Origin of the sequence: Streptomyces sp. NBC_01485, from assembly GCF_036227125.1 — a bacterium.
Taxonomy (GTDB): Bacteria; Actinomycetota; Actinomycetes; order Streptomycetales; family Streptomycetaceae; genus Streptomyces.
Map to the genome: position 1 here is coordinate 4,852,320 of NZ_CP109435.1, position 922,746 is coordinate 5,775,065.

Below are 922,746 nucleotides of genomic sequence, written 5' to 3' on the forward strand. Positions count from 1 at the left end.
GCGTACGCCGGCTCCTCGGCATCTCTTCGACCACGCGCGCGTGGGCCTGTTCACAGGGCTCCACGCGCGCGTGCTCGTTTTCGCGGCCCCTATGCGGCTCGTTTCGCGCCCGGCTCAGTCCGCGAACGCTCCGCACACCGCGTCGTACTCCTGTGTCCACCACACGGCGAGGGCCGAGGCGGCCGGGAACTGGGAGTCCGCGCGGGTGTCGCCGCGCTCGTAGTGCCAGCGCAGCATCCAGAAGTCGTTGAGGCGCTCCCACCACACGCGGTGCACGGCCGCCGCGAGTTCGGAGGGCGTGGCCCGGGCCGCGCGCCGGTACGCGCGTGCGTACGCCCTCGCCTTCGGCAGGTCGAGGGCGCCGTCGGGCCGTACGAAGAAGATCGCGGCCGCGCGGACGGCCTCCTCCGCGCGGGGCTGCACGCCGAGCCGGTCCCAGTCGACGATGGCGGCGGGGGCGTCCCCGCGGTAGAGCAGGTTGAAGGGGTGGAAGTCGCCGTGCACCCAGCCGACCGGGCCGCCATGCGGGGGACGCCGGTCCGCGTGCCGTTCCAGCAGCGTGCGCCGCTCCAGGAGGCGGTGGCGGGCGAGGTCGTCGAAGGAGTCGGCGGGCCGGTGACGGCGCACGCGCGCGAGGAGGTCGTCGATGAGCGCGAAGGTGTCGGCGGGGTCGGGGCTCGGGGCGGTGTGCTCGACGTGAGCGGTGCGCTCGGACGGGGTGGTGCGCTCCGGTTCGTGCGCCGGGGGTGCGGGCTGTTCGCGCCCTGGGACCGAGTGCTTCGCCCTCGTCGGCGGCGGGTGCTCGCCGGGGGCTCGCATCACGTGTTCCAGGCTCGCGTGTACGACCCCCAGCAGCGCTCCCAGACGTCCGCACAGGCCGGGGGTGAGCTGCGCGCCGTGGCGGTGGCGGCCGTCGATCCACGGGTGGAGGGCGTAGGCGTGGCCGCCGACGACGGCGACCGTTCGTCCGTCGTGGCCGGGGAGCGGGGGCGCGACCGGGACGCCCAGGTCGGCGAGGCGTTCGGTGGCCCGGTGCTGGCGGGCGATGGAGGCGGGGTCGGCGGTGTCCGGGTCGAAGTGGTGCTTGAGGAAGTAGCGGCCTCGGGTGGTGCGCAGCCGGTAACCGCGGTTCAGCAGCCCCTCGTCGACCGGTTCGCAGGCGAGCGCTGTGCCGGCGGAGTAGCGGCGGAGCAGAGCGCCCAAAGGGGGCGCGTGGGGCACGGAGGGTGGTACACAGGAGCGCGGCACGCGCCCGATGCTAGGGCACGATTCTGGGCTGTGAGCTGGGCGTTGTCACAGAAAGTCACCAAAGGTCAACAGTTGTCACAGGTGGTCGCTTCAGGTCGCCCCGCAGGTGGGTACGGTCGCTGAGCCGTCCCTCGGGTACGCCCGCGACCGGCGGCACTCGCAACCGAAAACTCTTCCCGTGGCCTGGGTGGCCGGGATAACGTGCCGTTGCTCCGGCCTCCTGCAAGGCTGTGACCAGGCTCTCTTCCGACTTTGCCGATTTACTTGGAAATCCAAGCAAAAACGCAGGTCAGGAGGGGTTTCACAGAAATGTGGAGCACTGGGTAACGTGATGACTGCAGGGCGCTCGCCGGGGCACCTGTCACACCTGTTCCGACCGAGTGGCACCCACCCCGTGCACGAGTGTCGGCGCAGGTGGGCCGTACTGGTCACCCGGCAACCCCGGGGGCCGGACCGACGGAGGAGCAACACGTGACCGTGGAGAGCACTGCCGCGCACAAGCCGCGACGCAGCGCCGGAGGCAAGGCCGGCGCCACCGGCACCGAGCGCACCACCCGCACCACCGCGAGGAAGAGTGCCGAGCCCGAGCTCGTGCAGCTGCTGACGCCGGAGGGCAAGCGGGTCAAGAACAGCAGGAACGCGGAGTACGCCAAGTACGCCGCCGACGTCACCCCCGAAGAGCTCCGCGGCCTCTACCGCGACATGGTGCTCACCCGCCGCTTCGACGCCGAGGCCACCGCCCTGCAACGGCAGGGCGAGCTGGGCCTGTGGGCCTCGCTGCTCGGCCAGGAGGCCGCCCAGATCGGCTCCGGCCGGGCCCTGCGCGACGACGACTACGTCTTCCCGACCTACCGCGAGCACGGCGTCGCCTGGTGCCGCGGGGTCGACCCGGCCAACCTGCTCGGCATGTTCCGGGGTGTGAACAACGGCGGCTGGGACCCCAACAGCAACAACTTCCACCTCTACACGATCGTCATCGGCTCCCAGACGCTGCACGCGACGGGCTACGCGATGGGCGTGGCCAAGGACGGCGCGGACAGCGCGGTGATCGCCTACTTCGGCGACGGCGCCAGCAGCCAGGGCGACGTGGCCGAGTCCTTCACCTTCTCCGCGGTCTACAACGCGCCGGTCGTGTTCTTCTGCCAGAACAACCAGTGGGCGATCTCCGAGCCCACCGAGAAGCAGACCCGGGTGCCGCTCTACCAGCGCGCGCAGGGCTACGGCTTCCCCGGCGTCCGCGTCGACGGCAACGACGTCCTGGCCTGCCTCGCGGTCACCAAGTGGGCGCTGGAGCGGGCCCGCAACGGCGAGGGCCCCACCCTCGTCGAGGCGTACACGTACCGCATGGGCGCCCACACCACCTCCGACGACCCGACGAAGTACCGGGCCGACGAGGAGCGTGAGGCGTGGGAGGCGAAGGACCCGATCCTGCGCCTTCGCCGCCACCTGGAGGCCTCAAACCACACGGACGAGGGATTCTTCGCGGAACTCGAGGCGGAGAGCGAGGCGTTGGGCAGGCGAGTGCGCGAAGCGGTCCGCGCCATGCCGGACCCGGACCACTTCGCCATCTTCGAGAACGTGTACGCGGACGGGCATGCGCTCGTCGACGAGGAGCGGGCCCAGTTCGCCGCCTACCAGGCGTCGTTCGTGGACGAAGACGGGGGTAAGTGAGATGGCCGAGACCGCGACAACCAAGAACCTGGCCCTGGCCAAGGCGATCAACGAATCGCTGCGCCGCGCCCTGGACGCGGACCCCAAGGTCCTGATCATGGGCGAGGACGTCGGCAAGCTCGGCGGCGTCTTCCGGGTGACGGACGGCCTGCAGAAGGACTTCGGCGAGAGCCGTGTCATCGACACCCCGCTCGCCGAGTCCGGCATCGTCGGCACCGCGATCGGGCTGGCCCTGCGCGGCTACCGCCCGGTGGTGGAGATCCAGTTCGACGGCTTCGTCTTCCCGGCCTACGACCAGATCGTCACGCAGCTCGCGAAGATGCACGCGCGCTCGCTCGGCAAGGTCAAGCTCCCGGTCGTCGTACGCATCCCGTACGGCGGCGGCATCGGCGCGGTCGAGCACCACTCGGAGTCGCCGGAAGCGCTCTTCGCGCACGTGTCGGGCCTGAAGATCGTCTCTCCGTCGAACCCGTCCGACGCGTACTGGATGATGCAGCAGGCCATCCAGAGCGACGACCCGGTGATCTTCTTCGAGCCGAAGCGGCGCTACTGGGACAAGGGCGAGGTCAACACCGAGGCGATCCCCGGCCCCCTGCACAAGGCCAAGGTCGTCCGAGAGGGTACCGACCTGACCCTCGTCGCCTACGGCCCGATGGTGAAGCTCTGCCAGGAGGTCGCCGCCGCGGCCGCCGAGGAGGGCAGGAACCTGGAGGTCCTGGACCTGCGTTCGGTGTCCCCGCTGGACTTCGACTCGATCCAGGCGTCGGTGGAGAAGACCCGCCGCCTGGTCGTCGTCCACGAGGCGCCGGTGTTCTTCGGCTCGGGCGCGGAGATCGCCGCCCGGATCACCGAGCGCTGCTTCTACCACCTGGAGGCGCCCGTCCTGCGGGTCGGCGGCTATCACGCGCCGTACCCGCCGGCGCGCCTGGAGGAGGAGTACCTGCCTGGCCTGGACCGGGTGCTCGACGCCGTCGACCGTGCCCTGGCGTACTGAGGAGAGGGTCGTGACGACGATGACGGAAGCGTCCGTACGCGAGTTCAAGATGCCCGACGTGGGCGAGGGGCTCACCGAGGCCGAGATCCTCAAGTGGTACGTCCAGCCCGGTGACACGGTGACGGACGGCCAGGTGGTGTGCGAGGTCGAGACGGCCAAGGCCGCCGTCGAACTGCCCATCCCCTACGACGGGGTGGTCCGCGCGCTGCACTTCCCCGAGGGCACCACGGTCGACGTGGGCATGTCGATCATCGCGGTCGACGTGGCGGGCGGCGCGGGCGGGCAGGGCGGCGACGCCCCGGTCGCCGAGGTGCCGGCGCAGGCTCCCGCGGCTCCCGCGCAGGTGCCGGCCGCCCCGGAGAAGAAGGCCGAGGCCGTGAAGCCGGAGGCGGCGAAGGCCCAGGCTGCGAAGTCGGTGGGGGCGGGCCGTCAGCCGGTCCTCGTCGGGTACGGCGTGGCCGCGTCCTCCACCAAACGCCGGCCGCGCAAGGGCCCGGAGATCACGGTCCCGCAGGTCCCGGACACCATCCGGACCGAGCTGAACGGCCACGGGGCCGCGCCCGCCGTGAAGGACCGCCCACTGGCCAAGCCGCCGGTGCGCAAGCTGGCCAAGGACCTGGGCGTCGACCTCGCCACGGTGGTCCCGTCCGGCCCGGACGGCGTCATCACCCGCGAGGACGTCCACGCGGCGGTGACCCCGGCGGCTCCCGCGGCCCCGGTGACGCAGGCTCCGGTCACGGCCGCGCCCGCCCCCGCGCCCATGGCCGTACCGTCGTACGACTCGGTCCGGGAGACCCGGGTGCCGGTCAAGGGGGTGCGTAAGGCGACGGCGGCGGCGATGGTCGGCTCGGCGTTCACCGCGCCGCATGTCACGGAGTTCGTGACGTTCGACGTGACGCGCACGCTGAAGCTCGTCGAGGAGCTCAGGCAGGACAAGGACATGCAGGGCCTGCGGGTCAACCCGCTGCTCCTCATCGCCAAGGCACTGCTGGTCGCGATCAAGCGCAACCCGGAGATCAACGCGTCCTGGGACGAGGCGGCGCAGGAGATCGTGGTCAAGCACTACGTCAACCTGGGCATCGCGGCCGCGACCCCCAGGGGTCTCCTGGTCCCGAACATCAAGGACGCGCACGCCAAGACGCTGCCGCAGTTGGCGCAGTCGCTGGGCGAGCTGGTCTCGACGGCGCGGGACGGCAAGACCTCCCCGGCCGCCATGCAGGGCGGCACGGTGACCATCACCAACGTCGGCGTCTTCGGCGTCGACACCGGCACCCCGATCCTGAACCCCGGCGAGTCCGCGATCCTCGCGGTCGGCGCGATCAGGCTCCAGCCGTGGGTCCACAAGGGCAAGGTGAAGCCCCGTCAGGTGACGACTCTGGCGCTGAGCTTCGACCACCGGCTGGTGGACGGGGAGCTGGGCTCGAAGGTGCTGGCGGATGTGGCGGCGATCCTGGAACAGCCGAAGAAGCTGATCACCTGGGGTTAGCGGGGAAGGGGCCGCACCCCCGCGCGGGAAGCGCGGCCCCCTTCCGAACCGGCAACTGGCCACCGGTGACTGGCAAGCGGCGGGAGGGACCTCAGCCGACGTGGCAGGTTCCGCCCCTGCGCCCTCCGGATGTGCAGTCCGGCGCTCTGGCTACTGAGCTACACGTCGATGCGACGAGACGGTAGCCGTCGAACGAGCGTCCGGACAACCGTGTTTCGGCCGCCTTGGTACGTACGTCAGGTGTCCCTGCGTACGTCACGTGCCTCAACTACGTCACGTGCCCCTACGCCGGTACGTGCACCGTCTCCACTCGGCTCGCCACCAGCCGCTCGCGTTCGCGTCGGGCGGCTCGCTTGCGCAGGCGCAGGATCTGGCTGACTCCGAGGGCCTGGAGGACGAAGACGCAGGAGAAGGCGATCGTGTAGTCGTCGCCGGTGGCGTCGAGCAGGACGCCGACCGCGAAGAGCGTCGTCATGGACGCCACGAAACCACCCATGTTGGTGATTCCGGAGGCCGTGCCCTGACGCTCGGGCGGGTTGGCCGGGCGGGCGAAGTCGAAGCCGAGCATGGAGGCGGGGCCGCACGCGCCGAGCACCGCGCAGAGCGTCACGAGCAGCCACATCGGCGCCCGCTCGCCCGGGTAGGCCAGCGTCGTCGCCCACATCAGGGCCGTCGCGCCCACCGTGCCGAGGGCCAGCGGCAGCCGTGCCCCGTGGTGGCGGGCGACGATCTGGCCGTAGACCAGGCCCACGACCATGTTGGACAGCACCACCAAGGTGAGAAGTTCGCCGGCCGTCGCCCGCGACAGGCCCTGTGCCTGCACCAGGAACGGCAGGCCCCACAGGAGCAGGAACACCATCGCCGGGAACTGGGTGGTGAAGTGCACCCACAGGCCCAGCCGGGTCCCCGGCTCACGCCAGGACGCGGCGATCTGACGGCGGACGTATGCCGCGCCCTGGTGCGGGAACGGCGCGGGCTCGTGACCCTCGGGGTGGTCCTTCAGGAAGAGGAGTACGAGGACCAGGACCACCGCTCCGGCCACCGCGCTGCCCGCGAAGGCGGCCGTCCAGCCGATGCTGTGCAGCAGCCGGGCCAGGAGGAGCGTTGAGATCAGGTTGCCCGCCATGCCGGCCAGGCCCGCCATCTGGGCGACCATCGGCCCGCGGCGCGCCGGGAACCACTTCGTCCCCAGCCGCAGCACGCTGATGAACGTCATCGCGTCCCCGCAGCCGAGCAGCGCGCGGGAGGCGAGGGCGGTGCCGTAGGACGGGGAGAAGGCGAAGCCGAGCTGGCCGGCCGTGAACAGCACGACGCCGATGGTCAGCACCTTCTTGGTGCCGAGCCGGTCGACCAGCAGGCCCACGGGTATCTGCATGCCCGCGTAGACCAGGAGCTGGAGGATCGAGAAGGTGGACAGGGCCGAGGCGTTGACCTGGAAGCGGTCGGCGGCGTCGAGGCCGGCCACTCCCAGCGACGTACGGAAGATGACCGCGACGAAGTAGACCGAGACGCCGATGCTCCAGACGGCCATCGCGCGCCGTCCGCCCGGCGGATCACCCGGAAGGGTGGAGTTCACGCGGCGTGCGCCGGCGCTCATCGGACCTCACCGCGCGCCAGGTGTGAGAACCAGCCGACGTGCCGGTGCACGATCTCGACGGCCGCCTCCGCATCGCCGGAGCGCAGCGCCTGGAGGATCTCCTCGTGCTCGGTGAGCGTCTTGGCGATCCGGTCGGGGTGGGAGTGCATGATGGCGACGCCCATCCGCAACTGCCGGTCTCGGAGCTGGTCGTACAGCCGCGACAGGATCGCGTTTCCGCCGCTGCGGACGATCTCCGCGTGGAAGCAGCGGTCCGTCACCGCGGCCGCCGCCAGGTCGCCCGCCGCGGCCTGCTCCTTCTGCTTCGCGAGCAGCTCCTCCAGGCGCGCGATGAGCCCGGCCGGCGCGGGGACGGCCTTGCGCGCCGCGTGCTCCTCGACCAGCAGGCGCGTCTCCACGACGTCCGCGATCTCCTGCGCGGAGACCGGCAGGACCATGGCGCCCTTCTTCGGGTAGAGCTTGATCAGCCCCTCCACCTCCAGGCGCAGGAGCGCTTCCCGTACCGGTGTGCGCGAGACCCCCACGGCCTCGGCGAGTTCACCCTCGGTGAGGAGGGTGCCGCCCTCGTAGCGGCGGTCCAGGACGCCCTGTTTGACGTGGGCGTACACGCGGTCGGCGGCGGGCGGCTGCTTGACGGGAGCGGGGGTGGGGGTGGTGGTGGGCCCGGAGGTGGGAGTGGGGGCGGTAACGGGGGCGGGCGGGGCGGACGATGGCATGTCCACAGGATAGATACAACACGTACGCATCGGGGGATCGGTCCACATTGCGGGACCGGCGGCGGTGTTGCCGGGGACCCGTGAAGGTGTCGCGCGGGGCCGGTGACAGGGGCAGATGCCCGCGGCAGGTAAGAGCATCCCCAAGTAATCGGAAATTCTGTCCAGCAAGCGCACAACTTTCTGTGCTACTTACGTGTCACACACGTGCGGCCCCTTTTTTCTTTCCCCCCTCCAACTTGGCCGCATCGCAGGGGCATTCGACGTAATCGGGGTATTTCAGTTGATAACCGCCACCAAGGGCATTCGAGTCCGCAGGGCCGCAGCCGTTGCCGTCACCGTCGGCGCCGTGCTCGCGACCGGAGCCCTCACCGCGGCACCCGCACAAGCCGTCACGACGCCCACGATCGCCGCCAAGACCGGCTACGTGATGAACAACGCGAACGGCGCCACCCTGTACAACAAGGGCATGGACACCCAGCTGTCCACCGGCTCCACCACGAAGATCATGACGGCCAACGTGGTGCTGTCGCAGGCCAACCTCAACCTCGACGCCAAGGTCGTCATCCAGAAGGCGTACAGCGACTACATCGTCAAGAACACCGCGTCGTCCGCCCGGCTGATCGTCGGCGACAAGGTCACCGTTCGTCAGCTGCTCTACGGGTTGATGCTGCCGTCCGGCTGTGACGCCGCGTTCGCCCTGGCCGACAAGTTCGGCACGGGCACGACGCAGGCCGCGCGCGTGAAGAACTTCATCGCCAAGATGAACGCCAAGGCCAAGACGCTCGGCATGACGAAGACGAAGTTCGACTCGTTCGACGGCATCGGCAACGGCGCGAACTACTCGACGGCCAAGGACCTGACGAAGCTCGCCAGCAACTCGCTGAAGAACGCCAACTTCCGCGTGATCGTCAAGACCAAGTCGTACACCGCCAAGACCGTCACCAAGACCGGCTCCACCCGCACCATGGGTGCCTGGACCAACACCAACACGCTGCTGAGCAGCTACAGCGGCGCCATCGGCGTGAAGACGGGCTCCGGCCCCGAGGCGAAGTACTGCCTCGTCTTCGCCGCCACCCGGGGCACCAAGACCGTCGTGGGCACGGTGCTGGCTTCCACCAGCGTCACGGTCCGCGCCGCCGACGCGACGAAGCTGCTGAACTACGGCTTCGCCAAGCTCGGCTGACGTTCGAAGCCCGGCTGACGTTCGCGCGTCAGTCAGTCAGCCAGCAGGCAGTCAGTCCCTGAGGAACGGGCCCGTCGTGATCCATACGACGGGCCCGTTCCTACTTGGTGACCGCGAAGTTCCGCAGGATCGCCGCCGTCAGCTCCGGTTCGCCCTCCGCCTTCACCCGGTCCGCGACCGCCTCCGCCGTCACCCGGCCGCAGGCCAGCCGGACGTACGTCTCCCAGTCGAGGGTGAACGCGGCGGCGGGGCCGAGCGCGGGGGCCGTCTCCAGGGTGCCGCGGCCCGCCATGTCGACGCGGATCGTGCGCAGGAACTCGATCGGGCCGTGCACGTCGAAGACGACCGCCGAACTGCGCGGCGCGTCGGCCTTCTCCGCGACGACCGCAGGGAGCTCGGCGAGCAGCTCGTCACGGGCGATGTGCGCGCCGGGGGAGTCGAGGTTGCCGGGGCGGCCGAGCGCGGCGCGCAGATCCTGCTCGTGCACCCACACGTTGAACGCGTGGGTGCGCATGGACTCCTCGAGCGTGACCGTGGTGCTGAGCGCACCGCGCACCATCGTGGTGGGCTGCCGCGACTCGTTGCGCAGTTGGCGGTTGCGGCGGATGACCGTGTACTCCAGCTCGGACGTCATCTCCGGCGACGTGTGGTGACGGCGGACGTCGACCTGCATCTCCATGTAGCGCTGGAGGTCGTTGGTGACGTGGAACAGGTCGCGCGGGAGGGAGTGGATGGGCCGCGGGTCGCCGTACATCTCGCAGTCCAGCCCGATGACGTGCGACACGACGTCGCGCACCGACCAGCCCGGGCAGGGGGTCCTGCGGTTCCAGTCCGCCTCGACCAGTGGCTGCACCAGCTCGGATATCGCTTCGATGGAGTGGGTCCAGGCGTCGGCGTAGGGCTGGAGGGTGGGATGCAGACTCACGGAAACGGGACCCCTCGGCGGTCGGTACTTCGGGTGGGCTGTGGCGGCGTTGCCAGCGGGAGGTGGCTGCTGTCGGCGGGTGTCTTGGAACTCCCCCAGTTCTCGGCTGCGCTCGAGGCTGGGGGGAACCCCAAGCTACGCTGCTGTGAGGCACCCCGGCAGTGCTTTCGTGTGACGATCGTAGGCCTGTGTGGACGACTCGAATGCCAGGACGGTGGTAGTGTGCGCGCCTCTCTGATCCAGATCGCCGTAGAAGAGAGCGAATCGGTCGAATCGCGGCGGGTGCGGGTCGCCGCGCTGGTACGGGAACAGGCCGGTGCCGCCGACCTGGTGGTGCTGCCGGAGCTGTGGACGACCGGGGCGTTCTCCTACGAGCAGTTCGGCAGCGAGGCCGAGCCCCTGGAGGGGCCGACGTACGAGGCGATGGCCAAGGCCGCGAGCGACGCGGGCGTGTGGCTGCACGCGGGCTCGATCCCCGAACAGGCTCCGTCCGACAGCGGCTCCGCCGCAGGTCAAGGCCCTCTCTACAACACGTCTCTCGTCTTCTCCCCCTCCGGTGAGCTGGTCGCCTCCTACCGCAAGATCCACCGCTTCGGCTTCGACAAGGGCGAGGCCGTGCTGATGAGCGCGGGCCAGGACCTGGTGACGGCCCGTCTCCCCGAGACGACCGTCGGCTTCGCCACCTGCTACGACCTCCGTTTTCCCGAACTGTTCCGCGGTCTCGTCGACGCCGGCGCCGAGACCTTCGTCATCCCTGCGGGCTGGCCGGAGCGCCGCCGGGCGCACTGGACGCTGCTGGCTCAGGCGCGGGCGGTCGAGAACCAGGCGTTCGTGCTCGCATGTGGAACGGCCGGGACACACGCCGGAGTTCCGCAGGCGGGTCACTCGGTCGTGGTCGATCCGTGGGGCGAGGTGCTGGCGGAGGCGGGGTCGGGCGAGGAGATCCTGACGGTCGAGTTCGACCCGTCCCGCGTCGCCACGACCCGGGAGCAGTTCCCGGCCCTGAAGGACCGAGTGCTGGGCCTGCACCCGCCGCTCCGCTAAGCGCTCCGTTGGAAGAGCGGTGATGAATCTGCGGGCCGGTGGGGGCTGGTCGCGCAGTTCCCCGCGCCCCTTCCGGGGCGCGGTTGCGCACCCGACTTCACCAGGTCCGCTTAGCCGCTCGGCCGGCCGCTCAGCCGGCCGCTCCGCCCGCCGATCCCCAGCCGATCCGCGTCGGACCTCCTCAGCCCCGCTCGGCCCCTCTCCTTCCTCCGCCCTCCTCAGTCGTCCTCCCGCTCCTTGTCGGCAAGGTGGATCACGCAGACAGCGACCGCGATCAGCAGCGCCGGGTCGGCGTCCTCGCGGACGACGTCGACGCCGTAGGTCTCCCGTACGTGCAGCCAGCGCCGGGAGACGACGGCCAGGAGTTCGCCGTCGTACTCGACCGCGAACTCCCGGTCGAGGATCTTGCCGCTGACGTCGAGTTCGGTGCGGCCGTCCGCCAGGGCCACCCGGTAGTGGTTGCGCAGCAGGGAGAGCCGTTTGCGGCGGATCGTCGCGAGCGGCTCACCGGACCGTTCGATCACCATCGTGTCCCGCAGGGCGAACATCTTCTGGCGGATGTCGATCAGGACCCGCCCCTGGGTGTCCTTCAGCTCGAACGTGTCCCGCAGCCGCATCGCCTTGCCGTCGACGAGGTACACCTTGGTGCCCCGGTCGTCCTCGATCCAATAGTCGTCACCGAGGCCGAGGAGCCGGTCGCGCACGAGGAATCTCATGCCGTTACCGCTTCCCCGGCGGCCGGTCCGCGACGCCGCCGCTAGGCCGACAGACTGAGCTTCACTGCCGTGAGCAGGGCGGTGAGGGCGATGTGGGTGGGCGCGAGGATCGTGGCCGGGGTGTCGCTTTCGCGGAGGTGGAGAGTGGTGGAGGTGGCGGCTATCTCCAGGCAGTTGGTGTCGCTGCCGCCGCCGGAGAACGACGACTTCTGCCAGTGGAGGGCTTCAGGCACTGGGGTTCCCTCGTGCGAAGGAGTCAGACGCGGGTACGTTCCGCACTGCCGTGAGTAGGGCGGTGAGGGCGATGTGGGTGGGCGACAGGACCGTGGCCGGTGTGTCGCTCTCGCGGAGGTGGAGGGTGGTGGGGGCGGCGGCTATCTCCAGGCAGTCGTTGTCGGAGTCGCCCGCGGAGAACGACGACTTCTGCCAGCGGAGGTTTTGAGGCACCGGGGGCCTTTCACAGTTCTTGGGCGATACGGCGGATGAGGTCGAGGGAAGCGTCCTGTGGGAGCGCGGCGTTGTCAACGCGTTCGAGTTTGGTTCGGTACCGGTGCAGTTGAGCAGGCGCGTCGATGAACTCGGCACCGTGCGGCGTATCGATCTGCACAGTGTCCAACTGGGGTACGACTCCGCCGACGTACTGCACGGCGAGGCCTGCACCCGCGAAGCCTTCGGCTGCGAAGGGGATGACGCGAAGAGTGAGGGACTCCCTCTCGGATGCGTGCAGCAGGTGCTCGAGTTGAGCACGGGCTACCTTGGAGCCGCCGACGCGCATGCGTAGCGCGGCCTCGTGGATGATCACGTCGTACGGCGTTCCGGAACCGAGTATCTGCTGGCGCCGCATCCGGAACTCGACGCGAGCCTCTCGGACGTCTTCCGGAGACCCTGGCTCCACGAACGCCAAGGCCGCGCGTACGTGTTCTTCGGTCTGGAGGACCCCCGGAATGTGCACGACCTGAAATGTGCGGACGTACGACGCGCGGCGCTCCAACTCGGCGAGGTCGAGCGCCTTGGTCGGCAGAATACTTCGGTACGCCTCCCACCAGCCCTTTTCCCGCTCGTTGGCCATGCAGCCCAGTGCGTCGACGAGCCGGGGATCGTCACAGGCGTAGTGCTCGGCGAGCCTGCGCAGCCGCTCCTCGCTGACGCCGTGCTTCCCCGACTCGATGTTGCTGATCTGGGCCTGGCTCGTGCCCAGCCAGGCGGCGACGTCACGGGACACCAGGCCCGCCGCCTCGCGCAGCCTGCGCAACTCCGCACCGAGGCGCACCTGACGTGCAGTGGGGTTGACCCTCGGCGGCATGACGTCTCCTCAATTCCGTGGACCCGGTTGCGGCGTCGCAAATATACCGAGTACCTTCGTGCCGTACTCACGGAGGGTGCCCAATCGGTCACCCATCCGCAACTCCCGCACGCCCACCGTCCGTTGGAAGTGCCACCCCGGCCGTATCCCCGGGGCGCCGGACAGCAACGCGCGGCCACCCCTCACGCCACCACCGGAGCCGATGCCCCATGCCCTCGTACACCCTCGTCTGCCCACCCCTCGACACCTCCCCTCACATCGCCCGCGACTTCGTCGCCACCGTGCTGCGCGCACTGGAGCTGGACGGCACCCTCGTCGACGACGCGATCTTCTGCACCTCCGAACTCGTCACCAACGCCTGCACGCATGCCAAAGGTGACGGCACCGTGCTGTGGCTGGCGGTGGAGGAGGGGCGGCTGCGGGTGGTGGTGTACGACGGGGACGAGAACCCGCCGGTGATAAGGGAACTGACGGCTGAGACGTGGGAGCGAGGCGGCGGCCGGGGCCTGTACCTGGTGGACGCCGTCACCGAGGGAAGCTGGGGGCACGCCCCGGACATCCCGTACGGCGGGCAGCCGCACCCGGAGGGCAAGGCGGTGTGGTTCGACCTGCCCGTACGGCGAACGGCTGCGCCATGACCGGCGTACGGCAGACCCCGAACCGGCTGCAGCAACTGGAGACCGCGGCCGTGATCCTGTGCCTCGCCCGGCCGATGGTGGACGACGACGCGGGTCTGACGGCGGACGAACTCCGCTGGATCGCCGGCCGCCTGGTCGAGTCGCTCACAGACGTCCTCGGCATCGCCGCCGGTCGGTGCGAGGGAGACCGGCGCGACGCCTGCTCGGCAAGTGCCGGGTCGTGAGCCCCGGCGAAGCCGACCTGCCCCGGCCGGTCAAGGTGGCCGACGGGCCCCGAACGGGAGCCGATGCTGTCGGCGAATCCACAAGGGTCCAGTTCCGCGAATGTGACACTTGAGGGGGGAAGTGTCACATTCGCGGCGACAGCATCCCTGCTCCCGGCACGGACTCACCACCGTCCGGATCCCCAGACGGAACGCGCCAACAGCATCCGGGAGCATCGGGGAGCATTCGGGGGCATCTGGCGACATGACTGTCGGTGGCGGGTGGCACCCTGGGGATCATGAGCGACTCCTCTCCCCGCCGTGTCCGTGTCCGCGCCCCCGAGCTGATCGGCAAGGGTGGCTGGCTGAACACGGGTGGGCAGCAGTACACCCTCGCCGACCTGCGAGGACGTGTCGTCGTCCTGGATTTTTGGACGTTCTGCTGCATCAACTGTCTGCATGTTCTCGACGAGTTGCGGGAGCTGGAGGAGAAGCACCGGGACACGGTCGTCGTCATCGGGGTGCACTCGCCGAAGTTCGTGCACGAGGCCGAGCACCAGGCGGTCGTGGACGCCGTGGAGCGGTACGGGGTGGAGCATCCGGTGCTGGACGATCCCGAGCTCGGCACCTGGAAGCAGTACGCGGTGCGGGCGTGGCCGACGCTCGTCGTGATCGACCCGGAGGGGTACGTCGTCGCGCAGCATGCCGGTGAGGGGCATGCGCACGCCATTGAGCGGCTCGTGACGGAGCTGGAGGCCGAGCACGCCGCGAAGGGCACCCTGCGGCGCGGCGACGGGCCGTACGTGGTGCCGGAGCCCGAGCCGACCGCCCTGCGCTTCCCGGGCAAGGCCCTCGTCCTGCCCGGCGGGAACTTCCTGGTCAGCGACACCACCCGGCATCAGCTGGTGGAGCTGGCGGGGGACGGGGAGACCGTCGTACGGCGGATCGGGTCCGGTGTGCGAGGGTTCGCCGACGGCAGGGCGGAAGCGGCCTCCTTCAACGAGCCTCAGGGGCTCGCGCTGCTCGACGACTCCGCCGTGGTCGTCGCCGACACCGTCAACCACGCGCTGCGCCGCCTCGACCTCGGCACCGGGGACGTGACGACGCTCGCCGGCACCGGGAAGCAGTCGTGGCAGGGGTCGCCCGCCTCCGGGCCCGCCCGCGAGATCGACCTCTCCTCGCCCTGGGACGTGGCGCTCTTCGGCGGCCGGGTGTGGATCGCCATGGCCGGTGTCCATCAACTGTGGGCGTACGACCCGGTCGAGGGCACCGTGGGTGTCGCGGCCGGGACGACCAACGAGGGGCTCGTCGACGGGCCGGGCGCCGAGGCCTGGTTCGCCCAGCCGTCGGGGCTCGCGGCCACGCCCGACGGGGAGCGGCTCTGGCTCGCCGACTCCGAGACGTCCGCGCTGCGCTGGGTCGACCGGGAAGGGGCCGTCCACACCGCCGTCGGCACCGGTCTGTTCGACTTCGGGCACCGGGACGGCGCGGCCGGTCAGGCCCTGCTCCAGCATCCGCTGGGTGTCACGGTCCTGCCGGACGGCTCGGTCGCCGTCAGCGACACCTACAACCACGCCCTGCGCCGCTACGACCCCCGGACGGACGAAGTCACCACCCTGGCGACGGACTTGAGGGAGCCCAGCGACGCCGTTCTCGTCGGCGAGGACATCGTGGTCGTCGAGTCGGCCCGGCACCGGCTGACCCGGTTGCGGCTGCCGGAGGAGGCGGTCCGCGTGGCGGCCGTAGCCCACCGCACGCAGCGCGCCGCCACCGAAGTCGCGCCGGGGACGCTGCGGTTGGACGTGATCTTCCAGGCGCCGGCCGGTCAGAAGCTGGACACCCGGTACGGTCCGTCGACCCGGCTGCTGGTCTCCGCCACCCCGGCCGGACTGCTCCTCGAGGGCGAGGGCGCGGGCACCGACCTCTTCCGCACGCTGGAGCTCGATCCGGCGGTCACGGAGGGCGTTCTGCACGTCTCCGCCATGGCCGCCTCCTGTGACGACGCCCCGGACATCGAGTACCCCGCCTGCCACGTCCACCAGCAGGACTGGGGCGTTCCGGTCCGCCTCACCGAGGGCGGGGCGGACCGGCTGCCATTGGTCCTGGCGGGGATGGATCCCCAGTAACGCCAGTGGTCCCAGTGGTCCCAGTGGTCCCAGTGGCCCAAGGAACCTCAGTCCTCACTGTATTCACACAGGGTCCGCCGGGGGGTCAGGCGCCGTATCCGTCGCTGTAGCCGTCCCCGCGCCGGTGGTGCCGTTCCTCCTCGATGACGGTCGTCGAGGCCGGCGGTACGAGCACGCGCCGGCGCCGGGCGATGCTGCTGAACGTCGTCACGCCGATCAGCCCGACGATCATGAGGATCACGCCGACCAGGTCGAGGTTGACTCCTTGCATGTCCCAGTCGGTCGCGAACGTGAGGATGGCTCCCACGGCGATGAGGATGATGCATCCGCCCAGACCCATGGCGTCGCCTCCTGTCCCGGTGTACCGGCCGATCCGGTCACCACCGAACCCGGGTACCCGGGACCCGGGGAGTCAACTCCCATGCGCCGCCGGTTGGTTCGCCGGCTCCCGTGCGGCGTGGTCCGCCGGACGGGGCCCTACCCCTCCAGGAACGCCACCAGCGCGTTGGCCAGCAGATACGGGTCGGCGTCGCCGCACAGTTCCCGCGCGCTGTGCATCGACAGGATGGCCACGCCGATGTCGACCGTGCGGATGCCGTGCCGGGCCGCGGTGATCGGGCCGATGGTCGTGCCGCACGGCATGGAGTTGTTGGAGACGAAGGTCTGGAAGGGGACGTCCGCCTTCTCGCAGGCGGCGGCGAAGAGCGCCTGGCCCGTACCGTCCGTGGCATAGCGGTTGTTGACGTTGACCTTGAGGATCGGCCCGCCGTTGACCCGTGGGTGGTGCGTCGGGTCGTGCCGCTCAGCGTAGTTGGGGTGGACGGCGTGCCCGGTGTCGGAGGACAGACAGACGGTGCCCGCGAAGGCTCTCGCCCGGTCCTCGTACGAGCCTGCGCGCGCGAACACCGAGCGCTCCAGCACGCTGCCCAGCAGCGGTCCGTCCGCGCCGGTGTCCGACTGCGAGCCGTTCTCCTCGTGGTCGAAGGCGGCCAGGACCGGGATGTACGGCAGGCCCTCGCCGCCGGTCGCCACGGCCGCCAGCGCCGCCGTACCGGCGTGCACGGACAGCAGGTTGTCCATCCGCGGGCCGGCCACCAGCTCCTGGTCACGGCCCAGGTAGGCGGGCGGCTCGACGGAGTGCACCATCAGGTCCCAGCCGGTGACCTGGCCCGCGGACAGCCCGGACTCCTCCTCAAGGAAGGCGATGAGGTCGCCGTCGCGCAGGTCGCTGCCCAGGCCCCAGATGGGCTGGAGGTGGCGCTGCTTGTCGAGCTTGAGGCCGTCGGTGTTGACCGACCGGTCGAGGTGGATGGCGAGTTGGGGGACGCGCAGCAGCGGGCGGCCGATGTCGACCAGGCGCGTCGAACCGTCCCGCAGCGTCAGCCGGCCCGCCAGGCCCAGGTCGCGGTCGAGCCAGGAGTTGAGCAGCGGACCGCCGTAGATCTCCACGGCCACCTGGCGCCAGCCGTGCCCGCCGGTGTCGGGCCGCGGCTTGACGCGCAGGTTCGGGGAGTCGGTGTGCGCGCCGACGATCCGGAACGGCGTGTGCGGCGCGGCGCCCTCGGGGACGTACCAGGCCACGATCGCGCCCCCGCGCAACACGTACTTGCCGCCGCTCGTCCCGTCCCAGGCGTCCGTCTCCGAGACCTGCCGGAAACCGGCCTTCTCCAGCCGCTCCGCCGCGTTCGCCACGGCGTGGTACGGCGACGGGCTCGCCGTAAGGAACGTCAGGAGGTCGTCGGTGTGGCCGCGGTCGAAGCGGGAGGGTTCGCTCATGGGGTTCACCTTAACGACGTACGAGGGCCCGCTCCCGGCGATGGGAGAGGGCCCTCGTGAGGACAGTGTGCAGTGCCGCGCTGGAGTGCTCCGGGGTTGTCGGGAGTGCTCCGCTGTTGTCCGGATGAATCCTAGAACGCGGCCTCGTCCAGCTCCATCAGGTCCAGCTCGACGCCTGCGGCGATCTTGCGGGCCAGGGTGACGCCCGGCAGTACGTTCGCCGCGAAGAACTTCGCCGCCGCGATCTTGCCGGTGTAGAACGCCACGTCCTTGGCGGACACCGCCTTGGTGGACGCCGACTCCAGCTTCTCGGCGGCGATCGCGGCGCCCTTGAGGAGCAGGTGGCCGACGATCACGTCACCGGAGGCGAGCAGCAGGCGGGTGGTGTTGAGGCCCACCTTGTAGATGTTCTTGACGTCCTGCTCGGTGGCCGCGAGGTCGGTCAGCATCAGGCCGACGATGGCCTCCAGCTCGACGGCGGCCTTGGCCAGGTGCTCGCGGGCGCCCGCCAGCTCCTCGCCGCCCGTGCCCAGTTCGAGGAACTTCTTGATGTCCTCGGCAAGGGAGTTCAGCGCCGCGCCCTGGTTGCGGACGATCTTCCGGAAGAAGAAGTCCTGGCCCTGGATCGCGGTCGTGCCCTCGTACAGGGTGTCGATCTTGGCGTCGCGGATGTACTGCTCGATCGGGTACTCCTGCAGGAAGCCGGAGCCGCCGAAGGTCTGCAGCGACTGGGCGAGCTGCTCGTAGCCCTTCTCGGAGCCGTAGCCCTTGACGATCGGCAGGAGCAGGTCGTTGAGCGCGTGCTCGGTCTTCGCGTCCTCGCCGGCCGCTTCCTTGACCGCGATGGCGTCCTGGACGGAGGCCGTGTGGAGGACGAGGGCGCGCATGCCCTCGGCGTACGCCTTCTGCGTGATCAGCGAGCGGCGGACGTCCGGGTGGTGCGTGATGGTGACCTTGGGCGCGGCCTTGTCGCCGAACTCCGCGAGGTCGGAGCCCTGGACGCGCTCCTTGGCGTACTCCAGCGCGTTCAGGTAGCCGGTGGAGAGCGTGGAGATCGCCTTCGTGCCGACCATCATGCGGGCGAACTCGATGATGCGGAACATCTGGCGGATGCCGTCGTGCTTGTCGCCGATCAGCCAGCCCTTGGCGGGGTGCCGGTCGCCGAACGTCATCTCGCAGGTGTTGGACGCCTTCAGGCCCATCTTGTGCTCGACGTTCGTGGCGTAGGCGCCGTTGCGCTCGCCCAGCTCGCCGGTCTCGACGTCGAAGAGGAACTTCGGGACGAGGAAGAGGGACAGGCCCTTGGTGCCGGGACCGGCGCCCTCGGGACGGGCCAGCACGTAGTGGAGGATGTTCTCCGACATGTCGTGCTCACCGGACGTGATGAAGCGCTTGACGCCCTCGATGTGCCAGGAGCCGTCCTCCTGCTGGACCGCCTTGGTGCGGCCGGCGCCCACGTCGGAACCCGCGTCGGGCTCGGTGAGGACCATCGTGGAGCCCCACTGGCGGTCTACGGCGAGCTGCGCCATCTTCTTCTGGACGTCGTTGCCCTCGTCGAAGAGGATGCCGGCGAAGGCCGGGCCCGAGGAGTACATCCACACGGCCGGGTTCGCGCCGAGGACCAGCTCCGCGTACGCCCAGATCAGCGACGGCGGGGCGGTGGTGCCGCCGATCTCCTCGGGCAGGCCGAGCCGCCAGTACTCGGAGTCCATGAAGGCCTGGTAGCTCTTCTTGAAGGAGGCGGGGACCGGCGCGGTGTTGGTCTCCGGGTCGAAGACCGGCGGGTTGCGGTCGGCGTCCGCGAAGGACTCCGCCAGCTCGTTCTCCGAGAGGCGGGTCAGCTCCTCGAGGATGCTCTTCGCGGTCTCGGTGTCCATCTCCTCGAACGGGCCGGTGCCGTACAGCTTGTCGCGCCCGAGCACCTCGAAGAGGTTGAACTCGATGTCGCGGAGATTCGACTTGTAGTGCCCCATGGCGACGGCTCCGTAGAGAAGAGAGAAGACAGATCGGCGAGGGACTTGGATCCTCGCGCTGGTTCACGTACCAACAAGCAGCAAGTGCTCACGATGATGCTACCCGTCGGTAATAAGTCGCAACCCCACCCGGCCAAGTGTGAGAAGGGTCTACTTGACGGGGTTGGGGGCGTGGTCGGGGACGACTGGATGAATTGCCCGGCCCTTCTCCTTCAGGCGGGTCTCGGTACGCTTGCGCCCATGTACGGATACGGCCAGCCCATGGACGGCGGTGCTGCGCAGCAGCAGTACGCCCCGCCGCAGCAGCAGATGCCCGGCGGCCACGGCGGGTACGGCCAGCAGCCGCCGCTCTATCCGGAGCCGTCGCCGCCCTCCCTCGCGGACGCGGTGCGGGCCTTCACCACCGGGCAGCTCGCCGCCGAGGACTTCCAGCAGGTCTTCGCGACCTCCAAGGTCTACTGCCCGCGCGGCGACAACCCCGGTTTTCTCGCTCTGCACAACACCCAGCAGCCGGTGATCCCGATGTTCACCTCGCTCAAGGAGCTGCGCCGGTACGCGGGCAAGGAGTCCAAGTACTTCGTGATCACCGGTGCCGAGGTGATCGACCTGCTGCCGACCGGCTACGGCTTCGTCCTTGACATGGAGGGTGAGCACCGGATGGTGTTCGACGCGAAGGCTGTCGAGCAGATGGTCGACTTCGCGATGCGGCGGATGTACGGCTGAGCGCCTGCTGAGCGCCTGTTGATCGGGGCGGTGCGGCCCGGAGGGAATGTCCTCCGGGCTTTCGTCGTTTTGGGTAGCAGGAAGTTCAATGCTCAACTAAAATGGAACGCACGTCGCCCAAGGAGGTACGGACATGCCCGCAGTGACCGTCGAGAACCCGCTGACCCTGCCGCGCGTCGCCGCGCAGGCGGACGCGGTGGCACGTCCCGTGCTCGCCGTCACGACCGCGCCCAGCGGTTTCGAGGGTGAGGGCTTCCCGGTGCGCCGTGCGTTCGCCGGGATCGACTACCGTCACCTCGACCCGTTCATCATGATGGACCAGATGGGCGAGGTGGACTACGCGCCGGGCGAGCCGAAGGGCACGCCCTGGCATCCGCACCGCGGCTTCGAGACCGTCACCTACATCATCGACGGCATCTTCGACCACCAGGACAGCCAGGGCGGCGGCGGCACCATCACCAACGGCGACACCCAGTGGATGACGGCCGGCTCGGGCCTCCTCCACATCGAGGCGCCGCCGGAGTCGCTGGTCATGTCCGGCGGTCTCTTCCACGGCCTCCAGCTGTGGGTGAACCTGCCGGCCAGGGACAAGATGATGACGCCGCGGTACCAGGACATCCGCGGCGGGCACGTGCAGCTCCTGACGACGCCGGACGGCGGTGCACTCCTTCGGGTGATCGCCGGCGAGCTGGACGGTCACGCGGGTCCCGGTATCACCCACACCCCGATCACGATGATCCACGCGACGCTCGCACCGGGCGCGGAGATCACCCTGCCGTGGCGTGAGGACTTCAACGGGCTGGCGTACGTGCTGGCGGGCAAGGGTGCGGTGGGCGCGGAGCGCCGTCCGATCCACCTCGGCCAGACGGCGGTCTTCGGCGCGGGATCCTCGCTGACGGTCCGCGCGGACGAGAAGCAGGACTCCCACACGCCGGACCTGGAGGTCGTCCTGCTGGGCGGGCAGCCGATCCGTGAGCCGATGGCCCACTACGGCCCGTTCGTCATGAACACCAAGGACGAGCTCCAGCAGGCGTTCGAGGACTTCCAGAAGGGGCGCCTGGGCACGATTCCGGCGGTGCACGGGATGACGGAGGAGGGCATCTGACCCTCCGGCCCGACGGGAGCCGGTACGGTGTGACAAGGCCCGAAGCCGCAACTTTGATTTGCGACTTCGGGCCTGCCTCATGTCACTGCGCTACGGCAGTACCACTGCACTACGGCAGTACGTAGACCGGCGCCCCGTCCGGAGTGCACCCGGTCTGGCGCACGCACCCCCGCTTGAGCAGCATCCGCAGGCAGTCGTGGACACGGTCGTGGGACAGTCCCGTACGCGTGGCGATCTCCTCCACCCGATAACGGGCCTCACCGTGCGCCAGGGCCGGGGCGAGGAGGGTGGCTACGGCGTGCACGTCCTCGGTGACGACGAGGTTCTTCGCCTTCCAGGTCGCGAGGATTTCCTGAGGCGTCGGCCTTGTGTCGGAGACGGGCCGGGAGCGGTCACCCGGGCTTCTCAGTGCTTCGGCGATGTCCCGCAGCGCGTCGGCCATCAGGTTCTGGCTGTGGGTGAGCTGCCGCAGCAGATCGGTGCGTTCCTCCTGGAACGCCAGCAGCATCTCGTCCGCCCTGATGTTCCGCTCCTCGAGCCGCACGATGGCGTCGGCGACCTGGTCGGGCATGAGGTACGCGGTGCCGCCGGTGGGGGCGGGTTGTACGGGGGCCGGTTCCAGGGAGTAGGAACCGTCGCGCTGGATGGTGGCGATGACTTCGGAGACCCAGGTTTTGAAGGGCTGTGATTCCGGCTTGGTACAGGCGTTGACCAAAAGGATCAAGCCCTGAAGGTTGACGAGGTTCATGTCTCGTCGCCACTCTCGACCTGCGGGAATGCTGAGAGTGTGCCTCTGGAGCACACTCTCGACGCTGTCGAAGTTGGCTGCGTCGGCAATGTTGCGCAGAGTGGAACCGACGTGTGCGTAGCCCAGGTTCCTGCACACGTCGACCGCCGGGAACCAGTGCGTCCCGTCCGGCATGGTGAGCCTCCGTACCCGTGCGCCGGTCGCGGCGTACACGAAGTCACTGATCTCGATCGCGTCCTGCTGTGCCGCCGACTGATCCGGCGGCTGTGTGTTGTTCTGCTCGTACATCGAGCATCACCTCCGGCTCCGAAGCTAGGCATATGCCGACGCAACGTATGTCCGTAGCAAGGATGTTCATCCTTTTTGGGGACAGACGTATCGATTTCTGTGGTCGCGTGACGGAGCGTCACCCGGGTGGACCGTCCGCGCAGGACAGCCACCCCGCCCCGTGGTCCGCTGGATGCGTGCACCTGCTCCCCCTCCCCGTGCGTCGGTTCGCCGCCTGGTGCGTTGTCGTGCTGCTTGTCTGCGGGGTCGGGTATGTGGGGATCCGGCTCTGTTCCGAGTTGCGGACGGCTGTCACGCCCGTGTTGCTCGCGTTGCTCGGGACCGCGTTGCTCGGGCCCTTGCATCGGCGGCTCGTCAAGGCGGGGGTGCCTCGGGCGGTGGCGGCCGGGCTCACCTGTGTCGCCGTTGTCTGTGTGGTGGGCGGGGCCGTCTATATCGTCGTCGCCGCGTTGATCGACACCGGGGATCAGATCGTCGCCTCGCTCAAGGACGCGGGGCAGGATCTTTCCGGGCACTTCGGGGCCGCCGGGACCTCGCTCGACGACCTTGCCTCCAATGCCAAGGAGCTGCTGACCAAGTTCGGGGGGACGGCGGCCTCCAATGTGATCAGCGGGGTGAGCGTCGTCGGCGAGGGCATCGCCATGGCCGTGCTCGCGCTGTTTCTTGTCTTCTTCTTTCTCCGGGACTCGGATCGGGCGGTCGGTGCGCTGCGTTCCGTCGCTCCGGGCGGGAGCGCCGACACCCTGGAGGCCATGGCCCGGCGGGCCTTTCGGGCTGTCGAGGGGTTCATGCGCGGGACCACCTTCATCGCCTTCATCGACGCCGTGTGCATCACCGTCGGACTGCTCGTCCTCCGTGTGCCCGGTGCTGTCGGGCTCGGCGCGCTCGTCTTCGTCGGCGCCTACATCCCCTATCTCGGGGCCTTCGTCTCGGGGGCCGTCGCCGTGCTGGTCGCTCTCGCCGAGCGCGGGGTCGTCATCGGGCTGTGGGTGCTCGGGGTCGTGCTCGCCGTGCAGGTGCTGGAGGGGCATGTGCTGCAGCCGGTGATCCAGAGCCGGACCGTGCAGATGCATCCGGCGGTGGTGATGGTCGCCATCACCGCCGGGGCGTCGGTGGCCGGCGTGCTGGGCATGCTGCTCGCCGTGCCGGTCACGGCCGCCGCCTTCGGGGTGGCGTACGAGCTGCGGGAGCGTTACGCCCCGCCGTCCGGTCTCCCGGGATCCCCCGAGCCGCCGGGATCGTAGAGCTCGCCGGGTTCGTGAGGCTCCTCTCGCTCACCGGGCTCCTCTCGCTCACCGGGCTCCTCTCGCTTACTGGGCTCCGGGCTCGTAGAGCTCGAACCAGATGCTCTTGCCCTCGCCCCGAGGTGCCACCCCCCAGGTGCCCGCGAGCAGTTCGATGAGGACCAGGCCGCGGCCGGAGGAGGCGAGTTCGCCGGGGCGGCGTTTGTGGGGGAGGTCGTCGCTGGTGTCGGTGACCTCGATGCGGATCCGGCGCTCGCCCGGCGCGCCGGTGACCTCGGCGACGAGCAGCGCGTCGGCGTCGGTGTGGACGAGGACGTTGGTCAGGGCCTCGGAGACGAGCAGGACCGCCGAGTCGACCTGGTCCGCGCAGGTCCAGTCGTGCAGCAGCTCGCGCAGTTCCTGCCGGGCCACGGCGATCCGCTCGGGCTCGGCCTGCGCGACCGTCAGCATCGAGCGGCGCACGGGCTGCCGGAGGGGGACGGCCCTGCCCGCGGCGCCCGCAGCCCCCGGATCACAGCCGCCCTCGCCCTGGCGGCACAGGAGCAGGACGGCTATGTCGTCCTCGCGGCGGTCCGACAAGGGACCCGTGGTGTGGTGGGAGGAGGGGCCGTGCACCGCCTGGACCAGGGCGTCGGCCAGCTCCTCCAGGTCACCCTCGTGCGCCTCCAGGATCTTGCGGACGCGCCGCCAGCCGGTGTCGAGGTCGTGGCCGCCGGTCTCCAGCAGGCCGTCGGTGCACAGCAGCAGCGCCTCGCCGGGCTCCAGGGCGAGCCGGGTGGTGGGGTAGTCGGCGTCCGGGTCGATGCCGAGCGGGAGTCCGCCGGCCGTGGCGCGGACCAGGACCGTGCCGTCGGCCATCCGGATCGCCGGGTCCAGATGGCCGGCCCGCGCCGCCTCCAGGACCCCGGTCACCGGGTCGACCTCGATGTACAGGCAGGTCGCGAAGCGAAGGTCGGGGTCCTCGCCGTCGGCGGCGTGGTTGATGCCGTGGAAGAAGCCGGAGGCGCGGGAGAGGACGGCGTCGGGGCGGTGACCCTCGGCGGCGTACGCCCTCAGCGCGATGCGCAGTTGCCCCATGAGGCCCGCGGCGCGGACGTCGTGGCCCTGGACGTCCCCTATGACCAGCGCGAACCTCCCGCTGGGCAGCGGGATCATGTCGTACCAGTCGCCGCCGACCTGGAGGCCGCCGCCGGTCGGTATGTAGCGGGCGGCGAGAGTCATGCCGGGTATCTCGGGGCCGAGCGTCGGGAGCATGGAGCGTTGCAAACCGTCGGTCAGCTCGCGCTGGGTCTCCGCCGCGCCCGCGCGGGTCAGGGCCTGGGCGAGCATCCTCGCGACCGTCGTCAGCACGGACCGCTCGTCCGGGGTGAACGCGACCGGGTACGCGAAGCCGGCCATCCAGGCGCCCATCGTGCGGCCGGCCACCGTCAGCGGCAGGAACGCCCATGACTGGCGGCCGAAGTGGGAGGCGAGCGGCCAGGTGAGCGGGTAGCGCTCCTTGTACTTCTCGGGGGAGGACAGATAGACGGCCCGGCCGCTGCGTACGACTTCGGCGGCCGGATAGTCCGTATGGATGGACATCTGCGCGAAGGGGCCCTCGGCGCCTGGCTCCTGCCCGTGGTGGCCGATGATCGTCAGCCGGTCGCCCATGACGCCGAAGACGGCCAGTCCGTCCGGTGAGAAGCCCGGCATCGACAGGCCCGCCGCGACCCGCAGCACCTCCTCCGTGGACCGCGCCTCCGCCAGCGCCCGGCCCGCGTCCAGCAGGAACGCCTCCCGTGAGCGCCGCCAGTCGCCGGTGACGGCGGTCCGGCCGGCGGGGGTGCCCGGCGCCGGTTCGGTGACCTCCTGGAGGGTGCCGATCAGCTCGTACGCCTTCTTCACCTGGTCGAACGACGGCTTGGAGCGGCTGCGGACGACGCGGACGACCCGCCCCCGGTCGTCCATGATCCGGATGCGCACCTCGGCGAGGGTGCCCTCGGCGACGGCGAGCTGGATCACTCCGGTGATCTCGTTCCAGTCGACGGGGTGGAGGCGGGCGCGGGTCTGGGCCTCCGTGAGGACCGTCTCCTCCCGGGGCAGCCCGAGCAGCCGGGCGGCCTCGGCGTCGACCGTGACCAGCCCGGTGGCGGTGTCCCAGTGCCATAGGCCGGTCGCGAGGGAGACGAGAACCTCCCCCACGGCGGGCAGCGGCTCGCCAGTGCGCATTGCCCCACTTTAAGAAGAAGCAATCGAGAAGTGCCACCGATCGCCGGACCTGTGCCGGACCTGTATTGCGGGGAGGTGATCAGTGACTGCCCGGTACGCTGGGGGTTGTTTCACGTGAAACATGGCCTGTTTCACGTGAAACGTGCCCCCCGATCCGCGAAGACTGGATGAACGACGATGCATCGGTACAGGTCCCACACCTGCGGCGAGCTCCGCGCCTCTGACGTCGGCACCGACGTCCGGCTGAGCGGCTGGCTGCACAATCGGCGCGACCTGGGCGGCATCCTCTTCATCGATCTGCGCGACCACTACGGCATCACGCAGCTCGTCGCCCGTCCGGGCACGCCCGCGTACGAGGCTCTCGACAAGGTGACCAAGGAGTCGACGGTCCGTGTCGACGGCCAGGTCGTCTCGCGTGGCGCGGACAACGTCAACGCGGACCTGCCGACCGGTGAGATCGAGGTCGAGGTCGGTGAGGTCGAGCTGCTGGGCGCCGCTGCTCCGCTGCCGTTCACGATCAACACCGAGGACGGGGTCAACGAGGAGCGGCGTCTCGAGTACCGCTTCCTGGACCTGCGCCGCGAGCGCATGCACCGCAACATCATGCTGCGCACGTCGGTCATCTCGGCGATGCGGCACAAGATGACGGCGCTGGGCTTCAACGAGATGGCGACGCCGATCCTGTCCGCGACCTCCCCCGAGGGCGCCCGTGACTTCGTCGTCCCGTCCCGGCTGCACGCGGGCCGGTTCTACGCGCTGCCGCAGGCTCCGCAGCAGTTCAAGCAGTTGCTGATGATCTCGGGCTTCGACCGCTACTTCCAGATCGCCCCCTGTTTCCGTGACGAGGACGCGCGAGCGGACCGTTCGCCGGGCGAGTTCTACCAGCTCGACGTCGAGATGAGCTTCGTCGAGCAGGAGGACGTATTCCAGCCGATCGAGAAGCTCATGACGGAGCTGTTCGAGGAGTTCGGCGGCGGGCGGCACGTCACCTCGCCGTTCCCGCGGATCCCGTTCCGCGAGTCGATGCTGAAGTACGGCTCCGACAAGCCGGACCTGCGGGCCCAGCTCGAGCTCGTCGACATCACCGACATTTTCGAGGGCTCGGAGTTCAAGGCGTTCGCGGGCAAGCACGTGCGCGCGCTGGCCGTGCCGGACGTCTCATCGCAGCCCCGGAAGTTCTTCGACCAGCTCGGTGACTTCGCGGTCTCGCAGGGTGCGAAGGGTCTGGCCTGGGTGCGCGTGGCCGAGGACGGCTCGCTGTCCGGCCCGATCGCGAAGTTCCTGACCGAGGAGAACGTCGCCGAGCTGACCAAGCGGCTGTCGCTGGCCGGCGGTCACGCCGTGTTCTTCGGCGCGGGCGAGTTCGACGAGGTCTCGAAGATCATGGGCGCGGTGCGCGTCGAGGCCGCCAAGCGCGCCGGGCACTTCGAGGAGGGCGTCTTCCGCTTCTGCTGGATCGTCGACTTCCCGATGTACGAGAAGGACGAGGAGACCGGCAAGATCGACTTCTCGCACAACCCGTTCTCCATGCCGCAGGGCGGTCTGGAGGCCCTGGAGACGCAGGACCCGCTGGACATTCTGGGCTGGCAGTACGACATCGTCTGCAACGGCGTCGAGCTGTCGTCCGGCGCGATCCGGAACCACGAGCCGGAGATCATGCTCAAGGCGTTCGAGATCGCGGGCTACGACCGGGAGACGGTCGAGGAGAAGTTCGCCGGCATGCTGCGCGCGTTCCGCCTCGGCGCTCCGCCGCACGGTGGCATCGCGCCGGGCGTCGACCGCATCGTCATGCTGCTGGCCGACGAGCCGAACATCCGAGAGACCATCGCCTTCCCGCTCAACGGCAACGCCCAGGACCTGATGATGGGCGCGCCGACGGAGCTGGAGGAGGCCCGGCTGAGGGAACTGCACCTCTCGGTGCGCAAGCCGCAGCCGAAGTAAGGCCAAGCCGTAGCCGTAGCCGTAGCCGTAGCCGTAGCCGTAGCCGTAGCCGTAGCTGTAGACGTAGCGGCAGCCGGAGTAAGGCAAGCCTTTCAAAGTGGCCTTTCGTAGAGGGACCTGAAGTCGACGTCGATTTCAGGTCCCTTTCGCATGCCCGTGGAAAAGATCGCTGTTTTCTCAGCTCACTGACAGCCTTCCTATCTAACTTCCGGCGGCATGACAGAGAATCAACAGTCCCAGGAATCCCACGTCACCCAGGAATCGGGGGAGTTGACGCGCCGCAAGATCGTGGTCGTCGGTGCGGGCGCGCTCGCGGTGGCCGGTCTCGGCGGCACGGCGTTCGCGGCGAGCGCCGCCACGGAGGACGGCAGAGCGACGCGGTCGGCGACCTCGGCGCAGGACGATGCCGAGGTCTGCTACCGGCTGACCTCGGAGACGGTCGAGGGCCCCTACTACATCGACGCCGACAAGATCCGCCAGGACATCACGGAGGACCGGGAGGGCATCCCGCTCCTCCTCGACCTGAAGGTGATCGACTCGGAGACCTGCAAGCCGATCCGGAACGCTGCCGTGGACATCTGGCACTGCGACGCGGTGGGCGTGTACTCGGGCTACGAGGACATGGGCAACGGCGGTGGCGGCGGCGGTCCCGCGCCCACCGGCGCGCCCCCGACCGACACGCCCACGGACGCACCCACCGGCCCGCCCCCGGGAGGCGGCCACCAGGAGCCCACGGACGACACTCGCTACCTGCGCGGCACCTGGCGGACGGACCGGAACGGCCATGTCGCCTTCCGGACCGTCTTCCCGGGCTGGTACCGGGGCCGTTGCGTCCACATCCACGTCAAGGTGCATGTGGACGGCGAGTGGACCGACGCCGGTTACGAGGGCGGGCACGCCTGCCACACCGGCCAGTTCTTCTTCGACGAGGAGTCCGTCCTGGCCTCGGCGGTGGTGGAGCCGTACGCGAGCAACGCCGCCGAGCGCACGACGCTCACCGAGGACACGATCTACGACCAGAGCGGCACCCAGGGCGGCCTGCTGAAACTCCGTTACGGCAAGCGGCACATCGGCAAGGGCGTGCGCGGGTCCCTCACGGTCGGCGTCGACCCGGAGGCGACGGAGGACGGCCAGGGCGCACCGCCCCAGCCCACCACGTCCGCGTCCCCTTCGGCGTCGTGACGTCGGTGACGGCGTGACGTCCGTGACGGCGGCGGCGACCCAGGAGTAACTCGGAGTCATCGGAGTAAGCAGCTCATCCGGGGTTCTCCCCCGCCGCCCCCCGCCCCCGCCCCCGCCACCCGCTCCGGCGCGTACACCGCACGCGTCCGCGCGCTGTGGCGGCGGGCGGCGAGCAGGGCGTCGCGGGCGGGGATCACCCGGGTGCCGGCCCCTCTTGGGAACCTCACCGGAGGTGCACAGGAATCTTGGGGGGCGTCCACAGCGGTCTCGCGTCTCATGAGGGAGGAGAGCAGACAAAGGCCGCCAAGAGAGGAAACCAGCGGTGGGCGCGGTGGATGCGGTGGGTGTGGTGGGGTCCATGGGATCGACGGGGGGCGTGATCGCGCTGGCTGCGCTGCTGGTCGTCGGCGCTGTGGCGGGGGTGGTGGTCCAGCGGCGGGCGCGGCGGGGGCGGCACCCCGCCGGGTTGTCCGGCCTGGACGCGGAGGTGGAGGCGAACCACTGGCTCGTGCGGCTGGGCGGCGGTCTCGTCCCGCCGGACGTGCGGGTGTGGGCGGGGGCGGAGGAGGCGGCGGGGCGGGCGTTGACCAGTGCGGCGGAGTGTCATCGGGCAGCGCGGGTTCAGTTGGCCGCGGCACGTACGGCGGCGGAGTACGGGGAGGTGGCGCGGGTGGCGAAGGAGGGGCTGGAGCATCTGCGCGTGGCGCGCACGGCACTGGGCCTGGACTCACCCCCGGCGGCGCCTGTCCCTGGGCCGGCGGGGGTGTTCGCGGTCACGTCTCGCTAAGTGCCAAGTGCCAAGCGCTCGAGGCGCCCCAAGTAAGGCAAGCCTCAGGATCTCCTTTACCGTAAGTAGGCCGGAAATAGACCCTCGTTCTTGTGTCTTTTTGCCTGGCCTTGGAATTCCACAGGTTGTTCCCACCTCTCTGACAGGGCGGCCTCCTAACTTCGCCGCCATGACGGGAAACATCGAGAACAACGAGCACAACGAGAACAACCAGAACCTCGGCGCGAACGAGCAGCACGGGCCCAAGCACAAGCGGGATCTGACGCGCCGGAAGGTCGTCGTCGCCGGTGCGGGGGCGGCCGTTGCCGTGGGGGCGGGTGGGGCGCTTGCCGCCGGTGCCTTCGCCGGGGACAAGAAGCCGGGCAAGGGCACCAAGCCCAGCACGTCGGCCAGTTCCTCCGAGGTCTGTTACAAGCTCACCTCCGAGACCACCGAAGGCCCGTACTACATCGACGCGGACAAGCTCCGCCAGGACATCACCGAGGACAAGGAGGGCATCCCCTTCACCCTCGCCCTCAAGGTGATCGACTCCGAGACCTGCAAGCCCATCGCGAACGCCGCCGTCGACGTCTGGCACTGCGACGCCCTCGGCCTCTACTCCGGGTACGAGAGCAGCTCCACGGGAGGTGGCGGCGCTCCGACCGACGCGCCCTCCGGTACCCCGACCGGGACTCCGACCGGTGAGCCGCCGGCCGGTGGCGGCGGTGGCGGTGGTGGGCACGAGGAGCCCACCGACGACAAGCGTTACCTGCGCGGCACCTGGAAGACCGACAAGCAGGGGCGCGTCACCTTCAAGACGATCTTCCCGGGCTGGTACCGGGGCCGCTGCGTCCACATCCACACCAAGGTGCACGTCAACGGCGAGTGGACCGACGCCGGTTACGAGGGCGGCAACACCTGCCACACCGGCCAGTTCTTCTTCGACGAGGAGTCCGTGCTCGCCTCGGCCGCGGTGGCGCCGTACTCCACCAGTACCACCGAGCGCACCACGCTCACCGAGGACACGATCTACGACCAGAGCGGCGTCCAGGGCGGTCTGCTCCAGTTGAAGTACAACAAGAAGAGCATCGCCAAGGGGGTCGTGGGCTCCATCACCATGGGGGTAGAGCCGGACGCGACGCACGAAGGCACCGACGACGCCGTCCAGCCGGGCGCGTCCGCGTCCGCCTCGGCGAGCTGAATCCCGGTGGGGGTGTTCCGCTCGGACGTCTACTCGTCCGGTGACGCCCCCTCCTCCAGCAGTCGCTCGGCGATGTCCGTCGACCAGGACTGGGCCCACGTCCGCAAGTCGGCGATGTCGGGTTCGGTCAGGCCGTACTCCGTGAACGCCGTGTCCGGGTAGTGGTCGGTACCCGTCAGACGGGTCTGGAGGGTGGGCAGGTCGAAGTCGTCGCGGGCGTGGCGGCGGGCCAGTTCCTCCAGGTCGGGGTGGGTGAAGCGGGCGGACGCCGCCCTCGCGTCGATCAGGTCGACGGCCAGCCCGCGGTCGTACAGCGCGCGGATCCTCGTACCCACCGCGTCCGGGAGGCAGAGCGCCGGCCCGTACGACGTCGGGACGGGCGGGCTCCAGAAGGTTTCCTTGTGCAGGGCCAGATGGAGGGCCGTGCCCGTGGCGCGCTCCAGCACGGACAGGTGCGCCGACAGCGGGTCCGCGTCCCGCAGCGCCGCCTCGAAACGGCCCCGTGAGGTGAGCGTCGCGCTCAGCGTCTCGGCGAGCCAGGGCATCGGCTCCGCGCTCTCGGTCGCCAAGTCCACGTTGCCGTGCGGGCGTTGGAGCAGTCCGTGCGCCTGGAGGGCGTAGCCGCCGGCCAGCGCCCACGGGGCTGTGGGCGGGGCCGTGCCGAAGACCTCGGCGAGCAGCCGGAGGTGGGGTTGGAGAAGGTCCACGACGTAGTCGTAGCAGCCCCCGGCGGCGTTACGGCACTTCGCCCGGCCGCGTCAGCTCGCTACGGACGAGCCTGAGGGGGCCGGAGAAAAAATCGTGACGGGCGGCAACTCTTTTCACGGCGGCGACCACTGACAGGGCGTAAGCCTGCTCCTCCCCGTAAGGATCTCCCGTGGTTGCTCCCTCCCACCGCCGGTCCCTCCGCTCGCGCCGCGTCCTCGTCGTCTCCGCAGCCGTCGTGGCCGCGGGCGTCGGCGCCGGGGTCGTCGTGATGAACGCGAACGCCGGAACCGTCGATCTTTACCATCAGACGCTCGCCGCCAAGGACGGCTGGGCCTCCTCCGGCGCGGGTACGACCGGTGGCAGCAAGGCCGACGCCGCGCACACCTTCACGGTCTCCACCCGCGCCCAACTGGTGAAGGCGCTGGGCTCGGCGTCCGACAAGGCCCCCCGGATCATCAGGGTCAAGGGCACGATCGACGCCAACACGAACGACGCCGGCAAGAAGCTGACCTGCGCCGACTACGCGGCGGGCACCGGCTACTCGCTGGCGTCGTACCTCAAGGCGTACGACCCCGCCACCTACGGCAGGTCGAAGCTCCCCTCCGGCAGCCAGGAGAAGGCCCGCGACGCGGCGCAGGACAAGCAGGCGAAGAACATCGTCTTCAAGGTGCCGGCCAACACGTCCGTCGTGGGCGTGCCGGGCACGGGCGCCGGGATCTCCGGCGGCATGCTCCGGATCCAGGGCGTGGACAACGTCATCGTCCGCAACCTGGACTTCTCGGCCACCGAGGACTGCTTCCCGCAGTGGGACCCGACCGACGGCGACGACGGCAACTGGAACTCGAACTACGACTCCGTCACCCTGCGCGGCGCGACCCACGTCTGGGCCGACCACAACACGTTCACCGACGCCGCCCACTTCGACACGGCCAACCCGAAGTACTACGGCCGCGAGTACCAGATCCACGACGGCGCCCTCGACATCACCAAGAGCTCGGACCTGGTGACGGTCTCGCGCAACCAGTTCACCAACCACGACAAGACGATGCTCATCGGCGGCAGCGACAGCGAGCCCGCCGGCAAGCTGCGCGTGTCCATCCACCACAACATCTGGAAGGGCATCGTCCAGCGCGCCCCGCTGGCCCGCGTCGGCCAGGTGCACATCTACAACAACTACTACGACGTCACGACCGTGAACGGCTACGTGACGCAGTACAGCATCAACGCCCGCGCCAAGGCCCAGGTCATCGCGGAGGACAACTACTGGAAGGTCCCGGTGGGCGGCAAGGTCGCCAAGCTGATCAGCAGCGACGGCACCGGCTCGGTCAGGAGCAGCGGCAACCTCGTCAACGGCAAGGCCACCGACGTCGTCGCCGCGTACAACGCCGCCTCGTCGAAGGACCTGAGGACGACCGTCAACTGGACGCCGACCCTGACGGCGGGCCTGGAGCCGTCCGCGAAGAACCTGCCCGCGTCGCTGGCCACGACGACGGGTGCCGGGGTGCTGTCGTAGCGGCGGGCGGTGGGTGACGGGCCCGGGGGGCGTGCGCTTCCGCTTCCCGGGCCGCAGTCCCTCACCCGGGTCAGGGCAGAACGGCTCCCGTCCACGCCGCCGCGCTCCGGTCGACGCCTTCGAGCCGCGCGTCGGTGAGAACGGCGTCGGTGAAGTTCGCGTCCTTGACGATCGCCGCGGGGTGGGTGTCGTCCTTCCCGAGGTCGGCGCCCCGGAGGGACGCGCCCGTCAGATCAACCCGCGTCAGGTTCGCGCCGGTCAAGGCGGCCCCGTCGAGGTCGGTGCCGTCTCCGTTCTCCGTGGGCATCGCGTACGCGCCGGTGAGGTCGGCGCCGGTCAGTGTCGCGCCGGTGAGCTGCGCGCCGTCCAGCCAGGCGCCGGTGAGGTCGGCATCGGTGAACCGGGCGTTATAGAAAACGCCGGAGCTCAACATGGCCCCCTCCATACGGGCCTTGTCGAACCAGACGACTTGGAAGGTGCCGTTGCGCAGGTCGGCCCGGCTCAGGTCGGCGTCCCGCATGTCCGCGTCGGAGAGGTCCAGACCGGAGAGGTCGGCGCCCACCAGGAACGTTTCACGCAGATTGATGTACGGATCCCCGTCCACCGTCTGCGTACGCGACCCCAGCACCTCGAGGGCGGCCGCCACGTCCTCGGCGGGGCGCGTCTTCTGGTTCTTGCGCAGACGGTCGGCGGTCTTCTTCGCGGGCATTTTCGCGCGTTCGCGGACGTAGGAGCTCAGTATCTTGACGATCCTGGGCTGTTCGCTCGGTGAGTCCCGCATGATGCGCTGGAGGGCGTAGATGCTGCTGACCCGGACGTTGATCGAGTCGTCCCCCAGGCGGTCGACGGTGTCGCCGTAGGTGGTGGCCACCTGCTCGCGCTTGGTGAGACCGAGCGTCTCGTTGGCCTGCGAGATCGTCACGTAGGTGAAGGAGAGCGCCAGCAGGGCCGGAATCGTCGGCATCGCCGTGGCGACCCACATGTAGCGCTGCCAGCGGCTCGCGTCGCCGACGGAGGCGGGGGCGGGGGCGGGGGCGGCCACCGGTGCGGGTGCCGGGCCTGGCGCGGGTACGGGGGCGAGCTGGGCGGGGTCCAGCAGGACGAACCACCGGGAGGCGTGCAGCCGGTCCTGGACGGTGGCCAGCAGAGCCGTGAGGGCGGACAGGGCCGCGGTCGTCCCGTCGCGCAGGACCTGCCCCGCCGCCTCCGCCAGGGTCTCGGTCACGCGCGCGGTGTGCGCCTGCGCTTCGGCTTGCCGGTCCGTGTCGACGGGTAGGCCGTCCCGGGCGAAGTCCCGGAGTGCGGCGCACAGTTCGGCCATGCGCAGGTCGAGGACGGTCGCTTCCGGGGGCACCGCGCGCAACGCGTCGCGGCAGGCGGTCAGCGCGCCCAGGCAGGCGAGCAGAGGCGGCTCCTGCCGTGCCCAGAGGCCGAAACTCCGCAGCGCCGCCCGCCGGATGCGCCACGCCGCCACGGGCAGCGCCAGCGCCAACCCGAAGAACGGACCCGACTCGGCGCCGCTCCACCAGGGCCCGGGCTCTTCCTCGCACCCGGTCAGCAGGGACCAGGAGGCGCAGTAGTCGCTGTCGGGGATGTACCACCCGTCCTCGCCCAGAAGCCATTCCAAGTAGTAGTACAGGGACGGCAGTTGCTCGAACGGACCGTCGTAGAAGTAGTCGCCGACGATCAGCCAGGTCCCGAGCAGGAGGCCGCACAGCAGCAGGCTGAGCGGCACCGCCACGCTCCACACCCGGCGGCCGGCCACCAGCACGCGGGCCGAGCGGTCCGCCTCCACCAGGCGGCGCAGGAGCTGGTCGAACGGTGTCGCGGCGGCCACTCCCAGATACTGGCGCAGCGCCAGCGCGGAGCTCAGGCGGCGGCGTAGGGCCTCCGTGTGCGGCCGGACGGCGCGGCGGGGCACGAGGGCCACCCGGCGTCCCGTGTGCCGGTGCGGATCGCGGAAGGCGGCCGCCCTTGCGACCAGCCGCCACACCGCCATCGTCAGGGCGTACGCGACCGCCCCGCCCAGGAAGGCGCGTATCCAGTCGGCCCAGGATGTGAAGTCCACCGCGTTCCCCCGCCCCCACACGACCCATTGCCGTTGAAACGGCGCTCGTGGAGTATGCCCAGGGTGTGGGCCGCCAGACCCTCAGGCCCTCAGCCCAGGCCAGAGCATGTGCGGCAGGGAAGTCACAAGAGACGCACAAGTTCTGCACAAGGGGTGGGTTACGGTCCTCTCGACTTGACCGGACCATGCCAGAGCATCGTCTCGCTTCGGTGATCGGCGTTCACGAGCCGAACGCGTCATCCGTCCCTCACTCGTCCCCGCCACGAAGGGCCCTTCCACACCCATGCCCAGACCACTGTCCCCAGTCGTCTCGCTCGCGGCGACGGTCACCGTGGCCGCCGCCTCGCTGGTCGCCGTCGCACCCGCACCGGCGTCGGCCGCGCTGCCCGGCGACTTCGCCACCGTCATGAACGCCGCCAGCGGCCGCTGTCTCGACGCCCGCGAGGCCTCCACGGCGAACGGCACCGCCGTGCAGCAGTACTCCTGCAACAACACCACCGCCCAGCAGTGGGGTTTCACCGGCACCGGCGACGGCTACGTCCGGATCAACAACCGCAACAACACCAACCAGGTCGTGGACGTCACCGACGTGTCCACGGCCGACAGCGCGCCCATGCAGCTGTGGGAGTACGGCGGCGGTCCCAACCAGCAGTGGCTGCCGGTCCACGAGGGCGGCGGCGCCTACCACTTCGTCAACCGCAACAGCGGCAAGTGCCTGGACGACCCGGCGGCCTCGACCGCCGACAGCGTGCAGTTCGCGCAGTACACCTGCAACGGGACGGCGGCCCAGCGGTTCCAGGTGACGCCCGTGGCCCAGTCGACGGTCAACCCCGACCTCGGCCCGAACGTGGTGATATTCGACCCGTCGATGGCGTCCTCGACGATCCAGAACCGGCTCGACGGCATCTTCTCGCAGCAGGAGACGAACCAGTTCGGCTCCGAGCGCTACGCCGTGCTGTTCAAGCCGGGCGCCTACAGCGCGGACGTCAACGTCGGCTTCTACACGCAGGTCGCGGGGCTCGGTCTGTCGCCGGACGCGGTGACGGTCAACGGGGCGGTGCACGCGGAGGCCGACTGGTTCCAGGGCAACGCGACGCAGAACTTCTGGCGCGGCGCCGAGAACCTCTCGGTCAACCCGGTCAACGGCAACGACCGTTGGGCGGTCTCGCAGGCGGCGCCGTACCGGCGTATGCACCTGCGCGGCAACCTCGCCCTGGACGACAACGGCTGGTCGAGCGGCGGTCTGCTCGCCGACAGCAAGATCGACGGTCAGGTCGACTCCGGCAGCCAGCAGCAGTGGCTGACCCGCAACTCCCAGCTCGGCAGCTGGACCGGTAAGAACTGGAACCAGGTCTTCGTCGGCAGCCAGGGCGTGCCGGGCAACAGCTTCCCCAACCCGCCGTACACGACGGTCGCGCAGAGCCCGGTCGGCCGGGAGAAGCCGTTCCTCTACATCGACGAGAACGGCGCCTACCAGGTGTTCGTGCCGTCCGTGCGCACCAACTCCACGGCGACCAGTTGGGCGGACGGCACTCCCGCCGGCAGCTCGCTGTCCCTGAACAGCTTCTACGTGGTGAAGCCGGGCGCGACCGCCTCGGCCGTCAACGCGGCGCTGGCGGCGGGCAAGAACCTCCTGGTCACCCCGGGCGTGTACCACCTGAACCAGACGCTCCAGGTGAACCGCGCCGACACGGTCGTCCTGGGTCTCGGCCTGGCCACGTTCATCCCGGACAACGGCATCACCGCGATGAAGGTGGCCGACGTCGACGGCGTGAAGATCGCGGGTGTCCTCTTCGACGCCGGCACCACCAACTCGCCCTCCCTGCTGGAGGTCGGCGCGGCCGGCTCCTCCGCCTCCCACGCGGCCGACCCGAGTTCCCTGCACGACGTGTACTTCCGCGTCGGCGGCGCCGGCGTCGGCAAGGCGACCACGAGCCTCGTCGTCAACAGCGACAACGTCATCGGCGACCACACCTGGATCTGGCGCGCCGACCACGGCGACGGCGTCGGCTGGGACAGGAACACCGCGGACACCGGCCTGATCGTCAACGGTGACGACGTGACGATGTACGGCCTGTTCGTCGAGCACTTCCAGAAGTACCAGACCATCTGGAACGGCAACGGCGGCAAGACGTTCTTCTACCAGAACGAGATGCCGTACGACCCGCCGAACCAGGATGCCTGGATGAACGGCTCCACGCTGGGCTACGCCGCCTACAAGGTCGCCGACTCGGTCACCAGCCACCAGGCCTACGGCCTGGGCAGCTACTGCTTCTTCCAGGACAACCCGAGCGTGGCCGCCGAGCACGCCATCGAGTCGCCGAACCGCCCGGGCGTGCGCTTCCAGAACATGGTGACGGTCTCCCTCGGCGGCGTCGGCAGCATCTGGCACGTCGCCAACCGCACGGGCGATTCGGCCGCCTCGTTCAACAACGTGGCCACTCTGACCAACTACCCGTAAGCCACCGCCTCTTGGCCGCCCCTTGCCCGAGGGGCGGCCTCCGCACCCCCACTCTAAGGAGCGCGCACGACCATGTCCGCAACCCTCATGTCCTTGCCGCGCCGCACGGGCCGCACAGGCCGCAGAGGCGGCTTCACGGTCTTCGCCGTCGTCGCCGCCGTGCTCACCGCGCTGTCCACGGCGACACCCGCGCACGCCGCCTCCGGGTCGATCACCGGCCTCGCCGGAAAGTGCGTCGACGTGGCGGGCGCCGGCAGCGCCAACGGCACGGCCGTACAGCTCTACGACTGCAACGGCTCGAACGCCCAGATCTGGTCCAACTCCGGTGACGGCACCCTGCGCGCCCTCGGCAAGTGTCTCGACATCGCCGACCGCGGCACCGCCGACGGCGCGGCGGTCCAGCTGTGGGACTGCTCCGGCGGCTCCAACCAGCAGTGGGTCGTCTCCCCGGCGCACGACATCGTCAACCCGGCCGCCGACAAGTGCCTGGACGTCCGCGACAACACCAGCGCCAACGGCGCCCGGCTCCAGATCTGGTCCTGCTCCGGTGGCGCGAACCAGAAGTGGAACGCGCCCGCGGGCGGCGGAGGCGGCGGGGGCGGCGGCGGTACCACCCCGTCCGGGTTCGTGGTCACCGAGGCGCAGTTCAACGACATGTTCCCGAACCGGAACCCGTTCTACACGTACAGCGGTCTGATCGCCGCGCTGAACGCCTACCCGGGCTTCACCAACACCGGCAGCGACACGGTACGCAAGCAGGAGGCCGCCGCCTTCCTCGCCAACGTCAACCACGAGACGGGCGCGTTGGTGTACGTCGTGGAGCAGAACACCGCCAACTACCCCAACTACTGCGACTTCAGCCAGCCGTACGGCTGCCCGGCCGGCCAGTCGTCGTACTACGGCCGCGGTCCGATCCAGCTGTCGTGGAACTTCAACTACAAGGCGGTGGGCGACCAGTTGGGGGTCGACCTGCTCAACAACCCCTGGCTGCTGGAGACCGATGCGGCCATCGCCTGGCAGACCGGCCTCTGGTACTGGAACACGCAGAACGGCCCCGGCACGATGACGCCGCACGAGGCCATGGTCAACAGCGCCGGTTTCGGCGAGACGATCCGCTCCATCAACGGGGCCCTTGAGTGCGACGGCAGGGCCCCGGACGGGGTGCAGAGCCGGGTCGACGCCTACAACCGGTTCACCTCGATCCTCGGGGTGCCGACGGGCGGCAACCTGTACTGCTGAGGCGGGCACGGGCGTACGCGGCCGGCTTTCGTCCGAGGGTGACCATGTCCTGATCACCCTCGGACCGTCAGGTGTCGTACGCGCCGTCCCACGGTGCGAAGAAGGCGAGGCGGTCCGGGTAGAGCTCGGCCCAGTCCTCGCCTTCGGCGTCGTCCTTTCTGATCACCAGGCCGAACTGGACGTTCTCGTAGGTGAGTTGGAAGGGGCGGATCGCTATGTCCGTGTAGGCGCGGCGGGGCAGGCTGCGCAGCAGGGTCGCCAGGCGGACGCGGGCGCGGGTGAGGACCGAGTGCTCGCTGTGCGGGTCGCGTTGCTGCTCGGCCCAGGTGCCGGCGCACCAGATGTCCGAGTCGCGGTAGTGGCCCTCGGCGTCGAAGGTGTGCAGCACGGTGTAGAGGCGTTTGTGCTCTTCCCAGCCGTCGTCGAGGCGGAAACCCCGGGGGAAGGCGTAGGTGACCGACGCGAGGAACTGGCCGTCCGCGTACCGTCCGATGGACTCGGTGCGGTGCTTCGGCTGGTAGGCGATCGGGATGACCTCGGGGACCTCCATGGCGGAAACCATACGGCTTGGCAAGAACATGCCGAAGCCGAGGTAATCCCTACGCCTTTTCCTCTACATCTTCTCCTTCCACTTCTCCTTCTACCTCTGATCTTGCGCAGTGCTCCGTCCTTTAGGGCGGAGGTGAGGCGCATCCTTGGTACGGAGGCGCGGAGCGCCGGAGTTCTCTGCGTCTGCGTGGTGAGGGTCAGGTGGGTCGCTGCTGGTTCTCGATGTACTGGCGGACGACGGTGAGCGGTGCGCCGCCGCATGATCCGGCGAAGTAGGAGCCGGACCAGAAGTGTCCGCCCCACAGGTACCGGCGGACATGCGCGTCGTACTCCTGGCGGAGTCGGCGCGAGCTGACGCCCTTGAGGGAGTTGACCAGCTTGGAGAGCTGGACTTTGGGCGGGTAGTGCACGAGCAGGTGGATGTGGTCCTGTTCGCCGTTGAACTGTTTCAGCTCGGCCTCGAAGTCGTCGCAGACCTCCCGCATGATCTCTTCGGTGCGGGTAAGCATGGCGTCGGTGAACGCCTTCCGCCGGTACTTCGTGACAAAAACCAAGTGAACGTGCAGGTTGTAGACAACATGGCGACCGGTTCTGACATCGGGATTAGGGTTCCAGCGCGGTGACATAAACCAATGCTAAACTCCCGGCTGTGAATCACGACACCCTGGTCAAGCGGCAGTTCGGGCACCGTGCCCGGCTTGCGCTGTCGCCTGCCGAGGTGCTGAAGACGGACGACCAGGCGCACGCCGCCCGCACGATGTGGAACTGTCTGCACGCGTGGTGGCAGATGATGCCGAAGGAGAAGCGGACGCTCGGACACGCGGACGCCGCGATCCGGCAAGCCCGTCAGGACATCGACTTCCTGGCAGTCCTCCCCGCCCAGGCCGCGCAAGCGGTCCTCAAGACGTACTTCCAGGCGTGGAAGAACTGCTGGGAAGGGCGGGCGGACGCACCGAACTTCAAGGGCCGGTTCCGGTCGGTGATGTCGGTGGACATCCCGCAGGGCCGTGACCTCAACATCGTCCGCGTGCACCGACGCTGGGGCATGGCCAACATTCCCAAGGTGGGCCGGGTCCGCTTCCGCTGGACCAAAGACCTGCCGGTGGGCAAGCACGCAGGCGCACAGAACCGGATCACCGGGGCCCGGCTGGTCAAGGACGCGCTCGGATGGCACATCGCCTTCCGCGTCCAGACCCTTGAGATCAAGCCCGAACCCCACACCGGCCCCGAAGTCGGCATCGACGTCGGGATCAACGTGCCCATCGCCCTCTCCGACGGCGAAACCCACGGGCACGGCGAGTGGCTGACCGCCAAGGAGAAGGCCAGGCTTTCGCACCTGGAGCAGCGCGCCTCGCGGCGTAAGCAGCACCGCAAGCCCGGCGAGCGCACCAGCCACCGACTGCATCGCACCTATGACCAGATCGCAGGACTCCGCGCGAAAGCCAAGCGCCGGGCCCTGGACTGGCAGCACCGTACGACCACCGTCATCGCCAAGCAGTACGGCACTGTCGTGGTCGAAGCACTCACCATCACGAACATGGTCAAGTCGGCCAGGGGCACCGTCGAGGAGCCGGGCAACAACGTTGCCCAGAAGTCCGGGCTGAACCGCTCCATCAGCGGCGAAGCGTGGGGCCGTACGGTCACGATGCTGACCTACAAGACCGCCCAGCATGGCGGCACCCTCCACCAGGTCCCGGCCCCCAACACGTCCCGGCGATGCTCCGCATGCGGTTTCATCACGCCCGGGAGCCGGGAGAGCCAGGCCGTGTTCGTATGCAAGAACCCGGACTGCGGCTGGTCGGGCAACGCCGACCACAACGCAGCCCGCAACGTCTTGCACCTGTACCGGATGGGCCACGCGCTCATCCCGGCTGCCGGGAGGGCAGTCGTCAGGCGCGCGAAGCACGTCAAACCCGCTGCCGCAAGGTAAGCAGGAATCTCCCGGCTTCAGCCGGGAGAGCACTTCAATGCTTCTACGCAGCCGAAGGAGAGCCGTCAGGCCTCGGTGCCGCCGAAGCGCTCCTTGTAGTTCTCCAGGTCCTCGTCCGTGAGCTTGGCGAAGAGGACCGGGGGGACGGTGAAGGGGGTGCCGGCGGGGACGGAGGCGAGGGCCTTCGCCTCGTCCACGGTGACCCAGGTCGCCGTGTCGCCCGTGAGGGCGAACGCCTCGCGCATGGTCTTCGCCGTCGTCGGGATGAAGGGTTCCGAGACCACCGCGTAGAGGTGGATCAGGTTCATCGCCGTGCGCAGGGTGAGGGCCGCGCCCTCCTGGTCCGTCTTGATCTCCAGCCAGGGGGCCTTCTCCTCCAGGTAGGAGTTGCCCGCGGACCACAGGGCGCGGAGCGCCGCGGCGGCCTTGCGGAACTGGAGGGACTCCATCTGCTGCTCGTACTCGCCGAGCAGGCCGGCGATCTGCCCGCCGAGCTTCGCCTCCGCCTCGCCGGGCGCGCTGCCCGCCGGGACCTCGTCGCCGAAGCGCTTCCTGGAGAAGGACAGGACGCGGTTGACGAAGTTGCCGAGGGTGTCGGCGAGGTCCTTGTTGACCGTCGCCGTGAAGTGCTCCCAGGTGAAGGACGAGTCGTCCGACTCGGGGGCGTTGGCGATGAGGAAGTAGCGCCAGTAGTCGGCCGGGAGGACGCTGAGGGCCTGGTCGGTGAAGACGCCGCGCTTCTGGGACGTGGAGAACTTACCGCCGTAGTACGTCAGCCAGTTGAAGGCCTTGACGTAGTCGACCTTCTTCCACGGCTCGCGGACGCCGAGCTCCGTGGCCGGGAACATCACCGTGTGGAACGGGACGTTGTCCTTCGCCATGAACTCCGTGTAGCGGACGTCGGTGTCGACGTCGTACCACCACGACTTCCAGTCACGGGTGGCCGGGTCGAGGTCCGACCACTCCTTCGTCGCGCCGATGTACTCGATCGGGGCGTCGAACCAGACGTAGAAGACCTTGCCGTCCGCCGCCAGCTCCGGCCACGTGTCCGACGGGACCGGGACGCCCCAGTCCAGGTCGCGGGTGATCGCGCGGTCGTGCAGGCCCTCCGTCAGCCACTTGCGGGCGATGGAGGACGCGAGCTGCGGCCAGTCCGCCTCGTGGCGGGAGACCCACTCCTCGACCTCGTGCTGGAGCTTCGACTGGAGGAGGAAGAGGTGCTTGGTCTCCCGGACCTCCAGCTCCGTGGAGCCGCTGATCGCCGAGCGCGGGTCGATCAGGTCCGTCGGGTCCAGGACGCGGGTGCAGTTCTCGCACTGGTCGCCGCGGGCCTTGTCGTAGCCGCAGTGGGGGCAGGTGCCCTCGACGTAGCGGTCCGGGAGGAAGCGGCCGTCGGCGGGGCTGTACACCTGGCGGATCGCGCGCTCTTCGATGAAGCCGTTCTCGTCGAGACGGCGGGCGAAGTGCTGGGTGATCTCGACGTTCTGGGGACTCGAACTCCGGCCGAAGTAGTCGAAGGCGAGCGCGAAGCCGTCGTAGACCGCCTTCTGCGCGTCGTGCGCCTGCGCGCAGAACTCGGCTACGGGGATGCCCTGCGCCTTCGCCGCCAGTTCGGCCGGGGTGCCGTGCTCGTCCGTCGCGCAGATGTAGAGGACGTCGTGGCCGCGCTGGCGGAGATAGCGGGAGTACACGTCCGCCGGGAGCATGGACCCCACCATGTTGCCCAGGTGCTTGATCCCGTTGATGTAGGGAAGGGCGCTGGTGATGAGGTGTCGAGCCATTGCGGGCTGCTCCCGGGTTGGTTTCCTGCTGCTTCGCGAACCTTGGAATCGTAGCCGCGAGTGGACAGCAGGCGCGCCCGTATATACTTGAGGTGCGCTTATATATGTGGGGAGGTCTGGCATGTCGAAGCTGCTCATCGAGGTCGACGACGAGGCTCTGGCGGAGGCCCAGGTCCTGCTGGGCACGAAGACCAAGAAGGACACCGTCAACACCGCGCTGCTGGAAGTCGCCAAGCGGCGCAGCCGGGCCATAGCGCTGGCCAAGCTCCGCGAGAGGGGGGCGCGCGGTGACTTCGACATCCTTCTCGACAAGAGGAACTACCGCCGGTGAGTGACCTCTCGTATCTGATCGACACCTCGGCCGCCGTGCGTCTGCTCAGCAGCGATGCGTACGACGAGCGATGGGGGCAGGTGCTCGACAACGGGCTGGTCGCACTGTGCGATCTGACCGAGCTGGAGATCCTCTTCTCCGCGCGCGGGCGAGCGGACCGTGAAGGTATTCAGGAGGAGCTGCGCCAACTGTTCAGCTGGACCCTGATGCCCGACGGCATCTATCAGCGCGCCCGCGAGGTTCAGCAGCTTCTCACCGGCAACGGTGAGCACCGCTCGGCCGGGCCGGTCGACCTGCTCGTCGCCGCCACGGCCGAGTTGGCGGGCCTGACCCTGCTCCACCACGACCGGGACTTCGAGACCGTGGCCGGCCGTACGGGCCAGCCGACGGTCTGGCTGGCCGAGCCCGAGCCCGAGCCCGAGCCCGAGTCCTGAGAACAGCGAGTGGGTATGACCGGGCCCCGGTCATACCCACTCACGTCCACGCTCACGTTCGTTCGTGACTACGCGCTCGGCTTCTCCTCCAGGCGCGGGAAGAGCACCGCGCCCTTGGTGATCGTCGCGCCCGCCGGGAGCCGGCCCCAGGAGGCGGCGTCGGCGACCTTCTGGTCGGGGAGCGCGCCGAGAACGGCGTCCGCGCCGAGGGAGTCCCAGAGCTTCTGCGAGGTGTCCGGCATGACCGGGTTGAGCAGCACGGCCACCGCGCGGAGCGCCTCCGCGGCCGTGTAGAGGATCGTCGCCAGGCGGGCCCTGCCCTCCGGCGAATCGTCCTTCGCGACCTTCCAGGGCTCCTGCTCCGTGATGTAGCCGTTGACCTGCTTCACGAAGTCGAAGATCGCCAGGATGCCGCCCTGGAAGTCCACGTCGTCGCCGATCCGCCGGTCGGCCTCCGCGACGGCCTTCGCCAGCCCGTCCTGGATCGCCTTCTCCGCATCGCCCGCGGCCGTCGCCTCCGGCAGGGTGCCGCCGAAGTACTTGCCGACCATCGCGGCCACGCGCGACGCGAGGTTGCCGTAGTCGTTCGCCAGCTCGCTCGTGTAGCGGGCGGAGAAGTCCTCCCAGGAGAACGAGCCGTCCTGGCCGAACGCGATGGCGCGCAGGAAGTACCAGCGGTACGCGTCCACACCGAAGTGGGATGTCAGGTCCTGCGGTTTGATGCCCGTCAGGTTCGACTTCGACATCTTCTCGCCGCCGACCATCAGCCAGCCGTTGGCCGCGATCTTGCCCGGCAGCGGGAGGTCCTGCGCCATCAGCATCGCGGGCCAGATGATCGCGTGGAAGCGGAGGATGTCCTTGCCGACCAGATGCACGTCGGCGGGGAAGGTGTTCCCGAACTTCTCCGGGTTCTCGTTGTAGCCGACCGCCGTCGCGTAGTTCAGCAGCGCGTCGATCCACACGTAGATCACGTGCTTGTCGTCCCACGGGACCGGGACGCCCCAGTCGAAGGTGGAACGGGAGATGGAGAGGTCCTGGAGGCCCTGGCGGACGAAGTTCACGACCTCGTTGCGCGCGGACTCGGGCTGGATGAAGTCCGGGTTCGCCTCGTAGTGGGCGAGCAGCTTCTCGCCGTACTCGCTGAGCTTGAAGAAGTAGTTCTCCTCCTTGAGGATCTCCACCGGCTTCTTGTGGATGGCACACAGCTTCGTGCCGTCCTCGGCCTCGATGAGGTCGCCGGGGAGTTTGTACTCCTCACAGCCCACGCAGTACGGGCCCTCGTAGCCGCCCTTGTAGATCTCGCCCTTGGCGTGGAGATCCTGGACGAACTCCTGGACACGGTCCGTGTGACGCCTCTCCGTCGTGCGGATGAAGTCGTCGTTCGCGATCTCCAGGTGTTCCCAGAGGGGCTTCCAGGCCTCGTCGACGAGCTTGTCCGCCCACTCCTGCGGGCTGACGCCGTTCGCCTCCGCGGTGCGCATGATCTTCTGACCGTGCTCGTCCGTGCCGGTGAGGTACCACACCCTCTCGCCGCGCTGACGGTGCCAGCGCGTGAGTACGTCGCCTGCGACGGTCGTATAGGCGTGGCCCAGGTGAGGAGCGTCGTTGACGTAATAAATCGGGGTGGAGACGTAGTACGCCTTCCCGCCCTGCTTCTCGGATCCAGTGGCCGCCATGGCCGAAATCCTACTGGCCCGGGGAAGACCGACTCACGCCGATCACGGGCGGGGTACGGGCGGGGTACGGGCGGGGTACGGGCGGGAGGATTACGGGGACAGGGCCCGGGGTACAGCCGGGCCCTGTCGGGCGTTGTTACGGGCGCCAGTCGATCAGGAGGCCGTCGTAGAGTTCCGCGTCCGTGAGTTCGAGGGGAGTCGGGCCCGCGTGGAAGAAGGCCGTGTTGTCGGTCTTCAGTTTGCGGAGGTAGTCGAAGGCCTTGTTGTCGTGGTCGCCGAACGCGACGAACGAGAAGAACACCGAGGTGTGGGACTTCGCGGCGTCCGTGAGGGACTGGGTGGCCGGGGTCTTCGCGTCCGGGGCGCCGTCCGTCTGGAAGACGACGAGGGCGGGGGTGCCGGGGGTGGCGTTCTCGTCGTAGTGCGCGAGTACGGCTTCCACGGCCGCGTGGTAGCTCGTACGGCCCATGCGGCCGAGGCCGGCGTGGAGGTCGTCGATCTTGTTCTCGTGCTCGGGGAGGGTCAGCTCGCCGGTGCCGTCCAGCTCGGTGGAGAAGAAGACGACGTGGACGGTCGTCTCGTCCGGGGTGAGATGGGCGGCGAGGGCGAGGGTCTGCTCGGCGAGGGACTGGGCGGAGCCGTCCTTGTAGTACGGCCGCATGGACGCGGAGCGGTCGAGTACGAGGTAGACGTTGGCACGGGTGCCGGTGAGGCGGGTGTTCTCCAGGACGGTCGCGGCTGCCTGGTAGGCGGTCGCGAGGCCGGCGGGCAGTGGGGGTTGGCTGGGCAGGTCGGTCGCCTCGGCTTCGCCCTCGGCCGCCGTGTCCCCACCCGCACCACCCGTGCTGCTTTCGTCGTCGGCCGCGGGTGGCCCCTGCGGGGCGTCCTCGCCGTCGGCGGCTGCGGGCTCGGTCGCCTCGGCTGCGGGGGTGGGGGTGGGTTCTGCTGCGGGGGTGGCGACAGGGGCGGGAGCGTCGTCCTCGGTCGGCTCCGCCGCGGTCACGGGGGTGGGCTCGCTTTGTTCCGCCGCGGTCACGGGGGTGGCCGTGGGGTCCGACTCGGTGGCCGGGGCGGGAACGAGGGCGAGGGCCGGCTCCGGTTCGGTGGCCGGGGCGTGAGTGGGCTCCGTTTCGGTGGCCGATGCGGGAGCGGGCTCCGGTTCGGCGGCCGGCTCCTCGGCGACCGCGACCGGCTCGGGCTCGGCTTCGGGCTCGGGGGTGGTGTCAGCCTGCTCCACGGTGCCCGTCGGCTCCGAACCGGCTTCGACCTGCGGCTCTTCCTCGGCAGCGGGCTCGGCCTCCGCTTCCGCGACCGGCTCTGCTGCGGCTGCGGCTGCGGCTGCGGCTGCGTCCGGCTCGGGCGCGGTGTCCGGCTCGGGCTCAGCGACCGGTTCGGGCGCGGATGCCTCCGCCTCGGGCTCGGCGTCGGGGACGGCGGACTCGGTGACTACTTCCGGCTCGGGCTCCTCAGCCGTCGCCTCGGCCTTCGGCTCAACCGCTTCTGCGGCTGCCTCGGGCTCGGGCTGGGCCTCGGGGACGACGGGCTCGGCGGCGGCATCCGGTGCGGGCTCCTCGGTCACGGGCTCGGCCTCCGGCTCGGAACCGGCGTCGGCGGCGACCGTCTCGGCCACGGTTTCCGGCGCGGACTCCGCCGCCGCGGGCTCGGCTTCCGGCTCCGCCTTGGCGTCCGCCGTCGGTTCGGCGACTGCTGCCTCCGCTGCCGCCGTCGGCTCCTCCGCCACTGCGGCTGCGTCCGGCTCGGACACGGCGTCGGAGGCGACGGTCTCGGTCACCGTTTCCGGCGCGGGCTCCGCCTCGGCGGCCACCCTGGGCTCCTCGGCCTCCGGCTCCGCCTCGGCTTCCACCGCGGGCTTGGCCTCGGCCTCGGCCTCCGGCTCCGCCTTGGCGTCCGTCGTCGGTTCGGCGACTGCTGCCTCCGCTGCCGCCGTCGGCTCCTCCGCCACCGCCGCTGGCACCGGCTCGGCCACCTCGGCCTCAGCTTCCGGCTTCGCCTCAGCTTCCGGCTTCGCCTCGGCTGCCGCTGTCGTCGGCTCCGCCTCCTCCGCCGCAGGCGTCGTCTCCGTGTCCTCCGTTGACTTTGTCGGCTTGGGGACCGTTACGTTGTCGAAGGCTGCTGCGACCAGGTCGTGTTCGTCCTCGGTTGCCGGGCGGGGTTCCGGGACCTGGGCCGAGGGGGTGGGCTTCGGGGTGGGTTCGGGGGACGGGGACGGGACCGTCGGTTCCGGCTTTGGTGCCGGGGCGGTCACTGTCTGTGCCCGTTCCCGTTCCTCGGGAGCGGTTTGTTCCTGCGAAGGAACCTGTTCCGCACCCTCTGCCTCGGCGGTACGCCCCTTGCGGGACCGCCCGAACGCGTTCCGCAGGAGAGTGAGAATGCCCATGTGCGCAACCCTTCGCGTGAGTTGAAGCCCGTCAATCCCTGGCCAGGACGGACACGTAAGGTTAGCGGCCCTGGGCGGTGATCTTGGGCAGGGGTGAGTGTGGGGAAGCAGGGTGTGTCAACACCGCCTCTCGGCCACATCGATCACCTGATCGACTCGCCGATCGGCCTGCCGTCGGCTTCTGGCCGGCTTTCCCGTCAACTTCCTGCAAGATGCCGGGGATTCGCCCTCCGTTCATCTGAACGAAGCTCTTCCGCACGCGCGTGCCCCTAACGTCACGTTCATACCAAGGGCACGCAAGGGGAGAGTAAAGGTGCGCAAGCTACTGCCGATCATCGGGACTCCGTCCGGCTCGCATCCCGGCGGGCGATCCGCCATGACCTGCCGTTTCCGGTGTGGTGACGCCTGCTTCCACGAGGTGCCCAACACCAGTGACAACGCCTACGTGGGTGACGTCATCGTCGGGGCGCTCGGACGGCGGGCGATGATGCGCGCCGCCGCCGTCGTCACCGTCGCGGCCACCGCCGGAGTCGCAGGGGTGGGGTCGGCTGCCGCCGGCCCGGCCGCGCAGGCGGCGACGGCCGGGAAACCCTCGGGGAAACCGGTTGGGAAACCGTCCGGCAAGAGCGCCCGTGGGCTTCGGTTCGCCGCTGTCGCGCCGAACACCGCCGACGCGGTCACCGTTGCGGAGGGGTACCGGCAGAACGTCGTCATCCGCTGGGGCGAGCCCATTCTGCGCGGGGCGCCCGTGTTCGACCCGGAGAAGCAGACCGCTGCCGCCCAGGCCGGACAGTTCGGGTACAACAACGACTTCCTGGCGTTGCTGCCGCTCCCCGGTGAGTGCGACCGGCAACTGCTGGTCGCCAACCACGAGTACACCAACGAGATTCTGATGTTCCGCGGCTACGACCCCGCGAACCCCACCCGGCAGCAGGTCGAGGTCGCCTGGGCGGCGCACGGGCTGACCGCCGTCGTGGTCGAGGAGGACCGCAGGACGGGGAAGCTGACGCCCGTCCCCCGGCACCACCTCAACCGGCGGGTCACCGCCACCACCGAGTTCCGGCTCACCGGCCCCGCCGCCGGGTCGGACCTGCTGAAGACGTCCGTCGACCCGACCGGCACCAAGGTCCTCGGCACGCTCAACAACTGCTCCGGCGGCACCACCCCCTGGGGCACGACGCTGCACGGCGAGGAGAACTTCAACCAGTACTTCGCAGGCGGCAGCCGCGCGACCGACAAGCGGTACGGCATCGGGACCACCGCCACCGAGCGCAAGTGGGAGCGGTTCGACAAGCGGTTCGACGTCGCGCGGGAGCCGAACGAGGTGCACCGCTTCGGGTACGTCGTCGAGTTCGACCCGTACGACCCGACGTCCACGCCCCGCAAGCACACAGCCCTCGGCCGCTTCAAGCACGAGGCGGCGACCGTGCGGCTCACGGACGACGGGCGGCCCGTCGTCTACACCGGGGACGACGAGCGGTTCGACTACTTCTACAAGTTCGTCGGCAGCAAGCGCATGAAGAAGGGGTCGAGCCGGGCCGTCCGCGAGCACAACCTCTCCCTTCTCGACGAGGGCACCCTCTACGTCGCCCGGCTCACCGGCGACTCCCCCGCCCTAGAGATCGACGGCACCGGCAAGCTGCCCGCCGACGGTGAGTTCGACGGCGCCGGCGAGTGGATCCCGCTCGCCACCGCGACCGCCGAGGGCGCCGTCTCGCACGTCGAGGGGATGAGCGCCGACGAGGTCTTCGTCTTCACGCGCCTCGCCGGTGACAAGGTCGGCGCGACCAAGATGGACCGGCCCGAGGACATCCAGCCGTCCCCCGTCACCGGCAGGGTGTACGTCGCCCTCACCAACAACACCAACCGCGGTGTCGGCGCCAACGCCAAGGCCGACGAGGCCAACCCGCGCAACGCGAACAAGCACGGGCACATCCTCGAGCTCACGGAACGTTACAACCGGCCGGAAAGTGTCACTTTCGCGTGGTCGCTGTTCCTCGTCGCGGGCGACCCCGACGACCCGGCGACGTACTTCGCGGGCTTCCCCAAGGATGACGTCAGCCCGATCTCCTGCCCGGACAACGTGGCCTTCGACCCGCACGGCAACCTGTGGATCTCCACCGACGGCAGCCAACTCGGCTCGCACGACGGACTGTTCGGCGTCGCCACGCGCGGCACGCGGCGCGGTGAGCTGAAGCAGTTCCTGACCGTGCCGAACGGCGCCGAGACCTGCGGCCCCGTCATCCAGGACCGGCGGGTGCTGGTCGCCGTGCAGCACCCGGGCGAGGCCGACGGCGCCTCGGTGGAGAAGCCGGCGAGCACCTGGCCGGACGGCGCGGGGAAGATCGTCCGCCCGTCGGTGGTCGCCGTGTGGCGCGCGGACGGCGACGACATCGGCGTGTAGTCCCGTAACCCCGTAACCCCGTAACCCCGTAGTCCCTTACCCGTGACGCTGGTGGAGGGTGAGGTTCACCAGCAGGGCGCGGTGGTCGGTGCCGTCGAGGTGGAGGAAGCGGGCGTCGCTCGCCGCGAACTCCGCCGAGACGAGCACATGGTCGATCTGCGCGCCGAAGACGGGCGCGGTGCGGCTCGGCCAACTGGGCTCGCGGCCCGCCCCGGCGAGGCGGGCCGCGTCGCGCAGCCCGGTGTCCAGGACGCGGCGGAAGACGGCGTGGTCCTGGGAGGCGTTGAAGTCCCCGGCGAGGATGAGCGGACCGGTGCCCCGGTACCGGTCCGCGAAGTTGCGCAACCGCCCCAACTCTCTTTGCCACAGGTCCACTTGGCCGGGAAGCGGGGGCTTGGGGTGGGCGAGCTGGAGTCGTACGGCGTGCCCGTCGACGTCGGCCACCGCCCCCGGCATGCCCATGCTGCCGGGCACGGTGGCCGTGGGCCGCAACGGAAACCGGCTGAGGACGACCGACCCGACGGAGGAGTCCCCCGCGACGGCCTGCCGATACGGGTACGCACCCCCGAGTTCGCGCCGCACGGCCGCCTGGCAGGTGTACTCGCACTCCTCCACGAACACGATGTCCGGCCGTTCGCGCCGGATCACCGGGATCAGGGCGCCGGTCGCCCACCCGAACTCGACGTTCGACGTCAGCACCCGCAGCTCGGCGACCACCGCCCCACCCGGCTCCCCGCCCGCCGTCGCCGCCTCGTACGGCCCGACGAACCACGCGAGCAGCCCGGCCAGGACGACTCCCCACAGCAGCCCGCTCCACCACCGGGCGAGCACCGAGAGGACGATGCCGACCCCGGCGGGCACGATCAGCCACGGCAGAAAGGCCAGCAACTGCGGTACGGGCGTGACACCGTCGGCATCGGCCGCCCGGCACCCGACGACCACACTCACCCCGGCCAGCGCCATCCCCGCCCCCCAGACACCGAGAACCCGCCCCCGCCACCTGGCCACGCTCATCCGACCCCCGTAGTGGATGTACTGGACGTACTTGGCGTCCACCCGGGCCAGGAAGGCCCCCACTGCCTCATTGAACTCCGTCGGCCGTCCGCCGTCGGCCGTTCCAGGTCCGGCACGTGGGCCACGTCGTCGGCTCGCGCCGAGCGTCGGGTGCCGGGTGTGGTCAGGCCTCGACTCGGGTCGGCTCCGGGGGCGGGGCCGGGGTGGTGGGGGGTCGGTGGCGGCGTAGGAGGCGGGTCGGCGGGGAGTGGGGGTGGGTCAGCCAGGTCGCCGCTGCCACGGTCAGGCCCAGGGCGAGGAGGAGCCAGGAGGCTGTGCGGAGGGTGGTGGTGAGGGCGTCGTAGACCGCTGCGGCGGCCGGGCGGTGGGTCGCGTCGGGGAGGTCGGTGAGGGTGAGGTGGCGGCCGATCGCGACGGCCACGCCCAGGAACGCGCCGCCCAGGGCCGTGCCGAGGGCCGTCGCCGTGATCGCCCGGCGGCGGACGGCCGCCACGGCGATACCGGCCACCGCGAACACGACGGCCGCCAGCGGCAGCCAGAAACCTGCCACGTCGAGCACGTGGTAGCCCTTCCGGAGTGCGGTCAGTTCACCGGCCGACGCCAGCGCCACCCGGGTGTGCTCCACCGGGACGCGTTCGGCGAACGGGACGTGGTCGGCGGTGAGTCGACGTTTGAGGGGGGTCGTGACGGCCGCGAGGTCGAGCGTCACCCGGCCGGTGCTGTCGTCGTTCAGCGCTCGCATCACGGCCGTGTGCGCGGCCTCGTTGCCCGCGTCCCACGCGGTGCGGTAGGCACGGGTCGCGGTGAAGGAGCGGACGGCGTCGCGGATGAACAGCCGGTTCGCGCCGTCCTCGACGCCCGCCTCGCGGGCCACGCCGTCGCCCACCGTGTCCGCGACCGCGTCGCGCACGGCCGGGTCGGCGGCCAGCGGCGCCATCGTAGTGACGTACCGGCCGGTGTCCGTCAGGTCGTACGCCGCCCACGCCGCCAGCGTGCCGAACGGCACGAGGAGGCAGGACAGGGCGATCAGGACGGCCGAGACGGCGGTCCGCAGGCTGCTTCGGGACACGGTTCCAGGCAACGGGGTGGGGGCCGGGGGCGCGAGTGGGGCGGGGCCACATGAGTGGCCCGTGGCCGGCCGGTGAGCCGCCTGCGGACCTCCTCCGGTGGAGGGTTCACCCGAACGGGTGTTTCCTGGTTGTGGGGAGAAGGAACGTCAGGACGTCAGGACTTCAGGATCCTCGTCGGGTGGCTGGGAGTGTGGGCTCCGGTCAGCCGGTGAGTGGAGGGATGAGGGAACGCGAGGGCCCCGGCGTCACCACGCCGGGGCCCTCGTGTGAGCGTCAGCGGACGCGGTGTCCCTCCGCGTCCTCGTGCGTGTAGTAGCTGTAGAACAGGGCCGCGAAGACGAACGCCGAGACCGTCAGGGCCATGCCCGTCGAGCGCAGGACGCTCGCGCCGGTCTCGCTGTAGAGGAAGCCGAAGGCGCAGCCGGCGAACGCCGTCCACACCAGGGCGTGCAGTTCACGCCGCATGAGCGGGGCCAGGGCGTGGACGCCCATCCACAGCGCCGCGAACACGAACGCGCTCACGAAGCCGAGCAGGAGGTTCCAGCCGGTGATCGGGCCGCCCGAGCGGTTGTTGGCCGCGACCCAGTAGCCGTAGACGAGTCCGAGCGTGACGGGTACCGCCCACCGCGCGATCCGGTGGGTCCGTTCGCTGAAGACGTCGGGTGTACGGGACCGTGCGGACGGGGTCCGCCAGGCCGACGCCGGTGCCGCAAGAGTCATGAGAGGGCTCCTCTCTCCTCGCCCCCGTCCCGCCTTCCAGACCACACCTGGAAGGGGGCCGTGGCAAGTCGGATGCGATGGGTTGTGCGTGGGTTCCCGGATGCGGGGCGGTTCGGCGCGTGTTTCGCTGGGGCCATGGAGTCCGGCGTAGGGGGTACGGGCGCTGCCGTACGGGGACGGGGTGCCGCTCGGGATCGGCGAGCTCCTCGGGCGGGACGGGCCGCCGCCGGTGCTGCGGGCGGCCGTCGATCCCGGTGAGACGTTGCTGCTGGTCACCGACGGGGTGACCGAGGCGCGGGACGGCGCCGGGGAGTTCTATCCGCTGGCCGAGGACGTCGCGGCGGCGCTGGCCCGCGATCCGCGCACGGCCGAGCCCGCCCGTCTGGTGGCCTTCGTCCGGGACGGCACGCTGCGGCACTGCCGGGGACGGCTCGCCGACGACACGACGGTCTTCGCGGTGCGGAGAGTCCCGGGAAGCGCCTCCTGAGGTCTGCTGAGGTCTCCTGACGCCCCCGTTCGCAGCGGCAGCGGTTACGGTGCTGACGTAGCCATGTACCTACGTACCGACGTATCGACGTACGTGATCGAGAGGGGAGGGGACCATGCAGGAGGGGACCGTGCCCGGGACCGTGTTGCTGCTCGCGGCCTCACCCGTGGGCAAGGGGTGTCTGGTGGACGCGGCCTCCGTGCTCCCCGTGCTGGCGGCCGTGCCGCCTTCCGTGCTGGCCGGCACCGACACCGCGAACGTCGTCGAGCTCGCCGATCCGCTGGAGCCGCAGGCCGTGCTGACCCGGCTGCGGGCCGCCGCGGCTGCGCCGGGGCCGCTGACGATCTTCGTCGCCGGGCAGTTGCAGCTCGACCGGCGGCAGCGGCTGCCGCATCTGGCGCTGGCTCGTACGACGGCGTCGACCGTGCGGTATACGGCGTTGCCGTGGCACTGGTTGCGGGAGGAGCTGCGGTTGCGGGCGGGCGGGGCGACGACGACCGTGGTGCTCGATCTGCGGGCGGACGCGGAGACGTGGGAGTGGTTGCGGGGGGATGGGGCTGGGGTTGCGGTTGGGGCTGAAGCTGAAGCTGCGGCTGGGGAGGGGCTGGGGTGTGGGGTCGGGGTTGCCATGTACGGGCGGGTCGCGGCGGCGGCGTCGTCGCGGGGGCGGAGGGGGGTTGCGTCGCCCTCGTACATGAAGGCGGTCGCGACGATATTGCGTAGTGGGGGGCGGCCGGGGATGGAGCAGTTGCATCAGATGGCGTTGGCTCGGATCGGGGGTGAGGGGGAGGTGGGGGGCCTGGTTTTCTCCGCCCCCGCCGCCCCTGCCCTCCCCCACTCTCGGCTTCGCTCGAGCGGGGGGACCCCCATCCATCCCCTGGGGGCTGCCGCCCCCAGACCCCCGCTGTCGGCCCTGAACGGGCCTCGTCCTCAATCTCCCCCAGAGGGGGGACCCCCAGACGGGCTGGAAGATGCGGACCGGCGTGAGGAAGGCGCCCAGCGGGTGGGCGGGGGTTCGGGATGGCAGCCGCCTCGGCCTCACGCACCGGACGGGCTGGATGATGCGGACCGGCGTGAGGGTTCGGGATGGCAGCCGCCGCCTCGTCCTCAAGGGTCCCCGGCCGGGCCGGCTGGCGGCAGCGACCCCCACTCCGCCATCTCCGTCGCCGTTCAAGCCGGGCGGCATGACGAGGCCGACGGGATTGCGGCGTGGTGGGAGGAGGCTGCTGCCGTCGCGCACGGGCGTGGGTCCGAGGAGGCGTTGCACTGGGCCGAGGTGCGGGCGGATCTGGCGATGTTCGCGGGGGACGCGGCGCGCAGTTGCCGTACGTGGATGGAGGTCGCCGTCGCTCGGCTGGCGGCCGGGCAGCCGGTCGACGCGCCTGCCGTGGAGGCGGCGGTGGACCGGGCGCATCACCAGTGGGGGCGGATCGGCAGCGCGGACCGTGCCCGTGAGCTGGGGCCCGCGCTCGCGGAGCTGCGGGGCCGGGTGCCCGGCCGGCGGGTGGGCGCGCTCGACCATGTCCGGCAGCAGCTACGGCAGTTGGAGCAGTTGCAGACCCTGAGATGACGGGTGAGCGACGGGAAACGGGACGGCCGCCGACGCGTGTGGGGGAACGCGTCGGCGGCCGGGTTTCGGGGCCCGAGGCCAGGCCAGATCCTGTCCCGTCAGATGCGGTCAGATCCGGTCAGCTCAGAGTGACAGGTTCGGGTTGAAGGACGGGATCTGGCTCGGCTTCGCCTTGTTCAGACCGTTCTTGAAGTGGTCCCCGAAGTCCTGGAGCGGGAAGTTGGCGCCGGTGGCGCCCTGGCCCGCGTCGCGGCCCGACCAGTCGAAGTTCCACAGCTTGTTGAAGGCCGTGGAGAAGTTGGACCTCATCCGGTCCATGGAGACCAGGGTCGGCTCGTCCCACCTGCCGCTGCCCCAGGCCTCCGGCGCCTCGCCGGTCTTGGCGAAACGGAAGCCGTGGGTGGCCGCGCCGTCCAGGTGGTAGACGACGTGGACGCGGTTGCCGGAGCGCTCGACCGAGTTGAACGCTCTCGTGTCGTAGCCGCCGTGGGCCGAGACGGACACGTACGACGGGGTCTCCGCGCCGCGCTTCTGCCAGACGACGGCGTTCTCCCAGTCGTGGCGGTGGCCGGTGAGGCCGGCCGTGCCCTGGTCCTTCTCGAAGTAGAGGGCGTACATGTACGCGCACCAGTTGGCGTCGCACGCGGTCCGCACGTAGGTGTTGGCGCTGCCGAGGTGGTTGCTCTTGCAGCCGCCGCCGGTCGAGCCGGTGGTGTCGAGGCCGCCGTTGGTCTTTCCGCTCGCGTCGACGGCGGTCGCCGGGTAGCAGCCGTCCGCGTCGTAGTCGAAGTACGGCATGTACTTGGTCTGGAAGGCGGAGGCCTGCCAGGGCAGCGCGGTCAGGATTCCGGCGGACGCGCTGCCCGTCATGCCGACAGCCAGTGCTGCGGCGCTGACGGCCACGAGGGCGGCCTTGCGGATCTTCCTCAGGGACATGTGGGGTCTCTCCCGATGCTTGTTCAGTTGGTCTTTCTGCTGATCGTTCTGCTGATCGTTCTGCTGATCGTTCTGCGGCTCGATCTGTTGATCGTTCTGCTGATCGTTCTACGCGTGGGGCATGGCCGACCACTCAGAAGATTTCCAACGGGCGAGTTGATTTGCACCTTGTCCCGTCGGTCGAATCAATTCCGCGACGGGCCCCTGACCGCCCGATCAACTACCCGGACGTCATGTACCTCACATCATGGGTTGGTTTACGTCGGATCGGGACGAAACGTAGGTTGAGGGTCCCTGCACATCGTTGAATATCGTTTTCATCTGTGGTTCGAACGTGAAGGTGACCCGTGGGACGTCCCGAACGACCGTTGGACCCCGGTGCCGGCCCGGTGCAGCGCCTCGCGAACGAGCTGCGCGAGCTGCGCAAGGCCGCCGGATCCCCCTCGTACCGCACGATGGCGATCGAGGCCGGTTTCTCCGCGACGACGCTGTCGCTGGCGGCGGCCGGGGAGCGGCTGCCGTCGCTCGCCGTGGTCCAGGGGTACGCGCGGGCCTGCGGGGGCGACCCCGGGGAGTGGGACGCGCGGTGGAAGGCGGCGGAGGCCGAGGCCGCCGGGCTGCCGGCCGACGACGCGGAGGACGAGACGCCGCCGTACCGGGGGCTGGCCCGCTTCGAGCCGGACGACCGTGACCTGTTCTTCGGCCGGGACCGGCTGCTCGACGAGGTGCAGGAGCTGGTGTGCGGCGAGCACCGGTTCGCGGTGCTCTTCGGTGCGTCCGGCAGCGGCAAGTCCTCGCTGCTGCGGGCCGGACTGATACCCCGGCTGCGGGAGAAGATCGCCGAGCGCGGGACTCCGGCGGTGCTGCGGGTGTTCACCCCGGGGCCGCAGCCGGCCGTCACCTACGGGGAGTTGCTGGACCCGGCGGACGACGAGCCGGAGAGCTGGGTGGTCGTCGACCAGTTCGAGGAGGTCTTCACGCTCTGCCGGGACCCGGCCGAGCGGGCCCGGTTCCTGAACCTGCTGCTGGCCGCCCGCGCCCCGGGCTCGCGGCTGAAGGTGCTGATCGCCGTCCGCGCCGACTTCTACGCCCGGTGCGCCGAACACCGTGAGCTGGCGGACGCGCTGCGCTCCTCCGCGCTGCTGGTCGGCCCGATGACCGCCGACGAACTGCGCGAGACCGTCATACGGCCCGCGCAGGCGGCCGGGCTGCTGGTGGAGCGGGAGCTGACCGCGCGCATCATCGAGGAGGTCCTCGAACAGCCCGGCGGGCTGCCGATGCTGTCGCACGCCCTGCTGGAGACCTGGCGGCGGCGCAAGGGGCGGATGCTGACCCTGGCCGCCTACGAGGCGGTCGGCGGGGTCAGCGGCGCGATCGCGGCGAGCGCCGAGGACGTCTACGGGCGGCTCTCCCCCGACCAGGAGCACTCCGCGCGCCGGCTGCTGCTGCGGATGGTCGAGCCGGGGCAGGGCACCCCCGACACCCGGCGCCCGCTGACCCGCGCCGAGCTGGCGGAGTACGCCGACCCCGAGGCGCCGGTCGTGCTGGAGCTGCTGGCCGGCGCCCGGCTGCTGACCGCCGACGAGGACGCCGTCCACCTCGCCCACGAGGCCCTGATCAACTGCTGGCCCCGGCTGCACGGCTGGATCGAGGAGGACCGCGAACGGCTCCGACACCACCGCCGGCTGACCGAGGCGGCCTGCTCCTGGCTGGAGCACGACCGCGACCCCGGCGCGCTGTACCGGGGCGGCCGGCTCGTCCGGGCCGAGGAGATCTTCCCCGACCACGCGAACGACCCCGCCCTGACCGACGCCGAGCGGGCCTTCCTCGTCGCCGCGTTCGACGTCCGGCAGGCGGAGCGGCTGGCCGCGGCGCGCTCCCGCAGCCGGGGCCGGCTGCTGGTGGGCGCGCTGTCGGCGGTCCTCGCGGTGTGCCTGGTGGTGGTGCTGGCCGCCTACGAGCAGCACGTGGACAGCACCCGGCAGCAGACGCAGAACACCGCCCGCCGGATCGCCGCCGTCGCCGACGGGCTGCGCACCACCGACCCGCGCGCCGCGCTGCTGCTGGGCGCCGCGTCCTGGCGGATCGCCGAGCTGCCGGAGACCCGGCGCGCCCTGCTCGGCTCGCTCGCCCAGCCGGAACCGGACGCCTTCACCGACCCGTCCTCGGGCTACGCCGAGCGGCGCTTCCTCGTCGACTCCGGCCGCACCCTGCTCGGCGTCGGGGACCGCGTCTGGCAGACCTGGGACGTGGCCACGCACCGCCGTACCGGCCGGGGCACGCTTCCCGTGGGCGACGCGCTCGCGGCGGGACCCGACGGCCGGATCCTCGCCCTGTCCGTCGGCGACGGCGAACGCCTGTGGGACACCGCCACCGGCCGCTGGGCGGCGGCCCGGCCGGCGGCCGGCGGCTACGACCTCGCCCTCGCCCCGAGCGGCCGCAGCTACCTGCTCGGCAACACCTACGAGGACGGCGTGCAGCTCCGGTCCGTCACGGACGGCCGGCTGCTGTTCGAGACCCGGGACGCCGACCGGGCGAACGTGATGCCGAGCGCCGACGACCGCAGGGTGGTCGTCTGCCCCACCGGCCACGCCCCCCAGGTGTGGGACACGGCCACCCACCGCGCGCTGCCCGGCGCCTGGCAGAAGGCCGGCGCCCTCTGCGACGACGACACGTCGATGGTGGCGTACGGCTACGCCACGGCCGACCGGTTCGCCGTCGTCACCGGCGCCGGCGTCCGCGTCTGGGACATCCCCTCGGGGCGGCAGGTCGCCCAGATCGCCGACGCGGGCGTGGAGTACGCCTCCCTCAGCAAGGACGGGGCGTTCCTCGCGACCGCCGGCACCGACGAGGTCCGCATCTGGCGCCTCTCCGTTCCCGGCACGCCCGTCTTCCGCCACCCCCTCAACAACCAGCACCTCTACGACGGCCTTGCCTGGGACCCCGGCCGGCCCGTGCTGCGCTACCTGGAGGGCGGCACCGTCCACACCCTCGACCTCACGACGGCCCTCACGTCGGCGTGGCGCGACCGTCCGCTGGACGGCGTCCTGCTCAGCCCCGACGGCCGCACCCTCGCCACCGCAGTGCGCACGGGCGCCCGCTACCGCTTCGAACTCCACGCCGCGGCCGACGGCCGGCTGCTGCACACGCTCCCCGCCCCGCCGATGCCCGTCTCCCGGGACGCCGCCCTGCCGGTCGTCCCGCAGAACACGGCGTCCCTGATGGCGTTCAGCCCCGACGGCGGTTCCTTCGCGTACGGCATCTCGGTCGCCGGCCGGCAGGCGGACCCGCAGAAGTTCACCGTCTGGGACGTCCGCCGGGGACGGGCCCAGACCTCCCTGGACCTGTCGGCGTCCGCGTCCGGCACCGCCGTCATCGCCCTCGCCCTGTCACCCGGCGGCCGCACCCTCTACACCACCCGCACCCCGGAGGTCGGCGCGCTCAGCAACGAGACGTGGGACACCGCGAGCCACCGCCGTGAGCGCAGCGTCGACGACACCGCCCTCGCCAGCTACCACCTCGCCGTCCGCCCCGACGGCCGTCTGCTGGTCGGCGACAACCGCTCCTCCCTGCTGCCCCGGGGGGCGATCCTCGCGAAGGACCTCGTCCAGGGGGAGGAGATCAACGCCCTCGCCTTCAGCCCCGACGGACACGGTCTCGCGGCGGGCGACATGACCGGCCGGGTCGCCCTGTGGGACGGCGACCTGAGCCACCGGGCGGGCATCCTGCGCAACGTCTTCCCGGCGCCCCTCAGCGGCAACGCGCCCGAAGCGGTCAGTGCCCTCGCCCTGTCACCCGACGGCCACACCCTCGCCGTCGGCGGCGACGCGGGCACGCTCCAGCTCTGGGACACGACGTCCCAGCAGCCCCTCGGCGGCCCGCTCCCCACCCCCGGCGAGGCCATCGAGACCCTCACCTTCACCGCGGACAGCACCACGCTGTACGCTGGCGGCACCCACGTCTCCCTCCAGCGCTACGCCGTGGACACGGAGCACGCGGTGACCGGCGTCTGCGCCCGGGCCTCCGGCACCGACCTGACCAAGGCGGAGTGGCGGACGTACGTACCGGACGCGCCGTACCGGCGGGTGTGCGGCTGAGCCGGGCGGTCACTTCACGGCGTACGCTGCGCGATCTCGTGCTGGGTGGCCGGAGCCACCGGAGTCGTGTCCGGCTTCGTATCCGTGTTCGTGGTACCGGCAGGGCCCGTGTTCGCCGCGGTGATCAGGGCCGCGACGGTCAGGAGGGCCGCGGCGACGGCCCTGGCGTAGGGCACGGAAGGCCGTGCGGCAGGGCGTGCGGATGGGCTTACGGGCACGGCGACCTCGCAACGTCGGCGACTGCGAAACTCACGTCAGCCAGCTACCAGAAATCAAGAGCTGTCAGAGCCATCAAGAGCTGTCAAGAACGGTTAAGCGTGCTTAACTCACCGTTTAACCTAGGGCTGCGAGAGTCCAACGGCAAGAGGTGCAAGGGGAGTTGGGGGCCGGGGCGTGGGAGAGCGGGACGAGCCGGCGGTCGTGGGGCGCCGAGTGCAGCGGCTCCGCATCGAACGGGGCCTGACGCAAAGGCAGTTGGCCGAGCCGACCTACACCCCTGCCTACGTCTCCACCCTGGAGGCCGGCCGGGTGCGCCCCTCCGACGAGGCGCTCAAGCACATCGCCGGCCGGCTCGGCGTCGACTTCGAGGAACTGGCGACCGGCCGCCCCGCCCGCCTGGTCACCGACCTGCGGCTCCGTCTCACCGAGGCCCAGCGCGCGCTGGCCACCGGGGCGGCCGAGGACGCGGCACGCCAGTACACCGGGCTCCTCGCGGAGGCGGAGGAACACGGCCTGGCCGAGGAACAGGCCACCGCGCTGCTGGGGCTCGGCGAGTGCGGGATCGACACGGGCGACCTGGACGCCGCCCGCCGCTGCTTCGAGCGGGCCGAGGCCCGTCTCGCCGACGCCCCGCTCCCGGCCCGCGTCCCGGCCCTGCGCGGACGCGCCGTGACCCACTACCTGGCCGGTGAACTCCGTTACGCCGTCTACCTGTTGGAGTCCACCCTCGACGAGCTCAACCGGGGCGGACTGCCCGACCCGGACGCGCTGCTGCTGCTCTACGCCTCCGTCATCGGCCCGTACATGGACATGGGCGCCCAGGCCCGCGCCGCGCAGGCCGCCGAGTTCGCCCTCGCCCTCGCGCCGCGGGTCGGCGACCCCGCCCTCGTGGCCCGCATGCACCGTTCCGTCGCCCGCACCCTCCTCGCCGAGGGCCGCCTCGCGGAGGCCGACGCCTCACTGGCCAAGGCCGCCGAGCTCTACCGTCAGCTCCACCTGCGCACCGAACTCGCCGACTGCCACTGGACGCGCGGCTACGTCCACGCCCAGAACGGCGAACTGGGCCTCGCCGAGGAAGAATTGAGGACGGCCCAGACCATGCTGTCGGCCCGGCGCGCCGCCCTCCACAGCAGTCAGGTCGCCGTCGAACTGGCCGACGTACTGCACCGCGGGGGCAGGTCGACGGAGGCGGCGGCGCTGCTGCACGGCGTCCTCGGCGACCTGTCCTCCGAGCGCGGCGCCGTGCACGCGGCGGGCGCGCACCGGCTGCTCGGCGTCATCGCCGAGGACGCCCGGGACACGGAGGCGGCCGAGGAGCACTACGTCCGCGCCCTGAGCCTGCTGGAACGCGCGGGCGCGGCCGGCGACCTGGCCGACCTGTGCCGCCTGCTGGGCGACCTGCTGCGCCGCACGGGGCGGGTGGACGCGGCCCTGGACGCCTACCGCACCGGCCTCGCCCACCGGACGACCCCGGGCACGACGACCCTGGGCCCCGCCCCGGCCCAGCCGCCGCTGTAGTTCCTCGCCCCGGGGTACTGATCGGTGCCGGTACTGCCGATGACTCAGGGATCTCCCCCGCACCCTTGAGAGGGGTGCGGGGAAGGATCGGAGATCATCCTCGCCGCTCAGATGATGCGGTAGGGTCCCCAGCTCGTGCCGGCCTGGTAGCGGGTGCCGAGGGTGTCCATGCCGGGCTTTCCGGTGCCGGGGTAGACCCACAACGTGCCGTCGGACGCCTGACGGGAGAGCACATCGGTGCGCCCGTCACCGTTGAAGTCCCCGGTGCGGATGACGTCCTGGCTCTGCCAGCTCCTGCCGACCTGGTAGCGGGTGGCGAAGGCTTCCATGCCGGGCTTTCCGGTGCCGGGGTAGACCCACAACGTGCCGTTGGACGCCTGACGGGAGAGCACATCGGTGCGCCCGTCGTTGTTGAGGTCGCCGGTGGTGACGACGTCCTGGCTCTTCCAACTGGTGCCGGTCTGGTAGCGGGTGCCGAGGGTGTCCATGCCGGGCTTTCCGGTGCCGGGGTAGACCCACAACGTGCCGTCGGATGCCTGACGGGTCAGTACATCAGTGAGCCCGTCACTGTTGAAGTCCCCGGTGCGGATGACGTCCTGGCTCTGCCAGCTCCTGCCGGCCTGGTAGCGGGTGGCGAAGGCTTCCATGCCGGGCTTTCCGGTGCCGGGGTAGACCCACAACGTGCCGTCGGACGCCTGACGGGACAGGAGGTCACCGATGCCGTCGTTGTTGAGGTCCCCGATGGTGACGGCGTCCTGGCTCTGCCAGCTCCTGCCGGCCTGGTAGCGGGTGCCGAGGGTGTCCATGCCGGGCTTTCCGGTGCCGGGGTAGACCCACAGAATGCCGTCGTCCTTGACGGCCGCGATGTCGGCCTTGCCGTCACCGGTGACGTCGTCCGGGTTGCGGGAGGTGGCGTGCTCGACCCACTCGCCGATGTCGTCGACACGGGTGTCGACGGCGCCGGTACGAGTCTCGGCGGGATCCATTCCGAGACATCCGCCCTGCCAGGAGCGGGAGTTGACGGCGACGAGTTCCGTGGCGCCGTTGACGGTGCGCAGGGCGGGACCGCCGGCGTCGCCCTTGCAGACGGTCGCGGTGTCGGAGCCGTTGAGGTCCACTGTCGTGTCCGTGGTGGAGGCGACGGTGAACGTGCCGGTGTGGAGCTTGTCGGGCACCCATTCGGTCTTGGTGCGTCCGAATCCGGCGCTCACCAGCTCCTCACCCGCGGCGGCGGGCGTGGTCGCCAGCCGGACGGGCGTGATGCTCGGATCGGTGATCCTGGCGGCGAGTTTGACGAGCACCAGATCCCGGTCGGCATGCGGGACGAGCCGGACGGCCGACAGGACGCTGCCGCTGGTCTGGGTCAGGTCGGTGCGGCCGATGGTCACGGTGGTGGTGATGGCGGGTTTGCCTGCGGGGGGTTTGCCGTCCGCAGCGAAGCAGGTGGCCGCGGTCAGGACCCACTGCGGGTCGATGAGGGTGCCGGTGCAGGCACTCTGTTCACCGACGTTGATTTTCGCCACGTAGTTCAGCCGTGCCGGGGCGTCGGCTCCGGCAAGCGCGGTGGCGGGGGTGGAGTTCAGCACGAAAGGGGCCGCGATCAGGGCAGCGGCCAGCACGGAGAGACGGGGGCGTCTGGAGAGGTACATGAACGTGGATTCCTAGTCACGAGGGCCGCGCGTCCTGTGGGCACCGGACCCGCGGGGCGGTGAGCATGTCGGTTTTGACCTGCGGTTATTTGGAGGACCTGATCTCGACGAGCATGTGCTCGCGGCCCTCCGGGTCCGCGGTCTCACCCACCGCCGTCCAGGTGTTCTTGGTGATGTCGAACGACTTCTCCTCGGTACCCACGGTCATATCGACCGCGGTCGTGTAGTCGTTGCCCCTGATCCCGTAGACCGCGGGGATCTCCAAGGTCAGCCAGCCGGAGTCGCCTACCACCTTGAAGCAGATCCGGTCAGCCTTGTTGCGGACCGTGATCTCCAGGAAACCGGTCCCACCCGCACAGTCGGCCAGGGTGATGTGCCCGTCACCACGTTTGAGGACGATCTTCTTCTCGGCCAGGATCTTGTCCGCCTGCGGGTAGTTGAAGTCCTCCACCGCGTAACCGGGGGCGCCGTCCACGACCAGTTCGGTGGGGCTCGTCTGCTGCGACGCCCCGCCGGGTATGCCCGCGGTCACCGTGATCCATGCCAGGGCGCCGACCGCGGCCGCGCCCAGTGCGCGCCGCACGTGCTGCGGCTTCACGGACTTTCTGCTGTATTTCCTCATCGCATCCCCAAGTTCGTCGCTGACGGCCGGATGTTCATCACCGGGCTCGAATTCGGGTGCGCAGGAATGCGATATCGACATCACTCCGCCGGGTATGCCCCAACTCCCGTGTAAAGCGGTCCCCTTACCTCTCGAAGCGAGAGGCCCCCCGTCTCGGTAATCGTCATCCGCTTCGCCATACCAACATGAAGCGCCTCCAAGGTCGAGTGAATAAAACCATGCATCCCGAGACATTCCGCATGAGTCATTCATGACCTCCGTCACACCCCGCAAGGGTTGCATGGCAGATTGTGGGGGACATGTAAATAGTCCCTGATGTGCAGTCAGGGATGGTTGTCCTCAGAGCAGTTGAGGGATCGACTTCTATAATTGGCTTCTTCTGTCCGGTCGGTTGATATGGTCTGGCACTACAATTAGCGCCGCATGCACGCCACTTCGCACCCCATGGCATTCCATTGCACTCCATCCCACGGGTACGTCGGAAAATCTCCTCGCCAATGAGGTCCGGCATGCCCTGTCGACAGTCCACGAGGACGACTCTCTTATGCAGACAGTTTTCTGGAGCCGGCGCCGCGTGCTCGGTGCGCTCGCCGCCACCGCCGTAGCGTCCACGCCTTTGCTGCTCGTCGCCCCGGCCGCCGCCGCGGCGGAGGGCACGGCACCCGAACCAATCCCGCTGCCGGACACCGAGCGGGCGAAAGTGGTCAAATCCTGGATATCGGGTGGAAAAGGTGTCAAGGCCGCAGCCGCCGAGGCCCTGTCCGGCACTGACAGCGAGATTCAGACCTTCCTGACCGAAACGTTGCCGATCCAGACCGTGCAGGACAACCGCGTCGCCATCGTCAGCAGCCTGGACCGCGCGGGCAAGGGCCTGCGCCGTGCGGCGGTCGCCGCCCTCGACAACGGTGACGCCGCCATCGCCGACTTCTTGAAGGACGGCTTCAAACCCGCCGTCCTCGAGGACCTCCAGGTGGCCACCATCACCGTGTCGGGCACCGGCGACAAGGCGGTCCAGCGGGACGCCACCGCCGCCCTGAACGCCGGCACCCAGTCGACCCTGATCGCGTTCCTCACCGACGCCCAGTACGACGCACGCCTGGAGGACGCCCGGGTCCAGGTCACCGCCATGCTGACGAAGGCCGGCCCGGAGGTGCAGAAGTACGCCGACCGTGCCCTCAGCGGCACCGCGTCCGACGTGGAGTGGTTCATCGAGACCGGGCAGCACATCGCCCGGGCCCGGGACCAGGAGTCGGCCACGATCGAGGAGCTCGTCGCCGTAGTCGTACGGGAGGGCAAGCGCGCCGAGCGCCAGACGAACCTGGCCGTCGAGGCCTCCGCACGCGCCCAGACCGCCGCGGGGAAGGCGAAGGAGGCGGCGGAGAAGGCTGCCGCCGAGGCTTCCGCCGCCAAGGAGGACGTGCAGAAGTCCGGGGCGGCGGCCCGAAAGGCGGCGTCCGCCGCGAAGGGCGCGGCGGACGCCGCCCGTAACGCCATCAACGCCTCGAACGCCGCTGTGTCGGCGTCCCGCCGTGCCTCCTGGGCCGCCACCGGCGCCGCCCAGGCCGCCGCGAACGCCGGCAGCGCCGCGGCCCGCGCGTACAATGCCGCGATCGGTGCCTCCAAGGACGCCGGCAAGGCCGAGGCCGCCAAGAACGCGGCGGTCGCCGCCCGCAACGCCGCGGCCAAGGCGCGCACCGCCGCAAAGGCGGCCGATCAGGCGGCCGTCGCCGGAACCAAGGCCGCCGCCGCCGGTTCCGCCGCAGCCGGCGCCGCACGCAACGCGGCCGCCGCCGCGAACGCCGCCGCCCAGGCCGGCGCCGCTGCCGGCGCCGCACAGTCGGAGGCCGCGGAGGCCAAGCGCCAGGCCGCGATCGCGTCCAGCGCCGCCAACAGGGCCACCAATGCCGCCTCCACCGCCCAGGCCCTCGCCACCACCGCGGCCGCGGCTGCCCGCACTGCCCGGGACGCCGCCAACTCCGCGGCGGACCACGCCGACAAGGCGGCGGCCGCCGCCGAGGAGGCCGTGAAGTACGCCGGCAAGGCCGTCGACTACGCCAACAGGTCCACCGCCCACGCGGCGGCGGCCGTGCTGGCCGCCAACACGGCCACCAAGGCCGTCTCCGACGCCCTCGTGGTGGAGCAGAACGCGCGGAACGCCGAGGCGGAAACCCTCGAGCAGGACAAACTGCAGGCCATCGAAGAGGTCAGGCTGCTCGCCGAGATCGAGACGAAGGAGCTGACCGCCTATCAGAACAAGGTTGCCCAGGCCCAGCAGACCGATCAGGCGACCAAGGATCTGATCGCCAAGGCCGAGCAGGCGCTGGCGGCCGACGACATGACGGCCGCGGCGGTCCTGGGGCGCAAGGCGGCCATCGCCCTGCTCAACTCCAGGGGCGCCTGGACCCGGCAGGCGGCCCAGTTCGCCCTCTCCGGCACGGACGACGACGTGTACGCCTGGATCGACCTCGACCGGGTCCTGGCCCAGGGACAGGACGACCGGGAGACCACGCTCCACGTGGCCACGATCGCCGGCCCCAAGATCGCTGAAGCAGCCCTGGGCGCTCTGGAGAGCCCCTCGTCCAAGGCGGTCGGTGACTTCCTCACCAGCGGCATGAAGAAGGCCTCCGACGAGGACAACCGGGTGGCGATCATCCGTATCCTGGGCTCGAAGCCTGGTAAGGCCGTCACCGCCGCGGCGAACAAGGCGCTCGACCTCAACACCACCGAAGCGCTGCAGAACTTCTTCGACCACGACTACCCCGAGGCGATACGGGAGGACGACGCCGTCCTCACCCTCACGCTGATGAACACCGGGGGCGCCTTCACCAAGGCGTACGCCGAGGTGGTCATGGAGGGGCCCACCTGGATGCGCCGCAACTTCGTCTCCCTGGTGCAGTTCCGGACAGCCCAGCTCGACCACGACACCGCTACCCATGTCGCCGCGATCCGCGGCTCCATCGCGGCCGCGGCGAAGATCGCCGAGAAGGCGCAGGAGAACGCCGCCCTCGCATCGAAGGCCGGTGCCGACGCCCGGAACGCCGCCGCCGAGGCCAAGCAGTGGGCGGCCAAGGCGCTCGACTCCGCGGCCAAGGCCGACGACTACGCCGACGAGGCCAGGCGGAATGCGGACGCTGCCGACAAGTCCGCGGCCGACGCCAAGGCGTCCGCGAACAGGGCGAGCACGGCGGCGTCGACCGCCCGCGGCGCCGCCCGCTCCGCGAACTACTCGGCGAACAAGGCGATGGACTCCGCCCGCGCCGCCCTCAGGTCGTCGTACAGCGCCCAGGTTTCGGCCGCCGACGCCCGCGCTTCCTCGATCGCGGCGGGCAAGGACGCGGCGACGGCGGCCGCCGCGGCCACCCAGGCCCGGCAGATCGCCGCGGCCAAGCGTGAGGCCGAGGTCAAGGCGGCTGCCGAGGCAGCCGCCGAGAAGGCCCGCCGTGAGCGGGGGGCCAGGATCGACCCGGCCGACAAGGACACCAACGACCAGATCAACCCCAACGGCACCGGCGGGGACGCCGACGAGTGGTGGAATGATGCCGGCTTCTACGCCGACGCGTTCAACGCGATCAGCGTCGGCGCCGGGTTCCTTGCCGCAGGCTGCGCCCTCGCCGCCTTCGTGTTCCCCCCGGCCGCCGCGGCAGCCGGCTTCTTCTCCGTGGCCTCGATGGGTGCCGGTGCCCTCGGCACCCTCTTCACCGGCATCGAACACGGCTTCTCCAGTGGCGAGTTCATCGAATCCGCCTTCGGCACCGGCCTGAGCCTGGTCACCTTCGGCCAGTCCAAGTGGATCGGCGCCGCGGACAAGGCGCTCGGCGGCAAGCTCATCAAGCCCGTCGTCGGCAAGATCGCCGACGTCGGCGAGGACGTCGTCTCGGGGGCCACCAAGGTCCTGTCGTCCATCTTCTGACCAGCGTCGCAGCGCTCGGTGGCCCGGCCGGCCCGAGCCCGGACGATCCCGGCGCCGGCGCACCTGTCGGCCCGGCCGGTCTTCACCGCAAGAAAGAGCCTGACACGCAGGCGAACCGCTGACGTGCCGGTCCAGATCCCCTGGATGTCCGGCAGTCGTCCGCTGTCCGGGGCACCGCTGTGCCGGTCCCCCCCATCACCCCTTACCCGAAGCCAACGGGGCACCACGCCAAGAGAAGAGGTAGGACGAGCATGCATGCGATACGACCTGGCCGGCCCGTACGAAGACGGGCCCGGTCGACCGTACTGACCCTGCTGACCGTGGTGACGCTGGGCCTCACCACGACCGGTATGAGCCCAGCGCCGCAGGGAACCGCAGAAATGCCGCAGCGGGTGGGCGTACCCGCCTCGGCGGACGTGCCGGCCACCGCGCCCCTCACCGAGACCGCCGCGTTCCGGGTGGACGCCCGGGAGCGCTGCGAGCCCACGCAGACAGGCTCGAAGGAACGCCGGGCAGGCGCCGCGAAGGCGTGTGTGAGCACGAGCCCTGCCGTCGCGACACCACAGCGGAGCCGGGCCGCGCTCGCGGCGGCCGACACCTGCGACATCACCAACCCCGGGTCCTACACCTACAACCGCTTCGGGTACTGCGTGACGGGGGTGAACGTCCTCTACATCCTGCGCGACAGCAAAGGCAAGGAGATCGGACGCGGCACCCTGCAGGTCTCGGCCGGCGCGACCCTTCCCGCGAAGGGCACAGCCTGGCAGGAGCAGATCACTGCGAAGATGACGAGTGCGAGTGGCGATGTCACCGCCCTGAACGCCAAGTTCCGCGCCGCCTGCACGACCGGCTGCACGACGACGAAGACCGCGCCCTGGTACGGCGGTGATCTGACCCTGGGCCAGTCCGTCAGCGGCTCCGTCGCCTACTCCTCGGCCCCCGCCGCCAACGCCACCGTGGAGTTCACCACCTCGTACAAGATGTACGTGACCTCCCCGGGTGCCACGGCCGTCGATCCGAACGCCTCGTGGGACAACCCCCGCAAGATCCGCTGCGACGACGCCGTCGGGGGCACCTCGGCGGCGGGCTGTGCCGTCCCCTCGGTCATGCCCGTCGTGCCGATGAGCGCGCAGGGTTCAGAACCGGGTGGTGCGGTGGCCGCCTATGAGTGGGCCCAGCAGCGCTTCAACGACGGTTGGGGACAGAACAAGCTGCTGACCAGGCAGAAGAGTGGCATCGCCGACCGTACGGGTCGCATGTGCGGAAGCTTCGATCCCAATACGGACCTCGTCGAGACCGACACCTGTGGCGAATTCCCCTTCGCGGAGGCCAAGGAGGGAGGTATCGACGGCGCCCGGTGCGTTGAGGTGATTCCCAATGCCAGCAGTGGAGGCTGGGACACCTACGTCCTCGGCGACAGCCGGGACCTGGACCCGGCCACGCCTTGCGTGCGTGCCCATGTCCCGGCCGCCGACAAGCAGTTCGCCGACGCGAAGCTCTCCGAGGGCTTCGCGAACCAGCGCGTCATCGACGCCGAGCAGTTCAAGGTGGAGTTCACGACGCCGGCCGCCGTCCCACAGGCCGCCTGCCTGGCGAACCCGCCGTCCTCCGGTGTGGTGCTTCCCTCCGGCGCCGGCTGGATCAGGAACACCACTGAACCAGTCGCCCACGTCAACAAGACCATCACCCCGATCGGCCCGGCCGGTACCCGGCCGGCGACGGCGCAGGCCTGCCTGGGGCAGGAGCTCGGCGACGGCAAAAGAGCCAAGGGAGACATCACCGGCTGGCAGGATGCACAGAAGTTCGAGGGCAACGTTCCCGTGACCGAGCAGGCCCGGTGTCACCTGATCGCGAACATCCTCGGCGGACCGGGCCAGATCAAGGATGGTGGGCAGAACAACCTCGTCCCCTGCTGGCAGGCGGGGATGAACACCGGTACGCCCAGCATGCGGACCTACGAGGCCATAGCTCAGAAGAAGGTGAAGGAGCCGAGCTTCGGGCCGAACGACGCGATCACCTACCAGGTGACGCCTGTCTTCCGGGATGCCACCAGCACGATTCCGGTGGGAGTCACGATGACCGCTAACATCGAACGGGCGAACGGGACGACCGAGGAGCTGTTCCCCAACGTCTTCGTCCCCAACACCAAGGCGGACACCGGGCTGCTCAACCTCGGAAACTGATCACATCCAGTGAGTGCCTACGGGAGCCGGAATGAGTTTCACCACCCCGCCGCGGCCGTTCGACGTCACCGCGCGCTTCCCTCAACTGGCCCCGCTGGCACGCACGGCGACCCGGCTGCATCCCCGCCCAGGGTCGCCCACGTCGTACGACAGCTCCGTCGGCGGGCCGCTGCTCTGGCCCGCCGACGAGCCGTGGCCGCACTGTGAGGGACCGCACGAGTGGGACAGGGTGACCCCGCCCCTGTCGCCGGAGGACGAGCGGCAGTTGCGTCGCAACCATGCGGCAGTGGAGAGCCGGCGGCACCGCGATCCACAGGGGCCCTGGGCCACGCCCGAGGAACTGGCGGCCGAGAAGCGGCTCACGGCCGCCCGCCCGTGGCCTGAGGGCCCGATCGCCATGCTGCCGGTTGCCCAGCTGTACGTACGCGACGTTCCTTTGCTGAGCCCGCCCGGGGCGTCCGAGGCCGATCTGCTCCAGGTCCTCTGGTGCCCCTTCGACCACCCGGTGGCCCCCACCACCGCACTGTTCTGGCGGACCGCCGCGACCGTGACCGATGTGCTCGACGCACCGCCCGAGCCGCCCGCGATGCAGTTCACCACCTACCTGCCGGAGCCGTGTCTGCTCTCGCCGGAGCAGGTCACCGAGTACCCCAACCCCATGGAGCTGAGCGAGGAGCTGCAGGAGCAACTGGGCGACTGGAGCAGGTGGCAGGCGGCCGGAGCAGCGCTGGACAGCTCCTACGAGGTCGCCCCGGACGAGCTCTACCTGGACCAGTTCTCCGTGTCTCCCGGCTGGAAGGTCGGTGGCTGGACCAGCTGGGGTCTCACCGACCCCGTGCCTCGGATCTGCTCCGAGTGCGGCACCGAAGCGGTCCCGCTGCTGACGATCGCCAGCACCGAATGGGACGGTGGCACCAAAAGCTGGGTCCCCGAAGAGGAGCAGGCGAACCCCACACCGACGCTCCCCGGCCAACCTCCGGCCAACCTCACCATGATCGTGGTCGCAAGCGGCTACGACCTGCAGCTCCACGTCTGCCCGGAATCCCCGGACCATCCGCACATCGAACTGATCCAGTGAGAGTGCGCCATCCTGAAAGTCGCTGGTCAGCGTCTCATTCGTGAGGTTCGGTCGGGGTGCTCTCGCAGACGCCCGAACCGGCCGGCGCGACGCTCGACGTCTGCGGGCGTGAACGACGCCTGGCTGCCCGGCCCCGGGAACGCTACAGCGCCGTGCGGCAGCTCCTGGACGACGGCAGCACGCTGGAGGAGATCTGCCGGACACTGCGGCTGGACCGGTCCGCCGTGCGTCGCTTCGCCCGCGCCACCAGCACCGACGAGCTCCTGTTCAAGGTGACGAACCGGTCCACCATCCTGGACGAGTACACGCCTACCTGAACCAGCGGTGGAACGAGGGATGCCGCAGCAGTGCCCAACTGCACGAGGAGGCGGTTGTGGGTGCCGAATCTGCGGGTGGCGGCGGCCTCGAGGTGACCTCGGACACGGTAAGGAAATGGCGCTCACGGTTCGCTGCCCGGCGGGCCTGGCGGATATGCCGCCGCCGGGCCGGCGCAAGGCGGACCTGGTACTCAGTGAGGACGAGCAGGCCCAGTCGACGCGCTGGGCGAGGTGGGCGAAGACCGCGCAGTTCCTGGCTTTGCGGGCGGGGATCGTGCTGCGGTGCGCGGAGGGCGGGACGAACAAGCGGGTTGCCGCCGAACTCGGCGTGGTCGAGCGGTCGGTGAACCGCTGGCGGGCCCGTTTCGTCGCCCACCGGCTGGACGGGCTGACCGACGAGTGTCTGTCACTGTCGCGACACCTGAACAACGGTTCTGCAGAACGGCACGGTGTGTGTTCTGGCCTCGTCGCGATGGAGCCTGCGGCGGGCCGCGCTGAGGCGAGGACGCCCGCGTATGTGACGGATTCGTACGAGGGTGCTAATAGGGTAATGTGACGGCCCATGATAAGCCCCAACAACCTCACTGCCGCTTCTCAGCACCGAGCAGGCGATGTGGGGTCCTCCGGAACCCGCCGGAGAAAGGGCATACGTTGGTCGCGCCGGTGGATGCTCCCCGCGCTGATCGCCGTCGCGTACATAGTTCTCCAGATCGTCGGCAGGCCCACCCTGGCGCCGGCCAATGACGCCTACCGTTACAACAAGGCCGCGCTGCAGCTCCTCGGTGACTCTCCGGAGCAGGCGCACCGGACCGCGTTGAAGGCGTACTGCCACGACAAGGTGCGATGGGAGACCCGTTACCACGGGCTGAGGCCGGAGAACCTGCGCGATGACGCTGCTTCGTACCCCTCGCCGGCGAAGCGTTTTTCCGCCTGCATGGCGGCGTCGGCTGACGGGCTGAAACCGACCAGCCCTCGCTATGCGCGCATATTCGATGTCCGGCCGGGGGTCCCGGTGATGGCCGCGCCGTTTATCGCCGTGTTCGGCGCGGGTTCGGGACTGCTCGTCACCTCGGTCCTGTTCACCGTTGCCGGCGGCCTTTTCGCCTACCTGCTGCTGCGCGCCGTGGGGGTGCCTGCAAGAGTCGCCCTGCTCGGACAGGCCTTCTTCTACGCCTGTCCGATCGGCTGGTGGGGTGGATACCCCCTCACCGAGGGCCCTGTCCTCGCTCTCACCATGAGTGCCTTGCTGGGTGCGTGGTGGCTGTTCAATCGTCGCCTCACCGCAGGGACGATCCTGCTCGCCGGGTCCATGGTGGTGGGCACAGCCGTCAAGTACTCGACCTTCCTGCTCGTCGCCGGGGCATTGGCAGCCGCTGCGGCGCTGTGCCTGGCACTGGTGGCCGGCACCAGGCATCGGGGCACGTATCTCATGGCTGCCCTGAACGCGGCCGTGGTTCTCGGCATCGGTGCGCTGAGCGTCCACTACAACCTGCCGGGCAGTACCGAGACGTTGCAGGACACCTTCACTGATCACTTCGCCCAGTCCGATGTCGCCGCCCCCTGGCCCATGCTGGGCGAGCTGAACGGCAACTACTGGACCAGTTGGATTCAGGAGGAGGTCCGCAGCCCCTGGCTCATCGCTGCTGTCGGCCTCGGCACATGGGGCCTGTTCCGGCACAGCCGCGCGCTCGGCTGGATCGTTCTGGCCGTCGGACTGACCGGAATCGCGGCCGAGATCGCGCACCCCGTCGACAGCCAGGCCGACCGGCTCATGCTCAACGTGTGGGTCATCGCCGTCCTCGGCCTGCCGCTCCTGCTGCACCAGCTCATCCAGGGGCGTGCGGACGGTGAGGTGGTTCCGCAGCCTCCTGTTGACGGCACCGCGTCCGACAGCCGGCCCGTGGCCCAGAGCGCTCGCTGAATCGAGGTCCGTCCTGCGGGCCCCGCAGGACGGACCTCGATTCAGCCGCGTCGCAGGAGGGCCTTGGCCCTGTGCCCAAGGCCCCAGGCAGTCACCCGCCACAGCGCCTCCGCCACGATCGCGCGGCTCATCTTGCTGTCGCCCCGCTCCCGCTCGACGAAGGTGATCGGCACCTCGACGACATGGAAACCGGACTTCACGGTCCGCCAGGCCAGATCAACCTGGAAGCAGTACCCCTGGGAAGCGACCTCGGCGATACCCAGTCCTTCCAGCGTCTCTTTGCGGAACGCCCGGAAGCCGCCGGTCACATCGCGGATGGGTACTCCCAGCATCAGACGGGAGTAGAGGCTGCCGCCTCGCGACAGGAACTCCCGGGACTTGGGCCAATTCACTACGCTCCCGCCGGGTACCCAACGGGACCCGAGCACCAGATCCGCACCGGGCAGCGCCGTGAGCAGGCGGGGCAGTTCCTCGGGGCGGTGAGAGCCATCGGCGTCCATCTCGACCAGGACGCCGTAATCGTTCTCGATACCCCAGCCGAACCCTGCCAGATACGCCGCGCCGAGGCCTTCTTTGCCCTTGCGGTGCAGAACGTGAATATGGTTGTCGCCGACGGCGAGCTCGTCCGCGATCTTGCCGGTGCCGTCCGGACTGTTGTCGTCGACGACAAGAACGTGCGCATTGGGTACGGAACTGCGGACCCGAGAGGTAATCGATGCGATGTTCTCGGCCTCGTTGTAGGTCGGAATGATCACCAACACCGTGCCGAGCGGGCCTGTGGTCCGCTGACCGCCTTCACTCACTGCTGTATCCACCTCGTGTGCTTGCCGGCGCGGTGCAGAGGCCCGGCTTGTCCCCGTGAGCATACGGGCCGGAACGCGAACGGCAGTGCGAGGGGTGATAAGAGCGCCCGCATGGGAAATGGGTCTGTCGGCCCCGAGGCGGGCACTCGACTGGTAGATCGCTCGGCTGAGGCCCCGCCCCGGCGCACCCGCCGCTCTGAGTCCGTCCGGACCTGTCCGGGTTATTGACGTGCCAGCGACACGGTGGCTTGATGAACGATACGCGTATGTGGGAGCGCTCCCACATCCATGCACCGCACCGCACTCCCACTCCCGCCCCGCTTCGGGAAGGACACCCGTGCGCAGCAGACACCACCCTCTCCTCGCCACTCTCCTGGCCGCCCTGCTCGTCTTCGCCGCCGGTTCAGGCCTGGCCGCCACCCCGTCCGTCGCCACCCCGTCCGCCGTGGCCCCGCCCGCCGCCGCCGCGACCCCGGTACGGATCATGCCGCTCGGCGACTCCATCACCGGCTCCCCGGGCTGCTGGCGCTCCCTCCTCTGGAACCAGTTGGAGAACGCCGGTTACACCGACATCGACTTCGTCGGCACCCTGAACGCCCAGGCCTGCGCCCTCACGCACGACGCCGACAACGAAGGCCACGGCGGCTTCCAGGCCACCGCCACCGCCGACCAGAACCTGCTGCCCGGATGGCTGGCGGCGACCCTGCCGGACATCGTTGTCATGCACTTCGGCACCAACGACGTCTGGAGCAGCATCGCGCCGGACACCATCCTGGCCGCGTACACCAAGCTGGTCGGCCAGATGCGGGCCGGCAACCCGGCGATGAAGGTGCTGGTCGCCCAGCTCATCCCGATCAATCCGAGCAGCTGCGCCGAGTGCGCCGCTCGTACGGTGGCCTTCAACCAGCGCATTCCGGCCTGGGCCCAGGGCATCACCACCGCGCAGTCGCCGGTGACCGTCGTCGACCAGTGGACGGGCTTCGACACGGCCACCGACACCAACGACGGCGTCCACCCCAACGCCTCCGGCGACGCCAAGATGGCGGCCCGCTGGTACCCGGCCCTGTCCGCCCTGCTCACCCCGGGTGACCCCGGTGACCCCGGTGACCCCGGTGACCCGGGGAACGGCGGCTGCTCGGCGGCCTTCCGGGCGGTGTCGGTGTGGCAGGGCGGCTACCAGGGTGAGGTGACGGTCACCAACACCTCGTCCACCGCGCCGATCTCCTCCTGGGCGGTGACCCTCGCACTCCCGACGGGCAGCCAGCTCACCCAGGTCTGGAACGGCGCACTGACCGGGACGACGGTGCGCAACGCCGGGTGGAACGGCACGGTGACGGCGGGGGCGAGCACCACCTTCGGCTTCATCGCGAGTACGCCGACCGGGGCGGGCACGCCTTCGGCGACGGCCACGTGCTCGGCGTCTTAGAGATTCGGCATCTTAGACAGACGCCGGAGTGACCAGCCGCGCACGTTCGTAGAGTTCCCGTGCCGCCGGGTTGCCCAGGTGCGGACGGATCAGCCTGAACATGTTCCGCACCCGCTGATCCGCCCGCCCGGACTGGACGAACGGGTAGTCGTCCAACGCGAGATTCCACGTGACGCAGGCGGCTTCCAGGTGGCCGACGGACAGTTGGCGCTCGGCGAGAAGCCCCCGGCGGTGGACGCGCGTACGCCGGTAAACATCGTGCCGCAATCTGTCGGCCTGCTGCAGTGCATCGACGGCGCCCACCCTGTCGCCCAATTCGTACCGCACCTGACTCGTGTGGTAATTTAGGGCGGCGGGGTCGTATGCGCCGAAGATCTTCGCTCTGGATTCCGCCTTGTCCATAGCGACTTCGGCCTCCCGGAGGTACGTGAGAGCCTTGCTGCGTTCGCCGGTCTGGGCGGCGGCGTGCGCCTGCTGACCGACCAGGAAGGCCCGCATTCGCGGACCGGCGTTCGGAGAGGCGGCGGCAGCGGCGTCGGCCAGGCGCATCGCTTCCTCCCCGTGCCCCAGGTCCACGGCCTGGACGCTCATCCCCCGTAGCGTGGTGCAGTACGTCAGGTGATCCTCCGACGCTCCGGCAAGCTCCAACGCCTTGAGGTAGTACTGCTGGGCCAGGCCGTGAACACCTTCGTCGACGGCCATGTAACCGGTGAGATAGCAGAGGTCGGAAGCCGCCGCCATCATCGCCTTGCGCACGCGGTCGGGAGCATCAGCCCGAAGGTAGGGGGCCACCGTGTTCACGAGAAACGCGGCGGCCATGGGGCGGGCATGGCGTCCACCGAACCGATCGTCAAGGTCGGAGACCCGCTCGGTCATGGCGACGACCATGTCCACCTCAGGCATTCCCACCCGGTGCGTCCGGCCCTTCTGAACGGCCTCCATCCGGCCGACGACGTCCGGCCAGTTGGGCACGGTGAGGGCGACGGAGAACAGTCCTGCTCCTATCACGCTGCGCCGGGAGGGGTCCATGTCGTCGCTACCGAGATCGACGAGCCCTTCCGCCGTACCCGGATGGGCGTTTGGCTGATCCTGGGGTGTGGGAAATCCGGCCTGGGCGTGGGTGACAGGGCGATGCAGTCGTCGCGACAGGGCTTCCAGGATCAACGGCCGCACAGCCTCTTTCGGCATGTGCCCCTTGAGCCACTGGTGAGCGGACGGTTCCCGGTAGTTGAGGGGGGTTCCCCGTTCCGTCCCCACGCGGTTCACGTCCTGGGCGAACCGGCGCAGGGTCCAGCCGGTCTCGCGGTACAGCCGCTCCAGATCGGTGTTCGGTTCCGGTGTGCTCACTGGCCCCTCAACTCCTCGTGCTGGCGTGGCACTTAAAGCTCTTAAATCCTGCTGGCGCTCCAACGGTACCGCTGTGTGTAACCGTGCTGTTGCCTAGAGCAGCGAAGACCCCCGCGACCGCGCGACCGGCCCGGGGGCATGGCCAACGCTGAAAGAGGAGCGCCGACATGCCACAACTACCACACGCCCTCGAACGGATCAGAGCCGCTTTCCGGCGACGCATCCCCGGCGGACCCGGCGAACCTGCTACGCCCCAGGTAGCGCCCCCGGCGCGCCCCGAGCGCCTCACCCCGGACGTCTGGGACGCGAGGCTGGTCGTCGTCCGCAGGCGACGCCGAGAGCGGCACGCGCCGCCCGCGCAGGTCCCGCAACCGCCCGCCGCGTGGGAGCGCACGGAGGTTCTCGTGCGGCTGCCGTACGCGGCAGCACTGGGCGGGGCACCCGGGAACGACCGTGCAGCCGCCCACGCGGACCCCTGGGGGGCTACCTCATGAACGCCCAGGAGCTGAACGCCCAGGAGCGGGCCGGACGCGTCGCCCGTATCGGCAAGCGGCACCGTGACCCGGACGGCAGGGTCGGCATTCTCTCTGACGTTCTGCGCGGCACCGCCTACCTGCGCCCCGAGTGCGGCGGACGGGAATGGACCGTGCCCGTCGAGAACGTCGAGCCGGTCGCCGACAACGCCCAGGATGCCGAAAGGCTGCGCGTCAAGGTGGCCGAAGCGAACCGGCGCAGCAGGGGAGAACGGTGACCCGCTCGACTGTCAGGGCTGACGCCGACCCGACGGACATGTCTGCGGAATGCGCGCTCGCGCAGCGTCCGGAATACAACAGCCTTCACCATGACTGCCGCCGGACCGAGGACATTCCGCTGCCCGGCGCTACGGGCATCGTGCTGGTGCCCCGCTGCTCATGCCGCTGCCACCCCTTCAACAAGGCGAGCAACAAGGGGCAAGGGCAACACCGATGCCCCCGCTCCGGCACATGAGCCGTCGCGCCTGGACGTGGCGCTGGAAATGTGACACTTCGGCGTAGAAGTGTCACATTTCTGCGGGGAAGCCCCTGGAGGGGGCGCCGCTCAGCTTCGAAGACCCGCTGCGGTCGGGGCCGGCGGACCCGCCTCGACGACGACCCGATCGTCTGAGCGACCCGATCGTCTGAGCGACTCGACCGTCTGAGCGACTCGGTCGTCTGAGCTGCGGGTGTCAGACCGTTAGACCTGCACCCTCCCCTGCTTCCGTACGTCCGCCAGCCGTCGTACGCCGAGCTGTACGGCCGCCTGGGTCGCCGCGTTCGGGGCGTCGTCGAGGCCGCCGTTGGTGAGGGCGAAGGCGTCCTCGCCGGTGCGGACGGCGGCCACGTCCAGGGTGAGGACGGTCGGGTCGCCGCCGGCGTTCTCCCCGGTCGGCGCCCAGATCGTCAGGGTCACGCGCAGGCCCTGGCGGACGTCGCCCACCTCCGGCAGCGGCAGCTCGGACACCTGCACGTCCAGCACGGCGTCGCCGGTCGCCTTGGCGGTGAACCGGGCGCACGTCTGCGGCATCGTCTTCAGCCAGGCCAGCGTGCGGTCCACGGCCGCCCGGGGGCTGCCGGTGAGCTGGTAGCGGAGCTGGGCGCCGGTGTCGGGGTCGTCGAGTGCGACGACCGCGCGGGCGGGACCGCCGAGCAACTCGTCGGCGTAGAGGGCGTCGAGGAGTCTCTGGCAGTCGGGGGCGGCGGTGGTCGCCTTGAGCATGCCGTCCCGCCAGGTGGCGGCGCCCCGGGTCGGGGTCCAGGGCGCGCCGAGGTCGCTGTCGGTGATGAGAGCGGCGTGCGCCTGCGCGTCGGTGAGGACGGAGGTCCGGCCTCCGGTCGCCGGCGCGGTGGGCGCGGCCGACGACCGTACGACGGTGGGTGTGGCCGGGGCGGCGGTCGGCGGGTGCTCCAGACCGAGGGTGGCGCACCCGGTGGTGACGGTGGTGAGCAGGAGAAGGGCGGAGGTGGAGGCCAGGCGGGTGCGGCGGGTGCGGCGGGTCATCGGGGGTGCCTCCAGGAGTACGCGCGCGGGGGTGCCTCCCCTCACGGCACCATCGCCGCCCCGCCGCGACCAGCGCGGCGGTCCGTACGGGTTACCGGCGTTGCTGCGGGTGGGTGGGCGAAGGGGGTGCGGGCGCGGCCGCATAGGGTCGGGAACGACCGTGGTGTGCGAGCGATACGTGGCGTGCGTGAGGAGTCCTGAGGTGAGCGAGCGGCATCAGCAGCCCGTCCCCGTGATCATCGACTGCGACACGGGTGTCGACGACGCCCTCGCCCTGCTGTTCGCCGTCCGTCACCCGGGGCTGGACGTGCGCGCGGTGACCTGCGTGGCCGGGAACACGGACGTGGACGGCGTCGTCCGCAACACGTTGACCGTGCTGGAGCACGCGGGCGCCGGGGACGTCCCCGTAGCCCGGGGCGCGGAACGCCCGCTGATCGAACCGGTCCGCACCGCGCGGCACGTCCACGGCCAGGACGGCATGGGCGACCTGGGCCTGCCCGCGCCGACCCGCCGCCCGGTCGACGTGGACGCCGTGACGCTGCTGCGCCGCGAGATCCTCGCCTCCCCGCGCCCGGTCACCCTCATCCCCACCGCGCCCCTGACCAACATCGCCCTGCTCCTGCGCACCCACCCGGAGGTGGTCGGCAACATCGAGCGGATCGTGTTCATGGGCGGCGCGGTGGCGACCGGGAACGCCACGCCGGTGGCCGAGTTCAACGTGTGGCACGACCCGGAGGCGGCGGCGGTGCTGCTCACCGCCGGGGTGCCGATCACGATGTACGGCCTGGACGTCTTCCAGCGGGTCCTGGTCCCGGCGGCGGACGTCGCACGGCTGCGGGCGAGCGCCGAGCCCCGCCTCCGCCTGGCCGGCGACCTGCTCGCCCACCGCGACCCGGCCACCTCCGGCGACCCCACCCCCACCGGCGGCCTCGGCGACGCGGGCGCGGTCTGCGCGGTGGCCGACCCGGCCGGCCTGACCACCGCGCTCCTCCCGGTCGAGGTCTCCCTCGCCCCCGGCCCGACCCGCGGCCAGACGGTCGTCGACCGCCGCCCGCGCCCCGGCGAGGCCGAGATCCACGGAGCCGTACGCGAACAGGCCCTCGTGGACGTCGCGTTGGACGTCGACGTGGACCGCTACGTGAAGCTGTGGCTCACCGTGCTGGAGGGCGAGTAGTCACCCGTACGAACGCCTGCCGTCCAGCGCGTGTCCGCCGTTGACGCACGTCCGCCCCGGCACCGTGAGCGGGCCGGGGCGGAACGTACCGGAGAAGCTGGAAGCGGGACCAGACCTACGCGCGCGTCGCCTTACGGCGGCGCGTCCCGGCGACGATCGCCAGGCCGCCCGCGAGCAGCGCGGCGGCGCCGCCGACGAGCACGGGCGTGTTGCTGCTCGCGCCGGTCTCGGCGAGGTCGCCGCCGCCCTTCGGCGTGAGCGGCGGGGCGGTCGACTCGGAGGCGGACGCGGACGGCGTCGGCGTGCCCGACTCGGCCGGCGTGGAGGAGGACGGCGACGGAGACGTGCTGTCGTTCGACGGCTCCGTGGGCTTCGACGGCGTGGACGGCGTGGACGGCGTGGACGGCGTCGAGGAGGCGGGGGTCGACGGCGACGGCGGCGTGTTGGCGTCGGCCGGCGGGGACGCCGGCGGCTGCTCGGTGACCGTGCAGTCCTTCGTGCCGCCGTTCCAGGCCGCGATCAGCTTGTCCTTGATGACCGGACGGTCCGGCCCCTTGGGCACGTCACCGTGGACGAACCCGTCCTTCGCGTCGAGCTTGCCGTCGAACTTGACCGCGCCCCGGTAGAGGTCGATCTGCGCGTAGCAGCCCGCGTCGGGCACGGCGATGTCGAGGGTGTCGGTCTTGCCGGGCTTGACCGTCACGCTGTCGAAGTCGACGAAGACCTGTACGCCGGAGGTGCGGAAGTCGGCGCCGTGGGCGAGGTAGGAGGCGAGCGAGGCGGTGCAGGTGGAGGCGTCACCGGCGGCACGGACCGTGACGTGGATCTTGCCGTCCTTGCCGGGCTTGAGATTCTGGTCGTCGACGCGGACGGAGTCGAAGAACGTCGTGCCGTCGAGCGAGAACTGGCAGCGGTCGGTCCCCGTCTCGGTGCCCGCGCCCGTCCCCGGCTGGTAGTGGCCGCCGGACTTCCAGCCGTCGCCACCGGGCGTCCCGGTCCCGGCGAAGGCCCCGGAGGCGGCGGCGACGGAGGCGGCGCACAGGGTGAGCGAAGCGGCGCCCGTCCCCAGCAGGCGGCGCACGGTGACACGTCTCGCTATGGACATGCGTTTCCCATCTTGGCGAGTGCCAGGGCTGATTGATGCGGAGCTAATTTGATGCAGAGGCTGATTGGTCAGATCAGAAGAAACATCAGGCCCATCGGTCACAGGGGCCGCAGTGTGGCCCCATCGTCGTGTGGACGCCAGATCGCTGTCAACCTGCGCTAAACCCAGGGGAGTTCAAGATTCCGCCACACCTTCGACACGTCCGGAATGACCTGCTCCGAACAGCTCACACGTTCACTTTCCCGGCAAGCTGGACAGAATTCCGCTCATGACCGATTTCGTGAATGACGTCGTGACCGATGCCGTGACCGATTCCGTGGCCGACTTCTCTTCCCACAATCCCGACTGGTGGCGCCAGGCCGTCGTCTACCAGGTCTATCCGCGCAGCTTCGCCGACGCCGACGGCGACGGTCTCGGGGACCTGCGCGGCGTCACCGACCGGCTCCCCCACCTGGCCGCCCTCGGCGTGGACGCCCTCTGGCTCTCCCCCTTCTACCCGTCCGAGCTGGCCGACGGCGGCTACGACATCGCCGACCACCGGGACGTCGACCCGCGCCTGGGCACCCTGGCCGACTTCGACGTCCTCGCCGCCGAGGCCCACCGCCTCGGCCTGAAGGTGATCGTCGACCTCGTCCCGAACCACACCTCCCACCGGCACCCCTGGTTCGAGGAGGCGCTCGCCGCCGGCCCCGGCGACCCGGCCCGCGACCGCTACGTCTTCCGCGACGGACGCGGCCCGAGCGGTGAACTCCCGCCCACCGACTGGCAGTCGGTCTTCGGCGGCAGCGCCTGGCAGCGCGTCCCCGACTGCCAGTGGTACCTGCACCTCTTCGCCCGCGAGCAGCCCGACCTGAACTGGGGCCACGAGGAGGTCCGCGAGGACTTCCGCACGACGCTGCGCTTCTGGTCCGACCGGGGCGTCGACGGCTTCCGCGTCGACGTCGCGCACGCCCTCACCAAGGACCTCGCCGAGCCGTTGCGTGATCTCGGGGAACTGGCCGAGGACGGCGAGCGGGCCCTCGCCGTCCTCCCGCCCGGCACCCACCCCTTCTACGACCGCGACGACGTCCACGAGATCTACCGCGACTGGCGCCGCGTCCTCGACGCCTACACCCCGCCCCGCACCGCCGTCGCCGAGGCCTGGGTCCCGGGCGCCCGCCGCGCGCTGTACGCCCGCCCGGACGAACTGAACCAGGCCTTCAACTTCGAGTATCTCCAAGCGGGTTGGGCGGCGGAGGAGATCCGTGCGGTCATCACCGACTCGCTCGCCACCGCCCGGGTCGTCGGCGCCTCCGCCACCTGGGTCCTGTCCAACCACGACGTCGTCCGCCACGCCTCCCGCCTCATGCTCCCGCCGGGCGCCGACGACAACGCCTGGCTCCTCTCGGACGGCCGCACCCCGCACGTCGACGAGCCGGCCGGCCTGCGCCGGGCCCGCGCCGCGACGCTGCTGATGCTGGCGCTGCCGGGATCGTCCTACGTCTACCAGGGCGAGGAGCTCGGTCTGCCCGAGGTCGCCGACCTGCCCGTGGAGGTCCTCCAGGACCCGCTGTGGGAGCAGACGGGCCGCGTCAGCAAGGGCCGCGACGGGTGCCGGGTGCCGCTGCCGTGGACGACGACCGGGCCGTCGTACGGCTTCGGCGCGGTCGGCGCGTGGCTGCCGCAGCCGCCGTACTTCGCGCCGTACGCCGTCCAGGCGCAGGACGGTGTCGAGGGCTCGACCCTGGAGCTCTACCGCACGGCCCTGCGGCTGCGCCGCAAGCTGGCGGAGGGCGAGGAGCTCACCTGGCAGCCGGACACCCCGCCCGGCGTGCTGTCCTTCGCCCGCTCCGACGGCTGGCGCTGCGTCACCAACCTGTCGGACGCGCCGGTGCCGCTGCCACCGGGGGAGGTACTGCTGAGCAGCGTGCCCTTGGACGGCGACGGCGACGGCAGCGGTACCGGCGACAGGCGGCTGGGGCCGGATACGACGGTCTGGCTGGCGTAGCTCTCCGTCCCCGGGCCGAACTGGAAGTGAAACATTCCGGTCCGGTCACCGCGTCGGTCCTCAGTGGAGGCACATGGTTCCTCGTGTGCCCGAATGCCTCTCTGGGGAGGACAGTTGCGCAAGAGACACAACGGACCGGGCAGGGTCGTCGCGGCAGCGGTGCTGGCGCTGGCCGCGGGAGTGGTCACCGCTCTGCCCGCCACCGCCGTCCCGTGGTCGGCCTTACCGTCCGCCGCCGCGTCACCGACGGGCACAGGGACGTCCGTCGCCCCCGTGACCCACTGGATCACCTTGATCACGGGCGACCGGGTGGGCGTGAGCGCGGAGGGCGAGCCCGTCCGGATCGTGCCCGGCGAGGGGCGCGAGAAGATACCCGTCAGGGTCGAGCGGACCAAGGACCACACCCTCGTCCTCCCGCTCGACGCCCGGCCGCTCATCGACAAGGGCCAGGTCGACGAGCGCCTCTTCGACCTCAAGGAACTCTTCGACCTCAACGAACTCGACGCCGCCCCGTACCGCAAGCGGCAGCCGTCGGGCACCGGGCTCATCGTCAGCTACCAGGGCGCGGCGGCGAGCGGCGCCGCCCTGAAAGCGGCCCGGAGTCTGCGGTCCGAGCTGCGTTCGGACGCCGGCGTCAAGCTCCGCCACGCCCTCCCCGCGATCGGCGCCGAGGCCGTCACCGAGGCCGTCACCGTGTCCGACGCCGCCGCGAAGGACGTCTGGAAGACCCTGACCCGGCCGTCCGGCCCGCCCCTCGCCGGACAGCGGGCCGCCGACCCCGGGCTGCGCCGGATCTCCCTCGACGACATGCGCGGGTCGAGCCTCGACGCGAGCACGGCGGGAGCGGGAGCGGGAGCGGGTGCGGGAACGGGTGCGGGTGCGGGTGAGAGCGTCCGGACGTCGGCGGCCGTCGAGGGCGAGGTCGACACGTACGAGGTGACGGTGCGGCACATCGGCGCCGACGGCGAGCCGGCCACGACCTACTCCCCGACCCTCTACGCGCTCTCCGGTTCCGGCGTCCCGGGCGAGAACTACGCGAAGTTCAGCCCGACCGGCGTCTACACGGCACGTCTGCCGAAGGGCGTCTACTACCTCGACGCGCTGTTCACCGGCTCGGACGGGGCCCAGAGTCAGATCACGGCACCGCACTTCGAGGTCACGAAGAACACGACGGTCACGGTGGACGCGCGCACCGCGAAGCCGATCGGGATCACCGGTCCGGACCCGGCAGCGCACCGCGTGTTCGCCGAGATGTTCACCGAGCTGAACACCCCCGAGCTCAGGATTTCGTCCGGCATCACGGGCACCTCTTTCGCGAACCTCCGCAGCGCCCAGCTCGGCCCGGACTTCGCGGCCGAGGGCACCCTGTACCAGGGCTTCAACGCGCTCGACATCAACGGTACGAAGGAGTACCGCTTCGCCTACGGCGGCAACGTGACCCGGCTGGCCACGGGCTTCGAACGGCAGGCGAAACTCCGGGACATGGCGAAGATCGGCGCCCGGCTGGGGACCACGGTCGCCGGAAAGCAGGGAATGCTCATCGCTCGACCGATCGTCCCGGACATCTTCGGCTCCATCTTCATGCCGGGCGTGATCCGACCGCTGCCCGTGGCGACCACGACGTACGTGACGACGGCGGCCGACACCGACTGGGTCTTCGGGCTGGACCAGTACGACGACACGGGGACCTACCCCGAGCTGACGCACGGCACCGGGATACAGCACTACGAGGCGGGCCGGTCCTACCGTCGCGACCTGGGTGTGGGGGTCTTCGGCCCCGCGTTGGTGAAGGGCGAGGGCGTCTCGCGCGACGGTGACGAGATCACGGGATGCGTCGACCTCCTCAGGGACGGCACGGGCAACACGGGCTACGGGAACGACGACACCGTCAAGGCCACGCTGTACCGGGACGGGGTCGAGGTCGCTTCCTCGCCGTACCTCCTGAGCTGCTGGAACGGTGTCACCGTCCCGGCGGCGTCCGGCGACTTCCGGCTCACGGCGACGGCCTCCCGTCCCGCTCCCTCCGCCGCGCCCACCGAGGTCACGGCGACCTGGACCTTCACCTCCGGCCACACCACCGCCGAGGAGGCGCTGCCCGTCTCGGTGGTCCGTCTCGCACCGCGCCTCGACGCCGACTCGACGGCCAGGGCGGGGGCGGTCACCCGGATACCGGTGCGGGTCGTGGGCGCGGCGGCGGGCGCGAACCTCAAGTCGCTGACGATCGAGGTCAGTTACGACGGTACGACCTGGAAGAAGGCGAAGGTGGTCAGGAACGGGTTCCTCGTCCGCAACCCCGCGACAGGCAAGGGCATCTCACTGCGCGCCACCGTGGCCGACCGCCAGGGCAACACACTGACCCAGACGATCAGCAACGCGTACCGGGGCAGGTAAGGCAAAGGAGCGGGCCGGCCGACGGAAGTCGACCGGCCCGCTCCACTGCGGCCTTACGTTCGGCTCACCGACTACTGGGAGTTGGCGCCTGCCCCTGCGCCTGCCGCGCCTGCCCCTGCCACGGCTCCGCTGATGTCCACGGGGGTGGAGGTGGCGTTCGGCGGCGGGGTGAGGACGATCAGCGGCTGCCCGGCGGGCGGGACCGGCGGCGTCATGTCCGACTTGGGCATCTTCGGCGGGGTCGTCTGGTTGAACAGCGTGGTGTCGAAGTCGACCAGACCGGTCTGCTCCATCACCGTGATGTGGTCCAGAACGGTGTCGTTGGCCTGGTCGGCCAGGGCGCGCACCAGCGTGTTCTTCGTCGTCGAGCGGATCTTCGCCACGGTGTTGAAGATCGAACCGTGCGTCTGGCGCAGGATGTTGGCGAAGTCCACGTCGAACTGCTTGCCGCTGTCCGCCTTCAGGGTGTTGACGAACCCCTCCTGCTGCGGACTCGCGATGTTGGGCAGGGTGACGTTCAGCATCGGCGCGATCTTGCGGCAGGTGATGTCCAGCGCCGCGTGACCGTCGATCAGGTGCTGGCTGGCAGTGAGGACGCCCTTGCTCTGCCCCTTCTGCAGCCCGATCTGCCCCACCGGGTACTCCCAGAGCCCGGCCGCCCGCACCGCCACCACGAACGCCCGGTCGCCTTCCGTCAACGGCCCCCACTGGGTGTTGGCGATGATCCGGTCGGTGGACGTCGACACCGTGTCGAGCCCGAGCATCGATGGGTACGCGAGAGCGCCGAGCGTCAGGGACAACGCGCCGCCCACGAAGAGAGTCCCCATCGCGTTCCGGGAAAGTTGCACCGTTCCTCCTGCCAGGTCGGAAAACCGCCGATTCGCCGTCACTGTGTCGTCACCCGGCGGGGTCGGACAGAGAGAAATACGAACGCGGACCGCTTCGGACTCACCGGGAAGAGTAAAAAGTTCACTGACGACGGACCGAACGGACCGAACGGACCGAACGGACTGAGACGAACCGCCGAGGAGCCAAGGGCGACGACAGCGAGGCTGGTCGGCATCACGTACTACCCGCTGAAGGCCTGCGCGGGAACGCCCCTGACGGACCCGAAGCCGACCCGCACCGGCCTGGCACACGACCGCACATGGTCGTGGACGGCGGGAAAACCCCCACACACGGAGGACACCGCAACGTGCCTCGCCATGGCCGACACGGAACCGACCCCACCGAGCCGACGATCCGCTGCGCGATCACGATGACCGCCCAGACCACCGCCCACCGCGCACCCCCAGACCCCCCTACACACCCTCGCCACCTACCGCCGCACCCCCACCGGCGGAGCCGGCTTCGGCGCGTACTTCGAGGTACGACGGGAGGGAAGGGCGTCGGTCGGGGACGAGGTACTCCTACGGGAGGCCCGGTCTGCAACGCCATAAAGCCATCGACGTCCTTCGCGGTCCAGAGGCGACTACAGCGCCGCTTCCGACGCGAACGTGGAGCTGCGCCGGCATCACGCCGAGGCGCACTGAGCGTGTGGTGCTCGCGCAGATCGCGGACGGGTCTGGGCGTTGGGCGACAGCAAGCGGCCGGACCTGGAGCCGCTGCGGTTCACCACGGCGGGACTATCGGCGGTCGGCACCAACCCGGTCTTCGAAGTTGAGCGGTGCGGCCCTTCGACATGCCGCGGAGACCCGGGGCTTCCCCGTGGGAATGTGACACTTTCGCTCGGGGTGTCACATTCGCGCGCCACGTCCCCCTGCTCGGACGCTCGCGCGCACCGCTCTACTTCGCGGACCCGTCAACCGCCGCGGTTCGGGCTGGGGCCGGCCGGCTTCCGGTCTCCGATTCGCCCTCGAACGGGAACGACACGTGCACCACCACGGCCATCTGTGGACCGACGGCAGACGGCGCTGATCAACTCCGTTGCGGAGCATCTCTGTTCAGGCGCGGACGTGTCGCTCGGCTTCTACGTCGCGCGTCCCTCGTATCTGTCACTGGCTTTGGTGTACTGCTCGCCGAATGGTTCGGTGCCCGGGCTGGTCTGTCCTGCCGGGTAGGCCGTCTCCCGTAAGCCCTCGGCGTCCTTGAGCAGGCGGCGGGCCCGCAGTGCGCGGTTCAGGGTGTGTACGCGGATCGCGGTGAACAGGACGACGGCGGCACCGATGGCGGCCATCTTCCACTCGTCGTCCCGGACGGCCGCGTAGAAGAGGAAGCCGCTGAAGACGACGCCGAAGACGACGAGCAGAGGCTCGCGCACCCAGAAGGGGAGGACGCGGAGCACGAGACCGATCATGCGGTCACTTCAGCAGGTGCGGCCCGTGTGCGCTGTGGTGGAGGCCACAATTCCGGGAGTTCCTGTGTGTATGGAGTGGAGAAGGTGTGTGAGGGGGGTCGGGCTGGTGGTGAGGGCGGTGGTGGGGGCGTCCGATTCGCGGAGGTGGAGGGCGGTGGGGGTGGCGCAGGCGAGTTCAACGCAGTCGTTGCCGTCGCCGCCGCCCGAGAAGGAGGACTTCTGCCAGTTGTCGGGGGTGCGCATCACAGTTCCTTGGCCAGCCTGTGGATGAAGTCACGCGAGCGGTCGAGGTCGAGTGACGCGGACTCCAGTTTGTGGAAGATCGTTCGGGAGGCGCTGAGTTGAGCCTCGGAGTCGATGAAGACGGTGCCAAGGGGTGTGTCGCGGATTACGGTGTCCAGTTTGGACACGGCACCGCCCACGTACGTCATGGTGCTCCCTGCCCGGGTGAAGCCGTCCAGGTCGAAGGGGATGACTCGTACATTCACGTGGTCGGCCTCGGAGAGTTCCAGGATCCGGGTGAGTTGAGCATGTGAGGCCATGCGATCACCGACCCTGATGCGCAGGGCTGCCTCGTGGATCACCACGTTGTACGGGATGGCTGCGGAGCCGTCGATGATCACCCGGCGCGCGCTGCGGTGCTGGACGCGCAACTCGAGTTCGTCCTGTGTGAGTTCGGGAACCCTTGATGAGAACACGGCACGGGAGTAATCCTCCGTCTGGAGGAGACCCGGCACGTACAGAACGGCCACGTCGCGCCGGAACCTCGTGTGATGGTCCAGCTCCGACAGGTCCAGGAACGACGTGGGCAGCGATCCCCGGTACTCCTCCCACCAGCCGCGTGTCCGGTCGGTGGCCATGGCGACCAGCGCGTCGACGAACTCGCCGTCAGTGCAGGCGTAGTGGGATGCCATGCGGCGCAACCGCTCCTCGCTCACCCCTGCGAGTGCGGACTCGATGTGGCTGATCTGGACGGGGCTCACTCCGAGCAGCGCTGCCGCCTCGCGCGCGGTGAGACCTGCCGCTTCGCGCAGTCTGCGCAACTCGCCGGCCAGGCGTTGCTGACGTGCGGTGGGTTTGCGCCTCAGCGCCATTGACTGCTCCTCGTGCCAACGCGCCGGTGGACGCGACTCGTTCGAGGGGCAGATTACGCGATCGGCTTGCTGAACATGAAGCTTTAGACCTACCGTCGGTGACGCGACGTTCACGCTGCGGAAGCGCACCACTCCGTCCTGCCATGACGGCTGAGGCATGCCACCGCCCAACCCGTCAACCACTTGGAGCTGCCCCATGCCCGAAACCGACCCCGCCCCCGACTCCTGGGAGTACTCCCTCTATATCCCCTCCGACCTCCGCGCCGTCACCGTCTGCCGTCGCACCCTCCGGCTGATCCTCACCTTGCACGGCCTGATCCGGCTCGCCGACACCGCCGAACTCCTCGCCTCGGAGTTGATGGCCAACGCCGTGCTCCACACCCGAGGTCCCGCCTGTCTGCGTCTTCGGTTCCGGGACGGTGTTCTGCAGATCGGTGCCTGGGACGCCGACCCCGAACCCCCCGAGCCGCCGCGGCGGTTGGAGGAGTTCGGGGACGACGAGAGCGGGCGGGGGATGGCTCTCGTGCGGGCGTGCTCCGATCTCTGGCATTGGCAGCCGTTGTCGCGGATGGGGCATCGGGGCAAGTTGGTGTGGTGCGAGCTCAAGGCGGCGTAGGGCGCTGCTCGTCCGAACGGATGACTGGTCCGAACGGATGACGGAGAAACCTTCCCGCTTCTGGTCCGCGCATACGCGCTGCCGCCGGTGGCAAAGGTGCAGGCGGAACTGCCTCTCCTCATGAATCGAGAAACTTCGTGCGTCTCCGGCACTCCGTCGCCGCCGCCTGCGGTGCCCTCGCCCTCACGGCCGCCCTCGCCACCCCCGCCCACGCCGCGACCGGTGATTTCGGGTACAAGGTCGTCGGACTGGACGGGCAGCCGATCTCGGTGACTCTCCACGACCCGGCCAGTGGTGAGTGCGTCACGCTCGCCGAAGTCGCCGACCCGGACGCCTCCGAGCCCGCCTTCGCCCCGCACAACGACACCGACGAAACCGCGATCGTGTTCACCGAGACCGACTGCTCGGGCGATTCATGGACGCTGCGCCCGCACGGCCGTCCGGCCACGGACCGCCTCAAACTGCGCTCGGTCGTCTTCCTCCGCTGACGACGCGCCATGGGCGTGAAGGGCCCGTCCGGTTGAGGTGCTGTCGGCCAGGAATGTGACACTTCCTACCTGGAGTGTCACCTTTCTGGAACTGGTACCCGGTCGCCGGCGGGTCCTTTGTGCGTCTGTGGCGTGATCGCGGCCCGGCCCATGCCTTGCGCAGCCGGTCACGGCCGGTGTCTGACCGGGCTTTGCCGAGGTTGACGCAGTTTTGACTGCTTCGCGGGGTATTCCAGACGCGTTCGCGGGCGAGTCCTGGTGAACCTCCGACCTAGATTCGCCGCATGTCCATGCCACAGCGGCCCCACCAGCCCGTAAGGGCTGCCGCCACGCTGCCCGTCCTGCCCTACCGCAAGCCCACCAAGGGCCGCGACTACTGGGTCATCGACGACGTCTTCCCCGAGGCCGACATCGCGGCGGTCCGCGAGCGCTGTCTCGCCAAGGACGACTGGGTCAGGGGATACCCGTACACCTCGGAGAGCTGGCCCGGACTGCGCACCATGCCGGGGCTGGAACCGGGCGAACTCGGGCGCGTGGAGCGGCTGGTGAGGAAGTCGACGGGGGCGCAGAAGCTGTGGGTGCAGCAGGCGCCCGGCGGCGGCACCCTCAACCACAACTGCATCCAGGTCGTGGGAGAAGGGGAGAGCACGCCCCGGCCGCACTCCGACTCGCGGGCGCTGTGCCGGTACGCCGCCGTGCTGTACCTCAACCCGTCCGTGCCCAAGGACTGCGGGACCAGCTTCTACCGGCAGTCCCTGCCCGGCGGGCGGCTCGGCGGCAACGTCGTCCAGGCCCCGCACAACAACCTCGTCGACGCGCTCGGCACACGGTTCGTCGCGCCGGACGCCTTCGAGGAGGACGTACGGGTACCCCACAAGTACAACCGGCTGCTCCTCTACAACGCCAACCTCATCCACAGCGCGACCGGATACTCCGGTACGACGCTGGAGGAGAAGCGGATGACGGCCGTCTTCTTCTGGATGGCCTGAACTCCCGCCCGGTCCGCGTCAGTTGTCAGTACCGCAGCGCCCGGGCCACCTTCGCCGTCACCTTGCCGGAGAGCGTGTGGGTGCTGCGGGCGGTGGCCTTGCCGGTCTTGCCGGCCGAGACGTTGGTGATGGTGACGACGGTCGTGTCGACCCGCTTGCCCGCGGAGTCCGTGAAGTCGACCTGGACGCCGAAGGACTTCTTCGAGTCGGCGGTGTTGGAGACGGTCACCGGGACCGCGCTGTTGCCGTTCGAGTCGTTGCCCACGGCGCCCAGCTTCACGTCGCCCTTGACGTCCACACCGCCCTTGATGTCGTCCAGCTTGCCGCCCACGTCCGCCGTCGCCGACGCGATCGCCGACGACGCCTGAGAGGCGAGCGAGGACGCCGCTGCGGTGGCCTCCTTGCCCAGCGACTCCGCGGCCGAGGCGGCCTTGCTGGCCGCCGACGACACGGACGAGGGGGTGTTGTCGTCGTCCGAGCAGCCGGTGAGTGCGGCGGCGCAGCAGATCGCCGCCGCCGTCAGCAGCAGCACGCTCTTGGTGCGCGGCATCTTGTCTCCTCGTGATGGTTCCCGTGGTTCCCGCGAGCCTTCCTCCGCCGACCCGTGGGCTTCCTCCAGTGAAGGGGCGGTCGTCACCGTCCGCATGTCGGCTCACCCGTACGGCGCACCCCCGTGGTGACGGCCCTCACCCGGACGGATGGTCGAAGCACGGTCGAAGCACGGCACCTACAGAAACGGGGCAGCGCCATGAGCGATCAGTCGCACTCCCAGTCGTCGCAGGGGCCGCCTCTGACCTGGGACCCGTCCCACCAGGGCACCGGCACGCCCGGCCGGACCACGCCCCCGTCGGCGGGCGGCGGTGGCGGCGGCGGGGGCGGCGGTCTGGCCGCCGGGGGCGTCCTCTTCGCGGGCGTGCTCATGTTCGTCAGCGGGGTCCTCGCCGTCTTCCAGGGCATCGCCGCGATCGCCCAGGACGACGTCTACGCCCGGGTCGGCGACTACGTCTACGAGCTGAACCTCACCGGCTGGGGCTGGGTCCTGCTGATCGTGGGCGCCGTGGCGGCGGTGACCGGCTGGAGGCTGCTCAAAGGCCCTGAGGGGGCACAGGGGGCACAGGGGGCAGTGGGGGCCGAGGGCGCCGAGAAGTTCGAGTGGGCTCGGGTCGGTGGCATCGTGCTGGCCTCCCTCAGCCTGATCCTCCAGTTCCTGTTCCTGCCCTACGCGCCGGTCTGGGCGGTCGTCCAGATCGCCATCGACGTCTTCGTCATCTGGGCGCTGGCCACCTACCGTCCGGCTCGCCCGCCCCGTACACCCCCTCCGCCCGTCACCCCTCGCGCAGGCGTGTGAATCCCGTCTTCGCGGGCTCCTTCGACCTGTCGGCGGCCGAACTGGTCTGTGGAGCAGGGGAGTTGCCCGCGAGTGAGGCCGTGGAGGCGTTGATCGGGCTGGTGGACAAGTCCGTTGTGCAGCGGATCGGTGAGGACGGCTGCCGTTACCGCCTGCTGGACACCATCCGCGAGTACGGCGCCGGGCGCCCGGCCCTGGAGTACGGGTGCGCGGCCGAGGGGCGGGCGGTGGACGCGCTGTGGCTCGCGACCTCGCGCAGGTCGAGCCGGCCCGGCTGCGCATCATCGCGTCGGGGGACGGGCTCGGCATCGGCGTCGTGCACTACGAAGCGGCGCTGCTGCGGGCCGCGTTCGGGGACACCGACGGCGCGTACGTGTACGGATCTTCCCGGCATCGGCGTGCGCCGTCGCCGCGGGCACGGCAGCCTGGAGGTGCCGCCCGGGGGACGGACGTGCCGGGGTCGACAGGCCGGTCCCCTACGGCCGTCATGGCAGGACGTCCGGTACCGAGCCTCCCCCCGGCGGCACTCGGGGCTGCCCCAGGTCGGCGGGGCAGCCCCGATGCACAGCCCCGATGCACAGCCCCGATGCGCAGCCGTGCGACCGGTTCAGGGGGCGGTGGCGGTGGCGTCCACGGCCTTGCGGCGCAGCCAGGGCAGGGGCGGGACCGCGGATCCGAGGTAGGGGGTGATCCGTACCTCGAAGTGCAGGTGCGGGCCGGTGACGTTGCCGGACGCGCCGGACAGGCCGATGCGTTGGCCGGCCGTCACTCGGGTGCCCTTGCGTACGTCGATGCGGGACAGGTGGGCGTACTGCGTGAAGTAGCCGTCGCCGTGCCGGATCAGGACCTGGTTGCCGAAGCCGTCGCCGCAGGTCGTCGCGCGGACGGTGCCCGAGCCGACGGCGTACACGGGGGTACCGGAGTCCACGGCGAAGTCCTGGCCGGTGTGGCGGTGGGCCCAGCGGGAGCCCTTGTCCGCGTAGCCGGCGGTGAGGCGGTAGTTGCGGGTCGGGGTCGTCCAGGGCCGGGTGCGCTGCTCGTCGCCGGACGCGGGCGGGCGGCTGCGGTCCCCGAACGGGCAGTGGCCGTCCCGCCCGGACGGATCGACGGCGACCGGGTCGCCGGAGGCCCTCTCCGCCGCCCACAGCCGGTCCCACAGGTCGGTGCGGAGGGTCTTGCGACGGCGTTCGGCGTCCTTGATCCGGGTGGGGCGGGCGTCGGCCTCCCGGAGCCGGTCGACCTGCGCGCGCGCCTGCTCGTGCGCGCGCACGGCCCGCGCGGCGGCCGTACGCCACCCGTCGCTCCCGTTGTTCCCGTCACTCCTGTCGCCGCCGGCTCCGGCGGGCACGGTCGCGAGCAGGAGCAGGGCGAGGGCGAGGAAGGCGGTCGCCCCGGTCGCGGCACGGAGGCGCGCGTGGTGTTCTCGTCCCATCGTGTGATCATCGGACCCGATGGGGCGGCCGGGGCGGGTACGCGCCCGGAGCGGCGTCAGGGTTCACCCGTACGGCGGCGGCCCCGCGAGCTGGTTGCGGTAGACGGCGGACGACCGGGGGTTGTCGGGGCATCGCCACACGCCGTGCGGGCAGTAGTCGCTGATGGTCTGGTACAGCGGCCGGTGCTCGGCGAACCAGGTGAGCATCCCGCGCATGTACTCCGGGTTGTCGCCGTTGCGGTACAGCCCCCACTCCGGGTACGCGACCGGCTTGCCGTGCGCCCGCGCGAACCGCACGTGCGCGGCGAGGCCGTACGGCTCGGCGACCTGCTCCGCGAAGGACATGCCGTGCGGCTGGTCGTAGGCGTCCATGCCGACGACGTCGACGTACCGGTCGCCGGGATAGCACGCGGTCCACGGGACGGCGTCCCGCCCCCGACTGGGCGTGAACTCGAACCGGAACCGCTGCCGCCCGCTGTCCACTGATCGTCCCCCGTTCACGGACCGCATGACGTCGACGATCCTGGCCCAGTACCGCTTCCACGCCCCCGGGTCTGGCCCGCAGCGGTGGGTGTACGTGATCCCGTTCATCTCCCACCCCACCACCAGCACGGCATCGGGCACCCCGAGCGCGACGAGCCGCCGGGCCAGCGCCCGGAAGTGGTCGTCGTAGTCGCCGCGCGCCCCCTTGCGCAGCTCCTCCCGCACGACCGCGTCGGACACGTGCTCCTCGGTCCGCTCCAGCATCGGCACGTTGAGCACGAACATCCGGTCGGCGCGCTGCTTCCGCCACCGCGCCCAGTGCTCCAGATATCCGGGCGCCCCCTCGATGTTGCTCCACCGGTCCCCCGGCAGATACGCGTGCCCGACCCGAGGAGTCGCCGTCCCCAGCCACCCGTCCAGCCCCGCGATCCGCCGCACACCGGCACCGTCGTACCCCACATACGCCCCGAACGCCCCGGGCGGCCCCCCGACCCCGCGCCCGACGGGAACACAGGCGGGCCCGACGAGAAGAACAAGGGCGGCGAGGGCGGCGAGCAGCGGACTCAGCAGAACCCGAAGGGCACGAAGGGAGCGAAGGGGACGAATGAAGTGAAGGGAGCGAAGGGAGTGAAACACCGGCTCATGATGACGCCCTCACCCCCTCCCCACCCCGAACTCGCCGCCGAACCACCCGGACCGGCGACGGGGAGGGACCGCCGGGCACGCGGCCGGAAGGCGGCAACCTTTGGCGGGGGTGCGGCGACGTACTGGTGAACGAACGAGAATGCACGTGAATCCCGTTCCCCACACGAGGAGTTCACCTTGCGCAGACATCCTTTACGGCACCCCGCCCCACACTCCGCACGGCACATCGCACGGCCTCTCGCGCGACTGCTCACCGTTCTCGCGGCGCTCACCGCGCTCCTCTTCCACGCGACCGGTGTCGCGGCCCCGCGTGCCGCCGCCGCCAATGAGTGGAATCCGCCCTCCAACCTCGTGCAGCCGGTGAACGAGGTCTGGAATCACGTCTCGACGACCTACCCCGACCTCTACGGCTTCCGTAACTACGGCTGGGACCAGGTCATGGCCAACAAGGGGAGCATCAACTACTGCGTCCGCTGGGAGTCCGACGCGCCCGTCAGCACCACCCTGCGCGACCAGGTCCACGCGGCGCTGAAGAAGCAGTTCGCCAAGTGGATGGCCGCGCAGGTGGAGAACGGCCGGGGCTACAACAACTGGCCGTACGTCACCGTCCCGGTCAACATCGTCGGCTGGGCGGTGAAGAACCGCTCCACCCTCCAGTGGAGCGACAACTCCGTCGACATCTACTCCGGCGTCCTCGACGAGGACGGCGCCCCGCAGTGCGCCCCCGACTGCGGCCGCTTCTTCCACCAGGACGGCAACTACTCGAAGTGCCCCGGCGGCACCGCCCGCCACTACGACCAGTCCCTCTGGCTCACCAAGGGCTTCGGGGGCGGCGCCGGCGGCGACTGGGGCCAGCGGGTCGGACAGGAGTACTTCACGTCCGTCCTGAACCAGGAGAACATCCATATCTACCTGCATGAAGTCGGCCATACCTTCGGCCTCGACGACTTCTACGACTGGACCCCGACCGGCCAGTGCTGCTTCCTGATGAAGGCGGGCAGCGCCGCCCAGATCACCGAGTTCGACAAGTGGATGCTGCGCGACTTCTGGCGGCATCTGAAGGGACGGTACGGGCTCTGACGGAGCCTCGGAGTTTTGGGGACAGCTCTCATCGCGTCGTTACCGGTGCCGGTGCCGGTGCCGGTGCCGGTGCCGGTGCCTTCAGCCGTACCGGCGCGATGAGCGCACCCCGTTCCGGACCGGAGCCGACGACGGAGAAGCAGGCCTGCTCGCCGGGGGCGATGGCGTCCGCGGCGAGGTCGGCGTGGAGCAGGGCGACGGTGGAGGCGGCCGCGGTGTTGCCGACGGTCCGCACGTGCGAGGGGGCCAACTCGGCGGTGAGGCCCATCTGTTCCCGGAAGGCGTCCACGAGCCGGGGGCTGGCCTGGTGGGTGTGGAGCCGGACCGTACGCCCTCGGCGGCGGCTGCGAACTCGCCCTCGCCGCCGACGTACGCGTGTGCACGCCCACCGCCCGCTTCGGCCTCCCGGAGATCCCCCTCGGCCTGATCCCCGGCGCCGGCGGCACCCAGCGACTGCCCCGCCTGGTCGGTCTCTCCCGGGCCAAGGACATTCTCTTCTCCGGCCGCCAGGTCGACGCGGCCGAGGCCGAACGCATCGGTCTGGTCGACGAGTTGGTCCCCGAAGGCACCCTCCTCGACGCGGCCCGAGCCCGTGCCCGCCGCTGCACCGCCGGCCCCCGCGAAGCCCTGACCGCCGTCAAGCACGCCCTGAACGCCACCCACGAGTCCCCCCTCGACGAGGGCCTCGACCTCGAACTCGCCCTCTTCACCCCTCTGCTCGGCGCCCCGCACCGCCCACCCCACTTCGAACGCTTCGCCCGCACGACGACACCGGCGGTACGGGCGGTACGGGCGCTGCGGGGGTAGCCGCAAGGGGTTTCCGGCGGATCGCCCCGAGATCCACCCTCCTGGTATTAGAGTCACACTGCGCTTCACATGTGTCGCGCGTCACGTCGGTGGGGGCCTGGGCCGGGGAGGCCCTGAGGGGGGCTTGTGCACGAGATGGTGAAGGGCGCCAACGTGGGGTTGGCGGCGCTGAGTGAGAACACGGACGCGGTGGTCGTGAGCCTGGGGTGGGCCAGCCCGACCGGGGAGGGCGACGCGGACGTCTCCGTCCTGCTGCTGGACGCCAAGGGCAAGGTGCGCAGCGACGCCGACTTCTACTTCTACAACCACCCGGTCGCCCCGGACGGCAGCGTGCAGCTCCTGGGCAAGGTGCCCGCGGGCGAGGGCAGCGAGGACCGGATCGGGTTCGACCTGACGGCGATCCCGGCCGACGTGGACCGGATCGTCGTCGCCGCCAGCCGGCACGAGGGCGCCCGCTTCGGCGAACTGGACGATCTCCGGGTCACGTTGGCCGACGGGACCGGCGAGGACCTGCTGCGGTTCGCGATCGACGACGCCGGATCGGTGAGCGCGTTCATCTTCGGCGAGCTGTACCGGCGCGGGGAGGAGTGGAAGTTCCGGGCGATCGGGCAGGGCTACGACACCGGCCTGGCCGGCCTCGCGACGGACTTCGGCGTCGACATCGACGACGACGCCGATGACGTTGCCGACGACGCCGCGGATGACGTTGTCGGCGCGGCTGATGACGTCGCCGACGGGGAGGGCGACCGGGCCGGGGGTGACGTGTCCGCGGCGGCAGTGCCCGCAGCGCCGACAGTGCACGCCTCGCCGCCCGCACCCGCGGTCGAGCAGGCCCCCCACACCACCGCACCCCACACCACCGCACCCCACACCACCGCACCCCACACCACCGCACCCCACACCACCGCACCCCACACCACCGCACCCCACACCACCGACCCCCTTCCCGCCGTACCCGCCCCCCGCCCCGCCGCCGACGACCCCGGTCAGCCGGGTCAGTCGGGTCAGCCGGGGCAGTCGGGCAGGGGCGCCGTCGCTGTCGCCGCCGCCCGCCCCCGTACCGCCAAGAAGAAAGTCACCCTGCCGAAGTCCGTGAAGAAGTCGCTCGCGGAGAACGAGTCGTGGCGGGACGCCCGGCTCTTCCCGGTCTCCGCGCTCAAGAGCGACCGGGACCGCGAGACGCGGGCGACCTCGGTACTGCTGTCGGTGATGGCGCAGGTACCCGAGTTCGGGCGGCGGCTCACGGCCGCCTTCGGCGCGCCGGCGGGCCGGATGGAGACGTTCACCGAGGTGTCCCTCCCGCACGGCGACGGCCCGCGCCGCCCGGACGGCGTCATCCGCGTCGAACGCGCCGGCAAACTGTGGACCGCGCTGGTCGAGACGAAGACCAACGGCAACGCGCTGCGCCCCGAGCAGGTGCAGGCCTATATGGACATCGCCACCCGGCGGGGCTACGAGGCCGTCATCACGCTCTCCAACGACGTCGCGCTCGAGGGCAGTCCCCTCGTCGACGTCAAGGTCGACGGCCGGCGCAAGCACAAGGTGGCCCTGCGGCACCTGTCCTGGGCCGAGGTGACCCACCAGGCCCAACTGCTCATCCGGCACGAGGGCGTAGGCAACAGCGCGCACGCCTGGCTGCTCCAGGAGCTCCTGCACTATCTCCGGCACGACAACTCCGGCTGCCACGGCTTCCAGAACATGGGCGCGTCCTGGGTTCCCGTGCGCAACGGCATCGACGACGAGACGCTGTGCCAGGGCGACGCGCGGGCGCTGGAGGTCGTGGAGAGCTGGGAGCGGCTGATCCGTCAGGTCTCCCTGCGTCTCGGCGGCGAGCTCGGGCAGAAGGTGCTGCCCGTCCAGCGCGCCCGGCGCGGCACGGATCCCGGCGACCGCCGGGCCCGGATGGCCGACGAGCTGTGCGCGGACGGACGGCTGGGGGCGGAGTTGCGGATCGAGGGGACGCCGGGGGTCCTCGCGGTCGGCGCCGACCTGCGCACCGGCCGGCTGCGGACGTCCGTCGAGATTCCCGCCCCCGACCAGGGATACCCGCTGACCTGGGCGAAACGGCTGGTGCGGCGTCTGGCGGAGGCACCGGCGGACCTGCACGTGGAGACCCTGGTCGAGGACGGGGCGGGCCCCGGTCCGCGCGGCACGCTGGAGCGGCTGCGCCCGGAACCGGCCGACCTGCTGCCGAAGAACGGGGCGAGGATCACCGGTTTCCGGCTCACCCTCGTCAAGGGCATGGGCGGCGGTCGCGGCAACGCCGAGTCCGGTTTCATCCGCAGCGTCGACGACGCCGTACAGCGCTTCCACTCCACCGTCGTCGTCCACCTGGAACAGCAGGCGCTGCCGCGTCGGGCCGAGGAGAGTCTGGCGGGGTCTCACTCGGGCGGATGAACTTCGCGGGCCGGCACTCGCCTTGACCTGCGGTTCCTTGCAATTCCATACGGTTCTTTTGGCGGTTCCTTTACAACAGGCAACCCTGGGCGGGTGTTTGGGCATCTCACAGGGTGCCCACAGTTGGGGCCGGGCGCGTGGGGTGCGTCGGTAGTACTGCTGCGACATCGCAGCGCCGCGGTACTACGGCCGACTCGTGGGTTGTCCAGTCCGATGCCTCTGACCAGGCACTCGCAGACGAGGAACCGATGACCAGACAGCACCACCGCAAGGGCCTTCAGCGTGCGGCGTTCGCCGCGGGGGCCGCGCTCACCGTCGTCGCCGTCGCCGGGGCCGCTCCCGGCGCCGGCGCCGCGCCCGCCAGCCCGGCCGGAACGCCGAAGCTCAAGCTCGTCGCCGCGTCGAAGGCCGTCACCGCCGACCGGTACACGGGGGACCCGGACAACCCGGACAACCCGGGGGACTCCGGGGTCTACCTCGACCTCGGTACGTACCTCACCGTCGACAACGCTCCGCTGGAGCTCAAGGTGACCCGCAAGTCGTACAAGGACCCGATCGTCGCCCAGCAGATCCTGCGCAACGGGTCGAAGGTGACGACGAAGGCGCTGCCGGCCGGCCTCGTGAAGGACTTCGGCAGCCTCCCGGACTTCCTGGAGGTCTCCATCAAGAACGCGGCCGGGGTGGAGGTGAAGAAGAGCAAGGGCAACTTCTGCCCCAACAACGCCTCCGGCCGACTGCGTCCGGACGCCCCGGCCACCTCGCGCTACCCGGAGAGCTGCTCCACCAACCCCTTCACGCTCGGCTCGGTCTGGGGCGTCGAGAAGGGCTGGGCGGCCAACACCTCCGCCTTCGACTACGACAAGCCGGTCGACCTGGCCGCCGGTGAGTACACCGTCAAGGTGTCGGTCGCGAAGAAGTACCGCGACCTGTTCGGCATGGCCAACGACCAGCCGACCATCAAACTGACCGTCCGTGAGGTCAGCGGCGAGGGCGGCGAAGAGGGCGGCGAAGGCGGAACCGGCGGCGGAGTCGGCCTCACCGCCCGCTCCGCGCACGGCGCGAGCAGCGGCCACGGCGCGTCACACGACATGGCGGGCATGGCCGGTATGGATGGCATGGATGGCATGGGAGGTGGGCATCACTACGGGCCCCGTGGCGCCGACGCCCCCACCCCCTCCGCGCTCTCCCACGCCCTGGAGGACCGCGGTCTCGCCCACCACCTGGGCGACGGCGCCGGTCACACCGACGGCTCCCGGATCGCGCCCGCGCTGAAGGCCGCCACCAAGCGGCCCACCGGACGGGCCGGCGTCCCGGCCAACGTGCCCAAGCCGGACCTGCGTTCGCTGCCCGCCTGGGACATCGCGGTCACCGACGGCGAGGACGGCGACGTCCCCGGCAAGGACTACCTCGCCTTCAGCGCCAACGTCTGGAACGCCGGCCCCGCCCCCCTCGTCGTGGACGGCTTCCGCAAGCCCGGCGCCGAACTCATGGACTCCTACCAGTACTTCTACGACGCCAAGGGCAAGCAGGTCGGCTACGCCCCCGCCGGCACCATGGAGTGGGACCCGCGCGTCGGCCACGAGCACTGGCACTTCACGGACTTCGCCAGCTACCGGCTGCTCGCCGCCGACCAGCACCAGATCGTGAAGAGCGGCAAGGAGGCGTTCTGCCTCGCCAACACGGACGCGATCGACTACACCGTGAAGAACGCCAACTGGCACCCGAACAACACCGACCTGGCCACCGCCTGCGGCCAGCAGAACTCCATCTCCGTACGCGAGGTCCTCGACGTCGGCTCCGGTGACACCTACACCCAGTACCGTCCCGGCCAGTCCTTCGACATCACCGGCCTGCCGAACGGCACCTACTACATCCAGGTCGTCGCCAACCCGGCGAACCGTCTGCAGGAGACCAACACCAAGAACAACGTCTCCCTCCGCAAGGTCGTCCTGGGCGGCACCGAGGGCGCCCGCACGGTGTCGGTCCCGCCGGTCGACCTGATCAACGCGCCGTAACCCACCCTGACCGACGCTCACGACCGGCCGCGTCCCCACCGCCCCGGCCCGCCAGTGCGGGCCGGGGCGGTGGCGTGATCCGGCGGGGCGTTCCAGAGGTGGGGCGGGACGAAGTCGTACCCGGCCATGTGGTGCACGGCGCCCGCCGGGCAGACGCCGTCGGTGGGGCAGCCGTAGGAGAACACGGCGTGGCCGGCGCGGCGAACGACCCGGCCGCCGTCGCGGCACCGGCCGCGCCCGGTCTCCGCCGGGGCGGTCAAGGGTGGGGAAATGTGACAGATCGCCTGTCACCTGTCACCTGTCACCTTTCGCCGGCGAGGGTGGCCCCCTCAGCCCGCGTTCTTCGCCAGCAGGTTCACGTACGCGTCGATGAAGTGGTCGCGGATGCCGTCCGAGGCGGGGGCGAAGGGGTCGGCGGTCGCGCCCTTCACCTTGTCGGCGAGCAGGCCCAGCGCGGGCATGCGGTCGTGGAGCTTGCCGGTGGCGCCGCCGGGCCGGGTACGGGGGGCGTGTCGGCGTCGCTGAGCCAGTCGCGCAGGTTAGTCGGCTCCGTGCCGCGGAACGCCACCACGATCATGCGGTCGCTCGCGGCGACGTACGCCTGGGTGTCGTCGATCGGGAACGGCATGGTGTGTGGGGAGGAGAAGTGGCGGAAGCGGCCGAAGCCCCAGTCGCGGGCCAGGCCTTCGGCCTCCGCCGGAGACTTGTAGGCGGCGCGGGAGGCCTCGGCGAGCCAGTAGGCGTGGGTGTGGGAGTAGTCGGAGGCCGAGTGGTCGAGGGGGGCAGCCATGGGTACGGGAACCTTTCGACGAACGAGACGAACGAGACGAACGAGACGAACGGGTGGAACTTGTGGGGGTGGGTTTGTTTGTTCGTCGTCGATCCTTGCTGTTGCGGGGGGCGTGACCCGCGTTTCGGCGTGGGGTGAACGGTGGGCGTGCGAGAGCGGTTCAGGGGCGCGTGGGGGCAACCTTTTGTGCGCCGCGGTACGTCTCCTGAGTCGCCCGTGCTTTTCGGACGTATTCCTACTCGCATGTAGGGTTCCGACGTTCGGCGGTGACCGACGCCGACGATCCGAGCACGGTGTACGGGGTGACAACGGCCGAGGCGGAGGCGAGAGCGCCGGTGAGCGGAAACGGAACGAGAAGGCGTGGGCGTGCTCCGGAGGAGGCGTTCGGCCGGGGGAGCGGCCCTGTGGGCAGGGGCAGGTCCGGCGGCGGTGGTACGCGGCTGACCCGGCGTGGGCGGATCGTCGCGTGGGGGGCCGGTGTGACGGCCGTCGTCGTCCTCGGGACCGGCGGGGTCGGAGCCTGGATCTACAACGACCTCAACAACAACATCAACTCCGCTGACGTGGACGACAAGTTGGGCGGGGATCGCCCCGTCAACCTCAGTCCCGGCTCGAAGAACATCATGATCGTCGGGTCCGACAGCCGCGACGGCGCGAACGCCAAGTACGGCAAGGACCTGACCACCATGCAGTCGGACACGCTGATGGTGCTGCACATACCGGCCGACCGTAAGTGGGCCTCGGTCGTGTCCTTCCCGCGTGACTCGTGGGTGGAGATACCCAGTTGTGAGAAGGGGGACGGCAAGTCGTCCGCCCCGCACCACTTCAAGATCAACGAGGCGTTCGCGATCGGCGGCAGCAACGGCAAGGTCGGCGAGGCCGCCGCGTGCAGCATCAGGACCGTCGAGGCCAACACCGGTCTGCGCATCGACCACTTCATGTCGGTCGACTTCTCCGGCTTCAAGGGCATGGTCGACGCGCTGGAGGGGATCGAGGTCTGCCCCGAGCAGGCCATCCACGACGAGAAGGCCCACCTCGACCTGCCGGCCGGGTGTCAGACCGTCAAGGGCGAGAAGGCGCTCGGCTACGTCCGCGCCCGCTACGGCGTCGGCGACGGCTCCGACATCGGACGCATCGGACGCCAGCAGGAGTTCATGGACGCCCTGGCGAAGAAGGCCAAGGCCAAGCTGACCAGCCCGGACGCGATGTACGGCTTCCTGCAGTCGATCACCAAGTCGCTGACGACCGACCCCGACATGGCGGGCATCCAGCCGCTGTACGGACTCGCCGACCAGCTCAAGGGCATCCCGAGCGACCGTCTCAGCTTCCTCACCGTGCCCAACTACGGGCGGGTGGCCGACCAGCCCACCGACAAGGCCAACGTCGTCTGGCAGTACCCGCAGGCCGCCGACCTGTTCACCTCCCTGGCCAAGGACGAGGAGGTCACCAAACCGCAGTTGGCGGAGGCGAAGAAGAACGTGGTGTACGCGTCGAGTGTGCGGGTCCAGGTGCTCAACGGCACGGGGGTCCCGGGCCGCGCCGCCGCCGTCGCGGAGAAGCTGAAGGACGCCGGGTACACCGTCACCGGCACGGGCAACGCGCCCGCCACGGTGGCCAAGTCGACCGTCACCTACCCGGCGGGTCTCGACACCCGGGCCGCCGTCCTCGCCTCCCGGCTGCCCAACCTGCGTGCTACGGCGGACAGTTCGGCCGCCGCGGGGGTCATCACCCTTGTCGTCGGCACGGACTTGAAGGTCGAGGACGTCGCCTGAGGGTGGGCAGGGGCGTGAGCATGAGCATGGTCAATGTCGGCCCTGGTGTGGGGTAGGCTTGATTTTGAGCCGGTCACCGGGAAAGAAAAACGGTGAACGACCTCTGCGTTGGTGGTCCAAGGAAAGACGCCCCGCTTCCTGCGGGGAAATGCAGGTGCAAGGCCTGCCCGGCGCTCCATCGAGAACGAGTCCCATCCCGTGTCAGACGGGGTGGGACTCGTTCGTTTGCGCGTCCGCGTCCGTTTCTGTGTTCGTGTCCGCGTGGCGGACGGGAAGGGCCGCGGGTGTCAGCCGCGGCCCCCTTGGGCGGGTGTCAGGACGAGTTTGCGGTTGACGGGCCGAAGAACTCGATCTCGGCTATCGCCACCTGCTTGTCCGCGGAGGCCGCGTACGACGACTCGATCGTGAAGCGGACCTTGGTGACCTCGCCGACGCGGAAGGCGCGCTGTTGGCTGCCCGCGCTCTGGTCCAGGGTGATCTGGCGGGTCGTGGTCTTGCCGTCCTTCAAGGTGATCGTCGCCTTGATGCGGTGCGGGAGGGCCGATTTGGTGAGCTGGTTGGCGTTGGGCGACGTGCCCGACGTGATGAGCAGCTCCAGCAGACGGGTCGGCTGCTCGAAGCTGGCCTCGATCCACTGGCCCTCGCCCGACTGCGCGACGCCGGGACCCCACCAGGTGTTGCTGAACTTGTCGAAGACCAGCTCGGGCTTGTGTCCCGGGTAGGAGCGCGACGCCGCGAACGAGTCCGGGCTGACCGGGGCACGCTTGGCGAAGTGGTCGCGGGTGGCCTGGATCGCGGCCGGTGTGTTCACCCCGGCGATGATCAGAAGGGTGAGGACGACCGCGGCCACCAGCCAGCTCACGATGCGGTCGAACGTACGGCGCAGGCGCGGGCGGTCGCCGGCCCAGGGGGTCGCGCCGTTGCGGTTGAACAGGCGACGCCACCAGGGGAGGCGGATCGAGGAGCGGTCCTCGAGGGTCATCGGCATCGCGCAGCGGACGCAGAAGTGCCGGTCGGGGTTGTTGGGGGTCGCGCACCAGGGGCACGCGACGCCGTACTGCTCGCCCTGGACCGGGCCGGGCGCGCGGACCTGCGGCCGGTCCGCGACCGGCCTGCCCGGCAGGACCGGGGCGACGGACGGGGGCGCGGCGGGACGGGGTTCCGCGTCGGCGACGGGGACGAGGAGGGAGCGGGCCCGGTCGGCCATCGTGTCGCCCATGGCGGGAGCGGCGGGAGCGGCGGGAGCGGCGGGAGGGGGAGCAGTGACGGGTGTGGTGGGCGCGGTTACGTCCGGGGCCGGGGGCTGTGCGGTGGCTGTCGGGGCGGCGGTGCCGTCCTCCGGCGGGATGACCGGGAGGGGAGTTTCCGTGGTGTCCTCGTCGTCCGAGTTGTCGTCGTCGTCCGCCGGTGTGTTCACCCCGGCGGTGGATGTGGCGGGTGTGGTGGTGGGGGTGGCGGTAGCGGTACCGGTGCCTGCGGTGGCCGCCGGGACCGCAGCGGCCGACGGCTCCCGTGTGGCTTCCGGAGAGCCGCCCGATCCCGATGCCGATGCCGATGCCGATGCCGATCCCGATGGCGATCCGGAGGCGTACGTGGACCCCGACCCCGACCCGGGATCAGCCGCCGGCCCCGAAGCCGAAGCCGAAGTCGAAGCCGAGCCCGAACCCGTCGCGGCCCCCGCGTCAGCCGTGCCGCCCGCCCTCGCCCCCGCCGGGGATCGGTCCGTCCAGCTCAGTACGGCGCCGCAGGCGTCGCAGAACGACTGGCCGGGCTCGGCCCGCGTGCCGCAGTCGGCGCAGTTCTGGGTGGTCATCTCTCCGGGGTCCTTTCAGCGGCGGTCACCTTGACCGTGTACGGCATGTGGGCGGGGCGGGCGGCGGCCACGAGGGTGTCGAGGCGGTGCTCGTCGGCCGGGCCCGGGTCGGGCAGGCGGAGCGTGACGTGCAGGTGGGGGCGTTGGTCGCCGGGGAACGGGCCGAGCGGGCGGGCGCTCCACGCGGAGCCGCCGCTCTCGGAGATCTCCGGTTCCACGCCGAACGCCAGGCGGATGGTCTCCGACAGGCCCCGGCGCGTGCCGCGCACCCGGTGCAGGTACGCCGCCGCCGCGACCGCGGCCCGCAGTCTCGGCTCCGGTTCCGTGCCGTCGGTCTCCGCGCCGACCCAGCCGGCCAGCCAGCGGGTGAAGTCGACCGGGGCGAGGGCCGGGTCGAAGTAGGCGGGCAGGCAGTCGAGGACGTTGAGGATGGGCGCCAACACCTCGTCCAGCCCGGCGACGAAGCGTTGCGCCAGGTCGTCGTCCGCGAAGACGGCCGGCAGCATCGCGCCGATCGGGACGGACGAGCCCAGCCCGTCCACCGAACCCCTCAACGCCCCGTCCCCTTACCGGAGTTACCCGAGTTGCCTGAGTTGTCCGAGTTGGAGGCCTTCACGAGCCGTCTCCGATCACGCGCACCCGGTGGTCGTAGGAGAAGACCAGGGCCGGGGCGGCCAGGTCGATGCGGTCGGTCGCCTCGCCGCGTTTGCCCGTCAGGGGGTCGGCGGGGTGGAGCATGACCTGGTCGACGAGCTCCACTCCCGGGACGCGCTGGAGGACCGCGAAGACCTCGCCGGACTGCACCGGGCGGCCGAACGGCCAGCCCTTGCCGTCCGCGCCGCCGATCAGCGGGTCGAGGTGGCGGTAGAGGGCGTCGTGGGCCTGGCGGCGGACGCGGTCGGTGTCGACGCCGCGGAAGGCGTGGACCGTCGCGACGACCGTCACGCCCTGGTAGTACGGCGGGCCGACCGCCAACCGGGTGCCGATCAGGCGGCGTTCGTCGAGGTGGCGGGTGATGCGGGCCAACAGGGAGTCGCCGGGCACGAGTTGCTCGAAGCGGAGTCGGCCGCCGGGGTCGGGGACGGCCTGCGGGACCACCAACACCCGTACGGCGTAGGAGCCGTGGTCGTCCGGTTCGCCCTCCAGGCAGGTGATGCGGGCGGTCTCCGGGGCGGCGCGGCGGGCCAGTTCCTCGTAGTCGCGCAGGGTCACCGCACGCTCCTGGGCGCGCAGGGTGATCGGGGCGCGGAGTTTCGCCTCCTGGACGGTCTCGCCGTCGACCCCGCCGCGCGCGGCCTCGCGGTTGACGACCTCCGAGACGTACGGGACGGAGGTGCGCAGTACCTGTACGGAGCCGCGGGCCACGTTTCCGGACCGCCCGCCGCCCGTGCGGTAGCGGCGGGCGCGGATGACCGAGCCCTTGGGGGCGACCGCGCCGTACTGGCGGAGTGTGCCGTCGGGCTGGCGGACGGACGGGCCGAAGGCGATCTCGCCGGTGGCCGCGTCGAGGGTGACATGGCGGTCGTGCGGGCCGGACGCGGCGAAGTGCGGGACCACCTGCCAGTCGGTCCAGCCCTCGTGCTCGGCGGTCTGGAGCAGCAGCGGCGGGTCGTCGCCCACCACCGGGGCGTGGACGAGGGACAGGTGCTGGCCCGGCAGGCCCGTGGACTCGCCGAGGGCCTCGTCGTGGACGGTCTCCGCGTGGACGGCGGGGGTGGTGCCGCCGACCGTGAACACCTCGGCGGAGCGGACGGTCGGGGAGGTGGTGTAGAAGGGCTGGCCGGGGAGGGGGTCGGTGACGCGGCAGCGCAGCCAGCCGGCCTCCTGGCCGCCGGAGCGGGACAGGACGTGGCCGCCGGGGATGTGCAGGACGACCTCGCCGGGGCGGTTGAGGCCGCCGGTGCCGTCGCGGTCGACCTCGCACTCCTGCCAGCCGTCCTCCGTCCAGGCCTCCCAGACGAGCGGCGGCTGACGGGGGTCGACGCCGACGCCGTCCACGCGGCTGTCCAGTTCCAGGACGACCGCGCAGTGCGGGACGGCGGCGCTGAGGCCGAACAGCATGCAGTCGCCGGGCTGCGGGGCCTCGGCGAAGCAGAGCAGGTCCTTGCCCTCGGTGAGGTCGGTGGTCCTGTCCGTGACCGGCTCGCCCCGGTGCTGCACGACGAGGTGGCTCAACTGGCAGGGCACTACGGTGAGTTCGCGTTCCGTCGCGAAGACGACCGCGTCCTCGTTCTCGGTGCGGACCGTCGCGACCTCGGTGCCCACGGGGAGGTGGATCGGCTCCTCCTGGGGCGCCGACAGCCAGAACGTCACCTCGGTGCGGGCGGCGGACGGCGGGAAGAGGCGGATGCCGGCCAGGTCGAGGAAGGCGAGGTGGTTCTTCTCGGGGACGCGGTTGAGGCGGTAGACGATCTGGTCGGCCATGTGGGCGACCGTCTCGACGAGGGTCACGCCCGGGTCGGAGACGTTGTGGTCGGTCCACTCCGGCGCACGCTGCTGGATGTAGCGCTTGGCGTCGTCGACGAACTGCTGGAAGCGGCGGTCGTCCAGGTTGGGAGAGGGCAGGGCCATCAGCGTTCGCTTTCGGGAGCCGGGCCGGACCCGGGGCCGGAGCCAGGGCCGGGGGAGCCGGAAGCGTCCGGCTCGTCGTGGGACGGAATGACGTAGAAGGGGAAGACGAGGCTGCGCGGGTTGTTGGTGCCGCGGATCGCGTAGCGGACGTCGATGAAGAGGACGCCCTGTTCGGCGCCCGCGGTGACCTCGACGTCGGTGACCTCGATGCGCGGCTCCCAGCGGTCCAGGCTGGCGTACACCTCGTGCTGGATACGGCCGGCCGTCGCCTCGTTGACCGGGGCGAAGACCAGGTCGTGGATGGCGCAGCCGTACTCCGGGCGCATCGGGCGCTCGCCCGGCGCGGTCGCGAGGATCAGCCGGATCGCCTCCTCGATCTCGCGTTCGCCGCTGACCAGGGCGATGCCCCCGGTGGGGCCGATGCGGAGCGGGAACGCCCAGCCCGAACCGACGAATTGCTCGGCCATCAGTCGGCCACCTGCCTTCTCCTTCTCCTGCTCCAGCTTCCGGATCGCACGGCGGGCCCGCGCTCTCGGTGCCTCACGGCAGCGGGTACGGCTTGGAGTTGACCATGACCACGCCCTGGAGCAGGAGGGTCGCGGCCCGGATGCCCACGTTGGCGGTGGAGTTGACCTGGATGGTGGCGCCCGCGCTCATCGTGGCGGCGCCGCCCGCCTTGAGGTTGAGCAGGCCCGCCGCGTCCACCGACACCACACCCGTCAGCGACCTGATGTTGACCAGGCTGCCCCGGATGGTGAGCGAACCGCCGCTCCTGATCGAGAGGTTGCGGCGGGCGGAGAGGGAGAGGTCGGTGCCGGCCTCGACGGACACCGCCCGGCTGCCCTTGATGCTGACCGCGCCCTTGCTGTCGACGGTGATCTCGGTCTTCGTCCGGTCCAGGTTGATGACGAGTTTGTCGTCGCCGGACGTCACCCGCACCCCCTGCTTCCGTCCGCCGGTCTTCTGGCTGAGCAGGTCGACGCGGTTGCCGTCCCGGTCGGAGAGGGTGTGCCGGGCCGCGCGGCGGCGGGCGCCGTCGTGCAGCGGCACGTCCTTGACGGGCGTCGGCTTGTCCTTGCCGTTGTAGAGGCCGCCGATGACGTACGGGTGGTCGAGGGCGCCCCGGTCGAAGGCGACCAGCACCTCGTCGCCGACGTCGAGCGGGAAGATCGACCCGCCGGCCTTGCCGCCCCACTGCACGACCCGCGTCCAGTCGCTGATGTAGGTGTCGTCGAGCCAGGGGAACTGGAGCTTCACCCTGCCCTGCTTGAGGGGATCCTGGATGTCGGTGACGAGGGCGTTGGTGGTGCCGGGCAGGTGCAGCCCGTTCGTCGTGCCGCCGCCCCCGCCCGAGGCCAGCCCGTACAGCGACCGCCACTGCCGTCCGCTGACGGTGACCCAGGCCTCGTAGTGCTTGCCGTCGCCGAAGACGTGCCGTACGGACGTGGCGGTGTACTTGCCCTCGAAGGGGGCGCCGACGTCGGCGAGCGTGACGGGCAGGCCGGGGCGGAGCTTCGGGGTGCCGCGCGCGATGACCTCCAGCTCGGCGAAGGAACCGGTGACGTCGTCGGCGAGGGCCTCAGCGGCGAACTTCACCTCCGTCTGCCGGTCGTACGGCGTCTGCGCGTCGACCAGTTTGGCCGGCTTGAACTTGGCGGCGGCCTCGCCGGGCGTCGTCCCGATGCTGATGCCCGGGTTGGTCTTCGCGGGCGCGGTGGCGGTCAGCTTCTTCTTCGTCGTCACGTCCCAGCCGCGCGCCTCGACGGTCCCGACCTGCTCGGCGGCGGTGACGGCGGCCCGCAGCCGCAGGATGTCGGTGCCGGCTTCGAGGACGAACGGGCTCTTGTCACCCGGGGTGGAGGTGGCCGGCGCGCCGGACGCCGGGTCGGGCTTGAGGAACTGGAACTTCCCCTTCGCGTCGACCGACATGACCATCTCGTTCTCGTCGGCGAGCCGGGCGAGGAAGTCCCAGTCGGTGACGTTGGCCTGGCTGATGAACTCGTAGACCGTCTTGGTGGACTGGATCTTCCCGACCGGGACGCCGTCCTGCGCCGCCAGTTTGCGGGCGATGTCGGAGGCGCTCTGGTTGCGGTACGCGGCGACGCGGCGCTGGCGCATCAGGCGGTGGCCGAAGTCGTAGCCGCGGATCACGGTGAAGGTGCCGGTGCCGTCGTAGTCGGCCTCCAGACCGCACACCTCGCCGGTGAGGAGCGGGTCGGCGGCGCCCTTGCCGTCGGCGATCGGGGTGAGGACGACGGGGGTGCCGAACTTGACGCCCAGCTTGCCGAGGACCTGACGGTAGGGGTCGCGGAAGGTCAGCCGGAAGGCGGCGGGGACGCCGAGCCCCTGGTCCACCCAGCCCTCGACGAGCAGCGGCGCGAAGTCGACGGGCAGGGGACGGCCGCCCAGGGTGACCTGGATGACGCTGGAGAACGCGGACTGGACCACTAGTAGCGCACCTCCTCGACGGCGGGCAGCACGAGTTCGATGCCGTTCGGCAGGCGGGAGGGGTCGTCGATGCCGTTGACCTCGGCGATGGACCGCCAGGCGGCGGCGTCGCCGTACTCGCGCCAGGCGAGCGACTGGAGGGAGTCGCCGGCGACGACGCGGTGCACGCGCTGCGCGGTGAGCGCGCCGGACGTCGGGTTCTGGCCCTTCGTCTTGCTCGGGATCTCGTGCAGGCGCACCTGGCAGGTGGCGCGGATGGGGACGCCGGTCGTGCCGAAGAGCGAGTACGTGACGTCGATGCTGCTCACGTAGGCGGTGAAGCGGGCCGTGGAGAACGAGCCCCACTGGAACACCACCCACGGCGGGGAAGGCTGCTTGGCGGCGATGCTCTTGGTGGTGACCTCGCAGCACTCGAGCAGTGACTCGACCTTCTTCAGGACGGTGTTGCTGCCGGGCTGGTCGGAGGAGTCGAGGAAGATCTCGACGGTCATCTCGCGCGGCTCGGGGCCCATGAACTCCGGTACGGAGCCGTCGCGGACGGCCGCGGTCGGGGTGACCTTCCACTGGGCGCGGCGGCCGAGCTGCAACTGCGACGGGTTGAAGTCGAACCCGAAGGACTTGATCAGTCCGCCGGGGGTGGTGCTGGTGCCGACCGGCGGTTCGTGGATCGCGAGGGTGGCACGGACCAGGCTCTTGCCGGCGCCGCCTTTGCTTCCCTTGGCCATGACGTCCTCGTCTTGTCTGTCTTCTGCTGGTCGGTGGTGGGCCGGCTGCTGGCCGGTCGGTGCTGGTCGGTCGGTTGTCAGTCGGTCGGTTGTCGGTCGGTCGTCAGTCGGTGAAGCCGTGGTGGGTGATCTCCAGGACCTCCGTGGCCACGCCCGGGCTGTCGGGGCTGAGTGACGGCCCCTGCCAGCTCACCGGCAGTACGTCGATGAGGCCCCACCGGGCGACCTCCGAGCCGTCCGCGCGCAGCGCCGCGATCTGGGCGGTCGGGCGGGTCACCCCGGTGGTGACCGACGAGATCCACTTCGCGACCTTCGTCGTGTCCGGGGTGAGGGGCCGGGTCAGCCGGATCGTGGAGAACGTGACCCGGGACGGCAACTGCCACACGAACCCGTTGTTCCCGCCCTCCTGGCGGTGCTCGATCTCCACCTGGGACGAGAGTCCCTCACACCCGTTGAAGTAACCGAGGCTCTCGCCGTCGATGGTCAGGGTGAAGAAGATGGTGGATCCCGGGTCGAGATCGGAGGGCATCGGGTGCCTTGCCTTTTCTGGGAGGGGAGGGGAGGGGCAGGAAGGGGCGGGGGAAGGCAGTCGGGGCGGGCGTTGTGGGGAGGGGCGCGGGTTAGCGGCGGGGGTCGCGGAGTCGGCCTATTCGTTCGCGGTCCAGGCGGAGTTCGGTGCGCAGGAGGCGGGTGATGCGGCCGGTCAGGCGGTGCGTCAGCTCGTCGAGCTGGAAGTCCGTGAGGGAGCGGGGGTCGAAGCCGGGGGGTGCCTCGGTGGGGGTGGTGGTCTTGGGTGCGGGTTTGGGGGTGGGTGCGGGTGCCGGGGTGGGGGCCGGGGCTGTCTTGGGTGCGCTGCGGGGTGCGGGTGGCGCGGGTGGTGTGGGGAGGCGCTGGATCGTGGGGGCGGGGATGGGGGTGAGGGCGGCGGGCTGGGCTGACGGTGCCGGTGGGGTGGCGGGGCGTACCGGGGTGGGCAGCGGGCTGTGCTGGATGGTGGGGGGTGTGGGGGCGTTCGGGTTCGCGTGGGGGGCGTGCGAGGGCGTGGGGTACGGGCGGGCTATGGGCTGGCCTGTGGCTGCGCCGGGTGCGGTGCGGCGCAGGGGTACGGGGGCTGTGACCGGGCGGCGCTGTACGGGCGGCGGCGGGGACAGCGGGGGTACGGGGTGTACGGGGTGTGCGGCGTGCACGGGCGTCGTCTTGGGGGGCTTGGGGTGCAGCGGGTGGGCGACGGGGGCGGTCGTCGCGGCGGTTCGGGGGTGCGTCTGGGTGCCGGTGGACGCGGGGGTGGGCAGCGGGAGTTGGGCGGCGACGGGTGGCGGTGGTGGTGTGGTGGTGCGTTGTGCGACGGGGTGTGTGGCTGCGGGGCCGGTTGTCGTACGGGGGGTGGCGTCGGCGGGGAGGGGGGCGCCCAGTAGGGGGCGTGCGGGGGGTGCGGGCGGCGTGGGGGGTGCCGGTGTGGTGGCGCGCTGGATGGGGGCGCCGAGGGGGGAGGGCGGAGTCACTGAGGGGGTGACGGGGGTTGCCGTCGGGCGGGGGCGGTTCGAGGGGAGGCTCGTGGGGGCGCCGAGGCCTGTCCGACGTGCGGGCGCGGGGGCGGGTATGGGGGAGGCGGCCCGTTGAACGCTCGTCGAGGACGCGGAACTGATGTTGGGAGAAGGGGAGTTGACGGACGGGCGCGCGGGACCGGTCGGGGCCGGGGCGGGAGCGGCGGGGCGCGTCGGTGTGGTGGCCGCCACGGGGGGCGTCGCAGTGCGTTGCACGTCGAGGGATGGCGTACGAGCGCCGTCGGTCGGGCCCGAGCCGGTGCGTGGAGCAGGGGCGGGGGCAGGGGCAGAAGCGGAGCCGGAAGTGCGGGCGGCCGACGACCCGGTGCGGGTGTCGGCGCTGGGGGCGGGGCGTCCGCTCACGGGGTGAGGCGTGCTCGCGGCGGGTGGGCTGTGGGTGGGTGTCGGGCCAGGGGCCTTGCTTCCGGGCCGAGGTGCGGTGGAGGTGCTGCTCGGCGTGGACGGTGTCGTGCGTCCCGCTACGGCACGCTGCACGTTGCGATCACCGGCACTGCTCGCCGTCGCGGCGGGTGGCACGGTCGCAGCCCTCGACGCGGTAGGCGACGGCGTTGCACTGGAGGTCGCCGGGAGCGGCTGGACGGAACCGGTCCGCACGGTGGGCGGGACGCCGTCCACCGCCGACGGACCGGAGGCCGTGCGCGGTCCATCTGCGTGCGGTACCGCTCGCTGCGCGGCGACCGGGTTCCCACTGGGCGTTACCGGGGAAAGGGGTGCCGTATTGCTCTCCACTGCACGGGAGTTGCTGGGCGCGGTGGCGTCCCCGTCGCCATGACGGGGGGCTGCCCGCTGGATCTCGACCGGTTGCTGGGACGGCGTACCGGCCGCCTTTGGCGTCGGGGTGTTGGTGCCGGCCGGGGTGGCGTCCTCGTGGCGGGGTAGCGCGCGCTGGATGCCGGGCGGCTGGGGGGAGGGCGTACTGGCCTGTGCAGTGGGGGAGTTGAGCGGCGCGGCGCGTTCGTTTCGGGGTGCCGCCGGGGTGTTGGCCGGGGCAGCGCCTTCGTTACCGGGTACCGCCCGCTGGAGCCCGACAGGCCGGGGAGACGGCGTCCCGCCCGTTGCCGCCGGGGCGTCGGTCGAGGTGTCGCCCTCGTGCCGGGGCACCACACGCTGGATCCCCACCGGCTGTCCACCGGACGTCGCGGCAGGAGTCGGCGTACCTCCCGTGCTAGCCGCCGCCGTCGGCCCCGCCGTCGCGGGAGCCGCAGCGGCGTTCGGGCCCTGTCGCGGGCCGGGAGCAGGTTCCTTGCCGCTCGCCGTGCCTCCGCCGTCGGTGTCCGTACCCGTACCCGTACCCCGGCTGGAGGCCTGACCTGATCCACCGCCCCCAGACGGCGTCGCGGGCGCGGACGTCGACGCGGATGCCGCCCGGGCAGGCAGCGTACGCCGCTGAACCGGTGCGGACACCGACCTCGTCAGCGGGGCCGAACTCGTCGCCGGTGCCGGACTCGCCGGGGAGACACGGATGCCCCGCGTCGGGAAGACGGCAACGGGAACGCTCCGCTCTGCCGGCCGCGCCGTCACCACAGGCACCGCCGGGGCAACCGGAGCCCCCGGAACGGGGGAAGCCGCCGGATACGTGGGCGCGGCGGCACGCTCGGACGATCGCGGCACCGAACCCGAAACAGAAGCTGGAGCCGAACCCGCAGCCCGGCGCTGAGCCCAGGCTTGCCCCGAAGCCGAAGCCGAAGCCGAAGCCGAAGCCGAAGCCGGAGCCGCGCCCGAACCCGGACCCGGACCCGAGCCCGCAGCCCGGCCCTGACCCGGAGCTGAGCCCGTCGTCGCAGCCGAACCCCGAGCCGGCGCTGATCCCCGAGCTCTAGCCGAACTCCGAGCCGATGCTGAACCCGTAGCCGTAGCCGACCCCCGAGCCGGCGCTGAACCCGTAGCCGTAGCCGACCCCCGAGCCGGCGCTGAACCCGTAGCCGTAGCCGACCCCCGAGCCGGCGCTGAACCCGTAGCCGTAGCCGACCCCCGACCCGGCGCTGAACCCGTAGCCGTAGCCGACCCCCGAGCCGATGCTGCACCTGGAGCCGCAGCCGAACCCGAACCCGCAGCCGAACCCCGAGTCTGAGCCGACCCCGGAACCACAGGCGAAGCCGCAGCCCAAACCGGAGTTGAACCCGCACCCGCACCCGCACCCGCACCCGGCGCCCAAGCCGAAGCAGGACCGCCGCTCGAAGCCGTACCCCCCGCCGCCGTAGCCGGGCCCCCGCCCGGAGTCGAGGGCACCGTCCGCTGCAACTGGGTCGGTCGAGGCGGCGCAGCCACCCGCTCGGGTTCCGCGACCGGCGGGTTCGTCGCCCGCAGGCTGCTCATCAGGCCGCCCGGGCCCGAGTCCAGCACCGCGTGGGAGCGGGTGCCGATGAAGGAGGGGTTCTGCCAGGTGGCCAGCCGGCCGCCGAACCCGGAGTCGGCGACGCCCGCCGCCCCTCCGAGGGTCGCCCGCTGGATGGGAGGCAGCGCCGTCCAGGCGGCCGGCACGACACGCGGCGCCGAACCGACACCACCCGCCGAACCGCCGTCGCCCGTCGAACCCGAAGCACCGCCGCCCGCCGCCGACGTACCGGCGTCGCCGCCCGCCGACGTACCGGCGACGCCCGACGACGTACCCGCGTCACCGCCGGAGGCACCCCGGCCGCCCCGCAGACGTTCCAGGAACCCCATGCCTCAGCCCTCCGCCCGGCCCCTGGTCACCAGGGTCGCGATCTGGTCGGCGTAACGGCGCCGGTCGTGGTGTTCCAGGTCGAGGATGTCGTCCTGGCTCCAGTGGAAGTGGTAGGCGACGTACGCGATCTCCTCGTGCATCCGGTCGGTCGCGTACGTCACGATTCCCCCAGGCGGCTCCCGCCGAGTTCCACCTCGAAGGGCTCCGAGCAGTGGGGGCACTGCACCGAGGCGCGGGTGTGGCCCTCGGCGTTGACCTGGCGGTAGAAGTCCTGAAGGAACGCAAGGTCGGAGGCGAACATGTTCTCCACCACCCCGTCGTGGACGAGCGGGAGGGCGCCCAGGCGGGTGATGACCCGGCCGAGCAGGACCACCGACAGGTACGCGGGGTTCTCCTGGACGCGGATGTCCCGGAGCGGGACCAGTTCGTCCCGCGCCGTCGCGAGGCGCATCACGCCGTCGCGGTGGACCGTGCCCGCCTCGTCCACGTAGCCGCGCGGCAGCTCGAAGGGGAACTCCGTCTGCAGCCGGTACGCCGCCGGGGCCGGGGCCGGGGCGGCCGTCGCGGGCGCCGCCCCCAGGAACGGGGCCGCCTCCTGAGGCTGCTCCGCCCCGGCCGCAGCGCCCGTCACCGGTCCCGTCACCGACCCCCGCACAGCCGACGAACGCCGCATTACTCGATGACCAGTTCTTCGAACGTGATCGTCACGGTCTCGGTCAGCGCGGAGGCCTCGCCGGCCTTCACCGAGCTGGTGTCGATCTTGCTGCACCAGGCGTTGCGCATGTTGTACCGCTTGACCGGGTTGTTCTGGTAGTCCATCACCATGATCGTGGCGTTCTTGCGGGCGGTGCCCATCACGCCGTTGATCGACTCGGTGATCCACTGGTTGAACGCCGCCGACTGGGTCATGCCGCGCACGACCGTGCAGGTGCCCGCCTTCTTCACGCCCGGCAGCTTCTTCGTGACGGGCTTGCCCTGCGCGGAGACCTGCTGGTACTCGATGACGTCCTGTTCGAGGCTGAGGCCGCTGACCTCGGCGAGGTACTCGACCATCACGCCGTCGATCTGGAGGCCGAAATTGTGTGAAGTGAGGGCGTCACCCGGCTGGAGACTCATCTGGCTGTCCTTCTAGGGGAGTTGACTGCGGTCCGCGCAAGCGGAGGAGAGCGGAGGGGAGGGGGAGGAAAGGGGGACCGGGGTGCCCCGGTACCCGAAGTCCCCGGAGTGCCCGAAGTACCCGGAGTGCCCCGGTACCCGAAGTACCCGGAGTGCCTACTCCTCCAACTCCCCGCTCCCGCTCTGGAACTGGGCCAGCCGGAAGATCACGAACTCGGCCGGCTTGACCGGCGCGATGCCGATCTCGCAGATCACCCGGCCGAGGTCGACGGACTCCGGCGGGTTGGACTCCTCGTCACACTTGACGTAGTACGCCTCCTCGGGGCGGGCCCCGAACAGGGCGCCGTTGCGCCACTCGTTGACGAGGAACGCGGAGACGTTGCGCCGGATCCGGGCCCACAGGGCGTGGTCGTTCGGCTCGAACACCACCCACTGGGTGCCGATCAGGATCGACTCCTCCAGGTAGTTGAAGTACCGGCGGACGTTCAGGTAGCGCCACGCCGGGTCGGAGGAGAGGGTGCGGGCGCCCCAGATGCGGATGCCGCGGCCCGGGAACGCCCGGATGCAGTTCACGCCGATCGGGTTCAGCAGGTCCTGCTCGCCGCGCGTGATCTGGATCTCCAGGTCCACCGCGCCGCGCACGACCTCGTTCGCGGGGGCCTTGTGGACGCCGCGCTCGGAGTCGTTGCGGGCCCACACGCCGGCCACGTGACCGCTCGGCGGGATCAGCCGCGCCTGGCCGGACGCCGGGTCGAAGGCCTTGATCCACGGGTAGTACAGGGCCGCGTACTTGGAGTCGTAGCCGGCCGTCTCCTGGCGCCAGACGCGGATCTGACGGGCGTTCAGGCTCGGCGGCGGGTCGATGATCGCGACGCGGTCGCCCATCAGCTCGCAGTGCGCGATCAGGCCGAGCTGGACGGCCTTGACGGCCTCCAGGTCGATCGCGCCGCGCTGGTAGGCGGCCATCAGGTCGGGCACCGCGACCATGGACACCTCGTCGACGGCCTCCAGGCCGCCGAAGCCGGTGCGGTCGGAGCTGTCGCCCAGGTACTGGGCCGGTCCGACCGTAGCCACCTGGTCCGCCGGGACGGCGGGGGCGCCGGCCGCCGGGGCGGACGCGGACGGCAGCGCGACCGTCTGGTTCTCCGGGCGGGCGAGCTGCGCCGCGGGCGCGGCCTCGGCCACGGTGATGAGCCTGGAGCGCTCCTTGACCTGCGTGACGACGTAGGAGCGGTTGCCCTTCTTCGCCGACACGTCGAACGTCTCGACGGCCTTGTCGCCGTCCTTGACGATCAGCTTGAAGCGTTCGGCGGGGCCCTCGCCCTCGGCGTCCGCGACCTCGACGCTCAGCGGGCCGCCGCTCTCGCCGGCCGCCACGGCCGTCACCGTGAAGGTGCCGAGCTGCCTGGGCTCACCGGCGGTCAGCGCGGCCGGAGCGGAGGAACCCCCCACGGCTGCCGGGGACTTGACGTCACCGGAGGCGCCCGCGGACGTACCGCCGACGCGGACGACGTAGGCGGCCGAACCGCCGTTGTTGAAGAACCCGTAGACGGAGTGCGCCAGGTAGTAGCCGTCGGTGAAGTCACCGAAGGCCGCCACGTACTGGGTCCAGTTGGTCACCAGCGTCGGCTCGTTGAGCGGGCCGGTCGGGGCGAGCCCGACGAAGGCCGCCACCGAGGTGCCCACCCCTTCGATCGGGCGGGAGCCGCTGGCCACCTCCTCGACGTATACGCCGGGCGACAGGTAGGACGGCATGCTGTGCTCTCCTCGGGGTACGCGTCAGGACGTCTTTCACCGTCACGCGCGAAGCGCGTCCGTCGAAACGGCCCCCGGTGCACAGGTCGGGGCACGTCTGTTGCCCTCCGGGGCAGCGGAGGGCGGCGGAGGACGGATGACGACGGCGAGGGGTGCGCGCGGCCCGCCCGCGCCGTCCCTTTCCTGCGGGTCTGTCGGCACCCCGGCCCGGCGCCGCCCGCCGCCGCGCCCGCTCGAAGGCCTCCTGCCGCGTCCCGACGGGCAGGTCGGGTGCGTCCGGGCGGGCACGCACCCCTGCCCCCTGGCCTCTGACTTCGCGCGCCGCCTTCCCCGTAACGTCGGCCCGTGAGCCTGTGGACTTCCCTCGAACCCTCCTCCGTCACCGTCGACCCCGGCAGCCGGGCGACCGTACGGCTGCGCGTGCGCAACACCGGCGACGTGGTGGACGAGTACCGCTTCGAGCCCGTGGGCCCGGTCGCCCCGTGGACGACGGTGGAGCCGCAGACGCTGCGTCTCTTCCCGGGGACGACGGGCACGGTGGAGCTGACCTTCGCCCCGCCCCGTACCCCCGACGCGACGGCCGGCCCCAACCCGTACGCCGTACGTATTACGCCGACCGAGCACCCGGAGGCCGTCACCGTCCCCGAGGGGAACCTGACGGTCACCGCGTTCACGGAGGTGCGGGCGGAGCTGGTGCCCCCGACCGTCAAGGGACGGTTCCGGGGACGTCCGCGTCTCGCCATCGACAACGTCGGCAACACCCGCGTCACCGCCTCGCTGAACGGCAGTGACAACGGGGACCGGCTGGCCTACGAGATCCAGCCGGCCAACGTGCAGATCGAGCCGGGCCGGGCGGCGTTCGTCAACGCGACGCTGCGTCCCCGCCAGATCATCTGGTTCGGGGCGAAGGAAGAGCAGCCGTACGCGCTGAACGTGCTGCGGTCGGGGGCCGTGCCGCTGGCGGTGGACGGGACGTTCGTGCAGCGCGGGTTCCTGCCGCGCTGGCTGGCGACCGTCTTCAGCCTCAGCCTGGCCCTCGGGATCGCGTTCGTGATGATCTGGCTGGCGTACAAGCCGCCGGTCGCCTCCAGCGCCAAGGAGCTCGTGGAGGCGGGTGCCAGCACCCTGGCGCCCAGCCCCTCGGCGACGCCCAGCGCCCCGGTCCTGGCGCCGCCCCCGTCGGCCCCCGCCGTGGTCGAGGCCCCGGTCAGCGCCCCGGCCGCCGGCGGCGCGGGCGACAGCGCCGGCGCCGGCGGTGGTGGGGGCGGTGGCGGTGGTGGCGGTGGTGGCGGCGAGTCGAAGAAGCCCGCGAAGCCGAAGAAGCAGACCGCCGCCGACGCCGTGCAGGCGCTGGCCGCGCGCAGCGACGGACGGCACATCTGCTACCGCGCCTATGTCGCCGACCGGGGCTGGCAGGACCCGGTGTGCGACGGCGCCATCGCCGGCACGACCGGCAAGAGCCTGCCGATCAAGAAGCTGAACATCGCCACGGTGGGCACCCGGGGCGTCAGCGGCAACGGCGCCCATGTGACCGAGGGCTGGCTGACCGGTCCCAAGTGGTCGCATGCGGCCGACGGGATCGACATGTACATCGGCAGCGAAAAGGAGGCGGTCTCGCCGCTTCAGGGCTTCACCATCGGGCTGGGGGACGGCAGTTCCGTCTGCCAGAACGCGCACATCAAGGACAAGGGCTGGCGGGGTCTGGGCTGTTCGAGCCCGACCGCCAAGGACAAGTGGATCTACGGCGGCAGCCCCATGGACTGGAAGCTCCAGTTGGAAGCGGTCCGCTTCACCGTCTGACGCGAACTCTCCGTCCGACGCCGTCGCACCGGCTGAAACCGGGCGCAGGGGCACGACCCGCCGTCCCTTTCGGGCAGCGGTCGTGCCCGACGGCCTCCTGACGGGACCCGGTCAGGCGTCGTAGCGTCGCCAGGTGACTCTGTGGACCTCTCTGGAACCGGCCGCCGCGACCGTGGATCCCGGCGACACCACGACCGTGCGGCTGCGTGTCCGCAACACCGGTGACGTCGTCGACGAGTACCGCTTCGAGCCGGTCGGGAACGTGGCTCCCTGGACGAGGGTGGAGCCGCAGACGCTGCGTCTCTTCCCGGGGACGACGGGGACGGTGGAGCTGACGTTCGCCCCGCCCCGTACCCCGGACGCGGCCGCGGGTCCCAACCCGTACGCCGTACGTATTACGCCGACCGAGCATCCGGAGGCCGTGACCGTCCCGGAGGGAAATCTGACGGTCACTCCGTTCACGGAGGTGCGGGCGGAGTTGGTGCCGCCGACCGTGAAGGGACGGTTCCGGGGGCGTCCGCGTCTCGCGATCGACAACATCGGCAACACACGGGTGACGGCGTCCGTCGCGGGCACCGACATGGGCGACCACCTCGGGTACGAGTTCCGTCCGGGCAGTGTGCAGATCGAGCCGGGGCGGGCGGCGTTCGTCGACGCGACGCTGCGCCCGCGCCAGGTCATCTGGTTCGGGGCGAAGGAGCAGCGGCCGTACGCGCTGAGTGTGCAGCGGTCGGGGGCCGTGCCGTTGTCGGTGGACGGGACGTTCGTGCAGCGCGGGTTCCTGCCGCGCTGGCTGGCGACGGCGCTCAGTCTGACGGTGGCGCTGGGGATCGCGTTCGTGATGATCTGGCTGGCGTACAAGCCGCCGGTCACCAGCAGCGCCAAGGAGCAGCCGCTCGCGGCGGGCGCCACCGCGCTGCCCGGCCCGTCCGTCTCGGCGCCGTCCGCGCCGAAGGTGGACGCCTCCGCCGACCCGCTGCCCGAGCAGCAGACGCCGTCCGCCCCGCCGAAGCAGGACGACAACAGCGGTGCCGGGTCCGGGAGTTCCGCCGACACCTCGGCTTCGGGCGGCGGCGGCACGACGGACAGCGGCGGCTCCGGCGCGTCGGGCGGGGCGAAGGTGACGACCCCGGTACCCGGCGCGCTCATCATCGGGCAGGCCTCGAACCGGTGTATCGACGTCACTGACGCGCAGACGGGCAAGGGCAAGGACGGCACCCCGCTCCAACTGTGGGACTGCGCCGGGTCGGCCAACCAGAAGTGGGTCTTCGGCAAGGACGGCACCGTGCGCTCGCTCGGCCTGTGCATGGACGTCGCCTGGGGCTCGCGGGACGACGGCGCGGTCATCCAGCTCGCCAAGTGCAGCGGCAACCCCGCCCAGCAGTTCGTGCTGAGCAAGGCCGGTGACCTGGTCAACCCGCAGGCCGACAAGTGCGTGGACGCCAAGAACAACGGCACCGGCAACGGCACGAAGCTCCAGTTGTGGACCTGCTCGGGGACACCGAACCAGAAGTGGCGCACGCAGTGACGCGGTAGCGGGAAAGCGCGGGCGCGGGTGCGGGCGCAGGTGCCGCTCCGGGTCGGAGTCCGTCGGTCAGGCGGCCGGCTTCAGGTCCGCGCGCAGGTGGCTGACGGTGACGAAGTGGTAGCCCTGCTCCTTGAGGCTGGTCAGGATACGGGGCACGGCGTCGACGGAGGTGGGGTGGATGTCGTGCAGGAGCACGATGTCGCCCGGCTTGGCGTTGTTCAGCACGGAGTCGGCGACCTTGGTGCTGTCCCGGTACTTCCAGTCCTCGGTGTCGTAGTTCCACAGGGCGATCGGCAGGCCCGCGGCCGCCTTGACCGCCGGGTTGACGGCGCCGTAGGGCGGGCGCAGCAGGGTGGGATTCTTGCCGGTGGCCGCCTTGACCGCGTCGTTGGTGCGTGAGATCTGCTCGCGCAGTTCGGTGGGCCCGAGCCGGGTGAGGTCGGCGTGGCTCCAGGAGTGGTTGCCTATCTCGTGCCCGGCCTTGGCCATGGCGCGGAGCAGGTCGGGGTGGGCGGCGGCGTTCTGGCCGACGACGAAGAAGGTGGCGTGGGCGTCGTTGGCGGCGAGTATGTCGAGCAGGCGGGCGGTGTCCGCGCCGGGCCCGTCGTCGAAGGTGAGGGCGAGGCACTTGGCCTGGGAGCAGTCGACGTCCGAGTCGGCCGGGAGCGCCCCGGTGGGAGGGGTCAGCGGCTTCGCGCTCACACCCAGGTCGAGGGAGTCGGACGGGTCGGTGGCCTGCTTCTGGGCGCGGCGGCCGAAGTCGGAGAGCAGGGGGGTGGCTTCCTCGGCGGGGATGACGGCCTGGTAGCGGCCGCCGGTCGGGACGGCGACGGTGCCGCGGTCGAACTCCGCGATGAGGTCGCCGTCGGTGGTGAAGGAGAGGTCGTCGAGCGTGGAGTCGCGGTACTCCGCGAGGCTGTTGAGCCGGTCGGCGATGATGCCTTTCTGGTCCTTCAGCCGGTCCTTGACGGCGTCGGTGAAGTCGTCGAAGGAGTCGTCGCTGATGAGGGTGGCCGCTTTCCGGGCTTTGCCGGCCTTGCCGTCGTACCAGTAGGTGCGGGTGTCGGTGCCGTCGCCGGCCGCCTGGTAGTCGAGGGTGGTCAGCCGTACGCCGAGCACGTCACCGGAGGCCACCAGCAGGTCGTGGCTGATGTTGATCGCCTTGCACCCGGCGTCTTCGGCGAGCGGGTCGCCGAGACGGGACTCGCTGTCGGCCTTCATGGCGGCGGTGAGGGGGTCCGCGCCGGGGACGGCGGGGTAGCTGACGGCCCAGGGACAGTCGGGGTCCTCGCTGCCGTCCCGGAAGATCCGCAGGCCGGTGACGGCGGCCGGGTCGGCGCTGCCGGCCTTGGCGGCAGCGGGTTTCGCGTCGCCGCCCGCGGCAGGGCTGTTCGTGTCACTCCCGGAAGAGGATGAGCAGGCTGTGGTGGTGGCGAGGGCTGTGGCCGCCAGCACGGCGATTCCGAGAGAACGTCTTTTCATGCGCCGGACGCTAGTTGAGGGTTAAACATGAAGCGCGGCAGTTTCCTAAGTCTTTGCATGGACGCGTCACGGCGGTGTGACAGGCAGGGCTCGCGTGACCTCCACCCCGCCCGACTGAAGCAACTCGCCTACGGCGGCTACCAGTTGGCCTCGCCGGGTACCAGGCGGCCCGCCTTGCGGTACTCGCGGCGGGCGCCCTCCAGCAGGTCGCCGTCGCCGACCGGCTCGTCGCGGCCGGCGGCGAGGTAGGCGGCGGTGACGACCGCGCTGCGGATGGAGCCGCCGGCCAGCTCGAAGTCCCGGGCCAGGGGCGCCGGATCGATCCCCTCGGCGCACGGCACGTGGACCAGCCCGTGCCGCCAGAGCGCGAGGCGCTGACCGGCGTCCGGGAACGGGAAGTCGACCACCAGGTCGAGCCGCCGGGTGAACGCCTCGTCGATGTTGGCGCGCAGGTTGGTGGTGAGCAGCGCGATGCCGTCGAAGGACTCCAGCCGCTGGAGCAGGTAGGCGCTCTCCATGTTGGCGTACTTGTCGTGCGCGTCCTTCACCTCCGACCGCTTCCCGAACACGGCGTCGGCCTCGTCGAAGAGGAGTACGGCGTCGGTGCGGTCGGCCTCGCTGAAGATGCGCTCCAGGTTCTTCTCGGTCTCGCCGACGTACTTGTCGACGACGGAGGAGAGCTGGACGACGTAGAGGTCGAGGCCGAGTTCGGCGGCGACGACCTCGGCGGAGAGCGTCTTCCCGGTGCCGGACTCGCCCGCGAACAGCCCGAGCACCCCGCGCCCGCGCCCGCCGCCCGCGCTGAGCCGCCAGTCGCCGAGGACCCGGTCGCGGTGCCGGGCCCGCAGGGCGAGTTCGTGCAGTTGCGTCAACGGCCGCTCGGGCAGCACCAGATCGTCCCAGCCGACGTCCGGCCGGATCCGCCGCGCATGCCGCTCCAGCCCCGACGCGGACTGCTGCCGCGCCGCCAGCCGCACATGCTCGGCGGTGACCGGCCCGCCCTCGAAGCCGGCCAGCGCGGCGGCGGCCAGTGCGGCCCGCGCGACCCGCTCGCCCCCGAGCCGGTAGGGCGCGACGGTGGCGGCCAGGTCGAAGCCCAGGGGGGCGGGAGTGGCGCTGGGGGTGGTGGTCGCCGAGGCCAGGGCTGTCGCCCAGGTGGCGGTTCCGCCTGCCCGGCGGCGCGGTGCGTCCAGGACGAGGGGGTCGTGGGTGGACCAGTGCGGGTCGTAGGGGCGGGGGTCGGTGAGGAGGACGGTGACGTCGTCTGAGGCGTCGGCCAACATGCCGACCAGCGCGGCCGGTTGGTCCGCCAGCCCCGACAGGACGACCGCCCGGCCCCCGAGGCGCGCCTCGCGCAGCAGGTCGGGTACGCGGTCGTCGGGCCCGGTGAAGCGGAGGGCGTCGACGCCTGCCGCGTGCAGGGCCGAGGCGATCGCGGCGAGGCCGTCGCCCTCGCGGTGTTCGCGCAGGTAGACGGTGAGCGGGCCGCCCTCCCGCAGCCGGTGCGCCAGCAGGCGGACGAGGCTCTCGTCGCCGTCGGCGGGCAGCGGCGGGGGGAGCGGATGCAGGTGTCCGTGCAGGGCGGCGTCCGGGGTGTCGTCGCCGAGGAGGTGGGCGAGCAGCCGGTCCGGGACGCGCAACGAGCGGGACAGGAAAGGCCGTTCGGGTTCCTCGACGTCCAGCAGTCCGTACGCGCGCAGGGGTGCCGAGGAGTGGAAACGGGCCCGGGCCGTGGCCTGGTGCGCGGGCGCCCCGCACAGTTCGAGGGCGAGCCCGACCGTGGCCCGCCGCCTGCTGACGTCGTCGTTCAGGTAGCCGTAGAGCGGCTCGAAGGAACGGTCGAGGTCGGGCGCGAGCGCGACGAGGAGGATCGCGGCGTCGAGGTCGGTGAGACGGAGCCGGGCGGCGAGGCCGGTGAGGGCGGTGGGGGCGGTTTGGTCGTTGCCAGGCGCTGGCGCTGGCGCTGGCGCTGGCGCCGGGGTCGGGGTCGGGCCCGGGGCGGGGGCGGGGGCGGCCGTCCCGGCGCTGGTGAGCAGGTGGTGACGTACCGCGTCCTCGGAGAGGTACAGCCCGCGGAGCGGATCGCCGGCGGTGGGGTCTCCGGCGGAACGCCGGTCGACCAGCTCGGCCACCCGGTCGCGCAGCTCGGCGAGACGGGTGAGCAGCTCGACGGCGGCCTCGCCCCCCGGGCAGCCGATCACGGGCTGCCGCTCCCTGACGGTCGCCCCGTTCACCGTTGTTCCGGCCGGCGGGCCGTGGCCTCTCGGGCGGCTTCTCCGGCTGCCTCTTTGGCGGCGCGGGCCGCGGCCACCTGGTGAGGGCGGTGGGCGCGCTCGCCGGACTCCGGCGGGTCGCCGTCCATGCCGCGCAGGCGGACCGCCGCGCCCTCCGTGACCGGCGGCCCGGCGTCGTACTCCGGGTACGCCGGGAAGGGCGCCGTCACCACCAGGTCCAGGGACGGCTTGAGTTCACCGCCCAGGGCGGACCAGATCTCGGCGAGGGAACGCGACTCGGTCTGGATGCCGGCCACCGTCAACGGCATCGCCAGCCCCAACGCGCCCAGGGCACCGGGGAGTTCGTCGGCCGTGAGCATCTCGCGCGGCAGCAGCGTCGCCAACACGGCCGACAGCAGCCGGTGTTCGTCCTGCGGCGTCCGCGTCCAGGCGGTCACGAGGTACGACAGGCGGAACCAGCGCGGCGGTTGACGGCGCTTCACGACGACGTCGCGTTCGTCGCGCACCGCCATCTGGCCGCGCTGCCGCCGGGTCACGTCCTCGCGGATGTCGTACAGGTAGGTGTTGATCACCGGGGCGTTGCGCCGGGCGGCCCAGTCGCGGGTCGGGGCCTCGAAGGAGACCTCGATGCCGGAGCCGGCGAGCGTGCCGCCCTCGAGCAGGCTTTTGAGGACTTCGTCCACCTCGTGGATCAACGTCGTGCTCCTCAACTGCCTTGCCGATCGCCCCGTCAACTGACGTAGAGCATCCACCGTGCCCCGGGCGGCCCCGGTTCCGCAGGCGCGGCGGGGTCGACGGGCGGGCACGGCACACTGCCCGCGTGGCCGCCTTCGATTGCCCGTTCGGTCAGATGTAGCCTTCCCTGAGGGCATATGCCACAGCGTGCGCCCGGTTGCGCAGATGCAACCGCGTTGTGAGTCCGTGCATGACGTTCTTGACGGTTCGTTCGGAGTAGGACAGCTTGCTGGCGATCTCTCCGGTGTCCAGCCCCTCGGCGACCAGCCGCAGGACGTCCACCTCCCGAGGCGCGAGCCCCAGGGAGGGGGCGCCGGGCCGGCCCGCCGCACCGCGGTGCATGGTGCCGACCTGGCTGATGAGCCTGCCGAGCAGGTCGGCGGGCAGGTCGCCGTCGCCCCGGTGGGCGGCCACCACCGCCTGCACCAGCCGGTGCGCGGTGGCCTCGCGGCGCCAGACGATCGCCCCGACCCCGCACTCGATGACGTCCAGCAGCTCGGTCTCGCGGATCGTGCCCACGACGAGCACCGCCCGCGCCCCCTCGCTGCGCACGATCCGCCGCAGCCGGGCCAGCGCCGCCTCGTCGAGGGTGTCCTCGATCAGCAGCGCCACCCCGCCGCCGACGGCCGGGAGTTCCTCGCGGACCTCGACCTCCGGACGCCCGCGCAACTGGCTGACCGCGCCCTCGCGGGAGATCGGATCCGGTGCCTCGACGGTCACGGGAATCCGCCGCCGGGTACCGACGGCGGCACCGGTGTCTGGTGTCCGAGGTGAGCTGAGCAACCGTGGCCCCCATGTGGTGACGGATGGGTCAGGTCCAGACTTCTGCGCTCCGTGTGGTGCGCGCAATCGTGGAGCACCACGAGACAGACCACGAGACCAAGCCGCCGGCGACCACGGTTTGCCTACATCATCGCAGGTCAGGGCCGATATCGTCGCCGTTGTTCGACCCGTCGTGAGCCTCGCCACAACGGCCACGCGAACCCGTATCCGTCCACACGACCTCTACATGTACGCGCCCGACATACCCGGCGATGTCCCCGACGACGTACCCGACAGCAGCAGGAGGCAGCGATGACCGGACCCTTGCGGGAACGCGACGACGCGCACGCACTGCTCACGGCGGAGGCGGAGCACGCCCGCGCCGGCGGCGGCCGTCTCGTCCTGCTGCGCGGCGCGACCGGCACCGGCCGGTCCGCCGTCCTGGAGGCCGCCGCCGCGCACGCGACCCGCCTCGGCCTGCGCGTCCTGCGCGCCCGCTGCTCCCCCGAGGACACCGCGCTGCCGTTCTCCTCCGTCCTCCATCTCCTGGGCCCCGTACCGGAGTTCGCGGACGTCGCACCGGGCGTCGACGACCGCGACAGCGCGGCCCGGCTGTGGCGGGTGCTGCGTTCGTACGCGGACGAGGCGCCGATCATGGTCGCCGTGGACGACGTCCACCTCGCCGACGAGGCCTCGCGCCGCTGGTTCGTGGAGGCGGCCCGCCGGATCGACCGCCTGCCGGTCCTGCTGGTGGCCACCGAGCGCAGCCAGTACGACATCGACTTACGGCCCGCCGGTCTCACCCACGCCCTCTCCCCGTCCGCCGTCCGCACCCACACCCTCGCCCCCCTCACCGACCACGCCTCGGCCGACCTGGTCCGCGCCGCCTTCCCGACGGCCTCCGACCGGTGGACGGCGGACTGCGTGCGCGCCGGCGCGGGCAACCCGCTGCTCCTGCACGCCCTCCTCGACGACCTCGTCGGCGTCCCGCCCCCGACGGCGGTCCCGCGCACGTGCGCCGCGCTGTACCCGGGCGCCTACCCGGCGGCCGTCTCCTGGTGGCTGGACAGCGCGGGCCCGACGACGGCGGAGGTGGCCCGCACGCTCGCAGCACTGGAACAGGCGGAACAGGCGGAACAGGCTGAACGGGCTGAACAGGCTGAACGGGCTGAACGGGCTGAACGGGCTGAACAGGCGGGACAGTCGCAGGACGAAGGTGCCGGCGCTACGGGAACCACCCCCACCTCCCTCAACGCCACCTCCCTCGCCCCCACCTCCCTCAACGCCACCTCCCTCGCCGCCACCCTCGCCGACGCCTCCGGCGCCGACCACGCCCGCGTCTCCGGCTGGCTGACGGCGATGACGCGGCTCGGCGTGCTGCGCCCGGACCCGTCCGGCGGCCGACCCCGCTACGCCCATCCCCTCCTCCGGGACGCCGTACTCGCCGGCTGGTCCACCGCGCGCCGTCAGGACGCGCACCGGGCGGCGGCCCACGCGATGCTGCGCCGGGGCGACCATGTCGACGCCGTGGCACGGCAGTTGCTGGCCAGCGCGCCGGCCGGACCGTCCTGGGCGCTGTGCGCACTGCGCGAGGCCGCGACCGTCGCCGTGCGCGAGAACCGCCCCGGCGACGCCGTCCGCTACCTGGGCCGAGCCCTCCGGGAACCCCTCCCCGACGACCTCCGCCAACGCCTGCTCACCGAACTCGGCTCGCTGGAGTACGCCTCCGCCGACGCCCCCGGCGGCATCCCCCGCCTCACCGAGGCACTGGACCTGCCCGCCGACCCCCACGACCAGGTCCGTACGGCGATCGCCCTGGGCACCGCCCTCGCGGGCCGCGGGGAGGTCCGTACGGCCGTGGAGGCGCTGCGCCGCCTGGAGTCGCGGCTGCCGGCCGGCCACGCCGACCTGGCCCGCACCCTCCAGACGGCGTCCGCGCTCCTCTCCGACCAGGACCAGACGGTCCGCGGCGAGGCCTACCGCTGGCTCACCGACACCGCCGAACGTTCCCCGGAGCTGGTCGGCGCCTCCGGTCAGGCCCTCCTCGTGCGGTACGCGGCGACGGCCGGGGAGATACCGGCGCGGGAGGCGATGCGCAGGCTGCGCACCCTCCTGACGGAGCCCGCCGACCCCCTCGCCGAGCCGTTCCTGCTGGGCACGGCCGCGGCGGTGGCGCAGTGGGCCGACGAACTCGACGAGGCGGAACGCCTGGTGGAACGCGGTCTGGCCGGCCAGCACCCGTCTCTCCTGCACCCGATGGAACAGGCCCTGCTGGACACCCGATGGGACATAGCGGCGGCGCGCGGCACGTACGCCGCCCTGCTCGCCGAGCACCCCGGGGCCCCGGCCCGCCGTCACACCGGCGGCGGCCCCGCGAACGCCGACGCGCACGCCGTGCTGGCCCTGGTGGAGACGGGCCGTACGCAGGAGGCCCGCCGCCTGGCGGACACCTTCGACCTGCGCGCCACCTCCGACTCCTGGGAACTGAACCGGTTCCTCTACGCGCGGGGTGTGCTGCGGTTCACCGAGGGGGACGTCGCGGGCGCCCTGCACGACTTCCTGGAGTGCGGGCGCCGTCAGTCGGCCCGCGCGGTCCTCAGCCCGGTCGTCACCCCGTGGCGGACGGCGGTCGCGGAATGCCGGCTGGCCCTGGGCAGCCCCCAGGAGGCGCTGGCCCTGGCGGCGGAGGAACTCCGGCTGGCCCGCGTCTGGGACACCCCGCGCACGCTGGGCCGGGCGCTGCGCGTCCTGGGCCGCGCGACCCGTGGACGCCGGGGCCTGCAACTGGGCGAGGAGGCGGTGGCGGTCCTGCGGAACTCACCGGCCGAGGCGGAACTCGTCGCCTCCCTCCTGGCCCAGGGCGGCCAGCTCATCTCCGCCGGCGAACGCATCCGTGGCCGCGACTACCTCCGCGAGGCCGCCGAACGAGCCGAACGCCTGGGCAGCGCAAGGCTGTTGCGGTACGCCGACCAGGCCCTCCGCACGGCCGGCGCCCGCCGCACCACCCTCACCCACACCGGCGCGGCCTCTCTCACCGGCAGCGAACGCCGCATCGCGGAACTCGCGGCGGAGGGCCGCACGAACACCCAGATAGCGGACCTCCTCCACGTGGCCCGCCGCACAGTCGAAACCCACCTGACGAACACGTACAAGAAGCTGGGCATCCGGAAGCGGGGCGAACTCCGAGAGGCCCTGGATGACTGAGCGTGGACTGACCGATCAGCCCCTGACGGCACCGGCTATGAACGCGGCGAGCCCCCCGGCCGAGAACTCCAGGATGGGCCCGCCCGGATCCTTGCTGTCACGTATCGCACGGGTGCCACCAGGCAGAACGGCGACTTCCACGCAGTTGCCGTTGTTTCCGGAGTACGAGGACTTCACCCACTCCAGTGGGGCCGAAGCGGGTCGGGTGTTTGGCTTCATGGGCCCTTTTCCATTTCGTGAAGGGCGTTCTGGATGAGCGCCCGGGACTTGCTGACGTTCGCTGCGGCCATGTTCAGACGACGGAACAGCGTCGTGTACGTCTCGACGTCGGCTGCTTCCTCGTAATAGAGGGTGCTGGTGGGCGACTCGGTATAGGCGACGTCGGTCTCTGCCGAGGTGGGGAAGCTCATGATCACGAACGGCCCGAACAGGCAGGCGTTCATGGGGTCTTCGCGCGGCAGGACCTGAAGCTCGATGTGCTGCTTCTTGCTGTCGGCGATCAGGGACTCGAGCTGTGCCCTCATCACGTCGCGCTTGCCGACCTGGTGGTACAGGACGTTCTCGGCGATGATCACCCACAGTTGCAGCGGGTTGTTCCTGGTCAGGATGCTTTTCCGCTCCCGACGCACGTTGATCTGAGCTTCCACATGGTCCGGCGTGGCATCCGGCACCTGCAACTGGATCAGGGCTCCGGTGTACTCGGGAGTTTGCAGAAGCCCCGGCACCAGGTTGGTCTGGACGTTGTAGAGCTCAGAGGAGTCCCACTCGACAGCGGCGTATGCCGCGTACGCCGGATCGACCACGTTGACGTACCGACTCCACCAACCCTTTTGCCTGGACTCGCGCGACAACTTCTCGATCGCGGTCCGCTCGGTCGGGTCGGTGACGTTGTACGCGTCCATCAGGGCGCGAAGGTCGGGCAGGCGGATACCGGACTGGGCGTTCTCGATCCGGCCGACCTTCGATTCCGCCGAGCCGAGCACCTTGGCGGTGTCGGCGTGCGTCAGCCCGGCCGCGGTCCGAAGCTCGCGCAGCGTCCGCGCCAACTGCCGCTGACGGAACGTCGATTGTTGTTGATGGGCACCGGTCGGCCGCCTCTCCTACTGCTTCTTGCAGGTCAAGTGTGCCGCTCACGTCCTGGTGAGGGCAACAGGCATTCGTGGTCACTCGAAGTGGGTACTTGACACTCCGGCGCACCCCTGGACACGACCCGGGCCCATCGGGAGCCCGTACCGCTCGTCCTGCCGCCGGGCGTCCGGCCACCGCGAGGTCCGGTCGACGACCAGGCACGTTCGGCACTGCTGGACCAGCTCTGGGAGACGACGCTCACGGCGATGGCGGCGGCGCGAGCGAATTAGCCCCGTCCTCCCCGCCCCGGGGTACCAGTTCCAAAAAACTGTGACACTCCCGGTAGGAAGTGTCACAGTTTTTGAACTGGTACCCGGTACCCGGGGGCCTACTTGGTGGTGCGGTAGGCGCGGTGGATGGTCTGGGTCAGGGTGTTGCCGTCGGCGTCGGTGAGGGTGACGCGGAGGGAGACCGGGCCGGGTTTGGCGGGGCTGCGCAGCTTGAGCAGCTTGCCGTTCACGGCGGTGGTCTTCTTCCACGTCTTGCCGTCGTCGTAGGACACGGCGAAGGCCAGCTTGCGCAGCGTGCCGACCTTGGTGGCCGCGCCCTGGAGGGCGAAGGGCACGCTGAGGGTCGTACCGGCCTTGGCGGTGGAGGCCGTCGACAGCGCCGGCGTGTAGCGGACGACCGTCAGCGGGAGCCGCTCGGGGGAGTTGCCGGGGACGTGCGCCGAGGTGAAGGTCCAGGTGGCGGCGACCCGGGTGCTGACCGCGGTCTGTGACGGGGCGCGGGAGACGTCCACGTCGAGCTTGTAGGTGTGCTTGCCGGCCGGGAGGGTGTGCTCGTCGCCGTTCAGCTGGTCGTCGACGGCGAAGATCTTCTGGCCGTCGGCGTGAAGCGAACTGCTGGCCCTGGTGTAGTCGGAGCTGCCCTGGTTGCCGACGCCGTCGGAGAACAGCGGCAGGGACGCCGCGAAGGTGTCGCCGACGCGGACCGCTCCGGTCCGGTCGATGCGGGCGGGGGAGGCCGAGGTGAGGGACGGGCCGAAGACGCCGATGTTGAAGCGCTGGGTGTACTCCTTGCCCGCCGCGTACGCCCTGGGGGGGCTGGCCTGGGTGTTCTCCCAGGTCGGGTCGCCCTCGGCGTCGAGCGGGCCGTACTGGCTGGTCTGGTAGAACCACTTGAGGCCGTTGGGGAAGACGTAGTCGGTGCCGGTCAGCGGCAGCCGGGCCGGCGTCTCGAAGGTGTTGTAGTAGCCGCCGGGCATCAGCGGCGCGGCCCAGACGGTCGCGGTCTTGCCCTTGGCCGGCGCCCCGACGACGAGCTTGACCTTGGTGAGTTGCGAGCGCTTCACGTTCTGTGTGAAGCCGGACAGGTCACCCGTACGGTTCCAGGCCAGCCGGTAGCTGCCCGCCTTGTTCGTCCAGATGCCGTGGTAGACCGCGGACGCCTCGGCGGCCGGCACCGGGGCGCCGAGCTGTCCGACGCGCACGCTGCCGAAGGAGGGCGCGCTGTAAAGGGTGGTGTACGGCTTGTCGTTGACGTCGACGTGCAAGAAGAACATCGCGCCCGCCGGCTTGGCCGCGCCGTCCGGCACGGTGATCTTGACGGGTTTCGTCTTCCGGGCGTCCATGACCAGGGTCGCGTCCTTGGTCAGCGCGAACTTCGGCTGCACCAGCACGGACCATCCGGTGCTGCCGGTGGGGATCCTGCCTTCCAGGGCGTAACGCCCCTTCGGCAGACGGATGGTGACCTCGCCGTCCCGCTCGTCGGCGACGTCCGTCCAGATGTCGTTGTCCAGGCCGTAGATCCCCGTCGAACCGTCGCGGGCGGCCTTGCCCTTGAGGTCGACGTGCTTGATGGTCAGGTCGTACGACTCGACCTCGCGGACGACGCCGAGCGAGGTGCGCGCGCTGGTGGCGCCGTCGGCGGTGGTGGCGGTCACCGAGCCGCCGAAGCTGCCCTCGGCCGTGCCCACCCGGGTGTCGGCGGTCACGGTGGCGGTCGCCGTACCGCCCGCCGGGACGGTGAGCCGCCGCGGCGAGACGGTGAACAGGCCCTCCGCGGCGGGCTTTCCGTCATTGCCGTAGGCCTCGGTCGCCAGGTCGAGGGTGAGCGGCTCGCTGCCCGCGTTGCGGTACGTGACATCCTTGGTGACCGGCTGGTCGTCGGTGTGGGGGTACTGCTGTGTCCCGAAGCCCAGCCCGGTCGGGCTGCTGGTGAGCCGCTGGCCGATCGCCCGGGCGACGTCCACCCGGCCGGTGCCCTGCGTGTACGCAGAGGTGGCGGCGGTCGGCTTCGCGGAGGCGGTGAGGGCGGCCTTGATCTGCGCGCCGGTCCAGTCCGGGTGCTCCTGCGCCAGGATCGCCGCGGCGCCCGCCACATGCGGGGTCGCCATCGACGTACCGCTCATGGAGACGTAGCCGTCGGCGGCGGGGTCGCCCATGAAGCCCTCGGCGGCCTTGGCGGCGACGATGTCCACGCCCGGCGCGGTGACGTCGGGCTTGAGGGAGCCGTCGGCCGTGGGGCCGCGGCTGGAGAAGTCGGCGATGGCGTCCTGGCGGTCGACCGCGCCGACGGTGAGCGCGGCGGCGGCGCTGCCGGGGGTGCCGACGGTGCCTTCGTCCGGGCCCTCGTTGCCGGCGGCTATCACGAACAGCGCGCCGGAACTGGCCGACAGGTCGTTGACGGCCTGCTCGACGGGATCGATGCCGGGGGTGTCGGTGCCGCCCAGGCTCATGTTGACGACCTTGGCGCCCTGCGCGACGGCCCACTGCATACCGGCGATGACACCGGAGTCCTCGCCCGAGCCTTCGTCGTCGAGCACCTTGCCGACCAGGAGCCGGGCGCCGGGCGCGACCCCCGCGTACTTGGTGCCCGCGGGAGACGCGGCCCCGGAGCCCGCGATCGTCGAGGCCACGTGTGTGCCGTGCCCCGCCCGGTCGACGGTGTCCGCGGCGGCGGAGAAGTTCTTCGCCGCGTCGATACGGTCCTTCAGGTCCGGGTGCGTGGCGTCGATGCCGGTGTCGAGGACGGCGATCTTGACGCCCTTGCCGTCGTAGCCCGCCGCGTGCGCCGCGGGCGCGCCGATCTGCGGCACGCTCCGGTCCAGGGTCGCCTTCACCTTGCCGTCCAGCCAGATCTTCCTGACCTTCGCGGAGCCGGCGCCGCTGGTGAGGGTCTCCCACAGGGCGGAGCCCTCGGACTTACGGGCGCGTACGGCGTCGCCGTTGATGCTCGGCAGGTCCCGCCGGACGGTCGCGCCCGAGCCGCGGAACGTACTCGCCGGCACGGACGTGCCCTTGTCGTAGGTGACGATCAGCGGCAGGTCGGAGCGGCGGGCGTCGTCGTAGCGCGAACTCACCAGTCGCGTCACGTCGAACAGCCGCCGGTCGGCGGTCCCGTTCGCGATCAGCGGTTCGGCGTCGCGCGGCAGGACGTACGCGTGGCCCGCGGCCTGCTGCACGCGGAAGGCCATCCCCTCGCGGCCCTTGGCGGCCGTCACACCGGTGACCTTGCCCGCGGCGTCGAGGGTCACCCGGTCGCCGGTGACGAGGGTGACGGTCCTCGCGGGGGCGCCGGCGCCGGTGGGGGGATCGGCCTGGGCGGCGGTCTCGGCGGCGGTCTCGGCGCCGGCGGGCGTGCTCGCCAGCAGCCCGGCGCCGAGCGCCGCGACCAGGACGGCCGCCAACGGGGTGATGAGCTTGTGCGACGTCAACTCAAGCCTTTCATAAGGGTTCTGAGGCAGCATCAGGGCACGGCTGAGCGACGTGTGGCCGCTCGGCCGCGCCCTGGTGCGAAGAGGGAGAGAAGAGAGATGAAGAGAGAGAAGTAGAGAGAAGAGAGAGAAGTAGAGAGAAGAGAGAGAAGTAGAGAGAAGAGAGAGAAGTAGAGAGAAGTAGAGAGAAGAGAGAGAAGGGGCGGCGGCTCAGACGAGGCGCTTACGGCCCCAGAGAATGACGAACGCCGAGATGGCCGCGGTCAGGGCCAGCAGGATCGAGGCGCCGAACCACTGCATGGCGGACATCTGGGAGATCGGGAGGTAGTCGACGGACCAGCCCACGACGTGTGCCTTGTCCAGGCAGGCGGCGGCGGCCTTCTCCGTCGCCTCGTTGCAACTGCCATAGCCGATGAGGTCGCCGGACGCGGTGAGGTACGACTGGTCCAGGTTGACGGCGCTGTCGGGGAGGGCCGGGAAGGTGCCGTCCCCCACCCCGTTGTGACTGGTCTTCACGAGGACGTCCCCGAGGGACAGCCGGAAGTGCGACCAGACCACCTGCACGACGACGGCGAAGCCGAGGGTGACGACCATCGCCATCAGGGTGCGGCGCACGAGCATGCCGATCGCCACACCGCCGACGACGGTGAGCAGGGTGAGCGCCGTGGGCACGGGCCCGGTGCCGTCGAAGACGGAGGCGTCGGTCCAGAACGAGATGTAGGACGACGACTTGATCGGCGACCACCACCAGGTGAACGCGGCGGAGAGCGCCGCGGTGCACACGGTGACCACGAGCACGGTCACCCCGAGCTTGGTGGCCAGCCAGCGGACGCGGCTGGTGGACTGCGCGTTGACCAGCTTGGCGGTGCCGCTCTCCAGATCACCGGCGAGCAGGGGCGCGCCCAGGAAGACGCCGATCAGGATGGGTACGACCCCGAGTACCTGGGAGACGACGTCGAACATCCGCCGGTCGAACTTGTCCTCCCAGCCGTCCTTCAGGTGGGGGTATCCGTACCCCTCGAGGTACGTCATCATCTGCTGGCGCTCGTAGACGATCACCGCGAGGGTGATGGCGGCGGCGGCCAGGATGGTCCAGTAGGCGGCGCGGTGCTGACGCCAGACGAGCCAGTTCACGCCGCTGAGCCGCAGGCCACGACCTCGGCCGGCGCCGGTGCGGGCGGAGTCGGGAGCGGAGCCGGAGGAGGCGCTGCCGGTGTTTCCGGTGCTGCCTGTGTTGGTCATCGTGCTCATGCCGCCACCGCCTGCGGGTCGACGTAGGAACTGGGACCGATCAGCGGCGGCGCTTCGGGCGAGCGCAGATAGGAGAGGAGGAGTTCCTCCAGGTTCGGGGTGCTCGCCTGCCAGGGGCCGACGGCCGGCCCGTCGGGGCGGACCAGCGAGGTGAACTGCCGTCCGCTGACGCGGGTTTCGACCACGGTGTGGTACGCCAGCTCCGGCGGCGTCTGCCCGTCGGTGTGGACCCCGGTCAACACGGCGTGGGCGGTGCGGAGTTCGTCGACCTCACCGGCCAGCCGCAGCCCGCCGCCCGAGATGACCAGCAGGTAGTCGCAGGTGTTCTCCAGCTCGGCGAGCATGTGGGTGGACATCAGCACGGTGGTGCCGCGTTCGGCGGCCTCGGCCAGCAGGGTGCCCATCAACTCGTGGCGCACCAGCGGGTCGAGATCCGACATGGGCTCGTCGAGGAGCAGCAGGTCGGGACGCTTGCCGAAGGAGACGGCGAAGGCCACCCGGGTGCGCTGGCCGCCGGAGAGGGTGCCGATCTTCGCGTCGAAGGGCACATTGCCCGCGCGGACGATGTTCTCGGCGGCCCGCTGGTCCCAGCCGGGGTTCAGTTCGCGGCCCATGCGCAGGGTCTCGGCGACGGTGAAGCGCCGGAACAGGGGCTTCTCCTGGGCGAGGAACGCGGTACGCCGCGTGGCCTCCGCGGACTCCGGGGCCGCGCCGAACACGCGCAGGGTGCCGGTGGTCGGCTCCAGCAGGTTGGCGGCGATGGCCATCAGCGTGGTCTTGCCGGCCCCGTTGGGGCCCACCAGCCCGCAGATCCGCCCGGCCGGCAGCCGGAAGGAGCAGTCCCGCAGCGCCCAGCCCCGGCGATACTTCCGGCCGAGCCCGCGGGCTTCTATGGCGGACGTGTCCGCCGACCCCCCGTGCCCCGTCTCGTAGCTATTCATGCGCGTCCCCTAGTTCCCGTTGGTCCCTGTTATTGCTGCTGTTGCGGTTGTTGCAGGTGTCGCTGCTGTTCACGTGTGCTCGGCGGCAGGCCTGGTCCCGGCGTACCGCTCCTCCATCACCGACGTGACCAGAGCGGTCACGTCGTCCTGCTCGAGACCTGCCTCGCGGGCCCGGTCCATCCAGGCCTCCAGCTCGCCGCGCAGCGGCGAATCCGCCCCCGCCTGCGGACGGGCCAGCGACTGGCGCACGAAGGTCCCCAGCCCCGGCCGCGCTTCGACCAGGCCCTCCCGTTCCAGTTCGCGGTACGCCTTGAGCGTGGTGTTCGGGTTGACCGAGGAGCTCTGGGCAACCGCCTTGGCCGTGGGCAACTGATCCCCGGGCACGAGTACGCCGAGCCGCAGCGCCTGCTTGGTCTGCTGAACGATCTGCTGATAGGCGGCGACCCCACTCCGCCTGTCGATGCGGAACTCCAACCCCTTCACCGTCATTTCACTAGTCGACTAGTGGATTGATGATGGAGCACACTTCGCGAACATGTCAAAGCCCGCAGGCCAGGGATGCTGCTGCCAGGAGGGGGGAGGGGGCGAGGGGGCTGTCAGGCCAAGGAGGATCAGGAGAGATGCCGAATCACGCGGCCGGTACCCACGGTTCACAGTTCACGCCGGGAGTGACTAAACAACCGCGAACGCTCCCAACCGCCAGGGCAGAGCCCCGGAGTTGTGATCCCTTCCGACCGGCGTGATCCTGACGGTATCCGGCCGGCTGGCGACGGCGACCGTGCCGACCTGCACAGGCAGTTCATCCACGAGTCCCCGCACATGTGCCCGCTAGGACACACCTGGCAGCCCACGGGCCGGCGGACGACTGAACCGACGACCGAGCGAACCGACCGGGTGAACCGATAAGCAAACCGATGAGCGAACCGGCGAACGGACGACCCCGATGACTCTCCTCCCTTCGGGCATGGTCATGGACGATTCATCCGTGGGCGTCTTCTTCAACTGCTCCGACCAGCAACCGGTCCCCGCGCGCTACCAGTTCAGGAGTTTCGACGCCGGAGGAGTCCTGACCTCCGAACAACTCCAGCTCCTGACCGTGAACACGACCCGGAACGCCCCGGCTTCGCGGGACGACATAGCGGACCGAGTCTCGGACGCCGTCCTCGAAACACACTCCGGGGCCCCGGTGACCTGGGCCCTGGCCGACCAGAACATCAGACTCCGGCTCGGCGGCTTCATCGTGGGCGACTGGGACGTGACATTCGCCGCCCCGGTCGAACCGTTCCGCCTCGACGGCACGTGGACCCGGAAGGTGTAGCCGACTGCGGCCGCCGGCGAAGAGTCGTGACGGCGCCCGGCCCGCCTCCGCTTCCCCCGACTCCCCCGATCTCCCCGACGAGGCGCTGTGACAGGCCTGTGACCGGAGGAGTGGCTTCCGTCACGGCCGGGGGATCATCGTCCTGGTGGGGTGATCGAATGCGCCCCGCCCTCGCCGTCCTCTCCGCTCTGCGGAGCTACCTGCCGCCGTTTCTGGCGCACCTGCTGATCGGTATCCCGACGGCCGTCGTCGTGGCCTGCGCGCGGTGGTACATCGCCTACGGGCACTGCGGCGACGACGACCTCGACCGCCGTGACCTGGACAACTGCACGTACGACCAGATCGAGAGCAGTGTGTTCGTGCTGATCATCCTCGTCGTCTTCGCCGTGCTCGTCGCGCTGATGCTCGTCCTCTACGACTGGTTCCGCCCCGTGAAGGCGGGCCGCTCGCTCAGGCCACGGCTGCTGACCCTCCCCGCGATCCTGCTGCCGTACGCCATGTTCGCCGTGTACGCGCCGAACGGTGGGTGACGGGAGCAGACAGCGAACCCACCGAATCCCCCGAACCGTCCCGCCCGCCGTCCCAGAACAGGAGCCCCGCCCCATGCCCCACACCGCCACCGGCACCCCCGCCGGCCCCGGCACCGGCCCCGGCGAACGGCTGCGTGAGCGGATCGCCGGATATGAGCGCCGCTTCCGCACCCTCTTCGAGGAGTACTTCGACGCCCTGGCCGCCGGCGCCCTCGACGCGCCGTCGTTCAGCCGCTTCACCCCGGAGTGCCTCGCCCTGCTGCGCGATCTGTCCCTGCGAGGCGGCAAGCGGATGCGCGTCGTGCTCCTGAACGAGGCCGCCCGCCTGGTGACGGACGAACCGGTCGAGGGGCTGGACTCCGCCGCGCTCAGCATCGAACTGCTCCAGACCCACGGCCTGGTCCACGACGACCTCATCGACGACAGCGCCACCCGCCGGGGCGGCCCGTCCACGTACTACGCCTACCGGGAGAAGTTCCCGCACGACCGCCAGGCGGCGATCGGCCTCACCGTCCTCGCGGGCGACCTCGCGCTGGCCCTGTCCCTGCGGGCCCTCCTCGACGCCCCGCTGCCGCCCGCGATGCGGCAGGCCATGGTCGAGGTGCAGACGCGGGCGGCGACGGACACGTTCGTCGGCCAGATCGTCGACCTGGAACGCGACTTCACCCCCACCGTCCCGGACGAGGACGTCCTGCACGGCGTCGCCGACTACAAGTCCGCCCGCTACTCACTGCTCGCGCCCCTGCGCCTGGGCCTCCTGGCCGCAGGCGGTCAACCGGACCGGTACGACGACGAGTTGAGCCGCTACGCCCAACTCGTAGGCATCTGCGGCCAGATGCGCGACGACTACCTGGACCTGTTCGGGGACGCGGCCACCATGGGCAAGCCGACCGGCACCGATCTCCGTGACGGGAAGCGCAGTTACACCGTCGTCGCGCTGCTGTCGGCCGTAGCCGACAGCGGCACAGGCGGAGGCAGCGACCGGGTGGTCGTGGAGTCCGCGCTCGGCGACGCCTCCTGTACGCCGGAGACGGTCGCCGCCGTCCGGGAGATCGCCGAACGCCGAGGCGTGCCCGACCGGATGCGGGCGGACATGCGCCGCCACGCGGAACAGGCGTCCCTCGTGGCCGCCGCCTGGCGCCCCCGATGGCGAGACGAGGCGGTCACCTTCTTCGAGCAGCTACCGGTGTGGAGCGTCGAACGAACCCGGTGAAGAGGAGGGGGAGGGGGGACGTAGCGCGAGAACTGTGACACTCCGAGTGGAAAGTGTCACAGTTCCACGGCGAAGCCCCCCTGGGTCCCCGCGCCGCGTCAGTGGACGAACCCGCTGAACTCAGCGGCCGTTCCCGCTGCCGCCGTTGCCGCCCCCGCCCCCGTTGCCCTTCGCGGGGGCGCGGCGACGGCCCTGGGAGGCGGGTCGGCCGCCCCCGGCCGCGGCGGGACGACCGCCCTGGCCTCCGGCCGGACGGCCGCGTCGGGCGCGCGGGGCGGAACCCGAGCGCTCGGGCCGCTTCTCCGAGGCGGGCGGCGGGGTGAGCACGACGGGCACGCCCGACGGCGCCTGCGCACCGGTGATACGGCTCAGCTCGGCCTCTCCCGAGCGGACCCGGGTGGTCTGCGGGGTGATGCCGGCGTCGGCCATCAGCCGCGTCATCTCCCGCCGCTGGTGGGGCAGGACCAGCGTGACGACCGTGCCGGACTCGCCGGCGCGTGCCGTACGGCCGCCCCGGTGCAGGTAGTCCTTGTGGTCGCCGGGCGGGTCGACGTTGACGACGAGGTCGAGGTTGTCGACGTGGATGCCACGGGCCGCGACGTTGGTCGCCACCAGCACCGTCACATGGCCGTCCTTGAACTGGGCCAGCGTGCGCGTGCGCTGGTTCTGCGACTTGCCGCCGTGCAGCGACGCCGCGCGCACCCCGACCGCCAGCAGCTTCTTGGCCAGCCGGTCCGCCGCGTGCTTGGTGTCGAGGAACATGATCACTCGTCCGTCGCGGGCGGCGATCTCCGTCGTCGTGGCGTGCTTGTCCTCGTCCTCGACGTGCAGCACGTGGTGCTCCATCGTCGTCACCGCGCCCGCGGACGGGTCGACGGAGTGGACGACCGGGTCGTGCAGGTAGTTGCGCACCAGCCGGTCGACGTTACGGTCCAGGGTCGCCGAGAACAGCATGCGCTGGCCGTCCGGACGCACCTGGTCGAGGAGCTGCGTCACCTGCGGCATGAAGCCCATGTCGGCCATCTGGTCGGCCTCGTCGAGGACGGTGATGGCGACCCGGTCGAGACGGCAGTCGTCCCGGTCGATGAGGTCCTTGAGCCGGCCGGGCGTGGCCACGACCACCTCGGCGCCGCCGCGCAGCGCGCTCGCCTGCCGGCCGATCGACAGACCGCCGACCACCGTGGCGATCCGCAGCCGCAGCGCACGGGCGTAGGGGGTGAGGGCGTCGTTGACCTGCTGGGCGAGTTCCCGGGTGGGGACGAGGACCAGGGCCAGCGGCTGACGGGGCTCGGCGCGCTGCCCGTCCATACGGGCCAGCATCGCGAGGCCGAAGGCGAGGGTCTTGCCGGAGCCGGTGCGGCCACGGCCCAGGACGTCCCGGCCGGCCAGCGAGTTCGGCAGCGTCGCGGCCTGGATCGGGAACGGGGTGGTGACGCCTTCGGCGCCGAGGGCGGTCAACAGCCGCTCGGGCATGTCGAGTTCGGCGAACGCCTCGACCGGCGGCAACCCCGGGGTGAGGGTGACGGGCAGGGCGAACTCACCGCCGGACGCGGCGGGACGACTCCCGCGCCCACTCCGCCCGGCCTTGGCCGAACCGGCCGAACCGGCCGAACGGGAGGGGGCGGTACCGCCGCCACCACGGCGGGAGCGGACGGAGCTGTTGCGGTTCATTCGGAACCTTCCTCGATGCGGCACGTATCGAGGAATTCCTCCCGATTTGAGGATTCACAAGAATGAGCCGAAGAAAATACATCAAATACAACGACGTGAGCCGGGGCCCGCACTACGAGAGTGCGAGCCCCGGCCACGTGGTACGCGTAGGTCGCGTCAGCGTCAGGCGGGAACGATGTTCTCGGCCTGCGGGCCCTTCTGGCCCTGCGTGACGTCGAAGGTAACCTTCTGGCCTTCCTGAAGCTCGCGGAAGCCCTGGGTGGCGATGTTCGAGTAGTGGGCGAAAACGTCGGGGCCGCCACCCTCCTGCTCGATGAAGCCGAAGCCCTTTTCCGCGTTGAACCACTTCACGGTGCCAGATGCCATATTGATCTCCCTTGGGGCAGTGCCCGGTGTCCGCACCTTGCGGAACCGGCGTCGCAGGATCAGAAAGCCCCGGAAACAAAAAGAGTGCCCGTCGACGGAAGGTCGAAGAGCACTCACAAGCCTCTGGTAACCGAAACTGCCACTTTTATCACGGTAGCACAGGTCGGAGCGAAGGGCCCACGATGCCCCCACGGAGTGTCTGAAAAGTGTCCTAGGAGCGCTCCAGGCCGTGGGACGGCACACCTGAGTTGTATAACCTGATCATGATTTATCACGTCGTACCGCTCGACGAGTGGAGCGCCGCCCCCGACCGGCCCTACGCGCCCGCCTCCCTCGCCGAGGACGGATTCGTGCACTGCTCGCCCGACGAGGAGACCACCCTCACCGTCGTCAACGCCTTCTACCGCGACGCTCCCCGCCCCCTGCTGGCCCTGGTCCTCGACGAGAATCGCCTCACCGCGAGATGCGAGTGGGAGGCAGCCGCCCCTGCCCCACCCCCCGGCACCGCCGAGACCACCCTGTTCCCCCACGTATTCGGCCCCCTCGACCGCAACGCCGTCACCCGAGTCCTCGAGGTCCGCTGGGACGAGGAGGGCCGGGCGACGGGCCTGGAGGACCGCGACGGACACTGATTAAGGTGCCGCCGCAGCTCATCCGGGCTCTCCCAGCCGCTCCGTCTCCGTCCTCCTCGCCCTCCGCGTCCGCACGAAGTGGACGATCGCCAGGACGAGGGTGAGCAGCACGACGTCCTCGATCAGGTCCTCCACGGCCCTCGCCGTCCTCGCGGCGGAGTGCCCGAAGGTGGCGCCAGGTCGAGGGAGAAGCACGCCTCGCGGACGACGGCCTGCTCCGTCTTGTCGAAGTCGCCGTCGGCGCCGCCGATGACGATGCCGATCTGGATGACCGCCCGTGCCTCGGCCGGCTTCTTCTTCGCCTTGGCGATCTCCTGCAACACGCTGACCTTGCCGAAGTCGAAGTCGGCGGTCAGCTTGTCGATGTTGGCGTCGAAACGCCGCTGAAGATCGGCGTTGGGGACCAGCGGTACAGCCGTTGGCGCTAAGGATTTGATCTTCGTCGTCTAGCACAGGTGATCGGTCTGCTGCGGAGGTTCGGAGGAAGATCCCCGACCCCCGGCCGGGGCTGATTACCGTCCGTCGCATGCCGGTGGAATTTCTGACTGATGAGCAGGCCGAGGCGTACGGGAAGTTCGCCGAGGAGCCGACGAGGCCCGAGCTGGAGCGGTTCTTCTTCCTCGACGACGAGGACAGGAAGCTGATCGCGAAGCGGCGTGGTGACCACAACCGGCTCGGTTTCGCCCTCCAGATGTGCACGGTCCGCTACATCGGGCTGTTCCTGGAGGACCCCCTGGCGGTGCCGTGGCCGGTGGTGAAGCACCTGGCCGTGCAGTTGGAGATCGAGGACGTCTCCTGCGTCAAGGAGTACACCGAGCGGTTGAAGACGGCGTACGAGCACGCGTGGGAGATCCGCGATGCGTACGACTACCACCCATTCGAGGACCACACCCAGGGCCGGAGGTTCCGGGCGTTCCTGCACGGCCGGGCGTGGACGGCGCACGCCGAGGGACCGAAGGCGCTGTTCGATCACTCGGTGGGCTGGCTGCGCCGGCACCGGGTGCTGCTGCCGGGGGTGAGCGTGCTGGCCCGCCAGGTCTCCGAGGTCCGCGCCATCGCGGAGAAGCGGCTGCACACCACGGTCGCGAAGGCCGCCCGCAGGGCGGACCCCGCGCTGCCCGGTGATCTGGTGGCCACGCTGAAGACTCCGGAGGGCAGGCGGTACTCGGAGCTTGAGCGGATGCGCCAGCCTCCGACGCGGACCACGGGTACCGCGATGAAGGGCGCCTTGCAGCGGGTCGAGGACATCGCCGCCTTCCAGCTGGGCCGTTTGAAGCTGGAGCAGATCCCGCCGAACCGGCTGTCCGCGCTGGCCCGGTACGGGCTGGGCACCAAGGCGCCGAAGCTGGAGCGGACCCCGGAGCCCAAGCGCACGGCGATGCTCACCGCGGTGGTGCGCCACCTGGAGGCCAAGGCAATCGACGACGCCCTGGACCTGTTCGAGATTCTGATGGCCACCAGGCTGATCAGCACCGCGAAGCGGTCCACCGACAAGCAGCGCCTCTCCACGCTGCCGCAGTTGGAGAAGGCATCGCGGCTCGTGGCCAAGGCCGCGACGGTGTTCATCGAGGAGCTGGAACTCATCGAGCAGAGCGGCTGCGCTGTGGACGTGACCGCACTGTGGGCGGCGCTGGAGGAGGTCGCGCCCCGGGCGGCACTGTCCAGCGCGGCCACGGTGGTGGTGAGCCTGGTCCCGGAGGACGACGGGACGGCGGAGTCCGCGCTGCGTGGGGCGCTGGCGCTGCGCTACAACACGGTCAAGCCGTTCCTGTCGCTGCTGGGCGAGACCTCGGCGCTGGGGGCTGCGACTGGCGGGGCCCGCGTCCTGGCCGGGGTGAAGAGGCTGCCGGCGCTGTCGCGGCGGAAGGTGGGCGAGAAGCCGCTGCTGCCGCGGGAGGTCGACGACAAGCTGGTGCCGGCGCACTGGCGCAAGGCGGTGTACGCGAACACCGAGCTCCCGCAAGGGGCGGTGGACCGCGACGCGTACGTGGTGTGCGTGCTGGAGCAGTTGTTCCGCGCGCTCAAGCGCCGCGACATCTTCGCCTCTCCCTCGCACCGCTGGTCCGACCCGCGCGCCCGCCTGCTGGACGGCAAGAGCTGGGAGGCGGTGCGCGAGGACGTCCTGGCGGGGCTGAGTCTGGAGGAGGACGCCGAGGAGCACCTGCGGGAGCTGACGGCGGTCCTGGACGCGACGTGGAAGCAGATGGCCGAGCGCCTGGAGGAGGCTGGCACCGGCGCGAAGATCAGCATCGAGGTCCAGCCGAACGGTAGGGCGAAGCTGAACGTGGAGAAGCTCCACGCGCTCGGAGAGCCGAAGTCCCTGGCCTGGCTGCGCGGCCGGGTCGAGAAGATGCTCCCGAAGATCGACCTGCCGGACCTGCTGTTTGAGGTGCAAGCCTGGACCGGATTCCTGGACGCCTTCGTGCACCTGGGCGACGGCAAGACCCGCATGAAGGACCTGACCACCTCAGTCGTCGCGCTCCTCGTGAGCGAGGCGTGCAATATCGGCATGACCCCGGTCATCAACCCGAACCACGAGGCGCTCACCCGGGCCCGGCTCGTCCACGTCGACCAGTACTACCTGCGCGCGGAGACCATCGCCGCGGCGAACGCCGCGCTGATTGAGGCCCAGGCCCGGGTGGCGATCGTTCAGCACTGGGGCAAGGGACTGCTCGCCTCCGTCGACGGCCTGCGCTTCGTTGTCCCCGTCCGCACCATCAACGCCGCCCCCAGCCCCAAGTACTTCGCGAAGAAGAAGGGCATCACCTGGCTGAACGCCATCAACGACCAGGTCATCGGCATCGGGCAGATGGTCGTGCCCGGCACCCCACGCGACTCCCTGTTCATCCTGGACGCCCTACTGAACCTGGACGGCGGAGTGAAGCCGGAGATGGTCGCCACCGACAACGCCTCCTACTCCGACATGGTCTTCGGCATCTTCAAGATGCTCGGCTACCGCTTCTCCCCGCGCTTCAAGGACCTCGAAGACCAGCGGTTCTGGAAGGCGGCGATGCCCGGCGCCGAGACGGCGGGCGGGTACGGGCCGCTGGAGGCGCTGGCCCGCAACAAGGTCAACGTGAAGAAGGTCCTGACCGCCTGGCCGGACATGCTGCGGGTGGCCGGCTCCCTGGTCACCAACCAGGTGAGGGCCTACGACCTGCTGCGGATGTTCGGCCGCGAGGGCCACCCCACCCCGCTGGGGCAGGCGTTCGCCGAGTATGGGCGGATCGCCAAGACCCTGCACCTACTCGCCGTCGTCGACCCGGTCGACGACACCTACCGGCGTCAGATGCACAAGCAGCTCACCGTCCAGGAGTCCCGCCACAAACTCGCCCGTGACATCTGCCACGGCAAGAAGGGCACCATCCACCAGGCGTACCGGGACGGGATGGAAGATCAGTTGGGGTCGCTGGGTCTCGTCTTGAATGCGGTGGTGCTCTGGACGACCCGGTACATCGACGCTGCCGTCGCCCAGCTCCGCGCCGAGGGGCACGAGATCCGCGACGCGGACGTGGCCCGTCTCTCCCCGCTCAAGCACAAGAACCTCAACGTCCTGGGTCGCTACAGCTTCACCGCTACCCAGCCGGCGAGCGGCACCCTGCGCCCGCTGCGCGACCCGGACGCGGCCGGACTCGATGACGACGAGGACGGCGCGGAGGACTGACGGCGTCAGGTACCGACCGCGGCGTCGATCAGCTTGTGGGCCGCCGCCTCCGGCAGCCGCTTCGACTCCGTGGCGGTCTGCTCTCTGGGGGCATGCCGACGCTACGGGCAGCCGCTGGCACTGAGCGCCACCTGGCCCGCTTGGACAAAATATGCCGTTCACCGCATGGACCGCCGGAGCACGGGCGGGATCGGAGTCGAGGTCTTGTGCCCTCAGCCCAAGCTGCCGGCGGTACGGCCAAGTACGGTGCGGAACCGTTCCCGCCCCGCCCCGATGCTCGCCTCCCACAGTCCTGCGGCGTCACCGGACACCGAGAGGGCCTGGAGCCCGTGCTCCTGTGCAAGGAACCCGGCGCCGAACACATTCTGGTCGAGCATCCCCATCGCAGTGAGCGCCGCATGGCCACAGGACACCGCGTCATCAACGCTCCCGGAGCCGTTGGCCAGTAGGGCATATCGCAGGACCAGGGCGGCGAAGAAGGTGTTGATGCCGACGACGTCGGTGACCACTTCGTCATCCGTCGGCTGCAGCTCGGGGAACCGCTCCAACACACGTACGCGCTCCGCGCCGTCGGAGAGCGGGCGGTCGGCATGCCAGAGGTCGCGTACGGACTCCGCGTAGAAATCCACGTCGTCTTCCCGGCCCGGTGCGCCCACCCGCAGCCCCACAAACAGTGGCGCCATGCGTTCGGTACAGGCGGCTACGTACAGACGGACCATCTCTGCGTCCCCGCCGCGAAGGGTCTCCGTGACGGCCTCTTCCACCAGCTTCTTCACGTCCTCACCTTTCCTGTAAGCCGTCCGTATGGCCGTCATGCTCGCAGGAGGCTGGCGCGTTCCAGTGCCTGGGGCACCAGTACCGCAACAGGGTCAACGCTCCGCAGATGTGACTGAGCGCTGAAAGCTTGGGCTGCAGGAGTCAGTGGCCGCTGAGGCCCCATACGTCGAGTCCGCCGTAGATATGGGCCTCCAGGCAGTGGGCCGCGGCGAAGCCGACGGCTCCGCCGCGGTAGATGGCGATGAGCGAGTCCTTGCCCCGCCACCAGGTGTCAGCGAGTCCCTGGACTTCGGGCACTGGCTCGAATCCGTCGAGGTCCACCTGTTCGACGGCGTCGCCCTTGATCTTCGTGACGGTCTTGGCCCAGCAGCCCGCGTGGTGGGCCAGTGCCAGGGCTTCCACCCATCCCTCCGTGCTGGCGTGCAGAGGTGTCCAGTGGTCGGCGTCGATCCCGAACTCGCCTCCGGGCCCGATCATGAATCCGTGGGCCATGGACACCCGGCAGTCGCCGGCCGGGAAGCGCCACCCGTTCGCGGCCGAGCCCTCGGGAACGTCGGCTTCGAGAACGCGCGGGCCGCCCTCGTACGCGGGAGCCGGGGGCAGGGCGATGCCGCCCCAGAGCTCCTGGAAGGCCACGGCTCGGTCGATCTCCGCACCGGGTATCCCGTGCTTGAGCCATACGTCCCGATGCCTCCGGATGTCCCGGCGGGGAACACGGAGCCCGTGCGCTTCGACGAAGTACCGGGCCCGGCGGCTCAGGCCTTCTGGCGCCCGAGGGGTCCGCGGCACTCGCGCGTCGGCCCTCACGACTGGTTCCTGTCGCGGGAGGGGTGAAGCACCGCCGCGGCAATCTCCCTTACGCGGTCCCGGGTGATTCCCGTGCGCTGTTCGACGGCGAGGGGGTGGTCGGTGGGTTCGAGTTCGACGAGAGGGCGCTCGCCGACCGGGCGGGTGTGGACGTGAGTCTTTAGGTTGAGAGTCGTGGGCGAGTAGGCCGAGAGGTCAGTAGTGAGCCAGCCGAAGTAGGGCGCCTCCGCTTCTCGGCCGGTGGTGTCCCACAAGTCCGCCGCGCGGGAGAAGTTCTCGCGGCTGAGCGAGACCCAGACAGCCCAGGAAAACACCTCGTCGCTGCCGATGACTGGTATCTCGATCAGACCCTTGACGAAGTAGTGCTGTGCCCGGATCACGCACTGGTCCGACGAGAGCAGGCAGTCGTCCGCGTCAGCGAAGGCCGGATCCCACACGGCCGGGGCCTCGGCCGTGTAGTTCATGGGCAGCTCAGGGTGGTGCGCCCCACAGCACGAGCAGAGGAATCCGAGATCACTGGTCATGACGTGGAGCCTAGTGACCGCCTTCGCCACCCTCGATCGGCACCCACTGGCACCACCAACGAGCATGCGGGCCGCGCGTAGCGCTCAGGCGGGCCAACTGCGTCCGGTCACAGCAGCCTGGCGACCTCCGGCCACGGGCATCACACACAGTCATTCTCATAAATGAACATCTGTGAGAGTTCTGCGAGAGCGCCGGAAGTGATCACTTTTCCGCAGGTCAACGCTCGCAAAAGTCCTCTCGAAACCCGCACGTTGTGCGACGGGGTTCTGAGAGACTCCCAGCATGGATCTCACGCCCGATTGTCAGGTTCCGTAGTCGTCTGCACTGATGTCCGAAGTCCTCTGCACGCGCGTCGGCTGAGGTCGGCGACGGTCGCGCTCGTCCGAACTTCCCGTGCACTCGACTACGAACGCGCTGGTCACCTGTGCAGGCGACTTCGGACATTGACACTTCGGAGTCGCGGGAGCCGTGTTGCCGAACCGGCTTTCCAGGCGCCCGTATCCCCTGCTGATCTCCTCCCGGCTGACGAATGCGCGGTCGAGAATCGCCTCGTGGGCCTTGCCGTACTGGATCACGGCGTTCTGGCTCACCGGGGCTGGGGGGCGGCGACTTCACCGGTTCCCCCGAGTCGCAGGCACCGGTGAGCGCCACAGCGGCGACGAGGCACAGCACCCCTGTGCCTCGTCGCACCGCTGCTCAGGTCACGAGTTCTGGCGGCCGATCGACATGTCACCCTTGCGCGGGGCCTTCACGATGATGGTCTTCGTCTTCTTGACGCACGGCGGCGCGTACCAGGTCTTCACCGAGGTCAGCTTCCAGCCCACCTGCCCGAGAACGGCACGGTACGCCTTGCTGGTGCTGTTCTTGTCGGTGACCGTCTGAGACCCGGTCCACGTCCACGAGTTGCCGATCTTGACGTCGACCTTCACCTTGGCCTTCGCCACGATGATCTTGGCCTCTGCCTCGTACCCACCGCTGACGTCGAACGTGAAGGTGTGGGAGCCCGACACTTCCCACTTCACCGACTGCCGGGGCAGGAGCCACGTCGACTGCGGCTCGTCCTTGTCGGCCAGGAAGTACGGCTTCCCCTTCACGGTGTACGTGGCCGGCTGGTTCACCTCGGGGCAGACGGAACCGAACGCAGACTTCGACGGCCTCTCCTCCGGCTCGTCCCCGTCGAACGCGAAGTCGGTCTCGTCGTCGACACCGACGACCGTCCCGTCGTTCATGACGATGTTCGTACCGCCGGCCGGTACGGGCTCGTCGTCCTGCGCCGCCGCGCCGGCGCCGGACGCCGTCAACAGCACGGTCGCTGCGGTCACGAGCGGAAGGGCGGTGCGTGTCAACACGTATCTCATGGGTCCCCGTTTCGATGAAGCCGATCACTTGCTCACGGACAGAAGGACAAGCGCACACCACCGCAGCGCCTTGACGACACCTCCCCGGCTGGCATGCACACGCCGTTTCCGCCTGCCTGTGATTATTGGGCACGCCAGAGCGGGAAAACCTCAGAGGGACCTCAGACTTTGGCTGGAAAGGCTCGGAGGACGGCGGGGCATCAACCGCCGTACGGGAGCCAAGACCTGAACCACCCTCACTACGCGATCGCCGCTCTCCCCAGCTCCTCCCGGCTGACCAAACCGACGGACGCGACACTCCATGCGATCCGCGACGGCTACGCCACCGACTGCCCCGGCAACCCCCTCTAAGCGTGGGTGCAGGACGGCGTCCTCGACACCGGGGAAGGCGTGACGATCGTCCTGGCCGTCCTCGCCGCGTGGGGCATCACCTGGGCCGTTCCCAACCCGCCCACGCAGGAGGGCAGATGGTGGCGGACACCTCGACCGGTAAACCGACCGTGGACGCTACGGTCGCCTGGTCCGTGGCCGTCGGCGCCCTCGCCGGGTTCTGCACCCTGGTCTGGCAGGTCCTCCGGGCCGTCTGTCAGGTTCCGTAGTCGTCTGCACTGATGTCCGAAGTCCTCTGCACGCGCGTCGGCTGAGGTCGGCGACGGTCGCGCTCGTCCGAACTTCCCGTGCACTCGACTACGAACGCGCTGGTCACCTGTGCAGGCGACTTCGGACATTGACACCGATCAGGCAGCGCTTGCGGTAGAGCGGCACGACTGCCCGAACTGTGACGCGCCCGCCGGCAGCGCCTGCCGCACCCGAGGCGGGAAGACCGCCGCGAAGTACCACACCCCCCGTTTTGTCCTGGTCCCTGCACTTCGCGAGGAACTGGAGATTCCTGTCCCCGCGGACCGCCACCCGGGCCGCGCGTGGAAGCAGGGCCCGGCGCTCGCCGTCGTGCCCGCCCCGCGCACCGAGCGGCCGGTGCGGATCGGGTACGCCAGATAGCCGGGCATGAGACGTGTCCGCGAGAGAGTGTCCCGCTCTTGATCGGATCACTCGTCTGGTGATGTCGGTCCTCCGGTCAGGGGCCGTGTCTCATTCGCCTTTGGGCGCGTTTGGTCCTTTCTCATCCTCCTTTTGAACAGGAGAGAGAGCATCAGCACCCCGCGCGACGATCGTCTCGTCGAACTCTTCCTGGCGTGCTGCGGCGGTCTGTTGGTCGATCGCGGTGCGCACGTCCTCGCCTGGACGACGGGTCGGCGCATCCAGCCGAAGTTCCGGCGGGAACGGTGGAAGTCCGGCCAGCAGTGTTGCCAGGCCGGGATCCTCCACGGTGACCAGCGGCTCCAACTCACTCGCCCGAGCCAGAATCCGTCGTAGCTCGATCTGAATGACCTTCAGGTCGAGTTTCTCTCCGGCGACCTCGACGACCCACGATTCCTGATCAACTTGTCGCATCGGCACCGAGGGGAAGGCCGGCAGGTCGCCTGTCTCCATTTGGTCGGCACTGGGACGAGGCTGATGGGCCACCCACTCGTCCAGGCGCTCGTCGAAATGCTCGCTGGCGTCTCGAACCTTCCGGTCCAGGACGGGTGATGTGTCATCGATGTCGAGCAGGTCACGCAAGTAGCTGCCCCGTTTTTGGCGCCACTCCCAGCCTTCTTGAGTCTGCCCTTTGTTCGTCCTCGGTTTGTCGGTCACGAGGGGCAATAGCATCTTGGAGACCTTGGCGGTGAACATGAGGAAGGTCTCCAGCGAGATCCAGGTCCCCGGAGGCGGTGGTGTCAGGCTCGCCTGCGCGTATACCTCGGTCAGTGCCACCTGCGCGTATCGGATTTCTTTCGCGAGCCAGGTCAGATAGACCCGATGCGCCCACTCGTCCCAGATCGGCTCGCCGCTCACAGTCCACCATCCTTCACCGGCCCCGGACTCTGTGCCACGGTCAGAGAACCACAGCCACCGGGATAGATCCCCACAGTTCAGCCACTGCGTCCAAGCCGCCTTCGTTCAGGCGGGCCGAGCGTCCGTGGCGGATCGGGGCGACGGTCGAGCGTTGTGACCAGGTGCTCCGTCCATATGTGCCCCCCTTCGCGCGCCGAGCACTTCAGCTCCAGCTCGACCCGTAGGGGTGTGACGTGCCGGTACTCCAAGTCGATGTAGAACTTGGCGTCCGCGCCGTCCGACATACTGCCGAGATCGAGGCTCTGCACCCGGGCGTACCCCTCGTCGCACTCGCCATGGGTGCGCTCACCTCGCAGCCCGAGAACGTAGCTGCCGGACGGGGTGACCACGACGCTGCTCAGCGCGACACCATCGTCCTGTTTGATGACCAGCTCGCCCCGAGGGAAGTTCACGTCCTCCCAGCTCACGTGCCCCAGCTCGACCTTGAAGTGCGGACGGCGTGCCTCGACGCGATCGGCTTCCTCTCCGGCCAGCTGCCTCCGCATGATCTCCACCTGTTCCTCGGCCGCAGTTGCCTGGCGCTGCGCCGAGGCAGCGGAATCCTCGGCGAGCTGCGCTTGCCGCTTCGCGATCCGGGTCTGCCATACCGCGATCCCAGCCGCTCCCGCGCTGATGACGGCACCGGCAACTGCGGTTGCGACTCCTGCGTCCACGCTCTCTCCTCGCCCATGTGATACCGGGTGTCACCGTAGCGGCGGTCAGCCGGCGGCGGGGCGGCTGTCACGCAACACGTTCATCCCGCTGCCCACGGGTTATCGGGTCGGGAACACCCGGACCTCGGCCTGCGGGGTGGACTCCAAATCCATCCGCAGTCTGATGATCTCGTTGTGCTGGGCTGCGAGGCGGGACAAGGCCGTGACCTGGAACTCTTTCAAGGCGTCGAGCTCCGTGTTCTTCCTGCTGAGACGTTCGCGCAGCGTCGCGACTTCGGCCTTGAGCCGTTCGATCTGTGCCAGTCGTGGGTCGGGGTGCTGTCCGGCTTCCTGGGCGGCGGTCCGCTGACGGTCGAACTCGGCTTTCAGGTGCGGGTAGGTGCGGTAGAGCGTCGCCCGCGGCACTCCCGCGAGGGTGCAAAGGCTCTTGACGTCACACTTCAGGCCATCGGGGACGGAGCCGGCGAGGAGTTGTTGCATCGCGCTCCGGATCCTGGTCTCGGCCTCCGCTTGGTGGTCATGCGTCATGAACGGGTTCCTCGTCAGCATGTTCGGCGGTGTCAATCTCGGCGACGATGCGGGCGGCGCGGTCGAACGCCGCTTGGGCTCGGGCCCGTTCGGGCTTGGAGAGTCTGGGGTTGCCCAGGAAGACGGACTGGGTGTTCTCCACGTGGTCGGCCCAGATCTGCCGGTGCTGGGGGTGGTGGGTGGCCTGCGGGCAGCGGGCCGAGTCGCACAACCCCATCAGGGGCTCGGCGGCGTTCGGGGTGCCGGCGAGTTTCAGGCACAACGCCTTGCCCGGGTCGGAGAACCAGCAGTAGTTACCGACGCCGACATGCAGGGTTTTCGCCTTCACTTTCAAGACACGCTCGACGCGCCGGTCGTCGATCACGGTGACCGGACCGGCGTCGTGCCGCTCCAGGGCCTGGTCGACGGCCTTGAAGGCGGCGATGAGGTCGCGGGCGCCTTGGCCGCTGGGCAGTATGCCGCGCTGGTAGTCCTCGTAGGCGGCGACGGTCAGCCGCAGGTGTTCGGCTTCTTCCTCGGCGGCGACTTCGGCTGCGAAGGCGGCCTGGTGTCCGCCGGGGCGGGCGGCATAGCCCTCGGCTGTGGCGACGCTGACATGCTTGAGGTGCAGTTTCACGGCCATCAGACCGTGAGGGCGCTGTGCGATGGTCATCGCGAGCGTGCGCCGCAGGGCTCTGGGATTGACCGGGCCGTCGGGGATGGGATCCAGGCCGAGCCGCAGTCCATATTCGCCGTTCACCCAGGAACGCAGGGCCGTGTAGCGGCTGTTGCTGTTGTTGGACGCCTTGGCGAACAGCCGCTCACCCGGGGCGGCACCGGTGAGGGCTTCGGCGGTGGCGATGGCCCGGTGCACGTCCTCGGTGATCACCCAAGCGTCCTCGGTCCCGCCGAACGCCTCGCTCTTGATGCGGCGGGAAACCAGGCGGTAGCGGGCGGCGCCTCCGGGCCGCTTTTCCTGTTGGCGGCAGCCGCTCGTCAGTTCCACCAGCTCCGAGGCACGCATCCCGGAAAGCGCGGAGGTGAGGAAGTAGGCCGCTGAGGTGACGGCATGAACCGTGGCGTCCAGTTGGTGCCGGGCCATCGGCAGAGTCCAGGGCACTGGTGTGCCGTCATCGTGCCGGGGCACCTGTGCCGCATTGCGGCACCAGGGCTGCTCAAGGCCGCACTCACTCACCCACTGTTCCAGTTCGGGGCGGAGGGTCTCCAGGTCTCTGCGGTGCCCCATGGCCCCTGCGGCCTCGACTACGAGGGGGTGCCACGACATGTGCAGAAGCGGGTCGCTGGGGGACCATCCATTCTTCAGGCGCTGGGTGACCGTCGACTTCGTGGCCCGTGGTGCGGACGTTCTGGTTTTTCGCCGTCGCTCGATCGCCTCACGCAGACCGTCGATCTCCCTGATCAGCAGGCCCCGCCGCGAGGCGATCTCATGTTCGTCGGCGGCGCGGGCCTCGGCCGCCTCGGCCGCCAACAGCGGGCCGATCGTCTCCAGCAAGTACAGACAGTTCGCCAGCAGTGGCCGCAGCAGGGTGTCCGGGACCGGCAGCACCCGGTTCTCGTCACTACGTACGTATCCGGTGACCTCGTCCGCGCTGCGGCCCGGCCACGGGCTGAAACCGGTCTGGTAGCAGTCGCTGAGGATCTCCGCGTAGAGGCTGAGGAACTGTGGAATACGAATCCTGGCGACCGTGGTCGCGGGCGACAGCAGCCGGTCAGGGTTGGTGGCACTGCGCGAGGCAGCCGCGAGATAGACGTCGCAGTGGCGCTGACAGACCTGCGACAGAGTTGTGATGCCGACCGAGGTGAGGTGGTTGAACCACAGGGCCAGGTGCCTGAGCTCGGACCAGAGCGAGTTCGGGTTCAGCGGGAACCGGAACGCCTGCGGCAGGATGGCCACGTCCGGATGGAGCGGGGCCATCCGCGCCATCAGGTATTCGCGGGCGACCTGCCGCCAGCGGGGGTTGGTGATGGCGGTGAAGTCCAGGATCTTGCGGTGTGCGGTCATCACCACCGGGGCGTCGGCGAGGCCGGTCAGGTCCCAGACGTCCTGGTCGAATACGGGCCGGGGGCTGCCGGGCTCGCGTCGCAGGCCGGCGGTCTCGACGACCGGCAGACCATGGAAGGGGCGCAGCCCGGCCAGGGCCGGGGAAGCGGCATGGGCGGTGGTCACTGGGGCTGTTCCTCCAGGTGCAGCGGCAAGAAGGCGGCAGTCTCGGCGCTTTGCCGGGTGGCGGCCTCGATGGCGGCCGGGCCGAACCGGGGCAGGATGTCCTCGTCCAGGCGGGCCGTGTACGGACCGAAGATCCGCAGGAACTGCGCGGTGGTCATCTGCTGGGCCTGCCGGGAGAAGTACTCCTTGAGCCTGAGCAGGTTGGGCAGGTGACGGGGCGCGAACGCGGCGAGCGGACACAGCAGACACACCCAGGGCCGGGCCGGACACAAGGTTCCCGCCGGGGCGTGCGGGCCGTTGAGCGGGCTGGCGCACGCGGCGACGAACATGTCCTGCTCACCGGAGAGCAGGGCCTTAATGGCCGCCGCGTCCAGACCGGCGTCCTCGACCAGGCGCGGGAAGTCCGCGACGAACGCGGCAGCGTCCTCACCATTGATCACGACCGGCGGGGCGGCCTTGCGGCGCACATCGCCCTGGGCCTGCTCGATGACGCCCTCCAGAGCGTCCAGCTGGGCCGGGGTGTGAGAGCTGAGGTAGTGATCTCCCTCGACGCGGGCGCTGTGGTTGGGGTCGATCGTCGTGCGGCCGGTCCAGGTCGTGCGGTCGCGCCGGTGGTGGTAGGTGGCCCTGACCCGGCCGCCGTGCACCGAAAGGAGCTGCCCGTCGTCGCCGAGCACGCCCGAGGACTCCATCCAGGCCCGGCGCTGGCGCTGGCCGCGGGGGCGGTCGAAGATCCTGCCCTGCCCTCTTCCGAGTCCGTCATGGCCCACATAGATCCATAGACGACCAGCCAAATCCCCGGCGTGCTCACGTAGTTGGGCCGAGTGCTCCAGCCAGCGGTCCAGCAGCCGCACGGCATCACGGGGCAGGTTGAGCGCCTCGTCCCCGGTGCGGCCCTTGCGGTAGGAGAGCAGGACCGTGTTCGCCGAAGTCCGGGTGATGTTGTCGAGTCTCAGGGCGTCGATGCCGTCAGGGACGATGCCCGTGCGCATCGCGAACAGCGTGAGGTAGGCGAACGCCGTCTCCGAGGCCGGGAACAGCGCGGCTTCGACCGTCGCGCACTGGGCCCGGTCAACACCGGCGCCTCTGCTGAACCGCTCGACGGCCTTTCTCGCCTCCGCGGGGCCCGCGTGGAGCCAGAGCCAGGCGAGGTTGTCGAAGGTGACGCCGTGGACGGACGGATCGGCGCCCCGGCCGGCTGCCTCCAGCGCCTGACGGTGTGTGCGGCGGGCCGCCGCGATCTGATTGGTGCGGGAGGCTTCCAGCTGCCGCCATTCACCGTCGCTGTAGGGCCGGTTGGGTCGGCTTTTCTCCACCTTGTTGATCCGCCGCCCGACCAGGTGACGGCAGATGCCCGGGTCCAGTCCTCCGGCGGTCTCTTGGAAGGCGTTCAGCACCACGCGGATGCGTCGTTCGCGGTGGTAGTCGCAGGTCAGCCAGTATTGGACCAGCGTGGCCGGGGTCAGATCGGCAAGACCGCCCGTGACCCCCAAGGCATCGAAGTCGCGCGCCATCCGGCGCATCGTCGTCATGTACTGCCTGGCCACCGAGCGAGTGCGGACCGGCCCGTGCGGATGCGTGGCTGCCACCAGCCCCACGGCCAGGTCCGCGGCCAGCTGCTGGTTCGGCAGATCGTGCAGGACGCCGTGGTGGATGACGCCGTCCGGCAGCGTGAACAGCACCGCCAGGGGCTGCTGGATCTCGGCCGGCATCAGACCTCGCCCTCGAACTCGGCGACCGCGTCGGTATCCACGGCCAAGGCTCCGCCGGCGGTCGCGTAGGCGTCCCGGTAGATCCGCTGGGTGTCGAGCAGATGCAGATACGCCTGAGTGGTGGCGGCACTGGTATGCCCCAACAAATCACGCAGCACCAGCAGCGGATCGGCCTTGGTCAGATAGAGCGCCAAGGCGTCGTCGCCGCCCGTGTCCACGACGAGCTGGGCGGCCTGCTGGTAGTAGCCGCGTACCAGCCGCTCCAAGGTGGCCATCGCGAAGGTGTGCCTGGTGACATGGGGATGGACATGCGGGAAGGACGGCTCAAAGCGGTCCCGGATCCGCTGCGCGGTCCGGCGCAGAACGGTCGCCCAGTCGACGAATGGCCTCCCGCCGGACTGCACCGCCAGCAGCGCGCTGCCCCCGCCGGGCGCCACCAGCCGCAGCCGCTCGGCCGGGGTGAGGCTGTGCCAGCGCCGTCGCATTCCGTTGATCAGCGCGCCGTCGTGAGTCGGGGCGTCGACAAATAGCGGGTCACGGGGCCGCCAGCGCGAGCCCTCCGCCGCCGCGGCCCGCTCCCAGCCGATGTAGTCGTGGACCCGGGCCAGGTCCTCGTAACCGATCCACGTCGACCGGCCCTTTCTGCCCTTCGCCGTCGGCGGAGCCAGCACCAGCGGCACCGGCACCGCCGTGCGGCGGCGCGGCAGCGGCGGCACCTCGTAGACCGTCAGATGTGTGAACTCCTGTGACCGCAGCCCAGTGGACAGCGCCAGGCCGATCACGGCCGCGTTGCGGCCCGTCTCCCGCCCCCGGAACGAGACGTCCCTCTCGCCCGCCGGGTCGTTGCCCGCCAGGGCGTGCATCAGCAAGTCCGCGTACGGCTTCTCCAGGTACTTCCGCGTCGCGTGCGCGTTGCCCGTACGCACCGTCGCCAGATTCCTGGCCACCTCCACGCGTGCACCGTCCGGGCGGGTCATCGACTGCCGCACGTAGGAGAACGGGACCGTCGGCGCATGCCCCTCGGCCGCCGCCCACTGGTAGAAGGACGAGAGGGTCTTGACCGCCAGATTCCAGCTTGCCGGGCTCAGCCTCGCCTCCAGCGGCCCGGCCAGCCGGTACTCGGCGTACATCGACAGCCCGTCCCGAAGCCGCTGCCGTTCGGCGAAGACGGAGATTCGGCGGGTGGCGAGGAACTCCGCCCAGCCCTTGAGAGCCTGGGCGTACGTACGCCACGACCTCGGCGACGGCGCCCCGCTGACCGGTAACTCCCGGAGCCACAGGTTCATCACCACCGTCGACCGAAGCCCCGCGGCGTCCTCGAAGCAGAGGTCCTCATCGATGAGGACGGGCATGGCCTCCCGGATGACGGGCCGCCCGTACAGGCCCCACTCTTCCCACCCGGCAGAACTGAAGTAGTGCAGGATCACATGACGAACCTGGAGTGAGACACGAGACAGAGCAAGAGCTATCACTCGTACGTGGGAAGGAACTTCACCCCCACGAGACACACTGAAACTGCAGAGCTAACGCCAGGACGTCGACCGCGCGGCAGGAGCTGGCGAGCCAGCTCGAAGCCCTTCACCGTGCCGAGTGCCACAAGGTCTTCAAGGAGCAGATCAGCACCCGGGTGAAGGTGCGGCCCGAACTGGAGAAGGCGCTCGCGCTGGCCCACCAGTTCAAGGAGGCCGCCCCCGAGACGCCCGTCATCCTCACGGTGCACGAGCTCAAGCGCCTGGCCAGGAACGCCGCCGAGCTGATGACGCTGTCCGCCGACCTCCAGGCCGGCGGCATCCAGCTCGAACTTCTCACCGGACCGCTCACCGGGATCTACGACCCCAACGGCATGGGCGCCATGTTCTTCGCCGTGCTCGCCGTCGCCGGACAGATCGAGCGCAACTACATCCGGGAGAAAACCCTAGAAGGCCAGGTCACCGCGGCAGCCAAGGGCAACCATGGTGGACGCCCGAAGGTCATCGACGACGACATGCTCACCTTTGCCGTCGCCCTCAAGAACAAAGGTGTCCCCGTCCCCGAGATCGCGAAGAAGCTGACCATCAAGACCGGGAAGAACGCGGGCAAGCACCCCTCGGTCGCCTCGCTCTACCGGGCACTCGCCGAAGCCGAGGAAGCCGCGACGGACGACCACCTGCCGCTGCGACCCAGGCCCGTTCGCATCCGCCGGCCCGAGGACCCGCTCACCGCCGAGGAGATCGACCTCCGCGAACGGCTTCAGTCCCAGCCTCATCCGAACGCCGAGAGCCGCAGCTGAGAGCCGCAATCAAGGCTTAGCGCCAACGGCTGTACCGCTGGTCCCCATGGCCGAAGATCCGTGGCGTCGAAGTTCTGCAGCACCTCGTTGCCGGCGATCAACTGCGCCACGCGACGCCGCTCGGCGGGGTCGATGGTGCCGTCCGCCGCCGCGACCAGGGCGCACATCGCCATGCTCGCATCGCGGAAGGCACCGCTCTTGAGGTCGTTCTTCTTCGCCTCGAGCTGGGTCTGCATCGTCGACGCGGACTCCTTGATGCGGTCCCACAGGGCCATGAGAACTCCAGAAGGTCGGTTCGGGTCATCTACAGCAACGTAGAAACTAACAGTCGCCTCGATAAGTTCCGCTGAACAACTGAACAACTGAACAAGGGAAGGAAGCCATGCCCGACGCGGAGATCCGGTACGGACGCCGCCGCCCCGGACACCTGGGGTGTCCGGGGCAGCGGCGGAGGCGAGCGAGGTATCCCGGGTCAGCTGATGCAGAGCAGGCCCAGCACGCAGAGTCCTGACGGCGAGGTCGCCTCCTCGGACGGGGGGCTCGTCGGGGACGTCGACGACGGCGTCCCTGACTCCGACCCCGAGTTCGACCCCGACCCGGACGCCGTGCCGTCGCTCGCGGTGGGGTCCGGGGCGGGTGACTGCTGCTCGGTCGTGCCGGTGGTGCCCGTCGTACCGGTCGTGCCCGTCGGGTCCGTGGGAGTGGTCACCGTCCCGGCGTAGGGCGAGGTGTCGGCTCGCTGGCCGGGGGTCGATGGCGCCGTCGACGGGGACGTGGGCGGCGTCGGGGAAGAGGCCACGGTGTCCGGGTGGGTGTTCGCCGGTGACTGCGACGGGGTGGTGTGGCCCGGCGCGGACCGGTGCGTGCCGGACCCGGTCACCGTCGGGCGGATGTACTCCGACGCCGGTTCCTCGCCGCCCGGCGTGGTCGGCAGCTCGGGCGCGGTGGCCGCCTGCGTCCGGTCGCCGCCCTGGCCGTGCAGCACGGAGACGGTCAGCCCGCCTCCGACGAGTGCGACGGCCGTCGCGACCACGGCTCGGCGCTGGTTCTTCTTCCACCGGGCCAACTGCCGCCGCCGCGCCGCCCGCCCTTCCGGCATCGGAAGCGGCACGGGCGCCACGTCCTCGACCGGAGCGACGTCCGAAGTGGTGGACGGAGCAATGCCCGGAGCGCTGCCCAAAGCGATCGCCGTGAACGGGGCGACGACCGGGGCGGGCTCGGCCTCGTAGCGGGTGGTGGTGATCAGCGGGATGACCGGAGCGATGTCAGGCGCGTAGGCGCCGCATCCAGGGCACACCAGGGCGCCGTTGAGATGCCGGCGACACGTGGAGCAGTAGTCCATCTGCGGTCTTCCTACGCGAGGGGCTGATGGCGGGCAACGCTAACGACTCGTTCGAAAGCTTGTGTGAAGTCTGTGTGGTGCTCCTGCACGAATCCCTTGAGGGGATGGAGCGCATGCGACGTCCGCCCAAGGCTTCGTCCATCTACATGAACAGAAATCAAGTACGCGTCTATTGACGTGCTCCGGGCGACGCCCCTAGCTTCCGGGGGAAAGCGCTTTCCGCACCTCTGGCAGACGTCCCGCACCGTCCTGGAGATGGAGAGATCACGATGCGTCATCTGAGACACGCCATGGCATGCACCGGCCTACTGGCAGGCACCCTCGTCACTCTGTCCGCCACCGCCCCGGCACAGGCCGCCCCCACGCCCGCACAGGCCATCACGCCCCCGGCACAGGCCGCCGCCGCCACGATCACCCGCTACGAGGCCGAGACCGCCCCGGCCGTCTGCACCGGCACCCTCGACTCCGACTGGACCGGCTACTCCGGCACCGGATTCTGCAACGGCGCCAACGCGACCAGCGGCTCCGTCCAGTTCACCGTGAACGCGGCCACCGCCGGCGCGGCGACGCTGAACGTCCGCTTCGCCAACGGCGCCACCGCCGCGCGCCCCGCCTCGCTCGTCGTCAACGGTACGACGGTGCAGACGCCGTCCTTCGAGGCCACGGGCGCCTGGTCGACCTGGGCCACCAAGACGCTCACCGTGACGTTGAACGCCGGCAGCAACACCGTCCGCCTCAACCCCACCACCGCGGCCGGCCTGCCCAACGTCGACCACATCGAGGCCACCACCACCGACAGCACCACACCCCCCGCCACCGGCGCGATCTACGTCTCGCCGAGCGGCACGGACGGCGCGGCCGGCACCCAGTCCGCGCCGACCACCCTCACCTCGGCGATCAGCCGGGTCACCGCGGGCGGCACGATCTACCTGCGCGGCGGGACGTACGCGTACGCCTCGACGGTCACGATTCCGCAGACCAGCAACGGGACTTCGGCCGCCCGGACCACCCTGTCCGCCTATCCCGGCGAGACCCCCGTCCTCAACTTCTCGGCGCAGAGCGAGAGTTCGTCGAACCGGGGGCTCCAGCTCTTCGGTTCGTACTGGCATGTCTACGGCCTCGTCGTCGAACGCGCCGGTGACAACGGGATCTACGTCGGCGGCAGCGACAACGTCATCGAGCGCACGATCACCCGCTACAACCGCGACACCGGGCTCCAGCTCGGCCGGATCGCCTCCAGCACCCCCGCCGCCCAGTGGCCGTCCGACAACCTCGTCCTCTCCGCCGAGTCGCACGACAACGCCGACTCCGACGGCGAGGACGCCGACGGTTTCGCCGCGAAACTCACCACCGGCACCGGGAACGTCTTCCGCTACGCCGTCTCCCACAACAACATCGACGACGGCTGGGACCTCTACACCAAGACCGACACGGGCGCGATCGGCCCGGTCACCATCGAGGACTCGCTCTCCTACACCAACGGCACCCTCTCCGACGGCACCGTGAACTCCAACGGCGACCGCAACGGCTACAAGCTCGGCGGCGACGACATCGCCGTCAACCACGTCGTGCGGCGCAGCATCGCCTTCCACAACGGCAAGCACGGGTTCACGTACAACAGCAACCCGGGCTCCATGGCCGTCTCGAACAACCTGAGCATCGACAACGCCACCCGCAACTACTCGTGGGACGCGGGGACTTCGGTCTTCCGCAGCAACACCTCGTGCCGGTTCGGCGTGAGCGGCTCCAACGACAAGACCATCGGCGACGCCGACACCACCAACCAGTTCTGGACCGGTGCCAACGCCTCCCGCTGCGCGTCGTACTCGGGCGCGCTGGGCTGGTCCTTCGCCTCGGACGGCCGTCTCGTCGTGACGTTGGGGGGCAAGCAGGTCACGCTGTGAGCGGCCTCAGGAACCGGATGGCCTCAGGGACCGGACGGCGTTGTCGATCTCCAGGTCGATCAGTCGCCGCGCGTTGATCGTGTGGTTGTCGAACGCGCCGGTGAGTTCGAGGCTCACGATCCCGTGGACCCGCGTCCAGATCAGGATGGCGGCGTGGGCCACGCCCGGTGCGACGTCCGGCCGCTCCTGCGAGCGGGCCCGCAGCCGCAGCAGTTGCCCGTCCAGTGTGCGGTCGCCGCTGGTGCTGTCGGCCGACGCGGTGCCCTGGACGGCCACCAGCAGGTCCATGAGCAGTGCCATCGCCTGATCGAGCGGAGTCTGCGCGGCTTGCGCGGTCTGCCCGCTCTGCCCCGCCTGCCCGGTGACCTCGCCGGGCAGGCCGCCGTCGGATGGACCGCCGCCGGATGGGCCGCCGTCGGATGGACCGCCGGGCAGGTCGCCGGCCCGTTCGCCGAACAGCATGCCGTAGCGCCGCCGGTACCGCAGCGCCCAGTCGCGGTACGCGGTGACCACCAGCCGTACCCGCGTGCGCGGCGCCCTCCTGCCGCCCTCCACGGCCTGGCTCATCGCCGCCGCGAGCTGCTGGTAGGACAGGGTCGCCAGGTGCGCCACCAGCGCGTCCCGCGACGGGAAGTAGCGGTAGACCGCCGGCGCGGACATCGCCATGCTCCGGGCCAGCGCCGCGACCGACAACGCCTGCACGCCGTCCGCGTCGATGATCGCGAACGACGTGTCCTCGATCTCCTGAAGCGTCTGGGCCCGTAGCCGCTCACGCCTGCTCACCGTCCGCGTTTCGTTGGTCACCGTCACATCGTAACGGACCATGCGGATGCTGACGGTCTGAACATCGTGTTACGAAGATTAACGCATCACCGTTATGACTTGACGCATCATGACGGACAGGTTCATAGTTACGACCACTAACAGAGCGACGGGAAGTTGCGAACGTCGCGGAAGTCGCAGAATCCTGAAGGGGTCCGACCATGACCGAGACGAACGCCACCGACGAGGCCACCGTGACCGTTACCGAGGTGGTGCTGCCGGGCAAGGTCGCGCCGTCCGGCCTGCGGCTCGTCCAGCGCGCCCTGCCGACTCCCGCCGCCGGCCAGGCCCTGGTGCGCGTCGAGTCGACCGCCGTGTCCTTCGCCGAGGGTGCGATGCGCCGGGGCCGCTACCACGGCCAGCCCGCGTTCCCGTTCGTGCCGGGCTACGACCTCGTCGGCGTCGTCGAGGCCGTCGGCCCCGGCGTGGACCGTGCGCTCGTCGGCCGACGGGTGGCCTCGCTGACCAAGACCGGCGGCTGGGCCACCGCCGTCCTGCTGACCGCCGCCGACCTGGTGGAGGTGCCCGACGGGATCGCCGCCGACGACGCGGAGACGCTGATCGTCAACGGGCTGACCGCGTACCAGATGCTCCACCGCAGCGCGAAGGTACGGGCGGGGCAGACCATCCTCGTCACGGGAGTCAGCGGCGGCGTGGGCACCGTCCTGGCGCAGCTCGCCCGGCACGTGGGCGCCCGCGTGATCGGCACCGCCCACCCGCGCCACCACGAAGCGCTGCGCACCCTGGGCGTGGAGCCGATCGACTACCGGGACCCCGACCTGACCGCCCGCGTCCGCGCACTCGCCCCCGACGGCGTGGACGCCGTGTTCGACCACCTCGGCGGCGCCAGCGTCACCCTGTCCTACCGCCTGCTCAACCGCACCGGCACGCTGGTCTCGTACAGCATCGCGGCAGCGCTCGACGACACCAGGCCCGTGCTGCTCGACTTCCTGCCGTTGCTCGCCAAGCTGGCGTTCTGGAACTACCTGCCCACCCGCAGGCACGCGAGCTTCTACGATGTCTGGGCGGGCGCCGGCAAGCCGGACTCGGCCAAGCGCGAGGCGTTCCGGGCCCGGATGCGCACCGACCTCGCCCAGGTCTTCGACCTGCTGCGCGACGGCCGGCTCACTGCGATGATCGCCGCCCGTTTCCCGCTGGCCGAGGTCGCCGAGGCCATGGAGTTGGCGGAGTCCTCCGGCCGCACCGCCGTCGGCAAGATCATCCTCGTTCCCTGACCGGCCGGACCAGCGCCATCATCAGTCGGGGCGTCGTCGACGGCAGCGGGCAGACGCCGTCGCGGGCCGGCTGAGCCGTCGGACGTAAGGTGAGGGCATGGGTGCGGAGGTGGGTGAGGCGTCTCTCGTGGACCGGGTGCGGAATGCCGACGCCGGTGACGGGATGTGTCCCCATCGACTGGTGATGGAGCATGTCACCAGCCGTTGGGGCACCCTGGTCCTGATCGCGCTGCGGGACCGTTCGTACCGGTTCGGCGAGCTGCGCCGGAAGATCGGCAAGGTCAGCGAGAAGATGCTGACGCAGACCTTGCAGACCCTGGAGCGCGACGGCCTCGTCCACCGCGACGCCAAGCCCGTGATTCCGCCCCGCGTCGACTACTCCCTCACGGACCTGGGCCGCGAGGCGGCCGACCAGGTCCGGAGTGTCGCGCAGTGGGTGGAGCGGCGGATGACGGCGATCCAGCAGGCCCGCGAGGAGTACGACTCCGCGAAGTCGTGATTGTGTCGAGCGTTGCCGGGTGTTGTCGGGAGCGGTCGGGCGCGGTCGAGCGTCGTTACGGGCTTTGTGCGCCGCTCCGCGCCCGTCCGCGTCCTGGGGGCCGGGAAATGTGACAGGTGGAGATGGAAGTGTCACATTTCCGTGGGCTTATGCGTCCTGGGAGCCGGGGCTTCCGAGCAGTTCCGACGCGGTCTGGAGCGGGGTGAGGACGTACTGGGGCGCCGCTTCGGGGTGGTCGTGGCAGGTGAAGCCGAGGCGGGTCATGGCCCGGACGACCTCGCCGCTGGTGAAGTCGCGGCGGTCCTGCCGGGTGAGGATCTCGCCGACCTGCTTCACGGGGTAGCGGCGGCGGCCGATGGTCACGGATTCGCCGGTGACGAGTTCGGGCGTGATGCCCTTCATCGAGTCCAGCACCCCGTTCCTGGTCAAGTCGAACGGGTAACGGGCGATGACACAGCGCATGATGCCTCCCAGGGAGGAGAGGGTAACGGGGGACTGGGGTGGGGAGAGAGCGAGTCGGGTCAGTGAGCTGGGTGGAGAAGGGGGAGGACGTCTCGGAGGCGGGCTCGGTCCGTGTATGCGGAGCTGTCCCGGAAGGCGGTGAGCCGGGTCCGGGTGACTGCGCCCGTGGTCTGGTCGTCGCCGTCGCACAGGAGCAGGTACTCGACTCGGGCGCCGTCCATGAGAGAGAGCGCCACCTCGATGGTCATGTCGTCGAGGACCCGCGGTTGCAGCATCCGAACCGGTGTCAAGAAATAGCTCCTGCCGAGAGGTGAGAGGGGGGAGTTGGCGCGCCTTTGCCTGTCAGCAGGGGCTCGGGCCGTCGGCCTTGGGCCTCAGGCCGCCGGGTCCACCGCCGGGCGCTGCCGCGACGTTGTCCGTCGCCAGCCCGCCTCCGCCGAGGACCGGCCGCCCTGTCCGCCACGGCCGCGGCCGCCTCGGGACGCGGACGGACTTCCCGCGCGCCGCGGACGCTTCTCGGCGGCCGGTGCGGTGATGACGACCGGGACGCCGGACGGGGCCTGGGCGCCGGTGATGCGGCTCAGTTCCGCCTCGCCCGAACGGACCGGGGTGACCTGCGGGGAGATGCCGGCGGTGGCCATCAGGCGGCTCATGCCGCGTCGTTGGGCGGGGGTCACCAGGGTGACCACGCTGCCGGACTCGCCGGCGCGGGCGGTACGGCCGCCGCGGTGCAGGTAGTCCTTGTGGTCGCTGGGCGGGTCGACGTTGACGACGAGGTCGAGGTTGTCGACGTGGATGCCGCGCGCGGCGACGTTGGTCGCCACCAGCACCGTCACATGGCCGCTCTTGAACTGGGCGAGGGTGCGGGTGCGTTGCGGCTGGGACTTGCCGCCGTGCAGGGCCGCCGCGCGGACACCGCTGCTGAGCAGGTGCTCGGTCAGCCGGTCCACCGCGTGCTTGGTGTCGAGGAACATGAGCACCCGGCCGTCGCGCGCCGCGATCTCGGTGGTCGTGCGGTGCTTGTCGGCGTCGTGCACGTGGAGCACGTGGTGCTCCATCGTGGTGACCGCGCCCGCGGACGGGTCGACGGAGTGCACCACCGGGTCGCTGAGGTAGCGGCGGACGAGCAGGTCGACGTTGCGGTCGAGGGTGGCGGAGAACAGCATCCGCTGGCCGTCGGGGCGTACCTGGTCGAGGAGTTCGGTGACCTGGGGCATGAAACCCATGTCGGCCATCTGGTCGGCCTCGTCGAGGACCGTGATGGCGACGTCGCCCAGGCGGCAGTCGCCGCGGTCGATGAGGTCCTTCAGCCGGCCCGGTGTCGCGACGACGACCTCGGCCCCGGCGCGCAGCGCACCGGCCTGCCGGCCGAGCGACATACCGCCGACGACGGTCGCGAGGCGCAGCCGCAGCGAGCGGGCGTACGGGGTGAGCGCGTCGGTGACCTGCTGGGCGAGCTCGCGGGTCGGGACGAGGATGAGGGCGAGCGGCTGGCGGGGTTCGGCACGCCGGCCTTCCAGCCGGGCCAGCACGGCGAGGCCGAAGGCGAGGGTCTTGCCCGAGCCGGTGCGGCCGCGGCCGAGTACGTCACGGCCGGCCAGGGAGTTCGGCAGGGTCGCCGCCTGGATGGGGAACGGGACGGTCACGCCCTCGTGGCCGAGCGCGGCCAGCAGCGGGGCGGGCAGGGCGAGTTCGGCGAACGCCTCGACGGCGGGCAGTGCGGGGGTGATGGTCTTCGGCGGCGCGAATTCACCCTGGAGTGCGGCGGGCCGGCGTCCGTGACCTGCGGAGCGGCGCTGAGAGCCGAAACGGCTGCTGCCGCTCGATCCTGACGATCCTGCGAAGCGGTCGTATGTGCGGGTTTTTCGTGCATGATTCATGCAGAACCTTCCTTGTTGCGGGCGCGTGACAAGGAATTCCGCAGCTGGAAGAACGGCGCAGAGAATCGCGAGAACGAGCCGGAAACGGGGTGAAAACCGGTGTGCGGGCCGAGGTGAAGGCCGGGGTCGAGACGGGCGTGAAATCGCCTGAAAACGAAGCGAGCCGGGGCCCGCACCCCAAGGTGCGGGCCCCAGCTGCGAAAGTATGCGTCAGCGCCGGTGATCAGGCGGGGACGATGTTCTCGGCCGTCGGGCCCTTCTGGCCCTGCGCGATGTCGAACGACACCTTCTGGCCTTCCTGGAGCTCGCGGAAGCCCTGGGCGGCGATGTTCGAGTAGTGGGCGAAGACGTCGGGGCCGCCGCCGTCCTGCTCGATGAAGCCGAAGCCCTTTTCCGCGTTGAACCACTTCACGGTACCGGTGGCCATGATGTATCTCCTTCGGGATGGTGATCAACCCGTCGGAAAACCTCTAGGCAACCACAACTGCAACTGAGGTCGACAGTAGCATGCCGTGATCGGGCGGGCGGGAAAAATAATTCTGCGTGACTTCCCGTTCCGGGAATATTCATCGCGCGGAGAGAAGAAAATCTCAGCGTGTTACGTCGAAGGCGGCGGCGCGGGGCACGAACTTCGTGTCGCCGTCCTTGGCCGTCGCCAGCACCGAGACGTGCCAGGTGCCCGGGGCCAGTTCGGCGGCCTCCTCCTTCGTGACGTTCAGGGTGTAGGTGCAGCGGGACGTCGTCGCGGTGGACGAGGCGGCCGAGGTCGCCGAGGCCGCCGAGGTGCTGCGGCACTGCGCGTCGTCCACGTCCCGGAGCTCCGCCTCGGTCGGGTCCAGCTTCGAACTCGCGGGCCAGGCAAGGACCTTGAGGCCACGGACACCGGAGTCGTCACTCACGTCGGCGGTGAAGGTGATCGAGCCGGCGGCGGTGCCGGACGGGGCGACGTAGCGGGCGGAACTGTTCGCCACGGTCACCTTCGTGGCGGCCGGGGACGAGGTCGATGTCGAGGACGAAGCCGAGGCCACGGCGATGCCGCCGGCGGCCACCGCGCCGACGACGGCGACACCGATGAGCGAGGACACGAGAGCGCGCTTGGACATGGGCATGGACATGGGAGATCCCCCTGGACGAGTTCGGTGAGTGTGACGAGTGCGAGATGAGTGCGATGAGCTGGACGCTTTGAACACGTTGAACGCTAGGGGCGAGGGACCTGCGCCGTCCTCGCGCTGCGGGACGATTGCCGGGTCTAACCGCAGGTGGAGCGTCTGCAACCCAGGTAAGAGACCCGAATCCGCCTTCAGCCGGAGTCGGGCCGCTCACCTGCGGTCATAGCCTGGATCCGCCATGAACCGAACCGATGACGACCGGCTGCTCCCGGTCCTGCTGCTCTGCGCCCAGGCCCTGCTGTGGCCCGGCGCGGAACTGGTGCGCGGTGCCGTCCCGCCCGCGTCCGCGCTGCTCGTGGCGGCCCTGGTCGCCGGGCCGGTGACGGCCGCGCTCGTGCTGCGCCGGACCCGTCCGGTGGCCGCCCTCGTCGTGGTCGTCGCCGCCTGCGCGCTGGGGGCGGGGCCGCTGCCCGCCGGGGCGGTGGCGGTGCTCGGGACCGCGGGGGTCGCGCTGGCCCTGTTCACCGTGGCGACCGAACGCGACACCTTCACGGCCGTGCTGTGCGTGACGGCGCTGGCCGCCTGGCAGTCCCTCCAGGGCATCGGCCTGCACGGGCTGGGCGACCGCGACGGCCTCGACCTCGTCCTGACGGCCCTGTTGTACGTCGCCGCGTCCGGCGCGGGCATCCGGGTACGGCGCGCCCGTCGTGCGCGCCGGGCCTCCGAACGGCTGCTGAACCGGGCCGAGACCGAACGCCATCGGCTCCCGGCAGCCGAACGGCGGCGTATGGAACGGGAGTTGCACGACGTCAGCGCCCATCATCTGACGGCCGTGGTGGTCACGGCGGGGGCGGCGCTCGGACTGCGCGACCGTCGTCCCGAACTCGCCGCCGAGGCGCTGGAGTTCGCGGTCGATACCGGCCGCGAGGTCACCCGGGCGCTCGGCGCGGTACGGGCACCGGCGCCCTCGCGCGAGCAACTGCCGTCGCCGGACGACCGGTTGAGGGGCCTGATCGCGGGCTTCCGCCGACTGAACCAGCAGGTGGACGACGAGATCGAGGGCGAGGTCGAGATCGAGGTCGAGGGCAGCCCGCTGTCGGACGGGGCCGTCGCGGACGCGGTGTACGGCATCGTCCGCGAGGCGCTGACCAACGTGGCCCGGCACGCGCCCGGCGCGCAGACGAGGGTGGAGTGCCGGTACGGCGACGCCCGTACGGAGGTCGTCGTCACCAGCGCGGCACCCCCGGCCGGTGCGGCGGCGCACGGCGCGGGCCTCGGCGGAGGGCGCGGCCAGGGCTTCCTGCGGTCCCGGGCGCGGGAGGCGGGCGGCACGCTGACCAGCGGTCCGACGGCGGACGGCGGCTGGGAGGTACGGGCCGTCCTGCCCGGCCGGAGCGCCACCCCGGCGGAGCGCTCCGTCCCGCGCGGCTACCGCCTCGCGCAGGTGACGGCCGCCGTCGGTCTCGTCCTGCAACCCCTGCTCCCGGCGCTCGTCATCCGCCCGGAGATCCAGCAGAGCGGCGCCGCGCAGGTCTCCGCCGGCGTACTTTTCGCCCTCCTGGCGGCGGCCCAGGCGGTCGCCCTGCTCTGGCTGCGCCGAGCGCCCAGCACCGCCCAGTTCGCCCTGCTCGCCCTGGCCCTGCTCTGGCCCCCGGCGATGACCACGGCCGACTACACCGGCCCGGTCCTCCTGCCGCCGGCCCTGAGCATCCTCGCCACGTGCGTGGCCTTGGTGACGGTGACGTCCCGCGCGACGGCCGATGCGCCCCGCAACGCTGCCCGCAGCCGTCCGCTTGCCGGGAAGCCGTTGCGCCTGCCCCTGCCGACCCGCCCGGGTGCCGCCCTCGCGGGCGCCGCCGTGGTCGTGCACGCGGGGGCCGTGAGTGCTGCCGTTCTGGGGCGGGGAACGGGGGTTCCCGGGTGGGGAGTCGGGGTGGGTTCGATGGTCGGGGCGGGGCTTGTGGCCGGGGTGGCCTGGTGGGGTGGGGGCAGGTGGGGGCGGCGCGTGCTGGCGGTTCGGGGGGCGCGGGACGAACGTCTCGTCGCCTGGACCGAGGAGGCCGTTCGGGAGGCGTGGGCCGAGCGTCGGCGTATCGCCGCCGGGCTGGAGAGCACCGTGCTGGCGCGTACCGGCGACATGGTCGAGGAGGCGGAGGCGGGGCGGCTCGACGCGGTCGCCGAACGCGCCCGTGAGGCCCTGGCCGCGATGCGCGCGCTGCTCGACACCGTCAGGGAGGGGGAGTCGGGGCCGCCCGAACTGCGGCCGCAGCCCACCGTCCAGGCCCTCGACCTGCTGGCCCAGCAGTGCCGGGCCACCGGCCGCGACGTGGAGATACGGCTCACCGACCGCGTCCCCGACCGACTGCCCACCGCCGTGGACCTGGCCGCCTACCACGCCGCCGAGACGGTGCTCGCGGCCGGCGGCGACGAGCCCGCACTGCTCGAACTCGACGCGCACGACGGTACGTTGACGCTCACGGCGACCGGCGTGCCGCGCGCCGACGAACCGGCCGTACGGGAGCGGCTGGCGGCGCGGGCCGCGACGCTCGGCGGCACCCTGACCACGGGCCGGCCGGGCACGGTCCACCTACGGCTGCCCCTCGCGGGCGAGGAGAGGGAGCGATGAGCGTCAGCGTGCTGGTCGTCGACGACCAGGGGATCGTCCGGGCGGGGTTCGCCGCCGTGATCGACGCCGAGGAGGACATGACGGTCGTCGGCGAGGCCGCCGACGGCGCCGCCGCGGTGCGTCTCGCCGCGGAACTGGCCCCCGACGTCGTCCTCATGGACGTACGGATGCCCGAACTGGACGGCATCGCCGCCACCCGCATCATCACCGGCCGCCCGGACGCGCCCCGGGTGCTCGTCCTGACCACCTTCGACCTCGACGCGTACGTCTTCGACGCGCTGCGGGCCGGCGCGTCCGGGTTCCTGCTCAAGGACGTCCGGCCCGCCGAACTGCTGGACGGCATCCGGGTGGTGGCCGCCGGCGAGAGCGTCCTCGCGCCGTCCGCGACCCGTCGGCTGATCGGCCGGTACGCGTCCGGGCCGGGGCCCGCGACCTCGTCCGTGGGCGGTCCGCGCGAGCTGGACGGTCTCACCGGCAGCCAGCGCAACGTCCTCGCCCTGCTCGCGTCCGGACTCAACAACGCGGAGATCGCCCAGCACCTCGGTATCACCGTCGGCACCGTGAAGTCCCACGTCAACGCCCTGCTGCGGAAGCTCGGGCTGCGCGACCGGGTCCAGGCGACGATCCTCGCCTACGACCTCGGCCTCACCCGCCCGAACCCGCCCGGCACCCACCTCTGACCACCGCGACTCCGACCACCCGCGACACCGACCACCCGCGACTCTCACCACAGCGACTCTGACCACAGCGACTCTCACCACCGCGACCGAGGAGCCCACCCCCGTGACCCGTCCGCTGACCCGGCTGCGCCATGCCCTCACCGATGTCGTCGCCCTCGTCTACCTCGCGCTCTGCACCGCCCTGCTCGGGTGGTCGATCGTCGTGAGCGTCGTCGACGACTCGGGCGAGTCCATGGCGGGCGTCATCCCGCTGCTCGCCACTCTCCCGGCCAGTTTCGTCGTCGGCGTACTGCCGGACAGTCCCGCGATGTTCGTCGTCGGCGTCGTGGTCGGGGCGCTGGTCAACGCCGCCGTCATCGGCTGGTGCGCCCGAGCCCTGCGACGGAATAATGTTCAAAACGGGTAGATGGGTATATCAGGTGTATATCGGCACGTTCGATGCGGTGGAGAGCTCTACGAGAGCGAGATGAGCGGTCATGGAGGAGACGGGTTCCGTCCGGGACGTCGTCGACGAGGCGCTCACCGCGCGCGTCACCGTCGACGAGCACGGCACCGTGACCGGGTGGAACGCCGGTGCGGAAGCGCTGCTGGGGCATGCGGCGGCGCAGATCCTGGGCCGGCCGGCCGCCGCTCTGCTCGCCGAGGAGCCCACGGCGGCGGAGGTCCCGCCGTTCGCCGGGCTGCCGAGGTGGCACGGGGAACTCGCCCTCCGGCACCGGGACGGTCACCGCGTCGAGGCGCGTGTGCTGGCCCACCACCACGCGGCACCGGAGTCCGGCGGGCCGGGCGGGCCCGGCGGGTCGGGTGAGCCCGGCGGGGAGTGGCTGGTGCTCTCCGCCCTGACCGGGCGGGAACCCGTGCCCGCCGACGACGGCCTGGTCGGCTGGAGCTTCACCCAGTCCCCGTTCAGCGCGATGGCCCTGTACGACACCGGGCTGCGGCTGCGGCGGGCCAACGCCGGCATGGAACACTCCATGGCGCTCACCGAGCGTGACATGCGCGGGCTGCGCGTGCCCGAGATCGTGGACGACGAGGCGGGCGAGGTCGCCGAGCAGGACATGCTCCAGGTGCTGGCGAGCGGCCGGACGCACTACCGCGAGAACTATCTGCGCACCGCCGGTGACACCCGCGAGCACGCCTGGTCGGTCGTCCTGTCGCCGCTGCGGGACTCCGCCGGCGGGACCCGCGGTGTCTGTCTGTCCGCGCAGGACATCACCGAGCAGTTCTGGGCCCGCAAGCGCCTCCAGTTGATCGCCGAGGCCGGCCGGCGCATCGGCAGAACCCTCGACGTGACCCGGACGGCACAGGAACTGGCGGACGTGTCGGTCCCCGACCTCGCCGACTTCGTCAGCGTCGACCTGCTGGCCTCCCTCGACGCCGGAGACGGCGGAGACGGTGCACACAGCGGAGACGGCGGAGACGAGGCGTACCCGGACACCGGGGCGGGCGGCGGCTCCCTCGTGCTGCGCCGCATCGCCCATCAGTCCGTACTCCCCGGGATCCCCGAGGCGGCCGTCGTCCCGGGCGGGACGGAGGAGTATCCGGCGGGCGCGCCGCCGGCCGAGAGTGTGCGGTCGGGGCGGTCCCTGCTGCACCGGACGACCGATCCCGCGATCGTCGACTGGGCCGCCCGGCACCCGCTGCGGGCCGACCGGATCCGCGAGTTCGGCATCCACTCGGTGATGACCGTGCCCCTGACCGCGCGCGGGAGCGTCCTGGGCGTCGCCGTCTTCGTCCGGCACCGGCACCCCGAGCCGTTCCAGCAGGACGATCTCGTCCTGGCCGAGGAACTGACCGCCAGGGCGGCCGTCTGCATCGACAACGCCCGGCGCTACACCCGCGAGCGTGGCACGGCGGTCGCCCTGCAGCGCAGTCTGCTGCCGCAGGGGCTGCCGGAGCAGGACGCGGTGGAGGTCGCGTCCCGCTACCTCCCGGCCGGCGCCCGGGCCGGGGTGGGCGGGGACTGGTTCGACGTGATCCCGCTGTCCGGCGCGCGGGTGGCGCTGGTCGTGGGGGACGTCGTGGGCCACGGCATCCACGCCTCCGCGACCATGGGGCGGCTGCGGACCGCCGTCCGCACCCTCGCCGACATCGATCTGCCGCCCGACGAGCTGCTCACCCACCTCGACGACCTGGTCGTCCGGCTGGCCGGCGAGGACGTCGGAGCGACCTGTCTGTACGCCGTGTACGACCCCGTCTCGCGCCGCTGCACCCTCGCCCGGGCCGGTCACCCGCTCCCCGTAGTGGTGAGCCCCGACGGCGACACCGGCGCGGACGGCACCGTAGAGCTGCTCGATCTGCCGACCGGGCCGCCGCTCGGGCTCGGCGGGCTGCCCTTCGAGTCGGCCGAGATCGAACTGCCGGAGGGCAGTCTGCTCGTCCTGTACACCGACGGCCTGATCGCGTCCACATCCGGTGATCGTGACGCCGACGACGGTCTGTCCCTGCTGTGCCGGGCGCTCACCCGCCCCGCGGCCTCCCTGGACACGGTGTGCGACACGGTCCTCGGCGCCGTGCTCCCGCACCGGCCCATCGACGACGTCGCCCTGCTCGTCGCCCGCACCCGGGCGCTGGACTCCGCCCGGGTCGCCGTCTGGGACGTCGCGCCCGATCCCGCCGCCGTCGCCGAGGTCCGCAAGAACGCCGTCGGGCAACTGGACCTCTGGGGTCTGACCGACGCGGCCTTCGTCACCGAGCTGGTCGTCAGCGAGCTGGTCACCAACGCCATCCGGTACGCCGAGGCGCCCATCCAGCTCCGTCTCATCCACGACAGAAGCCTCATCTGCGAGGTCTCGGACGCCAGCAGCACCGCGCCGCACATGCGCCGCGCCCGCACCTACGACGAGGGCGGCCGAGGCCTGCTCCTGGTCGCTCAGCTCACCCAGCGCTGGGGCACCCGCCCGACCGCCACCGGCAAGACGATCTGGGCGGAACAGGACGTCGACCCCTCCGGCACACCGTGAGACCCAGGGGCTCCCCCGTGGAAAGGTGACACTTCCCCACCGGAGTGTCACCTTTCTGCGGCACGTCCCCCGGCCCCGGACGGCTCGAGTCCGCCCTCCCCGGTCACGAGGAGTGGCCGGGGAGGGCGGGGGAGTACGGTGAGGGCGCGGGGATCCTTCGTACACCGGCGTCCTGACCGGTCTCGTCCTCGCTCCGTGCGACTGGAAAACTGCCCGCCCAGGCCTGCGACTTGCTCACTTCCGTCTCCCCTACGGCCCGCTCACGGCCCCTTACGGAGCAGACATGACCACCGCACTCCAGCCCGCGCCGCCGCCCTCCCTCCCGCTCCTGCGCCTGACCCTGGCTCCCCACCGCTCGATGCCCCGCCCCATCGACGGCGCGTGGTGGCCCCGCTCCTACGATCTGCTCGCCGAACTCCCCGGCCTGCTGGGCGGGTTGCCGCCCGCCTGGGGTCACATCACCAGAGTCACCGTCAACGGGTCGAAGTGGTCCGCCGCGCCCGGCCGGATCCTCGTCTGCAACCAGGTCGTACGGCTGTCCCGGACCGTGACGGCGACCGCCCCGGACACCGTCGTCCTGCTCGCGCCCGGCCGGGGCCGCTGGGACCTGCTGGTCGTCCCGCCCGACACCGCCGAACAGGCCGCGAAACCCCTGATGGCAGCCGCGGCCGACGGCCACGCCTGACAGCCGTTCCCGGGCGGGCTGTCCGCCGGCGGGCGAGTTCCGTCGGCTGCCGGCCGACCGGGGCCTCGCACCGCCCGAACTCCCGCTCACCGTCAGCCCGTTGCCCGCCGCCGCGACCGTCCTGGATCCGTACCCGGTCCGGGGTGGCGGTCATCGCCGCCGCGACCGTCCGCCCGCCCGCCGGCATGATCCACGCACAGTGAGACAACACCCGTCCGGCGACGGTCAGTTCGATCGGCGCAGGCCGGCGACGAGGAGTTCGACCAGGCGGCGCGCGTCGTAGCGGGGGTCGCTCTCCGCGCCGATGCAGAGGTTTCCGACGCCGCGCATGAGCTGGTAGGCCTCGACGTCGGGGCGGATCTCGCCGGCGGCGGCCGCGGCGTCGAGGAGCCGGGTGCACACGGGCAGCAGGCGGTCGAGGAAGTAGGCGTGCAGGGTCTCGAAGCCGGCGTGGTCGGACTGGAGCACGGCGGCGAGGCCGTGCTTGGTGACCAGGGAACCCCCACGGGCGACCGTGGGAATCCCCCGCGCTGTCGCCCGGCACGCGTCCGACCTGACCGAGCACAACGTCCACGACATCGCCTGAGGCCCGCCGGGGAGCCGTCACCCTCAGTCCAGGACACCCACCCCCCGGCACACCCTCACTCCCGTCCCCGCGCCTCCGCCGCCCGCCGGGCCAGGGAGTCGAAGACCACCGCCGTGTACAGCACGCCGCCGGTGATCATGATCTGGACCGGGGGGTCGACTCCGAGCAGGGCCATGCCCGAGGCGATCGACTGGATGATGAGCACTCCCAGCAGCGCGGACCAGGTCGAGCCGTGGCCGCCGAAGAGGCTGGTGCCGCCGATGACGGCGGCGGCGATGGCGTTGATCAGCAGCATTCCGGAGCCGGGGACCTGGCTCGCCGAGGTGAGCCGCGACGCGACGAACAGGCCGCCGACCGCCGCCAGCGTCCCCGACACCATGAACACGGAGATCCGTACGCGCGTCACGTCGACGCCCGCCCGCCGGGCCGCCTCCTCCCCGCCGCCCAGGGCGAGGACCTGCCGGCCGTAGGGCGTGCGGCGCAGCAGGAGGTCCGAGACGACGATGACGCCCAGGAACAGCAGCAGCGCCAGCGGCAGGCCCTCGAACCGGCCCAGCACGTAGACGGTGGCGAACGCCGCCACCGCCAGCAGGGCCGTCCGCGCCCAGATCTCGCCCACCGGCCGCTGCGGCATCCCGGCGGCGCCGCGGCGCCCGCGGTTGCGGTACGAGACGGCGAGGTAGGCGGCCGTGGCGAGCGCCGCCAGCCCGTAGGTGACGACGGGCGCGCCGAAGTAGCGGCTGGTCAGCATGGCGACCAGGCCGTCCTCGCTGAGGTTGATGGAGGTCTCCGTCCCCAGCAGGACGAGCATCAGCCCGTTCCAGGCCAGCAGCCCCGCGAGGGTGACGACGAACGCGGGCACGCCGATCCTGGCGAAGGAGAACCCGTGGACGGCCCCGGCGGCCGCGCCGCAGAGCACCGCGATGATCACGGCGAGCCATTCCGGCATCCCGAGGTTCACGTTCAGCGCCGCGAACACGGCGCCCGCCAGGCCCGCGAGCGAGCCCACCGACAGGTCGATCTCGCCGATCAGCAGGACGAAGACGATGCCGACGGCGATCATGCCCGTCCCGACGATGTCCACGCTGAGGACGGACAGGTTGCGCGGCGAGAGGAACTTGTCGTCGAGGCCCTGGAAGACGATCCAGATCACGGCGAGCGTGAGCAGCGCCGGGACCGGGCCGAGCGCCCCTTCGGGCAGCCTGCGGCGGACCACCCCGGCATACGCCCCGAGACGCCCGCCGTACCCCCTCATGGCCATGCTTCCTCCGGGCGGGTCGGGCGGTGGGAGGCGGCGTTGTCGGCCGCTCCGGTGATGGAGGCGATGATCTGTTCCTGGGAGGTCGTGTTCACGTCGAACAGACCGTTGTTACGGCCGAGGCGCAGGACGGCGACCCGGTCGGCGACGGCCTTGATGTCACCCATGTTGTGGCTGATGAGCAGCACCCCGAGACCCTGGTCGCGCAGTTCCTCGATGAGGTCGAGGAGCTGACCGGTCTGCTCGACGCCCAGCGAGGCGGTGGGCTCGTCGAGCAGGAGCAGCCGGGGCCCGCCGAGGAACAGCCGGGTGATCGCGACGACCTGCCGCTGGCCGCCGGACAGCGTGGCGAGCGGCACCCGCACGTCCGGTATGCGCACGGACAGGGTGTGCAGCAGCTCGCGGGTGCGGCGCTCCATCTCCACCTCGTCGAGGATGCCGAGCCGGTGGATCTCCCGGCCGAGGAAGAGATTGCCGACGACGTCGAGGTTCCCGCACATCGCGAGGTCCTGGTAGACGGTCGCGATGCCCAGGAGCTGGGCGTCCTGGGGCCGCTTGATCTGCACGGCGCCGCCCTGCCACTCGATGACGCCCTTGTCGGCGGGACCGACCCCCGAGATCACCTTGACCAGCGTGGACTTGCCGGCGGCGTTGTCGCCCACCAGCGCGACCACCTCCCCCTCCCCGATCTCCAGCTCGACGTCCACCAGCGCCTGGACGGCGGCGAACCGCTTGGACACACCGCGCAACGCCAGCAGCGGCTGAACCGGCACGGGCCCACCTCCTCATCGAGCGACTGTCATGGGGCAGGTCTCATCGGGTGAGTCCGGCCTTGGCACAGGCGGACCGGAGCTGCGGGGGGCAAATCTGCTCGATGGTGTACAGACCGTCCTTCACCAGAGTGTCCTTGATGGTGCCGACGGTCACCGGGACCGACGGGAGCAGGACGGCCGGAATCTTCTTGGTGGTGGCGTTGTCGACGGTGCCGGTGGCGATGGAGTCGACCGACTTGCCGCGCCCCAGGGCGACGGCCATCTCGACGGCGGCGTCGGCGGCGGGCTTGAACGGCTTGTAGACGGTCATGTACTGGTCGCCCCGGACGATCCGCCGTACGGCCGCGAGGTCGGCGTCCTGCCCGGTGATCGGGGGCAGCGGCCTGACCTCGGTGGCGTTGAGGGCGGAGACGACGGCGCCGGCGAGGCTGTCGTTGGCGGCCAGGACGCCGTCGATGTTGCCCGCGCCCAGGGCGGCGATGGCGCTCCGCATGTCGACGAACGCGTTCTCCGGCCGCCAGCCGACGGTGTCGTACGACTTGCCGATCTTCACCTTGCCCTTGAGGACGGAGAGCGCCCCCTGCTTGAACCAGTCGGCGTTGGGGTCGGTCGTGGCGCCGTTCATCATGACGATCTGGCCGCCGTTCGCCTTCGGACCCATGGCCTTCAGCAGCGCCTCCCCCTGGAGCTTGCCGACCTTCGCGCCGTCGAAGGTGACGTACCCGGAGATCGGACCCTGCGCGAGCCGGTCGTAGGCGACCACCGGAATGCCGGCCCGGTGCGCGGCCTGGACCGACGGGCGCAGCAGCTGGGGGTCGACGGCGGCGATGATCAGGACGTCCACGCCCCTGGTGATCATGGATTCGAGCTGCTGCCGCTGGACCGCCGGGTCGGGCGTGGCGGCGAAGGTCACCGCAGGACAGTGCGGGCACACCTGCTTCAGATGCTTCTCGATGAGGGGCCGGTCGAACTGGCCGAACCGGGAGACCCCGCCGCCGGGGAGCAGCAGCCCGACGGTGAGACTGTCGCCGTCATTGCCGCCGTTGCCGTTGCCGCCGCCTGCCCCGCCTCCGCCGCAGGCGCCGGTCAGTGCCAGGCCGGCGGCGGCCGAGAGCGCCACAGCGGCACGGCCGAGGGACCTGCCCATGAGACCCATGTTTCGGTTCCTTAGAAATTGTGCCCGACTTTATCCCGTAATGAGCACCTACCGCCAAGCGTAACCAAGCCCCCGGTGTCATCCGGCACGGAACCTCGGACATACGTTCGCCATCAAGCAAGGCGTACGGACCGAGACGTACGGACGAACGCGGTGAACATGGGGTGGGGCGCGGTGGACAGGCGGATCAAGAGGGCGGCGTTGGCCTGTCTCCTTCTCACGGCATGTTTCGCGACGGCCTGCACGGCCGAACGCCCCAAGGGCTCCCCGGACTCGTCCGGCTCCGCCGCCGCCTCCGCATCGTCCACCGACGCTCCCCCTGCCAAGGCGGGCGCACGGGCGGGTGCGCAGGCGGCTGCCGAGGCGGCGGCCTACCGCAAGTGGGACATCAAGCCGCTGGCGGCACCGCCCGCCCCGCCGAAGACCAAGCCCGTGGAGCAGGCGGCGGCCGGCGGCGGCGGGGTTCCGGTGATCAGCGACATACCCACCGATCAGAAGATCGTCTTCCTCACGTTCGACGACGGGGCCGAGAAGGACCCGAAGTTCGTGACGATGATGCGGGAGCTGAAGATCCCCTTCACGATGTTCCTGACGGACTCCGCCATCCGTGCCGACTACGACTACTTCAAGCCGCTCCAGGGCCTCGGCGACAGCATCCAGAACCACACGCTGACCCACCCGAACCTGCGCACCCTGAGCGCGTCCGCCCAGAAGCAGGAGATCTGCGGCCAGCAGCAGAAGCTGAAGGACCGCTACGGCACCACGCCCCGCCTGTTCCGTCCGCCCTACGGCAACTGGAACGAGGACACCCGGGCCGCCGCCGCGTCCTGCGGCATCGAGAAGATCGTCCTCTGGCGCGAGTCCATGCAGATCAAGAACATGCAGTACCAGCGCGGCGACAGGAAACTCCACCCGGGCGACATCATCCTGGCCCACTTCCGCGGCCCGTCCGAGCTCAAGGGCACGACGATGACCGAGATGACGGCGAACATGCTCCGACACATACAGGAACAGGGCTTCACGGTCGCCCGCCTGGAGGACTACCTCTAGAGACGCTCTGGGGGCTCAGGGCTCAGGGCTCAGGGCTCAGGCCTCAGGCCTCAGGGCTCAGGCCTCAGGCCTCAGGGCTCAGGGCTCAGGGCTCGATCGCGAGAGCGGTGCGCGGGCACGCCGGGTCCCCGGTAGGTGAGCTGCGGAAAGGTGACACTCGCGCACCGAAGTGTCACCTTTCTGTGCGGACCACCCCCCGGGCAGGCACCGGGCAGGTGCCGGGGGCGCCTCTTCCATCGCCGCCCGCCCGAAAATCAGTGGAGCCGCGCTCCCGCGTGCCGTTAGCGTCCTCCCGCCCGCAGTCGCCCTGTCAAGGACGTGCCGTTGTACACCAAGTGAGACCCCCCGAGCGCTGATCCGTCGCGCGTCGCACCTGTGCGCCGTGCTCCTTTTCGCTGCGGTCCTCTCACTGGAACCGGTGTATTTCTGTGTCCGAAAGCTGGGTGGTCGTGCCCACCTGCCTGCCGATAGTTCTCCGCCGTTGCCACAGGTGCGCCTCCGGGCGCTTCCGGGCGAACGGCAAGTTCCGCGTCAACGCGAACCACAAGCTCCTCGACGCCTGGCTCCTCGCCCTGTGCACCGAGTGCGGGGACACCACCAAGCTCACCGTCCTGGAACGGATGAACGTGCGTTCCGTACCACCCGAACTCCTGAACCTGCTGCACGACAACGACCCCGGCCTGGCAGCCGAACTGCTCCAGGACCCGGTCGTACAGCGCCGCAATCGCATCGCCCTCGACTGGGACAACGCCTGGCGACTCGACAGCGGCGCGCCGTACCAGTCGCATCGCCCGCATCGGCCGGAGGGTGAGGCGATCGAGGTCTCGGTCCGCTTCGCGGCGCGGATACCTGTGCGGCCGGTGCGACTGATCGCCGAAGGTCTCGGCTTTTCGCGAGCGGAGGTCGAGAGGCTGCTCGCCGAGGGGAACCTCGTGTCGGCAGTCCGCCTGAGCGGCAAGCTCTCGGGCGACTTCACCTTCACGCTCAAGCGCTGAGTCCGTCAGGCCCTACGGCTCGATGACGAGGCGTTCGATCAGGTCGCCGTGCAGAGTGAACCGGTAGCGCAGGTCGACGGCGCCGCCGGGGAAGTCGCCTTCGAGGTGGTGTACGGCGTCGTAGTGGGTGGCGTCGGTCCGCTCGGCGGCGGTGAGTTCGACGGTGTACGTGAACTCGGTCGCGACCCGGCTCAGCCACCCCTCGATCGCCGCGACGCCCTCGTACGTGGTGCCGTCGTCGACCACCGTGGCGTCACCGGCGAACGAGGCGACCGCGGCGGCGGTGTCGTGGGCGCGGTGCGCCGACAGGTAGCGGGTGATCACGTCGGGCAGCTCGTTCGGCGCGATGCTCCGGGCTTGGGGCTGGGTCTGGGGCTGGTGCATGACGGTCCCTTCCGTTGCCGGGTTACTGCTAAAATGGAAGCAACTGGCTTCGACTTTAGCAGTAACTGAAGGGTCCAGGTGGGGTCCGGGCGGAGTGGGGAGATGGTCGCGGTGGCGAGTCGCATCAGGCTGGAGGACCGGGAGTGCCCGCTGTCCACCACCGTGCAGCACGTCGGTGAGTGGTGGACGCTGCTGATCCTCCACGACGCCTTCGACGGCTACACCCGCTTCGACCAGTTCCAGGAGAGCCTGGGCATCTCCTCCAGCATGCTCACCACCCGCCTCAAGTCCCTTGTGGCGGACGGCCTGTTGGAGCGCCGGCCGTACCAGGCGAACCCCGTCCGCCACGAGTACGTACTGACCGGCCTGGGCCGCTCGCTGCGCCCGGTCGTCGTGACCCTCGCCGCCTGGGGCAACTCCCGCCTCGCGCCGGAGGAGCGCAGCATGATCCTCGTCGACGCGCACAGCGGCGAAGAGGTCGAGCCCGCGGTCGTCGACGCGAGGACCGGCCACCGCCTCGACGACAGCGACGCGTACGTCTTCACGGCGGGCCCGGCCGCAAGCCCGGCCATGCGCGACCGCTATGCGACCCGCCCGCCCGGCAATTAGCCGTGTGCGGCAGTAATTTGATCGTGACTTGTCCCTCGACCGTAGGGTAATGTTCAAGCAAAGAGGAGTTCGCGGTCGTCAAGTTCACCGTGAACGCGCTGACGCGGTTGCAGGCTTGTGGCCTGGCCGAAGGTAAACCTGGCCGTCCGTTTCTTTCGCATGCGCGACCTCGCGGCAGACCCCGAAGAAGATCTAAGGAGGCGACGATGTTCGATCTCAGGACAGAGGCAGAGATGAGGCTGCATTCGGAAAGGACGGCGAGGGAACTCGCGCTGAAAAAGCAGCGTGAAGACGCCGTCGAGAACGAGAACGCGAACGAGGGTCAGAACGGCCACGTCGCCGTGACGGCGGAAACCGCGGCCACGACCGACGTGTGACCGGCGTGTGACCGGCCCGCGTCAGTGGGTCGGCGCGCCGGTGAGGACTTCCACCCGGCCGGTGTCGAGCGAGTAGTAGGCGCTGACGACGGCCAACTCGCCCTTCTCCACGAGCGGGGCGAGGTCCCGGTTGGTCCGCAGGTCGGCCGAGGTCTGCTTGACGTGGATGCGGGTCATGACGTCGACCGGGTCCTTTGCCTTCTGCTTGACCGTCTCCTCGTACGCCGGCCGCAGGGCGTCGGAGATCGCCTGCAGATTGCCGGGCAGCGTCTTGCCGTCCTTCATCGCCTTGTACGCGGCCTTGACGGCGCCGCAGCGCTGATGCCCGAGCACGACGATCAGCGGGGTCCCCGACGTCAGGGGCCCGTACTCGACGGAACCGATGACCACCGGCCCCACCACCCCGCCACCGGTGCGCATGACGAACAGGTCGCCGAGCCCGGTGTCGAAGAGGAGCTCGGGCGGTACCCGGGAGTCGATGCAGGACAGGATCACGCCGTAGGGGTCCTGCTCCTGGGCGACGAGGTCGCGTCGGCGGGGGTCCCGGTCGGGGTGCTGGAGGGTGCCGTCCACCCACCGCTTGTTGCCGTCCATCAGCCGCGCGAACGCCGACCAGGGCGACTCCGGTCGGGCGTTCGCGTTCGGGTTCGTGGTGGCGTGTGCCGCCGCCCCTGCCCCCGCCGCCCCCACAGCCGACGTCTGCTCCGCCCTGCTACCGCCCGACGTGCCGTCCGACTTCGACGCGCAGCCGGTGATCAGGGCTGCCGTGGTCAGCAGGCCCCCGGTGAGTACGGCTCTCCGCTGCGGTTGTCCAGCGCTGCTCATGGTTCTTTTTCGCCCTTTCCCGGAGTCCGCGTTCGGCGTCGCGCCAGAACACTTGAAAGTTTGAGCAAGCGCAGTGTTGCAGATGCGTGTGGGGCTCCTGTGAGGCATGTGAGGGCATGTGGAGGCGGGTCTTCACGTCCCGTACAACAAACAACCCCCAGGCCGATGACCTGGGGGTTTGTCGCAGAGAGGGGGTGTCGGCTCAGCCGAAGTACGCCGTCTCGTTCACGTTGAACATGTAGTCGCGCCAGTGCGCCCTGATGTACGTGAACCGTGTCGGGTCGTAGCTCCACTGCGCGTCCAGCGAGGCGCCGATGACGTCCTGGTTCGCGCGGATGTAGTCCAGGACCGCCTCCGAGACCGGCGCGTACGACCAGTGCCAGCGCTCCTGGCTGATCGCGGGCGTGCCCGTGGCCGACTCCGCCGTGTACGTCTGGAGGAAGCCGTAACCGGCCGCGTTCGCGCGCAGCCACGCGTAGTTGGCGGCCTCGGGGCCGCCGTCCGCCCAGTCCTGGGGCGTCGTGTCGAAGAAGTCCGCGTCGGAGCCCAGGTGGTGGCGCGAGACGCCGGGCGCCGTCGACGTGCGGAGTATCTCGATCTGGCGTTCGTCGGAGGTCAGGGACTCCCACACCGTGCGGTGGGCGTCCTTGTCCGGGTCCCACTGCGGGTCCGTGCCCAGTTGGGCGGAGTACTTGGCGCGCACCTCGTCGACGATGATGCCGAAGGTGCCCGCGCCGCCCGAACCGGTGCGCAGGAACTCGTACTTGCGGTCCCAGATCGTGCGCTGCGTCGCCGCGGTGCGCACCCAGGAGACGAGGACCGTGTCACGGGCGGTGCCCAGACCGGCCGCGGCCGCGTCGGCCAGGCCGTTGACCTGGGTGTCCATCTCCGTCTTGAGGTCACCGGGGGCGGACCCCGTGCCGGTGATCCAGGCGGCGACGGCCGTCGGGTCGGCGGCCGTAAGGATCTTCGCGACGGCCCGCTTACGGCGGTCGATCTCCCGCTGCGAGCGGAACGTCCGCGGCGGGACGGGGTCCGCGGCAAGGGCCGCCCGGCCGACCGCCGCCCCGCCGACGGCGGCCGCTCCGGCCGCGACGAGCCCGATGAAGCGACGCCGCGTGGGCGCCGTACGGCGGTGGGAGGGGACTGATTTGCTCTGCTTGCCGTGCATGGTTTCCCGTTCTCGGTACCGGCTGCGGACACCGGATCGGTACACCGGTGGGCGGAAGAGAATCGCACACGTGCGCTCCGCGCCGACAGAGTCAAACGTCATCGAACGCCGCCCGGAATGGAGCACGTTCGGCAAACAATAGGTGAACACCGGCTCCGTTCCGGACGGCGGGGGACGGCGGGGGACGGCGGGGGACGTCGGGGGCGGACTAGCGTCCTGAGCCGGCGGTGCCCGCCTTGCCCGCCTTGCTCGCCTCCGCCTCCGCCTCCTTTTCCGTCTCTGTCTCCGTCTCCGCCACGGGCGTCGGCGTGCGGGACTCTCCCGCTCCCGCGGTGGCCAGTTGCCAGATCTGCGCGGCGGTGTCCTCCGCGGACTCGGTCGGCGCCGGGTTGTTGGGCAGTTGGGCGGGCACGGTCGTGTTCTTCTTCGCGCCGGGCCGGTCGGCGAAGAGGACGACCGTCAGGGCGAGCCGGGAGTCCAGGCTGGTGGACCACACGGTGCGACGGGTGATGCCGCCGCCCGCCCCGGCGGTGAAGAGGGTCTGCGGAGTGTCCTGAACAGCGGTGAATCCAGGGGCCGTTGGGGTCACGCGGGCATCGCCGGTCTCGCGGGCCAGGGGCCCCTTGTTCATCTGCGCGTCCACGACATATGCGTCCATATCGTTCAGCGCGCGCTGTGTGTCGGGGTGCGCGGTGTGGACCGTACTCCCGCCCCGGGTGATCTTCGCGACCGTGTACGGGGCCGCGTACACACCGTGCGCCGCGACGGTCGCGTACGCCGAGGCCAGTTTCAGCGGGGTGGGCGCCGCCGACTTCCGCAGCGCGGCCAGCGGGGCGCCGAGCCGGACCTCGGCGAAGGGATCCCACGCCGTCCCCGCCTCGACGGCGCCGTCCACCGCGTCGTTGAACGGCTGCCGCGCGTAGTCCGCCCCGCCGTACAGCAGCCGCACCGCCCCGTCGCCGGGCTCGATCGCCACGACGGCGGTGTGCAGCGTGGTGCCCTTGCGGCCCTTGAGGTCCTTCACCTTCCCGGTGGTGGCGTCCTGGAGCGCCAGGTCGAAGGTGGTGTGCACGGTGTAGCCGCCGCGCGCCAACTGGTCCTCGGTGATGCCGAGCCGGTCCGCGGCCTCCTTCGCTGCCACGTCGATCATGTACTGCCGCTGCCCCTCGGTCGTGCCCGGCGGATAGAAACGGAACGCCGGAAACGCGGCCTCGGCGCGCTGCTTCGCCGTGATGCCGCCGCTCGCCGCCATCGCGTCGAGCACCCACTCCCAGCGCTCCTTGAGCGTCGCGGTCACCTTCGGGTCGGAGCCCGCCTTCTCGTAGTACGAGGGGATGTTGACGATCGAGGCCAGCGCGGCGCCCTGCGAGACGGTCAGGTTCCGGGTGTCCACGCCGAAGTAGTTGCGCGAGGCCGCCTGGATACCGGCCGAACCCCGGCCGAAGTACACCGTGTTGAGATACCCCGCCAGGATCTCGTCCTTGGAACGGGTGCGGTCGAGTTTGATCGCGATGAGCGCCTCGCGCGCCTTGCGCGACAGCGACTGCTCGGGGCTCAGCAGCGCGTTCTTCACGTACTGCTGCGTGATGGTGGAGCCGCCCTGCCGCTCACCGCCGGTCATCGAGGCCAGCACCGCGCGGGCGACGGCGCGCGGCGAGACCCCGTTGTCCGTGCGGAAGGAACGGTTCTCGGCCGCGATCACCGCGTCCTGGACATACCGCGGGACCTGCGACAGCGGCACCTCCTGACGGTCGACGGGACCGCGTCTGCCCAGGTAGGAGCCCTTGGCGTCGATGAAGACGGTGCTCTGTGTGACGGTCTCCGGGTGCGGGTCGGGGATGACCGTCAGCCGGTACGCGACGACCGCCGCCGTGCACAGCGCCGCGACCAGCACCAGGAACGCGATGATCAGCCTGCGCAACAGGCGGCCTCTGGTACGGCGGAGGCGCAGCCGGAGCGGTACGCGGAGGCGGAGCCGGTGCGAGCCGGCGGCCAGGCGCCTCGTACGCCGAGCCCGGCCGCCCGGACCTGGACCCGGACTCGGATCCGGACCCGGGTCCGGACTGGGATCCGGACCCGGGTTCGAGTCCGAGTCGGAGTCCGAGTCCGGCTCCGAAGTCGTATGCGGCCGGTTCGTGTGGGGCCGCTCTTCGTTGGCGGCGGTGGCGGGTGATTCGGGCACGGGAGGCCTTTCAGGAGGGGCGGGCGGGTGCCACGAGCGGGGGCGATTCCTGGGCATCGGGCGCTTCACGGGCGCTTCACCCGCCGACGTCGACGCCGACGTCGGTGCCGGAGACGTCGCCGGACCGCGCGACGACCTTCCCGGCCGCGTCGCGCACCGTGACCGTCGGAACGTCTTCGGCGAGGCTCGCCTTCAACTCCTCCACCGGCAGCGGCGCGGGCGCGTACCAGACGCCCCAGCCGGGGCCGCCCGCCAGCGTGAGGACCGTGCCGGTGACCTTGCTGTCGCCGACGGCGATCTCGACCCGAGCCGGGTCGCCGGCCAGGCCGTGGTAGAGGCCCGACAGGAAGAACGCGCTCCTGGTCACGGGCTCCATCTGCACCGAGACGCCCGGCTTACCGCTCCCGGCGGAGCCCTTGCGGGCCTCCTCGGCACCGTCCTCGGCGCCGTCCTCGTCCCGGCCGCGGAACTGGTTGGGCCGTTGCGGCGTCGACCAGTGTTTGCCGTCGGCGGTCAGCCAGACCTGCACCCCCGGCACGGCCTCCACCCGCTCGCCGGGCGCGACGATCCGCACCGGGCTCGACGGCGCCCCGCCGGCCGTCCCCGCATCCGAGCCGTCCGCGCTGCCGCCGCCCCCGAACCGTCCGACGGCGAACACGGCCGACGGCACGAGCAGCAGCGCACAGCCGGCCACGACCGCACCGATCCGCCGTCGGCGCAGGGCCCGCCCCCGCCGCTCGATGACACCGAGCGGCGCGGCGGGCGGCACGGTGAGCGGCGTGGCGGGCGGGACGACGACGCCGTAGGCACCGTGTGAGCCCTCAACACCCTCGGCACGCTCGGCGCTCTCCGCCGCTTCCGCGAACAGCACGCGCAGCCGCTCGGCGTCGCCGCCGCAGACCGCGAGTCCCCGCTGGGCATGGCTCCTGACCGCACCGGCCGAGCAGCCGAGCACCTGGGCGATCTCCCGTTCGCCCAGGCCCTCCCAGTGCAGCATCACGAGCACCGCCCGCTGCCGCGCGGACAGGGCGCCCAACGCCCCGTGGGGCAGAGCCCGTTGGCGGCGCGCGCGGCGAAGATGGTCCTTGACCAGGGACCGCCGTACATAGAAGTCCACGTCGTCGCGTGGTATTCGCCGCCATCGCGCGTACACCCCCACCAGCGTGTCGCGCACCAGCTCCGTCGCCTCGCGCGGGTCGCCGGAGAGCAGGTGCGCGGTGGTGACCAGCCGGGGCCAGCCCGCCTGCGCGTATGCGGCGAAGTCGGTGCGAGGGCGCGGGCGGTGGATCCTGAGGCTCGTGTTCATCGTCTTTCCCGTGGGTTGTGTTTCGATGAGCGCGACGTGCGCGACCTACGGGACCTGTACGCACGGCGGGGGCGGCCAGGTTGCACGGGAATTCCGAGACTCCGGTGGGGGCATGACCGAGGACGAGTTCGACGCTTTCTACACGGCCGCGTTTCCCCGTCTGACCGGCCAGCTCTCCGCGTTCACCGGGGATCACGGCGAGGCGCAGGACGTCGTCCAGGAGGCGTTCGTAAGGGCCTGGGACCGCCGTAGGAACTTCCTCGCGGACGAGGCGCCCGAGGCGTGGATCCGCACGGTGGCCATGCGACTGGCGGTCAGCCGCTGGCGTCGGGCCAGGCGCTGGCTGGAACTGGTGCGCCGTACTCCGCCGCCCGAGTTCACGCCGGGACCCGGCCCCGAGCGCACGGCACTCGTCGCCGCGCTGCGCCAACTGCCCAAGGCCCAGCGGATGGCGATCGTCCTGCACCACCTGTGTGACCTGAGTGTCGAGCAGGTAGCCTCCGAGACGGGCGCGCCTGTGGGGACGGTCAAGGCCAGGCTGTCCCGGGGGCGGGCGGCGCTGGCGAAGCAGTTGGCCGTGGACGGCGTGGACGCCGGCGACGCCGTGGGCGCCGGGAAAGCCGTGGATACGGCGGGCGGGGCGGTTCGGGAGGAGGACGGCCGTGTCGGATGAACGGGCCGGCGAACGGGCCGATGGGCGCGCTGTCGGGCGGGTTGACGAACTGTCGGCCGAACTCTCCACCGCACTCGACGAGTTCGCCGCGGCGCACGAGACTCCGCCGCTTCTCACCGGCGCCGAGGTCCGCGGACGTGCCGTGCGCCGGGCGCGCCGCCGCCTGGTCGGCAGGCTGGCCGTGGGGACGGCGGCCCTCGCCCTGGCGGCCTTCACACTGACCCTGGGCTCCCCGAACTCCCCGAACTCCCCTCATTCGCCTGACTCCCCGAACTCCCCGGCGGACGGGAACCAGCGTCAGGTTCCGGCAGCCACGCCCCCCGCTGTCTCGTCACCCCCTTCCGCCACGCCCGCCACGCCCGCGACGCCCGCCACGCCCAGTGGGGCGCCGTCCTACGGCACGGCCGAGCCCGCGCCCCTCACGGGCACGGTCGACCTCCAACGGCGCACCCTGACCGTCGGGGACCGGGTCATGCCGATGGCCTCGGACTTCGCCGACAGCCCCACGATCGTGGGCCCGATGACGGTGTACAAGAAGTACGACGTCAAGACGCTGACCGTCACCGACCCGACCGACGGCGCCCGCTACGACGCGGAGGTCTCGTTCGCGGTCGAACTGCGCGACGCGAGGAACGCGCCGGTCTACGTCGGTGTGATCCGCTCCGACAACGTGAAGGACATCGGCAGGTACGACGTCGGCAGCGCCTGGATCGGCCTGGACCTGGACAACGCCGGCTGGTTCTACAAGGTTGTGCCGACCGGCAGCGTCCTCTCGGTCGGGTGCGGCGACCGGGGCGCCATGGTGGCGACACCGGCGGTGTCACCCGACCCGGCAGAGTCCCTGGCCGCGCGGTGCGCGTCCTGATCCCGGGAACGATCGACCAGGTCGCCGACCACCTCGTCGGCACGGCCGAGGCGGGCGCCGACGAGGTGCTGGTCGACCTCCAGCAGACGACGACCACCACCGACGAACTCCTCACCGGGGCCGAGAGGTTGATCAAGCGAATGCGTGGGGCGTAACCCGCTCGGGCGAGCCGCGGCGCGGGCCGACTGGTGGGCCTCGTGCGCGGCGACGCCGGGCCTGCCGGGCCTTCGGGGAGGCCCGGCAGGCGGCCGTTCAGCCGCTTCCCGCCTCCTCGTCCGTGGCGTGCGGCGCGTCCGTCGCGGGTACCGCGGCGATGCGGGGCGCGGGTCCGGCGTCGCCCAGCGCGCACAGCATCGTACGGATCTCGTCGGCCGCCGTCGGGTCGGTCCGGGCGAAGAGCGCCACCGCCCGCTCCCAGACCGTGCGGGCCGCCCCGGTGTCGCCGGTCGAGAGGTAGGTGTCGCCGAGGTGGCGCAGCGTCCCGGCCTCGTTGAAGGTGTCGCCGACCTCGCGGTAGAGGCCCAGCGCGCACTGGAGGGCGGCCACGGCCCGCTCGTGCTCGCCCAGATGGTGGCGGGCCACGCCGAGACTGTCCCAGGCGCCCGCCTCGGCGTAGCGGTGGTCGCCGTGTCCGGCGAGTTCGGCGAGGGCCGCCTCGAACAGGACGGCGGCCCGGTGGTGGTCGCCGAGCAGGACATGGGTCCAGCCCAGGGCGTGCAGGGCGCTCGTCTCGGGGATGCGCTCACCGAGGTCCCGGTACAGGCGCAGGGCCCGCCCGGCCGCCTCGAGTGCCTCGTCGTGGCGGCCCAGCCGGTCGAGCAGCCAGCCGTGGCTGCGGTGGGCGTGCGCGAGGCCGAGCCGGTCGCCGAGGTCGGCGAACAGGTCGAGGGAGAGCCGGATGTGGGCCTGGGCGTCGTCGTACCGTTCGAGCCGCGCGCCGGCGCGGGCGAGCCCGCGGTGCAGATGCGCCTGCGCGGTGCGGTGGCCTTCGCGGACGGCGGCGTCGAGCCCCGCGCGCTGCGTGGCGGCCGATTCGTGCCAGTGGCCCTGCCGGTCGAAGAAGCGCTCCAACGTCCAGGCGAACCGCCAGACATGGCCGTCGAAGCCGAGCCGGCCGGCCAGCGCGACGACCTCGCCCAGCACCCGCCGCTCGGTCGTGTACCAGCCGAGGGCCGCCCCGTCGTCGGCGAAGTCCACGGCGCCCGCGCCGGGCCGGGCCTCGTCCAGCGGACTCGTGGTCCACGAGGGGGAGAAGCGCCGGCCGGCGGCGTGCGCGGTGTGCAGGTAGTGGTCGAGGAGACGGTGGACGGCCGCGTCCCGGTCGGCGGCGCCGTCCTCGGCCTCCGAGCGTTCCATGGCGTACGTACGCAGCAGGTCGTGGCAGGTGTAGCGGCCGGGTGCCTGTTCGGTGAGCAGGTGGGCCCGGGTGAGCTCGGTCAGCAGCGGGCGGACCTGCGCCGGAGTGGCCCCGGCGGTCGCCGCCGCGCCCGGCAGCGCGACGTCCGGGCCCGGGTGCAGGGACAGCAGCCGCAGCAGGCGGGCCGCGCCGGGACTCAGGGCACGGTACGACCACGAGAACACCGCCCGTACGTCGCTGGTCGGGTCCGGGTCGGTGAAGGCGTCGAGGCTTCCGTGGGCCTCGCGCAGTTCGGCCGCGATCGAGGTGAGCGGGAAGCCGGGGTGGGCGGCGGCCCGGGTGGCCACGACGGCGAGGGCCAGCGGAAGCCCGGCACAGCGGGCGATGATCTCGTCGACGGCGCACGGTTCGGCCGACACCCGGTCGGCGCCGAGCCGGCGGGCGAGCGACTCCCGGGCCTCGGGCGGCTGGAGCTGGGCCAGCGCCAGGGGCCGCGCGGCCTCGACGGTGACCAGGCCGAACAGCCGGTCCCGGCTGGTGACGACGACCAGGCAGCCGGCGCTGCCCGGCAGCAGCGGACGGACCTGGTCGGCGTCCCGCGCGTTGTCCAGCAGGATCAGCACGCGGCGCCCCGCCAGCAGGCTCCGGTAGAGGCCGGCCTGGGCGACGGTGCCGGCCGGCATCCGCTGCGGCGGCACGCCGAGGGCCTCCAGGAAGCCGCGCACCGCCTCACCCGGGTCCTTCGTGGTGCCGCCCGGGTCGAAGCCGCGCAGGTTCACGTACAACTGCCCGTCCGGGAAGCGGTGGGCGATCCGGTGCGCCCAGCGCACGGCCAGCGTGGTCTTGCCGATGCCGCCCATGCCGCTGATCACGGCGATGCGGGTGGCGGGCGCCGAGTCCGCCGACAGGTCGACCACCTGCGCGAGTTCGGCCCGCCGACCAGCGAACGTGCAGAGATCCGCGGGCAGTTGGGCCGGTCGCACGAAGGGACCGGCGTCCTTGGACCCCGGCTGCCGGTCACGGGCGGGAGCGGGAGCGGGGGCGGGGGCGGGAACAGCAACGGGAAGGGGAGCGGGCACGAGGGACAGGCCGGTGGGCGTGGCGGGAGCGGTGGGAGTCGTGGGAGTGGTGAGCGCGGTGGGGGACTGGGGCACGGGGAGGCCGGGGGCGGCGATGCGCAACGTCCGGACGTCCGCGCCGGGGCGCCGCCCCTCGCGGTCCGCGCGGTCCTCGCGGTCCATGGACCCCGGGCGCACCGCGGCGGGACCGCCTCTGGCCGGGCCCGCGCCGCGTGTCCGGTCGCGTGCCTCGTACGCGCCGGCCCGGCAGCCGTGCGCGGCCGGTGAGGTCGGCCCCGACCTGCCCGACGGCCCGTCGGACGCGCTCCGTTGCCCGGGTATCTGCCCGGGCAGCTGTGCCGGTGCCCGCGCCGGTGTCCGCCCGGCCGGGCCCCCGGGAGAAGCGGGCCCGGCGGCCGGACGCCCTGGCGGGGACCACGAGGAAGCCCCTCCGCTACGGGAAGGTGGCGCGGCGTCGAGCGGCGCGCCGGTCCCGGAGGTGCGGGCGCGGGACGACGAGGTCGGCGTGGGGGTCGGCGACGAGGCCGGCGTGGACGTGTCGTCGCGGAGCGCCTCCGCCTGCGCGGCCCGCAGTTCGGCACCGGGTGTGATGCCGAGCTCGGTGTCGAGGCGGGCCCGCACCCGCTGCCAGGCGTCCAGCGCCTCCGCCCGTTGCCCGGTGGCCGCCAGCGCGCGCACCAGCCGGGCCTGGAGCTGTTCGTCGAGGGGGTGGTCGCACGCGGTGCGGTGCAGCACGGTGAGCAGGTGCCCCGCCGCGCCGCCCGCCAGCGCCGCGTCGGCCGCTTCCTTGACGGCCGTCAGGTATTCGCGCTCCAGCGCGGTGAACACCGGATGGAACCGCGCCTCCAGCGGGACGCCCGTGGCCACCGGCCCCGTGCGCAGCGCCAGCGCCTCCAGGAACAGGGGCAGGGCGACCTCCCGAACGGCCGCGCCCTGACCGGCAGTCCCCTGACCGGCCGTACCCTGACCGGCCGTACCCCGGCCGGCCGTCCCCACCGCGTCGCGGACCGCCGCCCGGGCCCGCCGCAGCAGGCCGCGGAAGCGCGCCAGGTCGACGGCGTCGGGTTCCGCGTCCAGCCGGTAGCCGCCCGCGTCACGGATCAGCAGGCTGCCCGGGGCCCGGACCGCGAGCCCCGGCTCCAGCAGCCGGCGCAGCACGCCGATGTGCCGGTACACCGCGTTGGCCGGCGAGACCGGCGGCGACTCGCCCCAGAGCGTGTCGACCAGCTCGTCCATCGTCACCGGGCGCCCGGCGTGCGCCACCAGCAGCGCCAGCAGCAGCCGTTGCTGGGCCGGCCCCAGTCCGATCTCCTCGCCGTCCCGCCAGGCCCGTACCGGCCCCAGCACAGCGAACCGCACCGACGCCCCCGCGCCCGTCTCTGTCCCCATCCCCATTCCTGTCCCCGTCCCCCGAAACCGAGCCACCACGGCCCCTTCCTCCTCGCTCACTCTGTCCCCCTGCCCGCCCCGTGCCCCGTCGTGCCCCGTGCCGCGCCGTACGTCAGGCCGTGAGCCCGCCGATCCAGCCGAGCACCAGCGCGTTGAACTCCTCGGGACGCTCCTGGAAGAACCAGTGGCCGACTTCTTCGAGCACCAGGGACGCGCTGTACGGGTGCGGGCTCACGGACGTGTCCCAGTGGCCGTCGATGCCCTTGATCTTCAGGGAGTTCGCGGCCGAGAGGGTCAGCACCGGGCAGGCGCGCCGGACGAGGTACTTCTCGACCTGCGGGCGTACCACGAGGTCGGTGGCGGCCTCGTTCAGGCCGAGGAAGATCTCGCGGACGGTCTCGGGGTCCATGCCGAGTATCCGCCGCCGGTGCCAGACGGGCAGCGCGGCCGTCCCGGGCGTCGTCCGGGGTCCCTCGATCCCGCCGAGGAGCGTCGTGGCGACCCCGATCGGGTCGGCGGTGTGGAAGGCGGCGGCGGTCTGCGCGATGGGCTCCGCCTCGAAGCCGTACGGGGGGTCGACGGCGACGACGGCCCGTACCAGCGAGGGGAACTCGACCGCGAGGACCGAGGCGGCGATGGCGCCCAGGGAGTGGCCCACCACGACGACCGGTCCGGCGTCGACGGCGGCGATCAGCTCCACGAGGTCCGCCGCGAAGTCGCGCGGGTGAAGCCCGCTCACCGACCCGGACCTCGACCCCGAGCCGGACCCCGATCCCGGTTTCGGCGTCGCGGAGCGGCCGTGGCCGCGCAGGTCCGGTGCGATCACCCGGTGGTGGGCGGCGAACGCGGCGATCTGCGCGGACCAGTCGTGCGAGTCGCAGGTGCCGCCGTGCACGAACAGGACCGTCTCACCGGGCGTGTCCCCGCCGGGCCCCTCGTCCGTGTGGAACAGCCGGTTGCCGTTGATGGTCGTGTAGGTCACGCATGCGCTCCTCGAAAGTAGGTGCGGGGAGCGTAGGCAGGGGGGAATGGACGAAGTGTGCCTTGGTTGTGACTGCCGCCGGTGACGACCACGGGACGTGGCTCACGAGGCGAGTTTCCCGATCTTGGCGCGGATCTCGGCCGCCTGCACGGGGTCGAGGCCGGCGAGCACGCGCAGGGCGGTCCGCCAACTGGCGAGGGCGTCCTGCCGGTCGTCGGCCGCGTGCTGGGCGTCGCCGAGCCGGTTCAGCACGAAGGCCTCCTCGTACGGGTTGCCGGTCTCCCGGAACAGGACGAGGGCGCGCTCGAAGCAGAGCACGGCCCGTCGGTGTTCGCCGAGCCGGCGGTGGACATGGCCGAGGGTGTCCCAGGTGTGGCCCTCGGCCATCCGGACACCGAGATCCTGGAACAGGGCGAGCGCCTGGTGCGCGTGCGTGAGCGCGCTCCGGCAGTCGTCGAGGTTCGCCTCGCCCCAGGCCATCGAGATGAGCGCGTAGGCCTGCCCTTTGCGATGACCCGACGCCCGGAACAGTTCGAGGGCGGGGCCGGCCTCGTCCAGGGCCTCCTTCAGCCTGCCCTGACGCGTCAGCGCGTTCCAGAGGCCCAGGAGTGTCGTCGCCTGGCCGTTGGCGTCCCCGCACTCCTCGAACAGCCCGTACGACGCGCGGAGTTGGGCGTTCGACTCGTCGAACTGGTGCAGCAGGAGACAGGCCCGGCCGAGCCCGTGGCGGGCCTGCGCGAGGGCGTGGGCGTCCCCGAGCCGCTGGGCGGCGGCCAGCGCCGTGCGTTGCAGGGCCAGGTAGTCCTGTAGGTGGCCGAACCGTTCGTGGAAGCGTTCCAGGGTCCAGACGAGCTGCCAGACATGGGCGTCGTGGCCGCCGTCGACGGCCTGCTGGATCACGCCGAGCAGGACCGCGCGCTCGGTCGTGAGCCAGTCCAGGGCCGCCGCCTCGTCGGCCAGCGGCTGCGGCCGGGCGGACGCTTCGGCCGGCGCGACGGGGGTGACGAGGGAGGGCGGCGGCTCGGAGAGCAGCACGGCGGTGTGGGCGGTGTGCAGGTAGTGGTCGAGCACGCGCCGGACGCCCGCCGCGCGCTCGTCGTCGCTCTCGTCCGCGACGACGAGTTCGGTGGCGTACGCGCGCAGCAGGTCGTGGCAGGTGTGGCGGCCCGGGGCGTGCTCCGTGAGGAGGTGGGCGCCGGTGAGTTCGGCGAGCAGGGCCCGGGTCCGGGCGACGGGCAGGCCCGCGAGGGCCGCCGCGGCGTGGACGGTGACGTCGGGCCCGGGGTGCAGCGCCAGCAGCCGGAAGAGCCGGGCCGCTTCGGGGCCGAGGGTGTCGTACGACCAGGAGAACACCGCCTGCACGTCGATGGCGGCCTCCGGGTCGCGGAACGCGTCGAGACCGCCGTGCGCCTCCCGCAGTTGCGCGGCCAGCGCCGCCAGGCGGAACCCGGGGTGCGAGGCGGCGCGGGCGGCGACGACGGCCAGGGCCAGCGGCAGCCGCGCGGTCAGTGCGACGATCTCGTCGACCGCCTCGGGCTCGGCCGCCACCCGTGCGCCGCCGAGCCGCAGCACCAGCGACGCGCGGGCCTCCGCCGGGGTCAGGACGTCGAGGGTGAGCGGTCGGGCGCCGTCCGAGGTGGTCAGGGCGGTGAGGCGGCTGCGGCTGGTGACGACGACCAGGCAGCCGGGGGAGGCGGGCAGCAGCGGCCGGACCTGTGCGGAGTCGCGGGCGTTGTCGAGGAGCACCAGCACGCGCCGGTCCGCGAGCAGGCTGCGGTACAGGGCGGCCTGGGCGTCGAGGCCGGCGGGGATGCGCTGCGGCGGTACGCCGAGGGCGTCCAGGAATCCCCGGAGGGCCTCCTGCGGCGGCACGGGCGGTGCGGCCGGGTCGAAGCCGCGCAGGTTCACGTACAACTGCCCGTCCGGGAACCGGTCGGCCACCTGATGGGCCAGGTGCACGGCCAGCGTGCTCTTGCCGACCCCGGCCGTCCCGGCGATGACGCCGATGGCGACGGTTTGTGGTGGACGGCTGCCACGGTCGCCGGGGTCGCCGGGGTGGTCGTCGTGGGCGTCGTGACGGTCATGGTCGCCGTGGGCGTCGTGGTCGTCGCCGTCGATCAGGGCGCGCAGCCGCTCGAGTTCGGGCTGCCGGCCCGCGAAGACGGGGAGCGCGGCGGGGAGTTGGGCGGGTCGGACGAGTTCGGCGGTGGTCTCATCGGCTTCCGACGCGCTCTCCGCCCCGGTGCCGCCGTCCGTCCCCGTGTCCTCCGCCCCCGTTGCCGTGTCCGTCCCCGCGTCCGCCCTCGTTGCCGTGTCCGTCGCCGTGGCCACGCGTCGGTGTGCGGCGCTCAGTTCGGGTCCGGGGTCGACGCCGAGTTCGTCGGCCAGCCGGGCGGCCGTCGAGCGGTACACGTCGAGGGCCTCGGCCCGGCGGCCGGTCGAGGCGAGGGCCAGGACCAGGCGGGCCTGAAGTCCCTCGTCGAGGGGATGCCGGGACGCGCTGTCCGCCAGGGCGGGCAGTATCCGGTCCGCCGTACCGCAGTCGAGCGCGGTGTCGGCCGCTTCCCGTACGGCGGCGGCGTGCTCCAGGTCGAGCCCGCTGAACACCGGATGCGCGGGCGCCCCGGCGGGGCAGCCGGCGGCCGGGCCCTGCCACAGGGCGAGCGCCTCGGCGAACGCCGCGACGGCCCGCACGGGCTGCTCCGCGCGGCGCGCGTCCCGCGCCCTCGCGGCCAGTTCGCGAAACCGCAGCAGATCCACCGAGCCGGCGGGCACCGCGAGCCGGTAGCCGCCCGCGCCGCGTATCAGCAGACCGCCCTCCGCGCGTGCGGGCAGCCCGGGCTCCAACAGCCTGCGCAGCTCACCTATATGACGGTGAATCATGTTCACGGCGCGGGCCGGGGGCTGATCCGCCCACAGGCCCTCGACGAGGTCCGACACCGCGACCGGGGCACCGCCTCGCGCCAGCAGCAGCGCCAGCAGCGTACGGCGCAGCGGCGGCCCCGGATCCACCTCGGTCCCGTCCCGCCAGACCCGTACCGCCCCGAGAACCACGAACCGTAGCTCCACCGGCTCCATCGCACCCGCCTCGCATCCGCCCGCGTCCGTCCCGGGGCCGGAGCTGATGCTAGGTGCTCTTCGCCAACTGCCGTTCAGCGCAGGACATTTCAGGCGTGGCGTGGCGTGGCGTGGCATGCGGTTCTTTCCGGCGACGGCTGGGCCGGACCGGCGTCCTACTCCGCGGCGGCGACCACCTCGGCCACGGTGCCCAGCGCGTCGTAGCGGTCGAACTGGGCCCGCAGACCGGCCGCGTGCTCGCGGTGTCCGGGTTCCGCCAGCACGGTGCGCACGGCGGTGAGGATCTCCTCGGGCGACGGCGTCCCGGTGCGCAGGTCGACGCCGGCACCGCTCCACTCGACCCGGGTCGCGACCTCCGGCTTGTCCTCTCCGGCGCCGCCCACGACGAGCGGCACCCCGTGCCGCAGGGCCGTGTGCACACCGCCGTAGCCGCCGTTGGTGACCAGCACGGACGCGTACGGCAGGAGCGCGTCGAAGGGGACGTAGCCGCCGACGCGCACGTTCGCCGGTACGGCCCCGAGCTGGGCGGGGCCGTCCGCGCGCCCGGTCACCGCCACGACCAGGACGTCCTCGTCGGCCAGCGCGTCGACGGCGGGCCGCACGAGCTGGGTGAGGTCGTCGTTGGCGAACGAGCCCTGGGTGACCACGACGACCGGCCGGGTCTCGCGCGCCGGCTCCGACCACCAGTCCGGCAGCGGATGCGGCTTCGGCGGCGCGGCGGGCAGCGGGCCGGCGAACCGGAAGGAGGCCGGCAGGTCGTCGCGCGGGTACTCGAAGCCGGGGACGGTGAGCTGGAGGTAGTGGTCCGGCACGGTGACCATGCAGTCGAGGAAGAAGTCGGGAAGCTCGGTGCCGCACTCCCCGAAGATGTCCTCCAGATGCCGCTGGGTGTCCGCGAAAAGCTGCCTGACCTGCATGTTCATCGACCGGTGCTGGACCTTGGCGTACTCCCCGGTCACCGGCGGCATCGCCAGGCCGAGCGGCGGGGCGTCGTCGCTGAGCAGGGTCGGCAGGGTGATCCCCAGGCCGATCGTGACCGGACGGTGCCCGGGGGCGGCGGACAGGGTGAGGGCGGTCGCCCCGAAGAACAGCGGATCGCTGATGACCACGGACGCGGGAAAATGGGCCAGCAGTTCGCGCAGCGCGCGGTGCTGGGCGGCGGTCGGGTCGCCGAAGACGTACTTCATGTCGTACTCGAGCTGCGCCGGCCCCGCCGGTATCGCGGCGCGCTCGGGAAAGTAGACGTCCAGCTTCCGGTCGTCGAAGTCCGCGGCCGGCGGCAGCGACACATGACGGGCGCCCGCGGCCCGTACGTCGTCGGCGAACCGGCCCCCGGTCAGCACGGTGACCTCGTGCCCGCGCCGCACCAGATCGGCGGCGACGGTGAGGACGGGCTGCACATGGCCGTGGAACGGCGTTGCGGCGGCGATGACTTGGGCCACGACGGACTCCCTGCGATCGGAACGGTGGTCGGAACGGTGGTCGGAACGGGGGGTGGTGCCACGGATCGTAGGAACCCGGTGTTCGGAAGAAGTGCGGCCCGCGCGCGGCGTGTGCGGGGCGCCGGGTCACGGTGCGCACACATCGACCACAAATTTTCATGCCCCTGCTGCGCAAGCCGCATGGTCAACCGTGTCGTGGGACCCCCTGGCCGGGGCCGGTCCCGGGGCCGGTCCCGGGGCCGGCGCGGTTGCGATGGTCGTTCCGGGGCTCAAGCATGGGCTCAGTGGAGCGGCGACAGGGCCGGTCTGCGGGGCGCGCCCAGGAAGGCAGGAGAGCCATGACGCTTCTCACGGCCGGTTCCGCGGGCCGTCGCCGGACAAGGCGCACCCGACCGGCCTGCACTCGACCGGCCTGCACTCGACCGGCCTGCACCCGACCGGCCTGCACCCGACCGGCCGGCACTCGGCAGGCATGTGCCCCACCGGCCTGCACCCGACCTGCCTGCGTGCGGTCGTCATGACCGGCGACGACCGGCCGCTGCGCTGCCTGGTCACCGGGGCCACCGGTTACCTGGGCGGCAGGCTGGTGCCGGAGTTGCTGGCCGCCGGGCATTCCGTGCGCTGCCTGGCCCGCTCGCCCGGCAAGCTGCGGGACCATCCGTGGGCCGGGCGGGCGGAGGTCGTGCGCGGAGACGTGACGGACGAGGCGTCCGTGCGCGCGGCCATGGAGGGCATGGACGTCGCGTACTACCTGGTGCACGCGCTGGGCACCGGCCGGGGTTTCGAGGACACCGACCGGCGCGCGGCCGGGATCTTCGGTGAGCGGGCGCGCGCCGCCGGTGTCCGGCGGATCGTCTACCTCGGCGGACTGACCCCCGCCGGAGTGCCCGAGCACGCGCTCTCACCCCATCTGCGGTCCCGCGCCGAGGTGGGCCGCATTCTCCTGGCCTCGGGCGTGCCGACCGCCGTACTGCGGGCGGCCGTGATCATCGGGTCGGGTTCGGCCTCGTTCGAGATGCTGCGCCATCTGACCGAGCGGCTCCCCGTGATGGTGACCCCGAGCTGGGTGCGCACCCGCTGCCAGCCGATCGCCGTCCGCGACGTGCTCCGCCTCCTCGTGGGGTGCGCGAGGCTGCCCTACGACGTGAACCGGACCTTCGACATCGGCGGACCGGACATCGTCACGTACGAGGACATGATGCGGCGGTACGCCGACATCGCCGGCCTGCCGAAACGCGTCATCGTCTCCGTTCCGCTGCTCACGCCCCGGTTGTCCAGCCTCTGGGTCGGTCTGGTCACCCCCGTGCCGGGCGCTCTCGCGCGACCGCTGGTCGAGTCGCTGAAGCACGAGGTGGTCTGCGCCGAGCGGGACATCGTCCGGCACGTGCCGGACCCGCCCGAGGGACCGGTCACCCTCGACCGGGCGATCCGGCTGGCCCTGCGGCGGGTGCGGGACACGGACGTGGCCACCAGATGGTCGTCGGCCTCGACGCCCCACGCCCCCAGCGATCCGCTGCCGACCGACCCCGACTGGGCGGGCGGGAGCCTCTACACGGATCACCGCGAGCGAGCGGTCGCGGCGTCGCCGCAGGCGCTGTGGCGGGTGGTGGAGTCGATCGGCGGCGAGAACGGCTGGTACTCCTCGCCGCTCGCCTGGTCCCTGCGGGGATGGCTGGACACCCTGGTGGGCGGTGTGGGCCTGCGCAGGGGCCGCCGGGACGCGAACCGGCTGCGGGTCGGCGACAGCCTGGACTTCTGGCGGGTGGAGGAGATCGAGCCGGGCCGGCTGCTGCGGCTGCGCGCGGAGATGCGGCTGCCTGGCCTGGCCTGGCTGGAGATGACCGTCGGCCAGGACCCCCAGGGACATACGGTGTACCGGCAGCGGGCCCTGTTCCACCCCCACGGCCTCGCCGGACACGCCTACTGGCGGATCGTGGCCCCCTTCCACGCCGCGGTGTTCGGCGGCATGGCCCGCAACATCGCCGCAGCGGCCGAATCGGCGACCCCGGAACCGGCCGACCCGGCCGACCCGGCTGAACCGGCCGCCCGCGGCCACTGAGAGGGATCACGAAACCGTGCGCGTCTCCGTCGCCCTGTTCACCGCGGACCTGCGGGTGCACGACAACCCGGTCCTCCAGGCCGCGCTGCGGGACGCGGAACGCGTGGTCCCGCTCTTCGTCGTCGACACCGGCATCCGCCGCACCGGCTTCGCCGTGCCCAACCGCGCGGCGTTCCTCGCCGACAGCCTGGCCGACCTGGACGGCGCCCTGCGGGCTCGGGGCGGCCGACTGGTGGTGCGCGTCGGCGACGTCGTCGAGGAGACCTGCCGGGTCGCGGCGGAGACCGGGGCCGATACGGTGCACATCGCGGGCGGGGTGAGCCGCTACGCGACACGGCGCGAGGACCGGCTGCGCGCCGCCCTCTCGGGCGACCGGCGCGAACTGCGCGTCCACGACGCCTCGTTGACGGCCGTGCCGCCGGGAGCGCTGACCCCCGCGGGCAAGGACAAGGACCACTTCGCGGTCTTCACCCCGTACTTCCGCCGCTGGGAGAGCTTCGCCGTACGCGACGTCCTGCCGGCCCCCGACGCCGTACGGGTACCGGACGTGCACTCGGCCGACCTCCCCCGCACAGCCTCCCTGACGTCGGCCTCCACCTCGGTGGGCTCCACGTCGTCGGGTTCTACGTCACCGGGCCTGCCCGCCGGCGGCGAATCCGAGGCCCGCCGCAGGCTGCGCTCCTGGCTCTCCGGCCCGCTGTCGGCGTACGACGGCCGGCACGACGACCTGGCCGCCGACGAGACCTCCCGGCTCTCCCCCTACCTGCACTTCGGCTGCCTCTCACCCACCGAACTGCTGCATCACGCCCGCGCACAGGACAACCCCGGGGCGCATGCCTTCGTCCGCCAACTCGCCTGGCGGGACTTCCACCACCAGGTCCTGGCGGCGCGCCCCGACGCGGCCGACCACGACTACCGCCCCCGCCACGACCGCTGGCGCCGCGCCCCGAAGGAGACCGAAGCCTGGCGGGACGGCCGCACGGGCTACCCCGTCGTCGACGCGGGCCTGCGGCAGCTCCGCCACGAGGGCTGGATGCCGGGCCGGGCCCGCCTGCTCGCGGCGAGCTTTCTCACCAAGACGCTGTACGTGGACTGGCGGGTGGGAGCCCGCCACTTCCTGGACCTCCTGGTCGACGGCGACATCGCGAACAACCAGCTCAACTGGCAGTGGGCCGCCGGGACCGGCACGGACACCCGCCCGAACCGCGTCCTCAACCCCCTCGTCCAGGCCCGCCGGTTCGACCCCCACGGCGCGTACGTACGCCGCTGGCTCCCCGAACTCCGCCACCTCGACGCCACAACGCTCCACCGCGTCCCCCACCTCGACGAAGCCGCCCGCGCGGGCCTGGACTACCCCGCCCCGATCGTGAACCTGGCCGAGGCCGCCGACCGGTTCAGGAGAGGACGCGAGGCCGACTGAGGACAGGACAACCGAACCCGTACGCGGGCAGAGCAACAGGCGCACACGTGGCGTCCGTTGCGCCGCTGCCGCCGCCGACGGCACCACGCCCCCGGTGAAGGCGGGGCGCCCGGTGCGGCCGTACGGCGGCTGTGTCGTGCTGTCGTGCGGAGGACGCCGGGGCGGCTACCAGACGAGCGCGTCCGCCGCGTTGTCCTGCCAGTAGGTGACGGCGGCGGAGCTGTTGAAGAAGGTGCCGCCGTTCGGCAGCTTCAGGGCCTTCTCGGCCCCGGTCCCGCCGCCGTTCCTGTCGGCGAAGAACACGCCCAGGGTCTTCGTGCTGCTGCCGCCCTCACCGTCGGGGGCGTACGTCAGGATGCCCGCGTACGCGGACTGGCCGGGCTCGAGCGTCACCACGGCCTGCGGCGTGCTCTCCTCGACCCACGTCAGCGGGGCCTGGGCGTCGGCGCCGGCCCTCAGGTAGGGGGCGTCGTAGGCGTAGCACGGCTTGGTGCCGGTGTTGGTGGCCTTGAGCAGCAGGTGGTTGATCGGGCGGGACGCCTTGGTGACGGTCAGGGTGGTGTTCCCCGTGGTGCAGGTGACGATCGAGGCCGCCTTGCCGGTGGCGGCGGTGGCGGTGGCGGTCTGCGCGGTGGCCTGGAAGCCGACGAACGCGACGGCGGCGGCGACGACCATGGAGGCGGCTGCTGCGCGGGAGCGGAGAGGAGTGGCGATACGCATGAACGGACTGCTTTCTCTGAACATCCGGAAGATGATCTTCTGATCATGGGCTGTGTGGGTCAGGCGCGCTGCAAGTGCGGTCCGCGAAAGTGGAGTTGAGCGGGCCCGAGCACCGTGTGCGGCGAGGCGCCGTGCTTGGATGACCCAAGCCTGTGCCATGCGGAGTCCGATCCGCCATTCCATCGGGAATTTTGGGACGCTGGGATGATCGAACCGGCTCTGACCTGGAGAAACATGACCTTCCTGGGACGTCGAACGGAATGGGGGACCGGTGGGTACCGCTGAGGAGATCGCTGAATTCGCGGCGCTGCTGCGCGAGTTGAAGCAGCGATCCGGGCTGAGTTACGAGGCTCTGGCGAAGCGGGCGCACATGAGCACCTCGACGCTGCACCGGTACTGCAAGGGGGAAGGCGTGCCGGCGGACAACGCGGCCGTCGCCCGCTTCGCCCGGGTGTGCAGGGCGACTCCCGAGGAACTGGTCGAGTTGCACCGGAGCTGGTCCCTGGCGGACGCGGCACGCGAACGTGCCCGGCGCGCCGCGGCGGATGCGGAACCGGAACCGGACTCCGCGGACCGGGCCGGAGCGTCCTCGTCGGGCGCGGGGCCGGAGCCACGCTCCGCGCAGCCACACACCGGCGGCCCCCGGCCGGACGCGACGTCGGACACCCCGCCCGCAACCGCGCCGCCGACCCCGCCGGTAACCGCGCCGCCGACCGCGTCCGCACCCACGCCGCCTTCCGCGTCCGCGTCCGTGTCCGCGTCCGCACCCACGCCGCCTTCCGCGTCCGCGTCCGTGTCCGCGTCCGCACCCACGCCGCCGTCCGCGTCCGTGTCCGCGTCCGCACCCACGCCGCCGTCCGCGTCCGTGTCCGCGACCGCACCCACGCCGCCGACCGCGTCCGTGTCCGCGACCGCGCCTACATCCATGAGCGAGCCCGGCGACCCTCCCGGCTCCGTCGCCGAACCGTCGCCGCGGCCTGCCGCCCTCGCCCGCCGCCCGCCGACACTCGTCCGCACCGCCCGCAGGCGGTGGTTCCTCATCGCGGCGGGCACCGCCGTCGTCGTAGCCCTGTCCACCGCGATCACGGTCAACCTGCGGGGCCCGGGGACGGGCCTGGCGGCGGACGGCCGGCCGGCCGGGACAGTGACCTCCGCCGGAGCGGACCCCTCCGCCTCCGCCACGACCCACCCGTCGGCGTCCGTGTCCCCCTCCGCGCATCCGAGCCGCTCCCCGGCCTCGGCCTCGCCCTCGGCCTCGGCCTCGAAGACACCCGACGCCGAGCCGGCGGCAGGCGGCACCGACGCGGGCCGCGCCCAGGACGGCGACGAGGTCCTCCCGCTGACGGTGACCACCCGCACCTACGCCTGGGACGACCCGCAGTGCGAGGGGAAGTACCTGGTCAACCGGCCTCCCGGCGAGGTCTCGCCGCCGGTGATGGGGCAGGACGTGCCGGGCTGGGTGAAGGCGCACGGCGCCGTCGCCGCCGACGGGCAGCGGGTGGCGCTGACCGTTCAGGGCGCCGGGGACGAGACCGCCGTCATCGAGTCCCTGCACGTCCGCGTGGTCGACTCGAGCACGCCCCCGGCCTGGAACGCGTACTTGGGGTCGTCGGGCTGCGGCGGAGGCGCGCAGACGAGGTCGTTCGACACGGACCTCGACTCCGGTCACCCCGCCATCGTGCCGAAGGCCGGCCAGCGCGGTGTCCCCTACAAGGTCAGCCAGTCCGATCCCGAGGTGCTGTACATCACCGCCCACGCCAGCGTCCACGACGTGAGCTGGTACGTGGAACTGCAGTGGTCCAGCGGCGGCCGGCAGGGAACCATACGGATCGACGACCACGGAAAACCGTTCCGCACCAGCGGCAGCCGGGGCCGTCCCGTCTACGAGTACCTGGTCGGCGGCACCGACTGGTACAGGGTGACGCAGAACTGATCACCGGGATCACCGGGATCACCGGGATCACCGGGATCACCGGGGCCACCGGGATCACCGGGGCCACCGGGTCCCTATGACCCGGGCAGTGCCTGTTCCGTCCAGATGGTCTTGCCGGTGGGGGTCTGGCGGGTGCCCCAGCGTTCGGCGATCTGGGCGACGAGCATCAGCCCGCGCCCGCCCTCGTCGAAGACGCGGGCGCGGCGCAGATGCGGCGCGGTGCCGCTGCCGTCGGAGACCTCGCAGATGAGCGTCGCGTCGCGGATGAGCCGCAGCACGATGGGGTCGGCGCCGTACCGGATGGCGTTGGTGACCAGCTCGCTGACGATCAGTTCGGTGGCGAACGCCGCCTCCGCCAGCCCCCAGGCGGTCACCTGCCCGACCGCCGCCTTGCGGGCCCCGGCCACCGCCGACGGGTCCCGCGGCAGCCGCCAGGTGCGCACCTTGTCGGCGTCGAGCGCGGCCGTACGAGCCAGCATCAGCACGATGTCGTCGCCGGGCCGGTCGCTCAGCACCGTGCGGAGCACCTGGTCGCAGGTCTCCTCCAGCGCCGCGGCCGGGCTGCTGCTCAACGCCTCGCGCAGCAGGCTGAGTCCGACGTCGATGTCGCGGGAGGCCGCCTGGACCAGGCCGTCGGTGTAGAGGGCGAGCAGGCTGCCCTCCGTTAGCTCCACCTCGACGGATTCGAACGGCAGGCCGCCGACACCGAGCGGCGGCCCGGCCGGCAGATCGAGGAACCGCACGTCGCCGTCGGGGGTCACCAGGGCGGGCGGCGGATGACCGGCGCGGGCCATGGTGCAGCGCCGGGACACGGGGTCGTACACGGCGTACACGCAGGTCGCCCCGACCTCCCCCGACGCGTCCTGCGCCTGCCCGCGCGCCTCGGGGCCCTCCTCCCGGTCGAGCCGGATGACGAGATCGTCCAACTGGGTGAGCAGCTCGTCGGGGGCGAGATCGACGTCCGCGAGCGTGCGTACGGCGGTCCGCAGCCGGCCCATCGTGGCGGAGGCGTGGATGCCGTGGCCCACGACGTCGCCCACGACCAGGGCGACCCGGGCGCCGGACAGCGGGATGACGTCGAACCAGTCCCCGCCCACGTCCGCGCCGGAACCGGCCGGCAGGTAGCGGTAGGCCACCTCCATCGCGGCCATGTCCCGGGGCCGGTCGGGCAGGAGGCTGCGCTGGAGGGTCAGCGCGGTGCGGCGTTCACGGGTGTAGCGGCGGGCGTTGTCCACGCTCACCGCCGCCCTGGCGACGATCTCCTCCGCGAGCAGCAGATCGTCCTCGTTGAAGGACTCCGACGTCCGGTGCCGCAGGAAGTGCACCAGGCCCAGGGTCACCCCCCGGGCGCGCAGCGGCACCAGCATCGTCGAGTGGATCATGTGCCTGGTCACGGACTCGGCGCGGGCCTGGGAGGACTTGATCCACTTCTGTATCCCCGGCTCGCCCGTCGTGTGCCGGGTGCCCCGGCCGGCGGTCAGTGTCCGCATCGGCGGGGTCCCCACCGGGTAGCGGAGCACACCGCCCGTGGCGACCACCGACTCCGGACAGCCCTCCAGCACCGACCGCTGCGCCGTACGGCGTACGGTGACGGGCTCGTCCTCCCGCACCGGTTCGGGCTCGTCGCCCAGCGCGACGGACTCCAGCAGGTCCACGGTGACGAAGTCGGCGAACCCGCTCACGGCCACGTCGGCCAGTTCCTCGGCGGTCCGGGTCACGTCCAGGGCGCTGCCGATGCGCAGGCCGGCGTCGTTGAGGACCACCAGGCGCCGGCGGGCCCAGTACTGCTCCGTGGTGTCGAAGACGGCCGCCGACACCCCCTGGACGGTGCCGGCCTCGTCCTTCAGCGGGGACATGAACATCGACCAGGCGTGGTTCCGGGTCTCACCGGGAGCCTTGCCGTGGTTCTCGTGGAACATCGCCTCCCCGGTGCGCAGGACCTGCCACTGGAGGCGCTCGTACTCGTCGAACGGCGGACTGGGCGCGATCTCCCAGACGGTCCGGCCGCGCATCTCCGCCACGGTCATGCCCATCACCCGGGACATGGCGGCGTTGGCGGCCACCAGCCGGTTCTCGAGGTCGTAGACCGCCACCGGCACGGGGAGCTGCGCGAGCGTGAGGTCCCACAGGGCCTGGGTCGCCGGCTCGTGACGGGAGCCGTTCCGCCGCCCGCCGCTCGCCGGGGCGGCTCCGGTCACGAGCCAGAGCCGGCCGGGGCCCGCGTCCGCCAACGGCGTTCCCTGCAACCGCACCACGATCCGGTCCCCGCCCCGGTGCCGGAGCGCCACCTCGCTGGCCACCTGTCGGCCGACGGCCACATGCCGCCGCGCGGACTCGGGCAGGCGCGCGGCGAGCAGGTCACCGGCCGGCCGGCCCACGACCTCGGCGGGCTCGTACCCGAGCAGCCGCTCAGCCCCGGCGCTCCACATCACGACCGTCCCACCGGCGTCGACGACGACCGCGAAGTCCTCCGGCACGGGCCCTGCCCCCGTGCCTCCGGATGTGACGCCCCTACCGTTCATGGGCCTCTTTCCCTCGCTCTCACCCGACCGGAGCGGACGCGGTGACCGCACCCGACCAGGGCTCCGGCGCCGCCACCGCCCACGCCGAGCACCTGACGCACCCGTTTCCTCCCGACCAGTCTCGCAGCGGGCCGACGACTCCGCGGGCCGACGACTCCGAGGCCCACCCGGCCCTACGAACCCTGCGGGGGAGGGGGTAGTCCGCGCAGAAAGGTGACACTTCGGTGCGCGAGTGTCACCTTTCTGCACCTCACCTACCGGGGACCCGGCGTGCCCGCGGACCCCGCTGGGGCGGGAACCGCGTCCGCGTCCGTGTCCGGCTCCGTGTCCGCGGCCTGGCTGGTGCAGCAGCCGTCGCCGGCGTCGTTCGGGTCGGCGCTCTTGCCGAGGGTGTCGGCGTCGGCCTTGACGACGTAGACCTCCCAGGGCTCTTTGCCGGGGCCGTGCACCCACACCTTGTCCTGGAGGGCGTAGCAGCACGAGGTGTCGTTCTCGGCGAAGGTGGCCAGCCCGGCGTCCTTCAGCCGGCGGGTGGCGGCACCGACCTGCTCGCTGGTCTCGACTTCCACGCCCAGGTGATCCAGGCGGGTCTCCTCGCCGGGCGCGCCCTCGATCAGAACGAGCTTCAGCGGGGGCTCGGCGATGGCGAAGTTGGCGTAGCCCGCACGCCGCTTGGCCGGTTCGGCGCCGAAGAGCTTCGAGTAGAAGGCGATCGACGCTTCCAGGTCACTGACGCGCAGGGCGAGCTGTGCACGGGACATGATGCGACTCCCATCTGCTTGCATTGATGACTGTCGATGCAAAGCTTGCGCCTTGGATCGAAAAACGTCAACATAGAAGAATGTCGAAGCAAGAGCTTGTGATCCTCGGTCAGGACGCGACGGACGATGCCTGCTGCCCGGGAACGCTGGCCGCCCCGCTGGGCGAGGAGCAGGCGGCCGGACTGGCGAAGACCTTCAAGGCGCTCGGCGACCCGGTCCGGCTGCGCCTGCTGTCCATGATCGCTTCGCGTGCGGGCGGCGAGGTGTGCGTGTGCGACCTGACCCCGGCCTTCGATCTGTCCCAGCCGACGATCTCGCACCACCTCAAACTGCTCCGGCAGGCGGGCCTGATCGACTGCGAGCGCCGTGGCACCTGGGTCTACTACCGGGCCCTCCCCGAAACCCTCGACCACCTGGCCACCTTCCTCCAGACCTCACAGACCTCACAGACCTCGCAGATCGCGCAGACCTCGCAGGCCTCCCGGACCCCGCATGCCTCGCAGACTTCGCATACGGCCGAGGCGACCGCGTGACCCCCACGCTGGGCCGACGGGTCCTCGCAGAAGCCGTCGGCTCGGCGGCCCTGGTCGCGGTGGTGGTCGGTTCCGGCATCCAGGCCACCGAGCTGACCGACGACGTCGGCGTGCGGTTGCTGGCCAACTCGCTGGCCACCGTGTTCGGCCTGGGCGTCCTGATCACGCTGTTCGGCCCGGTCTCCGGTGCGCACTTCAACCCCGTCGTCACGCTCGCGGCCTGGTTCACCGGCCGCCGCACCCCCGACGGCCTGCCCCTCCGGGACGTGGCCGCGTACCTCCCCGCCCAGACCGCCGGAGCGATCGGCGGAGCCGTCCTGGCCGACGCCATGTTCGCCAAGCCCCTGGTGGAGTGGTCCACCCACGACCGCTCCGCCGGTCACCTGTGGCTCGGCGAACTGGTCGCGACGGCAGGACTCGTCCTGCTGGTCTTCGGGCTCGGACGCACGGGCCGCGCCCACCTCGCGCCGGCCGCTGTGGCGTCCTACATCGGTGCGGCGTACTGGTTCACGTCGTCCACGTCCTTCGCCAACCCGGCCGTCACCATCGGCCGCGCCTTCACCGACACCTTCGCCGGCATCGCGCCCGCCTCGGTCGGGCCGTTCATCGCGGCCCAGACGGCCGGTGCCGCACTCGGCCTGACGCTGATGACCGCCGTGTTCCCCACCCACCCCGAACCGACCCCGCCCGAACCGGCCCCGCCCACCCCGGTCCCGGCCCCGCCCACCCCGGTCCCGGCCCCGCCCACCCCGGTCCCGGTCCCGGTCCAAGGCGAGCCCGAACTCACAGCGCGCCCCAACTCCCGACCCGCCACCCCCTGACCACCCTCGCCCTGGCTCCAGCCCTCGCCTCGCCTCGCCCTCGCCCGGAAAGACACCCGCCATGACCACCCCCGCCGAGCGCCCGTCCGTCCTGTTCGTCTGCGTCCACAACGCCGGACGCTCGCAGATGGCCGCCGCCTTCCTCACCCACCTGGCAGGCGACCGCGTCCAGGTGCGCTCCGCCGGTTCCGCCCCCGCCGACACCGTGAACCCCGCCGTCGTCGAAGCCATGACCGAGGCCGGCATCGACATCTCCGCCGAGATCCCCAAGGTGCTCACCGTGGAGGCGGTACAGGCGTCCGACGTCGTGATCACGATGGGCTGCGGCGACACCTGCCCGGTCTTCCCCGGCAAGCGCTACCTCGACTGGAAGCTCCCCGACCCCGCCGGCCAGGGAGTGGAAGCCGTCCGCCCGATCCGCGACGAGATCGAGCAGCGCATTCGCACCCTGGCCGACGAGATCGCCCCGCAGAGCTGACCGTGCGTACGGCGGCGGCTCAGTGGTCGTCGGTGATGGTGGTCGCGATGCCGTTGCTGATGACGACCTGGGCGGAGAAGCCCTTCTTGGCGGCCTTCTCCAGTTGGGCCTCGGTGCACTCGACGCCGCCCTCGCCGCCCGGCCCGGTGTTCACGGCATCGCAGATGTCGTCGTAGCCCATGATCTTGGTGTCATCGGCGACGAGGAACTGCTGCTCGGTGCCCTTCATGTCGGAGACGGTGTACTTGCCCGGCGCCAGGTAGGAGACGTTGCCGAACCAGGTTCCGTTGACGCCCTTGCCCTTGTTGACGCCCTCGACGACGGTCTCGCGGGAGTCGGAACCACCGCCGGAACCACCGCTGGAGCTGGAGCCGGAGCCCGAGCCCGAGCCGGAACCACTGCCGGAGTCGGACGCGGAGTCCTGCTGCGCGGCACGTCGCTCGGTCACCAGGGTCGCGACGCCGTTCTTCATCTCCACGTCGGCGTTCACGGCACCCTTCTTGACGGCCGACTCCAACTGGTCCAGCGTGCACGGCGCGTCCACCTTGGACCCCGCCACGCCGCATATCGTGCCGACGCCGTAGACCTCGGTGTCGTCGGCGACCGAGAACTGCTGGTCCTCCTTGCCCGGTACGGACACGATGTACTTGCCCGGGGCGAGATAGGTGACCTTGCCGTTCTTGAACGAACCGCTGACGCCCTTGGAATCCTTGGCGCCCGACGCCTTGTCCGCGGCCGCCACCGGGCTCGCCGTGCCCGCCGGGCTCTTGCCGGACGAGCTGTCGTCGCTGCCGTTCTGGCACGCCGTCATCAGCAGTCCGGCGGTGAGCGCGGCGGCGGCGACGATGGCCTGGCGCAGGTGGCGGTTCATCACGAGGGTTTCCTTCCGGGGGCGGGGCAGCAGGGTGCCGACGGCGTTTCCACCGTTTCCCGCTCTGTGATCACTATGAGGGTTCCCAGCCCCCAAAGGTCACACCTGTCCTCGCTTCAGCACAGCGCGATCACACAGCCGTGACACATCAACACATCGGCTGCGCACAGCGGTTCGTCGACGCGCCGCCTTGCGTCACGCGGACGCGTGCACGTCTTCACGCGGCTGGTCGGCCCATGTCCGGATCACCGATCACGCCCGCCGCCCGATCCGTACCGCTCGGACTCCCGCCGCACGCGCGGACCTGGACCACCTCCGCCTGCGCGCCCGCTTTCGCCGGCCAACCGCGGGGCATCGGGGGCCGGTTCCGGCCTGCGGTCACCGAGGCAGTGTGCGGTGGCGTCCACGGTGACCGTGACGGAGGTGAGGTGGTGCACGCTGACGTCGCGCAGTTCACGGGCGAGGCAGCCGCAGGGGCAGGACCGCATGCCCCGTACGGGCGGTAGGCGGGAAGATTCCGAGGGGAGGCGAACATGGATTCAGTGCCGGAGGCGAACGTCGCTTCAGTGCCGGAGGCGAACATCGACACGGCACGCGGCACGACGGTCCCACCGCTGCCCGCCACCGCGAACTCGCCTCGCTCACCCCGCGCGAACGCGAAGTCCTGGGCCTGGTGGCCCGAGGACTGAGCAACGTCGAAGTCGCCGACCGCCTGCACCTGGCAGAGACGACCGTCAAAACCCACGTCTCCCGCGTCCGCGCCAAGCTCCGACTGCGCGACCGCGTCCAGGCCGTCATCGCCGCCTACGAGACCGGACTGGTCAGCGTGGGCAGACAGGAGCACGCGGCTCCGCCCGCCGAGCACCCGTGACCCACAGCGCCGCCCCCGCAGTCCCGCTTGTCCGCGACATGGCTAGGCTTGGCCGAATTCGGGGTCGGGGTTGAGGGGGAACTGATGATGGTGCGACGGAGATCGCTCGCTTTCGTCGGCGTGGCCGCGCTGGTACCGCTGGTGGTTTCCGCCGCTTCCGCGCAGGCGGCGTCGGCCTCACTGGCCGTCACCACGCTGGGGCGGCACGGCGGCAAGGTCTCGACGACGGTCACCGTCGTCGCCGTGCCGTCCGGTCAGACGTACACCGTCAAGTCCGGCAAGCGGATCAGTCTGCCGTCGGGGCGCTACATCGCGATGACCGACATCTACGAGACGGCCACGAACGGTCTGGGCACCGACACGCTCGGCGCGCAGGTCGTCCAGGTGTCGGGCAGCACGTCGGTGACGCTCGACGCGCGCAAGGGCAAGGCCGTCAAGGTGTCGCTCGACACACCCGCCGACGTGACCGGCCCGCCGCGGATCAGCGCGCAGGTGTGCGCCGCCGTCAGCAACATGCCCTCCGCCTTCAGCGTGGCCGGCTGGAACGACGAGGGAGCCCTCTACGCCATCCCGAACTCCTCCAAGCTGCTGCAGTTCGGGTACATGGCGCAGTGGTCGGGCAACGACACCTACGTCGCCGCGAAGAACACCACGGGCATCCCGGCCGCGCCCGGTGGGTCGTTCAAGCGGTCGAACCTGGCGACGATGCGCTTCTCGGTGAGCAGCGGTACACAGATGGCCTCTCAGAACGCCACCGCGCTCCAGGCGATGCCGAAGGTCGACGACTGCACGACCGACCTGATGGCCGTGGCCCACGACGACAGCGCACCGTACAGCGCCACCGTCCATGTGACTCCCGGGACCTGGCAGCCGCGCGACGACGTCTTCGCGAGCAACGGCGACCACATCGGCGGCGGTTTCCCGACGGTCAGGACGCTGAAGGCGGGGCAGAGTCTCACCCAGTACTTCGGCCGGGCCGCGTGGAGCCCGATGCACCACCTGCCGACGGTCGAGCGAAAGTCCGTCACCTTCGTTCCGGACGCCCTGATCGGCGACCCCGACGTCGGCACCACCGGGGCCGACCCGACGAAGGAGACGGTGGTCCTGTCCAAGGGAAGCACCGCCGTCAAGAAGCAGACCCTGACCAACTGGGGCTCCGACGACGCCGCGTTCTCCGCCGGCATCCGCTCGGCCGGCTGGTACCGCCTGACCGTCGACGCGCATCGCTACCGTCCGGGCATCACCTTCCCCGCCGGCATGCTGTCGTCGCGCATCACCCTCGACTGGTACTTCAAGGCCGACCCGGCCAAGCCGATGGTCGCGCCCGTCTTCCTGACCCGCTTCCTGCCCGCCGGACTGAACACCCGCAACCAGGCCGCACCCGACAGCACCACGACGGTCGGCGTGAGTGCCGCGCGCGGCGCCCAGAACCCCGACGTGAAGCTCACCAAGGTGACCGTCAAGTCCGTCCGCGTCTGGTCGTCCGCCGACAGCGGCAAGACCTGGAAGGCGGCGCCCGTAAAACTCTCCGGCTCGGCCTGGAAGGCGTCCGTCCACAACCCGGCCTCCGGCGCCATCGCCCTGCGCTCCGAGGTGACCGACACCGCCGGGAACCGCTCGGTACAAACGGTGTACCGGGCCTACGCCATCGGCTGAGCCCATCACCGCCCCCACAGAGAAAGCACGACGACACACCGACATGGCCGTACGCCATGGCCGGCACCCCATCAGCACTCGGACACGTGACCACGTCCGGCCGGCCACACTCCCAACGCTCGACGCTGCGACACTTCGGCGGTCAGGCGTCCAGGAAGGCCTGATCCACCAGCACTCCGACGACGACCGACAGCAGCAAGTCGCAGCCGACCTCGACGCGACCGTCCGCAAGGCCCGCGAGGAAGCACGGGAAGCTGCGGCCGTACCAGAACAGCCCACCGCTTCCCCGCCGATCAACGTTCGTGCACGAATCCGGCACGCGGCGAGTGATCGCAGAGCACAGCAGAAAGGCCCGGGTCTGTGACCTGGGCCTTAACCATGGAGCGGGTGACGAGAACCGAACTCGCAGTATGGGAGGCTGCGATCATTGAGGGCCGGCTCGGGCGCCGACCTGGGCGAACGGCTGGTCCGTGGTCCCGTCGAACTCGGCTGCTTTCACCGTGATTCCCCGCTGTTCCCCGCTCGATCTGCTGCGCTTGTGGTGTGCCCTCGACGCCTCGCGTTATCGGCAGGCCTGGAGATCCACACGTTTCTCGTTGTCGCCTCGCCGGAGAAGGACGTGCGCCGGCCGGGACGGCAGACTGCGCAGAGTCGCTCCAGGATCTTGAAAAGAACATAGGCATCGGTCCGTGGGCTTATACGACGGAATTCGCCGGGATGCTCCAGCTGAACGCGCGTTGGAGGCTGTGCCTTAAACAGATCCGGCCCGACCCTTTTAAAGGATGGGCGGGCCGGGATCCGTCGCGGCGTGCTTTACAGGAAGTACATCAGCTCGATCCGCCCGTTCGGGCTGAAGGAGAAACAGACCTCTCCCGCTTGCTGCGGGGGGTCGAGGTTGATGAAGTTCACGGCTTCGTCCATGGTCGAGAAGGAGAGGGTGTGCCAGGTCTTTACACCGGACCTGAGCGCGTTCTTGAGCGTCTGGGCATCAGAAGTGGTGACGGTCATGGGATTCCTTTCGAGGCAGGATCTGACGACTTTTGTTGTGGGCTCCCCGGAGCGAGGAACCCGGTGGACGGACATAACGTATGGTCGACGGATAACAGGAGGAGGGAGGCGCGCACGCATGTACGCCTTTTGGGCGCTTGTTCCCTCCCTCTCGGGGAGATCCGTGGCCAATTCCCCGCTGTCCCCGTGAGCCCCCGCAGGATCTGGCACGCGAATGGCGCGACTCGCTCTCTCTTCGCCCCGAAGCGCCCCTGGGCGGAGGCTGAACCCGGATGTCCGAGGCTCAGCCGACGAACGTCAGCCATGACGGCGGGTGCTCGACCGATCAGGCGCGCCTGTGCCAGGGCCACCCATCACCGGGCCTCAGCCACGCTGGTGCGGATGTGGTGCGCCCCCCGCCCACCGGTCTGGACAACAAACAACCCCCGGGTCGATGACCTGGGGGTTCGTGTTGGAGCGGGTGACGAGAATCGAACTCGCACTCTCAGCTTGGGAAGCGACGACGCTTGGATGGCGGCACAGCTTCTGACCTGTGGGTACGCCGCCTGGGGGTGCAGTTTGAAGGGCTGGTTTCGCGCCGCTGTCTACCGTGGTTGTCCGGTCCTGCGGGCACGCTTTGGGCACGCACCCACATGGGGGCGCTGCGCGGGGGCCGGACGGCTCCGCTGCGGTGGGACTCACCTGCGGGTGCGGGATGCCCCCGACGCGTCGGCTTGCGGATGCACACTCCTATGGCGGCGTAGGCGGTCTGAGGGATGATCCGCACGGTGCGCGGTGATTGCCTCGGCCGGTCAGGTGGGCCCGTCAGGGCTCCGGGAGAAGGCCGTGTCGCCGGCCATCGCCACGATCGCGTCCTTGACGAGCAGTACTCGCGGCGGGTAGCTCTGCACTTTGTCCCCGGGGTCGTCCAGTGCGGAGGTGCGCCAAACCTCCGCTCCGGTGAGGCTGTCCAGTGCCAGCAGACGGCCGAAGCGGTTGGAGAAATAGACCCGCTTGTACGTCGCCGACACCGCGGGCGCGGACAGACTCTCCATGTCCGTCGTCTTCTGCCAGAGTTGTTTGCCGCTGTCCGCCGACACCGCGGTGACCGACCCGTCGGACCGGACGAAGTAGACGACGCCGTCCACAAGGGTGGCGGTGCCGGTCAGCGGATGTGCCAGCGGTATCCGTCTGACCTGACCGGTTTCCGAGGCCACCCGCAGCAGCGCGTTGTACGGCCGTTCGTACCCGGCTTCGTACACGTCCTTCGCGGTCTGGGGGGCGAGGAACAGGGGTTGCCCGCCGACAGCGCCGAGCGCTTCCGCCTTCCTGGGCAGGGTGGCCGTTTCGGTCAGGCTGCCGGGTCCGACCTTCATCAGCTCGACCGGGGCCTGGCCGGGCTCGTTGCCCTCCGAGCACAGGGCGTAGGGGACGCCTCCCAGTGCCGTCGGAGTGCAGTACTCGTCCAGCGAGGGCGCCCGCCACAGTTTTTTGCCGGAAGGCCCGTACGCCACGAACGTCGAGTAGTCGGGAGACAGGGTCAGCAGTCCGCCGTCGTACAGGACCGCCTCCTCGGACGGGTTGATGTCGCGTTGCCACCGCCGGTGCCCGGTACCGGCGTCGAGGGCCACCACGCGCCTGGTCCTGTCGTCCGGTTCCTCGTACATGTAGACCAGCCCGTCGCGCACGCCGATCGGTTGCGCCCCCTGAGGGCGGGTGCCGGTCCGCCACAGGGTGCGGCCGGAGGCCGCGTCGATCCTGGCGGCCGTGAAACCCGTACCGCCACAGAACATGGCGCTTCCCTCCACCACGCATCCAGGGCTGTCGTAGTCGAGAGGGACACCCTTCACGTCGTACCGCAGCTCCGTCCGCCACGGCCGCCAGCCGTCGGGCAGTGACGCGGCACGGGCGGTGGCCCTGGCGGTGGCGGTGGCGGGCTCCGGATCGGACACGAAGACACCCACGCCGGTATACAGCCCCGTGACGGCCAGCACCGCGCCGAGGCCGGTGAGCAGCATCCGGGCTCGGCGTCGTCGCCTGCCGGTACCGATGGCGGTCGCGGCGCCCGCGGAGGCGTTGGCCGTGCTCCGAGACGTGGTGCGGCGCCGGGGGTTCGCGGGCTGCCCGGTCTTCGGGGATCCGGTGACGTCGGATTCCGGCAGCGCCTTGAGCATGCGGTGTATGTCCGTCAGTTCCGGCCGTGCGGCCGGGTCCTTGTCCAGGCAGCGCTCGACCACGCCCAGGAGCGCCTCGGGCACGCCGTCGAGGTCCGGGGTCCCGAACACCACCTGATAGCCGGTTATGTACGGGCTCTTGGCGTCGAACGGTCCCGTGCCGACGGCCGCGAACACCAGCAGCGACCCCAGCGAGAACACGTCCGAGGCCGGGGTGACGTCCCGGGGAGAGGCCAGTTGTTCCGGTGACATGAAGGGCGGAGTGCCGATCATCCGCCCGGTCGTGGTGAGGCTCTGGTGGTCAGAAGCCCGCGATATGCCGAAGTCGATGACGCGCGGCCCGTCCTCGGTCATCAGGACGTTGCCCGGTTTGAGATCCCGGTGCACCAGGCCCGCCCGCTGGATGTCGCGCAGCGCCTCGGTGAGCCCCAGCCCCAGCGCGCGCAGTTCCCGCAGGCTCAGCGGGCCGTCCTTCTTCACGACCTCGGAAAGGTTGAGCCCCGGCACGTAGAGCGTCGCCATCCACGGCTGGCCGGCGTCCGGGTCGGCGTCCACGACGGGCGCGGTGAAGGCGCCGCTCACTCTGCGCGCTGCCTCGATCTCCTGCCGGAAGCGCGTCCGGAACTCCTCCTCCTGAGCGTACGGCCCGCGCACGAGTTTGACCGCGACCTGCCGTCCCGAGGCGGAGACTCCCAGATAGACGACTCCCATGCCGCCCTCCCCGAGTCGACCGAGAAGGGTGTACCCGCCTATGCACTCCGGGTCCCCGGTGCTCAGGGGCGTCATCGCCGATCGTCCTTCCCAACGCCTGCCTGCCTCACGGGGATCAGAGTAGGGCCTGCCGCCCCGGAAACGGAGCCGCGCCCATCACACACCGGTGTCCCTGTGCCCCTGAGCCGTGCGATGGGTCATCCGTCCAGATGAGGGCTCAACTCCTGGCCGTCCAAGCCGATGTCGTTCCAGCATCCCGAAACTACGCGGCGCCTCGCCGGACACGGTGATCGGACCCGTTCAACTCCGCTTGCATGGCCCGCACTTCAGGCGTGCGCCCACCCGCACCCACGCAGCACGCCCAAGACGAAGACCGACCGGCCGACCGACCAACCGGCCGACGCAGTTCACAACTGGAAGATCATCTTCCATATGTTCAGAGAAAGTAGTCCCTTCATGCGTAGCACCACTCGTTTCGTCTCCCGCACGGCCGCCTCCTCCATGGTCGTCGCCGTCGCACTCGCGCTCGTCGGGATCCAGGCCGCCGGGCAGACCGCCTCCGCCGCCACCAAGAACGCCCCCTCTCCTGGTAGCAGCCCTGGCGCCCGCCGCCGGTCCACCTCGCCGGCGACGGCGATGGCACAGCGGGCGACCCCAACTTGGACTAGACAACAAACAAACCCCAGGCCGCTGGCCTGGGGTTTCTCTCTGGAGCGGGTGACGAGAATCGAACTCGCACTCTCAGCTTGGGAAGCTCAGGTTCTTTGGAGCTGGTCGTACCTTTGGCCTGCGTGGGGAGCACGTTGGCGCCGGGCTCGCAGCTGCCGGGGTGTCTGGTGTTCCCCGCGGCTCCCCGCAACATCTGGCATGCGTCTGGCACGGGCCGGATGTGCTCTGACGAGATCGACTGGACCGAGCACGGTATCCACGCTGCATAGGCCCGCAAGGGGAAGCCCCAGTCGGCGTCTATGCGGCTGGGGCTTCGCGCCTGCGTGACAGCGACTCAGCTCAAGACGAGTCCGGGGTGTGGCGCCACAGCTCAGGGCGCGTTCAGCCCGAAGGCCTGATGGCTGTTGTTGCTCGCACCAGGGCTGTCGATGTTGCTGTTCGTGGTGATGTTGTTGAACATCGGGATGACGCCATTGAGGTTGATCGGCAGGATCGAGCCCCCGCCCCCGCCGCCACCGCCCCCGCCGTCGCAGTCGCCGCCGGTGATCGTCGTCGGGTCGCTGGCCGAGTGGGTGAAAGTTTCTCCGCCTTGCTCCTCGGTCTCGGTCTCGATGACCGTGACGGTGTTGCTGACAGAGCACGGTGCGTCGGCGGCGATGTTGACGGTGACGTTGAGTGGGGCACTGAGAGCGCCGGTGAAGTTAAGGCCGCTCCCGCAGTGGACGGTCGTACCGCCGTTAGTGATGTCACAAAAGGGCCCGAGAAGGCCTCCGAGGGCCGTGGCCCTGACACCCGTGGGAAGATTGTCCGTGACGTCCAGAAGGCCGGTCGCACCTGTGGCGGTCAGCGTGATGGTGTAGGCGCCTTGCCCTCCCCGTGCGAAGTTCCCTTCGTGGCTCTTGGTGACGCTCAAATTCGATTGAGCGTGGGCGGGTGCGGCTAGGGCAAACGGCAACGCGACGCCCAGCCCCACCACCGTGCCGAGGGCAGACATCCGCCGCCTCAACCCGTGTCTTTTCATCGACGGTTTCTCCAGTCCGTGAGGGTCCGTTGCGGTCAGGCTCCGGAAGCGAGTGGAGGAGCCGACGAGGGGAACGTACTGACTGGCAACGACCCGTTGGCCAGCAAGCGACCTGAGAAACGCCCATTTCACTCGATTGCCCCGTTTAAGCCTCCTGGACCGCCGAACAACCTACGGAGCGGCTTTGGTCGGTGTCCTACCCGGTTCGGGGTCGTGCGTGATCAAGGGGCGGTACGCTTGTCGGCTGTTCGCGCAGGCTTGACTATCACCTGAACCCACCACCCTCCCCAGCTCCCATCCCGTCTGCCGTCGACCCGCACATCGTGGAGCGGGCGTGGTTCATGGCGTCCAGGTGGAGCGCGCCACTGTACGAACGACCTGGACGCCATGGGCCGCGTCTGCTCGGCTCTGCCTGGGTCGACGGCAGACGGGATGGGAGCCCCCAGCGCACGCCACGATGGGCCGGCACTCGCGTACGGCGCCCCCTCCATCCCAGAGTCTGAGCGCCCCCGCCGGAGGCACGGTTCTGGCCCGGGCCGTTTCGCGTGGTGATCGCCGATTGGCCTTCGGCCCTATCCATAGTGGGCGCGCGTCGGCGCAGCCGGGGGCGGAGCGGGCCGAAGGCAGGAGCGGCGCCCCAGAGCGGAGCCGGTAAGCGCGCCCGGCGGAGCGGAGCGCAGCCGGGTGCCTTGAACCCGTGAAGAAGGTTGTAACTCAGGCTGCTGGTGGGCCTGACGAGTCCTCGGTGGCTTGAGCTTCCTTGTTCCCCTTCAGAAGGCTTCGGGATTCCGCGGCTGCTCGCTGGAGGGCTTCGGCCACCTGGTCGGCGTCGTCGGCGGAGAGCTGGATGTCTTGAGTCCAGAAGATCGACAACCTGGTGTTGCCGGTCGCCAAATTCAGGGCCACATCGGCCTCAGCTCCGGTGCCCGTAGCATCCCGTGCGTCCAAGTCGAGATCGCTTCTGAAGACGCTCATGGTGCCTGAGTCTCATCCTCGACGGCTGCCAGTTCCCAGAGGGGCGCTGCGTATCGCTCCGGTCGGCTACGGATGAGCAGCGTGCGGAGGTCTTCGCGCTGGCTGCCGGGCATGCCCAAAGCCTCGGTGAGCCGGCGGAACGTCGTGTGGGTGACTCCGCGGCTTCGAGCCTCGTTCTCGAACTCGTCGAGCTGCGGCAGCACGGTCTCAGGATCAAGCTTCACCGCTGGCTGGTTGTTGAGCCATGCGGCCTTGTTGCGCTCATAGTCGATTTCTGAGTAGCCGCAGACCTCGCGGCTGAGTGCCTCGGCCTCGTCCAGGGTGACGGTCGAAAGGATGGCGCGGGCCAACTCGTTGCGGTTCAGGGCGTCGTCCAGGTCGACTTCGTGGATCGTCGGGCCGTAGCCCGTCAGGGGGATGGGTAGGCCTGCGTCCCGTATTTCGCAGATGCCTCGTACCCCTCGCGCTGTTGCAGCGAGCATCCCGGTTGCTTCAGAGGGGTGCCATTCCAGGACCGAGCTGACCGGTTCCGTGTCCTTCGCGGTGAAGATGTGGACGAGGGGGCCGAGGAGACCACGTATCTCGTCGAGTGGAAGTTCGCCGTCCAGGCCGGGGCCGGCGACCAGTAGCCGGACGGGCGCGTTCACCTGGCAGCACGCGGCCAGTGTCAACGCATCGGCAAGCGGGCTCTTGAGCGTCGGTTCGTCGCCTCGCGCGAGGATGTCACCGCCCACGTCCAGGAGGTCGATTGAGGTCGGCTCCAAGTGGTCCACCAGCTCTTCGAGTTGGCGCGTGACGCCCTCGACGCCGTGATGCGGGTCGATCAGTGCGAAGGTGTGCGGGAGCTCTGCTGCAAGCCGTGGGAGGGTGGACCCTGCTGGAGCGATCGGGCGGGCGTTGGCCGGCACTGACCAGACGGACGGGGTGAGCGGTTTGAGTCCCGTGAAGTCGGAGGGGCCTCTGGGGCCTGGGACTGGGTCGACCAGCAGGCGATCCCACGCGTAGGTGAGGATCACCGCCTGGTCGTCGTCGCCGTACAAGGCGGCGTCAAGCATCGCGGCGGCGACTGCGTCGCCCCCTCCTCCTGCTGCGACGATCAACCTCGTCATGGGCCCAAGATTACGGGTTCGGCCTCTGGCCACTCACCCTATAGTGGCTAGAGGTCATAGCCACTTGGATGAGGAGGGGACATGCCTCAGATCGAAGAGGCGCAGCCGAAGTATCTCCAGATCGCTCACTACATCCGCGATCAGATCCTTCGGGGCGACCTGAGGCCGGGGGACGAGGTCCCCTCGGAGCGGCAGTTGGCGGCGAACTGGAAGGTGTCCAGGCCGACGGCCGCACGGTCGCTGGAGGCACTGAGCCACCAGGGGCTCGTCGAGAAGCGGCAAGGTTCGGGCACATACGTGCGGAGCCTTGAAGTGAACCGTCGGGCACGGGAGCTGTACGGGCGGGCGCGGCAGACCGGGAAGATCTACACCCCTGGTGAGTACGCGGTGATCACCTCGGCCGGGTGGCTGGATGCTCCTGATCACGTTGCTGAGGCGCTGGGCCTGGTGAAGGATCGTCGGGCGGTGCACCGCCGGCGCGTGACCAACAACCAGGACGGGCCCATCACGCTGTCCACTTCGTGGTTCGGCCCTGACGTTGGGCGGCGGGCGCCCAAGCTCCTGGAGCCGGATCGGATCCAAGAGGGCACCCTGATGTACGTCGAGAACATGACGGGACGGCAGGGGAGTTACGCCGAGGACCGAATGTGTGCTCGGCAGGCGACCGACGAGGAGGCAGCAGACCTCCAACTCGGCTCCGGATCTGCGGTCTTGATCGTGCACCACGTCGTCTTCGACCTCCAGGACCGGCCGTTGGAGTTCGCCGAAGCCACCTACCCGCCGCACCGCTGGGCGTTCGAGCAGGGCTACCCGCTCACCTGATAGTTCGTCATTTCGGCGAACCGCTTGCACAGCGTGAGTGGCTAATGCCACTATCCATTAAGTGGCTAAGGCCACTCAGGAGAAGGGGGCACGGTGTGACGGGGCAGCGGCCGGAACGAGGCAGGCACTTGGCTTGTCGAGGATGCCGTGGGCGCGGCTGGAAACGCGTCAGCTCGCGCACGGGCCTGGCGCTCTCCACCGTCAACGACCGTGCCCGTGCCGCATCGAAACGGCGCTGCCTCGACTGCGACGGCAGCGGCAAGGAGTGAGCAGGGATGGCCTACACGATCGACCGCTATCCCTCTGAGGACTCACCGCGACTCGGGGCGATGACCTTGTACCCCGTCGCGGAATCTGTGCCTCGGTCCCGGCGTTGGTTCCGGAAGTTCATCGCCCCGTACAACCCGGCCTGCTCGGTCGATGACTGTGTGCTGATGATCTCGGAGCTGGTGACCAACGCCATCGTCTACGGCCGGTCCGACGAGGTATGGGCCGTCCGGGTGGAGTGGTTCCGGGAGGCGACCTCGCTCAAGGTCGAGGTCCACAACCCTGGCTTTCCGGCGAGGGTGAAGCTGTGCCGGCCCGACGTCGTCGACGCGCACGGGCGCGGACTGCTCCTCGTCGACTCCATCGCCGAGTCCTGGCACTCCGGGCCCAGTCGCTTCGGCGGGACGGTCGTCTCCTTCGTGATGGCCGAGGCCTGGCCGACCTGAAGGTGCACCCGGGTCCTCTTCTCTACGCACTGTCGCAAGTCCAAGTACCTGCGGAACCTGATCTCTCGTTTCGCCTGGCAGCCCGTCGCCCTGGCAGGCAGGCGTCGACTGTCCGTCCGCCTCCCGGGTACCGGAACTGGCGACCGGCCTCGACAAGGCGCCGAGCTGCTGCCGGCCCAGGTCCAGGAAACGGAAGGCAGAGGGCCGATACGGCCTGGTCCGCGCAGGCAGTCCGTAGAGAAAGCCGCGCTGATCCCGATCACCGTTCTGGCACGGATCTGGCACGCGGCGAGTGATCGCAGAGCACAGCAAAAAGGCCCGGGTCGATGACCTGGGCCTTTGTCATGGAGCGGGTGACGAGAATCGAACTCGCACTCTCAGCTTGGGAAGCTGATGTTCTACCACTAAACTACACCCGCGTAAGACGCCGGTGGGTAACCGGTGTCGGAACGCTCTGTCACTCTACCTCATGCCGGACCCCAGGCGCTGAAGCCCAGCGGAAGCCCTGGGGTCTGAGTGCGTTTCAGGGGAGGGATCCGGCTGCGTGGGGCGGGAGTTGGGGCGTACGGTGGAGGGGTGGAACAGGGGTCGGGCGGGGTCGGAGTGCCGCCTGGAGAGTCGTCCCGTTCGTCCCGTAATGTGGCTTTCGTTGTCCGGCGGACAGTAGCCGGACGGGGCTCTTGGGGAAGGGACTCTAGGACTTGATGGAGCGCACCGTCGTCCGTTGTGCCGATGGGCACGTGTTCAGTACCGCTTCGTTCCCGATGCAGCAGGCCGAGCGGCTCGGTCCCGGGCGGCTCGTCCGGTGCCCTCGGTGTACCCGGTTGCGAAGTGTCGTGCCGGTGACTCTCGAGAAGCGGTAGCCGGAAGCGGCAGCCGTAGCCGTAGCCGTAAGAAAAGGAGACAGCGGAGCTTGCGGTACGGCGCGTGGAGTTGCCCGATTGTGGTGGCTCCGCGCGCCTTGCGTATCCTCGGGACGTGCTTCTCTCAGACAAGGACATCCGGGCCGAGATCGACGCCGGGCGGGTCCGGATCGATCCCTACGACGAATCCATGGTGCAGCCGTCGAGTGTCGACGTGCGGCTCGACCGCTACTTCCGGGTGTTCGAGAACCACCGGTACCCGCACATCGATCCGTCCGTCGAGCAGGCCGACCTGACCCGGCTCGTGGAGCCCGAGGGCGACGAGCCGTTCATCCTCCACCCCGGGGAGTTCGTGCTCGCCTCGACCTACGAGGTCATCTCCCTGCCCGACGATCTTGCCTCGCGGCTCGAGGGGAAGAGCTCTCTCGGGCGGCTCGGGCTCGTCACGCACTCCACCGCCGGGTTCATCGACCCCGGTTTCTCCGGGCACGTGACCCTGGAGCTCTCCAACCTCGCGACCCTCCCCATCAAGCTCTGGCCGGGCATGAAGATCGGGCAGCTGTGCCTGTTCCGGCTCAGCTCGCCGGCCGAGTTCCCGTACGGCAGCGACCGGTACGGGTCCCGGTACCAGGGCCAGCGCGGGCCGACGGCCTCCCGGTCCTTCCTCAACTTCCACCGGACCCAGGTGTGAGCAGCCCGGACCGCCCGGACGTGGCGCGGGAGAACCTGAGCTACGAGCGGTTCGGGACCGCCGTCCGCGAGCTCGCGCAGACCATCGCGGACGACGGGTACGTCCCCGACATCGTCCTCAGCATCGCCCGCGGCGGTGTCTTCGTCGCCGGTGGGCTCGCCTACGCCCTCGACTGCAAGAACCTCCACCTGGTGAACGTCGAGTTCTACACCGGGGTGGGGACGACGCTCGAGATGCCCGTCATGCTCGCACCCGTCCCGAACGTCATCGACTTCTCGGACAAGAAGGTCCTCATCACCGACGACGTCGCCGACACGGGCAAGACGCTCAAGCTCGTCCGCGACTTCTGCCTGGACACCGTCGCCGAGGTGCGCAGCGCCGTCATCTACGAGAAGTCGCACTCGCTCGTGAAGTGCGAGTACGTGTGGAAGCGGACCGACGACTGGATCAACTTCCCGTGGAGCGTCCTGCCTGTAGTACGTAAGTCGGGGGAGTCGGTCACTCCGTCGAAGGAAGCGCTCTGAACTGCGGCGTTTCGTTGGGAGGGTTGTACAGGCAGGGCAGAGGCCTCTGTAAGCCGAGGCCTGTCGTGTACGTCGGCGCAAGCCTGTGACCTTCTGATCCGAAGCTCTGGAGAGATCGCTCATTGGCGGTCGTACGGGCTGCGGGGCAGATCGTGAGGGCCGGTGTTGGGCGGTGGCGGTTGCTGGGGTTGCTGTACTTCGTTGCTGTACAGCAGGATCCCGACCGGGGGTGAGGTCATGGAGCGGGAACAGCTCGAACGGCTGCTGGGTGGTGGCGACGACACGTCGTCGGCCGCACACGTCGACGCCATACCGCCCAGCGCTGACCCGGACGTCTTGGCTGAGCGGACACCGGTGAAACAAGTGCCTTGTATGCGCTGACCACATGACGAGCGACCGGGACGGCCGCCACGCAGACCGTCCCGGCGCGATGATCCGGGCGATGGGGGAGAGGCCTCGCACTCAAGGCATCTGCGGGTTCGTGGCCGCACGCCTGTGACACGGCGCCTGAGGCGGCGAAGGGCCAGCCTGGGAAGGAAACCGTCCCACTGGAGCACCAGTCCAGCACGAGCGGCATCCCCTCGCCCATACCGGCTGGGACGGGACTGGCTGGCCTTCCTGGAAACGATTGAGCTGGTCGATCGCTGCAAGGTCCTCGACTTCAGCCCGACGTCTGGTCCGGCTTCCTCTCCGGTGCCGAGGACGGCGCCCTCGGGTGGTAGGTCGCCAGGTGATCCTGGAGTCGGGCATGGCGGAACTGGTACACGGCCCCCACCCGGCGTAGTACATCGCGTTTGCAGGCGTCCTCCAGGAACGCGACCAGTCGCCACGGCAGGCGGCCCGTCAAGGGGAGCCAGACGCGGGCCAGGGCCACCCACTGGCCGTACGCCGTCAGACAGAGGCAGTAGCCGAAGCCGCCGCTGAACGCGCCCTCGATACCGAAGACGAGCCCGAGTTGGAGGCTCCGGAGGGGGGTCTCGGTGAAGGTGGCCCCCAGCCCCGCGATGAGTCCGGGCACGAGTGCCCAGACGAGGAGATGGGAGGTCACGTTCTCGCGGTTCTGCTTCAACAGGTCGACGCAGCTGACGGATTTCTTCACGTCGATGGGGGTTTCCAGCCAGGTCATGAGGCCAAGCGCGGTCCCGGCCGAGAGCGCGATGGTGAGCGGGAACTGGGCCGCTGCCGCGAGCCCGCCCCCGAGCCCGTCGTCGAGTGCGAGCAGCGGTAGGAGAAGCCGGTCGACGAGCACGATGACGAGCGCGACCCCGAATCCGATCCGGGCTGCCAGCTGGACCTTGCGGAAGAACCTGTGGAAGAACTCTCTGTCCAGTTCCCTGTCACCGCCGGACAGGCGGACCTGTACGGGACGCGGCGTCAACCGCTCCGTGCCGTCGGCGCGCCGGTAGATGTAGCCGAATGCCAGCCCGGACACGAGTCCGTGCAGCAGCCCCACGACCAGGCCGCGCAGGATCGCGAACCCGAGTCCGTGTGACGTGGCGATCAGGTCCACGGGAATGTTCCCGATCCCGGTCGCCAACGCGAAGGGCAGCCCCGCCAGGAACGAGATCACGGCGGTACGCGCACGCAGGCTCCTCTCCGTGCCGAGCCGCCACCACTCCAGGTCCGGTCCACCGCTGCGGTTCAGGTGGTCGGCGAGGTACCCGAGCCAGTGTTGGGCCCGCTGCGGGCTCCAGTTCCGGCGAGGCGGGTCCGGGTCGCCGGGGCGTCGGCGGTAGACCGACGGGATGAAGCTGCTCAGGAGGTGTTCCTCGATGCTTTTCTGGGATCTGAACCGGAGCAGATCCTTGGGGCTGCGCCTCGGGCCGTCGTGTCGGTTGCTGGCTCCCGTGCTCGCCCTCTCGCCGTAGACGTCACGGGCGAGGGAGACCATCAGGGGCGTGGCCAGTACCTTGCACAGGCTCTCGCTGGCCCGGGTGTCGGGACGGTCATGCAGCTCGGCCAGCACGTGATTCCATTCGGACTTGGCCACCGGGGCGCTGCCGAGTATCAGAAAGCTCTTCGAGTCGTCCGGGGTGAGAGCGGTCAGTTCGATCGCGGCGGCGCGCTCCAGGCATCTGGTTCCGACTGTCGCATCGGCGTACGGCTTGGTACGGCTGGTCAGGACCAACGGCTTGTCGAATGCGTTGAGTTGCTCCAGCGCGTCGCACCGGAGCTCTTCGGCGATCTCGTCGAATCCGTCCAGGACGGGCAGAATCAGCCCCTTCTCGACCAGCGCGGTGGCGACCGGCTTCCCGTCGGCGATGTCTGTGTCCATACCGGACGTGTCACGGTTCAGCCGACTGCTCAGCCACGCCTCCAGCGTCTCGGCCCCGGGGTTCCACGATCCCAGGCTGAAGATCTCCGGAACGGGCTCACCGGGCAGCTGGCTCTCCAACAGATCCAGTACGAGTCGCAGGCCCAGGACGGTCTTCCCCGAGCCGACTTCGCCCAGCACCACCAGACGGCCGGAGGGCACCTTCCTGTAGGTCTTGGCGATGTCTCCCGCGTCGTCGTCCAGGACCAGAGGCTCGGCCGTCTCGTACGGGGCGCCGCAGATGTGCTCCCAGTGGTCCATCAGGGCCTCGCCCGCCGTTGTCCAGCGCACGGGCAGCAGCTCCGTGTCCGGATCCCCGACCTTCCGTTGCCTGGTCTCGTTTCGCCAGCGTTCCTTGACCGCTTTGGCGAGCTTGCCGGCGGCCTCGGCGAGTTCGTCCTGGGGCGCCGGCTCGTTTCGCGGCGCCGACTCGCTCGCCGGTGTCTGCTCCTGCCCGGGTGCCGGGGCTGCCGGGATGTGGATGTGCAGCTCGCCAATATTTCTGGCCAGGACCGCCGGCCCGTGAATGGTGCTGCCTTCGCTCACCGTGTTCACATGAGACCCGGAAGACTCGCCGCCCTTGTTCTCGGGCTCAGGAGCCCCGCCATCAGCATGGGCCACGTCACTCATCCCGGCCCTCTGCACGGCGACGACGCCAGCCCCACCAGCCGATCCCGGCCGAGGCCGCACTCACAGCCAGGAACGCCGCGACCGCGCGCAGCGGCGCCGACAAGTGCGTGCCGCCGGTCGCGGCGGTGTCGGGGGAGGCGGTGTCGGGGACACCGGTGTCGGGAACACCAGTTTCGGGGGAGGCGGTGTCGGAGGAGGCGGTGTCGGGGACACCGGAGCGCGAGGCCGACGCCGTACCGCTGGGTGAGCCTGAGGGGCCCCGGACCTTGGCTGATGCGGAAGTTGATGCCGATGCCGAACCCGACTCGCTGGGGTCGGCCGCTCCCGGTCCCTCCGACGTCCCTGGCGCACCCGGTGGTCTCGATCTCCCGGGCTCGCCTGGTGCGCTCGGTGTCCCCGAGGCGGTCGGGCCCGGCGAGGCAGGTACGACCTCGAAGGTCGCCAGAACCCCGTCCTGCCCGTTGTTCAGGTCGCACGATGTGTCGACCTTGCCCGCCAACGTCTCGTCGCCGTTCCCGTCCCGTGGGGTCAGATGCAGGTCGATCGCGCCGACGACGATCTTCGCCGGGCCCGGTCGGTGGAAAACGAGCGAAGGTATGGTCCCGCTCGCCGGGACGGTCAGCGGACCGGACTCTGGGACGGCTGTCTTGGCCACCCTGAGCGTCATGGTGACGGGGATGTCGCCTTCCGGCGCAGCCACGACGGCGTGCACGTCCGCCGTGCCCTCGACGGTGGTCGCGCCGACGAACCGGAGCGACCTGGTGACGTCAGCGCCGACCGTCGCCTTGGTGTTGATCGGCAGCCCTGGGGTGGCCCGGCCGACCACGTGGGTGTCCGAGGCGTTCCACACGACCGACGCCGTCATCGGCTGGTCGCCGATCAGCGGGAAGGGGCATGTGTAGTGCAGAGAACGCGGAGCCGGGTCCGCCACCGCGAACCCGGCTCCGAACACAGTGACAAGACCGACGAGCGCTGCGGTCCAGCCGCGTAACGCGGCCCTGGGCAGGATCTTCATGCGACGTCTCCCGTGAAAGCGCTCACCGGCATGGTGCGCTGGGAAGCGCCAGCGGTGTGGTGCGGTGCGGTGCGGTACTGCGGAGACTGGCCGGACGTGGGCCTTAAATGGTGAGGCGATCTGATTGGCGCAGTCAACAACCTTATGTGGCAGGGAAGTTGAGGTCTTGTGAGGTTGTGGTGTACTCGCGTGCCGATGCTGTCGGGAACTGGGGACGGGTAGACATCGTCATGGGTTGTCACGGTCAATGGGAGAGTTGCGGCGCTTGAGTCCGGAGGATTTCTGTGGAACCGGTTGCAGTCGATCTGCTCATGGCCTTTGCGGGGGGCACGGCGAGCGCGGCGGGACAACAGGCGTGGCAGTCGCTGCGTGCGCTGGTGCTGCGTCGCCCCGAGGGGGAGAGGGACGGACAGCATGAGTTGACGGCGCTGGCCGAGGATCCCGGCAGTGCCGAACGCGCCCGGGAGCTGGCGGCGGCGCTGGCCGCCCGGGCCGAGGAGGATCCCGGGTTCGCACAGCGACTGGAGGCGTGGCGGCAGGAAGCCAAGGCGGTGTGGACCGGCGCGGGCGATGTGAGCAACGAACTCTCCGGCACCGCGCACGGACCTGTCATCATGGGGCGGGACTTCAACGGACCGGTCAACCTCGGGTGAGGGCTCGCGGAGCCCCCACCCGAGCAGGGCCTCCAACTCCCCAAGGGAGAAGCGGACAACCCTCATAGGGTGAACAAAGCCTGGAGCGTCCTGCCCGTCGTGCGCAAGGCGGGGGGACGCCGTCACGCCCTCCAGGGAAGCCCTCTGGAGGAGCCCTCCAGGGCTTGCCTGAAGGGCTTCTCTGTTCCCCGGTCTCCCCGCTGCTTCGCGCGCTTACCTCGTTCGCAGTTGCTTGACGCCGTCCGGCTCGAAGTCGTAGACGTAGTTGTTGAGTCGGAGGCCGTCGACCGCGCCGATCCACATGGAGTCGGGGCCCTTGGCCACGGCGACCGTGTAGACGGTCGGCTTGGCGTTGAGCAGGGTGAACGAGGCCTTCAACTGGGCGAAGCTGCATTGCGCGGCCTGGGTGCAGCTCGTCTCGTTGCCCGTGAGGTACCAGTACCCGGTCGTCGTGGCGTCGATGAACGGGCTCCAGCCGTTCGGGACCGGGGACGCGGCCGGTACCCACACCAGCGTGGAGTAGGTGTCGGCGGGCAGCGTCGGGACGTTCGGGTCGATCTCGATCCTGATGTTCGGCATGTTCGTCGCGCCGCCGTAGCCGATGTTCTCGCCCGTCTGGAAGACGTGGAAACCGACCCGGCGCAAGGCCAGCAGTGACTTCCCGAAGAAGTCCACCTCGTTGCCGAAGTCCACCTTCTCGACCACCGGCGGGGCCGGCAGCGTCGGTGTGGCGCCCACCACCTCGATGCCCAGGCTGCCCCGTCCGTACGGCGGCCTCGCGGCGGTGCCCGTCACGCCGAAGGGGCCGTAGGGGCCGTTGCGGAGGTCGGCGACGGGGGAGCCGATCGTGTTGCGGGCGATCACGCCCCAGTGGTCCGAGCGGGCTCGGTTGTCGTTCGTGTCGGCGGTTGCCGATCCCGGAAGGATCGCGGCGATGACGGCGACCAGCAGGGCGGCCACAAGCACCGTTCCCCGCCTCACGCCAAAGCGAGCTTTCACGCGCACTCCTTGTTGGAGGGTGTAGGGAGCGGCCAGCTTATATTACACTCTGTAGTTGTCATGGTGCGACATGCGGTTGGTTGGGTGGTTTTGTCGCCCTCGGGTTCGCGCTTGTTTCGCACTCTCGGTGACCGCATGCCGAAGGCCCCCGACCACCCGTCGAGGGCCCTCGCTTCGTGCGTCTGCCAGGTACTGGAAGTGCCGGAACGTGCTAGAAGGTCCCCAGCTTCACGATCGACAGCAGTGCGATCAGCTGGATCGACGACGCGCCCAGTGCCTTCGGCCAGGGCAGGTCGTGGGAGCGGGCGACCATCAGCGTCAGGAGGGCGCCGGCCGCCACCCAGGTGGCCCAGCCCAGGAGTTGGACGAACGACGCGTCGCCGCCGAAGAACATCGCGACGACCAGGCGCGGGGCGTCCGTGAGGGACATGATCAGCATGGAGAGGCCGACCGTCGGCTGCCACGCGCCGTCGCCGCCGAGCTGGCGGGCCAGGGTGTGGGTGACCACGCCCAGCACGAAGGAGCTCAGCACCATCGCTACGGACGTCGTCAGGACGATCGGGATGGCGTTGGAGAGCGTCGCGTTGATCGCGTCCGTGCGGGCGCCGTCGAAGCCGAAGACCGCGAGCAGGCCGTAGAGGAACGTGACGACGAGGGCGGGGCCCCACATCGTGTAGTCCCGCATCTGGAGGAAGGTCTGCTGGGGGGCGAGGACGATGCCCTTCAGCAGCTCCTTCCAGTGCAGGCGCGGGCCGACCGGGCCGGCCGGGGCCGCGCCTGCGGGGTGCGTACCCCCCTGGTCGTACGGGTCGTACTGGTTGTGCCGGTTCTGGTCGTCGATCGAGAAGGCCTGGGTGTGACCCGGGTTGTTCGCGGCGTACGGGTCGTACGGGGCACCGCCGCCAGGAGCAGCACCGGCAGGACCGCCCGGACCGCCGTACGGGGCGGCGTCGCCGCCGAAGTACTCCGGCTCGTCGCCGCCCTGGCCGCCGTAGCCGCCGCCGTTCGCCTGCGGCCACTGGCCGCCGCCCGCGCCCGTGCCGCCGTACTGCGGCCGCTGCTGCGGCGGGTACGGCTGCTGGGCCGACGGGTAGCCGTACGACGGCCCCGAGGGTCCCGAGGGCGTCGACGGTCCTGAAGACCGCGACGGTCCTTGGGGCGCCTGCTGCCCGTACGGAGGTTGTTGCGGTCGCGCTTGCGGGGCGCGGTCGTTGCGACCGCCGCGTCCGATCCTGAATCCAGCCACGCCTTCGAACGTACCTGGTCCCGCACAGTGAAGTACCGGGGCCGCCGTTCGCGTACGGCTTTGCTGCCGAGCTGTGACATCCCCTAAGGGGAGTAACGGGGTTGGCATCAGGGGTTCCGTCAGGGGCTGGTGAGGGGTTTGTGAGGGGAACGGCGACGCCCCCGCGTCCGGGTGGGACACGGGGGCGTCGATACAGCCGTTCGGACTACCTCGGCCGGGAGGCTGCTCACTTCACCGGCTGCTTCAACGGCTACTTCACCTGCTGCGGCTCCGGCTCGCTCTCCGCGTCCGTCTCGCCCGCCGGGGGCTCGTCGTCGACCGGGGTCTTGACCGACTGCAGGAGGAGCTGGGAGACGTCCACGACCTGGATCGACTCCTTGGCCTTGCCCTCGTTCTTCTTGCCGTTGACCGAGTCGGTCAGCATGACGAGGCAGAACGGGCAGGCCGTCGAGACGATGTCCGGGTTGAGGGAGAGGGCCTCGTCGACGCGCTCGTTGTTGATGCGCTTGCCGATCCGCTCCTCCATCCACATCCGCGCGCCGCCGGCGCCGCAGCAGAAGCCGCGCTCCTTGTGGCGGTGCATCTCCTCGTTCCGCAGGCCCGGGACGCTGGCGATGATCTCGCGCGGGGGCGTGTAGATCTTGTTGTGGCGGCCCAGGTAGCACGGGTCGTGGTACGTGATGATGCCCTCGACCGGGGTCACCGGGATCAGCTTGCCGTCGTCCACCAGACGCTGGAGGAGCTGGGTGTGGTGGATGACCTCGTAGTCGCCGCCGAGCTGCGGGTACTCGTTGCCGATCGTGTTCAGGCAGTGCGGGCAGGTCGCGACGATCTTCTTCGCCGACCTGGGTTTCGCCGACTCGGCGACGACCTTGCCGTCGTCGTCCAGCTCCTCGCCGAACGCCGTGTTCAGCGCCATGACGTTCTCCATGCCGAGCTCCTGGAACAGGGGCTCGTTGCCGAGGCGGCGGGCGGAGTCACCGGTGCACTTCTCGTCGCCGCCCATGATCGCGAACTTCACGCCCGCGATGTGCAGCAGCTCGGCGAACGCCTTCGTCGTCTTCTTCGCGCGGTCTTCCAGCGCGCCCGCGCAGCCGACCCAGTACAGGTACTCGACCTCGGTCAGGTCCTCGATGTCCCTGCCGACGACCGGGACCTCGAACTCGACTTCCTTGAGCCACTCCAGGCGCTGCTTCTTCGCCAGGCCCCAGGGGTTGCCCTTCTTCTCCAGGTTCTTGAGCATCGTGCCCGCCTCGGACGGGAACGCGGACTCGATCATCACCTGGTAGCGGCGCATGTCGACGATGTGGTCGACGTGCTCGATGTCCACAGGGCACTGCTCGACGCAGGCGCCGCAGGTGGTGCAGGACCACAGGACGTCCGGGTCGATGACGCCGTTCTCCTCGGCGGTGCCGATCAGCGGGCGCTCGGCCTCGGCCAGCGCGGCGGCCGGGACGTCCTTCAGGGCCTCCGCCGACGCCTTCTCGTCGCCCTCCGCCGTCTTGCCGCCGCCGGCCAGCAGGTAGGGGGCCTTGGCGTGGGCGTGGTCCCGCAGGGACATGATCAGGAGCTTGGGGGAGAGGGGCTTGCCGGTGTTCCAGGCCGGGCACTGCGACTGGCAGCGGCCGCACTCGGTGCAGGTGGAGAAGTCCAGCAGGCCCTTCCAGGAGAACTGCTCGACCTGGGAGACGCCGAAGACGTCGTCGTCGCCGGGGTCGGTGAAGTCGATCGGCTTGCCGCCGGACGTCATCGGCAGGAGGCCGCCGAGGGCCGTCCCGCCGGTGGCGTCGCGCTTGAACCAGATGTTCGGGAACGCCAGGAAGCGGTGCCAGGCCACACCCATGTTGGTGTTGAGCGAGACGACGATCATCCAGACGAACGACGTGCCGATCTTGATCATCGCGACCAGGTAGACCAGGTTCTGCAGCGCGCCGACGCTGAGGCCCTTGAAGGCCAGGACCAGCGGATACGAGGCGAAGTAGCCGGCCTCGTAGTGCTCCACGTGGTGCAGCGCGCCCTCCAGGCCCCGCAGCACGTAGATGGCGAGGCCGATGGTGAGGATGACGTACTCGACGAAGTAGGCCTGGCCGGCCTTCGAGCCGGTGAAGCGGGACTTGCGGCCGGCGCGCGAGGGCAGGCTCAGCAGGCGGATCACGATGAGGACGGCGATGCCGAGGATCGTCATCACGCCGATGAACTCGATGTAGAGCTCGAACGGCAGGAACTCGCCGATGACCGGCAGCACCCAGTCGGCCCTGAAGAGCTGGCCGAAGGCCTGGGCGAGGGTCGGCGGCAGCGTCAGGAAGCCGACGGCCACGAACCAGTGGGCGAAGCCCACGATGCCCCAGCGGTTCATCCGCGTGTGGCCGAGGAACTCCCGTACCAGCGTCACACTGCGCGCGTAGGGATTGTCTGTCCGGGCTCCGGCCGGGACCGGCTGGCCCAGTTTGAAGTACCGGACGAACTGACCGATGGCGCGTGCGAGGAGCGCGACGCCGACCACGGTCAGGACCAGCGACACGATGATCGCGGCGAGTTGCATTTCGGGGCTCCTCGGGCCTGCGAGGGGGACTTCGGTGGAGATTACTAAGCGGTAACTTATGCAGTCCGTCTGAGAGTACCCCGTATCCTCCGTCGCACTGTAGCGGGGTGCGGAGTGATCTCAGTCGCTGAGGGTTGCCTCAGAAACCGGTCGGGATCTGGCGGGAGATCGGTCGGGGATCGGTCAGGGATCGGTCGGGGGATCGGTCGGGATCCGATCGGAATCTGGTCGTAAACCCGGCCGTGTTATTCGTACCAAATTGGTACATTTATGACTAATTTATATCCGTGCTCTACGGGATCGCCGCCGCCGCCATCGCCCTGCTCCTCTCCGCCGTCCTCGCCGCGCTGCTGCGCGTGCCCGCCCTGCGCCTCGGGCTGCTCGACCGGCGGCAGCAGCGGCAGCGGCGGGTGCCGCTGTTCGGGGGCGTCGCCGTCGTGCTCGCCACCTGTCTCGTCGCGGTCGCCGGGGACCGGACCGGCATCGCCCCGCTCGGGGACGGCATCGAGGTGCTGCTCGTCGCCGGGGGCGCCGTCGCCGCGCTCGGGCTGGTCGCGGACGTGTGGCGGCTCAAGGTGCGCTTCCTCGTCCTCGGTACGGCGGTCGCGGCGGCCTTCGTGGTGCCGTACGGCGACACCGGGGTGGTCTCCGGGGCGGTGGGCGTCGGCTGGATCACCTTCGTCGCCCTCGCCTTCCGGGCGCTCGACCACGCCGACGGGGTGGCCGGGACCGTCGGGGTCGTCACCGCCTTCGGGGTGGCCGCGTGTGTCGCCGTGGAGGTGATGGACGGGCTGGTGGTGCTGCTGAGCGTGCTCGCCGCCGCGCTGACCGGGTTCCTCATGCACAACTGGCCTCCCGCGCGCGTGGCGCTCGGGGCGTGCGGTTCGCTCTTCGCGGGCTTCCTGCTCGCCGCGGCTGCCGTGATCGCCCGCGCGGGGCACGATCCGGCCGTCGGCGCGGGCGTGCTGTTCGCGCTCACCGCGGTCGCCGGGGCCGACGCCGTCCTGGTCGTCGCGTCGCGGCGGCTGGCCGGACGGCCCCTGCTGCGCGGCGCACCCGACCATCTCGCCCACCGGCTGCGGCGGCTCGGGCTCACCCCCCAGGGGGTGACCGTGCTGCTGGGCCTCGCGGCCTTCTCGGCGGTGCTCGTCGGGGTGCTGGTGCACGCGGGGTGGGCGGACGCGCAGGCCGTGTGGTGGGTGGCGGGCGTGGCCGCCGTGGTCGTGCTCGGGCTGCTGCGGGTCTCGGTGTACGGGCCGCCACGCGCGCGTGGCGGTCGCCGGGGTCGCCGGCCGGGTGGACGGCTCGGCGCCCGATCCGATCGTCCCGAGCTCCGCCCCGACGCCCGCCCCGGTGCTCGTCCCGACCCTCGTCGGGCGCCCGTGTACGGGCCTCGGCGTCAACCCGAGTCCGATGTCCGTCCCCCTCGGGGCGAGGTTCGGCGGGCTGGGGGATCCGTGTCTTCGCAGGTCAACGCGGGATTGCGTGTAAGGAACGGATAAGAGTTGAGTGGGTAGGACTCAGGTCTGTTGACCGGGTGGCGAGGCTCGTGCACACTTGAGTCCGTTCCACTCAAGTCAGCTGGAGGAAGATCACCATGGCACGTGCGGTCGGCATCGACCTGGGCACAACCAACTCCGTCGTCAGCGTTCTGGAGGGCGGCGAGCCCACCGTCATCACCAACGCCGAGGGTGCCAGGACCACGCCGTCCGTCGTCGCCTTCGCGAAGAACGGTGAAGTCCTGGTCGGCGAGGTCGCCAAGCGCCAGGCGGTCACGAACGTGGACCGGACCATCCGCTCGGTGAAGCGTCACATGGGCACCGACTGGAAGATCGAGCTCGACGGGAAGCACTTCAACCCGCAGCAGATGAGCGCCTTCATCCTGCAGAAGCTGAAGCGCGACGCCGAGGCGTACCTGGGCGAGAAGGTGGCCGACGCGGTCATCACCGTCCCGGCGTACTTCAACGACTCCGAGCGTCAGGCGACGAAGGAAGCCGGTGAGATCGCCGGTCTCAACGTCCTTCGCATCGTCAACGAGCCCACCGCGGCCGCGCTCGCGTACGGCCTCGACAAGGACGACCAGACGATCCTCGTCTTCGACCTCGGCGGCGGCACGTTCGACGTGTCCCTCCTGGAGATCGGTGACGGCGTCGTCGAGGTGAAGGCCACCAACGGCGACAACCACCTCGGCGGTGACGACTGGGACCAGCGTGTCGTCGACTACCTGGTGCAGCAGTTCAAGGCCGGCCACGGTGTGGACCTCGCCAAGGACAAGATGGCGCTCCAGCGTCTGCGCGAGGCCGCCGAGAAGGCGAAGATCGAGCTGTCCTCGTCCACCGAGACCTCGATCAACCTGCCCTACATCACGGCGTCCGCCGAGGGCCCGCTGCACCTGGACGAGAAGCTCACCCGCGCCCAGTTCCAGCAGCTGACGGCCGACCTGCTGGAGCGCTGCAAGACGCCGTTCCACAACGTCATCAAGGACGCCGGCATCAACCTCTCCGAGATCGACCACGTCGTTCTCGTCGGCGGTTCGACCCGGATGCCCGCCGTCGCCGAGCTCGTCAAGGAGCTGACCGGCGGTCAGGACGCCAACAAGGGCGTCAACCCGGACGAGGTCGTCGCCATCGGCGCCGCGCTCCAGGCCGGTGTCCTCAAGGGTGAGGTCAAGGACGTCCTGCTCCTCGACGTGACCCCGCTGTCCCTCGGCATCGAGACCAAGGGAGGGATCATGACGAAGCTCATCGAGCGCAACACCACGATCCCGACCAAGCGGTCCGAGATCTTCACGACGGCCGAGGACAACCAGCCGTCGGTGCAGATCCAGGTCTACCAGGGCGAGCGCGAGATCGCGGCCTACAACAAGAAGCTCGGGATGTTCGAGCTGACCGGTCTGCCGCCGGCCCCGCGTGGCGTGCCGCAGATCGAGGTCGCCTTCGACATCGACGCCAACGGCATCATGCACGTGACCGCGAAGGACCTGGGCACGGGCAAGGAGCAGAAGATGACCGTCACCGGCGGCTCCTCGCTGCCGAAGGACGAAGTCGACCGCATGCGCCAGGAGGCCGAGCAGTACGCGGACGAGGACCACCGCCGCCGCGAGGCCGCCGAGGCCCGCAACCAGGGCGAGCAGCTCGTCTACCAGACGGAGAAGTTCCTCAAGGACAACGAGGACAAGGTCCCCGGTGAGGTCAAGACCGAGGTCGAGGCCGCCATCGAGGAGCTGAAGGCCGCGCTCAAGGGCGAGGACACCGCCGAGATCCGCACGGCCACCGAGAAGGTCGCCGCGGTCTCCCAGAAGGTCGGCCAGGCCATGTACGCCGACGCCCAGGCCGGACCGGGCGCCGACGCGCCCCACGCCGACGCCCCGAAGGGCGACGACGACGTCGTGGACGCCGAGATCGTGGACGACGAGCGCAAGGACGGTGCCGCGTGACGGAGGAGACCCCGGGCTTCGAGGAGAAGCCCGACGTCCCCTCCGGCGCCACCCCTGAAGACGCCGAGCCGAAGCCCGCCCCTCCCTCCGCTGCGGCGGAGGGGGCGGCGGCCCCGGCCGGGGACACGAACCAGACAGCCGGCCTGGTGGCCCAGTTGGACCAGGTGCGCACCGCGCTCGGCGAGCGCACCGCGGACCTCCAGCGCCTCCAGGCCGAGTACCAGAACTACCGCCGTCGGGTCGAGCGCGACCGGATCGCGGTCAAGGAGATCGCCATCGCGAACCTCCTGACCGAGCTCCTGCCCGTGCTCGACGACATCGGCCGCGCGCGTGATCACGATGAACTCGTGGGCGGCTTCAAGTCGGTGGCGGAGTCGCTGGAGACCGTGGCCGCCAAGATGGGCCTGCAGCAGTTCGGCAAGGAGGGCGAGCCCTTCGACCCGACGATCCACGAGGCCCTCATGCACTCGTACGCGCCCGACGTCACCGAGACGACGTGCGTGGCGATTCTGCAGCCCGGGTATCGATTCGGTGAGCGCACCATCCGCCCCGCGCGGGTGGCCGTGGCCGAGCCGCAGCCCGGCGCGCAGCCCGCGAAGGGCGACGAGGCCGAGACGGCGGCGGCAGCGGACGACAAGGAGAGCGGTGGCCCGGACGAGGGCTGAGCTTGAACCGGCCAAGGGTTCGGCGCGGAAGGAGGGACGTCGAGGATGAGCACCAAGGACTTCATCGAGAAGGACTTCTACAAGGTCCTCGGCGTCCCCAAGGACGCCACCGAGGCGGAGATCAAGAAGGCGTACCGGAAACTCGCCCGCGAGTACCACCCGGACGCCAACAAGGGCAACGCCAAGGCGGAGGACCGCTTCAAGGAGATCTCCGAGGCGAACGACGTCCTCGGTGACCCCAAGAAGCGCAAGGAGTACGACGAGGCACGCGCCCTCTTCGGCAACGGCGGCTACCGTCCGGGGCCCGGCGCGGGCGGCGGCAACTTCAACTTCGACCTGGGCGACCTCTTCGGCGGCGGCCCCCAGGGCGGCGGCGGGGCGCCCGGCGGCTTCGGCGGCGGCATCGGGGACGTCTTCGGCGGCCTGTTCAACCGCGGGGGCCCGGGCACGACCCGTACCCAGCCCCGGCGCGGCCAGGACATCGACACCGAGGTCACCCTGACCTTCACGGAGGCCATCGAGGGCGCGACGGTCCCGCTGCGCATGTCCTCGCAGGCCCCCTGCAAGGCGTGTTCGGGAACCGGCGACAAGAACGGCACGCCCAGGGTGTGCCCGACGTGCGTCGGCACCGGCCAGGTCGCGCGGGGCTCGGGCGGCGGCTTCTCGCTGACCGACCCCTGCCCGGACTGCAAGGGCCGCGGCCTGATCGCCGAGCACCCCTGCCCGGACTGCAAGGGCAGCGGGCGCGCGAAGTCGTCCCGCACCATGCAGGTCCGCATCCCCGCGGGGGTGACGGACAGCCAGCGCATCCGGCTGCGGGGCAAGGGCGCGCCGGGCGAGCGGGGCGGCCCGTCGGGCGACCTCTACGTCGTCGTACACGTCGATCCGCACCCGGTGTTCGGCCGTAAGGACGACAACCTGACGGTGACCGTGCCGGTGACGTTCACGGAGGCGGCCCTCGGCGGCGAGGTCAGGGTGCCGACGCTCGGTGGACCGTCCCTGACCCTGAAACTGCCGCCCGGCACCCCCAACGGCCGCACCATGCGGGCGCGGGGCAAGGGCGCGGTCCGTAAGGACGGCACCCGCGGCGACCTGTTGGTCACCGTCGAGGTGAGTGTGCCGAAGGATCTGTCGGGGGAGGCTCGTGACGCACTGGAGGCGTATCGCGAGGCGACCGCGGGTGAGGACCCGCGGGCGGAGCTGTTCGAGGCCGCGAAGGGAGCTTGAGCGTGATGGACGGCCGTCGGCGTAACCCGTACGAACTGACCGAGGAGACCCCGGTCTACGTCATCTCGGTGGCGGCCCAGCTCTCCGGCCTGCACCCGCAGACGCTGCGCCAGTACGACCGCCTTGGCCTCGTCTCCCCCGACCGCACCGCCGGCCGGGGGCGCCGCTACTCGGCCCGCGACATCGAACTGCTCCGCACGGTGCAGAACCTGTCCCAGGACGAGGGCATCAACCTGGCCGGCATCAAGCGGATCATCGAACTCGAGAACCAGGTGGCCGCTCTGCAGTCCCGGGTGGCCGAGATGGAGGCCGCGCTGGACGGCGCGGCCTCGGCGATGCAGCAGCGGGAAGCGGCGGTGCACGCGTCGTACCGGCGGGATCTGGTGCCGTACCAGGAGGTGCAGCAGACCAGCGCGTTGGTGGTCTGGCGGCCCAAGCGGCAGCAGTCGTCCGACTGAGCTGGGTGGGTGGGTGGTTAGGCGGTGGGTGGTGGGCGGTAGGCCGTCAGTCGCCCATGGCGACGCCCGGTTCGGGCCGCTCGTGGCCCGGCGGTTGTTGCTGCGGCTGCTGGACGGGGGCAGGTGGGCGGTTGGCACCGCCCTGGGGCATGCCCATCTGCCACAGGTGTGAACCGGCGATACCCGGGGTGGATGTTTCCTGGGGCGGGGTGGGGGTTTCGGGGCGCCCGGGGTTCTCGGGGCGCTGAGGGCGCTCGGGGCCTGTGGACGGTGGGTTCGCCGCCTGGCTCGGGTCCCTCAGGTCTTTCAGGTCCGTCAGGTCTTTGAGGTCCCCCAGGTCTTTGAGGTCCGGGCGTTGCCAGCGTTCCGGGATGGTCGACGTGCGTCGTACGGCTTCGGTTTCGCCGGCCGCTGCCGCCGCGACGGCGCGTGCGCGCAGGGCGCTCTGGCGGGCGATCGGGGAGAAGCCGGGGGCCGCGTTGCCGGTCTCGGACGGCAGACCGCGCAGGCCCATCTGGTTCAGGTCGGCCTGGATCCCCGTCTCCGGGGCGAAGATCTCGCGCGGTAGCTGCCAGGAGGCGGCGCCGTCCACGTCGACGCGGTGTTCCCTGCCGTCCACGGCGAAGGTGAGGCCGTAGCCGATGTACTGGTCGTCCTTGTCGAAGAGCAGGTCCCCGGAGATCTCGCCGCCGCGGTCGCGCACCTCGTTCGCGAGGTCCTGGAGGGCGGGCGGGAGGGGGTTGGTGCGGCCGAGGCTGGTGACGTAGCCGCCGGCTCTGGCCGTTTTCCGTTCCCCGGTGTTCGCGTCCACGTAGTCCGCATGGAACCAGGTCTCTCCGCTCTCGTGCCGGTAGGTCTCGATCGCCCCCACCTGCTCCTTGCCGATCGTCAGACGCGGATCGTCGCCCCCGGCGTACTCGGCGAGCATCTCCGGGTACTGGACCTGGTGCTGGAGCGCGGCCGGCGGGCTCGAGCCGATGATCGTGACGTGGGCGTCGAGATTCGTCCGCAGGATGATCTCGGCGTTGGCGACCCCGGTGCCGCCGGACCCGGCGATGATCCAGTGCCGGGCGGCGTGCGGGTCGAAACGGCTCTCGGCGACCTCGTCGCCCAGCAGCGCCCGCCCCGGCGCGGCCTCACGCGCCGCCTCCCACTTCCGCGTCGAGTCGAGGGCGGTGAAGCAGTTGCCCATGCGGGCGGCGGCCTCGGTGTTCAGGCCGACCGTCAGGGCGTCCTTCAGCGGTGACGACTCCAGCGCGCCGAGCACGGTCCGGGTGTCCGCGCCGGCCCGCTCGGCCTGGGTCAGCCAGGCGTGCAGCTCGCCCGCCCCGGGGACGTTGCTCCCCTCCAGTTCCCGCAGCCGGTCACCGATCAGCCGCACGGCCTCGCTGCGGCTCTCCACCCCGGTCCGGCCGCGCGGCGTTCCCGGCACCACGTCCGGCGTGAGGCCGGTCGCGACGCTCGGCGTCCCGTCGCACGCCACCCACAGCGGGGTCCCGCTCTCCTTGCCGTCCTGATCGAACTTCCGTACCTCGGTGAGGAGTTCACCGTCGTTGCCCAGACGCAGACGGGCCCGGCCGTTCACCACGTCGCCCTGGGTGGCGAGTTGGTCCTCCCAGATCCGTACCGCGTGGATGGACACCCGTTGCCGGGGGTCTTCGACCGCCGCGTACGGATCGACGCCCATCCATTGCGCGAGGTCGCGGTCCTGGTCCGCCGACTGCACGATCCCGTTCCCGGGGTCCAGATGCCACCGGCCCGCCCCGTCCACCAGCAGCGCCTCCGGATCGCGCCCGGTGAGGCTCGCGCCGCCGCCGATCACGACTTTGCGCCGCGGGAGTTGCCCGCCGGCGAGCTGCCCCTCCAGCGCCTGCACGGTGCGCTCGCTGACCTGCGCGCGGTACTCCGCCCATCGCTCGGCGGCGGGTTTCAACTGGTCGCGGGGAAGCGGCAGCCCGTTCTGGTCGTAGCCGGGGAGGGGCATGGTGACGTCACGCCGCCCGATGAACGCTTCGACCTGGCGCTCTGCGCGGAGGGCGGCGTCGCGGGATGCCTGGAGGGCGGTGGCGTCGGGTGGGGGGAGGTGTTCTAGGGGGTGGGCGAGGGTATCGAGCAGGCGTCGGGAGCCGGCGGAGAGGAAATCGGCCGACACCCGGTATCGCACGCGTGCAGCCCTCTCCTGGGGCCGGAACGCATCCTCGTCCGTCATGGCGACGGTCGGTCGTATGCCGTACGGATCAAGCAGCGCGGAGAACTCCGCACGCGCCTCCATCTGCTGCTCAGGGGAAAGATCGGGGGCTGCGCTACGCCCGGCGAGCCAGTTGAGCTCACCTATGCGTCCTCTGTCCGATGTGGACAGCTCCTGGTGCGCCGGGAGCTCGGCTCCTTCGCGTAGAAGGTCTTCCCGCACGGGGGCCAAACCTTCGGCGGCGCGTTCGCGCACGGCGACGAGCTCACCGAGTTCGTGTGCGAGCACCCGACCCAACATCTCGGCCGGAAGACGGTCGGAGACGCGGATGACGTAGTTCTGCGACGTTGTGTTCGTCGCCGTGTCGGCGATCGTCCCTGTCTCCAGCGGAACGGCGTCCACCCAGACCGTCGCGGACTTCCCCTGGCTGTCCCGCAGTACGAAATACTGACGCCCGTCGTTGGTCCGATCCGCGTCGAGGGAGTCCAGCCCGTCCCCGAGGACAGCGGCGGCCACCGAGCCCATGTCGCGTCCCGCGGCCGACACGAGTTCTTCCTGGTGCGCGTGTGGGTACTGCGGCAGTGTGCCTACCACCATCCGGGGATTGGCCGAACTGTCCATGTGATGCCCCTCCCCAGGCCCGGTACATGGTCAAATCGCACAACAGACTTAGGATCATGTCATGTTGAGAGCCCGATCCTCGTTGGAAGCGCACCTGTACATGGACTTGCACCCGTGCGAGTGCGGGAGTCCCGACTTCGATCGTCGGCATCGTCTGGAGCAGCACGGTGACGACATCGTCGCCGTCTACGAGGGCACCTGCCGGGACTGCGGCCGCAACCGGATCTTCACCTTCTTGATGGCGGACGAAATCCCACCGCCGCCGCCCGCCTTCGGCGGCCCTGAGCCGTCCGAGATCATCGATCCCGGTGAGTTCGCGGAAGTCGCACACCGCGTCTCTCGTCGCACCGGGCTCGACATGCTCAACTCGCCTGAATCCGAGCACCATAAGTACCGGGGCGCGATGGCATACGCGCTGGCTGCCTTCGAGGAGCTTCCGAAGTTCATTCCTCAGGGGCAGGACGCCATTCCGGCATCCGCCTTCACCTCCGAGGTGGGCAAGGCTCGCTATGACAGGGAGCCGGCAAAGTTCGATCGCGACATTCTCGAGATGGACATCGACCTCACCCGTAAGGTCCTCGCCGACATCGACGCGGTCAGCAGCCAGCCCGGCGGGGCCGCTCCCAAGGCGTGAGCGGGTACGGAGCGCATCCTCGACGGCTTCGGGTATCGGCACTGCCTGAGGACGTGGTGAAAAGCTGCTCAGTGAGGTAAGGCTTCGTCTCGCGATTCCCGAGCGCAGGAATGATGTCCGTCATGTTCTGCGCCATGTCTTGCCCCGGGTGGAGGGCCGCTCGTGTTGGCCGGCCACTGCTGGTTGACCTGGTCGTCGTAGTCGACGGTGTCGAGACGGACCACTCGCTGGAGCCAGCCGACGTCTTTCTGGTGCAGGACCAGGAATGGAGGGTGGACCGGTCGAGAACTCGATTCCCCGTCCGGGAACTGGACGGTTGCGCTTGCCCGGGTCGGATGACTGGCGACGCGTCCAAGAGCGACGCCGGGTCTTCGAAGTTGAGCGGTGCACCCTTCGGCGCGCTGTGGAGAGCCGGGGGGCTTCCCTGTGGAAATGTGACACTTCTGTGCTGGAGTGTCACATTTCCGCGTCGTGTCCACCCGTCCCCAGCTCGCGCGCACCGCTCAACTTCGTAGACCCGATTACGACTCCTGGGCCGAATTGAGAGCACCCTGAAATCCGCCCGTAGGCGTGGGGGAGCTGACGCGTCCGGAGGGAGTTTCGGGCGCGTCTACGTCCATGTCTGCTGCGCCTTGGCGTGCCGCAGGAGGGCGGTCAGGGCCTCCTGAGTGGTGGCCAGGATGATGTCCGGGGTGTCGCTTTCGCGGAGGCGGATCGTTCCGTGGGGGGTGGGGGCGAGGTAGAGGCAGTTGCCTTCCGGGCCGCCGCTGTACGACGACTTCTGCCACTTCAGTTCGGGCATTCCGTGCCTCCTCAGAGGGTGTAGAGCAGGTGCTGGATCAAGGCCAACGAGTCCTTCACCGAGTGAGTCTCGGGGGCCAACGATACGTCGATGGGGGCGAGGGCGTACTTCGCGATGCGGGCGAACAGGGCGTCGTACTCCGAGAGTTGGCACGGCTGCACCAAGTAGTGGGCGCCCAGCAGTTGTTCGACCACCACCGTGCCCAACTTCGGTTCGGCGGGGACGATGTGTGCGAAGTTGCCGGTGAGTGCGGCCTGTGCCTGAGCGCTGAACGGGTAGATCTGGATCGTCACGTTGGGCAGGCGTGCCAGCTCGATCAGCCGCAGCAACTGCTCCCGTACGACATCGTCACCGCCGAACCGCATGTGCAGCGCCGACTCGTGGATGACGGCATGGACGGTCGGCGGTTCGTCGCGCGTCAGGATGTGCTGCCGTTCCATGCGAAACCGCAGTCCCTCCTCGATGTTCGCGAAGCCCAGGTCCGGGCTGGTGAAGATGGCGCGCGTGTAGGCGGGGGTCTGGAAGAGGCCCGGGATGAACAGCGGCTCGTGCGTCCTGATGGCCACGGCCTCTGATTCGAGTTCGGCCAGATTGAGGGCGTTGGGCCCCATGTGCTTGCGGTACGCCCGCCACCAGCCTCTGCCGGTCGACTCGGACAGGGCGACCAGGGATTCAATGTACGCCTTATCTGTACAACCGTAGAGGTCGCAGAGCTCGCGCAGTCGCGGGGTCAGGATGCTCGTCTTGGCGGTCTCGATCTGACTCAGTTGGACCCGGCCCATGCTGATCCGCCCGGCCGCCTCACCAGCCGTCAAACCCGCCTGTTCGCGCAGGTGTTTGAGTTCGAAGCCGAGTCGCCGCTGACGCTCGCTGATGGTCGTGCGCAGTCCCACGTGTCTCTCCTTGTCGGCGTGCCCAAAGTCTGCCCCGGCTGGAGCGGTTGGTCCACCGGTGAGGGTGATTGGGTTGTTAATGAAAGCCTTTCTGGCCTACCTTGGGTGAGGAATCGGTCACGCACCGAAACCGTCCAACTTCCCCTGCCCGTAAGCCGACAGAGCACCCGCACCCCGTGGGCGACGCCATCGCCGGGCACACAAAGGAGCCGCCCCCATGAACCCAGCTCGCCGTGCCGCCCACCGGACAGCTCAACTCGCCTGGGAATACAGCCTGTTCGCCCCGGCCGACGTCACCTCGCCGCGCGTGTGCCGGGACTTCGTGCGCGCCGTTCTCTTCACCCACGACAAGGAGTCCCTGGTCATGCCGGCGGCCCTGTGTACCTCGGAGCTCGTCACGAACGTGCACCTGCACACCAAGGGCACCGCCATGCTCCGTATCCGGCTGACGCCGACCGGTCTGCGGGTCAGCGTCTTCGACGAGAGTCCTGACCCGCCTGTCGTGGCGTACCCCGTCGGCGGGGCGGTGGCCTGTTGGGGGAGGGGGCTCGCGCTCGTCGAGGAGATGGCGGATGTGTGGGGGGTCGCGGAGGAGAGGGCGGGGCGGTATGCGAAGGGGGTGTGGTTCGAGTTGGGCGGGGACGGTAGATCGTTTCTTCGTCGCTCGAACGGGTGAGCCGGGTTTATTTTCCCTGGTCAGCCCTATTGCCGTACCTACCGTGATCGCGTCGCTTGTGCCCCAAGGGACGCCAAGCCCACACTTGAGGAGGTGATGCCGCCATGACCGCTCTTGCGCACGAGAGGCCCGAGACGATGCCTGAGACCAAGACCGCGCCTCAGGACCTGCCCGACAACGGGCCCGGCCTCGACGAGGTCGTGTGGCAGGCATGGAAGGCCATGGAACTCCCCGAGGGCTACCGCGCTGAGATCATCGAGGGAGCCATCGAGGTGTCGCCCACCGGCCGCTATTCGCACAGCCAGATCATCTTCCTGCTGAAGGAGGCGCTGGGAGACTTCCTCAGGAGCGGGGACTTCGCCGCCCTGCACGACACCAACATCATCCACGAGGGCTCGGCGTGGATTCCCGACCTGTTCGTCGTCGCCAGGGACCCCGAGCGCTACGTGACCGATGACGGCCTCGGCCTCACCGCTGCCGCGGTTCGGGTGATCTTCGAAGTCGTTTCCCCCGGCAAGCGCAACCAGGACCGCGACCACGTCCGTAAGCGTCGCGAATACGCCCGCGCCGGTATCCCCGTCTACGTCCTCATCGACGACTACGACGACCAGGGTGCCGTCACCCTCTTCACCGGGCCTCAGGCTGACAAGGCCGACTGGGAGGACGTCCACCGCGTCCCCTACGGCACCGACGTGATCGTCCCCAAAGGCCCCGCCAAGGGGTTCGTCGTCGGTGAGGCGATCACCGGGCCCAAGCGGGGCTGAGTCGGCGGCGGATGCTCAGCTCAGCTGTTCCGTCGTCCCGTCCGGGTGGATCAGGAGGCGGATCGCGCCGCCGTAGCGGTTGTCGGTGATCGTGGCCGGGGTGGGGGCGCCCAGTTGTTGGGCGCGTTGTTGGAGGATCGACAGGACCACGTCCTGGATGTCGCCGTAGGGCGGGGCGGTGACCGGGACGCCGTCGATCAGGCCGGCGTTGGGGGAGAAGACGTGCACCTGGGCGTCCGCCGTGGTGGGGGACGGGGCCGGGTACGGGGGTGGCGGCGTCGGTTCGGTCATCGGGGATCAGGGTCCTTCCGGCTCGGTTCCGGGGCAGTTCCGGGTCAGGCGCTCTTCGCCTCGTCCTGTTCGGGGACGTCCACGGCGACGTTCACCGTGCGAGCGTACGTGCCTCGGGCGAGGCGTTGCAGGCGGCCCGACTTGACCAGGGCGGACAGGACGTTGCTGATCGTCTTCGAGGGGTCGCCGTAGACGCCGGGCGGGAGTGCGCGCAGGACGTCGCGGGCGGAGAAGGGGCCCGGGAACGTCGCCGCGACCGTTTCCACGGCGGCTCGGATGCTGGGGGTGGCGGGGGGTGTGGGTGTGGAGGGGGTGCCTGTCCTCATACCCGTCCCCGTCCTCGTTCCCGGCCCTGCTGTTGTGTTGGGGGTGGTCGGGTGTGGGAGGCGGGCGCGGATGCCCTGTAGCGCGGTGCGGATCGGCTCCAGGTGGACCTCGTCGGCGTCCGAGGTCGCGGCCAGCATGGTCGTCACCTTCTCGATGTTGGCGAGGGAGGAGGCGAGTTCGCGCAGCAGGGGTTCCAGGAAGTCGCGGCGCAGGGCCGCCACCGGGTCGGTGGTGGCGAGTTCGACGGAGACCGAGCCGGTCAGGGCGCGCAGGGGGTTGCCGGTGTCCGTGGCGGGCAGGGCGGGCACAGCGGGATCGCGGGTGCCCTGGCTGCGCTCCGGGGCCGGTGTCGTCAGTGTCTCCAGTGCCTCCACTGCCTTCCGTACCGCGCGGAGGTTCTCCGGCAGTTCCGGTGCGATGCCGCCGCCGGGCACGCTCGCCAGCATCGTGACCAACTGCTCCAGGCTGTCCAGCGTGGGCAGGGCCGAGCGGATCAGGGGGGCCAGCAGAGCCTGTCGTACGGCCTGGGCGGGATCGTCGTACGAGAAGGCGATCCGCTGCCCGGACTCGGCCGCTGCCATGTCCTCGTTCCTGCTTTCCGGGTGTGCGTGCGGGTGGGGGAGGGGGTGTCTGTGGGTGCCCTGTGTGGTGGTGTGCTCGTGCAACTGCCTCGGGATTGCGGGCAACTCGCGTCGTAGCGTGGCCAGTTGCTCCTGGCGGGCGTCGAACGCGTCGAGTATCCGCTCCAGTTCGGGCAGGCCGCGCTCGGCGGCGTGGCGGGCAGCCGCGTCGGTCGTACGGGAGCGCAGGCGGAGCAGACGGCGGGATGTGTCGCCGGTGCCGGAGCCCGAGCCGGTTGCGGAGCCGGCGGCGTCCGTCGTGTGGGTGGGCAGGTTGCCGTTCGGGTCGCCGACGGCGAGGGCGCGGCGGATCCAGCGGCGGTCTTCCAGGGTGGTCGCGGCCGCGTAGCCGTAGGGCTCGGCGTGGGCGATGGCGTCCTGGAGGCATTCCGCCCACAGCGGGCAGGAAGCGCACAGGTCACGGGCGGTGCGGAGCAGGACCAGGTGCTGGTGGCGCTGTTCGGGCGGGGTGTCCGGGATGTCCGTCGACGCCTCGAGGAGCGGGTGCTGGAAGACGTCCGGTCGGCGCTGGCAGGGCAGGGCGGCGTCCGGTATGTGGGCTCCCGGCCCCCGTACCGGTCCGCGCGTCGGCCGCGCGTGCAGCACCGTATGGCTGGCCATACGCATGTGTGTAGTCCCCCGTGCTGAAGCCTGATCGGAGGGGACTTTAGAACGACAGGTCAACCCCGTGCAACGCATCTGCAAAGCATGTACCGATCCGGCACAGTGACGAGACGAAACGTTCACATGGGCCTCAACTGTCCGACGGGTCAGTGGCTTTGCGCGGCCGTCGGTGGTCAAGTGCCAGGCGGAGACGGGCTGTCACGCGGGTCACCATGGCTTTCGCGCGGTCTCCGCGCAGCGCCAGGACGCCGATCACGCCGAGGAATCCGACCGGTACGCCCGCTTCTGGCAGGAACATCCCGACGACGGACGCGATGACGAGGATCACATCCGCGAGGACGACGGTGACGCCGCGGCGGCCCGGGTGGTTCTTCACCATCCAGGCGCCGAGGAGGGCCATTCCGGCGAGGGCCCAGTAGCCGAACACCGCCTGTCCGCTGACGGCCGCGCCCGTGTTCCAGCGTGCCGCGTCGCCCGCGGCCGAGAGGTAGCCGGTGAGTGCGGCGGCGATGGTCGTCGAGGCCAGGGCCAGCAGCAACTGGACGCGGCGGCGGAGCAGCCAGACGACGACGCCGAGGACGATCAGTGTGCCGACCGTGACGAAGGACGAGCCGCTCTGGGAGGCCAGGGTGAACAAGGTGTAGGCGGCCGCGATGCCGAAGACGATGCGGGGGAGGAGCTTGACCGCCCAGGGGTCGTTCCTGTCCTGGTGGAGGAGGCGGCGGAGGCGGGGCGGTGTTGCGGCGGGCGTCTGTGTCTGCTTGCCGGGGCGGGGCTGTGGGGTGCCGGGGCCGGTGCGGGTGCGCGGGGTGCGGCTCATGGGCGGGGTCACACTCCCATTCCCGTGTCGCGGGACTGCTCGGGGGCGGGAGGGGCCTGGGTGGGAGTCGCGGGAGTGGCGGGCTTGTCCGGGGCGGTGAGCTGCTTGGTCTGTGGGGTGACGCCGGGCAGGAAGGCGTGGGCGCCGGCCAGGGACTTCGTCGTCGCGGTGGGGAGAGGCTGGGGGACCACGGGTCCCACCTTCGCGTTCACCGTGACGCCGGGCAGGTACTGGCCGTGGGTGCTGATGGCGGGGGCCGGCGGGGGCTTCGGCGTCGCCGAGGACTCCTGCGCCGGCTCGCGGAGCGAGGCAGCCCATTGCTGGTCCTCGACGCTGGGCAGCGTCACCTCGTGGTCCGGACGCAGGACCTTGATCTCCTCGACGAGCTTCTCCACATCGGCCGCACGGGCGGGGCCGTCCATGGTCGCCACGCGGGCGCAGACCTCCAGGACGGCGGCGCGTTGGGCCTCGGGGGTGGGGAGCGCCGCCAACTGCTCCAGGTCCAGGTGGCCTGCCTTGGTCAGCGGCGTGCACTTGGGGTCGTTCTCGTCGTACGAGAAGGTGTGGACCTGGGCGCGGACGGCCTGGGAGGACAGCAACTCCTGTGTCTCGGGTGCCAGGTCCGCGTACTTCTGCGTCGGCGCCGGATACATGAAGTTGATGATGTCGAGTTTGCCGTCCTGGCGGAGCTGTCGTGACTCGGTCTGGTAGGCGACGGTTCCCGGGTTGAGCTCGGCCATGAAGAAGAGGGCCTCGCCCTCCGTCTTCGCGGCGTACTTCTCGGAGAGGGTGCCCCAGGCGTCGTAGGCCAGGGCCGTACCCGCCTTCTGATCCAGGTCCAGCGCGTCCTGCATCTCCGTGTCCCACAGATGGAGTCGACCCAGTGCTTCTCCGCCAGGCGTGCCCTCCAAGTACCGCAGAGTGTCCTGCACGATCGAGTTCTGTGCCTCGGTGTACGCAGCCGCCATGTGCATGCTGTACAGCTCTTCCCCGGGCTCCATATTGATCTGCGGGTGGTCCTCGAGCCGGTAGGACCAGAAGGTCGATCTGGTGTCGGGGGTTGGCAGGTCCACGTCCTGAGCGGCCGCGAACGCCCGCAGCCGCTGGTGGAGTTGCTTCCTGTACTCCTTGTCCGGGAGGTGATCGATGCCCTCGCGCAGCCCCCTCGCGATCCGCTTGGCTTCGGCCTCGGTCAGCCCGGGCTCAACGATCTGCTGCCGGTCACGGGCGTTGTCGAGAACTTGGCCCGGGATGTGTGCCTGGATCACACGGCCTCCGGCGGGTAGCAGGTTACTTTGATCATCGTGCGTCGGAGCGCGCCCGGCGCTCCTACGGACCCCGGCTTGACGGCGAGAACGGTGATGTGACCTTCTGGCCCTCCCTGTCGCCAGATCGCCAGGCGATAGGGGTCCATGTCCTCCAGGCGAAGGTTGCTGGGCACGAGCCAGTGCCGGTCGTGCGGCGGTTCCGGGAAGGCGGGGTCATCCCAGGCACCTCTGTAGGAAGGGTCACCGAGCACAGTGCGGGCAGCCCCCACGTAGGCGGTCCATGTCTCAGCAGCCTGGGTGAGAACCTCGTCGTTCTCGGACGAGTCATCTGCGGACATTTGCCAACTCGTCCAGTTGAGCTGTTTGACCGGAGCCCATCCAGCGGAGCGCACCGGGAAAAGAGCGAAGTCCTGGCCTGTGCCACTGCGTACGGTCAGAACCCGCTCCGCCGACGTCGGCTTCCAGCCGAACAGCGCGCACCAGTCGTCCAGTGCCTGGCCTGGGTTCGGCGGGCCCGCCCAGACGGCCGGCCAGTCCACGTGCTCAAGGCCCTTGAGCTCCTCGGCAAACTGCTCGGGGCTGCGGTCGATCCTGAGGGTCGTCATCGCTTGTCACCTTCCTCGCGTTCCGCGCGGCTCCGGTTCATCCGCGCCGTGCCTGCCGACGGGACTCCACGTGGTCGGGGTCATGGCAGACGAGTTCGATCCTCGCATTGGCTGGTACGGGACCGCGTCGTGCCGTTGCACCGAGCGCCGCCCTGAGCTCGAACACCGGTGCCTGTGGTACCCGGAATCGCCACACGGCGACGCGGTGCGGGTCCTGGTGTTCCGCACGCCACCCGGCGTCGGGCCAGGCTCCTGGCCCCGGCAGTTCTGGGAAATCCGGCGTGTCCCAGGTGCCGTTCCAGACCGGGTTGCCCAGCAGGCCACGCAGGGCGGTCAGGCAGGCGGTCCAGCGCTCCTCCGCCAGGTCGGTGACCAGGGCGTTCTCATCCGTGTCCAGCGCCCGGGCCGACCACACCGTGTGGTCGACGCGGGTCACCGGACCGCCGAGGGCGTGGGAGGCGAGGTGCAGGCGGCCTCCCAGGGCCGTACGGACGCGCAAACCGCCCTGGAACCACAGCGGTCGCCAGCCGAACCCCGCCAACCAGTGTTCTCGCCGTTTCTCGTCGTCCGGCACCCCCGCCCACACCGTGGGCCACTCCACGCCGATGAGCCGCTCCAGTTCCGCGACCAGTTGGTCGGGGGTGCGGTCGGCGGTCAGGGCGGGCATGGGTGGCTCTCTCTCGGAGGCTGCTTACGGGCAGGGGGCGGGGCTAGACGCGGCCGCTGGGGCCGCGTGGCTCCCGGGGCGGCGGCGGGGACGGGGGCGTGGGCGGTACCGCCGGTGCGGGGCGGGGGGCCGGCGGCTGGGCCTGCGGTTGCGGCTGCCTGGGGGCGGAGGCCGGGGCCGGGGACGGCGCCGGGCGGGGCTCGGACGGGGTCGTCGGCTGCGGGGACGACTGGCCGGTGCCGCCGCTGACCCGGCCACCGCGCTTCGGGGCGGCGGTCGCCTCCGGCTCCGGTGCCGGCCGGGCCTCGAACTCCTCGCGGTTCTGCTCGTACTTCTTGCGCGTCGTCTCCGCCGCCTGGTGCTGGGACTTGCGCTGCTCGCGCTTGGACTGACCGACCCAGCCCCACTGCTGCATCTTGCCGCGCCCCTTGCCGCCGGCGATGACCCGGTCCGCCGTCCACGCGACGCCCTTGGCGCCGCTGCTCGCGACGCGGCCCGAGGTCTTGGCCGTGGAGGCGGCGAGACCCGGCGCCATGGCGGTCACCTTGCCCGCGGCGTCGCGGATGCCGAGCATGTCCTCGCCGCCCGCGACCTGCGGGGTGAAGTTCCCGCCGAGGAGCTTCTTCAGCATCATCACGATGGCGATGGTGACGAGGAGCAGCATGAGCAGTTGCGTGCCGAGGGCGACCTTGGCCGGCAGGATCATCTGGTAGAGCACCAGCAGCACGGTCAGGATCACACCGAAGCCCGCGCGGAGCACGAAGCTGTGGATGAACGTCTCCAGCCAGCTCTTCAGCATCTTCTGCTGGGAGGGGTGGATGCCGATCGTGGCCACCAGCGGCAGCAGGATGACCAGGATCAGGGTGACCGCGTGCCACAGCAGGGTCAGGGCGCTGAGGACGATGACCATCAGACCGACGATGAGCGCGGCGATGATCGAGTAGAAGGCGAGCCCCACCCGGTTGCCGGCGTTCTTGCCCGCCCAGTCGTCGAAGGCGACCGGGTAGATGTTCATGTCATCCACGTCGTCGCCCTTGTCCTTGCCACCCGCGATGTCCTGGCGGATGGGGACCCACTTGTCCTTGAACTTGTTGAGGTCGGCGCCGTCCTTGTTGGTCCTGGACTGGGCCACGAGCTGGATCACCCGCAGGTCCTCGCAGCGGGCCCCCCTGCCCCATTCGCACGTCTTGTTCTTGTCGGCGGGGATGCAGACGCCGTTCCTGATCTCGCCGCCGCCCTTCTCCGGCTTCTTGAAGACGCAGTTCTTTCCCGGGTCCCCGAACTGTCCCAGCGCCCAGGGCCGGAAGACGAGCGTGTCGTACATGGCGCAACTGGAGATGCGCAGACCGCGGTTGTACTCGCCCTTGTCCAGATCGCACGGCGACTGCGTCTCCCCGGACACCCCGGCGAGGACGGTCTCCGTCAGGGCCGAGTTGGCCCGGGCTATGTAGGAGTCGGCGGTGCTCACGAGCTTGTCGTAGTTGCCGCCCGTCAGGAAAGCCGTGACGGCGACGATCGTCAGGGCCGACCACGAGATGCCCGCCCACACCTCGCGCATGTCGCCCTTGCGCCACTTGGTGAACACCCACAGGCCGACCAGCACGATCATGACCGGTACGGCCGGACGCAGCACGTTCTCCTTCAGCGTCGTCACGACGCTGTCGCGGCCCTCGTAGAGGCCGGCGAGCGGGCTGGGGTTGGAGGCGGACTCCTTGATGGAGATCGCGGCCCGGGTCAGGATCTTGGTGCCGTTGAAGATGGAGTCGGCGATGCCGTTGTTGACGTAGGCCATCACCGAGCAGTCGTCGGCGCCGCTGCCCAGGTCGCCGTTGTTCTCGGAGGCGTCGCCGCGGCCCTTGAAGGTCTGGGACCAGTTCATGCCGCGCATGCCGTCGAGTTCGTACATCGTGTACTTGTCGGCGTCCTTCGGCATGTTCACCGCGCCGGTCGTCGTCCCGGAGTCGTCCAGGAGCGTCGTCGCCTGCTTGGTGTCCTTGTCCCACTGGATCACCGCGGCGAACATGGACTCGCCGTTGTTGCCCGGCGTGTCCATCTGGTAGCTGTCGTCGCCGGTGAAGTCGCAGGAGAAGCCCGCGTACGCAGGGGTCGGCATGGCCAGCGTGAGGGCCGTCAGGGTCAGCGCCACGAAGAGGAGGGCGCGGACGGCTGTGCCTGCCTTGGTGAGGGCGTGGCGCAGCGCTGTGCGCGAGGGCATCTGTAGTCCTTCGGGGGACGCGGAGCGGGATGGGGGAAGGTCGGGGCTCGGGTCAGCTGGGGAAGTAGTTGCTCAGCACGCAGCCGTCCACTGCCGCCGCCTCCTTCGTGAAGCCGCTCGGCACGGAGAAGTCCGCGTCGCACGTGAGGAACCTGAGGTCGGACTTCTGCAGGCCCTGGCGTGCCGTGTCACCCACCGGGACGACCGCGAAGTCCTGGCCGACCAGGAACTCGGAACCGTCCTTCTTGACGGCAGCCTGGAACTTCGCCATGTCCTGGACGGAGAGCAACGCGATGGGGTGGCCGGACCCGTCCGTGCAGACGCCGCGTTCCTTGATGCTCCAGGACGGGTCCGCCGCCTCGTCCGCACCCCAGGCGCTGCTGTCGGCGTCGTGGTTGGCGTCGTAGTCGTCGCCCGTCGCCAGGTCCAGGCACGGGGTGTACTTGTTCAGGTAGTACGCGATGGAGGCCATGTCCGACGCCTTGGGCAGGCCGCTGCCCGTGGCCTGTTCGGTGCTGCCGGCCGAGGCGGAGCTCTTGTCGCCGCCTCCGCCGCTCTTGTCGTTGCCGTCGTCGCCGCCGCACCCCGCCGTTCCCGTCAACGCGACGAGGGTGGCGCCGATCGCGAGCGCTCGCTTGATTCGCATGTGTCCGTCCTCAGTGCTGATGGGGGGTGGCGTCAAACGGCCTGGGCCGCACGGGCGCGTTCCGCCTCCTGGGCCGCCGGGTCCTCCGCCGCCTCCTGCAGGAACGTCCAGTCCCACACGCTCAGCGGTGGGTTGATGCCCTGGCGGGCCGGGCGGGTGGTGCCGTTGGTGTCGGTGGCGGCGAGGATCTCCTTGAAGACCAGGTCGACGGCGACCGTGCCGACGCGCTTGTCGGCGTCGCGCTGGAGGCAGACACCCGTGCGGAGTTCCTGGAGGGCGGCGATGACCTTCGGGTCGTTCTCCGGGCGGCCCAGGAGGGGGGCCACCAGGGACGCCTCCTGCGCCGACTTCTGCTTGAAGGCGAAGACCGTGTGGATCTGGTTGGCGCCGCCGCTGCGGGCCTCGGAGTCCTCGATCTGGACCAGGTCGATGGCCTGCTGGGTGATCAGGACGGTGACCGCGAGGTAGGAGCGGCCCTGCTTCAGCGCGCGGCGCATCAGGTCGCGGCCGGACTCGGTCGCCGTGACGACGTACGCCTCGTCGACGAAGAGCGCCTTCGGGCGCAGGCCGATCTCGCCGGTCACCGGGTTCTTCTCGTAGCCGACGTCGAGCATCTGGCTGCCCAGTTCCACGACCGCCATCAGGGCCGTCGCCGCGAGGCGTTCCGCCGGGTTCCAGCTGCGCGGGTCGGAGGCCGCCGGCGACTGGAAGCCGCGCAGGGTGATGACCGTACGGCGCTTGCGCATGCTGGAGAGGGGCTTCGGGTGCTCGGCGAAGGAGAGGCGGGCGTAGGGGAGGGTGCGCAGCTCGGTGAGGAGCATCTGCGCGAGCTTCAGGTCCTTGATCGCGTCGCGGTCGCCGCTGGCCATCGCCTGGTCGTACGCGGCCACGACCTCGTCGACGACCTGCCACAACGTCGGGCGGGGGACGGCGAGTTCGGCGTCGCGGGCGGTGTGGCCCTGCTCCACCGCCTGGCGGATCGCGGAGTTGTAGCGGCCGATGACCGTGGCCATGCCCTCGATGACGGGGAGGCGTACGCGCTGGTAGTCGTCGTCGCCGAGGAAGCCTCGGAGCATCGACTCGGCGAGCAGGCGGCCCGCCGGTACGTCGCGGGCGATGACCCAGGGGTCCAGGACGCCTGCCTGGCCCTTGAGGAGGTCGACGACCTCCGTCTCCGCCCAGAAGTCCGGGTTCACCGGCTGGAACCGGCTCTCCGGGGTGCCGAGGAGGCCCGTCTCCGCGTCGCTCGCGAAGGCCGGGTCGTTCACCTGGGCGCCGAAGGCCAGGTAGTAGCAGAGCTGGGCGAAGTCGGTCTTCGGGTCGATGACCAGGCAGCGGACGCCGGACTCCGACTCCTCGTAGAACTTCTGGAGGGCGAGGGACGACTTGCCACCGCCGGACGCGCCGACGATGGCCAGGCCGCCGCCGTCGTTGCGGGCGGGGCCGACGTGCAGCGAGTAGTGGACCGGCATCTTGCCCGCCCAGCCGACCAGGTTGCCGACCCAGCCCAGCCGCTTGCCGGACCGCTGCTCGGGGTTGTCGCCCAACTCGGTCCCGGCGGTGGGGAGTCCGGCGCCGAGCTGCTCGACCTCCTGGAGCCGGAGATACGGCGCGATCGGCAACTTGGGGGCGTCGCCGGGCAGTTGGGACTGGAGCAGCCGCCACTGCTGGCGGGTCGGGCGCAGCAGCGTGACCTTCAGGTCCTGCTTGAACTGCATCTCCAGCACCCGGCGCCGGCGCTCCAGTTCCTTCACGTCGTGCGCCGAGATCGTGAAGCGGATCTGCGCCTCCATGCCCGGCATCTTGTGCTCGTCGATGTCGTCGACGAGCTCCTGGGCGCGGGTGACCTGGGTGGCCAGCTTGGTGTCGGGGCTGCGGCCGGAGTTGGCCATGTCGTTCATCTCGTCGACCAGGTTGCCGCGGATCTTGTCGGCGCGGTCCTTGAACTTCAGGTACGGGATGAGCGTGAACCGCATGTCGATCTCGACGGGGAACTCCACGTGCTGGGCGGCGTAACGCGCCCAGGCCGTCGACTGGCGGAAGCGGGTCTCCGCGGGCCAGTTGGCGGCGACGAGGGTGGTGGTGTAGCTGGTCTGCTGCTCGCCCGTCACCTCGTCGTACTGGTTCAGCACGATGTGCGTCTTGCGGTTCTCACCGGAGAAGTCGACGACCAGGTCGAACTGGTTCGGCCCCCAGGCACGCGAGCCGAGCACCGGCTCGGGCGGCACCGGCAGGTCGCCGTGGAGCGGCTTACGGATCAGCCAGACGAGCTCCTCGCGGCTCAGCGGGGTGCCCTTGAGGCCCTCCAGGCTCTCGTGGACCTCGACGGCGACCTGCGTCCACTCGGCGAGGACGTGCGGCGAGAGGTACTCGTCCGTGACACCGGTCGCGGTGGCGGCGGCCCGGTCGGCGGCGCCGCGCACGCCCTGGAGCAGCCCGGGCTCGTCGTACGGCTCGTCGTCCAGGGCGACGACACCGCTGCCGCCGTTCGTCCGCTTCAGCGAACCCAGCTTCACCAGCAGGATGTTGCGCTCCCGCTTGGCGCCGATGCGCTCCTGGTACTCGGCCTTGCGCAGGTTGTACGCCTTGTAGTTCTCGGTGGGCTCCCAGGCGACCGCGTTCAGCTCCTGAGCCCAGGTCATCGCCGTGATCGGCTGGTACACCTTGCGGTAGTGGCACTCGACGTTGCGGTCGCCGCGGGCCAGGTTGAGCAGCCCGCGCGCCGGGCCCTCGGCCATCGCCTGGAGCTCACCGGCGTTCAGGTACTCGTCGATCGCGTTGGGCAGGACCATGCCCGTCCACACCGAGTCGCCGTGCACGAAGATCATGTCGTCGGCGTAGCGGTAGGGGAGGCGGAGGTCCTCGCGGCGGGCGGCGGCCGACGAGCCGGACGACCGGGAGCGGGAGGAGGACGACTGCCTCGAACCGCCCCGGCCGCCCTGACCGTTCTTCTTGCTCGACGAGGCGGCCAGGATCATGGCGACCACGAAGAAGGCGGCCGCCCCGCCCAGAAGGATCAGCATGAACATGGAGGAGTCACCTGCGGTAGTCGACGTGTACGGGGTGAGCGGTGGTCGGCGGTGGGTCGGCGATGGATCAGCGGTAGGTCGAGAAGGCGCTGCCGCGTTCGGCGGCGGTCCGGCGCGCTGCTTCGTAGCGGGCCTGCCAGCGCGGCGAGCCCGGGGTGAAGAGGATGACCTGCCAGTGCAGTTCCTCGGGTTCCTGGTCGGCGGCGAGGCCCTGCAGCCGCTTGGGCTGGAACCACCAGTCGGTCCACACCACGAGCTGCTGGCTCAGCGTGAGCGCCGAGGGCAGCGGCCGTCCCCAGACGAAGTAGATGCCGAACGGCGGCCCGAAGTAGAGGACCGACGTCCACATCGACATGCCGAGGAAGGGCAGGAACGCCGACAGCGTGAGCAGCGCGATGAGCCAGACCAGTCCGAAGCCGAAGGCCGCGCCCAGCGCGGGCAGCAGCAGGCCCGGCAGCGGGATGTTGCCCCAGTTCCAGATCCGCTTGGGGCGGTTGACCAGATCGGTGTGGTCGTACGCGACCAGCGGCTCCGGTGGTGCCTCCTGGCTCATGACTGCGAACTCCCCTGGTAGGGACGGCTACTGACGGTCCATCCGATGCCGGACGTCAGCCCTTGCCGCCGCCGATCTGGCCGCCGAGGTCGATGAGCAGACCGGCGAGGCCGGTGGCGCCACCGATGATCAGGGCGGCGAGCGCGATCATGCCGAAGCCCTGGAAGGCCTCGCGCATGCCGTCGCCGCGCTTCATCGACAGGAGCATGCGGATGCCGAGGACGAGCAGGGCGATGACGGCGACCATCGTGCCGGCGTTGCGGAGGATCGTCTCGATCTCTCCGAACATGTCCTCCATGGTGGTGGCGGCCAGGTACACGGTGTTTCCTCTCGGGTGGTGAAGCAGGCGGTGAGCGGTGGGGGTGAGGGCGGCGCGGGGTCCGGTCAGGACTTGCCGGCCGGCTTGCCCTTGGGCGACGGGGGGGTCTTGGGGGCGGAAGCGGAAGCAGAGGTGGAAGGACTCGCCGACGAGGAGGCGGTGCCCGTGCCGGCGCCCGTGCCCCCGTCGCTGTCGGCCCGTCCGCCCTGCGAGTCGAGCACGCCGCCGCGGATGTCCTTGATGAACCAGCCCTGGGCCGTGTTCACCACCGTCATCCGGTAGGCGCGGCGCACCGTCTCGCCCTTGGGGTCGCCCCAGTCGACGACCACGCGCACCTCGACGGCCTGCCCGGCCGGGTAGGTGTACGGGTCGGTCTTCTGCACGCTCTTCGGGACGAGCGCGGCGACGTCGTTGATCGTCGGGGTGGTCAGCCTGCCGGACAGGCCGGAGGTGGCCGACTGTGAGGCGTCGGGCGTGGTGAAGCGGGTCATCGCGGTGGCGTCGGAGGCGCCCCAGGCCGCGAAGTAGCCCGGCAGCACCTGCTGTTGGAGCTGCTGGGCCAGGGCGTCGTCCCGGACCTCGCTGTCCTGGTCGATCTCCGGCACGTCCGCGCGGGCGGGCAGCGGCATCTGGCCGACGTCACCGGCGACGCGCATGCCCTCGCCCGTCGAGAGGTTCTTCACGTAGACGGGGACGGTGAGCGTGGTGAGCGTGCCGTCGTCGGTACGGACCTGGACGCCGATGTAGCGGCCGTGGTCGCCGTACTCGGCGAGCGTCTCGGCGGTTCCGTCCCAGGTGGCGGAGACGGCGGTGGAGGTTCCCTCGCCGCTCCAGCCGCACTCGGCGTCGACGCCGGCGGAGGCGTAGCGGGCGAGGCTCACCCGGCGCGTGGACGCGGTCTCCGGGGAGAACGTCATGCACAGCAGGGCGTACTGCTCGGCGAAGGTCGCCGCCTGCTGCGTCGGGAAGTCGGTGAGGCGGTACTTGTCCACGTCGGCGGAGTCCAGCCCGGCGGTCTCGGGACCGGACGACTTGCCGACCACCAGTCCCATCACGCCGCAGGAGCCCAGCGCGAACACACAGGTGGTGATCAGCAGGGTGGCGCGGAGCGCGACGTGCGTACGGCGTCCACCGGTGGGGATACGGCCACCGGGCTTCGGGACGACGAAGTCGCGGCCGACGTGGGGCTTGGGGGCGGTAGGGGCGGGGGCTGCGGCACCGGCCGCGGTGGGCGTATGGGCGGGGGCGGAGACGCCCGCCGTGGGCCTGGGCGTGAGCGTCGGGGTGCCGGCGACGGGCTGCTGGGGCGCGTGCGCGGTGGCGGCCGGAGCGGTGGGCTGGGCGGTCACCGGCGCGGCGGCCGTCGCCGTAACGCCCCGCTTGCGCTGCTCCTTCTCCGCCTTCTTCTGCTCGTACACCGCCTTGCGCGCCGCCCGCTCCCGCTCGCGCTTCTCCTTCTTCGACTCGCCCTGGGGGCGCGTCTCACGCGGCGGCAGCGACGGTACGGCGGCCTGGCCGGCCCGGGGCGTGTTGCGCACCCAGGCGGCGGCGACCTGCGCGCGGGCCGCGTCGGAGGGGAGTTGCTGGGGCTGCGGCTGCTGCGGGACGGGGGCCTGCTGGCCCTGCCACGCCTGTTGCTGGGGTTGCTGGGGAGGACCGAAGGGCCCGGGCTGCCCAGAAGGCTCGCCTCCGCCGACCGCGCCAGCAGGGCTGTTGTGGTCTGTCATCGAGTCGGTTACTCCAGCGAGTCGATTCCCCTGTCCGCCTGGGCGTCACGACCGCACCGCACGACGGGCCCTGGCCCCAGCCAGGTGCCCCGGCAGTGTGACAAAGACCCGTGACGGGACCGGTGTCACTTTCCTCGCCGGGAGACGGTGAATTCCCGGCCGGCGCCCATCGGGAAAGATGTCGGGAAAGCTGGCAGGGACATGTTGGGAAGGTGGGGTCGTCGCATCGGCTGCCCTCGGCCCACAATGCGCGGGGCGGGTGGTCTGCCCGACGTACCGACGTACCCGGCACCACCCTTGGATCCGACGGACCCGGCGAAGGACGAGAGTTGAGCGACCACAGCGGGCACCCGCAGCAGCCCGACCCCCACGTCCCGGGCGTGCCCCAACAGCCGACGGGCGGCCAGGCGATACCGGCACTCCAGGTTCCCCAGGTTCCCCAAGCCCCGCAGGTCTTCCAGAGCGAGCGCGCCTGGGTCGACGGCTACGAGCCCGGCAACCCGTGGCAGGCCCGCCTGTGCGTGGAGACGCCGTACGGCACCTTCGCCTATCCCCTCACCCCGAACACGATTCCCGAACTCCTCGAGCAGATGGTCCTGGTGGCCCAGGAGCAGCAGGGGCTGCCGGTCGGGATCGACGACGACCAGCCGCTGCCGGCCGACGGCGAGGACGACGACGAGGAACCGCAGAGCGTGGGCACGCGTCTTCAGGGCGGCCGGGCCGCACGGATGACCGGCTGGGCCGTCGTCCACGACCTGTGGGAACGCGAGGATCCGACGGCGCGGATCGTGATGGGCGCGGTGGTCGTGGCACTGCTGCTGCTCGGTATCTTCCTGACCTGATCGAGTGATCGCCGCAGGCCGACCGGATCGCCGCAGCGCGGCCGGATCACCGCTGACCGACTGACGGGGGCACCGATGTCCGGCACCGAAGAGGCCGCAGAGGAACCGGAGTTCTACTTCGCGGACGTCTTCGTCTTCGTCTCCGACTACCTCGCCCAGATGATCCGCCGACGCGTCAACGGCTCCTCGGCCACCTGGTGCCCGAGGTGGTGGGAGCATCCCGAGGCCGGCGCCCGGCTGTCCGCGCTCTGGCTGGCCTGGGAGCATCTGCGCCAGGACCCGGCGCTCGGCATGTCGACCTGGTGGCTGCATCACGCGGACCCGCATCTGCGAGTGCTGATGGACGCCGACTCGGGCCCGTTCGCGGCCTGTTCGCCCAAGGACGGGCACACGGCGTACCCGTTCGACCCGCTGCCGGTGGATCCGCGTCCGGAGTGATCCGGGTGGCCGGGGGCGGTACGGCTTTCCTGCGTTTTCCCGGCCCCGGCGCCCGCTTTCCCCGCCGGGAATCCCCGCAGCCCCCCTCGCCCGCCGCCACCTACCGTGTCCCGGTCACCCGCCGTACCGGCTCAGCACAAGGGAGGCGCGGGAACGTGGATCTGCCTGCGGAAGGCAAGCGCTCGGGGCTGTTGGCCCTGGCGGTGCTCGGTGTTCTTCTGGTCGCCGTGCTCACGGTGTTCACCGTCTTCGACGGCGACGAGGGGAGCGGCGACGGCGGTTCGGCGGCGCCCTCCGCGACGTCCGGAGGCCAGGACGCCGCGAACCCGGGCGCGGGGTCCGACGGCACGCGGGAGCCGAGCGGCGGCGCCACCCCCATCGTCGCCCTCACCGAGGTGGCCGCGGCGCACGAGGTCATGACGAAGTACATGGCCGGCGTCAGCACGTACGACCACGCCAGCAAGCCCGCGACCTGGAGTGCCCCGCTGCTGGCGCTGACCACCGGGGAAACGCAGATGGAGCAGGCCACCGCCCTGCCCACCGGCAAGGACTGGGCCCGGTGCGAGGCCGACCGGTGCTCGTCGAAGGGCACGGCGACCGTCGAGCGGGACGCGATGATCTCGGACGATCTGGTGCGTGACAGCGGCCGTTCGATCTCCAGCGTCGTGAGTGTGACCGCCGCGCGGACCGTGGACGGCAAGACCGTCACGGAGTCCAACAAGTGGCTGGTGACCGTCAAGGAGGAGAGCGGCGCGTGGGTCGTCTCCGGCTTCGACATCTTCGGTCTCGGCGACGTGGGCGCCTCTGACGAATCGGGGGAGTGAGCCGACATGGTGGCACCCGCCGTGCTCGCGGCCGCGCAGAAGGCCGCGAAGGTCGCCAAGACCGCCAAGAAGGCCCGTCAGGCCGCGTCCGGGGGAGGCGGTCAAGGCGACGGCGACGGCAAGGGCAAGGACAAGAGCAACCTCAAGCTCTGGCTCATCCTCGGCGGCAGCGGCGGGCTGCTGACCTTCGGCGGCATGTCTCTGGCGATCGTCGTTCTCATGGGCATGATCGGCGGGACCGGCAACGGCGCCGTCGCGGCCGCGTGCGGCGACTACGCGGACAACGCCGGCGCGGGCAACACCGGTGACGCCGCGGCCACCAACCCGATCCTGCCGGCCGGCAAGATGTACATGCCGAGCGAGACCGCGCGCAACGAGATACCGCCGAAGATGATCCTCGCCGCGATGCGCGCCGCCGCCCGCTACGACGGCCTCGACTGGGCGCTCATCGCCGGGCAGATGTACCAGGAGACCAAGTACGGCCAGGACAAGTCGGCCGCGCCCGGCGGCAAGAACTCCCTCGGCTACATGGGCATCCTCCAGTTCGGCACCCCCGCCTGGAAGGACTACGGAGCCGACGGCAACGGCGACGGCAAGAAGGACCTCTACAACATCGACGACGCGGCCTGGGCCGCCGCCAACTTCCTGCACGCGAAGAAGGCCGAGACCGCCCCCTTCAAGGCGCTGCAGACCTACTCCGGCTCCACGGCGTCCAACACGATCTACCCGCGTGTCGTCATCACCCAGGCCACCCGCTACCACGGGGTGCTCACGGGAGATCAGGAGCTCATCAAGCGCTGGTACGCGCATCTGAAGGAGACCGTCGACAAGAACCCCGGCTTCCCCACGCTCGGGCAGCAGTCGGACATCCCGGAGCCGGTCGGCAACAACGCCGAGCCCGGCTCCGCGCTCAGTGTCGCCGCGACCTCGCCCCGCTCGTGGTCCACCCCGCCGCTGGACGGCAGCGACGGCGAGAAGACCACCACGGCCATGGCGCCGGCCGCGTACACCACGAGCCTCCTCGGCCCGGCCGGCGTCACCACCGTCGCCTTCCCCGCCGCCAAGGAGCCCGCGGGCGGCGCCGGCTGGCAGTGGCCGCTGAAGGAGGGCACCTACACCCTCGGCACCAAGTACCACGAGAACGGCAGTATGTGGAGCCTCGGCTACCACACCGGCCTCGACCTCGTGGCGACCTCCGGCACCCCGATCTACGCACCGGCCGACGGCAAGATCGTCCACGCGGGGCCCGGCGGCTCGTACGGCAACGAGACGGAGATCCAGCACGCGGGCGGCGTCATCACGCTCTACGCCCACCAGACCTCGATCAAGGTGTCCGTCGGCCAGACCGTCAAGCGCGGCGACCAGATCGGCACGGTCGGCGCGACCGGCAACGTCACCGGACCCCACCTGCACTGGGAGGTGCGGATCCCGGGCGTCGACAACCCGTTCGTCGCCGGTCAGGACGCGGGCCCGGGCATGGTCGACCCCCAGGCATGGATGAAGGGCCAGGTCGCCGCCAACCCCGACTACGGCACCGTTCCGGGCTCCACCGACGAGGGCCGGGGCAAGGACGCCCAGTACGCCGACTGCGCGGAGGAGAACGGCAGCGCGGCCGTCGCCCCGGACGGCGCCGGCGCCTCCGGCGTCATCCCCGACTCCGACGACCCGGTGATCCGCGCGGTCCTCGGCTGGGCGCAGCGCGGCATCGGCGTCCCGTACGTGTTCGGCGCTCCGCGGCTGCAGGGCGAGAACCCCACCAGCTTCGACTGCTCCAGCTTCACGCAGTGGGCGTACTACATGGCCAGCGGCGGGAAGATCGACATCGGTACGACGACGTACACCCAGGAGCCCTACCTCAAGAAGTACGAGGTGTCGCTGTCCGAGGCGCAGCCCGGCGACGTCATCTTCTTCCGGCCGGAGGGCAATCACTCGGGTCACGTGGGTCTTGTCTGGGACCCCAAGGGCCACAAGATCATCCACGCTCCGCGGCCGGGCAAGTCGGTCGAGTTCAGCAAGTGGGACTACCAGGACCAGATCACCGGCGTCTACCGCGTCCCGATCCCGCAGGGCACGAACTCGGTCGAGGGCGACGGCACGGGCAAGGCGAAGGGTGCCTGAGACGGTGACGACCTCGCGATACCTCCTGAGGCCTGTCGTCGCCGGGACCGTCCTGTCCCTGGGGCTCGTCACCGGCTGCGGAGGCGGTGACGAGCCGTCGGGCACGAAGGCGACCGGGCCGTCCGAACCCGGGGCATCGGCCTCCGCGGCCCGGCAGGCGCTCTACACGGGCGATCCGATCCCGGGCCTCGCCGCGAAGCCCGCGTGGAGCCTCGCCCGGCGCGGTGACGCGAACCGGCGATGCGCCGGCGACGCCGCCCTGCCCGCCGAGCGGCAGCCCGGGAGCGGTGACTGCGCCGTCGGTGACGCCTTCCTCCTCGTGGAGGACCTCTCCTGGGTGCCGAACAGCGCGCCCGCGGCCAGGTTCAGCAGCTCCCCGGCCGTCCTGATCCGCGACTGCGAGAACACCGGGGCGGGCGGCCACCGGAAAGGCCCTCTGGACCACGACCGACCTCACCCCGCCCGCCGACGTCGTCCAGCGGAGCGAGGACGGCGAGGAGGCGGACGCCGGCCTCTATCCCCTCCACGGCGACCAGGGCATCCTGGTCTGGTCGGCGAGCGGCTCCGACGACGCGGTGCTCACCACGGTCGACCTGCGCACCGGAGCCACGCTGGCCGTCGGCCCGCACACCACGCTCAAGCAGTTCACGCAGGACACCGGCCCGGTCGTCGCCCCGGACGGGCGGACGGCCGTCGTCAACTTCGCCGAGGGCGCGGTGGCGTGGGACACCCGGACCGGCGTCGAGCTGTGGCGGCAGGACACCGGCGACAAGGAGATCCGGCCGCGTACCGTGACGCCCGGCGGCGTCCTGTACGCGGAGCTCGACCAGGAGGACGCGGCCCTCGCGACGGGGAGCGGGAAACCGCTCGGCATGCTTCCCGAGGACGCGGACATCCCCCTGGCGTTCACCACCAACGGCTACACGCTCGTCGCCGCCGACAACGCTCTCTTCGCCTTCGCGGCGACGAAGACCTGACCGGACCCGTCGACCGAGCCCCCCTCCAGACAGTCTCAGAACTCCGGAAAGGACGGACCCGCGGGTGACCGCAGAACAGCAGAAGAAGCCCCGCGCCGAGGACGACTGGACCTTTGAGATCGTCATCGCCGTCGCCGTCGTGCTCCTCGTCGGCGCCGGCGCCTGGCTGGCGGCGAAGGTGGGGGCCGGGTACGCCGACGCGCCCGCGCCGCCGTCCGATCCGCTGACCTTCCTGGTCGCGGTGGTCAAGGGCGACTACGACTGGCCGGGTTCGCCCGCCAGTGCCGTCGCCGCCGGGGAGGCCGTGGTCGTCGGGATTCTCGGGCTGGCCGTCTACCGGGTGCGGGAGCGGCTGCGGCGGAAGCCGAAGGTGGACGGCGCCGCCAGGCATCTCGCGAAGGGCGAGGAGCTCGGGAAGCTGACCATGAAGGGCGCCGCCGCCACCGCCGAGCGCCTCGGCGTGCGGTCGGGCACGCCCGGCGTGTTCATCGGACGGTCCGTCAAGGGGCGGCAGCCGCTGTACGGGTCGTATGAAGACATGCACGTGGACATCTGGGGGCCGCGGACCGGCAAGACCACCCGGCGGGCCATTCCGGCCATCCTCGACGGGCCCGGCGCCGTTCTCGTCACCTCCAACAAGCGGGACATCGTGGACGCCACCCGGGGGCCGCGGACCGCGCGCGGGCCGGTGTGGGTGTTCGACCCGCAGCAGGTCGCGCAGGAGGAGCCGAGCTGGTGGTGGAACCCGCTGTCGTACGTCACCGACGTCGCCAAGGCCCGCAAGATGGCCGACCACTTCGCCAGCGGCTCGCGTGACGCGAACGCCTCCACCGACGCCTTCTTCGACCCGGCGGGCCAGGACCTGCTGGCCAACCTGCTGCTCGCCGCCGCCTGCGCCAAGGCGCCGGTCACGCAGATCTACACCTGGCTGTCCAACCCCAGGGACGACGCCCCGGAGCGGATCCTGCGCGGCGCCGGGCACGCCATGTCCGCCGACGGGCTGTCCGGCGTCATCAACGCCCCCGACAAGCAGCGCAGCGGTATCTACGGCGTCGCCCAGCAGATGGCGTCCTGCCTGGTCAATCCCGAGGTCAACCGGTGGGTGACGCCGCCGGCGGACGAGTACGCGGGCGAGTTCGACCCGCACGCGTTCGTCCGCGGCGGCGGCACCCTGTACTCGCTGAGCCGGGAGGGGCGCGACTCCGCCGGGCCGCTGGTGACCGCGCTGACCGTCGCCGTCGTCGAGGCGGCCGAGGAGTACGCCACCACCCAGCGCGGCGGGCGCCTCCCGCTGCCCCTCGTCGGCGTCCTGGACGAGGCGGCCAACGTCTGCCGCTGGCGCAACCTGCCCGACCTGTACTCCCACTACGGCTCGCGCGGCATCATCCTGATGACGATCCTCCAGTCCTGGGCGCAGGGCATCGAGGTGTGGGGCGAGCGCGGCATGGAGAAGCTGTGGTCCGCGGCGAACGTCCGCGTGTACGGCGGCGGCGTATCCGACACCCGCTTCCTGGGCGACCTGAGCGAACTGGCCGGCGAGTTCGAGCTGCGCGAGTACCAGACGAGCCGTGAGTCGGAGTTCGGCGGCTGGTCCGGCAACCGCGCGATCAGCGAGTCCACCCGCCGCGAACGCGTCCTCCAGGTCTCCGACCTCGGCGCGATGCCTCCCGGCCGGGCCCTGGTCCTGGCCTCCGGCACCAAGCCGGTCCTCGTCGAGACGGTCCCGTGGTGGGAGGGCGCCTACGCCGCCGAGGTCCAGGCCTCGCTGAAGAAGTACGATCCCGGGGCGCGTTGAGGGCGGCGGACGAGTGTGTGATGTTGCTCCATCGTTAAGCGCTTCCGCTTGACGCCGGTGGCCGGGGCCGCGTTGTCTTTCGAGATACCTGGGTCAACATGCCGCACCCATGTCCGGAACGCACCGAACGCACCTGAAGTGAGCCCCCGAAATGCGTCGTATCGCCATAGTTGTGGTCGCCTCCACGATGTCCCTCTCACTCGCCGGGTGCGGGATGATGGGGGCGTCGGAGAACACCGGCAGCGCGACACCGACGCGGAGCAACGACATCACGGTGGGCGTCCTGATGCCGGAGACGACGAACACCCGGTACGTGAACTTCGACTACCCGATCATCAAGAAGAAGGTCGCCGAGCTCACGGAGAACAAGGGCAAGACGGAGTACCGCAACGCGGCCGGGAGCACCAAGACGCAGAACTCCCAGGTGCAGCGGATGATCGACGAGAAGATCGACATCATCCTGCTGGACGCCGTCGACGCGAAGGCGATCGCGCCCATGGTGAGGAAGGCCAAGGAGGCGGGCATCCCCGTCATCGCCTACGACCGTCTCGCGCAGGGCCCGATCGACGCGTACGTCTCCTTCGACAACGAGCTGGTCGGCGAGGTGCAGGGCCGTACGCTCGCGGAGGCCATCGGCAACGTCAGCCTCGCCGACAAGATCGTCATGGTGAACGGCTCGCCCACCGACCCGAACGCCGGCCAGTTCAAGGAGGGCGCGCTCAGCGAGCTCAACGGCCGGGTCACGATCGCGAAGTCGTACGACACCGTCAACTGGAACCCGGACATCGCCCAGGCCAGCATGACGAAGGCGATCGACGCGATCGGCAAGAACAACATCGCCGGCGTCTACTCCGCCAACGACGCCATGGCCGCCGGCATCATCAAGGCCCTGGAGGCGGCGGGCGTCAGCGACAGCGACCTGCCCCCGATCACCGGTCAGGACGCGGAGCTGCCGGCCGTGCAGCGGATCCTCAGCGGCGAGCAGTACATGAGCGTCTACAAGCCCTACCCCGACATGGCCGAGGCCGCCGCCGAGGCGGCGGTCGCCAAGGTCCAGGGCCGTGACCTCCAGTTCGAGGCCCTCACCCGCGACAAGGTCGACAGCCCGACCAACAAGGAAATTCCGGCCAAGCTGGTGACCGTGGTCGCGCTGACGAAGACCAACATCAAGCAGACCGTCGTCGCCGACGGCATCTACAAGATCGCCGACATCTGCACCAACAAGTACAAGTCCGCCTGCCAGGCCGCCGGCCTGCTCTGAGGCCCCCCGCCGCCGTCCACGGCGGCCACCGGCGATCGGCTACCAGCCCGTCAGCGGCTTCATCGTGATGAGGACCCCGCCGGGCGTGTACGGCGCCGGGCTGGTGCTCAGGTGACCGGCCGGATCGCGGTCGCCCGAGACGCCGTAGGCGTCGGCGAGACAGGCCTCCAGGGCACCGACCCGCCGACACACCCCCCCGTTGTACGAAATCCCATCGGTGCGCGACGGGGCGTACAACGGGGCGTGCGACGGGCGTACGGGCACGGTCCCGGGGCCCGGCCGGACTCCCCCGTGGCCCGGCCGGGTCGGTTCCGCTTCCGCCGGGTGGGGAGCACCCGGGGGAACGCGGAAGTCAACGATGCACCGTGGCAAAGGCGTTGCACCACCGTCAGCTTGTTGCAGTGCGAGGGGAGGAGGCCGGGAGAAACTCCCGCAGAGGGGTTGTTTTCCCCGGCCCCGGCCGGGGGAGCCGTGTTGCGGACCCGGTCCGGGCCGCGCATAGTTGCGCTCCGGAACAGGTGTGGGCGGGGATGGGACGGGCGATGGCCGGGCACGGGACGGAGGAGCATCCCCACGGTGCCGACCGGCTGTGCGAGGCCGGGGACCGCGTGTACTCCCGGGCCGTACGACGCGGCCGGGTGGCGCGGACCGACGCCGAGCCGGTCCCGTGCCTCCTCGAACTGGCGCTCCTGCACCCCGACCCCGACGACATGGACTGGCTGGTTCCGACCTCCCCGCAGGAGGTCATGACCCGGCTGCTGCGCGGACTCTACGACGAGGTGAGCGCGAGCCGGCGGCGGATGGGCTCGGCGGTCGCCGCCTTCGAGTGGTACGCGGGCCTGGGCGGTCCGGCGCGCGGCGCGGTGACCGGGGAGGGCGCGGCGATCCGCGTCCTGGACGGCTCCGCCCGGATCCAGGCCGCGCTGGACGCGGCGACCGAGGCGTGCACGGCCGAGGTGCTCACCGTGCAGCCCGGCGGCATCCGGCGTGAGCACGAGCTGTCGGAGGGCCTGCACCGGGCGCTGGAGCTGCGCGGGCGGGGCGTGCGCATGCGCGACCTCTACAACCACGTCGCCCGGCACGGCCAGGGCCTGCTCACCTACCTGGAGCTGATGGGCGACGCGGTGGAGGCCCGCACCCTGGACGAGGTCATCGACCGGCTGATCCTCTTCGACCGCACGGTGGCCTTCATCCCGGCGAACACCGACCGCACGATGGCCCTGGAGCTGCGCCACCCGGCCCTGATCTCCTACCTGGTCACGGTCTTCGAGCGGCTGTGGCGGCTGGCGGTCCCGCTCACCGCCCCGCTGCCCGACACCCGCATCGAGGGCATCTCGCACCGCGAGCAGTCCATCGCCGCCCTGCTGGCGGAGGGCCACCAGGACGCGGTGATCGCCGAACGCCTGGGCATCAGCGTCCGCACCTGCCGCGCCCACATCGCCCGCCTCTCGGAGACCCTGGGCGCGGCCAGCCGCACCCAACTGGGGGTACGGATCGCCCAGGTCGGCCTGGACCGGCCGCCGGGGGAGACGGGGAGCGGGAGCGGGACGGGGACGCTGACCGGGACGGGGACCGTCAGTCTCCCGGCCCCTGCTCCGGCCCCTGCTGCTGCTCCGGCCCCACCCCTCGACCCTGGTCCTGTTCCCGGTCGAGGATCCCCGACCGCCCGATGAGGTAGCCGAGTTGGGCGCGGCTGTCGCTGCCGAGGGTGGTGGCGAGTTTGGCGATGTGGACGCGGGCGGTGCGGATGTTCATGCCGAGGCGGTCGGCGATGACGGCGTCGGTGTGGCCCTCGACGAGGAGTGCGGCGATGGCGTGCTGGCGCGGGGTGACGCCGCCCAGGGACGGGCGCCGGACGGCCTGCGGGTACATGGGGGTGGCCAGCCGCCAGAGGCGGTCGAAGGTGGTGGTGAAGTAGGTGAGGAGCGCGGGGTGGCGGACCTCCAGGGCCAGCCGGCCGTCCTCGCCGGCGGGGATGAAGGCGACCGTCCCGTCGATGACGATGAGCCGGTCGGTGACCTCGTCCAGGGTGCGGGCCTCGGCGTCGCCCCGGAGCTGCTCGTAGCGGGCCAGGACGAGCGGCATATGGCGCTGGGTGTGCTGGTAGAGGGTGCGGATGCGGCAGCCCCGGTCCAGCAGGGCCTGGTCGCGGGCCATGGCGACGGGCTGGGCCGCCTGGCCGCGCGGCCCGCTGTAGTGGCTGTTGGGCTGGACGCAGAGCACCTCGCTGGTCGCCTCGGCCATCGCCTCGGTGATCGCCCCGTTGATCCGTTCCGTGCCGCTGAGGATCCGCAGCGAGACGGGCTCCGTGGCCGCCGTACGGCCGCCGGTGACGCGCATGAGGGGTTCGAAGAGCGCCGCGAGCCGTTCCTCGCGGTGCCGTTCCTCGGCGATGCGGGTGCCCGAGGCGCGCAGCAGCCGGTGCAGGACGAGGGCGGGGGGTACGGGTTCGAGCTGGCCGAGGTCGTCCACGACCGGGTGCAGGAGGCCGAAGGACAGCAGGCAGGGGGCCGCCGTCCCGGCCTGCTCGGCCTTGACGCGCCCGTCGCGCAGCGCCTGCTCGTAGAGGGCCGTGCCGGCGGCGCACAGGTTCTCCACGCCGTGCGGGGAGTGGGGCGGCGCGCTCACTGCGGTTCTGCCTCCTGTTCGAGGATCCCCGGCCGCCCGGCGAGGCGGCCGAACGGGAGCGTTTCGGCCGGGAACCCTTCGGCCGGGAACCCTTCGGCCGGGAACCCTTCGGCCGGGAACCCTTCGGCCGGGGACTGTCCGGCCGGGGACTTTGCGGGCAGGGACTTTTCGGCCGGGGGCTTTTCGGGCGTGGTCAGGGCTCCTGCCTGAGGAGTCCCGACTGGGCGATGAGGAAGCCGAGCTGGGCGCGGCTGCCGCTGCCCAGGGCCGTGGCGAGTTTGGCGATGTGGGCCCGGCAGGTGCGGACGTTCATGCCCAGCCGGCGGGCGATCGCCTCGTCGACGTGCCCCTCGACCAGCAGCTTGGCGATGGAGTGCTGGATGTCCGTGATGCCGTCGGGCGCGGTCTCGTACGGGGCGCCGGTGGCCAGGGGTACGGCGCGGCCCCACATGAACTCGAAGACCTTGATCAGGTAGCGGACGAGCCCCGGGTGCCGGAGTTCGAGGGCGACCTGCCCGTCGTCGCGGGTCGGGATGAAGGCCACCGTCTCGTCGCAGACGATCAGCCGCTCCACGAGTTCGTCGATGGTGCGGTACTCGACCTTGCCGTCGGTGAACTGGGAGACGTAGCCGAGGGTCTCGGGGCTGTAGCGGGCCGTGTGCTGGTAGAGGGTGCGGATCCGGCAGCCGCGTTCGATCAGCGGCCGGTCGCGCTCCAGCCCCTGGACGAGGGTGTGCTCCAGGCGGCGTCGGCTCGGCTGGACGGTGAGCATCTCGGTCTGGCACTGGGAGGTGGCCAGATCGAGCGCCGCGTTGATCCGGTCGATGCCCTCCAGCACCGTGATCGAGTGCGTGGCAGGCGTCGGCTGGGCGCTGAGGGTCATGAACGGCTCGAAAGCGTCGGCGAGCTCCACCGACAGCCGCCTGCGCTGGGTTATCTCGCGTTCGATCGGGTTGAGCAGCTGGGACAGGGCGATCGACGGGGGCACCGGGCGCAGCCAGTTCGCGTCGTCGGGGTCGGCATGAAGCAGGGCGAACTCCATCAAACACGGAGCGGGCTCCACGTCCGCACGGGCTATGCGGCCCGTCCGAAGAGCGTTCCCATAGAGACGGCGACCTTCCTCGCACAGCTCAGTCGACGCATGAGGATGTGTCTGGCTTGTCTCATTTTTCGTCAAATCTCCACCCCCCAGGGTCCTGAACGTGCAGGAACATGATGCATCGATTGTGTGGCCATGACGTGCCCGAATGGGCCATCGTCGTAGTCGACGGGGGAGAGGTGACCTTCAAATGAGGACGAAGCCGACTATGCATAAGAGAATGCTTCGCTCGGCGCTTGCCGCCGCCTTCTCCGCCGCCCTGGCCTTCACAGCACTGAGCGGCCTTGCGGGGACGACGGGCACTGCGGCGCGCGACAGCACGTGGAGCCCGGGTGTCCACACCGTCGCCGGGGCCGGCGACAGCACGTGGGTCGCTCCGCGCGACAGTACGTGGGTCGTCACCGCGGCGGACGGGCTGGGCGACAGCACCTGGACCACTCCCGGCGACAGCACGTGGGCCGCCGAGTCATGACCACACCACCCGACGACCGCTCCTTCCGCCGCGAAATGGCCACCGCCTACCGCTCCGGCTGGCACTTCATCGACCTGGTCACCGCCATCCCCCACAGTGGTGACTCGTTGATGGTGACGGTCTTCGGTGAGCCGGTCGTCGTGACGCGCGACGAGGACGAGGACGTACGGGCCTACCGGTGCCTGCGCAAGCCCCGGGGGGCGCCGCAGCCCGTGCGGTGCGCCATTCGTTACGGAATGATCTTTGTGAACCTGGACCAGCGGGACCACCGGCTCGACGAGCCCGAGGTGCCGCCCCTGAAGACCATCTCAGCCACCCCCCGCAGTGCCTGACGCGATTCCCCCGTCGTAAAAAAGATCGCTCAGGCGCTTCCCCCGGCAGCGGCGTCACCGTGACCTGAACACGGTGACGCCGCTGCAGTTTGCGGGGACATTTCCGGTTATGGGCCCGCTTGAGCGTTGGCCGGAAATCGACGGGGGCGGATTCGGTCAGCCGCGTCCCATCGCCCGGGTCAGCTCGATCTCGATCACCACGCGCGCGGGGTTCGGGCTCGGCGTGCGCCCGTAGCGCCCCGCGTACCGGCGCTCGGCCTCCGCCACCCGCTCCGGCTCGCCGCGGACGTACGCGCGCCCCTCCAGGGTGGCCCACCGCCCCCCGTCCACCTGGCACACCGCGACCCGGGCGCCGCCGGTGCCCGCCGCCAGGACGTTGCCCACCTTCGTGCTGCCCTTGAGGGCGATGACCCGCGCGAGGCGCGCCCCGGGGTCGTACGTCACGCCGACCGGAACCACGTGCGGGCTGCCGTCCGGGCGTGATGTGGTCAGGGTGCACAGATGCCGTTCGTGCCAGAAGGAGAGATACGACGCGTCCGGGGCGCCCGGGTCCTGGGGGTATGCGGCCATGGTTCCGGAACCTACTGCGTCCCGAACCGGTCTTCCACACCTTGAGCGGAATGGACTCAACTTTGTGTAGGCTGACTGAGTCAGTAACGGGTAGTGAACGGGTAGCGCTGACGCGAGGAGGAGACAGCAGACGTGGACGCCGAGCTGACCAACCGGAGCCGGGACGCGATCAACGCGGCCAGCAACAGGGCCGTGTCCCAAGGGCACGCCGACCTCACCCCTGCCCATCTGCTGCTCGCGCTGCTCCAGGGCCAGGAAAACGAGAACATCACCGACCTGTTGGCCGCTGTGGACGCGGACCAGGCCGCCGTCCGCGCGGGCGCCGACAAGGTGCTCGGCTCGCTGCCCAGCGTGACCGGGTCGACCGTCGCGCCCCCGCAGCCCAGCCGCGAGCTGCTCGCCGTCATCGCCGACGCGCAGAGCCGGGCCCGCGATCTCGGCGACGAGTACCTGTCCACCGAGCACCTGCTCCTCGGCATCGCCGCCAAGGGCGGCCAGGCGGGTGACGTGCTCACCCAGCAGGGCGCGACGGCGAAGAAGCTCCAGGACGCCTTCCAGAAGGCCCGCGGCGGGCGCCGGGTGACCAGCGCCGACCCCGAGGGCCACTACAAGGCCCTGGAGAAGTTCGGTACGGACTTCACGGCCGCCGCCCGCGAGGGCAAGCTCGACCCCGTCATCGGGCGGGACCAGGAGATCCGGCGGGTCGTGCAGGTGCTGTCGCGCCGTACGAAGAACAACCCCGTGCTGATCGGCGAGCCCGGCGTCGGCAAGACCGCCGTCGTCGAGGGGCTGGCGCAGCGGATCGTGAAGGGGGACGTCCCGGAGTCGCTGAAGAACAAGCGGCTCGTGGCGCTCGACCTCGGCGCGATGGTGGCCGGCGCCAAGTACCGGGGCGAGTTCGAGGAGCGGCTGAAGACCGTCCTGGCCGAGATCAAGGGCTCCGACGGCCAGATCATCACCTTCATCGACGAGCTGCACACGGTCGTCGGCGCGGGCGCCGGCGGCGATTCCGCGATGGACGCCGGCAACATGCTCAAGCCGATGCTCGCGCGCGGTGAGCTGCGCATGGTCGGCGCGACGACGCTGGACGAGTACCGGGAGCGGATCGAGAAGGACCCGGCGCTGGAGCGCCGCTTCCAGCAGGTGCTGGTGGCCGAGCCGTCCGTCGAGGACACGATCGCGATCCTGCGCGGGCTCAAGGGCCGTTACGAGGCCCACCACAAGGTGCAGATCGCGGACGCGGCCCTGGTCGCCGCCGCGACCCTCTCCGACCGGTACATCACCTCCCGCTTCCTCCCCGACAAGGCCATCGACCTGGTCGACGAGGCCGCCTCCCGCCTCCGTATGGAGATCGACTCCTCGCCGGTCGAGATCGACGAGCTCCAGCGGTCCGTGGACCGGCTGAAGATGGAGGAGCTGGCGCTCAGCAAGGAGACCGACGCGGCCTCCCGCGAGCGCCTGGAGAAGCTGCGCCGCGACCTCGCCGACAAGGAGGAGGAGCTGCGCGGCCTCAACGCCAGGTGGGAGAAGGAGAAGCAGTCCCTCAACCGGGTCGGCGAGCTGAAGGAGAAGCTCGACGAACTGCGCGGCCAGGCCGAACGCGCCCAGCGCGACGGCGACTTCGACACCGCCAGCAAGCTGCTGTACGGCGAGATCCCGACCCTGGAACGCGACCTGGAGGAAGCCTCCGAGGCCGAGGAGGAGGCGTCGAAGGACACCATGGTCAAGGAGGAGGTCGGCTCGGACGACATCGCCGACGTCGTCGCCTCCTGGACCGGCATCCCGGCCGGCCGCCTCCTGGAGGGCGAGACACGCAAGCTGCTGCGCATGGAGGACGAGCTCGGCCGCCGCCTGATCGGCCAGTCGGAGGCCGTCCAGGCCGTCTCGGACGCCGTACGCCGTTCCCGCGCGGGCATCGCCGACCCCGACCGCCCCACCGGCTCGTTCCTCTTCCTCGGCCCGACGGGCGTCGGCAAGACCGAGCTGGCGAAGGCCCTCGCCGACTTCCTCTTCGACGACGAGCGGGCCATGATCCGCATCGACATGTCGGAGTACGGCGAGAAGCACAGCGTCGCCCGCCTCGTCGGCGCGCCGCCCGGCTACGTCGGCTACGAGGAGGGCGGCCAGCTCACCGAGGCGGTGCGCAGGCGCCCGTACAGCGTGGTCCTGCTGGACGAGGTGGAGAAGGCGCACCCGGAGGTCTTCGACGTCCTGCTCCAGGTGCTGGACGACGGCCGGCTCACCGACGGCCAGGGCCGCACGGTCGACTTCCGCAACACGATCCTGGTCCTGACGTCCAACCTGGGCAGCCAGTACCTCGTGGACCCCGTCCCGACGGAGGCGGAGAAGAAGCAGCGCGTCCTGGAGGTGGTCCGGGCGTCCTTCAAGCCGGAGTTCCTCAACCGGCTCGACGACCTGGTCGTCTTCTCGGCCCTGAACAAGGAGGAGCTGGGCCGGATCGCCCGCCTCCAGATCGACCGCCTCGCCAAGCGGCTCGCCGAACGCCGCCTCACCCTGGAGGTCACCGACGCGGCCCTGACCTGGCTCGCCGACGAGGGCAACGACCCGGCGTACGGCGCCCGCCCGCTGCGCCGCCTGGTCCAGACGGCCATCGGCGACCGCCTCGCCAAGGAGATCCTCGCGGGCGAGGTCAAGGACGGCGACACGGTCCGGGTGGACGCGTTCGGGGACGGCCTGATCGTCGGCCGGGCGGAGACAGGCGAGACGACAGCCAGGACGACAGCCAAGACGCTGTAACGCCCCCGGTCACCTCACCTCGTTCACGACGTTCTCGTACCGGGTGTCCTGCGTCTGCCGGGCACCATGGTCGGAGGAGTCCTCGGTCAGCACCCAGACGCCGATCAGCACCAGCAGGCCCACCACCAGCAGCACCGGCAGCGCCAGGATCGCCGCCAGCACGCCCCACCTGGTGCCGCCCCGCGTCTGCGGCTGTGCCTCCGGCCGCGCGTCCGCTTCGCTTCGCTCGTTCGCCACGTGATTCCCCTCCATCTGTCACCGCTCCTTCGTGCAACAGGCCGGATCATGTCAGCTCAGGGCTGACATGATCCGGCTGGGCTTGCCACCCCCCTCCCTGCATGGGGGAGGATGGCGGAATCCGTACGAAGGGAAAATCACGGTGAGCATCGACCCGTCCTCGATTCCGAACTTCGGGGGCCAGCCCGAGCCGCAGCCCCAGGGGGGAGCGGCGGGCCCCGTCGTCCCGGATCAGGACCTCGTGAAGCAGCTCCTGGACCAGATGGAGCTGAAGTACGTCGTCGACGACGAGGGTGACCTCGCGGCGCCGTGGGAGGAGTTCCGTACGTACTTCATGTTCCGCGGCGAGGGTGACCAGATGGTCTACTCGGTGCGGACGTTCTACGACCGGCCCCACGGCATCGACGACAAGGCGCAGATCCTCGAGTCGATCGACGACTGGAACCGGCGCACCCTGTGGCCGAAGGTCTACACCCACACCCACGACGACGGCACCGTCCGCCTCATCGGCGAGGCGCAACTGCTGATCGGCGCCGGCGTGAACATCGAGCTGTTCGTCTCCTCGACGGTGAGCTGGGTGCGCGCGGCGATCGAGTTCGACAAGTGGCTCGTGGAGCAGCTCGGCCTCGAGCCGACGGCCGAGAAGGCCGACGAGAAGCCCGAGGGCACGGCCGAGGAGAAGGCCGAGGGCACGACTGAGCAGAAGCCCGAGGAGAAGGCGGAAGGCAAGGCCGACGAGAAGCCCGAGGGCGACGAGTAGGTCCGCGCTCCCCCCATCGCCCACGCGGCCCCGTCCACAGCCTGTGGACGGGGCCGCGGCGTTTCGGCCCGCCCGGGGTGGAGGCGGTGGAGACGAAGATCTCCATCCCCGTCCGTTTGATCGGCCCATGACACTATCTTGGGTCCGGCCGAATGGACACGCACAGGGAGGGCCGCGCGACGATGAGTCAGCGTTCGGGGGTCGGCACACTGGCGGAACTGCTGCGCGGACACCGGTTCGCGGCCGGGCTCGGCCAGCGGGCGCTCACCGGGCGGGCGGGGATCAGCGTCCGGACCCTGCGGTATCTGGAGCAGGGGCAGATCCGTCGGCCGCACGCCGACTCGGTCCAGCGCCTGGCCGTCGCGCTGGACCTGCCCGACGCCGCGCGCACCCGGCTGCTGGCGGCCGTCGAAGCCGCGGCGGCCTCGCCGCGGACGGCAGGAGTGCGGGTGACGGTCCTCGGCCCGCTGGCGCTGCACCGTGCCGGCGGCCCCGTCGAGATCCCGTCGACGTTGCAGCGCAGCCTGCTGGGGCGGGGTGGCCGCGGAGCGGATTCCCGGGACACCGGAGGCCGCGGCCGATCTGTACCTCACGCTGTGCGCCGGGCGGCGGATGCTGGTCGTGCCGGACAACGCCGCGGACGCGGAGCAGGTGCGGCCGCTGCTGCCCGGCGGGCCCGGCTGCGTGGTGCTGGTCACCAGCCGCGACCGGCTGGCCGGGCTGGCCGCCCGGGACGGCGCCCGGCGTATCGGGGTGGACGTGCTGGCCCCGAGGAGTCCCGGCTGCTGTTGTCACGCACGCTCGGCGTGGCCAGGGTCGACGCGGACCCGCAGGCCGCGGCCGACGCCGCACCCGAACGGCAAGGGAAAACCCCTGGTGGCAGGGGCGATGCGGCAAGAACCGGCAAGGCGGCCGGGATGCCGGGCACCGGAGGTTCGCGGGGCGTTCGCAGCGGCTTCGGCCGTGCTCGGTCCTTGAATCCTGTCAGCTCTCGTAGTGGTAGCGGCACTGCGCGATCAGGACGCCGTCCTCGGTGGCCTTGTAGATCAGTCGGTGCTCGTCGTTGATGCGGCGCGACCAGTAGCCCTGGAAGCCGTGCTTGAGCGGTTCCGGTTTGCCGATCCCCTCGTTGCCGTTCCGGGCGATGTCCGCGATGAGCGTGTTGATGCGCTTCAGGATCTTCCGGTCCTGAAGTTGCCACCACAGGTAGTCCTCCCAGGCGCGGGAGGAGAAGGTGATCTTCAACTCGCGGCCCTTATTCGTCGGTGGTCAGCTCGCGCACGGTGCCGCCGCCGTTTTCCAGCTCGTCGATGGACGCGAGTAGGCGCCGGGCGTTCGCCGGGCTTCGCAGCAGGTACGCCGTCTCTTTGAGGGACTCGTAGTCCTCCAGGGAAACGATGACGACCGGCTCGCGTCCGGCCCGGGTGATAACGACCTCTTCGCGGTCATCGGTGACGGAGTTGAGCACCTCGGCATACCGTGCGCGCGACTCGGAATACGTCATGGTCTTCACAATCAGCCCTCCTTCACGTACAAGAAACTGTACGTCGCTCTTTGTGGTGCGGCAAGCACCGGAATGACGGCCGAGACTGGGCGGGCTCCGGCGCGAACGTCTCTGGCGGGAAGGGGCCGTCCATGAGCGTCGACGCGATCGTGCACACCGAGCGAGACGACGGCCCTTGGATCAGCTGACCTTGACCGTCCAGGACGAGGAGTAGGTGTCCGTCAGATCGGTGGTACTCGGGCGGTAGACCCGTAGCTGCCACGTCCCCGCGCGCGAGAAGGCGATCTTCGCAGTGGCGCTGCCGCTGGTGGAGAGGGAGGCGCTGGTGAGGGTGACCCACGTGCCGTCCTTCTGACGGACCTGGAAGCGCAGTGCGGTCCCCTTTATGTAGGGGGAGCTGAGCGCCGTGTAGGACGCGGGCTTGCCGTGGACCGCGGTGGCACTCGGCTTGCTGACCGTGAGTACGGCCCTGACGTACGAGGTCAGGGTCTTGCTGGTCGAGGCAGCCCACGTCAGGTTCTTCGCCGCGGTGACGGCACGCCAGGCGCCGTTGTACTTGGCGGTCGTGGTGTAGGAGGCCGTGCCGGTGCTGTCTGCGGTGACGGTCGCCTGGGTCTTCCAGGCGGTGGTTCCCGCCCGCTTGTACTGGAAACCGACCTTGGCACCGGCCGCGGGCTTGGCGCCTGTCTGGGCCACGGTGGCCGTGAAGGTCGCCTTGCTGCCGTAGGTGCTGGTGGCCGGGCCGGTCAGCCGGGTCGTCGTGGCGGCCAGGACGCGGATCGGCACGGTGCTGACGGTGGTGTCGCCGTACTGGGAGACGATGGTCAGCGTGACGTCGTGCACCCCGGGGGTCGTGGTCCTCCAGGTGCCGGAGGGCCGCGCGGGATAGCTGCCGGTGGCGAACGTCGTACCGTCGACGTCGAGGGTCCAGCGCTCGGCCCGGCTGACGCCGTCGGCGGCGGATGCCGTGGCGGCGTAGGTCCGGCTGCTGCCCGCTACGGGAAAGTCCTGGAAGCCGTCCGTCCAGGTCGGCGTGACCTCGGACACCACCGTGACCGGCAGGGCCGCCCGGCCGTGGGCGCCGCGGTTGTCGACCGTGTCGAACGTCAGCGTGTGGGCGCCGTACGGGAGCTGGCCGAGGTCGGCGAGGAAGCCCTCGGTGTTTCCCTCGTAGGTGTAGGCGCCGACCGGCGTCGTCGTCTGTGCCTTGCCGTCGAGCGACACGGTGGTGCTGACCGGGTAGGCGTAGTTGAGGTTGGACGGGAACGTCTTGTTGAGCGCCGACGGGTAGGCGTACTTCACGCTCACCGGCGTCTCGTCCGGGCGGATGACGGTGTCGAGCTTCGGCGTGATGGTGAAGCCGTGGTCGACCAGGGTGTCGGCCCGGACCGGGGAACCCGCGCGGCCGTCCTTGTCGTAGGCCACGAGGTAGATGCCTCCGGCGTGCAGGCCGGCCGGGACCGCACTCGTGTCCAGTGTGGTGGTCCACGTCGCGCCGCTTGCCGGGGCGGTCAGGTCGACAGGGGCGGGCCAGGCTCTGCTGGAGCTGAAGTACCGTACGCGCGAGACGCCGTTGTCGCCCGTTGCGCCGGCTCGCAGCGACAACTCGCCGTCCGCGGACAGGCCCACGGGCTTGTGGGTGGTCCAGGCGTCGGCGCCGGGCAGATCGGGCAGGGTGACGACCGGCCGCTTGTTGGCGACGGTGACTGCGGTGTCGGCTGTGACGGTTCGCGGGCGGGGGCTGTCCACCTCGATGTGGAGGGAGTTCGCGCCGTCGTTCACCAGCGGCGCGGCCACCCCGTTCGTGGCGCCTCCGAACTGCTGGGTGGCGGCGGTGTCCAGGGTCGCGTGCAGGGTGCAGGAGGGAAGGCAGTCTCCCGGGTTCAGGCTGAAGGTCTGCTTGACCGTGCCGGTGCCCTGGTACTCGGTGCCGCCGGTGATACTGACCACGGCCTCGGTCGGCTCGTCGTCCGGGTCCGCGTGCACCGTGAAGGTGACATCCGTCGTGCCGGTGATCGTCTGCCCGGCGCTGACCGTGCCGTCGCCTCCGGCGTCCGAGGAAATGCCGTCGAACGTGATCACGGCACCGGTGTCATCCGCGACAGCGGCCGACGTGGGCGCGACGGCGCACAGCACGGCAGCGCTCGCGGCAACGGCGAGCGATCTGACAGATCGGGATATACCCACGTCTCTCCTCCTGGGCCTGCCTCCTGGCTCGGCGGAGGCGCCGGGTGCGGTCCGCACGCCGCCTCCGCGCAGGGCCCAGGTCGCGCTTGCGGTGGAGGTCGGCGCGGAGGCTGTCGAAGTAGGAGTCCGGCAGAGCCAGCGCCTCCGCGACGGCGTACTGGAACGGGCCCGAAGCCACGTACGTCAGGAACTGCTTCGCCGCGCGCACCGCCGTGACCAGGCCGGGCGCCGCCGTGACCCAGCCGACGCCTCGTTCGTACACCTATTTCCCTGGCCGGCTGCCGACCCGCCCTGGAAATCAGAGTGCAGTCAGAGTACGGTCTGAGTATGAGCATCATGCACTCGGCATCCGAATCGGAATCCGTCTCGTTCACCGATCTGTCCCGGAACCCGAAGGCGGTCGCCGCGAGGGCCGCCGCCCTGGGATGCCTGCGTGTCACGCACCGAGACGCGCCCGACATGGTGCTGACCACGGCCATACACGCAGAGCGCAGCGAGGAGAACCTGACCACCGCGTCCCGACTGTTCCTTGCCCTGATGAAGCAGGACGGTGGTGCCAGGTCGCTTCTGCTCGCGCTGCCTGAGGTGTTCCCGTGGGTACGCCACCTGGACGACGAGGAAGTCCGGGAATTCGCGGTCGAGCTCCTGGATGCGCTGTCCGACGCCGCTGAGCTGGGCGCCAGGGAGGCAGTGCACCGAGCGATCGTCTCGTGGCGGGCAACCGCCCGCATCAACGCCGACCCTGACCAGCTCAGGGAAGCACTCCGTCCGCTTGGTGACGTCGACCTCGGCCCGGTCGAGGTGCACGGGTGAGCCCGAAGAAAGGCGACCGGGTCAGCGTCCCCCCGCTGAGCGGCTGGAACGTTATCCACGGGACGACGGAGGCCGCGACCGGTTGGGAGGAGCTGTGTCGGGTGGCGTTGCCGAACGCGCATCGCTGCCTGGAGGCCCTTCGCACGGACCCGCTGTCGCGTGCCAGCTGGAACCGTCAGCACCAGCTTCGCGGCAGGCACGCCACCAGGGAATGGAAGGGCTCCGCCCTTGAACAGTGGGAGTACGAAATCACGAGTGGTGGCAGGGTGCGATACCTGGTCAGCCCGGAGACCTCGACTGTCATCCTCGTCTACGCATCGACCAGGCATCCCAAAGACACCGAGTAGTCAGTCCTTTGGTGAACGGCCGGCTTTCCTGAGCGAACGGATGCCGGGTCGTTCGTCCGCAGTGGTCGTCCGGCGCGCTCTCAGGCAGCGAGCCGCTTGAGGCGGGCTACAGCCTCGTCCAGAACATCGGTTCGCTTGCAGAACGCGAACCGGACGAAGGGCGCGCCCTCCTCCCGGTGGTCGTAGAAGACCGCGTTCGGGATCGCGACCACGCCGGCGCGTTCCGGCAGGGCGCGGCAGAAGGCGAAGCCGTCCGTCTCGCCGAGGGGGCGGATGTCGGTGGTGATGAAGTACGTGCCCGAGGGTCGGAACACCTTGAAGCCCGCCTCCGTGAGCCCCGCCGACAAGAGGTCCCGCTTGACCCGCATGTCCTCGCGGAACGCCTCGAAGTACGTGTCCGGGAGTGTCAGTGCCTCCGCGACGGCGTACTGGAACGGGCCCGAAGCCACGTACGTCAGGAACTGCTTCGCCGCGCGCACCGCCGTGACCAGGCCGGGCGCCGCCGTGACCCAGCCGACCTTCCAGCCGGTGAACGAGAACGTCTTGCCGGCCGACCCGATGGTGACCGTGCGCTCCCGCATCCCCGGCAGGGTGGCCAGCGGCACGTGCTCGGCCCCGTCGAAGACCAGGTGCTCGTACACCTCGTCCGTCACGACCAGCAGGTCCCGCTCCACCGCCAGCTCGGCGATCGCCGTCAGCTCCTCGCGGGTGAGGACGGTGCCGGTCGGGTTGTGCGGGGTGTTGATCAGGAGGAGACGGGTGCGGTCCGTCACCGCGTCCCGGAGCTCGTCGAGGTCGAGGCGGAAGCGGGCGCGCTCGGGGTCCGGGCGCAGCGTGACCGGTACCCGCGTGGCGCCCGCCATGGCGATGCAGGCGGCGTAGGAGTCGTAGTACGGCTCCAGGGCCACGACCTCGTCGCCGGGCTCCAGGAGGGCCAGCAGGGTGGCGGCGATGGCCTCCGTGGCGCCCGCGGTGACCAGGACCTCGGTGTCGGGGTCGTGGGAGAGGCCGTAGCGGCGGAGCTGGTGGCCGGCGATCGCCGTGCGCAGCTCGGGGACGCCCGGGCCCGGCGGGTACTGGTTGCCGCGCCCGTCCCGCAGCGCCCGCACGGCCGCCTCACGGACCTCCTCGGGGCCGTCGGTGTCCGGGAAACCCTGGCCCAGGTTGATCGCGCCGGTCGCGATCGCCAGGGCGGACATCTCGGCGAAGATCGTCGTCCCGAACTCGGCGAGGCGGCGGTTGAGGAAGGGGCGCTCGGTGGAGGTCATGCCCGCCATCCTGCGCCGAAGCTCTGGAGTTCCTCAACTCTGCTTTGGCGGCCGAGACGGGCGGGCATCCCCCGTTCACGCAACGCTCACGCACCACGCGAAGCGCCCACGGGGGGCCGCTTCGGGGGACAGGAAAGGAGGTTGACGTCATGTTCTTCGGCATCAGCCTGGCGGTCATCGCCATCGTGTTCGTAGCGGCCATGCTGGCCAACGTCCGCAGGAACAGCACCGCCCACTCGTACCGCGGAGGCCGCTCGCGCGGACGCGGCAGCAGCGCCGACAGCGGCGGAAGTGCCGCGGCCGGCGGCAGCTGGTGGGCCACCGGGGGAGACAGCGGCTCCGGCGGCGGACACCACGGAGGCGGAGGCGGTCACGGCGGTCACTCCTGCGGCGGTGGATCGTCCTGCGGGGGCGGCGGGTCGTCCTGCGGCGGCGGAGGAGGCGGCGGATGCGGTGGAGGCAGCTGACACGGGGCAGCTGAGCTCCCGGGGGGAGCCGCATCCGGACCGCGGGGCCCGACCGACCACGGGCTCCGCGGTCGCACCATTGGACGACGACCGCACGACTCGACGGCGGTCGCACGACTCGACAGTGACCGCACCTTTCGACGACGACCGCACCCACTCGACTCGACGGTGGTCGCACCATTCGACTGGACGGCGGCCGCAGCGAATACCCCCGGTCGCGCCTTTCATGTGGGGCGTGCGGATGCATGCCCGGGCCGCTTGGGGTACGCCATAGTTGAACAATTGCGCTGTGGACCCCCCCGAGGGATGGAAACCCCACGAAGTTGGGTAAAAACGCTGTGGCGCAACCGCAGTTCATGATTCCCTCTAAACCACCAGCGCGGCCCCTCGGACCCTTCGGACGGTCCCGAGCGGACGACGACCTTCCCAGACCGGGCCTACCGGGCTGACCGGGGCCGTTCTCCCGGCTTCGACCGGGGTGCGCCGTACCCGCCGTACCAACCCTCTTCTCTTTGCGTCTCCGCGGAGCCGACCCATGCTCACGACCCTGAACACCTCCTACACCGACACGCGCGCGGCCGATCTCGCCTGGGCACTGGGGCGCGAGCCGCTGCCCGCCCTCGCCACCCTCGACCTCGAACTGGCCGGTGCCAAGCTCCAGTTGAGACTGCTCGGCGCCTCGCACCAGGTGCTGCTCGACGAGGACGAGGGCTGTTGTTCGGAGACGGTGGCCTGCATCCCCGGCAGCAGCACCCCCCTCCCGCTCGGCGTCGCCAAGCGGCTCGGCGACTGGGAGTACGAATTCGCGGCGCGCGTCGAGGTGCTCTCGCCCGGCCAGTTCGCGGGCCGTGCCCAGGAACTCCTGGCCCTCGTCTCCGAACACCCGCACGGCCTCGCCGGCGTCTTCCCCGGCAGCCCGCACGCCTTCACGGCCCTGCTCGCCCACCGCCACGAGGGCCAGGTGCACTGGCGCACCTGGCACGCCTACCCGCAGGACGGGCAGTTGGTGGCGACGCGGACGAGGGTCGGCATCCGGGTCCCGGCGGCCCACGACAGCCCGCCCGGTGGGTGAGGGCAGCTCGCCCGACGGCCGGGGACGAGGCCGAATCGACTGGAACGAGTGGAACGAGGCCGGAGCGACGTGAACAAGGCGGCACCGACTTGGCCGCCTTAAACGCACGATGCCTCCAGCGCCCCGGGTTCCACACGTGTGGGTGACGAAGGGTGTCCGTGCAGTCACGTAACGTCGCAGTCGTGATCGAACCGCACGTGTCGGCCCCACCCGGTGCCCCCGGTGCCCCCGGTGCCCCGCCGTCCTGGCGCGGGCCCGCGAGGCTCCCCGTCCGGCCGGACACCGGGCGGCTGCTGGTCCTCGCGTGCGTCTTCGTCTGCGCGGCCTGCGGACTCGTCTACGAACTCGAACTCGTCGCCATCGCCTCCTACTTGATGGGCGACTCCGTCACCCAGGCCTCTGTAGTGCTGTCCGTCATGGTCTTCGCGATGGGCCTCGGCTCGCTCGCCGCCAAGCGGCTGCGCCGGTTCGCCGCGGCCGGCTTCGGCGCGCTGGAGGCGACCCTCGCCCTGGTCGGCGGCTCCAGCGCCATGGCGCTGTACGCGGTGTTCGCGTGGACGGGCGGCTGGGGCGGCCTGTGGGCCGAGGGCTCCCGGATCATGCTGGTCGCCTTCTCCCTCGCCATCGGCCTGCTCATCGGCGCCGAGGTCCCCCTCCTCATGGAGCTCATCCAGCGCGTCCGCCGCCAGGACGCGGGCGGCGCGGTCGCCGACCTCTTCGCCGCGGACTACGTCGGCGCGCTGGTGGGCGGCCTGGCCTTCCCGTTCCTTCTCCTGCCCTTCCTGGGCCAGTTGACGAGCTCGCTGCTGACCGGCGGGGTCAACGTGATGGCCGGCGCCGCCCTGGTCCTGGGCCTGTTCCGGCGCGACCTCAGCTGCCGCGCCCGCTGCCTGCTGCTCGTCGCCAACATCACCGTCCTCGGCGTCCTCGCCTCCGCCGCCGTCCTCGTCGACGACTTCGAACGGGCGGCCCGGCAGGCGGTGTACGGCGACGACGTGCGCGTGGCGGTGCAGACCGGCGTCCAGCGGATCGTCCTCACCGGCGGCACCGCCGGGCACCCCCTCGACCTCTACCTCGACGGCCGCCTCCGCGTCGGCGGCTACGACGAGCGGCGCTACCACGAGGCGCTCGTCCACCCCGCGATGAATGGCCCGCACGCGCGCGTGCTGATCCTCGGCGGCGGCGACGGCCTGGCCGCCCGCGAGGCCCTCACCCACCCCGGCGTGCGCCGCGTCGACATCGTCGACCTCGACCCAGGCCTCGTCCGCCTCGCCCGCACCGACCCGGCCCTCTCCCACCTCAACGATCACGCCTACGGCGACCCGCGCGTCCACGTCTCGACCGCGGACGCCTTCCAGTGGCTGCGCGGAGCGCCCCCGGCGACGTACGACGTGGTCGTCGCGGATCTGCCCGACCCCGGCATCACGGCGAGCACCAAGCTCTACTCCCAGGAGTTCTACGGCCTCGCCCGCCGCGCCCTCGCCCCCGGCGGCCGGCTCGTCGTGCACGCGGGCCCGGTCACGACCCGTCCCCGCGTGTTCTGGACGGCCGAGGCGACGATGCGCGCGGCGGGCCTGCACACCGCCCCCTACCGCGTGACCGGCCGCGACCCCGCCTTCACCACGGGCCCCGACCACACCGCCGGGGACTGGGGCTTCGTCCTGGCGACAGCCACCCCCGCCTCCGCCCCACCCCTCCGCCTGGACCACACCGAACACCCCCTCCACACGCTGACCCAGTCCACCCTGACGGCGGACGCCCGGGCGGTACAGGGGACGCGGGTGGCGGGGGTAAGTGCGTCCACCCTGGTGCACCCGCGCTACTAGCCCGTCCGGCGCGTGAGGACGAGGCCCCTTAAGGGCCGAAGCGGGGGCCTGGGGGCGGCAGCCCCCAGCAAGGTCAGCACCGACACCGGGCCGGATACAGTAGACGGCAAGGCATTCCCCGCGCCCCCCGGTAGGCTCGCGCTCATGGAGCAAGAGGTGTTCGTTCCAGTTCCGGCCAAGCAGCTGCAAGCAGCCCTCGCCGATCCCGCGCAGGTGGCCCGGGCGGTCCCCGGGCTCCAGCAGGACGTCGGCACCGAGCCCGTCGCCGGGCGGCTCAAGGTGCGGATCGGCGGCCACACCATCACGTACCGGGGCGCCGTACGCGTCGCGCCGCGCGAGGACGGTACGTACGCCGTCGAGGGCGACGCGACCGAGGCCCGTGGCAGCGGCGCGGTGAAACTGACCCTCACCCTGCGTCTGCGGGACGCCGACGCCGGCACGACGCTCCGCTTCGAGGGGACGGCGTCGGCGGACGGCCGCGTCGCGGAACTCCCGCCGGAGGCGGTCGACTCGGCGGTCACCCGCCTGCTGAACCGCTTCGCGGGCAACCTGGGAGCGGGCGCGGCCGTACCGGAAGCGGATACGGCCGATGACGTCCACGCCATCGACGACGCGGACGACGTAGACGACGCGGACGACGTAGACGACGCGGACGACGTAGACGACGCGGACGACGTGGACGAACCCCTGCCCCCCGCCCCCGTCGTCGAGGACCTCACCGCCTCCCGGGAGCCGCCCGCCGAGGCCGCGCACGCGCGCCGGACGATGATCGGGCGCAGCGCCGAGGAGGTGGACCACGCCCCGCCGCGCGGGCGCTACGCGCCGGTCCCGGCCCCGCAGACCGTCGTACGGAACAGCACCCTGCGCTGGGCGGCGCCCGCGGCGGCGCTGGTCGTGGCGTCGGTGATCGTCGTGGGCAGGGCGCTGCGCCGACGCGGCTAGGGCGTCTGGGCTGCGGGCCCGCCCGATCACCCCAGTAGGGTCGTCCTGTGAGTGACGAAGAGATCACGCTGACCGCGGGCGACGCGGAGGTGACCGTGCGGCCGGGAAACGGCGGCCGGGTGGGTGGGCTGCGGGTCGGCGGGCTCGAACTGCTGCGGCAGGGCGAGCGGTTCGGGTGCTTCCCGATGGTCCCCTGGTGCGGACGGATCCGCGACGGCCGGTTCCGCGACGGCGGGGACGTCCACCAGATGCCGCTCAACGCCGCGCCGAACGCCATCCACGGCACCGTCCGCGACGGCGTCTGGAAGGTCGCGCGGCGGACGCCGGACGAGGTCGTGCTGACGTACGACCTGGTGGCGCCCTGGCCCTTCACGGGCCGCGTCACCCAGGCGGTCACGCTGGCCGAGGACGCCCTGACGCTGGCGATGGCCGTGGAGACGTACGACTCGTCGTTCCCGGCGCAGATCGGCTGGCACCCCTGGTTCAACCGGAACCTCGGGGGCGACGACGTGCAGGTCGCCTTCGCTCCGGCCTGGCAGGAGGAGCGCGGCGACGACCATCTGCCGACCGGCGAGCGCGTCGAGCCGAAGCCCGGCCCCTGGGACGACTGCTTCGGCACGCCCGGCGGCGTCGACGTCACCCTCACCTGGCCCGGGCAACTGGAGGTGAAGGTGACCAGCCCCGAGGAGTGGGTCGTCGTCTACGACGAGCAGGAGGCGGCCGTGTGCGTGGAGCCGCAGACCGGCCCGCCCGACGGCCTGAACACGCACCCGCGCCTGGTCACGCTCCTGGAGCCGCTGGAGGCGACCACCGAGTGGCGCTGGACTCGCCTCTAAGCTGAGGGGCATGACGGACGTGGATGTACGCGGCGCGCTGCTGCAGCAGATCAAGGACAAGGCCGTGGTGCACGGCAAGGTGACCCTGTCGTCGGGGCTGGAGGCGGACTACTACGTCGACCTCCGCCGCGTCACCCTCGACGGCGAGGCCGCCCCGCTGGTCGGGCAGGTGCTGCTCGACCTGACCGACGGGCTCGAGTTCGACGCGGTGGGCGGTCTGACGATGGGCGCCGACCCGGTGGCCGGCGCCATGCTGCACGCGGCCGCCGCGCGGGGCCGGAAGCTGGACGCCTTCGTCGTGCGCAAGGCGGCGAAGGCGCACGGGCTGCAGCGGCGGGTCGAGGGTCCGGAGATCGCGGGCCGGCGCGTGCTGGTCGTCGAGGACACGTCCACCACCGGCGGTTCGCCGCTCGCCGCCGTGGAGGCGGTGCGCGAGGCGGGCGCCGAGGTGGTGGCCGTGGCGACCATCGTGGACCGGGCGACCGGCGCCGACGAGAAGATCCGCGAGGGCGCCGGGGTGCCGTACCTGTTCGCGTTCTCCAAGGACGACCTGGGCCTGGACTGACCGGGCCCGAACATGTCTGGAAAGATGGGGACGACGATGACGTCGCACCCCAGGTCTGGGTCAGGACCGTAAACACCCGGTTCACGCCACGCAGCACGCAGCCTGAAGCACGCAGCACTCAAACCCGCACACCCAAGGAGCGGACGAATGCCCATCGCAACCCCCGAGGTCTACAACGAGATGCTCGACCGGGCGAAGGCAGGCAAGTTCGCCTACCCGGCCATCAACGTGACCTCGTCCCAGACCCTGCACGCGGCGCTGCGCGGCTTCGCCGAGGCGGAGAGCGACGGCATCATCCAGATCACGACGGGTGGCGCCGAGTTCGCGGGCGGCCAGTACAGCAAGGACATGGTGACGGGCTCGCTGGCCCTCGCCGAGTTCGCGCACATCGTCGCCGAGAAGTACCCGGTCACCGTCGCGCTCCACACGGACCACTGTCCGAAGGACAAGCTCGACGGGTTCGTCCGGCCGCTGCTGGCGATCTCCGAGGAGCGCGTGAAGGCGGGCCGCAACCCGCTGTTCCAGTCGCACATGTGGGACGGCTCGGCGGAGACCCTCGCCGACAACCTCTCCGTCGCGCAGGAGCTGCTGGCCCGCACCGCCGCCGCGAAGATCATCCTCGAGGTGGAGATCACCCCGACCGGTGGCGAGGAGGACGGCGTCACGCACGAGATCAACGACTCCCTGTACACGACGGTCGACGACGCGGTGCGCACCGTCGAGGCGCTGGGCCTGGGCGAGAAGGGCCGCTACCTGCTGGCCGCGTCCTTCGGCAACGTCCACGGCGTCTACAAGCCGGGCAACGTCGTGCTCCGCCCCGACCTGCTCAAGGAGCTGAACGAGGGCATCGCCGCCAAGTACGGCAAGCCGGCCGGCTCCCAGCCGTTCGACTTCGTCTTCCACGGCGGCTCCGGCTCCTCCCCGGAGGAGATCGCGGTCGCGCTGGAGAACGGCGTCGTCAAGATGAACATCGACACGGACACGCAGTACGCCTTCACGCGTCCCGTCGCCGACCACATGTTCCGCAACTACGACGGCGTCCTGAAGGTCGACGGCGAGGTCGGCTCCAAGAAGACCTACGACCCGCGCACCTGGGGCAAGCTCGCCGAGGCGGGCATGGCGGCGCGCGTCCTGGAGGCCACCCAGAACCTGCGCTCGGCGGGCCAGAAGATCAAGTAAGTGATCGAGTAATCGATCGAGCAAGTGATCGAGCAAGTGATCAAGTAAGTGATCGTGTAAGTCCGTCCCTGCTGCGAGCCCGGTGCCTGAGCGCCGGGCTCGCGGTATATCTGGGAGCATGCCCGACGTCCGGATGGCCTCGCCCCAGGGCAAGTGGATCCTGTTCACCACCGTGCTCGGCTCCAGCATGGCCCTGCTGGACTCGACCGTCGTCAACGTCGCCCTCCCGCGCATCGGCCGCGACCTGGACGCCGACCTGGCCGCCCTCCAGTGGACGGTCAACGCGTATCTCCTCACCCTGGCCGGCCTGATCCTGCTCGGCGGCTCCCTGGGCGACCGCTACGGGCGGCGAAAGGTGTTCGTGATCGGCGTGGTGTGGTTCGCCGCCGCCTCGCTGCTGTGCGGTGTCGCCCCGGACGCCGGGGTGCTGATCGCCGCGCGCGCCCTCCAGGGCATCGGCGGCGCGCTCCTCACACCGGGGTCCCTCGCGCTCATCCAGGCCTCCTTCCACCGCGACGACCGGAGCCGGGCGGTCGGCCTGTGGTCCGGGTTCGGGGGCATCGGGGCGGCCGTGGGCCCGTTCCTGGGCGGCTACCTGGTGGACGGCCCGGGCTGGCGCTGGGTGTTCCTGCTGAACGTGCCGCTGGCGCTGGTCTGCGTGCCGGTGGCGCTGCGGCGCGTGCCCGAGTCGGGGGACGGCCGTCGGCACGGCCGCTTCGACGTCCTGGGCGCCTTCCTGGGCGCGCTGGCGCTGGCCCTCGTCACGTACGCCCTGATCGAGGCGGGGAGCGGCTCTCTAGGGGTCGTCGTGGCGGTGGCCGTCGCGGGCGTGGCGACCGGGGTCGCCTTCGTGGTCGTGGAGCACCGCCGCCCGGATCCGATGCTGCCGCTCGACATTTTCGCGTCCCGCCAGTTCACGGCCGTCAACCTGGTCACCCTGTGCGTGTACGCGGCGTTCGGCGGCTTCTTCTTCCTCTCCGCGGTCCAGCTCCAGGTGGTGGCCGGCTGGTCGGCCCTCGGCGCGGGCACGGCGCTGCTGCCGACGACGGCGCTGATGCTGCTGCTGTCCGCCCGCTCCGGGGCGCTGGCCGAGCGCATCGGACCGCGCATCCCGCTCACCGTCGGCCCGCTGCTGTGCGCGGCCGGGATGCTGCTGATGCTGCGCGTCGGCCCAGGCGCCTCGTACGTCTCCGACGTCCTGCCCGCCGTCCTGGTCCTGGGCCTCGGCATGGTCTCCCTGGTCGCCCCCCTCACCGCGACCGTCCTGGCCTCGGTGGACGTCGCCCGGGCGGGCCTGGCCAGCGGCATCAACAACGCGGCGGCCCGGATCGCGGGCCTGGTCGCGGTGGCTGGGCTGCCGCTGCTCACCGGCATGGGCCAGGAGGCGTACCGCTCACCGGACGCCTTCAACGACGCCTTCCGCCGGGCGATGCTGCTCTGCGCGGCGGCACTGACCCTGGGCGCGGCACTCGCCTTCACGACGGTCCGCCGCCTCCCACCGGACTGCCGCAGGCCGGAATGCAGAACGCACGGGAGCGTGCTGGCTCCACCGCTGGAGGGGGAGCGGGCGAAGGGGCGGCTTTCGTAGGGGGCGTCCGTCTCGACGCCGGTCAGTGCAATCCAGCCCGTTGGGGGTCCCCCTCTGGGGAATTGAGGACGAGGGCCCTTAAGGGCCGAAGTGGGGGTCGGGGGCGGCAGCCCCCAGCGACCACCCCGCCCCGCACGGGGCACACTGGACGCATGTCCATTCACGAAAACCTCCTCGGGGGCCCGCCCCCGACCCACCTCCCCGACGACCCCGAGCCCCGCGAGCTCCTCGCGAACGGCACGGCCCCCGCCGACGTCGCCGCGAAGTACCCGACCTCCTCGCTGGCCTGGGCCCAACTCGCCGACGACGCGTTCGAGCGGGGCAGCGTGGTGGAGTCGTACGCGTACGCCCGTACGGGGTACCACCGCGGCCTGGACAGCCTGCGCCGAAGCGGCTGGAAGGGGCATGGCCCGGTGCCGTGGGAGCACGAGCCGAACCGCGGCTTCCTGCGCGCCCTGCACGGCCTAGCCCGCGCCGCGCAGGCGATCGGCGAGCAGGAGGAGTACGAGCGCTGCACGCAGTTCCTGAAGGACTCCTCGGCGAAGGCGGCCCAGACACTCGGCTAGCCCGTAGGTGATGTGTGCGAGCCCGTCCGGTACGGATGTGACCGGACGGGTCTTGCGTTTTCGGGTCCGGATTGCGCAGGATTCGCATGGGGACCGGGGCCACCGTGTCGAGAACGGCAGGGGCGGACCGCTACCCGGAGCACGTATCAGGAGACAGCGATGTCCCATCAGGCTCAGCCTTTCCAGGAAACTCCAGAGGCTTCGGAGCCCGAGACCCCGCATCTCGACTTCGCAGGAACCACCCCCTACGAGGACTACGTCAAGGCCGACGTCCTCACCCACCTCCAGCACACCCTCTCCGAGGACCCCGGAGAGATGGTCTTCCTGGTCACGACCCAGGTGATGGAGCTGTGGTTCACGGTCATCGTCCACGAGTGGGAGACGGCCGCCGGCGCCCTGCGCTCGGACGACGTACCGACGGCGATCGCCGCGCTGAAGCGCTCCGTCCGTGAGCTGGAGGCGCTGAACGCCTCCTGGCGGCCCCTCGGGCAGCTGACCCCGGCCCAGTTCAACGCGTACCGCGCCGCGCTCGGCGAGGGCTCCGGTTTCCAGTCGGCGATGTACCGCCGCATGGAGTTCCTGCTCGGCGAGAAGTCGGCGTCCATGCTGGTCCCGCACCGCGGCGCGCCCCGCGTCCACGCGGAGCTGGAGAAGGCGCTGCACGAGCCGGGCCTGTACGACGAGGTGCTGCGGCTGCTGGCCCGCCGCGGCCACGCGATCCCCGCGTCCGTCCTGGAGCGTGACATCGCGCAGCGCTACGAGCCCGCGCCGCAGGTCGAGGCGGTGTGGACGGCCGTGTACTCGGGCGACGAGAGCGACGAAGTCGCCCGTCTCGGCGAGGCGTTGACGGACGTCGCCGAACTGGTGTGGCGCTGGCGCAACGACCACCTCGTCGCCACCCGCCGCGCGATGGGCGCGAAGGCGGGCACGGGCGGCTCGGCCGGCGTGGCCTGGCTGGAGAAGCGCGCGCAGAAGAACGTGTTCCCCGAGCTGTGGACGGCGAGGTCCCATGTCTGACGAACTCGCCTTCACGGCAAAGGAACTGGACGCGGCCGACGAACTGGCCGCCGTCCGCTCACGGTTCGTCCTCGACGACGCGGTCTACCTGGACGGCAACTCGCTGGGCGCGCTGCCCGCGGCCGTCCCCGCCCGCGTCGAGGACGTCATCCGCCGCGAGTGGGGCGAGCTGCGCATCCGCTCCTGGGACGAGAGCGGCTGGTGGACGGCGCCCGAGCGGATCGGCGACCGGATCGCCCCGCTGGTGGGCGCGGCGCCCGGCCAGATCGTGGTCGGCGACTCGACAAGTGTCAACGTTCTCAAGGCACTTGTGGGCGCGGTACGCCTCGTGGACGACGCCGAGGACACCAAAGGCGCCGGGGATGCGGGGCACGCGGGGGGCTTCCGGGACGAGATCATCGTCGACGCGACGACCTTCCCCACGGACGGCTACATCGCCGAGTCCGCCGCCCGTCTCACCGGCCGCAGGCTGCGCCCGGTGACGCCGGGCGAGGTGCCGGCCGCGCTGTCGGAGCGTACGGCCGCCGTCCTGCTCAACCACGCCGACTACCGCACCGGACGCCTGCACGACCTGCCGTCGCTCACCGCAGCCGTGCACGCGGTGGGCGCGATCGCCGTCTGGGACCTGTGCCACAGCGCGGGCGCCCTGCCGGTGGGCCTCGACGAGCACGGCGTGGACCTCGCGGTCGGCTGCACCTACAAGTACCTGAACGGCGGCCCGGGTTCACCGGCGTACCTGTACGTCCGGCGCGACCACCAGGACCGTTTCGACTCGCCGCTGCCCGGCTGGAACTCGCACGCCGAGCCCTTCGGCATGCGGGAGGACTACGAGCCGGCCCGGGGCGCGCTGCGCGGCCGCGTCGGCACCCCGGACATCCTGTCGATGCTCGCCCTGGAGGCGGCCCTCGACGTCTGGGAGGGCGTCTCGATCGAGGCGGTGCGGGCGAAGTCGTTGGCCCTTACGGACTTCTTCCTTGAGTGCGTAGCCGCGTACGTCCCCGAGGGGCGGGTCGAATCGCTGACTCCGGTACGTCACGAGGAGCGGGGCAGTCAGGTCGCGCTGCGCTGCGAGAACGCCGGCGACGTCATGCGGCGGCTGATCGAGCGGGGGGTCGTCGGAGACTTCCGCCGCCCGGACGTCCTCCGCTTCGGTTTCACCCCGCTGTACGTCGGGTTCGCGGACGTGGAGCGGGCGGCGCGGGTCCTGGCGGAGGAACTGCGCTGACCGGCTGATCGAGGCTGATTGAGGCTGATTGAGCCGACAGGCCCTCCTGGGCGTACTTGGGGGTACGTCCAGGAGATCGGCGTTCCCTGGCGGCCGGCTGCCCGGCCCGTAGGGGTGACACCACACCAGACACGACAGCAGAACCGTTTACCTCTCACCGTGCGTGATATCCGCGTGTCCGCGCACGTCACGGGCCTGGTACCGTCCCGGCCAACGGCCGAATTCTCTCCTGGTCCGCCAAATCCGTTTCGCCGCTGAGAGGTTGGAGCATGCCGGAGGACGTTGTCGCAGCCCGGGCCGCCGCTGAGGAGGAGTCGGTCTTCGGGCATCCGCCCGTCGACCCCGACGTCACCATGACGTACGGCGACCACCCCGACCAGGTGATCGACTTCTACGTCCCGCGCGTGCAGACGGGCCCGGGCGGTCCCGTCCCGCTCGTCGTCGTCCTGCACGGCGGGGCCTGGCAGGCGCGGTACGACCGGCGGCACATCACACCGTTCGCGGACTTCCTGGCCCGACGCGGTTTCGCCGTGGCCACCGTGGAGTACAGGCGGGGCGCTGAGAACCCGGCCCCGGAGGGGACCTCCCCGACCTCCCCGACCTCCCCGATCTGCCCGGTCGCGGGGCGCTGGCCCGACACCTTCGACGACGTCGCCGCCGCTCTCGACGCGCTCCCCGCCCTCGTCAAGGAGGCCGTGCCGCAGGCCGACGCGCGCCGCACCGTGCTCACCGGTCACTCGGCGGGCGGCCACCTCGCCCTGTGGGCGGCGGCCCGGCATGTGCTGCCCGCCGACGCGCCCTGGCGCACCAGCGGCTCCGCCGCACTGCGGGGCGTCGTCGCACTGGCCCCGATCGCCGACTTCGCGGTCGCCGAGAAGCTGGACGTCTGCGGCGGAGCGGCCCGCCAACTCCTGGGCAGCGAGGCGCAGTTCGAGGAGCGGCGACCGTACGCCGACCCCAGCCTCCTGCTGCCGACCGGCGTCGCGACGACCCTCGTCCAGGGCCGCACCGACCTGGTCGTCCCGCAGGCCGTCGCCGAGGCGTACGCGGACGCGGCGGCGAAGGCGGGCGAGGTGGTGGGCCTCACCCTCCTGGAGGACGTCGGCCACTTCCCGCTGATCGACCCGGCGGCGGACGCGTGCGCGGTGGTGGCGGAGGAGATCGCACAGTTGGCGTGGTGAGTCCCGCGTAGGCGTGGTGAGGCCCCGGGTTTGTGGGGTGCGAGGCTCCGCGCGGCGGGGTGCGACCCCGTACGTGTCGTACCCGTAGTACCTGAGAGCTACGTCGAAGAAGAGCTCCTCAGTGGGACGCGAACGACGAGCGCCGATCCGTAACTTCCAAGCCAGAAAGGCCCGATGGCGGGCGAACTGGCGGGGGAGGGACGGGGATGGCGGAGCTTCGTTTTCGCGGGCTGCTGCGCGACCGTGAACGGGCCCATGAACGGTCCCCTTCACGGGACCATGAAAGGTCCCTTGATGGGGAAAGGCATACGGCCTGGTCGCGGCGTCGGGTCCGTGCCCTGCTGGCCGTCCTGATCACGGCCGCCGTGGTGGTCCCCCTCACGGCGGCGACCCGGCCGAGCATCCCCGCCCCAGCCCCTGCTGCCCTGGCCCCGCCGACGGCGGCGACGCTCGGTGAGGCGTATGCCGCGAACCGGGCCAACGCCGAGCTGGCGTCCCGGATGGCCGCGGCCCACGGGGACCGCCACCGCGCGGCCTCGGACCGGGCACTGGCCGCCCCCTCCCGCAGACTGCTCTCCTTCGACGGCCGTGGTTCCGGCCGTGCCGTCGAGGTGTTCGGGGACCTCGCCCACGCCGACCGCGTCGCCGTTCTCGTACCTGGCTCGGACACCTCGCTGGACACCTACGAGCGCTTCCGCGCGGGAGCGGCCGCACTGCACGACCGGCTCCCCCGACCGTCCGGGAGCCGACAGACCGGAAGCCGGCGGCGGGCCGAACCGAGGACGGCGGTGGTGGCCTGGCTCGGCTACACGACCCCCGGCACGATCAGCACCACGGTGATCACCCCGACCCGCGCCGCCGAAGCGGCCCCGGCCCTACGGGAGTTCATCGGCACGCTGAGGGCCGTCACCGGCCCGGACTCCCACGTCATCCTCCTGTGCCACTCGTACGGCACGGTCGTGTGCGGCCGCGCCGCTGCGCACCTGGACGTGACCGACCTCGTCCTGCTCGGCAGCCCCGGCATCGGCGTGGAGTCGGCGGCGGACCTGCACACCCGCGCGCGGGTCTGGGCGGCGAGGGGCGCCGACGACTGGGTGGGGGACGTCCCGCACGCCGACGCCGACCTGTTCGGCACGACGGTCGGCTTCGGCACCGACCCGTTGTCCCCGTCGTTCGGCGCGCACGTCTTCGCGGCGGGCTCCGGCGGCCACAGCGACTACTTCACCCCGGGCTCGGCCTCCCTGGCCAACCTCGCCCGGATCGTCCTCGGCGACACCAGGGAGGTGACCCGTGCCTGAAACCCACGAGATGCGGCGGCCGTTGCCGGGGGTGCGCCGACCGTTGGCAAGTGTGCGGCAGGCCGCAGCCCACGTCGACGCCATCACACCCCCGCAGCGTGACCGCGCCGTGGACGCTCTGCGCGCCCTGGCCATACTCGGCGTCGTCCTCGGCCACTGGCTGGTGACGGCGCTGGTCGCGGACGGCGACACCCTGCGCGCCGCGAGCCCCCTCGGCCCCATGCCCTGGCTGGCCCCCGTCTCCTGGATGATCCAGACGCTCGCGGTGTTCTTCATGGTGGGCGGCCACGTGGCCACCCGCAGCCTCACCTCGGTCCGGACCCAAGGCAAAACCCAGGGGACCTACGGCGGGTGGCTACGAGCGCGCCTGGCCCGGCTGTTCAGACCGGTGCCGTCCGTCCTGCTGGTGTGGACGGTCGCCTCGGCCGCTCTCCTGCTCGGCGGCGCGTCCCTCGTCACCGTGCACACCTTGGTCAAGCTGGCGTTGTCCCCCCTCTGGTTCCTGCTGGTCTTCGCCGTGCTGACGGCCGCGACCCCGCTGCTGGCCCGGCTCAACCCGCTGTGGCCGCTGGCCGTCGTCCTCCACGTGGACCTGGTGCGCTTCGGCCTGGGCGGCCCGTCCTGGCTGGGCTGGGTGAACGTGATCGCGGGCTGGCTGGTGCCGTACACCGTGGGCGCGGCCTGGACCCGGGGCGAACTGGAGCGCCCGCGCGCGGGCTGGACCCTGTTCACCGGCGGGGCGGTGGCGACGGCGGTGCTCGTCGGCTGCGGGGGCTATCCGGCGTCGATGGTGGGCGTGCCCGGCGCGGCGGTGTCCAACCTGAACCCGCCGACGCTGGCCGCCGTCACCTTCGGGCTCGCCCAGTGCGGACTGGCCCTGCTGCTGCGCGACCGGCTGCGCCGGACCATGCGCCGGCCCCTGTCCTGGGCGGCGGTGGCGCTGGTCAACCTCTCCGCGATGACGGTGTTCCTCTGGCATCAGACGGCCATGATGGCGACCACCGCGACGGCCCTCTCCGCGGGTCGCCTGCCCGGCCTGCACACGGTCCCCGACGGACTGGACTGGGTGGCGGCCCGACTGCTGTGGCTGCCGGTCTTCGCCTTGGCGCTGGGGGTGTGCTGGGCGGCGTTCCACGGCTTCGAGAGCGGCGCGGGGCGGCGCGCGCTGAGGGAGCCGGACCGGTCACGAGTGGTGCGCGTCGGACACCGTGGGAAAGCGCCGGAGCTGCGGGAGACACGGCGTGCCTAGGGTGGTGCGGATGAACGACGTGGGGGAGCGGTTGACCAGGGGGCTGCGGGTACTGCGGGACGACCTGTGGACGACCCGGGCGGCACCGCTGCCGCCGTTCGTCTGGCTGCGTCGGCTGCCGCACGGGCACGTGATCCTGGTCGGTATCGGCATCACGCTGGGCGGGATGGCTCAGATCACCGACGAATACCGCCAGGGCGTGAACTACGGGGTGTTGTGCTCGGCGGTGCAGGGCCTGGCGGTGGCTCTGGCCCTGTGGCGGCCGGTTCCGGCGTGGTGGCTGTCGCTGACGGTCACGGTGGTCGTGGCCATGGGCGCACGCTCCCAACTGATCTCGGGCGAGGCCGAGCCCGACGCCTCCTGGCCCTGGGGCGGGGCGAGCCTGATCGCACACGCCATGGTGCTGCTCCTGCTGTCGCTGCGGGTGCCCACCCGCGCCTCTGTGGCCGCCCTTGGCCTGACCGTGCTGGTCACCTACGTGATGGAAGGACTCATCGGTGCCGCCAACTACGCGCCGACCGGCCCACTGGCGGTGATCGTGTTCGCCGCGGTGGTCCTCGTCGGCACCGCCCTGCGCGGCCGCCGCGAGGCCCGTACCCAGCTCGTCGAACAAGAGACGATCACCGCCGAGGAGCGCGCCCGCCGCACCCTGCTGGAGGAGCGCAACCGGATCGCGCGCGAGCTGCACGACGTGGTCGCCCACCACATGTCGGTGATCTCCATCCAGGCCCAGGTCGCCCCGCACCTGGTGGAGAACCCGTCCGAGGAGCTGAAGGAGAACCTCGCGGGCATCCGGCAGAACGCCCTGGAGGCGCTCGCCGAACTGCGCCGGGTGCTCGGCGTGCTGCGCTCGGAGAACCCCGAGGACCCCTACGGCCTCGGCGCGGCCGGCACCGGAACCGCCCCGGACACCCCGCAGCCCACGCTGGACCGCCTCGACGCCCTGCTGGAGAACACCCGCGCCGCAGGGCTGGACGTGGTCGCCGTCATCGAGGGCGAGGCACCCGTGTACCCGCCGGGCATGCAGTTGTCGGCGTACCGGATAGTCCAGGAGGCGCTGAGCAACGCCCTGCGGCACGCGCCGGGTTCCCATGTGCGCGTGGAGGTCACCCACCACGCCCGGGGCCTGCACCTGGAGGTCACCAACTCCCGCCCGAGCGAACCCGTACGGCCTTCCCCGGGAGCGGGCCACGGCCTGCTCGGCATGCGCGAACGGGCGACGATGCTGGGCGGCCACGTCAACGCGTACCCGACCCTGCACGGCGGCTTCGCGGTAGCGGCGTTCCTCCCGAGAAGCGGCACGGCGACACCCCCCGACGACTCAGCCGATCCAGGCATCCCCGAGGGCCTCGAACTCATCTTCCCGGACGACGACGACGACGTCGACGACGTCGACGACCTCGACGACCCGGCTGACCCGGCTGATCCCGGACGACCGGGATGACGTGCACGACGCGGACGCTCCGCCCCCGACAGCAGAAGGAAACCGATGACGATGACGACCGTCGGCACCATCCGCGTACTGATCGCCGACGACCAGCAGATGGTCCGGCAGGGCTTCACAGTGCTGCTCAACGCGCACCCGGGCATCGAGGTGATCGGGCAGGCGGTGAACGGCCTGGACGCCATCGCTAAGGTCGACGAACTCGCCCCGGACGTCGTCCTGATGGACATCCGCATGCCCGAGCTCGGCGGCGTCGACGCCACGCACCGCATCACCCTCGCGCACCCGCACATCAAGGTGCTGGTGCTGACCACCTTCGACCTCGACGAGTACGTGTACGACGCGCTGCGGGCGGGCGCGTCCGGGTTCCTGCTGAAGGACGCGTCCGCGGACCAACTCGCCGAGGCGGTCCGGGTGGTGGCGGCCGGCGACGCCCTGCTCGCGCCCGGCATCACCCGCAAGCTGATCGCCGAGTTCTCCCGCCTCGACGGCAAGCCCAGAGCCCCGCTGAAGGAGCGGATCGGCGACCTCACCGAACGGGAGACGGAGGTGCTCAGCCTGATCGCCCAGGGTTTGTCCAACGCGGAGATCGCGAGCCACCTCTTCGTCGCCGAGCAGACCGTGAAGACGCACGTGGGCCGCATCCTGGTGAAACTGGGCCTGCGCGACCGTACCCAGGCGGCGGTGTTCGCGTACGAGTCGGGCCTGGTGAGACCGTCGGGCTACTGACGGTCGGCACCCTCCATGGCCCCTGTGGCGGCTGAGGCGGCTGTGGCGGCTCCCCGTCGGACCCGTAGTACTTGAGAGGGAGCTGCTGGAACCCCTCTCACTGGTGACGACGGGGACCACCGGCTGGGCCTACCGTTTTGAACGTGACCGAGACGACGCAGACGCACCCCACGCACCCGGACGACCCGGCCGACTCGTACGAGGCCTACCGGCCGCGCAGCCCGGAGTTCAGGGCGGCCGTGGACGCCCTGCGCGGCATGCGGCAGGACCTGTTCCACGACGCGTTCGCCTACCGCCCGCTGCCCCGCAAGGAGCCCACGGGCCGCCTCGCGCGCAGCCTGAAGGGCCGCAAGCGGGAGTACGCGGCCTGGTCCCGGCACGCGCTCGTCTGTGCGGGCGGCGCGCTGGCGATGCTGATCGCCTGGGCGGACGACGGCGGCGGCCTGCTGGGCCTCGTGATCGGCCTGCTCGTCCTGGCACCGGTGCTGATGACGCTGGTGCGGCCGGTCGGCGCGTTCTGGCTGTCCCTCGCTTCGACCCTGGCGGTGTCCCTGGTCGGCACGACCTACAGCAACTGGCCGTGGCTGCCCGCCAGTTTCATCTCCCACCTGGTCGTCCTGGCGGTAGTGGCGATACGCACCCGCCCGCGCACGGCGGCGTGGATGTGGCTGCTGACGGGGGCCTACGGCTTCGTCGCCGAGACCGTCTTCGGCTGGGGCCACTACGACACGAACATCGCGCCCATGCTGGTGTTCTCCGCGATCGTCCTGCTCACCGGCACCGTCTGGCACATCCGCCGGCAGGCCGAGCAGGAGGTGACCGCCCAGCAGACGGTCACGGCGCATGAACGCTCCCGCCGCACCCTGCTGGAGGAGCGCACCACGATCGCCCGCGAGCTGCACGACGTGGTCGCGCACCACATGTCGGTGGTGGCCATCCAGGCGGAGGCCGCCCCCTACCGGGTGGAGAACCCGCCGCCGGAGCTGGAGAAGGCCTTCGCGACGATCCGGGAGAACGCGGTTGCGGCGCTCACGGAGCTGCGCCGGGTACTGGGCGTGGTCCGCGCCGAGGACTACGAGGTCCCCGACGCCCCGCAGCCCACCCTCGCAGAGCTGGACGGGCTGCTCGCCAACGTGCGGGAGGCCGGCCTGGAGGTGGAGAAGGCGGTCACGGGCGCGGTGCGCGAGCTGCCGCAGGGGGTGGAGCTGTCGGCGTACCGGATGGTCCAGGAGGCGCTGAGCAACACGCTCCGCCACGCGCCCGGGGCGAGTGCCCGCGTGGAGGTCGGGTACGTCCTGGGCGGCCTGGGCCTGCGGATAGTCAACAGTGCCCCGCCCAACCCGACCCTGATCAAGCCCTCACCGGGAGCGGGCCACGGCATCACGGGCATGCGGGAGAGGGTGAGCATGCTGAACGGCGAGATGACGGCGGAGCCGACGCCGACGGGCGGCTACGAGGTGACGGTGTTCCTGCCGGTGGCGGTCGCGAGCGAGGGTGGAGCATGACGATCCGAGTACTGATCGCCGACGACCAGATGATGGTGCGCGAGGGCTTCTCGGTCCTGCTGAACGCGATGCCGGACATCGAGGTCGTGGGCGAGGCGGTCAACGGCCGGGAGGCGGTGGACCGGGTCCGCGAACTGACTCCCGACGTGGTCCTGATGGACATCCGCATGCCGGAGCTGAACGGCATCGAGGCGACACGGGAGATCGTGGCGGCGGACGGCTCGGCGAAGGTCCTGGTCCTGACCACCTTCGACCTGGACGAGTACGTCTACCAGGCGCTCCGCGCAGGAGCCTCGGGCTTCCTCCTGAAGGACGCGTCGGCCCGCCAACTGGCCGACGGCGTACGGGTGGTGGCGGCCGGCGAAGCTCTCCTCGCCCCGTCCGTCACCAAGCGCCTGATCACGGAGTTCTCGAAACTGTCCGACACCCCGCGCCTGTCCGCGACCGCCCAGGCGGCGTACGGCGACCTGACCGAACGGGAGACGGAGGTACTGGTCCTGATCGCCCAGGGACTGTCGAACCTGGAGATAGCAGGTCGCCTGGTGGTGGCGGAGTCGACCATCAAGACCCACGTGAGCAGGATCCTGGTGAAACTGGGCCTGCGGGACCGCACGCAGGCGGCGGTGTTCGCTTACGAGGCGAGGTTGGTGACGCCGGGTTAGAGGAGATGCGGCACGGCAGGGCGTGGCGGCGGCCCATGATCGTTTCTGCGGTGAATCCACTGCTCCGGACGGCGCGTCGGCCGTCAGCGCCGACTCGTCCACGCCCTCGGTCAGACCGGGGCCGACCAGCCCGTAGTAGCCGGTCTTGCCCCGGGGCGGAGCAGTGAACCCGACGGGGATGGCGTGCCCGGTGAGCCGGTCCTGGCCGCACCCGCAGTGGGTGGCGTGGTAGCGGCTCCTCTTGCTCTCCAGTGGCTTGTGCGGCTCCAGCGGCTCGTGCGGCTCGTACACCAGCCGGTCGCCGTAGTACTTCGTATCCCTCGCGAAACCCGACACCGCCGCGGTTTCCCACCGCACCGGGTCCAGGAACAGAGGCCGTCACTCCCCGTGGTGGGTGGTACATCGGAACGAAAACCGGCGCTCCGGTCAGCCGTCACGGCTGTCGGAACAGCGGTCATCGGTGAGATCGACCTTGGGAAGGCCACCGGCCACCCCGGTCGGCGCCGGTGCCCGGCATCTACCGGGCGAGGAGGGCCTTGGCAGGGCTCGATTACCTCACTGTCAAACACGCGGAAATCTATGTCGGCCGTAGTAGACATTGGGTGGTGGCGTGGTTATGGTTTCTCTCGTAGCCCAGAGAGACAGCAGGGCCTGGCAGAAACGAACTGCCGGCAGCAGTACCCGCAGTTGCAGTGCGCAGGACGGTGCGGTGGTGGAGTTCCGAAGCCAGGGTTGTTGCAGGACGGCGACGGGACTGACGACCGGACCGGGTGGCCCGCAGTGATCAGGGGCCGCCGTGAGCAGTACCCAGCAGTGAAGTCGAGTGAGCAGCACCTCGGTGAAGGCGTCGGCTGCGGGCGCGCGCTCCGGGAAGTTCGGCAGTGGGGTTCTAAGCCAGAGCAGACGCAGGACGGGCGACGGGGCTGGCTGCCGAAGAGTGGCGCTGTCGCAGGCCACTGAGCAGTTCGCATCACCAGCAGTACGCAGTAGAGCAGTACCAGCAGTGCGCAGTCCCCTTCGGTAAGTGTTGATCAAGAGGGAAGAACGGAGGAGCACCGCGCCATCAGGATCGCCCGGGCGGAATGCTGAGCCCGGGTACCGCAGGACATCGATAGTGAGGTGGTCTCCGGTCAAGCAACCGCGATCCCCGCACCCCCGACAGAAACTCGGTCGGGTCGGCGGAAACAGAAGGCCGGCGCAGTACCAGGGCCGGTAGATGGTGTAGCAGTTCCTTCGGGGCCCGGGTGCCATAAGCACCCGGGCCCCTCCACGCGTTCCACAGAGAGGTGCAATGACCGCAGACGACTCGTTCAACCGGCTCGACGACGACGACTACCCCGCCTACACCATGGGCCGGGCCGCCGAGATGCTCGGCACCACCCAGGGCTTCCTCCGCGCCATCGGCGAAGCCCGCCTCATCACCCCGCTGCGCTCCGCGGGCGGCCACCGCCGCTACTCCCGCTACCAGTTGCGCATCGCCGCCCGCGCCCGGGAACTCGTCGACCAGGGCACCCCCGTCGAGGCCGCCTGCCGCATCGTCATCCTCGAAGACCAACTCGAAGAAGCCCAGCGCATCAACGCCGAATACCGCCGCGCCGCCGAATCGACGAACCCGACGACCGAGTCCTGAGACGGCTGACAGCTGCGACCCCCAGGAGCTTCGCGGCTGCCGCCCCGCGCATGCTGCCCGGAACGCACCGCGTTCCGGGCAACTTCGTCTTCTACGGCCATTGGGCCGAGAGCGACTCAGCGTGGGGAGTCACTCTCACAAACGTTTCTTGCCCGGAGCAGGGTCGGAAACGGTCGGCGAAAGCGGTCCGGATCGCGGATTCACTGTCACGACTCGCTCTCACTCAAAAGTGGAACCAGGCACGTTCTGGGAAATGTCTGTGACAGCGTCCGGGGTCATGACGGACCCTCAAACCGCGCTCGCGTCCGAAGCGGACGACGTCGAGCGCCACCCCTGCCCGCGCTGCGACGCTCACTCGCCGCCGCGAGGGAGGTCAAGGCCCACGCCCCGCCCACGTCCGCAAACGGTGAGCTCAACGCCTCGGCTCAGGTCGTCGGCGACTGCCACGGCCTGGCCGACCAGCGCTGGAAGAAGGAGGGCGAGTGGTTGCGCACCGAGGTCAACAACCAGTGCCTGAGCATCCAGAACAACGGTGACCCGAGCGAGCGCGCCGGCATCAACGTCCGCAACTGCGGCCCGAACGCCTGGCAGTTCTGGAGGCTCCCCAACCCCTCCTGACCGCCGCCCGCCCGGGCCCTCACCTACCCAAGTTGCCCGAGAAACGCACGCCAGCTCTCGGGCGAGAAGGTGAGGTGGGGGCCGCACGGCCGCTTACTGTCGCGGACGGCTCGGCCGCCGGCGAGGGTGTCGGCGACCTCAACGCAGGCGTTCTCCTGACCGGAGTGCGACGACTTCCAGAAGGGGCTAACAACCTTGGTCACGATCAGCCTTCCTTGGCCAGGTCTTCGAACTTGGGCGGTGCGGCTCTGCCCGGTCCCTGCCGGGGTGGTCCGCGTGGGAATGTGACACTTCGGGGTCCGAGTGTCACATTCGTGGAGCGCACCTACCGGGGATCGGGCGGGTGCGCGCATCGCTCAACTTCGAAGACGCCTCAACTGAACTGCTGGACGAACGAGTGCCAGCCCTCGCGCGAGACGGTGAGGAGCGGGCCGTGCGCCTGCTTGCTGTCGCGGACGGCACGGCCACCGGCGCGGGTGTCGGCGACCTCGACGCAGGCGTTCTCCGCCCCCGAGTACGAGGACTTCCAGAAGGGGCTAACAACCTCGGTCACGATGTGTCTTCCTTCAAGCTCCGCAGTATGCCCCGGATGAGCTTCGCACTTGCGTCCGGTGTCAACGCTGACGATCGTAGTAGGTCGAACGCACTGGCGTAAGCGGCAAGGTCCTCGGCTCCTTCAAGGACCGATGTGCCTCGCAGATTGTCCATGGCGACCGCTTCGACCGTCGGCTCCTCATCGAAACTGAAGGAGTAAAAGGCGGAGGAGTACCCCGCCAGTACGCCCGCGCTGACTGGCAACACCTGCACGGTGACGTTCTTCCGCTTTCCGACTTCAAGGATCGCGGACAGTTGCTCCCGGTGAATCTCGACACTCACCAGCGGTTGCGCGAGGACGGCTTCCCAAAGGATCGCCGTGTACGAGGCTCCACCCTCTTCGATCTTCGCCTGCCTCCCCGCACGAACCTTCACCAGCTGGGCGGCCCGCTCCGGCTCGATGTAGTGGGGACTGGCGGCGATAACTGCCTCCGCATACGCCGGAGTTTGCAGGAGCCCCGGCATCATCACTGGCTGCCACTCGCGGATATAGGTCGCGTCGTCCTCCAACGCGATGTGATCGACGTAGTCCGGCCGTAGGTGAGCCGCATGCTCCAGCCACCAGCCCCGGTTCTTCGAGTGCTTGGCCAACTCCTCCAGCTTGTCGCGGACTTCAGTGTCCGTGACGCCGTACGCCTCCAGCAGCAGCCGTACTTCGATCACGCGCGCGGTGACATGACCGCTCTCAAGGCGACTGATCCTGGCCTGACTTGACGCGATGACCTCGGCCGCCTCGGGCTGATCGAGCTTGGCGGCGTGCCGGTACTGCCTGAGTGCCGTACCCAAACGCCTGCTGCGTACCGTCGGCCGTCCACCTGCGGGCATGGGACCTCCCCTCTCCTTCGGCAACGATGCCACAAGGGTCGCCGCCTTCGAGAACGCTTCACTCGATCGAGTGGACAGGTGAATGTATTCACTCGACCCTGTTGTGTAGGCGCCGAATCCGGCCCTACCTTCATGAATGCGCCGCTGAGGAGCGCATCTTGACGAGACGTCAGGAAAGTAGGTCCCCCATGCCCGAAACCGCCAACACCTTCCGCATCCCCAAACACAGACGGCACGTGCCGGTCGCCCGGAGCCAGGTCCGCAAGGCCCTCGCGGACTGGGGGATCACCGACGACCTCGCCGACGACGTCACCCTCTCGGCGAACGAGCTCGTGACCAACGCGGTGACCCACTGCCAGGTCTCCTACGCACAGGTCAAGGTCACGCTGACGCTTCGGGGGCCGTACCTGTTCCTGGAGGTCTACGACCCGGACCGGGACCGTCTCCCCGAGCCCCGCGACTGCGCCCCGGACGACGAGGGCGGACGCGGACTCGCGCTCGTCGGACGGCTGGCCGGCGCCTGGGGGCACGCGCAGCAGAAGCACACGAAGTGCGTGTGGGCCAGGTTCACGCTCCCGGAGAGGACCCATGTTCCGGCGGCTTTATGAGGCACTCACCGGGCTGCGGCACAAACACGACCCCGCGCCGGACGACTGGGACGCGGCCCGGGAAGTACGACAGCCGGACCCGTACGTATGGCCACAGCGGCGACTGCCGAGCCCCCGCGATGCCCGCTGGCACCGCTGGGCCAGACGCAGCCGCGCGGCCAACCACACCCTGCCGTTCCCAAGTGAGGAGGCGTGCTGGAACGACGTCCCCAGCCGCCCCCGGGAACCTTCCTGGGAAGCCGCCGACGACGTAGTACGGCCGTACGTGCTCAGGCCCTGATGCTGCGGCGAACCCGCGCGATCACCTGCTGGGCGTCGGTCCCGTACACCGCGGCTTCGGCGAAGGTCTCCCAGGCGTGGCGGTAGAGGGCGATCGTCTCGGCGTCGTCGAGCCAGAGTTCGGCGTGCAAGTCCTCGACGGTGACCAGCCGGTCGTCCAGGATCCGCCCTCGTACGGTCCTCCGCCGAGCGACTGGGATCAGGCGACGATGTGTCGCTCGGCTTCTACCTCGAACGCCCCGCGTACCTCTCCCTGGCTTTGGTGACGTGCTCTCCGAACCGCGCGAATTCCGGGCTCAGTTGCCCTCTCGCCCCGGCGACGTAGTGCGGCGGCCGTACGTGCTCAGGCGCTGCTGGTCCCGTGTCCGGTGTTCATGATGCGTGGGAGACGTGGTCGATGACGTGGTCGACGAGGGTGCGGAGGGTGTCGCGGCAGGACTCGCGGTCGCGGGCGTCGAAGGCGTGGAGGCGGGTGTTCGGGCCGAGGGCGAGTGCTTGGCGGACTTGTGCGGCGGTGTACGCCTGGAGTCCGTCGAAGCAGTTGACGGCGACGATGAAGGGGATGCCGCGTTTTTCGAAGAAGTCGATGGCGGCGAAACTGACGTCGATGCGCCGGGTGTCGACGAGGACCACGCCGCCGAGGGCTCCGAGCGCGAGGTCGTTCCACATGAACCAGAAGCGTTGCTGGCCGGGCGTGCCGAACAGGTAGAGCACGAGGTCGGGGAAGAGAGTGATGCGGCCGAAGTCCAGGGCCACGGTGGTGGTGGTCTTCCCCCCGATTCCGTGGAGGTCGTCCACGTCGGCGCCGGCGTCGGTGAGGATCTCCTCGGTGCGCAGCGGTTCGATCTCGCTGATGGCGCGGACCAGGGTCGTCTTGCCGACACCGAATCCTCCTGAGACAAGGATCTTGACGGCGCTGGGGGCCTCCGTGTCACAGCCTGGCAAGGCCTTCCCTCACTCTCTGCAGCAAAGCGATGTCCGGACCGCTGAGCCCCTGGGCGGGAGGCGTCGCGGTGATGATCCCCTGGTCCAGCAGGTCCGAGAGGAGGATCTTGGTGACGGTTACGGGCAGGTCGAGGTGGGCCGATATCTCGGCGACGGCCGCGGGCGCGGCGCACAGGTCCAGTGCCCGGAGGTGTTCCCGTTGCAGCCCTGAGTCGGCCCGGCCGGAGGCGGCGGTCGCCGTGACGATGGTGATCAGGGTGAAGATGTTGCGGCTGGGCTCGGTGCGGCCGCCGGTGATGGTGAAGGGACGCACGAGTCGGCCGGCGTGCTGGAACTCCGCGTCTTCGGTCATGGTGTGTCGCCGAAGCTCTGCCACGGAGCGGGGGACGGGGCTCCGTAGCCGAAGGGGAGTCCGGCACGAGGGTGCGCGCTGAGGTGGTCGCCGACCTTCTTGACGAGCATGTTCATCTCGAAGCCGACGACCTCCACGTCGGCGTGGCCGGTGGTGATCAGCGCCAGGTACGCACCGGGGCCGGCGGACGTGAGGATGAGATAGCCGGAACTCATCTCGAGCAGCGACTGGAGCACCGCGCCGCCGCTGATGTCGGCGCAGACGCTGCGGTTGAGGCTCATCAGACCCGACGCCGTGGCGGCTAAGCGTTCGGCCTCGGGGCGGGGGAAGGTGGTGGACTTGCTGACGACCAGGCCGTCCTCGGAGACCACCACGGCGAAACGTACATGGGCGACCTGTTCCACGAGCCGGGTGAGCAGGTCGTCGAGTCGGCTGTCGGTGGCCGGGGCACGGTCGGTCGTCATCGTGTGTCCTTGGTCGGTCTTCTGCTGCTGATGCTGCTGAATCGGTCATGCGTGTGCGGATTTACGGTTCGGAGTAGGAGCTGCCGGCGTTGCGCATGGTGCGGGCACGTCGGGTTCCGCGTACGAAGGCGGACATGGCGGAGGTGGCCTGTTGGGAGGGATAGGCCAGGGGGGCCAGTTGAGGCGCATGTTCCGTGCGCAGTTCCTCCGCCATGCTCGCCTCGGGAATCCGCTGCGGAAGCGGCGTCGGCGGGTCGGCGTCCGGCTGCGTCAGGACGGAGGGCCAGGCGGCCTCAGGGGGTGAGGGCAGGAAGGAGGGCCCGGCCGGGGCGGGGGGTGAGGGCAGGAACGGTTCCCCCGGAAACGGCATGACGGCGGGGGGCGGAGGGAAATCGGCGCCGGGCCGGCCGTGAGCGGGGCGAGTGCGGGTGGGACGAGTGCGGGTGGGACGAGCGGGGGTGGGACGACCCGGCACGTGGGGCTGCCCTTCGGCGCGACCCGCGCCGGGAACGTGTTCGTTGACGAATCCCGGCGTGAGTCCCGGCATGAACCCCGACTGCTGGTGCTCGCGGACGATCAGACCTTCGGGAATCAGGGCGATGGCGGCCATTCCGCCGAACACCGAGGGGCGGAGGGCGACCTTGATGGCGTGCCGGGCCGCGAGCCGGGAGACCACGAACAGCCCCAGGCGGGTGTCGTCGCCCAGCGCGAGTGCCTCGAACCGCGGCGGCTTGGACAGCAGGTCGTTGACCTGGGCGCAGTCCCGTTCGGACATGCCGATACCGCGGTCCTCGATCTGTATGGCGAGGCCCATGCCGACGGGATCGACCCTGGTCAGGACGGGGCAGATCTCGGGCGAGAACTGGGTGGCGTTCTCCATCAGTTCGGCCAGCAGATGGATCACGTCGGCGACGGCGTGGGCGACGAGTCGCGTGTGGTGGTCGCATTGGACGGTGATGCGCTGGTACTCGGCGACCTCGCCGGCCGCGCCGCGCAGAATGTCCGTGAGGAGGACGGGTTCTCTCCACTGCCGGCCGGGGCGGCCGCCGCTGATGACGATGAGGTTCTCTTCGTAGCGGCGCATCTGGTTGGCCTGGGAGTCCAGTTGGTACAGGCCCGCCAGAACATCGGGTTCCTGGTGTTCGCGTTCCAGTTTGTCCAGCAGTTCGACTTGGCGATTGACCAGGTTCTGGGTGTGGCGCGCGGTACCGAGAATGGCCTTTTCGAATCCGCGGCGGGCATCGGCCAGTTCGACCGCGCTGCTGACGGCGGTGCGCTGAGCGGAGTTGAACGCGCGGGTGACCTCGCCGAGTTCATCGTCACTGGAATCGAGTTCCATGGCTTCGGCACTGACATCGACGCGCTCGCCGCGGTTGAGCCGGGCGACGACGTCGGGCAGTTGCTTCTCCGCGAGGGTGGTGGTCGCTTCGCGCAGTCGTATCAGGCGCTGGAGCAGGGATCGGGTGACCCGCCAGGACAGCATGACGGAGGCGAGCACGGCGAAGAGCCCGGTGGCGCTGAGCAGCAGGCCTCGTTGCACCTGGTCGTCGGCGGTGGAGGCCTGGAGCGTGACCATGTCCGAGGTCTTGTCGTGGGCCAGCTTGTCGAAGTCGTCGCCGACCCTGTCGAGCGAGGTGCGCCACTGCTGGGCGGAGGCGGACAGGTTGTCATCGGGTTTTCCGGTGAGGACGGCGTTCTCCACCGCGGTCATCCGCTGCCAGGCGACGGTTTGGGTGACCTGCTGCACCGCGGCCCAGTCGGCGGGCGACGTCTGGGCTTTCAGGGCGGCCAGCAGCCAGCGCTGGGTGCCCACCGCCGTGATGAACTGCGTGCGGGCGGTGGGAGTCAGCCGCCCGCCGGGGAGAGCGGCGGACAGGGTGGTGTCCTCCAGCTGGATCTGCGTGATCGCGTTCAACAGCGAGCCCAGCGGAATCGACGCGGCCACCAGCGGGCCGTCCGGCACCTGGGTGGACACGTTTCCCACCGCGGCCATCTGGACGTCGGGGACGCGTGAAAGGGTCTCGGTGGCCTCGGTGATCGATATTTCCCGCTGGTCGATCCGCTCGCGCAGGGCACGGAGCGGGAGCTGCCGCAGGGTTTCGAACAGCGGGGAAATCGCGATCCTGACTCCGTCCGGGGCGGAGTCCAGCATGTCGGCGTCCTTCATGACCGCCTTGATCGCGTCATCGGTCCTGGCACGCTGAGCGAGCAGAGTGGTACGGGAGGATTCCGCTTCGGCGAGCCATGCGGCGGTCAGACGGCGTTCCAACTCGAACTGGTGCCGTAGAACAGTGCCCGATGGGGCAAGGGACTTGCCCAACGAGGTCTGGTCGCGCAGATCGAGTGCCTGGGAGAGCTGCCCGCCGGCCGCGACCAGCCAGACGACCGACAGCGCGAGGCTGGGGACCAGGGCCAGCAACAGCAATGACGTACGAATGGAGCGAAAGCGGCGCAGAGCATCCTTTGATAACGACATGGGCGTCCTTGTACAGAAGGCGAAAAGGCTGCTGTGGACCGAGTCACCCCAAGCGCGGCGGTGATGCCGGAGGTGAGCCTCGGAGGCGAGCCGGAGACGAAATGCCGTCTACAGAAGCCTTGGTGCGGATGAACCGAGAAAGGTCGGCCAAGGACCCGGCCGAGGCCCGGATCGTGTCTAGGTCGCGCGAGGTGACCGGGCGACGGATGCGAGATATCGGATGTATCGCCGCATCAGCCGCCGACGGCTAAGAACTGCGCGAAAAGGCCTTTGCAGGCAACATTTTCCTGCCTCATGGCGCGATTTTCACCTCGAGTCTCCAGCGATCCGAATTTGCAAACGATCAAGGAATGCTCCGTCAGGTCAACCTGCACCGGCCCGCGCGCGGCCGTACGCTCTGCGTATTCGCTTCAACGGGCGGAAACCACGATTCGACGCTACGGCTCCGTCGTATTTGAATTCGCAACGAGGAACATCAGATCAGGTTCGATCATGCTCCGCAACCTGTTCGCCGGGGCGATATTCCGGCGAATTCCGGCGAATTCCGTCGGGTGCGGATGCGCTCCTGCCGCTCGGCCGGGTCCAAGTTCCGCCGAATGTGACACTCCCGGGGGGATGTGTCACAGTTCACGGCCGACCGCATCCCGGGCCGCCGCACGGCCCGGGGGTGCTGCGGCCCGTCGAACCGGTCGGCCGACGGCTGAGGTCGTACGCTCCGCCCGCCAAGACCCCCTGGTCAGCCGCCCGTCCACCGGCTAGCGTCCGTTCATGGCAGCAGCAGATGACCTCTCCTTCGACCCCTGGGATCCCGCGTTCGTGGCGGATCCGTATCCGGCGTACGCCGAGCTTCGGGGGCGGGTGGTCTACTACGCGCCGAGTGATCAGTGGCTGGTGTCGCGGCACGCGGATGTGGCGGCGCTGTTGCGGGAGCGGCGGCTCGGGCGGACGTATCGGCATCGGTTCACGGACGCGGACTTCGGGCGGGCCGCGCCGCCGGCCGAGCAGGAGCCGTTCCACACGCTGAACGATCACGGGATGCTCGATCTGGAGCCGCCGGACCACACGCGGATCCGGCGGCTGGTGTCGAAGGCGTTCACACCGCGCACGGTGGAGCGGCTGAAGCCGTATGTGCGCAGGCTGGCCGGGGAGTTGGTGGACCGGCTGGTGGAGGCGGGCGGCGGTGATCTGCTGGGCGAGGTCGCCGAGCCGCTGCCCGTCGCCGTGATCGCGGAGATGCTCGGCATCCCGGAGTCGGACCGGGCGCCCCTGCGGCCCTGGTCGGCCGATATCTGCGGGATGTACGAGCTCAGCCCGTCGGAGGAGACGGCGGCCAAGGCCGTGCGGGCCTCCGTCGAGTTCTCCGGGTATCTGCGCGAGCTGATCGCCGCTCGCCGCAAGGAGCCCGGTGACGATCTCATCTCCGGGCTCATCGCCGCCCACGACGACGGCGACCGGCTCACCGAGCAGGAGATGATCTCGACCGCCGTGCTGCTGCTGAACGCCGGTCACGAGGCGACCGTCAACGCCACCGTCAACGGGTGGTGGGCGCTCTTCCGGAACCCGGAGCAGTTGGCCGCGCTGCGCGCCGATCACTCGCTCGTGCCCACCGCCGTCGAGGAGTTGATGCGGTACGACACCCCGCTCCAGCTCTTCGAGCGGTGGGTGCTGGACGACATCGAGATCGACGGGGTCGTCGTGCCCCGGGGTGCCGAGATCGCCATGCTGTTCGGGGCCGCCAACCACGACCCGGACGTCTTCGCCGACCCGGAGCGGCTCGACCTCGCCCGCGCCGACAACCCGCACATCTCCTTCAGCGCGGGCATCCACTACTGCATCGGCGCCCCCCTGGCCCGCATCGAGCTGGCCGCCTCCATGACCGCCCTGCTGGAGAAGGCCCCGACGCTGAGCCTCGCGGCGGAGCCACTGCGCAAGCCGAACTTCGTCATCCGGGGGCTGGAGGGTCTGGCCGTCACCTTCTAGCCGTCACCCTCCGAGTCGCCTCGTCCGGCGGTCAGCAGGCGGGCGAGCGGGGCGTAGACGAGCGCCGGCAGGAGTGCTCCCGCCAGGAACACCAGCGGGAGTTCCGTGAACAGGACGCTGAGGTCCAGGCCCTCGTCCTCGAAGCCGTGGCCCAGGTGGATGCGTGTGCGGGTCGAGGTGAGCCACAGGTTCGTCGCCGCCAGCGCGCCCGCCACCGACAGCACACAGCCACCGCACGTCACTGCGTTCCGGTTCCGGTTCCAGTTCCGATTCCGATTCATGCCCGGAGGGACGGGATGCGGCCTCCCTCGGTTCGCGCCGCCGGATCGCCTCGTCGCCTTGTCGCGCCGCCCCGTCGTCGCGCCGCCCCGTCGTCACGTCGCCCCGTCGTCACGTCGCCCCGTCGTCACGTCGCCCCGTCGTCACGTCGCCCCGCCGCCCCGCCGCCCCGCCGCCCCGTCGTCACGTCGTCACGTCGTCATGTCCCGTCGTCTCAGGCCCGCCAGACCGCCCGCCACCAGCAGCGCCGCCGCGCCCGACAGCAGCAGCACCGGGGTCCACGCCATCTCCCCGCCCGGCAGTTTCGGCAAGTGGGCGAAGGGGGAGGCGTCCAGGATCGCCTGGGGTGCGTTCAGGGCCGGGCCGATCCAGCCGACGAGGAGGACCGCGCCCGCCACTCCCCACGCGGCCGGGGCCAGACGCGGGGCTGTGCCGTAGAGCAGGACCGTCAGGCCGCCGACCAGCCAGATCGCCGGGAGCTGCACCAGGCAGGCGCCCAGGATCGGCAGGACCTGCTTGCCGTAGCCCGCTGCGAAGCCGAGGCCCGCCAGGAGCATGATCAGGGCCGCGCCGCCGAAGGCGATCGCCAAGTGCCCGGCGGCCCAGCGCAGTCGGCCCACCGCGTTCGCCAGGACCGGTTCCGCCCGCCCCGACGTCTCCTCGCCGTGCAGCCGCAGGACGGACGCGACCACGTACAGCGTCGCGATCAGGCCCAGCATGCCGATCATCGCGGCGAGGAACGCGTCCGTCAGGCCCGACGACTGCCCGCCCATCCGCTCGAAGATCTCGCGGGCCTTGGCGTTGTCGCCGACCAGGTCGGCCGCGCCGTCCGCCAGGCCGCCGTACACCACCCCCGCGAGGAAGAAGCCGACGCTCCAGCCCAGCACACCGCCCCGTTGCAGTCGCCAGGCCAAGGCGGATGCCGTCCGTAGGGCTCCCGCTGCCGGGCCCATGGGGGTCCCCCAGCTCGAGCGGAGCCGAGAGCGGGGGAGGGTCGGGAGGAAGCTCATGCCGACGTCCCGGCGGTCGGCCAGGCCGTACGCCACCGCGCCCTGCGCCGCCACCGCCGCCGCGAACAGCAGCAGCACCCACCACCGTTCGTCCGCGAAGGCCCGCAGGTTCTCCAGCCAGCCGAGCGGGGACAGCCAGGTCAGGAGCGATGATCCTCCCCCAGGGCCGAAAGCCTGGGAGGTGCCCCCATCCGCCGACGAGTCGCCCGCCGCGCGCAGGACGAACGCGGCCCCCAGCACGGCCGCCGTCAGGCCCCGCGCCAGCCGCGTGCTCTCCGTCAGCTGCGCGACGATCGCCGCCGTCGTCGCGAACAGCATGCCGACCCCGGCCAGTCCGAGGCCGAACGCGAGCGCGCCCGCCGCGCCCTGGCCCGCCAGACCCGCCGCGACCAGCAGGGCGAGTACGGCGTTGGCGACGCCGGCCGCGAGCAGCGCCGCCGTCAGGGAGGCGCGGCGGCCGACCATGCCCGAGGCGATCAGCTCCTGACGGCCGCTCTCCTCCTCGTCGCGGGTGTGCCGTACGACGATCAGGAGGCTGGTCACGGCGGCGAGCGCACCGGCGTACACGCCCACCCGCCAGGCCGTGAGCGCGCCGAGCGAGTCGTCGAAGACGGGGCCGATCAGGGCGCGCAGGGAGGCGTTGGCCGCCAGTTGGCCGAGCAGGTCGGCGCGGTCGGCGGGGGTGGCGTACAGGCCCTTCAGGGTGTTCGGCATGGAGAGGACCATCAGGGTGTTCACGGCCACCCAGACGGGGATCAGCACCCGGTCGCGGCGCAGCGCGAAGCGCAGGAGCGGGGCGGTGCCCGCGAGCGTGCTCATGCCCGAGCCTCCTGCTGGTTCTCCAGGTGGTTGTCCCGCCGGTCTTCCTGGCGGTCTTCCTGCCGGTCTTCCTGGTAGTGGCGCAGGAACAGTTCCTCCAGCGTGGGTGGCGTCGACGTCAGGGAACGGATGCCCGAGTCCGTCAACGACCGCAGTACGGCGTCGAGTTCGGCGGTGTCGACCTGCAACCGCACCCGGTTTCCCCGGACTTCGAGGTCGTGCACGCCGGGGAGGTGGGCCAACCCGTTGGGCGGGCCCGCGAGTTCGGCCGTGACGCTGGTGCGGGTGAGGTGGCGGAGGTCGGCCAGGGAGCCCGTCTCGACGGTGCGGCCGTTGCGGATGATGCTGACGCGGTCGCAGAGTTCCTCGACCTCGCTGAGGATGTGGGAGGAGAGGAGGATCGTCCGGCCGCGGTTTCGTTCCTCCTGCACGCAGCGCTGGAAGACCTCCTCCATCAACGGGTCCAGGCCGGACGTCGGCTCGTCGAGGATGAGGAGGTCGACGTCCGAGGCGAACGCGGCCACCAGGGCGACCTTCTGGCGGTTGCCCTTCGAGTACGTGCGGCCCTTCTTGGTGGGGTCCAGCTCGAAGCGGTCGATCAGTTCGGCGCGCCTCCCGGCGTCCAGGCCGCCGCGCAGCCTGCCGTACAGGTCGATGACCTCGCCGCCGGAGAGGTTGCGCCACAGGGTCACGTCGCCGGGGACGTACGCGATGCGGCGGTGGGCCTCGACCGCGTCGGTCCACGGGTCGCGGCCGAGGACCTGGGCGGCGCCCGAGTCGGCGCGCAGCAGGCCGAGCAGGACGCGGATGGTGGTGGACTTGCCGGCGCCGTTGGGGCCGAGGAAGCCGTGCACCTCGCCGGTCTCGACCTCCAGGTCGAGGCCGGCGAGCGCGTGGGTACGGCCGAAGGACTTGTGCAGTCCGGACACCGTGATGGCCTTCGTCATGGTTCCGAACGTACGCTTCTTTCAGAAATTTGTGAAGTTAAGGAACTGTATGAAGCTCGGGTTAGGGTGAGGGTATGACCGAATCAACGGAGGCCGGACGGGACGCGGAAGCCGTGTCGAAGTTCGTCGAGTCCTTCGCGGCGCAGCTCGTCGAGGCCGGGATGCAGCGCATGCCCGCCCGGATCTTCGCCGCGCTGCTCTCCTCCGACGAGGGCGCGATGACCTCCGTCGAACTGGGCGAGCAGTTGCGGATCAGCCCCGCGGCCGTCTCCGGCGGGGTGCGCTATCTCGCGCAGCAGCACATGGTGTCCCGGGAGCGTGAACCCGGTTCGCGGCGCGAGCGCTACCGGGTGCACAGCAACCAGTGGTACGAGGCCCTCACCAACCGCGAGGCCGTCCTCAAGCGGTGGGAGGTCGCTCTGCGCGAGGGCGTCACCAGCCTCGGCGGCGACACCCCGGCGGGACGGCGCATGGCCGAGACGCTCGCCTTCTTCGAGTTCGTCGACGGCGAGATCGCGGCCATGATGGAACGGTGGCGGGTGCACCGCGAGGAGCTCTTCGGGGCCTGAAATCCCCTACAGGCAACGGCTGTTACCCGCCTTGGCCTACCGTTCCTCGGTCTACCGTTCCTTCGTCTCCTCCAGCACCGTCCGCCCCAGCAGCAGGTAGCGGGACGGGTCGCGCCGCTTGAGGTACTGGGCGTAGCCGAGGCCGGCCACCGCGATCAGTACGACGAGCCACGGCGTCGCCTTCAGCACCAGCGAGCCCGATTCCGGCCCCGCCGCCACGCCCATGTTGGACACCAGCAGCGCGACCACGGCGAGCATCGCGATGCCGCCGATGAGCGGGGCGGTGAAGGTCCGGAACCAGTGCCGGCTCTCGGGGTGGTGCGAGCGGAAGTAGACCAGCACCGCGAACGAGCACACCGCCTGGACGACGAGGATCGCCATGGTGCCGAGGATCGCGAGCAGGACGTACGTCCCCGTGTACGGGTCCTTGCCCGCGGCCCAGAACGCGCCGATCAGGACGGCCGAGACGACCGTCTGGACCAGGCCCGCGATGTGCGGGGAGCCGTGCCGGGCGTGGGTGCGGCCGACGGTGTTCTTCAGGGACGGCAGGACGCCCTCGCGGCCCAGCGCGTACATGTAGCGGGCGGCGCAGTTGTGGAAGGCCATGCCGCAGGCCAGCGAGCCGGTGATCATCAGCCACTGCATGACGTCGACCGCCCAGTGGCCGACGTAGCGCTCGGTCGGGCCGAAGAACAGGCCGAACGGGTCGGCGGTGGCGACCTTCACCGCCGAGGACTCGCCGGTGCCCGTGATGGCCATCCAGGAGACGAAGACGTAGAAGACGCCGACGCCCAGGACCGAGATCATCGTCGCCTTGGGGATGATCTTCTTCGGGTTGCGGGACTCCTCGCCGTACATCGCCGTCGACTCGAAGCCGACCCACGACCAGAAGGCGAAGAAGAGGCCGAGGCCCGCGCTGGTGCCCTTGAAGGCGTTGACCGGGTTGACCGGGTCGAGGCTGAAGCCGTCCGGGCCGCCGCCGTGGAAGGCGACCGAGATCGCCATCGCGGCGAGGATCGTCACCTCGGTGGCGAGGAGGACGACGAGCAGTTTCTCGGCGACGGAGACGCCGAACCAGGTGCCCGTCGCGTTGACGGCGAGCATCAGCAGCGCGAACGCCCACCACGGGACGGCCAGGCCCGTCTGGTCCTCGAGGGTCGTGGTGGCGAAGGACGAGAAGATGCCGATCAGCGCCGGTTCGAACACGGCGTAGGCGAAGGTCGCGAGGAGGCCCGAGGCGAGGCCGACCGAGCGGCCGAGGCCGTAGGAGATGAAGCCGTAGAAGGCGCCGGTGGAGGTGATGTGCTTCGCCATCGACGTGAAACCGACGGAAAAGATTGCCAGGACGACCATTGCGACGAGGTAGCTGGCCGGGGCCCCGACGCCGTTGCCCGACGAGACCATGAAGGGCACGTTGCCGGTCATCGCGGTGATCGGCGCCGCCGTCGCGACGGCCATGAAGACCACGCCGAGCAGGCCGATGGCGTTGGGCTTGAGCCGGTGAACGGTGCCGTCCGCTCCCTCCGCGCCCGTCTCCGCCGCCGAGGCGACTCCCTCGTCCACTGCCATCGAGGTGGCCCCTCTCCTGGTCGTCCGCCGCCGTGCTGGACCGGAACTCTGTCGCCCGAATGAGTCGGTCAAGGGTGTCGGCACGTTAAATACTTGTCAACCAGACCTTTAGAAACCCACGCCGGCAGAAACCCACGCCGGCAGAAACCCTCGCCGGCAGAAACCCTCGCCGGCAGAAACCCACGCCGGCAGAAACCCACGCCGGCAGAAACCCTCGCCGGCAGAAACCCTCGCCAGCAGAAACCCCCGTCGGCAGAAATCCTCACCGGCTCACCGTCCCGGCAGCATCAGCCCAAGCGCTCCCTCCCGTGCCGTCCACGTCCGGCGTCGTACCGGTCCGGCGACGGTCGTGTCCGCTCGGTAGTGGAAGTCCGTGCCCGAGACGGTCACCGTGTGGCCCCGGGCGCGGAGGGGGGCCGCGTCCGCGCCGAGGGACAGGGGGCGTACCTCCACGATGGCCGTGCCGGAGGGGCCCGGGGACACCGAGACCGCCGCCACCGGCTGGTCGAGGTCGATCAGCGTCACGCCGTCGACCTCGATGCGCAGCCGGGCCGGTCCGGGCGGGGCGGGGGCGGGGGAGAGGCGGGAGGGCCGTGACGGGACCAGGGTGCGGACAAGCGACTGGTACGTCCGCAGCCAGTGCCGGCCGGCGTGCGCGAGCCCGGCGCCCTCCACCATGTCCGTATGGTCCGCACGATCCGGATCGCCCGTTTCGTCGTCCGGGCTGTGCGGAGTGAGCGGTACCGGTGGGATGCGGAGCGCGCCCAGTACCACCCCGTCGCTGTCGTCGATGAGCACGTCAAGACGGCGTTCGGTGCCGTCCAGGGCGGCCCGGGCCGCCGCCACGACCCCCCGGGGCACCCCCAGGGCGTGCGCGACGCTCAGGGACGCGCCCACCGGCACCACCGACAGGACGCATTCGGCCAGTGCCCGCTGCCGGTGCAGCAGGGCCACCGCGCGGATCAGCGCACGGTCGTCGCCGACGACCACCGGCCGCCGCGAACCCCGCCGGGACAGCACCCGGGCGAATTCCTCCGGATCCTCAGGCAGACACACCTTCGTACTCGCCGCACCCGCGCTGAGCACGTCTTTCGCGATGCGGACGGACTCCCCGTCCGTGCACCGGGCAGCCGGATCGATGATCACCAGCAGCTGATCGGACGTCGGAGAAGTCGCCACCTCGGTCCTGCCTCGCTTCCTCGGGTAGCATCTTTGTGCAAGAGCCCCTTGCGCTATTGCGCCAGGGGCTTCGTCTATTCCGGGGCATCCGGGTCCGACAACTGGCGACCGGCAACGGTCGCGGTGCACGCGGTGGCACGAACTGCCGCGTACGCCCCTGACCTTGGACATGCCCCACCCGGAAGGGGTGTACGCGCGTGCCCGCACTTGTGCTGCTCGGTGCTCAGTGGGGTGACGAAGGCAAGGGAAAGGCCACCGACCTTCTCGGTGGCTCGGTGGATTATGTAGTGCGCTACCAGGGCGGCAACAACGCCGGCCACACGGTCGTCGTCGGCGATCAGAAGTACGCACTCCACCTGCTCCCTTCCGGAATCCTGTCACCCGGCTGTACGCCGGTCATCGGTAACGGTGTCGTCGTCGACCCGTCGGTCCTGCTCTCCGAGCTGAGCGGTCTGAACGAGCGCGGCGTCGACACGTCGAAGCTGCTGATCAGCGGCAACGCGCACATCATCACGCCCTACAACGTGACTGTCGACAAGGTGACGGAACGCTTTCTCGGAAAGCGCAAGATCGGCACAACCGGGCGCGGCATCGGCCCGACCTACGCCGACAAGATCAACCGGGTCGGCATCCGCGTCCAGGACCTGTACGACGAGTCGATCCTCACGCAGAAGGTGGAGGCGGCGCTCGACGCCAAGAACCAGCTGCTGACCAAGCTGTACAACCGCCGTGCGATCGCCGTCGACCAGGTGGTGGAGGAGCTGCTCGGCTACGCCGACAAGCTCGCCCCCTACGTCACCGACACGGTCCTGCTGCTGAACCAGGCGCTGGAGCAGAACAAGGTCGTCCTCTTCGAGGGCGGTCAGGGCACGCTCCTCGACATCGACCACGGCACGTACCCCTTCGTCACCTCGTCGAACCCGACGGCCGGCGGCGCCTGCACGGGCGCGGGCGTGGGCCCGACGAAGATCAGCCGGGTCATCGGCATCCTGAAGGCGTACACGACGCGTGTCGGCTCGGGTCCGTTCCCGACGGAGCTGTTCGACGCGGACGGCGACGCGCTGCGCCGCATCGGCGGCGAGCGGGGCGTGACGACCGGCCGTGACCGCCGCTGCGGCTGGTTCGACGCGGTCATCGCCCGGTACGCGACCCGCGTCAACGGCCTGACGGACTTCTTCCTGACGAAGCTCGACGTCCTGACGGGCTGGGAGCAGATCCCCGTCTGCGTGGCGTACGAGATCGACGGCAAGCGGGTCGACGAACTCCCGTACTCGCAGTCGGACTTCCACCACGCGAAGCCGATCTACGAGACCCTGCCCGGCTGGTCCGAGGACATCACGAAGGCGAAGTCCTTCTCCGACCTCCCGAAGAACGCCCAGGCCTACGTCAAGGCCCTGGAGGACATGTCCGGCGCCCCGATCTCCGCGATCGGCGTCGGCCCCGGCCGGGACGAGACGATCCAGATCAACTCGTTCCTGTAGGCCAACTCGTTCCTGTAGGACGGCAGTTCAGCGCCCTTCTCACACGTGTGCCCCCGCCCGGCGTCGGACCGGACGGGGGCACACGCGTGTGCGTCACTTCTCGGGCGGCGCGGGGGCCGGGGCCTGGAAGCCGGTGGTGTCGAGGGTGCAGCCGAAGGGCGCGGGAATGTCGAGCTTCTCGCCGAACGGTTTGGTGAGACGGGACTCGTATCCCTTGGCCGACGGCGTCCACAGGACGGTGGCCTGCTCTTCCTGCATGTCGAGGATCAGGTAGACGGGAACGCCCGCCTTCCCATAGGTCTCGACCTTGTCGGTCAGGTCGTCGAACCGGGTGGAAGAGGAGGTCAGCTCGGCAACGAAGGAGAGGGCTTCGCCGTCCAAGTGGTTGCTGGTGCTCTGGTGGGCGCTCATGTGAGACGCGTGGATGTCGGGGCCGTAGGCGCGCTCGGATCCCGGAAACACGTAAAGGAACGGGCCTGAAGTGATCCGGTGCCCTTCGGGCAGGTGAGGTTGCAACTGATCGCACACCAAATGCATGACCGTGAGGTAGTACGCCCTCGACCACGGCGACACGACGATGTTCCCCTTGATGATCTCGGCTTTGAAGCCGTCCGGCACGTACAGCTCGTCGAGGGCGTCCAGCAGATCCTCGAAGCTGGGGGACTCTGTGCCGCTTATCGTGATCGGTCGCTCAGCCATCAACGTCATGATGCGCCCTTCTATCGAGGCTGACCATGCGGCACTCAGCGTAGTCGAGCGAGCGCACTCCGGCAGTCCGTCGATCATTTCCTTTTGTTGACCTGCTCATGGCATGCCGCTGGTTTTCGAAGGGGGTCGCCCGCGACCAACATCTACGCGTGTAGTCACCCCGCACGCCTCCCTTTCGCCAGCCCTCCCCCAGGAGCCCTGCCATGCCCGTCAATCCCCTGAATCGCCGTGAGTTCGTGCAGAAGTCGGCCGTTACCGGGGCGGCTGTCGCCGTTGCCGGGAGTGTGGGGGCCGGTAGCGCCCAGGCTGCCGAGCGCAAGGGTGCCAAGCCGGTGAAGAAGCCGCGGACCTGGTCGTTCTCCATTCTCGGGACCACCGACCTGCACAGTCACGTCTTCGACTGGGACTACTACACCGACGCCGCCTACAAGGACGGCAAGGGGAACTCGGTCGGGGTCGCGCGGGTCGCCACGCTCATCAAGGAGCAGCGGAAGGCCAAGGGCGAGGAGCGGGTGCTGCTGGTCGACGCCGGGGACATCATCCAGGGGACCTCCCTCGCCTACTACTTCGCGCGCGTCGCCCCGATCACCGGGACGAACGGCAAGAAGGGGCCGCAGCACCCCATGGCCGTCGCCATGAACCACATGCGCTACGACGCCGCCGCCCTCGGCAACCACGAGTTCAACTACGGCATCGAGGTGCTGCGGAAGTTCGAGAGCCAGTGCCACTTCCCGCTGCTCGCGGCCAACGCCCTCGACGCCAAGACGCTGCGGCCCGCCTTCGCCCCGTACACCGTGAAGCGGATCTGCGTGCCGGGCGCGCCCGACATCAAGGTCGGCATCCTCGGCCTCACCAACCCGGGCATCGCGCTGTGGGACAAGGACAACGTCGCCGGGAAGATGGTGTTCCCGGGGCTTGTCGAGCAGGCGAAGAAGTACGTGCCGAGGCTGCGGGCGCTGGGCTGTGACGTCGTCTTCCTCACCGACCACTCGGGCCTGGACGGCTCCTCGTCCTACGGCGACGAACTCCCCTACGTCGAGAACGCCTCCAACCTCGTCGCCGAGCAGGTCCCCGGCATCGACGCGATCCTCGTCGGTCACACGCACGTCGAGGTGCCGTCGTACACGGTGAAGAACGCGGAGACCGGCGAGGACGTGCTGCTGTCGGAGCCGTACTGCTGGGGCTACCGGCTCAGTGTCTTCGACTTCGAGGTCGAGTTGGAGCACGGCCGCTGGAAGGTCGTCGGCAAGACCGCCCAGACCCTCAACCCGAACACCGTGGACGAGGACCCGGAGATCAAGAAGCTCCTGAAGGCCGACCACGAACTCGTCGTGAAGTACGTCAACACGGCCGTCGGCACCTGCACGGCCGACCTCTCGGCGGCGGAGTCCTGCTGGAAGGACGTCCCCATCATGGACTTCATCCACGAGGTCCAGACGAAGACGGTCGCCGCCGGACTCTCCACCGCCGACGCCGCCCTGCCCCTCATCTCCGTCGCCGCGCCCTTCAGCCGCACCGCCGACATTCCGGCCGGCGACGTCAGCATCCGCGACATCGCCGGGCTCTACATCTACGACAACACCCTGTACGGCAAGAAGCTCACCGGCGCCCAGCTCAGGGACTACCTGGAGTTCGCGGCGAAGTACTACCACCAGGTTCCGGCGGGGACGAAGGTCGACACCGCCACCCTCACCAACGCCAACAGTTTCTGGGACTACATGTACGACACGGCGGCGGGCGTCGACTACGAGATCGACATCGCGGCGGCCGAGGGGTCCCGGATCAAGAACCTCAGCTACAAGGGTGCCGCCGTCGCCGACGACCAGGTCTTCGTCGTCGCCGTGAACAACTACCGGGCCAACGGCGGCAGCGGCTACCCGCACATCGCCGCCGCGCCCATCGCCTACAGCTCCACCAACGAGATCCGCCAGTTGATGATCGACTACGTCACGGCCAAGGGCGCGCTCGACCCGGCCGACTTCGCCGCCGCCAACTGGAAGCTGACGCAGTCCGGAACGCCGGTGTTCTGACGCGGCGCTTCCGCCGCCGGCTCTCTGCCTTGGCCTTCTGCGGTCAGTCGCGGGGTGTGCTCGGGCAGGGGCCGTCGTGGCTGGTGTTCAGGCACGTGTGCAGGTACAAGCTGAGCCGGGCGTCGAGGACCGTGCGGTCGGTCGGGGCATGGGATGGCGGCGGCGCGAGTGCGAACGGCGATGCCATGGCGAGCAGGGTCCAGGACATGGGCTCCCGCTCCGCCATGCCCGGGTATCGGACGTAGAGACGGTTCTGGAGCCAGAGCAGTGCGCGTAGGTGCAGTGACGTGTCCGGATGTGTCAGGGCGGAGAGGAGGAGATCGGGGTTCGTCCGGGCCGTCGCCACCATCACCGGGTGCTCGCGCACCAGGCGGGCCGCGCGCACGATCTGCGCCACCAGCATGCACGGTGGTGACAGTTCGTATCCTGCGTTGCTCGCCCGCTGCAGGAGGCGGTCCAGCTCCGCCGTGCATGCCTTGAGGATCAGTACTCGCTGATCCGGCCAGTTCCGGTACAGGAACTGGCGATTGGTGTCGGCGAGGCGGGCGATCTGAGCGATCGGCGGCCGATGCGGGCCGTGCTCGGCCATAGTGTCGAGCACGGCGCGGTAGACGGTGCCCATTCCCGGTGGCGCGTAGGTGTTCATGAGGGCCAGCGTGCCGGGGGAGCGGCGCGTGGGGGATGGATTCGGGCTCGGCTCCCCCGGAGGGGAACTATGCGCCGTGGAAATGTGACAGATGAAGGTGCGGGTGTCACATTTTTCTGGAGAGGGGGTGCTCCCTCCACGGCGATGCGGCCGGATCCGCCGGCGACTCAAGGGGCGCTGGGGTACCTGGTCGTGAGAACTGTGACAGTTGGGGGTGCGAGTGTCACAGTTCTAGGGGGAGGGTGGTGAGGAGGGCGGCCCAGGCCCCGGAGGAGACGGTCACCACCGGCCCGTCCGAATTCTTCGAGTCCCGGATGTGGACGGCGGCGGGGCAGGCGGCTATTTCGACGCAATTACCGCCGCCGCCATCGCTGTACGAGGACTTGTGCCAGGTGTACGCGGTCTCGACGCAGTCGCCGCCCCCGCCGTCGCTGTAACTGGACTTGAACCACTGAAGGGTCCCTGTGCCGGTCATTCCTGCTCTCCTGCCAACCGTTCGATGAGGCTCAGCGAGTCGTCGGGACTCAGGGCCTGTGCGCGGATCTTCGCATAGCGGTGGGCGAGTTGGGCCACTTCCGGCGGATTGCTTACCAGGATGCCCTGGTCCTCGATCTCCATGAAAACGACGTGGTCGTGGTCCTCGGTGACAACAATTTTCATGGGGCCACGCTCGCCCGCGTGCGCACCGCGCAGTCCGCGGTTCATCGGGAGAACTTGGATGCAGATATTGTCCCGCTGGGCGTCGTTGGCGAGCGAGCGTAGTTGCTCGCGCAAGATGTCCCAGCTACCGAACGGCCGCCGCAACACGCTCTCTTCGAGGATCAGCTCGATCATCGGAGCAGGCTCGCGGTCGAAGAGCGCTCGGCGGGCGACCCGCGCCTCGACGAGTTCGTCCTCCTTCTGTTTGGAGACAGGGGGATAGCTGCCGTGGATGACGGCCCGGGCATACGCCTCGGTCTGGAACAGCCCGTCGAGGACGAAGCTCGCGTACGAGCAGATTGTGACCGCGCCCGCCTCCATCTCGCTGAAGCCTCGGAAGCGCGCGGGGTACTTCTCCAGCAGCATCCACTTGCGTGCCTTCTCGAAGAGGCCCAGCCCACCGCCGATCGCCTTCTCCAGCGCGACCAGCATCTTGTCGCTCGCGGGCTGGGCGCACGTCTCCATCGCGCTGATCGCGGAGGCGGTGTAGCCGATCATCTTGCCCAACTCCTCCTGAGTCAGACCAAGTTGCTCGCGCAACGCCTTCGCCAGTGCGGCGACCATCCGTGCCGTACCGCTCGCTACCACCTTGTTCTCCGCCCGCGCCATGCGGTCACCCCCGGACTCAACTGAACTCAACCGGTCACCAGTTGTCTCCGCTGATTTCCGACCGTTGTGGAGAGTCGACGGAGAGTTATGGAAGACGGTAGGTCAGCTTCAGGACACTGTCCTCATGAATACGCAAAGTGACCTGGACTGGCTTCCGGAATCCGGCGTTCAAATCCGGAAGGCAGGCGTCCAGTTCGACGCCGTGCGGCTGGACGGCGACCGGGGACGCCAGATCGCCGACCTGCTGGCGCGGATGACCGGAGGCGACCCCGGGCCGATCATCGAGACGGCGAGCGGACGCCGGTGCGTCTACTTCCTCGTGCCGCCCGGCAGCACCGCCCATCTGGCCTGGCCGGAAGGGGTGACGCGCATGACCTGCGGTCCGGACAAGGAGTGGTTCATCCCCGTCCCCGCGCTGGACGACATGACGTGGCCGCTGTTCTGGCGTTACCGGCCCACCGCACCCGACCGCTTCGTCCACACGCTTCTTCTGCGCGCCGTCACACTTCACTCCGAGGAGTGAAACGTGGGAACTTCCGCCCGGGAAAACCCAGTTCCGGCTTGCTTTCGTCGCTTTGCGTGCCCGTAGAGTCACGCCAACGAAACGCCCCCGCGGTGCGCCAACACCCGGGGGCTCGGCACCAGGTCCAACACATAAGGACACCCAATGCGCATTCATCGTACGACGCCCACGCGCGCGTTTTCAGTCTTCTCCAACGCCCTTCTCCGCGACCGGAGTCTCTCCTGGTGTGCGGTAGGCGTACTGACGTACCTCATCAGCCTCCCGGACGGCGCTCGCGCCACCATCCGAACCCTCGCCGAGCAGCGCAAGGAAGGCAGGGCGCGGATCGCCTCCGCCCTGCATGAGCTGGAGGAATCCCGGTATCTGCGGCGGGTGGTGCGGCAGGACGCGCAGACGCGTCACTTCTCCACGGTGTACGAGGTATTCGACACTCCGTACGAGGACGAACCCCCGGCGGGTGAACCGGAAAAAGTTCAGGACCGGGCCTTCGGCGAATCGGGAGACCCGGCCGGGGGCGCTACCCCTTCGGGGGAAAACACCGGGACACAAGACCCTCCCTCCCCGCCGCTTGTCGAGCCCGACGAGCCGGCCGAGCCGGAAGAGGAGTCGGAGCAGGAGCCGGAACCGAGCGAACGCACCGCGTTCGCCGCGAAGTTCCTCGGCTCGCTCGGCCGTACGCACCCGGGGCTCACGCTCGGTGCCGCCGAGGCGTTGCGGCTCGCGCCGCTCGTGGAGGCGTGGTGGGACGCGGGGGCGAACACCTCGCAGGTGCGGGCCGCGCTGACGGACGGGCTGCCGTCTCCCGTCCACTCGCCGCAGGCGTTGATCGAGAACCGGCTGCGCCGTAAGCGCCCGGCTGCGCCGACGCCGGCTCCCGCCACGACCGTCGAGCTCGAACTGCGCAAGCCCGGCGCGACCGCCTTCCGCGACGCCGCCCGACGCGGCGGCGCGACGGTCCGCGCCCTGCTGCGAGGCCAGCAGCCCGCGCCCGCGTAGGCGCAAGCGCACACAGATTCCCGGCCTGCTCTCGCCTGCCGGGTCCTTCGAAAGAAACGGAGTGTCGATGACCGTCACACTCGTACGCCCTGAGGTGGTATACCGCCGGTATACTGTGCTCATGGCTGACACCACGATCAAGGTCGACCCCGCTGTCCGTGACCGGCTTCAGGAGCTCGCCCGGGAGCGCGGGATGAGCATGCGCGACCTCGTTGCCCAGTTGGCCGGGGCCACCCCGACCAAGGAAGAGCTGCACAAGCAGTACGAGGAGACCAAGGCGTACGTGGAGGAGCACTTCCTCGGCAGGCCGTACACCGAGGAGGACGAGAAGGCCGGCGAGAAGCTGTGGGCCGACCTCGAGGCCGGGCGTATCGGGGAGGTCCAGTAATGGACGAGAAGCGCTATCCGCTGCCGCGTGCCGTCATCTTCGACGACACCGCCGCGCTCGCACTGGGTGCGGGGAACAGCATGGCCTCCCGGCTCGTCGTCGAGGCGGAGAAGGACCCCGCTCTGCGGGTCTACATTCCCGCGCTGAGCTTGGCCGCCGCCGAGCGCGAGCGGGCCGGAGTCGCCGAGCATGTGGGCGCGTTGCCGTCCGTCAACATCGAGGGGCTCGACTTCGCGGCTGCCGCGTCCGTCGGCAAGCGTCTGCGGACGGCGGGTGCGGCGGACGCGGGCGAGGAGCCGGCCGGCAAGACCGAGGACGACTGGAGCGGCGCCCACGTGCTGCATCTCGCGCTGCCGACCGTCGAGTGGCCGCACGGCCGTCCCGTCCTGACCAGGACACCGACGCGCTACCGGGGTACGGGTATCCGGACCATCCGCATCGTCGAACAGCGTTGAGCGGCGCCGGGTAGGGCGCCCACCGGGCGCGCCCTACCCGGCATTCCGGGCATATCATGACGTTGTCTGTCCGCGTGCATCGACCAGAAGAAGGTGACTGCGATGCGCATGATGCTGAAGGCGTCCATGGACACGGAGAAGGCCAACGAGGCCATCCGGAACGGGACTCTCGGGAAGTTGATCGAGGAGTCGATGGCGCAGCTCAAGCCCGAAGCGGCCTACTTCACCACCGACCACGGCAAGCGCACCGCCTTCCTGTTCTTCGACATGGAGGAGAGCTCGCAGATGCCGGTGCTCAGCGAGCCGTTCTTCCTCAACCTCGACGCCGAGATCTCCTACAACCCCGTGATGAACATGGAGGACGTGCAGAAGGGTCTCGCACAGCTCGGGCGCTGAAAGCCATCAGCCGACTCAGCTGAAGACGATCATCGAGCCCTGCGCCAGGCTGCGGGTCGCTGCCGCGTGCAGGCCGAGCCACACGTGCCGTTCCCGGGCGAACGGGCTGGGATCGTACGGTGCCGCGACGGCAGGTTCCTCCAACTCCGTGGGACCGGCGGGGGGTTGGGGGGCGGCTGGCGGATTGGCCGGATCGATGCCGATCGACGGGGCCACGAACTCCAGTTCCCGCAGCAGGGATTGGGCGGAGCCCAAGGGGCCGCCGCCCGCGAGGAGTTCGTCGTTGGAGAGCGGGGCGGGGAAGTCGACGGGGACGTACGCGCCCGCGTGGTCGTAGTGCCAGACCAGGTGCGACTGCTGGGCCGTCGCCTCGAACATCTCCAGGAGCTGTTCGTAGTCACCGCCCAGCTCGCCCACCGGCGTCACCGGCAACTGGCACACCTGGAGCAGGTAGGCGCGGCGCAGGAAGTGCAGGGCGTCGTAGTCGAAGCCGGCCACCGGGGCGACCTCGCCGGACAGGCCGGGCATGTACTGGTACACCGGCACCGGCGGGAGGCCCGCCTCGGCGAGCACCTTGTTGTACTGGGCGAGTTCGTCGGCGAAGGGATTGTCGGGGGTGTGGCACAACACGTCGACGAGCGGCACGAGCCACAGGTCACAGGCCAAAGAGAGCTCCTCACTCAGCGCGTTGCACGGTGCGTTGCATGGTGTGTTGCACGGGCGGTACGGCAATGCCGGTCAGGGAAGGGTAGTCGCTGCCGCGCACCTCAGCTCCTGTTCTGCGTCCCCTCGTGCAGGTCCCATACCCACACTCCGGCCACCCGCCTACCCGGCCGGCCCACCAGTTTCTCCACCGTCTCACGCAGCCGCTCGACGCGCGGCTGCGGGGCGAGCACCAGGGCCCCCGCCCGCCAGTACGCGAGGTCCTCGCGGGTCGCGGCCCGGGCGCGGGCGTCGACCACCGGGACCACGCCCGTGTACCGCACGTCGCGCAGCAGACTCGCCGTGAAGCGCAGCGGGACGCCGTAGACGCCGGTGCGGTCGCCGTCGCCGTACGGCCCGTTGAAGTAGCCGCCGGGCATCCGGAAGCCGAGGCCGGTCGCCGTCTGCCAGTGCAGCGCCTCGGCGTCCTCGGGCTCGGCGAGCGGCACGGGGACGAGGGTCTCGCCGGGGCGGACGTACGCCTTCCAGGTGCCGTCGGTGAAGAAGGCGGGGACCTCGGTGCGCGGCTCGGACTTCAGCGGGGCCGGGAGGAGGGGGAGCAGGGCGACGGAGACGGCGAGCAGTCCGGCGTACTGGGTGCTGAGGCGGCGGGCGTGGGCCAGCCGGTCGACGGCCAGGGCGAGCAGCATGCCCAGCGCCGGGGCGCAGACCAGCGCGACCCGGCTCTCGATGACCGACTCGAACAGGGGGAGACCGGCGAACAGGGTCCAGGGGCCGGGGATTGTGGTGCCGGTGAGGGGGAGGGCGATGCTCGGGCCGAGGGACAGCACCGCAGCCGCTGCCGCCGTGCAGGCCAGCGCCTTCACTGCGGGCCGCCGCCACAGTCCTACCGTGATCGCGAAGGCCAGCAGGGCGAGTGGCCAGCCGTAGAAGGCGTTCTGTTCGGTCGGGTTGAGGGAGAGGGCGTCGGCGCGGCCGGCGTCGCCCGCGATCAGGGAGCGCTCGGCGAACGAGAGCAGCGCGCGCACGGAGTTGGCGACGCCGGGCGCGGTGCCGTGGTCGATGCCCGAGTAGCTCTGCGGGCCGGAGAACTGCCAGGCCAGGGGGTAGAGGACGAGCGGGAGGCAGACTGCGGCGGCGATCGCCAGGCCGTTCAGCAGGGGGCGGGCGGCGCTGCGCGCGACGTCGGGGCGTACGACGCCGTACGCGACCGCGAAGAGGAGCATGCCCAGCGCGGCGAGCAGCAGCGGCTCCTCGCCGAGGAAGAACTGGTAGGCCGCCATCAGGCCGAGGACGACCGCGTCCCGGGTGACCCGCGCACCGGTCGTCAGGCGCAGGGCGCGCTCGATGATCGGCGGGATCATGAACAGGACGACGAAGTTCGGGTGGGCGTTGGCGTGGCTGATCATCGGCGGTGCGAACGCGGCCACCGCGGCCCCGGCGAAGGCGGCGGGGCGCAGCCGGACGAGCCGGCGCACGATCAGCCGGTACCAGGCGGTGGCGGTGGCGGCCAGGCCCAGCGCCATCACCAGGCTGAGGGTGACGGCCGGGCCGAGGAGCAGGGTGACGGGGGTGAGCGGGACGGACAGGCCCAACATCGTCGTGTTGGCCATCAGGTTCACGCCGCCGGGGAAGCCCTGGAGGTCGGTGAAGAGGGGATTGCGCAGGTGGGCGACGTTGTCGGCGGTCACCGCGAAGAACCACTCCCACTGGTTCTGGTCCTGGAGGGAGTCGGTGAGATAGCGGTGGGCGGGGTCCAGGACGCGGCCCGAGTAGAGGGCCGTCGCCATCGCGAGGAAGAGGACGACGGCCAGGACGTCCGCAGGGCGCAGCCGCAGCACCGGGATCCGTATCCGGGCCAGGTCGCGCAGGAAACGGAGGTAGTCGGTGGGGCGGACCTTCGAGCCGGGCTGGTGCGACCAGTGCACGGGCACCTCGGCGACCGGCCAGTCGGCGCGCTGGAAGTGCCGCAGCACCTCCACGTCGATGGCCCAGCCGTTGAGACGGGAGGCGGCGAACGCGGCGCGGGCCTTGTCGCCGTCGAAGAGCTTGAAGCCGCACTGGGTGTCGCGTATCCCGCGCAGGGTGGTCCGGCGGATGAGCAAGTTGCCTGCCTTGCCCAGGAGTTCGCGTATGCGGTGCTGCCGGTCGCCAAGTGTCGCGCCGGGCACGGCGCGTGAGCCGACCGCCGCCTCATGCCCGTCGGCGAGTGCCTTCTCCAGCCGCCCCAACTCCCCGACGGGGGTGGCGAGATCGGCGTCCATGACGAGAACGTGACCGCCCCGGCTGGCGGCGACCCCGAGCCGCAGGGCGTGCCCCTTGCCCCGGTTGCCGGAACCGACGACGAGCTTCACGCGGGGGTCGCTGCGGACGGTGACGAGTTCGCGGGTGGCGTCGGTGGAACCGTCGTCGGCGACCAGGATCTCCCAACTGCCCCAGTGGCTCCCGGCCGAGTGGAGATGGCGGGTGACCGCGTCCAGGGTCGCGGCGAGCCGGCGTTCCTCGTTGAAGGCGGGGATGACGACGGACAACTCGACGGCGGCGGTCGGGGCGGTGGGCCTGTCCGGGGCGGCGGGCCTCCCGCTCATCCGGCCGCCAGCCGCTCGATCAGGGTGATGGAGTCGTCGTTGTAGGCGGCGAGGACCACGCGGGCCGCGTCGGTGTCGCGGGCGTACAGGGCGTCGACGAGTTCGGTGTGGCCGGACCACAGATGGCCGCGCAGATCCGCCAGCCGCCGCAGGTGCTGCACCGTGCACACCCAGGACTGCAGACGCAGCCGGTGCAGGAAGTCGGCGAGGTAGGGGTTGCCGTACAGGCCGCTCAGCTCGCGCCAGAAGCGCAGGTCGTAGCCGATGAGGACGGTCAGGTCACCGGCGGACGCGGCCCGCTTCGCCGCCTCGCCGCGCCGGCGCACGCCCGCGATGACGGCGGCCGTCCGGGGCTCCTCGAAGTTCAGGTGGGGCCGCCGGCCCTCGTCCACGGCGAGGAACATCCCCTCGATGATCAGGCTGCGCGCCTGGACCATGCCCCGGTAGTCGTCGACGGAGTACTCGTGGACCCGGAAACCCCGGTGCTGGTCGGCCTCCAGCAGACCCTGCGCCGAAAGATCGACGAGGGCCTCGCGGACGGGGGTCGCGGAGACGCCGTACTGCTCGGCGATCTCCTTCACCGTGAACTCCTGCCCCGGCTGCAACCGTCCCCCCAGCACCTCGTCGCGGAGCGCGTCGGCGATCTGTTGTCGCAGGGTGCTGCGCGTCACGGCGCCGTTGCCGCTGCTGCCGGACATGGTCGAGGCGTCTCCATCGTCAGGGGCGGAAGAAGGGTGCGTGCTCGTCGGTATGTACGAGCACGCCACCTTACGCGTTCGAAGATTTCAAGCCCCTACATGTGCAGCAACCAGCCTGTGTACTCCGCTCGGTGCTCTTCCTCTCCTGCTGCACTCCGTCACTCCGTGTACTCGTCGGCGACCGACAGCGCCGCGTCCAGCGCCGCGAGCCCCTCCTTCACCTCCGACTCGCAGACGTTGAGCGGCGGCACGAAGTGGGTCCTGTTCATGTTCACGAACGGCCACACCCCGGCCTTCTTCGCGGCGGCGGTGAAGGCGGCCATCGGCGCGTTCGCCTCACCGGCGGCGTTGTACGGCACGAGCGGCTCGCGGGTCTCCCGGTTCTTCACCAGCTCGACCGCCCAGAACATGCCGGCCCCGCGCACCTCGCCCACGCTCGGGTGCCGCTCGGCCAGCTCCGCCAGCCCCGGCCCGACGACGGACGCGCCCAGGTCCCGCGCGTTGTCGACGATCCCCTCCTCCGCCATGACGCCGATCGTCGCGACGGCGGCGGCGCAGGCCAGCGGATGCCCGCAGTACGTCATACCGCCGGGATACGGCCGCTTCGCGAAGGTCTCCGCGATCGCGCCCGAGATGGCGACACCGCCGAGCGGCACGTATCCGCTGTTCACACCCTTGGCGAAGGTCATCAGGTCGGGCGTGACGTCGTACAGGCCGGCCGCGAACCACTCACCGGTGCGCCCGAAACCGGCCATGACCTCGTCCAGGACGAAGACGATCCCGTACCGGTCGCAGATCTCCCGGACCCCGGCGAGGTAGCCGGGCGGCGGGAGCATGATCCCGGCGGTGCCGGGGACGGTCTCCAGGATGATCGCGGCGACCGTCCCCGGCCCCTCGAAGGCGACGGTCGTCTCCAGGTGCTCCAGCGCCCGCGCGCACTCCTGCTCCTCCGTCTCCGCGTAGAAACGGGAGCGGTACAGGAACGGCGCCCAGAAGCGCACCACCCCGGCGGAGGCGCTGTCGGAGGGCCAGCGGCGCGGGTCGCCGGTGATGTTCACGGCCTGCTGGGTGCTGCCGTGGTAGGAGCGGTAGGCGGAGAGCACCTTCGCGCGCCCGGTGTGCAGTCGGGCCATGCGCACGGCGTGCTCGACGGCGTCCGCGCCCCCGTTGGTGAAGAAGATCTTGTCCAGGTCGCCGGGGGTCCGCTCGGCGATCAGCCGGGCCGCCTCCGCACGGGCCTCGACGGCGAACGCGGGCGCGAAGGTGGTCAGGCGCGCGGCCTGCTCCTGGATCGCGGCGACGACCTTCGGGTGCTGGTAGCCGATGTTCGTGAAGACGAGCCCGCTGGTGAGGTCGAGATACCGGTTGCCGTCGTAGTCCCAGAAGTACGACCCTTCCGCGCCGGCCACGGCGAGCGGGTCGAAGAGCTCCTGCGCGGACCAGGGGTGGAAGACGTGCGCACGGTCCACGGCCTTCATGGCCGCGCCGGCCTGGGGGTCGGTCTGAGGGATCATGGCGGCGAGCGTAGAAGCCCGCGAGGCGGCGGCGGTATCGGCGTCATGTTCCGTCGTCGGGGCGATTCCGCGACAGGTTGTCGGGCGTGGGGGAGGGGATGGGGAGGGGACGGGGAGGAGGCAGAGCCCGCCGAGGTCGTACGGGTGCTGGAGCGTGCTGGAGTGCCTGACCGAGGTGCCGGACGGCCTGGAACCGCCGCCGCCCGTTACGGAACCGTAGACATCGAGCCACTCGACTCCCCGAACGGCCGGTTTATCCTCGGCTCGGTCATACATGTGGGGGAAAGGCGGCGCTGCCATGGAGAAGCTGGGGATCGGGGACCCGCAGCGCATCGGCGGCTACCGGCTGCTCGCGCGGCTGGGGGCGGGCGGGATGGGGCGGGTCTACCTCGCCCGTTCGGACCGGGGGCGGACGGTCGCCGTGAAGCTGGTCCGGCGGGAACTGGCGGCGCGCGAGGAGTTCCGGGCGCGTTTCCGGCAGGAGGTGCGCAACGCCCAGCGGGTCGGCGGGTTCTGGACCGCGCCCGTCCTGGACGCCGACACCGAGGCCGAGGTGCCCTGGGTGGCCACCGGCTACGTCGCCGGGCCGAGCCTCCAGCAGGTCGTGAGCCACGACCACGGGCCGCTGCCCGAGCGGTCGGTGCGCATCCTCGCCGCCGGGCTCGCGCACGCGCTGGCCAACATCCACGCGGCCGGGATCGTCCACCGCGACCTCAAGCCGTCCAACGTGATGGTCACCATCGAGGGGCCGCGCGTCATCGACTTCGGCGTCGCGCGGGCGCTGGAGAGCGTGACCGGCGACAGCCGGCTGACCCAGGCCGGCGCGGTGATCGGCTCGCCCGGCTTCATGGCCCCCGAGCAGGTGCGCGGCGACCCCGTCACCCCGGCCAGCGACGTCTTCTGCCTCGGCGCGGTCCTCGTCTACGCCGCCACCGGCGCCTTCCCCTTCGGCTCCGCCGACACCGGGGTGCACGCCCTGATGTTCCGCATCGCCGAGGACGAACCCGACCTCTCGGGCGTCCCGGAGGGCATCGCCGACCTGGTCCGCGCCTGCCTGCGCAAGGACCCGGCCGCCCGCCCCACCCTGGACGAGGTCCTGGAACTCACCGGCGCCGACGACACCGTCTCCGACGGCCGCTCCCGCGACCCCTGGCTGCCCGGCACCCTGGTGGCCCAACTCGGCCGCCACGCCGTGCGGTTGCTGGAGGTGGAGGACCCGGAAGCAGCGCAGAGCACGGGCGCGAGCTTCTTCGAACACCCGGCGACGGCCCCCGAGACGGCCCCCCGGACGGCCCCCGAGACGGCGCCGGAACACTCCGGCCCACGCGGCGACCCGTACGCACCGAACCGTCACCCCACCCTCCTCACGGGCCCCCACGGCATCCCGCCCCAGACACCCCCGCCCCCCACCCACCCGGCATACGGCCACCCCCGACAACACCCGTCCCCCGCCTACGGCCACCCGGCCCCGCCGTCGAGCGCCCCGGTCCCGTACAACCCGTACGCCGACGGGTTCACCGCCCCCGAGGAGCCCGAGCCCCCGCGCCGCAACGGCCGTACGACCGCGCTGCTGATCCTGATCGCCCTCGTCGTCGCGATCGCCGCGGGCGGCTCGGTGTACGCGTTCCTGACCGGCGACGACACCCCCGACACCGGCGCCGCCGCCTCCAACTCCCCCTCGGAGAAGGCCTCGACGCTGCCGCCCGAGTCCGAGTCCGCGTCCCCTGCGGATTCCCCCTTCCCCTCGCCGTCCCCGTCGGACGGTGTGGTCCCGGCGGGCTACCTCGGCGTCTGGACCACCACGATCGAGAACGCGAGCGGCACGAACAAGCGCCAACTCACCATCAGCCAGGGCGAGGTGGGCGACCCGGTACTGGGCCTGGTCGCCGAAGGCGACACGTACCGCTGCGAGTTCACCGCCGCCCTCACCAAACGCCCCGGCGGCAAAGGCCCGTTGGAGATCGGCCCCTCGAAGATCACCACCGGCGACCCCCTCACCGCGTGCAGCCCCGGCGCCGCCTCCGAGGTCACCCTGCTCGCCGACGGCCACCTGCAACGCGTCAACGCCGGCACGGGGGAGAAGCTGACGTACAGCAGGCGGTGAACATGCGCCCGGCGAACCTGTGCGGGCCCAGCGCTAGACGCGGTCCTGGAAGACGCAGTTCCACACGTGCGTGCCCGCGACGCTGCCGTCACCGCGCACCGCCTCCAGCGTGTAGAAGTGCGTGGCCCCCCGCGCGGCCGTGGTGTCCGTGTAGGCACGGGTCTGCGCCGGCAGCAGTCCGGCGTGCAGCGGCTCGTACGCCTTCGTGGCCGCGTTCCACCGGCTGACCCGGTAGCCCGTGACGGTGTCGCACTCAGGCGTCCTGTCGCACCGCCAGCCGATGGACGGCCCGTCCTCGTCGGGTCCGCCGATCACGGTGCCGTGGCCCAGGCTGCCGAGTTCCCAGTCCGTGGTGACCGTCACGGACGGCCGGACGTCCAGCTCGGTGGCCTCGACGACCGTGACCTTCGGGTCGCGCGGGGGCAGCGAGTTGTCCCAGCGGTCCCTGGCGACGACCGCGTACACGTACGTCTCGCCGTCCGGCAGGTCGCCGCAGACGACCGCGAGCGGGTCGCGCGTGCCCTCCGCGCAGGAGGTGGAGCTGAGCCACTTGACCGTGCCGTCGGCCTGCCGGACGCCGGTCCAGACCATGTAGCGCTCGACGTCGTCCTCGGTCGAGGCCGCCCAGCTCATCAGCACGCCGTCGGCGCGCGGGGTGGCCCGCACTCCGGTGACCGGGCCGGGCGCGACCCTGTCGCCGGTGCGGACGACGAGCGGGGCGGACAGCGCCGACTCGTTGCCGGCCGGGTCCACCGCCACGACCGTGTACGTCACGTACGTGCCCGCGGGCATGTCCAGGTCGTGGCAGATGCCGCCGCTGTCGGTCTCGTCGCTCTCCTCGGCGCAGGTCACGCGGGTGAGTGCGGCCGGGTTGAGAGTCCTGCCGGGCGAGCGGTAGACGCGGTAGGTCCCGCCGTTGGAGAAGTCCTCGTAGAAGCCGTCGGGCTGCTCCCAGTACACCTCGGTGTAGCCGGCGCGGACGACGGCGCCGAGGGAGGTCGGGGACTTCGGCGGCGTCCGGTCGACGCCGTCGCCGGTGACGGCGGCGTGCGCCGACGGGTTGCCGAGCGCGTCGAGGGCGCGCACCCGGTAGTACCGGGCGGTGTTCACGGGCGCGTCGGTGCGGTACGACGTCGTCATCGTCGTGCCCAGCAGCTCGAACGGGCCGGTGGCCGCGGAGGCGGCGTACACCTCGTACCCCGCGGCGTCGGCGACCCCCTGCCAGGCCAGGGTGGCCCACCACGCGTCACCGGCGACCGCGAGACCGGTCGGCGCCGCCGGGCCCGTGCGGTCCACGGTCGTGACGGTGGAGTCGAGGCTGCCGGCGGACTCGCGGCCCGTCTTGTCGACGGCGCGGACCTCGTACAGGAAGGTCTGGCCCGTGGCGGGCGTCGCGTCCACGAAGGACGGGGAGGTGAGCAGCGACGAGCCGCCGGCCTTCGCCCACTGGGCGGTGCTCAGCCGGCGGTACACGCGGTAGCCGGCGAGGTCCATCTCCTTGTTCGCGGCCCAGCGCAGGCTGGTCTTCGCGGTCTCCCGGTCGTACGCGGCGGTGAGGCCGGTCGGGGCGAGCGGCTTGACCGTGTCGACGGCCCCGGTGCGCGGGGCGTACGTGAACGAGGCGTGGGCGAGGCCGGTCCAGGCGACGTAGTCCACGCGGATCGTGTGCTTGCCGGCCGGGACGGTCAGGTCGACGGTCCTGCGGGCGGTGGTGGAGACGTTCTTCCACAGGTCGATCTTCCGCACGCCGTCGACGTGGACGCGCATGCCGTCCTGCGTGGCGGCCGAGAGCCGGAAGGGGCCGCCGGAGCCGAAGTCCCGGGTGAGGGACCAGCGGACGGAGAAGTTGTCCTTGGGCAGCGTGACGCCGGCCGGGTCGCCGTGCCCGTAGTTCTCGCCGATGGCCGAGTCGCAGACGGTCAGCTTCGGCGTGCCGCTGAAGGTGGAGTTTCCGAAGTACTGCGCCCTCCAGACAGGAGAGGCACAGGTGACGGCTGCGGAGGCCGGGGCGGCGGTGATCAGGCCGCCGGTGGCGGCGAGGGCGGCCGTCGCGGCCAGCGCGGTCAGCCGGGTACGAGTCATCACAGAGAGCAGGGCCCCTTCCGGACCAATGGGAAGCAGAAGCACGTGAAACAGGTGATGCCTGTGCGACCCATGAGACGGGGGCAGGGTTGCCCCCGCCCCCTCACCCTTTTCACGGACGTCCGCCCCGACCGGGTCCGCGCCGACAGGACACCCCATGCAGCGCGCCGCCGACCAGCCTCACCGCCCCGTCGGCCAGCCTCAGCGCGGCTCCGGTGGCCGCTGCCGGGGCATGTTCGGCCGGGCGTTCACCCCGGGCGGCGACGGGAACCGCCCCGCGCCCGCCACATCCGCCCGCCCGCCGGAGGCGACCGCCGCCTGGATGCCCACCGGAGTGGCCCCGCTCCGGAACTCGACCATCCAGTCGCCCGTCTCCGCGCGCACCAGGTCCGTGACGTCCTCCGAGAACCGCCGCAGCACCCCGAGACACCGCTCGGTGGCCTCACTCGCCGTGCCCTCGGCCGGCCCCAGCACCTCCCGGACGCTCTCCGAGGCCCAGTCGAACTGCAACACCTGCAACCGCCGCTGCACGGCCTGCGCCGTGGCCACGTCCCTCATCCACCCGGACGTCAGCCCGAAGTACCGGTCCACCGCCACGCACGCCACCGCCAGCAGCAGCGCCAGATATCCCCAGGGGGCGACCCCGCCCATCACCCGCGCCAGATCCAGCAACGGCAGCGCGGCCCCGCACACCGCTCCCGCCGCCGCCCCGCCGCGCAGCACCCGCGCGCCCCGCCGCTTCCACACCCGGTCGGCGAGATACCAGGCGACGGTCTCCAGCGCCCCGCGCTCCACCCACCGGTACAGCTCGTCCAGCCGCTCGGCGGGCTCGCCCCAGTCCCCGAGCGGAAACGCCCGCCCGGCCAGGTCGCCCTGAGGCGGACCCTCGGGCTGCATCTCCGGCTGCTGACCCACCCGGCACTCCCTACTGACGACGACTGATCCCGAAACCGACGACTACTGATCCCGACCGAACACGAACGGTCACCCCGTGTGACCGCTGAAGCTGATGCGCCGGATCCTTCCTACCGCCCAATGGGTGGCGAAGAGGAAGGTTTCGCCTCCCTTCCGCCCGGAAGTGGGCCTTGATCAGGTATACGCCTCACGCGGAACTCACTCGAAAGAGTGCTGGGGCGACGCCCGCGCGGACCACGTAGGCTCGTGCCAGGGCGGGAAGATCTCGCCCGGAGAGCCGTGACGGCGGCACGAGAACAGCGGTATGAAACAGCGGTACGAGAACAGGAGCTGATCGTGATTCCCGGTGGTGGCCAGCCCAACATGCAGCAGCTGCTCCAGCAGGCCCAGAAGATGCAGCAGGACCTGGCCCGTGCCCAGGAGGAACTGGCGACCATGGAGGTCGACGGGCAGGCGGGCGGCGGCCTGGTGAAGGCCACCGTGACCGGCTCCGGCGAGCTGCGCGCCCTCAGGATCGACCCGAAGGCGGTGGACCCGGACGACACCGAGACCCTCGCCGACCTGGTCGTGGCGGCCGTCCACGCGGCCAACGAGAACGCGCAGACGCTCCAGCAGCAGAAGCTCGGCCCGCTGGCCCAGGGCCTGGGCGGCGGCAGCGGCATCCCCGGACTGCCGTTCTAGGGCCCGGCCAGCCTTTCTAAGACCGGCCCCGGCCAACTACCGTACGTACTGCAAGGACCGCAGGACCGCAGGACCGCAGGAACCGTAAGGACCGCAGGAACCGCAGGACTCAGGAAGGACGGCAGTCCGTTGTACGAAGGCGTGGTCCAGGACCTCATCGACGAGCTGGGGCGGCTGCCCGGCGTCGGTCCCAAGAGCGCGCAGCGGATCGCCTTCCACATCCTGCAGGCGGAGCCGACGGACGTACGGCGGCTCGCGCAGTGCCTGATGGAGGTCAAGGCGAAGGTCCGCTTCTGCGCGACCTGCGGCAATGTGGCGCAGGAGGAGCGGTGCGGCATCTGCCGCGACCCGCGCCGCGACCCGACGGTGATCTGTGTCGTCGAGGAGCCGAAGGACGTCGTCGCGGTCGAGCGCACGCGCGAGTTCCGCGGCACGTACCACGTCCTGGGCGGCGCGATCAGCCCCATCGAGGGCGTCGGCCCCGATGACCTGCGGATACGAGAACTTCTGGCCCGGCTGGCCGACGGTTCGGTGACGGAACTGATCCTGGCCACGGACCCCAACCTGGAGGGCGAGGCGACAGCCACCTACCTCGCCCGCATGATCAAGCCCATGGGCCTGAAGGTCACCCGCCTGGCCAGCGGCCTCCCGGTGGGCGGCGACCTGGAATACGCGGACGAGGTCACCCTCGGCCGCGCCTTCGAGGGGAGACGACTCCTAGATGTCTGACGCCACGCTGCACGCGACCGACCAGAGCCCGGACGACTTCGCGGTCCAGATCGCGGACCAGGTCGAAAGCTTCCTGGTAGCCGTCACGGAGGTGGCGAAGGGCGACGAGCCGGGTCTGGCGGTCCCCTTCCTCCTCCTGGAGGTCTCCCAGCTCCTCCTGGCCGGCGGCCGTCTCGGCGCCCACGAGGACATCCTCCCCGACGAGCGCTACGAGCCCGACCCGGGCTTCGAGCCGGACGCGGACGAGCTCCGCGAGAACCTGGCCAGGCTGCTGGAACCGGTGGACGTCTACTCCGAGGTCTTCGACCCCTACGAGCCCCGCAAGGCGCCTGTGCCGGCCCGGATCTCCGACGACCTCGCCGACGTCATCGCCGACCTGCGCCACGGCATGGTCCACTACCGCGCGGGCCGCACCACCGAGGCCCTGTGGTGGTGGCAGTTCTCCTACTTCTCCAACTGGGGCTCCACCGCCTCGGCAACCCTGCGCGCCCTCCACTCGGTCCTCGCCCACGTACGCCTGGACCAGCCCCTGGAAGAACTCGACGGCCTCGACACCGACCAGAGCCCCCTGGGCGACGAGACGTTGGAGTTCGAGGCGGGCCGCGTGATGGCGGAGGAGATCGGCGAACACCTGGGCGCACGCCCGGCGAACTAGCCACCACGAACTCAGCTCAGCGGGCGCTGCTGCGCCCTCGCCGCGCCGGCTGCCGGCTGAACCGCCCCCGCGTCAGCGGGCATTGGCGAGGGTCAGATGGGAACGGCCGTGCCCGTGACGGCGATTCCGCTGGCAAGGTCTGTTGGTACGGACACCGTGATGGTGCTCGGGCGGCCCATGTCCTCGCCCTGACGGATCGTCAAGGTGACGGGTGTGGCGATGAGTTCGAGTTCGCGCAGGTAGCCGCCGAAGGCTGCCGCCGCCGCGCCGGTGGCCGGGTCCTCGACGACCCCGCCGGGCGGGAAGGCGTTGCGGGCGTGGAAGACCGTGGGTGACTCCCGCCAGACCAGGTCGACGGTGGTCCAGCCCCGGCGGGCCATGAGGGCGGTCAGCGCGGGCATGTCGTAGTCGAGGTCGGCCAGCCGGCCGCGGTCGGCCGCGGCGATGACCGGATGCCAGGCACCGGCGTAGGCCGCGCGGGGCGGCAGCGCCGGGTCCAGCTCGTCGGCGGACCAGCGCAGCGCCGACAGCAGCTCGGCCAGGTCGGGCCCGGCGAGGGGCTCCGTGCGCGGGGCGACGCTCACCAGGGTCGCCACGGTCGTCCCGTCGTCGGCCACGGCGGTGGTGACGGCGACGGTGCCCACGTTGGTGCGCAGGCTCAGTGGCCCGGTGCCGTGCCGGTCGGCGTGGGCGACCGCCGTGGCGATCGTCGCGTGGCCGCAGAACGGCACCTCCGCGAGCGGGCTGAAGTAGCGGACGGTCAGCGTGCCGTCGTCGGACGGCACCACGAACGCCGTTTCCGAGTACCCGACTTCGGCCGCCGTCGCCAGCATGGTCGCGTCGTCGGCGCCGGTGGCGTCGAGCACCACACCCGCCGGGTTGCCCCCGGCCGGGTCGGTGGCGAAGGCGACGTAGCGCAGAACGTCCATCGGGCGACGGTAGCGCGGCCGGGGATCGAGGGTGAGCACGCCCGTCTCCGAAGGTTGGAGGGGTCTTGTATGTGTGCTGTACGGCGGCTGGACGGGCGTTAACCGGCCAAAGGCGAATCTTGAGTCATCCCAACCGGAACAAGCCGCACAGGAGTTGCGATGACCCGCAAGACCCGCATACGCGCCGCCCTCGTCACCGCTGCCGCCCTTGCCACCGCCGCCACGGTGACGGTCGGGGTCAGTGCGGCCGGCAACGACAAGCCCGCGAACCCGACCAAGAAGCAGATCGCCGCCCTCTTCGACGGCTGGAACGCGGCGCTGCAGACCGGCGACCCGAAGAAGGTGGCCGACCGCTACGCCAAGGACGCGGTCCTGCTGCCCACCGTCTCCAACAAGGTCCGCACCGACCGCGCCGGCATCGTCGACTACTTCGACCACTTCGTGGCGAACAAGCCGTTCGGCACGAAGATCGAGACGCACGTCAACATCCTCGACAGCGACTCCGCCATCGACACCGGTGTCTACAAGTTCGACCTCACCGACCACGACACCGGCAAGAAGAAGGAAGTCGTGGCCCGCTACACCTACGAGTACGAGAAGCGTGACGGCGTGTGGAAGATCGTCAACCACCACTCGTCCGCGATGCCCGAGGGCTGAGTCTCAGCCGACGGAGGCTCGTGAAGGCCTCACCCGGTGCGTTGCGTCGCCCGCAGGGTGAGGCGTACGCCCAGCCCGCCCCCGGGCGCGTCCACCAGCGTCACCGCCCCGCCGTCGTCCGTCACCAGTTGTTTGACGACGGCGAGGCCGAGACCGGAACCGGAGCGCCCGGTGAGGCCCTGGCCGCGCCAGAAGCGGTCGAAGGCGCGGGACTTCTCCGCGTCGGACATGCCCGGACCCTCGTCGAGGACCGACAGCACCACCTTGTCGCCCTTCGACTCCGTCCGGACGGTGATCGTCCCGCCGTCCGGTGAGACCTCCAGGGCGTTCGAGAGCACGTTGTCCAGCACCTGGTCCAGATGACCGGGGCTGGCCAGCACAGACGGCCGGTCGTCGGCACCGCTCCCCCACAGCGCGATGGTGACTCCGCGCTCGTCGGCGGCCGGCCTCCATACCGACAGCCGTTCGGCCACGATGTCCGTCAGGGACAGCGGCTCGGCGGCCGTCACCTTGGCCTCGGCCCGTGCCAGCACCAGCAGCCCGTTGACCAGGCGGCTCATCCGCACCACCTCTGCGGTCGCCTGCTCCACGTCCTCCCGGACGAACTCGTCGTCGACGCCGTCGGCGATGTTGTCCAGGGAGAGACGGAGCGCCGTCAGCGGGGTCCTGAGCTGGTGCGACGCGTCCGCGACGAAGATCCGCTGCGAGGCGATCAGGGCTTCGAGGCGTTCGCCCGCCTGGTTGAGGGTGCGGGCCAGGGTCTGGGTCTCCTGGGGGCCCGTCACGGGGGAGCGGGCGGTCAGGTCGCCGTCGCTGAACTTGCTCGCCATGTCGTTGAGCTGGCGCAGCGGGGCGGTGATCCGGCGGGCCGCCGCCGCGCCGATCAGCGCGGCCACGCCCAGCACCACCACCGCGAGGCCCGCGCGGAAGCCCCAGATCGTCCACAGCCTGCTGGTGAGTCCGGACGTCGAGTAGACGACCCGTACGGCGCCGACGACCTCGCCGTCGTGCTTCGCCGGGACCGTGATCACCAGGTTGCGGCCCCAGATGAACTGCGAGCCCCAGTCGGTGGTGGAGTCCCCCTGCCGGAGGGCCTTCGTCAGGGCCGCGTCCGGGTGGGGGGCGGGGATGGCCGTCGCGCACGGCTGTCCCTTTGTTCCGTTCGTCTCCTTCGTCGCGAGCTGGACCTGGACCTTGTCCTTGGTCGTCTCGGCGTCGTACGCCTTGGCCATCTTCTCCAGCGCCTGGCAGGACGCGGTGTCCCCGTTGCCCAGGAGCAGCGCCATGGTGGCCGCCTCGCGCGTCACGGAGTGGTCGGTGTCCCCGCGCAACTGGGAGGTCAGCGTGAAGGCCACCGGCACGGTGAACAGGCCGATGGCGACGGCGACCAGCAGCACGTAGCTGCGGATGAGCTGCTTGATCATGACGCCGGACCGCCAGAGCCCTGACCACCGGAGCCCGGACCACCAGATCCTTGGGTGCCGGATCCCTGGGCTGCGCCGTCGCTCACGATCTCCAGGCGGAAGCCGACGCCCCGGACCGCCTCGACGGTGATGACCCCGGCGAACTTCCGCCGCAGCGCCGCGACATGAACGTCCAGGGTCTTCGTCGGCCCGAACCAGTTCGCGTCCCAGACCGCTTCCATGATCTGCTCGCGCGACATCAGCGCCCCCGGCTCCTCGGTGAGGAAGGCCAGCAGGTCGTACTCCTTCGGCGCGAGCGCGACCTCCTCGCCGGCCACGTGGACCCGGGCCGCCTTGCGGTCGATGGTCAGCCGGGTCCCGTAGCGGTCCGCGCCGCCGGTCGCGCTCTCGTCGGCCGCGCGCGGCTGGACGCGCCGCATCACCGCTCGTATCCGCGCGATCACCTCGCGCACCCCGAACGGCTTGGACACGTAGTCGTCGGCGCCCAGTTCCAGGCCCACCACCCGGTCCGTCTCGTCGCTGCGGGCGCTGATCACGATGATCGGCACATTGCCGCGCTCGCGCAGGGCACGGCAGACGTCGAGGCCGTCGGTGTCGGGCAGGCCGAGGTCCAGGAGCACGACGTCGTAGGGGTCGGCGTGGGCGAGGGCGGCGGCGCCCGTGCTCACCCAGTCGACCTCGAATCCGTAGCGCTGCAGCCCGCGCCGCAGCGACTCGGCGACCGGTTCGTCGTCTTCCACCAGGAGTACGTGCACGCGCCGCACATTAGTCCTTGAAAATTAATTCACAGCCATCACTTGCGTGTCAGTGGGCAGGGAGGTTCTGTGACGCGTGTCCGCGACCACCTCCCGGCACTTCCCGTGAGTCTCACCATGCGGGACCCGGGAGGCGGATTTCGGGCGCTCGTTAGACTGAGCCGACCCGCTGTACAAGGGCGTATGCGCGGGAAACGAACAAACTGAGCGAGGAGCGCACGTGGGCCTTGTCGTGCAGAAGTACGGAGGCTCCTCCGTAGCCGATGCCGAGGGCATCAAGCGCGTCGCCAAGCGGATCGTGGAAGCGAAGAAGAACGGCCACCAGGTGGTCGTCGTCGTTTCCGCGATGGGCGACACGACGGACGAGCTGATCGATCTCGCCGAGCAGGTGTCACCGATGCCCAGCGGCCGGGAATTCGACATGCTGCTGACCGCCGGAGAGCGGATCTCCATGGCGCTGCTGGCGATGGCGATCAAGAACCTGGGCCACAGCGCCCAGTCGTTCACCGGCAGCCAGGCGGGCGTCATCACCGACTCCGTCCACAACAAAGCCCGGATCATCGATGTCACGCCGGGCCGCATCCGGACCGCGCTGGACGAGGGCAACATCGCCATCGTCGCCGGGTTCCAGGGTGTCAGCCAGGACAAGAAGGACATCACGACCCTGGGGCGCGGTGGGTCCGACACGACCGCCGTCGCGCTCGCCGCCGCGCTCGACGCCGAGGTCTGCGAGATCTACACCGACGTCGACGGCGTGTTCACCGCCGACCCGCGCGTGGTGAAGAAGGCGCAGAAGATCGACTGGATCGTCTTCGAGGACATGCTGGAGCTCGCGGCCTCCGGTTCCAAGGTGCTGCTCCACCGCTGTGTGGAGTACGCCCGCCGCTACGACATCCCGATCCACGTCCGGTCCAGCTTCAGCGGACTGCAGGGCACGTGGGTCAGCAGTGCGCCGATCCGACAGATTCAGCAAGGGGACAAGCCGGTGGAGCAGGCCATCATCTCCGGTGTCGCGCACGACACCTCCGAGGCCAAGGTCACGGTCGTCGGCGTGCCGGACAAGCCGGGCGAGGCCGCCGTGATCTTCCGGACGATCGCCGACGCCGAGATCAACATCGACATGATCGTGCAGAACGTGTCCGCCGCGTCCACCGGACTGACGGACATCTCCTTCACGCTCCCCAAGGCGGAGGGCCGCAAGGCCATCGACGCCCTGGAGAAGAACAAGGCCGGCATCGGCTTCGAGTCGCTGCGCTACGACGACCAGATCGGGAAGATCTCGCTGGTCGGCGCGGGCATGAAGACCAACCCGGGCGTCACGGCCGACTTCTTCAAGGCGCTGGCCGACGCGGGCGTCAACATCGAGCTCATCTCGACCTCCGAGATCCGCATCTCGGTCGTCACCCGCGCCGATGACGTCAACGAGGCCGTGCGCGCCGTGCACACCGCCTTCGGACTCGACTCCGACAGCGACGAAGCCGTCGTCTACGGAGGCACCGGCCGCTGATGCCCGGCAACCGGCCGCGGACGGCCGACACAGCGCGGCCCACGCTCGCGGTCGTGGGGGCGACCGGAGCCGTCGGCACCGTCATGCGCCAGATCCTGTCCCAGCGGGCGGACGTCTGGGGCGAGATCAGGCTCGTCGCCTCCCCGCGCTCGGCCGGCCGCAAGCTGGCCGTGCGCGGCGCGGAGGTCGAGGTGCTGGCCCTGTCGGAGGAGGTCTTCGACGGGGTCGACGTCGCCATGTTCGACGTCCCCGACGACGTCGCCGCGCACTGGGCGCCGATCGCCGCCGCCAAGGGGGTGGTCGTCGTCGACAACTCGGGCGCGTTCCGGATGGACCCGGACGTGCCGCTCGTCGTCCCCGAGGTCAATCCGCACGCGGTGCGGACCCGGCCGCGCGGGATCGTCGCCAACCCCAACTGCACGACCCTGTCGATGATCGTCGCCCTGGGCGCGCTGCACGCCGAGTACGGGCTGCGCGAGCTGGTGGTGTCGTCGTACCAGGCGGTGAGCGGGGCCGGGCGGGCCGGAATCGAGACGCTGCGGCAGCAGATCGCGCTGGTCGCCGGCACCGAGCTGGGGACCAGCCCCGGTGACGTGCGGCGGGCCGTCGGCGACAACACCGGGCCGTTCCCGGAACCGGTCGCGCTGAACGTCGTCCCGTGGGCCGGGTCGCTGCGCGAGGACGGCTGGTCGTCGGAGGAGATGAAGGTGCGGGACGAGTCCCGCAAGATCCTCGGGCTGCCCAAGCTGCCGGTGGCCGTGACCTGCGTGCGGGTCCCCGTCGTCACCACGCACTCGCTCACCGTCCACGCCCGCTTCCAGGACGAGGTCACCGTCGACGGGGCCCGCGAGATCATCGCGACGGCCCCCGGTGTCGTCCTCTTCGACAACCCGGCCGCGGGGGAGTTCCCCACGCCCGCCGACGTCGTCGGCACCGACCCGACCTGGGTGGGCCGGGTACGGCGGGCCCTCGACGACCCGACGGCGCTCGAACTGTTCGTGTGCGGCGACAACCTGCGCAAGGGCGCGGCCCTCAACACCGCGCAGATCGCGGAGCTGCTGGCGGCGGAGATGGCGTGAGGGTGTCCGGTGAGTTCGGTCCGTCGGGGGTCCGTCGGGGTCCGTCGGGGCCAGATGTGAGGCGGTCGACGGTCCGGATCACTTGTATCGGACACATTTGACGTCCGAAAATGCCGACAGAAGGATTTTCTCCCCGTTTTCCGCAACCGCGCGGAGAGCGGGGAGCGTCTTTGCGGTCACCCCTGACGGGGCGCGCGGAGAGCCGGGCGTGGGGACGCCCATTCCTATGGGACTGGGATGCAGCGGAAGAGCGGGACAGATGAGACGGGTGCGGGTGGCCTTGGCCCACGCAGAAGTGACGCCGGACGCGTACAACCCCCACGGGGGGAAGTGTGTCCAACTGACGTGGCAGAGGTACTCGAACTCCCGGTGGCGCCCCGCGGCGCGGCTCTACGGCCGCCGCGCGGCACCCTCAAACCCCGCAGCATGCCCGGCGTGCCCGGCGGCATGCCGGTGATCGCGCCCATGCCCGCAGCGCGGCCCGCCCGCGTACCCAGCCAGCGTGACGGCGTCGAGGACACGGTCGCGGCCGGTACCACCGTCGACCACCTCACCGAGACCTACCGGGCCCACTACCGCTCGCTGCTCGGCCTCGCCGCCCTCCTCCTCGACGACACCGCCTCCTGCGAGGACGTCGTCCAGGAGGCCTTCATCCGCGTCCACTCCGCGCGCAAACGCGTCCGCGACCCGGAGAAGACCCTCGCCTACCTCCGTCAGACGGTCGTCAACCTCTCCCGCTCCGCCCTGCGCCGCCGCATCCTCGGCCTGAAGCTGCTCTCCAAGCCGATGCCGGACATGGCCAGCGCGGAGGAGGGCGCCTACGACCAGTTGGAGCGCGACTCGCTCATCAAGGCGATGAAGAACCTCCAGCGCCGGCAGCGCGAGGTCCTCGTGCTGCGCTACTTCGCGGACATGACCGAGGCCCAGGTCGCCGAGACCCTCGGCGTCTCCATCGGCTCGGTCAAGGCGTACGGCTCACGCGGCATCGCCGCCCTGCGCATAGCCATGGAGGCGTCGGCGTGAGCGGGGAGGCCGGCAGGGAGGTCGACAGAGACGTCGGCGGGGAGCCCTGCGGGGAGCCCGAAGGACGGGGCCCTCACGACAGCCACGAACCGACGCCGATCCGGTCCGGTCCGTCGGACGAACAAGAACCGGACACAGACGAGCCGGACACAGACGAGCCGGACACAGACGAGCCGGTCACACACGAGCCGGTCACACACGAGCCGGGCACATACGAGTCGGGCATACGACACCCGAAGCCATCGCACGCTGGGAACTCAACCGTGAACCACCACCTCGACGACCAGAGCCCCGACGGGCTCGACTCGGACGAGCTGGCACTGCGCCGGATGCTGCACGACGCCGTCCAGGAGATGGAGCCGCGCGACGGCTCCCTGGACCATCTGCGGCGGGCCGTCCCGGTCCGCCGGGCCCGTAAGCGGCAGGCGGCCGTCGGCATGGCGGCAGCGGCGCTCTTCCTCGGCACCGCCGTCCCGGCCGTGCTGCACGTCTCGGGCGTGGGCGGTTCCGACGCCAACCCTTCCATCGCCGGCCAGGCCTCACAGGCGCAGGGGGGCGCGGATCAGGGCAAGAACCCCGATGGCGGCTCCTCGGGCAGGGTCGGCGACTCCTCCGGCACGACCGGTGAGGGGAGCAAGAGCGGCGCCGTCGACTCCGGTCCGGGCAAGGAGTCCGCGGGCGCCGCGGCCTCCAGCGGCAGCGGTCCGACCTCCGAGGCGCCGCTGAGCGTGGCCGCGTGCGCACCGGCCCAGCTCGAGGCGGGCGCCCCCGTCGTCGCGGTGCCCGACGCGGCCGGCATCGTCTACGGCACGTTCCGCGTCGCGAACTCCTCCGCCGCCGCCTGTACCGTCGGCGGCGCGGTCTCGGTGACGTACGAGGCGCAGGGGGCCGCCGACGCCACGAAGATCACCGTGGTGGAGCACGCCTCCGGGGACGCGGCGGCCGGCCTGCCCGACCCCTCCCTCTACGTCACGCAGTACGTCCTCGCCCCCGGCTCCGCCTACGAGGTGAAGTTCGCCTGGCAGCCCGCCACGACCTGCCCGACCACGGGCGGCGCCGGTGGCGGCGACAGCGGCGGCGGTTCGGCGTCGCCCTCGCCGTCGACCTCGGCCGAGCCGTCCACCACGGCCGGCGAGACCACCGCCGGCACCACGGCCCAACTGTTCACCGCGGACGGCACGGCCGACGGCAGCGTCGTCGTGTCGTACACGGCCGAGGCCGGCTCCCCGGCGACCAAGGCGACGGTGACGAACGCGTGCGCGGGGACGATCTACCGGACGGGCGTGCTGGCGTCGTCCTGAACCGTTGACACGTGCGGCCCGCCGGTCTCGTGGGCCTTGTTGTCGGCCTCGCCGGTCTCCTCTGTCCCCTCGGGGACGATCCCGAGTTCCGCGTCCCGGATGAACTCCACCTCGCGGCGCAGCAGCCGGAACCACATGAACACCACGAACCCGGCGAAGACGAACCACTCGCCGGTGTAGCCGAGGTTCTGGAACGCCTTCAGGTCGAGGCCGGTGTCGGCCGGCGCCTTCGCGGGCACCGCCGTCATCCCGGGGGCCGCGGTGTCGAGGGTGACCCAGGCGTCGTAGAGGTCGTAGGGCACGAGGTTGACGAGCGAGGCCGCGCTGATCGCCGCGGTCTGCCCGGCCGGCAGGCCGCCCCGGGCGCTCACCCCGTTGTCGCCGGGCTGCTCGGACGCCTGGAGCGCGCCGGTGACGGTGACCTCGCCGGCGGGCGGCGCCGGGGCCTTCGCCGAGTCGGCGTCGCCGGGCAGCCAGCCGCGTACGACGGGCAGCGCCCTGCCGCCGTCGGTGCGCAGCAGGGTCAGTACGTAGTAGCCGTTCTTGCCGCCCGACTCCCGGTCGGGCACCAGCAGTTGTGTGCTGTAGCGGCCGGTGGCGGTGGTCTGCCTGCCGGAGGTCGCCTTGTCCACGGGCAGCAGTTCGGCCAGGGGCCGCGCGGGGTCCGTACGGGCGGACTCGGCCTGCGCCTTCGCGTCGCGGTGGTCGTCCACCCGCGCCTCGAACCGGCTGAGCTGCCAGGACCCCATGAACACGCAGAAGGGGATGGCCAGCAGCACGAAGACGTTGATCTCCCACCAGCGGGAAGTCAGCAGAAACCGGTACACGCCCTCCACGGTACGGGGCGGGTGCGGGGGACAGGTTGGCGGGGTGAGGCGACGGGGTGGGGCGATGGGGCGGGCGAGGGGGGTGGGGTGCGGCCCCTCGGGGCGAAGGGGTGCGGAGCGGGTGCGAAGACGGTGGGAGTTATCCACAGGCTGGGGGCCGGGGCGGTCGATTGTCGTCGTGAGCGGGCAGTATGGGCTCATGACTGAGAGCAACGGGTCCGCCGCACCCGCACCGGAGCGTTACGAAGAGATGCCGGACTGGGAGAGGCGCTTCCGCGCGCCCCGGGTGTCGCTGCCCGACTGGGCGGAGGACGCGCCCGACCAGGCCTTGTTCGTGTCGAACGCGACAGGGACGTACGAGCTGTACGCCTGGGACCGTTCGACGGGCGAACAGCGCCAGGTGACCGAGCGGGCCAACGGCACGACGGAGGGGGTGCTCTCCCCGGACGGCACCTGGATCTGGTGGTTCGACGACAAGGACGGCGACGAGTTCGGCGTCTGGCGCCGCCAGCCGTTCACCGGCGGTGAGAACGAGCCGGCGACCCCGGGCCTGGACCCCTCCTACCCGGCGGGCCTGGCCCTGAGCAGGGACGGCCGTACGGCGGTGGTGGGCCGCTCGACGGACGAGGACGGCACGACGATCCACGTGGCGCGGACCGGCGAGCCCCCCTTCGAGCTGTACCGCCACCGGGAGTCGGCGGGCGTGGGCGACCTGTCCCACGACGGCACCCTGATCGCGATCGAGCACACCGAGCACGGCGACGCGATGCACTCCGCGCTGCGGGTGCTGCGCCCCGACGGCTCGAAGGTCGCCGAGCTGGACGACACGAAGGGCGGCACCGAGGAACTGGGCCTGGAGGTGCTGGGCTTCGCCCCGGTCGACGGCGACACGAGGCTGCTGATCGGGCATCAGCGCCGGGGCCGCTGGGAGCCGCTGGTGTGGGACGTGGCGACGGGCTCCGAGACGGACCTCGCCCTGGACCTGCCGGGCGACGTCAGCGCCGAGTGGTACCCGGACGGCTCGGGCCTGCTCGTCGTGCACGGCTTCGAGGCGCGCAGCGAGATGTTCCGCTACGACTTCGCGGGCGGCGAGCTGGTGAAGGTGGAGACTCCCGCGGGCACGGTGTCCGGGGCGACGGCCCGTCCGGACGGCAGTGTGGAGTACCTGTGGTCGTCCGCCGCCCAGCCGCCGGTGGTCCGCTCGACGACCGGCGGGGTGGTCCTGGACCCGCCCGGCATGAAGTCCCCGGGCTCGGTCCCGGTGCGGGACGTGTGGGTGGAGGGTCCAGGCGGCCGTATCCACGCCCTGGTCCAGAAGCCGGAGGGCGCCACGGGCCCGCTCCCCACCGTCTTCGACATCCACGGCGGCCCGACCTGGCACGACAGCGACGCCTTCGCGGCGGCCCCGGCGGCCTGGGTGGACCACGGTTACGCGGTCGTCCGCGTCAACTACCGCGGCTCCACGGGCTACGGCCGCGCCTGGACGGACGCCCTGAAGCACCGGGTGGGCCTCATCGAGCTGGAGGACATCGAGGCGGTACGGCAATGGGCCGTCTCCACGGGCCTGTCCGACCCGGCCCGCCTGATCCTCACCGGCGGCTCCTGGGGCGGCTACCTCACCCTCCTCGGCCTCGGCGTCCAGCCCGACGCCTGGGCCCTGGGCATCGCGGCTGTCCCCGTCGCCGACTACGTCACGGCCTACCACGACGAGATGGAGGCCCTGAAGGCGATGGACCGCACCCTCCTGGGCGGCACCCCGGAGGAGGTCCCCGACCGCTTCGAGGCCTCGTCCCCCCTGACCTACGTCGACAAGGTACGTTCCCCCGTCTACATCTCGGCCGGCGTCAACGACCCCCGTTGCCCCATCCGCCAGATCGACAACTACGTACGCCGCCTGGAAGCAAGGTCCGCCCCCCACGAGGTCTACCGCTACGACGCGGGCCACGGCTCCCTGGTGGTCGACGAACGCATCAAGCAGGTACGACTTGAACTGGAGTTCGCGGAGAGGCACTTGGGGTAGTCGGCCGGTTGGTCGTAAGCCGGTCGATCGGTTCTTCGAGCGGACGACGGGCTCGCTCCCGACGATCGACTCAGGGATCGTCGGGGGCGGGGCCGCTCACCGATCGGCCCCCTCGGACAGCCCAGGAGCGGGCCGGATCGTCCAGCCAGGCCCGTTGCCCCTCGGCGGTGACCGTCAGGCCGAAGCGGGTGTGGTCGGGCTTGTCGTGGCCGACCCACCAGCGGTAGGCCGCCTCGACCTCGTCCCACAACCGGCGGGCCCCCGACTGCCAGACGCGGGCCTCTCCCTCCCCGTCGCCCCCGTTCCCGCCACCGGGTCTTCGAGGTTGAGCGGTGCGCGGGCACGCCGGGTCCCCGGTAGGTGAGGTGCGGAAAGGTGACACTCCCGCACCGAAGTGTCACCTTCCCGCGCGGACCACCCTCGGGCAGGCGTCGGGCAGAGAGCCGCACCGCCCCATGTGATCACCGGTGTCCCTCCAGGTGTCGCCGGATGTGGACGTTGCAGTCGGACGCCGTGGTCATGCCACCACCCGCCCGTGCCCGGTCCCGTACGTCCGCGAGTCCATTGCCGCCTTGATCAGCGCGCGAGCCTCTATGCCGTAAACCGCGAGCTTGTCCATCGCGGCGAACGTGTCGGCGTAGGCGGCCACCTCGCTGGGCTGCGTGAGGGTGAGGAACCCGGAGACGAGTTCCACGTTCACCTGGGCCGTGTCGAAGATCCGGTGACACCGGACCACTCTTCCTCAAGCGTCGTGGGCACTGCTCTCCTCGTCGGCCGACTGAGGGATGTACTGCAACATGACCTTGGGCAGTCGGATGATCGCCTCGTGGTCAGGAACGTCCGTCCCGTGACCGGGAATCGAGCCGATCTCTGGCATGCCTTCACCTCCGACTCAGTGGTGTTCGGGTCGTCACGCAGACAGCCGGACGAGGGTTGTGCGGAGCCTATTCGTACTGCTCCCAGGTATGTCCGCCCCTGTGCTTGTCGGTCAACCAGCAGGCATTCTCTTTCGACGGGCCTACGGAATTGCAGTAGGCCTCGTACGTCGTGCTCGTGCTGGGGCCGCTCTACCACCTGCCCGACCGCGCTGACCGTGACCGGGCCCTCGCGGAGGCCTACCGCGTGCTCAAGCCCGGCGGTCTCCTGGCGGCGGCCGGCATCAATCGGTACGCGTCCCTGTTCGAGCACGCCGCGTTCGCCCACCTGCACAGGGAGTCCATGCGGAGGAGCGTCGGCGGCATCCTCGCGACCCAGATCCATGACGGCAAGGAGGCGTTCACCGCCGCCTTCTTCCACAGCGGCGAACAACTGCGTGGCGAGGTGGCCGCGGCGGGCTTTGCCCAGGCCGAGGTGTTCGGCATCGAAGGCCCGGCCTGGTCCATGCTCGCGGCGACGGAGCGGAACACCGGCGAGTCCTTCCGCGACACGGACCTGTTCCGGTCGGCACTGGCCGCCGCGCGCATGGCCGAGCCCTATCCGGAACTTCTCGCGGCGAGCTCCCACCTGCTGGCGATCGGACGACGTCCCGGCTGACCTCGGGGGGACACGATGCGCAGGAAAGAAGCCGCGAGTCGCCGACCGCACGCTCCTGCGTCGGGCCCAACGGCTCGTCGCCGTCTGGGACGGCGCACCCCCGAGAGGCAAGGGCGGCGGCACGGCGGACACCGTCCTGGAGGCGCGGGACGCGGGCCTTCCCGTCGACGTGGTCTGGCCCGAAGGGGCCGCGCGGCGCGCCTGAAGCGTCACCGGCCCCCGGCATCAGCCCCCAGCCCCCAGCCCCCAGCCCCCAGCCCTCAGCCCCCTGCGCCTGCCTCTGCGCCTGCCCCTACGCTCCCGCGTCCCTCCGCCCCCGTCGCCGCAGCAACTCCGCCAACCCCCGGCGCGTGGCCGCCAGTACCACCCGGTCCTCGCTCCGCAGGACATAGGTGTCCGGGAGGTCCCAGACCAGGCCGGAGCCGCCCTGGCCTTCCCGGCCGGTGTCCAGTGCCAGCACCCGCCAGTAGCCCGCGCGGAACGCCTCGCCGATCGTCCTGCCGTCCAACTGCGCGTGCTCTGCGACCCGTAGCGCGGCGAACAGCAGCACCCGCCGTTCCACCGGGATCGCGCCCAGGATCTGGCGGCCCATCATCGCCCCGGCGAAGGAGGGGGCCGACAGGTGCGACACGCTTCGGCTCCGGGTCAGGGCCTGGGGGTGGGCGGCTCGCAGGGTGCGGTAGACGGCGGTGGCGAAGTCGTCGTCGTACAGGCGGAGGACCACGCGGAGGTCGGGCCGCAGGGAGCGTGCGTAGAGCGCGGCCTCCAGGTTCGTCGTGTCGGAACTGGTCACCGCGAGCAGGGCGTGCGCGCGGTGGATCTTCGCGGCCTCCAGGACGCCCTCCTGGGTGACGTCGCCCAGGACGACCGGCACCCGCAGCCGCCGCGCCACCGCGAGTCCGCGCGCCTCCGGGCCCGCCTCGACGCACACCACGGGGATGTTCAGCTCACGCAGGCGGATCAGCACCCGGGTGCCGATCTTGCCCAGGCCGAGGAGCACGACGTGGCCGCCCAGGCCGCGGGGCGGACGGCGCAGGGCCCCCGCCCCGCGGAAGGTCCCCATCGCCTCCAGCACCGCCGCCAGCAGGACCGGCAGCAGCAGCAACCCGACCAGTCCGGAGAGGAGTTGGAGGATCTGGCGGGCGGTGGTCGACCCGATCGCCGGGTCGTTGACGGAGAACAGGTCCAGGAGGGTCAGGTACAGGGCGCCCAGCGGATGGATCCCGGTCGCCAGCCACAACGCCACGGCCAGCGCGAACACGCACCCCACCAGCCCGGCCAGCGACCACCTGAGCCGTTGCGAGAACAGCGAGGCCAACGGCGCCACCACCCCGACCCCGCGTCCGGACGGCAAGGCGGGCCCCGCCGAGTACGCGACCTGCTCCAGGACCACCGATCCGCGCCGGCCGGCCGCCGCCGCCTCCCGCACCGTCGCCGCGTCCGGCAGCAGCAGCGGGCCCTGCTCGCCGCTGGCCTCGGAACCGTCCGCGAAGGCCGGGTCGTTGAGGTTCGCGGAGAGCAGCGCGAGCGTGGGCAGGCCCGGCGGGTCGGGCTCCCCGGCGGCGGCCGGCAGCCGCTCCACGGCGCGCAGCAGCAGCCCGTCCGTCTGGACGACCTTGCTGGTGCCGACGACGGCGGTCGCGGCCAGCGCGGGCGCGGCGGTGTCCGCGTCGGACAGGACGGTCGTCGAGGCGTCGCCCGCCGCGCCGCCGTCCCCCAGCGGGCCGTCCCCCAGCGGGCCGTCCCCCGGCGCGCCTCCGGTGGCCAACGCGGCGGCCTGGTCGAGGAGTTCCTCGATGTGCTGGCCCAACCGCCGGTTGTAGAGCCGCAGGACGAGCCGCAGCCGGGGGTTGAGCCGGCGGGCGGTGAGGGCGGCACGGATGTTGGTCTCGTCGTCGTCGTACACGAGCGCCAGCGCGGCGGCCCGTTCCACGCCCGCCTCGGCGAGCACGGCCTCGGTGGCCTCGACGGCCTCCAACATCCGCTGTCCGGCGGCCGGTTCACTCTGGGCGGCGGCCGGCGTGCCGTTGCCCGCCGCCCGGTTGACGGCCGCGCTCACCATCCGGTCGAGCAGCGCCGCCGACACCGCCCGGGCCCGTCCGACGACCGGGGGCCGTACCGTTCGCTCGGCGGGCGGTACGACGAGCGTGACCTGCTCCTCGTACACGCCCCGCAGCTCGGCGGCGAGCCGGTGCGCGAGGCCGTCGTCGCCGCACACCACCATGTGCGCGCCCGGCGACTGCCCCGGACGCGACTGCCCCGGACGCGGCTGGCTCGGACGCGGCTGACCCTGATTCGGAACGCTTACCACGAGGGAGAAGACTGCCTCACCGGGACGGGAGGTTCCACGGACGACGTGAACACCTTGCGCGAGACTCCCGTATGAAAGGGGAGGGAATGCAGCAAACAGGCAGCAGAGACAGCACGGACGACAGGGCGGATGCGGAAGCCGGAGGTGTGCGACCCGTGGCCATCACCAGAGACGCGGTCCCGCACGTCGAGGGCACGCCGGGCGCGCGCCAGGACCGAACGGAGACACCGCCCGCGCCGGACGACGAGCCCAGGCGGCTGACCTCCTCCCTCGTCCTGACCATGCTGCTGCTCCTGATGGTGCTGCTGCAGAGCCCGATCCGCGGCGCGCTGTCCGCCCCGGTGATGCAGAGCTGGACGACGGTGTTCGTGGCGGTCGTGGTCCAGGCGTTGCCGTTCCTGGTGCTGGGGGTGCTGCTGTCGGCGGCGATCGCCGTCTACGTACCCCCTTCCTTCTTCGCCCGGGCCCTCCCCTCCCGGCCCGCGCTCGCCGTCCCGGTCGCCGGGCTCGCGGGCGCGGTGCTGCCCGGCTGCGAGTGCGCGTCGGTGCCGGTGGCCGGTGCCCTGGTCCGCCGGGGCGTGACCCCGGCCGCGGCCCTCGCCTTCCTCCTCTCCGCCCCCGCGATCAACCCGATCGTGCTGACGGCGACGGCCGTGGCGTTCCCCCGCAACCCCGAGATGGTGCTGGCCCGCTTCGTGGGCAGCCTCCTCGTGGCGTGCGTGATGGGCTGGCTGTGGCAACGGCTGGGCCGCACGGACTGGCTGCGCCTGCCGGCCCACGCGCCGCACGAGGGGGAGACGAAGGGCGCGGCGTTCTGGGACTCGGTCCGGCACGACGTGATGCACGCGGGCGGTTTCCTGGTCGTGGGCGCGATGGCGGCGGCGACCCTGAAGGCCGTCGCCCCGCAGGAATGGCTGCGTACGGCGGCGGAGAACCCGTTCCTGGCGGTCCTGACCCTCGCCGTCCTCGCGGTCGTCCTCTCCATCTGCTCGGAGGCGGACGCGTTCGTCGCCGCGTCCCTGACCCAGTTCTCCCTCACGGCCAAGCTCGCCTTCCTGGTGGTCGGCCCGATGATCGACCTCAAGCTGTTCGCGATGCAGGCGGGCACCTTCGGCCGCGGCTTCGCGCTGCGCTTCGCCCCGGCGACGTTCGTACTGGCCATCGCGTCGGCGGTCCTGACCGGATGGATACTCCTGTGAACCGACAGTCCCAGGCGGCCGTCCTCTTCCTCCTCGGCGCGGCCCTCCTCCACGCCGGCACCACCGACCTCTACCTCCGCTACGTCAAGGCGGGCCTACGCCCACTGCTCCTGGCGTCCGGCGCGGTCCTGATCCTGACGGCCCTGGCGACGGCGTGGTACGAGCGCCGGAGGACGAAGCAGGAGCAGAAGCAGAAGCAGAAGCAGAAGGGCGTAGGGGATCGAGGGGACCTAGGGGATGTAGGGGATGTAGGGGACGTGGAGGAAGCGGCCTCCCACACCCACCCCGAACCCCGTGTCTCCTGGCTCCTGATCCTCCCCCTCCTGGCGCTGATCCTGGTCGCCCCGCCCGCCCTGGGCTCGTACAGCGCGACCCGCACCGGCACGGCCCTGCAGGAGCCCCTCGCCTATCCCGCCCTGGCCGCCACGAACCCGCTCCCCCTCAGCGTCGTCGACTACGCGGGCCGGGCCGTCTACGACCACGGCCGCACCCTCACCGGCCGCGAGGTCCGGCTCACCGGCTTCGTCGCCCTGGACCACGACGGCACCCCCTACCTGGTCCGCATGGCCCTCAACTGCTGCGCCGCCGACGCCCAGCCGGTCAAGATCGGCCTGACCGGCAACATCCCCCCGGTCCTCCAACCGGACGCCTGGCTGACCGTCACCGGCACCTACACCCCCCGCACCACCCACGACCCGGTCAACAACGGCCCGATCCCCTTCATCAAGATCACCGAAGCCAAACCGACCCCGATCCCCCGGGACCCGTACGACGAGTCATGGAACAACTGACCGGACGCCGGGCGGAGTTGAACCACCGGATCCCCCATCCCGATCCAGGGCTAACTCAGGCCGCCAGGTGCACCGTTGCGTGACACAGGGCTTCGGTACCGGTTTCCGGATGGTCGCACATCAAGCCTCCCACCCGCGGGCCGTCGGAACACCGCTGCACCGGCTCAACCAGCTGCACGGAGAGGTTCCTCGGCCCGGTGATCGCGGTAGTCCTGGCGGTCCCGGCAGCCCCGGCAGAGGTCCGGGTCTGCTGAGCGGAAGCCGCGGTCGCAGCCGTCGCAGTTCTTGAGAGGGACGACGGCCGGTCGTGCTCCTGGTTCCGCTGATGCCCTTGGTTGCCCGGGCCCCGCCGTCCTCGTCGGTACGGAGAGGGGAGTCTCCTTCAGTCGGTAGGCGAGGATGCTTGCCGGGCGGGTCAGGAGGTGGGCCGGGAGTCCGGCGGTGAGATGTTCGGTGATCTCGGTGGGCAGGAGACCGGACGCGAGCCATCGAGCGACGGCCGGAGCGAGCCGGGCCGCCTCCTGACCGGACAGGATCAGGCGCGGATCGACCCGGCGCAGCGAGGCGAGCACGGCGACCGCCCGAGGGTCGGCTTCGGCGAGGGACGGCGTCGGCACCTGCGGTTCCTCCCGCACAGCCGCCGTTTCCGGTACGTCCTGTACATCCCGTATGGCCGTCGCGGTGGCGGGCGGGGCTTCGTCCGCCGGAGGCTTCCGGGGGCGCGGCGGCTTCGGGGGTTCAGAGCCGTCGGGGCCGTCGGGGCCGTGCCTGCGGCGTGGGCCACCCGGGCCGCCCGGAGCATTCGGACCCCCCGGACCGCCGCACGGCAGGTCGTGGAAGTACGTCCGCGTACGGATGTGCCCACTGGGGCCGCGCTCGCGGCGGCGCTCCAAGTGGCCTGCCCGCTCAAGCTCCTTGAGCGCCCGGGAGATCAGGATCTCGCCCTCGGTGAAGTGCTCGCACAGGGCGGCGATGGTCACGGGGGTGCCGTCGGGCAGCGAGAGGATGTAGGCCGCGACGCCGATGGTGACCGCGCTGCCGCGTCGCTGAGCGAGGGCGTTGGCGATCACGGTGAAGCCGGCCGTGAGGCGGGTGCGTACGTGGATCACGCCGGAGGTCTGGGCTCCGGCGTCGGCGCGCAGGCGCGCGTTAGACTGCGTTTCAGCCATTGGGAAGGTGTTGCTTCCTGATCGGTCAGGCCCTCGTCCGGGATTGCCGTCCCGGCGGGGGCCGTCGTCTGTCTGCGGTTGTCGTCTGTCTGCGGTTGTCGCGGCGAACGTAACCGCTCCGCTTCCGCCCCCGCAAGCTGGTCACCCGCACGGGTGACACGGGCGGGGAGGGTGGGTGGGTGGGTAGTTCTTTCCCTGGTTCTTTAGGGAGGTCAGCGGCCCACCGGCCCCTCGCCGACAAGGTCCCGGCGGGCGAGGAAGACGGATCGGCACCGGTACCCGGTTGACGCGGAAGCGGTGCGGCCGGGCGGCGACCGGCAAGGCCAACCCGAAGCCCGACGCGGAGCCCGCCGTCGAGGGACCGGTGCACCCCTTCGACGTGCTGCGTCGACCCAGGGGCTTCTCCGTGGAAATGTGACACTTCGGGACCGGAGTGTCACATTTCTCGAGCCACGTCCACCCGTCCCCGGACGCTTGCGCGCACCGCTCAACTTCGAAGACCTGGTTAAGCCTCCCTCAACCCCTGGTGGCCGGGCGGTGAGCGGCCCATGATGGGGCCATGACGGCGGCCTTGCGTGCCTTGGCACGACTCGCGACCTGGCCGGACCTCGCGGAGGACCGGCCCAGCTGCGGCACCGGTCGGGCGGTGCGCTCGGGCGGTGTCGAGATCGTGCACTTCCATTCCGACGTGAGTGTCGACCTGCATCTCACCGCCAAGGCGATCCGGCGGTTCGAGCGGGACCTGCGGCACTCCACCGCCATCCGGCTGCTGCCCGGCTCGCCGTGGGTGACCGTCCACCTGGAGTGCGAGACGGACATAGACCTGCTCATGACGCTGGTCAGCGCCGCCCTCCAGGCCCACCAGAAGAACCCGGCCGCCGCCGACGCCCCCCTCCCACGCTGCAACGACCACCGGGAAGCGGCGCTGAGTCGCGAGACCGGGTGAGCGGCGGCGGCCCGGCAAAAGGTGAGAACGCGAAAGCGTCCCCGTGGGCCCGGATTTCCCCCACACCGCAGGTCATGGACGTACCGGTCAGAAGTGGGTGCCTCTCACTGAGGGGCACCCCTTCTGGGCGGGGGCCGTCTCACCTTGATCTGGTTCTGTCGCGTTGTGGATCAGTGCGTGTGGACCAGACGTGGACCACGATCCTACGGAATGGAGACAGGAACCTGCTGGTCGGCGACCGTCTAGGGTCCGGCGGATGGACCACGTCGCATGGTCGCGATTCGCATGCCAACGGTGCTCCGGCGGGCGGGTGCGACGGTGAAGGCCCTCGATGGGGCAGCAGTGGCGAGGCCTGCGGCGAATTGAACCGGTCTGGGTGGGCTGCTCAGCGGCGAAGCCTCTTGCGTGCCCACAGGGACCCGATCACGCCGCCCACGACAACCAGGTACGCGGTCAAGGGTCTGTCGTTCAGCATGAGTCCGGGTGCCGCGATGACGGCCACGATCAGCAGCCATCCGCACCCGGCCGTAGCGAGATGAGCGCCGTCAGGGCGGGATTGCTCGTTCTCCACGGTTCTCCATTCGAGGCTTCCGCCAACAGCCGACCGCACGTGCCTTCACTGCCTCCGACGGTACGCCGTTCGGCCCGTGACGGCAGTTGCAGGCCGACTATGCGCAGTGGATGACGGCCGTCTGGGAGAAGACGTTGTGGTCGCCCCAGGTACCGTTGCTATTGCGCAACGTCGCGTTACCTATGTTGCTGCGGTATTGCCAGTTGCTCACGGTGAGCCGTGAGCACTCGAAACGCAAGGTTACCGGGAATGACTTCCCCTGCTCGTTGGTGTAACCCCGGGTGTCCTTGGTTGTCCAGATGCCGAGTCCTTGGTACTGGCGCAGTGACGCGGCGAAGTTCCCCCTGCCCGTCTGGTCGCAGATCATCGCGGCGTCAGCCTGTATGTGCAGGGATCCTCCGTGTCGGTACGGAGCCCTGCTCTGTGTGAGCTGGCACTTGGGTTTGGCGGCCGCGATGGCGCGGAGCGGGGAGTGTGTGGCGGTGACTGCCTGTTCGTCGACGTTACGGGCCCAACGCACAAGCGTCTCTGCGTTGTAAGCGTTCTGCTCGGTGGTGGCCGGGGCCTCCCACAGGGTCAGTTGGCCGTCCTTGGACAACGTACTCACCCTGATGCCGTCAGCGCCCACAGCGGTCAGCAGATGGCTTCCATTGGGCAGGGTCGTCGTATTCGTCTCGTCACCGTCCGAAGAAAGCACCGACGACGGCACGTCGTTGTGTACGGTCAGGCGGGTGATGTTGAGTGGGTGTGCGTAGTTCCCGTCTCCGAGACTGAACGTGAGCGTCTGACCCAGCTCTTCGTACTCCTCTACGCCAGGTGCCTGGAAGAGTTCCAGCCCGGTCGTCTCTGTCAACAGGTCAGTGAGTTTCTGAACGCTGGTGCCCTGCGCAGGTGCGACTTCACCAATGGGGGCAATGGACTGAGGGTCCGTGCCACCTTCGCCCGCGTATTCGGATGGACTGACAATCTGCGGCCCGGCGAGCGAGTCGGCCTTCTGAGGGCCGTCAGTCGCGAATGCCCCGGTAGCCGCGCCGACCGCAAGGGCGGCGGTGAACAGGGCTATGGCACCCGTTCGGGCAGCCCGGCGCATGGTGTTCTTCTTCAAGTCGTTTTCCCCTCCGTAGAGTTCGGCCGACCGTCATCCGGCGTTGGTCATGCGCCGACAGCTTCGGTCACTCGGAGGTCAACGTACGTGATAACTCCGGGGAGAGCTCGTGAGATTCGAACGTCTTGGCGTGTCGTGCTTCCTCGTGGCGGCTTCCTTCGGCCAGCCAGGACAGCATGTAGGGGAGCCATCCCCTTCTCCGAAGTGAGGTGAGGATGGCATCTACAGTCGGACGAACCGCGCGCAGTACCGCCAAGGCAGACAGCCAGGCCAGGAAGTAACGCGCCCAGCCCGAGCACCAGGACCACGGCCATGAGTACGGCCGGGACCAGGCCGAGCCCGGCCAAGCGTGACCGCGCAGTCCGGCTGACCACCGTTTCTCAATCGGGAAGCGTGGCTGAGGCCCGACGGGTTGCTGGAGACACACGTGACGGGTGCTCGTTCGGCGCTCCCGCCGTCGGGGCCGAGTCGGGCTTCGGGTTCAGATCAGGGCTTTGATCACCTCGTAGATGGTGGACCGATCCTCGGGGGTGTACAAGCCCGCAGATTCCCTGGCACTCGTGACCGCCGCCCAGGACCAGGCCCGTTCAGCACTCGGTACCACCCCGCGCGTCCTGTCGATGCTGTCCATGCGGGAGGCGTTCGCCCATGCCACGCTCGGCAGCCAGACGTCGACTCACCGGGCGATCGGGGAAGCACACCGCCAGTTCGAGCAGATCCAGGCGAGCGACCCGGACCCGTCATGGGTGACCTACTTCGACGAACTGAAGCTCATAGTGGACACGGGCATTGCCCACGGTCGACTGGGCGAGGCAGCGACGGCTGAACCATTGATCGCGGATGCGTTGCGTCGGGAAGCCCGCACCAACCAGCGCGGCCGGGCGTTTCACGCGTTCTGGCTGGCGCGCACGCAGCTGGACCAAGGCAAGCTTGACCAGGCGTGCAGCGCTGCCACGCAAGCTCTGGAGTCCGCGTCGGCAGTGGCCTCCGAGCGAGTGTCAGGCCACCTCAGGGAGTTCTACGACCAGTTGGCCCCGCACAGGCAGGAGCCCGTAGCCCTGGCCTTCGAGGCACGGCTACGGGCAGTCCTACCGCCGGTCAGCGGATCGCTTCATCCATGAGCAAGTAGAGGAGACCGACGAGCGACCCACTGCTGACGATCTCTCGGCGGTCGATCATCCCTCGCACCTCACTGAGGGGGATCCACTCGATCCGGTCCGACTCGTTCTTCTCCGTGGGCGGTCCGGTGTAGGTCGCGCCGTCCGCACGGAAGACGTGGTGCTGCGAGTCGGTGATGCCGTTGGCCGGCTCGCCGTAGATCAGAGGCTTGATGGGGCCAGGACGCCAGCCTGTCTCTTCCAGGACTTCGCGCGCTGCTGCCTCTTCTGGTGACTCGCCCTCTTCGACGAGGCCCATGGGCAACTCCCAGGCCCACGAGTCCGTGATGAAGCGGTGCCGCCACATCATCAGCACCTCTTGCCGGTCGTTGACCACGGCGGCCACAGCCAGGTGGCGGAGGCGAACGACGTGGTACTCCCACCTGCGCCCGTCAGGCTGCTGGACGTCCACCAAGCACAGGTTCACCCACTTGTTGGTGTAGATCTGCCGCTCACCGTGGGTCTTCCACTCCATACCTGCGGCCCCTCTCGATCGGTCTCCAGGATCTCAGACCATGGCGGACGGGAGCGCAGGTTCGGCTCTTTTCGCGTCACCTTGACGAGATTCCCGGCGAGTGACCCATCGATCCGGCCCGATCCCGGTACGCCCTAAGGGGGCGGTCTTGTCAGCCGCTTTCCTGTCTCCTCTGCGTCTGGTTAGCTGACGGTGCGTCAGATATCGTCTGCCGTGCCGACGCGTGAGTGCCGACGCGTGAGTGCTGACGCGTGCGTGCCGACGCAGAAGGGGTGAGCGCCATGGAGATTGGCCAGGACCGTGCGACCCGTCCTTCCCGCAGCCCGCAGCCGCCGGGGGATCCCCGCTGGGTGGCGATGTTCTACGACGCTTCCTCGGCGTCCTGGCGGCAGGCCGCCGAATCCCCGGACCGTACGCCCGTGCTGTTCGCGATCGGTGAGATGACCCAGGTCAGGCGAGCCCGGGGTGACGAGATGACCGTTGACCTGTGGGGGCCGAAGGGCGGTGCATGGCAGCGCTTCGACTCGGCTTCGCAGGCAGCGGTTGAAACGTCGGTTGAAGCGTCGGCCGAATCGTCGGTCGATGACGTCGTCCGGCCCGGCCATCCCAACTTCGCCGAACGTATGGAGGGGCGCCGGCATCAGGTGCTCATGGCGGGGCTGAGCAAGGCCGGGCTCTACGACCTCTCCCCGGACGACGTGACGGCCGTCCGCGCCCTGGTCGAGCAGGTCGACGAGACCACGTTGCGGCGGGTCGTGCGCTGGATGGCGGTGGCCGGCGCGGCGGGTGAGTGATCGGTCAAGCGGGGCCCAACGGTCTCGGGTAGTTCCAGTGGAAGGACTTCAGCGCTCTGGCCCTCTCCTCCACCACCGCCATGCGCGCCGCCCGTTCGACGGGGTCGACGTGTGAGGCCTGGCCTGTGACCTGGCCGTCCCACTTGCGGTAGTAGAGGCCGGCCTCCGCCGAGAACCAGCCGCGGCTCACCGCGTCGAGGGCCAGCAGCAGTCCGGTGTCCTCGGAGGCGGGCAGGGCCATCCAGCCGCCGAGCGCGGTCAGGAGGTCCCGTCGTACGAAGAGGCTCGCGGGGTGCACCGGCGCGCGGAAGTCGTGGGCCTTCCAGTGGGCGAGCACGGTGCCCCGTTCGATCGGGCCTTCGGCCGGGTCGCCGGGGAACGCGATCGTGGAGCCGTCCGGCAGCAGGTCGAGGGTGCTTGAGGTGGCCCAGCCGAGGGTCGGGTCCGCCTCCAGGGCGGCCAGGTCGCGAGCGAGGGCGCCGGGCGCGAGGCGGTCGTCGGCGTCCAGGACCTTCACGTACTCGCCCTCGGTGTGCGCGAGCGCGAGGGTGCGGGTGACCCCCGGGCCGCCGGGGCCGCCGCGACGCCCCTGGCGGAAGATCACGCGGGTGTCGTGGGCGGGTATGTGGGGGGCGACCTCGTCCGTCGCGCCGTCCTCGCGGATCACCCACCGCCACTCCCACCCCGGGGGCAACTCCTGTGCGCGCAGCGACGCGTAGGCCTCGGGCAGGTGGCGGGCGGAGGGGGCGTGCACGGCGGTGACGATGACGATGCGCCGGTTCACGGGGAGTACTCACCACTTTCCCGGACGGTCCGCCCAGGTCACCGGGCGTGCAAAGGCCCGGCCGCTGGCGACGGGGGATGCACCAGCGACCGGGCTATGGCCAAGGCTAACAAGGCTGTCGGTCCGACGGGAGCCCCCTTCTCCCCTGCCCCGCCGTTGTGATCGGGATCACTGTCACACCACCCCCCTTGTTTAACCCTCGCTTATCCCTCGCCAATCCCTCATCTTTCCCTCACTTATCTCTCCGGCCCTTCCTCGCTTACCTCTCCGCCGACCCCTCGCGCACCCCTGCGCCGACCCCTCGATCAGCTCTCGCTCATCCTTCGCACGGAGGCTCGTAAGAGAGCCTGGGCAGGTACTCGTGCCACTTGTCCCCTGTCAGGACGCCGCGTGTGGTCGCGCAGATGCGGCTGATCGCCGTGTCGACGTCCAGGTTCCACAGGCGGACGGTGTCGGCGCCGCTGGAGACGCCGAGCATGTGGCTGTTGGGGCTGAAGGAGAGGAAGTTGCCGGTCTTGGCGTTGGGGCTCATGGACTGGCCGATGGGGGAGGCGTCGGAGGGGACGGCGACGTTCCACAGGCGGACCGTGTTGTCGTCGCCGCCGCTGGCGAGGGTGCGGCCGTCGCGGCTGTAGGTGAGGGAGACGACCGCCTCGGAGTGACCGGTGAGGGGGGAGCCGAGGCGGGTCGCGTCGGCCGGGTCGGTGATGTCCCACAGGCGGACCGTGTCGTCGTCGCTGCCGCTGGCGAGGGTGTGGCCGTCAGGGCTGTAGGCGAGGGAGTTGACGGGGGCCGCGTGGCCGGTGAGGGGCTTGCCGAGCGGCGTTGTGCGGCCGGGGGCGGTCACGTCCCAGAGGCGGATGGTGCCGTCCGCGCTGCCGCTGGCGAGGGTGTGGCCGTCCGGGCTGAAGACGAGGGCGTTGATGTAGCCCTTGTGTCCGGCGAGCGGGGCGCCGAGCGGGACGACGTGGGAGGGGTCGCCGACGTTCCAGAGCTGGATGCGGCGGTCGTCGTAGGCGGTCGCCAGGATCCGTCCGTCGGGGCTGAAGCCGAGTGCGTCGGAGCCCATGAAACGGGTCTGCAGGGGGATGGGCGGTCCGGAGGAGACCGGGTGGGTCGGGTCGGTGACGTTCCACAGGTACACCGAGCGGTCCGGCGACAGCACGGCGAGGGTGTGGCCGTCGGGGGAGAACGCGGGCTGGCGGTCGGCGCTGTCCTTCGGCATGAACGGTTCGCTGAGAGAGACGGGACGGTCGGGGGACTTCACGTTCCACAGGCGGATGCGTCCGTCGCGCGCGGCCGTGGCGAGCACCTTCCCGTCCGGGCGGAACACTCCGTTGCGGCCGATCATGTCCGACGTCGGCATCGACCACAGCCGGACCTTGTTGTCGCCGCTGCCGGTGGCGAGGGTCGCGCCGTCGGGGCTGAAGCCCAGCGCGTACATCTCGCCGCTGCCGCCCGCGAGGGGCTCGCCGACCTGGGACGGGAACTCCGGATCGCGCACGTTCCACAGGCTCGCCGTGGAGTCGGCGCTGGCGGCGGCCAGCAGGGAGCCGTCCGGGCTGAAGGCGACGGACCAGACGGGGCCGGTGTGCCCGGGGATCGGTGCGCCGATCTGGGTCGCGCGGCTCGGGTCGGCGACGTTCCACAGCCGGATGGTGTCGTCCGCGCTGCCGCTGGCGAGGGTGTCGCCGTCGGGGCTGAAGTCCAGGGAGTGCACGGTGTCGGTGTGACCGGTCAGGACCCTGTCGATCAGCTTCGGGCGGCGCGGATCCGCCGTGTTCCACAGGCGGATCGTGTTGTCGTCGCCGCCCGCCGCGAGGATCCGGCCGTCCGGGCTGAACGCCACGGAGCGCACGGCGGCGGTGTGCCCGGTCAGCGGCGCGCCCAGCGGGCGGACCCGCGCGGGGTCGGCCGTGTTCCACAGCCGTACGGTGTGGTCCTCGCCGGCCGAGGCCAGCGTCCGCCCGTCCGGGCTGAACGCGAGCAGGTAGATCGTGCCGGTGTGGCCGGTCAGGGGTGCGCCGAGGGCGCGTGGGTGGGCAGGGTCGCGGACGTCCCAGAGGCGGACGGTGCCGTCGTCGCCGGCGCTGGCCAGGGTGTCGCCGTCCGGGCTGAACACCGCGCTGCTCACCCAGCTCGTGTGGCCGGTGAGGGGCTTGCCCAGCGGCTTGGGGTGGGAGCGGTCGCTCACGTCCCACAGGCGGACGGTGCGGTCGTAGCTGGCGGTGGCCAGGAGCTTGCCGTCCGGGCTGAACGAGGTGAGGTAGACGGCGCCGGTGTGGCCGAGGAGGGGCGTGGCCAGCGGCGCGTTCACGATGGAGATCAGGCGGTTGCTCGTGCCCTCGTCGTCCGGCCGCAGGTCGTGCGCCACCAGGTCGAGCTGGGCGGACAGCGACGGATCCGTGTACTGGACGCGGTCGGCCTCCGCCACCACCTGCTCGAACACGGCGTCGTTGCGCTGCTGCCACGCGACCACGGCCGCGCCGACCGCGACGATCGACAGCACCACCAGCGCCGACACCGCGCCCCGGAAGATCCACACCATGCGCCGGCGCAGCCGGACCGAGGCGGCCAGGAACTCCACCGCGCTACGGGTCAGGAAGGTGTTGCCGGCCGACTTCGCCCAACTGCGGGCCTGCTCCAGCCGGGAACCCCGGTACAGCAGCGCCGAGTCGCGGTTCGAGCCCTCCCAGGCCCGGCCGTCCTCCTCCAGCCGCTGCCGCAGCAGATGGTCGCCGCGGTCCTCGTCGATCCAGTCGCGCAGCCGGGGCCAGGCGTGCAGCAGCGCCTCGTGGGTGATCTCCACGGTCTCCGCGTCCAGCGTCACCAGACGGGCGTTCACCAGGGCTTCGAGCGACTCCTCCGTCTTGCCGGGATCGGTCGACTCCGCCGCCAACTGACGGCGCGTGCCCCGCCGCCGGGTGGCCTGGGTGTCCTCGCCGAGCCGGACCAGCCGCAGCAGGAGCAGCCGCGCGGCGCTGCGGGCCGCCGGGTCGAGCCTCGACCAGGCCCGTTCGGCGGTCGCCGCCACCGCGCCCTGGATGCCGCCCGCCGCGCGGTAGCCGGCCAGCGTCAGCCGGCCCGCCTTCCGGCGCTGCCAGGTGGCGAGCAGGGCGTGCGACAGCAGGGGGAGCACACCGGCGTGCGCCCCGCGCGGACCGTCGACGGTCACCTCGCGGATGATCAGCTCCGCCAGCCCGGGTTCGAGCTCCAGCCCCACGGCCCGGGCCGGCCCGGTCACCGCCTCCCGCAACTCCGGGGTGGTCAGCGGCCCGAGCACCATGTGCCGGTGCTGGAGCGCGTCGGACAGCTCGGGGTGACTGAGGCACTGCTCGTAGAAGTCGGCGCGGATGCCCAGGACTACGAGGACGGGGGGTGGGGCGGTCGCTTCGTCCGTGTCATCCGTTTCGTTGTTGTCTGCGTTGTCTGCGTTGTCTGCGGGGGTGCAGGCGGCGTGCAGGAGCTGGATGAAGAGGCGCCGGGCGGCGTCGTCGGGGCAGAGGGTGAAGGCCTCTTCGAACTGGTCGACGATGATGACGGGGCGGGTGGGGGTGCGGGTGGGGGTGGAAAGTGCGGGGGGCGAGGGCGACTCGCGTTCGGCCCAGGCGGCGAAGGCCTCCCGTACGGCGTGTGCGAAGCGCGGGGTGCCGGGCTCCTCGGCGGCGACGGCGGTGACGGGGGCGAGTTCGGGGATGCGGTGGGTCAGCTCGGCGAGGGGATCCGCGCCGGGTACGAGCTGTAGGACCGCCGTCGCTCCACTGTTCTGCCTGCTGTTCTGCCCGCCGGACGCACCACTCGGGGCGCTGCTCGCCGCACCGTTCTGCAGAGCGGGCACGAGACCGGCGCTGAGCAGGGAGGACTTGCCCGCTCCGGAGGCGCCGACCAGCATGACCAGGCCCCCCGTCCGTTCCGCCGCGCGGAGCTGGGCGACGAGGGCGTCCGTGCTCCGTTCCCGGCCGAAGAACCACCGGGCGTCCTGCTCTCGGTACGAGGCGAGCCCCCGGTACGGGCACACGCCCTCGGGGACGCCGGCCCCCTCGGCCGCGGGCCGTTCCTCTTCCTCCACGGCGGCGGCCGGGACGTCGCCGACGACCGGATCGGCCACCGCCCGCTCCCACAACCGCTGCCACTGGGCGAGGTCGTACAGACCGGCGGACACCGGTGCGGGCCGCGCACGGCGCGCCTCGGGTATCAGGACGTGCAGCACGGCGGCGAGGGCGGCGAACTGGGCGGGCACGTTCCGGGCCCGTCGCCAGTCGCTGATCCGCTGGGCGGACACCCGTACGGGCCGCCCCCGTTCGTCGACCCGCTGGAGCCGGACGACCGCCTCGGACACGCGCTTGAGCGGAGGGTTGCCGGCCTCCTTGTACAGCAGCGCGAGTCGTTCCGCGAAGGCTGTGCGTGCCCCCGAGTCGGAACTCAAGGCCTCCACCCCTAACTTCCCCCGACACCTGTATTCCGGACCGGAAAACCCACTTTATATGGCTGACCTGCGGAGAAGGGGTTGACCGGACGACGGATCCTCCTCTGCAAGGGCCTCAACTGGCAGGATCCGGAAGGCAGCCGCGCAGCAACCGGGCGCGCTCGACGCCGCCCGCACCGTTCGGCGCCGGTCCGCACGAGGGGAGGGACCGGAGCCGAACGGTGCGGCGCGTGCGACGCCCGTGCGGCGCCTCGAACGGCGTCCCCCTTCAGGCACTCGCTGCGTACTCGACGCCCATGGGCCTTCGCCGCCGCGTCCCCCTGACCTGCTGACCCCCTGTTCCCGCCCCCGCTCCCGTGATCTACCGTGAGCGACGGCCTCTCCGGGACGGGCGACTCGGCCCGCCGACTGCTGCGGCCGCTGAGGCTGCGGCGGTTCTCCGCATTCCGCCCAGGTTGTCAGTGGTGGCCTTTACGGTGGTGAGAGCTGGGCAGGGCTCGCCGTCGGGGAAGGGGGAGGCGGGTGCGCAGGGTTCCGCCGGAGATGTTCCGGTTCACCACGGGGGATCGTGCCGATCTCTACGGGGCGGTGCTGCGGGCGTTCGGCGCGGCCAACGAGCGGCTGGAGACGGCACTCGGGCTCGACGAGGTCCGGGCCCGGCTGCGCACGGTCGGCTGGCTGGACGCGATCACGGACGAGGAACTGCACGAAGCGCTCAGGAGACTCCAGCAGTGGGGCCTGTTGGACGTCGTCCAGAACCACGCGGAGAACTACCGCACGGCCGAGGAGTACGAGCGGCGCAACCTCCAGTACTCCCTGACCCGTCAGGGCGAGGCCGCCATCGCGGGGGTGGAACACGCGCTGGCCGTGCTCGCGTCGACAGGGGCGCTGCAGACCGCCGTACTGGAGGCGATCACCGACCGGCTCGACGAGCTGTACGTCCTGCTGGAGCAGCCCTCGTCGGCGGACCGCCGCATCTTCAGCACCCTCCAGGAACTGGAGGGGCACCTCGAAGCGCTGCTGGACAACACCAAGGCGTTCAACGGCGAACTGCAGCGGCTGCTGCGGGCCGAAAGCGCCGATGCCGGGGTCTTCCGCGAGGTGAAGGCGTCGACGGTGGCGTACCTGCGCGAGTTCCTCGTCAACCTCGACCGGCGCGGGGCCGGGGTCGCCGTGGCGGTGGCCCGGGTGGAGGAGCGCGGCACCGGGCTGCTGCACGAGCGCGCGCTGCGGGGCGCGGAGCTGCCGCCGTCGGCCGGGGAGGACCCGTCGGCCGCGTGGCTGGAGCGGCGCAGGGCGCGCTGGGCGGGGCTGCGGGCCTGGTTCCTGCCGGCCGACGGGTCGCCGCCCCGGGTCGAGCAGTTGCATGACGTGGCCCGGCGGGCGATCGTCTCGCTGCTCCAGGTGCTCGACCGGATCACGGAGTCCCGTCGCCGTTCGTCCAGCGCCGTCCAGGACTTCCGCGAACTCGCCCGCTGGTTCGCCGCCGCGCCCACGGAGGACGACCTGCACCGGCTGTGGACGCTGGCCTTCGGACTGGGCTCCGCGCGCCACGCCCACCTCGCGCATCCCGATCCCGAACTGGTCCCGGTCTCCCGGACCTGGGCCGCCGCACCCCCGGTGGAGGTGTCCGCGCTGCTGCGCACCAGCGGCCGCACGGAGCGCTTCACCCGGACCGGCAAGGTGCGGGACGTCTCCGCGACGCGCGCCGCGCGAGCCGAGCGCGCGCGCCGCGAACGCGCCGAACTCCAGGCGGCCTGGCAGGTACTGGCCACGGACGGCCCCGTACGGCTCTCCGCCTTCGGCGAACTCGACCCGGCGGCGTTCGAGCGCCTGTTCGATCTGCTCGGCAGGGCCCTGTCGTCCCGCCCGGACAGCACGGGAGTACGGCGAGCGGTGAGTGCGGACGGCGGGGTGGAGATCGTCCTGGACTCCATGGCCGAGGCTGACGCTGACGACCGTGTCGCCCGGCTGCGCACCTCGAACGGGGTGATGAGCGGGCCGGATTACGTCGTTCAGATCCGTAACGTGGGTGCGGGTGCGGGCGTGGGCGTGGGAATGGGCCTGAACGTGGGCGTGGAGACGACCGCCGCCCACCCGTCAACCGCCGCCCACCCGTCAACCGCCGTCCATCCGTCAACCGCCGCCCACCCGTCAACCGCCGTCCACCCGTCGGCCGTACCCGTACAAGAGGAGGCCGCCGGATGAGCACGCTCGCCAACCAACTGGTGGTGGTCGAACGGGAAGAGGTCGCGCGGGGCATCCGGCTGCTGCTCGCCCAGCCGCTGATCACCGAGCGCGCCGACCCCGTGGCCTTCGAGGTGGTGCGGCGCCGCAAGGAGCCGTTGGCCAAGTGGTTCGACTACACCTGCGGATGGAGTCTGGTGGTGGAGCCGCGGCGCGGATACGCCCGGCTGCTCAAGGTCCGCCCGGCCGCCGACGCCTCCCGCCCGGCCCTCCGTCCCCGCGCGGGCCGGGCGCCCTTCGACCGCCGCCGGTACGTGCTGCTGTGCGTCACCGCGGCGGAGCTGACCTCCGTACCGATGACGACCATCGGCCTGCTCGCCGACCGTGTCGTACAGGCCATGGCCGCAGACCCTGCGCTCTCCCCGTTCGACACCACCAGCCGCCGCGAGCGGATGGCCTTCGTCGACGTACTGAAGCTGCTGGAGTCGTACGGCGTCCTGGCGGTCGTCGACGGGCTGACGGAGTCGTTCGTGGACACGGCGGAGGCGAAGGTCCTCTACCGGGTGGACGTCACGCTCCTGATGCGGCTGCCCGCGGCCCCCGTGGGACCGTCACGGCTGGCGCTGCCCGCGCAGGAGGTGCCGGCCCGCTTCGAGGAACTGCTCGCGGAGCTGATGCGCGAGCGCCGCTACGGCACGCCGCCCGCCGCGCAGCCGACACAGCCGACACAGTCGGCACAGCCGATGCGGCCCGCGCAGCCGACACAGCCGACACAGCCGACGGGGGACGAGGCGTTCGTCGTCTCCGACACGCGGCGCAACCTGTGGCTGCGCCATTCCGTCCTGCGCCGCCTCTTCGACGACCCGGTCCTCTACCGGGAGGACCTGACCGACGACGAGCTCGCCTACCTCGCGTCCCCCACCGGGCGTCAGATCCTGCGTCGCGCCGCGGAGCAGGCCGGACTCGTCCTGGAGGAACGCGCCGAGGGCTATCTCCTCGTCGACCCCGACGCCGTGGCCACCGACTCCAGGTTCCCGGACGACTCCTCGACCGCCCGGGTCGCCGCGCTGCTCCTCCTCGAACGCGTCGCCGACACCCCCGGCGGCGCGACCCCCGAACAGCTCGCCGAGGCGGCGTCCGAACTGCTGCGGCGGTTCCCCCGCTGGGCGAAGGCGTACCAGGCGACCGAGGGCGCGCACCGGCTGGCCGACGACGCCGTGGCCGTACTGCGCGACTTCGGCCTGGCCCGCACCACCGGCGACCGCGTCGTGGCCCGCCCGGCCGCACACCGCTACCGCGTGGCGCACACGACCACGACCACGCCCACGACCACGACCGAGGAAGGAGACCCGCTGTGAACGTGACCGAACTGCCGGTACGCGGCACGGACCGGCCGGACGCCGCTCCTCCCACGGAGCCCACGGATCCCACGGACATCACCCGCCCCAGAGACACCCGCCCCACAGACATCACCCGCCCCACGGACACCACCCGTCCCACCCGGGCCCGGTGGCAGCCCGTCCGCGCCGGAATCCTCAACGTCTGGCGCTACTACGACGAGACGTTCACCTTCCACGAGGGACGTCTGCTGCTGCGCGGACCGAACGGCACGGGCAAGTCGAAGGCGCTGGAACTGCTGCTGCCGTTCCTCTTCGACGCGAACCTCAGACCCCACCGGCTGTCCACCTTCGGCGGTTCCGAACGCACCATGCACTGGAACCTCATGGGCGAAGGCGCGACCGGCAAGACCCGCGTGGGATACGTGTGGCTGGAGTTCGGCCGGGCCGACGGCCGCTGGTTCTCCTGCGGCGCCCGGCTCCAGGCCAGCATCCACACCAGCGGCGTCCAGACCGACTACTTCACCACCACTCGCCGTCTCGCCCGCCCCGACGGCGTGTCCCTCGTCAACGAGGCGGGGCAGCCCCTCACCCGGCCCGCGCTCGCGGACGCCCTGGAGGGCGACGGCGAGATCCACGCCACGGCGGCCGACTACCGGGCCACGATCCGCCGCACCCTGTTCGCCGGCCTCGGCGAGCAGCGCTTCGAGGCGCTGATCACCGCTCTGCTCCAGCTCCGGCAGCCGAAACTCTCCGAGCGGCTCGACCCGTCCCTCCTGTCCACCCTGCTGTCCAAGGCCCTCCCGCCGCTCGGCGAGACGGAGATCGGCGAACTCGCCGAGGGCTTCGAGCGGCTCGACCGGCAGCGCGAGGACCTGAAGCGGCTGGACGAGGAGGTCACCGCCGCCGTTGCCATCGCCGGCCGGCAACGGGGCTACGCCCAGCGGGTGCTGCGCGCCGCCGCCGCACAACTGATCTCCGCGACGACGGACATGGACAACCGCACCCGGATCGCCCGGGAGAGCGCGGAGCAGCACCGGCAGGCCGTGCACGACCAGGAGGTCACCGGGCGGCGCAAGGCGGAGCTGGGCGAGCGCGTCGAGGAACTCGAGGCCGCCGTCCAGGGGTTGCTGGACAGCGACCTCTACCAGCAGGGCAAGGAGCTGGACCAACTCCGCCGCCGCGCCCAGGACACCGCGCGGAGCGCCGGCCGGCTGCGCGCCACCGCCGACGACCGGCAGCGCCGGCTCCGCGCGGACGACGAGCAGGCCGACGCCGCCGGCCGGCAGGCCGAGGAATGCGCCCACCACGCCCGGGACACCGCCGAGGACGCCGAACGGACCGCCCGCACCGTGGGGATGGAGTCGGTGCACGCGGAGATGCGCGCCGCCCTCGCCGACGCGCCCGCCGCCGACGATCCCGCGCGGGAGGCGACCCGGGTCCGGCAGGTCCGCCACCTGCTGCGCGGCGCGGTCAAGGGCCGCCGCGACCAGATGGCGGCCGTCCGGGAAGCCGTCGAACGCCATGAGCGGGCCGTGGGCGACCGCACCGCCGCCGAAACGGCCCTCGACGGCGCCCGGGACGGCCTCGCCGAGGCCATGACGCGGCGCGACGAGGCGGCCCGGGAGTGCGCGCAGGCCCTGCGGGCCCAGGCGGATCTGCTCCGGGACTGGGCGACCGGGTGCGTGGAGCTGCGCATCGGCGACGTCGAGGAGCTGGTCGCCCGGGCCGCCGTCGAGGCGGACGTTCTCGCCGTCGTGGAGCGCGCCGTACGCGCTCTGGACCAGCGGATCACCCAGTCCGAGACGCGGGTCGAGTCGGCCCGGAAGACTTCCCACGACCAGCGGGAGAGGTTCGTCCGGGCCATCGAGGCGCTCACGGCGGAAGCCGACCTTCCGCCGGCCGCCCCGCCGACCCGTACGACGGACCGTTCGACGATGGAGGGCGCGCCCCTGTGGCGGCTCGTGGCCTTCCGTGACGGCGTTCCCGAGGAGGTCCAGGCCGGTGTCGAGGCGGCGTTGGAGGCGTCGGGACTGCTCGACGCGTGGCTGAGCCCCGAGGACACGATCGAGCTGGCCGGCCACGACACCTTCGCGGCGCCCGGCTGGGCGACCCCCGCGCCGGGGCCGTCCCTGCTGGAGGTCCTGCGCCCCGAGACGGACATCCCGGTGTCCGCCGACCGCGTGGACCGGCTCCTCGCCGGCATCGCCTACGGGGAACACCTCCCGCACTGGCACACCGCCGCCGTCGCCGCGGACGGCAGCTGGCGGCTGGCCGCGGCCATCGGCACCTGGAGCAAGGCGGCGCCCGCCCACATCGGCTCCCACGCCCGTGACCAGGCCAGACAGCGCCGCATCGCGGAACTCACCGACCGGCTCACCGCACTGAACACCCACATCGCGTCGCTCGACGCACGGCTGGGCGCGCTGCGCGAGAGCCGCTCCCGCCTCGACGCCGACCTCGCGTCCCGCCCCCGCCACCGGGAACTCGACGAACGACGCCGCCAGTGGGACCGCGCGGAGGAGGCGGTCGGCGTCCGCGACGACGCCGTCCGCATGACGGTCAAGATGCTCGACGGACGCGAGGCCGACGTCAGCCGCTGCCTGCGCACGCTGGGCAGACTGTCCTCCGAACACGCCCTGCCCACCGAGCGCGGCCGTCTCAACGAACTGTCCGCCGCCGTCGACGTGTTCGCCGACACGGCCGACGCCTGGGCGGACGCCCACCTGCACTGGTCCACCGCCCTCGGCCGCTCCGCCGCCGCGAGAAACCAGGCCGAACGCTCCTCGGAGGCCGCCCGGGAGAGCCAGGCCGAAGCCGACCGGGCCGAGGCCGAGGCACGGGCACTCGCCGCCACCCTCCAGGCCGCGGACAGCACCGTCGGCGAGGACTTCCGCCAAACGGCGTCCCGCATAAGCGAGTTGAGGCAGGACGTCCGCCGCAGCCGGGAGCAGATCAGCGCGAGCGACGGCGAACTCAGCCGCCTGCAACGCCGTATCGGCTCGCTGGAAGCGACCATGGCCCAGGACGCCCTGCGCCGCGACGAGGCGACCGGGACGAGGGACACCTCGGCCCTGCGCTTCCGGCACCTCTGCCTGCTCGGCCTGCCCCAGGACGCGGCGGTCCCACCGGAGCGGACCGCGCTGGGTCTGACCGCGTCGGACGGCACCCGCGCCACGCTGGAAGCGGCACGCGAGATCGCGGCCGAGTGGCCCGCCCTCGCCCACGAACCGCGCAATCTCGGGGACGCCGTCCAGCGCCTGTCCGAGGCCGTCCACCAGGCCCGTCAGGTCCTCGGCCGCCGCGCCGACCTCGACCTGGAGGCCGACGAGGACGTACAGATCTTCACCGCCACCATGGACGGCGCCCGGATCGGCGCGACGGGCCTGCTCCACACCCTCACCGCCGAACGGGACGGCAGCCGCGAGGACATCACCGTCGCCGAGCGCCGCCTCTTCGACCAGACCCTCACCGGCGACACCCGCCGCCACCTGGCCGCCCGCATCCGCCAGGCCAACGAACTCGTCGACCGGATGAACGGCCACCTGGAGCGCGTCCGCACGGCGTCGAAGGTCTCCGTCCAACTGGTGTGGCGCATCCACCCCGACCTCCCGGCCGGCACCCAGACCGCCCGCACCCTCCTCCTCAAGGAACCCAGGAACGTCACCGACGCCGACCGCGAGGCCCTGCACGCCTTCTTCCGGGCCCGCATCGAGGAGGCCAAGGCCAGGAACACGGCGGCCACCTGGGAGGAACAGCTCGCCGAAGTGCTCGACTACACGGCCTGGCACCAGTTCGTGGTCCGGCTCGACCGCGCGAACGGCGCCGGCTGGCAGGTCCTCACCAAGAAACTGCACGGCGCGCTCTCCGGCGGCGAGAAGGCCATCGCCCTGCACCTGCCGCTCTTCGCCGCGGTCGCCGCGCACTACGAGGCCGTACCCGAAGCACCTCGCCCGATCCTCCTCGACGAGGTCTTCGTCGGCGTCGACGCCACCAACCGCGGCCAGATCTTCGCCCTGCTCGCCGCCCTCGACCTCGACCTGATGCTCACTTCGGACCACGAGTGGTGCCACTACCGCGAACTCTCCGGCATCGCCGTCCACCAACTCATCACAGGAACAGACGGCGACGACGCGGTCACCAGCGCCCGCTTCGTCTGGACGGGGGAGCGGATGCGGGCGGACGAGGGAGGCGGAGGGGACGAGGGAGACGGATGAACGGAGGGGACGAGGGAGCCGGATCAGATGAGGGAGGCGGCGGAGCTGAGGGAGACGGCGGAGATGGCTAGGACATTCGGAATATCCAGGACATGAGCGCCGCACCGATCCCCCCTCGCCTCCCCCCTCTGCTCCCCCCACACCTCACCGGGCCCCGCCTGCGCCCGCTCTGGCAGGCGGTGCACGACCGTCTCTCGTCAGGCCGCCCCGTCAGCGGGGTGCGCCTGGGCCCGCTGGACGACGACGAACGGGAAGCCCTGGCCGACCTCCTGGGCATGGACCGCCTGCCGGACCAGCGCCCGACCGTCCGCCTGACCAGGCTGGAGGACGCCGTGGCCGAGGCCGGCGGCGGCACCGTACGCGACCTGGTCACCCAGGTCATCGGCCCACTCGGCGACCGCGACGCCGAACGCCGTCGACGCGACGCCGAACGGTCGGCGCTGTGGTCCTGGCTGGCGTCCCACGACACGGTCCGGGCGGAGCCCGCGCTGACGGACTGGACCACGTACTGCCGAACCCAGGGCCTGGTGGACGGCTCCGTCACCCGCACCCGCGACCTCCTCTCCGCCGCCCTCGCCGTGCTCGCCGCGCTGCCCGCCGAGGGCGAGCCGCTGCCGGTGTTCGCCGCCCGCGTACGGCACGGCGACCCGCACGCCCTCGACGACGGCACCCGCCTGTCCTCCCTCGTCCTGCGGGCCCTGTCCACGCTCTACGGCACACCCGTGCCCGACCGTTCCCACGCGCGGCGCGAGCTGTGGTCCCGGGCCGGTGTCGCCGACGACGACCTGTCCACGACGGTCCTGGCCGCCGGACTCCGCCCGTCGGGCGAGGGCACGCTGAGCCGCCTGGGCCGCATCTGCTCCGACGCCGGCCACGCCGTGTCCCTCACCCTGGCCCAGGTGAGATCACCGGGCGAGTTCGGCTTCCCCGTCCGAGCCGTCCACATCACGGAGAACCCGAGCGTCCTCGCCCTGGCCCTGCGCCGCTTCGGCCCCCACTGCCCACCCCTCGTCTGCACCTCGGGCTGGCCCAACAGCGCCGCCGTCCGCCTCCTCCACCTCCTGGCCGCAGCGGGCGCGACACTCCACTACCACGGCGACTTCGACGGCGAGGGCATACGCATCGCAGCCCACGTCATGCACAAAACCCCCGCCGTCCCCTGGCGCATGACCACCCACGACTACCTCACCGCCGTCACCGACACCGCCCTCACCGACACCCCCCAGGGCCCCTCCCCGGGCCGCCTCACCGAGGCCCCATGGGACCCCACCCTCACCACGGCCATGGCGGCACACGGAAGAGCCGTCATGGAGGAAACGGTGACGGACACCCTCCTCGACGACCTGTCACGAGAAACGGGCTCACCCATGAGCGACTGACTGACAGGGAGTTCAGCCCCCTGCCCCCTGCCCACCGTCACCACCCGGTGCGCAGCAGATGGTTGAGGAGCAGCGCGAGCACCGCCTGTGCGGCGAGCCAGGCGCGGGGGCGGGTGAGGAACGCGCAGGACGGGAGCAGCCACATCGCGAAGGGCAGCCAGATGCGTTCCGTCTCGGCCTTGCTCATCCCGGACAGGTCGGCGGCCAGGAGGGCGAGGAGGGCGGCGGCCACGAGAAGGGCGAGGCGGACGCCGTCCCGTGCGCGGATCAGTGCCACGGCGCCGCCCCGCAGCCCCGCCGCCGTCGCCAGGCCCGTGATCAGCACCGTGCACGCGAGGTTGGCCCACACCCAGTAGCCGTACGGGCGCACCCCGCCCGCACCCTGGTAGTAGCGCGTGACGAGCAGCCGGTACGCCTCCCACCAGTCGAACCCGGCGAGCGTGAACGCCGTCGGCACGACGGCCAGCCCGGCGAGGAGGAGCACGAGCAGAACCGGCCGCTCCCGGACGTGGCGCCGGCCCAGCCACAGCACCGCCGCGCCGATGAGGGCGAAGAGCGTGAGGCCGTAGGAGAGGTAACAGGTGAGTCCGAACAGGAGGCCCGAGACGGCGGCCCACCCCGCCCACCGCCCGGTGACCGCGAGCGCCAGCAGCGCCACCGCCCACGCGGCGACCGCCGCGAAGTACGCGTCGGCCGACACCCCCATCCACACCGCCGCCGGGGCGAGCACGAGGAACGGCGCCGCCCGCCGCGCGAGCCGCTCCCCGGCCAGTGCCCGCACCGCGACCAGCACGGCCACGCACGCCGTCGCCCCGACGGTCACGCACCAGACTCCGGCCCAGCCGCCGCCCCGCAGCCCGACCCGGTCGAGCAGGACGAAGGTGAGGGTGGCCGCCGGCGGGTGACCGGCGACATGGGCGGGCCAGTTGCCGGGGGAGTCGAGAAGGATGTGGTGGGTGAAGTCCCGCAGGGCGCCGGGGATGTCGGCGAAGCGGGCGATGACCTGGAGGTATTCGTGGTGGGTGGTGAGCCGTCCGGCGACGCCCTGCTGCCAGCCGTCGATCAGGGCGAGGGAGAGGATCCAGGCGGTGGACGCGCCCCACGCCGTCGCGAGCAGGGCGCGCCAGGACAGGCGGGCGGCCAGGGCGGGGCCGTACGCCACGGTCGCGGCGGCCAGCAGGACGGCGGCCGGCGTACCCGGGCCCACGTGGGGGCCCCAGCTGCCGAGCAGCGGGGGCCAGTCGACGCGCAGGGTGTGGTGGGCGTGCTCGATGTGCCGGCCGACCAGCACGGCCGCCGTCACGAGCACGGCGGCGGCTCCGGCCGCGCACAGGTCGCGGCGGAGGGCGGGGCGGGAGTTGGGGTGGGGGTCGCGGGTGATGCCGTCGGCGTGCGGGGCGCGCGGCTCGGTGGAAAGCGGGGTGCGGGTCACAGCGGCACGCTAGGCCGGGCGAGGGGCCGCGGACCGCCGTCCGGGCCGGACGTCAGCGTTTCGTCATGGGTCGCGCACCCTTTCCCGGGGGTGCCCCGGCCTACCGTCGGGACATGCCCGCCCCCGCGCTCCCCACCTCGCCCGGTTTCTGGCGCAGCCCCCTGCGCGGCCCACGCTTCACCGCCGTGCTCGGCCTCGTCCTGCTCGTCGGCATCACCGCGCTGTTCGTGACGGGCCTGGTGTCGTACGCCGCCTACAACCCCGACCTGTCGCCGGTGAACGACCAGACCCCCGACAAGGGCGTCCTCGGCTTCTACCTCTTCGCCTGGCCGACGAACCCGCACTGGCTGTACCGGCTCACCCAGGGCGTCCACGTCACCCTCGGCGTCACCCTGATCCCCGTACTGCTGGCCAAGCTGTGGTCGGTGGTGCCGAAGCTGTTCGCCCTGCCGCCGGCCCGCTCGCTCGCCCACGCCCTGGAGCGGATCTCGCTGCTCCTGCTGGTCGGCGGCGGGTTGTTCGAGTTCGTGACCGGCGTCCTCAACATCCAGCTCGACTACGTCTTCCCCGGCTCCTTCTACCCCCTGCACTTCTACGGCGCCTGGGTGTTCTTCGCCGCGTTCGTCGCCCACGCCGTCCTGAAGACCCCGGCGGCGGTACGGAACGTGCGCCGACCGCGCGACGAGCAGACGAACGACCCGGACGACCTGGTCTCCCCGGACCCGGACGACCTGATCTCTCCGTCCCCGGACGCCCCGACCGTCTCCCGGCGCGGCGCCCTGTGGTTCGTCGGGGGCGGCTCGCTGCTGCTCTTCGCCACGACGGTCGGGCAGGGCTTCGACAGCCTGCGGCGCACCGCCCTCCTCGCACCGCACGGCGGAGCCGACCCCGGCACCGGCCCGAACGGCTTCCAGATCAACAAGACGGCGGCCTACGCCAGGATCGACCCGGCTCGGACGAGCGAGGACGCCTGGCGACTCGTCGTCACGGGACGCACGGGCACGGTCCGCCTCAGCCGCGCCGAGCTGGGGCAACTGCCCCTGCACAGTTCGGCGTTGCCCATCGCCTGCGTCGAGGGCTGGTCGACGTCCGACCAGTGGTGGCGGGGCGTACGCCTGCGGGACCTCGCCGCGCTCGTCGGCCACGAGGACGACCCGCCGGACGTGTTCGTCGAGTCCCTCCAGCTTCACGGCGCGTTCCGCCACGCCGCCCTGCGCGCCAACCAGGTCGCCGACCCACGTTCCCTGCTCGCCCTGTACGTCAACGGCGAGGCCCTGTCCCCGGATCACGGCTACCCGGCGCGCGTGATCGTTCCCGCCGCGCCCGGTGTGCTGAACACCAAGTGGGTGGCCCGGATGACGTTCGGAGCCCTGTGATGCGACCGCGACCGCGACCACGTCCGCGACCACGACTGCGGATCCCTGTCGGCAGCCCCTTCCAACTCCTCCTCCTCGCCGCCTCGTTCGCCCTCGCCGCCTACGCCGGCGTGCGCCTCCTCGCCGACGACTGGTTCGGCGTCGCGCTGTGGCTGGTGGGCGCCGCGCTGCTGCACGACCTCGTCCTGCTGCCCCTGTACGCGACGGCCGACCGGGCGGTCGTACGAGGGCTCGGAGCGGCCGGTCACCGGGAGTGGGCGATGTACGCGCGCGTACCGGCCGCCCTCTCGGGCCTGCTGCTGCTCGTGTGGTTCCCGCTGATCAGCGGGATGGTGGACCGGCGTTACCGGTCCGCCACCGGACTCTCGCCGGACGGCTTCCTCGCCCGCTGGCTGCTCATCACCGCCGTACTCTTCGCGGGCTCGGCACTGCTGCTCGCGCTGCTGACGCTGCGACTGCGCAGGGCGAGGAAGCGGCGGTCGCCCGCTGTCCACTGACGTACGGCGCTCCACCTCGCCGTGCCCGCGTACCGCAGCAGGGCCGGGGTGCCGAGCCGCGCCCAGGGGAAGACGCCCCCGGATCCACAGCTGTGGACGACGTCGACGACCTGCACCTCGGCACGCTCGTCGACGTCCACCGGCGCGGTCTCCGCGATCAGCAGGCCGCCCGGCGCGAGCAGCGCGCCCACCCGGTCCAGCAGGGCGCGCGGATCGCCGCCGATGCCGACGTTGCCGTCCATGAGCAGGACCGTCGCCCAGCGCCCTTCGCCGGGCAGCGGATCGAACACGGACCGCAGCAGTGCCTGCCCGCCCGACTCCCGGGTGCGGTTGACCGCCGCCCGGCTGACGTCGACGCCCAGGACGGGCCGGCCCCGGGCGGCGAGTTCGGCCACCAGCCTGCCGGGCCCGCAGCCCACGTCGAGCACGGCTCCCTCGCAACCGTCCAGGACCGCCAGGTCGGCCGCATCGGCGCGGGCGCACCAGCGCTCCACGTCCAGCGGCAGCAGCCAGCCGTCGGAGCGGCGCAGGAACAGCGGGCCCCGGCCGGCGCGCAGAGCGGCGGCGTACGGATCGGCGGCCGCCCAGTCGACGGCGACGCCCTCGGCGGAAGCGGTCCCGGCAGAAGTGGTCCCGGTGGTGAGGTCGTAGACGGATGCGGTCCCGGTGGTGAGCTCGTAGGCGGTGCTCATCGGCTCGCCGACGCACGGGCCGTCGCCGTCGTCGCAGCAGCAGCTTCCGCCGCTGCCGTCGCCGTACACCGGGCCAGCCGGTCGGCGAACCGGCTGTGCGGGGCCAGCGCGGCGACGGCCCGTGCGTCGGCGGCGGTGTCGACGTCGCGCAGGCACGGCAGGTCGCGTACCCGCAGCCCCGCGCGGACCAGCCGCGCGCGCTGCAGCGCTCCGGTGACCGGCGTCGACATGGGCACCCCCCGCAGCAGCGCGGGATCGGGCTCGGCCAGCCCGAGGGCCCAGAACCCGCCGTCCTCGGCCGGCCCGAAGTACGCGTCGCAGCCGGCGAAGTCCCCGGCGAGCAGCTCCGGTGTCACCTGCGGCGTGTCCATGCCGATGAGGAGGGCGGGCCCGTCGCACCGGGCGAAGGCGTCCGCGAGCCGTTCGTCGAGACCGCCCGCGCACTGCGGTACGACGTCGAAGCCGGGCGGCAGCCACGGGCCGGGGACGCCGTCCAGCACGAGAACGCGGCGGTCGGCGGGCGTGGCCGCCACGACCCGCAGGGTGTCGGCCAGCGACGCCTCCGCGAGCGCCGCCGCCTCCCGCGGGCTGAACGGCGGGGTGAGCCGGGTCTTCACGCGCCCCGGCAGCGGCTCCTTGGCGATGACGAGCAGGGTGGTCACCGTGCCGCCCCTTCGCGCGCCGGGGTCTCGCCCAGGACGCGGCTCATGTCCCGTACCGCCTGCCAGGTGCCGCGCCAGGTGCCCGTCACCTTGGATTCGCCGGAACGGGGCAGGTAGGGGACGTCGTGCTCGGTGATCCGCCAGCCCGCGTCGGCGGCGCGCACCACCATCTCCAGCGGGTAGCCGCTGCGCCGGTCGGTGAGGCCGAGGGCGAGCAGCGGTTCACGCCGGGCGGCCCGCAGCGGGCCGAGGTCGTGCAGGCGCAGGCCGGTGCGGCGGCGCAGCAGCTGGGCGAGTGCGAGGTTGCCGGCCCGGGCGTGCGCCGGCCACGCGCCCCGGCCGCGTGGCCGTCTGCGGCCCAGCACCAGGTCGGCGGCGCCCTCCCGAACCTCCCGCACGAACGGCACGAGCAGCGCCGGGTCGAGAGAGGCGTCGCAGTCGCAGAAGCACACGACGTCGGCGGTGGCGGCGCTCAGCCCGGCATGACAGGCGGCGCCGAAACCCCGCCGGGGCTCGTGGACGACGCTCGCCCCGAGCCCGCGCGCGATCTCCGCCGAGCCGTCGGTCGAGCCGTTGTCGACGACGAGGGCCCGCCAGCCGGCCGGGATGCGGGCCAGGACCCAGGGGAGCGCCTCGGCCTCGTTCAGACAGGGGAGCACGACATCTACATCTAGGTCCGTTACCTCTACGTCCGTGGTCACGGTCTCACCCTACGAACACGAATGGGGCATAACGGTCTTCGGCTCCTTACGAAACGCGGACGTCAAGGCCCGGGGAGCCCGCGGACGGGGCGCGGGAAGAGGGCGCGGTGCGAGGCTGGAGCCATGCAGCAGCCCTACGCGTCCCCGTCCCCGTCCCCGTCCTCGTCGACGGGGTCCGCCCGGGTCCTGGTGGTCGACGACGACCCCACGGTCGCGGAGGTCGTCGCCGGCTACCTGGGCCGGGCCGGATACGTCGTCGACCGGGCGGACGACGGCCCGACGGCCCTGACCCGGGCCGCCGCGCACTGGCCCGACCTGGTGGTGCTGGACCTGATGCTGCCCGGCATGGACGGCCTGGAGGTGTGCCGCCGGATGCGCGGGCAGCGGCAGGTGCCGGTCATCATGCTCACCGCGCGCGGCGACGAGGACGACCGCATCCTCGGCCTGGAGGTCGGCGCCGACGACTACGTCACCAAGCCGTTCAGCCCCCGCGAACTGGTCCTGCGGGTGGAGTCGGTCCTGCGCCGCACCCGGCCGCCGACCGGCATCCGCGTACTGACCGCCGACGGTCCGCGCGCCGGTGGTCTGAGCGCCGGTGGTCTGCGCGCCGGTGGTCTGGCCGTCGACTTCGCGGCCCGCCGCGCCACCCGCGACGGCGCCGAACTCGCCCTCACCCTGCGCGAGTTCGACCTCCTCGCCTTCTTCCTGCGGCACCCGGGGCGGGCGTTCGCCCGCGAGGACCTGATGCGCGAGGTGTGGGGCTGGGACTTCGGCGACCTGTCCACCGTCACGGTGCACGTGCGCCGCCTGCGCGGCAAGGTCGAGGACGACCCGGCCCGGCCCCGGCTGATCCAGACGGTGTGGGGTGTGGGCTACCGCTTCGACCCGGGCCCTGACCACGAGTCCGACCCCGTTCCTGACCACGACTCCGACCCCGTTCCTGACCCCGAGGGGGAGTGATCATGCGGGACACCCTCCTCATCGCCCTGTACGCCGCCGCCGGAGCCGGCGTCACCGGTCTCGCCGGAGCGGGTGCGCTCCGTCTCCTGCGGCGCCGTTCGCTCACCACCTCGCTCGCCGTGGTCGCCGCCGTCGGGGTCGTCGCCATGCTCGCGGGAACCCTCGCCGTCGCGTGGGCGATGTTCCTCTCGCCGCACGACCTGACCGTGGTCACCACGGTCGTGGCGATGGCGGCGGCCGCCTCCCTGGCCACCGCACTGCTGCTGGGACGCCGAGTCGTCGCCAGCAGCCGCGAACTCGCGGTCGCGGCCCGCTCGTTCGGCGACGACGGCGGCTTCACCGCACCCGACGGCCCGGCACCGGCCGAACTGGAGGAACTCGGCCGCGAGTTGGCGGCCACCAGCGCCAGACTCGCCGAATCCCGGGACCGCGAACGCGCGTTGGAGACCTCACGGCGCGAACTGGTCGCCTGGATCTCGCACGACCTGCGCACCCCGCTGGCCGGTCTGCGCGCCATGTCCGAGGCCCTGGAGGACGGGGTCGCCACTGACCCCGACCGCTACCTGAGGCAGATCCGCACCGAGGTCGAACGCCTCGACGCCATGGTCGGCGACCTCTTCGAACTCTCCCGCATCCACGCCGGCACCCTCCCCCTCACCCCTTCCCGCATCTCGCTCTACGACCTGATCGGCGACGCCCTCGCCGGCGCGGACCCGCTCGCCCGCGAGCACGGCGTACGGCTGGTCGGCGACCGGGTGGAGCCGGTCCCGGTGGAGGTCGACGGCAAGGAGATGAGCAGGGTCCTCGGAAACCTCCTGGTCAACGCGATCCGCCGGACCCCTGCCGACGGCACGGTGGCGGTCGCCGCCGAGCGCTCGCCGGAGGGCGTGACGGTGTCGGTGACGGACGGCTGCGGAGGCATCCCCGAGGAGGACCTCCCGCGCGTCTTCGACACCGGCTGGCGCGGCACCCACGCCCGTACGCCCCCGGCCGGCGCGGGCCTCGGCCTCGCCATCGTGCGCGGGATCGTCGAGGCGCACCAGGGCCGGGCCACCGTGCGCAACATCCCCGGCGGCTGCCGCTTCGAGGTGGTGCTGCCTACGGCGGCCTCATGAACGCGCGCGACACCACCCCCCATCCCCCACGTTCCTACGCCCTACGCATCCCGGTCAGCGCGAACTCCCGCACCCCCTCCTCGAAGCCGACCTCCGCCCGCCACCCCAGCTCCGCCCGCAGCCGGTCCGAGTCCGCCGTGATGTGCCGGACGTCGCCCAGCCGGTACTCGCCGGTGACGACGGGCTCGGGCCCGCCACACGCGTCGGCCAGCGCCCGCGCCATCTCCCCGACGGTGTGCGGCTCACCGCTGCCGGTGTTGTACGCCGTCAGCACCCCGCCCGGCATCCCCGCCTCCAGAGCGGTCACGTTGGCGGCGGCCACGTCCCGCACATGCACGAAGTCCCGCCGCTGCCGCCCGTCCTCGAAGACGCGCGGGGCCTCGCCCCGGGCCAGCGCGGACCGGAAGAACGAAGCCACACCGGCGTAAGGGGTGTCGCGGGGCATCCGGGGCCCGTACACGTTGTGGTAGCGCAACGACACCGCCGACCCGCCCGTCGACCGGGCCCAGGCCGCGGCCAGATGTTCCTGCGCGAGCTTGGTCGTGGCGTACACGTTGCGCGGATCGGCCGGCGCGTCCTCGCCGACCAGCCCGGCCCGGAGGTCCGCCCCGCACACCGGACACAACGGCTCGAAGCGCCCCGCGTCCAGGTCCCCGACGTCCCGCGGCCCCGGCCGCACCACCCCATGCCGCGGACACTCGTACCGCCCCTCCCCGTACACGACCATCGACCCGGCCAGCACGAGACGCCGCACCCCGGCCTCGGCCATGCCCGCAAGCAGGACCGCCGTCCCCAAGCAATTGCGGGAGACGTACTCCGCCGCATCGGCGACCCCGTCGCCAAGCCCCACCATCGCCGCCTGATGACAGACGGCGTCGACCCCGACGAGCGCCCGGCCGACGGCACCGGCATCGCGCACATCAGCGCCGGCATCCTCCCGCACGTCGAACACGACCCCCTCATGCCCACGCGCCCGGAGCGCGTCGACAACATGAGACCCCACAAACCCGGCACCGCCGGTGACCAGTACACGCATACGCCCACGCTAGGTCCGCGACCCCGCCCCGCCCGGTGACCCGCCCGGCATGTCATCACTCCGTAAGAAGGGGAAGGCGCGTCGGACCGGGACGAAGCGGATCCTCCGCGAGACGCTCCCTATGCCTTCAACAAGGGAGCCCGTCATGGCAGCGTCGCCCACCTCCGACGACCCGTACCGCTTCGAAGACCTCACCGCGCTCTACGTCAACTGCACCCTCAAACCGTCCCCGCAGCTCAGCCACACCCAGGGCCTGGTGGACAAGAGCCGCGCGATCATGGACGGGGCGGGGGTGACCACGGACGAGATCCGTGCCGTCGACCACGACATCGCAACCGGCGTCTACCCGGACATGACCGAGCACGGCTTCGCCACGGACGCCTGGCCCGCGCTCCAGGAGAAGGTGATGGCCGCCGACATCCTGGTCCTGGCCGGACCGATCTGGCTGGGCGACAACAGCTCGGTGACGAAGAAGGTCGTCGAGAGGCTCTACGGCTGCTCCGGCCTGCTCAACCCACAGGGCCAGTACGCCTATTACGGCCGCGTCGGCGGCTGCCTCATCACCGGCAACGAGGACGGCGTCAAGCACTGCGCCATGAACATCCTCTACAGCCTCCAGCACCTCGGCTACACCGTCCCGCCCCAGGCCGACGCCGGCTGGATCGGCCCCGCCGGCCCCGGCCCGTCCTACCTCGACCCGGGCTCCGGCGGCCCGGAGAACGACTTCACCAACCGCAACACCGCCTTCATGACCTGGAACCTCATGCACCTCGCGTCCCTCCTCAAACACTCCGGCGGCATCCCCGCCCACGGCAACCAACGCTCGAAGTGGGACGCGGGCTGCCACCTCGACGCCCCCAACCCGGACTACCGCTGACCGGCGTCCCCGGGGAGCCCATCACGCGGCCCTCCTACACCCTTCGACCTCAGAGTTCCTTGGCCGGCCGGCCCAGCAGCGGGGTGCCGATGACCGCGGTCCGGAGCATGCAGCGGTGTGCGGGATCGGCGCCGGTGAGCTCGCGGATGCGTCCGAGGCGGTACGTCAGGACCCGCACGCCCAGGAACAGGCGCCGGGGGACCGGGCCCGCCTTCCTCGTATGCGGCCGGGCTCTCGGCGACGGCGACCGCGTGGGCGTGGGAGAGGCACAGGCCGAAGCGTTCGGGGGTCTTCGAAGTTGAGCGGTGCGCGGGCACGCCGGGTCCCCGGTAGGTGAGGTGCGGGAATGTGACACTCCCGCACCGAAGTGTCACATTCCCTGTGCGGACCCCCCCCGGGCAGGCCCCGGGCAGGCCCCGGGCAGAGAGCCGCACCGCCCAAGTCCGAAGACCCGCGTTCGGCGAGGCGACCGAGGTCACTGCGGCCGTAGGGGAGGTCGTCGATGAACTCCCGGCGGGCGGCCTCTTCCTGGCGTACGGCGGCGTTGGGCGCGTTCGTAGCCCTCGACGAAGGCGTCCATCGTCTGGTGCACGGCGGCCAGGGCGCTGTCGGCCGAGTCGGAGACACGGGGCCAGGTCGCGCGGGCGGCGGCCAAGTGGGGCGCTGTCGGGTCACACCTTTTTGACGACGATCGTGTCCGGCACCAGCTTCTCCAGGTCGTCGACGTCCGAGGTGAAGACGGTGACCTGCCCCTTCTGCTGTCGCGCAATGACGGCGAGCACTGCGTCGATCGCGTATTCGTGGCCGTGCAACTTCGCGTCGGCCAGGAGCCGGCGTGCCCGGCGGGCCTCGTCCTTCCCGATGTCGGCGACCTGGAGCCTGGACAGTACCCAGTCCCAGCGCTGTTCGGTCGTTCTGCCGTCGTACGCCTCGACCAGGGTCATCGGCGACGTCACCACCTCGGCCTCCCCCCGCGCCGCGAGGTCGAGCCAGGCGATCATCTTCCGATCGCCGCGTACCGCGAGGGACAGGGCTTCACAGTCCAGTACGAAGACACGGAGCGGCCGCTGTCGGTGCTCACCGGCTCGCTTCTTCACGCGGCCTCTCCGGCGTTGTGCTTTCCGGTGGTGCGGCGCCGCTCGTGTTCGGCGTCGAGTTCCTCCAGCTCGTCGAGCGCTGCCGCGTGCTCGTCCTCAGTGACGGGGCCGTGTTCTTCCTGCAGCCAGTCGGCCAGTTCCCGGAGCCGGTCCCGGTCGCGCTTCAATCGCAGCGCCTCGGCGACGTACGCCGACAGGCCCCGCTCGGCCGCATCCGCGCGGATCTCGTCCAGGAGATCCTCGGGAATCGTCACGGTTACCTTCTTCGTCGCCATACAAGAGACCATACTCCCGGTATTGCACTCCTTACCAGTGGTCGCGCGATCGACGCTCGGCGATCAGGCGGCTGTGGCGGGGCGTGGGCTGCCGTGGAAGACCTGGCCGGTGTGCCAGGAGCGGTGGATCGCCGCGACGGGGCGGGCACCCGGTTGAGGTCCGATGAGCGGGCGACCGGCGAGCGCTATGACGTACTCGCGGGCGGCGGGGCTGTGGCCGACGAAGCGCGTCGAGACCAGGATGCGGTGGCCGTCGCCTATGCCGAGGACGCCCTTGTCGAAGAGCTTGTGGTGTAGCGAGCACAGGCACAGTCCGTTGTCGACGTCGTCGGGGCCGTCGAACGCCCACCAGCGCACATGCGCGGCCTCCAGACCGACCGGCACCGCGCCGATCCTGCCGTCGTAGCCGCAGAAGGCGCACCGGTACTCGTAGGCCGTCAGAACCTGCTCCCGCAGCCGCGGATCCCGCTGCCTCCGCACGACCGAGAGCTGTTCGGTCTTCACCGGCTGCAGTTCCAGGCCGACCGCTTCGCACAGCTCGCCGTGGAGTGAGGGCGGGAAGTTCAGGTCGAGCAGGACCCGTGCCATCCGGCCGAGCAGCGACGGCTCGCGCCGCAGCGCCGCCCGTAGTTCCGGCGCCAGCCGCCCTGCGGCTCCGGCTGCCCGCAGCTCCCGCACGCCACTGCCGGGACTGCCCTGTCCGTGGTCGGTGCGCACCTCCCACACGCCGTCGCTCACCAGATGGTGGAACGGGTAGGCGGGCGTCGTTCTGTTGGGCGGTCCGTACTCGGCCAGCAGCCGGCCGAGGTCGTCCTCCACCGCGCTGTACCGCAGGTCGCCATCGGCATCGTGCTGGAACCGGCCGAGGGCGTACAGGAACAGCAGCGGCTTGTGCGGAGCGCGGCTCCCGCTTCTGCTCCACTGCCTCAGCTTTGCGGTGCGCTCCAGCCAGTCCATGACCGGCGATCGTAGTGGTGCCTCGTCGAACAGCGATCTGCGCATGTGCGGGAAGGGCGAGGGCGTGGGCGTGGTCGCGGGGGACTCCCTGAGTAATGCCCGGCCATGAGCCGTGGTCCCAAGGTCCCTTGAGACGGAGCTTCCCGCTGTCGGATCGGCGTCACCCTGAGGCATCAGCCTGGGGCCGCCGGCTCCGTGCCGACGTTGCCCGATGCGCCCTGACGAGCCGTGGCGAGGTGGGGGGGTATCTCGCCTTCGGCGGAGAATCTGGCCGTATGGATCTTCGACCTCTGGACCGATCGGTTTCCGGAGCTGACCGCAGTCAGGGTCTCCGAGACGCCCAGGACGTGGGCCGAGTACCGGCCAGGGTGAACTGCTCGGCGACCGCTCCCCGGAGGAGTTCTGGACGGCGATCGGCTGGCCGCCGGGCAGATGCGGCTGCTGTTCGTCGCGGACCGGATCCCGCTGGAGCTGAGGGCGATTGTCGAGTTCCTGAACCGGCAGATGCGGCAGACCGACGTGTACGCGGTCGAGCTGACCCAGTACCGAGGCGACGGAGACTCCGCGTCCTCGTCCCGCGCGTCCACGGGGAGGTTGCGGAGACAAGCCGCTCAAGCCTGAAGATCACCATCTACAGCTGGAGTACCAAGGAAGAGACGGATGACCTCTGAGGGCGATTGTCCAGGTTGGCCATCATGCGCATCTGCGTGCCGTCGTTGCCGTCAGAACTGCCGTCAAATCTGGACGATGACTCAGCCGGGTGTCCGCGCCCGTCCCGGAAAACCCCCGGCCGTCTTTCTCCACTGATTCAAGGCGGCTGGGCTCCGCTCCCCCGCCCGGCACAGCCCCCGGCCGGACTCGGCCGCTACTGGCGGTGGCGGCGCGTGCCTTGTCGCGGTGGCAGGGTCAGTGTGATTTGCCGAACGAGTTGCTGGAAGCATGCGAGGGACGCGAGAGCGGGCAGGGAAGCCCCCGCGATACCGGTGAATGTCTTGTCCGCCTGTGCTACGCACAGCATTATCGCGACGGAGGAGAAGAGTAGAACGATGAACCATGAGTGCACGGCTCGGCGCTGATGCAGAGCAGTCCGGAGGATGGAGAGAGAGGCCACCATCCAGGGGCCGTACACGAGGAGAGGCCACGACGGGACCATTCCACCTCCTGTGCCGGACGTGATGTTCTGCAGTGGCCTGTAGGCCACCATCCCGCCGAAGACGCTGACCATCGCAACGATGACAGCGACCAGTGCGACGATGACGAAGCTGCCGGTTTGCAACCATTTGAGTCGGACTTTCCGAACTCGCATCTTCCGATGCCCGACAGAAGAGCGCCGAGTGGGCGGCAGTTGAGCCGTGATCTGCGCCAGGTTCTCCAACGGGTCGGTGAAGTCGCCGCCGGCCGAGGGCTCGCCGCGAGGTGGCGGCACCCTGGCCGCCTGTTCCGCCGGAACAGCCTCCTGCATGAGATAGGCAAGTTCCTCGACCGGGTCCCAGCCCGTGGCGGGTGGGGTTAGGGCCCCGGCGTGCACACTGTCGACAGTTTCCCCGTTCCAACCAGTGTCCGACCCGTAGGCGTATGCGTCGGAATACCATGCACGCCGCTCAAAGATCGGATCCGCATATTCATGATTCACAGGAAGGTGTCCGTCGGGTGCGGTCCACGTGACGGTTGGAGTATTCCGGGCCGTTCCACCGCGAATTGAGTTCCTCCTGGATCGCCTCCAGTAGCGCGAGGAACTCGCGAAGTAGCGGCTCGGTAACCTGACGTTCGACCCGCGCGCCGTCCCCGATCACCGTGCCCTGCACCGCAAGCGTCGAGTACGCCACTCCGGGCGGGAAAGTGTATTTCCCCACTACCAGATCGCGGACCGCAGGTTGATTGTCCGTCCTCACGTTGCGTTGAGGCAGGCCCTGGGACCTTTCTTTCGTCATATCCCGCTAACGCCGATCACCCTCCTCTAGATGCGCGGCAAATGAGTGACCCTGCTGTAAGGGTCGCTAAGGAGAGCGTTTCGTAATTAATGTAATTCGCGTCGCGCTCCACACTTTATGAGGCAAGCGAATTGTCCTTTCAATCTCCTGAGCAGAAATACGATTCGCCGCCAGCGTTGACCTTCGAGGCATGGCGTCGGGGACGCTGGCGTACAGCGGCGGACGCCCGCGCGCGCCTGCGGGCCGCCGCAGGAGGTGAGAGGACCACCGGATCGACGTCGAGTGCCTGCTCAAGTCGCCTCGGACGAAGTTGCCCTGAAGCACGCGCGTCTGACAAGGCGGCAATTCGAAGATCAGGGCTGGGATCGGCTCGCCGCCGATGGGAGGAACACGGTCTCGTCTTCTCCTCGGCGGTGGGCAAGCTCCTTGACGCAGCCAACGTCCGCCGCGCCTTCCGCCAGGCGCTCAAGGACGTCGACGGGATCGACGCCGACGAGTGGACGCCTCGGGAGCTCGGGCACAGCTTCGTGTCCCTGCTCTCCGACCGGGGCGTCCCGCTGGAAGAGATCTCCCGGCTTGTGGGGCACTCCGGTACGGCCGTCACCGAGGAGGTCTACCGGAAGCAGATCCGGCCCGTGATCCAGACCGGTGCCGTGGTCATGGACGGCATCTTTGGAGGCGTGCCACAGCAGCCGTAGGCACGCAGCAAGCACTCAGGAATCGATAGTCACGCAGTTAGACACGCAGCAACCCCAGAGGGCCCTTACCTACCCGGTAAGGGCCCTCTGGGGTTGCTGTCTAGCTGTCGGGGTGGCGGGATTTGAACCCACGACCTCTTCGTCCCGAATGAGGTTCGGGCGGGATTGACACCGGGTAGTTTGGTGTTTTGCCTGGTCAGGGTGTGGGGGTGGGACGGTCTCGGGTGGTGTGGAAGGGGCTCGAGGAACGGGTCGGCTCCCAGATGGCTCCCAGCCCTCTCCTGGTGTTCCTCGTTGCTTCAAGGAAGGCGCCTTCACCTCCGCCGACTCAGTCCGGGAGGATCGTAGCGGCCATGGTGGTCACGAGGGACGTGAGTAGCCGCCATCCGATTTCGTGCGGTGGATCGAGTACAGACTTGTCCGCCTCTTCGAGCGCTGCCACGAGAGCCTTGGCCTCAGTACGGTCGTCGCGATGGACAGCATCCAGGATACGGAGAACCAGCAACTTCAAGGGCCGGTCAACCTCTCTGACCAGATGCTTCTCGTCCACATGAGTGATGATCTCCACCAGCCTGCGCAGCACGGGGAGGGCGTCGGTCTCGTTCTGGACGAGGGCTATACCGGACTGCAGGCCGACGTTGTGCACTGCGGTTGCAATTGACTGAGGGTTCAGCTTCGACGTGGTCGCGTAGCGGTCGAGCGTTGCGAGTTCGACGGCTGTCTCGGACCAGAGACCCTGGAACGCGAGGGCCTCCGCCAAGAGGCCAGTGACGTTGATCCGCTGCACCATAGGTAGTTGCGCGTCGTCCAGCATTGCTCGACACCGCCTCTCAATTTCGGCGTCATCGATGCTTCTGTCGCTCAATGCCTGTGTGATATCCCCGATTTCAGCAAGGATCTTGGAGATCGTAGTGTCCGGCAGCCGTGCGCCAAGTGTTTGCAGGTCGGCGATGAGACGGATCACCGCTTCACCTGGAACCTCGCGATGTGTTGCTGCACGGAGTGTGGTCAGGGCGTTGGCGACCGCGTTGGCTGCATCAGCGGGACGGGAGTCGGTGAGCTGCAGAGCGAGCTGGTGGATGCGCTTCAGATGCGGGAGCAGATCGTCCAACGGTGCTCCTTGCTCTCGCATCACGGCAACGAGCGGAAACTGCGTCTTGAGTTCAAGGACGGGTGCTGGGGCAGTGCGAGCCCTGATGACGTTGAGCTCTGATTCGAAGCAGGCCCGCGCTGCTTCCAAACTTCCGGTGCGGAAGTATGCGCCGCCGAGGTTGCCGTACAGGACGGCGAGATCGTCGGACCTGATCCCGAGCCGCAGGGCATGGCCGGCGAGGCTTTGCGCGTGAGAAACCAGCTGATGCATGCGGTGCTCGTCCTCGTCGTCGATGAACTCCGCGAGCCAGTTCTGGGTGTGAAACGCTGCGCGGCTCAGGATCGGCTCCACGTCGCCGGAACCTTCCATGGTTCCTCGAACGATGTGCTGCACGATCTCGTTGACGCTGATCGTCTCGTCGAGTTCATCAGGATGCTCTGGCCTGTCCTGCCTACAAGGAGCGCCCGTGCTGAGTAGCTCGCCTCGCTGCACGAGGGACTCGGTCCGCAGGGCGCGGTGGATCTCCAGGACGCTAAGCGAATTCTGGGACGATTCCACCATGATCAGTGGCCCCTTCAGACCACTGCGCATGACGGACTCCTTGGGCACCACGGCTGCGGCGACCAGCAGCTGGAGCGGAATCTGGCGTGAGGCCATATACGAGGCGGTGCTGATCGACGCGAGTGCCGCGCTCGATATGTCCTGCTGTCGAACGCCTGTAGCGGCGTGGCCGATTCGTTGCAGGGCTACCCGGATGGCCGCGACGAGCGTGCGCGGATACCCAGGCGGGACGGAGTGCTCATCGTCCAACGCGCGATCGCGGATGAGTTCCAGATAACGCGGCACCTCTGCAAGGCCGAGCCCGCAGCTGGCCAGGTAGCCACAGGCCAGCTCGATGGCTAGGGGCCAGTACTCCAGATTCTGCGCTAGTTCGACGGCTGCCTGTTCACTTGCCTTGTCCCAGATGAAGCCGTCTTCGGAGAGACGCAGGCGTATCAGTGACACAGCCTGGTCGGTGGTGAGGTGCGTAACGGTGATCCGTCGGGGATGGGTGGCCCAACTGCTCTGATTGGTGGACGTAATGATCAGATGTCCGCGTCCACGAGTTGGCAGCCACGGAAGAACACGGCGACGGTCCGAGGCATTGTCGACGACCATGAGCCAGCGGCCTGGGAACGCACTTAGGAGCGCGTGCACCCGGTGTCGTACGACCGCAGAGTCCATCGGGGCCTGCTCATGCTCCGGTGCGAGCCAGTCGTGCAAGAGACGATAGGAGGCGGCCAGGCTGGCGTCACTCTCCGCATCGATCCAGAGGATGTGGTCGTAGGAGTCCGCGACGTCATGGGCATACGCGGCAGCGGCACTGGTCTTTCCGATACCGGACAGTCCCAGCAAGGCACAGGCCCGCACCACCCGGTCCTCGGGTGATCCTGTGAGTGCCCGGTGAATCTGCGCCAGCAGGTCGGGCCTGGGAACATCCGGTGGTGACGGGACGGGCCCCACCATGATGCCCCAGTCGAAGCTGCCGAGGTCATGGGCGAGGTGAGTGGCCTCTGTCAGCAACTCGGAACGGAAGTCCGTCAGGGTCAGTACTCCATCGAACTCGCCACAGGCTCTGCGGAAGATCTCCGAGACCAAGTGATTGGTCATGCGCCCTGCCGAGCGGAGTCCGAGGCCGCCGCGCTGCTGTGAACGGAATTTTCTGATGCGCTCCCTCAGATGCTCGCGCAGTTCATGAGGCTCGCGGGCATCCGGCACGATACGCGCGCGGCTCAAGCCCACCAGCTCGTCGTGGTTGAGGCCCTTGGCGTTTTTTCCCTGTTTCGAGCTCTGTTTCAGGAGCGCGGTCAGCTCCTGCTGGATCTCTTCGGGATCGGTGAGGTGTAGCACCTGGTTCAATTGAACGGCCTTGGCGTGCAGTCTCATATTGGTGATCAAGCTGTACGTCTTGGCGCTCGGCCTAGCTTTGATCATCCGTACCAGCACAGCGAAAGCAGCCGGAGCGGACAACTCGGTGCCGGGCCCTCCCGATTTCACTTGCGCTGCCAGCACGGGGGACAGGCCGCCACTCACCAGATCGAAGTCGATGGCGTCCGGGTCGTTCACTCCCTCTCCGCTGGCATCAGTTGGCTCGATAACTGCTGCGTGTACGCCAGGGCGGCGTCCTTCGGCAGCAGTCAGTAGCTCCTCCAACGTGACCAGATACTGGTACTGAAACCCGAAGGCAGCAGCCTGTCCTCCACGCTCTGCCATGCTCGCCCCTCGTGCCGGTAATCAAGCCTCCCTGCGGTGATCAACGCAGCGGCTGCTGTGGATGGTTCCATCGCCTATCTGTGGGACAGGGAGATGGGGCGCGACGGCCTCGAAGGCGATCGAAGAGGGAGCGATCCTGCGTCGGTCTGGGGCGCTGGCCTCGGCCCTGACGCCGCTGTGGCGATAGAGCGGCCCCGGTAGCCGGCTGCCAGCCAACTCCCAGAACCCTGGCCCGCATCAAAACTGAATTTCGTCGACGTCCCTACGCCCGGCGTGACAGGTCGCCTACCAGGAGTTCGAGGGTCGCCTCCTCATGGAGTGCGACGCCGAGGGCGGTCATGGCGGGAGCGAGGTCTGGGTCCCAGTCTGCCCTGACCGGCTCGCCGTCGAGCGCCAGTTGAGGGATGCCCTCGGCCTGACTGCGAGCGGCCAGGTGCTCGTAGTCCGCGGTGCCCATGCGCCAGGGCGAGGCTGCGTAGCGGCGGATGACCCGGTTGGCCAGTGCGATCCCCGGCCAGTCGAAGTCGCCGTGGTAGGCGAAGCGACAGTTTGTGGCAGCGAGGGCGTCGAGAAGCGTGAAGACAACCGTGGCGGCGCTGCCAGACGTGCACACGAGGGGCTGAACGCACGCCGCGTCCGCCGCAGCTTCCACCACGCGCGGATTCTCGCAGATGCGGATGAGTGTTCCGGCGGGGAGTTGTAGCCGCAGGGTGTGCAGGTCGCGCGGTGTGAGGTGGGCTTCGGCGTGTTGCTCGGCCCGCTCCCGCAGGGCACGCTCCCGCCAGCCCTCGCCGTCGGGTCGCAGCCCGTACGTCAGCACCGTGCTGGAGACCTCGTCCGGCGTGACGGACACCAGCCGCCACAGTGCGCGTCGACCGGCAGCGTCGTCGGGGAACTCGGCGCCGTGGGCGAGGGCGACACCGCGTTGGACGAGGCGTGCTAGCCAGGTGCCGTCGTCCAGGCCGTGTGCGGAGCCGGTCGCCATGGCGGCGAGTTCACCTCGGCCGCGTGCGCCGCCCCGCTCGGAGCCGAGGAGGGTGGTGAGGACCTGGACCGCCTGCTGGAGTGTCCACACCGCCGCTTCGGGCGTCACCCCTCGCGGAACGCCGGCCCGGCGCAACAGGTCGTACCACTGCCGGATCCATTCCTGGCCGGTGAGCGGGGAGGCATCCAGTGACGAAGCAAGAGACGACCACACCTGCTCCCGCCGCGCCGTCGCGTCCGCGCGGGCGGAACGGCGGTTGGTGAGAGGCGGGCCGATTTCCTCCAGGGTCTGCCTCAGCCCGAGTCCGGCGGCCGAGGCGCGAAGTCGTGCGTCGAGCACGTCAAGCCGTACCGTCACGGCGGCACCGGTGAGGGGTTTACCCAGCAGGAGTGACAGGTCGTTGCGTTCTTGGGGGTTCATCGCGGTGAGCCTGAGGGAGCCGGTGGCCTGTACGCCGTTGCTCTCCAGACGTTTGCGTACGTTCTCCCATAGCCGGGTGAGCCCGGGGCCCGTCAGCCATTCGCGCGTCGCGGTGGGTAGTGCGCTCACACGGACACCAGACGCCGGTGGCGGCCGTTCCAGGTGTAGTGCAGGGTGGCCACGCCTCGGACATGGGGATCACGGAGGCACTCGTAGATGTGTAGGGACGGAACCTCGGGCCAGTTGCCCATGAGACGTTCGCTGGTGAGGACGAAGTCGAGATCGAGGTCGACGAGGATACGGCCTAGCCGACCGTGGGTGGGTTCGTCGACCTTGGCGAAGGCGTCGTCCAGAAGGATCAGCCGTGGCGCGTGAGGTGCCGATTCGGCGAGGCTGGTGAAGTGGGCGGCGGCTGCGGCGAAGAGCACGAGGTAGGAGAGCACCCGCTGCTCGCCCTGGCTGAGCCCGGTCCGGCCCGTGAGTTTTCTACGGCGGCCCGGAGCCGCGTCCTCGACCACGAAGGTGTGGAAGCGGAACCAGTCGCGGTAGTCCAGTGCGATCCGAAGATGGGCGGCGTAACCGGCTGATGGATCGGCCCGTCGGGCGTCCTCGATCCGGCGTTGCAGGACTTCGCGGAGCTGCTCGGTTTCCTCGCGCGTCCGGAGGCTCGACGGACTGCGCAACAGATCCACGGCTGCCCGGACGTCCGCGTCCACGTCTTCGTCCAGCTTCCACAGCAGCTCGACGCCGAGACCGTGGGAGGTGCGCACTGTCCGCAGGGTGTCGTTGAGAGCCGAGACCAGGTTCGCCGCGGTGATGACCTGTGTCGAGAGATGGTCGCCCAGCTCGCCGGTTAGGAACCGCTGGAACACCTCGCGTTCGCGTTCGGTGAGCCGTCCTCGGGCCTCCGCGGCCTGGACTGCGATCCGCTCGCCCACGGCCGCGACGTCATGAGACCCGTGGTCGTCGACCAGGCGGCACACTTTTATCCCGTCGCGTTCCTCCAGTTGTGCGTCGTATCCGCCGGCCAATTGGTCCCTCAGCGCGGTGTGCCGGATAAGCAGGGCGCTGTCCGACACCTTGCCCCTCGGACGGCCGAGGGCCTGCTCCACGGCGTCGGCGAGGGCCCGCAGCGCTCGCAGACGGCTGCGGACGTCCACGCTCGGATCATCCGACACATACTCGGGCAACGAGGACCGATCAAGGCCGGCGCCGAGCACCACCTCCGGTCGGCCGAGACCACCGCGAAGAGCGCTGCCGGTGTCGATGACCTCCGTCTCCTGGTCCGCCAGGGTTCCGCGCAGACGCTTCTCGTCCTCTTCCGCGCGCACGCGCAGGTCGTGGAGGCCGTCGCGGGCTCGTTGCGCCCCAGGCAGGGCGCGGACGGCGTTCGCGATGCGCTGCTTGGCCTCCTGCTCGCGGGTGAGGATTTCCTCCTCGGACGACCCGATGGCCTCTTCGCGGGTCCGCAGGTCCTGCTCAGCGGTGCGCAGTCCGGTGAGGTGGACCCGGTAGCTCTCCTCCGCGGCCAGGCGATCCTCTCGGGCACGTTCGTACCGTTCGGCATCCATCTGATTCGCGCCGAGCCGCTCGCCCATGCCGCCGACCGCCCTGCGTAGATGCCCGACACCGCTGAGCAGGGCAGCCAGTGCGGTGCGTACGCGGTCCAAGGCATCAGGGTCGCCGGGTAGGTCGTGGGCGGTCGCGGTGGCGTCCGCCTCGGCGCGCGCCGATACCGCGAGAGCACGGGCTTCCTCGGCCTGCCGTGCCGCCCGGGTCGCCTTGGCGTTCAGGTCACGCAGGGTCCTCTCGGCTGATTCGGTCCTGCTCCATGAGTTCGCGAGATTTTGCGCCCGGGGGAAGTCCCGTTCCGCGAGCGTGAGAGCCCGACGCATGGCATCGGCTACGGCGAGTTCCTCGCGGACGCCGGCGAGCCGCTGTTCCGTCTGCGCGATCCGCTCCTCCAGCTCGGTGAGGATGCGCCGCCGGGTCTCGGCGCGTACGGCGGCCCCCACGTACTCGGTGTCGCCCTTGTCGTGACGGCCGCTGAGCACGCCCAGACGCCAACTGCCGTCGTAGTACACCGCGTTGTCTGCGGAGTTCTGCGCTGCCGGTGTGAGCGCGATCGCGGCCAGCAGACGCTCCACGCGCTCGGACGTCACGCCGCACCCCGGTTCGGGGGCAGGGCGCAGAGCCGAGGCGAGAGTCCGTCCGTCGGACAGCACGGGACCGGGCTGAAGGAGGGTGTCCCGGGTGCGAGGGTCGAGAAGGACGCCGTCCGCGCCTACCCACGCGTCCAGGATTCCGCTCGCTTCCAGCGCCCCTTCGAGACCGGCCCGGTCGGCTGGCGCCAGGCCGTCCGCGAAGTCCACGAGCCGATAGAAGGGCGCTCCGCTGCCTGTCGCCCTCACAGTGACGCGGTGGTACGGGACTGGCGGCTCAGGATCGGTACGTTGTTCCCAGTTTCGCTTCTGCTCCGCCAGGCGGTCGAGTTCTTCGCCGATTCGGCCGACGCTGAGCACCAGCGCGTCCCGGCGTTCGGTGAGTTCCTCGCCGTGCGGTTCGAGTGCAGCCTGAGCGGTTCGCCACGCCTGGCTGTCGATGTCGGGTGGCAGCGTGCGGTCCGTGAACGGTGCGTCGGCGGAGGTCTCGTGGCCGACAGTGGCGTGTACGGCGTTCAGGGGCGGGCATTCGGAGCCCAGCGCTGTCCGTGTGCGCGCCGCCCACTCGGCGACACGGCCCGCATAGGCGCCGCTCTCCTCGGCGACCTTCTGACGGCTGATGTCGAGACGGCTCGCGGCCTCTTCCGCCTCGCCCTCCAGCCGTTCCCGCTCGGCATCGGCCTGAGCCGCTCCGGCGCGGGCTGCATCCGCCCGTGAGATGAGGCGGTTCACTTCCTGGACCATCCGGGCCCGGTTTTTCGCGACCGCCTCGGCGTCCTCCAGCTGGTTCTGCCAGGACCGCAGTCCTTCCCGCGTGGTGACTGTGTCCGCGCGGGCCGCCGACCGGTGCCGTACGGTGCGCGTCTCCCCGTCTGGAGTCGTCAACTCCGTCTCGGTGGAGTGGGACAGGACGGTGCGTGACAGAGCCATCGCCTCGCCGAGATGACCGGTGGGGAGTCCCGCTTTCTCCGCCTGCGTCAGCAGTTCCCGGTGTTCGGTTCCCAGCTCGGCCAGCCGACTCCCCAGGTGTTCGACCCCTTCGGCCAGCCGCTCCGACGTGCTCTCCTCCGCCTCGTGTGCGTTGCGCAGGGTGGTGAAGGCGGCCTCGGCGGCGGTGTGCAGCGCCTCCACCGTGCTGCGGCGTTCGGACAGTTCGCGCAGGCTGCGGTAGGCGTGACTGGCGTGCAGGGCGGCGAGGTCGGTCCGGGCTGCCTGTTCCTCCTCGCGCAGGGTCTCCAGCCGGCCCTCGGACTCCTCCTCCTGCGTCCGCAGGTCGCTCGTCCGATGTGCGGCGTCTCCGGCCGCCCGGCGCCGCTGCGCGAGGACGCCCAGCTCGTGGCTGACTCGTTGCGCGGAGGTACGCAGGACTCCGGCCAGGTAGCCGCGGTAACTGGTGAGAAACGTGCGCAGTGCCGTGTCGGTGCGTTCCAGGCGGCCGAGTTCGTCGCGTACGGCGTCGAGGTCGTGGAGGTTGCGTGCCACCTTCTCGACCACGTCCTCGTCGAGCCCCGGCAGGGTCTCGCTCAGCAGGGAGGCCAGGCCCCCGTGCTCGATGCGGTCCCCGACCGTGGGGCGCCGCAGCCGGTGGAGGAGCTGGGTGAGGTTGCGGTAGCGCGTCGCGTCGGTGATGCCGAACAGGTCTCGGGCTACCCGGGAGCGGTGCATGACGGCACGCTCGGTTGTGTTGTCGGAGCCGACGAGCTCCTTGAGTCGGTCGACCGGCAGCGGCTTTCCGCCTTCGACCAGATGCAGGTCCTCGCCGATCCGTAGCGGAGTGACGAAGAACGTCGGCAACGCCTTCTGCGTCGACTTCGAGGCACGGATGGCGACACCGAGCGTCAGGAAACGGTGGCAGCCGTCTTCGGCCGTGCCCTGGAACTCCACCCACAGGTACCCGAGACGATTGGTCTGCTCGAACCCGTCCAGCATCAGCCAGGGGAGTGTGGTGCGGCCGGTGCCGGTCGCGTCCAGCGCCCGGGAATCGCCGTCCAGGAGATACGGGAGCAGCATCTCCAGGGCCTTGGACTTGCCCGCGCCGTTCTTGCCGCGCAGGAGCAGTCGGCCGTCACCGAAGGAGAACTCCTGAGCGTCGTACTGCCAGACGTTCTGGATGCCCGCCCGGTGCAGCCGGAAGCGGGTGCCGGTGGTCGTCGCGGCGCCGGAACGCGGCAGCGGAACGAGGCCACGTGCGTCGGTGGTCATAGCGGCAACTCCTCTTGCATATCGGTTCCTTGGCGAGCCTTGGCAGCCGGGCGCATGGTCACGAGGATGGCGTAGCGCGCCGCCGCGGCCAGCAGCACCCAGCCGTCGCCGCCGGGCCGTGCGCCATGGACATCAGTCACCGTGCGTCCTTCCGACGCCTCCTCGACGTACCCCTCCGGCAGCCCTTCTCCCTCGGCGCGCAGCTGCCCTGCGCGGGCCATTAGCCGCATGCGGACCAGCAGGTCCAACACGGCCTCCCGCAGGGAGGGAAGGTCCTCCAAGTAGCCGCGCTGCCAGTTGCTGCGCTGCCCGTACTCGGCGATGAGCTCGGCGAGCACCTCGTCCACCAGGCCGTCCGGGACAGCCACCCCGATGACGAGCGTCCCGCCGGTCGCCGGATGCCCCGGTTCCTGCGGCCGAAGCCGCTCCACGAGCCGTTCTACCAACAGCAGCGCGGCCTGTGCGACGGTCCCGGTGCCCGGCAGGTGCAGATCCGTCAGTTCCTCCTCGGGGTCCACCAGCGCCACGCCCTCGGCGCGGATCTCCATCTCCAGACCCAGGAGTTCGGAGAAAGCCTGGGCTTCCCGGCGCTGCCGGGTGCGCAGCCAGTCGCGCTCGCCGTCAGTCAGCTCGTCGAGGTGGACAACAGGTGTTTCTACGAGCATCCGGCGTACGTAGGTGCGCGGCCCGCTGAACCCCGGGTCCGCTGCCCGCCGCACCAGGTCGGCGCCGTCCCGGGCCTGTGCGAGCGGGCCGGCTACGACCACGCGTGCCAGCTCCCGGTCCACCGTGATCAGGGCCTCCCCGCCCGCTTCCTGCGCGATCGCGGCCACCTGGCCCTCGGTCTCGATGAGAACGCCCCACTCGACGAGCTGGCGCAGAGCCGCTACCAGGGTCCGCCTCCCGGCAGCCCGACCCGTCTCCTCCAGCTCGACCCCCGCGTCGGCGGCAGCGGCCCTGATATCGGCGACCAGGTGCGACAGCAGCATCTGCTCGGGCGCGGTCACCAGAACGGACAGGGCCAGTGCGAGACAGGCGTACGTGTGCGGGGTGAAGGGGGTGCCGGTGGAGCGTTCGAGGCGGTGACCCGATCCCGCCCCCAGACCCGCCTTGAACAGCCGGGCGAAGGAGCTGTCGACCAGCAGGCGGTAGCCGAGCACCTGATGGAACCGTTTGCCCAGCCAGTCGGCGTGCCTGCGGATCAGTGGGAAGAGGTCGGCGTGCGGGCCGTCCGATGCGACCAGGGGGTGGGCGAGCAACAGCCGGGCGGCGGTACGGCGTTCGGCGGCCAAGGCCACGTCGTGAGTGGAGGGAAGGGTCATGACACGCTCACCTCAGCCTCGCCGTCGACGGCGCCTTCACCGTCGATCGCGGCGGCGATACGGCTGATGTCCAGCTCCAGGTCGTCCAGCAGCAGGTCACCGTCGGCCGAGTACAGCACCGTCCGTGCGCCCGCCGTCCGGAGCACGGTGAGCCGGATGCCCAGTTCGGCGTCCTCGCTGCGCGCCGAGTCGAGACCGAAGCCCGCAGGCCCGCCCGTATCGGCGAGTCGCCTGAGCTGAGCGTTTCCGAGTGCCGTGGCCAGCAGTTCCAGAAGCAGCCCGAGCGCCGCCGAGGTGAGTCGCACGTCGGCGAACCGACCCGACGCGCTGCGCAGTTCGTCCGCCGCCGCTGTCCTGGCCGCCGCCCGCTGCCGGGCGGCCTCCCGCAGCCGCTCCTTTTGCGCGGAGTGGTCCTCCACCGCGGAGGCCCGGCCCCGCTGGGCGCGGCTGCCTCTCTCTCGCAGGGCCACCGGCACCTCGACCACCGGACCGGTCCACCAGCTCGTGTAGGCGGGCACCACCTCGTCGGTGGCCGGGGGTATTCCCAGATGGCGGGCGCCGTAGAGACCGAAGGCGGCGACGGCTATGTCGTGGGCGGCCTGCGGCGCCGCTTCCTCGAACCAGCGAGCCAGCCGCAGCAGATCCTTGCGCCGGGACATTTCCCCGGTAGCCGACCGCAGCATCCGCTTGGCGTTGGCGAGCAGCGACTGCAACGCGCGCAGGGTGGCGTCCCGTAGCTGGTCGACCTGGCTGCCCTGGCCGTCGGTATCGCTGAACCAGCCGCGCAGTCCCTCCCAGTCCGCGAGTTCGCGGCCCCGGCTGCGCTGGACCCGGACCTCCAGGCGACTTTCGCCCTGTGCTGAGAGCCCGGTGAGTCCCTGGGCGTGGGCGTCCAGCCGATCCAGCAGAGCCGGGATGCGCGGCCACAGAGTGTCCAGTGCGGCCGAGATCCGGGGCGCACGGAACGCCACGTCCTCCGTGATCGCCTCGACGTAGTCCAGGAGCAGTTCCTTGAAGCCCTGGTACTCGGCACTGTCCAGGTCGTAGCGGGACAGCACCTGTCCGAGATAGGCGTAGAAGTCGCGTATGGAGTCCGCGAACTCGGTGAACTGCACGAACAGCGTGCTGATCCGTTCCAGCCCGTCCTGTGGCTCGATGCTGCCCGGCGCGGTCACGAGGCTGGCCAGCTCCCGCAGCCCGCGTTCGACCAGGGCCAGCAGCTCGTTGCTCACCTCGCGGGCGGCGTCGGCCTCGGCCAGGACCCCGTCAGCATCCCGCTGGATGCGTTCGCCCAGTTTCGACAGCTGGTAGCGCGAGCGAGAACGCTGGTACTCGCTGATGCTGGACGCCTTCACAGTGTGGCTGCTGCGCAGCAGGTTTCCCCAGTTCACCAGCTGTTCCAGCCGGATGGTGAGAGTGTCGGCGTCGAGCGCTGCGGCGGAACCACCGCTCTGGCGTAGCTTCGCCATGATGTCCGGGACGGCAAGGTCTGCCAGCAGCGTTCCGCAGAAGACCCGCATGATCGCGAGGTGCTCCAGTCGCTCCCGCGCGCTGAGGTACGTGTACGCGTCCAGCCGCCGTCGCGTCCCCTCGCCGACGTCCTGACCTGCACCGGATGCTGATGCCTCCATGTCCGTGAGGTTACGCGGCGCAGCCGGGCGCCGCCGGTGAGTGGCCGAAAATGCCACGGACGTGTGCCAGGCCCCCTGAATGGGTCCCTCGGATTCTGCGCCGAGTGGCTTCCAGGAGAATGGGGTACGTTCAGGCCCGTATCGGCAGGGGCGGAAGGAGGCGCGCGCGGTGTCGTACGAACCGAAACTCGCCGCGGCTCTTTCCGGCGCGACGCTGCGCCAGCTGTCCCACTGGCGCCGAGCCGCCGGGCCCAAGGGCGCCGTGCTCGTGCCCGAGATCTCCAGCGAGAGGCCGATCCTCTACTCGTTCCGCGACGTTGTCGCACTCCGCATCTGTGTACAGCTGCGCGAAGAGGCTTCGTTGCAGAAGATCCGCCGTGCGTTGAACACGCTCCGGGAAGACCTCGGCGAGTGGGAGCACCTCTCCTCGTACAAACTCGTCGCGGGCCCGGACACCATCTATCTGGCCGAGCCCGACCACGCCGTAGACCTGATCAAGGGGGGCAACGTGGTCATCCACCAGATGGTGGATGTGCTCGCTCCCTTCTACAAGGACGGCCGCAGCATTCCCGCTCTGCTCACCCCCCGTGAGCACGTGGCGGTCGACGAGTCGGTCCGAGGCGGCGAACCGGTCATCCAAGGCACCAGGATCCCCGCGTCAGATGTCGCAGCCCTCGTGAGAGATGGCGTCCCACCGGACCAGATCGGTGAGTTCTACCCAGGGGTGACGGCCGAGGCCGCCCGCGACGCGGCCGACTTCAGCGAGTACGTCGACAGCTACGGCAGCAGCGAGCCCAGGCAGGTCGTCGCTTGAAACTGCTGCTCGACGAGAACGTGCCCCGCCCCATGACCGAGATCGTCCGGATCCTGCTGAAGGCACACGACGTCGTCCACGTCCATGACCTCAAGGGCTGGAAGGGCACGAAGGACATCGAGCTGTACGCCAGGGCCCAGGCCGAGGACTTCGACGTCGTCATCACCAACGACACCAAGCAACTCAGCCGGCCACTCGAAGTGGCGGCCATCGCACAGTCGGGCCTGCATCGCATCGAGTACCGCCAGAACAACAAGCACGGTGGCCTGGTGGGCCTGGGCACGGCGATCGCCACCGTCTGCGCTGCCCTTCCCCACGCCCTGTCCGAACTCGAAACAGCCGACGGTCAGCGTCTCGTCGCCCTGACATCGATCGACCTGACCCGGCAGAACCGGCTCCGGATCACGGACCCGGCCGTCGCCCCGCCGAAGCACTGGCCGGGGCGTGATTCGGCCGCTGAGTCCTGACACCGCGATACACGACGGCTCCCGGCCAGCAGCCTATGGAAAGCGATGCCAAGAAATGACGCGGCGCCGCCGACTGCGCTTCGTCTCATCAAGACTCGCTCCCGAGCTCAACCTGGAGCTCGGCGATGTGCCGTTGGGTTGCCGCCGCGCTCTTCTGCTGACGGGTCAGCTTCGCCTCGGCGGCTGCCAGTTCCCGGGCGAGCCGCTCTCGATCAGCTGCCGAGCGCTCACGGATGGTCCCGTCGTCGCGATACGCCGGCCCTACCCGCTCACTGCCCACTACTCCGCGACGCTCGCCACATTCCGGGCAGTCGACGACGCGGGTGGAAACGTGGCTGTGCTCGCGATGCTGAATGTGGGGCACCACATGGTCGCAACGGAGAGTGAGGTCCCAAGTGTCGAGGTCCTTCTTGCTCTCCTCCCGTGAGGGCCAGGACGAGAACAAACTGGCGAGCTTCTCCATCTGCTTCGGTCCCATCGGCGGTGACGGGCAACAAAAACAGCAGTGCGTCACCCGAGAACCGCTGACGGACCACCGAGCATCCCGGCAGTCGGCGTGCCGCTCGCGGAACCTCTGGTTGGCTTCCTCGTACTCGCGCTTCTCCGACTCGGACAATCTCATGAGGGGATACCAGTCCCCCAGCCCATCCTGTAGGGGCTGCCCGCAACCGCGACAGGGCTCACCAGCCACGTACTCCGCCCAGCTGAGGCACGTACCTTCTCGCTTCCACCGTTCATCCCGCTCGCGGCGCCGAAGGTCATCCGCCTCGGCATCGAGGGCCGAGCGCAGAGCACGTTTGACGGCTCGTTGCCGCTTCTGCTCCTCCGTGGGCTTGGCCATCGCCTTCACCCTTCGCTGCGCCGTGTTGGTGACGGACGATCACGCTCCCGATCAGCACGAGCAGCCCACCCGAACATCACACCAGCCCCGCTGACCAGCAAAGACCACGATGGCGGTTTCTCATTGGCTCCCGATCGCGGAGGGCCTCACCCACACGGACTGCGGCACTCCCACCGTACGCACGTGGAGGACCTGGGCACCGAGAAGGTCCTCATGGACGAGGGCATGGGACACATCGATGGCTCAGTCTCCGCCCGCTACGCCCACGTCACCCCGGGCATGCGCAGGCGCATCATGAGCGGCCTGACCCAGCGGTGAGAAGAGGCGCTTGATGCGCGCCGCGCCATGTGCCCTCGTTCCCCAGTGACGGCGCTGGACAAGCTCCTCCGAACCACCGGTTAGCCGTACACCGAGGCTCAGAGCCCAGCCCCCTACACGTGGGCTGGGCTCTGCCTGACCAAGATCATCCCCCGTGTCCGGCGACAACCGTCCTCACCCGCCCCCAACGGATCAAGAATTCTGGCGGCCCCGGAAGCGCGGGGGGAGGTCCGGGTCTCGCCCCCCACGCACTCCCCCCGGCCCCGCTTCCGCGCTGACCGGCGCGGTTCAGTCTGGTCGCCGCAGCACCCCGGCCTTACTCGAGTTCGGCGAACAGTTCGGCATCGTAGGCCCGTTGGGCTGTAGGGCAGACCGGCTTCCAGGCTCGACCGCGCAGTGCGGCCGAAGTCGGCTGAGGTGCCGGCTGAGGTGTCGGGCGGGGGCGCCGTCGACGCCGGGGAGGCACCGTTGCCTTGGGCCGCCGGGTCCGCGCGGGGCGGCTCGTGTCGTGCTGGGTAGGCTTTCGCTGTCTGGGCTTCATGGATTTCTCCCTGCTCAGGTGGTGTGTTTCCCGCCGCCCGGGTGGTGCTCTCGGTCCCCGTTCGGGGTTTGACCTTCGCCATACATGGCATACGTCTCCGGCGATCCGCTGGAGCGGTCGGGGTGGAATGTTTGAAGCGTTGCAGAAGAGTCGGGTGGCTGCCAAACCGTGAGCGTTAGCTGACCGTTAATGTGCGCCCGGCGCCCCGTGGCATGCTTTTCCAGTGCCGGCCGATCAGGTCGATAGCGGCGTGTGGGTATGGGTGACTGGGAGATAATGATCATGGAATTACGCGTGCTGGGCCCGGTAGTTGCCTTGCGGGGTGAACGATCGGTCGCGATCAAGTCGATTAAAGCCCGCGAACTTCTCGCCGTTCTGCTCATGGCGCCTGGATTCCGTGCCTCGCACGCCAGTGTCACGCGCTTCCTGTGGCCAGATAAAGAATCGAACGCCAATCGAATTCGACAAACATCTCTTCAATTGCGGATCGCCATGCCAGATATCGCTCAGTCGAATGACCGGGGATTCTGCCAGATCGACGTCGATCCCCGGAAGATCGACTACGTCCGCTTCCAGGACTTCCAGCGTACGGCGAACGCCACTGAGGACTCCTCGGTCCGACTCAAGGCGCTCCGGTCCGCGCTCGGCGAGTGGCGGGGAACGCCACTGGAGGACATGCCAGGCGAAGGGTTCGAACAGAAGCGTGTCGAACTCATCGCAGAGTTGCGGAACGCGACAGCTGCCTGTGCACTCGCCGAATTGGAGTGCGGGCAGGCGCGCGCCGCGCTGGAGCGAGCAGACTCGGGGCTGGCCAGCTGGCCCGAGAACGAGAGGCTGGTCGAAGTCAAGGTGCGTGCCCTGGTCAGCCTTGGGAGGCAGGACCAGGTCGAGCCACTGCTCGCCTCCTGGGGGCATCGGTTCGGCCGGTCCACCGTTCACCTGCTGCTCCTCGGCGAGACGGGGGGTCTCAGCAGTGTGCCTGTCGGTGCTTCGACCACGCCGGCCCGCTCGCAGCCCCGACAGCTTCCCTCGCAGGCCGTCGACATGGTCGGCCGCCAGCCCCAGCTTGATCAGCTCGCGGAGACTTTGCTGGGCCGGACGGCCGGTCGAAGTCGGCTCGCCGTGGTCACTGGCATGCCCGGTGTCGGGAAGACCTTCCTCGCCGGGCGAGCGGCAGTACATGTCGAGGCGAGCTTCCCGGACGCGACCCTCTATGCCGACCTCGGCGGCTTCTCGTCAGGCGAGCCTGAGCGGCCCGACGCCGTTTTAGCCAGGTTCCTGAACGATCTCGGGGTGCGCCCAGCGACTCCGACAATGGACGGCATGGTCTCCGCCTACCGGACCGCACTCGCGGACCGCGCGGTCTTGCTGGTCCTGGACAACGCACGCGACGAGAACCATGTACGCCCACTTCTCCCCGGACTCGGGGCTAGCGCGGCGATCGTCACCAGTCGCCGCCAGCTGCACGGCTTGGCCATCAGGGAGGGAGCCGAGCTCGTCAACCTCGCTCCGTTGGACCGGCACGACGCCACCAAACTGCTGCGTACGCGACTGGGCGAGGATCGGATGCGCACGGCCGTTCCGTTCATCAGTGACCTTGTTGAGCACTGTGCCGGTGTGCCCCTGGCCTTGAAAATCATGGCCTCGCGGATCGCGGAGCGTCCATCCCAGGCGCTCGCGGGCATGGTCCGCGACCTGCGGCACGAGAGCACCAGGCTGCGGTCACTCGACCTGAGGTCAGAGAACTTGAGCGTCCGCCTGTTGCTGGAGGCGTCCCACAAGCTGCTGTCGGCAGCTGCGGCGAAGTTCCTCTGGCAGTTGGCGGTCCATCCGGGACCGACAGTCAGCTGGGCGGCGCTGCGAGCGCTAGAGCCGGACGACGCCATCGGCGTTAACGACGCGATCGACGAGCTGATGCGGATGAGCCTGGTGACCGAGCCGAGTTTCGAACGGTACTCCCTGCACGATCTGGTGCGCGTCTACGCCAGCGAACTGGCAGACCAGCAAGACGAAGACGAGCGTTCCCGGGTCGTGGAGCGGGTGCTGCGCTTCCTGCTGCACAACGCGTGGGCCTGTGACCGGAAGTTGGATCCCGGCCGTCGACTGCCGATCGGCGAAGCCTCGAATCTTGAGGTGGTCACTCCGGCGCGTGCTGTGGATGCGATGTCCTGGTTCGAGGCCGAGTACTCGACCCTCACGGCTGCGGTCAGGCTGGCCGAGAAGCGCGGACTCGACCGCTATACGTGGCTGTTGTCGATGGTCCTGGTGACCTTCCAATGGCGATCCGGGCGCAATCTAGACGCGCTCAAATACCTGACCAGCGCCCTTGAAGCCGCCGGTCGCGAGGCCAGTCCGGCCGACGTGGCCATGGTCCACCGGATGCTCGCCGGCACCCACCGAAGCCTCGCGGACCTTCCACGGGCAACGCGTGAACTACGAAGAGCAGTACGGGTGAGCGAGGACGACGGAGACGTCCTGGGCGCCGCTCTGGCGCGCCACATCCTCGGCGTCCTGCTACGCGAGAGCGGTGCCCCAAGAGAGGCGCTGGAGCATTTCACTGCAGCTCTGTCCGCCTTCGAGCAAGTCGGTGACCCCCTCGGCCAAGGTGCTGCGCTGAACGGGATCGGAAGTGCCCGCTACGACCTCGGGCAGTACGACACGGGGCTGGAGTACTGCCGGCGGTCGCTGACGCTGCTGGAAGGCACGGATGATCTCAACGGCCTGGCGCATGTGCTGTTCAGCCTGGGCCGGATCCGGCTGGCGCTGGGTGACCATGAGGCCGCCGTTGCCGACTTCGAGCGCGCTCGCAGTCTGTACCAGTCGATGACCTACGGCAGCAGGGAGGCCCGGACGCTGGTCTGGCTCGCGGACACGCTCCGGGATGCCGACCGGCCCCGGGAGGCCGAGGAGGCGATCGATCGGGCTCAAGTCCTGCTGGGAGAACTGGGCGAAAGCGACCTTGACGCGGCTGTTGAGCGTCTGAGGTACCTGCTGTGACGGCGACCCGGCACCGTGCAGCCCTGGAGCGAATTACGGCACGGACAACCCGAGGCGGTAGGGGGCCGTCGGATCGGGGCGCGTCGCCTTCGGAGAGGCAGGGGAACCGGGCTCGGGCAGCATCGGTCGTAGGTAGCCCAGCACCTCAGCCACGCCGTCCGGCCGTTCGCGCGGGTCGACGGAGACCATGGCGAGCGCGAGGCTCCGGAGTGGTTCGGGCATCTCGGCGCGGATGCCCTTAGGGAAGGCCGGGGTCGTGGCGTCAGGCGGGCCTTCCAAACTGCTGTACGGCAGCTCCGGGCCCAGCATTGCGAACAGCATCGCGCCAAGGGAGAAGACGTCGACCTGCGGAGCGAGCACCGCCGTCCGGTCGTACTGCTCCGGGGGCGCGTAACCGGGAGTGCCGCGAGGATCGTCGTTGATGTCTCCGGCCACGCCGGAGATGCCCACGTCCAGCAGCCGGACACGACCGTCGAACTGCATCATCACGTTTTTCGCCGTGACATCCCGATGCACGTATTTCTCATCGTGCACGCTGTCCAGAATCTTGCAGAGCTGGGCGACGACCGACACAGCCGCAGCCGCCGGAACGGGGTGGTGGTCGGTGATCCAGGACTCGACCGTAAGGCCCTCGACCAGTTCCATCACGATGTACCGGCCTCTGTTCCGCCCATAGTGGCCGTTCCCCATCAATCGGGGGATTCCCGGCACGCGCCGCATGAACTGGAGCCGCTCGAGCTCGTTCTCCATGGGTAGAGCGGCGGAGGCGTAAGCGGTTGTTGATTCGAAGGTACGAGGGAACTGTGATTTGACCGCCACTTCGCAACGGCGCTGCTCGTCCAGCGCCGCGAAGATCTCGCCCTCACCGCCTTTTCCGAGCTTTCGTAGCACTCGATAACGACCGTCAAGGAGAATGCCAGGAAACAACGTGTCCCTCCGTAAGGAAAAGTAAATCCCCGATCGGCTCGACACATGTCTCGGGGTGCAGAAGTGAGGAAATTATGACAGAAAATTGGCCACCCGCTGGCCTGGTTGGGGATTCCGCCGTCGTCACCATGCGGCTCAGCATGTTCGGCCCGGAGCGGTACCAGTGCCCCGCGTCCAACGTGCTGAAGGCACGCGGACTCAAGCCGCGCGCCCGGTCCGCCTGGAAACCGGAGGTACTGGATCCATTCCCCCATGGCCCGTTCATGGCTGCAGCCGACGAGTTTGAAAGACCGGTGGACGAGCCGTTGCCGCGCGCATCCAGAAGTGGTCGGCAACGTCCGCTGCACGACGGTGTACGGCAGTGGACCGAGCATGCGCTGCGGACGTACCGAGAGGCGTTTCCTAGGGACCCGGACCTGCGTCTCGCCCATGCACCCTGGATTTACAAGCATCAGCAAGCTACCGGCAACGGTCAGGCCACCGTGGAGTACCGGATCACCGCCTGGGGACGCTGCTTGGAGTCCACCGACGGTCGACTGCGCGAGCTGCGCCTGCCAGTTAACCGTCTCCGTGCCCGCAGCGAGGCGGAACGCGCGATAGCTGCGCTCGTTGTGGCAGAGGGCGACTTCGATCCTCGGCTGGAACGAGTCAAGGTCGTTCAGTTTGCCCTGTCTGACGGCCGCATGGGCCCGGTCTTCGAGGGCACCCGGGACGAAGCCCTGGCCGTATACAGGGAAGACGGGGCACCCGCTGTCCGCGCGCTGCTCGACAGCCAGGAGTACCGCCCCGGCACCGCCTGCGCCTCGTGCGTCGTCGCGCCGGTTTGCCCGGCACTTCCGAAGGCCGCGGGGCTGCTGGGGCTGACCGACCGGAGTCGGCCGCGGCGCAGTTGGTCTTCGACCACTGGTCGAGGCCACCAGAGTTGCCCGGCCCGCGGCTATCTGCGTGGCCTGCGGCTCCCGACCGATGACGCAGTGGAGAGGGGCGCTGCCGTTGAACGTGGGCGGGCGGTACATGCGTTCCTCGCCGAGCGGCACAACCGGCAGCAGCGCACGCTGTGCACGCCCGAGATTCCGGCGGACTGGGTGCCCGAGGGATACCGGCTCTTCGATGAGGAGCGGCAGCTCGGCGCCGATTTGCTCCGTCACCATGCCGAGGTCTGCCCGCTGCGTACGGTCGGACCGCAGTCGGAGATCCGGATCGAACCCCAGCTGGCGTTCGACGACCCCGCAGCCGACCTGCTTGTCCTGGCGGACCCCGACCTGCTGTACCAGGACGCGGGTTCCTGGGTCTGGCGGGAGACCAAGACCTCCGCCAGCGACCGCCCCCGCCGCGACGTACTTGCTGCCTATCCCCAGCTGGCCTTGGCCGTAAAGATCATCGGCAGTGGCGCACTGCCCGGCCCGCAGGCCCGAGGACGGGTCGAGCTGGAGCTGCTGCGCCCTGGAGGAGCCGACCTGCGCACGCTCGACCCGTTCGCACACTCAACCCGTGCCGCCGCTGAGGCGGTGCTGCGCGAGCAGGTCTCAGGTTGGCATACGGAGACGCTCTTCAAGGCAGTTCCCGGCAACGAGTGCGCCAGCTGCGAGGTGGCGCGGTGGTGCTCAGCGCGGCAGTCGCTGCCGCCTGGACCGGGGGCGGGTCTGTGACCGAGGACAAGCGGACGGACATTGACCTGCTGGTCGGGGTGGCGCGCGGTGTGATCGAGCTGACCTCGATTGCCCGGTCCTCGGCGTTCCGGCTGCCTTACCCGTCCAGAGTTCAGCTCGCCCTGGACCAAATGGTGCTGTCCGGAATAACCCAGGGTCATCCAGTACCCGCCGGAGTACCGGACCTGATGTCCTGGTGCCGGGAGCGAGGACCGGAGGAATGGGGACTGGAGCTCCCGGACGGTTTCCTGATCGCGGGCGCTCGCCTGATCCATCCCACGGCGGGTGAGCCGACCCGGACCTGCGCCGAACTGGCTTCTCTCGGCCCGCACGGTGTGCCGGAGCAGGAAGCCGAGACACTGCTGGCCGGACTCGCCGGCGCCTGTGGCACCGAGGAACGGTTTGCGGCCTGCCGTGACTTCCTCATCCGTCGGCCGGTCATGCTCAGGCCCGACCCGATGGAGCTGCTGCGGCCGACCACCGCTCAGACCTGGAGTCTGGTCAAGGGGCTCTACAGTGCCGTGCCCGACCGCTTCCTGTCCGACGGACTGGTGCACTGCTGCACCGGCTGCGGGCTGCTCGCCAAGTCTGTTACGGCGGGCGGTCCCTGGTGCGAGGGCGGTTGTCCGCCGGGGGACCACAAACTCGAAACGACTCACGAGCCCCAGTCGGCCCTTGCCCTGCCGCTCGCCCTCCGGCTCTTCCTAGCGCTCCCAGGCCGCACGGAGCAGGCTGTCCGATCCCGGCTCACGGATCAGGTTGAGCTGCTTCCGCTGAGCCTGGGCGTTCACCGCATCACCGGTCAGGACGTGACCGTCCGCGCCTTCCAGGTCCATGACCGGGTACAGCCGGGGCCAGCCGCCTTGCGGGCAGCGGAGGTCGCTGCCCTGCTCGGCAGACCGCTGGACATCGTGGTGCCGGATGGTGTGGCGGCGCGTCCCGGATATCGCCAGCAATTCGACCGTGCCCTGCCAGCGGACGCACAGGTGCGCCTGTTGTCCGCGAGTGACTTCACCGCACCGGGACCGGCCGGTCGACCGAGGAGGAACCATGCGTAGTACCACCCAGCCCCTGAGCGAGGTGGTCTCCCTTCTGTCGGACGCCGCCCCGCAGATGAAGAGAGCCCGGCTCGTCTCATTGTGCGAGATCGAGGTAGGGCTGCTGCTCCAGGAGACGTTCGCGGCCGAAACACCGGCTGCGGACGCGTGGACGCTGTTCAGCGGGTACCCGTTCGCGCGAGCCTGGGGCGCCGTCGATGCGGTCGGGGAACAGACCCTTCGTACAGCCCGGCATACGCTGTGGACCTGGGGCCGCCGTATGGCCTGGACCGAGGCGCTCCAGGAGTACCAACTGCTCGACCGCCAGATCCGTGGCTACGAGATTGTCGACCCGGACCTTCCAGCTGTCCGCCGACTCTCGCTGTCGGTGGCGCCGAACCGATGGGAGACCTACGAGCGGCTGCTGCACCAAGCACCGGCTTTCGCCGGACGGCCGATGGCGTTCGCGAAGGCTGGCTGGCACGCCTTCCCGATCGGCCGAGACCTGACCACTGTCCAACTGCCCGAGTCGGCTCTGCCGTCTCCGGTCAGCCATGACCTCGCGGCGCCGCCCGCGAATGGCGGTGAGCCACTGTCCTTCCTGTGGGACGACCTGCTGGAAACGGCGGCGTTCATGGATTCGGTGAAACCCGAGAACTGGACCAAGCGACTTCGGGCGATCCACCTTTTCACCCGCCAGGCCGGCGAGTTCCGCTGCTCAGACAGCTTCGAGGTGGCACGGATCCAGCACCTGCTGGGCATCGTCGGCGCAGGCAAGAGCACCCTGCGGGACGTACTGGCGGTACACCTAGCTGGCCAGGGTCTCCGGGCGACCATTGTTGTCGGGGACGTCGCAGAACAGCTCAAGCTGGTTGAGCTGTACAACACGTACGTACCGGGATCGGCCGCCCCGGTGCTCGGTGCGTCGGGCCGCCAGCAGCACGCCGAACGGCTGCACCGGCGGTTGGCCAGCCGTGGCAGGCGCAATCTGCTCGCCCATGACGACCCCGCGTTCGCGTACTTGAGTACGTCCTGCGCCTTGAACGCGCTGCGGTACTCGGAAGTGCAACTCGACGACGACCTACTGGGATTCGGCGAGGCGCCTTGCGCCAGGTTGCAGCAGCCCAGCCGCCGCCGCGACCTCGCGGAGGATTCGTGGGGACGGCAGCCGTTGGCCTGCCCCTTCTGGTCTGCCTGTCCCCGCCATCACGGGGCCCGTGAGCTGGTGAGCGCGGCCCTCTGGGTCGCCACGCCCGCCAGCCTGGTCGACTCCAAAGTGCCACACCCGCAGAACCCCGAGAGCATCCGCTACCTCGAACTTGCCTGTCGACGCAGCGATCTGGTGATCGTGGACGAGGCGGATCGGGTCCAGATGCAGTTCGACCGGATGTTCGCGCCGGCCATCCCGCTGATCGGCGGCGGCTCGGACACCCGGTCCTTCCTCCACGACGTCAACCAGCACCGCATCCGCGAGTTGGCCGGTGCCGGTGGGATCCAGCTGTCCGACCGTGACGTGGAGAACTGGTCGGCCGCCGTCAATACCACCCAGACCGCCGCCGATCGGTTGGTCGCCATGTTGGTCCGCGACGTCGAGCTGCGCGACTGGGTCAGGACCGGGTACTTCAGTGCATGGACGCTTCAACTCCGTCTGCTGGAGGAGCGATACCCGCTCCCGGAGGACCGCGAGGACACACCGGCAGAGGCGGCGGAACAAGCCACCGAGCACTCGCATCGGGCGTCAAGGCTGCGGCTCACCGAGATCCTCGACGCCTTCCGGGAGAACCCGTTCGGCGACCGACATCGCTTCACCGAGGACGGCGTCGAACTCACCGGCCTGCTTGGCGAACTCCTGCACACCAACCGCCGCGAGCGCACTCGGGAGAGGCTGGAGCAGATGCTCCGCGACCTGTTCGCCCTCGACCCGTTGCTGGAGCCCACTGAAGAAGGCCAGGAGCGCTACCGGGAACTGCGTGTCCTCGCCAGTGGGGAGCGGCTGCGGAAGTCGGAGCCTCATGAGAAGGGTCGGAAGAAGGCCAAGCGCCGGAGGAACAAGCACCTTCCGGAAAGCCCGGACGTATGGCTCAAGCTGCTCATGACCCGCTTCGAGTTCACCCTGCTGCTCAGCGCGCTGGAGCCCAAACTAGCTCTGATCAACGCCATGTGGCCGCGCGCCGCAGCAGCGCTCAACCTGGGCTTCAACGAGATGTACCGCAGGCCGCTCGACTACGGGCCCATGGTGCCCGAGGCGCCGATGGGCAACGTGATCGGTTTCCAGTTCCTGATGGACGGCCCCGACCCCGGCGGAGTGCGTACCGGGGAACTGCGCTTCTTCCGGTGCAGTGGGGTCGGCCGGGCACTGCTCCGTGCGATGCCAGACCTGCCGACGGTGGACGGCCTCCCCGGCACCAACGTCCTCCTGATGTCGGGCAGCAGTTGGGCAGGTAGCTCCAGTCGGTACCACATCCCGGTGGACATCGGCGTGATCATCGAGCCGGCCCCGGAGGAGTTAGACCGGATCGCCGAACTGAGCGAGTTCCGCTTCGAGTTCATCCGCGACGGTTGCGGATGCCGCGCGGGATGCGCGTGCGATGAGCAGTACGAGGCACAGCGGCTCTCTGGCGAACCACTTGACCAGCGGGCGGACATCCTGCGCCGGATGGTCATCGCTCTCGGCAGGGAGGACGCCGGTATTAGTCGTCTTCGGGAGGAGTTGACGCTTCTCCCGGAGAGCCGTCGCCACATCCTGCTGCTCGTCGGCAGCTATGAGGAATCCAAGGTCGTGGCAGACACCCTGCATACCCTGAACAAGCGCTGGAAGGGCAGGGTCCGTCGGCTGGCATCCGATGACGATCCCGAAGCCGGCACCTGGTCGGACGACGATGAGCATCACGCGCCCGTGCTGCGCCGTGGCGATGTGGAGACGCTGGCCACCACTCGGGCCGAAATCCTGGTGGCGCCACTGCTGGCGGTCGAGCGCGGACACAACATCCTCGACCTCAACCGTGAGCATGCAGCGATCGGGTCGATCTACTTCCTCGCCCGCCCCAATCCGCGTCCAGATGATCTCGGCCTCGCAGTGCACGCGATCAACGACTGGATCGTACGGGCCATGGACAGCGGGAAGTTCGCCGACTGGGTTCAGAGTGAGCCCAGTCTCGGACTCGGTGCCCGCAAGGTCAGGGACCTGGCTCGTTCCCAGTGGTACCGGGTGCTCGCCAGGAGCATGGCGTGGAGCCGCCTGGACGACGACCGGGAGCAGGTCACCTGGGATCTGCTCGTTCTGATCTGGCAGGTGATCGGCCGTTCCGTCCGCGGTGCGGTGCCCACCAGAGTCGCCTTCGTCGACGCGGCGTTCTCGCCCAACCTGGCCGCCGGGGGGCCGTCCAACCTGCCGGACACCTCGGAAACCAGCCTCCTGCACAGCATCCATGCCGTGCTCAAGCCTTACTTCACCCCGGGCACCCCCGAGCCTGCCGACGACCGCCATATCGTCCAGGCGCTCTACCGGCCAATGTGGACAGCTCTCGACCGTTGCCTCACCCGGACAGCCGACGAAAGGAACACCGCATGTACCACCTGATCAGCACCACCGCCTACGAACCGGACCCGCAGGCCGGGCCCTGGACCGAGCAGTACCGGGTCATCAGCTTCTCCGAGGAATGGAGGACCGAGTTCATGGACCTGTACCGGCGGCGGTGGCGCCGCCGGGAACAACCGGTGGGCCTGCCGATCAGCAAGCTCAACGACCTGCTGCGGGCCACCGCCCCGGGACTGGTAGCTACCGGCCGGGGAGCAGGAAGCAGCGCCGAGGCGCCCTGGTTCTACGCGTCCGAGGAGATGCCGGCTGAACTGGTCGCCCCGCTGCTGGCCTCCTGGGTGATGACTCTGCCGCCCGGCACCGACCCCGATGCCGAGCGTATGGCCGATCACCGGGCGACCTTGGACCGGGCACTGGCGCTGATCGACGATCACACCCCGCAGTGGCGAAACGAGTCCGTGGACCTCACGGCTGCGGAACTCTCCCCGGGCGGCACAGCCCAGCCCGACCGCAGGCTCTATCACCTGCTCCCCGAGCGGATCGGTGCCAGGCTCGCCGTTCGCCCGCTCCGCCTCGACGGCATCGACCTCTCCTTTCGGCTGGTCACCCGTGAACAAGGAGTCGAGCTGGTCAGCTGGCCGCCGCGGTCGTACACCCGGGGAAAGCGAACCTGGCACTACTCGGGGCTGGTGACCATCACCCTTCAGACGGTGCCGTTCGCCGCGCGGTTCCGCCTGCACGTCTCGTACGGAATCCGCCGCTGGGCCACCGGATCGCCCGTACGGCTGCCAGAAGGCCGTGGCGCGACCGTTCTGCTCGACGCGCCGCTGCCGTGGCCGGGTGCCGGTGGTCCGCGCCGACGGCTCACCGCCAATTCCCTTGCCTATGACCGCCGCCTCGGCATGCTCGCCTGGAGCCGGCAGAGCCTGGTCGGCCTGTTACCCGAACTGGACGTGCTGCGTGTCTACCCCAAGCCGTCCGAGCTGATCGCCGAACCGGTCGACTGGATCGAGGGCCGGGACGGGGTTGCCGCGGGCATCCTGCACAGCACCGCGATGGGCCGGCACGGCGTCGGCGCCGGGATCATGCCGCTCGAACGGTCGCTGCTCGACCGCTGGGTCGAGGAGGCTCTCCGCCCCGTCCTGCGCCGGGTGCCCGACCTTGAACGCGCGCACCGAAAGTCCAAGCCTGTCCTCCTGCCCACCTCGCAGACGAACGACCCGGAGAAACAGGAAACGCGCTCCCGGCACCGGGTGCAAGCCCGGCGCAACGCGGTGAGTGCGACCCTCGATGGGCAGCCGCTGCTGGTGGACCTGCTCTGGCAGACGGAGGAGACGCGGGACGCGTTGATCGCGGCGCTTTGCGAGGGGCTGGGCCTCCCGGCTGCTGCCGGTGGAGCGGATGGCGACCAGGAGTGGCAGGAAGGGGGCTTGCGTGTCGTGCTCCGTGCCCGGCCCCTGGGGGACCTGGGTGCCCCACTGGACATCGCCAGGCTATCCGGCCAGTCACGGGCCCAAGCACTGGCCGAGGCTGTCCGCAGGCGCGCCGCGCGGACGGCCGCACAACTCGGTACCCGAACGGGTCCGGCGGGGCTGGCGCTCGTGGAGATCCTCGGCCCCGACCGATTCTCCAAAGAGGACCACGACCCCAAGTCCGCTCTGCGGCACGGCTGCGCTGCAGCTCGCCGGGTCAGCCAGTTCATCGTGGTTCCGGAGGACGCAGACGGGGCTGTGGCTTTGCGCGCCAAGTCCGCCTTCGCTGACGGAATGCGCCAGCTCGGTGCCGTGGTCCCGCCGGACCAACAGCTGGACGAGGAATTGAGCGACGATCTCCAGTACCTCGCGCTCTGGCACGTCCGGCGACAGGCCAACGGGCCGACCCGGCAAGCGGGACAGCACTTGGTTGCCCTCCGGATCCGGCCACGTGATCCGGTGCATCCCGTACGCGGCTGGGACGACGCCCGAAAGGAGTGGGTGCCGTACGCCCAGCTGTTGCTCACTCTCGCTGCCGACGGCGCTGCGCTGGAAGCCCCCACGCAGACCCGATCGGGTTGGGACGCCTCGACCACCGATGGGCGGCGCGACGAGGTCGAACGCCAGATAAGGTCATTGCTCTATCAGGTGCGTGACCGGCCGACCCTGCTACTGGCCAACAGCGGCAACCTACGGGAGTGTTGGCCCGGCCTGAACAATGGGCAGTTGGTTAGGGACATGGTCACCTTCTACGGGGAGCCGCCCGCGCGGCTCGCACTCTATGGGGCCGACCTACGGATGGTGCTGCTCCGGGACGCCAACAGCCGTGGCGAGACGCCCCAGTGGTACGCACCTGGTGAGACTGACGAGGAGACTCCGGGATTCTCCGCCGGCCTTTGGTCGGCACGGGACGCTGGCCGGGACAACCGGGTGTTCGCCAGCACCGTGGGGAAACCGCCGACCGCCGGCACGGTACGGCGCGACCTCCGCAAGCTGGTCCCCGACAAGGACTGGCCACACGGCCCCGCAGCCACGGCCTGGAACCCCCAGGCGCTGGAACTCACCGTGCTGGGATGTCTGTCCGAGGAGGCCCTCTCGTCTGCCGGACGCACCGACACCATCCCGGACCGGCCCGCCGTGGTAGCGGCGGCTGCCCACCAGTTGCGCTTCCACGACGAGTACCACCCCCTCTCTCGGCCGCTCCCGCTGCACCTTGCGAAGCTGGCCGAGGAGTACGTACTACCACTTGCCCCGGCCCCAGCTCCGGCAGCGCAGGAAAACACTGAGTAGTTGCCGCTCGCGACGCGCGACTAGCTGTTCCACGGCCCGCCCGGGCCGTGGAACAGAGCCTGATCATCACTTCCAGGGCGCGTGGCGCAGGCTCAGATCAGGCTGCGGTATGCGTCGTAGCCGTCCGCGGGCTGCGAGCGGCGAGGCTGCAGGCGAGGCAGCGTCCTTTGCGCATGATCACAGCTAGACCGGGCCCCGGAGCCGACCTGCTCAGGAGTGGCTACCGGGTCCGCGACTTGCTGTCACGTGCTGCTGAACAGAAGGCTGGACGGACTCGGGACGACGATCTTCGCGGAGATGTCGGCGCTGGCGACCGCGACGGGCGCGATCAACCTGGGCCAGGGCTTCCCCGACACCGACGGGCCCGAGGAGATCCGCGAGGCCGCCGTCCGCGCCCTGCGGGACGGGAAGGGCAACCAGTACCCGCCCGGCCCCGGCATCCCGGAACTGTGCGCCACAATCTCCGACCACCAACAGCGCTTCTACGACCTCTCCTTCGACCCCGACACCGAGGTCCTGGTCACCGCCGGCGCCACCGAGGCCATCGCCGCCACCATGCCAGCGCTGCTGGAGCCGGACGACGAGGTCATCGCCTTCGAGCCGTTCTACGACTCCTACGCCGCCTGCATCGCGATGGCCGGCGCGAAGCGCGTACCGCTCACCCTGCGTGCCCTGTTGAGCCTTTTTGTGATGTTCTGGTCAGGCCATCATGCTTTATGAACGAGTGCGGCGGCGATTCGTGACATGGCGGTGAGTACTGCGGGTGGCTCAGCAGCCAGCGGCACGGTGTGCTGTATGAGCTCAATGCCGGAGTGCCGAACGGTGTGACGCAGGGCTTGCCTCTCGCCCGCGGCGTAGATGAGGTGCCCGCGGTCAAGTCCCAGACCGAGACAGTACGAGGCCATCTGGTAGAGATCGGCGTTCGGGAAGCCACGCACCGAGTCCGCCTTGTACTTGGCGTCGGCCACCCCTGCAGCTGTGCCGTCGCCGCGACACCAAACGACATCGGGGAGCAGGCGGATCCGGTGTGCCTCGTCGAGGAAGTGGCGGCCGCCATCGGTGATCACATATCCGGAGTACGGACGGAGTGCTTCCCGGAGCGATACAGCAACAAAGTCCTCGAAAACCTTTTCCATGTTGATCAGTAGGCCATCCACGGGGACGGTTCCGCCGCCGTCGAGTTCGTACGAAGCTCCTCGCAGGACGAGCTCTCCGAGGCGGATTGCGGTACGCAAGCGCGCGTTGTCAGGGCTGGCAGTCCAGTCGGGCAAGGCCCGCGTCGATGGCACGTCTCCCACATCGGGGAGTGCGGCGATCACCCGTCTGAGCTCGGGACGGCAGGTTGCCGGCACCCCGGGGAGCGCCAAGAGACGCCAGGCCGCCGAGCGTAGGATGCGATTCTCTGGGATGTCTTCGGTGAATTCCTCGTAGCTTGCTTCCACGGGGAAGGCTCTGCCGAAGTGCCGACGCAGCTGATCAGCATGGCGTATACGACCGCGTACGACGGGCAGTGTCGCGTCGACACTCACGTACCCCTGTAGTGCGCCGTGGCGGAGGCCGCGCTCAGCGGCTCTGACGAAAGCGTACGCCACCGCCGGGAGCAGTCCGTCGCGCTCCGACGCTTCGATGGGCTCGGGGTACCAACGGTCCGGAGCTGCGGTGTACGCCAGGAGGAACAGGAGACGTGCGATTGGCGTCTTGGGCGCGATGCGGACATCGATGCCCCCGATTCGCGCGGCCCCGACGAGCCGGTTGCCGCTGATTCGCCACAGACCGGGGCGGCGGCCTGGCTCCACTCGCACGATGCGAGACGAGGTCAGGGCAGCTGCCTGTAGCGGGCTGAGTTCCGCTTGAATGGCTTTGCCGCTCTCGGACAGGTCGAGGCGCGTCATGCCGGACCGCTGACATCCTCGCCAGGAGCTTCGTCAGCTGAGGGGGCCTGACGCAGCAGTGCCGCTTCCTCGATGCCGAGCTCGTCGAGGATCTCGTCTAGCGCGAACCGATCGATGGTATCGCCGGGTTCCTGGTCGGCTAGCAGCGGCAGGATCGAGGTACGCCAGGCGCGGGCGAGCGCGCCCGGCTCCTCATACAGCGAACGGCGCATGAAGTAGGACGGTCCGAGCTGGAAGTCCCGCTCGGCGATGCGGCTGTTGAGCTCTTCTAGGAGTAGGGCTGCGGTATCCGGAAGTCCTTCGCTGCGGAGCCAGTTGCGCAGCATGGACGAGGTGGGTTCGGCGGTGGGATGCAGCTCAACGAAGGAGAAGCGTCGCCGCATGGCTGCGTCGACGCGTGCCACCGACCGGTCGACCGTGTTCATCGTCCCGATGATGAGGACATTCCGCGGGAGCGTGAAGCCGTTGCCGTCGTCGGTTCCGTACTGGAGATGCACTATGTCGTCGCGGTACTCCAGCAGGAAGTACAGCTCTCCGAAAACCCGAGCCAGATTGGCCCGGTTGATTTCATCGATGATCAGAACATGAGGGCTGGATGGGTCCTTGCGGGCGTTCTCGACGGTGCGCCGGAATGGACCAGGCACGAGTTCGAATCCGGGCTGCCCGTCCTTGCCCTGGCGTGGGCGGAACCCTTCGAAGAAGTCCTCGTAGGCGTACGAGGGATGAAACTGTACGAGGGTGACGCGTTCACGTCGTCCTGCTGTGAGGTGCAGAGCAAGCTTGCGTGCGAGATACGTCTTGCCAGTGCCCGGCGGGCCGTAGAAGACGAGCTGAGGCCGTTCCTTGAGGAGTTTGATCCAGTCGTCGAGATCCTGCGGACGGATATGCAGATCTTCGGCCAACCGGGCGTCCGGCCCGGGGAGGTGCAGGCTGCGACGGGGTGGAGGTGGGGGAGCGCCGGCCTCGGTCGGCAGCATGGTGGCGAGGTCGTCGGCGAGGTCTGTGAGGTCGACGACGCTGAGTTGGACGCCGAGCTTGCCGTTGAGGCCGTCCGGTATGTCGTCCTCGAAGGGATCGATAGGGGCCGCGGTGTTGAGCCAGCGCACACTGCGGGTCAGGGCCACCGTCCGGTCCGATGTGAAGTGTGGGCCCGACGTGACCTCCCCCAGATACAGCTGATCACCCTCTCTGGCAGGGGTCAGTACCAGGTCACCCTCGCGCATCCGGTTCAGGAAGAGGTGGATTTCCGCGCTTTTGTCTCTCAGGGCGACTTGGGCGAGATGGGCGTAATCGGCTTCGACGGCCAGACGTACGGCATCTTCGCCACTACCTGGCTCCAACATCCGCAAGCGTGACGCCTCGACGCCGCAGTACCCCTCGTTCAGCCAGTCCTGTAGCAGGTCGGAGGGGCCAGTGTCGGAGGCCCGGACTAGCCAGGCGCGGCGCGGTGGGGATGGCGCAGCGGTGCCCAGAGCTTCGCGCATAGCTTCGACGGTAACTCTCCGGGCTGGATCTGGTCTCCCCGACTGTGGCAGGAGTGTGCTTTCCCTGCGCATGGCGTGCGCCTGGGCCTGCGAATCGGGCTGAGCCGCGTTGCTGACGATGCGATCGGAGGCACTGGACTGGATCTGCCGTGCATAGCGCATGACGGTGGCGGGATCGACTCGCAGTACGTCGGCGACGTCGTCCCGGGTGGCCCAGGTCCCGGGGGTGAGCAGCGCGAGTACGACGCCCAAATTTCCGGCGTCACCTGTGTCTTCTGTGACCCGGATGATGAGTTCGTGGGTGCCGAACATGGCGTTGTCGGGGGAGAGCACGCGAAGGTCTCTGGATCCTCTAAGTGGCGGAGCCTTGGTTGGGGAGACGGGGCGGTGGCGGTGGCTAGTCAGCCCTTTCGCCAAGGTTCTGCCGGAAGACGTCAAAAACCGTCATCGTGTGCTCCTGATCGCTCAGGGATTCGACCACCCCGGCGAAGTTCGTGCGGGCGTCCTCAACCGCCTTTGCCCGGTCGTGCTCGCCGGCACCTTTCGAGCCCCCGCGTTGGAGAGCGGGTGCGAGGTGCGGGAGGAACGGAACTATGGGTTTGAGTGCCTGATGCCAGTGCTTGATCACTTTGGGGAGCGTGGGCTGCCGGGAGAACCCGAGAGTGAACGGATCGCGCGTGCCGCGGCCGAGCAGGGTGTCCATGCAAGCGGCGACGGCATCGACGACCACGGGGACAGCACCGCGGCGCTGGAGGAAGTCGTGCACCTTGCGCGGGTTGCCCTTGAGGTCTGGATCGTTCCTGCACCTGACTGCGTACTCGGTCTTCGCCTGCTCCACCGCGCGATGCAACCCGTAGCAGAACAGCACATGTCGTGCCGTGGTGTGGTCGCCGAAGAGGCTGGCGTAGAGCCCGTCGTCCGACCAGATCCTGCCCGGCTCGTTGTAAGCGATGTAGGGATCACCGTGGAAGGCTGCGAGGGCCTTGGCTGCCGTCGTCGCCACGACGCGGTTCGCGGGTGGCGCCACTGCGATGTCGCTGGGGTCGGTACGGCGCCCGCCGTCGTAGGCGATGTCGCCGAGCTGCTGGAACTCCTTGATGAGGCGCAGCTGGGTACGGTCGTTGCTGCGGAAGTCCGCCGGCAGGGTGGCGAGCTGACGGTTCGTGGTGCGGATCACCTCGCTGACGAGCGAAGGGTCGTCGCACACCACGAACCGGATCAGCAGCTGGCCGGCCTCGGTCTGTCTGCGGAGGGTTTCGTCGCTCACGGCCCCGGTCGTTTGTGCACCATTGACGATCGACAGACCCTGCAACGTGATGACACGCCGACCGTCGGGGCCAGGCTCACCAACCTCGACTCCCTGGGTGAGAGCCGTAACGCCGTTGTTCAGGACGAAGAGATTTGCCGGCTGCTCCTGCACGGTTTTACGGATCGCGCTGTTGATAGCGCCCTTCTTGCCCTTGACTCCGACGAAGCCACGGACGTTGGCGGAGAACAGACGGTTTTCCTCGGTGCCGTTGTGTTCCCAGTACAGGTTCTGGAGCCAGGCGGTGTCCACGGCGGTGCACACGGCGCTCCACTTACCGCTTGACAGTTCGAAGCAGTCATCCACGGTGAGAGTGATCTCATCGGTGACCAGAATGGGACTCCGCGACCCTTTGTACCAGCGGTACAGGGTGGGCACACCTACCTCGAGACCGATGACGCGCTCCGGAGCGGAGTCCGGATACGCTTGCTGAAGCACTCGCGTCGCCATGCGAACGGTTGCGTCGAGCTCGGCCCGCGCGTTGGCGGTCTCGAGTTGATTGTGGACGAACCAGAACTGCGCCTCCTTGATGCGTCCGTCCTGGAGGGCCTGACGGACGGCCTCGCCGGCGGGCTTCAGCCGTGCGGGCAGGTCCTCCGGTTTCCCGCTCAGCAGCCAGGCGACGCTCTCGTTGAGGGCGGTGGCTTTCCATACTTTGGGCTCTGCGAGGGATGACTTGGGAGACTCGAACCCCTGGGCAATGATGAGCTTCTCGGAGTCGGGGTCGATGTAGACCAGGTCACAGCCGTGGTCCTGACCCCCGTCGGTCAGGGAATCGACGGCCACCGCATGGATGTCGTCGATTCCCTGGTGCAGCTGGAGGGCGAAGAGCAGGCGCTTGTTGTCCCCGTATTCATCACGGTCGAGGTCGGTGCGGTCGTCGAGCACCTTCTTGAGTACGGCCGCCGCTTCCTGTGGCGTTACCCCGTCACCCACGCCGCTCACCTTGTCCCCTCGCTGATGCGTAGTCACGCCGTTTCAGATCCTAAAGTGTCGAGCTTGCCGCGCCCTCGTCGCACGGAGAATGGGTTACTCCGGCACATGCCTTGGCCCTTGTCCCGGAGGCGGGTTGAGCGGTGAGACGTAGGCGTCGCCCGCCTGGGCGGCCTTGTCCATGGCTGTGTAAGCCTCGATGATCAGCCGCTTCGTGCGGTACTCGCCGTGGGCCGCCATGTCCTTGCCCCGCACGATGGGGAACGTCTCCATCACATGGCTGGCCTGGGCCTCGGTCAGGCCGTAGAGGTGGAACATTGCGGCGTCGAGCTCGGCCCGGATCTGGGCTCGGCGCGCTTCGTCCCAGCGGAAGGGGGGGCCTTCGTCGCCGAGGTCGCGGGCGAAGGGGGCGAGGTCGTGGGCAGTGTAGGTGAGTTCCAGGACGCGAGCGGCGATCCAGCCGATGTCCGTTTGCTCTCGGACCCATCTGAGCTGGTCGAACGCCTCAGGACGAGGAAGCGCGATCTGCTTAAGGATGAAGTAGTTGAGAGAAACGCCACTCATCTTCTGTCTGACGAGGAAATCCATAGCAAACGAAGACATGCATGCAAGTAGCGCTGCTGGACTTCCGTGTCGGGCGAACGCGAGGAGGAACTTGTTGTTCGTGGCAATACGAGGCACCACATCAGCCACGAGTGTCCGCTCGTCCGTGGACCGAGTCACATCGCGCCACCCCAATAGCCATCCCTTATCCCACCGTCCACCCAAGCGGTAGTCCACATCGCACTCGGACATCCAGTACCGCGGAATCGGCCCCCGCCACGGGTCGTTTTTCTCCTCAAGCGTCAGCCGCGGCAGCTCCGTGTCCTGGCTGCCCTGAGGTCGCTTGCTGTAGCAGGACAGCCGATGGTCGTAGTGGTGGATGAACTTCGCCTCATACAGTGGCAGCAGTCTGCCAGTGCCGTTGGTGAAGACGTTTCCTTCCAAGTGCAGCCCTCCGGCCTCCAGTTCGGGCTGCTCCCAGAACAGGTCGGAGTCATTGGCCATGTCGAACATCCGCATGAAGGAGATGCCCCACGGGTTGGCCTCATGGATGTTGTCGTTTTCGTTCCAGAGCACTGGTACGTGCCCGTAGATTCCGAGCGTGATGTCGGCGTCCTGTTGGGTGCGGAACATGGGCATAGTGCCGGTGTTGGGGTTCACCAGCAGCAGATCCTTCGGATTGACCTCAATGCGATCGCCTCGCGGCGGCAGTTCGTCAGGATGTTTAGCCAGGGTCCATGACTCGGCTTGCCTGATTTCGGTGTTTCGCCCAGTGACCGTGAGGAGAGAAAAGCGGAAGCGGCGGTTGCCCACATCCGTCCAGATCCGTGGGTTGGTGACGAAGTCCAGCAGTGAGTCGAGGCGCCGCTGTTGGAGGATGTCCCGGAAAAATGGTGCGGTTGTGGAGTCCACTGCGATGCCGGTCGGCACGATGATGCCCATGCGGCCATGCCCCGCGATGAACTGACGGGCGGATTCGGCGAACACAGAGTACGTGTTGACGTCGCCCTGTCCTGTGAATGGGAAGCGTCCTGAGTCGCGCAGGATATGGAGAGTGCCCTCGGAGCGCCGGCGCGCAGCGAGATAGGCGTCGTAGTGGAAGCGTTGGTCCGGCGAGGCGGCGAGCTTGGCGATCGCGCGGTCGCGGGCCGCCTTGTTCGTAGCGTCCGCGATCTCCGGGACGCGTGTGGCGAAGAACTCCTTGTCCTGGAGTTTCACACGGTCCCAAGGAGGGTTGCCCAGGACGCAAGAGAAGCCGCCGCTCCATCCCAGGTCTGGGTCGTATCCGGGCGCTTCGTCGTCCGAGCTGTTGAAGATGTGCGGGAACTCTAGATGCCAGTGGAAGAACCCGTATTCACGGGCCAGTTGGTCTACCGTCTGGTCGGTCACTGCACCCGCGCTGCCGTTCTCGATCATGCGGCGCCAGGAGTCCGCGGCGATTCCCTCCGGTCCGCCGACATAGGTGGGCCACACGAAGGCGGCGCACCAGGCGTCCGCGATACGGCGATCCCTGACTTTCTCCGGGGAGGACTGCCATGAGCGGTACTTGTCGATCTGCCGATGGATGTCGGCGAGCTTGCGACCGGGCTTGCTGTGGATGTCCGCGATGACGTGGGCGTGGTGAGCGTTGCCCGTGGCCACGGTGACGCCGCCAGTGGAGAACAGCGCGTCCTGTCCTGCGTCGCGCTCTTCCCGGTTGCGCTTGCGGAGCCGGGCGACTTGCTTGACGTCGTCGCCTTCGAGGGCCTGGTACGCCACGTCGGGGATGCCCTGTTCCAACAAGCGCGGCGTGGCACCGAGCAGGGCGTTGCCGTGACGGATGTGGGCATCGAGGAAGGACATCGGGCGGGGCTTGCCCGGTTCGAGGGCCTGCATCCAGAGGGCGAACTTGGCGAGGTCGACAGCCATGCGGTCAAGGTCTACGCCGTGGATGCAGCGGGCCACGACGTCGGGCAGCCAGCGCTGTACGGCATCGACGGGTGGTTCGGTCTCTTGGGTGTGTACGACGGCGATGCGTTTGGCGATGCGGCGAGCGGCGGCGACCAGGAAGTGTCCGGATCCGCACGCCGGGTCGCACACGGTCACCCGCAGCAAGGCGTCCGCGGGGTTGGACGACCTCGCCGCTTCCTCCAAGACGGGATCCAGGGCGGATTCGAGCAGGGTGTCCACAAGGGCCGCGGGAGTGTAATACGAGCCCGAAGCCTTGCGGGAATGCCCGGCGGAGTTGCGCAGGTGATAGGTCTTGCGGTCCGGATCGGGGTCCGGGACCAGTTCGAGCAGCCCCTCGTACACCCCGCCCAGCTCCTCCGCGCCGAGGTGGCGGTAGTCGACGGGAAGCCAGCGGCTGCCGTCGTCGCTGCGGACCCGGGAGAGGTGGCGCACGGCGGCGAGGAGACGGTCGTTGGGCAGCCGCAGGGAGGCCAGGGTGACGTCGTCGAGGAGGTGGTCCTGGGGACCAGGATCGTAGACCCCGCCGAGTCCTGGCAGAGCGAGTCGAGGATCCCCGCCCTCCTTGCCGAGGGCGTTCAGCACCATGACCAGGGCTTGCCACAGGTCGTCCCGGCGGTCGCCCTTCATTGTCAAGGCGAGGCGGCGCAGTCGGCCGCTGGAGAAGTACGTCTCGTAGCGGGCCCGGGCTTGCGGATCGCTGTCCTTGCCGAACAGCGCCTGCCGGTCCTCGGCGACGAACAGGAAGATCAGTCGGTAGACGAGGCGTAGCAGGGCGGTGTTGAGGCGGTCCTTGGGGATGTCGCCGCTCCTGAGCCCTGTGCCCAGCTGCTCGTTGGCGGGGTGGGCGAGGAAGCCGGAGCCCAGCTCCTCCAGCGCACGCTGAAGCCCAGTACTCAGGCCCCGCAGGAAGCGTGAGCCGCTCTCCAGGGCTTCCTCCCGCCAGCGTTCGAGCCAGCAGTCGGCGGCGGTTGGCTCTCCGGGTGCGTCCTCCTTGCGGGGCAGCAGGTCGATGCGAGAGGCGTGCAGTAGGGCATACAGCAGGTAGAAGTCCGCGTACAGGTCCCCGTCGAAGATCGATTCGAGGTCGAACTCGATGTACGCGGAGCCGACGAGGGAGGTGGAGTCCCGCACCAGTCGCAGCACGCGGCCGTTGGAGAGCACCCCCCACAACAGCGAGCCGCCGGTGTTGAGGCAGTCCTGCAGCATGGCTTGGGGGACGCGTCCTCCCTTCGCGGGGCGGCGGTCCAGTTCGGCGTGCCAGGACAGAAGGTGGACTGGGAAGTGCTCGTGGTGGAGATGGCTTACGGGGAAGGATCGTCCGCCAGCTGTGACTCCCCGCCGTGTCGCAGGCAGTTGGCCGTAGCCGAGTTCGGCGAAGAGGGGGAGCAGCCACTTCCGCCGGGTCAGAGTGGTGCCGAGGTTGGCCGCTGGCTGCTGCTTCAGTTGGTCACGGTAAGACTGGTACACGCCCTGCAGATACACCCACGACCGGCTCACGGCGTCGCCTAGTCGCCCGACTGGCAGGCTGTACTCGCCCGGCGTCATCCCGGGCAGGGCGCGGTCTCCTGCGGAGATACGCGCCAGGATCTCGGGGGAGAGCACGCTGCCCTCGATACGGACAGCGGTGAATCCGTCGCTCGCGAGAGGGACGGCAGTCAGGCTCACGCGGTGCCTCCGGGTGTGGTGGTCCGGTTGGTTGATGCGGTGTCAGGAACGTACACATACACGCCGAGGACATCGGCCGAGGGCTGGAACGTCACCTGCAGTCCGCGCCGGGCGGCGGAGGCGGAGCGGCGGACGCGTCGGTGCGCTGCGAGGAGCTCGGATGCTGCTGCCTCTCCATAACGGTCCAGCTCCGGCTGGATTCGGTCAAGATCGCGTACGGCCCGGTCCGCGTACTGACGTACGTGTTCTTCCATGGCGTTGGCTGTGGGTTCGGCGTCCAGGAGCTGGGCTACTTCCGGCGGGGTGAGCCACTCGGGTGCGCTAGCACTGCCCCGGTAGGCGAGGACGCGGGCCTCCTCGGCCACTGTGGGTGTCGTGCCGCGCCCCGGCAGGGTCAGGTGATGGCGGAGGCGTACCAGCAGAAGCGTGGTGCGGGAGTCCACTGCGGTCGTCCTGATGACGCCGCAGCGCCGGGCCAGGCGCCGCCCGCCGGCGATCGATCCGTCGAGGGAGGTGTCGAGCACCCACTGGGCCAGAGCGACCACACGGGGATCCGACCTGGTGAGGGAAACTTCGCCGATCCGTTCAGCACCTTCTGCGCGGAAGGTGAGCTCCAGGGTTCGGGCCGCGCCGTCCAGCTGTAGGTCACGCAGCAGTCCAGGGGGCAGCCCGGTGAGGTCGGCGGTGAAGTCCCCTGCTTCTTCTTTCGGTTCCTCGAAGGCTGGCTGGGCGATCGCGGAGGAACCGGCGGGCCTTCGGCGGGCGCTGACCGAGACCTCTTCGCGGGAGGGAGCGAGACGCATGGTGGCGCCCAGCTTGGTGAGGCTGGCTCGGACGAACCGGATGACGTCGTCCCGGTTTCCGATGGCCTGCCGGAGGGCGTCGATCTCCTGTTGCATCTCGTCGGTGTGGATGGTGCGTTGCGCGTAGCGGGTCTGTGCCTTGGACTCACGCTCGGCTGCGTCGCGCCACTGCCGCTCAAGTGCCTCGGCCGCCTCTTCGGCCTCCACGTCGAGGGTCAGCTGTCGCTCTTCGCGGCCGCGCAGCAGCACACCCTGCACGAGTGCCTGTACCAGGCTGTCGGCTGCCTCCGGGACCGGTACCGCGACGCCGGTCGCCTTCTGGATGGCGCGGTGTTTGCGCAGCAGGACTTCGAGGACCACACCATCGATGCCGTTGTCCTCGCCGTACAGGGTCACGGCTCGCACGTACGTCGAACGCTGGCCGAAACGATCGACACGTCCTTCGCGCTGCTCGAGACGCGTCGGGTTCCACGGAAGGTCGTAGTGGACGACAGCCTGGAAGCCGTGCTGCAGGTTGACGCCCTCCGACAGGCAGTCGGTAGCGACCAGGACCCTGCGAGCGGCAGGGTTCTGAGTGAGCGTCGCGATACGGTCCTCGCGCTCCTTCGGGGGCAACAGCCCGGTGACGTGCTCGACGGTGATCTTGCCGAGGATGGACTTCAGGTAGTCCGCAACGTACTGGGCCGTGGGAATGTACCGGCAGAAGACGATGGGGTTGTAGCCGGCCGTGATCAGCTGCTTGACTTCCTTGCCCACCTGAAGGAGCTTCCGGTCGTGCTCAGGGCCGGCGAGCTGCCGAGCGCGTTCGGCGAATCGCCGGAGCCTTTTCCGCTCCTCCAGGATCCGGGCCTTGTCCCGGTCGCTCAGTTCGCTCCCATCGGCTCCTTCCACTGCCGTGAGAGGGATCAGTGCCTCAGTGGCATCACCGGCAGGCGCGGCGTCGGCGCCTTCGTCGGTGTCGTCCTCGGTGCCGTCCAGGACAGAGGCTCGGCCGAGCCGTTCTGCTTCCACGTCGGTCAGACCCTCGACGGCGGCCCTGGTCTCCAATGTGGCGGCGGCGGCCAGCGGCGAGGAAGCGAGGGAGCGCAGCAGGGCGAGGGCGGACCACCAGCGGATGCGGTCGCGGGTCGCACCGCTGCTCGTACGCACGGTCTCGCGCGCGTACGCCAGTACGTCCTCCAGGAGATCCGCGTACTCGTCGTGCATCCGGAAGGGCACATCCCGCAGGAACCGCGTGTCCGGGAAGTGGGTCTCCTCCTGCAGGTAGTGCTTGATGTCGCGGCGGCGTCGCTGCACGAAGAACTTGGCCAGGCGCATCCTGTCTTCGGACTGGGACGGGTCGAACGAGCCGGAATCCGGGGCGAACTGAGGGTCGAGCAACCCGATGAGACAGCGGAAGGACTCCTCCTTACCGCTGTGCGGAGTGGCGGTGACCAGAATGATGTGGCGCTGTGGTGATGTGGAAAGCTCGGTGAGGAGCTCGTAGCGCAACTGGCGGTGTTTGCCGGCCCGGTCGGCGGCGTCTGGTACGCAGGTGTGGGCTTCGTCGACGATGACGAGTTCCGGTGCGCTGCGCAGGAACTGGCTGCGGCGGTCCTCCCGCTTGATGAAGTCCGTCGACACGATTGTGAACCGGTATCGGGAGAAGAGGCTTTCGGCGCCCATCAGGTCGCGCTCCAGCTTCTTGACGGTGCTGGGCAGAACCAGCGCGGCTTCGATGCCGAACTTGTCCCGCAGCTCGTCCTGCCACTGCCGGGCCAGCGCTGGGGGGCACAGCACACTGAACCGGTCAACCTGCCCTTGAGCCACTAGCTCCTTTGCGATGAGTCCTGATTCCACGGTCTTGCCGATGCCGACATCGTCGGCGATGAGTAGACGCGTCACATCCATGCTCATCGACATCATCAGCGGTACCAGCTGGTAGCGCCGAGGCTCGAAGTTCAACTGGGCGAGGGACCGGAATGGACCCGCGCTGTCCCGAAACCCGATCTGCAGCGCGGTTCGAAGGAGCCCCGCGCTGCTGAAGTCACCCACCTCGTCGGGGTCGGTGCTGGGCCGGGGAAATGAGGAGTCCTCTACCTCCTCGACGAAGAGCCCGGTGGTGAATGCCGCGTCACCGCCCAGAGGGCGTGCCACCAGAAAATCCTCGGTGACCTTCTCCACAACCCAGTCCCGCCCGCGGGCGGCCACCAGGTTGCCGGTCTCGTACTTGGTCACCGGGCTCCTCCGGATCCGAACACGTTCGGATAACGGTCGACGATCTTCTGCCAGTTGTCAGTGTGCCCGAAGCGGACCACCAGCCAGCCCGCGTCCATCAGCCGGTCCTCGGCCTCCTCGTCGCGCTGCTGCTGGGTGGGCCGGTCATGGTGCGGACCATCGACGAAGACGGCGACGTCAGCACCGGCGAGGCGGTAGACGAAGTCCGGGCGGGCCGCGAGCTCTATCAGCGGGACCTGCGCCTCGTCCGGCACACGCAGCTCCCGGACAGCGAGGAAATCGAGGAAGTTTCGCTCCAGTTCACTCTCGCTGTCCTCCTTGAGCATGTTGAGCCGGTCGGCAGGACTGGCTGCCCCACCCGTGCCTCGCACCGTTGCCCGTGCGATGCCCCTCAACAGCCCAATCGCCTTCGTACGGTCGATCAGCCGGTGCTCGCTCTGGTTCCCGTACGACAGAAGGCAGTCGTAGCAACCGAGTTCGCAGGGCTCGGGCAGGCCGGCCGCCGCCGGCACGTCCTCACCGGTGTCGGGGTCGGTGTGCACAATACGCAGGGCTTCGGCGGCCGCAGTTGCCAGGGCGTCCGGTTCGGCCTGCAGGCGGCGCAGCACCCCGGCCCCGCCCTCGGCGCTCTCCGTGAACAGCATCCGGGCCCGGTTGTCCGGGTCCGGCAGTGCGATGGAGGTCAGCTCGGAGTCCTCCAGCTGGAATGCCGCCTCGACACCGCGCTCAAGGGCGAAACGCAACGTGGTGGCGGTGATCTCGTCAACCGGCTCGGCGAGACGCAGAAGGAGGATGTTCCGTCGGTCCTCCACAAAGGGGACCACGGGGCGCGAAATGTCGGCATCCGCAAACGACTCCCGTTCGTCCGATTCGAGGGCTTCGGCCTGCTTGTCGGGCAGCCATCGGCCGGTCGCAGTGTCGATGCGGTAACCGACCCGTGCCTTGTCCTTGCGTCGTCGTCGTCCCTTGTTGATGACGCGCAGGCTGGCGGTGTCTCCGTAGGCCAGATCGGCAAGCTTCTGGCCATCGAGGAGAATCTGGGCGTCCAGCCTGGCCGGTCGGTCGCCGTGCGCGTTGAACCGGTAGGCGGTTTCCAGCTCGAAGCCTGCCCGGCGTCGTTCTTCCTCGTCGGAGGAGATGCGTTCGCGACGCTCGGTGACGACTGTGGTCAGCCGCATCAGGTTGGGGATGAGCCCGGTGAGCGCTTCACCGCAGTTGTCGCAGAGATCCGTCCCGGCTTTCTGCTCGTGGAAGTAGCCGCAGTGGCGGCAGAACCGGGCCGCTTCGGTGTCGATCTCGCCCGGTTCGGCGATGGGCAACTGCACCCGCTTGACCTCGTATCGGGCTCCTTCGTGGTAGATGAGGGCACCGGGGCCGAACTCGTTGATGGCTAGGAAGCGGGGGCGTTGCAGGTAGTCGCCCTCAGTACCCGCACCCCGATTTTTGCGGGAGCCTGGGATGTACGCGGCCAGCGGGAGTCGCGGGAAGGAGTATCCGGGCAGGAACCCCTCAGACGCGAAGTAGCGGTACGTATAGAAGTCGCTGAAATTGTGGCCGAGGCGCTGGCTGTCCTCGTTCCGCAGCAGCTTGAGCTGGTTCTCGGCCTCGCGCCTGCGACGGGCCGCCTGCTCACGGGACTGGGGGCTCAGCGACTGGTCGAGGACGCGGCGGTTCTGTTCCTCCTGCTCCGCGAGAGCGCCCCGGTAGAGGTTGCGCCAGCGGTCGCATGCTCGGTCGAAGCCTCGGGCGGCGTTGCGGACGACGTCCTCCAGCCAGCGCGGGCTCCACCAGCTTGAGGTGTCGAGGTCCGGTACGGACGCGAGCACGTTACGGGCTCGCTCCTCCGCACGGCGGGCCGGTGCCGGATCGAGCATCTGCGCCCAGATCTCCTCGCGCACCGGATAGCCGCGCATCGAATCAGCGAGATCCAGCACCTCAGGCAGGCTCGAGTGCAGGTCGGCTCCGGTCTCGGCGAGCCAGATTGCCTGGATGTGGCTGCGGACCAGATCCTCGTTCGCGAGGTCGAGGCGCGGCGGTGCCACCCGCCCTTGCACCATGAGGTGCGACCGACGGAAGTAGTACTGATCGTGTGCGTTCCCGATGGCGCAGTAGGTGGTGACCAGAGCGGGCTCACCGGAACGTCCCGCGCGCCCGGATCGCTGCGCGTAATTCGCCGGGGTAGGTGGCACATTGCGCATCGCGACTGTGTTGAGGCTCTTGATGTCGACGCCGAGCTCCATCGTCGGGGAGCAGTACAACAGCGGCAGTCGGCCAGAACTGAACCGAGCCTCCCGTTCCTCCCGTACGGGCGTGGGGACCTGAGCAGTGTGCTCCGCGGCCTGCAGACCGGCGAGGCTGTGGGCGAGATCCGCGTAGAGACCGCGGAAGAAGGCGTTGACGCGCGGTGCGGTGCCACCGTGCCGGCGCCGCAGGAGGTCGCGCATGCCTGCGGAACCGTCTGAAGGCAGCCAGAGCAGCGAGGATGCCTTCACCCGGTAGCCGGGGGTACCCGTCTCTGACCGTGGCACGGACTCCGTGATCAGGTCTGCTTCGCAGAGCACTTCGAGCAGCCTGCGGATCACGAGCTGGGCGTCGTCGACGGTCAGGCGGTCCGACAGATGAGGGAAACAGCTCGGCGCGCGTAGATAGCGGCCGAGCATGGACCGGCCGGTGAAGTGGACGTCACTGCGGTACCCGCCGGGCCGCGCCGGCGTTGGGAACACAGCCGCAGGGCGGGGCTCCGGATGACTCTCCGCGAGCGCCCAGGGGCCGGTCAGCCACTGGTCGGAGCGCGAACGCACCCGCTCGAAACCGGTGCGGGACAGCACCTCGACGTCGACGGCGAGATTGCGGCGCATCTCATCAAGCACCAGCCGCAGCAGCTGCTCGCGCTGCTCCTGGGCGGCGTCGGCGAGAGCCACGTGCCCGCTCTCCCAAAGGTCCTCGGCAGCCGCAATCTCACCGAGAGCCGGATAGTCGAAAGCCAGGAGCCCGGTCTGCTCCAGGCCCGGCATCGTCACACGCCAGGACCCCTGCAGATCCTGGTACAGAAGGAGTTCCACTACCGCGCGCAGAGCAGAGGTGACATTCTCCCGCTGATGGCTGAAGCGAACCTCTGCCCTGCCCGCGTAGGACTCCACTGGCAGGGCCAGGGCATCGGTGACACGCTGTGCCAGAGTGTCGTAGTGCAACCCGGCTGCACCGACGTCGCTCAACGCCTTGACCAGAGCGCCCCGCAGATGCGTCACCTGGACAAAGTCGTTGAAATGCCCGGCCTGCAGACTGGCGTCCTGACGGTTGTCCACGAAGGTGAGCAGCTTCTGAGCCTCTCGCGGCATCTCCTCGCCGGGTGGCTGGCTGCGCAGACTCCGGACGATGCTCGCGCTGATCACCGTCATCGCGGAGCTGCGCCCCTCCGAGTCGAGGCTGGCGAGCTTGGCGAAGTCCCGGCCACGGACTTGTTCGTACGAGACCTTGCACTCGGGGTTCAGGCAGAACAGGAACGGGGCGGGGACGAAGGCAGCCCTAAGCCCCTCGGCACCGTCGGCAGGTTCAGTGCCGTGGTCGCCTGCGGCTGAGGGTTCACTCTCCGCGCCGCCGTACCCCATTTCCGTACCGTCGAGGGCCACGGTCACAGGCACCGGAAGAAAGCGCCGACGATTGTCGATCACATCGATACCGGATTCCTCGCGCACGAGCCATGAGTCCGGCAGCCGCCCGTCCGCGACAGGAGCCGCCGGCCACGGTGCGGCGGTGCTCACATACAGATAGCCGTCCGCGGTCTGATCGTCGTCCGACTCGTGATCGTGCCTCGGCTCGTAGGCCACTTGGCCAGCTCTCATCGTCCGGGACACAACGAGGTACTCCTGGCCGCACTCGCGGCAGAAGGACAAGGGCAGCAGGAGCTTCCCCCGATCGCCCTGGACCACACGCTGGTATCGCCTGGTGGCGTAGCGCGTCGCCTCGGGTTCAAGGCTTACATAGACGGTGTCCCCCTTCGACACGAACTGGTGCAGGCGGAAGGCGAACAAGGGACGATGTGTGTCAGGGTCCTTCGCCTTCGCCCCGGCGCGCAGCATGTCCTCGATGGCAGCCCTGCACAAGTCCTCGTCCTGGTTCACCAGGGCGGCCAGGCCAACAGCAGCATCGGCTAGCGTGATCGGGCGCTGTCGCTCCAGATGCCCGGCCTGGTCCCGCAGACCGAACGTGTTCTCGATCCAGACCGCGAGCGGATCCTCAGTAAGGTCGTCGTAGCTGCGGGTGAGCCGGTCCGGTGCCCTGAGGACAGCTTCAGTCAACTGCGCCGGCGACGGATCCGGCCCTCGGGTGGCGCGGCGGAGTGTTTCGCCGATTACATGTTCCGGTGCTACGTCCTCCGGGCCTCCGAAGATCCGGCTGGCCACGCGAGCCACGTCTTTGCGGCGCTCCAGATGATCTCCCTCGTTCGACATGGTCGCTGAGGTTCCGATGCACTGAAGGCTCCGCGCCTCGCAGGCGTCCCGCACACGCCGCACCAGCAGAGCGACATCCGCTCCCTGCCGGCCGCGGTAAGTGTGGAGCTCGTCCAGGACGAGGAAACGCAGATCGCGTGTGGCATTCAGAAAGTTTCCGCGCTCCTTGTCGCGGGTGAGTAGGAGGTCGAGCATCACGTAATTCGTGAGGATGATGTCGGGGCGATCGCGTAGGATCCGGTGGCGTTCCTCCTCGGAGTCCTGGCCGGTGTAGCGGGCAAAGGTCACCGGCGACGCCTCTGGCCCGTACCCTGCCTGAAGGAACTTCTCGAGCTCTTTGCGCTGGCTGTTCGCGAGAGCGTTCATCGGGTACACGATCACCGCGCGCGTACGGCGTTGCGTATCGCCCGCGGCGCGTGCACGCAGGATGTGGTCCACGATTGGCACGATGTAGCCGAGGCTCTTGCCCGATCCGGTGCCGGTGGTGAGTACGAAGCTCCTGCCAGTGGTGGCTACCTCGATCGCTTCTCGCTGGTGTCGGTGGAAAGAGATGGGAACGCCGGGAGACCCTTCGGCGTCTTTGCCGGTGCGGAAGATCTTGGAGCACTCGGGGTGCAGCAGCTGGCCCTTGACGAGCTCGTCAACCGAGCCCCCCGGTTCGAAAAGAGGGTTGATCGACAGCCATGCGTCCGGCCATTGGCCGCCTTCTGCGAGGTCGCGCTCGACGGCCTCACGAATCCTGGGGTCCCGGATGCCCACGAATGACTCGGTGAACTGCCGGTAGTCAGCGACAAGCTTCCGGTGCAGTTCAAAGACATCCACAGCGGCCAAACCTCTCTCATCCCCTGGTCGGCCTACATCATCGCGCACGCCACTGACATGTGGTGTCGGAGTCTGTCCAGTTATCGCAATTGAAGTGATCTGGGGCTTCCCCTGCAATCACGGACTCCGCGCTACGCGGGGGTGCGCCACGAGGCGCTGTGTGATCGAGCGGGGGTGGAAGGACTCCGCCGCCTGCCCGTCGAAGCGGGCAGGCGAAGCTGACGACAGCCTGACCTGGAGGAACGTCGGTGAGAGCGGCAAGCAGTCGTGACGAATTCGGGCCGGTCCAGCACTGCCGGATGGGCCGGGCTCGGAGAGCGAGACGGGAAGGCGTACACGAGGAACCGGTGTTGTTACGCCTCTCGATAGCCTGCCAGGTCACTCAATCCGGTGGATATGGCCTGGTTAGGGGCGCGTATCAGTTCTGTTGAGCTCTGCGAACCGGGATCGATCGAGCGCTCTGGCGGATCTCGCTCAGCGCACGCGCCACAAGGTCACCTTGAAGACTCCCGGCCCACGCCAGCCCGCGACCTGCAACTTCAGGTTGGACAACTCTCACAGAACCGACCCTCGCGCATTAGGGTGCCGGGTGTGCAGCGCCTCCTAGTTCTCTTCGACCTCGACAACACCCTCGTGGACAGGCAGAGAGCACTCGCCGACTGGGCCGCCGAGTTCACCACCCGGCACGGTCTGGAGGACGAGGAGCAGGCGCACGTCCTGGACATGGTGGCTGAGCGGGCCTATCCGTCCACCTTTGATGTGATCCGCGCCCGGTACCAACTAGCCACGTCGACTGCGGAGTTGTGGCGCGTGTACGTTACCGAAATCGCGGCCATGGTGTCGTGCCCGCCCGAGGTCCTCGACGGCTTGGACGAGCTGCGTGTGGCCGACTGGCGAGTGGGGGTGGCGACCAACGGTGCGGTGGACATCCAGCGCGCCAAGCTGCGGGCCACCGGTATCGCCGAGCGCGTGGACGGCGTCTTCGTCTCCGAGGAGGCCGATGCTCGCAAACCGCAGACCCGGCACTTCGCCCTGGCGGCGGCCCGCTGCGGCACCGTGCTGGGCGACGGCGGCTGGATGGTCGGCGACAACCCGGTCAACGACATCGGCGGCGGACGCTCTGCGGGGCTCAACACCATCTGGATCGGCAACGACCGCTCCTGGCCGCCGGACGATCCCGGGCCGGACCACACGGTGCCGCATGCACGCGCCGCCATCGACCTGCTGCTCCTGCACTCCGCCGACCACGCGAGGACCATGGCATGACGGACACCGTCGGGCTGCTGCACCCCGGCAGCATGGGATCCGCCTTCGGCGCCCAGCTGCGCGCCCGCGGCCACATCGTGCTGTGGTGCCCCGACGGACGCAGCGACACAACCCGCCGCCGGGCCGAGCACGCGGGCCTGGAAGCCGAGGCACTGCCGGAGCTCGTCTCCCGCTCTGACGTGCTGCTCTCCCTGTGCCCTCCCGCCGCAGCGGAGGACACCGCCGCCCAGGTAGCCGAGCTTGGCATGGCCGGCGCGGGCACGCTCTATGTTGAAGCGAACGCCGTCTCACCGTCGCGCGTGCAGCGAATCGCCGACTGCCTGGCCCCGATGCCGGCTATCGATGCCACCGTGGTCGGATCGCCTCCGGTGGGCGGCAAGTCCCCGACGCTCTATCTGTCCGGCCCTGGCGAGAAAGCCGACCGGATCGCCGAACTCTTCGCCGGCACCGACGTGCAGACCCATGTTCTGGGCGACAGCATCGGCCAAGCCTCCGCTCTCAAGCTCGCGTACTCCAGCTACCAGAAGGTCTCCCGCGTGTTGGCCGCCGTGGCGTACGGGGCGGCGGACACGTACGGTGTCGCGGACGAGCTGCTGGTGATCGCGGCGAAGCGCACCCGCAGCTACCTCGTGGAGACCGATTACATCCCCAAGACCGCTGCTCGTGCCTGGCGTTGGGGCCCAGAACTTGAGGACGCGGCGGCACTGCTCGCCGACGCAGGGCTGCCGGATTCCCTCATGCGCGCCGCTGCGGCGACGCTCGCCCGGTGGGACGGCAACAGAGACGAGCACCTGGATATCGCCGAGGCACTGGAAGCCCTGCGCGTCGAGGGGGACCTGGACAACCCGAGTTGAGCAGGGTGTATTGCGCCGAGTCCGTCAGGAGCGAGGTGACGTAGCACGGACGATGTCGTTGATCCTCTGTGCTGCTTGACGGGGTTCCGTCGCCTCCGTGTCTACGCGCAGCTCCCACTCAGCCTGCGGATGAGCCGCAAGATCGGCCTGAGTGGCGTCCCACGCGGCCAGCCGAGCCGCCGTGTCGGTGTCGCCCCGCTGCGGTGAGCGTCGGGCGGTGGTCTCCTTGGAGCACCACAGCAGAACGCGCACCCAGCGCGCCGGGAAGAGAGCGGCCACCTGCTCCATCCCCACCATCTGACCGAGGTGGACGACGGGGGTCCTGCCACCCTCCATGGCCTGGTCGAGGCCGGGCCGGTCGACGACGTAAATGTTGCCGTATCGGTCGTTGCGATAGATGACGTCGCCGCGTGCCTCCAAGACGGCCAGCTGCTCAGCTGTACTCATCCGGTAGCCCTCGGACTTCCCGGTCCCGACCTTCAGCCGGGTGAACGGCACGTACCGCGCGTCGAGTTCGGTGAGTGCGGCCGTGATCGTGTCCTTGCCTGTCGCCGGCGGCCCGTACAGCATGATGCCCTGCCTCACGGAAACATCGTCCCGAAGACCTGGCGTACCTGGTCCGTGAGCGATATCGCGGCGCCGAGCCGGTTGTCGACGACCAAGTGCGGTACGACGGGCCGCAGTTCGAGATCGATCCCGCTGGCGTACGTGTCCCAGTTCTGGAGTTTCCAGCTGTCCCGGGCGGCGGACCGGAAGCTGATGTACTCGTGCATCGTGTCGAGGTCGCACTGAATCCAGACGACAGCGACGGTGACGCCACGTGCTTCGCAGCGGTTGATCAGGCGCCGCATCCACCGAGGGTCGGTGGTCTCGGCGATGAAGGGGGCCGAGAGGACGGTGCTGATCGCGCAGTCGACGTTTGCGTACGCGGTCTCCAGCAGGCACTGGTACTCCAGCGGGCGGACCTTCTCCCGGTAGAGGTCGGTGTGCCGGTCGTTGGGCTCGCTGCCCATTTCAACAAGGAGGCGCTCGACAAGCGGGCGCGTGATCGGGTCCTTGTCGAGGACGGGCCACCCGGTGAGCTGCGATACGAAGCGGGCGAACTCCGACTTCCCGCTGCCCGCGTAGCCGCCGACCATCATCAGCGTCGGCCTGTTCGGATCACCGCCCGTGTGACGCCGCTTCCAGGCATCGAGGATCCGCTGTTGGACGCCCAGGCCGTCGGCGTCCTCCGCGCTCGGTGCCAGCTGGTGCAACGCCCGTTCCACGGCCAGGACATGGGCGCCGTTCTGCGGTTCGCTCGACGCGGTGAACTTGAGCTTCGTGGCCTCGTCGGGCAGAGCGTTACGGAAGCCGAGCTCCGGCTCGGTCGCGCGGTACAGCAGGCAGTACGCGCGCCGGTAGTGCGGCCCGGGATAGACCTCACCCTGCTCGTGCTGCCACAGCGTCTGAAAGTTGGCGGCCGGCACCGTGAGCCCCGAGGCCCTGGCCACCTCGCGCACCTGCTCGCCCGCGCCTTCGAGCGTCAGGCCGTGCGCCTCGCGCTGCTGCCTCAGCTTGTCCGGGCGCCACCCTGGGCGACTCTTACCCACCGCGCCTATCGCCTGCCCATTCCTGGTCATGATCCGGAGCCTAAGTCTGCCTGTCATGAACCCGTGTGTAAGCGGATGTTGAAAAGTCAGACCAACCGGCCATGAGCTGCTGATGAGCAGCTTCGGCAACAGCTTGTGATACTCCGCACACCCCCGAGCCGCTGTCATGGTCACACCGACGCGGCGATCGCTTACCCGCCTCGGTCTCCAGTATCCGTACGAGATCGGAGGGGCTCCGCTGTGGCTGTCGATCTGATGCCCGCGTCGTCGCAAAGCTATGCCGTTCTCTTCGTCTGACGGGCCTTCCAAGGGAGCGATGAACGGCGGCAGGCAGGGAATTCCCGACTGCTGAACTTGCAGTAACCGTGCACTGCAGCCTTTCGGTTTGTAGTGGCGTGCGCTCAAAAACTCACCGCATTCGCCATGCCTCTTGGGCATCCCTGAAAGGTGGACTCGTGATAGCGAAGCATCATCTCATTGTGGTCGGTTTCGATGAGATCGTCGCCAACAAGTACCTTCCCTGCATCAAGGGTGCCGTCCAGTCAGGCCATATCGACTCCTACTCCATCATCGACCTGGAGTGCCAGAGGTCGGCAATCGAACAGCGAGTCCATGCTATTGACCTGAAGCCGCGAGGAATTGTCTACCTCCCGGACTCTGATGCCCGGGTGCGGGAGACTCCGCAGGAAATCATCGCAGCGGCAGTGCGACGTCTCCGTACGCCAGGAATACCGACGAAGGTATACATCGCCACGGAAGTACGGGCGCATGAGGCATACCTTCGGTTCTGCGTGGAGAACCACATCAACTCGCTTGTCGAGAAGCCCGTGTTGGCGCCCATGGTGGATGGCCGCTTCAAGCCGTCGCACATCACCAAGACCATGGAGGAGCTCATCGGGGTCTCTGTCGACTCTCCGGCGGAGCACTCGGTCATGACCCTGAGTCGGTACCACCCGATCTACAACCAGAAGGTCCTCGCGTCGCTCAGAGAGAGAATGGATAGGTGGGAAGCTCCCCTGACTTCCTTCCATCTCCGGGCAGCCGGCGGAGTGTGGAATCTTCAGCGAGAGTTCGAGAGTCGCGACGATCACCCGTACAAGTACGGCTACGGGATGATGATGCACGGCGCGTACCACTACGTCGATCTCGCGACGCAGATCCTCTCGCTCAACTCCTCCTTGTTCCCTGAGCGCCAGTTCAAACTGGAGCTCAGCGGCTTCGGCGCGTTCCCCATCGACCAGCGCCAGCGGATGTCCCGGCCGATCACGAGGAGGTTCCAGGACGGCGATCCGCTCTGGCCAGATGACGCCGACGACGGCTTCCGGTTCGGCGAGACCGACGCAACCTCCACGTTCCGTCTCGTCGACATTGCGTCGGGCAGGACGGTCTCGCTCGGCACGCTGTCCTTCGAGCAGACCACCCCTTCCATCCGGAACTGGGACGAGCTCCCTCCGGATCTCTACAACGTGAACGGCCGTACTTCGAGCGTCGACATGGAGGCCCAGATCTCGACGCTGTTCTCCACGCACGTCCACTGCTACGACATCCCTCGTGGTGTCAGCGCAGACGGGATCGACGCCTTCGCCCGTGTGACTACGCGCGCCAACGCCGCTCTCCTCCCCGACGAGCAGTACGTGTCGGAGGAGTCGTTCGACGGGTTGTTCCACAGCGACAGCAACCGTCAGCTGATGGAGCACTGGCTGAACGGCACGGAGGAGCGGAGCTCCCTGGCCAGCCACCTCCTCCCGATGAAGGTGACCGAGGCGCTCGCCTCGGCGGTCCTCACTCCGGGCCGCCTGATCGAGGTCCCGTTCTAGTGGCTCGCAGTGCCCATCTCACAGTGACTGAGGAGGAGTTCAATGGCTGACCTTGTGTCGAAGGCGTCCGTGCATGCCTTCTACGTGGATGCAATCCGGCGGGGGAGGAACACGGCGGAGAACCTCCAGGCCCCGACATCGGAGCGGTTCAACCTGTTCTTGGACTCGGTCGGGGAAGGAACTCCGCGGACGGCTTTAGACCTCGGTTACGGCGCGGGGAACCACACCGTTGCCATGGCTCGGGCGGGGTACAGGGTGGTTGCTGTCGACCAGGTTCCCAGCAGCGTGCTCCTGGGACGGCTGGAGGGGCAAGGGGACTTGGCCCAGCGAATCGATGTACGTGAGTCGCTCGTTGAGGAGTACACGATTGACCGGGACTTCGGGATAGTCGTCGCCAAGGATGTACTGCATTACCTCGCAGAACCCGACGTCGAGTCCGTGCTGGAAAGCGCGGTCGCCAACGCACGGTCAAAGAACTATCACTACCTTGAGGTATTTACGTCGATCACCCGCAGATCCACAGCGGGTCGGCTCCGGCAGATCGAGGGTGAAGCAGGCTACTCGCCCGAGTCTTTCCAGCGCCTCATCGAGCGTATCTACCACGGGTGGGACGTCACGCTGCTCTGGGATGAGCACGCCGAAACAGACAGCCGAACCGGGGCCAACTGTTTCGAAGCGGTCCGCGCCACCGTCATTGCGGCAAACACGTCGGCCTGATCAGAGACAGGGAGATTATCGTGAAGTCGACCACGCCAGTAGGGATCAGTTTCGTCATCCCCTGCTTCAACTCGGGCGATTACCTCATCGAGGCCGTGGATTCCCTCATCGGGCAACCGCACGTGTTCCCGTTCGAGGTCCTGATCGTGGATGACGGATCGGACGACGAGAGCACTCTCGGCGCCATCGCAGCATGCGGCGAACGACCGGAGGTACGTGTAATCCGCCTCGGCCACAGCGGGCACCACGCGGCCAGGAATGCTGGTGTCGAAGCCGCGCGCTTCGAGTACGTCATGCAGCTCGACGCCGACGACCGCCTCGCCACTGCACCAGAACTCCTCGTGGACGGCAGCTATCCGGACCGCGCGGTCGAGATCCTCCGGACACACGACCACGTGGCCTTCGTGCACACGATGTCCCGCATGATCGGCGAATTCGAGGGCCTCACCATCTCCTCGTATCCATGCCGGGAGGAGCTGGTGCTGCGCAAGCACCACGTGCCCACTTCGATCGTCTACCGCCGCGACGACGCGATCCACGGCGGCATGTACGACCCGCAGGTACTGAAGTGGGGGGACTGGGCGTTCGCCGTGAACCTCCTCGCCGGGCGTTTCCGCAACGGAGCGCACAACGCCATCGTGTGCATCTCCGGCCCGCTGCACGAGTACCGGGTGCACTCGCGCGGCCGGCGCGTGTCCAACGCCGCGATTTCCGAGTTCGACATGACCCTCCTCGTGGTCGAGAAGAACCTTGACCTGTTCCAGCACCACTTCCAGCGCGACGGCAGTGCAGAAGACATTGCCCGCGACGTCCTCGCGTCGAAGCCCTCTCGACTCGACGACCTGATTCGCATGGCCACGCACGACGTCGAGCAGGCCCTGACGGTCGCTCGCCAGAGGGAGTTCTCCCTGTCGAGTCCGTTCGAGTGCCTGGGAATCCCGTAGCCGCCGCACACTCAAGCAAGAAGCCCCGGACCACGGTCCGGGGCTTCTTCGCTGGCCTGGCCGTTAGGCAGACGGCAGATTGTCGATCTGGGTCTGGAGACGGACGATGTCCTCCTCTGCCTTGGCGAGGCGAGTGCGGATCTTGTCGACGACGTTGTCCGGGGCCTTCGCCAGAAACGCCTCGTTCCCGAGCTTGCCCGTGGCCTGGGCCTTCTCTTTCTCGGCCGCCGCGAGGTCCTTGGCGAGACGCTTGCGCTCGGCCGCGACGTCGATCGTGCCGGACAGGTCGAGTGCGACCGTGGCGCCGGCGACGGGGAGCGTCGCGGTGGCGTTGAAGTCGTCGCCTTCCGGCTGGAGGCGCAGCAATTGGCGGATGGCGGCCTCGTGGGCAGCGAGCTGCGTGCCCGACAGGTCCAGACGGGCCGGGACCTTCTGACCCGGCTGCAGACCCTGGTCGGAGCGGAAGCGGCGGACCTCCGTGATCACCTGCTGGAGGTCGTCGATCTCTGCCTCAGCCGCCGGGTCGCGGAATCCGCTGTCCGTCGGCCAGTCGGCGATCACGATGGATTCGCGGCCGGTCAACGTCGTCCAGAGGCTCTCGGTGACGAACGGGACGACCGGGTGCAGGAGGCGCAGGGTGACGTCGAGGACCTCGCCCAGCACGCGGCCGGAGACCTTCGCCTGCTCGCCGCCCTCGAAGAAGGTCGTCTTCGACAGCTCGACGAACCAGTCGAAGACCTCGTCCCACGCGAAGTGGTAGAGGGAGTCGGCGAGCTTCGCGAACTGGTAGTCGTCGTAGTACGCGTCCGCCTCGGCGACGGTCGCGTTGAGCCGGGACAGGATCCACCGGTCCGTGGCCGAGAGCTTCTCGACGGGCGGGAGGTCGCCCTCGATCGTGGCGCCGTTCATGAGCGCGAAGCGCGTAGCGTTCCAGATCTTGTTGGCGAAGTTCCGGGACGCCTGGACCCAGTCCTCGCCGATCGGGACGTCCGTACCGGGGTTGGCGCCCTTGGCCAGGGTGAAGCGGACGGCGTCCGAGCCGTACTTGTCCATCCAGTCCAGCGGGTTCACGGTGTTGCCGAAGGACTTCGACATCTTCTTGCCGAATTCGTCACGGACCATGCCGTGGAACGCGATGGTGCGGAACGGGACTTCGCCGTCCATCGCGTACAGGCCGAACATCATCATGCGGGCGACCCAGAAGAACATGAGGTCGTAGCCGGTGACGAGAACGGAGTTCGGATAGAACTTCTCAAGGTCCGGGGTCTGTTCCGGCCATCCGAGGGTGGAGAAGGGCCACAGGCCGGAGGAGAACCAGGTGTCGAGGACGTCCGTGTCCTGGGTCCAGCCCTCGCCGGTCGGCGGCTGCTCGTCGGGGCCGACGCAGACTGTCTCGCCGTTGGGGCCGTGCCAGACCGGGATGCGGTGGCCCCACCACAACTGGCGTGAGATGCACCAGTCGTTGAGGTTGTCGACCCAGTCGAAGTACCGCTGGGACATGTCGGCGGGGTGGATGTTCACGCGTCCGTCGCGGACCGCGTCCCCGGCTGCCTTGGCGAGCGTCTCGACCTTGACCCACCACTGCAGGGACAGGCGCGGTTCCAGCGTCGTTTTGCAGCGCGAGCAGTGGCCCACCGAGTGGACGTACGGGCGCTTCTCGGCGACGATCCGGCCGTCGGCGCGCAACGCGGCGACGATCGCGGAGCGGGCCTCGAAACGGTCTAGGCCCTCGAACGGACCGTGCACCGTGATGACGCCGCGCTCGTCCATGACGGTCAACGACTCCAGGCCGTGCCGCTGGCCGATGGCGAAGTCGTTCGGGTCGTGGGCCGGGGTCACCTTGACCGCGCCGGTGCCGAACTCGGGGTCGACGTGAGTGTCCGCGACGACCGGGATGCTCCGGTTGGTCAGCGGCAGCTTGATCTGCTTGCCGATGAGCGACGCGTACCGCTCGTCGTCGGGGTGGACCGCCACTGCGGTGTCACCGAGCATCGTCTCGGCGCGGGTCGTCGCGACGACCAGGGTCTCGTCGCCTTCGCCGTACTTGATGGAGACGAGCTCGCCGTCGTCGTCCTGGTAGTCCACCTCGATGTCCGAGATGGCCGTCAGACAGCGCGGGCACCAGTTGATGATGCGCTCGGCGCGGTAGATCAGGTCGTCGTCGAACATCTTCTTGAAGACGGTCTGCACGGCCCTGGAGAGACCCTCGTCCATGGTGAAACGGTCACGGCTCCAGGCGACACCGTTGCCGAGGCGCTTCATCTGGCCGGCGATCTGCCCGCCGGACTCGGCCTTCCACTGCCACACACGGTCGACGAAAGCCTCACGCCCGAGGTCGTGGCGGGACTTGCCCTCCTTGGCGAGCTCACGCTCGACCACGTTCTGCGTGGCGATACCGGCGTGGTCCATGCCCGGCTGCCACAGCGTCTCGTAACCCTGCATGCGCTTGCGGCGGGTCAGGGCGTCAATCAGCGTGTGCTCGAAGGCGTGCCCGAGGTGCAGGGAGCCGGTGACGTTCGGCGGCGGGATGACGATGGTGTACGCGGGCTTGTCGCTCTTCGCGTCGGCCTCGAAGTAACCGCGGTCTACCCAGCGTTCGTACAGCATCCCCTCTACCTCGGCCGGCGCGTACTGAGTCGGCAGTTCGGGGGAGCTGTTCGGCCCGCTGTCGGGGCGCTGAGTGTTGTCGGTCACGACGGCCATTCTAGGGGCCCGGGGTCTCTGCCTTCGCCGGACTTTCTCTCCGAGCGCAGTCCCTGGCCAGGGCATGAAAGTGGCCGCACGAAGGCAGTCCAAGTGTGACCAAGAACGCTCTCGTGCGACCGTGAACCAGTTTACCCGCTTCGGCTACTGCCGGATCGCCCGATTGCAAAGATCTCGGCGTCGGAGGAAAGCTCGACTGTCGTCCGTGCTGCTTCTGTCGTGATCGGGGCGGGGCCACTGGCGGGGCGGCCGTGTGCTGGTGTAGCAGGCTCGGCAGATGGGCCGGCGATCTGACTCACACACCGGAGGAGGACGTCGCTGACGGCTCGGCGGTGTCCAGGTCCCGAGTGGGCAACTGCTTCGGTCGGCAGTTCACGTGGGCCACGACCGGCCTGGTGGACGTGGGTGATGATGGCAGTTGCACGCCCGGACCGCCCGATCGGATCATGAAGTCCAGCCGTGGCCCAGGGCGAGTCGGCCAGCCCGATGCATTTCGCGCTGCTCAGTGATCCACCGCTCGACCTGATCTACGGATTTCGTGACCGGCTGGTCCGTGGTGTCGAGCAGTTGAGTGCGCCATCGGGGATCATCGGCGTGCCACCTGGTCCAGCACTGCCAGGCCATCTCGGGCCAGCTGTTGTCGATGACGACGTCGGGCCGGTGACGGGGGTCTAGGGCGTGCTTCCGGTGCCATGCGGCCCAGCCGATGAAGGCGTCGACCGCCGGAGCGTCCCACCGGCCGGGGTCACGCTCGGCGAGTCGAACGCGCCGGACCTCGTCGGCGACATCGACCAGGCATACGGCGATGCCGTCCAGTAGTGGCGCGGAGGGCACAGCGAGGACTTCGCCCAGGGGAGACTGCCCGGTGAGTAGGAGGTCAATGCCACGATCCTGGTACTCCAGCGCGCGTTGCACCCACAACTCGGTCATTCGATGGCGCCAGTGAAGGTCGGCGCCCTCTGGCACACCGAGTTCATCGAAGTCGTGCACGACGATCTGCCGGAGCCTGCCAGCTGTGGCGTTGGCGAGCGTCGTTTTGCCCGAGCAACTGGATCCGGTGAGCTTGAACAACATTGCCCCAGGGTGCCAGCGCCTCGGCACCTCCCTCGACCGGTTTCTTCGTGCTACCCGCCTCCGTCGGCTGCTGAGCAGCGCCACAGCCACCCGGCCAGATCCAGCCCAGTCGCGGGCACGGCTACCAGCGGGCACTGGTAGCCGTGCCCGCTCCGCGTCTACCGCCTGGGCTGATGGTGGGTGTCCTGTGTCACCGAGTTGTCCCTGACGCGGTCGCTCTGACCTGCGACGAGGAATCTTGAGTGGCGAAGTGACCGTGGCCCACGGGTGCCACCGTTCGGAGACGCGGAGAGTTCTTGCCAGTGGATCTTGCTGGATCATGGAGATGCTTGGCGAGTACTGCTGCGGCGAGTTCGATGGCGTCGGGGTAGATCGCGGCGTGTGTGTAGGTGTCGAGTTCGGTCGAGATGCCGCGGTGGTGATTGTGGGTCTGCAGTGCGAGGAGCCGGTATCTCCAGTGGTGCGGGACGGCGGCTGGGGAGGCCGGCCAGGGCGGGACGGCGTTGGCCGCGGTTTGGTGGGCGAGGGTGAGTTGCTGGGGTGTGAAGCGGCGTAGGAGGCGGTTCGCCCGGTGTTGGGCGGTGGTGATCTCAGGGCATATGGACAGGTCGAGGTGGGGTTCTCCGAGATCGCTGAGCCAGATTCCGTGCTGTGTGCAGACCTTGTGGTGAATCGGGAGGTGGACGGGGACGGGCTGGCGGATGCCGAGGCGGGCAGTGCACCGGTGGCAGGCGGTCGTGGCCCGGACGGGGCCTTCGTCGGTGCCGAAGGCGGGGAGTGCGTGAGCCAGGCCGACGGGAGTGGTGCTGGTGAGGTGAGCGAGTTTGTGCAGGGCCTGGGTGGCTGCGGCGGCGAGCATGTGGTGCTGGGCTCGGTCGTCGATGTTGTTGGTCTTCGTGGAGAACCAGGTGGGCAGTACTGCCAGTACCTCGGTGACGGTGAGGTGGTTGGCCCGGGCGATCCGGGCCAGGTAGGAGTTGAGGGTTTCTCCTGCGATCGGGGCGACTCGCCGTGGCAGAGCCGGCGTCCGCTTATGCCTGCGGGATATCTCGGATGGGATCTGGGGATCTTCCTCCTGCGAGTTGGTTTCCCGGCGGTCGGCCAGGACCAGAAGGCGGTGTCGGCGCTTCAGCTCGCGATAGAGGGTTGCCCGGCTTCCCTGGAAGCCGAGGTCGGCTACTTCTTTGAACAGAACGCTGGTCCGCAGGTGGGGGTCCTCGGCGAGTCGCTGACGGCAGTAGCTGGCGAGGGGTTCGGTGAGCAGACTCGGCCGTGGTGCCCGAATCCCTGGAGTTCTGCGGCCGTTGATGTAGTCGCGGACGGTTTGGTGGCTGTGTCCGGTGTGATCAGCGATGGCCTGCACCGGCCATCCGGCCGCGTGCAGGGTGAGGATCTTCTCGGCTCGTTCTCGGGGCAGCATGAGTCTTGATCACGTGGCGGGTGGCCGTGGGGACTGGGAAGTGAAGTCGGCGTCGACGGTGTCGAGGGCCTGTTTGGTGATCTTCTCGGTGCCGTCCAGGACCGCGTTGATGGCAGCGCCGCGGATCAGCCAGAGCAGGCTTCCGATCATCCCGTGGGTGCGCTGGTGCAGGTAGCGGTCGAGCCTGGTGAGGACACCGGGCCGGTGGCGGTGGAGCCTCAGACTGTCCTCCAGGGCTGCGATCAGCGCGGTCCACTGCTGGTCCTGGCAGAACGGTCCGGTGCGGACCATCCCGAACCGGCCAGCGATCTGTTCTCCGCGCGCGCCGGAGAGTAGTCCGGTGCGTTCCAGGCTGATTCCGGCGTAGACGAAGGTGGCCGGGATGCGTTCGGAGAAGTACTTCAGGGTGTCGGAGGCTTCGGCGCCGGCGCGTGTGGCGGTGTTGAGGTTGTGGAGTTCGTCGACCGTAACGAGGGTCACGTGGGCGTCCGTACTGACGCCGCAGACCGCGTCGGCGATGTCGGTGATGTTGCTCCTGGTGGAGATCGGCAGGTCGAAGAACCGGGCGAACTCCATCGCGATCATCTTGGGGGTGGCGGCCGGTGGGACGGTGATGTAGATGACCGGGATGTCGCTGGAGGAGTTCGGGTGCCGCCGTCGGTGGATCACCTCGACGGTCTTGCCGAGTTGGGTGAGCGCGGTGGTCTTGCCGGTTCTGGCGGGGCCGGACACCATCAGGCCGCATCGTCCGTAGTGGGCGTTCTTGTTCATCTGGATCAGGCGGCGGCCCGAGGTGATGACCTGGCGGATCGTGGGAGTCTGGACCACCAGCAATCGTGAGTGGTGGTCGATGCGGTCATCGTCGTAGCTGGCTCGTTTGTCGTCCGCGAGACCCGACCAGATCGCTTCGGGCAGCAACTCCGGCAGCGCGGGTATCTCGGTGACGAACCCGCGCCAGCCCGGCAGAGTGGTCAGCTGCAGATGCCCGTACCCGTCTGTGGAATTCCCGCCCTGTCCTGGCACCTGGCTCACCACCGTTTGTCCGCTTCCGTGAACGGGTCGAAGATCGGCATCGGGATCACCTTGGCGACGTTCCCCTCGGGAGTGTCGTCGCTCTGCCCCGCTTGGCCGTCGGCAACGCGGTCGGCAGGGGGTGCCTCGGGCGGGATCGGGGTGGATGGCGGACTGGACTTGGTGCGGGCGGCGACGCGTCGGTCCCGGCGGCTGAGTCTGGCTCTGCCGCCTGCGTCACCGCTGGTAGCGGGTCCCTGATGGGCTCGTCGCAGCAGGTCTGCGACGGCATCGGCGAGTTGCTCCTCGCTCGCTCCGGGCAGGGTGCGGCGGGTGTGGTCCCATGCCAGTTCGCCGAACGGGGCGGCGACGCGGTGCAGTTGTTTCCAGAACAGAGTGATCCAGCCGCCGTTCCAGTGGTCACGGACCCAGATGCGGGACACGTCGTAGGGGTCGTAGTGGATCTCCCACAGATCCTTGCGGTCCTTGACGCCCGATCGCTGCTGCCGCAGCGGGTTGAGGGCCTGGTCGTCGTAGGTCCGGTGTTTGATCTTCACGCCGTAGGCGTTGATCGCCCGCCAGGTCGCGGGCAGCAGCTCGATGTAGTCATCAGCCGATAACGCGACCGGGACATAACCGGCCGTCTCGACGAGAGCGGCGTACTTCTCGTTCGGGCTGAACATCCGTCCCGGGTGGAGGGGGTCGCGCAGCCCGTCGTGGGGCCGGCTCTGCCAGACCACGATCCACTCGTCCAGGAGTTCCTGCAGCTCCAGCAAGGACCAGAGCGGCTGTTGTTCGACGTGCCGGCCGCGGCGCTCGGCGTTGAAGCCGGTGTAACCGGCCACGAACTGGGCGAACAAAGTTCCGACCGAACCCAGCATCCGCTCGATGTGGCCCTTCTCCCAGCCCGATGCATCGTGCACCGGCTGGAAGTTGATGCCGAGAAAGTTGCAGGAGGCCCGGAAGTTGCGGGAGATGAACACCGTCCCTTGGTCGACCACGATGGTCTCGGGGACGATGACCGGACGGGCGGCGGCGTGCTCCAGACGCGCGTCGATGTCCAGCAACCGCCTGAACGGCAACGCCGAGCGTGACATCGCCAGCGCCTGTGCCCAGCCGGGCCGCATCGGCTCGGGGGTGACGGTGCGGGCCAGCAACACGCTGGCGTCCACGGACTTGGTCGTCGGCCGCAGCACCGCTGCGGTCAGGCTCCTGGTCGCGACATCGATCATGCCAGTCAGATCAACCCGTGCGGGAACCCCGTCGTCCAGGCGGACCAGCACGTCCAGCGGGGTGGAGTCCATCTGCATCAACTCGCCCGGCGCGGCCGCACTTCTTTCCCCGAACGGCCCGTCGGGCCGGTCCGCCAGCGACCGGCGGGTGCGGGCCGATCCGGTGGTGTGCTTGCCCGCCGACAGCTTCTCCAGCAGCCGGTAGAGACTGCGCTGAGACGGCAACTCCACCGCACCCCGGCCGTGATCCGCCTCCAGGATCTGACCGGTCTTCCAGAACAGATAAGTCGCCGTCCGGGTGGAGCCCTGGGCAGCCTCGTTGACCGCCTTCTGCATCGCCTCCACCACCAGCGGGTCCACCCGGCCGTGCGCGCTGACCGGCTTGGCGGACCGGTGGTCGGCCATCCCGACCACTCCGCGGGCTTCATAACGGCGGCGACGCTTAGTGATCGCGCTCGCCGTCACCGGCCGCCCCGCAGCGGTCAGTTCCGCCGCCTTGGCCTGCTCACGGCGGGTCAGCGACACCACCGCCGGGTCGTACTCCGGCTTCGGCCTCGTGCCGGCAGGCGCCTGCGGCGGAACCCCGCGCAACACCTCCACGATGTGCTGTTCCCACCACAACGCCTCCGCCGCCACTGCCTCCGGCAGACCCTCCAACGGCGTCGACGGCGGAACCGGCGTCCGCGACGACGCGCGTACCACCTCGAAATCCTCGGCCGCCGACAACTCGATCAGACCGATATCGGTGACCGCACCATCTGTGTCCGCGAGACGCACGGTCGTGCCCGACACCGCGATCACCGTGTGCAGGACCCCGGCCACTCGTACTCGATCGCCGATCGACACTCCGACAGGCCGCTGCGGCCGACGTCCCGCGTTCACCAGGAGCCCCCAACCGAATCAGCGGCCCGAACCAGCGTGGTGGGGCCCAGCCGCTCATGCGCGAGATCGGCCACCAGTTCCTGCCGCCACATCAGATGAAACAGCGCGGGCAACACCGCCAGCCGATCCCCGACTTCCTCGGCTCCCGTCAGTAACGGCGTCGACGCTGCGAAGGTCTCCTGTAATCGGGCTGCGATCTCAGGTCTGCCGGCGCAGCGCGGATGCCGGTAGCGGGCCAGCCACCGCAGATTCGCCATCAGCGCAGGGTCCGGGACACCAACGTGTTCAAACTCCCAGCCGACCGCCGAACAGGCCCGCTCGGTCGCGGCGAACGCCTCGGCCGTCCGCTCGTCGACCTGGTCCTCGGCACGAACATCGACCACGCGAGCACGGCCGTCGGCAAGCCGTACGAAGTAGTCCGGGGCATGGCGCCGCTTCTCTTTCCCGTCACGCCAGTGCAGCCAGAACGGCTGCGAAGCGATCCCCACAACACCCGGATCGAAGTCCAACAGGATCAGCCGATCCTGTTCCAGCCACGACTCGAACCCCACATGGCGTCCAGTCGATGCGGCCCACCACCAGCCTGGGAAATGCCTGAGTCCGCGCGACCAGCGGAACGTCCGTACCGGAGTTGCCTCCTCCCACGCCAGCCCGTGGCCGTGATCCAACGGGACAACTCGCTCGTGGCCTTCAGCACCGCCGACGCGGAGCGTGAACCCATCTCCGGCGGTGGCTTGCTCTACCGCACCCGCAGTACTCACCCGGTCGCCTCGCCCCCCATCGAGTAAACCGTAGTGGCGACAAGCCGCGCTTGAGCAAGATTCAGTGACAAAGAGGAAGATCGACTGTCACAGGACAGTGGGGTGCCACTGCATCAGTGACCTGTCTCACCGGAGTTGGGCCGTGTCTCACTGAAGATGGACAGATGCTGGTCCGTCTCATCGAAGGTGGACAGCAGGCGCGCGACCAGCTCGAAGTGGAAGGGCAAGGTGTCCTCGATCTGGGGAAAGCGCCGTCGTGCGGTGCGTGTCGCGCTACTGTCCCCACCTTGCGACACTGACATGTTGGGAGATAACGATGGACCGGACAGAGCTACAGGCCAAGATCGACGAGCTGATGCGCCAGTACCACGACGAGGAGATTGACGGCGCAACCTACGCCCAGGCGATGATGGAGTTGACCGCCTCCGCCCAGGAGTGATGCCCGGTCCGCAGTTGATCCTCTCGGCATAGGTGCGCAGCCGACCCGTCTCACCGAAGGTGTACCGATGCACGGTAGCGCTGGTCACGCCCGATCTATCGAGTACTTGGCCAGGGCCTCGGCGTCAGCGCGAGGCTACGGAGGTCTCACCGGCAGGCGCCTTTCCCGTGTCGGGGGTCGGCGCACCATCGACGGTGAGTTCCGACTCCGGCTCCACTTTCGAGCTGGTCGCGCGCCTGCTGTCCACCTTCGATGAGACGGACCAGCATCTGTCCATCTTCAGTGAGACACGACCCAACTCCGGTGAGACAGGTCAATCAGTTTGTCCGCCGACATCGAACCCAGTCCGTGGAATTCCTTGACATCCAACGCAGTCGTCGCAGGTCACGGCGTTGGTGAGCGGGGACGGCCTCATCAACGCCCTTGACAATCAAGTTAGTCGCCGCAGGCCAGCGCGGGGCGGACGACTGGATTCGCTGTCCAAGGACAACAGTTCGCCGGGGGCAGACAGGAAAGATCCCGCAAAGACTGGTGTGCTGCTGCAAACCATGTCAACGTACAACGTCTTGACGGAAAACCTCCCCTGAGCCCACGGAGGCGCCCCTGCACCCGCACCACTCCAGCGATCCTTCCCGTTCCGACTCGTCGGACCCGGTGTACTCGGTCACTCCCCGCCACCTGGCCGGTGACGACGGCGTACTCGCCGAGCGGATCGGCGACACCCTGGCCGGCCTCGGCTGGCGCATGTGGCCTACGGCCCGCCACACCCTGCTGTACGTGAGCCCGGACGGGCTGCGCGGCGCCGAGTGGATCCTCGCGGCCTACCCGTTCGAGCTGGGCGGACTGCCCGTTGCCTGGCAGTTGAGCGCCCGCCCGCATGCCGCTTCCGCGCTGACGGAGTGGAATGCGTACTTCACCGCTGGTATCCCTCCCGAGGCGCTCGCCGATCTCCTCATAGCGCTCGACGCCCGCGAGGCGCCCCACGTCAGCTTCGACGGGCCTGAGACGGTCATCAACGCGCTCAGTGCCCAGGGCTGGATCCGCGACGTGGACCGCCCCCGCACCACCGCCACAGACCCCGGGTTGTCCTCCAGCGTCTCCATGGAGATGCTGCCGCCGCTCATCGAGGACGCCGACCCGCGCCCTGACCTGGTGGGCTGGCAGGCGTGGGCGGAACCCGTGCTCGGCGCCGCGTACCTGTGGTGCGCGAGCTTCAGCGCCAGTGTTCCGAACGACTTGGTCGCCGTGTTCGCGTCATCGCTTGCCTCACCGGTCCCGGTGCCCCGCCGCACCGTGCCCAAGAGCGCCGAGGGCCGGCTCACCGTCGTCCGCCGCAACTGACGACACCGCTCCCCGGAGCAGGCTGTGGCGCTAGCCGTAGCCAACTTCCCTGAGTTTCAGCAGGTGAGCGCGGGTGCGCCCCGTGCCCTGCGCTCACCAGAAGACAGAGAGGAAGAAGATCTTGTTCTTTCGACGAGCTCGCGCGGACCGCGCATTCCATGAAGCCCAGCGCGCGGGCTACACGCTGCTACAGATGCACAGCCAACCGCCCCTGCCCGACAACGCCGACGGCGCGGCTGCGCTGGCACCGGCCGCACCCGAGGGGGCGGTGTCCGAGTTCCTGCCGCCGGATCTGCGGGTCCCGTCGCGACAGGAGGTGGCCGGGCTGATGATGCGCTGGGAGCAGCCGCTCGTCATCGACTGCGAGGTCCGTACGTGCCCCGCGTGCGGCTCGTACCGGGACTGGATCGTCTTCTGCCTGCGTGACGACTCGGTGTGGCTGCGTTGCCGGGCCGGCCACGAGACGAGGGAGTCCGGCCTGGACGCGGCCTGGTACAACCGCAACTCCGGGCCGGTCGACCGGTTCCATCCCACCCTCGAAGACGGCCTGCGCCACCTCGGCCACTGAGCCCCCACCCCCTGCTACCCGCCGACACCGTAACCGGGTCGGTTCAGTCAGACCATCCGCTCCGCAGCACCCTGGGGGTTCCGCATGCGTCGTCACACCATCACCGCTCTGTGTCTGAGTGCCCTCGCCGTCCCCGCCCTGGCGGGCTGTTCCACCGTCTCCTCCACGTCCCCTGGGAAGGCGTCCTCGGCGACAGCCCAGGCGCACCGCGCCGCCAAGGGCGCCGCGGTGTCCGCGCTGCTGTCCTCGGCCGAGCTGAGCAAGCGCCTCCTGGACGAGAGCGACCTTGGCGAGGGCTACACCCGCAAGCCGCAGCAGCCCCAGCGGCACGACGACGTCACCGTGTCCGGCTGCCCGGCCCTGGACAAGCTGGGCGGCGACGTAGCTGTCGGCGGCAGCCTCGACTTCCCCCGCAAGGCGAAGGCATCCTTCGCCTATGAGGGCGGCAGCAACTCGGAGGTGGCCGAGGAGCTGTACAGCGGTACCGAGGACAACCTCTCGAAAGGCGTGGGTCAGATCTTCGAGGCGATGACCTCCTGCCACATGTACCAGGTGCTCGTCGGCGCCACCCCTATCACGGTCACGACGCGGAAGCTGCCCGCCCCGAGGCTGGGTGACGAGCGGTGGAGCCAGCTGCTCACCTTCACTGCTGGCGGACGCGCCAGCGTGGTCAAACAGACGGCCGTCCGTACCGGGACGGTGGTCGTAGCAGTTTCTGGCAGCGCGGCCCTGGTTGACGCCCACCTGGCGAAGGCCGTCGACAAGGCGCATGGCGCTCCCTGAACGCCGATGGGGACTCGACGCCATGGGACAGCGCTTCGCGCCCCGGCGTTCATCCTCGGTCCAGGTACTCGGAGTTGACCGTTGGTGGATACGGCTTAACGAGGCCGAGCGTCTCTGAACGTGGGGCCGTTGCTGGCTGTTGGCATAAATGCGTGATGGGCCCGACCGGGAGGACCGGTCGGGCCCGTCGTGCAACGCGCAGCCGGTGTCGTCAGCGGCGTGGTCGGCTACGGACCCGTGCCGGGATCAGCGGCGCGGTGCGCGTGGTGCCGAAGGCGCTGCGATGTGCGGAGTCACGGCCTGGCCGGGCGTGAGGCGGCCGGCCTGGGTAGGTTCCGGGGTCGACGGCGCGTAGGCGGGAAGGCCGGCCATGTGACGCAGGCGCCAGACCAGGACGTCGCTGATGGAATCGGCGGTGCCCAGTTCCCTGCGGGCGGCGGCCTCGGCGAGTAGGGCCTGCGGGTTGTGGCCTGCCTTTGTGGCGTCGGCGAGGGTGGCAGCCAGGGCGTCCCAGCCGGGCTCGGCCAGGACGGTCTCGGCGAGCTCGGGCAGGGCGGCGCGCACGGTGGTGGCGTAGTGGTGGCGCAGGGACGGGGCGATACGGCGGCCACGTTCGCGCAGCACCGTGAGGGGTTCGGTGGCTGCCTGCTGGTAGGCGGCCCGCAGGTGCTCGGCGGTCCGGTGGGCGGCCTCGGCCTGCTGGGCGTGATGACGCTGGGCGTGCCAGTGGGAGGCGGCGATGGCGAGGAAGACCAGCGTGTCCAGGACCATCGCGGTGCCGGCCCCGTCCTCGCCCCGACCGAGCGCGGGACCGCTGTACACCAGGTCGCGTGCCGCGCGACGCAGGTCCTGCGCGTGGCGGAACTCGGCTCGGGTGTGGGAGCGGGAGGCCCGCTCGAACTCCCAGGCTGCTTGGCGCAGTTCGTTGCGGGTGTGGAGGGCGGAGGTCTTGGCGAGGGCGTCGAGGATCTCGCCGGTGGCGGCGATCTGGGCGGCAGCCGCGCCGTCGTCGCCACTGTGGTCGAGGACGAGCCGTGCCGCCCAGGCCGCGTGGGCGGTGGTGCGCCGAGCCGCAGCGGGTGCCGAGGGCGCGGTAGGGCGTTCCGGCCTCTCGCTGTCGGCGGCCTCCGCTGGGACGGAGTCGGTGGTGAAGCGTTTCTGGATACGGGGCAGCGACAGGTCGGGGGCGAGGGTGGATCCGGCGTAGTAGATCGGCTCCTTGTCCTCGTTGCGGTCGTCGGGCAAGGCGACCTTGTAGCCCTTCAGGTCACCGGAGGGCATGACCTTGACGCGGACGAGAAGCCCGGCGTCCTTGAGGCGGCCGAGGAACTCATCTGTGGAAGCGGCACCGGCCACCGCGCGGCGGACGGTCTCACGCAGTTCCTCGCGGGAGGCACGCTCCTTGCCCAGACGTTCGGCCTTGTGCCGCTCGGCGCTGGTGGTGCGCTTGGCTGCGGTGCCGTCGCCGGGGGTGACGCGGTGGAGGCCGTAGTCGGCTTCGATGAGGCGCGCTTCGGCCTGGGCGCGTTTGCCGGAACGGTGATGGTCGGGGCGGCGGCCGTCTTCGCGTACGAGGGTGGCGACGATGTGGATGTGGTCGTCCGCGTGGCGGACGGCAGCCCAGCGGCAGCCGGCGCCGTCGTCGGGGTCGATGCCGGTGGCCGCGACGATGCGGCGGGCGATGTCGGCCCACTGTTCGTCGGTCAGGATCGGGTCGTCGGGGGCGGCGCGCACCGAGCAGTGCCACACGTGCTTCTCGGGTCGCTGGTCGGCGTCGAGCAGATGGAGGGGCTGGTCGAGGAGCTGCTTGAGGTCCTCCATCGTGGCCGAGGGGTCGCGGCCGGGGTCGGGCGCCATGTGGTCGAAGGAGGCGACCAGGTGAGGGTCGATGTGCTCCTCGTGTGTGCCCTTGCCGTAGAGGTAGCGGAGCAGGCCGAGGGTACGGCTGCCCTGCTTGTGGATGCTGGGGATCAAGCCGCCTCGCCTTCTTGCTCTTGGCGGTTGGTGACCCGGTCGGCGGCCTTCTTCACGGCGTGGGCCGTGCAGTGAATGTCGGCGAGCACCTCCTTGAGGTGGGGTACATCGCCGCCGGAGTTGAGGGCCTTGGCCACCTGGTTGAGGTTGCTGCCGGCCCAGCCGAGCTGACGGCGCATGGCGAACAGCTCGGTGAGCACATGGCGTTCGGTGGCAATGGTGGCGGCGGTGCGGGACTGGTCGCGGGCGGCAGCCAGCGCGGAGTGGGCGAGGAAGCTGGCCAGACTCATGCCGACGGCATCGGCGCCGGCCTGGATGATGGCGTGCTCTTGATCGCTGAGGCGGACACTCTGGGCGGGACGCTGTTTCTTGTCGCGCGGACGCGCCTTCCCCTTGATCTTGGTCCGGCGCTTGCGGCCGGCCTTTCCCGGCTGCGATCCGCCCTCGGTCGCAGCCTTCCCGTCCGGCGCCCCCTGGCGCCGGACGGGCCCCGCCACCCCCGGGGCGGGGTCGGGTTCGGGCGCTCCCCCTGCGGGGGAGTGTCCGGACCTCCAACTTGCTCCGTCTGGGGCTGCGGTGGTCATCTCCTTTTGGCCGATGGGCAGTTCGTGGTGCAAGTCGTGCATTGGGCGGTATTCCTTGAGTGTTGTGGGTGGAGGGGCTCAGTGGGGGTGGCTGGCGCGAGCGGCCTTCGGGTCGGCCTTGATGGCGCGCACGACCTCCCCGGCGGTGTCGCTGGCGACGCTGTAGCCGTCCTCGCGCACGGTGTCCTCCAGGAGGTCGCGGGAGAGACGTCCGGTCTCGCCGTGGATGCGATGGGCGTACTCGGTGAGGAGGGCCCGTGTCGCGCGCGGATTGGGTTTCGGGCGCTTTGGCTTTGCCCGCGCGGCCTTGCCCGGAACGGCATCAGGCGGCTCCTTGCCCGGCATCGGCTCCGGGCTGGTGGCGGTGCGGGCGGGCCGTTGCGGGCGGTTTTCGGGCTCCGGGCGGGCTGCCCGGTCGATGGTGTCGTCGCCCGCATCGCTCTCGGGCGGGCGGCCCGGCTTCTCTGCCCGCTTTGTTGTAATGGCGCGCGGGCGGGCGGTTACGGAGCCGCCGGTCGGGTCCGGCGTGGAGGCGGGCCAGCGGGCGGGCAGCGGGATGGCGGCCAGGGCGAGTGCCTGTTGGCGGGTGGCGAGTTTGCGCAGCAGCAGCTCGTCCTGGCGCTTGTCGCGGTCGATGTCGGCCTGCTCCAGGGCCTGGTGCAGGCGGCGGGTGAGGCGCCGGCCTCGCCGCTTGGCTCGTTGCCCCGGTGTCATCGCCTCTGCCCGGAGGATCAGGGTGACGGCCTGATCGAGGGCGCGCTCGCGGATGATCCGGGCGGCGTCCGCGTCCCGGTCGGCGATCCCCAGGCGGGCCAGCAGCCGTTCGCGCGCCTGTCGGGCGAGGACGGAGGCCAGGCCGCGGGAGTCGGCGTGTGGGCTGCGGTGGCGCAGTTCGATGCCCATGGCCAGGTGCCAGAGCATGGCAGCCATGACCGGGCCGACGAACGCCCGCACCGTTCCGCCTACCAGCCCGGATTCGGCGTAGGCGGGCAGGATCTGCACGGCGGTGATCACCCAGGTGAGGGTGCCGGGCAGGCCGGGCGCCTGCTTCGGGCCGTTGAGGTTTTGCCGGGCGAGCAGGGCGGTGGCGAACAGGGCGAGTTCGGCGGCGGCGAACATCGCGGCGCGTTCGATGGTGCTGCCCATGTCGAGGTAGTCGGCGGCGAAGCGCCAGCTGGTGTCTGCGCTGTAGGCGGTGCAGCCGAGTGCGGCGACAGCGGCAACTCGCACCGCGGCAGAGCTACGTCCCTGCCCGACGGACTTCCGGACGCGCCGCCACAGAGCCCATCCGGCGACCAGGGCGACCACGAGGAGGATTGCGGCAGCCGCCGGTGCAGGGAGCCAGTGCGGCAGGAAGGTTATGCCGGTGTCTTCGAGGCTGAGGGGCGTTGTGGGGCCTGGTGTCATGCAGAGGCTCTCCGAGGGCAGGCGTGAGTGTGGGCGGTGATGCGAGGGGGATGGGGTGAGGTGAGCGCGGGCCGGTCAGACGGTGGGCGCGGTGCGGCGTCGTCGGTCGGGGCCGGTGAGGACGACGCGTTCGGTCATCTCGGCGAGGCGTGAGGTGACGCGGTCGCCGAGCGCGGTGCGCAGCTCGGGGATCGGCAGGTTGGTGGTGATGAGGGTGGGGAGCATGTGCTCGTACCGGTGGTTGATCAGCCGGTAGGTGAGCTCCTCGGTCCACTCGCTGGTCTTGGCCGCGCCGAGGTCGTCCATGAGCAGCAGCGGGCAGCGGGCCAGCGTCTGCAGGTCGCGTTCGGCGTCGTGGCCGGCGCGGGGGCGCAGGCGGGCGTAGAGGTCGGCGGTGGTGGTGGCTTCCCAGCGCAGGCGGACGCCTCGGCGCAGGAGGGCGCGTACGGCGCCGTACGCCTGGTAGGTCTTGCCGGTGCCGGTGGGGCCGGCGATCAGCAGCGACGGGCCTTCGGCGATGCCCGGTCCGCCGGGTCCGGGGCGTCCTGCTCCGGAGATGTGGTCGGCCCAGGCGGTGATCTGGGGGTGGTCGGCCAGGGCGCGGCGGTAGCGGGCGGGGATGCGGGCGTCCGCGAGTTCCAGGGCGGTGACGGGCTCGGCCGGCGGCTCCGCGGCCGTGGTGGCGGGATCTATGCCACGGCTTGCCAGGATCCCGTTGAGCCGGTCGGCGAGCGGGCCGACGGGGAGCGGCTCGCGGGTGAGGGTGGCGGTCAGAGTTCACCTCCGTAGGCGGCGGCGACATCGGTGGGGTTGGTCCACGGCCGGTGCACGGCAGGGGTGTTGGGCGTGGCGTTCATGACCTCGTTCACGAGGCTGGGCAGGGAGCTGGGGTGCATGCCCTTGGCCCGGTGGCGTTCGAGCGCGGCTCGGAGGTGGGCGGGAGCGACGCCCTCGTCGAGCAGCTTGCGCACCTGTCGGCCCAGATGGCCCAGGAAGTCGCCCGGCGGGCGGTGGTTGCACGCCGCGACGTACTCGGTGATGAGCTGCTGCGCCGAGACCGTGTCGGGCGCTGGGGCGCTTGCGCCCCCCGAAGGAGTACTTCCTAGATCCATGATCCTAGGTCCTAGATCCGGGCAGTGAGGCCTCACCGACGGCTCCGGGAGTCCTCCGTGAGCCTTCACGGAGGATTGCGTGAATCTGCCCTGACCTGCGGGTTCTTCATCGGTGCCCGGATTCAGTGCGGCCTTGGGTATCTCCGGTGTGCCCTCACGGAAGGCTCCGTGAGATGGCAGTGAGGGCTCCGTGACGCCGACCCCGGCTGCGCTCGGATTGGCTCCGACCGGAACGTCGTGGTGCGGGCAGCCGGGGAGGCGGCTCACGCTGGGCCGGTTGATCTTCTGATGCTGATGCCAGGTCACGATGTGCAGGAACCGCTTGTCATCCGGCCCCTTGTAGCGGCAGATCAGACCCGCATCGGCGAGCTGGGCGAGGTCCGTCTCGACATCGGACGGGGTGTGCTCGGGGCGCAGGACCCACAACTGTCCGGCGACGATCGCGGCGTGATCGCGGTGGCGGCCCTGGTCGTCGGCCTGGGTGAGCAGGCCGAGGAAGGTGCGCTCGGCGGTCAGGGTGACGGCGGCCAGGGACTCGGAGACGAAGGCTTCGGGCTTGATGGTGCGGATTCGTGCCAAGAGGGGCGGTTCCTCACTCGGTTGCAGGTGGGTGAGCACCCACGGCTCACCGTCGATCGTGGCGGTACGGGCGTCAGGGGCAGGGGAGTTGACCGGCCGGCGGCGCGGGGCGCGCTGATGGCCGCTCGCGCTTTCCGGGGGTGTCGTCAACATAGCCACACCCATCCCGCGCAAGTCCAGCCCCATCCCGCGCAATCTCTTACGGCAGAAAGGCTGCCGAAAAAGCAGGCGGTAAAGGGAGGTCCTAAAACTGTAGGACACGATCGGCCGTTGACGAAATAGTTGCCCTGGCTGCCGAGCCAGAAGCATCACATCGGGAAGCCGTTGACGTGCCGCCGACGGGGAAGCTACAACACAACATCCCACGTCAGAGCATCCTCGGGACGCCGCTCGACCTGTCGGTCCTCGTCCCTTCCCGCTCCCGGGAGACCGCTTCGCAGCGAACCGCGAGAGCGGAACATAGACGACGATCGCCGGTTAACCAAACCGGCGAATGGACGCTTCAATTGGAGCCATGCCAGCACGCCCATTGGAAATCGGACCTGTAGGAATACGCGCGGCCCGCACCATCGAAATCCTCCGTACTGAACGCGGCTTGTCGCAACGCCAGTTGGCCGGCCGCGTGACCGCGCTCGGCCACCCGATGTCCAACACCACGCTGTCCCGCATCGAACGCATCCAACGACGCTGCGACGTCGACGACCTCGTCGTGATCGCCGAAGCCCTCCTCGTCTCGCCTCTCGTGCTGCTGCAGAGGCCGACCGCCACGTGACGAGGTCCGCTCAGCACCGCTGACCGAGCACGCCCCCAACCGAGTTAGGACTCGCCCTTCTTGCACCGCTCCGAGATACCCCCTGCCCTCGTGCGCTTTCCCGGCACCGAGGGCGGAGCCCCCTTGCCCCGTCTCTACCGTCCCGAAGAAATCGCCGAAGCCCTCGGCTGTTCTGCCTGGTGGGTCAAGGACCGTGCTCGGCGTGGCCTCATCCCGCACACCCGCGTTGGCCGCGCATACCGCTTCACCGCGGCACACCTCGCCGAGATCGTCCGCCTCCACGAAGAGCGCCCGAAGCGATCCTTCAGCAGTGCGCTGGCCGGTCCAGCAGTAACAAGTCCTCCCGCTGCACGAACTCGCGCCGCCCAGTCTTCTCGGCCGACTACGGCCGCGACGACGGGCCATCTGAGGGCCAGGCCGCCGCGCCGTACCCAGTACGAGACCGTCGTGTAGCGCGCCCGCACCCAGCCACGAGCCAAGAGCAAGGAGGAAGACGGAAGTTGGGTTTCGCGGAGAAGCGTGGAAACTACTGGCGCGGCCGGTACAAGACGGCGCCCGGCAAGCACCTCACGGTCGTCGACGAGAACGGCAAGGCGATCCAGTTCGCCACCAAGGGCGAGGCCCAGCGCGCCGCGAGCGAGGCCGAGAACAAGTACCGGCGCGGTGACTGGCGCGATCCGTCACTGGGCCAGGAGACCTTCGGCGAGTACGCGAACCGCTGGTACGCGGCCCAGGATCTGGCCGCCTCGACCATGCAGAACTACAAGCGTCACATCGAGGAGCACCTGCTCCCCGACTTCGAGGACAAAGCGCTCGTCGGCGTCCTGCGCACGGACGTCGCCCTGTGGGAGAAGAAGGAGAAGGCCGTGTACGCGGCCTCCAGCGTCAAGACCTGGCGCTCGACGCTCCACCTGATCTTCGAGGACGCGATCGACGAGGGGTTGATCACGTCCAACCCGGCGGCCAGGCGGCGCGGACGCGGCAAGCGCGCCGGCCGCTCCCGCGACCGCGGCCCGGAGAAGGTCATCACTGACCCGCTCGGCATCCTGCTGACTGCCGAACGGGCCGCCCTGCTCTCCGGCCGCGACGACGAGTTCGTCGCCGTCGTCCTCAAGGCGTACACCGGCATGCGCTGGGGCGAAATCGTCGGCCTGGAGACGGAATTCGCCCGCCCAGGCTCCATCCGCGTCGAGTGGCAGCTGTACGAACTCGACACCGGCGAGCTCGTGCGCTGCCCGCCCAAGGACGACAGCTACCGCAAGATCGATGCGATGGACTGGCTGTCGTCCCTGGTCGCCAACCACGTCGCCCGAACGAAGCCGAAACCCTGCCCGTGTCACGGCAAGACCTACGTCTTCCAGGGGCAGGGCGCGGCCCGCACTGGCGGCCACCAGGGCGCGAAGCTCATCGACGTCGCACGCCGTGCCGAAGTCTCCACGGGCACGGTGTCCAACGTCCTCAACCACCCCGACCGCGTCACCGAGGCCAAGCGGGTGAGGGTGGAGCAGGCCATCGCGGACCTGGGGTTCGTGCGGGGCGGCGCGGTGTCGCAGCACGCAGCCCACTGGCGCCGAAACGGCTTTGCGACATGGCTGTTCACTCCGGCGGTCTCCGGCTGGTACCCGAGGAAGGCACCGCAGGAGACCCGCCCCGTCCCGCTGCTCGGCGAGCCGTGGCCCGGCGTCCCGGCCCGAGGACGCGGCGCCAGTGACCGAGCCGACGCCTGCTGGCTCCCGATCGCCAAGGGCCTTACGCCCCACGGCCTTCGCCACACCCACCGGACCGTGATGGAGGACCTCGGCACCGAGAAGGTCCTCATGGACGAACGCATGGGCCACCTCGACGGCTCAGTCTCGGCTCGCTACGCCCACGTCACCCCTGGCATGCGCAAGCGCCTCATGCTCGGACTGACCGAGCAATGGAATACGGCGCTCGATGCCCGCCTGGCGATGAGCCCCACGTCACCAGTCCGCGTACTCGGTGATCTCCTACGGGCACGCAGAGAGTCGCATGCGCTTGAAGAGCCTCAACGGTGAATGCTGCTGTGCTCCTGGCGGTCACCGCCAGGAGCACAGCCATCTCCCGCGATGCCTCACCGGCCCAGCGTCAACATGGAGCGGTCAGCCCGCTCCGGCAGTTACGGCAAATATCCAGTGACGGGGCCAACAGGCCTGGCTCAATAGGCACATGGAGATTGGCGAACACTGGGCCTACCGCGCGAGGCCGAAGGATCTGGGTAGCGCGGTTCGCCAGGTGGAGGTCGTTCGAGTGGGCGGCCCTGGCAGGTCTGGCTGGATCCACGTGCGGTTTCTCGAAGGTGATGCCGTCGGCTTGCAGGAGTGGGTCAGTTCCGGCTCTCTCGTAGCACCGTGGGCGGATGTCGATACGTTCCGCGCGGACGACGCGGCGGAGTTGGCACTGGTGGAGTCCTCCCGCCACGTCCGGGGCAGCACGGAGTTCGAAGCTGCCCGCATGATTCTCGGGTTCGTCCGCCCGAAGAACAGGCTGCGCCTACGCCGAACCGTGGCGGACGCAGGGGTTCTGTAGCTGAGCCGCCTTGACGAGACGGCACCACTCACCGGCATCGACGCGGCCGAGCTCCGTAGCGACGCCATGGTGTACGAGAACCGCCAAGGCATGTGCCTTGCCGGGTGGCCGATCACCGAGCGCATCGCCCGCCACGTGGCTGGCCGACTCGCCGACGAGATCCTTCCGGAGGTGGACCGCAAGCAGCAGAACATCGAGCAGGAGCGTGCCCAGCCCTCCTGGTACTCCTACAGTCGGCGGGACGAGCGCAAGTTGGACGCGGAGGCGGCCGTCCTGCGTACCGTCCGGGCGTGGTGCGGCCAGGACAAGGCCGACCGCTACGACGAGTTGGTTGCCCTACGCGCCGAGGTCATCCGGATCGGAGAGCTGGTCGAGAAGGCGGTCAAGGCCCTACGCGACCGCGGCCACGGCGTCATCGCCTCCACCATTGAGCGCGACCTTGGGGTCCATGTCGCCAGCCTTGATCCTGACGTGCGTCGATGAGACCGCGCCACGGATCTGGCTCCGCCTTGGGCGGCGCCGGCTGTGTAGCGGGCTTCTTTTCCTTCTCCGGCCGGTCTGGGTGCCAGCCGTCGAGGAACGGCCGCAGTTGATCTCCCGTCGGCTCCGCGTGGAAGTTGAGGGAAGCCAGGCCCTTGCCGCCAAGGGTGGGGTCGAGCCGGTCGGCCTCCGACTTGCCCCAAGCTGACCACTCTCGCAGTCTCTCGGCTTCGAGGGCGTCTTCCGACGCGGCGGCGGCTTCATCCAGAGCGGCGCAGAACGTCCGGATCTCCCCTGCGGCCTGCCACTGTTCAAGGGCCGTACCGAAGTACTCGGCCCGTACCGCGTGAACCGCCTTTCTCGAAGCCCCGCTGACGGCGGCCTCCCACTCCCGCCGCTCGCGCTCCTCCCGCTCCGCTTCCTGGCGTTTGCGCTCAGCCTCCTGCCGCTCCCGCTCCTCTCGCAGGCGCTGCTGCTCCGCCTCACGTTCCAGCCGAGCCCGCTCTTCCTCCTCCGCGCGCGCCTTCAACGCCCGGAAGACTGAACCGATCTGATCCTCCAACGGCTTCTTGGCCGTGTCGGCCCACTCCTTCTTCCAGCCGTAGCTGTAGCTGGAACCTGATTGCTGGCTGACCAGCAGCTCCAGCTCGCCGGACGCCTCGGACTTCTGGGCCGGCGTGACACGTTGCCAGTCGTACGTACGGCGGCCCGGCTCCTTGGGGACGTACCGGACCTGCTTCTGCCGTTCGCGGAAGCTGACCTCGTACGTCCTGCCGTGGACGGTGAGCAGCGGCCTCGGCTGCCTGCGCTTCTTCGACACCGCGATCTCGCCGTGGCGTGCGAGGGCTTGTTCGGCAAGGAGTCGGAGCAGCGAGAGCACCCGGGGAAGGACGTCCTCCGAGATCTCGAAGGCACTGTGGTCCGCAGTGACCGCAGCGATCACGTCCTCGACGTCGGTGATCACACGACTGCGCGCCAGCCGGATCCGGTTCCACTCGGTCTCGTCCTCGCCGGTCACCCTGAGCAGCCCGAGGAAGAAGTCCCCTTTCGCCCGCCCGCTGTACTTCAGGTGGTATCCCTCGGGGGCACACTGCCGCGCTGCGTCGAACGCTCTGCGGTAGCGGGCCCGCTCCTCGGCGCTGGGATTCGGGATCCGGAGGAACCGCCCAGCCTGCTGTACCTCCGCGATCAAAGTGGCGCCGACTTCCGCCGGCGACGGCCGTGAGGGCTTCGCGGTGCGCTGCGGTGCTGGCTCCGTCGTGGACGAGGCTGGGGCTTGCCTCTGCGCTGGAGGGGCTGTTCGTGTCCGTTGCTCGGAACCCGCTGACCGCTGCTTGCGCGGAACCGGTTCCGGCCGGTCCGGGTGATGGCCGTGCTCCAGATAGAAGCGTCCCGCGTCAGTGATCTCCGCCTGCCACTTCCCGCCCTGCTTGGGCATGGTGATCAGGCGCCGCTCCTTGAGCGCGCGGGCGGTAAGAGCGAGCTCGGGGCTGTCCGACGTGACGGGGTCGCTTCCACCCTCGATGCGGGTGAGGAGCGCGAGCTGCCGGTCATTTAACGGAGACCATGGGTGCATGGCGATCGTCGTACCGTTTCTGGGCTCCTTGGCACAAGCCGTGGGGATGACTCTCCCGGGGCAAGCGCGGCGCACGGCACGCTCCCGAACGCGGTCGAACCCCCTTGTGACCTTGAACGGCTGGCTACTGATCTCGCTGTTCGTGCCCAGGGCAGTCCACTACAGTCCAAGGGCGTACACGTGAAGCTGCCGCGTTTGGCCCCCTTGAGTCACTGAATTCCCGCAGGTCACGGTCCGGGCGGAGGGTTACTGGTGTGGCGGCGGTGGTAGCTGCATGACCCTCAAGACATCGTTGCATGCAAAGATCCGTCCGTAGTTTCCTTCGGACCGTTGCTGGAGGATGCCCAACTCAACCAGCTTTGCAACGGCCTGGTTGGCGGCTGGATACGTGACCTTGTAACGCTCAGACGCATCCCTCACTGTGAGCATCGGGTAGCCGATCAAGTCTTCTGCGATCTGGAGCGAGACCCCCTTTGCCCGAAGCGTGCGCAGTTGGTCCATGAACCCCTGCTTGATCGCGATCAAACCGCTGACCTGACGCGTCGCTTCATGTGCCTGTGCTTTTACGGCCTGGCAGAAGAATGAGACCCAAGGATTGAAGTCGCCTGTGATGCTGACCTCTAGCAGATGGTCTTGGTAGGCGCGGCGGCGTACTTCGAGCCATGGCGACAGGTTGAGGATTGGGAGCTGAAGTTCGCCTGCCGCCATGAGTTGCAGGATCACCACGAGGCGGCCCAGGCGACCGTTCCCGTCGTTGAAGGGGTGAAGAGTCTCGAACTGATAGTGACCGAGAGCCATTTTCACAAGCGTGTGCATCTGGTGGGTCTCGTTGATCCACCCCTCCCACATGAGCAGACCGTCGCGGAGTCGGTGATCGGGCGGGGCGGGTACGAAGCGTGCGTCCTCCACGTTGGCGCTGTTGAGACCGATGAATACCTGGGTGGTTCTCACGCGCCCAGCGTCACGAGTCTCACTGGGGGTTCCTCGAACGAGGATTCCTTGGAGATGCTGAAGCATGGCAAGGGTGATCGGCCGCTCATTCACCCAAGCGATGGCTGCCTCGGCAGCGCGGACGTAGTTGAGCACCTCAGCTACGGACGCAGTTAGCTGGGCTTGGTCCTTGAAGTCGGCTTCAAGGACGTCGGTGAAGGCTGCGTAGGTACCCTCCAGGGCAGATGTACTTACCGCCTCGCGCCGGATGGCAGGTCGGACCAGGAGCCGAGGGTTCGGTAGCTGCTGAGCCGCCTGATCGGCCCTCGCTACGGCAGCAGCCGCTTCAGCGACTGCCAGATGAGTTGCCCCGCTGAGTTCGACCTTGTCCGGCAGGTTCTCCGGGACGTAGGCGCTAGCGTGGTAGTCACGGCCGGCGCGGGGGTCGTAGCCGTTGATCGGCACCAAGGTGCCGATCGGTGACCGCCCCAAGAGTTTGGCATCCACAATGCAAGGATACTCAAGCAACCTTGCATTGTGGTCGGGAGATTTAAAGGCTAGAGCGTCACGTGCCGCAGGCTGGTTGGCCCAGCCTGACCGGCTGCTTTAGGTAGATTCGCCCTATCCGGTAACGTTGGGTGGCCTTGAAGTCTGCCAACTCAAATGCAAGCACGTGTCGATACTGCTTACGGTGACGAAGGTGACTGAGCGCGTCACTCGAGGTATTTCTCTGGGGAGAGGTCCTGGCGGGTGGGTGGCGCGCGGCCGTGGGTGGATCACTGAGGCAGGAAGCCGGGCTTCTCTTGCCCGAGCGCGTGCAGCCGTGCCAGGTAGTCCTGCGCCGCTGGCGGAGAGTCACTTGCTGGGAGCCGCTGGGGAGCCGCTCCCCGAAGTCGGCTCCCAAATGGCTCCCAGAATGGCCCCGCAACGCAAATCAAGGCCGTTGCTGATCTCTCAGCACCGGCCCTGACCTGGCGTTTTACTGTCGGGGTGGCGGGATTTGAACCCACGACCTCTTCGTCCCGAACGAAGCGCGCTACCAAGCTGCGCTACACCCCGATGTCGCTGCTTGTCCTGCTTGTCGCGGCGACGTCGTTTACTTTAGCCCACCGGTGGCTGGAGACGAAATCCGGTTTTGGCGCGGTGGCGGAGGGGGTTCGGGCGGGCGTGGTCGAGGGCTACGAGGAGGACTGCGAGGGCGTAGAAGGCGAGGCCGAGGAGGAGGGCGTTGGCCAGGGCGTGCTTGTAGCCGTGGGCCTCGATGTCGAAGAAGGGGTAGAGGTAGCGGCCCGGTGTGCCGGGGTGGATCAGTTGGGCGCGGGTCAGGGAGAACGCCAGGTAGGCCACGGGGTAGAGCATCCACGTCGCGGCCCGGCGTAGGCGCAGTTGGCCCGGGGCGGTCAGCAGCAGCCAGTCCAGGACGGCGGCCACCGGTGTCACGGTGTGCAGGAGGTGCCCGGCGAGCAGGTGCCAGCCGGTGGGGGCGGTCGTCGTGCCGGTCAGGGAGAAGGGGACGGCCGCGTCCGCCAGGAGCAGGTGGTAGACCAAGCCCGTGATCGTGACGTAGAGCAGCGCGGCGCCGGTCAGGGCGGCGGGGAGGGGGCGGCGGGCCGTCCACGCGCGGCGGGCGGACAGCAGCGTGACCAGGGCCAGCAGGATGCTGCTCTGGATCGCGAAGTGGCTGAGGACCCGCAGCGGGCTGCCGAGCAGGAGCGCGAGCGTCACGCCCGCGGTCGCCGTGCCGGCCGGCAGCAGACGGAGGGCGGCGGTCAGTGGGCGGCGTACGGGGGCCACCACCGCCGCGGCGGGGACGGAGGAGAGCAGGAGCGCGTGGGTCCGCGGAATCGCGGGCAGATCCGGGATGTCCCTGGGTATCGGCGCGGTCATGCCCTCACGCTAGGCACGGGGGATGAAAGGGGCGATGCGGGTGAGCCGTTCGGGGGACCGCCCTCCGCCCTCCGCCCTCCGCCCTCCGCCCTCCGCCCTCCGCCCTCCGCCCTCCGCCCTCCGCCCTCCGCGGTCCCTCTCCCTCTCCTCCCTTGCCTTGAGAGCCGGGCACCTCCCTTTGTCTGCCCCTCGCTGCCCCTGCCCCCTACTCCCTCCCGACCAGCGTCAGCAACGTCACCTCCGGTGGGCAGGCGAACCGCACCGGGGTGTAGCGGTTCGTGCCGCAGCCTGCTGAGACGTGGAGGTAGGACGTACGGCCCTCCGCCGTGTGTGTCGACAGGCCCTTCACGCGGTCCGTGTCCAGGTCGCAGTTGGTGATCAGGGCGCCGTAGAAGGGGATGCAGAGCTGGCCGCCGTGGGTGTGGCCGGCCAGGATCAGGGGGTAGTCGTCCGCCGTGTAGGAGTCCAGGACCCGCAGGTACGGCGCGTGCACCACGCCCATCGAGAAGTCGGACGACGCCGACGGGCCGCCGGCCACCCGTGCGTAGCGGTCGCGCTTGATGTGCGGGTCGTCCAGTCCCGTCAGCTCCACCGAGACGCCTTCGACCTTCAGCACGCCCCGGGTGTTCGTCAGGTTGAGCCAGCCCGCCGCGTCGAAGCCGTCGCGCAGGTCCTCCCACGGGTTGTGGATCACGCCGACGGCGGGTGCGTTGCCGTTCAGACCGTGGCGGCCCTGGGCCTTCTCGAAGAGGTAGCGGGCGGGATTGCGCAGTTTCGGGCCGTAGTAGTCGTTCGAGCCGAAGACGTACGCGCCCGGGAACTCCATCAGGGGCCCGAGGGCGTCCAGGACCTCGGGGACGCCCTCTGGGTCGGACAGGTTGTCGCCCGTGTTGATCACGAAGTCGGGGCGCAGGCCGGCCAGCGAGCGCAGCCAGCGCTGTTTCTTGCGCTGGCCGCCGACCATGTGGATGTCGGAGACCTGCAACACGCGCAGGGGGCGCATTCCGGCGGGGAGGACGGGGACCGTCACCCGTCGGAGGCGGAAGGAGCGGGCCTCGAAACCCGCCGCGTACACCAGACCGGCGGCGCCGGCCGCCGCAATGGACAGAGGTACTCCGTATCGCGCGCGCATACGTCCATCGTGTCAGACGCCGTCGGCGCTTCTTGCCGCACCGCCCCTTGGTGCCTTCCCCTAAGTGCCGTTCCCCTGCGGCTCTTTCGGCGCGCTTCCCTCGTCGTCGCCTCGTCGTCCCCTCATCGTCCTTTAAATGAACGGGCGTCCGGCCGTCCACACCTGCGACAATCAAACCCATGACCACGCTCAAGTCGAAGCTGCAGGAAGACCTCAACGCCGCGATCAAGGGGCGCGACGAGCTCCGCTCCTCGACGCTCCGGCTGACGCTCACCGCGATCACCAAGGAGGAGGTCTCGGGCACGCAGAAGCGCGAGCTCTCCGACGACGAGGTGCTCAAGGTGATCACCAAGGAGGCGAAGAAGCGCCGGGAGGCGGCCGACGCCTTCGCGCAGGGTGGTCGGGCCGAGAGCGCCGAGCGGGAGAAGGCGGAGGGCGAGCTCCTCGCCACGTACCTGCCCAAGCAGCTCAGCGACGAGGAGCTGGACGACATCGTCGCCCAGGCCGTCGAGGAGGCGAAGGCGGCCGGCGCCGAGGGGCCGCGGGCCATGGGCGCCGTCATGAAGATCGTGAACCCGAAGGTGGCCGGTCTGGCCGAGGGCGGCCGCGTCGCCGCCATCGTCAAGAAGCTGCTCGCGGGCTGACGCCGCCCGGCTCGCACGACGAACGGCCCCTGCCTCTCCGTACGGGGAGAACTCTCCGTACGAGGAGATCTCTCCGTACGAGAAGCAGGGGCCGTTCGCTGTCTGTTCGCTGCTCGCTGATCAGTTGTCAGCCGGCGAGGTCAGCCGCGCCTGCCTCCGTTGCCGTTCCCGTTGGTCTGGCCCTGGAAGAAGGTGCCGGCGCCGCCGCCGTCGTTGTTGCCGCCGTTGGTCGCGCCGTTGGTGAGCAGGCCGCCGATGAAGCCGTCGTCGTTGTCGCCGCCGGTGCCGCCGTTGTTGTTGCCGTCGCCGTCGTTGTTGCCGTTCCCGTTCCCGTTGCCCGGGTTCTTGGCCGCCGGCGGGTTCGGGATGTTGACGAGGTTGAAGTCCGGGGCTTCCTTGCCCTCCAGGGCGCCGGTCATGGCGTCCCGCCAGATCGGGCCGGGGGTGTCGCCGCCGTAGACCTGGCCGTGGTAGACGCCGCCGATGGTGATGTCGGTCATCTCGACCTTCTGGGTGGCGCTGCCGACCCAGACGGCGCCCGCGAGGTTCGGGGTGTAGCCGACGAACCAGGCGTTCTTGCGGGAGTCCGTCGTACCGGTCTTACCGGCGTTGTCGCGGCCGGAGAGGCCGGCCTGCTTGCCCGTACCGGAGTCGGTCACTCCGCTGAGCAGGGTGTTGATGGTGTCCGCGGTCTTCTCGCTCATCGCGCGCGAGCAGGTCGACTTGGGCACCTCCAGCGACTTCTTCGTGCCGCCCACGATCTGGGTGATCGACTCGATGGCGATCGGGGTGCAGTACATGCCCCGGCTGGCGAAGGCCGCGTACGCGGTGGCCATCGTCAGGGGGGAGAGGCCGGTGGAGCCGAGGGTCATCGACGAGGGCACCTCGGGCACCTTGTCGCCGTTGCCCTGGACCACGCCCAGCTTGTCGGTCATCTTCACCACGGGGCACATGCCGATGTCGGCGAGCATCTGCACGAAGTAGGTGTTGACCGACAGCTCCATGGCCTTCTTCAGCTGGTACGGCCCCTTCTCCGACTCGCTCTCGTTCTCCAGCGTGTCGTTGCCCTGGTTGGTCCACGGCTTGCTGCTGCACGTCTGGACCGAGGCGGGGTACGACATCTGGTACGGCGCCGAGTAGGACTGGTTCGCCGGGCGGCCCTCCTCCAGCGCGGCCGCGGCCACGAACGGCTTGAAGGTCGAACCGGTCGGGAAGCCGTAGTTCGAGCCGCCCATGGAGGCGTTGACCGAGTAGTTGTACTCGGTCTCGTTCTTGCCGTAGCCGTACGGCTTCGACTGGCCCATGCCGAGGATCTTGCCGGTGCCGGGCTCGACGAGGGTGGCGGCCGCGGCGACCTTGTCCGACTTGTAGACGTGGTCCTTGAGCGAGTCCTGGACGGACTTCTGCGACTGCGGCTCCAGCGTCGTGCGGATCGTCAGACCGCCCTGGTTCCAGACCTTCGCCCGCTCCTCCTTCGTCTTCCCGAAGACCGGATCGCTGAGGAAGACGCGCTCGACGTACTTGCAGAAGAAGCTCGCGCCCTGGACGGCCGTGATGCAGCCGTTCTTCGGCTGGGTGACCTTCAGGCCCAGCGGGGCCCGCTGCGCCGTGGCGGCCTCGGCCTCGGAGATGTCGCCGACCTCGGCCATGCGCTTCAGCACGGTGTTACGGCGCTTGATGGCCTCGGCCTCGTCGTTGACGGGGTCGTAGCGGCTGGGCGACTGGACGATGCCGGCCAGCAGCGCGGCCTGGGGGAGGGTGAGGTCCTTGGCGTGCGTGGAGAAGTAGCGCTGGGAGGCGGCCTCGACGCCGTAGGCCTGCTGACCGAAGAACGTGATGTTCAGGTAGTTCTCGAGGATCTTCTTCTTGCCGAGCTCCTCCTCCACCTGGATCGCGTACTTCAGCTCCTTGATCTTGCGGCCGATGGTCTGCTGGGTGGCCTGGGCGACCTTCGTCGGGTCGTCGCCGGCCTCCTCCACGAAGACGTTCTTCACGTACTGCTGGGTGAGCGTCGAGGCGCCCTGGGAGACCCCGCTGCTCTGCACGTTCTTGTTGAGGGCGCGCAGGACGCCCTTCAGATCGATCGCGCCGTGCACATAGAAGCGCGAGTCCTCGATCGCGACGATCGCCTTCTGCATGTACGGCGTGATGTTCTTCAGGTCGACCACCGTGCGGTCACGGGAGTAGACGGTGGCGATCTGGCCGCCCTCGGCGTCGAGGATCGTGGTGCGCTGGCTCAGCGGCGGTGTCTTCAGGTTGGCCGGGAGTTCGTCGAACGACTCCACCGACCCCTTGACGGCCAGGCCCAGCGCGCCGAACGCGGGTAGGGCGATACCGGCCAGCACCGCTCCCGCGAGCACACTGACACCGAGGAACTTGGCGGCCTGCTGCGTTGGGGACAGACCACCGCCCGAGCGCTTTTTTGGCATGGGGGCAGCCTACGTTCTGATTCGCCGGACACACGTCAATGCCTTGGCCTAAGCTGCTCTCAACTGTCACAACAGCAGGGCTACGTATCAATACGTCCGGCGACCCCGAATCGTTCCGGAAGTTCCCCAACTTTTTTGGTGGGTGCGTGTCCGAATCCGCCTTGTGTGTCACCCGGCGTCCGTTGTGGCTCAACTGAACTGTCCCGTTTGCCGGGAAAGTTCTATATGTCGCAGGCTCACTCCCCCGGGTGATCTGCCGCTTACCCATAGTCCGTTCGGGCCATTCAAGACTGGGCCCGAAGGGGGTGTTGCGCTGTGCCCACCTTCCGTAACGTCCTCAACTGGCAGCGGTGAATATGCCGCTGCCGCCGTGGGGGAGCCTCGATTCGGGAGAGGACGGCGCCGGTATGGGCTGGGTAACCGACTGGAGTGCGCAGGCTGCCTGCCGCACTACCGATCCGGATGAACTGTTCGTTCAGGGAGCAGCGCAGAACAGGGCCAAGGCGGTGTGCACCGGATGCCCGGTACGCACCGAATGCCTGGCCGACGCGCTGGACAACCGCGTCGAGTTCGGCGTGTGGGGAGGCATGACGGAGCGCGAGCGCCGCGCACTGCTGCGCAGGCGGCCCACGGTGACCTCGTGGCGCCGGCTCCTGGAGACGGCGCGTTCGGAGTACGAGCGCGGGGTGGGCATCCTGCCGCTCGACGACGACGAGATCTACGAGCACTACGCGGCGGTGAGCTGAAACCGTGCGGCGGTGAGCTGACGAGGACCCTCGGCTCAGGCGTCGTCAACTTCGGGTCGGCGTCGGCAGTTTCGGCTCAGGCGTCGGGAGACTCGGGCGGCTCGGGTAGCTCCGGCCGGTTGTCCGCGAGCCGGTTTCCGATGTCCCGCAGCCCCGTCAGGTCGTGCACATCGCCGGGCAGTGCGGCCACTTCGGCGACCGCCACCTCGGGGTGGAGCGAGGTGAAGCGGTCACGCGTGCGCTGCTCGCGCGAGAGCAGGTGCATGCGTTCCGCGTGCAGCCTCAACAGGCTTGCGGTGAGGTCGTCCACGGCCCGGTCGGCATCTGTGCCGGTGTCGGGTGCCTGTGCCGGAGATGCCGGATCGGTTACTGGAGATTCTGAACTGCCGTACGTGTCGGGAGAGTTACGAAGTCCAGCTTTCCCACCGTCCTGATCGACAATGCCGGGCTCTTCAAGATTTTCGGCATTGTCGCCATGTTCGATGTGCTCGGTGCGTTCGGCCTGTTCGGCCTGTTCGGCGTGCTCGGCGTCGAGGTCTTCCGCGGCGGCGAGCGCCCGCTCGGCGGACAGGTGGGCGGCGCCGCTGCCGTGGACGCGGTTGAGCACCAGACCGGCCAGCGGCATGTCCTCGGCGGCCAGGCGCTCCACGAAGTACGCGGCCTCCCGCAGCGCGTCCCGCTCGGGAGCCGCCACCACCAGGAACGCCGTGCCGGGCGCCTGGAGCAGCTTGTACGTGGCGTCCGCGCGCGTGCGGAAGCCGCCGAACATCGAGTCCATTGCCGCCACGAACGTCTGCACGTCCTTCAGCAGTTGCCCGCCGAGCAGCTTGCCGAGGGCGCCGGTCATCATCGACATGCCGACGTTCAGGAACTTCATCCCCGCGCGGCCGCCGACCTTGGCGGGCGCGAGCAGGACGCGGATCAGCTTGCCGTCCAGGAACGACCCGAGCCGCTTCGGCGCGTCCAGGAAGTCCAGCGCCGAGCGCGAGGGCGGGGTGTCGACGACGATCAGGTCCCACGCGTCCCGCGCGCGCAGTTGACCCAGCTTCTCCATCGCCATGTACTCCTGCGTGCCCGCGAAGCCCGCCGAGAGCGACTGGTAGAACGGGTTGCCCAGGATCGCGGAGGCCCGGTCGGGGTCCGAGTGCGCCTCGACGATCTCGTCGAAAGTGCGCTTCATGTCGAGCATCATCGCGTGCAACTCACCTTCCCCCTCGACGCCCTTGACGCGGCGCGGGGTGTTGTCGAGCGAGTCGATGCCCATGGACTGCGCGAGCCGGCGCGCCGGGTCGATGGTGAGGACCACCACCTTGCGGCCGCGCTCGGCCGCCCTGAGCCCCAGCGCCGCCGCCGTGGTCGTCTTGCCGACCCCGCCCGAGCCGCAGCAGACCACGATGCGGGTCGTCGGGTCGTCGAGCAGCGGATCGAGGTCCAGCACGGGCGCGGGGGAGAGGCGGTGACGGGTGCCTCCCTTGTCGCGGGTCCTGCCTTGCGTCCTGCCCTGGGTCTTGCTCGGGGGCTTGTCCTGGTCCTGGGTCTTGCCCTGGTCCTTGTCGTGGGCCGTGTGGCCCTTGTCGTGAGCCTGGTCCGGACTCATTCGATCCCCTGCTTCCGCAGTTCGGTGGCGAGCTGGTACAGGCCCGCGAGGTCCATGCCCTCGGCGAGCAACGGCAGTTCGTGCAACGGCAGGTCCAGCTCGCCCAGGACCGCGCGCTGCTCGTGCTCCAGCGCATACCGCTCCGCGTACTCCCCGGCCTGCTTCAGGAGCGGATCCACCAGCCGCTCCGCGTGCCCGCCGCGCCGCGCCCCGCCGAGCCCGGCGGCGGACAGCGACCGGGCAACAGAAGAACGCGTCACGGTCCGGACGAGTTCCAGCCCGTCCTCGTCGAGGATCTCGGGCCGCACCATGTTGACGATGACCCGTCCCACCGGCAGCTTCGCCGCCCGCAGCTCGGAGATGCCGTCGGCGGTCTCCTGGACCGGCATCTCCTCGAGCAGCGTCACCAGGTGCACGGCCGTCTCCGCCGACTTCAGCACCCGCATCACCGCCTGCGCCTGATTGTGTATCGGGCCGATCCTGGCCAGCCCGGCGACCTCGTCGTTGACGTTCAGGAAGCGGGTGACGCGGCCCGTGGGCGGGGCGTCCATGACGACGTAGTCGTACACGAACCGTCCGCTGCGGTCCTTGCGCCGGACCGCCTCGCACGCCTTGCCGGTGAGGAGCACGTCCCTCAGACCGGGGGCGACGGTGGTGGCGAAGTCGATGGCGCCGAGCTTCTTCAGGGCCCGTCCGGCGCCTCCCAGCTTGTAGAACATCTGGAGGTAGTCCAGAAGGGCCAGTTCGGGATCGATGGCCAGTGCGTACACCTCACCGCCCCCGGGGGCGACGGCGATCTTCCGTTCCTCATAAGGCAACGCCTCCGTCTCGAAGAGCTGCGCGATGCCCTGCCTGCCCTCCACCTCGACGAGAAGCGTCCGCTTCCCCGCCGTGGCGAGGGCGAGCGCGAGGGAGGCGGCGACCGTCGTCTTACCGGTCCCGCCCTTGCCGCTGACGACCTGGAGCCTGCTCACGTCTTCGAGCGTAACCAGTCGGCGCCCGAGGCAACCGGGAGGCTGTGGACAACGGGGCGACCGGGGGTCGTCTATCGGCCACATGGCCTGGGAAACCGGGCCTCGGGCAACAGCGGATACAGTCGGCCCCATGACCAAGTGGGAATACGCAACTGTGCCGCTGCTCGTCCACGCCACGAAGCAGATTCTGGACACCTGGGGCGAGGACGGCTGGGAACTCGTCCAGGTCGTGCCCGGCCCGAACAACCCGGAGCAGCTCGTCGCCTACCTGAAGCGGGCGAAGGCGTGAGCGCGGTCGAGGCGAGGCTCGCCGAGTTGGGGCTGACCCTGCCGGCGGTCGTGCCGCCCCTCGCGGCGTACCAGCCCGCCGTGCAGTCCGGCCCGTACGTGTACACGGCCGGCCAGTTGCCCATGGTGGAGGGCAAGCTGCCGGTCACCGGCAAGGTCGGCGCCGAGGTCACCCCCGAGGAGGCCAAGGAGCTGGCCCGTACCTGCGCGCTGAACGCCCTGGCCGCCGTCAAGTCGGTCGTCGGCGACCTGGACCGCATCGCGCGCGTGGTGAAGGTCGTCGGCTTCGTGGCGTCGGCCTCGGACTTCACCGGCCAGCCCGCCGTCCTCAACGGCGCGAGCGAGCTGCTGGGCGAGGTGCTGGGCGAGAAGGGCGTGCACGCGCGCAGTGCGGTGGGCGTCGCGGTACTGCCGCTGGACGCGCCCGTGGAGGTCGAGATCCAGGTCGAGCTCGTCCCGTAGCCGTCCACAGGCGTCCCGTAAGTGTGCTCTGACCTCGGGGACCTGCGGGGACCCCTCGAACATTCGCGCACCACGGGATAGCCTCGCGCCCATGGCGAATGGGCAGTGGTTTCCCCAGGACTGGCCGGAACGCATCCGCGCGCTCACGGACGGCACCCTCGTTCCGGTCGTCCCCAAGCGCGCGGCCACCGTCATGCTCCTGAAGGACACCGACGACGGCGGACCCGTCGTCCACATGCTGCGCAGACGCGCCTCCATGGCCTTCGCCGGAGGCGCGTACGCCTATCCCGGCGGCGGCGTCGACCCCCGCGACGACGACCTTCACGTCCGCTGGGCGGGCCCCACGCGCGCGTGGTGGGCGAAGCGGCTCGGCGTCGACGAGACGGCGGCCCAGGCGATCGTCTGCGCGGCCGTGCGCGAGACCTACGAGGAGGCCGGCGTCCTGCTCGCCGGGCCGACGCCCGACTCCGTCGTCGGCGACACCACGGGCGCCGACTGGGAGGCCGACCGGGCCGCGGTGGCCGCCCGCGACGTGTCCTTCGCCGAGTTCCTCGACCGCCGCGGCCTGGTCCTGCGCTCCGACCTCCTCGGCGCCTGGACGCGCTGGATCACCCCGGAGTTCGAGCCCCGCCGCTACGACACCTGGTTCTTCGTGGCCGCGCTCCCCACGGGCCAGCGCACCCGCAACGCCTCCACGGAGGCCGACCGCACGGTGTGGATCCGCCCGTCGGACGCGGCGGCCTCGTACGACAAGGGCGAGCTGCTGATGATGCCGCCCACCATCGCGACCCTGCGCAGGCTCGCCCCGTACGCCACGGCCGCCGAGGCGCTCGCCGCGGCCCCCGGCCTCGACCTGGCCCCCGTCCTCGCGCAGGCCCGCCTGGAGGACGACGGGGTCGTCCTGTCCTGGCCGGGACACGACGAGTTCACCAAGCACATCCCGATCGGGACGACGGGCGGGGGATCCGCATGACCGACGCAGCCGCCCTCCCGGGTCAGCCGCGAGGCGGGGTCCTCTCCGGCCGGGCCACCGCGCGCGCGGTCAACGTCCTCGCGCCGAACGCCTCCGCGATGACCCTGGACGGCACGAACACGTGGATCGTCTCCGAGCCCGACTCCGAGCTGGCGGTCGTGATCGACCCCGGCCCGCTGGACGACGGCCATCTCCGCGCGGTCGTCGACACCGCCGAGCAGGCCGGCAAACGCGTTGCCCTGACCCTGCTGACCCACGGCCACCCCGACCACGCCGAGGGCGCCGCCCGCTTCGCCGCGCTGACCGGCACGAAGGTGCGGGCCCTGGACCCGGCGCTGCGGCTGGGCGAGGAGGGCCTGGGCGCCGGGGACGTGATCACCGTGGGCGGCCTGGAGCTGCGGGTCGTCGTGACGCCCGGCCACACCGCCGACTCGCTCTGCTTCCACCTCCCGGCCGACCGGGCCGTCCTGACCGGCGACACGATCCTGGGACGCGGCACGACCGTCGTCGCGCATCCGGACGGCCGCCTGGGCGACTATCTGGACTCCCTGCGGCGGCTGAGGTCCCTCACGGTCGACGACGGCGTCCACACGGTCCTCCCGGGCCACGGACCCGTCCTGGAGGACGCCCAGGGCGCCGTCGAGTTCTACCTCGCCCACCGCGCCCACCGCCTCGCCCAGGTCGAGACGGCCGTCGAGGGCGGCTTGCGTACCCCCACCGAGGTCGTCGCCCACGTCTACGCCGACGTCGACCGCTCCCTGTGGCCGGCGGCGGAACTGTCGGTACGGGCCCAACTGGAGTACCTGACGGAGCACGGGCTCATCTAGGCGTCCTCGGGCCTGGGGGCCTTCACGCCGTGCACGCGCGCGTACTCCTGCGCGAGCCAGGGGCCGAGATCGTCGACGTAGGACGTGAGGACCGCGCGGTCGCCGGTCGGCTCGTACCCGAGGACGGCCGCCGCACGAAGCTGCTCCGCGCGTTGCGGGTAGTACGCGCCGAACGCCTCTGCCATCTCGTGCAGGTCGCTCGTCCAGCCGTTCCAGCGGGGCATGACGAGGGTGAACGCGGTGCGTACGAGGTGCCGGGACATGAACCGGATGAGCGGCCGCCGGGCGTCGTCCGAGTCGCCCGCCGCCGCGATCCGCTCGCGCCAGCGCGGCAGGAACAGGGCGAGGTCCCCGTTGGTCTCGCGCGCGAGCAGCGAGTCGGGACGGTAGCGGGGGAGGTGCTCGGCGAGGTCCTCCCCGAGCAGGGGCGTGCACAGGCAGGCCACGAACCACCCCAGATCGTGCCGCTCCAGCTCGCTCAGGACGCGCGCGTGGCTGACGAGAAGCGTCCCACCGCCGTCGATCTGCGGGAACTCCTCGTCGAGGGCTTCGTCGAGCGCCCGGCCGTCGGATCGGTCCGCGTCGGTCGGCTCCGCGCGCAGGACGACCAGGAGGTCCAGGTCGCTGCGGCCCACGCGCGCGGTGCCGCGCGGGATCGACCCGTAGAGGTACGCGCTGTGGAGCCGGGCGCCGAAGGCCTCCGGGATCCGCTCCCGAGCCGCCACGACGACGGGCCGGAACGCGTGCGGCACGCGCGCGAGGGAGCCTTCGCGGACGATGTGGCCCTGCGGGTCGAGACCCCGGTGGCGAACAGTTTCGGTCGGCATCCAGCCAGTCCGGCGTCTGAGGACGTGGCCCTTTAAGGGCCGAAGCGGGGGCCTGGGGGCGGCAGCCCCCAGTGACGGTCACACCGACCGACCCCACCCCTCACCGCTCACACAGCGGCTAGCGCGACCGCTTGGCCAGTCGCTCCACGTCCAGCAGGATGACCGCCCGCGCCTCCAGGCGGAGCCACCCGCGCTGGGCGAAGTCCGCCAGCGCCTTGTTCACGGTCTCGCGCGACGCGCCGACGAGCTGGGCCAGCTCCTCCTGCGTCAGGTCGTGGACGACGTGGATGCCCTCCTCGGACTGCACGCCGAAGCGGCGCGACAGGTCCAGCAGGGCGCGGGCCACGCGTCCCGGGACGTCCGAGAAGACCAGGTCGGACATGGCGTCGTTGGTCTTGCGCAGGCGCCGGGCGACGGCGCGCAGCAGCGCGGTGGCCACCTCGGGGCGGGCGTTCAGCCAGGGCTGGAGGTCGCCGTGGCCGAGGCCGAGGAGCTTGACCTCGGTGAGGGCGGTCGCCGTCGCCGTACGCGGGCCCGGGTCGAAGAGCGACAGCTCGCCGATCAGCTCGCTGGGACCCACCACGGCCAGCATGTTCTCCCGGCCGTCCGGGGACGTGCGGTGGAGCTTGACCTTGCCCTCGGTGACGACGTAGAGCCGGTCGCCCGGGTCGCCCTCGTGGAACAGGGAGTCGCCACGGGCCAGGGTCACCTCGCTCATGGAGGCGCGCAGTTCTGCGGCCTGCTCGTCGTCGAGTGCCGCGAAGAGCGGGTTGCGCCGCAGGACGTCGTCCACGAGTTCTCTCCTTGTCGACCTGCTCAGGGGATCTTGCTCCCCCGCTTACCAGGGGACCGTGTTCCCCATTTTGCCGGACGGTCCAAACAGTGTGATCTGTCACAAGGATGCCGCACACGTGTCCTGAGGTAAGCGGCAGGGGTCCAATTGGGGGCTGATCTTCAGGGTCCGGGGCGGATGTCAGTGTCGGGCTTTAGGCTGGCCGGGTGTCCAAATCGCCGGTGAGAGCACAGGCCTAGGGGGCTGGGCGGGTGGTTGTACGTCACGTTTCCGCTGTGGGCGAACAGGACTCCGGTGGTGGTAGGAAAACGGCAAAGGTGACAAAAGAGATGCCTGCGAAGAAAGCGGCCGAGGCGGGGAAGGCAGCCGGCGCCGGGAAGACGGCCGCCGTCAACAAGACTGCGGCCAACAAGGCTGCGGCCAAGAAGACGGCGACCGATAAGACTGCGGCCGAGAAGGCGACAGCGGCCGGCAAGACCGAGTCCCGCACCGCCCTCGTCCGCCGCGCCCGTCGCATCAACCGTGAGCTCGCCGAGGTCTACCCCTACGCCCACCCCGAGCTGGACTTCGTGAACCCCTTCCAACTGGTGGTCGCCACGGTCCTGTCCGCCCAGACCACCGACCTCCGGGTGAACCAGACGACCCCCGGCCTCTTCGCCAAGTACCCCACCCCCGAGGACCTGGCCGCCGCCAACCCGGAGGAGGTCGAGGAGATCCTCCGCCCCACGGGCTTCTTCCGGGCCAAGACGAGGTCGGTGATAGGCCTCTCCAAGGCGCTGGTGGAGCAGTTCGGCGGCGAGGTCCCCGGACGGCTCGAGGACCTGGTCAAGCTGCCCGGCGTCGGCCGCAAGACGGCCTTCGTGGTGTTGGGGAACGCGTTCGGCCGGCCAGGGATCACCGTGGACACGCACTTCCAGCGGCTCGTACGGCGCTGGCGGTGGACCGAGGCGACCGAGCCCGACAGGATCGAGGCCGCGATCGGCGCGCTCTTCCCCAAGAGCGAGTGGACGATGCTCTCGCACCACGTGATCTTCCACGGCCGCCGCATCTGCCACGCCCGCAAGCCCGCCTGCGGCGCCTGCCCCATCGCCCCGCTCTGCCCGGCGTACGGCGAGGGCGAGACGGACCCGGAGAAGGCGAAGAAGCTCCTGAAGTACGAGAAGGGCGGCTTCCCGGGCCAGCGCCTGAACCCGCCCCAGTCCTACCTGGACGCGGGCGGCAGGCCGGCCCCGCCGCTGGGGGCCGGATGACGGAAGGGCCGACGGCGACAGGCCGGCCCACGCAACGACCCACAGAGCGATCCCCGGAACGAACCACAGAACGAACCCCGGAACGATCTGTCGGTGCTCGGGCGTTGGACTTGGCAGAACGGGGGGCGGTGGGGCGATGACGCGCGCGAGCAATACCCAGAGCGACAGGCAGGGCCATACCCAGGGCGGTACGCACGGCGATGTCCAGGGCGGTCCGGTGACGCTCAGCAAGGAGGGCCTGCCCGCCTGGCTGGACCCGGTGGCGCACGCGGCGGGGACGGTCCAGCCGCGCCAGCTCAGCAACTTCCTGCCCCCGGAGAACGGCACGGGCCGCCAGTCGGCCGTCCTGATCCTGTTCGGCGCCGGCGAGCACGGCCCCGAGCTGCTGCTCATGGAACGCGCCAGCTCCCTGCGCTCCCACGCGGGCCAGCCCTCCTTCCCGGGCGGCGCCCTCGACCCGGCGGACGGCGACCCGCACGGTGACGGGCCGCTGCGGGCCGCGCTGCGCGAGGCCGAGGAGGAGACCGGCCTCGATCCGACCGGCGTCCAGCTCTTCGGCGTCCTGCCCAAGCTGTACATCCCGGTCAGCGGCTTCGTCGTCACCCCCGTCCTGGGCTGGTGGCGCGAGCCGAGCCCGGTGGGCGTCGTCGATCCCGGCGAGACGGCCCGCGTCTTCACGGTCCCCGTGGCGGATCTCACAAATCCGGACAACCGGGCCACGGCCCTGCACCCCAGCGGCTACCGAGGCCCGGCATTCCTGGTCGAATCCGCCCTTGTGTGGGGGTTCACGGCCGGCGTCATCGACCGCCTGCTGCACTTCGCGGGCTGGGAGCACCCCTGGGACCGCGAGAAGCAGGTCCCGCTCGACTGGCGGTCATGACAGGGTGTCGTTCGTGAATGTGCTGGACATCTTGTTGCTGGTCGCGGCCGTCTGGTTCGCGGTCGTCGGCTACCGCCAGGGCTTCGTCGTCGGCATCCTGTCGGTGATCGGCTTCCTGGGCGGCGGTCTCGTCGCCGTCTACCTGCTGCCCGTGATCTGGGACGCCCTGACCGAGAACTCCGAGGTGAGTACCACGGCCGCCGTCGTCGCGGTCATCGTCGTGATCGTCTGCGCCTCGATCGGCCAGGCCCTCACCACGCACCTCGGCAACAAGCTGCGCCGGTACATCACCTGGTCCCCGGCCCGCGCGCTGGACGCGACGGGCGGCGCGCTGGTCAACGTCGTGGCGATGCTGCTGGTGGCGTGGCTGATCGGGTCCGCGCTCGCCGGCACCACCCTGCCGACCCTCGGCAAGGAGGTCCGTAGCTCCACGGTGCTGCACGGGGTGTCCGAGGCGCTGCCCGACCAGGCCGACACCTGGTTCGCCGACTTCTCCTCCGTCCTCGCGCAGAACGGCTTCCCGCAGGTCTTCAGCCCGTTCTCCAACGAGCCGATCACCGACGTCCAGCCGCCCGACCCGGCCCTCGCGGGCAGCGTGGTGGCCAAGCGCGCACAGCGCTCCATCGTCAAGGTCATGGGCACCGCCGAGAGTTGTGGCAAGGTCCTGGAGGGCACCGGCTTCGTCTTCGGCGAGCGCCGCGTCATGACCAACGCGCACGTCGTGGGCGGCGTCGACGAACCCACCGTCCAGATAGGCGGCGAGGGCCGCAAGTACGACGCCACGGTCGTCCTGTACGACTGGAAGCGCGACATCGCGGTCCTGGACGTACCGGATCTCGACGCGCCCGCCCTGCAGTTCACCACCGACGACGCGAAGAGCGGCGACGACGCGATCGTCGCCGGGTTCCCGGAGAACGGGGCGTACGACGTCCGTCCCGCGCGCGTACGCGGCCGCATCACCGCCAACGGCCCGGACATCTACCACCGCACGACCGTCCGCCGTGACGTGTACTCGCTGTACGCGACCGTCCGTCAGGGCAACTCCGGAGGCCCGCTGCTCACCACCGACGGCAAGGTGTACGGCGTGGTCTTCGCGAAGTCCCTCGACGACGCCGACACCGGCTACGCCCTCACCGCGGACGAGATCCAGCAGGACATCACCGCGGGGCGTACGGCAGGCCAGCAGGTGGACAGCGACAGCTGCGCCCTCTAGGACGACCTGGGAACCTCGGACAGGACGGGCCCTGGCCCCCTAGGGGGACTCAGGGCGTCAGCCTTGTATGTGTGCGGGCGTCAGCCTCGCGGGTGACGCAAGCGGACCGAGACCCAGCGGGCCCGGCGTCGCAGGATGCGCGGAATGCCCACCCGGAGGTCGGAATCCGGCAGTTGCGGGTCGGCACCTCGTTGGTGCGGGCTCAGGCCACTGGCCGAGCGTCGGTTGCGCGGTGCGTCACTGTAGTCGTGCGTCCAGCCCATACCCCGACGTCTGCCCCTGCCCGAAGGTCGATAACCGCCCTCCGGCCCGCCAATTGGCCTATGCGTCGGGCATTTGGCTGTTCGTAGTACCGGTGTTCAGATCCGGACACCGGACGCGATGATTCTGTCACCGATCGGGTTCGGGATCCTTCAGCCAATTGACCAGTTCGGTGGAGAAAGCGACCGGATCCTCTTCGTGCGGGAAGTGGCCGAGGCCGTCGAACAGCCGCCAGCGGTACGGCGCTTCGACGTACTCGCCGGACCCGGCCGCGCTGCGGGTGCGCAGCACCGGATCGAGCGAGCCGTGCAAGTGCAGCGTGGGCACGCGCACGGGCCGCTTCATGCGCCGGTAGAACTGGATGCCGTCCGGACGGGCCATCGAGCGCACCAGCCAGCGGTACGGCTCCACGGCGCAGTGCGCGGTGGACGGGATGCACATCGCGCGCCGGTACGTCTCCACCGCCTCGTCCTCCGGCAGCAGCGGCCCGGACCAGTCCCGGATCAGCCGGCCCACCAGTTCGCCGTCGTCGGCGGTGAGCTGCCGCTCGGGGATCCACGGCCGCTGGAACCCCCAGATGTGGGAACTCGCCGTCGTCTGCCGGACGTCGGCGAGCATCGCCGAGCGCCAGCGCCGCGGATGCGGCATCGAGGCGACGACGAGCCGCCGCACGAGCTTGGGGCGCATCACGGCCGCCGTCCACGCCAGATAGCCGCCCAGGTCATGGCCGACCAGCGCGGCGTCCGGCTCGCCGAGGGAGCGGATCACGCCGGTGATGTCGAGGGCGAGGTTGGCCGGGTCGTAGCCGCGGGGCGTACGGTCGCTGCCGCCCACGCCCCGCAGGTCCATCGCGACGGCCCGGAAGCCCGCGTCGGCCAGCGCGACCAACTGGTGCCGCCAGGTCCACCAGAACTGCGGGAACCCGTGGACGAGCATGACGAGCGGGCCGTCGCCCATCTCGGCGATGTGGAACCGCGCGCCGTTCGCGGCGACCTCGCGGTGGGTGACCCGCACACCGCAGACGGCGTCCGGCCGTACGACCGAAGCGGGCTGGGCCGGAGGAATCGCGGGGTCCGTCATGACGACGAGCGTCCCACAGCCTCGAGGGCCTCCGGGACCCGATCCTGCGGGAGCTCGGGCCGCGGGTGCGGCTTGGCGTTCTGCAGGACGCCCGCCGTCTCCTTCACGGACGCGGCGACCTTCTGCGGGCCCTGGCTCTTCTTGGCCTTCTTCGCGAAGACCACGCCGATCAGCACGAGGACGAGCGCGAGGAGCACGTTCGCCGCGAACGACAGCAGGAAGCAGATCGCGAGGTTCCAGTGGCTCCAGGTCCGGATGCCGTACGCCAGCGCGAAGTTCAGCATCGGCAGGGAGAACACCAGGACCGCGCCGGCCACCGAGAACGCCCCGCCGCTCAGCAGGCCCCGCTTGACGTCCTGCTTCAGCTGCGCCTTCGCCAGCGCGATCTCGTCGTGCACCAGCGCCGACAATTCGGTCGTCGCCGAGGCGAACAGCTGGCCGATGCTGCGTTCGGCGCCGACCGGGCTGCCGTCGGGTGCGCTCATCGCGTTCTCCCTCTCCTGCTGCTGTCTGTGTCGCCGTTGCCGTACGTGCCGCCGTGTGTTTCCGGCTGCTGTGCTGCTTCTGGCTTCTTTTGTACCGTCCCGTCAGATCATGCCGGACGGTCGCCCTTCTCGCCCGCCCCGCCCGGCACTTCGGCAAGCCCGTGGCGCGGGCCGGTCTCGTCCTGGGCGGTCTGCCGGGCGATCTCCTCGGCGATCCGGCGGTGCTCGGCGGCCTTGCGGTCGAGGATCTCCGCCATGCGCAGGTGGTACGCCGGGTCGTCCTGCTCGTAGACGTCCGGGACGCCGTCGAGGTCGTCGTCGCGCTCCTCGGCCTCCCACATCCGGCGGTACCGGGCGTTGCGCAGCTTCAGCAGGACGGTCGCCAGGGTCGCCGCGATCAGCGAGCCCAGCAGGACGGCGGCCTTGACCTCGTCGGTGAGGGCGGCGTCGCCGTCGAAGGCGAGTTCCCCGATCAGCAGCGAGACGGTGAAGCCGATGCCGGCGAGGGACGCGACGGCGAAGACGTCCGCCCAGGCGAGGTCCTCGCTGAGCGAGGCCCGGGTGAAGCGGACGGTCAGCCAGGTCCCGCCGAAGATGCCGATCGTCTTGCCGACGACGAGACCGAGCACGACGCCCAGCGTCTCCGGCCGGGCGAACACGTCCCCGAGCGCCCCGCCCGAGAGCGTCACACCGGCGCTGAACAGGGCGAACAGCGGCACCGCCAGACCGGCGGAGAGCGGCCGGACGAGGTGCTCGATCCGCTCGCCCGGCGAGCGCTCCTCGCCCTCGCGCGTCGTGCAGCGCAGCATCAGGCCCATCGCGACACCGGCGATCGTGGCGTGGACGCCGCTGTTGTACATCAGCGCCCAGATCACGAGCGCCAGCGGCACGTACACGTACCAACCGCGCACGCCCTTGCGCAGCAGCAGCCAGAAGACGACGAGTCCGACGACCGCGCCGCCCAGCGCCACGAAGTCGATGCTGCTGGTGAAGAAGACCGCGATGATCAGGATCGCGAGCATGTCGTCGACGACGGCGAGGGTGAGCAGGAAGGCGCGCAGCGCGCTCGGCAGGGACGTGCCGATGACGGCGAGCACGGCGAGCGCGAACGCGATGTCGGTGGCCGTGGGCACGGCCCAACCGGCCAGGGAGCCGCCGCCGGTGAGGTTGGTGAGCGTGTACACGAGCGCCGGTACGGCCATCCCGCACAGCGCCGCCACCACCGGCAGCGCGGCGGCCCTCGGGTCCTTGAGGTCACCGGCCACCAGCTCGCGCTTGAGCTCGATGCCGGCGACGAAGAAGAAGACCGCGAGGAGGCCGTCGGCCGCCCAGTGCGCGATCGAGAGGTTCAGGCCGAGGGCTGCGGGCCCCAGGTGGAAGTGGCTGACACTCTCATAACTGCCGTGCAGCGCAGGGACGTTCGCCCAGACCAGCGCGGCGACGGCGGCCACGAGCAGCAGCACACCGCCGACGGTCTCGGTGCGCAGCGCTTCCGCGACGAAGTTCCGCTCGGGCAGGGACAGCCGCCCCAGGACCTTGCGGGGGTGCTGCGGAGCGGGGGCCGAGGCGGGGGCCGGGGGGCGGGGCGCGGACACGGTGGGGACCTCCGGTCGGTGGGCAGGACTGAGCACATGCCGACCAGACTTCCCGGCGCCCCTTTTTGTTTAGCCTATCTAAAGTTAGTCTACCGAAAGTGCGCGGGGAGGAATCCGGCGATCCCTACGTTAGGTGCGAAAAGGGCACCCGGCGCGCTTGCCGCCGGGTGCCTTTTACCGGCGTACTCAGTCCTCGCTCGGCGCCGCCGGGAGCTTCGTCTGGATGAGGTCCATGACCGTGGAGTCGGTCAGGGTGGTGACGTCGCCGAGCTGACGGTTCTCCGCGACGTCCCGCAGCAGCCGGCGCATGATCTTGCCGGAGCGGGTCTTCGGCAGTTCCGCGACCGGCAGGACCCGCTTCGGCTTGGCGATCGGCCCGAGCGTGGCGCCGACGTGGTTGCGCAGATCGGCGACGAGGTTCTCGTCGTCCGCGTTCGCCGTGCCGCGCAGGATGACGAAGGCGACGATGGCCTGCCCGGTCGTCTCGTCGGCGGCGCCCACCACGGCCGCCTCGGCTACGGACGGGTGCGACACGAGCGCCGACTCGACCTCGGTGGTGGAGATGTTGTGGCCCGACACGAGCATCACGTCGTCGACGCGCCCGAGGAGCCAGATGTCCCCGTCGTCGTCCTTCTTCGCGCCGTCCCCGGCGAAGTACTTGCCCGGGAAGCGCGACCAGTACGTGTCGAGGAACCGCTGGTCGTCGCCCCAGATTGTGCGCAGCATCGACGGCCACGGCTCGGTGAGGACCAGGTAGCCGCCCCCGCCGTTCGGCACCTCGTTCGCCTCGTCGTCGACGACCGTCGCGGAGATGCCGGGCAGCGGCGTCTGCGCGGAACCGGGCTTGGTCTCGGTGACGCCGGGCAGCGGCGAGATCATCATCGCGCCCGTCTCGGTCTGCCACCAGGTGTCGACGATGGGGGTCCGGTCGGCGCCGATGTGCTTGCGGTACCAGATCCAGGCCTCGGGGTTGATGGGTTCACCGACCGATCCGAGCACGCGCAGGGAGGAGAGGTCGAACTTCGCGGGGATGTCGTCGCCCCACTTCATGAACGTACGGATGGCGGTCGGCGCCGTGTACAGGATCGTCACCCCGTACTTCTGCACGATCTCCCAGAAGCGGCCCTGGTGCGGGGTGTCGGGCGTGCCCTCGTACATGACCTGCGTCGCGCCGTTGGCCAGCGGCCCGTACACGATGTACGAGTGCCCGGTGACCCAGCCGACGTCGGCCGTGCACCAGTACACGTCGGTCTCCGGCTTGAGGTCGAAGACGGCGTGGTGCGTGTACGCGGCCTGCGTGAGGTAGCCGCCGGAGGTGTGCAGGATGCCCTTCGGCTTACCGGTGGTGCCGGAGGTGTAGAGGATGAACAGCGGGTGCTCGGCCTCGAACGCCTCGGGCGTGTGCTCGGCCGACTGCCGCTCGACGATCTCGTGCCACCAGACGTCCCGGCTGTCGTCCCAGGCGACCTCCTGGCCGGTACGGCGGACCACCAGCACATGCTCGACGTTGTCCACGCGCGCGACCGCGTCGTCGACCGCCGGCTTCAGCGCGGACGGCTTGCCGCGCCGGTAACCGCCGTCGGACGTGATGACGACCTTGGCGTCCGCGTCCCGGATACGGGTGGCCAGCGCGTCCGCCGAGAAACCGCCGAAGACGACGGAGTGCGCGGCGCCGATCCGGGCGCAGGCCAGCATCGCGATCGCCGTCTCCGGGATCATCGGCATGTAGACGGCGACCCGGTCGCCCTTCCGAACTCCCAGCTCCTCCAGGGCGCCCGCCGCCTTCGACACCTCGTCCTTGAGCTCGGCGTAGGTGATGGCGCGGCTGTCGCCGGGCTCGCCCTCGAAGTGGATGGCGACCCGGTCCCCGTGCCCGGCCTCCACATGCCGGTCGACGCAGTTGTAGGCGACGTTGAGCTCGCCGTCCTTGAACCACTTGGCGAACGGCGGGTTCGACCAGTCCAGCGTCTCCGTCGGCTCCTTGGCCCAGGCCAGCCGACGGGCCTGCGCGGCCCAGAAGCCGAGCCTGTCAGCCTTGGCCTGCTCGTACGCCTCCGCCGTGACGTTGGCGTCGGCCGCCAGGTCCGCGGGCGGCGCGAACCTGCGCTCTTCCTTGAGCAGGTTGGCCAGGCTCTCGTTGCTCACGACATCTGCCTCTCGAAGGTGTCCATGTCCGTTGTGTCCCAGGCCACAGCTCATCAGACCCAGGGGGCCGGTGACAAGGGCCGACGAAATATTGGTTTAGACCTGTTGGGGTCCGGTGCGATGGACAGCGGTGGAGTGCGGTTCGGTGCGGTGGGTTTGCGGTGGGCGTGCGGTGGGGGTGCGGTGGGGGTGCGACGCGGTGCGGTGCGGGTCCGGGTCATTCGTACCCACGGACGAGGGCCCGACGGAGTTCAGCCGGTGTAACGCCTTTCACACCCGCGCCCTGGCCAGGCCCTCGTGGCGTTGGGCGGCAGTTGGGCGGCACCCGCCGAGGAGAGGGGCTCGGCGGATGCTCCCCATTGCCACGTCCTCACATCGTCACGCCGTCAGGTCCGCGACTCCCACGTGGTCGAACAGCTCGCCGCCGCTCTCCCCGGTGAGCAGGTAGGCCTGCGCCTCGCCCACGTGGAAGTACAGCCCGTGCAGCTCCAGCGCCCCGGCCCGCAGGGCACCGGCCACCGACTCGTGGGCCCGCAGATGCTCCAACTGCTGGACCACGTTGGTCAGGCAGAGCTGCTCGACCGCGTCCGCCGGTGTCCGCCCGGCCAGCCGGGCCCAGGGGCGGCTGTCGTCGGCCATCCGCTCCAGACTCGGCAACCCGTGCCGCAACCACCGCTTCAACGGGGTCCGGGGGCCACCGGGTTCGGAGTTGAACAGCGCCTGCATGGCCCCGCACCCGGAGTGCCCGCACACCGTGATGGACCGCACCTTCAACACGTCCACCGCGTACTCGATCGCCGCCGCCACCGAGTCGTCCCCGCTCTCCCCGCCGGGCGGCGGCACGAGGTTGCCCACGTTGCGCACCACGAACAGGTCGCCGGGACCACTGGAGGTGATCATCGAGGTGACCAGCCGTGAGTCGGCGCAGGTGAGGAAGAGCTGAGTGGGCCGCTGCCCCTCCCGGGCCAGCCGCGCCAGCTCCCCCCGCACCAGCGGCGCGGTGTTCCGCTGGAACGCACTGATGCCACGCACCAGCTGATGCCCACTCGGCTCGGTGTGTTCGGCGTGCTCGGTGTGCGCAGCGCGCCCGGCGTTTTCGGTGTGCCTGGCGTGCTCGGTTGGCTCCGTGGGTTCTGTCGTCTCCTTCCTGGTCTCCTTCCGCTGGTCCTTTCTCGGCGTTGTGTCCGGCGTCTCTTCCGAGTCCGGCGAGTGCGCCGAGTCCGCCTTACTGGTCGTCCCGGGCGTCCCGGATGTCCTGGCCGTCCGGGATGTCGCTGTCGCTGTCGTTTCCCGTGGTACCTCGCACTGGTGGTTGCGCCACGGTGTCCAGGGGCGGCAGCGGCAGTCGGCGATCGGGGTGTCTCCGGCGGGAACCGGGGCGAGACCTCGGGGAGCGGTCGGCTCGCCCCCCTCGGCTCTGGAGCCGATGCCCGCGCCTGGGCCGGTGCCGGCACCGATGCGTGCCTCCAGGTCGACTCCGGTGTCGGGCCCCGTCCCGTGGCGGCGGCCGGTCAGCTCGACGGAGCCGCCTCGCGCGGTGTGCGACTTCTGCCAGTCCTGCAGGGACTCGTACGCCGCGTGATCCATGAAGGAGCCGTCCAACTCGACCACGACATAGGAGCCTTGGGGCATGAGATGCAGGATGCGGCTGAGCCGCGGCACGGCGAGGAAGGTCAACTGACCTCGTACGTGTACGTGATGGACTCCTTCCTTCTCATGGTGCGTGATGCGGGTGCGGGCGAGGCGGTGCAGGGCGACGGCGACGGCCACGGCGATGCCGAGCGTCACGCCCTCCAGGACGCCGAGGAGCACCACGCCGAGGGTGGTGACGGCGTACACCAGCACCTCTCGGTGGCGCGTCACCGTGCGAATGTGGTGCAGGGACACCATCTGGATGCCGACGGCCATCACCAGGGCGGCGAGTGAGGCGAGCGGGATGAGATCCAGGATCGGGACCATCAGCAGCGCGGCGACTACTACGAGAACGCCGTGCAGCATCGTGGAGTTCCGGCTCACGGCACCGGCTTGGACATTCGCCGAACTGCGCACGGCGACGCCCGCCACCGGCAGTCCGCCGAGTGCGCCGGAGACGATGTTGGCCGCGCCCTGACCGAGCAGTTCGCGGTCCAGGTCGGAGCGGCCGACGCGGGTGGAGCGGGAGCTGAGCAGGCTGGGGCTGGAGGCGATCAGCTTGTCCACGGCGACCGCGCCCAGCAGCGACTGCACGCTGCACACCAGCGTGGTGGTGAGGACGGCGGCGACGATCCCGAGCACCGGCCCCTCGGGCAGGCCGGCCAGGGCGTGACTGCTCCAGGACGGCAGGTCGACCTTGGGCACGGTGAGCCCGGCGAGCGCGGCGGTCGCGGTGGCGCCCGTGACGGCGACGAGTGCGGCGGGCACCTTGTGCAGGAGGCGGCCCACCCGGCCGGGGATGCGCGGCCAGAGCAGCAGCAGGGCCAGGGTCAGCACGCTCACGGCCACGGCCGCGGGCTGCAGGCGGGCGAATTGGGCGGGCAGGGCGCGGAGGTTGTCGAGGACGGAGCTCTGGGGGCTGCCGCCGAGGACGACGTGCAGTTGGGCGACGGCGATGGTGACGCCGATGCCGGCGAGCATGCCGTGCACGATGGCGGGGCTGACGGCGAGGGCGGTGCGCGCCACGCGCAGGCATCCGAGGCCCAGTTGGACGAGTCCGGCGAGGACGGTGATGGCGCAGGTCGTCCGCCAGCCGTAGCGGTGGATGAGGTCGGCGGTGACGACGGTCAGGCCGGCCGCGGGGCCGCTGACCTGGAGTGGTGAGCCGCCGATCCAGCCGGCGACGATCCCGCCCACGGCCGCGGCGACGAGCCCGGCCTGGAGGGGTGCGCCGGTGGCGAGGGCGATGCCGAGGGACAGGGGCAGGGCGATCAGGAAGACCGCGATCGAGGCGGACACGTCGGCGCCCGCGATGCGGAAGCGGCGGTGCGGGGGCGGTGGGGGGCTGTGCGGCTGGTGGTTGCGCTCGGTGCGCGTCGAGCGGGTCGAGTGGGCAGTGCGGGTGGGGACGCAGGCGGACATGTTCCCGTCTCCTCCGGGGCAGCGCGGTCGCGGAACTGGTGGGCCCCCGGCTGTGGCGGGGGCGGTCGCGGCCGTGGGTCACGGCGTGCAGCGGCGGGATGAAATCAACAATCGGTAAACAGATCGTAATGCAGAGTAAAGGCCAAGCATGGATTTTTGCGGCAAATAGGGCAATGAATCACCCGCAAGGGTGAAGTGGTCTTTTTGTCGGCTTGTCGTACTAATTCCTTCTCGGTCCCATGCGACCTTGACGGCGCCGCCGGCTCGTCCCGGCGCGTCACCAGAGAACGCCCTCGTCGGCGTTGGCCGAGAGAAGGAAGAAGGTGGGCGGAAGATGGCCGCCACCCAGAGGATCGCCGCGGGCGCAGTGGTCGCCGCGACTGTCGCCGCATCGCTCGCCGGTTGCGCGACGGGAATGGATGGTTCCCAAGTTTCCCAGGGCGGGGCGTCGGGCCCGCAGCAGGCGAAGCCGGCTCCCGCGCCCAAGAGCGTGGTCCGCCTGATCGGCGACGGCTCCACCGCGTACACCGGGGCACAGCCCCACCTGCTCCGGCCCGAGCGCCTGAAGCCGGGCCGGAAACCGCCGCAGTTCGTGGTCTTCTCCTGGGACGGCGCGGGAGAGGACAGCCAGAGGCTGTTCTCCCACTTCCGCAAGGTCTCCAAGGCCAACCACGCGACGATGACGTACTTCCTCAGCGGCGTGTACATGCTGCCGGAGGAGAAGGCCGAACTGTACAAGCCGCCGCAGCACTCGCCGGGCCGCTCCGACATCGGCTTCAACGACGAGCGGGGCATCGCCGACACCGTGAAGCAGTTGCGCCTGGCGTGGCTGGAGGGCAACGAGATCGGCACCCACTTCAACGGCCACTTCTGCGGGAAGAACGGCGGCGTCGGCGAGTGGTCGGTCGAGGAGTGGAAGGACGAGATCGACCAGGCCAAGCAGTTCGTGAAGACCTGGAAGACCAACACCGGCATGAAGAAGGCGGCCCCGCTGCCCTTCGACTACGACAAGGAACTCGTCGGCGCCCGCACCCCCTGCCTCGAAGGCCAGAAGAACTTCATGAAGGCCGCCCGCGAGCTGGGCTTCCGCTACGACACCAGCGGCGTCGACAACCAGGTCTGGCCCGGCAAGAAGGAGGGCCTGTGGGACCTGTCGATGCAGCTCGTGCCGTTCCCCGGGCACCGCTACGAGCAGCTCACCATGGACTACAACTTCATGGTCAACCAGTCCGGCACCGCCACCCAGGGCGACCCCGACAAGCGCGAGTTCTGGGGCGACCAGATGCGTGACAGCCTGCTCAAGGGCTTCCACCGGGCCTATGACGGCAACCGCGCACCGCTGATCATCGGCAACCACTTCGAGTCCTGGAACGGCGGCACGTACATGCGCGCCGTCGAGGAGGTCGTCGAGAACGTCTGCAACAAGCCGGACGTGCGCTGCGTGTCCTTCCGGCAGTTGGCCGACTGGCTGGACGCCCAGGACCCCGAGACGCTGGCCAAGCTGCGCACCCTGGAGGTGGGCCAGGCCCCGAAGCAGGGCTGGGCGTCCTTCCTGTCCGGCAGCCCCGCTCCGGCCCCGAAGGGCGCGCCCGGGGCGCCGGCGGTCAGGCGGTAGCCGTCACACGGAGGCGGTGACGCCTACGCCGAGGACGAACCCGGGGTCGACCTGCGCCGCCAGGTCGGCCCCGGTGCGTTCGTTGCCCCAGGACTCGGCGTTCTTCAGGTGGAAGTGCACCATCTGCCGGGTGTAGCGCTCCCAGTCGCGCCGCTCGTACGCCGAGTCGGCGGTCGTGTGCAGCAGGCGCAGAGCGTGGCGGTTGGTGTCCTCCAGTAGCTCGAACCGGGGCGGCCGGCCCTTCTCCATGGCGCGCACCCAGTCGGAGTGCCCGACCGTCACGAGCAGGTCGTCCCCGACCTCGGCGCGGAGGAAGTCGACGTCGTCCTGGCCCTGCACCTTGTTGCCGACGACCTTCAGCTCGACGCCGAAGTCGCGGGCGTACTCCTTGTACTGGCGATAGACGGAGACCCCCTTCCGGGTCGGCTCGGCGACGAGGAACGTGATGTCGAAGCGGGTGAACATGCCGGAGGCGAAGGAGTCCGAGCCTGCCGTCATGTCGACCACGACGTACTCGTCACGCCCGTCGACCAGGTGGTTCAGGCACAGCTCCACCGCTCCCGTCTTGGAGTGGTAGCAGGCGACCCCCAGGTCGGCGTCCGTGAAGGGGCCCGTGACCATCAAACGGACGGCGCCGCCGTCGAGTTCCACCGGCCGGGCACAGGCGTCGTACACCGGGTTCTCCTCGCGCACCCGCAGCAGCCGTGAGCCCTCGCCGGGCGGGGTCGTCTTGATCATCGTCTCGGCGGAGGCGACGCGGGGGTTCGAGCCGCGCAGGTAGTTCTTGATCAGCGGCAGCCGGTCGCCCATCGCGGGCAGCGCGGCGGCCTCCGCCTCGTCCAGCCCGAGCGCGGGCCCCAGGTGCTGGTTGATGTCCGCGTCGACCGCGATCACGGGCGCGCCGTCGGCGGCGAGATGGCGGATGAACAGGGAGGACAGAGTGGTCTTGCCACTGCCGCCCTTCCCAACGAAAGCAATTTTCATGTTCACAAAGGGTAGTGTGTCGATAGCTGTAGGTGACAGGTGTGCGTGAAGAAGACCACTCCTTCGTGGGGCGTGCGCAGGGGTTGCGTAGTGTCGTACTCATGAGTACGACAGGCGCGTCCGCCGATCCGCTTGCGGCCCTGGGCTCGTTGCCCGGTGTGGCCGAGTCCGTGGAGTCCATGCGCAAGGCCGTGGACCGGGTCTACGGACACCGGGTCATGCGCCGCCGCAGCAACGCGATCACCTCCGAGGCGGCCCTGCGCGGCGCCCGCGGCTCGGCGGCGCTCTCCGGGGCGGACTGGGCGCTGGAAGAGGTGCGACGGCGCACCGACTTCAGTGTCGACGACGAGGCGCGAGTCATGGGCGCCGCCCTGCGGCTGACCGCCGAGGCGGGTCAGTTGCTGTCCATCTGGAGGCAGTCGCCGCTGCGGGTGCTGGCGCGGCTGCACCTGGTGGCCGCCGCGAGCAACGAGGACGAGGTCGGGCGTCCGCGGCAGTCCGGCGAGGCGGTCGACGAGCCGCTGATCGAACTGCCGCTGCCCGGCGCCGCCGAGCTGGCCGGACGCCTGGAGGGACTGTCCGAGCTGATCATCGTGGGAGGGTCCGCGCCCGCCCTGGTGACGGCCGCCGTCGTCCACGGCGAGCTGCTGGCCCTGCGCCCCTTCTCGTCCCACAACGGCCTGGTCGCGCGGGCCGCCGCACGCATCGTCCTCATCGGCGGCGGCCTCGACCCCAAGTCGGTCTGCCCGGCCGAGGTGGGTCACGCCGAGCTGGGCCGGGCGGCCTACCTGGCGGCGCTGGACGGCTACGCCTCCGGCACCCCGGACGGCATGGCGGCCTGGATCGCCCACTGCGGCAGGGCGGTCGAGCTGGGCGCCCGCGAGTCGACGGCGGTGTGCGAGGCGTTGCAGCGCGGGGCGGCGTAACGCGCCACGCGCGCGTGGCGCGCGGCCCCGGGAAAGCGCACGGCAAGCCGCAGTGCGTCACGTCACGGCACGAAAAAAGGCCCCCGCGCGGGGGCCTCACAAAGGGTTGCGGCGGTACGAGTCCTCGTACCGCCGCTGGCATGCTCACCCGGTTACCAGGCGTCCTCGATATATTGCCCATCAGGCCGGGAACTTCGCCCGTGACCTGGTGCGGCTGGCCCGTAATCGACGGGTCGACGTCGCGTGGGTGCCCGGTGGTCATGCGCGGTCCGTGGGGCCAAATGCGTTATTAAGGTGATCCTCTCGGATGTCCTTGGTCTCGCGGGCCGTTAAGTCCTTTGTACTCCTGACCCCGGACAAGCGGAAGTGCTGGCAGCAGTTCTTTGCCCTTACTCCTAAAAGGGCTTTAAACGGGCAGGTCAGGCGGTCGCCGCCGCCCGGCGCCTGCTGGCGTACCAGACGAGGCCCGCGGTGGCCGCCGCCGCTCCTATGGCCGCGGCCGCGACGAGCGCCGGGCGCGGCGGTACGGAGAACCTGGGAATCCGCTGCTTGAGGCGCACCGGCCGGTGGAAGTCGAGAATCGGCCAGCCGCGCGCCACGGCCTCGCGCCGCAGGGCCCGGTCCGGGTTCACGGCGTGCGGGTGCCCCACCGCCTGCAGCATCGGCAGGTCGGTCGCCGAGTCGCTGTAGGCGTAGCAGCGCGAGAGGTCGTACCCCTCGGACTCGGCCAGCTCCTTGACCGCCTCCGCCTTCGTGGGGCCGTAGGCGTAGTACTCCACCTCGCCGGTGAAGCAGCCGTCCTCGCCCACGACCATGCGGGTGGCGACCACGCGGTCCGCGCCGAGCAGCTCGCCGATCGGCTCGACCACCTCGGCGCCCGACGTGGACACGATGACGACGTCACGGCCGGCGGTGTGGTGCTCCTCGATCAGCGAGGCCGCCTCGTCGTAGATGAGCGGGTCGATCAGGTCGTGCAGGGTCTCGGCCACGATCTCCTTCACCTGCTGGACGTTCCAGCCGCGCACGAGGGCGGACAGGTACTCGCGTGTCCGTTCCATCTGGTCGTGGTCCATACCGCCGACGAGGAAGACGAACTGGGCATATGCGGTGCGCAAGGCCGCCCTGCGGTTGATCAGCCCGCCTTGGTAGAAGGACTTACTGAAGGTGAGCGTGCTCGACTTCGCAATGACCGTCTTGTCCAGGTCAAAGAAGGCCGCTGTGCGGGGCAAGGAGTGGTTTTCCACAAGCAAGAGCATAGGGGCAGCCCATTCGGCGTAAGGTGAGCGCGTTGGTTTGCCTGAGAGGCCTCTCGGGTACACCATGGAAGTCACGGATCGTTCGCGACCGTGCTAACGCGGTCCGGCTCCTCCCCCCCCGAGTCGGCCGTGAAGGCGACCCCCGCTCTCCCCCCCGGCGGGGGTCGTCGCATGTCCGGGTGGGTTTTCCTCTTCTGTACGCGGCCGTGGTGCCGCACCGAGGCGGCTGCGGCCGCCTCTTTCGCATGTCCGCCTCCCCTCACCGTGTGTAGCCGTCGGGCTGCTCTGTGGAAGTCGTACACGGACTAGCGCAGGGGTCACCGGTTTGGGTGACGGCGATATTCACAACTCCCCACTCGTCCACAGTTTTCCACCAAGATCCACACGATTTCCGGGTTCGCTGCACCGTGATTCCGACGCGTCCGCTCGGGCCGACTTCACACGGCCGGTTCCGTTTGCCGGGCGTGTGCGGCCGGTTTCTGTCGGCCGTTCATATGGAGGCCGGAGGCCGGTTCTCCACACGTTTGGGAATCGCGGGGCCGCAGGGACGGCGCGCCCCGCAGCGAAGGGGGATGGACATCGTGACCGGAGCCGTCACACACGACCCGCCGCCCACCGGCGGAGACCGGCCGGGCAAGCCGCTCATCGTCACGGAGGACGCGGCACTCCTCGACGACCTGTTGCGCCTGTGCGCCGCGGCCGGCGCGACACCCGAGGTGCATCACTCGGTGCCGCAGCAACGGGGCGGCTGGGAGTCCGCGCCGCTGGTCCTCGTCGGCGACGACGCAGCACGCAAGGTTCGCGGGGCCGCCCGCAGGCGAGGAGTGGTCCTCGTCGGACGCGACCAGGACGACTCCGGGGTGTGGCAGCGCGCCGTGGAGATCGGCGCCGACCACGTCCTGATGCTGCCCGACGGCGAACAGTGGCTGGTCGACCGCATCGCCGACGTCGCCGAAGGAGTCGGCCGGCCCGCGCTCACCGTCGGCGTCATCGGCGGCCGCGGCGGCGCCGGAGCGTCCACGCTCGCGTGCGCCCTCGCCGTCACCTCCGCGCGCGAAGGGCTGCGCACCCTCCTCGTGGACGCCGATCCACTGGGCGGCGGACTCGACGTACTCCTCGGCGGCGAGAGCGCGGAGGGCCTGCGCTGGCCCGCGTTCGCCGCCTCGCGCGGCCGGGTCGGCGGCGGCGCCCTGGAGGAGTCGCTGCCCAGCCTGCACTCGCTGCGGGTGCTCAGTTGGGACCGGGGCGACTGCGTCACCATCGCACCCCAGGCCGTACGCGCGGTGCTCGCGGCGGCCCGGCGCCGGGGCGGCACGGTCGTCGTCGACCTGCCGCGCCGTATCGACGACGGGGTCTCCGAGGTTCTGGCCCAACTCGACCTCGGGCTCCTCGTGGTCCCCGCCGAACTGCGCGCCGTCGCGGCGGGCGGGCGCGTGGCCTCCGCCGTCGGCATGGTGCTGCGCGACCTGCGGGTGGCGGTACGCGGGCCCTACGCGCCCGGACTCGACGACGGCGAGGTGGCGCGGCTGCTCGGACTGCCGCTGGCAGGCGAGGTGCCCGTCGAGCCGGGGCTGCTGCGTCCCGACGGCGGCAAGGCACCGCCGGGCGCGACCGCGCGCGGGCCCCTCGCCCGCTTCTGCAAGGAGTTCTGGGAGCGCGCGCTGACCGAGGCGGGCGGCTCATGAGCACGCCGACCGGGCTCGAACGCGTGACCGCGCGGGGGGCTGGGGCGCTGCTCGACGGCGTACGGCAGTGGCTCGCCGAGAGCGGAGCCGAACCGACACCCGCGCGCGTGGCGCAGGCGCTGCGCGAACAGGGGCGGGTCCTCGGCGACGCGGAGGTGCTCGGCGCCGCCGCGCAACTGCGGTCCGAGCTGATCGGCAGCGGGCCCCTGGAGCCACTGCTCGCCGACCCCAGGGTGACCGACGTGCTGGTGTCGGCCCCGGACCGGGTCTGGGTCGACCGCGGCGGCGGCCTGGAGCTGACCGGCGTCTCCTTCCCCGACGCGGCTGCCGTACGGCGCCTCGCGCAGCGGCTGGCCGCCGTGGCCGGACGGCGCCTGGACGACGCCCGGCCCTGGGCCGACGCCCGGCTGCCCGACGGGACCCGACTGCACGCGGTGCTGCCCCCGGTCGCCGTCGGCTGCACCTGCCTGTCGCTGCGCGTCGTACGGCCACGCGCGTTCACGCTCGACGAACTGGTGGCCGCGGGCACGGTTCCGCCCGGCGGTGACCAGGTGCTGCGGGCCCTGGTGCGGGCACGGCTGTCCTTCCTGGTCAGCGGCGGCACCGGCAGCGGCAAGACGACCCTGCTGAGCGCGTTGCTCGGCCTGGTCGGGCCGGGTGAGCGGATCGTGCTCGCGGAGGACTCGGCGGAGCTGCGCCCGGATCACCCGCACGTCGTCCGTTTGGAGAGCAGACCCGCCAACCAGGAGGGCGCGGGGCTCGTCACGCTCGAGGACCTGGTGCGGCAGGCCCTGCGGATGCGGCCGGACCGGCTCGTCGTGGGCGAGGTGCGCGGGCCGGAGGTCGTCCATCTGCTGGCCGCGCTCAACACGGGTCACGAGGGCGGCTGCGGCACGGTCCACGCCAACGCCGCCGCGGACGTCCCCGCCCGGCTGGAGGCGCTCGGCACGGCGGCCGGGCTCGACCGGGCCGCGCTGCACAGCCAGTTGGCGGCCGCCCTGTCGGTGGTCCTGCACCTCGTACGCGACCCGGCCGGGCGGCGGCGGATCGCCGAGGTGCACGTGCTGGAACGGGACCCTTCGGGGCTGGTGCGGACCGTGCCGGCACTGCGGTGGCGGGCGGACGCGTTCGCCCGCGAGCGGGGCTGGGAGCGGCTGCGGGAGCTGCTGCGTGGCGAGGAGAACGACGGAGGAACGGGCGGGTGTGACGAGTACGGCGACGAGTACGGCGACGAGTACGGAGGGACGGGTGGGTGTGATGGGTGAGGTGCCGATGGCCGCGGCGGTGGCCTGTGCCGGGGCGGCGGCCTGGCTGCTGGGCGGACCGTACTCGGGGGCCAGGCGGGCCCAGTTGCTGCTCGCCGGAGGCGGGGTGGTCGGCAGTGGGCCCCCGTCGTGGCCGCGACTCACCGGCGAGCTGCACAGGCTGCGGCGGCGGTGGCGGCCCGAGTGGTGGGCGCCGGTCGCCGGACTGGTCCTGGCGGTGCTGGGCGGCTCGGTGCTGCCGTTCGTCGCGGGCGCGGCCGGGGTGCCACTGCTGCGCCGGGCGCGGCGGGCCGCCGAGGAGCGGCGGGCGGGCGAGCGCCGAGGGGACGCGGTGATCGCGCTGTGCGCGGCGCTGGCCGGGGAGGTGCTCGCCGGCAGGCAGCCCGGGGAGGCGTTGCAGCGGGCCGCGCGGGACTCCGGAGGGCTGGGGGCGGCGCAGCCCGCGGTGTTGGCGGCGGCACGGTTCGGCGGGGACGTACCCAGGGCTCTCGCCGTCGCCGCACGGCAACCGGGGGCCGACGGGCTGCTGGGACTCGCCGCGTGCTGGCGGGTGGCCGTGGACCAGGGCGCCGGTCTTGCCGCCGGTCTCGACCGCCTCGAAGGGGCGTTGCGTGCGGAACGGGACCAACGGGCGGATATGCGAGCTCAGTTGGCGGGACCTCGCGCCACGGTGGTGATGCTCGCCGGCCTGCCGGTGCTGGGCCTCCTGCTGGGCGCCGCGCTGGGCGCCGCCCCGCTGTACGTCCTGCTGCACACCGGAGCGGGGCTGGGCTGCCTGCTCGTCGGCGGTGCGCTCAAGGGCGCGGGGATGTGGTGGGCACTGCGGATCGTGCGCACCGCGGAGGCGGTGTGAACGGGCGGGCGGTCGGCGCGGACAGCGGCGATGAGAGGTGGGTGACATGGACGGAGGCGGCATGAGCGCGGAAGTTGTCCACAGGCTGGGGGTGGCCGTGGGGATCGCGGCGGCCCTGTGGTGGCTGGTGCGGTGGCTCGAGACCGTACGACGCGAACGCAGGGCACGGCGGCGCCTGGCCGCGCTGCTGACCTCGGAGACGGCGCCGGACACCCGGCCCTCCGCCGCGCGGGAGGCCGTACGGCGCTGGCTTCCCGAGGTGTCGGTGGTGGGCGCCGGATGGGTGGTGGTCGGCGGTGTCGCCGGTCTCCTGCTAGGGCTGATCGGCGCGGTGGCGCTGGGGCGGTGGTGTCGCCGGCAACAGGCGGCGGCCGGTGCGGATGCGGTGAGCGAGGCCGATGCCCGGCTCGCCGCGCGGCAACTCCCGCTCGCCGCCGACCTGCTGGCCGCGTGCATCGCGGCCGGAGCCGGTCCGGTCATCGCGGCGCAGGCCGTGGGTGAGGCCCTGGGCGGGCCCGTCGGGGCGGGCTTGGCGCGCGGTGCCGCCGAGGTACGGCTGGGCGGTGAACCGGCCACCGCGTGGCGGAGGTTGGCCGCGCTGCCGGGCGCGGCGGCCCTGGCGCGGTTGCTGGAGCGGGCCGACGTGTCGGGGCTGCCGGCGGCCGGACCGGTCGCGCGGCTCGCCGCCGACACCCGCGCCGAGTGGGGGCGTGCCGCGACGGCTCGGGCCCGGCGGGCGGCCGTCATGGTCACCGCGCCGGTGGGGCTGTGCTTCCTGCCCGCCTTCATCGCCCTCGGCGTGCTGCCCATCGTGATCGGGCTCGCGGGCGGGGTCCTGGAAGGGGGTGGGCGATGACGGCGCGATGCGGGTGAACGCCGGACAGAAGCAACGCAGGCGATCGAAGCGACCGATCGAATCGAAGACGACAGATCAATCGAAGACCACGGATCAACACGACTGAACCTCACGGGGGTTGAGATGTACAAGGCGGTACGGGCGCGGCTGCGTGCCCTGGTGTGCAGGGCGCGTGCGGCGCGCAGGGATGCGGGAATGGTGACGTCCGAGTACGCGATGGGGATCGTGGCGGCCGTGGGATTCGCGGTGCTCCTCCACCAGGTGGTGACGAGCGACGTGGTCGGCGCCGCGCTCCAGAACATCGTGAAACGGGCGCTCAGTGCGGGGGCGTGAGCGCGGACGGGAGCGCGGGCGGCGGCCTCCGCGCGCGGGCCGATGGGGGCGCGGCGGGGACCAGGGGTTCGTCACGGCGGAGGCGGCCGTCGTGCTGCCGGTGCTGGCGGCGTTCGCGATGGCGCTGGTGTGGGGGCTGCTCGCGATGTCCGTTCAGATCCGCTGCGTGGACGCGGCTCGGACCGGCGCCCGGGCGGCGGCCCGGCAGGATTCGGCCGCCGAGGTCCTGAAGGTGACCCGTGCGACGGCGCCGCGCGGGGCGGAGGTGACGGTCGGCCGGGAGGGCGACCAGGTCCGCGTGGTCGTCGTGGCGAAGCCACCGGTGCTGCGAGGGCTGCTGCCCTTCGAGGTGCGGGAGGAGGCCGTGGCGGCTGCCGAGGAGGCCGTGGGGGCGGCACAGGACGCCTCAGGAGCGGCGCCGGGCGTGGAGGCGGGGTCATGAGGGTCCGTGGCCGTGGAGCGTCCTGTGGAGGGCGCCGTGGGGGCGGGGACCGTGGTTCCGCCACCGTGTGGAGCATCGGCGCGATCGCGGTGCTGTGCGTGGTGTTCGGTGTCGTGCTCGCCCTCGGCCAGGCCGTGGCGGTCCGGCACCGTGCCGCGGGCGGCGCCGATCTCGCGGCGCTCGCGGCCGCCGACCACTGGACGGACGGCGCCGAGCGGGCCTGTGCCCGGGCGGACCGGGTGGCCCGGGCACAGGGCGCGCGACTGGTGCGGTGCGCCGTCGTCGGCGAGATCTCCGACGTGACGGCGGCGTCGGGACGGGGGCTGTTCGCAGCCGAGGTCAGGGCACGGGCGGGCCCGGCGGACGCGCTGCCCCCTCCGCCGTCCGCACTCCCTGCCCCTGACCCTGCGGCTGTTCCTGCCCCTGTCCCTGCTCCACCGCCTCTGCCTCCGGCTTCTCCTCGGGAGCCTCCCGCACCAGTTCCGTGAGCAGGCGTACGGCTCCCCGTTTGTGCAGCGGTTCGTTGCCGTTGCCGCACTTGGGGGACTGGATGCAGGACGGGCAGCCGGCGTCGCACTCGCAGGAGGCGATGGCCTGGCGGGTGGCGGTCAGCCAGGCGCGGGCCGTGTGGAAGGCGCGCTCCGCGAAGCCCGCGCCGCCGGGATGGCCGTCGTAGACGAAGACCGTCGGCAACAGCGTGTCGGGGTGGAGCGGGACCGACACGCCGCCGATGTCCCAGCGGTCGCAGGTCGCGAAGAGGGGCAGCATCCCGATCGAGGCGTGTTCGGCGGCGTGCAGGGCCCCGCCGAGGATCTCGGGGTTGATCCGGGCGGCGTCCAGTTGGTCTTCGGTGACCGTCCACCACACCGCGCGGGTGCGCAACGTACGAGGAGGGAGGTCGAGCTTCGACTCGCCCAGGACTTCACCGGTGATGACCCGTCGACGCAGGAAGGAGACGACCTGGTTGGTGACTTCGACCGAGCCGTAGCACAACCGCCCCTGGCCCCACGGGATTTCGACGTCGGTCTCCAGGACGGAGATCGCCGTCGTGTCGCGGGCGACCGTCGAGTACGGCGGGTTGGCCTCCTCGACCAGGGCGACGGAGTCCTCCAGGTCCAGGGAACGCACGAGATACGTGCGGCCCTGGTGGAGGTGGACCGCGCCCTCGTGGACGGTGGTGTGGGCGGAGCCCGCGTCGACCGTGCCGAGCAGCCGGCCCGTGCCGGCCTCGACGACCTGGATGGGTCGGCCGCCCTCGCCACGTATGTCCGTGAGGTCGGCGGCCCGTTCCCGGCGGGTCCAGTGCCAGGCCTTCGTCCGGCGGCGCAGCAGCTTCGCGGCCTCCAACTGCGGCAGCAGGCCCTCGGTCTCGGGGCCGAACAGGGCCAGGTCCTCGTCGGTCAACGGGAGTTCCGCGGCCGCCGCGCACAGGTGCGGGGCGAGGACGTAGGGGTTGTCGGGGTCCAGGACCGTCGACTCCACCGGGCGGTCGAACAGCGCCTCCGGGTGGTGGACCAGGAAGGTGTCCAGCGGGTCGTCCCGGGCGACCAGCACCGCCAGCGCCCCCTGCCCGGAGCGGCCCGCCCGGCCCGCCTGCTGCCACAGGGACGCGCGCGTCCCCGGGTAGCCGGCGATCAGGACGGCGTCCAGGCCGGAGACATCGATGCCGAGCTCCAGGGCGGTCGTGGCGGCCAGGCCGAGGAGTTCGCCCGAGTGCAGGGCCTGCTCCAGGGCGCGCCGTTCCTCGGGGAGGTAACCGCCACGGTACGCCGCGACCCGCCGGGCGAGTGAGCGGTCGACCTCGGCGAGGCGCTCCTGGGCGATCAGCGCGATCAGCTCGGCGCCGCGCCGGGAGCGGACGAAGGCGACGGTGCGCACGCCCTGGACGGCGAGGTCGGTCAGCAGGTCGGCGGTCTCGGCGGTGGCGGTACGCCGGACGGGGGCGCCCTTCTCGCCCTGCATCTCGGTGAGCGGGGGCTCCCAGAGGGCGAACACCAGTTCGCCACGGGGTGAGGCGTCGTCGGCGACCTCGACCACCGGGAGGCCGGTGAGGCGCCCCGCGGCCACCGCGGGCTCGGCGGCCGTCGCGGAGGCCAGCAGGAAGACGGGGGAGGCCCCGTAGCGGGCGCAGAGGCGGCGCAGGCGGCGCAGTACTTGGGCGACGTGGGAGCCGAACACGCCGCGATAGGTGTGGCACTCGTCGATGACGACGTACTTCAGCGACTTCAGGAAGGAGGACCAGCGGGGGTGGGACGGGAGGATGCCCCGGTGCAGCATGTCCGGGTTGGTCAGGACGTAGTTGGCGTACTGGCGGATCCACTCCCGTTCCTCGAACGGCGTGTCGCCGTCGTACACGGCCGGCCGTACCGCGTTGCCGAGAGGTTGTGAAAGTTCCTTCACAGAGCGGCACTGGTCCGCCGCCAGAGCCTTGGTGGGGGCCAGGTAGAGGGTGGTGGCCCCGCGGCCGTTGGGGGCCTCGGAGCCGTCCAGGAGGGCCGAGAGGACCGGCACGAGGTAGGCCAGGGACTTGCCGGACGCGGTGCCCGTGGCGACGACCACCGAGTCGCCGTCCAGGGCGTGCTCGGCGGCGAGGGCCTGGTGGGCCCAGGGGTGTTCGATGCCCCCGGCCTGCACGGCCGCGACGACCTCCGCGCGAATCCGGTCCGGCCAGACGGCATGGCGGCCCTCGCGCGGGGGCAAGTGCTCCGTATGAGTGATGCGCGAGGCCCGGCTCGGTCCCGGGGCGAGCCGTTCCAGGATCGCGCCCGGAGACAGGCGGGGCGCGGCCTCGGGCGAGGGTCGATCGGGTCGGTGATTCTTGGCCATCGGCACCGAGTGTGTCACCGGCGTGACGGACAATGGAGCGAAGGCGTCGTGCACGCCTGCCGGTAAGTGATTGAATGCCATCGCAGCTGGCGTACCGTCCCGGGGGTTCCTGCCCAGGTGTCCCGAGGGGCGACCGCTCGATAGCAAGGTGCTGGAGGATCCGTGGACCTGTCTCTGTCGACCCGTACCGTCGGCGATCGTACGGTCGTCGAGGTCGGTGGCGAAATCGACGTATATACCGCGCCCAAGTTGCGCGAGCAGCTGGTCGAGCTGGTGAACGACGGCAATTTCCACCTTGTCGTCGACATGGAGGGCGTGGACTTCCTCGACTCCACCGGGCTCGGCGTGCTGGTCGGTGGACTGAAGCGGGTGCGTGCCCATGAGGGCTCGCTCCGGCTGGTCTGCAACCAGGAGCGTATTTTGAAGATCTTCCGCATCACCGGTCTGACCAAGGTGTTCCCGATTCACACCTCGGTCGACGAAGCGGTCGCTGCCACCGACTGACCACCCCGTCCCGGGCCGCCCCGTGCGGCCCGGGCACGGCTGGTCGAACAACATTGGGGGGTCCGGGCTTCGGTGGCCCGGCCCTCCGACAGCACGCCCGTAGTTCCGAGGGGGACGCATGGCCACCGTTGAACTCCGCTTCAGCGCGCTGCCCGAGCACGTCAGGACCGCCCGACTGGTGGCGGCAGCGGTGGCGCGCAGGGCCGGGGTGGACGAGGCCGTCCTCGACGAGGTCAGGCTCGCCGTGGGCGAGGCCTGTACCCGTGCCGTCGGACTGCACCAGAGCGGCGGCATCACCGCGCCCGTGAAGGTGCTGCTGATCGAGGAGGAGAAGCAGTTCTCCATCGAGGTCGGTGACGAGGCGCCACGCTCGGCTCCCGGCGACCGCGTACCCGGCTCCGGCGCGGACGTCGACGCCGAGACCGAGGAGGACGAGATGGGCCTCGCGGTCATCAGCGGCCTCGTCGACGACGTCGAGGTCACCGCCGGGGAGCACGGCGGGCTGATCCGTATGACCTGGCCGAGCGCATCGGCGACCGTGCCGCTGCCCTGAGCACAGCGTCCGCCGCCCCGAGCCGCGTCCGGCGACTTTTCTTTACCCGAAGGGCCCTACCTCGTAGGGCCCTTCGGCATGTGCGGACCCGGGGGAGCGCGCTTACAGTGGTTCCGTGAAATGAATCTTGGAATATCGGAATCTTGGTGAAGCGAACCTTGGCGAAGTGAATCTTGCGGCGGATATCGTGAATCAATTCACGATCGCCAATGCCCCGAAGGCATTACCGTGCGGGTTTTGCGTGCGCGGGTGAATTCCGTTTGCCGTGCTCTGTTTTGATCGGGGTCTGGTACCTACAATCCGTCCACATCTTGAGCTCAGCCCAAGCGTCAAGGAGGACGAATGGCGGGGCTTTCTACCCCTCAGCGATTGGATCACCCCACAACCCTCGCGGCAGCGGTGCTGACCGACGGGAACCGGCTGCTAGTGGTGGTCATCGCGGTCGTGGCGCTGGCCGCACTCGTGGTCGCGGGCGTGCTGCTGCGCCAGGTACTCGCGGCCGGCGAGGGCACCGACAGCATGAAGAAGATCGCGGCGGCGGTCCAGGAAGGTGCCAACGCCTATCTGGCCCGGCAACTGCGCACGCTCGGCGTATTCGCCGTCCTCGTGTTCTTCCTGCTCCTGCTGCTGCCCGCGGACGACTGGAATCAGCGCGCCGGACGATCGATCTTCTTCCTGATCGGTGCGGGGTTCTCGGCGGCCACCGGTTATATCGGCATGTGGCTCGCCGTGCGCAGTAATGTGCGCGTCGCCGCGGCGGCCCGGGAAGCGACTCCGGCGGAAGGCGAACCGGAAAAGGATCTCACCACCGTCTCGCACAAGGCAATGAAGATCGCATTCCGTACGGGCGGCGTCGTCGGCATGTTCACGGTGGGGCTCGGGCTGCTCGGCGCCGCCTGCGTGGTGCTGGTGTACGCGGCCGACGCGCCGAAGGTGCTGGAGGGCTTCGGGCTCGGCGCGGCGCTCATCGCCATGTTCATGAGGGTCGGCGGCGGCATCTTCACCAAGGCCGCCGACGTCGGCGCCGACCTGGTCGGCAAGGTCGAGAAGGGCATCCCGGAGGACGATCCGCGCAACGCCGCGACCATCGCCGACAACGTGGGCGACAACGTCGGCGACTGCGCGGGCATGGCGGCCGACCTCTTCGAGTCGTACGCCGTGACCCTGGTCGCCGCGCTGATCCTCGGCAAGGTGGCCTTCGGCGACGCGGGCCTCGCCTTCCCGCTGCTCGTGCCCGCGATCGGCGTGCTCACGGCCATGGTCGGCATCTTCGCGGTCGCCCCGCGCCGGACCGACCGCAGTGGCATGTCCGCGATCAACCGGGGCTTCTTCATCTCCGCGGTGATCTCGCTGGTCCTGGTGGCCGTGGCGGTCTACGTCTATCTGCCGGGCAAGTACGCCGACCTCGACGGTGTCACCGACGCGGCGATCCAGGGCAAGAACGGCGACCCGCGGGTCCTCGCCCTCGTCGCGGTGGCGATCGGGATCGTCCTGGCCGCCGTCATCCAGCAGTTGACGGGCTACTTCACCGAGACCACGCGCCGCCCGGTGCGAGACATCGGCAAGTCGTCGCTGACCGGCCCCGCCACCGTCGTCCTCGCCGGAATCTCCGTCGGGCTCGAATCGGCCGTCTACACCGCGCTGCTGATCGGCCTGGGCGTGTACGGGGCGTTCCTGCTCGGCGGTACGTCGATCATGCTGGCGCTGTTCGCGGTGGCGCTGGCCGGCACCGGGCTGCTCACCACGGTCGGTGTGATCGTCGCGATGGACACCTTCGGGCCGGTCTCCGACAACGCGCAGGGCATCGCCGAGATGTCCGGTGACGTCGAGGGCGCGGGCGCGCAGGTGCTCACCAACCTCGACGCCGTCGGCAACACCACCAAGGCCATCACCAAGGGCATCGCCATCGCCACCGCAGTCCTGGCGGCGTCGGCGCTCTTCGGGTCGTACCGGGACGCGATCACGACCGGCGCGCAGGACGTCGGCGAGGAACTGTCCGGGGCGGGCGCGCCGATGAGCCTGATGATGGACATCTCGCAGCCCAACAACCTCGTCGGCCTCATCGCGGGCGCGGCGGTCGTCTTCCTCTTCTCGGGGCTGGCGATCAACGCGGTGGCGCGGTCGGCGGGGTCCGTGGTGTTCGAGGTGCGGCGGCAGTTCCGCGAGCACCCCGGGATCATGGACTACAGCGAGGAGCCGGAGTACGGCAAGGTCGTCGACATCTGCACCAGGGACGCGCTGCGCGAACTGGCCACCCCGGGGCTCCTCGCCGTCCTGGCACCGGTGTTCATCGGCTTCACGCTCGGGGTCGGTGCGCTGGGCGCGTTCCTGGCGGGCGCGATCGGCACGGGCACGCTGATGGCCGTCTTCCTCGCCAACTCCGGCGGTGCGTGGGACAACGCCAAGAAGCTCGTCGAGGACGGCCACTACGGCGGCAAGGGCAGCGAGGCTCACGCGGCCACGGTGATCGGGGACACGGTCGGCGACCCGTTCAAGGACACCGCAGGGCCCGCGATCAACCCGCTGCTGAAGGTCATGAACCTGGTCGCGCTGCTCATCGCGCCCGCTGTGATCAACTTCAGCTACGGCGAGGACAAGAGCATCGGCGTACGGATCCTGATCGCGGTCCTCGCGCTCGTCGTCATCGTGGTCTCGGTGTACGTCTCCAAGCGGCGCGGCATCGCCATGGGTGACGAGGACGGCGCCGGCACGTCCTCCAAGTCGCCGGATGCGGCGGTGGTTTCGTAGAACTGCTCATCAGGTCCTCGTGCAAAGGGCGGGCGGACGGCGCGTGTTGACGCGTGGTCCGCCCGCTGTGTCGTTCGTGTGTCGGTGCCGTGAGCCTTCTCTCTCGTGGTGCAAATGCCTTCAATGATCTGCATAGCGGACATTCGTTCTAGGGGTGTCGCCCGATTGGCGTGTATGTTCCGGGGCCGAGAGCCATGGAAGGGACCAATCCGGTGAACAAGAAGCTCGCGGCCGCACTGTCCGGCGGTGCGGTACTGGTACTGGCGCTGTCGGGATGCAGCAGTGACGACGGCAACAAGGAGCTCGACGCCTGGGCCAAGCAGGTCTGCGACGCGCTGCCGGCCCAGGACGCGAAGGTCGACGCGGCCAACGCCGCGATCAAGCAGGCGGCCACCGACAACAACGCTCCGGCGAACGTCCAGAAGACGGACTCGCAGGCCTTCCAGGACATGTCCGACGCCTACAGCGCGCTCGCACAGGCCGTCCAGAAGGCCGGTACGCCGCCCGGTGTCGACGACGCCGAGAAGAAGCAGAAGGACGCCGTCTCGGCGCTCACCACCCTCTCGACGTCCTACGCGGCCCTGAAGAAGCAGGTCGACGCGCTGGACACGAAGAACCAGGCGAAGTTCGCCGACGGCCTTCAGGACATCGCCACCGACCTCGGCAAGCTCAGCAAGAGCGGCAACACCGCGCTCAAGAACCTCGAGCAGGGCGACGTCAAGGACGCCATGGCCAAGCAGGACAGCTGCAAGAAGGTGGCCGCCTCCGCCTCGGCCCGCGCGACGACGAGCTGAGCCCGGGACGCGAGAGGCTGAGACCGGGCTACGGCGAGTCGGCGCCAGTGCCGGTGCCGGGCGGCGAGGGCTAGGACCGGGTGGTCGGAGAGTGCCATCCGTCCGGACGGGTGACCGGTGACGGGAGACAATGGGGGCGTGAGTAACGCCACCCTGCCTCCCCTGCCCTCCGCCGACCGCCCCGACGTCGCCGCGCGGCTGCGCGAGGCCCTGCTCGCGGCCTCCTTCACCGCGGACGGTCTCCTCGAACTGCTCGGCGCCCCCGCCTACGCGGCCCTGGCCCGCAGCGAGACCGTGCCCGCACTGCGCGCGACCCGCGGGGACACGCCGCTGGAGACGCTCGTCCGCCTCTTCCTGCTCCAGCAGCCCGTGCCGCACGCGCGCGTGGCGGAGTTCTTGCCGGTACGCGCGTGCGTGGACGCCGGCTGGCTCGTCCCCACGGGCGCGGACGAGGTCGCCGCGGCCGTGGACGTACGGCCCTACGGCGGGCCGGGCGGCGAGGACTGGTTCATCGTGTCCGACCTGGGGTGTGCGGTCGGCGGCGCCGGTGGCATCGGCAGCAAGGACGAGGGAGTCGTCCTGGGTGTGGGCGGCGCGTCGACGACCCTCGCCGGCATCACCGTCCGCAGGCCCGTCTCGGCCGCCCTCGACCTCGGCGCCGGGTCCGGCATCCAGGCGCTGCACGCCGCCCAGCACGCCACGCGCGTGACGGCGACCGATCTCAACCCGCGCGCGCTGCACAGCACCGCGCTCACCCTCGCGCTGTCCGGAGCCCCGGCCGCGGACCTGCGCCAGGGCTCGCTGTTCGAGCCGGTTCGGGACGACGAGACGTACGACCTGATCGTGTCGAACCCGCCCTTCGTGATCTCGCCCGGCGCCCGCCTGACCTACCGGGACGGCGGGATGGGCGGGGACGATCTGTGCCGCTCGCTCGTTCAAGGGGCGGGGGAACGGCTGAACGACGGCGGGTTCGCGCAGTTCCTCGCCAACTGGCAGCACGTGGAAGGGGAGGACTGGCAGGACAGGCTCAGGTCGTGGGTGCCGCGCGGGTGCGACGCCTGGATCGTGCAGCGCGAGGTGCAGGACGTCACGCAGTACGCCGAGCTCTGGCTGAGGGACGCCGGCGACCACCGGGGCGACCCGGCCGAGTACCAGGCGCACTACGACGCATGGCTGGACGAGTTCGAGGCGCGCAAGGTGAAGGCCGTCGGCTTCGGCTGGATCACGCTGCGGAAGACGGCGGCCGCGGAGCCCGTGATCACGGTCGAGGAGTGGTCGTACGCGGTCGAGCAGCCGCTCGGCGACACGGTCGTGGCGCACTTCGAGCGGCTCGACTACCTGCGCGCGCACGACGACGCGGCCCTGCTCGCCGGGCGCTTCCGGCTGGGCACGGAGGTCGTCCAGGAACAGGTCGGGCTGCCCGGCGCCGAGGACCCGGAGCACGTCGTGCTGCGCCAGCACCGCGGCATGCGCCGGGCCACCAAGGTGGACACGGTCGGCGCGGGCTTCGCGGGCGTGTGCGACGGCTCGCTGAGCGCCGGCCGGATCCTCGACGCCATCGCGCAACTGGTCGGCGAGGATCCGGTGTCCCTGCGCGACCGCACTCCCGCCCAGATCCGCCTGCTGGTGGAGCAGGGGTTCCTCGAACCGGCCGAGTGACCTGGTGGTGCCCGGTGGCGCCTGGTCGTGCCCTGCCTCGCACCTGGTTCCGTCCCGTCCCGCCGGACGGCGGCTCGCCGAGCCCCTCCGCGTCGACCCGTAGTCCCGGCGTTCACCCAGGGTTCGCCGGGTCGCCGTCCGCGCGTGACAGCCTCTCGGGGCCGGGGTATGCGTGGGTGGGAGAAAAGGGGCGCGGGCGATCATGGAGAGCGGGTCGGCGATCTTCGCGGGAACGGTGTTCGCATTGTTCGGGGGCTCGCTGCTGGTGTGGACCGCGGTTCGGGTGTGGCATCGCGAACCCGTGGCCGAAGATGTGAGCCCCGTCGCATCGGCGAGCCTCGCGGTCGTCGCCGCGGTCGTCGCGCTGGCCGTCGGAACCTGGTGCTTCACCCAGTTCTGAAACCGCCTCCGGGACGACCCCCGGGACGACCTCCTGGGTCACCTCCCGAACCGTCTCCGAGGCCGCCCCGGGACCGACTTCGGATCCGGCTCAGGAACTGCTTCGGAACTGTTTCGGGACGACTTGAGGACGGACTTCGAGGGTCCCGTCGCCCCCGTTCGAACCGCTTGTGCGTGGTCACGCCGGTAAAGGGGAAGGCGCGTTCCGGTCGTACGGAAAAGGACCGGTCGGTACTCCGGGCGGCAGGAATGGCGGTAGTCGGGTTACCGTTCGAGTGGCCGTTGCGGGCTTTTCCCGTTTGACACGGGGGCGGGATGTACCGTCACACTCCGCAGCGTCACCATGACCCGACCCCGGGAGCAAAGGCCTGGGGAGGCCCCAGCGTCGACCGGAGAGATGAGCGAAGTTGTCCCCGACCAGCGAGACCGCAAAGGGCGGCCGCCGACTCGTGATCGTCGAGTCGCCTGCCAAGGCGAAGACCATCAAGGGTTACCTCGGCCCCGGCTACATCGTCGAGGCCAGCGTCGGGCACATCCGCGACCTTCCCAACGGCGCCGCGGAGGTGCCGGATTCGTACACCGGCGAGGTCCGCCGCCTCGGTGTGGACGTCGAACACGACTTCCAGCCGATCTACGTGGTCAACGCCGACAAGCGGGCGCAGGTCAAGAAGCTCAAGGATCTCCTCAAGGAGTCCGACGAGCTCTTCCTCGCCACCGATGAGGACCGGGAGGGCGAGGCGATCGCCTGGCACCTCCAGGAAGTCCTCAAGCCCAAGATCCCCGTCAAGCGGATGGTCTTCCACGAGATCACCAAGGACGCGATCCGGGCCGCCGTAGCCAACCCGCGCCAGCTCAACCAGAAGCTCGTCGACGCCCAGGAGACCCGCCGCATCCTAGACCGCCTCTACGGCTACGAGGTCTCGCCGGTCCTGTGGAAGAAGGTCATGCCGCGCCTGTCGGCCGGCCGTGTCCAGTCCGTCGCCACACGACTCGTGGTGCAGCGGGAACGCGAGCGCATCGCGTTTCGTTCTGCTGAGTACTGGGACCTGACGGGCACCTTCGCGACCGGCCGCGCGGGAGACACGTCGGACCCGTCGTCGCTGGTCGCACGCCTGCAGGCCGTCGACGGCAGGCGGGTCGCGCAGGGCCGCGACTTCGACTCCCTGGGACAACTCAAGAGCGCGAACATCCTCCACCTCGACGAGGCGGACGCCCGCGCCCTCGCCGCCGCCCTGGAGAACACGCGGTTCGCCGTCCGGTCCGTCGAGTCCAAGCCGTACCGCCGCTCGCCGTACGCCCCGTTCCGTACGACGACGCTGCAGCAGGAGGCGAGCCGAAAGCTCGGCTTCGGCGCGAAGGCCACCATGCAGGTCGCGCAGAAGCTGTACGAGAACGGCTACATCACCTACATGCGTACGGACTCCACGACGCTGAGCGAGACGGCGATCACCGCCGCCCGCGCCCAGGTCACGCAGTTGTACGGCGCCGAATACCTGCCGGCGCAGCCGCGCACGTACGCCGGGAAGGTCAAGAACGCGCAGGAGGCGCACGAGGCGATCCGCCCCTCGGGTGATCGTTTCCGTACGCCTGCCGAGACGGGCCTGACCGGCGACCAGTTCAGGCTCTACGAGCTGATCTGGAAGCGGACGGTCGCCTCCCAGATGAAGGACGCGGTCGGCAACAGCGTCACCGTGAAGATCGGTGGCGCGGCGGCCGACGGCCGGGACGTCGAGTTCAGCGCCTCCGGCAAGACGATCACCTTCCACGGCTTCCTGAAGGCCTACGTCGAGGGCGCCGACGACCCGAACGCCGAGCTGGACGACCGCGAGCGCCGCCTGCCCCAGGTCAACGAGGGCGACGCCCTCCGCGCCGAGGAGGTCACGGTCGACGGGCACGCCACCAAGCCCCCGGCCCGCTACACCGAGGCGTCGCTCGTCAAGGAGCTCGAAGAGCGCGAGATCGGCCGCCCGTCGACGTACGCGTCGATCATCGGCACGATCCTCGACCGCGGCTATGTGTTCAAGAAGGGCACGGCACTCGTCCCGTCCTTCCTGTCCTTCGCCGTGGTCAACCTTCTGGAGAAGCACTTCGGGCGGCTCGTCGACTACGACTTCACCGCCAGGATGGAGGACGACCTCGACGCCATCGCGCGCGGCGAGGCCCAGTCGGTGCCGTGGCTGAAGCGGTTCTACTTCGGCGAGGGTGCGGGCAAGGGCGGCGCGGCCGACGCCGGGAACGGCGACGGGGACCACCTCGGCGGCCTCAAGGAGCTGGTGACCGACCTGGGCGCGATCGACGCGCGCGAGGTGTCGTCGTTCCCCGTGGGCAGCGGCATCGTGCTGCGGGTTGGGCGTTACGGCCCCTACATCGAGCGCGGCGAGAAGGACTCCGAGGGCCACCAGCGCGCGGACGTCCCCGAGGATCTCGCCCCGGACGAGCTGTCGGTCGAGTACGCGGAGGAACTGCTCGCCAAGCCGAGCGGCGACTTCGAGCTCGGTGCCGACCCGGAGTCGGGCCACCAGATCATCGCCCGCGACGGCCGCTACGGCCCGTACGTCACCGAGGTGCTCCCCGAGGGCACCCCGAAGACCGGCAAGAACGCCGTCAAGCCGCGTACGGCCTCGCTGTTCAAGTCGATGTCGCTCGACACGGTGACGCTCGCGGACGCCCTCAAGCTGATGTCGCTGCCCCGCGTGGTCGGCAAGGACGCCGAGGGCGTGGAGATCACCGCGCAGAACGGCCGCTACGGGCCGTACCTGAAGAAGGGCACGGACTCGCGGTCGCTGCAGACCGAGGACCAGCTCTTCACGATCACCCTCGAAGAGTCGCTGGAGATCTACTCCCAGCCCAAGCAGCGTGGCCGGGCCGCCGCCAAGCCGCCGCTGAAGGAGCTGGGCGCGGACCCGGTCAGCGGGCAGCCGGTCGTCGTCAAGGACGGCCGTTTCGGGCCGTACGTCACCGACGGGGAGACCAACGCGACCCTGCGCTCCGATGACAGCGTCGAGGAGATCACCCCGGAGCGCGGCTTCGAGCTGCTCGCCGAGAAGCGCGCCAAGGCGCCGGCCAAGAAGACGGCCAAGAAGGCTCCCGCGAAGAAGGCGACGGCGAAGAAGGCGGCCGCCCCGGCCAAGAAGACGGCCGCGAAGACGACCACGGCGAAGAAGACCACCACGGCGAAGAAGACGGCCGCGAAGAAGGCGACGGCCACTCCGTCCTCGTCCTCCTCGTCGGAGGACTGATCGGTCTCGTCCGGGGTTTGATCGACCTCGTCGGAGATTGATCGACGGCTGACCTGAGCCACCGTTTCTCCACAGTGGGTTCGCGAAACGAACGCCCCGGCATCACTTTGGTGTCGGGGCGGTCGTACAGGTGGACGGGGGCCTTGGACTGTCAGTCCTGGCCGATAGGCTGAAAGCATGACGCGAGCCGAGCAGCCAACGGCCCACCACCCGGCCCCGGACAACGCCCTGGTGGTGGACTCACGTGAGCGCGCCGTGCGCGCCCTGTTGCGTGAGCCGCAGCTCAAGCGGCTGTGGAGCGCGCAGTTGGTGGGCGGTGTGGGAGACGGCCTCGCACTCCTGGTGTTCGTCCTCCTCGTCCTCCAGGCGGCCATCGCCGAGGGCTCCTTCGGAGGCGGTTACCGGGGTGTGGCGTTCGCAGTGGCGATCGTCTTCGGGGTACGCATTCTGGCCACCCTGCTCTTCGGCGCCGTCCTGCTGGGCCCACTGACCTCACTGACCTCACCGGACGGCCCGCTCGACCGCCGCTGGACCATGGTCGGCGCCGACGGGCTGCGCGCCGTGCTGCTGATCGTCGCGCCCCTGTGGATCGACTGGACGCCGGACGACGCCCTGGCCCTGCTGTTCGTCACGGTCTTCGTGACCGGCGTCGCCGAGCGGTTCTGGACGGTCGCCCGCGAGAGCGCGGCCCCCGCCCTGCTGCCCGCCCCGCCCCTGGAGGGCGCGACCGTACGCCCGTTGCCGGACCACATGGACGCCCTGCGCCGTCTGTCGCTGCGCACGGGCTTCGTGACGATCCCGCTGGGTGCGGCCACGCTGGTCGTCGCGGCATTGTTCAACAATCTGCTCGGCGCCGGGATCGCCTGGTTCGGCCAGCACCAGGCGGCCCTCGCCTCGTACGTCGCCGGGGGGCTGTTCGCCGGGTCCCTGTCCATCGTGACGTTCCTGGAGCTGCCCAAGACGCGCACCCCGCGCGCGCGGTCGCCGCTCGAAGGACTGCGCCGCCCCAGGACCGCCACCGGCGTCGACGCGGGCCGCACGGGCGCGATCCCGCTGCTGGTCCTCGCCTGCGCCGCCGTCGCCGGGGCGATCTCCGCCGCCGTCGCCGTGGCCGTGCTGCACGCCAAGGACCTGGGCGGCGGCCCGGTGCTGTACGGGCTGCTCGTGCTCGGGCTGACCGGCGGCGTCGTCGTCGGCGTGCGTACGGCACCGAAGGTGCTGGTGTCGCTGTCGCGGCGCCGACTGCTCGCGCTGGCCATCGCCTTCACCGGCTTGGCACTGCTGGCCGCCGGGCTGGTCCCGGACGTCACCAGCGTGCTGCTGATCGTGGCCCTGGCCGGCGTCGGCGCGGGCGTCGCCGCCAACACCGGGCACGCGCTGCTCGACCAGGAGACGGAGGAGCACCGCCGGACCCGTACGGCGGAGCACCTGCACGCGGTCGTGCGGGTCCTCGTGGCGCTGGGCGCGCTGATCGCCCCGCTGGTGGCGGCGCTCATCGGGCCGCACCGGCTGGAGAACGGCAAGTTCGTGTTCGCGCACGGCGGCGCCGCGTTCACGCTGATGCTGGTCGGCGCGCTGCTGCTGCCGGTGGCCGCACTGGTGCTCGCCAAGGTCGACGACCGCTCCGGCGTACCCCTGCGGAAGGACCTGCGGGACGCTCTGTTGGGCGGCGACGACCCGGTGCAGACCCCGGCCATGACCGGCTTCTTCATCGCCCTGGAGGGCGGCGACGGCGCCGGCAAGTCCACCCAGGCCGAGGCGCTCGCCGAGTGGATCAGGGCCAAGGGGCATGAGGTCGTCCTCACGCGCGAACCGGGGGCCACGCCCGTGGGCAAGCGGCTGCGCTCGATCCTGCTGGACGTCTCCAGTGCCGGGCTCTCGCACCGCGCGGAGGCACTGTTGTACGCGGCGGACCGCGCGGAGCACGTCGACACGGTCGTACGGCCCGCCCTGGAGCGCGGCGCGGTGGTGATCACCGACCGGTACGTCGACTCGTCCGTGGCCTACCAGGGCGCCGGCCGCGACCTGTCCCCGACCGAGATCGCGCGGATCTCGCGCTGGGCGACGAACGGCCTGGTGCCGCATCTGACGGTCCTGCTGGACGTGTCCCCGGAGGCCGCCCGCGAGCGCTTCACTGAGGCCCCGGACCGACTGGAGTCGGAGCCCGCGGAGTTCCACGCGCGCGTGCGCTCCGGTTTCCTCACGCTGGCCGCCGCCGACCCGGGCCGCTACCTGGTGGTCGACGCGGGCCAGGAGCCAGAGGCCGTCACGGCCGTCGTCCGGCACCGCCTCGACCGACTGCTGCCCCTGTCCGAGGCCGAGATCAAGGCCCAGGAAGAGGCGCGCAAGAAGGCCGAGGAGGACGCCCGCCGCAAGGCCGAGGAAGAGGCCGCCCGCAAGGCGGAGGAGGAGCGCCTCGAGCGCGAGCGCCAGGAGCAGCTCGCCAAGCTGCGCGCCGAGGAGGAGGAGCGCAAGCGGCGCGAGCTGGAGGAGGCGCAGCGGCGCGAGGCCGAACGGCAGGCCGAGGAGGCCCGGCTGCGCGCCGAGGAGGCCCGCAGGCGTGCCGAGGAGGAGCGGGTCCGGCTCCTCGCGGAGGAGAAGGCCCGAGCCGAGGAGGAGGTCCGCCGCAAGGCGGAGGAGGAGCGGCGTCGCAAGCAGGCCGTGGAGGAGGCCCGGCTGCGCGCCGAGGCCGAGGCGCTGCGCCTGGAGAAGCAGCGCAAGGCCGAGGAGGCGCTGCTGCGTGCCGAGGCGGCCCGCCGCGCGGCGGAGCAGGCCGCGGCGGCGGCGCAGGTCGGCCCGAAGCCGACGCGCCCCACGCCGCCTGCCCCTTCGACCGCATCGGCGGCTTCGGCGGTCCCGCCGGAGGCGGTGACCATGCCGACGCCGGTGGTGAATCCGGCGAAGCCGAACCCGCCGGGCGGCCCGGCGGACGAGACGGCGGTGCTGCCGCGGATCCGGATGGACAAGGAACCCGCGCAGTCACAGCCGCAGTCGCGGTCGGAATCCCAGTCGCAGTCGCAGTCCTCGCGGCAGTCCGGGAAGCCCGCGGGCTCCGCCGGGGGAGCCGACGGCGAGGTGACGGCCGAACTGCCCCAGCCGTCGGTGCCGCCGGGGGCCGCGGACGATACGGCGGTGCTGCCTCCGGTGCGCGAGGAGCGCCCCGAGGAGGAGACGGCCGTACTGCCTCCGGTGCGGGGCGGGAGCCCCTCGGACCGGGTGCCGCCGGGCTACTTCCGCGACGAGCAGGGCGAACGGACGCGTGAGTTGCCTCAGGTCGACGAGCAGGGCGCGCCCCGGCAGCGGCCCCGTTCGGACTGGGCCGAGGAGACCCCGCTGGACGACCTGCCCTCGCTGGCGGACGAACTGCTGGGCCCGCACCGGGACGAGGAAGGGTACGACGAGGGCCGCGGCGGCGGCCGGGGCCGGCGGCGCTGAGCATCGCTCACGCACGGCACCACTCTGTGGCGCTGTGGCCTGTGGCGCTCGACCGTCGCCGGATTGTCAGTGGTTCCCCGCACAATGGAACCCGCAGCGCGAAACGGGACGAAGGCGCAGGCGATGTCGATGATGACGATGACGAACGGGGGGCGTGACGTATGACCGTGTGGGACGACCTCGTCGGGCAGGAGAGGGTGAGTGAGCAGTTGGCCGCTGCCGCTCGGGACGCCGACGCGCTCGTCACCGCGGTCACCTCCGGTACGGCGCCGCCCGAGGCGTCGAAGATGACGCACGCCTGGCTGTTCACGGGCCCGCCCGGCGCCGGCCGCGCCCAGGTGGCGCGGGCGTTCGCCGCCGCGCTGCAGTGCGTGAGCCCGGACCGCGCACTCGGCGGCGCCCCCGGCTGCGGGTTCTGCGACGGCTGTCATACGGCGCTCATCGGCACCCACGCCGACGTCAGCACCGTCGCCGCCGTCGGCTCGCAGATCCTCGCCGAGGACATGCGCGACACCGTCCGCAAGTCGTACACCTCGCCCGCCACGGGCCGCTGGCAGGTCATCCTCGTGGAGGACGCCGAGCGGCTGAACGAGAAGTCCGCCAACGCCGTCCTGAAGGCGGTCGAGGAGCCCGCCCCGCGCACGGTCTGGCTGCTCTGCGCACCCTCCCTGGAGGACGTGCTGCCCACCATCCGCTCCCGCTGCCGGCACCTGAACCTGCGCACGCCTTCCGTCGACGCCGTCGCCGACATGCTGGTACGGCGCGAGGGCATCGAGCCGGCCGTGGCCGCGGCCGCCGCCCGGGCCACCCAGGGGCACGTCGACCGGGCCCGGCGCCTGGCCACCGACCCCGCCGCCCGCGAGCGCCGCGCGGCCGTGCTGAAGCTGCCCCTGCGCGTCGACGACATCGGCGGTTGCCTCAGAGCCGCCCAGGAGCTGGTCGACGCGGCCACCGAGGACGCCAAGCAGCTCGCGGAGGAGATGGACGGCAAGGAGACCGAGGAGCTGAAGGCGGCGATGGGCGCGTCCCAGGGCGGCCGGATGCCGCGCGGCACGGCGGGCGTGATGAAGGACCTCGAGGACAAGCAGAAGCGCCGCCGGACACGTACGCAGCGCGACAGCCTCGACCTCGCGCTCACCGACCTGACCGCCTTCTACCGTGACGTCCTCGCCCTCCAGCTCGGCTCCCGCGTTGCGATCGCCAACGCGGACGCCGAGGACGCGTTGGAGCGGCTCGCCCGCGGCAGCAGACCGGAGACCACCCTCCGGCGCATCGAGGCCATCGCCGCGTGCAGACAGTCCCTCGACCGCAACGTGGCTCCGCTGCTGGCCGTGGAGGCGATGACGATGGCGCTGAGAGCGGGTTGACGTCGCCGGTGGGGCGTCCCCCCGGGGGCCTGGGGGTGGGTGGGTGACCGTCGGCGGCGGGTTGACGGAGTAACTCGTCCGTGGCAGTTCGCGTACGTAAGGCATGCGCACCGTCGCGCAGAGTTACGCTCGATGGATGTACAACAGGCGCTCCCCCCGCAGGCTCCGTACCGGCGTCACCCTGCTCTCCCTCGCCGCGCTGCTCGTCTCCGGCTGCTCCGCAGCGGGGTCGACGAGTTCCGCCGGTTCGAGGGCGGTGGCGGCGCTCGTCGCGCTGCCGCGGGCGACGCCGTCGGCGCTGTCGCCGTACTACGGGCAGAAGCTGAGCTGGCGTAGCTGCGGGGTCCCCGGCTTCGAGTGCGCCACGATGAAGGCGCCGCTCGACTACGCCGAGCCGGGCGCGGGCGACGTCCGGCTCGCGGTCGCCCGCAAGAAGGCGACAGGCCCGGGCAAGCGGCTCGGCTCGCTGCTGGTGAACCCGGGCGGACCGGGCGGCTCGGCGGTCGGCTACCTCCAGCAGTACGCCGGCGTCGGGTATCCCGCCGAGGTCCGCGCCCGCTACGACATGGTCGCCGTCGACCCGCGGGGCGTGGCCCGCAGCGAGCCCGTGGAGTGCCTGGACGGGCGCGCGATGGACGCGTACACGCAGACGGACACCACCCCCGACGACCAGCGCGAGACCGGCGAACTCGTCGACGCGTACAAGGAGTTCGCCGAAGGGTGCGGCGCGCACGCGCCGCGGCTGCTGCGGCACGTCTCCACCGTGGAGGCGGCCCGTGACATGGACATCCTGCGCGCGGTCCTGGGCGACAGGAAGCTGACGTACGTGGGGGCGTCGTACGGGACGTTCCTCGGGGCGACGTACGCGGGCCTGTTCCCGGACCGGGTGGGCCGGCTCGTCCTGGACGGCGCGATGGACCCGGCGCTGCCCGCCCGCCGGCTGAACCTGGACCAGACGGCGGGGTTCGAGACGGCGTTCCAGTCCTTCGCGAAGGACTGCGTACGGCAGCCCGACTGCCCGCTCGGCGGCAAGGGCACCCCGCCCGCCAAGGTCGGCGAGAACCTCAAGGCCTTCTTCCGCAAGCTCGACGCGCACCCGATTCCCACCGGCGACCCGGACGGCCGCAGGCTCGGCGAGGCCCTCGCCACCACCGGCGTGATCGCGGCGATGTACGACGAGAGCACGTGGGCGCAGTTGCGCGAGTCGCTGGCCTCGGCGATGAAGGAGAACGACGGCGCGGGCCTGCTCGTCCTCTCCGACAGCTACTACGAGCGCGACGCCGACGGCCGCTACGCCAACCTGATGGCCGCCAACGCCGCCGTGAACTGCCTGGACCTCCCCGCCGCGTTCTCCCGCCCCGACCAGGTGGAAAAGGCGCTCCCGTCCTTCGAGAAAGCGTCCCCGGTGTTCGGCGAGGGCCTCGCCTGGGCCTCCCTGAACTGCGCGTACTGGCCGGTGAAGCCCACTGGCCAGCCGCACCGCATCGAGGCGAAGGGCGCCGCCCCGATCGTCGTCGTCGGCACCACCCGAGACCCGGCGACGCCCTACCGCTGGGCCCAGTCCCTCGCCCGCCAGCTCACCTCGGGCCGCCTCCTCACCTACGTCGGCGACGGCCACACCGCCTACGGCCGCGGCAGCGCCTGCATCGACACCGCGATCGACACGTACCTACTCCACGGCACCCCTCCCACACCGAAGAAGCGCTGCTCGTAGGCCTACGGACTCCTCTGGGCCACTCCCGGATCGGGTGCGTCCGGGGGGCGGCCCAGAGGTGACTCGAGGGTGTCTCAGGGGCGGCCCAGAGGTGACTCGAGGGTGTCTCAGGGGCGGCCCAGAGGTGACTCAAGGGTGCCTCAGGGGCGGCCCAGGGGTGGTTCGGAGCACCCCGGGAAACTGTGTAGACTTACCGACGTTGCTGACCGCACCATGGTGTGGACAGCGCGCCGCCTTAGCTCAGATGGCCAGAGCAACGCACTCGTAATGCGTAGGTCTCGGGTTCGAATCCCGAAGGCGGCTCAGAGAAACCCCAGGACTCACTCGCCGTGACCTGGGGTTTCTTTCTTTTCTTGACCTTGGAATGTGCGTGCTGAGGGCCTCTTGAGGCTATGTATGGAATGCGTAGGTCAGAGGTTCGTTCTTTGGGTTCGGTGAAGCGTCTCTCGAGCCGGATGTCGGCGCTGGCCTGCGGTTTCTTAGGGCTGACTGATGCGCGAGTCAGTATGGGAGAGGTGTGGGGTGGCCGAGTGGTGGCCATCCGTGCAGCGTACGTGCATGGAGCGGGGCGGGGCGGGGCGGCGTTGGCGGAGGTCGCCGTGGGCTTGCCGTTGTTGTGGGAGGTCGACAATGCGGGTGCTCTGTGCCCATGGTTTGTGGCGCGACGGTTCTCCGCTGCGGCAGGCGGGGCCGCCTGTCCGGAATCATTTGCTGGTCGGTTGAGCCTGAGCCAGGGGAAGTCGTCAAGGCAGAGATAGCGTGCTCGGCGAGGTCTTTCGCCGTGCGGCAAAGAGGGCTGGGCTGCTTCGGGCGGGTTGGAAGCTGCTGTCGTTCCGATCTGAGGGTGACGCTTTCGCCCCACCGACTGCCCCTCACAAGATCACCAACAGAGTCACGGCGTTGGTACCAGGTTTGTCTGTTGAACTGTTCAGCCGGACGTCACGTATCAGTCGCTGTGGGGTGGCACTGCGGCGCCCGGCGTACTACCAGGGAAACGGGTCGGCGGGCATGCGCCTGTCGTAGGTTGCATCGTGCATCGTGTGACGACCGTCGAGGCGTCGGCGGCGTGCTTGGACGCGGTGCTCAGAAAAAGGGCTGAACGATTTCAGTGAATGCGAGCCGTCCGGTCAGTAACGCTCTCGACTTGGGCGCCCCGGCGGGGCAGGAGGAGGGGGCGGGCGGGGCGGACGTCCGTCGGCAAGTGCAGGGTCTGGATGGTCTCCGCGGCCTGGCGGCACTGTATGTGGTCCTGTTCCACTGCTGGTTGTACACGTTCCCGGGGTATCCCGACAGTTCGGCGCCTCCATGGCTGGACGGGCTGATGTTCGGACGCCTTGCCGTCGTCTTCTTCCTGGTGCTGTCCGGCTTTTCCCTCGCGATCTCCCCGGCGCGTCACGGCTGGGGGTCGGGTGGCGTCGCCCAGTTCCTGCGCCGACGCGCCTGGCGCATCCTGCCCCCGTATTGGGCGGCGCTGGTCATGAGCCTGATCATTTCCTGGTTCGTGGTGCCGGCTTCGCACTTCGGACCGCCTACGGGCTCGTCGATTCTGGTGTACGGCCTTCTCGCCCAGGACATGTTCACCGCACCGACACCGAACGGCGCGTTCTGGTCGATCGGGGTCGAGGCCGAGCTTTATCTCCTCTTTCCCCTTCTGCTGTTCGTCCGGCGGCGGTGGGGCGCGGCGGTCCTGGTCGTCTGCGTGGCTCTTCCGGTGATCGCTCGTGGCCTGATGGCGGTTGACGCGTCTCCTGTGGAGGGCGCCAACTGGCTCGCTCCAAATCTCGCCCCCGTGTTCGTTGCCGGCATGGTGGGCGCGGGAGTCGTGGTTGCGTCGGACAGGGTCCGGCGCCTGCCCTGGGGATGGTTCGCCGTCCTGGCCGCCGTGCCGGTCGTGGCTCTCGGCGTTGTCCGGGGGTCGGTTTGGACGGTGAACCACTACTTCTGGGTGGATCTCGCCGTCGCTCCCGCCATGACGATGCTGATTGCCGCGGTTGCCACCGGCAGGCCCGCCGTTCTCGTGCGGCTCCTGACCGCGCGGCCCGTTCGGAGTCTCGGTAGCTTCTCGTACAGCCTCTACCTGATCCATCTGCCGATCGTCATGGCCGTGATTCGCCGGGTGGCCCCGCATTTCGTATCGCCCGGCCTGCCCACATTCGGGTTCACGCTGATCGTGGCCCTGCCGGTTTCGGTGCTCGGGGCCTCGCTTTTCTCCCGGATCTTCGAGATTCCCTTCAAGGGGAACAGGTCCTGGAAGTCCATGATCGCGCTGGGCCGTTCCCACTGGACCGGCAGGAGTACGAGAGACCTTCAACGACTCTGATGCTCCAGTCCGGTTTCGTTGTTCATCCAGCGGATTCGTTGGCGGCTCTTCGTCAGTAGTGGCTTCGCCGGGCCGTTTCCCGGTCTGCTCCCGTTGGACCAGTGCGGCAGACTGGCTGCGGATTTGGCCTGTGAGGCGCTGACCGGTGACTTCACCCTGTCCGTATCCGAGGCGTACGGCTTCGCCACCACGAGATGGGCTGGGAGAAGCCCCCGGCAGCACCCTGTCTGCCGAAGTACGTCCTTGTCCCCACCTCGGCGGCCATGGCCTTGACGTGCGAAGCCATGCCGCCGATTGGAGGCCGGTATTGGTGGAGTTCGTCTGGGCCACCTCCACGCCTGCCGGGCTGGAGAACCACCGTCCGTCGAAGCCACCTGACCTCGATGTCGAAGGTCGCGGTCAGGACCGCTGCACTGCTGCTGGTCGCCGTCGGCGAAGGCGACCAGCTCTCCCAACGGACACTCTCCGCCGAGGTCGCCTGCACCTACGACCGCGCTGGCCGTGTTGCCGCGCTTCCGCCTGACGAGCGGGCGTGGACGTTCACCGGTGGCAACGCGGGCAACGCCGCGTATTCGCCGATTCCCGTGACCTCGTTGTTGCTGTCATCCAGGGCCTGCGCGTACTCAGTACCGCAGCAACGCACTCTACGGCTGCCTCACCGGCACTGGAGTTTGCCCTCCCCGCACGGCGACATCATGGCAAGTCGGGGACGTTATCTTGCTTTTCAGGGGTTGACGCGGCGAGTGCATGGCAAAAGGGGTGCGAGTGCTCAACCGTGGAAAATTCGTAGAGGAAGCGTGAAGTAATTCACGCCTGACTTTCCCCTGGTTAGTGGATCTTGTGGACTTTGTCCGCTTGTGAGTCTCTGGTTAACAAGCTGGTGCTGCCCGTATGTTGCGGCCTGACCGTTTGATCGAAGACATCCAGGCACAGCCCAACGCGGTCTGGTGGGGGAGCAGTTCATATGAATACGTACGGGGGGAGACGTCGGCTGCGCACAGCCGGCGTTGTGTTCTCCGCGGCCATAGTGCTTGCGGCGGGTGTATCCAACAGTGCCATGGCGGTGGCCGCCGAGAGGGGCGACACCGGGGCCACCGAGGCCGCCGGAACCGACGCGGCGGCCACAGCCGTCGCAGACGACGGAACGGGAGAGGACGCCAAGGCGCTGGCCAAGGCCGCGCGCACCGGCAAGTTGGTGGAGATCACGTCGTTGCGCGGTGAGAGCAGCGAGGTGTACGCCACCCCGGAGGGGCATCTGGAGGCGCGGGAGCATCTGCGTCCGCTGCGTACCCGGGTGGACGGTGCGTGGCGGGCCATCGACACCACTTTGACCCGTGGCGCGGACGGAACGGTGCTGCCCAGGGCCACGACCATCGGCCTGACGTTCTCGGGTGGCGGATCCGCTCCGCTGGTGCGGATGACGAAGAACGGCCGTGAACTGGCGCTGTCCTGGCCCGGGGAGCTGCCGTCCCCGGAGCTGAACGGGAACACCGTCACCTACCCGGAGGTGCTGCCCGGTGTCGATCTGCGGATGGCGGCGCAGTAGGACGGCTTCACCCAACTCCTCGTCGTCAAGTCGGCCGAGGCTGCGGCGAGCAGTGAACTGCGCACGCTGCGGCTGAAGTTGGACGCCGACGGCATGCAGGTCGAGGAGACCCCGGACGGCGGTCTGGCGGCGATCGACCAGGGTGCCGGAAGCGCGGTCTTCGAGGCCCCTCGCCCCGTGATGTGGGACTCCAGCACCAAGGCGCCCGACACGGCGCCGTCCGCCGCCGGACTCGCCACGGCGTCGCCGAATGCCTCTAAGCGCTCGGCGGCCGCGGCCGCCGGCACCGCCATGGCCGCGCCCACTGCCTCTGCCGCCACCACCGGTCCCACTGACTCCGAGGCCGTCGCCGCGGAGTCCGCAAACGTGGCGCCGGTCGGAGTGGACGTACCCGCCGCGCAGGACGCGCTGGTGCTGACACCGGACCAAGACGTACTCAGAGGCAAGGACACGGTGTACCCCGTGTTCATCGACCCCCAGTGGTACTCCCCGAAGGCCTCGGCGTGGACGATGGCCTCCAAGTACTGGGCGTCGTCGCCGCAGTGGAAGTTCAACGGCGACTCGGACGCCGGCCTCGGATACTGCAACTGGTCCTACTGCGCGCCGAACGACACCAAGCGGCTCTTCTACCGCATCCCGACGTCGAAGTTCGCCGGACGGACCGTGCTGCAGGCGGAGTTCGTGGTCCTCAACACCTGGTCGGCGTCCTGCGCGGACCGGGGCGTGGAGCTTTGGCGCACCAAGGACATCTCCTCCTCGACGACGTGGAACTCGCAGAACGCGTCCGGCTTCTGGATCGATCACCTCAAGACGGAGTCCTTCGCCTACGGGTTCACCGGCTGCGCCGCGAAGGACGCGGAGTTCGACGTGAAGTCCGCGGTGCAACTGGCGGCGGACAAGAAGTGGTCGACGATGACCTTCGGTATGAAGGCGTCGAGCGAGTCCGACGGATACGGCTGGAAGCGGTTCTCGGACGACGCCTATCTGCGCGTGCGGTACAACCGTGCGCCGCCGCAGGTCAAGACGTCGCAGTTGACCATGGAGTACGGCGGATCGTGCAAGAAGTCCGCCAGCGCCGCGCGGGTGCGCACCCTGGGCAAGATCTACGCGAACGACGTCACCGACCCCGACGGCGACTCCGTCTCCGTCTCCGTACAGTTCGCGGCGAGCTGGGACACCGGTGACGGCAAGGGCGTGATCACCCGCTGGAAGCCTGCTCTGACGACGGCGAAGAAGTCCGGATCCGACTTCGTGGTCACCTTGCCGTCCTCCATCCCCACCAACAAGACGGTGAACTGGTACGTCCGCTCCTACGACGGCGCCCAGTACTCGCCGTGGTCGTCCACGGGCGCGACCGGCTGCTACTTCGCGTACGACACCAGCGTGCCGAAGGCGCCCGCCGTCGCCTCGGCCATCTACCCGGCCTCGAACCCCGAGGACCCGGACGACCCCTGGTATGACGGAGTGGGCCAGTACGGCAACTTCGTGATCACCGGCGCCGTCTCCGACGTGACCAAGTACTGGTACGGCGTCAACGGCGATCCGGTCTCCGCCAACACGGTCGCCACGTCGGCCGGAACGGCCAAGACCGTGCCTGTACTGCCGCTCAAGCCGGGCCTCAACACCTTCACCGCGCGGTCCTTCGACACCGCAGGCAATGCCTCCGAGATCCGCACCTACCAGTTCCGGGTCAAGTCGGGGCAGCTCGAACGGGCCGACTGGTCGATGGACGAGGCCGCCGGCGCCACTCAGGCGGCGGGCAGCGCGCCCGAGCAGACCGCGACCCTGCACGGCGGCCCCACGCCGAACGTGGAGGGCAAGTTCGGCAAGGCGGTGCGGTTCGACGGCGTCGACGACTACGCCGCCACCGACATCGCCACGATCAACACCGACGTCAGCTTCTCGGTGTCCGCCTGGGTGAAGCTGTCCGCGATGCCGTCAGGTTCGGCGGTCATCGCCTCCCAGCGGGGCAACAACAAGCCGGGCTTCGAACTGTCCTACTCCAAGGGCAACGACCGCTGGGTGTACACCCAGTACAGCGCCGACACCGCCACCGGCACCCCCGTCCAGGCCATGCAGGCCGCCGCGGGCGGCGTCAAAGCGGGCGAGTGGACCCATCTGATCGGCATCTACTCCGCCAATGAGAAGCTGCTGAAGCTGTACGTCAACGGCGCGTTGGCCGGGACCACGGCGTACGGCACGCCGTGGAACGCACGGCGTGGCATGGTGATCGGCGCCGGCCTCCCCGGAGGCGCGCCCGCGTCCTTCTTCCCCGGTGCCATCGACGAGGTGAAGACCTTCGAGAAGCCGCTGACCACCGCCGAGGTGTCGAGCCTCTACAGCTCGAACTCGGTCGGCGCCGGCCGCCCGGCCCGCATGGTGTTTCACATGGAGGACACCGCCGAGGCGACCGAGCTGAGCGGCCGGGCGGATGTGAACCCCGCGGTCCTCAAGGGCGGTGCCACGACCGGCGCGGCCGGGGTCGACGGCAACGCGCTGACCCTGGACGGCACCGACGACTACGCCACCACCGGCGGCGCGCACGTCAACACCTCGTACAGCTTCGCCGTCTCGGCGTGGGTGAGGCTGGCGAAGACCAAGCCGACGCACGCCGCGACCGTCGCCTCGCAGATCGGCAGCGTGGTGACGGGCCCGGAGCTGTACTACTCCAGTTCCAATGACCGGTGGGTGTTCAACCAGCACAGCGCCGACACGGCCGACTCCACGGTGGTGCGGGCCATGCAGCCCACGGGCACCACCGCCTACGGCGGTGAGTGGACGCATCTGGTCGGCGTGCAGGACACCGTGGCCCACACGCTCTCGCTGTACGTCAACGGGACCCTGGCCGGCACCGCCGTCCTGCCCGCGACCTGGTACGCCGGGGGTGCGGTGCAGATCGGCGCCAGCGCGTTCGAGGGCAAGGCCACCTCGTTCTTCCCCGGCCAGATCGACGACGTGCGGCTGTTCGACCGTCCGGTGTCCGCCGGTGAGGTGCAGCAGCTGTTCAAGCAGCGGGCAGTGGTCAAGGGCCGCTGGAAGTTCGAGACCGCCGTCGGCACCCCGCCGACCTCGCCCGACGCCTCGCCGTCCGGTAACGCCATGACCCTCTACAACGGCGCGCAGGCCGGCAAGGGCGGGGTCGAAGCCGGCTCGGGCGGGGTCGACGGCACCGTCACCCTCGACGGCACCGACGACTACGCCGCGGCCTCCGTGGTGCCGGTCGACACCAGCGCCAGCTTCACCGTCAGCGCCTTCGTCCAGGCGGCCGCCGACCCGACGGGCCCGGTGACCGTCATGAGCGCCCCGGGTTCCAAGAAGAGCGCGTTCGCGGTGCGTTACGAGCCCAGCGCCACTCCGGCCACCGATCCGGGCCGCTGGCGGATCGCCACGGCCGACTCCGACAGTGACTCCGCCGCCGTCTCCGACATCGGCAACGGCATGTTCTACACGCCCACCGACTGGAACCACGTGGCCCTCGTCTACGACGGCTTCGCCAAGGAGGTCAGTCTCTACGTCAACGGCGAGCTCCAGGAGACCGCCTGCGCCGACGCCGACGACGACGGGACGCAGGACGACGCGAGCTGCGCCGACACCCTCTCGTGGTCCGACGACGTCCTGACGTACAAGGCCGCGAAGAGTCTGCAGCTCGGCCGGGACACGAGCGGGACCACGTCCGGCCAGTACTTCCCCGGTTCGCTGTCCGATGTCTGGGTCTTCCAGGGCGCGCTGACGGAAACCCAGATCGATCACCTGGCCGCCGGCGCGCCGGGTGTGGAGACCACCGTCCCCAGCGGCGACTGATCGGCCCAGCCACCGGGAACGGGCCGGCCGCGGCCTGCGGCCGGCCCGTTCCCCGGCCACCTGCTTCGCTCCGCCGTGCGCGGTTCCCGGCTGCCCGCGGAGCACTCAACGGGAGGAAGACAGACCCCCATGAAGACCAGACCACGAGCAAGAACTGGCAGGCCGTGGCGCCGGGTGGCGATGGCCACGACCGCCGTGCTGACCGCGACCCTGCTTCAGGCGTCGGGAGTACCCGCCGTCGCGCAGGGCTGGACCAAGCCCGCGCTGCCGCGGGCCGAGTCGCCGGTCGCCGGCGGCCCGGCGGGCAAGGCGGTGCCCCGCAAAGTGATGAAGGGGCCCCGTACACCCACCGAGGCACCGGCCACCGGCTGGCCGAAGGCGACTGCGGTGGCGGTCACGCTGCTGCCTGAGACGACCCGGGTGAAGGGACTGCCGCTCACCCTGGACACCAAGGTCAAGCGCTCCGCGGACGCGGCCACCGGCAGCTACACCGTCACCACGCTGTCCCGCGAGGCGTCGCGGAAGACCGGCGTCGACGGGCCGGTCTTCACGCTGACTCCCCGGCCGGGCGGTGCGCTGCGCGGCGGCAATGTGCGGGCCGGGCTGGACTACTCCTCGTTCGCCGGCCTGTACGGCGGCAGCTACGCGGACCGGCTGACCCTGGTCCGACTGCCCGCCTGCGCGCTGACCACGCCGCAGAAGGCGCAGTGCCGTACCACCCAGCCGGTGGCGACCGTCAATGACGCCGAGAAGCAGACGCTGACCACACAGGCGGTCGCCCTCAGCGCGAGGACGGCCACCGTGCTGGCGGCGACCACCTCGGCCGCCGGTGACACGGGCGACTACAAGGCCACGTCCCTGGACGCCTCGTCGACCTGGTCCACGGATCAGAGCAGCGGTTCGTTCGCGTGGTCGTACGACATGGCGGTGCCGCAGGTGCCCGGCGGGCTGACCCCGCAGGTCGGGCTCTCGTACTCCTCAGGTGGCATCGACGGCCGTACCGGCAACACCAACAACCAGGCGTCGTGGGTCGGCGACGGCTTCGACCTGGCGCCCGGCTTCATCGAGCGCAGCTACAAGGGGTGCGAGGAGGACGGCGCGACCAACGCCGACGGGAACAAGCCCGGCGACCTGTGCTGGGCGTACGACAACGCCACCCTGTCGCTGAACGGCTCGGGCGGTGAACTGGTGCCCAACGGCACCAACTCCTGGAAACTCCAGAACGACGACGGCACGAAGATCGACCGGATCTACGGCTCCTCGTCCGACGTGCGTTCCAACGGGGCCCGCAACGACGAGTACTGGCGGGTGACGACTCCCGACGGTACGCAGTACTTCTTCGGCTACAACCGGCTGCCGGGCTGGGCGAGCGGCAGCGAGACCACCGACTCGACGTGGACGGTGCCGGTCTTCGGCAACAACACGGGCGAGCCGTGCAACGCCTCGACGTTCGCGGCGTCCTGGTGCCAGCAGGGCTGGCGCTGGAACCTGGACTACGTGGTGGACCCGCACGGCAACGCCGTCGCGTACTACTACGACAAGGAGACCAACTCCTACGGCCGCAACCTCAAGGCGGCCGACGACACCCCCTACGTGCGCGGCGGCACGCTGGACCGGATCGAGTACGGCCTGAAGTCCACGGCCGTGTACTCGGCGAAGCCGCTGGCCAAAGTGAACTTCACCAGCAGCGAGCGGTGCATCCCCGACGCCTCGACCACCTGCTCGTCCATCTCCAGCGGCTCCCAGTACTGGTACGACACCCCGTGGGACCTGAACTGCGAAGCGGGCACCGACTGTGACAAGGGCCGGTTCTCCCCGGCGTTCTTCACCCGGAAACGGCTGACGAGCGTCACCACCCAGGTGCTGGTCTCCGGCGCCTACAGCAACGTCGACGGCTGGAAGCTCACCCACCGGTGGGGCATGGCCGACACCGACTACCAGCTGCTGCTGGACTCCGTCCAGCGCACCGGCTACAACGGCACGGCCTCGATCACCCTGCCGAAGGTCACCCTCGCCTACACCCAGCTCGCCAACCGGCTGGACAAGATCGGCGACGGCTACGCCCCCTACATCAAGTCCCGGCTGTCCACCGTCTCGGACGAGTCGGGCGGCCAGATCGACGTCGGCTACTCCGCGCCGGTCCGTGACGCCGCCGCGCTGCCCACCCCGGAGATCAACACCACACGCTGCTTCCCCCAGTACATCGGCGGCAACGCGACCGACGACCCGGACCGGCAGTGGTTCAACAAGTACGTGGTGGCCACGGTCACTTCGACCGACCGCACCGGCGGCTCGCCCGACCAGGTCACCATGTACGACTACCTCGACGGCGCCGCCTGGCACTACGACGATGACGACGGGATGACCAAGGAGAAGTCCAAGACCTGGTCGCAGTGGCGCGGTTACGGCCACGTCCGGGTGCGCACCGGCGGTCAGGGCGGCGCCTCGGCCATGAAGACGCAGACGGACAGCTACTTCCTGCGCGGCATGGACGGCGACCGCAAGTCGTCCTCCGGCGGTATCAAGAGCGTGTCGGTCAGCCTGGATTCGGGTGAGGGCGACGCGATCACCGACCACGAGTCGCAGGCCGGCTTCGGGTACAAGACCGTCACCTACTCCGGTCCCGGCGGGAAGGTGCTCGCCAAGTCGGTGAACCGCCCCTGGTACAAGGAGACCGCGAAGAAGGTCCGCACCTGGGGCACCGTCACCTCCAACCTCACCGGCAACGCCTCCGGCACGTCGTGGACGTCGCTGGACGACGGCGCGGGCGCCAAGTGGCAGACGACCGCGACGTCCGACACCCACGACACCACCACCGGCCTGGTCACCCAGACCGAGGACCTCGGCTCCACGACGACCTCGGCCGACGACGAGTGCACCCGCACCACCTACGTCACCGGCAGCATTCCGGTGGACGCCCCCGCCCGGGTCGAGACGGTCGCCAAGGCCTGCGACGCCACCACCGCCCGCCCGGCCGACGTCATGTCCGACGTCCGCACCGCCTACGACGGCGGCGCGTACGGCGCGGCGGCGACGAAGGGCGACGCCACCAGGACCGCGAAACTCAAGACGTACAGCGGCTCCAGCGCGCTCTACCTGGAGTCCACGTCCACCTATGACGGCTACGGACGGGCGCTGACCACCACCGACCTGACCGCCGACGTCACGGTCACCTCCGCGGGCACGCTCACCAGGGCCGCCCGTTCCGACGGCCGGACCACCACCACCGCCTACAACCCGACCACCGGCTTCCCGACGAGCAGTTCGGTCACCACCCCGCCCGCCACGGCCGGCGACAACACGACCACCCAGACGTCGACAACCGCTTACGAAGGGCTGCGCGGGCAACCGCTCACGGAGACCGACACCAACGGCAAGGTCATCACCTACGCGTACGACGCGCTGGGCCGTAACACCAAGGTGTGGCTGGCGGACCGGCTCACCGGCCAGACCCCCAGCTACGAGTTCAGCTACACCATCACCGAGGGCAAGCCGGTCGTGGTCGCCACGAAGACCATCGGCAACTCGGGGGCGCAGGACACCTCGTACGCCTTCTACGACGGCTTCCTGCGAGCCCGCCAGACGCAGGCCCCCGGCCCGAAGGGCGGGACGCTGCTCGCGGACACCTTCTACGACGAACGCGGCCTGACCACCAAGGAGTTCGCCACCTACTACACCGACACCACCGCTCCCTCCACGACGCTGTTCAAGCCCGACAACGCGCTGAGCGTGGAGACCCAGAACCGTTACACCTACGACGGTCTGGGCCGGGCGACCGAGCTGCGGCAGATCGCCGGCAACGGCGACGGCGGCACGGTCCTCGGCGTCACGAAGACGATCTACGGCGGCGACCGCACCACGGTCATCCCGCCGGTCGGCGGCACCGCGCAGACCACCGTCACCGACGCCCGCGGCCTCACGACCGAACTGCGCCTGCTGCACTCCCGCGACGCCGGCGCCGCCTACGACACCACCACCTACGGCTACAGCCCACGCGGTGAACCGACCAAGGTCACCGACCCGGCGGGCAACGCCTGGACGTGGACGTACGACCTGATGGGCCGGCTCACCGACACCACCGACCCCGACAAGGGCGCCGGCCACAACGAGTACGACGACCGCTCCCGGCTGACCAGCACCAGGGACGCCCGAGGCACCGTCCTCGCCTCCGTCTACGACGGTCTGGGCCGCAAGACCGAGCTGCGCGACAACTCCTCGACCGGCGCCCTGCGCGCCAAGTGGGTCTACGACACCATCAGCGGCGCCAAGGGCCAGCTCGCGTCCAGTTCGCGTTACGTCGGGACCCAGGAGTACAAGTCGAGCGTCGTCACCTACGACCGGCAGTACCGGCCGCAGCGCACCTCGGTGACGATCCCGTCCTCCGAAGGCGCGCTGGCGGGCACCTACCTGTCGACGACCAGCTACAACGTCTCGGGCACAGTGCAGGGCGTCGGCTACCCCAAGGCCGGTGACCTGGCCGCCAACACCGTCGCCTACACCTACGAGGACGCCACGCTGCGGCCTATCGGGCTCAGCGGCCCGCAGAACCTGACCGCGAGCACCAGCTACAGCCTCACCGGTAAGCCGCTGCAGTACTCCATGGCCGCCAACAGCGGCAAGGCGGTGCTCGAGACCAACACCTACCAGTGGGGCACCCAGCGGCTGGCCACCTCACGGGTGGACCGCCAGGACATCGCGGGCGTCGACCAGTTCAACACCTACTCCTACGACGAGGCGGGCAACGTCCTGTCCGTCTCGGACACCTCCCGCTCCGGCACCGACAACCAGTGCTTCGGCTACGACTACCTCGGCCGGACGACCGAGGCCTGGGCCCAGCCGACCACCAGCTGTGCCACCACCCCCTCCACCAGCGCGCTGGGCGGCCCGGCCCCCTACTGGACCTCGTACACCTACGACAAGGTCGGCAACCGGCTCTCCGAGACCCAGCACGCCACCACCTCCGGCGCCTCGGACACCAGCCGTAGCTACCACTACCCCGACCCGGGCGCGGTCCGGCCGCACACGCTGGGCTCGGTGGACACCACCACCGGCACGGTCAAGTCCACCGACAGTTTTGGCTATGACGTCGGCGGCTACACCCACACCCGACTGCTGGGCGACGGCACCTCCCAGACCCTGGACTGGGACGCCGAAGGCCACCTGGCCAAGGTCACCCAGCCGGTCGAGGGCGGCAGCGACAAGGTCACCGACTACCTGTACGACGCCGACGGCAACCGCCTGATCGGCCGCACCCCGACCGAGACCACCCTCTACCTCGGCGCCACGGAGATCACCCTGGCCAAGGGGGCGACCGCCGCCAAGGGCACCCGCTACTTCGACGTGGGCGGCGGCCACCAGGCCGTCCAGGCCAACGACGGAACCATCTCCTTCACCCTGGCCGACCACCACGGCACCTCCCAGTTGTCCGTCAACGCCACCAGCCAGGCGATCACCCAGCGCCGCACCCTGCCGTTCGGCGGACCGCGCGGCACCCAGGCGAACACCTGGACCGGCACCAAGGGCTTCGTCGGCGGCACCACCGACACCGCCACCGGCCTCACCCACCTCGGTGCGCGGGAGTACGACCCCGCCACGGGCCGCTTCCTGTCGGTCGACCCGGTCTTCACGCCCACCGACCCGCAGCAGATGCACGGCTACACCTACGCCAACAACAACCCGCTGACCTACTCCGACCCGGCGGGCACGGAGATCGGCTCCCGCCCCAACTCCTGCCAGTACGACCTCAAGTACTGCAGCAAGAAGGAACAGCAGGAAGTCGGCTACGACGCGAAGAGCGGCACGTCCGACTACCACCGGGGCAACATCTACAAGCGTGCCCACGCGGCGAAGAAGCACTGGGTGGCCGTCAACACCCCCGTCACCAACAACATCGACAAGCTCCAGAACTACTGGGCCAGCATGATGGACGGGGAGTTCACGGACGAGTTCTGGTACAACCCGGTCTACGAGTCGGCCAAGGGGGGCTCCGCCTGCTTCGGGCGCGAGGGCTGCCGGCAGGCCTACCTCTACGTGCTGCACGGCGGTAAGGACGTAGAGAAGGCCAAGGAGCTCGCGGCCACCTACTGCGTCTACAACGCCCCCCAGTGCGCGGACGAGGCCAAGGAAGTCGCGCGGGGCAGGGTCATCGAGGGCATCGTCAATGAGGTATTCCTGGCCTATCTCGGCGGTGCCGCGGGAGCCGAGACCAAGGCGGTCCGCGGCTGCCCAAACAGCTTCGACCCCCGCACCGAAGTCCTCATGGCCGACGGCACCACCAAACCCATCGTCGACGTCAGGATCGGCGACAAGGTCATCGCCACCGACCCCAAGACCGGCAAACGCGGTCCGCGTGCGGTGACGGCCGAACTCCTGAACCGTGACAACGACCTCGTCGACCTCGAGGTCCGCGGCCCGGACGGCAAGACCGTCACGATCCACACCACCGCCCACCACCCCTTCTGGGACGACACGGTCCACAGCTGGGCCGATGCCGGCCGGCTCACCCCGGGCCACACCCTCAAGGCCGCCGACGACAGCCGGGTCACGCTGGCCGGCGTGCGGCCCCGCCCCGGCGTGGCTGACATGTACAACCTCACCATCGCCGACCTCCACACGTACTATGTGCTCGCCGGGACCACGCCGGTCTTGGTCCACAATGATGGCGGGGCGCCTCCCGGCGTTTGGACCATTAACCCCGATCGATCAACAACGATTATGCGTGGTGGACCCTTTGGCGCCAATTACTGCCAGCAGGCCCCTGACTTCTACGGCGATGTTTATTGGTGGAGTCCGGATAAGGCAGGGCATGGTGGGTCTGCATGGAAGGTGTTCCGTGAGACTTCGAAGGGTCTTGAATGGATTGCTGATGCAGGAGCGGATGGCACCTTCATTGAGGGGAAATTCAAGGGAAAGACAGGGAAGTCCAATTCCTGGAAAAATCTGTCTACCGTGAGGGGATGCTGACGTGATCGAGAGCGCTGACGAATTCGTCCAGCTGAGACTCAGCGGTGAAAATGCAGACTACCAGCGGATCAAGCAAGAAGAGGCCCCACTTTCGGTCTGGCGCGAGATCGTAAGAGACCATCCAGACATGCGTTTCTGGATCACCTTCAATCGGACCATTCCAGAGGAAGTAATACGACTTCTGAGCGAAGACGATGATTGGCGTGTGAGGGCAAAGATTGCGAGCAGGAGAGACGTTCCCGGGGATATTTTAGGAGTCCTTTCCAGGGATGGCCATGACGCTGTGGCTTCCTCTGTAGCCGGCAATCCCGGAACGCCCCATGATGCTCTCGTGAGATTGGTCGGTCATCATTGGAGTCAGGTGCGAGATAAGGCTTCAAGTCAGCTTGAAGGGCGAGCGTCAAATAGAACCTAACTGACAGTTGGAAGCCCGATCCGGATTTGGGCTAATTCGAGGGGTCGTTGCAAAACGTGGTCGGTTGTTCAGGCCGCGAGCAGGTTAGAGAGGCGCTCGGCTGGGGTTTCCCAGCCGAGCGTTTGCGTGGGCGGCTGTTGAGTTCGGCGGCCACTGTGTCGAGGTCTTCGTGGGTGTCCGGGCCAGGTTGGTGCCCTTGGAGAAGTACTGGCGGAGCAGGCCGTTGGTGTTTTTGTTCGAGCCGGGCTGCCAGGGACTGCCTGGCTTGCGGAAGTGGATCGGGATGTCGGTGGCGATGCTGAGGGCGTGGTGAGCGGCCATCTCCGAGCCCTGGTCCCAGGTGAGGGACTGCAGCAGGTGGGGCGGCAGGGTCTTCACGGTGTGGTCAGAGCGTCGCGCAGGCTCTCGGCGCTGGTCGCCGGGCAGGTGGACCAGCATCGGGTAGCGGGTGCTGCGTTCGGCCAGGGTGCCGATCGCGGATCCGCGGCCGTCATGAGCGCCTTGCGCGACCTGACCCGCACGGCCCTCGACCGGGCAGGCTGGACCAACATCGCCAGCGGCCGACGCGCTCACACCAGCCCCCACGCAACCCTCAACCTGCACGGCATCCCATGATCAAAACGGGCGAACGGGATTCGCCCCGGGGCCCTGCACATCAAGTGGATGCGCAAACGGGGAACGGACAAGTGCTACGTCTACACGTTCATCGCGGACAAGCCGGTCCGCGAACTGAAGCGGAAGATCAGGGCACTGACCCACAGGAGGTCCCAGGTCCCGTTCGCCGCCGTGCTGTCGAGGATCAACCAGATCCTGCGTGGCTGGGCCAACTACTTCAAGCACGCCGTCGCCAAGCACACGTTCAACGCCCTGCGTTCGTTCGTGTGGTGGCGCGTGGTCAACATGATCACCTATCGGCGGCGCATGACGTGGACGGCCCTGCGCCGACAGTTCAAAGGCCCTCAGGGCTGGCGGCAGATCGCCTTGGACGGAGTCGAGTTGTTCAACATCGCCGCGGTGGCGGTCACCCGCTACCGCTGGCGCGGACTGAGCATCCCGACGCCGTGGACCGCATAAGGTCATCGACCCAGCGGCAGTCACCCGTGGAGAGCCGGATGCGGTGAGAGTCGCACGTCCGGTTCGGTGAGCGGTCCGGGGAAACGGAGCCAGGGAGACCTGGCCACCGCGCCCCGGGCCGACTCTCCCTCTTCGCCCACCTGATGCGCACCCGCCGCCTGGCCCGCGACTTCGAACGCCGCACCACCAGCGCCGAGGCGATGATCTACTGGTCGATGACCCTGCTCATGACCCGCCGCCTGGCGCGCTCACCCCGCGGGCGGGCGTGAACCGGCCCGGCGCCGGCTCGGCCAGCCAGCCGCGCGCGACCAGGCGTTTCGCCTTCGACCTCAGCGCCTCCACCCGCGCCGGAACCACGTCCATGCCGAACAAGGCGGCCATCTCCTGGCAGGTCAGCGGCCCCTGCCCGAGCCGGACCCGGTCCGCGAGCGCCTTGAGGATGCGCTGGTAGTCCACCGACAACGCCGACCACGCAAGCCCTTCACGCCACACCGGCACCTGCGACTTCGTCTTCGCCGCTTCCGGCGTTGGCGATGCCTCCCCGGCCTGCCCGTTGGCGGCCGGTGCTGTCCGGTCGGCCTGGTCGTGGCCATGCCCGGTCTCATCCGCCGGGGCAAGCACCTCGCCCACCCGTGAGCGAGCGATGGCCCATTCCTTCCAGTCCCGCTCGGCCACGGCCAGTTCAGCCTGGACCCGGTCGGCCTCCTCCCGCAGCTCGTCCACGCGACGGCGAGCGACGAGCTCGCGCTGTTCCAGCAGCCCCACGACCGACGGCATCCATGACCTCCACAGCAGCGGCGACATAACAGACCACCACTCCCGGCAGGTTTTCCGTAACTGGGAAAAGCTACCGCGACCTCTTCTCCCGGAGGAGGAGCTATGCGGCTGTCGGTAGGTGCAGCGCCTGGCGTGGACGGGACCGTTGAATGGTCCCGTAAATAAAAATAGCAACAAAGTAGCGTAGACCTCAGGCGCCCGTCAGTACCACGGTGGGCGCCTGAATAGCTGAGCACTCTGGAGCGGGTTGTGAAAGGATTTATGGATGGATGATCCGATGGAGTATCCCAAAATTAAATCATGGGTGAACGAGTGGGGAGGTTCCGTTGATTACGTAGATTATGTCAAACGCAATGGCGACCTGGCGTTGCTAGTGGCATTTTCCCGAATCTTCTGGCCTCGTTTCATCGAGGTGAGGAGCTGCATACTGTGGGATCGCGCGTATGAGGAATCGAATTTTAACCTCTGGCAGGAGAGTCTCTCTGGTGATACCCAAAGAATTGAAGCGACGCTGAATCAGTTGAGGGTTTGGCAGATCGTTGAATCGGATGACATGGATGAAGATCGGCGGGCGCTAGAATTTATTGCCGCACGCATTGCTAAAGCTTGGAGGGCTGCTTTGTGTGCCCGATTTTCCTGACCGGGCTTTCGATGTTCGGGTCATCAACTCCGAGGATGGGCCCATCGTTACTTTTTCTTCTGGTTCGCAGTAGATCTGGCTGCCACCAGCGGCCCGCTCAAGGATCCGCACACTCCCATCGATCCATCCACGATTCGGCCCGGCGACTACTGGCCGTAAATGACAATCGGAGGCGTGATGGTGAAGGTCTTGCGCGGTGACTCGACCGGGGAATTGGAGCTCTCCGGAACTCACTCCGAACTGCTCGCCCTGGGGCGGGAGTTGCGGAGCGGGCAGGGAGAGATCTCCCTCGAGAGAGTCTCTGATCCGTTCCCTTACAGCAGGTCGTTGTCGTGGATGACATTTCAACTGGTCAGCGGGAAGATCCTGATCTCGTCGTCCGGAGACAGTGAATCTCTCGATATCAGAGGTGGACCGGAGGCTTTGGCCCTCCTCGCCGACAACATCGAAGGCTTCGCTTCGGATGCGGATGGGGACGACCACCTTCATGTGGACTACTTTCCGGAACATGACTATCTGGCCGAGGGGTCGGGATCGGTAGTCGTCGCCATTGATGGAGATCCCTCCATGTCTTCGTGAAACGGGGCATCCGTTCACGGTGGCGTAGACGATGAGGTTCACCGGGTGACCTTGGGCGTCGAGGTCGCCGTCGTAGGGTGCGGTCGTGGGTCGGGCCGTAGACCTTGGCAGGCACGGGATGGAAAACGAGAAGCCCCGCCGCAAGCGGCGGGGCTTCTGCGTGGGATGACGGCAAGGTGGGCGACCGGACGCCGGGTCAGGGTGACCGGTGGTGGGATCACCGTCAGCTGGTCCATTGCGATTGTCCGGAGGTTCCAGGCGCTCGCGAGTTGTCCGTCTACCGGAGAGGTGCGGCAACTGGAAGGGCGCCTGCAGATGCGGCCATCGGCCCGCAATCAAGTGGGTGTTCACCGCGCTGATGGTCAGGCCGACGCTGAGGAGGATCCGGTCTGGCGAAGCGGGGCGAGCATCCGTGCAAGGTGCTGAAGCTGGGTAACGCCTACCGGGTGGTGACTGCCGACCTTCAGCGTCTGCTGACGCTCGATGAGGCGGTAGAAGTGCCCGTGCCCACTATGCCGTCGCAGGGTCACGGGAGTATTCCCACGTATGAGGAAGCGAGAGTGTACTGCTGCTGTCACTGCCGATGCCGCTCCCTGCAGGTTTCGTAGGCTCAAGCGCCACAGTGCAATTCCTCTAGATCTTGTAGGGTTGCCACAATCAGTGTGGCGGGCGCATGAGACGGCAGCGCTCGCGGAGGTGGCGCTCACGGTGGCCGCCCGGTGGCCGGACGCCTTTGGACGGTGCAGTACCAGGTATCGGCGCTCATCATGGCGCAGGTGGTCTCATCAGGCACAACAGCATCCCGCAGCATCAGCCGTCATCAGACAACACGATCGCTCACGGTCTCGTAAATGTGTAGGTCTCGGGTTCGAATCCCGAAGGCGGCTCTGTGGTGAACCCCAGGTCAGGCCTCTGACCTGGGGTTTCTTGTTTGGGTTGACCTAGGAATTCGGGCCGATCGGGCGCGTGCGGTCTGTGCATCGCAATGCGTAGGTCTGAAGTTGACGGCCAGTGTCGGTAGCGGATCGCGGGGCTGTGACCTCGGCATTTGTTCATGGCTGTCGATTTCCCGGCCCCGTCCGGTTCGAGCCGGTGGCCATTTGGTGGCCAGGCGTGCAGAGGTCGTGCAGATGGCTCCTCGGTCAGCCTCGCGGTCTTCGCATGGGAGTTGTGCCATCCAGACAACCGCGCGGTCGGCCGGGTTTCCGGGGGCGTGGGCGACGACGTGCTGCTTCACTATCGGCTGTCCCCGTAGGGCGAACCGAGCTGGATCGCGTCGTCGGCCGGTGCGGCGACCTGCTGCGCGCAGGCTCCGGCGTCCTCGGTCGCCTGCGCGGTCGTGTACGCGTGACCGCCCGCGTCGACCGCGTCGACCGCGTCGGCGACCGTCTTGGCGGCCTCGGCTCCGTCGGCCCTGGACCTCGCGACCTACGACAACAGCCGTGACGGCCGATCCAGCCGGGGCCCGTCTGTGCGGCGTCGGTGCACGGTGCGGGATGACTTGGGGCTCGGCGGATACCGGTCAGGGCGCCGTGCTGTCGTGGCCGCTCGACAAGGCGCCATCCGTAGGCGTCCGCGCGGCGAGGCCGTGACTTTCTTGGCCGTTGGGCGCAGGCCGCGCTCATGGTGGTGGAACCCGTAGTGGTGGAAGACGTGGGAACCGCCTGCGGGTGTGGATCACGACATGCCACAGTCGCGGGTATGCGCGGCGCGGACGGAGTGACGGACGGGGGTGTCCCGGCACATCCGGGAACGGGCGCGGAGGGGTCCGTGACCGAGGTGGTGCGGCGGCGGTGGGGTGTCGCCCTGGGCGGGGTGCTCCCGGCGCGGTTCTTCGAGCCCGGCTGGGCCTACGAGGAACGGGTGGAGCGCCGTTGTCCCGTCTGCGAGGGGGAGTTGCACGCGCTGCGCAGGCCGTACGAGTCGCAGGGGCGGGTGTACCGGTATGCCGCGCTGGTCTGTCCTGGCTGCCCCACCGCGTTCAGTCTCGCTGACTTGGGGGTGAAGACGTACGACCAGCTCACGGCAGCGTCTTCGGCGGCCGTGTCTGTGCCGCTGGGGCCCTGCCCGAGTGGTCCCGGGGTCAGCGTGACCGCGATCCGCGGCCCCGGGCAGTTCCCCGGGGCGATGCGAGGGGGACACCCTCCGGCGTGGCCGGACGACCTGGCCGTGCCGGAGCAGGCCGAGCAGCGGGCCCTGTTGTGGTGCAAGGTGACCGATCCGGACTGGCGCCCCACCGAGGAGGCGGTCGCGGCGGCGGAGGACGTGCGGGTGATCCTGCCCGAGGGTCCGGGATACGACGCGCTGCGGACCTGGCTCGCGAAGCACGGCGTCCCGTACCGGGTCAGCCGCTACTGGGAAGAGGCCGAAGAGATCGGCACGGTCAATGAGTTGGGCGGCCGTACGGATCTGGTCGCGGTCGGTCCGGGTGGCGCGGTCCCGGCCGCGGGTCCCTGGGCGGTGGCGGCCAGGGATGCCTTCGCCGCGCAGTGGGACGGTTTGGAGGAGTTGCCGGAGGACGACGGCGATGCGTACGTGCCCGTTGGGGAGTTGGTGCCCGCCGAGTGGGCCGCGCTGCTGCCGCATCCGTCGTTCAACCCGGCCCAGGCGGCTGCCGTTCCCGTCGTACGGGAGGGCACCGGGCATCTGGTGGTGGTGGCGCCCACCGGCGCGGGCAAGACTCCGATCGGCATGGTCGCGGCGCTGGACGCGCACGCCCGGGGCGAGAAGGCCGCCTGGCTGGTGCCGCAGCGCTCGCTCACCGACGAACTCGACCGGGAGCTCCACCTGTGGCGGCGCCGGGGGCTGCGCGTGGTGCGGCTGACCGGTGAGGCCGCCGTGGACTCCGGGCTGATCCGGGCGGCCGACGTGTGGGTGGCGACGACGGAGAAGTTCGAGGCGATCTGCCGTGCAGGATCGTTGCGCGACGCGCTCGCCGAGGTGGGCTGTCTGGTCGTCGACGAGATCCATCTCCTCGGCGATCCGGTGCGTGGCGCCGTACTGGAGGCGCTGCTCGCGCGGGTACGGGAGGACGGTGCGGGCGCGCGGATCGTCGGGCTGTCGGCGACGGTCGCCAACGCGGACGAGGTGGCCGAGTGGCTGGGCGCCCGCCTGGTCCGCACGGCCTGGCGGCCCACCCGGCTGACCTGGCAGCTGCCGGTCCTGCCGACGGCGGACGAGGCGGACTGGGCGGCGAGGGCCGCCGTCCGCACCGAGGCCGCCGTGCGGATCGCCCGCGGGGTCGGTGCGGACGGCGGCAGCGTGCTGGTGTTCTGCGGCAGCAAGCGCCGGGTGCGGGCGACCGCTCTGGCGCTGGCCGCCGACCGTGGTGCGGTGACCGCCGGAGTGGACGCGGACGACGCCGAAGCCGTCGAGCGGCTGTGCACCAAGGCCGGGGTGCGGCTCCACTACCGCGACTGGCCCTACAAGCGGGACGCCGAGCAGGCCTTCCGAGCCCGCGAGGCGGACATCCTGGTCGCCACCTCCACCGTCGCCGCGGGCGTCAACCTCCCCGCCCGGGCCGTGATCGTCGCCGACACCACCATCGGCCTGGACCGCGTCGAGGTGTCCATGGTCCAGCAGATGTTCGGACGGGCCGGCCGCATCGGCGCCGGGGAGTGCGAGGGCTGGGCGTTCCTGCTGGTCGACCCGGGGGAACGGGCGCACTGGCAGGCCCGGCTCGCCGCCGGATACACGGTGCGGTCACGGCTGGGCGACCATCTGCCCGACCATCTCCTGGCCGAGGCCGTGCAGGGACGGGTGTCCGCGGTCGAGGAGGCGGAGCGGTGGTGGGCGGGAACGCTGGCCGCGCACCAGGGACACGCCGGTGTCGAACCCCTGCGTGAGGCGGCGGCGTTCCTCACGACGGCGGGTTGTCTGCGCGCCCCCGCCGGCGAGGACCGTTGGGAGACGAGCCCGCTGGGCAGGCTGACCAGCCGCTTCATGGTCGAATCCGCCCTCGCCGACGACCTGGCCACCGCGGTTCGAGAGGCCCCGGTGCCTGAAGACGCCTTCACCGCCGAGCGGTCCCTGACGGCCCTGCTCAGCACCCGCCTCCCGGTGCTGGAACAGGCACCGTTCACCGACCGGGCCCGCGCGGCGCTGCGCCGCGTCCTGCGCGAGGCGGAGCAGGAGCAGCCGCAGGAGACCGACGAGCCCGCGTGGGACGAGCCGAAGCCGGTGCCCGGTGACCTCGCCCGCGCGGTCCTCCACCTCGTCGCCGACCGCCCCGGCCTCTTCCGCGGTCGTCCTGGTTACGTGCTGGGCATCCCCGTCGACTCCATGACCGGCATCCTGGAGGAGGCCCGGCGCTACCTGGCCTGGCTCGGCGCGCAGGGCCCGATCGGCACGGTCCACCCGTGGGCGGCCGTCGTCGCCGGTGACCTGGCCCAGCGCATCCGGTGGCGCGCACTCGGGCCCGACCGCGGGGCCGGACGGCTGCTGTGGATGTGCGAGCGGATGGCCACCGCCCCGCTCGCGCCCGATCTCGTTCCCCGGATGTGGCGCGCGGCCCGCGCCCGCGGCGTCGACGCCCCCGACTGGAGTGGGACGACACCGCCGAACGACTGCGCCTTGCCTCCGGACCGTTACCGGGCGCTGCTCGCGGAGCGCGCCACCGGCGTCCACCTGGACCTGCGGGAGGACGGGTTCCGGGTGGCGGCCCCACCGGGCTCGGTGATCCGGTTGTGGAACGGCACGACCACGACCCTGCACAGCGGCGACGGCGAGGCGACCACCCTGCTCCTGCCGCCCGACGACCCGTCGGACAACTCGGCCGGCAACAGTGGGGCGGCCGTCTTCACCAGGGGCGGTGACCGGCTGGGGACGGGGTGGCTCGGGGCGTACGCGGCGATCCGCCGCTGAGCCGACCGCAGGGCGGGTCCCTACGGCGGCCACCGCCCGCCAGGGAGCGTGAAACGGGCGCACGATAGCACAAGTGGCATGGGCCGAGGAGCGGCTCACACGCACCGATCGAGGTGCGGCAGACTGGCGTGGATCCGGTGGTACACGTCCGGCCGGACGTGTACCGGCCGAAACAGGGGAGAAGGGAAGCCACAGTTCCGTGAGTGACGAGTTCGACGTCCCGGACTCCGTCGACGAGGGCGCGTTCGGTATCGATGCGTTCTCCGTCGACGACCGGCTGCGGCTGTTCCACTTCGCCGCCGCCGAGAAGCGCCACGAATACCTGTGGCTGCTGCGGGCCTTCGACCGCGGACGCGCCAACTACCAGGTACTGCTGCACGCCTCGGACGCGGTGGGGCTGCTGGAGCGGCTCGCCGCCGACCATCCCGGCGCGGGCGCCGTCGGCGGTACGGCCGGCGTTCAGCCGTTGCTCGACGCGCTCGCGGAGTGGCAGGTCCTGGACCGGTCGTACGACGGGACGCGCGCGGCGAGCCTCGCCGAGTACCGCAACCGCCACTACGTGTACCAGTTCACCCAGGCCGGGTACCGGGCCTACCGGGCCGTGGAGGACGTGCTCGGCGCGAGCCTGGAGGATGCCCAGCTCTCCCGCCTCGTCTTCCCCGACATCCTCGGCGACCTGCACGCGCTGGCCGAGGCGAACACGGCGGGTGACGGCGAGGAGGTGTACCGCAAGCTCGGCCGTCTCGACTCGGTGCTGAACGAGATGGCGCAGCGCGCCGCCCGCTTCTACCTCATGCTGGGCGACCTGGCGCGCACCAACGACACCCGGCCCGAGGTGTTCCTCGCCCACAAGGACACGCTCCTCGCGCACATGCGGGAGTTCACCGCGGAGCTGGGGCGTTACGCACCGCTGCTCGCCGAGGCGGTCGAGAAGGCCGCGGCCACCGGTGTGGACCGCATGATCGAGTACGCGGCCGAGGCCGACGAGCGGCTCTTCCGCAGTCCCGCCGAGCGGCTGGCGGACTGGCGGCACCGGTGGGACGGCATCGTCCACTGGTTCGCGGAGCGTGAGCACAGCGAGACCGAGCGGCTGCAGGACGCCACCGTCACCGCGATCCGCTCCGTCCTCGCCCTGCTGCGCCGCGTCACCGAGGCCCGCCGGGGCGGGGTGAGCCGGGAGAGCCAACTGCGCCACCTCGCCCAGTGGTTCACCTCCTGCGAGAGCGACGAGGACGCGCACGCCCTGTTCCAGGCGGTCTTCGGGCTCGGCGCGCCCCGGCACATCGCCGTGCCGTACGCCGACCCGGAGCGGATCCCGTCCCGTACGTCCTGGTGGGAGGCCGAGCCGGTCGAACTCGCCCGCACCCTCGTCCAGTCCGGCCGCACCCCAGCCCTGCACGGCCCCGGCCGCATCGAACGCGACGAGGACCGGCGGGCACTGCTGCGCGCCGAGCAGCTCAAGGAACAGGCCGAGCGCCGCGGTGCCGCGAACTCCCTCGCGTCGGACGGCGTGTACGGCCGGACGCTCGACGAGCCCGAGACACGCGCCCTGCTCGCCCTGCTGGACGTGGCGCTCGCCGCCCGGGTCCCCGCCAGCCGCCTGGTCACCGCCGCCTCCGGCGCCGCCCACGGGGTACGGCTCACCCTCACCCCCGCCGAGGGCTCCACCACCGTCGACACGGTGCGCGGGCGTCTCCATCTCGACGGGCTGCGCCTGGAGGTCACCGCATGAGTGAGGTCGCCGTATGAGCCGTGCCGCCGAAGGCGTCTCTCCGCTCGAACTCGCCGACTACCAGAAGGCGGTACGGCTCGTACTGCGGCACCCCCTGGTCACGTCCGGGTACCCGGACAGGGCGGCGCTGGCGACCGTGCGCCGCTGGGCCGATCAGCTGCGCACCGACCTGATGGAGGTGCTCGGCTACCGGCTTGTCACCACCGCCGACACCGCCCGCCTCCAGCGCGCCCAGGACGGCCTGGACGCCACCCGCCCGGCCCTCACCCGCGCGGGACGCCCCTTCGACCGCCGCCGCTACGCCTACCTCGTCCTCACCCTCGCGGCTCTCGGCCGCCACGGCGCGCAGGTGGCGCTGGGCGAACTGGCCGACGCGGTCGCCGCCGACGCCGTACGCATCGACGGACTCGGGCTCGACACCGCGCGCAAGCCCGACCGGGACGCCTTCGTCGACGCCGTCACCTGGCTCACCGAACGCGGCGCGCTCACTCTCGCCGACGGTTCCGCCACCGCCTGGGCAGGCGATCCCGAGCGTGCCGAGGCCCTGTACGACATCGACCGAGAGATCCTCCTCGCCGTCCACCACCCGACCCGCGTGCTCCAGCATCTGACCTCGGTCACCTCGCTCCTCGACTCCTCCGGCGCGCTGGGGCTGTCCGCCGGCCGCGCCGCCCAGCGCCGCGACCAGGCACGCCGGGCCCGCCGCCTCGTGCTGGAGAACCCGGTCGCGTACTACGCCGACGCCGACAGCGAACTCCTGGGCCAGCTGCGGGCCCCCGCCCTCGCCGAGGATCTGGAGCGGCTGACCGGGCTGTCGGTGGAGCGGCGGGCGGAGGGCGTGGCGCTCGTCGACACCTCCGGCAGGCTGTCCGACGTCCGTTTCCCCGGCGGCGGTACGGTCGCGCAGGCCGCGCTGTTGCTCGCCGCCCGGATCAGCGCCGCCGTGCAGCGTTCCGGACGGCACGCCCTCGAACTGCTGCCCGCACCCACGGCCGCCGAACGCCTCGCGGCCCGCGCCCGGCGGATCGACGGCGCGCTGCCGTCGCGTGGGACGGTCGCCGAACTCACCGAACTCGCGGAGCCCGATGAGGAGTCGGCGTACGAGACGGTCGTCGACGCGGATCACGAGCCGGGCGAGACCCGGTACCCCTTCGTCACGGACTCCTGGCTCCGGGGCAGGCTCAAGGAGATCATCGGCGAGTACGGCGCGGGATTCGCCGCCGATCTGCGCGGCGACCCGGACCGGCTGCTCGACCAGGCTCTCGACCTGCTGGCCGCCATGTCGCTGATCGTTCGGGTCGACGGCGGGGCCCTCGCGCTGCCTCTGCTTGCCCGTTACCGAGGGGTCACCGCCCGGGTGAAGACCCGTACGGCCCCCCAACCACCCGCCCAGACCGCCCTGTTCGACGACGAAACCGCCAAGGACCCGACTCCGTGAGCACTCCCGCTCCCACACCGGCAGCCCGCTACGTCCCCACCCGTGCCGGGATCATCAACCTGTGGGACTACAGGGACGAGGAGTTCTCCTTCGCGGGCGGCTGGCTGGTGCTGCGCGGTCCCAACGGGTCCGGCAAGACCAAGGCGCTGGAGGTGCTGTTCCCGTTCGTCCTCGACGGGCGCATCGACCCCAAGCGGCTCAACCCGTTCGCCGCCGAGGACCGCACGATGAAGTCCAACCTGCTCTTCCGCGGGCAGGACAGCGCGCTCGGCTACGTCTGGATCGAGTTCACCCACCGCGAGACCGGGGAAGCCGTCACCTGCGGCATCGGGCTGCACGCCCAGCGACACCGCGACACACCCGCCCGGTGGCACTTCGTCGCCGAAGGCCGCGTGGGCGAGGACTTCTCCCTCCTCACCCACGACGACCGGCCGATGACGAGGAAACAGCTCGCCGCCGAACTCGGACGCGAGCTGATCGCCTCCACGGCCGACTACCGCGCCGCCGTCGACCAGCGCCTGTTCGGCCTCGGCCGGGAGCGGTACGAGCAACTGCTCACCCTGATCCTCACGTTGCGCCGCCCGCAGCTCGCCAAGAACCTCGACCCGGCCAAGCTCTCCGACACCCTCACCGCGGGCCTGCGCCCGCTCGACGACGACCTGATCGCCGAGGCGGCCCGCTCCTTCGACGACATGGAGTCCGTGCAGCGCACCCTGGAGGGCCTGGCCGCCGCCGACGACGCCACCCGCGCCTTCCTCGCGAGCTACTCCACCTATCTGCGGGTCCACGCCCGCGCCGCCGCGGACCGGCTCACCGCCCGCCGCGCCGAGACCGCCGAACGCGCCGCCGCCCTGCGCACCGCCGCAGCGGACCTGGCGGCGGCCCGCGAGCAGCAGGCCGCCGCCGAGACGCGCGCCGAGTCGGCCGACGCCTCGCTCGCCGCCCAGCGTGCTCGTCTCGACCAGCTGCGCTCCTCCGCCGCCTACCAGGCCGTCGAGCAACTGGCCGACCTGGAGCGGCTGGTGCGTACCTGCGAGCAGACCGCCCGGCAGGCGACCGCCGAGCGTGAGCGCCGTACGGCAGCCACCGGCCGTGCCCGCGCCGAGGCCGAACACGCCGCCCGGATCGCCGCCGAACTCGACGCCGCCGTCTCCCGCGATGCCGCCACGGTCGCCGACCACGCCCACACCGCCGGACTCCCCTGGACCCCGGCCGACGCCGAGCCCGCCCGGCTCGCCGACCGCTCCGCCGCGCTCGCCGCCGCCCGACACGAGGGCGTCCGGGCCGTGCGCGCCGCCCAGCAGGCGGCACGCGGCGCCGAGCAGACCCGTGACCTCGCCCGGGGCTCGCTCGACCGTGCACAGGAGGCCGTCGCCGCGGCCGAGACCGCCGAAGCCGTTGCCGAGGCGGCCCTCGAATCCGCCCGCGAAGAGGCCCGCACAGTGCTCGGCCGGTGGACGGAAACACACGGCACGCTCCTGGCCGAGGAGGGTGCCCGCCGGCTCGCCGAAGCCCTCGAACTCACCGGCGAGGCCGACGCGGTCACGCTCGCCGACGCCTTCACCGATGCCACCGCTCCCGCCGTACAGGAACTGCGCGACACCCTCGCCGCCCTGCGCGCCCAGCGCACGGATGTCGAGCGCCGCCGCGCCGAGACGGAGGCCGAACGCGACCGGATCGCCGCCGAGCACGACGACGCCCCGCCCCCGGCCCGAGGCCGAACCTCCAACAGGGCGTCCGGTGATGGTGTGCCGCTGTGGCAACTCGTCGATTTCGGCAGCGATCTGACGGATCATCAGCGAGCGGACCTGGAAGCGGCCCTGGAGGCGTCCGGTCTTCTCGACGCCCTCGTCACCGCCGAGGACACCCCCGTGGCGGCCGGCCACAGCGAGGGCTACCTCCGGGCCGGTGCCCCGGTGGGCGGACCGAGCCTCGCGGACCTCCTGAAGCCCGAGGCGCCCGAGGACCCCGACGGCGACGCCGCGATCCCGGCCGCCCGCATCACCGCCGTACTGCGCTCCGTCGCCGTCACCGGCGACCTCGACACCGGGACCCCGCAGATCGGCCCAGACGGCCGGTACGCGGCCGGTGTCCTGGTCGGTGCCCACACCAAGGAGCACGCCGAGTACGTCGGCGCCACCGCCCGTGCCCGTCGGCGCGCCGCCCGGATCGCCGCCTGCGAGGCGCTGCTGGCCGAACTGACCGCCGAACTCGACGAGTTGGGGCGCAGGCAGGCCCGTACGGACGCCGCCCTCGACGCGTACGCCGCCGCCCGCGCCGCGCTGCCCCGCACCACCGGCATCACGCAGGCCCTGCGCGAACTCGACCGGGCCGCGGCGCGGCTGCGCGCCACCCGCGACGCCGCCGACGCCGCCCAGGGCTCGTACGACGAGTCGGTGGCCGCCTGTTCGGTCGCCGAGCGCGCCCTGCGCCGTACCGCGGCCGAGCACGGCATCGAGACCGAGCGCGTCGACGCCGTGGAGACCGCCACCCGCGCCTTCGAGGCGGCGGTCCGCGAACTCGCCGCCCGCCGTCGCGAGCACGCCCGCCAGACCGAGGCCGCCCAGGCGGGCGCCGACCGGCTCACCGCCGCCGCCGAGGACGAGGAGGCGGCGGCGGACACCGAGCGTGCGGCGCGCCGCCGGCACACCGAGGAGGCCGCGGGGCTGGAGGCCCTCCAGGATGCCGTCGGGGCCGAGGCGCAGGAGGTGATGCGGCAGGTGCAGGAGGCCGAGGACGGGATCGACGCCCTGGCCCGGGAGGCCGAGGCGGCCCGCACGGCCCAGCACGCCGCGATCGCGGGCACCGCCTCGGCCGAGGCCCGCCGTACGGCCGCCGCCGAGGCCGGGGCGGTCGCGGCGGCGGAGGAGAAGGACACCGCTCGCGGCCTGCGCCCGTACGCCGCCCGCGAACTCCTCGACATCCTGCGCTGCCCGCCCGGCCTCGCCTGGCCCGCCCAGGAGGCCGACTGGGCCGGCGAGGCACTCCCGCCGGCCGTGGTCGCCGTACACGAGGCGATCCTGGCCGCGACCCGCGACCTCACCCCCACCGAGACCAGCCTCAAGCAGTCCGTCACCCGTCTCACCAAGGCCCTGGACGACCTGCAGGCGCAACTCGCCGCCGCCGGACAGGACTACCGGCCCGAATGGGACGGCTCCGACGGGATCATCGTCGTACGCGTGGCCGACGAGGAGGGTCCGCTGCCCGTCGCCGCCTTCGCCCAGAAGATCTCCTCCCACCGCCGTGACCAGGCCGAACTGCTCTCCGAGTCCGAGCGGCGCATCCTGGAGGACGCCCTGCTCACTCGGCTCGCCCAGCAGATCCACGACCGCACCGTCGACGCCCGCGACCTGATCAGGCGGATGAACTCCGACATGCGTCAGCGCACCATGTCCTCGGGGACGACGGTCGGGGTGAGCTGGCTGCTCGCCGACCACCTCGACGACGAACAGCGTGCCGTCTGCGCCCTCCTCGACGCCGACGCCGCCCGTCTCGGCCCCGACGGCCTCACCCGGGTGCGCACCCACTTTGCCGCGCAGATCAAGACCGCCCGCGCCCGCCACCGTGACCAGCCCTACCGCGAACTGCTCGCCGAGGTCCTCGACTACCGGCGCTGGCGGCAGTTCGCGTTCCAGCTCGTACGCCCCGACAAGAGCGAGGAGAGGCTCACCCGCGCCCGGCACAGCCGGCTGTCGGGCGGTGAGCAGTCCGTGTCACTGCACCTGCCGCTGTTCGCCGCCGCGCACGCCATGCTCAACTCCGCCCACCCGCACGCCCCCCGCCTGCTCGCCCTCGACGAGGCCTTCGCGGGCGTGGACGACACCGGGCGCGGCGAACTCATGTCGCTGGCCGCGCAGTTCGACCTCGACCTGTTCATGACCGGCTACGACCTGTGGGCCGCCCACGCCTCCGTGTCCGCCGCCGCCCACTACGACCTCGCGCACACCGCCGTCGACCACACCGTCTCCGCCCTGCTGCTCGTCTGGGACGGCGACCGGCTCCTCGCCGACGACACCGGGGACCTCACCGCCGCCCTCGGCTCGCCCGGCACCCGGCGCGTCCCGACGCCCGAGGAGGCCGCGGTTGTCGACTGAGCAGCGTGAAGGCCACGGGTACGACGAGTTGCGGGACGAAGGATGGAGGCGGCTGCTCGCCGCCGCCCGCCGCAGGCTGGAGCGCACCGGAGGCGCGCTCGACGGCGACATCGGGCTCACGAGGCCCAGCGAGGCCGAGCGCCGCACCGTCATCGGGATCACCGGCCGCTACCGGCCCGAGACCGCCAAGCGCCTCGCTCTACCCCTGAGTGATCTGGACGGGTATCTCTACGGCCGCTACGGCACCGGTCTCCTCCAGACCCTCGGCCGTCTCCACGGGCCGCTGCGTGACCGGCCCGCCGAACGGGCCGAAGAGGAAGCACGCCGCGACGACGCCCTGAAGTCGGCCCACTCCAGTCGGCTCGCCGGGCAGGGATGGTTCGCCGCCTGGCTGGACCGGATCGCCGCCGACGGCACGCTCACCCGTCTCGTACGCCGGGGAGACGCGCCGCTCCTCGACGCGGCGGTACGTGTCCTGGAAAGACTGACCGGTGACGGGGACCGCTCCGCGGGTTCCCCGAAGCGGGTCCCCGGCGTCCTGCCGCTCCCGGTCCTCGCCGAGTGGGCCACCGGCGACACCAAAGCCCTCGTGCCCGGCGCCCCGCTGGAACAGCTCGTCCTGCGGGCCCTCGCCCAGCGCACCGGCGGCGGCTCGGAGGTACCGCCTGACCGGGCCGGGCGGCGCGCCCTCTGGGAGAGCGCCGGCGCCATCGCGGACGACCTCGCCAGCCAGGTCCTCGTCCTCAACATCGGCGCCAGGGGCGACACCGTCGTCTGCGACTGGCTGCGTGACGCCGCCGGCTTCGGCATACCCTTCCGGCTCACCCTCCACCAGCTCGCCACCGACCCCGTCGTCCCCGCCGCCCGCACCATCTTCGTCTGCGAGAACCCGGCCGTCCTGCGCGCCGCGGCCGGCGAACTGCAGGACACCGGCGCCGCCCTGGTCTGCACCGAGGGCGTCCCGTCCGCCGCCTGCCACAAACTGCTCGGCGACGCCGTACGCGCGGGAGCCCGGCTGCACTGGCGCGCCGACTTCGACTGGGCCGGCCTGCGGATCACCGCGAACGCCATGGTCCGACACGGCGCGCGACCCTGGCGGATGACCGCCGCCGACTACACGGCGGCACTCGGCAAGGGCGGGTCCACACCGCTCGCGGGACCGCCCGCGGCCAGCCCCTGGGACTCCGGACTGGCCCTCGCGATGGAGGCGTCGGGCAGCACGGTCATGGAGGAACGCCTCCTGCCCGCACTCCTGTCCGACCTCACTCGTGCCTGAACCGGCGTCCGGTGGCCGACTCGATCCGTCGACCGGAGCACGTCGAAGCGCATGCACCGGCGAGCCGGCGCCGGTACCCGAGCCCGTGGACGAGATCAGTTCGATCGCGTTCGTTACCCCGCGTTACTCGGCGGGCGGCTTTCAGCGTGTGTCGGTGTCCGGTTCGGGCACCGGAAGTTCGTCGAGGTCGAGGGTGAAGGTGCGGCCGTCGGCCAGCGCGATGGGAAGCTTGCCCGTTCCGTACGCGCGCGTGTGCGCGGTGCTGTAGCCGCTCGCGGTGGGGTCGGTGTGCAGGACGACTTCCCGGGCGTAAGGGTCCACGACCAGGTAGACGGGGATGCCGTAGCGGCCGTACTTCGCCGTGCAGTCGTCGTAGTCCTTGCGCGCCGAGGAGGTGGAGACGACCTCCGAGATCAGCAGGACGTCTTCGAAGCTGTAGCGCTTGCTCTCCCGGCGCGCGTCCTCGCGCAGGATGGCCAGGTCGGGGGCTGAGTTCTCGTCGGCCGGGAAGTCGATGTAGACGTCGGAGGTGACCTTCGCATGACGGCCGAGGGCGGCCGCCGAGTCGATCTGCATCGACCTGATGGTGCTTGAATGCTCCTCACTCTGCGGAGTCATGATCACCTTTCCGTCGGCCCCGAACAGGACCGTGTAACCCCTGGGGAACTCGGTGTGCACGATCGCGTCGACGCTCATTGACGGTGCTCCTTCCCGCGTGCCGTCATGATATGGCGGACAGCGCCATCCCGTGGGTACGTACCGACCCGAGGCGGGTGACCTCCCTGGTGAGGGCTGTGTTGCTCCTGACGAACCGCGGCGTCTCCAGGTGCCCGACGATCTTCGCCAAAGTCATCCGCCGCGACCAGCACGAGTATCCCGAACCCTCCGCACCCCAGACCCGGGACCTGAAACTTCGCCATGGGCAGTGCCCAATGGAGCTGAAGGACGGTCTCGGGAACAGCCGACCGGCGGGGTCTGCACCGGCCGAGCCGGAAGGGGCCGTCTCAGGAGCGACCTGCGGGAGACCCGGCACGGGTAAGAAGGGGCTGTGGAGCCCTGCAATCCCGGTGCTCCTGCTTCTTGCCATCAGTGGTGGCCTTCCCGGTGGCCAGCCGGTGGCCGGACGCCTTCGGACCGTGCAGCATCGGGTGGCACGGGTCAACCTGCCGCACGTGCTCTGATCAGGCGAAACGCCACCGGGCAGCACGGCGAGGCACGAGGCAACACGATCCCTCACGGTCTCGTAATGCGTAGGTCTCGGGTTCGAATCCCGAAGGCGGCTCAAGAAAGCCCAGGTCAGGGCCCTGAAAGCCTCCCGCGAACATCGTGGGAGGCTTTTTCTGTGCCCAGATGGGAACATCCTGGGAACGGTGGCAGGGTGAGTATATGCCCAATTACCCACTATGTTCTTAGTTGCTTTAAGTGATCATGGCGAGGTTTGCCTTGGGCCCAGGCGGCGGCGCCGGGTGTCGCTCGCCTGCGGGCATGCGGTCCCGACGAGGCAAGTCGCAAGGACGAAGGACGTCGGGGTGCAGTGGCCCACGCACGACCGCTCGGCCGGCCGTCTGCCTGGGCGAGGTAGTGGCCATCGACTGCCTGATCCTGCTGATCTTCGGCCTGGCCCGCACCGGCCAACTGAGGTTCGCGCCCGTGGCCGTGGCCTCCTGCATCGGCGTCGCCTACTGGTTAACGTCCTCCACGTCCTTCGGCAACCCACGCCACTACAGGAGTATCCGTCCCACTGAGCATTCGGGCGTTCTCCTGCGCGCGCAGCCTGCCCTCGGCGAGCCGTCGCTCGGCCGTAGTGGCAACGTCGGGAGGTCGCCGGTATCACCGGCCGCGCGCCGCTGACCAGCTCATCGGCCACTGTGTTCAGGTGGTGTTCAGGCTCGGGCTGGCCTTGGGCAACTCGGGCACCAGAAGCGCAAAAGCTCTGGCAAAGGGGTCTGGGGCAACCACCGTGCACCATGTCATCGTGCCTGCCATGACGACAGATCACCTCACTCACGACCGGCCTTCGCGCCGCGCACGACATGCGGCGAGCAAGGTGCCGGAGGTGACTGTCTACTTCTGGACCATCAAGGTGCTGACGACCGGTATGGGCGAGACGGCCTCCGACTGGCTGGCCCACCTGTTCGGCCCGATCCCCGCGGTCGGCCTCGGCGGTATGGCCCTGGTCGTGGCCTTGGCGGTGCAGTTCGCCGCCCGCCGGTATGTGGCCTGGATCTACTGGACAGCGATCGTCATGGTCAGCGTGTTCGGCACGATGGCCGCCGACATCCTGCACGTCGGCCTCGGCGTGCCGTACACGCTCTCGACCCCCTTCTTCATGGTCGCGCTGGCTGCCGTCTTCGCCCTCTGGTACCGCAGCGAAGGAACCCTGTCCATCCACAGCATCCACACCCGGCGCCGCGAGATCTTCTACTGGGCCGCTGTGCTGGCCACGTTCGCGCTGGGCACCGCCGCGGGCGACCTCACCGCCACGATCGGCCTCGGTTACCTGGGTTCCGCCGTCCTGTACGCCGCCGCGATCGCCGTTCCGGCCGTCGCTCACCGCTGGGGCGGCCTGAACGCGGTGACCGCGTTCTGGGCGGCGTACGTCATCACCCGCCCGCTCGGTGCCTCCGTCGCCGACTGGATGGCCGTCGGCCACGGCCGGGGCGGGCTCGACCTGGGCCTGGGGCCGGTCACGTTGTCCTGGACGGTGGCCATTTTCGGCTTCGTCGGCTATCTGGCCGCCTCTCGCAAGGACATCCGGCACGAAGTCACGCGGTGATTGGCCCTGACGGGCCGTGATCCGCCGGTGCCGGCGCGTGGGGTGGATCTCAACCGGCGGGCAGGCTGATCACGAAGCGTGCCCCGGATGTGTGCCCGGGGTCGTAGGTCACCTCGCCTCCGGCGGATCGGGCGAGGCGTCGCGCCAGCGGCAGTCCGAGGCCCGCTCCGCTGTGTCCGTCGCCGGGATCCGCGCGTTGGCCGGGTTCGAAGAGCCGTGCGGCGAACGGGGGTGGTACGCCGGGTCCGTCGTCGGTGACGGCGATGCGTACGCCGTCGGGTGTGCGGGAGGTGCGGACGGCGACGCTGGAGCGGGCGTAGCGGCAGGCGTTGGCCAGGAGTGGGCTGACGATGCGTTCGAGGAGGGCGGGCGGGACGCCGGCCACCAGCCGTGGGCCCTCGGCGGTGACCGCCAAGTGGCTTGGCACGTCCAGGGCTTCGGCGAGGCCGTGCAGTGTGGGAAGGACTTCGGCGGTGCCCGGAGCGGTCGGTGCGCCGCCCCGGGCGTCGTCCAGGAGGGTGTCGCAGATGGCGCGCATGGACTCGGCGGCGTCGGCGATGACCTGGTGCGTCGTGCGGGTCTGGTCGTCCGTGCGGGGGTGGGTCCGCCACCAGTCGAGTTCGGCGATGATCCGGCTCAGGGGCGTACGCAGCTCGTGCGAGAGTTCCCCGGTGAGCTGCCGCTCGTGGCGCAGAAGGGTGCGGATGCGGTCCAGGATGGCGTCCAGCGACCTGCCGAGGCGGGCGAGTTCGGCCGGGTGCCGGACGCCGGCGAAGCGTTGCTCGGAGGTGACGGCGCTCCACTGGGTGGCCTGGTCGGTCATCGCGCGGACGGGGCGCAGCGCGCGGCCCACCGCGAGCCGTGTCAGCGCGTAGGTGCAGGCGAGCATCACGACGTCGAGGGCGAGCGATCCCAGGAGCAGCGTGTCGGCCGAACTCCGGTAGGGGGAGAGGTCGAGCGCGGTGACCACCGTGGCCTCGTGACCGCCTCCGGACACCGGCTGAGAGCACAGCCGGAGGGGGCCGTCGACGTCGGTGGTCACGCACCGCCGCCCGCCGCGCCCGGCGAGCGCGTCGGCGACGGGGGTCACGGGGCCGGCGTTCGGTGGCGCTTCCAGCAGGCGTCGGCCGGCGTAGATCCACACGTTCGTGTCGAGGAGTTCGTCGTGGGAGGTCTCCAGGACGCGTACCTTCGGACCGCTGGTGTCGATGGTCGTCGCGACGGCGGCGGCGCGGGTGCGCAGCTCGTCGTCCGCCTGGTGCTGGAGGCGGTGGCCGGCCACGGCGTTGAAGGCGACGGTGAGGACCAGCATCAGCAGCGTGGCCGTGGTGAGGGCCACGAGGGAGAGCCGGCCACGCAGCGTGCGGGGCGCCAGCCGGTGGAGGAGAGCGAACGCGGCGGGCCCCGTCAGCCGGCGGATGGTGCTCATGACAGGCGGTGGCCGATCCCGCGGGCCGTGCCGATCGTCCGGTCGCTGCCTGCCGCGCGCAGCTTGCGGCGCAGTCGGGTCAGGTACTGGTCGAGGGTGTTGTCGTGGACCTGGGCGCCCTCGGGCCAGCCCGCCCGCACCAGCTCGCGGCGCCGCACGATCGCGCCGGAGGCCGCCATGAGCGCGGCCAGGAGGCGGAACTCGGTCGGTGTCAGATCGACCCGGGTGCCCCGGACGCTGACCACGTGCCGGACAGCGTCGAGGACCAGGTCTCCCGCCGTGGCCGCGGGTGGCGGTGCGGTCCGTTTGAGGGCGGCCCGCAGGCGGGCCGCGAGTTCGGCGAGATGGAACGGCTTGGGCAGGTAGTCGTCGCCTCCGGCGGAGAACCCGGACAGCCGGTCGGTCAGCCGGTGGTGCGCGGTCAGGAAGATGACGGGGGAGAGGAATCCGTTCGCGCGCATCGCCTGGCACACGTCCCGTCCGTCGGCGTCGGGCAGCCCGATGTCGAGCACGGCGGCGGAGATGCCGGCGCCGGCCAGCCGCAGGGCGGTGGCGCCGTCCGGCGCGGGCACGGTGTCGAAGTCCTCCTCGCGCAGCCCGCGCATCAGCACGTCACGCAGGGCGTGATCGTCCTCGACGACGAGGATGGTCTGCCGCATGGTTCTCCCTCTGTCCTGGTGCCAGGCCCGTTCGGCTTTCCGCTGTGCGCATCGGCTCCGTCGTCCCGACCACCGAGTCCGGGTCCGTCGTACCGGGGGTCCATCGCTCGGGCAGCCAGCGGGCCACGGCGCACAGGCACAGTCCCAGCCAGCCGAGGGCGAACAGCCAGCCGCCGACGACGTCGGTGAACCAGTGCACCCCGAGGTAGCCGCGGCTCAGCCCGACCAGCGCGCCCCAGCCGCCGATGACCAGGGTGAACGGGATTGTGCCACGCGGGCCGCGCACCCGGACGGCGATGATCAGCAGACCCGCGGTGAGGGCCGCCGTGGTGGTGTGACCGGACGGGAACGCCCATCCCGAGGCATGCGTCTCCCAGTCCGTCAGGGGTGGCCGCGGCCGGGCGACGAGCGCCATCACCGCGTACCGCAGCGCCTGGCCCGCCCCGAGACAGGCCAGGCAGAGCGCGGCGGCCACCGCGCGCTGCCGGAGAGTGCGTCCCGCGACGACTCCGGCCAGGACGGCCAGCGCGTACGGGATCACACCCGTCCCGGTGGCGGTCACCGCGCCGGCGAACGCCACCGCCACGTCCGGCCGGTGGCCGACGGACCACGAGAGGAAGTCGCCGTCCGTGAACAGCGGTATCCCGTCGTGGCCCACCACGACCATGGTCAGCACGCCGAACGCCGTCCATGCGCCGAGACCGCAGCTGCCGGCCAGCTCGGCGACGTCGCCGCGCTTCATGACGCGATCACCAGCGGACGCAGGCGGGTGGCCGTGAGCCGCAGGGCCAGGCCGTCCGCACGCCCGCGCAACGCCGACATGGCGAGCAGCGCGGCCAGGGCACCCACCACGACCCCTGCCAGCACGTCGTGGGGGTAGTGCGCGCCGACCCAGACCCGTGCGGCCGCCATCGCGACGGCGGCCACGACAGCGACCGCGCCGAGCCGGCGGGAGACGAACAGCAGGGCGACGGCCGCCGCGGCGGCGACGGCCGTGTGGTTGCTGGGGAAGGACCAGTCGCCGGGCGCCGGACACGCCTCCAGCGTGGCCACCCGCAGACTCCGGCAGGGCCGGTCCTCGCGCACCAGCGGCTTCAGCGCCGCGTCCACCCCGTGGGCCATGACCACGACGAACGGCACGGCGAGCGCCGTCACGGACGCGGCGGCACCCAGTCGCCGGGCGCGCCACCAGCCGACGGCCATGAGCGCCGCGAACAGGGCGAGCCCGTACGTCGACCACGCCGACACCGTGTCGTCCAGCCACGCGGGGGCCTGCCGGGCGAGGTCCACCACGTCGGTGTAGGCCGAGCCGTCGACCGACGAGCCGTCGAGGGCGAGAATCATCCGCGTGCCTCCTTCGCCTTCGCGTCCCGGCGCGAGCGGTACACCTCGGAGGCGAGCGGAAGCAAGGACAGGGCCGCGATCACCGCGACGATCGGCAGCAGATACCGGTCCACGTCCGGTACGGAGGAGCCCAGCGCGTACCCCGCCAGCGTGAGACCCAGGGTCCACGCCAGCCCGCCCGTCACCTGCCAGACGGTGAACGTCCGCACCGGTACCCGCAGGGCGCCCGCCATCGGGTTCAGGACCGTACGCACCACCGGAACGAAGCGGGCCAGGACGATCGCCTTCGCGTACCCGTAACGCTCCAGCAGCTCCTCCGCGCGCTTCGCCCCCTCATGCAGGCGGGCCGAACGGCTGCGGGCGGGCAGGGCGCCGCCCGCTCTGCGGCCCAGGAGATATCCGCACTGCGCGCCTGCCGTCGCTCCCACCGCCGCGGCGACCAGGAGCGGGGCGAGCGACAGCTTCAGACCGCGGCCGGCGGAGCCGGTGCACAGCAGACCGGCCGTGAACAGCAGCGAGTCGCCCGGGAGGAAGAAACCGATCAGCAGCCCGGTCTCGGCGAACAGCACCACACCCACGCCGAGCACGCCGAAGGCGGACAGCAGCGACCGGGCCTCCAGCACATTGACGGCAAGCTGCGACGACAGGTGTGTGGCTGTGCTCATCATCGAGAGCCCCTTCACCCTTCTTCCCGGCCGTCGGAGGCGGCGGCACGGCGGCACCCGACACCCGACACCCGACACCCGACTACCGACTACCGACTACCGACTACAATTCTGTAGACGGTCTACTCAACTGTAGACGATGGCGGAATGAGGAACGTTCCCATGACCGACGCGAGGGACGAGAGGCGGCCGGCCGGCGAGCTCGAGGCCGCCGTCATGGCCGTGCTGTGGACCGCCGGTGCCCCGCTCACACCGGGACGGGTGCGGGCCGGACTCGGCTCCGGCCTGGCCCGCACGACGGTGGCGACCATACTGACCCGTCTGCACGAGAAGGGCGTCGTCAGCCGTGAGCGGCACGGCCGTGGCTACGCCTACCTCCCCGTGCAGGACGCCCCCGGCCTGACCGCCCGGCGCATGCACACCGAACTCGACCGGGACGCCGACCGCGAGACGGTCCTGGCCCGCTTCGTCGCCCAGCTCAACCCCGGCGACGAGCAGCACCTGCGCCGGCTCCTGGAGGGCGACGAACGATGACCGTCCTGCTGCTCGTACCGCTGGTCCTGCCCTTCCTCGCGCCGGCGCTGGCCCGCCGGACCCTCGACCGACTGGCCCCCGCCACCGCGCTGTGGGTCCTCACCGCCTCGGCCCTGGCGCTGGGCGGAGCCTGCGTGGCCGCGCTCGGCGCGCTGGTCCTGACCGGACTGCTCAGACTCCCCGCCTTCGCCGCCCTCGGCGAACTCATCCACCCCCTGCGCACACCCTCGGACCACCTTGTCCTCCCCGCGGCCATGGCGGCCACCGGAGTGCTCACCCTCAGCACCTGGACCGTCGTGCGGTCGGCCGTCCGGCAGACCCGCGCCTTCCGCACCGCCCGCACACAGGCCGAACGCCGCCCCGCCGCCGGCGACCTGTGCGTCGTCGACTCGCCGCACCCCGACGCCTACGCCCTGCCCGGACGGCCCCACCGCATCGTCGTCACCACCGCCATGCTGCGCAGCCTCGGACCCGCCGAGCGCGAGGCACTCTTCGCCCACGAACGCGCCCACAACCGGGCCGGCCACCACTACTTCCTGGCCGCCGCCGAACTCGCCGCCCACTGCCACCCCGCGCTGCGCACCACCCGCGACACCATCCGGCTCGCCGCCGAGCGGGCCGCCGACGAGGCCGCCGCCACCGCCCTCGGCGACCGACGCCTGATCGCCACGGCCATCGCCCGCGCCGCCCTCGCCGGCCACGCCTCCCCGTCCGCCCGTCCGGACTTCGCGCCCGCGGCGACGACCGGCCCGGTTCCGCAACGCGTCGCCGCCCTCCTCGAACCTTCCAAGGGGCGCTCACGCGCCAGGCGGCGTACCGCGTTCCTCCTCGTGGCCTGCACGGTCCTGTCCGTCGCCGCCGGAACAGCCGGCGTCGTCGACTTCCACCACAGGGTCGAGGTCGCCCAGGGCGAAGAAGGTCCATGACCGCTTCGGAGCGGCGACCGACCACGAGGTTCACTCCGCCCGCCGAGTGATCACCCTCGGATGAGCATCGGCTCCGGCGGCGCCCACAAGGGTGGCCGCAAGCAGGAGCAGGGACCACGCGGTCGCCGCGGCGCTCACGACGGCGGCACGGGTCAGGACGCGGGGGCGGCGAGCGCCGGTGCCGCCCGGCGGCCGATCAGCGGGCTGACGCGGCGAGCACCTCGCTCTCCGGCTCACCGGCGTTACGCCGTCCGGCTCTGCCCCGCAGGCCCCTGCCGACCATGACTGAAACCTTACAGCGGGTAGGGAAGCGCCGATCCGAGGCGTCAGCGTTGACCCTACGGTCCGTCGGAGTAAGGGGTCAGTGATGAGAGACAGCCCGCAAGCGACGGACAGCGCCTCGGTCGTCTCGACCGGCCCGCGCAGCCCCGACCCGCCGACACCTTTTCGCCTCGCCCCTCGATTCCGCGGCGAGGTGGCACTCGCGGTCGTGGCCGGCGCCTTCACTCTGGCCCAACTCCTTCTCGTACGACCGGTGTTGGGCCTCGGCTGGGACGAGTCGGTCTATGTCAGCCAGGTCGCCTCCCACGCCCCGGCCGCGTTCTTCAGTGCCCCGCGCGCCCGCGGCGTCCCGCTGCTGGTGACGCCGGTCGCCGCCTGGTCGTCGTCCACCGTGCTGCTGCGGATCTACCTGGCCGTCCTGTCCGGCTTCGCCCTCTTCCTCGCGCTCCGCGCCTGGCGGGGCGTCTTCCCCGCCCAGGTGCTCGCGACCGCGGGCGCCCTGTTCGCCACCCTGTGGGTGACGCTGTTCTACGGCCCGCAGGCCATGCCCAACTACTGGGTCGCCGTCGGCGCCCTGGCCGGCACGGGCTGCTTCCTGCGCGCCCAGGCGAACCGCTTCGACCGCGCGGCCCTGTGGGGCGTGGGCCTGAGCGCGGCCCTGATGGCCTTGACGCGCCCCACGGACGCGGTCTGGGCGACCCTGCCCCTGCTCGTCGTGCTGGTGTGTGTACGGCGGTGGCGGCCCGCGCTGATGGTGGCGCTGGTCGGCGGCCTCGCGGCCGGGGCGGCCGAGTGGGTGATCGAGGCGTACGTCTCCTACGGCGGCTTGGCGCAACGCCTGTCCGACGCGTCCCGCATCCAGGGTGGCCTCGGCTGGAACATCGCGGTCGGAGACCAACTGAGCGCCCTGGGCGGACGTACGCTGTGCCGCCCGTGCACCAGCGCCGCGCCCCCTGTCCTGGAGACCCTGTGGTGGTACGTCCTGCCGCTGCTCGCCGCCCTCGCGGCCGTGGTCGCGATCCGTGCCCGGCGGCCCGCGAGCACGCTGGTACCGCTGGCCTGCGCCGCCTCGGCGGCCTTCCCGTACCTCTTCATGATCGGCTACGCGGCACCCCGCTTCCTGCTGCCCGCCTACGCGCTGCTCGCCGTTCCGGTCGCCGATCTTCTGGCGCACCTGGTCCGGGCGCCCGGACGGATCCGTCGGCCGCTGACCGTGGCGCTGCTGACGCTCACTCTGGCCGGGCATCTGGCCGCGCAACTCGTGGTGCTGGCGGACACCGTGCGGCGCACCACCGCCGCCCACCGCGAGTGGGCCGCCGTCGCCGCCGGGCTGCGCCGGCTGGGGGTCCGTCCGCCTTGTCTGGTCACCGGGGAGAACTACGTCCCGATCGCCTACTACGCCGGTTGCGCGTCCGCGGCGACCGGAGGCCACGACGCCAGCACCACTGCGGCCGGCATCCGGCGGACCGCCCGACGGCAGCCCGCCGCCACTCTCGTGGCGCCGGGCGCCGACCCGCCGGGCTACGCCCGTTCCTGGACCCCGCACCAGGTGGCCGGCCTGCGCGTGTACATCGCACCCGCCCCGGCGGCGACGGACACGGACGGCGCCGCCGGTGGTCGCGTAGTACCGCGGTACCACGCCCACGGCGCGGTTCAGCCTCCCGGTACCACCGGATTGGGGTGATTCGGCACTTAACGTGGCGGGTGTGGCGTCGGAAGCGACGGACGCCAAAGCCCGACAGGGAGAACGCGAATGATCGACTCACGGCAGTTGACCAAGAGGTACGGCGAGAAGACGGCCGTCGACGGGCTGGACTTCGCCGTGAAGCCGGGAACGGTGACCGGCTTTCTGGGGCCCAACGGCGCGGGCAAGTCCACGACCATGCGCATGATCGTCGGCCTGGACGCCCCCACGAGCGGCTCCGTCACCGTGAACGGCCACCACTACGCCCGCCATCAGGCTCCGCTGCAGGAGGTCGGCGCGCTCCTGGAGGCGAAGTCGATCCACCCGGGCCGCTCGGCGTACAACCACCTCAGAGCCCTCGCGCTGACCCACGGGATTCCGGCCCGCCGGGTCGACGAGGTCATCGGCCTCGCCGGACTGGGCGGCGTGGCGAAGAAGCGGGCCGGCGCCTTCTCCCTCGGGATGGGCCAGCGGCTGGGCATCGCGGCGGCCCTGCTGGGCGACCCGCAGACGGTGATGCTGGACGAGCCGGTCAACGGGCTGGACCCGGAGGGTGTGCTCTGGATCCGCAACCTGCTCAAGGGGCTCGCCGACGAGGGCCGCACGGTCTTCGTGTCCTCGCACCTGATGAGCGAGATGGCCCTGGTGGCGGACCACCTGATCGTCGTGGGACGCGGGCGGCTGCTCGCCGACACCACCGTGGCGGACCTGATCCGCGAGGCGGGCGGGGACACGGTGCAGGTGGCGACGCAGGACCCGGCGCGGCTGCGGGACGTGCTGGCGGGGCCGGGCGTCGACGTCACCGGCCGGATCGGCTCCGAGGAACTGCGGGTGACCGGGCTGACCGCCCGCGAGATCGGACTGAAGGCCGCCGAGCACGGGATCGCGCTGTTCGAGCTGAGCGCGCGGACGGTGTCGCTGGAGGAGGCGTTCATGGACCTGACCAGGGATGCCGTGGAGTACCACGGCTCCACGACCGCGGCCGAGACCCTTGGGAGGCCCGCATGAGCACCCTCACCGCAACCGCCGAGGAACCCCGGATCACGCCCGCCCGCCCCGTCTACCGGGTGACCGGACGGCGCGTGCTGTCCTCGGAGTGGGCCAAACTGTGGTCCCTGCGCTCGACCTGGATCACGCTGGGCCTCGGCCTGTTGTTCCTGGTCGCCTTCGGGCTGATCGCCTCGAGCCGCTACCGGTCCGGCATCGGCTCCGGTCACATGGACCGGGACTTCGCCCGGTCGACAGCGGTGAGCCTGTCCCTGTTCGGCACGAACTTCGCCCAGCTGGCCCTGGGCGTGCTCGGCGTGCTGGTCACGGCGGGCGAGTACTCGACCGGCATGATCCGTTCCACGCTCGCGGCCGTACCGCGCCGGCTGCCCGTGCTGTGGTCCAAGGCGGCCGTGTTCGGGCTGGTCGCGCTGGTGGTCGGCACTCTCGGCGCGTTCGTCGCCTTCGGCTTCGGCAGCGGCATCGTCTCCGGCACGCCCGCCGCGATGAGCCTGACGCACGCCGGAGCCGTACGAAGCCTGCTGGGCGCCGGCCTCTACCTCGGCCTCGTCGGGGTGATCGGCACCGCCCTGGGCGCGCTGCTGCGCTCGGTGGCCGGCGGGATCTCGGTGCTGGTGGCCACCCTGATGCTGATCCCGGGACTGGTCTCCCTGCTGCCGAGCTCCTGGCAGGACGACATCAGCCCCTACCTGCCGTCCAACGCGGGGGAGGCGATGTTCGCCCTGACCCACGACGCCACGACGCTGGCGCCGGGCGCCGGGCTGCTGGTCTTCCTCAGCTGGACGGCGCTGGCGCTGGGCGGCGCGGCGTACCGGCTCGCGCGCAGCGACGTCTGACACCTGCACCGTGGAGACGTCTGACACCTGCACCATGGACAGGTGACGCCCGTGACCACCGATGACCTCAGCGGGATGGGACCGCTGGTCGCCCGGCTCTCCCGGGGCGGCCGGCGGTTGCGGCAGGCCGACCGGACACACCCGTGGGTGCTGGACACCGCGGTCGTCGTCCTGGTCTTCCTGTTGTTCTGCCTGCCCGACCTCCTCCACGGCGGGATGGGCGACGGCGACGGCGACGGCCCGCGCAGGTTCCGCCTGGCCTTCACCCAGCTGCCCGTCGCGGGAATGCTGGCCTTCCAGGCCGGACTGGTGCTGCCGTTGCTGTGGCGGCGGCGCAGACCCCTCGTGGCGTTCGCCGCCATCACGGCGGTGTTCGTCCTCCAGTGGTCCCTGGGCGCTGCGCTGCGCGCGGACGTCGCCCTGTTCATCGCCCTGTACAGCCTGGCCCTGCACGGGTGGCTGCGGCAGCTGCCGTGGGCCTGCGCGGCCATGGCGGCCGCCATGGTGCTGGTCGCCGTACGGGTGTCGTCGGCGGTGTCCGTCTGGGACGCGCTGTTCTTCCTGCTGAGCACGGCGACCGCGGCGCTCGCGCTCGGCCTGATGGTACGGATCCGGCGGGCTCAGCTCGCCGGACTGCGGGACCGGGCCACCCGGCTGGAGATCGAGCGCGACCAGCGCAGCAGGCTGGCCACGGCCACCGAACGCACCCGGGTCGCCCGCGAGATGCACGACATCGTCGGCCACAACCTGTCCGTCATCATCACCCTCGCCGATGCCGGCGCCTACGCCACCGACACCGCTCCCGAACGCGGCAAGGAGGCCCTCCAGCTCATCGGCGACACCGGCCGGCAGGCCCTCGGCGAACTGCGGCGCGTGCTCGGCGTGCTGCGCGACGCCGGGGGCGGTCCACCCGGCGGGCCCGAACTCAGCCCACAGCCCGGCATCCCGGACGTCGAAGCGTTGTGCGCCAAGGTGCGCGCCGCCGGACTGGAGGTCGTCTACCGGACCTCCGGCGATGTGGACGCCCTGGACGGCGGCGTGCAACTGACGGCGTATCGCATCGTCCAGGAAGCCCTCACCAACACCCTGAAGCACACCGACACCGACACCAGGGTGCACGTGGCGATCCTCTTCGCGGACGACCGGCTGAACATCCAGGTCCAGGACACCGGCCCGGCCGCACCGGCCGGACCGCCTAACGAGGAAGGACATGGTCTGGTGGGCATGCGGGAGAGAGCGGCTCTGTACGGCGGAACCGTCAGCGCGGGGCCGACGGGCGGCGGAGGATGGAGCGTCGGGGCCGTCCTCGACCTCACGCCCCAGGGCGGTGCCCGGTGACCACCGTGCTCATCGTGGACGACCAGCCGCTGCAACGCTACGGCTTCCACCTGCTCCTGGACTCCGTCCCCGAGACCGACGTCGTCGGTGAGGCCGCCCACGGCGCCGAGGCCGTCCGCAAGGCCGCCGAACTGCGCCCGGACGTCGTTCTGATGGACGTCCGCATGCCCGGCATGGACGGCATCGAGGCCACCCGCCGCATCGTCGCCGCCGGCGGCCGCTCGAGCGTCCTCGTGCTCACCACCTTCGACCTCGACGAGTACGTCCACGCCGCCATCCGCGCCGGAGCCAGCGGCTTCCTCCTCAAGGACGCGCGCCCCGAAGAGCTCCTCGCCGGCATCCGCGCCGTCGCCGTGGGAGACGCCGTCATCGCGCCCGCCCTCACCCGCCGCCTCCTGGACGAGTTCGGCCGCTACGTCCCCGCTCACCGCGCAGGCACCGCCGAGGACCCGGGACTGCGCTCCCTCACCGACCGCGAACGCGAGATCCTCGTCGCCGTCGGCAAGGGCTGGACCAACGGCGAGATCGCCACCCGGTTCGTCCTGTCCGAGTCCACCGTCAAGACCCACGTCGGCCGCGTCCTGGCCAAGATCGGCGCCCGCGACCGCGTCCAGGCCGTGATCTTCGCCTACGACCACGGCCTCGCCCGGCCCGGCGTGGACTGAACCGATGAGCGGCAGCCTCTCCCCGACCGGCAGCGGTCCTGCCACGTTCACTCTGCTCGTCCCCGTCCCCGTACGGCAGGAGGAGGCCGGCCCGGCGGGCGGCGGCTGAGCATCGTTCAGGGGCCTGCTGTGGGGGCGGGGTCGCGCCGGAGGCGGGTGACGATGCGGCTCGCGGCGGTCTTCTGCAGTAGCCCGTAGGCGAGGACCGGCAGCAGCAGGTGCGGTTTGTCGGGCAGGGAAGCGGTGATCAGGACCGCGCTCGCGCTGCTGTTGTTCATGCCGCAGGCGAGCGTGAGCGACGAGGCGGTACCCGCCTCCAGCCGCAGAACGCGGGCGGCGGCCCGGCCGAGGGCGAAGGAGAGCAGGCAGACCAGCGCGGCCACGGCCAGGGCCGCGGCGAACAGCAGCGGGCGGGGCCGGGCCAGGACGGAGCCGAGGGCGCCGCTTGCGTTGACGTAGGTCAGCAGCAGTGAGCCGGCCAGGGCCAAGGGCGTCACCGTCAGTTGAAGGCGGTGCAGCGGGCGCGCGGGCAGGACGAGCGCGCCAAGCAGGCCCGCCGCACAGGGAAGGACCACGGCGGTGAGGGCGAATCCGCCCTCGGCCAGCCGGCCGGTGGCGGCGAGGGTGTGCGCGTAGCCGCCGCTGAGCAGCGGCGACAGCGTCGCCATCAGCAAGGGGGTGGTGAGCGGGCTGAGGAGGGTGGAGGCCAGGACGAGGCCCACCATCGTCGGCTGGTCGCCGTCGCCCTTGTCGGTCCATACGGTGGCCCCGGCGGCGACGGGCATCGCCACGACGAGGATCATCGCGGTGAGCAGTCCGCTGCCCCCGTCGGTGTCGGGGGTGCGCCGCAGCAGGAACGCGACGAACGGGACGACCGCCAGCGGGATCACCAGGTGCAGCACGAGCCCGGCGAGCAGCGCCTTCGGGTGCCGCAGCAGGCGGCCCAGCGCGCGGACGGGTACCTGGAGCCCGGCCGAGAACAGCACCAGGGACAGCAGGACCGGTGCGGCGTGCAGGGCCAGGTGCGTCGGCGGTAGTGGTAAGGCATGGGGGCGGCGCAGCCACAGGCCGGGTCCGGGCATGAGCAGGGCGAGGGCGTAGGCGAGGACGACGGCGCGGCCGAGCCGGTGCCGCAGCCAGGACGCGGCGCGGGTGTGCATCGGCCCATCGTGATCAGGCCGGACCCGGCGGGCCGGGAAAGCCACGCGGCAGTCAGGATGCGTTCAGGCAACCGCTGGCAGTGTCCCGCCCCATGACCTACGAACTCTCCGAGACACCAGAAGCCGAACCGGGTACGAGCGCCTCCGCCCGCCCTTCCCACCGCCTGCACTGGAACAAGGTCCCCGAAGTCACCGCCTACTTCTGGATCATCAAGGTGCTGTGCACGACGGTCGGCGAGACAGCGGCGGACCTGCTCAACGAGAAAGCCGGTCTGGGCCTGGCCGGTGTGTCGGTCCTGATGAGCGCGCTGCTCGCGGTCGTTCTCGTCGTGCAGTTCCGTACCACCGCCTACCGCGCGGGCGTCTACTGGCTGGCTGTCGCCCTCGTCAGCGTCGTCGGCACGCTGATCAGCGACAACCTCACCGACAACATGGGCGTACCGCTGGAGACGACCACCACGGTCTTCGCGCTCCTCCTCGCGGTCGTCTTCGTCGTCTGGTACCGGCGTGAGCGGACCCTGTCGATCCACAGCATCGAAACCACCAGCCGTGAGTCGTTCTACTGGCTAGCCGTACTGTTCACGTTCGCCCTCGGCACCGCGGCCGGCGACCTGGTCTCCGAGCGCATGGACCTCGGCTACTGGCTCGCGGCCATCCTGTTCGCCCTGGCCATCGGCGCCGTCGCGGTCGCGCACTTCGCGCTGGGCCTGGACGCGGTGTGGAGCTTCTGGATCGCCTACGTCCTCACCCGCCCGCTGGGCGCCTCGATCGGCGACTACCTCTCCCAGCCGACCGGCGACGGCGGCCTCGGCTTCGGCACTGTCATCACCAGCGGGCTCTTCCTGGCCGTCATCCTCGGGCTGGTGGTGTACCTGGCCGTGACCCGCAAGGACGTCGCGGACCCCGGGCGCGTGACGCGGCAGGCGGCCTGAACGGTTCCGAAGACGTTCAGGAAGCGTTCAGGCGATCACCGACAAGGTCGGACACCACGGTCGGCCTCGCGGTCGACCCGTGTGTCGCAGGGCGCCCGTCGCGCGGAGACGGGTCCCCTTTCACACCCCCCACGAACAGGAGTGTCCGACCATGGAGAACCCCGAAGTCCTCACCGACTTAGACGTTGCCGCCCGGCAGCAACGAGCCGCGACCACGGCCAGGTCGGTGATGAAGAAACTGCCCGAGGTCACCCTCGCCTTCTGGATCATGAAAGTCGCGGCGACGACCCTGGGCGAGACGGCCGGCGACCTCTTCGCCCAGACCCTGAAGCTCGGCTACTTCCTCACCACGATCGCCCTGTTCCTGCTCTTCGTGGTGACCCTGGTCGTTCAGCTACGCTCCCGCCGCTACAACCCGTTCTTCTACTGGACGGTCATCCTGTCGACCAGCATGGCCGGTACCACGATGTCCGACTTCATGAACCGCGACGCCAGCACCAAGTACCTCTCGAGCGGCGCCACTTCGCTGGGCTGGGGACCCCAGGGCCTCGGCCTCGGATACCCGACGGGCGCGGCGATCCTGATCTCGATCCTGGTCGTCATCTTCGCCGTCTGGAAGCTGACCGGGATGACGTTCGTCATCCGCGACATCGTCAGCTTCCGCGGCGAGGTGCTGTTCTGGTCGGCGATCCTCGTCTCCAACACCCTCGGCACCTCGATGGGCGACTTCCTGTCCGACAGTTCAGGCCTCGGCTACGCGGGCGGGGCGGCGCTGGTGACCGGTGTCCTGCTGGTGCTGGTGGCCCTGATGAGGGCGCCCGTCGTGCCGAACGTGCTGCTCTTCTGGATCGCCTTCGTGCTGACCCGCCCGCTCGGCGCGACAGCCGGTGACTTCCTGACCAAGCCGGTCGCGAAGGGCGGTCTCGACCTCGGTACGGCGGGTTCCTCGGCCGTGCTGTTGGCCGTACTGGTCGGTCTGACGGGTTACGCCCACGCTCAGGAGCGCCGCAGCCTCGCTCCGTCTGCGGCCCTGCCTCCGGAGACGGGCGAGTACGACCAGGCCACCGAACGGGCCGACTGAGCGCGAACCCCGCCACGCTCGTCCGGCAGGCGCGGGAGAGCGTCCTGCGCCCACCTCGGCGCCTGACCGCTTCAGCGTGTCGAGAGAGGATGCGCCTGCCGGATTCGTCCGGCGAGGATGAGAGCGCCACCGGGAGGTGGGCCGGTGTTCAGGAGGCCATGTCCGGCCTGCCAGGCACGCGACACGCCCGGGAGGAATTCGTGAGGCACGCCCGCAACACGTCTGCCACGCCCGAACCGTCGGACGGACCTGCCCGAGGGCTTTCGGCGTGGCGGTTCGTGTTGGTGTTCGGGGGCGTCAGTCTGCTGATGGACTTCGTCTACCTCTGATCTTGCGCAGTGCTCCGTCCTTTAGGGCGGAGGTGAGGCACGGAGGCGCGAAGCGCCGGAGTTCTCTGCGTCTGCGTGGTGAGGGTCAGGTGGGTCGCTGCTGGTTCTCGATGTACTGGCGGACGACGGTGAGCGGTGCGCCGCCGCATGATCCGGCGAAGTAGGAGCCGGACCAGAAGTGTCCGCCCCACAGGTACCGGCGGACATGCGCGTCGTACTCCTGGCGGAGTCGGCGCGAGCTGACGCCCTTGAGGGAGTTGACCAGCTTGGAGAGCTGGACTTTGGGCGGGTAGTGCACGAGCAGGTGGATGTGGTCCTGTTCGCCGTTGAACTGTTTCAGCTCGGCCTCGAAGTCGTCGCAGACCTCCCGCATGATCTCTTCGGTGCGGGTAAGCATGGCGTCGGTGAACGCCTTCCGCCGGTACTTCGTGACAAAAACCAAGTGAACGTGCAGGTTGTAGACAACATGGCGACCGGTTCTGACATCGGGATTAGGGTTCCAGCGCGGTGACATAAACCAATGCTAAACTCCCGGCTGTGAATCACGACACCCTGGTCAAGCGGCAGTTCGGGCACCGTGCCCGGCTTGCGCTGTCGCCTGCCGAGGTGCTGAAGACAGACGACCAGGCGCACGCCGCCCGCACGATGTGGAACTGTCTGCACGCGTGGTGGCAGATGATGCCGAAGGAGAAGCGGACGCTCGGACACGCGGACGCCGCGATCCGGCAAGCCCGTCAGGACATCGACTTCCTGGCAGTCCTCCCCGCCCAGGCCGCGCAAGCGGTCCTCAAGACGTACTTCCAGGCGTGGAAGAACTGCTGGGAAGGGCGGGCGGACGCACCGAACTTCAAGGGCCGGTTCCGGTCGGTGATGTCGGTGGACATCCCGCAGGGCCGTGACCTCAACATCGTCCGCGTGCACCGACGCTGGGGCATGGCCAACATTCCCAAGGTGGGCCGGGTCCGCTTCCGCTGGACCAAAGACCTGCCGGTGGGCAAGCACGCAGGCGCACAGAACCGGATCACCGGGGCCCGGCTGGTCAAGGACGCGCTCGGATGGCACATCGGGTGGTCACGGGGGCGGGCGAGGCCGCCGCTCTCGGACTGCGTCTGGCTTCGGGACCACTGGCCGACCGCAGCCGCCGCTTCTGGGCGTGGACCATCGCCGGATACGTGCTGACCGCGGCCACCGTCCCGATGCTCGGTCTGACCGGCGTGCTGTGGGTGGCCAGCACCCTGGTGATCGCGGAACGCGTCGGCAAGGCCGTGCGCTAACTCGACAGGTGCTCGACTTCGCCGAACCGCTTCAGCGTGGCCAGGGCCTTGCGGATCTTCTGAAGCGACACGTCGCTGGTCGCGATCGACCTGACGGAGTACGAGATGCTGGCCGAGGCCGGCAACGCGGCGGTCCAGCGCGGCGACTTCGTGCAGGGATCCGACCTGCTCCACCAGGCCGTGGCGCTGTGGCGCGGGCCCGCACTCGTCAACGTGGAGGCCGGCGAGCTGCTCGGTGCCCGGATCGTCCATCTGGACGAGTCCCTGCTGTGCACGCTGGAGCACCGGATCTACGCCGATCTCCAGCGCGGCGCGCACCACACGCTGGTGCCGGAGCTCACCGAGCTCACCGCCCGCCACCCGCTGCACGAGAACTTCCACCGGCACCTGATGCTCGCGCTGTACCGATGCGGCCGGCGGGCGGAGTCGCTCGCCGTCATGCGGCGGCTGCGCGCCCGTCTGGTGGAGGAACTGGGCCTGGAGCCCTCGCCGTTCCTGGTCCAGACGGAGCAGGACATTCTGCGCGGCGAGTCGTCCCTGGACCGGCCGCGGTCCGGTCCTGCGGACCGGGGCCGGGTATGCCAGCCGGAGCAGAGGACGGTGCGCGGCGCGGTCCACCGCCGGACGCCGACCATGCAGCCGATCGGCTGAGCCGACCGGCCCGTGGCCTTACGGGACACGCGGGTCCGCGGTCCACATCGGCCCGCGGACCCGTCCCACGGGTGGGACGGCGCTCGGTGTCAGCCTCCGCTCACCAGCAGGCACGACCAGGTGAACCCGGCGCCGGCGCTCACCACCAGCGCGTACTCGCCGGGTCCCAGCATCCGCCGGGTGCGCAGGTCCGCCAGGCTGGCCGCGGTGTCACCGGCGCCCAGAGCCCGGTGTCGGCGCCGGGCCGCAGCAGCTCCGCCCCGGTGAGCTTCGCCAGCAGCGGGGCGTACGCCAGGTCGATGGTCCGGCGGCCGAGCCGCGGTGCCACCACGTAGCGCAGCGGCTGATCGCCCGTGGCCGCCATGCCGGCGTCCGCAAGACACGACTCCAACGCCGACCGCAGCGCCGCGGCACTCGCCTCGGTGAACGCCTCCATACCCTCCGCCCGCAGGAACGCCTTCTTGGTGCGGCGGATGTCGACCCGCGGCCCGAGGGAGCGGGCGGCGGGGCTGAACGGGTCGTCCCCGCGGTGCATCCGCTCCAGCCGCGGCGCGGCCACCGTGGAGACGGAGTGCAGCACCAGGTCGGCCGGCCTGCCTCCCTCGTCGCCCTCGCTGTCCGGAAGGTGGTGCAGGACGAGAGCGGTGGCCCCGTCGCCGTACGCGATGCCGTAGTCCCCGCCCCAGCGGTTGAAGCCCGGATCCAGGAAGGCGTCGGAGGTGGTGACCAGGGCGTGGCCGAGACCGGGCTCGACGAAGAGCCGGGCGGCCGCCAGCTCCACGGCCGCCGCACCGCCGTTGCACACCTGCTGGACGCCGACGGGCACGGCGCCGTCGGCGCCCAGCCGGTCGGCGATGAAGTGTGCGGGGGACCACAGGTCGTGGCCCTGGTAGTGGATCCAGGCGTGCAGGACCAAGCCCACGGCACGGGCGTCCACACCGGCCGCAGCAAGCGCGCCACGGCCCGCCTCGACCGCCATCTCGGGCGGTGCGAGGTCGGCCACCGGGAGGTGGTCGTAGCCCAGTTCGCCGACGGTCTCGAGGTCGACCAGATCCAGTGCGACGGCCTCCTGCGCGCTCTGCCGCCCGGCGGGCAGCCAGAGAGAGGGGCCCGAGATGCCCAACGGGCGGGGGAGTCGCATCACTCGCCCCCGAGGGCCACGCTCTTCGTGGCGACGCCACCGGCTGCTACGACCTTGCACTTCTTGACCACGGGATGTCCTCTGCTCACGGGGAACGGATCCGCAGCCACGTGTATCAGAGCATTGTCACTGGTACGAGGCCTGTCTTGAGTTCCTGAGCTGGCCTTTCGCTGGTCTTCAGTCGTTCTCTTGCGGCTCGTCGGCAGTCCGTCTCCCGCGGCTCGGCGGCCGCCTCGACCAGCGAGATCCTGTCCTTCCGCCGGCCCGGTCACCGTCTAGGGCCCGCCACGGCGTAGGCCGCTGTGCCCGTGAGCAGGAGGGTCAGGGCCGTCCAGGTGGCCGTTGCCGTGTCGGGGGGTAGCAGCATCCAGGTTGCGATCCGCATCGGCGTGGTCGTCGGGGGTGGGGCGAAGAACGTGAACGAGAGCCAGGTGAACGGAAGTGTCCAGGCGTACTGGCCGCCCGTGAGCGCCGCGCCCAGGGCGATCAGGCCCGTCAGGCCCGCGCTGTCCCGGACGACGAACGCGGTGGTGGCCATGGGCTCGCCCATGGTCTGCACCGTCAGCAGCACCGCGGCGACGACCGCGCCCGCGAGCAGCACGTGCGCCGCTCGGCGGGGCGCCCAGCGGATCGCGGCCGTCCGGTCCAGGGCGAGGTCCTGCCCGCTGAGCCCGGTCGAGGCCGCCATCGCCCCCGTGGCGAGGACGAGCACGGGCAGCCGCGGATCACCGGGCACCCCGCCCCCGCCCCCGTCCCGGGCGAGTGCCCACACCGCCACCGCGCTGATCACCAGCGCGGCGAGCGACGCGGGTATCTGGCGCGAGCGTGCGTACAGCGTCAGCCATCTCACCGGGACGCACCGCCGGACAGCACGTCGAACGCGTCGCCCTCGCAGGAGAGCGCGGCGGCGCGCATCGCGTTGATCCGTGAGAGCTGTTCCGCCCGCGGTAGCGCCTTGAGTTGTCTCCACACCGAGCCGGCTTCGGCCATGGTCCGGGCACCCGGAGCCTGGACGGTTCCGTCGAGCGGCTCGAGGTCCCCGAGGACCCAGCCCGCCGCGACGGTCTGCGCGACGTCGTCTCCCGCCGTGTCGCCCCAGCCTGCGGGGGAGCACCCCGGCACCATGCCCTTGGCGATCAGCGCCCGGGTCAGTTCCTCGCCCTTCGCGGCGGCGGCGATGATGTCGTCGTCGAAGTCGAAGAGCAGGGTCTCGCGGGACCACCGTGGCGTGGCGCCGTCCGGCAGTACGGCGGTGTTCTCCCGGACCGAGACCGGCGCCTGGCCGCCCAGGGCGCCGTGCAGCAGGCGCAGCGCCTTCCGGCCGGGCTCCGCGAGGTCGGCGAGTCGCGCCTGCTGAGTCCTCGTCACGCACACCGGGCCGTCGCACACCAGCTCCGCGGCGGCCTCGTCCACGACGTACATCCGGCGCGGGTCGGAGGGGAGGACGAGCAGGGCGAGCGCCGCGCCCGCCAGGACGGGCGTCAGGGCGAGCAGCCGGGTGCGCGGGGTCGCGGCGACCAGCAGCGCGAAACCGGTCGCGGCCATGCCGAGCAGCCAGATCGTCTGCCCGACGTGCACGGAGGCGGAGAGCGTGACGAGCACGTTGTGCACCTCCTCCACCGCCGGTGACAGCAGCGAGACCCGGTTCGGCTCCGTGATCGGGACCCCCGTCGCCGTGGTCGTCTCCGTCCGGCCCAACGACATGTACATGAGGGCCGTGAACACGAAGGCGCCCATGGCCAGCGCGGGCGGGGTGAGCGCGGACGGCAGGGCCCGCGCGGCCCCCATGCCCAGCACGGCCCCCGCGACGAGGAAGAGCGCCCCCACCAGCGAGATCGGCAGCCACCCGAGGTGCGTGTACTCGGTGTGGGCGAGCACCTGGACCCCGCCCACGAGGACGAGGAGCCCGAAAGCCGAGGTCAGCGTGATCGCCGTCGTGCCAGCCGTCGTGGCCGCGCGGTGCCAGGCGGGGCGCGGCGTGCTCGTCAGCAGCTCGGACATCCTCGAGCGGTGGTCGCGCAGGCCCTGGAGCGCCCCGAGCCCCACGGTGAGCGGCCACAGGTAGAACAGCAGGGAGCGGGTCCACAGGGCCATGGACGTCCACTGGGCCGTCCACGCCGTGGTGCCCCGCCACCACGCGGAGTCCGGCAGGTACAGGAACGCCAGCGCCGCCGTCAGGACCACGGCGCCGGCCCACGGGGCGACGGAGCGCCTCAGCTCGATACGCAGGACACGGACGTTCACCAAGTGCCCCTTCCCTGCTCGGGGTTGAGGAGCAGCGCCGAGTAGCCGCGCTCCAGGGGGCTGTCGCCCTCGTGCTCGGAGCCGCCCACCGCGGCCAGTTCGTCGGGGGTGCCCTGGAAGACCAGTCGTCCCTCGGCGAAGAGCACCACGTCGGTGCAGGCGGCGGCGACGTCCTCCACCAGATGGGTCGAGACGACCACGCAGGTGTCCGTGCCCAACTCCTGGAGCAGCTCGCGGAAGCGCAGCCGCTGAGCCGGGTCCAGGCCGGCCGTCGGCTCGTCGAGGAGCAGGATCGCCGGGTCGTTGACGATGGCCTGGGCGATGCCGACCCTGCGCACCATGCCGCCCGACAGGGCCTTCATCCTGTCGTCGGCGCGGTCCGCCAGACCCACCCGCTCCACGGCGCGCTGCACCGCCGCGGGGATGTCCGACTTCGGCACCTCCTTCAGCCAGGCCATGTACTCGACGAACTCACGCACGGTGAAGCGCTTGTAGTAGCCGAACTCCTGCGGCAGATAGCCGATCCGACGGCGCAGCGCACGGTGCTCGCCCGCGCCGCCCATACCGCTCACGCCGCGCACGCCGCCCACGGACTCGCCGAGCAGCTCCAGGCCGCCCTCGGTGGGGCGCAGCACGGTGGCCAGCGCCCGGATGAGGGTGGTCTTGCCCGCCCCGTTGGGGCCGAGGAGTCCGTGGACGCCGGTGCCCAGCGACAGGTCGAGCCCGTCGACGGCCATCCGTTTCCTGCCGACCCTGACCTTCAGCCCGGTGGCCTGGATCTCCCAGGCGTAGGCAGTCGGCGCGATGTCGGCCGCGCTCACAGGGGACGTCATGTCAGCTTCCCTTCCGATGTTCTTCCCGATGTTTCCGATGTTTCCGATGTTTCCGACGTTTCCGATGGTCATCGATGGGCTCCCAGCACGGAGTACGCGCCTCTGCGGGCGATCACGACACCGACGCCGAGCGCGAGGATCAGCCCCCACACGGGCAGCCCGTCCGTCTGCAGGGCGAACGTCGTACGGCCGTCGGCCAGGGTCGGCGCCACGATCACGGCGGCCCATACGGCGGCCAGCGCGACGGCGGCGCGGGTCACCCCGACGACACCGCCGAGCGCCAGCGTCGTCGCCGTGAAGGCCAGACAGGGCAGCAGCCACTGAGCCACCATCACCCCCGTCACCCATCCGCCCACCAGCAGCGCGGGGACGACCACACCGAGCACGGACGCGGTGCGCCGCAGCACCAGATAGAGCCCGGCCCTGGGCACGGAGGCCGTCAGCTCGTACGCCGGGTCCAGACCGCGCGACCAGGACGCCGCGACGCCGAGCACGGGCAGGACCGGCGCGAACAGGAGCACCAGCGACACCCCTCCGGAGCCGGAGCCGGAGACGAGGTTGGGGCCGGAGCCGGAGCCGGAGCCGGTGTCGACGAGGTCGAGCAGCAGGGCGAGCAGCGTCACGCCGACGACCATGGCCAGCCACGGCGCCATCGTGGGCGTCAGCCACCTCGACAGCCGTGCCGACCAGCGCCGTCCGCGCGGCATCGTCGCGGTGACGGCGACCCGGGGTTCGAGGCCGGACCACACGGTGCCGACCAGCGCCGCCACGGCGGGCGCCTCGGCCCCGACAGCGGCGGACAGCCGGTCACGGCACCCCCGGCACGCCTCCAGATGGGCCTCCAGGGCCCACACCTCGTCGACGGCGAGGTCCGTGTCGCCGCGCGCGTACCCCTCGATGATCCGCGTCGCCGCGTGTTCCACACTCATGCCAGCGCCCTCCGCATCGCGATCCGGGCCCGGCGGGCACGGGTCTTGACCGTGCCCTCGGGCAGCCCGAGCAGGACCGCGGTCTCCCGGACGGACAGCCCGTCCAGCACCATGGCCTGCAGTACCTGTCTCAGCTCCGGCGCGAGGCACCGCAGCGCGTCCCCGACGTCACCGCCGACGGTCGCCGCGAGCGCCTCCTCCTCGGCGGCGGGCGCCGCGTGGGCGGGAGCGGCGGCCGGCGGCGGCTCGGCATGGTGGGCCCTCCGCCGGAAGGCGTCGACGAGGCGGCGTGCCGCGATCGTCCACAGCCATCCGACGGCCGTCCCGCCCACCGAGGCCCCCGCGAACGCGCCCGCCGCACGCCACACCGACAGATACGTCTCCTGCATGACCTCGGCGACGACCTGCTCGTCCGCGCAACGACGGCGCAGCCGCACCGCCATCCACGGCGACGTACGCCGGTACAACTCCTCGAACGCGGCACGGTCGCCCTTCGCCACCAGCCGGACGAGACGCTCCTCGTCCACCTCGTGCAGCGCTGCCCTCACTGATCTCACACCCGCTAGACGCCCGAGCAGGGCCGCGGGTTTTCCTCCGGATGTGATCCACGCCACATGCGGGAAGGCTCGTGGGGCTGTGCGGTTCGCTGAAGGCGATGTCGGGGACGGGTGGGTGAGATCTTCTGTGCGCCGATCGGGAGCCGATAGTGTGGACGGGCCGGTTCGGGGCTGTTCAAGGGGGTTGGGCAGGAGTGGAGTTGGGGCAGTTGGCCGCGTCCGTCGCGATGGCCGTGGCAGGGGCGATCGGCAACGACGCGTATACCGCGTTGAAGACGCGGGTGGGGGCGTTCCTCGGGCGGGGCGGGCGGGAGCGGGAGGACGTCTTCCTCGTAGGGCTCACAGAGTTGCGAAGCGATCTGGTCCTGGCCCGTGAGAGGGGCGACGAGGCCGGCGCGGCGAACTCGGCAGCGGCGATCGAACGGCTCGTGAGCGGCGAACTCGACCTACTGCTCACGGAACAGCCCTCCCTGGCAGGCGAGTTGAGGGACCTGCACGCCGAGGCGGGGAACACTGTCACCAACGGCACCCTGGTGGTGGGCGGTCACACGCAGGTGTCGAATGTGTACAACCATTACAACCACTACTACGACGGGGGCCCGTCAGCCCCACGGCAGGCCGCTCCGGGCGCTCCGGCCGTTCCGGGTGCTTCGGGTGTTTCGGCGCCGGTGCCCCGAATCGCTCTGTCGCCGACGAACCACTACCAGAACAACGCCGACTTGCTCCTGCGGATGGACGCCGTGTGGGCGGAGCGCCGGGCCGCCGGGGTTTCCACCGTGCTGTACCTGCTGGGTGTGCCGGGTATCGGGACGTCGTCCGTCGCGCGCGAGTGGCTGCGCCGACACCAAAGCGACCTGGCGGGGCCTCAGTTGCGGGCGTCGCTCGGCAGGGACGCCTGGGGCAACCTGCCGGAGCCCTCGGCGGTCCTGGAGCGCTGGTTCCGTGAACTGGGAGTCCCGGCGGGTGACGTGCCCGCCGGCCCCGGTGACCGGTCGGAGTACTTCCGCAGACTCGCCGCCCGTGGCCCGATCGTCGTGCTGCTCGAGGACGTCGTGGTCGCCTCGCAGGTCGAACCGCTGCTGCCGGGCACGCCGGGCAGCGTGGTGCTCATCACCAGCCACTCCCGGCTGCCTCAACTCGTCCGCACCGTCGGTGCGGAGCCGTTCGCGATGGGCCCCCTGGATCCCGTACACAGCCGGAAGCTGCTGGTCGGCGTCGGCAGGCTCGGAGACGACGCGGCGGCGTACGAGAGGGAACTGGACCTGATCACCGACGGGTGCCGCGGTCTCCCTCTCGCGCTGTGCATCGCCGGGGCGCAGTTGGCCGTCGGCCATGCCGGCAGGGTGCGGGAGCTGGCGGCCGAACTGTCCGACCGGACGACCAGAATGGAAGTGCTCGACACGGACGACGAGATCTCCGCGGCTCTGGACCCCGGCTATCGCGGTCTCGCCCCGGACGCCGCGCATCTCTACCGCTGCATCGGCCTGCACCCCGCCGAGGAGTTCGAGGCGGATGTCGTACGGGCCATGCTCCCGGACCTGGACACCGCCGCGCGGAACAGGGTTCTTCGGCAGTTGACCGCCGCGAACCTGATCGAGCCGACCGGGAGCGGCGGTTACCGGGTGTGCCACCACATCGTCCACGACCACGCGCTCGCGTGCGCCCTCGCCGACGAACCGGCCGAGGTCCGCGAGGCGGTGCTGGACCGGATCATCGCGCACTACCTGGAGTTCGCGGAACGCGCGGAGGCGGCTCTGTCCTCCCGCCACCGGCATGATCCGGCAGGTACGTACGCGGCTTACGCGCCCACGGGGACCGTTGACGCGCCGGCCGTGATCGCGGGTCTGGAGCGACGCCGCGAGAGCCTGGAGAACGTGGTACGCCTCGCTCACGAGAAGGGCCGGCACGACCAGACCTGGCGGCTGGCCCAGGGGCTGCACACGTTCCACCTGAAATGCGGCCTGCACACTCCCTGGATCTCGACGCACGAACTGGCGCTGAAGTCGGCCCACGAATGCCGCGACCAACAGGCCATCGCCCGGATGCACTTCGAGCTCGGCTTCGCTCGTCTCGATCGGTGGAGCACACACCAGGGTGATCCGCGGGCGGCCCGCGAGTGCTTCGAGCGCGCGCTCGAACTCGTCCGTCCGGCCGACGGCAGTGCCACCGAAGGCCAGCGGCGGACGGAGTCCAGCGTGCTGGAGGGACTCGGCCTGGTGGAACGCGGACTGGGCAATCCCGCCGTCGCCCTGGACTACTACGCCCTGGGGCTGGACGCGCTGAACGGCATCGACCACAAGCGCGGCCGAGCCCTCTTCGCCCTCCACCGGGGAGTGGCCTGCACCGATCTGCGACGTCATGACGAGGCGGCCCGGGAACTGCGCTCCGCCCGCGAACAGTTCGCGGACCTGCCGGTGCCCGACCCCTACAACGAGGCCCGTGCCCTGACCCGGTACGCCGAGAGCCGGCGAGCCGCCGAGCAGCCGGACGAGGCCGTGCGGGCGCTCGACGACGCGATCGAGATCATGACCGTGAACGGTCCGCCGTACCAGCGGGCCGGGATCCTCCTGCTCAGGGGGGATCTGCTGAGTGCGCGGGGCGACCGCGCACGGGCGACGCTGGACTGGGTCACGGCGGGCGAGCTGTTCCGCGAGGCGAACAGCCTGCGGGCGCAGGAGGCGGACCAGCGCCTTGCCGACGGATCGGGGACGGCCGACGAGAACGGCCCACAGGACGGTGACCGGCCACAGGACGGTGACCGGCCACAGGACGGGGACGGTTCACAGGACGGTGACGTCGAGTAGACCGGTGAGGCCGGATAGGACGGTGACGTCGGGTCGGCCGGTGGCGTCAGGTCGGCCGGTGAGGCCGGGTAGGCCGGTGACGTCGGGTAGGCCGGTGACGTCGGGTAGGCCGGTTTCGGGCTTCGGGCCGATCGCCACCTGGACGCACGCCGGGCCGGGGCCGCTCATGGTGGCCATCGCGTGGTCGTGGACCACCGAGGCCGCGATGGCGGCCGACGTCCACGAGGGGCGCTCGCCACACCAGCGGGCGCGCAGGCGTACGCCGTCCCGCAGCAGCGCCAGGCAGCCGTCCTCGGGTTCCTCGACGGCGAGCAACGCGCACCCGGGGTGGCGCGCTGCGATGTTCTCCCAGCTCACCGTCCCGGCCGCGTGGTGCGGTCGACCGAGCGGGAGAAGCAGTACGTCCGCGGAGCGGGGCCAGGCGGCGTCCGGGTCGTCGATGTCCGCCACGAGGTGTGTCCCCGCCAGATGCCGTTCCATGGTGCGGCGCTGCATGGGCGCGGGATAGCGGCGTACCGTGGTCCGGCCCTCTTCGGAGGCGACCGACACGTACACCGGACGCTGTACGGGGGAGGACAGTCCGACCGGCACGGCGGAGGGCACGGGCACCAGTCGTGGCCTGGCGGGTGTCACGGGCTCGGGAAGTTCGAGCCATTGATAGAACAGGCGCCGTAGCAGGACGGCCGATTCCCCGGGCCGTGACGTCACGGTCTCGCGCAGCCGACGCAGTTCCGCGCTGTTGCGCTGGGCTGAGGCCGCTTCCTCGATCTGCGGGAGGAAAGGCCGGTGAGCGGAAAGCCGGGGAAGTATCTCACCGAGACGAGCCATGGGGGACTGAAGGGCCACCTTCGACTCCGCGAAAGCACCCAGGATCGTGGGAATTCCCAACGCGATTCCGTACATGGTCAAAGAGCCGTGGTCGCCAAGGATTCCGTCTGCCGCGATGAGCGCGGACTTCCAGGTTTCCGTGTCCGGCATCGGAAGCAGCAGCCCGTGCTCCGTGAGCGGCGCCAGCCAGTTCTGTAGCTGCCAGGCGCCGTGGCCGTAGAAGGCGTTCGGGTGGATCGCCGCCAGAACACGGGTTTCATCGACCGGCAGTTCCGCAAGGGCGCGACGGAGGACGTCCGCGTCGCTTCTGTCCGACCCCAGGATCGATCCGCGTCCCCACGTGGACGAGACCACGACGAGTTTCTGGTCCGGACGGATTCCCAGGGCTCGCCGGTAGTCCTCACGGAACGGAACGCTCGCTCGCAGTTGATCGAAACACGGATCACCCGCGACCACGCTCACTGCGACAGCTTGAGGGCAACTGACGGCCAGCCGTTCGCGTTGCTCATCGTGAGAGAGAATGATCGCCGACGGTATGACCCGTCCCTCATGCATCAACCATTCGGGCGTCAGGCCGAAGGCTTCCCGCTTCCCGCTTCCCGCTTCCCGCTTCCCGCTTCCCGCTTCCCGCTTCCCGCTTCCCGCTTCCCGCTTCCCGCTTCCCGCTTCCCGCTGCAATTGTTTATTATATCCCGAACCGTGCGGTGCGCCGATCAACGGTGTTTTCAGATGGTGCAGGTCTCCGCCGCGGCTTGTGGCGATCGCCATGTCGAATTTGTGAATCGTTGCTTCTTCCCAAGGTATGTGCAGCATTCCCCGGGAGGTGAAGAATTCAAGGGTTCCTTCGTCCAGAGTGGACGATTCGGTACAGGTGAAGACCGTCTGGACGCGCCGGTCGCCCTCGAACGCGGTGAGCAGGTCGAGCAGTCGGGTCGCGGACGTGATGTTGTGGACCACGCCGAGAACGGTCCGCTCCGCCGCCACGCTCACCCAGCGCTCGTTGTCCACCGCTATCGGCAATGGCAGCCGCCCTGCACCGCGCACGTTTCGCTCCCCACTACACCCTGCGTGATCTCGCCAGACGATAACGTGCCGCCGCGCTCGCGGGACGCCGAGGGTCTTGGGGTTCCCGGGGGCCGGATCCTCCCAGGTGAGGTGATACGAAAATGGTCAACGGCGTTGATCTGGCGCTGAGTTGCTGCTGTCTGGAGGAAACGTGGCTGTGGAGAACAGTCACGGCAGCTGTAGTTCCAGCGTCTGCGCTGGTCGGCGTGCTGCCGGGGCGGGTGCGGGCATGAGTACGGCCACCGTGATCATGAACGTTTGTGACGACGTATCAAGACGCGGTGGCCGTGGAAACAACGATGGCCGAGCGGGCCACCCTCCGTACCGAGTGGATCAATTGTCAACGCGCCTTTCATGTAGTGGAGTTGGGCGCATAAGCGCTGAACAAGCGCAAACCCACCGGGGTACCGAGGGCGGAGTGAAGGTGTTCACCGGCATGTGAAGTGCCGTTTAACGCATTGGTAATTGGACGCATATGACCGGCGTCACAACGCGTTGTGGTCGCTGCGTTGAGTGGGAAGTCCCATACATGGCTGACGAAACCGACCGGGCGACGTCGCCGCTGAACTGCCGTACGGCTCCGGTCGGTTGCCGTGATGCCCGTACCGTGGCGGTACGTGCTGAGAAAGGGGTTCTGGTATGGCCGATGAGCGGGTCCACCCCGAGCTGATCCGCGACGAGGATCCCTGGCCGTCCGTCCACGGCCGGCGCGGCCACGCGCATGTACGGGTGTGGCGGACGGCGCCGGATCAGGTGACCGTGGTGCTCAGCGGCCGGGGCCCCGAGTACCACCCGGAGACGGTGCTTCCCCCGCTCCGCGCCGAATACCCGGACGACACCGTCGACTTCTTCCTCCACCGCCCGACGGACTGGGGCTCCCTCGGCTACTACGCGGAGCTGACGTCCGGCGACGACGGGACGGTGACCCGGACGGTCATCGCGGGAGACAGCCTCGCCGCCCGCCTCGGCCCCGCCCTCTACGAGACGGAGGACCCGGACGACGAGTCGACCGGCTGGGGCGGCGCCTGAGCCACCCAGAAACGGCCGGGCCGGCGGGGTACCAGTTCCACAAAAAGGTGACACTCCCGGTAGGAAGTGTCACCTTTGTGGAACTGGTACCCGGCGGGGTCAGCCCAGTTGTTTCGTCGTGGTGTCGCCGGTGGCCCGCAGGGTCGTCGCGGCGCCGACGGCGGTGGCTCCGCCCTTGAGTACTTGCGGGGGTTCGGGGAGGCGTTGCCGGCCGAGTCGTATTCCTTGACGTACAGGGTGTTCGGACCGGCGGAGGGCGGCTGGACCCCGGTGACGGTGGCCGACTTGCAGGACGACGTGGCACCGCCCGTCGTGCCCTGCTTGCCGTTCGCGCAGACGTAACCGGCGTAGCTGGTGGAGTTGATGGAGTAGGCGAAGGCGCAGAACTTCCGCGTCCAGGCCGCCGACACCGACAAGAACGGCACGGTCGAGGACGCCACGATCGGCTCGCTCGTCGTCGGCGGACGCTGCGTCCAGCCGAACGGCACCGCGGCCGGCACCGCGGCCGGCGCGGCGGCCCTCGTCCAGGCCTGCGACAGCACGGTGGCGGCACAGCGCTGGCAGACACTGAGCACGGGCCAGATCAAGCACGTGTCGACGGGCCTGTGCCTGTCGACCGATCCCGGGCGGGGTTTCTTCGTGCGTCTCTCAGGCGGACGGGTTGACGATCACCTTGGCCGAGTTGTTCCTGGTCTTCGGGTCGAAGGTGGTGGACGCGTCGGAGTGGGGGTGGACGATGACGCGGCCCGTGGCGTCGGGGACGACACGGTCGATGCGCAGTTGGAAGGGGAAGCCGACCTTCAGGTCCGGCTTGGCCCACATCGGCAGGGTGCAGGCGTAGTGGCCGACGGCCGGGTCGTCGCCGGACGTCCAGGCGGTGTGGCAGGTGGCGGGCACGGACGTGGCGGTGGTGCCCGGCGGGAGGTAGTAGTCGATCACGGCGACCGGGTCGCCGGAGCTGACGTTGCCGACCCAGGCCGGGCCGTGGTTGGCGAAGCGGAAGCCGGCGGTGACGGTGTCACCGGCCGCGCCGCTCACCTTGGTGCCGCGCACGGCGAAGTCGGCGGTGTTGTCGGCGCCGATGTGCCAGGAGCGGCCGTTGTCCGAGCCGTCGAGGTCGGTGACGTCGCCGCCGGGCTGGACCTCGTAGTCGAACCGCTCGTACAGCGCGTGGTCGGTCACGGCGAGCCGCAGCGGCTCGGGCAGCTCCACCGTGGCGCCCGGCGCGACGTCGGTGTCGAAGGCGCACGTCACGTACGTCATGGGCGTGTACTCGCCGCCGTCGTCCGGCCCGGTGTAGGTGCACTGCGGGTAGCGGGTGACGACGTCGAGGCCGTACGTCGCCCACATCTTCACGCTGAAGCCGTGGGCGGTCTCGTTGCCGGTGTTGGTGACGGCGAACGGCACGGTGAGGCCGGCGCCGGGCGCGACGCCGGTGACGTCCTGCGGGGCGCTGACACCGAGGTCCGGGCCCGAGCCGACGGTGACGGACGTCGCCGCGGAGTCCTCCGGGGCGACGAGCGTGCCGTCGGGTCCGCCGGTGGCCTCGGCGGAGTACGCGATCGAACCCTGCGCTCCCACGGCGGCGCCGACCGCGGCCCGCACCTTCAACTGCACCTGCGCGCTGTAGCGGGTGGGCACGTCCCCGGTGTCGCACACGGCGACGGTGCCGGCGTCGTCCGGCGCGCAGTTGCCGGGCCAGACCACCTCGGCGACCCCGGCCAGCCCGGAGACGTCGACGGTCAACCGCCCAGCGGTCACGGTGAAGTTGTCGTTGTCGTGGTACAGGCCGAGCGCCAGCGACCGGTACTGCGCCGCACCGCCGTCCGGAGCGACGGTGACCGCCTGGTCGTACGGCGCCTGGATCCACAACTGATCGCTCTGCGCCGCGTCGTCGGCGAAGGCGACCCCGCTCCCGAGACCGGCGACGACCAACGCCCCTACGGCTGCGGCACATGCCCCGCGACGCAGCACGCGCCCGACGGAGACAGAACTCATGAAATCCCCCAGATGGAACAGAAGAGACCCCGGTAAGTGACCGACACCGGGCGCGAGTTGGACGACCTGCGGGGACGGAAGGTTGTAGGCGAGGGGCGCGTGGTGCGTGGTTCTTACCGTCTTCTTGATCAATCGGTGAGCGGGGCGGGTGCGGAGCGTATGCCTGCCAGGAGGTGTGCGAGGGTGGTGGGGGTGGTGGTGAGGATCGTGGTGGGGGTGTCGCTCTCGCGGAGGTGGAGAGTGGTGGGGGCGGAGGCGAGTTCGAGGCAGTTGTTGCCGTCGCCGAAGCCTGAGAAGGACGACTTCTGCCAGTTGTCGGGGGGCGTCGTAGCGCGCATCACAGTTCCTTGGCCAGCCTGTGGATGAAGTCACGCGAACGTTCGGGGTTCAGTGACACTGCTTCCACCTTACGGAGAAGCGTTCGAAGCGCGCTGAGTTGAGCCTCCGAGTCCATGTAGCCCGTGCCATGGGGTGTGTCACGCAATGCGGTGTCCAGCTTGGGCACGGTCCCTCCCGCGTACCCCATCGCACTTCCGGCGCCGGCGAAGCCGTCCAGGTCGAAGGGGATGACACGCACGCTGACCTGGTCCGTTTCGGAGAGTTCCAGGACGCGGGCGAGCTGAACGCGTGAAGCGGCCCGGTCGCCGACTCTGATGCGCAGCGCCGACTCGTGGATCACCGCTTCGTAGGGGATCGGGGTCGGGCCCTCGATGACGACCTTTCGGTCCATCCGGTGGCGGACACGCAACTCAAGTTCACCGTAAGGCAGTTCCGGGATTCTGTAGGAGAAGAGGGCGCGGGTGTAGGCCTCCGTCTGAAGCAGGCCGGGGATGTACAGGAACTCCACGTCGTGCCGGTAGGTGGCGTGGTGCTCCAGTTCGGCGAGGTCCAGGAAGGACATGGGCAGCAGCCCCCGGTACTTTTCCCACCAGCCGTGCGTCCTCTCGGTGGCCATCGCGACCAGGGCGTCGATGAACGCCTCGTCCATGCAGGCGTAATGCGCGGCGAGGCTCCGCAACCGCTTCTCGCTCACGCCGGTGAGGCCGTATTCGATCTGGTTGATCTGTGCGGAGCTCACCCCGAGCAGCGCTGCTGCCCCGCGGCCATTGAGGCCCGCAGCCTCGCGGAGCCTGCGTAGTTCGACCGCCAACCGCAGCTGACGTGCTGTTGGCTCGCGCCGCAACCCCATTGACCGCTCCTCCCAACATGTCCGTAAGCGCGACTCGTTCGGGTGTCAGGTTACGCGATCCGCTTGCTCAACCTTGAATTCAATGTCTACCCTCGGTGATGCAAGGTGCACGCTGCGGAAGCGCACCGCTCCGTCCTGCCATGACGGCTGAGGCATGCCACCGCGCGCAATCCCAACTCCCCACCCCCGCCTTGGAGCTGCCCCATGCCCGAAACCGCTCCCGCTCTCACCCCCGCTCCCGCCCCCGACTCCTGGGAGTACTCCCTCTACATCCCCCACGACCCCAGAGCCGTCACCGTCTGCCGTCTCACCCTCCGCCCGATCCTCACCATCCACGGCCTCGCCGGACTCCTCGACACCGCCGAACTCCTCGCGTCCGAGCTGATCACCAACTCCGTACTCCACACCAAGGGCCCCGCCTGCCTACGCCTCCGCTTCCGGGACGGCGTCCTCCAGATCGGCGCGTGGGACGCGGACCCCGAACCGCCCGAGCCGCCGCGGCGGTTGGAGGAGCTCGGGGACGCGGAGAACGGCCGGGGCATGGCACTCATCCGGGCGTGCTCCGACCTCTGGCACTGGCAGCCGCTGTCCCGGATGGGGCATCGGGGCAAGTTGGTGTGGTGCGAACTGAACGCGGCGTAGCTCGTTGATCACGTAGGACAGAACGGACCATCGACCGCGACAGCGCCGCGGCGCTCGTGCAGTTCGTCGACTCGTGCCTGACGGATCCTCAGGCGCAGCGGATGTGGAGGGACCTCATGACCGCAATGCAGTACTTCTGGCGACACCCCCTCGCAGAGGAGGTACGTGAACAAGGCCGTGAACAAGGGCGTGAAGAAGGCCGAGTCGCAGACCGGGCTGACATGACGCTTCGCATCCTGGAATGGCGTGGCATCCCCGTGCCGGACGCCGTCCGCGAGCGCGTCGAGTCCTGCACCGACCTCGACCGGCTCACCACCTGGTCGCAGCGCGCGGTCCACGCCACCACCGCCGACGACCTGTTCGACGGCGAACGTTCCTGACACCGCTACCGACGCCGACCTCCTCCCCCACCCCTAACGGGGGAGGAGGACTGGTCCGGGCTGAAGTTCGCTCGACGAGGGAAGAACAGGAAGAAAACGGAAAGTGAAGGAGTCGGCGTCAGGACAACGTCCACCCTTGAGGCAACATCTAGATGAACGACGGTCAGGTGAACGGCGGATCCCAGGCACCCGGGACGCGGCCGCCGTCGCGGGCCGGACGGAGCGAGGGACGTTGAAGAAGCTGGTGGAGCCGAGGATCGCCGTTGCCGTGGTCACCATGGGGAACCGGCCCGCCGAGGTCGACGCCCTGCTGGAGTCGGTGGCCAAGCAGGATCTGGCCCCCGCGCGCATCGTGATCGTCGGCAACGGCTGCACGCTCCCCGACTTCGCCCACCGCCTCTCGCTGCCCGGCGAGGTCACCACGATCGACCTCGACGAGAACCTCGGCTGCCCCGGCGGCCGCAACGTCGCCCTCGCCCGCCTCCGCGCATACGGCGACGTGGACGTCGTCGTCGAACTGGACGACGACGGGCTGCTCGTCGACGCCGACGTCCTGCGCCGCGTCCGCGACCTGTACGTCGCCGACCCCGGCCTCGGCATCGTCGGCTTCCGCATCGCCGACGAGCACGGCGAGACCCAGCGCCGGCACGTGCCGCGCGTCGGGGCCGCCGATCCGATGCAGGGCGGGTACGTCACCGGGTTCCTCGGCGGCGGCCACGCGCTGAGCATGGCCATGCTCGCCGAGACCGGCGACTGGCCCGCCGAGTTCTTCTTCGCGCACGAGGAGACCGACCTCGCCTGGCGGGCCACGGACGCCGGCTGGAAGATCCTCTACGCGCCCGAGCTGCTGCTCCAGCACCCCAAGACCTCGCCCGCCCGGCACGCCATCTACCACCGGGTGACCGCCCGCAACCGGGTCTGGCTCGTCCGGCGGAATCTTCCGCTGCCCCTCATCCCCGTCCACCTGGGCGTCTGGATCGCCGTCACCCTCCTGCGCACCCGCTCGCCCGGCGGCCTGAAGGCCTGGTTCGCCGGGTTCGCGGAGGGCGTACGGAAACCGGCGGGCGCGCGGCGGCCCATGAAGTGGCGGACCGTGTGGCAACTGACCCGGCTCGGCCGACCCCCGGTCATCTGACCGACCACCACCTCCGCCGCCACTACCGTCACCGCCACCACTACCGCAGCCGACGCCTACGCAGCCGACGCCGCCCCCGACCCCCGTCCGCTCACTTCGCGTCCGCATAACACTCCACCACCGCCGTAGTGAACGGAAACCGCACCGGCGTCTCCCCGAACGTCAGTCGTCCGGCCAGGTCGGACGCCTCCCGGATGGCCGCGACGACCGCCTCCGCCTCCCCCTCGGGACAGTGCACGATCACCTCGTCGTGCTGGAAGAAGACCAGCTCGGCCGCCATCCCCGCACAGGCCTGCCGCAGCGCGGCGAGCAGCAGCAGCGCCCAGTCGGCGGCGCTGCCCTGGACGACGAAGTTGCGGGCGAAGCGGCCACGCGCGCGTGCGTTCGTCGAGGCGTACCCCGGTACCCACTGCCGGTCGTCGGAGACCTCGTCCCCTCCGACAGGGCCGCCGGAGTCGCGAGGACCGCGGGACTCTGCGAAGCCGCCGGAGCCGCCAGAGAAGTCGACACGGCCATCGGAGCCGACAAGGTCGTCGGAACTGACAGGGATGCCAGCCTCCTCCGTCGCGCCGTCCCCCGTCCCGGCCGCCGGCGGGCACGTCCGGCCCAGCCAGGTGCGCACCAGACGGCCTTCCTCGCCGGCCTTGGCCGCCTCGTCGACGTACGCCACCGCGCGCGGGAAGCGGCGGCGGAGCGCGGCGAGGTTCTTCAGCCCGTCCCCGGAGGTCTGCCCGTACACCGCGCCCAGCACCGCGAGTTTGGCCTGCGCGCGGTCCCCGGAGAAGGCGCGGTCGGAGACGGACTGGTAGAGGTCGGTCGCGCGGCCCGCGACCTCCATCAGCCCGGGGTCGCGGGAGATCGCCGCCAGCACCCGCGGCTCCATCTGGTCGGCGTCGGCGACGACCAGCCGCCAGCCCGGGTCGGCGACCACGGCCCGCCGGATCACCTTGGGGATCTGCAGGGCGCCCCCGCCGTTGGTCACCCACCGCCCGGTGACCGTGCCGTGGGCCAGGAACTCCGGCCGGAACCGCCCGTCCCGCACCCAGTCCTGGAGCCAGGACCACCCGTGCGCCACCCAGATGCGGTACAGCTTCTTGTACTCGATCAGCGGTTTCACGGCCGGATGGTCGAGGGACTCGATCTCCCAGCGCCGCGTCGACCTGATCCGGATCCCCGCCTGCGCGAAGGCCTTGACGACGTCGGCGGGCAGGTCGGGACGGACGCGCCGCCCGAAGGCGGCGGACACCTCCTCGGCCAGCTCGGCCAGCCGCCGTGGCTCGCCCCCGCCCGCGTACCGCTCGCCGAGCAGCTCGTGCAGGACCGCGCGGTGCACCTCCGCGCTCCACGGCAGCCCGGCCCGGTTCAGCTCGGCGGCCACCAGCATCCCCGCCGACTCCGCCGCCGTCAGCAGCCGCATCCGCGCCGGGTGTTCGGCCCGCTCGTGCCGCCGCTGCTGCTCGGCGTAGACGGTGAGGAGGTCTTCGAGCGGCAGCCGGACGGCCGTGTCCTGCGCGTCGAACAGCGAGGACTGCGCGCCGGGCGCGGCGGAACGCTGCGGCGGATCCGGCGGTACGGGTCCGCCGCGCAGCCGGGCCAGCGCGGCGGCGGCCGAGCGGGGCTCACCGGAGTGCCCCTCGTGGCCCAGGAGGAGGGTCTCGGCGTCCTCGACGTCGTAGCACCGCTCGACTCGCACCCCCGTGGCGAGCAGACGCGGATACACCTCGGCCGTGGAACGCCAGACCCAGCGGGTGACGTCGGGCCGCTCGCGCACGGCCCGCGCGAGGTCCGCCTCCCGCACCACCGGACCGGCGGGCAGCCCGCCGGGACCGAGGGGGGCGAGTTCCACACCACCGTCCTCGGCCGGAGCGAGTGCCCACCGGTCGGCCATGTCCCGAGTGTGGCAGGGGGTCTGACAACGCCGTCTGACAATGCCCCTCAGCCGCTGTCCCCGTCCCGCTTCTCCTTCTCCTACTCCTACTCCTACTCCTTCTCCCCCCTCTCCTCTTTCTCGTCCTGCTGTTGCGTCGTGATCAGGGCCAGGACCTTCGCGACGTACCGTTCGGTGCCGGGCTTGTCGATGCCGAGGCCGCTGAGGACGCCCTCGCCGTTCTCGAACTCCAGCAGCGCCAGCAGGATGTGTTCGGTGCCGACGTAGTTGTGGCCGAGGCGGAGCGCCTCGCGGAAGGTGAGTTCCAGGACCTTCTTGGCGTCCGGGCCGTAGGGGACCAGCTCGGGCGCGTCCTCGACGGCCGGCGGGAGCACGGCGGTCGCCGCCTCGCGGACCGCGTCCAGGCTGACGCCCTGCTCGGTGACGGCCTTCGCCGCGAGGCCCTCCGGCTCGGCGAGCAGACCGAGGACCAGGTGCGCGGGCAGTCCCTCGGCGTTGCCGGCGGCCTTGGACGCGTTGTGGGCGGCCATGACGACGTTCCGCGCGCGGGGGGTGTAGCGGCCGAAGTTCTGGTTGGCGTCGAGGTCCGCGGACTCCTTCGGCACGAACCGCTTCTGCGCGGCCTGCCGGGTGACGCCCATGCTGCGGCCGATGTCGGTCCAGGAGGCTCCCGAGCGGCGGGCCTGGTCGACGAAGTGACCGATGAGGTGGTCCGCCACGTCGCCCAGGTGGTCGGCGGCGATGACGGCGTCCTGGAGCTGGTCGAGCGGCTCGTTGTGGACCTTCTTGATGGCGTCGATGAGGTCGTCCAGACGGACGGATGCGGTGGTGCCGGGTCGTGGAGTCGTCATGTGTCAACCCTAGGTTGACAGTGGAGGGGTGTCAACCCAAGGTTGTCACCCTGACCGCCGTGACACGATCGACCGGTGAGCAGCACCAGCGACCGCACCGGCGAAAGCACCGGCGACAACGACGACGGCGGCAACAACGGCGGCCACCCGCCCGGCACCGTCGAACGCGCCTTCCAGGCCGCCCTTTACGACACCGCCGACGCCACCCTCGACCGGGGCGCCTCGCTCCTCGCCGCCGACCCGGCGGCCGACGCCGAACTCGCCCGGCGCGGCGCGGAGTTCGTGGCGGCGCTCTGGCGGCGCGGCTGGCAGCCCGCGGACGCGGTGCGGATCGTGCGGCGCGAGCTGGACGGCGTCCACGTCGGCCTGGTGGCGGAGTCGATACGGGCACACGCGCGTGACGACCGTCCGCGCGGCCGGCGCTGGGCGGCCCAGCTCGCGGAACTGCCCGCCGACACCCCACCGCCCGGCGACCGTTTCTCGCACGCCACCGCGGTCCTGGAGCTCTACCGCCTGCTGCTGCGCCTGCCCACGCTCGAACCTCTCCAGGAACAGGCGCCGCACCGCACGTCCCGCCCCGGCGACCACTCCCGCATGCTCACCCGTATCCGCGCGCTGCTCGCCAAGGCGGAGGCGACGGGCTTCCCGGAGGAGGCGGAGGCGCTCACGGCGAAGGCGCAGGAGCTGATGGCCCGGCACAGCGTCGACGAGGCGCTGCTCGACGCCCAGGCACCCGACCCGGACGCGCCCGGCGCCTGCCGGATAGGCGTCGAGCCGCCGTACGAGCAGGCGAAGGCGGTGCTGCTGGACGCGGTCGCCGACGCCAACCACTGCAAGGCGGTGTGGAACGAACCCTTCGCCTTCTCCACGGTCGTCGGCTTCGAGGCCGACCTGGAGGTGGTGGAACTGCTCTACACCTCGCTGCTGGTGCAGGCGCAGTCCGCGATGGCCAAGGCGGAGGCGGCCCAGCGGGCGGGCGGCCGTAAGCGGACCAAGACCTTCCGGCAGTCCTTCCTCGCCGCCTACGCCCACCGCATCGGCGGCCGGCTCGGCGAGATCACGGCCGCCGCCGAGACCCGGGTGACCGACGACCTGCTGCCGGTCCTCGCCTCCCGCGAGGTCGCGGTCACCGCGGCGACGGACAGGATGTTCCCCGAGACGGTCTCCACCCGCCTGCGCGGCGTCACCGACGAGGCGGGCTGGACCGAGGGCGCGGAGGCGGCGGACCGGGCCCGGGTACATTCCCGGCCCCGGCTGCCCTGACACCCTTGGTGTAACCCTTGGGCAGGTCAGTCGCCCGCCTGCTGGAAGGCGCTGACGGTCGCGTCCGGCACGTCCGCGCTCTTCAGGGCGACATCGCCGTACGACCACGGGAAGCTCTCCGTGGCCGACGCGTCCGGCAGGCCGTACTTCACGGTCTTGACGGCGAGGCTCTTGTCGCCGCCGTCCTCGCCGCGCACGTAGGTGATCGTGAAGGAGGCGGTGCCCTGCGCCGGGAGGGTCAGCGGCTGTGCCTCGGCGGCGGCGTCCTTCGGCACGGTCGCGGAGGTGCCGCCCGCCTGGAGGTCGAGCGTGGGGAAGCCGTTCAGGGTGCACTCCGCACCCTTGTTGAGGAACGTGACGGTGACGTTGCCGGTGTCCCCGGCGGCGGGCGCGGCGTCGACGGGGCCGACCTCCCGGCCGAGGTCGGCGGCGGCGCAGGCGGAACCGGCGGCGCCGGCAGAGCTGGCGGAGTCGGTGGCCTTGCTCTTGCCGTCGCCGGCGGAGCCGCTGTCGTCCCCGCCTCCGCAGGCGGTGAGGAGCAGGGCCGCGGCGAGCGCGGTGACGGTGATGGGAACGGCGCGCATGAGTGGTCCCTCGGGTCTCGTGACGGTGCTCGAAGGATCATCACGCACGCGCGCGACACACCCTCGCGCGCCCCCACCCTCGTAACCGCTCCGCTACCAGGCACTCACCTTCGCACCCGAACCCCGCGCGCGACCCGCCGAGACCCGCGCTCGCCGCCCAGGCCCGCAGGCCTGTGTTCGCTACCCGAGCCCCGCCGTCGGCAGTCCCGACGGCCACTGGCCGCCCTCCGCCTTGGTGAACGTCTCTTTCCCGGCCGCGCCCGACCAGGTCACCTCGAGGGAGTTCGTGTCGACGGTGTCGACCATGCCGGTCGTCCGGTCGTCCTTCCCGGTGGTGCACTTGAGGTGGATCATCCGCATGCCCGCCTCCTCGCCGGCGGTCCCGCTGCACACGGAGCCGCCGGTCACGAAGAGGGCGGCCTGCTTCCCGGTGATGATCAGGGCGACGGCCTTGCCGTCCGTCGTGGCCAGCCAACTGCCCTCCAGCTCATCCGAAGCGGAGACGGAAGAGGAGGCGGGCGCGGAGGCGGACGCCGTCGCACCACTCGTGCCCCCGGCGCCCGCAGCGCCACCGGCGTCCGCGCTCGCCCCCGTCGTAGGTGTCGCAGAGGAGCCGTCGCCGGAGCCGCCGTCACTGCACCCGGTCAGCGCGAGCGCGAGCGCGCCCGCCAGCGCGGCGGCGACGGCCGCGCCCCGCGCCGGCCGACGGGACGTGCCCCGCGAGAAGATCGCCGAAGTCACTGCAAGCTCCCAAGCTGTAGCCGGCCGGCCCGGCCTGCCCGGCCGTCGACCGGAAGGACCGTTTCGTCGACCGTGAGGACCGAAGGACCGAGGGTCCGCAGCAAGCTACCAGCAAGCCTCCCCGGAATCCTGAGCAGAATCCTGGGGGTCGCCTGTGAGACCTCCTGTGAGATCTCCTGTGAGACCGCCTACGAGGCACAGGCACCCGCGACCACCCGCGACCTACCAGGACGACTTCCGCACCCCCGGCAGATACCCCGCGTGCGCCTGCTGCCGCAGACTCACGCGGGACAGCCCGAACGTCCGGAAGTACCCGCGCGGGCGCCCGTCCGTCTGGTCCCGGTTGCGTACGCGCGTCGCGCTCGCGTCCCGTGGCTGGGCGCTCAACTCCCGCTGCGCCGCCTCCCGTTCCACGTCCGTCGACGACGGCCGCCGGACGATCTCCTTCAGCTCGGCCCGGCGCGCCGCGTACCGCGCGACGATCTCCTGCCGCCGGTCGTTCTTCGCGATCTTGCTCTTCTTCGCCATCAGACCCGCACCCCCCGCGCGCGGATGCGCGTCACAGCCGCCTCGACGCCGATCGTGTCGACGGTCTTGATCCCCTTCGTGCTCAGCCGCAGCCGTACGTACCGGCCCTCGCTCGGCAACCAGTACCGCTTGGACTGGATGTTGGGGTCGAAGCGGCGCGACGTGCGCCGGTGGGAGTGGGAGATGCGGTTGCCGAAGCCCGGCTGGGCGCCGGTCAGCATGCAGTGCGCGGACACGAGTGACGTACCTCTCCTCGGGCGATGCCAGGATCGATGATGCAAATGGAATTCATTTTCAGTAAGATAGCAGCATGGCACGCAACGAACTCCGCCCGGTCATCAAACTCCGGTCCACGGCGGGCACGGGCGTCACCTACGTGACCCGCAAGAACCGCCGCAACGACCCGGACCGCATGACCCTGCGCAAGTACGACCCCGTCGTCCGCCGTCACGTCGACTTCCGAGAAGAGCGCTGAACCACCGCCATGCGTAAGGGAATCCACCCGGCCTACGGTCCCGTCGTCTTCCGCGACCGCGCCGCGAACTACACCTTCCTCACCCGCTCGACGCTGTCCGCCACGGCGGGCGAGAAGACCATCGAGTGGGAGGACGGGAACACCTACCCCGTCGTCGACGTCGAGATCTCCGACGTCAGCCACCCCTTCTACACCGGCACCGCCCGCGTCCTGGACACGGCCGGCCGGGTCGAGCGCTTCGAGCGCCGCTACGGGAAGGGGGGCGGGGCGTGAGCATGTCGGTCGTGATCGTCGGCGGGCTGCACGCCGACGCCCGCCGGGCGACGGTCGCGCGCCTGCTCGCCGACGTCCCCGGCAGCGTCGTCCTCCACCACGACCTCGGGACGGCCGCGGCCGGCACGGTCGTCCGCACGATCAGCGACGCCACCGGCATCCTGTCCGCCGGCGAGGCGCCCCTGGCCAACGACTGCGCCTGCTGCGCGCTGCGCGAGGACCTCGTACCCGAACTGCGCCGCCTCGCCGACGACGGCACCACGCGCCTCGCGGTCGTCGAACTGTGGGACTCCGTCGAGCCCAAGGCCATGGCCGAGGTGGTCGTGGCCGGCGGGCTCACGGTCACCGGCGTCGTCACCGCCGTCGACCCGGCACTGCTGCTGCCCTGTCTCGGCAACGGCGACGACCTCGCCGACGTCGGACTCGCGGCGGCCTCCTCCGACCAGCGCACGGTCGCCGACACCTTCGCGCGGCAACTGGAGTACGCCCCCGTCCTGGCGGTCGTCGACTCCGAGGACGCCGACGAGGAGGACCGCGAGCTGCTGGCGCAACTGCATCCGACAGCCCGCCAGGTCCGTATCGCCCCCGACGCCCGTGCGGATGCACGGTCTCCGCTGGCGCGGGCGGTGCTGGCCGGCTTCGACGTCGAATCGGCCGCCGCGGCCCAGCACCCGGCCTGCGCGCTGCTCCCCGCCGACGCCGACGCGCACGGCGTGGCCACGCTGGTCTGGCACCGCTGCCGCCCCTTCCACCCGGAGCGGCTGTACGACGCGCTGGAGGACCTGACCTGCGCCGCCGCCCGCAGCCGGGGCCGGTTCTGGCTCGCCGACAAGCCCGACGTGCTGCTCCACTGGGACGCGGCGGGCGGCGCCCTGTGCGTGGAGTCGGTGGGCCCCTGGCTGGCGTCCCTCCCGGACGCGGCCTGGGACATGGTCCCGCCGGTCCGCCGCGCCGCCGCCGCGCTGGACTGGCACCCCGAGCACGGCGACTGCTGCCAGCACCTGGTCTTCACGTCCCCCGGCCTCGACCGCGACGGACTCGAACAACTCCTGGAGTCCTGCCTGCTCACGGACGCCGAGTACGCCGCCGGCCGCGCCGCCTGGAAGCGGCTGCCGCCCGCCTTCGACACCCTCCTGGAGGTCTGACCCCATGCCCCGCAAGCCCGAGCGCAAGCCCGCCAAGCCCCGCCCCAACCCCCTCGACCAGGCACGCATCACCTACATCGACTACAAGGACACCGACCTCCTGAGAAAGTTCATCTCGGACCGAGGCAAGATCCGCAGCCGCCGCGTCACCCGCATCTCCGCCCAGCAGCAACGCCAGATCTCCCGGGCGATCAAAAACGCCCGGGAAATGGCCCTCCTGCCCTACGGCCCCACCCACTGACCCCTGGGCGGCCTGCTCTTGGCCGTTCCCGGTCGTTCCTGGTCGTTCCTGGTCGCTCCTGGGCGGGGGCCGCTGCACCACGGTGCGACCCCGACCAACTCCCCCCACTCGGCACCCGGTTGGACGTGTCCGGTAGGCGCCCACCCCGTCCACCCGCACCCCACCCTGAGCAGCCCCCGTCCGTAGGCCCGGCCCCGCCACCTCCGTACGGCACCTGCCGCATCCGGACGAGCAGAGTCACCCCTGCCGTCCACGCCTTCTGGCCGCCCCACCTCACCCACGCCACCCCCGCCCCACCTCACCCCGTGCCACCCACCTCGCCCCCGCGGCCGACGCCACCGTCTACGCGGGGGCTCGGGCTTGCCGCGGTGGGGCGTCGTGGCACCGATCCGGTCCGGTCCCGAGGGAACAGGACGGCCGCAGCGTGCGTCTGCTGCTAGAGCACGAGTGGTTCGAACCGGACGACCTTCACCTGGAGTCCACGACCGTCACCGAACCGAACGAGTTGGGTAAAGCGGGCGTCAAAGCTGTAACCGCACCAGCACCCCACGTGCACGTGCATCTGCTCATGCAACTGCACGTGAACGGGGTTATGATCCGGGCAGTTGAGACAGTTGACCACGGCACCAATGGCCACACGGGCCACACGAGCCAGCGCACCACCAGGGAGCGACCTGTGGACCACGACGTTGACGACGTTGACGGGGGGCACGACGTGTACAACGGCATGACGGCCACACAGTTGTACGGGGTTGCCTGGCAGAAGAGCCGGCACAGCAACTCGCAGGGTTCCTGCGTGGAGTTCGCGCGACTGCCGGGCGGCGACGTGGCCGTACGCAACTCGCGCTTCCCGGACGGCCCCGCACTCGTCTACACCCGGGCCGAGATCGAGGCGATGCTGCTCGGCATCAAGGACGGCGAGTTCGACCACCTGATCGCGAGCTGACGCCCCTCGACCCGGCATCCGCCGACGCCGTCACGGTGCGGTGGCTCACAACGCGCGTAGAACCGCGGTGCCCAGATGCGCCGCGGTTCGTCATTCGCCGGAAGTGCGCGGACTGCGTGGACTGCGCGGCCCATGCGGCCCGTGCGGAGCGGGCAGCCGGAACAGCGCCCAGACGACCTTGCCGCCCAGGCTGCTGGAGAGCGGGTGCCAGCCCCAGCTGTCGGCGAACGAGTCCACGAGGAACAGTCCGCGGCCCGACTCCGCCGAGAAGTCCTCGCTCTCACGGGGCAGCGGACTGTCACGGCTGGGGTCGCGCACCGCGCACACGAGCCGCCCGGTCCACCGCATCAGGTGCAGCCGCACGGGCGGATGCTGATTCCTTGTGCTGTCGTCCGAGGACAGTCCGTGTCTCAGCGCGTTGGTCACCAGCTCCGAGACGACCAGACAGACGTCGTCGAAACAGTCGGCCACGTCGTCCCACTGGTCGAGGGTCCGCTTGGTGAACTGCCGGGCTTCGCGCACCGCTTCGAAGCGGGCGGGCAGAGCACACGAGGCGGCGTCGGACACGGCCGCGGGATCAAGCGGCGGAAGGCCCTGCCGTAACGGCTCGAGCATGGTCGATCCATTCGTCCCCATGCGAGGCACTCCCGGGATTCGCGGTCGTTGCGATGCAGCGGTGGCGCGGGACCATGTTTTCTGATGCGCACTGCGGATGCAAGGGCAGATGCACGTGCACGTGACCGAAATGGACCCGCCCGTACCGCTTCTTGGCCATTTTTTCCGCCAAGTTCCCACTCGCCGAGGGCACTTCCCTCGCTTTCCCCACACCCTTCCCTCGCATCACGCTGTGCGTATCCTTTGGCTTCTTTCCATCTCTGTAATCGGACGAGTACTGCTCGAAGTGTTTTAGTGGCAGACTGCGGCCCTTAAGACGGCTGGGGAGGCTGGCGAACGTGAGCGCGGGAGAGCCCGGATCGGTGGTGCGGCGGATGCTGCTCGGTTCGCAACTACGGCGGCTGCGTGAGGCACGGGGCATCACGCGCGAGGCGGCCGGATACTCGATCAGGGCGTCGGAGTCGAAGATCAGCCGGATGGAACTGGGCCGGGTGAGCTTCAAGACCCGGGACGTGGAGGACCTGCTGACGCTGTACGGCATCTCGGACGACGCGGAGCGCCAGGCGCTCGTCGGACTCGCCCGCGAGGCCAACGTCGCGGGCTGGTGGCACAGTTACTCGGACGTCCTGCCCAACTGGTTCCCCACCTACGTCGGTTTGGAGGGCGCGGCCGCGCTGATCCGGGCGTACGAGGTGCAGTTCGTGCACGGCCTGCTGCAGACCGAGGCCTACGCCCACGCGGTCGTCAGCCGCGGCATGAAGGGCGCGAACGCCGCCGACATCGACCGGCGCGTCGCGCTGCGCCTCGAGCGGCAGAAGTACCTCGTCGCGGAGAACGCCCCCGACTTCCACATCGTCCTCGACGAGGCCGCCCTGCGCCGCCCGTACGGCGACCGCGAGGTGATGCGCGGGCAGCTCCAGCACCTGATCGACGTCTCCCAGCGCCCGAACGTGCGGCTGCAGGTGATGCCGTTCAGCTTCGGCGGGCACTCCGGCGAGTCCGGCGCCTTCACGATCCTCAGCTTCCCGGAGTCCGACCTCCAGGACGTCGTCTATCTGGAGCAGCTCACCAGCGCCCTCTACCTGGACAAGCGCGAGGACGTCGGCCAGTACGAACAGGCGCTGAAGGAGCTCCAGCAGGACAGCCCCGGACCGGACGAGAGCCGGGACCTGCTGCGCGGACTGATCCAACTGTCCTAACCGGCGTCTCTCCCAACTCCCCTGAAACACACGTACGATGACGTGTGATCAGATCGTGTTGCCGAGCGGTCGGAGCCGATCGCAGCAGGGGATTGAGGGTTCACATGTCGTCCTATTTCACCGACCTGGCCCAGCAGTACATCGATGGCAAGTGGCGTCTGGGCAAGGGGTCCTGGGACATCATCACCATCAACCCCTACGACGGTGAGAAGCTCGCCTCGATCACCACGGCCACCGTCGAGGAGATCGACGAGGCCTACCGCGCCGCCGCCCGCGCCCAGAAGCAGTGGGCCGCGACCAACGCCTACGCCCGCCGCGCGGTCTTCGAGAAGGTGCTGCGGCTGGTCGAGGAGCGCGAGGCGGAGATCAGCGAGGTCCTGGTCGACGAGGCTGGCGGCACGTTCGGCAAGGCCGCCTTCGAACTCCACCTCGCCAAGGAGTTCCTGCGCGAGTCGATCCACCTCGCGCTCAGCGCCGAGGGCCGCATCCTCCCCTCGCCGATCGACGGCAAGGAGAACCGCGTCCACCGCGAGCCGGTCGGCGTGGTCGGCGTGATCAGCCCCTTCAACGTGCCCTTCCTGCTGTCGCTGAAGTCCGTCGCCCCCGCGCTGGCCCTGGGCAACGGCGTGGTGCTCAAGCCGCACCAGAACACCCCGATCTCCGGCGGCACCGTCATCGCCAAGCTCTTCGAGGACGCCGGTCTGCCCCCGGGCCTGCTGAACGTCGTCGTGACCGACATCGCCGAGATCGGCGACGCCTTCCTGGAGCACCCGATCCCGCGGGTCATCTCCTTCACCGGCTCCGACAAGGTCGGCCGGCACGTCGCCACCGTCGCCGCCTCGCACTTCAAGCGGTCCATCATCGAACTCGGCGGCAACAGCGCCTTCGTCGTCCTCGACGACGCCGACCTCGACTACGCGGTCGACGCCGCCGTCTTCAGTCGCTTCGTCCACCAGGGCCAGGTCTGCATGGCCGCCAACCGTGTCCTGGTCGACCGTGCGGTGGCCGACGAGTTCACCGAGAAGTTCGTCGCCAAGGTGAAGACCCTCAAGGCCGGCGACCCGCGCGACCCCCAGACCGTTATCGGCCCGCTGATCAACTCCTCGCAGGCGGAGGCGGTCTCGAACATCGTCCGGCAGGCGATTGCCGAGGGCGCGAACGCGCTGGTGCACGGTACGACGACCGACAACGTCGTCGCGCCCTCCGTGCTCGCCGACCTTCCCGCCGGCTCCGCGCTGCTCCAGCAGGAGGTCTTCGGCCCGGTCGTCTTCCTCAACACCTTCGACGGCGAGGAGGAGGCCGTCCGCCTGGTCAACGACACGCCGTACGGCCTGAGCGGCGCGGTCCACACCGCCGACGTCGAGCGGGGCGTCGCCTTCGCCAAGCAGATCGACACCGGCATGTTCCACGTCAACGACGCCACCGTCCACGACGAGCCGATCGTCCCCTTCGGCGGCGAGAAGAACTCCGGCGTCGGCCGCCTCAACGGCGAGACGACCCTGGAGGCCTTCACCACCACCAAGTGGATCTCGGTCCAGCACGGCCGCAGCGGCTTCCCTTTCTGAGCACTGTTCTGAGCACCGGTCGGGCGGGCAGGTGCCGCAGGAACCCGGCGGGCAGGTACCTGCCGGGTACCTGTCCGCCACGCCCTAACCTGGGCGCATGTCAGCGATCCGTCTTCTCGTGCTGGGCGCGGTGCGTCAGCACGGGCGGGCCCACGGCTACCAGGTGCGCGGCGACCTGGAGTACTGGGGCGCCCACGAGTGGTCCAACGCCAAGCCGGGTTCGATCTACCACGCCCTGAAGCAGATGGCGAAGCAGGGACTGCTGCGCGAGCACGAGACCGCCCCGTCCACCGCGGGCGGCCCGCCGCGCACCGAGTACGAGATCACCGAGGCCGGCACCGAGGAGTACCTCAGGCTGGTGCGCGAGGCGCTGACCTCGTACGACCAGAGGATGGACATGAAGACGGCGGCCATCGGCGCCGTGGTCGACCTCCCGCGCGCGGAGGCCGTGTCGCTCCTGAAGGAGCGCGTCCGCCGCATCGAGGAGTGGCGCTCCACCGTCACCGGGGAGTACGTCCCCGAGGGCGGCCCGGAGCAACTGGGCCACATCGGCGAGATCATGAACCTCTGGACCCACACGGCGGACGCGGACGCCGAGTGGACCCAGGGCCTGATCGCCCGAATCGAGGGCGGCGCCTACACCTTCGCGGGGGAGGGCGCCCCGTTCGTCGGCGTACTGGCAGAGGGCCAGGAAAACCCGTACGGGACGGGGGAGCGGCATCCGGGGGATTCCCGCTAAGGACTACCACTATTCAATTTTCAACGAGCGATACGGCGACAAACAGGCACCGGACGGCCTCGACCTCACGGCCGCCCTCTCCAGCGTCGTCCGCGCCCTGGAGGAGGTCGGCCGGCGGCAGAGGATGCGGCCCAAGCCCATGGACGGACCGGGCGCCTTCCTGAGCACCCCCTAGTGATGGAACCCGGTAGCCGCCCCCTTGTCCCGTGTCGACGGTCCCGACTGGCGCCGGAGTTCCGGCAGCAGGCGGGTCAGGTCCTCCACGAACAGCTCGGCGAGATCCTCCGAGAAGCCGTTTCTGCAGACGACCCGCAGGACCGACAGGTCTTCCCGGTTCGGCGGGAAGGTGTACGCGGGCACCAGCCAGCCGCTCTCACGCAGTCGCCGGGAGACGTCGAACACGTCGTACGCCTTCACGTCCGGCGCCGTCGTGAAGGCGAACACCGGCAGCTCGTCGCCCCGGGTGAGGAGCCGGAAGTCGCCGAGCGCCTCCACCCGGTCGGCGATGCCCCGGGCCACGGCCCGCGCGGACCCCTGCACCGCCCGGTAGCCCTCGCGGCCCAGCCGCAGCAGCGTGTAGTACTGCGCGACGACCTGCGCCCCCGGCCGGGAGAAGTTGAGCGCGAAGGTCGGCATGTCGCCGCCCAGGTAGTTCACGCGGAACACGAGCTCCTCCGGCAGGGCCTCCTTGTCGCGCCACAGCGCCCAGCCGACCCCCGGATACACCAGCCCGTACTTGTGCCCCGAGGTGTTGATGGACGCCACGCGCGGGAGGCGGAAGTCCCACACCAGGTCCTCGTCGAGGAAGGGGGCGATCATCGCGCCGGACGCGCCGTCCACATGCACCGGAATGTCGAGGCCGGTCCGCTCCTGGAAGGCGTCCAGGGCGGCGCACAGCTCGGCGATCGGTTCGTAGGAGCCGTCGAAGGTGGAGCCGAGGATGCCGACGACCCCGATGGTGTTCTCGTCGCACAGCTCGGCCGCGGCCTGCGGGTCGAGGTGGAACCGGTCCCCCTCCATGGGTACCTGACGGGCCTCCACCTCCCAGAAGGTGCAGAACTTGTCCCAGCAGACCTGGACGTTGACCCCCATCACGAGGTTGGGACGGACATCCCGCGCGGGATAGCGGTCGGCGTTGCGCTGAGCCCAGCGCCGCTTCATCGCCATCCCGGCGAGCATGCACGCCTCGCTCGACCCGGTCGTCGAACACCCGACGGTCGCCGACGGGTCGGGCGCGTTCCACAGGTCGGCGAGCATCGCCACACAGCGCCGCTCCAGCTCGGCGGTGCGCGGATACTCGTCCTTGTCGATCATGTTCTTGTCCCGGCACTCCGCCATCAGCACCCCGGCCTGCGGCTCCATCCACGTGGTGACGAAGGTGGCCAGGTTGAGCCGCGCGTTGCCGTCCAGCATCAGTTCGTCGTGCACCAGCTGGTACGCCGTCGACGGCGGCATCGGGGTGTCCGGCAGCCGGTGTTTGGGCGGCGCCTCGGTCATACCGCCGAGCGGATCTGCCTCGCCGTAGAAGGGGTTCACGGAGAGGGGACGCTCGTCGGGCTTCTGGGGACCTTTGTGGAGGGGCATGGCTTCTTCTCCCAACTGCGGAGCGACGACCGCCGGGCGGCGTTCTACCGCTTCATCGGATCGAGGGGCCTGATCGGTTCACGCGCTCACCGCACCGCCGTTCCGTCGTCGTGCAACTGCATCTGCGGCCGCCCCGTCACCAGCAGCCAGGCCGGCAGCGAGGCGATGCACAGCAGGGCGATGATCGAGGGCGAGGCGACCAGCGCGGCGGCGACGAACAGGCTCAGCCAGCCCTGCCGGGTGATGGCCAGAAGGACGCCCAGCACCCCGGTCGCCACGCCCACCGCCGGATGGACGCCCGGCACCAGGGCGTGGGCGGTGAGACCGAGGGCGGAACCCACGAACACGGCCGGGAAGATCCGCCCGCCCCGGAATCCGCAGGAGGCGGCGACGAGCAGCGCGGCCAGCTTCACCACCGTCATGGTGGCGAACTGCCCGGCCGACCAGCCGTCGGGATCGGCCGCCAGCTCCCCGACCTCGTCCAGCCCCTTGAAGAGCGTCAGATGGCCGCCCACGGCCGCCAGCAGCCCCAGCACGACCCCGCCGGCGGGCAGCGCCAGCATCGGGTGCCGCAGCCGCCCGAACGCGCCGTGGACGTACGGGAACGCGTACACGGCGCACATGCCGAGCACCGCGGCCACCGAAGCGATCACGAGCGACGCCAGCAGGTCGTCCCACCCGGGGTGTCCGAACGGGGGCAGGTGCAGGTCGAAGGTCGGTTCGTCCACCAGAGTGGTCGTCATCGAGCCGGCCGCGGCGGCGACCAGCGGCGCGAAGACGTTGTCCCACAGCGGCCCCTCGGTCTGCCGCCCCGCCAGTGCCTCGGAGATCAGCAGGGCCGCCGCCACCGGCGTCCCGAACAACGCGCCGATCGTGCCCGCCTCCGCGAGTACCACCCACAGCGCGCCCGGTGCCCGCGGCAGGAACCGCCGTCCCAGCCATAAGGCGAGCCCCACGTTCACGGCGATGATCGGGTTCTCCGGGCCCAGGCTCGGCCCGCCCGCCAGCATCAGGGCGGTCGCCAGCAGCAGCCCGGGCAGTACCGCCGGCGGCAGCACGCGCGCGTCCAGCCCCATCGTGGCCGGATCCGGCCCGGCATGCCCCGGCACCTTCCACACCACCAGCCCCACCAGGATCCCGGTCGTGGTGAGCACGACGAGCATCCACAGCACCGAGTACCGGCCCACGCCCAACGCGTCCGGCAGGTTCTGCCACAGCACGTCCTGCAGCAGCCCGGCCACCCAGCTCACCAGCAGGAGCAGCAGGCTCGCCAGCACGCCGACGGCGAGAGACGGCAGGATCAACGGCAACAGGGCGCGAGCCGGCGTCGCCGGAGCGGGGGGCGTCTGCCGCGCGTTGTCCTGAGCCACGGGCTCACGATAAGCGGGCGGAACGGTACGAACACCTCGAAGGCGTCTCAAGGTGTCGTTCGGAGGCGGGGCTTGCACCTCACGCGGCGTGAGGACGCACGGTGGAGGGCGTACCGAGAAGGGAGCGGACGGAAGTGAGCCACTCGAGCTACTCCGTAGGACAGGTCGCCGGTTTCGCCGGGGTCACCGTGCGCACGCTGCACCACTACGACGAGATCGGCCTGCTCGTCCCCGGCGGGCGCAGCCACGCGGGCCACCGGCGCTACGACGACGCAGACCTCGACCGGCTGCAGCGGATCCTGTTCTACCGCGAGCTCGGCTTCCCGCTCGAAGAGGTCGCGGCCCTGCTCGACGACCCGGCGGCCGACCCGCGCGCGCACCTGCGCCGTCAGCACGAACTACTGACCGCCCGGATCGAGAGGCTGCGGCAGATGGCCGCGGCCGTGGAACATGCCATGGAGGCACGCAAGATGGGCATCAACCTCACCCCCGAGGAGAAGTTCGAGGTCTTCGGCGACAAGGACCCGGAGCGGTACGCCGAGGAGGCCGAGCAGCGCTGGGGCGGCACCGAGGCCTACGCCGAGTCGCAGCGCCGAGTCGCCCGCTACACCAAGGAGGACTGGAAGCGCCTCCAGGCGGAGGTCGACGACTGGGGCGGGCGTTACGCCGGACTGGTGGCCGCCGACGAGCCGCCCACCGGCGAGGCGGCCATGGACCTGGCCGAGGAACACCGCCGGCACATCGGCAGGTGGTACTACGACTGCCCGTACGAGATGCACCGCAGCCTCGGGGAGATGTACGTCTCCGACGAGCGCTTCAAGGCGTTCTACGACGCGATGCACCCGGGCCTCGCCGAGCACCTCAAGGAGGCGATCACGGCGAACGCGTCCCGACGGACGGCCTAAGGGCCGGCGGCCTCCATCGGTCTACTCCTCGACCAGGACCACCGCCGTCCCGTAGGCGCACACCTCGGTGCCCACCTCCGCCGCCTCGGTCACGTCGAAGCGGAACATCAGCACGGCGTTGGCTCCACGCGCGCGTGCCTGCTCGACGAGCCGTTCCATGGCCTGGTTGCGGGTCTCCACGAGGGTCTTGGTCAACCCCTTGAGCTCACCGCCGATCATCGACTTCAGGCCCGCGCCGATCTGGCTGCCCAGGTGCCGTGAGCGCACCGTCAGCCCGAAGACCTCGCCGATGACCTGCTGCACCCGGAACCCGGGCACGTCGTTCGTGGTGACGACCAGTACGTCCGGCTCGGGGCCCTGCCCGCCGCCGTAATCCTCGATACCCATGCTCACAGGTTTGACCAAGCGGGGGCACAGTGCATCCTGGGGGCAGCCCTGGGAACCTGGTCCTGTGGCGCCACGTTGATAGCTTTGGGCGGTCCCGCCGCCGCAGCGCCCCCACACCCCTCAGGAGCCCGGAACCCGTGACTACCCTCGCCCTCGGCCCCGAGTGGATTACTCCGGACTATCTGATCTCGACGTTCGGCCTGGTGGGCATCCTGGTCATCGTCTTCGCCGAGTCGGGCCTGTTCGCCTTCCTGCCCGGTGACTCCCTCCTGTTCACGGCCGGTCTGCTGGTCGCCGACGGCAAGTGGATCAGCCAGCCGCTGTGGCTGGTGTGCACCCTGATCGTGATCGCGGCCGTCCTCGGCGACCAGGTCGGGTACCTGATCGGCAAGTTCTTCGGCCCGAAGCTCTTCAACCGCCCCAACTCCAAGCTCTTCAAACAGGAGAACCTGGAGAAAGCCCACGAGTTCATGGAGAAGTTCGGCCCCAAGGCCATCGTCCTGGCCCGCTTCGTCCCCATCGTGCGCACGTTCGCGCCGATCGTCGCGGGCGCCGGCCGTATGAAGTACCGCACGTTCATCACGTACAACGTGGTCGGCGGCATCCTCTGGGGCACGGGCGTGACGGTCGCGGGCTACTTCCTCGGCCAGATCGACTTCATCAAGACCAACGTCGAGGCGATCCTCGTCCTGATCGTCGTCCTCTCCGTCGTCCCGGTGATCATCGAGATCCTCAAGGCCCGCAAGGAAGCCCGTAACGCGCCTCCGCAGCCGCAGCAGCCCCAGCACCCCCACCAGCAGCAGCCCCCGGCCATGGACGACGCGACGACCCAGCTCCGCCGCATCGAAGAGCCCACCCCGTACGGCCACCACGACCAGCACCAGGGCCACCAGCACCAGGGCCACCAGAACCAGGGCCACCAGAACCAGGGCTACGACAACCAGGGTTACGACCAGCAGGGCCACCAGAACGACTACTACGGCCAGCAGCAGTACCCGCAACAGCAGCCGTACCCCCACCCCCAGGACTGGCAGCAGCAGCCCCAGCCCCAGCAGCAGCCGTACGGCGCCCAGCAGAACAGCCAGTACCCGTACAACCAGAACCAGGGTTACTAGAGGCACCCCCAAGGGGGCGCGGGGCTGCGTTCAGAATCCCCGCGTCCGCTTGGCGGCCCGCCGCTTCTCGGCGGAGCCGATCCGCAGGAACAGCCGCGACACCTCGGACCCCAGGTTCACGCCGATGGCGATGGCCATGGCCAGCGCCGCGGCCTTGATGAGCGACACCAGCCCCGCGTCCACCTCGTTCTGCGCGATCGCCAGCAGCCCGAAATAGGTCGGCGAACCTGGCAACAGGGGCCCGATCGCGGCGGTCGTGTACGGCAGGGCGGACGCGAACCGGTACCGCGAGAGCAACTGCCCGAACAGTCCCACCACCCCCGCCGCGACGGCCGTGGAGGCCACCGGCGAGATCCCCCCGGTGTAGTGCATCGCCCCGTACACCGACCAGGCGACACCGCCGTTCAACGTCACGGCCAGCACGGTGGAACGTTCCTGCTGGAGCAGCACCGCGAACGTCAGCGACACCAGCATCGACGCCCCGATCTGCCACAGCGGCCGCTGCGTGACGCCCAGGGCGGCGTCGGGGTTGAGATGCGCCCCGAGCTGCACACCGACGTAGAGCATCACCAGGACCCCGGCGACGATGCCCACGAAGAAGTACATGACCTCCAACAGGCGCGCGGCCGCGGTGATGTAGAAGCCGGTCAGACCGTCCTGGACGCCCGCCACCAGCGCCCGTCCGGGCAGCAGCGCGAACAGCCCACCGGTGATGACCGCGGACGCCTTCACGTCGACGTCCGCCAGCGTCAGCGCGATGCCGATCCCGGCCGGCGGCATCGCGGCGACCAGGAACTGGTAGAACTCCGGCAGCCCGCGTCCCGCGCAGAGCCACGCCAGCCGGTCGCCGAGCATCGCGCCGAGCGCCGCCGCCACGAACACGACCAGGTCACCGCCGACCAGCACCGAGGCCGCGCCCGCGAGCAGCCCGCTCGCCGAGGTCAGCACCCAGGTCGGGTACGGGTGCCGGTTGCGGCGCATCTCCGCGAGCCGCCGGTAGGCCTCCTCCAGCGAGAGGTGGGTCTCCGGGTCGCTCAGGTCGTCCACGAGCCGGAAAACGGCCGCCAGGCGCGTGTAGTCGGTGCCCCGGCGGCGTACCGTCCGGGACGCCGTCACCGGGTCCTCCACCAGGGACGGCTGGTGCGAGATCGACAGCAGCGTGAAGGTGACGTTCGGCTCGCAGCGGTCGAGCCCGTAGGAGCGGCAGACCGCGAACATCGCGGCCTCCACGTCCTCGGCGCCCTCTCCGCCCGCGAGCAGCAACTCGCCGATGCGCAGGGTCAGGTCGAGCACGCGCGGGACGGCCGGACCGCCCTCCTCCGCCTTCGGGCGCGGCTCCGGCGCGGGCCGCTCGGCCACCGGCATCCGCAGCATCGTGCGCATCCGGTCCTGCCAGGGCAGATCCTTGGTCAGACTCACCATCGGCACGCCGCCGGCCGGCGTGAAGGCGGCCGGGGCCTGACGGGCGCTGTAGGTGCTCGGCAGGCTGAACGCCGACCCCTCGCCCTCCCCGGCGGCCTGCTGCCCCACGTCCAGGCCGTCCGGGACGGCGAACTCCGACGTGGTCTCCGGCTCACCGCCGGCCTTCGGTACGGCCAGCCCCGCCGGGAGCGCGAACTCCGACGTGATCTCGGGGTCGAAGGCATTCCTCGCCTCGTCCGACTGCGGCTTGCGGTCCTCCGCCTCCGACACTCAGCAACGCTCCCTGAACGACACGCCTTCCGTAGGCCCTCAGTATGCGCACAGACACGCGAAAGGGCCGCACGCGTACGCGTGCGGCCCTTTAGCACCTCTACACGGCCGGAGCCTCAGTGGCCGCCCTCGTCCTTGAACCGCTTGTAGGACCGCTCGATCTCGGCCTCGGCGTCGGTACGGCCCACCCAGTCGGCGCCCTCGACGGACTTGCCGGGCTCCAGGTCCTTGTAGACCTCGAAGAAGTGCTGGATCTCCAGGCGGTCGAACTCCGACACGTGGTGGATGTCCCGCAGGTGCTCCACGCGCGGGTCGGTCGCCGGGACGCACAGCAGCTTGTCGTCGCCGCCGGCCTCGTCCGTCATCCGGAACATGCCGATCGCGCGGCACTTGATGAGACAGCCCGGGAACGTCGGCTCGTCCAGGATGACGAGTGCGTCCAGCGGGTCGCCGTCCTCGCCGAGAGTGTTCTCGACGAATCCGTAGTCGGTCGGGTAGGCGGTCGAGGTGAAGAGTCGACGGTCCAGGCGGATCCGACCGGTCTCGTGGTCCACCTCGTACTTGTTCCGCGAACCCTTCGGGATCTCGATCGTGACGTCGAACTCCACCGGTGGCTCCTCCATGATCAACACATAGTTCTGGTGGTTAAGTGTCCCTCACGCAGCTGGGTGATCGCGAAAGGGGCTGGTGTTCGTGCCAGAGCTGAGGCCTTGGCGGGCCGCGAGACCGCACGTGGTGCGGGCCGCGAACGCCGTAAGACCGCGTCTGGCACAGGCCGCAGGGATCGTACGGCCTCGTCTCGCGCGCGTGAGCGCCGCCGCCAAGCCGCAGGTCGCACGGCTCACACAGGCGGCCAAGCCGCATCTCGCACGCGTCACGAAGCCGATGGCCGGGCAGAGCGCCAGGTCCTGGCAGTACACCGCGGGTGCGGCGACCGCCGGGCTGGCACTGGCCGCCGGTGTGGTGACCGCCGTCGGCCCCTGGGACTCCACCGGTCAGCGTACGGCGGAGCGGGACCGGGCCGCCGCCCTGGAACGGACGGGTGGCGCAGATCACGGCCGCGCGGACGATTCGTCCGATACGTCTACGTCCGACACGGCCGCCGGAGCGCCGCGGCCCGCCCCGAGTGCCCCGTCCGTCCTCGCGGGCCTCGGGGGCGCCGTCAACGCCGTGAAGTCCGCCCCGGCCGTCCTCCCGACCGGCACGGGCCTCACGGGCGTCCTGAAGCCCCTCCTGGGCGATCCTGCCCTCGGCGCGCGGCGCACCGCCGCGGTCGTCGACGTGGCCACCGGCAAACGGCTGTACGGCACCGGGGCCGACGAGGCGCTGACCCCGGCGTCCACCACGAAGATCGCCACCGCGGTCGCCGCGCTCTCCGCGATGGGCGCCGAACACCGCCTCACCACGCGCGCGGCGCTCGAGCCCGACACCAAGGAGCTCGTCCTCGTCGGCGGCGGCGACCCCACCCTCACGGCCCGCGCGGACGCCGACGGCTGGGCGAGCCTGCGCACCCTCGCCGGCTCCACCGCCGCCGCCCTGAAGAAGCGCGGCCTCACCCAGGTGACGCTCTCCTACGACACGACTCTGTTCGCCGGGGCCGAAGTTCACCCCATCGGGGTCAACCCCAACCTCGCCCCCGTCACGGCCCTGTCCGCCGACGAGGGCCGCACCGACGGCTCCAGCAGCGGCCCGACGACCCGGGTGAGCGACCCGGCGGCCGACGCGACCCGCAGGTTCGGGCAGTTCCTGAAGGCCGCCGGCATCAAGACCACGGCCCCCGGCCCCTCCAAGGCCACCACGCGCGCGCAGCGCCTCGCCACGGTCTCCTCGCCCCCGTTGTCCGCCCTGGTCGAACGGATGCTCACCAACAGCGACAACGACATCGCCGAGGCCCTCGCCCGCCAGACCGCCGTCGCGACAGGCGCCCGCGCCGACTTCGACGGCGCCGGCAAGGCCGTCCAGGCCCAGTTGAAGAAGCTCGGACTGCCCACGGCCGGCGTCCGGTTCAGGGACGGCAGCGGCCTCAACCGCGAGGACCGGCTCACGGCGAACCTGCTGACCGCCCTCCTGGTCAAGGCCGGCGACCCCGCCCGCCCCGACCTGCGCCCCGTCCTCACCGGCCTCCCGGTCGCCGGCTTCACCGGCACCCTCACCAGCCGCTACGCCGACGGCGCGGCCGGCGTCGTCCGCGCCAAGACCGGCACGCTCACCGGAGTGAACGCCCTCGCCGGCACGGTCGTCGACCAGGACGGCCGCCTCCTCGCGTTCGCCCTCCTGGCCGCCGACACGACCGACCCGGCGGCCGCCCAGGCGGCGCTGGACCGGGCGGCCACGGCGCTCGCGGGCTGCGGCTGTCGCTGACGGCCGCCGCCCACCACCCCGAGCCAATCCCCGAGGCACCCCCGAGCCGCTGCCGGCCCCGACCCTGACATCTCCCTGACCGGCCTCCGGCGGCCTGCCCCCGACGGCGGTGCTCACGTACGGTTGACGCATGACGAGCATCGGTGGTGCCGCTTCTTCGGGGATGGTCGACTGGAATCTCGCGGTGGCGACCGCGACCCGGCTCGTACGGCCGGGCCCCGAGGTGAGCCGTGAAGAGGCCCGTGCCGTCGTCGCCGAACTGCGCCGACACGCCAAGGCCTCGGAGGAACACGTCCGGGGCTTCACCCGTATGGGCACCGGGGACGTCCACGACACCCCGGTCCTCGTCGTCGACCGCCCGGGCTGGGTGCGGGCCAACGTCGCGGGCTTCCGGGAGATCCTCAAACCCCTCCTCGACAAGATGCAGGAGCGGCGCGGCAACACCCCCGGCGGCGCGGTCCTCGGCGCCGTCGGCGGCAAGGTCACCGGCGTCGAACTCGGCATGCTGCTGTCGTTCCTGTCCTCCCGCGTCCTCGGCCAGTACGAGACGTTCGCCCCCGCGACCCGCGAACTTCCCGCAGGGGCCAACGGCGGCGGCCGACTGCTGCTCGTCGCGCCGAACATCGTCCACGTGGAACGCGAACTCGACGTGCACCCCCACGACTTCCGCCTGTGGGTGTGCCTCCACGAGGAGACGCACCGCACCCAGTTCTCCGCCGTGCCCTGGCTGCGCGACCACCTGGAGGGCGAGATCCAGTCGTTCCTGGGCGAGACCGACGTCGACCCCATGACCTTCCTGGAGCGCGTCCGGGAAGCCGCCCAGTCCCTCGCCGGCGGCCGCCCCGAGGGCGAGGAGGACGACGGCGGGCGCTCCCTGGTGGAACTCGTGCAGACGCCCACGCAGCGCGAGATCCTCGCCCGCCTCACCGCGGTGATGTCCCTCCTGGAGGGCCACGCCGACTTCGTCATGGACGGAGTCGGTCCGGAAGTCGTGTCGTCCGTCGCCGAGATCCGCGAGAAGTTCCAGCAGCGCCGCGCCAAGGGCGCCTCCCGACTGGACATCGCGCTGCGCAAACTGCTCGGCCTGGACGCCAAACTCAAGCAGTACCGCGACGGCGAACGCTTTGTACGCTCCGTCGTCGGCGAGGTCGGCATGGACGGCTTCAACCGCGTATGGACCTCCCCGAACACACTTCCGACCAAGGCCGAGATCGCCAAACCGGCGGACTGGGTCGCGCGGGTGCACCGCAAGGCCGAGTCGTGAACCCCCTGCAAAGGTGGTGAACCTGAACCGGCCGTCGGCAGTCGAACGCCCCTTCAATCACCCGTCCGAGGGACCGTGAGCCCCGGGTTGGCGTGCAATGCTCGGGGAACAGCCTGGTTCTGTCACCATCTACACACTCTGAGTGACCGAACCTCGGCCTCACCCTCGAAAACTTCATGAAGGGAACCGGACAGTGGGTCCCCATCCTGCGGTCGCGGCGATACGCCTGGCGGTCCGCCGCGTACTTCACGACATCCTCAACGACCACCACACCCCCGAAGCGGGCTCGCCCGAGCGCCCGCCGTCGCCGCTCGTGCTCGTGGCGTGCTCCGGCGGCGCCGACTCCATGGCGCTCGCCTCCGCCCTCGCCTTCGAATCCTCCCGGCTCGGCGTGCGCGCCGGCGGCGTCACCGTCGACCACGGCCTGCAGCCCGGCTCGGGCCTGCGCGCCGAGGAAGTCGTCCTGCGACTGCGCGGCCTCGGCCTCGACCCGGTCGAGTCCACCGCCGTGACCGTCGGCCGCGAAGGCGGACCCGAAGCCGCCGCCCGCGACGCGCGCTACCGCGCCCTCGACGCCGCGGCCGAACGCCACGGCGCCGCCGCGGTCCTGCTCGGCCACACCCGCGACGACCAGGCCGAAACCGTCCTGCTCGGCCTCGCCCGCGGCTCCGGCATCCGCTCCCTGTCCGGCATGGCGGCCGTCTCCGGGGGGCCGGGAGCCGCCCGCCGCTACCGCCGCCCCTTCCTCCAACTCGACCGGCAGACCGCCCGCAAGGCCTGCCTGGTCCAGTCCCTGCCCGTGTGGGACGACCCCCACAACGCCGACCCGGCCTACACCCGCTCCCGGCTGCGCCACGAGGGCCTGCCCGCCCTGGAGAAGGCCCTCGGCAAGGGCGTCGTCGAAGCCCTCGCCCGCACGGCCCAGCTCTCCCGCGACGACGCCGACGCCCTCGACGCCTGGGCCGGCCAGGCCGAGTCCGCCGTACGGGACGCGGCCGGTCTCCTGGAGTGCGCCAAGCTCTACGCCCTGCCGCCCGCAGTACGCCGCCGGATCCTGCGCCGAGCCGCCATCGAGGCGGGCGCCCCGGCCGGTTCCCTCTTCGCCCGGCACATCGAGGAGGTCGACCGGCTGATCACCGGCTGGCGCGGCCAGGGAGTCATCAATCTCCCCGGCAAAGTCGTCGCCCAGCGCCAGGGTGGCAGACTGGTGATTCGGCAAGGCTGAATCCGGGCTCTCCGGCCGGGACCGCTCACGTGGTCGTGGGCGGTCCCGGTGGCCGGTGGGACAACCGAAAGTGATGCGGGTGGACGCGAAAGACATGGGCACCGACCTCAAAGAGGTGCTCATCACCAAGGAAGAGATCGACGCGAAGCTGGTTGAGCTGGCCGCGAAGATCGACGCGGAGTACGCGGGCAAGGATCTGCTCATCGTCGGCGTCCTCAAGGGCGCTGTGATGGTCATGGCCGACCTCGCCCGAGCGCTGTCCACCCCCGTCACCATGGACTGGATGGCCGTGTCGTCCTACGGCGCGGGCACCCAGTCCTCCGGTGTGGTGCGGATCCTCAAGGACCTCGACACCGACATCAAGGGCAAGCACGTCCTGATCGTCGAGGACATCATCGACTCCGGCCTGACCCTGTCCTGGCTGCTGTCCAACCTCGGCTCGCGCGAGCCGGCGTCCCTCAAGGTGTGCACGCTGCTGCGCAAGCCCGAGGCGGCCAAGGTCGCGATCGACGTCGAGTGGGTCGGCTTCGACATCCCCAACGAGTTCGTCGTCGGCTACGGCCTCGACTACGCCGAGAAGTACCGGAATCTCCCGTTCGTGGGTACGCTCGCGCCCCACGTATACGGCGGCTGAACCCGAAGGGCCCAGCCTCGTACGAAGATCGGGAACCCCGGCGGGCCTCCCGCCGTTGGAGCATGCAGACGGGTGCGCCAGCTGTACCGTGCGGCTTTGCGCGACAAAGCTGGGGTACCGTCAGAAGAACTGTCTTATCAAACTCACTATGGCAGGAGGGACGGGGCGACACCGCTCCGTATGGATGGACGTGAAGCGATACTTCCGTGGGCCGGTCATGTGGATCGTGCTGGCCGTCCTTGCCGTGGTCGTGTTGATGCAGGTCGTCGGCTCGTCCGGCGGCTACAAGACGGTGGACACAGGCCAGGTCATTGCAGCGATCAACGACAACAAGGTCGAGTCGGCCAAACTCACCACCGGTGACGAGCAGACCATCAAGGCCACGCTCAAGAACGGCACCAAGATCGATGGCAGCTCGAAGATCCAGGCGAGCTACATCGGTGACCAGGGCGTGACCATTGCCAACACGCTGCAGACCAAGTACCAGGACAAGCAGATCCCGGACGGCTACACGGTCTCTCCGACGAAGCAGAACGCCTTCGTCGGGATCCTGTTGTCCCTGCTCCCCTTCGTCCTCATCGTGGTCGTCTTCCTGTTCCTGATGAACCAGATGCAGGGCGGCGGCTCCCGAGTCATGAACTTCGGGAAGTCCAAGGCCAAGCTCATCACCAAGGACACCCCGAAGACGACGTTCGCCGACGTCGCCGGGTCGGACGAAGCCGTCGAGGAACTCCACGAGATCAAGGAGTTCCTCCAGGAACCGGCGAAGTTCCAGGCCGTCGGCGCCAAGATCCCCAAGGGCGTGCTCCTGTACGGGCCTCCCGGCACCGGCAAGACCCTGCTCGCGCGGGCCGTCGCCGGCGAGGCGGGCGTCCCCTTCTACTCGATCTCGGGTTCCGACTTCGTCGAGATGTTCGTCGGTGTCGGTGCCTCCCGAGTCCGTGACCTCTTCGAGCAGGCCAAGGCGAACGCCCCGGCGATCGTCTTCGTCGACGAGATCGACGCGGTCGGCCGCCATCGCGGCGCCGGCCTCGGCGGCGGTCACGACGAGCGTGAGCAGACGCTGAACCAGCTGCTCGTCGAGATGGACGGCTTCGACGTGAAGGGTGGCGTGATCCTCATCGCCGCCACGAACCGGCCCGACATCCTCGACCCGGCTCTCCTGCGCCCCGGCCGCTTCGACCGCCAGATCGCGGTCGACCGCCCGGACATGCAGGGCCGTCTGGAGATCCTCAAGGTCCACCAGAAGGGCAAGCCGGTCGCGCCCGACGTCGACCTCTCGGCCGTCGCCCGCCGCACCCCCGGCTTCACGGGTGCCGATCTCGCCAACGTGCTGAACGAGGCCGCGCTGCTGACGGCCCGTTCGGACAAGAAGCTGATCGACAACCACAGCCTGGACGAGGCGATCGACCGTGTGGTCGCGGGCCCGCAGAAGCGGACCCGGATCATGTCGGACAAGGAAAAGAAGATCACCGCGTACCACGAGGGCGGACACGCCCTGGTCGCGGCGGCCTCCCCGAACTCCGACCCGGTCCACAAGATCACCATCCTGTCCCGCGGCCGTGCGCTCGGTTACACGATGGTGCTCCCGGACGAGGACAAGTACTCCACCACCCGCAACGAGATGCTCGACCAGCTGGCCTACATGCTGGGCGGCCGAGCGGCGGAGGAACTGGTCTTCCACGACCCGACCACGGGCGCCGCGAACGACATCGAGAAGGCCACGGCGACCGCGCGGGCGATGGTCACCCAGTACGGCATGACCGAGCGGCTGGGCGCGATCAAGTTCGGCGGCGACAACACCGAGCCGTTCCTCGGCCGTGAGATGGCTCACCAGCGCGACTACTCGGAAGAGGTCGCCGCGCTGGTGGACGAGGAAGTCAAGAAGCTCATCGAGAACGCGCACAACGAGGCCTGGGAGATCCTGGTCGAGAACCGCGACGTCCTCGACAACCTGGTGCTTCAGCTGCTCGAGAAGGAGACGCTGAACAAGGAGCAGATCGCCGAGGTCTTCTCCGCCATCGTCAAGCGCCCCGCCCGGCCCGCCTGGACCGGTTCCTCGCGGCGCACGCCGTCCACCCGTCCGCCGGTGCTCTCCCCCAGGGAGCTCGCACTGACGAACGGCGCCAACGGTGCGACGCCGGCGATCTCCACCGCCAAGTCCACCGCGGTGGAGTCCACCCCGGTGGCCGAGCCCACCCCGGAGGACCGCCCCGAGAGCTGAACCGGCTCCCGGGAGCCCCACCAGGCCCGGAATGGATGCCGCGCCCCCCAGGATCTAGCCTGGGGGGCGCGGCATTTCGGTATGACCGGTTTTCGATGCCCGCAGCCGAGGCGCGTGACCCCCGCACAGGAACGAGGCACCAGAATGACCGACCCCGTGACGCTGGACGGTGAGGGCTCCATCGGCGAGTTCGACGAGAAGCGTGCCGAGAACGCCGTGCGCGAGCTCCTGATCGCGGTCGGCGAGGACCCGGACCGCGAGGGGCTGAAGGAGACACCGGCGAGGGTGGCGCGGGCGTACCGGGAGATATTCGCGGGGCTGTGGCAGCAGCCGGAGGACGTGCTGACGACGACGTTCGACCTGGGGCACGACGAGATGGTGCTCGTGAAGGACATCGAGGTGTTCAGCACCTGTGAGCACCATCTCGTGCCGTTCAGGGGCGTCGCCCACGTCGGCTACATCCCGTCCGTCAGCGGGAAGATCACCGGTCTGTCCAAGCTGGCCCGGCTGGTGGACGTCTACGCGCGGCGTCCGCAGGTGCAGGAACGTCTCACCACGCAGATCGCCGACTCCCTGATGGGGATCCTGGAGCCGCGCGGTGTGATCGTGGTCATCGAGTGCGAGCACATGTGCATGTCCATGCGGGGCATCCGCAAGCCCGGCGCCAAGACCATCACGTCGGCGGTCCGGGGGCAGTTGCGGGACGCGGCGACGCGCAACGAGGCGATGAGCCTGATCATGGCGCGCTGACGCCCGCCCGCGCTCGTGCGCACGGCGTCACGCCGCCGACGCCGCTCCCTTGTCGTGGTCGTCGTCCTCGGGGAGTTTGCAGACGCGCTCCAGGAAGATGGCCGCCGCTATGACAGCGATGCCGGCCAGGACCGAGAAGCCGGCGTAGATGGCCTGGTCGCGGCGGGCGGGGATGTCGAGGGACTCCAGGAGGAAGACGCCCGCGCCTCCGTACATGCCGGAGACCAGGGCGGCCACCAGGGCGCTGGCCTGGCCGAAGACGACCGCGCGGGCCGCCATCAGGGGATCGACGCCCTTGGCCTCGGGGCGCCGCTCGCGCTGGGCCTTGAGCCGCCCGCGCAGCGACAGCGCGGTGGCCAGCAGGACCACGGCGATCAGGCCCAGGACGATGGGGGCGGCCAGCGGGACGCTGGGAAGGGTCCCGATCGAGTTCCAGAGGCGGGCGCCCGCCCAGGACAGGATCGCGGCGACGACGAACACGCCGGCCAGCACCCTGATGCGCAGCTCTCTCACGGTGTCCCTTCAGCTCCCCCGAGCCCGCGGGCGTGGACGGCTCGCGGGCAGTTGGTCTTCCTGACCTTCCTTCATGACCTTAACGACTACTCGGGCAGGTGGAGTTCCAGGTCCTGGCGGGTCGCGATGCCCTCGCGCGTGACGGTGCCGAGGAGGTCGGCGACCGCGCCGCGGCCGGGGAGTTGGGCCTCGGGCTCCACGTCGTGCCAGGGGGCGAGGACGAAGGCGCGTTCATGGGCGCGGGGGTGGGGGAGGGTGAGCTGCGGGTCGTCGTCGACGACATCGGCGTACGCGACGATGTCGACGTCGAGCGTGCGCGCGCCCCAGCGCTCGTCCCGTACCCGGTGGAAGGCCTCCTCGACGGCGTGCGCCCGCTCCAGGAGCGAGGACGGCGGGAGAGTCGTCTTCAGCAGGACCACCGCGTTGAAGTACGACGGCTGGCTGCCGGGCTCGACGCCCCACGGCTCGGTCTCGTACACCGGCGAGACGGCCTTGATGCGGACGCCCGGGGTGTCCTCCAGGGCGTCGATGGCGCCCTGGAGGGTCTCCAGGCGGTTGCCGAGGTTGGCGCCGAGGGAGATCACGGCCCGTTGGGGGTTGTGCAGGGTGGTGTCGGCGGCGTCGACCTTCTCGACGACGGAGGCCGGTACCGGCTGGACGGTCGGGTCGCTCTGCCCGTCGGTGAAGAACGCGGTCATACTCGGCTCCGGGTGATGGTGACGGTCACGTCGTCGAAGGGGACCGTGATCGGTGCGTCCGGTTTGTGCACGCAGACCTCGACCTCCTGGACCCCTTCGTGCTTCAGGCAGGCCTGGGCGATGCGCTCGGCGAGCGTCTCGACGAGGTCGACGGGGTCGCCCTGGACGACGGCCACGACCTCCTCCGCCACGACGCCGTAGTGCACGGTTTTCGCCAGGTCGTCGTCGGCGGCGGCCGGTCGGGTGTCCAGGCCCAGGACGACGTCCACGATGAAGGTCTGGCCCTCCTCGCGTTCCTTGGGGAACACGCCGTGGTACCCGCGGGCCTTCAGGCCGCGCAGCGCGACACGATCCACGCGAATCACTCCTGCAATCGTCGGTTTCGGGCCGGTGCGTATCGGATGCGGACGGTACCCCGGCCTCGAACGAATCTACCTGCGAGCACTGACAGAGCCTGGCTCCGGCCGCGGTGGCCCGGGTCGGAGCCAGGAATTTTCACCGGGTGTTTCCCTCAGGAACCCCGGCGGCTCACGGGCTGGTAGCCGCGCCTACCCACGGTTCGTGATTCCAACCACTTCGCGGTCTCTGTGGGCTTTCTTCCCGTGGGCCTTCTTCGGGTCGCTTCGGGTCGCCTCCCGCTCAGGCGGGGGTGTCCTCGTCGTCGGGGTCCTCGGACTCCTCGGGCTCGTCGTTTTCGGCCAGCACCGGGGAGGCGTGGTGCGACCACAGTTTCCAGCCGTCGGGCGTGCGGCGGAACACGTTCGTGGCGACCACCAGCTGGCCGACGAGCGGCCCGAGCTCCTCGCCGGCCTCCGGCGCGGGGCCGCCGCTGAGGATGTTCTCGGTGCAGGTCACGAGCGCGGTGTCGCCGGTGACGGAGACGTGCACGTCGGTGAGGAAGAACTGGATGTAGTCGGTGTTCGCCATGATCAGCGCGTACGACCTGAGGACCTCGCCGCGCCCGGTGAGCACGGGCCAGCCCGGGTGCACGCAGGAGATCACGCCAACGTCCGCGGGGTCGTGGTACGTCTCGTCCACGCCCAGGTCGGCCGGGGTGAGCCAGAGCGAGGACACGCCGTCGAAGTCGCCTTGTTCCAGTGCCTCGTAGAAGGCGGTGTTGGCGGCCTCGACCTGCTCGACGTCGGTGTGGGGGGCGGTCACCGGGCTCCTTCTGCGCCGTGCGGGGCGTGCGGGGCGTGTGTGTTGTGCGGGCCGGGACGGATGTCCGGCGTGTCTCTTTCCTCGCGTGCCTCTTCCACGGCGCGTGCGACCCGCACGGCGTCCGCCGTCGCGCGCACCTCGTGCACGCGGACCGCCCAGGCGCCGGCCTGTGCCGCGAGGGCGGAGACGGCGGCCGTGGCGGCGTCCCGCTCGCGCGCGGGTGGCGGCGCGCCTCCTGGGCCGGCCAGGACGCGGCCGAGGAACCGCTTGCGGGAGGCGGCGACGAGCACCGGGTGGCCGAGGGCGTGCAGGCGGTCGAGGTGGGCCAGGAGGGAGAGGTCGTGGTCGGCCTCCTTGGAGAAGCCGAGGCCCGGGTCGACGACGATGCGGTCCGGGGAGACACCGCCCGCCAGAACGGCGTCCACGCGCGCGTGGAGTTCGTCCACGACGTCGGCGACGACGTCGGCGTAGACGCCCTTGACGTTGCCGCCATCGAGGAAGCCGCGCCAGTGCATGACGACGAAGGGGGCGCCCGCGTCGGCCACGGCCGGGATCATCGCCGGGTCGGCGAGGCCGCCGCTGACGTCGTTGACGAGGGCGGCGCCGGCCGCGAGGGCCCGGGCGGCGACGGAGGCGCGCATCGTGTCGACGGAGACGACGACGCCTTCGGAGGCGAGGCCGCGGACGACGGGGACGACCCGGCGCAGCTCCTCGGCCTCGTCCACGCGGGTGGCGCCGGGGCGGGTGGACTCGCCACCGACATCGATCAGGTCCGCGCCTTCGGCGACGAGGTGGAGGCCGTGTTTGACGGCGGCCGTCGTGTCGAACCAGCGGCCGCCGTCGGAGAAGGAGTCGGGGGTGACGTTGACGACTCCCATGACCGCGCAGCGGTCCCATTCCGGAAGGCCGTCGACGCGCCCGCGTCCGCTCTGCTTGCTCATACGTTCAGCGTAGGCCCAGGAAGGAGCCGGGCCGTGGTGCGGCCCGGGCCCGAGTCCCCCTGGAACTCCATCGCTGAGGCTACGCCGCCCGTACGTCTCTCTCCGCCACCGCGTGCGTACACGCGCGTGCCGCGCTGGAGCGGCGGCGCAGGAAGCGGGGCAGGGGGAGCGCGAGGTTGACGAAGCCCTCGGCCTGCATGGCGGCGAAGCCGATGCGGGGGAGGTCGCCGGAGGCCCGGTAGACGACGAAGCGGGGCTCCCAGCGCGGCTGGAACTTGGCGTTGAACTTGTACAGCGATTCGATCTGGAACCAGCGCGAGAGGAACACCAGCAGTCCGCGCCAGGCGCGCAGCACCGGGCCGGCGCCGATCTTCTCGCCGCGGGCCAGCGCCGAGCGGAACATGGCGAAGTTCAGCGACACGCGCGCGATGCCGAACTTCGGGGCGGCCTGGAGGGCGGCGACGATCAGCAGTTCGTTCATGCCCGGGTCGGCCGAGCGGTCGCGGCGCATCAGGTCCAGGGAGGCGCCGTCCGGGCCCCAGGGCACGAAGTGCAGGATCGCCTTCAGGTCGCCGTACTCGCCGGGGACCTCGTCCGCCTTGTGGGCGGTGGCGATGAGGCAGTCGCCGTCGGCGGCGTCGCCGACGCGGCCCAGGGCCATCGAGAAGCCGCGCTCGGTGTCGGTGCCGCGCCAGTCCTCCGCGGCCTGCCGGATGCGTGCCAGTTCGGCTTCGCCGAGGTCAGCCACGCGCCGTACCCGGGTCTCGTAACCGGCGCGTTCGATGCGCTTGACCATCTGGCGCACGTTGCGCATCGCGCGGCCGGCCAGGGAGAAATCCGCCACGTCCACCACCGCCTCGTCGCCCAGTTCGAGGGCGTCCAGGCCGGTCTCCCGGGTCCAGACCTCGCCGCCCGTCTCCGAGCAGCCCACGACGGCGGGCGTCCAGGAGTGCGCTTTGGCCTCGTCCATGAAGCGTTCGATGGCGCCGGGCCAGGCCTCGACGTCGCCGATGGGGTCGCCGCTGGCGAGCATCACGCCGGAGATGACGCGGTAGGTCACCGCCGCCTTGCCGCTGGGGGAGAAGACGACGGCCTTGTCGCGGCGCAGCGCGAAGTGGCCCAGGGAGTCGCGGCGGCCGTGCTTGTCCAGCAGGGCGCGCAGGCGGGTCTCGTCCTCCTCGGTGAGGCGGGCGGCCGGGTGCTCGGGCCGGAACGCGAGATAGATCGTCGTCACCGCGGTGATCCAGCCCAGGGCGCCGAGGGAGAAGGCGACGGTCCAGGAGGTGTTGCCCTGGTAGTAGACCGGGCCCTCGAAGCCGAAGAGGCCGTACAGGACGTGCGTAAGGCGATCGGCCAGGCTCGGGTCGCCGATCATGCGGTCGGGGTGGACGCTGACGATGACCAGCCCCAGGCCGAGGGAGCCCGCGCCCATGAGGACGAAGTTGGCGAGTGCGCGCCAGCGGCTGCGCGGGTCGGGCAGCGCCGCGAACTGGTCGCGGTGCACCAGCAGCGGCACCAGGAGCGCGATCGAGATGAGCGCGCCCACGATCGAGTGCCGGTACACGAACTGTGCGACCGCGCCCGCGGGGAGCAGGACGACCGCCGCGCGCCACGCGCGCCGCTTGCTGCGCTTGAGGCCGTGGGCGAGCAGCAGCAGCAGGATGCCGGAGCTGAGGGACAGCGCCGCCGCGAACGGCCCGAAGGAGCCGGGCAGCACCTCGGCGACGGTGTGCATACGGCTGTGCCTGAACCGCGGGAAGACACCCGCGGCCACGTCCAGCAGACCCACGAGGGCACACGCTCTGCCGACGAGGGCGGGTACGGACTCAGGGCGCGGACCTCGCACTATCTGTCGCACCCGACTTGATCGGTGCGGAACCCCGCCCGACATTTCCCCATCTTCCGTGACAGACATCGCATCCCGTAGTTCCGCGAGAGACCTTGAACCCGGCGCCTATTCGGGCATCCGGCGACATTGCGCCCTCTAGGACGGTGTCTTGGGCTGAGAGGTTCACTCATTTCCTCAAAGCCAATGAAAAAGCCAAGGAAAGTTCGGGACAAGCCCTCGCGAAGGAGTCGGGGGAGCGGGCGCGATCCCGGACGGAGAGCAGGCAGGAAACCACCGCATGGGTCTCACGAGCAACAAAGTGCTGCTGCTGTCAGTGCTGTTCGCCTTACTGCTGTTCGTCGGCACGGTGTGGCTGTGGCCGCGCCTGGCCCGGCGCGGCTGGCGCGCCGTCAGCGGGCGAGTCGGGCTGCTGCTCGCCACCCAGTTGGCGCTGTTCGCGTCGGTGGGCCTCGCCGCCAACCAGGCCTTCGGCTTCTACGCCAGTTGGGCGGACCTGTTCGGCAAGGAGACCGACCAGGGTGTGGTCGTCGACCACGCGGCGGGCGGCGGCCCGGCGGGGCCGCTGCAGGTGGTCGACAAACGGCGCGTGGACGGCGGCGGCAGCGGGCGCCCGCAGTTCGGCGGGCAGGTCCAGAAGGTCGCCATCAACGGACGTACGACGCACATCGCCACGCCCGCGTACGTGTACCTGCCGCCTGAGTACTTCGACCCGGCGTACCGCACGCGTACGTTCCCCGCCGCCGTAGTCCTCACGGGGTATCCCGGTACGTCAGAGGCGCTCGTGGACAAGTTGCACTATCCGGGCACCGCACGGCAGCTCGCCAAGGACGGTCGCATGCAGCCGATGATCCTGGTGATGATGCGGCCGACGGTGGCGCCGCCGCGGGACACGGAGTGCGTGGACATCCCCGGCGGGCCGCAGACCGAGTCGTTCTTCGCGAAGGACCTGCCGGACGCGGTGACGGCCCACTACAGGGTCGGCAAGAAGCCCGGCAGTTGGGGGATCATCGGCGACTCCACGGGCGGCTACTGCGCCCTGAAGCTGGCGATGCACCATCCGGAGGTCTACGCGGCCGGTGCGGGACTGTCGGCGTACTACAAGGCGCCGATCGACCCGACCACCGGTGACCTCTTCCACGGGAACAAGACCCTGCGCAACGAGGCGGATTTGCTCTGGTATCTGAAGAATCGTTCCGCTCCGAACACCTCGCTGCTCGTCACCAGCAGCAAGGTTGGAGAATCCAACTACAAGGCCACGATGAAGTTCATAGCGCTGGCGAAGGGCGCGGGCCGGACGAGGATCTCGTCGATCATCCTGGATAGCGGCGGGCACAACTTCAATACCTGGCGGCGGGAGATCCCGCCGACGCTGGAGTGGATCAGCGGGCGGCTGAGTGGCCGGTGACGTCGCCCTTCGGTGCCGTCCGGCGGTCCAGGCCGGAAATGATCTTGCTTCCCGTCGAATTCAAGGGCAGCTCTGTTTGGTGATGCCCTGTGAAGACTTCGGTATGGCTGTGTTTTTGCGGGGCGGGGCGCCAACATTCGCCTACGCGCGGTAAGTTTCTGGCCATGCCACGTGGACGTCACCGCCATTCCCCGCCTTTGCACAGGCTGCTGCCTCCCTCGGCGATCGCCGGCGTGTCCCTTGTCTGCGCCCTCGGCCCCTGGGTGTTCACGGAGCCGATGGTGCTCCGAGGTCTGGCCGCCGCGGCCGCGGCGACGGCGATCGTCGGCGCGGTCGTGATGCGTCACTGGGACATCCAGGCCGGCAAGCGGGTCGCCGACCTCACGCGCGCGCGTGCCGGTGACGAATGGCACCACGAGGAACGCGTCGCCGAGTTGGAGAGCGACCTCGAAGAATCGCGGGAGCTGCGCGCCAAACTGGAGCAGCGGCTGCGGTCCAAGCGCACCGAACTGGCCGGCCTGCGCAACGAGCACGCCGCGCTGCTGCGCCGCTACGCCACCGCGGAGACCGAGCGGGCCAGCGCCCTGGAGGGCCGCCGTCTGCTCGAGATAGAGGCGGTACCTTCGCCCGCACTGCCCGCCGCGCGCGCGGCGGGCGACGCCGAGTCGACGAAGTCGACCAGGTCGACCGGTGCGGTCGCCAAGCGGGCGATCGAGGCCGGCGCGAGCTCGGACGCCGTCGAGGCGGCGGCCGAAGCCGAGGAGACGGTGGAGCCGGTGGACTCGGCCGAGGCGGAGCCGAAGGTTCCGGCGGCCTTCTCCCCCGAGGGGTCACGCCTCTTCCTGCGGGCGCAGGCGGCCCTGGCCCGGTTCGACACCGACGGCGTCAAGGCCTCAGGGAGCGACGGCTCCGCCGAGAAGCAGCCCGCGCAGGCGACTTCCGTGGAGGCCGGTGCCGCGGCCGGCGGCGAGACGGAGGCCGCGCAGGAGGACGAAGCGCAGGGGAAGCCCGAGGCGGCCGGCGAGCACACGCGCGCGGCCGCCCTGAACCTGGCTGAGAACCTGGCTGACGAGAACGAGGCGATCGCGGTCGTGGCCACGATCGTGGAGCAGGACGCTCCGGAAGGGGCCCCTGCCCAGGCGAACGACGCGGATGACGCGGATGACGCGAGCGGCCTGGACGACGCGAACGGCGTGGTCGGCGCGGAGGCCCTGCGGCCCGAGCCGCTCCTGGACCCCGTCCCGGCCGCCGCCACCGCCACTCCCGGTCCTGCCCCCGCCGCCGAGGTCGGCGCCGCGCTCGTCCGCCGGCCCGCCGCTCCCGTGCAGCGTCCCTCCGGCCACTTCGCCGTGCCGACCGCCGTGGCCGTCGTACCGGCCGCCGAGCCCGTATGGCGTCCGACGGCCGAGGGCGGGTTCGACTTCTTCGGTACGCAGAGCGAGTCGGCGCTCGACGCGCTGGAGGCGGTGCAGAACGAGGACCTCGCCGACGTCGTCGGTCAGGAGGCCCTCGCGCTGCACAAGGCCGAGTCCGAGGCGAAGTTCAAGCGGGTGGACGAGGCGTCGCGCGGAGTGGGCCAGGTCATCGACCTGACCGCCCACGACGAGACCGCGCAGATCGACCTCCAGAGCCTGCGCAGCGCCGTCTCCTGAGACCGCTGACACCGCCCCGCCCCACGGCGGCAGGCCTACTGAGCCATCCACCGGTCGGGCCGGGCGTCCCGGCGCCCGGTCCGTGACCGCTCGGCCTGGCCGAGGAGCAGCTCCGCGGCCTCCTGCGCGTCCCGCAGCCGGGCTGTGACGGTCTTGTCGGCCCCCGTGTCCACATGGACCTCCGCGAGGTCCCAGAGGCGCTGCCAGGGCCCTTGCCGCAGCCGCACGCTCTGCACCTTCGCGTGCGGCACGAGCGTCAGGTTGCGGCGCAGCAGTCCGTGCCGGGCGGCGAACACGGTGTCCGTGACGGCGATCCCGTAGCCCCGCCACCACACCGGCACGCACCGTCCGGCCCGGCGTGGCGGGCGCGACAGCGAGGCCTCGGCCGGGACGCTCACCCCGGGCAGCACGCGCGCGATGACGGCCTCCGCGGCCTCGCGCGGGGCGACCGGCACGAGCACGGAGTTGGCCGACCCGGCCACGTCCAGCTCGACGCGCACCCAGCCGAGCCGCCGCCACAGCAGCGGCCGGACGATTCTTACGGTCTGCACGCGTCCGGGCGGGACCGTCTCGTGCGTACGGTCCAGCAGCCCGTGGTCGATCCGCAGTCCGTCCGGCGACTCGCCGACCGTCCAGTCGTACTCGCCGACGAACCGTCCCACGCTGCTCGCGCCCGCCGCGCCGAGCAGCGGCACGCCGGTCGCCAGGACCGTCCACACGCTGTGGGTGGCCAGCCACAGCACCGGCGGCACGACGAGCGCGGCGGCGAGCGCGCCCCAGGTCGCGCCGGTCAGGGCCACCGCGATCGCCAGCTTGCGCGCCGGCACACGCAGCAGCTCGCGCGCGGGCGCCTCACCCACTTCGTGCGCCGTCTCCGGGGCGAAGCCCGCCGCCCGCGCGAGCAGCTCCGCGCGCAGTACGCGGGCCTCTTCCTCGCCCAGGAAGGCGAGTTCGTCCTTCTTGTCGGCGCCGACCACGTCGAGCCGGAGTTTCGCGACGCCCGCGATCCGCGCGAGCAGCGGCTGACTGACGTCGATCGCCTGGATGCGTTCCAGCCGGATGTGCGCGGTGCGCTTGAACAGCAGGCCGGTCCGGATGCGCAGTTCGCTGTCCGTCACCGCGAAGTGGGTGAACCACCAGGTCAGAAAGCCGTAGAGGGAGGCCGCGGGGACGAGCACGGCGAGCGCGATCAGCAGCGTCGTGGTGGTCAGCCGGGTCAACTGCGCCTGCGCCTGGTTCGGGTCGTGCACCGCCCACCCGGCGAGGACCGCGACCGGCGCCCACGCCCGCCGGAACGGCGTGACGGGGTGCAGCCGGCGCTCGGTGAGCTCGATGGCCCCGGCGGCCCCTGTGGCTTGGGTGACGGGCCGTTGTGGGCGGGTGTCGGGTACGCCGTGCGCGTTCGCCGCGCCTGGCACGTCCGGTACGCCGTCCTCTACGCCCGGCGTCGTCACAGCCCCGCCGATCGGGCCTCGCCGAGCTCGGTGAGCCGGTCGCGCAGCCGTTCCGCCTCGGCCGGGTCCAGGCCCGGGATGGTCGCGTCGGTCGCGGCGGCCGCGGTGTGCAGTTGGACGCTGGCCAGCCCGAAGTGCCGCTCGACGGGACCGGAGGTGACCTCCACGAGCTGCATGCGTCCGTACGGCACGACGGTCTCCTCGCGCCACAGCACGCCCCGGCTGATCAGCAGGTCGTCGGCCCGCTCGGCGTACCGCCAGGAGCGCCAGTTGCGGCCGAGCAGCACCCAGCCCCAGCCGATGCCGGCCAGTGGCAGCAAGGCGAACGCCGCCCACGCGGGGCCGACGAGCAGGCCGAGCAGCAGCCCGGTGCCGACGGCCGCCAGCCCCAGCCACACCACCAGCAACAGCCGCCGCATCCGCAGCAGTCCCGGCGGCAGCCCGGTCCACACGGGTCCGGCCGGTCCGGTGTCCGTCGTCTCCACGCCCCCAGGGCTCCCCGTTTTCATACGGTCAGCGTACGTAGGGGAGACTGGTGCGCATGACTCCTATGACGGAGACCACGGTCGGGATCGGCGGTGCCGCGGAGAGCACCGACATGGTGCTCAACATCGGCCCCCAGCATCCCTCCACGCACGGTGTGCTGCGGCTGCGGCTCGTGCTGGACGGCGAGCGCATCCGGCACGCGGAGCCCGTGATCGGCTACATGCACCGCGGCGCGGAGAAGCTGTTCGAGGCGCGCGACTACCGCCAGATCATCATGCTGGCCAACCGGCACGACTGGCTGTCGGCGTTCTCGAACGAGCTGGGCGTGGTCCTCGCGGTGGAGCGGATGCTCGGCATGGAGGTGCCCCCGCGCGCGGTGTGGACGCGCACGCTGCTCGCCGAGCTGAACCGGGTGCTGAACCACCTGATGTTCCTGGGGTCGTATCCGCTGGAGCTGGGCGGCATCACGCCGGTCTTCTACGCCTTCCGTGAGCGCGAAGTGCTCCAGAACGTCATGGAGGAGGTCTCCGGCGGGCGCATGCACTACATGTTCAACCGCGTGGGCGGCCTCAAGGAGGACCTGCCGGCAGGCTGGGCCTCACGCGCGCGTGGCGCCGTCGCCGCCGTGCGGTCCCGTATGGACGTCTTCGACGACCTCGTGCTCGGCAACGAGATCTTCCGGGGGCGCACGCGGGACGTGGGTGTCCTCGCGCCGGAGCACGTGCACGCGTACGGCGTGAGCGGGCCCGTCGCGCGCGCCTCGGGCGTCGACTTCGACCTGCGCCGCGACGAGCCCTACCTCGCCTACGGGGAACTGCAGGACACCCTCAAGGTGGTGCAGCGGACCGAGGGCGACTGCCTCGCGCGCTTCGAGTGCCTCCTGGAGCAGACGCACAACGCGCTCGACCTCGCGGACGCCTGCCTGGACCGGCTCGCCGACCTGCCGCCCGGCCCGATCAACCAGCGGCTCCCGAAGGTCCTCAAGGCGCCCGAGGGGCACACGTACGCGTGGACCGAGAACCCCCTCGGCATCAACGGCTACTACCTCGTCAGCAAGGGCGAGAAGACCCCGTACCGGCTGAAGCTGCGCTCGGCGTCGTACAACAACATCCAGGTGCTCACCGAACTGCTGCCGGGCACGCTGGTCGCGGACATGGTGGCGATCCTGGGGTCGATGTTCTTCGTGGTGGGAGACATCGACAAGTGACCGTCAAACGACCGTCAAGTGGCTGACACGTGATCGACAAGTAGGGGCTGTTCGGGCCTGCCCTAAAGGAGTGGGTCCGGAATTCCAACCGACTGGAGCAGCCACCCGAAGTCGCCCAGGCCGCCCGGTGCGGTGAGCTCGGCGGCCTCGCCGGCGCTCGCGAGGGCGCGCACGTACGCGGCGGGGTCCGTGGAGGCGAGCGCGAGCGGGGGGCGTGCGCCGGCGATGCCCAGGGCGCGCAGCGCGGCGCGTTGGGTGAGCAAGCGGACGCAGGCGCCCCTGTCCCCCTCCCTCCCCCTCTTCCCCGCCTCCGCGCACGCGTCCAGTGCGACATGGGCCGTGATGTCGCAGGAACCGTCCGGCACGGGTGCCGTCTCGCGGCCCTCCCGGAAGCCGGTGAGCGTCCCGAACGGGGGGCGTGCGTCCGTGGTGTGCGCGTAGTCCACGGCCACCGCGAGTCCGCGTACGACGCATGCGACGGCGGACGCCCACGCCGTGTCCCGGGGCAGCCCGATCTCAGCCCGCAGCCCCTCCTCGCCCGCCGGCGGCCACCATCGGGCGAGCCACTCCGCGTCCGCGCCGGACACCGGCTGCCCGAGGCGCTCGACCCCGTCCTCCCGGACGAGCACCAGCCGCGCCACCCCGGCGGAGTCGACCTCGGCGACCTCCACGGGCACGTTGTCCAGCCACTCGTTGGCGAACAGCAGCCCGGTGACCTGTCCCGGGGGCTCGGACAGCCACTCGATCCGGTGAGCGAGTCCCTCGGGGCGGCCGGCGACTTCGACGGCGTACGCGCGCGTGCGTGCGGCCACGTCGGCGGGGAGCGCGGCCAGCACCGCGGTGACCAGTTCGCCCCGGCCGGCCGCCATGTCGACGAAGTCGAGCGACGCGGGACGGCCCAGCGCCTCGTCGACCCGGCACAGCAGCCTGGCCACCGCCCCGGCGAAGAGCGGCGAGGCGTGCACGGACGTACGGAAGTGCCCCGCCGGGCCCTCGGGCCGCCGGTAGAACCCGCCCGTGCCGCCCGTGCCGCTTGTTCCGGCCGTTCCGCCCGTGCCGTACAGGGCGGCCTGCGTCGCCGCCCGCCAACCGCGCCACTCGCCCGGGCCCGTCACCTCGTCCACCACCCGGTCACCTCGTTCACCACCGGGCCAGACTAGGCGTACAGGTGATCACGGCATCCACCTTGCGGAGTACGCGCGCCCGGACCGGATCGGCCCTCCGGTTGACCCCGGCACGCATCCGGCTTCCCTACGCTGGGTTACGTGCAGCGTCTCTATGACTTCCTCCGCAGAAACCCGACCGGGGTGGACGGCTTCTGGGCCCTCGTCCTGTTCGGGATCTCTGTCGTGGCCGGAACCTCCGGCCAGGTGCAGCGCGGGGGCACCGACTCCATGGCGCTGTACGTGCCCGTCGTGTTCCTGTTGTGCCTGGTGATCGCGCTGCGCCGGCGCATGCCGGAGAAGATGCTGCTGCTGGGCGCCGCGCTGGGGCTGGCGCAGCTCGTGCTGGACGTCGCGACGACGGCCGCCGACTTCGCCCTGCTGGTGATCGTGTACACGGTCGCCGCCACCGGCGCCCGCTGGGCCTCCCGGCTGGCGCTCGGCATGGGCCTGTGCGCTGCGACCGTCGCCCAACTGCGCTGGCCGCACGAGGACTCGAACGTGCCGGCCGCCGTCGCGACCGTCGTCTTCCTGACGGTGCCGTTCGTCCTCGCGTGGGTGCTCGGCGACTCCGTGCGCACCCGTAGGGCGTACTTCGCCCAGTTGGAGGAGCGCGCGGCCCGTCTGGAGAAGGAGCGCGAGGCGCAGGCGAAGGTCGCGGTCGCCGCCGAGCGCGCCCGCATCGCGCGCGAGCTGCACGACGTCGTCGCGCACAACGTGTCGGTGATGGTGGTGCAGGCCGATGGCGCCGCCTATGTGCTCGACGCCGCGCCCGACCAGGCGAAGAAGGCCCTGGAGACGATCTCCTCCACCGGCCGCCAGGCCCTCGCCGAGATGCGCCGCCTGCTGGGCGTGCTGCGCACCGGCGAGCATCAGGAGGGCGGTGAGTACGTGCCGCAGCCGGACGTCGAGCAGATCGAGGACCTCGTCGAGCAGTGCCGAGGTTCGGGCCTGCCGGTGGACTTCAAGGTCGAGGGCACGGCCCGGCCGCTGCCCAGCGGCGTCGAGCTGACGGCGTACCGCATCGTCCAGGAGGCGCTGACGAACACGCGCAAGCACGGCGGACCGAACGCGGGCGCGAGCGTGCGCCTGGTCTACTTCGACGACGGCCTCGGCCTGCTCGTCGAGGACGACGGCAAGGGCGCCCCGCACGAGCTGTACGAGGAGGGCGGCGCCGACGGCGCGGGCCACGGCCTGATCGGTATGCGCGAGCGGGTCGGCATGGTGGGCGGCACCCTGGACGCGGGCCCGCGGCCCGGCGGAGGATTCCGCATCAGCGCCCTGCTCCCGCTCAAACCCGCGCATTGACGCCCACGCACGCCCCCTGTTGACACCTGTCACGCCCCCCCCCGCACAGCCAGGACCCACGGAAAACCCATGGAAGAGGACCTCATGACGATCCGCGTGATGCTCGTCGACGACCAGGTGCTGCTGCGCACCGGGTTCCGGATGGTGCTCGACGCCCAGCCGGACATGGAGGTCGTGGCCGAGGCGGGCGACGGTGTCGAGGCTCTTCAGGTGGTGCGGTCCACGGCGGTCGACGTGGTGCTGATGGACGTCCGCATGCCGAAGCTGGACGGCGTCGAGGCCACCCGGCGCATCTGCGCGGAGCCCGAGCCGCCGAAGGTGCTGATCCTGACCACCTTCGACCTGGACGAGTACGCCTTCTCCGGGCTGAAGGCGGGCGCCTCCGGCTTCATGCTGAAGGACGTGCCGCCGGGCGAGCTGCTCACCGCCATCCGCTCCGTGCACAGCGGCGACGCGGTGGTGGCACCGTCCACCACCCGCCGTCTCCTCGACCGGTTCGCGCCGATGCTGCCCGCCACCGGCAAGGAGCCCCGGCACAAGGAGCTGGAGCGGCTCACGGGGCGGGAGCGCGAGGTGATGGTGCTGGTCGCCCAAGGGCTGTCCAACGGGGAGATCGCGGCCCGGCTGGTGCTGTCCGAGGCGACCGTCAAGACCCACGTGGGCCGCATCCTCACCAAGCTGGGGCTGCGCGACCGGGTCCAGGTCGTAGTCCTTGCGTATGAGACGGGGCTCGTCCGCGCGGGCGGTCACTGACCCGGGGCCGAGCCGGGGCCGAGCCGGGGTGAACGCCCCGCGCGCGGGGCGTGCGGCCACTAGGGTCTGCGCATGCTCCTGTGGATCAACGGCCCCTTCGGGGGCGGCAAGACACAGACCGCACACGAGATACGGCGTCGGCTGCCCGGCAGCGTCGTCTGCGACCCCGAGCACGCCGGTTTCGGCCTGCGCCGCATGCTGCCGCCCGACCTGCGCGGGGACTTCCAGGATCTGGCGTCCTGGCGGCAGGGCGTCGTCGAGGTGCTCGACCCGGCCCTCCGCGGTCACGACGGCGTGGTCATCGCCCCTATGACCGTCACCGATGCCGGGTACTTCGAGGAGACCGTCGGCAGGCTGCGCGAACTCGGCCACGACGTGCGCCACTTCACGCTCCTCGCCGAACGCGAGACGGTCATGAAGCGGCTGCGTGAGCGCGGCCTGGGTCACCTCCTCGGGTTCGTCGCCGGGAAGCACGCGGGGCCGCGCCGGGAGAGCTGGGCCGTCCAGCGGCTCGACCACTGCCTGGAGCGGCTGCGCGAGCCGGAGTTCGCCGAGCACCTGTGGACGGACCACTCGACCGTGCCGAAGACGGCCGACCGCGTGGCCGTCCTGGCCGGGCTGACGCTCACGCCCCACACCGAGGGCGCGCTGCGGACGCGACTGCGGCAGGTCGCGGTGGGCGTGCGGCACATCCGGTTCGACTGATCCGCCCCGCCCCGCCCCGCCTTGCCCGGCTAGCGGAGCATCCCTTCCAGGAAGTCGCTGCCCAGCGGGGCCACCACGGTCGCGTCGAGCAGCAGGCCGCCGTCCCCCGTGGTGCTGCGGCCGTCGACCAGCTTGTCGACGACGATCCGCGCGGTCTGCTCGTCCAGGGTCGGGGCGGGGGACACCGCGGTGAGCGCTTCCGCGCCGGCGCTCGCGTCCTACGTGCCGACCCCCTCGGCCACCCCCGCCCCCCGGGCCACTCGTGCCACCCGCGCCACGAAGTCCGCGACCGCCGCCTTCACGTCGTCCGCCGTCCAGGTGAGGCCGTCCGCGCGGACGGTGACCTCGGTGAGAGACAGTCCCGGCCCGCCGCGGTCCCAGGCGGCGGCGAAGAGCATCGTCCGCGTCTCCTCGGTCTGGAGCGCCGCCGCTTCGGCGAGGACGTCCGCCTCGTACGGCAGCCAGACCTGGAACTCGTGGGTGTGCGGCACCTCGGGGTGCACGCGCGCCCACGGCACGCCCGCCTCGGCGAACCCCTCGCGCAGCGCGGCGGCCACCACGCGCGCGTGGGCGACGTACTCCGGCAGCCGGGGCAGCTCCCGCTCCAGGCCGATGAGGGCCGACAGAGCGGTGGGGAACTGCTGGAAGACCGTTCCGCCATAGCGGTGCCGCCAGGTTTTCGCCTCCTCCACCAGCGTCTTCGGGCCCGCGAGCGCGGCGCCGCCGAAGCCGTCGAGGGACTTGTAGAACGACACGTAGACGCTGTCGGCGAGGTCCGCTATCTCCCGCAGGGGGCGGCCGAAGTGGAGGGTCGTCTCCCACAGGCGCGCGCCGTCGAAGTGCACCACCGCGTCGCGCTCGCGCGCCGCCTGAACGACGTCGGTGAGCTCCTCCCAGGAGGGCAGCACGAAACCGGCGTCCCTGAGGGGCAGTTCCAGCATCAGCGCGCCGAAGGGCTCCTCGAAGGCACGGACCTCCTCGGCCGTCGGCGGCCGGGGCTCGCGCGTCACCCGGACCGTGCGCAGTTCGCTGACGGTGCCGAACGCGCCCCGCTCCCACACCTCGGGGTGGCTCAGCGCGTGCAGTGCGACCGTGGCGTTGCCGGTGCGGCCCGCCCAGCAGCGCAGGGCGACCTGCTGGGCCATCGTGCCGGTCGGGAAGAACGCGGCGGCCTCCGTCCCCAGCAGCCCGGCGACCCGCTCCTCCAGGGCCGCCACGACCCCGTCGCCGTAGATGTCCCCGGGTTCGTCGAGGTCGTAGACCTGGGGTGCTGCCTCGTGCAGCAGCGCGAGCCGGTCACGCAGCGTGCCCCGGAAGCCACCGCGCGCGAGGACGCGTTCCGCCTCCCGGTAGGCGACCGCCCGCCGCTCCCGCAGGCGCTCGCGTGCCGTCTTCTCCTCGCCGTGCTCCACCGTGTTCGTCATGCCCCGGATGATGCCGTGCGACGTCTCGCGCGGGCATGCGCATTTCCGGCCCCCGCCCGACCCCTGGAGGCAGGTGGGGCACAGATGGCGGCACAGACCGGGAAGCGGGCGGGGGCGGGTGGGAAAACCCACAGCCTGTGGACAACCGGATCCCCCTCGAACAGATCGCGTTAACATGACGAGAAATCGTCCGGTACCCGGAGCGGACTGGAACGGAAGGCCGTCGTCGAGTGAGTACAGCCCAACAGCCAGACCCCAGGGACCGCCCCGCGCGGCTCGCCGTGGGCGTCGTCGGCGCGGGCCGGGTGGGTCCCGCCCTGGCCGCGTCACTCCAGCTCGCCGGGCACCGCCCGGTCGCCGTCTCCGGCGTCTCCGACGCCTCCCGGCGGCGAGCCGCGCTCCTGCTGCCCGACGTGCCCCTCGTCCCGCCCGCCGAGGTTCTCCGGCGTTCCGACCTGGTGCTGCTGACCGTCCCCGACGACGCCCTGCCCGGGCTCGTGGAGGGCCTCGCCGAGACCGGCGCCGTACGGCCGGGCCAACTGCTCGTGCACACCTCCGGACGGTACGGCGCGAGGGTCCTCGACCCCGCCCTGCGCGCGGGAGCGCTGCCGCTCGCGCTGCACCCGGCGATGACCTTCACGGGCACGCCCGTGGACGTCCAGCGCCTGGCCGGCTGCTCCTTCGGCGTCACCGCGCCCGACGCGCTGCGGCTGGCCGCGGAGGCCCTCGTGATCGAGATGGGCGGCGAGCCGGAGTGGATCGCCGAGGAGCACCGGCCGCTCTACCACGCGGCACTCGCCCTGGGCGCCAACCACCTGGTCACGCTGGTCGCCCAGTCCATGGAGCTGCTGCGCGCGGCCGGCGTGGAGGCCCCCGACCGGATGCTCGGCCCGCTGCTCGGCGCCGCCCTCGACAACGCGCTGCGCTCCGGCGACGGGGCGCTCACCGGCCCCGTCGCGCGCGGGGACGCGGGCACGGTCGCCGCGCACGTCGCGGAGCTGCGCGAGCACGCCCCGCAGACTGTCGCCGGCTACCTGGCGATGGCCCGCGCGACCGCCGACCGCGCACTCGCGCGCGGGCTCCTCAAGCCCGAGCTCGCCGAAGACCTCCTCTGGGTACTCGCCGACGGCACCCAGGGCACTCCCGGCACTCCTGGCACCCCCGGTGGTCCCGGTACGCACGGCACCGAAGGAGACGCCGGATGACCACCACCCTGCTGCGCACCGCCGGCGAACTGCACGCACGCGCGCGTGTCGGCCGCCGGGCCGTCGTGATGACCATGGGCGCCCTGCACGAGGGCCACGCCACCCTCGTCCGCACCGCCCGCGACCTCGCCGGGCCGGACGGCGAGGTCGTCGTCACGGTCTTCGTCAACCCGCTGCAGTTCGGCGAGGGCGAGGACCTCGACCGCTACCCGCGCACCCTGGACGCCGACGTCAAGACCGCCGAACAGGCCGGAGCGGACGTCGTGTTCGCCCCTTCCGTGGACGAGGTCTACCCGGGCGGCGAGCCCCAGGTCCGCATCACCGCGGGCCCCATGGGGGAGCGCCTGGAGGGCGGCTCGCGCCCCGGGCACTTCGACGGCATGCTCACCGTCGTCGCCAAGCTGCTGCACCTCACCCGGCCCGACGTGGCCCTGTTCGGGCAGAAGGACGCCCAGCAGCTCGCCCTGATCCGCCGCATGGTGCGGGACCTGAACTTCGGCGTGGAGATCGTCGCCGTGCCGACCGTGCGCGAGGACGACGGGCTGGCCCTGTCCAGCCGGAACCGCTTTCTGTCCGCCAGGGAGCGGCGCACCGCGCTCGCGCTCTCCCAGGCCCTCTTCGCGGGCGCTGACCGGCACGCCGCGCAGGAGGCGCTGCGGGCACGCGCGCGTGAGGTGCCCGCCACGTATGCGCGTGCCGAGGCGCTCAGCGCCATAGGGGAGTCCCGCGCGGCTGCCGACACGCACGCCGTCGCGAAGGCCGCGCCCGGGGACCCCGCGGCCGTCCGCGCGGCCGCCCGTACGGTCCTCGACGCCGCCGCCCGGCTCGACCCGCCGCTGGAAGTGGACTACCTCGCGCTCGTCGACCCGGCGGACTTCACGGAGATCACCGGCCTCGAGGACGACTTCACCGGCGAAGCCGTCCTCGCCGTCGCCGCCCGGGTCGGGACGACCCGGCTGATCGACAACCTCCCGCTCACCTTCGGAACCCTCGGAGCCGCCTCGTGACCAGCACAGGCATACGACTGCACGCGCCCGCGCCCGGGTGGAGCATCGCCGCGGACGTGGTGGTCGTCGGCTCCGGCGTCGCCGGCCTGACCGCGGCCCTGCGCTGCGAGGCCGCCGGTCTGCAGACGGTCGTCGTCACCAAGGCCCGCCTCGACGACGGCTCGACCCGCTGGGCGCAGGGCGGCATAGCGGCCGCCCTGGGCGAGGGCGACACGCCCGAACAGCACCTGGACGACACGCTGGTGGCGGGCGCGGGCCTGTGCGACGAGGACGCCGTACGGATCCTCGTCACCGAGGGCCCCGACGCCGTGCACCGGCTGATCGAGACCGGCGCCCACTTCGACGAGTCCGAGGGAGGCGGCCTGGAGCTCACCCGAGAGGGCGGCCACCACCGCCGCCGGATCGCGCACGCGGGCGGCGATGCGACCGGCGCGGAGATCTCCCGCGCGCTCGTCGAGGCGGTACGCGCGCGTGGACTGCGCACGATCGAGAACGCGCTCGTGCTGGACCTGCTCACGGACGCCGACGGCTGCACCGCCGGCGTCACCCTGCACGTCATGGGCGAGGGCCAGCACGACGGCGTGGGCGCCGTGCACGCCCCCGCGGTCGTCCTCGCGACCGGCGGCATGGGCCAGGTGTTCTCCGCCACCACCAACCCGTCGGTGTCCACCGGCGACGGCGTGGCGCTCGCCCTGCGCGCGGGCGCGGAGGTCTCCGACCTGGAGTTCGTCCAGTTCCACCCGACCGTCCTGTTCCTCGGCGCCGACGCGGAGGGCCAGCAGCCCCTCGTCTCCGAGGCGGTGCGCGGCGAGGGCGCCCACCTGGTCGACGCGGCCGGTGTGCGCTTCATGGTCGGGCAGCACGAGCTGGCCGAGCTCGCGCCCCGGGACATCGTCGCCAAGGGCATCATGCGCCGCATGCAGGAGCAGGACGCCGAGCACATGTTCCTCGACGCCCGGCACTTCGGCGCCGAGATGTGGGAACACCGCTTCCCGACGATCCTCGCCGCCTGCCGCACGCACGGCATCGACCCGGTCACCGAGCCCGTCCCGGTCGCCCCGGCCGCCCACTACGCCTCCGGAGGAGTGCGCACCGACTCCCGCGGCCGTACGACCGTGCCGGGCCTGTACGCGTGCGGGGAGGTCGCCTGCACCGGTGTGCACGGCGCGAACCGGCTCGCGTCGAACTCCCTCCTGGAGGGCCTCGTCTACGCCGAGCGCATCGTCGCCGACATCGCCGCGAGCCGGGGGGAGGACGGCCTCCACGCGCGTGTGCCCGCGCCGGTCGCGCGCCCCGAGAAGCCGGCGCATCCGCTGCTGGCCCCCGAGGCCCGGTTCGCCATCCAGCGGTTCATGACCGACGGCGCGGGCGTCCTGCGCTCCGCCGCGTCCCTGGAGAGGGCCGCCGGGCACCTGCAGCGGCTGCACGCCGAGGCCCGCGACGCCCTCGACGAGAACGGCAAGACGGCCGAGCCCGGCGTCGACACCTGGGAGGCCACCAACCTCCTGTGTGTCGCGCGCGTCCTGGTCGCCGCCGCGCGGCAGCGCGAGGAGACCCGCGGCTGCCACTGGCGCGAGGACCACGCCGACCGTGACGACGCGAACTGGCGCCGCCACATCGTCGTAAGGCTGAATCCGGACCGCACGCTCGCCGTACACACCACCGATACCGCAGACTTCCCCCCGACCCGGCAGCACCAGCCGGAGCACCGTCCCCAGGAGCAGTGACAGACGTGAGCACCCCCGACCTTCCCCTCGCCCAGAGCGGCGGCTGCGGCGACGGCTGTGCCTGTGGCGCCGACGCCGACGCCGAATACAGCGAAGAGGGCTACGCCGAATACATGGAGTGCGGGCTCGACCCCGCGCTCGCCCAGCTCCTGGTCGACGCCGGACTCGACCCCGTGGAGGTCGAGGACATCGCCAACGTCGCCATCCAGGAGGACCTGGACCACGGCGTCGACGTGACGACGGTCGCGACCATCCCCGAGGACGCGGTCGCCACCGCCGACTTCACCGCGCGCGAGACGGGCGTGGTCGCGGGCCTCAGGATCGCCGAGGCGGTCGTCTCGGTCGTCTGCACGGACGAGTTCGAGGTCGAGCGGCACGTGGAGGACGGCGACCGGGTTGAGGCCGGCCAGAAGCTGCTGTCGGTCACCACGCGCACGCGTGACCTCCTCACCGCCGAGCGCAGCGCGCTCAACCTGCTGTGCCGCCTGTCCGGCATCGCGACCGCCACGCGCGCGTGGGCGGACGTCCTGGACGGCACCAAGGCACGCGTGCGTGACACCCGCAAGACGACGCCGGGCCTGCGCTCCCTGGAGAAGTTCGCCGTCCGCTGCGGCGGCGGCGTCAACCACCGCATGTCGCTGTCCGACGCGGCCCTCGTCAAGGACAACCACGTGGTCGCCGCAGGCGGCGTCACCCGGGCTTTCGAGGCCGTACGGGAGGCTTTCCCGGACGTGCCGATCGAGGTCGAGGTCGACACCCTGCACCAGTTGCGCGAGGTCGTCGACGCCGGAGCGGACCTGATCCTGCTGGACAACTTCACGCCCGGGGAGTGCGCGGAGGCCGTCGGCGTCGTCGGCGGGCGCGCCCTCCTGGAGGCGTCGGGCCGGCTGACCCTGGAGACCGCCAAGGCGTACGCCGACACCGGCGTCGACTTCCTCGCCGTGGGCGCTCTGACGCATTCCTCGCCGATCCTGGACATCGGTCTGGATCTGCGAGCGGCCGAGTAGGAACGGGGACCGGCCATGCTGCTGACGATCGACGTGGGCAACACGCACACCGTGCTCGGCCTGTTCGACGGTGAGGACATCGTCGAGCACTGGCGGATCTCCACCGACGCCCGCCGCACCGCGGACGAACTGGCCGTGCTCCTGCAGGGCCTGATGGGCATGCACCCGCTCCTCGGGGACGAACTGGGCGACGGCATCGACGGGATCGCGATCTGCGCCACCGTGCCCTCGGTGCTGCACGAGCTGCGCGAGGTGACGCGGCGCTACTACGGCGACGTCCCCGCGGTGCTCGTCGAACCCGGCGTGAAGACGGGCGTGCCGATCCTGTTCGACAACCCCAAGGAAGTCGGCGCCGACCGCATCATCAACGCCGTCGCGGCGAACGAGCTCTACGGCGGCCCCGCGATCGTCGTCGACTTCGGCACGGCGACGACGTTCGACGCGGTCTCCGCGCGCGGGGAGTACGTCGGCGGGGTCATCGCCCCCGGCATCGAGATCTCCGTCGAGGCCCTGGGCGTCAAGGCCGCGCAGTTGCGCAAGATCGAGCTGGCCAGGCCCCGGAGCGTGATCGGCAAGAACACGGTCGAGGCGATGCAGTCCGGGATCGTCTACGGGTTCGCCGGCCAGGTCGACGGAGTGGTGACCCGGATGGCCCGCGAGCTGGCGGACGACCCGGACGACGTGACGGTGATCGCCACGGGCGGCCTGGCGCCGACGGTGCTCGGCGAGGCCTCGGTGATCGACGAGCACGAGCCGTGGCTGACACTGATCGGGCTGCGCCTGGTCTACGAGCGCAACGTGTCGCGCATGTGAGCGGTGAGGAAGCGGCGGAGAGCGGCGGGCCGATCGTGCCGCCAGAGGTGGTCAGGGGCAGAGCCACGGGGCCACCAGGGCGGATTCGGGCGCGCCGCACCCGCTGCTAATGTCGAATTTGTCTGATTAGCGCGTATCGTCGCCGCATGCCCACGCCATACGGATCCCGCGGCGGCATGGCGTTCGGCGCGGAGGAGCTGCGTGTGCTCCGCCGCGCCCTCGCCCTCGCCCTCCACCCCGGCCCCGTCTCCGCCGAGGACGTCCAGGACTGCCATCGCCTCGCCGAGTCCCTCGACGAGGCGATGGGTGAGGCCGCCCGGCTGCGGGCCTTCCTGGTGGCCGACCTCGCCCGCTACCGCGCCGCCCTCCCCGGCACCGCGGCCGGCTACCTCACGCTCCTGGAGGAGGTCCTGGCCATCGGCTACCGGCCCGACCCCGACGACCTCGCCGCGCTCCGCGCCCTGCGCGGCAACCCGACGGCCGCCGCCCTCCTGGACCGCTGCCAGTCGCTCGCCGAACACGACGTACGCGCCCGCCTCGCCCGTCGTGCGGCTCGCAGGCTCTCTCCGGCCACCCCGGCCGTCCCGGCGTCCCGTACGCGCCTCCTGGCCCTTCCTGGGGGCCTCTCCGGCGACGGCTGCGCCCGCCTCTCGGTCGTCACCGAGGGCGCCGACGGGCGTCCGGGCGAGGAACCGAGGAAGAAACCCGCCGAGAAGCCGACCTCACCCGCACCCGCACCCGGCCCCGGCCCCGCGCCCGCCAGGCCCTCCGCCCCGGATCCCGCCCGCCGGCCCGTCCCCACGCCGGGCGAGGTCTTCCCGCGCCGCAAACCGACCCCGCCGCCCGCCACCCCCGACCAGCAGCGGCTGGCCGCCGGCTGACCCGGGCGCACCGGCCGGGCGACCCCGCCCCGATGCCCCGTTCCTCCCTGGCTACCCTGGATCCATGGACTACGTCTCCGCGCTCGTGCCTCCCGTCGTCATGGCCGTGTTCTTCATCGGTGTGATCAGGGTGATCGTGAAGACCCAGGGCGGATCCAACAAGGCCAAGGAGGACGCGGTCGTCGACGCCGCCCTCGCGCGCGTGGAGGGCGCCCGCCAGGCCTCCGCCGGCCCCGACGCCTGACCGACGCACGAGGCTTCCGCGCCTTCCAGGGCGTGCGGCTCCCTTATAGGGCCGCACGCCCTTTTTGTTGCCGTTTGCCGATGAAAGTGCACGTCCGGCACGCGATTGGCGAGATCTCCCACTATTGTTCTGAGCTGTGCCTCGCCCATTGGGAGAACTCGAAGACTCGGTCATGACGCGGGTGTGGAAGTGGAACCGCCCGGTGACCGTTCGAGAAGTCCTGGAAGACCTTCGGCAGGAACGGTCCATCGCGTACACCACCGTGATGACCGTTTTGGACAATCTCCATCAGAAGGGCTGGGTGCGCCGTGAAGCGGAAGGCCGGGCCTATCGATATGAGGCGGTCTCCACCCGCGCCGCCTACGCCGCCGCCCTGATGAACGACGCCTGGGCGCAGAGCGACAACCCCGCCGCGGCTCTCGTCGCCTTCTTCGGGATGATGAGCGACGAACAGCGCCACGCGCTGCGCGACGCCGTACGCATGGTCCAAGGTCCGGAAACCGCCGAAACCGCGACTACGGGGAGTGCCGAGAGCACAGGGAGTACCGGGAGCGGGAGTACGGGTAGTGGGAGTACGGGGAGTGCCGGGGAGAACCCCGCCTCGGCGACGGAGGCCGACGGGCGATAGCGTCCGCTCATGTCAGCAGAGAGTCCCTCCGCCGAGAACCCCGAAGTCAGCGCTAAAGCCATCACCGTCCGGCGGGCCCGGACCGGCGATGTGCCCGCCGTACGCAGTCTCCTTGACGCCTACGTCCGCGGCGGCATCCTGCTCGACAAAGCGACGGTCACGCTTTACGAGGACATCCAGGAGTTCTGGGTCGCCGAACGGGACGACAACGCCGAGGTGGTCGGCTGCGGCGCCCTGCACGTCATGTGGGAAGACCTGGCGGAAGTCCGCACTCTCGCGGTGAAGCGCGGACTGAAGGGCGCCGGCGTCGGTCACCAGTTGTTGGAGAAGTTGCTCCACACCGCACGCTGGCTCGGCGTTCGCCGTGTTTTCTGCCTGACCTTCGAAGTGGACTTCTTCGGCAAGCACGGGTTCGTGGAGATCGGTGAGACGCCGGTCGACACCGATGTGTACGCGGAGCTGTTGCGTTCCTATGACGAGGGCGTCGCGGAGTTCCTCGGACTCGAACGAGTGAAACCCAACACCTTGGGCAACAGCCGGATGCTTCTGCATCTGTGATCGTGGTCGTCCATTCCGGCCGAACCGCCTTGCCCGGGTGGCCTATGTCCGAAACGCGCACGTTTCCGGACGGGAGGCGGGCTGCCGGTCTCTGCCGGGGGTTTGTGTTTTCCCGGCAAAAGCGGTTTGCTTTCGGACGTACTGCAGTACTGCATATAACAGGGCTCGGCTAAACGGCGGACGCCGCGGATCCCCGACCCTCACGTTTTCGATGAAAGGAAATCCGGTGGCACAGAAGGTTCAGGTCCTTCTTGTCGACGACCTCGACGGCGGCGAGGCGGACGAGACCGTGACGTTCGCTCTGGACGGCAAGACGTTCGAGATCGATCTCACGACTGGCAATGCGGACAAGCTCCGGGGACTTCTCGAGCCCTACGTGAAGGGCGGCCGTCGTACCGGGGGCCGTGCTTCGGGTGGGCGTGGAAAGGCGCGCGCCGCTTCCGGCGGCAGCCAGGACACCGCTCAGATCCGCGCGTGGGCGAAGGAGAACGGTTACGAGGTCAATGACCGTGGCCGCGTTCCCGCGTCCATTCGCGAGGCCTACGAGAAGGCCAACGGCTGAGCGCTCGCGCGCCGCAGCCGGACACGGTGACAATGCGTCGCCAGCGTGTCCACCAGCCGTACGAGATCGGGGGCGCCCCCAACGCCCCCCATGGCCGACATCGTCGGCAGCGAGGTCTCGACCTCGCACCCTGCCACGGGGGGCCGCAGCCACACGGCGGCCCCCTGAACTGGCTCCGGCCTGCTCGAGCCCGGAACGCCGCCGGGAGTACGAACACCGCCTGCGATACGGCCCAGATCGTGGCCGGCGTCGTGTTCCGCACCGCGACCCGGATCGCGGCTCGCATCCCGTCCCGAGGTACGGCCCGAGGTGCGGCCCGGATTCCGGCCCGGGGGCAAGGGCGCCTCGATGAGCCCGCCCGTGCCGATCGCCGTCAGATCCAGTGGCAGCGCCCCCCACTCCAGCCACTGCAGGATCCCCGGCACCTCGTCCGCGCCGCCCGCTGCCACCAGCAGCCGCAGTCGGTCGCCCCGCACGGCCACCGGCGAGCCCGGCGCCAGGCGCCGCAGCGCCGCGAGGCCCGCCTCGGCCGGCACGTCCAGGACGTCGAAGCGCTCGCCCACCAAAAGTCGTACCGGCTCCCCGGGCACTGTCGCCCAGCCCAGTTCGTTCTCGTACCAGCCGCGGATCCGGTCCGCCGAATCATCCAGATCATCCGGATCGAGCGGCCGTCGGGGGAGGGGAACCGTGAGGATTGCAGGGGCGGCCGAGCGGGCAGCCGGGGGGACTGAGCCAACCATGCCAAGTGCAACCGCCGAAAAGGCCTGCGAGTTACGCTGGGTGTTCCCGTGGCTGCGCCGCGTGTCGACAAAGAGGGCCGGCGGGGGTGTCGGCAGGCGCAAGGTTGTTCGCCCGTAGCGGAGGGAACCGGGGCACATGGCATGGAGTGTCAGTCCCAGCGGGTAAGACATGCCTAGTGGGAGGGGGCGACACGCAGGAAAGGCCGTCTCACGTTCGCCATCGGCGTACTGGCGACTGGGGTAACTGCCTGGCCTGCGGGAACATCGTCTCGCACCATCGGGTTGGAGCAGATGTCGGCGTTCGGGGTCAGGAGGCCATCGACGGTGTCGGCAGTTGGAATGAGCGGTCCCCGCTCGCGGGACTAAGCTGCGGAAGGACAGGGAGGGGAAGTTCCCCCCACTGCCTGACCGCTCTGAGGAGCGATTAACGATGTTCGAGAGGTTCACCGACCGCGCGCGGCGGGTTGTCGTCCTGGCTCAGGAAGAAGCCCGGATGCTCAACCACAACTACATCGGCACCGAGCACATCCTCCTGGGCCTGATCCACGAGGGTGAGGGTGTCGCCGCCAAGGCCCTTGAGAGCCTCGGGATTTCGCTCGAGGCGGTCCGCCAGCAGGTGGAGGAGATCATCGGCCAGGGCCAGCAGGCCCCGTCCGGGCACATCCCCTTCACCCCCCGTGCCAAGAAGGTCCTGGAGCTGTCGCTCCGCGAGGCTCTTCAGCTGGGTCACAACTACATCGGCACGGAGCACATCCTGCTCGGCCTGATCCGTGAGGGCGAGGGCGTCGCCGCCCAGGTCCTGGTCAAGCTGGGTGCCGATCTCAACCGGGTGCGGCAGCAGGTCATCCAGCTGCTCTCCGGCTACCAGGGCAAGGAGACCGCCACCGCCGGCGGGCCTGCCGAGGGCACGCCCTCGACGTCCCTGGTCCTCGACCAGTTCGGCCGGAACCTCACCCAGGCCGCTCGTGAGTCCAAGCTCGACCCGGTCATCGGGCGCGAGAAGGAGATCGAGCGGGTCATGCAGGTGCTGTCCCGCCGTACCAAGAACAACCCGGTCCTGATCGGTGAGCCCGGCGTCGGCAAGACCGCCGTCGTCGAGGGCCTCGCCCAGGCCATCGTCAAGGGCGAGGTGCCCGAGACCCTCAAGGACAAGCACCTCTACACCCTGGACCTCGGCGCGCTGGTCGCCGGCTCCCGCTACCGCGGTGACTTCGAGGAGCGCCTGAAGAAGGTCCTCAAGGAGATCCGTACCCGCGGCGACATCATCCTGTTCATCGACGAGCTGCACACGCTGGTCGGTGCGGGTGCCGCCGAGGGCGCCATCGACGCCGCTTCGATCCTGAAGCCGATGCTGGCCCGCGGTGAGCTGCAGACCATCGGCGCCACCACGCTGGACGAGTACCGCAAGCACCTGGAGAAGGACGCGGCCCTCGAGCGCCGCTTCCAGCCCATCCAGGTCGCGGAGCCGTCCCTGCCGCACACGATCGAGATCCTCAAGGGTCTGCGTGACCGGTACGAGGCGCACCACCGCGTCTCCATCACCGACGAGGCGCTGGTCCAGGCCGCCACCCTGGCCGACCGGTACATCTCGGACCGCTTCCTGCCGGACAAGGCGATCGACCTGATCGACGAGGCCGGTTCCCGGATGCGCATCCGCCGGATGACCGCTCCGCCGGACCTGCGCGAGTTCGACGAGAAGATCGCGGGCGTGCGCCGCGACAAGGAGTCCGCGATCGACTCGCAGGACTTCGAGAAGGCCGCCTCCCTCCGCGACAAGGAGAAGCAGCTCCTGGCCGCCAAGGCCAAGCGGGAGAAGGAGTGGAAGGCCGGCGACATGGACGTCGTCGCCGAGGTCGACGGTGAGCTCATCGCCGAGGTCCTCGCGACCGCCACCGGCATCCCGGTCTTCAAGCTGACGGAGGAGGAGTCCTCGCGTCTGCTGCGCATGGAGGACGAGCTCCACAAGCGGGTCATCGGCCAGATCGACGCCGTCAAGGCGCTGTCGAAGGCGATCCGTCGTACGCGTGCCGGTCTGAAGGACCCGAAGCGTCCCGGTGGTTCGTTCATCTTCGCCGGCCCGTCCGGTGTCGGTAAGACCGAGCTGTCCAAGGCGCTCGCCGAGTTCCTCTTCGGTGACGAGGACGCGCTGATCTCCCTCGATATGTCGGAGTTCAGCGAGAAGCACACGGTGTCGCGTCTCTTCGGTTCCCCGCCCGGATACGTGGGTTACGAAGAGGGCGGCCAGCTGACCGAGAAGGTCCGCCGCAAGCCGTTCTCCGTCGTCCTCTTCGACGAGGTCGAGAAGGCCCACCCGGATATCTTCAACTCGCTGTTGCAGATCCTTGAGGACGGTCGCCTGACCGACTCCCAGGGCCGGGTCGTGGACTTCAAGAACACGGTCATCATCATGACGACCAACCTCGGCACCCGGGACATCTCGAAGGGCTTCAACCTGGGCTTCGCGGCCTCGGGCGACAAGAAGTCCAACTACGAGCGCATGAAGAACAAGGTCTCGGACGAGCTCAAGCAGCACTTCCGCCCCGAGTTCCTCAACCGCGTCGACGACGTGGTCGTCTTCCCGCAGCTCACGCAGGAGGACATCCTGCGGATCGTCGACCTGATGATCGGCAAGGTGGACGAGCGCTTGAAGGACCGGGACATGGGCATCGAGCTCTCCCAGTCCGCCAAGGAGCTGCTGTCCAAGAAGGGTTACGACCCGGTGCTGGGTGCGCGTCCGCTGCGTCGCACCATCCAGCGCGAGATCGAGGACACGCTCTCGGAGAAGATCCTCTTCGGTGAGCTGCGCCCCGGTCACATCGTGGTCGTCGACACGGAGGGCGAGGGCGAGACCGTGGCCTTCACCTTCCGCGGCGAGGAGAAGTCGGCGCTGCCCGACGTCCCGCCGATCGAGCAGGCGGCCGGCGGCGCCGGACCGAACCTGAGCAAGGACGCCTGACCCTCCGGGGGTTGAGCCGAGGAAAAGGGCCGGTGCTGAAAAGCACCGGCCCTTTTCGCATGTCCGAGCGCAGTTACGACAAGGCTGAGTTACGACAGAGCCGAGTTACGACAGCTGGCCGTTGTAGTCCGGCAGCTTGTACGTCGTCTCGGCGTGGCCGCCCGACAGGTCGGTGGCGCTGTTGCCGATGTTCGCGATGATCGTGTAGCCCTTGGACTCGATGGTGACCCGCTGGGCGGTCTTGTAGGCGGCGACGTCCTTGAAGAGGTCGAGGAAGCCGCGCACGTAGAGGCCGGACACCGTGTAGCCGACGTGCTTGAGGTTGTAGTCGGTCACCGCGGAGATGATGTCCGGGCGGGCGGTGACGAAGAACAGCGAGACGCCGTGCTCCTGGGCGTACCTGGCGACGTCCAGGACCGGCTTGTTGGCCGGCTGCGGGTAGCTGAAGCCGAAGTCGGTCTCCAGGGTGGTGTTGTCGACGTCGAAGACGATCGCCTGCTTCTCGCCCGGCTTGGCGGCGGCGATGCGCTGCTTCAGCGCCGGCAGGGCCTGGTCCATCACGGCCTGGCAGTCCTGCTGCCAGGTCGCGTAGTCGACGTCCTCCGCGGCGGCCGCGGAGGCGGTGGCGACGGTGGAGGTGCTGGTGGCCGTCGCGGCCTGGGCGCCGGCCGGGACGGCCATCGCCGTGACGGCGGCCGTCGCCACGGCGGTCATGGCTATGCGGCGCGTCCAGGTGCCTCTGGTCATGTGTGGGGTCCTCTCGCGTCCTTGCGCTACCGGTGTCGTGGGCATGCTGATCGCTGGGGATGGCCTGAGGGGAACCAGCGGGTTACTGGACGGTAGTGGGCGGTGAGAGGCCGGTCACAGACCCGCGTATGTGATCGTGACCGGGGTCACAAGTGCCCTGCGGGGTGCGGGAGTAGTCGCTGTCACATTCCGAAGTCCCTTGAAGTGGGCGGCCGGTGACAAGCGGCACAGGCGATTCGGGCCCTACTAGGCCGGGTAGTCGCACGCCGAAATCGGGCAAAAGGGGTGAACGTCCTGGAACCTCGAACCCTGTTCCGGCCTCCAGTGCGGATCTGTGCCGAAAGTGTCCATAAAGGGCGTTCTGTCAAGGAGTGGGAAGTTTTGGGGTGAAGTACTAGCTTCCGTCGTAGATCACACGTTTGGGGGTCTGTGGACCTGCGGGTTACCAAGGGATGGCCACCCCGGCAGAGCTTCACGCCGGGTGGTTTCTCTGTCCCCGTCCCCATGAGGTCTTCATGTTCCAGCACGTCACGTTCCGTTCTTCCCGTACGTCCCTGCTTCGCTCCCGCGTGGCCGTCGGGGCCGCCGCTCTGGGCGCCTCGGTCGTGCTGGGAGCCGGAGTGGCGTCCGCCGCTGCGCCGGCCGCCGCGCCCGTCGCCGCCAAGACGGCCGCCAAGGCCGCCTCCTGGATCGACCCGGTGAAGAAGTACACGCTGTCCGCGGGCTTCGCCCAGGCCGGCGCCATGTGGCAGTCCACCCACAGCGGTCAGGACTACGCCGTGCCGAGCGGCACCAAGGTGCTGGCCGCGCACGGCGGCACCGTGGTCAAGGCCGGCGGCAACGGCGCCGGCGACGGCCCCGCCTACGGCAACGCCATCGTGATCAAGCACTCCAGCGGCGTCTACTCGCAGTACGCCCACCTCTCGCGCATCCAGGTGAAGGTCGGCCAGGTCGTCAAGACGGGCCAGAAGATCGCGCTGTCCGGCAATACCGGCAACTCCAGCGGTCCGCACCTGCACTTCGAGATCCGTACGACCGCGAACTACGGCTCGGCCATCAACCCCGTCACCTTCCTGCGTGGCAAGGGCGTGAAGGTCTGACGCTGCTGTGATCAGGCGCCCTGGTGCGCCTGCGTCACCAGATCCACGGCGACCTCGAGGGCGGCCTTCCGCTTGTCCTCGGGGTCGCCTTCGATGTCGTGCAGCAAGAACATGCCGGCGTGCAGCGTGAAGATGGCGCTCACGCAGCGGACCTGGTCGGTGAGGGGGGCGTCCGGATCGATGATGATGTCGCGCAGGCTGCGCATGCGGTCCTTGAACGCGTCGCCGATCTCGAGTTCCCGCACCGTCGCCTGGTTCTCCTGCATGAAGCGGAAGAACGGGCTCGCCTCGTAGAGGGCATGGCTGTAGCGGCGCACGAGTTCCTGCTTGGTCTCCAGGGTGTGCGGCTGGCTCTTGCCCCACTCGATCAGGTCCTCGATCGGCTTCGTCAGATCTCGGAAGATGCTGACGATGATCTCTTCCTTGGTCTTGAAGTGGTAGTAGAGGGCCGCCTTGGTGACCTCCAGGCGCTCCGCGATCTCGCGGAGGGAGGTCTTCTCGTAGCCCTGCTCGACGAAGAGTTCGAGTGCCACGTCCTGGATGCGCTGGCGGGTGTTGCCGCGGCGCTGCTGCTTGGTGCCGTCCATGGTGACGTCCATCCTCGTACTCCTCGAGCTCCCACGGAAACTTACTTGCCGCCCGGCTAGTCTGATCGCAGGAACTTACTTGACGCCCGGCTAGTGGCAGGTCTACCTTCCCCAGTGTAGTGAACTAGCCGGGCGGCAAGTAAGTAGCCGGCCGGGGGGAGTCAGGGGAGTGGCGAAGATGGCGGACACGAAGACAGCGGAGACCGAGGCGGAGAAACCGCCCAGGAGCGTGCGGGTCGTCCTGCTCGCGCTGATGATCACGATGATGCTCGCGATGCTCGACAACATGATCGTGGGCACGGCGATGCCGACGATCGTCGGCGACCTCGGCGGGCTCGAACACCTCGCCTGGGTGGTGACCGCGTACACCCTCGCGACCGCGGCCTCCACCCCGATCTGGGGCAAGCTCGGCGACATGTACGGACGCAAGGGCGTCTTCATGGCCTCGATCGTGCTCTTCCTGATCGGGTCCGCGCTCAGCGGCATGGCCCAGAACATGGGCGAACTGATCGGCTTCCGCGCGATCCAGGGCCTCGGCGCGGGCGGTCTGATGGTCGGCGTCATGGCGATCATCGGCGACCTGATCCCGCCGCGGGAGCGCGGCAAGTACCAGGGCATGATGGCCGGCGTCATGGCGCTCGCGATGATCGGCGGCCCGCTGGTCGGCGGCACCATCACCGACAACTGGGGCTGGCGCTGGTCCTTCTACATCAACCTGCCGCTCGGCGCGGTGTCGCTGACTCTGATCAGCGCCGTACTGCACCTGCCGAAGAAGCGGGCGAAGGCCGGCATCGACTACCTCGGTGTCGTCCTGCTGACCGTCGGCATCACTTCCATCGTCCTCGTCACCACCTGGGGCGGCACGGAGTACGACTGGACGTCCGCGCGGATCATGGAGCTCGTCGGGATCGGCGTCGCCTCGCTCATCGGGTTCGTGTACTGGCAGACCAGGGCCGCCGAGCCCATCGTGCCGCTGCACATCTTCCGCAGCCGCAACTTCACCCTGATGTCGCTCATCGGCTTCATCACCGGCTTCGTGATGTTCGGCGCGACCCTCTTCCTGCCGCTCTACCAGCAGTCCGTGCAGGGCGCCTCCGCGACCAACTCCGGGCTGCTGCTCCTGCCGATGCTCGGCGCCATGCTGGTCACCTCGATGGTGGCGGGCCGGGTGACCACGAACAGCGGCAAGTACAAGATCTTCCCGGTCGTCGGCAGCGTCCTGATGGTCGTCGGCCTGTACCTGCTGTCCACGATGGACACCGGCACCAGCCGCTTCACCTCCGGCGTGTTCATGGCCGTCGTCGGCCTCGGCATGGGCTGCCTGATGCAGATCACGATGCTGGTCGCGCAGAACAGCGTCGAGATGAGGGACATGGGCGTCGCGTCCTCGTCCACCACCCTGTTCCGTACGCTCGGCTCCTCCTTCGGTGTCGCGATCATGGGCGCGCTGTTCAACAACCGGGTCCAGGACGTCATGTCCCAGAAGGCCGGGGCGCTGGGCTCGAAGATCACCGAGCAGTCCGCGCAACTGGACGCGGCCAGCCTGGCCAAGCTGCCTGCCGCGGCCCGCGAGGCCTACCAGCACGCGGTGTCGGCCGGCACGCACTCGGCGTTCCTGCTGGGGTCCGTGGTGGCGGTGGCCGCGTTGGTGGCGGCGGTGTTCGTGAAGGAGGTTCCGCTCAAGGGAGCGGGGCCGCAGAAGGCGGACGAGGCGACCGACGGGGCGGCGGCCGCGCCGCCGCCCATGGTCGACGCGGTCTGACCGCGCAGTGAGCGAAGGCCTCCCGGCGGTGTCCGCCCCGGGGGGCCTTCTTCTTGCGGGTGCGGGTGCGGGTGCGGGTGCGGGTGCGGGTGCGGGTGCGGCTGTGGGCCGTGGCTGGGGGCTGCAGCCCCCAGACCCCCGCTTCGGCCTTTAAGGGGCCTCGTCCTCAAACTCCCCCAGAGGGGGCCCCCAACGGGCTGGATTCTGCGGACCGGCGTCGAGAAGGCACCCCCCGCCGTAAGGGCGCCTCCGCCGGTAAGGGTGCCCTCCGCCGGAAGAGCGCTGCCCGCCAGACGAGCTGGTTGTCGCCCTGGGCCCCATGGTGAGTTGCGGGAGTTGCCGCACCCGCCACGCTCCGCCGTCACGGCATCCTCGGGTAGCTTCCCGTGTTTGTCGGTGCGTGTTCGGGGAGCCACAGGACGGCGACGGCGCCCTCTGCGGGTATGTGTTCCGGGGCTCCCGCGGGCCGTACGTTGCGGAAGGTCAGGCGGGCGCCCAGGACTCGGGCCTGGCCTGCGGCGATGGTGAGGCCGAGTCCGTGGCCGCGTCCGGCGCGGTCGGCGCTGCCGGTGCGGAAGCGGCTCGGTCCCTCGGCGAGCAGATCCTCGGGGAAGCCGGGGCCGTGGTCGCGGACCCGGATGACCCGGCCCTCGACGGTGACCTGGATCGGCGGCTTGCCGTGCCGGGCGGCGTTGGTGAGCAGGTTGAGCAGGACCCGCTCCAGGCGTCGGGGGTCGGTCGTGACCATCGACTCGTGCACCACCCGCACCTCTATGTCCGGGTTCTTGGCCGCCGCCCGCCGTGTCACGAACTCGCCCAGCAGGATGTCCTGCAGTTCGGCCCGCTCCGAGGCGCCGTCGAGACGGGCCACCTCCAGCACGTCCTCCACGAGGGTGCGCATGGCCTTCGCCCGGTCCAGGACCAGCTCCGTGGGCCGGCCGGGCGGCAGCAGCTCGGCCGCCGTCAGCAGTCCTGTCACCGGGGTGCGCAGTTCGTGCGCGATGTCGGCGGTGACCCGGCGCTCGGCCTCCAGCCGCTCCTGCAACGTGTCCGCCATGGCGTCCACCGCGCTCGCCAGGTCGTCGGTCTCGTCCCGCACGACCCCGCCGATGGCGTCCCGTACGCGGACGTCCGACTCGCCCTTGGCGACCTGGTTCGCCGCGGCCGCCGCCTTGCGCAGCCGGCGCGACATCTGCCCGCCGATGAGCACACCGAGCGCGCTGCCGCCGAGGACGACCGCGATGGAGCCGATCACCAGGGCCTGGTCGAGGTCCTTGAGAATGTCCGTGCTGCGGTCGGTGAACCCGGTGTGCAGGGACAGCACATGGCCGTCCTTGACCGGCACGGCCGCCCAGATGTCCGGCACCCCGCCCGAGCGGTCGGCGACGAACGTGGCCCGGCGGCCCTCCCGGACCTTCGCCCGCAACGCCGGCGGCAGGTTCGAGTCGTCGACCTTGATGTTGGGGAAGTTCAGCCGCCCCGACACCTCGTAGTTGCGCTGGGCGATCCGGACGCGCTCGTCGGCGAGGTCACGTGCGTTGTCCAGCATGGACACGCGGGCGGCGTTGTGCACGACCAGACTCAGCGCGATCGCCACCAGCGCGCCGACCAGCGCGATCGCCGCGCTCAGCTTCCACCGCAGCCCTGTACGGATGCCCACGCGCTGCGTACGAGCCGCCACACCGTGCCGGATCATCCCCCGCATACTCCTGCCCCTGCCCCGCTCAGGCCTTCAGCTTGTAGCCGAAGCCGCGGACCGTCTCGATGCGGTCCTGGCCGATCTTCGTTCGCAGCCGCTGCACATGGACGTCGACGACCCGGGTGTCGCCGCCCCAGCCGTAGTCCCACACCCGCTCCAGCAGCTTGTCGCGCGAGAGGACCGTGCCCGGAGCGGAGGAGAACTCCAGCAGCAGGCGCATCTCGGTCGGGGTCAGCGCGACCGGCTGCCCGGCCCGGCGCACCTCCATGCCGTCCGTGTCGACCTCCAGGTCGCCGAAGGTCAGCACCCCGCCGGCGGCGGAGGCGTCGGGCTCGGTGCGGTCGCCGCCGCCCGCGTGGCCGAAGCGGCGCAGCACGGCGCGGATCCGGGCGACCAGTACGGCGCCGTCGAACGGCTTGGTCACGTAGTCGTCGGCGCCGGCCTCCAGGCCGAGGACGACGTCGATGGAGTCGGCGCGCGCCGAGAGCATGATCACCGGCACGGTGGACTCGTCCCGGATGCGCCGGCACAGGCTCACGCCGTCCAGGCCGGGCACCATGACGTCCAGCAGCGCGATGTCGGGGCGGTCGGCACGGAACGCCTCCAGGCCCGACAGGCCGTCGGGCATCGCGGTGACCACGAAGCCGTCCCGCTCCAGCGCGAGCTGGGTGGCTTCGCGGATGACGTCGTCGTCCTCGACGAAGAGGACGTGGGTCTGGTCTGCCATCCCGGTGCTCTCAGTTCTCGAATGCGTGTATGCGTGTACGCGTATGAGTGTGCGTTCTCGTGTGCGCGTCGGTCGTCAGTCTGCGGTCCGTCGGTCAGCGGTCCGTCAGGCTGTCGGTGTTCTGACGGTTTCCTGTCGAGGGCGCCCCTTGAGGGGACGCCTGGAGCGCGGCCAGCGTTCATTTTCGTGGTGCCCGGCCCGCCCGACACTCATTGATCGGAACGAGCGGCCCGATCGGTTCACGTTGCCGGAAGTTTTTTCGGCCGGCCGATCCCGGGCAGGTCAGCCGGCATCCGACGCGCTCGCCGTCGGGTCTCCGCCGACGACGCCGCTGTAGTCGTTGTGCCAGCTGAACTCCTTCACGAAGCGGCCCGAGGCCCAGCGGTACGTGATCACGTTCTCGCCGGACGGGCTGGAGACCGGGTCGCCCTTCTCGTACACCTGCTTGGTCACCACCAGGTCGCCCCGGTCTATCTCCGCGTAGACCGGGGGCTCCTCGGCCTTGAACACGTTCTCGTAGCCGCCGTCGCTCTCCCGGTACACGTACGAGCCGACGCCGACGAGGTCACCGCAGGTCAGCACGTTGACTATGACGTCGTTGCCGGAGCCGCCGGTGAGGTCGCCGTACGAGACGTCGACCGGGTACTCGTCCCCGACGCAGGGCTTCAGCTCGCGCTTGACCTCCGCGGAGACCGAGGGGTCGTCCTTGACGAGCCGGACCGCGTCCGCCCGGTCGGGGGCGTCGGTGGGGGTGAGCGAAGGCGAGGGGGAGGGAGTGACGCCCGCCACCGCGTCGGTGTGGGCCGGTCCCTCGTCGCGGGCACCGGTGCCGCCGGTCGCGCAGGAGGCGACGAAAAGGGCGAGGGCGGCGAGCACGGACATCGCCGTGATCACCGCCTGGATGGTGCCCCGGGCCGGTGTGGGCCCGGCCTCTGTCAGGCCGCCACGCAACGCTCCCGCTCCTCACGCTCCAGCGCGCGTGCGTCCAGATCGCGGGCTTCCAGCTCCTCGCGGAGCCGGGCGAGCGCCCGGTGCAGCGTGCTCTTGACCGTTCCGGCCGACATGCCGAGGGCGGTGGCCGTCTCCTCGGTGGACATCTGCTCCCAGTGTCGCAGCACCACGACGCTGCGCTGCTTCGGAGCGAGCACCTTCATCGCGTCCATCAGCAGGGCGCGGTCCGCGTGCTGCTCCGTGGAGTCGTCCACACAGGCGTCCGGGAGCTGCTCGGTGGGTACTTCCTCGAGCTTGCGGGCCCGCCACCACTCGGTCCGCGTGTTGATCATGACCCGGCGCAGGTAGGCGTCCGCGAGGCGCTTGTCCGCGATGCCGTCCCAGCGGCCGTACGTCCGGGCCAGGGCGGTCTGCAGCAGGTCCTGTGCGTCGACCGGGTCCGGGACCAGCCGGCGGGCGCTGCGCAGCAGCGCGTCCTGCCGGGTGCGGACATACTCCTCGAACTCGAGCACATCGCCCTGCGCCATGGTGAACCCCTTCGTCCCCGTGCCGGGCGGACTGTTGTCCGCCGGTTTCCCGCCTGTGGTCTGTGGTCGTCGTGTCCCTGCCGGGCACACAAATGAAGCTACGGAGGTGTTGTCACGGCACTGTCCGAAGCAGCCTGCGGCTAGCGCTCAGCTGTCCGTCAGTTGTGTAACGGAAATGGGTTTGGGGTAAGGGGGCGCGCCGAATGGCATGGCTATGGGGTGATTCGCCCGGCGATTGGGCGTGACAAAGGGCCGACGTCGGCCGTGATGAAGCCGCCTGTCTGTGAAATGACCGTGTGTCAGGTCAGCGGCAGGCGGTACAGCCCGCCCGGCAGCGGCTCCGCCAGTCCGTCCGCGACGAGGCCGTCCAGCGCACGCGCGCGTTGCACCGGCTCGTGCCACACGCGGTCGAGGGCCGACTGCGGCACGGGCGCGTGCGCCTCCCGCAGGACGGCGAGCAGCTTGCCCCTGACCTGCCGGTCGGTGCCGGCGTACGTCTGGCCGCGGCGCGGCGGGCCGTCGTGCTCCGGCTTGCCCGCGAGCCGCCAGGCGCACTGCGCGGCGATCGGGCAGCGCACGCAGGTCTCGTTCTTCGCCGTGCAGACGAGCGCCCCGAGCTCCATGGACGCGGCGGCCCAGCGCGCCGCGGTCGGCTCGTCGTCGGGCAGCAGGGCGCGGGCCAGCCTGCGCTCGGCGGCCGTGGTGGCGGTGGGCGGGTACTGCACGCCCGTGACGGCGCGCGCGAAGACACGGCGGACGTTGGTGTCCAGGACCGCGTGCCGCTGGCCGTACGCGAAGGAGGCGACGGCCGCAGCCGTGTACTCGCCGATGCCCGGCAGCGCGAGGAGCTGCGCGTGGTCCGACGGCACGTCGCCGCTGTGCCGTTCCGTTATCGCCACCGCCGCGCCGTGCAGCCGCAGGGCGCGGCGCGGGTAGCCGAGCCGCCCCCACGCGCGTACGGCCTCGCCGGGGGCGTCCGCGGCGAGGTCGGCGGGGCGCGGCCAGCGGGCGAGCCACTGCTCGTAGACCGGCAGGACGCGGCTGACCGGCGTCTGCTGGAGCATGAACTCGCTGACCATCACGCCCCACGCACCGGCCTCGGGGTGCCGCCAGGGCAGGTCGCGGGCGTGGTCGTCGAACCAGTCGATCACCGGGGAGTGCAGGTCCGCTCCGGGGGCGTCGGCGTCGGCGCGGGCGGGGCTGCTGTGCGGGGGCTTCGTGGGAGCAGTCATGGCCCTTCCGATCCTGCCATGCGCACCGGGGCACGCGCGCGTACCGCCACTCGACCGGATCCGGTCCCGGGAACGCGGCACGCGCGTGTGGCGCGGCAATAGTCATGGCCGTGACAACGGCCGGAGGTGCCATGGCCAGAGCTGCAACGGGTGCGATCGGCAAGGGGAGTCGGCCGCGCGTGCCGAAGTCGGGTGCGGGGGCCGTGGTTTCCGGGATGATGATCCGGAAAAGTTGTCCTCCTGGCGGCGGGTGGGGCCGGGGAACGGGTCGATCTCTCGTACAGTTTGCGCCGTGGGATCTCTGCGCAATCCGGTCGGGCCGCTTCCCTCCTCCATCTACTGGCGGCGGAGGGTCGTCATGCTGTCCGTGTTCGCTCTGTTGGCGCTGATCACCCTGTGGGTGGTGGTCTCGGGCGGGGGCGGCAGGAACAGTGGTGCCAATGGCGGCAACGGCAAGAATCCCGCGTCCTCGATCACGCCCGGGCCGTCCGGTTCCGGGCCCGCTATCAGCCAAAACCCGGGCGGGCGCGACGAGTCGAGCGACGGGGCCACCAGCGGGTCCGGCTCGGGGTCGGACGCGGGCTCGGGGGGCGGCACCGGCTCCGGTGGTTCGGCCGGTGGCTCGGCGGGCTCCGGCGACACCGACGACGGCGCCAACGGCAGCGGCAGCGGTAGCGGAAGCAGCGGCGGCGGCAGCGGCAGCGGTACGGGGACGACGTTGCCGGCCGGGACGACCCTGCCCAACTGCACCGCAGGCGTCGTCACGTTGAGCCTGCGCAGCGTCCAGAACGCGTACTCGCCGGACCAGACGCCCACCTTCCGGCTGATCGCGAAGAACAGCTCGGGGAGCGACTGCAAGGTCGATCTCGGGCCCAAGGCCGCGGTGTTGACGATCACTCAGGCGGGCAGTGACGACGACTACTGGTCGTCCGCGGACTGCCCCAAGGCGCCCGGGAGCCTGCTGTACCGGGTGCCTGCCGGGGACAGCATCACGTACACCCTGAAGTGGGACCGCAAGCCGAGCGCCCCGGAGTGCGCGACGCCTCCGGCGGGCGTGGCCGGAGCCGGGACGTATCTCGTCGAGGCAAAGGCTCCGGGGTTCGCGAAGGCACAGACGTCGTTCGTGCTGGACGCCGACTAGAAGAGGACTCGATCGACCTGGCCCGACCCGGCCGGTCTGGACGTACCGTTCCAGGGTCGGCGATCGCCCCCTGGACGTACCGTTTAGACGTACCGTTCCAGGATCGACGACTCCGCCAGTCGGGACAGGCCCTCGCGGACGCTGCGGGCCCTTGCCTCGCCCACGCCGTCGACCGTCTGGAGGTCGTCGACGCTCGCGGCGAGGAGCTTCTGCAGGCCGCCGAAGTGCTCCACCAGGCGGTCGATGATCGCGCCGGGGAGGCGCGGCACCTTCGCGAGGAGGCGGAAGCCGCGCGGGGAGACCGCCGTGTCGAGGGCCTCGGGGGAGCCGGTGTAGCCCAGCGCGCGGGCCACCGTGGACAGTTCGAGGAGTTCGGCGTGGGTGAGCGCGTCCAGCTCGTACAGCGCCTCTTCGACCGTGCGGGAGCGCTTGGCGGTGGGCTCGGGAACGTAGTCCCGGACCACCAGTTCGCGTTCCGGCTCGACGCCCGCGATCAACTCGTCCAGTTGGAGGGCGAGCAGCCGCCCGTCCGTGCCCAGTTCGACCACGTATTCGGCGATTTCGGTGGCGATGCGGCGCACCATCTCCAGACGCTGGGCCACCGCTGAGACGTCCCGGACCGTCACCAGGTCCTCGATCTCCAGCGCCGACAGCGTGCCCGCGACCTCGTCCAGCCGGAGCTTGTAGCGCTCCAGGGTGGCCAGGGCCTGGTTCGCGCGGGACAGGATCGCCGCCGAGTCCTCCAGGACGCGGCGCTGTCCGTCGACGTACAGGGCGATCAGGCGCATGGACTGGGAGACCGACACGACCGTGAAGCTCACCTGCTTGCTGACGCGGTCCGCCGTACGGTGCCGGGTGCCCGTCTCCTCCGTGGGGATCGTGGGGTCGGGCACCAGTTGGACGCCGGCGCGCAGGATCTTCGACAGGTCGGAGGAGACCACGATGCCGCCGTCGAGCTTGCACAGCTCGCGCAGGCGCGTGGCCGTGAACTCGACGTCCAGGACGAATCCGCCCGTGCACATCGTCTCGACCGTCTTGTCGGAGCCCAGCACGATGAGCCCGCCGGTGTTGCCGCGGAGCACCCGCTCGAGGCCGTCGCGCAGGGCCGTGCCCGGAGCCACCGCGCTCAGCGCGGCACGCATCAAGCCCTCGGCGCGGGAACTCCCACCGGACTTTCCGGGAGCTGCCGCCCGGTCGTTGGCTGCCACTGCACTCCTCCGGTCACAGGGTCTGGGATGTTCCCGTTTCGCGCACTCGTTTCGTACGGACGGGCGAGACCAGGGCAAAGTCTACCGGCGGTCCTCCGCCTCCCGTGGGGCGTCTCGCGGACGGGAACGCGGCAGGACCCGTAGGGCGTCCCCCATGTCCGCGACCTCCACGACCTTCATGCCCGCCGGGACCCTGCCGGGATCGGTCGGCACGAGCGCGTGCGTGAAGCCCAGACGGTGGGCCTCCGCGAGCCTGCGCTGGACGCCCGTGACCCGTCTGACCTCGCCCGCGAGGCCCACTTCGCCGATCGCGACGAGGTTCTTGGGCAGCGGGGTGTCGCTCGCGGCGGAGGCCAGGGCGAGGGCGATCGCCAGGTCCGCGGCGGGCTCCGAGAGCTTCACGCCGCCGACCGTCGCCGAGTAGATGTCCCGTTTGCCCAGGGCGCTGATCCGGCCGCGCTGCTCCAGGACGGCCAGCATCATCGAGACCCGGGACGTCTCCAGGCCGGACGTCGTACGGCGGGGCGAGGGGATCTGGGAGTCGACGGTGAGGGCCTGCACTTCGGCGACCAGGGGACGACGGCCCTCCAGGGTCACCGTCAGACAGGTACCCGGGACCGGTTCGTCACGACGGGTCAGGAAGAGTCCGCTCGGGTCGGCGAGGCCGGTGATGCCCTCGTCGTGCAGTTCGAAGCAGCCGACCTCGTCGGTGGCGCCGTAGCGGTTCTTGACGCCCCGCACCAGGCGCAGGCGCGCGTGCCGGTCGCCCTCGAAGCTCAGCACGACGTCCACGAGGTGTTCGAGGAGGCGGGGGCCGGCGATCGCGCCGTCCTTTGTGACATGGCCCACCAGGAGTGTGGACATGCCGCGTTCCTTGGAGGCGCGGATCAGGGCGCCCGCGACCTCGCGGACCTGGGCCATGCCGCCGGGCGCTCCGTCGATCTCGGGGGAGGCCAGGGTCTGTACGGAGTCCACGATCAGCAGGGACGGCTTCACCTCGTCCAGGTGGCCCAGGACGGCCGCCAGGTCGGTCTCGGCGGCGAGGTACAGGTGGTCGTCGATGGCGCCGATCCGGTCGGCGCGCAGGCGGACCTGGGAGGCGGACTCCTCACCGGTGACGTACAGCGTGCGGTGTTCGTCGCTGGCCGACTTGGCCGCCACGTCCAGCAGGAGGGTCGACTTGCCGACGCCCGGCTCGCCGGCCAGGAGCACGACCGCGCCGGGTACGAGACCGCCGCCGAGGACGCGGTCCAGTTCGGGCACGCCGGTGGGGCGGGCGGTGGCCTGACGGACGTCGACCTCGCCGATGGGCACGGCGGACGTGGTGACACGGCCCGGCGCCGTCGTACGGACCGCGGGCACGCCGTACTCCTCGACCGTCCCCCAGGCCTGGCACTCGGGGCAGCGGCCGAGCCACTTGGCCGTCTGCCAGCCGCATTCGGTGCAGCGGTAGGACGGGCGGTCCTTGGTGGTCTTCGTACGGGCAGCCATGCGCAAACCGTAGCCCCCGCCACCGACAGCCGGACGTGCCTGTGGACAACCAGGGTCCTGCCGGGTTCCCGGCGAGCTCCCGACCGGGCCCCCAACCGGCCTCCCAACCCTCGGGGGAGGGACCGGCACCCCTTGTGAATCGGCCACGCCCCGTCACGAACGAGCCATGGGACCCCCCTTCCCTGTCCCCTTATGAGGGATCGTTTCACCCGTACGGATTAAATGGACTCGAGGCACAAGAAGACCGTGTTCCGCGCCGCCTACGGTCGCACGGGTGATGAGCAGCAGCCCGGAAACCTCGACCCGCACGACCGGCGCACACCGGGCGCACCGGGAGATGCGTGACGGCGCTGCGGCGCGCACGCTCGCGCGGCGGCCGGCCGCCCGCTACGAGCCGTACCTGGACGGCCTGTTCACCTACTGCCTGTCCGTCCTGTGCGACCACGACGCGGCCACCGCCGCCCTCGGGGACGCCCTGACGTTCGCCGAGCGGCGCGGCCAGCGTGTCCCGGACGCCGCGGGCGACCGCCGGGCCTGGCTGTACGCGCTGGCCCGCTGGGCCTGCCTGCGCAAGCTCACCGAGGCCAAGCAGAAACGTCTGAGCACGCACGCGGCGGCGCGCAACGGCACCCGCGGGCAGCCGGACACGAAGCCCGAGACCGCCGTCGCGCCCGACGAGGTCCAGGAGCGGCGGCGTGAACTCGCCCTGCTCGCCTGGCCGGAGGCGGCCGGCACCACCCCTGAGCAGCGCGAGGCGCTCGAACTCGCCGTACGCCACCACCTGGCCGCCCATGAGATCGCCGCCGTCCTCGGCAAGGATCCCGCCGCCGCCCGCGAACTGCTCGCCTCGGCCGCCTGCGAGGTCGAGCGCACGCGCGCGGCGCTCGCCGTCGTCGAGACCGGCGGCTGTCCCGGTGTGGCGCGGCTCACCGGCGAGAACCAGGTCGTGCTCAGCGCCGCCCTGCGCCGTGAACTCGTCCGGCACGTCGACGACTGCCCGCGCTGCCGCCGGGCCGCCGAACGCGCCCTCCCCGGCCGCTGGCCCGGCGCCGGTGTCACGCCCGCCGAGCTGCCCGTCCTGGAAGCGCCCCGCGCGCAGTTGCACGTCGTCATGGCGCACCTCCCGCGCGCGCGGGGAGCCGCCGTACCGCGCTTCGACCGGCGCGGCTTCCCGATGGACCCCAAGGACCGCGCGGCCCGCCGGGAGCGGCTACGCGCGCGTGCCGTCACGACGACCGTGGTCGCCACCGTCGTCGCCGCGCCCGTGCTCGCCCTGTGGGCGGCCTACCGGGGGACGCCGATGGGGGAGGGGGGCGAGGGCCGCTCCGCGAGCGCCAGCGAGGCGCACGGCCCCGACGGCCTCGACGGTGAAGCGGCCGACGGCTACGAGAACGCCGCAAACGCCAGTACGCGCCCCGGCGCCGACCTCACCAAGGGCGACCGGCCGGACGTCTCCGTGGAGGTCATCAGCGTCACGGGACTGGGCAGGAGCGCCTCCGGCCACCTCTCCGTGACGGCGGCCAACACCGGCGACACCACGCTCATCACCCTCACCGTGTCCCCGGACGGCGACGAGCCGGTCCGCTGGTCGGCCACCACGGCGGCCCCCTGGCTCTACCTGAGCCGCTCCACGGGCACCCTCGGGCCCGGCGAGTCGATCACGCTCAAGGTGTACGTCGACCCGCTGCGCGAGCCCTCCGGGCACTGGCACGCGCGCGTCGCGGTCGCCCCGGCGGGCGCGGTCGTCTCCATCGAGGGCTACGGCACCGCCCCCGGCCCACCGCCCCCCGGCAACGGCCCAGGCCCAGGCCCAAACCCGGACCCGGGCAACCCACCCCCGTCGTCCGACCCCCACCCGACCCCGACACCCCCGACCTCCCCGGACCCCACGCCCACCGGCCCACCCCCCTCCTCCGACCCGAACCCCACCCCCGGCGACCCGACCCCATCCACCCCGGAAACCTCGCCACCGCCGCCCACGGACAGCAGCGGCCCGCCCTCCTCGTCGACGCCGTAGAAGCGCCGGGCCACAGAAGCGGAAGCGGAAGCACCGGGTCCGGGGGTAGGTGACGTGCGGGGATGTGACACTCCGACATCGAAGTGTCACCTTTCTGCGCGGACTACCCCCGGGGGAGGGCACCGGGCAGACAGCCGCACCGCCCAAGTTCGAATGCCCCGCACCCACCAAGGCCCACCTCAAGCCCCCCCAACCCTCAGCCGGCCGCCTCCGCCTCCGCCGCCGCCGCCGAACTCACCGGCGCCGCCGGATCCGCCGGATGTGGTGCCAGCAGGGGAAGGTGCGACGCCAGGCGCTGTTCGCAGAGTTCGGTCAGGCGGTCGTAGCCGGCCTTGCCCATCAGTTCGGTCAGTTCCGGGCGGTAGGTGATGTAGACCGGGTCGCCCGCGCCGTGGGCCGAGGTCGCCGAGGTGCACCACCAGTGCAGGTCGTGGCCGCCCGGGCCCCAGCCGCGGCGGTCGTACTCGCCGATCGACACCTGGAGCACGCGCGTGTCGTCGGGGCGGTCGATCCAGTCGTACGTGCGCCGCACCGGAAGCTGCCAGCAGACGTCCGGCTTGGTCTCCAGGGGCTCGCGGCCCTCCTTGACGGCCAGGATGTGCAGCGAGCAGCCCGCGCCGCCCGCGAAGCCCGGACGGTTCTGGAAGATGCACGAGCCGTTGAACGGGCGGGTCTGGCGGGAGCCCTCGTCGTCCTCCGAGACCCAGCCGTCCGCCGTGCCCTCGGCGTGGTGCTGCCAGAGGTCGGGGGTGAGCCTCGCCACATGCCCGGCGACGCGCTTCTCGTCGTCCTCGTCGGAGAAGTGGGCGCCCAGGGTGCAGCAGCCGTCGTCCGCGCGGCCGGCCTGGATGCCCTGGCAGCCGCTGCCGAAGATGCAGTTCCAGCGCGAGGTCAGCCATGTCAGATCGCAGCGGAAGACCTGCTCGTCGTCCGCCGGGTCAGGGAACTCCACCCATGCCCGCGCGAAGTCGAGCCCCTTCTCGTCAGCCGCCAGGGCCTTCGCCGCCAGGGCCTTCTTGGACTTCTTCGGGGACTTCACCGGCTTCGCCTGCGAAGAACCGCCGGTGGATCTGTCGGTTTTCGCCTTGTTCGTCTTTGGCACTCGTCCAGGGTAAGTCGCCGGGAGCCCGTTCGGGGACGGTCTTGGGGCCTCTGGGCAGTAGCGTTCCCTCCATGAGACTCGGTGTCCTCGACGTGGGATCGAACACGGTGCATCTGCTGGTGGTGGACGCACACCCGGGCGCGTGCCCCCTGCCCGCGCACTCGCACAAGGCGGAACTGCGCCTTGCCCAACTCCTCGACGAGGACGGAGCGATCGGCCCCGAGGGCGTCGACAAACTGATCACGGTCGTCCACGAGTCGCTCCAGGCCGCCGAGGACAAGGGCGTCGAGGAACTGCTGCCGTTCGCGACCTCCGCCGTGCGCGAGGCGAGCAACGCCGATGACGTCCTCGCGCGCGTGCAGGCCGAGACCGGCGTCGAGCTGCAGGTCCTCACCGGTGCCGAGGAGGCCCGGCTCACCTTCCTCGCCGCCCGCCGCTGGTTCGGCTGGTCGGCCGGAAAGCTGCTGGTCCTGGACATCGGCGGCGGCTCCCTGGAGATCGCCTACGGCATCGACGAGAAGCCCGACGCGGCCGTCTCGCTGCCGCTCGGCGCCGGCCGGCTCACCGCGGGCTGGCTGCCCGGCGACCCGCCCGACCCCGAGGACATACGGTCCGTGCGCCGCCACGCCCGCGCGCAGATCGCCCGGACGGTGGGGGAGTTCAGCCGCTTCGGCACCCCGGACCACGTCGTCGCCACGTCGAAGACGTTCCGGCAGCTCGCCCGTATCGCCGGCGCCGCCCGCTCCGCCGAGGGCCCGTACAGCCAGCGTCAGCTCAAGCGCGAGTCCCTGGAGGCCTGGGTGCCCCGGCTGGCCGCGATGACCACGGCCCAGCGCGCCGCACTCCCGGGCGTCTCCGAGGGCCGCGCCAACCAGCTCCTCGCCGGCGCGCTGGTCGCCGAGGGCGCGATGGACCTCTTCGGTGTCGAGACGCTCGAGATCTGCCCCTGGGCGCTCAGAGAGGGCGTCATCCTGCGCAGACTCGATCACATGGGATCAGACCAGCCGACCCAGCCGACCTAGGGGCGCGGGGAGCACGGGGAACCGCGCGAACAGCCACTACGGCGCCGCGCCCGCCGCCATGGCGAACGCTCGCCCATGGGGAACACCACAACGCCGATTGGGCGCACGGCCCCCACCCGACCGCACCCCGTAACCTGTCCCCCATGGCAGAGGCAGTCGTGCGGATCCCGGATGCGAAGGTCGCCCTGTCGACTGCCTCGGTCTATCCGGAGTCGACGGCGACGGCCTTCGAGATCGCCGCGCGCCTCGGGTACGACGGCGTCGAGGTCATGGTCTGGAACGACCCCGTGAGCCAGGACATAGACGCCCTGCGCAGGCTCAGCGACTACCACCGCATCCCGATCCTCGCCGTCCACGCCCCCTGCCTGCTCATCACGCAGCGCGTGTGGTCGACCGACCCGTGGACCAAGCTCCAGCGCGCCCGCGCGGCGGCGGAGCGGCTCGGCGCGTCCGCGGTCGTCGTCCATCCGCCGTTCCGCTGGCAGCGCCAGTACGCGCGGGACTTCGTCACGGGCATCTGGCGGATGGCGGACGAGACGGACGTACGGTTCGCCGTCGAGAACATGTACCCGTGGCGCTACCGCGACCGCGAGATGCTCGCGTACGCCCCGGACTGGGACGTCACGAAGGACGACTACCGGCACTTCACGATCGACCTCAGCCACGCCTCGACGTCCCGCGCGGACGCGATGCAGATGGTCGACCGCATGGCCGACCGCCTGGGCCACGTCCACCTCGCCGACGGGAACGGCTCCGCCAAGGACGAGCACCTGGTCCCCGGCCGCGGCTCCCAGCCCTGCGCCGAACTGCTGGAGCGGCTCGCGCTGACCGGCTTCGACGGGCATGTCGTCATCGAGGTCAACACCCGGCGCGCCATGTCCGGCGCCGAACGTGAGGCCGACCTCGCGGAGGCCCTGGCCTTCACCCGCCTGCACCTGGCCTCGGCCGCGTCCTCCCCGGCCCCTTCCTCCTCCGGCCCGTCGAAGGTGCCGCGGCGATGACCGGCGTCACCGCCCGCAAACGCGGCCGCCCCCCTCGTACGGAGGCGGCGGACACCCGCGACCGCATCCTGACGGCCGCCCGCGAGGAGTTCTCCGAGCGCGGCTACGAGAAGACGTCCGTCCGCGGCATCGCGAAGGCGGCCGGCGTGGACCCGGCGCTGGTGCACCACTACTTCGGCACCAAGGAGCAGGTCTTCGAGGCGGCGATCGAGGTCGCCTTCGCGCCCGCGCTCAACGCGCCGGAGGCGGTCGCCGACGGCCCGCTGGACCAGGTCGGGGAGCGGCTCGCCCGCTTCGTCCTCGGCGTCTGGGAGAACCCCACCACCCGCAAGCCCCTGCTGGCGATCGTGCGCTCCGCGGTGAACAACGACACCGCCGCCGCCGTCTTCCGCCGGCTGGTCGTCTCCCAGGTGCTGCGCCGCATCGCCGGCCGGCTCGACCTGCCGGACGCCGAACTGCGCGTCGAACTGGCGGCGGCGCAGCTCGTGGGCTGCGCGATGCTGCGCTACGTGATCAAGGTGGAGCCGCTGGCCTCGGCGGACCTGGAGCAGATCATCGCGCGCGTGGCACCGGTCGTACAGGGACACCTCACCGGCCCGTGAGGGGCCGTGCGCGCGGAAGGGAAGCAGCCCTGAGATGCCCTTCGGGGACCGGTTCGGCCGAGACGTGCGTCCCGTATTCCGGACACCTCGTCCCGCCCCCTGGATGACCGGCGTACGCTCAACAGGAGCCACAACTGTCTGAAGGAGCGAGTGACGATGCCCGAGCTGAGGTCCCGCACAGTCACCCACGGTCGCAACATGGCGGGCGCACGCGCCCTGATGCGCGCCTCCGGTGTACCCGGTGCGGACATCGGCCGGAAGCCGATCATCGCGGTGGCCAACAGTTTCACCGAGTTCGTGCCCGGGCACACGCACCTCCAGCCGGTCGGCCGGATCGTCAGCGAGGCGATCACCGCCGCCGGCGGCATCCCGCGCGAGTTCAACACCATCGCCGTCGACGACGGCATCGCGATGGGCCACGGCGGCATGCTGTACTCCCTCCCCTCCCGCGACCTCATCGCGGACTCGGTCGAGTACATGGTCGAGGCGCACTGCGCCGACGCCCTGATCTGCATCTCCAACTGCGACAAGATCACCCCCGGCATGCTGAACGCGGCGCTGAGGCTGAACATCCCGACGGTCTTCGTCTCCGGCGGCCCGATGGAGTCCGGCCGCGCCACGCTCGTCGACGGCACGGTCCGCACGCTCGACCTGGTCGACGCGATCTCCGACGCCGTCAACGACAAGATCTCCGACGAGGACATCCTCCGTATCGAGGAGAACGCCTGTCCGACCTGCGGTTCCTGTTCCGGCATGTTCACCGCCAACTCGATGAACTGCCTCGCGGAGGCCATCGGACTCGCCCTCCCGGGCAACGGCTCGGTCCTGGCCACGCACACGGCCCGCCGGGCGCTGTACGAGAACGCGGGCCGCACGGTGATGGACATCACCCGCCGCTACTACGAGCAGGACGACGAGACGGTCCTGCCCCGCAACATCGCCACTCTCGCGGCCTTCGAGAACGCCATGGCCCTCGACATCGCGATGGGCGGCTCGACCAACACGATCCTGCACCTGCTGGCCGCCGCCCAGGAGGCGGGCGTCCAGTTCGGCCTCGACGAGATCAACGAGGTCTCGCGCCGGGTGCCGTGCCTGGCGAAGGTCGCGCCGAACGTCGCCAAGGACCGCACGTACTACATGGAGGACGTGCACCGGGCCGGCGGCATCCCCGCCCTCCTCGGCGAACTGCACCGCGCGGGCCTGCTCAACGAGGACGTGAACTCGGTTCACAGCCCGTCCCTCGCGGACTGGCTGAAGACCTGGGACGTGCGCGGCGGCTCCCCGTCGGCGGAGGCCCTGGAGCTGTGGCACGCGGCGCCCGGCTGCGTCCGCTCAGCCGAGGCCTTCTCCCAGTCCGAGCGCTGGGAGGCCCTGGACACGGACGCCGCCGGCGGCTGCATCCGCAGCGCCGAGCACGCGTACTCGAAGGACGGCGGCCTGGCGGTCCTCAAGGGCAACCTCGCCGTCGACGGCTGCGTCGTCAAGACGGCCGGCGTGGACGAGTCGATCTGGACCTTCGAGGGCCCGGCCGTCGTCTGCGAGTCGCAGGAGGAGGCCGTCGAGAAGATCCTCAACAAGCAGGTGACGCACGGCGACGTCGTCGTCATCCGCTACGAGGGTCCCAAGGGCGGCCCGGGCATGCAGGAGATGCTCTACCCGACGTCCTTCCTCAAGGGCCGAGGCCTCGGCAAGACCTGCGCCCTGATCACCGACGGCCGCTTCTCCGGCGGCACCTCGGGCCTGTCGATCGGCCACGCGTCCCCGGAGGCGGCCTCCGGCGGCACCATCGCCCTCGTCGAGGACGGCGACCGCATCCGCATCGACATCCCGAACCGCACCATCGAGCTCGTCGTGGACGACGCCGAGCTGGCGCGCCGCGAGGCCGCCCTCGGCGGGACGTACGCCCCGAAGAACCGCGAGCGCAAGGTCTCCGCCGCCCTGCGCGCCTACGCCGCGATGGCGACGAGCGCCGACAAGGGCGCGGTGCGGGACGTGTCGAAACTGGGCTGACGCCCTTCGAGACGGTGACGTCCTCCGAGACGGTTGACGTCCTTCCAGACCGTGACTGTGACCGGGGCCGCTTACCCGACTTTCCAGGGAGGCGGCCCCGGTCGCATGTGTCACCAGCCCGCCGGATCCCGCCCGTCCACCGCGAAGACGGTCCCGTCGGGAGCGCCGGCGTAGACGCGGCCGTCGATCGCCGTGGGCGCGGGCAGCGTAGCCACCACCTCGTCGGAGTTGGCGCCGAGCCGCAGTCGCGTCTGCCCGACGAGCTTGCCGCGGGCGGCGTCCACGGCGAGGAGACGTCCGTCGGGGGCGCTGAAGTACACGTGGTCGCCGTCGGCGGACGGCACCGAACCGCGACTCACGGCCGTCTGCAGCGACCACACCTCCTTCCCCGCGGCCATGTCGACGGCCACCAGCGCCCCGTCGAAGGCCAGCAGGTAGACCAGGTCGCCCTGCACGGCGGCACGCCCCTGCTGGAGCTGGAGCGCGACGCCCAGTTCCACCCGCCGGGCCGCCTTGTCCGCCGGGCGGTAGCGGACCACGGCGTCGACCGAGCCGTACGCGCTGCCCTGGGACAGCAGCACGAGGCTGTCGCCGGTGGTGCCCACGAGCGTCAGCGCGCCGGTGAGCCGTTCGTCCCACCGCACCGTCCCGGTCGCGGGATCCACGGCCGTGATCCGCGTACGCCCGCCCCCCGAGCCCGAGCCCGAGCCCGAGCCCGAGTCCGGCGTGCTCACCACGTACGCCAGCGGATCCTTGGCGAACGACAGGAAGTACGGCTCGCTCACCCCCGGAATCCGCCGGCTCCACGCCGTCTTCCCGGTCGAGGCGTCCACCCCGGTCACCGTGCCGTCGGCCGCGGTCAGCAGCAGGGTGCCGCCGACGCCGCGCACCCCCGGGTACGCCGACACGTCCCGCTGCCAGCGCGTGGCGCCCGACGCCGGATCGAGCGCCTCCACCCGCTTGCCCGCGTGCGTCAGTACCAGCGCAAGGCCGCCCGCGAGCACCGGCGCCTCACTCGGCCGGTCGTCCCCGGAGAGCGCGTGCCGCCACAGCACCCGGCCGTCGGACGTGTCCAGCGCGGACACCAGCCCCGCCTGCACACAGAGCAGCCGCTTCGCGTCGTACGTGCACTGGGGCATGCCGCCCGTGCCGGTCCCCGTCCCGGTCTCCCCGCCGGCACCGCCGTCCGCCGGCCGCGCGCTCCAGGGCGCGAAGGCGGCCGACGCGGACTCCGACGCGCCGGTCTTCCCCGGCGCGTCGACGTCGCCGAACACCTGCGTGACGGCCAGCGAGCCACCCGACAGGACGACGACCAAGGCACCGGCGGCCAGGGCGACCCGCCTGCGCCGCCGCCGTGACCTCACCTCAGCGGACCCCGGCCCCTGCCCTGGTTCCGGTTCCGGTTTTGGTTCCTGCCCAGGCCGCGACTCCGCCGGGTCCAGCGACTCCGCCGGCCCGTCCCCAGGTTCCTCCAGCGTCCGCTGCGCCGGTATGAACGCCTGGGTGTCGTACGAGGCCGCCTCCGACCGCAGTTCCCGCATCAACTCGTCCGGCGTGGGCCGGTCCTCGGGCTCCTTGGCGAGGCAACGCGCCACCAGCGGCGCGAGGTTCGGCGGTACGCCGGTCAGGTCCGGCTCGTCGTGGACGACCTGGTAGGCGACGACGTAAGGGCTGTCGGAGTCGAACGGCCCGCGCCCCGTCGCCGCGTGCACCATCACGGACCCGAGCGCGAAGATGTCGGCGGCCGGCCCGACCTCCCGCGGCCGCCGGAACTGCTCCGGCGCCATGAACGGCGGCGTGCCGATCAACTTGCCCGTCTCGGTGCGCAGTTCGCTGTCCTTCGGGCGGGAGATACCGAAGTCGATGACCTTCGGCCCGTCCTCGGCGAGCAGCACGTTGCTCGGCTTCAGATCCCGGTGCACGACCCCGACCCGGTGGATGTCGCGCAGCGCCTCCGCGAGCCCGGCCATCAGCCGCCGCAACTCCCCGGATCTCATCGGCCCGTTCCGCTTCACCTGTTCGGCGAGCGTCGAACCGGGGATGAACAGCGTGGCCATCCACGGGCGTTCGGCCTCGTGATCGGCGTCGACGACGGGCGCGGTGAACGCCCCGCTCACCCGCCGGGCGGCCGCCACCTCCTGCCGGAAACGCCCCCTGAACTCGGGATCCCGCGCGAACTGGGCGTGGACGACCTTCACCGCGACCTTCATCCCGGAGGTGCTCCGGGCCAGGTGCACCACGCCCATCCCACCGGCCCCGAGGCACTCCTCCAGGCGGTAGTGACCGGCGTACTCCGGAAGTTCCGCTTCCGCGCCCGCCCCGGTGTTGCGCTGTGGCGTCATGGACCACCCCCGTGCTGTTCGTCCGCGCGCGCGACGCACGGAGCCTAGTCGATGCCCCGCACGGGACCGAGGCGGCTTGCCAGCCTCTTTGTACGAAGTGCGTACATGTGTTTCATTGAGTGCTTTAGGGGAATCAACGGGATCCCATGGCAGTCATGGGGTCCAACGGGGGAGGTTTTTCATGTCTGTCGAACGCGTGGAAGAAGTGGAAGAAGCAGTGGAATCGGCGAGCGCCGTCACGTCGGCGGCCCTCACCTACTACCCGATCGCCCCGGGCGTCCGGCTGAACGTGCGCAGCGGCCCCGGCACCAGCTACCCGATCGTCAGGGTCCTGGCCGAGGGCACGACGGTCCCGATCTACTGCCAGACCCCGGGCACCACGGTGACCGGCCCGTACGGCACGACGAACATCTGGGACAGCATCGCCGACAGCCAGTTCGTCTCGGACGCGTACGTCCACACGGGCAGCGACGGCTACGTCGCGCCGCACTGCGCCTGACCTTCTGGGCAACCCACCCGGGAGCCCGCCCTCGCCCGGAGCCATAATCGTCCCGTGAGCGACGAAAACGGCACCCCGGCCACCCCGGCGGGCTCCCCGGCCGCCCCCGCCGACCAAGCAGCCTCCGTCGGCGCGGGCGCGGGCGCGGGATCGGGCGCGGGATCGAGTGAGGGATCGGGATCGGGGTCGAGTGAGGGATCCGGCACGGGCACCGAAATCGGCACCGGCACCGGCCCCCGCCCGGAGCCCCTCCGCTTCTTCGGCACCACCTGGGTCGACCACGACCCCGGCCACCAGGGCTACGCCGCCCGCCGCATCGCCGCCGCCGTCGGCTCCCTCGCCGCCGTCACCATCTCCTGCCTCGTCCTCCGCTTCGCCTACGAGGGCATCGCGATCGCCGACCTGGGCGGCTTCGTGACCCTCCTGGTCGTCGTGATGTTCGCGGTCTGCAGCGCGCTCGCCTTCCGTAACACCTGGGACGCCTTCGCCAAGCGCCCCGACCCCGACCGCCAGGCCTCCCTGCGCGGCCTGCTGGCCATCGGCTTCGTGGGCTCCCTGCTCGCCTACTTCTTCCGCACCTTCACCGAAGCTCCTGGCGAGAAACTCCACCGCGAGGAGTACGACACGGCCCGCCAACAGCACGAACGCCGCAACGCCCGCCGCACAGGCAACCCGTCGAAGAAACGCCGCCACACCTGACCCGGACGCCCCGGACGCCCCGGATGCCCCGGCCGAGCCGGATGGTCCCGACGGATCCGGACGACCCCGACGACCCTCACGCCCATCACCTCCCGCCATCGCCCCCGCCCCCCACGCTCACCGCGGTCTTCCTCGCCCCCCTCCCACCGTCCACCATGGCCCCATGACGCAGTCCCCCCACACCACATCCCCCACCCCGTCCCCCACCCCCTCCCACCACACCACCCGAGCCCACTCCTTCAACTCCGCCGCAGCCCAGTACGCCGCCAACCGCCCCTCCTACCCGACCACCCTCCTCGACGCGATCGAGGACCTCGCCGGCCACCCCCTCACCGGCGCGCGGGTCGCGGACATCGGCGCCGGCACCGGCATAGCGACCGCCCTCCTGCACGCCCGCGGCACCGACGTCATCGCCGTCGAACCCGGCGACGGCATGGCCGCGCAGTTCCGCCAGACCCTCCCCGACGTGCCGATCGTCCGAGGCGACGGCAACCACCTCCCCCTGGCCGACGCCTCCCTCGACTTCCTCACCTACGCCCAGTCCTGGCACTGGACCGACCCGGCCCACTCGGTGCCGGAGGCCCTGCGCGTCCTGCGCCCGGGCGGCGCGCTCGCGCTGTGGTGGAACACCAGCGCGCTGGACGTGCCGTGGATCGATGCCCAGACGGACCGCATCCAGCGCCACTTCGGCCTCGACCGGGTCGTCCGCAAGAACGGCGACGGCTCGCACGCCGTCCTCGCCGACCCCTCCGGCCGTCTCGACTTCGCCCACCGCCGGGTCCGCTGGAGCCGCCGCGTCCCCGTCGACACGCACCTGGCCAACATCGGCAGCCACTCGGTCTTCCTCGTCCACGGCGAGGAGGGCACGGCCGCCTTCCTCGCCGAAGAGCGCCGCCACCTCCTCACCGCCTTCCCGGACGGCACGATCGAGGAGACCTACGACGTGGAACTACTGGTCGCCACCTCCCCCTGAACCACCCCCCCTGACGCACTCTGAACCACCCCCCCCTGACGCACTCTGAACCACCCCCCTGACGCACCTTGAAGCCCCTCCCCTTGAAGCACCTACCCCCGAAGCAGCTCCTCCCGTAGCAGCTCAGCCCGCTGTTCCCGCGCGGCGGCCCACCCCTCCAGGGCCGCCGCACACGCGTGGTCCACATGCCGCAGCCCGCCCAACTCCAGCCGCACCTCGCGGTCGCGCGGCAGCGCCTCCAACGCGTCCAGAAGTTTCGGCAGCCGCAGGAACGTCGCATGCCCCAGCACCCGGACGACGAGCCCGGCGTCGCCCCGGTCCTCCGTCTCGACGTGCACATGGCTGATCTCCCAGGCCGTCTTCGCCACGGCCAGCGCCAGCCCGACCAACACCCCCTCGAACAGGTTCCCCACGACGATCGCCCCGGCCGTGACCCCGAGTACGACGACCTCCGCCCGATGCCCGCGCCACAGCTTCCGCGCCTCCCGCACGGGCACGAGCTTGCCGCCGGCGTACACCAGCAGCCCGGCCAGCGCCGCCACCGGAATCACCCCGAGCACCCCGGGCACGACGGCCGCGAACAGCAGCAGCCACACCCCGTGCAGCACCCGCGACGCCTTCGTCCGCGCACCCGCCCTGACGTTCGCCGCGCTCCGCACGATGACCGCAGTCATCGGCAGTGCGCCCAGCACCCCGCACACGGCGTTGCCCGCGCCCTGCGCCATCAGCTCACGGTCGTAGTCCGTCCTCCTCCCGTCATGCAGCCGGTCCACCGCCGCCGCGCCGAACAGCGACTCCGCCGACGCGATCAGCGCGAACGCCACGACGGTCCCGATCACCCCCACTTCCGTCAGCCGCCCGAAATCCGCCGCCTCCGGCACCCGTACGGCATCCCACAAGCCCTGCACCCGCACCCGCCGCACATCCAGGTCGAACACCCACGTGACGCCCGCCGCCAGCGTCACCGCGACCAACGGCGCCGGAACCAGCCGAGCCCCGAGCCGCCACCGCCCCCACAGCAGCAACACGACCATGGTGGCACCCCCCACCGACAACGCCACCGGATCCACCCGCCCGGGCAACCACACCAGCCCGGCGAGCTTCCCGAGCCCGCCCTCCGGCGCACCCACGTCCCCGAGGGCGTACACCTGCCCGGCGACCAGCACCAGCCCGATCCCGGCGAGCATCCCGTGCACGACGGCCACCGAAACGGCCCGGAACCACCGCCCGAGCCGCAGCGCACCCAGCCCGAGCTGCACCAGCCCGGCAGCGAGCACGAGCACCCCGAGCGCCGCCACGCCGTACCTCTGCACGGCCTCGTGGACGAGCACGGTGAGCCCCGCCGCCGGCCCGCTCACCTGCAGGCTGCTGCCCGGCAGCACCCCGACCACCAGCCCGCCGACGATGCCGGTGACCAGCCCCAGCTCGGCGGGCACACCGGAGGCCAGGGCGACGCCCACACACAGGGGGAGCGCGACGAGAAAGACGACGAAGGAAGCGAACAGATCGGCCTTGCGAACACCATGGCGCAACACGGCGGCACCTCCGGTAGGAAACGGGAGATGCGTGGGCACGCGGCACCGGGGGAGGGTGCCGCGCATGAATTCCATTGTCAGTTGAAACGACCAACTCCGCACCGGGGTGTCGTTGCTTGCCGTGCGAACACAGAAGCGCAGGAACCCGAACCCCCGCCCCCAATCCCACCCCCACGCGCCTGCGCCGCTTGACGCTCCCTCGCGCCGCGAGCATTATTCATCGCATGATGAATTTCAGGTGGAACCCTCGCCCACCCGAAAGGGACGCACCCCAGCCCCCACCCACAGAACCCACCACCCCCACCCCCGCTCCCGCCGTACGCGCCGAAGGCCTCACCGCGATCCGAGGCACCCGAACGGTCCTCCACTCCCTCGACTTCACCGTCCCGCGAGGCCAGATCACCGGCCTGCTGGGCCCATCCGGCTGCGGCAAGTCGACCCTCCTGCGCGCGATCGTCGGCACCCAGGCCAAGGTCACCGGCACCCTCGACGTCCTGGGCCACCCCGCCGGCCACCCCACCCTCCGCACCCGCATCGGCTACGTCACCCAGGCCCCCTCCGTCTACGACGACCTGACGATCCGCCAGAACCTCGACTACTTCGCCGCGATCCTCGACCCCGGCCGCGTGGCAGCGGGCCGCCGCCACGAGAACGTCACCCGGGCCATCGCCGACGTGGACCTCACCACCCGCGCGAACGCCCTCGCCGGCAACCTCTCCGGCGGCCAGCGCAACCGCGTCTCCCTGGCCGTAGCTCTCCTCGGCACCCCCGAACTCCTCGTCCTGGACGAACCGACCGTCGGCCTGGACCCGGTGCTCCGCCGCGACCTGTGGAACCTCTTCCACGACATCGCGGCGACCCGGGGCACCACCCTCCTCATCTCCTCCCACGTCATGGACGAGGCCGAACGCTGCCACCGCCTGCTCCTCATGCGCGAGGGCGAGATCCTCGCCGACGCCACCCCCGACGCCCTGCGCACCCGCACCGGCACGGACACGGTCGAGTCGGCCTTCCTGCACCTGGTGGACGAGGCGACGCAGTCAACCCGCGCAAAGGAGCCCACGCCATGACCACAACCACAACACCCCCCACCAGCGCCCTGAACGCGGCCCGAACGACCGCCACCGCAGCCCGAGTCCTCCGCCAACTGCGCCACGACCCCCGCACGATCGCGCTGCTGATCCTCATCCCCTGCGCGATGCTGTTCCTGCTCCGCTACGTCTTCGACGGCAGCCCGCGCACCTTCGACAACATCGGCGCGTCCCTCCTCGGGATCTTCCCCCTGATCACGATGTTCCTGGTGACCTCCATCGCCACCCTGCGCGAACGCACCTCGGGCACCCTCGAACGCCTCCTCGCCATGCCCCTCGGCAAGGGCGACCTGATCGCCGGCTACGCCCTGGCCTTCGGCACCCTCGCGATCATCCAGTCGGCCCTGGCCACCGGCCTGGCGGTCTGGTTCCTGGACCTGGACGTCACCGGCAGCCCCTGGCACCTCCTCCTGGTCGCCCTCCTGGACGCCCTGCTGGGAACGGCCCTGGGCCTCTTCGTCTCGGCCTTCGCGGCCACCGAATTCCAGGCGGTCCAGTTCATGCCGGCGGTGATCTTCCCCCAACTCCTCCTCTGCGGCCTCTTCACCCCCCGAGACACCATGCACCCAGCCCTGAAAGCCATCTCCGACGCCCTCCCCATGTCCTACGCCGTCGACGGCATGAACGAAATCCTCAAACACACGGACATGACAGCCACCTTCGTACGAGACACCCTGATCGTGGCGGCCTGCGCACTCCTGGTACTGACCCTGGGAGCAGCAACCCTGAGGCGCAGAACAGCATGACGACAACTTTCCAGCCCAGTCCGGCTGCACTCAGCCCGTTGGGGGTCCCCCTCTGGGGGAGTTTGAGGACGAGGCCCCTTAAGGGCCGAAGCGGGGGTCTGGGGGCGGCAGCCCCCAGGAACGGGATGGGAACGGGTAAGGGCGGCGGGGGCGAAACCCAGCACACCCGCCCCACGTCCGCCCACCGGACACGCACCCCCACCCCCCACCCCCGATGCGAGGATGGCCCCGGACGACGCACACCCCCGGAGGACCCCCAGCCATGACCCAAAAAGTCGCAGTCCTCGGCACCGGCAAAATCGGCGAAGCCCTCCTCAGCGGCATGATCAGAGGCGGCTGGCCCACCACCGACCTCCTCGTCACCGCCCGCCGCCCGGACCGAGCCGAAGAACTCCGCACCCGCTACGGAGTCACGCCGGTCACCAACGCCGAGGCCGCCAAGATCGCCGACACCCTGATCCTCACGGTCAAACCGCAGGACATGAGCGGCCTCCTGGACGAACTCGCCCCCCACGTCCCCGCCGACCGCCTGGTCATCAGCGGAGCCGCCGGCATCACCACCGCCTCCATCGAGGAGCGCCTCGCCACCGGCACCCCGGTCGTCCGCGTCATGACGAACACCCCCGCCCTCGTCGACGAGGCGATGTCCGTCATCTCTGCCGGCACCCACGCCACCGCCGCGCACGTCGCCCACGCCGAGGAGATCTTCGGCTCCGTCGGCAAGACCCTCCGCGTCCCCGAGTCCCAGCAGGACGCCTGCACCGCCCTCTCCGGCTCCGGCCCCGCGTACTTCTTCTACCTGGTCGAAGCCATGACCGACGCCGGCATCCTCCTCGGATTGCCCCGCGACAAGGCCCACGACCTGATCGTCCAGTCCGCGATCGGCGCGGCCACGATGCTCCGCGACAGCGGCGAACACCCGGTCAGGCTCCGCGAGAACGTGACATCCCCCGCGGGCACGACCATCAGCGCCATCCGCGAACTCGAGAACCACGGCGTACGAGCCGCCCTCATCGCCGCCCTGGAGGCCGCCCGCGACCGCAGCCGCGAACTGGCCTCAGGCAAAAAGGACTGACGCACCGAGAACCGGAACGAGTGACGAGGTCGCCCGGAGCGTCGGCTTCGGCAGCGAGGTCACGATGCGCCAGCACTTCGCATCGCGCCTCGCCACCAGCCCCCGCGCCTACCGAGCCGCCGCGTTCAGCACTCCGTCGGCCACCGCCTCCGCCGCTGTCACCGGCGGAAGCAGCCCGATCGCGCGATAGGCCGTATCGACGACGGGCCGAGCCATCGCCCGAGCCTTCTCCGCTCCATCCCGCAGCACCCCCTCCACGTACACGGGGTCAGCGCACAACTCCTTGTGCCTGGCCTGCACGGGCCTGAGAACCTCGACGACCGCCTCCGCGGTGTCCTTCTTCAAAGCGCCGTACGACTCGTAAACGCCCGCCAGGACCTCCGGGTTCCCGCCCGTGCAAGCGGCGAGGATCTCCAGCAGATTCGCGACCCCGGGCCGCCCCTCCCGGTCGTACACGACCTCCCGCCCACTGTCGGTGACGGCCCGCATGACCTTCTTGCGCGCGACCTCGGGCTCGTCCAGCAGGTAGACGATCCCCGGCCCGGAGTCGTCGCTCTTGCCCATCTTCGACGCCGGCTGCTGCAGGTTCATCACCCGCGCCGCCACCGCCGGATGCGTGGCCTTCGGCACGACGAACGTGTGCCCGTACCGCTGGTTGAACCGCACCGCCAGGTCCCGCGCCAGCTCCACATGCTGCGTCTGGTCGTCTCCCACCGGCACCTCGTCGGTCCCGTAGGCCAGGATGTCGGCCGCCATCAGCACGGGATACGTGAGCAAGGACAGCCGCACGCTCCCCCCACGCTCCCGCTCCCGCGCGGACTTCTCCCGGTACTGGATCATCCGCCGCATCTCGCCGTCCGTGGCCACGCACTCCAGCAGATACGACAACCGCGCGTGCTCGTCCACATGACTCTGTACGAACACGGTGCACAACTGTGGATCCAGTCCCGCCGCCAGCAGCAGCGTCGCCGCCTGCCGACTCAGCCGACGCACCCGCGCCGGATCGTGGTCCACGGTCAGCGCGTGCAGGTCGACGACACAGAACAAGGAGTCCGCCCGGTGCTGGTCGACCTCGGCCCACTGCCGCAGAGCCCCGAGGTAGTTCCCCAGCGTCAGATGCCCGGTCGGCTTGATCCCGCTGAAGACTCGCTTCATCTCTCCACCTCCTGGTCGAGACCGCCGCTCCGGTCGGCCGACCCCCTGGAACCCCGGTGGGAGAAACAAGAACGGCCGCCGAAGCGGCGGCCGTTGAGTACATACGTGAGCACGGCCGCCGTCAGGCGGCCCACCACAGCTGGGTGCACGTATGCGTCGTCATGTCCGTCAGAGTACGCCTCAGGGGTGCCCTCGGGACATGAGTTGACACGCCCCGGACCAGATACGTAGTGTTCTCCGAGTTGTCCGACGTGAGCGCCGACTCCGGTCGGTCCCCGGACAGCCATTCCGCAGTACCAACCACTTCTCGACGCGCAGTCGATTCGGCTGCCGTCGCGTCATTGGCGTGCGTATTCGCGAAATGAGGAATCCGCGTTCGAAAGGGCGCAGGCCCCCGATTGGCTTCGGGAGCAGGGAATCCGCTAAAGTCTCACTCGTCGGAACGGCCCAACGGCCGGGAAGACAACCCCCCCGCTGACTGGGAATCAGGCCCGAAAGGATCTGGTAGAGTCGGAACCGCCGGAAAGGGAAACCGCGAAAGAAAAGCGGGAACCTGGAAAGCACCGAGGAAATCGGATCGGGAAACGGTCTGGTAGAGTCGGAAACGCAAGACCGAAGGGAAAAGCCCGGAGGAAAGCCTGAGAGAGTCTCTCGGGTGAGTACAAAGGAAGCGTCCGTTCCTTGAGAACTCAACAGCGTGCCAAAAATCAACGCCAGATATGTTGATACCCCGTTCCCGGCAGTGATAGCCGGGGATGAGGTTCCTTTGAAATAAAACACAGCGAGGACGCTGTGAACGGCCGGGCTTATTCCGCCTGGCTGTTCCGCTCTCGTGGTGTCGACCCGCGCTTTTAATTAAGCATAGTCGGGAAAACATTCACGGAGAGTTTGATCCTGGCTCAGGACGAACGCTGGCGGCGTGCTTAACACATGCAAGTCGAACGATGAAGCCTTTCGGGGTGGATTAGTGGCGAACGGGTGAGTAACACGTGGGCAATCTGCCCTTCACTCTGGGACAAGCCCTGGAAACGGGGTCTAATACCGGATGATACTTCCACTCGCATGGGTGGGGGTTGAAAGCTCCGGCGGTGAAGGATGAGCCCGCGGCCTATCAGCTTGTTGGTGAGGTAATGGCTCACCAAGGCGACGACGGGTAGCCGGCCTGAGAGGGCGACCGGCCACACTGGGACTGAGACACGGCCCAGACTCCTACGGGAGGCAGCAGTGGGGAATATTGCACAATGGGCGAAAGCCTGATGCAGCGACGCCGCGTGAGGGATGACGGCCTTCGGGTTGTAAACCTCTTTCAGCAGGGAAGAAGCGAGAGTGACGGTACCTGCAGAAGAAGCGCCGGCTAACTACGTGCCAGCAGCCGCGGTAATACGTAGGGCGCAAGCGTTGTCCGGAATTATTGGGCGTAAAGAGCTCGTAGGCGGTCTGTCACGTCGGATGTGAAAGCCCGGGGCTTAACCCCGGGTCTGCATTCGATACGGGCAGACTAGAGTGTGGTAGGGGAGATCGGAATTCCTGGTGTAGCGGTGAAATGCGCAGATATCAGGAGGAACACCGGTGGCGAAGGCGGATCTCTGGGCCATTACTGACGCTGAGGAGCGAAAGCGTGGGGAGCGAACAGGATTAGATACCCTGGTAGTCCACGCCGTAAACGGTGGGAACTAGGTGTTGGCGACATTCCACGTCGTCGGTGCCGCAGCTAACGCATTAAGTTCCCCGCCTGGGGAGTACGGCCGCAAGGCTAAAACTCAAAGGAATTGACGGGGGCCCGCACAAGCAGCGGAGCATGTGGCTTAATTCGACGCAACGCGAAGAACCTTACCAAGGCTTGACATACACCGGAAACGGCCAGAGATGGTCGCCCCCTTGTGGTCGGTGTACAGGTGGTGCATGGCTGTCGTCAGCTCGTGTCGTGAGATGTTGGGTTAAGTCCCGCAACGAGCGCAACCCTTGTTCTGTGTTGCCAGCATGCCCTTCGGGGTGATGGGGACTCACAGGAGACTGCCGGGGTCAACTCGGAGGAAGGTGGGGACGACGTCAAGTCATCATGCCCCTTATGTCTTGGGCTGCACACGTGCTACAATGGCCGGTACAAAGAGCTGCGAAACCGTGAGGTGGAGCGAATCTCAAAAAGCCGGTCTCAGTTCGGATTGGGGTCTGCAACTCGACCCCATGAAGTCGGAGTTGCTAGTAATCGCAGATCAGCATTGCTGCGGTGAATACGTTCCCGGGCCTTGTACACACCGCCCGTCACGTCACGAAAGTCGGTAACACCCGAAGCCGGTGGCCCAACCCCTCACGGGGAGGGAGCTGTCGAAGGTGGGACTGGCGATTGGGACGAAGTCGTAACAAGGTAGCCGTACCGGAAGGTGCGGCTGGATCACCTCCTTTCTAAGGAGCATCTAGGCTGCCGGGCTTGCCCGGTGGTCCAGGGCCATTACGTCGGCGTATGTCCGACGGTGGTTGCTCAAGGGTGGAACGTTGATTATTCGGCCGGTTTCCGGGTCGGAGGCTGCAAGTACTGCTCGTAAGGGTGTGGAAAGCATGATCTTCGGGCGGGGGTTGGTCGGGCACGCTGTTGGGTGTCTGAGGGTATGGCCGCAAGGTCTGTCTTCAGTGCCGGCCCCAGTGCACTCCGACCCGGTGAGGGTTGGGGGTGATGGGTGGCTGGTCGTTGTTTGAGAACTGCACAGTGGACGCGAGCATCTGTGGCCAAGTTTTTAAGGGCGCACGGTGGATGCCTTGGCACCAGGAACCGATGAAGGACGTGGGAGGCCACGATAGTCCCCGGGGAGTCGTCAACCAGGCTTTGATCCGGGGGTTTCCGAATGGGGAAACCCGGCAGTCGTCATGGGCTGTCACCCATACCTGAACACATAGGGTATGTGGAGGGAACGCGGGGAAGTGAAACATCTCAGTACCCGCAGGAAGAGAAAACAACCGTGATTCCGGGAGTAGTGGCGAGCGAAACCGGATGAGGCCAAACCGTATGCGTGTGAGACCCGGCAGGGGTTGCGCATACGGGGTTGTGGGATCTCTCTTTCACAGTCTGCCGGCTGTGAGGCGAGTCAGAAACCGTTGATGTAGGCGAAGGACATGCGAAAGGTCCGGCGTAGAGGGTAAGACCCCCGTAGCCGAAACGTCAACGGCTCGTTTGAGAGACACCCAAGTAGCACGGGGCCCGAGAAATCCCGTGTGAATCTGGCGGGACCACCCGCTAAGCCTAAATATTCCCTGGTGACCGATAGCGGATAGTACCGTGAGGGAATGGTGAAAAGTACCGCGGGAGCGGAGTGAAATAGTACCTGAAACCGTGTGCCTACAAGCCGTGGGAGCGTCGGAGTGCATGCTTGCATGCATTCTCGTGACTGCGTGCCTTTTGAAGAATGAGCCTGCGAGTTTGCGGTGTGTTGCGAGGTTAACCCGGGTGGGGTAGCCGTAGCGAAAGCGAGTCCTAATAGGGCGTTTGAGTAGCACGCTCAAGACCCGAAGCGGAGTGATCTAGCCATGGGCAGGTTGAAGCGGAGGTAAGACTTCGTGGAGGACCGAACCCACCAGGGTTGAAAACCTGGGGGATGACCTGTGGTTAGGGGTGAAAGGCCAATCAAACTCCGTGATAGCTGGTTCTCCCCGAAATGCATTTAGGTGCAGCGTCGTGTGTTTCTTGCCGGAGGTAGAGCACTGGATAGGCGATGGGCCCTACCGGGTTACTGACCTTAGCCAAACTCCGAATGCCGGTAAGTGAGAGCGCGGCAGTGAGACTGTGGGGGATAAGCTCCATGGTCGAGAGGGAAACAGCCCAGAGCATCGACTAAGGCCCCTAAGCGTACGCTAAGTGGGAAAGGATGTGGAGTCGCAGAGACAACCAGGAGGTTGGCTTAGAAGCAGCCACCCTTGAAAGAGTGCGTAATAGCTCACTGGTCTAGTGATTCCGCGCCGACAATGTAGCGGGGCTCAAGCGTACCGCCGAAGTCGTGTCATTGCAGCATATAGGGCCAACGCCTGCTGTGATGGGTAGGGGAGCGTCGTGTGCCGGGTGAAGCCGCGCCGGAAGGCAGTGGTGGACGGTTCACGAGTGAGAATGCAGGCATGAGTAGCGATACACACGTGAGAAACGTGTGCGCCGATTGACTAAGGGTTCCTGGGTCAAGCTGATCTGCCCAGGGTAAGTCGGGACCTAAGGCGAGGCCGACAGGCGTAGTCGATGGATAACCGGTTGATATTCCGGTACCCGCTGTGAAGCGTCAAACATTGAATCAGGCGATGCTAAGTCCGTGAAGCCGTTCCGGACCCTTCGGGGAATGGAAAGTGGTGGAGCCGACGGACCAGACTTGTAGTAGGTGAGTGATGGGGTGACGCAGGAAGGTAGTCCATCCCGGGCGGTGGTTGTCCCGGGGTAAGGGTGTAGGCCGTGCGATAGGCAAATCCGTCGCACATTAAGGCTGAGACCTGATGCCGAGCCGATTGTGGCGAAGTGGATGATCCTATGCTGTCGAGAAAAGCCTCTAGCGAGTTTCATGGCGGCCCGTACCCTAAACCGACTCAGGTGGTCAGGTAGAGAATACCGAGGCGTTCGGGTGAACTATGGTTAAGGAACTCGGCAAAATGCCCCCGTAACTTCGGGAGAAGGGGGCCATCACTGGTGAGGGGACTTGCTCTCCGAGCTGGGGGTGGCCGCAGAGACCAGCGAGAAGCGACTGTTTACTAAAAACACAGGTCCGTGCGAAGCCGTAAGGCGATGTATACGGACTGACGCCTGCCCGGTGCTGGAACGTTAAGGGGACCGGTTAGTCACATTTCGGTGTGGCGAAGCTGAGAACTTAAGCGCCAGTAAACGGCGGTGGTAACTATAACCATCCTAAGGTAGCGAAATTCCTTGTCGGGTAAGTTCCGACCTGCACGAATGGCGTAACGACTTCTCGACTGTCTCAACCATAGGCCCGGTGAAATTGCACTACGAGTAAAGATGCTCGTTTCGCGCAGCAGGACGGAAAGACCCCGGGACCTTTACTATAGTTTGATATTGGTGTTCGGTTCGGCTTGTGTAGGATAGCTGGGAGACTTTGAACTCTGGACGCCAGTTCAGGGGGAGTCGTCGTTGAAATACCAGTCTGGTCGTGCTGGATGTCTAACCTGGGTCCGTGATCCGGATCAGGGACAGTGTCTGATGGGTAGTTTAACTGGGGCGGTTGCCTCCTAAAGAGTAACGGAGGCGCCCAAAGGTTCCCTCAGCCTGGTTGGCAATCAGGTGTTGAGTGTAAGTGCACAAGGGAGCTTGACTGTGAGACCGACGGGTCGAGCAGGGACGAAAGTCGGGACTAGTGATCCGGCGGTGGCTTGTGGAAGCGCCGTCGCTCAACGGATAAAAGGTACCCCGGGGATAACAGGCTGATCTTCCCCAAGAGTCCATATCGACGGGATGGTTTGGCACCTCGATGTCGGCTCGTCGCATCCTGGGGCTGGAGTCGGTCCCAAGGGTTGGGCTGTTCGCCCATTAAAGCGGTACGCGAGCTGGGTTTAGAACGTCGTGAGACAGTTCGGTCCCTATCCGCTGCGCGCGCAGGAATATTGAGAAGGGCTGTCCCTAGTACGAGAGGACCGGGACGGACGAACCTCTGGTGTGCCAGTTGTTCTGCCAAGGGCATGGCTGGTTGGCTACGTTCGGGAGGGATAACCGCTGAAAGCATCTAAGCGGGAAGCCTGCTTCGAGATGAGTATTCCCACCCCCTTTGAGGGGTTAAGGCTCCCAGTAGACGACTGGGTTGATAGGCCGGATGTGGAAGCCCAGTAATGGGTGGAGCTGACCGGTACTAATAGGCCGAGGGCTTGTCCTCAGTTGCTCGCGTCCACTGTGTTGGTTCTGAAACCACGAACAGCCCCACACCCCCTTTGGCCGGGGTGTGGTGCGGCTGAAACAGTTTCATAGTGTTTCGGTGGTCATAGCGTGAGGGAAACGCCCGGTTACATTCCGAACCCGGAAGCTAAGCCTTACAGCGCCGATGGTACTGCAGGGGGGACCCTGTGGGAGAGTAGGACACCGCCGAACAATCATTCCGGGAAACCCCCGCACCATAATAATGGTGCGGGGGTTTTCTGCGTTCACGATTATTTGGGTCGTTTAGGGTTTTGCCATGCGCTACGACTTGGTGATCTTCGATAACGACGGTGTCCTCGTGGACAGTGAGCCGATCTCCAACCGGCTGCTGGCCGCCTATCTGACCGAGCTCGGGCATCCCACCTCCTACGAGGACTCGATCCGGGACTACATGGGATCCGCGATGCACCGGATCCACGACCTGGTCCAGGAGCGCACCGGGGAGCGGTTGCCGGCGGAGTTCGACGACACGTTTCACCGGCGGGTGTTCGCGGCCTTCGAGCGGGAGCTGGAGCCCGTGGCGGGAGCCGTGGACGTCGTAGCGAAGCTGGCCGCGGACGGGGTGCCGTACTGCGTGGCGTCGTCGGGAAGTCATGAGCGGATTCGGGTGGGGCATCGGACGACGGGGCTGGTCCGGTGGTTCGAGGAGGCGCGCATCTTCAGCTCGCAGGACGTGGGCAAGGGGAAGCCGGCACCGGATCTGTTCCTGTACGCGGCCGAGCGGATGGGGGCGGCGCCGGAGCGGTGTGTGGTCGTCGAGGACAGTCCGCTGGGCGTGCAGGCGGCTGTGGCGGCCGGGATGGACGTGTACGGGTTCACCGCGATGACGCCGGCCGCGAGGCTCGCGGGGGCCACTGAACTCTTCTCCGGCATGCGGGAGTTGGCTGACCTGCTGAACTGACGGTCGGCCCGGAGTCGGCCTGACATTTGTCATGCGTAGCTCTGGACGTTCGTTTCTACTGGGGGACCCCCTGCGGCGGCGAAGCTGAGGACATGACGACGAACCAGCACACGAAGCAGCACCGGAAGCAGAACGCCTTCGCTCCGCTCCTCATGGATGTGGCGGTGCCGCTCGGGTCGTACTACCTGTTCAAGGGCGCGTTCGGGATGAGCACCTTCGCGGCGCTGGCCTGGAGCAGCCTGGTGCCGGCCGTGCGGACCGGGTGGAGTGCGGTCAGGGAACGGACGGCTAACGGGCTCGCCGGGCTCATCCTCGTCGTCAACGTCGTCGGGCTGGTGCTCAGCTTCGTCTCCGGGGATCCGCGGCTGATGCTGGCCAAGGACAGCGGGGTCAGCAGTACGGTCGGGATCGGGATCCTGGTGTCCGTGGTGCTGGGGAGGCCGATGATGACGGCCGGGCTCAAGCCGTTCCTGGTGAAGGGGGACGCGGTCAAGGAAGCTGCCTGGGGGCGGCTGGAGAGTGGGGCGGCGGCCGCGTCGGCTGACTTCCGGAGGCGGGAGCGGGCCTTCTCACTGGTGTGGGGAGTGGTGCTGCTCGCCGAGTGCGTGCTGCGGGTCGTCGGGGCGTACACGGTGCCGGTGGACACCATGGTGTGGCTCGGGTCCGTGGTGATGGTCGTGGCGATCGGGCTGGGGATCCTGGTCGGCGGGGCGCTCGGTGCCGGGCCGATGCAGGAGATGCTCGCCTCCGAGGTGGGGGCCCGGGAAGACGGCGGAGTCGAGGCCGAGGTCGGGGTCGGCGGGGTCGGGGTGCCTGAGGTCGTTCTCGCTCGGTGACTCCGGTAATTCCGGTAATTCCGGCCTCTCGGGCAAAGTTGAGGGGAATTCATCTTTGGCTGGATCTACCCACGAGTACGCAGGGGCCCTACGCTCGCCGCCATGACAGAAGTGCTGCGGCGCGGTAGGGCCTCTTTGGCGTTCAGTTTCTTTGCGCAGGGTGCCGCTTTTGCGCTGCTCGTGACGAGGATCCCGGCTATCCAGAACAGGTACGGGGTGTCGGACGCGCTGCTGCCCGTCTTCCTCGCCGCCGTGCCCGTCCTGGCCGGGGTCGGGAGCGTGACGACCGAGCAGTTGGTGAAGCGGATACCGGCCAGCCGGCTGCTGCGCTGGTCCCAGCCGGTCGTGCTGCTGGCGCTGCTCGGGGTCGGGGCGGGGCGCGGGATGGCCGAACTGGGGGTCGCGCTGGCGGTGTTCGGGCTCGCCGTGGGGGCGCTGGACGCCTCGATGAACATGCTCGGGGTGAGTCTGCAGCGGGCGTACGGGCGCAGCATCATGCTGAGTTTCCACGCCGTGTACAGCCTGGGCGGGATCGTGGGGGCCTCGCTGGCGTGGGTGGGGGCGCACTGGCATCTCGCGCTGTGGGTGTCGTATCTGCCGGTGGTGGCCGTGCTGCTGCCGGCCGCTCTGGTGGGGAGCCGGTGGTATGTCGACGCGGGCTCGGACGGTGAGAAGGCCGGGGCTGTGGAGGGCGGCACGGCGGAAGGCGGCGGTGGTACGGGGGTCGTGTTCAAGATGCTGCTGCCGCTGTGCCTGGTGATGAGCTTCGCCTATATCGGGGACTCGACCGTCTCCAACTGGAGTGCGAAGTATCTGCAGGACGTGCTGGGGAGTTCGGAGCAGCTCGCGACCGTCCCGTACAACGTCTACATGGTGACCACGCTGATCGGGCGGGCCATCGGGGACTACGGGGTGCGGCGGTTCGGGGCGGCGGCCGTGGTGCGGGTGGGGGCGCTGGTGGCGGCCGGCGGGTTCGCGGTGGTGGCGGGTGCGCCCGGGGCGTGGGTGGGGATGCTCGGGTTCACGCTCGTGGGGCTGGGGCTGTGCGTGCTGGTGCCGCAGACGTTCGCGGCGGCGGGACGGTTGTTCCCCGGGGCTTCGGATGCGGCCATCGCGCGTCTCAATATTTTCAACTACGTCGGGTTTTTGATCGGCTCGCCGTTGGTGGGGGCGCTGGGGGACGCCTGGACCTACCGGGGGGCGATGGTGGTGCCGATGGTGTTGGTGCTGGTGACGTTGGTGTACGCCCGGTCGTTCGCCGCTCAACCGGACCGATACGGTGGCGGTCATGAGCGGCCGCGCACAGCTGATGTGGGACGAGGCAGTAACGGGCTATGACTTCGGGCCCGAGCATCCGATGGATCCGGTCCGGCTGGAGCTGACCCGGAGGCTGGTCGACGCCCTGGGGCTCGACCGCGAGGTGGACGTCGTCGCGGCGAAGCCCGCCGGGGAGTCGACCCTGCGGCTCGTGCACCGGGAGGACTACGTCGAGGCCGTGAAGGCGGCGTCGGCGGATCCGGAGGCGGCGGACCAGGCGTACGGGCTGGGGACGATGGACGATCCGGCGTTCGCGGGGATGCACGAGGTGTCCGCGCTCATCGCCGGGCTGTCGGTGGCGGCCGCGGAGGCCGTGTGGCGGGGTGAGGCACTGCACGCGGTGAACTTCGCGGGCGGGCTGCACCATGCGATGCCAGGGGGTGCGTCGGGGTTCTGCGTCTACAACGACGCCTCGTTGGCCATCGCCCGGCTGCTGGAGCTGGGGGCCGAGCGGGTCGCGTACGTGGACGTCGACGTGCATCACGGGGACGGGGTCCAGGCGGCGTTCTGGGATGACCCGCGGGTGCTGACGATCTCGTTGCACGAGCATCCTCGTACGTTGTTCCCGCAGACCGGGTGGCCGGAGGAGACCGGTGGGGAGGGGGCGGAGGGGTCGGCGGTGAACGTCGCTCTGCCGGCGGGGACCGGGGACGCGGGGTGGTTGCGGGCGTTTCACTCCGTGGTGCCGGAGCTGATCGCTGATTTTCGGCCGGATGTGCTGGTGACCCAGCATGGGGCCGATACGCACTTCGAGGATCCGTTGGCTCATCTCGCGGTGTCTCTTGATGCGCAGCGGGCCGTGCAGGTGGCCTGTCATGAGCTGGCGCACGAGTACGCCGGGGGGAAGTGGGTCGCGTTGGGTGGGGGTGGGTACGCGGTGGTGGAGGTGGTTCCGCGGTCGTGGGCGCATCTGGTGGGCGTGGTGGCGGGGGCGCCGGTGGCGCCGGAGACGGTGATCCCGGAGGGGTGGCGGCAGGAGGTCTTTGCTCGTACTCGGCAGTTGGGGCCGGTGCGGATGACTGATGGGCGGTGGCCGGTGGGGTGGGTGGGGTGGGAGTCCGGGTACGACCCTGCGGATCGGCTGGATCAGGCTGTGCTGGCTACTCGGCGGGCGGTGTTTCCGTTGCGGGGGTTGTTGCCGTAGGCCTCCGGCGGTGGGGCGGTTGTGCGGGTGGGTGGTGCGGGTGGGTGGGGGTGGCCGTCCCAGGGGGCTCTGCCCCCGGGACCCCCGGATCGGCACCGAAAGGGCCTCGTCCTCAAACTCCCCCAGAGGGGGATCCCAACGGGCTGAAGGCACGGACCGGGCTTGAGGCTTGCCGTCGGACGGGCTGGAAGGCGCCGACCGGCGATCGAGCCCTGCCGTAGGACGGGCTGAACACTCACCCGCCGGACAGGCTGGAAAGCACCGACCGGCGCTCGAGTTCTGCCGCCTGACGGGCTGGGAAACACTCTCCGCTTACGCCAACCGTGCGGTGTTGGTCCCGTTTCTGCCCCAGGTCAGCGGCCCGTCCGTCAGCATCGCTTTCGTGTTGAGTTGTGGGGGGCTTCGGGCGCATCTGGTTGCTGCGCGGTTGGCCGGGGTGGTGGCTACGTCCCGGGAGGAGAGTCTGCGGAGTTATCGGCTCTTCGCTGCTCGGGATCCCCGGGTGCTGATCGGGCTTGATCCTGAATGGTCCTGGGGGCAGCGGGATTTGATCGCGCTGATGGCCGACAAGTGTGGGGTTTCGGCCGATCCTCGATGTGTGTCCGGGCATGATGTGATCGACCCCGAGCGGACGGTGGCCGCGCTCGACGCCTTCGCGGATCGGCTCGCCTCGGTCGCCCAGCGTGGTGCTGCCGTGCTGCTCGGCACCGGGCATCCGCATCGGCTGCTGGGGTTCTACACAGGACTTGCAGACGCTTTGTCGGCGGCGGGATGTGAAGTTCTCACCCCGGCGCAGGGTCACTGTATCGACATAACGACCCGGTTCGGTCTACGCACGCACCACCTCGACTACGTACGAGGAGTCGCGGTCGTCCGGGAGACCGACGCTGAACGCGCCGGTTGTGCGACCGGTGCGCACAGTCATTCACCGCTGCCGGTTCGGGTCGCTCTAGACGCGGCGGCCGAGGCCGGCGGGCCGCTGCCCGAGCTGGTGATCGGGGACCACGGGTGGGTCTGCGGCGCAGGTCAACTGGGGTTCGAGGCCATCGGACTGGCCGACACCGACGACCCCGCGCTGTTCGTCGGGGAGGCCGAGGGAGTCGTCTCCGTGGCCGTTCCGCTTGATGACGCCGTGCGGTCCGCTTACTACAGGCCGCTGACCCGCTACGTACTCAATCGAGCGTGTCTGTCACAGTAGGCCTGCGATGGGCATGCGATGGGTGCACCTCTTCCCCACTCGCATCACCCGCCCCTACATTGGGGAGTGAGCACGCAACGACGAAGAGTCACTGGAAGGGGAAGCCGGTGGCCGTCGAGTCGAGTGCGGAAGGTTCAGGTGTGTCATGGCTGCAGCTGGCGAGAGGCCTCTGAACGAGGTTCAGTTCCTTACCGTGGCGGAAGTCGCCTCGGTGATGCGAGTGTCGAAGATGACCGTGTACCGACTGGTGCACAGCGGTCATCTGCCCGCGATCCGGGTGGGGCGGTCCTTCCGCGTCCCCGAGCAAGCGGTTCACGAATACCTCCGCGAGAGCTATGTGGGGGTGGAAACCGCCTGACGGCAGTGGGCCGGGGGGATCCTAAGGGCTCTTCCGGATCCCCCCGATCCGCCTCGATTACGACCTCAGCGCTCGGACGGGTAGGCTGGCCCCTTGTAGGTCGTATGGGCCCATGGCGCCCAACGCCGAGTGATGAGAAGTGAGCGAGGGTAGTCGTGGGCTCTGTTATCAAGAAGCGGCGCAAGCGGATGGCCAAGAAGAAGCACCGCAAGCTGCTCAAGCGCACGCGCGTTCAGCGTCGCAACAAGAAGTAAGCGAACGTACTTACTTCTTCGCGACGCGAGCCGCGTAGGCGTCGTGTGGCCCCCCACCGTGTTATCGGTGGGGGGCCACACGCATCTCCGGGTGTCGTGCGGTCGGCTGAACGCCGTGCGTATGTATGGACTGACACCATGGCTGATCTGGTCGTATGACCGCAGGTTGTCGTCACCTCGCGCTGCGGGCGGTCATCACAGCGCAACATCGACCCGCTAAGTTGGCCCGCAGACGGGAACGGGGTACACGGCAGGGTGGCCGAGCGATTCCGGGGGATCCAGCGGATCCGGGCGGTTCCAGGACGGAAGGAAGGCGCTGATCTTGGGGAAGGTCGTGCTTGTTACCGGAGTGGCCCGTCAGTTGGGGGGCCGCTTCGTACGGCGGATCCAGCGTGACCCGCGGGTCGACCGGGTGGTCGCCGTGGACGCCGTACGGCCCGAGCACCATCTCGGGGGCGCCGACTTCATCCAGGCCGACATCCGGCAGCCCGCGATCGCGCGGGTGCTCGCCGAGACCGGCGCCGACACGGTCGTCCACCTCGACGTGACGGCGACCGCGCTGGGCAGCGGCAGCCGGACCACGGTCAAGGAGACCAACGTCATCGGCACCATGCAGTTGCTGGGTGCCTGTCAGAAGTCGCCGAGTGTGAAGCGGCTGGTCGTGAAGTCCAGTACGAACGTGTACGGGTCCGCCTCCCGCGACCCCGCCGTGTTCACCGAGACGACCCCGGCCAAGTCGCTGCCCAGCGGCGGCTTCGCGAAGGACGCCGTCGAGGTCGAGGGGTATGTGCGCGGGTTCGCCCGGCGGCGGCCCGATGTCGCGGTGTGCGTGCTGCGGTTCGCGAACATCCTGGGGCCGACCGCCGAGACGCCGCTCGCCTCGTACTTCTCGCTGCCCGTGCTGCCCACCGTGCTCGGCTACGACCCCCGGCTGCAGTTCGTGCACGAGGACGACGTGATCGACGTGCTGCGGATCGCCTCGCACGAACCGGAGCGGGGCACGCTCAACAGCGGCACCTTCAACATCGCCGGGGACGGCGTGCTGTTGCTGTCGCAGTGCTCGCGGCGGCTCGGGCGGCCCACCGTGCCGCTGCTGCTGCCGGCCGTCACCTGGGCCGGGTCGCTGGTGCGTACGCTGGGCATGACGGACTTCTCGCCGGAGCAGATCCGGCTGCTCACGCACGGCCGGGTCGTGTCGACGGTCCAGATGCGGGAGACGCTGGGGTTCACGCCGCGGTACACGACGGCCGAGACCTTCGCGGACTTCGCGCGCAGCCACGGACCCGGGCTGCTGCCGCCCGAGGCCGTCGCCGGGGCCGTGGACCGGGTCGCCGCGCTGCCCCTGCCCCTGCCGGGTGGCGGTCATGCCGCCGCTCACCCTCCGACGCCGAGCGCCAACTGAGGAGCGCATCAACGATGGCGGACGCCAAGGTCATTCCGTTCGACGACGACCGGACCCGGGGGAGCGCCGTGCCGCGGCCGCCGCGGCGCCGGGGCGTGGGGAGCCGGCGCAAGAACGGCGAGCCCGCGCCGGTCCGGGAGATCGGCGAGGTCGGTGAGGTCCAGCCCCTGCCCACCAGGGCGATGGGGCGGGATGATGTTCCTGTGACGGGTGAGGAACGGGCGCGCGAGGGCGCGGACGGGGGCGGCCTGGAGCGGCGGATCGCGGGCGGGCTGTCCTTCCTGCGCCGGCGTCTCACGGGCGACTACGAGGTCGACGACTTCGGCTACGACGAGGAGCTGACCGACCAGGTCCTCATGTCCCTGCTGCGGCCGGTGTACGACAAGTACTTCCGGGTCGAGGTGAAGGGCATCGAGAACATCCCGGCCGAGGGGGGCGCACTGATCGTCGCCAACCACTCCGGGACGCTGCCGTTGGACGGCCTGATGATGCAGGTCGCCGTCCACGACCACCACCCGGCGGACCGGCACCTGCGTCTCCTGGCCGCCGACCTCGTCTTCGTGCTCCCGGTCGTCAACGAGCTGGCCCGCAAGCTCGGGCACACCCTCGCCTGCGCGGAGGACGCCGAACGGCTCCTCGGGCAGGGCGAGGTCGTCGGGGTGATGCCGGAGGGCTTCAAGGGCATCGGGAAGCCCTTCGGCGAGCGCTACAAGCTCCAGCGGTTCGGCCGGGGCGGCTTCGTCTCCACGGCCCTGCGGCAGGGCGTCCCGATCATCCCGTGCTCGATCGTCGGGGCGGAGGAGATCTACCCGATGATCGGCAACGCCAAGACCCTGGCCCGCGTCCTGGGCATCCCGTACTTCCCCCTGACGCCGACCTTCCCGTGGCTGGGCCCGCTGGGCGCCGTCCCGCTGCCGACGAAGTGGACGATCCAGTTCGGCGAGCCGATCCCGACGGACGGCTACCCGCCGGAGGCGGCCGAGGACCCCATGCTGATGTTCAACCTGACGGACCAGGTCAGGGAACAGATCCAGCACACCCTCTACAAGCTGCTGGTGCAGCGGCGGTCGGTGTTCTTCTAGCGGTCCGCCACCCGTTCTCCCGCGCTACGACGGTGGGGCGCCCCTCCTGAGAGGGGCGCCCCACCGTCGTAGTGGACGGGACTACTCCGTGTCCTCGCTGTCGATGCCCAGGCCTGGGAGCAGGCCGGGGAGGAGCGGGGGGAGGGTGACGTCGGGTCGGGTGCTCGGGGTGACGGGGGTCGGGGCGGTGCTGCTGCCGGTGTCCTTCGGGGGGTCCAGGAGGCCGCCGGTGTTGCCGCCCAGGAGGCCGTCGTCGCCGGTGCCGGAGGTGGCCGACCTGCTCGGGCTGCCGGTGTCGCTGCCGGTACCGTCGGACGGGGCCTTGGCGGAGCCGGTGCCGGTGTCCGGGGTGGTCGTGCGGCCGGTGCCGGTGGACGCCGAGCCGGAGCCCTGGCGGGTGCCGCCGCCGCCCTGGGCGGGGGGCGGTGGGAGCAGGGACTGCAGCGGGGCGACCTCTTCGTCTATGGCTTCGAAGACCGACGAGACCTGCTGACTGACGTCCCCGAGCTGGACCGGCAGACGGTCGCGCAGGGCGCCCCAGACCTCGCGGTGCGAGCGGGAGAACGCGTCGAGCGCCTGGATGGGGCCCAGGGAGTTCGGGTCGCGCTCGAACGCCTCGTGGAGGAGCCGGTGGCCCTCCGTCGCGTCGTACTGCATGCCGTTCAGGGCGCGGCGGATCTCGCCGAGGGACTCGTGGTCGAGGTCGCCGCTGCGGCCCCGTTCCATGAGCCGGCGGGCCTCGCTCAGCCGGGTGGAGGCCTGGTCGAGGTACGTGCGCCCCCGCTCGTCGTCGCCGTCGGCCAGGTGGTTGAGCTTGAAGTCCTCGATGCCGCGCTTCAGCCCGTAGAGCCCGTCACCGGGAAGGGCGTCGGAGCTCGCGGCCGCGACGCCGCCGAAGGCGCCCGCCGCGACGCCGACGCTGAGGCCGCCCGCGGTGAGCCCCTTCGCGAGGCGGGAACGCGGGCGCAACTTGCCCAAGGGACTGGCTCGGTGCGTGCCTTTCGCACGGTGGGAGCGTTGCTCCGGCACCGATGGGTCGAACGCCTCGCCTCCCGCGGTGCCCGCCTGCAGCATGGCCTCCATGGCGGCGACCAACTGGGCCCGCTGGACGACCTTGACCTCGGGATCGAATTCCGGCTTGGGCAGCTCGGCGAGACTCGTGGCGAGGGCCAGGAGATGGCCCTGTCCGGTCTGGTCCGCAGCGGCCGGTGCCGGCGGTGATCCTTCGGTCTGCTCGGCCGCCGTGTCCTGGGCGGAACAGTCGGACTGCTCCTCCAAGACCTGGGCGAAGGCGTTCGCCCGCCGGTGCGCCGATACGTTCGCGATCACTGGCGGCACCTCCTCTCGTCATCACGGTCGACTCCCCGGGGGTTCTGAGGGTTGCACGCCCTGGACCGGATCCACACGATCGAGTGATCGGGGTCGGACAGGACGTGACCACAGGGAGCCTGTATCCCGCACAACGACTGGCGCGGCACTTGGGTTACGGACGGCGGATGATCGGATCTGGAAGGCAACGGACTTTCACTGAAGGTGAGTTGAGGATCGCCGACCGTAGCCCCCGGGCGGGGCCGGTCGGCGGTCCGGTCGGCGGTCCGTCAGCGGGCGTCTTCCGGCAGGAGCCGGGCGAGGGTGCGGACGGCCCGGTACTGAAGGGTCTTGATCGCGCCCTCGTTCTTGCCCATCACGCGCGCCGTCTCGGCGACGGACAGGCCCTGCAGGAACCGGAGCGTCACGCACTCCTGCTGCTGCGGGTTGAGCCGGCGCACGGCGTCCAGGAGCGCGGCGTTGGAGAGGGACTCCAGGACGGAGTCCTCCGGTGAGCGCGCGACCTCGTTGGCGTCGAGCATTTCGCCGGTGGTCACTTCCAGCCGGAAACGGCTCGACTTGAAGTGGTCGGCGACCAGGTTGCGGGCGATGGTGACGAGCCAGGCGCCGAAGTCGCGGCCCTGCCAGGTGAACGTCCCGATGCGGCGCAGGGCGCGCAGGAACGTCTCGCTGGTGAGGTCCTCGGCTGTCGCCTTGCCGCCCACCCGGTAGTAGATATAGCGGTAGACGGTGTCGCTGTACTGGTCGTACAGGCGCCCGAAGGCCTCGGCTTCGCCGGCCTGGGCGCGTTCGACGAGGTCCATCATGCGGGCGCTGTCGCTGTCGGCGGCCGGCCGACGGGCGGTGGCCGCGCCGCTTGCACCGGCCGCACCGGCCGCGCGTCCTCGTCTGCCGACGGCGGCGGTGCCGTCGGCCAGTGCGTAGCACGGGCCGACGGGTGCGGCGGCGGCGAAGGCGGGGACGGCGTACGCGGTGGGGACGAAGCCGCGCAACAGGTCCTGGACCGTTGCGCGCAGCGTAGCCAGGCCCGAGGTGTCAACCCCGACGTGTGGGTACACGGGACTCCCAGAGGCAGAGCTTCCATCACGTGCAGTGCGGAACCTTTCACCCGTCGTAGCGACAGGAGGGGTACCGGATTGCGTTTGAGGAGAATAACGCTTCGTGCAGGCACTGCTACACCGAGTTGCTCAAAACTTCGATTACGTCGCTTCTGTGGTTGATTGATGCCCGATCAAGTCGCGTGGAGTGAGCGATTGTTGATCGGAAACGACCGAGTTTCGCGATGGTCTGGGGCGGGTTGTGGCTGTGCGCGGACAACGCGAATAGACGGCCGCCCCAGGGGGTACGACCGTCTTTTGGTGCGGGTGTCTGGTGGGTGGGTGCTTGGCGCTGGTGTGCTGTTACCGCCGTCGCCGGTGCAGGGCGATCGCCGCCGCCGTGCCGCCCGCCACCGCTCCCACGCCGGCCGCCGCCGGGATGCCGACCTTCGCCGCCTTGCGGCCCGTGCGGTAGTCGCGCAGCCGCCAGTCGAGGCCCCGGGCGTGTTTGCGGAGTTTGGCGTCGGGGTTGATGGCGTAGGGGTGGCCGACGAGGGAGAGCATCGGGATGTCGTTGTGGGAGTCGCTGTAGGCGGCGCAGCGGGAGAGGTCCAGGTCCTCGGCCGCGGCCAGCGCGCGCACCGCCTCCGCCTTCGCGGGGCCGTGCAGGGGCTCGCCGACCAGCTTGCCCGTGTAGACGCCGTCGACCGACTCGGCGACGGTGCCCAGCGCGCCGGTGAGGCCGAGGCGGCGGGCGATCACCTGGGCGATCTCCACCGGGGCGGCGGTGACGAGCCACACCTTCTGGCCCGCGTCCAGGTGGGCCTGGGCGAGGGCCCGGGTGCCCGGCCAGATGCGCTCGGCCATGTACTCGTCGTAGATCTCCTCGCCGATCGACATCAGCTCGGAGACGCGGTGGCCCTGCACGATGGACAGGGCCGAGTCGCGGGCCTCCTGCATGTGCTCGGGGTCCTCGACGCCGGCCAGCCGGAACCACGCCTGCTGCCAGGCGAAGCGGGCCAGGTCGCGGGTCTCGAAGAACTTCCGTTTGTACAGACCGCGGCCGAAGTGGAAGAGGGCCGCGCCCTGCATCACGGTGTTGTCGAGGTCGAAGAAGGCGGCGGCCAGCGCGTCGCCGTGCACCGGGAACTGCGGTTCCCGGTCGGAGGCGTCCGGGGAGTCCAGGGTCTCCGGGGAGTCCAGGGCTTCCTGGGTGGACTTGCGGGCTGCCTCCGCCGAGGCCTCGCCTGCCAACACGCTCCGCGCCGTGGCGGCGCGCCTACGGGGAGTGAGCCATCCTAGAGCGGCCATGGCGTGAGCATAGCCAGTCCGTTCGGTGGTTCCGGAGCCGAGAGGTTCGAAGGGTGTGAACTCTCCGCGACCGCTCGGTTAAAGAGCGGGAGAATGGCCGACATGAGTCCCCTCTTTCGACGTAAGGCAGCCCCGGGCGAACGGGTGGTCACCCTCATCCGCAAGTCGGGTTGTCATCTGTGCGACGACGCGGAAAGCGTGATCGAAAAGGTCTGCGGGGAACTCGGCGTGCCCTGGGAGCGCAAGGACATCACCGAGGACCGGGAACTGTACGACCAGTACTGGGAGCAGATCCCCGTCGTGCTCGTGGACGGCAGGCAGCACACCTTCTGGCGGGTGGACGAGGGCCGCCTTCGTAAGGAGTTGGCCGGGTAGGAGGGAACGTCGCTTAGGATCGATGGCGGTTTTGTCTCGGGGGCGGGATTCACGAGGAGAGTGGCGGTTTTGCCCCCTGGAATGATGTGCGTGACCCCGGTCACGTTGGCCGGGCAAATCGGACACCATCTTTGTGCACGCGTTCACAAAGACATAGCCTGCTGTCGACGGGGCGGTCTGGGTACGTGTGACCGCCTGCAGCCCCGCTCTACCCGCAGGAGCACCGTGGCAACTGGCCGAACTCACCGACCGGCGACCCGTAGCCGAGGGATTCCCGAGGCCACCGTCGCCCGCCTTCCGCTGTACCTCCGCGCGCTGACCGGACTGTCGGAGCGCTCGGTCCCCACGGTCTCCTCCGAGGAACTCGCCGCTGCCGCGGGCGTCAACTCCGCGAAGCTGCGCAAGGACTTCTCTTACCTGGGTTCTTACGGAACCCGGGGTGTCGGCTACGACGTCGAGTATCTCGTCTACCAGATCTCCCGTGAGCTGGGGCTCACCCAGGACTGGCCGGTTGTGATCGTCGGTATCGGCAACCTCGGCGCGGCGCTGGCCAATTACGGCGGGTTCGCCTCGCGCGGTTTCCGGGTCGCGGCGCTCATCGACGCCGATCTGGCGATGGCGGGGAAGCAGGTCGCCGGGATCGGCGTGCAGCACAGCGACGGCCTGGAGAAGATCATCTCCGACAACGGTGTCTCCATCGGCGTGATCACCACCCCGCCGGGCGTCGCCCAGCAGGTCTGCGACCGGCTCGTGGCCGCCGGCGTCACCTCCATCCTGAACTTCGCGCCGACCGTGCTGACCGTCCCGGACGGCGTGGACGTGCGCAAGGTCGACCTCTCCATCGAGCTGCAGATCCTCGCCTTCCACGAGCAGCGCAAGGCCGGCGAGGAGGCCGCGGCGCACGACAACGCCGTACCCGCCGCCCCCGTCAGCCACAAGGACACCACCGAGCAGGGACCCGACGGGGACGTACCCGCCGTGATGCCGGCATGAGTCTCCTCGTCGTCGGACTGAGCCACCGCAGCGCCCCCGTGAGCGTGCTGGAGCGGGCCTCGCTGTCTGCGGACGCCCAGCTCAAGCTGCTCCAGGACACGGTCGCCGCCGACCCGGCCGCCGAGGCCGCCGTCCTCGCCACCTGCAACCGCATCGAGCTGTACGCCGACGTGGACAAGTTCCACGCGGGCGTCGCCGAGCTGTCCACGCTGCTCGCCCAGCACAGCGGGGTCGGCCTGGAGGAGCTCACTCCTTATCTCTACGTGCACTACGAGGACCGCGCCGTCCACCACTTCTTCTCGGTGGCCTGCGGCCTGGACTCCATGGTCGTCGGCGAGGGGCAGATCCTCGGGCAGATCAAGGACGCGCTGGCCCGCGCGCAGGAGCTGCACACCGCCGGACGGCTGCTGAACGACCTGTTCCAGCAGGCCCTCAGGGTCGGCAAGCGCGCCCACTCCGAGACCGGCATCGACCGCGCCGGGCAGTCCCTGGTCACCTTCGGCCTGGAGCAGCTCGCCGCGGGCGGGGAGGTGCGGGACTGGGCGCGCGGCAAGCGGGCCCTCGTCATCGGCGCCGGTTCCATGTCGTCGCTGGCCGCCGCCACCCTCGCGCGCGCCGGGGTCGGCGAGGTCGTCGTCGCCAACCGCACCCTCGACCGGGCCGCGCGGCTCGCCCAGATACTCGCCGAGGCCGACGGCACGGACGTGCCGGCCCGCGCGGTACCGATGGAATCGGTGCCGGCCGAGCTGACACGTGCCGACGTCGTCGTCTCCTGCACCGGTGCGACGGGCCTGGTCCTGACGGCGGAGGCGATCGCGGAGGCGGTCGAGGGCCGCACCGGAACACCCGCCGCCTTCGACGCCGCCGACGACGAGCAGACGACGACCGGCGCGGACGTACGGCCGCTGCCGGCCACCTCCGTCGGGGCCGACGAGAACTGTCCGCTGGACCTGGCCGCCGTACAGCAGGCCCCCGTGCCGCAGGCCGGATTCTCCGTGCTCGGGGAGGCCGCCGTCGCCGGGATGGACGCGGCGACGCTGGAGCAGCACGCCGCCTGGGTGGACAACGCGACCGTGGACCGGCGGGCGGCCGCTCGCCGTCCGGAGGCCGACGCCGAGCTGATCAGCGCCCTCGCCGCGACCGCCGCCACCGTCGGGCGGATCCCCGAGCGCCGCAGGCCCGAGCCGGTCGCCATGCTCGTACGGCCCGAGCCCGTGCTCTTCCTGCTCGACCTGGCGATGCCGCGGGACGTCGACGCGGCCGCGCACCGGCTGGCCGGGGTACGGCTGGTGGACATCGAGTCGCTCGCCGAGGCTTCGGCGGACGCTCCGATGGCGGCCGACGTCGACCAGGTGCGGCGGATCGTCGCCGACGAGGTCGCCGCGTTCGGCGCGGCACAGCGGGCCGCGCACATCACGCCGACCGTGGTCGCGCTGCGCGCGATGGCCGCCGACGTCGTGGCCGGCGAGATCGCCCGGCTCGACGGGCGGCTGCCCGGACTGGACGACAAGCACCGCGCCGAGATCACCCAGACCGTGAAGCGGGTCGTCGACAAGCTGCTGCACGCGCCGACCGTACGGGTCAAGCAGCTCGCGGCCGAGCCCGGCGGCGCCGGGTACGCGGACGCGCTGCGGACCCTGTTCGACCTCGACCCGGAGACGGTGGCCGCCGTGTCCCGGGCCGAGGAAAGCACCGAGATGAACGCAGAGAACCGAGGGCCGGCATGAGCGGCATGAGTACGAAGGCACTGAGACTGGGGACGAGGCGGAGCAGACTCGCCCTGGCCCAGTCCCGGCTGGTCGCGGACGCCGTGGGCCGGGTGACCGGGCGGCCCGTCGAGCTCGTCGAGATCACCACCTACGGCGACGTCTCCCGCGAGCATCTCGCGCAGATCGGCGGCACGGGTGTCTTCGTCACCGCGCTGCGGGACGCGCTGACCAAGGGCGAGGTCGACTTCGCGGTTCACTCGCTGAAGGACCTGCCGACCACGCAGCCCGAGAACCTGGTCCTGGCCGCCGTACCGGTGCGCGAGGACCCCCGCGACGCGCTCGTCGCCCGGGACGCGCTGAAGTTCACCGACCTGCCGCGCGGGGCGCGCATCGGCACCGGTTCGCCGCGCCGCATGGCGCAGCTCAACGCGTACGCCCGCGCCCACGGACTCGACATCGAGACGGTGCCGATCCGCGGGAACGTCGACACGCGGCTCGGATACGTGCGCGACGGCGAGCTGGACGCGGTGGTGCTGGCCGCGGCCGGCCTGAGCCGCATCGGCCGCCTCGACGAGGTCACCGACTTCCTGTCGATAGACACGGTTTTGCCCGCTCCCGGCCAGGGAGCACTGGCGATCGAGTGTGCCGCGGACCACGCGGACCTCATCGCGACGCTCGGCGAGCTCGACGACCCGTTCACACGGGTCGCCGTGACCGCCGAACGGTCACTGCTCGCCGCCCTGGAGGCCGGTTGCAGTGCCCCTGTCGGGGCGCTGGCCGACCTGCTGGCCGACGGGCAGATTGTCAAGGAAATGCGCCTGCGGGGCGTCGTCGGCACGACCGACGGCTCCCGGATGGTGCAGCTGTCCACCACCGGTCCCGTGCCCGAGACGCACGACCAGGCAATGATGCTCGGTCGCGGACTCGCCGCCGAGATGCTTGCCCAGGGCGCGGCCGGTCTGATGGGGGAGCGAGCACAGTGAGCCCCACCACTCTTCCAGCCGCTGGTCCTCAACACGGGCACGTCACCTTTCTGGGTGCCGGACCCGGGGATCCGGGACTACTTACTCTGCGCGCCGTCGAGGCGCTGGCGCAGGCGGACGTCCTCGTCGCCGAGCACGAGGTGCTCGACGTCGTACGGGCGCACGCGAGGCCCGGCGTCGCCGTCGTGCACGCGGAAGCGGGTCCTTCGTCGGACCCTCTTCCCGGCACGGGCGCGCCTCTTTCGATGGTTGTTGACGGCACGTCAACAACCGCTGCGGTACCCGCTGTGCGCGATGCCGCACATCTTGTCATGGAGGCCGCGCGGGGCGGCAGGCGGGTCGTCCGTGCGGTGTCCGGGGACCCCGGGCTCGATACGTACGCGGCGGAGGAAATGCTCGCGTGCGCCGCGGCCGGTGTTCCCTTCGAGGTCGTGCCCGGTGTCGCGGCCGTCGTCGGCGTGCCGGCGTACGCCGGTGTGCCGCTGCGGGACGCGCAGGGCGCGGACGTCCGGTTCGTGGACGCGCGGACGGCTTCGGACCGTTGCTGGAGCGAGGTCGGCGCGTCGGACGGGACCGTCGTCGTGTCGACGACCCTCGACTCGGTGGCTTCGGCCGCCGGGGAGCTGGTGTCGGCGGGGCGTAAGCCCGATACGCCGATGACGGTGACGGTGGCCGGTACGACGACCCGTCAGCGGACGTGGAGCGCGACCCTCGGGACCATCGCGCAGACGCTGAAGCAGGCGAAGGCGCTGCCCTCGCCCGAGGGCGGCCGGCCGGTGATAGTCGTGGTCGGTGAGCGTTCCGCCCCTGCTCAGCGTGAGCAGTTGGCGTGGTTCGAGTCCAAGCCGCTGTTCGGCTGGAAGGTGCTCGTGCCGCGTACGAAGGAGCAGGCGGTGTCGCTCTCCGACCAGTTGCGGTCGTACGGGGCCGTGCCGCACGAGGTGCCGACGATCGCCGTCGAGCCGCCGCGGACGCCTCAGCAGATGGAGCGGGCGGTCAAGGGGCTCGTCACCGGGCGGTACGAGTGGATCGCCTTCACGAGCGTCAATGCCGTCAAGGCTGTGCGGGAGAAGTTCGAGGAGTACGGGCTCGACGCTCGTGCCTTCGCCGGGATCAAGGTCGCCGCGGTGGGTGAGCAGACCGCCAAGGCGCTGGTCGCCTTCGGTGTGAAGCCGGATCTCGTGCCCAGCGGCGAGCAGTCGGCTGCCGGGCTGCTGGATGACTGGCCGCCCTACGACCCGGTCTTCGACCCGATCGACCGGGTGTTCCTGCCGCGCGCGGACATCGCCACGGAGACGCTTGTCGCCGGGCTCATCGAGCTGGGCTGGGAGGTCGACGACGTCACCGCCTACCGGACCGTGCGGGCCTCGCCGCCGCCCGCGGAGACGCGGGAGGCGATCAAGGGGGGTGGGTTCGACGCCGTGCTGTTCACGTCGTCGTCCACGGTGCGGAACCTGGTGGGTATCGCCGGGAAGCCGCACAACGTGACGGTCATCGCGTGCATCGGTCCGGCTACCGCCAAGACCGCTGAGGAGCATGGGCTGCGGGTGGACGTGATGGCTCCGGAGCCGTCCGTGCACAAGCTGGTGGAAGCGCTGGCCGACTTCGGGTTGAAGAGGCGGGCTGCTGCGCAGGAGGCCGGCGACCAGGTCAGCCGGCCCAGTGAGCGGCGGCCGGGGGCTCGGCGGCGGCGGGCTACCTGAGGCGAGGTGAGTGGGGGTGCGGGTGCCCGTGGGGTGCGTGCGTCCGGTGGGGGTGCGCGTCCGTGGGGGCTGCGCCCCCACACCCCCGCTTCGGCCCTGAAGGGGCCTCGTCCTCAATCGCCGGACGGGCTGGAGTGTCGGGGCCCTCGCTTGCAAGGCACCGGGGCGGGCTGGAGTGTCCGGACCTCGCTTACAAGGCACCGGGGCGGGCTGGAGTGTCCGGACCTCGCTTACAAGGCACCGGGGGGACGGGGCTGAAGGTACGTGGCCTCGTCTACAAGGCATCGGTGGGCTGAGAGGTCTCGGCCGTGTTTTCAGGTGCTGGTGGGTCGACATCGCGTCGGCAAAGGTGGGGTTGGGGCGGGCGTAGCGTAGGTGGCATGACGATGTACGGATCCTTTCCCGGTTCGCGTCCTCGGCGGCTGCGGACCACCCCCGTCATGCGGCGCATGGTCGCGGAGACCCGGTTGCATCCGGCCGACTTCATCCTGCCCGCGTTCGTGCGGGAGGGTGTGAGTGAGCCGGTGCCGATCCAGGCCATGCCCGGGGTTGTGCAGCACACGCGCGACAGTCTGAAGAAGGCCGCGCTGGAGGCCGTCGAGGCCGGGGTCTCCGGGATCATGCTCTTCGGGGTGCCGGAGGAGTCGAAGAAGGACGCGCTCGGGACGCCGGGGACGGACCCGGACGGGATTCTCCAGGTCGCCATCCGGGACGTGCGGGCCGAGGTCGGGGACGACCTGCTCGTCATGTCCGATCTGTGTCTCGATGAGACGACCGATCACGGGCATTGCGGGGTGCTCGATTCCGAAGGGCGCGTCGATAATGACGCCACCCTGGAGCGGTATGCCGAGATGGCCCAGGTGCAGGCCGACGCGGGGGCTCATGTCGTCGGGCCCAGCGGGATGATGGACGGGCAGATCGGGGTCGTCCGGGACGCCCTTGATCAGATCGGGCGGGAGGATGTTTCGATCCTCGCCTATACCGCCAAGTACTCGTCCGCGTTCTACGGGCCCTTCCGGGAGGCCGTCGGGTCCTCGCTGAAGGGGGACCGGAAGACGTATCAGCAGGATCCGGCGAATCTGCGGGAGTCGATGCGGGAGCTCGCGCTGGATCTGGAGGAGGGGGCCGACATGGTGATGGTCAAGCCGGCCGGACCCTACCTCGACGTCCTCGCCCGCGTCGCCGACGCCGTGGACGTGCCCGTCGTCGCCTACCAGATCTCCGGCGAGTACTCGATGGTCGAGGCCGCCGCCGAGAAGGGCTGGCTCGACCGCGACCGGGCGATCTTCGAGACGCTGACCGGCATCAAGCGGGCCGGGGCGCGCAACATCCTCACCTACTGGGCGACGGAGGCGGCGCAGAAGCTGCGCTGACTTCCCGGACGCCGGCTTGCAGGAGCGGGGTCAGTCCCACCAGAAGGACCAGGTGGGCTCGCCCTTCAGCTCCTCGGCGTAGGTGCGCAGGGCGTTCGGGCCGTTCTGGGGGATGTTGTCCGGGCAGAACGCGAAGTGTTCCGCCGCGATCGCCTCGGCCTCGGCCAGGGTGGCGGGCGGGGCCGCTACCGACACGACCAGGGTGTCGAAGCCGAGCGCCACCACCCGTATGCCGAAGCGGTCCTCCCAGGAACGCAGCACCGCGCAGAGACGGGCCACGTCCTCCTCGTAGTTCAGGGGGCCGGTCCAGCCGATCACCGCCGGAATGTCCGCGGAGCGGCGTGCCGCGACCAGGGCGAGGTGCGGCTCCTTGAGCCAGGTCCGGGTGCCGTCCGTCAGCGAGTCCGCGATCTGGGCGGCGCGGACGTCGGGGGTGGCCGTGGGGGAGGCGGCGGGAGCGAGGCCGGGCCAGTCGGAACCGAACGGCTCGATGCCCTCCGTTCCACTGATTCCCTCGGCCAGTTCCTCCTCCGCGTTGTCCTCCCAGTACTCGGCGAGGACCTCTTCGGCGTCGTGGTCCCCGGGGTACGACATCTCGCCGGGCATCAACTCCCAGTCCGCGGGCCCGCCTTGGGAGCCGCCCAGGTCCACGAGCACCGGGAGCAGGCCGGTTCGTGCGGCCTGTGCGCCCAGGGCTTTCCAGGTGCCGGGCGAAGCCGTCTTCTGCGCATGCCACAGCAACGGCTCGTGCCACGGGCCCTCGTCCTCCCCCACTGCCCTAAAGGCGTGGGAGGTGCCCCCATCGTCGATCAGTCTCCCGGGCGGGAGTTGCAGCCCGAGGGAACGGCCGCTCGGGTCGGTCGCCAGTCTGGGCAGCGGGTTGGGAAGAGTCGCCATACCGGTGACTCTAAAGGGAGGGTCTGACATTGGCTCGGGAGAGCGGTCAGTCCACCTTGCCCTTGAAGCACTCCTTCTTGCCGCCGTTCGCGGGCAGGAAGCAGCCCTGGACGACGGTTCCCGGGCGCGTCGCCGTCATAGGGGTGTGGACGTAGGTGTCCGCATCGGCTCGGGTTCTCACCCGGGCGACGCGGCCCCGCAGTTCGACGCCGTCGCCGATCCGCGTGCCCCACATCCGTACCCAAGTGGTCCCGCACACCCTGCTGTACCGCAGTTGTGCCGAGGCCCCCGTGGAGGTGAGGTACTCGACCAGGGTCTCGGGATCGCCGCCGCACCGCGTGACCGCGGGGTCCTTGCCCTCGCAGGCGGTGTCCCGGCAGTGGGGGCCGGTGGGGGAGGGGGACGCCGCTGCGGATGCCGACGGTTGCGTCGTCTCGTCCTGGTGGGGGAGGAGGAGAAGGGTCAGCAGGAGTGCCGCGAACAGTGCGGCGGACACGGATGTCAGGACCGCCGTGGCCGTCATGACTGTCGGGGTCGCCGTGGTGGTTGTGGTTGGGGTTGTGGTCGTGGTCGTGGTGGTTGTCCTGGCCCGGTGACCGGCGGCCGGTGCGGGTGATCCGGGGGGCGGAATCGGCGGCGGGGGTGTTTCTCTCGGTGGTCCGCTCCACTCCGACTTCGCCAGTTCCCGGAGGGCCAGGCAGCGGCCGTCCGGTTCGTCGGCCAGGCGGCACAGTTCCTGTACCGCCTGTCGCGGGGGCAGGGTTCTGCCGTTGAGGTAGCGCTCCCAGGACGACTTGCTGAAGGTGGTCCGGGCTGCCAGCCCGGCCAGGCTCAGGCCCGTGCGGTCCTTCAACTCCCTTAGTACGGCGGCCAGTTTGGTGCTCTCCGGGGAGGGTGCGGGCGACGTCATCCGCGCAGCGCCTTCCAGGTGTGCGGGCCGACCATGCCGTCCACGTCCAGACCGGACCGCTTCTGCAGGGCCTTGACCGCCCGCTGGGTCAGCGGACCGAACATCCCGTCGATGCCGCCCGGTGAGATGCCCGCCCGGCGCAGCAGACACTGCGCCTCGGCCACGTCGGGGCCGGCGCTGCCGTACCCGATCTCGGCGTTCCGGGTGCGGCTGATGCCCGCGTACCAGAGGCCGTCGGTCCGCGCGATCCGGCAGGTGTAGGCGGGGGTCGATTTGGACGCCGACGGGGTGGGCGGGGCGGGGGGTGCGGTCGCCGGGTCGCTGCCGTGGCCGTTGAGGCGGACGAACAGGAGGGTCGCCGAGGAGGCGGCCAGAACCAGGGCCACCGCTCCCGCGACGAGCGTGATCCGCAGCGAACGCTCCGAGAAACGCCTGAACTCCTCTGCCTCGCCCTCTTCCCCCGACGGTGTGACCGGTTCCGGGGCGGGTGCGGGTGCCTCCGTGTGGCCGGTGGTCCAGGTGTCGGCGGCGACCTCGTGCAACGCCAGCAGGCGGACCGGGTCGACGCCGCCGATCCGGGCCAGTGCCTCCACGGCCTCCCGGGGTGGTAGCGATCTGCCGCCGAGATACCGCTCCCACGACTTCTGGCTGTACCCCGTCTTCGCCGCCAGTTGGCGCATGCTCAGCTCGCTGTGGTCCGTCAGCCGGCGCAGCTCCGTCACCAACTGCTTTACGGACGGGTTCAGTTCGGCGGACAGCGGTTTGCGGCGCGCCATGTTCCCCCCAGATGCGGTCATGAACCGTGGTCAGCGGCCCCCCGCTCCGTCGCATTCTGCATGACCATCACACCATCTGCACAAGGTCTGCCGCAGCCGTCCCGCCGGACCGTCCCGGGCGGCGGCATCCGCGCAGGTCAGCGGGTGGGACGTCCCAAGAAGCCGTCACTTGCGCGGCAGCCGTGGCGGCCCCGGCCGGGCGACGCGCATCGTGGTGTCGTCACCGGCTCGCCGAACGGGCCAGGTGCCGACCCACGACCGGAAAGAGGCACGCATGCGATCGAACGTCCTGGTCAGGACCCTCGTCGGACTCACCGCCGTCGCCGGACTCGCCGCCGGATCCCTGGCGACCGCGGGCACCAGCTTCGCGGCGTCCACGCCGGCCACGCAGTCGTCGGTGAGCGGTCAGTCCGCCTCCCTGCTGGCGACGCAGAACTTCGGCCTGACCAGCGCCGAGGCCAAGAACGTCCAGCGGTGGCTCGCGCAGTACTGGAACTACAACGACGGCATCGACGGTCAGCTGGGCACCAACAGCTGGAAGGCGTTCCAGCGTTGTCTCAAGACCTACTACGGCTACACCGACTCGATCGACGGCGACCCCGGCTCCAACACGATCAAGGCGCTCCAGCGCCTCCTGAAGAGCAGCTACGGCTACACCGGTGCGATCGACGGCGACGCCGGGTCGGGCACCCGGGCCGCGTTCAAGCGGTTCGCCGCCGCCGCCTGACGTCCGCGTGAACGGCCGTGGCCCTGTCCTCTCCCGGGGGAGGAGGACAGGGCCACGGTGCCGTCGTGTCCCGTCGTGTCGGCGGGCTGTCAGAGTTTGTCGGGTGTCCTGATGCCCAGCAGGGCCATGCCCAGGTGGAGCGTGCGGCCCGTCAGGTCGACCAGGAACAGGCGGTTCTCGACGACCTCCGGCGCGTTGTCGGGGGACAGTACGTGGCACTGGTCGTAGAACGTCGTCAGGTGCGAGGCCAACTGGTACAGGTACGACGCCAGTTTGTGCGGCTCGTACCCGGCGGCGACCTCCGCCAGCAGCTCGCCGAACTGGTCCAGGTGCAGGCCCAACGCCCGCTCCGCCGGGGCCAGTTCCAGCTCCGGGTGGGCCAGCGGCCGGGCCTCGCCCGCCTTGCGCAGGATCGACTGGATACGGGCGTACGCGTACTGGAGGTAGACCGACGTGTCGCCGTTCAGCGAGACCATCTGGTCCAGGTCGAACTTGTAGTCGCGGACCGCGGACGTCGACAGGTCGGCGTACTTCACCGCGCCGATGCCCACGTACCGGCCGTTCTCGACGACCTCCTCGTCCGTCAGGCCCACCTTGTCGCGCTTCTCGCCGACGACGGCCGTCGCCCGGTCCACCGCCTCGTCGAGGAGGTCGACCAGCTTCACCGTCTCGCCCTCACGGGTCTTGAACGGCTTGCCGTCCTTGCCCAGGACCGTGCCGAACGCCAACTGGTGTGCCTTGACGTCCTCGTTGAGCCAGCCCGCCCTGCGCGCCGTCTCGAAGACCATCTTGAAGTGCAGCGACTGACGGGCGTCCACGACGTACAGCAGCGTGTTCGCCTTGAGGGCGAAGACGCGGTCGCGGATCGCCGACAGGTCGGTCGCCGCGTAGCCGTAGCCGCCGTCCGACTTCTGGACGATCAGCGGGACCGGGTTGCCGTCCGGGCCCTTGACGTCCTCGAAGAACACGCAGAGCGCGCCCTCGGAGCGCACCGCGACGCCCGACTCCTCCAGGAGGCGGCAGGTCTGCGCCAGCATGTCGTTGTAACCCGACTCGCCGACGATGTCCTCGTCCCGGATCCGCATGTCCAGCTTCTCGAAGACCGAGAAGAAGTAGATCTTCGACTCGTCGACGAACTTCTGCCAGATCGCGAGCGTGTGCGGGTCCCCGGCCTGGAGGTCGACCACCCGGCGACGCGCCCGCGTCTTGAACTCCTCGTCCCCGTCGAACAGTTTGCGCGCGGTCTTGTAGAGGCGGTCGAGGTTCGACATCGCCTCCTCGCCGCTGACCTCTTCGGACGCCTTGTGGTCCAGCTCGTGCGGATGCTCGTCCAGGTACTGGATGAGCATGCCGAACTGGGTGCCCCAGTCGCCGATGTGGTGGCGGCGCACGACCGTCTCGCCCGTGAACTCCAGGATCCGCACCACCGCGTCGCCGATGACCGCCGACCGCAGGTGACCGACGTGCATCTCCTTCGCCACGTTCGGCTGGGCGTAGTCGATGACCGTGGTGCCGGGGTGGGCGGAGTGGGGCACGCCGACGCGGTCCGCGTCCGCGTACCGCGCGGCCAGGTTCTCGGTGATCGCCCGGTCGGTGATCGTCACGTTCAGGAAGCCGGGGCCCGAGACCTCGATCTCCTTGATCACGTCACCGGTCACGACGTGCGACACGACCTGCGTCGCCAGATCGCGCGGGTTCGCCTTCGCCTTCTTCGCGAGGGCGAGGATGCCGTTGGCCTGGAAGTCGGCCCGGTCGCTTCGGCGCAGCAGCGGGTCGGCGGGGCCGGCCTCCGGCAGGGCTGCCGAGAGGGCCGTCGCGAGACGCTGGTGGACCGAGGCGGTGAGGGACGTGACCGGGGCCATAGGAGTGGGTGCCGTTCTCCTCGTGGGGATGGATAGACACGGTCAGTATCCCATGGGGGGTAAAGCCGTTTTCCCGGGCGCGTCGCGGTCTGGGAGAATGGGCCCGTCATCAAGCAGCGGCCTTAGCAAGCAGCAGCCTTCAGAACGACTGAGAACAAGAGGACGTGCCGATCGTGGCTCAGAGCACCGAGACCACCGACTGGGTCTCCCGTTTCGCGGACGAGGTCATCGAGGAGTCGGAGCGCCGAGCCCCCGGCGCAGTGACATCAGTCGCTACCGCTCCGGCCATCGTCGTCGCGTCCGGGCTCTCCCCCTCCGGGCCCATCCACCTCGGCAACCTGCGCGAGGTCATGACCCCGCACCTCGTCGCCGACGAGATCCGCCGCCGCGGCCACCAGGTCCGGCACCTGATCTCCTGGGACGACTACGACCGCTACCGCAAGGTGCCGGCCGGTCTCGCCGGGGTCGACGAGTCGTGGGCCGAGCACATCGGCAAGCCGCTGACCTCCGTCCCGGCCCCGCCCGGATCGTCGTACCCGAACTGGGCCGAGCACTTCAAGGCCGCCATGGTCGAGGCGCTGGCCGAGCTGGGCGTCGAGTTCGACGGGATCAGCCAGACCGCGCAGTACACCTCCGGGGTGTACCGGGAGCAGGTGCTGCACGCGATCGCGCACCGCGCCGACATCGACGCGATCCTCGACCAGTACCGGACGAAGAAGGCCCCGGCCAAGCAGAACCCGCAGAAGCAGCAGAAGCCTGTCGACGAGGCCGAGGTCGAGGCCGCCGAGGGGTCCGGGGCCGCCGCCGAGGACGACGGCAGCTCCGGGGCCGGGTCCGTGGGGTACTTCCCGTACAAGCCGTACTGCGGCAACTGCGAGAAGGACCTCACCACGGTCACCTCCTACGACGACGACACCACCGAGCTGTCCTACACCTGCACCGCCTGCGGCTTCGCCGAGACCGTCCGGCTGAACGAGTTCAACCGCGGCAAGCTGGTCTGGAAGGTCGACTGGCCGATGCGGTGGGCGTACGAGGGCGTCGTCTTCGAGCCGAGCGGTGTCGACCACTCGTCGCCGGGGTCCTCCTTCCAGGTCGGCGGGCAGATCGTCGGGATCTTCGGCGGCAAGCAGCCCATCGGGCCGATGTACGCCTTCGTCGGCATCAGCGGCATGGCCAAGATGTCGTCGTCGAAGGGCGGGGTGCCCACCCCGGGCGACGCGCTGAAGATCATGGAGCCGCAGCTCCTGCGCTGGCTCTACGCCCGCCGCCGCCCCAACCAGTCCTTCAAGATCGCCTTCGACCAGGAGATCCAGCGGCTCTACGACGAGTGGGACAAGCTCGACGCCAAGGTCGCCGACCGCTCCGCGCTTCCGGCCGACGTCGCCGCACACGCGCGTGCCGTGGGCACGGCCGGCGGCGAGCTGCCGCGTACGGCGACGCCGCTGCCGTACCGGACGCTGGCCTCCATCGCCGACATCACCGCCGGCGAGCAGGAGCAGGCGCTGCGCATCCTCGGCGAGCTCGACCCCGAGAACCCGCTCCGCTCGCTCGACGAGGCCCGGCCGCGCTACGACAAGGCCGAGGCGTGGATCAACACCCACGTCCCCGCCGACCAGCGCACCATCGTGCGTGAGGAGCCGGACGCCGAACTGCTGAAGTCCCTCGACGAGGCCTCCCAGCAGTCCCTGCGGCTCCTGCGCGACGGACTCGCCGACCACTGGTCGCTCGACGGCCTCACCCACCTCGTCTACGGCGTTCCCAAGGTGCAGGCCGGCTTCCCGGCCGACGCCACGCCCAAGGAACTCCCGCCCGAGATCAAGACCGCCCAGCGGACGTTCTTCGCGCTCCTCTACCACCTGCTCGTCGGCCGCGACACCGGCCCGCGTCTGCCCACGCTGCTGCTCGCGGTGGGGCAGGAGCGGGTACGGGGCCTGCTCGGCGAGTAACCCGAGTAAGTAGTCGGCGTGAGAAGGGGGCCCTCCTGAGGAGGGCCCCCTTTCGCATTCGCTTTCGCTGTGCGCCGGTTACGCGATGTGGTCCTCTTCCAGTTCCGCCGCGTGACGGTTCTGGAAGCGCATGACCATCCGCTTCGCATCGGCATCAGGAACGGGAGCGCCGTACGTCGCCTCGACGTCGTCGCTGAACTGGCTCGGGGTCGGGTAGCCGCCGCTGCTTATCGACTGCTTGAAGACCTGGTAGTACGACTCCTCGTCCGGCTCCACGACCGGCGTGCCGCCGCCCTCGCCCAGCTCGCGGCTGCGGTTCGGGCCCACCGGGATGGGGAAGGAACCCGTCTCCTCCGGGGAGGGCTCCCGGGCGGGGGGCTCCTCCTGGTACTGGTCCGCGTACTGCTCGGCCTGCTGCTCCCCCGCGTACCAGTCGGCGTACTGCTCGGCCGGGTCGTACGCGGGGTCGTACGTCGGGTCGTAGCCGCCCTGGTACGCGATGGCCCGGGGGTCCCGCGCCTGGAGCCACGGGTTCTGGTCGTCCTCGGGCGGCTGCGCTTGTGGCTGTGGTTGCTGCTGCGACTGCTGCTGCGGTTGTTGCTGTAGCTGCCGCTGTTGCACGGGGGCCGGTGCCAGCTCCTGCAGTTCCTGCTGAGACACCTGGGGCTGGGGTTGCGTCTGGGGCTGGGCCTGCGCCTGTACCGGGATCGGGATCGGGGGGAGGAGGGCCGGTTCGATGCCTGCCGCTGCCAGGCCCGCCGGGGCCGTTTCCGCCAGGGGGACGCCGTAGCGGGCCAGGCGCAGGGGCATCAGGGACTCCACCGGGGCCTTGCGACGCCACGCCCGGCCGAAGCGGGAACGCAGCCTCGCCTGGTAGACGAGACGTTCCTGCTCCAACTTGATCACCTGGTCGTAGGAGCGCAGCTCCCACAGCTTCATACGACGCCAGAGGAGGAACGTCGGCAGCGGGGAGAGCAGCCAGCGCGTGATGCGCACGCCCTCCATGTGCTTGTCGGCCGTGATGTCCGCGATCCGGCCGATGGCGTGCCGCGCCGCCTCCACCGCGACGACGAACAGGATCGGGATCACCGCGTGCATGCCCGTGCCCAGCGGGTCCGGCCAGGCCGCCGCGCCGTTGAACGCGATCGTCGCCGCCGTCAGCAGCCACGCCGTCTGACGCAGCAGCGGGAAGGGGATGCGGATCCACGTCAGCAGCAGATCCAGGGCCAGCAGGACGCAGATGCCCGCGTCGATGCCGATCGGGAACACGTAGGAGAAGTTCCCGAAACCCTTCTCGAGAGCCAGCTCACGGACGGCCGCGTACGAACCGGCGAAGCCGATGCCGGCGATGATCACGGCGCCGGTCACGACCACGCCGATGAGAACGCGGTGCGTCCGGGTCAGCTCTATTCGCTCGGACACCCGTACTCCCCTCCCGTTGCGTGTTCCTGCGCGCAACAGGGTGGCACATGTGTACGGCAAACGCGTTGCCGGACCGTCAGCTCTTCGGCCCGGCGGACGCCTTCGGAGCCGCCGCGGCGGCCTTGGACGCCGTCGCCGACGCGGTGGCGGACGGGGTCGCCTTCGCAGTCGGGGAGGCCGAGGAGGAGGCCGACGAGGAGGCGGACTTCGAGGGGGCAGAGGTGGCCGGGGCGCTCGGGGCCGAGGACGACGTACCCGAACTCCCGCCGCCGCCCTCGCCGTTGGCCGACTGCACCGAGGCCACGGCCTCCTTCGCCGCCTTCTCCGCCGACTTCGTCAGGGTGTCCGCGCTCGGCGTCTTGTCGCCCGCCAGACCGGCACCGTTGTAGTCGAGCGTGACGACGACGTTCTCCACCCGCGCCACGATCGTCTGCTGCTTGAAAGCGCCTTCCGACTTCTTCAGGTCGTACCGCACGAGCGTCGCCTCGTCGCCCGTCCCGGCGGCCGGCGTCGCCTTCACGTTCTTCGCGCCCGCCACCGCCTGCGCGTCCTTGACCTGCTTCGCGTAGTACGTCTGCGCCTGCGACTCACCGTCGCCGGTCGTCGGGTCCGAGTCGAAACGCAACAGGGACACGTTCAGCCAGCGGAACTGCGAGCCCTTCACACCATTGTTGGCCAGACTCGACCAGGAACAGTTCGCCCGGGCGGCCGTGTCGCTGGACGTCCCCTCCTTGCCGGAGGACGTCCCCTTCGGCACCAGCTCCGTCAGCGTCTTCTTCGACAGCACCGCGCACGCCTCGGGCAGCGTCTTGTACGCCGCCGCCTGCACGGTCGGCGCGGCGCTCGCCGCCGAGTCGTCGCCGGAACCGGTGGAGGCACTGGTGTCCTGCGCGTCGTTCCCCGAGTCGGAGCCGGAGTCCGAGGAGCAGCCCGCGGCGATCAGCATCACCGGGACGGCCACCGCCGCGGCCAGGAGGCGGTTCAGCCCTCCGGCACGCTTCACGCGCCCGTCACGCTGCTCACACTGGTCAAACTGGCCGTCTCGCTGGGCTCGTCGCTGCATGGTTCCTTCACTCATGACGCTCGTGGTTCCTGCGGTCGGATCGGGTCCGAGGGGCCACGGTACGCGGTGAAGAAGCCGTGCGGTTCCGCTTCAAGGGCTTTACGAGGACGACGCGAGCGGCGCCGAAGTGGCCTCAGCCGGCCAGGGAGTCGGCGAGCTGCGCCGCCAGTTTCCGGGCCTTGTCCTGCATTTCCTCGCTGTCCGGGACCACGCCCACGGTCGCCGGCTGCTCGTCGTATTCGATCGTCACGATGACGTTCGACGTGCGGAACGCCACAGTCACCGTGCGCTGCTTGGCGGTCGAACCGGAGCTGCTGAGCGCGTCGTCGATGAACGCGTCGTCGCCGAGGTCGTCCAGGAGACGGGGCTGGATGTCGGCGGCGGGGACGGTGGAGGTGGAGGAGGGAGATGCTGAGGTCGAGGTGGAGAGGGACGGCGACGGGGATGCCGAGGCGGAGGCTGAAGAAGACGGGCTCGGGCTGGTCGGGCCGGCCGTCGACGTGCTGGGCGCGACGGGCGCCGGGAGGTCGGCCGCCGTCACCTTGTTCGCGAAGAGGGTCTCCGCCTGGGTGTCGTCGCTGACGGCGTTGTCGTAGGAGACGACCCGCTCGAAATCGACGTAGAGGTGGTCGGTGGCGTCAGCCGACTCCACCTTCCAACGGCAGCCCACCTTGCGGTCCGTGTCGTACGTCAGCGTCGCCTGGCCCGCGTAGGCGGCCGTGCGCCGGGCCTCGTCGGCGAGCTGCTTGATGCCGGGGAGGAGGGAGTCCAGGGTGGAGCGGCTGACCACGCCGCAGGCCTCCGGGAGCGTGGCGTACTTGCCGGGCTGCGCGGCTGCGGTGGAGGTGCCGGGCTCGCCCGGGTTGGAGTTGTCCGTCGAGCCGCCCTCGTCCGAGCCGCCGGTGCAGGCGGCCAGCAGCGCCGCGAGGAGCACGACGACGCCGGGTACGTACGCCTTCCGCTGCACGGTCGGCTCCTCTCGATGGTGATGCGTGGTGGCTCTCGGGGGACGGGTGTCCCGGTCTCCCCGTGTCCTCGCTGGTTAATCGCTTGCCGGGCGAGGGTGGCCCCGGCAGACAATGTGTATCGCACGCAACACCGTGGATGCCGGTCCGCCGTCCGTTTTCATTGACCTTGGCCCTGGTTTTGCGACCTATGACTTTTGTATGGATTCCAGGGGAATGAGGATGTTATGTCGTACGTGGAGATGCCGGGCGCGAAGGTACCCATCCGTATGTGGGCCGACCCCGCGTCGGTCGAGGAGGGGGCGCTGCAGCAACTCCGCAACGTCGCGACCCTGCCGTGGATCAAGGGCCTCGCGGTCATGCCGGACGTCCACTACGGGAAGGGCGCGACGGTCGGCTCGGTCATCGCGATGCAGGGGGCTGTGTGTCCTGCGGCGGTGGGGGTCGACATCGGGTGCGGGATGTCGGCGGTCAAGACGTCGTTGACGGCGAACGACCTGCCCGGGGACCTGTCTCGGCTTCGGTCGAAGGTGGAGCAGGCTATTCCGGTGGGGCGGGGGATGCATGACAGTGCCGTTGAGCCGGGGCGGTTCCATGGGTTGGCCACCGCGGGGTGGGACGACTTCTGGGGGCGGTTCGAGGGGGTTGCGGAGGCGGTGAAGTTCCGTCATGGGCGTGCAGAAAAGCAGATGGGGACGCTTGGAAGCGGAAACCACATGATCGAAGTCTGTCTCGATCAGTCAAATGCGGTCTGGCTCATGCTGCACTCCGGTTCCCGGAACATCGGCAAGGAACTGGCCGAGCATCACATCGGTGTTGCTCAGAAGCTCCCGCACAACCAGGGGCTGGTCGACCGCGACCTGGCCGTCTTCGTGTCGGACACCCCGCAGATGGCCGCGTACCGGAACGATCTGTACTGGGCTCAGGAGTATGCCAAGTACAACCGCGCGATCATGATGGCGCTGCTGAAGGACGTCGTCCGCAAGGAGTTCAAGAAGGCCAAGCCGACCTTCGAGTCCGAGATCTCTTGCCACCATAACTATGTGGCGGAGGAGCGGTATGAAGGCATGGACCTTCTGGTCACGCGCAAGGGTGCGATTCGCGCCGGTTCCGGTGAGTACGGGATCATTCCCGGTTCGATGGGCACCAGCTCGTACATCGTGAAGGGCCTCGGCAACGAGAAGGCTTTCAACTCGGCTTCGCACGGGGCGGGTCGGCGCATGAGCCGGAACGCGGCGAAGCGGCATTTCACGGTGCGGGATCTGGAGGAGCAGACGCGGGGTGTGGAGTGCCGCAAGGACTCCGGCGTGCTCGACGAGATTCCGGGTGCCTACAAGAACATCGACCAGGTGATGGATCAGCAGCGAGACCTGGTCGAGGTGGTGGCGAAGCTGAAGCAGTTCATCTGTGTGAAGGGGTGAAGGGGTGGAAGCGAGAGGGGCCGAGCCATTATGGCTCGGCCCCCTTTGCTTACTGATCGTTTGCCGGCATCGGGACTTGTCCGGTCCGCAACCGCCAGAGGCGCAAGCTGCAACTCTGGACGGTTCTGTCCAATGCTTCAGCAGCCGGCTCGGCGTTGTTGTGTTCCAGCAGAACTCGGTCTTCCCATACCTTCCAACGGCGGTGGCTCATCACCTTCATGCCTGCCGGGCGCGTCCACGCTGAGAGCGAGTCGGCTGCTGACTGCTTCCGCTCCAGTGAGAGGCAGCCGGAGTAGTAGAGATGGGCTGCCAGCTTCTGGGCGTTCTCCTTTGTGTAGAGGATGTTGTAGATCGCGTCCCGGGTGTTGCGCTTGAAGTTGCGCTCGGCGCCTGTGACTTCCTGGGCGTACTGGCACAGATAGGCGGCGATGGCCGTGCTGGCCGTGGTGAGGGAGACGAAAGGGAAGCCCTTGCTCGTGCAGCCCACTGAGCCGTCGGCGTCGATGACGCCCCGGATGTAGTCGCGTTGTGAGAACTCGCCGAGTGGTGGGGAGATCGTCTTCGATTTCCGGCCGTAGGGCAGGCCGAGCCCGTTGAGTTTGGTCCTGGCTTCGAGGGAGCAGAGGCTCCAGACCGCCGAGTGAGCGGTCTTGGAGAAATTCGTCGATCTTGTACGTTCGCTGATGCTGCTGTTGTACGGCGTCAGCTTCTGGAACTTACCGAGAAGCTCGATATCCCGTGCGTTGATTTCCACGGTCAACCGTCCGCGCTGACGCGACTGTTGGGAGAGATGCCCGTCCGCCTGCAAGAAGCCGAACATGTACGCGTACTCCGGGACCCTGAGATCCATGAACTGGTGAGGGATAGGCTCGCAGTCAGCCATGAGGAAGTGATTCCTTCCTTGCTGGTCAGGCCCTTGCCAGGGATGCCGGTCCCGGGTGAGGGCCGTCGTGTTCGACGTTTCTGACGTGAGCCTAGATCGCCAGTTCGTCCGTCGATCGGGTGATCTGCGACGTTCACTCGTGTGGGTTCAGGTGAGTCGTTTCTCCAGCAGTGTCACCGCGTACGGGCTGCCCGGTCCGTCGTTCTTCGAGCGCTGTTCTCCTGCGACCCTGTAGCCCGCCGACTCGTAGTACGTGCGGAGGCGCGGGTTGGTGGAGAGGCAGTCCAGGCGGGCGTAGGGGCGGTTTGTTGCGGTGATGCGGGATTCCGCCTGCACCAGCATCTTGCGGCCCGTGCCCGGTGGTGATGTGTGGGGGGTCGTCATCAGGCGGTGGATGTAGCCGGCTTCCGGGGGGCGGGGGCCCCAGGCGGCCGGGTCGTCCCACCAGAGTTCCCAGGCGCCGGTCGGTGTTCCGGCCGCGTATGTCAGCCAGACCTCGCCCTCGTGCATGCGGTTGACGAAGTGGGCTTCGGTCTTTTCGCCCGGCTGCCATTGCCTTATGCCTCGGGCCAGTTGCCACAGCGCCGCCGTGTCGTGGTAGGTGAAGGAGCCGCTCTCCGGGATCCGGCCTCTCGAGTCCGCCTCCCACGGGTGGCGCAGGTCGATCACCGTGCGGATGCCGAGGGAGAGGAAGCGGTCCCAGTCGGGGGTGTCCGGTGTCAGTTTGCCGAGGGAGTCCGCGCGGAACAGGTGGCCGGGGCGGACTCGGTCGCCGGTGCCGGTCGGGTATCCGCCCAGGTCGCGGAAGTTGTGCACCGTCTCGAACGGTATGTGTCTGTCCACGGACAGGACTTTAGGGCGGGGTGGGAACCGGGGCGGGTTGCGGTGCCGGGATGTGTTGCGGCGTCGGCTTCGGTGCCCTGAGCTGTTACTTCGCGTGGCGGACTGCGTAGATCATGACGAACGCGATGATGTGGATGCCGAAGAGGAAGTACGCCAGGAAGACCCACATGTGGCGTTCGTTCTTCGTTTCCTGGATCAGGCGGCGTTGTTCCAGTTCCAGGGCCAGTTCCAGGGCCAGGGACTTCGCCGCCTCGTCCGCCTCGTCCGCCTCGTCCGCCTCGTCCGCCTCGTCCGGCTTGTTCTGGTCGGGCATCACAGTTCCCTGTGGACCTTCGTGTTCGAGGCCTGGGCGCGGGGGCGGAGGATCAGGAGGTCCACGTTGACGTGGCTGGGGCGGGTCACCGCCCAGGTGATCGTGTCCGCCACGTCGTCGGCGGTGAGGGGGTCGGCGACGCCCTCGTAGACCTTGGCGGCCTTGTCCTCGTCGCCGGCGAAGCGGGTGAGGGCGAACTCGTCCGTCCTGACCATGCCGGGGGCGATCTCGATGACGCGGACCGGCTCGCCGACGATCTCCAGGCGGAGGGTCTCGGCCAGGACGTGGGCGCCGTGCTTGGCGGCGACGTAGCCCGCGCCGCCCTCGTAGGTGCCGTGGCCGGCGGTGGAGGAGATGACGACGACCGTGCCGTCGCCGCTCGCCACCAGCTTCGGGAGCAGGGCCTGGGTGATGTTGAGGGTGCCGAGGACGTTCGTCTCGTACATGCTGCGCCAGTCGGCCGGGTCGCCGGTGGCGACGGGGTCGGCTCCGAGTGCGCCGCCCGCGTTGTTGACGAGCACGCCGATCGTCTTGAAGGCCGTCGCGAACTCGTCGACCGCCGCGCGGTCCGTCACGTCCAGGGGGTACGCCGTCGCCGAGCCGCCTGCCTGCGTGATCTCCTCGGCCAGCGCCTCGATGCGGTCCTTGCGGCGGGCGGTCAGGACGACCCGGTAGCCGGCCGTGGCGAGCTGCCGGGCGGTGGCGGCGCCGATACCGCTGCTCGCACCGGTGACGACGGCGATGCGGGCGGCGGCGGACGGTGCGGCGGTGGCCATGGCGTGCTCCTCGGGGGTGCGTACGGGGTGGTGCGTGCGGGGCGCGTACGGGAGTGCGGGGTGGTGCGGGAGGTTCTGCGGGCGGCTGCTTTCCAGGGTAGGCGACGTCAGGCGCCGTTTCTCAGGCGCCGTTCCTCGGGGCCCACATGATCACGGCCATGCCGGCGAGGCAGATCAGCGCGCCGGCCACGTCCCAGCGGTCGGGGCGGTAGCCGTCGGCGACGGCGCCCCACAGGAGCGAGCCGGCGACGAAGATGCCGCCGTATGCCGCGAGGATGCGGCCGAAGTGGGCGTCGGGCTGGAAGGTGGCGACGAAGCCGTAGGCGCCGAGGGCGAGGACGCCGCCCGCCGCCCACAGCCAGCCCCGGTGTCCGCGTACGCCCTGCCAGACCAGCCACGCGCCGCCGATCTCGAAGAACGCGGCGACGACGAAGAGGGCGGCGGAGCGGGCGATCAGCATGCCCGCAGCTTGGCACGGGGGTGCGCTGTCACCTGTTGGAGGGCGTCTGCGTGGCGCTGTGCGTGGGATACATCGCTACAACCGGTGAGCGAGGAGTGGTGGTATGCGCAGGATGTGGGGGCTTGTGGTGTGGGGTGCCGTGCTGGCTGTGGGTGTGGGGGCGGGGGGTTCGTCTGCGCTTGCTGCGGGGGACGGGGGCGAGGCCGACCTCTCCTATCACGGCTTCGCCGCGATGGACGGCGGGCTGCTCGACGTGCGGCTCACTCCGCGCAATCACGGTCCCGGCGACGTCTCCGACTCGACGGTGCGGCTGCGGTGGTCGGTGCCGTTGGCGGCGGGGGAGCAGCGGTTGCCGGTGGGGTGTGCGCGGACGGGGCGGCAGGAGGTGGTGTGCCGGACGGGGGCGCTGGCCGCGGACGGGCTGGGGGAGCAGATCGCGTTGCGGGTGGCGCTGAGGGGGCGGCCGACGGAGGTGACGATGGACGTCGACACGTTGTGGGGTGGTGGGGCGGTGGACCGTAACCGTTCCAACGACCGGCGGCAGGTGCTGGTGTTGGACACCGGGGACGCGTACTTCTTCTGAGGCCGTCGTCGTACGATCTGCGGGCGGCGCCGACGGAGGCGCTCACGAAGGGGTGCGATGTCCGGGAACGTGCGGTCGCGGCTGCTGGACGAGGTGTCCGTCGTCTCCCGTCGGTATGTGGCCGCGTATGCCCTGTTCAACCAGGCTCTCGCGGACCGTCTGGGGCTGCACCCCACGGACCTGCAGTGTCTGAACCTGCTGATGCTGGAGCGGGAGCCGGTGACGACGGGCCGGGTCGCCGAGCTGACGGGGCTGACCACCGGGTCGGCGACCCGGCTGGTGGACCGGTTGGAGCGGGCGGGGTACGTCGTCCGGGAGCGGGACGCGGCCGACCGGCGGCGGGTGCTGGTGGCGACGGTGCCGGAGCGGATCGCGGAGTTCGGGCGGATGTGGGAGCGGCTGGGCGGCGACTGGATGCCGCTCTTCGACGACCTGGCCGACGCCGAACTCGCGGTGATCGTGCGGCACATGCGGCGGACGGTGGACTTCGGCGCGGAGCAGGTGACGCGGTTGCGGGAAGGCCGGGTGTAGGGCATGGGTGTGGATACGGGCATATCGTCACCATCGCCGTCGTCGCTGTCGGCGTCGTCGGACGTGGTGGGTGGCGAGGGGGCGCGGAGTGGTCGTCCTGGGCGTGAACTGCCGCGTCACTGGGGGCTGTTGCTGCTCGGGGCGGCTGTGGTGCCGGGGGTCGTGCTGGTGGTCGTCGGGCGGTCGTTGGACGCGCCGGCGGTGCAGGCGTGGCGGACGGTGTGTCTGGCGGTGACCGTGCAGGCGTTGCCGTTCCTGTTGTTGGGGACGGCGTTGTCGGGGGCGATCAACGCGTTCGTGCCGGCGCATGTGTTCGGCCGGCTGCTGCCGAAACGGGCCGGGCTGGCGGTGCCGGTGGCCGGGCTGGCGGGGGTGGTGCTGCCGGGGTGCGAGTGTGCGTCGGTGCCGGTGGCGAACAGTCTGATCGCGCGGGGGGTCACTCCGGCGGCGGCGTTCGCGTTCCTGCTGTCGGCGCCCGCCGTGAACCCGGTCGTGCTGACCGCCACGGCCGTCGCTTTTCCGGGCAGTCCGGAGATGGTGCTCGCCAGGCTGGTCGCCTCGCTGGTGACGGCCGCCGTCATGGGCTGGCTGTGGCTCTGGCTGGGGCGGGAGGAGTGGCTGAAGCCGGCGGTGCGGCACACCGGGCATGTGCCGGGGCGCAGTCGGTTCACGGAGTTCCGGCGCGGTTTCCAGCACGACTTCCTGCACGCCGGCGGTTTCCTGGTGGTGGGTGCGATGGCGGCGGCGACCTTCAACGTGGCGGTGCCGCGTTCGGTGCTGGACACGTTCGCCGGGTCGCCGTGGCTGTCGGTGCTGTTCCTGGCGCTGCTGGCGATCTTGCTGGCGGTGTGCAGTGAGGCGGACGCGTTCGTGGCGGCGTCGCTGAGCGGGTTCTCGCCGGTGGCGCGGCTGGCGTTCATGGTGGTGGGGCCGATGGTCGACCTGAAGCTGATCGCCTTGCAGGCGGGGACGTTCGGGCGGGCTTTCGCGGTGCGGTTCTCGGCGGCCACGGCGGTGGTCGCGGTGGTGTGCAGCGCGGTGATCGGAGGGGTGCTGCTGTGAGGCGGTTCGCGCAGGTGGGGCTGTTGGTGCTCGGGGGGCTGGGGTTGTTGCAGACCTCGCTCTTCACGGACGAGTACCTGCGGCTCGTGAAGGAGGGGATGCGGCCGTTGCTGATCGCCTCGGGGGTGGTGCTGATCGGGCTGGGGGTGACGGAGGCGTGGGTGTCCCTCCGACGGCCGCATGAGCATGAGCAGCAGGAGAGGGAGGGGGGCGGGGGCGAGCGTCGTTCCGACGGGCACGGTCATGGCGGGCACGGTCATGGCGGTCATGGGCACGACCACTCCGGTGTGCCCCGTGTCGCCTGGCTGCTCTTCCTGCCCGTGCTGAGCCTGCTGTTCTACGCGCCGCCCGCCCTCGGGTCGTACACCGCGTCGCGGGAGCCCGCGAAGGCTGTCGCCGTGCAGGACGACGACTTCGACCCGCTGCCGGCGACGTCCCCGCTGCCGATCACGCTCACCGACTTCACGCAGCGGGTGCAGCAGGACCGGTCGAAGGCCATCGGGGGGCGGGCGGTGGTGATGACCGGGTTCGTCTCGCCCGCCTCGGCGAAGGACGACGGCTGGTATCTGACCCGGATCATCGTCAGTTGCTGTGCGGCGGACGCGTCGTCCGTGAAGGTGCTGGTCCACGGGGTCGCGGCGCCGAAGTCCGACACGTGGGTGAACGTCACCGGGACCTGGCACGCGGGCGGCGTGCTGGGCACGTCGTCGGCGGCGGTCGCGGTGGACGCGCGGGGTGTGGTGAAGGTGCGCAAGCCCTCGAACTCGTACATGGACGCCCTGCCGCTCGGCTGAGGGCGGCCGGCGGAGGACCGGAGACGGAACCGGAGACGGAGCCGGGACCGGGAACGGAGCCGGGAACGGAGCCGGGAACGGAGCCGGGAACGGAGCCGGGAACGGAGCCGGGACCGGAAACGGAACCGGAAACGGAACCGGAAACGGAACCGGGAACGGAGCCGGGAACGGAGCCGGGAACGGAGCCGGAATAGAACGCGGGAGGGGCGCGTTGGGCGGGTATAGTTGAACGGTAAACAACTTGGAGGTTGAGCGACCATGCAGTTCGGGATCTTCAGCGTCGGCGATGTCACGCCGGACCCCACCACGGGCCGTACGCCGACCGAGCGTGAGCGGATCAAGGCCATGGTCGCCATCGCGCTGAAGGCCGAGGAGGTCGGCCTCGACGTCTTCGCCACCGGTGAGCACCACAACCCGCCGTTCGTGCCGTCGTCCCCGACCACGATGCTCGGGTACATAGCCGCGCGGACGGAGAAGCTGATCCTCTCCACCTCCACCACGCTCATCACCACCAACGACCCGGTGAAGATCGCCGAGGACTTCGCGATGCTCCAGCACCTGGCCGACGGGCGTGTCGACCTGATGATGGGGCGCGGGAACACCGGCCCGGTCTATCCCTGGTTCGGGCAGGACATCCGGCAGGGCATCAACCTCGCCGTCGAGAACTACGCCCTGCTGCGCCGCCTGTGGCGCGAGGACGTCGTGAACTGGGAGGGCAAGTTCCGCTCCCCGCTGCAGGGCTTCACGTCCACGCCCCGCCCGCTGGACGACGTACCCCCCTTCGTCTGGCACGGGTCCATCCGCTCGCCCGAGATCGCCGAGCAGGCCGCCTACTACGGCGACGGCTTCTTCCACAACAACATCTTCTGGCCGGCCGACCACACCAAGCAGATGGTCGAGCTGTACCGGGAGCGGTTCGCGCACTACGGGCACGGCACGCCCGAGCAGGCGATCGTGGGGCTCGGCGGGCAGGTGTTCATGCGGCGCAACTCGCAGACGGCCGTCCGTGAGTTCCGGCCGTACTTCGACAACGCGCCGGTGTACGGGCACGGGCCGTCGCTGGAGGACTTCACCGACCAGACGCCGCTGACCGTCGGCACGCCCGAGCAGGTCATCGAGAAGACGCTCGCCTTCCGCGAGTACGCCGGTGACTACCAGCGCCAGTTGTTCCTGCTGGACCACGCGGGGCTGCCGCTGAAGACCGTGCTGGAGCAGCTCGACCTGCTCGGCGAGGAGGTCGTGCCGGTGCTGCGCAAGGAGTTCGCGGTGGGGCGTCCGGCGGGGGTGCCCGAGGCGCCGACCCATGAGTCGCTGGTCAAGGCCGCGCAGGAAGGGGTGGGTGTCGTATGAGGCTCGTCGTCGTCTCGGCGGGGCTGAGCGTTCCGTCGTCGACCCGGCTGCTGGCCGACCGGCTGGCGGCGGCCACTGCCGGGCGGGCGGAGGCGGAGGCGGACGTGGACGTGCGGGTCGTCGAGTTGCGCGACCTCGCCGTCGAGATCGCGCACAACCTCACCAACGGCTTCCCCGGCCGGAAACTGGCGGACGCCCTCGACGCGGTGACGGGGGCGGACGGGCTCGTCGTCGTCACGCCCGTGTTCTCGGCGTCGTACAGCGGACTGTTCAAGTCGTTCTTCGACGTGCTGGACCAGGACGCGCTGGCGGGCAAGCCGGTGCTGATCGCCGCCACGGGGGGCAGCGCCCGGCACTCGCTCGTCCTCGAACACGCGATGCGGCCGCTCTTCGCCCACCTGCGGGCCGTCGTCGTGCCGACCGCCGTCTACGCCGCCTCGGAGGACTGGGGCGCGGAGGGGCTGCCCGAGCGGATCGAGCGGGCGGCGGGGGAGCTGGCGGCGCTGATGACGGGACTGGCGGGACTGGCGGGACTGGCGGGGCCGTCGGGATCGTCGGTGGCCCGGTCGGCGCAGCCGGTGAAGGGCGGGTTCGAGGTCCTTCCGTTCGCCGAGCGGCTGGCGGCGATCGCCGTCCCGGCCGGGGCGCCCAGGCCGGCCGGACGGTGAGAGCCCAGTAAGAAGGGTGATCGTAGGACCGTCCGCACCGCGCAACCACCGAAGGCCTTGGCAGACTGGGCGGGTGCCTCCCACCCTGCTGCTCGCCGAAGACGACCGTGCCATCCGCCACGCCCTGGAACGCGCCCTGACCCTGGAGGGCTACCAGGTCACCGCGGTCGCCGACGGGGTCGAGGCGCTGGCGCACGCCCACAAGAACCCGCCGGACGTGCTCGTCCTCGACGTGATGATGCCCGGCATCGACGGCCTCCAGGTCTGCCGGGTGCTGCGCGCCGAGGGCGACCGCACGCCCATCCTGATGCTGACCGCGCTGGTGGAGACCGCAGACCGGATCGCCGGACTGGACGCGGGCGCCGACGACTACGTCGTCAAGCCGTTCGACGTCGAGGAGGTCTTCGCCCGGCTGCGGGCGCTGCTGCGCCGGACCAGCCCGGAGGCCGCGCCCGTGGCCGAGGCTCCGAAGGAGCAGCAGCCGCAGCCCTCGGGCTCGGGCTCGGGATTGGGATCGGGATCGGGACGGCATGTGGAGGCGGCCGGGCTGCGGATGGACCCGCAGGCGCGGCGGGCGTGGCGGGGCGCGCGGGAGCTGGAGCTGACCCGGACCGAGTTCGAGCTGCTGGAACTGCTGGTGCGCAACGCCGGGATCGTCCTGGACCACTCCACGATCTACGACCGGATCTGGGGCTACGACTTCGGGCCCGGCTCGAAGAACCTCGCCGTCTACGTCGGCTACCTGCGCCGCAAGCTCGATCAGCCGGGCTCCCCGCAACTGATCCACACCGTGCGCGGTGTGGGTTACGTGCTGCGGGAGGACTGAGACCGTGGGTCGTCTGCGGCGGCTGCTGTCTCGGCCGCGGCCGAAGCTGGTGTCGCTGCGGACGACGTTCGCGGTGTCCTTCGCGGCCGTGACCGCCGCCGTCACCGTCCTCGTCGGCGTGCTGTCGTACTCGGCGGCGGCCCGGCTGGTCCGGGTCGACCAGGAGTCGGTGTTCGACGAGGTCGTGCAGGATCTGCGGGACGAGGTGCGCGACCAGCGGATGGCGCCGGAGGACTTCTCCTCGGCCGCGCCGGGCCACGACATCGTGCGGCCGGCCCGGACGGACGTCCAGGTGCTGGGCCCGGACGGGTCGGTGGTCGACGGCGGCAGCCCGGGCTTGCCGGTCGTGCCCGCCGACCGCACGGTCGCGGCCGACGCGACGGCCGGGCGGATGGCCGTGCACAAGGACGTGGACGTCGGCAGCGACGTCTACCGCGTCGCGACCGTCTCGCTGGGCGGCGGCCGGGGCGCGGTGCAGGTGGCGCAGGAGTTCAGCGACACCGAGGATCTGCTGCGGGCGCTCCAGCAGCGCACCCTGATCCTGATGATCGCGGTCGTGACCGCCGCGGGGCTGTTCGGCTGGTGGCTGGCCCGGCGCATCACGCACCGGCTGGTGATCCTCACCACCGCCGCCGAGGACGTCGCCCGGACGCGCCGGCTCGGCGTGCAGGTGCCGGTCACCGGGCACGACGAGGTGGGCCGGCTGGGCCGCGCCTTCGACCGCATGCTGGGCCGGCTCGCCCAGTCGGAGGAGGACCAGCGGCGGCTCGTCCAGGACGCGGGGCACGAGCTGCGTACGCCGCTGACGTCGTTGCGGACGAACATCTCGCTGCTGCGCCGTATCGACGAACTGCCGCCGGACACCCGCCTCGAACTGGTCGCGGATCTGACCCAGGAGGCGCGCGAGCTGACCGACCTGGTCAACGAGCTCGTCGACCTCGCGGCCGGCCAGTCCGACAGCGAGCCGCCGCGGCAGGTGGACCTCGCCGACCTCGCGGAGGAGGTCGCGGGCCTCGCCCGGCGGCGTACCGGGCGGCAGATCCTGATCCGCACGAGCGGCGCGACCACCGCCTACGGCCGGCCCGCCATGCTCCAGCGGGCGGTGTCCAACCTCGTGGAGAACGCGACCAAGTTCGACCGCGAGGGCCGGGCGCCGGTCGAGATCGCCGTCACCGGGCCCGCCCGGCCGGGGGTCGTCCGCGTCGAGGTCCTCGACCGCGGTCCGGGCATCGCCGAGGCCGACCTGACGCGCGTCTTCGACCGCTTCTACCGGGCCGCCGACGCGCGTTCCCTGCCGGGATCCGGTCTCGGCCTGTCGATCGTGCGCGAGGTGGCCCTGTCCCACGAGGGCGCCCCCTTCGCCGCCCGCCGCGCGGGCGGCGGCTCGGTGATCGGCTTCACGGTGGGCGGGAGTGGAGAAGAACCGGCGCGGGCGCGGGACCGGCTGGGGTGAGGTGATCCCCGATCCGGGCCATGGTGGTGAGTGCGTGGCGGAGGCCCGGGGTGGTGTCGGCCGAGAAATGTGACACATCACCGGTGATGTGTCACATTCCTGGAACTGGGACCCTGCTCCCCGGCGGGAGTGGTGGGAGTGGCCCGCCGGCGACTGAGGGGGTGGGGCGTGCTCGGTGACCGGGAGGCGGCCGTGCTGGCGGCGGTGGACGAGGAGGCCGTCGGGCGGACGCTGCTCGAACTGATCGCGATCCCCAGCGTCACGGGCAGCGCCGCCGAGTCCGAGATCCAGCACCACCTGGCCGGACGGCTGGAACGGCTCGGGTTCGACGTCGACCTGTGGCCCATGGACCTGCCCGACCTGCGCGCCCACCCCGACTTCCCCGGCACGGAGGCACCGCGCGAGGAGGCGTGGGGACTGGTGGGGCATACGGGGAGCGGCGACGGTGGCGGTCACGGGCCGGCGCTGATCCTTCAGGGGCACGTGGACGTCGTCCCGCCCGGAGACCTCGCCGCCTGGCACGGCGACCCCTTCGTGCCGCGCGTCACCGGCGATCTCGTGCACGGGCGGGGCGCGTGCGACATGAAGGGCGGGCTCGCGGCGCAGCTCGGCGCGCTGGCCGCGATCCGGGCGGCCGGAGTGCGGCTGCGCGGGCGGGTCGCCGTGCACTTCGTCGTCGGCGAGGAGGACGGCGGGCTCGGCGCCTTCGGCACCCTGCGGCGCGGCTACGGCGGCGACGCGTGCGTCATCGCCGAGCCGACGTCCCGGACGGTGATCACCGCCAACGCGGGCGCGCTGACCTTCCGGATCACCGTCCCGGGCAAGGCCGCCCACGCCAGTTCGCGGGAGGCCGGGGTCAGCGCGATCGACGCCTACCTGCCGCTGCACCGGGCGCTGGCCCGGCTGGAGGGCGAGCGCAACCGGGACCCGGACGCACTGCTCGCCGAGTACCCGATTCCCTACGCGCTGTCCGTCGGCACCGTCCGCTCGGGCGACTGGGCGAGCAGCGTGCCTGATCTGCTGGTCGCGGAGGGGCGGCTCGGGGTGCGGCTCGGGGAGGATCCGGCCGTCGCCCGGGCGGCGCTGGAGCGGTGCGTGGCCGAGGCGTGCGCCCAGGACGACTGGCTGCGCGCGCATCCGGCGTCCGTGACCTGGCCGGGCGGCCGGTTCGCGAGCGGCCGGCTGGCGGCGGGGCATCCGCTCGGGGCCCTGGTGGCGGACGCGTACGCCGACGCGACGGGCGCCGCGCGCCCCCGGGAACGCGGGGCGACGTACGGGAGCGACCTCCGGCTGTACGCCGGGGCCGGGATCCCGACGCTGCAGTTCGGGCCGGGGGACGTCGGCGTCGCTCACAGCGCCCGCGAGCACGTGTCCCTCCGGGAGGTGGCGGAGACGGCGCGGGCACTGGCGTTGACGGTGGTGCGGACGGTGGGGGTGAGGTGAGCGGGGGTCAGGTGAGCGGGGGTGAAGTGAGTGGGGGGCGGGGGGAATTCCGTACCGTCCGTTCACGCGTGGCACGGGCCCGGGCCACACTGGCGGACCTGTTGTAGCAAGCCGCTAATGTTGCGCACTCTATTGACGGCGATCACCAGGGGGCCTACTTCGCCTTCGACAAGCGGTGGATCACCCGTCTGAACGCCGGGCCGGGCGATGATCCGATCGGCACCCGGCCGCGTCTGGTCAGCGAATGGCACGGTCGTCTCGTTCGTCCCGCTCGACTCGGTCGTCACATGAGCTCCTGTGCTGTGTGGCGGTTGCCGATCCTCGCGGTGGCCTTGTGCCGCAAGACCCGGCGCGGGGGCAGCGCCGACGCCACGGGTACTTCTACGGGCACACCCCGACCCGGCCCGGGGTGAAAGGGGTGCCCGGCCCGGGTATTTCTACGGGGTTGTCCTAAGGGGTGGGGGCCTGGTTCGCTGTCCACCAGGACGCGATCTGGGCGCGGCAGACGAATCCGAGCTTGGCCAGGATGTTCTCGACGTGGCCGTGGACCGTGCGCGGGGAGCGGCCGAGCAGGGACGCGATCTGCCGGTTGCTCATGCCCTTGGCCACCAGCGCGGCCACTTCCCGCTCCCGGGGTGTCAGCGGGCTCGGGGCGGTGACCGTGACGGCGGGCGGGCCGGCGGGTGTGCCGGCGGGTATGACAACGGTCCTGGCGGGAGCCGTGACCTGAGCCGTGACCTGAGCCGTGGCCTGAGCCGTGAGGTGAGCTGTCGCCATGGTCGGCCCTGATCCGGTGCGCAGGGCGTAGCCGATGGCCTCGTCGGGGCCGCGGAGGAGCCCGCCCTCCGCGAGGGCGTCCTCGTACGCCGCCCGGCCCAGGGCCCGTACGACGTCCTCCTCGCACTCGGCGTGCTGGTGGACCATGTGCGGTCCGAACGTGGCGATGCCGGTGTCGGTGTCCCGCCACAGGGCGGCCGCGGCGCCCAGCAGCCGCCCCGCCCGCTCGTGGCCGCCGCCCGCCGCGGTGACCCAGGCGAGCTCCTCCAGCATCAGGGCGACCCTGACGTAGTCGTTGAAGCCCAGCTCGTTCTCCAGCGCGGACCGGATCATGACGGTGGCCTCCGTCAGGTCGCCGCGCCGCCAGGCGTCGTAGCCGAGCGTCCACTGCGCGTGTGCGCGGACCAGCCGCTCGTCATGCGCCTCGGCGAGGGCGACCGCCTGCCGGCAGGTCTGCGTGGTCCGCGGATCCCCCAGGTGGGACTGGACGGTGCCCAGCACGATCAGCGCGTAGACGGCGCCGATCTCCTCGTCCGTCCCCAGATGACCGGCCACCGCCTCCTCCAGCAGGGGCACGGCCTCCGTCAGCCGGCCGCCGAACAGCGCCAACGTGCCGCGCAGGCCCTGGACATGGGAGCACACCACCCGGTCGGTCAGCCGTGCGCCCAGCTCCGCGGCCTCGTCCAGCCACCGGTTCGCCGCGGCGTGATCGTGCTGCAGCACCGCCACCCAGGCGGCGACCCACAGCCCCCTGGCCCGGTCCGGTCCCTGCTCGGGTGCGGCGGCGAGCGCGTGCTCCAGCCAGCGGCGTCCTTCGCCGAGGAAGCCGCCCTCGCACCAGTGGAAGCGCAGCGCGGCGGCCAGCGCCAGGGTGGCCCGCGGGTCGCCGCCCCAGGCCAGCGACACACGCAGATTCGCGTACTCGGCACGCAGCCGGGCCAGGCTCTGCTGCTGGCCGGGGCCGTACCAGCCGTCGGCGATGCGCTCGGCGAGGGCCAGGTAGAAGTCGTGGTGCCGGCCCAGGGTCCGGTGCTCCTGGCCGGACTCGGCGAGCCGTTCGCGCCCGTACTGGCGGATGGTGCCCAGCAGCCGGTAGCGCGACATGCCCTCGCGCTCGGTGGGCAGGACGAGGGACTGGGAGACCAACTGGTCGAGGAGATCGAGCACTTCGGTCCGGTCGATGCCGTCGCCCGCGCAGACCGCTTCGGCGGCGTCGAGGCCGAAGTCGTCGGCGAACACCGACAGCCGGTTCCACAGCAGTTGCTCGGCGGGGGTGCACAGCTCGTGGCTCCAGTCGATCAGCGCGCGCAGCGTGCGCTGGTGCGGCCGGGCGAGCCGGCTGCCGCTCGCGAGCAGCCCGAAGCGGTCCTCCAGCCGCTGCACCGCCTCGTCGACGGTCAGGGTCCGCAGCCGGGACGCGGCCAGTTCGATGGCCAGCGGCAGCCCGTCCAGTCCCTCGCAGAGCCGGTGCACCTGGGCGCGGTTGCCGTCGGTGATCCGGAAATCCGGGCGCACGGCGCCGGCCCGGTCCCGCAGCAGCTGCACCGCGTCGTCCGGCGCCAGCGGGGGGACGGCGAAGACGTGCTCGCCGTAGATTCCCAGCGTCCGGCGGCTCGTCGTCAGGATGCGCAGCCCGGGGGAGGCCGTCAGCAGCGTGTCCGCGAGCTCGGCGCAGGCGTCGACGAGGTGCTCGCAGTTGTCCAGCACGATCAGCGGGCTGCGGCGGGACAGGAAGACGGCGAGCTGGTCGACGACCGGCCGGGTGCCCGGGTCCGGCACGCCCAGCGCGATCGCCGTGGCGTTCGCCGTCGCCGCCGTCGACGGGTCCCGCACGGGTGCCAGATCCACCAGCCACACCCCGTCGGCGAAGTCCGCCGCCGCCGCGGCGGCCACCTCCAGCGCCAGCCGCGTCTTGCCGACCCCGCCCGGACCGGTCAGCGTCAGCAGCCGCGTCGCCCCCAGCCGGCGGCGCACTTCGGCGAGGTCGTGGCACCGGCCGACGAAGGTGGTGAGGGACGCGGGCATGTTTCCCACGTCGGGTGTCTGGGATATCTGGGATGTCTGGGACTTCTTGGACGGAGATGTCTGGGACTGGGATGTCTGGGTGGTCACGTTCCTTCTCGCCCTCGCCGCCCGGCCCGACCTCGCGACCGGCACGAAAGTGTCAGGGCATCGGAACGGACACAAGTCGCCTATATGACGCCGAACAGTATCCATAGGGCCGTAGGTCCAGGAATGGGCTGTGATGGAGGTCTCATGAGTACGCGTCAGTAGCCCGTCGGCAGCCGGTCGGTAGCCGACTTGTCGGGTTCCTCGGGCTTGTCGGGTTCCTCGGGCCCAGGCCCAGGTTCAGACCCAGGTGTCGAGCCACATGCGGGCGAGCCAGGCGGAGTGCGGGATCGGCTGGCCGGTGTAGAGCGGAAAGAAGTAGATGAAGTTCCAGGCGATGAGCAGCACCAGCACGCCCGCGGCCACCGCACCCTGCGTACGGCGTTTCTCACTCGCCCCCGGCGGACCCAGCAGCGCGCCCACCATCATCGTCACGGCCAGGCAGAGGTACGGCACGAAGACGACGGCGTAGAAGGAGAAGACCGTCCGGTCCTGGTACAGGAACCACGGCAGGTAGCCGGCGCCCACCGCGCACAGGACGGCGCCCGCGCGCCAGTCGCGGCGCAGCGCCCACCGGAAGAGCAGATACACCAGCGCGCAGCAGGCCGACCACCACAGCAGCGGCGTGCCCAGGGCGAGGATCTCCTGCGCGCAGGCGGACTCGGCGCGGCAGCCGGACTTCCCGGGCTGGGGCGACTCGTAGAAGAACGCCACCGGGCGGCCGAGGACCAGCCAGCTCCACGGGTTGGACTCGTACCGGTGCCAGGTCTCCAGTCCCACGTTGAACCGGTAGACGAGGGACTCGTAGTGCCACAGGCTGCGCAACGGGGCCGGAATCCACGACCAGGTGCCGCCGCGGCCGTCCGCCCAGTGCCGTCCGTACCCCTTGTCGGACAGGAACCAGCCGGTCCACGTCGCCAGATAGGTCACCACGGCGACCGGTACGAGGGACAGCACCGACCAGCCGAGGTCCTTGCGCAGCACCGCCCGGTAGGGGTGGCGCGCTCCCGCGACGCGGCGGGCGCCGACGTCCCACAGCACGGTCAGGACGACGAAGCAGGCCAGGAAATACAGCCCGTTCCACTTGGTCGAGGCCGCCAGCCCCAGGAAGAGACCGGCCGCGAGCCGCCAGGGCCGCACGCCCGTCCCGGCGCGGTCACCGGTGTCGGGGTCGGGCCGCACGTGACCGTCCGTGCCTGTGGGCAGGGCGGTGGCGAGCCGGGCCCGCGCACCGTCCCGGTCGATCAGCAGGCATCCGAACGCCGCCAGCACGAAGAACATGACGACCAGGTCGAGCAGGGCGGAGCGGCTCATCACGAAGTGCAGGCCGTCCACCGCCATCAGCGCGCCGGCCAGACAGCCCAGCAGCGTCGACCGGAACAGACGGCGGCCTATTCGGCACAGCATCAGCACGGACAAGGTGCCCAGGAGCGCCGTCATGAACCGCCAGCCGAACGGTTCGAGGCCGAACATCCACTCGCCGAGGGCGATCACCCACTTGCCGGTGGGCGGGTGCGCGACGAAGGCCCCGGCGTCGGAGAGCGGCACCACCTGGGGGTGCCCCAGGATCTGCGGGTCGGAGACCGTACGGGTCGGCCACGTGCCCTCGTAGCCGAGGTGCAGCAGGGCCCAGGCGTCCTTGGCGTAGAACGTCTCGTCGAAGACGATGGCCCGCGGCCGGCCGAGCTGCCAGAACCGGACCGTCCCGGCCAAGGCGGCCACGAGCACCGGCCCGAGCCACCCCATCACCTGCACGACACGACCCGCCACCACCGGCCCGAGCCCCAAGAACCCCCAGACACCGGCCCCCGTCCCCGTCCCCGTCCCCGTCCCCGGCTCCGGGAAGGGCGGAACCAGCCGCTCGCGGAGGTCGTCCCGGGGCGGCGCGACATACCCGAACAGCCGGAGGCGGTCCTTCCAGTCGCCGGGCACGGCTGTCGCCGCCGGACGGCTACCGTCGGTGAGGCTGCGGGAGCTGACCTGGTCGATGACGGCGCTGCGCCACCAGCGAGTGCTGGGGGAGGAGGACATGATGCTGAAGGATCCTTTGACGGTCGGGTCAGGCCGGTTCAGGTCAGGTCGGGGCGGGGCAGGTGGGTTCAGGTCGGGTTGGTGCCGGTCGGGTCGGCGCACTGCCGATGACAACTGCCTTCCTGCAGAGTGGACTTCACAGTCTGGAGTCTGAACTTCGAAGTCCGAAGTCTGCAGTGTCGGTGCCCGGTTCCGTGATCTCAAGCGGGCAGGGAGTTCCCACGCGTTGAGGGCGAAGCCGAGAACCGCCGGCCGACACACGACAAGGGCGGGACCCGAAAGCCCCGCCCGAACTCTGAACCCCCGAACCTCGAATCCCGAACCCCGGCCGCCGTCCGTCAGTTGCCGCCTGCGAGTTCGCCGGTGAGGGTCTTGTGGAGGTGGGCGCTGGGCTCGTTCAGGCCGGTGATCTCGACGGTCTTGCCGCGCTGGGCGTACTTGGTCTCGACGGCGTCGAGGACACCGGCCTCGTCATCCCGTCCGCCCGCTCCCAGGGCGGCTTCCGCCTCTACACCGAGGCCTACGTCGCCCGCCTGATGGTCATCCGCCGCATGAAGCCCCTCGGCTTCACCCTCGACGAGATGCGCGCCCTGCTCGACACCACGGACCGGCTGGACGCACTGGACTCGGGCGAGCCGCTGCCGACGGACGAACACGAGCAACTGCTCGACCGTATCCGGGACTTCGAGCACGCCGCCCAACAGCGCGTCGCCGACCTCCGCACCCAACTCGCCCGAGCCGAGGAATTCGCGACCACACTCGGACAACGCCTCACCCGCACCCCGACGGTAGGGCGGTAGAAAGAGCCTCGGCTCACGGCCACACCAGGCAATAAGGCTGATGCCCCGCCTCATGCAACCGGTGGCTGAAGTCCTGCCATTCGTGCAGCAGTTGGTACACGTTGAACGCGTCGCGGGGGCCGCCGCGGTCCGGGACCGTGGACCAGATGAACGCTGCCGCGCCCACCGCTTCCTCGCCGATGTCGCGCAGGGGATCCACGACCGTCATGGGGAGTTTGACGACGGCGTAGTCGGGGTGGAGGACGACCAGTTCCAGCGGGGGGACCTTGTGGAGGGGGACGCCTTCGATGCCGGTGAGGACCATCGCGGCCATCGTCTCCGGCTTGATCTTGGTGAACATGCCGTTCATACCGAGTTCGTCGCCGCCGAGCTCCTCGGGGCGCATCGAGATCGGGACGCGGGCCGCGGTCGCACCGTCCGGCGCGCCGAAGTACTTGTACGTCACCCCCACCCGACCACCATTCCTGCTCCCCGCCCGGAGACGATCGACCCGCTGGTCGACTCGCCGGTCGATCCGCTCGGGCTCATTCGGTACACCCTGGACACCCTGGTTCATGCCCTGGCTCTGACGTGCTTCGCCGGCTTCCTCCGCGTCGCGCCGGTGCCTTCCCCTCTGGGCACGTCGAGGACCCAGGTCGTCAGTCCCCTCGCCCAGCCCGCCACCGCGATGCATATCTCCACCCGACTGCTTTTCTAGGACGCGTGGACCCCGCCGCGCAACCCGATCATCGTGTCAGTGACCTCCCCCACGGCCGCACGCCGAAACGTACGGTGAAACACCTGTCCGCAGGATCTTCGCAGCCCCATCGACACCTGGTCGTTGTGAGCTACGTGTATCAGGCTCTGTCCGTCTCAGTTTCGCAGATGGCGAAGCGGCCGGGCGGGCCCGTCGACGACCCCGCCCGACCCGGCGACGGCCCGGCGAGGACCCGGCGACGCCCCGGTGACGACCCGGCGATGGCCCCGGCCGGCCCCGGGCACCGCTGGCCTACCCTGGGAGGTCACTGGCAACCGGAGTCCAGCAAGTCGGAGAAGGTCGGAGAATCCGCAGGTCATGAGCGAACTGCCCTATTCATACGATGCGCCTGTCTCGCAGGCGCTGTTCGACCGTGCGTCCGTCGTCACGCCGGGCGGGGTGAACTCCCCGGTGCGTGCCTTCCGCGCCGTGGGCGGAACGCCCCGGTTCATGGTGTCCGGCACCGGCCCGTATCTGACGGACGCCGACGGACGGGAGTACGTCGACCTCGTCTGCTCCTGGGGGCCCATGATCCTCGGGCACTCGCACCCGGACGTGATCGCCGCCGTGCGGGACGCCGTCTCCCGCGGCACCTCCTTCGGCACGCCCGGTGAGGGCGAGGTGGCGCTCGCCGAGGAGATGGTCGACCGCATCGGGCCCCTCGAGCAGGTGCGGCTCGTCTCCAGCGGCACCGAGGCGACCATGTCGGCCATCCGGCTGGCCCGCGGCTTCACCCGGCGCACCAAGGTGATCAAGTTCGCCGGGTGTTATCACGGCCACGTCGACTCGCTGCTCGCCGCGGCCGGCAGCGGCGTCGCCACCTTCGCGCTGCCCGACACGCCGGGCGTCACGGGCGCCCAGGCCGGCGACACGATCGTCCTGCCGTACAACGACCTGGAGGCCGTGCACGAGGCCTTCCACCGGCACCCCGGCGAGATCGCGTGCGTGATCACCGAGGCGGCGCCGGGCAACATGGGCGTCGTGCCGCCGCTGCCCGGGTTCAACCAGGGCCTCAAGGACGCCTGCGCGACCAACGGCGCGCTGTTCATCTCCGACGAGGTCATGACCGGGTTCCGGACCAGCCGCGCGGGCTGGTTCGGGATCGACGGCGTACGGCCCGACCTGATGACGTTCGGGAAGGTCATGGGCGGCGGGTTCCCCGCCGCGGCCTTCGGCGGGCGCGCCGACGTCATGGCGCACCTCGCTCCCGCCGGGCCCGTCTACCAGGCCGGCACCCTCTCCGGGAACCCCGTCGCCACCGCCGCCGGGCTCGCCCAGCTCCGGCTGCTCGACGACGCCGCCTACGTCAAGCTGGACGCCGTCTCCGGGCAGCTCCAGGCGCTCGTCTCCCAGGCGCTGGCCAAGGAGGGCGTCGCGCACACGGTGCAGAGCGCCTCCACCATGTTCTCCGTCTTCTTCACGGACCGGCCGGTCCGTGACTACGACGACGCCAGGGCGCAGGAGTCGTTCCGCTTCACCGCCTTCTTCCACTCGCTGCTGGCGAACGGCGTCTACCTGCCGCCGTCGTCCTTCGAGTCCTGGTTCGTGTCCACGGCCCACGACGACCGGGCCATCCAGCGGATCGCCGACGCCCTCCCGGCGGCGGCCCGAGCGGCTGCGGAGGCCACAGCAGCATGACCACCGAGGGCAGCATGACCACCGAAGGCAGCATGACCACCCAGGGCAGCATGAGCGACAACAAAGACCTCACCGTCGTCCACCTCATGCGGCACGGCGAGGTCGCCAACCCCGACGGGATCCTCTACGGCCGTCTCGACGGCTACCACCTCTCCGAGCTGGGCCGGCAGATGGCCGACCGGGTCGCCGACCACCTAGCCCCGCGCGACGTCACCCACGTCGTCGCCTCCCCGCTGGAGCGGGCGCAGGAGACGGCCACGCCGATCGCGAAGGCGCACGGCCTCGACCTGGCCACCGACCCGCGGCTCATCGAGGCCGGCAACGTCTTCCAGGGCAAGACGTTCGGGGTGGGGGACGGGGCGCTGCGCCGGCCCGAGAACTGGAAGCACCTCGTCAACCCGTTCAGGCCGTCCTGGGGCGAGCCGTACGTCGACCAGGTCGTCCGGATGGTGGGCGCGCTGGACGCGGCGAAGGACGCGGCGCGCGGGCACGAGGCCGTGCTCGTCAGCCACCAGCTGCCGATCTGGATCGTGCGGTCGTACGTCGAGCGGCGGCGGCTGTGGCACGACCCGCGCAAGCGGCAGTGCACGCTCGCCTCGCTGACGTCCTTCACGTACCAGGGCGACCGGATCGTGTCCGTCGGCTACAGCGAGCCCGCCATCGACCTGGTTCCGGCCCATCTGCGCGCCGGCGCCAAGCCGGTGAAGGGGAAGGACAAGGCCTTCGGGGCCTGAGCCCCCCTCAGCCCCCTCAGACCAGCCCCCTCAGCCCAGCCCCCTCAGCCCAGCCCCCTGAGCCTGACCTGAGTCCGGGCTGAGGGTTCGCTGTTACCGAATCCGGAAGTACGAGCGGAACCCTCTCGTTCATCATGTCCTCTGAATAAATGACCGCCCCAGAGGACCCTGACGAACGAGGACGCCATGCGCATGCGCACGATCACGCGAAGGGGAGCGCTCGGGCTCGGTGCCGGGGCTGCCGCCGTCGGACTGGCCGGCTGCGGCAGCCTCACCGACTCCGACGAGTCGAAGCACGCCGGCGGCTCGGGCAAGGGCGGGTCCAAGGGCAGCCCGTCCGCCAGCCCCAAGGCCGCCGCCCGCCCCCTCGGCGACGGCTCGACCTCCTTCACCGGCAAGCAGCCCCACCAGCCGGCCAAGCCGGTGCCGCTGGAGCCGGGTCAGGAGCCGCCGCAGTTCGTCGTCTTCTCGTGGGACGGGGCGGCCGAGGTCGGCAACGGGCTCTTCCCTCGCTTCCTCGACCTCGCCAAGGAGCACGGCGCGGGCATGACCTTCTTCCTCTCCGGGCTGTATCTGCTGCCCGAGTCGAAGAAGCGCCTCTACGACCCGCCGAACAACCCGCTCGGCGCGTCCGACATCGGCTACCTCACCGACGAGCACGTCAAGATGACGCTCACCAACGTGCGCCGCGCCTGGCTCGAAGGGCACGAGATAGGCACCCACTTCAACGGGCACTTCTGCGGCGAGGGCCACGGCTCGGTCGGTCACTGGACGCCCAAGCAGTGGCGCAGCGAGATAGACCAGGCCAAGTCGTTCGTGAAGAACTGGCGGACCAACACCGGCTGGACCGACCTGCCCGCGCTGCCCTTCGACTACGACAAGGAACTCGTCGGCGGCCGTACCCCCTGCCTCCTCGGCCAGGACAACCTGCTGCCCACCGCCAAGGAACTCGGCTGGCGCTACGACGCCTCCTCGCCGGGCGGGCGCCAGGTGTGGCCGCAGAAGCGGGGCGGACTGTGGGATCTGCCGTTGCAGGCGGTGCCGTTCCCCGGGCACAGCTTCGAAGTCCTGTCGATGGACTACAACATGCTCGCCAACCAGTCGGTGAACTCGACGAAGGCGCCCCCGCAGAACTACCCGGGCTGGCGCAAGCAGTCCGCGCAGGCCTACATCCAGGGCTTCCAGCGGGCCTACGAGTCCAACCGCGCGCCCTTCTTCGTCGGCAACCACTTCGAGCAGTGGAACGGCGGCATCTACATGGACTCCGTCGAGGAGGCCTTCAAGCACATCGCGCGCGAGAAGGAGAAGGGCGCGGACGTACGGCTGGTCTCCTTCCGGCAGTTCGTGGACTGGATCGACGTCCAGAAGCCGGAGGTTCTCGAGAAGCTCCGCACCCTCGACGTCGGCCAGCAGCCGGCGGGTGGCTGGAAGACGTTCCTCGCAGCGACCCCGACCACCCCGAAGACACCGAAAACCCCGTCGACCGGCTCGCCCTCGACGACCCCGACGGGCTCCTGATCCGCCGCCTGAAATGCGGTTTTCTCCCCGCAAGGGGGGCGGGCAAGATCCCCGGAACGGGCATGCGAAACTTTTCACATGAGTGCCGCCAGCCGCGCCCCCCTAGCCCCCCTGCGCTCGACCACCGGGTTCCGTTCGCGCCGTGCCGCCCTGGCCGCGGCCGCCGGCGCGGCCGCCGCCGCGCTGCTGCTGTCCGGGTGCACCTCCGGAGGGACCTCCGGGGGCGGCGGTGACACCAACTTCGTGATGGGCAAGGACGGCATCTCCACCGCGGACAAGGGGAAGCGCTCCGCCGCGCCCGACCTGTCCGGCGAGACCATCGACGGCAAGCGGCTCGACGTCGCCGCCTACAAGGGCAAGGTCGTCGTCCTCAACGTATGGGGCTCCTGGTGCTCCCCGTGCCGTGCCGAGGCGCCGGGCTTCCAGAAGGTCTACCAGGACCTCCGGGCCGACGGTGTGCAGTTCGTCGGCATCAACACCCGCGACACCGAGGCCGCCAACGCGGTCGCCTTCGACAAGGCGTACGGCATCGCCTACCCCAGTCTGTACGACCCGACGGGCAAGCTGATGCTCCGCTTCAAGAAGGGCACCCTCAACCCGCAGGCCATCCCCTCCACGCTCGTCATCGACCGGGAGGGCAAGATCGCCGCCCGCTCGCTGACCGCGCTCAGCGAGGAGAAGCTGCGCAAGATGATCTCCCCGGTCCTCGCGGAGAAGTGACGTGAGCGCGCTCACCACCCTCGCCGCTGCCACCACCCTCGCCGCGGACACCGACCCCAACCAGACGGTCCTGACCGGCGCCCTGCTGCTCGCGCTGCCCGTCGCCCTGCTCGGCGGGCTGGTCTCCTTCTTCTCGCCGTGCGTCCTGCCGCTCGTCCCCGGCTATCTGTCGTACGTCACCGGCGTCGCCGGCACGGATCTGGCGGAGGCCCGGCGCGGCCGGATGGTCGCCGGCGCCTCTCTCTTCGTCCTCGGCTTCACCGCCGTGTTCGTCTCCAGCGGGGCGCTGTTCGGCTACTTCGGGGACACGCTCCAGGCGAACCGGGACGTCCTGTCCAAGGTGCTGGGCGTGCTCATGATCGCCATGGGCGTCTTCTTCATGGGCCTGATGCCCTGGATGACGCAGCGGGAGTTCCGCTTCCACCGGCGGCCCGTCGCCGGACTGGCCGGCGCCCCGCTGCTGGGCGCCCTGTTCGGCATCGGCTGGACGCCCTGCATCGGCCCCACCCTCGCCTCCGTGATCGCCCTCTCCTCCCAGCAGGGGAGCGCGGGCCGCGGTGCCATACTGACCGTCGCCTACTGCCTCGGCCTCGGCCTGCCGTTCGTGCTCGCCGCGGTCGCCTTCCGCAAGGCGCTCGGTGCCTTCGGCTGGGTCAAGCGTCACTACGTCTGGGTGATGCGGATCGGCGGCACGATGATGATCGTGACCGGTCTGCTGCTGCTGACCGGTGCGTGGGACCGCCTCGTGCAGGACATGCAGTCCTGGTCCGCCGGCTTCACTGTGGGGATCTGAACCATGAGCAAGACCACGACCACCGGCGAGACGACCCCGCCCGTCACCCCCGACGACCAGGACCCCGTCACCCCCGACGACCAGGATCCCGTCACCCCCGACGACCAGGATCCCGGAGCGGCCGGCGACCAGGATCTCGGCGCGGCCGGCTCCCAACTGTCCACCGCGCCCGTGGAGTCGCTCTCCACCGCGCCCGGTCTGGGCGTGACCGGCTGGGCCCGCTGGTACTGGCGTCAGCTCACCTCCATGCGGGTCGCGCTGCTCCTGCTCCTGCTGCTGGCGCTCGGCGCGATCCCCGGCTCGCTGATCCCGCAGTCCGGCACCGACGAGACGAAGGTCGCCGACTTCCGCCAGGCCCACGAGACGCTCGGCCCGGTCTACGAGAAGCTCGGCCTCTTCCACGTCTACAGCTCGGTGTGGTTCTCCTCGATCTACATCCTGCTGTTCGTCTCCCTCATCGGCTGCATCGTGCCGCGCACCTGGCAGTTCGTGGGCCAGTTGCGCAGCCGCCCGCCGGGTGCGCCCAGGCGTCTGACCCGGCTGCCCGCCTACACGACGTGGCAGACGCGGGCGGAGCCCGAGGAGGTCCGCGAGGCGGCCCTCACCCTCCTCAAGAAGCGCCGCTTCCGCGCCCACCTCGCCGGGGACGCCGTCGCCGCCGAGAAGGGCTACCTCCGCGAGGTCGGCAACCTGGCCTTCCACATCGCGCTGATCGTGATGCTGACCGCCTTCGCCTGGGGCCAGCTCTTCAAGACCGAGGGCAACAAACTGGTCGTCGAGGGCGACGGCTTCTCCAACACCCTCATCTCCTACGACGACTTCAAGTCCGGCACCCTCTTCGACACCGGCGACCTGACGCCGTTCAGCTTCACCCTGGACAAGTTCACCGGCACGTACGAGACGAGCGGCCCCAACAAGGGCACCCCGCGCACCTACCAGGCGGCCATCACCTACAGCGTGGGCGCGTACGGCAAGGACCGGAAGACCCTCGTCAAGGTCAACCACCCGCTGGAGATCGGCGACTCCAAGGTCTACCTAACGGCCCACGGCTACGCACCCCTCGTGACCGTCCGCGACGGCAAGGGCGACGTCGTCTACCACGACGCCGTACCGCTGCTGCCGCTGGACTCCAACGTCACCTCCTCCGGCGTCATCAAGGTCCTCGACGGTTACAGGAACGCGCAGGGCACCGGCGAACAGCTCGCCTTCCAGGCCGCGTTCCTGCCGACGTACACCAAGGGCAACGAGGTCTCCTCCACCTTCCCGGCCCTGCTGAACCCCGTACTGAACCTCACGCCCTACCACGGCGATCTCGGCGTCGACTCGGGCATCCCGCAGAGCGTGTACCAGCTCGACCGGACCCATATGAAGGGGTTCAAGGGCGTCAAGGGCGCGCAGGTGCGGGAGAACCTCAAGCCCGGCGAGACCCTGACCCTGCCGAACGGCGCTGGCTCGATCACCTACGACGGCACCAGCGAGTGGGCCAACTTCCAGGTCACCCAGCAGCCCGCGAGCGGCTGGGCGCTCGGCGGCTCGGTCGCCGCGATCTTCGGCCTGGCCGGCTCCCTGTTCATCCAGCGCCGCCGGGTGTGGGTGCGCGCGGTGAAGGGTGCCGACGGGGTGACGGTCGTCGAGATGGCCGGGCTCGGCCGCAGCGAGTCCGCCAAGGTGCCCGAGGAACTCGGCGACCTCGCCGGAATCCTGTACGACCGCACCCCCGGCCCCCCTCAAGACCCTGACACCCCTGAAACCTCTGACACCCCTGACATCCCTGACACCCGCGACCCTCAAGCCGTACCTGCCGAAGGGGCTGAGCAGTGACTCTCGCCGCCGCCACCAACGAAAGCCTCGCGAGCATCAGCAACACGCTGATCTACTCCGCGATGGCCGTCTACACCCTGGCCTTCTTCGCCTACATCGCCGAATGGCTCCTCGGCAGCCGCAGCAAGGTCGGCCGCACCGCCGCCGCGCTCACCGCCGAGGCGAAGGCCAAGACCGGTGCCAAGGGCGGCCCGGCCGTCACCGTGCAGCAGAACGGCGGTACGGCCGTCCTGGAGCGCCCGCAGGTCGTCGTACGCTCCGCGTCCGGCTCGCGCGACGTGCCCGACGGGCCGGGCGCGCACGGCGGTGACGTGCAGGGCGACATGTACGGCCGGATCGCGATCTCCCTCACGGTCCTCGCGTTCCTCGTCGAGCTGGCGGGCGTCATCGCCCGCGCGGCCTCGGTGGAACGGGCCCCGTGGGGCAACATGTACGAGTTCAACATCACCTTCTCCACGGTGGCCGTCGGCGTCTACCTGAGCCTGCTGGCGCTGCGGAAGAACGTGCGCTGGCTCGGCCTGTTCCTCATCACCTCGGTCCTGCTCGACCTGGGCCTCGCGGTCACCGTCCTCTACACGGCGAGCGACCAGCTCGTCCCGGCGCTGCACTCGTACTGGCTGTACATCCACGTCTCCACCGCGATCTTCTGCGGTGCGGTGTTCTACGTCGGCGCGGTCACCACGATCCTGTACCTGTTCAAGGACGCCTACGAGAACAAGCTCGCGACCGGCGGCAAGCCCGGAAAGTTCGCGAACTCCGTCCTGGACCGGCTGCCCGCCTCCGCCTCCCTCGACAAGTTCGCCTACCGGGTCAACGCGGCGGCCTTCCCGCTCTGGACGTTCACGATCATCGCGGGCGCGATCTGGGCGGGCGACGCGTGGGGCCGCTACTGGGGCTGGGACCCCAAGGAGACCTGGGCGTTCATCACCTGGGTCGGCTACGCCTGCTACCTGCACGCCCGCGCCACGGCCGGCTGGAAGGGCCGCAAGGCCGCCTACCTCGCCCTGATCGCCTTCGGCTGCTGGCTGTTCAACTACTACGGCGTCAACATCTTCGTCACCGGCAAGCACTCGTACGCGGGCGTGTGACCGACGCCTAGGAAGGCGGCAGGCACTCGTTCGCCGGGGGTTTGCCCTCCGGCCAGGCGATGCGGACGAAGCGGGAGCCGCCGTCGGCGTGGAGTTCGACGATCGGGACGGCCTTGTCGTACGGGTTGCCGTGTACGTCCAGGCAGATCCAGCCGCTCGCGCCGTCCACCCGCAGCGATCCCTTGACCTGGGGCCACTGCAGGCCGACGTCCGCGAGGGGCGGGACGGTGCCGCCGTCGGGGGTGGCCTCGCGGATGCCGTGGACGGCCAGCGTCAACGCGTCGTAGGCGATGATCAGTTGGCCGTCCTCCAGGTCGACCGTGCCGATCGGGCCGACGGGTTCGCGGCCGGCGCGGGCGAGGAGGTCGGTGAGAACCTTCGCGTCCGCCGCCGAACCGCCCGGCCCCGCCGGGGACTTCGTCCAGGCGTCCGGGTGGGCGAGGGCGGTGTAGCGGACGGAGAGGTTGTGGGTGAGGGCCGTGCGGTCCAGTTTCTTGTCGCCGGACAGGTATGAGCCCTCGTCGCCGGTCAGCACCGTGAACTTCCGCTTCTGGCAGCCACGGGTGCCGAGCGCGTTGATGAACTGCCGCAACTGCGTGTGGCGGCCGGCGAAAAGGATCGTGTCGGTGTCCGCCGAGGTGTCGCACACCAGGTGGGTGATCTGCCGGAAGGTGTTCGCCGTCGTCCCTTCCTGGGTGCGGTCGGCGGGCGGGGTGAACGGCTGCGGCTCGTAGGGCGAGCCCTTGAGCAGCGCGGCGAACGACGTCTGGAGCGTCCGCGTGTACGGGTCGCCCGGCTTGTCGTACACCAGCAGCGCGCGGCCCGCGTCGACCTTGGCGAACGAGGCGAGGGCGCGGGCCTCGTCGGTGTTGGTGGGGGCGGCCCGGGCCAGCCCGGGGAGGGGGTCCTTGCCGTGCTGCCCGTTGGCGAGGTCGTCGGCGGTGATGGACGCGCCGACCACCGGGATGCCCCGCTTGGTCAGTTCGGCCACGGCCTTCTTGTTGTTGTCGGTGCTCTGGCCGACCCCGGCGACCGCGCGCAGCCGGTCGGCGGACTTCGTCATCCGCTCCAACTGGTCGACCATCGCCTCCCAGTGGTCGCTGGTGGCACCGGGGTTGGCGAGGACGAGGCGGATTGCCGGGGCCTGCCCGTTGGAGGTGTGGTTGGCCTGCCACTGCGCCAAGTAGGCACCCTGGAGCTCGTGTTGGATGTCGCTGAGGGTGGAGGGGGTGGAGGCGGTGTACGGGAGCATCAGCGCGACCGTGACGTAACTGCCCGCCTTGAGACGGTCGTTCTCCCGGTCGATGGCCTTCACCGCGTCCCGCAGTTGGGCATGCCCGAAGTCGTACGCGCCGGTGGCGACGCCCACGCACTCGTCACTGCCGGCCGGCCGGGCCACCCCCGGCCCGCACGTCCGGTCCTCGTCGGTCACCGTCCGCACGGCGAAGAACAGACCGGCCACCACGGCGGCCGTGACCAGCAGTGCCAGATAGCGGTGGAGGCGGATCTCCCAGACCTCCCGCAGCCACCGCACCAGCGCGCCTCTGTCCCCGTTCCCGCCCCCGCCGGCCATCACGCCACCCCGTCCCCGTCGTCGCCGTCCCCGTCCCCGTCGCCCGGTCCGTTCCCGTCTCCGTCTCCGTCGGCAGAACCCTCTTCCGTCGGTGTGCGCAGGGGGCGGCCCGCGCGGGCGTCGCGGGGCCAGGACTGGGAGGCCGCGAAGAGCAGCGCGCCCCCGGCGGGCCGCAGGTCGGAGAGTTGCAGCAGTTCGAACTCCAGCCGCCCGCACACCTTCGGGTCCGGCAGTACGAGCGGGTCGCTCACCTGCCACACCGCGTGCAGCAGCCGCCGTATCCGCAGGTGGAGGGCGGTGTTCACGCCGTCCGGCGGCTGCTGGGCGGCGTCCGTGCGGCCCAGCGCGATGGCCGCGCGGCGGTCGTCGTGGCCGTCGGAGTCGCGGCCCTCGGCGTCGTGGGCGTGGAAGTAGGGCGCGGACGCCAGGAAGCGGAGGGTGTCCAGCCAGGTGCGGGTGCGCAGGGTGGTGAACGTGTCCCGCAGGTGGGCCACCGCGCCGGCCGTGTCGCCGAGGGCCAGCTCGTGGTAGAGGCGGAAGGCGTCGACACCGGGGTTCGGGGTCCGGAAGCCGAGGCCGGTCGCGAAGTGGGCGATCATCGTCTCGTGCACCTCGCGCCACTTGGCGTGGTCGGGGTGGCGGTGGTGCAGGCGGAGCAGCAGCAGGGTGCGGATGAAGGGGTCGCCGACGAACTGGCCCGGCTCGGCCGCGAGCCCCTCCTCGGCGAGCCGCGCCCGCAGCGACCGTACGCCCGACGCGCCGAAGTCGTCCGGGAGACCGGCGTGCGCGAGGGCGACGGCGGAGTCGTGGTCGTGGGCGGCGGCGAGGACCGTCAGCTCGTCGAGCCGGTCGGCGGGGACCAGTCGGCGCAGCAGTTCGGCGTAGGCGGGACGGCCGTCGTCGGCCTGCCCCTCCTCCATCTTCACCTTCGCGATGAGCAGCCGCCCCAACGAGGCCGCCTTGTCCGGGTGTTGCCGGGCGGCGGTGGCGAGCAGGACGATGCCGAGCGGGTTGCCGCCGGTCAACCGGTGGGTGGCGTGCGGGAGTTGGGGCGGCAACTCGGTGTCGTAGCAGACCGCGCCGACCATGTGCAGGGTGTCGTCGGGGGAGAGCGGCGGCAGCGGTACGAGCAGCGCGCGGGAGGAGGGCGAGGTGCCCGGCTCCCAGTGCGTGGTCCGGGCGACGTCCGGGAGTTCGCGGCGGACGGCGTCCCCCAGCGCGGGATGGTTGGTGCCGCGGACCGTCGCCACCCAGATGACCTGGTCGGTGACGCCGTCGGCCCGGTCGCGCAGGACGGCGTCCAGCAGCCCGGGGCCGGGCCCCAGGCGCGCGTTGTCGAGCAGGACGAGCGGCCGGCCCAGGCGCGTCAGATGCGAGCCGATCCCCGAGTAGGCGTCGGCAAGGTCGGCGAGCAGCGCCCGTACCAGCCAGCGTTCGGCGTGCTCGCGCGAGGTGCCGCCGGCCCGGAAGTTCCCGGCGAGCAGCAGCAGTCCGCGCTTGGCGTTGCCGCCCGCGTTCGGATACGCGCGGTACCAGGTGGCCGGCCGCTGCTCCTTGCGGTGCGTGACCCCCTCGGACAGCGCCTCCAAGGTGGCCTCGACGGTCGCCGCGACGAACGGATCCTCGCTGCTGGCCGCCGCGATCACCTTCGACGCGACCTTGGCCGCCCACCGCCCGGCCAGCGTGAACCGCGTGGCCCGTTCGTTCAGCAGCAGGATCCGTACCAGTTCGCGCCGGATGCGGTCCGAGTCGGTCCGGCCGCTCCAGTCGCTCGCCCGGACCGCGACCAGCCCCGCCGTCAGACGAGGGAAGGTGAGCTGCCCGGCCGCCTTCACGGGCTCGGTCAACTGCTCGGCGACCACCAGCAGCGCCTGCCACACGGGCGACCAGGACTCGGGGCTCTCCTCGTGCGGCGGCCCCGCGAACTGCTCGTCCTCGCAGTCGACCAACGCGACCGGAGTGCGCCGCCGGGCCTCACCCCGCCGGTTGTGCCCGGTGTACGCCTCCCACAGCTCACCGAGCACCGCGCTCTTGCCCACGCCCCGGCCGCCCGACAGCACCAACAGGGGCGGGCCCGCGGGGTGTTCGGGTCTCTGCGCGTGCAGCTCGTAGGGACGGATCCCCACAAGTCGCGGCACGAGACCGGCGGGCTCGACGTCGAACAACGCTCCACGCCCGTACAACCGTCCGTACACCGCGCACCTCCCCCAGGGCCGGGTCCCAACGCAAGGGTAAGGAGGGGGAGTTGCTATGTGCCAGATCGCATGGTGTCCGTTGGGTCACGAAAGTGCCGGAACGAGCAGAAGTGCACCGCCGGTCCCGGGTGGCGGGCGAGTGAGGGCCTGGTGACGAGGCGGCGGAGGCGCGAGAAGGCATGGCCCTCAGTCGCCGGTCGCTCGCCGGGTCGGTCGCCGGTCCGCCGTCGGTCGGTCGCCGGTCGGTCGCCGGTCGGTCGCCGGTCCGCCGTCGGTCGGTCGCCGGTCGGTCGCCGGTCCGCCGTCGGTCGGTCGTCGGTCCGTGGCCGGTCCGTCGTCGGTCCGCCGTCGGTCCAGGGCGCTGAAACCGGCGTGAAACCGCGTTGAATGCGCCCTGCCGCAACCTCTGTCGCATGACGACAACGACCGACGAACTCGCGATCTCGGCCACCGGGCTGCGCAAGGCCTACGGGGACAAGACGGTCCTCGACGGCATCGGCCTTGCGGTGCCCGCCGGTACCGTCTTCTCCCTGCTCGGCCCGAACGGCGCGGGCAAGACCACCGCCGTCAAGATCCTCTCCACCCTCGTCACCGCCGACGCCGGGAACCTGCGTGTCGGCGGCCACGACCTCGCCGTCGACCCGCAGGCGGTCCGCGCCGCGATCGGCGTCACCGGCCAGTTCTCCGCCGTCGACGGCCTGATCACCGGCGAGGAGAACATGCTCCTCATGGCGGACCTGCACCACCTGTCCAGGCAGGAGGGCCGCCGCGCCGCCGCCGAACTCCTTGCGCGCTTCGACCTCACCGAGGCCGCGAAGAAGCCCGCCTCCACCTACTCCGGCGGCATGAAGCGCCGCCTCGACCTCGCCATGACGCTGGTCGGCGACCCGCGGATCATCTTCCTCGACGAGCCGACCACCGGCCTCGACCCGCGCAGCCGCCACAACATGTGGGGCATCATCCGCGAGCTCGTCTCCGACGGGGTGACCGTCTTCCTCACCACCCAGTACCTGGAGGAGGCCGACGAACTCGCCGACCGCATCGCGGTGTTGAACGACGGCAAGCTCGTCGCCGAGGGCACCGCCGAGGAGCTGAAGCGGATCGTCCCGGGCGGGCACGTCCGGCTCCGCTTCACCGACCCGGCCGCCTACCAGTCGGCCGCCGTCGCCCTGCGCGAGGTCACCCTCCCCCACGCTCGGCTTCGCTCGCGCGGGGGGACCCCCACCGACGAGTCGCTGTCGCTGAGCATCCCCAGCGACGGCAGCCAGCGCGAGCTGCGCTCCATCCTCGACTGGCTGGACTCGGCCGGCGTCGAGGCGGACGAGCTGACCGTGCACACCCCCGACCTCGACGACGTGTTCTTCGCCCTGACCGGCCCCACCGCCAACGTGCCCGACCAGCCCAGCCAGCCCGACCAGCCCAGCCGGCCCACCCGGCCCAGCCAGTCCAAGGAGAACGTCCGATGAGCGCCCTCTCCCTCGCCGTCCGCGACTCGTCCACGATGCTGCGCCGCAACCTGCTGCACGTGCGCCGCTACCCGTCCATGACGCTGAATCTGCTGCTCACGCCGATCATGCTGCTGCTGCTCTTCGTCTACATCTTCGGCGACGTGATGAGCGCGGGCATCGGTGGTAGCAGCGCCGACCGCTCCGACTACATCGCCTATATCGTGCCGGGCCTGCTGATGATGACGATCGGCAGCACCGTGATCGGGTCCGCGGTGTCCGTCTCCATGGACATGACCGAGGGCCTCATCGCCCGCTTCCGTACGATGGCGATCTACCGGGGCTCTCTGCTCGTCGGGCACGTCGTCGGCGGCGTGCTACAGGTACTCGCCAGCCTGGTCCTCGTCGGGGCCGTCGCCGTGGCCATCGGCTTCCGGTCCACGGACGCCACGGCCCTGGAGTGGCTGGCGGCGTTCGGGCTGCTCGCGCTGTTCTCCCTGGCGCTCACCTGGATCGCGGTCGGGATGGGTCTGGCCAGCCCGAACCCCGAGGCGGCCAGCAACATGGCCATGCCGCTGATCCTTCTCCCGCTCATCTCCAGCGCCTTCATCCCGGCCGACACGATGCCGGGCTGGTTCCAGCCGATCGCCGAGTACCAGCCGTTCACGCCCGCCATCGAGACTCTCCGCGGGCTCCTCCTCGGCACCGAGATCGGCAACAACGGGTGGCTGGCCGTGGCCTGGTGCGTCGGCCTGTCCCTGCTCGGCCACCGCTGGTCGACAGCGTCGTTCAACCGCGATCCGAAGTAACCGCCATGACGGCGCGGGCTGCCTCCCGCAACTCGTCCCGCCCCAGGGCGGCGTACTCCGACACGGCGTCGGCGTACGCCGTCCTGGCAGCGTTCCCGGCGGCCCCGACCGCCTGCCGGGCGCGGTCCGCCGACATCGTCGGCTGGTAGTCGCGCAGCACCCGCAGCCGTTCGGCCAGCGCGATCATCCGTACGGCGGTGGCGGTGGCGGTGGCGGTGGCGGTGGCGGTGGCGGTGCCGGTGTCCGCGTCGGTGTCGGTGTCGCCGGACGCGAGCCCCGCCATGCCGAGGGCGTGCAGCACCGTCCCGAACACGGGGGGATCCATTGGTGAGCCGGCCGGATCGGAGAGCATGGTCCGCAGCCACTGCCGCAGCCGGCCGACCGTCTCCGCGACGAGTTCGAGACGGCCGGCGTGCGCGTGCGCCGTCACCGCCGCCGACCGGATCTGCAGCGCCCACCGGTCGAGGAAGGGATCGCCGCTGTGCATCGGGCCGGCCCCGGCGACCCCCTCCAGGGCGCTGCGCCACAGGCCGAGCCCGACCTCCGTCAGTCCGCGGGCGAGCGCGATCTCGGCGCGGCCGCCCAGGTCGGCGTTGGCGGAGTCGTCCTTCCGCGCGTTGTCGACGCCCTCCGCCTGCCGCAGCCAGTACTCGGCCTCGTCGGGGTCGCCGCGCTGGAGGCAGGCGAGGACGAGGCCCCAGCGGACGCCGATGGAGTCGCGCTCGTCGCCCAGCCGCGGCAGCGCCGCGAGCGCCGCCCTGAGATGCTCGTACGCGTCCTCGCCCTGCTCCGTCTGCAAGCACAGCTGGCTCAGCCGGGTGTGGCCCATGACCTGGAGGAACGGGTTGTCGACCGGCGCCAGTGCGGCGACGGTCCGGCGGGCCGAGGCGAGCGCGCGGTCGATGTCGTGCTCCGACTCCCAGACGTAGCTGGCGACGCACTCGGCGACGCCGGCGAGCAGCGGCTGCTCGCTGTCGCAGAGCCCGCGCAGCACGTCGTAGCCGGGCGGCAGCATCTCGGGGACGGCGCTCAGCACGGCCGCGATCGCGCGCAGCAGCGTGTCCGGCGGGGCCGGGGGCAGCCGCCGGAGGGTGACGAGCTGGCGTACGACGTGCGGTCCGTAGCCCATGAACAGGCTCGCCGTGCACAACACCGCGGCGGCGCGGGCGACTTCGACGTGTTCGGGCTCGGGGCGGTAGTGCGACAGCGGCGGGCCGGTGTCCGCGGCGAGGGCGGTGAGACGGAGGTAGTTGGAGTCGGTGGACCACAGGGCGGCGAGGACGGCGGTGAGGGCGGCGGTGGTGGGGCCGTCGGTACGGGCCAGGGCGTGCCGCAGGGCCGGTACGAGGTTGTCCTGCTCGGCCCTGATCCGCTCCCAGGCGGCGCGCGGTTCCGAGCCGAAGAACGAGTCGTAATACGTGACCCCGAAGTCCCGTGCCCAGTCCAGGAATCGGCCGACGGCCGCCTCGTCCTCGCCCGCCGCCGCCCGCCGGGCCGCGCTGAACTCCCGTACGGTCTCCAGCATCCGGAACCGCACGCCGGCCGGGGTGTCGGCGACGGTGAGCAGCGACTGATCGGCCAGTTGCTCCAGTACGAACAAGGCGTCCTCGCCCAGGACTTGCGCCGCGGCTTCGCCCGTGAAGCCGCCGGGGAAGACGGACAGCGTGCGCAGCGCGGCCCGGGCGTCCTCGGCGAGCAGGTTCCAGCTCCAGTCCACGACCGCGTGCAGCGTGCGGTGCCGCTCCGGTACGTCCCGCGCCCCGCCGCGCAGCAGCGCGAACCGGTCGCCGAGGCGGCGGGCGATCTCCGGCACCGACAGCACCCGCACCCGCGCCGCCGCCAGCTCCACGGCGAGCGGCAGCCCGTCGAGGTGGCGGCACAGCTCGGCCACCGCGTCCGGCGGCAGCTCCACGCCGGCCCGGGCGGCCCGGGCCCGCTGCGTGAACAGCTCGACGGAGGTGGCGAGTTCGAGCTCGGGCAGCGCGTACACCGCCTCCGACGTCAGTCCCAGCGGGGCCCGGCTGGTGGCGAGCACCCGCAGGTCCTTCGAGGACGACACCAGGGCCTGTACGAGGTCGGCGGCCCCCCGGACGACCTGCTCGCAGTTGTCCAGCACCAGCAGCGCGGCCCCGGAGCCGAGCACGCCGAGGATGCCGGACACGGGGTCGTGGCCGCCCATCGCACCGGGCCGCACCTCGCCCGCGCCGAGCGCGGAGGCCACCTCGGCGGTCACGTCCGCGTCCGCGGTGACACCGGCGAGCGGCACGAAATACACCACGCGCTGCTCGGCCCGGCGGCTGACCGCGTACGCGAGCCGGGTCTTGCCGAGCCCGCCGGGCCCGACGACGCTGACGGCGCGGGAGGCGCGCAGCAGCCGTTCCACCGCCGCGATGTCGTCGTCTCTCCCCAGCAGCGGGTTCGGCTCGTGCGGCACGCCGTGCCTGACCACGGGTGCCTCGCCGCGCAGCAGCTCCTGCTGTACGGCCTTGAGTCCGGCCCCCGGATCCGTGCCGAGCGTCTCGCGCAGCTCACGCCGGTACGCCTCGTACCGGGTCAGCGCGGCGGACGGGCCCGCCGTCGCCGCCTCGCCGCGCAGCAGCTCGGCGAGGACCTCCTCGTCGCGCGGATGCCCGGCGGCGGCCACGGCCAGCGGCCCGGCCGCCTCCGCGTGCCGCCCCAGCCGGGCGAGCGCGAGCGCCTGCGCGCGGACGAGCGCGCCGTGCACGGGGGCGCGCTCGGTGCGCAACGCGGCTACGGGGTCGTCGGTGCCGTCGGCCTCGTCAGCGTTGCCCGCCCACAGCGCGAGCCCGGCCTCGGCGGCGGCCAGCGACCCCGCGTGGTCCCCGGCCCGGGCCCGGTCCGCACTCGCGGCGGCGTGCAGCAACAGGGCGGAGCTGTCGACCTGTTCCTCCGCGAGGGCGAGCCGGTATCCGCTCGGCGTACTCGCGATGACGTCGCCGCCCAACTGCGCCCGCGCCCTGGACACGAGAACCTGCAACGCCTTCCCCGGCCGCTCCGGCAACTCCTCCGGCCACAGCCCCGCCACCAGCCGCTCGGTGCTGCAGCCCGTACGCGGATCGCCCGCGAGCAACGCGAGCAGACCACGCAGCCGGGGCGCTGTGACCTCCTGCCCGCGATAGGCGACACGCGGCAGCAGGGTGAGGTCGGTGGTCACCCGTGCAGCGTATCCAAGGCCGGGGACGGGTGGGTGCGGCGCGAAACTGTGACACTTCGGTGTGGAAGTGTCACAGTTCTACGGGAGGCCCGCCCGGAACAGATCCGCACGGCCACCCCCGGCGAACGCCTCAGCGGACTACCTGGTGTTGGACCGGCTGGACTGCTAGAAGCGCCGCAGTCGGAGCAGGAACTGGCAGCCGCCGGAGCGGCCGTCGGCGTCGATGCCGAGCGTCACCGGGTTGCCCGCGTAGGCCGTGCGGTACTGCCCGGCGGGCAGGTAGCCAAGGCACTGGGCGGAGTCGCCGTCCGGGTAGAACTGCACGTCGAGGCCGACGTCCGAGCGGCCCGACACGGCGAAGGTGAGGTTGCACCAGCCCGACCGGTTGTCGGTGTCGACCCGGACACTGGGACCGAAGGTCCGGAACGTCTGGATCGGCATCTGATAGACGCCCTGACTTCCGCACTGCCCGGCGTCGCCGCCGGCGCTGGCCTGGAAGCGGTACGTGAGGGACGCGCCCGCGAGAGTGCCGTTCGGGTCGTAGATGCCGAAGGCCAACTGGCAGCCGCCCGAGCGGCCGTCGGTGTCGAAGCGGATCGCCCGGGTCCAGTCCGGCGTGACGCCCCACTGCTGCCCTGTCGATCCGCCGCACTGACCGGCGTCACCGTCGGGGTTGAACTGGATGCCGATCTCCGGCTCGGCGGCGAGCGCGGTCGTTTCGGTGGCCGTCTCCGTGGTCGTTCCCGTGGCGTGTGCCGCCGTGCCGGACAGGCCGGCGATCAGCGCGCCGGCGGCCAGGACGCCGGCGAGTGCTCTCAGACGTCCGGGCAGGTGTGACTTTCGCATGGTTGTCCCCTCCCAGGGTGCCATCGGCGCAGGCCAGTAGCGCGCACGGGTCGGCCGCGCCGCTGTCCTGCGGTGTCGTGCGGTGTCGTGCGGTGTCGTGCGGTGTCGTGCGGTGTCGTGCGGTGTCGTGCGGTGTCGTGCGGTGTCGTGCGTGCGGGACGTTTTCCGTGCCCCGGCAGTGCGGACTCAGTATCGGTGTCCGGCTCCGGCTGGGTACCGGCGGTAACGGGCCATTCCGCACGGGCTCCCCATCGCGCCGAAATCTTGTGCGAACCGACCTGACACTGCATCATCTCCACTGATCCTTCACGTACTCACCGTCGGGGAACCGCAGACCCCGACCTGCCTGCGAGGCCCCGCTGAAACTCCCCGTTCCCTTGACGCGCAGAACCGCCGTGCTCGGTGCCACCTTGGTCGTCGTGCTTTCCGGTACCGCCGTGGCGGCGTCGCCCACAGCCACGGTGGCGGCGTCGGACAACAAGGTCCACGCGTGCGTCGACAAGACGCATCTGACGGTGCGGATCATCGACCCCGCCCGTACACACTGCACCGCGGCCGAACGCGACGTCTCCTGGAACATCACCGGGCCGCAGGGCACCACGGGCAAGACGGGTGCCACCGGGGCCAAGGGCGCTGAGGGTGCCACGGGAGCGGCTGGAGCGACCGGCGCGAAGGGCGATACCGGGGCCACCGGCGCGGCCGGTGCGACCGGCCCCGTCGGTCCTGCCGGCGCGGCGGGGCTCGCCGGGGCCACCGGCGCGAAGGGGGACACGGGCGCGAAGGGGGACACGGGCGCGACCGGGGCCACGGGGCCCGTGGGCGCGCAGGGCGACAAGGGAAGTACCGGCGCGACCGGGCCTGTTGGTGCCACAGGACCCACGGGGCCCACCGGCGCGGCCGGACCCGCCGGGCCGAAGGGCGACAAGGGCGACCCCGGGCGGGACTCGCGGTTCGGGAACGAGACCGGGACGGCGGCGTCGGGCCACGGGGAGACGTGCACGATCGGCTCGGTGTGGCTGTCGGCCGGATCCCGGGCGGGCGGGATCCCGGCAAAGGGGCAGCTGATGAGCATCACCGAGAACCAGCCGCTGTACTCGCTGCTCGGCACCACGTACGGCGGAAACGGAACGACGACGTTCCAACTGCCCGACCTGCGAAGCGCCGCACCCAACGGGCTCACCTACGTGATCTGCGCCGTCGGGGTCTACCCCTGGGCGGACTAGGCCCTGCCGGTCACGGACCGAACCCGGTGGATCAGGCCGCCGCTGCCTTCGGGTGGTGGCGGCGCAGGTCGGCGGCGAGGACGCGGTCGAGCGTGCGGTCGGACAGGAACGGGCCCGGGCGCATGATCAGGGCGGCATCCCGGCCGGCGGTGCAGCGGGTGCGCGGCCTGCCCGTCGTCACGGCCTAGTCCACGGTGATCGAGTCCAGCTTCTCGCGCAGGTACACGTGCGAGTCGACCGCCTCGTACGCCACCTGCCCGACCGGCGCGGGTACGGACTCCACGACCGTCCCAGGGGTGCACTCGCCGAAGTAGACGAGGGAGATCAGCTCCTCGGCGGGTGCGTCGGCGGGCGGGGGCAGGACGCGGTGGCGGCCCGAGCGCCAGCGGTCGCCGGTCCAACGGGCCATCAGGTCACCGATGTTGATGGTGAAGGCATCGGGATCGAAGGGCGCGTCCTCCCAGCCGCCCTCGTCCGTCCAGACCTGGAGCCCGCCCTTGCCGGCCTGCCGGTCGAGGATCGTCACCGTCCCGAAGTCGGTGTGCGGGCCGATGCGGAACTGGCCTGGCTGCGGCTCGCCGACGACCTCCGTCCCCGGGTACCAGTTGATGTTGAAGCCGTATGTCGGATGGTCCATGTGCCGGGAGAAGAAGTCGACTTCGAGGCCGAGCGCCTCCCCGAGCAGGGAGAGCAACCGCTTCTCCAGCTCGCCCATCCGGTCCAGGTACTCCTCGCAGAGCGCCTGAAGCCCCGGCACCTCCGTCGGCCACACGTTGGGCGCGTACCACTCCGCGTTGACCACCGGGTCGTCGAAGGGCTCGTGCGTGGCGAAGGTGAGCGACTCCTTCAGGTCCGGCGGGGTCTCCGTACCCTCCGAGTAGCCGTTCGCCTCCGCGCCGGGACCGAGCCAGCCCCGCCCCCCGACCTTCGCCGCGTACGGCTCCTTCACCTCGGCGGGCAGCGCGAAGAACGCCCGCGCGGCCGCCCGGATGCCGTCGCGGAGGGCGGGGTCCACTCCATGCCCGGTGACCAGCAGGAACCCGGCCGTCTGGAGCGCGTCGTCGACCGTGCGGGCGATGACCGTACGGGCCTGGGCGTCGCCGTCCAGCCAGGGGCGCAGGTCGATGGTCGGGATGCGGGGCGTGCGGGGTGTGTGGGGCCTGCGGGGGGTCTGGGGCTCACTCACCGATGTCCTCGTTCCACAGTGCCGGGTTCTTCTCGATGAAGTCGCGCATCATCGCGACGCACTCGGGGTCGTCCAGGAGCACGATCTCGACGCCGTGTTCCGCCAGCCAGTCGTGCCCGCCGTGGAAGGTGACCGCCTCGCCGATCACGACGCGCGAGATGCCGAACTGCCGGACCAGTCCGGAGCAGTACCAGCAGGGGGACAGGGTCGTCACCATCGTCGTACCGCGATACGTGCGCTGCCGTCCCGCCGCGCGGAACGCGGCCGTCTCCGCGTGCGTCGACGGGTCGTCGTCCTGGACGCGCCGGTTGTGGCCCCGGCCCAGCAGGGTGCCGTCCGGGCCGTGGAGCGCCGCGCCGATCGGGATGCCGCCCTCGGCGAGCCCGGCACGGGCCTCGGCGACGGCGGCGGCGAGCCAGGCGCGTTCCTGTGACTGTTCCAACCGATCCGACTGGTTCATGCGCTTACTCTGCTGCGGCGGGAACGCGAGGGCAACGAGGGCGCGAACTTCTCGACGGCGGCGAACCGCTCCTCGTCAACGGCTTCGGGGAACGGGCTGCGTACGGTGGCCTGAGGGCGGGAGAATCCGGGTAACCCCAGGGGACGTACGGGAACACCCCGAGGGGATAAGGGGGAGTCGCCTTGCAACCGCTCTACATCGTGCTGATCGTCGTCGGGTTGCTCCTCTTCATCCTGGTGATCAAGAGCGTCCACATCATCCCGCAGGCCAGCGCCGCCATCGTCGAGCGGTACGGCCGCTACACGCGCACGCTCCACGCGGGCTTCAACGTCGCGGCCCCGTTCATCGACACCATCCGCAACCGCATCGACCTGCGCGAACAGGTCGTCCCGTTCCCGCCGCAGCCGGTGATCACCCAGGACAACCTGGTCGTCAACATCGACACCGTCATCTACTACCGGGTGACCGACGCCCGGGCCGCGACCTACGAGGTCGCCAGCTACATCCAGGCGATCGAGCAGCTCACCATCACCACGCTCCGCAACATCACCGGCGGCATGGACCTGGGGCGGATCCTGACCGCCCGCGAGGAGATCAACGCGGCCCTGCGCGGCGTCCTGGACGAGGCCACCGGCAGATGGGGCATCCTCGTCAACCGCGTCGAGCTGAAGGCGATCGAGCCCCCGACCTCCATCCAGGACGCGATGGAGAATCAGGTGCGCGCCGACCGTGACAAGCGCGCCGCGATCCTCACCGCCGAAGGCACCCGGCAGGCCACCATCCTGCGGGCCGAGGGCGAGCGGGAGGCCGCGAAACTGAAAGCGCAGACGGACCGTGAGGTGGCCGCGATCGTGGCCGGGAAACCGGTCACGGCGGCGGACCCGGCGCTCCGGCGGCCCCTGCCCGAGTACCGCCCCGTCCACCAGCCCCTCCGCCCCCACGACCCCCGCACCCTCGGTCGCTACCGCCTCACCGCCCGCCTCGGCGAGGGCGGGATGGGCACCGTGTTTCTCGGGCGGTCGCCCGGGGAGCGGCTGGTGGCGGTGAAGGTGATCCAGGACGAGCACGTCGCCGACCCGATGTTCCGCAAGCGGTTCGGCCGGGAGATCGACGCCGTGCGGCGGGTCGGCGGGTTCCACACCGCGCCCGTCGTGGACGCCGACCCCGACGGCAGTCCCCCCTGGCTGGCCACCGAGTACGTGCCGGGCCCCTCGCTGCACGACGTCCTCAAGCAGACCGGCCCGCTGACGATGCGGACCCTGCACACCCTCGCCGTCGGAGTCGCCGAGGCGCTGGAGGGCATCCACGCCTGCGGGATCGTCCACCGCGACCTCAAGCCCGGCAACATCATCGTGTCGGGCACCGGCCCCCGCGTCATCGACTTCGGTCTCGCCCGCGCCCTGGAGAGCTCCCAGCTCACCCGCTCCCACGAAGTCGTCGGCACCCAGGGCTTCCTCGCGCCCGAGCAGTACAACGGCATGGCGATCACGCCCGCCACGGACCTGTACGCCTTCGGGCTGGTGCTGTGTCACGCCGCCGGGGTCCTGCCCCTGCAGCACGGCGAAACCCTCGCCGCCGCACTGAAGTTGCTGCCGGGCGGCCTGGCCGACGTCATCATCCGCTGCCTCCAGGAGAATCCCGCCCTCCGCCCGGCCCCCTCCGACGTGCTGAAGGAACTCACCCCGGGCGTCTCGCCGTCCGAGGACTGGCTGTCGCCGCCCCTTCGCGCGCTGGTCGACCTCCACAACCGCCCCGCCGCAGCGGGCTTTTGAGGGATCTGTAGCCTGGCCCGATCATTCGGGGCCTGCGGGTCGGGGGCTGTGGGTCGGAGGCTGTGGGTCGGGGCTTGCGGGTCGAGGACTCGTGGCTCGGGGACTCATGGCTCCGGGACTTGTGGGTCGAGGGTTTGTGGAGGAACGGTCATGGGTGCTGCTCCGGTGCTGGAGGAGCTGCGGGAGGTCTGCCAGCCGCAGGCCAAGCTCGCCAGTCGCAACGGCGAGCACTGGGCGGGCCGGCTGTACATGCGCCGCGTCTCGCTGCGGCTCACCCGCCAGTTGGTCCGCACCCCGGTCACCCCGGACCAGCTGACCTGGACGATGGTGGTGTGCGGCGTGCTGTCCGGCGCGGCGCTGCTCGTCCCGGGGCTCACCGGGGCCGTACTCGCCGCCCTGCTCATGCAGTTGTTCCTCCTCTTCGACTGCGTCGACGGCGAAGTCGCCCGCTGGAAGGGGCAGAACAGCGCGACCGGCATCTACGTCGACCGGCTCGGCGCGTACCTCGCCGACGCGGCGCTGATGATCGGCTTCGGCTTCCGGGCCGCCGAGTCCGGCCTCGTCGGCGGCTGGGCGGGCTTCAACGGCTGGGTGTCGCTCGGCCTCGCGACCGCGCTCGGCGTCGTGCTGCTGAAGGCCTCGACCGACCTGGTGGACGTGGCCCGCGCCCGCCGGGGGCTGGCCGTCGCCGACGACGAGTCCAGCGCGCCCCGCTCGCAGGGCGTCGCCTCGCTGCGCCGGCTCGCCGCCGCCTTCAAGATCCACCGGGTCACCAACGGCATCGAGGCCTCCCTCGTCCTGGTCGCCGTGGCGGTGGCGGACGCGGTGACCGGCGGCGTCGAGCCGACCCGCTGGGCGCTGGCGGCGATCGCCGCGATCACCTGGCTGATGGTCCCGGCCCACCTGCTGTCGATCCTGTCGTCGTCCCGGCTGCGCTGAGTCAGCCCATGCAGCCCATGCAGCCCATGTGGTCCACGCAGTCCAGGTAGTCGTGCAGACGCCCCGCGCCCGCCAGCATCGCGCGCGTGCGGGACGTCAGCGTCTGCGCCCGCGCCGCGAGCGTCGCCCGCAGCGCCGCCTCGCTGCCGCCCTCCCGGCGCAGCTCCGCCAGCACCGGCCGGATCTGCGCGAACAGGTGGTGGCTGCGCCGCAGGGACTGGATCACCCGGGCGTCCCGCACCTCGGCGGGGCCGAACACGCGGTAGCCGGTGCCGCGTTCACGCGGCGGCGCGAGCAGCCCGGCCGCCTCCCACACCCGCAGCGCGGACGTCCGTACGCCGAGCAGCGCGGCGACGTCGCCGATGCGCAGACCGGAGCGGTCCCGCACCAAGGGTGCCTCGCCGGCCAGCGCCGTCAGTGCCTCGTCCGTCGCCCGCAGGGCCGCGCGTTCCTCGTGCAGTGCGGCGTGGGCCGCGTCGACGAGGGCGAGGGCGGCCGGGACGTCACCGGCGTGCAGCGTCCGCATGATCCGGGCCGCCGGAACCGGCCCGTACCCCTTCACCAGCGCGCGGTAGGTCAGCAGCGCCTGCCGGTGTACGTCCGTGAACGTGCGGTAGCCCGACGTCGTGCGCCCGGCCGGCGGCAGGACGCCCGCCTCCTCGTAGTTGCGGATCTGCTGCGTCGAGAGCCCGACGAGCCGGGCGAGGTCGACGGAGCGCAGTCGGCGTTCGGTCATGCTGTCGGGCTCCGGGGTGAGGGAGCGACCAGCCTAGATCTCCGACAGGGTCTTGCCCGCGCCCCCGCTGACCGATGTTTGAACTCGTGTACCGCGTACGGGATTTCGACCAACTGTTCGCCTACTGGGCTTAAGCTGGGCCGCGCCCACGAAGCAGACCATGCAGCAGGGCATGCAGCAGACCATGTAGCAGAGCAGTCCCGCCGGGAGGCAGTTGTGGCAGCGCTGGAGCCGGACGATCCGCGCTCCGTCGGGGAGTACCAGTTGCTGAGCAGACTGGGCGCGGGCGGTATGGGGCGGGTCTACCTGGGCCGTTCGCCGGGCGGACGGCCCGTCGCGGTCAAGGTGGTGCACTCCGAACTGCTCCGCAGGCCCGAGTTCCGCTCCCGGTTCCGGCGTGAGGTGCAGGCGGCCCGCTCGGTCAGCGGGGCCTTCACCGCCCCGGTGATCGACGCCGACCCGGACGCGAACCTGCCCTGGCTGGTGACCAGTTACATCGCCGGGCCCTCACTGGAACAGGCGGTCGCCGAGCGGGGGCCGTTCGAACCGGCGGCGGTGCTGGCGCTCGCCGCCGGTCTCGCCGAGGCGCTGGTGTCGATCCACTCCGTGAACCTGGTGCACCGCGACCTCAAGCCCTCCAACGTGCTGCTCGCCGAGGACGGCCCGAGGGTCATCGACTTCGGGATCGTGCGGAGCCTCGAGAGCGACTCGCTCACCGCGACCGGACTCCTGGCCGGCTCGCCGGGATTCATGGCCCCCGAGCAGGTGGCCGGCGGCACGATCACCCCGGCGAGCGACGTGTTCTGCCTCGGCGCGGTGCTGGCCTTCGCGGCGACCGGAGCCAACCCCTTCGGCACCGGGCCCACCCCCGCCCTGCTCTACCGCGTGGTCCACGACGAACCCGACGTCGACGCGATCGCCGACCCGGCCCTGCGCTCGCTCGTCTCCGCGTGTCTGGCGAAGGACCCCGGCAGCCGCCCGACCCCGCGTCAGATCCTCACCCATGTCGGCCCGGCCGTCGGCGTCCCGCACGAGCCCGGCCCTTCGATGGCCGCCGCCGTTCACACACCCGCGCGGGCCGGTGCGGCGGAGAGCCGGGAGCATCCGCGTACCCAGGTGCCGCCGACGCACGCGGCCACCCAACTGGACACCGCCGCCCGTCCGCTCCGGCCACCCCTGCCACAGCAACCGCACGGCCCGGGCGACCAGGGCGGCCCAGGCAACCCGTACGGCCCGACCGTCCCCAGCGACCCCGGCAGCCGCATCCCCAGCCCCAGCTATAGCCATAGCCGTCGTGGCTTCCTGTTCGCCGGGGCCGGTGCCGTCACCGCGCTCGGCGTCGGCGCGGGCGTCTGGTTCACCCGTTCCGGCGGCGAGGCCTCCGACCGGGACGCCTCGCCCTCGCCCTCCTCCTCTCTCACCGCCCCCGCCGTCAGCACCCCCGCCCCCGTCGGCCGCTGGCCCCTCGACGAGGCGTCCGGGGACCTGGCCCGGGACACCCTCGGCGGCAACGACGGCACCGCGACCGGCGTCCAATGGCAGGGCGGGGCCGCTGTGTTCGACGGGAAGGGCAGCCAGATCGTCACCGCGGCCCCGGTGGTCGACACGAGCGAGGGCCGCAGCTTCTCCGTGTCGGCGTGGGTGCGGCTGACGGCGATCCCGGGCTCCTTCGCCACCGCCGTCAGCGAGGACGGCGACATCAACAGCCGCTTCTTCCTCCAGTACTCCGGCGACGAACGGCGGTGGGTCTTCGCCGGCGTCGGCCAGCGCGCGGTGGCACGCACCGCCCCCGCGGCGGGTGTCTGGACCCACCTCGTCGGCGTGTGCGACGGCCCCGGACGCCGGCTGCGCCTCTACGTCGACGGCGTCCAGGAGGCGACCGTGGCCGACACCACCGCCGCGGGCGGCCCCCTGGTGATCGGACGGGCCAAGTACAACGGCGGCCCCGCCGACTTCTTCCCCGGCGCCATCAGGGACGTACAGGTCTACGACCAGGCCCTGACCACCGCCCAGGTCAAGACCCTGAAGCCCCTGTAGCCGCTGAAGGCCCTGAAGCCTCTGAAGCCCCTGAAGTGAGCACCGCCGGCCTGGTCGCCTTCGCGGTCGTGAGCCCGCGCAGCGCCGGCGGTCAGCCGTCCTTCGGGTCCTCGCCGGACTCGCGGCGCTTCAACTCCTCCTCGCGGCGACGCAGATCGGCCTCCCAGTCCTTCAGGAGAGCCTCGTCGTCCACGTCTTCGGAGGATGAGGAGGAGGGGGCCTCGTCCTTCAGGGACTTGAGGAACTCGGGGTTGTCGTCCGGTGCGACCCACTCGGTGCGGCGGCCGCGACGCCACTCGGACGGTGTCGAGCCGTCCGTGGGCGCGCGGCGCGCCTTCCCGGCCACCAGCCAGGCGACCGGCCCGACGAGCACCTCGCCGAAGAGCAGGATGATGATGACCCAGACCACCTTCGGCAGCCCCCGCACCTCCTCCTCGGGAGTGTTGAGGCAGTCGATGAAGGCGTAGATCCACAGTGCCAGGACCAGCAGGAACGGCAGATACCTGAGCATGGTGACGGGATCCCTCAGAAGACGGTGACGGGGCGTGGGACGGCCCCGGTGACGGGGCCAGGGTAGCGGGTGGCCGCTGTGCCATCCCGGGGACGACCCCCGGATCCCCGGCAGAAAAGCAAGGGGCGGGCGTCAGGACGAAGCAGGCCCTCGGTGATACTGGGACACATGGCTTACGACGATCTTCGTTCCCTGCTCAGGGCACTGGAACGCGAAGGCGACCTCAAGCGCGTCAAGGCCGAGGTCGATCCGTATCTGGAGGTCGGGGAGATCGTCGACCGCGTCCAGAAGGCAGGCGGCCCGGCGCTGCTCTTCGAGAACGTGAAGGGCTCCTCGATGCCCCTCGCGATGAACGTCTTCGGCACCGACCGGCGGCTGTTGAAGGCGCTGGGGCTGAAGTCGTACGCGGAGATCAGCGAGAGGATCGGCGGGCTGCTGCGACCCGAGCTGCCGCAGGGCTTCGTCGGCGTGCGCGAGGCGTTCGGGAAGCTCGGCGCGATGACGCACGTACCGCCGAGGAAGGTGAAGGCCGGCGACGCGCCCGTCCAGGAGGTCGTCCTGCACGGCGACGACGTCGACCTCGACGCCCTCCCCGCCCTCTTCACCTGGCCGCAGGACGGCGGCTCCTTCTTCAACCTGGGCCTGACCCACACCAAGGACCCGGAGTCCGGGATCCGCAACCTCGGCCTGTACCGCCTCCAGCGCCACGACAAGCGCACGATCGGCATGCACTGGCAGATCCACAAGGACAGCCGCAACCACTACCAGGTCGCGGCCAGGAAGGGCGAGCGGCTGCCGGTCGCGATCGCCTTCGGCTGCCCGCCCGCCGTCACCTACGCCTCCACCGCCCCGCTCCCCGGCGACATCGACGAGTACCTGTTCGCCGGGTTCCTCGCGGGCAAGCGGATCGAGATGGTCGACTGCAAGACGGTGCCGTTGCAGGTGCCGGCGCAGGCGGAGGTCGTCATCGAGGGCTGGCTGGAGCCCGGCGAGATGCTCCCGGAAGGCCCCTTCGGCGACCACACCGGCTTCTACACCCCGCAGGAACCGTTCCCCGCGCTGAAGATCGACTGCGTGACGATGCGGAAGCGGCCGCTGCTCCAGTCGATCGTGGTCGGCCGCCCGCCGACGGAGGACGGCCCGCTGGGCCGCGCCACGGAGCGCTTCTTCCTGCCGTTGTTGAAGATCATCGTCCCGGACATCGTGGACTACCACCTCCCCGAGGCCGGCGGCTTCCACAACTGCGCGATCGTCTCGATCGACAAGAAGTACCCCAAGCACGCGCAGAAGGTCATGCACGCGGTCTGGGGCGCGCACATGATGTCCCTGACCAAGCTGATCGTGGTCGTCGACGCCGACTGCGACGTCCACGACCTGCACGAAGTCGCGTGGCGGGCACTCGGCAACACGGACTACGCCCGCGACCTGTCCCTCGTCGAAGGCCCGGTCGACCACCTCGACCACGCCTCCTACCAGCAGTTCTGGGGCGGCAAGGCAGGCATCGACGCGACCCGGAAGTGGCCCGAGGAGGGCTACACGCGGGACGGGGGCTGGCCGGAGATGGTCGTCTCCGACCCGGACACGGCGGCGAAGGTCGACAGCCGCTGGAAGGAGTACGGACTGTGAGCGCCTCCGCGTCGGCCGCACTTCCCCAGCCGGGCCGCACGAAGGCGTTTTTGCGCCTGGTGATGATCGAACACTCGGTCTTCGCGCTGCCCTTCGCCTACATCGCCGCGCTGACGGCGATGTTCCGGACGGACGGCACCATCCACTGGGCGAGGCTGCTGCTGGTCACCGTCTGCATGGTGGGTCTGCGCACCTTCGCGATGGCGGTGAACCGGATCATCGACCGCGAGATCGACGCCCGTAACCCGCGCACGGCCCACCGCGAACTGGTGACGGGCGCGGTGTCGGTGAAGCACGCCTGGACGGGCGCGCTGATCGCGGTCGCGGTCTTCCTCGGCTCGGCGGCCCTCCTGAACCCCCTCTGCCTCGCCCTCGCCCCCGTCGCGGTCGTCCCGATGGTCGTCTACCCCTACGGCAAGCGGTTCACGAACTTCCCGCAGGCCATCCTGGGTCTGGCCCAGGCGATGGGCCCGATCGGAGGCTGGCTGGCGATCACCGGCGAGTGGTCCTGGGACGCGGTGATCCTCGGGCTCGCCGTCGGGATCTGGATCGGCGGCTTCGACCTGATCTACGCCTGCCAGGACGTCGAGACCGACCGAGAGATCGGCGTCCTGTCGGTCCCGGCCCGCTTCGGCATCCCGGCGGCGGTCTGGAGCGCCCGCGCCTGCCACGCCGTGACGACGGCCCTGTTCGTCTGGTACGCCCTGGCCACCGACGCCGGCGCGTTCTTCTGGCTCGGCCTGCTGATCGTCGCGGGCGCGTTCGTCTACGAGCACACCATCGTCCGACCCCACGATCTGACCCGTCTGAACAGGGCGTTCTTCTCGACGAACGGTTTCATCGGCATCAGTCTCTTCGTGTGCGCGCTGATCGACCTGCTGGTGCGGGGGCTCTCGGTGTAGTTCGCGTACTCCGTACGGGTGAACAGGTGCGCGGAGGGAGCAAAGGGAGTGTGCGGGCTCCAGGCCCGGCCGGTCCTGAGTGTGCGCTGACCCACGGGTACGCTCAAGGTGTGAACGCAGGAGAAACGCAGCGCGTGCCTTGGATCGTGGGGGTGTCCGGGGCGTCCGGTACGCCCTATGCCGCCGCCGTGCTGCGTGCGCTGCTCGCCGCGGGCGAGAGCGTCGACCTGGTGGTCAGCCGGGCCTCGCGCCTCACGCTGCTCGACGAGACCGGGATCTCCTTCCGGGACGCCCACTGGCGGGACGACCTGCGGGAATGGCTCGCACGCGGAGCGGACGGCAAGCCGGACACCTTCGACGTGGACCTCGAAACGGGCCTGGACCCAGAAACGGGCAGGGACCTCGAAACGGGCCGGGTCCTTGACACGGGCGGGGTCCTTGACACGGGCCGGGTCCTCGACACGGGCGGGGGCGGTGACCGGGTGCGGTACTGGAGCGCCGGTGATCTGGCTGCCGGGCCGTCCTCGGGGTCGTACCGCACGAAGGGCATGCTCATCGTGCCCGCCTCCACCGCCTGTGTCGCCGGAGTCGCCCTCGGCCTGTCCAAGGACCTGCTCCAGCGGGCGGCGAGCGTGACGCTCAAGGAGCGCCGGACGCTCGTCGTCGCCGTACGGGAGACCCCGTTGAACGGGCAGACCCTGCGGCATCTCGTCGCCCTGGACGACGCGGGCGCGAGCGTCGTGCCCGCCTCGCCGGCCTTCTACGCGGGGGCCACCCACATCCAGGACCTGGTCGACTTCGTCGCGGGCCGGGTCCTCGACGCGGCGGGCGTGACGCACGGGCTCTATCGCCGGTGGGAGGGCGAGTTGGGCGGCGGCCCCCGCCCGGCCTGAGTTGTCCACACCTCCTCAGACCAGACCTCCTCAGACCAGACCTTCTCCAGACCACTTCAGACTTTTCAGCGGAAGGCTTCGATCGCACATGGACGCGGTGGACAGGCAGCTCATCCAGGCTCTGCGGGAGAACGGCCGGGCCTCCTACGCCGAGCTGGGACGCCTCGTCGGACTGTCGGGACCCAGCGTCACCGACCGCATCAACCGGCTGGAGGCGGCCGGCATCATCACCGGCTACCGCGCCTCGGTGAACGCCGCCCAACTCGGTCTCGGCGTCACCGCCCTCATCGGCATCTCCCTCTCCGACGCCGCCGACCACGAGGACGTGGCGAACCGGATGAAGGAGCTCGGCGAGATCGAGGACTGCTGGTTCATCGCCGGCGACGACTCGTTCATGCTCAAGGCGCGGGCGAACGACGTCGACGGCCTGGAGAAGATCATCCGGCGGCTGTCGGGAACGAAGGGCGTATCCCGGACCCGTACGACCATCGTGCTCTCCACGAAGTGGGAGAACCGGGTCGGAGAGCTGCCGGAAGAAGTCTGAGCCCGACGGCGTACGGTTTAGCAGGTCTGTCTAGGAGAGGTGTGGGGCATGGATGTCGGGCTCAAGCGCGAGCTGGAGGAGAAGGTCAGGGCCGGTGAGCGGCTGACCCGTGAGGACGGCGTCGCGCTGTACGAGTCGGACGACCTGGCCTGGCTCGGCGGACTCGCGCACGAGGTGCGGACGCGCAAGAACGGCGACGTCGTTCACTTCAACGTCAACCGGCACCTCAACATGACCAACGTGTGCACGGCGTCCTGCGCCTACTGCTCCTTCCAGCGCAAGCCGGGCGAGAAGGACGCGTACACGATGCGCATCGAGGAGGCGGTGAAGCTCGCCAAGTCGATGGAGGGCGAGAACCTCACCGAACTGCACATCGTCAACGGGCTCCACCCCAACCTCCCCTGGCGCTACTACCCGCGCTCGCTGCGCGAGCTGAAGGCGGCCCTGCCGGACGTCTCGCTCAAGGCGTTCACGGCGACGGAGATCCACCACTTCGAGACGATCAGCGGCCTGTCGGCGTCCGAGATCCTGGACGAGCTGATCGACGCGGGCCTGGAGTCGCTGACCGGCGGCGGCGCGGAGATCTTCGACTGGGAGGTCCGCGAGCACATCGTGGACCACCGCACCCACTGGGAGGACTGGTCGCGCATCCACCGGCTGGCGCACGAGAAGGGTCTCAAGACCCCGTGCACCATGCTGTACGGCCACATCGAGGAGCCGAAGCACCGCGTCGACCACGTCCTCAGGCTCCGTGAGCTCCAGGACGAGACGAACGGCTTCCAGGTCTTCATCCCGCTGCGCTACCAGCACGACTTCGTGGACATGAAGGACGGCAAGGTCCGCAACCGCCTCCAGGCCCGTACCCAGATGGCGACGGGCGCGGAGGCCCTGAAGACCTTCGCGGTCTCGCGTCTCCTCTTCGACAACGTCCCGCATGTCAAGGTCTTCTGGGTCATGCACGGCGTCCAGACCGCCCAACTGGCCCTCCAGCACGGCGCGGACGACATGGACGGCTCGGTCGTCGAGTACAAGATCACGCACGACGCCGACAACTACGGCACCCCGAACAAGCTGACCCGCGAGGACCTGCTCGACCTCATCCGCGACGCCGGCTTCCGCCCGGTGGAACGCAACACGCGGTACGAGATCATCCGCGAGTACGACGGTCCCGACCTGGCGCGTCGCGAGTCGCCGCAGGCGATGCGAGTGTGACGACGGCACGATGACACTGGCTTTCACCCTTGACCCCGAGGTGACCCCCGCCCTCAGGGAGGACGTCCTCTCCCTGTGGGCGGACGTGTCGAACGCGGGCGGCCCGGTCGGCTTCGTCGCGCCGGTGACGGCGGACGACGTACGGCCCGAGCTGGTCAAGCACTTCGTCGCGATGGCGGAGGGACGCACCCGGCTGCTGGTCGGCCGGGACGCGTCGGGCACGGTCGCCGCGACCGCGTTCCTCTCCTTCAACACGCACCGGCTGATGCGGCACTGGCTGTGGCTGTACACGGTGATGGTGCACCCCCGCCACCACGGCCGGGGGTACGGCCGGGACCTGCTCGCCGCCGCCGAGGACGCCGCCCGCGGCCTCGACGGCATCGAGGCGATCCGGCTCACCTGCCGCGGCGGACACGGCCTGGAACGCTTCTACGGCTCCTGCGGCTACAAGGAGGTCGGCCGGGTGCCCGGCGCGATCCGCGTCGCCCCCGGGGACGACCGGGACGACATATTCATGCTGCTGCCGCTGATGTGAGCCGCGCCCCCCGCCGGAAGACCGACGGGGTCGCGTGCTTCACTGGATGGCAGTGTTCGGTTGGCATTGTTCGGTTGGGACCGTTCGTTACGGAAGAGTGGATTGAGATGTTCCGCTACACACTGATGCGCCTCGGTGTCTTCGCCGGCTGCCTCGTGGTCGTCTGGGGCCTCGTCTACTCGGGCGTCATGCCGCGCGGCCTCGGCGACTCCAACATCATGTGGATCGTCCTGCTCTCGCTGGTGATCTCCGCGCCGATCAGCTTCGTGGTGCTGCGCAAGGAGCGCGACCGCGCCTCGGTCACGGTCGTGGAGCGCGTGGACCGTATGAAGGCCAACCTGGAGGCCAACCGGTCCCAGGAGGACGAGGCGATCGACTCCGCCCAGGCTTCCTGACCTACCGCAGGACCTTCCCGGAAACTTCCTGGGACCTTCCCGGGAACCGCCTGCGGCCGGGGGGCGAACTAGTCTTGCTCCATGGGTGCCGTGAAGACCAAGCGGATGCCGCGTGCGGTCCGTGAGCAGCAGATGCTGGACGCCGCCGTGGAGACCTTCGGCCGCCGCGGGTACATGGCCGCGTCGATGGACGAGATCGCCGAACTCGCGGGCGTGTCCAAGCCGTTGGTCTACCTGTACCTGAACTCCAAGGAAGACCTCTTCACGGCCTGCATCCGGCGCGAGGCGAAGGCGCTCGTCGAGGCGGTCCGCACCGGCGTCCGCACCGACCTCCCCGCCGACCGCCAACTCTGGGACGGACTGCGGGCGTTCTTCGCCCACACCGCGCGGCACCCGCACGCCTGGTCCGTCCTGCACCTCCAGGCCCGCACGCACGGCGAGCCGTTCGCCGCCGAGGTGGCGGCGATGCGCGAGGAGATCGTCGCGTTCGTCACCCACCTGATCCTGGTCGCCGCCCGCGAGGCCCACCGCGACCCCGACCTCCCCGAACGCGAGGTCGCCGGCCTCGCCGAGGCCCTGGTCGGCGCGGCCGAGTCCCTGGCCGCCTGGTCCAACACCACCGACACCGTCACAGCCCGCCAAGCAGCGGCAACCCTGATGAACTTCGCCTGGTCGGGCCTGGCCAACCTCATGAACGGCCACCCCTGGTCCCCACCGGAGGGGTAGCCCGCCCGAGGGCGCGTGCGTGAAGGGTCACGAGAGGAGCGGATCCACCCGCCCGGTGACATGCACCCGTCCCGGCTCTCCTGAACCTCCCGTCTCTCCCGGTTCGCGGAGTTCGAAGCGTGCGCCGTCCGATGCGTAGGTCACCGTGCCCGGCAGCAGGACGGGTGTCCGGAAGTCGGCGCGGACCCGGACCGCCTGGGGGGTGCCGTGGGCGGCGAGGCAGCGGGCGACGGTCCACATGCCGTGGGCGATGGCGCGGGGGAAGCCGAAGAGGCGGGCGGTGAGGGGGTGCAGGTGGATGGGGTTGCGGTCGCCGGAGGCGGCGGCGTAGCGGCGGCCGACGTCGGCGGCGAGCCGCCACTCGTCGAGCGCGGGGAGTACGGGAAGTACGGGGAGTACGGGGAGCGGGCCGGGTCCCGGTTCCCTCGGCGCGGGCGCGGGCGCGGGCGGGGCCTCCGTGCGGTGCCGGGCCAGATACGTGCTCGTCGACTCCCACACGACCTCGCCGCCGCCGCCGTGCCGCAACTCGCGGCCCCCTTCCCTCAACTCGCCGCCGCCGTCCCGCAACTCGCCGCTGCCCCTCAACTCACCGCCGCCGTCCCGCAACTCGGTGACGACGATCGCCTCCGTCCCCCTCCGGTGCGGCACCAACTTCGCGACGTACACGGTGAGTTCGTACGTCCCCGTGGCCGTGAGGGCGGTGTGGCGGGTGAGCTCGATCGAGGTGTGGACGAGGCCGAGCAGCGGGAGGGGGAAGTCCCGGCCGCTCATGATGCTCATGGCCAGCGGGAAGCCCAGGACGTGCGGATAGGTGAGCGGCAGGGCGTCCTCGCCGGTCGGGAAGCCGCACACCCGCTCGTAGGCGGCGAGGCGGGCCAGGTCGACGCGCAGCCCGGGCAGGACGAGCCGCCCCCCGGCGAAGGCGACGCCCGGCCGGGGCCGCTTGAACGGTGAGCGCAGGGCGCCGAGGGCGAACAGCGGGCCGAGGGACGGGGCGCCGGAGAGAACCTTGGCCACGGCCACTACGCCGGCCGTCGGGTGAGGAGGCGGCCGGGTGCGGTGGCGGTGAAGCTCAGACAGCGGTCGGCCATGATGATCTCCCACGGGCTCGGCGCACACGGCGTACGGGATCCCGTACGGAATCCCGTAAGGGGTCCCATAAGGGGTCCTTACTCCGAAGTAAGGTTACCGTGGGTAAGTCTAGGTCAAGGGTGAGGAGCAGGTCGAGATGAGTACCTCGGAGCCAGCACGGACGAGCCAGCGGGTGAGCCACCTGAAGGTCGCCGGGAGCGGCGCGCCGCGACCCCGGCCGGAACTCCCGCGCGTCCGCCGCGTCGCGATCGTCGGCGGCACCCGCATCCCCTTCGCCCGCTCCGACGGCCCCTACGCCACCGCCTCCAACCAGGAGATGCTGACGGCGGCCGTGAACGGCCTTGCGAACCGCTACGCGCTCGATGTGCCGGGCGTGGTGGGCGAGTTGGTCGCCGGCGCCGTCCTCAAGCACAGCCGTGACTTCAACCTGGCCCGCGAGACCGTCCTCGGCTCGAAGCTGGACGCCCGCACCCCCGCCTACGACATCCAGCAGGCCTGCGGCACCGGTCTCCAGGCCGTGATCGCCGCCGCCAACAAGATCGCCCTCGGCCAGACCGAGTCCGCGATCGCGGGCGGCGCCGACACCGCCAGCGACGCGCCCCTCGGTGTCAACGACCGCCTGCGCCGCATCCTGTTGGAGGCCCGCCGGGCGAAGTCGACCGGCGCCCGCCTCAAGGCGCTCACGCAGATCCGCCCCGCCCACCTGATCCCCGAGATCCCGCGCAACGCCGAACCGCGCACCGGCCTGTCCATGGGCGAGCACGCGGCGGTCACCGCCCGCGCCTGGGGCGTCGACCGCGAGGCCCAGGACGAACTGGCGGCCACCAGCCACCAGCGGCTCGCGGCGGCGTACGAGCGGGGCTTCTTCGGCGACCTGGTCGTCCCGTTCCGCGGCCTGGCCCGCGACCAGAACCTGCGCCCGGACTCGACGGCCGAGCAACTGGCCCGACTGAAGCCAGTGTTCGACACCGACGGCCCCAACCCGACCATGACGGCGGGCAATTCGACCCCGCTGACGGACGGCGCGGCCGTCGTGCTCCTCGCCTCCGAGGAGTGGGCCGAGGCGCGGGGCCTGGAGCCGCTCGCCTACCTGACCGCGTACGAGACGGCGGCCGTGGACTTCGTGCGCGGCGATGTGGCCGACGGGCGGGACGGGTTGCTCATGGCCCCCGCCCACGCCGTCCCCCGCATGCTGGAGCGGACCGGTCTGGGCATCGACGACTTCGACCTCTTCGAGGTCCACGAGGCCTTCGCCTCGCAGGTGTTGGCGACGCTGGAGGCCTGGGAGAAGCAGGGCCTCGCGCCGATCGACCGCGACCGGCTGAACACCGCCGGCTCCTCCCTCGCGACCGGCCACCCCTTCGCGGCGACCGGCGCCCGTATCGTCGCGACGCTGGCCAAGCTGCTCGCCGAACAGGACGGCCCCGCACGGGGGTTGATCTCCATCTGCGCGGCGGGCGGCCAGGGCGTGACCGCGATCCTGGAACGAGCCTGAAGCGCGAGCCCGATCCTGGAACGATCCCGAGCCCGATCCTGGAACGATCCCGATCCCGATCGCGCAACGAGCCCGAGCCCGATCCCGCAACGAACCGGAAGCCAGAGCCCGAGCCCGGCCCCGGAGTGAACCTGAAGATTCCTCACATAACCCCCGAGACTGCACACCCCTGACCCGAGAACATCCCGGAACACGCACAAGCCCCCCACGTGAGGGCCGTACGATCCCGTACTTAACCGGCGGTAACCCGGTAACCCCCTCCTTAGGGGGCATCCCGGTTGAACGCCGGTTGAACGCCGCAGTGCGCTCAGTACGTACGTCATGCAGCAAGCAGTTTGTCGCTGCACGCTCAGGGAGCCGCCCGTGTCCACCCCGTACTCAGCCGCCGGTGCGGCCTACGCGTCCGCCGACTACCACGACGACGACGCTCCCCCCGCCCTCGTGGAACCGGAGACGCGACGGCTGGACGGCGTGGTACGGGAGGCGTCCGTGCCGGCACTGGCGCGCCCGGTGACGTACGGGTCGCTCGCCGACCTGCCCTACGACAACGCCGCCGCCGCCCCCGAGGCGGTGGTCCTCAGCCGTAAGGAGAAGGACGGCGACGGCGACGCCGTCTGGACCGACATCACGGCGGAGCGCTTCGCGGCCCAGGTCCACGCGGTCGCCAAGGGCCTGATAGCGGAGGGCCTCGTCCCCGGCGACCGGCTTGCCATCATGGCCCGCACGACGTACGAGTGGACGCTGCTCGACTTCGCGGCCTGGGCGGCGGGCCTGGTCACCGTCCCCGTCTACCCGACCTCCTCCGTCTTCCAGACCCGCTGGATCCTGCACGACTCCGGCGCGGTCGCCCTGGTCACCGAGACCGGTGGCCAGGCGGCGGCGCTCGGCCCCGAGCTCGACCGGCTGCCCGACCTCCGTCACCTGTGGGTCATGGACAAGGGGCATGTGGACCGGCTGATCGAGGCGGGCGCGCACGTCCCGGACGCCGAGGTGGAGATCCGCCGGGGGATGCTCGTCCCCGACACCCTCGCCACCCTCATCTACACCTCCGGCACCACCGGCCGCCCCAAGGGCTGCGCGCTCACCCACGGCAACTTCTTCGCCGAGGTCGACAACGCGATCGAACTCCTCTCCCCGGTCTTCAAACCGAAGGGCGAGAAACCGAAGGGCGAGGACCTCTCCGTCCTCCTCTTCCTCCCCATGTCCCACGTCTTCGGCCGGATGGTCGCCATCGCCTGCGTCCGCGCCCGCGTCCGCCTCGGCCACGCCCCCAGCCTCAGGTCCGACGACCTCCTCCCGGACCTGGCCGCCTTCAGACCCACCTGTCTCCTGGCCATCCCGTACATGCTGGAGAAGGTCTTCAACACGGCCCGCGCGAAGGCGGAGACGGGCGGCCGGCTGTCCACCTTCGACCGCGCGGTCGGGGTGGCCCGCCGCTACGGCGAGGCGGTCGAGGCGCAGAAGACCGGCACCGGATCCGGCCCGGGGGCCACCCTCCGCGCGGGCCGCGCCCTCTACGACCCGCTCGTCTACCGCCGCATCCGCAACGCCATGGGCGGCCGCGTCCGGTACGCCATCTGCGGCGGCTCCCCGCTCGGCCGCCGCCTCTCCTCGTTCTACCTGGGCGCGGGCATCGAGATCTACGAGGGCTACGGCCTGACGGAGACGACGGCCGCGACGACGCTGACCCCGCCGCTCAAACCCCGCCTGGGGACGGTGGGCTGGCCGATGCCCGGCACGAAGATCCGCATCGCGGCGGACGGCGAGATCCTCGTCGCGGGCGACCACGTCCTGCGCGGCTACTGGGACCCGGCGGCCGGGGGAGTGGTCCCCGCAGCGCCCGACGGCTGGCTCTCCACCGGCGACCTCGGCGAGCTGGACGACGAGGGCTATCTGACGATCACCGGCCGCAAGAAGGAGATGATCATCACGGCGGGCGGCAAGAGCGTCGCCCCCGCGCCCCTGGAGAACTGGCTGCGCTCGCACCCCCTGATCTCCCAGGCCATGGTCCTGGGCGACGGCCGCCCCTACGTCTCCGCCCTCCTCACCCTCGACCTCGACGGTCTCACCCACTGGCGTCAGATACACGGCAAGCACCCGGTCCCGGCGGAGCTGCTGATCGACGACGAGGACCTGAACGCCGTACTCCAGCGCGCGATCGACGACGCCAACAAGCTGGTGTCCCGCCCGGAGTCCATCCGCCGCTTCACCATCCTGCCGAGGGACTTCTCGGAGTCGGCCGGCCACCTCACCCCGTCGATGAAACTCCGCCGCGAGACGATCATGCGGGACTTCGCGGAGCAGGTGGAGGGGCTGTACGGGCAGGAGCGGTAGCGGTAGCAGAGCAGTAGGCGGGGTGAGGGGTTCGCGGGCGAGGGCCGGTCCGGGAACCCCTTTCCGCACCCGGCCGCCCGAAACTCGCTTCCTGGCTGCCCCCTGTGGCATCTGGCAGTGCCGGGCCCTGACGGCCCGTGTCGACATGACCCCCACGACGGTCACCTGGTCCGCCTTTCACCAGCCTGACCGTGAGGGAGTTGGGCAGCCTGCGCCTCGGCCCGTTCGTCTTCGAACGAGGTGCGGGGGCGGGTGGTATCGGTCTCGATCCACCGACCTTCACCAAATGCCCAAGTTATAAAGCCCGTGTAAAGCCCCGTATTAATACCCATGGTCCGGGGGTGACCCCCGCCTCGATTCTTACGGGGTGGACGCAGAGGTGGCGTACATGCCAAGCGGGTGCTGTCAAGGTTCCCGTCGCCGGTGAGGAGTGACCAGAACAGCGAGAGGGCTCTCCCCGTCACGAAAGGCAAGCACATGTTGACTAACAACGATTCAGCGGTAGAGGCGGGGGCGGAAGCCCCGCGCCGGCGACGACGGCCCATGCGCACCGGTCTCGTCACGGCCCTCTCTGTCGCGCTGGTCACCGGCGGCGGGCTGGTGATGATCGCCTCCAACGCGCAGGCCGACATCACCACCGGTCTGGTGCTGAACTACAAGCTGGACGAAACCTCCGGCACGGTCGCCCACGACTCCTCGGGCCACGGCCACGACGGTACGGTCCTCGGCACCGCGAACCTGGGCGGCGACAACGGGCTGGGCTTCAACGGCACCGACACCAGCGTCAAGCTGCCGAACAACATCATGCAGGGGCTGGACTCGATCTCGGTCGACTTCAACGTGTGGGTCGACTCCACGCAGACCACGCCGTACATGTTCTACGGGCTGGGCAACACCAGCGGCAGCAACGGCAACGGCTACCTGTTCACCACCGGAAACGCCTTCCGGACGTCGCTGTCGCTGACCGACTACACGGCCAAGAAGGACATCCTGCCGACGGACACGACCTACGGGCTGCCGCGAGGTACGTGGGAGCACGTGACGTACACGCAGACCGGCACCACCGGCATCATGTACGAGAACGGCGTGGAGAAGGCCCGCAACACGAACGTCACCATCACCCCGGGTGCGATCGGCGGCGGGACGACGACCGCGAACTTTATCGGCAAGTCCCTGTACTCCAACGACAAGTACTTCAAGGGCCGTATGCGGGACTTCCGCATCTACGACCACGCCCTGTCCTCGGGCGAGGTGGAGAGCCGGGCCAACGACGCGAACCTGCAGGCTGAGGAGCTGCAGGCCATGGGCACCTACAACGGTGCGCTCGATGCGTTCGAGGACCCCCAGATCGGGCCCGTCCTCATCTTCCCGTCGGACTACGCCCGGGACGTCGACGACGCGGAGCGGCCGCCGGACTGGAAGGACTCCAACGGGAACACCCCGACCCTGTGGCCCGCTCCCACCGGTGCGAAGAGCCAGTTCACGTTCGACCAGATCGGCACACTGCAGGCCACGGCCTACGCCACGATAAACCCGCCCGACGCGACGCCCGACGACCCGACGGACGACGACGCGCCGTACGAGGCGAAGGCCAAGTACGTCGGGATGAGCGACCGGATCGTGGTGACCACCAACGCCCCGGCCTCGGTCACCGACCCCCTGGTCAGCGCGCACCCCAACCAGATCGTGATCGACAGGACCGACGCCCTTCCCACGTCGACACCCGTGTGCAACGCGCAGGCCGGTGTCACCACCGGTCTGGTGGTGGACTACAAGCTGGACGAGACGGACGGCACGGCCGCCCACGACTACTCGGGCAACGGCCGCGACGGCACGGTCCTCGGTACCGCCGACCTGGGCGGTGACGAAGGAGTGGGCTTCAACGGCACCGACACCGCCGTCAAGCTGCCGAACAACGTCATGGCAGGGCTGAACTCCATCACGGTCGACTTCGACGTGAAGGTCGACGCCACCCAGGGCACGCCGTACATGTTCTACGGGCTGGGCAACACCAGCGGCAGCAACGGCAACGGCTACCTGTTCACCACGGGTACCGCTTTCCGGACCTCGCTGTCGATGACCGACTACACGGCCAAGCAGGACGTCAAGCCGACGGACACGACGTACGGCCTGGCACGCGGCGTGTGGAAGCACGTGACGTACACGCAGACCGGCCACACCGGCATCATGTACGAGAACGGCGTGGAGAAGGCCCGCAACACGAACGTCACCATCACCCCCGGTGCGATCGGCGGCGGGACGACGACCGCGAACTTCATCGGCAAGTCCCTGTACTCCAACGACCAGTACTTCAAGGGCCGGATGCGCGACTTCCGCATCTACGACCGCGCCCTGACCCCGGTCGAGGTCCTGGACCGCGCCGACAACCCCGACACGAAGTGGGAGCAGGTGCAGGCCCTGGCCGACAACAACTGCGCACTCGCCTACTTCGAGGACCCGGTCATCGGTCCGGTGATCATCTTCCCGTCGGACTACGCGGGAGACATCAACAACCTGGCGACGCCGGACGGCTGGACCGACCACGCCGAGGTCGCCCCGACGACCTGGCCCACCGTCACCACCGCGAAGAGCGACACCTTCACCGCCGCCCAGATCAAGGAGGTCACTGACGACATCAACGCGGCGGTCGCGCCCTACGCCGACGGAACCTACAGCGTGCTCATCGGCTACGACGGGATGAGCGACCGGATCGTGGTCACCACCAACGCCCCGGCCTCCGTCACGGACCCGCTGCTCGCAGCACACCCCAACATGATCACCATCCAGCAGGCGTGACCTGACAGACATCAGGACCGACTGAGTTCAGAGCGGGGCCCGGGTCACCACCCGGGCCCCGCCCTGACGTTCACATCGCGGCGTACGTGACGAAGACACCCCAGGACACGGCGGAGAGCGCCAACCGCGGACCTCCGGGGTTCTTGGAGTCACGGACGTGGACGGTGTGGGGGCAGGTGGAGACTTCGAGGCACTCGCCACCCTCACCGCTGCTGTACGTCGACTTACGCCAGGTGTAGGCGGCTTCCAGACACTCGCCGCCTTCGCCGTCGCTGTAGCTGGACTTGAACCAGATGAGTTCCTCGTAGCTCATTGCTCCTCCAGCTTCATCTCGATCACCGCCCGGGAATCCTCAGGCGAGAGAGCCACCGCCCGCATGATCCCATAGCGGTCGGCGATCGTTCGCACCTCTTGGAGGTCGGTGATCAATCGCGGGTAGCCCTGGACTTCCGTGTACGCAACCTGCGGGTGCTTCTTGGGAGTTAGGAGGTTGAACGCGCCGCCCATGTTGGGGTGGTTCTCGATCCTGGTCGGCATCACCTGGATTTCCACGTTCCTCAGGTCGCCGATGCGCAGCAACTGCTTCAACTGCTCCTCGCGCACGGCCCGGCCGCCGATGGGCCGGTCGAGTACGACCTCTTCGAGTACGTAACTGACGGTTGGGGAAGGCCAACGATCCAGGACCTGTTGGCGTGCGAGCCGGTCGGCCACCCGCTTCTCGATGGTCTCCTCGTCGAGCAGCGGCCGTCGGCGGGAGAACATGGCCCACGCATAGTCCTTGGTCTGCAACAGGCCCGGCACACCCTGGTTGGCGTAGAAGTGCAGCTCAACGGCCTCCGCCTCCAGCGCCGCGTAACTCCGGTACCACTCGGGGTGCCGCGTCCTCACCCGAGCCATCGCCTTGCGGACCTCGGGGATCGCGTCGGTGAGCAACCCGTCCGCGTCGAGCAGCCCGTCCGCCTGCTCCAGCACCTCGGGCCGGATGATCCGTACGCCCCGCTCCATCGCGGAGACGGCGTCAGGCCCGTACCTGATGAGCACCCCGAACTCCTTCTGGGTGAGCCCCTTCCGCTCCCGCAGCCGCTTCAGCATCTTGCCCAGTGCCGTGAACAGCCCTGTCGTACCGTCGGCTTCCGCCGGCGTCTCCGGCTTCCGCTCGCGTTCTTCCGTCGTCATGTGACTCCACCGCCTTCACGCCCTTGTGGTCACGGTCGACGACCCGTACAGCCGCCCCGCCGCAGCCGTACGGCTACGCAGAGTCGTCAAGTCGTCCCTGGTCAGGGTAGATACAACCGGCCACGCTGAGTCAGGTGAACTCCGAAATCTCCACCCAGATCTCCACCCCCCTCGGTGAACTGACCCTGCGCTTCAGTTCCACCCCGCGCGGTGCCCGGCTGGCCCGCCGCTTCACCGCGCAGCAGCTCACGGACTGGGGATACCCGCACGACGGCGAGGCCAACTACACCGCGCGGCACGTCGTCGCGGAGCTGGCCGCGAACGCCGTCACCCACGGACGCGTGCCCGGCCGGGACTTCGAGCTGCGGCTGCTGCTCCTCCCGGAGGGCACGCTGCGTATCGAGGTGAGTGACACGCGCGGGGACCGGCAACTGCGGATCGTCACGAACCCGGAGGAGGAGGGCGGCCGGGGCCTGGTCCTCGTCTGGGTCCTGTCCCGCACATGGGGCGTCACGGAGCGGCCGGTCGGCAAGACCGTCTGGGCCGAACTACCGCTCGAGCAGGGGTAGTACCCGGTCCGCCGCCGGCTTCGGGGTGTGAAGCGGCAGCCTCCCGTGGCGACGTTCAGGCGTAAAGCCCGCATAAAACCCCGTAGGAATACCCATGGTCCGGGGGTGACCCCCGCGCTGACCCTTAGAGGTGGATAGCAGAGGTGGCGTACATGCCAAGCGGGTGCCATCAAGGCTCCCGTCACCGGTGAGGGCACCCTTCACCCTCGCGTACCCCCGGTACTCTCCCGCGCCCCGACTCAGCCCGGAGGACACATGTTCAAGCGAACCGCAGTGTACGTACGTGGAAAGACGAGAACAAGGAGAGGGAAAACCGCCTTCGGGGCGCTCTTCGCGATTATCTTCGCGACGGTGTTCGCCCAGATCCTGATGATCACGCCGGCGCAGGCCGCCGGGGTCACTGACTGCCCGGGAGGCTCCTATTCAGGTAAGGGCTCATCGAGCTGTTCCAACCTGCGCAACAAGAACACGAAGAACCAGAGGGCTTTTCCCCAGTTCGTGTATCGCGGAGACTCCCGCGAGCCGTACGACATCTTGCGGAACGGCTTCTACTCGCGGGGGCGAAATGACGACCTGGTGCAACATATCCAGGGCGACAAGGCGTACAACAGCAACTATATTTCGACGTCGGGCTCGCTGAGCCTGTCGGAGACGTTCGCGAAGAGCCAGGGAATGCGCAATCTGGATACCGCGATAAGGAAACCGGGCTGCTCGACGGGGAGAATGAAGTGGTACGCGGCCATACCGCTCGTGGGCCCGTACCTGCTGAGTGAATGCGTTGACGACAAGGTGTCGGCGTACACCTTCGTCTATGTGATCGACACTCATTTCGCGAAGAACGCGGACTACGTGCCCGATCAGATCCGAGGGAACAAGGCTCTCTACAACCAGTACAAGAGCCAGGACGAGTGGGCTTACGTCCGCCGAATTTCCCCCGATGCGATCGTGGGCGTCCGCATGTACAAGATGACGGCCAGGGTCACACGTCAAGGCACGCTGGACCTGCGAACCCTCACGTTCAAGTACGACAAGTTCTACGCGAGCAAGATGCACCTGGACGTGGTGACGATGTCGAATTATCACCCCTACGATCCGGTGAACGATGCGGTTGCCCAATGGAACTACTATTCGGACCTGCACACTCCGAATGTTCCCACGAGGGAGTTCAGCCCGACTTGTCCGTCGCTGTTGGCGTGCAGGGGAATCGTAGATGCGAGCGAAATAACGGTAACGAATACGGTGTCGTCATCGACGCGTCGCAAGTTGTTTATCGGGGCACCAGCCTGAGATTGATCGCGAAAGCGTCACCCCGCACCGGCGGAACCCACCAGAGAAGTAACCGGAAAAGCGAGACGAATCTCCCCGTCATGAAAGGCAGCACATGTTGAGAACCAACGATCCAGGGGCGGAGGTCCCGGCGGACGCCCCGCGCCGGCGACGACGGCCGATGCGCAAGGGTCTTGTCACCGCTCTCTCCCTCGCACTGGTCGTCGGCGGCGGGCTGCTGACGACCGCCTCCACCGCGCAGGCCGACATCACCACCGGTCTGGTGCTGGACTACAACCTGGACGAGACCTCCGGCACGGTCGTCCACGACTCCTCGGGCAACGGCCGCGACGGTACGGTCCTCGGCACCACGAGCTGGGGCGGTACCGAGGGTCTGACCTTCAACGGCACGAACACCTACGTCAAGGTGCCGGACAACATCATGGCCGGCCTGTCGTCGATCACCGTCTCGTACGACGTGTGGATCGACCCGGCCCTGTCCGGCAACTACTTCACCTACGGGTTCGGCAACAGCAGTTCGGGCTACGGCAACGGTTACCTGTTCAACACGGGGAACGCGCTGCACGCCTCGATCACGGCGAGTGACTACCTGCACGAGCAGAAGACCGGCCAGGCCACAGCCCTGGCCCGTGGCGCGTGGAAGCAGGTGACCTACACCCAGACGGGCACCACCGGCATCATGTACCTGGACGGTGTGGAGGTGGCGCGCAACACCGCGGTGACGGTCACCCCCGGCTCGATCGGCGGCGGGGTGACGACCGCCGACTACATCGGCCGCTCGCTCTTCTCGGCGGACAGCTACTTCAAGGGCAAGATGCGGGACTTCCGCGTCTACAACCGGGCCCTGTCATCGGGCGAGGTGGTGAACCGGGACAACGACGCGAACCTGCAGTGGCAGGAACTGCAGGCCATGGCCGAGTACAACGGTGCGCTCACGGTGTTCGAGGACCCCAAGATCGGGCCGGTCATCATCTTCCCGTCGGACTACACGGGGAACGTCAACGACGTAGAGCCGCCGCCGGACTGGAAGGACTCCGCCGGGCACACCCCGACGATGTGGCCCTCGCCGACCACCGCGAAGAGCCAGTTGTTCACGTCCGATCAGATCGCGGACGTGCAGACCGTGCTCTATGACGCGATACAGCCCGACGGTGACATGACGTACACCCTGGGCGTCCACTACGACGGGATGAGCGACCGGATCGTGGTGCAGACCAACGCTCCGTCATCGGTCACCGACCCGCTGGTCAGCGCGTACCCGGGCCAGCTCACGCTCGACACGTCCACGGTGCTTCCCGCGTCGGCCCCCGCGTGCACTCCGGCGCAGGCCGGCGTCACCAAGGGTCTGGTGGTGGACTACAAGCTGGACGAAACAGTCGGCACCAACGTCCACGACTCCTCGGGCAACGGCAACGACGGCCAGGTCGTCGGCACCGCCGACCTGGGCGGTGACAACGGGCTGGGCTTCAACGGCACCGACACCGCCGTCAGGCTCCCGAACAACGTCATGACGGGGATGAACTCGATCACGGTCGACTTCGACGTGCAGATCGACTCGACCCAGGGCGCGCCGTACATGTTCTACGGGCTGGGCAACACCAGCGGCAGCATGGGCAACGGCTATCTGTTCACCACCGGCACCGCCTTCCGGACGTCCCTGTCGATGACCGACTACACGGCCAAGCAGGACGTCAAGCCGACGGACACGACGTACGGCCTGGCGCGCGGTGTGTGGAAGCACGTGACGTACACGCAGACCGGTACCACCGGGATCCTGTACGAGAACGGCGTGGAGAAGGCCCGCAACACGAACGTCACCATCACCCCGGGTGCGATCGGCGGCGGGACGACGACCGCGAACTTCATCGGCAAGTCCCTGTACTCCAACGACCAGTACTTCAAGGGCCGGATGCGGGACTTCCGCGTCTACGACCGCGCCCTGTCCCCGGTCGAGGTCGCGGACCGTGCCGACAACCCCGACACGAAGTGGGAGCAGATACAGGCCCTGGCCGACCACAACTGCGCGCTCGCCTACTTCGAGGACCCGGTCATCGGCCCGGTGATCATCTTCCCGAAGGACTACGAGGGAGACATCAACGACCTGCAGACGCCGCTCGACTGGACCGACCACGACGGGGTGGCACCGACCACCTGGCCCACCGTCACCACGGCGAAGAGCCAGATGTTCACCGCCGCCGACATCAAGGAGGCCATCGCGGCGGCCTACGCGAAGATCGCGCCCGACCTCTCCGACACGTACAACGTGACGGTCGGCTACGACGGGATGAGCGACCGGGTACTGGTGACCACCGACGCCCCGGCCTCGGTCACGGACTCACTGGTGACCGACTTCCCCGCCAGCTAGATCACCATCAAGCAGCCCTGACCTGACAGACGATCAGGACCGGCTGAGCTCAGATCAGATCAGGGCGGGGCCCGGGTTTCCTACCCGGGCCCCGCCCCGACGTTCACTTCGCCGCGTACGGGACGAAGACACCCCAGGACGCGGCGGAGAGGGTCAACCGCGGACCTCCGGGGTTCTTGGAGTCACGGACGTGCACGGCGCAGAAGTTTCAGCATCTTGCCGAGCGCGGTGAACAGCCGCGTCGTCCCGTCGAGTTCGGCTGCCGCTCCTCCCGGAGGAGGAGGGCGGCCGGGGCCTGGCCATCGTCTGGTGGCGACGCCCAGGCGTAAGGCTCCCGTAAATACCCGTAGGAATACCCATGGTCCGGGGGAGACCCCCGCCCTGACCCTTAGAGGTGGATAGCAGAGGTGGCGTACATGCCAAGCGGGTGCCATCAAGGCTCCCGTCACCGGTGAGGGCACCCTTCACCCTCGCGTACCCCGGTACTCTCCCGCGCCCCGACTCAGCTCCGGAGGACTCATGTTCAAGCGAACCGCAGTGTACGTACGTGGAAAGACGAGAACCAGGAAGGTGAAATCCGCCTTCGGGGCGTTCCTCTCGATCGTCATCGCGACGGTGCTCGTCCAGCTCCTGGCGGTCACGCCGGCGCAGGCCGCCGGAAGCACCGACTGCCCGGGGGGCACCTATTCGGGAAAGGGGGCGACGAACTGTTCCAACCTGCGCAACAAGAACCTGAACAACCAGCGGGCGTTCCCCTCGCTCCTGTATCGCGGAGACTCCCGCGAGCCGAACGAGATCTTCCGGACCGGCCTCTTCGCGCGAGGAACCAATAACAACCTGGTGTCACATATCCAGGGCGACAAGACGAACAACAGCAACTACATTTCGACGTCGGGAACGCTGAGCCTGTCGGAGACGTTCGCGCGAAGCCAGGGAATGCGCAATCTGGATTCCGCGATAAAGACCCCGGGCTGCTCGTCAGGGAAAATGGCGGTCTGGGGGATCATCCCGTTCCTGGGCAGCTACATGCTGAAGGACTGCGCCTATGACGTGGTGCACGCGTACAGCTACGTCTATTTGATCGACCCCAAAATGGCGAAGAACGCGGTGTACGTTCCCGATCAGATTCGCGGGAACAAGGCTCTCTACAACCAGTACCACAGCCAGGATGAGTGGGCTTTCGTCCGTAAAATTCCGAGAGAGGCGATCACCGGCGTCCGCATGTACAAGATGTCGGTCAAGGTCGACCGCGCCGGCAGAATGATGCTGCAAACCCTCACGTTCAAGTACGACAAGTTCTGGGTGAACGGGTACCACACGACCGCCGCTACGACGATGGCGAACTATCACCCCTACGACCCGGTGAACGATCCGCTGGCCCAGTGGAACTACTACTCGGACCTGCACACTCCGAATATTTTGTCGTACGACCGGGTCTGCACGGGACTGCAGAACTGCAGGAACAACAACGGAGGGGCGTCTAGTTCATCGGCACCGCCACCGCCGACGGCACGCGTATCGGGACCGAATCTGTCGCTCGGTGTCGGTATCGGCTCGGGCCTGAATTGATCGCGGCAGTGTCACCCCGCACCGGCGGAACCCGCCGGAGAAGTGACCAGAGAAGTAACCGGAAAAGCGAGATGGATCTCCCCGTCATGAAAGGAAGCACATGTTGAGAACCAACGATCCAGGGGCGGAGGTCTCGGCGGACGCCCCGCGCCGACGGCGACGGCCGGTACGCACCAGTCTGGTCACTGCTCTCTCCCTCGCGCTGGTCGTCGGCGGCGGGCTGCTGACGACCGCTTCCACCGCGCAGGCCGACATCACCACCGGTCTGGTGCTGGACTACAACCTGGACGAGACCTCCGGCACGGTCGCCCACGACTCCTCGGGCAACGGCCGCGACGGTACGGTCCTCGGCACCACGAGCTGGGGCGGCACCGAGGGTCTGACCTTCAACGGCACGAACACCTACGTCAAGGTGCCGGACAACATCATGGCCGGCCTGTCGTCGATCACCGTCTCGTACGACGTGTGGATCGACCCGGCCCTGTCCGGCAACTACTTCACCTACGGGTTCGGCAACAGCAGTTCGGGCTACGGCAACGGTTACCTGTTCAACACGGGGAACGCGCTGCACACCTCGATCACGGCGAGTGACTACCTGCACGAGCAGAAGACCGGCCAGGCCACAGCCCTGGCGCGTGGCGCGTGGAAGCAGGTGACCTACACCCAGACGGGCACCACCGGCATCATGTACCTGGACGGTGTGGAGGTGGCGCGCAACACCGCGGTGACGGTCACCCCCGGCTCGATCGGCGGCGGGGTGACGACCGCCGACTACATCGGCCGCTCGCTCTTCTCGGCGGACAGCTACTTCAAGGGCAAGATGCGGGACTTCCGCGTCTACAACCGGGCCCTGTCAGCGGGCGAGGTGGTGAACCGGGACAACGACGCGGACGTGCAGTGGCAGGAGCTGCAGGCCATGGGCGAACACAACGGTGCGCTCACGGCGTTCGAGGACCCCAAGATCGGGCCGGTCATCATCTTCCCGTCGGACTACACGGGAGACATCAACAACGTCGAGCAGCCGCCGGACTGGACCGACTCCAACGGGCACACCCCGACGATGTGGCCCTCGCCGACCACCGCGAAGAGCCAGCTGTTCACGTCCGATCAGATCGAGGACGTGCAGACCGCGGCCTACGACGCGATACGGCCCGACGGCGACACGACGTACACCCTGTCCGTCCACTACGACGGGATGAGCGACCGGGTGGTGGTGCAGACCAACGCTCCGTCATCGGTCACCGACCCCCTGCTCAGCGCGTACCCCGGCCAGATCACGCTCGACACGTCCACGACTCTTGCCGCGCCGGCACCCGAGTGCGCTCCGGCGCAGGCCGGTGCCACCAAGGGCCTGGTGGTGGACTACAAGCTGGACGAGACAGCCGAAGGCGTCATCCACGACTCCTCGGGCCTGGGCAACGACGGCACGCTCCTCGGCACCGGGGACCTGGGCGGTGACAACGGGCTGGGCTTCAACGGCACCGACACCGCCGTCAAGCTGCCGGACAACGTCATGACGGGGATGAACTCGATCACGGTCGACTTCGACGTGCAGATCGACTCGACCCAGGGCGCGCCGTACATGTTCTACGGGCTGGGCAACACCAGCGGCAGCAACGGCAACGGCTATCTGTTCACCACGGGTACCGCTTTCCGTACGTCGCTGTCGATGACCGACTACACGGCCAAGCAGGACGTCAAGCCGACGGACACGACGTACGGCCTGGCGCGCGGTGTGTGGAAGCACGTGACGTACACGCAGACCGGTACCACCGGGATCCTGTACGAGAACGGCGTGGAGAAGGCCCGCAACACGAACGTCACCATCACCCCGGGTGCGATCGGCGGCGGGACGACGACCGCGAACTTCATCGGCAAGTCCCTGTACTCCAACGACCAGTACTTCAAGGGCCGGATGCGCGACTTCCGCGTCTACGACCGCGCCCTGAGCCCGGTCGAGGTCGCGGACCGCGCCGACAACCCCGACGCGAAGTGGGAGCAGATCCAGGCCCTGGCCAACTACAACTGCGCGCTGGCCTACTTCGAGGACCCGGTCATCGGCCCGGTGATCATCTTCCCGAAGGGCTACGCGGGAGACATCAACGACCTCCAGACGCCGACCGACTGGACCGACCACGACGGTGTCGCCCCGACCACCTGGCCCACCGTCACCACGGCGAAGAGCCAGATGTTCACCGCAGCCCAGATCCAGGAGACCGTCGCGGCGGCCTACGCGAAGATCGACCCCGACCTCTTGGACACGTACCACGTGACGGTCGGCTACGACGGGATGAGCGACCGGGTACTGGTGAGCACCGACGCCCCGTCCTCGGTCACGAATCCGTTGCTGAGCGAGTACCCCGCCAACTAGATCACCATCAAACAGCCCTGACCTGAGAGACGATCAGGACCGGCTGAGCTCAGATCAGGGCGGGGCCCGGGTTACCTACCCGGGCCCCGCCCGCCGCTTTATGCCCTCCGGGCGATCAGGAAGGCCTGCGGGGTGGACTCCCCCAAGTCGGTCTCCGCCTCGCGCACCGTGCGGGACCGTACGGTGAGGCCGGCCGACGTCAGCAGCTCGGCCATCCGCTCGGGGCGGCGTCGTTCGAAGTCGAGGGTGACCGGGTGGCCCCAGGGGTGGTCGTGGGTTCGGGGCTCGTCGCCGACCTGGAAGGCGAGGAGGAGGTGGCCGCCGGGGGTGAGGACGCGGTGGAACTCGGCGAAGAGGGCCGGAAGCTCGTCCACAGGGGTGTGGATGGAGGAGTAGAAGGAGACGACGCCGTCGAGGGAGCCGTCCGCGTGCCCGTCCAGCTTCAGCATCGACCCCTGCTCGAAGCGGATCCCCGGGTTCTCGCGCCGCGCGATCGCGAGCATCGACTCCGAGAGGTCGAGTCCGGACACGTCGAGCCCGAGCGAGGCGAGGCGTCCCGTGGTCCGGCCGGGGCCGCACCCCAGGTCGGCCACCCGGCCACCGGCCCCGACGAACTCCGCGTACGCCGTGAGCACGGCCCGCTCCAACGGCCTGGCGGCGAGCTCGTCACGGAAGCGATCGGCGTAGTCCTCGGCGACGGCGTCGTAGAAGGTACGGGTGGCGGTGACGAAACCGGGAGTGGGGGCTGTGGTGGTGTCGGTGGTGTCGGTCATGGGCGGGGACGCTAGCCGCCCCCACTGACAGCCGGGGCCGTTCCAAGCCACGACCGGCACGCCCGGCAAAGGCAGGAGCCCCGTGCCGTACGGCACAGGGCTCCTTGGGTACTGCTCTCAGACTTGCGATCCCACGGGTGTGAGGATCAGACGGGGGTGACGTTCTCCGCCTGCGGACCCTTCGGGCCCTGCGTCACGTCGAAGGAGACCTGCTGGTTCTCCTCGAGTGAACGGAAACCCTGCGCGTTGATCGCCGAGTAGTGGACGAAGACGTCGGGGCCGCCGCCTTCTTGGGCGATGAAGCCAAAGCCCTTTTCGGCGTTGAACCACTTCACGGTTCCGGTAGCCATAAGCCCTCCTTGGGCCCAAAGGGTTGCCCTGCTCCAGAACCCTGCAAGCGTGAAAGCAAGTGCCGCACAACTGCATACGTCTGAAAACGACGAGAGCCCGCGGTTACATGCTCCGCAGGCTCTGTACTGCAAGGGAAACCAAACTGCAACTTGCGGCGAGCCTAGCATGCAGGCAGCCGGAAGCAATAGAGGTCAAGATCACGTCACCCGGATGTTTGAAGATCGCGAAAAGCGGTTGACTCGGGGGTCGGACTCCGCAGCGTACCGGAAGGGGTCTAGCCTCGCGATGTGGACAATTCCCGCACCCGGCCGCGCGTCGGCCACATCCAGTTCCTCAACTGCCTGCCCCTCTACTGGGGGCTCGCGAGAACCGGCACCCTCCTCGACTTCGAGCTCACGAAGGACACCCCGGAGAAGCTCAGCGAGCGTCTGGTGCGGGGCGACCTCGATATCGGACCCGTCACCCTCGTCGAGTTCCTCAGGAACGCCGACGACCTGGTCGCCTTCCCCGATATCGCCGTCGGCTGCGACGGTCCCGTCATGTCCTGCGTGATCGTCTCGCAGGTCCCGCTGGAGGAGCTGGACGGCGCCCGGGTCGCCCTCGGCTCGACCTCCCGCACCTCCGTACGCCTCGCCCAGCTCCTGCTGGCGGACCGTTTCGGCGTCCGGCCCGACTACTACACGTGCCCGCCCGACCTCAGCCTGATGATGCAGGAGGCCGAGGCCGCCGTACTCATCGGCGACGCGGCCCTGCGCGCCAACCTGCTGGACGGACCCCGGTTCGGCCTGGAGGTGCACGACCTCGGCGCGCTCTGGAAGGAGTGGACCGGCCTGCCCTTCGTCTTCGCGGTGTGGGCGGCCCGCCGGGAGTACCTGGAGCGCGAGCCGGTCATCACCCGCCAGGTCCACCGGGCCTTCCTCGACTCCCGCAACCTCTCCCTGGACGAGGTCGGCAAGGTCGCCGAGCAGGCGGCCCGCTGGGAGGAGTTCGACGAGGAGGTCCTGGAGCGGTACTTCACCACCCTCGACTTCCGCTTCGGCGCCCCCCAACTGGCGGCCGTCACCGAGTTCGCCCGCCGCGTCGGCCCGACGACGGGCTTCCCGGCGGACGTGAAGGTGGAACTGCTCCAGCCCGCTTCCCCGTCTGCGTAACCTGCTGGTGAGTCCTACGGAGGTCTTCATCCGGGGGCCGGGGTCTTTACGGGGGAGGGGTGGACGTCCATGCAGCCGCTCGGTGCCGACGAACCCACGAGCGTGGGTCCCTACCGGCTGCTCGGCCGGCTCGGGTCCGGCGGGATGGGCCGGGTCTACCTGGGCCGCAGCGCCGGCGGCCGCACGGTCGCCGTGAAGATCGTGCACCCGCACCTCGCCCTCGACGAGGAGTTCCGCGCCCGTTTCCGGCGCGAGGTCGAGGCCGCGCGGCGGGTCGGCGGGGCGTGGACCGCGCCGGTCCTGGACGCCGACCCGGAGGCGCCGGTCCCGTGGGTCGCCACCGGCTACGCGGCCGGCCCCTCGCTCGCCGCGGCGGTCACCTCCGGCGACGGACCGCTGCCCGAGACTTCCGTACGCGTCCTGGGCGCGGGCCTGGCGGAGGCGCTCACGACCGTGCACGAACTGGGTCTGGTGCACCGGGACGTCAAGCCGTCCAACGTCCTGCTGACCGTCGACGGCCCGCTGCTCATCGACTTCGGCATCGCCCGCGCGATCGACGGCACGGCCTCGCTCACCTCGACCGGCGTCTCGGTCGGCTCGCCCGGCTACATGGCCCCCGAGCAGATCCTCGGCCAGGGCGCGTCCGGCGCGGCCGACGTCTTCTCCCTCGGCGCGGTGCTGGCGTTCGCGGCGACCGGGCAACCCCCGTTCCCCGGCGACTCCTCGGCCGCCCTCCTCTACAAGGTCGTCCACGAGGAGCCGCGACTGGGCGAGCCGGACGGCGAACTGCGCGGCGAACTCCGGTCGGTGGTCGAGTCCTGCCTGTCCAAGGACCCGGCGGTACGGCCGTCCCCCGCCGAGGTGGCCCGCCGGCTCGCTCCCGAGGGCGCGGCCCGACTGGTGGCGGGCGGGTGGCTGCCGGGGGCGCTGGTGGAACAGATGGGCCGCAGCGCCGTACAACTGCTGAACCTGGAGGGGGCGGGGGCCGCAGCGGGGGCTGTCCTGTCCGGGCCGGTGGGCTTCAGCAGCCCGGCGCTGACGGCGGGGGAACCCGCGCTGACGGTGGGGGAGTTCGGGCCGCCGCCGGTGATGGACGCACCCGTGCCCGTCCCCGCGGCGCGGGACGCCGAACCGGCCGCCGCCGGGGCCGGACGTCCCGGCAAGGTCTCCGTCTCCGTGGCGGCCACCGCGGCGCCCGGTGAGGGCGGGCGCGGGCGGCGGCTGAGCTGCACCGTCGCGCTGGCGGTCGCGGGGGCGATGGCGGCGGTGACGGTCGGCTCGGTGTTCCTGTTCCGCCTGCTGCCGAACGGCGACGGCGACGGCGACAGTGACGCCGGCTCCGACGCCGGCAGCGGCGCTTACTCGTCGGCGCCGACGCCCGGTTCGAGTTCCGGTTCGAGTTCCGGTTCGAGTTCCGGTTCGAGCTCCGGTCCCGCCGCCGGCGAGACCCCCACAGCGCCCACCGCCCTCCCCGCCCGCTACGTCGGCACCTGGGAAGGCCAGGGCACCGGCCTCGACGGCGCTCTCCCGATGGGCACGTTCCGGGTGACGGTCCAACAGGCGGACCTGGGCGAGAAGTTGGGGGAGCTGCGGCAGACGGATGTGCTCGGCGGCGTCTGCGTCGACGTCCTGACACTGAAGCAGGTGACGGCGAAGGCGGTCGTGGCCACCTCCGCGGGCGCGAAGACCAACCACTCGGGCTGCAACCCCAAGCCCCACACGATCCGCCTCACCCCGACCGGCGACGACCTGACGTACGCCTCGGACAGCGCGGCGGAGGGCAACCCGGTGGCGCGGATGTCGAAGGTCGGGCAGTCGAGTTGAGCAGGGGTGACGGACGGGGATGAACATGCCGCCCGGTGACGACTTGACGCTGATCGCCGTGGCCGCGCTGTGGGGCGCGGTGACGGGAACGCTCCTCCCGCGCGCCGCCTACCGCTTCTCCGTGCCGTGGGAGGAGGCGGAGGACGGATCGGCGGAGGACCCCGGCTGGCGGACGACCTGCCCGGACGGCCACCCGATCCGGGGCTGGCTCGGCCGGGCGAGGTGCGGGAGCTGCGCCGACACCGGTACCCCCTGCCCCTACGCCCCCGGCGCTCTCCTCCTCCCCACCCTCACCGTGCTGCTCTGCGCCGCGCTCGCCGTCGCCACCGGCACCCGCCCCGAACTGCTCGTGTGGCTGCTGCTGGCACCGGTCGGGGTGCTGCTGGCCGTCGTCGACCTGCGGGTGCGCCGGCTGCCCGATCCGCTCACCCTTCCGCTCGCCGTCGCCGCCCTCGCCCTGCTGGCCCCGGCCGCGCTGCTGCCCGAGCACGCCGGCCACTGGACCACCGCCCTGCTGGGCGCCCTCGCCCTCGGCGCCGGCTATCTGGTGCTGCACCTCGTCAACCCCGGCGGCATGGCGTTCGGCGACGTGAAACTGGCGCTCGGGACGGGCGCCGTCCTCGGCTGGTACGGCTGGGCGACGGTCATGCTGGGCACCTTCGCCGCCTTCCTGTTCGGCGCGCTGTACGGCGGGGCCCTGGTCGTCGTGGGGCGTGCGGGACGCAAGACGGCGATCGCCTTCGGCCCGTTCATGCTGGCGGGGACGTTCACCGGGCTGCTGATCGGCGCGTACGCGGCCTGAGGTCCGGGTGCCGGAGGGGCTGGCGTAGGCTGGCTCGGTCTGTCCACAACCCTTGACGAAAGGGACGCTCCGGTGCCCGAGAAGGCCGACCTCCAGTCCGTGCTCGACCGTGCCGCGGACGGCGGGCGGATCACCCCGGAAGAGGCCCTCGCCCTCTACCGCGACGCCCCGCTGCACGCGCTCGGCGCCGCCGCCGACGCCGTACGCCGCCGTATGTACGCGGGAACCGAGCACATCGCGACGTACATCATCGAGCGGAACATCAACTACACGAACGTGTGCGTCACGGCGTGCAAGTTCTGCGCCTTCTACGCGGCTCCGAAGGACACGGCCAAGGGCTGGACCCGCGACCTGGACGACATCCTGCGCCGCTGCGCCGAGACCGTCGAACTCGGCGGCACGCAGATCATGTTCCAGGGCGGGCACCACCCGGACTTCGGCGTCGAGTACTACGAGAAGCACTTCGCCGCGATCAAGGCCGCCTACCCGCAGCTGGTCATCCACTCCCTCGGCGCGTCCGAGGTCGAGCACATGGCCCGGATCTCCAAGGTGAGCGTCGAGGAGGCCATCACGCGGATCCACGCGGCCGGCCTCGACTCCTTCGCGGGCGCGGGCGCCGAACTGCTCCCCGCCCGGCCCCGCAAGGCCATCGCGCCGCTCAAGGAGTCCGGCGAACGCTGGCTGGAGATCATGGAGGCCGCGCACGGGCTGGGCGTCGAGTCGACGTCGACCATGCTGATGGGCACCGGCGAGACCAACGCCGAGCGCATCGAGCACCTGCGGATGATCCGTGACGTACAGGACCGGACGGGCGGCTTCCGCGCCTTCATCCCGTACACCTACCAGCCCGAGAACAACCACCTGAAGGGCCGCACGCACGCGACGCTCTTCGAGTACCTGCGGATGATCGCCATCGCCCGCCTGTTCATGGACAACGTCCGGCACATCCAGGGCTCTTGGCTGACGACCGGCAAGGAGGTCGGCCAACTCTCCCTGCACTACGGCGCGGACGACCTCGGCTCGATCATGCTGGAGGAGAACGTCGTCTCCTCGGCTGGCGCCAAGCACCGCTCCAACCGCCTCGAGATCATCGACCTGATCCGCAAGGCGGACCGCGTCCCGGCCCAGCGCGCGACGACGTACGGGCACCTTGTCGTGCACGACGACCCGGCGAACGACCCCGTCGACGAGCGGGTCATGTCCCACATCTCGTCCACCGCGATCGAGGGCGGCACGGCCCACCCCGAGTTGAAGCTCCTCGCTTCCAACTAGCCTTCCTATGCTGACGATTCACGCCGACTCCAAGGGCCGGGCGCTCGCCGTCGAGGGCGCCCGGATCGCCGAGGCCGGCCCGCTGGAGGGGCTCGTCGCCGCTTTTCCGCGGGCCCGGGTGCGCCAGTGGCCCGGCATTCTCACGCCCGGTCTCGTCAACCCGCACGGCACGGAGCTGCTGGAGCAGGCGTACCACCCGGACCCGCGCGAGGCCGACGAACTCGGCACCGAGCCCCTGACCGGCGCCGCGCTCGCGGCACTGGCCATGGCGCAGCCCCTGGACGACGCCCGCTGGGGCGCGAGCGCCCGGCGCGGGGTGCAGCGCATGCTGGCCCACGGCACGGTCGCGGCGGCCTGCGAGGCCGGCGAACTCCGCAGCCGCACGGTGCGGGACGCCGTACGCCGCTCCGGCCTGACGATCGTGAGCCGGCTCGGACACCCCGGCGGGGCGCCCTCGCTCGACCCGTACGCCGCCGGGTTGCCGGTGGAGTTCGCGCCCCCACGGGAGCGCCACTCCGCCGCCCGGTTCGCCGTGTTCGACGTACGGGACGAGGCCGAGCTCGCGGAGCGCGGCGCGGGCACGTGCGTGGCCACGGTGATCGAGGGCCGCCTCCTCTACCGACGCCGGTAGGGCAACCCCTCAGGGGCGCGACAGCCCCCCGCGCGCTACTCCGAAAACGCTTGCGCAAACGCCCCCGAACTCTGCTCGACCCCACTGCAATTGGTCAGAGCGTCATTCTTTGCCGCGTCCGCGTCCGAACACTGCTGGTCCCGGAACGTCGACCACATGGAAACCCAGGAAATACCCTTCCGCACGGCGAACGCCCGCACTTCCGCCGCGTCCGCCAGCGTGAACGTCTCGTTGGCGACGTCGTTCGTACCGATCATCGACGTGAGCGCCATCCCCCTCCACGCGACGGAGTCGTCCGTCCCGAACACCTTCTTCAACTGCGCCTGCGCGGCCGTCGCCGAGGTGATCGCGTACCCGCCCATGTCGCCGGCGTACGACTCGCCGTAGTTCATCGTCATGAGGTTGACGGTCGCGACCTGGACGTCGTACTTGTTCGCGGACGCCAGCAGCGCCAGGCCGTCGGCGTCCAGCCCGGTCGGCATCACCGGGAGAGTGAAGGAAACCTCCAGGTCAGGGCGTTCCTTCTGGAGTGCCGCGATCGCCTGGGAGCGCAGGGCGACCGAGTCGGAGTCGGTGAGTTCGTCGCCCTCGATGTCGAAGTCGGCCTGCGTGGAGCCGGCCGCGTCGAGCGCGTCGCCGTACGCCTCGGCGAGTTCCGACGCGCTGTCGCAGGTGGCCGCCAGCTCCTTGCCGGAGGCCCCGCCGAAGGAGACGCGCACCGTGGCGCCCGACTCCGTCAGCGCCGAGACGCGGGACTTCACCGCCGAGTCGCCGATGGCGTTCGTACCGTTCCACTTCGGCGTACAGCTACTGCCGCCGGCGATGACGAACGCCAGGTTGTACGTCGTCGGCGAGCCGGCAGCGTCGTTGTCGGAGGCCTCCGCCGCGCTCACGTAGGGCGCGTAGGAGGTGCCGGTACTTGATGATGTGGCGCTCGGTGACGCCGATGACGTCGATGACGGTGAGGGACTGCCGGCCTGTCCGGTGGCCCTGGGCGCCGCGTCCGACGTGCTGTCGGAACCGGCGGAGCATCCCGCCACGGCCAGGGCGAACAGGCAGGTGACCCCGGCCGTCGGCATCAGGAAACTCCTCATTGCGTATGCACCCGCTCTCGTGATTTCTGTCTCAGAAGGGAAACAAGGGGCGTTCCCGAATTGGAAATGTCTCACATGTGGGCGGATCGCGCGGGAACAGTGGACACACAGTCAGTTCATGGAAGTAAGCGCGCAAAGGTGATGACCACCCGCCCAAAAGGGATAATCAACCCTCCCATGGCGGCATGAGGTCGCGCAGGAGTTTCATCGATCTCTCAGGGAACGGACAGGTTCACGCGTTTCTCATGGGCCTCTCACATGCGGCTCAGAGTTCACGCCACATAAAGGCTCTCTAATATCCGGGGAATGCAATCCGAGCCCGCCATCGAAAGCCGTGCCGCCGTTCGCGGCAGCCGTCGCGGCCGCAAACGTGACGACGCCTCCGCAGAGGGGCCCGTGTTCGTTGACAACTCCGGACGCAGGTCGAAACTGCTGCGCCGGATCGGCATCCTCCTGGGAGCCGGCTGCGTCGTGTACGCCGTCGTCCTCGGCGCCGCCTTCATGGGCTGGGGGACGTCCCTGACACCGTCCTCGCTGCTGCCGTTCGGCGGCGGAGGGCCGCGCGGCGGCCAGAACTCCGGCCCCGGCGGCGGCGATGCCCAGCCGCAGGGCGGCATCGGCACCCCGCCGTCGAGGCCCACCGGCACCCCGCCCACGGGCGTCGCCACGGGCGAGCCGCCCAGCTCCGCCCCGACCGCGACCGCGTCCGCGGCCGCCAACTGACCGGAGCGCAGCCACTCCCATGACGACCACTTCCTCCTCCCGCGGCCGCCGCCGCGCCCCGTCCCGCATGGAGCGGGCGGCGGGCAAGGCCGCGGCGCTGCAGAAACCGCGCGTCATCCTCGCCCTGCTGCTCCTGCTCGCGCTGACCAGCGTGATGCTCCTGGACGGCTATCTGCGCGCCGAGGTCGGCGGCGACCAGCGCGTGCGCACCGGGGCCGGTGCGGGCAAGGTGCCCGAGGCGGTCCTCGACGGCGGCCCCATCCTGACCTTCCGGGGCGGCCGGGCCGCCACCGTCTCGGTGCCGGACAAGACGATCGCGCTGACCTTCGACGACGGCCCGAACCCGACCTGGACGCCCCAGGTGCTGGAGATCCTCCAGGAGTACGACGTGCCCGGCACGTTCTTCCTGGTCGGCTCGATGGTCTCGCGCTACCCGGGCATCGTGAAGGACATGGTCGAGCAGGGCAACGAGGTGGGCATCCACACCTTCACCCACGTCGACCTCTCCTACCAGTCCACCGCCCGCGTCGACCGCGAGATGGAGCAGACCCAGCTCGCGCTGGCGGGCGCGGCCGGCATCACGACGACGCTCTTCCGCGCCCCGTACTCCTCCGAGACGGACGCCATCGACAACTACAGCTGGCCCATCTACGAGAAGCTCGGCGAGGACGGCTACACCAGCGTCTTCGTCGACACCGACAGCGACGACTGGAAGAAGCCGGGCGTCTCGAAGATCATCAAGTGGGCCACGCCGGAGGACGGCAAGGGCGCGTCGGTGCTCTTCCACGACGCGGGCGGCGAGCGCTCACAGACGATCAAGGCGCTGCCGACGTACATCAAGCAGATGAAGGCCGCGGGCTACACCTTCACCACCATCAGCGGCGCGATGCAGGAGCAGAACGGGGCAGGGCAGCAGCAGGCCGCGGGGGGCGCAGGAACTGCGGGGGACGCAGGGGCCACGGGGGCTGCTGGGGCTGCGGGGGCCGGTGGGGCGACCGGTGAGCAGCCCGGCGCCGTTCCGAACGGCGAGGGCAACGTCGCCGGCAACGGCTACGGTGCCGCCCCCGGCAACGGCAACGGCAACGGCACCGGCAATGGCACGGGCAACGGCACCGGTACGGCCGTCGACCCCCTCCAGGCCGCCCACCGCGAGGCCACCGGCATGACCCTCTACGAGGGCAAGGCCCTCATCGCGGCGGTCACCCTCGCCGAATGGACCGTCCCGACGCTCTCGGTGGGACTGATGGTCGTCGGCGTGGCCGTCCTGGGCCGCTTCGGGATGATGCTGATCCTGGCCCGCCGCCACTACAGACTGCGCAACAGGCGCCGCTTCACCTGGGGGCCGACCATCACCCGGCCGGTCAGCGTGATCGTCCCGGCGTACAACGAGAAGGAGTGCATCGCCAACACCCTCACGTCGCTGGCCAAGAGCACCCACCCGATCGAGGTCATCGTCGTCGACGACGGTTCGACCGACCACACGTCCGAGATCGCGCGCGAGGCGGCGATGTCCCTCGGCATGACGAACGTCCGTGTCATCCGCCAGGAGAACGCGGGCAAGCCGGCCGCCCTCAACAACGGTGTCCGCAGCGCCGGTTACGACATCGTCGTGATGATGGACGGCGACACGGTGTTCGAGCCGGAGGCCGTGCACCAGCTCGTGCAGCCCTTCGCCGACCCGAAGGTCGGCGCCGTCGCCGGCAACGCCAAGGTCGGCAACCGCGACACGATCATCGGCGCCTGGCAGCACATCGAGTACGTGATGGGCTTCAACCTCGACCGCCGCATGTACGACCTGCTGCGCTGCATGCCCACCATCCCCGGCGCGATCGGCGCGTTCCGCCGCGACGCGGTGCTGGAGGTCGGCGGCATGAGCGAGGACACCCTCGCCGAGGACACCGACATCACCATCGCCATGCACCGCGCGGGCTGGCAGGTCGTCTACCAGGAGCACGCCAAGGCCTGGACGGAGGCGCCGGGCTCCCTCAAGCAACTGTGGTCCCAGCGCTACCGCTGGTCCTACGGCACCATGCAGGCCCTGTGGAAGCACCGCAAGTCCCTGACGGACAAGGGGCCTTCGGGCCGCTTCGGCCGGGTCGGCATGCCGCTCGTGGTCCTCTTCCAGATCGTCACGCCGGTCTTCGCCCCGCTCATCGACGTCTTCACCGTCTACTCGATGATCTTCGTCGACTTCCAGGCGGCGCTGCTGGCCTGGCTGGCGGTCCTCGGCGTCCAACTGGGCTGCGCGGCCTACGCGTTCCGCCTGGACCGCGAGAAGTACCGCTACCTCCTCATGATGCCGCTCCAGCAACTGGCCTACCGCCAGATGATGTACCTCGTCCTCATCCACTCCTGCGTCACCGCCCTCACCGGCGGCCGCCTGCGCTGGCAGAAACTGAAGCGCACGGGCGAGGTCGGCACCCCGGCCGGGGTGAGCTGATGGGCGCGCACAGCAAGGGCGCCGTACGGCAGGACGTCCCGGCTGGTCCCGTCGGTCCCTCTGGTCCGGCTGGCACCTCTGGCCCTTCTGGTTCCTCTGGCCCCTCTGGTCCCGTCGGTCCCGGGCCATCGGGGGCCGGCGGAAAGCGGGCCGCGAAGCCCGAGCCCACGACCGTCCCCCAGCGGGACCGCTACTTCGACACCCTCCGCGCCCTCGCCCTGACCAGGGTCGTCGCCTACCACACCTTCGGCTGGGCCTGGGCGGGCATGGTCTTCCCGTCCATGGGGATCATGTTCGGCCTGGCCGGCACCCTGATGGCGAAGTCCCTGGAGCGGCCCGCGCCCAAGGTCGTCAGGAGCCGACTGCGCCGCCTCCTGCCCCCTTTCTGGTTCTGGGGCGTCTTCGTCGTCCTGGCGATGCTGGTCCACGGCTGGATGCCGAACTGGGAGATCGTCTACTGGATCGTCCCGCTGGGCGACCCGCCGGGCAACGCCTGGGGCGAGCAGGCCTGGGAGATCCTCTGGTACCTGCGGACGTACCTCTGGTTCGTCCTGCTGTCCCCGCTCCTGCTGCGCGTGTTCCGCCTGGCCCCGCTCCCGGTGCTCGCGCTCTCCCTCGCGCCGATCCTGGTCCTGAGCTTCGTCTGGACGGGCCCGGACAACCGCGTCGGCACCGCCCTGTGGGACCTGTCGACGTACCTCTTCTGCTGGATGCTCGGCTTCGCGCACCGCGACGGCGTCCTGCAGCGCGTGAAGCCGGCCCTGGTGGTCGTGGCGTCGCTGGCGGCGATCGGCTTCGGCGGCTGGTACGCCTTCACGCACCAGGCCGACGCCGGCACCTACGACCTGGACGAGATCCCGCTCGCGCAGGCCTTCTGGTCGGCCGGCTTCGTCACGCTGCTGATGTGGGCGAAGGCCCGCTTCGGCATCGACTTCGCCTGGCTGACCCGGTTCCGGCGGACCAACCGGATCGTCACCGTCTTCAACGCGCGCGCCGTCACGATCTACCTCTGGCACCAGATCGCCCTGATCCTCGCCGTGCCGCTGATCGACCGGCTCTGGAACGTGCCCGCGTTCGAGACCTACCTGCCGCTGGACAGCCAGTGGTTCATGTTCGGCGTGGGCTGGCTGCTGATCGGCGTCTTCGTGCTGCTGTGCGGGTGGGTCGAGGACGTCGCGGCGAAGAAGAAGCCGAGGCTGCTGCCGTGAGGTTGCCCGAGGTTCCCCGAGGGCGTGCTGCAAGAATGGTGAGGTGACCCGCGCTTCCCTGAACAAGCAGCCCCACGAAGTCGCCTCGATGTTCGACCGCGTGGCGGAACGGTACGACCTGACCAACGACGTGCTGTCGCTGGGCCAGGACCGGAGGTGGCGCAAGGAGGTCGCGAAGGCGGTCGACGCCCGACCCGCCCAGAAGGTCCTGGACCTCGCCGCGGGCACCGCCACCTCCTCCCTCCCCTTCGCGCAGACCGGCGCCTACGTCGTCCCCTGCGACTTCTCCCTCGGCATGCTCCAGGTCGGCAAGCGCAACCACGGCCGGCTGCCCTTCACGGCCGGCGACGCGACGAGGCTGCCCTTCAAGGACGACACCTTCGACGCCGTCACCATCTCCTTCGGGCTGCGCAACGTGCAGGACTTCGACGCCGCCCTGCGCGAGATGCACCGGGTGACCCGGCCCGGCGGACGCGTCGTGATCTGCGAGTTCTCGCATCCGACCTGGGCGCCCTTCCGGACCGTCTACACCGAGTACCTGATGCGCGCCCTGCCCCCGGTCGCCCGCGCGGTCTCCTCGAACCCCGACGCCTACGTCTATCTCGCCGAGTCCATCCGTGCCTGGCCCGACCAGCCCGCCCTGGCCGAGCACCTGCGCAAGGCCGGCTGGTCGAAGGTCGCCTGGCGCAACCTGACGGGCGGCGTGGTGACCCTGCACCGGGGCTTCAAGGAGAGCTGACGCCAGGACTCACCCGCTGAACTCACCCGCTGATCGCCTCGAAGGGATGATCCCGCGCGGGCGTGTCCAGCTCGCGCTGCAGCCCGCCCCCGCCCGGTCTCGGCACACGCGGCTCGTGCACGCCCGCGCCTCCGCCGCCCTCCCCCTCGCCGAAGTCGAACCACACGGTGACGACCGCACCGCGCGGCACCTCCACACCGGGCGGCGGGTACTGCCGTACGACGTGGTCGACGACCGCGCGGTGGAAGTCGGGCCGGTCCGGTGCGGCCAGCAGCACGCCGTGCGCCATGGCCGCCTCACGCGCGTCCACGGCCATCAGACCGACCAGCCTCGGCACACGCACTTCGGGTGTCTTGGGCGATATGAACACAGATGTCACCCCCAGCGGTACTGGAAGGGTAACCGCCCGGGGGTGTCGTCCGAAAGCGCTGAGTGCCCATCTGTAGCCGACGGCTACGGACAGTCACGAGACGGCGGGACGGCTTACCTGGTGAACCGGCGACGGCTCACCAGGTGAGGCGGTAGCAGCGCCCCTCCCGCTTCGACTCCGGCGTCGTGAAGACCTCCCCGAGCCGCATGCCCAGCCGCCGCGTGACGGCGATGGACCGCTCGTTGCGCGCGTCGACCATGGCCACCACCCCCGGCACCCCGGCCGCCCGCACCCGCTCCAGCGTCATCTGCGCGGCCGCCGTCACATACCCCTGCCCCCAGTGCTCCCGCCCGAGCCGCCACCCGATCTCGATCTCCCCCTTGGGGCCCCACTCCCGAGGCCACGGCTGGGCGCCCGTGAACCCGATGACCCGGTCGTCCCGGTCCAGCATCGTCCACAGGCAGAAACCGCGTTCGGCGTCGTGCCGGCGCTGGCGGGCGGTCAGCTCCTCGTAGGCGGACAGTTCCGCGGACCTGCCGCCGTGGAACTCCATCACGTCCGGGTGGTCGAACACCCGGTGCCAGGCGACCGCGTCCTCGTCCGTGGGAACACGCAGCCGTACAACGGGGAGAGCTCTGTTCACTGGGCAGCCCTTCAGCGGGGTGATCAATTCTGCTGAATAGACTGCCCATGTCCAGTGCCGGTCGGCACGCAGATTCCGAACTTGGGGAGATCCCGCCGTGACCGTCGTGAACGAGCCCGACGCCGAGCCCCTCTCCGCGAACACCGCCGATGTGATCGTCGTCGGCGCGGGGCCCGCCGGCTCCACGACCGCCTACTACCTCGCCAAGGCCGGACTCGACGTACTCCTCCTGGAGAAGACCGAGTTCCCGCGCGAGAAGGTCTGCGGCGACGGCCTCACCCCGCGCGCCACCAAGCAGCTCGTGGCCATGGGCATCGACATCTCCGAGGAGGCCGGCTGGCTGCGCAACAAGGGCCTCAGGATCATCGGCGGCGGGGTGCGGTTGCAGCTCGACTGGCCGGATCTCGCCTCCTTCCCGGACTACGGACTCGTCCGCAAGCGCGACGACTTCGACGAGCAGCTCGCCCGCCAGGCCCAGAAGGCGGGCGCCCGCCTGTACGAGCGCTGCAACGTCGGCGCCCCGATCGTCGACGACCGCACCGGCCGCATCACCGGTGTGCACGCCAAACTGGGCGAGGAGAAGCGCGAAGTCACCTTCCGCGCCCCGCTGGTGGTGGCCGCCGACGGCAACTCCACCCGCCTCTCGCTCGCGATGGGCCTGCACCGCCGCGAGGACCGCCCGATGGGCGTCGCGGTCCGCACCTACTTCACCTCCCCGCGCCACGAGGACGACTACCTGGAGTCCTGGCTGGAGCTGTGGGACCGCCGGGGCCCGGGCGAGGACCGGCTGCTGCCGGGCTACGGCTGGATCTTCGGCATGGGCGACGGGACGTCGAACGTCGGCCTGGGCGTCCTGAACACCTCCGACTCCTTCAAGGAACTCGACTGGCGCGGGGTCCTCAAGGCCTGGTGCGCGTCCATGCCGGAGGACTGGGGTTACACCCCCGAAAACATGACCGGCCCGATCCGCGGCGCCGCCCTCCCCATGGCCTTCAACCGCAAGCCCCACTACACCAAGGGGCTGCTGCTGGTCGGCGACGCCGGCGGCCTGGTGAACCCCTTCAACGGCGAGGGCATCGCCTACGCCATGGAGTCCGGCCAGATCGCCGCCGACGTCATCGTCCAGGCCCACGCCCGCGCCACCCCCGGCCAGCGCGAACTCGCCCTGCAGCGCTACCCGCAGATCCTCGCGGACACCTACGGCGGCTACTACACGCTGGGCCGTGCCTTCGTGAAGCTCATCGGCAACCCGAAGGTCATGAAGATCGCGGCCCAGCGCGGCCTGACCCACCCCCTGCTGATGAAGTTCACCCTGAAGATGCTCGCCAACCTGACGGACCCCACGGGCGGCGACGCGATGGACCGCATCATCAACGGCCTGAGCAAGGTGGCCCCGAAGGCCTGACGGCTCTGACGGGCCTGACGGCTCTCATGGGCCGGACCCGTCCGATCAGGACTTGCCTGATCAGGACTTGCCTGATCAGGCGGTGAGGGCTCACTGTTTGGCGGCCCGGCGCGCGAAGACCTCTTCCCGCCGGTCCGCCACCTGCCGCAGCGCCTGCTTCCGGCCCTTCTTCGAAAGCCGGTCCAGACAGACCTGACCGTCGAGATGGTCGCTCTCGTGCTCCAGGCACCGCGCGAAGTACCCGTGCCCCTCGACGACCAGCGGATGGCCCTCCCGGTCGCACCCCGCACCGCGGCCCGGTCCGGTCAGGCCGCCGTACGTCCATGACGCCTGTCGTCGATGAGCGCGGCCAGATCGGGCCCGGACTCGGTCACGTCCCGGCAGGACTTGTGCAGCACCTCTTCACCGCCCTCGGTGACCCTACGCGTGGCGAGCGTCTGTGTGGCTTCTGTGCGGCCCGTGAGTGGCCTGTGAGTGGCCCAACGGCGGCCTGCGCGCCCTGGCACGCCAGGGGAGCCCGAAGGGCCGCTGCCCCCGAGTGGCTGCGGCCCTTCCGTGCGTGAGGCGCCCTCAGGGGCACCTGGAGGTGTCAGAGCACCCGCACCGCGCCGGTCGGCGGGTCGTACGACAGCGGCTTCTCGGCCACACCGGTGGACGGGTTCTGCGCGCCGACGAACATGCCGTCGCCGACGTACACCGCCACGTGGTACGCGCTGCCCGCGCTGCCCCAGTACAGGATGTCGCCCGGCTGCAGGTTGTCCAGCGACACCTGGGTGCCGGCGGTCGACTGGTCCTGGGAGACGCGCGGCAGGCTGATGCCGACCTGCTTGAAGGCGGTCTGCATGAGACCCGAGCAGTCCCAGGAGTTGGGGCCGGTGCCGCCGGAGACGTAGGCGTCGCCGATCTGCGCCTTCACGAAGGCGATGACGGCGGCGGCCGAACCGGTCGCCGTGGACGTGCTGGTGCTGGTGTAACTGCTGGAACTGTCGCTCGACGTCGAGGTGAGCGTGGTCCGCTCGGCGTTGCGCGTGGCACGCTCGGCGGCGGCCTTGCGGGCGGCCTCGGCCTTCTTCGTGGCCTCCGCCTTCGCGTCGGCGAGGTCCTTCTTGGCCTCCTTGGCGGCGGCCGCGGCGGCCGCGTCACGCTCGGCCTGCAGCTGGTAGTTCGCCGCGGCCTGCTGTGTGGCCTGAGCGGACTGCGCGACCTGGGCGGCCAGGTCGCCCGTGAGCACGGGCAGTTCGAGCGTCTGCGTCACCGGCTCGGCGGCGTTCGCCGAACCGGCCGCAGCGGCGACGGCCAGCGTGCCGAGTACACCACTGGCGACTCCGGTCCGCATCGCGATCGTCGACGCGCTGCGGCGGGGTTTCCGGTGGCTGCGTATGTGAGCGGTGTGGGACATGGGACCAAGCGATATCAGGGGCTCCTCCATACCTTCAAGAAACGTGTGCTGCGCCACAGTTGTTCAATCGCTGTCCCAATTCCCCCGCCTCGGGTTCTTTATTGACGCCGTAACGGACAATACGGGCACAGGTGATCAAGCCTGTGATCACGGTCTTTCATTGTTAAGTCCGAATTGCCCTCGGCCTAACACCGGTTGGGACCGTTGGCCAAGCCCCCTTGTTGTGCGCCTCTTGTGGATGTGGTGCAGGTCACGGAACGGTTACCGCGGCCGCCGCGCCTCGCGCAGGCGGTGGGACCGCTTCCGCTCGTGAACGCGTGAACGCGTGCACGCGTCCACACCTCGCCCCGCCCTCCCTCTGATGTGTGAATGCGGTCCTCTATCAGGGCGCCGCGCCCATCGCCAATTTGCATGCAAGGGAAGATTCTTGATATTGAGATGCCCCTCGCGGCCTGCGGTGACGGGCGTAAATGTCACTTCTTGTGACCACTCTGACGCTTCGCGTATGTAGATCACCGCTGATATGACTTCATGATCCTTCGTCAGGTGGTGGAGATCACAAAGCTTGTGTAATACCCCGTGTCGCAGATCACAGATCGGCGGGCATAGGATGCGAGGCAGTTGGGCTTGTGACCTGCTTCACATGTTCGCGATCTTCGTCGGGACGGGCGGGGTTCGTGGGCCGGTGAGGCTGACGTGAGTCCGATGCCATCGCCAGCAGTCAGTGCCGACTGAGAGGAGCGAGGAGCGGTGAACGCGTATGCGCCCATCCTCGTACTGGGAGCCCTCGGGGCAGGCTTTGCGATCTTCTCCGTGGTCATGGCCACGCTGATCGGGCCGAAGCGGTACAACCGCGCCAAGCTCGAGGCCTACGAGTGCGGTATCGAGCCGACCCCCACGCCGGCCGGCGGCGGGCGCTTCCCCATCAAGTACTACCTGACGGCGATGCTCTTCATCGTCTTCGACATCGAGATCGTCTTCCTCTACCCCTGGGCCGTCACCTTCGACGCCCTGGGTGTTTTCGGGCTCGTGGAGATGCTGCTCTTCGTGCTCACCGTCTTCGTCGCGTACGCGTACGTATGGCGGCGCGGCGGCCTGGAATGGGACTGAGGGGCCTTTAGCCATGGGACTCGAAGAAAAGCTGCCGAGTGGTTTCCTGCTGACCACCGTCGAGCAGGCCGCGGGCTGGGTGCGCAAGGCGTCCGTCTTCCCCGCCACGTTCGGCCTCGCGTGCTGTGCCATCGAGATGATGACCACCGGCGCCGGCCGCTACGACCTGGCGCGCTTCGGTATGGAGGTCTTCCGGGGTTCGCCCCGCCAGGCGGACCTGATGATCGTCGCCGGCCGGGTCAGCCAGAAGATGGCGCCGGTGCTCCGGCAGGTCTACGACCAGATGCCCAACCCCAAGTGGGTCATCTCCATGGGCGTGTGCGCCTCCTCCGGAGGCATGTTCAACAACTACGCGATCGTCCAGGGCGTCGACCACATCGTCCCCGTCGACATCTACCTCCCGGGCTGCCCGCCGCGCCCCGAGATGCTGATCGACGCGATCCTCAAGCTCCACCACAAGATCCAGAACTCCAAGCTGGGCGTGAACGCCGAGGAAGCGGCCCGCGAGGCGGAGGAAGCGGCGCTCAAGGCCCTGCCCACGATCGAGATGAAGGGGCTGCTGCGGTGAGCGACGCGAACGGGGTGAACCCCGAGAAGGATCTCTCCTCCTCCAACCTCCCCGGCCAGCGAGGCCAGGGCGGCGAGGAGGTCCGCGTCCAGCGAGGCATGTTCGGAGCGAACAACGGCGGCGACACCTCCGGCTACGGCGGCCTGGTCCGCTCGGTCCGCCTCCCGGGAGCGGCGAGCCGGCCCTACGGCGGCTGGTTCGACGAGGTCGCCGACGAACTCGAGGGCGCGCTGGAGGAGCAGGGCCTGCTCCCCGAGAACGCGATCGAGAAGACGGTCGTCGACCGCGACGAGCTCACCTTCCACATCGAGCGCGAGCACCTGCTCGGCGTCGCCCGCACCCTGCGCGACGACCCGGCCCTGCGCTTCGAGCTCTGTACCGGCGTCAGCGCCGTGCACTACCCGGGCGACAAGGGGCGCGAGCTGCACGCCGTCTACCACCTGCGCTCGATCACCCACAACCGGCTGATCCGCCTGGAGGTCAGCGCCCCGGACGCCGACCCGCACATGCCGTCCCTGGTCTCCGTGTATCCGACCAACGACTGGCACGAGCGCGAGACCTACGACTTCTTCGGGATCGTCTTCGACGATCACCCGGCCCTGACGCGGATCATGATGCCGGACGACTGGCAGGGCCATCCGCAGCGCAAGGACTACCCCCTCGGCGGCATCCCCGTCGAGTACAAGGGCGCCCAGATCCCGGCTCCGGACCAGCGGAGGTCGTACTCGTGAGCACACAGTCAGCATCCGCGGCCTCCGCCGCCTCGCCGCGCGAGACCACCGAGGGCACCGTGTACACGGTCACCGGTGGCGACTGGGACGAGGTCGTCCGGTCCGCGGCCCGCGCCGACGACGAGCGCATCGTCGTCAACATGGGGCCCCAGCACCCCTCCACCCACGGGGTGCTCCGCCTCATCCTGGAGATCGAGGGCGAGACGGTCACCGAGGCCCGCTGCGGCATCGGCTACCTCCACACCGGCATCGAGAAGAACCTCGAGTACCGCACGTGGACACAGGGCACCACGTTCGTGACGCGCATGGACTACCTGACGTCCTTCTTCAACGAGACCGCCTACTGTCTCGCCGTCGAGAAGCTCCTCGGCGTCGAGGACCAGATCACCGAGCGAGCCAAGATCATCCGGGTGCTCCTGATGGAGCTGAACCGGATGTCCTCCCACCTGGTGTGCATCGCCACCGGCGGCATGGAACTCGGCGCCACCACGATCATGATCTACGGATTCCGTGATCGTGAACTGATTCTCGACATCTACGAGCTCATCACGGGCCTGCGGATGAACCACGCGTACATCCGTCCCGGCGGACTCGCCCAGGACCTGCCGCCCGGCGCGGTGGACCAGATCCGCGAGTTCGTGAAGAAGATGAAGAAGAACCTCCCCGAGTACGACAAGCTCGCCACCGGGAACCCCATCTTCAAGGCCCGTATGCAGGACGTCGGCTATCTCGACCTGGCCGGCTGCATGGCCCTCGGCGCCACCGGCCCGATCCTGCGCTCCACCGGCCTCCCGCACGACCTGCGCAAGACGCAGCCGTACTGCGACTACGAGACGTACGACTTCGACGTCCCGACCGCCGACTCCTGCGACTCCTACGGCCGCTTCCTGATCCGGCTGGAGGAGATGCGCCAGTCGCTCAGGATCGTCGAGCAGTGCCTGGACCGGCTGCAGCCCGGCCCGGTCATGGTCGCCGACCGGAAGATCGCCTGGCCCGCCCAGCTCGCCCTGGGACCCGACGGTCTCGGCAACTCCCTCGACCACATCAAGAAGATCATGGGCACCTCCATGGAGGCCCTGATCCACCACTTCAAGCTGGTCACCGAGGGCTTCCGCGTACCGCCGGGACAGGCGTACGTGGCCGTCGAGTCACCCAAGGGCGAACTCGGGGTGCACGCCGTCTCCGACGGAGGCACCCGCCCCTACCGGGTCCACTTCCGGGACCCGTCCTTCACCAACCTGCAGGCCATGGCGGCGATGTGCGAGGGCGGCCAGGTCGCCGACGTCATCGTCGCCGTCGCCTCCATCGACCCCGTGATGGGAGGCGTCGACCGGTGACCATCTCTTCTTCCGCGCAGGGCGTCAGCCTGGGCATGCCCGAACTGCCCGCGCCCGCCTACCCGGACGACGTCCGCGCCCGGCTGGAGGCGGACGCGCGCGAGATCATCGCCCGCTACCCCGACTCCCGGTCCGCGCTCCTGCCGTTGCTGCACCTCGTGCAGGCGGAGGAGGGCCACGTCACGCGCACCGGGATGCGGTTCTGCGCGGACGTGCTGGACCTGACCACGGCCGAGGTCACCGCGGTCGCCACCTTCTACACCATGTACCGGCGCCGCCCCAGCGGCGACTACCAGGTGGGCGTCTGCACCAACACGCTGTGCGCGGTGATGGGCGGCGACGCGATCTTCGAGGAGCTCCAGGAGTACCTGGGTGTCGGCAACGGTGGGACCACCGACGACGGAAAGATCACTCTGGAGCACATCGAGTGCAACGCGGCCTGCGACTTCGCGCCGGTCGTGATGGTCAACTGGGAGTTCTTCGACAACCAGACCGTGCAGAGCGCCAAACGCATGGTGGACGACCTGCGGATCGGACGCACGGTCTCGCCGACGCGCGGTGCGCCGCTGTGCACCTTCAAGGAGACCGCCCGGATCCTGGCGGGCTTCCCCGACGAGCGGGACGGGGCCGTCGAGGCGAGCGGCAGTGCGGGACCGGCGTCGCTGGCGGGTCTTCGCCTGGCAAGGGGAGAGACCGCACCCGCGCGCGTGGTCCACCCGCGGGACGGCGGGCCGCACGACGAGCCGCAGGACCGGGCGGTGCACGAGCCGTCGCCCACCGAGCACCTGAGTTCGCACGACGCGCCGCAGGAGACGTCGGCCTCCGACCCGGCCCACCCGGCAGGGCCTACCGCCGAGGAGGGGGAGTGATGACCTTGGCACCCGAACTGAAAGGCAGCAGCCCCGAGAAGCTGCTCGCACCCGTGCTGTCGGCCTTCTGGGACGAGGACAGGTCCTGGAGCCTGGACGTCTACCGAAGGCACGAAGGATACGAGGGCCTCCGCAAGGCGCTCGCCATGTCGCCGGACGACCTGATCGCGTACGTCAAGGAATCAGGTCTGCGAGGGCGGGGCGGCGCGGGATTCCCGACGGGAATGAAATGGCAGTTCATTCCCCAGGGGGATGGAAAGCCGCACTATCTAGTTGTCAACGCCGACGAATCGGAGCCCGGGACCTGCAAGGACATCCCGCTCCTCTTCGCGAACCCGCACAGCCTCATCGAGGGCATGGTCATCGCGTGTTATGCCATCAGGTCGTCTCATGCCTTCATCTATCTGCGTGGTGAAGTCGTCCCTGTGCTGCGGCGGTTGCACGAGGCCGTGCGCGAGGCCTACGCGGCCGGTTACCTCGGCGAGAACATCCTGGGCAGCGGACTCGACCTCGAACTCACCGTGCACGCCGGCGCCGGCGCGTACATCTGCGGTGAGGAGACCGCGCTGCTCGACTCGCTCGAAGGCCGCCGTGGTCAACCGCGGCTTCGTCCCCCCTTTCCTGCGGTCGCGGGCCTCTACGCGTGCCCGACTGTGGTGAATAACGTCGAGTCGATCGCGTCAGTTCCCGCGATCCTGCAAAACGGCAAAGAATGGTTCAGGTCGATGGGAAGCGAGAAGTCCCCGGGCTTCACGCTCTACTCGCTCAGCGGCCATGTCGCCGGCCCCGGCCAGTACGAAGCCCCGCTCGGCATCACCCTCCGCCAACTCCTCGAGATGAGCGGCGGCATGCGACCCGGGCACCGGCTCAAGTTCTGGACGCCGGGCGGCTCCTCGACGCCGATGTTCACCGACGAGCACCTCGACGTCCCTCTTGACTACGAAGGAGTGGGTGCCGCGGGTTCCATGCTCGGCACCAAAGCTCTGCAGTGCTTCGACGAGACGACCTGCGTCGTGCGTGCCGTCACCCGCTGGACCGAGTTCTACGCCCACGAGTCCTGCGGCAAGTGCACCCCGTGCCGCGAAGGCACGTACTGGCTCGTGCAGTTGCTGCGGGACATCGAGGCAGGCAAGGGCGCCCTCTCCGATCTCGACAAGCTCAACGACATCGCCGACAACATCAACGGCAAGTCCTTCTGCGCCCTCGGCGACGGCGCGGCCTCGCCGATCTTCTCCTCGCTCAAGTACTTCCGCGAGGAGTACGAGGAGCACATCACGGGCCGCGGCTGCCCCTTCGACCCGGCCAGGTCGACGGCCTGGGCGGACAAGCACACGGAGGTGAACGCATGACGGTGACCACCAGCGCTCCCTCCGGGGGCGGCGAGGCGGCGGTCCCGCCGGAAGATCTCGTGACGCTGACCATCGACGGCGCCGAGATCAGCGTGCCCAAGGGCACCCTGGTCATCCGGGCCGCCGAACAGCTCGGCATCGAGATCCCCCGCTTCTGCGACCACCCTCTCCTCGACCCGGCGGGCGCCTGCCGCCAGTGCATCGTCGAGGTCGAGGGCCAGCGCAAACCCATGGCGTCCTGCACGATCACCTGTACGGACGGGATGGTGGTGAAGACTCAACTCACCTCGCCCGTGGCCGAGAAGGCGCAGCACGGTGTGATGGAGCTGCTCCTCATCAACCACCCGCTGGACTGCCCGGTCTGCGACAAGGGCGGCGAGTGCCCCCTGCAGAACCAGGCCATGTCGCACGGCCAGGCGGAGTCCCGCTTCGAGGGCCGCAAGCGGACGTACGAGAAGCCCGTCCCGATCTCCACGCAGGTGCTGCTCGACCGTGAACGGTGCGTGCTGTGCGCGCGCTGCACCCGGTTCTCCAACCAGATCGCGGGCGACCCGATGATCGAGCTGGTCGAGCGGGGCGCGCTGCAGCAGGTCGGCACCGGTGAGGGCGACCCCTTCGAGTCGTACTTCTCCGGCAACACCATCCAGATCTGCCCCGTCGGCGCGCTGACCTCGGCGGCGTACCGATTCCGCTCCCGGCCCTTCGACCTCGTCTCCTCGCACTCCGTGTGCGAGCACTGCTCCGGCGGCTGCGCCACGCGCACCGACCACCGGCGCGGCAAGGTCATGCGGCGCCTGGCCGCCGACGATCCCGAGGTCAACGAGGAGTGGATCTGCGACAAGGGGCGGTTCGCGTTCCGGTACGCGCAGCAGCGGGACCGGCTCGACACGCCTCTGGTGCGCAACGCCGAGGGCGACCTCGTACCGGCTTCCTGGCCGGAGGCGTTGCAGATCGCGGCTCAGGGGCTGCTGGCGTCGCGCGGCAGGACCGGTGTCCTGACCGGCGGCCGGCTCACCGTCGAGGACGCCTACGCGTACAGCAAGTTCGCGCGCGTGGCGCTCGACACCAACGACATCGACTTCCGCGCGCGCGTGCACAGCAGCGAGGAGGCCGACTTCCTGGCCGCCCGCGTCGCAGGCCGGGGCCGTGACCTTGGGGGCACCTCCCGGACGGAGTCTGGGGGAGGTACGGGCGTCACGTACACCTCGCTGGAGAAGGCGCCCGCCGTCCTGCTGGTCGGGTTCGAGTCGGAGGAGGAGGCACCCGGCGTCTTCCTGCGTCTGCGCAAGGCCTGGCGCGGGCACGGGCAGCGGGTGTTCTCGCTGGCCACGCATGCCACCCGGGGTCTGGGGAAGGCGGGCGGCACGCTGCTGCCGGCCGCTCCGGGCACCGAGACGGAGTGGCTGGACGCGCTGGCGAGTGATGACGGCCTGGAGGGCGCGGGCGCGAAGGCCGCCGAGGCGCTGCGGGCCGACGGCGCGGTGATCGTCGTCGGGGAGCGGCTGGCCAGTGTGGCCGGCGGTCTCACCGCCGCCGTGCGGGCCGCCTCGGCGACCGGCGCCCGGCTGGCGTGGATTCCGCGCAGGGCGGGGGAGCGGGGCGCGATCGAGGCGGGTGCGCTGCCGTCGCTGCTGCCGGGCGGACGTCCGGCCACCGATCCACGCGCGCGTGCGGAGGTCGCCGCGGTCTGGGGCCTGGCCGAACTCCCGCACCGGTACGGCCGGGACACCGGGCAGATCGTCGAGGCCGCCGCGTCCGGCGAACTTCAGGCGCTGCTCGTCGCGGGCGTCGAGGTCGCGGACCTGCCCGACCCGCCGCGCGCGCGTGAGGCGCTCGCCGAGGCCGGTTTCGTGGTGTCGCTGGAGCTGCGGCCCGGCGAGGTCGCCGAGCGCGCCGACGTCGTCCTCCCGGTGGCCGCGGTCGCCGAGAAGGCGGGCGCCTTCCTCAACTGGGAGGGCCGGGTCCGCTCCTTCGAGGCGGCGCTGAAGCCCGACCAGATGACCCGCCGCCCGGCGCCCTCCGACGCGCGCGTGCTGCAGATGCTGGCCGACGCCATGGACGTCCACCTCGGCCTGCCGGACCTGCGCACCGCGCGCGCGGAGCTCGACCGGCTCGGCGCCTGGGACGGCCCCCGGGCCACCGAACCCCTGGAGACCGCCGCTCAGTTGCCGCGCCCCGCCGCCGGGGAGGCCGTCCTCGCCGGGCACCGTCTGCTGCTCGACCAGGGTGTCCTCCAGCAGGGCGACGAGGCGCTCGCCGGGACCCGGCACGCCGCACGCGCGCGTGTGTCGCCCGCCACGGCCGCCGAGGCGGGCGTCAAGGACGGCGACGTGCTCGCCGTGACCGGACCCGCCGGAGTGGTCGAACTGCCGCTGCAGATCACCGAGATGCCCGACCGCGTGGTCTGGCTCCCGCTGAACTCCACCGGCCGGGGCGTCGCCTCCGACGCCGGGGCCACGCCCGGCTCCCTCGTCCGTATCGGCCCGGCGACGCTCACCGCCGACGCCCCCAAGGAGGTGGAGGCATGAGCCCGTACTTCGCCGCTGAAGACCTCTCGATGTTCGGCCGCGACCCCTGGTGGCTGGTCGTCGTCAAGGCCGTCTTCTGCTTCGCCTTCCTGATGGTGACCGTGCTGTTCTCCATCGTGTGGGAGCGCAAGGTCGTCGCCTGGATGCAACTGCGCATCGGTCCCAACCGGCACGGCCCCTGGGGCATGCTCCAGTCGCTCGCCGACGGCGTCAAACTGATGCTGAAGGAGGACCTCATCGTCAAGCGCGCGGACAAGGTGGTGTACGTCCTCGCGCCGATCATCGCGGCCATCCCGGCCTTCATGGCGATCGCGGTGATCCCCTTCGGCCCGGCCGACAACGAGATCTCGATCCTCGGCCAGCGCACCACGATGCAGTTGACCGACCTGCCGATCGCGATGCTCTACATCCTCGCGGTCGCCTCGGTAGGCATCTACGGCATCGTGCTGGCGGGCTGGAGTTCCGGCTCCACCTACCCGCTGCTGGGCGGCCTGCGGTCCTGCGCGCAGATGATCTCCTACGAGATCGCCATGGGCGCCGCGTTCGCGTCGGTGTTCCTCTACTCGGGGTCGATGTCGACGTCGACGATCGTCGAGCAGCAGCAGGACCGCTGGTACATCCTGCTGCTGCCGGTGTCGTTCATCCTGTACATCGTCACGATGGTCGGCGAGACCAACCGCGCCCCCTTCGACATGCCGGAGTCCGAGGGCGACCTGGTCGGCGGCTTCAACACCGAGTACTCGTCGATCAAGTTCGCGCTGTTCATGCTCGCCGAGTACGTGAACATGGTGACGGTCTCCGCCGTGGCGACCACGCTCTTCCTCGGCGGCTGGCGGGCCCCCTGGCCGATCAGCACCTTCTGGGAGGGCGCGAACCACGGCTGGTGGCCGATGCTCTGGTTCGTCGTCAAGGTGCAACTGCTGCTGTTCTTCTTCATCTGGCTGCGCGGCACGCTGCCCCGCGTCCGCTACGACCAGTTGATGAAGCTCGGCTGGAAGGTCCTGATCCCGGTCTCGGTGACGTGGCTGATGCTCGTCGCGACGGTGCGCACGCTGCGCAACGAGCACTACGACTTCGCCGACATCTTCCTGTACGTCGCCGGCGGTGTCCTGGGCGTGCTGTTGCTCTCCTTCGTCGTGGACATGTTCCGCAACGGAGGGAAGGAGGCGCAGGCCCCCGCCGAGACGGCCGGTTTCGACCCGATGGCGGGCGGATTCCCCGTGCCGCCGCTGCCCGGACAGGAGCTGCCGCCGGTGCCGAGGCGCAGCCCGCGCCGGGAGCGGGAGCTCATTGTCAGTGGTGGGGTGGACACTGTGAGTGACGGATCGCTGGATGGAAAGGAGGCGTCCGATGGCTGAGGAGCCAAAGGAGACCGGGCAGTCGAAGCCCGGCTTCCAGAACCCCGTGGCCGGCTTCGGTGTGACCTTCAAGGCCATGTTCAAGAAGCGGCTGACCGAGCAGTACCCGGAGCAGGAGAAGACCACGGCTCCCCGGTTCCACGGACGGCACCAGCTCAACCGCCATCCGGACGGCCTGGAGAAGTGCGTCGGCTGCGAGCTGTGCGCCTGGGCCTGCCCCGCCGACGCCATCTACGTGGAGGGCGCGGACAACACAGAGGAGGAGCGCTACTCGCCGGGCGAGCGGTACGGGCGCGTCTACCAGATCAACTACGCCCGCTGCATCCTGTGCGGCCTGTGCATCGAGGCGTGCCCCACGCGCGCGTTGACGATGACCAACGAGTTCGAGCTCGCCGACTCCAGCCGCGCCAACCTGATCTACACCAAGGAGCAACTGCTCGCCGGCCTCGAGGACGGCATGGTGGACTCCCCGCACGCCATCTACCCGGGGACGGACGAACAGGACTACTACCAAGGTCTGGTCACGGAGGCCGCGCCGGGCACGGAGCAGCAGGTTGCCGTCTCCAAGGGCGAGAAGCCTTTGGACGAGGAGGTGGAGGCATGAGCGCGCAGCTCGCCGCCTACTCCACCTCCACCGGCGAGGCCTTTCAGTTCTGGGTGCTCGGCACCGTCGCGGTGATCGGTGCCCTGTGCACCGTCTTCATGAAGAGGGCCGTGCACAGCGCGCTCTGCCTCGCCGGAACCATGATCGTCCTGGCGGTGTTCTACCTCGCCAACGGCGCCTACTTCCTGGGCATCGTGCAGATCGTCGTCTACACCGGCGCGATCATGATGCTGTTCCTGTTCGTGGTGATGCTCGTGGGCGTCACCGCGGCGGACTCCCTGAAGGAGACCATCAAGGGCCAGCGCTGGCTGGCCCTCGTCAGCGGCCTCGGCTTCGGCGTCCTGCTGATCGCCGGCATCGGCAACGCCTCCCTGACGGAGTTCGACGGCCTCGCCGAGGCGAACGCGAACGGCAACGTGGAGGGCCTCGCGGCCCTCATCTTCACGAAGTACGTCTTCGCCTTCGAGATCACCGGCGCGCTGCTCATCACGGCCGCCGTCGGCGCCATGGTGCTCACCCACCGCGAGCGCACCGAGCGCCCGAAGACCCAGCGGGAGCTGTCCGAACAGCGGGTCCGCGAGGGCAAGCACGTACCGCCGCTGCCCGCCCCCGGGGTGTACGCGCGGCACAACGCCGTCGACGTCCAGGGCCTGCTGCCCGACGGCACTCCGTCGGAGCTCACGGTCAGCAAGACGCTGCGCGAGCGCGGCCAGATCCGGGACGTGTCCACCGAGGCGCTGAACGACCTCAAGGCCTTGGAACAGCGCGCCGAGGAGCGCCTGGAGCGGTCCGCGATCGAGCCGCCGCACCTGAAGCGGAACTCTCCGCAGGCCGAGGAGGCATCGAAGTGAACCCCGTCAACTACCTCTACCTCGCGGCCCTGTTGTTCACGATCGGTGCGACGGGTGTGCTGATCAGGCGCAACGCGATCGTCGTGTTCATGTGCATCGAACTCATGCTCAACGCCTGCAACCTCGCGTTCGTCACCTTCTCCCGGATGCACGGCAATCTCGACGGCCAGATCATCGCCTTCTTCACGATGGTCGTCGCCGCCGCGGAGGTCGTGGTGGGACTCGCGATCATCGTGTCGCTGTTCCGTTCCCGCCACTCGGCCTCGGTCGACGACGCCAGCCTGATGAAGCTGTAAGGGGTCGGAAGAATCGTGGAGAACCTGATTGCGCTGCTCATCGCGGCGCCCCTGCTCGGAGCGGCCGTCCTTCTGGTCGGCGGCCGTCGGCTCGACGCCGTGGGCCACTGGATCGGCACGCTCCTGTCGACCACCTCGTTCGTGCTCGCCGTCGTCCTCTTCGGCGACCTGCTGAGCAAGGACGCCGAACACCGGACCCTGACGCAGTACCTGTTCAGCTGGATCCCGGTCGAGGGCTTCCAGGCGGACGTCGCCTTCCGCCTCGACCAGTTGTCGATGACGTTCGTGCTGCTGATCACGGGCGTCGGCTCGCTGATCCACCTGTACTCGGTCGGGTACATGGAGCACGACGAGCGGCGCCGCCGCTTCTTCGGCTACCTGAACCTGTTCCTCGCGGCGATGCTGCTGCTCGTCCTCGCCGACAACTACCTGCTGCTGTACGTCGGCTGGGAGGGCGTCGGTCTCGCGTCCTACCTGCTCATCGGCTTCTGGCAGCACAAGCCCAGCGCCGCGACGGCCGCGAAGAAGGCCTTCCTGGTCAACCGCGTCGGCGACATGGGCCTGTCGATCGCCATCATGCTGATGTTCACCACCTTCGGCACCTTCGCCTTCGGCCCGCTGCTCGGGACGGAGGGAGAACCCGGCATCGCCGGGGACGCGAGCGAGGGCAGGCTCACCGCCATCGCCCTGATGCTGCTGCTCGCCGCCTGCGGCAAGTCCGCCCAGGTGCCGTTGCAGTCCTGGCTCGGGGACGCCATGGAGGGCCCGACCCCGGTCTCGGCCCTCATCCACGCGGCGACGATGGTGACCGCGGGCGTGTACCTGATCGTCCGGTCCGCCGCGATCTTCAACGCGGCGCCCGACGCGCAACTGGTCGTCACGGTCGTAGGCGCCGTCACGCTCCTGTTCGGTGCGATCGTCGGTTGCGCGAAGGACGACATCAAGAAGGCGCTGGCCGGCTCGACGATGTCGCAGATCGGCTACATGGTGCTGGCCGCGGGCCTCGGCCCCATCGGCTACGTCTTCGCGATCATGCACCTGGTGACGCACGGCTTCTTCAAGGCCGGTCTGTTCCTCGGCGCCGGCTCGGTCATGCACGGCATGAACGACGAGGTCGACATGAGGAAGTACGGCGGCCTCCGGACGTACATGCCGATCACCTTCGTCACCTTCGGCCTCGGCTACCTCGCCATCATCGGCTTCCCGGGGCTGTCCGGCTTCTTCTCCAAGGACAAGATCATCGAGGCGGCGTTCGCCAAGGGCGGCACCGAGGGCTGGATCCTCGGCGGCTGCGCCCTGCTCGGCGCGGCCATCACCGCGTACTACATGACGCGCGTGATGCTGATGACGTTCTTCGGCGAGAAGCGCTGGCAGCCCGACGAGCACGGGCACGAGCCGCACCCGCACGAGTCCCCGAAGTCCATGACGATCCCGATGATCGTGCTGGCCTTCGGATCGGTCTTCGCCGGCGGGTTCTTCAGCATCGGCGACCGCTTCGTGCACTGGCTGGAGCCGGTCACCGGCCACTCCCACGGCGACTCCCCGGTCAGCGCCCTGACGGTCACCCTCGCCACCATGGTGGTGCTCGTCGTCGGAGTGGCCATCGCCTACGCCCAGTACGGTCGCCGTCCCGTCCCCGTCGTCGCCCCGCGCGGGTCGCTGCTCACCCGCGCGGCCCGGCGCGACCTGCTCCAGGACGACTTCAACCACGTCGTCCTGGTCCGCGGCGGCGAGCACCTCACGCGCTCCCTGGTCTACGTCGACCACACCCTGGTCGACGGCGTCGTCAACGGCACGGCGGCCTCGGTCGGCGGCCTCTCCGGGCGGCTGCGCCGGCTGCAGAACGGCTACGCGCGTTCGTACGCGGTCTCGATGTTCGGCGGTGTGGCGATCCTCATCGCCGCGACCCTGCTGATGAGGGCGGTCTGATACCGATGTCCTTTCCTCTGCTGACAGCGACGGCCGCGCTCCCGGCGATCGGGGCGGTCGCCACGGCCGCCGTACCGGCCGCCCGGCGCAACGCCGCCAAAGCGCTGGCGCTGCTGTTCTCCCTCGGGACGCTCGCCCTGGCGATCGTCGTCCTGGTCCGCTTCGACCCCGGCGGCGACCGCTACCAGCTCACCGAATCCCACTCCTGGATCAAGGACTTCGGGGTCAGGTACGAGCTGGGCGTGGACGGCATCGCGGTCGCGCTCATCGCGCTGACCGCCCTGCTGATCCCGTTCATCATCCTGGCGGGCTGGCACGACGCCGATCCACTGGAGACGGGCAACAAGCGCTGGCGGCCTACGCAGGGCTTCTTCGCCCTGATCCTGGCCGTCGAGGCGATGGTGATCATCTCCTTCGAGGCCACCGACGTCTTCCTCTTCTACATCTTCTTCGAAGCCATGCTCATCCCGATGTACTTCCTCATCGGCGGCTTCGGCGACCGTGCCCATGAGTACGGCGAGGAGACGGCGTCCACGCAACGGTCGTACGCGGCCGTGAAGTTCCTGCTGTACAACCTGGTCGGCGGTCTGATCATGCTGGCCGCGGTGATCGGCCTCTATGTCGTCGCCGGGAACTTCAGCCTCCAGGAGATCGCGCAGGCCCGCGCCGGCGGCACGCTCGACATGGCGACGAACACCGAACGCTGGCTGTTCCTCGGTTTCTTCTTCGCCTTCGCGGTGAAGGCCCCCCTGTGGCCGCTGCACACCTGGCTGCCCAACGCCATGGGCGAGGCCACCGCGCCGGTCGCCGTGCTCATCACGGCGGTCGTCGACAAGGTGGGCACTTTCGCGATGCTCCGGTTCTGCCTCCAGTTGTTCCCGGAGGCGAGCAAGTGGGCGACGCCCGTCATCCTCGTCCTCGCGGTGATCAGCATCATCTACGGGGCGCTGCTCGCCGTGGGACAGCGGGACATCAAGCGGCTGGTGGCGTACGCGTCGATCTCGCACTTCGGGTTCATCGTGCTGGGCATCTTCGCGATGACCAGCCAGGGGCAGTCCGGCGCGACGCTCTACATGGTCAACCACGGCATCTCGACAGCGGCCCTGATGCTGGTCGCCGGCTTCCTGATCTCGCGCCGTGGCTCGCGGCTCATCGCCGACTACGGCGGGGTGCAGAAGGTCGCCCCGGTGCTCGCCGGCACCTTCCTGATCGGCGGCCTGGCGACGCTGTCGCTGCCCGGGCTCGCGCCCTTCGTGAGCGAGTTCCTCGTCCTGGTCGGCACGTTCGCGCGCTACCCGGCGATCGGCATCATCGCCACCTTCGGCATCGTCCTCGCCGCGCTCTACACCCTCGTCCTCTACCAGCGGACGATGACGGGCCCGGTGAAACCCGAGGTCTCCGCGATGCCCGACCTCCGCGCGCGTGAGCTCGTGGTCGTCGCCCCGCTGATCGTGCTGCTGATCTTCCTCGGCGTCTATCCGAAGCCGGTCACGGACATCGTGAACCCGGCGGTCAAGCAGACCCTGTCCGACGTACACAAGAAGGACCCCAAGCCCGAGGTGGAGGCGGCCAAGTGAGCGCATCAGCCGTCCACAGCCTGTGGACAACGGCGGCAACCGCGGCCGAACCGATCTCGAAGATCGACACGCCCAAGATCGAGTACGGGCAATTGTCGCCCACCTTGATCGTCGTCGGCGCGGCGGTCATCGGGGTGCTGGTCGAGGCGTTCGTGCCGCGCAAGCACCGCTACTACGCACAGTTGTTCGTATCCGTCGTGGCGCTGGTCGCCGCCTTCGCCGCGGTGGTCGCGCTGGCGGAGGGCGGGTACGGCACCACGAAGGCGCGCATCGCCGCCATGGGCGCGATCGCCGTCGACGGACCGGCCCTCTTCCTCCAGGGCACCATCCTGCTGGCCGCCCTGGTCGGCCTCTTCACCTTCGCCGAGCGGCGCCTCGACCCCGAGGTGCACGGCAACCGCGTCGACTCCTTCGCAGCCCAGGCGGCCTCCGTGCCGGGCAGCGACAGCGAGCAGGCCGCCGTCAAGGCCGGGTTCGCGACCACCGAGGTCTTCCCGCTGCTGCTGTTCGCGGTCGCCGGCATGCTGGTCTTCCCGTCGGCCAACGACCTGCTGACCTTCTTCATCGCCCTGGAAGTCTTCTCGCTGCCGCTGTACCTGCTGTGCGCCCTGGCCCGCCGCAAGCGGCTCATGTCGCAGGAGGCCGCGGTCAAGTACTTCCTCCTCGGCGCGTTCGCCTCCGCGTTCACCCTCTTCGGCATCGCGCTGCTGTACGGGTACGCGGGCTCGGTGTCGTACGGCACGATCGCGCAGGTCGTCGACGGCACCGTCCAGAACGTCAACCCGGCGCTCGCCGACACCATGGGCAACGACGCGCTGCTCCTCGTCGGCGCGGCGATGATCGTCATGGGGCTGCTGTTCAAGGTGGGCGCGGTGCCGTTCCACATGTGGACGCCCGACGTCTACCAGGGCGCGCCGACCCCGGTCACCGGCTTCATGGCCGCGGCGACCAAGGTGGCCGCCTTCGGCGCGCTGCTGCGCCTGCTGTACGTCGTGCTGCCCGGCCTGCGCTGGGACTGGCGGCCGGTCATGTGGGGCGTCGCGATCGTCACCATGCTGGGCGGCGCGATCGTCGCGATCACGCAGACCGACATCAAGCGGCTGCTGGCGTACTCGTCCATCGCGCACGCCGGATTCATCCTTGCGGGTGTCATCGCGACCACTCCGGACGGCGTGTCGTCCGTCCTCTTCTACCTGGCCGCGTACTCGTTCGTGACGATCGGCGCGTTCGCGGTGGTCACCCTCGTGCGCGACGCCGGTGGCGAGGCCACGCACCTGTCCAAGTGGGCGGGGCTCGGCCGGCGGTCGCCGCTGGTGGCGGCCGTGTTCGCGGTGTTCCTGCTGGCCTTCGCCGGCATCCCGCTGACCTCCGGGTTCGCCGGAAAGTTCGCCGTGTTCAAGGCGGCCGCGGAGGGCGGCGCGGCTCCGCTGGTCGTGGTCGGTGTGATCTCGTCGGCGATCGCCGCCTTCTTCTACATCCGGGTGATCGTGCTGATGTTCTTCAGCGAGCCGCGGCCCGAGGGCCCGACCGTCGCCGTTCCGTCGCCGCTGACGATGATGGCGATCGGGGTGGGCGTGGCGGTCACGCTGGTGCTCGGTGTGGCGCCGCAGTACTTCCTGGACCTGGCGAACCAGGCCGGGGTGTTCGTGCGCTGACCTACGGCGCGTGCGTGTGTGCGTGCTTGCGTGATTTGTGTGCGGCGGGCCCGGTTCCCCTTGGTTTTCCCAGAGGGGCCGGGCCCGCAGTCATGTTCGAGTGACGAGAGTTGTACACAGGGTGACTCGATTGGGCCTGTGGATAACTCGGGTGCTGTCAGTCCGGACCCCTATCGTGGAGGCAGTGGTCGAGGGACGACGTACGGGGGACCAGACGATGGGCGGGACGGGTGGGATCAGCGCGATGACAGCGATCACCGGGACACCGGAGCGGACCGATAGCGAGGCGCTGGCCACGCTGCACCGGGTCTTCGGGTACGAGGCCTTCCGCGGCGAGCAGCAAGCGGTCATCGAACACGTGGTGGCCGGCGGGGACGCGGTCGTCCTCATGCCGACCGGCGGCGGCAAGTCGCTGTGCTACCAGATCCCGTCCCTGGTCAGACCCGGTACGGGCATCGTCGTCTCGCCTCTCATCGCGCTCATGCAGGATCAGGTGAACGCGCTGCGGGCGCTCGGCGTGAACGCCGGGTTCATGAACTCCACGCAGAACTTCGACGAGCGGCGCGTGGTCGAGGCCGAGTTCCTCGCAGGCGAGTTGGACCTGCTGTACCTGGCGCCGGAGCGACTGCGCCTGGACTCCACGCTGGACCTCCTCTCGCGCGGCAAGATCGCGGTCTTCGCGATCGACGAGGCGCACTGCGTGTCCCAGTGGGGCCACGACTTCCGCCCCGACTACCTCTCGCTCTCCCTGCTCGGCGAGCGCTGGCCGGACGTCCCACGGATCGCGCTCACGGCGACGGCCACCCACGCGACGCACGAGGAGATCACCCAGCGGCTGAACATGCCGTCGGCCCGGCACTTCGTGGCGAGCTTCGACCGGCCCAACATCCAGTACCGGATCGTGCCGAAGGCCGACCCCAAGAAGCAGTTGCTGAGCTTCCTGCACGAGGAGCACGCGGGCGACGCGGGCATCGTGTACTGCCTCTCGCGCAACTCCGTGGAGAAGACAGCCGAGTTCCTCTCCCGCAACGGCGTGGAGGCGGTGCCCTACCACGCGGGTCTGGACGCGGGCACACGCGCGGCGCACCAGTCCCGGTTCCTGCGGGAGGACGGCCTGGTCGTGTGCGCGACCATCGCGTTCGGCATGGGCATCGACAAGCCCGACGTGCGGTTCGTCGCCCACCTCGACCTCCCCAAGTCGATCGAGGGCTACTACCAGGAGACGGGGCGCGGCGGCCGTGACGGACTGCCCTCCACGGCATGGATGGCGTACGGCCTCAACGACGTCATACAGCAGCGCAAGCTGATCCAGTCCGGTGAGGGCGACGAGGCCTTCCGGCGGCGGGCAGGCGCCCACCTGGACTCGATGCTGGCCCTGTGTGAGACCGCCCAGTGCCGCCGCAGCCAACTCCTCGCCTACTTCGGCCAGGACCCCGCCGCGGCGGGCTGCGGCAACTGCGACACCTGCCTCACGCCGCCGGAGACCTGGGACGGCACGGTCGCGGCCCAGAAGGTGCTGTCGACCGTGGTGCGGCTGCAGCGGGAGCGCGGGCAGAAGTTCGGCGCCGTGCAGATCGTCGACATCCTGATGGGCAAGCGCACGGCCAAGGTGATCCAGTTCGACCACGACCAGTTGTCGGTGTTCGGCATCGGCGAGGATCTCGCCGAAGGCGAATGGCGGGGCGTCGTACGGCAGTTGCTGGCACAGGGGCTGCTCGCGGTCGAGGGGGAGTACGGCACGCTGGTGCTGACGGAGGCCAGCGGCGAGGTACTGCGCCGCGAGCGGGACGTACCGCTGCGCAAGGAGCCGAAGAAGCCGGCCACGTCGAAGGCGTCGGGCTCTTCCTCCTCCGGCAGGAACAAGCCCAAGGCCGCCGCGGCCGAGCTGCCCGAGGAACTGCTGCCCGCCTTCGAGGCCCTGCGCGCCTGGCGCGCCGAACAGGCCCGCGAACAGGGTGTTCCCGCGTACGTCATCTTCCACGACGCCACACTCCGGGAGATCGCCACGGCCTGGCCGACGTCGGTGCGACAGCTCGGCGGCATCAGCGGGGTCGGCGAGAAGAAGCTCGTGACGTACGGGGAGGGCGTGATCGCGGTCCTGGCCTCACTGGACGGCCCACTGGGCACCGCCACCGATCCGGCGCCTGCCGGGGGCTCGGTTCCCGGCTCCGCACCCGGCGCTGCTCCCGGCGCTGCTCAGGGTGCCGCCGCGGATCCGGGCGCCTCGGACTACTGGCCCGAGATGGACGCGGAACCGGAACCCGAGGACTGGATATAGGGGACTGGACACGGGGGACCGACCCGACGGGCTGACTGGACGGGCTGACAGGACTGGCACCTGGCGGGGACGGCTGGGGACCGGCCTCAGCGGAGCGGTTCCTCATAGGCACGTGGCGCATGTCGCGTACGCCCTGACGTCCGAGTCCGTCGTCGCCGTGGCCAGGGCGGCGCGGGCGGCCTCCGGGGCGGGTGCGGTGACGGGGCCCATCGTGCGGACCTCGTTGGTGACATGGCCTTGAGCGGCGACGGTGGTCGCGCCCCGGCCTGCGTGGCTGCTGACCTGGGAAGACTGGCGGATCTTGACCAAGATCCGCCAGGTCAGGACAACGCCGTCAGTCCCGGGGCGAAGGTGATCAGCAGGGGCAGCAGGGGGACCAGCGTGGCCGCTGCCGTCGTCAGCGCCCGGTGTCTGCGGAGCAGGCGCGGGGGCGGCTGGAGCAGTCGGTCGACGCGCTCGCCCAGGAGGCGGTGACTGGAGGCGCAGGACAGGACGCCCCGGTGCTGGTTCAGCTCGATCAGAGCCAGCGCCGTCGTCAGATGGCCGCAGCGGCGCGACGCCGTGTCGTCGGCGGCGAGTTCGACCAGGCGGTGGGTCTGGTCGCAGAAGTGGGAGAAGAGCGGAATACGGGGGAAGCCGGTGGCAAGGGCGGTCGAGAGGTGGAGCAGCCAGTCGTGGTGGGCGCGGGCATGGCCGCGTTCGTGGGTGAGGACGGCGTCCAGTTGGTGGGAGGTGAGGCGGTGCAGGGCGCCGGTCGTCACGATCAACTGGGGCGGACTGCCGGGCATCCACCAGGCGTCGGGATACTCGTCCTCCAGCACGAGCAGCGGGCCGCGGGCGGAAGGCAGGCCCGCAGGCAGGTCCGGGGCGCGTTCCCGCAGGTGCGCCCTGGCCTGGCCACGACGCCGGCGCGCGTCGACGAGCTCGCGGGCCAGCATCGCGGTGGTCCAGGCGGCCCCGCAGGCCAGCAGCAGAGTCAGGGCCGCTGCCCACAGTGGGACGCCGGAGAGGTCGTACGCCTCGGTGACCGCGGGCGGTGCGGGGGCGAAGACCCGCGCGCGGACGGTGTGGAACACGGCCGTGGCACCCAGCACCAGGGCTGTCAGGCAGCACAGCAGGACCGTGGCGACCAGGCACTGCCACACCCACAGCCCGACCACGGGCTCCCGCTCGGGCCATACGGAGCGGGTGAGCGCACGCGGAGCCGGCACGGCGGCCGTCAGCGCGACGACGCTCAGCAGGAGCAGGCAGACGGTCATGCCATGGGCTCCGGATCCTGGTCGGGAAGGGGGCGTGCGCCACGTGCGCACGGGATGCGTACCGCGTACCCGTGTGTGTGCGGCCTGCCACGGGCGACGGGCTCGGTGCGAGGACCGTGCCCGCCGCCAGTATGACGGCGGTTACTCCGGGAGTCAGCCCACGAAGACGCCCCGATTCAGCCCGGACCGCCCCGCACTGTCCCCGGCTCCATCGCCGGCTCCGTCACCGACCCTGTCACCGGCACCATCACCGGCACCATCACTGGTCCCGTCGCAGGTCTCATCACGGGTCCCGTCACGGGTCCTGCCACGGGGCCTGTCGTCGGCACCGTCAGCCGTCGCTTCGCTCGGCGACCACCCTCCCGCTCACTTCTCCGAGTCCCACCCGTGCGCCGCCGGGGCCGGGAGCCCATGCCGACAGGGTCACCACGTCGCCGTCCTCCAGGAACGTCCGCTTGCCGTCGGGGAGTTCGAGCGGGTCACGGCCGTTCCAGGTCAGTTCCAGGAGGGAGCCGCGCTCGTGCGGGTTCGGGCCGCTCACCGTGCCCGAGCCGTACAGGTCGCCGGTGCGCAGGGAGGCGCCGTTGACGGTGAGGTGGGCGAGTTGCTGGGCGGCCGTCCAGTACATGGTGGAGAAGGGCGGATCGGAGACGACGTGACCGTTGAGCGCGACGGAGATGCGCAGGTCGTAGCCGGCGGGTTCGGTGGCCGAGTCGTCCAGGTAGGGGAGCAGGGGGTGGGTCCGCTCCGGGGGCGTCACCCGCGCGCTCTCCAGGGCTTCCAGCGGGGTGACCCAGGCCGACACCGACGTGGCGAACGACTTGGCGAGGAACGGGCCGAGAGGGACGTACTCCCAGGCCTGGAGGTCGCGGGCCGACCAGTCGTTGAGCAGGCACAGGCCGAAGACGTGTTCGCGGAAGTCGGTCAGCCCGACCGGGTTGCCCTGCCGCGAGGGCACGCCGACCACGAAGCCGACCTCGGCCTCGATGTCGAGCCGCACGGACGGGCCGAAGACGGGGGCCGGATCGGCGGGCGCCTTGCGCTGGCCCGACGGGCGGACGACGTCCGTGCCGGAGACCACGACCGTGCCGGCGCGGCCGTGGTAGCCGATCGGCAGGTGCTTCCAGTTCGGCAGGAGGACGTCCCCGGCGTCCGGGCGGAAGATCGCTCCCGCGTTCCGGGCGTGGTGCTCGGAGGAGTAGAAGTCGACGTAGTCGGCGACCTCGAACGGGAGGTGCAGGGTCACCGCGGAGAGGGGGTGGAACAGCGGTTCGACGGTGGGGCGGTGGGCGGGGTCGGTCACCCACTCCGTCAGCGCGCGGCGCACCTGCGACCAGGCCGTACGGCCCGCCGCCAGCAGCGCGTCGAGAGTCGGCGCGGCGAGCAGCTCGGCGTGCGGCGAGCCGAGCGCGCGGGCCGCCGCGCCCGCGTCGAGGACGTGGTCGCCCAGCCGGACGCCGACGGTCCGCTGCGCGGAGCCCGCGAGGGAGAACACACCGTACGGAAGGTTGTGCGGACCGAAGGGGTCGCCTTCGGGAAGGTCGAAGGGGGGCATCGGGTACTGCCTCTCTTTCGTGTCGTTCGGGTCTTTCATACGCTCTTTGGTGCGCTCTTCGGCGCTCGCCATGTCGTGCTCGCCGGACTCCGGGCGGGTGCCGCGCGGGTGCGCCGAGCCGCGCCACACGTTACGGCCGACCTCGCGGAGCCGACACGGGGGCAGGACCGGCCAGGCGCTTCGGCCCGCAGCGCTCCGCGTCCGGTTGCTCACCGGAAGTCGTCCGCCGGCCGGTCCGCAATCTTGACGGAGCGGTGCGAAAGGGGACACTCTGAACGGGTGCTGGAAGGCCTCGGGGAGGGGGCTTTCGCCTGGCACACCTGGGGGGCGAATGGCCATAGGGGAGGCCGGTCTCGGGTCGGCGCGGCGTGGCTCACGGCCGAAGCGGCTGGAAGCGACGATGCGCGACAGACTCGGCCGGGAATGCGTGTACGTGCCGTCGTGCAGATTCGGGCTGTTCGTGGCCTTGCGCCACTGGTGCCCGCCCGGCGGACGCGTGCTGATGTCGCCGGTCAACGACGACGTGATCTTCTTCGTCGTGCTCGCGGCCGGACTGAGACCGGTGCAGGCGCCGTTGAACCCGCTGGACGCGTCGATCGACGTCGACGCTGTGCCCGACGAGGTGTGGGGCTCGCTGTCTGGCGTGCTCACGACCAATCTGTACGGCAACCCGGACGACACTCCGCGCCTGCGGGAGAAGTGCGACACGCTGGGCATCCCGTTGTTCGAGGACGGGGCGCACGCGATCGGCAGCGAGGTGGGCGGCCGGCCGGTCGGGGCCTGGGGCGACGCCTCGGTCTTCAGCCTGTCCAAGCATGTCGGCGCCAAGGCCGGCGGTTTCCTGGCCTGCGCCGACCCGGGGCTGCGCGAGGCCCTGGAGAAGACCTGCGAGGACCTGCTGCTGCCGGGGCGGTTCACGGCGGAACTCGCCTACACCGTCCGGCCGTTCGCGGAAGCGGCCGTGCGGGGGCTGCGGCTGCGGCGGGCGGCCTGGGCCACCATGCGGCTGCTCGGGCTGATGGAGCGGGAGGAGATCCGGATGCCGCTGCGGCCGGCCGAGCTGGCCCGTGCCGTCGACGCGGCGCCGGACCTCGCCGCGCACGACTCCTGGGTCCGCGTCGACATGCACGACTACCGGCTGCGTTCGGGACCGCTGAGAGCGGGCCGTATCGGCCGCCGGCTCGACCGCCTGGACGAGGTGCTGACCGCCTGCCGGGCGGGCACGGAACTGCTGCTGTCCACACGCTGGGCGCAGCCCGCGGCACCCCGCGCCGACCGCGCCGACCACGTCCAACCCCTGTTCCGGGTCCCCTTGTTCGTCGCCGACCGGGAGGCCGCGAGGGCGGCGCTCGCCCGGCGGGGCATCGTCGTCGGGTACCTCTATGACCCGCCGCTGGACGACTACGCGGGTGCCGCCTTCACCGACCCGTCGCCCGATCCCGCAGGGGCGCGCTGGTTCGCCCGGCACGCGCTGCCCGTGGATCCGCTGCGGGCCCGGCAGGTCGTCGAGGTGCTCCAGGAATCCGGCGTACGGCCGGCCGAGGTGCCGGGAGGGCTGGAGCCGACCCGTGGCTGAGACCCAGGCCGAGATCCAGGTACCCGAGCCCTCGGCGCCGTCCGCCGGGACGGAGGCGGCAGGCCCGGCGCCGGCCGGCAGCGGCCGAGGCTCCGACTCCCTGTTCCGGAACGCCTACTTCCTGATGCTCAGCACGGGCGTCTCCGCCGTGCTGGGACTGGGCTTCTGGCTGGTGGCCGCGCGCTACTACTCGGAGGAGGCCGTCGGGCAGGGCTCGGCCGCGATCGCGGCGATGCGGCTGCTCGCCAGCGTCACGGCGACGACGATGATCGGCGCCGTCGTCCGCTTCGTGCCGCGCGCGGGACGGGCCACGGGCTCGCTGGTGTGGCGGGCGTACGCGGCCAGTTCGGTGGTCGTGGCCGTCGCCGCGTTCGTCTTCCTGCTCACCCTCGATCTGTGGGGGGCGACGTACGCACCGCTCGGCACGACGGCCGCGGGGGCGGTGTTCGTCGTCGCGTGTGTGGCGTGGGCCCTGCTCACCCTCCAGGACGGGGTGCTCACCGGGCTGCGCAGATCGGGGTGGGTGCCCCTCGGCAACGCGGTGTTCTCGGTGGGCAAGCTGATCCTGCTGGTCGTCGTCGCGACCGCGCTGCCGGTGCTCGGCATCTTCGTGTCCTGGGCCGTCGCGATCGCGTTCTCGACCCTGCCGCTGGGCTGGTTGATCTTCCGCAGGCTGATCCCGCGCCAGGCCGCCGCCGACCGCGACCTGGAGCCCCCCGCGCTGCGGGAGATGGGCCGCTTCCTGGCCGGGGACTCGCTGGGCGCGCTGTTCAGCCTGGCGATGATCAACCTGCTGCCGGTGATGGTCGCGGTCCGCTTCAGCGCGGCGGAGAACGGCTACTTCTACGTGGCGTACACCGTCGGCGGCACGATGGAGTTCATGGCCATCAACATGGCCTCCTCCCTCACCGCGCACGCCTCGCACGACCCGCGCCGGCTCGCCGACGGAGTACGCGGGGCGCTGCGCCGGATGGCGCTGCTGCTGGTGCCGGTGGTGCTCGTGCTGGTGCTGTTCGCCCCGCAGATCCTGCTGCCGTTCAACGAGGACTACGCCGAGCACGGCACCACCGTGCTGCGGCTGCTGGCCGCGGGGGCGCTGCCCAGGGTCGTGGTCGAGCTGTACATCGGGGTGCTGCGGGTGCAGGGCCGTACCGGGGTGCTCGCCGCGCTCCAGGGCGCCATGTGCACGCTCGTGCTGGGCGCCGCGGCCGTGCTGTTCGCCCCGGCCGGGATCGCGGGCGCGGGCTGGGCGGTGCTGCTCAGCATGACCCTGATCGCCGCCGTCTCCGCCGTCGGCCTGCGCTCCGCGTTGCGCCGCAACGACCGCCTGCCCGCAGGACGGTCCGCCGTCGCCCCGGCCTACGGCACGCGCTGGGCGCGGCTGAACGCCACCGCCGGGTACGGCACGAACTGGGCGCGCCGGGCGGCGTACGAGCGGGAGGGCATCGACGAGGACACGGTCACCCTGTTCATAGGGCGTCCCGGGTACGAACGTGAGGCGTTGCAGGCGGACACGCTCGCGCTGATCGTGCGGCCGCACGGGGGCGGTGGACGGGATGCGGTGGCCGACGAGGAGAGCGTGGCCCACGAGGAGGACGCGGCTCGGAGTGGTGCGGCGGTGCGGTCCTCGTCCGCCCGGGCACGGGCACGGGGGCGGTGGGTCGGGGGCGTCCTGTGGGGTCTGCTCGGTGTGGGGACCGCGGTGTTCTGGGCGGCGTTGCGCGAGCTGCCGTGGTCCGACGGGCCGTCGGCCGATGTGCTGACCGGGCGTCAGTTGCTGGCGGCGCTGCCGCTCACGGCGCTCGTCGCCGGGGGGCTCGTGCTCGTGGTGTTCGTCGGGGCGGTGACGTTGCGCGCCGCGAGAGACGCGTGGTTGCCGGGGGCTGCGCTGGGGTCCGCGCTGCTCGCCCTGTACGCCGTACCCGTCGCCTTCGGCTGGGAACCGACGCCGGTCGGTGGGGCGTTGTACGGGAAAGCAGCCCGTTTCCTCGCGGACGGGGTGGGGCTCGACGGGCCCGAGCCGCTGTTGCGGTGGGCGCCGCCGGCCGGGCAGCTCCTGTGTCTCATACCGCTGTGGCTGCTGCTGGCGCGCGCGGGCCGGCGGCTGACGTGGCCGGGGCGCTGGGGGGTCCTGTACCTCGTCGCGCTGGGCGACTGGGTGTGGCGGCAGGAGCTCGCGCCGACGGCGCTGCCCCTGTTCGGCGTCCTCGTTCTCGTGCTCGCCCTCGCCACCCTGTCGCTGCGGCTCTGCGGGAAGGAGAGACGGGCGCAGGACCGGCGGCGAACTGTCAGCGAGGCGGGACGGGCTGGTGGAAGTAGCCGTTCTTCCCCGCCTCGCGGTAACCGTCGAGACCCGGGCCCGCGTTGACGGTCAGATCGCACGCTGCCTGGTCGGAGGTCGGCCGGTTCCAGTGCACCAGCGCCTTCACGTCGGGGAGCTGCTTCACGGCGGCGGGGATCTGGGTGTACCAGTCGCGCTGGCGCTGCGGGGCACCGGCGTCGGGCGCGGTGGCGAACTCCGCGAGCATCACGGGCTTGTCGTCGGTGATGTTCGCGCGCAGCCACTCGTAGCTGGGCCGCTGGCTGCGCAGGAAGTCCTTCCAGTCGGTGGTGTCGTGGCACTCGTAGTAGTTGTACTGGTCCATGGCGATCCAGTCGACGTACGCGTCCCCGGGGTAGAGCGCCTTCATGTCGGCCGCGCTGCCGAGGTAGCCGGAGACGGTCCACACCCACACGACGTTGTCGGCGCCCAGTTTCCGGAACCGGTCGCGAAGGTGGCGGTACGCCGCGATGAACTCCTTCGGGGTGCCGGCGCCTTCCTTGATGCGGGCGTCGGTCTCCTGGTCGAAGGAGAGGAAGACACGTTTCCCGTAGGCCTTGATACGCCGGATCTGCGGATCGAGGATCTTCTCGTCGAGTTTTCCGGAGGCGATGTTCTTCCAGCCGAGCTGGGTCTCCGTCCAGTTCTCGTGGTGCGGCTCGGTCCAGACGGTGGACTCCCAGGCCAGCATGAGCAGCCGGTCCTTGCCGAGGTCTACTTCGTCGGGGGTGAGCAGTTCTCCGTCGAGCTCGGTGCCGGACATGTCGTGGTAGTTGTAGACGAGGTCGAGCCTGCGGCCGATCCGCTTCTCGAAGCCGAGGACGGCGTCCTTGAGCGAGCCGTTCCCTGCGTACGGCACGGCGGCGCCCCACCAGGCGCCGCAGGGCGGAACCAGCGAGCCGGTCGGGGCGCAGGGACCGGTGGGCAGCTCGCCCGAGGCGGCGTTGTCGGGCAGGGCGTCCGTGGCGGACTCCGGGTCCTCGGAGCGGCCGGCCCAGATGCCGATCCCGGCGAGCAACGCGGCCACCGCCACGAGTACGACAGCCGTGCAGGAGCGCCGCCTTACACCCCTCGTCCTGTCCCGCACGTCGCCGTCGCCCTTCATGCCGCCCCCCGTGGCAGCGCCCCCTGTGGCACGACCACCCGTGGCGCCACTCCCTGTGCCGCTGCCCGTATCGCCCTCCACGTCGTCAGTCATGGCACGGCCAGTGCCGCCGTTCCCCTTACCGCCACGCATGGAAACCCCCGTGCCGTTCCCCGTATCGCCTGTATCGCCCGTACCACTCGCATCGCCCTTATCGCGCCTCACGGGACGGCTCCCCGTGTCCGTCCCGCCGCCCGGCTTCGACGGCTCGTGTGGCCCGCGCAGCCCGTCCCGGTTCCGGTTCTGGGTCCAGGTCCTGTTCCGGAAGCGGTGGCGTCCCGTCATGTGGTGCTGCCGGCGGAGGGCCTGCGTTTGGGCTTGGTGCGTTCGAGGGCGCCGCGTCGTGCGGCGGGCAGGGGCAGGCCCGGCAGGGCCGCGGTGATCGTCGTGAAACCGGCGAGTGAGACGAGGAAGACGGTCATCGAGAAGCCCTTCACCAGGAACAGCGAGGTGGCGGTGAGCACGCCGAGCGAGAGGCTGATGGGCGCGGCGAGCGCGACGGCCTCCAGCCGGGCGCCGGCGGCCAGCGCGCCCGGCTGCGGATACAGCGCCGCGCAGCCCGGGCCGAACAGGACGAAGAGCAGTACCGGGATCCAGCGCAGCGGAGCGGGGCCGGGCACGGTGGTGGCGGCCAGTGCCAGCCAGCCCGAGACCGCGACGAGCACTCTGCGGACTCTGCGGACTCTGAGCACTCTGCGGGCTCTGAGGTGAGTCGAGGCGATCCCGGTGCCCTTGGACTGGTCGGCCCGGTCGGCATGGTTGGCCCGGTCGGCCCGGTATGCCTCGGCGGTGGTGTTCGTCGGTTCGGTCGCTTCGTGGTCGGTCATCGGGCACCTTGTGGTCGGTCATCGATCATCGGGCGGCCGGGCGGTACTCCAGGACGACGCCGTAAGGGTGGCTTTCGACGGTCCGGAAGAGGGGTGAGGCGGTCAGTTTCGACCGCAGGGTCTCGAAGCCGTCGGCGGGCAGCAGGCCCTCGCCGGTGGCGTAGATGTCCTGGGTGCGGGTGAGGACGACGTACGCCTTCGTGCCCGGCGTGATTCCGGCGGCGAGGTAGGCGGCGGGGTCCTTCAGCATCTTCTCGTTCTCGGGCAGTGCCTGTTCGGCGAAGAACCAGTGTTCGAGGCGGTCGTAGTGGCGGAGCGCCTGCGGGAAGGAACCGGTGGTGGCGAGGATCAGCGAACCGTCGGGCGCCGCGTCGAGGGCCCTGGTGACCAGCGCGGTCTCCTGGGGCGGCGTGTAGAACATCTGCTCCTTGCCGTAGTACGACGGCAGGAAGCCGGCCAGCAGCACCAGCAGAACGGCCGGCAGGGCGACGGCCGCGGCCCGGCGCCGTAGCACCCTCGCCCTGCTGCGGTGGGTCCCCGCGACGGCCGGCACGAGCGCGGCGGCGGCGAAGAAGGCCGCGCCGGGCAGGGCGAACAGGTAGACGCGGAAGAGCATCTCGCCGCCGTAGTCGTTGACGGCGAACAGCGGCACCGGGGCGACGGACACCAGCAGCAGCGGCAGCGCGCTGCGGGTCAGCCGGCGCCGCAGCACGACGGCGGTCCCGGCGAGGACGGCGATCGCCAGCACCATCGCCACGTTGGCGGTTCCCGCGAGTTCGGGACCGGGTCCGGTGAGCTGTCCCGCGTAGCCCGCGCGCGAGTTCTCGGTCAGTTCGCCGATCGACTTCCTGATGGTGGCGAGCGTCTCGACGAACAGCGGCCGCCCCATGGTCAGGTCCCAGGTGAGCATCAGCAGCGCGGCGACGACCAGCAGCCCGTAGTTGCGGTAGCGGCGCGTGAAACTGAGCGCGAGCAGACAGATGGTGAGCATCACCGGGGTGAGCTGGTGCGTGGCGTTGACGGCGGCGATCAGCGGGGCCAGGATCACCACGCAGACCGCGCGCTGCCTGCTGCCCGTCGGCGGCGGGACGGGGGCGGCCACGGGGTCGAGGTAGGTGCGGTCCCGTAGCCGCCCTGCCGAGCCGGGCCGCACGAAGTGCCGCAGCACCACCGCGAGCACCGTCAGATGCAGCAGGTACGCGAGTGCCTGCGGGGCGAAGTAGTCCTGGCCCACCCAGTTGGCGAGCTGGAAGATCCACACGGCGGTCCAGATCAGCCGCCAGTCCTCGCAGAAGGTGCGGTAGATCAGGACGAGCACCGGGATCATGAGCAGGCCGACGACGATGGGCGCCCAGTTGGCGTACGCGGCGGCGCTCTCCACGCCGAACGCGCGCACCAGGCCCGCGTTGAGCGTGAAGAAGCCCGGCCACTGGTCGTACGCCGACATGTTGCCCGACAACGCCGCACCCGGCCGCAACTCACCGTTGGCGAGCAGCGTGTTGACGATGGCGTCGTGCTTGGAGGCCCACGGGTAGCGCACCGCGTCGTACAGCACCGCCGGGGGCGCCTTGAGCGCGAACAGCAGCGCGGCACAGTGCGCGGCAGGCCACCAGGGCGCCGTGCCCGCGCGCCGCAGACTGAGGACGAAGCCCGCGGTGAGGACCAGCAACGACAGGTAGTAGGCGGCCGGGAGCCGGTCCAGCAGGCCGTAGTCGCCCATCTCCCGGAAGCCGATGCGGGGCAGCGCGTACACCCACAGCCCGGCGGCGAGCAGCAGCGTCAGCAGGGCGGCGTCCGGCGGGCGGCGCGGGATCCGCCACGGTCTGCGTCGTTCACCGCCGGTGGTCGGCGGCGCAGGGGCGGGTAGCTCGCTGCTCTCGGTGGTCGGTACAGGCACATGCTGCTGCACGCTGAAGCTCCCCTCCCCCAGGTCAACTATAGGAATTTCGTCGCCTTTTCACACCAAAATCGTCAAAGCCTCCTCCGTGACGGCCACACCTCGTCGCCCCTGGCCTCTGCCCTCGCCCTCGCCCTCGGGCTCAGCCGGCGAAGAGCGGCCCCCGGACGACGGCGCGGGCGTGGCGGTACCACCGCCAGCCGACCGTCCTCGGCCCGTCGCGATACGGGGCGATCCGGGCGCCGGAACCCGTCAGCCAGCCCTCGACGTCGGCGACGGTGTGGCTGCGGCGCACGATGAGCCGGGCGATGCGGTAGCGCTCGTCGCGGTCCGAACTCAGCGCGTGCCGCACGGCGGTGGCCGTCTCGTAGCCCGCGGCGGCCGCCATCCGCCGTACCCGACCGCTGTTGTAGCCGTGCGGATAGGCGAGGTGGCGGACGAGGTGGCCGAGGGCGTCCTCCAACACCGAGCGGGACGCCCGCAGTTCGTGCGCGAGCGCCCGGGGCGCGAGGGTGTCCAACTGCGCGTGGGTGACCGTGTGGCTGCCGATCTCCATGCCGTACTGCTCCAGCCGCGCCGCCTGCTGCAACGTCATCATCGGCGCGGGCGGCAGCAGACTGCGCCCGCCCGGGGCGATGGCGCCGGTCGTGAGATAGGCGGTGGCGGACAGCCCGCGCCCGGCCAGCGCCTCGGCGGTCGCACCCGGCAGGTCGGCGAAACCGTCGTCGAAGGTGAGCAGCACCGGCCGGGACGGCAACGGCGCCCGCCCCGCGAGGTGGTCGGCGAGCGCGCTGATCGTGACGGGCGTGCGTCCGCTGTCGACGACGGCGTCCAGATGCTCGCCGAACTGCTTCGGACTGACGGTGAACTCGGCGATCCAGTCCGGCGGATCCTCCATCACGGCGTGGTACAGGAACACCGGGATGCTGTCCCCTCGGTCCCTCCTGTCCCCTCCATCCCCCCTGTTCTCTCTGTGCGCGGACGCCGTCATCGCGCCGTCCCCCGTTCCTGCTGCGCCGGCCGCAGTCGCAGCGCGCGCCGGGCGCGCAAATACCCCACCGGCCCATAGAGCATGCCGCGCCGCTGGAGCCGGGACAGCCGCCCGGGCCAGGCGTGCGCCCGGTCGTCGTGCCCGCCGGGCGCGCCCCCCGCACGCGCCTCCGCCCCGGCTCCCGCCCCCACGCCTCGGGCCTCCGCTTCCCGACTCGCCGTCAGCCTTCGCGCGTACGCCAGTCCCCTGGGCAGTCGGGCCAGGAACGCGGGCAGCAGGCCGGGGCGGTTGACGAGGATCGCGGTGAGGTAGGCGGTGAGGCCGGCGCCGTAGCCGTACGCCTGGGTCTCCAGGTCCTGCCAGGTCTCCCGGTGGTGGTGCCAGACCAGCGCGTGCGGGGTGTAGTGCAGCCGGTGGCCCTCGGCGAGGACGCGGACGAACCCGTAGAGGTCGTCGCCGCCCCGCGCGCGCGTGCCCGCACCCGTCGCCGGGTCGAAGCCGCCGACCGCCCGCAGCACCTCCGTACGGAAGGCCATGCTCGCGCCGGAGCCGAAGCGGCCCGCGGTGAAGGGGAACAGCGGCTCGTCGGCGGGCGGGTCCAGTGGGTCGTACGTGCGTGCCGTGAAGCCCTTGGCGAAACCGCCGTGGCTCTCCAGGAGGACCTGGGCGGGCGTGCGCAGCCGGGCCGGGAGGATGAGGCCGGTGGCGCAGCCGAGGCGGGGGTCCGCGGTGAAGGGCGCGGTGAGTTCCGTGAGCCAGCGCGGGTCCGCCACGACGTCGTCGTCCGTGAAGGCGATCACCTCGCCGTGCGCGACCGCGACGCCCCTGTTGTGCGCGACGGCGAGACCGGGCACCGGCTCGGTCACGTACCGCACGCGCTCGGCGTACTTGTGCTCGACGAGGTCCCGGGTCGCGTCCGTCACGGGCGCGTTGTCGACGACGACGATCTCGAAGTCCGGGTGGTCCTGGGCGAGGAGCGAGTCGAGGGCGTGGGCGAGCAGCGCGGCGCGTTCGCGGGTGGCGATCACGACGGTGGTGGACGGTACGGGCGTCGGGCCGGGCGGCGGGTCGGGTACCGGGTCTGACGTCTGGCCTGGTGCCGGGCCTGGTGGTGGACCGGGCAGGTGGACGGGCCCTGTCGAAGCGTGTCCGCGGGCGGCGAGGCCCACCAGGAACGTCTTCGGATCGGCGCCCTCCGGTACCTGCGCGAGCAGCGTCCCGACCGGCCGCCCACCCCGCCTGACCAGCACGAACACCGGTCCGTGCGTGACGGGCCGGCTGCCCGGACCGGGTCTGAGCACGCCACCCCCGTCCAGACTCCCGTCCAGACCCCCGTCCAGTTCGAGGTCGAGGTCGAGCTCGGCGACCTGCACCGGCCGGATCTCCAGGAACCTCTGTATCTCCCGCCGTACGGTCTCCTGCTGCACAGCTCTTGCGCGGAACATGAACCCCCCTTGTCTCATGACCGTGCCGACCGGCGATCCCGTCACGGCCGGCGCAGGCGGCCCGCGCCCTTCAGCGTCCGTGCGGCCGCCGCGGCGAGCCCCGGCCGGTTGCGCACGAAGTGGTGCGCGCGGCGGGACGGTTCGCGGCTGAGCCAGTAGAGCGCGGCGCCCGCCCCCGGACGGGTCCACGCCCCCTCGTACACGGGGATCTCCCCTGTCTTCAGCGAGTCCTTGTACTCGGCCGCGCCCCGCCCCAGGTCGAGCAGGCCGATGCCCTCGGCGGCGGCCGACTCGGCCATCCGCAGATGCAGCACCAGGCCGGGCGAGAACTTCGCGAACTCCGGTTCGTACGACGGGAACCAGCAGGCCAGGACGGTCGACGAACGCAGTCCGAAGTGCGCGGCGATCGGCTGCTCACCGGCGTACAGGACGGACAGTGTGCCGGCGCACTCCGGCGCGCGCGTCTCGGCGAGCGCCGCCACGAGCCGGGTGATCCACTCCTGGGCGAACCGGTCCCGGCGGCCGGTCCTGCGGTACTGCCCGGACTTCCACGCCATGAGCGTGCGCAGCGCGGCCGGGTCGCGTTCGTCGAACACGAACCGCAGCTCCCCGACCTGACGGCCGAGCTTGCGCTCCTTGGCGAGCGTCGTCTTCAGGAACTTCGGCGACTGGGCGCGCAGTACCGACTCGTAGGTCTCGTAACCCTTTTCGACGTCGATGACATAGGAGGTGTACTCCTCGGCCGCGTGCGGGACGAACAGCCCTTGTTCCGCCTCCAGGTTGTCGAAGGCGAAGCTCGACAGCGAGCACGCCCGCATCAGTTCGGCGGCGTTCAGCCCGAGACCCGGGGCCAGCACCGCGCCCTGCGCGTCCGAGACGCCGTACGCGAGGGCCTGGCCCTGGCCGAGCCGGCCCCGCTCATGGGGCAGGAAGCCGACCGGCTCACGCCCCTCGTACACCACCGCCACCCGCGCGCGGGGCCGCACGAGCCCCACGGCGTCGGTGAACTCCGGTTCCATGAAGGGGTTTCGCGGAAGCGTCGACGCGGCACGCAGCGCGCGCCACCGCTCCCTCTCCCCCTCGCCGAGGTCTTCCGGCCTCAGCACACGAATGCGCCCACTGCTCAACCTGACCCCCCGATCAAGTCCCCCCTGGACACCTGGACGGTACCGCTCCATCAGGGCGTGGCGGTAGGTAGCGTGGCATGTTGTTGCCAACCGGTGCAGAGGCCTTTAACCGTCCGCTACCCGGCGATGCGTCAGAAAGCCGTTTCTTTTAAAGGGGAGTTGGCAGAACCGGGCAGCACCCGGTCGTCGTTCGGTGCGCGTCGAACCCGGGGGCTGCGGGATCCGTATTCTCTGATCATGGCCGCACCCACCGCATATGCCGCACGCACCCGGTACTCCCCGTACTCCCTCATCGCCACCGACCTGGACGGAACGCTGCTCCGCGGCGACGACACCTTCTCCGACCGGTCGCTCGACGCGCTCGCGCGGGTGGCGCACGCGGGCGCACGCCACCTCGTGGTGACGGGCCGGCCGGCCCCGCGGGTACGACCGCTGCTCGACCGCCTGCACAGCAGGGGGCTCGCGGTGTGCGGACAGGGCGCGCAGTTGTACGACGCCGGCGCGGACCGTCTGCTGTGGTCGGTCACCCTGGACCGGGAACTGGCGGAGACCGCGCTCGGCAAGATCGAGGCGGAGGTGGGGCAGCTGTACGCGGCCGTCGACCAGGACGGCGTCGACGGGCTGACGCTCATCGAGCCGGGCTACCGGATGCCGCACCCGACCCTGCCCGCCCTGCGCGTCGAGCGGCGCGACGACCTGTGGTGCGAGCCGATCAGCAAGGTGCTGCTGCGCCATCCCACCCTGTCCGACGACGAGTTGGCGGCGACGGCCCGCTCGGCGGTCGGCTCGCTCGCCACGGTGACCATGTCGGGTCCCGGCACGGTCGAGTTGCAGCCCTGCGGGATCACCAAGGCGACGGGCCTGGCGCTGGCGGCCGAACACCTGGGCCTGCGGGCCGAGGACACCATCGCCTTCGGGGACATGCCCAACGACATCCCGATGTTCGACTGGGCCGCGCGCGGAGTCGCGATGGCCAACGCCCACCCCGAACTCAAGGCGGTGGCCGACGAGGTGACGACGTCGAACGAGGACGACGGCGTGGCCGTCGTCCTCGAAAGACTGTTTCCGCAGGACCCCGTTGGACCCTCTAGGACCCGTAGTACCCGTGGACCCCTAGAGACTGACCTCAACGCCCCGTAAGGGGGACTGTCAGTACGCGCCGAAGACGTTGTCGATCGAGCCGTACCGGGCGGCCGCGTAGTTGCAGGCCGCGGTGATGTTCGCGACCGGGTCGTACGAGTTCCACGACGTGCCGGAGACGTGGTAGGCGTTGAAGGTCGGGTCGATCACCTGGAGCAGGCCCTTGGACGGGATGCCCGCGGCCGCGTTGGAGTCCCAGAGGTTGATGGCGTTGGGGTTGCCCGAGGACTCGCGGATGACGTTGCGGTAGATGCCGTTGTACGACCCCGGGATCCCGTGCTGCGCCATGACCTGGAGGGACGCGCGGATCCAGCCGTCGAGGTTGTTGGCGTAGCCGAGGCTGGTCGCGGTGGCGACGGTCGGGGTCGCCGCGGAGGCGCTGGTCGCTCCGATGATCGGGAGGGCGAGCACGGCCGCGCCGGCGGCGGCGGCGGTGAGCGTGCGGACGAGACGGGTACGCCGGTTGCGGCGCGGCTGAGCGACAGCGGACATGACGAAGTTCCTCTCCGGCGCCTGCGAGGTGAGCTGTCGGGTTCGGGCGGGAGCTGCCCGGCCGCGTCCTGACGGACGCGACTTCACCCCGAGCCGTACCGGTATGTCTGAAGCATCCGGTTTGGCGACTTACCTGGTTCCCCCGCTCCTGCCGTGCGGTTCTCTCGGAGGGTGACGGGCGGCGGCAGGATTCGGCGTTCCGCCCGACAGGTCGGGAACGTATGCGACGGCACATGTCCGGAACAAGTGGCGAATTCACAGATCAACCCTATTGACCTCTGTCTGTGGCCTATGGGGTGCTTGATCCTTTGTGTGCGCAAAGCGCCAACTTGCTTGGGGTTGCGGGGGATGCGGGGGATCGGCGGGGTTGCGGGCCGGAGCCGGGTCGCCGTGGCGAGTGAGCCAACTCACCGACGTTCGCAAGAGTGGCAAATCGGACATTAATCCGAACTCGTACCGAAAGGAACGTCGAGGGGCTGGGTGTGTCGGTAACCGACATAAATCATTACTTCTGGGTAACTCTATAAATATCTGTTCATACGTACTGATCAGAAACATAACGGGCGTGATCCGATACCGCCGGGCCTGTAACCGTGGGGGCTATCGGTGATCGAAACGTGACCGGATACGCTGACTTGAGTGGTGGCAGAGACCTATCGACAAACCGCGTAATCGCCAGTGGACACCAGCAGACAGGAGACCCCTCGTGACCGTCGTCGGGCCGTTCGGGCTGAGCGTGCGGGACCAGGCTCTGGAAGCCGATGTCCAGGCCGGATTGGCGGCTGTCGAGGAAGGCTTGCTCGAGGCCACCAAGAGTGAGGTCCCGTTCATCACGGAGGCCGCCCAGCATCTCGTGCGGGCGGGCGGGAAGCGGTTCCGGCCCCTGCTCGTGGCCCTCGCGGCGCAGTTCGGTGACCCGTACGCGCCGGGCATCGTGCCGTCGGCCGTGGTCGTCGAGCTCACCCACCTGGCCACTCTGTACCACGACGACGTGATGGACGAGGCAGCCGTGCGCCGCGGGGTGCCCAGCGCCAACGCACGCTGGGGGAACTCGGTCGCCGTCCTCACGGGTGACTTCCTCTTCGCGCGCGCCTCCCACATCCTGGCCGACCTCGGGCCGGAGGCGGTGCGGGTGCAGGCGGAGGCGTTCGAGCGGCTGGTCACCGGGCAGATCCTGGAGACGGCCGGGCCGACGGACGGGCGCGACCCGGTCGAGCACTACCTCGACGTGCTCGCCGGCAAGACGGGCTCGCTGGTGGCGGTGGCCTGCCGGTTCGGGGCGATGATGTCGGGCGCCGACGAGACGGTCGTCGACGTGCTGACGCAGTACGGCGAGCGGCTGGGCGTCGCCTTCCAGCTCGCGGACGACGTCCTGGACATCGCGTCCGACTCGCACGAGTCGGGCAAGACGCCCGGCACGGACCTTCGCGAGGGCGTTCCCACGCTGCCCGTGCTGCGGCTGCGGGAGCGGGCGGCGCGGTTGTCGTTGCCCGAGGACATCGCGCTGTGCGAGCTGCTGGACTCCGACCTCAGTGACGACGACCGGCTCGCCGAGGCCCTGGAGGCGCTCCGGGCCCACCCGGCGCTGGAGCAGGCCCGCCGCGACACCGTGCGGTACGCGAAGGACGCGCGGTCCGCGCTGGCGCCGCTGCGGGAGTGCGACGCGAAGGCGGCGCTGCTGGAACTCTGCGACGCGGTGGTCCACCGAGCCGGCTGACCCCCTCCGCTCCGGAACGTCCACCGCCTTCTCCGGAACGTCCTCCACCCCGGAACGCCCTCCACCCGGAAACCCCTACGGGTTCGAACCCCCGCTCGTCGGAACCTCCGCTTGTCGGAACCCCCGTTCGTCGGTACCCCTACGGGTTGGATGCCGCCTCACCGCCTTCGTGTCATACCCCAGGCGTACACGGAGTTGGCTCCCCGGTCTGACGCTTTTCCGTGTGCGATTTGGTCAGATGGGAACCACGGAAAACATCACTCCTCACCGATTCGGGTGAGAATGGCGGCTTGGGGTGGGACGTTCAGCGGTATGACCGGCCGCCGCCGACGACGGAGGTAAGGCACACATGGCACCGAAGGCAACCGACGACACCATGACCGGCGGGGAGCCGAACGGCGGGACGTTCGACGGCGGGGAGGCCAAGGATCTGCGCGCCGGGCGGCGCAAGGCCGTGCGGTACGTCGTCCCGGTCACCGTGATCGGTGTCGCGGCGGCGACGATCGGGCTGGTCCCCGCGCTCGCCGACTCCGGCGACCCCGACCTGCCGAAGATCACCGCGCAGCAACTCCTCGACAAGATCGCCGCTTCGGACGTACAGCAGTTGTCCGGCACGGTGAAGATCACCACCGATCTCGGGCTGCCCGACCTCGGCGGGCTGGAGAGCGGTCTCCTTTCCGGCGCCGCACAGCAGGGCGGTGACGGTTCGTCCGCCGACCCGTCCGCCAAGCTCACCGAACTCGCCTCCGGCACGCACACCCTGCGCGTCGCCGCCGACGGCCCCGACAAGCAGAAGCTCTCGCTGCTGGAGAACGCGGCCGAGTACAGCGTCATCCACAACGGCAAGAACGTGTGGGGGTACGACAGCGCCTCCAACGAGGTCTATCACTCCACCGTCGACGAGAGCTCCAAGAAGGGCGAGACGGAGACCCCCGTTCCGGCCACGCCCAAGGACCTCACCGAGGACGCCCTGAAGGCGGTCGACGACACGACCTCCGTGACCGTCGACGGCACCGTCCATGTCGCCGGCCGCGACGCCTACAAGCTGCTGGTCAAGCCGAAGCAGTCCGGTTCCACGGTCGGCGCGATCAGCGTGGCCGTGGACGCGAAGACGGGCCTGCCGCTGAAGTTCACGCTGACCCCCGCGAGCGGCGGCGCCGCCGTCGTGGACGTCGGCTTCACCGAGGTCAGCTTCGCCAAGCCCGCCGCCTCCACCTTCGACTTCACCGCCCCCAAGGGCGCGAAGGTCACCGAGGGCGACGCGGCCGACAAGGGCGACGCGGGAAGCGGCAAGTGGGACAAGGAGGGTGCGACGGAGAAGACGCCGCAGCACTCCGACCCGTCCGGCGACGACTTCGCGCAGGGCTTCGGCGGCGCCGACGGTCTGAACGTCCTCGGCGAGGGCTGGACCTCCGTCGCCACCTTCGACACCGGCGGCGAGGGCGTGCCCTCAGGCTCCGCGGCCGGCGGAGAGATCGGCGGCTTCCTCGGCTCCCTCGGCGACAAGGTGAGCGGCAAGTTCGGCTCCGGGACCGTCTTCTCCACACGCCTGATCAACGCCCTGATCACGGACGACGGCAAGGTCTACGTCGGCGCGGTCACCAAGGACGCCCTGGTGAAGGCGGCGAACGCGGCGAAGTAGGCAGTTGAGGCAAGGGTTCGGGAGATCGGGGAGCGGATGGGGGCGGGGATGGAGGCGGGGGAGCCGGTGGCGGAACCGGCGCGGGAGCCCATGGACGACGGAACCGTCATCCACACCCGCGCCCTCACCAAGCGCTTCCGCGGCGGACAACTCGCCGTCGACGGTCTCGACCTGACCGTCCCGGCGGGCAGTGTCTTCGGCTTCCTCGGTCCCAACGGCTCCGGTAAGACCACCACCATCCGCATGCTGATGGGGCTCATCGAACCCACGGCCGGCTCGGCCCGCGTCCTGGGGCAACCCATGCCGCGGGCCGCGCGCACCGTACTGCCGCACGTCGGGGCCCTCATCGAGGGACCCGCCCTCTACGGCTTCCTCTCCGGCCGCGACAACCTGCTCCGCTACGACGCCGCCGACCCGACCGCCGACCCGCGCACCCGGCGTGCGCGGGTCGCGGCGACGCTGGAGCGGGTGGGGCTGACGGCCGCCGCCGGCAAGAAGGCGAAGGCGTACTCGCTCGGCATGAAACAGCGCCTGGGCCTCGCCGCCGCCCTTCTCCAGCCCCGCCGCCTGCTCGTCCTCGACGAGCCGACCAACGGCCTGGATCCGCAGGGCATGCGCGAAATCCGTTCGCTGATCCGGGAGTTGGCCGCGGAGGGCACCACCGTCTTCCTCTCCTCGCACCTGCTCGACGAGATCGAGCAGGTATGCACGCACGCGGCGGTGATGGCGCAGGGCCGGCTGATCGTCCAGGGCTCGGTGGCGGACCTCGCGGCGGGGACCCGCGGCCGGCTGGTCGTGACGACCCCGGACCCGGCGGACGCGGCCCGGGTGCTGAAGGAGCAGGGCGCGGGCGACGTCGTCACGGGCGAGGACCACGTGAGCGCCGAGGCGCCGCCTCCGGAGCGCGATCTCGCCGACCTGAACGCCGCGTTGGTGACAGCGGGCGTCCGCGTTCGCGGCTTCACCGTCGAACGGGCCTCCCTGGAGGACGCGTTCGTGGCGCTCACGGGGGAGGGATTCGATGTCGCAGGCTGAAGCCGAGCGCCCGGCGGGCCCGTCGCCGGCGGGCCCGTCCAGGGCAAGCACGTTTCCGGCAAGCCGGTTGTGGACGTTCGGGCTGCTCCGCAGCGAACTGCTGACCACCTTCCGACGCTGGCGCACCCTCGCGCTGCTGGCCGTGCTGGCGGCCGTGCCGGTACTGGTCGGGATCGCCGTGAAGATGGAGACGAGCGGCGACTCGTCCGCCGGACCGGGCGGCGGAGGAGGGGGCGGGGGCGGGGGTCCGGCATTCATCGCGCAGATCACCAACAACGGCCTTTTCCTGGTCTTCACCGCGCTGGCCGCGACCCTGCCGTTCTTCCTGCCGATGGCGATCGGCGTCATAGCGGGCGACGCGATCGCCGGCGAGGCGAGCGCGGGCACGCTGCGCTACCTCCTGGTCGCCCCGGCCGGCCGCACCCGCCTCCTCCTCACGAAGTACGCCACCGTGATGGCGTTCTGCCTGGTGGCGACACTCGTCGTCGCGGTCTCGGCGCTGGTGGTCGGGGCCCTGCTGTTCCCCCTCGGCGATCTCACCACCATCTCCGGTACGACGATCTCCTTCGCCGACGGCCTGCTACGGGCACTGCTGATCGCCCTGGTCGTCGCCGCGTCGCTGACAGGCGTGGCCGCGCTGGGCCTGTTCGTCTCCACGCTCACGAGCAGCGGCATCGCGGCGATGGCGACGACCGTGGGCCTGCTGATCACGGTCCAGATCCTCGACCAGATACCCCAACTGCACGCCCTTCAGCCGTACTTCTTCTCGCACTACTGGCTGTCCTTCGCCGACCTCATGCGCGAGCCGGTCTACTGGGACGACCTGCAGAAGAACCTCGGCCTCCAGGCCCTGTACGCGGCGGTCTTCGGCTCGGCGGCCTGGGCACGCTTCACGACGAAGGACGTCACGGCCTAGCCGGCCCTCTCGTAGGCGGAGGTCTCCTGGCCGACCGTCTCCTGGCCGACCGTCTCGAAGTCGGCCGTCTCGTAGGCGAAGCGCGCGAGGGGTGCCTCCTGCGCGAAGAACGTCTTCGCGTGCGTCAGCGCCTCCGAGTCCTTCAGGACGTCGCCGGGCTTGCTGCCGTTGCCGAGCAGCACCCCGCCGAAGCGCATCCTCAGGTACGCGGCCGAGTTGTGGAACGTGCCGATGAGCGGGTCGGCGACCACGGTCTGCTCGTGCGCGAGCGCGGTGACGCCCCAGAGGGTGCGCCCGGCGAGCGTCTCCTTGAAGTCGACCTCGGGGGTGCGCAGCCAGCCCGACCAGTGGTCCAGGTAGCGCTTGGTCTGGGCGGAGACCGAGTACCAGTACAGCGGGGACACGATCACGATGTCCGTCGCGGCGAGCGTGGCGTCGAGCAGCAGTGCCGCGCTGCCCTCGGTGGGGCGGACGTGGTCGCTGTCGTGCCGTAGGTCCTCGAAGTCGGGCAGGGGGTGCCGGGCGAGGCTGATCCACGTCTGCTCGACGTCGGAGGGCAACTGGTCGGCGGCCTCGCGGGCCAGCAACTCGGTGTTGCCGTCCGGTCGGCTGCTGCCCAGCACGAACAGGAAACTGCGGTGCGTCGTCATGGCTCGATCCCCCAAGTAGTCGGCGTACGGGGATATCCTGCATCTGCATTATATGAGCGCGCAAGTAATTATCGGTGAGGTGTCTGGGGCTTTTGGGGCCTCTGGGGCGTCCGTGGGGTCTGGGGCGTCCGTGGGGTCTGGGGTGTCCGGGCGACTGCCAGCAGCAGCCGCCCGCCCGCACGGCCGCGGCGATCTCCATGGCCCGGGGCCGCTCCAGAGGCGTCATCCCGGACCCCACCCGTACTACCCGTACTAACCCCTGCTACCTCTACTACGCCGGCTACCCGTACTACCCCCTGCTTGTGAGCCGGGACAGTGCTGCCGTCTCTCGTGGCGGGCTGCCGCCCAGGTCGCCGAGGCGCCAGTCCGTCACCCAGGGGACGCGGTACACGTCGATGACCGACTCGATCATCCGCACGCGCTGGACGAGCGGCCGGGGCAGTCGTCCCGGTGCGTCCGCGACCAGTACCACCGCGTCCAGGTCGAGCCCTCGCGGAGCCTCCCCGCACCGGAAGACGTCCACCGTCCGCAGGACGGACTCCAGCCCGGCCGCATGCGTACGGGCGACCAGCAGGACGGACGGGGGAGCGCCGGGGCCGGGCCACTCGCGCCCGCAGTCGTGGCCGCCGTAGACCGTGGCGAGCGTGGAACTGCCGGCCCCGCCGTGCGTGGCGACCCAGGAGAAGCGCCGGGGCGTGGCGGTGGAGGCGTACGGCATCGGCACCGGATCCGGTGTGGCCACCGGCCCCCGGATCCAGATCTCCGGCCCCCGTTGCCCGTCCGTCGTCCGCATGGTGCGTGTCCCTCCAAGTCGTCGCCGTCCCCTCCGGGAAATCCCTGATCCTGGTCCTGGGGCGGCCCCGGGAGCGGGGCGTGGGTTCCTGGAACGATGCTGTGACGTCGTGGTGACGTGCGGACCGGGAGCGCTCGGAGAGACTCAACAGTACGTGGACACGTACGCGTACTTGGACGACCGGATCGTGACGACGCATCCGAGTGAGGAACCGATGTCTCGACTCAGCCGTGAGAAGAAGCGGGAACACAACCACGACGGCCGGCCGGTCGCCGTGGTGGCACCGCTCGACGTCCATGTCCGCGGGGGCGGGGCGGCGTCGATAGGCGGCGTCCCGGTCGCGGCGGTCGACGGCGAGGAGATCCAGCGCGCCGTCCTGAGCCACCTCCACCGCATCGCCCTCGCCACCGGACACCCGGTACTCGCCTCGGTCCACGACGAACGCATCGGCTACGTCGTCCCCCTGCGCGTGGACCCGGACGGCTCCAGCCACTTCACGGCGGAGCCCCTGCGAACGACGGCGACACCGGCGACGATGAATCAGGCGGCGATGACACCGGCGGTGACACGGGAGCCGGCGCCCGACGTACGGAGTGGCGAACCCGCGTCTGCCCCCGCTCCCGTCCCCGCGCCTGTCGAGGACGAGCGGCCTGCTCAGCCGCGTGGCGACAAGCCCACGTACACGCTCCAGGCCGTACCGGAACGACCGGGACCCCGGTACGACACCCCGGCCCCCGGCACCGTCACCGCCCCGACGGGCGTGTTCGGCCCGCCCCCGACAATGGACGACCTGCCGAACCCGGCGGACGCAACCCCCACTTCACCCCCCACGTCAAACCCCACCGCGCCCCCGACTCCACCCCTACCCCCACCCCCTGCTCCGACCCCGCTACCCCTGCCGACCCCCACCTCAACCCCTACGCCCCCAGCCCCCAGCCCCCTCCTCCCCCACGACCTCATCTCCGACTCGGCCGCCGACCTCGAACGTGACCTCAAGCCCACCCCCGCCCGCGGCTTCGACGCCGTCGCGGAGGCGGTGCTCGGGGTCGGGGACGATCCTCGTACCCTCCAGGGCGAGGACGGCGTCCCCGCGCTCCTCGGGGAACCGGTGGCGCGGATCAACGAGGCCGTGCGGGCGGGCCGGATTGACGCGGCGGCCGGTCTCGCGGAGCGGACCGTGCTGGAGGCGTCCGGGACGCTGGGGCCGGAGCACCCCGAAGTGCTCCGGCTGCGCGAACTCACCGCGTACATCGCCTACTTGGCAGGCGACCCGGTGCGTTCCTTCCACGCCTCCCTCGACCTGGCCCGCATCCGCCGCCGGACCCTGGACGCGGAGGCCGCGTACGGCAACGTCCAGAGCGCGGCGACGGCCTGGCGTGCCGTACGCGACCCCTTGCAAGGGCTGAACCTGGGGACCGAACTCCTCGGCCTGTGGACGGAGCTCACCACCGAGGAGGGCCCGGCCGCCGACGACGTCGAGGAACTGGAGTCGGCCCGCGCGCGCATGCTCCGCCTGGCCGAACGCGCCCGCACCTCAGGCGCGTAGCCAACTCGGCTGTCGATCAGAAGGAGTCGACCAGTTGGAGTCAGTCGGGCGAGTCGATCAGGCGGACGTCGATCAGGCGGACAGTGTCCAGACCGCGTACGCGAGGGCGTTCGCGTTGCGGTCCAGGGCCGTGTCGTTGATGTTGGCCGTGGTGTCGCAGGAGGAGTGGTAGCAGCGGTCGAAGGCCTGCCCGGCCGTACCGCCCCACTTGGCCGCCTGCGCCGCCGTCTTGATGTAGTCGGCGCCGCTGAACAGGCCGCCCACCGGCACGCCCGCGTTCTTGAAGGGGGCGTGGTCGGAGCGGCCGTCGCCCTCGGTCTCGATCTCCGTCGCGATGCCGAGGCCGGTGTAGTAGTCCTTGAAGGTCTTCTCGATGGTCGGGTCGTCGTCGTAGACGAAGTAGCCGGGGTTCGGCGAGCCGATCATGTCGAAGTTGAGGTAGCCGCTGACGCGGGCGCGGTTCGCCGACGACAGGTTGTTGACGTAGTACCTGGATCCGACGAGGCCCAGTTCCTCCGCGCCCCACCAGGCGAACCGCAGGTGCTTGGTGGGCTGGTAGTCGGACCGGGCCACGGCCAGGGCCGTCTCCAGCACGGCCGACGAGCCGGAACCGTTGTCGTTGATGCCCGCCCCGGAGGTCACGGAGTCCAGGTGGGAACCGGCCATCAGCACCTGGCCGGTGTCGCCGCCGGGCCAGTCGGCGATCAGGTTGTAGCCGGTGCGGCCGGACGAGGTGAACTGCTGGATGGTGGTGGTGTAACCGACGGCGTCCAGTTGGGCCTTCACGTAGTCGAGCGAGGCCTTGTAACCGGTGCGGCCGTGGGCGCGGTTGCCGCCGTTGGCGGTGGCGATGGACTGCAACTGCGTCAGATGCGCCTTGACGTTGGCCACGGGGATGGTGGGGGCGGCGGCCACGGCTGCGACCGAGTGGGTGGGGGCGGAGGCGGGGGCGGCGCCTGCTATCGCCCCGGACGTCAGGAGCATGACAAATGAGGTGGCGCTGACAGTTGCCATACGCCCGGAAACGGGGAGCTTCATGTGGGGGGCTCCGAATTCCTGGGGAATCGCCTGATCACAGGGATTCCATGGTGAATGGGGTTCCAGGATGGTGAACGGGGAACCAACGCCACGTCAAGAGCGGTATCAGGACACGGGATCCACCTACCGGACTACCGGACCACGGGGCTGCCGGACCACGGGGCTGCCGGGCTATAGGGCTTCCGGCCCATCGGGCTTCCGGGCTACCCGGGCTGCGGGGCTTCCGGAAACCTCAAGCTCCCCGAGACCCCTAGTGCACGCAGAACTCGTTCCCCTCCGGGTCCGCCATGACCACCCACGCCCCGGAAGGCTCCTTCACCTCCCGCAGCACACTCGCCCCCAGCGCCGTCAGCCGCTCGACCTCCCCGTCCCGCAGCCCCACACCGGGATGCAGATCGAGGTGGAGCCTGTTCTTGACCGTCTTCGGCTCCGGGACCCGCTGGAACAGCAGCCGCCGCCCGAGCCCGGTCCCGCTGTCGGGGTCGTACGGGTCGTCAGGGTGGCGTACGGCGACCAGGTCGCGGAAGGCGAGGCGGCCGTGGAACTCCACCGTCGCCGCCCCCGGCAGTGCGCCGAGTTCCAGCAGACGCTCGATCAGCGCGCTGTTGTCCTCGGTCGCGTAGTGCAGCGCGGCGCCCCAGAAATCGGCCTGCGCGTGCGGGTCGGCGGAGTCGACGACGAGCTTCCAGTGCACGGGCACGGCAGTGGGCGTCGCCTCAGATGCTGACGGTGTCTCGGTCATGCAGCCACTTGTAGCAGGACTGGGTGTTCTTTGCCCCGGTGCCGCTGGCTGCGGCCCTGTTCCTGGCGGCGCTGCGTCTGGTGCCCAGGCCGGACGGGCGGGCCGGGCGGGCCGGATGGGCCGGGCGCGCCGGTCGTCGTGCGGCGGGGCTTCGACGTCCCGGGCGCCGTCACCGTGGCCGGCGCGATGCTGCTGGCCGCCTACACCGTCGTACGACTGGAGCACGGGGCGGACGGGTGGCCGCTGACGGTGGCCGCCGGGCTCGGCGCCGGGCTCCTCGCGGTCGTCTCCGTGGCGATCGAGCGACGGGCCGCGCACCCGCTCGTCCGGCTCGGGATCCTGCGCAGGGGAGCGCTCGTCCGGGCGGATCTCGGGGCGCTGCTGTTCGTCGGCGCGTTCTTCGGGTTCCAGTTCGTGCTGACGCTGTACCTACAGGAGTTGCGCGGCTGGTCGTCGCTCCGGACGGCGATCGCGCTGGTCGTGATGGGGTGCGACGCGGTGCTCGCCCCCACGCTCACCCCGAGGCTCGTCGCCCGCTACGGCATCGCCCGGGTGATCGTCGGCGGCTTCCTGCTCGCGATCGTGGCGTACGGACTGTTACTGCCGGTGGGGATGGACTGGCCGTACGCGGCGATGTTCCCGACGCTGCTGATCGCGGGCACCGCGTTCGCACTGGCCTACGGTCCGCTGACCATCGCGGCGACCGACGGCGTGGCCGCGGAGGCGCAGGGGCTCGCGGGCGGCCTGCTGCACACCTCGACCCAGTTCGGCTCGGCGATCGGTATCTCCGCCGTGACCGCGGTCTACGGCTTGGCGAGGGGGGAGGTCCCCGCCTCCGGGACGGCGGATACTTCCCCAGGGGCGGCGGGCGTGGCGGACGCGGCGGAGGCCGCGCTCTCCGCCTTCCGTACGGCGCTGGCGGTGCCCGTCGTGATGGTCGTGCTGGGCGCCCTCGTGTCGCTGATGTCACTGAGGTCGGGGAGGCCAGTGGGGTCGGTGAGGTCGCCGCGGTCGGAAAGGCTGGTGCGGTCGGTGAGGCCGTCGCGGTCGGCTGCGAGTGCGCGGGACGCTCGGCGCGAGGTGCGCAGCGCGTCGCCGGTGAGCAGCACCAGCGCCAGCCAGACCAGCGCGAACCCGGCCCAGCGCTCGGGCGGCATGGCCTCGCCGAAGTAGAAGACGCCGAGCAGGAACTGGAAGACCGGCGCCGTGTACTGCAGCAGGCCCAGCGTGGACAGCGGCACGCGGATCGCCGCCGCGCCGAAGCAGACGAGGGGGAGCGCGGTGACGATGCCGGTGGAGGCGAGCAGGGCCGCGTGTCCGGCGCCCTCGGTCGTGAAGGTGGCGTCGCCGTGCGCGGACAGCCACAGCAGGTAGCCCAGCGCGGGCAGGAACTGGACGGCGGTCTCGGCGGTCAGCGACTCGACCCCGCCGAGGTTCACCTTCTTCTTCACGAGCCCGTAGGTGGCGAAGGAGAAGGCGAGGACGAGGGAGATCCACGGCGGGCGGCCGTAGCCGATGGTCAGGACCAGCACCGCGGTGAGGCCGACGCCGACCGCCGCCCACTGCACGGGCCGCAGCCGTTCCTTGAGTATCAGCACGCCCATCGCGATGGTGACCAGCGGGTTGATGAAGTACCCGAGGGACGCCTCGACCACGTGGCCGCTGTTCACGGCCCAGATGTAGACGCCCCAGTTCACGGTGATGAAGGCCGCGGCGATCACGATGAGCGCGAGCCGGCGCGGCTGTCGCAGCAGCTCACCGGCCCACGCCCAGCGCCGTACGACGAGCAGCGCGGCGGCGACGAAGGCGAGGGACCACACCATGCGGTGGGCGAGTATCTCGGTCGCCCCGGCCGGCTTGAGCAGGGGCCAGAAGAGGGGGACCAGCCCCCACATCCCATACGCCGCGAAGCCGTTCAGCAGGCCTGTCCGGCCCTCACTCCTCGACGTCCCGGCCACGGGTCCCTCTTTCTCACGTCAGACATGTCCTTCACGTCAGACACGCGTGCACGAAGGTAACGCCGAGCGCCCCCGTCTGTCATGTCCGTATCGCAATACGGTCATGACAGGCAGGGGTGGATTGCTCAAGGCCCCGTAGGGGACCCATTAGGGAGCCCTTTACGGACCATCATGGGGCCCACTAGGGGGCCTAAGGGGGAGTCTCAGCCCTTGAGCGCAGCCGTGATCGCCTCGGCGAGCGGCGTGGTCGGGCGGCCGGCGAGACGGGACAGTTCGCCGCCGGTGACGACCAGCTGGCCCTGCTCGATCGCCGCGTCCACGCCGACGAAGATCGCGGCGAGCGGCTCGGGCAGCCCGGCGCCGGTCAGGATGCCGATGAGCACCTCGCCGGGCACGGAGTTGTAGGCGATCTCCTTGCCGGTCTGCTCGCTCAGCTCGGCCGCGTACTCCGCGAAGCTCCACGCCTCGTCGCCGCCCAGCTCGTACGTCTTGTTCTCGTGGCCCTCGCCGGTCAGGACGGTGACGGCGGCGGCCGCGTAGTCGGCGCGGGAGGCGGAGGAGACCCGGCCCTCACCGGCGGCCGTGACGACGGCGTTGTGCTCCAGCACCGGCGCGAGCTGCTCGGTGTAGTTCTCGTGGTACCAGCCGTTGCGCAGCAGCACGTACGGCAGACCGGAGGCGAGCAGCGCCTGCTCGGTGGCGCGGTGGTCGTCGGCCAGCGCCGCGGTCAGGCTGCCCGGCGCGCTGGTGTACGCGAGGAGCGCGACCCCGGCCGCCTGAGCGGCGTCGATGACGACCTGGTGCTGGGCCGGGCGGCCCTTGTCGAACTCGTTGCCCGAGATCAGCAGCACCTTGTCGCCGGCGGCGAAGACGCTGCCGAAGGTCTCGGGGGCGTTGTAGTCGGCGACGGCGAGCTTGACGCCGCGGGCGGCGAAGTCGGCGGCCTTGGCCTCGTCGCGGACGACGGCCGTGATCTGCTCGGCCGGGACCTTCTCCAGCAACTGCTCGACGACGTGGCGGCCGAGGTGTCCGGTGGCTCCGGTGACGACGATGCTCATGGCTCAGGCACTCCTAAGGGCGATTGCGGTCTGCCACTAACCATAGGATGTGCGCTAACTCAAAGAAAGTACCCACTTTAAAGTCAGGTACTAACTTCAAGGTAAGTATCCGACGGGCCGAGGGGCTTGCGGCGGCCTACGACGGCACGCGGGGGCCTACGGCGGCGTATGGCGGAGCATGCCGCGGGGGGCATGCAGCGGCACGTGACGAGGCCCGGAACTGGAACTCCAGTCCCGGGCCTCGCCCCAGTCACCCTGGTGACCTCTGGTCGCTCTCAGCGACCCCAGTCACCCCAGTCACCCCATGCCGCAATGCCGCAACGCCGCCTCAGCCGACGACCGTCCAGGTGTCCCCGCCCGCCAGCAGCGCCGCCAGATCGCCCTTGCCGTGCTGCTCGATCGCCTTGTCCAACTGGTCCGCCAACTGCGTGTCGTAGACCGGCCGCTCGACGGACCGCAGCACACCGATCGGCGTGTGGTGCAGGGTGTCCGGGTCGGCCAGCCGGGACAGGGCGAAGGCGGTGGTCGGGGACGCGGCGTGCGCGTCGTGGACCAGGACGTCCGCCTCGTTCTCCGGAGTCACGGTGACGACCTTCAGATCACCGGTCGCCGCATCACGCACGACACCCCGGGCCCTGTCCGCCCCGAACCTGATCGGCTGCCCGTGCTCCAGCCGGATCACCGCCTCCTCGGCCGACTGCCGGTCCTTCAGCGCCTCGAACGCGCCGTCGTTGAAGATGTTGCAGTTCTGGTAGATCTCGACCAGCGCCGTGCCCGGGTGGGCGGCTGCCTGGCGCAGCACCTCCGTCAGGTGCTTGCGGTCGGAGTCGATGGTCCGCGCCACGAACGACGCCTCGGCCCCGAGCGCCAGCGACACCGGGTTGAAGGGCGAGTCCAGCGAACCCATCGGCGTCGACTTGGTGATCTTGCCGACCTCGGAGGTGGGCGAGTACTGGCCCTTGGTGAGCCCGTAGATCCGGTTGTTGAACAGCAGGATCTTCAGGTTCACGTTCCGCCGCAGCGCGTGGATCAGGTGGTTGCCGCCGATGGACAGCGCGTCCCCGTCCCCCGTCACCACCCACACGCTCAGGTCGCGGCGGCTGGCGGCGAGCCCGGTCGCGATCGCCGGGGCCCGCCCGTGAATCGAATGCATCCCGTAGGTGTTCATGTAGTACGGGAAGCGCGACGAGCAGCCGATGCCCGAGACGAAGACGATGTTCTCCTTGGCAAGCCCCAGCTCCGGCATGAAGCCCTGGACGGCCGCCAGGATCGCGTAGTCCCCGCAGCCGGGGCACCAGCGCACCTCCTGGTCGGACTTGAAGTCCTTCATGGACTGCCTGGCCTCGGCCTTGGGAACGAGCGAGAGCGCCTCGATCGTGCCCGAACCTTCCCCGGTCGCCCCGGTCGCCCCGGTCGCCCCGGTCGCCCCGGTTACCCCGGTCGATCTCGTGATCTCAGCCATCGATGGCCTCCTTCAGCGCCGTGGCGAGCTGCTCCGCCTTGAACGGCATCCCGTTGACCTGGTTGTACGACTGCGCGTCGACCAGGTATTTCGCCCGTACGAGGGTGGCGAGCTGACCGAGGTTCATCTCGGGGACGACGACCTTGTCGTAACGCTTCAACACCGCGCCGAGGTTGCGCGGGAACGGGTTCAGGTGCCGCAGATGGGCCTGCGCCACGGCCTCCCCCGCCCTGCGCAGCCGCCGTACCGCCGCGGTGATGGGCCCGTAGGTGGAACCCCAGCCCAGCACCAGGGTTCTCGCCCCGTGCGGGTCGTCGACGACGAGGTCCGGGACGTCGATGCCGTCGATCTTGGCCTGGCGGGTGCGGACCATGAAGTCGTGGTTGGCGGGGGCGTAGGAGATGTTTCCGGTGCCGTCCTCCTTCTCGATCCCGCCGATGCGGTGCTCGAGCCCCGGGGTGCCCGGGATCGCCCACGGCCGGGCGAGGGTCTGCGGGTCGCGTTTGTACGGCCAGAAGACCTCGGTGCCGTCGTCCAGCGTGTGGTTCGGGCCCTGCGCGAACTGCACCCGCAGATCCGGCAGCGCGTCCAGCTCAGGGATCCGCCAGGGCTCGGAGCCGTTGGCCAGGTAACCGTCGGAGAGGAGGAGGACGGGGGTGCGGTAGGCGAGGGCGATCCGCGCCGCCTCCAGAGCCGCGTCGAAGCAGTCGGCGGGCGTGCAGGGCGCGACGATCGGCACCGGGGCCTCGCCGTTGCGCCCGAACATCGCCTGCAACAGGTCGGCCTGCTCGGTCTTGGTCGGCAGACCGGTCGACGGCCCGCCCCGCTGAATGTCCACGACCAGCAGCGGCAGCTCCATCGAGACGGCGAGCCCGATGGTCTCGGACTTCAGCGCCACACCCGGCCCGGAGGTGGTGGTGACGGCGAGGGACCCGCCGAAGGCCGCCCCCAGCGCCGCGCCGATCCCCGCGATCTCGTCCTCCGCCTGGAAGGTACGGACGCCGAAGTTCTTGTGCCGGCTGAGCTCGTGCAGGATGTCGGAGGCCGGCGTGATCGGGTACGACCCCAGGAACAACGGCAGATCGGCCTGCCGGGAGGCGCTGATCAGCCCGTACGCCAGCGCCAGGTTCCCGGAGATGTTGCGGTAGGTGCCGACCGGGAAGGCCTTCGCCGCCGGCGCGACCTCGTAACTGACCGCGAAGTCCTCGGTCGTCTCACCGAAGTTCCACCCGGCACGGAAGGCGGCGATGTTGGCGGCCGCGATCGCGGGCTTCTTCGCGAACTTCGACGTCAGGAACTTCTCGGTGCCCTCGGTCGGCCGGTGGTACATCCATGACAAGAGGCCGAGCGCGAACATGTTCTTGCTGCGCTCGGCCTCTTTGCGGGTGAGGTCGAATTCCTTGAGTGCCTCGACGGTCAGAGTGGTCAGCGGGACCGGGTGGACCTGGTAACCGTCGAGGGAACCGTCCTCCAGCGGCGAGGCCGCGTACCCCACCTTCTGCATCGCCCGTTTGGTGAACTCGTCCGTGTTGACGATGATCTCCGCGCCGCGCGGCACATCGGCGATGTTCGCTTTCAGCGCCGCCGGATTCATGGCGACCAGCACATTGGGCGCATCACCCGGCGTGAGGATGTCGTGGTCGGCGAAGTGCAGCTGGAACGAGGAGACACCGGGGAGGGTGCCGGCGGGCGCACGGATCTCGGCAGGAAAGTTCGGCAGGGTGGAGAGGTCGTTCCCGAACGACGCCGTCTCCGAGGTGAAACGGTCACCGGTGAGCTGCATACCGTCACCCGAGTCACCCGCGAACCTGATGATCACCCGGTCGAGACGGCGTACGTCCTTCGTCCCGCCCGGTTTGCGCTGCTCGCCCACGACGGCTGCGTCCGCTCCGCCGGTTCCGTCGGCCTGTTCCGCTGGGCTGCTGACCTGACTGGTCACTGAACTGGACCTCCCTCGAGGTGGCTGTCCCGGAGAGTGCTTCCCGAAGGCCCTCCATGGATCAACCCTACGTCTGTAAGGGTCGCCTTCCCTCGGCCATTCGTATGACTGTCAACGTCCCGACACGGCCCGGCACCCCCGCTTGCCATGATTTACCGCCCCCCGGCACAGAACTGACAGACGCACCGGCAGAAACACCGGCAGACGCACCAGCCGACACACCTACGGGAGAACCCGAAGGCCACTCCGGCGCCACCCCGTCATGAAATGAGACGGCCATGAATTCGAGACAGACCATGAACCGTGACAGACCAACCGTGAATCGTGACAGGTCATGAATCGAGACAGGCCATGAATCATGAATTGAGATAGGTGAGGACCGCGAGCACCCGGCGGTGATCCCCGTCGCTCGGGGACAGGCCGAGCTTCAGGAAGATGTTGCTGACGTGCTTCTCCACGGCCCCGTCGCTGACGACGAGCTGCCGGGCGATCGCCGAGTTCGTCCGCCCCTCGGCCATCAGCCCTAGAACTTCGCGCTCCCGAGGCGTCAGCCCCGCCAGCACATCCTGCTTCCGGCTGCGCCCGAGGAGCTGCGCGACGACCTCAGGGTCGAGGGCGGTGCCCCCCTGGGCGACCCGCACCACCGCGTCCACGAACTCCCGCACCTCGGCCACGCGGTCCTTGAGCAGATACCCGACCCCGCGACTGGAACCGGCCAACAGTTCGGTGGCGTACCGCTCCTCCACGTACTGCGACAGCACCAGCACCCCGAGCCCGGGATGCGCCTTGCGCAGTTGTACGGCGGCCCGCACCCCTTCGTCCGTGTGCGTGGGCGGCATCCGCACATCCGCGACGACGACGTCGGGCAGCGCGCCCTCGTCGTCCAGCTCGGTGATGGTCTTGACCAGCGCCTCGGCGTCCCCGACCCCCGCGACCACGTCATGCCCCCGGTCGGTCAGCAACCGGGTCAGCCCCTCCCGCAACAGCACCGAATCCTCGGCGATGACCACCCGCACCCTGTCCTCCACGCTCCTCGGCCCCCCAGCCGTCCACCCGTCGGTCGAACCGGTCAAGCCAGCCAAGCATTCCAGCTTCCGGCCCATCTGCACCCGACAACGACCAGGCCAGGGAGGAGGACGGCGAGAATACGGCGGGAACACGCCGACGACACGCACGATTTCGGCCTTTCGGCCCACGTGAGTGCCGTCGCTGTACTCCAGCACGCCCGGGTTGCATGTCAGCCCGTTGGGGGTCTCTCCTCTGGGGGAGTTTGAGGACGAGGCCCCTTAAGGGCCGAAGCGGGGGTCTGGGGGCGGCAGCCCCCAGGGACGGGGCGGGAACGGGTAGGGGCGGCGGGGGCGAAAAACCGCCCTCAGACCCCCTCCGCCCGCCAGGGCAACTCCGCGGTCACCCGAGTAGGCCCGCCCACCGGCGAATCCACCACCAGAATCCCGTCCACCGCATCCAACCGCCCCGCAAGCCCAGCCAACCCCGACCCCCCGCCGGAGGCGCCCGCTCCGCCCACCCCGTCATCCACGACCTGCAACATCAACCGCTCCTCCACCCGCCACACATCGACAGCAGCCGACCGCGCCCCGCTGTGCTTGCTGATGTTCTGCAGCAGCTCGGAGACGGTGAAGTACGCGATCCCCTCGATCGCCGGCGCCGGCCGCTCCACCAGATCCACCTCCACCCGCACCGGCACCACACACCGCGACGCCACCGCCGACAGCGCCGCGTCCAGTCCCCGGTCCGTCAGCACCGCCGGATGAATCCCGCGCGCCAGATCCCGCAGCTCCTGCAACGCCGTCTTCACCTCACCGTGCGCCTCGTTCACCATCCGCGCCGCCGCCTGCGGATCCTCCCGCAGCTTCTCCTTCGCCAGCCCCAGATCCATCGCCAGCGCCACCAGCCGGGCCTGCGCCCCGTCATGCAGATCACGCTCGATGCGGCGCAGATCGGCGGCCGCCGTGTCCACCACGACCCCCCGGTCCGACTCCAGCTCCACCACCCGCGCCCCCAGCGACGACGGCCCCAGCAGCCCGTGCACCAGCAGCCGGTCCACCGTCGTCAGCGCCCGCACGATCCACGGCGTGGCCAGCGTGATCAGCAGCCCCACCAGCGCCGTCACGGTGATCTCGAACGGGTTGTCGAGGTAGACACTGTGCTGCTCGTCGCCGTAGAGCTGAAGCCCGCCCTGACCGCCGTACATCGGGAAGAGCCAGAACCACAGCGGATACGTCAGCATGCTCCAGCCGAACGACCACACGGTCACGGCGACGCCGAAGGAGAACACCGCCCACGGCAACTGCAGCACCGCGTACAGCACGTTCCGCCACGACGTGCCGTTCTTCAGAACGGCCCCCATCCACGCCATCGCGCCCCCGCCCGCCCGCACCCGCAGCGGCTCGGGATCGGCGACCTCCAGCCCGAGCAGCCCGCGCGCCCGCGCCCGCTCCAGCGCCCCGAAGCCACGGCAGGCGGCCAGTCCCGCCGCCAGCACCGGGATACCGAGGAACGTCACCAGCAGACCCGCGCCCAGCGACAGCATCGTGACCGCGAAGGAGAACAGCACGACGCCGATCGGCAGACCGAGCAGGACGTACAGCAGCTCACCCCAGTGGCGCGCGGTGAGCGGCTCCCGCAGCCCCGCCGGCAACCGACGCCGACGTTCCCCGCCCCGACGCCCGTACTCGTCGTACTCGCTGTGGCGCTGCTCGTGCCGCTCGTACTGTCCGTACTGTCCGTGCTGCTCGTACTGCGTGGCCATCGGCGCGGTCCGTTCCACTCGTCGGTCCCTGCTCATCTCAGCGCGGAGCTGTCGATCCGTACCGCCAACCCTCCTCGCCGGCGGGCCCGCGGACCATGCGGTCCGTCGGCGTCTTGAACGGGGGGTTTTCCCTACCTCCCGCGCTCACCGGGCCTCCCGCGCTCACCGGGCCTCCCGCTCACCGGCTCGGAAGCTCACCGGCTCCCCGGTCCCGCCAGGGCAGTTCCGCGGTCACCGTCGTGGGACCCCCCACCGGCGATGCCACGACGAAGATCCCGTCGACGGCGTCCAGCCGCTCAGCCAGCCCCCGCATCCCCGTCCCGCCGTCGAGCCGCGCCCCGCCCCGGCCGTCGTCCCACACCTGGACGAGCAGCCGGTCGTCCGCCCGCCACACCTCGACCGACGCCGACCGCGCCCCGCTGTGCTTGCTGACGTTCTGCAGCAGCTCGGAGACGGTGAAGTAGGCGATGCCCTCGATGGCCGGCGCCGGTCGGGACGGCAGGTCGGCGGTCACCTTCACCGGCACCGTGCAGCGCGAGGCCACCGAGGACAGCGCCGCGTCCAGCCCCCGGTCGGTCAGGACAGCCGGATGGATCCCGCGCGCGAGGTCCCGCAGCTCCTGCAACGCGAGCTTCACCTCGCCGTGAGCCTCCTCCACCATCGCCGCCACGACGTCGTCGGCCTGCCCCTCCAGCAGCTTCTCCTTCGCCAGCCCCAGCCCCATCGCCAGATTCACCAGCCGGGCCTGCGCCCCGTCGTGCAGATCACGCTCGATGCGCCGCAGATCGGCGGCCGCCGTGTCAACCACGACCCCCCGGTCCGACTCCAGCTCCGCGATCCGCCGCTCCAACTCGTCGGACGGGGACAGCAGGCCCCGCACCATCGCCCGGTCCGCGTTGGTCAGCCCGCGCGCCAGAAACGGCAGCACCGGCCACAGCACGAACAGCGACGGCACGACCACGCTGAATGTCAGCACCCCCCACGGCAGCCGCACCAGGTCGTACAGCACCGTGCGCCAGGCCACCGGATCCTTCAGCATCAGCCACATCCGCTGCAGGGGACCGCCCGCCCTGCGCAGCGGCAGCGGGCTCGGCTCGTCGATCCGCAGCCCGAGCAGCCGACGCGCCCGCGCCCGCTCGAACCGGCCCATCAGCCGCGCCCCGGCCAGCCCGAGCGCCAGCAACGGGAACCCGACCACGGTGATGGTCAGCGCGGCCTCGGCGACGATCACCGTCATCACATAGGTGAACCCGATCAACGACATCGGCAGATTCAGCAGAAGATGCGCGATCTCCTTCCACGTCTGCGCGTCGTAGGCGAAGCGGACGGGGGGCGGCCGATCGTCGTCGTGCCCCGATCCACCCTGGCGGGAGGAGGACGAAGAGGAGGAGGATGGCGGGGAAGAGGCGGAGTGGGAAGCGGTCATACGGGTTAGCGTGCCGCCCCGCGCGGCGTCGCGCCATGAGGTCACCCGCCTCTGTCCCCTGGGGAAAACCCCCGTACCGCACCCCGAGGCGTGACGGGCTGCTTACCGCCCCTTTATCAGGGCCTAGACTCCCGTCCGTACAGATCGTCGAAGACGCGAAGACGCCGAGACGCCAAGACGCTGAGGTCGAAGACGCTGAGGTCAGGGAGCGAGGGAGCGGACGTGCGGGAACCGACCGTCGAAGTCGCGGCGGACTACTTCCAGTCCTATTCCGTCGTCGGACTGCTCGCCGCCGTCGGCGTGCTGTTCGTCGCCGTCGCCTTCGGCGCGGGACGCCTCCTGCGCCCGGTGGTCCCCACCCCCGAGAAGCTCCTGACGTACGAGTGCGGCGTCGACCCCGTCGGCGAGGGCTGGGCCCACACCCAGGTCCGCTACTACGTCTACGCCTTCCTCTACGTGATCTTCGCGGTCGACTCGATCTTCCTCTTCCCCTGGGCGACGGTGTTCGCCCGGGACGGATACGGCGCGACGACGCTCGTCGAGATGTTCATCTTCCTCGGCTTCCTGACCGTGGGCCTGCTGTACGCATACAAGAAGGGCGTCCTGACATGGACGTGACCCCAGACGTGCCTTCCGCAGAAACGACGTCCGCAGATGTGATGTCCTCGGGAGCGAGGCTCTCGGAAGCGACGTCCTCCGAGCCGGTGCTGCTGCCCGAGCCGAAGCGCCTGGGCGTCCTGTCCCGCCTCGCCCCCGAACCCATGAAGGTGGTCCTGAACTGGGGCCGCCGCTACTCGCTCTGGGTCTTCAACTTCGGCCTCGCCTGCTGCGCGATCGAGTTCATCGCCGCCTCGATGGCCCGCCACGACTTCATCCGCCTCGGCGTGATCCCGTTCGCACCCGGCCCGCGCCAGGCCGACCTGATGGTCGTCTCCGGCACGGTCACGGACAAGATGGCCCCGGCCGTGAAACGCCTCTACGAGCAGATGCCCGAGCCGAAGTACGTCATCTCCTTCGGCGCCTGCAGCAACTGCGGCGGCCCCTACTGGGACTCCTACTCCGTGACGAAGGGCGTCGACCAGATCATCCCGGTGGACGTCTACGTACCGGGCTGCCCCCCGCGCCCGGAGGCGCTGCTCCAGGGCATCCTCAAGCTCCAGGAAAAGATCGCGCGCGAGTCCCTGAACGAGCGCTACAGCACCCCCGCCTCCCGCCCGACCACCCCCTCCCGCCCGTCGACAGCGGCTTTGCAAAGCGGCCTGGTGCAGGCACCGCAGCCGCCGCAGTCGCCACAGCCGCTCCCGACCGAGTCTCCTTCGGCACCGGGGGAGGGGGAGGGCCGATGAGCACGGTCGGCTGGCTTCCAGCCCCCGCCGAGGAACTCTTCGGCCCCCGGGCCGCGGCCGAGGAGTCGTACGACGTCCTGACGGTGGACGTCCCCCCGGGCTCCTGGACCGCCGCCCTGCGCGTGGCCCGCGACCGCCTGACCTGCACCTACTTCGACTGGTTGAGCGCGGTCGACGAACCCGGCACGGGCTTCCGGATCTCGGCCCACGTGGTGGCCCTGTCCCCGGTCCGCCGCCTCCTCGTGCGCACGACGATCCCGCACGAGGCACCGACCCTCGCCTCCGCCGTCGACGTCTACGCCGGCGCCGCCTGGCACGAACGCGAGACGCACGAAATGTTCGGCGTCACCTTCGAAGGCCACCCCGCCCTGAACCACCTCCTCCTCCCCGACACCTTCGAAGGCCACCCCCTGCGCAAGGACTTCGTCCTGGCCGCCCGCGTAGCCAAGGCCTGGCCCGGAGCAAAGGAACCCGGCGAGTCCGAACACGGCGCCCCCAAGCGCCGCCAAATGCTCCCCCCAGGCGTCCCCGACCCCAACGAATGGGGCCCCCTGAAGGGCCAACTCCCCCCGGCCCTGACCCGCCCCACCCGAGCAGCAGCAGGCCGCACACCAGGCGACCGCCCGACCCGCCGCCCGACGACAACACCGGCCACGCCGGCGACCGAGCCGACCGCAACGACTCCGCCGACCGCAACGACTCCGCCGACCGCCTCGACTCCGGGAACCCCGGCCGCCCCGGCAGGCCCCCGCCGAGCCCGAAGCGCAAGCGCAGGCTCGGCGTCACAGCGGACGGCGGCCCCGGAGCCCGCAGATAGTGCGGGAGCCGCAGGAGCCGCAGGAGCTGCGGGAGCTGCGGGCGCCGCAGGAGCCAGGGGAGCTAGGGGAGCCGCACGAGCCGAGAACGCCACGGACGCGGAGCCCACCGCTCCCGAACCGACCCCGCAGCCCCCAGCAGCCCCGCGCCGCGCACGCAGCGCCTCCCAGGGCTCGGCCTCCCAGCACACCCAGCCCCCGACGACCTCCCCCGACACCCCCACGCCCCCCCGAAGCTCCGACGCCCCGTGGCACCACGCCCGCCCAGCATTCGACGAGTCGGAGCCGGAGTCAAAGTCGGAGCCGGAGCCGGAGTCGGAGTCGAAGCCGACCCTGGGCGAGAAGCGGGAGCAGGAGCACGAGCAGGAGCAGGAGCAGGAGCAGAAGGCGAAAACGGCCCCGAGACAGCAGCCCGAGCCAAACTCCGAGCCGGATCCCGAGCCCGCGTCGGCAGCCCAACCCAAGCCAGCTCCGCACCGAACCACGCCCGAGCAGCTGGCCACAGTCAAGAAGCCGTCGCCCACCGAAGGCACCGAAGGCACAGCCGACGCCGAAGGCACAGCCGACACGGACAGCGACACCGACGCCGAAGGCACCGCCGCCCCCGACCGCCCCGCCCCCGAAGACCCCACAGGAGGCCAGCAGTGAACGACGCTCTCGACGTCGCCCTGCGACTCCTGGTCGTCTTCGTCGTCTTCCTCACCTTCCCCCTGATCGTCGGTCAGACCGAGCACAAGGTGATGGCCCACATGCAGGGCCGCCTGGGTCCGATGTACGCGGGTGGCTTCCACGGCTGGGCCCAGCTCATCGCGGACGGTGTGAAGTTCGCGCAGAAGGAGGACATCGTCCCCGCGGGCGCGGACCGCCGTATCTTCCAGCTCGCCCCTGCCGTAGCCCTCCTCCCGTATCTCCTCGTTCTCCTCGCCATCCCCGTCGGCCCGGGCGAGGGCGCCGTCGGCCAGGTCCTGGACGCTGGCATCTTCTTCGTGCTCGCCGTGATGGGCGTCGGTGTCCTCGGCTCCCTCATGGCCGGCTGGGCCAGTGCCAACAAGTTCTCCCTCCTCGGCGGCCTGCGCACCGCCGCTCAACTCCTCGCCTACGAACTTCCGATGCTGCTCACCGCCGCCTCGGTCGCGATGGCGGCCGGCACGGTCTCCCTGCCCGGCATCGTCGACGCCTTCGAGTGGTGGTGGCTGCCCTGGCAGATCACCGGCGCGATCGTCTTCTTCGTCGCCGGCCTCGCCGAACTCCAGCGCCCGCCCTTCGACATGCCCGTCGCCGACTCGGAGATCATCTTCGGCGCGTACACCGAGTACACCGGTCTGCGGTTCGCCCTCTTCCTCCTCGCCGAGTACGCCGGAATCGTCGTCCTGTGCGGCCTGACCACCGTCCTCTTCCTGGGCGGCTGGCACGGCCCCTGGGGCGCCGACGGCCTCGGCTGGGTCTGGACCCTCCTCAAGTCGGCCGTCCTCGCCTTCGTCGTGATCTGGCTCCGCGTCACCTACCCCCGCCTGCGCGAGGACCAGCTCCAGAAGCTGTCCTGGACGCTCCTCGTTCCCCTCTCCCTCGCCCAGATCGCCGTCACCGGCGTCGTCAAGGTGGTGATCCAGTAACCATGGCCCCCCTTCCCGGTAGTGGCCTCGCCAAAGGCCTGGCCGTCACCCTCCGTACGATGACGCGCAAGTCCGTCACCGCGCAGTACCCGGACGCCCAGCCCGACCTCCCGCCCCGCAGCCGAGGCGTGATCGGACTGTTCGAGGAGAACTGCACGGTCTGCATGCTGTGCGCCCGAGAGTGCCCCGACTGGTGCATCTACATCGACTCCCACAAGGAGACGGTCCCGGCCGCCGCCCCGGGGGGCCGCGAGCGCAGCCGCAACGTCCTCGACCGCTTCGCCATCGACTTCGCCCTGTGCATGTACTGCGGTATCTGCATCGAGGTCTGTCCTTTCGACGCCCTGTTCTGGTCCCCGGAGTTCGAGTACGCCGAGACCGACATCCTCGAACTCACCCACGAACGCGACAAGCTCCGCGAGTGGATGTGGACGGTCCCGGCCCCGCCCGCCCTCGACCCCGCCGCCGAGGAGCCGAAGGAGATCGCGGCCGCCCGCAAGACGGCCGAGAAGCTGGCGGCGGCCAAGGCCGAGCCGGACGAAGCCCAGGGAGGATCATCGTGACCCTCGCTCAGGCACCCCACGGCTTCCTTTCCCCGACCGGCGTGGAGATCGCCTTCCTCCTCGTCGGCCTGGTCACCTTCGGCGCCGCCCTCGTCACCGTCACCACCAAACAGCTGGTGCACGCCGCCCTGTGGCTCGTGGTCGCCCTCGGCGGCCTCGCCGTCGAGTACCTCCTGCTCACCGCCGAGTTCATCGCCTGGGTGCAGGTCCTCATCTATGTCGGTTCCGTCGTCGTGCTCCTCCTCTTCGGTCTGATGCTCACCAAGGCCCCCATCGGCCGCTCCCCGGACGCGGACTCCGGCAACCGCTGGGCCGCCCTCACGGTCGCCGTCGCCGCGGCCGCCGCCCTGATCTGGGTGGTCGTCGACGCCTTCCGAGCCACCTGGATCGACTTGGACGGCCCCGCCGCCGGCTCCACCGAGGTCACCGGAGCGAGCCTCTTCCAGCACTGGGTCCTCCCCTTCGAGGCCCTCTCCGTCCTCCTCCTCGCGGCACTGGTCGGCGCGATCGTCCTGTCCCGCAAGGCGACGGCGGAGTCGAGCTCTCCCCCTGTGAACTCCCGAACCACCACCAAGAGTTCCCAGACCGTCACGGAGAGTTCCGAAAATTCCGGGAACCCCTCCTCCGTCCCGGACACCCGGAAGAACCCGGCGGAGCAGGAAGGCGCCCACTGATGCACCTCGCCTATCCCGCCGTCCTCTCCGCCCTCCTCTTCTGCACCGGCCTGTACGGCGTCCTCGCCCGCCGGAACGCGATCCTGGTCCTGATGTCGGTCGAGCTGATGCTCAACGCCGTCAACCTCAACCTCGTCGCCTTCGACGTCTGGCTCAGCAAAGCCGCCGAGGAGACCCTGCACTCCGGCCAGGCCCTGACCCTGTTCACCATCGCCATCGCCGCCGCCGAGATCGGCATCGGACTGGCGATCGTCCTCGCCGTCCACCGCAATCGCGGCACCGCGGACATCGACCGGCTCCGCGACACCGCCGAGGGCCACGAGAACCCCGCCGCCGGCGGCCCCGACAGCGACACCCCCGCGACCGGAACGGCCGCCGAGAAGGCTGAGGCCACCGCGTGACCACGACCACCCTCGCCGTCCTCGTCCCCCTCCTGCCGTTCCTGGGCGCCGCCGCCGGACTGCTCCTGGGCGGCACCGCCCCCGGATTCGTCCGCCCCCTCGCCGTCCTGCCGACCCTCGCCGCCCTCGTACTGGCCGCCGTCGTCGCCGTACGCCAGGGCGGGAACGCCGCCGTCGACGCGGCCACCGAACTGACCCCCACCGGATCCGTCCCGGTCGAACTCGCCCTGCACATCGACGGCTTCGCCGCCCTCGTCGCCGTCCTGGTCGGCATGGTCGCCACCTGCGTGCAGATCTACTCGACCGGCTACCTCCGCGAGGACCCGCGCTACCCCTCCTACGCCGCGCTCGTCTCCCTCTTCACCTCCGCGATGTTCCTGGTCGTCTACTCCGGCGACCTGATCGTGCTGCTGGTCGGCTGGGAAGTCATGGGCATCTGCTCCTACTTCCTGGTCGGCCACTACTGGGAGACCCCGGAGGCCCGCGCCGCCTCCATCAAGGCCTTCCTCGTCACCAAACTCGGCGACGTCCCCTTCCTCATCGGCCTGTTCGCCCTCGCCACCGACGCCGGCTCCTTCCAGATCACGAAGGTCCTCGGCGCCGTCGCCCACGACGGACTCGACCACCCGACCCTCGTCGCCCTGCTGCTCCTCGCGGGCGTGGCCGGCAAATCCGCCCAGTTCCCGCTGCACACCTGGCTCCCTGACGCGATGGCGGGCCCCACGCCCGTCTCCGCGCTGATCCACGCCGCGACGATGGTCGCCGCCGGTGTCTACTTCGTCGCCCGCCTCCTCCCGGTCTTCGAGGCCTCCTCGGCCGCGATGGTGGTCCTCGCCGTGATGGCCGCCGTCACGATGGTCGGCTCGGGCCTGGCCGCGCTCGCCCAGGACGACATCAAACGCGTCCTCGCCTACTCGACGATGGGCCAGCTCGGCTACATGACCGGCGCCCTCGCCGTCGGCGACCGCGGCGCCGCCGTCTTCCACCTCCTCTCGCACGGCGCCTTCAAGGCGCTGCTGTTCCTTGCGGCCGGCGTGATCATCCACGCCGCCGGCACCAACTCGCTGGCCGCCATGTCCCGCATGAGCCACCTGCGCGACCGCGTCCCCGACGCCTACTGGACGATGACCGTGGCGCTCCTCGCGCTCGCCGCGATCCCGCCGTTCAGCGGCTTCTTCTCCAAGGAGTCCGTGCTCGGCGCCGCCGAGCACGTCACCGCCGGCCACACCGAGCACGCCCCCGGCGCCGCCGGCTGGCTCGTCCTCGTCGCAGGCCTGATCACCGCCCTTCTCACGGCCGCCTACGCGACCCGTCTGTGGCTGCTGACCTTCCGCGGCCGGGGCGCCGAGGCCCCCGACCACGGCCGCCAGCCCCTGAGCATGACCGTGGTGCTGTGGGTCCTGGCCGTCCCGTCCCTCGCCCTCGGCGGGCTCGCCTACCGCACCCTCCCCGACTGGTTCGACGGCAACGACCTCGCGCCCACCCTCACCACCTCCGTCCTCGGCACGGGCGTGGCCCTGGCCGGCGGACTCCTCACGTACGCCGCCTGGCGCCACCTCGCCGGGCTCGCCGCCCGCGTCCCGATCGGCGCGGTCGCCGCGCACCCCGAGGGCGACGCCGCCCACGTCGAGGCCGAGGCCGTCGCGACGCACGCGCCCGCCTACGGAGACGTGGCCTCCGCCCCCGACCCTGCGGACCCCGGACGGCTCCTGCTCGGCCCGCTGCACCGCCACGCGGCAGTCGGCTTCCACCTCGACGCCGCCTACCAGGCGCTGTTCGTCCGCCCCGTCCAGGCCGCCGCGAGCCTCGTACGGTTCCTGGACCGCGAGGTCGTCGACACCTACGTGCGCGGCGCGGGCGCCCTGCCGCGCTGGCTGGGGGCCGCCGTACGGCGCGCCCAGACCGGCAACGTCCAGACCTATGTGAGCGCGCTGCTCGCCGGCACCGTCGTCCTGGCGGTCGCCGCCCTTCTCGTCGCCTCGGGAGCGTGAGCAGGCGTGATCGATATCAACGAGTCCGTGATGCAGGTCCTTCTGGCGTTCATCGTCGTCGGCCCGCTCCTGGGCGCCGCCGCCGCTCTCCTGCCGGCCCCGCCCGGGCTGAAGGGGAAGTCACCCGAGCAGGCCGTGCTGCGGCACGGCGTGACCGTGACCGGCGTGATCCTCATCGCCGCGATCGCCCTCACGCTCGGCTTCGACCACGGCCATCCGTCGAAGATGCAGGCCAGCACGGACATCAGCTGGATCCCGGCACTCGACGTGCGCATCCACCTCGGCATCGACGGCATCTCCCTCCCCCTCGTGGTCCTGACCGCGCTGCTGACCTTCCTCTGCGCGCTCTACTCCTACTTCAAGATGCCTACGGGCCCGTCCCCGAAGGCCTTCGTCGCGCTCGTGCTCGTGCTCGAGTCCGGCACCCTCGCGACCTTCGCCGTCCTCGACCTGCTGCTGTTCTTCCTCGCCTTCGAGATGGTCCTCATCCCGATGTACTTCCTCATCGCCCGCTGGGGCGGCGCGGGCCGGACCCAGGCGGCCTGGAAGTTCATCCTCTTCACGCTGCTCGGATCCGTGGTCATGCTGCTCGGCCTGCTCCTGATCGGAATCAAGGCGGGCACGTTCGACATGATGGCACTCGCCACTGACAACGGCCGGTCGCTGACCACATCCGTGCAGGTCATCGCCGTTCTGGCGATCGGGATCGGGCTCGCGGTGAAGACCCCGATGTGGCCCCTGCACAGCTGGCTGCCCGACGCCCACACCGCCGCCCCGACCGTCGGCTCGGTCCTGCTGGCCGGCGTGATGCTGAAGATGGGCACGTACGGGTTCGTCCGGATTCTCCTCCCGGTCGCACCCGACGGCTTCCGCGTCTTCGCGCCCTACCTCGCCGCCTTCGCCGTCGTCGGGATCATCTACGGATCCCTGGCCTGCCTGGCCCTCGCCAAGCAGGGCGCGAAGGGCGACCTCAAGCGCCTGATCGCCTACTCCTCCGTCGGCCACATGGGCTTCGTCCTGCTCGGCATCGCGACCATGACCCCGACCGGCGTGAACGGCGCCCTGTTCGCCAACATCGCCCACGGCCTCATCACCGGCCTCCTGTTCTTCCTGGTCGGAGCCCTGAAGGACCGAACCGGCACGACCGACCTGGACACCCTCGCCGAGCAGACCGGCGCCGCGCTGTACGGCAGGACGCCCCGCCTCGGCGGCCTCCTCGCCTTCGCCGCCGTCGCCTCGCTCGGCCTGCCGGGCCTCGCCGGGTTCTGGGGCGAGATGCTGGCCCTGTTCGGCGCCTTCGACCCCGCCGACGGCCTCAGCCGCCCCGCCTTCCTCACCTTCATGGCGATCGCCGCGTTCGGCACCCTGCTGACGGCCGCCTACCTGCTCGTCGTGGTCCGCCGCGTCTGCATGGGCGCCGTCCCTCAGGACGCCCCGCGCCTCGCCGACGTACAGATCTACGAGTTCGCGGCCTGGACTCCGCTCGTCGCCCTCACCGTCGTCGCCGGCCTGTGGCCGAAGATCCTCCTCGGCCTGACCGACCCGGCCGTGCAGCAGCTCCTCGCAGGAGGCACCCGATGAGCTCCCTGGCCCAGCCGCCGGCCGTCCAGGCCCTGGCCGAATCGGTGGTCCAGTCCGTCGACTGGCAGGCCATCGCGCCGCCCACCCTCGCGGCGGTCGTCGCGCTCGTCGTCCTCGTCGCCGACCTCTTCGTCGGCGACGCCCGCAAGCCGCTCCTCGGCTGGCTCTCCGTCGCGGGCCTCGCGGCCTCCACGGCCCTGCTTCTGCCCCTCCTGGACGGCGACCGCTCCACCTTCTGCCTCACCGGCGACCCGAGCGCGTGCAGCTACACCGCAGACCGCTTCACCCTGGTCATCCAGTTCCTGGTGCTCGGGGGAGCGCTGCTGTCGGCCCTACTGTCCGTCACCGCCCTGAAGGACGCGCGCGGGAGACTCCCCGAAGGGGAGTTCTGGTTCCTGCTGCTGTCCTCCGCCGCAGGCGCCGCCCTGCTGCCCGCCTCCCGCGACCTCGCCACCCTCGTCGTCGCCCTGGAGGTCGCCTCCCTGCCCGCCTTCGCCCTCGTCGGCATCCGGCACGGCGACCGCCGGTCCTCCGAGGCGGCCCTGAAGTTCTTCCTGTCGTCCGTCACCGCGACCACCGTCAGCCTCCTGGGCATCAGTTTCGTGTACGCGACGACCGGAACCCTCTACCTCACCCAGGTGGCCGACCGCATCCAGCACGTCGACGGCCAACTGCACACCCTGGCCCAGACCGGCGTGGTCCTCACCCTCATCGGCTTCGCCTTCAAGACGGCCGCCGTCCCCTTCCACTTCTGGGTCCCCGACACCTACGTCGGCGCCCCCCTGCCCATCGCCGCCTACCTGTCGGTCGTCGGCAAGGCGGTCGGCTTCTCGGGCCTCATCCTCGTCACCGTCATCGGCTTCCCCTCGTACGCCGACGTCTGGGGCCCCGCCCTCGCCGCGCTGGCCGCCCTCACCATGACCGCCGGCAACGTCGGCGCCCTCCGCCAGCAGGCCACGCGCGCGTACAGCGCCGTACGCCTCCTCGCCTGGTCCTCCGTCGGCCAGGCCGGCTACCTCCTCGTGCCGATCGCCGCCGCCGCGTACTCCGACGACGCCGAGCACGCGATCGGCTCCACCGTCGCGTACGCCCTCATGTACGCCGCCGTGAACCTCGGCGCCTTCGCGGTGGCCGCCCTGGTGGGCCGTACGAGCACGACGAACCGGATCACGGACTACCGGGGCCTGTACGCCAGAAACCCCCTGGCAGCCCTCCTCCTGGCCTTCTTCCTGCTCTGCCTCGCAGGACTGCCGCCCGGCATCATCGGCCTCTTCGCGAAGGTCACCGTCTTCGCGGCGGCCGTCGACGCGGGCCTCGGCTGGCTCGCCGTCGTCATGGCCGTCAACGTCGTGATCGCCCTGTACTACTACCTCCAGTGGACGGCCCTCCTCTTCCGCACCCCCGAGGGCGAGCCGGAGAAGCACCGCGTCCCCGCCCCCCTCACCGCCGCGATCGCCCTCACCGCGGCCCTCGGCATCGCCCTGTCCGGAGCACCCCAACTGGTCCTGCGCTTCGCCGACACCGGCCTCTTCTGAACCCTCACGCGCGCGTGCGCCCCCCTGTCCTCACCCGGACAGCCCACCCCCCTGCCCGCAGGCACAAGGGAACTAGTGCCTCCCGCCTGGCGTTGACCAGTACGGGAGGGTGCACTGGATGCGACACCACGACACCAGTGCCACCGGAGAACAGCAAGATCCGCAAGCAAAGGGTTCCCCTGCTGCACGACTTGGAGGGCGTACCGTGCACCGCCGGCACAACGGGCTCAGGACCGCAGTACTCCTCGGGGGACTGTCGGCGCTCATCATCGTCATCGGCAGCTTCTTCGGACGCGCGGGGCTCGTGATCGCGGTCCTGATCGCGCTCGGCACCAACGCGTACGCGTACTGGAACAGCGACAAGCTGGCGCTACGCGCGATGCGCGCCCGTCCGGTGAGCGAGTTCGAGGCCCCCGCCCTCTACCGGATGGTCCGCGAGCTCTCCACCCAGGCGCGTCAGCCCATGCCCCGCCTCTACATCTCCCCGACCGAGGCGCCCAACGCCTTCGCGACCGGCCGCAACCCGCGCAACGCCGCCGTGTGCTGCACCGACGGCATCCTGCGCCTCCTCGACGAGCGCGAACTGCGCGGTGTCATCGGCCATGAGCTCAGCCACGTCTACAACCGGGACATCCTCATCTCCTCGGTCGCCGGCGCGCTCGCCTCCGTGATCATGTTCCTGGTCAACTTCGCCTGGCTGATCCCGATCGGCCGCTCCGACGACGACGACGGCCCCGGCATCCTCGGCATGCTCCTGATCATGATCCTGGGCCCGCTCGCCGCAGGCCTCATCCAACTCGCCATCAGCCGCTCCCGGGAGTACGAGGCGGACGCCTCCGGCGCCCAGCTCACCGGTGACCCCCTGGCCCTCGCCAGCGCACTGCGCAAACTGGAGACCGGCACCAAGCAGCTTCCGCTGCCCCCGGAGCCCCGCATCGAGACCGCGAGCCACATGATGATCGCTAACCCCTTCCGCCCGGGCCAGGGAATCTCCAAAATGTTCTCGACACACCCGCCGATGGCGGACCGTATCGCCCGGCTCGAGAAAATGGCAGGTCGCCCCCAGTGAAGACCATCCTCAACATCATCTGGCTGATCCTGAGCGGCTTCTGGCTGTTCCTCGGCTACGTGCTCGCGGGCGCGCTGCTCTGCATCACGATCATCGGCATCCCCTTCGGCATCGCTGCATTCCGTATCGGGATGTACGCCCTCTGGCCCTTCGGCTACACGACGGTCGAGCGCCGCGACGCGGGCGCGCCCTCCTGCCTGGGCAACGTGCTCTGGCTGGTCCTCGCCGGCTGGTGGCTGGCCATCGGCCACATCGTCACCGGCTTCCTCCTCTGCCTGACCATCATCGGAATTCCGTTCGGCATCGCGAACTTCAAGCTCATTCCCGTCTCGCTGTTCCCGCTGGGCCGCGAAATCGTGCGCACCGACCAGCCGTTCGCGTCGCGCTGACGGCGCGAGCCCGACCCGCACGTCGTCCACCACCAGTCCGCCGGTCCGGGTTCCAGGGCGGCCCGGTTGTCCACAACGGGCGAGTTACCCACAGGCCCGCCCGATTGTCAGTGGCGGCTTGCATCATGAACGCATGACCGAGAACGAGCAGTTGCTGGCAAGGGTGGCGGCCAAGGCGGCCACCACCCGCCCGTGGGGGTGGCCTTCGCTCCCCGACCCCGTGGACGAGGCCAGCCTCTCCCGAGCCGAGGCCACCCTCGGCTTCCGCCTGCCCCCACTGCTCGCCGCCCTCTACCTGCGTATAGGAGACGGCGGATTCGGCCCGGAGTACGGCCTGCTGCCCCTGCTCGACAGCCCTCCAGCCGGCGAACCCGCCGCCGTCACCCAGTACCTCGCCAACCGCGAGAGCGGACGCCAGGACCCCGACTGGCCCTGGCCCGAGGGCGTCCTGCCGATATCCCACTGGGGCTGTGCCATGTACGCGTGCGTGGACTGCCACTCCCCACAGGCGTCGGTCCTGCTCTTCGAACCGAACCCGGGCGATCCCGACCACGCCTGGTTCGTCGACGCCCTCAGCCTCACGGACTGGCTGCACGCCTGGCTCGACGGCACCGGCTGGTACGACGCCATGGACGAGGACCTGAGCCCGACCCCCTGGACCGAGTTCCGCATACGCACGTCGGCGCCCCGGGTCCCGTCGCCGTAGAAAGCATCGACGCCGTAGACGCGGTAAGCGCGGTAGCGATCGGCTGCCGGGCACGTGTTGATCGGAAGCCGGAGGCATTCCACCGTCGTACGGGTTGCCGCGTGTCCGCCCTGGCCCGCGCAGCGCCCTTCCTCGTCCCCCTCCCCGTCGCCGTACGGCTATCGCGCGCCCGCCCATCTCCGTCGTACCCCGTACGCGACCGCGCCCACAGTCAGCACCCCCGCCCCCACGACCACCGAAGTCCCCGGTAGCGCGAACGCGAGGACCACGCAACCCAGGAACCCCACCGCTGGCAGCGCCCGCTGCGCCGGGGCCGAATCCAGCGTCCAGGCCGACGCGTTGGCCACCGCGTAGTACGCCAGCACACCGAAGGAGGAGAACCCGATCGCGCCTCGCACGTCCACCGTGGCGGCCAGGACCGCGACCACCGCGCCCACGGCGAGTTCGGCCCGGTGCGGTACCTGGAAGCGCGGATGAACGGCCGACAGAGCACCGGGCAGGTGCCCGTCTCTCGCCATCGCCAGCGTCGTGCGCGAGACGCCCAGGACGAGGGCGAGGAGCGAGCCCAGCGCGGCCACGGCGGCCCCGACCCGCACCACCGGCACCAGACCGGGCACTCCCGCCGCCCGCACCGCGTCCGCCAGCGGCGCGCCCGCCGACCCGAGACCGTCCGCCCCGAGCACGGAAAGGACAGCGACCGCCACACACGCGTACACGGCCAGCGTGATGCCCAGGGCCAGCGGGATCGCGCGAGGGATGGTGCGCGAAGGGTCCCGCACCTCCTCGCCGAGGGTCGCGATGCGCGCGTACCCCGCGAAGGCGAAGAACAGCAGACCGGCGGCCTGCAGCACCCCGCCGACGCCCTCGGAGACCCCGACGTCCAGCCGCCCCACGTCGGAGGCGTCGGACCCCAGACACACGACCACCACGGAAGCGAGGACCGCCAGGACCACCGTCACGATCGTCCGCGTCAGCCAGGCCGACTTCTGGATGCCGCCGTAGTTCACCGCGGTCAGCGCCACCACCGCCGCGGCCGCCACCGCGTGCGCCTGCCCCGGCCAGACGTACGCCCCGACCGTCAGCGCCATCGCCGCACAGGAGGCCGTCTTCCCGACCACGAACGACCAGCCCGCCAGATACCCCCAGAACGCGCCGAGCCGCTCGCGCCCGTACACGTACGTGCCGCCCGAGGCCGGATACAGCGCGGCGAGTCGCGCCGACGACATGGCGTTGCAGTAGGCGACCAGAGCGGCGAGCGCGAGTCCGAGCAGCAGCCCGGAGCCCGCGGCGTGCGCGGCGGGAGCGAGCGCGGCGAAGACGCCGGCACCGATCATCGAGCCGAGCCCGATGACCACGGCGTCGCCGACGCCCAGCGTCCGCCGCAGCTCGGAGGGCGGTCCGGCAGGCGATCCGGCGGCCGATCCGGACTGTGTCATGGTCCGCACCCTACTGATCGACGGAACCGCCGGGTGCCGTCGAGACGTCGTCCTGATCAACACGGCACGAACCCGCGTGCGACGAAGGGCGCGGGGCGCGTCGAGACGAGCACGGTCCGTCCGGAGCGAGCGACATCACACTGCCCGGACAGCACGGGCACAGCACGGAAGGGCAGGTTCAGAGCATGGGCATCGTCAGCTGGATCATCCTGGGGCTGTTGGCCGGAGTCATCGCCAAGGTCCTGCTGCCGGGGCGGGACCCGGGCGGCTTCATCGGTACGACCCTCATCGGCGTCGCGGGCGCGTTCATCGGCGGCTGGATATCGGCCCGCTGGCTGGACCACCCCGTCACCAAGGACTTCTACGACGGCGCCACCTGGGCCGCGGCGATCGGCGGTTCGCTGGTGCTCCTGATCGTCTACCGGCTGCTGTTCGGCAACTCGCGTGACTGACCGCAGTCCTGAGCAGTCCTGAGCCGTCCTGAACGCAGCCCCGGGCGCGGCCGGGAGAACCAGAAGGGTGGGCACCCGTCGGGCGCCCACCCGGCCGACTACCGGTAGTTCACGAACTGCAGCGCGAAGTCGAAGTCCTGGCCCTTGAGCAGGGCGATGATGGTCTGCAGGTCATCGCGGCTCTTGGAGCTGACGCGCAGTTCCTCGCCCTGCACCTGGGCCTTCACGCCCTTGGGGCCCTCGTCGCGGATGAGCTTGGCGACCTTCTTCGCGTTGTCCTGGGAGATGCCCTCCTTGATCTCCGCGAAGAGCTTGTACTCCTTGCCGGAGAGCTGGGGCTCGCCCGCGTCCAGCGCCTTCAGCGAGATCCCGCGCTTGATCAGCTTGGACTGGAAGACATCGAGGACGGCGTTCACCCGGTCCTCGGAGTTCGCCTCCATCAGGATCTTGTCACCGGACCACGAGATCGAGGCGCCGACGCCCTTGAAGTCGTAGCGCTGCGAGATCTCCTTGGCGGCCTGGTTGAGGGCGTTGTCGACCTCCTGCCGCTCGACCTTCGAGACGATGTCGAAACTGGAGTCGGCCATGTCCTGTGGCTCCTTGTATCAGGGTGCGTGTCGGGTGCGTATCGGCGTACGTGGGGTGACGCCGAGCCCGGCGTGAGCCCGGGCCGCATCCGGCCAAGCCTAGCCACCCCACTCCCTCCGGGCGCCGAGGAATCAGGTGGCGAAGCACCCCTGGGTATCGGGTATCGTTTACGTCGTTGCCAGGGAGCACCGCCGAAAAGCGGTTCGAATAGGCAGCAAACCCGGCGGTGTGCCCGAGCGGCCAAAGGGAGCAGACTGTAAATCTGCCGGCTCAGCCTACCCAGGTTCGAACCCTGGCGCCGCCACGCTGAGAGAGGAAACCCCTCCGTACTGCGGAAACGCAGTACGGAGGGGTTTCTTTGTGTGTGGGGGAAGGGTGCGGGGGCGACTCGCGTTTCATGCTCGCTTGGGAGGGGCTTCCGGACTGCCCGGTGTCTCCTCCGGGCGGGGCTTCGCCGGCCTTTTCGCCTCGGCTTTCATCTCGGCTTTCACCTCCGCCTCGACGTCGTTGCGCGGTTTGTTCTCGTCCTTGGCGTGCTCGGTCACCGCGGCCTGGGCGTCGCGGGCGAGGTCGCGCCAGGCGCGCCAGGCGGTTTCGTAGGTGTCGGTCTGGGTCTCCGACCAGGGGGCGGCCGTGGGCGCGCCGTAGGCGTCCCGCAGCTCTTCGACCCTCGCGTGTGCCTCGTCGGCCGCGCGCTGCTTCTCCACGAGTTCCTCGAAGGTATGTGCCACGTGTACGGATGCTAGGGAGGCGACCGCACTTCCGCGCGGTGAGCGGGGCGCGTCCCGCCAGGGGGTACCCGCGTGGCCCACTGGGGCAGACTGGCCCCATGTCCAGCGCGTCCAGCCGTCGTAGAACCTGTCCCGAGTGCCGTCGCGAGATCGCCGTCGTCGCGGGACGGTTCGCCCGGCACGACCCGCCCGGGGCGCGGGAGAGCTGGGAGCTGGTCTCCTGCCCCGGCTCCCGCAGGACCGCACAACTGGGCGCGGTACAACCGTCGTTGGACGGCTATGTCGTCCCGGAGTTCCCCGGACAGTTGCCCCTCTTCTAGCCTTCCGGCGGGCCGCCTCGCTCAGTTCCCCGCGACCGCCTTCACCGCCACCGCCACCGGCGCCGAGCCGCTGATCAGCTCCAGAGTGAGGCCGGACGTCGCCGGGGTGTCGAGCAGCTCGGTCAGTACGGCGGCCACGTCGTCGCGTGGGACGGGACCGCGGCCCGTACGCGCCTCCAGGCGGGCCAGACCGGTGCCGGCGTCGTCCGTCAGCGCGCCGGGGCGCAGGATCGTCCAGTCGAGGGAGTCCAGGCCCTGCACGTACGCGTCCGCCTCGCCCTTGGCGCGCAGGTAGACGTCGAAGATCCCGTCGCCCTGGTGATCCGGGTCCGCGCCCATGGACGACACGACCACGAAGCGCCGTACGCCCGCCCGGACCGCGGCGTCCGCGAACAGCACCGCCGCGCCCCTGTCCACGGTGTCCTTGCGGGCCGTCCCGCTGCCCGGGCCCGCGCCCGCCGCGAACACCGCCGCGTCCGCGCCGCGCAGCCGCTCCGCGACCTCCTCGACGGAGGCCGACTCCAGGTCCAGGACGACCGGTTCGGCACCGGCCGCCCGCAGGTCGTCGCCCTGTTCGGCCTTGCGGATGATCCCCGCGACCTCGTCCCCGCGCGCGGCGAGCAGACGCTCCAGCCGCAGCGCGATCTGACCATGACCACCAGCGATGACAATGCGCATGCCCTCGACCGTACGCCCGGACAGCCCCGTCCGCCGCACGACTTCGGCCAGACCCCCAGACCCCCAGACCCCCAGCCCTCAGGCACGCACCCCCAGCCCTACGAAAGCTTCCCCCGCCCCTGCCTCGGCAGGCCCAACTCCGCTGTGGCCGCCGAGTTGCAGTACTCGCGGACCGCGCTCGTGCGGGCCACCACGCGCCCCCGGTGGATCACGATCCGGCTGTACGCCAGGGACAGGGCGCCCGCCAGCCGGTCGCCGCGGACGGCCAGCAGGTCGGCCGGGAAACCCGCCTCCACGCGGACCTCGGGGAGGCCCAGAGCGGCCCGCGCGGACGTGCTCACGGCGTCGTAGGCGTCCTCGGGGCGCAGGCCGTGGCGCGAGGCGAGGAGATAGGCCGCTTCCAGCGGGTCGCCGCGGCCGACCGGGTTGGAGAGGTCCCGCAACGCCCCGCTGCCGGCCGCCACTCGCACCCCGGCCGCGCGCAACAGCCGTACGGGCGCCGCGCCCCGGTGTTCGACGGCGCCGCAGCCGCCCTGGGGGAGGCAGACCACCGTCACGCCGGCGGCGGCCAGTTGGTCGGCGGTGCGGCCGGCCGTCTCGGCGGGGAGGCGGTCGAGGCCGCCGCAGGGGCTGAGGGTGACGCCGGGGCGCAGGCCGCCGGCCATCGCGGCGATGCGGGCGAGACGGGCCGGGTCGGCGGCGTCGGTGTGCAGGTCGACGGGGCAGCCGTGCTCGGAGGCGACCTCCAGGACGGCCTCCACGTAGCCCGTCGGATCGGGGTCCAGGTCCGGGCAGCCCCCCACCACCGAGGCGCCCATCTTCACCGCGTCGCGCAGCATCGCGAGCCCGTCCGCGCCGGCCGCCCCGGTCAGCACCCGGGGCATCGCCACCGTCGTCAGCTCGGCGAGCCCGCGCAGCGAACGCCGGGCCTGCAGGACGGCGGCCAGCGCGCCGAGGCCCTGGACGTCGCCCACGCGCACGTGCGCGCGCACCGCCGTCGCGCCGTGGCCGAGTTGCAGCAGCGCGGCCTCCGTAGCACGGCGCTGGACGTCCTGGGCGGCGTACGAGACGGGGCCGTCGGCGTCGGCCGTGAGCGCGGTGTCGGCGTGCGCGTGCGGCTCGGCGGGGGCGGGGAGCAGGAGGTAGCCGTCGAGGTCCACGCGCGTGCCGCCACGGGACGGGCCGGCCGCCGGGCCCGCGGTCAGGCTGCCGGCCGTGCCGACCGCCTCGATACGCCCGCGGCCCAGCCGTACGTCCACGGTCCGGCCGTCCGTCAGACGCGCCCCGCACAGCAGGAGGGCGGCCGGGTCCGGCGAACCTCCCGAACCTCCCGAGGCGCCCCACGAGGACGACGATGACGACCACGAGGGCGGCGGCTGCGGCTGGCTGTCGGGCATCGCGCTCCAGGGGCTCGGCTCGGGACTGCGCGGGGCAGCTTCGCGGGGGACTGAACAAGATCACGCAGAGTGAGTCGAGCCTAGGACGGCGGTTCGGCGCGGGCGGGGAGGAGCGCAATAGTCGTACCGGTGTGGTCCGCCGTGCCGGAGGGGCTCGGGAGACCGCCGGGACCCTGCGGGAACGGCCCTCGGGACGGCCCCGGAGGGCCACGCGAAACGGATTTGGGTGAACGGCTGCGGACCGTGTAATGTCTTCATCGCTCGCCCCAATAGCTCAGTCGGTAGAGCGTCTCCATGGTAAGGAGAAGGTCTGCGGTTCGATTCCGCATTGGGGCTCTGGTGGGTGAGGTTCCCGTCGCAAGGCGGGACCTGATCCCATCAAAGCGGTGTAGCTCAGTCGGTAGAGCAAGCGGCTCATAATCGCTGTGTCACCGGTTCAAGTCCGGTCACCGCTACTGACAGTAGCCGATTGTGGGGTCGGTCCTTCGATCGGCTACTCTTTCATGCGTTAATAGGTCCCATCCGTTCGTCAAGGAGCACTCCTGTGGCTGCCACCGACGTCCGCCCGAAGATCACGCTGGCCTGCGTGGAGTGCAAGGAGCGGAACTACATCACCAAGAAGAACCGGCGTAACAACCCGGATCGAATGGAGATGAAGAAGCACTGCCCGCGTTGCAACGCGCACACAGCGCACCGCGAAACGCGATAAATCAGGCTCGTATACGAGGCCGTCCCCGAGTGATCGGGGGCGGCCTCGTGTCGTTGAACCAGTCGAACGATCCGTACCGGTCATTTGAGCAAGCAGGAGGTGCCGAGGCCCATGGCGCTCGATCAGTCCTTCGTCGGGCGGATCTACCCGCCCACCGATCCCTATGAGGTCGGCCGGGAGAAGATCCGCGAGTTCGCCGAGGCCGTGGCGGACGCCAACCCGGTGTACACCGACCCGGAGGCCGCCAAGGCGCTCGGGTACGCCGATGTGATCGCGCCCCCGACCTTCGTGTTCTCCATCACCTTCAAGGCCGCGCGGCAGGTCGTCCGGGACCCCCAGTTGGGCCTCGACTACAACCGCGTGGTGCACGGCGACCAGAAGTTCGCCTACAGGCGTCCGGTGCGCGCCGGTGACCGGCTCACGGTCACCTCGACCATCGAGGCCGTCAAGTCCATGGCCGGCAACGACATCCTGGACATCCGCGGAGAGGTCCACGACGAGTCCGGCGAGCACGTCGTGACCGCCTGGACCAAGCTCGTCGCCCGCGCGACGGAGCCCGAAGCAGCGGCGGAGCCCAAGGAAGCCGCGGAGCCCGCGGAAGGGAAGGCGTGAGGAACCGATGACGGCGAAGATCGCTTACGACGACGTCGAGGTCGGCACCGAGCTGCCGGCCCAGTCCTTCCCGGTGGACCGTGCCGCTCTGGTGCAGTACGCGGGCGCCTCCGGGGACTTCAACCCCATCCACTGGAACGAGAAGTTCGCCAAGGAGGTGGGCCTGCCGGACGTCATCGCGCACGGCATGTTCACCATGGCCGAGGCGATCCGCGTCATCACCGACTGGACCGGCGACCCGGGCGCGCTCGTCGACTACGGCGTCCGCTTCACCCGGCCGGTCGTGGTCCCGAACGACGACCAGGGCGCCGTGATCGAGGTCACCGGCAAGGTGGGCGCCAAGCTCGACGACAACACCGTGCGGGTCGACCTGACCGTGACCAGCGGCGGGCAGAAGGTGCTCGGGATGTCCCGGGCGGTCGTACGACTGGGCTGAGGCCGGCCGGGTTGGTGATTACCGGGTGGTGGCGGTAAGGGGCGTTCTCCATTGCGGGGCGCCCCTTACACGGGGCGGCGCTGTCAGTGGTGTCTCGTAGGCTTGGGCGCGTGCAGGAACTCCAGGACGCCCCGCTCGCCCCGCTGACCACCTTCCGGCTGGGCGGTCCCGCCACCAGGCTGGTGACCGCGACGACCGACGCCGAGGTGATCGCCGCCGTGCGCGCGGCCGACGCCGACGGCACACCGCTGCTGATCGTCGGCGGCGGCTCCAACCTCGTCATCGGCGACAAGGGCTTCGAAGGCACCGCCCTGCGCATCGCCACCCGCGGCTGCGAACTCGTCGGGACACGGCTCGAACTGGCCGCCGGCGAGGTCTGGACCGACGCCGTCGCCCGCACCGTGGAGGCCGGGCTCGCCGGCATCGAGTGCCTGGCCGGCATCCCCGGCTCGGCGGGCGCCACCCCGATCCAGAACGTCGGGGCGTACGGCCAGGAGGTCTCCTCGACGATCACCGAGGTCATCGCCTACGACCGCCGGGCGGGCGAGACGGTCACGCTGACCAACGAGGAGTGCGCCTTCTCCTACCGCCACAGCCGCTTCAAGGCCGACCCTGAGCGGTACGCCGTCCTGCGCGTCCGCTTCGAACTGGCGGACGCGGACGGGCTGTCGGCGCCCCTGAAGTACGCCGAGACGGCACGCGCGCTGGGCGTCGAGCCGGGGGACCGGGTGCCGCTCGCCGAGGCCCGCGCGACCGTGCTGAAGCTGCGCGCCGGGAAAGGCATGGTCCTCGACCCCGAGGACCACGACACCTGGTCGGCCGGCTCCTTCTTCACCAACCCGATCCTCACCGACGCCGGCTTCGCGCTGTTCCACGCGCGCGTGCGCGAGCGGCTGGGCGACGGCGTGGAGCCGCCCGCCTATCCGGCAGGCGAGGGGCACACCAAGACCTCCGCGGCCTGGCTGATCGACAAGGCGGGCTTCACCAAGGGGTACGGCAGCGGGCCCGCCCGCATCTCCACCAAGCACACCCTGGCCCTCACCAACCGCGGCACGGCCACCACGGAGGACCTGCTGGCGCTGGCCCGCGAGGTCGTGACCGGAGTGCGCGAGGCCTTCGGCATCACCCTGGTCAACGAGCCGGTGATGGTGGCCGCCGAGCTGTAGCCCCGGCCGGCCCCCGGCCCTTACCGGCTCCGGCCCTCACCTGCCCCCGCCGCCCCCGAACCGGCTCAGGACGCCAGCCAGTCGTCCACGCCCGACAGCAGTTTCGCCCGCACGTCCTCCGGCGCCGCCGATCCCCGTACCGACTGGCGGGCCAGTTCCGCCAACTCCTCGTCCGTGAAGGCGTGGTGGCGGCGGGCGATCTCGTACTGGGCCGCCAGCCGCGAGCCGAACAGCAGCGGATCGTCGGCGCCCAGGGCCATCGGGACGCCCGCGTCGAACAGGGTCCGCAGCGGAACGTCCTCGGGCTTCTCGTACACCCCCAGCGCCACGTTCGACGCCGGGCACACCTCGCAGGTCACCCCCCGCTCGGCGAGCTTCTTCAGCAGGCGTGGATCCTCGGCCGACCGCACCCCGTGGCCCAGCCGGTTCGCGTGCAGATCGTCCAGGCAGTCGCGGACCGACGCCGGACCCGTCAACTCGCCGCCGTGCGGCGCGGACAGCAGCCCGCCCTCCCGCGCGATCGCGAACGCCCGGTCGAAGTCCCGTGCCATGCCCCGGCGTTCGTCGTTCGACAGCCCGAAGCCGACCACGCCCCGGTCCGCGTACCGCACGGCCAGCCGGGCCAGGGTGCGGGCGTCCAGCGGATGCTTCATCCGGTTCGCCGCCACCAGCACCCGCATGTCGAGCCCGGTGTCGCGCGAGGCCGTCTCCACCGCGTCCAGGATGATCTCCAGCGCCGGGATCAGCCCGCCCAGCCGGGGCGCGTACGACGTCGGGTCCACCTGGATCTCCAGCCAGCCCGAGCCGTCCTTCAGGTCCTCCTCCGCGGCCTCCCGCACCAGCCGCTGGATGTCCTCCGGCTCCCGTACGCACGACCGCGCCGCGTCGTACAGGCGCTGGAAGCGGAACCAGCCCCGCTCGTCCGTGGCCCGCAGCTTCGGCGGCTCGCCGCTCGTCAGCGCCTCGATCAGCGCCTCGGGCAGGCGCACACCGTACTTGTCGGCCAGTTCCAGCACGGTGGTCGGCCGCATCGAACCGGTGAAGTGCAGGTGCAGATGGGCTTTCGGCAGTTCAGAGACATCACGTACACACGGGGGGTTCGGGGGGTGCCCCCCTGAAGAGCTCGGCATCTGGGAATCCTGCCGCACGTTCCCGTCGTCCCGGTACCACTTTCCCCGAACGTGGTCTTGCTCGCACACATGACAGAGGGCCAGGCCCGAACGTTCGGGCCTGGCCCTCTGTCACGCGTGTCGGGTCAGTCCCTGGCCTCGGCCAGCAGCTTCTGGATCCGGCTCACGCCCTCGACGAGATCCTCGTCACCCAGCGCGTACGACAGCCGCAGGTAGCCCGGTGTGCCGAAGGCCTCACCCGGCACCACCGCGACCTCGGCCTCCTCCAGGATGAGCGCGGCCAGCTCGACCGAGTCCTGCGGGCGCCTGCCGCGGATCTCCTTTCCGAGCAGCGCCTTCACCGACGGGTACGCGTAGAACGCGCCCTCGGGCTCCGGGCAGAGCACGCCGTCGATCTCGTTGAGCATCCGCACGACGGTCTTGCGGCGGCGGTCGAAGGCCTCGCGCATCTTCTCCACGGCCGACAGATCACCGGAGACGGCGGCCAGCGCGGCGATCTGCGCCACGTTGGAGACGTTCGACGTGGCGTGCGACTGGAGGTTCGTCGCGGCCTTGACGACGTCCTTCGGCCCGATGATCCAGCCCACCCGCCAGCCGGTCATCGCGTACGTCTTGGCGACGCCGTTGACCACGATGCACTTGTCGCGCAGCTCGGGCAGGATCGCCGGCAGCGAGGTGAACTTCGCGTCCCCGTAGACGAGGTGCTCGTAGATCTCGTCCGTCATCACCCACAGGCCGTGCTCGACGGCCCAGCGGCCGATCGCCTCGGCGTCCTCGGCGCTGTAGACGGCGCCGGTCGGGTTCGACGGGGAGACGAAGAGCACGACCTTCGTGTTCTCCGTGCGCGCCGCCTCCAACTGCTCGACGGAGACCCGGTAGCCGGTGGTCTCGTCGGCGACGACCTCCACCGGGACACCGTCGGCCAGCCGGATCGACTCCGGGTAGGTGGTCCAGTACGGCGCCGGGACGATGACCTCGTCGCCCGGGTCGAGGATCGCGGCGAAGGCCTCGTAGATGGCCTGCTTGCCGCCGTTGGTCACCAGGATCTGGGCCGGGTCGACCTCGTAGCCGGAGTCGCGCAGGGTCTTCGCGGCGATCGCGGCCTTCAGCTCGGGCAGGCCGCCGGCCGGCGTGTAGCGGTGGTACTTCGGGTTCGAGCAGGCCTCGATGGCCGCCTGGACGATGTAGTCCGGGGTCGGGAAGTCGGGCTCACCGGCGCCGAAGCCGATCACCGGCCGCCCGGCGGCCTTCAGGGCCTTGGCCTTGGCGTCCACGGCAAGAGTGGCGGATTCGGAGATCGCGCCGACTCGGGCGGAGACCCGGCGCTCGGTGGGAGGGGTTGCAGGGCTCATGGGGTCCATGGTTTCAGACCGGAAACCCGCCCGGCACACGGGTTTCACGGACTGGTCAGCCGACTGAACATCAGAGTGAATCCGATCAAGAGCACTTTTCGTTCGACGAGGGGGCCAAGACCACGTACACTCACACGTCGTTGGCCTTCAACAGCCGCGCCCCCAACAGGTGCACACCGAGCACCCGGCCGGATGCGGTACGTTGGGGAACACACAAAGGGTCGTAGCTCAATTGGTAGAGCACTGGTCTCCAAAACCAGCGGTTGGGGGTTCAAGTCCCTCCGGCCCTGCTACACACACCATCACCAGGATGTGTGCGCAGCGTATGTACGTACAGCAGCAATGCACCGTCGTGCGGCTCAGACCGGGCGCGGCACGGCCACGACCCGGGAACAGGTGAGGACGAATGGCGGATGCCGTGGGCTCCATCGACACGCCTGATGCCCAGGACGAGGTGCCTGAGGCGCAGCAGAAGACCCGCAAGGGTGGCAAGCGCGCCAAGAAGGGCCCGCTGAAGCGTCTCGCGATCTTCTATCGCCAGATCGTCGCGGAGCTCCGCAAGGTCGTATGGCCCACGCGGAGCCAGCTGACGACGTACACGACCGTGGTGATCGTCTTCGTCGTCATCATGATCGGCCTGGTGACCGTGATTGACTATGGACTCAGCCACGCCGCCAAGTACGTCTTCGGCTGAGCCAAGAGCGAAGGGCGCCGAGGTATCCGGCGCCCCTTTCGCATGTTCCACCCCTATGTATCCAGGAAGAAGCAGCCACCGTGTCTGACCAGAACCTGAACGAGGACGTCGAGTCCGTGGACGACGAGCTCGACATCGTCGAGGGCGCGGACGAGGACCTGGACGAGTTCGAGGCTGCCGAGGCCGAAGCGGGCGAGCCCGCAGAGGAAGCCGCGCTCCACGTCGAGGACGAGGAAATCGTCGCCGACGAGGACGTCGAGGACGAGGATGTCGTCGCCGACGAGGCCGAGGAAGAAGAGCCGGCCGAGCCCGTCGACCCCGTCACCGCCCTGCGCGAGGAGCTGCGCACCCTCCCCGGCGAGTGGTACGTCATCCACACGTACGCCGGTTACGAGAACCGTGTGAAGACCAACCTGGAGCAGCGCGCCGTCTCGCTGAACGTCGAGGACTTCATCTTCCAGGCCGAGGTGCCGCAGGAAGAGGTCGCGCAGATCAAGAACGGCGAGCGCAAGACCATCCGTCAGAACAAGCTCCCCGGCTACGTGCTGGTGCGCATGGACCTGACCAACGAGTCCTGGGGCGTCGTCCGCAACACCCCCGGCGTCACCGGCTTCGTGGGCAACGCCTACGACCCGTACCCGCTGACCCTGGACGAGATCGTCAAGATGCTCGCCCCGGAGGCCGAGGAGAAGGCCGCCCGTGAGGCCGCCGAGGCCGAGGGCAAGCCGGCTCCGTCCCGCAAGCTCGAGGTCCAGGTGCTGGACTTCGAGGTCGGCGACTCGGTCACCGTCACCGACGGCCCGTTCGCCACGCTGCAGGCCACGATCAACGAGATCAACGCCGACTCGAAGAAGGTCAAGGGCCTCGTCGAGATCTTCGGCCGCGAGACCCCGGTCGAGCTCAGCTTCGACCAGATCCAGAAGAACTGACCCCTTCTGGAACACCAGCCTCCGATCAGGTCAGGTGGCCGCTCGCGCGGTGCCTGACCTGCTCGGTTTTTGGCCGCGCAGAGATACCCGTTATCGTTGTGCGGTATGCCTCCATCCGGATCATCCGGACCGGAAGGCTGAAAAAACTCTCACTAGGACCCGGAGAGAGCAATGCCTCCCAAGAAGAAGAAGGTCACGGGGCTCATCAAGCTCCAGATCAACGCCGGTGCGGCGAACCCCGCACCGCCGGTCGGCCCCGCGCTCGGCCAGCACGGCGTCAACATCATGGAGTTCTGCAAGGCCTACAACGTCGCGACCGAGTCGCAGCGTGGCTGGGTGATCCCGGTGGAGATCACGGTCTACGAAGACCGCTCCTTCACCTTCGTCACCAAGACGCCGCCGGCCGCGAAGATGATCCTCAAGGCCGCTGGTGTCGAGAAGGGCTCGGGCGAGCCGCACAAGACCAAGGTCGCCAAGATCACGCAGGCGCAGGTCCGCGAGATCGCCACGACCAAGCTGCCCGACCTCAACGCCAACGACCTGGACGCCGCGTCGAAGATCATCGCCGGCACCGCCCGTTCCATGGGCATCACGGTCGAGGGCTGAGCCCCAGCCCCGTAGCACCTTCGTAGCACCGTGGCAGGGCCTGCTCGGCCCCAACCACGACTCCTCAAGACACACTGGAGCAGTAGTGAGCAAGCGCAGCAAGTCCCTCCGCGCTGCGGACGCCAAGATCGACCGGGAGAAGCTCTACGCCCCGCTCGAGGCCGTCCGTCTCGCCAAGGAGACCTCCACGAGCAAGTTCGACGGCACCGTCGAGGTCGCCTTCCGCCTGGGTGTCGACCCGCGCAAGGCCGACCAGATGGTCCGTGGCACCGTGAACCTGCCGCACGGCACCGGCAAGACCGCCCGGGTCCTGGTCTTCGCGACCGGTGACCGTGCTGCGGCCGCGGAGGCCGCGGGCGCCGACATCGTCGGCTCCGACGAACTGATCGACGAGGTCGCGAAGGGCCGTCTGGACTTCGACGCCGTCGTCGCCACCCCGGACCTCATGGGCAAGGTCGGCCGCCTCGGCCGCGTGCTCGGTCCGCGTGGTCTGATGCCGAACCCGAAGACCGGCACCGTCACCCCCGACGTGGCCAAGGCCGTCACGGAGATCAAGGGCGGCAAGATCGAGTTCCGCGTCGACAAGCACTCGAACCTGCACTTCATCATCGGCAAGTCGTCCTTCGACGACGTCAAGCTGGTGGAGAACTACGGCGCGGCCCTGGAGGAGATCCTCCGTCTGAAGCCGTCCGCCGCCAAGGGTCGCTACATCAGGAAGGCCGCGATCAGCACCACGATCGGCCCCGGCATCCAGCTCGACCCGAACCGCACCCGCAACCTTCTCGTCGAGGAGGACCCGGCCGCGGTCTGAACCTGACGGTTCGCCCCAGTCGGCGACGAGCCCCGCAACCTTTCGAGGTGCGGGGCTCGTCCCTTTTGTCGTACGGCTGTCAGTGCTGTGGGTTAGCGTGCTGTGACGGGACACCTTGGGGGTGGGGCGAATGAAGCGTGCGACCGTGCGCCGTGCGGGTCTGTCGATCGTTGCGATGACGCTGTTCGCGGGGGTGACCGCCTGCAGCTCCGGCGGTTCGGGGGCTTCGGGCGGTTCCAGCGGCTCGGGCGGGTCCGGCAAGGGCGGGGGCGGCGGTCCGCTGCTCAGCCCGATAGCGGCCCTGCGCAGCGCCGAGAAGTCCACCGACGGCGCGGAGTCCGCGAAGGTCGAGTCGACCACCACGATGGGCTCGGTGATGTCGATGACCGCCGACGGCGCCCTCGGCTGGGGCGACGGCCTCACCGGCACCCTCACCATCACGTACACCGGCGGCGCCATGGCCGACACGATGCGCCAGATGGGCACCACGTCGATGGAGGCCCGCTACCTGCCCGACGCCTACTACGCCAGGATGGGCGACACCTTCGCCACACAGGCCGGCGGCCGGCACTGGATCAAGTACGCGTACGACGCCCTGGAGAGCCTCGCCGGCAGCTCCGGCGCGTATCTGAAGGACCAGATGCAGAACACCACCCCGAACCAGTCGGTGAAGCTCCTGCTGGCCTCCGGGGACGTGCGGGAGGTCGGCGAGGAGAAGGTGCGGGGGCAGCGCACCACGCACTACTCGGGGACGCTCGACGTGGCCGACCTCGCCGAGCAGAACTCCAGCCTCACCCGCAGCCAGCGCGACGACCTGAAGAAGACGCTGGAACAGGCAGGCGTCACCACCGAGACCATCGACATCTGGGTGAACGACCGGGACCTGCTGGTCAAGAAGACGGAGAAGGGCGAGACCACGACGGGCGCCTACTCCCAGACCGCGTACTACAGCGACTACGGCACCGAGGTCTCCGCCGAGGTGCCGCCGGCGAGCGACACCGCCGACTTCACGGAGCTGGTGAAGCAGCAGGGGGCGGGCACCGGCTCGTAATTCACGGGACCTCCCCGCCGCGCTGGGATACCTTCACGGTCTCGCACGGCCTTGCTGTGCGTCGACCGTGTGTTCTCTGTGTCTGTATGGGGTTCTGGGGGAATGGGATGAGGTCTTCCGTAGGCGTGCTCGGGCTGTCGGGGCTTTCCGCGCTGTTCGTCGCCGGGTGCGGGGCGGTGGGGGGTTCGGAGACTGGGGGTGACTCGGGCGCCGCGGCCGCCGTCACCCGGGCCGCCGAGAAGGCGGAGCAGCCCGTGTCCCTGCGCTACCGCATGACCGGCCGGACGCCGGAGGAGGGCCGGATCAAGGCCGAGGCCGCCCTCGGCACCGAGCCGCCTGTCATGAGCCTGAAGTCCACCGTGCTCAGCGGACGGGACCAGGGCACGGGCGAGATCCGGCTGGTCGGCGGGGTGCTGTACGTGGGCAGCGACGAGGCGAACGAGGACGGCAAGCACTGGGTCAGGTTCGGGGCGCCGGGCACCGCCCTGAAGGGCCTCAAGGTCGGCACCGGCACGGCGGGCGACAAGGTCCGCGAGAACCCCTCCCACGAGAGCGGCTTCCTCGCCGCCGCCGACGACCTGAAGAAGGCCGGCACCGACACCGTCGAGGGCGTCCGCACCACCCACTACACGGGCACGGCCACCGTCGACGACATACGCGCCTCGTACAAGGACGACGACAGGAGCGTCCGGCAGCGGACCGAGAAGAGCCTCGCGCAGTACGAGAAGCTGGGCGTCGACGAGCTCACCATGGACCTGTGGGTCGACGCCGAGGACCGGACGCGGCAGTTGCGCATGCGGGGCTTCGGGCGGCACGGCGAGCTCGACCTCACCATCACGTTCCTCGACTTCGGCAAGCCGGTGACCGTGCAGGCACCGCCCGCCTCCGACACCCTGGACATGGCCGAGGAACTGAAGAAGGCCCGGGACTGAGCCGGGAACGGCCCCCGAGCGGGCGGATTTGCCTGACGGCGACCCGGTCCCGTACGCTCCTGAAGAAGCCAAAGACCGCTGGTCGTTGCCGTGCGCTCGTCAGAGAGTGCGGTGGCCGAAGGATCCGCTGCAATGCGGACGACCCGCGTAGGTGAATGTGGATGTGCTCCCGGATCTGTTCCGCTCACGGAATTCGTTCGGTCGAGACTACGCCCCGTGCGCCTGCGCCGGGGCGTTTCGTTTGTCCCAGCCCCTTCTGAGCGGTCCTCATCACCCGGAAGGAGGCCGACGCTCTATGGCAAGGCCCGACAAGGCTGCCGCGGTAGCCGAGCTGACGGACGCGTTCCGCAGCTCGAACGCCGCCGTGCTGACCGAGTACCGGGGTCTCACCGTGGCGCAGCTCAAGACGCTGCGTCGTTCGCTTGGTGAAGACGCCCAGTACGCCGTGGTGAAGAACACGCTGACCAAGATTGCGGCCAACGAGGCCGGGATCTCGACGCTCGACGACCTGTTCAACGGTCCGACGGCAGTCGCCTTCATCACCGGTGACCCGGTGACGTCGGCGAAGGGTCTTCGTGACTTCGCCAAGGACAACCCGAACCTCGTCATCAAGGGCGGCGTCCTTGACGGCAAGGTGTTGTCCGCCGACGACATCAAGAAGCTTGCGGACCTCGAGTCCCGCGAGGTTCTGCTCAGCAAGCTGGCCGGTGCCTTCAAGTCGAAGCAGTCTCAGGCTGCCTCCGTCTTCCAGGCGCTGCCCTCGAAGTTCGTCCGCACCGCGGAGGCGCTTCGGGTCAAGCAGGCCGAGCAGGGCGGTGCCGAGTAACTCGGCTCGCACTCTGACCGCAGCCGCCTGACGCGGCCGCGGTCGACGCGGGCCGACTGTACGCCCGCCGACATGTACATCCGGCACCAGCCGAATTAGTGGAAGGATCGCCCCACATGGCGACGAAGCTGTCCCAGGAAGAGCTGCTCGAGCAGTTCGAGAACCTCACCCTCATCGAGCTCTCCGAGTTCGTGAAGGCGTTCGAGGAGAAGTTCGACGTCACCGCCGCCGCCGCGGTCGCCGCTGCCCCCGCCGGCCCGGCCGCCGTTGCCGAGGCCGTCGAGGAGCAGGACGAGTTCGACGTCGTCCTCACCGGCGCCGGCGAGAAGAAGATCCAGGTCATCAAGGTCGTGCGTGAGCTGACCTCCCTGGGCCTCAAGGAGGCCAAGGACCTCGTGGACGGCGCCCCGAAGCCCGTCCTCGAGAAGGTCGCCAAGGAGGCCGCCGAGAAGGCTGCCGAGTCCCTCAAGGCCGCCGGCGCCTCCGTCGAGGTCAAGTAACACCACGCGGTCGGCGACGACCGTGAGCAAAGGCTGAAACTGGTCCCTCCGGGGCTGTAACGCCGGCGCACCGAGGAGCGATCATCCATCTGGGTGGTCGCTCTTCGTCGTTCCTGGGAGCGCGGCCACGGTTACCTTGAACCCGTGTGAGCGGGGGGTATGGTGATCTTCATCGTGTCTCCGAGCGCGCCGGTTCGCGCAGGGGGGCCTTGACGAACCGCACGCAGCGCGCAATTCTCAGGACGCGTCGTCACAAGGATCCGAATCCGAGGCATGGATCGGCGACGAACAGGGCAGTATCACCGTGCGTTGAGGGCAAGCAGACCGAGGGCGTTGAGAACCACGAGGGTCTCGAAAAACCCGCACTGGACATCAGTGTGCCAAGTGGCTACACTGACCCTTTGCGCTGCCTGTTAGCTGTCCCCTGCCCGTCACCAGGGGCATGCCCTCACTTGAGCCCGGACGACCAGACCTCCTTGACCTGGCCCTTTGGCCAGATCCGGAAAGCTGTCTCCGTGCACGGGATTGAGGGGCCGGTACGCGCGTAGTGAGTCCGAGCCCTCGGAAGGACCCCCTCTTGGCCGCCTCGCGCAACGCCTCGACCGCGAATACGAACAACGCTGCCAGCACCGCCCCGCTGCGCATCTCCTTTGCAAAGATCAAGGAGCCCCTCGAGGTTCCCAACCTTCTCGCGCTGCAGACCGAGAGTTTCGACTGGCTGCTCGGCAACGACGCCTGGAAGACTCGCGTCGAGGCTGCTCTGGACTCCGGTCAGGACGTCCCCACCAAGTCCGGTCTGGAGGAGATCTTCGAGGAGATCTCCCCGATCGAGGACTTCTCCGGGTCGATGTCGCTGACCTTCCGCGACCACCGTTTCGAGCCGCCGAAGAACAGCATCGACGAGTGCAAGGACCGTGACTTCACCTTCGCGGCCCCGCTCTTCGTGACGGCCGAGTTCACGAACAACGAGACCGGCGAGATCAAGTCCCAGACGGTCTTCATGGGCGACTTCCCGCTCATGACGAACAAGGGCACCTTCGTCATCAACGGCACCGAGCGTGTCGTCGTGTCGCAGCTGGTCCGTTCGCCGGGCGTCTACTTCGACTCCTCGATCGACAAGACGTCCGACAAGGACATCTTCTCCGCCAAGGTCATCCCCTCCCGGGGCGCCTGGCTGGAGCTCGAGATCGACAAGCGCGACATGGTCGGTGTCCGTATCGACCGCAAGCGCAAGCAGTCCGTCACCGTTCTCCTGAAGGCTCTCGGCTGGACGACCGAGCAGATCCTGGAGGAGTTCGGCGAGTACGAGTCCATGCGCGCCACCCTGGAGAAGGACCACACCCAGGGTCAGGACGACGCGCTTCTGGACATCTACCGCAAGCTCCGTCCGGGCGAGCCCCCCACGCGTGAGGCCGCGCAGACGCTGCTCGAGAACCTCTACTTCAACCCCAAGCGCTACGACCTCGCGAAGGTCGGCCGCTACAAGGTCAACAAGAAGCTGGGCGGCGAGGCTCCGCTCAACGCGGGCGTGCTGACCGTCGAGGACGTCATCGCGACGATCAAGTACCTGGTCAAGCTGCACGCCGGCGAGACCGAGACGACCTCGGACAACGGCACGTCGATCGTCGTCGAGACCGACGACATCGACCACTTCGGCAACCGTCGTCTGCGCAGCGTCGGCGAGCTCATCCAGAACCAGGTCCGTACGGGTCTGGCGCGTATGGAGCGCGTCGTCCGCGAGCGCATGACGACCCAGGACGTCGAGGCGATCACGCCGCAGACCCTGATCAACATCCGGCCGGTCGTCGCCTCCATCAAGGAGTTCTTCGGCACCAGCCAGCTGTCGCAGTTCATGGACCAGAACAACCCGCTGTCGGGTCTCACCCACAAGCGCCGCCTGTCGGCCCTTGGCCCGGGTGGTCTCTCCCGTGAGCGGGCCGGCTTCGAGGTCCGTGACGTGCACCCGTCCCACTACGGACGCATGTGCCCGATCGAGACGCCCGAAGGCCCGAACATCGGTCTGATCGGTTCGCTCGCCTCCTACGGCCGCGTCAACGCGTTCGGCTTCGTGGAGACGCCGTACCGCAAGGTCGCCGGCGACGTCGTCACCGACGAGGTCGACTACCTGACGGCCGACGAGGAGGACCGCTACGTCATCGCGCAGGCCAACGCCCTGCTCAACGACGACATGCAGTTCACCGAGGCCCGCGTCCTGGTCCGCCGTCGTGGCGGCGAGGTCGACTACGTCCCCGGTGACGACGTGGACTACATGGACGTCTCGCCGCGCCAGATGGTGTCGGTCGCGACCGCCATGATCCCCTTCCTCGAGCACGACGACGCCAACCGTGCCCTCATGGGCGCGAACATGATGCGTCAGGCCGTGCCGCTCATCAAGAGCGAGGCCCCGCTCGTCGGCACCGGCATGGAGTACCGCTCCGCCGTCGACGCCGGCGACGTGGTCAAGGCCGAGAAGGCGGGCGTGGTCCAGGAGGTCTCCGCGGACTACATCACCACCACCAACGACGACGGCACGTACATCACGTACCGCCTGGCCAAGTTCGCCCGCTCCAACCAGGGCACCTCGGTCAACCAGAAGGTCATCGTCAACGAGGGCGACCGGATCATCGAGGGCCAGGTCCTGGCCGACGGTCCGGCCACCGAGAACGGCGAGATGGCCCTGGGCAAGAACCTGCTCGTGGCGTTCATGCCGTGGGAGGGTCACAACTACGAGGACGCGATCATCCTGTCGCAGCGCCTCGTACAGGACGACGTCCTCTCCTCGATCCACATCGAGGAGCACGAGGTCGACGCCCGTGACACCAAGCTCGGCCCCGAGGAGATCACCCGGGACATCCCGAACGTCTCCGAGGAGGTCCTCGCCGACCTCGACGAGCGCGGCATCATCCGCATCGGTGCCGAGGTCGTCGCCGGCGACATCCTCGTCGGCAAGGTCACGCCCAAGGGCGAGACCGAGCTGACGCCGGAGGAGCGCCTGCTGCGCGCGATCTTCGGTGAGAAGGCCCGTGAGGTCCGTGACACCTCGCTGAAGGTGCCGCACGGCGAGATCGGCAAGGTCATCGGCGTCCGCGTCTTCGACCGTGAAGAGGGCGACGAGCTGCCGCCGGGCGTGAACCAGCTGGTCCGTGTCTACGTGGCGCAGAAGCGCAAGATCACGGACGGCGACAAGCTCGCCGGCCGGCACGGCAACAAGGGTGTCATCTCCAAGATCCTGCCCATCGAGGACATGCCGTTCCTCGAGGACGGGACCCCGGTCGACATCATCCTCAACCCGCTCGGTGTGCCGTCCCGAATGAACCCGGGACAGGTGCTCGAGATCCACCTCGGCTGGCTCGCCAGCCGCGGCTGGGACGTCTCCGGTCTCGCCGACGACTGGGCCAAGCGCCTGCAGGTCATCGGCGCCGACCAGGTCGCCCCGGGCACCAACGTCGCCACCCCGGTGTTCGACGGCGCCCGTGAGGACGAGCTCGCGGGTCTGCTGAACCACACCATCCCGAACCGCGACGGCGAGCGCATGGTGCTCCCGACCGGCAAGGCGCGGATGTTCGACGGCCGCAGCGGTGAGCCGTTCCCGGACCCGATCTCGGTCGGTTACATGTACATCCTGAAGCTGCACCACCTGGTCGACGACAAGCTGCACGCCCGTTCGACCGGTCCGTACTCGATGATCACCCAGCAGCCGCTGGGTGGTAAGGCGCAGTTCGGCGGTCAGCGCTTCGGCGAGATGGAGGTGTGGGCGCTGGAGGCATACGGCGCCGCGTACGCCCTCCAGGAGCTCCTGACCATCAAGTCCGACGACGTCACCGGCCGCGTGAAGGTCTACGAGGCCATCGTCAAGGGCGAGAACATCCCCGAGCCCGGCATCCCCGAGTCCTTCAAGGTGCTCATCAAGGAGATGCAGTCTCTCTGCCTGAACGTGGAGGTGCTGTCCAGCGACGGTATGTCCATCGAGATGCGTGACACCGACGAGGACGTCTTCCGCGCGGCGGAGGAGCTCGGCATCGACCTGTCCCGGCGCGAGCCGAGCAGCGTCGAAGAGGTCTGACGGGAGTCCGGTCCGGAGGTTCAGCGATGAAGATCCCTGAGTCTCCGGCCGGCCCCGGGACCCCCGTATCAGACCCCAAGACTTACAACCCTGAGAGGGATTGACGCATAGTGCTCGACGTCAACTTCTTCGACGAGCTCCGGATCGGCCTGGCTACGGCGGACGACATCCGTCAGTGGAGCCACGGCGAGGTCAAGAAGCCCGAGACGATCAACTACCGCACGCTCAAGCCCGAAAAGGACGGACTCTTCTGCGAGAAGATCTTCGGTCCGACCCGGGACTGGGAGTGCTACTGCGGCAAGTACAAGCGTGTCCGGTTCAAGGGCATCATCTGTGAGCGCTGCGGCGTCGAGGTCACTCGCGCCAAGGTGCGTCGTGAGCGGATGGGCCACATCGAACTGGCCGCGCCCGTCACGCACATCTGGTACTTCAAGGGCGTTCCGTCACGCCTCGGGTACCTGCTCGACCTCGCTCCGAAGGACCTCGAGAAGGTCATCTACTTCGCGGCGTACATGATCACGTTCGTCGACGACGAGCGCCGGACGCGCGACCTGCCCTCGCTGGAGGCGCATGTCTCCGTCGAGCGTCAGCAGGTCGAGAACCGTCGCGACGCCGACCTCGAGGCCCGCGCCAAGAAGCTCGAGACCGACCTGGCCGAGCTCGAGGCCGAGGGCGCCAAGGCCGACGTGCGCCGCAAGGTGCGCGAAGGCGCCGAGCGGGAGATGAAGCAGCTGCGCGACCGTGCGCAGCGCGAGATCGACCGCCTCGACGAGGTGTGGACCCGCTTCAAGAACCTCAAGGTCCAGGACCTGGAGGGCGACGAGCTCCTCTACCGCGAGCTGCGTGACCGCTTCGGCACGTACTTCGACGGTTCGATGGGCGCCGCCGCCCTGCAGCGGCGGCTCGAGTCCTTCGACCTGGACGAGGAGGCCGAGCGCCTCCGCGAGATCATCCGCACCGGCAAGGGCCAGAAGAAGACCCGTGCGCTCAAGCGCCTCAAGGTCGTCTCCGCGTTCCTGCAGACCAGCAACAGCCCCAAGGGCATGGTGCTGGACTGCGTGCCGGTCATCCCGCCGGACCTTCGCCCGATGGTGCAGCTGGACGGTGGCCGCTTCGCGACCTCCGACCTGAACGACCTGTACCGCCGTGTGATCAACCGCAACAACCGCCTGAAGCGGCTTCTCGACCTCGGCGCGCCCGAGATCATCGTGAACAACGAGAAGCGCATGCTCCAGGAGGCCGTCGACGCGCTGTTCGACAACGGCCGTCGTGGCCGTCCGGTCACCGGTCCCGGTAACCGCCCGCTGAAGTCCCTGAGCGACATGCTCAAGGGCAAGCAGGGTCGATTCCGTCAGAACCTGCTCGGCAAGCGTGTGGACTACTCCGCGCGTTCCGTGATCGTCGTCGGTCCGCAGCTCAAGCTGCACCAGTGCGGTCTGCCGAAGGCGATGGCGCTGGAGCTCTTCAAGCCGTTCGTGATGAAGCGCCTGGTCGACCTGAACCACGCGCAGAACATCAAGAGCGCCAAGCGCATGGTGGAGCGCGGCCGCACCGTCGTGTACGACGTCCTCGAAGAGGTCATCGCCGAGCACCCGGTGCTGCTGAACCGTGCGCCCACCCTGCACCGCCTCGGCATCCAGGCCTTCGAGCCGCAGCTCGTCGAGGGCAAGGCCATCCAGATCCACCCGCTCGTCTGCACCGCGTTCAACGCGGACTTCGACGGTGACCAGATGGCCGTCCACCTGCCGCTCTCCGCGGAGGCGCAGGCCGAGGCCCGCATCCTGATGCTGTCCTCGAACAACATCCTCAAGCCCGCCGACGGCCGTCCGGTGACGATGCCGACCCAGGACATGGTCCTCGGTCTGTTCTTCCTCACCACCGACGGCGAACTGCGTGACACCAAGGGCGAGGGCCGCGCGTTCGGCTCCACGGCCGAGGCGATCATGGCGTTCGACGCCGGCGAGCTCGCGCTGCAGTCGGCGATCGACATCCGCTTCCCGGTGGGCACCATGCCGCCGCGCGGCTGGACCCCGCCGGCCCGCGAAGAGGGCGAGCCGGAGTGGCAGCAGGGGGACACCTTCCGCCTGCGCACCACCCTGGGCCGCGCGCTCTTCAACGAGCTGCTGCCCGAGGACTACCCGTTCGTCGACTACTCGGTGGGCAAGAAGGCTCTCGGCGAGATCGTCAACGACCTGGCGGAGCGCTATCCCAAGGTCATCGTGGCGGCGACGCTCGACAACCTGAAGGCGTCCGGCTTCTACTGGGGCACCCGCTCCGGTGTCACCGTGGCCATCTCCGACGTCGTCGTCCCCGAGGCGAAGAAGGCCATCGTCGCGGGCTACGAGGCGCTGGACGAGAAGGTCCAGAAGCAGTACGAGCGCGGTCTGATCACCAAGGAAGAGCGCACGCAGGAGCTCATCGCGATCTGGACCAAGGCGACCAACGAGGTCGCCGAGGCGATGAACGCGAACTTCCCCAAGACGAACCCCATCTTCATGATGGTTGACTCGGGTGCCCGAGGAAACATGATGCAGATGCGGCAGATCGCCGGTATGCGTGGTCTGGTGTCGAACGCGAAGAACGAGACCATCCCGCGTCCCATCAAGGCCTCGTTCCGTGAGGGCCTGTCCGTGCTGGAGTACTTCATCTCCACCCACGGTGCCCGTAAGGGTCTGGCGGACACCGCCCTGCGTACCGCCGACTCGGGTTACCTGACCCGTCGTCTGGTGGACGTCTCGCAGGACGTCATCATCCGCGAGGAGGACTGCGGAACCGAGCGCGGTCTGAAGCTGCGGATCGCCTCGAAGGACGAGACCGGCGTTCTGCGCAAGGCCGGGGACGTCGAGACCAGCGTCTACGCCCGCATGCTCGCCGAGGACGTCGTCATCGACGGCAAGGTGATCGCGCCGGCCAACGTGGACCTGGGCGACGTGCTCATCGACCAGCTCGTGCGCCACGGCGTCGAGGAGGTCAAGACCCGCTCGATCCTGACCTGCGAGTCCCAGGTCGGCACCTGCGCCATGTGCTACGGCCGCTCGCTGGCCACCGGCAAGCTGGTCGACATCGGTGAGGCGGTCGGCATCATCGCCGCCCAGTCCATCGGTGAGCCCGGCACCCAGCTGACGATGCGTACCTTCCACACCGGTGGTGTGGCCGGTGACGACATCACGCAGGGTCTGCCGCGTGTCGTCGAGCTCTTCGAGGCCCGTACCCCGAAGGGTGTCGCCCCGATCTCCGAGGCCTCCGGCCGCGTGCGGATCGAGGAGACCGAGAAGACCAAGAAGATCGTCATCACCCCGGACGACGGCAGCGACGAGACGGCGTTCCCGATCTCGAAGCGCGCCCGGCTCCTGGTCAGCGAGGGCGAGCACGTCGAGGTGGGCCAGAAGCTCACCGTGGGTGCCACCAACCCGCACGACGTGCTGCGCATCCTGGGTCAGCGTGCCGTCCAGGTCCACCTGGTCGGCGAGGTCCAGAAGGTCTACAACTCGCAGGGTGTGTCGATCCACGACAAGCACATCGAGATCATCATCCGGCAGATGCTGCGCCGCGTGACGATCATCGAGTCCGGCGACGCCGAGCTGCTGCCCGGCGAGCTCGTCGAGCGCTCGAAGTTCGAGGTCGAGAACCGTCGTGTGGTGCAGGAGGGCGGTCACCCGGCCTCCGGTCGTCCGCAGCTCATGGGTATCACCAAGGCCTCGCTGGCCACGGAGTCCTGGCTGTCGGCGGCGTCCTTCCAGGAGACGACCAGGGTGCTGACGGACGCGGCGATCAACGCCAAGTCCGACTCCCTGATCGGCCTCAAGGAGAACGTCATCATCGGTAAGCTCATCCCGGCCGGTACGGGTCTGTCCCGCTACCGCAACATCCGGGTCGAGCCGACCGAAGAGGCCAAGGCCGCGATGTACTCGGCCGTCGGCTACGACGACATCGACTACTCGCCGTTCGGCACGGGCTCCGGCCAGGCCGTCCCGCTGGAGGACTACGACTACGGTCCGTACAACCAGTAGGCGGCGGGCGATCGCTTGATCGTCTGAACGCTTGAAGGGCGGTCACCCCGTTTCGTACGGGGTGACCGCCCTTCGGCGTTCCTGGAGGCTCCCGGGCCTCAAGGCAGGGCGTTCAGGCGCTGTAGGGGCCGTCAGCGCCGTCCAGGCACCTGCCCTGCCCTGCCCTGCCCTGCCTGGCCCTGCCCGGCCCCGGTCTACGGGATTCCCAGCTCGAAGATCACGTAGTGCGCGTACCACCCCGAGGCGATCGACGCCGTCGCGAAGAACACCGCAAGGCTCGGCCACTTCAGCCGGCTCAGCGCCGCCGCGGGGGCCAGCAGCAGGGGGAAGGCCGGGAGCAGGTAGCGGCCCGTGTTGCCGAACATCTGCTGGGTGCCCAGCACGGTGAGCACGCTCGCCAGCGTGTACGCGACCAGCACCAGCGGCGGCTTCTTGCGCAGCATCAGCGCGATCAGGAAGGGCAGCGCCAGGACGAGCTGTACGGCCAGCAGGTCGGGGACCGTGAACGCGAACAGGTAGTCGTGCCGGCCGACCGCCGTGTTGCCCAGCACGTCGAGGGTGAAGGCGCCGAAGTCGAAGGAGTGTGCCCATCCCTCGCGCTGGAGCGTGAAGTACGCGGTGAGGTCGCCCATGCTGAGGCCGACCCAGGTGATGTAGGTGAGCAGGCCGAGCGGCGCGGCGATCATCGCGTACACGGGACCGGCGATCCCGTGCTCGCGCCTGCTGTCGCGCCGGGCGAGCGTCACGATGGCGGCCAGCCCGACCGCGCCGATGAGCGCGGCGGACGTCGGCCGGTTGAGCCCGGCCAGGAAGGCGAGGAGCCCGGCCGCCACCCAGCGGCGCTTCATCACGCAGTGGCAGCACCAGGCGGCGATGGCGACGAAGACCGACTCCGAGTAGACCGCCCACTCCACGCCCGCGCCGGGCGCCACCGCCCACAGCCCGGCCGCGATCGTGCCCGCCCGCACCCCGGCCAGCGTCGATATCACGGCGTAGATGCCGGCCGCGGCCACGAAGGAGGCCAGCACCGACACCAGGATCCCGGAGCCGTACAGGCCCAGTCCCGTGATCTCGGAGACGCCCCTGATCAGGCCCGGGTAGAGCGGGAAGAAGGCGACCGAGTCCTGCTTGACCGTGAACAGGCCGCCCGGGTCGAGCCGTTGCAGCGGCTTGGGGTCGTAGCCCTTCTCGGCGACCTGGAGGTACCACCAGCCGTCCCAGGTGGCGAGCACGTCCCACCAGTGGGCGCCGCCGCCGAAGCGCGGGTTCTTCTTCTGGTACTCGTCGGCCCACTCCAGGAGCCAGGCGAACACGGTCAGCCCGACGAGCTTCAGCGTGCCGTAGAGGAGCAGCGGGGCGAGGTACGGTCGTACACCGTCCGGCAGGGTGAGGCGGCGGAGCCTCGGGAGCCGTTCCTGTTGCCCGTCGGGCACGGCGGGGTCAGTCGCCGTGGCCTTGGAAGCCGTGCTCATGGCTGGGATCCCCTGGTCGTCAGAGTGTTGGTCATAAGATCGCAACAGAGTCGCACATGTGCGCCACAGCTTGGGGAAGGACGGGTGACCGACGTGCAACCGAACGCCACGGTGACGGGGACCGTCTTGTCGGTCGTCATACCCATGTACAACGAGGAAGAGGTCCTTCCCGCGCTGGTCAGCCGGTTGCGCCCGGTCCTCGAGGGCCTCGGCGCCGACTACGAGGTCGTCGCCGTGGACGACGGCAGCACCGACCGCACGGCCGAGCTGCTCGCCGCCTTCCGGCTCGGCTGGCCGCAGCTGCGCGTCATCGGCCTGCGCCGCAACTCCGGCCACCAGGCGGCGCTGACCGCGGGCCTCGACCGGGCGCTCGGCGCGTACGTCGTCAGCATCGACGCCGACCTCCAGGACCCGCCCGAGAAGATCGCCGACATGCTCGCGCTGGCCCGCGCCGAGCACCTCGACATCGTCTACGGCATCCGGGCCGACCGGGCCAGCGACACCGGCTTCAAGCGGTGGACCGCGGGGCTGTACTACCGGCTCGTGCGCCGGCTCGCGGGGGAGTCCGTCCCGGCCCAGGCCGGCGACTTCCGGCTGCTGAGCCGGGCCGCCGTCGACGCCCTGCGGGCGCTGCCCGACCAGCAGCGCGTCTACCGGCTCCTCGTGCCCTGGCTGGGCTTCCCCAGCGGCGAGGTCACCTACGAGCGCGCGCCGCGGCCGGCGGGCCAGAGCAAGTACCCCCTGGGCCGGATGATCCGGCTGGCCGTCGACAGCGTCACCGGCTTCTCGGCGGCGCCGCTGCGCATCGCCACCTGGCTGGGCGGCTTCGCCTTCCTGGTCTGCCTGGGGCTGATGGGCTACACCCTGTTCGCCTACGTCCTGGGGCACACCGTCCCCGGCTGGACGTCGCTGTTCATCGGCGTGCTGTTCATCGGCGCGGTGCAGTTGATCTGCGTGGGGCTGCTCGGCGAGTACGTGGGCCGCATCTACACGGCCGTACAGAACCGTCCGACGTACTTCGTCGGCCATGACACGGCGACGGACGCTTCCGGCGGGCCGGCGCCGGTCGGCGAGAGCCCTCTACCACAGCAGCTCGGGCGGCGCACGTAACCCCTCTCGTGTCGGCCCCGCCGTCCTTGTTTTGACCGGAGAGATTGCGCTAGGTACGCTCAGACCTTGTGCCTGGGGTGTGCCCTGGCCCTTGTGCGTGTCTGCAACCGCATACGGGCCGAAGCAGTGGCCACCGCGATCTGCGTCTCTTCCCGCCTCACGGCGGAAGTTCGCGGGATTCGACACACCCGACCGCGTGGGTCGGCGATGTTCCAGGTTAGCTCCACCATCGGCACACAGAAACCGGAGAAGTAGTGCCTACGATCCAGCAGCTGGTCCGGAAGGGCCGGCAGGACAAGGTCGAGAAGAACAAGACGCCCGCACTCGAGGGTTCGCCCCAGCGTCGCGGCGTCTGCACGCGTGTGTTCACGACCACCCCGAAGAAGCCGAACTCGGCCCTGCGTAAGGTCGCGCGTGTGCGTCTGACCAGCGGGATCGAGGTCACTGCTTACATTCCGGGTGAGGGACACAACCTGCAGGAGCACTCCATCGTGCTCGTGCGTGGTGGCCGTGTGAAGGACCTGCCCGGTGTTCGCTACAAGATCATCCGCGGTTCCCTCGACACCCAGGGTGTCAAGAACCGCAAGCAGGCCCGCAGCCGCTACGGCGCCAAGAAGGAGAAGTAAACAATGCCTCGTAAGGGCCCTGCCCCGAAGCGCCCGGTCATCATCGACCCGGTCTACGGTTCTCCTCTTGTCACGTCGCTCATCAACAAGGTGCTGCTGAACGGCAAGCGCTCCACCGCCGAGCGCATCGTCTACGGCGCCATGGAGGGCCTGCGCGAGAAGACCGGCAACGACCCGGTCATCACGCTGAAGCGCGCTCTCGAGAACATCAAGCCGACCATCGAGGTCAAGTCCCGCCGTGTCGGTGGCGCGACCTACCAGGTCCCGATCGAGGTCAAGCCCGGCCGCGCGAGCACCCTCGCTCTGCGCTGGCTCGTCGGCTACTCCCGCGCCCGTCGCGAGAAGACCATGACCGAGCGCCTGCTCAACGAGCTTCTCGACGCGTCCAACGGCCTCGGTGCCGCTGTGAAGAAGCGCGAGGACACCCACAAGATGGCCGAGTCCAACAAGGCCTTCGCGCACTACCGCTGGTAGTCGCTCCCCACGACGAGACCGAGAGAAGACCGAAGCCTTATGGCTACCACTTCACTTGACCTGGCCAGGGTCCGCAACATCGGGATCATGGCTCACATCGACGCGGGCAAGACGACCACCACTGAGCGGATCCTGTTCTACACCGGCGTTTCGTACAAGATCGGTGAGGTCCACGACGGCGCCGCCACGATGGACTGGATGGAGCAGGAGCAGGAGCGTGGCATCACGATCACCTCTGCTGCCACCACCTGTCACTGGCCGCTCGCCGACGTCGACCACACCATCAACATCATCGACACCCCGGGCCACGTCGACTTCACCGTCGAGGTGGAGCGTTCGCTGCGCGTGCTCGACGGCGCCGTGACGGTGTTCGACGGCGTCGCAGGTGTCGAGCCCCAGTCCGAGACCGTGTGGCGGCAGGCGGACCGCTACGGCGTCCCGCGCATCTGCTTCGTCAACAAGCTCGACCGTACCGGCGCCGAGTTCCACCGCTGCGTCGACATGATCAGCAACCGCCTTGGCGCGCAGCCGATCGTCATGCAGCTCCCGATCGGTGCCGAGGCCGACTTCAAGGGCGTCGTCGACCTGGTCACGATGAAGGCCTTCGTGTGGTCCGCCGAGGCGGAGAAGGGCGAGATGTACGACGTGGTCGACATCCCGGCCACCCACACCGAGGCCGCCGAGGAGTACCGCGGCAAGCTCGTCGAGACCGTCGCCGAGAACGACGACGAGATCATGGAGCTGTACCTGGAGGGCCAGGAGCCCTCGGTGGAGCAGCTGTACGCCGCGATCCGTCGCATCACCATCGCGTCCGGCAAGTCCGAGGACACCACGGTCACCCCGGTGTTCTGTGGCACCGCGTTCAAGAACAAGGGCGTTCAGCCCCTGCTCGACGCGGTCGTGCGCTACCTCCCCTCCCCCCTGGACGTCGAGGCCATCGAGGGCCACGACGTGAAGGACCCGGAGGAGATCGTCAAGCGCAGGCCGTCCGACGACGAGCCGCTGTCGGCGCTGGCGTTCAAGATCATGAGCGACCCGCACCTCGGCAAGCTCACCTTCGTCCGGGTCTACTCGGGCCGCCTGGAGTCCGGCACCGCCGTGCTGAACTCCGTCAAGGGCAAGAAGGAGCGCATCGGCAAGATCTACCGCATGCACGCGAACAAGCGTGAGGAGATCGCGGCGGTCGGCGCCGGCGACATCGTCGCCGTCATGGGTCTGAAGCAGACCACGACCGGCGAGACGCTGTGCGACGACAAGCAGCCCGTGATCCTGGAGTCCATGGACTTCCCGGCTCCGGTCATCCAGGTCGCCATCGAGCCCAAGTCGAAGGGCGACCAGGAGAAGCTGGGCATCGCGATCCAGCGCCTGGCCGAAGAGGACCCGTCGTTCCAGGTCCACTCGGACGAGGAGACCGGCCAGACCATCATCGGCGGCATGGGCGAACTGCACCTCGAGGTGCTGGTCGACCGTATGCGCCGTGAATTCAAGGTCGAGGCCAACGTCGGCAAGCCGCAGGTCGCCTACCGCGAGACGATCCGCAAGGCCGTCGAGCGCGTGGACTACACCCACAAGAAGCAGACCGGTGGTACCGGTCAGTTCGCGAAGGTGCAGATCGCGATCGAGCCGATCGAGGGCGGCGACGCCTCGTACGAGTTCGTGAACAAGGTGACCGGTGGCCGTATCCCGAAGGAGTACATCCCTTCGGTCGACGCCGGTGCGCAGGAGGCCATGCAGTTCGGCATCCTCGCCGGTTACGAGATGACCGGCGTGCGCGTGATCCTGCTCGACGGCGGCTACCACGAGGTGGACTCCTCCGAGCTCGCCTTCAAGATCGCCGGTTCGCAGGCGTTCAAGGAGGCCGCGCGCAAGGCCAGCCCCGTGCTGCTCGAGCCGATGATGGCCGTCGAGGTCACCACGCCCGAGGACTACATGGGCGAGGTCATCGGCGACATCAACTCCCGTCGTGGCCAGATCCAGGCCATGGAGGAGCGGATGGGCGCCCGCATCGTGCGGGGCCTCGTGCCCCTCTCGGAGATGTTCGGCTACGTCGGCGACCTCCGCAGCAAGACCTCGGGTCGCGCAAGCTACTCGATGCAGTTCGACTCCTACGCCGAGGTTCCGAGGAACGTCGCCGAGGAGATCATCGCGAAGGCCAAGGGCGAGTAACGCACACCTGTTACACGCTTTAGGCTTGACACCGACCGCCGGGGCAGACCCGGGAGGGTAAGCCCCGGCGGGCGGCATCCCAGCAAAGATCACCTGGCGCCGATGAGTAAGGCGTACCAGAACCACTCCGCAGGAGGACCCCAGTGGCGAAGGCAAAGTTCGAGCGGACTAAGCCGCACGTCAACATCGGCACCATCGGTCACATCGACCACGGTAAGACGACCCTCACGGCCGCCATTACCAAGGTGCTGCACGACAAGTACCCCACGCTGAACGAGGCCTCGGCCTTCGACCAGATCGACAAGGCTCCCGAAGAGCGTCAGCGCGGTATCACCATCTCCATCGCGCACGTCGAGTACCAGACGGAGGGCCGTCACTACGCCCACGTCGACTGCCCGGGTCACGCGGACTACATCAAGAACATGATCACCGGTGCCGCGCAGATGGACGGCGCGATCCTGGTCGTGGCCGCCACCGACGGCCCGATGCCGCAGACCAAGGAGCACGTGCTCCTGGCCCGCCAGGTCGGCGTGCCGTACATCGTCGTCGCCCTGAACAAGGCCGACATGGTGGACGACGAGGAGATCCTGGAGCTCGTCGAGCTCGAGGTCCGTGAGCTCCTCTCCGAGTACGAGTTCCCGGGCGACGACCTGCCGGTCGTCAAGGTCTCGGCGCTCAAGGCGCTCGAGGGCGACGCCACGTGGGGTCAGTCGGTTCTCGACCTCATGGACGCCGTCGACGCGGCGATCCCGACCCCCGAGCGTGACGTCGACAAGCCGTTCCTCATGCCCGTCGAGGACGTCTTCACGATCACCGGTCGCGGTACGGTCGTCACCGGCCGTATCGAGCGTGGTGTCCTGAAGGTCAACGAGACCGTTGACATCATCGGCATCAAGCAGGAGAAGACCACCACCACGGTCACCGGCATCGAGATGTTCCGCAAGCTGCTCGACGAGGGCCAGGCGGGCGAGAACGTCGGTCTGCTCCTCCGTGGCATCAAGCGCGAGGACGTCGAGCGCGGCCAGGTCATCATCAAGCCGGGTTCGGTCACGCCGCACACCGACTTCGAGGCCCAGGCCTACATCCTGTCCAAGGACGAGGGTGGCCGCCACACGCCGTTCTTCAACAACTACCGTCCGCAGTTCTACTTCCGTACGACGGACGTGACGGGCGTTGTGACCCTCCCCGAGGGCACCGAGATGGTGATGCCGGGTGACAACACCGAGATGAAGGTGGAGCTCATCCAGCCCATCGCCATGGAAGAGGGCCTGAAGTTCGCCATCCGCGAGGGTGGTCGCACGGTGGGCGCCGGCCAGGTCACCAAGATCACCAAGTAGTTCTTGGCCGATCGACCTGGTAGCTCCAGCTTGAGCTGAGCACCTGGAAGGGCCCGTACGACTTCGGTCGTACGGGCCCTTTCGTATGGGCGGGCGGGGGCGGTCCGGGTTCGCCGCGGCTCAGACGCGGGCGAGGACCTGCCGGACGAGGTGCCCGAGCGCCTTGCCGAGATCGGCCAACTCGTCGGCGTCGAACGGCTCCCGGTCCGGATTCCAGACGCCGATCTCGAAGCGCGCGAAGCCGCAGGGCCGCTCGTACTCCAGCGCGTCCAGCGAGGTCGCCGCTCCACAGCAGGGGGACCTTCACGTCGCGGGTGACGAAGCCGTCGTCGCAGTGGGCCTCAAGAAGATCGCCGTACCAGTCGTCGGCGATGGCCGCACCACACCGCGGGCAGCCGATCCGCTCCAGGTTCTCGCCGCAGCCGACGGCCATGACGGCGTCGTACCGGTCGACGTCGGCCTCGGTGTCCGAAGCCGACGTCGTCCTCGGGACCGAGACGGGTCAGCATGGCGGCCGCGCGGTCGGCCGCGGCCTCATGAGCTCACTCGAATCGTCGAAGTCGTCTGCGGACGTGGTTCGTCAGGACCTGATGCACTACGCGGCCGGCACGGTGCTGATCAGCCGTCTACGGGCGAGATGGACGCACGGCTGCTGGTGACGGCGCTACTGGCCGGCTTCCTCCTGCTGAGCTGGGCGGTGCACCGGTTCGTGGAGCGGCCGCTGGCGGGGGCGGTGAGGCGGGGGTTGGAGACGGCGTTCGCGCGGGCGCGAGCCTGATCGGGCGCCGCCGTCCAGGGAGAGCGCCTCGGTGGAGATCGTCCAGCCGGCGATGGTGACGTCCTCGCCGTGGACGAAGTCCATTTCACGTCGGTGGTCCCTGGCAAAGACAGCCCCTGCGTCCGCAGCGCGGGGAATCGGGTTCCGGTGCCGAAGACATGCGGATTTCCGCCCAGACCGTCTTGCGCGGCCACCGTCCCTCGCTCACTCCCCACCGGTCGGCGAGCGCGTCCACGAGAAGCAGCCCCCGGCCGCCTCGGCCGCCTGGACGGAGTTCGTGGCGTACGCGTCAGGCAGCCAGCATCAGGCTGAGTAGCCCCAGGAGCGCCACCGGCAGAACCGTGATCCCCACGGCCGCTCCGGCTGCCAGGACGCGCAGGGTCCTGAGGGCGCGACGGTGGGGCAGGGCCCAGGAGAGCGCGAACAAGGCCAGGGCCGAATAGATCAGGCCTCCGTACTCACCCATGCCGTCGTGGTCCCGGACCACGCTGTACTCCATCGCGAGGACCGGCAGGCCGAGCACGGATGCCGCGAAGGGGGCTTTCCACCAGGTCCGGTGGAAAGCGGGGAGCCGCGTCCCGTGGTGCTGCGTCGTCATGGGCTCCATCCCAGCGACTCCGGCGGCCCGAGGCATCGGGACGGGTACTCATCCTCACCGTGCGCGCGTACTCAGCGCAGTCCCCGAAGGCCCCCGGATCGCCGTCACGCCGGCCGCGTGTGCGGTCTTCGTGACGTAGGCGTCCGAGGGCTCAATCGACGAGCGGGGCGGCGAGGACGCGGTCAGGCGGTTGCCGCGGTCTTGGGAACGGCGCTCCGGTCGGCGCGTGCCCGACGGGCCATCGCCGTGCCCCGGGCACCGCACCAGACCAGGAACGCCGTGGGCAGGAACACCGCGTCGCAGGCGACCATCGCCAGCGACAGGAAGGGGATGCCGAGTACCACCGAGATCCCCAGGTGCTCGAGAATCATGATGGCCAGCAGCACGTTCTTGACCTTGCGGTTGCCAAGGGTGAAGGGGAAGGACACCTGCAGAATGACCGTCCCGTAGGTCATCAGCAGAACCACCACAGTGTTGGCCGCGAGCAGCGCGGAGAGCCAGGGAAAGGGCGAGAAGTACTCCAGGTTCAGCGCATAGTGCAGGGCGCTGCCCTCCTGCCAGCGAGAGCCCTGCACCTTGTTCCAGCCGGCCGTGGAGTAGATCAGGCAGGTCTGCGCGGCGATGGTCAACATCGCGGCGTTGTGCAGCATGGAAGCGGCGGCGTCCAGCAGCGCGCGCCCCTCGGTCTCACGGAACCAGCGGTTGGCCGCCCACCACACTCCCTGGACACCCCACAGAGTCCACAGAACGAGGGGCCATCCCGTTTCCGGTCCGAAGGCCAGCGACAGGAACAGACCGGTGGCCACCCACAGGGCGATTCCCGTGACGTCTTTCCGTGAGGAGTCCTTGTGGTGTGTGGCGCCGGCGCTGCCGGAGGCGCGTCGCGCGTCCAGCGACCAGACCTGGGCGCACCGGGTGAAGACCAGGTAGATCACCATGATGCGGAGGATGTTGTCGCCGCCGTCGCCGGTCAGGGGGTTGTGGTTCTCCAGCGAGACGGTCCCGACCATGAGGACCACGCACATGGTCCTGGTGCGCCAGCCGACCACCACCGCGAGAGCCGACGCGATGGTCAGCGCATAGACGATCTCGAACCAGGCCCGTCCGCCGGACCAGTTCAGCACGCTGAAACTGTCGTTCATGCGCCCCAGTTCGAGCGCCATGTCGTAAGACAGCGGGCTCCGGTCGCCGTACAGCACACGGCGCTGCGGCCATTCCCGGAGCAGGAAGGCCGCGATGACCAAGGCCAGACCGATACGGAAGACCGCGGACTGATAGGGCGCACGGGTCGTGCATGCCAGGCGCCCCCATCGCGCGATGCCCTCGCGGATGCGGTCCACGACGGATCGGCGGGGCGCTTCGGGCGTTACGGTGTTCAACTCACAGCCCCTTGTAGTCCTGGTCGGTCACGGGCCACCACGGAAGGACCCGGTAGGTGGTCGTGTCGGACGACTTCTCCGAACTCCACGACGGGGGCTGCACCATCGTGTAGCGACCCGCGATCTGAACGCCGACGATCCGTTCGCCCTGCCACTCGCGTCCGATCCGCTGGAGCACGATTCGCTTCAGATATTCGACGTCGATTTCACCGCGGCGATTCTTCGGCCGTTCGTCCGTGCCCAGTCCGGACGTCGCGTCGTCCCATGCCCTGCGCACCATGTCCTGGTGTACGTGGCTCGGTGCGAGACTGCCCCGGATCGCGGCCAAGTCCTGGGCCGTGATGTTGATCCATTCCGAGAGCCGCGGGGTGGATCGGCCGTTGCCCGTGGTCTGGAACCTGGCGCCGATGCTGTCGTTGCGCTGCTTCGGATTGGGGGCGAACAATTTCCAGTCCTGCCCGAATTCAGGCTGGATGTAGGACTGGATGGTGTCTCGGTGGGTCGCCGTGATGGCATTGGGCGGGCTCAGGACCAGGAAGATCATCGTCAGGTGCACCAGCAGGGCGCCGACCAGCAGGGCGGCGGTCGCCGTCAGAAGACCTACCGATGTCCTCGACCAACGGCGGTCGCTGTCGCCGTCCGCTCGGAGGGCGGGTGTACCGACGTCCGCGGGGGGTCTTTCGGCCCCTGACGCAGACGCAGACGCAGGCGGAAGGCCTGTGCCGGTGCCCGGGCGCGGAGGGGGCAGGCACTGGGTCGCCGAAGCAGCGGTTGCCGGGCGATCGGTGGGGGATTCGCTGGGTTGTTCCATCACGTTCCTTCTGCTCGGCGGCCCGTGTGGTGAGCGAAATGCTCACCACACGGGCCACACGCCCGGCGCTCGGCTCACGAAGGCCGAGGAAACGTCAGGCGGAACCGGGCGCATTCAGAAGTGGCCGCTCGAAGCTTTTCGGCGGTCGCTCCTCAGTCAGTTGCCGTTGTTCCCGTTGTTCCCGTTGTTGCCGTTGTTGCCGTTGTTGCCGTTGTTCCCGTTGCCGCCGTTGTCACCGTTGCCGCGGTTGTCACCGCCACCGATGAGCCCTGTCGTGAGGCCGATGTCTCCGATGATCACCGGGTTGAAGGTCGCGTTCTGGGTGCAGTAGCCGAACGTGCCCCCCCTGCAGCTGTGGACGAGGTTGTACTCGCGGTAGTCCTTGTCATGCTCCGTTCCGTCGTCGTCGTGCGCCGAGGACGGCGTGCTGCTCTGGATGTGCGCCCAGGGGCGCTCCCATCCCAGTGCCTGGGAGGCGGTGACCGTACCCAGGGAGACGCTGAGCACGGAGGCTCCCACCAGCAACGCTCGAATGGCCCGCATGACGCTCCTTCACCTCTTTCCACGGGATTTATGACTCCCGCGGGTTTAAGCGGAGATTAGAGCAATCCTGGACCAGAAAATCAATTGATGTGGCCGTGAGATGCGGTCGGGAAATAAAAAATACGTCAGACGGGCAGTCTCTCATCATATTTTTCGAATTGATTTTCCTGCCGGGCCTGAACTGATTGGGGAATTAATTGTGTACGTGTTCGCCAAACACGGGATCGGACCTCGTGACCGAACTGCTTCCCCTCGTCCCAGAACGGGATCGTCCAGATGGGCGCGCGCCGATCCGGAGCTCGCCGGCTACAGGGGTGCCCTGGAGAGGGAAGGGTGGAAGCCGGGGCTATGACGTGGCCCCGGGGCAGCGGCTCGCCGCGCTCCGCGTTTGACCTGCGTCACGTCCGGGGTATTCTCTCCGGCTCGATTGGCGGAGGGGGTGGCCCATATGGCAGACTAGCGGGGTTGCTCGGTCGAGTGTTGATGCTGCGCGCCTCCCGCCGGGAGGACCGGAAGCGAGTCCCACAGTACTCGTCGTCCCAACTGCCTGATGGCAGCGCTGGGACGGACGTACGGGAATCTTTCGGGAAGTGTCAGTGCAGCGCCGACCAGGCACCCGGTGGGCCTTTCGTCCCCGGCTTGCGGTTCCGGAAGGGCCGTGCTTTCCCGGCAGGGATGTTCGAACAAGGGGCATCTGTGTCGGCGACAGTGCGACACACCCGACCGCGTGGGTCGGAGGGGCGATGAACGGGAACACCCGGTTCCAGAGCGTTAGAAGAGACAGGACTACTGAGTAGCCATGGCGGGACAGAAGATCCGCATCCGGCTCAAGGCCTACGACCACGAGGTCATCGACAGCTCGGCGAAGAAGATCGTCGAGACGGTGACGCGTACTGGTGCGTCGGTCGCGGGCCCGGTGCCGCTGCCCACTGAGAAGAACGTGTACTGCGTCATCAAGTCGCCGCACAAGTACAAGGACTCGCGCGAGCACTTCGAGATGCGCACGCACAAGCGCCTGATCGACATTCTCGACCCGACGCCCAAGACCGTTGACTCTCTGATGCGACTCGACCTCCCGGCCGGTGTCGACATCGAGATCAAGCTCTAGGGGCCGGTGATCTGAGAATGGCTAAGCAGATCAAGGGCATCCTGGGCGAGAAGCTCGGCATGACGCAGGTGTGGGACGAGAACAACCGTGTTGTTCCGGTCACCGTCGTCAAGGCCAGCCCCAACGTCGTGACCCAGGTCCGTACGAACGACAGTGACGGCTACGAGTCGGTCCAGATCGCCTTCGGCGAGATCGACCCGCGCAAGGTGAACAAGCCCCTCAAGGGTCACTTCGCCAAGGCCGACGTCACCCCCCGTCGCCACCTCGTCGAGATCCGCACCGCGGACGCCTCCGAGTACACGCTGGGCCAGGAGATCACCGCTGAGGTGTTCGAGGCCGGCGTGAAGGTCGACGTGACCGGCAAGAGCAAGGGCAAGGGCTTCGCCGGTGTCATGAAGCGTCACAACTTCAAGGGCCTCGGCGCCGGACACGGCACCCAGCGCAAGCACCGCTCGCCCGGTTCCATCGGTGGCTGCGCCACCCCGGGCCGCGTGTTCAAGGGCCTCCGCATGGCGGGTCGCATGGGCAACGAGCGTGTCACCACCCAGAACCTGACCGTCCACGCCGTTGACGCGGAGAAGGGTCTGCTGCTCATCAAGGGCGCCGTCCCCGGTCCGAACGGCGGCCTCGTCCTGGTCCGCACCGCGGCCAAGGGGGCCTGAGGTACCGATGAGCACTGTTGACATCCTTTCGCCTGCAGGCGAGAAGACCGGAAGCGTCGAGCTCCCCGCGGAGATCTTCGGCGTGGAGAAGATCAGCATCCCGCTGATCCACCAGGTCGTCGTCGCGCAGAACGCCGCGGCCCGTCAGGGCACGCACAAGACCAAGCGCCGCGGTGAAGTCCGCGGTGGTGGTAAGAAGCCTTACCGCCAGAAGGGCACCGGCCGCGCGCGCCAGGGCTCGACCCGCGCGCCGCAGTTCGCCGGCGGTGGCGTCGTCCACGGCCCGCAGCCGCGTGACTACTCGCAGCGGACCCCGAAGAAGATGAAGGCTGCCGCTCTGCGTCACGCCCTCACCGACCGGGCCCGCCACAACCGCATTCACGTCGTCACCGGCGTGATCGAGGGCGAGACCGCTTCCACGAAGGCCGCTCGCACGCTGTTCGGCAAGATCTCGGAGCGCAAGAACCTGCTCCTGGTCGTCGACCGCGCCGACGAGGCCGCGTGGCTGTCCGCCCGCAACCTGCCCCAGGTGCACATCCTGGAGCCGGGCCAGCTGAACACGTACGACGTGATCGTCTCGGACGACGTGGTCTTCACCCAGGCCGCTCTCGAGTCCTTCGTCGCCGGCCCGAAGGCCAACGACACCGAAGGGAGTGACGCCTGATGGCTACGCGTCACCCGAGCATCGCCTCCAAGGCGGCCAAGGTCGCCAAGGCCGCGCGCGTCGCCAAGGCGAAGCGCCACGCCACCGAGGGCAAGAACACCGTCGTCACCGCGCCCAGCAAGGCGTACACGGACCCCCGTGACGTGCTGCTGAAGCCGGTCGTGTCGGAGAAGAGCTACGCGCTCCTCGACGAGAACAAGTACACGTTCATCGTCGACCCGAACGCCAACAAGACCCAGATCAAGCAGGCCGTCCAGGCGGTCTTCTCGGTCAAGGTCACCGGGGTCAACACGATCAACCGCCAGGGCAAGCGCAAGCGCACCAAGACCGGTTTCGGTCAGCGCGCGAGCACCAAGCGCGCGATCGTGACCCTCGCTGAGGGCGACCGTATCGACATCTTCGGCGGTCCGACCGCCTAAGGGCGGTCCGGATCGTCCGATATCGGACGAGGACTGAGAAATGGGAATCCGCAAGTACAAGCCGACTACGCCGGGCCGTCGTGGCTCCAGCGTCGCCGACTTCGTCGAGGTCACGCGGTCCACGCCGGAGAAGTCGCTGGTTCGCCCCCTGCACAGCAAGGGCGGCCGTAACAATTCCGGTCGTGTGACCGTTCGCCACCAGGGTGGCGGACACAAGCGCGCCTACCGCGTCATCGACTTCCGTCGCCATGACAAGGACGGCGTGCCGGCGAAGGTCGCGCACATCGAGTACGACCCCAACCGCACCGCGCGCATCGCGCTGCTGCACTACGCGGACGGCGAGAAGCGCTACATCCTCGCCCCGCGCAACCTGCAGCAGGGCGACCGTGTCGAGAACGGTCCCGGGGCCGACATCAAGCCGGGCAACAACCTGGCGCTCCGCAACATCCCGGTCGGTACCACGATCCACGCGATCGAGCTCCGTCCCGGTGGCGGCGCCAAGTTCGCCCGCTCCGCCGGTGCCTCCGTGCAGCTGCTCGCGAAGGAGGGCTCGATGGCCCACCTCCGCATGCCGTCCGGTGAGATCCGCCTGGTCGACCAGCGCTGCCGCGCCACGGTCGGCGAGGTCGGTAACGCCGAGCAGAGCAACATCAACTGGGGCAAGGCCGGCCGCAAGCGCTGGCTGGGCGTCCGCCCGACCGTCCGCGGTGTGGCGATGAACCCGGTTGACCACCCCCACGGTGGTGGTGAGGGCAAGACCTCCGGTGGTCGCCACCCGGTCAGCCCCTGGGGTCAGAAGGAGGGTCGTACTCGCTCGCCGAAGAAGGCTTCGAGCAAGTACATCGTCCGCCGCCGCAAGACGAACAAGAAGCGCTAGGAGCGGGTTTAGATGCCGCGCAGTCTCAAGAAGGGGCCCTTCGTCGACGGACACCTCGTAAAGAAGGTGGACGCCCAGAACGAAGCCGGTTCCAAGAACGTCATCAAGACCTGGTCCCGTCGCTCGATGATCGTCCCCAGCATGCTGGGCCACACGATCGCGGTGCACAACGGCAAGACCCACATTCCGGTGTTTGTCACCGAGTCGATGGTCGGCCACAAGCTCGGCGAGTTCTCGCCGACGCGCACCTTCCGGGGTCACGTCAAGGACGACCGGAAGTCGAAGCGCCGCTAGTAGCGGGGTGGAATGACCATGACAGACACTGGAAGGACAACCATGGAAGCCAGGGCCCAGGCGCGGTACATCCGCGTCACGCCCATGAAGGCCCGCCGGGTGGTGGACCTTATCCGTGGCATGGACGCCACGGAGGCTCAGGCGGTCCTGCGTTTCGCCCCGCAGGCCGCGAGCGTGCCCGTTGGCAAGGTGCTGGACAGCGCCATCGCCAACGCTGCGCACAACTACGACCACACTGACGCCGACAGCCTCGTCATCACTGAGGCGTACGTCGACGAGGGTCCGACCCTGAAGCGGTTCCGGCCGCGCGCCCAGGGCCGTGCCTACCGGATCCGCAAGCGGACCAGCCACATCACCGTGGTCGTCAGCAGCAAGGAAGGAACCCGGTAATGGGCCAGAAGGTTAACCCGCATGGGTTCCGGCTCGGCATCACCACGGACTTCAAGTCCCGTTGGTACGCCGACAAGTCGTACAAGGAATACGTCGGAGAAGACGTCGCCATCCGTCGGATGATGACGTCCGGCATGGAGCGCGCCGGCATCTCGAAGGTCGAGATCGAGCGCACCCGTGACCGCGTCCGCGTCGACATCCACACCGCGCGTCCGGGCATCGTCATCGGCCGCCGCGGCGCCGAGGCCGACCGTATCCGCGGCGACCTGGAGAAGCTGACCAAGAAGCAGGTCCAGCTGAACATCCTCGAGGTCAAGAACCCCGAGGTCGACGCTCAGCTGGTGGCCCAGGCCGTCGCCGAGCAGCTCTCCTCCCGCGTCTCCTTCCGTCGCGCCATGCGTAAGAGCATGCAGTCGGCGATGAAGGCCGGGGCCAAGGGCATCAAGATCCAGTGCGGCGGTCGCCTCGGCGGCGCCGAGATGTCCCGCTCGGAGTTCTACCGCGAGGGCCGTGTGCCCCTGCACACGCTCCGCGCGAACGTGGACTACGGCTTCTTCGAGGCCAAGACGACCTTCGGCCGCATCGGTGTGAAGGTCTGGATCTACAAGGGCGACGTCAAGAACATCGCCGAGGTCCGCGCCGAGAACGCCGCTGCCCGCGCCGGCAACCGTCCGGCCCGTGGTGGTGGCGCAGGCGCCGACCGCCCGGCCCGTGGTGGCCGTGGTGGCGAGCGCGGCGGTCGCGGTCGCAAGCCGCAGCAGGCTCCCGCTGCCGAGGCCCCCAAGGCCGAGGCTCCGGCGGCTGCCGCTCCGGCTGAGAGCACCGGAACGGAGGCCTGACCGACATGCTGATCCCCCGTAGGGTCAAGCACCGCAAGCAGCACCACCCGAAGCGCCGCGGTCAGGCCAAGGGCGGTACGACGGTTTCGTTCGGCGAGTACGGCATTCAGGCCCTCACGCCGGCGTACGTCACCAACCGCCAGATCGAAGCCGCTCGTATCGCGATGACCCGCCACATCAAGCGTGGCGGCAAGGTCTGGATCAACATCTACCCGGACCGCCCGCTCACGAAGAAGCCGGCCGAGACCCGCATGGGTTCCGGTAAGGGTTCTCCGGAGTGGTGGATCGCGAACGTGCACCCGGGACGGGTCATGTTCGAGCTGTCCTACCCCAACGAGAAGATCGCCCGTGAGGCCCTCACTCGCGCAGCGCACAAGCTGCCGATGAAGTGCCGGATCGTCAAGCGCGAGGCAGGTGAAGCGTGATGTCGGCCGGTACCAAGGCGTCCGAGCTGCGTGAACTGGGTGACGAGGAGCTTCTCAACAAGCTCCGCGAAGCCAAGGAAGAGCTGTTCAACCTCCGCTTCCAGGCGGCGACGGGTCAGCTCGAGAACCACGGTCGGCTGAAGGCCGTCCGCAAGGACATCGCGCGGATCTACACCCTGATGCGTGAGCGCGAGCTGGGCATCGAGACGGTGGAGAGCGCCTGATGAGTGAGAACAACGTGACTGAGCAGACTGCAGAGGCCCGCGGCTTCCGCAAGACCCGTGAGGGTCTCGTCGTCAGCGACAAGATGGACAAGACCGTCGTCGTCGCCGTCGAGGACCGCGTCAAGCACGCGCTGTACGGCAAGGTCATCCGCCGTACGAACAAGCTCAAGGCCCACGACGAGCAGAACGCCGCGGGCGTCGGCGACCGTGTCCTCCTCGCGGAGACCCGGCCGCTGTCCGCGACGAAGCGCTGGCGCATCGTCGAGATCCTCGAGAAGGCCAAGTAGGTAATTCCCGTAAGGGAATTCCAACAAAAATGCGCCTGCGGGGGTAATCCCGCAGGTCAGTTCCGCCAGGCTCGGGGCGGGGTCGCCGTACACAGGAGACCCCGCCCCGGGAACCGGCAGACAAACAGGAGATAGACGTGATCCAGCAGGAGTCGCGACTGCGCGTCGCCGACAACACTGGTGCGAAGGAAATCCTTTGCATCCGTGTACTCGGTGGCTCCGGTCGCCGCTACGCGGGCATCGGTGACGTCATCGTCGCCACCGTCAAGGACGCGATCCCCGGCGGCAACGTGAAGAAGGGTGACGTCATCAAGGCGGTCATCGTTCGCACCGTCAAGGAGCGCCGCCGTCCGGACGGCTCGTACATCCGCTTCGACGAGAACGCCGCCGTCATTCTGAAGAACGACGGTGACCCTCGCGGCACCCGCATCTTCGGCCCGGTCGGGCGCGAGCTGCGCGAGAAGAAGTTCATGAAGATCATCTCGCTGGCTCCGGAGGTGCTGTAAGCATGAAGATCAAGAAGGGCGACCTGGTTCAGGTCATCACGGGCAAGGACAAGGGCAAGCAGGGCAAGGTCATCGCGGCCTTCCCCCGCGAGGACCGCGTCCTGGTCGAGGGTGTCAACCGGGTCAAGAAGCACACCAAGGCCGGCCCGACCGCCAAGGGTTCGCAGGCCGGCGGCATCGTCACGACCGAGGCGCCTGTCCACGTCTCCAACGTCCAGCTGGTCGTTGAGAAGGACGGCAACAAGGTCGTCACGCGTGTGGGTTACCGCTTCGACGACGAGGGCAACAAGATCCGCGTTGCCAAGCGGACGGGTGAGGACATCTGATGGCTACCACCACGACTCCGCGTCTCAAGACGAAGTACCGCGAGGAGATCGCGGGCAAGCTGCGTGAGGAGTTCTCCTACGAGAACGTCATGCAGATCCCCGGCCTCGTCAAGATCGTGGTCAACATGGGTGTGGGCGACGCCGCCCGCGACTCCAAGTTGATGGACGGCGCCGTGCGCGACCTCACCACGATCACCGGTCAGAAGCCGGCCGTCACCAAGGCCCGCAAGTCCATCGCGCAGTTCAAGCTGCGCGAGGGTCAGCCGATCGGTGCCCACGTCACGCTCCGTGGCGACCGCATGTGGGAGTTCCTGGACCGCACCCTGTCGCTCGCGCTTCCGCGCATCCGCGACTTCCGTGGTCTGTCTCCCAAGCAGTTCGACGGGCGTGGCAACTACACCTTCGGTCTCACGGAGCAGGTCATGTTCCACGAGATCGACCAGGACAAGATCGACCGCGTCCGGGGTATGGACATCACCGTGGTCACCACGGCGACCAACGACGCTGAGGGCCGCGCGCTCCTTCGTCACCTCGGCTTCCCCTTCAAGGAGGCGTGAGCGAGATGGCGAAGAAGGCTCTGATCGCTAAGGCTGCTCGTAAGCCCAAGTTCGCTGTGCGCGCTTACAACCGCTGCCAGCGCTGCGGTCGCCCGCACTCCGTGTACCGCAAGTTCGGCCTCTGCCGTGTGTGCCTTCGTGAGATGGCTCACCGCGGCGAGCTGCCGGGCGTGACCAAGAGCTCCTGGTAAACCCCCTTATAAGGGTTCCAGAGGCTCTCGGTAAGTAAAGGGCATTGGTCAGGTGCCCCTCCCTTCATGGCTTAGGCTGGGAGGGTTGGGCGCCTGACGCCCGTACGACTTACTACGCCGTAGGTCCACCGCGCCGCACCCGTCCCGTCTCGGATCGGGGAGAGGGATGGCGCACCAGGAAACCCCGGCGAGAGAGGCCACAGGCCAATTCATGACCATGACTGATCCGATCGCAGACATGCTTACGCGTCTGCGAAACGCGAACTCGGCGTATCACGACTCCGTGACGATGCCGGCATCGAAGATCAAGTCTCACATCGCGGAGATCCTCCAGCAGGAGGGCTTCATCACGGGCTGGAAGGTCGAGGACGCCGAGGTCGGCAAGAACCTCGTTCTCGAGCTGAAGTTCGGCCCGAACCGTGAGCGCTCCATCGCGGGCATCAAGCGGATCTCCAAGCCCGGTCTCCGGGTTTACGCGAAGTCCACCTCCCTGCCCAAGGTGCTGGGCGGCCTCGGCGTGGCGATCATCTCCACGTCGCACGGTCTCCTCACCGACAAGCAGGCCGGCAAGAAGGGCGTAGGCGGAGAAGTTCTCGCCTACGTCTGGTAGCGGAAGGGAACGGAGGAAACAGCTATGTCGCGCATTGGCAAGCTCCCTATCACGGTTCCCGCCGGCGTGGACGTCACCATCGACGGCCAGACGGTTTCGGTCAAGGGCCCCAAGGGCTCGCTGACCCACACCGTCGTTGCGCCGATCGAGATCGCCAAGGCTGAGGACGGCGTTCTGAACGTCACCCGCCCCAACGACGAGCGTCAGAGCAAGGCCCTGCACGGCCTGTCCCGCACGCTGGTGGCGAACATGATCACCGGCGTGACCCAGGGTTACGTGAAGAAGCTCGAGATCAGTGGTGTCGGTTACCGCGTCCTGGCGAAGGGCTCCAACCTGGAGTTCTCGCTCGGCTACAGCCACTCGATCACGGTCGAGGCGCCCGAGGGCATCTCGTTCAAGGTCGAGAACCCGACGCACTTCTCGGTCGAGGGAATCGACAAGCAGAAGGTCGGCGAGGTTGCGGCCAACATCCGCAAGCTGCGCAAGCCCGACCCGTACAAGGCCAAGGGTGTCAAGTACGAGGGCGAAGTCATCCGCCGCAAGGTCGGAAAGGCGGGTAAGTAAGCCATGGCATACGGACAGAAGATCCTCAAGGGCGACGCTTACAAGCGTGCCGCGATCAAGCGTCGCCACATCCGGATCCGTAAGCACATCTCGGGTACGGCTGAGCGTCCGCGTCTCGTCGTGACGCGCTCGAACCGCCACATCGTGGCCCAGGTCATCGACGACATCAAGGGTCACACCCTGGCGTCGGCGTCGACCCTGGACACGGCGATCCGCGGCGGCGAGGGCGACAAGTCCGCGCAGGCCAAGTCGGTCGGCGCCCTGGTCGCCGAGCGCGCCAAGGCCGCCGGTGTCGAGGCTGTCGTGTTCGACCGTGGTGGTAACCAGTACGCCGGGCGCATCGCCGCCCTGGCGGACGCCGCCCGCGAAGCCGGACTCAAGTTCTGAGTCGCCCGTCGCGCTAGCGACCTAGGTCGCTGCGTAGCTAGCGGAAAAAGAGAGAGGTAATCCAATGGCTGGACCCCAGCGCCGCGGAAGCGGTGCCGGTGGCGGCGAGCGGCGGGACCGGAAGGGCCGTGACGGCGGCGCAGCTGCCGCCGAGAAGACCGCGTACGTTGAGCGCGTCGTCGCGATCAACCGCGTCGCCAAGGTTGTGAAGGGTGGTCGTCGCTTCAGCTTCACCGCGCTGGTCGTGGTGGGCGATGGTGACGGCACCGTCGGTGTCGGTTACGGCAAGGCCAAGGAGGTGCCGGCCGCCATCGCCAAGGGTGTTGAGGAGGCCAAGAAGCACTTCTTCAAGGTCCCCCGTATCCAGGGCACCATCCCGCACCCGATCACGGGCGAGAAGGCCGCGGGCGTCGTCCTGCTCAAGCCTGCTTCCCCCGGTACCGGCGTCATCGCCGGTGGCCCGGTGCGTGCGGTGCTCGAGTGCGCCGGCGTTCACGACATCCTGTCGAAGTCGCTCGGTTCTTCCAACGCGATCAACATCGTGCACGCGACCGTGGCGGCCCTGAAGGGCCTGCAGCGTCCCGAGGAGATCGCGGCTCGCCGTGGTCTGCCCCTCGAGGACGTCGCTCCCGCGGCTCTGCTTCGTGCGCGTGCCGGGGCTGGTGCGTAATGGCCCGTCTCAAGATCACGCAGACGAAGTCGTACATCGGTAGCAAGCAGAACCACCGTGACACCCTGCGTTCGCTCGGGCTCAAGCGCCTGAACGACGTGGTCGTCAAGGAGGACCGCCCCGAGTTCCGCGGCATGGTGCACACCGTCCGCCACCTCGTGACGGTTGAGGAGGTCGACTGATCATGGCGGAGAACAACCCGCTCAAGATCCACAACCTCCGTCCCGCCCCGGGCGCCAAGACCGCCAAGACCCGTGTGGGTCGTGGTGAGGCGTCGAAGGGTAAGACGGCAGGCCGTGGTACCAAGGGCACGAAGGCCCGCTATCAGGTTCCGGCGCGCTTCGAGGGTGGCCAGATGCCCCTCCACATGCGCCTTCCGAAGCTCAAGGGCTTCAAGAACCCGTTCAAGACCGAGTTCCAGGTCGTGAACCTCGACAAGCTGGGTGCGCTGTACCCGGAGGGTGGCGAGGTCACCGTCGAGGGGCTCGTCGCCAAGGGCGCGGTTCGCAAGAACAGCCTCGTCAAGGTCCTGGGCCAGGGCGAGATCTCCGTGGCGCTGCAGGTGACGGTCGACGCCGTCTCCGGCTCCGCCAAGGAGAAGATCACCGCCGCCGGCGGTACCGTCACCGAGCTCGTCTGACACATCTCAGGCGTCTCGATGACTTGAGCGATCCCGACCGGGGATATCCCACATCTGGGGTATCCCCGGTTGGTCGTTCCTAGGCGGTACTCTCGCCGGTAAGGTGACCTGCACTGCCCACTTTCAACGGGTGCTTCTCATGGGGCACCTTCAGCGGCAGTCGACCGTTACTCATGTCGTTGCTGTCGTTGTTCTCTTTATTGGACCCTCAAGACCGTCACCCTTGACGCAGATGCGCGGGGGTCGCAGGAGGCACCGTGCTCACCGCGTTCGCCCGGGCGTTCAAGACGCCC

The 922,746-nt window shown here is 70.2% G+C and carries 780 protein-coding genes, 8 tRNA genes, 3 rRNA genes, 32 pseudogenes and 1 riboswitch (1 of these 824 cut by a window edge); of the genes and pseudogenes, 459 read left to right on the top strand and 364 right to left on the bottom strand.

Annotation, left to right across the window (positions count from 1 at the left end; translation table 11 throughout):
• Positions 1–114: 114 nt before the first annotated feature.
• Positions 115–1,221, bottom strand: a complete 1,107-nt coding sequence (locus OG352_RS22140; protein WP_329219163.1) for a phosphotransferase — start codon at positions 1,219–1,221, stop codon at positions 115–117.
• Between the two features lie 498 nt (positions 1,222–1,719).
• Here OG352_RS22140 and pdhA point away from each other — a divergent pair, with 498 nt between their 5' ends.
• The 3 genes from pdhA to OG352_RS22155 are packed head-to-tail and all read left to right on the top strand — an operon-like array spanning position 1,720 to position 5,399.
• Entirely contained in the window at positions 1,720–2,919 is a 1,200-nt protein-coding gene (gene pdhA / locus OG352_RS22145) for a pyruvate dehydrogenase (acetyl-transferring) E1 component subunit alpha (protein ID WP_329219165.1), read from the top strand.
• A 1-nt stretch (position 2,920) separates the two neighbouring features.
• Complete coding sequence (locus OG352_RS22150) at positions 2,921–3,913, top strand: alpha-ketoacid dehydrogenase subunit beta (RefSeq protein WP_329219167.1); 993 nt, start codon at positions 2,921–2,923, stop codon at positions 3,911–3,913.
• 10 nt (positions 3,914–3,923) lie between these two features.
• On the top strand, positions 3,924–5,399 hold the full coding sequence (locus OG352_RS22155) for a dihydrolipoamide acetyltransferase family protein (RefSeq protein WP_329219169.1): 1,476 nt from the start codon (positions 3,924–3,926) through the stop codon (positions 5,397–5,399).
• Positions 5,400–5,494: 95 nt separating this feature from the next.
• On the opposite strand, the gene OG352_RS22160 is transcribed toward OG352_RS22155, so the two are convergent.
• The 3 genes from OG352_RS22160 to OG352_RS22170 all read right to left on the bottom strand — a co-directional run bounded on the left by OG352_RS22160 (position 5,495) and on the right by OG352_RS22170 (position 7,712).
• Positions 5,495–5,567, bottom strand: a tRNA-Cys gene (locus tag OG352_RS22160).
• Positions 5,568–5,682: 115 nt separating this feature from the next.
• The gene (locus OG352_RS22165; protein ID WP_443072492.1) at positions 5,683–6,930 is read right to left on the bottom strand and encodes an MFS transporter; all 1,248 of its coding nucleotides are present in this window, start codon (positions 6,928–6,930) and stop codon (positions 5,683–5,685) included.
• Positions 6,931–6,992: 62 nt separating this feature from the next.
• Positions 6,993–7,712, bottom strand: coding sequence for a GntR family transcriptional regulator (locus OG352_RS22170; RefSeq protein ID WP_329219173.1), 720 nt, complete (start codon positions 7,710–7,712; stop codon positions 6,993–6,995).
• Between the two features lie 280 nt (positions 7,713–7,992).
• On the opposite strand from OG352_RS22170, the gene OG352_RS22175 reads away from it, so the two are divergent.
• A complete protein-coding gene (locus OG352_RS22175) occupies positions 7,993–8,895 on the top strand; it encodes a D-alanyl-D-alanine carboxypeptidase family protein (RefSeq protein WP_329219175.1) in 903 nt (300 codons plus the stop codon).
• A 100-nt stretch (positions 8,896–8,995) separates the two neighbouring features.
• Here OG352_RS22175 and OG352_RS22180 read toward each other — a convergent pair whose 3' ends face one another.
• Positions 8,996–9,820 carry a maleylpyruvate isomerase family mycothiol-dependent enzyme gene (locus OG352_RS22180; RefSeq protein WP_329219177.1) on the bottom strand — a complete coding sequence of 275 codons (825 nt, stop codon included), beginning with the start codon at positions 9,818–9,820 and terminating at the stop codon, positions 8,996–8,998.
• Between the two features lie 222 nt (positions 9,821–10,042).
• Here OG352_RS22180 and OG352_RS22185 point away from each other — a divergent pair, with 222 nt between their 5' ends.
• Positions 10,043–10,864 carry a carbon-nitrogen family hydrolase gene (locus OG352_RS22185; RefSeq protein ID WP_329219179.1) on the top strand — a complete coding sequence of 274 codons (822 nt, stop codon included), beginning with the start codon at positions 10,043–10,045 and terminating at the stop codon, positions 10,862–10,864.
• 218 nt (positions 10,865–11,082) lie between these two features.
• Here the strand turns inward: OG352_RS22185 and OG352_RS22190 are convergent, their stop codons facing one another.
• The 4 genes from OG352_RS22190 to OG352_RS22205 are packed head-to-tail and all read right to left on the bottom strand — an operon-like array spanning position 11,083 to position 12,883.
• Entirely contained in the window at positions 11,083–11,580 is a 498-nt protein-coding gene (locus OG352_RS22190; RefSeq protein WP_329219181.1) for an LURP-one-related/scramblase family protein, read from the bottom strand.
• A 41-nt stretch (positions 11,581–11,621) separates the two neighbouring features.
• Complete coding sequence (locus tag OG352_RS22195; RefSeq protein ID WP_329219183.1) at positions 11,622–11,813, bottom strand: DUF397 domain-containing protein; 192 nt, start codon at positions 11,811–11,813, stop codon at positions 11,622–11,624.
• Complete coding sequence (locus OG352_RS22200; RefSeq protein WP_329219185.1) at positions 11,806–12,027, bottom strand: DUF397 domain-containing protein; 222 nt, start codon at positions 12,025–12,027, stop codon at positions 11,806–11,808. Before OG352_RS22200 ends, OG352_RS22195 begins: the two co-directional genes overlap by 8 nt.
• 10 nt (positions 12,028–12,037) lie before the next feature.
• Positions 12,038–12,883: a helix-turn-helix domain-containing protein gene (locus OG352_RS22205; RefSeq protein WP_329219187.1), complete on the bottom strand. Its 846-nt coding sequence runs from the start codon at positions 12,881–12,883 to the stop codon at positions 12,038–12,040.
• A 209-nt stretch (positions 12,884–13,092) separates the two neighbouring features.
• Here OG352_RS22205 and OG352_RS22210 point away from each other — a divergent pair, with 209 nt between their 5' ends.
• From OG352_RS22210 to OG352_RS22220, 3 genes are all read left to right on the top strand, one after another.
• The gene (locus OG352_RS22210) at positions 13,093–13,521 is read left to right on the top strand and encodes an ATP-binding protein (RefSeq protein ID WP_329219190.1); all 429 of its coding nucleotides are present in this window, start codon (positions 13,093–13,095) and stop codon (positions 13,519–13,521) included.
• Positions 13,518–13,745, top strand: coding sequence for a hypothetical protein (locus tag OG352_RS22215; RefSeq protein ID WP_329219192.1), 228 nt, complete (start codon positions 13,518–13,520; stop codon positions 13,743–13,745). The genes OG352_RS22210 and OG352_RS22215 overlap by 4 nt, the downstream gene beginning before the upstream one ends.
• Positions 13,746–14,023: 278 nt before the next feature.
• Complete coding sequence (locus tag OG352_RS22220) at positions 14,024–15,850, top strand: thioredoxin-like domain-containing protein (RefSeq protein ID WP_329219194.1); 1,827 nt, start codon at positions 14,024–14,026, stop codon at positions 15,848–15,850.
• An 85-nt stretch (positions 15,851–15,935) separates the two neighbouring features.
• On the opposite strand, the gene OG352_RS22225 is transcribed toward OG352_RS22220, so the two are convergent.
• The 3 genes from OG352_RS22225 to OG352_RS22235 form a co-directional block, all read right to left on the bottom strand.
• Positions 15,936–16,190: a DUF6458 family protein gene (locus OG352_RS22225; protein WP_329219196.1), complete on the bottom strand. Its 255-nt coding sequence runs from the start codon at positions 16,188–16,190 to the stop codon at positions 15,936–15,938.
• A 137-nt stretch (positions 16,191–16,327) separates the two neighbouring features.
• Positions 16,328–17,626: a M18 family aminopeptidase gene (locus OG352_RS22230; protein ID WP_329219198.1), complete on the bottom strand. Its 1,299-nt coding sequence runs from the start codon at positions 17,624–17,626 to the stop codon at positions 16,328–16,330.
• Between the two features lie 131 nt (positions 17,627–17,757).
• Positions 17,758–19,599, bottom strand: coding sequence for an acyl-CoA dehydrogenase (locus OG352_RS22235; protein ID WP_329219199.1), 1,842 nt, complete (start codon positions 19,597–19,599; stop codon positions 17,758–17,760).
• Positions 19,600–19,839: 240 nt separating this feature from the next.
• On the opposite strand from OG352_RS22235, the gene OG352_RS22240 reads away from it, so the two are divergent.
• The gene (locus OG352_RS22240; protein WP_327316471.1) at positions 19,840–20,322 is read left to right on the top strand and encodes an SseB family protein; all 483 of its coding nucleotides are present in this window, start codon (positions 19,840–19,842) and stop codon (positions 20,320–20,322) included.
• Positions 20,323–20,455: 133 nt separating this feature from the next.
• Positions 20,456–21,427 carry a pirin family protein gene (locus tag OG352_RS22245; protein ID WP_329219202.1) on the top strand — a complete coding sequence of 324 codons (972 nt, stop codon included), beginning with the start codon at positions 20,456–20,458 and terminating at the stop codon, positions 21,425–21,427.
• Between the two features lie 109 nt (positions 21,428–21,536).
• Here OG352_RS22245 and OG352_RS22250 read toward each other — a convergent pair whose 3' ends face one another.
• Complete coding sequence (locus OG352_RS22250; RefSeq protein WP_329219204.1) at positions 21,537–22,463, bottom strand: BRO-N domain-containing protein; 927 nt, start codon at positions 22,461–22,463, stop codon at positions 21,537–21,539.
• Between the two features lie 176 nt (positions 22,464–22,639).
• Between OG352_RS22250 and OG352_RS22255 the strand changes: the two genes are divergently transcribed.
• Positions 22,640–23,707: an AI-2E family transporter gene (locus OG352_RS22255; protein ID WP_329219206.1), complete on the top strand. Its 1,068-nt coding sequence runs from the start codon at positions 22,640–22,642 to the stop codon at positions 23,705–23,707.
• Positions 23,708–23,773: 66 nt separating this feature from the next.
• Here the strand turns inward: OG352_RS22255 and OG352_RS22260 are convergent, their stop codons facing one another.
• A complete protein-coding gene (locus OG352_RS22260) occupies positions 23,774–25,915 on the bottom strand; it encodes an ATP-binding SpoIIE family protein phosphatase (RefSeq protein WP_329219208.1) in 2,142 nt (713 codons plus the stop codon).
• A 177-nt stretch (positions 25,916–26,092) separates the two neighbouring features.
• On the opposite strand from OG352_RS22260, the gene aspS reads away from it, so the two are divergent.
• The 4 genes from aspS to OG352_RS22280 all read left to right on the top strand — a co-directional run bounded on the left by aspS (position 26,093) and on the right by OG352_RS22280 (position 31,005).
• Entirely contained in the window at positions 26,093–27,856 is a 1,764-nt protein-coding gene (gene aspS / locus OG352_RS22265; protein WP_329219209.1) for an aspartate--tRNA ligase, read from the top strand.
• A 216-nt stretch (positions 27,857–28,072) separates the two neighbouring features.
• Positions 28,073–29,038, top strand: coding sequence for an intradiol ring-cleavage dioxygenase (locus tag OG352_RS22270; protein WP_329219211.1), 966 nt, complete (start codon positions 28,073–28,075; stop codon positions 29,036–29,038).
• Between the two features lie 358 nt (positions 29,039–29,396).
• Positions 29,397–29,825, top strand: a complete 429-nt coding sequence (locus tag OG352_RS22275; RefSeq protein WP_329219213.1) for a hypothetical protein — start codon at positions 29,397–29,399, stop codon at positions 29,823–29,825.
• A 169-nt stretch (positions 29,826–29,994) separates the two neighbouring features.
• Complete coding sequence (locus OG352_RS22280) at positions 29,995–31,005, top strand: intradiol ring-cleavage dioxygenase (RefSeq protein WP_329219215.1); 1,011 nt, start codon at positions 29,995–29,997, stop codon at positions 31,003–31,005.
• A 29-nt stretch (positions 31,006–31,034) separates the two neighbouring features.
• Here OG352_RS22280 and OG352_RS22285 read toward each other — a convergent pair whose 3' ends face one another.
• Complete coding sequence (locus OG352_RS22285) at positions 31,035–31,712, bottom strand: hypothetical protein (protein ID WP_329219217.1); 678 nt, start codon at positions 31,710–31,712, stop codon at positions 31,035–31,037.
• Positions 31,713–31,882: 170 nt separating this feature from the next.
• On the opposite strand from OG352_RS22285, the gene OG352_RS22290 reads away from it, so the two are divergent.
• Complete coding sequence (locus OG352_RS22290; RefSeq protein ID WP_329219219.1) at positions 31,883–33,226, top strand: pectate lyase family protein; 1,344 nt, start codon at positions 31,883–31,885, stop codon at positions 33,224–33,226.
• A gap of 70 nt (positions 33,227–33,296) precedes the next feature.
• Here the strand turns inward: OG352_RS22290 and OG352_RS22295 are convergent, their stop codons facing one another.
• The gene (locus OG352_RS22295) at positions 33,297–35,294 is read right to left on the bottom strand and encodes a pentapeptide repeat-containing protein (RefSeq protein WP_329219221.1); all 1,998 of its coding nucleotides are present in this window, start codon (positions 35,292–35,294) and stop codon (positions 33,297–33,299) included.
• Positions 35,295–35,577: 283 nt separating this feature from the next.
• On the opposite strand from OG352_RS22295, the gene OG352_RS22300 reads away from it, so the two are divergent.
• Positions 35,578–37,755 carry an RICIN domain-containing protein gene (locus OG352_RS22300; RefSeq protein WP_329219223.1) on the top strand — a complete coding sequence of 726 codons (2,178 nt, stop codon included), beginning with the start codon at positions 35,578–35,580 and terminating at the stop codon, positions 37,753–37,755.
• Positions 37,756–37,842: 87 nt separating this feature from the next.
• A complete protein-coding gene (locus tag OG352_RS22305; RefSeq protein WP_329223917.1) occupies positions 37,843–38,994 on the top strand; it encodes a glycoside hydrolase family 19 protein in 1,152 nt (383 codons plus the stop codon).
• A gap of 67 nt (positions 38,995–39,061) precedes the next feature.
• On the opposite strand, the gene OG352_RS22310 is transcribed toward OG352_RS22305, so the two are convergent.
• Positions 39,062–39,544 carry a hypothetical protein gene (locus tag OG352_RS22310; protein WP_329219225.1) on the bottom strand — a complete coding sequence of 161 codons (483 nt, stop codon included), beginning with the start codon at positions 39,542–39,544 and terminating at the stop codon, positions 39,062–39,064.
• Positions 39,545–39,740: 196 nt separating this feature from the next.
• The gene (tnpA, locus tag OG352_RS22315; RefSeq protein ID WP_329216173.1) at positions 39,741–40,169 is read right to left on the bottom strand and encodes an IS200/IS605 family transposase; all 429 of its coding nucleotides are present in this window, start codon (positions 40,167–40,169) and stop codon (positions 39,741–39,743) included.
• Between the two features lie 23 nt (positions 40,170–40,192).
• Between tnpA (OG352_RS22315) and OG352_RS22320 the strand changes: the two genes are divergently transcribed.
• Positions 40,193–41,473 carry an RNA-guided endonuclease InsQ/TnpB family protein gene (locus tag OG352_RS22320; protein WP_329219227.1) on the top strand — a complete coding sequence of 427 codons (1,281 nt, stop codon included), beginning with the start codon at positions 40,193–40,195 and terminating at the stop codon, positions 41,471–41,473.
• A gap of 65 nt (positions 41,474–41,538) precedes the next feature.
• Here the strand turns inward: OG352_RS22320 and metG (OG352_RS22325) are convergent, their stop codons facing one another.
• The gene (gene metG, locus OG352_RS22325) at positions 41,539–43,254 is read right to left on the bottom strand and encodes a methionine--tRNA ligase (protein ID WP_329219229.1); all 1,716 of its coding nucleotides are present in this window, start codon (positions 43,252–43,254) and stop codon (positions 41,539–41,541) included.
• A 121-nt stretch (positions 43,255–43,375) separates the two neighbouring features.
• Here metG (OG352_RS22325) and OG352_RS22330 point away from each other — a divergent pair, with 121 nt between their 5' ends.
• Together OG352_RS22330 and OG352_RS22335 are read left to right on the top strand one after the other, a co-directional pair.
• Positions 43,376–43,585, top strand: coding sequence for a type II toxin-antitoxin system VapB family antitoxin (locus OG352_RS22330; protein WP_164312127.1), 210 nt, complete (start codon positions 43,376–43,378; stop codon positions 43,583–43,585).
• Positions 43,582–44,019: a PIN domain nuclease gene (locus tag OG352_RS22335; protein ID WP_329219235.1), complete on the top strand. Its 438-nt coding sequence runs from the start codon at positions 43,582–43,584 to the stop codon at positions 44,017–44,019. The genes OG352_RS22330 and OG352_RS22335 overlap by 4 nt, the downstream gene beginning before the upstream one ends.
• A gap of 68 nt (positions 44,020–44,087) precedes the next feature.
• On the opposite strand, the gene metG (OG352_RS22340) is transcribed toward OG352_RS22335, so the two are convergent.
• Together metG (OG352_RS22340) and OG352_RS22345 are read right to left on the bottom strand one after the other, a co-directional pair.
• Positions 44,088–45,695 (bottom strand): methionine--tRNA ligase, encoded by a 1,608-nt coding sequence (gene metG / locus OG352_RS22340; protein WP_329219237.1) that lies wholly within the window; start codon positions 45,693–45,695, stop codon positions 44,088–44,090.
• Positions 45,696–45,831: 136 nt separating this feature from the next.
• The gene (locus tag OG352_RS22345; RefSeq protein WP_443072493.1) at positions 45,832–47,460 is read right to left on the bottom strand and encodes a VWA domain-containing protein; all 1,629 of its coding nucleotides are present in this window, start codon (positions 47,458–47,460) and stop codon (positions 45,832–45,834) included.
• A 946-nt stretch (positions 47,461–48,406) separates the two neighbouring features.
• Here OG352_RS22345 and OG352_RS22350 point away from each other — a divergent pair.
• Positions 48,407–50,497, top strand: coding sequence for a PhoX family protein (locus OG352_RS22350; RefSeq protein WP_329219241.1), 2,091 nt, complete (start codon positions 48,407–48,409; stop codon positions 50,495–50,497).
• 36 nt (positions 50,498–50,533) lie between these two features.
• Here the strand turns inward: OG352_RS22350 and OG352_RS22355 are convergent, their stop codons facing one another.
• The 3 genes from OG352_RS22355 to OG352_RS22365 form a co-directional block, all read right to left on the bottom strand.
• Positions 50,534–51,511, bottom strand: coding sequence for an endonuclease/exonuclease/phosphatase family protein (locus tag OG352_RS22355; RefSeq protein ID WP_329223918.1), 978 nt, complete (start codon positions 51,509–51,511; stop codon positions 50,534–50,536).
• 163 nt (positions 51,512–51,674) lie between these two features.
• Positions 51,675–52,580, bottom strand: a complete 906-nt coding sequence (locus OG352_RS22360) for a hypothetical protein (protein WP_329219243.1) — start codon at positions 52,578–52,580, stop codon at positions 51,675–51,677.
• A gap of 274 nt (positions 52,581–52,854) precedes the next feature.
• Positions 52,855–53,301 carry a hypothetical protein gene (locus tag OG352_RS22365; protein ID WP_329219245.1) on the bottom strand — a complete coding sequence of 149 codons (447 nt, stop codon included), beginning with the start codon at positions 53,299–53,301 and terminating at the stop codon, positions 52,855–52,857.
• A gap of 151 nt (positions 53,302–53,452) precedes the next feature.
• Here OG352_RS22365 and OG352_RS22370 point away from each other — a divergent pair.
• Together OG352_RS22370 and OG352_RS22375 are read left to right on the top strand one after the other, a co-directional pair.
• Positions 53,453–53,788, top strand: a pseudogene (locus OG352_RS22370) (PP2C family protein-serine/threonine phosphatase); the annotation flags it as partial.
• Positions 53,789–53,903: 115 nt separating this feature from the next.
• Positions 53,904–55,358, top strand: a complete 1,455-nt coding sequence (locus OG352_RS22375) for a hypothetical protein (protein ID WP_329219247.1) — start codon at positions 53,904–53,906, stop codon at positions 55,356–55,358.
• A 123-nt stretch (positions 55,359–55,481) separates the two neighbouring features.
• On the opposite strand, the gene OG352_RS22380 is transcribed toward OG352_RS22375, so the two are convergent.
• The gene (locus tag OG352_RS22380; protein ID WP_329219249.1) at positions 55,482–56,294 is read right to left on the bottom strand and encodes an NPP1 family protein; all 813 of its coding nucleotides are present in this window, start codon (positions 56,292–56,294) and stop codon (positions 55,482–55,484) included.
• Between the two features lie 347 nt (positions 56,295–56,641).
• Between OG352_RS22380 and OG352_RS22385 the strand changes: the two genes are divergently transcribed.
• Complete coding sequence (locus tag OG352_RS22385) at positions 56,642–60,391, top strand: nSTAND1 domain-containing NTPase (RefSeq protein ID WP_329219251.1); 3,750 nt, start codon at positions 56,642–56,644, stop codon at positions 60,389–60,391.
• A gap of 14 nt (positions 60,392–60,405) precedes the next feature.
• On the opposite strand, the gene OG352_RS22390 is transcribed toward OG352_RS22385, so the two are convergent.
• Positions 60,406–60,567, bottom strand: a complete 162-nt coding sequence (locus OG352_RS22390) for a hypothetical protein (protein WP_329219253.1) — start codon at positions 60,565–60,567, stop codon at positions 60,406–60,408.
• 217 nt (positions 60,568–60,784) lie between these two features.
• Here OG352_RS22390 and OG352_RS22395 point away from each other — a divergent pair, with 217 nt between their 5' ends.
• Positions 60,785–62,128 (top strand): helix-turn-helix domain-containing protein, encoded by a 1,344-nt coding sequence (locus tag OG352_RS22395; RefSeq protein ID WP_329219255.1) that lies wholly within the window; start codon positions 60,785–60,787, stop codon positions 62,126–62,128.
• Positions 62,129–62,235: 107 nt separating this feature from the next.
• Here OG352_RS22395 and OG352_RS22400 read toward each other — a convergent pair whose 3' ends face one another.
• Both OG352_RS22400 and OG352_RS22405 read right to left on the bottom strand, forming a co-directional pair.
• Complete coding sequence (locus tag OG352_RS22400) at positions 62,236–63,777, bottom strand: FG-GAP-like repeat-containing protein (RefSeq protein WP_329219257.1); 1,542 nt, start codon at positions 63,775–63,777, stop codon at positions 62,236–62,238.
• A gap of 85 nt (positions 63,778–63,862) precedes the next feature.
• Positions 63,863–64,375 carry a hypothetical protein gene (locus OG352_RS22405; RefSeq protein WP_443072312.1) on the bottom strand — a complete coding sequence of 171 codons (513 nt, stop codon included), beginning with the start codon at positions 64,373–64,375 and terminating at the stop codon, positions 63,863–63,865.
• A 568-nt stretch (positions 64,376–64,943) separates the two neighbouring features.
• Here OG352_RS22405 and OG352_RS22410 point away from each other — a divergent pair.
• The 6 genes from OG352_RS22410 to OG352_RS22435 all read left to right on the top strand — a co-directional run bounded on the left by OG352_RS22410 (position 64,944) and on the right by OG352_RS22435 (position 73,808).
• The gene (locus OG352_RS22410; RefSeq protein ID WP_329219259.1) at positions 64,944–68,309 is read left to right on the top strand and encodes an ALF repeat-containing protein; all 3,366 of its coding nucleotides are present in this window, start codon (positions 64,944–64,946) and stop codon (positions 68,307–68,309) included.
• A 251-nt stretch (positions 68,310–68,560) separates the two neighbouring features.
• Positions 68,561–70,492 carry a DNA/RNA non-specific endonuclease gene (locus OG352_RS22415; RefSeq protein WP_329219261.1) on the top strand — a complete coding sequence of 644 codons (1,932 nt, stop codon included), beginning with the start codon at positions 68,561–68,563 and terminating at the stop codon, positions 70,490–70,492.
• Between the two features lie 31 nt (positions 70,493–70,523).
• Positions 70,524–71,570, top strand: coding sequence for a hypothetical protein (locus OG352_RS22420; protein ID WP_329219263.1), 1,047 nt, complete (start codon positions 70,524–70,526; stop codon positions 71,568–71,570).
• A gap of 56 nt (positions 71,571–71,626) precedes the next feature.
• Positions 71,627–71,887 (top strand): hypothetical protein, encoded by a 261-nt coding sequence (locus OG352_RS22425; protein WP_329219264.1) that lies wholly within the window; start codon positions 71,627–71,629, stop codon positions 71,885–71,887.
• Positions 71,888–72,002: 115 nt separating this feature from the next.
• The gene (locus OG352_RS40025) at positions 72,003–72,443 is read left to right on the top strand and encodes a helix-turn-helix domain-containing protein (RefSeq protein ID WP_443072313.1); all 441 of its coding nucleotides are present in this window, start codon (positions 72,003–72,005) and stop codon (positions 72,441–72,443) included.
• Positions 72,444–72,554: 111 nt separating this feature from the next.
• Positions 72,555–73,808: a hypothetical protein gene (locus OG352_RS22435; RefSeq protein WP_329219267.1), complete on the top strand. Its 1,254-nt coding sequence runs from the start codon at positions 72,555–72,557 to the stop codon at positions 73,806–73,808.
• 41 nt (positions 73,809–73,849) lie between these two features.
• On the opposite strand, the gene OG352_RS22440 is transcribed toward OG352_RS22435, so the two are convergent.
• Positions 73,850–74,611, bottom strand: a complete 762-nt coding sequence (locus OG352_RS22440) for a polyprenol monophosphomannose synthase (RefSeq protein ID WP_329219269.1) — start codon at positions 74,609–74,611, stop codon at positions 73,850–73,852.
• A gap of 337 nt (positions 74,612–74,948) precedes the next feature.
• Here OG352_RS22440 and OG352_RS22445 point away from each other — a divergent pair, with 337 nt between their 5' ends.
• Entirely contained in the window at positions 74,949–76,037 is a 1,089-nt protein-coding gene (locus tag OG352_RS22445; protein ID WP_329219271.1) for a GDSL-type esterase/lipase family protein, read from the top strand.
• Positions 76,038–76,049: 12 nt separating this feature from the next.
• On the opposite strand, the gene OG352_RS22450 is transcribed toward OG352_RS22445, so the two are convergent.
• Positions 76,050–77,384: a tetratricopeptide repeat protein gene (locus OG352_RS22450; RefSeq protein ID WP_329219273.1), complete on the bottom strand. Its 1,335-nt coding sequence runs from the start codon at positions 77,382–77,384 to the stop codon at positions 76,050–76,052.
• Between the two features lie 167 nt (positions 77,385–77,551).
• On the opposite strand from OG352_RS22450, the gene OG352_RS22455 reads away from it, so the two are divergent.
• Together OG352_RS22455 and OG352_RS22460 are read left to right on the top strand one after the other, a co-directional pair.
• Positions 77,552–77,878: a hypothetical protein gene (locus OG352_RS22455; RefSeq protein ID WP_329219274.1), complete on the top strand. Its 327-nt coding sequence runs from the start codon at positions 77,552–77,554 to the stop codon at positions 77,876–77,878.
• Positions 77,875–78,135 carry a hypothetical protein gene (locus OG352_RS22460; protein WP_329219275.1) on the top strand — a complete coding sequence of 87 codons (261 nt, stop codon included), beginning with the start codon at positions 77,875–77,877 and terminating at the stop codon, positions 78,133–78,135. Before OG352_RS22455 ends, OG352_RS22460 begins: the two co-directional genes overlap by 4 nt.
• A gap of 461 nt (positions 78,136–78,596) precedes the next feature.
• On the opposite strand, the gene OG352_RS22465 is transcribed toward OG352_RS22460, so the two are convergent.
• Positions 78,597–79,400 (bottom strand): hypothetical protein, encoded by an 804-nt coding sequence (locus OG352_RS22465; RefSeq protein ID WP_329219277.1) that lies wholly within the window; start codon positions 79,398–79,400, stop codon positions 78,597–78,599.
• Positions 79,401–79,602: 202 nt separating this feature from the next.
• On the opposite strand from OG352_RS22465, the gene OG352_RS22470 reads away from it, so the two are divergent.
• Positions 79,603–80,574 (top strand): nucleoside hydrolase, encoded by a 972-nt coding sequence (locus tag OG352_RS22470; RefSeq protein WP_329219278.1) that lies wholly within the window; start codon positions 79,603–79,605, stop codon positions 80,572–80,574.
• A 115-nt stretch (positions 80,575–80,689) separates the two neighbouring features.
• Here OG352_RS22470 and OG352_RS22475 read toward each other — a convergent pair whose 3' ends face one another.
• Positions 80,690–81,679: an LAETG motif-containing sortase-dependent surface protein gene (locus tag OG352_RS22475; protein ID WP_329219280.1), complete on the bottom strand. Its 990-nt coding sequence runs from the start codon at positions 81,677–81,679 to the stop codon at positions 80,690–80,692.
• Positions 81,680–81,947: 268 nt separating this feature from the next.
• On the opposite strand from OG352_RS22475, the gene OG352_RS22480 reads away from it, so the two are divergent.
• Positions 81,948–83,666 (top strand): glycoside hydrolase family 13 protein, encoded by a 1,719-nt coding sequence (locus OG352_RS22480; RefSeq protein WP_329219282.1) that lies wholly within the window; start codon positions 81,948–81,950, stop codon positions 83,664–83,666.
• Between the two features lie 114 nt (positions 83,667–83,780).
• Positions 83,781–86,057, top strand: a complete 2,277-nt coding sequence (locus OG352_RS22485) for a hypothetical protein (protein WP_329219284.1) — start codon at positions 83,781–83,783, stop codon at positions 86,055–86,057.
• 71 nt (positions 86,058–86,128) lie between these two features.
• On the opposite strand, the gene OG352_RS22490 is transcribed toward OG352_RS22485, so the two are convergent.
• Positions 86,129–86,884, bottom strand: a complete 756-nt coding sequence (locus OG352_RS22490) for a DUF4142 domain-containing protein (protein ID WP_329223920.1) — start codon at positions 86,882–86,884, stop codon at positions 86,129–86,131.
• A 738-nt stretch (positions 86,885–87,622) separates the two neighbouring features.
• Here OG352_RS22490 and OG352_RS22495 point away from each other — a divergent pair.
• Positions 87,623–87,706 (top strand): annotated as a pseudogene (locus OG352_RS22495) (DUF397 domain-containing protein); the annotation flags it as partial.
• A 320-nt stretch (positions 87,707–88,026) separates the two neighbouring features.
• On the opposite strand, the gene OG352_RS22500 reads toward OG352_RS22495, so the two are convergent.
• From OG352_RS22500 to OG352_RS22510, 3 genes are read right to left on the bottom strand one after another with little or no spacing between them, the layout of a single operon-like run.
• Positions 88,027–88,353, bottom strand: coding sequence for a hypothetical protein (locus OG352_RS22500; RefSeq protein ID WP_329219285.1), 327 nt, complete (start codon positions 88,351–88,353; stop codon positions 88,027–88,029).
• A 9-nt stretch (positions 88,354–88,362) separates the two neighbouring features.
• Positions 88,363–88,596: a DUF397 domain-containing protein gene (locus tag OG352_RS22505; RefSeq protein ID WP_329219286.1), complete on the bottom strand. Its 234-nt coding sequence runs from the start codon at positions 88,594–88,596 to the stop codon at positions 88,363–88,365.
• Positions 88,596–89,447, bottom strand: a complete 852-nt coding sequence (locus OG352_RS22510; RefSeq protein WP_329219287.1) for a helix-turn-helix domain-containing protein — start codon at positions 89,445–89,447, stop codon at positions 88,596–88,598. Before OG352_RS22510 ends, OG352_RS22505 begins: the two co-directional genes overlap by 1 nt.
• A 196-nt stretch (positions 89,448–89,643) precedes the next feature.
• Between OG352_RS22510 and OG352_RS22515 the strand changes: the two genes are divergently transcribed.
• The 3 genes from OG352_RS22515 to OG352_RS22525 all read left to right on the top strand — a co-directional run bounded on the left by OG352_RS22515 (position 89,644) and on the right by OG352_RS22525 (position 91,540).
• Positions 89,644–90,063: an ATP-binding protein gene (locus OG352_RS22515; RefSeq protein ID WP_329219288.1), complete on the top strand. Its 420-nt coding sequence runs from the start codon at positions 89,644–89,646 to the stop codon at positions 90,061–90,063.
• A gap of 137 nt (positions 90,064–90,200) precedes the next feature.
• Positions 90,201–90,551: a hypothetical protein gene (locus tag OG352_RS22520; protein WP_329219290.1), complete on the top strand. Its 351-nt coding sequence runs from the start codon at positions 90,201–90,203 to the stop codon at positions 90,549–90,551.
• A gap of 284 nt (positions 90,552–90,835) precedes the next feature.
• On the top strand, positions 90,836–91,540 hold the full coding sequence (locus tag OG352_RS22525) for a DUF6445 family protein (protein ID WP_329219292.1): 705 nt from the start codon (positions 90,836–90,838) through the stop codon (positions 91,538–91,540).
• Between the two features lie 25 nt (positions 91,541–91,565).
• Here OG352_RS22525 and OG352_RS22530 read toward each other — a convergent pair whose 3' ends face one another.
• Positions 91,566–92,090 (bottom strand): hypothetical protein, encoded by a 525-nt coding sequence (locus OG352_RS22530; RefSeq protein WP_329219293.1) that lies wholly within the window; start codon positions 92,088–92,090, stop codon positions 91,566–91,568.
• A 198-nt stretch (positions 92,091–92,288) separates the two neighbouring features.
• On the opposite strand from OG352_RS22530, the gene OG352_RS22535 reads away from it, so the two are divergent.
• A complete protein-coding gene (locus tag OG352_RS22535; RefSeq protein ID WP_329219295.1) occupies positions 92,289–92,888 on the top strand; it encodes a DUF7144 family membrane protein in 600 nt (199 codons plus the stop codon).
• 145 nt (positions 92,889–93,033) lie between these two features.
• Here OG352_RS22535 and OG352_RS40030 read toward each other — a convergent pair whose 3' ends face one another.
• The 3 genes from OG352_RS40030 to OG352_RS22550 form a co-directional block, all read right to left on the bottom strand.
• The gene (locus tag OG352_RS40030) at positions 93,034–93,282 is read right to left on the bottom strand and encodes a hypothetical protein (RefSeq protein WP_443072531.1); all 249 of its coding nucleotides are present in this window, start codon (positions 93,280–93,282) and stop codon (positions 93,034–93,036) included.
• A gap of 213 nt (positions 93,283–93,495) precedes the next feature.
• On the bottom strand, positions 93,496–94,320 hold the full coding sequence (locus OG352_RS22545) for a M23 family metallopeptidase (RefSeq protein ID WP_329219297.1): 825 nt from the start codon (positions 94,318–94,320) through the stop codon (positions 93,496–93,498).
• 63 nt (positions 94,321–94,383) lie between these two features.
• A complete protein-coding gene (locus tag OG352_RS22550) occupies positions 94,384–95,409 on the bottom strand; it encodes a glycoside hydrolase family 26 protein (RefSeq protein ID WP_443072494.1) in 1,026 nt (341 codons plus the stop codon).
• Between the two features lie 216 nt (positions 95,410–95,625).
• On the opposite strand from OG352_RS22550, the gene OG352_RS22555 reads away from it, so the two are divergent.
• Positions 95,626–96,528: a hypothetical protein gene (locus OG352_RS22555; protein ID WP_443072314.1), complete on the top strand. Its 903-nt coding sequence runs from the start codon at positions 95,626–95,628 to the stop codon at positions 96,526–96,528.
• 28 nt (positions 96,529–96,556) lie between these two features.
• On the opposite strand, the pseudogene OG352_RS22560 reads toward OG352_RS22555, so the two are convergent.
• Positions 96,557–96,835, bottom strand: a pseudogene (locus tag OG352_RS22560) (3-oxoacyl-[acyl-carrier-protein] synthase III C-terminal domain-containing protein); the annotation flags it as partial.
• Positions 96,836–96,867: 32 nt separating this feature from the next.
• Here OG352_RS22560 and OG352_RS22565 point away from each other — a divergent pair.
• The 3 genes and pseudogenes from OG352_RS22565 to OG352_RS22575 form a co-directional block, all read left to right on the top strand.
• Positions 96,868–97,335, top strand: a pseudogene (locus OG352_RS22565) (enoyl-CoA hydratase/isomerase family protein); the annotation flags it as partial.
• Between the two features lie 135 nt (positions 97,336–97,470).
• Positions 97,471–99,732 (top strand): TerD family protein, encoded by a 2,262-nt coding sequence (locus tag OG352_RS22570; protein WP_329223923.1) that lies wholly within the window; start codon positions 97,471–97,473, stop codon positions 99,730–99,732.
• A gap of 248 nt (positions 99,733–99,980) precedes the next feature.
• Positions 99,981–101,747, top strand: coding sequence for a lysyl oxidase family protein (locus OG352_RS22575; RefSeq protein ID WP_329219298.1), 1,767 nt, complete (start codon positions 99,981–99,983; stop codon positions 101,745–101,747).
• A gap of 17 nt (positions 101,748–101,764) precedes the next feature.
• Here OG352_RS22575 and OG352_RS22580 read toward each other — a convergent pair whose 3' ends face one another.
• The 3 genes from OG352_RS22580 to OG352_RS22590 all read right to left on the bottom strand — a co-directional run bounded on the left by OG352_RS22580 (position 101,765) and on the right by OG352_RS22590 (position 102,537).
• The gene (locus OG352_RS22580) at positions 101,765–102,007 is read right to left on the bottom strand and encodes a hypothetical protein (protein ID WP_329219300.1); all 243 of its coding nucleotides are present in this window, start codon (positions 102,005–102,007) and stop codon (positions 101,765–101,767) included.
• Between the two features lie 69 nt (positions 102,008–102,076).
• A complete protein-coding gene (locus OG352_RS22585; protein ID WP_329219302.1) occupies positions 102,077–102,208 on the bottom strand; it encodes a hypothetical protein in 132 nt (43 codons plus the stop codon).
• Positions 102,175–102,537 carry a hypothetical protein gene (locus OG352_RS22590; protein WP_329219304.1) on the bottom strand — a complete coding sequence of 121 codons (363 nt, stop codon included), beginning with the start codon at positions 102,535–102,537 and terminating at the stop codon, positions 102,175–102,177. The genes OG352_RS22585 and OG352_RS22590 overlap by 34 nt, the downstream gene beginning before the upstream one ends.
• Positions 102,538–102,941: 404 nt before the next feature.
• On the opposite strand from OG352_RS22590, the gene OG352_RS22595 reads away from it, so the two are divergent.
• Positions 102,942–104,309 carry an LCP family protein gene (locus tag OG352_RS22595; RefSeq protein ID WP_329219306.1) on the top strand — a complete coding sequence of 456 codons (1,368 nt, stop codon included), beginning with the start codon at positions 102,942–102,944 and terminating at the stop codon, positions 104,307–104,309.
• A 313-nt stretch (positions 104,310–104,622) separates the two neighbouring features.
• Here OG352_RS22595 and OG352_RS22600 read toward each other — a convergent pair whose 3' ends face one another.
• From OG352_RS22600 to OG352_RS22665, 13 genes are all read right to left on the bottom strand, one after another.
• On the bottom strand, positions 104,623–106,122 hold the full coding sequence (locus OG352_RS22600) for an NADase-type glycan-binding domain-containing protein (RefSeq protein WP_443072315.1): 1,500 nt from the start codon (positions 106,120–106,122) through the stop codon (positions 104,623–104,625).
• On the bottom strand, positions 106,119–106,676 hold the full coding sequence (locus tag OG352_RS22610; RefSeq protein WP_329219312.1) for a phage tail protein: 558 nt from the start codon (positions 106,674–106,676) through the stop codon (positions 106,119–106,121). Before OG352_RS22610 ends, OG352_RS22600 begins: the two co-directional genes overlap by 4 nt.
• A 58-nt stretch (positions 106,677–106,734) precedes the next feature.
• The gene (locus OG352_RS22615; protein WP_329219314.1) at positions 106,735–108,693 is read right to left on the bottom strand and encodes a putative baseplate assembly protein; all 1,959 of its coding nucleotides are present in this window, start codon (positions 108,691–108,693) and stop codon (positions 106,735–106,737) included.
• Positions 108,693–109,160, bottom strand: a complete 468-nt coding sequence (locus OG352_RS22620; RefSeq protein ID WP_329219315.1) for a GPW/gp25 family protein — start codon at positions 109,158–109,160, stop codon at positions 108,693–108,695. Before OG352_RS22620 ends, OG352_RS22615 begins: the two co-directional genes overlap by 1 nt.
• Positions 109,161–109,233: 73 nt before the next feature.
• Positions 109,234–111,141: a VgrG-related protein gene (locus OG352_RS22625; protein ID WP_329219316.1), complete on the bottom strand. Its 1,908-nt coding sequence runs from the start codon at positions 111,139–111,141 to the stop codon at positions 109,234–109,236.
• Entirely contained in the window at positions 111,141–111,866 is a 726-nt protein-coding gene (locus OG352_RS22630; RefSeq protein ID WP_329219317.1) for a CIS tube protein, read from the bottom strand. The genes OG352_RS22625 and OG352_RS22630 overlap by 1 nt, the downstream gene beginning before the upstream one ends.
• 103 nt (positions 111,867–111,969) lie before the next feature.
• The gene (locus OG352_RS22635; RefSeq protein WP_093780725.1) at positions 111,970–112,395 is read right to left on the bottom strand and encodes a phage tail protein; all 426 of its coding nucleotides are present in this window, start codon (positions 112,393–112,395) and stop codon (positions 111,970–111,972) included.
• Positions 112,396–112,486: 91 nt separating this feature from the next.
• Positions 112,487–113,368, bottom strand: a complete 882-nt coding sequence (locus OG352_RS22640) for an extensin (protein ID WP_329219319.1) — start codon at positions 113,366–113,368, stop codon at positions 112,487–112,489.
• Positions 113,369–115,247: 1,879 nt separating this feature from the next.
• On the bottom strand, positions 115,248–115,538 hold the full coding sequence (locus OG352_RS22645) for a hypothetical protein (RefSeq protein ID WP_329219321.1): 291 nt from the start codon (positions 115,536–115,538) through the stop codon (positions 115,248–115,250).
• A gap of 560 nt (positions 115,539–116,098) precedes the next feature.
• Positions 116,099–116,257 carry a DUF6760 family protein gene (locus OG352_RS22650; RefSeq protein WP_093780728.1) on the bottom strand — a complete coding sequence of 53 codons (159 nt, stop codon included), beginning with the start codon at positions 116,255–116,257 and terminating at the stop codon, positions 116,099–116,101.
• Positions 116,254–116,769 carry a hypothetical protein gene (locus OG352_RS22655; RefSeq protein WP_329219322.1) on the bottom strand — a complete coding sequence of 172 codons (516 nt, stop codon included), beginning with the start codon at positions 116,767–116,769 and terminating at the stop codon, positions 116,254–116,256. Before OG352_RS22655 ends, OG352_RS22650 begins: the two co-directional genes overlap by 4 nt.
• Positions 116,769–117,212, bottom strand: a complete 444-nt coding sequence (locus OG352_RS22660) for a phage tail protein (protein ID WP_020132887.1) — start codon at positions 117,210–117,212, stop codon at positions 116,769–116,771. The genes OG352_RS22655 and OG352_RS22660 overlap by 1 nt, the downstream gene beginning before the upstream one ends.
• 156 nt (positions 117,213–117,368) lie before the next feature.
• The gene (locus tag OG352_RS22665; protein WP_329219324.1) at positions 117,369–118,967 is read right to left on the bottom strand and encodes a phage tail sheath family protein; all 1,599 of its coding nucleotides are present in this window, start codon (positions 118,965–118,967) and stop codon (positions 117,369–117,371) included.
• A gap of 345 nt (positions 118,968–119,312) precedes the next feature.
• Here OG352_RS22665 and OG352_RS22670 point away from each other — a divergent pair, with 345 nt between their 5' ends.
• Positions 119,313–120,767, top strand: coding sequence for a hydrolase (locus OG352_RS22670; protein WP_329219325.1), 1,455 nt, complete (start codon positions 119,313–119,315; stop codon positions 120,765–120,767).
• A gap of 133 nt (positions 120,768–120,900) precedes the next feature.
• Entirely contained in the window at positions 120,901–122,295 is a 1,395-nt protein-coding gene (locus tag OG352_RS22675; protein WP_329219327.1) for a ricin-type beta-trefoil lectin domain protein, read from the top strand.
• A gap of 66 nt (positions 122,296–122,361) precedes the next feature.
• On the opposite strand, the gene OG352_RS22680 is transcribed toward OG352_RS22675, so the two are convergent.
• The 4 genes from OG352_RS22680 to OG352_RS22695 all read right to left on the bottom strand — a co-directional run bounded on the left by OG352_RS22680 (position 122,362) and on the right by OG352_RS22695 (position 127,529).
• The gene (locus OG352_RS22680) at positions 122,362–123,777 is read right to left on the bottom strand and encodes a polysaccharide deacetylase family protein (RefSeq protein ID WP_329219328.1); all 1,416 of its coding nucleotides are present in this window, start codon (positions 123,775–123,777) and stop codon (positions 122,362–122,364) included.
• Positions 123,778–123,914: 137 nt separating this feature from the next.
• Positions 123,915–126,011, bottom strand: coding sequence for an ATP-binding protein (locus tag OG352_RS22685; RefSeq protein ID WP_443072316.1), 2,097 nt, complete (start codon positions 126,009–126,011; stop codon positions 123,915–123,917).
• The gene (locus OG352_RS22690) at positions 126,008–126,706 is read right to left on the bottom strand and encodes a DUF4255 domain-containing protein (RefSeq protein WP_329219330.1); all 699 of its coding nucleotides are present in this window, start codon (positions 126,704–126,706) and stop codon (positions 126,008–126,010) included. Before OG352_RS22690 ends, OG352_RS22685 begins: the two co-directional genes overlap by 4 nt.
• Positions 126,707–126,857: 151 nt before the next feature.
• Positions 126,858–127,529, bottom strand: coding sequence for a helix-turn-helix transcriptional regulator (locus OG352_RS22695; protein ID WP_329219332.1), 672 nt, complete (start codon positions 127,527–127,529; stop codon positions 126,858–126,860).
• Positions 127,530–127,820: 291 nt separating this feature from the next.
• On the opposite strand from OG352_RS22695, the gene OG352_RS22700 reads away from it, so the two are divergent.
• Entirely contained in the window at positions 127,821–130,712 is a 2,892-nt protein-coding gene (locus OG352_RS22700) for an AAA family ATPase (protein WP_329219333.1), read from the top strand.
• 15 nt (positions 130,713–130,727) lie between these two features.
• Here the strand turns inward: OG352_RS22700 and OG352_RS22705 are convergent, their stop codons facing one another.
• The 6 genes from OG352_RS22705 to OG352_RS22730 all read right to left on the bottom strand — a co-directional run bounded on the left by OG352_RS22705 (position 130,728) and on the right by OG352_RS22730 (position 138,179).
• Positions 130,728–130,931: a DUF397 domain-containing protein gene (locus OG352_RS22705; RefSeq protein ID WP_329219335.1), complete on the bottom strand. Its 204-nt coding sequence runs from the start codon at positions 130,929–130,931 to the stop codon at positions 130,728–130,730.
• On the bottom strand, positions 130,928–131,758 hold the full coding sequence (locus OG352_RS22710) for a helix-turn-helix domain-containing protein (protein ID WP_329219336.1): 831 nt from the start codon (positions 131,756–131,758) through the stop codon (positions 130,928–130,930). Before OG352_RS22710 ends, OG352_RS22705 begins: the two co-directional genes overlap by 4 nt.
• 410 nt (positions 131,759–132,168) lie before the next feature.
• Complete coding sequence (locus OG352_RS22715; protein WP_443072317.1) at positions 132,169–135,531, bottom strand: S8 family serine peptidase; 3,363 nt, start codon at positions 135,529–135,531, stop codon at positions 132,169–132,171.
• Between the two features lie 177 nt (positions 135,532–135,708).
• On the bottom strand, positions 135,709–136,749 hold the full coding sequence (locus OG352_RS22720; RefSeq protein WP_329219340.1) for an ABC transporter: 1,041 nt from the start codon (positions 136,747–136,749) through the stop codon (positions 135,709–135,711).
• Complete coding sequence (locus OG352_RS22725; RefSeq protein ID WP_329219342.1) at positions 136,746–137,690, bottom strand: ABC transporter ATP-binding protein; 945 nt, start codon at positions 137,688–137,690, stop codon at positions 136,746–136,748. Before OG352_RS22725 ends, OG352_RS22720 begins: the two co-directional genes overlap by 4 nt.
• 69 nt (positions 137,691–137,759) lie before the next feature.
• Positions 137,760–138,179, bottom strand: a complete 420-nt coding sequence (locus OG352_RS22730; protein ID WP_329219344.1) for a GntR family transcriptional regulator — start codon at positions 138,177–138,179, stop codon at positions 137,760–137,762.
• Positions 138,180–138,633: 454 nt separating this feature from the next.
• Here OG352_RS22730 and OG352_RS22735 point away from each other — a divergent pair, with 454 nt between their 5' ends.
• The 3 genes from OG352_RS22735 (at position 138,634) to OG352_RS22745 (ending at position 140,751) form a co-directional block, all read left to right on the top strand.
• Positions 138,634–139,008 carry a hypothetical protein gene (locus OG352_RS22735; RefSeq protein ID WP_329219346.1) on the top strand — a complete coding sequence of 125 codons (375 nt, stop codon included), beginning with the start codon at positions 138,634–138,636 and terminating at the stop codon, positions 139,006–139,008.
• Positions 139,009–139,166: 158 nt separating this feature from the next.
• A complete protein-coding gene (locus tag OG352_RS22740) occupies positions 139,167–139,538 on the top strand; it encodes a hypothetical protein (RefSeq protein WP_329219348.1) in 372 nt (123 codons plus the stop codon).
• A 73-nt stretch (positions 139,539–139,611) separates the two neighbouring features.
• Positions 139,612–140,751, top strand: coding sequence for a polyprenyl synthetase family protein (locus OG352_RS22745; RefSeq protein WP_329219349.1), 1,140 nt, complete (start codon positions 139,612–139,614; stop codon positions 140,749–140,751).
• 120 nt (positions 140,752–140,871) lie between these two features.
• On the opposite strand, the gene OG352_RS22750 is transcribed toward OG352_RS22745, so the two are convergent.
• Both OG352_RS22750 and OG352_RS22755 read right to left on the bottom strand, forming a co-directional pair.
• A complete protein-coding gene (locus OG352_RS22750) occupies positions 140,872–142,422 on the bottom strand; it encodes a DEAD/DEAH box helicase (protein ID WP_329219350.1) in 1,551 nt (516 codons plus the stop codon).
• Positions 142,423–142,584: 162 nt separating this feature from the next.
• Positions 142,585–142,788: a cold-shock protein gene (locus OG352_RS22755; protein WP_031482971.1), complete on the bottom strand. Its 204-nt coding sequence runs from the start codon at positions 142,786–142,788 to the stop codon at positions 142,585–142,587.
• 263 nt (positions 142,789–143,051) lie between these two features.
• Here OG352_RS22755 and OG352_RS22760 point away from each other — a divergent pair, with 263 nt between their 5' ends.
• On the top strand, positions 143,052–143,420 hold the full coding sequence (locus OG352_RS22760) for a DUF952 domain-containing protein (protein WP_329219352.1): 369 nt from the start codon (positions 143,052–143,054) through the stop codon (positions 143,418–143,420).
• Positions 143,421–143,542: 122 nt separating this feature from the next.
• Here the strand turns inward: OG352_RS22760 and OG352_RS22765 are convergent.
• Positions 143,543–143,821, bottom strand: a pseudogene (locus OG352_RS22765) (TerB family tellurite resistance protein); the annotation flags it as partial.
• A 125-nt stretch (positions 143,822–143,946) separates the two neighbouring features.
• On the opposite strand from OG352_RS22765, the gene OG352_RS22770 reads away from it, so the two are divergent.
• Positions 143,947–147,084 carry a Tn3 family transposase gene (locus tag OG352_RS22770; RefSeq protein ID WP_329219354.1) on the top strand — a complete coding sequence of 1,046 codons (3,138 nt, stop codon included), beginning with the start codon at positions 143,947–143,949 and terminating at the stop codon, positions 147,082–147,084.
• Between the two features lie 212 nt (positions 147,085–147,296).
• Here OG352_RS22770 and OG352_RS22775 read toward each other — a convergent pair whose 3' ends face one another.
• From OG352_RS22775 to OG352_RS22790, 4 genes are all read right to left on the bottom strand, one after another.
• Positions 147,297–147,860 carry a hypothetical protein gene (locus OG352_RS22775; RefSeq protein WP_329219355.1) on the bottom strand — a complete coding sequence of 188 codons (564 nt, stop codon included), beginning with the start codon at positions 147,858–147,860 and terminating at the stop codon, positions 147,297–147,299.
• 142 nt (positions 147,861–148,002) lie between these two features.
• Positions 148,003–148,668: a hypothetical protein gene (locus tag OG352_RS22780; protein ID WP_443072318.1), complete on the bottom strand. Its 666-nt coding sequence runs from the start codon at positions 148,666–148,668 to the stop codon at positions 148,003–148,005.
• On the bottom strand, positions 148,665–149,132 hold the full coding sequence (locus OG352_RS22785; RefSeq protein ID WP_329223926.1) for a DUF2199 domain-containing protein: 468 nt from the start codon (positions 149,130–149,132) through the stop codon (positions 148,665–148,667). The genes OG352_RS22780 and OG352_RS22785 overlap by 4 nt, the downstream gene beginning before the upstream one ends.
• Positions 149,133–149,894: 762 nt before the next feature.
• Positions 149,895–150,515 (bottom strand): hypothetical protein, encoded by a 621-nt coding sequence (locus OG352_RS22790; RefSeq protein WP_329219356.1) that lies wholly within the window; start codon positions 150,513–150,515, stop codon positions 149,895–149,897.
• Between the two features lie 503 nt (positions 150,516–151,018).
• On the opposite strand from OG352_RS22790, the gene OG352_RS22795 reads away from it, so the two are divergent.
• Both OG352_RS22795 and OG352_RS40035 read left to right on the top strand, forming a co-directional pair.
• Positions 151,019–151,150 carry a hypothetical protein gene (locus OG352_RS22795; RefSeq protein WP_329219358.1) on the top strand — a complete coding sequence of 44 codons (132 nt, stop codon included), beginning with the start codon at positions 151,019–151,021 and terminating at the stop codon, positions 151,148–151,150.
• A gap of 109 nt (positions 151,151–151,259) precedes the next feature.
• Complete coding sequence (locus OG352_RS40035; protein ID WP_443072319.1) at positions 151,260–151,550, top strand: zinc finger domain-containing protein; 291 nt, start codon at positions 151,260–151,262, stop codon at positions 151,548–151,550.
• Between the two features lie 90 nt (positions 151,551–151,640).
• Here OG352_RS40035 and OG352_RS22800 read toward each other — a convergent pair whose 3' ends face one another.
• The 6 genes from OG352_RS22800 to OG352_RS22825 form a co-directional block, all read right to left on the bottom strand.
• Positions 151,641–152,447 carry a hypothetical protein gene (locus OG352_RS22800; RefSeq protein WP_329219360.1) on the bottom strand — a complete coding sequence of 269 codons (807 nt, stop codon included), beginning with the start codon at positions 152,445–152,447 and terminating at the stop codon, positions 151,641–151,643.
• A 77-nt stretch (positions 152,448–152,524) separates the two neighbouring features.
• Complete coding sequence (locus OG352_RS22805; RefSeq protein ID WP_329219362.1) at positions 152,525–153,160, bottom strand: hypothetical protein; 636 nt, start codon at positions 153,158–153,160, stop codon at positions 152,525–152,527.
• Positions 153,161–153,259: 99 nt separating this feature from the next.
• Positions 153,260–153,688, bottom strand: a complete 429-nt coding sequence (locus OG352_RS22810; protein ID WP_329219364.1) for a hypothetical protein — start codon at positions 153,686–153,688, stop codon at positions 153,260–153,262.
• Positions 153,678–155,855 (bottom strand): integrase, encoded by a 2,178-nt coding sequence (locus tag OG352_RS22815; RefSeq protein WP_329219366.1) that lies wholly within the window; start codon positions 155,853–155,855, stop codon positions 153,678–153,680. The genes OG352_RS22810 and OG352_RS22815 overlap by 11 nt, the downstream gene beginning before the upstream one ends.
• On the bottom strand, positions 155,852–157,567 hold the full coding sequence (locus tag OG352_RS22820; protein WP_329219368.1) for a hypothetical protein: 1,716 nt from the start codon (positions 157,565–157,567) through the stop codon (positions 155,852–155,854). The genes OG352_RS22815 and OG352_RS22820 overlap by 4 nt, the downstream gene beginning before the upstream one ends.
• Entirely contained in the window at positions 157,567–158,919 is a 1,353-nt protein-coding gene (locus tag OG352_RS22825) for a tyrosine-type recombinase/integrase (RefSeq protein ID WP_329219370.1), read from the bottom strand. Before OG352_RS22825 ends, OG352_RS22820 begins: the two co-directional genes overlap by 1 nt.
• Positions 158,920–159,107: 188 nt before the next feature.
• Here OG352_RS22825 and OG352_RS22830 point away from each other — a divergent pair.
• A pseudogene (locus OG352_RS22830) lies at positions 159,108–159,836 on the top strand (recombinase family protein); the annotation flags it as partial.
• 50 nt (positions 159,837–159,886) lie between these two features.
• Here OG352_RS22830 and OG352_RS22835 read toward each other — a convergent pair.
• Positions 159,887–160,111: pseudogene (locus tag OG352_RS22835) on the bottom strand (TerB family tellurite resistance protein); the annotation flags it as partial.
• 197 nt (positions 160,112–160,308) lie between these two features.
• On the bottom strand, positions 160,309–161,178 hold the full coding sequence (locus OG352_RS22840) for an SCO2400 family protein (protein WP_329219372.1): 870 nt from the start codon (positions 161,176–161,178) through the stop codon (positions 160,309–160,311).
• A gap of 269 nt (positions 161,179–161,447) precedes the next feature.
• Between OG352_RS22840 and OG352_RS22845 the strand changes: the two genes are divergently transcribed.
• Positions 161,448–163,082 (top strand): CBM35 domain-containing protein, encoded by a 1,635-nt coding sequence (locus OG352_RS22845; protein ID WP_329219373.1) that lies wholly within the window; start codon positions 161,448–161,450, stop codon positions 163,080–163,082.
• 6 nt (positions 163,083–163,088) lie between these two features.
• Here OG352_RS22845 and OG352_RS22850 read toward each other — a convergent pair whose 3' ends face one another.
• Complete coding sequence (locus tag OG352_RS22850; protein WP_329219375.1) at positions 163,089–163,886, bottom strand: TetR/AcrR family transcriptional regulator; 798 nt, start codon at positions 163,884–163,886, stop codon at positions 163,089–163,091.
• A 179-nt stretch (positions 163,887–164,065) separates the two neighbouring features.
• Between OG352_RS22850 and OG352_RS22855 the strand changes: the two genes are divergently transcribed.
• Positions 164,066–165,139, top strand: coding sequence for a medium chain dehydrogenase/reductase family protein (locus OG352_RS22855; protein WP_329219376.1), 1,074 nt, complete (start codon positions 164,066–164,068; stop codon positions 165,137–165,139).
• Positions 165,140–165,236: 97 nt separating this feature from the next.
• The gene (locus tag OG352_RS22860) at positions 165,237–165,638 is read left to right on the top strand and encodes a winged helix-turn-helix transcriptional regulator (protein WP_329219377.1); all 402 of its coding nucleotides are present in this window, start codon (positions 165,237–165,239) and stop codon (positions 165,636–165,638) included.
• A 147-nt stretch (positions 165,639–165,785) separates the two neighbouring features.
• Here OG352_RS22860 and OG352_RS22865 read toward each other — a convergent pair whose 3' ends face one another.
• The 5 genes from OG352_RS22865 to OG352_RS22885 all read right to left on the bottom strand — a co-directional run bounded on the left by OG352_RS22865 (position 165,786) and on the right by OG352_RS22885 (position 169,083).
• On the bottom strand, positions 165,786–166,100 hold the full coding sequence (locus OG352_RS22865) for an SCO5918 family protein (RefSeq protein WP_329219378.1): 315 nt from the start codon (positions 166,098–166,100) through the stop codon (positions 165,786–165,788).
• Between the two features lie 59 nt (positions 166,101–166,159).
• Positions 166,160–166,375: a CBS domain-containing protein gene (locus tag OG352_RS22870; protein ID WP_329219379.1), complete on the bottom strand. Its 216-nt coding sequence runs from the start codon at positions 166,373–166,375 to the stop codon at positions 166,160–166,162.
• Positions 166,376–166,474: 99 nt separating this feature from the next.
• Positions 166,475–167,980, bottom strand: coding sequence for a DEAD/DEAH box helicase (locus OG352_RS22875; RefSeq protein WP_329219381.1), 1,506 nt, complete (start codon positions 167,978–167,980; stop codon positions 166,475–166,477).
• Positions 167,981–168,203: 223 nt separating this feature from the next.
• Positions 168,204–168,407 (bottom strand): cold-shock protein, encoded by a 204-nt coding sequence (locus OG352_RS22880; RefSeq protein WP_030939356.1) that lies wholly within the window; start codon positions 168,405–168,407, stop codon positions 168,204–168,206.
• A 163-nt stretch (positions 168,408–168,570) separates the two neighbouring features.
• Positions 168,571–169,083 carry a DUF5707 domain-containing protein gene (locus OG352_RS22885; protein WP_329223927.1) on the bottom strand — a complete coding sequence of 171 codons (513 nt, stop codon included), beginning with the start codon at positions 169,081–169,083 and terminating at the stop codon, positions 168,571–168,573.
• Positions 169,084–169,327: 244 nt separating this feature from the next.
• Here OG352_RS22885 and OG352_RS22890 point away from each other — a divergent pair, with 244 nt between their 5' ends.
• The 5 genes from OG352_RS22890 to OG352_RS22910 all read left to right on the top strand — a co-directional run bounded on the left by OG352_RS22890 (position 169,328) and on the right by OG352_RS22910 (position 176,043).
• Positions 169,328–171,715, top strand: coding sequence for a sensor histidine kinase (locus OG352_RS22890; RefSeq protein ID WP_329219382.1), 2,388 nt, complete (start codon positions 169,328–169,330; stop codon positions 171,713–171,715).
• Positions 171,712–172,395 carry a response regulator transcription factor gene (locus OG352_RS22895; RefSeq protein WP_329219385.1) on the top strand — a complete coding sequence of 228 codons (684 nt, stop codon included), beginning with the start codon at positions 171,712–171,714 and terminating at the stop codon, positions 172,393–172,395. The genes OG352_RS22890 and OG352_RS22895 overlap by 4 nt, the downstream gene beginning before the upstream one ends.
• Before the next feature lie 103 nt (positions 172,396–172,498).
• Positions 172,499–172,801 (top strand): SCO4225 family membrane protein, encoded by a 303-nt coding sequence (locus OG352_RS22900; RefSeq protein WP_329219386.1) that lies wholly within the window; start codon positions 172,499–172,501, stop codon positions 172,799–172,801.
• A gap of 70 nt (positions 172,802–172,871) precedes the next feature.
• Positions 172,872–175,358, top strand: a complete 2,487-nt coding sequence (locus tag OG352_RS22905; RefSeq protein WP_329219387.1) for an ATP-binding SpoIIE family protein phosphatase — start codon at positions 172,872–172,874, stop codon at positions 175,356–175,358.
• A 283-nt stretch (positions 175,359–175,641) separates the two neighbouring features.
• A complete protein-coding gene (locus tag OG352_RS22910) occupies positions 175,642–176,043 on the top strand; it encodes a DUF5994 family protein (RefSeq protein WP_329219388.1) in 402 nt (133 codons plus the stop codon).
• Between the two features lie 225 nt (positions 176,044–176,268).
• Here the strand turns inward: OG352_RS22910 and OG352_RS22915 are convergent.
• The 4 genes and pseudogenes from OG352_RS22915 to OG352_RS22930 form a co-directional block, all read right to left on the bottom strand.
• A pseudogene (locus OG352_RS22915) lies at positions 176,269–176,538 on the bottom strand (SbtR family transcriptional regulator); the annotation flags it as partial.
• A 146-nt stretch (positions 176,539–176,684) separates the two neighbouring features.
• Positions 176,685–177,890 (bottom strand): sugar ABC transporter permease, encoded by a 1,206-nt coding sequence (locus OG352_RS22920; protein WP_329219389.1) that lies wholly within the window; start codon positions 177,888–177,890, stop codon positions 176,685–176,687.
• Positions 177,881–178,660, bottom strand: a complete 780-nt coding sequence (locus tag OG352_RS22925) for an ATP-binding cassette domain-containing protein (RefSeq protein WP_329219390.1) — start codon at positions 178,658–178,660, stop codon at positions 177,881–177,883. The genes OG352_RS22920 and OG352_RS22925 overlap by 10 nt, the downstream gene beginning before the upstream one ends.
• 40 nt (positions 178,661–178,700) lie before the next feature.
• Positions 178,701–179,816: a sugar ABC transporter substrate-binding protein gene (locus tag OG352_RS22930; RefSeq protein WP_329219392.1), complete on the bottom strand. Its 1,116-nt coding sequence runs from the start codon at positions 179,814–179,816 to the stop codon at positions 178,701–178,703.
• A gap of 159 nt (positions 179,817–179,975) precedes the next feature.
• On the opposite strand from OG352_RS22930, the gene OG352_RS22935 reads away from it, so the two are divergent.
• Together OG352_RS22935 and OG352_RS22940 are read left to right on the top strand one after the other, a co-directional pair.
• Positions 179,976–180,866, top strand: coding sequence for a polysaccharide deacetylase family protein (locus tag OG352_RS22935; protein ID WP_329223928.1), 891 nt, complete (start codon positions 179,976–179,978; stop codon positions 180,864–180,866).
• 428 nt (positions 180,867–181,294) lie between these two features.
• On the top strand, positions 181,295–181,861 hold the full coding sequence (locus tag OG352_RS22940) for a DUF1062 domain-containing protein (protein WP_329219394.1): 567 nt from the start codon (positions 181,295–181,297) through the stop codon (positions 181,859–181,861).
• 12 nt (positions 181,862–181,873) lie between these two features.
• On the opposite strand, the gene OG352_RS22945 is transcribed toward OG352_RS22940, so the two are convergent.
• Positions 181,874–182,245 (bottom strand): nuclear transport factor 2 family protein, encoded by a 372-nt coding sequence (locus OG352_RS22945; RefSeq protein ID WP_329219396.1) that lies wholly within the window; start codon positions 182,243–182,245, stop codon positions 181,874–181,876.
• Between the two features lie 102 nt (positions 182,246–182,347).
• On the opposite strand from OG352_RS22945, the gene OG352_RS22950 reads away from it, so the two are divergent.
• Both OG352_RS22950 and OG352_RS22955 read left to right on the top strand, forming a co-directional pair.
• Complete coding sequence (locus OG352_RS22950) at positions 182,348–182,854, top strand: winged helix-turn-helix transcriptional regulator (protein WP_329219398.1); 507 nt, start codon at positions 182,348–182,350, stop codon at positions 182,852–182,854.
• A gap of 206 nt (positions 182,855–183,060) precedes the next feature.
• The gene (locus OG352_RS22955) at positions 183,061–183,231 is read left to right on the top strand and encodes a hypothetical protein (RefSeq protein WP_329219400.1); all 171 of its coding nucleotides are present in this window, start codon (positions 183,061–183,063) and stop codon (positions 183,229–183,231) included.
• Positions 183,232–183,252: 21 nt separating this feature from the next.
• Here OG352_RS22955 and OG352_RS22960 read toward each other — a convergent pair whose 3' ends face one another.
• The 4 genes from OG352_RS22960 to OG352_RS22975 all read right to left on the bottom strand — a co-directional run bounded on the left by OG352_RS22960 (position 183,253) and on the right by OG352_RS22975 (position 188,715).
• Positions 183,253–184,056, bottom strand: coding sequence for a carbonic anhydrase (locus tag OG352_RS22960; RefSeq protein ID WP_329219402.1), 804 nt, complete (start codon positions 184,054–184,056; stop codon positions 183,253–183,255).
• Positions 184,057–184,258: 202 nt separating this feature from the next.
• A complete protein-coding gene (locus OG352_RS22965; protein ID WP_329219404.1) occupies positions 184,259–185,227 on the bottom strand; it encodes a D-alanyl-D-alanine carboxypeptidase family protein in 969 nt (322 codons plus the stop codon).
• A 208-nt stretch (positions 185,228–185,435) separates the two neighbouring features.
• Positions 185,436–187,223, bottom strand: coding sequence for a transglycosylase domain-containing protein (locus tag OG352_RS22970; protein ID WP_443072495.1), 1,788 nt, complete (start codon positions 187,221–187,223; stop codon positions 185,436–185,438).
• 262 nt (positions 187,224–187,485) lie between these two features.
• Positions 187,486–188,715 (bottom strand): sigma factor-like helix-turn-helix DNA-binding protein, encoded by a 1,230-nt coding sequence (locus OG352_RS22975; RefSeq protein ID WP_329219408.1) that lies wholly within the window; start codon positions 188,713–188,715, stop codon positions 187,486–187,488.
• A 112-nt stretch (positions 188,716–188,827) separates the two neighbouring features.
• Between OG352_RS22975 and OG352_RS22980 the strand changes: the two genes are divergently transcribed.
• From OG352_RS22980 to OG352_RS22990, 3 genes are read left to right on the top strand one after another with little or no spacing between them, the layout of a single operon-like run.
• Positions 188,828–189,388, top strand: coding sequence for a SigE family RNA polymerase sigma factor (locus OG352_RS22980; protein WP_329219410.1), 561 nt, complete (start codon positions 188,828–188,830; stop codon positions 189,386–189,388).
• Positions 189,378–190,253 carry a hypothetical protein gene (locus OG352_RS22985; RefSeq protein ID WP_329219411.1) on the top strand — a complete coding sequence of 292 codons (876 nt, stop codon included), beginning with the start codon at positions 189,378–189,380 and terminating at the stop codon, positions 190,251–190,253. The genes OG352_RS22980 and OG352_RS22985 overlap by 11 nt, the downstream gene beginning before the upstream one ends.
• On the top strand, positions 190,241–190,408 hold the full coding sequence (locus OG352_RS22990) for a hypothetical protein (RefSeq protein WP_329219412.1): 168 nt from the start codon (positions 190,241–190,243) through the stop codon (positions 190,406–190,408). The genes OG352_RS22985 and OG352_RS22990 overlap by 13 nt, the downstream gene beginning before the upstream one ends.
• Before the next feature lie 97 nt (positions 190,409–190,505).
• Here the strand turns inward: OG352_RS22990 and OG352_RS22995 are convergent, their stop codons facing one another.
• From OG352_RS22995 to OG352_RS23010, 4 genes are all read right to left on the bottom strand, one after another.
• Positions 190,506–194,078 carry an AfsR/SARP family transcriptional regulator gene (locus OG352_RS22995; protein ID WP_329219413.1) on the bottom strand — a complete coding sequence of 1,191 codons (3,573 nt, stop codon included), beginning with the start codon at positions 194,076–194,078 and terminating at the stop codon, positions 190,506–190,508.
• A 112-nt stretch (positions 194,079–194,190) separates the two neighbouring features.
• Positions 194,191–195,060 carry an alpha/beta fold hydrolase gene (locus tag OG352_RS23000; protein WP_329219414.1) on the bottom strand — a complete coding sequence of 290 codons (870 nt, stop codon included), beginning with the start codon at positions 195,058–195,060 and terminating at the stop codon, positions 194,191–194,193.
• Between the two features lie 102 nt (positions 195,061–195,162).
• Positions 195,163–198,138 (bottom strand): AfsR/SARP family transcriptional regulator, encoded by a 2,976-nt coding sequence (locus tag OG352_RS23005; protein ID WP_329219416.1) that lies wholly within the window; start codon positions 198,136–198,138, stop codon positions 195,163–195,165.
• 155 nt (positions 198,139–198,293) lie between these two features.
• Positions 198,294–199,580, bottom strand: a complete 1,287-nt coding sequence (locus OG352_RS23010; RefSeq protein ID WP_329219418.1) for a glycosyltransferase — start codon at positions 199,578–199,580, stop codon at positions 198,294–198,296.
• Positions 199,581–200,097: 517 nt separating this feature from the next.
• Here OG352_RS23010 and OG352_RS23015 point away from each other — a divergent pair.
• Together OG352_RS23015 and OG352_RS23020 are read left to right on the top strand one after the other, a co-directional pair.
• Positions 200,098–201,639 carry an SDR family oxidoreductase gene (locus OG352_RS23015; RefSeq protein WP_329223929.1) on the top strand — a complete coding sequence of 514 codons (1,542 nt, stop codon included), beginning with the start codon at positions 200,098–200,100 and terminating at the stop codon, positions 201,637–201,639.
• A gap of 16 nt (positions 201,640–201,655) precedes the next feature.
• Positions 201,656–203,059 (top strand): cryptochrome/photolyase family protein, encoded by a 1,404-nt coding sequence (locus OG352_RS23020; protein WP_329219419.1) that lies wholly within the window; start codon positions 201,656–201,658, stop codon positions 203,057–203,059.
• Positions 203,060–203,224: 165 nt separating this feature from the next.
• On the opposite strand, the gene OG352_RS23025 is transcribed toward OG352_RS23020, so the two are convergent.
• Positions 203,225–203,779, bottom strand: coding sequence for a DUF4232 domain-containing protein (locus OG352_RS23025; RefSeq protein WP_329219420.1), 555 nt, complete (start codon positions 203,777–203,779; stop codon positions 203,225–203,227).
• 271 nt (positions 203,780–204,050) lie between these two features.
• On the opposite strand from OG352_RS23025, the pseudogene OG352_RS23030 reads away from it, so the two are divergent.
• Both OG352_RS23030 and OG352_RS23035 read left to right on the top strand, forming a co-directional pair.
• Positions 204,051–204,206 (top strand): annotated as a pseudogene (locus tag OG352_RS23030) (helix-turn-helix domain-containing protein); the annotation flags it as partial.
• Between the two features lie 498 nt (positions 204,207–204,704).
• Complete coding sequence (locus OG352_RS23035; protein WP_329224195.1) at positions 204,705–205,712, top strand: transcriptional regulator; 1,008 nt, start codon at positions 204,705–204,707, stop codon at positions 205,710–205,712.
• A 74-nt stretch (positions 205,713–205,786) separates the two neighbouring features.
• On the opposite strand, the gene OG352_RS23040 is transcribed toward OG352_RS23035, so the two are convergent.
• The gene (locus OG352_RS23040) at positions 205,787–208,234 is read right to left on the bottom strand and encodes a SpoIIE family protein phosphatase (RefSeq protein WP_329219422.1); all 2,448 of its coding nucleotides are present in this window, start codon (positions 208,232–208,234) and stop codon (positions 205,787–205,789) included.
• A 254-nt stretch (positions 208,235–208,488) separates the two neighbouring features.
• Positions 208,489–208,995: an ArsI/CadI family heavy metal resistance metalloenzyme gene (locus tag OG352_RS23045; RefSeq protein ID WP_329219424.1), complete on the bottom strand. Its 507-nt coding sequence runs from the start codon at positions 208,993–208,995 to the stop codon at positions 208,489–208,491.
• Positions 208,996–209,075: 80 nt separating this feature from the next.
• Between OG352_RS23045 and OG352_RS23050 the strand changes: the two genes are divergently transcribed.
• The 3 genes from OG352_RS23050 to OG352_RS23060 all read left to right on the top strand — a co-directional run bounded on the left by OG352_RS23050 (position 209,076) and on the right by OG352_RS23060 (position 210,827).
• The gene (locus OG352_RS23050; protein WP_329219425.1) at positions 209,076–209,528 is read left to right on the top strand and encodes an ArsR/SmtB family transcription factor; all 453 of its coding nucleotides are present in this window, start codon (positions 209,076–209,078) and stop codon (positions 209,526–209,528) included.
• Entirely contained in the window at positions 209,525–210,349 is an 825-nt protein-coding gene (locus OG352_RS23055; RefSeq protein WP_329219426.1) for an MIP/aquaporin family protein, read from the top strand. The genes OG352_RS23050 and OG352_RS23055 overlap by 4 nt, the downstream gene beginning before the upstream one ends.
• A 61-nt stretch (positions 210,350–210,410) precedes the next feature.
• Positions 210,411–210,827 carry an arsenate reductase ArsC gene (locus OG352_RS23060; RefSeq protein ID WP_329219427.1) on the top strand — a complete coding sequence of 139 codons (417 nt, stop codon included), beginning with the start codon at positions 210,411–210,413 and terminating at the stop codon, positions 210,825–210,827.
• 19 nt (positions 210,828–210,846) lie between these two features.
• Here OG352_RS23060 and OG352_RS23065 read toward each other — a convergent pair whose 3' ends face one another.
• Positions 210,847–211,698, bottom strand: coding sequence for a hypothetical protein (locus OG352_RS23065; protein ID WP_329223930.1), 852 nt, complete (start codon positions 211,696–211,698; stop codon positions 210,847–210,849).
• Between the two features lie 604 nt (positions 211,699–212,302).
• On the opposite strand from OG352_RS23065, the pseudogene OG352_RS23070 reads away from it, so the two are divergent.
• Both OG352_RS23070 and OG352_RS23075 read left to right on the top strand, forming a co-directional pair.
• Positions 212,303–212,569 (top strand): annotated as a pseudogene (locus OG352_RS23070) (response regulator transcription factor); the annotation flags it as partial.
• An 87-nt stretch (positions 212,570–212,656) separates the two neighbouring features.
• Positions 212,657–214,225 carry a hypothetical protein gene (locus OG352_RS23075; RefSeq protein WP_329219429.1) on the top strand — a complete coding sequence of 523 codons (1,569 nt, stop codon included), beginning with the start codon at positions 212,657–212,659 and terminating at the stop codon, positions 214,223–214,225.
• Between the two features lie 142 nt (positions 214,226–214,367).
• Here the strand turns inward: OG352_RS23075 and OG352_RS23080 are convergent, their stop codons facing one another.
• The 6 genes from OG352_RS23080 to OG352_RS23105 all read right to left on the bottom strand — a co-directional run bounded on the left by OG352_RS23080 (position 214,368) and on the right by OG352_RS23105 (position 221,871).
• Positions 214,368–214,544 carry a hypothetical protein gene (locus tag OG352_RS23080; protein ID WP_329219431.1) on the bottom strand — a complete coding sequence of 59 codons (177 nt, stop codon included), beginning with the start codon at positions 214,542–214,544 and terminating at the stop codon, positions 214,368–214,370.
• Between the two features lie 494 nt (positions 214,545–215,038).
• Positions 215,039–215,233 (bottom strand): hypothetical protein, encoded by a 195-nt coding sequence (locus OG352_RS23085; protein ID WP_329219433.1) that lies wholly within the window; start codon positions 215,231–215,233, stop codon positions 215,039–215,041.
• A 791-nt stretch (positions 215,234–216,024) separates the two neighbouring features.
• Complete coding sequence (locus OG352_RS23090) at positions 216,025–218,172, bottom strand: protein kinase domain-containing protein (protein WP_329219435.1); 2,148 nt, start codon at positions 218,170–218,172, stop codon at positions 216,025–216,027.
• A gap of 964 nt (positions 218,173–219,136) precedes the next feature.
• Positions 219,137–219,760, bottom strand: a complete 624-nt coding sequence (locus OG352_RS23095) for a hypothetical protein (RefSeq protein ID WP_329219437.1) — start codon at positions 219,758–219,760, stop codon at positions 219,137–219,139.
• Between the two features lie 741 nt (positions 219,761–220,501).
• The gene (locus tag OG352_RS23100; RefSeq protein ID WP_329219439.1) at positions 220,502–220,762 is read right to left on the bottom strand and encodes a hypothetical protein; all 261 of its coding nucleotides are present in this window, start codon (positions 220,760–220,762) and stop codon (positions 220,502–220,504) included.
• Positions 220,759–221,871 (bottom strand): DUF1152 domain-containing protein, encoded by a 1,113-nt coding sequence (locus OG352_RS23105; protein ID WP_329219440.1) that lies wholly within the window; start codon positions 221,869–221,871, stop codon positions 220,759–220,761. The genes OG352_RS23100 and OG352_RS23105 overlap by 4 nt, the downstream gene beginning before the upstream one ends.
• An 81-nt stretch (positions 221,872–221,952) precedes the next feature.
• Here OG352_RS23105 and OG352_RS23110 point away from each other — a divergent pair, with 81 nt between their 5' ends.
• Together OG352_RS23110 and OG352_RS23115 are read left to right on the top strand one after the other, a co-directional pair.
• On the top strand, positions 221,953–222,693 hold the full coding sequence (locus OG352_RS23110; protein WP_329219442.1) for a GntR family transcriptional regulator: 741 nt from the start codon (positions 221,953–221,955) through the stop codon (positions 222,691–222,693).
• Between the two features lie 275 nt (positions 222,694–222,968).
• Positions 222,969–223,406, top strand: a complete 438-nt coding sequence (locus OG352_RS23115; protein ID WP_329219443.1) for an ATP-binding protein — start codon at positions 222,969–222,971, stop codon at positions 223,404–223,406.
• 345 nt (positions 223,407–223,751) lie between these two features.
• Here the strand turns inward: OG352_RS23115 and OG352_RS23120 are convergent.
• Positions 223,752–223,825, bottom strand: a tRNA-Gly gene (locus OG352_RS23120).
• A gap of 559 nt (positions 223,826–224,384) precedes the next feature.
• Between OG352_RS23120 and dcd the strand changes: the two genes are divergently transcribed.
• Together dcd and OG352_RS23130 are read left to right on the top strand one after the other, a co-directional pair.
• Positions 224,385–224,960: a dCTP deaminase gene (gene dcd / locus OG352_RS23125; protein WP_266457691.1), complete on the top strand. Its 576-nt coding sequence runs from the start codon at positions 224,385–224,387 to the stop codon at positions 224,958–224,960.
• The gene (locus OG352_RS23130) at positions 224,957–225,484 is read left to right on the top strand and encodes a phosphoribosyltransferase (protein WP_329219444.1); all 528 of its coding nucleotides are present in this window, start codon (positions 224,957–224,959) and stop codon (positions 225,482–225,484) included. The genes dcd and OG352_RS23130 overlap by 4 nt, the downstream gene beginning before the upstream one ends.
• A gap of 661 nt (positions 225,485–226,145) precedes the next feature.
• On the opposite strand, the gene OG352_RS23135 is transcribed toward OG352_RS23130, so the two are convergent.
• Positions 226,146–228,344, bottom strand: coding sequence for a hypothetical protein (locus tag OG352_RS23135; RefSeq protein WP_329219445.1), 2,199 nt, complete (start codon positions 228,342–228,344; stop codon positions 226,146–226,148).
• A 76-nt stretch (positions 228,345–228,420) separates the two neighbouring features.
• Positions 228,421–229,443: a DUF6801 domain-containing protein gene (locus OG352_RS23140; RefSeq protein ID WP_329219446.1), complete on the bottom strand. Its 1,023-nt coding sequence runs from the start codon at positions 229,441–229,443 to the stop codon at positions 228,421–228,423.
• A gap of 311 nt (positions 229,444–229,754) precedes the next feature.
• Between OG352_RS23140 and OG352_RS23145 the strand changes: the two genes are divergently transcribed.
• Positions 229,755–230,096 (top strand): hypothetical protein, encoded by a 342-nt coding sequence (locus OG352_RS23145; protein ID WP_329219448.1) that lies wholly within the window; start codon positions 229,755–229,757, stop codon positions 230,094–230,096.
• 213 nt (positions 230,097–230,309) lie between these two features.
• Here OG352_RS23145 and OG352_RS23150 read toward each other — a convergent pair whose 3' ends face one another.
• The 3 genes from OG352_RS23150 to OG352_RS23160 all read right to left on the bottom strand — a co-directional run bounded on the left by OG352_RS23150 (position 230,310) and on the right by OG352_RS23160 (position 234,883).
• Positions 230,310–231,095, bottom strand: coding sequence for a hypothetical protein (locus OG352_RS23150; protein ID WP_329219450.1), 786 nt, complete (start codon positions 231,093–231,095; stop codon positions 230,310–230,312).
• 211 nt (positions 231,096–231,306) lie between these two features.
• Positions 231,307–232,341, bottom strand: coding sequence for a Yip1 family protein (locus tag OG352_RS23155; RefSeq protein WP_329219451.1), 1,035 nt, complete (start codon positions 232,339–232,341; stop codon positions 231,307–231,309).
• Between the two features lie 250 nt (positions 232,342–232,591).
• A complete protein-coding gene (locus tag OG352_RS23160; RefSeq protein ID WP_329219453.1) occupies positions 232,592–234,883 on the bottom strand; it encodes a (Fe-S)-binding protein in 2,292 nt (763 codons plus the stop codon).
• 287 nt (positions 234,884–235,170) lie between these two features.
• Between OG352_RS23160 and OG352_RS23165 the strand changes: the two genes are divergently transcribed.
• From OG352_RS23165 to OG352_RS23185, 5 genes are all read left to right on the top strand, one after another.
• Complete coding sequence (locus tag OG352_RS23165) at positions 235,171–236,385, top strand: MraY family glycosyltransferase (RefSeq protein ID WP_329219455.1); 1,215 nt, start codon at positions 235,171–235,173, stop codon at positions 236,383–236,385.
• A gap of 95 nt (positions 236,386–236,480) precedes the next feature.
• On the top strand, positions 236,481–238,319 hold the full coding sequence (gene dnaK, locus OG352_RS23170; protein ID WP_329219457.1) for a molecular chaperone DnaK: 1,839 nt from the start codon (positions 236,481–236,483) through the stop codon (positions 238,317–238,319).
• Positions 238,316–238,984 (top strand): nucleotide exchange factor GrpE, encoded by a 669-nt coding sequence (grpE, locus tag OG352_RS23175; RefSeq protein WP_329219459.1) that lies wholly within the window; start codon positions 238,316–238,318, stop codon positions 238,982–238,984. Before dnaK ends, grpE begins: the two co-directional genes overlap by 4 nt.
• A gap of 45 nt (positions 238,985–239,029) precedes the next feature.
• Positions 239,030–240,211: a molecular chaperone DnaJ gene (gene dnaJ, locus OG352_RS23180; protein ID WP_329219462.1), complete on the top strand. Its 1,182-nt coding sequence runs from the start codon at positions 239,030–239,032 to the stop codon at positions 240,209–240,211.
• A 5-nt stretch (positions 240,212–240,216) separates the two neighbouring features.
• Complete coding sequence (locus OG352_RS23185; RefSeq protein ID WP_329223931.1) at positions 240,217–240,669, top strand: heat shock protein transcriptional repressor HspR; 453 nt, start codon at positions 240,217–240,219, stop codon at positions 240,667–240,669.
• A 46-nt stretch (positions 240,670–240,715) separates the two neighbouring features.
• Here the strand turns inward: OG352_RS23185 and OG352_RS23190 are convergent, their stop codons facing one another.
• Positions 240,716–243,403, bottom strand: a complete 2,688-nt coding sequence (locus tag OG352_RS23190) for a hypothetical protein (RefSeq protein ID WP_329219464.1) — start codon at positions 243,401–243,403, stop codon at positions 240,716–240,718.
• 136 nt (positions 243,404–243,539) lie between these two features.
• Between OG352_RS23190 and OG352_RS23195 the strand changes: the two genes are divergently transcribed.
• Positions 243,540–244,112 carry a hypothetical protein gene (locus OG352_RS23195; protein ID WP_329219466.1) on the top strand — a complete coding sequence of 191 codons (573 nt, stop codon included), beginning with the start codon at positions 243,540–243,542 and terminating at the stop codon, positions 244,110–244,112.
• Positions 244,113–244,246: 134 nt separating this feature from the next.
• The gene (locus tag OG352_RS40040) at positions 244,247–244,627 is read left to right on the top strand and encodes a DUF6406 domain-containing protein (protein ID WP_443072497.1); all 381 of its coding nucleotides are present in this window, start codon (positions 244,247–244,249) and stop codon (positions 244,625–244,627) included.
• A 95-nt stretch (positions 244,628–244,722) separates the two neighbouring features.
• Here the strand turns inward: OG352_RS40040 and OG352_RS23200 are convergent, their stop codons facing one another.
• Together OG352_RS23200 and OG352_RS23205 are read right to left on the bottom strand one after the other, a co-directional pair.
• Positions 244,723–244,914 carry a DUF397 domain-containing protein gene (locus OG352_RS23200; protein ID WP_329219467.1) on the bottom strand — a complete coding sequence of 64 codons (192 nt, stop codon included), beginning with the start codon at positions 244,912–244,914 and terminating at the stop codon, positions 244,723–244,725.
• A gap of 11 nt (positions 244,915–244,925) precedes the next feature.
• A complete protein-coding gene (locus tag OG352_RS23205) occupies positions 244,926–245,807 on the bottom strand; it encodes a helix-turn-helix domain-containing protein (RefSeq protein WP_329219468.1) in 882 nt (293 codons plus the stop codon).
• Between the two features lie 217 nt (positions 245,808–246,024).
• Between OG352_RS23205 and OG352_RS23210 the strand changes: the two genes are divergently transcribed.
• Entirely contained in the window at positions 246,025–246,483 is a 459-nt protein-coding gene (locus OG352_RS23210; protein ID WP_329219469.1) for an ATP-binding protein, read from the top strand.
• A gap of 104 nt (positions 246,484–246,587) precedes the next feature.
• Entirely contained in the window at positions 246,588–247,247 is a 660-nt protein-coding gene (locus OG352_RS23215; RefSeq protein WP_329219470.1) for a Uma2 family endonuclease, read from the top strand.
• Positions 247,248–247,262: 15 nt separating this feature from the next.
• Here OG352_RS23215 and OG352_RS23220 read toward each other — a convergent pair whose 3' ends face one another.
• The 12 genes from OG352_RS23220 to OG352_RS23275 all read right to left on the bottom strand — a co-directional run bounded on the left by OG352_RS23220 (position 247,263) and on the right by OG352_RS23275 (position 260,958).
• Entirely contained in the window at positions 247,263–247,538 is a 276-nt protein-coding gene (locus OG352_RS23220) for a hypothetical protein (protein WP_329219471.1), read from the bottom strand.
• A gap of 44 nt (positions 247,539–247,582) precedes the next feature.
• A complete protein-coding gene (locus OG352_RS23225) occupies positions 247,583–249,106 on the bottom strand; it encodes a WhiB family transcriptional regulator (RefSeq protein ID WP_329219472.1) in 1,524 nt (507 codons plus the stop codon).
• Between the two features lie 133 nt (positions 249,107–249,239).
• The gene (locus tag OG352_RS23230) at positions 249,240–249,929 is read right to left on the bottom strand and encodes a hypothetical protein (protein ID WP_329219473.1); all 690 of its coding nucleotides are present in this window, start codon (positions 249,927–249,929) and stop codon (positions 249,240–249,242) included.
• 8 nt (positions 249,930–249,937) lie between these two features.
• On the bottom strand, positions 249,938–251,197 hold the full coding sequence (locus OG352_RS23235; protein WP_329219475.1) for a hypothetical protein: 1,260 nt from the start codon (positions 251,195–251,197) through the stop codon (positions 249,938–249,940).
• Positions 251,194–251,802: a hypothetical protein gene (locus OG352_RS23240; RefSeq protein WP_329219476.1), complete on the bottom strand. Its 609-nt coding sequence runs from the start codon at positions 251,800–251,802 to the stop codon at positions 251,194–251,196. Before OG352_RS23240 ends, OG352_RS23235 begins: the two co-directional genes overlap by 4 nt.
• Before the next feature lie 37 nt (positions 251,803–251,839).
• A complete protein-coding gene (locus OG352_RS23245; RefSeq protein WP_329219478.1) occupies positions 251,840–252,469 on the bottom strand; it encodes a hypothetical protein in 630 nt (209 codons plus the stop codon).
• Between the two features lie 43 nt (positions 252,470–252,512).
• Entirely contained in the window at positions 252,513–254,684 is a 2,172-nt protein-coding gene (locus OG352_RS23250) for a hypothetical protein (protein WP_329219480.1), read from the bottom strand.
• Between the two features lie 52 nt (positions 254,685–254,736).
• Positions 254,737–255,330, bottom strand: coding sequence for a hypothetical protein (locus OG352_RS23255; RefSeq protein WP_329219482.1), 594 nt, complete (start codon positions 255,328–255,330; stop codon positions 254,737–254,739).
• A 32-nt stretch (positions 255,331–255,362) separates the two neighbouring features.
• Positions 255,363–258,359, bottom strand: a complete 2,997-nt coding sequence (locus tag OG352_RS23260) for an ATP-binding protein (RefSeq protein ID WP_329219484.1) — start codon at positions 258,357–258,359, stop codon at positions 255,363–255,365.
• Positions 258,360–258,426: 67 nt separating this feature from the next.
• Positions 258,427–258,912, bottom strand: a complete 486-nt coding sequence (locus tag OG352_RS23265; RefSeq protein ID WP_329219486.1) for a hypothetical protein — start codon at positions 258,910–258,912, stop codon at positions 258,427–258,429.
• Positions 258,913–258,967: 55 nt separating this feature from the next.
• Positions 258,968–259,231, bottom strand: a complete 264-nt coding sequence (locus tag OG352_RS23270; protein ID WP_329219488.1) for a hypothetical protein — start codon at positions 259,229–259,231, stop codon at positions 258,968–258,970.
• Positions 259,232–259,296: 65 nt separating this feature from the next.
• Positions 259,297–260,958 carry a conjugal transfer protein gene (locus tag OG352_RS23275; RefSeq protein ID WP_329219489.1) on the bottom strand — a complete coding sequence of 554 codons (1,662 nt, stop codon included), beginning with the start codon at positions 260,956–260,958 and terminating at the stop codon, positions 259,297–259,299.
• A gap of 329 nt (positions 260,959–261,287) precedes the next feature.
• On the opposite strand from OG352_RS23275, the gene OG352_RS23280 reads away from it, so the two are divergent.
• The 7 genes from OG352_RS23280 to OG352_RS23310 all read left to right on the top strand — a co-directional run bounded on the left by OG352_RS23280 (position 261,288) and on the right by OG352_RS23310 (position 269,213).
• The gene (locus OG352_RS23280) at positions 261,288–261,800 is read left to right on the top strand and encodes a hypothetical protein (protein ID WP_329219491.1); all 513 of its coding nucleotides are present in this window, start codon (positions 261,288–261,290) and stop codon (positions 261,798–261,800) included.
• Positions 261,801–261,875: 75 nt separating this feature from the next.
• Complete coding sequence (locus tag OG352_RS23285; protein WP_329219493.1) at positions 261,876–262,238, top strand: DUF4913 domain-containing protein; 363 nt, start codon at positions 261,876–261,878, stop codon at positions 262,236–262,238.
• A gap of 155 nt (positions 262,239–262,393) precedes the next feature.
• A complete protein-coding gene (locus OG352_RS23290; protein WP_329219494.1) occupies positions 262,394–263,062 on the top strand; it encodes a hypothetical protein in 669 nt (222 codons plus the stop codon).
• 6 nt (positions 263,063–263,068) lie between these two features.
• Complete coding sequence (locus tag OG352_RS23295) at positions 263,069–265,180, top strand: peptidoglycan DD-metalloendopeptidase family protein (RefSeq protein WP_329219496.1); 2,112 nt, start codon at positions 263,069–263,071, stop codon at positions 265,178–265,180.
• Positions 265,181–265,755: 575 nt separating this feature from the next.
• Positions 265,756–266,157 carry a hypothetical protein gene (locus OG352_RS23300; RefSeq protein WP_329219498.1) on the top strand — a complete coding sequence of 134 codons (402 nt, stop codon included), beginning with the start codon at positions 265,756–265,758 and terminating at the stop codon, positions 266,155–266,157.
• Positions 266,158–266,221: 64 nt separating this feature from the next.
• Positions 266,222–267,952 carry a type IV secretory system conjugative DNA transfer family protein gene (locus tag OG352_RS23305; RefSeq protein WP_329219500.1) on the top strand — a complete coding sequence of 577 codons (1,731 nt, stop codon included), beginning with the start codon at positions 266,222–266,224 and terminating at the stop codon, positions 267,950–267,952.
• Between the two features lie 151 nt (positions 267,953–268,103).
• Positions 268,104–269,213 carry a sugar ABC transporter substrate-binding protein gene (locus OG352_RS23310; RefSeq protein WP_329219502.1) on the top strand — a complete coding sequence of 370 codons (1,110 nt, stop codon included), beginning with the start codon at positions 268,104–268,106 and terminating at the stop codon, positions 269,211–269,213.
• 39 nt (positions 269,214–269,252) lie between these two features.
• On the opposite strand, the gene OG352_RS23315 is transcribed toward OG352_RS23310, so the two are convergent.
• Positions 269,253–269,405 (bottom strand): hypothetical protein, encoded by a 153-nt coding sequence (locus OG352_RS23315; RefSeq protein ID WP_329219504.1) that lies wholly within the window; start codon positions 269,403–269,405, stop codon positions 269,253–269,255.
• A gap of 350 nt (positions 269,406–269,755) precedes the next feature.
• Here OG352_RS23315 and OG352_RS23320 point away from each other — a divergent pair, with 350 nt between their 5' ends.
• On the top strand, positions 269,756–270,886 hold the full coding sequence (locus OG352_RS23320) for a helix-turn-helix transcriptional regulator (RefSeq protein ID WP_329223932.1): 1,131 nt from the start codon (positions 269,756–269,758) through the stop codon (positions 270,884–270,886).
• Here OG352_RS23320 and OG352_RS23325 read toward each other — a convergent pair.
• Both OG352_RS23325 and OG352_RS23330 read right to left on the bottom strand, forming a co-directional pair.
• Positions 270,789–271,841 (bottom strand): helix-turn-helix transcriptional regulator, encoded by a 1,053-nt coding sequence (locus tag OG352_RS23325; RefSeq protein ID WP_329219505.1) that lies wholly within the window; start codon positions 271,839–271,841, stop codon positions 270,789–270,791. The genes OG352_RS23320 and OG352_RS23325 overlap by 98 nt on opposite strands.
• A gap of 193 nt (positions 271,842–272,034) precedes the next feature.
• A complete protein-coding gene (locus tag OG352_RS23330; RefSeq protein ID WP_443072320.1) occupies positions 272,035–272,883 on the bottom strand; it encodes a helix-turn-helix transcriptional regulator in 849 nt (282 codons plus the stop codon).
• 265 nt (positions 272,884–273,148) lie between these two features.
• Between OG352_RS23330 and OG352_RS23335 the strand changes: the two genes are divergently transcribed.
• Both OG352_RS23335 and OG352_RS23340 read left to right on the top strand, forming a co-directional pair.
• Entirely contained in the window at positions 273,149–273,412 is a 264-nt protein-coding gene (locus OG352_RS23335; RefSeq protein ID WP_329219507.1) for a hypothetical protein, read from the top strand.
• Complete coding sequence (locus tag OG352_RS23340) at positions 273,409–273,744, top strand: hypothetical protein (protein WP_329219508.1); 336 nt, start codon at positions 273,409–273,411, stop codon at positions 273,742–273,744. The genes OG352_RS23335 and OG352_RS23340 overlap by 4 nt, the downstream gene beginning before the upstream one ends.
• A gap of 156 nt (positions 273,745–273,900) precedes the next feature.
• Here OG352_RS23340 and OG352_RS23345 read toward each other — a convergent pair whose 3' ends face one another.
• Positions 273,901–274,314 carry a pyridoxamine 5'-phosphate oxidase family protein gene (locus tag OG352_RS23345; RefSeq protein ID WP_329219509.1) on the bottom strand — a complete coding sequence of 138 codons (414 nt, stop codon included), beginning with the start codon at positions 274,312–274,314 and terminating at the stop codon, positions 273,901–273,903.
• A 132-nt stretch (positions 274,315–274,446) separates the two neighbouring features.
• On the opposite strand from OG352_RS23345, the gene clpB reads away from it, so the two are divergent.
• Complete coding sequence (clpB, locus tag OG352_RS23350; RefSeq protein ID WP_329219511.1) at positions 274,447–277,071, top strand: ATP-dependent chaperone ClpB; 2,625 nt, start codon at positions 274,447–274,449, stop codon at positions 277,069–277,071.
• A gap of 9 nt (positions 277,072–277,080) precedes the next feature.
• Here clpB and OG352_RS23355 read toward each other — a convergent pair whose 3' ends face one another.
• Positions 277,081–277,308, bottom strand: coding sequence for a hypothetical protein (locus OG352_RS23355; protein ID WP_329219512.1), 228 nt, complete (start codon positions 277,306–277,308; stop codon positions 277,081–277,083).
• 142 nt (positions 277,309–277,450) lie between these two features.
• Between OG352_RS23355 and OG352_RS23360 the strand changes: the two genes are divergently transcribed.
• The 3 genes and pseudogenes from OG352_RS23360 to OG352_RS40050 all read left to right on the top strand — a co-directional run bounded on the left by OG352_RS23360 (position 277,451) and on the right by OG352_RS40050 (position 279,046).
• Positions 277,451–278,068: a YbjN domain-containing protein gene (locus OG352_RS23360; RefSeq protein ID WP_329219513.1), complete on the top strand. Its 618-nt coding sequence runs from the start codon at positions 277,451–277,453 to the stop codon at positions 278,066–278,068.
• Positions 278,069–278,250: 182 nt separating this feature from the next.
• Positions 278,251–278,454 (top strand): annotated as a pseudogene (locus tag OG352_RS40045) (helix-turn-helix domain-containing protein); the annotation flags it as partial.
• 151 nt (positions 278,455–278,605) lie between these two features.
• Positions 278,606–279,046, top strand: coding sequence for a hypothetical protein (locus tag OG352_RS40050; protein ID WP_443072532.1), 441 nt, complete (start codon positions 278,606–278,608; stop codon positions 279,044–279,046).
• Between the two features lie 6 nt (positions 279,047–279,052).
• On the opposite strand, the gene OG352_RS23370 is transcribed toward OG352_RS40050, so the two are convergent.
• From OG352_RS23370 to OG352_RS23385, 4 genes and pseudogenes are all read right to left on the bottom strand, one after another.
• A complete protein-coding gene (locus tag OG352_RS23370; protein WP_067029017.1) occupies positions 279,053–279,313 on the bottom strand; it encodes a Txe/YoeB family addiction module toxin in 261 nt (86 codons plus the stop codon).
• 10 nt (positions 279,314–279,323) lie between these two features.
• Positions 279,324–279,581 carry a type II toxin-antitoxin system Phd/YefM family antitoxin gene (locus tag OG352_RS23375; RefSeq protein ID WP_329219514.1) on the bottom strand — a complete coding sequence of 86 codons (258 nt, stop codon included), beginning with the start codon at positions 279,579–279,581 and terminating at the stop codon, positions 279,324–279,326.
• A gap of 171 nt (positions 279,582–279,752) precedes the next feature.
• On the bottom strand, positions 279,753–281,654 hold the full coding sequence (locus tag OG352_RS23380) for a hypothetical protein (protein ID WP_329219516.1): 1,902 nt from the start codon (positions 281,652–281,654) through the stop codon (positions 279,753–279,755).
• Positions 281,655–281,835: 181 nt separating this feature from the next.
• A pseudogene (locus OG352_RS23385) lies at positions 281,836–282,006 on the bottom strand (aminotransferase); the annotation flags it as partial.
• 80 nt (positions 282,007–282,086) lie between these two features.
• On the opposite strand from OG352_RS23385, the gene OG352_RS23390 reads away from it, so the two are divergent.
• Positions 282,087–282,572 (top strand): prevent-host-death family protein, encoded by a 486-nt coding sequence (locus tag OG352_RS23390; RefSeq protein WP_329219517.1) that lies wholly within the window; start codon positions 282,087–282,089, stop codon positions 282,570–282,572.
• On the top strand, positions 282,569–282,919 hold the full coding sequence (locus OG352_RS23395; RefSeq protein ID WP_329219519.1) for a hypothetical protein: 351 nt from the start codon (positions 282,569–282,571) through the stop codon (positions 282,917–282,919). The genes OG352_RS23390 and OG352_RS23395 overlap by 4 nt, the downstream gene beginning before the upstream one ends.
• Before the next feature lie 80 nt (positions 282,920–282,999).
• Here OG352_RS23395 and OG352_RS23400 read toward each other — a convergent pair whose 3' ends face one another.
• Positions 283,000–284,196, bottom strand: coding sequence for a pyridoxal phosphate-dependent aminotransferase (locus tag OG352_RS23400; RefSeq protein WP_329219520.1), 1,197 nt, complete (start codon positions 284,194–284,196; stop codon positions 283,000–283,002).
• Positions 284,197–284,336: 140 nt separating this feature from the next.
• Between OG352_RS23400 and OG352_RS23405 the strand changes: the two genes are divergently transcribed.
• The 20 genes from OG352_RS23405 to OG352_RS23500 all read left to right on the top strand — a co-directional run bounded on the left by OG352_RS23405 (position 284,337) and on the right by OG352_RS23500 (position 305,786).
• Complete coding sequence (locus tag OG352_RS23405) at positions 284,337–284,654, top strand: hypothetical protein (protein ID WP_329219522.1); 318 nt, start codon at positions 284,337–284,339, stop codon at positions 284,652–284,654.
• A 535-nt stretch (positions 284,655–285,189) separates the two neighbouring features.
• Entirely contained in the window at positions 285,190–285,726 is a 537-nt protein-coding gene (locus OG352_RS23410) for a DUF2617 family protein (RefSeq protein ID WP_329219524.1), read from the top strand.
• Between the two features lie 182 nt (positions 285,727–285,908).
• Entirely contained in the window at positions 285,909–287,552 is a 1,644-nt protein-coding gene (locus tag OG352_RS23415) for a polyamine aminopropyltransferase (RefSeq protein ID WP_329219526.1), read from the top strand.
• 144 nt (positions 287,553–287,696) lie between these two features.
• Complete coding sequence (locus OG352_RS23420) at positions 287,697–288,494, top strand: SRPBCC domain-containing protein (RefSeq protein ID WP_329219527.1); 798 nt, start codon at positions 287,697–287,699, stop codon at positions 288,492–288,494.
• 47 nt (positions 288,495–288,541) lie between these two features.
• Positions 288,542–289,330, top strand: a complete 789-nt coding sequence (locus OG352_RS23425; RefSeq protein WP_329219528.1) for an aldose epimerase family protein — start codon at positions 288,542–288,544, stop codon at positions 289,328–289,330.
• 10 nt (positions 289,331–289,340) lie between these two features.
• A complete protein-coding gene (pyrE, locus tag OG352_RS23430) occupies positions 289,341–289,895 on the top strand; it encodes an orotate phosphoribosyltransferase (RefSeq protein WP_329219530.1) in 555 nt (184 codons plus the stop codon).
• A 147-nt stretch (positions 289,896–290,042) separates the two neighbouring features.
• Positions 290,043–291,074: a class II fructose-bisphosphate aldolase gene (fbaA, locus tag OG352_RS23435; RefSeq protein ID WP_329219531.1), complete on the top strand. Its 1,032-nt coding sequence runs from the start codon at positions 290,043–290,045 to the stop codon at positions 291,072–291,074.
• Between the two features lie 118 nt (positions 291,075–291,192).
• Positions 291,193–292,662, top strand: coding sequence for an MFS transporter (locus OG352_RS23440; protein WP_329219532.1), 1,470 nt, complete (start codon positions 291,193–291,195; stop codon positions 292,660–292,662).
• Between the two features lie 152 nt (positions 292,663–292,814).
• Complete coding sequence (locus OG352_RS23445; RefSeq protein ID WP_093774028.1) at positions 292,815–293,228, top strand: DUF3151 domain-containing protein; 414 nt, start codon at positions 292,815–292,817, stop codon at positions 293,226–293,228.
• A gap of 159 nt (positions 293,229–293,387) precedes the next feature.
• A complete protein-coding gene (locus tag OG352_RS23450; RefSeq protein WP_329219534.1) occupies positions 293,388–294,245 on the top strand; it encodes a tryptophan 2,3-dioxygenase family protein in 858 nt (285 codons plus the stop codon).
• The gene (kynU, locus tag OG352_RS23455; RefSeq protein ID WP_329219535.1) at positions 294,238–295,470 is read left to right on the top strand and encodes a kynureninase; all 1,233 of its coding nucleotides are present in this window, start codon (positions 294,238–294,240) and stop codon (positions 295,468–295,470) included. The genes OG352_RS23450 and kynU overlap by 8 nt, the downstream gene beginning before the upstream one ends.
• Before the next feature lie 269 nt (positions 295,471–295,739).
• Positions 295,740–296,651 carry an alpha/beta hydrolase gene (locus OG352_RS23460; protein WP_329219537.1) on the top strand — a complete coding sequence of 304 codons (912 nt, stop codon included), beginning with the start codon at positions 295,740–295,742 and terminating at the stop codon, positions 296,649–296,651.
• Between the two features lie 365 nt (positions 296,652–297,016).
• Complete coding sequence (locus OG352_RS23465; RefSeq protein WP_443072321.1) at positions 297,017–297,949, top strand: alpha/beta hydrolase; 933 nt, start codon at positions 297,017–297,019, stop codon at positions 297,947–297,949.
• A gap of 10 nt (positions 297,950–297,959) precedes the next feature.
• Positions 297,960–299,198, top strand: a complete 1,239-nt coding sequence (locus OG352_RS23470; RefSeq protein WP_329223933.1) for an acyltransferase family protein — start codon at positions 297,960–297,962, stop codon at positions 299,196–299,198.
• 10 nt (positions 299,199–299,208) lie between these two features.
• Positions 299,209–300,642, top strand: coding sequence for a sensor histidine kinase (locus OG352_RS23475; protein WP_329219540.1), 1,434 nt, complete (start codon positions 299,209–299,211; stop codon positions 300,640–300,642).
• Between the two features lie 51 nt (positions 300,643–300,693).
• Complete coding sequence (locus tag OG352_RS23480) at positions 300,694–301,371, top strand: response regulator (RefSeq protein ID WP_443072499.1); 678 nt, start codon at positions 300,694–300,696, stop codon at positions 301,369–301,371.
• Between the two features lie 143 nt (positions 301,372–301,514).
• Positions 301,515–302,876 (top strand): sensor histidine kinase, encoded by a 1,362-nt coding sequence (locus OG352_RS23485; protein ID WP_329219544.1) that lies wholly within the window; start codon positions 301,515–301,517, stop codon positions 302,874–302,876.
• A complete protein-coding gene (locus OG352_RS23490; RefSeq protein WP_329219546.1) occupies positions 302,873–303,538 on the top strand; it encodes a response regulator transcription factor in 666 nt (221 codons plus the stop codon). The genes OG352_RS23485 and OG352_RS23490 overlap by 4 nt, the downstream gene beginning before the upstream one ends.
• 1,291 nt (positions 303,539–304,829) lie before the next feature.
• Complete coding sequence (locus tag OG352_RS23495; protein WP_329219548.1) at positions 304,830–305,168, top strand: MerR family transcriptional regulator; 339 nt, start codon at positions 304,830–304,832, stop codon at positions 305,166–305,168.
• 486 nt (positions 305,169–305,654) lie between these two features.
• Positions 305,655–305,786 (top strand): hypothetical protein, encoded by a 132-nt coding sequence (locus OG352_RS23500; RefSeq protein WP_329219550.1) that lies wholly within the window; start codon positions 305,655–305,657, stop codon positions 305,784–305,786.
• Between the two features lie 23 nt (positions 305,787–305,809).
• Here OG352_RS23500 and OG352_RS23505 read toward each other — a convergent pair whose 3' ends face one another.
• The 3 genes from OG352_RS23505 to OG352_RS23515 form a co-directional block, all read right to left on the bottom strand.
• Positions 305,810–305,989 (bottom strand): DUF397 domain-containing protein, encoded by a 180-nt coding sequence (locus tag OG352_RS23505; RefSeq protein WP_329219551.1) that lies wholly within the window; start codon positions 305,987–305,989, stop codon positions 305,810–305,812.
• A 170-nt stretch (positions 305,990–306,159) separates the two neighbouring features.
• Positions 306,160–306,339, bottom strand: coding sequence for a DUF397 domain-containing protein (locus tag OG352_RS23510; protein ID WP_329219552.1), 180 nt, complete (start codon positions 306,337–306,339; stop codon positions 306,160–306,162).
• Complete coding sequence (locus OG352_RS23515) at positions 306,336–307,205, bottom strand: helix-turn-helix domain-containing protein (RefSeq protein WP_329219554.1); 870 nt, start codon at positions 307,203–307,205, stop codon at positions 306,336–306,338. The genes OG352_RS23510 and OG352_RS23515 overlap by 4 nt, the downstream gene beginning before the upstream one ends.
• A 188-nt stretch (positions 307,206–307,393) precedes the next feature.
• Between OG352_RS23515 and OG352_RS23520 the strand changes: the two genes are divergently transcribed.
• Positions 307,394–307,813, top strand: a complete 420-nt coding sequence (locus OG352_RS23520; RefSeq protein ID WP_329219555.1) for an ATP-binding protein — start codon at positions 307,394–307,396, stop codon at positions 307,811–307,813.
• Between the two features lie 269 nt (positions 307,814–308,082).
• On the opposite strand, the gene OG352_RS23525 is transcribed toward OG352_RS23520, so the two are convergent.
• The 5 genes from OG352_RS23525 to OG352_RS23545 all read right to left on the bottom strand — a co-directional run bounded on the left by OG352_RS23525 (position 308,083) and on the right by OG352_RS23545 (position 312,329).
• Entirely contained in the window at positions 308,083–308,295 is a 213-nt protein-coding gene (locus OG352_RS23525; protein WP_443072500.1) for a Scr1 family TA system antitoxin-like transcriptional regulator, read from the bottom strand.
• A gap of 169 nt (positions 308,296–308,464) precedes the next feature.
• The gene (locus tag OG352_RS23530; protein WP_329219558.1) at positions 308,465–309,037 is read right to left on the bottom strand and encodes a GTP-binding protein; all 573 of its coding nucleotides are present in this window, start codon (positions 309,035–309,037) and stop codon (positions 308,465–308,467) included.
• Entirely contained in the window at positions 309,024–309,389 is a 366-nt protein-coding gene (locus OG352_RS23535; protein ID WP_329219559.1) for a DUF742 domain-containing protein, read from the bottom strand. The genes OG352_RS23530 and OG352_RS23535 overlap by 14 nt, the downstream gene beginning before the upstream one ends.
• Positions 309,386–309,853 carry a roadblock/LC7 domain-containing protein gene (locus OG352_RS23540; protein WP_329219561.1) on the bottom strand — a complete coding sequence of 156 codons (468 nt, stop codon included), beginning with the start codon at positions 309,851–309,853 and terminating at the stop codon, positions 309,386–309,388. Before OG352_RS23540 ends, OG352_RS23535 begins: the two co-directional genes overlap by 4 nt.
• Positions 309,854–309,914: 61 nt before the next feature.
• Positions 309,915–312,329 carry a sensor histidine kinase gene (locus OG352_RS23545; protein WP_329219562.1) on the bottom strand — a complete coding sequence of 805 codons (2,415 nt, stop codon included), beginning with the start codon at positions 312,327–312,329 and terminating at the stop codon, positions 309,915–309,917.
• Between the two features lie 768 nt (positions 312,330–313,097).
• Between OG352_RS23545 and OG352_RS23550 the strand changes: the two genes are divergently transcribed.
• On the top strand, positions 313,098–314,309 hold the full coding sequence (locus OG352_RS23550) for a cytochrome P450 (RefSeq protein ID WP_329219563.1): 1,212 nt from the start codon (positions 313,098–313,100) through the stop codon (positions 314,307–314,309).
• On the opposite strand, the gene OG352_RS23555 is transcribed toward OG352_RS23550, so the two are convergent.
• From OG352_RS23555 to OG352_RS23565, 3 genes are all read right to left on the bottom strand, one after another.
• Positions 314,306–314,533: a hypothetical protein gene (locus OG352_RS23555; protein ID WP_329219565.1), complete on the bottom strand. Its 228-nt coding sequence runs from the start codon at positions 314,531–314,533 to the stop codon at positions 314,306–314,308. The two genes, OG352_RS23550 and OG352_RS23555, sit on opposite strands and share 4 nt — an antisense overlap.
• Positions 314,534–314,779: 246 nt before the next feature.
• Entirely contained in the window at positions 314,780–316,417 is a 1,638-nt protein-coding gene (locus OG352_RS23560; protein WP_329219566.1) for an ABC transporter permease, read from the bottom strand.
• Positions 316,414–317,364 carry an ABC transporter ATP-binding protein gene (locus tag OG352_RS23565; RefSeq protein ID WP_329219568.1) on the bottom strand — a complete coding sequence of 317 codons (951 nt, stop codon included), beginning with the start codon at positions 317,362–317,364 and terminating at the stop codon, positions 316,414–316,416. The genes OG352_RS23560 and OG352_RS23565 overlap by 4 nt, the downstream gene beginning before the upstream one ends.
• Before the next feature lie 74 nt (positions 317,365–317,438).
• Here OG352_RS23565 and OG352_RS23570 point away from each other — a divergent pair, with 74 nt between their 5' ends.
• The gene (locus OG352_RS23570; protein ID WP_329219569.1) at positions 317,439–317,933 is read left to right on the top strand and encodes a GbsR/MarR family transcriptional regulator; all 495 of its coding nucleotides are present in this window, start codon (positions 317,439–317,441) and stop codon (positions 317,931–317,933) included.
• A 51-nt stretch (positions 317,934–317,984) separates the two neighbouring features.
• Here the strand turns inward: OG352_RS23570 and OG352_RS23575 are convergent, their stop codons facing one another.
• Both OG352_RS23575 and OG352_RS23580 read right to left on the bottom strand, forming a co-directional pair.
• On the bottom strand, positions 317,985–319,502 hold the full coding sequence (locus tag OG352_RS23575) for an APC family permease (RefSeq protein WP_329219570.1): 1,518 nt from the start codon (positions 319,500–319,502) through the stop codon (positions 317,985–317,987).
• 270 nt (positions 319,503–319,772) lie between these two features.
• Complete coding sequence (locus tag OG352_RS23580; RefSeq protein ID WP_329219572.1) at positions 319,773–320,681, bottom strand: diacylglycerol kinase; 909 nt, start codon at positions 320,679–320,681, stop codon at positions 319,773–319,775.
• A 197-nt stretch (positions 320,682–320,878) separates the two neighbouring features.
• On the opposite strand from OG352_RS23580, the gene OG352_RS23585 reads away from it, so the two are divergent.
• Complete coding sequence (locus tag OG352_RS23585) at positions 320,879–322,162, top strand: adenylosuccinate synthase (RefSeq protein ID WP_329219573.1); 1,284 nt, start codon at positions 320,879–320,881, stop codon at positions 322,160–322,162.
• Between the two features lie 93 nt (positions 322,163–322,255).
• Here the strand turns inward: OG352_RS23585 and OG352_RS23590 are convergent, their stop codons facing one another.
• Positions 322,256–322,870: a Uma2 family endonuclease gene (locus OG352_RS23590; RefSeq protein WP_329223934.1), complete on the bottom strand. Its 615-nt coding sequence runs from the start codon at positions 322,868–322,870 to the stop codon at positions 322,256–322,258.
• A gap of 203 nt (positions 322,871–323,073) precedes the next feature.
• Here OG352_RS23590 and OG352_RS23595 point away from each other — a divergent pair, with 203 nt between their 5' ends.
• Positions 323,074–324,900, top strand: a complete 1,827-nt coding sequence (locus OG352_RS23595; protein ID WP_329219575.1) for a bifunctional metallophosphatase/5'-nucleotidase — start codon at positions 323,074–323,076, stop codon at positions 324,898–324,900.
• Positions 324,901–324,943: 43 nt separating this feature from the next.
• Here the strand turns inward: OG352_RS23595 and OG352_RS23600 are convergent, their stop codons facing one another.
• The 3 genes from OG352_RS23600 to OG352_RS23610 form a co-directional block, all read right to left on the bottom strand.
• Positions 324,944–325,546: a TetR/AcrR family transcriptional regulator gene (locus OG352_RS23600; protein ID WP_329219576.1), complete on the bottom strand. Its 603-nt coding sequence runs from the start codon at positions 325,544–325,546 to the stop codon at positions 324,944–324,946.
• 223 nt (positions 325,547–325,769) lie between these two features.
• Positions 325,770–326,021, bottom strand: coding sequence for a DUF397 domain-containing protein (locus OG352_RS23605; protein ID WP_329219578.1), 252 nt, complete (start codon positions 326,019–326,021; stop codon positions 325,770–325,772).
• Entirely contained in the window at positions 326,018–326,854 is an 837-nt protein-coding gene (locus OG352_RS23610; protein ID WP_329219579.1) for a helix-turn-helix domain-containing protein, read from the bottom strand. Before OG352_RS23610 ends, OG352_RS23605 begins: the two co-directional genes overlap by 4 nt.
• Positions 326,855–326,978: 124 nt before the next feature.
• Here OG352_RS23610 and OG352_RS23615 point away from each other — a divergent pair, with 124 nt between their 5' ends.
• The 5 genes from OG352_RS23615 to OG352_RS23635 all read left to right on the top strand — a co-directional run bounded on the left by OG352_RS23615 (position 326,979) and on the right by OG352_RS23635 (position 329,612).
• Positions 326,979–327,377 carry a hypothetical protein gene (locus OG352_RS23615; RefSeq protein WP_329219580.1) on the top strand — a complete coding sequence of 133 codons (399 nt, stop codon included), beginning with the start codon at positions 326,979–326,981 and terminating at the stop codon, positions 327,375–327,377.
• Between the two features lie 144 nt (positions 327,378–327,521).
• Entirely contained in the window at positions 327,522–328,373 is an 852-nt protein-coding gene (locus OG352_RS23620) for a hypothetical protein (protein ID WP_329219582.1), read from the top strand.
• Positions 328,374–328,494: 121 nt separating this feature from the next.
• The gene (locus OG352_RS23625; protein ID WP_329219584.1) at positions 328,495–328,761 is read left to right on the top strand and encodes a hypothetical protein; all 267 of its coding nucleotides are present in this window, start codon (positions 328,495–328,497) and stop codon (positions 328,759–328,761) included.
• Positions 328,761–329,216, top strand: coding sequence for a hypothetical protein (locus tag OG352_RS23630; protein ID WP_329219586.1), 456 nt, complete (start codon positions 328,761–328,763; stop codon positions 329,214–329,216). The genes OG352_RS23625 and OG352_RS23630 overlap by 1 nt, the downstream gene beginning before the upstream one ends.
• 102 nt (positions 329,217–329,318) lie before the next feature.
• A complete protein-coding gene (locus OG352_RS23635) occupies positions 329,319–329,612 on the top strand; it encodes a hypothetical protein (protein WP_329219587.1) in 294 nt (97 codons plus the stop codon).
• 15 nt (positions 329,613–329,627) lie between these two features.
• On the opposite strand, the gene OG352_RS23640 is transcribed toward OG352_RS23635, so the two are convergent.
• From OG352_RS23640 to OG352_RS23655, 4 genes are all read right to left on the bottom strand, one after another.
• Positions 329,628–330,278, bottom strand: a complete 651-nt coding sequence (locus OG352_RS23640; protein ID WP_329219588.1) for a hypothetical protein — start codon at positions 330,276–330,278, stop codon at positions 329,628–329,630.
• A gap of 101 nt (positions 330,279–330,379) precedes the next feature.
• A complete protein-coding gene (locus OG352_RS23645; protein ID WP_329219590.1) occupies positions 330,380–332,863 on the bottom strand; it encodes a dolichyl-phosphate beta-glucosyltransferase in 2,484 nt (827 codons plus the stop codon).
• A complete protein-coding gene (locus OG352_RS23650; protein ID WP_329219592.1) occupies positions 332,860–333,561 on the bottom strand; it encodes a GntR family transcriptional regulator in 702 nt (233 codons plus the stop codon). Before OG352_RS23650 ends, OG352_RS23645 begins: the two co-directional genes overlap by 4 nt.
• A 158-nt stretch (positions 333,562–333,719) precedes the next feature.
• Positions 333,720–335,075: an aspartate aminotransferase family protein gene (locus OG352_RS23655; RefSeq protein WP_329219593.1), complete on the bottom strand. Its 1,356-nt coding sequence runs from the start codon at positions 335,073–335,075 to the stop codon at positions 333,720–333,722.
• Positions 335,076–335,373: 298 nt separating this feature from the next.
• Here OG352_RS23655 and OG352_RS23660 point away from each other — a divergent pair, with 298 nt between their 5' ends.
• The gene (locus tag OG352_RS23660) at positions 335,374–337,179 is read left to right on the top strand and encodes a protein kinase domain-containing protein (protein ID WP_329219595.1); all 1,806 of its coding nucleotides are present in this window, start codon (positions 335,374–335,376) and stop codon (positions 337,177–337,179) included.
• Positions 337,180–337,212: 33 nt separating this feature from the next.
• Here the strand turns inward: OG352_RS23660 and OG352_RS23665 are convergent, their stop codons facing one another.
• Together OG352_RS23665 and OG352_RS23670 are read right to left on the bottom strand one after the other, a co-directional pair.
• The gene (locus OG352_RS23665; protein WP_329219597.1) at positions 337,213–339,261 is read right to left on the bottom strand and encodes a PA14 domain-containing protein; all 2,049 of its coding nucleotides are present in this window, start codon (positions 339,259–339,261) and stop codon (positions 337,213–337,215) included.
• A 201-nt stretch (positions 339,262–339,462) separates the two neighbouring features.
• On the bottom strand, positions 339,463–340,158 hold the full coding sequence (locus OG352_RS23670) for an SLATT domain-containing protein (RefSeq protein WP_443072501.1): 696 nt from the start codon (positions 340,156–340,158) through the stop codon (positions 339,463–339,465).
• Positions 340,159–340,512: 354 nt separating this feature from the next.
• Here OG352_RS23670 and OG352_RS23675 point away from each other — a divergent pair, with 354 nt between their 5' ends.
• From OG352_RS23675 to OG352_RS23685, 3 genes are all read left to right on the top strand, one after another.
• Positions 340,513–340,857: a YbaB/EbfC family nucleoid-associated protein gene (locus tag OG352_RS23675; protein ID WP_329223935.1), complete on the top strand. Its 345-nt coding sequence runs from the start codon at positions 340,513–340,515 to the stop codon at positions 340,855–340,857.
• Positions 340,858–340,986: 129 nt separating this feature from the next.
• Entirely contained in the window at positions 340,987–341,586 is a 600-nt protein-coding gene (gene recR, locus OG352_RS23680; protein ID WP_329219600.1) for a recombination mediator RecR, read from the top strand.
• On the top strand, positions 341,579–342,241 hold the full coding sequence (locus OG352_RS23685) for a DUF5063 domain-containing protein (protein WP_329219602.1): 663 nt from the start codon (positions 341,579–341,581) through the stop codon (positions 342,239–342,241). Before recR ends, OG352_RS23685 begins: the two co-directional genes overlap by 8 nt.
• A gap of 92 nt (positions 342,242–342,333) precedes the next feature.
• Here the strand turns inward: OG352_RS23685 and OG352_RS23690 are convergent, their stop codons facing one another.
• Positions 342,334–343,170 carry a PhzF family phenazine biosynthesis protein gene (locus OG352_RS23690; RefSeq protein WP_329219604.1) on the bottom strand — a complete coding sequence of 279 codons (837 nt, stop codon included), beginning with the start codon at positions 343,168–343,170 and terminating at the stop codon, positions 342,334–342,336.
• A gap of 159 nt (positions 343,171–343,329) precedes the next feature.
• On the opposite strand from OG352_RS23690, the gene OG352_RS23695 reads away from it, so the two are divergent.
• Positions 343,330–343,827, top strand: coding sequence for an SgcJ/EcaC family oxidoreductase (locus tag OG352_RS23695; RefSeq protein ID WP_329219605.1), 498 nt, complete (start codon positions 343,330–343,332; stop codon positions 343,825–343,827).
• 29 nt (positions 343,828–343,856) lie between these two features.
• Here the strand turns inward: OG352_RS23695 and OG352_RS23700 are convergent, their stop codons facing one another.
• Complete coding sequence (locus OG352_RS23700) at positions 343,857–345,251, bottom strand: HAMP domain-containing sensor histidine kinase (RefSeq protein WP_329219607.1); 1,395 nt, start codon at positions 345,249–345,251, stop codon at positions 343,857–343,859.
• Positions 345,248–346,006, bottom strand: coding sequence for a response regulator transcription factor (locus OG352_RS23705; RefSeq protein ID WP_329219609.1), 759 nt, complete (start codon positions 346,004–346,006; stop codon positions 345,248–345,250). The genes OG352_RS23700 and OG352_RS23705 overlap by 4 nt, the downstream gene beginning before the upstream one ends.
• A 220-nt stretch (positions 346,007–346,226) precedes the next feature.
• On the opposite strand from OG352_RS23705, the gene OG352_RS23710 reads away from it, so the two are divergent.
• The 4 genes from OG352_RS23710 to OG352_RS23725 all read left to right on the top strand — a co-directional run bounded on the left by OG352_RS23710 (position 346,227) and on the right by OG352_RS23725 (position 350,916).
• The gene (locus tag OG352_RS23710) at positions 346,227–347,513 is read left to right on the top strand and encodes an aspartate kinase (RefSeq protein ID WP_329219611.1); all 1,287 of its coding nucleotides are present in this window, start codon (positions 346,227–346,229) and stop codon (positions 347,511–347,513) included.
• On the top strand, positions 347,513–348,592 hold the full coding sequence (locus OG352_RS23715; RefSeq protein ID WP_329219613.1) for an aspartate-semialdehyde dehydrogenase: 1,080 nt from the start codon (positions 347,513–347,515) through the stop codon (positions 348,590–348,592). The genes OG352_RS23710 and OG352_RS23715 overlap by 1 nt, the downstream gene beginning before the upstream one ends.
• Before the next feature lie 447 nt (positions 348,593–349,039).
• Positions 349,040–349,615: a SigE family RNA polymerase sigma factor gene (locus OG352_RS23720; protein ID WP_329223936.1), complete on the top strand. Its 576-nt coding sequence runs from the start codon at positions 349,040–349,042 to the stop codon at positions 349,613–349,615.
• A 263-nt stretch (positions 349,616–349,878) separates the two neighbouring features.
• On the top strand, positions 349,879–350,916 hold the full coding sequence (locus tag OG352_RS23725) for a hypothetical protein (RefSeq protein WP_329219614.1): 1,038 nt from the start codon (positions 349,879–349,881) through the stop codon (positions 350,914–350,916).
• Here OG352_RS23725 and OG352_RS23730 read toward each other — a convergent pair.
• Positions 350,886–351,743, bottom strand: a complete 858-nt coding sequence (locus OG352_RS23730; protein ID WP_329219615.1) for an SURF1 family protein — start codon at positions 351,741–351,743, stop codon at positions 350,886–350,888. The two genes, OG352_RS23725 and OG352_RS23730, sit on opposite strands and share 31 nt — an antisense overlap.
• Before the next feature lie 199 nt (positions 351,744–351,942).
• Between OG352_RS23730 and OG352_RS23735 the strand changes: the two genes are divergently transcribed.
• Positions 351,943–353,763, top strand: coding sequence for a S9 family peptidase (locus OG352_RS23735; protein ID WP_329219616.1), 1,821 nt, complete (start codon positions 351,943–351,945; stop codon positions 353,761–353,763).
• A gap of 70 nt (positions 353,764–353,833) precedes the next feature.
• Here OG352_RS23735 and OG352_RS23740 read toward each other — a convergent pair whose 3' ends face one another.
• The 3 genes and pseudogenes from OG352_RS23740 to OG352_RS23750 all read right to left on the bottom strand — a co-directional run bounded on the left by OG352_RS23740 (position 353,834) and on the right by OG352_RS23750 (position 354,640).
• Positions 353,834–354,013: a hypothetical protein gene (locus tag OG352_RS23740; protein ID WP_443072322.1), complete on the bottom strand. Its 180-nt coding sequence runs from the start codon at positions 354,011–354,013 to the stop codon at positions 353,834–353,836.
• 267 nt (positions 354,014–354,280) lie between these two features.
• Positions 354,281–354,481: pseudogene (locus OG352_RS23745) on the bottom strand (hypothetical protein); the annotation flags it as partial.
• 24 nt (positions 354,482–354,505) lie between these two features.
• A complete protein-coding gene (locus tag OG352_RS23750; protein WP_329224197.1) occupies positions 354,506–354,640 on the bottom strand; it encodes a hypothetical protein in 135 nt (44 codons plus the stop codon).
• A gap of 167 nt (positions 354,641–354,807) precedes the next feature.
• On the opposite strand from OG352_RS23750, the pseudogene OG352_RS23755 reads away from it, so the two are divergent.
• Positions 354,808–355,296: pseudogene (locus OG352_RS23755) on the top strand (class I SAM-dependent methyltransferase); the annotation flags it as partial.
• Between the two features lie 292 nt (positions 355,297–355,588).
• Here OG352_RS23755 and OG352_RS23760 read toward each other — a convergent pair.
• On the bottom strand, positions 355,589–357,520 hold the full coding sequence (locus tag OG352_RS23760; protein ID WP_329219618.1) for an NAD-binding protein: 1,932 nt from the start codon (positions 357,518–357,520) through the stop codon (positions 355,589–355,591).
• 242 nt (positions 357,521–357,762) lie between these two features.
• Here OG352_RS23760 and OG352_RS23765 point away from each other — a divergent pair, with 242 nt between their 5' ends.
• Positions 357,763–358,806, top strand: coding sequence for a permease (locus tag OG352_RS23765; protein ID WP_329219619.1), 1,044 nt, complete (start codon positions 357,763–357,765; stop codon positions 358,804–358,806).
• Positions 358,803–359,597 carry a TIGR03943 family putative permease subunit gene (locus OG352_RS23770; RefSeq protein WP_329219621.1) on the top strand — a complete coding sequence of 265 codons (795 nt, stop codon included), beginning with the start codon at positions 358,803–358,805 and terminating at the stop codon, positions 359,595–359,597. Before OG352_RS23765 ends, OG352_RS23770 begins: the two co-directional genes overlap by 4 nt.
• A 164-nt stretch (positions 359,598–359,761) precedes the next feature.
• On the opposite strand, the gene OG352_RS23775 is transcribed toward OG352_RS23770, so the two are convergent.
• A complete protein-coding gene (locus tag OG352_RS23775) occupies positions 359,762–360,766 on the bottom strand; it encodes a hypothetical protein (RefSeq protein ID WP_329219624.1) in 1,005 nt (334 codons plus the stop codon).
• Between the two features lie 283 nt (positions 360,767–361,049).
• Between OG352_RS23775 and OG352_RS23780 the strand changes: the two genes are divergently transcribed.
• A complete protein-coding gene (locus OG352_RS23780) occupies positions 361,050–361,184 on the top strand; it encodes a hypothetical protein (RefSeq protein ID WP_329219626.1) in 135 nt (44 codons plus the stop codon).
• A gap of 141 nt (positions 361,185–361,325) precedes the next feature.
• A complete protein-coding gene (locus tag OG352_RS23785) occupies positions 361,326–361,712 on the top strand; it encodes a luciferase domain-containing protein (protein ID WP_329219628.1) in 387 nt (128 codons plus the stop codon).
• Positions 361,713–362,380: 668 nt separating this feature from the next.
• On the opposite strand, the gene OG352_RS23790 is transcribed toward OG352_RS23785, so the two are convergent.
• Entirely contained in the window at positions 362,381–363,388 is a 1,008-nt protein-coding gene (locus OG352_RS23790; RefSeq protein WP_329219630.1) for a hypothetical protein, read from the bottom strand.
• Between the two features lie 536 nt (positions 363,389–363,924).
• Here OG352_RS23790 and OG352_RS23795 point away from each other — a divergent pair.
• Positions 363,925–364,509, top strand: a pseudogene (locus OG352_RS23795) (hypothetical protein); the annotation flags it as partial.
• Here OG352_RS23795 and OG352_RS23800 read toward each other — a convergent pair.
• Positions 364,487–365,020: an NUDIX hydrolase gene (locus OG352_RS23800; RefSeq protein ID WP_329219631.1), complete on the bottom strand. Its 534-nt coding sequence runs from the start codon at positions 365,018–365,020 to the stop codon at positions 364,487–364,489. The pseudogene OG352_RS23795 and the gene OG352_RS23800 overlap by 23 nt on opposite strands.
• A gap of 356 nt (positions 365,021–365,376) precedes the next feature.
• Here OG352_RS23800 and OG352_RS23805 point away from each other — a divergent pair, with 356 nt between their 5' ends.
• Entirely contained in the window at positions 365,377–365,814 is a 438-nt protein-coding gene (locus OG352_RS23805) for a hypothetical protein (RefSeq protein WP_329223937.1), read from the top strand.
• Between the two features lie 4 nt (positions 365,815–365,818).
• Here OG352_RS23805 and OG352_RS23810 read toward each other — a convergent pair whose 3' ends face one another.
• A complete protein-coding gene (locus OG352_RS23810) occupies positions 365,819–366,598 on the bottom strand; it encodes a glycosyltransferase family 2 protein (protein WP_329219632.1) in 780 nt (259 codons plus the stop codon).
• 316 nt (positions 366,599–366,914) lie between these two features.
• Positions 366,915–371,033 carry an nSTAND1 domain-containing NTPase gene (locus tag OG352_RS23815; protein WP_329219633.1) on the bottom strand — a complete coding sequence of 1,373 codons (4,119 nt, stop codon included), beginning with the start codon at positions 371,031–371,033 and terminating at the stop codon, positions 366,915–366,917.
• A 513-nt stretch (positions 371,034–371,546) separates the two neighbouring features.
• On the opposite strand from OG352_RS23815, the gene OG352_RS23820 reads away from it, so the two are divergent.
• The 4 genes from OG352_RS23820 (at position 371,547) to OG352_RS23835 (ending at position 380,144) form a co-directional block, all read left to right on the top strand.
• On the top strand, positions 371,547–373,232 hold the full coding sequence (locus OG352_RS23820) for a TIGR02677 family protein (RefSeq protein ID WP_329219634.1): 1,686 nt from the start codon (positions 371,547–371,549) through the stop codon (positions 373,230–373,232).
• The gene (locus OG352_RS23825; RefSeq protein ID WP_329219635.1) at positions 373,229–374,569 is read left to right on the top strand and encodes a TIGR02678 family protein; all 1,341 of its coding nucleotides are present in this window, start codon (positions 373,229–373,231) and stop codon (positions 374,567–374,569) included. The genes OG352_RS23820 and OG352_RS23825 overlap by 4 nt, the downstream gene beginning before the upstream one ends.
• Positions 374,566–378,765 carry a TIGR02680 family protein gene (locus OG352_RS23830; RefSeq protein ID WP_329219637.1) on the top strand — a complete coding sequence of 1,400 codons (4,200 nt, stop codon included), beginning with the start codon at positions 374,566–374,568 and terminating at the stop codon, positions 378,763–378,765. The genes OG352_RS23825 and OG352_RS23830 overlap by 4 nt, the downstream gene beginning before the upstream one ends.
• A gap of 92 nt (positions 378,766–378,857) precedes the next feature.
• Positions 378,858–380,144, top strand: coding sequence for a TIGR02679 family protein (locus tag OG352_RS23835; RefSeq protein WP_329219639.1), 1,287 nt, complete (start codon positions 378,858–378,860; stop codon positions 380,142–380,144).
• A gap of 37 nt (positions 380,145–380,181) precedes the next feature.
• Here OG352_RS23835 and OG352_RS23840 read toward each other — a convergent pair whose 3' ends face one another.
• Positions 380,182–381,525 carry a hypothetical protein gene (locus OG352_RS23840; RefSeq protein ID WP_329223938.1) on the bottom strand — a complete coding sequence of 448 codons (1,344 nt, stop codon included), beginning with the start codon at positions 381,523–381,525 and terminating at the stop codon, positions 380,182–380,184.
• A gap of 116 nt (positions 381,526–381,641) precedes the next feature.
• Between OG352_RS23840 and OG352_RS23845 the strand changes: the two genes are divergently transcribed.
• Positions 381,642–382,952: a molybdopterin-dependent oxidoreductase gene (locus OG352_RS23845; protein WP_443072323.1), complete on the top strand. Its 1,311-nt coding sequence runs from the start codon at positions 381,642–381,644 to the stop codon at positions 382,950–382,952.
• Positions 382,952–383,449: a hypothetical protein gene (locus tag OG352_RS23850; protein ID WP_329219643.1), complete on the top strand. Its 498-nt coding sequence runs from the start codon at positions 382,952–382,954 to the stop codon at positions 383,447–383,449. Before OG352_RS23845 ends, OG352_RS23850 begins: the two co-directional genes overlap by 1 nt.
• 182 nt (positions 383,450–383,631) lie before the next feature.
• Here OG352_RS23850 and OG352_RS23855 read toward each other — a convergent pair.
• From OG352_RS23855 to OG352_RS23865, 3 genes and pseudogenes are all read right to left on the bottom strand, one after another.
• A pseudogene (locus OG352_RS23855) lies at positions 383,632–384,141 on the bottom strand (methyltransferase domain-containing protein); the annotation flags it as partial.
• Positions 384,138–384,803, bottom strand: a complete 666-nt coding sequence (locus OG352_RS23860) for a TIGR04282 family arsenosugar biosynthesis glycosyltransferase (RefSeq protein ID WP_329219644.1) — start codon at positions 384,801–384,803, stop codon at positions 384,138–384,140. The pseudogene OG352_RS23855 and the gene OG352_RS23860, both read right to left, overlap by 4 nt.
• A complete protein-coding gene (locus tag OG352_RS23865) occupies positions 384,800–385,504 on the bottom strand; it encodes a glycosyltransferase family 2 protein (RefSeq protein WP_329219645.1) in 705 nt (234 codons plus the stop codon). Before OG352_RS23865 ends, OG352_RS23860 begins: the two co-directional genes overlap by 4 nt.
• A gap of 123 nt (positions 385,505–385,627) precedes the next feature.
• Between OG352_RS23865 and OG352_RS23870 the strand changes: the two genes are divergently transcribed.
• Positions 385,628–386,464 carry a response regulator transcription factor gene (locus OG352_RS23870; RefSeq protein WP_329219647.1) on the top strand — a complete coding sequence of 279 codons (837 nt, stop codon included), beginning with the start codon at positions 385,628–385,630 and terminating at the stop codon, positions 386,462–386,464.
• 2 nt (positions 386,465–386,466) lie between these two features.
• Positions 386,467–387,579, top strand: a complete 1,113-nt coding sequence (locus OG352_RS23875; protein ID WP_329219648.1) for a sensor histidine kinase — start codon at positions 386,467–386,469, stop codon at positions 387,577–387,579.
• 34 nt (positions 387,580–387,613) lie between these two features.
• Here the strand turns inward: OG352_RS23875 and OG352_RS23880 are convergent, their stop codons facing one another.
• Positions 387,614–388,615 carry an NAD-dependent epimerase/dehydratase family protein gene (locus OG352_RS23880; RefSeq protein ID WP_329219649.1) on the bottom strand — a complete coding sequence of 334 codons (1,002 nt, stop codon included), beginning with the start codon at positions 388,613–388,615 and terminating at the stop codon, positions 387,614–387,616.
• Positions 388,616–388,760: 145 nt separating this feature from the next.
• Between OG352_RS23880 and OG352_RS23885 the strand changes: the two genes are divergently transcribed.
• Complete coding sequence (locus tag OG352_RS23885) at positions 388,761–389,492, top strand: flavodoxin family protein (RefSeq protein ID WP_329219651.1); 732 nt, start codon at positions 388,761–388,763, stop codon at positions 389,490–389,492.
• A gap of 49 nt (positions 389,493–389,541) precedes the next feature.
• Here the strand turns inward: OG352_RS23885 and OG352_RS23890 are convergent, their stop codons facing one another.
• The 5 genes and pseudogenes from OG352_RS23890 to OG352_RS23910 all read right to left on the bottom strand — a co-directional run bounded on the left by OG352_RS23890 (position 389,542) and on the right by OG352_RS23910 (position 391,821).
• Positions 389,542–389,670 (bottom strand): hypothetical protein, encoded by a 129-nt coding sequence (locus tag OG352_RS23890; RefSeq protein ID WP_443072533.1) that lies wholly within the window; start codon positions 389,668–389,670, stop codon positions 389,542–389,544.
• A gap of 269 nt (positions 389,671–389,939) precedes the next feature.
• Positions 389,940–390,261 (bottom strand): annotated as a pseudogene (locus OG352_RS40055) (hypothetical protein); the annotation flags it as partial.
• Positions 390,164–390,589 carry a PIN domain-containing protein gene (locus OG352_RS23900; protein ID WP_329219653.1) on the bottom strand — a complete coding sequence of 142 codons (426 nt, stop codon included), beginning with the start codon at positions 390,587–390,589 and terminating at the stop codon, positions 390,164–390,166. The pseudogene OG352_RS40055 and the gene OG352_RS23900, both read right to left, overlap by 98 nt.
• Entirely contained in the window at positions 390,586–390,864 is a 279-nt protein-coding gene (locus OG352_RS23905; protein ID WP_329219654.1) for a CopG family transcriptional regulator, read from the bottom strand. The genes OG352_RS23900 and OG352_RS23905 overlap by 4 nt, the downstream gene beginning before the upstream one ends.
• Before the next feature lie 63 nt (positions 390,865–390,927).
• Positions 390,928–391,821, bottom strand: a complete 894-nt coding sequence (locus OG352_RS23910) for a phosphorothioated DNA-binding restriction endonuclease (protein ID WP_329219656.1) — start codon at positions 391,819–391,821, stop codon at positions 390,928–390,930.
• A gap of 249 nt (positions 391,822–392,070) precedes the next feature.
• Between OG352_RS23910 and OG352_RS23915 the strand changes: the two are divergent.
• Positions 392,071–392,193, top strand: a pseudogene (locus OG352_RS23915) (6-pyruvoyl trahydropterin synthase family protein); the annotation flags it as partial.
• A 493-nt stretch (positions 392,194–392,686) separates the two neighbouring features.
• Here the strand turns inward: OG352_RS23915 and OG352_RS23920 are convergent.
• Both OG352_RS23920 and OG352_RS23925 read right to left on the bottom strand, forming a co-directional pair.
• On the bottom strand, positions 392,687–393,454 hold the full coding sequence (locus tag OG352_RS23920) for a DUF2637 domain-containing protein (protein WP_329219658.1): 768 nt from the start codon (positions 393,452–393,454) through the stop codon (positions 392,687–392,689).
• On the bottom strand, positions 393,444–393,647 hold the full coding sequence (locus tag OG352_RS23925; RefSeq protein ID WP_329219659.1) for a hypothetical protein: 204 nt from the start codon (positions 393,645–393,647) through the stop codon (positions 393,444–393,446). The genes OG352_RS23920 and OG352_RS23925 overlap by 11 nt, the downstream gene beginning before the upstream one ends.
• A gap of 444 nt (positions 393,648–394,091) precedes the next feature.
• Between OG352_RS23925 and OG352_RS23930 the strand changes: the two are divergent.
• Positions 394,092–394,450: pseudogene (locus tag OG352_RS23930) on the top strand (tyrosine-type recombinase/integrase); the annotation flags it as partial.
• A 328-nt stretch (positions 394,451–394,778) separates the two neighbouring features.
• Here the strand turns inward: OG352_RS23930 and OG352_RS23935 are convergent.
• From OG352_RS23935 to OG352_RS23955, 5 genes are all read right to left on the bottom strand, one after another.
• A complete protein-coding gene (locus OG352_RS23935; RefSeq protein ID WP_329219661.1) occupies positions 394,779–397,649 on the bottom strand; it encodes a hypothetical protein in 2,871 nt (956 codons plus the stop codon).
• 409 nt (positions 397,650–398,058) lie between these two features.
• Entirely contained in the window at positions 398,059–399,330 is a 1,272-nt protein-coding gene (locus tag OG352_RS23940; RefSeq protein ID WP_329219663.1) for a TIGR02679 family protein, read from the bottom strand.
• Complete coding sequence (locus OG352_RS23945) at positions 399,327–403,565, bottom strand: TIGR02680 family protein (RefSeq protein ID WP_329219664.1); 4,239 nt, start codon at positions 403,563–403,565, stop codon at positions 399,327–399,329. The genes OG352_RS23940 and OG352_RS23945 overlap by 4 nt, the downstream gene beginning before the upstream one ends.
• Positions 403,562–404,887 carry a TIGR02678 family protein gene (locus OG352_RS23950; RefSeq protein WP_329219665.1) on the bottom strand — a complete coding sequence of 442 codons (1,326 nt, stop codon included), beginning with the start codon at positions 404,885–404,887 and terminating at the stop codon, positions 403,562–403,564. Before OG352_RS23950 ends, OG352_RS23945 begins: the two co-directional genes overlap by 4 nt.
• Complete coding sequence (locus tag OG352_RS23955; RefSeq protein ID WP_329219667.1) at positions 404,884–406,518, bottom strand: TIGR02677 family protein; 1,635 nt, start codon at positions 406,516–406,518, stop codon at positions 404,884–404,886. The genes OG352_RS23950 and OG352_RS23955 overlap by 4 nt, the downstream gene beginning before the upstream one ends.
• Before the next feature lie 169 nt (positions 406,519–406,687).
• Here OG352_RS23955 and OG352_RS23960 point away from each other — a divergent pair, with 169 nt between their 5' ends.
• Positions 406,688–407,332, top strand: coding sequence for a DUF433 domain-containing protein (locus OG352_RS23960; protein WP_329219668.1), 645 nt, complete (start codon positions 406,688–406,690; stop codon positions 407,330–407,332).
• On the top strand, positions 407,329–407,799 hold the full coding sequence (locus OG352_RS23965) for a DUF5615 family PIN-like protein (protein ID WP_329219669.1): 471 nt from the start codon (positions 407,329–407,331) through the stop codon (positions 407,797–407,799). Before OG352_RS23960 ends, OG352_RS23965 begins: the two co-directional genes overlap by 4 nt.
• An 88-nt stretch (positions 407,800–407,887) precedes the next feature.
• Here OG352_RS23965 and OG352_RS23970 read toward each other — a convergent pair whose 3' ends face one another.
• Positions 407,888–408,262 carry a hypothetical protein gene (locus tag OG352_RS23970; protein ID WP_329219671.1) on the bottom strand — a complete coding sequence of 125 codons (375 nt, stop codon included), beginning with the start codon at positions 408,260–408,262 and terminating at the stop codon, positions 407,888–407,890.
• 502 nt (positions 408,263–408,764) lie between these two features.
• Between OG352_RS23970 and OG352_RS23975 the strand changes: the two are divergent.
• Together OG352_RS23975 and OG352_RS23980 are read left to right on the top strand one after the other, a co-directional pair.
• Positions 408,765–409,042, top strand: a pseudogene (locus OG352_RS23975) (LacI family transcriptional regulator); the annotation flags it as partial.
• A gap of 715 nt (positions 409,043–409,757) precedes the next feature.
• Entirely contained in the window at positions 409,758–412,496 is a 2,739-nt protein-coding gene (locus tag OG352_RS23980; protein ID WP_329219673.1) for an AfsR/SARP family transcriptional regulator, read from the top strand.
• Positions 412,497–412,529: 33 nt separating this feature from the next.
• Here OG352_RS23980 and OG352_RS23985 read toward each other — a convergent pair whose 3' ends face one another.
• The gene (locus OG352_RS23985) at positions 412,530–413,468 is read right to left on the bottom strand and encodes a serine/threonine protein kinase (RefSeq protein ID WP_329219674.1); all 939 of its coding nucleotides are present in this window, start codon (positions 413,466–413,468) and stop codon (positions 412,530–412,532) included.
• 83 nt (positions 413,469–413,551) lie between these two features.
• On the opposite strand from OG352_RS23985, the gene OG352_RS23990 reads away from it, so the two are divergent.
• The 5 genes and pseudogenes from OG352_RS23990 to OG352_RS24010 form a co-directional block, all read left to right on the top strand.
• A complete protein-coding gene (locus OG352_RS23990; RefSeq protein ID WP_329219675.1) occupies positions 413,552–415,072 on the top strand; it encodes a PD-(D/E)XK nuclease family protein in 1,521 nt (506 codons plus the stop codon).
• Complete coding sequence (locus OG352_RS23995; RefSeq protein WP_329219676.1) at positions 415,069–416,130, top strand: hypothetical protein; 1,062 nt, start codon at positions 415,069–415,071, stop codon at positions 416,128–416,130. Before OG352_RS23990 ends, OG352_RS23995 begins: the two co-directional genes overlap by 4 nt.
• Entirely contained in the window at positions 416,123–419,689 is a 3,567-nt protein-coding gene (locus OG352_RS24000; protein ID WP_329219677.1) for a hypothetical protein, read from the top strand. Before OG352_RS23995 ends, OG352_RS24000 begins: the two co-directional genes overlap by 8 nt.
• Positions 419,677–422,409: a pPIWI_RE module domain-containing protein gene (locus OG352_RS24005; RefSeq protein ID WP_329219678.1), complete on the top strand. Its 2,733-nt coding sequence runs from the start codon at positions 419,677–419,679 to the stop codon at positions 422,407–422,409. The genes OG352_RS24000 and OG352_RS24005 overlap by 13 nt, the downstream gene beginning before the upstream one ends.
• A gap of 297 nt (positions 422,410–422,706) precedes the next feature.
• A pseudogene (locus tag OG352_RS24010) lies at positions 422,707–423,081 on the top strand (aminotransferase class I/II-fold pyridoxal phosphate-dependent enzyme); the annotation flags it as partial.
• A 35-nt stretch (positions 423,082–423,116) separates the two neighbouring features.
• Here OG352_RS24010 and OG352_RS24015 read toward each other — a convergent pair.
• The 6 genes from OG352_RS24015 to OG352_RS24040 form a co-directional block, all read right to left on the bottom strand.
• On the bottom strand, positions 423,117–424,301 hold the full coding sequence (locus OG352_RS24015) for an McrC family protein (protein WP_329219680.1): 1,185 nt from the start codon (positions 424,299–424,301) through the stop codon (positions 423,117–423,119).
• A complete protein-coding gene (locus OG352_RS24020; protein WP_329219681.1) occupies positions 424,298–426,118 on the bottom strand; it encodes an McrB family protein in 1,821 nt (606 codons plus the stop codon). Before OG352_RS24020 ends, OG352_RS24015 begins: the two co-directional genes overlap by 4 nt.
• A gap of 64 nt (positions 426,119–426,182) precedes the next feature.
• Entirely contained in the window at positions 426,183–428,027 is a 1,845-nt protein-coding gene (locus OG352_RS24025; RefSeq protein ID WP_329219682.1) for an AIPR family protein, read from the bottom strand.
• Between the two features lie 93 nt (positions 428,028–428,120).
• A complete protein-coding gene (locus tag OG352_RS24030) occupies positions 428,121–432,182 on the bottom strand; it encodes an Eco57I restriction-modification methylase domain-containing protein (protein WP_329219684.1) in 4,062 nt (1,353 codons plus the stop codon).
• Complete coding sequence (locus OG352_RS24035; RefSeq protein WP_329219685.1) at positions 432,179–435,202, bottom strand: helicase-related protein; 3,024 nt, start codon at positions 435,200–435,202, stop codon at positions 432,179–432,181. Before OG352_RS24035 ends, OG352_RS24030 begins: the two co-directional genes overlap by 4 nt.
• The gene (locus OG352_RS24040) at positions 435,199–440,475 is read right to left on the bottom strand and encodes a DEAD/DEAH box helicase (protein WP_329223939.1); all 5,277 of its coding nucleotides are present in this window, start codon (positions 440,473–440,475) and stop codon (positions 435,199–435,201) included. The genes OG352_RS24035 and OG352_RS24040 overlap by 4 nt, the downstream gene beginning before the upstream one ends.
• Before the next feature lie 591 nt (positions 440,476–441,066).
• On the opposite strand from OG352_RS24040, the gene OG352_RS24045 reads away from it, so the two are divergent.
• Together OG352_RS24045 and OG352_RS24050 are read left to right on the top strand one after the other, a co-directional pair.
• The gene (locus OG352_RS24045) at positions 441,067–441,741 is read left to right on the top strand and encodes an HAD family hydrolase (protein ID WP_329219686.1); all 675 of its coding nucleotides are present in this window, start codon (positions 441,067–441,069) and stop codon (positions 441,739–441,741) included.
• Positions 441,738–442,595, top strand: a complete 858-nt coding sequence (locus tag OG352_RS24050; protein WP_329219688.1) for an NAD(P)-dependent oxidoreductase — start codon at positions 441,738–441,740, stop codon at positions 442,593–442,595. Before OG352_RS24045 ends, OG352_RS24050 begins: the two co-directional genes overlap by 4 nt.
• Before the next feature lie 24 nt (positions 442,596–442,619).
• Here OG352_RS24050 and OG352_RS24055 read toward each other — a convergent pair whose 3' ends face one another.
• Positions 442,620–443,180: a phosphotransferase-like protein gene (locus tag OG352_RS24055; protein ID WP_329219690.1), complete on the bottom strand. Its 561-nt coding sequence runs from the start codon at positions 443,178–443,180 to the stop codon at positions 442,620–442,622.
• On the bottom strand, positions 443,177–444,217 hold the full coding sequence (locus tag OG352_RS24060; protein WP_329219692.1) for an AAA family ATPase: 1,041 nt from the start codon (positions 444,215–444,217) through the stop codon (positions 443,177–443,179). The genes OG352_RS24055 and OG352_RS24060 overlap by 4 nt, the downstream gene beginning before the upstream one ends.
• A gap of 425 nt (positions 444,218–444,642) precedes the next feature.
• Between OG352_RS24060 and OG352_RS24065 the strand changes: the two genes are divergently transcribed.
• Genes OG352_RS24065 through OG352_RS24075 form a run of 3 tightly spaced genes read left to right on the top strand, consistent with a single transcriptional unit; the run spans position 444,643 to position 447,665 of the window.
• Entirely contained in the window at positions 444,643–446,004 is a 1,362-nt protein-coding gene (locus OG352_RS24065; protein WP_329219694.1) for a hypothetical protein, read from the top strand.
• A 42-nt stretch (positions 446,005–446,046) separates the two neighbouring features.
• Entirely contained in the window at positions 446,047–446,721 is a 675-nt protein-coding gene (locus tag OG352_RS24070; RefSeq protein ID WP_329219696.1) for a class I SAM-dependent methyltransferase, read from the top strand.
• A 20-nt stretch (positions 446,722–446,741) separates the two neighbouring features.
• Positions 446,742–447,665 carry a glycosyltransferase family 2 protein gene (locus OG352_RS24075; RefSeq protein WP_329219698.1) on the top strand — a complete coding sequence of 308 codons (924 nt, stop codon included), beginning with the start codon at positions 446,742–446,744 and terminating at the stop codon, positions 447,663–447,665.
• Between the two features lie 63 nt (positions 447,666–447,728).
• On the opposite strand, the gene OG352_RS24080 is transcribed toward OG352_RS24075, so the two are convergent.
• From OG352_RS24080 to OG352_RS24105, 6 genes are all read right to left on the bottom strand, one after another.
• Entirely contained in the window at positions 447,729–450,359 is a 2,631-nt protein-coding gene (locus tag OG352_RS24080; protein ID WP_329219700.1) for a valine--tRNA ligase, read from the bottom strand.
• Positions 450,360–450,812: 453 nt separating this feature from the next.
• A complete protein-coding gene (locus tag OG352_RS24085; protein WP_329219702.1) occupies positions 450,813–451,442 on the bottom strand; it encodes a hypothetical protein in 630 nt (209 codons plus the stop codon).
• Positions 451,443–451,632: 190 nt separating this feature from the next.
• On the bottom strand, positions 451,633–452,862 hold the full coding sequence (locus OG352_RS24090; protein WP_329219703.1) for a TniQ family protein: 1,230 nt from the start codon (positions 452,860–452,862) through the stop codon (positions 451,633–451,635).
• Between the two features lie 9 nt (positions 452,863–452,871).
• Positions 452,872–453,885 carry a TniB family NTP-binding protein gene (locus tag OG352_RS24095; RefSeq protein WP_329219705.1) on the bottom strand — a complete coding sequence of 338 codons (1,014 nt, stop codon included), beginning with the start codon at positions 453,883–453,885 and terminating at the stop codon, positions 452,872–452,874.
• A gap of 5 nt (positions 453,886–453,890) precedes the next feature.
• Positions 453,891–455,441 carry a Mu transposase C-terminal domain-containing protein gene (locus tag OG352_RS24100; RefSeq protein ID WP_329223940.1) on the bottom strand — a complete coding sequence of 517 codons (1,551 nt, stop codon included), beginning with the start codon at positions 455,439–455,441 and terminating at the stop codon, positions 453,891–453,893.
• A 542-nt stretch (positions 455,442–455,983) separates the two neighbouring features.
• On the bottom strand, positions 455,984–456,655 hold the full coding sequence (locus OG352_RS24105) for a TnsA-like heteromeric transposase endonuclease subunit (RefSeq protein ID WP_443072502.1): 672 nt from the start codon (positions 456,653–456,655) through the stop codon (positions 455,984–455,986).
• Positions 456,656–457,064: 409 nt separating this feature from the next.
• Between OG352_RS24105 and OG352_RS24110 the strand changes: the two genes are divergently transcribed.
• The 4 genes from OG352_RS24110 to OG352_RS24125 all read left to right on the top strand — a co-directional run bounded on the left by OG352_RS24110 (position 457,065) and on the right by OG352_RS24125 (position 459,879).
• On the top strand, positions 457,065–457,187 hold the full coding sequence (locus tag OG352_RS24110; RefSeq protein WP_329219709.1) for a hypothetical protein: 123 nt from the start codon (positions 457,065–457,067) through the stop codon (positions 457,185–457,187).
• Between the two features lie 654 nt (positions 457,188–457,841).
• Positions 457,842–458,528 carry a DUF317 domain-containing protein gene (locus OG352_RS24115; protein ID WP_329219711.1) on the top strand — a complete coding sequence of 229 codons (687 nt, stop codon included), beginning with the start codon at positions 457,842–457,844 and terminating at the stop codon, positions 458,526–458,528.
• A 193-nt stretch (positions 458,529–458,721) separates the two neighbouring features.
• Entirely contained in the window at positions 458,722–459,096 is a 375-nt protein-coding gene (locus tag OG352_RS24120; RefSeq protein WP_329219713.1) for a hypothetical protein, read from the top strand.
• Positions 459,097–459,180: 84 nt separating this feature from the next.
• On the top strand, positions 459,181–459,879 hold the full coding sequence (locus OG352_RS24125; protein ID WP_329219715.1) for a hypothetical protein: 699 nt from the start codon (positions 459,181–459,183) through the stop codon (positions 459,877–459,879).
• 246 nt (positions 459,880–460,125) lie between these two features.
• Here OG352_RS24125 and OG352_RS24130 read toward each other — a convergent pair whose 3' ends face one another.
• The 5 genes from OG352_RS24130 to OG352_RS24150 form a co-directional block, all read right to left on the bottom strand.
• Positions 460,126–461,853, bottom strand: coding sequence for a relaxase/mobilization nuclease domain-containing protein (locus OG352_RS24130; protein ID WP_329219716.1), 1,728 nt, complete (start codon positions 461,851–461,853; stop codon positions 460,126–460,128).
• On the bottom strand, positions 461,850–462,479 hold the full coding sequence (locus tag OG352_RS24135) for a plasmid mobilization protein (RefSeq protein WP_329219718.1): 630 nt from the start codon (positions 462,477–462,479) through the stop codon (positions 461,850–461,852). The genes OG352_RS24130 and OG352_RS24135 overlap by 4 nt, the downstream gene beginning before the upstream one ends.
• Positions 462,480–462,515: 36 nt before the next feature.
• A complete protein-coding gene (locus OG352_RS24140) occupies positions 462,516–463,844 on the bottom strand; it encodes a hypothetical protein (RefSeq protein ID WP_329219719.1) in 1,329 nt (442 codons plus the stop codon).
• Between the two features lie 75 nt (positions 463,845–463,919).
• Positions 463,920–464,618 carry an ATP-binding protein gene (locus OG352_RS24145; RefSeq protein WP_329223941.1) on the bottom strand — a complete coding sequence of 233 codons (699 nt, stop codon included), beginning with the start codon at positions 464,616–464,618 and terminating at the stop codon, positions 463,920–463,922.
• Positions 464,615–465,535 carry a hypothetical protein gene (locus OG352_RS24150; protein ID WP_329219721.1) on the bottom strand — a complete coding sequence of 307 codons (921 nt, stop codon included), beginning with the start codon at positions 465,533–465,535 and terminating at the stop codon, positions 464,615–464,617. The genes OG352_RS24145 and OG352_RS24150 overlap by 4 nt, the downstream gene beginning before the upstream one ends.
• 595 nt (positions 465,536–466,130) lie before the next feature.
• On the opposite strand from OG352_RS24150, the gene OG352_RS24155 reads away from it, so the two are divergent.
• The 4 genes and pseudogenes from OG352_RS24155 (at position 466,131) to OG352_RS24170 (ending at position 469,337) form a co-directional block, all read left to right on the top strand.
• On the top strand, positions 466,131–466,307 hold the full coding sequence (locus OG352_RS24155; protein WP_443072324.1) for a helix-turn-helix domain-containing protein: 177 nt from the start codon (positions 466,131–466,133) through the stop codon (positions 466,305–466,307).
• Positions 466,308–466,397: 90 nt separating this feature from the next.
• Positions 466,398–466,760, top strand: coding sequence for a helix-turn-helix domain-containing protein (locus OG352_RS24160; protein WP_329219724.1), 363 nt, complete (start codon positions 466,398–466,400; stop codon positions 466,758–466,760).
• A 47-nt stretch (positions 466,761–466,807) separates the two neighbouring features.
• Positions 466,808–468,343, top strand: a complete 1,536-nt coding sequence (locus OG352_RS24165) for a LacI family DNA-binding transcriptional regulator (protein WP_329219726.1) — start codon at positions 466,808–466,810, stop codon at positions 468,341–468,343.
• Between the two features lie 151 nt (positions 468,344–468,494).
• A pseudogene (locus OG352_RS24170) lies at positions 468,495–469,337 on the top strand (PE-PGRS family protein).
• Here OG352_RS24170 and OG352_RS24175 read toward each other — a convergent pair.
• The 5 genes from OG352_RS24175 to OG352_RS24195 form a co-directional block, all read right to left on the bottom strand.
• A complete protein-coding gene (locus OG352_RS24175) occupies positions 469,267–470,910 on the bottom strand; it encodes a PE-PGRS family protein (protein WP_329219727.1) in 1,644 nt (547 codons plus the stop codon). The pseudogene OG352_RS24170 and the gene OG352_RS24175 overlap by 71 nt on opposite strands.
• 246 nt (positions 470,911–471,156) lie before the next feature.
• Positions 471,157–472,347 (bottom strand): Fic family protein, encoded by a 1,191-nt coding sequence (locus tag OG352_RS24180; RefSeq protein ID WP_329219728.1) that lies wholly within the window; start codon positions 472,345–472,347, stop codon positions 471,157–471,159.
• A 478-nt stretch (positions 472,348–472,825) separates the two neighbouring features.
• Positions 472,826–472,899, bottom strand: a tRNA-Pro gene (locus OG352_RS24185).
• A 42-nt stretch (positions 472,900–472,941) separates the two neighbouring features.
• Positions 472,942–473,727: a Pr6Pr family membrane protein gene (locus OG352_RS24190; RefSeq protein ID WP_329219729.1), complete on the bottom strand. Its 786-nt coding sequence runs from the start codon at positions 473,725–473,727 to the stop codon at positions 472,942–472,944.
• Positions 473,728–473,932: 205 nt separating this feature from the next.
• The gene (locus tag OG352_RS24195; RefSeq protein ID WP_329219730.1) at positions 473,933–474,859 is read right to left on the bottom strand and encodes a metallophosphoesterase; all 927 of its coding nucleotides are present in this window, start codon (positions 474,857–474,859) and stop codon (positions 473,933–473,935) included.
• A gap of 179 nt (positions 474,860–475,038) precedes the next feature.
• Here OG352_RS24195 and OG352_RS24200 point away from each other — a divergent pair, with 179 nt between their 5' ends.
• Entirely contained in the window at positions 475,039–475,503 is a 465-nt protein-coding gene (locus tag OG352_RS24200; protein ID WP_329219731.1) for a GatB/YqeY domain-containing protein, read from the top strand.
• A gap of 140 nt (positions 475,504–475,643) precedes the next feature.
• Here the strand turns inward: OG352_RS24200 and OG352_RS24205 are convergent, their stop codons facing one another.
• Positions 475,644–477,932, bottom strand: a complete 2,289-nt coding sequence (locus OG352_RS24205) for a transglycosylase domain-containing protein (protein WP_329219733.1) — start codon at positions 477,930–477,932, stop codon at positions 475,644–475,646.
• Positions 477,933–478,339: 407 nt separating this feature from the next.
• Here OG352_RS24205 and wblA point away from each other — a divergent pair, with 407 nt between their 5' ends.
• Positions 478,340–478,678, top strand: a complete 339-nt coding sequence (wblA, locus tag OG352_RS24210) for a transcriptional regulator WblA (RefSeq protein WP_329223942.1) — start codon at positions 478,340–478,342, stop codon at positions 478,676–478,678.
• A 76-nt stretch (positions 478,679–478,754) separates the two neighbouring features.
• Here the strand turns inward: wblA and OG352_RS24215 are convergent, their stop codons facing one another.
• Positions 478,755–480,275, bottom strand: a complete 1,521-nt coding sequence (locus tag OG352_RS24215) for an ArsA family ATPase (protein ID WP_329219735.1) — start codon at positions 480,273–480,275, stop codon at positions 478,755–478,757.
• Complete coding sequence (locus OG352_RS24220; RefSeq protein ID WP_329219736.1) at positions 480,272–481,249, bottom strand: ArsA family ATPase; 978 nt, start codon at positions 481,247–481,249, stop codon at positions 480,272–480,274. The genes OG352_RS24215 and OG352_RS24220 overlap by 4 nt, the downstream gene beginning before the upstream one ends.
• Positions 481,250–481,379: 130 nt before the next feature.
• Between OG352_RS24220 and OG352_RS24225 the strand changes: the two genes are divergently transcribed.
• The 4 genes from OG352_RS24225 (at position 481,380) to OG352_RS24240 (ending at position 483,799) form a co-directional block, all read left to right on the top strand.
• On the top strand, positions 481,380–481,538 hold the full coding sequence (locus OG352_RS24225; RefSeq protein ID WP_020129281.1) for a DUF4177 domain-containing protein: 159 nt from the start codon (positions 481,380–481,382) through the stop codon (positions 481,536–481,538).
• The gene (locus tag OG352_RS24230; RefSeq protein ID WP_329219737.1) at positions 481,535–481,999 is read left to right on the top strand and encodes a RidA family protein; all 465 of its coding nucleotides are present in this window, start codon (positions 481,535–481,537) and stop codon (positions 481,997–481,999) included. The genes OG352_RS24225 and OG352_RS24230 overlap by 4 nt, the downstream gene beginning before the upstream one ends.
• A gap of 91 nt (positions 482,000–482,090) precedes the next feature.
• A complete protein-coding gene (locus tag OG352_RS24235; RefSeq protein WP_329219738.1) occupies positions 482,091–482,972 on the top strand; it encodes an NUDIX hydrolase in 882 nt (293 codons plus the stop codon).
• On the top strand, positions 482,969–483,799 hold the full coding sequence (locus OG352_RS24240; RefSeq protein WP_329219740.1) for an MBL fold metallo-hydrolase: 831 nt from the start codon (positions 482,969–482,971) through the stop codon (positions 483,797–483,799). Before OG352_RS24235 ends, OG352_RS24240 begins: the two co-directional genes overlap by 4 nt.
• Here the strand turns inward: OG352_RS24240 and OG352_RS24245 are convergent.
• Both OG352_RS24245 and OG352_RS24250 read right to left on the bottom strand, forming a co-directional pair.
• Positions 483,796–484,626, bottom strand: a complete 831-nt coding sequence (locus OG352_RS24245) for a nucleotidyltransferase domain-containing protein (RefSeq protein ID WP_329219741.1) — start codon at positions 484,624–484,626, stop codon at positions 483,796–483,798. The genes OG352_RS24240 and OG352_RS24245 overlap by 4 nt on opposite strands.
• 118 nt (positions 484,627–484,744) lie before the next feature.
• The gene (locus OG352_RS24250; RefSeq protein WP_020129286.1) at positions 484,745–485,419 is read right to left on the bottom strand and encodes a Crp/Fnr family transcriptional regulator; all 675 of its coding nucleotides are present in this window, start codon (positions 485,417–485,419) and stop codon (positions 484,745–484,747) included.
• A gap of 329 nt (positions 485,420–485,748) precedes the next feature.
• Here OG352_RS24250 and nth point away from each other — a divergent pair, with 329 nt between their 5' ends.
• The 3 genes from nth to OG352_RS24265 all read left to right on the top strand — a co-directional run bounded on the left by nth (position 485,749) and on the right by OG352_RS24265 (position 488,762).
• Positions 485,749–486,669: an endonuclease III gene (nth, locus tag OG352_RS24255; protein ID WP_329219743.1), complete on the top strand. Its 921-nt coding sequence runs from the start codon at positions 485,749–485,751 to the stop codon at positions 486,667–486,669.
• Positions 486,670–486,805: 136 nt separating this feature from the next.
• The gene (locus tag OG352_RS24260; RefSeq protein WP_443072325.1) at positions 486,806–487,549 is read left to right on the top strand and encodes an NUDIX hydrolase; all 744 of its coding nucleotides are present in this window, start codon (positions 486,806–486,808) and stop codon (positions 487,547–487,549) included.
• Between the two features lie 13 nt (positions 487,550–487,562).
• A complete protein-coding gene (locus tag OG352_RS24265) occupies positions 487,563–488,762 on the top strand; it encodes a MarP family serine protease (protein WP_329219744.1) in 1,200 nt (399 codons plus the stop codon).
• An 80-nt stretch (positions 488,763–488,842) separates the two neighbouring features.
• Here OG352_RS24265 and OG352_RS24270 read toward each other — a convergent pair whose 3' ends face one another.
• The 6 genes from OG352_RS24270 to OG352_RS24295 all read right to left on the bottom strand — a co-directional run bounded on the left by OG352_RS24270 (position 488,843) and on the right by OG352_RS24295 (position 497,382).
• On the bottom strand, positions 488,843–489,025 hold the full coding sequence (locus OG352_RS24270) for a hypothetical protein (RefSeq protein ID WP_093774212.1): 183 nt from the start codon (positions 489,023–489,025) through the stop codon (positions 488,843–488,845).
• Between the two features lie 127 nt (positions 489,026–489,152).
• Entirely contained in the window at positions 489,153–490,103 is a 951-nt protein-coding gene (locus OG352_RS24275; protein ID WP_329219746.1) for an alpha/beta fold hydrolase, read from the bottom strand.
• Complete coding sequence (locus OG352_RS24280; RefSeq protein WP_329219747.1) at positions 490,100–490,588, bottom strand: phage holin family protein; 489 nt, start codon at positions 490,586–490,588, stop codon at positions 490,100–490,102. The genes OG352_RS24275 and OG352_RS24280 overlap by 4 nt, the downstream gene beginning before the upstream one ends.
• A 107-nt stretch (positions 490,589–490,695) precedes the next feature.
• Complete coding sequence (nhaA, locus tag OG352_RS24285; protein ID WP_329219749.1) at positions 490,696–492,183, bottom strand: Na+/H+ antiporter NhaA; 1,488 nt, start codon at positions 492,181–492,183, stop codon at positions 490,696–490,698.
• A gap of 186 nt (positions 492,184–492,369) precedes the next feature.
• On the bottom strand, positions 492,370–494,328 hold the full coding sequence (gene acs / locus OG352_RS24290) for an acetate--CoA ligase (protein WP_329219751.1): 1,959 nt from the start codon (positions 494,326–494,328) through the stop codon (positions 492,370–492,372).
• Between the two features lie 378 nt (positions 494,329–494,706).
• Positions 494,707–497,382 carry a bifunctional SulP family inorganic anion transporter/carbonic anhydrase gene (locus tag OG352_RS24295; RefSeq protein WP_329219752.1) on the bottom strand — a complete coding sequence of 892 codons (2,676 nt, stop codon included), beginning with the start codon at positions 497,380–497,382 and terminating at the stop codon, positions 494,707–494,709.
• 334 nt (positions 497,383–497,716) lie between these two features.
• Here OG352_RS24295 and OG352_RS24300 point away from each other — a divergent pair, with 334 nt between their 5' ends.
• The gene (locus OG352_RS24300) at positions 497,717–498,997 is read left to right on the top strand and encodes a polysaccharide deacetylase family protein (RefSeq protein ID WP_329219754.1); all 1,281 of its coding nucleotides are present in this window, start codon (positions 497,717–497,719) and stop codon (positions 498,995–498,997) included.
• A 3-nt stretch (positions 498,998–499,000) separates the two neighbouring features.
• On the opposite strand, the gene OG352_RS24305 is transcribed toward OG352_RS24300, so the two are convergent.
• Positions 499,001–499,981: an ATP-binding protein gene (locus OG352_RS24305; RefSeq protein WP_329219756.1), complete on the bottom strand. Its 981-nt coding sequence runs from the start codon at positions 499,979–499,981 to the stop codon at positions 499,001–499,003.
• Positions 499,982–500,082: 101 nt separating this feature from the next.
• Here OG352_RS24305 and OG352_RS24310 point away from each other — a divergent pair, with 101 nt between their 5' ends.
• On the top strand, positions 500,083–500,907 hold the full coding sequence (locus tag OG352_RS24310; protein ID WP_329219757.1) for an oxidoreductase: 825 nt from the start codon (positions 500,083–500,085) through the stop codon (positions 500,905–500,907).
• A gap of 419 nt (positions 500,908–501,326) precedes the next feature.
• On the opposite strand, the gene OG352_RS24315 is transcribed toward OG352_RS24310, so the two are convergent.
• Positions 501,327–502,163 (bottom strand): HAD family hydrolase, encoded by an 837-nt coding sequence (locus tag OG352_RS24315; RefSeq protein ID WP_329219758.1) that lies wholly within the window; start codon positions 502,161–502,163, stop codon positions 501,327–501,329.
• 572 nt (positions 502,164–502,735) lie between these two features.
• On the opposite strand from OG352_RS24315, the gene ssd reads away from it, so the two are divergent.
• The 7 genes and pseudogenes from ssd to OG352_RS24350 form a co-directional block, all read left to right on the top strand.
• A complete protein-coding gene (gene ssd / locus OG352_RS24320; RefSeq protein ID WP_329219759.1) occupies positions 502,736–503,848 on the top strand; it encodes a septum site-determining protein Ssd in 1,113 nt (370 codons plus the stop codon).
• The gene (locus tag OG352_RS24325; RefSeq protein ID WP_329219761.1) at positions 503,845–505,113 is read left to right on the top strand and encodes a TadA family conjugal transfer-associated ATPase; all 1,269 of its coding nucleotides are present in this window, start codon (positions 503,845–503,847) and stop codon (positions 505,111–505,113) included. Before ssd ends, OG352_RS24325 begins: the two co-directional genes overlap by 4 nt.
• Entirely contained in the window at positions 505,106–505,966 is an 861-nt protein-coding gene (locus OG352_RS24330; RefSeq protein WP_329223944.1) for a type II secretion system F family protein, read from the top strand. Before OG352_RS24325 ends, OG352_RS24330 begins: the two co-directional genes overlap by 8 nt.
• Before the next feature lie 61 nt (positions 505,967–506,027).
• Positions 506,028–506,822 (top strand): type II secretion system F family protein, encoded by a 795-nt coding sequence (locus OG352_RS24335; protein WP_329219763.1) that lies wholly within the window; start codon positions 506,028–506,030, stop codon positions 506,820–506,822.
• Between the two features lie 123 nt (positions 506,823–506,945).
• A complete protein-coding gene (locus OG352_RS24340; RefSeq protein ID WP_329219765.1) occupies positions 506,946–507,155 on the top strand; it encodes a DUF4244 domain-containing protein in 210 nt (69 codons plus the stop codon).
• Positions 507,142–507,597: a TadE family type IV pilus minor pilin gene (locus OG352_RS24345; RefSeq protein ID WP_329219767.1), complete on the top strand. Its 456-nt coding sequence runs from the start codon at positions 507,142–507,144 to the stop codon at positions 507,595–507,597. Before OG352_RS24340 ends, OG352_RS24345 begins: the two co-directional genes overlap by 14 nt.
• Positions 507,594–508,016 (top strand): annotated as a pseudogene (locus tag OG352_RS24350) (Rv3654c family TadE-like protein); the annotation flags it as partial. The gene OG352_RS24345 and the pseudogene OG352_RS24350, both read left to right, overlap by 4 nt.
• Here OG352_RS24350 and OG352_RS24355 read toward each other — a convergent pair.
• Positions 507,937–510,504: a DEAD/DEAH box helicase gene (locus OG352_RS24355; RefSeq protein ID WP_329219769.1), complete on the bottom strand. Its 2,568-nt coding sequence runs from the start codon at positions 510,502–510,504 to the stop codon at positions 507,937–507,939. The pseudogene OG352_RS24350 and the gene OG352_RS24355 overlap by 80 nt on opposite strands.
• Before the next feature lie 81 nt (positions 510,505–510,585).
• On the opposite strand from OG352_RS24355, the gene bldG reads away from it, so the two are divergent.
• From bldG to OG352_RS24430, 15 genes are all read left to right on the top strand, one after another.
• Positions 510,586–510,927: an anti-sigma factor antagonist BldG gene (bldG, locus tag OG352_RS24360; RefSeq protein ID WP_009189842.1), complete on the top strand. Its 342-nt coding sequence runs from the start codon at positions 510,586–510,588 to the stop codon at positions 510,925–510,927.
• Between the two features lie 118 nt (positions 510,928–511,045).
• Positions 511,046–511,480 (top strand): ATP-binding protein, encoded by a 435-nt coding sequence (locus OG352_RS24365; RefSeq protein WP_329219770.1) that lies wholly within the window; start codon positions 511,046–511,048, stop codon positions 511,478–511,480.
• A gap of 342 nt (positions 511,481–511,822) precedes the next feature.
• Positions 511,823–514,228: a sodium-translocating pyrophosphatase gene (locus OG352_RS24370; RefSeq protein WP_329219772.1), complete on the top strand. Its 2,406-nt coding sequence runs from the start codon at positions 511,823–511,825 to the stop codon at positions 514,226–514,228.
• A 194-nt stretch (positions 514,229–514,422) separates the two neighbouring features.
• Positions 514,423–515,022, top strand: coding sequence for a small secreted protein (locus OG352_RS24375; protein WP_329219774.1), 600 nt, complete (start codon positions 514,423–514,425; stop codon positions 515,020–515,022).
• A 138-nt stretch (positions 515,023–515,160) separates the two neighbouring features.
• Complete coding sequence (locus tag OG352_RS24380) at positions 515,161–516,681, top strand: DUF7059 domain-containing protein (protein WP_329219775.1); 1,521 nt, start codon at positions 515,161–515,163, stop codon at positions 516,679–516,681.
• 202 nt (positions 516,682–516,883) lie between these two features.
• Entirely contained in the window at positions 516,884–517,081 is a 198-nt protein-coding gene (locus OG352_RS24385; protein WP_329219777.1) for a hypothetical protein, read from the top strand.
• 406 nt (positions 517,082–517,487) lie between these two features.
• Positions 517,488–520,319 (top strand): type I DNA topoisomerase, encoded by a 2,832-nt coding sequence (gene topA, locus OG352_RS24390; protein WP_329219779.1) that lies wholly within the window; start codon positions 517,488–517,490, stop codon positions 520,317–520,319.
• 177 nt (positions 520,320–520,496) lie between these two features.
• Positions 520,497–523,754 (top strand): dTMP kinase, encoded by a 3,258-nt coding sequence (tmk, locus tag OG352_RS24395; RefSeq protein ID WP_329219781.1) that lies wholly within the window; start codon positions 520,497–520,499, stop codon positions 523,752–523,754.
• A gap of 161 nt (positions 523,755–523,915) precedes the next feature.
• Positions 523,916–525,121 carry a DNA polymerase III subunit delta' gene (locus OG352_RS24400; protein ID WP_329219783.1) on the top strand — a complete coding sequence of 402 codons (1,206 nt, stop codon included), beginning with the start codon at positions 523,916–523,918 and terminating at the stop codon, positions 525,119–525,121.
• 136 nt (positions 525,122–525,257) lie between these two features.
• The gene (locus OG352_RS24405; protein ID WP_329219785.1) at positions 525,258–526,835 is read left to right on the top strand and encodes an alpha/beta hydrolase; all 1,578 of its coding nucleotides are present in this window, start codon (positions 525,258–525,260) and stop codon (positions 526,833–526,835) included.
• Positions 526,836–527,064: 229 nt separating this feature from the next.
• Positions 527,065–527,138: transfer RNA gene (locus OG352_RS24410), tRNA-Thr, on the top strand.
• Between the two features lie 898 nt (positions 527,139–528,036).
• Positions 528,037–529,155 carry an acyltransferase family protein gene (locus OG352_RS24415; RefSeq protein WP_329219786.1) on the top strand — a complete coding sequence of 373 codons (1,119 nt, stop codon included), beginning with the start codon at positions 528,037–528,039 and terminating at the stop codon, positions 529,153–529,155.
• 1,057 nt (positions 529,156–530,212) lie between these two features.
• On the top strand, positions 530,213–530,701 hold the full coding sequence (locus OG352_RS24420) for a hypothetical protein (RefSeq protein WP_329219788.1): 489 nt from the start codon (positions 530,213–530,215) through the stop codon (positions 530,699–530,701).
• A 78-nt stretch (positions 530,702–530,779) separates the two neighbouring features.
• Positions 530,780–534,502, top strand: coding sequence for a LamG-like jellyroll fold domain-containing protein (locus tag OG352_RS24425; protein WP_329219790.1), 3,723 nt, complete (start codon positions 530,780–530,782; stop codon positions 534,500–534,502).
• 180 nt (positions 534,503–534,682) lie between these two features.
• Entirely contained in the window at positions 534,683–541,465 is a 6,783-nt protein-coding gene (locus OG352_RS24430) for a polymorphic toxin-type HINT domain-containing protein (RefSeq protein WP_329219791.1), read from the top strand.
• Positions 541,466–541,948: 483 nt separating this feature from the next.
• Here OG352_RS24430 and OG352_RS24435 read toward each other — a convergent pair.
• Positions 541,949–542,366: pseudogene (locus tag OG352_RS24435) on the bottom strand (IS30 family transposase); the annotation flags it as partial.
• 6 nt (positions 542,367–542,372) lie between these two features.
• Here OG352_RS24435 and OG352_RS24440 point away from each other — a divergent pair.
• From OG352_RS24440 to OG352_RS24450, 3 genes are all read left to right on the top strand, one after another.
• The gene (locus tag OG352_RS24440; RefSeq protein ID WP_329224198.1) at positions 542,373–542,495 is read left to right on the top strand and encodes a hypothetical protein; all 123 of its coding nucleotides are present in this window, start codon (positions 542,373–542,375) and stop codon (positions 542,493–542,495) included.
• Positions 542,496–542,543: 48 nt separating this feature from the next.
• Positions 542,544–542,954, top strand: a complete 411-nt coding sequence (locus OG352_RS24445; RefSeq protein ID WP_329219793.1) for a group II intron maturase-specific domain-containing protein — start codon at positions 542,544–542,546, stop codon at positions 542,952–542,954.
• Positions 542,955–543,097: 143 nt separating this feature from the next.
• Positions 543,098–543,223 (top strand): hypothetical protein, encoded by a 126-nt coding sequence (locus OG352_RS24450; RefSeq protein ID WP_443072326.1) that lies wholly within the window; start codon positions 543,098–543,100, stop codon positions 543,221–543,223.
• Here OG352_RS24450 and OG352_RS24455 read toward each other — a convergent pair.
• The gene (locus OG352_RS24455; RefSeq protein ID WP_329219794.1) at positions 543,180–543,731 is read right to left on the bottom strand and encodes a hypothetical protein; all 552 of its coding nucleotides are present in this window, start codon (positions 543,729–543,731) and stop codon (positions 543,180–543,182) included. The genes OG352_RS24450 and OG352_RS24455 overlap by 44 nt on opposite strands.
• A 265-nt stretch (positions 543,732–543,996) precedes the next feature.
• On the opposite strand from OG352_RS24455, the gene OG352_RS24460 reads away from it, so the two are divergent.
• The 7 genes from OG352_RS24460 to OG352_RS24490 all read left to right on the top strand — a co-directional run bounded on the left by OG352_RS24460 (position 543,997) and on the right by OG352_RS24490 (position 558,353).
• Positions 543,997–544,371, top strand: coding sequence for a hypothetical protein (locus tag OG352_RS24460; RefSeq protein ID WP_329219796.1), 375 nt, complete (start codon positions 543,997–543,999; stop codon positions 544,369–544,371).
• 177 nt (positions 544,372–544,548) lie between these two features.
• Positions 544,549–544,950 (top strand): Imm32 family immunity protein, encoded by a 402-nt coding sequence (locus OG352_RS24465; RefSeq protein ID WP_443072504.1) that lies wholly within the window; start codon positions 544,549–544,551, stop codon positions 544,948–544,950.
• A gap of 1,770 nt (positions 544,951–546,720) precedes the next feature.
• Positions 546,721–549,813, top strand: a complete 3,093-nt coding sequence (locus OG352_RS24470; protein ID WP_329219799.1) for a DEAD/DEAH box helicase — start codon at positions 546,721–546,723, stop codon at positions 549,811–549,813.
• A 199-nt stretch (positions 549,814–550,012) separates the two neighbouring features.
• On the top strand, positions 550,013–551,545 hold the full coding sequence (locus OG352_RS24475; RefSeq protein ID WP_329219800.1) for a TIGR02677 family protein: 1,533 nt from the start codon (positions 550,013–550,015) through the stop codon (positions 551,543–551,545).
• Positions 551,546–551,558: 13 nt separating this feature from the next.
• Complete coding sequence (locus OG352_RS24480) at positions 551,559–552,983, top strand: TIGR02678 family protein (RefSeq protein WP_329219801.1); 1,425 nt, start codon at positions 551,559–551,561, stop codon at positions 552,981–552,983.
• A complete protein-coding gene (locus OG352_RS24485) occupies positions 552,980–557,077 on the top strand; it encodes a TIGR02680 family protein (protein ID WP_329219802.1) in 4,098 nt (1,365 codons plus the stop codon). Before OG352_RS24480 ends, OG352_RS24485 begins: the two co-directional genes overlap by 4 nt.
• The gene (locus tag OG352_RS24490) at positions 557,067–558,353 is read left to right on the top strand and encodes a TIGR02679 family protein (protein ID WP_329219803.1); all 1,287 of its coding nucleotides are present in this window, start codon (positions 557,067–557,069) and stop codon (positions 558,351–558,353) included. The genes OG352_RS24485 and OG352_RS24490 overlap by 11 nt, the downstream gene beginning before the upstream one ends.
• A 141-nt stretch (positions 558,354–558,494) precedes the next feature.
• On the opposite strand, the gene OG352_RS24495 is transcribed toward OG352_RS24490, so the two are convergent.
• Complete coding sequence (locus OG352_RS24495; protein ID WP_329219804.1) at positions 558,495–559,049, bottom strand: Uma2 family endonuclease; 555 nt, start codon at positions 559,047–559,049, stop codon at positions 558,495–558,497.
• An 833-nt stretch (positions 559,050–559,882) separates the two neighbouring features.
• Between OG352_RS24495 and OG352_RS24500 the strand changes: the two are divergent.
• Together OG352_RS24500 and OG352_RS24505 are read left to right on the top strand one after the other, a co-directional pair.
• Positions 559,883–560,069 (top strand): annotated as a pseudogene (locus tag OG352_RS24500) (aquaporin family protein); the annotation flags it as partial.
• A 268-nt stretch (positions 560,070–560,337) separates the two neighbouring features.
• Entirely contained in the window at positions 560,338–561,129 is a 792-nt protein-coding gene (locus OG352_RS24505) for a COG4705 family protein (protein ID WP_329219806.1), read from the top strand.
• A gap of 49 nt (positions 561,130–561,178) precedes the next feature.
• Here OG352_RS24505 and OG352_RS24510 read toward each other — a convergent pair whose 3' ends face one another.
• The 5 genes from OG352_RS24510 to OG352_RS24530 are packed head-to-tail and all read right to left on the bottom strand — an operon-like array spanning position 561,179 to position 565,226.
• A complete protein-coding gene (locus tag OG352_RS24510) occupies positions 561,179–562,558 on the bottom strand; it encodes a sensor histidine kinase (protein WP_329219807.1) in 1,380 nt (459 codons plus the stop codon).
• The gene (locus OG352_RS24515; protein ID WP_329219809.1) at positions 562,555–563,217 is read right to left on the bottom strand and encodes a response regulator transcription factor; all 663 of its coding nucleotides are present in this window, start codon (positions 563,215–563,217) and stop codon (positions 562,555–562,557) included. Before OG352_RS24515 ends, OG352_RS24510 begins: the two co-directional genes overlap by 4 nt.
• On the bottom strand, positions 563,171–563,959 hold the full coding sequence (locus tag OG352_RS24520) for a phosphatase PAP2 family protein (protein ID WP_329219810.1): 789 nt from the start codon (positions 563,957–563,959) through the stop codon (positions 563,171–563,173). Before OG352_RS24520 ends, OG352_RS24515 begins: the two co-directional genes overlap by 47 nt.
• Positions 563,956–564,561: a phosphatase PAP2 family protein gene (locus tag OG352_RS24525; protein WP_329219811.1), complete on the bottom strand. Its 606-nt coding sequence runs from the start codon at positions 564,559–564,561 to the stop codon at positions 563,956–563,958. The genes OG352_RS24520 and OG352_RS24525 overlap by 4 nt, the downstream gene beginning before the upstream one ends.
• Positions 564,558–565,226 carry a DedA family protein gene (locus OG352_RS24530; protein WP_329219813.1) on the bottom strand — a complete coding sequence of 223 codons (669 nt, stop codon included), beginning with the start codon at positions 565,224–565,226 and terminating at the stop codon, positions 564,558–564,560. The genes OG352_RS24525 and OG352_RS24530 overlap by 4 nt, the downstream gene beginning before the upstream one ends.
• A 162-nt stretch (positions 565,227–565,388) precedes the next feature.
• On the opposite strand from OG352_RS24530, the gene OG352_RS24535 reads away from it, so the two are divergent.
• From OG352_RS24535 to OG352_RS24565, 7 genes are all read left to right on the top strand, one after another.
• Entirely contained in the window at positions 565,389–565,760 is a 372-nt protein-coding gene (locus tag OG352_RS24535; RefSeq protein WP_329219815.1) for a BlaI/MecI/CopY family transcriptional regulator, read from the top strand.
• Positions 565,757–566,686, top strand: coding sequence for a M48 family metalloprotease (locus OG352_RS24540; protein WP_329219816.1), 930 nt, complete (start codon positions 565,757–565,759; stop codon positions 566,684–566,686). Before OG352_RS24535 ends, OG352_RS24540 begins: the two co-directional genes overlap by 4 nt.
• Positions 566,687–567,053: 367 nt before the next feature.
• Positions 567,054–568,652: a hypothetical protein gene (locus OG352_RS24545; RefSeq protein ID WP_329219818.1), complete on the top strand. Its 1,599-nt coding sequence runs from the start codon at positions 567,054–567,056 to the stop codon at positions 568,650–568,652.
• Positions 568,653–568,721: 69 nt separating this feature from the next.
• The gene (locus OG352_RS24550; protein WP_329219820.1) at positions 568,722–569,660 is read left to right on the top strand and encodes an ABC transporter ATP-binding protein; all 939 of its coding nucleotides are present in this window, start codon (positions 568,722–568,724) and stop codon (positions 569,658–569,660) included.
• Positions 569,657–570,496 (top strand): ABC transporter permease, encoded by an 840-nt coding sequence (locus tag OG352_RS24555; RefSeq protein ID WP_329219821.1) that lies wholly within the window; start codon positions 569,657–569,659, stop codon positions 570,494–570,496. Before OG352_RS24550 ends, OG352_RS24555 begins: the two co-directional genes overlap by 4 nt.
• A gap of 51 nt (positions 570,497–570,547) precedes the next feature.
• On the top strand, positions 570,548–571,834 hold the full coding sequence (locus tag OG352_RS24560) for a sensor histidine kinase (protein ID WP_329219822.1): 1,287 nt from the start codon (positions 570,548–570,550) through the stop codon (positions 571,832–571,834).
• Positions 571,831–572,499 carry a response regulator transcription factor gene (locus OG352_RS24565; protein ID WP_329219823.1) on the top strand — a complete coding sequence of 223 codons (669 nt, stop codon included), beginning with the start codon at positions 571,831–571,833 and terminating at the stop codon, positions 572,497–572,499. Before OG352_RS24560 ends, OG352_RS24565 begins: the two co-directional genes overlap by 4 nt.
• A gap of 116 nt (positions 572,500–572,615) precedes the next feature.
• Here the strand turns inward: OG352_RS24565 and OG352_RS24570 are convergent, their stop codons facing one another.
• On the bottom strand, positions 572,616–573,659 hold the full coding sequence (locus tag OG352_RS24570; protein WP_329219825.1) for a sodium-dependent transporter: 1,044 nt from the start codon (positions 573,657–573,659) through the stop codon (positions 572,616–572,618).
• Positions 573,660–573,751: 92 nt separating this feature from the next.
• Between OG352_RS24570 and OG352_RS24575 the strand changes: the two genes are divergently transcribed.
• Entirely contained in the window at positions 573,752–574,591 is an 840-nt protein-coding gene (locus OG352_RS24575) for a COG4705 family protein (RefSeq protein WP_329219826.1), read from the top strand.
• Between the two features lie 151 nt (positions 574,592–574,742).
• A complete protein-coding gene (locus tag OG352_RS24580; protein WP_329219827.1) occupies positions 574,743–575,672 on the top strand; it encodes a COG4705 family protein in 930 nt (309 codons plus the stop codon).
• Between the two features lie 414 nt (positions 575,673–576,086).
• Here the strand turns inward: OG352_RS24580 and tnpA (OG352_RS24585) are convergent, their stop codons facing one another.
• Positions 576,087–576,515, bottom strand: coding sequence for an IS200/IS605 family transposase (gene tnpA / locus OG352_RS24585; RefSeq protein ID WP_329216173.1), 429 nt, complete (start codon positions 576,513–576,515; stop codon positions 576,087–576,089).
• Positions 576,516–576,538: 23 nt separating this feature from the next.
• Between tnpA (OG352_RS24585) and OG352_RS24590 the strand changes: the two are divergent.
• Positions 576,539–577,072, top strand: a pseudogene (locus tag OG352_RS24590) (RNA-guided endonuclease TnpB family protein); the annotation flags it as partial.
• A 308-nt stretch (positions 577,073–577,380) separates the two neighbouring features.
• Positions 577,381–577,926, top strand: coding sequence for an AfsR/SARP family transcriptional regulator (locus OG352_RS24595; RefSeq protein WP_443072327.1), 546 nt, complete (start codon positions 577,381–577,383; stop codon positions 577,924–577,926).
• 139 nt (positions 577,927–578,065) lie between these two features.
• Here the strand turns inward: OG352_RS24595 and OG352_RS24600 are convergent, their stop codons facing one another.
• From OG352_RS24600 to OG352_RS24625, 6 genes are all read right to left on the bottom strand, one after another.
• Positions 578,066–579,067 (bottom strand): 3-oxoacyl-ACP synthase, encoded by a 1,002-nt coding sequence (locus OG352_RS24600; RefSeq protein WP_329219828.1) that lies wholly within the window; start codon positions 579,065–579,067, stop codon positions 578,066–578,068.
• Between the two features lie 268 nt (positions 579,068–579,335).
• On the bottom strand, positions 579,336–579,917 hold the full coding sequence (locus OG352_RS24605) for a hypothetical protein (RefSeq protein ID WP_329219830.1): 582 nt from the start codon (positions 579,915–579,917) through the stop codon (positions 579,336–579,338).
• Positions 579,914–581,311: a hypothetical protein gene (locus OG352_RS24610; protein WP_329219832.1), complete on the bottom strand. Its 1,398-nt coding sequence runs from the start codon at positions 581,309–581,311 to the stop codon at positions 579,914–579,916. The genes OG352_RS24605 and OG352_RS24610 overlap by 4 nt, the downstream gene beginning before the upstream one ends.
• Positions 581,308–582,144 carry an ABC transporter ATP-binding protein gene (locus OG352_RS24615; RefSeq protein ID WP_329219833.1) on the bottom strand — a complete coding sequence of 279 codons (837 nt, stop codon included), beginning with the start codon at positions 582,142–582,144 and terminating at the stop codon, positions 581,308–581,310. Before OG352_RS24615 ends, OG352_RS24610 begins: the two co-directional genes overlap by 4 nt.
• A gap of 68 nt (positions 582,145–582,212) precedes the next feature.
• The gene (locus OG352_RS24620; RefSeq protein WP_329219835.1) at positions 582,213–583,073 is read right to left on the bottom strand and encodes a zf-HC2 domain-containing protein; all 861 of its coding nucleotides are present in this window, start codon (positions 583,071–583,073) and stop codon (positions 582,213–582,215) included.
• Positions 583,070–583,621 (bottom strand): RNA polymerase sigma factor, encoded by a 552-nt coding sequence (locus OG352_RS24625; RefSeq protein WP_329219836.1) that lies wholly within the window; start codon positions 583,619–583,621, stop codon positions 583,070–583,072. The genes OG352_RS24620 and OG352_RS24625 overlap by 4 nt, the downstream gene beginning before the upstream one ends.
• A gap of 209 nt (positions 583,622–583,830) precedes the next feature.
• On the opposite strand from OG352_RS24625, the gene OG352_RS24630 reads away from it, so the two are divergent.
• Positions 583,831–586,434, top strand: a complete 2,604-nt coding sequence (locus OG352_RS24630) for a hypothetical protein (RefSeq protein ID WP_329219839.1) — start codon at positions 583,831–583,833, stop codon at positions 586,432–586,434.
• Here the strand turns inward: OG352_RS24630 and OG352_RS24635 are convergent.
• Positions 586,411–588,306: a hypothetical protein gene (locus tag OG352_RS24635; protein ID WP_329219840.1), complete on the bottom strand. Its 1,896-nt coding sequence runs from the start codon at positions 588,304–588,306 to the stop codon at positions 586,411–586,413. The genes OG352_RS24630 and OG352_RS24635 overlap by 24 nt on opposite strands.
• A gap of 660 nt (positions 588,307–588,966) precedes the next feature.
• Between OG352_RS24635 and OG352_RS24640 the strand changes: the two genes are divergently transcribed.
• Complete coding sequence (locus OG352_RS24640) at positions 588,967–589,356, top strand: hypothetical protein (RefSeq protein WP_329219842.1); 390 nt, start codon at positions 588,967–588,969, stop codon at positions 589,354–589,356.
• Here OG352_RS24640 and OG352_RS24645 read toward each other — a convergent pair.
• The 4 genes from OG352_RS24645 to OG352_RS24660 all read right to left on the bottom strand — a co-directional run bounded on the left by OG352_RS24645 (position 589,305) and on the right by OG352_RS24660 (position 592,543).
• Complete coding sequence (locus OG352_RS24645; protein WP_329219843.1) at positions 589,305–589,931, bottom strand: hypothetical protein; 627 nt, start codon at positions 589,929–589,931, stop codon at positions 589,305–589,307. The two genes, OG352_RS24640 and OG352_RS24645, sit on opposite strands and share 52 nt — an antisense overlap.
• A gap of 73 nt (positions 589,932–590,004) precedes the next feature.
• The gene (locus tag OG352_RS24650) at positions 590,005–591,354 is read right to left on the bottom strand and encodes a hypothetical protein (RefSeq protein WP_329219844.1); all 1,350 of its coding nucleotides are present in this window, start codon (positions 591,352–591,354) and stop codon (positions 590,005–590,007) included.
• A gap of 128 nt (positions 591,355–591,482) precedes the next feature.
• Positions 591,483–591,692 carry a DUF397 domain-containing protein gene (locus OG352_RS24655; RefSeq protein ID WP_329219846.1) on the bottom strand — a complete coding sequence of 70 codons (210 nt, stop codon included), beginning with the start codon at positions 591,690–591,692 and terminating at the stop codon, positions 591,483–591,485.
• Positions 591,692–592,543, bottom strand: a complete 852-nt coding sequence (locus OG352_RS24660; protein ID WP_329219847.1) for a helix-turn-helix domain-containing protein — start codon at positions 592,541–592,543, stop codon at positions 591,692–591,694. Before OG352_RS24660 ends, OG352_RS24655 begins: the two co-directional genes overlap by 1 nt.
• A 204-nt stretch (positions 592,544–592,747) precedes the next feature.
• Here OG352_RS24660 and OG352_RS24665 point away from each other — a divergent pair, with 204 nt between their 5' ends.
• From OG352_RS24665 to OG352_RS24675, 3 genes and pseudogenes are all read left to right on the top strand, one after another.
• Positions 592,748–593,185, top strand: a complete 438-nt coding sequence (locus OG352_RS24665) for an ATP-binding protein (protein WP_329219849.1) — start codon at positions 592,748–592,750, stop codon at positions 593,183–593,185.
• 23 nt (positions 593,186–593,208) lie between these two features.
• Positions 593,209–593,565, top strand: a pseudogene (locus OG352_RS24670) (hypothetical protein); the annotation flags it as partial.
• A 241-nt stretch (positions 593,566–593,806) separates the two neighbouring features.
• Positions 593,807–594,700 carry a glycosyltransferase family 2 protein gene (locus OG352_RS24675; RefSeq protein ID WP_329223946.1) on the top strand — a complete coding sequence of 298 codons (894 nt, stop codon included), beginning with the start codon at positions 593,807–593,809 and terminating at the stop codon, positions 594,698–594,700.
• Positions 594,701–594,791: 91 nt separating this feature from the next.
• Here the strand turns inward: OG352_RS24675 and OG352_RS24680 are convergent, their stop codons facing one another.
• Entirely contained in the window at positions 594,792–596,588 is a 1,797-nt protein-coding gene (locus tag OG352_RS24680) for a bifunctional 3'-5' exonuclease/DNA polymerase (protein ID WP_329219851.1), read from the bottom strand.
• A 92-nt stretch (positions 596,589–596,680) separates the two neighbouring features.
• Positions 596,681–597,439: a Clp protease N-terminal domain-containing protein gene (locus OG352_RS24685; RefSeq protein ID WP_329219852.1), complete on the bottom strand. Its 759-nt coding sequence runs from the start codon at positions 597,437–597,439 to the stop codon at positions 596,681–596,683.
• A gap of 75 nt (positions 597,440–597,514) precedes the next feature.
• Between OG352_RS24685 and OG352_RS24690 the strand changes: the two genes are divergently transcribed.
• Positions 597,515–598,702: a DUF2786 domain-containing protein gene (locus OG352_RS24690; protein ID WP_329219853.1), complete on the top strand. Its 1,188-nt coding sequence runs from the start codon at positions 597,515–597,517 to the stop codon at positions 598,700–598,702.
• Positions 598,703–598,728: 26 nt separating this feature from the next.
• Here the strand turns inward: OG352_RS24690 and OG352_RS24695 are convergent, their stop codons facing one another.
• The 4 genes from OG352_RS24695 to rpmB form a co-directional block, all read right to left on the bottom strand.
• Positions 598,729–599,286, bottom strand: a complete 558-nt coding sequence (locus OG352_RS24695; protein WP_329219855.1) for a DUF4232 domain-containing protein — start codon at positions 599,284–599,286, stop codon at positions 598,729–598,731.
• Positions 599,287–599,466: 180 nt separating this feature from the next.
• Positions 599,467–600,027, bottom strand: coding sequence for a hypothetical protein (locus OG352_RS24700; protein ID WP_329219856.1), 561 nt, complete (start codon positions 600,025–600,027; stop codon positions 599,467–599,469).
• A 222-nt stretch (positions 600,028–600,249) separates the two neighbouring features.
• Positions 600,250–600,555: a 30S ribosomal protein S14 gene (gene rpsN / locus OG352_RS24705; RefSeq protein ID WP_329219858.1), complete on the bottom strand. Its 306-nt coding sequence runs from the start codon at positions 600,553–600,555 to the stop codon at positions 600,250–600,252.
• On the bottom strand, positions 600,555–600,791 hold the full coding sequence (rpmB, locus tag OG352_RS24710) for a 50S ribosomal protein L28 (protein WP_093780154.1): 237 nt from the start codon (positions 600,789–600,791) through the stop codon (positions 600,555–600,557). The genes rpsN and rpmB overlap by 1 nt, the downstream gene beginning before the upstream one ends.
• Before the next feature lie 74 nt (positions 600,792–600,865).
• On the opposite strand from rpmB, the gene rpmG (OG352_RS24715) reads away from it, so the two are divergent.
• The 5 genes from rpmG (OG352_RS24715) to OG352_RS24735 all read left to right on the top strand — a co-directional run bounded on the left by rpmG (OG352_RS24715) (position 600,866) and on the right by OG352_RS24735 (position 603,635).
• Complete coding sequence (rpmG, locus tag OG352_RS24715; RefSeq protein ID WP_093780153.1) at positions 600,866–601,030, top strand: 50S ribosomal protein L33; 165 nt, start codon at positions 600,866–600,868, stop codon at positions 601,028–601,030.
• Between the two features lie 9 nt (positions 601,031–601,039).
• Positions 601,040–601,303 carry a type B 50S ribosomal protein L31 gene (locus OG352_RS24720; protein ID WP_329219860.1) on the top strand — a complete coding sequence of 88 codons (264 nt, stop codon included), beginning with the start codon at positions 601,040–601,042 and terminating at the stop codon, positions 601,301–601,303.
• A 2-nt stretch (positions 601,304–601,305) separates the two neighbouring features.
• Entirely contained in the window at positions 601,306–602,448 is a 1,143-nt protein-coding gene (locus OG352_RS24725) for a CobW family GTP-binding protein (protein ID WP_329223947.1), read from the top strand.
• A 4-nt stretch (positions 602,449–602,452) separates the two neighbouring features.
• Positions 602,453–602,689, top strand: coding sequence for a 30S ribosomal protein S18 (rpsR, locus tag OG352_RS24730; RefSeq protein ID WP_329219862.1), 237 nt, complete (start codon positions 602,453–602,455; stop codon positions 602,687–602,689).
• Between the two features lie 676 nt (positions 602,690–603,365).
• Positions 603,366–603,635, top strand: a complete 270-nt coding sequence (locus tag OG352_RS24735) for a DUF397 domain-containing protein (RefSeq protein WP_329219864.1) — start codon at positions 603,366–603,368, stop codon at positions 603,633–603,635.
• A gap of 90 nt (positions 603,636–603,725) precedes the next feature.
• Here the strand turns inward: OG352_RS24735 and OG352_RS24740 are convergent, their stop codons facing one another.
• The gene (locus OG352_RS24740; protein ID WP_329219866.1) at positions 603,726–604,250 is read right to left on the bottom strand and encodes an ATP-binding protein; all 525 of its coding nucleotides are present in this window, start codon (positions 604,248–604,250) and stop codon (positions 603,726–603,728) included.
• A 374-nt stretch (positions 604,251–604,624) separates the two neighbouring features.
• Between OG352_RS24740 and OG352_RS24745 the strand changes: the two genes are divergently transcribed.
• The 3 genes from OG352_RS24745 to OG352_RS24755 all read left to right on the top strand — a co-directional run bounded on the left by OG352_RS24745 (position 604,625) and on the right by OG352_RS24755 (position 607,753).
• On the top strand, positions 604,625–605,449 hold the full coding sequence (locus tag OG352_RS24745; RefSeq protein WP_329223948.1) for a helix-turn-helix domain-containing protein: 825 nt from the start codon (positions 604,625–604,627) through the stop codon (positions 605,447–605,449).
• A 104-nt stretch (positions 605,450–605,553) separates the two neighbouring features.
• Entirely contained in the window at positions 605,554–607,014 is a 1,461-nt protein-coding gene (locus tag OG352_RS24750; protein WP_329219868.1) for an aldehyde dehydrogenase family protein, read from the top strand.
• A gap of 97 nt (positions 607,015–607,111) precedes the next feature.
• Entirely contained in the window at positions 607,112–607,753 is a 642-nt protein-coding gene (locus OG352_RS24755; protein ID WP_329219870.1) for a PadR family transcriptional regulator, read from the top strand.
• 171 nt (positions 607,754–607,924) lie between these two features.
• On the opposite strand, the gene OG352_RS24760 is transcribed toward OG352_RS24755, so the two are convergent.
• Together OG352_RS24760 and OG352_RS24765 are read right to left on the bottom strand one after the other, a co-directional pair.
• Positions 607,925–609,337 (bottom strand): glutamate decarboxylase, encoded by a 1,413-nt coding sequence (locus OG352_RS24760; RefSeq protein WP_329219871.1) that lies wholly within the window; start codon positions 609,335–609,337, stop codon positions 607,925–607,927.
• 86 nt (positions 609,338–609,423) lie between these two features.
• On the bottom strand, positions 609,424–610,707 hold the full coding sequence (locus OG352_RS24765; protein WP_329219873.1) for an ion channel protein: 1,284 nt from the start codon (positions 610,705–610,707) through the stop codon (positions 609,424–609,426).
• Positions 610,708–610,841: 134 nt separating this feature from the next.
• Here OG352_RS24765 and OG352_RS24770 point away from each other — a divergent pair, with 134 nt between their 5' ends.
• A complete protein-coding gene (locus OG352_RS24770; RefSeq protein ID WP_329219874.1) occupies positions 610,842–611,612 on the top strand; it encodes a MerR family transcriptional regulator in 771 nt (256 codons plus the stop codon).
• Between the two features lie 21 nt (positions 611,613–611,633).
• Here the strand turns inward: OG352_RS24770 and OG352_RS24775 are convergent, their stop codons facing one another.
• Positions 611,634–611,999, bottom strand: coding sequence for a YbjQ family protein (locus OG352_RS24775; RefSeq protein ID WP_329219876.1), 366 nt, complete (start codon positions 611,997–611,999; stop codon positions 611,634–611,636).
• 137 nt (positions 612,000–612,136) lie between these two features.
• Here OG352_RS24775 and OG352_RS24780 point away from each other — a divergent pair, with 137 nt between their 5' ends.
• Positions 612,137–613,114 (top strand): DedA family protein, encoded by a 978-nt coding sequence (locus OG352_RS24780; protein ID WP_329219877.1) that lies wholly within the window; start codon positions 612,137–612,139, stop codon positions 613,112–613,114.
• A 30-nt stretch (positions 613,115–613,144) separates the two neighbouring features.
• On the opposite strand, the gene OG352_RS24785 is transcribed toward OG352_RS24780, so the two are convergent.
• Together OG352_RS24785 and OG352_RS24790 are read right to left on the bottom strand one after the other, a co-directional pair.
• Positions 613,145–614,806 carry a threonine/serine ThrE exporter family protein gene (locus tag OG352_RS24785; RefSeq protein ID WP_329219878.1) on the bottom strand — a complete coding sequence of 554 codons (1,662 nt, stop codon included), beginning with the start codon at positions 614,804–614,806 and terminating at the stop codon, positions 613,145–613,147.
• 116 nt (positions 614,807–614,922) lie between these two features.
• Entirely contained in the window at positions 614,923–615,414 is a 492-nt protein-coding gene (locus OG352_RS24790; RefSeq protein ID WP_093780141.1) for an inorganic diphosphatase, read from the bottom strand.
• A gap of 124 nt (positions 615,415–615,538) precedes the next feature.
• Between OG352_RS24790 and dacB the strand changes: the two genes are divergently transcribed.
• From dacB to folE, 6 genes are all read left to right on the top strand, one after another.
• Entirely contained in the window at positions 615,539–617,167 is a 1,629-nt protein-coding gene (gene dacB / locus OG352_RS24795; RefSeq protein ID WP_443072505.1) for a D-alanyl-D-alanine carboxypeptidase/D-alanyl-D-alanine endopeptidase, read from the top strand.
• Positions 617,168–617,297: 130 nt separating this feature from the next.
• Positions 617,298–618,431 carry a zinc-dependent metalloprotease gene (locus OG352_RS24800; protein ID WP_329219881.1) on the top strand — a complete coding sequence of 378 codons (1,134 nt, stop codon included), beginning with the start codon at positions 617,298–617,300 and terminating at the stop codon, positions 618,429–618,431.
• Between the two features lie 193 nt (positions 618,432–618,624).
• Complete coding sequence (gene tilS, locus OG352_RS24805) at positions 618,625–619,656, top strand: tRNA lysidine(34) synthetase TilS (protein WP_329219882.1); 1,032 nt, start codon at positions 618,625–618,627, stop codon at positions 619,654–619,656.
• Positions 619,657–619,729: 73 nt separating this feature from the next.
• Complete coding sequence (gene hpt, locus OG352_RS24810; protein WP_093780137.1) at positions 619,730–620,290, top strand: hypoxanthine phosphoribosyltransferase; 561 nt, start codon at positions 619,730–619,732, stop codon at positions 620,288–620,290.
• A 184-nt stretch (positions 620,291–620,474) separates the two neighbouring features.
• Positions 620,475–622,514, top strand: a complete 2,040-nt coding sequence (gene ftsH / locus OG352_RS24815) for an ATP-dependent zinc metalloprotease FtsH (RefSeq protein WP_329219884.1) — start codon at positions 620,475–620,477, stop codon at positions 622,512–622,514.
• Between the two features lie 144 nt (positions 622,515–622,658).
• Positions 622,659–623,264 (top strand): GTP cyclohydrolase I FolE, encoded by a 606-nt coding sequence (folE, locus tag OG352_RS24820; RefSeq protein ID WP_329219885.1) that lies wholly within the window; start codon positions 622,659–622,661, stop codon positions 623,262–623,264.
• 27 nt (positions 623,265–623,291) lie between these two features.
• Here the strand turns inward: folE and OG352_RS24825 are convergent, their stop codons facing one another.
• The 6 genes from OG352_RS24825 to OG352_RS24850 form a co-directional block, all read right to left on the bottom strand.
• Entirely contained in the window at positions 623,292–623,777 is a 486-nt protein-coding gene (locus OG352_RS24825) for a DUF3180 domain-containing protein (protein ID WP_329219887.1), read from the bottom strand.
• An 86-nt stretch (positions 623,778–623,863) separates the two neighbouring features.
• Complete coding sequence (folK, locus tag OG352_RS24830; RefSeq protein WP_329219889.1) at positions 623,864–624,475, bottom strand: 2-amino-4-hydroxy-6-hydroxymethyldihydropteridine diphosphokinase; 612 nt, start codon at positions 624,473–624,475, stop codon at positions 623,864–623,866.
• Positions 624,472–624,831, bottom strand: a complete 360-nt coding sequence (gene folB / locus OG352_RS24835; protein ID WP_329219891.1) for a dihydroneopterin aldolase — start codon at positions 624,829–624,831, stop codon at positions 624,472–624,474. The genes folK and folB overlap by 4 nt, the downstream gene beginning before the upstream one ends.
• A gap of 283 nt (positions 624,832–625,114) precedes the next feature.
• On the bottom strand, positions 625,115–625,636 hold the full coding sequence (locus OG352_RS24840; RefSeq protein WP_329219893.1) for a nuclear transport factor 2 family protein: 522 nt from the start codon (positions 625,634–625,636) through the stop codon (positions 625,115–625,117).
• A complete protein-coding gene (gene folP, locus OG352_RS24845; RefSeq protein WP_329219894.1) occupies positions 625,633–626,577 on the bottom strand; it encodes a dihydropteroate synthase in 945 nt (314 codons plus the stop codon). Before folP ends, OG352_RS24840 begins: the two co-directional genes overlap by 4 nt.
• A 79-nt stretch (positions 626,578–626,656) precedes the next feature.
• Positions 626,657–628,468 carry a phosphatidylglycerol lysyltransferase domain-containing protein gene (locus OG352_RS24850; RefSeq protein ID WP_329219895.1) on the bottom strand — a complete coding sequence of 604 codons (1,812 nt, stop codon included), beginning with the start codon at positions 628,466–628,468 and terminating at the stop codon, positions 626,657–626,659.
• Positions 628,469–628,703: 235 nt separating this feature from the next.
• Here OG352_RS24850 and OG352_RS24855 point away from each other — a divergent pair, with 235 nt between their 5' ends.
• Positions 628,704–629,831 (top strand): alpha/beta hydrolase, encoded by a 1,128-nt coding sequence (locus OG352_RS24855; protein WP_329219897.1) that lies wholly within the window; start codon positions 628,704–628,706, stop codon positions 629,829–629,831.
• 164 nt (positions 629,832–629,995) lie between these two features.
• On the top strand, positions 629,996–631,483 hold the full coding sequence (locus OG352_RS24860; RefSeq protein WP_329219899.1) for a hypothetical protein: 1,488 nt from the start codon (positions 629,996–629,998) through the stop codon (positions 631,481–631,483).
• Positions 631,484–631,518: 35 nt separating this feature from the next.
• Here OG352_RS24860 and OG352_RS24865 read toward each other — a convergent pair whose 3' ends face one another.
• On the bottom strand, positions 631,519–632,937 hold the full coding sequence (locus tag OG352_RS24865; RefSeq protein ID WP_443072328.1) for a PH domain-containing protein: 1,419 nt from the start codon (positions 632,935–632,937) through the stop codon (positions 631,519–631,521).
• Complete coding sequence (locus tag OG352_RS24870; protein ID WP_329219901.1) at positions 632,934–633,446, bottom strand: PH domain-containing protein; 513 nt, start codon at positions 633,444–633,446, stop codon at positions 632,934–632,936. The genes OG352_RS24865 and OG352_RS24870 overlap by 4 nt, the downstream gene beginning before the upstream one ends.
• 32 nt (positions 633,447–633,478) lie before the next feature.
• Between OG352_RS24870 and OG352_RS24875 the strand changes: the two genes are divergently transcribed.
• Positions 633,479–634,630 carry an NADH-quinone oxidoreductase subunit D gene (locus OG352_RS24875; RefSeq protein WP_329219902.1) on the top strand — a complete coding sequence of 384 codons (1,152 nt, stop codon included), beginning with the start codon at positions 633,479–633,481 and terminating at the stop codon, positions 634,628–634,630.
• Positions 634,631–634,692: 62 nt separating this feature from the next.
• Here OG352_RS24875 and OG352_RS24880 read toward each other — a convergent pair whose 3' ends face one another.
• Positions 634,693–635,757, bottom strand: a complete 1,065-nt coding sequence (locus OG352_RS24880; RefSeq protein WP_329219903.1) for an SAM-dependent methyltransferase — start codon at positions 635,755–635,757, stop codon at positions 634,693–634,695.
• Positions 635,758–635,895: 138 nt separating this feature from the next.
• Here OG352_RS24880 and OG352_RS24885 point away from each other — a divergent pair, with 138 nt between their 5' ends.
• From OG352_RS24885 to OG352_RS24895, 3 genes are all read left to right on the top strand, one after another.
• The gene (locus OG352_RS24885; protein ID WP_329219905.1) at positions 635,896–637,101 is read left to right on the top strand and encodes a sensor histidine kinase; all 1,206 of its coding nucleotides are present in this window, start codon (positions 635,896–635,898) and stop codon (positions 637,099–637,101) included.
• An 84-nt stretch (positions 637,102–637,185) separates the two neighbouring features.
• On the top strand, positions 637,186–637,854 hold the full coding sequence (locus OG352_RS24890; RefSeq protein ID WP_329223950.1) for a response regulator transcription factor: 669 nt from the start codon (positions 637,186–637,188) through the stop codon (positions 637,852–637,854).
• Between the two features lie 72 nt (positions 637,855–637,926).
• Positions 637,927–638,559: an AAA family ATPase gene (locus OG352_RS24895; protein ID WP_329219906.1), complete on the top strand. Its 633-nt coding sequence runs from the start codon at positions 637,927–637,929 to the stop codon at positions 638,557–638,559.
• Positions 638,560–638,588: 29 nt separating this feature from the next.
• On the opposite strand, the pseudogene OG352_RS40060 reads toward OG352_RS24895, so the two are convergent.
• Together OG352_RS40060 and OG352_RS24905 are read right to left on the bottom strand one after the other, a co-directional pair.
• Positions 638,589–638,750, bottom strand: a pseudogene (locus OG352_RS40060) (hypothetical protein); the annotation flags it as partial.
• Positions 638,751–638,777: 27 nt separating this feature from the next.
• A complete protein-coding gene (locus OG352_RS24905) occupies positions 638,778–639,983 on the bottom strand; it encodes a threonine aldolase family protein (RefSeq protein ID WP_329219907.1) in 1,206 nt (401 codons plus the stop codon).
• Positions 639,984–640,213: 230 nt separating this feature from the next.
• On the opposite strand from OG352_RS24905, the gene OG352_RS24910 reads away from it, so the two are divergent.
• From OG352_RS24910 to OG352_RS24955, 10 genes are all read left to right on the top strand, one after another.
• Complete coding sequence (locus OG352_RS24910) at positions 640,214–641,188, top strand: Rossmann-like and DUF2520 domain-containing protein (RefSeq protein WP_329219908.1); 975 nt, start codon at positions 640,214–640,216, stop codon at positions 641,186–641,188.
• On the top strand, positions 641,185–642,195 hold the full coding sequence (gene panC, locus OG352_RS24915) for a pantoate--beta-alanine ligase (RefSeq protein ID WP_329219909.1): 1,011 nt from the start codon (positions 641,185–641,187) through the stop codon (positions 642,193–642,195). The genes OG352_RS24910 and panC overlap by 4 nt, the downstream gene beginning before the upstream one ends.
• Positions 642,192–643,922, top strand: coding sequence for an L-aspartate oxidase (locus OG352_RS24920; RefSeq protein WP_329219910.1), 1,731 nt, complete (start codon positions 642,192–642,194; stop codon positions 643,920–643,922). Before panC ends, OG352_RS24920 begins: the two co-directional genes overlap by 4 nt.
• A gap of 5 nt (positions 643,923–643,927) precedes the next feature.
• The gene (gene nadC, locus OG352_RS24925) at positions 643,928–644,929 is read left to right on the top strand and encodes a carboxylating nicotinate-nucleotide diphosphorylase (RefSeq protein ID WP_329219911.1); all 1,002 of its coding nucleotides are present in this window, start codon (positions 643,928–643,930) and stop codon (positions 644,927–644,929) included.
• Between the two features lie 15 nt (positions 644,930–644,944).
• On the top strand, positions 644,945–645,742 hold the full coding sequence (locus tag OG352_RS24930) for a type III pantothenate kinase (protein WP_329219912.1): 798 nt from the start codon (positions 644,945–644,947) through the stop codon (positions 645,740–645,742).
• A gap of 176 nt (positions 645,743–645,918) precedes the next feature.
• Positions 645,919–646,623, top strand: coding sequence for a hypothetical protein (locus OG352_RS24935; RefSeq protein ID WP_329223951.1), 705 nt, complete (start codon positions 645,919–645,921; stop codon positions 646,621–646,623).
• A gap of 64 nt (positions 646,624–646,687) precedes the next feature.
• The gene (locus OG352_RS24940; RefSeq protein WP_329219913.1) at positions 646,688–646,867 is read left to right on the top strand and encodes a hypothetical protein; all 180 of its coding nucleotides are present in this window, start codon (positions 646,688–646,690) and stop codon (positions 646,865–646,867) included.
• Positions 646,868–647,039: 172 nt separating this feature from the next.
• On the top strand, positions 647,040–647,495 hold the full coding sequence (locus tag OG352_RS24945) for a BlaI/MecI/CopY family transcriptional regulator (protein WP_443072329.1): 456 nt from the start codon (positions 647,040–647,042) through the stop codon (positions 647,493–647,495).
• A 9-nt stretch (positions 647,496–647,504) separates the two neighbouring features.
• Positions 647,505–648,053 (top strand): amino-acid N-acetyltransferase, encoded by a 549-nt coding sequence (locus tag OG352_RS24950; protein WP_329219915.1) that lies wholly within the window; start codon positions 647,505–647,507, stop codon positions 648,051–648,053.
• Between the two features lie 226 nt (positions 648,054–648,279).
• Positions 648,280–648,615, top strand: a complete 336-nt coding sequence (locus OG352_RS24955) for a histone-like nucleoid-structuring protein Lsr2 (RefSeq protein ID WP_093780109.1) — start codon at positions 648,280–648,282, stop codon at positions 648,613–648,615.
• On the opposite strand, the gene OG352_RS24960 is transcribed toward OG352_RS24955, so the two are convergent.
• Positions 648,594–649,355, bottom strand: a complete 762-nt coding sequence (locus OG352_RS24960) for an SCO3374 family protein (RefSeq protein ID WP_329219916.1) — start codon at positions 649,353–649,355, stop codon at positions 648,594–648,596. The genes OG352_RS24955 and OG352_RS24960 overlap by 22 nt on opposite strands.
• A gap of 430 nt (positions 649,356–649,785) precedes the next feature.
• On the opposite strand from OG352_RS24960, the gene OG352_RS24965 reads away from it, so the two are divergent.
• Positions 649,786–652,311 (top strand): ATP-dependent Clp protease ATP-binding subunit, encoded by a 2,526-nt coding sequence (locus OG352_RS24965; protein WP_329219917.1) that lies wholly within the window; start codon positions 649,786–649,788, stop codon positions 652,309–652,311.
• 105 nt (positions 652,312–652,416) lie between these two features.
• Here OG352_RS24965 and OG352_RS24970 read toward each other — a convergent pair whose 3' ends face one another.
• The gene (locus OG352_RS24970; protein ID WP_329219918.1) at positions 652,417–653,058 is read right to left on the bottom strand and encodes an HAD family acid phosphatase; all 642 of its coding nucleotides are present in this window, start codon (positions 653,056–653,058) and stop codon (positions 652,417–652,419) included.
• Between the two features lie 515 nt (positions 653,059–653,573).
• On the opposite strand from OG352_RS24970, the gene OG352_RS24975 reads away from it, so the two are divergent.
• On the top strand, positions 653,574–654,158 hold the full coding sequence (locus OG352_RS24975; protein ID WP_329219919.1) for a M23 family metallopeptidase: 585 nt from the start codon (positions 653,574–653,576) through the stop codon (positions 654,156–654,158).
• An 11-nt stretch (positions 654,159–654,169) separates the two neighbouring features.
• On the opposite strand, the gene OG352_RS24980 is transcribed toward OG352_RS24975, so the two are convergent.
• Positions 654,170–654,757, bottom strand: coding sequence for a TetR/AcrR family transcriptional regulator (locus tag OG352_RS24980; RefSeq protein WP_329219920.1), 588 nt, complete (start codon positions 654,755–654,757; stop codon positions 654,170–654,172).
• Between the two features lie 166 nt (positions 654,758–654,923).
• On the opposite strand from OG352_RS24980, the gene OG352_RS24985 reads away from it, so the two are divergent.
• A complete protein-coding gene (locus OG352_RS24985; RefSeq protein ID WP_329219921.1) occupies positions 654,924–656,507 on the top strand; it encodes an MDR family MFS transporter in 1,584 nt (527 codons plus the stop codon).
• Between the two features lie 361 nt (positions 656,508–656,868).
• On the opposite strand, the gene cseC is transcribed toward OG352_RS24985, so the two are convergent.
• From cseC to OG352_RS25010, 5 genes are all read right to left on the bottom strand, one after another.
• Entirely contained in the window at positions 656,869–658,203 is a 1,335-nt protein-coding gene (cseC, locus tag OG352_RS24990; protein WP_443072330.1) for a two-component system sensor histidine kinase CseC, read from the bottom strand.
• Between the two features lie 28 nt (positions 658,204–658,231).
• Complete coding sequence (cseB, locus tag OG352_RS24995) at positions 658,232–658,933, bottom strand: two-component system response regulator CseB (RefSeq protein WP_329219924.1); 702 nt, start codon at positions 658,931–658,933, stop codon at positions 658,232–658,234.
• 282 nt (positions 658,934–659,215) lie between these two features.
• Positions 659,216–659,884, bottom strand: coding sequence for a hypothetical protein (locus OG352_RS25000; protein WP_329219925.1), 669 nt, complete (start codon positions 659,882–659,884; stop codon positions 659,216–659,218).
• The gene (locus OG352_RS25005; protein ID WP_329219926.1) at positions 659,869–660,411 is read right to left on the bottom strand and encodes a SigE family RNA polymerase sigma factor; all 543 of its coding nucleotides are present in this window, start codon (positions 660,409–660,411) and stop codon (positions 659,869–659,871) included. Before OG352_RS25005 ends, OG352_RS25000 begins: the two co-directional genes overlap by 16 nt.
• Positions 660,412–660,710: 299 nt before the next feature.
• Positions 660,711–661,643 (bottom strand): A/G-specific adenine glycosylase, encoded by a 933-nt coding sequence (locus tag OG352_RS25010; protein WP_329219927.1) that lies wholly within the window; start codon positions 661,641–661,643, stop codon positions 660,711–660,713.
• 292 nt (positions 661,644–661,935) lie between these two features.
• On the opposite strand from OG352_RS25010, the gene OG352_RS25015 reads away from it, so the two are divergent.
• Positions 661,936–662,784, top strand: a complete 849-nt coding sequence (locus OG352_RS25015) for a hypothetical protein (RefSeq protein WP_329219928.1) — start codon at positions 661,936–661,938, stop codon at positions 662,782–662,784.
• Between the two features lie 83 nt (positions 662,785–662,867).
• Here OG352_RS25015 and disA read toward each other — a convergent pair whose 3' ends face one another.
• Entirely contained in the window at positions 662,868–663,992 is a 1,125-nt protein-coding gene (gene disA / locus OG352_RS25020; protein WP_329219929.1) for a DNA integrity scanning diadenylate cyclase DisA, read from the bottom strand.
• Between the two features lie 81 nt (positions 663,993–664,073).
• Positions 664,074–665,483 (bottom strand): DNA repair protein RadA, encoded by a 1,410-nt coding sequence (gene radA / locus OG352_RS25025; RefSeq protein WP_329219930.1) that lies wholly within the window; start codon positions 665,481–665,483, stop codon positions 664,074–664,076.
• Positions 665,484–665,760: 277 nt separating this feature from the next.
• On the opposite strand from radA, the gene OG352_RS25030 reads away from it, so the two are divergent.
• From OG352_RS25030 to ilvD, 6 genes are all read left to right on the top strand, one after another.
• On the top strand, positions 665,761–667,500 hold the full coding sequence (locus tag OG352_RS25030; protein WP_329219931.1) for a BACON domain-containing protein: 1,740 nt from the start codon (positions 665,761–665,763) through the stop codon (positions 667,498–667,500).
• A gap of 259 nt (positions 667,501–667,759) precedes the next feature.
• Positions 667,760–668,677 (top strand): DUF1641 domain-containing protein, encoded by a 918-nt coding sequence (locus OG352_RS40065; protein ID WP_443072506.1) that lies wholly within the window; start codon positions 667,760–667,762, stop codon positions 668,675–668,677.
• Positions 668,674–669,624: a Ppx/GppA phosphatase family protein gene (locus OG352_RS25040; RefSeq protein WP_329219932.1), complete on the top strand. Its 951-nt coding sequence runs from the start codon at positions 668,674–668,676 to the stop codon at positions 669,622–669,624. The genes OG352_RS40065 and OG352_RS25040 overlap by 4 nt, the downstream gene beginning before the upstream one ends.
• A 143-nt stretch (positions 669,625–669,767) precedes the next feature.
• Positions 669,768–670,625: a sugar phosphate isomerase/epimerase family protein gene (locus OG352_RS25045; RefSeq protein WP_329219933.1), complete on the top strand. Its 858-nt coding sequence runs from the start codon at positions 669,768–669,770 to the stop codon at positions 670,623–670,625.
• Entirely contained in the window at positions 670,622–671,227 is a 606-nt protein-coding gene (locus OG352_RS25050; RefSeq protein ID WP_329219934.1) for a TetR/AcrR family transcriptional regulator, read from the top strand. Before OG352_RS25045 ends, OG352_RS25050 begins: the two co-directional genes overlap by 4 nt.
• A 156-nt stretch (positions 671,228–671,383) precedes the next feature.
• Complete coding sequence (gene ilvD, locus OG352_RS25055) at positions 671,384–673,237, top strand: dihydroxy-acid dehydratase (protein ID WP_329219936.1); 1,854 nt, start codon at positions 671,384–671,386, stop codon at positions 673,235–673,237.
• A 110-nt stretch (positions 673,238–673,347) separates the two neighbouring features.
• Here the strand turns inward: ilvD and OG352_RS25060 are convergent, their stop codons facing one another.
• Positions 673,348–675,579 carry a serine/threonine-protein kinase gene (locus OG352_RS25060; RefSeq protein WP_329219937.1) on the bottom strand — a complete coding sequence of 744 codons (2,232 nt, stop codon included), beginning with the start codon at positions 675,577–675,579 and terminating at the stop codon, positions 673,348–673,350.
• A 181-nt stretch (positions 675,580–675,760) separates the two neighbouring features.
• On the opposite strand from OG352_RS25060, the gene OG352_RS25065 reads away from it, so the two are divergent.
• The 3 genes from OG352_RS25065 to OG352_RS25075 all read left to right on the top strand — a co-directional run bounded on the left by OG352_RS25065 (position 675,761) and on the right by OG352_RS25075 (position 677,750).
• Positions 675,761–676,078 carry an SH3 domain-containing protein gene (locus OG352_RS25065; RefSeq protein WP_329219939.1) on the top strand — a complete coding sequence of 106 codons (318 nt, stop codon included), beginning with the start codon at positions 675,761–675,763 and terminating at the stop codon, positions 676,076–676,078.
• Between the two features lie 216 nt (positions 676,079–676,294).
• A complete protein-coding gene (locus OG352_RS25070; RefSeq protein WP_329223953.1) occupies positions 676,295–676,777 on the top strand; it encodes an EamA/RhaT family transporter in 483 nt (160 codons plus the stop codon).
• A 163-nt stretch (positions 676,778–676,940) separates the two neighbouring features.
• On the top strand, positions 676,941–677,750 hold the full coding sequence (locus OG352_RS25075) for a class I SAM-dependent methyltransferase (RefSeq protein WP_329219940.1): 810 nt from the start codon (positions 676,941–676,943) through the stop codon (positions 677,748–677,750).
• A 92-nt stretch (positions 677,751–677,842) separates the two neighbouring features.
• Here OG352_RS25075 and OG352_RS25080 read toward each other — a convergent pair whose 3' ends face one another.
• Positions 677,843–679,282, bottom strand: a complete 1,440-nt coding sequence (locus tag OG352_RS25080; protein ID WP_329219942.1) for a SulP family inorganic anion transporter — start codon at positions 679,280–679,282, stop codon at positions 677,843–677,845.
• Between the two features lie 227 nt (positions 679,283–679,509).
• On the opposite strand from OG352_RS25080, the gene OG352_RS25085 reads away from it, so the two are divergent.
• The 3 genes from OG352_RS25085 to proC all read left to right on the top strand — a co-directional run bounded on the left by OG352_RS25085 (position 679,510) and on the right by proC (position 682,197).
• Entirely contained in the window at positions 679,510–680,355 is an 846-nt protein-coding gene (locus tag OG352_RS25085) for an ABC transporter ATP-binding protein (RefSeq protein WP_329219943.1), read from the top strand.
• A complete protein-coding gene (locus tag OG352_RS25090; protein WP_329219944.1) occupies positions 680,352–681,122 on the top strand; it encodes an ABC transporter permease in 771 nt (256 codons plus the stop codon). The genes OG352_RS25085 and OG352_RS25090 overlap by 4 nt, the downstream gene beginning before the upstream one ends.
• A 262-nt stretch (positions 681,123–681,384) precedes the next feature.
• On the top strand, positions 681,385–682,197 hold the full coding sequence (gene proC / locus OG352_RS25095; RefSeq protein WP_329219945.1) for a pyrroline-5-carboxylate reductase: 813 nt from the start codon (positions 681,385–681,387) through the stop codon (positions 682,195–682,197).
• A gap of 108 nt (positions 682,198–682,305) precedes the next feature.
• Here proC and trpS read toward each other — a convergent pair whose 3' ends face one another.
• On the bottom strand, positions 682,306–683,352 hold the full coding sequence (trpS, locus tag OG352_RS25105; RefSeq protein ID WP_329219946.1) for a tryptophan--tRNA ligase: 1,047 nt from the start codon (positions 683,350–683,352) through the stop codon (positions 682,306–682,308).
• An 876-nt stretch (positions 683,353–684,228) separates the two neighbouring features.
• Between trpS and OG352_RS25110 the strand changes: the two genes are divergently transcribed.
• From OG352_RS25110 to OG352_RS25165, 12 genes are all read left to right on the top strand, one after another.
• Positions 684,229–685,755: ribosomal RNA gene (locus OG352_RS25110) — 16S ribosomal RNA — on the top strand.
• 319 nt (positions 685,756–686,074) lie between these two features.
• Positions 686,075–689,198 (top strand): 23S ribosomal RNA (locus OG352_RS25115).
• Between the two features lie 95 nt (positions 689,199–689,293).
• Positions 689,294–689,410, top strand: a 5S ribosomal RNA gene (gene rrf / locus OG352_RS25120).
• Together the 16S, 23S and 5S rRNA genes form the textbook arrangement of a ribosomal RNA operon.
• 85 nt (positions 689,411–689,495) lie before the next feature.
• On the top strand, positions 689,496–690,140 hold the full coding sequence (locus OG352_RS25125; protein ID WP_329219947.1) for an HAD family hydrolase: 645 nt from the start codon (positions 689,496–689,498) through the stop codon (positions 690,138–690,140).
• A gap of 92 nt (positions 690,141–690,232) precedes the next feature.
• Positions 690,233–690,976 carry a VC0807 family protein gene (locus OG352_RS25130; protein ID WP_329219948.1) on the top strand — a complete coding sequence of 248 codons (744 nt, stop codon included), beginning with the start codon at positions 690,233–690,235 and terminating at the stop codon, positions 690,974–690,976.
• A gap of 102 nt (positions 690,977–691,078) precedes the next feature.
• Positions 691,079–692,314 carry an MFS transporter gene (locus OG352_RS25135; RefSeq protein WP_329219949.1) on the top strand — a complete coding sequence of 412 codons (1,236 nt, stop codon included), beginning with the start codon at positions 691,079–691,081 and terminating at the stop codon, positions 692,312–692,314.
• Positions 692,265–693,437: an acetoin utilization protein AcuC gene (locus tag OG352_RS25140; protein ID WP_329219951.1), complete on the top strand. Its 1,173-nt coding sequence runs from the start codon at positions 692,265–692,267 to the stop codon at positions 693,435–693,437. Before OG352_RS25135 ends, OG352_RS25140 begins: the two co-directional genes overlap by 50 nt.
• Before the next feature lie 382 nt (positions 693,438–693,819).
• Positions 693,820–694,635, top strand: a complete 816-nt coding sequence (locus tag OG352_RS25145) for a phosphatase (RefSeq protein ID WP_329223954.1) — start codon at positions 693,820–693,822, stop codon at positions 694,633–694,635.
• A 145-nt stretch (positions 694,636–694,780) separates the two neighbouring features.
• Complete coding sequence (locus OG352_RS25150) at positions 694,781–694,993, top strand: helix-turn-helix domain-containing protein (protein WP_004984898.1); 213 nt, start codon at positions 694,781–694,783, stop codon at positions 694,991–694,993.
• 155 nt (positions 694,994–695,148) lie between these two features.
• The gene (locus tag OG352_RS25155; protein WP_003948845.1) at positions 695,149–695,247 is read left to right on the top strand and encodes a 30S ribosomal protein bS22; all 99 of its coding nucleotides are present in this window, start codon (positions 695,149–695,151) and stop codon (positions 695,245–695,247) included.
• 322 nt (positions 695,248–695,569) lie between these two features.
• Entirely contained in the window at positions 695,570–696,649 is a 1,080-nt protein-coding gene (locus tag OG352_RS25160) for an NAD-dependent epimerase/dehydratase family protein (protein WP_329219953.1), read from the top strand.
• Positions 696,650–696,663: 14 nt separating this feature from the next.
• Entirely contained in the window at positions 696,664–697,731 is a 1,068-nt protein-coding gene (locus OG352_RS25165) for a lysophospholipid acyltransferase family protein (protein ID WP_329219955.1), read from the top strand.
• A gap of 81 nt (positions 697,732–697,812) precedes the next feature.
• On the opposite strand, the gene OG352_RS25170 is transcribed toward OG352_RS25165, so the two are convergent.
• The 3 genes from OG352_RS25170 to OG352_RS25180 form a co-directional block, all read right to left on the bottom strand.
• Complete coding sequence (locus tag OG352_RS25170; protein WP_329219956.1) at positions 697,813–699,060, bottom strand: DUF5667 domain-containing protein; 1,248 nt, start codon at positions 699,058–699,060, stop codon at positions 697,813–697,815.
• Positions 699,061–699,329: 269 nt separating this feature from the next.
• Positions 699,330–700,118, bottom strand: a complete 789-nt coding sequence (locus tag OG352_RS25175; RefSeq protein WP_329219958.1) for an ECF subfamily RNA polymerase sigma factor, BldN family — start codon at positions 700,116–700,118, stop codon at positions 699,330–699,332.
• Between the two features lie 342 nt (positions 700,119–700,460).
• The gene (locus OG352_RS25180; protein ID WP_329219960.1) at positions 700,461–701,408 is read right to left on the bottom strand and encodes an HAD family hydrolase; all 948 of its coding nucleotides are present in this window, start codon (positions 701,406–701,408) and stop codon (positions 700,461–700,463) included.
• Between the two features lie 93 nt (positions 701,409–701,501).
• Here OG352_RS25180 and OG352_RS25185 point away from each other — a divergent pair, with 93 nt between their 5' ends.
• The 6 genes from OG352_RS25185 (at position 701,502) to hemB (ending at position 708,544) form a co-directional block, all read left to right on the top strand.
• Complete coding sequence (locus OG352_RS25185) at positions 701,502–701,783, top strand: glutaredoxin family protein (RefSeq protein WP_329219961.1); 282 nt, start codon at positions 701,502–701,504, stop codon at positions 701,781–701,783.
• A 225-nt stretch (positions 701,784–702,008) separates the two neighbouring features.
• On the top strand, positions 702,009–702,776 hold the full coding sequence (locus OG352_RS25190) for a redox-sensing transcriptional repressor Rex (RefSeq protein ID WP_329219963.1): 768 nt from the start codon (positions 702,009–702,011) through the stop codon (positions 702,774–702,776).
• On the top strand, positions 702,773–704,503 hold the full coding sequence (locus OG352_RS25195; RefSeq protein WP_329219964.1) for a glutamyl-tRNA reductase: 1,731 nt from the start codon (positions 702,773–702,775) through the stop codon (positions 704,501–704,503). Before OG352_RS25190 ends, OG352_RS25195 begins: the two co-directional genes overlap by 4 nt.
• A 5-nt stretch (positions 704,504–704,508) precedes the next feature.
• Positions 704,509–705,468 carry a hydroxymethylbilane synthase gene (gene hemC / locus OG352_RS25200; protein ID WP_329219966.1) on the top strand — a complete coding sequence of 320 codons (960 nt, stop codon included), beginning with the start codon at positions 704,509–704,511 and terminating at the stop codon, positions 705,466–705,468.
• Positions 705,465–707,171: a uroporphyrinogen-III synthase gene (locus OG352_RS25205; RefSeq protein ID WP_329219968.1), complete on the top strand. Its 1,707-nt coding sequence runs from the start codon at positions 705,465–705,467 to the stop codon at positions 707,169–707,171. The genes hemC and OG352_RS25205 overlap by 4 nt, the downstream gene beginning before the upstream one ends.
• A 380-nt stretch (positions 707,172–707,551) precedes the next feature.
• Positions 707,552–708,544 carry a porphobilinogen synthase gene (gene hemB / locus OG352_RS25210; RefSeq protein WP_329219969.1) on the top strand — a complete coding sequence of 331 codons (993 nt, stop codon included), beginning with the start codon at positions 707,552–707,554 and terminating at the stop codon, positions 708,542–708,544.
• 30 nt (positions 708,545–708,574) lie between these two features.
• On the opposite strand, the gene OG352_RS25215 is transcribed toward hemB, so the two are convergent.
• Genes OG352_RS25215 through OG352_RS25225 form a run of 3 tightly spaced genes read right to left on the bottom strand, consistent with a single transcriptional unit; the run spans position 708,575 to position 711,127 of the window.
• On the bottom strand, positions 708,575–709,441 hold the full coding sequence (locus OG352_RS25215; protein ID WP_329219970.1) for a DUF4253 domain-containing protein: 867 nt from the start codon (positions 709,439–709,441) through the stop codon (positions 708,575–708,577).
• A gap of 46 nt (positions 709,442–709,487) precedes the next feature.
• On the bottom strand, positions 709,488–710,351 hold the full coding sequence (locus OG352_RS25220) for a helix-turn-helix domain-containing protein (RefSeq protein WP_329219971.1): 864 nt from the start codon (positions 710,349–710,351) through the stop codon (positions 709,488–709,490).
• Positions 710,348–711,127 carry a peptidoglycan-binding protein gene (locus tag OG352_RS25225; RefSeq protein ID WP_443072507.1) on the bottom strand — a complete coding sequence of 260 codons (780 nt, stop codon included), beginning with the start codon at positions 711,125–711,127 and terminating at the stop codon, positions 710,348–710,350. The genes OG352_RS25220 and OG352_RS25225 overlap by 4 nt, the downstream gene beginning before the upstream one ends.
• A gap of 274 nt (positions 711,128–711,401) precedes the next feature.
• Here OG352_RS25225 and OG352_RS25230 point away from each other — a divergent pair, with 274 nt between their 5' ends.
• Positions 711,402–711,854 (top strand): peptidoglycan-binding domain-containing protein, encoded by a 453-nt coding sequence (locus OG352_RS25230; RefSeq protein ID WP_329219973.1) that lies wholly within the window; start codon positions 711,402–711,404, stop codon positions 711,852–711,854.
• A gap of 89 nt (positions 711,855–711,943) precedes the next feature.
• Here the strand turns inward: OG352_RS25230 and argS are convergent, their stop codons facing one another.
• Positions 711,944–713,716 carry an arginine--tRNA ligase gene (argS, locus tag OG352_RS25235; RefSeq protein ID WP_329219975.1) on the bottom strand — a complete coding sequence of 591 codons (1,773 nt, stop codon included), beginning with the start codon at positions 713,714–713,716 and terminating at the stop codon, positions 711,944–711,946.
• Between the two features lie 164 nt (positions 713,717–713,880).
• Between argS and lysS the strand changes: the two genes are divergently transcribed.
• On the top strand, positions 713,881–715,662 hold the full coding sequence (gene lysS / locus OG352_RS25240) for a lysine--tRNA ligase (protein ID WP_329219976.1): 1,782 nt from the start codon (positions 713,881–713,883) through the stop codon (positions 715,660–715,662).
• A 78-nt stretch (positions 715,663–715,740) separates the two neighbouring features.
• On the opposite strand, the gene OG352_RS25245 is transcribed toward lysS, so the two are convergent.
• From OG352_RS25245 to OG352_RS25255, 3 genes are all read right to left on the bottom strand, one after another.
• Positions 715,741–717,084, bottom strand: a complete 1,344-nt coding sequence (locus OG352_RS25245; protein ID WP_329219977.1) for a DUF2637 domain-containing protein — start codon at positions 717,082–717,084, stop codon at positions 715,741–715,743.
• Positions 717,085–717,160: 76 nt separating this feature from the next.
• Positions 717,161–718,162 carry a DUF3558 domain-containing protein gene (locus OG352_RS25250; RefSeq protein ID WP_329219978.1) on the bottom strand — a complete coding sequence of 334 codons (1,002 nt, stop codon included), beginning with the start codon at positions 718,160–718,162 and terminating at the stop codon, positions 717,161–717,163.
• Between the two features lie 118 nt (positions 718,163–718,280).
• Entirely contained in the window at positions 718,281–719,114 is an 834-nt protein-coding gene (locus OG352_RS25255; RefSeq protein WP_329219979.1) for a DUF3558 domain-containing protein, read from the bottom strand.
• A 225-nt stretch (positions 719,115–719,339) separates the two neighbouring features.
• Between OG352_RS25255 and OG352_RS25260 the strand changes: the two genes are divergently transcribed.
• The gene (locus tag OG352_RS25260) at positions 719,340–720,533 is read left to right on the top strand and encodes an RtcB family protein (RefSeq protein WP_329219980.1); all 1,194 of its coding nucleotides are present in this window, start codon (positions 719,340–719,342) and stop codon (positions 720,531–720,533) included.
• A 49-nt stretch (positions 720,534–720,582) separates the two neighbouring features.
• Here the strand turns inward: OG352_RS25260 and OG352_RS25265 are convergent, their stop codons facing one another.
• The 5 genes from OG352_RS25265 to OG352_RS25285 form a co-directional block, all read right to left on the bottom strand.
• A complete protein-coding gene (locus tag OG352_RS25265) occupies positions 720,583–721,416 on the bottom strand; it encodes an LAGLIDADG family homing endonuclease (protein ID WP_329219981.1) in 834 nt (277 codons plus the stop codon).
• 147 nt (positions 721,417–721,563) lie between these two features.
• Positions 721,564–722,259, bottom strand: a complete 696-nt coding sequence (locus OG352_RS25270; RefSeq protein ID WP_329219982.1) for a tyrosine-protein phosphatase — start codon at positions 722,257–722,259, stop codon at positions 721,564–721,566.
• An 85-nt stretch (positions 722,260–722,344) separates the two neighbouring features.
• Entirely contained in the window at positions 722,345–722,572 is a 228-nt protein-coding gene (locus tag OG352_RS25275; protein WP_329219983.1) for a hypothetical protein, read from the bottom strand.
• The gene (locus tag OG352_RS25280) at positions 722,572–723,348 is read right to left on the bottom strand and encodes an SDR family NAD(P)-dependent oxidoreductase (RefSeq protein WP_329219984.1); all 777 of its coding nucleotides are present in this window, start codon (positions 723,346–723,348) and stop codon (positions 722,572–722,574) included. The genes OG352_RS25275 and OG352_RS25280 overlap by 1 nt, the downstream gene beginning before the upstream one ends.
• A gap of 121 nt (positions 723,349–723,469) precedes the next feature.
• The gene (locus OG352_RS25285) at positions 723,470–723,808 is read right to left on the bottom strand and encodes a YnfA family protein (protein WP_329219985.1); all 339 of its coding nucleotides are present in this window, start codon (positions 723,806–723,808) and stop codon (positions 723,470–723,472) included.
• 103 nt (positions 723,809–723,911) lie between these two features.
• On the opposite strand from OG352_RS25285, the gene OG352_RS25290 reads away from it, so the two are divergent.
• From OG352_RS25290 to OG352_RS25330, 9 genes are all read left to right on the top strand, one after another.
• Positions 723,912–724,391, top strand: coding sequence for a hypothetical protein (locus OG352_RS25290; RefSeq protein ID WP_329219986.1), 480 nt, complete (start codon positions 723,912–723,914; stop codon positions 724,389–724,391).
• 57 nt (positions 724,392–724,448) lie between these two features.
• On the top strand, positions 724,449–724,922 hold the full coding sequence (locus OG352_RS25295) for a MarR family winged helix-turn-helix transcriptional regulator (protein ID WP_329219988.1): 474 nt from the start codon (positions 724,449–724,451) through the stop codon (positions 724,920–724,922).
• A 3-nt stretch (positions 724,923–724,925) separates the two neighbouring features.
• Positions 724,926–725,984: a permease gene (locus tag OG352_RS25300; protein WP_443072331.1), complete on the top strand. Its 1,059-nt coding sequence runs from the start codon at positions 724,926–724,928 to the stop codon at positions 725,982–725,984.
• Entirely contained in the window at positions 725,981–726,778 is a 798-nt protein-coding gene (locus OG352_RS25305; protein ID WP_329219989.1) for a TIGR03943 family putative permease subunit, read from the top strand. The genes OG352_RS25300 and OG352_RS25305 overlap by 4 nt, the downstream gene beginning before the upstream one ends.
• A gap of 258 nt (positions 726,779–727,036) precedes the next feature.
• On the top strand, positions 727,037–728,128 hold the full coding sequence (locus tag OG352_RS25310; RefSeq protein WP_329219991.1) for an LLM class flavin-dependent oxidoreductase: 1,092 nt from the start codon (positions 727,037–727,039) through the stop codon (positions 728,126–728,128).
• Positions 728,125–728,796 carry an FMN reductase gene (locus OG352_RS25315; RefSeq protein WP_329219992.1) on the top strand — a complete coding sequence of 224 codons (672 nt, stop codon included), beginning with the start codon at positions 728,125–728,127 and terminating at the stop codon, positions 728,794–728,796. The genes OG352_RS25310 and OG352_RS25315 overlap by 4 nt, the downstream gene beginning before the upstream one ends.
• 85 nt (positions 728,797–728,881) lie before the next feature.
• Positions 728,882–729,622 (top strand): response regulator transcription factor, encoded by a 741-nt coding sequence (locus OG352_RS25320; protein ID WP_329223956.1) that lies wholly within the window; start codon positions 728,882–728,884, stop codon positions 729,620–729,622.
• A gap of 4 nt (positions 729,623–729,626) precedes the next feature.
• Complete coding sequence (locus OG352_RS25325) at positions 729,627–731,075, top strand: sensor histidine kinase (protein WP_329219993.1); 1,449 nt, start codon at positions 729,627–729,629, stop codon at positions 731,073–731,075.
• Between the two features lie 168 nt (positions 731,076–731,243).
• Entirely contained in the window at positions 731,244–732,518 is a 1,275-nt protein-coding gene (locus OG352_RS25330; RefSeq protein WP_329219994.1) for an ArgE/DapE family deacylase, read from the top strand.
• 450 nt (positions 732,519–732,968) lie between these two features.
• Here OG352_RS25330 and OG352_RS25335 read toward each other — a convergent pair whose 3' ends face one another.
• Both OG352_RS25335 and OG352_RS25340 read right to left on the bottom strand, forming a co-directional pair.
• A complete protein-coding gene (locus OG352_RS25335) occupies positions 732,969–735,320 on the bottom strand; it encodes a helix-turn-helix transcriptional regulator (RefSeq protein ID WP_329223957.1) in 2,352 nt (783 codons plus the stop codon).
• Between the two features lie 324 nt (positions 735,321–735,644).
• Positions 735,645–737,435 carry a dolichyl-phosphate-mannose--protein mannosyltransferase gene (locus tag OG352_RS25340; protein WP_329219996.1) on the bottom strand — a complete coding sequence of 597 codons (1,791 nt, stop codon included), beginning with the start codon at positions 737,433–737,435 and terminating at the stop codon, positions 735,645–735,647.
• 428 nt (positions 737,436–737,863) lie between these two features.
• Here OG352_RS25340 and OG352_RS25345 point away from each other — a divergent pair, with 428 nt between their 5' ends.
• Positions 737,864–738,235, top strand: a complete 372-nt coding sequence (locus OG352_RS25345; protein ID WP_329223958.1) for a MerR family transcriptional regulator — start codon at positions 737,864–737,866, stop codon at positions 738,233–738,235.
• 13 nt (positions 738,236–738,248) lie between these two features.
• Here the strand turns inward: OG352_RS25345 and OG352_RS25350 are convergent, their stop codons facing one another.
• Entirely contained in the window at positions 738,249–738,686 is a 438-nt protein-coding gene (locus OG352_RS25350; RefSeq protein WP_010353923.1) for a hypothetical protein, read from the bottom strand.
• Between the two features lie 603 nt (positions 738,687–739,289).
• Here OG352_RS25350 and hemL point away from each other — a divergent pair.
• The 7 genes from hemL (at position 739,290) to ccsB (ending at position 747,283) form a co-directional block, all read left to right on the top strand.
• Positions 739,290–740,609 (top strand): glutamate-1-semialdehyde 2,1-aminomutase, encoded by a 1,320-nt coding sequence (gene hemL, locus OG352_RS25355; RefSeq protein WP_329219997.1) that lies wholly within the window; start codon positions 739,290–739,292, stop codon positions 740,607–740,609.
• A gap of 50 nt (positions 740,610–740,659) precedes the next feature.
• Complete coding sequence (locus tag OG352_RS25360) at positions 740,660–741,343, top strand: histidine phosphatase family protein (protein WP_329223959.1); 684 nt, start codon at positions 740,660–740,662, stop codon at positions 741,341–741,343.
• A gap of 192 nt (positions 741,344–741,535) precedes the next feature.
• The gene (locus OG352_RS25365) at positions 741,536–742,861 is read left to right on the top strand and encodes a hypothetical protein (RefSeq protein ID WP_329219999.1); all 1,326 of its coding nucleotides are present in this window, start codon (positions 741,536–741,538) and stop codon (positions 742,859–742,861) included.
• Between the two features lie 78 nt (positions 742,862–742,939).
• Positions 742,940–743,581: a TlpA family protein disulfide reductase gene (locus OG352_RS25370; protein WP_329220000.1), complete on the top strand. Its 642-nt coding sequence runs from the start codon at positions 742,940–742,942 to the stop codon at positions 743,579–743,581.
• A gap of 1 nt (position 743,582) precedes the next feature.
• A complete protein-coding gene (locus tag OG352_RS25375) occupies positions 743,583–744,374 on the top strand; it encodes a cytochrome c biogenesis CcdA family protein (RefSeq protein WP_329220001.1) in 792 nt (263 codons plus the stop codon).
• A 3-nt stretch (positions 744,375–744,377) separates the two neighbouring features.
• Positions 744,378–746,195 (top strand): cytochrome c biogenesis protein ResB, encoded by a 1,818-nt coding sequence (gene resB / locus OG352_RS25380; RefSeq protein ID WP_329220002.1) that lies wholly within the window; start codon positions 744,378–744,380, stop codon positions 746,193–746,195.
• Entirely contained in the window at positions 746,192–747,283 is a 1,092-nt protein-coding gene (ccsB, locus tag OG352_RS25385) for a c-type cytochrome biogenesis protein CcsB (RefSeq protein WP_329220003.1), read from the top strand. Before resB ends, ccsB begins: the two co-directional genes overlap by 4 nt.
• Positions 747,284–747,290: 7 nt before the next feature.
• Here ccsB and OG352_RS25390 read toward each other — a convergent pair whose 3' ends face one another.
• A complete protein-coding gene (locus OG352_RS25390) occupies positions 747,291–748,856 on the bottom strand; it encodes a hypothetical protein (RefSeq protein WP_329220004.1) in 1,566 nt (521 codons plus the stop codon).
• On the bottom strand, positions 748,856–751,051 hold the full coding sequence (locus OG352_RS25395) for a hypothetical protein (protein ID WP_329220006.1): 2,196 nt from the start codon (positions 751,049–751,051) through the stop codon (positions 748,856–748,858). Before OG352_RS25395 ends, OG352_RS25390 begins: the two co-directional genes overlap by 1 nt.
• Before the next feature lie 413 nt (positions 751,052–751,464).
• Between OG352_RS25395 and OG352_RS25400 the strand changes: the two genes are divergently transcribed.
• Both OG352_RS25400 and OG352_RS25405 read left to right on the top strand, forming a co-directional pair.
• Positions 751,465–752,517 (top strand): ATP-binding cassette domain-containing protein, encoded by a 1,053-nt coding sequence (locus tag OG352_RS25400; RefSeq protein ID WP_329220007.1) that lies wholly within the window; start codon positions 751,465–751,467, stop codon positions 752,515–752,517.
• Positions 752,514–753,305: an ABC transporter permease gene (locus tag OG352_RS25405; RefSeq protein WP_329220009.1), complete on the top strand. Its 792-nt coding sequence runs from the start codon at positions 752,514–752,516 to the stop codon at positions 753,303–753,305. Before OG352_RS25400 ends, OG352_RS25405 begins: the two co-directional genes overlap by 4 nt.
• Here OG352_RS25405 and OG352_RS25410 read toward each other — a convergent pair.
• Together OG352_RS25410 and OG352_RS25415 are read right to left on the bottom strand one after the other, a co-directional pair.
• Positions 753,286–756,480 carry an ATP-binding protein gene (locus OG352_RS25410; protein WP_329220011.1) on the bottom strand — a complete coding sequence of 1,065 codons (3,195 nt, stop codon included), beginning with the start codon at positions 756,478–756,480 and terminating at the stop codon, positions 753,286–753,288. The two genes, OG352_RS25405 and OG352_RS25410, sit on opposite strands and share 20 nt — an antisense overlap.
• A 165-nt stretch (positions 756,481–756,645) precedes the next feature.
• Positions 756,646–757,326, bottom strand: a complete 681-nt coding sequence (locus OG352_RS25415) for a hypothetical protein (protein WP_329220014.1) — start codon at positions 757,324–757,326, stop codon at positions 756,646–756,648.
• A 377-nt stretch (positions 757,327–757,703) separates the two neighbouring features.
• Here OG352_RS25415 and OG352_RS25420 point away from each other — a divergent pair, with 377 nt between their 5' ends.
• Positions 757,704–758,549: a tail fiber protein gene (locus tag OG352_RS25420; protein ID WP_329220015.1), complete on the top strand. Its 846-nt coding sequence runs from the start codon at positions 757,704–757,706 to the stop codon at positions 758,547–758,549.
• Between the two features lie 31 nt (positions 758,550–758,580).
• Here the strand turns inward: OG352_RS25420 and OG352_RS25425 are convergent, their stop codons facing one another.
• From OG352_RS25425 to OG352_RS25435, 3 genes are read right to left on the bottom strand one after another with little or no spacing between them, the layout of a single operon-like run.
• The gene (locus tag OG352_RS25425; RefSeq protein WP_329220017.1) at positions 758,581–758,730 is read right to left on the bottom strand and encodes a hypothetical protein; all 150 of its coding nucleotides are present in this window, start codon (positions 758,728–758,730) and stop codon (positions 758,581–758,583) included.
• Positions 758,731–758,733: 3 nt separating this feature from the next.
• Positions 758,734–759,735, bottom strand: a complete 1,002-nt coding sequence (locus tag OG352_RS25430) for an isopenicillin N synthase family dioxygenase (protein WP_329220018.1) — start codon at positions 759,733–759,735, stop codon at positions 758,734–758,736.
• Positions 759,728–760,195 carry a nucleoside deaminase gene (locus tag OG352_RS25435; RefSeq protein ID WP_329220020.1) on the bottom strand — a complete coding sequence of 156 codons (468 nt, stop codon included), beginning with the start codon at positions 760,193–760,195 and terminating at the stop codon, positions 759,728–759,730. Before OG352_RS25435 ends, OG352_RS25430 begins: the two co-directional genes overlap by 8 nt.
• A gap of 182 nt (positions 760,196–760,377) precedes the next feature.
• Here OG352_RS25435 and OG352_RS25440 point away from each other — a divergent pair.
• The 3 genes and pseudogenes from OG352_RS25440 to OG352_RS25450 form a co-directional block, all read left to right on the top strand.
• Positions 760,378–761,052 (top strand): annotated as a pseudogene (locus OG352_RS25440) (SPFH domain-containing protein); the annotation flags it as partial.
• A gap of 117 nt (positions 761,053–761,169) precedes the next feature.
• Positions 761,170–761,967: pseudogene (locus OG352_RS25445) on the top strand (serine/threonine-protein kinase); the annotation flags it as partial.
• 150 nt (positions 761,968–762,117) lie between these two features.
• Positions 762,118–762,906, top strand: coding sequence for a CDP-alcohol phosphatidyltransferase family protein (locus OG352_RS25450; RefSeq protein ID WP_329220022.1), 789 nt, complete (start codon positions 762,118–762,120; stop codon positions 762,904–762,906).
• Between the two features lies 1 nt (position 762,907).
• Here the strand turns inward: OG352_RS25450 and OG352_RS25455 are convergent, their stop codons facing one another.
• Positions 762,908–763,642 (bottom strand): MerR family transcriptional regulator, encoded by a 735-nt coding sequence (locus OG352_RS25455; protein WP_329220025.1) that lies wholly within the window; start codon positions 763,640–763,642, stop codon positions 762,908–762,910.
• 216 nt (positions 763,643–763,858) lie between these two features.
• On the opposite strand from OG352_RS25455, the gene OG352_RS25460 reads away from it, so the two are divergent.
• Positions 763,859–765,679: a protein kinase domain-containing protein gene (locus OG352_RS25460; RefSeq protein WP_329220027.1), complete on the top strand. Its 1,821-nt coding sequence runs from the start codon at positions 763,859–763,861 to the stop codon at positions 765,677–765,679.
• Positions 765,680–765,770: 91 nt separating this feature from the next.
• On the opposite strand, the gene OG352_RS25465 is transcribed toward OG352_RS25460, so the two are convergent.
• Complete coding sequence (locus tag OG352_RS25465; RefSeq protein WP_329220029.1) at positions 765,771–766,190, bottom strand: PLD nuclease N-terminal domain-containing protein; 420 nt, start codon at positions 766,188–766,190, stop codon at positions 765,771–765,773.
• A 168-nt stretch (positions 766,191–766,358) separates the two neighbouring features.
• Here OG352_RS25465 and OG352_RS25470 point away from each other — a divergent pair, with 168 nt between their 5' ends.
• The 8 genes from OG352_RS25470 to OG352_RS25505 all read left to right on the top strand — a co-directional run bounded on the left by OG352_RS25470 (position 766,359) and on the right by OG352_RS25505 (position 773,023).
• The gene (locus tag OG352_RS25470; RefSeq protein ID WP_329220031.1) at positions 766,359–767,816 is read left to right on the top strand and encodes a menaquinone biosynthesis decarboxylase; all 1,458 of its coding nucleotides are present in this window, start codon (positions 766,359–766,361) and stop codon (positions 767,814–767,816) included.
• Entirely contained in the window at positions 767,813–768,718 is a 906-nt protein-coding gene (mqnP, locus tag OG352_RS25475; RefSeq protein ID WP_329220033.1) for a menaquinone biosynthesis prenyltransferase MqnP, read from the top strand. Before OG352_RS25470 ends, mqnP begins: the two co-directional genes overlap by 4 nt.
• A gap of 152 nt (positions 768,719–768,870) precedes the next feature.
• Positions 768,871–769,611 carry a UbiX family flavin prenyltransferase gene (locus tag OG352_RS25480; RefSeq protein WP_329223961.1) on the top strand — a complete coding sequence of 247 codons (741 nt, stop codon included), beginning with the start codon at positions 768,871–768,873 and terminating at the stop codon, positions 769,609–769,611.
• 88 nt (positions 769,612–769,699) lie between these two features.
• On the top strand, positions 769,700–770,155 hold the full coding sequence (locus OG352_RS25485; RefSeq protein ID WP_329220035.1) for an Lrp/AsnC family transcriptional regulator: 456 nt from the start codon (positions 769,700–769,702) through the stop codon (positions 770,153–770,155).
• Positions 770,156–770,203: 48 nt separating this feature from the next.
• On the top strand, positions 770,204–771,367 hold the full coding sequence (gene mqnE / locus OG352_RS25490; RefSeq protein ID WP_329220037.1) for an aminofutalosine synthase MqnE: 1,164 nt from the start codon (positions 770,204–770,206) through the stop codon (positions 771,365–771,367).
• Between the two features lie 10 nt (positions 771,368–771,377).
• Positions 771,378–771,902 carry a GNAT family N-acetyltransferase gene (locus OG352_RS25495; RefSeq protein WP_329220039.1) on the top strand — a complete coding sequence of 175 codons (525 nt, stop codon included), beginning with the start codon at positions 771,378–771,380 and terminating at the stop codon, positions 771,900–771,902.
• 107 nt (positions 771,903–772,009) lie between these two features.
• Complete coding sequence (locus tag OG352_RS25500; RefSeq protein WP_329220041.1) at positions 772,010–772,297, top strand: DUF4229 domain-containing protein; 288 nt, start codon at positions 772,010–772,012, stop codon at positions 772,295–772,297.
• Positions 772,298–772,378: 81 nt separating this feature from the next.
• The gene (locus tag OG352_RS25505; protein ID WP_329220043.1) at positions 772,379–773,023 is read left to right on the top strand and encodes a TetR/AcrR family transcriptional regulator; all 645 of its coding nucleotides are present in this window, start codon (positions 772,379–772,381) and stop codon (positions 773,021–773,023) included.
• 27 nt (positions 773,024–773,050) lie between these two features.
• Here OG352_RS25505 and OG352_RS25510 read toward each other — a convergent pair whose 3' ends face one another.
• Complete coding sequence (locus OG352_RS25510) at positions 773,051–774,040, bottom strand: MaoC family dehydratase (protein ID WP_329220044.1); 990 nt, start codon at positions 774,038–774,040, stop codon at positions 773,051–773,053.
• Positions 774,041–774,251: 211 nt separating this feature from the next.
• Between OG352_RS25510 and OG352_RS25515 the strand changes: the two genes are divergently transcribed.
• The 3 genes from OG352_RS25515 to OG352_RS25525 all read left to right on the top strand — a co-directional run bounded on the left by OG352_RS25515 (position 774,252) and on the right by OG352_RS25525 (position 780,740).
• A complete protein-coding gene (locus OG352_RS25515; RefSeq protein WP_443072333.1) occupies positions 774,252–775,610 on the top strand; it encodes an acetyl-CoA C-acetyltransferase in 1,359 nt (452 codons plus the stop codon).
• A gap of 363 nt (positions 775,611–775,973) precedes the next feature.
• Positions 775,974–777,944 (top strand): AMP-dependent synthetase/ligase, encoded by a 1,971-nt coding sequence (locus tag OG352_RS25520; protein WP_329220046.1) that lies wholly within the window; start codon positions 775,974–775,976, stop codon positions 777,942–777,944.
• A gap of 543 nt (positions 777,945–778,487) precedes the next feature.
• Positions 778,488–780,740, top strand: a complete 2,253-nt coding sequence (locus OG352_RS25525; protein ID WP_329220048.1) for a LamG domain-containing protein — start codon at positions 778,488–778,490, stop codon at positions 780,738–780,740.
• A 70-nt stretch (positions 780,741–780,810) separates the two neighbouring features.
• On the opposite strand, the gene OG352_RS25530 is transcribed toward OG352_RS25525, so the two are convergent.
• Complete coding sequence (locus OG352_RS25530; protein ID WP_329220050.1) at positions 780,811–781,053, bottom strand: DUF397 domain-containing protein; 243 nt, start codon at positions 781,051–781,053, stop codon at positions 780,811–780,813.
• Positions 781,050–781,916, bottom strand: coding sequence for a helix-turn-helix domain-containing protein (locus OG352_RS25535; RefSeq protein ID WP_329220051.1), 867 nt, complete (start codon positions 781,914–781,916; stop codon positions 781,050–781,052). The genes OG352_RS25530 and OG352_RS25535 overlap by 4 nt, the downstream gene beginning before the upstream one ends.
• Before the next feature lie 134 nt (positions 781,917–782,050).
• On the opposite strand from OG352_RS25535, the gene OG352_RS25540 reads away from it, so the two are divergent.
• The 3 genes from OG352_RS25540 to OG352_RS25550 all read left to right on the top strand — a co-directional run bounded on the left by OG352_RS25540 (position 782,051) and on the right by OG352_RS25550 (position 786,137).
• Complete coding sequence (locus OG352_RS25540) at positions 782,051–782,485, top strand: ATP-binding protein (protein WP_329220053.1); 435 nt, start codon at positions 782,051–782,053, stop codon at positions 782,483–782,485.
• 255 nt (positions 782,486–782,740) lie between these two features.
• Complete coding sequence (locus OG352_RS25545) at positions 782,741–783,772, top strand: hypothetical protein (protein ID WP_329220055.1); 1,032 nt, start codon at positions 782,741–782,743, stop codon at positions 783,770–783,772.
• Between the two features lie 160 nt (positions 783,773–783,932).
• Positions 783,933–786,137 carry a LamG domain-containing protein gene (locus OG352_RS25550; RefSeq protein WP_329220057.1) on the top strand — a complete coding sequence of 735 codons (2,205 nt, stop codon included), beginning with the start codon at positions 783,933–783,935 and terminating at the stop codon, positions 786,135–786,137.
• A 103-nt stretch (positions 786,138–786,240) separates the two neighbouring features.
• Here OG352_RS25550 and OG352_RS25555 read toward each other — a convergent pair whose 3' ends face one another.
• A complete protein-coding gene (locus OG352_RS25555; RefSeq protein WP_443072334.1) occupies positions 786,241–786,333 on the bottom strand; it encodes a DUF397 domain-containing protein in 93 nt (30 codons plus the stop codon).
• A gap of 323 nt (positions 786,334–786,656) precedes the next feature.
• Here OG352_RS25555 and OG352_RS25560 point away from each other — a divergent pair, with 323 nt between their 5' ends.
• Together OG352_RS25560 and OG352_RS25565 are read left to right on the top strand one after the other, a co-directional pair.
• The gene (locus OG352_RS25560; RefSeq protein ID WP_329220059.1) at positions 786,657–787,706 is read left to right on the top strand and encodes a hypothetical protein; all 1,050 of its coding nucleotides are present in this window, start codon (positions 786,657–786,659) and stop codon (positions 787,704–787,706) included.
• A gap of 100 nt (positions 787,707–787,806) precedes the next feature.
• Positions 787,807–790,077 carry a LamG domain-containing protein gene (locus OG352_RS25565; protein ID WP_329220061.1) on the top strand — a complete coding sequence of 757 codons (2,271 nt, stop codon included), beginning with the start codon at positions 787,807–787,809 and terminating at the stop codon, positions 790,075–790,077.
• Positions 790,078–790,175: 98 nt separating this feature from the next.
• On the opposite strand, the gene OG352_RS25570 is transcribed toward OG352_RS25565, so the two are convergent.
• Positions 790,176–790,850 (bottom strand): class I SAM-dependent DNA methyltransferase, encoded by a 675-nt coding sequence (locus OG352_RS25570; protein WP_329220063.1) that lies wholly within the window; start codon positions 790,848–790,850, stop codon positions 790,176–790,178.
• A 146-nt stretch (positions 790,851–790,996) separates the two neighbouring features.
• Positions 790,997–791,200 (bottom strand): cold-shock protein, encoded by a 204-nt coding sequence (locus tag OG352_RS25575; RefSeq protein ID WP_003974443.1) that lies wholly within the window; start codon positions 791,198–791,200, stop codon positions 790,997–790,999.
• Positions 791,201–791,488: 288 nt separating this feature from the next.
• Between OG352_RS25575 and OG352_RS25580 the strand changes: the two genes are divergently transcribed.
• The 5 genes from OG352_RS25580 (at position 791,489) to OG352_RS25600 (ending at position 796,881) form a co-directional block, all read left to right on the top strand.
• Complete coding sequence (locus OG352_RS25580; protein WP_329220066.1) at positions 791,489–792,352, top strand: menaquinone biosynthetic enzyme MqnA/MqnD family protein; 864 nt, start codon at positions 791,489–791,491, stop codon at positions 792,350–792,352.
• 69 nt (positions 792,353–792,421) lie between these two features.
• Positions 792,422–794,176 carry a serine/threonine-protein kinase gene (locus tag OG352_RS25585; protein ID WP_329220067.1) on the top strand — a complete coding sequence of 585 codons (1,755 nt, stop codon included), beginning with the start codon at positions 792,422–792,424 and terminating at the stop codon, positions 794,174–794,176.
• A gap of 19 nt (positions 794,177–794,195) precedes the next feature.
• Positions 794,196–794,978 (top strand): prepilin peptidase, encoded by a 783-nt coding sequence (locus OG352_RS25590; RefSeq protein WP_329220068.1) that lies wholly within the window; start codon positions 794,196–794,198, stop codon positions 794,976–794,978.
• A 72-nt stretch (positions 794,979–795,050) separates the two neighbouring features.
• Entirely contained in the window at positions 795,051–796,250 is a 1,200-nt protein-coding gene (gene mqnC / locus OG352_RS25595; RefSeq protein WP_329220069.1) for a cyclic dehypoxanthinyl futalosine synthase, read from the top strand.
• A gap of 7 nt (positions 796,251–796,257) precedes the next feature.
• The gene (locus OG352_RS25600) at positions 796,258–796,881 is read left to right on the top strand and encodes a hypothetical protein (RefSeq protein WP_329220071.1); all 624 of its coding nucleotides are present in this window, start codon (positions 796,258–796,260) and stop codon (positions 796,879–796,881) included.
• A 35-nt stretch (positions 796,882–796,916) separates the two neighbouring features.
• Here OG352_RS25600 and OG352_RS25605 read toward each other — a convergent pair whose 3' ends face one another.
• A complete protein-coding gene (locus OG352_RS25605; protein ID WP_329220073.1) occupies positions 796,917–797,975 on the bottom strand; it encodes a chitinase in 1,059 nt (352 codons plus the stop codon).
• A gap of 396 nt (positions 797,976–798,371) precedes the next feature.
• On the opposite strand from OG352_RS25605, the gene OG352_RS25610 reads away from it, so the two are divergent.
• The 4 genes from OG352_RS25610 to OG352_RS25625 are packed head-to-tail and all read left to right on the top strand — an operon-like array spanning position 798,372 to position 803,085.
• Entirely contained in the window at positions 798,372–798,698 is a 327-nt protein-coding gene (locus tag OG352_RS25610; protein ID WP_443072335.1) for a hypothetical protein, read from the top strand.
• Between the two features lie 19 nt (positions 798,699–798,717).
• Positions 798,718–801,138 (top strand): bifunctional polysaccharide deacetylase/glycosyltransferase family 2 protein, encoded by a 2,421-nt coding sequence (locus OG352_RS25615; protein ID WP_329220077.1) that lies wholly within the window; start codon positions 798,718–798,720, stop codon positions 801,136–801,138.
• On the top strand, positions 801,138–802,346 hold the full coding sequence (locus OG352_RS25620; RefSeq protein ID WP_329220078.1) for an acyltransferase family protein: 1,209 nt from the start codon (positions 801,138–801,140) through the stop codon (positions 802,344–802,346). Before OG352_RS25615 ends, OG352_RS25620 begins: the two co-directional genes overlap by 1 nt.
• A gap of 43 nt (positions 802,347–802,389) precedes the next feature.
• Complete coding sequence (locus OG352_RS25625) at positions 802,390–803,085, top strand: demethylmenaquinone methyltransferase (protein ID WP_329220080.1); 696 nt, start codon at positions 802,390–802,392, stop codon at positions 803,083–803,085.
• Between the two features lie 22 nt (positions 803,086–803,107).
• Here OG352_RS25625 and OG352_RS25630 read toward each other — a convergent pair whose 3' ends face one another.
• Both OG352_RS25630 and OG352_RS25635 read right to left on the bottom strand, forming a co-directional pair.
• The gene (locus tag OG352_RS25630) at positions 803,108–803,428 is read right to left on the bottom strand and encodes a PASTA domain-containing protein (protein WP_329220082.1); all 321 of its coding nucleotides are present in this window, start codon (positions 803,426–803,428) and stop codon (positions 803,108–803,110) included.
• 163 nt (positions 803,429–803,591) lie between these two features.
• Complete coding sequence (locus tag OG352_RS25635) at positions 803,592–804,098, bottom strand: GNAT family N-acetyltransferase (RefSeq protein WP_329220083.1); 507 nt, start codon at positions 804,096–804,098, stop codon at positions 803,592–803,594.
• Positions 804,099–804,195: 97 nt separating this feature from the next.
• Here OG352_RS25635 and OG352_RS25640 point away from each other — a divergent pair, with 97 nt between their 5' ends.
• On the top strand, positions 804,196–805,503 hold the full coding sequence (locus OG352_RS25640; RefSeq protein ID WP_443072336.1) for a geranylgeranyl reductase family protein: 1,308 nt from the start codon (positions 804,196–804,198) through the stop codon (positions 805,501–805,503).
• A 90-nt stretch (positions 805,504–805,593) separates the two neighbouring features.
• Here the strand turns inward: OG352_RS25640 and OG352_RS25645 are convergent.
• Positions 805,594–806,009, bottom strand: a pseudogene (locus OG352_RS25645) (peptide deformylase).
• 83 nt (positions 806,010–806,092) lie between these two features.
• Positions 806,093–806,902 carry a C40 family peptidase gene (locus tag OG352_RS25650; protein WP_329220084.1) on the bottom strand — a complete coding sequence of 270 codons (810 nt, stop codon included), beginning with the start codon at positions 806,900–806,902 and terminating at the stop codon, positions 806,093–806,095.
• Between the two features lie 750 nt (positions 806,903–807,652).
• Between OG352_RS25650 and OG352_RS25655 the strand changes: the two genes are divergently transcribed.
• From OG352_RS25655 to recQ, 15 genes are all read left to right on the top strand, one after another.
• Positions 807,653–808,012 (top strand): NADH-quinone oxidoreductase subunit A, encoded by a 360-nt coding sequence (locus OG352_RS25655; protein ID WP_007383963.1) that lies wholly within the window; start codon positions 807,653–807,655, stop codon positions 808,010–808,012.
• Between the two features lie 13 nt (positions 808,013–808,025).
• Positions 808,026–808,580 carry a NuoB/complex I 20 kDa subunit family protein gene (locus OG352_RS25660; RefSeq protein WP_329220086.1) on the top strand — a complete coding sequence of 185 codons (555 nt, stop codon included), beginning with the start codon at positions 808,026–808,028 and terminating at the stop codon, positions 808,578–808,580.
• On the top strand, positions 808,577–809,311 hold the full coding sequence (locus OG352_RS25665; protein ID WP_329220087.1) for an NADH-quinone oxidoreductase subunit C: 735 nt from the start codon (positions 808,577–808,579) through the stop codon (positions 809,309–809,311). Before OG352_RS25660 ends, OG352_RS25665 begins: the two co-directional genes overlap by 4 nt.
• Positions 809,308–810,648, top strand: coding sequence for an NADH-quinone oxidoreductase subunit D (locus tag OG352_RS25670; RefSeq protein ID WP_329220089.1), 1,341 nt, complete (start codon positions 809,308–809,310; stop codon positions 810,646–810,648). Before OG352_RS25665 ends, OG352_RS25670 begins: the two co-directional genes overlap by 4 nt.
• The gene (nuoE, locus tag OG352_RS25675; RefSeq protein ID WP_329220090.1) at positions 810,645–811,517 is read left to right on the top strand and encodes an NADH-quinone oxidoreductase subunit NuoE; all 873 of its coding nucleotides are present in this window, start codon (positions 810,645–810,647) and stop codon (positions 811,515–811,517) included. Before OG352_RS25670 ends, nuoE begins: the two co-directional genes overlap by 4 nt.
• Entirely contained in the window at positions 811,514–812,866 is a 1,353-nt protein-coding gene (gene nuoF, locus OG352_RS25680; RefSeq protein WP_329220092.1) for an NADH-quinone oxidoreductase subunit NuoF, read from the top strand. Before nuoE ends, nuoF begins: the two co-directional genes overlap by 4 nt.
• The gene (locus OG352_RS25685) at positions 812,863–815,394 is read left to right on the top strand and encodes an NADH-quinone oxidoreductase subunit G (RefSeq protein WP_329220094.1); all 2,532 of its coding nucleotides are present in this window, start codon (positions 812,863–812,865) and stop codon (positions 815,392–815,394) included. Before nuoF ends, OG352_RS25685 begins: the two co-directional genes overlap by 4 nt.
• Positions 815,391–816,752 carry an NADH-quinone oxidoreductase subunit NuoH gene (gene nuoH, locus OG352_RS25690; protein ID WP_329220096.1) on the top strand — a complete coding sequence of 454 codons (1,362 nt, stop codon included), beginning with the start codon at positions 815,391–815,393 and terminating at the stop codon, positions 816,750–816,752. The genes OG352_RS25685 and nuoH overlap by 4 nt, the downstream gene beginning before the upstream one ends.
• Positions 816,745–817,356, top strand: a complete 612-nt coding sequence (gene nuoI / locus OG352_RS25695) for an NADH-quinone oxidoreductase subunit NuoI (RefSeq protein WP_329220098.1) — start codon at positions 816,745–816,747, stop codon at positions 817,354–817,356. The genes nuoH and nuoI overlap by 8 nt, the downstream gene beginning before the upstream one ends.
• Positions 817,353–818,207, top strand: coding sequence for an NADH-quinone oxidoreductase subunit J (locus OG352_RS25700; protein WP_329220099.1), 855 nt, complete (start codon positions 817,353–817,355; stop codon positions 818,205–818,207). Before nuoI ends, OG352_RS25700 begins: the two co-directional genes overlap by 4 nt.
• A complete protein-coding gene (nuoK, locus tag OG352_RS25705; protein WP_020130147.1) occupies positions 818,204–818,503 on the top strand; it encodes an NADH-quinone oxidoreductase subunit NuoK in 300 nt (99 codons plus the stop codon). Before OG352_RS25700 ends, nuoK (OG352_RS25705) begins: the two co-directional genes overlap by 4 nt.
• A 15-nt stretch (positions 818,504–818,518) precedes the next feature.
• The gene (gene nuoL / locus OG352_RS25710; RefSeq protein ID WP_329220101.1) at positions 818,519–820,432 is read left to right on the top strand and encodes an NADH-quinone oxidoreductase subunit L; all 1,914 of its coding nucleotides are present in this window, start codon (positions 818,519–818,521) and stop codon (positions 820,430–820,432) included.
• 5 nt (positions 820,433–820,437) lie between these two features.
• Entirely contained in the window at positions 820,438–822,009 is a 1,572-nt protein-coding gene (locus OG352_RS25715) for an NADH-quinone oxidoreductase subunit M (protein ID WP_329220103.1), read from the top strand.
• Positions 822,006–823,664 carry an NADH-quinone oxidoreductase subunit NuoN gene (gene nuoN / locus OG352_RS25720; RefSeq protein WP_329220105.1) on the top strand — a complete coding sequence of 553 codons (1,659 nt, stop codon included), beginning with the start codon at positions 822,006–822,008 and terminating at the stop codon, positions 823,662–823,664. The genes OG352_RS25715 and nuoN overlap by 4 nt, the downstream gene beginning before the upstream one ends.
• Before the next feature lie 217 nt (positions 823,665–823,881).
• Complete coding sequence (gene recQ, locus OG352_RS25725) at positions 823,882–825,942, top strand: DNA helicase RecQ (protein ID WP_443072508.1); 2,061 nt, start codon at positions 823,882–823,884, stop codon at positions 825,940–825,942.
• 102 nt (positions 825,943–826,044) lie between these two features.
• Here recQ and OG352_RS25730 read toward each other — a convergent pair whose 3' ends face one another.
• The 3 genes from OG352_RS25730 to fahA all read right to left on the bottom strand — a co-directional run bounded on the left by OG352_RS25730 (position 826,045) and on the right by fahA (position 828,756).
• The gene (locus OG352_RS25730; RefSeq protein ID WP_329220109.1) at positions 826,045–826,251 is read right to left on the bottom strand and encodes a hypothetical protein; all 207 of its coding nucleotides are present in this window, start codon (positions 826,249–826,251) and stop codon (positions 826,045–826,047) included.
• A gap of 11 nt (positions 826,252–826,262) precedes the next feature.
• A complete protein-coding gene (locus OG352_RS25735) occupies positions 826,263–827,201 on the bottom strand; it encodes a M56 family metallopeptidase (protein WP_329220111.1) in 939 nt (312 codons plus the stop codon).
• Between the two features lie 331 nt (positions 827,202–827,532).
• Positions 827,533–828,756, bottom strand: coding sequence for a fumarylacetoacetase (fahA, locus tag OG352_RS25740; RefSeq protein WP_329223964.1), 1,224 nt, complete (start codon positions 828,754–828,756; stop codon positions 827,533–827,535).
• Positions 828,757–829,087: 331 nt separating this feature from the next.
• Here fahA and OG352_RS25745 point away from each other — a divergent pair, with 331 nt between their 5' ends.
• Together OG352_RS25745 and OG352_RS25750 are read left to right on the top strand one after the other, a co-directional pair.
• Positions 829,088–830,332 (top strand): DegT/DnrJ/EryC1/StrS family aminotransferase, encoded by a 1,245-nt coding sequence (locus OG352_RS25745; protein ID WP_329220112.1) that lies wholly within the window; start codon positions 829,088–829,090, stop codon positions 830,330–830,332.
• Positions 830,325–832,700, top strand: a complete 2,376-nt coding sequence (locus OG352_RS25750) for a lipopolysaccharide biosynthesis protein (RefSeq protein WP_329220113.1) — start codon at positions 830,325–830,327, stop codon at positions 832,698–832,700. Before OG352_RS25745 ends, OG352_RS25750 begins: the two co-directional genes overlap by 8 nt.
• Here the strand turns inward: OG352_RS25750 and OG352_RS25755 are convergent.
• From OG352_RS25755 to OG352_RS25780, 6 genes are all read right to left on the bottom strand, one after another.
• Positions 832,621–833,757 carry a glycoside hydrolase family 26 protein gene (locus OG352_RS25755; protein ID WP_329220114.1) on the bottom strand — a complete coding sequence of 379 codons (1,137 nt, stop codon included), beginning with the start codon at positions 833,755–833,757 and terminating at the stop codon, positions 832,621–832,623. The two genes, OG352_RS25750 and OG352_RS25755, sit on opposite strands and share 80 nt — an antisense overlap.
• Before the next feature lie 320 nt (positions 833,758–834,077).
• Positions 834,078–834,623, bottom strand: a complete 546-nt coding sequence (locus OG352_RS25760) for a hypothetical protein (RefSeq protein WP_329220116.1) — start codon at positions 834,621–834,623, stop codon at positions 834,078–834,080.
• Positions 834,624–834,648: 25 nt separating this feature from the next.
• Positions 834,649–836,532, bottom strand: a complete 1,884-nt coding sequence (locus OG352_RS25765) for a hypothetical protein (RefSeq protein WP_329220118.1) — start codon at positions 836,530–836,532, stop codon at positions 834,649–834,651.
• Positions 836,533–836,662: 130 nt separating this feature from the next.
• Positions 836,663–837,439 (bottom strand): polysaccharide deacetylase family protein, encoded by a 777-nt coding sequence (locus tag OG352_RS25770; RefSeq protein ID WP_329220119.1) that lies wholly within the window; start codon positions 837,437–837,439, stop codon positions 836,663–836,665.
• Between the two features lie 68 nt (positions 837,440–837,507).
• The gene (locus OG352_RS25775; protein ID WP_329220120.1) at positions 837,508–838,956 is read right to left on the bottom strand and encodes a glycosyltransferase; all 1,449 of its coding nucleotides are present in this window, start codon (positions 838,954–838,956) and stop codon (positions 837,508–837,510) included.
• Between the two features lie 41 nt (positions 838,957–838,997).
• Positions 838,998–840,062 carry a GNAT family N-acetyltransferase gene (locus OG352_RS25780; RefSeq protein WP_329220121.1) on the bottom strand — a complete coding sequence of 355 codons (1,065 nt, stop codon included), beginning with the start codon at positions 840,060–840,062 and terminating at the stop codon, positions 838,998–839,000.
• A gap of 258 nt (positions 840,063–840,320) precedes the next feature.
• Between OG352_RS25780 and OG352_RS25785 the strand changes: the two genes are divergently transcribed.
• Complete coding sequence (locus OG352_RS25785; protein ID WP_329220123.1) at positions 840,321–841,223, top strand: HAD family hydrolase; 903 nt, start codon at positions 840,321–840,323, stop codon at positions 841,221–841,223.
• Between the two features lie 9 nt (positions 841,224–841,232).
• Here the strand turns inward: OG352_RS25785 and OG352_RS25790 are convergent, their stop codons facing one another.
• Positions 841,233–841,715 carry a transglycosylase SLT domain-containing protein gene (locus tag OG352_RS25790; RefSeq protein ID WP_329220124.1) on the bottom strand — a complete coding sequence of 161 codons (483 nt, stop codon included), beginning with the start codon at positions 841,713–841,715 and terminating at the stop codon, positions 841,233–841,235.
• Positions 841,716–841,718: 3 nt separating this feature from the next.
• A riboswitch (cyclic di-AMP (ydaO/yuaA leader) is annotated at positions 841,719–841,922 on the bottom strand.
• A 499-nt stretch (positions 841,923–842,421) separates the two neighbouring features.
• Between OG352_RS25790 and OG352_RS25795 the strand changes: the two genes are divergently transcribed.
• The 4 genes from OG352_RS25795 to OG352_RS25810 all read left to right on the top strand — a co-directional run bounded on the left by OG352_RS25795 (position 842,422) and on the right by OG352_RS25810 (position 847,025).
• Positions 842,422–843,432 carry a polyprenyl synthetase family protein gene (locus OG352_RS25795; RefSeq protein WP_329220125.1) on the top strand — a complete coding sequence of 337 codons (1,011 nt, stop codon included), beginning with the start codon at positions 842,422–842,424 and terminating at the stop codon, positions 843,430–843,432.
• 349 nt (positions 843,433–843,781) lie between these two features.
• Positions 843,782–845,074, top strand: a complete 1,293-nt coding sequence (locus OG352_RS25800; protein ID WP_329220126.1) for a LolA family protein — start codon at positions 843,782–843,784, stop codon at positions 845,072–845,074.
• A 90-nt stretch (positions 845,075–845,164) separates the two neighbouring features.
• Positions 845,165–846,109, top strand: a complete 945-nt coding sequence (locus OG352_RS25805; protein ID WP_443072337.1) for an ATP-binding cassette domain-containing protein — start codon at positions 845,165–845,167, stop codon at positions 846,107–846,109.
• Complete coding sequence (locus OG352_RS25810) at positions 846,096–847,025, top strand: ABC transporter permease (protein WP_329220127.1); 930 nt, start codon at positions 846,096–846,098, stop codon at positions 847,023–847,025. Before OG352_RS25805 ends, OG352_RS25810 begins: the two co-directional genes overlap by 14 nt.
• Here OG352_RS25810 and OG352_RS25815 read toward each other — a convergent pair.
• Positions 847,022–847,675: a flavodoxin family protein gene (locus OG352_RS25815; protein ID WP_329220129.1), complete on the bottom strand. Its 654-nt coding sequence runs from the start codon at positions 847,673–847,675 to the stop codon at positions 847,022–847,024. The two genes, OG352_RS25810 and OG352_RS25815, sit on opposite strands and share 4 nt — an antisense overlap.
• A 289-nt stretch (positions 847,676–847,964) precedes the next feature.
• On the bottom strand, positions 847,965–848,468 hold the full coding sequence (locus tag OG352_RS25820; protein WP_329220131.1) for a DUF6668 family protein: 504 nt from the start codon (positions 848,466–848,468) through the stop codon (positions 847,965–847,967).
• Positions 848,469–848,682: 214 nt separating this feature from the next.
• Here OG352_RS25820 and OG352_RS25825 point away from each other — a divergent pair, with 214 nt between their 5' ends.
• Entirely contained in the window at positions 848,683–850,014 is a 1,332-nt protein-coding gene (locus OG352_RS25825; protein WP_329220132.1) for a tetratricopeptide repeat protein, read from the top strand.
• Between the two features lie 72 nt (positions 850,015–850,086).
• Here the strand turns inward: OG352_RS25825 and OG352_RS25830 are convergent, their stop codons facing one another.
• Entirely contained in the window at positions 850,087–851,052 is a 966-nt protein-coding gene (locus OG352_RS25830; protein ID WP_329220134.1) for a M28 family metallopeptidase, read from the bottom strand.
• Positions 851,053–851,302: 250 nt separating this feature from the next.
• The gene (locus OG352_RS25835) at positions 851,303–851,794 is read right to left on the bottom strand and encodes a VOC family protein (protein WP_329220135.1); all 492 of its coding nucleotides are present in this window, start codon (positions 851,792–851,794) and stop codon (positions 851,303–851,305) included.
• 186 nt (positions 851,795–851,980) lie between these two features.
• Here OG352_RS25835 and OG352_RS25840 point away from each other — a divergent pair.
• Positions 851,981–852,517 (top strand): annotated as a pseudogene (locus tag OG352_RS25840) (MFS transporter); the annotation flags it as partial.
• 80 nt (positions 852,518–852,597) lie between these two features.
• Here OG352_RS25840 and rarD read toward each other — a convergent pair.
• The 7 genes from rarD to OG352_RS25875 all read right to left on the bottom strand — a co-directional run bounded on the left by rarD (position 852,598) and on the right by OG352_RS25875 (position 862,407).
• Positions 852,598–853,752 carry an EamA family transporter RarD gene (rarD, locus tag OG352_RS25845; RefSeq protein ID WP_329220136.1) on the bottom strand — a complete coding sequence of 385 codons (1,155 nt, stop codon included), beginning with the start codon at positions 853,750–853,752 and terminating at the stop codon, positions 852,598–852,600.
• Between the two features lie 203 nt (positions 853,753–853,955).
• A complete protein-coding gene (locus OG352_RS25850) occupies positions 853,956–854,810 on the bottom strand; it encodes an SDR family oxidoreductase (RefSeq protein WP_329220137.1) in 855 nt (284 codons plus the stop codon).
• A gap of 328 nt (positions 854,811–855,138) precedes the next feature.
• Entirely contained in the window at positions 855,139–856,140 is a 1,002-nt protein-coding gene (locus OG352_RS25855) for a 2-oxoacid:ferredoxin oxidoreductase subunit beta (RefSeq protein WP_329223966.1), read from the bottom strand.
• 124 nt (positions 856,141–856,264) lie between these two features.
• The gene (locus OG352_RS25860; protein ID WP_329220138.1) at positions 856,265–858,211 is read right to left on the bottom strand and encodes a 2-oxoacid:acceptor oxidoreductase subunit alpha; all 1,947 of its coding nucleotides are present in this window, start codon (positions 858,209–858,211) and stop codon (positions 856,265–856,267) included.
• 356 nt (positions 858,212–858,567) lie between these two features.
• Positions 858,568–859,239: a response regulator transcription factor gene (locus OG352_RS25865; RefSeq protein WP_329220140.1), complete on the bottom strand. Its 672-nt coding sequence runs from the start codon at positions 859,237–859,239 to the stop codon at positions 858,568–858,570.
• A gap of 344 nt (positions 859,240–859,583) precedes the next feature.
• Positions 859,584–860,981: a sensor histidine kinase gene (locus OG352_RS25870; RefSeq protein ID WP_329220142.1), complete on the bottom strand. Its 1,398-nt coding sequence runs from the start codon at positions 860,979–860,981 to the stop codon at positions 859,584–859,586.
• Positions 860,982–861,159: 178 nt separating this feature from the next.
• Positions 861,160–862,407 carry a sensor histidine kinase gene (locus tag OG352_RS25875; protein ID WP_329220144.1) on the bottom strand — a complete coding sequence of 416 codons (1,248 nt, stop codon included), beginning with the start codon at positions 862,405–862,407 and terminating at the stop codon, positions 861,160–861,162.
• A 222-nt stretch (positions 862,408–862,629) separates the two neighbouring features.
• Here OG352_RS25875 and OG352_RS25880 point away from each other — a divergent pair, with 222 nt between their 5' ends.
• From OG352_RS25880 to OG352_RS25940, 13 genes are all read left to right on the top strand, one after another.
• Positions 862,630–863,025, top strand: coding sequence for an NADH-quinone oxidoreductase subunit A (locus tag OG352_RS25880; protein WP_093777357.1), 396 nt, complete (start codon positions 862,630–862,632; stop codon positions 863,023–863,025).
• Positions 863,016–863,753 carry an NADH-quinone oxidoreductase subunit B gene (locus tag OG352_RS25885; protein ID WP_443072338.1) on the top strand — a complete coding sequence of 246 codons (738 nt, stop codon included), beginning with the start codon at positions 863,016–863,018 and terminating at the stop codon, positions 863,751–863,753. Before OG352_RS25880 ends, OG352_RS25885 begins: the two co-directional genes overlap by 10 nt.
• The gene (locus tag OG352_RS25890) at positions 863,750–865,216 is read left to right on the top strand and encodes an NADH-quinone oxidoreductase subunit C (protein WP_329220146.1); all 1,467 of its coding nucleotides are present in this window, start codon (positions 863,750–863,752) and stop codon (positions 865,214–865,216) included. The genes OG352_RS25885 and OG352_RS25890 overlap by 4 nt, the downstream gene beginning before the upstream one ends.
• Positions 865,213–866,181: a complex I subunit 1/NuoH family protein gene (locus OG352_RS25895; protein ID WP_329220147.1), complete on the top strand. Its 969-nt coding sequence runs from the start codon at positions 865,213–865,215 to the stop codon at positions 866,179–866,181. The genes OG352_RS25890 and OG352_RS25895 overlap by 4 nt, the downstream gene beginning before the upstream one ends.
• A 2-nt stretch (positions 866,182–866,183) precedes the next feature.
• Positions 866,184–866,744 (top strand): NuoI/complex I 23 kDa subunit family protein, encoded by a 561-nt coding sequence (locus OG352_RS25900; RefSeq protein WP_329220148.1) that lies wholly within the window; start codon positions 866,184–866,186, stop codon positions 866,742–866,744.
• On the top strand, positions 866,741–867,418 hold the full coding sequence (locus tag OG352_RS25905; RefSeq protein WP_329220149.1) for an NADH-quinone oxidoreductase subunit J family protein: 678 nt from the start codon (positions 866,741–866,743) through the stop codon (positions 867,416–867,418). The genes OG352_RS25900 and OG352_RS25905 overlap by 4 nt, the downstream gene beginning before the upstream one ends.
• Positions 867,418–867,819 carry an NADH-quinone oxidoreductase subunit NuoK gene (gene nuoK / locus OG352_RS25910; RefSeq protein WP_329220150.1) on the top strand — a complete coding sequence of 134 codons (402 nt, stop codon included), beginning with the start codon at positions 867,418–867,420 and terminating at the stop codon, positions 867,817–867,819. Before OG352_RS25905 ends, nuoK (OG352_RS25910) begins: the two co-directional genes overlap by 1 nt.
• The gene (locus tag OG352_RS25915) at positions 867,816–869,810 is read left to right on the top strand and encodes an NADH-quinone oxidoreductase subunit 5 family protein (RefSeq protein WP_329220151.1); all 1,995 of its coding nucleotides are present in this window, start codon (positions 867,816–867,818) and stop codon (positions 869,808–869,810) included. Before nuoK (OG352_RS25910) ends, OG352_RS25915 begins: the two co-directional genes overlap by 4 nt.
• A 6-nt stretch (positions 869,811–869,816) precedes the next feature.
• Positions 869,817–871,391 (top strand): complex I subunit 4 family protein, encoded by a 1,575-nt coding sequence (locus tag OG352_RS25920; RefSeq protein WP_329220152.1) that lies wholly within the window; start codon positions 869,817–869,819, stop codon positions 871,389–871,391.
• Positions 871,388–872,926, top strand: coding sequence for an NADH-quinone oxidoreductase subunit N (locus OG352_RS25925; protein WP_329220153.1), 1,539 nt, complete (start codon positions 871,388–871,390; stop codon positions 872,924–872,926). Before OG352_RS25920 ends, OG352_RS25925 begins: the two co-directional genes overlap by 4 nt.
• Before the next feature lie 205 nt (positions 872,927–873,131).
• Positions 873,132–873,995, top strand: a complete 864-nt coding sequence (htpX, locus tag OG352_RS25930) for a zinc metalloprotease HtpX (RefSeq protein WP_329220154.1) — start codon at positions 873,132–873,134, stop codon at positions 873,993–873,995.
• Positions 873,992–874,384: a YccF domain-containing protein gene (locus OG352_RS25935; RefSeq protein ID WP_329220155.1), complete on the top strand. Its 393-nt coding sequence runs from the start codon at positions 873,992–873,994 to the stop codon at positions 874,382–874,384. The genes htpX and OG352_RS25935 overlap by 4 nt, the downstream gene beginning before the upstream one ends.
• A gap of 133 nt (positions 874,385–874,517) precedes the next feature.
• A complete protein-coding gene (locus OG352_RS25940) occupies positions 874,518–875,090 on the top strand; it encodes an SMI1/KNR4 family protein (RefSeq protein ID WP_329220156.1) in 573 nt (190 codons plus the stop codon).
• Between the two features lie 158 nt (positions 875,091–875,248).
• Here OG352_RS25940 and OG352_RS25945 read toward each other — a convergent pair whose 3' ends face one another.
• A complete protein-coding gene (locus tag OG352_RS25945) occupies positions 875,249–876,526 on the bottom strand; it encodes an APC family permease (protein WP_329220157.1) in 1,278 nt (425 codons plus the stop codon).
• 185 nt (positions 876,527–876,711) lie between these two features.
• On the opposite strand from OG352_RS25945, the gene OG352_RS25950 reads away from it, so the two are divergent.
• On the top strand, positions 876,712–876,978 hold the full coding sequence (locus OG352_RS25950; RefSeq protein ID WP_329220159.1) for a GlsB/YeaQ/YmgE family stress response membrane protein: 267 nt from the start codon (positions 876,712–876,714) through the stop codon (positions 876,976–876,978).
• Between the two features lie 98 nt (positions 876,979–877,076).
• Here OG352_RS25950 and OG352_RS25955 read toward each other — a convergent pair whose 3' ends face one another.
• Positions 877,077–877,565 (bottom strand): YajQ family cyclic di-GMP-binding protein, encoded by a 489-nt coding sequence (locus tag OG352_RS25955; RefSeq protein WP_329220160.1) that lies wholly within the window; start codon positions 877,563–877,565, stop codon positions 877,077–877,079.
• Between the two features lie 223 nt (positions 877,566–877,788).
• Between OG352_RS25955 and OG352_RS25960 the strand changes: the two genes are divergently transcribed.
• Positions 877,789–877,870, top strand: a tRNA-Tyr gene (locus OG352_RS25960).
• Between the two features lie 91 nt (positions 877,871–877,961).
• Here OG352_RS25960 and OG352_RS25965 read toward each other — a convergent pair.
• Complete coding sequence (locus OG352_RS25965; RefSeq protein ID WP_329220162.1) at positions 877,962–878,297, bottom strand: hypothetical protein; 336 nt, start codon at positions 878,295–878,297, stop codon at positions 877,962–877,964.
• A 98-nt stretch (positions 878,298–878,395) separates the two neighbouring features.
• Between OG352_RS25965 and OG352_RS25970 the strand changes: the two genes are divergently transcribed.
• Entirely contained in the window at positions 878,396–878,617 is a 222-nt protein-coding gene (locus tag OG352_RS25970) for a hypothetical protein (RefSeq protein ID WP_329220163.1), read from the top strand.
• A 21-nt stretch (positions 878,618–878,638) separates the two neighbouring features.
• Here OG352_RS25970 and OG352_RS25975 read toward each other — a convergent pair whose 3' ends face one another.
• A complete protein-coding gene (locus OG352_RS25975; protein WP_329220165.1) occupies positions 878,639–879,295 on the bottom strand; it encodes an SDR family oxidoreductase in 657 nt (218 codons plus the stop codon).
• 98 nt (positions 879,296–879,393) lie between these two features.
• Positions 879,394–880,692 (bottom strand): hydrolase, encoded by a 1,299-nt coding sequence (locus OG352_RS25980; RefSeq protein WP_329220166.1) that lies wholly within the window; start codon positions 880,690–880,692, stop codon positions 879,394–879,396.
• Positions 880,693–880,955: 263 nt separating this feature from the next.
• Between OG352_RS25980 and OG352_RS25985 the strand changes: the two genes are divergently transcribed.
• The 6 genes from OG352_RS25985 (at position 880,956) to OG352_RS26010 (ending at position 883,615) form a co-directional block, all read left to right on the top strand.
• Positions 880,956–881,028 (top strand) — tRNA-Thr (locus OG352_RS25985).
• A gap of 46 nt (positions 881,029–881,074) precedes the next feature.
• A tRNA-Met gene (locus OG352_RS25990) sits at positions 881,075–881,147 on the top strand.
• Positions 881,148–881,236: 89 nt separating this feature from the next.
• The gene (gene rpmG / locus OG352_RS25995; protein WP_018834916.1) at positions 881,237–881,401 is read left to right on the top strand and encodes a 50S ribosomal protein L33; all 165 of its coding nucleotides are present in this window, start codon (positions 881,237–881,239) and stop codon (positions 881,399–881,401) included.
• Between the two features lie 111 nt (positions 881,402–881,512).
• Positions 881,513–882,013 carry a MaoC family dehydratase N-terminal domain-containing protein gene (locus OG352_RS26000; RefSeq protein WP_329220167.1) on the top strand — a complete coding sequence of 167 codons (501 nt, stop codon included), beginning with the start codon at positions 881,513–881,515 and terminating at the stop codon, positions 882,011–882,013.
• A 7-nt stretch (positions 882,014–882,020) separates the two neighbouring features.
• Positions 882,021–882,449 carry a MaoC family dehydratase gene (locus tag OG352_RS26005; RefSeq protein ID WP_329220169.1) on the top strand — a complete coding sequence of 143 codons (429 nt, stop codon included), beginning with the start codon at positions 882,021–882,023 and terminating at the stop codon, positions 882,447–882,449.
• 110 nt (positions 882,450–882,559) lie between these two features.
• A complete protein-coding gene (locus OG352_RS26010; protein WP_329220170.1) occupies positions 882,560–883,615 on the top strand; it encodes a UDP-N-acetylmuramate dehydrogenase in 1,056 nt (351 codons plus the stop codon).
• Positions 883,616–883,680: 65 nt separating this feature from the next.
• Here OG352_RS26010 and OG352_RS26015 read toward each other — a convergent pair whose 3' ends face one another.
• The gene (locus OG352_RS26015; RefSeq protein WP_329220172.1) at positions 883,681–884,745 is read right to left on the bottom strand and encodes an adenosine deaminase; all 1,065 of its coding nucleotides are present in this window, start codon (positions 884,743–884,745) and stop codon (positions 883,681–883,683) included.
• A 125-nt stretch (positions 884,746–884,870) separates the two neighbouring features.
• Complete coding sequence (locus OG352_RS26020) at positions 884,871–886,097, bottom strand: pyridoxal phosphate-dependent aminotransferase (RefSeq protein WP_329220173.1); 1,227 nt, start codon at positions 886,095–886,097, stop codon at positions 884,871–884,873.
• A 217-nt stretch (positions 886,098–886,314) separates the two neighbouring features.
• On the opposite strand from OG352_RS26020, the gene OG352_RS26025 reads away from it, so the two are divergent.
• The 11 genes from OG352_RS26025 to OG352_RS26075 all read left to right on the top strand — a co-directional run bounded on the left by OG352_RS26025 (position 886,315) and on the right by OG352_RS26075 (position 900,519).
• Positions 886,315–886,387: transfer RNA gene (locus OG352_RS26025), tRNA-Trp, on the top strand.
• 116 nt (positions 886,388–886,503) lie between these two features.
• A complete protein-coding gene (gene secE / locus OG352_RS26030) occupies positions 886,504–886,791 on the top strand; it encodes a preprotein translocase subunit SecE (protein ID WP_093777403.1) in 288 nt (95 codons plus the stop codon).
• 80 nt (positions 886,792–886,871) lie between these two features.
• Positions 886,872–887,720 carry a transcription termination/antitermination protein NusG gene (nusG, locus tag OG352_RS26035; protein WP_329220176.1) on the top strand — a complete coding sequence of 283 codons (849 nt, stop codon included), beginning with the start codon at positions 886,872–886,874 and terminating at the stop codon, positions 887,718–887,720.
• 171 nt (positions 887,721–887,891) lie between these two features.
• Positions 887,892–888,326, top strand: coding sequence for a 50S ribosomal protein L11 (rplK, locus tag OG352_RS26040; RefSeq protein ID WP_329220177.1), 435 nt, complete (start codon positions 887,892–887,894; stop codon positions 888,324–888,326).
• 85 nt (positions 888,327–888,411) lie between these two features.
• Positions 888,412–889,137, top strand: coding sequence for a 50S ribosomal protein L1 (rplA, locus tag OG352_RS26045; protein ID WP_329220178.1), 726 nt, complete (start codon positions 888,412–888,414; stop codon positions 889,135–889,137).
• A 130-nt stretch (positions 889,138–889,267) separates the two neighbouring features.
• Positions 889,268–890,188 (top strand): hypothetical protein, encoded by a 921-nt coding sequence (locus OG352_RS26050; RefSeq protein ID WP_329220180.1) that lies wholly within the window; start codon positions 889,268–889,270, stop codon positions 890,186–890,188.
• Between the two features lie 107 nt (positions 890,189–890,295).
• Complete coding sequence (locus OG352_RS26055; RefSeq protein WP_329220182.1) at positions 890,296–891,120, top strand: hypothetical protein; 825 nt, start codon at positions 890,296–890,298, stop codon at positions 891,118–891,120.
• A 295-nt stretch (positions 891,121–891,415) separates the two neighbouring features.
• Positions 891,416–891,946: a 50S ribosomal protein L10 gene (rplJ, locus tag OG352_RS26060; protein WP_329220184.1), complete on the top strand. Its 531-nt coding sequence runs from the start codon at positions 891,416–891,418 to the stop codon at positions 891,944–891,946.
• Between the two features lie 116 nt (positions 891,947–892,062).
• The gene (gene rplL / locus OG352_RS26065) at positions 892,063–892,446 is read left to right on the top strand and encodes a 50S ribosomal protein L7/L12 (RefSeq protein WP_329220186.1); all 384 of its coding nucleotides are present in this window, start codon (positions 892,063–892,065) and stop codon (positions 892,444–892,446) included.
• A gap of 577 nt (positions 892,447–893,023) precedes the next feature.
• A complete protein-coding gene (gene rpoB, locus OG352_RS26070) occupies positions 893,024–896,509 on the top strand; it encodes a DNA-directed RNA polymerase subunit beta (RefSeq protein ID WP_329220188.1) in 3,486 nt (1,161 codons plus the stop codon).
• A gap of 110 nt (positions 896,510–896,619) precedes the next feature.
• Positions 896,620–900,519: a DNA-directed RNA polymerase subunit beta' gene (locus OG352_RS26075; protein ID WP_329220189.1), complete on the top strand. Its 3,900-nt coding sequence runs from the start codon at positions 896,620–896,622 to the stop codon at positions 900,517–900,519.
• A 194-nt stretch (positions 900,520–900,713) separates the two neighbouring features.
• Here the strand turns inward: OG352_RS26075 and OG352_RS26080 are convergent, their stop codons facing one another.
• The gene (locus OG352_RS26080; RefSeq protein WP_329220190.1) at positions 900,714–901,991 is read right to left on the bottom strand and encodes a hypothetical protein; all 1,278 of its coding nucleotides are present in this window, start codon (positions 901,989–901,991) and stop codon (positions 900,714–900,716) included.
• Between the two features lie 84 nt (positions 901,992–902,075).
• Here OG352_RS26080 and OG352_RS26085 point away from each other — a divergent pair, with 84 nt between their 5' ends.
• The 6 genes from OG352_RS26085 to OG352_RS26110 all read left to right on the top strand — a co-directional run bounded on the left by OG352_RS26085 (position 902,076) and on the right by OG352_RS26110 (position 908,363).
• A complete protein-coding gene (locus OG352_RS26085; protein WP_329220192.1) occupies positions 902,076–903,101 on the top strand; it encodes a glycosyltransferase family 2 protein in 1,026 nt (341 codons plus the stop codon).
• 254 nt (positions 903,102–903,355) lie between these two features.
• Complete coding sequence (gene rpsL / locus OG352_RS26090; protein ID WP_003948652.1) at positions 903,356–903,727, top strand: 30S ribosomal protein S12; 372 nt, start codon at positions 903,356–903,358, stop codon at positions 903,725–903,727.
• Between the two features lie 3 nt (positions 903,728–903,730).
• On the top strand, positions 903,731–904,201 hold the full coding sequence (gene rpsG / locus OG352_RS26095) for a 30S ribosomal protein S7 (protein WP_020132641.1): 471 nt from the start codon (positions 903,731–903,733) through the stop codon (positions 904,199–904,201).
• Between the two features lie 39 nt (positions 904,202–904,240).
• On the top strand, positions 904,241–906,367 hold the full coding sequence (gene fusA, locus OG352_RS26100) for an elongation factor G (RefSeq protein WP_329220194.1): 2,127 nt from the start codon (positions 904,241–904,243) through the stop codon (positions 906,365–906,367).
• A 143-nt stretch (positions 906,368–906,510) separates the two neighbouring features.
• Positions 906,511–907,704 (top strand): elongation factor Tu, encoded by a 1,194-nt coding sequence (tuf, locus tag OG352_RS26105; RefSeq protein WP_329220195.1) that lies wholly within the window; start codon positions 906,511–906,513, stop codon positions 907,702–907,704.
• A 314-nt stretch (positions 907,705–908,018) separates the two neighbouring features.
• Entirely contained in the window at positions 908,019–908,363 is a 345-nt protein-coding gene (locus OG352_RS26110) for a hypothetical protein (RefSeq protein ID WP_329220196.1), read from the top strand.
• Positions 908,364–908,368: 5 nt separating this feature from the next.
• On the opposite strand, the gene OG352_RS26115 is transcribed toward OG352_RS26110, so the two are convergent.
• From OG352_RS26115 to OG352_RS26135, 5 genes are all read right to left on the bottom strand, one after another.
• The gene (locus OG352_RS26115) at positions 908,369–908,566 is read right to left on the bottom strand and encodes a hypothetical protein (RefSeq protein WP_329220198.1); all 198 of its coding nucleotides are present in this window, start codon (positions 908,564–908,566) and stop codon (positions 908,369–908,371) included.
• 205 nt (positions 908,567–908,771) lie between these two features.
• The gene (locus OG352_RS26120; protein WP_329220200.1) at positions 908,772–909,080 is read right to left on the bottom strand and encodes a hypothetical protein; all 309 of its coding nucleotides are present in this window, start codon (positions 909,078–909,080) and stop codon (positions 908,772–908,774) included.
• A 182-nt stretch (positions 909,081–909,262) separates the two neighbouring features.
• Positions 909,263–910,420 carry an HTTM domain-containing protein gene (locus OG352_RS26125; protein ID WP_329220202.1) on the bottom strand — a complete coding sequence of 386 codons (1,158 nt, stop codon included), beginning with the start codon at positions 910,418–910,420 and terminating at the stop codon, positions 909,263–909,265.
• 40 nt (positions 910,421–910,460) lie between these two features.
• Positions 910,461–911,003 (bottom strand): DUF5819 family protein, encoded by a 543-nt coding sequence (locus tag OG352_RS26130; protein WP_329220203.1) that lies wholly within the window; start codon positions 911,001–911,003, stop codon positions 910,461–910,463.
• Between the two features lie 423 nt (positions 911,004–911,426).
• Positions 911,427–911,813: a hypothetical protein gene (locus tag OG352_RS26135; RefSeq protein WP_329220205.1), complete on the bottom strand. Its 387-nt coding sequence runs from the start codon at positions 911,811–911,813 to the stop codon at positions 911,427–911,429.
• A 799-nt stretch (positions 911,814–912,612) separates the two neighbouring features.
• Between OG352_RS26135 and rpsJ the strand changes: the two genes are divergently transcribed.
• The 22 genes from rpsJ to secY all read left to right on the top strand — a co-directional run.
• Positions 912,613–912,921: a 30S ribosomal protein S10 gene (rpsJ, locus tag OG352_RS26140; RefSeq protein WP_003948644.1), complete on the top strand. Its 309-nt coding sequence runs from the start codon at positions 912,613–912,615 to the stop codon at positions 912,919–912,921.
• Between the two features lie 17 nt (positions 912,922–912,938).
• On the top strand, positions 912,939–913,583 hold the full coding sequence (rplC, locus tag OG352_RS26145; protein WP_020132636.1) for a 50S ribosomal protein L3: 645 nt from the start codon (positions 912,939–912,941) through the stop codon (positions 913,581–913,583).
• 7 nt (positions 913,584–913,590) lie between these two features.
• Complete coding sequence (rplD, locus tag OG352_RS26150; RefSeq protein ID WP_329220207.1) at positions 913,591–914,247, top strand: 50S ribosomal protein L4; 657 nt, start codon at positions 913,591–913,593, stop codon at positions 914,245–914,247.
• The gene (gene rplW, locus OG352_RS26155) at positions 914,247–914,666 is read left to right on the top strand and encodes a 50S ribosomal protein L23 (RefSeq protein WP_329220209.1); all 420 of its coding nucleotides are present in this window, start codon (positions 914,247–914,249) and stop codon (positions 914,664–914,666) included. Before rplD ends, rplW begins: the two co-directional genes overlap by 1 nt.
• 40 nt (positions 914,667–914,706) lie before the next feature.
• A complete protein-coding gene (gene rplB, locus OG352_RS26160) occupies positions 914,707–915,543 on the top strand; it encodes a 50S ribosomal protein L2 (RefSeq protein WP_093777430.1) in 837 nt (278 codons plus the stop codon).
• Between the two features lie 12 nt (positions 915,544–915,555).
• The gene (gene rpsS, locus OG352_RS26165) at positions 915,556–915,837 is read left to right on the top strand and encodes a 30S ribosomal protein S19 (protein ID WP_326020859.1); all 282 of its coding nucleotides are present in this window, start codon (positions 915,556–915,558) and stop codon (positions 915,835–915,837) included.
• A 42-nt stretch (positions 915,838–915,879) separates the two neighbouring features.
• Positions 915,880–916,227 carry a 50S ribosomal protein L22 gene (gene rplV / locus OG352_RS26170; protein WP_093777432.1) on the top strand — a complete coding sequence of 116 codons (348 nt, stop codon included), beginning with the start codon at positions 915,880–915,882 and terminating at the stop codon, positions 916,225–916,227.
• Positions 916,227–917,066 (top strand): 30S ribosomal protein S3, encoded by an 840-nt coding sequence (rpsC, locus tag OG352_RS26175; protein WP_093777433.1) that lies wholly within the window; start codon positions 916,227–916,229, stop codon positions 917,064–917,066. The genes rplV and rpsC overlap by 1 nt, the downstream gene beginning before the upstream one ends.
• A 5-nt stretch (positions 917,067–917,071) precedes the next feature.
• On the top strand, positions 917,072–917,491 hold the full coding sequence (rplP, locus tag OG352_RS26180; protein ID WP_006140905.1) for a 50S ribosomal protein L16: 420 nt from the start codon (positions 917,072–917,074) through the stop codon (positions 917,489–917,491).
• Positions 917,491–917,715, top strand: coding sequence for a 50S ribosomal protein L29 (gene rpmC / locus OG352_RS26185; RefSeq protein ID WP_005481220.1), 225 nt, complete (start codon positions 917,491–917,493; stop codon positions 917,713–917,715). Before rplP ends, rpmC begins: the two co-directional genes overlap by 1 nt.
• Positions 917,715–918,002, top strand: coding sequence for a 30S ribosomal protein S17 (gene rpsQ / locus OG352_RS26190; protein WP_079660412.1), 288 nt, complete (start codon positions 917,715–917,717; stop codon positions 918,000–918,002). The genes rpmC and rpsQ overlap by 1 nt, the downstream gene beginning before the upstream one ends.
• A 137-nt stretch (positions 918,003–918,139) precedes the next feature.
• The gene (gene rplN, locus OG352_RS26195) at positions 918,140–918,508 is read left to right on the top strand and encodes a 50S ribosomal protein L14 (RefSeq protein ID WP_003992364.1); all 369 of its coding nucleotides are present in this window, start codon (positions 918,140–918,142) and stop codon (positions 918,506–918,508) included.
• Between the two features lie 2 nt (positions 918,509–918,510).
• Positions 918,511–918,834, top strand: a complete 324-nt coding sequence (gene rplX, locus OG352_RS26200) for a 50S ribosomal protein L24 (protein ID WP_006376030.1) — start codon at positions 918,511–918,513, stop codon at positions 918,832–918,834.
• The gene (gene rplE, locus OG352_RS26205) at positions 918,834–919,391 is read left to right on the top strand and encodes a 50S ribosomal protein L5 (RefSeq protein ID WP_329220213.1); all 558 of its coding nucleotides are present in this window, start codon (positions 918,834–918,836) and stop codon (positions 919,389–919,391) included. The genes rplX and rplE overlap by 1 nt, the downstream gene beginning before the upstream one ends.
• 5 nt (positions 919,392–919,396) lie before the next feature.
• The gene (locus tag OG352_RS26210) at positions 919,397–919,582 is read left to right on the top strand and encodes a type Z 30S ribosomal protein S14 (RefSeq protein ID WP_030890724.1); all 186 of its coding nucleotides are present in this window, start codon (positions 919,397–919,399) and stop codon (positions 919,580–919,582) included.
• 211 nt (positions 919,583–919,793) lie between these two features.
• Positions 919,794–920,192, top strand: coding sequence for a 30S ribosomal protein S8 (gene rpsH / locus OG352_RS26215; RefSeq protein WP_013001411.1), 399 nt, complete (start codon positions 919,794–919,796; stop codon positions 920,190–920,192).
• A gap of 24 nt (positions 920,193–920,216) precedes the next feature.
• A complete protein-coding gene (rplF, locus tag OG352_RS26220; RefSeq protein WP_329220215.1) occupies positions 920,217–920,756 on the top strand; it encodes a 50S ribosomal protein L6 in 540 nt (179 codons plus the stop codon).
• A 3-nt stretch (positions 920,757–920,759) separates the two neighbouring features.
• Positions 920,760–921,143: a 50S ribosomal protein L18 gene (gene rplR / locus OG352_RS26225; protein ID WP_093777437.1), complete on the top strand. Its 384-nt coding sequence runs from the start codon at positions 920,760–920,762 to the stop codon at positions 921,141–921,143.
• Positions 921,144–921,207: 64 nt separating this feature from the next.
• Entirely contained in the window at positions 921,208–921,813 is a 606-nt protein-coding gene (gene rpsE / locus OG352_RS26230; protein ID WP_006376045.1) for a 30S ribosomal protein S5, read from the top strand.
• On the top strand, positions 921,813–921,995 hold the full coding sequence (rpmD, locus tag OG352_RS26235; protein ID WP_005313525.1) for a 50S ribosomal protein L30: 183 nt from the start codon (positions 921,813–921,815) through the stop codon (positions 921,993–921,995). Before rpsE ends, rpmD begins: the two co-directional genes overlap by 1 nt.
• A gap of 2 nt (positions 921,996–921,997) precedes the next feature.
• Complete coding sequence (rplO, locus tag OG352_RS26240; RefSeq protein ID WP_217237692.1) at positions 921,998–922,453, top strand: 50S ribosomal protein L15; 456 nt, start codon at positions 921,998–922,000, stop codon at positions 922,451–922,453.
• A 257-nt stretch (positions 922,454–922,710) separates the two neighbouring features.
• Positions 922,711–922,746, top strand: the beginning of a protein-coding gene (secY, locus tag OG352_RS26245; protein ID WP_329220218.1) for a preprotein translocase subunit SecY. The gene runs 1,278 nt beyond the window's last position; only the first 36 of its 1,314 coding nucleotides appear in the window; it begins with the start codon at positions 922,711–922,713; its stop codon lies off the right edge, out of view.

What these genes read in the sequence shown, in the direction of transcription:
- OG352_RS22920 (WP_329219389.1), bottom strand. Translation starts at nt 177,890, where the DNA reads ATGGCCATGAGGGGGTACGGCGGGCGTCTCGGGGCGTATGCCGGGGTG.
- rplX (WP_006376030.1), top strand. Translation starts at nt 918,511, where the DNA reads ATGAAGATCAAGAAGGGCGACCTGGTTCAGGTCATCACGGGCAAGGAC.
- OG352_RS23095 (WP_329219437.1), bottom strand. Translation starts at nt 219,760, where the DNA reads ATGTCTGCCCTCGGCACGGTGGTGGGGCTGGGCGTCGCGTTGCCGTTT.
- OG352_RS25885 (WP_443072338.1), top strand. Translation starts at nt 863,016, where the DNA reads ATGGACGTGACCCCAGACGTGCCTTCCGCAGAAACGACGTCCGCAGAT.
- OG352_RS23105 (WP_329219440.1), bottom strand. Translation starts at nt 221,871, where the DNA reads ATGACGAGGTTGATCGTCGCAGCAGGAGGAGGGGGCGACGCAGTCGCC.
- OG352_RS23470 (WP_329223933.1), top strand. Translation starts at nt 297,960, where the DNA reads ATGCGGCGGCCGTTGCCGGGGGTGCGCCGACCGTTGGCAAGTGTGCGG.
- OG352_RS24355 (WP_329219769.1), bottom strand. Translation starts at nt 510,504, where the DNA reads ATGGCATTCAATCACTTACCGGCAGGCGTGCACGACGCCTTCGCTCCA.
- OG352_RS22380 (WP_329219249.1), bottom strand. Translation starts at nt 56,294, where the DNA reads ATGTCCCTGAGGAAGATCCGCAAGGCCGCCCTCGTGGCCGTCAGCGCC.
- OG352_RS22585 (WP_329219302.1), bottom strand. Translation starts at nt 102,208, where the DNA reads ATGCCCGCGCTGGGCCTGCTCGCCGACAAGGTGAAGGGCGCGACCGCC.
- OG352_RS22275 (WP_329219213.1), top strand. Translation starts at nt 29,397, where the DNA reads ATGGGATCGACGGGGGGCGTGATCGCGCTGGCTGCGCTGCTGGTCGTC.
- OG352_RS25400 (WP_329220007.1), top strand. Translation starts at nt 751,465, where the DNA reads ATGACGACAACGACCGACGAACTCGCGATCTCGGCCACCGGGCTGCGC.
- OG352_RS24225 (WP_020129281.1), top strand. Translation starts at nt 481,380, where the DNA reads ATGACCAAGTGGGAATACGCAACTGTGCCGCTGCTCGTCCACGCCACG.
- OG352_RS22225 (WP_329219196.1), bottom strand. Translation starts at nt 16,190, where the DNA reads ATGGGTCTGGGCGGATGCATCATCCTCATCGCCGTGGGAGCCATCCTC.
- OG352_RS25185 (WP_329219961.1), top strand. Translation starts at nt 701,502, where the DNA reads ATGGCCGACATGAGTCCCCTCTTTCGACGTAAGGCAGCCCCGGGCGAA.
- OG352_RS25545 (WP_329220055.1), top strand. Translation starts at nt 782,741, where the DNA reads ATGTTCAAGCGAACCGCAGTGTACGTACGTGGAAAGACGAGAACAAGG.
- OG352_RS25125 (WP_329219947.1), top strand. Translation starts at nt 689,496, where the DNA reads ATGCGCTACGACTTGGTGATCTTCGATAACGACGGTGTCCTCGTGGAC.
- OG352_RS24280 (WP_329219747.1), bottom strand. Translation starts at nt 490,588, where the DNA reads ATGAGCGCACCCGACGGCAGCCCGGTCGGCGCCGAACGCAGCATCGGC.
- OG352_RS25220 (WP_329219971.1), bottom strand. Translation starts at nt 710,351, where the DNA reads ATGACGTCGCCCGCACCCTCCCCGGAGAGCACCAAACTGGCCGCCGTA.
- OG352_RS25820 (WP_329220131.1), bottom strand. Translation starts at nt 848,468, where the DNA reads ATGCGGACGACGGACGGGCAACGGGGGCCGGAGATCTGGATCCGGGGG.
- OG352_RS23410 (WP_329219524.1), top strand. Translation starts at nt 285,190, where the DNA reads ATGCTCACGACCCTGAACACCTCCTACACCGACACGCGCGCGGCCGAT.
- OG352_RS25295 (WP_329219988.1), top strand. Translation starts at nt 724,449, where the DNA reads ATGTCCGGGAACGTGCGGTCGCGGCTGCTGGACGAGGTGTCCGTCGTC.
- OG352_RS24135 (WP_329219718.1), bottom strand. Translation starts at nt 462,479, where the DNA reads ATGCACGACTTGCACCACGAACTGCCCATCGGCCAAAAGGAGATGACC.
- OG352_RS23630 (WP_329219586.1), top strand. Translation starts at nt 328,761, where the DNA reads ATGGACGAGAAGCGCTATCCGCTGCCGCGTGCCGTCATCTTCGACGAC.
- OG352_RS23635 (WP_329219587.1), top strand. Translation starts at nt 329,319, where the DNA reads ATGCGCATGATGCTGAAGGCGTCCATGGACACGGAGAAGGCCAACGAG.
- OG352_RS22280 (WP_329219215.1), top strand. Translation starts at nt 29,995, where the DNA reads ATGACGGGAAACATCGAGAACAACGAGCACAACGAGAACAACCAGAAC.
- OG352_RS24270 (WP_093774212.1), bottom strand. Translation starts at nt 489,025, where the DNA reads ATGGGCTGGACGCACGACTACAGTGACGCACCGCGCAACCGACGCTCG.
- OG352_RS24905 (WP_329219907.1), bottom strand. Translation starts at nt 639,983, where the DNA reads ATGACGAACACGGTGGAGCACGGCGAGGAGAAGACGGCACGCGAGCGC.
- OG352_RS24125 (WP_329219715.1), top strand. Translation starts at nt 459,181, where the DNA reads ATGCGTCGTCACACCATCACCGCTCTGTGTCTGAGTGCCCTCGCCGTC.
- OG352_RS25280 (WP_329219984.1), bottom strand. Translation starts at nt 723,348, where the DNA reads ATGGCCACCGCCGCACCGTCCGCCGCCGCCCGCATCGCCGTCGTCACC.
- OG352_RS23535 (WP_329219559.1), bottom strand. Translation starts at nt 309,389, where the DNA reads ATGACCGAAGACGCGGAGTTCCAGCACGCCGGCCGACTCGTGCGTCCC.
- OG352_RS24305 (WP_329219756.1), bottom strand. Translation starts at nt 499,981, where the DNA reads ATGAAAATTGCTTTCGTTGGGAAGGGCGGCAGTGGCAAGACCACTCTG.
- OG352_RS25140 (WP_329219951.1), top strand. Translation starts at nt 692,265, where the DNA reads ATGAGCGGCCGCGCACAGCTGATGTGGGACGAGGCAGTAACGGGCTAT.
- resB (WP_329220002.1), top strand. Translation starts at nt 744,378, where the DNA reads ATGAGCAAGACCACGACCACCGGCGAGACGACCCCGCCCGTCACCCCC.
- OG352_RS22300 (WP_329219223.1), top strand. Translation starts at nt 35,578, where the DNA reads ATGCCCAGACCACTGTCCCCAGTCGTCTCGCTCGCGGCGACGGTCACC.
- OG352_RS23275 (WP_329219489.1), bottom strand. Translation starts at nt 260,958, where the DNA reads ATGACAGACCACAACAGCCCTGCTGGCGCGGTCGGCGGAGGCGAGCCT.
- OG352_RS23515 (WP_329219554.1), bottom strand. Translation starts at nt 307,205, where the DNA reads ATGCCCGCAGGTGGACGGCCGACGGTACGCAGCAGGCGTTTGGGTACG.
- OG352_RS40030 (WP_443072531.1), bottom strand. Translation starts at nt 93,282, where the DNA reads ATGCCGGGAAGATCCGTACACGTACGCGCCGTCGGTGTCCCCGAACGC.
- nuoK (WP_329220150.1), top strand. Translation starts at nt 867,418, where the DNA reads ATGCACCTCGCCTATCCCGCCGTCCTCTCCGCCCTCCTCTTCTGCACC.
- OG352_RS24110 (WP_329219709.1), top strand. Translation starts at nt 457,065, where the DNA reads ATGGACCGGACAGAGCTACAGGCCAAGATCGACGAGCTGATGCGCCAG.
- OG352_RS22880 (WP_030939356.1), bottom strand. Translation starts at nt 168,407, where the DNA reads ATGGCCACCGGTACCGTGAAGTGGTTCAACGCGGAAAAGGGCTTCGGC.
- secE (WP_093777403.1), top strand. Translation starts at nt 886,504, where the DNA reads ATGGCGGATGCCGTGGGCTCCATCGACACGCCTGATGCCCAGGACGAG.
- OG352_RS24510 (WP_329219807.1), bottom strand. Translation starts at nt 562,558, where the DNA reads ATGAGCACCATCCGCCGGCTGACGGGGCCCGCCGCGTTCGCTCTCCTC.
- OG352_RS25085 (WP_329219943.1), top strand. Translation starts at nt 679,510, where the DNA reads ATGATGAATTTCAGGTGGAACCCTCGCCCACCCGAAAGGGACGCACCC.
- OG352_RS23575 (WP_329219570.1), bottom strand. Translation starts at nt 319,502, where the DNA reads ATGGCAGTGGACGAGGGAGTCGCCTCGGCGGCGGAGACGGGCGCGGAG.
- OG352_RS25660 (WP_329220086.1), top strand. Translation starts at nt 808,026, where the DNA reads ATGGGACTCGAAGAAAAGCTGCCGAGTGGTTTCCTGCTGACCACCGTC.
- rplB (WP_093777430.1), top strand. Translation starts at nt 914,707, where the DNA reads ATGGGAATCCGCAAGTACAAGCCGACTACGCCGGGCCGTCGTGGCTCC.
- OG352_RS24530 (WP_329219813.1), bottom strand. Translation starts at nt 565,226, where the DNA reads ATGAGCACAGCCACACACCTGTCGTCGCAGCTTGCCGTCAATGTGCTG.
- OG352_RS23660 (WP_329219595.1), top strand. Translation starts at nt 335,374, where the DNA reads ATGGAGAAGCTGGGGATCGGGGACCCGCAGCGCATCGGCGGCTACCGG.
- OG352_RS24310 (WP_329219757.1), top strand. Translation starts at nt 500,083, where the DNA reads ATGAGTACGACAGGCGCGTCCGCCGATCCGCTTGCGGCCCTGGGCTCG.
- OG352_RS24685 (WP_329219852.1), bottom strand. Translation starts at nt 597,439, where the DNA reads ATGACGACTCCACGACCCGGCACCACCGCATCCGTCCGTCTGGACGAC.
- OG352_RS23750 (WP_329224197.1), bottom strand. Translation starts at nt 354,640, where the DNA reads ATGCCAGAGATCGGCTCGATTCCCGGTCACGGGACGGACGTTCCTGAC.
- OG352_RS22375 (WP_329219247.1), top strand. Translation starts at nt 53,904, where the DNA reads ATGCAGGAGGGGACCGTGCCCGGGACCGTGTTGCTGCTCGCGGCCTCA.
- OG352_RS25225 (WP_443072507.1), bottom strand. Translation starts at nt 711,127, where the DNA reads ATGGCGCGCCGCAAACCGCTGTCCGCCGAACTGAACCCGTCCGTAAAG.
- fusA (WP_329220194.1), top strand. Translation starts at nt 904,241, where the DNA reads ATGGCTACCACTTCACTTGACCTGGCCAGGGTCCGCAACATCGGGATC.
- OG352_RS23480 (WP_443072499.1), top strand. Translation starts at nt 300,694, where the DNA reads ATGACGACCGTCGGCACCATCCGCGTACTGATCGCCGACGACCAGCAG.
- OG352_RS24935 (WP_329223951.1), top strand. Translation starts at nt 645,919, where the DNA reads ATGGCGTTCGGCGCGGAGGAGCTGCGTGTGCTCCGCCGCGCCCTCGCC.
- OG352_RS22720 (WP_329219340.1), bottom strand. Translation starts at nt 136,749, where the DNA reads ATGAGCACGATGACCAACACAGGCAGCACCGGAAACACCGGCAGCGCC.
- OG352_RS24745 (WP_329223948.1), top strand. Translation starts at nt 604,625, where the DNA reads ATGCTGCTCGGTTCGCAACTACGGCGGCTGCGTGAGGCACGGGGCATC.
- OG352_RS25790 (WP_329220124.1), bottom strand. Translation starts at nt 841,715, where the DNA reads ATGTCCGCTGTCGCTCAGCCGCGCCGCAACCGGCGTACCCGTCTCGTC.
- OG352_RS24330 (WP_329223944.1), top strand. Translation starts at nt 505,106, where the DNA reads ATGGGTGAGGTGCCGATGGCCGCGGCGGTGGCCTGTGCCGGGGCGGCG.
- OG352_RS23060 (WP_329219427.1), top strand. Translation starts at nt 210,411, where the DNA reads ATGACCACCCCCGCCGAGCGCCCGTCCGTCCTGTTCGTCTGCGTCCAC.
- OG352_RS25215 (WP_329219970.1), bottom strand. Translation starts at nt 709,441, where the DNA reads ATGGCGACTCTTCCCAACCCGCTGCCCAGACTGGCGACCGACCCGAGC.
- OG352_RS22700 (WP_329219333.1), top strand. Translation starts at nt 127,821, where the DNA reads ATGACCGGACCCTTGCGGGAACGCGACGACGCGCACGCACTGCTCACG.
- OG352_RS23835 (WP_329219639.1), top strand. Translation starts at nt 378,858, where the DNA reads ATGAGCGCCGCACCGATCCCCCCTCGCCTCCCCCCTCTGCTCCCCCCA.
- OG352_RS22945 (WP_329219396.1), bottom strand. Translation starts at nt 182,245, where the DNA reads ATGCACCAGCCCCAGACCCAGCCCCAAGCCCGGAGCATCGCGCCGAAC.
- panC (WP_329219909.1), top strand. Translation starts at nt 641,185, where the DNA reads ATGACCACCACCCTGCTGCGCACCGCCGGCGAACTGCACGCACGCGCG.
- OG352_RS25600 (WP_329220071.1), top strand. Translation starts at nt 796,258, where the DNA reads ATGCTGACGATTCACGCCGACTCCAAGGGCCGGGCGCTCGCCGTCGAG.
- OG352_RS22870 (WP_329219379.1), bottom strand. Translation starts at nt 166,375, where the DNA reads ATGCTGCAACCGCGGGTCCTCGACGACATGACCATCGAGGTGGCGCTC.
- OG352_RS22705 (WP_329219335.1), bottom strand. Translation starts at nt 130,931, where the DNA reads ATGAAGCCAAACACCCGACCCGCTTCGGCCCCACTGGAGTGGGTGAAG.
- OG352_RS24365 (WP_329219770.1), top strand. Translation starts at nt 511,046, where the DNA reads ATGGCCACCGTTGAACTCCGCTTCAGCGCGCTGCCCGAGCACGTCAGG.
- OG352_RS26120 (WP_329220200.1), bottom strand. Translation starts at nt 909,080, where the DNA reads ATGACGACGCAGCACCACGGGACGCGGCTCCCCGCTTTCCACCGGACC.
- OG352_RS22530 (WP_329219293.1), bottom strand. Translation starts at nt 92,090, where the DNA reads ATGCCGCGCACCAAGAGCGTGCTGCTGCTGACGGCGGCGGCGATCTGC.
- OG352_RS24260 (WP_443072325.1), top strand. Translation starts at nt 486,806, where the DNA reads ATGACGCGCGCGAGCAATACCCAGAGCGACAGGCAGGGCCATACCCAG.
- OG352_RS25130 (WP_329219948.1), top strand. Translation starts at nt 690,233, where the DNA reads ATGACGACGAACCAGCACACGAAGCAGCACCGGAAGCAGAACGCCTTC.
- cseC (WP_443072330.1), bottom strand. Translation starts at nt 658,203, where the DNA reads ATGATCCGGCACGGTGTGGCGGCTCGTACGCAGCGCGTGGGCATCCGT.
- OG352_RS23950 (WP_329219665.1), bottom strand. Translation starts at nt 404,887, where the DNA reads ATGACCCTTCCCTCCACTCACGACGTGGCCTTGGCCGCCGAACGCCGT.
- OG352_RS22910 (WP_329219388.1), top strand. Translation starts at nt 175,642, where the DNA reads ATGACCACCGCACTCCAGCCCGCGCCGCCGCCCTCCCTCCCGCTCCTG.
- OG352_RS24940 (WP_329219913.1), top strand. Translation starts at nt 646,688, where the DNA reads ATGGACTACGTCTCCGCGCTCGTGCCTCCCGTCGTCATGGCCGTGTTC.
- OG352_RS22905 (WP_329219387.1), top strand. Translation starts at nt 172,872, where the DNA reads ATGGAGGAGACGGGTTCCGTCCGGGACGTCGTCGACGAGGCGCTCACC.
- OG352_RS23690 (WP_329219604.1), bottom strand. Translation starts at nt 343,170, where the DNA reads ATGGACGTTCTGCGCTACGTCGCCTTCGCCACCGACCCGGCCGGGGGC.
- OG352_RS24495 (WP_329219804.1), bottom strand. Translation starts at nt 559,049, where the DNA reads ATGAGCGTCGACGCGATCGTGCACACCGAGTTCCCCAGGGGTTACACG.
- OG352_RS24295 (WP_329219752.1), bottom strand. Translation starts at nt 497,382, where the DNA reads ATGTCCGCCTGCGTCCCCACCCGCACTGCCCACTCGACCCGCTCGACG.
- OG352_RS23910 (WP_329219656.1), bottom strand. Translation starts at nt 391,821, where the DNA reads ATGGACTGGCTGGAGCGCACCGCAAAGCTGAGGCAGTGGAGCAGAAGC.
- OG352_RS23885 (WP_329219651.1), top strand. Translation starts at nt 388,761, where the DNA reads ATGGCAGCGTCGCCCACCTCCGACGACCCGTACCGCTTCGAAGACCTC.
- OG352_RS24335 (WP_329219763.1), top strand. Translation starts at nt 506,028, where the DNA reads ATGAGCGCGGAAGTTGTCCACAGGCTGGGGGTGGCCGTGGGGATCGCG.
- OG352_RS22855 (WP_329219376.1), top strand. Translation starts at nt 164,066, where the DNA reads ATGACCGAGACGAACGCCACCGACGAGGCCACCGTGACCGTTACCGAG.
- OG352_RS22305 (WP_329223917.1), top strand. Translation starts at nt 37,843, where the DNA reads ATGTCCTTGCCGCGCCGCACGGGCCGCACAGGCCGCAGAGGCGGCTTC.
- OG352_RS22245 (WP_329219202.1), top strand. Translation starts at nt 20,456, where the DNA reads ATGCCCGCAGTGACCGTCGAGAACCCGCTGACCCTGCCGCGCGTCGCC.
- OG352_RS22660 (WP_020132887.1), bottom strand. Translation starts at nt 117,212, where the DNA reads ATGAGTCTCCAGCCGGGTGACGCCCTCACTTCACACAATTTCGGCCTC.
- OG352_RS25360 (WP_329223959.1), top strand. Translation starts at nt 740,660, where the DNA reads ATGAGCGACAACAAAGACCTCACCGTCGTCCACCTCATGCGGCACGGC.
- OG352_RS24985 (WP_329219921.1), top strand. Translation starts at nt 654,924, where the DNA reads ATGGCGGACACGAAGACAGCGGAGACCGAGGCGGAGAAACCGCCCAGG.
- OG352_RS25825 (WP_329220132.1), top strand. Translation starts at nt 848,683, where the DNA reads ATGTCTCGACTCAGCCGTGAGAAGAAGCGGGAACACAACCACGACGGC.
- OG352_RS25260 (WP_329219980.1), top strand. Translation starts at nt 719,340, where the DNA reads ATGTCGTACGTGGAGATGCCGGGCGCGAAGGTACCCATCCGTATGTGG.
- rplO (WP_217237692.1), top strand. Translation starts at nt 921,998, where the DNA reads ATGGCGGAGAACAACCCGCTCAAGATCCACAACCTCCGTCCCGCCCCG.
- folK (WP_329219889.1), bottom strand. Translation starts at nt 624,475, where the DNA reads ATGACCGCGTTCTTCACCGACGGGCAGAGCGACCCGACCGTCCAGCCG.
- OG352_RS22730 (WP_329219344.1), bottom strand. Translation starts at nt 138,179, where the DNA reads ATGACGGTGAAGGGGTTGGAGTTCCGCATCGACAGGCGGAGTGGGGTC.
- OG352_RS23700 (WP_329219607.1), bottom strand. Translation starts at nt 345,251, where the DNA reads ATGATCAAGCAGCTCATCCGCAGCTACGTGCTGCTGGTCGCCGTCGCC.
- OG352_RS24975 (WP_329219919.1), top strand. Translation starts at nt 653,574, where the DNA reads ATGTTCCAGCACGTCACGTTCCGTTCTTCCCGTACGTCCCTGCTTCGC.
- OG352_RS23400 (WP_329219520.1), bottom strand. Translation starts at nt 284,196, where the DNA reads ATGGCGGGCATGACCTCCACCGAGCGCCCCTTCCTCAACCGCCGCCTC.
- OG352_RS22860 (WP_329219377.1), top strand. Translation starts at nt 165,237, where the DNA reads ATGGGTGCGGAGGTGGGTGAGGCGTCTCTCGTGGACCGGGTGCGGAAT.
- folE (WP_329219885.1), top strand. Translation starts at nt 622,659, where the DNA reads ATGACCGACCCCGTGACGCTGGACGGTGAGGGCTCCATCGGCGAGTTC.
- rpsQ (WP_079660412.1), top strand. Translation starts at nt 917,715, where the DNA reads ATGAGTGAGAACAACGTGACTGAGCAGACTGCAGAGGCCCGCGGCTTC.
- nth (WP_329219743.1), top strand. Translation starts at nt 485,749, where the DNA reads ATGCCTGCGAAGAAAGCGGCCGAGGCGGGGAAGGCAGCCGGCGCCGGG.
- OG352_RS22205 (WP_329219187.1), bottom strand. Translation starts at nt 12,883, where the DNA reads ATGCCGCCGAGGGTCAACCCCACTGCACGTCAGGTGCGCCTCGGTGCG.
- OG352_RS22250 (WP_329219204.1), bottom strand. Translation starts at nt 22,463, where the DNA reads ATGTACGAGCAGAACAACACACAGCCGCCGGATCAGTCGGCGGCACAG.
- OG352_RS23225 (WP_329219472.1), bottom strand. Translation starts at nt 249,106, where the DNA reads ATGGCCAGCCATACGGTGCTGCACGCGCGGCCGACGCGCGGACCGGTA.
- OG352_RS25310 (WP_329219991.1), top strand. Translation starts at nt 727,037, where the DNA reads ATGCAGTTCGGGATCTTCAGCGTCGGCGATGTCACGCCGGACCCCACC.
- OG352_RS24515 (WP_329219809.1), bottom strand. Translation starts at nt 563,217, where the DNA reads ATGCGGCAGACCATCCTCGTCGTCGAGGACGATCACGCCCTGCGTGAC.
- OG352_RS25300 (WP_443072331.1), top strand. Translation starts at nt 724,926, where the DNA reads ATGGGTGTGGATACGGGCATATCGTCACCATCGCCGTCGTCGCTGTCG.
- OG352_RS23760 (WP_329219618.1), bottom strand. Translation starts at nt 357,520, where the DNA reads ATGGTGGTGTGCGGCGACGACGGCCTCGCGCACCGGCTCGCCGCCGAG.
- OG352_RS22630 (WP_329219317.1), bottom strand. Translation starts at nt 111,866, where the DNA reads ATGGCCAAGGGAAGCAAAGGCGGCGCCGGCAAGAGCCTGGTCCGTGCC.
- OG352_RS23320 (WP_329223932.1), top strand. Translation starts at nt 269,756, where the DNA reads ATGGCCGGGCACGGGACGGAGGAGCATCCCCACGGTGCCGACCGGCTG.
- OG352_RS22760 (WP_329219352.1), top strand. Translation starts at nt 143,052, where the DNA reads ATGATTTATCACGTCGTACCGCTCGACGAGTGGAGCGCCGCCCCCGAC.
- OG352_RS23720 (WP_329223936.1), top strand. Translation starts at nt 349,040, where the DNA reads ATGCCGGTGATCGCGCCCATGCCCGCAGCGCGGCCCGCCCGCGTACCC.
- OG352_RS22260 (WP_329219208.1), bottom strand. Translation starts at nt 25,915, where the DNA reads ATGCGCACTGGCGAGCCGCTGCCCGCCGTGGGGGAGGTTCTCGTCTCC.
- OG352_RS25590 (WP_329220068.1), top strand. Translation starts at nt 794,196, where the DNA reads ATGAACATGCCGCCCGGTGACGACTTGACGCTGATCGCCGTGGCCGCG.
- OG352_RS24450 (WP_443072326.1), top strand. Translation starts at nt 543,098, where the DNA reads ATGCGCACCCGCCGCCTGGCCCGCGACTTCGAACGCCGCACCACCAGC.
- OG352_RS22460 (WP_329219275.1), top strand. Translation starts at nt 77,875, where the DNA reads ATGAACGCCCAGGAGCTGAACGCCCAGGAGCGGGCCGGACGCGTCGCC.
- OG352_RS23540 (WP_329219561.1), bottom strand. Translation starts at nt 309,853, where the DNA reads ATGACGACCGACCGTGCCCCGGCCACCGACAGCCGACTCGACGACCTG.
- OG352_RS23545 (WP_329219562.1), bottom strand. Translation starts at nt 312,329, where the DNA reads ATGTCGTTATCAAAGGATGCTCTGCGCCGCTTTCGCTCCATTCGTACG.
- OG352_RS22745 (WP_329219349.1), top strand. Translation starts at nt 139,612, where the DNA reads ATGCCCCACACCGCCACCGGCACCCCCGCCGGCCCCGGCACCGGCCCC.
- OG352_RS25615 (WP_329220077.1), top strand. Translation starts at nt 798,718, where the DNA reads ATGACGACCACTTCCTCCTCCCGCGGCCGCCGCCGCGCCCCGTCCCGC.
- OG352_RS25650 (WP_329220084.1), bottom strand. Translation starts at nt 806,902, where the DNA reads ATGTCCCACACCGCTCACATACGCAGCCACCGGAAACCCCGCCGCAGC.
- OG352_RS24855 (WP_329219897.1), top strand. Translation starts at nt 628,704, where the DNA reads ATGGGTCTCACGAGCAACAAAGTGCTGCTGCTGTCAGTGCTGTTCGCC.
- OG352_RS24680 (WP_329219851.1), bottom strand. Translation starts at nt 596,588, where the DNA reads ATGGCCGACCGGTGGGCACTCGCTCCGGCCGAGGACGGTGGTGTGGAA.
- OG352_RS25735 (WP_329220111.1), bottom strand. Translation starts at nt 827,201, where the DNA reads ATGACCGTCTGCCTGCTCCTGCTGAGCGTCGTCGCGCTGACGGCCGCC.
- hemL (WP_329219997.1), top strand. Translation starts at nt 739,290, where the DNA reads ATGAGCGAACTGCCCTATTCATACGATGCGCCTGTCTCGCAGGCGCTG.
- OG352_RS23955 (WP_329219667.1), bottom strand. Translation starts at nt 406,518, where the DNA reads ATGGAGGCATCAGCATCCGGTGCAGGTCAGGACGTCGGCGAGGGGACG.
- rplF (WP_329220215.1), top strand. Translation starts at nt 920,217, where the DNA reads ATGTCGCGCATTGGCAAGCTCCCTATCACGGTTCCCGCCGGCGTGGAC.
- OG352_RS25805 (WP_443072337.1), top strand. Translation starts at nt 845,165, where the DNA reads ATGGACGACGGAACCGTCATCCACACCCGCGCCCTCACCAAGCGCTTC.
- OG352_RS25470 (WP_329220031.1), top strand. Translation starts at nt 766,359, where the DNA reads ATGGCTTACGACGATCTTCGTTCCCTGCTCAGGGCACTGGAACGCGAA.
- OG352_RS22950 (WP_329219398.1), top strand. Translation starts at nt 182,348, where the DNA reads ATGGTCGCGGTGGCGAGTCGCATCAGGCTGGAGGACCGGGAGTGCCCG.
- OG352_RS26000 (WP_329220167.1), top strand. Translation starts at nt 881,513, where the DNA reads ATGGCGCTCGATCAGTCCTTCGTCGGGCGGATCTACCCGCCCACCGAT.
- OG352_RS24240 (WP_329219740.1), top strand. Translation starts at nt 482,969, where the DNA reads ATGACCGACGCAGCCGCCCTCCCGGGTCAGCCGCGAGGCGGGGTCCTC.
- OG352_RS22795 (WP_329219358.1), top strand. Translation starts at nt 151,019, where the DNA reads ATGGTGGCGGACACCTCGACCGGTAAACCGACCGTGGACGCTACGGTC.
- OG352_RS24850 (WP_329219895.1), bottom strand. Translation starts at nt 628,468, where the DNA reads ATGTCGGGCGGGGTTCCGCACCGATCAAGTCGGGTGCGACAGATAGTG.
- rpsE (WP_006376045.1), top strand. Translation starts at nt 921,208, where the DNA reads ATGGCTGGACCCCAGCGCCGCGGAAGCGGTGCCGGTGGCGGCGAGCGG.
- OG352_RS23250 (WP_329219480.1), bottom strand. Translation starts at nt 254,684, where the DNA reads ATGCCCTCGCGCACAGCGCTGCGCCACGCCCTCACCAAGGCAGGCACA.
- OG352_RS22935 (WP_329223928.1), top strand. Translation starts at nt 179,976, where the DNA reads ATGGGGTGGGGCGCGGTGGACAGGCGGATCAAGAGGGCGGCGTTGGCC.
- OG352_RS23230 (WP_329219473.1), bottom strand. Translation starts at nt 249,929, where the DNA reads ATGAGCCGCACCCCGCGCACCCGCACCGGCCCCGGCACCCCACAGCCC.
- rplR (WP_093777437.1), top strand. Translation starts at nt 920,760, where the DNA reads ATGGCATACGGACAGAAGATCCTCAAGGGCGACGCTTACAAGCGTGCC.
- OG352_RS24455 (WP_329219794.1), bottom strand. Translation starts at nt 543,731, where the DNA reads ATGCCGTCGGTCGTGGGGCTGCTGGAACAGCGCGAGCTCGTCGCTCGC.
- OG352_RS23405 (WP_329219522.1), top strand. Translation starts at nt 284,337, where the DNA reads ATGTTCTTCGGCATCAGCCTGGCGGTCATCGCCATCGTGTTCGTAGCG.
- OG352_RS25745 (WP_329220112.1), top strand. Translation starts at nt 829,088, where the DNA reads ATGGCCATAGGGGAGGCCGGTCTCGGGTCGGCGCGGCGTGGCTCACGG.
- OG352_RS24460 (WP_329219796.1), top strand. Translation starts at nt 543,997, where the DNA reads ATGGATGATCCGATGGAGTATCCCAAAATTAAATCATGGGTGAACGAG.
- OG352_RS25620 (WP_329220078.1), top strand. Translation starts at nt 801,138, where the DNA reads ATGGGCGCGCACAGCAAGGGCGCCGTACGGCAGGACGTCCCGGCTGGT.
- OG352_RS24545 (WP_329219818.1), top strand. Translation starts at nt 567,054, where the DNA reads ATGAGAGACAGCCCGCAAGCGACGGACAGCGCCTCGGTCGTCTCGACC.
- argS (WP_329219975.1), bottom strand. Translation starts at nt 713,716, where the DNA reads ATGGCCCCGGTCACGTCCCTCACCGCCTCGGTCCACCAGCGTCTCGCG.
- OG352_RS22590 (WP_329219304.1), bottom strand. Translation starts at nt 102,537, where the DNA reads ATGGCTGCCCCCCTCGACCACTCGGCCTCCGACTACTCCCACACCCAC.
- OG352_RS25495 (WP_329220039.1), top strand. Translation starts at nt 771,378, where the DNA reads ATGACACTGGCTTTCACCCTTGACCCCGAGGTGACCCCCGCCCTCAGG.
- OG352_RS25950 (WP_329220159.1), top strand. Translation starts at nt 876,712, where the DNA reads ATGGGCATCGTCAGCTGGATCATCCTGGGGCTGTTGGCCGGAGTCATC.
- OG352_RS22410 (WP_329219259.1), top strand. Translation starts at nt 64,944, where the DNA reads ATGCAGACAGTTTTCTGGAGCCGGCGCCGCGTGCTCGGTGCGCTCGCC.
- cseB (WP_329219924.1), bottom strand. Translation starts at nt 658,933, where the DNA reads ATGGCAGACCAGACCCACGTCCTCTTCGTCGAGGACGACGACGTCATC.
- OG352_RS24870 (WP_329219901.1), bottom strand. Translation starts at nt 633,446, where the DNA reads ATGAAAACGGGGAGCCCTGGGGGCGTGGAGACGACGGACACCGGACCG.
- OG352_RS22545 (WP_329219297.1), bottom strand. Translation starts at nt 94,320, where the DNA reads ATGGGACGAGAACACCACGCGCGCCTCCGTGCCGCGACCGGGGCGACC.
- OG352_RS23875 (WP_329219648.1), top strand. Translation starts at nt 386,467, where the DNA reads ATGCGGGACACCCTCCTCATCGCCCTGTACGCCGCCGCCGGAGCCGGC.
- OG352_RS23255 (WP_329219482.1), bottom strand. Translation starts at nt 255,330, where the DNA reads ATGCGAATCAAGCGAGCGCTCGCGATCGGCGCCACCCTCGTCGCGTTG.
- OG352_RS24215 (WP_329219735.1), bottom strand. Translation starts at nt 480,275, where the DNA reads ATGAGTCCGGACCAGGCTCACGACAAGGGCCACACGGCCCACGACAAG.
- OG352_RS24340 (WP_329219765.1), top strand. Translation starts at nt 506,946, where the DNA reads ATGTACAAGGCGGTACGGGCGCGGCTGCGTGCCCTGGTGTGCAGGGCG.
- OG352_RS22875 (WP_329219381.1), bottom strand. Translation starts at nt 167,980, where the DNA reads ATGAATCATGCACGAAAAACCCGCACATACGACCGCTTCGCAGGATCG.
- OG352_RS25785 (WP_329220123.1), top strand. Translation starts at nt 840,321, where the DNA reads ATGGCCGCACCCACCGCATATGCCGCACGCACCCGGTACTCCCCGTAC.
- OG352_RS25195 (WP_329219964.1), top strand. Translation starts at nt 702,773, where the DNA reads ATGAGTCTCCTCGTCGTCGGACTGAGCCACCGCAGCGCCCCCGTGAGC.
- OG352_RS25090 (WP_329219944.1), top strand. Translation starts at nt 680,352, where the DNA reads ATGACCACAACCACAACACCCCCCACCAGCGCCCTGAACGCGGCCCGA.
- OG352_RS23330 (WP_443072320.1), bottom strand. Translation starts at nt 272,883, where the DNA reads ATGGAGTTCGCCCTGCTTCATGCCGACCCCGACGACGCGAACTGGCTG.
- OG352_RS26055 (WP_329220182.1), top strand. Translation starts at nt 890,296, where the DNA reads ATGAGGTCTTCCGTAGGCGTGCTCGGGCTGTCGGGGCTTTCCGCGCTG.
- OG352_RS23800 (WP_329219631.1), bottom strand. Translation starts at nt 365,020, where the DNA reads ATGGAGTGGAAGACCCACGGTGAGCGGCAGATCTACACCAACAAGTGG.
- OG352_RS25230 (WP_329219973.1), top strand. Translation starts at nt 711,402, where the DNA reads ATGCGATCGAACGTCCTGGTCAGGACCCTCGTCGGACTCACCGCCGTC.
- OG352_RS23215 (WP_329219470.1), top strand. Translation starts at nt 246,588, where the DNA reads ATGACCGCTCTTGCGCACGAGAGGCCCGAGACGATGCCTGAGACCAAG.
- OG352_RS23245 (WP_329219478.1), bottom strand. Translation starts at nt 252,469, where the DNA reads ATGCCCGCCCTGACCGCCGACCGCACCCCCGACCAACTGGTCGCGGAA.
- radA (WP_329219930.1), bottom strand. Translation starts at nt 665,483, where the DNA reads ATGGCTGCCCGTACGAAGACCACCAAGGACCGCCCGTCCTACCGCTGC.
- OG352_RS24580 (WP_329219827.1), top strand. Translation starts at nt 574,743, where the DNA reads ATGGAGAACCCCGAAGTCCTCACCGACTTAGACGTTGCCGCCCGGCAG.
- OG352_RS23440 (WP_329219532.1), top strand. Translation starts at nt 291,193, where the DNA reads ATGCCCGACGTCCGGATGGCCTCGCCCCAGGGCAAGTGGATCCTGTTC.
- OG352_RS23065 (WP_329223930.1), bottom strand. Translation starts at nt 211,698, where the DNA reads ATGAACCGCCACCTGCGCCAGGCCATCGTCGCCGCCGCCGCGCTCACC.
- folP (WP_329219894.1), bottom strand. Translation starts at nt 626,577, where the DNA reads ATGAGCAAGCAGAGCGGACGCGGGCGCGTCGACGGCCTTCCGGAATGG.
- OG352_RS23670 (WP_443072501.1), bottom strand. Translation starts at nt 340,158, where the DNA reads ATGCAGCCCGAGGGTCCGCCTCAGGGCGACCTGGCCGGGCGGGCGTTT.
- OG352_RS24275 (WP_329219746.1), bottom strand. Translation starts at nt 490,103, where the DNA reads ATGACGGACCCCGCGATTCCTCCGGCCCAGCCCGCTTCGGTCGTACGG.
- OG352_RS25760 (WP_329220116.1), bottom strand. Translation starts at nt 834,623, where the DNA reads ATGACCGACCACGAAGCGACCGAACCGACGAACACCACCGCCGAGGCA.
- OG352_RS25755 (WP_329220114.1), bottom strand. Translation starts at nt 833,757, where the DNA reads ATGAAGGGCGACGGCGACGTGCGGGACAGGACGAGGGGTGTAAGGCGG.
- OG352_RS25275 (WP_329219983.1), bottom strand. Translation starts at nt 722,572, where the DNA reads ATGCCCGACCAGAACAAGCCGGACGAGGCGGACGAGGCGGACGAGGCG.
- OG352_RS22735 (WP_329219346.1), top strand. Translation starts at nt 138,634, where the DNA reads ATGACTCTCCTCCCTTCGGGCATGGTCATGGACGATTCATCCGTGGGC.
- OG352_RS22475 (WP_329219280.1), bottom strand. Translation starts at nt 81,679, where the DNA reads ATGTCCATAGCGAGACGTGTCACCGTGCGCCGCCTGCTGGGGACGGGC.
- rpsN (WP_329219858.1), bottom strand. Translation starts at nt 600,555, where the DNA reads ATGGCGAAGAAGAGCAAGATCGCGAAGAACGACCGGCGGCAGGAGATC.
- OG352_RS24980 (WP_329219920.1), bottom strand. Translation starts at nt 654,757, where the DNA reads ATGGACGTCACCATGGACGGCACCAAGCAGCAGCGCCGCGGCAACACC.
- OG352_RS25810 (WP_329220127.1), top strand. Translation starts at nt 846,096, where the DNA reads ATGTCGCAGGCTGAAGCCGAGCGCCCGGCGGGCCCGTCGCCGGCGGGC.
- OG352_RS23605 (WP_329219578.1), bottom strand. Translation starts at nt 326,021, where the DNA reads ATGACCGGCACAGGGACCCTTCAGTGGTTCAAGTCCAGTTACAGCGAC.
- OG352_RS23490 (WP_329219546.1), top strand. Translation starts at nt 302,873, where the DNA reads ATGACGATCCGAGTACTGATCGCCGACGACCAGATGATGGTGCGCGAG.
- OG352_RS24195 (WP_329219730.1), bottom strand. Translation starts at nt 474,859, where the DNA reads ATGCGCGCGCGATACGGAGTACCTCTGTCCATTGCGGCGGCCGGCGCC.
- OG352_RS23695 (WP_329219605.1), top strand. Translation starts at nt 343,330, where the DNA reads ATGACCCGCAAGACCCGCATACGCGCCGCCCTCGTCACCGCTGCCGCC.
- OG352_RS23145 (WP_329219448.1), top strand. Translation starts at nt 229,755, where the DNA reads ATGGCCTTTGCGGGGGGCACGGCGAGCGCGGCGGGACAACAGGCGTGG.
- kynU (WP_329219535.1), top strand. Translation starts at nt 294,238, where the DNA reads ATGTCTGACGAACTCGCCTTCACGGCAAAGGAACTGGACGCGGCCGAC.
- OG352_RS22865 (WP_329219378.1), bottom strand. Translation starts at nt 166,100, where the DNA reads ATGCGCTGTGTCATCGCCCGTTACCCGTTCGACTTGACCAGGAACGGG.
- OG352_RS23460 (WP_329219537.1), top strand. Translation starts at nt 295,740, where the DNA reads ATGCCGGAGGACGTTGTCGCAGCCCGGGCCGCCGCTGAGGAGGAGTCG.
- OG352_RS40040 (WP_443072497.1), top strand. Translation starts at nt 244,247, where the DNA reads ATGTCTTGCCCCGGGTGGAGGGCCGCTCGTGTTGGCCGGCCACTGCTG.
- OG352_RS25535 (WP_329220051.1), bottom strand. Translation starts at nt 781,916, where the DNA reads ATGACGACGGAAGAACGCGAGCGGAAGCCGGAGACGCCGGCGGAAGCC.
- OG352_RS25285 (WP_329219985.1), bottom strand. Translation starts at nt 723,808, where the DNA reads ATGCTGATCGCCCGCTCCGCCGCCCTCTTCGTCGTCGCCGCGTTCTTC.
- tnpA (WP_329216173.1), bottom strand. Translation starts at nt 40,169, where the DNA reads ATGTCACCGCGCTGGAACCCTAATCCCGATGTCAGAACCGGTCGCCAT.
- OG352_RS24945 (WP_443072329.1), top strand. Translation starts at nt 647,040, where the DNA reads ATGACGCGGGTGTGGAAGTGGAACCGCCCGGTGACCGTTCGAGAAGTC.
- rplP (WP_006140905.1), top strand. Translation starts at nt 917,072, where the DNA reads ATGCTGATCCCCCGTAGGGTCAAGCACCGCAAGCAGCACCACCCGAAG.
- OG352_RS23045 (WP_329219424.1), bottom strand. Translation starts at nt 208,995, where the DNA reads ATGTCCCGTGCACAGCTCGCCCTGCGCGTCAGTGACCTGGAAGCGTCG.
- OG352_RS24555 (WP_329219821.1), top strand. Translation starts at nt 569,657, where the DNA reads ATGAGCACCCTCACCGCAACCGCCGAGGAACCCCGGATCACGCCCGCC.
- OG352_RS24665 (WP_329219849.1), top strand. Translation starts at nt 592,748, where the DNA reads ATGCCCGAAACCGCTCCCGCTCTCACCCCCGCTCCCGCCCCCGACTCC.
- hemB (WP_329219969.1), top strand. Translation starts at nt 707,552, where the DNA reads ATGACGATGTACGGATCCTTTCCCGGTTCGCGTCCTCGGCGGCTGCGG.
- OG352_RS22770 (WP_329219354.1), top strand. Translation starts at nt 143,947, where the DNA reads ATGCCGGTGGAATTTCTGACTGATGAGCAGGCCGAGGCGTACGGGAAG.
- OG352_RS23685 (WP_329219602.1), top strand. Translation starts at nt 341,579, where the DNA reads ATGTCTGACGCCACGCTGCACGCGACCGACCAGAGCCCGGACGACTTC.
- ilvD (WP_329219936.1), top strand. Translation starts at nt 671,384, where the DNA reads ATGCCCGAGCTGAGGTCCCGCACAGTCACCCACGGTCGCAACATGGCG.
- wblA (WP_329223942.1), top strand. Translation starts at nt 478,340, where the DNA reads ATGGGCTGGGTAACCGACTGGAGTGCGCAGGCTGCCTGCCGCACTACC.
- OG352_RS23210 (WP_329219469.1), top strand. Translation starts at nt 246,025, where the DNA reads ATGAACCCAGCTCGCCGTGCCGCCCACCGGACAGCTCAACTCGCCTGG.
- OG352_RS23445 (WP_093774028.1), top strand. Translation starts at nt 292,815, where the DNA reads ATGTCCATTCACGAAAACCTCCTCGGGGGCCCGCCCCCGACCCACCTC.
- OG352_RS25135 (WP_329219949.1), top strand. Translation starts at nt 691,079, where the DNA reads ATGACAGAAGTGCTGCGGCGCGGTAGGGCCTCTTTGGCGTTCAGTTTC.
- OG352_RS23880 (WP_329219649.1), bottom strand. Translation starts at nt 388,615, where the DNA reads ATGCGTGTACTGGTCACCGGCGGTGCCGGGTTTGTGGGGTCTCATGTT.
- OG352_RS24445 (WP_329219793.1), top strand. Translation starts at nt 542,544, where the DNA reads ATGCGCAAACGGGGAACGGACAAGTGCTACGTCTACACGTTCATCGCG.
- OG352_RS25315 (WP_329219992.1), top strand. Translation starts at nt 728,125, where the DNA reads ATGAGGCTCGTCGTCGTCTCGGCGGGGCTGAGCGTTCCGTCGTCGACC.
- OG352_RS24315 (WP_329219758.1), bottom strand. Translation starts at nt 502,163, where the DNA reads ATGCTCTTGCTTGTGGAAAACCACTCCTTGCCCCGCACAGCGGCCTTC.
- rpsJ (WP_003948644.1), top strand. Translation starts at nt 912,613, where the DNA reads ATGGCGGGACAGAAGATCCGCATCCGGCTCAAGGCCTACGACCACGAG.
- OG352_RS22600 (WP_443072315.1), bottom strand. Translation starts at nt 106,122, where the DNA reads ATGACCACCCAGAACTGCGCCGACTGCGGCACGCGGGCCGAGCCCGGC.
- OG352_RS24175 (WP_329219727.1), bottom strand. Translation starts at nt 470,910, where the DNA reads ATGCACCCATGGTCTCCGTTAAATGACCGGCAGCTCGCGCTCCTCACC.
- OG352_RS22420 (WP_329219263.1), top strand. Translation starts at nt 70,524, where the DNA reads ATGAGTTTCACCACCCCGCCGCGGCCGTTCGACGTCACCGCGCGCTTC.
- OG352_RS24535 (WP_329219815.1), top strand. Translation starts at nt 565,389, where the DNA reads ATGACCGACGCGAGGGACGAGAGGCGGCCGGCCGGCGAGCTCGAGGCC.
- OG352_RS22615 (WP_329219314.1), bottom strand. Translation starts at nt 108,693, where the DNA reads ATGGCCCTGCCCTCTCCCAACCTGGACGACCGCCGCTTCCAGCAGTTC.
- OG352_RS22535 (WP_329219295.1), top strand. Translation starts at nt 92,289, where the DNA reads ATGAGCGATCAGTCGCACTCCCAGTCGTCGCAGGGGCCGCCTCTGACC.
- OG352_RS23610 (WP_329219579.1), bottom strand. Translation starts at nt 326,854, where the DNA reads ATGGCGCGGGCGGAGAACAAGGTGGTAGCGAGCGGTACGGCACGGATG.
- OG352_RS25370 (WP_329220000.1), top strand. Translation starts at nt 742,940, where the DNA reads ATGAGTGCCGCCAGCCGCGCCCCCCTAGCCCCCCTGCGCTCGACCACC.
- OG352_RS23335 (WP_329219507.1), top strand. Translation starts at nt 273,149, where the DNA reads ATGCATAAGAGAATGCTTCGCTCGGCGCTTGCCGCCGCCTTCTCCGCC.
- OG352_RS25150 (WP_004984898.1), top strand. Translation starts at nt 694,781, where the DNA reads ATGGCTGCAGCTGGCGAGAGGCCTCTGAACGAGGTTCAGTTCCTTACC.
- OG352_RS22955 (WP_329219400.1), top strand. Translation starts at nt 183,061, where the DNA reads ATGTTCGATCTCAGGACAGAGGCAGAGATGAGGCTGCATTCGGAAAGG.
- OG352_RS22215 (WP_329219192.1), top strand. Translation starts at nt 13,518, where the DNA reads ATGACCGGCGTACGGCAGACCCCGAACCGGCTGCAGCAACTGGAGACC.
- OG352_RS23990 (WP_329219675.1), top strand. Translation starts at nt 413,552, where the DNA reads ATGCGGCTCAGCATGTTCGGCCCGGAGCGGTACCAGTGCCCCGCGTCC.
- OG352_RS24930 (WP_329219912.1), top strand. Translation starts at nt 644,945, where the DNA reads ATGCTGCTGACGATCGACGTGGGCAACACGCACACCGTGCTCGGCCTG.
- OG352_RS25045 (WP_329219933.1), top strand. Translation starts at nt 669,768, where the DNA reads ATGGCAGAGGCAGTCGTGCGGATCCCGGATGCGAAGGTCGCCCTGTCG.
- rplE (WP_329220213.1), top strand. Translation starts at nt 918,834, where the DNA reads ATGGCTACCACCACGACTCCGCGTCTCAAGACGAAGTACCGCGAGGAG.
- rpsC (WP_093777433.1), top strand. Translation starts at nt 916,227, where the DNA reads ATGGGCCAGAAGGTTAACCCGCATGGGTTCCGGCTCGGCATCACCACG.
- OG352_RS25980 (WP_329220166.1), bottom strand. Translation starts at nt 880,692, where the DNA reads ATGCCCGACAGCCAGCCGCAGCCGCCGCCCTCGTGGTCGTCATCGTCG.
- OG352_RS23715 (WP_329219613.1), top strand. Translation starts at nt 347,513, where the DNA reads ATGCCCGGCAACCGGCCGCGGACGGCCGACACAGCGCGGCCCACGCTC.
- OG352_RS23115 (WP_329219443.1), top strand. Translation starts at nt 222,969, where the DNA reads ATGGCCTACACGATCGACCGCTATCCCTCTGAGGACTCACCGCGACTC.
- OG352_RS22740 (WP_329219348.1), top strand. Translation starts at nt 139,167, where the DNA reads ATGCGCCCCGCCCTCGCCGTCCTCTCCGCTCTGCGGAGCTACCTGCCG.
- OG352_RS24070 (WP_329219696.1), top strand. Translation starts at nt 446,047, where the DNA reads ATGGCTGACCTTGTGTCGAAGGCGTCCGTGCATGCCTTCTACGTGGAT.
- OG352_RS24235 (WP_329219738.1), top strand. Translation starts at nt 482,091, where the DNA reads ATGGCGAATGGGCAGTGGTTTCCCCAGGACTGGCCGGAACGCATCCGC.
- OG352_RS25060 (WP_329219937.1), bottom strand. Translation starts at nt 675,579, where the DNA reads ATGACGCCACAGCGCAACACCGGGGCGGGCGCGGAAGCGGAACTTCCG.
- OG352_RS22825 (WP_329219370.1), bottom strand. Translation starts at nt 158,919, where the DNA reads ATGCCCGTCCTCATCGATGAGGACCTCTGCTTCGAGGACGCCGCGGGG.
- OG352_RS24385 (WP_329219777.1), top strand. Translation starts at nt 516,884, where the DNA reads ATGGAGAGCGGGTCGGCGATCTTCGCGGGAACGGTGTTCGCATTGTTC.
- OG352_RS23310 (WP_329219502.1), top strand. Translation starts at nt 268,104, where the DNA reads ATGCGTCGTATCGCCATAGTTGTGGTCGCCTCCACGATGTCCCTCTCA.
- OG352_RS24205 (WP_329219733.1), bottom strand. Translation starts at nt 477,932, where the DNA reads ATGCCAAAAAAGCGCTCGGGCGGTGGTCTGTCCCCAACGCAGCAGGCC.
- OG352_RS22465 (WP_329219277.1), bottom strand. Translation starts at nt 79,400, where the DNA reads ATGACCCGCCGCACCCGCCGCACCCGCCTGGCCTCCACCTCCGCCCTT.
- OG352_RS24050 (WP_329219688.1), top strand. Translation starts at nt 441,738, where the DNA reads ATGACGGACACCGTCGGGCTGCTGCACCCCGGCAGCATGGGATCCGCC.
- OG352_RS24550 (WP_329219820.1), top strand. Translation starts at nt 568,722, where the DNA reads ATGATCGACTCACGGCAGTTGACCAAGAGGTACGGCGAGAAGACGGCC.
- OG352_RS22400 (WP_329219257.1), bottom strand. Translation starts at nt 63,777, where the DNA reads ATGTACCTCTCCAGACGCCCCCGTCTCTCCGTGCTGGCCGCTGCCCTG.
- OG352_RS24960 (WP_329219916.1), bottom strand. Translation starts at nt 649,355, where the DNA reads ATGGTTGGCTCAGTCCCCCCGGCTGCCCGCTCGGCCGCCCCTGCAATC.
- OG352_RS23970 (WP_329219671.1), bottom strand. Translation starts at nt 408,262, where the DNA reads ATGGAGAAGCTCGCCAGTTTGTTCTCGTCCTGGCCCTCACGGGAGGAG.
- OG352_RS24100 (WP_329223940.1), bottom strand. Translation starts at nt 455,441, where the DNA reads ATGCAGAAGGCGGTCAACGAGGCTGCCCAGGGCTCCACCCGGACGGCG.
- OG352_RS22575 (WP_329219298.1), top strand. Translation starts at nt 99,981, where the DNA reads ATGACCAGACAGCACCACCGCAAGGGCCTTCAGCGTGCGGCGTTCGCC.
- OG352_RS25465 (WP_329220029.1), bottom strand. Translation starts at nt 766,190, where the DNA reads ATGCTCAGGTATCTGCCGTTCCTGCTGGTCCTGGCACTGTGGATCTAC.
- OG352_RS24140 (WP_329219719.1), bottom strand. Translation starts at nt 463,844, where the DNA reads ATGACACCAGGCCCCACAACGCCCCTCAGCCTCGAAGACACCGGCATA.
- OG352_RS22150 (WP_329219167.1), top strand. Translation starts at nt 2,921, where the DNA reads ATGGCCGAGACCGCGACAACCAAGAACCTGGCCCTGGCCAAGGCGATC.
- OG352_RS25455 (WP_329220025.1), bottom strand. Translation starts at nt 763,642, where the DNA reads ATGACCGAACGCCGACTGCGCTCCGTCGACCTCGCCCGGCTCGTCGGG.
- OG352_RS22810 (WP_329219364.1), bottom strand. Translation starts at nt 153,688, where the DNA reads ATGACGCATGACCACCAAGCGGAGGCCGAGACCAGGATCCGGAGCGCG.
- OG352_RS25415 (WP_329220014.1), bottom strand. Translation starts at nt 757,326, where the DNA reads ATGCGAAAGTCACACCTGCCCGGACGTCTGAGAGCACTCGCCGGCGTC.
- OG352_RS25065 (WP_329219939.1), top strand. Translation starts at nt 675,761, where the DNA reads ATGTCTGTCGAACGCGTGGAAGAAGTGGAAGAAGCAGTGGAATCGGCG.
- OG352_RS25970 (WP_329220163.1), top strand. Translation starts at nt 878,396, where the DNA reads ATGTCCAGCGCGTCCAGCCGTCGTAGAACCTGTCCCGAGTGCCGTCGC.
- OG352_RS23785 (WP_329219628.1), top strand. Translation starts at nt 361,326, where the DNA reads ATGACGGCGGCCTTGCGTGCCTTGGCACGACTCGCGACCTGGCCGGAC.
- OG352_RS25700 (WP_329220099.1), top strand. Translation starts at nt 817,353, where the DNA reads ATGAGCGCGCAGCTCGCCGCCTACTCCACCTCCACCGGCGAGGCCTTT.
- OG352_RS25050 (WP_329219934.1), top strand. Translation starts at nt 670,622, where the DNA reads ATGACCGGCGTCACCGCCCGCAAACGCGGCCGCCCCCCTCGTACGGAG.
- OG352_RS23005 (WP_329219416.1), bottom strand. Translation starts at nt 198,138, where the DNA reads ATGGAGCCGGTGGAGCTACGGTTCGTGGTTCTCGGGGCGGTACGGGTC.
- OG352_RS25875 (WP_329220144.1), bottom strand. Translation starts at nt 862,407, where the DNA reads ATGACCGCTTCCCACTCCGCCTCTTCCCCGCCATCCTCCTCCTCTTCG.
- OG352_RS24965 (WP_329219917.1), top strand. Translation starts at nt 649,786, where the DNA reads ATGTTCGAGAGGTTCACCGACCGCGCGCGGCGGGTTGTCGTCCTGGCT.
- OG352_RS23560 (WP_329219566.1), bottom strand. Translation starts at nt 316,417, where the DNA reads ATGAGCACGCTCGCGGGCACCGCCCCGCTCCTGCGCTTCGCGCTGCGC.
- OG352_RS24600 (WP_329219828.1), bottom strand. Translation starts at nt 579,067, where the DNA reads ATGCGACTCCCCCGCCCGTTGGGCATCTCGGGCCCCTCTCTCTGGCTG.
- OG352_RS25855 (WP_329223966.1), bottom strand. Translation starts at nt 856,140, where the DNA reads ATGAAGGACTTCAAGTCCGACCAGGAGGTGCGCTGGTGCCCCGGCTGC.
- OG352_RS25525 (WP_329220048.1), top strand. Translation starts at nt 778,488, where the DNA reads ATGCGCACCGGTCTCGTCACGGCCCTCTCTGTCGCGCTGGTCACCGGC.
- rpmD (WP_005313525.1), top strand. Translation starts at nt 921,813, where the DNA reads ATGGCCCGTCTCAAGATCACGCAGACGAAGTCGTACATCGGTAGCAAG.
- OG352_RS24090 (WP_329219703.1), bottom strand. Translation starts at nt 452,862, where the DNA reads ATGCTGCCCCGAGAACGAGCCGAGAAGATCCTCACCCTGCACGCGGCC.
- OG352_RS25585 (WP_329220067.1), top strand. Translation starts at nt 792,422, where the DNA reads ATGCAGCCGCTCGGTGCCGACGAACCCACGAGCGTGGGTCCCTACCGG.
- OG352_RS24465 (WP_443072504.1), top strand. Translation starts at nt 544,549, where the DNA reads ATGGTGAAGGTCTTGCGCGGTGACTCGACCGGGGAATTGGAGCTCTCC.
- OG352_RS25290 (WP_329219986.1), top strand. Translation starts at nt 723,912, where the DNA reads ATGCGCAGGATGTGGGGGCTTGTGGTGTGGGGTGCCGTGCTGGCTGTG.
- OG352_RS22170 (WP_329219173.1), bottom strand. Translation starts at nt 7,712, where the DNA reads ATGCCATCGTCCGCCCCGCCCGCCCCCGTTACCGCCCCCACTCCCACC.
- rpsS (WP_326020859.1), top strand. Translation starts at nt 915,556, where the DNA reads ATGCCGCGCAGTCTCAAGAAGGGGCCCTTCGTCGACGGACACCTCGTA.
- OG352_RS24520 (WP_329219810.1), bottom strand. Translation starts at nt 563,959, where the DNA reads ATGAAGCGCGGCGACGTCGCCGAGCTGGCCGGCAGCTGCGGTCTCGGC.
- OG352_RS25605 (WP_329220073.1), bottom strand. Translation starts at nt 797,975, where the DNA reads ATGAGGAGTTTCCTGATGCCGACGGCCGGGGTCACCTGCCTGTTCGCC.
- OG352_RS23625 (WP_329219584.1), top strand. Translation starts at nt 328,495, where the DNA reads ATGGCTGACACCACGATCAAGGTCGACCCCGCTGTCCGTGACCGGCTT.
- OG352_RS24890 (WP_329223950.1), top strand. Translation starts at nt 637,186, where the DNA reads ATGACGATCCGCGTGATGCTCGTCGACGACCAGGTGCTGCTGCGCACC.
- OG352_RS24615 (WP_329219833.1), bottom strand. Translation starts at nt 582,144, where the DNA reads ATGACGTCCCCTGTGAGCGCGGCCGACATCGCGCCGACTGCCTACGCC.
- OG352_RS25900 (WP_329220148.1), top strand. Translation starts at nt 866,184, where the DNA reads ATGGCCCCCCTTCCCGGTAGTGGCCTCGCCAAAGGCCTGGCCGTCACC.
- OG352_RS23200 (WP_329219467.1), bottom strand. Translation starts at nt 244,914, where the DNA reads ATGCCCGAACTGAAGTGGCAGAAGTCGTCGTACAGCGGCGGCCCGGAA.
- OG352_RS24190 (WP_329219729.1), bottom strand. Translation starts at nt 473,727, where the DNA reads ATGACCGCGCCGATACCCAGGGACATCCCGGATCTGCCCGCGATTCCG.
- OG352_RS22190 (WP_329219181.1), bottom strand. Translation starts at nt 11,580, where the DNA reads ATGAGATTCCTCGTGCGCGACCGGCTCCTCGGCCTCGGTGACGACTAT.
- OG352_RS23015 (WP_329223929.1), top strand. Translation starts at nt 200,098, where the DNA reads ATGACCGGCGACGACCGGCCGCTGCGCTGCCTGGTCACCGGGGCCACC.
- OG352_RS26130 (WP_329220203.1), bottom strand. Translation starts at nt 911,003, where the DNA reads ATGATCTTCCTGGTCCTGAGCCCGCCCAATGCCATCACGGCGACCCAC.
- OG352_RS24300 (WP_329219754.1), top strand. Translation starts at nt 497,717, where the DNA reads ATGGCCGCCACCCAGAGGATCGCCGCGGGCGCAGTGGTCGCCGCGACT.
- OG352_RS25955 (WP_329220160.1), bottom strand. Translation starts at nt 877,565, where the DNA reads ATGGCCGACTCCAGTTTCGACATCGTCTCGAAGGTCGAGCGGCAGGAG.
- OG352_RS24640 (WP_329219842.1), top strand. Translation starts at nt 588,967, where the DNA reads ATGGCCGATGAGCGGGTCCACCCCGAGCTGATCCGCGACGAGGATCCC.
- OG352_RS22210 (WP_329219190.1), top strand. Translation starts at nt 13,093, where the DNA reads ATGCCCTCGTACACCCTCGTCTGCCCACCCCTCGACACCTCCCCTCAC.
- rplJ (WP_329220184.1), top strand. Translation starts at nt 891,416, where the DNA reads ATGGCAAGGCCCGACAAGGCTGCCGCGGTAGCCGAGCTGACGGACGCG.
- OG352_RS26135 (WP_329220205.1), bottom strand. Translation starts at nt 911,813, where the DNA reads ATGCGGGCCATTCGAGCGTTGCTGGTGGGAGCCTCCGTGCTCAGCGTC.
- OG352_RS23195 (WP_329219466.1), top strand. Translation starts at nt 243,540, where the DNA reads ATGTTGAGAGCCCGATCCTCGTTGGAAGCGCACCTGTACATGGACTTG.
- rpsG (WP_020132641.1), top strand. Translation starts at nt 903,731, where the DNA reads ATGCCTCGTAAGGGCCCTGCCCCGAAGCGCCCGGTCATCATCGACCCG.
- OG352_RS23520 (WP_329219555.1), top strand. Translation starts at nt 307,394, where the DNA reads ATGCCCGAAACCGCCAACACCTTCCGCATCCCCAAACACAGACGGCAC.
- OG352_RS22230 (WP_329219198.1), bottom strand. Translation starts at nt 17,626, where the DNA reads ATGAGCGAACCCTCCCGCTTCGACCGCGGCCACACCGACGACCTCCTG.
- rpsR (WP_329219862.1), top strand. Translation starts at nt 602,453, where the DNA reads ATGCCCCGCAAGCCCGAGCGCAAGCCCGCCAAGCCCCGCCCCAACCCC.
- OG352_RS25030 (WP_329219931.1), top strand. Translation starts at nt 665,761, where the DNA reads ATGAGCAGCAGCCCGGAAACCTCGACCCGCACGACCGGCGCACACCGG.
- OG352_RS25165 (WP_329219955.1), top strand. Translation starts at nt 696,664, where the DNA reads ATGGCGGACGCCAAGGTCATTCCGTTCGACGACGACCGGACCCGGGGG.
- OG352_RS25550 (WP_329220057.1), top strand. Translation starts at nt 783,933, where the DNA reads ATGCGCAAGGGTCTTGTCACCGCTCTCTCCCTCGCACTGGTCGTCGGC.
- OG352_RS24370 (WP_329219772.1), top strand. Translation starts at nt 511,823, where the DNA reads ATGGCGGGGCTTTCTACCCCTCAGCGATTGGATCACCCCACAACCCTC.
- fbaA (WP_329219531.1), top strand. Translation starts at nt 290,043, where the DNA reads ATGCCCATCGCAACCCCCGAGGTCTACAACGAGATGCTCGACCGGGCG.
- OG352_RS22895 (WP_329219385.1), top strand. Translation starts at nt 171,712, where the DNA reads ATGAGCGTCAGCGTGCTGGTCGTCGACGACCAGGGGATCGTCCGGGCG.
- rplV (WP_093777432.1), top strand. Translation starts at nt 915,880, where the DNA reads ATGGAAGCCAGGGCCCAGGCGCGGTACATCCGCGTCACGCCCATGAAG.
- OG352_RS23295 (WP_329219496.1), top strand. Translation starts at nt 263,069, where the DNA reads ATGGTGGCACCCGCCGTGCTCGCGGCCGCGCAGAAGGCCGCGAAGGTC.
- OG352_RS24800 (WP_329219881.1), top strand. Translation starts at nt 617,298, where the DNA reads ATGACGAGCATCGGTGGTGCCGCTTCTTCGGGGATGGTCGACTGGAAT.
- OG352_RS22365 (WP_329219245.1), bottom strand. Translation starts at nt 53,301, where the DNA reads ATGACTCTTGCGGCACCGGCGTCGGCCTGGCGGACCCCGTCCGCACGG.
- aspS (WP_329219209.1), top strand. Translation starts at nt 26,093, where the DNA reads ATGCATCGGTACAGGTCCCACACCTGCGGCGAGCTCCGCGCCTCTGAC.
- metG (WP_329219229.1), bottom strand. Translation starts at nt 43,254, where the DNA reads ATGGCTCGACACCTCATCACCAGCGCCCTTCCCTACATCAACGGGATC.
- OG352_RS25775 (WP_329220120.1), bottom strand. Translation starts at nt 838,956, where the DNA reads ATGTTCCGCGCAAGAGCTGTGCAGCAGGAGACCGTACGGCGGGAGATA.
- OG352_RS23735 (WP_329219616.1), top strand. Translation starts at nt 351,943, where the DNA reads ATGACTGAGAGCAACGGGTCCGCCGCACCCGCACCGGAGCGTTACGAA.
- proC (WP_329219945.1), top strand. Translation starts at nt 681,385, where the DNA reads ATGACCCAAAAAGTCGCAGTCCTCGGCACCGGCAAAATCGGCGAAGCC.
- OG352_RS25340 (WP_329219996.1), bottom strand. Translation starts at nt 737,435, where the DNA reads ATGTCCTCCTCCCCCAGCACTCGCTGGTGGCGCAGCGCCGTCATCGAC.
- OG352_RS26210 (WP_030890724.1), top strand. Translation starts at nt 919,397, where the DNA reads ATGGCGAAGAAGGCTCTGATCGCTAAGGCTGCTCGTAAGCCCAAGTTC.
- OG352_RS26005 (WP_329220169.1), top strand. Translation starts at nt 882,021, where the DNA reads ATGACGGCGAAGATCGCTTACGACGACGTCGAGGTCGGCACCGAGCTG.
- OG352_RS23100 (WP_329219439.1), bottom strand. Translation starts at nt 220,762, where the DNA reads ATGAGCGTCTTCAGAAGCGATCTCGACTTGGACGCACGGGATGCTACG.
- OG352_RS24860 (WP_329219899.1), top strand. Translation starts at nt 629,996, where the DNA reads ATGCCACGTGGACGTCACCGCCATTCCCCGCCTTTGCACAGGCTGCTG.
- OG352_RS26080 (WP_329220190.1), bottom strand. Translation starts at nt 901,991, where the DNA reads ATGAGCACGGCTTCCAAGGCCACGGCGACTGACCCCGCCGTGCCCGAC.
- OG352_RS25830 (WP_329220134.1), bottom strand. Translation starts at nt 851,052, where the DNA reads ATGAAGCTCCCCGTTTCCGGGCGTATGGCAACTGTCAGCGCCACCTCA.
- OG352_RS24120 (WP_329219713.1), top strand. Translation starts at nt 458,722, where the DNA reads ATGCACAGCCAACCGCCCCTGCCCGACAACGCCGACGGCGCGGCTGCG.
- OG352_RS24540 (WP_329219816.1), top strand. Translation starts at nt 565,757, where the DNA reads ATGACCGTCCTGCTGCTCGTACCGCTGGTCCTGCCCTTCCTCGCGCCG.
- OG352_RS22655 (WP_329219322.1), bottom strand. Translation starts at nt 116,769, where the DNA reads ATGCGGCGTTCGTCGGCTGTGCGGGGGTCGGTGACGGGACCGGTGACG.
- OG352_RS23260 (WP_329219484.1), bottom strand. Translation starts at nt 258,359, where the DNA reads ATGTTCATGCTGATCCTTCTGGGCGGGGCGGCCGCCTTCTTCGTGGTC.
- OG352_RS22435 (WP_329219267.1), top strand. Translation starts at nt 72,555, where the DNA reads ATGCTCCCCGCGCTGATCGCCGTCGCGTACATAGTTCTCCAGATCGTC.
- OG352_RS22980 (WP_329219410.1), top strand. Translation starts at nt 188,828, where the DNA reads ATGACCGAGGACGAGTTCGACGCTTTCTACACGGCCGCGTTTCCCCGT.
- OG352_RS23220 (WP_329219471.1), bottom strand. Translation starts at nt 247,538, where the DNA reads ATGACCGAACCGACGCCGCCACCCCCGTACCCGGCCCCGTCCCCCACC.
- OG352_RS23615 (WP_329219580.1), top strand. Translation starts at nt 326,979, where the DNA reads ATGAATACGCAAAGTGACCTGGACTGGCTTCCGGAATCCGGCGTTCAA.
- OG352_RS22505 (WP_329219286.1), bottom strand. Translation starts at nt 88,596, where the DNA reads ATGCGCACCCCCGACAACTGGCAGAAGTCCTCCTTCTCGGGCGGCGGC.
- OG352_RS40065 (WP_443072506.1), top strand. Translation starts at nt 667,760, where the DNA reads ATGTGGTGCCAGCAGGGGAAGGTGCGACGCCAGGCGCTGTTCGCAGAG.
- OG352_RS23655 (WP_329219593.1), bottom strand. Translation starts at nt 335,075, where the DNA reads ATGATCCCTCAGACCGACCCCCAGGCCGGCGCGGCCATGAAGGCCGTG.
- OG352_RS24430 (WP_329219791.1), top strand. Translation starts at nt 534,683, where the DNA reads ATGGCCACGACCGCCGTGCTGACCGCGACCCTGCTTCAGGCGTCGGGA.
- OG352_RS22635 (WP_093780725.1), bottom strand. Translation starts at nt 112,395, where the DNA reads ATGCCCTCCGATCTCGACCCGGGATCCACCATCTTCTTCACCCTGACC.
- OG352_RS23565 (WP_329219568.1), bottom strand. Translation starts at nt 317,364, where the DNA reads ATGACGAAGGCCATCACGGTGTCCGGACTGCACAAGTCCTTCGGCCGT.
- OG352_RS25010 (WP_329219927.1), bottom strand. Translation starts at nt 661,643, where the DNA reads ATGACTGCTCCCACGAAGCCCCCGCACAGCAGCCCCGCCCGCGCCGAC.
- OG352_RS24575 (WP_329219826.1), top strand. Translation starts at nt 573,752, where the DNA reads ATGACCTACGAACTCTCCGAGACACCAGAAGCCGAACCGGGTACGAGC.
- OG352_RS23035 (WP_329224195.1), top strand. Translation starts at nt 204,705, where the DNA reads ATGAGCGAGCCCGGCGACCCTCCCGGCTCCGTCGCCGAACCGTCGCCG.
- OG352_RS25485 (WP_329220035.1), top strand. Translation starts at nt 769,700, where the DNA reads ATGGACGCGGTGGACAGGCAGCTCATCCAGGCTCTGCGGGAGAACGGC.
- OG352_RS23645 (WP_329219590.1), bottom strand. Translation starts at nt 332,863, where the DNA reads ATGAGCGGGAGGCCCGCCGCCCCGGACAGGCCCACCGCCCCGACCGCC.
- OG352_RS22785 (WP_329223926.1), bottom strand. Translation starts at nt 149,132, where the DNA reads ATGAACTACACGGCCGAGGCCCCGGCCGTGTGGGATCCGGCCTTCGCT.
- tmk (WP_329219781.1), top strand. Translation starts at nt 520,497, where the DNA reads ATGACGCGAGCCGAGCAGCCAACGGCCCACCACCCGGCCCCGGACAAC.
- ssd (WP_329219759.1), top strand. Translation starts at nt 502,736, where the DNA reads ATGGACATCGTGACCGGAGCCGTCACACACGACCCGCCGCCCACCGGC.
- OG352_RS24000 (WP_329219677.1), top strand. Translation starts at nt 416,123, where the DNA reads ATGCGTAGTACCACCCAGCCCCTGAGCGAGGTGGTCTCCCTTCTGTCG.
- OG352_RS22355 (WP_329223918.1), bottom strand. Translation starts at nt 51,511, where the DNA reads ATGAGCGTGGCCAGGTGGCGGGGGCGGGTTCTCGGTGTCTGGGGGGCG.
- OG352_RS25565 (WP_329220061.1), top strand. Translation starts at nt 787,807, where the DNA reads ATGTTGAGAACCAACGATCCAGGGGCGGAGGTCTCGGCGGACGCCCCG.
- OG352_RS23110 (WP_329219442.1), top strand. Translation starts at nt 221,953, where the DNA reads ATGCCTCAGATCGAAGAGGCGCAGCCGAAGTATCTCCAGATCGCTCAC.
- OG352_RS22820 (WP_329219368.1), bottom strand. Translation starts at nt 157,567, where the DNA reads ATGCCGGCCGAGATCCAGCAGCCCCTGGCGGTGCTGTTCACGCTGCCG.
- OG352_RS24420 (WP_329219788.1), top strand. Translation starts at nt 530,213, where the DNA reads ATGGCGGTGGCCGCCGAGAGGGGCGACACCGGGGCCACCGAGGCCGCC.
- OG352_RS40025 (WP_443072313.1), top strand. Translation starts at nt 72,003, where the DNA reads ATGGCGCTCACGGTTCGCTGCCCGGCGGGCCTGGCGGATATGCCGCCG.
- OG352_RS23665 (WP_329219597.1), bottom strand. Translation starts at nt 339,261, where the DNA reads ATGACTCGTACCCGGCTGACCGCGCTGGCCGCGACGGCCGCCCTCGCC.
- OG352_RS24200 (WP_329219731.1), top strand. Translation starts at nt 475,039, where the DNA reads ATGACCACGCTCAAGTCGAAGCTGCAGGAAGACCTCAACGCCGCGATC.
- OG352_RS22715 (WP_443072317.1), bottom strand. Translation starts at nt 135,531, where the DNA reads ATGCTGCCTCAGAACCCTTATGAAAGGCTTGAGTTGACGTCGCACAAG.
- OG352_RS22510 (WP_329219287.1), bottom strand. Translation starts at nt 89,447, where the DNA reads ATGGCGCTGAGGCGCAAACCCACCGCACGTCAGCAACGCCTGGCCGGC.
- rplL (WP_329220186.1), top strand. Translation starts at nt 892,063, where the DNA reads ATGGCGACGAAGCTGTCCCAGGAAGAGCTGCTCGAGCAGTTCGAGAAC.
- OG352_RS26115 (WP_329220198.1), bottom strand. Translation starts at nt 908,566, where the DNA reads ATGGACTTCGTCCACGGCGAGGACGTCACCATCGCCGGCTGGACGATC.
- OG352_RS25180 (WP_329219960.1), bottom strand. Translation starts at nt 701,408, where the DNA reads ATGGCCGCTCTAGGATGGCTCACTCCCCGTAGGCGCGCCGCCACGGCG.
- OG352_RS23850 (WP_329219643.1), top strand. Translation starts at nt 382,952, where the DNA reads ATGCGACCGCGACCGCGACCACGTCCGCGACCACGACTGCGGATCCCT.
- OG352_RS23550 (WP_329219563.1), top strand. Translation starts at nt 313,098, where the DNA reads ATGGCAGCAGCAGATGACCTCTCCTTCGACCCCTGGGATCCCGCGTTC.
- OG352_RS22270 (WP_329219211.1), top strand. Translation starts at nt 28,073, where the DNA reads ATGACAGAGAATCAACAGTCCCAGGAATCCCACGTCACCCAGGAATCG.
- OG352_RS25800 (WP_329220126.1), top strand. Translation starts at nt 843,782, where the DNA reads ATGGCACCGAAGGCAACCGACGACACCATGACCGGCGGGGAGCCGAAC.
- OG352_RS23845 (WP_443072323.1), top strand. Translation starts at nt 381,642, where the DNA reads ATGGGTCGCGCACCCTTTCCCGGGGGTGCCCCGGCCTACCGTCGGGAC.
- OG352_RS22840 (WP_329219372.1), bottom strand. Translation starts at nt 161,178, where the DNA reads ATGGACTACTGCTCCACGTGTCGCCGGCATCTCAACGGCGCCCTGGTG.
- OG352_RS23595 (WP_329219575.1), top strand. Translation starts at nt 323,074, where the DNA reads ATGCCCGTCAATCCCCTGAATCGCCGTGAGTTCGTGCAGAAGTCGGCC.
- OG352_RS22415 (WP_329219261.1), top strand. Translation starts at nt 68,561, where the DNA reads ATGCATGCGATACGACCTGGCCGGCCCGTACGAAGACGGGCCCGGTCG.
- OG352_RS23090 (WP_329219435.1), bottom strand. Translation starts at nt 218,172, where the DNA reads ATGACGCCCCTGAGCACCGGGGACCCGGAGTGCATAGGCGGGTACACC.
- pyrE (WP_329219530.1), top strand. Translation starts at nt 289,341, where the DNA reads ATGACGGACGTGGATGTACGCGGCGCGCTGCTGCAGCAGATCAAGGAC.
- OG352_RS24740 (WP_329219866.1), bottom strand. Translation starts at nt 604,250, where the DNA reads ATGCTCGAGCCGTTACGGCAGGGCCTTCCGCCGCTTGATCCCGCGGCC.
- OG352_RS24405 (WP_329219785.1), top strand. Translation starts at nt 525,258, where the DNA reads ATGTACAACAGGCGCTCCCCCCGCAGGCTCCGTACCGGCGTCACCCTG.
- OG352_RS25530 (WP_329220050.1), bottom strand. Translation starts at nt 781,053, where the DNA reads ATGAGCTACGAGGAACTCATCTGGTTCAAGTCCAGCTACAGCGACGGC.
- OG352_RS22965 (WP_329219404.1), bottom strand. Translation starts at nt 185,227, where the DNA reads ATGCACGGCAAGCAGAGCAAATCAGTCCCCTCCCACCGCCGTACGGCG.
- rplW (WP_329220209.1), top strand. Translation starts at nt 914,247, where the DNA reads ATGGCTACGCGTCACCCGAGCATCGCCTCCAAGGCGGCCAAGGTCGCC.
- OG352_RS26020 (WP_329220173.1), bottom strand. Translation starts at nt 886,097, where the DNA reads ATGAGCCCTGCAACCCCTCCCACCGAGCGCCGGGTCTCCGCCCGAGTC.
- OG352_RS23160 (WP_329219453.1), bottom strand. Translation starts at nt 234,883, where the DNA reads ATGCAACTCGCCGCGATCATCGTGTCGCTGGTCCTGACCGTGGTCGGC.
- OG352_RS25890 (WP_329220146.1), top strand. Translation starts at nt 863,750, where the DNA reads ATGAGCACGGTCGGCTGGCTTCCAGCCCCCGCCGAGGAACTCTTCGGC.
- OG352_RS25815 (WP_329220129.1), bottom strand. Translation starts at nt 847,675, where the DNA reads ATGACGACGCACCGCAGTTTCCTGTTCGTGCTGGGCAGCAGCCGACCG.
- OG352_RS25560 (WP_329220059.1), top strand. Translation starts at nt 786,657, where the DNA reads ATGTTCAAGCGAACCGCAGTGTACGTACGTGGAAAGACGAGAACCAGG.
- OG352_RS25835 (WP_329220135.1), bottom strand. Translation starts at nt 851,794, where the DNA reads ATGACCGAGACACCGTCAGCATCTGAGGCGACGCCCACTGCCGTGCCC.
- OG352_RS25685 (WP_329220094.1), top strand. Translation starts at nt 812,863, where the DNA reads ATGACGGTGACCACCAGCGCTCCCTCCGGGGGCGGCGAGGCGGCGGTC.
- OG352_RS22515 (WP_329219288.1), top strand. Translation starts at nt 89,644, where the DNA reads ATGCCCGAAACCGACCCCGCCCCCGACTCCTGGGAGTACTCCCTCTAT.
- OG352_RS23085 (WP_329219433.1), bottom strand. Translation starts at nt 215,233, where the DNA reads ATGACCGTCACCACTTCTGATGCCCAGACGCTCAAGAACGCGCTCAGG.
- OG352_RS25575 (WP_003974443.1), bottom strand. Translation starts at nt 791,200, where the DNA reads ATGGCTACCGGAACCGTGAAGTGGTTCAACGCCGAAAAGGGCTTTGGC.
- OG352_RS25715 (WP_329220103.1), top strand. Translation starts at nt 820,438, where the DNA reads ATGTCCTTTCCTCTGCTGACAGCGACGGCCGCGCTCCCGGCGATCGGG.
- OG352_RS22500 (WP_329219285.1), bottom strand. Translation starts at nt 88,353, where the DNA reads ATGATCGGTCTCGTGCTCCGCGTCCTCCCCTTCTGGGTGCGCGAGCCT.
- rpsH (WP_013001411.1), top strand. Translation starts at nt 919,794, where the DNA reads ATGACCATGACTGATCCGATCGCAGACATGCTTACGCGTCTGCGAAAC.
- OG352_RS25850 (WP_329220137.1), bottom strand. Translation starts at nt 854,810, where the DNA reads ATGAGCATCGTCGTCACCGGAGCCACCGGACACCTCGGCCGCCACGTC.
- OG352_RS24325 (WP_329219761.1), top strand. Translation starts at nt 503,845, where the DNA reads ATGAGCACGCCGACCGGGCTCGAACGCGTGACCGCGCGGGGGGCTGGG.
- OG352_RS23420 (WP_329219527.1), top strand. Translation starts at nt 287,697, where the DNA reads ATGGAGCAAGAGGTGTTCGTTCCAGTTCCGGCCAAGCAGCTGCAAGCA.
- OG352_RS24950 (WP_329219915.1), top strand. Translation starts at nt 647,505, where the DNA reads ATGTCAGCAGAGAGTCCCTCCGCCGAGAACCCCGAAGTCAGCGCTAAA.
- OG352_RS24375 (WP_329219774.1), top strand. Translation starts at nt 514,423, where the DNA reads ATGGAAGGGACCAATCCGGTGAACAAGAAGCTCGCGGCCGCACTGTCC.
- OG352_RS22750 (WP_329219350.1), bottom strand. Translation starts at nt 142,422, where the DNA reads ATGAACCGCAACAGCTCCGTCCGCTCCCGCCGTGGTGGCGGCGGTACC.
- OG352_RS23945 (WP_329219664.1), bottom strand. Translation starts at nt 403,565, where the DNA reads ATGACCACCGACGCACGTGGCCTCGTTCCGCTGCCGCGTTCCGGCGCC.
- hpt (WP_093780137.1), top strand. Translation starts at nt 619,730, where the DNA reads ATGCGGGTGGACGCGAAAGACATGGGCACCGACCTCAAAGAGGTGCTC.
- metG (WP_329219237.1), bottom strand. Translation starts at nt 45,695, where the DNA reads ATGGCGGCCACTGGATCCGAGAAGCAGGGCGGGAAGGCGTACTACGTC.
- OG352_RS24725 (WP_329223947.1), top strand. Translation starts at nt 601,306, where the DNA reads ATGTCGGTCGTGATCGTCGGCGGGCTGCACGCCGACGCCCGCCGGGCG.
- OG352_RS22620 (WP_329219315.1), bottom strand. Translation starts at nt 109,160, where the DNA reads ATGGCCGAGCAATTCGTCGGTTCGGGCTGGGCGTTCCCGCTCCGCATC.
- OG352_RS22930 (WP_329219392.1), bottom strand. Translation starts at nt 179,816, where the DNA reads ATGGGTCTCATGGGCAGGTCCCTCGGCCGTGCCGCTGTGGCGCTCTCG.
- OG352_RS24505 (WP_329219806.1), top strand. Translation starts at nt 560,338, where the DNA reads ATGACGACAGATCACCTCACTCACGACCGGCCTTCGCGCCGCGCACGA.
- OG352_RS23240 (WP_329219476.1), bottom strand. Translation starts at nt 251,802, where the DNA reads ATGACGACCCTCAGGATCGACCGCAGCCCCGAGCAGTTTGCCGAGGAG.
- OG352_RS25005 (WP_329219926.1), bottom strand. Translation starts at nt 660,411, where the DNA reads ATGGCGCAGGGCGATGTGCTCGAGTTCGAGGAGTATGTCCGCACCCGG.
- OG352_RS22885 (WP_329223927.1), bottom strand. Translation starts at nt 169,083, where the DNA reads ATGTCCAAGCGCGCTCTCGTGTCCTCGCTCATCGGTGTCGCCGTCGTC.
- OG352_RS25505 (WP_329220043.1), top strand. Translation starts at nt 772,379, where the DNA reads ATGGGTGCCGTGAAGACCAAGCGGATGCCGCGTGCGGTCCGTGAGCAG.
- OG352_RS25450 (WP_329220022.1), top strand. Translation starts at nt 762,118, where the DNA reads ATGGGTGCTGCTCCGGTGCTGGAGGAGCTGCGGGAGGTCTGCCAGCCG.
- OG352_RS24480 (WP_329219801.1), top strand. Translation starts at nt 551,559, where the DNA reads ATGAGCCGTGCCGCCGAAGGCGTCTCTCCGCTCGAACTCGCCGACTAC.
- OG352_RS22890 (WP_329219382.1), top strand. Translation starts at nt 169,328, where the DNA reads ATGAACCGAACCGATGACGACCGGCTGCTCCCGGTCCTGCTGCTCTGC.
- OG352_RS22665 (WP_329219324.1), bottom strand. Translation starts at nt 118,967, where the DNA reads ATGCCGTCCTACCTGTCGCCCGGCGTATACGTCGAGGAGGTGGCCAGC.
- OG352_RS24525 (WP_329219811.1), bottom strand. Translation starts at nt 564,561, where the DNA reads ATGATTCTCGCCCTCGACGGCTCGTCGGTCGACGGCTCGGCCTACACC.
- mqnE (WP_329220037.1), top strand. Translation starts at nt 770,204, where the DNA reads ATGGATGTCGGGCTCAAGCGCGAGCTGGAGGAGAAGGTCAGGGCCGGT.
- OG352_RS23775 (WP_329219624.1), bottom strand. Translation starts at nt 360,766, where the DNA reads ATGGCTGAAACGCAGTCTAACGCGCGCCTGCGCGCCGACGCCGGAGCC.
- OG352_RS22220 (WP_329219194.1), top strand. Translation starts at nt 14,024, where the DNA reads ATGAGCGACTCCTCTCCCCGCCGTGTCCGTGTCCGCGCCCCCGAGCTG.
- OG352_RS23185 (WP_329223931.1), top strand. Translation starts at nt 240,217, where the DNA reads ATGGACGGCCGTCGGCGTAACCCGTACGAACTGACCGAGGAGACCCCG.
- ftsH (WP_329219884.1), top strand. Translation starts at nt 620,475, where the DNA reads ATGGACGTGAAGCGATACTTCCGTGGGCCGGTCATGTGGATCGTGCTG.
- OG352_RS23590 (WP_329223934.1), bottom strand. Translation starts at nt 322,870, where the DNA reads ATGACGTTGATGGCTGAGCGACCGATCACGATAAGCGGCACAGAGTCC.
- OG352_RS25390 (WP_329220004.1), bottom strand. Translation starts at nt 748,856, where the DNA reads ATGGCCGGCGGGGGCGGGAACGGGGACAGAGGCGCGCTGGTGCGGTGG.
- rplD (WP_329220207.1), top strand. Translation starts at nt 913,591, where the DNA reads ATGAGCACTGTTGACATCCTTTCGCCTGCAGGCGAGAAGACCGGAAGC.
- OG352_RS23450 (WP_329219534.1), top strand. Translation starts at nt 293,388, where the DNA reads ATGTCCCATCAGGCTCAGCCTTTCCAGGAAACTCCAGAGGCTTCGGAG.
- OG352_RS23620 (WP_329219582.1), top strand. Translation starts at nt 327,522, where the DNA reads ATGCGCATTCATCGTACGACGCCCACGCGCGCGTTTTCAGTCTTCTCC.
- OG352_RS25925 (WP_329220153.1), top strand. Translation starts at nt 871,388, where the DNA reads ATGAGCTCCCTGGCCCAGCCGCCGGCCGTCCAGGCCCTGGCCGAATCG.
- dnaK (WP_329219457.1), top strand. Translation starts at nt 236,481, where the DNA reads ATGGCACGTGCGGTCGGCATCGACCTGGGCACAACCAACTCCGTCGTC.
- OG352_RS24755 (WP_329219870.1), top strand. Translation starts at nt 607,112, where the DNA reads ATGTCAGCGATCCGTCTTCTCGTGCTGGGCGCGGTGCGTCAGCACGGG.
- hemC (WP_329219966.1), top strand. Translation starts at nt 704,509, where the DNA reads ATGAGTACGAAGGCACTGAGACTGGGGACGAGGCGGAGCAGACTCGCC.
- OG352_RS25975 (WP_329220165.1), bottom strand. Translation starts at nt 879,295, where the DNA reads ATGCGCATTGTCATCGCTGGTGGTCATGGTCAGATCGCGCTGCGGCTG.
- OG352_RS22960 (WP_329219402.1), bottom strand. Translation starts at nt 184,056, where the DNA reads ATGAGCAGCGCTGGACAACCGCAGCGGAGAGCCGTACTCACCGGGGGC.
- OG352_RS23140 (WP_329219446.1), bottom strand. Translation starts at nt 229,443, where the DNA reads ATGAAGATCCTGCCCAGGGCCGCGTTACGCGGCTGGACCGCAGCGCTC.
- OG352_RS24895 (WP_329219906.1), top strand. Translation starts at nt 637,927, where the DNA reads ATGCTCCTGTGGATCAACGGCCCCTTCGGGGGCGGCAAGACACAGACC.
- dnaJ (WP_329219462.1), top strand. Translation starts at nt 239,030, where the DNA reads ATGAGCACCAAGGACTTCATCGAGAAGGACTTCTACAAGGTCCTCGGC.
- rplK (WP_329220177.1), top strand. Translation starts at nt 887,892, where the DNA reads ATGCCTCCCAAGAAGAAGAAGGTCACGGGGCTCATCAAGCTCCAGATC.
- OG352_RS22310 (WP_329219225.1), bottom strand. Translation starts at nt 39,544, where the DNA reads ATGGAGGTCCCCGAGGTCATCCCGATCGCCTACCAGCCGAAGCACCGC.
- OG352_RS23600 (WP_329219576.1), bottom strand. Translation starts at nt 325,546, where the DNA reads ATGAACACCTACGCGCCACCGGGAATGGGCACCGTCTACCGCGCCGTG.
- OG352_RS23075 (WP_329219429.1), top strand. Translation starts at nt 212,657, where the DNA reads ATGGTGCGACGGAGATCGCTCGCTTTCGTCGGCGTGGCCGCGCTGGTA.
- nuoH (WP_329220096.1), top strand. Translation starts at nt 815,391, where the DNA reads ATGAGCCCGTACTTCGCCGCTGAAGACCTCTCGATGTTCGGCCGCGAC.
- OG352_RS24015 (WP_329219680.1), bottom strand. Translation starts at nt 424,301, where the DNA reads ATGACGCGCCTCGACCTGTCCGAGAGCGGCAAAGCCATTCAAGCGGAA.
- OG352_RS25265 (WP_329219981.1), bottom strand. Translation starts at nt 721,416, where the DNA reads ATGGCTGACTGCGAGCCTATCCCTCACCAGTTCATGGATCTCAGGGTC.
- OG352_RS24440 (WP_329224198.1), top strand. Translation starts at nt 542,373, where the DNA reads ATGAGCGCCTTGCGCGACCTGACCCGCACGGCCCTCGACCGGGCAGGC.
- OG352_RS25515 (WP_443072333.1), top strand. Translation starts at nt 774,252, where the DNA reads ATGAGTACCTCGGAGCCAGCACGGACGAGCCAGCGGGTGAGCCACCTG.
- OG352_RS24750 (WP_329219868.1), top strand. Translation starts at nt 605,554, where the DNA reads ATGTCGTCCTATTTCACCGACCTGGCCCAGCAGTACATCGATGGCAAG.
- OG352_RS22455 (WP_329219274.1), top strand. Translation starts at nt 77,552, where the DNA reads ATGCCACAACTACCACACGCCCTCGAACGGATCAGAGCCGCTTTCCGG.
- OG352_RS22525 (WP_329219292.1), top strand. Translation starts at nt 90,836, where the DNA reads ATGTCCATGCCACAGCGGCCCCACCAGCCCGTAAGGGCTGCCGCCACG.
- OG352_RS22755 (WP_031482971.1), bottom strand. Translation starts at nt 142,788, where the DNA reads ATGGCATCTGGCACCGTGAAGTGGTTCAACGCGGAAAAGGGCTTCGGC.
- OG352_RS25435 (WP_329220020.1), bottom strand. Translation starts at nt 760,195, where the DNA reads ATGAACCAGTCGGATCGGTTGGAACAGTCACAGGAACGCGCCTGGCTC.
- OG352_RS23390 (WP_329219517.1), top strand. Translation starts at nt 282,087, where the DNA reads ATGAGCATCATGCACTCGGCATCCGAATCGGAATCCGTCTCGTTCACC.
- OG352_RS23495 (WP_329219548.1), top strand. Translation starts at nt 304,830, where the DNA reads ATGACCGCAGACGACTCGTTCAACCGGCTCGACGACGACGACTACCCC.
- OG352_RS22680 (WP_329219328.1), bottom strand. Translation starts at nt 123,777, where the DNA reads ATGAAAAGACGTTCTCTCGGAATCGCCGTGCTGGCGGCCACAGCCCTC.
- OG352_RS24005 (WP_329219678.1), top strand. Translation starts at nt 419,677, where the DNA reads ATGTACCACCTGATCAGCACCACCGCCTACGAACCGGACCCGCAGGCC.
- OG352_RS22490 (WP_329223920.1), bottom strand. Translation starts at nt 86,884, where the DNA reads ATGGGGACTCTCTTCGTGGGCGGCGCGTTGTCCCTGACGCTCGGCGCT.
- OG352_RS24085 (WP_329219702.1), bottom strand. Translation starts at nt 451,442, where the DNA reads ATGTTGTTCAAGCTCACCGGATCCAGTTGCTCGGGCAAAACGACGCTC.
- OG352_RS23285 (WP_329219493.1), top strand. Translation starts at nt 261,876, where the DNA reads ATGTCCGGCACCGAAGAGGCCGCAGAGGAACCGGAGTTCTACTTCGCG.
- OG352_RS22240 (WP_327316471.1), top strand. Translation starts at nt 19,840, where the DNA reads ATGTACGGATACGGCCAGCCCATGGACGGCGGTGCTGCGCAGCAGCAG.
- rplC (WP_020132636.1), top strand. Translation starts at nt 912,939, where the DNA reads ATGGCTAAGCAGATCAAGGGCATCCTGGGCGAGAAGCTCGGCATGACG.
- OG352_RS26050 (WP_329220180.1), top strand. Translation starts at nt 889,268, where the DNA reads ATGAAGCGTGCGACCGTGCGCCGTGCGGGTCTGTCGATCGTTGCGATG.
- OG352_RS25075 (WP_329219940.1), top strand. Translation starts at nt 676,941, where the DNA reads ATGACGCAGTCCCCCCACACCACATCCCCCACCCCGTCCCCCACCCCC.
- OG352_RS22480 (WP_329219282.1), top strand. Translation starts at nt 81,948, where the DNA reads ATGACCGATTTCGTGAATGACGTCGTGACCGATGCCGTGACCGATTCC.
- OG352_RS24720 (WP_329219860.1), top strand. Translation starts at nt 601,040, where the DNA reads ATGCGTAAGGGAATCCACCCGGCCTACGGTCCCGTCGTCTTCCGCGAC.
- OG352_RS24875 (WP_329219902.1), top strand. Translation starts at nt 633,479, where the DNA reads ATGACTCCTATGACGGAGACCACGGTCGGGATCGGCGGTGCCGCGGAG.
- OG352_RS24620 (WP_329219835.1), bottom strand. Translation starts at nt 583,073, where the DNA reads ATGAGTGTGGAACACGCGGCGACGCGGATCATCGAGGGGTACGCGCGC.
- OG352_RS24775 (WP_329219876.1), bottom strand. Translation starts at nt 611,999, where the DNA reads ATGGGTATCGAGGATTACGGCGGCGGGCAGGGCCCCGAGCCGGACGTA.
- OG352_RS25940 (WP_329220156.1), top strand. Translation starts at nt 874,518, where the DNA reads ATGACCGAGAACGAGCAGTTGCTGGCAAGGGTGGCGGCCAAGGCGGCC.
- OG352_RS25365 (WP_329219999.1), top strand. Translation starts at nt 741,536, where the DNA reads ATGCGCACGATCACGCGAAGGGGAGCGCTCGGGCTCGGTGCCGGGGCT.
- OG352_RS24970 (WP_329219918.1), bottom strand. Translation starts at nt 653,058, where the DNA reads ATGACCAGAGGCACCTGGACGCGCCGCATAGCCATGACCGCCGTGGCG.
- OG352_RS23805 (WP_329223937.1), top strand. Translation starts at nt 365,377, where the DNA reads ATGTTCTACGACGCTTCCTCGGCGTCCTGGCGGCAGGCCGCCGAATCC.
- OG352_RS25335 (WP_329223957.1), bottom strand. Translation starts at nt 735,320, where the DNA reads ATGCCCGCGTCCCTCACCACCTTCGTCGGCCGGTGCCACGACCTCGCC.
- OG352_RS23570 (WP_329219569.1), top strand. Translation starts at nt 317,439, where the DNA reads ATGACCGAATCAACGGAGGCCGGACGGGACGCGGAAGCCGTGTCGAAG.
- OG352_RS25405 (WP_329220009.1), top strand. Translation starts at nt 752,514, where the DNA reads ATGAGCGCCCTCTCCCTCGCCGTCCGCGACTCGTCCACGATGCTGCGC.
- OG352_RS23825 (WP_329219635.1), top strand. Translation starts at nt 373,229, where the DNA reads ATGAGCACGCTCGCCAACCAACTGGTGGTGGTCGAACGGGAAGAGGTC.
- OG352_RS23025 (WP_329219420.1), bottom strand. Translation starts at nt 203,779, where the DNA reads ATGCGTATCGCCACTCCTCTCCGCTCCCGCGCAGCAGCCGCCTCCATG.
- OG352_RS25870 (WP_329220142.1), bottom strand. Translation starts at nt 860,981, where the DNA reads ATGGCCACGCAGTACGAGCAGCACGGACAGTACGGACAGTACGAGCGG.
- OG352_RS24060 (WP_329219692.1), bottom strand. Translation starts at nt 444,217, where the DNA reads ATGACCAGGAATGGGCAGGCGATAGGCGCGGTGGGTAAGAGTCGCCCA.
- OG352_RS23870 (WP_329219647.1), top strand. Translation starts at nt 385,628, where the DNA reads ATGCAGCAGCCCTACGCGTCCCCGTCCCCGTCCCCGTCCTCGTCGACG.
- OG352_RS24570 (WP_329219825.1), bottom strand. Translation starts at nt 573,659, where the DNA reads ATGCACACCCGCGCCGCGTCCTGGCTGCGGCACCGGCTCGGCCGCGCC.
- tnpA (WP_329216173.1), bottom strand. Translation starts at nt 576,515, where the DNA reads ATGTCACCGCGCTGGAACCCTAATCCCGATGTCAGAACCGGTCGCCAT.
- rpmC (WP_005481220.1), top strand. Translation starts at nt 917,491, where the DNA reads ATGTCGGCCGGTACCAAGGCGTCCGAGCTGCGTGAACTGGGTGACGAG.
- OG352_RS25945 (WP_329220157.1), bottom strand. Translation starts at nt 876,526, where the DNA reads ATGACACAGTCCGGATCGGCCGCCGGATCGCCTGCCGGACCGCCCTCC.
- OG352_RS22845 (WP_329219373.1), top strand. Translation starts at nt 161,448, where the DNA reads ATGCGTCATCTGAGACACGCCATGGCATGCACCGGCCTACTGGCAGGC.
- OG352_RS25500 (WP_329220041.1), top strand. Translation starts at nt 772,010, where the DNA reads ATGTTCCGCTACACACTGATGCGCCTCGGTGTCTTCGCCGGCTGCCTC.
- OG352_RS23050 (WP_329219425.1), top strand. Translation starts at nt 209,076, where the DNA reads ATGTCGAAGCAAGAGCTTGTGATCCTCGGTCAGGACGCGACGGACGAT.
- OG352_RS23040 (WP_329219422.1), bottom strand. Translation starts at nt 208,234, where the DNA reads ATGAACGGTAGGGGCGTCACATCCGGAGGCACGGGGGCAGGGCCCGTG.
- OG352_RS24650 (WP_329219844.1), bottom strand. Translation starts at nt 591,354, where the DNA reads ATGAGTTCTGTCTCCGTCGGGCGCGTGCTGCGTCGCGGGGCATGTGCC.
- trpS (WP_329219946.1), bottom strand. Translation starts at nt 683,352, where the DNA reads ATGAAGCGAGTCTTCAGCGGGATCAAGCCGACCGGGCATCTGACGCTG.
- rpmG (WP_093780153.1), top strand. Translation starts at nt 600,866, where the DNA reads ATGGCACGCAACGAACTCCGCCCGGTCATCAAACTCCGGTCCACGGCG.
- OG352_RS22235 (WP_329219199.1), bottom strand. Translation starts at nt 19,599, where the DNA reads ATGGGGCACTACAAGTCGAATCTCCGCGACATCGAGTTCAACCTCTTC.
- OG352_RS23340 (WP_329219508.1), top strand. Translation starts at nt 273,409, where the DNA reads ATGACCACACCACCCGACGACCGCTCCTTCCGCCGCGAAATGGCCACC.
- OG352_RS24400 (WP_329219783.1), top strand. Translation starts at nt 523,916, where the DNA reads ATGACCGTGTGGGACGACCTCGTCGGGCAGGAGAGGGTGAGTGAGCAG.
- OG352_RS23475 (WP_329219540.1), top strand. Translation starts at nt 299,209, where the DNA reads ATGAACGACGTGGGGGAGCGGTTGACCAGGGGGCTGCGGGTACTGCGG.
- OG352_RS22725 (WP_329219342.1), bottom strand. Translation starts at nt 137,690, where the DNA reads ATGAATAGCTACGAGACGGGGCACGGGGGGTCGGCGGACACGTCCGCC.
- OG352_RS22330 (WP_164312127.1), top strand. Translation starts at nt 43,376, where the DNA reads ATGTCGAAGCTGCTCATCGAGGTCGACGACGAGGCTCTGGCGGAGGCC.
- OG352_RS25250 (WP_329219978.1), bottom strand. Translation starts at nt 718,162, where the DNA reads ATGAGTGAAGGAACCATGCAGCGACGAGCCCAGCGAGACGGCCAGTTT.
- OG352_RS22995 (WP_329219413.1), bottom strand. Translation starts at nt 194,078, where the DNA reads ATGGGGACAGAGACGGGCGCGGGGGCGTCGGTGCGGTTCGCTGTGCTG.
- OG352_RS23265 (WP_329219486.1), bottom strand. Translation starts at nt 258,912, where the DNA reads ATGAGCCAGGAGGCACCACCGGAGCCGCTGGTCGCGTACGACCACACC.
- recQ (WP_443072508.1), top strand. Translation starts at nt 823,882, where the DNA reads ATGGGCGGGACGGGTGGGATCAGCGCGATGACAGCGATCACCGGGACA.
- OG352_RS25570 (WP_329220063.1), bottom strand. Translation starts at nt 790,850, where the DNA reads ATGACCGACACCACCGACACCACCACAGCCCCCACTCCCGGTTTCGTC.
- OG352_RS23650 (WP_329219592.1), bottom strand. Translation starts at nt 333,561, where the DNA reads ATGTCCGGCAGCAGCGGCAACGGCGCCGTGACGCGCAGCACCCTGCGA.
- OG352_RS22975 (WP_329219408.1), bottom strand. Translation starts at nt 188,715, where the DNA reads ATGAACACGAGCCTCAGGATCCACCGCCCGCGCCCTCGCACCGACTTC.
- fahA (WP_329223964.1), bottom strand. Translation starts at nt 828,756, where the DNA reads ATGCCCCCCTTCGACCTTCCCGAAGGCGACCCCTTCGGTCCGCACAAC.
- OG352_RS23345 (WP_329219509.1), bottom strand. Translation starts at nt 274,314, where the DNA reads ATGGCCGCATACCCCCAGGACCCGGGCGCCCCGGACGCGTCGTATCTC.
- OG352_RS24595 (WP_443072327.1), top strand. Translation starts at nt 577,381, where the DNA reads ATGCTGGCCGAGGCCGGCAACGCGGCGGTCCAGCGCGGCGACTTCGTG.
- OG352_RS26015 (WP_329220172.1), bottom strand. Translation starts at nt 884,745, where the DNA reads ATGCCGAGCTCTTCAGGGGGGCACCCCCCGAACCCCCCGTGTGTACGT.
- nuoI (WP_329220098.1), top strand. Translation starts at nt 816,745, where the DNA reads ATGGCTGAGGAGCCAAAGGAGACCGGGCAGTCGAAGCCCGGCTTCCAG.
- OG352_RS24695 (WP_329219855.1), bottom strand. Translation starts at nt 599,286, where the DNA reads ATGCGCGCCGTTCCCATCACCGTCACCGCGCTCGCCGCGGCCCTGCTC.
- OG352_RS25040 (WP_329219932.1), top strand. Translation starts at nt 668,674, where the DNA reads ATGAGACTCGGTGTCCTCGACGTGGGATCGAACACGGTGCATCTGCTG.
- OG352_RS24655 (WP_329219846.1), bottom strand. Translation starts at nt 591,692, where the DNA reads ATGCGCGCTACGACGCCCCCCGACAACTGGCAGAAGTCGTCCTTCTCA.
- OG352_RS24245 (WP_329219741.1), bottom strand. Translation starts at nt 484,626, where the DNA reads ATGCCGACCGAAACTGTTCGCCACCGGGGTCTCGACCCGCAGGGCCAC.
- OG352_RS24760 (WP_329219871.1), bottom strand. Translation starts at nt 609,337, where the DNA reads ATGCCCCTCCACAAAGGTCCCCAGAAGCCCGACGAGCGTCCCCTCTCC.
- OG352_RS22165 (WP_443072492.1), bottom strand. Translation starts at nt 6,930, where the DNA reads ATGGCCGTCTGGAGCATCGGCGTCTCGGTCTACTTCGTCGCGGTCATC.
- OG352_RS24660 (WP_329219847.1), bottom strand. Translation starts at nt 592,543, where the DNA reads ATGGGGTTGCGGCGCGAGCCAACAGCACGTCAGCTGCGGTTGGCGGTC.
- OG352_RS23980 (WP_329219673.1), top strand. Translation starts at nt 409,758, where the DNA reads ATGGGTGACTGGGAGATAATGATCATGGAATTACGCGTGCTGGGCCCG.
- OG352_RS23905 (WP_329219654.1), bottom strand. Translation starts at nt 390,864, where the DNA reads ATGGCGACGAAGAAGGTAACCGTGACGATTCCCGAGGATCTCCTGGAC.
- OG352_RS22570 (WP_329223923.1), top strand. Translation starts at nt 97,471, where the DNA reads ATGGTGAAGGGCGCCAACGTGGGGTTGGCGGCGCTGAGTGAGAACACG.